At 54.7% G+C, this 922,746-nt stretch carries 844 protein-coding genes, 14 tRNA genes, 3 rRNA genes, 1 other RNA gene, 4 pseudogenes and 1 riboswitch (2 of these 867 running past the window's edge); of the genes and pseudogenes, 466 read left to right on the forward strand and 400 right to left on the reverse strand.

From position 1 onward, the window contains the following. The 3 genes in view from A11S_RS00520 to A11S_RS00530 are tightly spaced (at most 22 nt apart) and all read right to left on the reverse strand, a layout consistent with a single transcriptional unit that may run on beyond the window. A protein-coding gene (locus A11S_RS00520) for a SpoIIAA family protein (RefSeq protein WP_015466509.1) crosses the window boundary here: on the reverse strand, positions 1-199 show its beginning. 221 nt of this gene lie to the left of the window's left edge; 199 of the gene's 420 nt are visible here — the first part of the coding sequence; it begins with the start codon at positions 197-199; its stop codon lies off the left edge, out of view. Further along, positions 196-585, reverse strand: a complete 390-nt coding sequence (locus A11S_RS00525) for a SpoIIAA family protein (protein WP_015466510.1) — start codon at positions 583-585, stop codon at positions 196-198. The genes A11S_RS00520 and A11S_RS00525 overlap by 4 nt, the downstream gene beginning before the upstream one ends. Before the next feature lie 22 nt (positions 586-607). Next, a complete protein-coding gene (locus A11S_RS00530) occupies positions 608-985 on the reverse strand; it encodes a SpoIIAA family protein (RefSeq protein WP_015466511.1) in 378 nt (125 codons plus the stop codon). Between the two features lie 363 nt (positions 986-1,348). Here A11S_RS00530 and thrS point away from each other — a divergent pair, with 363 nt between their 5' ends. Together thrS and infC are read left to right on the forward strand one after the other, a co-directional pair. Further along, on the forward strand, positions 1,349-3,331 hold the full coding sequence (gene thrS / locus A11S_RS00535) for a threonine--tRNA ligase (RefSeq protein ID WP_015466513.1): 1,983 nt from the start codon (positions 1,349-1,351) through the stop codon (positions 3,329-3,331). Positions 3,332-3,404: 73 nt separating this feature from the next. Continuing rightward, complete coding sequence (gene infC / locus A11S_RS00540; protein WP_051054869.1) at positions 3,405-3,962, forward strand: translation initiation factor IF-3; 558 nt, start codon at positions 3,405-3,407, stop codon at positions 3,960-3,962. Between the two features lie 73 nt (positions 3,963-4,035). Here the strand turns inward: infC and A11S_RS00545 are convergent, their stop codons facing one another. The 7 genes from A11S_RS00545 to tsaE all read right to left on the reverse strand — a co-directional run bounded on the left by A11S_RS00545 (position 4,036) and on the right by tsaE (position 15,666). Further along, positions 4,036-5,184, reverse strand: coding sequence for a tail fiber domain-containing protein (locus tag A11S_RS00545; protein ID WP_051054870.1), 1,149 nt, complete (start codon positions 5,182-5,184; stop codon positions 4,036-4,038). A 194-nt stretch (positions 5,185-5,378) separates the two neighbouring features. Next, the gene (locus tag A11S_RS00550; RefSeq protein ID WP_015466518.1) at positions 5,379-7,202 is read right to left on the reverse strand and encodes an ABC transporter ATP-binding protein; all 1,824 of its coding nucleotides are present in this window, start codon (positions 7,200-7,202) and stop codon (positions 5,379-5,381) included. Positions 7,203-7,344: 142 nt separating this feature from the next. Beyond that, the gene (gene trxA, locus A11S_RS00555) at positions 7,345-7,662 is read right to left on the reverse strand and encodes a thioredoxin (RefSeq protein ID WP_015466519.1); all 318 of its coding nucleotides are present in this window, start codon (positions 7,660-7,662) and stop codon (positions 7,345-7,347) included. 123 nt (positions 7,663-7,785) lie between these two features. Continuing rightward, complete coding sequence (addA, locus tag A11S_RS00560; RefSeq protein ID WP_015466520.1) at positions 7,786-11,298, reverse strand: double-strand break repair helicase AddA; 3,513 nt, start codon at positions 11,296-11,298, stop codon at positions 7,786-7,788. After that, the gene (gene addB, locus A11S_RS00565) at positions 11,295-14,399 is read right to left on the reverse strand and encodes a double-strand break repair protein AddB (RefSeq protein WP_041802303.1); all 3,105 of its coding nucleotides are present in this window, start codon (positions 14,397-14,399) and stop codon (positions 11,295-11,297) included. The genes addA and addB overlap by 4 nt, the downstream gene beginning before the upstream one ends. A gap of 5 nt (positions 14,400-14,404) precedes the next feature. Continuing rightward, positions 14,405-15,175 (reverse strand): nucleotidyltransferase family protein, encoded by a 771-nt coding sequence (locus A11S_RS00570; protein ID WP_015466522.1) that lies wholly within the window; start codon positions 15,173-15,175, stop codon positions 14,405-14,407. A gap of 2 nt (positions 15,176-15,177) precedes the next feature. After that, positions 15,178-15,666 (reverse strand): tRNA (adenosine(37)-N6)-threonylcarbamoyltransferase complex ATPase subunit type 1 TsaE, encoded by a 489-nt coding sequence (tsaE, locus tag A11S_RS00575; RefSeq protein WP_015466523.1) that lies wholly within the window; start codon positions 15,664-15,666, stop codon positions 15,178-15,180. A gap of 117 nt (positions 15,667-15,783) precedes the next feature. On the opposite strand from tsaE, the gene A11S_RS00580 reads away from it, so the two are divergent. Further along, positions 15,784-16,818, forward strand: a complete 1,035-nt coding sequence (locus A11S_RS00580) for an NAD(P)/FAD-dependent oxidoreductase (protein ID WP_015466524.1) — start codon at positions 15,784-15,786, stop codon at positions 16,816-16,818. Here the strand turns inward: A11S_RS00580 and A11S_RS00585 are convergent. After that, positions 16,815-17,102, reverse strand: coding sequence for a GNAT family N-acetyltransferase (locus tag A11S_RS00585; protein WP_015466525.1), 288 nt, complete (start codon positions 17,100-17,102; stop codon positions 16,815-16,817). The two genes, A11S_RS00580 and A11S_RS00585, sit on opposite strands and share 4 nt — an antisense overlap. Before the next feature lie 126 nt (positions 17,103-17,228). Between A11S_RS00585 and A11S_RS00590 the strand changes: the two genes are divergently transcribed. After that, a complete protein-coding gene (locus A11S_RS00590) occupies positions 17,229-17,615 on the forward strand; it encodes a hypothetical protein (RefSeq protein WP_235067841.1) in 387 nt (128 codons plus the stop codon). Between the two features lie 9 nt (positions 17,616-17,624). Here A11S_RS00590 and A11S_RS00595 read toward each other — a convergent pair whose 3' ends face one another. After that, positions 17,625-19,964, reverse strand: a complete 2,340-nt coding sequence (locus A11S_RS00595) for a sensor histidine kinase (protein ID WP_015466527.1) — start codon at positions 19,962-19,964, stop codon at positions 17,625-17,627. Positions 19,965-20,092: 128 nt separating this feature from the next. On the opposite strand from A11S_RS00595, the gene A11S_RS00600 reads away from it, so the two are divergent. Together A11S_RS00600 and A11S_RS00605 are read left to right on the forward strand one after the other, a co-directional pair. After that, positions 20,093-22,777, forward strand: a complete 2,685-nt coding sequence (locus tag A11S_RS00600) for a hypothetical protein (protein WP_015466528.1) — start codon at positions 20,093-20,095, stop codon at positions 22,775-22,777. A 222-nt stretch (positions 22,778-22,999) separates the two neighbouring features. Continuing rightward, complete coding sequence (locus A11S_RS00605; RefSeq protein WP_015466529.1) at positions 23,000-24,478, forward strand: RCC1 domain-containing protein; 1,479 nt, start codon at positions 23,000-23,002, stop codon at positions 24,476-24,478. 48 nt (positions 24,479-24,526) lie between these two features. On the opposite strand, the gene ahcY is transcribed toward A11S_RS00605, so the two are convergent. Next, positions 24,527-25,843, reverse strand: coding sequence for an adenosylhomocysteinase (gene ahcY, locus A11S_RS00610; protein WP_015466530.1), 1,317 nt, complete (start codon positions 25,841-25,843; stop codon positions 24,527-24,529). A 159-nt stretch (positions 25,844-26,002) separates the two neighbouring features. Between ahcY and A11S_RS00615 the strand changes: the two genes are divergently transcribed. Then, a complete protein-coding gene (locus tag A11S_RS00615) occupies positions 26,003-26,443 on the forward strand; it encodes a hypothetical protein (RefSeq protein WP_015466531.1) in 441 nt (146 codons plus the stop codon). A 15-nt stretch (positions 26,444-26,458) separates the two neighbouring features. Here the strand turns inward: A11S_RS00615 and rapZ are convergent, their stop codons facing one another. Then, a complete protein-coding gene (rapZ, locus tag A11S_RS00620) occupies positions 26,459-27,328 on the reverse strand; it encodes an RNase adapter RapZ (protein ID WP_015466532.1) in 870 nt (289 codons plus the stop codon). 31 nt (positions 27,329-27,359) lie between these two features. Further along, complete coding sequence (locus A11S_RS00625; RefSeq protein WP_015466533.1) at positions 27,360-28,070, reverse strand: hypothetical protein; 711 nt, start codon at positions 28,068-28,070, stop codon at positions 27,360-27,362. 130 nt (positions 28,071-28,200) lie between these two features. On the opposite strand from A11S_RS00625, the gene A11S_RS00630 reads away from it, so the two are divergent. After that, on the forward strand, positions 28,201-28,803 hold the full coding sequence (locus tag A11S_RS00630) for a hypothetical protein (protein WP_015466534.1): 603 nt from the start codon (positions 28,201-28,203) through the stop codon (positions 28,801-28,803). 6 nt (positions 28,804-28,809) lie between these two features. On the opposite strand, the gene A11S_RS00635 is transcribed toward A11S_RS00630, so the two are convergent. From A11S_RS00635 to cmk, 10 genes are all read right to left on the reverse strand, one after another. Next, positions 28,810-30,588, reverse strand: coding sequence for a stimulus-sensing domain-containing protein (locus tag A11S_RS00635; RefSeq protein ID WP_015466535.1), 1,779 nt, complete (start codon positions 30,586-30,588; stop codon positions 28,810-28,812). After that, a complete protein-coding gene (locus A11S_RS00640; RefSeq protein ID WP_015466536.1) occupies positions 30,557-31,276 on the reverse strand; it encodes a response regulator transcription factor in 720 nt (239 codons plus the stop codon). Before A11S_RS00640 ends, A11S_RS00635 begins: the two co-directional genes overlap by 32 nt. Before the next feature lie 116 nt (positions 31,277-31,392). Next, positions 31,393-32,703: a bifunctional folylpolyglutamate synthase/dihydrofolate synthase gene (locus tag A11S_RS00645; RefSeq protein ID WP_015466537.1), complete on the reverse strand. Its 1,311-nt coding sequence runs from the start codon at positions 32,701-32,703 to the stop codon at positions 31,393-31,395. Positions 32,704-32,721: 18 nt separating this feature from the next. Further along, the gene (gene accD / locus A11S_RS00650) at positions 32,722-33,783 is read right to left on the reverse strand and encodes an acetyl-CoA carboxylase, carboxyltransferase subunit beta (protein WP_041802814.1); all 1,062 of its coding nucleotides are present in this window, start codon (positions 33,781-33,783) and stop codon (positions 32,722-32,724) included. Between the two features lie 190 nt (positions 33,784-33,973). Further along, complete coding sequence (locus tag A11S_RS00655; protein WP_015466539.1) at positions 33,974-34,612, reverse strand: hypothetical protein; 639 nt, start codon at positions 34,610-34,612, stop codon at positions 33,974-33,976. 105 nt (positions 34,613-34,717) lie between these two features. Beyond that, positions 34,718-35,386: a YdcF family protein gene (locus tag A11S_RS00660; RefSeq protein WP_015466540.1), complete on the reverse strand. Its 669-nt coding sequence runs from the start codon at positions 35,384-35,386 to the stop codon at positions 34,718-34,720. 48 nt (positions 35,387-35,434) lie between these two features. Further along, on the reverse strand, positions 35,435-36,157 hold the full coding sequence (gene pyrF / locus A11S_RS00665; RefSeq protein ID WP_015466541.1) for an orotidine-5'-phosphate decarboxylase: 723 nt from the start codon (positions 36,155-36,157) through the stop codon (positions 35,435-35,437). Positions 36,158-36,238: 81 nt separating this feature from the next. Beyond that, a complete protein-coding gene (gene ihfB, locus A11S_RS00670) occupies positions 36,239-36,547 on the reverse strand; it encodes an integration host factor subunit beta (protein ID WP_015466542.1) in 309 nt (102 codons plus the stop codon). 272 nt (positions 36,548-36,819) lie between these two features. Then, positions 36,820-38,535, reverse strand: coding sequence for a 30S ribosomal protein S1 (rpsA, locus tag A11S_RS00675; RefSeq protein ID WP_014101714.1), 1,716 nt, complete (start codon positions 38,533-38,535; stop codon positions 36,820-36,822). A 236-nt stretch (positions 38,536-38,771) separates the two neighbouring features. After that, on the reverse strand, positions 38,772-39,455 hold the full coding sequence (gene cmk / locus A11S_RS00680; RefSeq protein WP_015466544.1) for a (d)CMP kinase: 684 nt from the start codon (positions 39,453-39,455) through the stop codon (positions 38,772-38,774). 122 nt (positions 39,456-39,577) lie between these two features. On the opposite strand from cmk, the gene A11S_RS00685 reads away from it, so the two are divergent. The 4 genes from A11S_RS00685 (at position 39,578) to A11S_RS00700 (ending at position 49,477) form a co-directional block, all read left to right on the forward strand. Beyond that, positions 39,578-41,581, forward strand: a complete 2,004-nt coding sequence (locus A11S_RS00685; RefSeq protein WP_235067852.1) for a hypothetical protein — start codon at positions 39,578-39,580, stop codon at positions 41,579-41,581. Between the two features lie 186 nt (positions 41,582-41,767). Then, complete coding sequence (locus A11S_RS00690) at positions 41,768-44,440, forward strand: WD40 repeat domain-containing protein (RefSeq protein WP_158497186.1); 2,673 nt, start codon at positions 41,768-41,770, stop codon at positions 44,438-44,440. Between the two features lie 83 nt (positions 44,441-44,523). Next, positions 44,524-46,653, forward strand: a complete 2,130-nt coding sequence (locus tag A11S_RS00695) for an Lcl domain-containing protein (protein ID WP_148285079.1) — start codon at positions 44,524-44,526, stop codon at positions 46,651-46,653. 187 nt (positions 46,654-46,840) lie between these two features. Next, positions 46,841-49,477, forward strand: a complete 2,637-nt coding sequence (locus A11S_RS00700; RefSeq protein WP_015466549.1) for an outer membrane protein assembly factor BamB family protein — start codon at positions 46,841-46,843, stop codon at positions 49,475-49,477. Positions 49,478-49,486: 9 nt separating this feature from the next. Here A11S_RS00700 and aroA read toward each other — a convergent pair whose 3' ends face one another. From aroA to A11S_RS00715, 3 genes are all read right to left on the reverse strand, one after another. Then, a complete protein-coding gene (gene aroA / locus A11S_RS00705) occupies positions 49,487-50,797 on the reverse strand; it encodes a 3-phosphoshikimate 1-carboxyvinyltransferase (protein WP_015466550.1) in 1,311 nt (436 codons plus the stop codon). A gap of 108 nt (positions 50,798-50,905) precedes the next feature. After that, on the reverse strand, positions 50,906-53,086 hold the full coding sequence (locus A11S_RS00710; protein WP_015466551.1) for a putative bifunctional diguanylate cyclase/phosphodiesterase: 2,181 nt from the start codon (positions 53,084-53,086) through the stop codon (positions 50,906-50,908). A 289-nt stretch (positions 53,087-53,375) separates the two neighbouring features. Further along, a complete protein-coding gene (locus A11S_RS00715; protein ID WP_015466552.1) occupies positions 53,376-54,731 on the reverse strand; it encodes a dihydroorotase in 1,356 nt (451 codons plus the stop codon). 101 nt (positions 54,732-54,832) lie between these two features. On the opposite strand from A11S_RS00715, the gene A11S_RS00720 reads away from it, so the two are divergent. The 3 genes from A11S_RS00720 to lptB all read left to right on the forward strand — a co-directional run bounded on the left by A11S_RS00720 (position 54,833) and on the right by lptB (position 57,969). Continuing rightward, entirely contained in the window at positions 54,833-55,717 is an 885-nt protein-coding gene (locus A11S_RS00720; RefSeq protein ID WP_015466553.1) for a response regulator, read from the forward strand. A gap of 64 nt (positions 55,718-55,781) precedes the next feature. Continuing rightward, the gene (gene cysS, locus A11S_RS00725) at positions 55,782-57,176 is read left to right on the forward strand and encodes a cysteine--tRNA ligase (protein WP_041802820.1); all 1,395 of its coding nucleotides are present in this window, start codon (positions 55,782-55,784) and stop codon (positions 57,174-57,176) included. A gap of 43 nt (positions 57,177-57,219) precedes the next feature. After that, the gene (gene lptB, locus A11S_RS00730) at positions 57,220-57,969 is read left to right on the forward strand and encodes an LPS export ABC transporter ATP-binding protein (protein ID WP_015466555.1); all 750 of its coding nucleotides are present in this window, start codon (positions 57,220-57,222) and stop codon (positions 57,967-57,969) included. 1 nt (position 57,970) lies between these two features. Here lptB and A11S_RS00735 read toward each other — a convergent pair whose 3' ends face one another. Then, entirely contained in the window at positions 57,971-58,918 is a 948-nt protein-coding gene (locus A11S_RS00735; protein WP_015466556.1) for a hypothetical protein, read from the reverse strand. 138 nt (positions 58,919-59,056) lie between these two features. Between A11S_RS00735 and rpoN the strand changes: the two genes are divergently transcribed. Together rpoN and hpf are read left to right on the forward strand one after the other, a co-directional pair. Then, positions 59,057-60,553: an RNA polymerase factor sigma-54 gene (gene rpoN / locus A11S_RS00740; RefSeq protein ID WP_015466557.1), complete on the forward strand. Its 1,497-nt coding sequence runs from the start codon at positions 59,057-59,059 to the stop codon at positions 60,551-60,553. Positions 60,554-60,915: 362 nt separating this feature from the next. After that, positions 60,916-61,533, forward strand: coding sequence for a ribosome hibernation-promoting factor, HPF/YfiA family (gene hpf / locus A11S_RS00745; protein WP_015466558.1), 618 nt, complete (start codon positions 60,916-60,918; stop codon positions 61,531-61,533). 86 nt (positions 61,534-61,619) lie between these two features. Here hpf and A11S_RS00750 read toward each other — a convergent pair whose 3' ends face one another. Then, entirely contained in the window at positions 61,620-61,958 is a 339-nt protein-coding gene (locus A11S_RS00750) for a hypothetical protein (protein ID WP_081604734.1), read from the reverse strand. 143 nt (positions 61,959-62,101) lie between these two features. Then, positions 62,102-62,950, reverse strand: coding sequence for a PleD family two-component system response regulator (locus A11S_RS00755; protein ID WP_015466560.1), 849 nt, complete (start codon positions 62,948-62,950; stop codon positions 62,102-62,104). Positions 62,951-63,183: 233 nt separating this feature from the next. Between A11S_RS00755 and A11S_RS00760 the strand changes: the two genes are divergently transcribed. The 6 genes from A11S_RS00760 to A11S_RS00785 all read left to right on the forward strand — a co-directional run bounded on the left by A11S_RS00760 (position 63,184) and on the right by A11S_RS00785 (position 67,283). Further along, positions 63,184-63,270 (forward strand) — tRNA-Leu (locus A11S_RS00760). A 94-nt stretch (positions 63,271-63,364) separates the two neighbouring features. Further along, the gene (locus tag A11S_RS00765; protein ID WP_015466561.1) at positions 63,365-63,979 is read left to right on the forward strand and encodes a ribonuclease D; all 615 of its coding nucleotides are present in this window, start codon (positions 63,365-63,367) and stop codon (positions 63,977-63,979) included. Between the two features lie 16 nt (positions 63,980-63,995). After that, complete coding sequence (locus tag A11S_RS00770) at positions 63,996-65,027, forward strand: KpsF/GutQ family sugar-phosphate isomerase (RefSeq protein ID WP_015466562.1); 1,032 nt, start codon at positions 63,996-63,998, stop codon at positions 65,025-65,027. Positions 65,028-65,056: 29 nt separating this feature from the next. Beyond that, positions 65,057-65,686, forward strand: a complete 630-nt coding sequence (locus A11S_RS00775; RefSeq protein WP_015466563.1) for a DedA family protein — start codon at positions 65,057-65,059, stop codon at positions 65,684-65,686. Continuing rightward, entirely contained in the window at positions 65,683-66,372 is a 690-nt protein-coding gene (lptC, locus tag A11S_RS00780; RefSeq protein WP_015466564.1) for an LPS export ABC transporter periplasmic protein LptC, read from the forward strand. The genes A11S_RS00775 and lptC overlap by 4 nt, the downstream gene beginning before the upstream one ends. Then, positions 66,369-67,283: an LptA/OstA family protein gene (locus A11S_RS00785; protein WP_015466565.1), complete on the forward strand. Its 915-nt coding sequence runs from the start codon at positions 66,369-66,371 to the stop codon at positions 67,281-67,283. Before lptC ends, A11S_RS00785 begins: the two co-directional genes overlap by 4 nt. Here A11S_RS00785 and A11S_RS00790 read toward each other — a convergent pair. Together A11S_RS00790 and A11S_RS00795 are read right to left on the reverse strand one after the other, a co-directional pair. After that, positions 67,280-67,975 (reverse strand): hypothetical protein, encoded by a 696-nt coding sequence (locus A11S_RS00790; protein ID WP_015466566.1) that lies wholly within the window; start codon positions 67,973-67,975, stop codon positions 67,280-67,282. The genes A11S_RS00785 and A11S_RS00790 overlap by 4 nt on opposite strands. A gap of 32 nt (positions 67,976-68,007) precedes the next feature. Further along, positions 68,008-68,412: a hypothetical protein gene (locus A11S_RS00795; protein WP_235067854.1), complete on the reverse strand. Its 405-nt coding sequence runs from the start codon at positions 68,410-68,412 to the stop codon at positions 68,008-68,010. A gap of 116 nt (positions 68,413-68,528) precedes the next feature. Here A11S_RS00795 and A11S_RS00800 point away from each other — a divergent pair, with 116 nt between their 5' ends. The 3 genes from A11S_RS00800 to A11S_RS00810 all read left to right on the forward strand — a co-directional run bounded on the left by A11S_RS00800 (position 68,529) and on the right by A11S_RS00810 (position 69,735). Next, entirely contained in the window at positions 68,529-68,714 is a 186-nt protein-coding gene (locus A11S_RS00800) for a zinc-finger domain-containing protein (RefSeq protein ID WP_041802824.1), read from the forward strand. Between the two features lie 207 nt (positions 68,715-68,921). Further along, positions 68,922-69,401, forward strand: a complete 480-nt coding sequence (locus A11S_RS00805; protein WP_015466569.1) for an Hsp20 family protein — start codon at positions 68,922-68,924, stop codon at positions 69,399-69,401. Positions 69,402-69,495: 94 nt separating this feature from the next. After that, the gene (locus A11S_RS00810) at positions 69,496-69,735 is read left to right on the forward strand and encodes a DUF1150 family protein (RefSeq protein WP_014101741.1); all 240 of its coding nucleotides are present in this window, start codon (positions 69,496-69,498) and stop codon (positions 69,733-69,735) included. Between the two features lie 78 nt (positions 69,736-69,813). On the opposite strand, the gene A11S_RS00815 is transcribed toward A11S_RS00810, so the two are convergent. From A11S_RS00815 to A11S_RS00840, 6 genes are all read right to left on the reverse strand, one after another. Further along, positions 69,814-70,011: a hypothetical protein gene (locus A11S_RS00815; RefSeq protein WP_015466570.1), complete on the reverse strand. Its 198-nt coding sequence runs from the start codon at positions 70,009-70,011 to the stop codon at positions 69,814-69,816. A gap of 384 nt (positions 70,012-70,395) precedes the next feature. Then, positions 70,396-70,875 (reverse strand): PTS sugar transporter subunit IIA, encoded by a 480-nt coding sequence (locus A11S_RS00820; protein ID WP_015466571.1) that lies wholly within the window; start codon positions 70,873-70,875, stop codon positions 70,396-70,398. 202 nt (positions 70,876-71,077) lie between these two features. Then, positions 71,078-71,704, reverse strand: a complete 627-nt coding sequence (gene recR, locus A11S_RS00825) for a recombination mediator RecR (RefSeq protein ID WP_015466572.1) — start codon at positions 71,702-71,704, stop codon at positions 71,078-71,080. After that, positions 71,701-72,549 (reverse strand): FAD-binding oxidoreductase, encoded by an 849-nt coding sequence (locus tag A11S_RS00830; RefSeq protein ID WP_015466573.1) that lies wholly within the window; start codon positions 72,547-72,549, stop codon positions 71,701-71,703. The genes recR and A11S_RS00830 overlap by 4 nt, the downstream gene beginning before the upstream one ends. A gap of 44 nt (positions 72,550-72,593) precedes the next feature. Continuing rightward, a complete protein-coding gene (locus A11S_RS00835) occupies positions 72,594-73,316 on the reverse strand; it encodes a LolA family protein (protein ID WP_041802308.1) in 723 nt (240 codons plus the stop codon). Positions 73,317-73,426: 110 nt separating this feature from the next. Then, positions 73,427-75,922, reverse strand: coding sequence for a DNA translocase FtsK (locus tag A11S_RS00840; RefSeq protein ID WP_015466575.1), 2,496 nt, complete (start codon positions 75,920-75,922; stop codon positions 73,427-73,429). Between the two features lie 348 nt (positions 75,923-76,270). Between A11S_RS00840 and A11S_RS00845 the strand changes: the two genes are divergently transcribed. The 4 genes from A11S_RS00845 to A11S_RS00860 all read left to right on the forward strand — a co-directional run bounded on the left by A11S_RS00845 (position 76,271) and on the right by A11S_RS00860 (position 78,785). Further along, complete coding sequence (locus tag A11S_RS00845) at positions 76,271-76,639, forward strand: hypothetical protein (protein WP_015466576.1); 369 nt, start codon at positions 76,271-76,273, stop codon at positions 76,637-76,639. Positions 76,640-76,696: 57 nt separating this feature from the next. Beyond that, complete coding sequence (locus A11S_RS00850) at positions 76,697-77,650, forward strand: SPFH domain-containing protein (protein ID WP_015466577.1); 954 nt, start codon at positions 76,697-76,699, stop codon at positions 77,648-77,650. Positions 77,651-77,767: 117 nt separating this feature from the next. Further along, the gene (locus tag A11S_RS00855; protein WP_015466578.1) at positions 77,768-78,208 is read left to right on the forward strand and encodes an NfeD family protein; all 441 of its coding nucleotides are present in this window, start codon (positions 77,768-77,770) and stop codon (positions 78,206-78,208) included. A gap of 16 nt (positions 78,209-78,224) precedes the next feature. Next, positions 78,225-78,785, forward strand: a complete 561-nt coding sequence (locus A11S_RS00860) for a hypothetical protein (protein WP_041802310.1) — start codon at positions 78,225-78,227, stop codon at positions 78,783-78,785. A gap of 15 nt (positions 78,786-78,800) precedes the next feature. Here the strand turns inward: A11S_RS00860 and A11S_RS00865 are convergent, their stop codons facing one another. Then, positions 78,801-78,980, reverse strand: coding sequence for a hypothetical protein (locus A11S_RS00865; protein ID WP_014101753.1), 180 nt, complete (start codon positions 78,978-78,980; stop codon positions 78,801-78,803). 259 nt (positions 78,981-79,239) lie between these two features. Between A11S_RS00865 and A11S_RS00870 the strand changes: the two genes are divergently transcribed. After that, entirely contained in the window at positions 79,240-79,866 is a 627-nt protein-coding gene (locus A11S_RS00870; protein ID WP_015466580.1) for a c-type cytochrome, read from the forward strand. A 104-nt stretch (positions 79,867-79,970) separates the two neighbouring features. On the opposite strand, the gene A11S_RS00875 is transcribed toward A11S_RS00870, so the two are convergent. From A11S_RS00875 to A11S_RS00895, 5 genes are all read right to left on the reverse strand, one after another. Next, complete coding sequence (locus tag A11S_RS00875; protein ID WP_015466581.1) at positions 79,971-80,420, reverse strand: DNA polymerase III subunit chi; 450 nt, start codon at positions 80,418-80,420, stop codon at positions 79,971-79,973. Between the two features lie 12 nt (positions 80,421-80,432). Then, positions 80,433-81,986: a leucyl aminopeptidase gene (locus tag A11S_RS00880; protein WP_015466582.1), complete on the reverse strand. Its 1,554-nt coding sequence runs from the start codon at positions 81,984-81,986 to the stop codon at positions 80,433-80,435. A 146-nt stretch (positions 81,987-82,132) separates the two neighbouring features. Continuing rightward, entirely contained in the window at positions 82,133-82,690 is a 558-nt protein-coding gene (efp, locus tag A11S_RS00885) for an elongation factor P (protein ID WP_015466583.1), read from the reverse strand. 18 nt (positions 82,691-82,708) lie between these two features. Next, on the reverse strand, positions 82,709-83,875 hold the full coding sequence (gene earP / locus A11S_RS00890) for an elongation factor P maturation arginine rhamnosyltransferase EarP (protein WP_015466584.1): 1,167 nt from the start codon (positions 83,873-83,875) through the stop codon (positions 82,709-82,711). Between the two features lie 560 nt (positions 83,876-84,435). Then, complete coding sequence (locus tag A11S_RS00895; protein WP_235067863.1) at positions 84,436-86,043, reverse strand: leucyl aminopeptidase; 1,608 nt, start codon at positions 86,041-86,043, stop codon at positions 84,436-84,438. A gap of 100 nt (positions 86,044-86,143) precedes the next feature. On the opposite strand from A11S_RS00895, the gene lptF reads away from it, so the two are divergent. The 4 genes from lptF to A11S_RS00915 all read left to right on the forward strand — a co-directional run bounded on the left by lptF (position 86,144) and on the right by A11S_RS00915 (position 90,331). After that, positions 86,144-87,316, forward strand: a complete 1,173-nt coding sequence (gene lptF / locus A11S_RS00900) for an LPS export ABC transporter permease LptF (protein WP_015466586.1) — start codon at positions 86,144-86,146, stop codon at positions 87,314-87,316. Further along, a complete protein-coding gene (gene lptG, locus A11S_RS00905) occupies positions 87,313-88,452 on the forward strand; it encodes an LPS export ABC transporter permease LptG (RefSeq protein ID WP_015466587.1) in 1,140 nt (379 codons plus the stop codon). Before lptF ends, lptG begins: the two co-directional genes overlap by 4 nt. 212 nt (positions 88,453-88,664) lie before the next feature. Further along, positions 88,665-89,414, forward strand: coding sequence for an MlaA family lipoprotein (locus A11S_RS00910; protein WP_015466588.1), 750 nt, complete (start codon positions 88,665-88,667; stop codon positions 89,412-89,414). A gap of 236 nt (positions 89,415-89,650) precedes the next feature. Further along, positions 89,651-90,331, forward strand: coding sequence for an MlaC/ttg2D family ABC transporter substrate-binding protein (locus A11S_RS00915; protein ID WP_015466589.1), 681 nt, complete (start codon positions 89,651-89,653; stop codon positions 90,329-90,331). Positions 90,332-90,411: 80 nt separating this feature from the next. On the opposite strand, the gene A11S_RS00920 is transcribed toward A11S_RS00915, so the two are convergent. From A11S_RS00920 to ettA, 5 genes are all read right to left on the reverse strand, one after another. Then, the gene (locus A11S_RS00920) at positions 90,412-93,105 is read right to left on the reverse strand and encodes a DotA/TraY family protein (protein ID WP_041802312.1); all 2,694 of its coding nucleotides are present in this window, start codon (positions 93,103-93,105) and stop codon (positions 90,412-90,414) included. A gap of 167 nt (positions 93,106-93,272) precedes the next feature. Beyond that, complete coding sequence (locus tag A11S_RS00925) at positions 93,273-96,029, reverse strand: DotA/TraY family protein (RefSeq protein WP_235067870.1); 2,757 nt, start codon at positions 96,027-96,029, stop codon at positions 93,273-93,275. A 108-nt stretch (positions 96,030-96,137) separates the two neighbouring features. After that, complete coding sequence (locus tag A11S_RS00930; RefSeq protein WP_235067882.1) at positions 96,138-98,798, reverse strand: DotA/TraY family protein; 2,661 nt, start codon at positions 98,796-98,798, stop codon at positions 96,138-96,140. 271 nt (positions 98,799-99,069) lie between these two features. Continuing rightward, positions 99,070-100,374 (reverse strand): M50 family metallopeptidase, encoded by a 1,305-nt coding sequence (locus A11S_RS00935; protein ID WP_015466593.1) that lies wholly within the window; start codon positions 100,372-100,374, stop codon positions 99,070-99,072. A 12-nt stretch (positions 100,375-100,386) separates the two neighbouring features. Next, positions 100,387-102,066: an energy-dependent translational throttle protein EttA gene (gene ettA / locus A11S_RS00940; protein WP_015466594.1), complete on the reverse strand. Its 1,680-nt coding sequence runs from the start codon at positions 102,064-102,066 to the stop codon at positions 100,387-100,389. Positions 102,067-102,355: 289 nt separating this feature from the next. On the opposite strand from ettA, the gene A11S_RS00945 reads away from it, so the two are divergent. Next, positions 102,356-103,090 (forward strand): tellurium resistance protein TerA, encoded by a 735-nt coding sequence (locus tag A11S_RS00945; RefSeq protein WP_015466595.1) that lies wholly within the window; start codon positions 102,356-102,358, stop codon positions 103,088-103,090. Beyond that, positions 103,087-103,872 (forward strand): TerD family protein, encoded by a 786-nt coding sequence (locus A11S_RS00950; protein WP_015466596.1) that lies wholly within the window; start codon positions 103,087-103,089, stop codon positions 103,870-103,872. Before A11S_RS00945 ends, A11S_RS00950 begins: the two co-directional genes overlap by 4 nt. 38 nt (positions 103,873-103,910) lie before the next feature. Here the strand turns inward: A11S_RS00950 and A11S_RS00955 are convergent, their stop codons facing one another. Both A11S_RS00955 and xseA read right to left on the reverse strand, forming a co-directional pair. Further along, complete coding sequence (locus A11S_RS00955; RefSeq protein ID WP_015466597.1) at positions 103,911-104,417, reverse strand: hypothetical protein; 507 nt, start codon at positions 104,415-104,417, stop codon at positions 103,911-103,913. Between the two features lie 81 nt (positions 104,418-104,498). Continuing rightward, positions 104,499-105,932, reverse strand: a complete 1,434-nt coding sequence (gene xseA, locus A11S_RS00960; RefSeq protein ID WP_235067890.1) for an exodeoxyribonuclease VII large subunit — start codon at positions 105,930-105,932, stop codon at positions 104,499-104,501. Between the two features lie 133 nt (positions 105,933-106,065). On the opposite strand from xseA, the gene A11S_RS00965 reads away from it, so the two are divergent. From A11S_RS00965 to mbfA, 4 genes are all read left to right on the forward strand, one after another. Next, the gene (locus A11S_RS00965; RefSeq protein WP_015466599.1) at positions 106,066-107,571 is read left to right on the forward strand and encodes a pyridoxal phosphate-dependent aminotransferase; all 1,506 of its coding nucleotides are present in this window, start codon (positions 106,066-106,068) and stop codon (positions 107,569-107,571) included. Positions 107,572-107,664: 93 nt separating this feature from the next. Next, a complete protein-coding gene (gene putA, locus A11S_RS00970) occupies positions 107,665-110,790 on the forward strand; it encodes a bifunctional proline dehydrogenase/L-glutamate gamma-semialdehyde dehydrogenase PutA (protein ID WP_015466601.1) in 3,126 nt (1,041 codons plus the stop codon). 35 nt (positions 110,791-110,825) lie between these two features. Further along, a complete protein-coding gene (locus tag A11S_RS00975) occupies positions 110,826-112,157 on the forward strand; it encodes an EAL domain-containing protein (RefSeq protein WP_081604736.1) in 1,332 nt (443 codons plus the stop codon). A 111-nt stretch (positions 112,158-112,268) separates the two neighbouring features. Beyond that, complete coding sequence (gene mbfA, locus A11S_RS00980) at positions 112,269-113,225, forward strand: iron exporter MbfA (protein ID WP_015466603.1); 957 nt, start codon at positions 112,269-112,271, stop codon at positions 113,223-113,225. A 5-nt stretch (positions 113,226-113,230) separates the two neighbouring features. On the opposite strand, the gene A11S_RS00985 is transcribed toward mbfA, so the two are convergent. Then, positions 113,231-114,280: a prepilin-type N-terminal cleavage/methylation domain-containing protein gene (locus tag A11S_RS00985; protein ID WP_015466604.1), complete on the reverse strand. Its 1,050-nt coding sequence runs from the start codon at positions 114,278-114,280 to the stop codon at positions 113,231-113,233. 137 nt (positions 114,281-114,417) lie between these two features. Between A11S_RS00985 and A11S_RS00990 the strand changes: the two genes are divergently transcribed. After that, entirely contained in the window at positions 114,418-115,944 is a 1,527-nt protein-coding gene (locus A11S_RS00990) for a vWA domain-containing protein (protein WP_235067894.1), read from the forward strand. 18 nt (positions 115,945-115,962) lie between these two features. On the opposite strand, the gene A11S_RS00995 is transcribed toward A11S_RS00990, so the two are convergent. After that, on the reverse strand, positions 115,963-116,430 hold the full coding sequence (locus tag A11S_RS00995) for a nucleoside deaminase (protein ID WP_015466606.1): 468 nt from the start codon (positions 116,428-116,430) through the stop codon (positions 115,963-115,965). A gap of 137 nt (positions 116,431-116,567) precedes the next feature. On the opposite strand from A11S_RS00995, the gene A11S_RS01000 reads away from it, so the two are divergent. Further along, positions 116,568-117,533, forward strand: coding sequence for a pseudouridine synthase (locus A11S_RS01000; protein WP_015466607.1), 966 nt, complete (start codon positions 116,568-116,570; stop codon positions 117,531-117,533). Positions 117,534-117,580: 47 nt separating this feature from the next. Here A11S_RS01000 and A11S_RS01005 read toward each other — a convergent pair whose 3' ends face one another. Continuing rightward, a complete protein-coding gene (locus A11S_RS01005; protein WP_015466608.1) occupies positions 117,581-119,722 on the reverse strand; it encodes a PcfJ domain-containing protein in 2,142 nt (713 codons plus the stop codon). A gap of 143 nt (positions 119,723-119,865) precedes the next feature. Between A11S_RS01005 and rsmD the strand changes: the two genes are divergently transcribed. Next, the gene (gene rsmD / locus A11S_RS11750; protein ID WP_081604737.1) at positions 119,866-120,471 is read left to right on the forward strand and encodes a 16S rRNA (guanine(966)-N(2))-methyltransferase RsmD; all 606 of its coding nucleotides are present in this window, start codon (positions 119,866-119,868) and stop codon (positions 120,469-120,471) included. 220 nt (positions 120,472-120,691) lie between these two features. On the opposite strand, the pseudogene A11S_RS12175 reads toward rsmD, so the two are convergent. Together A11S_RS12175 and A11S_RS01015 are read right to left on the reverse strand one after the other, a co-directional pair. Then, positions 120,692-121,441: pseudogene (locus A11S_RS12175) on the reverse strand (HAD family hydrolase); the annotation flags it as partial. A 53-nt stretch (positions 121,442-121,494) separates the two neighbouring features. After that, complete coding sequence (locus A11S_RS01015) at positions 121,495-122,337, reverse strand: undecaprenyl-diphosphate phosphatase (RefSeq protein WP_015466610.1); 843 nt, start codon at positions 122,335-122,337, stop codon at positions 121,495-121,497. Positions 122,338-122,403: 66 nt separating this feature from the next. On the opposite strand from A11S_RS01015, the gene A11S_RS01020 reads away from it, so the two are divergent. From A11S_RS01020 to A11S_RS01030, 3 genes are all read left to right on the forward strand, one after another. After that, positions 122,404-122,604 (forward strand): hypothetical protein, encoded by a 201-nt coding sequence (locus tag A11S_RS01020; RefSeq protein ID WP_015466611.1) that lies wholly within the window; start codon positions 122,404-122,406, stop codon positions 122,602-122,604. A 289-nt stretch (positions 122,605-122,893) separates the two neighbouring features. Beyond that, the gene (locus A11S_RS01025; protein WP_015466612.1) at positions 122,894-123,502 is read left to right on the forward strand and encodes a YceI family protein; all 609 of its coding nucleotides are present in this window, start codon (positions 122,894-122,896) and stop codon (positions 123,500-123,502) included. A gap of 31 nt (positions 123,503-123,533) precedes the next feature. Then, on the forward strand, positions 123,534-124,634 hold the full coding sequence (locus A11S_RS01030; RefSeq protein ID WP_015466613.1) for a cytochrome b/b6 domain-containing protein: 1,101 nt from the start codon (positions 123,534-123,536) through the stop codon (positions 124,632-124,634). 39 nt (positions 124,635-124,673) lie between these two features. On the opposite strand, the gene A11S_RS01035 is transcribed toward A11S_RS01030, so the two are convergent. From A11S_RS01035 to A11S_RS01045, 3 genes are all read right to left on the reverse strand, one after another. Next, complete coding sequence (locus A11S_RS01035) at positions 124,674-126,950, reverse strand: S8/S53 family peptidase (protein WP_015466614.1); 2,277 nt, start codon at positions 126,948-126,950, stop codon at positions 124,674-124,676. A 143-nt stretch (positions 126,951-127,093) separates the two neighbouring features. Further along, positions 127,094-129,784, reverse strand: a complete 2,691-nt coding sequence (locus tag A11S_RS01040) for a LysM peptidoglycan-binding domain-containing protein (RefSeq protein WP_015466615.1) — start codon at positions 129,782-129,784, stop codon at positions 127,094-127,096. Positions 129,785-129,786: 2 nt separating this feature from the next. Then, complete coding sequence (locus tag A11S_RS01045; RefSeq protein WP_015466616.1) at positions 129,787-132,501, reverse strand: ankyrin repeat domain-containing protein; 2,715 nt, start codon at positions 132,499-132,501, stop codon at positions 129,787-129,789. 289 nt (positions 132,502-132,790) lie between these two features. On the opposite strand from A11S_RS01045, the gene A11S_RS01050 reads away from it, so the two are divergent. From A11S_RS01050 to A11S_RS01060, 3 genes are all read left to right on the forward strand, one after another. Beyond that, a complete protein-coding gene (locus tag A11S_RS01050; protein ID WP_051054872.1) occupies positions 132,791-133,459 on the forward strand; it encodes a glutathione S-transferase family protein in 669 nt (222 codons plus the stop codon). Positions 133,460-133,559: 100 nt separating this feature from the next. Next, the gene (locus A11S_RS01055) at positions 133,560-134,495 is read left to right on the forward strand and encodes an SDR family oxidoreductase (protein WP_015466619.1); all 936 of its coding nucleotides are present in this window, start codon (positions 133,560-133,562) and stop codon (positions 134,493-134,495) included. Positions 134,496-134,641: 146 nt separating this feature from the next. After that, a complete protein-coding gene (locus A11S_RS01060; protein WP_015466621.1) occupies positions 134,642-135,046 on the forward strand; it encodes a hypothetical protein in 405 nt (134 codons plus the stop codon). 10 nt (positions 135,047-135,056) lie between these two features. Here the strand turns inward: A11S_RS01060 and A11S_RS01065 are convergent, their stop codons facing one another. The 4 genes from A11S_RS01065 to A11S_RS01080 all read right to left on the reverse strand — a co-directional run bounded on the left by A11S_RS01065 (position 135,057) and on the right by A11S_RS01080 (position 140,601). After that, positions 135,057-137,135: a sensor histidine kinase gene (locus A11S_RS01065; RefSeq protein WP_015466622.1), complete on the reverse strand. Its 2,079-nt coding sequence runs from the start codon at positions 137,133-137,135 to the stop codon at positions 135,057-135,059. Positions 137,136-137,304: 169 nt separating this feature from the next. Continuing rightward, positions 137,305-137,598 carry a hypothetical protein gene (locus tag A11S_RS01070; RefSeq protein ID WP_015466623.1) on the reverse strand — a complete coding sequence of 98 codons (294 nt, stop codon included), beginning with the start codon at positions 137,596-137,598 and terminating at the stop codon, positions 137,305-137,307. A 207-nt stretch (positions 137,599-137,805) separates the two neighbouring features. Continuing rightward, positions 137,806-138,405 carry a redoxin family protein gene (locus A11S_RS01075; RefSeq protein WP_015466624.1) on the reverse strand — a complete coding sequence of 200 codons (600 nt, stop codon included), beginning with the start codon at positions 138,403-138,405 and terminating at the stop codon, positions 137,806-137,808. 48 nt (positions 138,406-138,453) lie between these two features. After that, the gene (locus tag A11S_RS01080; RefSeq protein WP_015466625.1) at positions 138,454-140,601 is read right to left on the reverse strand and encodes a protein-disulfide reductase DsbD family protein; all 2,148 of its coding nucleotides are present in this window, start codon (positions 140,599-140,601) and stop codon (positions 138,454-138,456) included. Positions 140,602-140,758: 157 nt separating this feature from the next. Here A11S_RS01080 and A11S_RS01085 point away from each other — a divergent pair, with 157 nt between their 5' ends. The 5 genes from A11S_RS01085 (at position 140,759) to A11S_RS01105 (ending at position 147,516) form a co-directional block, all read left to right on the forward strand. Further along, the gene (locus A11S_RS01085) at positions 140,759-142,753 is read left to right on the forward strand and encodes an acetoacetate--CoA ligase (protein ID WP_041802832.1); all 1,995 of its coding nucleotides are present in this window, start codon (positions 140,759-140,761) and stop codon (positions 142,751-142,753) included. Positions 142,754-143,054: 301 nt separating this feature from the next. Beyond that, entirely contained in the window at positions 143,055-144,290 is a 1,236-nt protein-coding gene (locus tag A11S_RS01090) for a pyridoxal phosphate-dependent aminotransferase (protein ID WP_015466627.1), read from the forward strand. Positions 144,291-144,326: 36 nt separating this feature from the next. After that, positions 144,327-144,893, forward strand: a complete 567-nt coding sequence (locus A11S_RS01095) for an RNA methyltransferase (RefSeq protein WP_041802834.1) — start codon at positions 144,327-144,329, stop codon at positions 144,891-144,893. Positions 144,894-145,005: 112 nt separating this feature from the next. Next, on the forward strand, positions 145,006-145,503 hold the full coding sequence (locus tag A11S_RS01100) for an invasion associated locus B family protein (RefSeq protein WP_015466629.1): 498 nt from the start codon (positions 145,006-145,008) through the stop codon (positions 145,501-145,503). Positions 145,504-145,968: 465 nt separating this feature from the next. Beyond that, positions 145,969-147,516, forward strand: coding sequence for a M23 family metallopeptidase (locus tag A11S_RS01105; RefSeq protein ID WP_015466631.1), 1,548 nt, complete (start codon positions 145,969-145,971; stop codon positions 147,514-147,516). A 95-nt stretch (positions 147,517-147,611) separates the two neighbouring features. On the opposite strand, the gene A11S_RS01110 is transcribed toward A11S_RS01105, so the two are convergent. Both A11S_RS01110 and A11S_RS01115 read right to left on the reverse strand, forming a co-directional pair. Beyond that, positions 147,612-148,826 carry a Shedu immune nuclease family protein gene (locus tag A11S_RS01110; RefSeq protein WP_015466632.1) on the reverse strand — a complete coding sequence of 405 codons (1,215 nt, stop codon included), beginning with the start codon at positions 148,824-148,826 and terminating at the stop codon, positions 147,612-147,614. A 47-nt stretch (positions 148,827-148,873) separates the two neighbouring features. Next, positions 148,874-149,806 (reverse strand): 2-hydroxyacid dehydrogenase, encoded by a 933-nt coding sequence (locus tag A11S_RS01115; RefSeq protein WP_015466633.1) that lies wholly within the window; start codon positions 149,804-149,806, stop codon positions 148,874-148,876. 82 nt (positions 149,807-149,888) lie between these two features. Here A11S_RS01115 and A11S_RS01120 point away from each other — a divergent pair, with 82 nt between their 5' ends. Beyond that, complete coding sequence (locus A11S_RS01120) at positions 149,889-150,392, forward strand: Rap1a/Tai family immunity protein (RefSeq protein ID WP_041802314.1); 504 nt, start codon at positions 149,889-149,891, stop codon at positions 150,390-150,392. Here A11S_RS01120 and A11S_RS01125 read toward each other — a convergent pair. The 7 genes from A11S_RS01125 to A11S_RS01150 all read right to left on the reverse strand — a co-directional run bounded on the left by A11S_RS01125 (position 150,323) and on the right by A11S_RS01150 (position 157,097). Continuing rightward, complete coding sequence (locus tag A11S_RS01125; RefSeq protein WP_015466635.1) at positions 150,323-151,096, reverse strand: SURF1 family protein; 774 nt, start codon at positions 151,094-151,096, stop codon at positions 150,323-150,325. The two genes, A11S_RS01120 and A11S_RS01125, sit on opposite strands and share 70 nt — an antisense overlap. A 7-nt stretch (positions 151,097-151,103) precedes the next feature. Then, the gene (locus tag A11S_RS01130) at positions 151,104-151,472 is read right to left on the reverse strand and encodes a DUF983 domain-containing protein (RefSeq protein WP_015466636.1); all 369 of its coding nucleotides are present in this window, start codon (positions 151,470-151,472) and stop codon (positions 151,104-151,106) included. A 65-nt stretch (positions 151,473-151,537) separates the two neighbouring features. Further along, positions 151,538-152,413 carry a cytochrome c oxidase subunit 3 gene (locus tag A11S_RS01135; protein WP_015466637.1) on the reverse strand — a complete coding sequence of 292 codons (876 nt, stop codon included), beginning with the start codon at positions 152,411-152,413 and terminating at the stop codon, positions 151,538-151,540. 83 nt (positions 152,414-152,496) lie between these two features. After that, on the reverse strand, positions 152,497-153,162 hold the full coding sequence (locus A11S_RS01140; protein WP_015466638.1) for a cytochrome c oxidase assembly protein: 666 nt from the start codon (positions 153,160-153,162) through the stop codon (positions 152,497-152,499). Between the two features lie 45 nt (positions 153,163-153,207). Then, entirely contained in the window at positions 153,208-153,333 is a 126-nt protein-coding gene (locus tag A11S_RS12120) for a hypothetical protein (protein WP_014101815.1), read from the reverse strand. A 24-nt stretch (positions 153,334-153,357) separates the two neighbouring features. Beyond that, positions 153,358-154,275 (reverse strand): heme o synthase, encoded by a 918-nt coding sequence (cyoE, locus tag A11S_RS01145; RefSeq protein WP_051054873.1) that lies wholly within the window; start codon positions 154,273-154,275, stop codon positions 153,358-153,360. 56 nt (positions 154,276-154,331) lie between these two features. After that, positions 154,332-157,097, reverse strand: coding sequence for a M16 family metallopeptidase (locus A11S_RS01150; protein ID WP_015466640.1), 2,766 nt, complete (start codon positions 157,095-157,097; stop codon positions 154,332-154,334). A 248-nt stretch (positions 157,098-157,345) separates the two neighbouring features. Here A11S_RS01150 and A11S_RS01160 point away from each other — a divergent pair, with 248 nt between their 5' ends. Further along, complete coding sequence (locus A11S_RS01160; RefSeq protein ID WP_015466641.1) at positions 157,346-158,797, forward strand: TldD/PmbA family protein; 1,452 nt, start codon at positions 157,346-157,348, stop codon at positions 158,795-158,797. A 74-nt stretch (positions 158,798-158,871) separates the two neighbouring features. Here the strand turns inward: A11S_RS01160 and A11S_RS01165 are convergent, their stop codons facing one another. The 11 genes from A11S_RS01165 to A11S_RS01215 form a co-directional block, all read right to left on the reverse strand. Then, complete coding sequence (locus tag A11S_RS01165; protein ID WP_015466642.1) at positions 158,872-160,194, reverse strand: TldD/PmbA family protein; 1,323 nt, start codon at positions 160,192-160,194, stop codon at positions 158,872-158,874. A gap of 157 nt (positions 160,195-160,351) precedes the next feature. Continuing rightward, positions 160,352-161,896 (reverse strand): S41 family peptidase, encoded by a 1,545-nt coding sequence (locus tag A11S_RS01170; protein ID WP_015466643.1) that lies wholly within the window; start codon positions 161,894-161,896, stop codon positions 160,352-160,354. A gap of 169 nt (positions 161,897-162,065) precedes the next feature. Then, positions 162,066-163,604: a S41 family peptidase gene (locus tag A11S_RS01175; protein ID WP_015466644.1), complete on the reverse strand. Its 1,539-nt coding sequence runs from the start codon at positions 163,602-163,604 to the stop codon at positions 162,066-162,068. A gap of 135 nt (positions 163,605-163,739) precedes the next feature. Then, positions 163,740-165,275, reverse strand: coding sequence for a S41 family peptidase (locus A11S_RS01180; protein ID WP_015466645.1), 1,536 nt, complete (start codon positions 165,273-165,275; stop codon positions 163,740-163,742). A gap of 23 nt (positions 165,276-165,298) precedes the next feature. Next, positions 165,299-166,765, reverse strand: coding sequence for a S41 family peptidase (locus A11S_RS01185; protein WP_015466646.1), 1,467 nt, complete (start codon positions 166,763-166,765; stop codon positions 165,299-165,301). A 160-nt stretch (positions 166,766-166,925) separates the two neighbouring features. Further along, a complete protein-coding gene (gene ctaD / locus A11S_RS01190; protein ID WP_015466647.1) occupies positions 166,926-168,605 on the reverse strand; it encodes a cytochrome c oxidase subunit I in 1,680 nt (559 codons plus the stop codon). A 40-nt stretch (positions 168,606-168,645) separates the two neighbouring features. Continuing rightward, the gene (coxB, locus tag A11S_RS01195; RefSeq protein ID WP_015466648.1) at positions 168,646-169,491 is read right to left on the reverse strand and encodes a cytochrome c oxidase subunit II; all 846 of its coding nucleotides are present in this window, start codon (positions 169,489-169,491) and stop codon (positions 168,646-168,648) included. 177 nt (positions 169,492-169,668) lie between these two features. Continuing rightward, positions 169,669-170,232, reverse strand: coding sequence for a hypothetical protein (locus tag A11S_RS01200; RefSeq protein WP_235067903.1), 564 nt, complete (start codon positions 170,230-170,232; stop codon positions 169,669-169,671). A 140-nt stretch (positions 170,233-170,372) separates the two neighbouring features. Beyond that, the gene (locus A11S_RS01205) at positions 170,373-171,848 is read right to left on the reverse strand and encodes a S8 family serine peptidase (RefSeq protein WP_015466650.1); all 1,476 of its coding nucleotides are present in this window, start codon (positions 171,846-171,848) and stop codon (positions 170,373-170,375) included. Between the two features lie 3 nt (positions 171,849-171,851). Further along, positions 171,852-173,300: a S8 family serine peptidase gene (locus A11S_RS01210; protein WP_015466651.1), complete on the reverse strand. Its 1,449-nt coding sequence runs from the start codon at positions 173,298-173,300 to the stop codon at positions 171,852-171,854. A gap of 101 nt (positions 173,301-173,401) precedes the next feature. Then, positions 173,402-174,127 carry a 16S rRNA (uracil(1498)-N(3))-methyltransferase gene (locus A11S_RS01215; RefSeq protein ID WP_015466652.1) on the reverse strand — a complete coding sequence of 242 codons (726 nt, stop codon included), beginning with the start codon at positions 174,125-174,127 and terminating at the stop codon, positions 173,402-173,404. A gap of 105 nt (positions 174,128-174,232) precedes the next feature. On the opposite strand from A11S_RS01215, the gene A11S_RS01220 reads away from it, so the two are divergent. From A11S_RS01220 to A11S_RS01230, 3 genes are read left to right on the forward strand one after another with little or no spacing between them, the layout of a single operon-like run. After that, a complete protein-coding gene (locus tag A11S_RS01220; protein ID WP_015466653.1) occupies positions 174,233-174,841 on the forward strand; it encodes a hypothetical protein in 609 nt (202 codons plus the stop codon). Between the two features lie 7 nt (positions 174,842-174,848). After that, complete coding sequence (gene ubiA / locus A11S_RS01225; protein WP_015466654.1) at positions 174,849-175,748, forward strand: 4-hydroxybenzoate octaprenyltransferase; 900 nt, start codon at positions 174,849-174,851, stop codon at positions 175,746-175,748. Between the two features lie 57 nt (positions 175,749-175,805). After that, a complete protein-coding gene (locus tag A11S_RS01230; RefSeq protein ID WP_015466655.1) occupies positions 175,806-176,537 on the forward strand; it encodes a hypothetical protein in 732 nt (243 codons plus the stop codon). Positions 176,538-177,061: 524 nt separating this feature from the next. On the opposite strand, the gene A11S_RS01240 is transcribed toward A11S_RS01230, so the two are convergent. Next, complete coding sequence (locus tag A11S_RS01240; RefSeq protein ID WP_015466657.1) at positions 177,062-181,921, reverse strand: NAD-glutamate dehydrogenase; 4,860 nt, start codon at positions 181,919-181,921, stop codon at positions 177,062-177,064. A 297-nt stretch (positions 181,922-182,218) separates the two neighbouring features. On the opposite strand from A11S_RS01240, the gene A11S_RS11960 reads away from it, so the two are divergent. Continuing rightward, entirely contained in the window at positions 182,219-182,395 is a 177-nt protein-coding gene (locus A11S_RS11960) for a hypothetical protein (RefSeq protein WP_015466659.1), read from the forward strand. Positions 182,396-182,846: 451 nt separating this feature from the next. On the opposite strand, the gene A11S_RS01255 is transcribed toward A11S_RS11960, so the two are convergent. Further along, entirely contained in the window at positions 182,847-183,635 is a 789-nt protein-coding gene (locus A11S_RS01255; RefSeq protein WP_015466661.1) for a 3-hydroxybutyrate dehydrogenase, read from the reverse strand. 137 nt (positions 183,636-183,772) lie between these two features. Between A11S_RS01255 and A11S_RS01260 the strand changes: the two genes are divergently transcribed. The 5 genes from A11S_RS01260 to phhA all read left to right on the forward strand — a co-directional run bounded on the left by A11S_RS01260 (position 183,773) and on the right by phhA (position 188,297). Beyond that, the gene (locus tag A11S_RS01260) at positions 183,773-184,555 is read left to right on the forward strand and encodes a hypothetical protein (RefSeq protein ID WP_015466662.1); all 783 of its coding nucleotides are present in this window, start codon (positions 183,773-183,775) and stop codon (positions 184,553-184,555) included. Between the two features lie 109 nt (positions 184,556-184,664). Beyond that, on the forward strand, positions 184,665-185,732 hold the full coding sequence (hppD, locus tag A11S_RS01265; protein WP_015466663.1) for a 4-hydroxyphenylpyruvate dioxygenase: 1,068 nt from the start codon (positions 184,665-184,667) through the stop codon (positions 185,730-185,732). A 2-nt stretch (positions 185,733-185,734) separates the two neighbouring features. After that, the gene (locus A11S_RS01270; RefSeq protein WP_041802322.1) at positions 185,735-186,715 is read left to right on the forward strand and encodes a fumarylacetoacetate hydrolase family protein; all 981 of its coding nucleotides are present in this window, start codon (positions 185,735-185,737) and stop codon (positions 186,713-186,715) included. Continuing rightward, positions 186,712-187,404: a maleylacetoacetate isomerase gene (gene maiA / locus A11S_RS01275; protein ID WP_081604738.1), complete on the forward strand. Its 693-nt coding sequence runs from the start codon at positions 186,712-186,714 to the stop codon at positions 187,402-187,404. The genes A11S_RS01270 and maiA overlap by 4 nt, the downstream gene beginning before the upstream one ends. Further along, positions 187,401-188,297: a phenylalanine 4-monooxygenase gene (phhA, locus tag A11S_RS01280; RefSeq protein ID WP_015466666.1), complete on the forward strand. Its 897-nt coding sequence runs from the start codon at positions 187,401-187,403 to the stop codon at positions 188,295-188,297. Before maiA ends, phhA begins: the two co-directional genes overlap by 4 nt. 10 nt (positions 188,298-188,307) lie before the next feature. On the opposite strand, the gene A11S_RS01285 is transcribed toward phhA, so the two are convergent. After that, on the reverse strand, positions 188,308-189,624 hold the full coding sequence (locus A11S_RS01285) for a flagellar biosynthesis protein FlhF (RefSeq protein WP_015466667.1): 1,317 nt from the start codon (positions 189,622-189,624) through the stop codon (positions 188,308-188,310). Between the two features lie 141 nt (positions 189,625-189,765). Between A11S_RS01285 and A11S_RS01290 the strand changes: the two genes are divergently transcribed. Then, positions 189,766-191,118 carry an FAD/NAD(P)-binding protein gene (locus tag A11S_RS01290; RefSeq protein ID WP_015466668.1) on the forward strand — a complete coding sequence of 451 codons (1,353 nt, stop codon included), beginning with the start codon at positions 189,766-189,768 and terminating at the stop codon, positions 191,116-191,118. A 54-nt stretch (positions 191,119-191,172) separates the two neighbouring features. Here the strand turns inward: A11S_RS01290 and A11S_RS01295 are convergent, their stop codons facing one another. After that, on the reverse strand, positions 191,173-191,379 hold the full coding sequence (locus A11S_RS01295) for a cold-shock protein (RefSeq protein ID WP_014101843.1): 207 nt from the start codon (positions 191,377-191,379) through the stop codon (positions 191,173-191,175). Between the two features lie 223 nt (positions 191,380-191,602). After that, positions 191,603-191,697: signal recognition particle sRNA small type (gene ffs / locus A11S_RS11755), an RNA gene on the reverse strand. 314 nt (positions 191,698-192,011) lie between these two features. Between ffs and A11S_RS01300 the strand changes: the two genes are divergently transcribed. The 4 genes from A11S_RS01300 (at position 192,012) to A11S_RS01315 (ending at position 194,052) form a co-directional block, all read left to right on the forward strand. Next, positions 192,012-192,086 (forward strand) — tRNA-Thr (locus tag A11S_RS01300). Between the two features lie 219 nt (positions 192,087-192,305). After that, positions 192,306-192,887 carry a hypothetical protein gene (locus A11S_RS01305; protein WP_015466669.1) on the forward strand — a complete coding sequence of 194 codons (582 nt, stop codon included), beginning with the start codon at positions 192,306-192,308 and terminating at the stop codon, positions 192,885-192,887. A gap of 91 nt (positions 192,888-192,978) precedes the next feature. Continuing rightward, a complete protein-coding gene (locus tag A11S_RS01310) occupies positions 192,979-193,719 on the forward strand; it encodes a helix-turn-helix transcriptional regulator (protein ID WP_041802325.1) in 741 nt (246 codons plus the stop codon). A 93-nt stretch (positions 193,720-193,812) separates the two neighbouring features. Then, entirely contained in the window at positions 193,813-194,052 is a 240-nt protein-coding gene (locus A11S_RS01315) for a hypothetical protein (RefSeq protein WP_015466671.1), read from the forward strand. A 6-nt stretch (positions 194,053-194,058) separates the two neighbouring features. Here the strand turns inward: A11S_RS01315 and A11S_RS01320 are convergent, their stop codons facing one another. The 5 genes from A11S_RS01320 to A11S_RS01340 form a co-directional block, all read right to left on the reverse strand. Continuing rightward, the gene (locus A11S_RS01320) at positions 194,059-195,084 is read right to left on the reverse strand and encodes an Lnb N-terminal periplasmic domain-containing protein (protein WP_041802327.1); all 1,026 of its coding nucleotides are present in this window, start codon (positions 195,082-195,084) and stop codon (positions 194,059-194,061) included. Continuing rightward, the gene (locus tag A11S_RS01325; protein WP_015466673.1) at positions 195,062-196,348 is read right to left on the reverse strand and encodes a hypothetical protein; all 1,287 of its coding nucleotides are present in this window, start codon (positions 196,346-196,348) and stop codon (positions 195,062-195,064) included. Before A11S_RS01325 ends, A11S_RS01320 begins: the two co-directional genes overlap by 23 nt. A 120-nt stretch (positions 196,349-196,468) precedes the next feature. Continuing rightward, entirely contained in the window at positions 196,469-196,951 is a 483-nt protein-coding gene (locus A11S_RS01330) for a hypothetical protein (protein WP_015466674.1), read from the reverse strand. Positions 196,952-197,128: 177 nt separating this feature from the next. After that, the gene (gene ycaC / locus A11S_RS01335; protein ID WP_015466675.1) at positions 197,129-197,758 is read right to left on the reverse strand and encodes an isochorismate family cysteine hydrolase YcaC; all 630 of its coding nucleotides are present in this window, start codon (positions 197,756-197,758) and stop codon (positions 197,129-197,131) included. A gap of 61 nt (positions 197,759-197,819) precedes the next feature. Then, positions 197,820-198,701 (reverse strand): pirin family protein, encoded by an 882-nt coding sequence (locus A11S_RS01340; RefSeq protein WP_015466676.1) that lies wholly within the window; start codon positions 198,699-198,701, stop codon positions 197,820-197,822. A gap of 99 nt (positions 198,702-198,800) precedes the next feature. On the opposite strand from A11S_RS01340, the gene A11S_RS01345 reads away from it, so the two are divergent. The 3 genes from A11S_RS01345 (at position 198,801) to A11S_RS01355 (ending at position 201,661) form a co-directional block, all read left to right on the forward strand. Continuing rightward, positions 198,801-199,145: a winged helix-turn-helix transcriptional regulator gene (locus tag A11S_RS01345; RefSeq protein ID WP_015466677.1), complete on the forward strand. Its 345-nt coding sequence runs from the start codon at positions 198,801-198,803 to the stop codon at positions 199,143-199,145. Between the two features lie 116 nt (positions 199,146-199,261). Beyond that, a complete protein-coding gene (locus A11S_RS01350) occupies positions 199,262-200,641 on the forward strand; it encodes a cytochrome ubiquinol oxidase subunit I (RefSeq protein ID WP_015466678.1) in 1,380 nt (459 codons plus the stop codon). Between the two features lie 12 nt (positions 200,642-200,653). After that, entirely contained in the window at positions 200,654-201,661 is a 1,008-nt protein-coding gene (locus tag A11S_RS01355) for a cytochrome d ubiquinol oxidase subunit II (RefSeq protein ID WP_015466679.1), read from the forward strand. Positions 201,662-201,696: 35 nt separating this feature from the next. Here the strand turns inward: A11S_RS01355 and A11S_RS01360 are convergent, their stop codons facing one another. Further along, positions 201,697-202,308, reverse strand: a complete 612-nt coding sequence (locus A11S_RS01360; protein ID WP_015466680.1) for an NAD(P)-dependent oxidoreductase — start codon at positions 202,306-202,308, stop codon at positions 201,697-201,699. Between the two features lie 48 nt (positions 202,309-202,356). Next, entirely contained in the window at positions 202,357-203,085 is a 729-nt protein-coding gene (locus A11S_RS01365; protein WP_015466681.1) for an SDR family NAD(P)-dependent oxidoreductase, read from the reverse strand. Between the two features lie 183 nt (positions 203,086-203,268). On the opposite strand from A11S_RS01365, the gene A11S_RS01370 reads away from it, so the two are divergent. Continuing rightward, on the forward strand, positions 203,269-203,862 hold the full coding sequence (locus tag A11S_RS01370; protein WP_015466682.1) for a TetR/AcrR family transcriptional regulator: 594 nt from the start codon (positions 203,269-203,271) through the stop codon (positions 203,860-203,862). A 99-nt stretch (positions 203,863-203,961) separates the two neighbouring features. Here the strand turns inward: A11S_RS01370 and A11S_RS12125 are convergent, their stop codons facing one another. The 8 genes from A11S_RS12125 to A11S_RS01400 all read right to left on the reverse strand — a co-directional run bounded on the left by A11S_RS12125 (position 203,962) and on the right by A11S_RS01400 (position 209,769). Further along, positions 203,962-204,090 (reverse strand): hypothetical protein, encoded by a 129-nt coding sequence (locus tag A11S_RS12125; RefSeq protein ID WP_015466683.1) that lies wholly within the window; start codon positions 204,088-204,090, stop codon positions 203,962-203,964. A gap of 11 nt (positions 204,091-204,101) precedes the next feature. After that, positions 204,102-204,239, reverse strand: a complete 138-nt coding sequence (locus tag A11S_RS11965) for a hypothetical protein (RefSeq protein WP_015466684.1) — start codon at positions 204,237-204,239, stop codon at positions 204,102-204,104. A 130-nt stretch (positions 204,240-204,369) separates the two neighbouring features. Then, on the reverse strand, positions 204,370-204,540 hold the full coding sequence (locus A11S_RS11970; RefSeq protein WP_015466686.1) for a hypothetical protein: 171 nt from the start codon (positions 204,538-204,540) through the stop codon (positions 204,370-204,372). Positions 204,541-204,656: 116 nt separating this feature from the next. Further along, positions 204,657-205,547 (reverse strand): pirin family protein, encoded by an 891-nt coding sequence (locus A11S_RS01380; protein WP_015466687.1) that lies wholly within the window; start codon positions 205,545-205,547, stop codon positions 204,657-204,659. Positions 205,548-205,845: 298 nt separating this feature from the next. Further along, positions 205,846-206,490 (reverse strand): FMN-dependent NADH-azoreductase, encoded by a 645-nt coding sequence (locus tag A11S_RS01385; RefSeq protein WP_015466688.1) that lies wholly within the window; start codon positions 206,488-206,490, stop codon positions 205,846-205,848. A gap of 108 nt (positions 206,491-206,598) precedes the next feature. Next, positions 206,599-207,609 (reverse strand): alpha/beta hydrolase, encoded by a 1,011-nt coding sequence (locus tag A11S_RS01390; protein WP_015466689.1) that lies wholly within the window; start codon positions 207,607-207,609, stop codon positions 206,599-206,601. A 233-nt stretch (positions 207,610-207,842) separates the two neighbouring features. Next, complete coding sequence (gene upp / locus A11S_RS01395) at positions 207,843-208,514, reverse strand: uracil phosphoribosyltransferase (RefSeq protein WP_015466690.1); 672 nt, start codon at positions 208,512-208,514, stop codon at positions 207,843-207,845. Further along, positions 208,507-209,769, reverse strand: coding sequence for a GTP cyclohydrolase II (locus A11S_RS01400; RefSeq protein ID WP_015466691.1), 1,263 nt, complete (start codon positions 209,767-209,769; stop codon positions 208,507-208,509). The genes upp and A11S_RS01400 overlap by 8 nt, the downstream gene beginning before the upstream one ends. Before the next feature lie 152 nt (positions 209,770-209,921). On the opposite strand from A11S_RS01400, the gene A11S_RS01405 reads away from it, so the two are divergent. The 10 genes from A11S_RS01405 to A11S_RS01450 all read left to right on the forward strand — a co-directional run bounded on the left by A11S_RS01405 (position 209,922) and on the right by A11S_RS01450 (position 221,574). Further along, a complete protein-coding gene (locus A11S_RS01405) occupies positions 209,922-211,430 on the forward strand; it encodes a CoA-acylating methylmalonate-semialdehyde dehydrogenase (protein WP_015466692.1) in 1,509 nt (502 codons plus the stop codon). 208 nt (positions 211,431-211,638) lie between these two features. Next, complete coding sequence (locus A11S_RS01410) at positions 211,639-212,382, forward strand: response regulator transcription factor (protein WP_041802331.1); 744 nt, start codon at positions 211,639-211,641, stop codon at positions 212,380-212,382. A 171-nt stretch (positions 212,383-212,553) separates the two neighbouring features. Beyond that, the gene (locus tag A11S_RS01415; protein ID WP_015466694.1) at positions 212,554-213,939 is read left to right on the forward strand and encodes a nucleotide sugar dehydrogenase; all 1,386 of its coding nucleotides are present in this window, start codon (positions 212,554-212,556) and stop codon (positions 213,937-213,939) included. Between the two features lie 14 nt (positions 213,940-213,953). Next, on the forward strand, positions 213,954-215,543 hold the full coding sequence (locus A11S_RS01420; protein WP_015466695.1) for a Gfo/Idh/MocA family oxidoreductase: 1,590 nt from the start codon (positions 213,954-213,956) through the stop codon (positions 215,541-215,543). Further along, the gene (locus tag A11S_RS01425) at positions 215,536-216,702 is read left to right on the forward strand and encodes a DegT/DnrJ/EryC1/StrS family aminotransferase (protein WP_015466696.1); all 1,167 of its coding nucleotides are present in this window, start codon (positions 215,536-215,538) and stop codon (positions 216,700-216,702) included. Before A11S_RS01420 ends, A11S_RS01425 begins: the two co-directional genes overlap by 8 nt. Continuing rightward, positions 216,647-217,813 (forward strand): glycosyltransferase family 4 protein, encoded by a 1,167-nt coding sequence (locus A11S_RS01430; RefSeq protein WP_235067905.1) that lies wholly within the window; start codon positions 216,647-216,649, stop codon positions 217,811-217,813. The genes A11S_RS01425 and A11S_RS01430 overlap by 56 nt, the downstream gene beginning before the upstream one ends. A gap of 60 nt (positions 217,814-217,873) precedes the next feature. After that, the gene (locus tag A11S_RS01435) at positions 217,874-219,571 is read left to right on the forward strand and encodes a DNA polymerase III subunit gamma/tau (protein ID WP_015466698.1); all 1,698 of its coding nucleotides are present in this window, start codon (positions 217,874-217,876) and stop codon (positions 219,569-219,571) included. 12 nt (positions 219,572-219,583) lie between these two features. Next, complete coding sequence (locus tag A11S_RS01440; RefSeq protein WP_014101888.1) at positions 219,584-219,904, forward strand: YbaB/EbfC family nucleoid-associated protein; 321 nt, start codon at positions 219,584-219,586, stop codon at positions 219,902-219,904. Between the two features lie 25 nt (positions 219,905-219,929). Then, positions 219,930-220,745, forward strand: coding sequence for an exodeoxyribonuclease III (gene xth, locus A11S_RS01445; protein ID WP_015466699.1), 816 nt, complete (start codon positions 219,930-219,932; stop codon positions 220,743-220,745). 157 nt (positions 220,746-220,902) lie between these two features. Continuing rightward, the gene (locus A11S_RS01450; RefSeq protein ID WP_015466700.1) at positions 220,903-221,574 is read left to right on the forward strand and encodes a hypothetical protein; all 672 of its coding nucleotides are present in this window, start codon (positions 220,903-220,905) and stop codon (positions 221,572-221,574) included. An 87-nt stretch (positions 221,575-221,661) separates the two neighbouring features. Here A11S_RS01450 and A11S_RS01455 read toward each other — a convergent pair whose 3' ends face one another. From A11S_RS01455 to A11S_RS12130, 3 genes are all read right to left on the reverse strand, one after another. Then, a complete protein-coding gene (locus A11S_RS01455; protein WP_015466701.1) occupies positions 221,662-222,858 on the reverse strand; it encodes an MFS transporter in 1,197 nt (398 codons plus the stop codon). After that, positions 222,855-223,472 (reverse strand): GNAT family N-acetyltransferase, encoded by a 618-nt coding sequence (locus A11S_RS01460; RefSeq protein WP_015466702.1) that lies wholly within the window; start codon positions 223,470-223,472, stop codon positions 222,855-222,857. The genes A11S_RS01455 and A11S_RS01460 overlap by 4 nt, the downstream gene beginning before the upstream one ends. A gap of 112 nt (positions 223,473-223,584) precedes the next feature. Further along, entirely contained in the window at positions 223,585-223,713 is a 129-nt protein-coding gene (locus tag A11S_RS12130) for a hypothetical protein (protein ID WP_015466703.1), read from the reverse strand. A gap of 118 nt (positions 223,714-223,831) precedes the next feature. Here A11S_RS12130 and A11S_RS01465 point away from each other — a divergent pair, with 118 nt between their 5' ends. Next, complete coding sequence (locus A11S_RS01465) at positions 223,832-224,080, forward strand: DUF6356 family protein (protein ID WP_015466704.1); 249 nt, start codon at positions 223,832-223,834, stop codon at positions 224,078-224,080. Between the two features lie 51 nt (positions 224,081-224,131). Beyond that, the gene (gene rimO / locus A11S_RS01470; protein ID WP_015466705.1) at positions 224,132-225,463 is read left to right on the forward strand and encodes a 30S ribosomal protein S12 methylthiotransferase RimO; all 1,332 of its coding nucleotides are present in this window, start codon (positions 224,132-224,134) and stop codon (positions 225,461-225,463) included. 40 nt (positions 225,464-225,503) lie between these two features. On the opposite strand, the gene A11S_RS01475 is transcribed toward rimO, so the two are convergent. Both A11S_RS01475 and A11S_RS01480 read right to left on the reverse strand, forming a co-directional pair. Beyond that, the gene (locus tag A11S_RS01475) at positions 225,504-225,977 is read right to left on the reverse strand and encodes a hypothetical protein (protein WP_015466706.1); all 474 of its coding nucleotides are present in this window, start codon (positions 225,975-225,977) and stop codon (positions 225,504-225,506) included. A 12-nt stretch (positions 225,978-225,989) separates the two neighbouring features. Then, positions 225,990-226,292, reverse strand: a complete 303-nt coding sequence (locus A11S_RS01480) for a hypothetical protein (protein ID WP_015466707.1) — start codon at positions 226,290-226,292, stop codon at positions 225,990-225,992. Between the two features lie 274 nt (positions 226,293-226,566). Here A11S_RS01480 and A11S_RS01485 point away from each other — a divergent pair, with 274 nt between their 5' ends. After that, the gene (locus A11S_RS01485; protein WP_015466708.1) at positions 226,567-227,133 is read left to right on the forward strand and encodes an EF-hand domain-containing protein; all 567 of its coding nucleotides are present in this window, start codon (positions 226,567-226,569) and stop codon (positions 227,131-227,133) included. A 92-nt stretch (positions 227,134-227,225) separates the two neighbouring features. Here the strand turns inward: A11S_RS01485 and typA are convergent, their stop codons facing one another. After that, entirely contained in the window at positions 227,226-229,070 is a 1,845-nt protein-coding gene (gene typA, locus A11S_RS01490) for a translational GTPase TypA (RefSeq protein WP_015466709.1), read from the reverse strand. A 188-nt stretch (positions 229,071-229,258) separates the two neighbouring features. Between typA and A11S_RS01495 the strand changes: the two genes are divergently transcribed. After that, positions 229,259-229,543, forward strand: a complete 285-nt coding sequence (locus A11S_RS01495) for a chorismate mutase (protein ID WP_015466710.1) — start codon at positions 229,259-229,261, stop codon at positions 229,541-229,543. Between the two features lie 4 nt (positions 229,544-229,547). After that, positions 229,548-230,093 carry an NUDIX hydrolase gene (locus tag A11S_RS01500; protein WP_015466711.1) on the forward strand — a complete coding sequence of 182 codons (546 nt, stop codon included), beginning with the start codon at positions 229,548-229,550 and terminating at the stop codon, positions 230,091-230,093. Here the strand turns inward: A11S_RS01500 and A11S_RS01505 are convergent. After that, positions 230,090-231,181: a DUF6782 family putative metallopeptidase gene (locus A11S_RS01505; protein WP_015466712.1), complete on the reverse strand. Its 1,092-nt coding sequence runs from the start codon at positions 231,179-231,181 to the stop codon at positions 230,090-230,092. The two genes, A11S_RS01500 and A11S_RS01505, sit on opposite strands and share 4 nt — an antisense overlap. A 130-nt stretch (positions 231,182-231,311) precedes the next feature. After that, positions 231,312-232,331, reverse strand: coding sequence for a DUF6782 family putative metallopeptidase (locus A11S_RS01510; RefSeq protein WP_015466713.1), 1,020 nt, complete (start codon positions 232,329-232,331; stop codon positions 231,312-231,314). Positions 232,332-232,596: 265 nt separating this feature from the next. Here A11S_RS01510 and rpe point away from each other — a divergent pair, with 265 nt between their 5' ends. Further along, positions 232,597-233,259 (forward strand): ribulose-phosphate 3-epimerase, encoded by a 663-nt coding sequence (rpe, locus tag A11S_RS01515; RefSeq protein WP_015466714.1) that lies wholly within the window; start codon positions 232,597-232,599, stop codon positions 233,257-233,259. 38 nt (positions 233,260-233,297) lie between these two features. Then, a complete protein-coding gene (locus A11S_RS01520; protein WP_015466715.1) occupies positions 233,298-234,938 on the forward strand; it encodes a heparinase II/III family protein in 1,641 nt (546 codons plus the stop codon). Between the two features lie 2 nt (positions 234,939-234,940). Here A11S_RS01520 and A11S_RS01525 read toward each other — a convergent pair whose 3' ends face one another. Together A11S_RS01525 and A11S_RS01530 are read right to left on the reverse strand one after the other, a co-directional pair. Next, positions 234,941-235,426 carry a hypothetical protein gene (locus A11S_RS01525; RefSeq protein WP_015466716.1) on the reverse strand — a complete coding sequence of 162 codons (486 nt, stop codon included), beginning with the start codon at positions 235,424-235,426 and terminating at the stop codon, positions 234,941-234,943. Between the two features lie 82 nt (positions 235,427-235,508). After that, entirely contained in the window at positions 235,509-236,468 is a 960-nt protein-coding gene (locus tag A11S_RS01530) for a metallophosphoesterase (RefSeq protein ID WP_235067922.1), read from the reverse strand. A 112-nt stretch (positions 236,469-236,580) separates the two neighbouring features. On the opposite strand from A11S_RS01530, the gene radA reads away from it, so the two are divergent. From radA to A11S_RS01555, 5 genes are all read left to right on the forward strand, one after another. After that, complete coding sequence (gene radA / locus A11S_RS01535) at positions 236,581-238,026, forward strand: DNA repair protein RadA (RefSeq protein ID WP_015466718.1); 1,446 nt, start codon at positions 236,581-236,583, stop codon at positions 238,024-238,026. 102 nt (positions 238,027-238,128) lie between these two features. Then, positions 238,129-238,872 carry a CvpA family protein gene (locus tag A11S_RS01540; RefSeq protein WP_015466720.1) on the forward strand — a complete coding sequence of 248 codons (744 nt, stop codon included), beginning with the start codon at positions 238,129-238,131 and terminating at the stop codon, positions 238,870-238,872. A gap of 11 nt (positions 238,873-238,883) precedes the next feature. Continuing rightward, positions 238,884-239,594, forward strand: a complete 711-nt coding sequence (locus tag A11S_RS01545; RefSeq protein WP_015466721.1) for an SDR family NAD(P)-dependent oxidoreductase — start codon at positions 238,884-238,886, stop codon at positions 239,592-239,594. A 105-nt stretch (positions 239,595-239,699) separates the two neighbouring features. Next, positions 239,700-239,990 (forward strand): hypothetical protein, encoded by a 291-nt coding sequence (locus A11S_RS01550; protein ID WP_015466723.1) that lies wholly within the window; start codon positions 239,700-239,702, stop codon positions 239,988-239,990. A 267-nt stretch (positions 239,991-240,257) separates the two neighbouring features. Continuing rightward, the gene (locus A11S_RS01555) at positions 240,258-241,505 is read left to right on the forward strand and encodes a hypothetical protein (RefSeq protein WP_015466724.1); all 1,248 of its coding nucleotides are present in this window, start codon (positions 240,258-240,260) and stop codon (positions 241,503-241,505) included. Positions 241,506-241,514: 9 nt separating this feature from the next. Here A11S_RS01555 and der read toward each other — a convergent pair whose 3' ends face one another. Genes der through A11S_RS01570 form a run of 3 tightly spaced genes read right to left on the reverse strand, consistent with a single transcriptional unit; the run spans position 241,515 to position 244,947 of the window. Continuing rightward, the gene (gene der, locus A11S_RS01560) at positions 241,515-242,942 is read right to left on the reverse strand and encodes a ribosome biogenesis GTPase Der (protein WP_015466725.1); all 1,428 of its coding nucleotides are present in this window, start codon (positions 242,940-242,942) and stop codon (positions 241,515-241,517) included. Beyond that, complete coding sequence (locus tag A11S_RS01565) at positions 242,942-244,264, reverse strand: outer membrane protein assembly factor BamB family protein (RefSeq protein WP_015466726.1); 1,323 nt, start codon at positions 244,262-244,264, stop codon at positions 242,942-242,944. Before A11S_RS01565 ends, der begins: the two co-directional genes overlap by 1 nt. Before the next feature lie 20 nt (positions 244,265-244,284). Further along, a complete protein-coding gene (locus tag A11S_RS01570) occupies positions 244,285-244,947 on the reverse strand; it encodes a DUF2659 family protein (RefSeq protein ID WP_015466727.1) in 663 nt (220 codons plus the stop codon). A gap of 166 nt (positions 244,948-245,113) precedes the next feature. On the opposite strand from A11S_RS01570, the gene A11S_RS01575 reads away from it, so the two are divergent. The 3 genes from A11S_RS01575 to A11S_RS01585 all read left to right on the forward strand — a co-directional run bounded on the left by A11S_RS01575 (position 245,114) and on the right by A11S_RS01585 (position 248,156). Further along, positions 245,114-245,467 (forward strand): hypothetical protein, encoded by a 354-nt coding sequence (locus tag A11S_RS01575; RefSeq protein ID WP_148285080.1) that lies wholly within the window; start codon positions 245,114-245,116, stop codon positions 245,465-245,467. A gap of 121 nt (positions 245,468-245,588) precedes the next feature. After that, complete coding sequence (locus A11S_RS01580) at positions 245,589-246,812, forward strand: NADP-dependent isocitrate dehydrogenase (protein ID WP_015466729.1); 1,224 nt, start codon at positions 245,589-245,591, stop codon at positions 246,810-246,812. Between the two features lie 39 nt (positions 246,813-246,851). Then, on the forward strand, positions 246,852-248,156 hold the full coding sequence (locus A11S_RS01585) for a L,D-transpeptidase (RefSeq protein ID WP_235067933.1): 1,305 nt from the start codon (positions 246,852-246,854) through the stop codon (positions 248,154-248,156). A 59-nt stretch (positions 248,157-248,215) separates the two neighbouring features. Here the strand turns inward: A11S_RS01585 and A11S_RS01590 are convergent, their stop codons facing one another. After that, positions 248,216-248,509, reverse strand: coding sequence for a hypothetical protein (locus A11S_RS01590; protein ID WP_015466731.1), 294 nt, complete (start codon positions 248,507-248,509; stop codon positions 248,216-248,218). Positions 248,510-249,026: 517 nt separating this feature from the next. Then, positions 249,027-250,352: an N-acetylmuramoyl-L-alanine amidase gene (locus tag A11S_RS01595; RefSeq protein ID WP_235067942.1), complete on the reverse strand. Its 1,326-nt coding sequence runs from the start codon at positions 250,350-250,352 to the stop codon at positions 249,027-249,029. A 622-nt stretch (positions 250,353-250,974) separates the two neighbouring features. On the opposite strand from A11S_RS01595, the gene A11S_RS01600 reads away from it, so the two are divergent. The 4 genes from A11S_RS01600 (at position 250,975) to A11S_RS01615 (ending at position 257,430) form a co-directional block, all read left to right on the forward strand. Next, the gene (locus A11S_RS01600; protein ID WP_015466734.1) at positions 250,975-253,935 is read left to right on the forward strand and encodes an Rne/Rng family ribonuclease; all 2,961 of its coding nucleotides are present in this window, start codon (positions 250,975-250,977) and stop codon (positions 253,933-253,935) included. A gap of 588 nt (positions 253,936-254,523) precedes the next feature. Next, on the forward strand, positions 254,524-255,174 hold the full coding sequence (locus A11S_RS01605; protein WP_015466737.1) for a hypothetical protein: 651 nt from the start codon (positions 254,524-254,526) through the stop codon (positions 255,172-255,174). A gap of 194 nt (positions 255,175-255,368) precedes the next feature. Then, positions 255,369-256,655, forward strand: coding sequence for a hypothetical protein (locus A11S_RS01610; protein WP_015466738.1), 1,287 nt, complete (start codon positions 255,369-255,371; stop codon positions 256,653-256,655). A gap of 37 nt (positions 256,656-256,692) precedes the next feature. Beyond that, positions 256,693-257,430: a hypothetical protein gene (locus A11S_RS01615; RefSeq protein ID WP_015466739.1), complete on the forward strand. Its 738-nt coding sequence runs from the start codon at positions 256,693-256,695 to the stop codon at positions 257,428-257,430. Between the two features lie 70 nt (positions 257,431-257,500). Here the strand turns inward: A11S_RS01615 and A11S_RS01620 are convergent, their stop codons facing one another. Next, positions 257,501-258,535, reverse strand: coding sequence for a COX15/CtaA family protein (locus tag A11S_RS01620; protein WP_015466740.1), 1,035 nt, complete (start codon positions 258,533-258,535; stop codon positions 257,501-257,503). 65 nt (positions 258,536-258,600) lie between these two features. Further along, complete coding sequence (locus A11S_RS01625) at positions 258,601-259,356, reverse strand: AIM24 family protein (RefSeq protein ID WP_015466741.1); 756 nt, start codon at positions 259,354-259,356, stop codon at positions 258,601-258,603. Between the two features lie 168 nt (positions 259,357-259,524). On the opposite strand from A11S_RS01625, the gene A11S_RS01630 reads away from it, so the two are divergent. Both A11S_RS01630 and A11S_RS01635 read left to right on the forward strand, forming a co-directional pair. Further along, positions 259,525-260,574, forward strand: a complete 1,050-nt coding sequence (locus A11S_RS01630; protein WP_015466742.1) for an NAD(P)/FAD-dependent oxidoreductase — start codon at positions 259,525-259,527, stop codon at positions 260,572-260,574. 43 nt (positions 260,575-260,617) lie between these two features. Further along, positions 260,618-261,457, forward strand: a complete 840-nt coding sequence (locus A11S_RS01635) for a hypothetical protein (RefSeq protein ID WP_015466743.1) — start codon at positions 260,618-260,620, stop codon at positions 261,455-261,457. Here the strand turns inward: A11S_RS01635 and A11S_RS01640 are convergent. Next, entirely contained in the window at positions 261,449-261,808 is a 360-nt protein-coding gene (locus tag A11S_RS01640) for a hypothetical protein (RefSeq protein WP_015466744.1), read from the reverse strand. The two genes, A11S_RS01635 and A11S_RS01640, sit on opposite strands and share 9 nt — an antisense overlap. A 281-nt stretch (positions 261,809-262,089) precedes the next feature. Here A11S_RS01640 and A11S_RS01645 point away from each other — a divergent pair, with 281 nt between their 5' ends. Together A11S_RS01645 and A11S_RS01650 are read left to right on the forward strand one after the other, a co-directional pair. Further along, positions 262,090-262,419: a 2Fe-2S iron-sulfur cluster-binding protein gene (locus A11S_RS01645; RefSeq protein ID WP_015466745.1), complete on the forward strand. Its 330-nt coding sequence runs from the start codon at positions 262,090-262,092 to the stop codon at positions 262,417-262,419. Between the two features lie 110 nt (positions 262,420-262,529). Then, positions 262,530-263,624, forward strand: a complete 1,095-nt coding sequence (locus tag A11S_RS01650; RefSeq protein WP_235067944.1) for a hypothetical protein — start codon at positions 262,530-262,532, stop codon at positions 263,622-263,624. A 17-nt stretch (positions 263,625-263,641) separates the two neighbouring features. Here A11S_RS01650 and A11S_RS01655 read toward each other — a convergent pair whose 3' ends face one another. Continuing rightward, positions 263,642-263,908 (reverse strand): usg protein, encoded by a 267-nt coding sequence (locus tag A11S_RS01655; protein WP_015466747.1) that lies wholly within the window; start codon positions 263,906-263,908, stop codon positions 263,642-263,644. A gap of 269 nt (positions 263,909-264,177) precedes the next feature. Between A11S_RS01655 and A11S_RS01660 the strand changes: the two genes are divergently transcribed. The 11 genes from A11S_RS01660 (at position 264,178) to argS (ending at position 278,085) form a co-directional block, all read left to right on the forward strand. After that, positions 264,178-264,468 (forward strand): co-chaperone GroES, encoded by a 291-nt coding sequence (locus A11S_RS01660; RefSeq protein WP_014101937.1) that lies wholly within the window; start codon positions 264,178-264,180, stop codon positions 264,466-264,468. Positions 264,469-264,519: 51 nt separating this feature from the next. Next, a complete protein-coding gene (gene groL, locus A11S_RS01665) occupies positions 264,520-266,169 on the forward strand; it encodes a chaperonin GroEL (protein WP_015466748.1) in 1,650 nt (549 codons plus the stop codon). Between the two features lie 87 nt (positions 266,170-266,256). After that, complete coding sequence (locus A11S_RS01670) at positions 266,257-266,928, forward strand: hypothetical protein (RefSeq protein WP_015466749.1); 672 nt, start codon at positions 266,257-266,259, stop codon at positions 266,926-266,928. 2 nt (positions 266,929-266,930) lie between these two features. Further along, positions 266,931-267,767 (forward strand): bifunctional DNA-formamidopyrimidine glycosylase/DNA-(apurinic or apyrimidinic site) lyase, encoded by an 837-nt coding sequence (gene mutM, locus A11S_RS01675; RefSeq protein ID WP_015466750.1) that lies wholly within the window; start codon positions 266,931-266,933, stop codon positions 267,765-267,767. Positions 267,768-267,775: 8 nt separating this feature from the next. Further along, positions 267,776-268,171 carry a hypothetical protein gene (locus tag A11S_RS01680; protein WP_041802339.1) on the forward strand — a complete coding sequence of 132 codons (396 nt, stop codon included), beginning with the start codon at positions 267,776-267,778 and terminating at the stop codon, positions 268,169-268,171. A gap of 264 nt (positions 268,172-268,435) precedes the next feature. Next, the gene (gene rpsT / locus A11S_RS01685) at positions 268,436-268,705 is read left to right on the forward strand and encodes a 30S ribosomal protein S20 (RefSeq protein ID WP_014101942.1); all 270 of its coding nucleotides are present in this window, start codon (positions 268,436-268,438) and stop codon (positions 268,703-268,705) included. Positions 268,706-269,467: 762 nt separating this feature from the next. Next, complete coding sequence (gene dnaA / locus A11S_RS01690) at positions 269,468-270,883, forward strand: chromosomal replication initiator protein DnaA (protein ID WP_015466752.1); 1,416 nt, start codon at positions 269,468-269,470, stop codon at positions 270,881-270,883. A 252-nt stretch (positions 270,884-271,135) separates the two neighbouring features. Continuing rightward, positions 271,136-272,251, forward strand: coding sequence for a DNA polymerase III subunit beta (gene dnaN, locus A11S_RS01695; protein WP_014101945.1), 1,116 nt, complete (start codon positions 271,136-271,138; stop codon positions 272,249-272,251). Positions 272,252-272,354: 103 nt separating this feature from the next. Beyond that, positions 272,355-273,515: a DNA replication/repair protein RecF gene (gene recF / locus A11S_RS01700; RefSeq protein WP_235067958.1), complete on the forward strand. Its 1,161-nt coding sequence runs from the start codon at positions 272,355-272,357 to the stop codon at positions 273,513-273,515. 259 nt (positions 273,516-273,774) lie between these two features. Next, positions 273,775-276,237: a DNA topoisomerase (ATP-hydrolyzing) subunit B gene (gene gyrB, locus A11S_RS01705; RefSeq protein WP_015466756.1), complete on the forward strand. Its 2,463-nt coding sequence runs from the start codon at positions 273,775-273,777 to the stop codon at positions 276,235-276,237. A gap of 81 nt (positions 276,238-276,318) precedes the next feature. Next, positions 276,319-278,085, forward strand: coding sequence for an arginine--tRNA ligase (gene argS / locus A11S_RS01710; protein ID WP_015466757.1), 1,767 nt, complete (start codon positions 276,319-276,321; stop codon positions 278,083-278,085). A 3-nt stretch (positions 278,086-278,088) separates the two neighbouring features. Here argS and A11S_RS01715 read toward each other — a convergent pair whose 3' ends face one another. The 4 genes from A11S_RS01715 to A11S_RS01730 form a co-directional block, all read right to left on the reverse strand. Continuing rightward, complete coding sequence (locus A11S_RS01715; protein WP_235067967.1) at positions 278,089-278,862, reverse strand: DUF3211 domain-containing protein; 774 nt, start codon at positions 278,860-278,862, stop codon at positions 278,089-278,091. Then, complete coding sequence (locus A11S_RS01720; RefSeq protein ID WP_015466759.1) at positions 278,840-281,431, reverse strand: type IV secretory system conjugative DNA transfer family protein; 2,592 nt, start codon at positions 281,429-281,431, stop codon at positions 278,840-278,842. The genes A11S_RS01715 and A11S_RS01720 overlap by 23 nt, the downstream gene beginning before the upstream one ends. A 79-nt stretch (positions 281,432-281,510) precedes the next feature. After that, positions 281,511-282,092, reverse strand: coding sequence for a hypothetical protein (locus A11S_RS01725; RefSeq protein ID WP_015466760.1), 582 nt, complete (start codon positions 282,090-282,092; stop codon positions 281,511-281,513). Between the two features lie 39 nt (positions 282,093-282,131). Further along, positions 282,132-283,346, reverse strand: a complete 1,215-nt coding sequence (locus A11S_RS01730) for a secretion/conjugation apparatus DotM-related subunit (RefSeq protein ID WP_015466761.1) — start codon at positions 283,344-283,346, stop codon at positions 282,132-282,134. Positions 283,347-283,613: 267 nt separating this feature from the next. Between A11S_RS01730 and A11S_RS01735 the strand changes: the two genes are divergently transcribed. The 5 genes from A11S_RS01735 to A11S_RS01755 all read left to right on the forward strand — a co-directional run bounded on the left by A11S_RS01735 (position 283,614) and on the right by A11S_RS01755 (position 286,501). Then, entirely contained in the window at positions 283,614-284,288 is a 675-nt protein-coding gene (locus A11S_RS01735; protein WP_235068308.1) for a TetR/AcrR family transcriptional regulator, read from the forward strand. Positions 284,289-284,433: 145 nt separating this feature from the next. Beyond that, positions 284,434-285,273 carry a hypothetical protein gene (locus A11S_RS01740; RefSeq protein ID WP_041802341.1) on the forward strand — a complete coding sequence of 280 codons (840 nt, stop codon included), beginning with the start codon at positions 284,434-284,436 and terminating at the stop codon, positions 285,271-285,273. Positions 285,274-285,372: 99 nt separating this feature from the next. Beyond that, positions 285,373-285,447, forward strand: a tRNA-Thr gene (locus A11S_RS01745). A 131-nt stretch (positions 285,448-285,578) separates the two neighbouring features. Next, on the forward strand, positions 285,579-285,884 hold the full coding sequence (locus A11S_RS01750) for a hypothetical protein (protein WP_041802343.1): 306 nt from the start codon (positions 285,579-285,581) through the stop codon (positions 285,882-285,884). Beyond that, the gene (locus A11S_RS01755; RefSeq protein WP_041802344.1) at positions 285,884-286,501 is read left to right on the forward strand and encodes a hypothetical protein; all 618 of its coding nucleotides are present in this window, start codon (positions 285,884-285,886) and stop codon (positions 286,499-286,501) included. Before A11S_RS01750 ends, A11S_RS01755 begins: the two co-directional genes overlap by 1 nt. Before the next feature lie 187 nt (positions 286,502-286,688). Here A11S_RS01755 and A11S_RS01760 read toward each other — a convergent pair whose 3' ends face one another. After that, positions 286,689-288,152, reverse strand: a complete 1,464-nt coding sequence (locus A11S_RS01760; protein WP_321162815.1) for a helicase HerA-like domain-containing protein — start codon at positions 288,150-288,152, stop codon at positions 286,689-286,691. Positions 288,153-288,294: 142 nt separating this feature from the next. Here A11S_RS01760 and A11S_RS01765 point away from each other — a divergent pair, with 142 nt between their 5' ends. After that, positions 288,295-288,525, forward strand: a complete 231-nt coding sequence (locus A11S_RS01765; RefSeq protein WP_015466767.1) for a SlyX family protein — start codon at positions 288,295-288,297, stop codon at positions 288,523-288,525. A gap of 15 nt (positions 288,526-288,540) precedes the next feature. Further along, the gene (gene greB / locus A11S_RS01770) at positions 288,541-289,095 is read left to right on the forward strand and encodes a transcription elongation factor GreB (protein ID WP_015466768.1); all 555 of its coding nucleotides are present in this window, start codon (positions 288,541-288,543) and stop codon (positions 289,093-289,095) included. A gap of 4 nt (positions 289,096-289,099) precedes the next feature. On the opposite strand, the gene A11S_RS01775 is transcribed toward greB, so the two are convergent. After that, positions 289,100-290,335 carry a hypothetical protein gene (locus A11S_RS01775; RefSeq protein ID WP_015466769.1) on the reverse strand — a complete coding sequence of 412 codons (1,236 nt, stop codon included), beginning with the start codon at positions 290,333-290,335 and terminating at the stop codon, positions 289,100-289,102. Between the two features lie 108 nt (positions 290,336-290,443). Further along, positions 290,444-290,845 carry a flagellar basal body rod protein FlgC gene (locus A11S_RS01780; protein WP_041802346.1) on the reverse strand — a complete coding sequence of 134 codons (402 nt, stop codon included), beginning with the start codon at positions 290,843-290,845 and terminating at the stop codon, positions 290,444-290,446. A 102-nt stretch (positions 290,846-290,947) separates the two neighbouring features. Between A11S_RS01780 and A11S_RS01785 the strand changes: the two genes are divergently transcribed. After that, on the forward strand, positions 290,948-291,427 hold the full coding sequence (locus tag A11S_RS01785) for a hypothetical protein (protein ID WP_235067969.1): 480 nt from the start codon (positions 290,948-290,950) through the stop codon (positions 291,425-291,427). 44 nt (positions 291,428-291,471) lie between these two features. Here the strand turns inward: A11S_RS01785 and A11S_RS01790 are convergent, their stop codons facing one another. The 7 genes from A11S_RS01790 to hflK form a co-directional block, all read right to left on the reverse strand. Beyond that, positions 291,472-291,888, reverse strand: coding sequence for an OsmC family protein (locus A11S_RS01790; protein ID WP_015466773.1), 417 nt, complete (start codon positions 291,886-291,888; stop codon positions 291,472-291,474). A gap of 4 nt (positions 291,889-291,892) precedes the next feature. After that, on the reverse strand, positions 291,893-292,315 hold the full coding sequence (locus A11S_RS01795) for a hypothetical protein (RefSeq protein ID WP_015466774.1): 423 nt from the start codon (positions 292,313-292,315) through the stop codon (positions 291,893-291,895). A gap of 102 nt (positions 292,316-292,417) precedes the next feature. Next, a complete protein-coding gene (gene miaA / locus A11S_RS01800; protein WP_015466775.1) occupies positions 292,418-293,368 on the reverse strand; it encodes a tRNA (adenosine(37)-N6)-dimethylallyltransferase MiaA in 951 nt (316 codons plus the stop codon). Continuing rightward, positions 293,361-294,983: a DegQ family serine endoprotease gene (locus tag A11S_RS01805; protein WP_015466776.1), complete on the reverse strand. Its 1,623-nt coding sequence runs from the start codon at positions 294,981-294,983 to the stop codon at positions 293,361-293,363. The genes miaA and A11S_RS01805 overlap by 8 nt, the downstream gene beginning before the upstream one ends. A 99-nt stretch (positions 294,984-295,082) precedes the next feature. Then, on the reverse strand, positions 295,083-295,286 hold the full coding sequence (locus A11S_RS01810) for a DUF2065 domain-containing protein (protein ID WP_015466777.1): 204 nt from the start codon (positions 295,284-295,286) through the stop codon (positions 295,083-295,085). After that, on the reverse strand, positions 295,287-296,246 hold the full coding sequence (gene hflC, locus A11S_RS01815) for a protease modulator HflC (RefSeq protein ID WP_015466778.1): 960 nt from the start codon (positions 296,244-296,246) through the stop codon (positions 295,287-295,289). 12 nt (positions 296,247-296,258) lie between these two features. Next, complete coding sequence (hflK, locus tag A11S_RS01820) at positions 296,259-297,470, reverse strand: FtsH protease activity modulator HflK (RefSeq protein ID WP_015466779.1); 1,212 nt, start codon at positions 297,468-297,470, stop codon at positions 296,259-296,261. Between the two features lie 108 nt (positions 297,471-297,578). Between hflK and A11S_RS01825 the strand changes: the two genes are divergently transcribed. Next, positions 297,579-298,694, forward strand: a complete 1,116-nt coding sequence (locus tag A11S_RS01825; protein WP_015466780.1) for an Mrp/NBP35 family ATP-binding protein — start codon at positions 297,579-297,581, stop codon at positions 298,692-298,694. Here the strand turns inward: A11S_RS01825 and A11S_RS01830 are convergent. The 3 genes from A11S_RS01830 to A11S_RS01840 form a co-directional block, all read right to left on the reverse strand. After that, the gene (locus A11S_RS01830) at positions 298,647-299,174 is read right to left on the reverse strand and encodes a dihydrofolate reductase (RefSeq protein ID WP_015466781.1); all 528 of its coding nucleotides are present in this window, start codon (positions 299,172-299,174) and stop codon (positions 298,647-298,649) included. The genes A11S_RS01825 and A11S_RS01830 overlap by 48 nt on opposite strands. Positions 299,175-299,180: 6 nt before the next feature. After that, positions 299,181-299,975 (reverse strand): thymidylate synthase, encoded by a 795-nt coding sequence (locus A11S_RS01835; protein WP_015466782.1) that lies wholly within the window; start codon positions 299,973-299,975, stop codon positions 299,181-299,183. Between the two features lie 95 nt (positions 299,976-300,070). Continuing rightward, on the reverse strand, positions 300,071-300,394 hold the full coding sequence (locus A11S_RS01840) for a hypothetical protein (protein ID WP_015466783.1): 324 nt from the start codon (positions 300,392-300,394) through the stop codon (positions 300,071-300,073). A 758-nt stretch (positions 300,395-301,152) separates the two neighbouring features. Between A11S_RS01840 and A11S_RS01845 the strand changes: the two genes are divergently transcribed. The 8 genes from A11S_RS01845 to A11S_RS01880 all read left to right on the forward strand — a co-directional run bounded on the left by A11S_RS01845 (position 301,153) and on the right by A11S_RS01880 (position 310,221). Next, on the forward strand, positions 301,153-301,695 hold the full coding sequence (locus A11S_RS01845) for a Dps family protein (protein ID WP_015466784.1): 543 nt from the start codon (positions 301,153-301,155) through the stop codon (positions 301,693-301,695). 176 nt (positions 301,696-301,871) lie between these two features. Then, positions 301,872-303,779 carry an O-antigen ligase family protein gene (locus tag A11S_RS01850; protein WP_015466785.1) on the forward strand — a complete coding sequence of 636 codons (1,908 nt, stop codon included), beginning with the start codon at positions 301,872-301,874 and terminating at the stop codon, positions 303,777-303,779. A 153-nt stretch (positions 303,780-303,932) separates the two neighbouring features. Next, on the forward strand, positions 303,933-304,451 hold the full coding sequence (locus tag A11S_RS01855; protein WP_015466786.1) for an SspB family protein: 519 nt from the start codon (positions 303,933-303,935) through the stop codon (positions 304,449-304,451). Positions 304,452-304,463: 12 nt separating this feature from the next. Next, positions 304,464-305,429, forward strand: a complete 966-nt coding sequence (locus A11S_RS01860) for an alpha/beta hydrolase family protein (RefSeq protein WP_015466787.1) — start codon at positions 304,464-304,466, stop codon at positions 305,427-305,429. A gap of 124 nt (positions 305,430-305,553) precedes the next feature. Further along, a complete protein-coding gene (locus A11S_RS01865; protein WP_015466788.1) occupies positions 305,554-306,738 on the forward strand; it encodes an efflux RND transporter periplasmic adaptor subunit in 1,185 nt (394 codons plus the stop codon). Further along, positions 306,735-308,669, forward strand: a complete 1,935-nt coding sequence (locus tag A11S_RS01870; RefSeq protein WP_041802347.1) for a MacB family efflux pump subunit — start codon at positions 306,735-306,737, stop codon at positions 308,667-308,669. The genes A11S_RS01865 and A11S_RS01870 overlap by 4 nt, the downstream gene beginning before the upstream one ends. A gap of 4 nt (positions 308,670-308,673) precedes the next feature. Beyond that, positions 308,674-310,047 (forward strand): efflux transporter outer membrane subunit, encoded by a 1,374-nt coding sequence (locus tag A11S_RS01875; protein ID WP_015466790.1) that lies wholly within the window; start codon positions 308,674-308,676, stop codon positions 310,045-310,047. 97 nt (positions 310,048-310,144) lie between these two features. Beyond that, positions 310,145-310,221, forward strand: a tRNA-Arg gene (locus tag A11S_RS01880). A gap of 12 nt (positions 310,222-310,233) precedes the next feature. Here the strand turns inward: A11S_RS01880 and A11S_RS01885 are convergent. Continuing rightward, complete coding sequence (locus tag A11S_RS01885; RefSeq protein WP_015466791.1) at positions 310,234-310,620, reverse strand: VOC family protein; 387 nt, start codon at positions 310,618-310,620, stop codon at positions 310,234-310,236. Between the two features lie 28 nt (positions 310,621-310,648). Beyond that, positions 310,649-312,025: an ABC1 kinase family protein gene (locus A11S_RS01890; protein WP_015466792.1), complete on the reverse strand. Its 1,377-nt coding sequence runs from the start codon at positions 312,023-312,025 to the stop codon at positions 310,649-310,651. Between the two features lie 141 nt (positions 312,026-312,166). Here A11S_RS01890 and A11S_RS01895 point away from each other — a divergent pair, with 141 nt between their 5' ends. From A11S_RS01895 to A11S_RS01915, 5 genes are all read left to right on the forward strand, one after another. Then, the gene (locus A11S_RS01895; RefSeq protein WP_015466793.1) at positions 312,167-312,799 is read left to right on the forward strand and encodes a COQ9 family protein; all 633 of its coding nucleotides are present in this window, start codon (positions 312,167-312,169) and stop codon (positions 312,797-312,799) included. After that, a complete protein-coding gene (locus tag A11S_RS01900; RefSeq protein WP_015466794.1) occupies positions 312,796-313,578 on the forward strand; it encodes a DotI/IcmL family type IV secretion protein in 783 nt (260 codons plus the stop codon). Before A11S_RS01895 ends, A11S_RS01900 begins: the two co-directional genes overlap by 4 nt. A 7-nt stretch (positions 313,579-313,585) precedes the next feature. Further along, complete coding sequence (locus A11S_RS01905) at positions 313,586-314,404, forward strand: N-formylglutamate amidohydrolase (protein WP_015466795.1); 819 nt, start codon at positions 313,586-313,588, stop codon at positions 314,402-314,404. 96 nt (positions 314,405-314,500) lie between these two features. Continuing rightward, the gene (locus A11S_RS01910) at positions 314,501-314,788 is read left to right on the forward strand and encodes a DUF2312 domain-containing protein (protein ID WP_015466796.1); all 288 of its coding nucleotides are present in this window, start codon (positions 314,501-314,503) and stop codon (positions 314,786-314,788) included. A gap of 84 nt (positions 314,789-314,872) precedes the next feature. Next, complete coding sequence (locus A11S_RS01915) at positions 314,873-316,864, forward strand: O-antigen ligase family protein (protein WP_015466797.1); 1,992 nt, start codon at positions 314,873-314,875, stop codon at positions 316,862-316,864. A gap of 38 nt (positions 316,865-316,902) precedes the next feature. On the opposite strand, the gene A11S_RS01920 is transcribed toward A11S_RS01915, so the two are convergent. Next, positions 316,903-317,235: a hypothetical protein gene (locus tag A11S_RS01920; protein WP_015466798.1), complete on the reverse strand. Its 333-nt coding sequence runs from the start codon at positions 317,233-317,235 to the stop codon at positions 316,903-316,905. A 206-nt stretch (positions 317,236-317,441) separates the two neighbouring features. Between A11S_RS01920 and A11S_RS01925 the strand changes: the two genes are divergently transcribed. Further along, positions 317,442-318,080, forward strand: a complete 639-nt coding sequence (locus A11S_RS01925) for a hypothetical protein (protein WP_015466799.1) — start codon at positions 317,442-317,444, stop codon at positions 318,078-318,080. Here the strand turns inward: A11S_RS01925 and acs are convergent. The 8 genes from acs to tsaD all read right to left on the reverse strand — a co-directional run bounded on the left by acs (position 318,055) and on the right by tsaD (position 325,347). Next, a complete protein-coding gene (acs, locus tag A11S_RS01930) occupies positions 318,055-319,992 on the reverse strand; it encodes an acetate--CoA ligase (RefSeq protein WP_015466800.1) in 1,938 nt (645 codons plus the stop codon). The genes A11S_RS01925 and acs overlap by 26 nt on opposite strands. Before the next feature lie 232 nt (positions 319,993-320,224). Continuing rightward, complete coding sequence (locus A11S_RS01935) at positions 320,225-321,109, reverse strand: DMT family transporter (RefSeq protein WP_015466801.1); 885 nt, start codon at positions 321,107-321,109, stop codon at positions 320,225-320,227. 26 nt (positions 321,110-321,135) lie between these two features. After that, positions 321,136-321,546 (reverse strand): EVE domain-containing protein, encoded by a 411-nt coding sequence (locus tag A11S_RS01940; RefSeq protein WP_015466802.1) that lies wholly within the window; start codon positions 321,544-321,546, stop codon positions 321,136-321,138. Between the two features lie 96 nt (positions 321,547-321,642). Then, positions 321,643-322,053 (reverse strand): hypothetical protein, encoded by a 411-nt coding sequence (locus A11S_RS01945; protein ID WP_015466803.1) that lies wholly within the window; start codon positions 322,051-322,053, stop codon positions 321,643-321,645. 38 nt (positions 322,054-322,091) lie between these two features. Next, on the reverse strand, positions 322,092-322,649 hold the full coding sequence (locus A11S_RS01950) for a hypothetical protein (protein WP_015466804.1): 558 nt from the start codon (positions 322,647-322,649) through the stop codon (positions 322,092-322,094). 24 nt (positions 322,650-322,673) lie between these two features. Next, a complete protein-coding gene (locus tag A11S_RS01955) occupies positions 322,674-323,156 on the reverse strand; it encodes a hypothetical protein (protein WP_015466805.1) in 483 nt (160 codons plus the stop codon). 91 nt (positions 323,157-323,247) lie between these two features. Then, positions 323,248-324,237: an NAD(P)H-dependent glycerol-3-phosphate dehydrogenase gene (locus tag A11S_RS01960; protein ID WP_015466806.1), complete on the reverse strand. Its 990-nt coding sequence runs from the start codon at positions 324,235-324,237 to the stop codon at positions 323,248-323,250. A gap of 30 nt (positions 324,238-324,267) precedes the next feature. Beyond that, positions 324,268-325,347, reverse strand: a complete 1,080-nt coding sequence (gene tsaD, locus A11S_RS01965) for a tRNA (adenosine(37)-N6)-threonylcarbamoyltransferase complex transferase subunit TsaD (protein WP_041802349.1) — start codon at positions 325,345-325,347, stop codon at positions 324,268-324,270. 47 nt (positions 325,348-325,394) lie between these two features. Here tsaD and hemC point away from each other — a divergent pair, with 47 nt between their 5' ends. From hemC to A11S_RS01985, 4 genes are all read left to right on the forward strand, one after another. Continuing rightward, positions 325,395-326,330, forward strand: a complete 936-nt coding sequence (hemC, locus tag A11S_RS01970) for a hydroxymethylbilane synthase (RefSeq protein WP_015466807.1) — start codon at positions 325,395-325,397, stop codon at positions 326,328-326,330. Further along, the gene (locus tag A11S_RS01975) at positions 326,327-327,046 is read left to right on the forward strand and encodes a uroporphyrinogen-III synthase (RefSeq protein WP_015466808.1); all 720 of its coding nucleotides are present in this window, start codon (positions 326,327-326,329) and stop codon (positions 327,044-327,046) included. The genes hemC and A11S_RS01975 overlap by 4 nt, the downstream gene beginning before the upstream one ends. Before the next feature lie 62 nt (positions 327,047-327,108). After that, positions 327,109-328,656 carry a COG4223 family protein gene (locus A11S_RS01980; protein WP_015466809.1) on the forward strand — a complete coding sequence of 516 codons (1,548 nt, stop codon included), beginning with the start codon at positions 327,109-327,111 and terminating at the stop codon, positions 328,654-328,656. A gap of 35 nt (positions 328,657-328,691) precedes the next feature. Continuing rightward, positions 328,692-330,089 carry a heme biosynthesis protein HemY gene (locus A11S_RS01985; RefSeq protein ID WP_015466810.1) on the forward strand — a complete coding sequence of 466 codons (1,398 nt, stop codon included), beginning with the start codon at positions 328,692-328,694 and terminating at the stop codon, positions 330,087-330,089. Here A11S_RS01985 and A11S_RS01990 read toward each other — a convergent pair. Beyond that, a complete protein-coding gene (locus A11S_RS01990) occupies positions 330,086-330,865 on the reverse strand; it encodes a rhomboid family intramembrane serine protease (RefSeq protein ID WP_015466811.1) in 780 nt (259 codons plus the stop codon). The two genes, A11S_RS01985 and A11S_RS01990, sit on opposite strands and share 4 nt — an antisense overlap. 88 nt (positions 330,866-330,953) lie before the next feature. Between A11S_RS01990 and A11S_RS01995 the strand changes: the two genes are divergently transcribed. Next, on the forward strand, positions 330,954-332,285 hold the full coding sequence (locus A11S_RS01995; RefSeq protein ID WP_015466812.1) for an aspartate aminotransferase family protein: 1,332 nt from the start codon (positions 330,954-330,956) through the stop codon (positions 332,283-332,285). Positions 332,286-332,356: 71 nt separating this feature from the next. Here A11S_RS01995 and A11S_RS02000 read toward each other — a convergent pair whose 3' ends face one another. Beyond that, positions 332,357-332,674: a hypothetical protein gene (locus tag A11S_RS02000; RefSeq protein ID WP_015466813.1), complete on the reverse strand. Its 318-nt coding sequence runs from the start codon at positions 332,672-332,674 to the stop codon at positions 332,357-332,359. A gap of 13 nt (positions 332,675-332,687) precedes the next feature. Beyond that, positions 332,688-332,945 (reverse strand): hypothetical protein, encoded by a 258-nt coding sequence (locus A11S_RS02005; RefSeq protein ID WP_015466814.1) that lies wholly within the window; start codon positions 332,943-332,945, stop codon positions 332,688-332,690. A 247-nt stretch (positions 332,946-333,192) separates the two neighbouring features. On the opposite strand from A11S_RS02005, the gene A11S_RS02010 reads away from it, so the two are divergent. From A11S_RS02010 to A11S_RS02035, 6 genes are read left to right on the forward strand one after another with little or no spacing between them, the layout of a single operon-like run. Further along, positions 333,193-333,813 carry a hypothetical protein gene (locus A11S_RS02010; RefSeq protein WP_015466815.1) on the forward strand — a complete coding sequence of 207 codons (621 nt, stop codon included), beginning with the start codon at positions 333,193-333,195 and terminating at the stop codon, positions 333,811-333,813. A gap of 42 nt (positions 333,814-333,855) precedes the next feature. Beyond that, on the forward strand, positions 333,856-334,662 hold the full coding sequence (locus A11S_RS02015; RefSeq protein ID WP_041802856.1) for a sulfite exporter TauE/SafE family protein: 807 nt from the start codon (positions 333,856-333,858) through the stop codon (positions 334,660-334,662). After that, positions 334,643-335,908, forward strand: a complete 1,266-nt coding sequence (locus tag A11S_RS02020) for a hypothetical protein (RefSeq protein ID WP_148285084.1) — start codon at positions 334,643-334,645, stop codon at positions 335,906-335,908. Before A11S_RS02015 ends, A11S_RS02020 begins: the two co-directional genes overlap by 20 nt. A gap of 23 nt (positions 335,909-335,931) precedes the next feature. Beyond that, positions 335,932-337,263, forward strand: coding sequence for a glycosyltransferase family 4 protein (locus tag A11S_RS02025; RefSeq protein ID WP_041802351.1), 1,332 nt, complete (start codon positions 335,932-335,934; stop codon positions 337,261-337,263). 3 nt (positions 337,264-337,266) lie between these two features. After that, positions 337,267-338,127 carry a Wzz/FepE/Etk N-terminal domain-containing protein gene (locus A11S_RS02030; protein WP_015466819.1) on the forward strand — a complete coding sequence of 287 codons (861 nt, stop codon included), beginning with the start codon at positions 337,267-337,269 and terminating at the stop codon, positions 338,125-338,127. Next, entirely contained in the window at positions 338,120-338,965 is an 846-nt protein-coding gene (locus A11S_RS02035; RefSeq protein ID WP_015466820.1) for a glycosyltransferase family 2 protein, read from the forward strand. The genes A11S_RS02030 and A11S_RS02035 overlap by 8 nt, the downstream gene beginning before the upstream one ends. Here the strand turns inward: A11S_RS02035 and A11S_RS02040 are convergent. After that, positions 338,917-339,693, reverse strand: a complete 777-nt coding sequence (locus A11S_RS02040) for a glycosyltransferase family 2 protein (protein WP_015466821.1) — start codon at positions 339,691-339,693, stop codon at positions 338,917-338,919. The two genes, A11S_RS02035 and A11S_RS02040, sit on opposite strands and share 49 nt — an antisense overlap. Next, on the reverse strand, positions 339,693-342,347 hold the full coding sequence (locus A11S_RS02045; RefSeq protein ID WP_041802860.1) for an SLBB domain-containing protein: 2,655 nt from the start codon (positions 342,345-342,347) through the stop codon (positions 339,693-339,695). Before A11S_RS02045 ends, A11S_RS02040 begins: the two co-directional genes overlap by 1 nt. Before the next feature lie 162 nt (positions 342,348-342,509). Here A11S_RS02045 and A11S_RS02050 point away from each other — a divergent pair, with 162 nt between their 5' ends. From A11S_RS02050 to A11S_RS02100, 11 genes are all read left to right on the forward strand, one after another. Next, positions 342,510-342,968, forward strand: coding sequence for a DUF1489 family protein (locus tag A11S_RS02050; RefSeq protein WP_051054875.1), 459 nt, complete (start codon positions 342,510-342,512; stop codon positions 342,966-342,968). A 117-nt stretch (positions 342,969-343,085) separates the two neighbouring features. Continuing rightward, positions 343,086-343,742 carry a hypothetical protein gene (locus A11S_RS02055; protein WP_015466824.1) on the forward strand — a complete coding sequence of 219 codons (657 nt, stop codon included), beginning with the start codon at positions 343,086-343,088 and terminating at the stop codon, positions 343,740-343,742. 4 nt (positions 343,743-343,746) lie between these two features. Beyond that, a complete protein-coding gene (locus A11S_RS02060) occupies positions 343,747-344,277 on the forward strand; it encodes a hypothetical protein (RefSeq protein ID WP_235067971.1) in 531 nt (176 codons plus the stop codon). 78 nt (positions 344,278-344,355) lie between these two features. After that, positions 344,356-344,886 (forward strand): hypothetical protein, encoded by a 531-nt coding sequence (locus tag A11S_RS02065; protein ID WP_041802353.1) that lies wholly within the window; start codon positions 344,356-344,358, stop codon positions 344,884-344,886. A 564-nt stretch (positions 344,887-345,450) separates the two neighbouring features. Next, positions 345,451-346,935, forward strand: a 16S ribosomal RNA gene (locus tag A11S_RS02070). A 155-nt stretch (positions 346,936-347,090) separates the two neighbouring features. Then, positions 347,091-347,167 (forward strand) — tRNA-Ile (locus tag A11S_RS02075). Between the two features lie 13 nt (positions 347,168-347,180). After that, positions 347,181-347,256: transfer RNA gene (locus A11S_RS02080), tRNA-Ala, on the forward strand. A gap of 177 nt (positions 347,257-347,433) precedes the next feature. Then, positions 347,434-350,176, forward strand: a 23S ribosomal RNA gene (locus A11S_RS02085). A gap of 133 nt (positions 350,177-350,309) precedes the next feature. Continuing rightward, positions 350,310-350,424, forward strand: a 5S ribosomal RNA gene (gene rrf / locus A11S_RS02090). Together the 16S, 23S and 5S rRNA genes with 2 tRNA genes alongside form the textbook arrangement of a ribosomal RNA operon. Before the next feature lie 141 nt (positions 350,425-350,565). Then, complete coding sequence (locus A11S_RS02095) at positions 350,566-350,919, forward strand: DMT family protein (protein WP_015466827.1); 354 nt, start codon at positions 350,566-350,568, stop codon at positions 350,917-350,919. 143 nt (positions 350,920-351,062) lie between these two features. Then, positions 351,063-351,139, forward strand: a tRNA-Met gene (locus tag A11S_RS02100). A gap of 24 nt (positions 351,140-351,163) precedes the next feature. Here the strand turns inward: A11S_RS02100 and A11S_RS02105 are convergent. Then, positions 351,164-352,213, reverse strand: coding sequence for a bifunctional transcriptional activator/DNA repair enzyme AdaA (locus A11S_RS02105; protein ID WP_015466828.1), 1,050 nt, complete (start codon positions 352,211-352,213; stop codon positions 351,164-351,166). Next, positions 352,210-352,947, reverse strand: a complete 738-nt coding sequence (locus A11S_RS02110; RefSeq protein WP_015466829.1) for an SDR family oxidoreductase — start codon at positions 352,945-352,947, stop codon at positions 352,210-352,212. The genes A11S_RS02105 and A11S_RS02110 overlap by 4 nt, the downstream gene beginning before the upstream one ends. A gap of 314 nt (positions 352,948-353,261) precedes the next feature. Here A11S_RS02110 and A11S_RS02115 point away from each other — a divergent pair, with 314 nt between their 5' ends. Then, positions 353,262-354,584 (forward strand): methyl-accepting chemotaxis protein, encoded by a 1,323-nt coding sequence (locus A11S_RS02115; protein WP_015466830.1) that lies wholly within the window; start codon positions 353,262-353,264, stop codon positions 354,582-354,584. Between the two features lie 61 nt (positions 354,585-354,645). Here the strand turns inward: A11S_RS02115 and A11S_RS02120 are convergent, their stop codons facing one another. After that, positions 354,646-355,176: a hypothetical protein gene (locus tag A11S_RS02120; protein ID WP_015466831.1), complete on the reverse strand. Its 531-nt coding sequence runs from the start codon at positions 355,174-355,176 to the stop codon at positions 354,646-354,648. Positions 355,177-355,189: 13 nt separating this feature from the next. After that, entirely contained in the window at positions 355,190-355,588 is a 399-nt protein-coding gene (locus A11S_RS02125; RefSeq protein ID WP_041802355.1) for a response regulator, read from the reverse strand. 300 nt (positions 355,589-355,888) lie between these two features. Between A11S_RS02125 and A11S_RS02130 the strand changes: the two genes are divergently transcribed. The 4 genes from A11S_RS02130 to A11S_RS02145 are packed head-to-tail and all read left to right on the forward strand — an operon-like array spanning position 355,889 to position 361,011. Continuing rightward, on the forward strand, positions 355,889-358,552 hold the full coding sequence (locus A11S_RS02130; protein ID WP_015466834.1) for a hybrid sensor histidine kinase/response regulator: 2,664 nt from the start codon (positions 355,889-355,891) through the stop codon (positions 358,550-358,552). A 34-nt stretch (positions 358,553-358,586) separates the two neighbouring features. Next, positions 358,587-359,069, forward strand: coding sequence for a chemotaxis protein CheW (locus A11S_RS02135; RefSeq protein WP_015466835.1), 483 nt, complete (start codon positions 358,587-358,589; stop codon positions 359,067-359,069). A 6-nt stretch (positions 359,070-359,075) separates the two neighbouring features. Then, positions 359,076-360,206, forward strand: coding sequence for a protein-glutamate methylesterase/protein-glutamine glutaminase (locus tag A11S_RS02140; RefSeq protein WP_015466836.1), 1,131 nt, complete (start codon positions 359,076-359,078; stop codon positions 360,204-360,206). Further along, positions 360,196-361,011: a CheR family methyltransferase gene (locus tag A11S_RS02145; RefSeq protein WP_015466837.1), complete on the forward strand. Its 816-nt coding sequence runs from the start codon at positions 360,196-360,198 to the stop codon at positions 361,009-361,011. Before A11S_RS02140 ends, A11S_RS02145 begins: the two co-directional genes overlap by 11 nt. A 36-nt stretch (positions 361,012-361,047) precedes the next feature. Here A11S_RS02145 and A11S_RS02150 read toward each other — a convergent pair whose 3' ends face one another. The 3 genes from A11S_RS02150 to A11S_RS02160 all read right to left on the reverse strand — a co-directional run bounded on the left by A11S_RS02150 (position 361,048) and on the right by A11S_RS02160 (position 364,394). Next, positions 361,048-362,478 carry a homospermidine synthase gene (locus A11S_RS02150; RefSeq protein WP_235067986.1) on the reverse strand — a complete coding sequence of 477 codons (1,431 nt, stop codon included), beginning with the start codon at positions 362,476-362,478 and terminating at the stop codon, positions 361,048-361,050. Between the two features lie 121 nt (positions 362,479-362,599). Further along, positions 362,600-363,298 (reverse strand): hypothetical protein, encoded by a 699-nt coding sequence (locus A11S_RS02155; protein WP_015466839.1) that lies wholly within the window; start codon positions 363,296-363,298, stop codon positions 362,600-362,602. 166 nt (positions 363,299-363,464) lie between these two features. Next, positions 363,465-364,394 (reverse strand): hypothetical protein, encoded by a 930-nt coding sequence (locus tag A11S_RS02160; protein WP_015466840.1) that lies wholly within the window; start codon positions 364,392-364,394, stop codon positions 363,465-363,467. Positions 364,395-364,686: 292 nt separating this feature from the next. On the opposite strand from A11S_RS02160, the gene A11S_RS02165 reads away from it, so the two are divergent. Further along, a complete protein-coding gene (locus tag A11S_RS02165; protein WP_015466841.1) occupies positions 364,687-366,318 on the forward strand; it encodes an SEL1-like repeat protein in 1,632 nt (543 codons plus the stop codon). A gap of 77 nt (positions 366,319-366,395) precedes the next feature. On the opposite strand, the gene A11S_RS02170 is transcribed toward A11S_RS02165, so the two are convergent. The 5 genes from A11S_RS02170 to A11S_RS02190 form a co-directional block, all read right to left on the reverse strand. Further along, entirely contained in the window at positions 366,396-367,148 is a 753-nt protein-coding gene (locus A11S_RS02170) for a hypothetical protein (RefSeq protein WP_015466842.1), read from the reverse strand. A gap of 25 nt (positions 367,149-367,173) precedes the next feature. Next, positions 367,174-368,193: a UDP-glucose 4-epimerase GalE gene (galE, locus tag A11S_RS02175; RefSeq protein WP_015466843.1), complete on the reverse strand. Its 1,020-nt coding sequence runs from the start codon at positions 368,191-368,193 to the stop codon at positions 367,174-367,176. Continuing rightward, positions 368,186-369,328, reverse strand: coding sequence for a glycosyltransferase family 4 protein (locus tag A11S_RS02180; protein ID WP_015466844.1), 1,143 nt, complete (start codon positions 369,326-369,328; stop codon positions 368,186-368,188). Before A11S_RS02180 ends, galE begins: the two co-directional genes overlap by 8 nt. Positions 369,329-369,390: 62 nt before the next feature. Beyond that, entirely contained in the window at positions 369,391-370,620 is a 1,230-nt protein-coding gene (locus A11S_RS02185) for an MFS transporter (protein WP_148285085.1), read from the reverse strand. A gap of 12 nt (positions 370,621-370,632) precedes the next feature. Then, positions 370,633-372,984: a tetratricopeptide repeat-containing sulfotransferase family protein gene (locus A11S_RS02190; RefSeq protein ID WP_015466846.1), complete on the reverse strand. Its 2,352-nt coding sequence runs from the start codon at positions 372,982-372,984 to the stop codon at positions 370,633-370,635. A gap of 333 nt (positions 372,985-373,317) precedes the next feature. On the opposite strand from A11S_RS02190, the gene A11S_RS02195 reads away from it, so the two are divergent. From A11S_RS02195 to A11S_RS02260, 14 genes are all read left to right on the forward strand, one after another. After that, entirely contained in the window at positions 373,318-373,842 is a 525-nt protein-coding gene (locus A11S_RS02195) for a DUF4402 domain-containing protein (RefSeq protein WP_015466847.1), read from the forward strand. 116 nt (positions 373,843-373,958) lie between these two features. Continuing rightward, a complete protein-coding gene (locus A11S_RS02200; RefSeq protein WP_015466848.1) occupies positions 373,959-374,528 on the forward strand; it encodes a DUF4402 domain-containing protein in 570 nt (189 codons plus the stop codon). Between the two features lie 129 nt (positions 374,529-374,657). Next, positions 374,658-375,524, forward strand: a complete 867-nt coding sequence (locus tag A11S_RS02205) for a fimbrial biogenesis chaperone (RefSeq protein ID WP_015466849.1) — start codon at positions 374,658-374,660, stop codon at positions 375,522-375,524. Between the two features lie 135 nt (positions 375,525-375,659). Then, positions 375,660-378,455: a carboxypeptidase regulatory-like domain-containing protein gene (locus tag A11S_RS02210; protein ID WP_235067996.1), complete on the forward strand. Its 2,796-nt coding sequence runs from the start codon at positions 375,660-375,662 to the stop codon at positions 378,453-378,455. 133 nt (positions 378,456-378,588) lie between these two features. Next, positions 378,589-379,167, forward strand: coding sequence for a response regulator (locus tag A11S_RS02215; protein WP_148285086.1), 579 nt, complete (start codon positions 378,589-378,591; stop codon positions 379,165-379,167). After that, positions 379,164-379,664 (forward strand): hypothetical protein, encoded by a 501-nt coding sequence (locus A11S_RS02220; protein ID WP_015466852.1) that lies wholly within the window; start codon positions 379,164-379,166, stop codon positions 379,662-379,664. The genes A11S_RS02215 and A11S_RS02220 overlap by 4 nt, the downstream gene beginning before the upstream one ends. A 136-nt stretch (positions 379,665-379,800) precedes the next feature. Beyond that, the gene (locus A11S_RS02225; RefSeq protein ID WP_015466853.1) at positions 379,801-380,190 is read left to right on the forward strand and encodes a hypothetical protein; all 390 of its coding nucleotides are present in this window, start codon (positions 379,801-379,803) and stop codon (positions 380,188-380,190) included. Positions 380,191-380,268: 78 nt separating this feature from the next. After that, positions 380,269-381,210, forward strand: a complete 942-nt coding sequence (locus A11S_RS02230) for a sterol desaturase family protein (protein WP_015466854.1) — start codon at positions 380,269-380,271, stop codon at positions 381,208-381,210. Between the two features lie 124 nt (positions 381,211-381,334). Next, positions 381,335-381,622: a hypothetical protein gene (locus tag A11S_RS02235; RefSeq protein WP_014102049.1), complete on the forward strand. Its 288-nt coding sequence runs from the start codon at positions 381,335-381,337 to the stop codon at positions 381,620-381,622. Then, entirely contained in the window at positions 381,619-381,927 is a 309-nt protein-coding gene (locus tag A11S_RS02240) for a hypothetical protein (protein ID WP_015466855.1), read from the forward strand. Before A11S_RS02235 ends, A11S_RS02240 begins: the two co-directional genes overlap by 4 nt. A gap of 228 nt (positions 381,928-382,155) precedes the next feature. Continuing rightward, complete coding sequence (gene gmd, locus A11S_RS02245; RefSeq protein WP_015466856.1) at positions 382,156-383,235, forward strand: GDP-mannose 4,6-dehydratase; 1,080 nt, start codon at positions 382,156-382,158, stop codon at positions 383,233-383,235. Further along, positions 383,219-384,178 (forward strand): GDP-L-fucose synthase family protein, encoded by a 960-nt coding sequence (locus A11S_RS02250; RefSeq protein ID WP_051054876.1) that lies wholly within the window; start codon positions 383,219-383,221, stop codon positions 384,176-384,178. Before gmd ends, A11S_RS02250 begins: the two co-directional genes overlap by 17 nt. Positions 384,179-384,181: 3 nt before the next feature. Further along, on the forward strand, positions 384,182-385,048 hold the full coding sequence (locus tag A11S_RS02255; RefSeq protein ID WP_015466858.1) for a mannose-1-phosphate guanylyltransferase: 867 nt from the start codon (positions 384,182-384,184) through the stop codon (positions 385,046-385,048). Positions 385,049-385,108: 60 nt separating this feature from the next. After that, a complete protein-coding gene (locus A11S_RS02260) occupies positions 385,109-386,092 on the forward strand; it encodes an arginase (RefSeq protein ID WP_015466859.1) in 984 nt (327 codons plus the stop codon). On the opposite strand, the gene A11S_RS02265 is transcribed toward A11S_RS02260, so the two are convergent. The 6 genes from A11S_RS02265 to A11S_RS02290 form a co-directional block, all read right to left on the reverse strand. After that, positions 386,067-386,441 (reverse strand): hypothetical protein, encoded by a 375-nt coding sequence (locus A11S_RS02265; RefSeq protein ID WP_041802357.1) that lies wholly within the window; start codon positions 386,439-386,441, stop codon positions 386,067-386,069. The two genes, A11S_RS02260 and A11S_RS02265, sit on opposite strands and share 26 nt — an antisense overlap. Positions 386,442-386,455: 14 nt before the next feature. Next, the gene (locus tag A11S_RS02270; RefSeq protein WP_015466861.1) at positions 386,456-387,466 is read right to left on the reverse strand and encodes an L-histidine N(alpha)-methyltransferase; all 1,011 of its coding nucleotides are present in this window, start codon (positions 387,464-387,466) and stop codon (positions 386,456-386,458) included. A 15-nt stretch (positions 387,467-387,481) separates the two neighbouring features. Beyond that, a complete protein-coding gene (locus A11S_RS02275) occupies positions 387,482-388,141 on the reverse strand; it encodes a helix-turn-helix domain-containing protein (RefSeq protein ID WP_015466862.1) in 660 nt (219 codons plus the stop codon). Between the two features lie 189 nt (positions 388,142-388,330). Then, complete coding sequence (locus A11S_RS02280; RefSeq protein ID WP_015466863.1) at positions 388,331-390,400, reverse strand: M3 family metallopeptidase; 2,070 nt, start codon at positions 390,398-390,400, stop codon at positions 388,331-388,333. 25 nt (positions 390,401-390,425) lie between these two features. Beyond that, the gene (locus A11S_RS02285; protein WP_235067998.1) at positions 390,426-391,226 is read right to left on the reverse strand and encodes a hypothetical protein; all 801 of its coding nucleotides are present in this window, start codon (positions 391,224-391,226) and stop codon (positions 390,426-390,428) included. Between the two features lie 156 nt (positions 391,227-391,382). Continuing rightward, on the reverse strand, positions 391,383-393,506 hold the full coding sequence (locus A11S_RS02290; protein WP_015466865.1) for a M3 family metallopeptidase: 2,124 nt from the start codon (positions 393,504-393,506) through the stop codon (positions 391,383-391,385). A gap of 87 nt (positions 393,507-393,593) precedes the next feature. On the opposite strand from A11S_RS02290, the gene mnmC reads away from it, so the two are divergent. Together mnmC and A11S_RS02300 are read left to right on the forward strand one after the other, a co-directional pair. Further along, positions 393,594-395,366 carry an FAD-dependent 5-carboxymethylaminomethyl-2-thiouridine(34) oxidoreductase MnmC gene (gene mnmC / locus A11S_RS02295; protein ID WP_015466866.1) on the forward strand — a complete coding sequence of 591 codons (1,773 nt, stop codon included), beginning with the start codon at positions 393,594-393,596 and terminating at the stop codon, positions 395,364-395,366. A 68-nt stretch (positions 395,367-395,434) separates the two neighbouring features. Beyond that, positions 395,435-396,529: an MraY family glycosyltransferase gene (locus A11S_RS02300; RefSeq protein WP_015466867.1), complete on the forward strand. Its 1,095-nt coding sequence runs from the start codon at positions 395,435-395,437 to the stop codon at positions 396,527-396,529. Here the strand turns inward: A11S_RS02300 and A11S_RS02305 are convergent. The 4 genes from A11S_RS02305 to A11S_RS02320 form a co-directional block, all read right to left on the reverse strand. Beyond that, positions 396,526-397,113: a hypothetical protein gene (locus tag A11S_RS02305; RefSeq protein WP_015466868.1), complete on the reverse strand. Its 588-nt coding sequence runs from the start codon at positions 397,111-397,113 to the stop codon at positions 396,526-396,528. The genes A11S_RS02300 and A11S_RS02305 overlap by 4 nt on opposite strands. Positions 397,114-397,225: 112 nt before the next feature. Next, a complete protein-coding gene (locus A11S_RS02310) occupies positions 397,226-398,551 on the reverse strand; it encodes a dicarboxylate/amino acid:cation symporter (RefSeq protein WP_015466869.1) in 1,326 nt (441 codons plus the stop codon). Positions 398,552-398,600: 49 nt separating this feature from the next. Further along, on the reverse strand, positions 398,601-399,521 hold the full coding sequence (gene trhO, locus A11S_RS02315; RefSeq protein WP_015466870.1) for an oxygen-dependent tRNA uridine(34) hydroxylase TrhO: 921 nt from the start codon (positions 399,519-399,521) through the stop codon (positions 398,601-398,603). Between the two features lie 12 nt (positions 399,522-399,533). Further along, a complete protein-coding gene (locus tag A11S_RS02320; protein WP_015466871.1) occupies positions 399,534-400,454 on the reverse strand; it encodes a hydrogen peroxide-inducible genes activator in 921 nt (306 codons plus the stop codon). Positions 400,455-400,600: 146 nt separating this feature from the next. On the opposite strand from A11S_RS02320, the gene A11S_RS02325 reads away from it, so the two are divergent. After that, entirely contained in the window at positions 400,601-401,164 is a 564-nt protein-coding gene (locus A11S_RS02325) for a peroxiredoxin (protein WP_015466872.1), read from the forward strand. 87 nt (positions 401,165-401,251) lie between these two features. Next, on the forward strand, positions 401,252-401,803 hold the full coding sequence (locus A11S_RS02330; RefSeq protein ID WP_041802359.1) for a carboxymuconolactone decarboxylase family protein: 552 nt from the start codon (positions 401,252-401,254) through the stop codon (positions 401,801-401,803). Positions 401,804-401,852: 49 nt separating this feature from the next. On the opposite strand, the gene A11S_RS02335 is transcribed toward A11S_RS02330, so the two are convergent. Genes A11S_RS02335 through A11S_RS02345 form a run of 3 tightly spaced genes read right to left on the reverse strand, consistent with a single transcriptional unit; the run spans position 401,853 to position 404,573 of the window. Beyond that, positions 401,853-403,202, reverse strand: a complete 1,350-nt coding sequence (locus A11S_RS02335; RefSeq protein WP_015466874.1) for a mechanosensitive ion channel family protein — start codon at positions 403,200-403,202, stop codon at positions 401,853-401,855. Positions 403,203-403,221: 19 nt separating this feature from the next. Next, positions 403,222-403,893, reverse strand: a complete 672-nt coding sequence (locus tag A11S_RS02340) for a hypothetical protein (protein ID WP_148285087.1) — start codon at positions 403,891-403,893, stop codon at positions 403,222-403,224. Between the two features lie 2 nt (positions 403,894-403,895). Next, on the reverse strand, positions 403,896-404,573 hold the full coding sequence (locus A11S_RS02345) for a TetR/AcrR family transcriptional regulator (protein WP_015466876.1): 678 nt from the start codon (positions 404,571-404,573) through the stop codon (positions 403,896-403,898). Positions 404,574-404,981: 408 nt separating this feature from the next. On the opposite strand from A11S_RS02345, the gene A11S_RS02350 reads away from it, so the two are divergent. After that, complete coding sequence (locus A11S_RS02350) at positions 404,982-406,013, forward strand: ATP-grasp domain-containing protein (protein ID WP_015466877.1); 1,032 nt, start codon at positions 404,982-404,984, stop codon at positions 406,011-406,013. A gap of 54 nt (positions 406,014-406,067) precedes the next feature. Here A11S_RS02350 and A11S_RS02355 read toward each other — a convergent pair whose 3' ends face one another. Further along, a complete protein-coding gene (locus tag A11S_RS02355; protein WP_015466878.1) occupies positions 406,068-407,417 on the reverse strand; it encodes a penicillin-binding protein activator in 1,350 nt (449 codons plus the stop codon). Between the two features lie 101 nt (positions 407,418-407,518). Between A11S_RS02355 and rsmI the strand changes: the two genes are divergently transcribed. From rsmI to glmM, 9 genes are all read left to right on the forward strand, one after another. After that, positions 407,519-408,388 (forward strand): 16S rRNA (cytidine(1402)-2'-O)-methyltransferase, encoded by an 870-nt coding sequence (rsmI, locus tag A11S_RS02360; RefSeq protein WP_015466879.1) that lies wholly within the window; start codon positions 407,519-407,521, stop codon positions 408,386-408,388. Continuing rightward, entirely contained in the window at positions 408,385-408,750 is a 366-nt protein-coding gene (locus A11S_RS02365; protein ID WP_015466880.1) for a YraN family protein, read from the forward strand. The genes rsmI and A11S_RS02365 overlap by 4 nt, the downstream gene beginning before the upstream one ends. A gap of 30 nt (positions 408,751-408,780) precedes the next feature. Beyond that, the gene (locus A11S_RS02370) at positions 408,781-409,401 is read left to right on the forward strand and encodes a BON domain-containing protein (protein WP_015466881.1); all 621 of its coding nucleotides are present in this window, start codon (positions 408,781-408,783) and stop codon (positions 409,399-409,401) included. A 17-nt stretch (positions 409,402-409,418) separates the two neighbouring features. Then, positions 409,419-410,297, forward strand: a complete 879-nt coding sequence (locus tag A11S_RS02375) for a SirB1 family protein (RefSeq protein WP_015466882.1) — start codon at positions 409,419-409,421, stop codon at positions 410,295-410,297. A gap of 212 nt (positions 410,298-410,509) precedes the next feature. After that, the gene (gene pal / locus A11S_RS02380; RefSeq protein WP_015466883.1) at positions 410,510-411,031 is read left to right on the forward strand and encodes a peptidoglycan-associated lipoprotein Pal; all 522 of its coding nucleotides are present in this window, start codon (positions 410,510-410,512) and stop codon (positions 411,029-411,031) included. Positions 411,032-411,057: 26 nt separating this feature from the next. Further along, positions 411,058-412,038: a tol-pal system protein YbgF gene (gene ybgF, locus A11S_RS02385; protein ID WP_015466884.1), complete on the forward strand. Its 981-nt coding sequence runs from the start codon at positions 411,058-411,060 to the stop codon at positions 412,036-412,038. Continuing rightward, complete coding sequence (gene tilS / locus A11S_RS02390; protein WP_015466885.1) at positions 412,026-413,066, forward strand: tRNA lysidine(34) synthetase TilS; 1,041 nt, start codon at positions 412,026-412,028, stop codon at positions 413,064-413,066. The genes ybgF and tilS overlap by 13 nt, the downstream gene beginning before the upstream one ends. A 132-nt stretch (positions 413,067-413,198) precedes the next feature. Then, on the forward strand, positions 413,199-415,124 hold the full coding sequence (ftsH, locus tag A11S_RS02395) for an ATP-dependent zinc metalloprotease FtsH (RefSeq protein ID WP_015466886.1): 1,926 nt from the start codon (positions 413,199-413,201) through the stop codon (positions 415,122-415,124). Between the two features lie 6 nt (positions 415,125-415,130). After that, positions 415,131-416,492 carry a phosphoglucosamine mutase gene (gene glmM / locus A11S_RS02400; RefSeq protein ID WP_015466887.1) on the forward strand — a complete coding sequence of 454 codons (1,362 nt, stop codon included), beginning with the start codon at positions 415,131-415,133 and terminating at the stop codon, positions 416,490-416,492. Between the two features lie 85 nt (positions 416,493-416,577). Here the strand turns inward: glmM and A11S_RS02405 are convergent, their stop codons facing one another. Beyond that, positions 416,578-417,612, reverse strand: a complete 1,035-nt coding sequence (locus A11S_RS02405; RefSeq protein ID WP_015466888.1) for an aldo/keto reductase — start codon at positions 417,610-417,612, stop codon at positions 416,578-416,580. Positions 417,613-417,782: 170 nt separating this feature from the next. Here A11S_RS02405 and A11S_RS02410 point away from each other — a divergent pair, with 170 nt between their 5' ends. The 16 genes from A11S_RS02410 (at position 417,783) to A11S_RS02485 (ending at position 434,289) form a co-directional block, all read left to right on the forward strand. Next, positions 417,783-418,055, forward strand: a complete 273-nt coding sequence (locus A11S_RS02410; protein ID WP_014102083.1) for an ankyrin repeat domain-containing protein — start codon at positions 417,783-417,785, stop codon at positions 418,053-418,055. Between the two features lie 114 nt (positions 418,056-418,169). Beyond that, positions 418,170-419,462, forward strand: coding sequence for an adenylosuccinate synthase (locus A11S_RS02415; protein WP_015466889.1), 1,293 nt, complete (start codon positions 418,170-418,172; stop codon positions 419,460-419,462). 124 nt (positions 419,463-419,586) lie between these two features. Continuing rightward, the gene (locus tag A11S_RS02420) at positions 419,587-421,743 is read left to right on the forward strand and encodes a protein kinase family protein (RefSeq protein ID WP_015466890.1); all 2,157 of its coding nucleotides are present in this window, start codon (positions 419,587-419,589) and stop codon (positions 421,741-421,743) included. Positions 421,744-421,756: 13 nt separating this feature from the next. Next, positions 421,757-422,278, forward strand: coding sequence for a hypothetical protein (locus tag A11S_RS02425; RefSeq protein WP_015466891.1), 522 nt, complete (start codon positions 421,757-421,759; stop codon positions 422,276-422,278). A 138-nt stretch (positions 422,279-422,416) separates the two neighbouring features. After that, a complete protein-coding gene (locus A11S_RS02430) occupies positions 422,417-422,968 on the forward strand; it encodes a TadE/TadG family type IV pilus assembly protein (RefSeq protein ID WP_235068001.1) in 552 nt (183 codons plus the stop codon). Next, entirely contained in the window at positions 422,969-423,514 is a 546-nt protein-coding gene (locus A11S_RS02435; RefSeq protein WP_015466893.1) for a Flp pilus assembly protein TadG, read from the forward strand. A 15-nt stretch (positions 423,515-423,529) separates the two neighbouring features. After that, on the forward strand, positions 423,530-424,870 hold the full coding sequence (locus A11S_RS02440) for a vWA domain-containing protein (RefSeq protein WP_015466894.1): 1,341 nt from the start codon (positions 423,530-423,532) through the stop codon (positions 424,868-424,870). A gap of 402 nt (positions 424,871-425,272) precedes the next feature. Then, positions 425,273-425,488, forward strand: a complete 216-nt coding sequence (locus tag A11S_RS02445) for a Flp family type IVb pilin (protein ID WP_015466895.1) — start codon at positions 425,273-425,275, stop codon at positions 425,486-425,488. A gap of 141 nt (positions 425,489-425,629) precedes the next feature. Then, a complete protein-coding gene (locus tag A11S_RS02450; RefSeq protein ID WP_081604741.1) occupies positions 425,630-426,109 on the forward strand; it encodes an A24 family peptidase in 480 nt (159 codons plus the stop codon). A 151-nt stretch (positions 426,110-426,260) separates the two neighbouring features. After that, a complete protein-coding gene (cpaB, locus tag A11S_RS02455; protein ID WP_015466897.1) occupies positions 426,261-427,139 on the forward strand; it encodes a Flp pilus assembly protein CpaB in 879 nt (292 codons plus the stop codon). Positions 427,140-427,204: 65 nt separating this feature from the next. Next, positions 427,205-428,626, forward strand: a complete 1,422-nt coding sequence (locus tag A11S_RS02460) for a type II and III secretion system protein family protein (protein ID WP_235068018.1) — start codon at positions 427,205-427,207, stop codon at positions 428,624-428,626. A gap of 45 nt (positions 428,627-428,671) precedes the next feature. Next, positions 428,672-429,334: a CpaD family pilus assembly lipoprotein gene (locus tag A11S_RS02465; protein WP_015466899.1), complete on the forward strand. Its 663-nt coding sequence runs from the start codon at positions 428,672-428,674 to the stop codon at positions 429,332-429,334. Positions 429,335-429,462: 128 nt separating this feature from the next. Then, positions 429,463-430,719 carry an AAA family ATPase gene (locus A11S_RS02470; protein ID WP_015466900.1) on the forward strand — a complete coding sequence of 419 codons (1,257 nt, stop codon included), beginning with the start codon at positions 429,463-429,465 and terminating at the stop codon, positions 430,717-430,719. Between the two features lie 16 nt (positions 430,720-430,735). Then, positions 430,736-432,349: a CpaF family protein gene (locus A11S_RS02475; RefSeq protein ID WP_015466901.1), complete on the forward strand. Its 1,614-nt coding sequence runs from the start codon at positions 430,736-430,738 to the stop codon at positions 432,347-432,349. After that, on the forward strand, positions 432,349-433,323 hold the full coding sequence (locus tag A11S_RS02480) for a type II secretion system F family protein (RefSeq protein ID WP_015466902.1): 975 nt from the start codon (positions 432,349-432,351) through the stop codon (positions 433,321-433,323). Before A11S_RS02475 ends, A11S_RS02480 begins: the two co-directional genes overlap by 1 nt. Before the next feature lie 6 nt (positions 433,324-433,329). Next, positions 433,330-434,289: a type II secretion system F family protein gene (locus tag A11S_RS02485; protein WP_015466903.1), complete on the forward strand. Its 960-nt coding sequence runs from the start codon at positions 433,330-433,332 to the stop codon at positions 434,287-434,289. Between the two features lie 66 nt (positions 434,290-434,355). On the opposite strand, the gene A11S_RS02490 is transcribed toward A11S_RS02485, so the two are convergent. From A11S_RS02490 to A11S_RS02505, 4 genes are all read right to left on the reverse strand, one after another. Further along, positions 434,356-435,327 (reverse strand): tetratricopeptide repeat protein, encoded by a 972-nt coding sequence (locus A11S_RS02490; protein ID WP_015466904.1) that lies wholly within the window; start codon positions 435,325-435,327, stop codon positions 434,356-434,358. 77 nt (positions 435,328-435,404) lie between these two features. Continuing rightward, the gene (locus A11S_RS02495; protein WP_015466905.1) at positions 435,405-436,154 is read right to left on the reverse strand and encodes a pilus assembly protein N-terminal domain-containing protein; all 750 of its coding nucleotides are present in this window, start codon (positions 436,152-436,154) and stop codon (positions 435,405-435,407) included. A gap of 151 nt (positions 436,155-436,305) precedes the next feature. Beyond that, a tRNA-Val gene (locus A11S_RS02500) sits at positions 436,306-436,380 on the reverse strand. 108 nt (positions 436,381-436,488) lie between these two features. Next, a complete protein-coding gene (locus tag A11S_RS02505) occupies positions 436,489-436,845 on the reverse strand; it encodes a response regulator (protein ID WP_015466906.1) in 357 nt (118 codons plus the stop codon). Positions 436,846-436,968: 123 nt separating this feature from the next. On the opposite strand from A11S_RS02505, the gene glk reads away from it, so the two are divergent. Continuing rightward, entirely contained in the window at positions 436,969-437,931 is a 963-nt protein-coding gene (glk, locus tag A11S_RS02510; protein ID WP_015466907.1) for a glucokinase, read from the forward strand. Here the strand turns inward: glk and A11S_RS02515 are convergent. Continuing rightward, a complete protein-coding gene (locus A11S_RS02515) occupies positions 437,928-438,989 on the reverse strand; it encodes a glycosyltransferase family 4 protein (protein ID WP_015466908.1) in 1,062 nt (353 codons plus the stop codon). The two genes, glk and A11S_RS02515, sit on opposite strands and share 4 nt — an antisense overlap. A gap of 104 nt (positions 438,990-439,093) precedes the next feature. Here A11S_RS02515 and A11S_RS02520 point away from each other — a divergent pair, with 104 nt between their 5' ends. The 3 genes from A11S_RS02520 to A11S_RS02530 all read left to right on the forward strand — a co-directional run bounded on the left by A11S_RS02520 (position 439,094) and on the right by A11S_RS02530 (position 443,182). Next, entirely contained in the window at positions 439,094-440,641 is a 1,548-nt protein-coding gene (locus A11S_RS02520) for a PQQ-binding-like beta-propeller repeat protein (RefSeq protein WP_015466909.1), read from the forward strand. Continuing rightward, complete coding sequence (locus A11S_RS02525; RefSeq protein ID WP_015466910.1) at positions 440,638-441,639, forward strand: RluA family pseudouridine synthase; 1,002 nt, start codon at positions 440,638-440,640, stop codon at positions 441,637-441,639. The genes A11S_RS02520 and A11S_RS02525 overlap by 4 nt, the downstream gene beginning before the upstream one ends. A 418-nt stretch (positions 441,640-442,057) precedes the next feature. Next, complete coding sequence (locus A11S_RS02530; protein ID WP_015466911.1) at positions 442,058-443,182, forward strand: Glu/Leu/Phe/Val family dehydrogenase; 1,125 nt, start codon at positions 442,058-442,060, stop codon at positions 443,180-443,182. Between the two features lie 53 nt (positions 443,183-443,235). Here A11S_RS02530 and A11S_RS02535 read toward each other — a convergent pair whose 3' ends face one another. Next, a complete protein-coding gene (locus A11S_RS02535) occupies positions 443,236-445,275 on the reverse strand; it encodes a YjbH domain-containing protein (RefSeq protein WP_041802370.1) in 2,040 nt (679 codons plus the stop codon). Between the two features lie 213 nt (positions 445,276-445,488). On the opposite strand from A11S_RS02535, the gene glpD reads away from it, so the two are divergent. Further along, positions 445,489-447,075: a glycerol-3-phosphate dehydrogenase gene (glpD, locus tag A11S_RS02540; protein WP_015466913.1), complete on the forward strand. Its 1,587-nt coding sequence runs from the start codon at positions 445,489-445,491 to the stop codon at positions 447,073-447,075. 103 nt (positions 447,076-447,178) lie between these two features. Beyond that, a complete protein-coding gene (glpK, locus tag A11S_RS02545) occupies positions 447,179-448,663 on the forward strand; it encodes a glycerol kinase GlpK (RefSeq protein WP_015466914.1) in 1,485 nt (494 codons plus the stop codon). Positions 448,664-448,698: 35 nt separating this feature from the next. On the opposite strand, the gene A11S_RS11925 is transcribed toward glpK, so the two are convergent. From A11S_RS11925 to A11S_RS11975, 9 genes are all read right to left on the reverse strand, one after another. Further along, complete coding sequence (locus A11S_RS11925) at positions 448,699-448,845, reverse strand: hypothetical protein (protein WP_015466915.1); 147 nt, start codon at positions 448,843-448,845, stop codon at positions 448,699-448,701. A 149-nt stretch (positions 448,846-448,994) separates the two neighbouring features. Further along, positions 448,995-449,070, reverse strand: a tRNA-Phe gene (locus A11S_RS02555). Between the two features lie 105 nt (positions 449,071-449,175). Next, complete coding sequence (locus A11S_RS02560) at positions 449,176-450,417, reverse strand: ribonuclease E/G (RefSeq protein WP_015466916.1); 1,242 nt, start codon at positions 450,415-450,417, stop codon at positions 449,176-449,178. Positions 450,418-450,419: 2 nt separating this feature from the next. Further along, positions 450,420-451,013, reverse strand: coding sequence for a Maf family protein (locus A11S_RS02565; RefSeq protein WP_015466917.1), 594 nt, complete (start codon positions 451,011-451,013; stop codon positions 450,420-450,422). Further along, positions 451,003-451,221: a translation initiation factor IF-1 gene (gene infA / locus A11S_RS02570; protein ID WP_014102173.1), complete on the reverse strand. Its 219-nt coding sequence runs from the start codon at positions 451,219-451,221 to the stop codon at positions 451,003-451,005. Before infA ends, A11S_RS02565 begins: the two co-directional genes overlap by 11 nt. A 76-nt stretch (positions 451,222-451,297) precedes the next feature. Beyond that, positions 451,298-451,765: a UPF0262 family protein gene (locus tag A11S_RS02575; RefSeq protein ID WP_015466918.1), complete on the reverse strand. Its 468-nt coding sequence runs from the start codon at positions 451,763-451,765 to the stop codon at positions 451,298-451,300. Further along, positions 451,762-453,036 carry a UDP-N-acetylglucosamine 1-carboxyvinyltransferase gene (gene murA, locus A11S_RS02580; protein ID WP_041802877.1) on the reverse strand — a complete coding sequence of 425 codons (1,275 nt, stop codon included), beginning with the start codon at positions 453,034-453,036 and terminating at the stop codon, positions 451,762-451,764. Before murA ends, A11S_RS02575 begins: the two co-directional genes overlap by 4 nt. 93 nt (positions 453,037-453,129) lie before the next feature. Beyond that, the gene (gene dcd / locus A11S_RS02585; RefSeq protein WP_015466920.1) at positions 453,130-453,750 is read right to left on the reverse strand and encodes a dCTP deaminase; all 621 of its coding nucleotides are present in this window, start codon (positions 453,748-453,750) and stop codon (positions 453,130-453,132) included. 3 nt (positions 453,751-453,753) lie between these two features. Then, a complete protein-coding gene (locus A11S_RS11975; protein ID WP_015466921.1) occupies positions 453,754-453,921 on the reverse strand; it encodes a hypothetical protein in 168 nt (55 codons plus the stop codon). Positions 453,922-454,117: 196 nt separating this feature from the next. Between A11S_RS11975 and A11S_RS02590 the strand changes: the two genes are divergently transcribed. Both A11S_RS02590 and A11S_RS02595 read left to right on the forward strand, forming a co-directional pair. Beyond that, positions 454,118-454,192 (forward strand) — tRNA-Thr (locus A11S_RS02590). 57 nt (positions 454,193-454,249) lie between these two features. Continuing rightward, the gene (locus A11S_RS02595; RefSeq protein WP_015466922.1) at positions 454,250-454,717 is read left to right on the forward strand and encodes an invasion associated locus B family protein; all 468 of its coding nucleotides are present in this window, start codon (positions 454,250-454,252) and stop codon (positions 454,715-454,717) included. A gap of 12 nt (positions 454,718-454,729) precedes the next feature. Here A11S_RS02595 and A11S_RS02600 read toward each other — a convergent pair whose 3' ends face one another. Beyond that, entirely contained in the window at positions 454,730-455,608 is an 879-nt protein-coding gene (locus tag A11S_RS02600; protein WP_235068021.1) for a hypothetical protein, read from the reverse strand. A gap of 203 nt (positions 455,609-455,811) precedes the next feature. On the opposite strand from A11S_RS02600, the gene A11S_RS02605 reads away from it, so the two are divergent. Beyond that, positions 455,812-457,602, forward strand: coding sequence for a potassium/proton antiporter (locus tag A11S_RS02605; protein WP_015466924.1), 1,791 nt, complete (start codon positions 455,812-455,814; stop codon positions 457,600-457,602). 3 nt (positions 457,603-457,605) lie between these two features. Here A11S_RS02605 and xth (A11S_RS02610) read toward each other — a convergent pair whose 3' ends face one another. Genes xth (A11S_RS02610) through erpA form a run of 3 tightly spaced genes read right to left on the reverse strand, consistent with a single transcriptional unit; the run spans position 457,606 to position 459,344 of the window. Continuing rightward, positions 457,606-458,370, reverse strand: a complete 765-nt coding sequence (xth, locus tag A11S_RS02610; RefSeq protein ID WP_015466925.1) for an exodeoxyribonuclease III — start codon at positions 458,368-458,370, stop codon at positions 457,606-457,608. A gap of 3 nt (positions 458,371-458,373) precedes the next feature. Next, positions 458,374-459,003 (reverse strand): hypothetical protein, encoded by a 630-nt coding sequence (locus A11S_RS02615; RefSeq protein WP_015466926.1) that lies wholly within the window; start codon positions 459,001-459,003, stop codon positions 458,374-458,376. Beyond that, positions 459,003-459,344, reverse strand: coding sequence for an iron-sulfur cluster insertion protein ErpA (erpA, locus tag A11S_RS02620; RefSeq protein ID WP_015466927.1), 342 nt, complete (start codon positions 459,342-459,344; stop codon positions 459,003-459,005). The genes A11S_RS02615 and erpA overlap by 1 nt, the downstream gene beginning before the upstream one ends. A 94-nt stretch (positions 459,345-459,438) precedes the next feature. Between erpA and A11S_RS02625 the strand changes: the two genes are divergently transcribed. From A11S_RS02625 to A11S_RS02680, 12 genes are all read left to right on the forward strand, one after another. After that, on the forward strand, positions 459,439-460,680 hold the full coding sequence (locus tag A11S_RS02625; RefSeq protein ID WP_015466928.1) for a deoxyguanosinetriphosphate triphosphohydrolase: 1,242 nt from the start codon (positions 459,439-459,441) through the stop codon (positions 460,678-460,680). A gap of 106 nt (positions 460,681-460,786) precedes the next feature. Beyond that, a complete protein-coding gene (locus tag A11S_RS02630) occupies positions 460,787-461,770 on the forward strand; it encodes an SPOR domain-containing protein (RefSeq protein WP_015466929.1) in 984 nt (327 codons plus the stop codon). Further along, positions 461,757-462,755, forward strand: a complete 999-nt coding sequence (nagZ, locus tag A11S_RS02635) for a beta-N-acetylhexosaminidase (protein WP_041802882.1) — start codon at positions 461,757-461,759, stop codon at positions 462,753-462,755. The genes A11S_RS02630 and nagZ overlap by 14 nt, the downstream gene beginning before the upstream one ends. Further along, the gene (locus A11S_RS02640) at positions 462,748-463,725 is read left to right on the forward strand and encodes a segregation and condensation protein A (RefSeq protein WP_015466931.1); all 978 of its coding nucleotides are present in this window, start codon (positions 462,748-462,750) and stop codon (positions 463,723-463,725) included. Before nagZ ends, A11S_RS02640 begins: the two co-directional genes overlap by 8 nt. Positions 463,726-463,727: 2 nt before the next feature. Continuing rightward, a complete protein-coding gene (gene scpB, locus A11S_RS02645) occupies positions 463,728-464,909 on the forward strand; it encodes an SMC-Scp complex subunit ScpB (RefSeq protein ID WP_015466932.1) in 1,182 nt (393 codons plus the stop codon). Further along, positions 464,906-465,091: a twin-arginine translocase TatA/TatE family subunit gene (tatA, locus tag A11S_RS02650; protein WP_015466933.1), complete on the forward strand. Its 186-nt coding sequence runs from the start codon at positions 464,906-464,908 to the stop codon at positions 465,089-465,091. Before scpB ends, tatA begins: the two co-directional genes overlap by 4 nt. Positions 465,092-465,135: 44 nt before the next feature. Next, positions 465,136-465,441: a Sec-independent protein translocase subunit TatA/TatB gene (locus A11S_RS02655; RefSeq protein WP_015466934.1), complete on the forward strand. Its 306-nt coding sequence runs from the start codon at positions 465,136-465,138 to the stop codon at positions 465,439-465,441. Beyond that, positions 465,438-466,244 carry a twin-arginine translocase subunit TatC gene (gene tatC / locus A11S_RS02660; protein WP_015466935.1) on the forward strand — a complete coding sequence of 269 codons (807 nt, stop codon included), beginning with the start codon at positions 465,438-465,440 and terminating at the stop codon, positions 466,242-466,244. Before A11S_RS02655 ends, tatC begins: the two co-directional genes overlap by 4 nt. Next, entirely contained in the window at positions 466,222-467,406 is a 1,185-nt protein-coding gene (gene zapE, locus A11S_RS02665) for a cell division protein ZapE (RefSeq protein ID WP_235068026.1), read from the forward strand. Before tatC ends, zapE begins: the two co-directional genes overlap by 23 nt. Before the next feature lie 183 nt (positions 467,407-467,589). Then, entirely contained in the window at positions 467,590-468,954 is a 1,365-nt protein-coding gene (locus A11S_RS02670; RefSeq protein WP_041802376.1) for a DUF2336 domain-containing protein, read from the forward strand. A 144-nt stretch (positions 468,955-469,098) separates the two neighbouring features. Beyond that, positions 469,099-470,049, forward strand: a complete 951-nt coding sequence (gene mdh, locus A11S_RS02675) for a malate dehydrogenase (protein ID WP_014102200.1) — start codon at positions 469,099-469,101, stop codon at positions 470,047-470,049. A 117-nt stretch (positions 470,050-470,166) separates the two neighbouring features. Further along, complete coding sequence (locus tag A11S_RS02680; protein ID WP_015466938.1) at positions 470,167-471,291, forward strand: helix-turn-helix domain-containing protein; 1,125 nt, start codon at positions 470,167-470,169, stop codon at positions 471,289-471,291. A 3-nt stretch (positions 471,292-471,294) separates the two neighbouring features. On the opposite strand, the gene A11S_RS02685 is transcribed toward A11S_RS02680, so the two are convergent. The 3 genes from A11S_RS02685 to A11S_RS02695 all read right to left on the reverse strand — a co-directional run bounded on the left by A11S_RS02685 (position 471,295) and on the right by A11S_RS02695 (position 475,719). After that, on the reverse strand, positions 471,295-472,257 hold the full coding sequence (locus A11S_RS02685; protein WP_015466939.1) for a hypothetical protein: 963 nt from the start codon (positions 472,255-472,257) through the stop codon (positions 471,295-471,297). Between the two features lie 157 nt (positions 472,258-472,414). Continuing rightward, positions 472,415-473,437, reverse strand: a complete 1,023-nt coding sequence (locus A11S_RS02690; RefSeq protein ID WP_015466940.1) for a lysozyme family protein — start codon at positions 473,435-473,437, stop codon at positions 472,415-472,417. 119 nt (positions 473,438-473,556) lie between these two features. Continuing rightward, on the reverse strand, positions 473,557-475,719 hold the full coding sequence (locus A11S_RS02695) for a coiled-coil domain-containing protein (protein ID WP_015466941.1): 2,163 nt from the start codon (positions 475,717-475,719) through the stop codon (positions 473,557-473,559). Positions 475,720-475,936: 217 nt separating this feature from the next. On the opposite strand from A11S_RS02695, the gene sucC reads away from it, so the two are divergent. The 7 genes from sucC (at position 475,937) to A11S_RS02730 (ending at position 484,031) form a co-directional block, all read left to right on the forward strand. Further along, positions 475,937-477,142, forward strand: coding sequence for an ADP-forming succinate--CoA ligase subunit beta (gene sucC / locus A11S_RS02700; protein WP_015466942.1), 1,206 nt, complete (start codon positions 475,937-475,939; stop codon positions 477,140-477,142). A gap of 18 nt (positions 477,143-477,160) precedes the next feature. Then, positions 477,161-477,586: a DUF2059 domain-containing protein gene (locus A11S_RS02705; protein WP_015466943.1), complete on the forward strand. Its 426-nt coding sequence runs from the start codon at positions 477,161-477,163 to the stop codon at positions 477,584-477,586. Between the two features lie 52 nt (positions 477,587-477,638). Next, positions 477,639-478,520, forward strand: a complete 882-nt coding sequence (gene sucD, locus A11S_RS02710) for a succinate--CoA ligase subunit alpha (RefSeq protein ID WP_015466944.1) — start codon at positions 477,639-477,641, stop codon at positions 478,518-478,520. 127 nt (positions 478,521-478,647) lie between these two features. Beyond that, complete coding sequence (locus A11S_RS02715) at positions 478,648-479,229, forward strand: hypothetical protein (protein WP_015466945.1); 582 nt, start codon at positions 478,648-478,650, stop codon at positions 479,227-479,229. Between the two features lie 21 nt (positions 479,230-479,250). Beyond that, the gene (locus A11S_RS02720) at positions 479,251-479,874 is read left to right on the forward strand and encodes a hypothetical protein (RefSeq protein WP_015466946.1); all 624 of its coding nucleotides are present in this window, start codon (positions 479,251-479,253) and stop codon (positions 479,872-479,874) included. Positions 479,875-480,049: 175 nt separating this feature from the next. Beyond that, complete coding sequence (locus tag A11S_RS02725) at positions 480,050-482,953, forward strand: 2-oxoglutarate dehydrogenase E1 component (protein WP_200860107.1); 2,904 nt, start codon at positions 480,050-480,052, stop codon at positions 482,951-482,953. A gap of 58 nt (positions 482,954-483,011) precedes the next feature. After that, a complete protein-coding gene (locus A11S_RS02730; RefSeq protein ID WP_015466948.1) occupies positions 483,012-484,031 on the forward strand; it encodes a hypothetical protein in 1,020 nt (339 codons plus the stop codon). Here the strand turns inward: A11S_RS02730 and sugE are convergent. Further along, positions 484,018-484,337 (reverse strand): annotated as a pseudogene (gene sugE / locus A11S_RS12230) (quaternary ammonium compound efflux SMR transporter SugE). The gene A11S_RS02730 and the pseudogene sugE sit on opposite strands and share 14 nt — an antisense overlap. A 191-nt stretch (positions 484,338-484,528) precedes the next feature. On the opposite strand from sugE, the gene odhB reads away from it, so the two are divergent. Next, entirely contained in the window at positions 484,529-485,722 is a 1,194-nt protein-coding gene (gene odhB / locus A11S_RS02740; RefSeq protein WP_015466950.1) for a 2-oxoglutarate dehydrogenase complex dihydrolipoyllysine-residue succinyltransferase, read from the forward strand. 38 nt (positions 485,723-485,760) lie between these two features. On the opposite strand, the gene A11S_RS02745 is transcribed toward odhB, so the two are convergent. Beyond that, on the reverse strand, positions 485,761-486,756 hold the full coding sequence (locus tag A11S_RS02745; RefSeq protein WP_041802378.1) for a deaminase: 996 nt from the start codon (positions 486,754-486,756) through the stop codon (positions 485,761-485,763). 182 nt (positions 486,757-486,938) lie between these two features. Between A11S_RS02745 and A11S_RS02750 the strand changes: the two genes are divergently transcribed. After that, complete coding sequence (locus A11S_RS02750) at positions 486,939-488,174, forward strand: hypothetical protein (RefSeq protein ID WP_015466952.1); 1,236 nt, start codon at positions 486,939-486,941, stop codon at positions 488,172-488,174. Next, positions 488,167-488,790: a ribonuclease D gene (locus A11S_RS02755; RefSeq protein ID WP_015466953.1), complete on the forward strand. Its 624-nt coding sequence runs from the start codon at positions 488,167-488,169 to the stop codon at positions 488,788-488,790. Before A11S_RS02750 ends, A11S_RS02755 begins: the two co-directional genes overlap by 8 nt. A gap of 64 nt (positions 488,791-488,854) precedes the next feature. Here A11S_RS02755 and A11S_RS02760 read toward each other — a convergent pair whose 3' ends face one another. Beyond that, positions 488,855-489,940, reverse strand: a complete 1,086-nt coding sequence (locus A11S_RS02760) for a CYTH domain-containing protein (protein WP_015466954.1) — start codon at positions 489,938-489,940, stop codon at positions 488,855-488,857. A 196-nt stretch (positions 489,941-490,136) separates the two neighbouring features. On the opposite strand from A11S_RS02760, the gene lpdA reads away from it, so the two are divergent. Then, complete coding sequence (lpdA, locus tag A11S_RS02765) at positions 490,137-491,534, forward strand: dihydrolipoyl dehydrogenase (protein WP_015466955.1); 1,398 nt, start codon at positions 490,137-490,139, stop codon at positions 491,532-491,534. A gap of 50 nt (positions 491,535-491,584) precedes the next feature. On the opposite strand, the gene A11S_RS02770 is transcribed toward lpdA, so the two are convergent. The 5 genes from A11S_RS02770 to fsa form a co-directional block, all read right to left on the reverse strand. After that, positions 491,585-492,556 (reverse strand): tyrosine recombinase XerC, encoded by a 972-nt coding sequence (locus A11S_RS02770; protein ID WP_015466956.1) that lies wholly within the window; start codon positions 492,554-492,556, stop codon positions 491,585-491,587. Next, positions 492,535-493,236, reverse strand: coding sequence for a DUF484 family protein (locus A11S_RS02775; RefSeq protein WP_235068043.1), 702 nt, complete (start codon positions 493,234-493,236; stop codon positions 492,535-492,537). The genes A11S_RS02770 and A11S_RS02775 overlap by 22 nt, the downstream gene beginning before the upstream one ends. Positions 493,237-493,353: 117 nt before the next feature. Continuing rightward, a complete protein-coding gene (locus A11S_RS02780; protein ID WP_015466959.1) occupies positions 493,354-493,668 on the reverse strand; it encodes a hypothetical protein in 315 nt (104 codons plus the stop codon). Between the two features lie 146 nt (positions 493,669-493,814). After that, positions 493,815-494,150 carry a hypothetical protein gene (locus A11S_RS02785; protein WP_051054877.1) on the reverse strand — a complete coding sequence of 112 codons (336 nt, stop codon included), beginning with the start codon at positions 494,148-494,150 and terminating at the stop codon, positions 493,815-493,817. A gap of 120 nt (positions 494,151-494,270) precedes the next feature. Continuing rightward, positions 494,271-494,927, reverse strand: a complete 657-nt coding sequence (gene fsa, locus A11S_RS02790; protein WP_015466961.1) for a fructose-6-phosphate aldolase — start codon at positions 494,925-494,927, stop codon at positions 494,271-494,273. A 54-nt stretch (positions 494,928-494,981) separates the two neighbouring features. Here fsa and A11S_RS02795 point away from each other — a divergent pair, with 54 nt between their 5' ends. After that, entirely contained in the window at positions 494,982-497,231 is a 2,250-nt protein-coding gene (locus A11S_RS02795; RefSeq protein WP_015466962.1) for a primosomal protein N', read from the forward strand. Positions 497,232-497,233: 2 nt separating this feature from the next. Here A11S_RS02795 and A11S_RS02800 read toward each other — a convergent pair whose 3' ends face one another. Both A11S_RS02800 and A11S_RS02805 read right to left on the reverse strand, forming a co-directional pair. Further along, a complete protein-coding gene (locus A11S_RS02800) occupies positions 497,234-498,190 on the reverse strand; it encodes a DUF6782 family putative metallopeptidase (protein WP_015466963.1) in 957 nt (318 codons plus the stop codon). Between the two features lie 5 nt (positions 498,191-498,195). Then, positions 498,196-498,684, reverse strand: coding sequence for a hypothetical protein (locus tag A11S_RS02805; protein WP_015466964.1), 489 nt, complete (start codon positions 498,682-498,684; stop codon positions 498,196-498,198). Between the two features lie 139 nt (positions 498,685-498,823). Here A11S_RS02805 and A11S_RS02810 point away from each other — a divergent pair, with 139 nt between their 5' ends. From A11S_RS02810 to A11S_RS02850, 9 genes are all read left to right on the forward strand, one after another. Next, a complete protein-coding gene (locus A11S_RS02810; protein ID WP_015466965.1) occupies positions 498,824-499,669 on the forward strand; it encodes a TraX family protein in 846 nt (281 codons plus the stop codon). Between the two features lie 169 nt (positions 499,670-499,838). Further along, a complete protein-coding gene (locus A11S_RS02815; protein WP_015466966.1) occupies positions 499,839-500,396 on the forward strand; it encodes a F0F1 ATP synthase subunit delta in 558 nt (185 codons plus the stop codon). Positions 500,397-500,456: 60 nt separating this feature from the next. Continuing rightward, positions 500,457-502,007 (forward strand): F0F1 ATP synthase subunit alpha, encoded by a 1,551-nt coding sequence (gene atpA / locus A11S_RS02820; RefSeq protein WP_015466967.1) that lies wholly within the window; start codon positions 500,457-500,459, stop codon positions 502,005-502,007. 74 nt (positions 502,008-502,081) lie between these two features. Continuing rightward, positions 502,082-502,993, forward strand: a complete 912-nt coding sequence (locus tag A11S_RS02825) for a F0F1 ATP synthase subunit gamma (RefSeq protein ID WP_041802381.1) — start codon at positions 502,082-502,084, stop codon at positions 502,991-502,993. Positions 502,994-503,082: 89 nt separating this feature from the next. Continuing rightward, positions 503,083-503,484: a hypothetical protein gene (locus tag A11S_RS02830; protein ID WP_081604742.1), complete on the forward strand. Its 402-nt coding sequence runs from the start codon at positions 503,083-503,085 to the stop codon at positions 503,482-503,484. Between the two features lie 99 nt (positions 503,485-503,583). After that, a complete protein-coding gene (gene atpD / locus A11S_RS02835; protein WP_041802886.1) occupies positions 503,584-505,005 on the forward strand; it encodes a F0F1 ATP synthase subunit beta in 1,422 nt (473 codons plus the stop codon). 2 nt (positions 505,006-505,007) lie between these two features. Beyond that, a complete protein-coding gene (locus tag A11S_RS02840; RefSeq protein WP_015466971.1) occupies positions 505,008-505,259 on the forward strand; it encodes a hypothetical protein in 252 nt (83 codons plus the stop codon). An 11-nt stretch (positions 505,260-505,270) separates the two neighbouring features. After that, complete coding sequence (gene atpC / locus A11S_RS02845) at positions 505,271-505,696, forward strand: ATP synthase F1 subunit epsilon (protein ID WP_015466972.1); 426 nt, start codon at positions 505,271-505,273, stop codon at positions 505,694-505,696. Between the two features lie 132 nt (positions 505,697-505,828). Then, a complete protein-coding gene (locus tag A11S_RS02850; RefSeq protein ID WP_015466973.1) occupies positions 505,829-506,161 on the forward strand; it encodes a hypothetical protein in 333 nt (110 codons plus the stop codon). Here A11S_RS02850 and A11S_RS02855 read toward each other — a convergent pair. Further along, positions 506,153-506,398 (reverse strand): hypothetical protein, encoded by a 246-nt coding sequence (locus tag A11S_RS02855; protein ID WP_041802383.1) that lies wholly within the window; start codon positions 506,396-506,398, stop codon positions 506,153-506,155. The genes A11S_RS02850 and A11S_RS02855 overlap by 9 nt on opposite strands. Before the next feature lie 83 nt (positions 506,399-506,481). Here A11S_RS02855 and A11S_RS02860 point away from each other — a divergent pair, with 83 nt between their 5' ends. After that, complete coding sequence (locus A11S_RS02860) at positions 506,482-506,769, forward strand: hypothetical protein (protein ID WP_041802386.1); 288 nt, start codon at positions 506,482-506,484, stop codon at positions 506,767-506,769. On the opposite strand, the gene A11S_RS02865 is transcribed toward A11S_RS02860, so the two are convergent. The 3 genes from A11S_RS02865 to A11S_RS02875 all read right to left on the reverse strand — a co-directional run bounded on the left by A11S_RS02865 (position 506,750) and on the right by A11S_RS02875 (position 511,018). Then, positions 506,750-509,554: an ATP-dependent DNA helicase gene (locus A11S_RS02865; RefSeq protein WP_015466976.1), complete on the reverse strand. Its 2,805-nt coding sequence runs from the start codon at positions 509,552-509,554 to the stop codon at positions 506,750-506,752. The genes A11S_RS02860 and A11S_RS02865 overlap by 20 nt on opposite strands. Positions 509,555-509,686: 132 nt before the next feature. After that, on the reverse strand, positions 509,687-510,040 hold the full coding sequence (locus A11S_RS02870) for a histone H1-like repetitive region-containing protein (protein WP_015466977.1): 354 nt from the start codon (positions 510,038-510,040) through the stop codon (positions 509,687-509,689). Between the two features lie 273 nt (positions 510,041-510,313). Then, positions 510,314-511,018 (reverse strand): hypothetical protein, encoded by a 705-nt coding sequence (locus A11S_RS02875; protein WP_015466979.1) that lies wholly within the window; start codon positions 511,016-511,018, stop codon positions 510,314-510,316. A 105-nt stretch (positions 511,019-511,123) separates the two neighbouring features. Here A11S_RS02875 and lysS point away from each other — a divergent pair, with 105 nt between their 5' ends. The 3 genes from lysS (at position 511,124) to A11S_RS02890 (ending at position 513,350) form a co-directional block, all read left to right on the forward strand. Further along, positions 511,124-512,629, forward strand: coding sequence for a lysine--tRNA ligase (lysS, locus tag A11S_RS02880; RefSeq protein WP_235068062.1), 1,506 nt, complete (start codon positions 511,124-511,126; stop codon positions 512,627-512,629). 116 nt (positions 512,630-512,745) lie between these two features. Beyond that, positions 512,746-513,033: a type II toxin-antitoxin system HicA family toxin gene (locus tag A11S_RS02885; RefSeq protein ID WP_235068072.1), complete on the forward strand. Its 288-nt coding sequence runs from the start codon at positions 512,746-512,748 to the stop codon at positions 513,031-513,033. 11 nt (positions 513,034-513,044) lie between these two features. Next, the gene (locus A11S_RS02890; RefSeq protein ID WP_015466982.1) at positions 513,045-513,350 is read left to right on the forward strand and encodes a type II toxin-antitoxin system HicB family antitoxin; all 306 of its coding nucleotides are present in this window, start codon (positions 513,045-513,047) and stop codon (positions 513,348-513,350) included. Here A11S_RS02890 and A11S_RS02895 read toward each other — a convergent pair. After that, the gene (locus A11S_RS02895; RefSeq protein WP_015466983.1) at positions 513,316-513,933 is read right to left on the reverse strand and encodes a nitroreductase family protein; all 618 of its coding nucleotides are present in this window, start codon (positions 513,931-513,933) and stop codon (positions 513,316-513,318) included. The two genes, A11S_RS02890 and A11S_RS02895, sit on opposite strands and share 35 nt — an antisense overlap. An 89-nt stretch (positions 513,934-514,022) precedes the next feature. Here A11S_RS02895 and A11S_RS02900 point away from each other — a divergent pair, with 89 nt between their 5' ends. Then, positions 514,023-514,802, forward strand: coding sequence for a hypothetical protein (locus A11S_RS02900; protein WP_015466984.1), 780 nt, complete (start codon positions 514,023-514,025; stop codon positions 514,800-514,802). Between the two features lie 2 nt (positions 514,803-514,804). Then, positions 514,805-515,068: a hypothetical protein gene (locus tag A11S_RS02905; RefSeq protein WP_015466985.1), complete on the forward strand. Its 264-nt coding sequence runs from the start codon at positions 514,805-514,807 to the stop codon at positions 515,066-515,068. A gap of 21 nt (positions 515,069-515,089) precedes the next feature. Here A11S_RS02905 and A11S_RS02910 read toward each other — a convergent pair whose 3' ends face one another. From A11S_RS02910 to A11S_RS02920, 3 genes are all read right to left on the reverse strand, one after another. Further along, positions 515,090-515,770: a response regulator transcription factor gene (locus A11S_RS02910; RefSeq protein ID WP_015466986.1), complete on the reverse strand. Its 681-nt coding sequence runs from the start codon at positions 515,768-515,770 to the stop codon at positions 515,090-515,092. A 15-nt stretch (positions 515,771-515,785) separates the two neighbouring features. Next, on the reverse strand, positions 515,786-516,280 hold the full coding sequence (locus A11S_RS02915; RefSeq protein WP_158497187.1) for a CBS domain-containing protein: 495 nt from the start codon (positions 516,278-516,280) through the stop codon (positions 515,786-515,788). Positions 516,281-516,625: 345 nt separating this feature from the next. Next, positions 516,626-518,104 (reverse strand): aminopeptidase, encoded by a 1,479-nt coding sequence (locus tag A11S_RS02920; RefSeq protein ID WP_015466988.1) that lies wholly within the window; start codon positions 518,102-518,104, stop codon positions 516,626-516,628. 122 nt (positions 518,105-518,226) lie between these two features. Between A11S_RS02920 and uvrB the strand changes: the two genes are divergently transcribed. Then, the gene (gene uvrB / locus A11S_RS02925; protein WP_148285090.1) at positions 518,227-520,278 is read left to right on the forward strand and encodes an excinuclease ABC subunit UvrB; all 2,052 of its coding nucleotides are present in this window, start codon (positions 518,227-518,229) and stop codon (positions 520,276-520,278) included. 70 nt (positions 520,279-520,348) lie between these two features. On the opposite strand, the gene A11S_RS02930 is transcribed toward uvrB, so the two are convergent. Beyond that, positions 520,349-521,092, reverse strand: coding sequence for an SIMPL domain-containing protein (locus A11S_RS02930; RefSeq protein WP_015466990.1), 744 nt, complete (start codon positions 521,090-521,092; stop codon positions 520,349-520,351). 153 nt (positions 521,093-521,245) lie between these two features. Here A11S_RS02930 and A11S_RS02935 point away from each other — a divergent pair, with 153 nt between their 5' ends. Together A11S_RS02935 and A11S_RS02940 are read left to right on the forward strand one after the other, a co-directional pair. Further along, entirely contained in the window at positions 521,246-521,875 is a 630-nt protein-coding gene (locus A11S_RS02935; protein WP_015466991.1) for a hypothetical protein, read from the forward strand. 76 nt (positions 521,876-521,951) lie between these two features. Next, positions 521,952-522,893 carry an N-acetylmuramic acid 6-phosphate etherase gene (locus tag A11S_RS02940; protein ID WP_015466992.1) on the forward strand — a complete coding sequence of 314 codons (942 nt, stop codon included), beginning with the start codon at positions 521,952-521,954 and terminating at the stop codon, positions 522,891-522,893. A gap of 85 nt (positions 522,894-522,978) precedes the next feature. Here A11S_RS02940 and A11S_RS02945 read toward each other — a convergent pair whose 3' ends face one another. The 3 genes from A11S_RS02945 to lepA form a co-directional block, all read right to left on the reverse strand. Further along, on the reverse strand, positions 522,979-523,401 hold the full coding sequence (locus tag A11S_RS02945) for an organic hydroperoxide resistance protein (RefSeq protein ID WP_015466993.1): 423 nt from the start codon (positions 523,399-523,401) through the stop codon (positions 522,979-522,981). Positions 523,402-523,606: 205 nt separating this feature from the next. Next, positions 523,607-524,200, reverse strand: a complete 594-nt coding sequence (locus A11S_RS02950; protein WP_015466994.1) for a hypothetical protein — start codon at positions 524,198-524,200, stop codon at positions 523,607-523,609. A 105-nt stretch (positions 524,201-524,305) separates the two neighbouring features. Next, positions 524,306-526,114: a translation elongation factor 4 gene (lepA, locus tag A11S_RS02955; protein WP_041802892.1), complete on the reverse strand. Its 1,809-nt coding sequence runs from the start codon at positions 526,112-526,114 to the stop codon at positions 524,306-524,308. 159 nt (positions 526,115-526,273) lie between these two features. Between lepA and A11S_RS02960 the strand changes: the two genes are divergently transcribed. Together A11S_RS02960 and A11S_RS02965 are read left to right on the forward strand one after the other, a co-directional pair. Beyond that, positions 526,274-527,302 carry a DUF6782 family putative metallopeptidase gene (locus A11S_RS02960; protein WP_015466996.1) on the forward strand — a complete coding sequence of 343 codons (1,029 nt, stop codon included), beginning with the start codon at positions 526,274-526,276 and terminating at the stop codon, positions 527,300-527,302. A 96-nt stretch (positions 527,303-527,398) separates the two neighbouring features. Continuing rightward, a complete protein-coding gene (locus A11S_RS02965; protein ID WP_015466997.1) occupies positions 527,399-527,752 on the forward strand; it encodes an I78 family peptidase inhibitor in 354 nt (117 codons plus the stop codon). Between the two features lie 69 nt (positions 527,753-527,821). Here the strand turns inward: A11S_RS02965 and A11S_RS02970 are convergent, their stop codons facing one another. The 11 genes from A11S_RS02970 to A11S_RS03020 all read right to left on the reverse strand — a co-directional run bounded on the left by A11S_RS02970 (position 527,822) and on the right by A11S_RS03020 (position 536,344). Beyond that, positions 527,822-528,001 (reverse strand): hypothetical protein, encoded by a 180-nt coding sequence (locus tag A11S_RS02970; protein ID WP_015466998.1) that lies wholly within the window; start codon positions 527,999-528,001, stop codon positions 527,822-527,824. A 29-nt stretch (positions 528,002-528,030) separates the two neighbouring features. Beyond that, positions 528,031-528,381 carry a hypothetical protein gene (locus A11S_RS02975; RefSeq protein WP_015466999.1) on the reverse strand — a complete coding sequence of 117 codons (351 nt, stop codon included), beginning with the start codon at positions 528,379-528,381 and terminating at the stop codon, positions 528,031-528,033. Between the two features lie 165 nt (positions 528,382-528,546). Then, positions 528,547-529,230 carry a hypothetical protein gene (locus tag A11S_RS02980; protein WP_015467000.1) on the reverse strand — a complete coding sequence of 228 codons (684 nt, stop codon included), beginning with the start codon at positions 529,228-529,230 and terminating at the stop codon, positions 528,547-528,549. A 62-nt stretch (positions 529,231-529,292) separates the two neighbouring features. Next, positions 529,293-529,721, reverse strand: coding sequence for a hypothetical protein (locus A11S_RS02985; protein WP_041802389.1), 429 nt, complete (start codon positions 529,719-529,721; stop codon positions 529,293-529,295). A gap of 81 nt (positions 529,722-529,802) precedes the next feature. After that, complete coding sequence (locus A11S_RS02990; RefSeq protein ID WP_015467002.1) at positions 529,803-531,119, reverse strand: hypothetical protein; 1,317 nt, start codon at positions 531,117-531,119, stop codon at positions 529,803-529,805. Between the two features lie 24 nt (positions 531,120-531,143). Beyond that, a complete protein-coding gene (locus tag A11S_RS02995; protein ID WP_015467003.1) occupies positions 531,144-531,773 on the reverse strand; it encodes a glycine zipper domain-containing protein in 630 nt (209 codons plus the stop codon). Positions 531,774-531,954: 181 nt separating this feature from the next. Beyond that, complete coding sequence (locus A11S_RS03000; protein ID WP_015467004.1) at positions 531,955-532,815, reverse strand: CheR family methyltransferase; 861 nt, start codon at positions 532,813-532,815, stop codon at positions 531,955-531,957. A 6-nt stretch (positions 532,816-532,821) separates the two neighbouring features. Then, entirely contained in the window at positions 532,822-533,187 is a 366-nt protein-coding gene (locus tag A11S_RS03005; RefSeq protein WP_015467005.1) for a response regulator, read from the reverse strand. Between the two features lie 153 nt (positions 533,188-533,340). After that, entirely contained in the window at positions 533,341-533,979 is a 639-nt protein-coding gene (locus A11S_RS03010; protein ID WP_015467006.1) for a histidine phosphotransferase family protein, read from the reverse strand. Between the two features lie 16 nt (positions 533,980-533,995). Continuing rightward, positions 533,996-535,432: a phosphoglucomutase/phosphomannomutase PgmG gene (gene pgmG / locus A11S_RS03015; protein ID WP_015467007.1), complete on the reverse strand. Its 1,437-nt coding sequence runs from the start codon at positions 535,430-535,432 to the stop codon at positions 533,996-533,998. A 12-nt stretch (positions 535,433-535,444) separates the two neighbouring features. Then, a complete protein-coding gene (locus A11S_RS03020; RefSeq protein WP_015467008.1) occupies positions 535,445-536,344 on the reverse strand; it encodes a UTP--glucose-1-phosphate uridylyltransferase in 900 nt (299 codons plus the stop codon). A gap of 129 nt (positions 536,345-536,473) precedes the next feature. On the opposite strand from A11S_RS03020, the gene A11S_RS03025 reads away from it, so the two are divergent. Then, positions 536,474-537,091 carry a hypothetical protein gene (locus tag A11S_RS03025; RefSeq protein WP_015467009.1) on the forward strand — a complete coding sequence of 206 codons (618 nt, stop codon included), beginning with the start codon at positions 536,474-536,476 and terminating at the stop codon, positions 537,089-537,091. On the opposite strand, the gene A11S_RS03030 is transcribed toward A11S_RS03025, so the two are convergent. Further along, positions 537,088-537,540, reverse strand: coding sequence for a DnaJ domain-containing protein (locus A11S_RS03030; RefSeq protein WP_015467010.1), 453 nt, complete (start codon positions 537,538-537,540; stop codon positions 537,088-537,090). The two genes, A11S_RS03025 and A11S_RS03030, sit on opposite strands and share 4 nt — an antisense overlap. 98 nt (positions 537,541-537,638) lie before the next feature. On the opposite strand from A11S_RS03030, the gene A11S_RS03035 reads away from it, so the two are divergent. Then, complete coding sequence (locus A11S_RS03035) at positions 537,639-539,486, forward strand: aminopeptidase P family protein (RefSeq protein WP_015467011.1); 1,848 nt, start codon at positions 537,639-537,641, stop codon at positions 539,484-539,486. A gap of 11 nt (positions 539,487-539,497) precedes the next feature. Here A11S_RS03035 and A11S_RS03040 read toward each other — a convergent pair whose 3' ends face one another. From A11S_RS03040 to rpsU, 3 genes are all read right to left on the reverse strand, one after another. Then, positions 539,498-539,851, reverse strand: a complete 354-nt coding sequence (locus A11S_RS03040) for a hypothetical protein (protein WP_015467012.1) — start codon at positions 539,849-539,851, stop codon at positions 539,498-539,500. Positions 539,852-539,968: 117 nt separating this feature from the next. Next, the gene (locus A11S_RS03045; protein ID WP_015467013.1) at positions 539,969-540,184 is read right to left on the reverse strand and encodes a hypothetical protein; all 216 of its coding nucleotides are present in this window, start codon (positions 540,182-540,184) and stop codon (positions 539,969-539,971) included. A 154-nt stretch (positions 540,185-540,338) separates the two neighbouring features. Then, a complete protein-coding gene (gene rpsU / locus A11S_RS03050; RefSeq protein WP_041794280.1) occupies positions 540,339-540,548 on the reverse strand; it encodes a 30S ribosomal protein S21 in 210 nt (69 codons plus the stop codon). A 148-nt stretch (positions 540,549-540,696) separates the two neighbouring features. Between rpsU and A11S_RS03055 the strand changes: the two genes are divergently transcribed. Together A11S_RS03055 and A11S_RS03060 are read left to right on the forward strand one after the other, a co-directional pair. Further along, on the forward strand, positions 540,697-541,674 hold the full coding sequence (locus tag A11S_RS03055) for a M48 family metallopeptidase (RefSeq protein ID WP_015467015.1): 978 nt from the start codon (positions 540,697-540,699) through the stop codon (positions 541,672-541,674). A 56-nt stretch (positions 541,675-541,730) separates the two neighbouring features. Continuing rightward, positions 541,731-542,582 carry an alpha/beta fold hydrolase gene (locus tag A11S_RS03060; RefSeq protein ID WP_015467016.1) on the forward strand — a complete coding sequence of 284 codons (852 nt, stop codon included), beginning with the start codon at positions 541,731-541,733 and terminating at the stop codon, positions 542,580-542,582. Positions 542,583-542,589: 7 nt separating this feature from the next. Here A11S_RS03060 and A11S_RS03065 read toward each other — a convergent pair whose 3' ends face one another. Further along, entirely contained in the window at positions 542,590-544,212 is a 1,623-nt protein-coding gene (locus A11S_RS03065; RefSeq protein ID WP_015467017.1) for an ABC transporter ATP-binding protein, read from the reverse strand. Between the two features lie 134 nt (positions 544,213-544,346). Between A11S_RS03065 and A11S_RS03070 the strand changes: the two genes are divergently transcribed. Then, a complete protein-coding gene (locus A11S_RS03070) occupies positions 544,347-544,904 on the forward strand; it encodes a hypothetical protein (RefSeq protein ID WP_015467018.1) in 558 nt (185 codons plus the stop codon). 38 nt (positions 544,905-544,942) lie between these two features. Here the strand turns inward: A11S_RS03070 and A11S_RS03075 are convergent, their stop codons facing one another. From A11S_RS03075 to A11S_RS03105, 7 genes and pseudogenes are all read right to left on the reverse strand, one after another. Further along, positions 544,943-545,560 carry a GNAT family protein gene (locus A11S_RS03075; RefSeq protein WP_081604743.1) on the reverse strand — a complete coding sequence of 206 codons (618 nt, stop codon included), beginning with the start codon at positions 545,558-545,560 and terminating at the stop codon, positions 544,943-544,945. Positions 545,561-545,726: 166 nt separating this feature from the next. Continuing rightward, the gene (locus tag A11S_RS03080) at positions 545,727-546,920 is read right to left on the reverse strand and encodes a M20 aminoacylase family protein (protein ID WP_015467020.1); all 1,194 of its coding nucleotides are present in this window, start codon (positions 546,918-546,920) and stop codon (positions 545,727-545,729) included. Between the two features lie 75 nt (positions 546,921-546,995). Continuing rightward, positions 546,996-547,733, reverse strand: a complete 738-nt coding sequence (locus A11S_RS03085) for a hypothetical protein (protein ID WP_015467021.1) — start codon at positions 547,731-547,733, stop codon at positions 546,996-546,998. Positions 547,734-547,888: 155 nt separating this feature from the next. Then, positions 547,889-548,692 (reverse strand): hypothetical protein, encoded by an 804-nt coding sequence (locus A11S_RS03090; protein ID WP_015467022.1) that lies wholly within the window; start codon positions 548,690-548,692, stop codon positions 547,889-547,891. A 107-nt stretch (positions 548,693-548,799) separates the two neighbouring features. After that, positions 548,800-549,833, reverse strand: a pseudogene (locus A11S_RS03095) (ABC transporter permease). After that, the gene (locus A11S_RS03100; RefSeq protein ID WP_041802894.1) at positions 549,833-550,933 is read right to left on the reverse strand and encodes a microcin C ABC transporter permease YejB; all 1,101 of its coding nucleotides are present in this window, start codon (positions 550,931-550,933) and stop codon (positions 549,833-549,835) included. Before A11S_RS03100 ends, A11S_RS03095 begins: the two are co-directional and overlap by 1 nt. A gap of 101 nt (positions 550,934-551,034) precedes the next feature. Further along, positions 551,035-552,564, reverse strand: a complete 1,530-nt coding sequence (locus tag A11S_RS03105) for a carboxypeptidase M32 (RefSeq protein WP_015467025.1) — start codon at positions 552,562-552,564, stop codon at positions 551,035-551,037. A 99-nt stretch (positions 552,565-552,663) separates the two neighbouring features. Here A11S_RS03105 and A11S_RS03110 point away from each other — a divergent pair, with 99 nt between their 5' ends. Continuing rightward, on the forward strand, positions 552,664-553,464 hold the full coding sequence (locus A11S_RS03110; RefSeq protein WP_015467026.1) for an endo alpha-1,4 polygalactosaminidase: 801 nt from the start codon (positions 552,664-552,666) through the stop codon (positions 553,462-553,464). Between the two features lie 5 nt (positions 553,465-553,469). On the opposite strand, the gene A11S_RS03115 is transcribed toward A11S_RS03110, so the two are convergent. From A11S_RS03115 to A11S_RS03170, 12 genes are all read right to left on the reverse strand, one after another. Then, entirely contained in the window at positions 553,470-554,066 is a 597-nt protein-coding gene (locus A11S_RS03115; protein WP_015467027.1) for a hypothetical protein, read from the reverse strand. A 799-nt stretch (positions 554,067-554,865) separates the two neighbouring features. After that, positions 554,866-555,489: a histidine phosphatase family protein gene (locus A11S_RS03120; protein WP_015467028.1), complete on the reverse strand. Its 624-nt coding sequence runs from the start codon at positions 555,487-555,489 to the stop codon at positions 554,866-554,868. Next, positions 555,486-557,303, reverse strand: coding sequence for an O-antigen ligase family protein (locus A11S_RS03125; protein ID WP_015467029.1), 1,818 nt, complete (start codon positions 557,301-557,303; stop codon positions 555,486-555,488). Before A11S_RS03125 ends, A11S_RS03120 begins: the two co-directional genes overlap by 4 nt. A gap of 2 nt (positions 557,304-557,305) precedes the next feature. Beyond that, positions 557,306-558,124 (reverse strand): 3-deoxy-manno-octulosonate cytidylyltransferase, encoded by an 819-nt coding sequence (locus tag A11S_RS03130; protein WP_015467030.1) that lies wholly within the window; start codon positions 558,122-558,124, stop codon positions 557,306-557,308. Beyond that, positions 558,124-559,932 (reverse strand): extracellular solute-binding protein, encoded by a 1,809-nt coding sequence (locus A11S_RS03135; protein ID WP_015467031.1) that lies wholly within the window; start codon positions 559,930-559,932, stop codon positions 558,124-558,126. The genes A11S_RS03130 and A11S_RS03135 overlap by 1 nt, the downstream gene beginning before the upstream one ends. A gap of 28 nt (positions 559,933-559,960) precedes the next feature. Then, on the reverse strand, positions 559,961-561,475 hold the full coding sequence (locus tag A11S_RS03140) for an EAL domain-containing protein (protein WP_015467032.1): 1,515 nt from the start codon (positions 561,473-561,475) through the stop codon (positions 559,961-559,963). A 41-nt stretch (positions 561,476-561,516) separates the two neighbouring features. Further along, entirely contained in the window at positions 561,517-562,590 is a 1,074-nt protein-coding gene (locus A11S_RS03145; protein ID WP_015467033.1) for a quinone-dependent dihydroorotate dehydrogenase, read from the reverse strand. Continuing rightward, positions 562,590-563,144 carry a CDP-diacylglycerol--glycerol-3-phosphate 3-phosphatidyltransferase gene (gene pgsA, locus A11S_RS03150; protein WP_041802896.1) on the reverse strand — a complete coding sequence of 185 codons (555 nt, stop codon included), beginning with the start codon at positions 563,142-563,144 and terminating at the stop codon, positions 562,590-562,592. Before pgsA ends, A11S_RS03145 begins: the two co-directional genes overlap by 1 nt. 85 nt (positions 563,145-563,229) lie before the next feature. Next, on the reverse strand, positions 563,230-563,937 hold the full coding sequence (ctrA, locus tag A11S_RS03155; RefSeq protein ID WP_014102304.1) for a response regulator transcription factor CtrA: 708 nt from the start codon (positions 563,935-563,937) through the stop codon (positions 563,230-563,232). A 318-nt stretch (positions 563,938-564,255) separates the two neighbouring features. After that, positions 564,256-565,269: an ELM1/GtrOC1 family putative glycosyltransferase gene (locus tag A11S_RS03160; protein ID WP_015467036.1), complete on the reverse strand. Its 1,014-nt coding sequence runs from the start codon at positions 565,267-565,269 to the stop codon at positions 564,256-564,258. Beyond that, complete coding sequence (locus A11S_RS03165; protein WP_081604786.1) at positions 565,269-566,360, reverse strand: ELM1/GtrOC1 family putative glycosyltransferase; 1,092 nt, start codon at positions 566,358-566,360, stop codon at positions 565,269-565,271. The genes A11S_RS03160 and A11S_RS03165 overlap by 1 nt, the downstream gene beginning before the upstream one ends. A gap of 5 nt (positions 566,361-566,365) precedes the next feature. Further along, positions 566,366-567,610, reverse strand: a complete 1,245-nt coding sequence (locus tag A11S_RS03170; RefSeq protein WP_015467038.1) for an ELM1/GtrOC1 family putative glycosyltransferase — start codon at positions 567,608-567,610, stop codon at positions 566,366-566,368. Between the two features lie 139 nt (positions 567,611-567,749). Between A11S_RS03170 and fliI the strand changes: the two genes are divergently transcribed. Together fliI and A11S_RS03180 are read left to right on the forward strand one after the other, a co-directional pair. Continuing rightward, positions 567,750-569,102 carry a flagellar protein export ATPase FliI gene (gene fliI, locus A11S_RS03175; RefSeq protein ID WP_015467039.1) on the forward strand — a complete coding sequence of 451 codons (1,353 nt, stop codon included), beginning with the start codon at positions 567,750-567,752 and terminating at the stop codon, positions 569,100-569,102. Positions 569,103-569,115: 13 nt separating this feature from the next. Then, complete coding sequence (locus A11S_RS03180) at positions 569,116-569,547, forward strand: flagellar FliJ family protein (RefSeq protein ID WP_015467040.1); 432 nt, start codon at positions 569,116-569,118, stop codon at positions 569,545-569,547. Between the two features lie 21 nt (positions 569,548-569,568). On the opposite strand, the gene A11S_RS03185 is transcribed toward A11S_RS03180, so the two are convergent. Then, positions 569,569-571,548: a hypothetical protein gene (locus tag A11S_RS03185; RefSeq protein WP_015467041.1), complete on the reverse strand. Its 1,980-nt coding sequence runs from the start codon at positions 571,546-571,548 to the stop codon at positions 569,569-569,571. A 72-nt stretch (positions 571,549-571,620) separates the two neighbouring features. Beyond that, on the reverse strand, positions 571,621-573,807 hold the full coding sequence (locus A11S_RS03190) for a hypothetical protein (RefSeq protein ID WP_015467042.1): 2,187 nt from the start codon (positions 573,805-573,807) through the stop codon (positions 571,621-571,623). 98 nt (positions 573,808-573,905) lie between these two features. Between A11S_RS03190 and A11S_RS03195 the strand changes: the two genes are divergently transcribed. Then, positions 573,906-574,586, forward strand: coding sequence for an NMCC_0638 family (lipo)protein (locus tag A11S_RS03195; protein ID WP_015467043.1), 681 nt, complete (start codon positions 573,906-573,908; stop codon positions 574,584-574,586). A 125-nt stretch (positions 574,587-574,711) separates the two neighbouring features. Here A11S_RS03195 and A11S_RS03200 read toward each other — a convergent pair whose 3' ends face one another. The 5 genes from A11S_RS03200 to flhA form a co-directional block, all read right to left on the reverse strand. Then, a complete protein-coding gene (locus A11S_RS03200) occupies positions 574,712-575,548 on the reverse strand; it encodes a MinD/ParA family protein (RefSeq protein ID WP_051054910.1) in 837 nt (278 codons plus the stop codon). 4 nt (positions 575,549-575,552) lie between these two features. After that, positions 575,553-576,626: a flagellar biosynthesis protein FlhF gene (locus tag A11S_RS03205; RefSeq protein WP_015467045.1), complete on the reverse strand. Its 1,074-nt coding sequence runs from the start codon at positions 576,624-576,626 to the stop codon at positions 575,553-575,555. 129 nt (positions 576,627-576,755) lie between these two features. Further along, a complete protein-coding gene (locus A11S_RS03210) occupies positions 576,756-577,676 on the reverse strand; it encodes a DUF3137 domain-containing protein (protein ID WP_015467046.1) in 921 nt (306 codons plus the stop codon). Position 577,677: 1 nt separating this feature from the next. Then, entirely contained in the window at positions 577,678-578,685 is a 1,008-nt protein-coding gene (locus A11S_RS03215; RefSeq protein WP_015467047.1) for a DUF3137 domain-containing protein, read from the reverse strand. Continuing rightward, positions 578,682-580,784: a flagellar biosynthesis protein FlhA gene (flhA, locus tag A11S_RS03220; RefSeq protein ID WP_015467048.1), complete on the reverse strand. Its 2,103-nt coding sequence runs from the start codon at positions 580,782-580,784 to the stop codon at positions 578,682-578,684. Before flhA ends, A11S_RS03215 begins: the two co-directional genes overlap by 4 nt. A gap of 178 nt (positions 580,785-580,962) precedes the next feature. Here flhA and A11S_RS03225 point away from each other — a divergent pair, with 178 nt between their 5' ends. After that, positions 580,963-581,853: an OmpA family protein gene (locus A11S_RS03225; protein WP_015467049.1), complete on the forward strand. Its 891-nt coding sequence runs from the start codon at positions 580,963-580,965 to the stop codon at positions 581,851-581,853. A gap of 47 nt (positions 581,854-581,900) precedes the next feature. Here the strand turns inward: A11S_RS03225 and A11S_RS03230 are convergent, their stop codons facing one another. From A11S_RS03230 to fliF, 7 genes are all read right to left on the reverse strand, one after another. Beyond that, the gene (locus A11S_RS03230; protein ID WP_015467050.1) at positions 581,901-582,224 is read right to left on the reverse strand and encodes a hypothetical protein; all 324 of its coding nucleotides are present in this window, start codon (positions 582,222-582,224) and stop codon (positions 581,901-581,903) included. A gap of 45 nt (positions 582,225-582,269) precedes the next feature. Next, positions 582,270-583,679: a sigma-54-dependent transcriptional regulator gene (locus A11S_RS03235; RefSeq protein ID WP_015467051.1), complete on the reverse strand. Its 1,410-nt coding sequence runs from the start codon at positions 583,677-583,679 to the stop codon at positions 582,270-582,272. A gap of 105 nt (positions 583,680-583,784) precedes the next feature. Next, positions 583,785-584,660 carry a motility protein A gene (locus tag A11S_RS03240; RefSeq protein ID WP_015467052.1) on the reverse strand — a complete coding sequence of 292 codons (876 nt, stop codon included), beginning with the start codon at positions 584,658-584,660 and terminating at the stop codon, positions 583,785-583,787. A gap of 28 nt (positions 584,661-584,688) precedes the next feature. Further along, complete coding sequence (gene fliN, locus A11S_RS03245; RefSeq protein ID WP_407635804.1) at positions 584,689-584,937, reverse strand: flagellar motor switch protein FliN; 249 nt, start codon at positions 584,935-584,937, stop codon at positions 584,689-584,691. 126 nt (positions 584,938-585,063) lie between these two features. Then, the gene (locus A11S_RS03250; protein WP_015467054.1) at positions 585,064-585,801 is read right to left on the reverse strand and encodes a FliH/SctL family protein; all 738 of its coding nucleotides are present in this window, start codon (positions 585,799-585,801) and stop codon (positions 585,064-585,066) included. Positions 585,802-585,822: 21 nt separating this feature from the next. Further along, on the reverse strand, positions 585,823-586,839 hold the full coding sequence (gene fliG, locus A11S_RS03255; protein WP_015467055.1) for a flagellar motor switch protein FliG: 1,017 nt from the start codon (positions 586,837-586,839) through the stop codon (positions 585,823-585,825). Between the two features lie 23 nt (positions 586,840-586,862). Next, positions 586,863-588,506, reverse strand: a complete 1,644-nt coding sequence (gene fliF, locus A11S_RS03260; protein ID WP_015467056.1) for a flagellar basal-body MS-ring/collar protein FliF — start codon at positions 588,504-588,506, stop codon at positions 586,863-586,865. A 661-nt stretch (positions 588,507-589,167) separates the two neighbouring features. Here fliF and A11S_RS03265 point away from each other — a divergent pair. Beyond that, positions 589,168-589,683 carry a flagellar protein FlaG gene (locus A11S_RS03265; RefSeq protein ID WP_235068098.1) on the forward strand — a complete coding sequence of 172 codons (516 nt, stop codon included), beginning with the start codon at positions 589,168-589,170 and terminating at the stop codon, positions 589,681-589,683. Positions 589,684-589,868: 185 nt separating this feature from the next. Here the strand turns inward: A11S_RS03265 and flaF are convergent, their stop codons facing one another. The 4 genes from flaF to A11S_RS03285 form a co-directional block, all read right to left on the reverse strand. After that, positions 589,869-590,330, reverse strand: a complete 462-nt coding sequence (flaF, locus tag A11S_RS03270; RefSeq protein WP_015467059.1) for a flagellar biosynthesis regulator FlaF — start codon at positions 590,328-590,330, stop codon at positions 589,869-589,871. Next, positions 590,323-590,706: a flagellar biosynthesis repressor FlbT gene (locus A11S_RS03275; protein ID WP_014102329.1), complete on the reverse strand. Its 384-nt coding sequence runs from the start codon at positions 590,704-590,706 to the stop codon at positions 590,323-590,325. The genes flaF and A11S_RS03275 overlap by 8 nt, the downstream gene beginning before the upstream one ends. 208 nt (positions 590,707-590,914) lie before the next feature. Beyond that, complete coding sequence (locus A11S_RS12135) at positions 590,915-595,681, reverse strand: beta strand repeat-containing protein (RefSeq protein ID WP_081604744.1); 4,767 nt, start codon at positions 595,679-595,681, stop codon at positions 590,915-590,917. A gap of 237 nt (positions 595,682-595,918) precedes the next feature. After that, positions 595,919-597,628 carry a flagellin hook IN motif-containing protein gene (locus tag A11S_RS03285; RefSeq protein ID WP_015467064.1) on the reverse strand — a complete coding sequence of 570 codons (1,710 nt, stop codon included), beginning with the start codon at positions 597,626-597,628 and terminating at the stop codon, positions 595,919-595,921. Between the two features lie 529 nt (positions 597,629-598,157). Between A11S_RS03285 and ppdK the strand changes: the two genes are divergently transcribed. Then, entirely contained in the window at positions 598,158-600,854 is a 2,697-nt protein-coding gene (ppdK, locus tag A11S_RS03290) for a pyruvate, phosphate dikinase (protein ID WP_015467066.1), read from the forward strand. Between the two features lie 26 nt (positions 600,855-600,880). After that, positions 600,881-601,696 carry a hypothetical protein gene (locus tag A11S_RS03295; protein WP_015467067.1) on the forward strand — a complete coding sequence of 272 codons (816 nt, stop codon included), beginning with the start codon at positions 600,881-600,883 and terminating at the stop codon, positions 601,694-601,696. Between the two features lie 36 nt (positions 601,697-601,732). Here the strand turns inward: A11S_RS03295 and ygfZ are convergent, their stop codons facing one another. Beyond that, positions 601,733-602,500, reverse strand: coding sequence for a CAF17-like 4Fe-4S cluster assembly/insertion protein YgfZ (gene ygfZ / locus A11S_RS03300; protein WP_015467068.1), 768 nt, complete (start codon positions 602,498-602,500; stop codon positions 601,733-601,735). 16 nt (positions 602,501-602,516) lie between these two features. Between ygfZ and A11S_RS03305 the strand changes: the two genes are divergently transcribed. Further along, complete coding sequence (locus tag A11S_RS03305; RefSeq protein WP_015467069.1) at positions 602,517-603,485, forward strand: glycosyltransferase family 9 protein; 969 nt, start codon at positions 602,517-602,519, stop codon at positions 603,483-603,485. Between the two features lie 50 nt (positions 603,486-603,535). On the opposite strand, the gene A11S_RS03310 is transcribed toward A11S_RS03305, so the two are convergent. Together A11S_RS03310 and A11S_RS03315 are read right to left on the reverse strand one after the other, a co-directional pair. Next, positions 603,536-604,084 carry a hypothetical protein gene (locus tag A11S_RS03310; RefSeq protein ID WP_148285091.1) on the reverse strand — a complete coding sequence of 183 codons (549 nt, stop codon included), beginning with the start codon at positions 604,082-604,084 and terminating at the stop codon, positions 603,536-603,538. A gap of 86 nt (positions 604,085-604,170) precedes the next feature. Beyond that, complete coding sequence (locus A11S_RS03315) at positions 604,171-605,934, reverse strand: extracellular solute-binding protein (protein ID WP_235068101.1); 1,764 nt, start codon at positions 605,932-605,934, stop codon at positions 604,171-604,173. A 31-nt stretch (positions 605,935-605,965) separates the two neighbouring features. Between A11S_RS03315 and A11S_RS03320 the strand changes: the two genes are divergently transcribed. Continuing rightward, the gene (locus tag A11S_RS03320) at positions 605,966-606,553 is read left to right on the forward strand and encodes a macro domain-containing protein (RefSeq protein WP_015467072.1); all 588 of its coding nucleotides are present in this window, start codon (positions 605,966-605,968) and stop codon (positions 606,551-606,553) included. Between the two features lie 5 nt (positions 606,554-606,558). On the opposite strand, the gene A11S_RS03325 is transcribed toward A11S_RS03320, so the two are convergent. Beyond that, entirely contained in the window at positions 606,559-607,566 is a 1,008-nt protein-coding gene (locus A11S_RS03325) for an adenosine kinase (RefSeq protein WP_051054911.1), read from the reverse strand. Positions 607,567-607,641: 75 nt separating this feature from the next. On the opposite strand from A11S_RS03325, the gene A11S_RS03330 reads away from it, so the two are divergent. After that, on the forward strand, positions 607,642-608,310 hold the full coding sequence (locus A11S_RS03330; RefSeq protein ID WP_015467074.1) for a hypothetical protein: 669 nt from the start codon (positions 607,642-607,644) through the stop codon (positions 608,308-608,310). A gap of 103 nt (positions 608,311-608,413) precedes the next feature. On the opposite strand, the gene hemA is transcribed toward A11S_RS03330, so the two are convergent. Further along, positions 608,414-609,643, reverse strand: a complete 1,230-nt coding sequence (hemA, locus tag A11S_RS03335) for a 5-aminolevulinate synthase (protein ID WP_015467075.1) — start codon at positions 609,641-609,643, stop codon at positions 608,414-608,416. Positions 609,644-609,853: 210 nt separating this feature from the next. Between hemA and A11S_RS03340 the strand changes: the two genes are divergently transcribed. After that, positions 609,854-610,777 carry a ribokinase gene (locus A11S_RS03340; RefSeq protein WP_015467076.1) on the forward strand — a complete coding sequence of 308 codons (924 nt, stop codon included), beginning with the start codon at positions 609,854-609,856 and terminating at the stop codon, positions 610,775-610,777. 13 nt (positions 610,778-610,790) lie between these two features. On the opposite strand, the gene A11S_RS03345 is transcribed toward A11S_RS03340, so the two are convergent. The 3 genes from A11S_RS03345 to A11S_RS03355 all read right to left on the reverse strand — a co-directional run bounded on the left by A11S_RS03345 (position 610,791) and on the right by A11S_RS03355 (position 612,150). Then, the gene (locus A11S_RS03345; RefSeq protein ID WP_041802393.1) at positions 610,791-610,970 is read right to left on the reverse strand and encodes a hypothetical protein; all 180 of its coding nucleotides are present in this window, start codon (positions 610,968-610,970) and stop codon (positions 610,791-610,793) included. 77 nt (positions 610,971-611,047) lie between these two features. Further along, entirely contained in the window at positions 611,048-611,566 is a 519-nt protein-coding gene (locus A11S_RS03350) for a hypothetical protein (RefSeq protein WP_015467078.1), read from the reverse strand. Then, on the reverse strand, positions 611,563-612,150 hold the full coding sequence (locus tag A11S_RS03355; RefSeq protein ID WP_015467079.1) for a response regulator: 588 nt from the start codon (positions 612,148-612,150) through the stop codon (positions 611,563-611,565). The genes A11S_RS03350 and A11S_RS03355 overlap by 4 nt, the downstream gene beginning before the upstream one ends. 140 nt (positions 612,151-612,290) lie before the next feature. Between A11S_RS03355 and A11S_RS03360 the strand changes: the two genes are divergently transcribed. Further along, complete coding sequence (locus tag A11S_RS03360; protein ID WP_015467080.1) at positions 612,291-613,943, forward strand: thiamine pyrophosphate-dependent enzyme; 1,653 nt, start codon at positions 612,291-612,293, stop codon at positions 613,941-613,943. A 9-nt stretch (positions 613,944-613,952) separates the two neighbouring features. On the opposite strand, the gene A11S_RS03365 is transcribed toward A11S_RS03360, so the two are convergent. Next, on the reverse strand, positions 613,953-614,258 hold the full coding sequence (locus tag A11S_RS03365) for a 4a-hydroxytetrahydrobiopterin dehydratase (protein WP_041802397.1): 306 nt from the start codon (positions 614,256-614,258) through the stop codon (positions 613,953-613,955). Between the two features lie 71 nt (positions 614,259-614,329). On the opposite strand from A11S_RS03365, the gene A11S_RS03370 reads away from it, so the two are divergent. Further along, on the forward strand, positions 614,330-614,761 hold the full coding sequence (locus tag A11S_RS03370; RefSeq protein WP_014102350.1) for a metallopeptidase family protein: 432 nt from the start codon (positions 614,330-614,332) through the stop codon (positions 614,759-614,761). A gap of 385 nt (positions 614,762-615,146) precedes the next feature. Here the strand turns inward: A11S_RS03370 and htpG are convergent, their stop codons facing one another. Both htpG and pdxH read right to left on the reverse strand, forming a co-directional pair. After that, the gene (gene htpG, locus A11S_RS03375) at positions 615,147-617,060 is read right to left on the reverse strand and encodes a molecular chaperone HtpG (RefSeq protein WP_015467083.1); all 1,914 of its coding nucleotides are present in this window, start codon (positions 617,058-617,060) and stop codon (positions 615,147-615,149) included. Positions 617,061-617,090: 30 nt separating this feature from the next. Next, positions 617,091-617,708, reverse strand: a complete 618-nt coding sequence (pdxH, locus tag A11S_RS03380) for a pyridoxamine 5'-phosphate oxidase (RefSeq protein ID WP_015467084.1) — start codon at positions 617,706-617,708, stop codon at positions 617,091-617,093. 117 nt (positions 617,709-617,825) lie between these two features. On the opposite strand from pdxH, the gene A11S_RS03385 reads away from it, so the two are divergent. Beyond that, positions 617,826-618,296 carry an RT0821/Lpp0805 family surface protein gene (locus A11S_RS03385; RefSeq protein ID WP_015467085.1) on the forward strand — a complete coding sequence of 157 codons (471 nt, stop codon included), beginning with the start codon at positions 617,826-617,828 and terminating at the stop codon, positions 618,294-618,296. 47 nt (positions 618,297-618,343) lie between these two features. Here the strand turns inward: A11S_RS03385 and A11S_RS03390 are convergent, their stop codons facing one another. Next, complete coding sequence (locus A11S_RS03390) at positions 618,344-619,912, reverse strand: hypothetical protein (protein ID WP_015467086.1); 1,569 nt, start codon at positions 619,910-619,912, stop codon at positions 618,344-618,346. Positions 619,913-620,137: 225 nt separating this feature from the next. On the opposite strand from A11S_RS03390, the gene fabI reads away from it, so the two are divergent. From fabI to sppA, 3 genes are all read left to right on the forward strand, one after another. After that, positions 620,138-620,983, forward strand: coding sequence for an enoyl-ACP reductase FabI (fabI, locus tag A11S_RS03395; protein ID WP_015467087.1), 846 nt, complete (start codon positions 620,138-620,140; stop codon positions 620,981-620,983). 105 nt (positions 620,984-621,088) lie between these two features. Then, positions 621,089-622,159 carry a chorismate synthase gene (aroC, locus tag A11S_RS03400; RefSeq protein WP_015467088.1) on the forward strand — a complete coding sequence of 357 codons (1,071 nt, stop codon included), beginning with the start codon at positions 621,089-621,091 and terminating at the stop codon, positions 622,157-622,159. Positions 622,160-622,187: 28 nt separating this feature from the next. Next, positions 622,188-624,089: a signal peptide peptidase SppA gene (gene sppA / locus A11S_RS03405; RefSeq protein WP_015467089.1), complete on the forward strand. Its 1,902-nt coding sequence runs from the start codon at positions 622,188-622,190 to the stop codon at positions 624,087-624,089. Here the strand turns inward: sppA and A11S_RS03410 are convergent, their stop codons facing one another. Genes A11S_RS03410 through A11S_RS03430 form a run of 5 tightly spaced genes read right to left on the reverse strand, consistent with a single transcriptional unit; the run spans position 624,090 to position 628,255 of the window. Beyond that, complete coding sequence (locus A11S_RS03410; protein WP_015467090.1) at positions 624,090-624,779, reverse strand: HAD family hydrolase; 690 nt, start codon at positions 624,777-624,779, stop codon at positions 624,090-624,092. Continuing rightward, a complete protein-coding gene (gene dxs / locus A11S_RS03415) occupies positions 624,779-626,704 on the reverse strand; it encodes a 1-deoxy-D-xylulose-5-phosphate synthase (protein WP_015467091.1) in 1,926 nt (641 codons plus the stop codon). Before dxs ends, A11S_RS03410 begins: the two co-directional genes overlap by 1 nt. A 25-nt stretch (positions 626,705-626,729) precedes the next feature. Next, on the reverse strand, positions 626,730-627,014 hold the full coding sequence (locus A11S_RS03420) for a GIY-YIG nuclease family protein (protein ID WP_015467092.1): 285 nt from the start codon (positions 627,012-627,014) through the stop codon (positions 626,730-626,732). A gap of 56 nt (positions 627,015-627,070) precedes the next feature. Then, the gene (locus A11S_RS03425) at positions 627,071-627,985 is read right to left on the reverse strand and encodes a polyprenyl synthetase family protein (protein WP_015467093.1); all 915 of its coding nucleotides are present in this window, start codon (positions 627,983-627,985) and stop codon (positions 627,071-627,073) included. Between the two features lie 39 nt (positions 627,986-628,024). Beyond that, on the reverse strand, positions 628,025-628,255 hold the full coding sequence (locus A11S_RS03430) for an exodeoxyribonuclease VII small subunit (protein WP_015467094.1): 231 nt from the start codon (positions 628,253-628,255) through the stop codon (positions 628,025-628,027). 190 nt (positions 628,256-628,445) lie between these two features. Between A11S_RS03430 and A11S_RS11980 the strand changes: the two genes are divergently transcribed. Next, on the forward strand, positions 628,446-628,616 hold the full coding sequence (locus A11S_RS11980) for a hypothetical protein (RefSeq protein WP_015467095.1): 171 nt from the start codon (positions 628,446-628,448) through the stop codon (positions 628,614-628,616). 28 nt (positions 628,617-628,644) lie between these two features. Here the strand turns inward: A11S_RS11980 and A11S_RS03435 are convergent, their stop codons facing one another. Continuing rightward, positions 628,645-629,577 carry a histone deacetylase family protein gene (locus tag A11S_RS03435; RefSeq protein ID WP_015467096.1) on the reverse strand — a complete coding sequence of 311 codons (933 nt, stop codon included), beginning with the start codon at positions 629,575-629,577 and terminating at the stop codon, positions 628,645-628,647. A gap of 64 nt (positions 629,578-629,641) precedes the next feature. Here A11S_RS03435 and A11S_RS03440 point away from each other — a divergent pair, with 64 nt between their 5' ends. After that, complete coding sequence (locus A11S_RS03440) at positions 629,642-630,916, forward strand: AGE family epimerase/isomerase (protein ID WP_041802400.1); 1,275 nt, start codon at positions 629,642-629,644, stop codon at positions 630,914-630,916. A gap of 116 nt (positions 630,917-631,032) precedes the next feature. Here the strand turns inward: A11S_RS03440 and A11S_RS03445 are convergent, their stop codons facing one another. Beyond that, positions 631,033-631,827, reverse strand: a complete 795-nt coding sequence (locus tag A11S_RS03445) for a hypothetical protein (RefSeq protein ID WP_015467098.1) — start codon at positions 631,825-631,827, stop codon at positions 631,033-631,035. 143 nt (positions 631,828-631,970) lie between these two features. Between A11S_RS03445 and ispH the strand changes: the two genes are divergently transcribed. Further along, complete coding sequence (ispH, locus tag A11S_RS03450) at positions 631,971-632,945, forward strand: 4-hydroxy-3-methylbut-2-enyl diphosphate reductase (protein WP_015467099.1); 975 nt, start codon at positions 631,971-631,973, stop codon at positions 632,943-632,945. Here the strand turns inward: ispH and A11S_RS03455 are convergent. Continuing rightward, positions 632,911-634,014, reverse strand: coding sequence for a hypothetical protein (locus A11S_RS03455; RefSeq protein WP_081604745.1), 1,104 nt, complete (start codon positions 634,012-634,014; stop codon positions 632,911-632,913). The genes ispH and A11S_RS03455 overlap by 35 nt on opposite strands. A gap of 203 nt (positions 634,015-634,217) precedes the next feature. On the opposite strand from A11S_RS03455, the gene thrB reads away from it, so the two are divergent. The 3 genes from thrB (at position 634,218) to A11S_RS03470 (ending at position 636,347) form a co-directional block, all read left to right on the forward strand. After that, entirely contained in the window at positions 634,218-635,180 is a 963-nt protein-coding gene (gene thrB / locus A11S_RS03460; RefSeq protein WP_015467102.1) for a homoserine kinase, read from the forward strand. After that, the gene (gene rnhA / locus A11S_RS03465) at positions 635,177-635,614 is read left to right on the forward strand and encodes a ribonuclease HI (protein ID WP_015467103.1); all 438 of its coding nucleotides are present in this window, start codon (positions 635,177-635,179) and stop codon (positions 635,612-635,614) included. Before thrB ends, rnhA begins: the two co-directional genes overlap by 4 nt. A 220-nt stretch (positions 635,615-635,834) precedes the next feature. Further along, entirely contained in the window at positions 635,835-636,347 is a 513-nt protein-coding gene (locus tag A11S_RS03470) for a hypothetical protein (protein ID WP_235068105.1), read from the forward strand. 79 nt (positions 636,348-636,426) lie between these two features. Here the strand turns inward: A11S_RS03470 and A11S_RS03475 are convergent, their stop codons facing one another. The 4 genes from A11S_RS03475 to A11S_RS03490 all read right to left on the reverse strand — a co-directional run bounded on the left by A11S_RS03475 (position 636,427) and on the right by A11S_RS03490 (position 642,897). After that, complete coding sequence (locus tag A11S_RS03475; protein WP_015467107.1) at positions 636,427-638,490, reverse strand: transglycosylase domain-containing protein; 2,064 nt, start codon at positions 638,488-638,490, stop codon at positions 636,427-636,429. An 88-nt stretch (positions 638,491-638,578) separates the two neighbouring features. Further along, entirely contained in the window at positions 638,579-639,112 is a 534-nt protein-coding gene (locus A11S_RS03480; protein WP_015467108.1) for a GNAT family N-acetyltransferase, read from the reverse strand. Positions 639,113-639,116: 4 nt separating this feature from the next. Then, positions 639,117-640,553, reverse strand: a complete 1,437-nt coding sequence (gene mgtE, locus A11S_RS03485; protein WP_015467109.1) for a magnesium transporter — start codon at positions 640,551-640,553, stop codon at positions 639,117-639,119. 31 nt (positions 640,554-640,584) lie between these two features. Next, the gene (locus tag A11S_RS03490) at positions 640,585-642,897 is read right to left on the reverse strand and encodes an NADP-dependent malic enzyme (RefSeq protein ID WP_015467110.1); all 2,313 of its coding nucleotides are present in this window, start codon (positions 642,895-642,897) and stop codon (positions 640,585-640,587) included. Between the two features lie 271 nt (positions 642,898-643,168). On the opposite strand from A11S_RS03490, the gene A11S_RS03495 reads away from it, so the two are divergent. Continuing rightward, positions 643,169-643,585 (forward strand): hypothetical protein, encoded by a 417-nt coding sequence (locus A11S_RS03495; protein ID WP_015467111.1) that lies wholly within the window; start codon positions 643,169-643,171, stop codon positions 643,583-643,585. Positions 643,586-643,589: 4 nt separating this feature from the next. Here A11S_RS03495 and A11S_RS03500 read toward each other — a convergent pair whose 3' ends face one another. Both A11S_RS03500 and A11S_RS03505 read right to left on the reverse strand, forming a co-directional pair. Next, on the reverse strand, positions 643,590-644,063 hold the full coding sequence (locus tag A11S_RS03500) for a hypothetical protein (protein ID WP_015467112.1): 474 nt from the start codon (positions 644,061-644,063) through the stop codon (positions 643,590-643,592). 27 nt (positions 644,064-644,090) lie between these two features. Beyond that, a tRNA-Leu gene (locus A11S_RS03505) sits at positions 644,091-644,177 on the reverse strand. Positions 644,178-644,325: 148 nt separating this feature from the next. On the opposite strand from A11S_RS03505, the gene lipB reads away from it, so the two are divergent. Continuing rightward, positions 644,326-644,979 carry a lipoyl(octanoyl) transferase LipB gene (lipB, locus tag A11S_RS11765; protein WP_081604746.1) on the forward strand — a complete coding sequence of 218 codons (654 nt, stop codon included), beginning with the start codon at positions 644,326-644,328 and terminating at the stop codon, positions 644,977-644,979. Between the two features lie 107 nt (positions 644,980-645,086). Here lipB and A11S_RS12040 read toward each other — a convergent pair. From A11S_RS12040 to A11S_RS03520, 3 genes and pseudogenes are all read right to left on the reverse strand, one after another. Further along, positions 645,087-645,836: pseudogene (locus A11S_RS12040) on the reverse strand (N-formylglutamate amidohydrolase); the annotation flags it as partial. A gap of 32 nt (positions 645,837-645,868) precedes the next feature. Next, positions 645,869-646,798: an N-formylglutamate amidohydrolase gene (locus tag A11S_RS03515; RefSeq protein WP_015467114.1), complete on the reverse strand. Its 930-nt coding sequence runs from the start codon at positions 646,796-646,798 to the stop codon at positions 645,869-645,871. Beyond that, positions 646,795-647,370: a hypothetical protein gene (locus A11S_RS03520; protein WP_015467115.1), complete on the reverse strand. Its 576-nt coding sequence runs from the start codon at positions 647,368-647,370 to the stop codon at positions 646,795-646,797. The genes A11S_RS03515 and A11S_RS03520 overlap by 4 nt, the downstream gene beginning before the upstream one ends. A 113-nt stretch (positions 647,371-647,483) precedes the next feature. Here A11S_RS03520 and serS point away from each other — a divergent pair, with 113 nt between their 5' ends. Beyond that, entirely contained in the window at positions 647,484-648,791 is a 1,308-nt protein-coding gene (serS, locus tag A11S_RS03525) for a serine--tRNA ligase (protein WP_015467116.1), read from the forward strand. A gap of 20 nt (positions 648,792-648,811) precedes the next feature. On the opposite strand, the gene A11S_RS12140 is transcribed toward serS, so the two are convergent. After that, on the reverse strand, positions 648,812-648,946 hold the full coding sequence (locus tag A11S_RS12140; RefSeq protein ID WP_015467117.1) for a hypothetical protein: 135 nt from the start codon (positions 648,944-648,946) through the stop codon (positions 648,812-648,814). A 47-nt stretch (positions 648,947-648,993) separates the two neighbouring features. Between A11S_RS12140 and A11S_RS03530 the strand changes: the two genes are divergently transcribed. The 6 genes from A11S_RS03530 (at position 648,994) to A11S_RS03555 (ending at position 655,901) form a co-directional block, all read left to right on the forward strand. Then, positions 648,994-649,686, forward strand: a complete 693-nt coding sequence (locus tag A11S_RS03530; RefSeq protein WP_015467118.1) for a protein-L-isoaspartate(D-aspartate) O-methyltransferase — start codon at positions 648,994-648,996, stop codon at positions 649,684-649,686. After that, entirely contained in the window at positions 649,655-650,737 is a 1,083-nt protein-coding gene (locus A11S_RS03535; RefSeq protein WP_235068121.1) for a M23 family metallopeptidase, read from the forward strand. Before A11S_RS03530 ends, A11S_RS03535 begins: the two co-directional genes overlap by 32 nt. Next, the gene (locus A11S_RS03540; protein WP_015467120.1) at positions 650,737-651,792 is read left to right on the forward strand and encodes a DUF3592 domain-containing protein; all 1,056 of its coding nucleotides are present in this window, start codon (positions 650,737-650,739) and stop codon (positions 651,790-651,792) included. Before A11S_RS03535 ends, A11S_RS03540 begins: the two co-directional genes overlap by 1 nt. A gap of 111 nt (positions 651,793-651,903) precedes the next feature. Next, entirely contained in the window at positions 651,904-653,214 is a 1,311-nt protein-coding gene (locus A11S_RS03545; RefSeq protein ID WP_081604748.1) for a hypothetical protein, read from the forward strand. Positions 653,215-653,361: 147 nt separating this feature from the next. Then, positions 653,362-654,576 (forward strand): hypothetical protein, encoded by a 1,215-nt coding sequence (locus A11S_RS03550; protein WP_015467122.1) that lies wholly within the window; start codon positions 653,362-653,364, stop codon positions 654,574-654,576. A gap of 71 nt (positions 654,577-654,647) precedes the next feature. Further along, the gene (locus A11S_RS03555) at positions 654,648-655,901 is read left to right on the forward strand and encodes a hypothetical protein (RefSeq protein ID WP_235068124.1); all 1,254 of its coding nucleotides are present in this window, start codon (positions 654,648-654,650) and stop codon (positions 655,899-655,901) included. A gap of 90 nt (positions 655,902-655,991) precedes the next feature. Here A11S_RS03555 and A11S_RS03560 read toward each other — a convergent pair whose 3' ends face one another. Next, positions 655,992-656,630 (reverse strand): hypothetical protein, encoded by a 639-nt coding sequence (locus A11S_RS03560; RefSeq protein WP_235068127.1) that lies wholly within the window; start codon positions 656,628-656,630, stop codon positions 655,992-655,994. A 199-nt stretch (positions 656,631-656,829) separates the two neighbouring features. Between A11S_RS03560 and A11S_RS03565 the strand changes: the two genes are divergently transcribed. From A11S_RS03565 to A11S_RS03590, 6 genes are all read left to right on the forward strand, one after another. Beyond that, positions 656,830-658,272 (forward strand): hypothetical protein, encoded by a 1,443-nt coding sequence (locus A11S_RS03565; protein WP_015467126.1) that lies wholly within the window; start codon positions 656,830-656,832, stop codon positions 658,270-658,272. A gap of 144 nt (positions 658,273-658,416) precedes the next feature. Continuing rightward, the gene (yajC, locus tag A11S_RS03570) at positions 658,417-658,770 is read left to right on the forward strand and encodes a preprotein translocase subunit YajC (RefSeq protein ID WP_015467127.1); all 354 of its coding nucleotides are present in this window, start codon (positions 658,417-658,419) and stop codon (positions 658,768-658,770) included. Positions 658,771-658,800: 30 nt separating this feature from the next. Then, positions 658,801-660,375 carry a protein translocase subunit SecD gene (gene secD, locus A11S_RS03575; RefSeq protein WP_015467128.1) on the forward strand — a complete coding sequence of 525 codons (1,575 nt, stop codon included), beginning with the start codon at positions 658,801-658,803 and terminating at the stop codon, positions 660,373-660,375. A gap of 24 nt (positions 660,376-660,399) precedes the next feature. Beyond that, the gene (secF, locus tag A11S_RS03580; protein ID WP_015467129.1) at positions 660,400-661,356 is read left to right on the forward strand and encodes a protein translocase subunit SecF; all 957 of its coding nucleotides are present in this window, start codon (positions 660,400-660,402) and stop codon (positions 661,354-661,356) included. Positions 661,357-661,362: 6 nt separating this feature from the next. Next, a complete protein-coding gene (locus A11S_RS03585; RefSeq protein WP_015467130.1) occupies positions 661,363-661,731 on the forward strand; it encodes an Mth938-like domain-containing protein in 369 nt (122 codons plus the stop codon). Positions 661,732-661,756: 25 nt separating this feature from the next. Then, a complete protein-coding gene (locus A11S_RS03590; protein ID WP_081604750.1) occupies positions 661,757-662,557 on the forward strand; it encodes a TerC family protein in 801 nt (266 codons plus the stop codon). 66 nt (positions 662,558-662,623) lie between these two features. Here the strand turns inward: A11S_RS03590 and A11S_RS03595 are convergent, their stop codons facing one another. Continuing rightward, the gene (locus A11S_RS03595) at positions 662,624-663,541 is read right to left on the reverse strand and encodes a metallophosphoesterase family protein (protein WP_235068129.1); all 918 of its coding nucleotides are present in this window, start codon (positions 663,539-663,541) and stop codon (positions 662,624-662,626) included. Positions 663,542-663,582: 41 nt separating this feature from the next. Continuing rightward, a complete protein-coding gene (locus tag A11S_RS03600) occupies positions 663,583-664,209 on the reverse strand; it encodes a superoxide dismutase (protein ID WP_015467133.1) in 627 nt (208 codons plus the stop codon). 87 nt (positions 664,210-664,296) lie between these two features. Between A11S_RS03600 and A11S_RS03605 the strand changes: the two genes are divergently transcribed. Both A11S_RS03605 and A11S_RS03610 read left to right on the forward strand, forming a co-directional pair. After that, positions 664,297-665,115, forward strand: a complete 819-nt coding sequence (locus tag A11S_RS03605) for a phytoene/squalene synthase family protein (RefSeq protein WP_015467134.1) — start codon at positions 664,297-664,299, stop codon at positions 665,113-665,115. A 57-nt stretch (positions 665,116-665,172) separates the two neighbouring features. Then, positions 665,173-665,457, forward strand: a complete 285-nt coding sequence (locus A11S_RS03610) for a hypothetical protein (protein ID WP_015467135.1) — start codon at positions 665,173-665,175, stop codon at positions 665,455-665,457. A 10-nt stretch (positions 665,458-665,467) separates the two neighbouring features. On the opposite strand, the gene A11S_RS03615 is transcribed toward A11S_RS03610, so the two are convergent. From A11S_RS03615 to A11S_RS03645, 7 genes are all read right to left on the reverse strand, one after another. Then, entirely contained in the window at positions 665,468-667,015 is a 1,548-nt protein-coding gene (locus A11S_RS03615) for a FecR domain-containing protein (RefSeq protein ID WP_041802405.1), read from the reverse strand. Between the two features lie 140 nt (positions 667,016-667,155). Beyond that, entirely contained in the window at positions 667,156-667,818 is a 663-nt protein-coding gene (locus A11S_RS03620) for an esterase/lipase family protein (protein ID WP_015467138.1), read from the reverse strand. After that, positions 667,815-669,302 carry a thioredoxin-like domain-containing protein gene (locus A11S_RS03625; protein WP_015467139.1) on the reverse strand — a complete coding sequence of 496 codons (1,488 nt, stop codon included), beginning with the start codon at positions 669,300-669,302 and terminating at the stop codon, positions 667,815-667,817. Before A11S_RS03625 ends, A11S_RS03620 begins: the two co-directional genes overlap by 4 nt. 43 nt (positions 669,303-669,345) lie before the next feature. Beyond that, complete coding sequence (trmFO, locus tag A11S_RS03630) at positions 669,346-670,716, reverse strand: methylenetetrahydrofolate--tRNA-(uracil(54)-C(5))-methyltransferase (FADH(2)-oxidizing) TrmFO (protein ID WP_015467140.1); 1,371 nt, start codon at positions 670,714-670,716, stop codon at positions 669,346-669,348. 8 nt (positions 670,717-670,724) lie between these two features. After that, positions 670,725-671,378, reverse strand: coding sequence for a GNAT family N-acetyltransferase (locus tag A11S_RS03635; protein WP_014102404.1), 654 nt, complete (start codon positions 671,376-671,378; stop codon positions 670,725-670,727). Between the two features lie 108 nt (positions 671,379-671,486). Next, entirely contained in the window at positions 671,487-672,299 is an 813-nt protein-coding gene (locus A11S_RS03640; protein ID WP_015467142.1) for a BPL-N domain-containing protein, read from the reverse strand. 78 nt (positions 672,300-672,377) lie between these two features. Beyond that, complete coding sequence (locus A11S_RS03645) at positions 672,378-673,670, reverse strand: Y-family DNA polymerase (RefSeq protein WP_015467143.1); 1,293 nt, start codon at positions 673,668-673,670, stop codon at positions 672,378-672,380. Positions 673,671-673,784: 114 nt separating this feature from the next. Between A11S_RS03645 and A11S_RS03650 the strand changes: the two genes are divergently transcribed. Both A11S_RS03650 and A11S_RS03655 read left to right on the forward strand, forming a co-directional pair. Further along, positions 673,785-674,624 carry a 23S rRNA (adenine(2030)-N(6))-methyltransferase RlmJ gene (locus A11S_RS03650; RefSeq protein ID WP_015467144.1) on the forward strand — a complete coding sequence of 280 codons (840 nt, stop codon included), beginning with the start codon at positions 673,785-673,787 and terminating at the stop codon, positions 674,622-674,624. 2 nt (positions 674,625-674,626) lie between these two features. After that, positions 674,627-675,121, forward strand: coding sequence for a tellurite resistance TerB family protein (locus tag A11S_RS03655; protein ID WP_015467145.1), 495 nt, complete (start codon positions 674,627-674,629; stop codon positions 675,119-675,121). Positions 675,122-675,128: 7 nt separating this feature from the next. Here A11S_RS03655 and A11S_RS03660 read toward each other — a convergent pair whose 3' ends face one another. From A11S_RS03660 to A11S_RS03670, 3 genes are all read right to left on the reverse strand, one after another. Beyond that, positions 675,129-675,620 carry a hypothetical protein gene (locus A11S_RS03660; protein WP_015467146.1) on the reverse strand — a complete coding sequence of 164 codons (492 nt, stop codon included), beginning with the start codon at positions 675,618-675,620 and terminating at the stop codon, positions 675,129-675,131. Positions 675,621-675,856: 236 nt separating this feature from the next. Beyond that, entirely contained in the window at positions 675,857-677,641 is a 1,785-nt protein-coding gene (locus A11S_RS03665) for an AMP-binding protein (protein ID WP_235068146.1), read from the reverse strand. Positions 677,642-677,768: 127 nt separating this feature from the next. Further along, positions 677,769-679,925, reverse strand: coding sequence for an ATP-binding protein (locus A11S_RS03670; RefSeq protein WP_015467148.1), 2,157 nt, complete (start codon positions 679,923-679,925; stop codon positions 677,769-677,771). A gap of 202 nt (positions 679,926-680,127) precedes the next feature. Here A11S_RS03670 and A11S_RS03675 point away from each other — a divergent pair, with 202 nt between their 5' ends. The 4 genes from A11S_RS03675 (at position 680,128) to A11S_RS03690 (ending at position 683,529) form a co-directional block, all read left to right on the forward strand. Beyond that, positions 680,128-681,300 (forward strand): acetyl-CoA C-acyltransferase, encoded by a 1,173-nt coding sequence (locus A11S_RS03675; RefSeq protein ID WP_015467149.1) that lies wholly within the window; start codon positions 680,128-680,130, stop codon positions 681,298-681,300. An 87-nt stretch (positions 681,301-681,387) separates the two neighbouring features. Continuing rightward, on the forward strand, positions 681,388-681,558 hold the full coding sequence (locus A11S_RS11770; RefSeq protein WP_041802409.1) for a DUF1328 domain-containing protein: 171 nt from the start codon (positions 681,388-681,390) through the stop codon (positions 681,556-681,558). A gap of 79 nt (positions 681,559-681,637) precedes the next feature. Continuing rightward, entirely contained in the window at positions 681,638-682,777 is a 1,140-nt protein-coding gene (locus A11S_RS03685) for an acyl-CoA dehydrogenase family protein (RefSeq protein WP_015467150.1), read from the forward strand. Next, positions 682,777-683,529 carry an SDR family NAD(P)-dependent oxidoreductase gene (locus tag A11S_RS03690; RefSeq protein WP_015467151.1) on the forward strand — a complete coding sequence of 251 codons (753 nt, stop codon included), beginning with the start codon at positions 682,777-682,779 and terminating at the stop codon, positions 683,527-683,529. Before A11S_RS03685 ends, A11S_RS03690 begins: the two co-directional genes overlap by 1 nt. Before the next feature lie 54 nt (positions 683,530-683,583). On the opposite strand, the gene A11S_RS03695 is transcribed toward A11S_RS03690, so the two are convergent. From A11S_RS03695 to A11S_RS03705, 3 genes are all read right to left on the reverse strand, one after another. Further along, complete coding sequence (locus tag A11S_RS03695) at positions 683,584-684,054, reverse strand: hypothetical protein (RefSeq protein ID WP_015467152.1); 471 nt, start codon at positions 684,052-684,054, stop codon at positions 683,584-683,586. Positions 684,055-684,097: 43 nt separating this feature from the next. Then, positions 684,098-684,436, reverse strand: coding sequence for a hypothetical protein (locus A11S_RS03700; RefSeq protein ID WP_235068150.1), 339 nt, complete (start codon positions 684,434-684,436; stop codon positions 684,098-684,100). Between the two features lie 117 nt (positions 684,437-684,553). After that, positions 684,554-685,012, reverse strand: coding sequence for a hypothetical protein (locus A11S_RS03705; protein ID WP_015467154.1), 459 nt, complete (start codon positions 685,010-685,012; stop codon positions 684,554-684,556). A 151-nt stretch (positions 685,013-685,163) separates the two neighbouring features. Here A11S_RS03705 and prpB point away from each other — a divergent pair, with 151 nt between their 5' ends. Next, a complete protein-coding gene (gene prpB / locus A11S_RS03710) occupies positions 685,164-686,027 on the forward strand; it encodes a methylisocitrate lyase (protein WP_015467155.1) in 864 nt (287 codons plus the stop codon). Further along, complete coding sequence (locus A11S_RS03715; RefSeq protein WP_041802411.1) at positions 686,028-686,408, forward strand: hypothetical protein; 381 nt, start codon at positions 686,028-686,030, stop codon at positions 686,406-686,408. A gap of 33 nt (positions 686,409-686,441) precedes the next feature. Here A11S_RS03715 and A11S_RS03720 read toward each other — a convergent pair whose 3' ends face one another. Beyond that, positions 686,442-686,948, reverse strand: coding sequence for a hypothetical protein (locus A11S_RS03720; RefSeq protein WP_015467157.1), 507 nt, complete (start codon positions 686,946-686,948; stop codon positions 686,442-686,444). A 168-nt stretch (positions 686,949-687,116) separates the two neighbouring features. Between A11S_RS03720 and prpC the strand changes: the two genes are divergently transcribed. The 5 genes from prpC to A11S_RS03745 all read left to right on the forward strand — a co-directional run bounded on the left by prpC (position 687,117) and on the right by A11S_RS03745 (position 691,706). Beyond that, the gene (gene prpC / locus A11S_RS03725; protein WP_015467158.1) at positions 687,117-688,253 is read left to right on the forward strand and encodes a bifunctional 2-methylcitrate synthase/citrate synthase; all 1,137 of its coding nucleotides are present in this window, start codon (positions 687,117-687,119) and stop codon (positions 688,251-688,253) included. Between the two features lie 64 nt (positions 688,254-688,317). Beyond that, a complete protein-coding gene (locus A11S_RS03730; protein WP_041802920.1) occupies positions 688,318-688,608 on the forward strand; it encodes a GIY-YIG nuclease family protein in 291 nt (96 codons plus the stop codon). Positions 688,609-688,842: 234 nt separating this feature from the next. Next, positions 688,843-689,466 carry a MarC family protein gene (locus A11S_RS03735; RefSeq protein WP_015467160.1) on the forward strand — a complete coding sequence of 208 codons (624 nt, stop codon included), beginning with the start codon at positions 688,843-688,845 and terminating at the stop codon, positions 689,464-689,466. A 24-nt stretch (positions 689,467-689,490) separates the two neighbouring features. After that, positions 689,491-690,909 (forward strand): bifunctional 2-methylcitrate dehydratase/aconitate hydratase, encoded by a 1,419-nt coding sequence (locus tag A11S_RS03740; protein ID WP_015467161.1) that lies wholly within the window; start codon positions 689,491-689,493, stop codon positions 690,907-690,909. Beyond that, complete coding sequence (locus A11S_RS03745; RefSeq protein ID WP_148285094.1) at positions 690,906-691,706, forward strand: DUF4393 domain-containing protein; 801 nt, start codon at positions 690,906-690,908, stop codon at positions 691,704-691,706. Before A11S_RS03740 ends, A11S_RS03745 begins: the two co-directional genes overlap by 4 nt. Here A11S_RS03745 and A11S_RS03750 read toward each other — a convergent pair whose 3' ends face one another. Beyond that, complete coding sequence (locus tag A11S_RS03750; RefSeq protein ID WP_015467163.1) at positions 691,707-692,414, reverse strand: MBL fold metallo-hydrolase; 708 nt, start codon at positions 692,412-692,414, stop codon at positions 691,707-691,709. A gap of 224 nt (positions 692,415-692,638) precedes the next feature. Here A11S_RS03750 and A11S_RS03755 point away from each other — a divergent pair, with 224 nt between their 5' ends. Continuing rightward, a complete protein-coding gene (locus A11S_RS03755; RefSeq protein WP_015467164.1) occupies positions 692,639-693,559 on the forward strand; it encodes a glycerophosphodiester phosphodiesterase in 921 nt (306 codons plus the stop codon). Between the two features lie 7 nt (positions 693,560-693,566). On the opposite strand, the gene A11S_RS03760 is transcribed toward A11S_RS03755, so the two are convergent. Beyond that, entirely contained in the window at positions 693,567-694,223 is a 657-nt protein-coding gene (locus tag A11S_RS03760; RefSeq protein WP_015467165.1) for a CPBP family intramembrane glutamic endopeptidase, read from the reverse strand. Continuing rightward, positions 694,223-694,783, reverse strand: a complete 561-nt coding sequence (locus A11S_RS03765; protein WP_015467166.1) for a DUF4402 domain-containing protein — start codon at positions 694,781-694,783, stop codon at positions 694,223-694,225. The genes A11S_RS03760 and A11S_RS03765 overlap by 1 nt, the downstream gene beginning before the upstream one ends. 167 nt (positions 694,784-694,950) lie before the next feature. Between A11S_RS03765 and A11S_RS03770 the strand changes: the two genes are divergently transcribed. Then, positions 694,951-695,223, forward strand: a complete 273-nt coding sequence (locus A11S_RS03770) for a YgaP family membrane protein (RefSeq protein ID WP_015467167.1) — start codon at positions 694,951-694,953, stop codon at positions 695,221-695,223. A gap of 37 nt (positions 695,224-695,260) precedes the next feature. Here A11S_RS03770 and A11S_RS03775 read toward each other — a convergent pair whose 3' ends face one another. The 6 genes from A11S_RS03775 to A11S_RS03800 all read right to left on the reverse strand — a co-directional run bounded on the left by A11S_RS03775 (position 695,261) and on the right by A11S_RS03800 (position 702,330). Next, positions 695,261-696,382 (reverse strand): beta-ketoacyl-ACP synthase III, encoded by a 1,122-nt coding sequence (locus A11S_RS03775; protein ID WP_015467168.1) that lies wholly within the window; start codon positions 696,380-696,382, stop codon positions 695,261-695,263. An 89-nt stretch (positions 696,383-696,471) separates the two neighbouring features. Next, the gene (locus tag A11S_RS03780; protein ID WP_015467169.1) at positions 696,472-696,933 is read right to left on the reverse strand and encodes an EndoU domain-containing protein; all 462 of its coding nucleotides are present in this window, start codon (positions 696,931-696,933) and stop codon (positions 696,472-696,474) included. A gap of 7 nt (positions 696,934-696,940) precedes the next feature. Next, positions 696,941-699,196, reverse strand: a complete 2,256-nt coding sequence (locus A11S_RS03785) for an acyl-CoA dehydrogenase (protein WP_015467170.1) — start codon at positions 699,194-699,196, stop codon at positions 696,941-696,943. A 157-nt stretch (positions 699,197-699,353) separates the two neighbouring features. Further along, positions 699,354-700,313 (reverse strand): hypothetical protein, encoded by a 960-nt coding sequence (locus A11S_RS03790; RefSeq protein ID WP_015467171.1) that lies wholly within the window; start codon positions 700,311-700,313, stop codon positions 699,354-699,356. A 1-nt stretch (position 700,314) separates the two neighbouring features. After that, positions 700,315-701,331: a DUF6782 family putative metallopeptidase gene (locus A11S_RS03795; protein WP_015467172.1), complete on the reverse strand. Its 1,017-nt coding sequence runs from the start codon at positions 701,329-701,331 to the stop codon at positions 700,315-700,317. Between the two features lie 3 nt (positions 701,332-701,334). After that, positions 701,335-702,330 carry a DUF6782 family putative metallopeptidase gene (locus tag A11S_RS03800; RefSeq protein ID WP_015467173.1) on the reverse strand — a complete coding sequence of 332 codons (996 nt, stop codon included), beginning with the start codon at positions 702,328-702,330 and terminating at the stop codon, positions 701,335-701,337. A 169-nt stretch (positions 702,331-702,499) separates the two neighbouring features. On the opposite strand from A11S_RS03800, the gene A11S_RS03805 reads away from it, so the two are divergent. The 6 genes from A11S_RS03805 to A11S_RS03830 all read left to right on the forward strand — a co-directional run bounded on the left by A11S_RS03805 (position 702,500) and on the right by A11S_RS03830 (position 710,044). Continuing rightward, positions 702,500-704,107, forward strand: a complete 1,608-nt coding sequence (locus tag A11S_RS03805) for a carboxyl transferase domain-containing protein (RefSeq protein WP_015467174.1) — start codon at positions 702,500-702,502, stop codon at positions 704,105-704,107. A 117-nt stretch (positions 704,108-704,224) separates the two neighbouring features. Continuing rightward, positions 704,225-705,031: an enoyl-CoA hydratase/isomerase family protein gene (locus A11S_RS03810; protein ID WP_015467175.1), complete on the forward strand. Its 807-nt coding sequence runs from the start codon at positions 704,225-704,227 to the stop codon at positions 705,029-705,031. Beyond that, positions 705,031-705,918: a putative phage abortive infection protein gene (locus tag A11S_RS11655; protein WP_015467176.1), complete on the forward strand. Its 888-nt coding sequence runs from the start codon at positions 705,031-705,033 to the stop codon at positions 705,916-705,918. Before A11S_RS03810 ends, A11S_RS11655 begins: the two co-directional genes overlap by 1 nt. Before the next feature lie 101 nt (positions 705,919-706,019). Further along, a complete protein-coding gene (locus A11S_RS03820; RefSeq protein ID WP_015467177.1) occupies positions 706,020-707,957 on the forward strand; it encodes an acetyl-CoA carboxylase biotin carboxylase subunit in 1,938 nt (645 codons plus the stop codon). A 1-nt stretch (position 707,958) separates the two neighbouring features. Continuing rightward, entirely contained in the window at positions 707,959-708,861 is a 903-nt protein-coding gene (locus A11S_RS03825; RefSeq protein WP_015467178.1) for a hydroxymethylglutaryl-CoA lyase, read from the forward strand. Position 708,862: 1 nt separating this feature from the next. Beyond that, the gene (locus A11S_RS03830; protein WP_015467179.1) at positions 708,863-710,044 is read left to right on the forward strand and encodes an isovaleryl-CoA dehydrogenase; all 1,182 of its coding nucleotides are present in this window, start codon (positions 708,863-708,865) and stop codon (positions 710,042-710,044) included. Positions 710,045-710,083: 39 nt separating this feature from the next. On the opposite strand, the gene A11S_RS03835 is transcribed toward A11S_RS03830, so the two are convergent. Beyond that, positions 710,084-710,434 carry an ArsC family reductase gene (locus tag A11S_RS03835; protein WP_015467180.1) on the reverse strand — a complete coding sequence of 117 codons (351 nt, stop codon included), beginning with the start codon at positions 710,432-710,434 and terminating at the stop codon, positions 710,084-710,086. A gap of 190 nt (positions 710,435-710,624) precedes the next feature. Here A11S_RS03835 and A11S_RS03840 point away from each other — a divergent pair, with 190 nt between their 5' ends. The 3 genes from A11S_RS03840 (at position 710,625) to A11S_RS03850 (ending at position 717,369) form a co-directional block, all read left to right on the forward strand. Next, positions 710,625-714,092, forward strand: a complete 3,468-nt coding sequence (locus tag A11S_RS03840; RefSeq protein ID WP_015467181.1) for an indolepyruvate ferredoxin oxidoreductase family protein — start codon at positions 710,625-710,627, stop codon at positions 714,090-714,092. A gap of 133 nt (positions 714,093-714,225) precedes the next feature. Next, a complete protein-coding gene (locus A11S_RS03845; RefSeq protein ID WP_015467182.1) occupies positions 714,226-715,959 on the forward strand; it encodes an SbmA/BacA-like family transporter in 1,734 nt (577 codons plus the stop codon). Beyond that, complete coding sequence (locus tag A11S_RS03850; protein ID WP_015467183.1) at positions 715,960-717,369, forward strand: ATP-binding cassette domain-containing protein; 1,410 nt, start codon at positions 715,960-715,962, stop codon at positions 717,367-717,369. It abuts the gene before it with no gap. Here A11S_RS03850 and A11S_RS03855 read toward each other — a convergent pair. Beyond that, positions 717,347-717,778, reverse strand: a complete 432-nt coding sequence (locus tag A11S_RS03855) for a PaaI family thioesterase (protein ID WP_015467184.1) — start codon at positions 717,776-717,778, stop codon at positions 717,347-717,349. The genes A11S_RS03850 and A11S_RS03855 overlap by 23 nt on opposite strands. 66 nt (positions 717,779-717,844) lie before the next feature. On the opposite strand from A11S_RS03855, the gene A11S_RS03860 reads away from it, so the two are divergent. The 4 genes from A11S_RS03860 (at position 717,845) to A11S_RS03875 (ending at position 725,516) form a co-directional block, all read left to right on the forward strand. After that, on the forward strand, positions 717,845-718,660 hold the full coding sequence (locus A11S_RS03860) for an SAM-dependent methyltransferase (RefSeq protein WP_015467185.1): 816 nt from the start codon (positions 717,845-717,847) through the stop codon (positions 718,658-718,660). Between the two features lie 31 nt (positions 718,661-718,691). Continuing rightward, positions 718,692-720,554, forward strand: coding sequence for an ABC-F family ATP-binding cassette domain-containing protein (locus tag A11S_RS03865; RefSeq protein ID WP_015467186.1), 1,863 nt, complete (start codon positions 718,692-718,694; stop codon positions 720,552-720,554). Positions 720,555-720,848: 294 nt separating this feature from the next. Then, entirely contained in the window at positions 720,849-721,247 is a 399-nt protein-coding gene (locus A11S_RS03870) for an HU family DNA-binding protein (protein WP_235068154.1), read from the forward strand. A 219-nt stretch (positions 721,248-721,466) separates the two neighbouring features. Next, positions 721,467-725,516 (forward strand): response regulator, encoded by a 4,050-nt coding sequence (locus tag A11S_RS03875; protein WP_235068168.1) that lies wholly within the window; start codon positions 721,467-721,469, stop codon positions 725,514-725,516. A 55-nt stretch (positions 725,517-725,571) separates the two neighbouring features. On the opposite strand, the gene A11S_RS03880 is transcribed toward A11S_RS03875, so the two are convergent. The 6 genes from A11S_RS03880 to trpF all read right to left on the reverse strand — a co-directional run bounded on the left by A11S_RS03880 (position 725,572) and on the right by trpF (position 734,510). Then, positions 725,572-727,713: a hypothetical protein gene (locus A11S_RS03880; protein ID WP_081604751.1), complete on the reverse strand. Its 2,142-nt coding sequence runs from the start codon at positions 727,711-727,713 to the stop codon at positions 725,572-725,574. Between the two features lie 112 nt (positions 727,714-727,825). Beyond that, complete coding sequence (locus A11S_RS03885) at positions 727,826-728,803, reverse strand: type II secretion system protein (protein WP_041802416.1); 978 nt, start codon at positions 728,801-728,803, stop codon at positions 727,826-727,828. Positions 728,804-728,814: 11 nt separating this feature from the next. Next, positions 728,815-729,855, reverse strand: a complete 1,041-nt coding sequence (locus tag A11S_RS03890) for a prepilin-type N-terminal cleavage/methylation domain-containing protein (protein WP_015467190.1) — start codon at positions 729,853-729,855, stop codon at positions 728,815-728,817. After that, entirely contained in the window at positions 729,852-731,138 is a 1,287-nt protein-coding gene (locus A11S_RS03895) for a type II secretion system protein (RefSeq protein ID WP_158497188.1), read from the reverse strand. The genes A11S_RS03890 and A11S_RS03895 overlap by 4 nt, the downstream gene beginning before the upstream one ends. Before the next feature lie 355 nt (positions 731,139-731,493). Further along, positions 731,494-733,647, reverse strand: coding sequence for a hypothetical protein (locus tag A11S_RS03900; RefSeq protein ID WP_200860108.1), 2,154 nt, complete (start codon positions 733,645-733,647; stop codon positions 731,494-731,496). 173 nt (positions 733,648-733,820) lie between these two features. Continuing rightward, on the reverse strand, positions 733,821-734,510 hold the full coding sequence (gene trpF / locus A11S_RS03905) for a phosphoribosylanthranilate isomerase (protein ID WP_041802420.1): 690 nt from the start codon (positions 734,508-734,510) through the stop codon (positions 733,821-733,823). A gap of 227 nt (positions 734,511-734,737) precedes the next feature. Between trpF and A11S_RS03910 the strand changes: the two genes are divergently transcribed. Further along, positions 734,738-735,334: a hypothetical protein gene (locus A11S_RS03910; RefSeq protein WP_235068171.1), complete on the forward strand. Its 597-nt coding sequence runs from the start codon at positions 734,738-734,740 to the stop codon at positions 735,332-735,334. On the opposite strand, the gene recQ is transcribed toward A11S_RS03910, so the two are convergent. After that, positions 735,331-737,157: a DNA helicase RecQ gene (gene recQ, locus A11S_RS03915; protein WP_015467196.1), complete on the reverse strand. Its 1,827-nt coding sequence runs from the start codon at positions 737,155-737,157 to the stop codon at positions 735,331-735,333. The two genes, A11S_RS03910 and recQ, sit on opposite strands and share 4 nt — an antisense overlap. A gap of 104 nt (positions 737,158-737,261) precedes the next feature. Beyond that, positions 737,262-737,942: a class I SAM-dependent methyltransferase gene (locus A11S_RS03920; protein ID WP_041802422.1), complete on the reverse strand. Its 681-nt coding sequence runs from the start codon at positions 737,940-737,942 to the stop codon at positions 737,262-737,264. Between the two features lie 395 nt (positions 737,943-738,337). On the opposite strand from A11S_RS03920, the gene A11S_RS11775 reads away from it, so the two are divergent. Continuing rightward, a complete protein-coding gene (locus tag A11S_RS11775) occupies positions 738,338-739,564 on the forward strand; it encodes a molybdopterin molybdotransferase MoeA (protein WP_015467198.1) in 1,227 nt (408 codons plus the stop codon). Between the two features lie 2 nt (positions 739,565-739,566). On the opposite strand, the gene A11S_RS03930 is transcribed toward A11S_RS11775, so the two are convergent. Continuing rightward, positions 739,567-740,235 (reverse strand): Crp/Fnr family transcriptional regulator, encoded by a 669-nt coding sequence (locus tag A11S_RS03930; RefSeq protein ID WP_235068184.1) that lies wholly within the window; start codon positions 740,233-740,235, stop codon positions 739,567-739,569. A 233-nt stretch (positions 740,236-740,468) separates the two neighbouring features. On the opposite strand from A11S_RS03930, the gene A11S_RS12145 reads away from it, so the two are divergent. The 9 genes from A11S_RS12145 (at position 740,469) to A11S_RS03970 (ending at position 753,533) form a co-directional block, all read left to right on the forward strand. Further along, a complete protein-coding gene (locus A11S_RS12145) occupies positions 740,469-743,111 on the forward strand; it encodes a nitrate/nitrite transporter (RefSeq protein WP_015467200.1) in 2,643 nt (880 codons plus the stop codon). Between the two features lie 76 nt (positions 743,112-743,187). Further along, on the forward strand, positions 743,188-746,916 hold the full coding sequence (locus A11S_RS03940; RefSeq protein ID WP_015467201.1) for a nitrate reductase subunit alpha: 3,729 nt from the start codon (positions 743,188-743,190) through the stop codon (positions 746,914-746,916). Next, positions 746,916-748,571 (forward strand): nitrate reductase subunit beta, encoded by a 1,656-nt coding sequence (gene narH, locus A11S_RS03945; RefSeq protein WP_015467202.1) that lies wholly within the window; start codon positions 746,916-746,918, stop codon positions 748,569-748,571. Before A11S_RS03940 ends, narH begins: the two co-directional genes overlap by 1 nt. A gap of 4 nt (positions 748,572-748,575) precedes the next feature. Then, on the forward strand, positions 748,576-748,773 hold the full coding sequence (locus A11S_RS11870) for a hypothetical protein (protein ID WP_148285095.1): 198 nt from the start codon (positions 748,576-748,578) through the stop codon (positions 748,771-748,773). A 2-nt stretch (positions 748,774-748,775) separates the two neighbouring features. Then, on the forward strand, positions 748,776-749,477 hold the full coding sequence (gene narJ, locus A11S_RS03950) for a nitrate reductase molybdenum cofactor assembly chaperone (protein WP_015467203.1): 702 nt from the start codon (positions 748,776-748,778) through the stop codon (positions 749,475-749,477). A gap of 2 nt (positions 749,478-749,479) precedes the next feature. Beyond that, positions 749,480-750,166 carry a respiratory nitrate reductase subunit gamma gene (gene narI / locus A11S_RS03955; protein ID WP_015467204.1) on the forward strand — a complete coding sequence of 229 codons (687 nt, stop codon included), beginning with the start codon at positions 749,480-749,482 and terminating at the stop codon, positions 750,164-750,166. Further along, complete coding sequence (locus tag A11S_RS03960) at positions 750,166-750,960, forward strand: peptidylprolyl isomerase (RefSeq protein ID WP_015467205.1); 795 nt, start codon at positions 750,166-750,168, stop codon at positions 750,958-750,960. The genes narI and A11S_RS03960 overlap by 1 nt, the downstream gene beginning before the upstream one ends. Positions 750,961-751,021: 61 nt before the next feature. Then, the gene (hemN, locus tag A11S_RS11780; protein ID WP_015467206.1) at positions 751,022-752,371 is read left to right on the forward strand and encodes an oxygen-independent coproporphyrinogen III oxidase; all 1,350 of its coding nucleotides are present in this window, start codon (positions 751,022-751,024) and stop codon (positions 752,369-752,371) included. Then, a complete protein-coding gene (locus A11S_RS03970; RefSeq protein WP_015467207.1) occupies positions 752,355-753,533 on the forward strand; it encodes an NnrS family protein in 1,179 nt (392 codons plus the stop codon). Before hemN ends, A11S_RS03970 begins: the two co-directional genes overlap by 17 nt. A gap of 6 nt (positions 753,534-753,539) precedes the next feature. Here A11S_RS03970 and A11S_RS03975 read toward each other — a convergent pair whose 3' ends face one another. After that, positions 753,540-754,241: a Crp/Fnr family transcriptional regulator gene (locus A11S_RS03975; RefSeq protein ID WP_015467208.1), complete on the reverse strand. Its 702-nt coding sequence runs from the start codon at positions 754,239-754,241 to the stop codon at positions 753,540-753,542. A gap of 11 nt (positions 754,242-754,252) precedes the next feature. After that, complete coding sequence (locus tag A11S_RS03980) at positions 754,253-754,942, reverse strand: NnrU family protein (protein ID WP_015467209.1); 690 nt, start codon at positions 754,940-754,942, stop codon at positions 754,253-754,255. An 88-nt stretch (positions 754,943-755,030) separates the two neighbouring features. Further along, a riboswitch (molybdenum cofactor riboswitch) is annotated at positions 755,031-755,158 on the forward strand. On the opposite strand from A11S_RS03980, the gene moaA reads away from it, so the two are divergent. The 8 genes from moaA to A11S_RS11790 all read left to right on the forward strand — a co-directional run bounded on the left by moaA (position 755,150) and on the right by A11S_RS11790 (position 760,208). Then, entirely contained in the window at positions 755,150-756,139 is a 990-nt protein-coding gene (moaA, locus tag A11S_RS03985) for a GTP 3',8-cyclase MoaA (RefSeq protein ID WP_015467210.1), read from the forward strand. Its footprint overlaps the riboswitch before it by 9 nt. A gap of 20 nt (positions 756,140-756,159) precedes the next feature. Then, on the forward strand, positions 756,160-757,185 hold the full coding sequence (gene moaCB, locus A11S_RS03990) for a bifunctional molybdenum cofactor biosynthesis protein MoaC/MoaB (protein ID WP_015467211.1): 1,026 nt from the start codon (positions 756,160-756,162) through the stop codon (positions 757,183-757,185). Position 757,186: 1 nt separating this feature from the next. Beyond that, positions 757,187-757,429 carry a MoaD/ThiS family protein gene (locus tag A11S_RS11875; protein ID WP_015467212.1) on the forward strand — a complete coding sequence of 81 codons (243 nt, stop codon included), beginning with the start codon at positions 757,187-757,189 and terminating at the stop codon, positions 757,427-757,429. 1 nt (position 757,430) lies between these two features. Continuing rightward, the gene (locus A11S_RS03995) at positions 757,431-757,916 is read left to right on the forward strand and encodes a molybdenum cofactor biosynthesis protein MoaE (RefSeq protein ID WP_158497189.1); all 486 of its coding nucleotides are present in this window, start codon (positions 757,431-757,433) and stop codon (positions 757,914-757,916) included. Next, positions 757,900-758,436 carry a molybdenum cofactor guanylyltransferase gene (gene mobA, locus A11S_RS11785; protein WP_158497190.1) on the forward strand — a complete coding sequence of 179 codons (537 nt, stop codon included), beginning with the start codon at positions 757,900-757,902 and terminating at the stop codon, positions 758,434-758,436. The genes A11S_RS03995 and mobA overlap by 17 nt, the downstream gene beginning before the upstream one ends. Then, entirely contained in the window at positions 758,426-758,779 is a 354-nt protein-coding gene (locus A11S_RS04000; RefSeq protein WP_015467214.1) for a hypothetical protein, read from the forward strand. The genes mobA and A11S_RS04000 overlap by 11 nt, the downstream gene beginning before the upstream one ends. Continuing rightward, positions 758,780-759,544, forward strand: a complete 765-nt coding sequence (locus A11S_RS04005; protein WP_015467215.1) for a sulfite exporter TauE/SafE family protein — start codon at positions 758,780-758,782, stop codon at positions 759,542-759,544. 109 nt (positions 759,545-759,653) lie between these two features. Further along, entirely contained in the window at positions 759,654-760,208 is a 555-nt protein-coding gene (locus tag A11S_RS11790) for a PAS domain-containing protein (protein ID WP_015467216.1), read from the forward strand. Here A11S_RS11790 and A11S_RS11795 read toward each other — a convergent pair. The 9 genes from A11S_RS11795 to A11S_RS04040 form a co-directional block, all read right to left on the reverse strand. Next, positions 760,194-760,640, reverse strand: coding sequence for a YbaN family protein (locus A11S_RS11795; protein WP_081604753.1), 447 nt, complete (start codon positions 760,638-760,640; stop codon positions 760,194-760,196). The two genes, A11S_RS11790 and A11S_RS11795, sit on opposite strands and share 15 nt — an antisense overlap. Before the next feature lie 19 nt (positions 760,641-760,659). Then, positions 760,660-761,751 carry a HesA/MoeB/ThiF family protein gene (locus A11S_RS04010; protein ID WP_015467217.1) on the reverse strand — a complete coding sequence of 364 codons (1,092 nt, stop codon included), beginning with the start codon at positions 761,749-761,751 and terminating at the stop codon, positions 760,660-760,662. After that, the gene (locus tag A11S_RS12235; protein WP_081604754.1) at positions 761,732-762,172 is read right to left on the reverse strand and encodes an RrF2 family transcriptional regulator; all 441 of its coding nucleotides are present in this window, start codon (positions 762,170-762,172) and stop codon (positions 761,732-761,734) included. The genes A11S_RS04010 and A11S_RS12235 overlap by 20 nt, the downstream gene beginning before the upstream one ends. After that, positions 762,150-762,899 (reverse strand): anaerobic ribonucleoside-triphosphate reductase activating protein, encoded by a 750-nt coding sequence (locus A11S_RS04015; RefSeq protein WP_015467219.1) that lies wholly within the window; start codon positions 762,897-762,899, stop codon positions 762,150-762,152. The genes A11S_RS12235 and A11S_RS04015 overlap by 23 nt, the downstream gene beginning before the upstream one ends. Before the next feature lie 4 nt (positions 762,900-762,903). Beyond that, positions 762,904-764,934 carry a ribonucleoside triphosphate reductase gene (locus tag A11S_RS04020; RefSeq protein ID WP_015467220.1) on the reverse strand — a complete coding sequence of 677 codons (2,031 nt, stop codon included), beginning with the start codon at positions 764,932-764,934 and terminating at the stop codon, positions 762,904-762,906. Between the two features lie 286 nt (positions 764,935-765,220). Beyond that, positions 765,221-766,162, reverse strand: a complete 942-nt coding sequence (gene ubiV, locus A11S_RS04025; RefSeq protein WP_015467221.1) for a ubiquinone anaerobic biosynthesis protein UbiV — start codon at positions 766,160-766,162, stop codon at positions 765,221-765,223. Continuing rightward, a complete protein-coding gene (gene ubiU, locus A11S_RS04030) occupies positions 766,140-767,147 on the reverse strand; it encodes a ubiquinone anaerobic biosynthesis protein UbiU (protein ID WP_015467222.1) in 1,008 nt (335 codons plus the stop codon). The genes ubiV and ubiU overlap by 23 nt, the downstream gene beginning before the upstream one ends. Further along, the gene (ubiT, locus tag A11S_RS11805) at positions 767,131-767,598 is read right to left on the reverse strand and encodes a ubiquinone anaerobic biosynthesis accessory factor UbiT (protein ID WP_235068195.1); all 468 of its coding nucleotides are present in this window, start codon (positions 767,596-767,598) and stop codon (positions 767,131-767,133) included. Before ubiT ends, ubiU begins: the two co-directional genes overlap by 17 nt. An 846-nt stretch (positions 767,599-768,444) precedes the next feature. Next, positions 768,445-770,658 carry a hypothetical protein gene (locus tag A11S_RS04040; RefSeq protein WP_015467224.1) on the reverse strand — a complete coding sequence of 738 codons (2,214 nt, stop codon included), beginning with the start codon at positions 770,656-770,658 and terminating at the stop codon, positions 768,445-768,447. 281 nt (positions 770,659-770,939) lie between these two features. On the opposite strand from A11S_RS04040, the gene A11S_RS11880 reads away from it, so the two are divergent. The 5 genes from A11S_RS11880 (at position 770,940) to A11S_RS11675 (ending at position 781,387) form a co-directional block, all read left to right on the forward strand. Further along, a complete protein-coding gene (locus tag A11S_RS11880) occupies positions 770,940-771,128 on the forward strand; it encodes a hypothetical protein (protein WP_015467225.1) in 189 nt (62 codons plus the stop codon). Between the two features lie 211 nt (positions 771,129-771,339). After that, the gene (locus tag A11S_RS04050) at positions 771,340-771,837 is read left to right on the forward strand and encodes a hypothetical protein (protein WP_041802432.1); all 498 of its coding nucleotides are present in this window, start codon (positions 771,340-771,342) and stop codon (positions 771,835-771,837) included. A 9-nt stretch (positions 771,838-771,846) separates the two neighbouring features. Beyond that, the gene (locus A11S_RS04055; protein WP_041802434.1) at positions 771,847-779,061 is read left to right on the forward strand and encodes a calcium-binding protein; all 7,215 of its coding nucleotides are present in this window, start codon (positions 771,847-771,849) and stop codon (positions 779,059-779,061) included. Between the two features lie 271 nt (positions 779,062-779,332). Continuing rightward, positions 779,333-780,676: a DNA modification methylase gene (locus tag A11S_RS04060; RefSeq protein WP_015467228.1), complete on the forward strand. Its 1,344-nt coding sequence runs from the start codon at positions 779,333-779,335 to the stop codon at positions 780,674-780,676. A gap of 12 nt (positions 780,677-780,688) precedes the next feature. After that, positions 780,689-781,387 (forward strand): DUF5681 domain-containing protein, encoded by a 699-nt coding sequence (locus A11S_RS11675; RefSeq protein WP_015467229.1) that lies wholly within the window; start codon positions 780,689-780,691, stop codon positions 781,385-781,387. A 56-nt stretch (positions 781,388-781,443) separates the two neighbouring features. Here A11S_RS11675 and A11S_RS11680 read toward each other — a convergent pair whose 3' ends face one another. Both A11S_RS11680 and A11S_RS04075 read right to left on the reverse strand, forming a co-directional pair. Then, positions 781,444-781,977, reverse strand: coding sequence for a hypothetical protein (locus A11S_RS11680; RefSeq protein WP_051054884.1), 534 nt, complete (start codon positions 781,975-781,977; stop codon positions 781,444-781,446). Next, positions 781,974-782,426 carry a hypothetical protein gene (locus A11S_RS04075; protein ID WP_041802437.1) on the reverse strand — a complete coding sequence of 151 codons (453 nt, stop codon included), beginning with the start codon at positions 782,424-782,426 and terminating at the stop codon, positions 781,974-781,976. The genes A11S_RS11680 and A11S_RS04075 overlap by 4 nt, the downstream gene beginning before the upstream one ends. A gap of 453 nt (positions 782,427-782,879) precedes the next feature. Between A11S_RS04075 and A11S_RS04080 the strand changes: the two genes are divergently transcribed. From A11S_RS04080 to A11S_RS04110, 9 genes are all read left to right on the forward strand, one after another. After that, entirely contained in the window at positions 782,880-783,083 is a 204-nt protein-coding gene (locus A11S_RS04080; RefSeq protein ID WP_041802439.1) for a hypothetical protein, read from the forward strand. Next, positions 783,080-783,616: a thermonuclease family protein gene (locus A11S_RS04085; protein ID WP_158497191.1), complete on the forward strand. Its 537-nt coding sequence runs from the start codon at positions 783,080-783,082 to the stop codon at positions 783,614-783,616. The genes A11S_RS04080 and A11S_RS04085 overlap by 4 nt, the downstream gene beginning before the upstream one ends. A 108-nt stretch (positions 783,617-783,724) precedes the next feature. Further along, positions 783,725-783,919 (forward strand): KTSC domain-containing protein, encoded by a 195-nt coding sequence (locus A11S_RS12240; RefSeq protein WP_407716438.1) that lies wholly within the window; start codon positions 783,725-783,727, stop codon positions 783,917-783,919. Between the two features lie 36 nt (positions 783,920-783,955). Further along, positions 783,956-784,402, forward strand: a complete 447-nt coding sequence (locus A11S_RS04090) for a hypothetical protein (RefSeq protein WP_015467234.1) — start codon at positions 783,956-783,958, stop codon at positions 784,400-784,402. Positions 784,403-784,429: 27 nt separating this feature from the next. Continuing rightward, a complete protein-coding gene (hxsD, locus tag A11S_RS04095; protein WP_081604758.1) occupies positions 784,430-784,741 on the forward strand; it encodes a His-Xaa-Ser system protein HxsD in 312 nt (103 codons plus the stop codon). Beyond that, positions 784,734-786,248 (forward strand): His-Xaa-Ser system radical SAM maturase HxsB, encoded by a 1,515-nt coding sequence (gene hxsB, locus A11S_RS04100; protein WP_015467236.1) that lies wholly within the window; start codon positions 784,734-784,736, stop codon positions 786,246-786,248. The genes hxsD and hxsB overlap by 8 nt, the downstream gene beginning before the upstream one ends. Then, positions 786,236-787,414, forward strand: coding sequence for a His-Xaa-Ser system radical SAM maturase HxsC (hxsC, locus tag A11S_RS04105; RefSeq protein ID WP_015467237.1), 1,179 nt, complete (start codon positions 786,236-786,238; stop codon positions 787,412-787,414). The genes hxsB and hxsC overlap by 13 nt, the downstream gene beginning before the upstream one ends. Further along, positions 787,414-788,004: a His-Xaa-Ser repeat protein HxsA gene (gene hxsA / locus A11S_RS11815; RefSeq protein ID WP_015467238.1), complete on the forward strand. Its 591-nt coding sequence runs from the start codon at positions 787,414-787,416 to the stop codon at positions 788,002-788,004. Before hxsC ends, hxsA begins: the two co-directional genes overlap by 1 nt. Positions 788,005-788,129: 125 nt before the next feature. Continuing rightward, positions 788,130-788,474, forward strand: coding sequence for a hypothetical protein (locus A11S_RS04110; RefSeq protein WP_015467239.1), 345 nt, complete (start codon positions 788,130-788,132; stop codon positions 788,472-788,474). Between the two features lie 40 nt (positions 788,475-788,514). On the opposite strand, the gene A11S_RS04115 is transcribed toward A11S_RS04110, so the two are convergent. Then, a complete protein-coding gene (locus A11S_RS04115) occupies positions 788,515-789,396 on the reverse strand; it encodes a hypothetical protein (protein ID WP_148285097.1) in 882 nt (293 codons plus the stop codon). Positions 789,397-789,592: 196 nt separating this feature from the next. Here A11S_RS04115 and A11S_RS04120 point away from each other — a divergent pair, with 196 nt between their 5' ends. From A11S_RS04120 to A11S_RS04130, 3 genes are all read left to right on the forward strand, one after another. Continuing rightward, a complete protein-coding gene (locus A11S_RS04120; protein ID WP_041802450.1) occupies positions 789,593-790,027 on the forward strand; it encodes a DUF2924 domain-containing protein in 435 nt (144 codons plus the stop codon). Further along, positions 790,027-791,577 carry a recombinase family protein gene (locus A11S_RS04125; RefSeq protein ID WP_015467241.1) on the forward strand — a complete coding sequence of 517 codons (1,551 nt, stop codon included), beginning with the start codon at positions 790,027-790,029 and terminating at the stop codon, positions 791,575-791,577. The genes A11S_RS04120 and A11S_RS04125 overlap by 1 nt, the downstream gene beginning before the upstream one ends. A gap of 558 nt (positions 791,578-792,135) precedes the next feature. Then, positions 792,136-793,068, forward strand: coding sequence for an Abi-alpha family protein (locus A11S_RS04130; protein ID WP_015467242.1), 933 nt, complete (start codon positions 792,136-792,138; stop codon positions 793,066-793,068). Between the two features lie 317 nt (positions 793,069-793,385). Here the strand turns inward: A11S_RS04130 and A11S_RS04135 are convergent. From A11S_RS04135 to A11S_RS04175, 8 genes are all read right to left on the reverse strand, one after another. Further along, positions 793,386-793,476, reverse strand: a tRNA-Ser gene (locus A11S_RS04135). Between the two features lie 195 nt (positions 793,477-793,671). Next, positions 793,672-793,878, reverse strand: coding sequence for a hypothetical protein (locus tag A11S_RS04140; RefSeq protein ID WP_041802452.1), 207 nt, complete (start codon positions 793,876-793,878; stop codon positions 793,672-793,674). Positions 793,879-794,087: 209 nt separating this feature from the next. Then, entirely contained in the window at positions 794,088-795,023 is a 936-nt protein-coding gene (locus tag A11S_RS04145; protein ID WP_041802957.1) for a PLP-dependent cysteine synthase family protein, read from the reverse strand. 7 nt (positions 795,024-795,030) lie between these two features. Continuing rightward, positions 795,031-797,763 (reverse strand): DNA mismatch repair protein MutS, encoded by a 2,733-nt coding sequence (gene mutS, locus A11S_RS04150; protein WP_015467245.1) that lies wholly within the window; start codon positions 797,761-797,763, stop codon positions 795,031-795,033. A 4-nt stretch (positions 797,764-797,767) separates the two neighbouring features. Beyond that, the gene (gene dut, locus A11S_RS04155) at positions 797,768-798,265 is read right to left on the reverse strand and encodes a dUTP diphosphatase (RefSeq protein ID WP_015467246.1); all 498 of its coding nucleotides are present in this window, start codon (positions 798,263-798,265) and stop codon (positions 797,768-797,770) included. A 255-nt stretch (positions 798,266-798,520) separates the two neighbouring features. After that, the gene (locus tag A11S_RS04165) at positions 798,521-799,000 is read right to left on the reverse strand and encodes a hypothetical protein (protein WP_015467247.1); all 480 of its coding nucleotides are present in this window, start codon (positions 798,998-799,000) and stop codon (positions 798,521-798,523) included. A 189-nt stretch (positions 799,001-799,189) separates the two neighbouring features. Then, positions 799,190-799,969 carry a bifunctional demethylmenaquinone methyltransferase/2-methoxy-6-polyprenyl-1,4-benzoquinol methylase UbiE gene (gene ubiE / locus A11S_RS04170; RefSeq protein ID WP_015467248.1) on the reverse strand — a complete coding sequence of 260 codons (780 nt, stop codon included), beginning with the start codon at positions 799,967-799,969 and terminating at the stop codon, positions 799,190-799,192. A gap of 7 nt (positions 799,970-799,976) precedes the next feature. Beyond that, a complete protein-coding gene (locus A11S_RS04175; RefSeq protein ID WP_015467249.1) occupies positions 799,977-800,519 on the reverse strand; it encodes a hypothetical protein in 543 nt (180 codons plus the stop codon). 158 nt (positions 800,520-800,677) lie between these two features. Between A11S_RS04175 and murJ the strand changes: the two genes are divergently transcribed. From murJ to A11S_RS04220, 9 genes are all read left to right on the forward strand, one after another. After that, positions 800,678-802,273: a murein biosynthesis integral membrane protein MurJ gene (gene murJ / locus A11S_RS04180; RefSeq protein WP_041802960.1), complete on the forward strand. Its 1,596-nt coding sequence runs from the start codon at positions 800,678-800,680 to the stop codon at positions 802,271-802,273. Continuing rightward, complete coding sequence (gene trpS, locus A11S_RS04185; RefSeq protein ID WP_015467251.1) at positions 802,270-803,277, forward strand: tryptophan--tRNA ligase; 1,008 nt, start codon at positions 802,270-802,272, stop codon at positions 803,275-803,277. The genes murJ and trpS overlap by 4 nt, the downstream gene beginning before the upstream one ends. A gap of 84 nt (positions 803,278-803,361) precedes the next feature. Further along, the gene (locus A11S_RS04190; RefSeq protein WP_015467252.1) at positions 803,362-804,198 is read left to right on the forward strand and encodes a hypothetical protein; all 837 of its coding nucleotides are present in this window, start codon (positions 803,362-803,364) and stop codon (positions 804,196-804,198) included. Beyond that, on the forward strand, positions 804,195-804,557 hold the full coding sequence (locus A11S_RS04195; RefSeq protein ID WP_015467253.1) for a hypothetical protein: 363 nt from the start codon (positions 804,195-804,197) through the stop codon (positions 804,555-804,557). The genes A11S_RS04190 and A11S_RS04195 overlap by 4 nt, the downstream gene beginning before the upstream one ends. A gap of 119 nt (positions 804,558-804,676) precedes the next feature. Next, positions 804,677-805,333: a hypothetical protein gene (locus tag A11S_RS04200; RefSeq protein ID WP_015467254.1), complete on the forward strand. Its 657-nt coding sequence runs from the start codon at positions 804,677-804,679 to the stop codon at positions 805,331-805,333. 92 nt (positions 805,334-805,425) lie between these two features. After that, positions 805,426-806,337 carry a sulfite exporter TauE/SafE family protein gene (locus A11S_RS04205; RefSeq protein ID WP_015467255.1) on the forward strand — a complete coding sequence of 304 codons (912 nt, stop codon included), beginning with the start codon at positions 805,426-805,428 and terminating at the stop codon, positions 806,335-806,337. Beyond that, positions 806,337-807,089 carry a TIGR02186 family protein gene (locus tag A11S_RS04210; RefSeq protein ID WP_235068342.1) on the forward strand — a complete coding sequence of 251 codons (753 nt, stop codon included), beginning with the start codon at positions 806,337-806,339 and terminating at the stop codon, positions 807,087-807,089. Before A11S_RS04205 ends, A11S_RS04210 begins: the two co-directional genes overlap by 1 nt. Before the next feature lie 49 nt (positions 807,090-807,138). Then, positions 807,139-807,705: a universal stress protein gene (locus tag A11S_RS04215; RefSeq protein WP_015467257.1), complete on the forward strand. Its 567-nt coding sequence runs from the start codon at positions 807,139-807,141 to the stop codon at positions 807,703-807,705. A 23-nt stretch (positions 807,706-807,728) separates the two neighbouring features. Continuing rightward, on the forward strand, positions 807,729-808,298 hold the full coding sequence (locus tag A11S_RS04220; RefSeq protein ID WP_015467258.1) for a NifU family protein: 570 nt from the start codon (positions 807,729-807,731) through the stop codon (positions 808,296-808,298). 9 nt (positions 808,299-808,307) lie between these two features. Here the strand turns inward: A11S_RS04220 and A11S_RS04225 are convergent, their stop codons facing one another. Further along, positions 808,308-809,435, reverse strand: coding sequence for a polysaccharide deacetylase family protein (locus tag A11S_RS04225; protein ID WP_015467259.1), 1,128 nt, complete (start codon positions 809,433-809,435; stop codon positions 808,308-808,310). Positions 809,436-809,696: 261 nt separating this feature from the next. Here A11S_RS04225 and A11S_RS04230 point away from each other — a divergent pair, with 261 nt between their 5' ends. The 3 genes from A11S_RS04230 to A11S_RS04240 all read left to right on the forward strand — a co-directional run bounded on the left by A11S_RS04230 (position 809,697) and on the right by A11S_RS04240 (position 811,535). Then, positions 809,697-810,299 carry a malonic semialdehyde reductase gene (locus A11S_RS04230; RefSeq protein WP_015467260.1) on the forward strand — a complete coding sequence of 201 codons (603 nt, stop codon included), beginning with the start codon at positions 809,697-809,699 and terminating at the stop codon, positions 810,297-810,299. After that, positions 810,292-811,008, forward strand: coding sequence for a tRNA (adenosine(37)-N6)-threonylcarbamoyltransferase complex dimerization subunit type 1 TsaB (gene tsaB / locus A11S_RS04235; RefSeq protein ID WP_015467261.1), 717 nt, complete (start codon positions 810,292-810,294; stop codon positions 811,006-811,008). Before A11S_RS04230 ends, tsaB begins: the two co-directional genes overlap by 8 nt. Positions 811,009-811,124: 116 nt before the next feature. Next, on the forward strand, positions 811,125-811,535 hold the full coding sequence (locus A11S_RS04240; protein ID WP_015467262.1) for a MucR family transcriptional regulator: 411 nt from the start codon (positions 811,125-811,127) through the stop codon (positions 811,533-811,535). Positions 811,536-811,549: 14 nt separating this feature from the next. Here the strand turns inward: A11S_RS04240 and proC are convergent, their stop codons facing one another. Genes proC through A11S_RS04255 form a run of 3 tightly spaced genes read right to left on the reverse strand, consistent with a single transcriptional unit; the run spans position 811,550 to position 813,228 of the window. Continuing rightward, on the reverse strand, positions 811,550-812,389 hold the full coding sequence (gene proC / locus A11S_RS04245) for a pyrroline-5-carboxylate reductase (protein WP_015467263.1): 840 nt from the start codon (positions 812,387-812,389) through the stop codon (positions 811,550-811,552). Between the two features lie 9 nt (positions 812,390-812,398). Beyond that, positions 812,399-812,899, reverse strand: coding sequence for a type III secretion system chaperone family protein (locus tag A11S_RS04250; RefSeq protein WP_015467264.1), 501 nt, complete (start codon positions 812,897-812,899; stop codon positions 812,399-812,401). An 11-nt stretch (positions 812,900-812,910) separates the two neighbouring features. Continuing rightward, positions 812,911-813,228: an accessory factor UbiK family protein gene (locus A11S_RS04255; RefSeq protein WP_015467265.1), complete on the reverse strand. Its 318-nt coding sequence runs from the start codon at positions 813,226-813,228 to the stop codon at positions 812,911-812,913. A 234-nt stretch (positions 813,229-813,462) separates the two neighbouring features. Here A11S_RS04255 and rfaD point away from each other — a divergent pair, with 234 nt between their 5' ends. The 9 genes from rfaD (at position 813,463) to add (ending at position 821,891) form a co-directional block, all read left to right on the forward strand. Further along, entirely contained in the window at positions 813,463-814,452 is a 990-nt protein-coding gene (gene rfaD, locus A11S_RS04260; protein ID WP_015467266.1) for an ADP-glyceromanno-heptose 6-epimerase, read from the forward strand. Positions 814,453-814,467: 15 nt separating this feature from the next. Continuing rightward, complete coding sequence (gene lgt, locus A11S_RS04265) at positions 814,468-815,271, forward strand: prolipoprotein diacylglyceryl transferase (RefSeq protein WP_015467267.1); 804 nt, start codon at positions 814,468-814,470, stop codon at positions 815,269-815,271. Next, positions 815,264-816,367 carry a class I SAM-dependent methyltransferase gene (locus tag A11S_RS04270; protein ID WP_015467268.1) on the forward strand — a complete coding sequence of 368 codons (1,104 nt, stop codon included), beginning with the start codon at positions 815,264-815,266 and terminating at the stop codon, positions 816,365-816,367. The genes lgt and A11S_RS04270 overlap by 8 nt, the downstream gene beginning before the upstream one ends. Continuing rightward, positions 816,364-817,167 (forward strand): peptidoglycan editing factor PgeF, encoded by an 804-nt coding sequence (pgeF, locus tag A11S_RS04275; RefSeq protein WP_015467269.1) that lies wholly within the window; start codon positions 816,364-816,366, stop codon positions 817,165-817,167. Before A11S_RS04270 ends, pgeF begins: the two co-directional genes overlap by 4 nt. A gap of 84 nt (positions 817,168-817,251) precedes the next feature. Continuing rightward, entirely contained in the window at positions 817,252-818,190 is a 939-nt protein-coding gene (locus A11S_RS04280) for a ribose-phosphate pyrophosphokinase (protein WP_015467270.1), read from the forward strand. 155 nt (positions 818,191-818,345) lie between these two features. Beyond that, a complete protein-coding gene (locus tag A11S_RS04285; RefSeq protein ID WP_015467271.1) occupies positions 818,346-818,984 on the forward strand; it encodes a 50S ribosomal protein L25/general stress protein Ctc in 639 nt (212 codons plus the stop codon). Continuing rightward, positions 818,884-819,696, forward strand: coding sequence for an aminoacyl-tRNA hydrolase (gene pth, locus A11S_RS04290; protein ID WP_235068220.1), 813 nt, complete (start codon positions 818,884-818,886; stop codon positions 819,694-819,696). The genes A11S_RS04285 and pth overlap by 101 nt, the downstream gene beginning before the upstream one ends. 12 nt (positions 819,697-819,708) lie before the next feature. Next, positions 819,709-820,815, forward strand: coding sequence for a redox-regulated ATPase YchF (gene ychF / locus A11S_RS04295; RefSeq protein ID WP_015467273.1), 1,107 nt, complete (start codon positions 819,709-819,711; stop codon positions 820,813-820,815). Positions 820,816-820,835: 20 nt separating this feature from the next. After that, positions 820,836-821,891, forward strand: coding sequence for an adenosine deaminase (add, locus tag A11S_RS04300; protein WP_015467274.1), 1,056 nt, complete (start codon positions 820,836-820,838; stop codon positions 821,889-821,891). Between the two features lie 60 nt (positions 821,892-821,951). Here add and A11S_RS04305 read toward each other — a convergent pair whose 3' ends face one another. Further along, a complete protein-coding gene (locus A11S_RS04305) occupies positions 821,952-822,857 on the reverse strand; it encodes a branched-chain amino acid aminotransferase (protein ID WP_015467275.1) in 906 nt (301 codons plus the stop codon). A gap of 115 nt (positions 822,858-822,972) precedes the next feature. On the opposite strand from A11S_RS04305, the gene A11S_RS04310 reads away from it, so the two are divergent. Further along, positions 822,973-823,689 (forward strand): response regulator, encoded by a 717-nt coding sequence (locus A11S_RS04310; RefSeq protein ID WP_015467276.1) that lies wholly within the window; start codon positions 822,973-822,975, stop codon positions 823,687-823,689. Then, on the forward strand, positions 823,686-825,011 hold the full coding sequence (locus tag A11S_RS04315) for an ATP-binding protein (protein ID WP_015467277.1): 1,326 nt from the start codon (positions 823,686-823,688) through the stop codon (positions 825,009-825,011). Before A11S_RS04310 ends, A11S_RS04315 begins: the two co-directional genes overlap by 4 nt. Here the strand turns inward: A11S_RS04315 and A11S_RS04320 are convergent. Both A11S_RS04320 and A11S_RS04325 read right to left on the reverse strand, forming a co-directional pair. Next, on the reverse strand, positions 825,008-825,367 hold the full coding sequence (locus tag A11S_RS04320) for a tRNA-binding protein (protein WP_015467278.1): 360 nt from the start codon (positions 825,365-825,367) through the stop codon (positions 825,008-825,010). The two genes, A11S_RS04315 and A11S_RS04320, sit on opposite strands and share 4 nt — an antisense overlap. A gap of 72 nt (positions 825,368-825,439) precedes the next feature. Further along, positions 825,440-825,901: a phasin family protein gene (locus A11S_RS04325; RefSeq protein ID WP_015467279.1), complete on the reverse strand. Its 462-nt coding sequence runs from the start codon at positions 825,899-825,901 to the stop codon at positions 825,440-825,442. Positions 825,902-826,139: 238 nt separating this feature from the next. Here A11S_RS04325 and A11S_RS04330 point away from each other — a divergent pair, with 238 nt between their 5' ends. Then, the gene (locus tag A11S_RS04330; RefSeq protein ID WP_015467280.1) at positions 826,140-828,716 is read left to right on the forward strand and encodes a PAS domain-containing sensor histidine kinase; all 2,577 of its coding nucleotides are present in this window, start codon (positions 826,140-826,142) and stop codon (positions 828,714-828,716) included. Here the strand turns inward: A11S_RS04330 and A11S_RS04335 are convergent. Continuing rightward, positions 828,702-829,364 carry a regulatory protein RecX gene (locus tag A11S_RS04335; protein ID WP_015467281.1) on the reverse strand — a complete coding sequence of 221 codons (663 nt, stop codon included), beginning with the start codon at positions 829,362-829,364 and terminating at the stop codon, positions 828,702-828,704. The two genes, A11S_RS04330 and A11S_RS04335, sit on opposite strands and share 15 nt — an antisense overlap. Positions 829,365-829,448: 84 nt before the next feature. On the opposite strand from A11S_RS04335, the gene hslO reads away from it, so the two are divergent. Both hslO and A11S_RS04345 read left to right on the forward strand, forming a co-directional pair. Next, complete coding sequence (gene hslO / locus A11S_RS04340; protein WP_041802458.1) at positions 829,449-830,372, forward strand: Hsp33 family molecular chaperone HslO; 924 nt, start codon at positions 829,449-829,451, stop codon at positions 830,370-830,372. 10 nt (positions 830,373-830,382) lie between these two features. Beyond that, positions 830,383-831,090, forward strand: coding sequence for a hypothetical protein (locus A11S_RS04345; RefSeq protein ID WP_015467283.1), 708 nt, complete (start codon positions 830,383-830,385; stop codon positions 831,088-831,090). A 44-nt stretch (positions 831,091-831,134) separates the two neighbouring features. Here the strand turns inward: A11S_RS04345 and A11S_RS04350 are convergent, their stop codons facing one another. Further along, positions 831,135-832,589, reverse strand: coding sequence for a TrkH family potassium uptake protein (locus tag A11S_RS04350; RefSeq protein WP_015467284.1), 1,455 nt, complete (start codon positions 832,587-832,589; stop codon positions 831,135-831,137). 112 nt (positions 832,590-832,701) lie between these two features. Then, the gene (locus A11S_RS04355; RefSeq protein ID WP_015467285.1) at positions 832,702-833,610 is read right to left on the reverse strand and encodes an OmpA family protein; all 909 of its coding nucleotides are present in this window, start codon (positions 833,608-833,610) and stop codon (positions 832,702-832,704) included. A gap of 210 nt (positions 833,611-833,820) precedes the next feature. Here A11S_RS04355 and A11S_RS04360 point away from each other — a divergent pair. Then, positions 833,821-833,896 (forward strand) — tRNA-Gly (locus A11S_RS04360). An 85-nt stretch (positions 833,897-833,981) separates the two neighbouring features. On the opposite strand, the gene A11S_RS04365 is transcribed toward A11S_RS04360, so the two are convergent. Further along, positions 833,982-834,422 carry a hypothetical protein gene (locus A11S_RS04365; protein ID WP_041802460.1) on the reverse strand — a complete coding sequence of 147 codons (441 nt, stop codon included), beginning with the start codon at positions 834,420-834,422 and terminating at the stop codon, positions 833,982-833,984. 450 nt (positions 834,423-834,872) lie between these two features. On the opposite strand from A11S_RS04365, the gene A11S_RS04370 reads away from it, so the two are divergent. From A11S_RS04370 to A11S_RS04390, 5 genes are all read left to right on the forward strand, one after another. Further along, a complete protein-coding gene (locus A11S_RS04370) occupies positions 834,873-835,442 on the forward strand; it encodes a DJ-1/PfpI family protein (protein ID WP_015467288.1) in 570 nt (189 codons plus the stop codon). A gap of 84 nt (positions 835,443-835,526) precedes the next feature. Then, positions 835,527-836,652 (forward strand): peptide chain release factor 2 gene (gene prfB / locus A11S_RS04375; RefSeq protein ID WP_162138309.1). Its coding sequence is split into 2 segments (ribosomal slippage): positions 835,527-835,592 and positions 835,594-836,652, totalling 1,125 coding nucleotides; the frame shifts between segments, so codons are not numbered across the junction. Between the two features lie 18 nt (positions 836,653-836,670). Then, positions 836,671-838,005: a toxin co-regulated pilus biosynthesis Q family protein gene (locus A11S_RS04380; RefSeq protein ID WP_015467290.1), complete on the forward strand. Its 1,335-nt coding sequence runs from the start codon at positions 836,671-836,673 to the stop codon at positions 838,003-838,005. A gap of 133 nt (positions 838,006-838,138) precedes the next feature. Then, positions 838,139-841,336, forward strand: coding sequence for a coiled-coil domain-containing protein (locus A11S_RS04385; RefSeq protein ID WP_235068412.1), 3,198 nt, complete (start codon positions 838,139-838,141; stop codon positions 841,334-841,336). A gap of 250 nt (positions 841,337-841,586) precedes the next feature. Beyond that, positions 841,587-843,392 (forward strand): GGDEF and EAL domain-containing protein, encoded by a 1,806-nt coding sequence (locus A11S_RS04390; RefSeq protein WP_015467292.1) that lies wholly within the window; start codon positions 841,587-841,589, stop codon positions 843,390-843,392. 55 nt (positions 843,393-843,447) lie between these two features. Here the strand turns inward: A11S_RS04390 and phaR are convergent, their stop codons facing one another. After that, entirely contained in the window at positions 843,448-844,002 is a 555-nt protein-coding gene (gene phaR, locus A11S_RS04395; RefSeq protein WP_014102514.1) for a polyhydroxyalkanoate synthesis repressor PhaR, read from the reverse strand. 114 nt (positions 844,003-844,116) lie between these two features. On the opposite strand from phaR, the gene A11S_RS04400 reads away from it, so the two are divergent. The 5 genes from A11S_RS04400 (at position 844,117) to A11S_RS04420 (ending at position 851,592) form a co-directional block, all read left to right on the forward strand. Further along, the gene (locus A11S_RS04400) at positions 844,117-845,262 is read left to right on the forward strand and encodes an alpha/beta fold hydrolase (protein ID WP_235068233.1); all 1,146 of its coding nucleotides are present in this window, start codon (positions 844,117-844,119) and stop codon (positions 845,260-845,262) included. 109 nt (positions 845,263-845,371) lie between these two features. Beyond that, a complete protein-coding gene (locus A11S_RS04405) occupies positions 845,372-846,583 on the forward strand; it encodes an acetyl-CoA C-acetyltransferase (protein WP_015467294.1) in 1,212 nt (403 codons plus the stop codon). A gap of 15 nt (positions 846,584-846,598) precedes the next feature. Then, positions 846,599-847,324, forward strand: coding sequence for an acetoacetyl-CoA reductase (gene phbB / locus A11S_RS04410; RefSeq protein ID WP_015467295.1), 726 nt, complete (start codon positions 846,599-846,601; stop codon positions 847,322-847,324). A 22-nt stretch (positions 847,325-847,346) separates the two neighbouring features. Beyond that, a complete protein-coding gene (locus tag A11S_RS04415; protein ID WP_015467296.1) occupies positions 847,347-847,889 on the forward strand; it encodes a Crp/Fnr family transcriptional regulator in 543 nt (180 codons plus the stop codon). Positions 847,890-848,010: 121 nt separating this feature from the next. Next, a complete protein-coding gene (locus tag A11S_RS04420) occupies positions 848,011-851,592 on the forward strand; it encodes an AsmA family protein (RefSeq protein ID WP_015467297.1) in 3,582 nt (1,193 codons plus the stop codon). Between the two features lie 4 nt (positions 851,593-851,596). Here the strand turns inward: A11S_RS04420 and A11S_RS04425 are convergent, their stop codons facing one another. The 3 genes from A11S_RS04425 to A11S_RS04435 form a co-directional block, all read right to left on the reverse strand. Beyond that, a complete protein-coding gene (locus tag A11S_RS04425; RefSeq protein ID WP_015467298.1) occupies positions 851,597-851,806 on the reverse strand; it encodes a ribbon-helix-helix domain-containing protein in 210 nt (69 codons plus the stop codon). 1 nt (position 851,807) lies between these two features. Next, on the reverse strand, positions 851,808-853,244 hold the full coding sequence (fumC, locus tag A11S_RS04430) for a class II fumarate hydratase (RefSeq protein ID WP_015467299.1): 1,437 nt from the start codon (positions 853,242-853,244) through the stop codon (positions 851,808-851,810). Positions 853,245-853,357: 113 nt separating this feature from the next. Further along, a complete protein-coding gene (locus A11S_RS04435) occupies positions 853,358-853,558 on the reverse strand; it encodes a YdcH family protein (protein WP_015467300.1) in 201 nt (66 codons plus the stop codon). Positions 853,559-853,739: 181 nt separating this feature from the next. Between A11S_RS04435 and A11S_RS04440 the strand changes: the two genes are divergently transcribed. The 6 genes from A11S_RS04440 to parC all read left to right on the forward strand — a co-directional run bounded on the left by A11S_RS04440 (position 853,740) and on the right by parC (position 861,200). Further along, complete coding sequence (locus tag A11S_RS04440) at positions 853,740-854,819, forward strand: ATP-dependent 6-phosphofructokinase (protein ID WP_015467301.1); 1,080 nt, start codon at positions 853,740-853,742, stop codon at positions 854,817-854,819. Positions 854,820-854,825: 6 nt separating this feature from the next. After that, on the forward strand, positions 854,826-855,356 hold the full coding sequence (locus tag A11S_RS04445) for a PH domain-containing protein (RefSeq protein WP_015467302.1): 531 nt from the start codon (positions 854,826-854,828) through the stop codon (positions 855,354-855,356). 197 nt (positions 855,357-855,553) lie between these two features. Then, positions 855,554-857,323 carry a L,D-transpeptidase family protein gene (locus A11S_RS04450; protein WP_015467303.1) on the forward strand — a complete coding sequence of 590 codons (1,770 nt, stop codon included), beginning with the start codon at positions 855,554-855,556 and terminating at the stop codon, positions 857,321-857,323. A 148-nt stretch (positions 857,324-857,471) separates the two neighbouring features. After that, positions 857,472-858,059 carry a YcbK family protein gene (locus A11S_RS04455; RefSeq protein WP_015467304.1) on the forward strand — a complete coding sequence of 196 codons (588 nt, stop codon included), beginning with the start codon at positions 857,472-857,474 and terminating at the stop codon, positions 858,057-858,059. A gap of 62 nt (positions 858,060-858,121) precedes the next feature. Continuing rightward, complete coding sequence (recO, locus tag A11S_RS04460) at positions 858,122-858,871, forward strand: DNA repair protein RecO (protein WP_015467305.1); 750 nt, start codon at positions 858,122-858,124, stop codon at positions 858,869-858,871. Positions 858,872-858,932: 61 nt separating this feature from the next. After that, a complete protein-coding gene (parC, locus tag A11S_RS04465) occupies positions 858,933-861,200 on the forward strand; it encodes a DNA topoisomerase IV subunit A (protein WP_235068236.1) in 2,268 nt (755 codons plus the stop codon). Between the two features lie 153 nt (positions 861,201-861,353). Here parC and motB read toward each other — a convergent pair whose 3' ends face one another. The 3 genes from motB to A11S_RS04480 are packed head-to-tail and all read right to left on the reverse strand — an operon-like array spanning position 861,354 to position 864,987. Then, positions 861,354-862,400 (reverse strand): flagellar motor protein MotB, encoded by a 1,047-nt coding sequence (gene motB / locus A11S_RS04470; RefSeq protein ID WP_015467307.1) that lies wholly within the window; start codon positions 862,398-862,400, stop codon positions 861,354-861,356. Between the two features lie 17 nt (positions 862,401-862,417). Continuing rightward, the gene (gene motA / locus A11S_RS04475) at positions 862,418-863,284 is read right to left on the reverse strand and encodes a flagellar motor stator protein MotA (protein WP_015467308.1); all 867 of its coding nucleotides are present in this window, start codon (positions 863,282-863,284) and stop codon (positions 862,418-862,420) included. Positions 863,285-863,340: 56 nt separating this feature from the next. After that, positions 863,341-864,987, reverse strand: a complete 1,647-nt coding sequence (locus tag A11S_RS04480) for an EAL domain-containing protein (protein ID WP_015467309.1) — start codon at positions 864,985-864,987, stop codon at positions 863,341-863,343. Between the two features lie 237 nt (positions 864,988-865,224). Between A11S_RS04480 and A11S_RS04485 the strand changes: the two genes are divergently transcribed. The 5 genes from A11S_RS04485 to A11S_RS04505 all read left to right on the forward strand — a co-directional run bounded on the left by A11S_RS04485 (position 865,225) and on the right by A11S_RS04505 (position 868,616). After that, positions 865,225-866,331, forward strand: a complete 1,107-nt coding sequence (locus A11S_RS04485) for an enoyl-CoA hydratase/isomerase family protein (RefSeq protein WP_015467310.1) — start codon at positions 865,225-865,227, stop codon at positions 866,329-866,331. Positions 866,332-866,476: 145 nt separating this feature from the next. Continuing rightward, entirely contained in the window at positions 866,477-866,953 is a 477-nt protein-coding gene (locus tag A11S_RS04490; RefSeq protein WP_015467311.1) for a MarR family winged helix-turn-helix transcriptional regulator, read from the forward strand. A gap of 21 nt (positions 866,954-866,974) precedes the next feature. Continuing rightward, positions 866,975-867,508, forward strand: a complete 534-nt coding sequence (locus A11S_RS04495; protein WP_015467312.1) for a hypothetical protein — start codon at positions 866,975-866,977, stop codon at positions 867,506-867,508. After that, positions 867,508-868,179: a DNA methyltransferase gene (locus tag A11S_RS04500; RefSeq protein WP_015467313.1), complete on the forward strand. Its 672-nt coding sequence runs from the start codon at positions 867,508-867,510 to the stop codon at positions 868,177-868,179. The genes A11S_RS04495 and A11S_RS04500 overlap by 1 nt, the downstream gene beginning before the upstream one ends. 107 nt (positions 868,180-868,286) lie before the next feature. Next, on the forward strand, positions 868,287-868,616 hold the full coding sequence (locus A11S_RS04505; protein ID WP_148285101.1) for a hypothetical protein: 330 nt from the start codon (positions 868,287-868,289) through the stop codon (positions 868,614-868,616). A 31-nt stretch (positions 868,617-868,647) separates the two neighbouring features. Here A11S_RS04505 and A11S_RS04510 read toward each other — a convergent pair whose 3' ends face one another. Continuing rightward, positions 868,648-869,466: an enhanced serine sensitivity protein SseB C-terminal domain-containing protein gene (locus tag A11S_RS04510; protein WP_015467315.1), complete on the reverse strand. Its 819-nt coding sequence runs from the start codon at positions 869,464-869,466 to the stop codon at positions 868,648-868,650. Between the two features lie 13 nt (positions 869,467-869,479). Then, on the reverse strand, positions 869,480-870,685 hold the full coding sequence (locus A11S_RS04515; protein WP_015467316.1) for an acyl-CoA dehydrogenase: 1,206 nt from the start codon (positions 870,683-870,685) through the stop codon (positions 869,480-869,482). Positions 870,686-870,754: 69 nt separating this feature from the next. On the opposite strand from A11S_RS04515, the gene A11S_RS04520 reads away from it, so the two are divergent. From A11S_RS04520 to A11S_RS04540, 5 genes are all read left to right on the forward strand, one after another. Further along, positions 870,755-870,961, forward strand: a complete 207-nt coding sequence (locus A11S_RS04520) for a DUF6898 family protein (protein WP_015467317.1) — start codon at positions 870,755-870,757, stop codon at positions 870,959-870,961. A 69-nt stretch (positions 870,962-871,030) separates the two neighbouring features. Continuing rightward, positions 871,031-871,471: a ribose 5-phosphate isomerase B gene (gene rpiB / locus A11S_RS04525; RefSeq protein ID WP_015467318.1), complete on the forward strand. Its 441-nt coding sequence runs from the start codon at positions 871,031-871,033 to the stop codon at positions 871,469-871,471. A 53-nt stretch (positions 871,472-871,524) separates the two neighbouring features. Beyond that, a complete protein-coding gene (gene glyA / locus A11S_RS04530; RefSeq protein WP_041802964.1) occupies positions 871,525-872,787 on the forward strand; it encodes a serine hydroxymethyltransferase in 1,263 nt (420 codons plus the stop codon). A 21-nt stretch (positions 872,788-872,808) separates the two neighbouring features. Continuing rightward, positions 872,809-873,288: a transcriptional regulator NrdR gene (nrdR, locus tag A11S_RS04535; protein ID WP_015467320.1), complete on the forward strand. Its 480-nt coding sequence runs from the start codon at positions 872,809-872,811 to the stop codon at positions 873,286-873,288. A gap of 44 nt (positions 873,289-873,332) precedes the next feature. Next, on the forward strand, positions 873,333-873,806 hold the full coding sequence (locus A11S_RS04540; RefSeq protein WP_235068239.1) for a transcription antitermination protein NusB: 474 nt from the start codon (positions 873,333-873,335) through the stop codon (positions 873,804-873,806). On the opposite strand, the gene A11S_RS04545 is transcribed toward A11S_RS04540, so the two are convergent. Next, positions 873,790-874,842, reverse strand: coding sequence for a dTDP-glucose 4,6-dehydratase (locus A11S_RS04545; protein WP_015467322.1), 1,053 nt, complete (start codon positions 874,840-874,842; stop codon positions 873,790-873,792). The two genes, A11S_RS04540 and A11S_RS04545, sit on opposite strands and share 17 nt — an antisense overlap. Before the next feature lie 333 nt (positions 874,843-875,175). Between A11S_RS04545 and A11S_RS04550 the strand changes: the two genes are divergently transcribed. The 3 genes from A11S_RS04550 (at position 875,176) to A11S_RS04560 (ending at position 879,500) form a co-directional block, all read left to right on the forward strand. After that, a complete protein-coding gene (locus A11S_RS04550) occupies positions 875,176-875,661 on the forward strand; it encodes a hypothetical protein (protein WP_015467323.1) in 486 nt (161 codons plus the stop codon). 231 nt (positions 875,662-875,892) lie between these two features. Further along, the gene (locus A11S_RS04555) at positions 875,893-877,995 is read left to right on the forward strand and encodes a sodium-translocating pyrophosphatase (RefSeq protein WP_015467324.1); all 2,103 of its coding nucleotides are present in this window, start codon (positions 875,893-875,895) and stop codon (positions 877,993-877,995) included. A gap of 101 nt (positions 877,996-878,096) precedes the next feature. Next, a complete protein-coding gene (locus A11S_RS04560; protein WP_015467325.1) occupies positions 878,097-879,500 on the forward strand; it encodes a class I SAM-dependent RNA methyltransferase in 1,404 nt (467 codons plus the stop codon). Here the strand turns inward: A11S_RS04560 and A11S_RS04565 are convergent. After that, the gene (locus tag A11S_RS04565; protein ID WP_015467326.1) at positions 879,497-879,970 is read right to left on the reverse strand and encodes an outer membrane protein assembly factor BamE; all 474 of its coding nucleotides are present in this window, start codon (positions 879,968-879,970) and stop codon (positions 879,497-879,499) included. The two genes, A11S_RS04560 and A11S_RS04565, sit on opposite strands and share 4 nt — an antisense overlap. Positions 879,971-880,044: 74 nt before the next feature. On the opposite strand from A11S_RS04565, the gene A11S_RS04570 reads away from it, so the two are divergent. The 8 genes from A11S_RS04570 (at position 880,045) to A11S_RS04605 (ending at position 885,209) form a co-directional block, all read left to right on the forward strand. Next, a complete protein-coding gene (locus tag A11S_RS04570) occupies positions 880,045-880,641 on the forward strand; it encodes a ubiquinol-cytochrome C chaperone family protein (RefSeq protein WP_041802466.1) in 597 nt (198 codons plus the stop codon). Between the two features lie 25 nt (positions 880,642-880,666). Beyond that, positions 880,667-881,296, forward strand: coding sequence for a YceD family protein (locus tag A11S_RS04575; RefSeq protein ID WP_015467328.1), 630 nt, complete (start codon positions 880,667-880,669; stop codon positions 881,294-881,296). Between the two features lie 176 nt (positions 881,297-881,472). Beyond that, positions 881,473-881,652 carry a 50S ribosomal protein L32 gene (gene rpmF, locus A11S_RS04580; RefSeq protein WP_014102551.1) on the forward strand — a complete coding sequence of 60 codons (180 nt, stop codon included), beginning with the start codon at positions 881,473-881,475 and terminating at the stop codon, positions 881,650-881,652. Positions 881,653-881,782: 130 nt separating this feature from the next. Further along, entirely contained in the window at positions 881,783-882,841 is a 1,059-nt protein-coding gene (gene plsX, locus A11S_RS04585) for a phosphate acyltransferase PlsX (RefSeq protein ID WP_015467329.1), read from the forward strand. A gap of 13 nt (positions 882,842-882,854) precedes the next feature. Next, positions 882,855-883,832: a beta-ketoacyl-ACP synthase III gene (locus tag A11S_RS04590; protein ID WP_015467330.1), complete on the forward strand. Its 978-nt coding sequence runs from the start codon at positions 882,855-882,857 to the stop codon at positions 883,830-883,832. Positions 883,833-884,057: 225 nt separating this feature from the next. Further along, positions 884,058-884,354, forward strand: coding sequence for an integration host factor subunit alpha (locus A11S_RS04595; protein WP_014102554.1), 297 nt, complete (start codon positions 884,058-884,060; stop codon positions 884,352-884,354). Between the two features lie 55 nt (positions 884,355-884,409). Next, a complete protein-coding gene (locus A11S_RS04600) occupies positions 884,410-885,048 on the forward strand; it encodes a MerR family transcriptional regulator (RefSeq protein ID WP_148285102.1) in 639 nt (212 codons plus the stop codon). 84 nt (positions 885,049-885,132) lie between these two features. Beyond that, positions 885,133-885,209 (forward strand) — tRNA-Pro (locus A11S_RS04605). A gap of 153 nt (positions 885,210-885,362) precedes the next feature. On the opposite strand, the gene A11S_RS04610 is transcribed toward A11S_RS04605, so the two are convergent. After that, positions 885,363-886,472, reverse strand: a complete 1,110-nt coding sequence (locus A11S_RS04610; RefSeq protein ID WP_015467332.1) for an NAD(P)/FAD-dependent oxidoreductase — start codon at positions 886,470-886,472, stop codon at positions 885,363-885,365. Positions 886,473-886,688: 216 nt separating this feature from the next. On the opposite strand from A11S_RS04610, the gene A11S_RS04615 reads away from it, so the two are divergent. The 14 genes from A11S_RS04615 to A11S_RS04680 all read left to right on the forward strand — a co-directional run bounded on the left by A11S_RS04615 (position 886,689) and on the right by A11S_RS04680 (position 902,963). Further along, entirely contained in the window at positions 886,689-887,330 is a 642-nt protein-coding gene (locus tag A11S_RS04615; RefSeq protein ID WP_015467333.1) for a helix-turn-helix domain-containing protein, read from the forward strand. Next, the gene (nusG, locus tag A11S_RS04620; RefSeq protein ID WP_015467334.1) at positions 887,327-887,830 is read left to right on the forward strand and encodes a transcription termination/antitermination protein NusG; all 504 of its coding nucleotides are present in this window, start codon (positions 887,327-887,329) and stop codon (positions 887,828-887,830) included. Before A11S_RS04615 ends, nusG begins: the two co-directional genes overlap by 4 nt. Positions 887,831-887,928: 98 nt before the next feature. Beyond that, complete coding sequence (locus A11S_RS04625) at positions 887,929-888,903, forward strand: NAD-dependent epimerase/dehydratase family protein (RefSeq protein ID WP_015467335.1); 975 nt, start codon at positions 887,929-887,931, stop codon at positions 888,901-888,903. A gap of 5 nt (positions 888,904-888,908) precedes the next feature. Then, complete coding sequence (locus A11S_RS04630) at positions 888,909-890,060, forward strand: DegT/DnrJ/EryC1/StrS family aminotransferase (RefSeq protein WP_015467336.1); 1,152 nt, start codon at positions 888,909-888,911, stop codon at positions 890,058-890,060. 2 nt (positions 890,061-890,062) lie between these two features. Beyond that, positions 890,063-891,943 carry an asparagine synthase (glutamine-hydrolyzing) gene (gene asnB / locus A11S_RS04635; protein ID WP_015467337.1) on the forward strand — a complete coding sequence of 627 codons (1,881 nt, stop codon included), beginning with the start codon at positions 890,063-890,065 and terminating at the stop codon, positions 891,941-891,943. Positions 891,944-891,947: 4 nt separating this feature from the next. Continuing rightward, a complete protein-coding gene (locus tag A11S_RS04640; protein WP_148285103.1) occupies positions 891,948-892,931 on the forward strand; it encodes a class I SAM-dependent methyltransferase in 984 nt (327 codons plus the stop codon). Positions 892,932-892,937: 6 nt separating this feature from the next. Beyond that, on the forward strand, positions 892,938-893,876 hold the full coding sequence (locus A11S_RS04645) for a methionyl-tRNA formyltransferase (protein ID WP_015467339.1): 939 nt from the start codon (positions 892,938-892,940) through the stop codon (positions 893,874-893,876). Between the two features lie 83 nt (positions 893,877-893,959). After that, on the forward strand, positions 893,960-895,252 hold the full coding sequence (locus A11S_RS04650; RefSeq protein WP_148285169.1) for a glycosyltransferase family protein: 1,293 nt from the start codon (positions 893,960-893,962) through the stop codon (positions 895,250-895,252). Then, positions 895,249-896,688 carry a flippase gene (locus tag A11S_RS04655; RefSeq protein ID WP_015467341.1) on the forward strand — a complete coding sequence of 480 codons (1,440 nt, stop codon included), beginning with the start codon at positions 895,249-895,251 and terminating at the stop codon, positions 896,686-896,688. Before A11S_RS04650 ends, A11S_RS04655 begins: the two co-directional genes overlap by 4 nt. After that, the gene (locus tag A11S_RS04660) at positions 896,672-897,547 is read left to right on the forward strand and encodes an NAD-dependent epimerase/dehydratase family protein (protein WP_015467342.1); all 876 of its coding nucleotides are present in this window, start codon (positions 896,672-896,674) and stop codon (positions 897,545-897,547) included. Before A11S_RS04655 ends, A11S_RS04660 begins: the two co-directional genes overlap by 17 nt. Beyond that, positions 897,544-898,713 (forward strand): glycosyltransferase family protein, encoded by a 1,170-nt coding sequence (locus A11S_RS04665; protein WP_015467343.1) that lies wholly within the window; start codon positions 897,544-897,546, stop codon positions 898,711-898,713. The genes A11S_RS04660 and A11S_RS04665 overlap by 4 nt, the downstream gene beginning before the upstream one ends. 2 nt (positions 898,714-898,715) lie before the next feature. Further along, positions 898,716-900,719 (forward strand): asparagine synthase (glutamine-hydrolyzing), encoded by a 2,004-nt coding sequence (gene asnB, locus A11S_RS04670; protein ID WP_015467344.1) that lies wholly within the window; start codon positions 898,716-898,718, stop codon positions 900,717-900,719. A gap of 1 nt (position 900,720) precedes the next feature. Continuing rightward, on the forward strand, positions 900,721-901,794 hold the full coding sequence (wecB, locus tag A11S_RS04675; protein WP_015467345.1) for a non-hydrolyzing UDP-N-acetylglucosamine 2-epimerase: 1,074 nt from the start codon (positions 900,721-900,723) through the stop codon (positions 901,792-901,794). An 8-nt stretch (positions 901,795-901,802) separates the two neighbouring features. Further along, complete coding sequence (locus A11S_RS04680; RefSeq protein ID WP_235068345.1) at positions 901,803-902,963, forward strand: glycosyltransferase family protein; 1,161 nt, start codon at positions 901,803-901,805, stop codon at positions 902,961-902,963. A 63-nt stretch (positions 902,964-903,026) separates the two neighbouring features. On the opposite strand, the gene A11S_RS04685 is transcribed toward A11S_RS04680, so the two are convergent. Beyond that, complete coding sequence (locus A11S_RS04685) at positions 903,027-904,340, reverse strand: O-acetylhomoserine aminocarboxypropyltransferase/cysteine synthase family protein (protein WP_015467347.1); 1,314 nt, start codon at positions 904,338-904,340, stop codon at positions 903,027-903,029. Between the two features lie 210 nt (positions 904,341-904,550). On the opposite strand from A11S_RS04685, the gene rplM reads away from it, so the two are divergent. The 4 genes from rplM to A11S_RS04705 all read left to right on the forward strand — a co-directional run bounded on the left by rplM (position 904,551) and on the right by A11S_RS04705 (position 906,879). Continuing rightward, positions 904,551-905,012 (forward strand): 50S ribosomal protein L13, encoded by a 462-nt coding sequence (gene rplM, locus A11S_RS04690; RefSeq protein ID WP_014102580.1) that lies wholly within the window; start codon positions 904,551-904,553, stop codon positions 905,010-905,012. Between the two features lie 25 nt (positions 905,013-905,037). Beyond that, entirely contained in the window at positions 905,038-905,526 is a 489-nt protein-coding gene (rpsI, locus tag A11S_RS04695; protein ID WP_015467348.1) for a 30S ribosomal protein S9, read from the forward strand. Positions 905,527-905,611: 85 nt separating this feature from the next. Then, positions 905,612-906,139 (forward strand): gamma carbonic anhydrase family protein, encoded by a 528-nt coding sequence (locus tag A11S_RS04700; RefSeq protein ID WP_015467349.1) that lies wholly within the window; start codon positions 905,612-905,614, stop codon positions 906,137-906,139. Beyond that, positions 906,136-906,879 (forward strand): hypothetical protein, encoded by a 744-nt coding sequence (locus A11S_RS04705; protein ID WP_015467350.1) that lies wholly within the window; start codon positions 906,136-906,138, stop codon positions 906,877-906,879. Before A11S_RS04700 ends, A11S_RS04705 begins: the two co-directional genes overlap by 4 nt. Before the next feature lie 108 nt (positions 906,880-906,987). Here A11S_RS04705 and phaC read toward each other — a convergent pair whose 3' ends face one another. After that, positions 906,988-908,841 carry a class I poly(R)-hydroxyalkanoic acid synthase gene (gene phaC, locus A11S_RS04710; RefSeq protein ID WP_015467351.1) on the reverse strand — a complete coding sequence of 618 codons (1,854 nt, stop codon included), beginning with the start codon at positions 908,839-908,841 and terminating at the stop codon, positions 906,988-906,990. A gap of 78 nt (positions 908,842-908,919) precedes the next feature. After that, positions 908,920-910,179 carry a GGDEF domain-containing protein gene (locus A11S_RS04715; protein WP_015467352.1) on the reverse strand — a complete coding sequence of 420 codons (1,260 nt, stop codon included), beginning with the start codon at positions 910,177-910,179 and terminating at the stop codon, positions 908,920-908,922. Between the two features lie 281 nt (positions 910,180-910,460). Here A11S_RS04715 and A11S_RS04720 point away from each other — a divergent pair, with 281 nt between their 5' ends. Then, positions 910,461-911,267, forward strand: coding sequence for an OmpA family protein (locus tag A11S_RS04720; RefSeq protein ID WP_015467354.1), 807 nt, complete (start codon positions 910,461-910,463; stop codon positions 911,265-911,267). 22 nt (positions 911,268-911,289) lie between these two features. Next, on the forward strand, positions 911,290-912,588 hold the full coding sequence (locus A11S_RS04725) for a homoserine dehydrogenase (RefSeq protein ID WP_015467355.1): 1,299 nt from the start codon (positions 911,290-911,292) through the stop codon (positions 912,586-912,588). A gap of 56 nt (positions 912,589-912,644) precedes the next feature. Here the strand turns inward: A11S_RS04725 and A11S_RS04730 are convergent, their stop codons facing one another. After that, on the reverse strand, positions 912,645-913,046 hold the full coding sequence (locus A11S_RS04730) for an adenine nucleotide alpha hydrolase family protein (protein WP_015467356.1): 402 nt from the start codon (positions 913,044-913,046) through the stop codon (positions 912,645-912,647). Between the two features lie 57 nt (positions 913,047-913,103). Beyond that, a complete protein-coding gene (locus A11S_RS04735) occupies positions 913,104-913,511 on the reverse strand; it encodes a hypothetical protein (protein WP_015467357.1) in 408 nt (135 codons plus the stop codon). A gap of 218 nt (positions 913,512-913,729) precedes the next feature. Here A11S_RS04735 and glpX point away from each other — a divergent pair, with 218 nt between their 5' ends. The 4 genes from glpX (at position 913,730) to A11S_RS04755 (ending at position 917,754) form a co-directional block, all read left to right on the forward strand. Beyond that, positions 913,730-914,746 (forward strand): class II fructose-bisphosphatase, encoded by a 1,017-nt coding sequence (glpX, locus tag A11S_RS04740; RefSeq protein ID WP_015467358.1) that lies wholly within the window; start codon positions 913,730-913,732, stop codon positions 914,744-914,746. Beyond that, entirely contained in the window at positions 914,746-916,533 is a 1,788-nt protein-coding gene (recJ, locus tag A11S_RS04745) for a single-stranded-DNA-specific exonuclease RecJ (RefSeq protein ID WP_015467359.1), read from the forward strand. The genes glpX and recJ overlap by 1 nt, the downstream gene beginning before the upstream one ends. Before the next feature lie 2 nt (positions 916,534-916,535). Then, positions 916,536-916,844, forward strand: a complete 309-nt coding sequence (locus tag A11S_RS04750; RefSeq protein WP_235068244.1) for a hypothetical protein — start codon at positions 916,536-916,538, stop codon at positions 916,842-916,844. A 547-nt stretch (positions 916,845-917,391) separates the two neighbouring features. Then, the gene (locus A11S_RS04755) at positions 917,392-917,754 is read left to right on the forward strand and encodes a hypothetical protein (RefSeq protein ID WP_041802471.1); all 363 of its coding nucleotides are present in this window, start codon (positions 917,392-917,394) and stop codon (positions 917,752-917,754) included. Between the two features lie 198 nt (positions 917,755-917,952). On the opposite strand, the gene A11S_RS04760 is transcribed toward A11S_RS04755, so the two are convergent. Next, positions 917,953-919,113 carry a restriction endonuclease gene (locus A11S_RS04760; protein ID WP_015467363.1) on the reverse strand — a complete coding sequence of 387 codons (1,161 nt, stop codon included), beginning with the start codon at positions 919,111-919,113 and terminating at the stop codon, positions 917,953-917,955. A 297-nt stretch (positions 919,114-919,410) separates the two neighbouring features. Between A11S_RS04760 and A11S_RS04765 the strand changes: the two genes are divergently transcribed. Then, the gene (locus A11S_RS04765) at positions 919,411-920,355 is read left to right on the forward strand and encodes a DNA cytosine methyltransferase (RefSeq protein WP_015467364.1); all 945 of its coding nucleotides are present in this window, start codon (positions 919,411-919,413) and stop codon (positions 920,353-920,355) included. On the opposite strand, the gene A11S_RS04770 is transcribed toward A11S_RS04765, so the two are convergent. Together A11S_RS04770 and A11S_RS04775 are read right to left on the reverse strand one after the other, a co-directional pair. Continuing rightward, on the reverse strand, positions 920,352-921,656 hold the full coding sequence (locus A11S_RS04770; RefSeq protein WP_015467365.1) for a hypothetical protein: 1,305 nt from the start codon (positions 921,654-921,656) through the stop codon (positions 920,352-920,354). The two genes, A11S_RS04765 and A11S_RS04770, sit on opposite strands and share 4 nt — an antisense overlap. After that, positions 921,656-922,746: the 3' portion of an ATP-binding protein gene (locus A11S_RS04775; RefSeq protein ID WP_015467366.1), read on the reverse strand. It continues 1,027 nt past the right edge of the window; only the last 1,091 of its 2,118 coding nucleotides appear in the window; the start codon falls outside the window, past its right edge — the gene reads right to left on this strand; the stop codon is at positions 921,656-921,658. The genes A11S_RS04770 and A11S_RS04775 overlap by 1 nt, the downstream gene beginning before the upstream one ends.

Consider the following 922,746-nt stretch of genomic DNA (forward strand, 5'->3'; position numbering starts at 1 on the left):
CATCATCCCATCCCGCGAAATTCGGGCCAAATTCGATCAACAGGCGGATGGAACCGTATTTGGCAATGGCGGCATCGGATTCTTTGATGAAAATATCGGTATATTCTGCAACATTCATAACGCCGTCATACCGGGCGCAAAATAAATCGCCCTCGGTTTGCGGCAGGATGGTTACGCATTTCTCTTTCGTATTGGTCATTGTGTTTCCGGCGTGTAGGCCTGCATCCATGCAATGGCTTCGTCCAGATCCTCCAGGTTAAAATACCGCGTTTCCGCTTTGATAATCGGGCGCATCATTTTCATCAGCAGGATGCGCTGGTCCGGTGGGCTGACATACGCCAGACGGCGGGCCGTGCCACCAATGTCGGTGATGCATTTAAAACTCAGCGCCGCGGCCTGTTCCGACCATCCCTTAAAATCGCGGTCGTAATAAACCAGCAGATTGTACCACCCGTTTTTTTCCTGTATCGCGCGCACGGGCGCATCAAAAAACTGCATGTAATCGTCCGGACTGACGGTGTCGCGCAAATGCACGAACAGCGTTGTGGCGTTGCTTTGCGGCATGATCGTAATGGTCTGCGTCATGCAATCCCCCGCGAAAATGGTGCTATATCCGGACCCAGGCCAGGGCGTCCTGAAACTGGTCCGGGTTAAAAATACGCAGGTCGGTTTTCAAAGCGGCCTGACGCATTCCGATATACTGAACCATTTTTTCCGGCAGATTGACAATCGCCAGTTTTTTCAAATGCTGGGCCAGAAACAGGGTCGAGGCCAGATCGGCCATCGCCGCTTCTTCCTCCCACCCCTGAAATTTTTCAAACAGGATGACCAAGCGGATTTCTCCCTGATCGGTCACCATTTTCTGCGCCAGTGGCAGGAACTGGGTTTTGTATCCTTCGCCACTGATCGGTTTGTCCACGCGGACGCAGATCACGCGGTCATCCGTTTCGGGCATGATCTCATTGAATTGTGTCGTATCCGTCATCCGGCGTGCATCCATTCCCATGGTAAAAAGTATAGGCGTGCTACCTTACACCAAACTTATTTTCCATAGACAAATAGCACGCAAAAGTGAATAAAGCATATATTCGAACACGCTGATAAATAAGCAGAAAGCGGCCCCGGGGATGGCCCGGCCCGCATCCGGTGTGACCGGGGCGCTGCGATGGGCGGGCAGGGGTGGTGGCGGGGACGTTGGTGGAGCCGGTGATCATGCTGAAAAGCCACGATTTATAACGCCGGAAGGGGTGTGGCGGCTTGCTTTTTGTGCGGACATTGTGTTTCTTAACATATCGTGCGGCGCAACGGGTTTCGCGCCGCCGTATATTAGCAAATTACAAGGTTCACCATGTCCAACACCGCTGCCGCTCTGGATCAAATCACCCTCACATTGCCTGACGGGGCCACGCGCACCGTTCCGGCGGGGACCACCGGCCTGCAATTCGCCGAATCGATTGCGAAATCGTTGGCCAAGGCGGCGATTGCCATTTCCGTGAATGGTGAAATCCGTGACCTGTCCCGCCCGTTGGAAGACGGTGCAACGGTCAGCATTATCAAACGCGAGGATGCTGCCGCGCTGGAGATGATCCGTCACGATTGCGCCCACGTCCTGGCCGAAGCGGTGCAGGAATTGTTCCCGGGCACGCAGGTCACAATCGGCCCGTCCATCGAAAACGGATTTTACTACGACTTCGCCCGCAACGAACCCTTCACGCTGGAAGATCTGCCGAAGATCGAAGCGAAGATGAAAGAAATCATCGGCCGTGGTGCCGCCTTCGAACGCGAAGTCTGGGACCGCGAAGAAGCCATCAAATTCTTCACCAACAAGGGGGAGATGTACAAGGCCGAGCTGATCCGCGATCTGCCGGGCACCGAAACGATCACGATTTATAAACAGGGCACATGGCTGGATCTGTGCCGTGGCCCGCATATGCCGACCACGAAACATATTGGTACGGCATTCAAGTTGACCAAGGTCGCGGGCGCGTACTGGCGTGGGGATTCGTCCAAGGCGATGCTGACCCGGATTTACGGCACCGCTTGGCGCACCGAAGATGAATTGCAAGCCTACCTGACCCAGATTGAGGAAGCGGAAAAACGCGACCACCGCAAACTGGGCCGTGAAATGGATCTGTTCCATTTGCAGGAAGAAGCCCAAGGGTCCGTCTTCTGGCATGACAAGGGTTACACCATCTGGCTCGCGCTGGAGGGCTATGTCCGCCGCCGCTTGAAATCCGCTGGCTATATCGAGGTGAAAACGCCGCAGTTGATGGATTCCCGCTTCTGGGAACAATCCGGCCACTGGGGCAAATACCGCGAAAACATGTTCGTGGTGCCCGATGTCGTGCCGAACACGGAAGAGGGCGGTAAGGTTTTCAAGGAAGAGCCGAAACATTTCATGGCGTTAAAACCCATGAACTGCCCGGCGCACGTCCAGATTTTCAATCAGGGCATCAAATCCTATCGCGACCTGCCAATCCGCATGGCGGAATTTGGCTGCTGTCACCGCAACGAAGCGCACGGCGCCCTGCACGGTCTGATGCGCGTGCGTCAGTTCACGCAGGACGACGCCCACATCTTCTGCCGCGAAGACCAGATCGAAGCGGAATCCATGGCGTTCTGCGAATTGCTGCGCGTCATGTACACCGACCTCGGCTTTACCGATGTGGTGGTCAAGCTGGCCACCCGCCCGGAAAAACGCGTCGGGACGGAAGAAAGCTGGGATTACGCCGAAAACGCCTTGAAACAGGCGCTGGACAAAGCCGGTCTGGCCTATGAAATCGCGCCGGGTGACGGGGCGTTCTATGGTCCGAAACTGGAATTTCACATCCGCGATGCGATTGGCCGGTCCTGGACCTGTGGCACGTTGCAGCTGGACCCGAACCTGCCGGAGCGCCTGGGTGCGTCCTATATCGGCGAAGACGGGGCCAAGCACCGCCCGCTGATGTTGCACCGGGCCATTTTGGGATCGTTGGAACGCTTCATCGGTATTTTGATCGAGAACTATGCCGGGAAATTGCCGCTCTGGCTGGCCCCGGTTCAATGTGTGGTGGCCACCATCACATCCGATGCGGATGATTACGCCCGTGACGTGCTGGAAAAACTCAAAGCCGCCGGCATCCGGGCCGAAATCGACCTGCGCAATGAAAAGATCAATTACAAGGTGCGGGAGCATTCCCTGGCCAAGGTCCCGGTCATGTTCGTGGTCGGCAAGCGCGAGGCCGAGGAGCAAAAGGTCGCCATTCGTCGCCTGGGCGATGACAAACAGGCCTTTGACCCGCTGGAATCCGCGATTCAGGCTCTTGCAGAAAGCGTGAAACCGCCGTATTAATAACCCCTTATAGAAACTCGGGGGCGTGATGATCCGCCCTTCGCAACTTTAACTGAAACAATGGAGACGACCCATCGCTAGACCACCTGTACCCCCGCGCCGTGATGCACCCCGTGATGACGGTCCGCGCGTGAATGCTCAAATCCGGGTGGACAAGGTCCGCCTGATCGGTGCCGATGGTGAAATGGTCGGCGTTGTGTCGATTCGCGAAGCTCTGGCCGCTGCGGAAGAAGCCGGCCTGGATCTGGTCGAAATCTCCCCGGGTGCGGAACCGCCGGTCTGCAAAATCCTCGACTTCGGTAAATACAAGTACGAGATGCAGAAGAAGGCGAACGAAGCCCGCAAGAAACAAAAAGTCATCGAGATCAAAGAACTGAAATTGCGTCCCGCAATCGGTGATCACGATTACGAAGTGAAGATGAAGGCCGCGCGCCGCTTCCTGGAAGATGGTGACAAGGTGAAATTCACCCTGCGCTTCCGTGGTCGCGAAATGGCGCACCAGCAATTGGGGATGGAAGTTCTCAATCGCGTGAAGGAAGATTTGTCGGGTCTGGGCAAGGTTGAAATGGAACCGCGCTTGGAAGGCCGCCAGATGATGATGGTCATCGCATCTGAAACGCCGAAGGCCTAAGCGCTTCGCTGTTGAATTAAAAAGCCCCCGAAAATTCGGGGGCTTTTTTTTAAATCAGGCCGTATTCGGTGAATTATCTTTCTTCGGCGGATTCCAGCCTTTCAACCCGGTGGCGCAGGTCCGTGTTTTGCGTCCGCAAGATATCATTTTCGATTTTCAGTTCTTGTACCGCTTTGACCAGGGGGACCACCACAGTGGAATAGCTCATGGACTTTGCGTTCTGAACAATTTCTTTTGTGCCGTCTTCTGTTGTGATTTCAGCATCTGGGCCATACCCAACTAACTCCGGCAGAATCGGTTCAACTTCTTGTGCGATAAATCCCATTTCCGCCTTTCCGGACGATTTAACGTCGCGCCAATGATACCGCACGGGGCGCAGTTGCATGATAGCCTGCAACCCGTCTTTATCACCCAACGGTGTGATGTCCTTTTTCAATCGCCTGTCGGATGCGCTGGACCAGGCTCTGTTCCCGCCGCATCCGTAGGTGTTCACTGCGAAACAATAAATCGCATATCCCGTATTGCTGTTGCTGAGGGCATAAAGACCGTAATTGACACCGCTGGCAGATGCCGCATAAGCGTAAACGCCATATCCCGTGGGACTGTCCGAATGTCCTTGGACGCCATAATTGACATCGGACGTTGATGATGTGCGCCCATAGACACCAGTTGCCCCGTAACCGCCGCCGCTGTTGGTTCCGTAAATGGCGGCCGCGCTGGATGATGCCGTTGTAATCGCAACGGACAGTAATCTTCCCGTCGCTGTTGATGATGTGATGGATAATCCGGGGCTGGATGTAATCCCATCCCATGTCCATGTCTGGGGATAGTTGGCGTTATTGATTGTGTTGGATGCTGTGGCTGGGGTCAGGCTTGAAATTGCGGCCGCGCCCATGCTGACCCATGCTGTTCCGTTGCAAAAACTCCATGTCGATGCCCCGTTGTAGCGCAATCGACCCAGTTTCTCCGTTGTGCATGATGTTGCATCGTTCCCAATTTGCAGCAGGGATGTTCCCGCCGGGCTTTGCTCCAGCGCGTTTTGCCATGTCGTGCCGTTGCATATCAATGTGCGGCTTGGGATTTGTTCCGGTCCGCCGGTTTGTCGAACCTCGCCATTCGTGCTGCACGAATCACCGGGCTGCGTTTCGGCGGCCAGAACGTAAGACGGAAAAATAGAGAAAATGACCCATAAAAAAATGGGAAAAAGGGCGTGAAAGCGCATCGCGAGTGATAACAATATTATAAATAAATATCTGCGCTAGCTTTCAATGGCAGCTTTGGGACGCTGCGGCTTTGCGCTATCACTCTGATTCCGGCACCAACGCCAAAGGCTTTCGAGACCTTGCAATGTGGGTACGATTATATGCGTCTTTTCCCTTCATTCAAGAGGGATATTGCGGGCGCGGTCCGCTATCTCTATTGCGCCGCAACGGCTTCACCGTCAATAAAATGTTCCGACTGCATGGCCCATAATTTGGCGAACGTGCCGTTTTGGGCCAGCAATTCGGCGAACCCGCCATTTTCGACAATCTCGCCGTTCTCCATAACGATCAGATTGTCGGCATGTTTCACGGTGGACAGGCGGTGGGCGATGATGACCATGGTTTTGCCGGCGAAAGCCGTTTCCATCGCGGTTTGAATGACCTGTTCCGACAGGGAATCCAGCGCCGATGTCGCCTCGTCAAAAATAATCAGATCGGCATTGCGCACAAACGCCCGGGCAATCCCCAGGCGTTGGCGTTGACCGCCGGACAATTTGATCCCGCGTTCCCCAATCATCGTGGCATCGCCATCGGGCAGGCTGGCAATCAATTCATCCAACGCGGCGTGGCGCAGCGCGCGTTGGTATAATTCCTCGTCCACATTGTCGATGCGGTCGAGCAGGATATTGTCGCGGATGGTGATGTTGAACAATTCCACATCCTGCGGCACCAGGGCGATGCGGTTCAACCATTCATGCCCGGGGATATTGTTCAGATTGACCCCACCAACCGTGATGGCACCGGTTTCGGGCAGCATCTGTTTCATCAACATGCGCACCAGTGTGGATTTCCCCGCGCCGCTGCGCCCGGTCAGGGCGATGGTTTTCCCGCGCGGAATGGTCAGGTTGATGCTGTGCAGGGCATGACCCTTCTGCCCGTCATAGGTGAAATTGACATCGTTAAAACGGATATCGTTCCAATCGGCGGGCAGGGATTGCGCGGGCGCAAAATCCATCATCTGCGGTTTTTCGCGCAATGTTTCGGATATGCGCATGAACCCGTTGCGGTATTCCAGGAACTGGTCCTGCATATAGACCATTTCTTCCAGACGGGACCACAAATTGAACATCAGGAAGAACACGGTGGCAAAGGCACCGGCGCTTAACCATCCGCCAAACATCCCGGGCAGGCACAGGCCGAGCGTCAGGACGATCCAGAAAAACGCCGTCATGTTCAAAACCGTCCATTTGAAATAGGTGATTTTGAACACGTCGCGCATGGCGAAATGGGCGTCGGCCTCGTGGCGTTGGGCCTGTTCGTCGATATAGGCGCCCATGTTGAACGCCTTGACCGTGCGCACCGCGCCGACAAATTCGTAAACGCGGGCGGTCAGTTTTTCCAGCATCTTGTTATGACGGTCGTGCATTTTCGGCAAATTGCGCGCCGTATAAACGCCCACCGCCATAAAGGTCACGATAAACCCGGCGTACAAGAGGAGGAAATAAAACGGCGCATCAATCAGAAGGACGGATGCGAAAATACCAATCACACTACCCACAAACGGGACCAGCGACCATTTGTAGATGTTATAAAGCTGTTTCAGCGATGACCGTGCAGTGGTGATGCGCTGCATCTTGCTGCCCGACCCTTGCGATTCATGCCAGTTCAGTGACAGGCGATTCATGTGCCGGACGGAGAACAGCGCCATACTGCGATTCAAGCGATCTTCCATCGCCGCTTCGTTCAGGAACAACCCCATGGAGATCAGCGCCAGCCCATAGGCCACCATATACGGCACAATCATCCACATCAGGCGGGCGGGATCGGTCATGGCCCAGCCTTCTTCAAATCCCTTGATCGTGATCCCGATAAAAAACGGCATCATCGCCAACGTGGCGAAACGCACGATCCGCAGCGCGGTGAACATGAAAAATGTCCGGCGATACGGTTTCAGGAAAAACCACAGCCAGCGCAGGAACGACGCCGATTCCGCGGGCAATTCGCGTTCGTCGGGCAGGATGAATTGGGGGTCTTGCATGGCTGTACTCCAAAGATTCTTTCATACGTCATCCCGGCGAAAGCCGGGGTCTTTATTCGGTCTTGTATCGTCTTGGTCGATAAGAAGATCCCGGCTTTCGCCGGGATGACTTCAAATTTCAAATTTGAACGCGGGCGCGATCTTAGACGACCGACGCGACCCATTCGTTCAATTGCGTTTTGGACATGGATCCAACGCGCGTATCAACAACTTGGCCGCCCTTGAACACCATAAAGGTCGGGATGCCGCGCACGCCGTATTTCGTCGGGGCGTTCGGGCTTTCGTCGATGTTGATCTTTACGACCTTCACCTTCTCACCCATTTCATTGGCCAGTTCGTCAACCAGCGGACCCATCGCCTTGCACGGGCCACACCATTCGGCCCAGAAATCGACAACGACGGGACCGTCGGCGTTCAGGACTTCGCTTTCAAAATTCTGGTCTGATACTTTATGGGTCATGGCCCGGTTCCTCTCTTCGGATGAATGAATTCTGTACCTTTTAATATGGTCGCTTGGGGCGCGGGGTCAAGGGTTGGGCGGCGACGGAAAGCGGTTCCGTCCACATTGGTCGCGCTCTTTAGGTTATTGATTTTCCAGAATCTCCATTAACCGCATGCCATCGGTCCACAGCAGGGCCGTGCGAATCACCTGATTCGGGTAGATTTTGCGAATAATGGCGGCATAGGCCCGCATCTGTTTCCGGTACAGTGGCGCAACGTCCTTCTGGTCCTGCGGGGGCGGGCGGTTGGTTTTGTAATCGATGATCCATACGGCATCATCGGTGATGGCCAGACGGTCAATCTGCCCGCTGATCAATTGTCCATCGACATAACCGGTCACGGGCACCTCGGCCATCGTGCCGGGCGCGAACAACGGCGCAAATTGCGGGTCATCCAAAATCGCCATGACTTCGGCCACGATGCCGTCGCGCACCGTTTGGGGTAAATCCTGTTTCGCCACATGTTGGCGCGCGGCGTCCATGCGCGCATTTATCGGCATGTCGGGTAAAATTTGCAACAAACGGTGTGTGACAATGCCGCGGCGGAACCGGTATGGGTCATCGCTTTGCAACGGGGACCGCGCGGCGGGTTCGGCGTCATCGGGGCGCGATGGCATCAATGTCGTTGGTGCGCCGGGTTCTGCGGGCGCGGCGCGGTCAACCCAATCCGGTGCAACCGGGTCGACTGCATTGGTGTATGTGTATCCCGTGTTGGGTTTTTCATCCACGGGCCGGGTTTGCGGGTTGGATATGCGCCGGATGGGGTCGTCGAACCCGGTCCGCTCAATCGTTTCAACATCATCCATGCGGTCAAACGCATCGGCCATCAACTGGTACCAGCTATCCTCCAGCCGGGCGCGCTTCTTCTTCGCCGCGGCAATAATCAACTGGTCTTCCGCCCGGGTCATGGCAACGTACAGCAAACGGCGTTCTTCCTCGGCGTCGCTTGCATCAATCCGGGCTTGCGCGGCGGTGTAGGGGCGGGGTGCTTCCGCCTTGCGCGTGGTCCATAATGGCGCGGGCAGGCCCGTCTTGCGCGGCCACAATACGGGCACATCTTTCTTCCCGCCGCCGCCCTTGATCGTATCGGGCAGGATGACCACAGGGGCCTGCAATCCCTTGGATGCATGTACGGTCATAATGCGCACCTGATCCCCGGCTTCATCCATTTCACGTTTCAATTGTGTGGTGGTGCGGTCTTGTACCTGCACGAAATCCTGCAATGACGGGACGTGTGTGCGTTCGAATGACAGTGTGTTGTTGATAAATTCTTGCAGTGGGTCCAGCGCTTCATGCCCCAACCGCGCAATCAATGCGTGGTGGCCGCTTTTCGCATCGGCGGGGCAGGATGTTTGCAACAGCCGTGTGAAAAATTCATAGGGGCGCAGCAAGCTGCCATCGCGCAAACGATCATTCAGCCATGCGATCACCGGATCATCGCCTGCGCGGGCGCGCAAGGCGGACCATAATGTCTGGGACCCGCGGTTCCATGCAATATGTTCCAGCCGTTCATCATCCCATCCACAAAACGGGGATTTCAGGATACAGGCCAGCGATAAATCATCCTCCGGCAACAACGCAAACCGCGCCACCGCCATCATATCCTGTACCACCAGCTGGTCGTTCAGGACCATGCGGTCCACACCGCTGACGGGCACGTTGCGGGTTTTCAATTCGCGCACCAGTTTCGGCACGAAATCATTCCGGTTGCGGACCAGCACCAGAATATCCCCGGCGCGCATGGCGCGGCCTTTGGATTCCAGCATCGTTGTGCCGATGGATGATGCAATATGGTCCGCCACGCGGATTGCCAGCTGCGTGCGCGCATCAACCGATGATGTACGTTCCAGCGGCAACACCCAATCGTCTTTGCCTTTATCTTTTTCCGGCTCATTCAGGATGGGCCAAATTTCAACCGATCCCGCCTGACCAATCCGGTGGGCGGTATGGGTGATGATATCATCGGCCACGCCCTGTAACACGGGGGGCGGGGCAAATGTTTCGTCGGTGGCGCGCAAAACCGATGTCGTGGACCGGAACGATACGTTCAATCCCACATCCCGCCACCATGATGCATTCATGGCGCGCACACGCGCGGCGAAATTTTTCCGCATGGTTTGGAACCCGTCGCGGTCGGCGCGCTGGAACCCATAAATGGATTGTTTTTCATCACCAACGAAAAACAATGTGCGGGCCAGATTTTCGGAATCATCGCGCCCGCGACCCGACAGGAAATCATCGCTCAACGCGCGAATAATCGCCCATTGTTCGGGGTTTGTATCCTGCGCCTCGTCAACCAAAATATGGTCCAACCCCTGATCCAGCTTGAACATCACCCATGGCGCGATGGTGTCGGCATCCATGCCCATGGTCTGCCCCTGTAACAGAGCCAGCGTGCGCAAAATCTGGTCATCGAAATCCAGTGCGGAATGACGCGCTTTTATCGCTGCATAATCGCGCAGCACAGCCCCGCCAAAGGACAGCAAATCACTGGTCGCGCGGGCGGATGCGATGGCGCGCAATGTTTCATGCAACGCGATCAGCCGCTCGGCCTCGGCAATCAATGTCGGTTCACAGGCTGGGTCGGCATCCTTCGCGCCCTTGGTGGCGATGCGGGCCAGAATGGTTCCGGCCTTGGTCAGGAAAATGCCGGCGTAATCATCAAATTTATCCGCCCGGGATTGCGCCGGGGATTCCAGCCAGTCCTGTAACGCGCCTGCACGATCGACGTCGGTTTTTGTTCCCTGATTCAGGGCACGGCACGCCGCCCATAAATCGTTTTTGGCAAAGGATGAATCGGCGCAGGCGTTTGCAATCAATTGATCGGCATCCAATGCCGGATCAATGTCCAGAATGTCACACACGGCCCGGTGTAATGTGGTGGCATCCGGATAATCGCGCATTGTTTGTTCCAGCGCGCCGCGTTCGGACAGCAGGGCGCTGAGCTGCGCATCCATTTGTTCTTCATTCAAGATGCGGGTCAGACGGCGAACGATGTGATGCAAATCACCATGCATGTCATCGCGTGCGGTTTTTAAAACCTGATCCCGCGCCAATGCGGTGAATCGTTTGGCTTCATCATCTTCCAGCGTTTTGAAATCGGGGGACAAGCCCGCTTCCAGCGGGAAGCGCCCCAGAATGCTTTTGCAAAACGCGTGAATGGTGGTGATGTTCAATCCACCGGGCGCATCAACCACGCGGGCGAATAATTGCCGGGCGGTGATCATCTGGTCGGTATCCGGGTTCTGGCCGATCAGATCGCGCAATGTGGCGCGTAATTTATCATCATCCATCACCGCCCATTCGCCCAACCGTTTGGACAGGCGCAGGCGCATTTCACTGGCTGCCGCTTTGGTGAAGGTCAGGCAGAGAATGCGGTGCGGGGCGCACGCGCTGGCCGCTCCCTGTCCGGGGCGGGGCAGCAGAATGCGTAACACGCGATCGGTCAGAACCTTGGTTTTGCCCGATCCGGCGGATGCCCCCACCCATACATGGGCGGCGGGGTCGGATGCCTGCGCCTGCAATGATGCGGCATGGGCGCTGGCGGCCTGGGGTGATTGATCCTGTTTTTCGATGGCTGAGGATTTTGGGTTCATGCCGCATCCTCCGCTTCATCATCGGCGTCGCTCAACACCACCCATTCCTGCACGCGGGCCAGTTGATCGTAATCACGATATTTCGGTGCGTTCGCCGGATTTGGCAGGCTGTAATACGGTGTGGCCGGATTTTGGAACGCGGTCACCAGATCGCGCAATCCGTTATAGGCATAGGTGGCCAGATGCACGGCATCGCCATCTTCCACGATCAGAACGGTCGGATTTTTCCGCCCCGATCCATCCCATGCGGTGAAGGCGCGCAGGCCGTCGACGGCTGGTTTGGGGCCACTATCATTAAACCCGCCATGCAAAATCATGGCCCCTTCCAATGGCAATTGCGGGGCCAATCCGGCTTCAATCGCTTTCTTGCTGGGCAATGTTCCGGTTTTGTAATCAATCACGGTGGCGCGGCCATCGATCACGCTGCGGTCAATGCGGTCCGCCTTGGCGGTCAGGGTGAAAACGTGACCATTCTCCAACGTGATGGGTAATGTGCCTGTGGCTTCCAATGCCCATGGTTTGGAATGGGCGCGTTGCGCGGTTTCCAATGTGACGAAATGGTCAATCGCTGCTTCCATGCGCGGCCACCAGAATCCCCACAAGCGCGGGTCGTCCATGTGGTCCTTCATCTGATCATGGGCCAGCGTGATCAATCGGCTTTGTGCGTCATCCGGCCATTCATGCATGTGGTCGGATACGAAATGTTCGAACACTTCGTGGATCAAGGTACCCCGGCTGGCGGCATCTTCGGGTTTGTCCAGCATGTCCAGCTTACGCAGACGCAAAATCCGCTTGGCGTACAACGCATACGGATCGCGCATCCATGTTTCGATATCGGTGACGGGCAACGTCATTGGGCGGCGATCGACGGCGGGGGTCGGTGCGGGCCGTGTGGCGGCGGGAACGCGCGCACCATCGTCGCTGAACATCCGCGCGCGGTGCAGGGCCGGGTGATCGTGTAAATGTTCGGGTGGAATGTCGAGCGCCTGCAACACTGTGTCCAACCGTTGCAACCAGCGTGACGGAACGGTTGGCGTGCCATCCACCCGCTTGCTGCGGCTTAAATACACCGTGGGGGCGCAGAAGCCGCAGGCAAAATCATGCGCGGCAAACCCGACCATCTGGTCCGTGGGGGGCAGGCCGAATTGTTTGCGCATCGGGCGCGACATCCATGGGTCATGGCCGGGATCGGGCGGCCATGTGCCGTCATTCAATCCGGCCAGAATAACGCAATCGGCCTGGCTCATCCGGGCTTCGATCTGCCCCAGGATGGACAGACGCGGGTGCGTGCCATAGGCGGGGCGGATATTCACCCCCTCCATCATGCCGCTGATGATCGACAGATAATCGTCCAAACGCATCGGTGGCATGGCGTTTGTATCGCCGGCAAAGGCCTGCGCCAATTCGCCGTGCAGCTCGGCCAGAACCGTTGCTGCCGCTTCACCATCTTCGCCGGTCCAGATCGTATCGGCGCGGCTTAAATGTTCGGCCACTTTGATGTGGGCGCTCAGCCAGTCGGGCAATGGGCGCAGTGTTGCGGCATCACCCTGCAATAAATCATCCAGTGGTGCAAAGCAGGTGCGTAAATGGTCAATCAGGGGGGCAACATCCGGCGGCGCCTCATGCCCACGTGCGATCTGTGCGTCGCGTTTGGCGGTGATGTGGGCGGTCAATCCATCCCATCCGTGCGCCGGGGCGGGGCCGCGTAGATAATGACGGTCCAGTGCGCGGACCATGCCGCGCCCGTCCGCCGTATCATTGTCATCCCACCGCACCAGCGAATGTTTCACGGCGGCCAGCAACGCGGCGGGGGCGTATTGTTCAATCGCCGCGCGCGCAATCAGGCGCAGGAAAATCCCCACGCGCGTGGTGCTAAGCGGTTGGCCGCCGGAATCATCCATAACGATGCCCCAGCGATTCATGATCAAACTGACCCGCCGCGCCAGCATCCGGTCCGGCGTAACCAGCGATGCCGTGCGCCCCGGTGTTTCCAATGTTTCGCGCAAGATCAGGGCGATGGCCTCGGCCTCTTCCTGCGGGTTTTCCGCGTCGATCCGGCGTACGCGGCCCAACGTGTCACGCACATGGGTGCGGGTCTCGGCATCCGGGTCCAATGTCGTCCACGCATCGGCGGTGGCGGCCGGGCGCATCATTTCACGGGCCAGCCATTGGCGCGCGCTTAATTGTTTCTGCGCAATTGCGGGGTTGGTATCGGTCTGGGCGGGCGGTGTATGCGGCCACACTGTGACATCATGACGATGCAGATTGTCATCCATCCCGTGCAGTAATTTTTTCAATGCCTGCTGCGAATGGGAATCATCCAGCGCGGCCCAGCTGTCATCATCCATGTCGCGGTCCAGCGCGGGCAGGATCACCGACCCGTTCGGCAACCCGGCAATCACGCGCAGAAGCCGCGCCGTGGCGGGAATGGATCCGGTCGATCCGGCGGCGATAATTCGCTGGGTGGGGCGTGTCGCATCCCAATGATTGGCCAACGCGTGGGTTAATCGCCCGCTACGATCCGCCGCATCAATCATGCCGTGCGCATCCAATAACGCGGGCCACAATTTCATGATGATGGACAGGAAATCCAGCGTCACACGCCAATGATCGGCAAATTCATCCGGGACCAATGTGGGCAGGGCGTCCAGCGTGACTCCCTCCATATAACATTGGTCGATCAAACGACCCAGCGTGCCGGCCAGGGCAAAGGCTTGATCTGGGCTGTGCACCCGTGTCTTCCATTCCATGATCATGCGCGCCAATAAAATCTGGCGGCGGATTTTCGGCATGGCCGGGGGCAGGGTCAGGGCGGCGTGATTGCTGGATGATGCAATGGATTCAAGGCTCAGCGAATCCTCATCCACTTCACCCAATGCACTTAAGCGCGGCAACAAAATCGGTGCGCCCTTGGACAGGCGCAGGAACGCATTCTGCATCGTCCGCGTTGCGCGGCGTGTGGGCAGCAACAGGTGAATGGATGACAATCCTTTCGGATCGTCTTTGGTTTCACCCAACAACCCATGCGCCAGCGCATCGGCAAAGGCCACCCCCGCCGGAATGGTGAACAGGGTCAGCTTCTTGTGATCCGCTGCCCCCATACGCATTACGCCGTGGGTTTTACGGGCGGATAGGTTGGGTTGGACGGGGAAATAATGCCGCCCGTTGCCGCCAGATGCTGTTCCACATTGGCCAGATCGGCGGGCGTGCTGATGTGGTGCCACGCCCCGTCATGTTCCAACCCGAACAGGCGGCCATTGGCCTGCGCCTGATCCATCAATTGCAGGAAGGAAAACGGCCCGTCCGGCGCATTGGCGAATAAACGCGGATGCACGATGCGCACGCTGGTCCACATATGGGTTCCGGTTTGTGTGGGGCTGCGCACAATCTGGCCGTTGGGCAGGAAATCATAATCGCCCACGCCACCCGTCAGCGTCATGGCCGAAACAGGTTGCAACAGCATCAACAGATCCATTTTGGAATCGTCCCACGCACTGGCCATGCGGGTCAGGGCATCGCCGCTGACACCGTCTTCCCACAACGTGTCGCCGGAAAAGGCAAAGAACGGTTGGTTGCCCATGGTGTACAGGGCCTTCTTCATACCGCCGCCGGTGTCCAGCAATGTTTGTTCGAATGAAAACGTCAAACGCGGCGCATGACGTTGGCCCAGATGTTGTTCCAACTGCGTGGCGCGGTAATGCAGATTGACGGTAACGTCATGAACGCCATACGCGACCAGACAATCCAGCGTATGGTCAATCATCGCCTTGCCCGCGACGGGAACCATCGGTTTGGGCATCGTGTCCGTATGCGGACGCAGACGTTTTCCCATTCCGGCGGCCAGAATAAAGGCGCGGTCGATGTGTGGTGTACTCATGATTAAGCGGTTCCTTCGTTCAGCGGAATATCGGGGATGGTGATAATGCGTATATCGGGGCGGTGCGGGTCGGCAGTGAAGTGCAATGTCCATCCTTGCGGCGGCACCATGGTCTCCAGCATCGGGCCCAGATTGCCGGGCCATTCGACGATGGTGATGGCGCTGCTCAACGCTTCTTCCCAGCCCAGTTCCCACACCTCGTCCGGTGTTTTGATGCGGTATAAATCAAAATGCCACACGGGTCCGCGCGGCGTGTCGTATGTCTGAACCAAAGTGAAGGTCGGGCTGGGCACTTCCAGTTTTTCATCCCCCGCCAGCGCGCGGATCAACGCGCGGGCAAAGGTGGTTTTTCCAGCCCCCAGATCACCTTCCAGCAACAACACCTGCCCCGGGCATAACCGCGCGGCGATGCCCTGCGCCAGCGCGATGGTGGCGTCTTCGCCCCGCGCTTCGTGGGTGGTGGTTGCGATGTGAAAATCATGGTCTGTCATGGCCTGCTATTTGTGCAGGAAATCACACAAAAACCAAGCCCTGTGCGGTGAAAAAGGGATTGTTTTCCATGACCGTTCCGGGCACGCTCATCCCTGTTCGCAAAGAGGTCACCCGTCATGAATGCATCCATTCCCGCCCCTGTTGTTGAAACCGATGTTGCCGTGATCGGCGCGGGGCCTGTCGGGCTATTTACCGTATTCCAATGCGGGATGCTCGGGCTGTCCTGTACGGTGATTGATGCGCTGCCGGATATCGGCGGCCAATGCACGGCGGTGTACCCGGAAAAACCCATCTATGACATTCCCGGCTTCCCGCGGGTGGAGGCGGCATCACTGATCGCCGCGCTGGAGGAACAGGCCGCACCGTTCGCGCCGTTGTACCTGCTGGGGCAACAGGTGGTCCGTGTGACCGGTACGGTGCAGACAGGCTTCGATCTGGAAACAGAAAAAGGCAATAAAATCAAAGCCAAGGCGATTATCATCGCCGCCGGGGCCGGGGCGTTCGGGCCGAACCGCCCGCCGCTTGCGGGCATTGAATCGTACGAAGGGACGTCCGTATTCTACATGGTTCGTCGCCGGGATGATTTTGCCGGAAAACGCATCGTCATTGCCGGTGGTGGTGACAGCGCGGTGGACTGGGCCTTGTCACTGGCCCCGCTGGCCGCGCGGGTGATGGTGGTGCATCGCCGCGACACTTTCCGCGCCGCGCCCGAATCCGTCATGCGGATGCAGGCGCTGGCCGATGCGGGTGAAATCGATCTGGTCGTGCCGTATCAGTTAAAAGCGCTGGACGGCGTCGGCGCGCATCTGCGTCATGTCACCGTGGCGACCATGGATGGTGCGGAAAAAGTGCTGGAAGCCGATGTGCTGTTGCCCTTCTTTGGGCTGGCGGCATCGTTGGGGCCGATTGCGGATTGGGGTCTGGCGGTGGATCGCCACCATATTCCGGTGGACCCATCAAATGCGGCCACATCGGTGCCGGGCATTTATGCGGTGGGGGATGTTGCGACCTATCCGCGGAAACTGAAACTGATCCTGACCGGTTTTGCCGAAGTGGCCCAGGCCGCGCACGCGATTTATCGCCAGATCAATCCGGGCAAAGATTTGCACATGGAATATTCCACGACGAAAGGTCTTCCGGGGATGGCCTAGGCCAGAACGTCATGCTGATCCGGATGGCGGTTCATCCATGATACGGCATAGGAACAGATGGGATAAATTTTCTGGCCGCGGTCGCGGGCCATGGTGGTGATGCCCTCCATCAACCGTCCGGCGGCGCCGGTGCCACGTAAGGGTGGCGGGGCTTCGACGTAATCAATGAATAACAAGGGCCCCTCAATACGATACGCGGCAAAGGCGGTGTGTCCGTCAATGTGCAGTTCGAACCGTTCTTTGTCTTTGTTATCAATGACTTGTTCTGTTTCGCCTGAGGCCATCACCGATCTCGCTTTCCTCAAATGACATAGGGTGCGCATAAATCTGCGCAAGGGCGCGGCGTGTTTTGTGCTATAGTTGAACTCATGAGGACGTTGATCGGATTACTCTTTTTGCTGTTCTGCAGCATGATAATCGCTCCGGCCGCCAGCGCACAGGATGCGCCGGTGATTGTGCCGATGGCCGACCCGGTCACGCCGCCCGCGCGGCCCGATGGGGCGCGATGCTTTACCATCAAAAATACCGCCCCGTACACAATCATGGGGTCGTTCCGCACCAATTTTTTTGAAGCTGTTGATGGAACGCAGGCGCGTTCGCAAACAAATTTCCGCATGGCCCCCGGCGCGTCCGAAGAATATTGCACCTATGGTCCGTTTTACAGCGGCGGGCGGCTGGAAGTTATCTTGCGCACAATCGTGCCCATTTTTTCCTGCTTCACAGTGGCCGCAGGGGAAATCACAATTCAGGGCAAGATGGAGCGGACAGGGTCCAAAACATGGATCGAATGCCGTTAGGGCCGTGTCTTACGCGGGCAAGGAAATCGTAACAATCGTGCCGTGATCGTGCGGGCTGTCCAATGTGATGGTGCCGCCATGCAGTTGTACGATGTTGCGCACAAGGGTCAGGCCCAACCCCGCCCCTTGCCGCGCGGCCATCGCCCCCTTCACAGTCCCGCGTTCAAACGGTTCCAGCACGCGGGCGCGGTCTTCGCTGGCGATGCCGGGCCCGGTGTCGGTGACGTGCAGGGCAATATGGCCGTCGTTTGTGCGTGTGGCGCCCACGGTAATGGTGCCGCCTTCCGGTGTGAAATTGATCGCGTTGCGGATCAGGTTTAGCAACACCTGTTTCATGCGCTGTTCATCGGCGTTGATGGTGCCAATATCATCCGGGCAATCCAACCGGACATTGATTTTTTCTTTCCGCGCCCATTCCGTCGTTAAATCAACCAGCCCGGCCAGCATGCGATGGACATCAACCGCGGCTGTCTGCAGCTGCATATAGCCCGCTTCGATGGTCGACAGATCCAGAATGTCATCAACCAGATTGACCAGACGTTTGCCCGCGTCCTGCAACCCGGTTGTGTATTCCTTCTGCCGTTCATTCAGGGGGCCGAAATATTCATGGCCCAAAATTTCGGCAAACCCGGTAATCGCGTTCAACGGTGTGCGCAGCTGGTATGACACGTTGGCGAGGAAGTCGAGCTTCAATCGTTCGGCCGCTTCCAAGGCTTCGTTGCGGTCGCGCAAGGCGGCTTCGACGCGGGCGCTGTCGGTCACGTCGATATGGGCGACCAGAACGCCACCATCGGGCAGGGGCACAGTGGAAAAATCAACCAATGTTTGATTGAGAAGCTGGAGCCGTCCTTCGCGCTGCGTGCGGTCCAGCCCCTGTGCGATCAATTCATCGCGTTGCTGCGCCCAAACCGTTTCATGGAACAGCGGTTTGAGCCGTTCAACGATCCGGCTGATATGCGGTTCGCCGTCCAGATCCTCGGGGTTCAGGTGCCACAGCCGGGCCCAGGCCGGGTTCCACAATTTCAATCGCCCGTCACCGCCGAACACGGCGACGCCTTCGGACAAATTGTCCAACGTTTCTTTCTGCACCGCGACCAGCGTGTTGTAACTGGATTCCAGTTCCAGCCGCCCGGTCACATCTTCGAAAATCATCATCAATCCGCCCATCGGGTGCGGAATCACCAATTGGCGCAAGGCCCGCCCGTCGGGCAGATACAGCATGTCTTCGTGTCCACCGATCAATCCGGTGAACATGTTCAGCCAGCTTTGCTTGAACTTGCGGAAATCGGCCTGTTCCGGCAGGCGGCGCGTTTCGCGCAATTTTTCCATGATGTCGCCCAGCTTCGGTTGCGTGTTCAACCAGCTGTCATCCAGTTGCCACAATTGCGCAAAGGCGGAATTGAAAAATTCAATCTTCTGGTCGGCGGCAAAAATGGCGATGGATGATCCCAGCTGTTCCAGCAATTCCTTGTTCGCGGCGGTGTTGCGGCGCTGGTGTGTTTCCAGTTCTTCTTCCCGGCTGCGGTCATGCGCGCTGCCCAATGTTAATCCCAATCCCGGCAACGGCGTTTCCGTGACATCCCACAACAGCCGGGTTCCGGCATGAATAATATGGGCCTGTGTGGTTTTGGGTTGGCCTGAATCTATGGCGGCCTGCGCCAATGGGCGGCCGGGTTGCAATGCGGTTGGTGGGCCTTTTTTCCGCGCGGTCTGCGGCAACTCGCGTTGCTCGGCAATCACGGTTGCCGGTGATGTGTCCAACACATTGGCATAGGCCCGGTTGCACCAGATCAAATCCGTTTGCGTGTTGCGCATCCATAATGGCACAGGGGCGTGGTCCAGCGCGGCCTGCAGGCGCAGTTGTTCCGATTCGGCAAATTGCTGGGCTTCGGTGATCCGGCGCTGTTCCTGGGCCTGGACGGTCGTGTCCTGAAGCCACAGAATGTTGAAGCGCATGTCGCCACCGCTATCCGCCCCTCTGGACCCGGACAGGGTCATGGTCCGGATGCGGTCGGCGGTGCGGACGGTGATGGAAAAGGGCTCTCCCTGTTCCTGCAACCGAAAGAACATGCCCTCCAGCGCGGCGGCATCGCTGGCCGACAGGCGGTTTTGAATGTCGTGAATGTTGCGGATCGAATCCAGCGCCAGCAGGCGGCAAAACCCCTCCGAATAGGCAATCGCCCCATCCGGGCCCCAGCCGCAATAATCCATGGGTACGGCAGATAAAAACGCCTCCATCCGCGCTTTTTCTGTGCGCAGCTCACCCCCGCCCATCAGGGCCGTGATAAAACGGGGTCCTTTGGCGGTTTTTTGCGGGTTTTTCTTACTGGAATCTGCGGTTTGGCTCATGGGTGCAGTTTATCCGGTCGAGGATGTATCAGCAAGGGTGGCGGCGGCGCGGGGCGCGCGGCCCGGTTTTATAGATTTATCAATATTTTCTGGTACAATTTCAATCAATGATAATGGGGGACTACATCATGGGGGATCGTCTTTTGCGCAAGGCTGTGCATGCCGCTCTGCTGGTCGGGGGGATTGTGCTTGGCCTGGGTGTGCTGGGTGTTCCCACGCCGGCCCTCGCGGCCTGCTCCAACCCCGCCGGAAATGCGGGGGAGGTGATCTGGAACACCACGTCCAACACTCCCACATATTGCGACGATACCAACTGGGTGTCCCTTGCCAAGGGCGGAAACGCGATCAGCTGGTTCACCGCGGCAACCCTGCCGTCTTTGGTTAATCCATCACCCAACACCAACGATTATATGGGCCGCGGCGGTGTGTCCATATCCGGTAACCTGGCGGCCGTGGGTGCGCCGGATAATGCCGTCACTTTTGCGGCTGAGGGGTCCGTTTATGTTTATGCGCTGGACACCGGGGCGCTGGTGTCGACGCTGGTCAACCCCAATCCGACGGCCAGTGATTATTTCGGTTATGATACCGAAATTGACGGCAGTCTGGTTGTTGTGGGTGCGCCTGACGATGATGCCGGGGGCAGTGGCGCGGGGCAGGCTTATGTGTTTAACGCCACGACCGGGGCGTTGGTGTCAACGCTGGTCAATCCCAATCCGACCGCGAATGATTCATTTGGCGGCGATGTTGATATATCCGGCAATCTGGCGATTGTAGGGGCGCGGTTCGATGATCCGGGCGGAGTCAGTGCTGCGGGGCAAGCCTATGTGTTCAACGCCACGACCGGGGCGCTGGTGTCGACGCTGGTCAATCCCAGTCCGACGACGAATGATTATTTTGGTGTGGATGTAGCGGTATCCGGGAACTGGGCCATTGTGGCCGCGCCGGATGATGATCCGGGTGGTCTAGATAATGCTGGCTCGGTGTATGTTTTTAATGCGAATACCGGGGCGCTGCTGCATACGCTGACTGCGCCTGTTCCCGCGGTTTATAAAGATTTCGGATCCTCTGTCGCGGCGGACGGGGATCGGCTGATCGTCGGAATGAACAATGCCGATGTGGGTCCCGGGCCAGCTTACTCTGCTGGGGCGGCATATATTTATAATTTAAATACCGGTGCTCTGGTGATGACCATCGAAAACCCCGAACCAGAGGACAGTGATAATTTTGGCTATACCAATTCCGTTGCGATTTATAACGGCATGGTGGCGGTCGGTGCCTATAGCGCCGATCCGGATGGGATCAGTGCTGCGGGTAAAGTTCATCTGTTCAATGCCGAAAGCGGCGCGTGGCTGGGTCGCGTGACGCGCCCGAATAAACAGGCGAACGATTATTTCGGCCAGGGGATTGCGCTTGGCGATAATGTTTTGGCGGTGCCGTATCAAAAAGAAATGGTCAGTGGCCTGAGTAATGCGGGAACGGTTTATGTTTTTGAACCCAGCCTTCCTGTTGGCGCGGAACCCTGGACGAATGTTGGAATGGGCAATTATTCCAGCTGCGGCACGCGCAATGGCCAGCTTTATTGCTGGGGTCAAAACGCTTATTACGGGACAGGTCTTGGTACATCCACGGGCTATCAAACCACCCCGGCGCGCGTGGGAACAGATACGACGTGGGATATGGCCAAGGGCTCGGCTTTCCACAGCTGCGGTATCAATAACGGGGCGTTATATTGCTGGGGCGGGAACGCTTCCGGCCGCACTGGCATGGGCACGACATCAGGAGATACCACGACACCAACGCAGGTTGGGGCATTTACGGATTGGACCTATGTGGATGCGGAATACAGCCACTCTTGCGCCCTGCGTGGCGCGGGGCTGCTATATTGCTGGGGATCCAACAGCTCGGGGCGCACGGGGCTTGGGACAACATCGGGAACGACAACCACGCCAACACAGGTTGGGGCATTTACGGACTGGACGTGGGTGGCCGGGGGTAACACAACAACATGCGGCATTCGGTCGGGTGCGTTGTATTGCTGGGGTTCGCAATTCTACGGCAAGCTGGGTAACGGTTTGACCAGCGGCAGTGCATCCAGCCCGGTTCAAATCGGGTCGGATACGGATTGGACGGATGTCAGTGCGTCCTGGTCCCACACATGCGGCATTCGCGGCGGGGCGATGTATTGCTGGGGTTTCAACGGCGATGGCAGAACGGGGATCGGGGTTACCGCCGGGAACCAGACCACTCCGGCGCAGGTGGGGTCCGATACAGATTGGACCAACATTTCTGTTGGTGAAAGTTTCAGTTGTGGCTTGCGGGCGGGCGGCCAACTCTATTGCTGGGGGGCGAATTTCAGGGGGAAAACAGGTCTGGGGACCGATTCCGGAAGCCAGCTGGTTCCAGCCCAAGTGGGATCCTACAGCGATTGGGCTGCGCTCAGTTCAGAGGAAGGAGCCAGCTGCGCCTTGCGCAATGGCGGCACGATGTATTGCTGGGGCAATAACGGTGGCGGTGTGACGGGGCTTGGGCTTGATGGTGATACGACTGGCGTCGAGGGCACGTGGGTGCCAACGCTTGTGGGTGATGCATGTGCCGGACCTGTCGGAACAAATGGCGATATCACCTACAATCCAACCGACCATGTCCTGCAATATTGTGCGGGGGGACTGTGGCTGGCCGCCGGGCCGCCGGGGAATGGTGGGGCGGGGTGTTCCAACCCATCTGGCTCAGCGGGTCATATCGTTTACAACTCCACACACAATGTCCTGCAATATTGCGAGGGCGATACATGGGTTGCGTTGGGGCGACCGTAAAATTTTCAGTTTATTGTTGCTGTCGCATTTTGAATTTATGATTGCGTATATTTAGGACGACATCTGTCGCCCCGGGTCTCGAAAAGCCCGTATGAATCAAAACATGGATGTGTCCCGCATTATATTCGTGCAGGGTGCGCATCCTGTCACATTCATACATATGGTTTTGCCCCGGCGGGATTGGCGCTCCGGGGCTTTTTTATTTTTTGGGATTTTGACCATATGATCCGTTTTTTGTGCTGCATTACTCTGTCCATTTTCCTTCTTCTGGCCGTGACAACATCATCGGCGATGGCCGATTGCGCCAATCCTTCTGGTGTGGCGGGCGATATTGTCTGGAATGAAACATCGCTCAGCCCGGCATATTGTAATGATGTTGATTGGATCGGTTTTCCACGGGGTCCAGAGGATGCGCCCGATATATCCGCTGGGTTTGGATTTGGGTGTTCTGTTTATGGTGGCTGGCTTTATTGCTGGGGGAATAACGCCAACGCGCGGACGGGTTTAAATACAACAACGGGGTCAACGATGGTGCCAACCCAAGTCGGCGCGGATTCGGACTGGACCGATGTGTCCGCCGGGTATGATCATGCGTGTGGCGTGCGATCCGGGCGGCTTTATTGCTGGGGTTCGAATGGTAATTATCAAACGGCTCAGGGGACAACGTCGGGGTCAACCATGGTGCCAACGCAGGTCGGTGCGGCGACCGATTGGACCGCGGTTCAGGTGGGGGATAATTTTTCCTGTGGTTTACGGTCGCCGGGGGCGTTGTACTGCTGGGGTGCGAACAACCAGGGGGCCACGGGGCAGGGCACAACATCGGGCAACACGGCTACGCCGACTCAGGTGGGTGTGGCCACGGACTGGATGTTTCTGGGCACTGGTTCTTATTTCATTTGTGGCGGACGCAGCAATGGGGCTTTGTATTGCTGGGGATGGAATCAATATGGGGAAACCGGTTTAAACACGACAGCGGGCTATACCACAACCCCGACGCAGGTGGGTACGGATACGGGGTGGACGTCCGTCGCGGGTGGAACCTACAGCGGATGCGGTGTACGGTCCGGACAGCTTTATTGTTGGGGGTACAATGGGGATGGTGCCACGGGCTTGGGGACGACCACAGGCAACCAACTGGTCCCGGCGCAGGTGGGTGCGGCCACGGATTGGAGTTTTGTCGATGTGGGGGGCGTGCATTCTTGCGGTATTCGATCCGGCGCGCTGTATTGCTGGGGATCAAACGGCAACGCGCGGACGGGCCTGAACACAATAACAGGCAATCAATTGACCCCGGCCCAGGTGGGCACAGATACGAACTGGCAAAGTGTATCAACCGCCACATCCAGCGGCGCGAGCTCATCAGGTTATCGGGGTGGGGCCTTGTACAGTTGGGGGTCGAATGCGAATGCGCGGACGGGTCTGAATACAACCACGGGCAACCAGCTGGTTCCGGCGCTGGCCATGGGGTCGGCAACGTCGTGTACAAACCCGGTTGGTGTTTCCGGGGATATTGTTTTCAATTCAACCCACTCTGTTTTGCAGTTTTGTGATGGTCTGGTGTGGTGGGCGGCCGGGCCATTCGGCGATGGCGGTGCCGGGTGCACTTCTCCGGTCGGTGTAGCGGGTGCGCTGACGTACAACACCACGCACAATGTCATGCAATATTGCGAAGGCAGCGACTGGATAAAAATCGGGGATTAAAAAAGCCAGAATTAAAAAGGCGGGGTGTTGGCCCCGCCTTTTTCTTGATTAGTAACGGTAATGGTCCGGTTTGTATGGCCCGGCTTCCGGCACACCGATATAATCGGCCTGGGCCTTGGTCAGCTTGGTCAGCTTCACGCCCAGCTTTTCCAAATGCAGGGCGGCGACTTTTTCATCCAGATGTTTCGGCAGAACGTACACCTTGCCAGCCTCATAAGCGGATGTGTTGGTCCAGAGTTCAATCTGTGCGAGCACCTGGTTGGTGAAGGATGCGGACATCACGAAGCTCGGGTGGCCGGTGGCACAGCCGAGGTTGACCAGACGGCCTTCGGCCAGAACGATCAGGCGTTTGCCGTCCGGGAATTCGACTTCGTCCACTTGCGGTTTCACATTGTGCCATTTGTAATTCCGCAGCGCTTCGATCTGGATTTCGGAATCGAAGTGGCCGATGTTGCACACGATGGCGCGGTCTTTCATCATACGCATATGGTCCAGCGTGATGATGTCGACGTTGCCGGTCGTGGTGACGAAGATGTCGGCGGTTGCGGCGGCGTCTTCCATCGTTACAACTTGATAGCCTTCCATCGCAGCCTGCAGGGCACAGATCGGGTCGATTTCGGTGACCAGAACGCGCGCGCCCTGAGAACGCAGGGATTCAGCGGAACCCTTGCCCACATCGCCAAATCCGGCAACCACGGCAATTTTACCGGCCAGCATCACGTCGGTGGCGCGTTTGATGCCATCGACCAGTGATTCGCGGCAGCCATACAGATTGTCGAATTTCGACTTGGTCACGGAATCGTTCACGTTAATGGCAGGCACTTTCAACGCGCCTTTCTTGGCCATTTCGTACAGGCGATGAACGCCCGTCGTGGTTTCTTCGGACAGGCCTTTGATGTCCTTCATCATGTCCGGGAATTTTTCGTGCATGCGGATGGTCAGATCACCGCCATCGTCCAGAATCATGTTCGGGGTCCAGCCGTTCGGGCCGGTGATGGTGCGGTCGATGCAGTCCCAGAATTCTTCTTCATTCAACCCTTTCCATGCGAACACCGGAATGCCGGCGGCGGCAATCGCGGCGGCGGCTTGGTCTTGCGTGGAGAAGATGTTGCAGGATGACCAGCGCACTTCCGCACCCAACGCCACCAGCGTTTCAATCAAAACGGCGGTCTGAATCGTCATGTGCAGGCAGCCAACGATGCGGGCGCCTTTCAGGATTTGCTTCGGGCCATATTCGGCGCGCAAAGCCATCAGGCCCGGCATTTCCGTTTCGGCAATGGCAATTTCCTTGCGGCCCCAGTCGGCCAGCGTGATGTCTTTCACGGCGTAATCGTTGGTCATGGCTTTTGCGGCAACTGCGCTCATTTCTCGGGCTCCTTAAAAAGCGGGCGGAATTTAGGAAAATGTTATATCTTTGCGTGTATTGATAAGGGGTCGGCCCACCAAAAGCAAGGCCAAAAGTCACAAAAAGATGGCTTTAAATATAACAATATCAATCGGTTAGGTTAAAATAGGGGTGTGATTATGACGGTCTATCGTGTGCCAGCGGCCAATCCTTTGAAATCCCAAGCGCCCGTGATTGAGGCGCTCGATGGGGGCCAGACCATCCCGGCCATCAGTTTCTCCGCGGGCTGGAACGGGTTTCCGGTCGATGCGCGGAAACTGGCCGATAATATGGCCTCGCTGCTCAACGGCAATCCGGCCCCGCATGCGCTGGCGACGGCGCAGGCCGACATTCATTATCATCGTATTCCGGCGGGCATCGTCCTGCGTCACCGCGACCCGGCATCGGGCGGGGTTAGCCGTGAAGGGCTGACCATGATCGTCAATCACGCTGCCGGTGATGTGGGTGAAAAATTGCTGGCGCGGATGACGCCGGATTTTATGCAATCGTTATGCGCAACGATGGATCATCGTGTGTCCGCGGGCGGTCCGTCTGGTCGCGCGCCCAAACCGACGCCCTAAAACGTATCTTTAGATTTACCGGCCAATATCACGGTGCAATGTTGTGCTGGAATAACCCTGTTGTTCCAGCCAATCGTGCATTTGTTCGGTGGTGAACACCGACCGATGCCGTCCGCCCGTGCATCCAATCGCAATGGTCAGATAGCTTTTCCCCTCCTGCTGATACCGGGGCAACAGCGGGGCGATGAGGGTTTGAAAATTCTGCATAAACGGGGCCCAGGCCGGGTCGTTGCGCACGTAATCGCCGACATCTTTATCCAGTCCCGTTTGCGGGCGCAATTCTTTGACCCAATGCGGATTGGCCAGAAAGCGGATATCCATGACGATATCCGCCTCACGCGGCACACCGTATTTGAACCCGAATGACATGATGGTCACCGTCATGCGTTCGCCGCGCGCCAACCCGAACAGGGATGTCAGTTGACGGCGCAAATCCTGCGCCGACATATCCGATGTATCAATCACATGGGTGGCGGTGGCGCGCAGGGGGTGCAGCCATTCCTGCTCCCGCTTGATCCCGGCGCTGACGGGGCGGTCCTTGGCCATCGGGTGGCGGCGGCGTGTTTCGGTGAAGCGTTTTTGCAAGGTCGATTCATCCGACCACAAAAACACCAGTTCCGCATTGTGGCGCTTGGCGGCGGCCAGAATGGCGTCCGGGTCAAACCCGCGCGACCGCGCGTCAATGCCAATGGCGACGGGCGCTGCGTCGTGTGCAGTTTCCTGGATCAGGGAATCGATGAGCGACAGGGGGAAGTTGTCAAAAACCTCATAGCCCAGATCCTCCAGCGCCTTGAGGGCGGAGGTCATGCCCGCACCGGACAATCCGGTCAGGATCAGTGTGGGGCGATGGGACGATGGCGTCGTGGGCGCGGATGAATCATTCATCCCATTAAAATACCCCCGCGCGCGTCAAACGTCACGGGACAAGTTTCATTATTTTGATCAAAGCCTGTCCCAGCGGGCTTTGTGACAGGTCGTTCTGGCTTTCCGCCGCGCGCCCGATCCGGTCGTCAATGCGGGTTAATCGCGCATCCGGCCGCCAGGCCTGAACCGCATCACGCAATGGCGGGTACTCTCTGAACGTGTCGGGGAAGGGGACGCTGACATACACGGCATCTTTGCGCGTACAGACGCGAATTTGCGAATTGGCACGTTTGGCAAAATCGACATAACCGGGCAAGTGCCGGGCCTGTGCGACGGCGGATAAATCGGCGGTCGGCCAATTCAAGGCCTCGTGTACCGGGCCAAATCCCGGCAGGCGGGGCAACGCATCAAGATCACGTTTCACCTCGTCCGTTTCCGGAACCAGCCAGTTGGTGTCCGGAATGCCGATCCAGCCCTCGTGCGTCAGGCCGATGCCATAGCGAAAGCTGATGCTCTCTACACGGCCATCCTCATCCACTTTGTAATGCGGCGTTTCCGCGCCCAAAAGTGGCGTGGCCTTGCGTAAATAGGCGCTGATGATGTGGGCGGCGTCATTGCGCTGTGTGATCCATTCACCCAGAAAATCGGCCAGATCGGGATCGGTCACCTGAAAATAGGCGCGGCGCCCGGGGTGCAGGCGCAAGGGGCCCTGTGGTGGTTTTGATCCTGTGGTCCGCGCCCACAAATGCGATAAAAGTCCCATGAAATGCCCTGTTTTTTATTTCTTTTTATAATGGTCCGGAACTTTAGGGCGGGTGTCTGGTCCTGTCAAATTTGACGTTCGATTGCCTTCTGGGCTATGCCCTGATTGACAATAAAGACAGGGGTTCATTGTGCAGGACAACATCAAAAAAGGTATTTTGACATGGGGCAGTTATGTGGCCGCCATTCCTGTGGGTCCGGGGGCCGGGCTGGCGGGGTATAGCGCCGGTGTCGCCGCTGGTGGCCTGTTCCCCTTCGGCCTGCTGGTCGGTGTTGGTGTGGCGGTGGCGTTGTCGGCGGTGTGTGTTCCGCTCGCGCTGGCCATGCGGGACAAGGGCGAAGATTTATCCGTGTCGATTCCAAAGGCGGCGATGGGGTACGCCCGCGCGATTGAGAATGTTATCCCGGCTGTGTTAATCGGTTTCATTACCGGTGCCATGCTGAACCTGCAAATGGGCAGCCTGTTTGATCGGCAAAAACCGGAACAGCCCGTTGAAACGGGCATGGTGATGTTACCGCACCCCCCATTCCCAATGGTGCCGACCCGGCCCGTTGTTCCTGCACCGGAATCATCTGTTCTGGCCGTGCGGTTTAATGCGCCGGCGCAAAATATCATCCCGCTGACGAACGGTGCGTATTATTGTGCGGGTCGCGCCGCGGGTGACATTGTGCGCGTGCATGTGCCGGATATAAAATATCCGGGCGGCAAAATTTTCGTCGCTGAATGTAAGTAATGGTTTTTATGCGCGGTTAAACACGACCGTGAATCGTGCGCCGCGGATTTGATTGTCGCGGTCGCGAATGTTTTCCGCGAAGATAACGCCGCCATGTGCCTTTACGATCTGGCGTGCAATCGATAATCCCAATCCAGAATGGCTGCCGTAATCTTCGTGCGCCGGGCGTTCGCTGTAAAACCGTTCAAAGATGGTATCCAGCTTGTTTTCCGGGATACCCGGACCTTCATCCTCCACCTGAATCAAAACCTGTTCACGGTTCTGGGACAGGTTGATCGTCACGGATTTATTCACGGGCGTGAAGGACAAGGCGTTGGAGAGCAGGTTTTCAAACACCTGCGCCAGCCGCCCTTCCGATCCGCGGACGATCACGGCTTCGGCGCTGTCGATATTGATGCGCAACCGTTGTTCTGGTGGCAATGTTTCAACGCCGCTTTCGGCGTGACGGCGGTTTTGCTGGGCCAGCGCGACGCGGCGTCCGTCAATAATCTGGGTCAACATACGGCCCATATTCACATTCCCCATCTCCTCGCGCGACAATTCGGCGTCCAGACGCGAGGCGTTGGAAATGTCGCTGATCAAACGGTTCAGGCGGTTGACGTCATGCTGCATAATGCCGAACAGGCGGTCCAGATCGGCTTTGCTCTTCACAATCGGGGCGGTTTCCACCGCACTGCGCAGGGATGTCAGCGGGTTTTTAATTTCATGCGATACGTCGGCGGCGAACCGTTCAATCGTATCCATACGGTCGCGCAGCGCCGTGGTCATGGCGTTCAATGCGGCGGACAGTTCGCCAATCTCATCCTTGCGGTGGGTCAAATCGGGAATGTCGATCTGGCGGCCCTTGCCCATGCGCACGGCTTCGGCGGCGCGGGCCAGTTTTTTCAGCGGGCGGCCAATCGACCCGGCCAGATACATCGACAGGAAAATGGTGATGGACAGCGCGCCGAGGAAAACGGTCAACACATCATACCGCATCTGGGTGATCGCGGATTCGATTTCGCGCCCGTCGCGCGACAGCATGACAACGCCAATCACGTTTTCAACCTTGCGGATCGGGGCGGCGGCGGTCAGGCGAATTTTACCCTGACGGTCTTCCCACGCGGTGGCGCTGATCCGCCCGGTCAGGGCGACAGCGGCATCGGGGTACGCGGTAATGCTCTGCGCGCCGGTATCCGGATAATCGGGCAGGTCGCTTTGCATCGGAATCCATTCAATGATGGCCTGACCCCAGCGATTCATCTGTTCCGACAGGCTGGGCTGCACGGCTTCGCTTTCGGCGGCAACGGCACTGCGTGCGGCGGCCACCATGGCTTCGCCTGACCGTTCCCCGCCCAATTCCAGTGAATCACCAATCAATGTGCCATCGCCGCTAAACAGCCGGGTGCGGTTCTCGGTGGTCTGGCCCAAACGCCGCACCATCCGGCGGGAGAGTTCGGGGACCAATATTTCGATTTCTTCGGGCTTGGCAAAAAAGAACGGCTTGCCCTTTTCCACCGGGCGCACGGCGGCCTCGGCAATCGCGCCGGCGAACAATTGCGATTGAATTTGCATGGTTTCCAATTCGGCGCGGATCAAACTGTCGCGATATTGGCCCAGATACAGCAGCCCAACGACCAGAACCAGCGGCGCAATCACGTTCACCGCCAGAATGCGGACCGTCAATCCACCCAGAATACGGGGGCGCGGCATGGGCGGCAAAATGGCCCATACATCATAACCGACATCGGAACTGGCTTTATTCCGCCGGTCCTTAATCTTCTTTATAACGGTACCCAACGCCATAGAGTGTTTCAATCTGTGAGAATTCGGGGTCAACGACACGGAATTTTTTCCGGATGCGTTTAATGTGCGAATCAATGGTGCGGTCATCGACATAGATATTTTCGCCATAGGCCATGTCGATCAACTGGTCACGGTTTTTCACATGCCCCGGACGTTGCGCCAATGCCTTGACCAACAAATATTCCGTGACGGTCAAATCCACCGCGCCGCCCTTCCACATGCACAAATGACGGGCGTCATCCAAAACCAGATTGCCGCGTTCAATCATGTTCTTTGCCGCTTCGTCCTGCGACGGGGCGGGTTGCTTGCGCACATCATTGCGGCGCAGGATGGACCGGATGCGTTCGATCAACAGGCGTTGTGAAAACGGCTTGGTGATATAATCATCCGCCCCCATGCGCAGGCCCAGAACCTCGTCAATCTCATCATCCTTGGATGTCAGGAAGATGACGGGAATGGCCGATTGTTCGCGCAACTTGCTCAACACTTCCATGCCGTCCATACGCGGCATTTTGATATCCAGTACGACCAGATCAGGTAGATTGGCGGTGATCCCGGCCAAGCCTTCCTCACCATCGGTGTAGGTCTTGACCGTATAACCTTCAGCCTCCAGCGCCATCGAAACCGATGTCAGGATGTTGCGATCGTCGTCAACCAGGGCGATGGTTTGGGTGGCGGTCTGGGTCATGGGTGTGGCAGTCCTTTGAGAATCAGCAAAAATATCGAAATGATTATAATGATTTGCCACACAAATGGGGATTGAAAAGGGCGCGTTTGTGAAAAAATCGTGATCTTTTGCCTTTTTTACGAAAATGCGGCCTGCGCCAGTGTGTGACCCGCCAGATAAAGCGATCCGGCCACGATGATGCGGCCTGGTGCGTGTGTGGCGGCCAGTGTTGTGATGGCGTGGTCCAGGTCCGGGGCGCATGACACATTGTGCGCACCATGCGCCTGCCACAGCGGGACCAGTGTTGCGGGGTCGTGGCTTTTGCCGCCTTCGCTACCCGGCACGGGGATCAGCGTGATGCTGGCCGCACTGGTGGCCAGCGGGGCGATAAACCGTTCCGCGTCCTTGTGCCCCATCATGCCGATGATCAGGTGTGCGGGGCGGTGATCCTGCGCGTGCAGGGCGGCGATATGCCGGGCCAGTACAATCGCGCCGCTGTCATTATGGGCCCCATCCACCCATATATCCCATGATGTTGGCGCGCAGGCGTGCGTAATGCGTTGTAATCGCCCCGGCCAATGGGCCGTGCGCAGGCCATGATGAATGGCGTCGATGGGGACGGGGCATGCGGTTTGTGCCCGCAATGTCGCAATCGCCAACGCGGCATTATCCATCTGGTGCGCGCCTGCCATGGTCGGGTGCGGCAGGTGGCGGAGCGTTTCCCCCTTCACCGTCATGGACCATGATGAATCGGTGATGTCATGCACATGCCAATCCCGCCCCATCATGGCGATGGGGGCGTGCAGCGCGGCGGCCCGTGCGTCAATCACGCGCAGGGCGGCCGGGGCGTCGTCCATAATCTGCGCGCCAACAATGCAGGGCACGCCGGATTTGATAATGCCCGCTTTTTCTGCCGCGATGTCGTCCAGTGTATCGCCCAGCCACGCCGTGTGGTCATAGGACAATGTGGTAATGGCTGTAACAATCGGGTGATCCACCACATTCGTGGCATCCAATCGCCCGCCAACACCGGTTTCTAGCAAGACGATATCCGCCGGGGTGCGGGCAAAGGCGGCCAGCGCGGCGGCTGTGGTAATCTCAAAAAAACTTTTCTCCGGGTCGTCCTGCGCCGCGGCCAGAACTTCATCCAACAAAGGGTGCAACCGGTCATCATCAATCGGCTGGCCGTTCAGGACGATGCGTTCATTGAAGCGGATCAAATGCGGGGATGTGTAGGCATGAACGCTGTAGCCCGCGGCCTCCAGCATCGCGCGCATAAAGGCGATGGCCGATCCTTTGCCATTCGTGCCCGCAACATGAATCACGGGTGGCAGGTTTTGGTGCGGATTGCCCAGCCGGTCCAACAACGCATAAAATTCAGGCCGGATGGAATGATCCACCCGGCCATTTTTTCGAAGGCTGAAAATATGGTTCAGCGTGTCCTGCAAACCAACCTGCTTGCGCCGTTAAACCGCAGTTTTGCGGATGGTTTTGGTGGTCATGGCTGCGCGTTTTTTGGTCATCTTCGCGGCCACTTTCTTTTTCACGGATGGCAGTTTGGCAACATTGCGCGCGGCTTTCGCGGCGCTGGAAATGTCGGCCTTGCCGCCCTTGCCCGATCCGTTGACGGATTTGCTGCCCTTGCCGCGGCTGCCGCCACGGGCTTCTTCGCGGCCCGTGCGGTTCATCAGCAGGTTCAGAACGCGCGACAATGTGGAATGCAGATCCTTGCGCGCCACCACCATGTCGATCATACCGTGGTCCAGCAAATATTCTGCGGTCTGGAATCCCGGCGGCAATTCTTCGCGGATGGTTTCCTGAATCACACGTTTCCCGGCAAAGCCGATCATGCAACCCGGTTCGGCGATTTGAATGTCGCCAACCATGGCGAATGACGCGCTGACCCCGCCCGTCGTCGGGTCGGCCAGCAAAACGATATAGGGCAGCTTCGCATCCTTCACCATTTCCACGGCGATAATCGTGCGCGGCATCTGCATCAGCGACAACGCGCCTTCCTGCATACGGGCACCGCCGGATGACGGAATAACCATGAAGGCGGAATGGGTGCGCACGGCTTCTTCGGCGGCGCGCACAATGCCTTCGCCAACGCCTGCGCCCATCGATCCACCCATAAAGGAGAAATCGAACGCGGCGCACACGACCGGCTGACCGCCGATGGTGCCGGTGGCAATCACAATCGCGTCTTCGCGTTTGGATTTGCCCTGGGCTTCCTTCAACCGCGCGGCATAGGCCTTGCGGTCCTTGAATTTCAGCGGATCAACCGGAACATGCGGGGCGCGGATTTCGCTCCACTCGCCATCATCGAACAGGATGTTCAGGCGCTGGTCCACGTCGATCTTCAAATGATGTCCGCAATGGGTGCAGACATTCATGTTTTCATCCAGATCGCGGTGGAACAACATGCCATCGCACGCCGGGCATTTCTGCCACAGATTGTCGGGCACGTCCTTTTGTTGGGAAACAAAGGACCGGATTTTCGGACGAATGAAATTGCTCAGCCAGTTCATGCCTGCAACACTGCCTTCTTTAAAGTGGGCCAGATGATCGTGTTCGATCATTACGCTCCCGCTGGTTTTAAACGGCACCAGCCGGGGCGTCTTTATCCCCCAAGCCGGGGGGGATTGTCAAGGAAAGCAAGGTTATGACAATGAGAAAACCGCCCAAAAGGACGGTTTTCTTACGTTTTAAAACAAAAGGTTATGGTGTGGCCGCCATCGGGGCCAGCCCACGCAATGGCGGAGAATGCAGCTGCGGATTCTTCCGCAGGGTGCGTTGCATCTGGTCCGATGTCATCCACCGGAACACCTGCGCACAAGACCGCTGGTTCTCTGCGGTACCGATCAGCATGGGGTGCGTGGGCGCCCCGTATTTCAGCGCATCGAATAAATGTTCGAACGCATCATATAAATTCAAATCATGGCCGATATTGAAATCCAGAAAGCCACGTTGGGACGGCATCTTGCCATTGTCATGCAGCGCCAGAACGCGGTGATCGTGATAGTAAATGGCAAAGACCAGCGGCCCGATGGTGCCATCATTTTTGTAACACAAGCGTTGATCCAGGCACGGCGTGATGTCGCGTTCGACCAGCATGTGTAACGTGTCGGCGCGCAATTCACTCAGCAAATTGCGCAGGCGTGCGGCATAGGCCGCCGTGCCATTGGTATTTGCGGCCGGTGCGAGCCCTTGGTGTGTGTCCGCCCGTAACAATGATCGACGGACCAGAACGGCGATCAAATCCTTCTGAGTGACCGGAATGGTGTCGCTGTCATGGTTGTGATTGTTCGTGAAAAGCACGTCAAGGAAACGCCGCATGGCGGCCGATACATTCAACATGGTACGCAGTCCCCGTTTTTTAACCCTGAAGAGTATCCTAACGGGCGGGGCTTACAGGAAGCTTTCAGAATGATTTGTACTAGAAAATCAACGGGTTCCCGTGATTTATCCTGGTTGGGGCAATGTGCGTGCGATGGTGTTGATGGCGTCGATATCCACCTCTTTCAACCACCCATTGGCCTGATACGGCGCGATTTTGGCCCATTCACGCAACACGGTGCGGCGGAATTCGGCATGGGTATGAAATTCATGCGCGGGCACCGGAAATTTGTTTCCGGTGGCGTGCATGGCAAACACCTCCGGCCAGCGTCGCGCCGTGGTCATCATGGTGCGGCGTCCGGCGGTGACATTGCCAATGGTGATAATGGTGCGGATCTGGTCCAGCTCACCCCGTTGCATCATCATGCGGCGGGCGTAGACGATGTTTTCCTGTGTGTTTGTCGCGCGGTTTTCCAACAGGATGGATTGATCCGGCACGCCGTTTTCAATCAATATCCGGCGCATCATCTCGGCTTCGGTTTCCTGCGGCGTCGCTTTGACGCGGCCCGATACGATGAAACGGTCCACGTAACCGTCCTGGAACAATTGCGCGCCGCGCTGGGCGATGGCGGGTGTGGTCTTTACACTGCCGCAGAGTACGGCCAGATCGGCGCGGGCTAGCTCCGTTTCTTCAATCAGAAGATAGGCGTGAACGGCCCGGTAAAACGCATGCCGCAACGCCCCGCGGGTGGCGGGGCAAGACGGCGGAAAATCGGGCGATGCGTTACGATCCATGCCATGGTGATTAGGCGAGGGCGCAGGGGATGTCCAGAAAAAAGGCCCTTAGGCCGCCGTTTTTACTGTGGTCATGATCGACCGTGCGGCCTGGGTCGGATCGGCGGCCTCTGTGATCGGGCGGCCAATCACCAGGTGGCTGGCCCCGGCGGCGACGGCTTCGTCCGGGGTCATAATCCGCTTTTGATCGCCGGTCGCGGCCCCGGCGGGGCGAATGCCCGGCACCATCAAGGTGAAATCGGGGCCAAGGTGGCGGCGCAACGGTGCAATTTCATGGGCCGAACACACCACACCGCCCAATCCGCAATCGCGGGTCAATGTGGCCAGCCGTATGACTTGGGCGGTCACATCGTCCCCTTGCCCAACGGCGGCCAACCCGGCGGCGTCAAAGCTGGTCAGGATGGTGACGGCCAGCAGACGTGGCGGCGTGATGTTGCGTTTGGCGGCTTCGTCCCGCAGCGCGTCGTACCCTGCGCGCATCATGGCGGCCCCGCCGGCGGCGTGCACATTGACGAAGGCGGGCCTGATGCGTGTGACGGTGCGCAAGGCGGCCGCCACCGTGTTGGGAATGTCGTGGAATTTCAAATCCAGAAACAGGGCCGCATCCGGCGCTTCATCCATCACGCGGCGTATGCCGTCGGGCCCATGGGTGCAGAAAAACTCCAACCCCAATTTGATCCCGCCCGTCACCGGGCCAATGGCGGCGGCCAGCGTTTTGGCATGATCCAGATCGGGGGTGTCGATGGCGCAGAAGATGATGGGCTGGGTCATGGTGGGTGGTCCGGTCTTGTGTTTTGCGCTCATGAAAAAGGGCGCTGGTGATGCGCCCTTTTTAAATTCTATGTGTGCGAATTAAAACTCGCTGTCGTCCCCGTCGGACACGCCGCCGTTCAGACGTTCGCGCAGAGCCTTGCCGGTCTTAAAGAACGGCAGACGCTTGGCGTCCACTTCGACGCTTTCGCCGGTGCGGGGGTTGCGGCCCGTGCGGGCTTCGCGTTCCTTCACGGAAAAGGCACCAAAACCACGCAATTCCACGCGGTCGCCAACGACCAGAGCCTTGGTGATTTCTTCGAAGATGGTATCGACGATTTTCTCAACGTCCCGCATATAAAGGTGCGGGTTGCGTTCTGCGAGCTTCTGGATCAGTTCCGATTTGGTCATCGCCTTCAAATCCCTTGTGTTTTTGCGCGCCTTGGGCGCTGCGATCTTTGTCTGGGGTATTTCTTAAGGATGCCCCATTTCCCCTGCGCCCGTCAAGTGAAACCCATTGATTGAAAAGGATTTTTTAAGGAATTGGGGGCGTTTTTCGGGCCAGCAGGCCCCTGAATCCGTGGTTTTGTGCGGGATTCAGATGAATCAATGTGTTAACGCGGATATGAAAAAACCCCGCTGGTTTTCACCAACGGGGTTTTTCCTGTGTTCAGGCGAGGCGATTACGCTTCGTCTTTTTTCGATTTCAGGGCTGCGCCCAGAATGTCGCCCAAGGACGCGCCCGAATCGGACGAACCAAAGGCAGCCATGGCTTCTTTGTCTTCGTCGATTTCGCGTTGCTTGATCGACAGGCTCAGCTTGCGGGACTTCTTGTCGGCGCTCAGAACTTTCGCATCGACTTTTTCGCCAACAGCGAAACGGTCGGGGCGTTGTTCAGAACGTTCGCGGGACAGATCGGCCTTCTTGATGAAGCCGGTCACGTTGTCGCTGACGTTTACTTCCAGACCGTTTGCGGTCACTTCGGTAATCGTGCAGGTGACAACCGCGCCCTTGTTGAAGCCGTCCAATGCACCAGCGTTCGGATCTTCACCCGACAGTTGCTTGATGCCCAGAGCAACGCGTTCTTTGTCAGCCTCGACTTCGAGGATCTTGACCTTCACGGTGTCGCCCTTGTTGTACTGCTTCAGCGCGTCTTCGCCCGTTACATCCCAAGCGATATCGGACATGTGAACCATGCCGTCGATGTCGCCCGGCAGACCGACAAACAGGCCGAACTCGGTGATGTTGCGGACTTCGCCGTCCAGAACATCGCCAGCCTTGTTTTTCGCTGCGAAGTCTTTCCACGGGTTTTCCGTGGTTTGTTTCAGGCCCAGGCTGATCCGGCGTTTTTCCTGATCAACATCCAGAACCATAACTTCGACTTCTTGGGACGTGGACACGATCTTGCCCGGATGAACGTTTTTCTTCGTCCAGGACATTTCAGATACGTGAACCAGACCTTCGATCCCGGATTCCAGTTCAACAAATGCACCGTAATCGGTGATGTTGTTGACGCGGCCCGTGACTTTCTGGCCAACCGGGTATTTCGCTGCAATGCCATCCCACGGATCGCTTTCCAGCTGTTTCATACCCAGGCTGATGCGCTGGTTTTCTTCGTTGTAACGGATCACCTGAACCTGGATGTTCTGACCGATGGTCAGCATCTCGGACGGGTGGTTGACGCGTTTCCACGAAATGTCGGTGACGTGCAGCAAGCCGTCGACACCGCCCAGATCAACGAACGCACCGTAATCGGTGATGTTCTTGACGATACCGGTCAGAACCTGGCCTTCGCGCAGGTTGCCCAACAGATCCGAACGAGCGGATTCGCGGGACTCTTCCAGAACGGCACGGCGGGACACAACGATGTTGCCACGCTGACGATCCATTTTCAGGATGTGGAACGGCTGCGGTGTACCCATCAGCGGACCAACGTCGCGGACCGGACGGATGTCCACTTGGGACCCCGGCAAGAATGCAACGGCGCCGCCCAGGTCGACCGTGAAGCCGCCTTTGACGCGACCGAAAATAACGCCCGTAACACGTTCGTTTTTCTCGGTTGATTTTTCCAGTTCGGCCCAGACTTCTTCGCGACGGGCTTTTTCACGCGACAGGGCGGTTTCCCCATCACGATTTTCCATGCGCTCGACGAACACTTCAACGATATCGCCGGCTTTCACTTCCGGATCTTCACCCGGGCGTGAGAATTCGCGCAAGGCCACACGGCCTTCGGACTTCAGGCCGACATCGATCATTACGAATTCGCTGTCGACACCAATGACGCGGCCCTTAACAACGGACCCATCAAAGGATTTTTGTGGTCCCAAAACTTCGTTCAGAAGTTTCGAGAAGTCTGAGTTTGTGCTCAGGTCTTTCAGATTTGCGGCTGGTTTTGCCATGGTTTAGTTTCCTTTTCGGTAGTCATGATCGCAAGAGGATTCCCCCGTCCGGCTGACCCCGTTTCAGTGAAGAAGGCGGGGAGTGACGGACGCTTGTCGCTGCCAGAGATTCATTGCGTCGTGCCTCATGTGGATAAATCCACATCAGACGCGCTGGTTGTATCGGGCAAAGCCGCGGAAATCAACCATTTTCATGGAATTTTGTGATTCTTTTTCAAGGGGTTGACGGTGGCGGATCAGCGGTCCGGCAGGGCCTTGCGGACATGCTCCATGGCCAGGGCGACCACGGCCTCCACCCCCATGGTGGTGGTGTCGATGACGATGGCGTCCGGGGCGATCATCATCGGGGCGTCCTTGCGGCCCATATCGCGGGCGTCACGGATTTTCATATCGTCTAAAACCTGTTCAAATTCAATGGCTTCGCCGTTTCCACGGAGTTCTTTGTGGCGGCGGGCGGCGCGGGTGTCCACGGCGGCGTCGACATAGAATTTCACCGGAGCGTCAGGGCAGATAAAGGTCGTAATGTCCCGTCCATCCAAAATGGCCCCTTTGGCCGGGGAGCCGTCCGCCAAAGCGGGCGGATGGGCGGCAAATCCGCGTTGCAGATCGATCAGCGCGGTGCGCACACCGGTTATGGCCGCCACGACGGACGCGTATTTCCCGGCCTGGGCCGTGCGGATAGCTGGGTCTTTAAGGGATTGAAGATCAAGGTTTTTTTGTAAATTCTGCGCGGCTTGAATGGCGGTGGCTTCATCCGCCGGATCGCCCCCCGCGGCCAGCACATCCACGGCCACCTTGCGGTACAGCGTCCCCGTATCCAGATAGGCAAAGCCAAGCGCATCGGCCAGTCGCCGGGCCAATGTGCCCTTGCCGCTGGCTGCGGTGCCGTCAATTGCAATGATGGGTGTCGGTGTTGTCATAGTGGGCAGAATTGGGCGATTTGGCGTGTTTTGTAAAGCCTAAAAACGGCAGGTTTTATAGATTTATCAATCTATTCTGCTACAGTGGTGGGGTGCGGTCAGGGAAGCGGGGGCGTCCTTTCATGGGTTTTTTGCGTCATATTTCAAACGGACGAATTGCGCGGCTGCGCCAGCGGGTGCTGGCGCGCGGTCTTATTCTTCCATGCGCAATGATCTTGCTTGTCACGGGTGCGTTGCCCGCGCCTGCGTACGCGGCGTGTACGAGCCCGACGGGGGCCGCCGGTGATTTGATCTGGAGCAGTGCGGGGCGCGTGCCCGCCTATTGCGATGGCACGACCTGGCATGGGTTTCCCAAGGGCGGGTATGCGTGGACGTCGCCCATTACTGGCGCGATCATGAACAACCCCAGCCCCACCACCAATGACCAGTTCGGCAGTTCGGTGTCCGTATCGGGTAATTTGATTTTGGTTGGTGCTGTTCTGGATGAATCCAACGGGACGAATGGAACGGCGGATGCAGGGCGGGCCTATGTTTATGATATCGACACGGGCGCGCTGGTCTCGACACTGAATAACCCCACCCCGAATGCCAATGATTATTTCGGTGGTTTTGTGGGGCTGTCGGGCACGCTGGCGCTTGTGGGGGCCGAAAATGATGAGGCCAACGGCACCACCGGGACGTCAAATGCGGGCCGCGCGTATGTGTTCAATGCGCTGACCGGGGCGCTGGTGTCGACCCTGAATAACCCCAGTGCGAACTCCGGCGACAATATGGGTTGGACGGCTGGGTTGTCGGGGAATCTGGCGGCCCTGGGGGCGCCGAATGATGAATCGGATGGCGGGGCCGGTGTTGCCAACGCGGGGCGTGCTTATGTGTTCAACGCGACAACGGGGGCCGTGGTGTCGACATTGAACAACCCGACCCCACATACCGACGACCAGTTCGGATACTCGATTGCGATTGATGGAAATTTGGTGGCCGTTGGCACGCCGAATGACGCGGCGGACGGGACCAGTGGCGTGTTGTCGGGGCGGGCCTATGTGTTCAATGCGACAACCGGGGCCTTGGTGTCGTCGCTGAATAACCCGCATCCAAATGCGACGGATTATTTTTCAAATGCAATCGCGATATCAGGCAACCGTGTTGCTGTTGGGGCGCCGTGGGATGAATCGGATGGAACAACAGGAACCAGCTCTGCCGGGCGCGTTTATGTTTTCAATGCCACGACCGGGGCTTTGATTTCCACCATCAATAACCCGACGCCGCACGCCAATGATTATTTTGGCGTTTCGGTTTCGATTTCTGACAACATTGTCGCGGTCGGGGCGCCGTATGATGAATCAAACGGCACGACAGGGACGGCGGATGCCGGGCGCGTTTATTTGTTTAATGCGGATACTGGCACCCTGATCACGGCCATCAGCAACCCGACGCCAAACAATACGGATTGGTTTGGGAATGCGGTTTCTGTGAGCGGACAACGGTTGGGTGTTGCGGCCCCTCTGGATGAATCCAACGGGACGAACGGAACGGCGGATGCCGGGCGTATCTATGCCTTCAGTGTGAGTTCGGGCACGACGGCGTGCGCAAACCCGGCCGGTAATGTTGGTGATATGTCGTACAATACAACCAGCCACGTTTTGCAATATTGCGATGGGCACGCATGGTATGCGGCGGGATCGCCCGGTAATGGCGGTGCGGGCTGCACAAGCCCCACCGGTGCCGAGGGGGCTGTGACTTATAACACCACGCACAATATCTTGCAGTACTGCGAAGGTGATGTCTGGATGGCGGTGGGTGATTTTGTTCCGCCGACATGTGGTGGCGTCGTTGTGGGGACGTATTGCTGGTATTATGGTGGCGATAACCAAAGCTGCAACACGGTCTGTGCCTCACGCGGCGGGTGTAACGCGGCGGGCATTTCTTACGCGGCGGGGTCGACGGCAAACTGTACGGCGGTTCTGGATGCCATTGGCGCACCGGGCGGGGCGTATTATTTCCAGGGCTACGGGGCCTTGAATATCGGGTGCAGTTACGCGACAGGCAATGGCCGTGTGCGGGACACCAGCAACACGTGCGGCGGCGCGTTGGCGGCGTCCTTGCGGGCGTGTGCTTGTAACAACTGACGGTATGACCTTAGGGGTAGGGGTGCTGGCCCTCCCCTTTTTTCGGCCTATCTTCCTCAAAATATACGGGAAAACTGCGCGCGGTCATTCCGGCGCAGTAAAATCGGATTTTTTTGAGTTTTGCGTATGGGTTTATGTGTAAATCGCTGGCACAGGCGATGCGGTGGGTTTTTCGCCGGAATGGTCTTGTGTGCAATCTCTTTTTTATCTTCCGCACCGGCTCTGGCCGCCTGCGCCAACCCGGCGGGCGATGCCGGGCATGTGGTGTGGGATGTCTATGCCTATCGCCCCGCTTATTGCAATGGCGCCAATTGGGTGCCGTTTCGCAAGGGGCTGGGGGCGGATACCCTGCCCACAGCGCATCTGCGAACGATCAATAATCCTGAGCCGGGTGATGATGACCGCTTTGGTCAGGTTATGTCCATTTCGGGTGACCGTGTCGCGGTTGGCGCATTTATTGATGATCCCGGCGGAATCGTGAATGCGGGGTCGGCCTGGGTGTTTGATGTCAAAACCGGTGCGCTCCTGACAACGCTGAATAACCCGAGCCCCACAGCCTCGGATCAGTTTGGCTTCGAGGTGTCTTTCTCCGGCGATCTGGTGGCGGTCAATGCACCCTATGACGACTTTTCAACCTATTCCGATCCGGGGCAGGTTTTTGTGTTTAATGCGACAACGGGCGCGGTTGTGCGCACGCTGCAATCCCCGGCGCCGCAGGACAGCGCCCGCTTTGGCTATGGTGTTTCGATCGATGGCGATCTGATCGCCGTGGGTGAAGATGGGGCTACGGTTGGTGGTTTTGCACAAGCAGGTCGCGCCCACATCTTTCGCGTCAGCACGGGCGCATTGATTCGAACCATCAATAATCCGGCGCCTGCCACCAGCGACCGTTTTGGTGTGCGTGTGAGTTTGTCGGGCGATAAGGTCGCGATCGCCGCATATTTGGATGACCCCGGGGGTGTCGCCGATGCGGGGACGCTGTATGTATACAACATCAATTCCGGCGCCCTGGTTACAACCCTTAATCATCCGTCCCCGGTGGCCAATGATCAGTTTGGCTTGGGGGTGTCCTTGGACGGCGATTTGGTCGCAGTGGCGGCGTATTTTGATGATTATAGCGGCATGACCGATGCGGGCACGGCTTTTGTTTTTAATGCCACAACGGGGGCGTTGGTTTCGACATTACAATCCCCCAATGCGGCGGCGGGGAATAATTTTGGCAACGGTATTCAGTTGCGTGGTACGCGTGTTTTGGCGGGATCTCGATTTGAAACGGTCTATGGTGTGTCCAAGGCGGGGGCTGCGTACATGTTTGATGCGCTGACTGGATCTGTTCTGGCGGAATATTATCCCCCCAATCCGATGGCGGATGATGAATTTGGTGCGCGTCCGGCGTTCTCAGGAAAATATGCTGCGTTGGGGGCGCGCTGGCGCGATATTGGCGGGTATGTCGATACGGGTCAGCTTTATATTTATGGCCCGGATGATTCCAGTTGGCGGACCCCGGTTGTGGCGGCCAGTTTCGAAAATCCTGAGCCCGAGGCCCAGGATCGTTTCGGGCACGTCACGGCCGTGTCCGGCGATATCATCACGATTGGCGCGCGCTATGATAACCCCGGTGGTGTTGCGGATTCCGGGTCCATTTATGTTTATAATCTAAAGGACAGCACCCAGCTCCATCACATCACCAGCCCGAATCCCGCAACGGGCGGGGCGTTTGGTTTTGCTTTGGATTCTGAGGAACGCTATCTGGTCGTGGGGGCCCCGCTGGAGGCTGTGGGTGCGCTAAACGGCGCGGGCCGTGCGTATCTGTACGACATGCAGCAGGGTCGCCTGCTACGATCTTTCCAAAGCCCAACCCCGACGGCTGGTGCCTATTTCGGTGAAGATGTCGCCATTTCCGGCAATCTGATGGTGGTAGGGGAGATGCATTATGATGCTTCGGGGGCGGTGACGGATTCCGGGGCGGCCTATGTGTACAATGTTGAGACGGGGGCGCTGGTGGCGACCCTGTTGAATCCGGCTCCTGCCACCAGTGACCGTTTTGGTGTGCGAACGGATATCAGTGGCAATGTCGTGATTGTCGGGGCGTATCTGGATAATCCGGGCGGCGTGACCGATTCGGGTACGGCCTATTTGTTCAATGCCACAACGGGCGCTTTGCTGCATACCCTGTCCAACCCCAGCCCCGGGACCAATGATCAATTCGGTTTGGGGGTCACGATTGATGGGGATTATGCCGTTGTCGGGTCCATGTTCAACGATTATGGCGGGATGATCGATGCGGGCTCAGCCCATGTTTTTGATGTCAATTCAGGGGCGTTCCTGCATGCGTTGACCAGCCCCAATCCCGCCGCCGATGACCAGTTTGGCAATGGCCTTAAATTGCTGGGAAATGTTGTCGCCGTTGGATCGCGGGGCGATGATTCTAGCGGTGTGACCGATTCTGGTGCGGCGTATGTTTTTCGTGTTGATACCGGGGCGCTGCTGGGAACAATGTATTCTCCTACGCCAACAACGGGTGACTTGTTTGGCGCACAGCCTTTCGTCTCGTCACGCTATGTTGTGTTGGGTGCGCATTACGGCGCGGCTGGTGGTGTGAACGAAGCCGGACAGTTGTACGTCTTCACCGCCCAATGCGCCAACCCGGCGGGCGGCATCGGGGACATTGTGTACAACAATACGGATCATGTTCTGCAATATTGTGACGGTGCGGCCTGGCGCGCGGCGGGGCCTGTGGGCAATGGCGGGGCGGGGTGTTCTGCGCCTGCGGGTACGGCCGGGCATCTGGTCTATAATTCGACCCATAATGTGCTGCAATATTGCGAGGGCGACCGCTGGGTGGCTCTGTCTCCTTAAAAGCGCCCCCTTAAAACAGGGCGTTTTTATAGATTTATCAACATTTTCTGCTATACTTTCGGGTGATGATGGGGGTCATCGCCATGGGGGCTTCACGCTTTTTGTCAGGGTTTTTGCCCGTTTTGGGCCTGTTTCTGCTGCTGTGCGGTGGAACGGGCCCGGCGTATGCGGCCTGTGGGTCTCCGGCGGGGGATGCGGGGGATTTGATCTGGTCCTCGGCGGGGAATGTTCCGGCTTATTGTAATGACACGGACTGGGTGGCGTTTCCTGCGGGCACCGGATCCGCTGTGCCGACCCAGCTGGGGTTCACGCTGAACAACCCGGTGGCGTCGGTGTCTGATTTTTTCGGGAACAAGGTGGCCATTTCGGGCGATCTGATTGTTGTTGGTGCCCATCTAGAAGATTTTGGCGGTTTTTCTGATTCTGGGGCGGCGTATGTCTTTAATGCGTCCACGGGGGCGCTGGTGAGTACACTGAATAACCCGGACCCAACGGTGCAGGATTATTTTGGAATCAGTGTTGCCATTTCCGGCAATATGGCTGTTGTCGGCGCGTATCAGGATGATCCCGGCGGAACCACCAGTGCGGGAACGGCGTATGTGTTTAACGCCACCACGGGGGCGTTGGTGGCCACATTAAATAAACCGGTGCCGGTGGCATATGATTTGTTCGGCATTGGTGTTGGGATTGATGGCAATCTGGCGATTGTTGGGGCGTATCATGATGACCCGGGGGCGGTGTCCTTTGCCGGTGCGGCGTATGTGTTTAATGCCACCACAGGGGCATTGATCTCGACGTTGGTCAGTCCGAATGTGCAAGGATCCGGTTTTTTTGGGAACAGCGTATCGATCAGCGGCAATCTGGCCGCGGTCAGTGCGAATGGCGAAGACCCCGGTGGTGTCAACAATGCGGGTGCGGCGTATGTGTTTAATGCCACCACAGGGGCTTTGGTCGCGACTCTGGCTAATCCGGACCCCACGGATGGCGATTCCTTTGGCAGCAACATTGCGATCAATGGAAATATTGTCGCCGTGGGCGCGCATACGGACGATGTTGGCGGCACCAGTGATGTGGGGTCGGCCTATACGTTTAATGCGACCACGGGGGCTTTGCTGGCCACGTTGGTCAAACCGGATCCGCTGGCCAGCGACTTTTTTGGAGTGTCCGTATCTGTATCGGATGGGCTTGTGGTGGTAGGGTCGCGCCAGGCTGATGTTGGTGGCAATGGAAATGCTGGTGCGGCTTATGTATTTGATGCGACCACGGGTGATGTGTTGCGCACGTTGTCCAACCCCGCGCCGGCTGCCAATGATTATTTTGGATCTGGGGTCGGTCTGTCCGGGGGGCGGGCTGTTGTCGGAGCTTTTGGCAAAACGCCGGGGGCGTTTTCATCCGAGGGTGCGGCGTATGTGTTTCTACCGGGGACTGGTGGCACGGGCTGTTTGACCCCGGCGGGTGTTTTGGGGGACATCGTATACAATAACGTTGCCCACGTTCTGCAATATTGTGATGGTGGAGCATGGATCGCGGCCGGTACACCGGGCAATGGTGGTGCCGGGTGCGTCAATCCATCCGGTGATGCCGGCGATGTCGTGTATAATTCCACCCATCATTACCTGCAATATTGCGAAGGTGACGCGTGGGTGGGTATTGGCCGTTATAATGAGGCAACATTGTCGCCTAAGGGCTGTTCTGTCATTGGGGATACGTGTACCGATGGAACGATTTATGCGGGTCTGACGCCGGATGGCAATGTGCGTATGTATATAACGGCGGCCAACGGGCCAACGCGTGAACCGTTCAACGCGGGGAATGTGGGTGCATCGCGGACAGACACATCGATGATCAATTGCGTAACCCCCTTTACCAATGCGGGCTGTATTCAGGGTGAGGCGAACACCGCCATCCTGGTTGTGGATGATTCGGACAGTGTAACGCCCGGGGTTCAGTCGCACGATGCAGCGGCCTATTGCTACAATTTGGTTGCCCACGGTCGCGACGATTGGTATTTGCCGGCCCGTAATGAGCTCAGAGAGATTTTTGACAACCTGGGCCCGGTGCCAAATTATGGTTTCACGTCCACGCCTGATTCATATTATTACTCGTCATCCGAAGAAAGCGCGACCAATGGCTGGGGCGTGGCCTTTGTCAACGGCAACTATTATGCCGGCGACAAGGCCAATAACTATCACGTGCGCTGCGCGCGCAAATAGGCGATATATCCCTAAGGGTAGATCGCTGGTTTAAGCCTCAGATAATCCTATTTTAGTACCATATGTGAAGCCCCGCGGCGTTTTGGCGGGGTGTATTTCGTATTTGGTGTTTCTGTCTATGGGTTTTCGGGTTTGCGGCGTATGGGTGTTACGCTGTGTTTTTATTTTCTGCGTTTTTCTGTGTCCTGTGGCTCCGGCGTGGGCCGCCTGCTCCGGGCCATCCGGTGTTGCGGGCGATTTAATCTGGGATAATACCGCCAATACACCGGCCTACTGTAACGATGCGCGCTGGGTGCATTTTCCTGCGGGCATGGCTGGAGATGATTACACGGCAACGCTGTTGCTTCCCAATCCAGGGGTTGTGGCTGATGATGATTTCGGATCATCGCTGGGTGTGTCCGATGGAAAAATCATTGTCGGTGTGCGTATGCGCGATGTGTCCGGTGTGGCCAATTCCGGGCAGGCCCATATTTATGATGCTGAAACTGGACAGCGTCTTGTGACGCTGGTTAACCCTGATAATACCGCAGGGGACCAGTTTGGGCACGGTGTGGACATTGATGGCAATCTGGCTGTGGTTGGTACGCCCGTAAACACGGTGGGCGGCATTGCTCAGGCGGGGTCGGCCTATGTTTACAACGCGACGACGGGGGCGCTGGTTTCAACGATCAATAATCCCTCACCCGGAAACATGGACTGGGTTGGATATGATGCGGCCATATCCGGCGCGGTTGTTGTGACCGGCGCACCGCAAAACGATTCCGGCTTTACTGACAATGGGTCTATTCATGCCTTTAATGCCAACACGGGGGCGTTGTTGTGGGGTGTCAATGCGCCGGGCGCGGCCAATGGTGACTGGTTCGGAGCGGCGGTGGATATTGATGGCGATTTGGTGATTGCGGGCGCACATCTCAAAGATCCTGGAGGAATTAGCAATGCCGGGGCGTCCTATGTGTTCAATGCGGTGGATGGGTCATTGGTGGCCACGCTGAACAACCCTAATCCGGGGGCCAATGACAATTTTGGTCGGGCGGTTGCGATTCACGGCACAGTGGCCGTGGTCGGGGCCTATGGTGATACATCCGGCGGTGTGACCAATGCTGGAGCGGCCTATGTGTTCAATGCGCAAACGGGGGCTCTGATCTCAACACTCGAAAATCCTGATCCGGAAGATTCAGATAATTTTGGCATGGCGGTTGCGATCAATGGGAATATTGCCGTTGTTGGGGCGCGGTGGGCCAATATCAATGGGTTGGACAATGCCGGGATAGCGTATGTGTTCAATGCGACAACAGGTGACTTACTGGATACTATATATAACCCTGCGCCAGCGGCTTCGGATACGTTCGGGTCACAGGTTCAGGTTTCGGACGGAGTAATTTTTGTGTCCGCCCGTGGCGATCTTTCCGGCGGTGTTGAAAATGCGGGGGCTGTTTACGTTTATAATAAAAAGCGCCCAAAATTTCAGAGCGCGACGGATCGAACCAAAATCGACAACCCCCTGCCCGAGGCCAATGACCGTTTCGGGGTCAGTGTGGGCATGTCGGGTGCTCTGGCTGTGGTTGGTTCATATCAGGACAATGTGGGCGGGTTTGATAATGCCGGGTCGGCGCATGTTTACAATGTGCGTTCGGGGCAACCTGTTGCTGTCTTGAATAACCCGACGCCAGCGGCCAGCGATATTTTTGGGTGGGAGGTCGCGCTAGACGGTAATATTGCCGTTGTGGGCTCAAACCAGAAAGATGTTGGCGGTGTTGTGGATACCGGCCAGGCCTATATTTTCAACGCCACCGCTGGCGCTCTTTTATTCACGCTGGACAATCCTGCGCCGCAAACGACGGATGTCTTTGGTATCAATGTGCGCATTGACGGGAATTATGTCGCCGTTGCGGCCACGCTGGACAATCCGGGCGGTGTGAATGATGCGGGCAGCGTCTATGTTTTCAACGCATCAACTGGCGCTTTGGTTTCCACCATTCCCAATCCTGCCCCCGCGGCGACGGATCGGTTTGGTGGGGGGCTCGATATATCGGGCAACCTTGTGGCGGTGGGGGCGTATTGGGATGATCCGGGCGGTGTTGCGGATGCGGGAACCGCCTATGTGTTTAATGCCACGACGGGGGCGTTGGTGTCCACGCTGAACAATCCGGCTCCGGCCAGTGGCGATGAATTTGGGTATGAAGTGCGCGTAGATGGAGATCTGGTGGCCGTTGGGGCGTGGCATGACGATCCCGACGGGGTCAGTGATGCGGGAACGGTGTATGTGTTTAATGCCACGACGGGGGCGTTGGTTGCAACGCTCTCAAATCCCGATCCGTTGGCCAGCGACCATTTCGGTGCGCGCCTGTCGATCGAGGGGCATCTGGTTTTTGTGGCGGCGCATGCCAGGGATGTTGGCGGCATCATCGATGCGGGGATCGTCTATGTGTTTGATGCGATGACGGGCGCGTTGCTGGATACGATTGATAACCCTGCCCCGGAGACCGGCGATTCCTTTGGTCGCGGCATTTCCGCCGACGGGGGCTCCGTTCTGATTGGCGCTCTGGGACACGGTGTTGGTGGGGTTGCGGGGGCGGGAACGGTGTATCTGTTTTCACCGTCCTGTACAAATCCTGATGGTGTTGTTGGTGATATTACCTACAACACCACGCACCATCTTTTGCAGTATTGCGCGGGCGGGGACTGGATTGGTGCGGGGCCGATTGGGGATGGTGGCGGCGGTTGCGCGGGCCCGGCCGGAATCGAGGGTGATCTCATGTACAACTCTACGCATAATTATCTCCAGTATTGTGAGGGGGATAATTGGATCGGGATCGGGTATTAAAAAATTTGTTTAAAGATCCGCGTACATATCCTGTAGCAGTTTGATGAAATCCGGGAAGCTGGTTGCAATCGGGGACGTGTCGTCCACGCTGATGGGATTCTGGCTGGCCAGGCCCATGATCAGGAAACTCATCGCGATGCGGTGATCCAGCGCGGTTTCGATTGCGCCGCCGCCCTCGGGGGTGTGGCCGGTGCCGTGGATGATCAAACTGTCTTCGCCTGCCTCAACGCGCACGCCACACGCATCCAATCCTGTGGCCATCATGGCCAGGCGGTCGCTTTCCTTCACGCGCAATTCGGCCAGGTTGGTCATGGTGGTTGTGCCTTGCGCAAAGGCGGCGGCAATGCACAGGATGGGGACTTCGTCGATCATGCTGGGGATGCGCTCGGGTGGGACCGTGATGCCCTGTAGCGCCCCGGTATAACGCACCGTTATATCGGCGATGCGTTCGCCGGCTTCGGTGCGGATGTTTTTAAATTCAATGTCCGCGCCCATCTCTTTCAACGTGTCATATAATCCGATACGGCGGGGGTTGATGCCGATGCGGGGCAGGGTGATGTCGGACCCTGGCACGATCAATGCGGCCACGGTCAGGAAGGCGGCGGATGACGGATCGCCGGGGACGTCAATCGCACATCCCTGCAAGACATGGCCGCCATCAATGTGGATGGCATCGGTCAGGCCGGAAATTTTTTCAATGCGAACCGGAATGCCGAAATGGCGCAACATGTTTTCGGTGTGGTCACGGGTGGGGTGTTCCTCGATCACCGTGGTGGTGCCATTGGCGCGCAGGCCAGCCAGCAAGACGGCCGATTTTACCTGGGCCGACGCTACGGGCAGGGTGTATTTGATGGGCTTTAATGAATCACTGCCACGCATCGTCATGGGCAATTTGCCGCCGTCGCGGGCCAAAAACACCGCGCCCATTTGTTCCAACGGCGTGATGACGCGGCCCATCGGACGTTTGATGAGCGAGGCGTCGCCCGTCAATGTCGCGGTGATGGCGTGCCCGGCCATAATCCCGGCCAGCAGGCGTGTCGATGTGCCGGAATTGCCCATGTCCAGAACATGGTCCGGGCTGTGCAGGCCCTTGGTGCCGACGCCGTGTACACGCCATAGCCCATCATCACCCGATGATATGCGCGCCCCCATCGCGGACAGGGCCGCGGCTGTCGCCAGAACGTCGCCGCCTTCCAACAATCCGGAAATGATCGTTTCGCCATGCGCCAGCGCCCCAAGCATCAAGGCGCGGTGTGAAATGGATTTGTCGCCCGGAATCTTCACCCGGCCCATCAGGGCGGGGCATTGGCGGGATGTCATTGGTCGGTGCATGGAAGGGCGCATAAATGTTTAAAATCCATCATGAAAAAAGGGAGCTGAATGGCTCCCTCTTTTGTAATCCTTCTATGCCTTAAAGCCAAGATGGGTTCATCCGTCAAACTGGGACAAATTCCCGTCATAGCTGGTGATAAAGCTCTTGAATTTCACCAGCGGGATCGGGCGGGAATAGCGGAAGCCCTGAACCTCGTCGCAACCCTCGGCGATCAGGAAGGCTTCGTGTTCGCGCGTTTCCACGCCCTCGGCAATAACTTTCAGGTTCAGCGAGTGACCCAGGCCTACAATCGTTCTGGCGATCGCCGCATCATCCGGGTTGTTCAACGCATTCCGGATGAAGGACTGGTCAATTTTCAGACGGTCAATCGGGAATTGACGCAGGTAGGACAGGGATGAGTAGCCCGTGCCAAAATCGTCAATCGCCAGTTCAACGCCCAATCCGTGCAATTCCTGCAACGTGTGGATGGTGTGCTGGATATCGTCCATAAACACGCTTTCCGTGACTTCCAGTTCCAGCAGTTTGGGGTTCAACCCGGTCTTGTTCAAGATGCCGCGGACATAGGACACGATATCGCTTTGATAAAATTGTGCCCCGGATACGTTGATGGCGATCCGGATATCGTGGCCATTGCGGTTCCATTCCGCTGCGGCCTCGCACGCCTGGGCCAAGACCCATTCGCCAATCGGCACGATCAGGCCGGATTGTTCCGCGACCGGAATAAAATCGGCCGGGGATATGTACGCGCCGCCTTCTTTGCTGTTGTCGGGTTTGAACCAACGCAACAACGCTTCGGCACCGATAACCTTGCCGGTTTTCAAATCCAGCTGCGGCTGGTAATGCAGATCCAGTTGGTTTTTATCCAAAGCTTCGCGCAAATCGCGCAACATCTGGAATCGTTGCTGAACGGCACGGTCGAAATCTTCGGAATATTCCTTGACCTGATCGCGCCCCTCTTCTTTTGCGCGGTTCAGGGCGATATCGGCGTTTTTCAACACCTGATCCGGGTCGATGCCATCATCCGGGAATGTGGCCACGCCGATGGAGGCGCGGATCTGGAATTGTTCGTTGAAGACGCGGAACGGTTCGGACCGGATCACGCCCATGACGCGGTCGGCGATATCGCGCGCGACCAATCCACCCGACAGGGCGACGGTAATGGCAAATTCATCCTCGCCCGACCTGGCCACGGTGGCGGATTCGGGCAGGGAACTGCGCAAACGTTTACCAACGGCGCGCAAAATGGCGTCACCAATATTGTGACCCATCGTGTCGTTGACGTCCTTGAAATGGTCCAGATCCAGCGCGACGACGGCAAATCGCGTCATATTGTCGGCGGCATCCCGGCTGCGGGCGTGTTCGTTCAAATTCATCACGAACTGCGTCCGATTGGGCAGCCCGGTTAGTGTGTCGTAATAGGCCAGTTTGTGAATCTGGTCCTCGGCCGCGGCGCGAATGCGGCGGATATTGTCGGCGTTTTGTTCAATCAAATTATGCGACAGCGCAATGGCCCCGCCAATTTCGTCGGCCGGATCATAGGGGGAATCGGGCAATTGCGGGTTTTCCGGATGTTCGGCGGCCATGCGCAGATTGTTGCGCATAAACATCACCGGCTCCAGAAGCCAGCGGCCCAACGCCACCATCAATACGGTCGTCACGAATGCAGACATCAGCATCATGACGGTCAATGTTTGTTTCACATACGCAATCACCTGTGGCTGAACCGCAGAGGCATCAATGCGCACGACGATGTTGTACGGGCGTCCCAGTGAAGATGGGCGGAACACCGTTTCATAAATATCCCCGTTATTGGTGCGCAATGTCCGTGTCACGCTGTTGGGGTCGCTCAATGTAATGGTTGTCGGTTCGCCATAACTGCGCAAAAAGTTCAAATCGGCTGCGTAAATTGCCAGCCCGCGTACTTTTGTCGTGGAGAGCAGGCGGCGAATGCCAGTGTCGTTCAGTGGCGAAGTGTAATAATCCGGCACATCTTCGATCATCAACGGGACGATGGCGGTGCGCGCCGTGTCCGACAATTCCGCCAGGCGGTCATTGGCATAGGTGTTGACCGTGATCCACAGCGTAAAGACCTGCACGATCAGGATGGTCAAAAACACAACCATGGCGACGCGCCAGCTCAGCCGGCTGCGCCAGATCTGCGCCGGGGAATAGAGGAGTTGGTCGGTCAGGCTGCGCTTTTTAACCTGTGTTCTGTTTCGCTTCGCCTTGGCCACCGTTGAAAACCCGCTCGAATGAATCCGGGATTGAAGATGCATTTTAGACCGTAATCCCACACATAAAACTATCGTTACATCGCCGTTGATAATGTGCGCAGATTACCCCCATCCGCCTAGAACAGGCGGGTATTGACGTCCCACACACGACTCCGATTATGGCCGGGAAGTGTTAAAAACAACTTTAAAAACCGCGGAAAAAAGGTAAAAAGACGCCTTGTAACGCCCTGATTTTCAATATTTATCAGGGTTCGCTAAAAAATTTTACGTTTTTGATTAAAATTTTTCGCAATTTGCATCCATCTCTGCAATCCGGGGGCATTGCCCCGGTCTACAGGCTTTCACGAAACCGCACCGGGGTGCCGGCGGGGCCGCCGATCAGCTCATCCTCCCGCATGACGATATGGCCGCGCACCACGGTCATGATCGGCCATCCGGTCACGCGCATACCGTCATATGGGGTCCAGCCGCATTTGGATTTTTGCTGGGCGTTGGTGATGGTGCGTTCGGCGTTCAAATCGACAATGGTGAAATCGGCATCGTAACCAAGGGCGATGCGGCCCTTGTTTGCAATTTGATGGATGCGCTGTGGGCCATAACTGACCAATTCGACAAAACGCTCCAGGCTCAACCGTCCGTGATGGATATGGTTCAGCATAATGGGGACCAGTGTTTGTACGCCGGGCGTGCCGCTGGGGCTGGCGGGATAGGTCTGGTTTTTCTCTTCGATCGTGTGCGCCGCGTGGTCGGACCCCAGAATGTCGATCAGCCCGTTATTGACGGCGGCCCACAATGCATCCTGATGCCGTTGTTCGCGAATGGGGGGATTTTGCTGGGCCCGCGTCCCCAATCGTTCATAACAGTCCGGTGCCGCCATGCTCAGATGGTTGGGCAAGACCTCGCAACTGACAATATCTTTGTGATCCTTGATAATTTCCAGCTCTTCCGCCGTGCTGATGTGCAGAATATGCACCCGTCGCCCGGTTTTGCGCGCCAGCCTGATCAGTCGTGTTGTCGCCGATACACATGATTCGACGGATCGCCAGACCGGGTGTAACCGCACGTCATGGCTGTCACCCAATAATGTGCCCTTGTTGGCGTTCATCATCGCCTCGTCTTCGGCGTGGGCGGCAACAACGCGCTTGCCGTGGCGCAGGATGTTTTCGATATGGTCGTCCTCCGCACACAATAAATCACCCGTGGAGGATCCCATGAAAATTTTGATGCCGCATACGCCGGGCAAATTTTCCCACGCGGCCAGTTGTGTGGCGTTGGTCGCCGTGCCACCAAAATAAAACGCGTAATCAACCCATGGTGCACGCGCGGCCAGGTGCATTTTGTCGGCTAGTGTTTCGGGCGTGGTGGTCAGGGGTTTGACATTGGGCATGTCGAAAATGGCGGTGACGCCCCCGGCGGCCGCGGCCATGGTGCCGTGTTCAATATCTTCCTTGTGGGTCAGTCCGGGTTCGCGGAAATGCACCTGCGTATCAATCACGCCGGGCAGGATATGCAGCCCCGCACAATCAACCCGATTCGCCGCACTGGTGGTGCGCAGGTCGCCCAGAGCGACAATCTGCCCATCCCGTACCCCCACATCCGTCACGGCCCGCCCGCCGGGCGTCATCACCGTGCCACCGGCCAGAATCAGGTCAAAACCAGGTGTTTCAAAGGCGGGGGCTTGGGTCATGATGGGGGCCTGTGATATGATTAAGGTCAGGTTTTTACACGGAAATTTAAGGTCCGTCAGGGGATAATAGGCGGCAGGGGTTCAAAGGAAAAGCACCTTTCATGGAAATTATTCGCGAAAGCGCCGAACATCATTTTCTCACCTTCGTCGAGGTGATGCGCACCGACCCGAAGGGGTGGGTGGGAATGATTCTGGGCCTGTCGCGCAAATATAACCATGACGCCATGATCAGCGACTTGATGACCATCCCGGCGAAGCAGGCCGCATTGGCCGCAGAGGGCGATCAATGGGTCGATTATTTTTCCGAAAAAACCGGCATTCTGGACAAGCCGACACTCTATCGTTTTGCCGATGGCGATGTTTTGCTGGTCACGCGGATCCTGACGGAACAGCAACAGGATCGCCTGTTCGACATGCACCGCGAAATCACGGACCAGCATAAAATTTCATCCTGCGATGTTTTGAATTTCGGACGTGAAATGATGGTCGCGCAAAAACTGGCCGACCGCAAAATGCTGACGCAGCAGCGCAGCAAGGCCTATCTGGCCATGGCGGATCAAAACCGTGTCTCCTCCATCGCCGTGCGCCGCGATCGCCGCGATTCGGCTCTGATTTTATTGGTCGAAGATGATCGTTTCACCGCGTCCTACACCACCGGGATTTTGCAGAAGGATTACGATCTGGTTCATTCCAAAGTGGGCGAGGATGCCATTCTGGCCTATATCGAACACGCCCCCGATGTGGTGTTTCTGGATATCCATTTGCCGGGCCTGAACGGGCATGAAACGCTGGACGCCATCCGCAAGGTGGATCCGGCGGCCTATATCATCATGCTCTCGGTCGATACGGTGAAGGAAAATATCGTCAACGCATCCAAGGGCGGGGCGTCGGGGTTCCTGAAAAAACCCTTCTCCAAGGACCGGATGCTGGCCATCGTCCAAAAATCCCCCTTTATCAAAGGGGGAAAGGTGCCTTTCTTTAACTAAATCATCCTGCTATAGATTTTTGACGGATTTCATACGTTTTTGACGGATCATGATCATGGCCGATATGCCTGTTTTACGCCTGCATAATTCTCTCTCTGGTGAAAAGGAGGAGTTTCGTCCAATTAACCCTAAGCGTGTCACAATGTACGCCTGTGGCCCGACGGTGTACAGTTTTGCCCATATTGGCAATGCCCGTATGGCGGTCTCGTTTGATCTGTTGAACCGTGTTCTGCGCCATCTCTACCCGCGCGTGACCTATGTGTCCAACATCACGGATGTGGACGACAAAATCATGGCGGCGTCGAAGGATACGGGTGAAGCGATTGATGTGATTACCCGACGTTACGAAAAAATTTATAATAGCGATATGAAGAAGCTGGGTGTTAGGAAGCCAGATGTTCAGCCGAGGGCGACTGAACACATATTAGAAATGATCGCCATTATATCAATGCTAATAGCTAAAAAGCATGCCTATGAACAAGATGGGCATGTTCTCTTTGATGTCAATTCGTATCCTGGTTACGGGGTTTTATCCAAGCGTTTGCAAGAAGATCAGATTGCGGGCTCTAGAGTTGATGTCGGTTTATATAAAAAAAATTCCGCGGATTTTGTTCTGTGGAAACCATCGACACCGGACCAGCCGGGTTGGGATTCCCCATGGGGCCGTGGCCGTCCGGGCTGGCACATTGAATGCTCGGCCATGGCGGAAAAACATCTGGGGCTGCCGTTTGATATTCATGGCGGCGGGGCCGATTTGAAATTCCCGCACCATGAAAACGAAATCGCGCAAAGCTGCTGCGCCCACGGGCATGAAACCGACCCGCGCGCCTTTGCCCGCATGTGGGTGCATAACGGGTTCGTCACCGTGGCGGGTGAAAAAATGTCCAAATCATTGGGCAATTTCCTACTGGCGCACGATTTGCTGAAAGATCACCCGGGGGAGGTTTTGCGCCTGGCCCTGCTGGCCGCCCATTATCGTCAACCGCTCGATTGGACCGAAAACGGCCTGCATCAGGCGCGCAAAAATCTGGATACGTTGTACCGCGCACTGGATGTTCTGTCCGATGTGCCGGATGGCGATGCCGTTGTGCATCATGGCGTCATGGCGGCATTGTGTGATGATTTGAACATGCCCCTTGCGCTCGCCGCTTTGCTGGCCTTGGCGAAGGACGCCAACCGTGCCGATCTGAGCGAATCGGAAAAGATCGCAATCAAGGCGTCGCTGAAGGGCACCGGGGCTTTGCTGGGCCTGTTACAGCAAGACCCGAAAACATGGTTTCAAGGTGGCGCGGCCAATGATGACGATGCCGAAATTGATGCCCTGCTGAAGGAACGGACCGAGGCCCGCAAGAACAAGGATTTCAAGCGCGCCGATGAAATCCGCGACCTGTTCGCCGCCAAGGGGATCGAAATCGAAGACACCCCGACCGGGCCGAAATGGCGCCGGGCGGTGAAGTAAAGCGGGCTGGCAATCGGGTGGTGTTTGGGCTAAAACGGATTTTATGATGACCCCAGTTTCCAATATGCCGGCGCGCGGTCTGGTCGCGCACCATTTATCCAAGACCTACAAAAAACGTCCCGTTCTGCGCGATGTCAGTGTGCATGTGCAACGGGGTGAAGCCGTGGCCTTGCTCGGTCCCAACGGTGCCGGTAAAACGACCAGCTTTTACATCATCACCGGCCTGATCGGGGCCGATTCCGGCATGATCATGCTGGATGGGCAGGATATCACCAACCTGCCCATGTATCGCCGCGCCCGTCTGGGTATTGGCTATCTGCCCCAGGAATCGTCGATCTTCCGCGGCCTGTCGGTCGAGGACAATATTCGCGCCGTGTTGCAGGCCCAGAATTTGAACCGTGAGGATCAGGAAGCCCTGCTGGATGAATTGCTGGCGGAATTTTCCGTCGACCATTTGCGCCGCGCCCCGGCCATTGCCCTGTCGGGTGGTGAACGCCGTCGTGTTGAAATTGCCCGCGCGCTGGCCAGCCGCCCGTCTTTCATCCTGCTCGATGAACCCCTCGCCGGGATTGATCCGATTGCGATTGGCGAAATCCGCACCCTGATTTCACATCTGAAGGATAAAGGCATCGGCGTCCTGATCACCGATCACAACGTGCGCGATACGCTCGATCTGGTCGATCGCGCGTATATCCTGCATGATGGTCACGTATTGATGGAAGGGTCTCCAGCCGAAATCATCGCGCACGATGATGTGCGCCGTGTCTATCTCGGTGAAACATTCGCGATGTGATTTAGCCCAGGATTTTTTTCAAACTTTGTGAACACTGCGCCAGTTTTTGGCGCGGTGTTTTTTTATACAATGCCGCGATAAAGGCGTTGTAATTCATCTTGTTCATATACGGGTGGGGTGTGAAATATTGCACCATGTGCGCACACTCCGCCGCGGTCAGGGTGTGCAGGCTGAGGCCCACATGCTGTAACGCCTGTTCTAATTCCTGCATATAATCGTCAATATGATCGTTGATGTATTGCTGGCGCGTTCCTTCCGGTGCGCCCACCCATGCAAATCCGGCCAAGGCCTTGGCGATGGCGGGTATGGCGTTTTTATCTGCGTGCAATTGGAACGATTTCTGTCTTTGCGGCGGATATGCGGATGCCGCTGCCAATACATGCCCGCCATTATGATGCAGGAAACTGATCATATTCGCCGCCGTTGTTCCTTGCTCGTATGCATCATCAAACACAACGAAATATGATGGCGCGTTGTTGTTACGATCCATAAAGGGCAGGGGGTCGATCTGATGCGCGGCGACAAATCCGAAATGATGTTTGGCGCGCAATGTTTGCACCAAACCCTGTGCCTTGGAACTGGACCGATTCAAATGTCGCAATTCGCACAATCCTGTGGCCAGTCGCCAATCCACGCGCGGAATATGGCGTCGCAATTCGGTTTGAAACCGCCTGGCCATCAAGGTTAAATTTTGCGGTTCTGGAAAAATGCGTGATGGGCTTTTGTGCGGATAGGCAATGGTCACAATATTATCCGGTGCATCTGTGCCACGGATTTTATCCAACTGCGCTAAAATTACATCTTTAAAAACGGACAGGTCGATCGGCTGTGTGTACCCCTTCACATGCACGACGTCGGGAAAATCATCGCGCAGCGGCAGGCGTGTATCCACATTCACCAACGGGCGTGGTGCGGCATGGGTTTGGAAAAGCTGCGCCAGAAAACTCACGGGCCATGTCTTTCGGTTGATGCGCGGATCGGGGGACCCTAAAGCGCCGTTTAAATTATGTCAAACATTCCAGGGGCATACCCATATAACCCTCTGAAAGCCCCATGATTTCCGCCAATTTTGTGGTATAGTTATTGCATGTCCAATGTGTCCCAACGGCTGGATCTTCGCCAGTCTCAAAACCTCGTCATGACCCCGCAACTGCAACAGGCCATCAAGCTGTTGCAGATGAATAATATCGAACTGGCGGAATATATTGAGGAAGAGCTGGAAAAAAACCCGCTGCTGGAAAAAGGTGAACCCGACGCGCAGGCCAGCGTTGAAGGCGAGGCGGACACAACCGCCGCCGAATCGCCCGCCCCGGAACGCGATGCGCTGGAAAGCGGGTTTGACGAAAACTGGACCGGGAATGAAGCCGACACGCCATCCTCAACGGCGGCCAATGCGGGCGATTACACCGGGGCCGATGCGTATAGCGGCACGGGCGCGGGCGGACGCAGCAATTTTGAAAATGATGAAAACTCTCTCGAAAATACGCTGACGCGCGATAAGACACTGCGCGAACATTTGCTGGAACAGGTGGCGGTGGATACGTCCGACGCGCGTGATCGCATGCTGGCCGCGCTGTTGATCGACCAGCTCGATGAAACAGGATATTTGCGCGAAGGTGCGGAAACATTGGCCGAACGGCTGGGCTGCCCGCTCGACCGGATGCAGGCTTTGCTGGCGCGCCTGAAAAAATTCGATCCGCCGGGAATCTTTGCCCGCGACCTGTCCGAATGTCTGGCCCTGCAACTGGATGACCAGGGGCAGTTGGATCAACCGATGCGCATTCTGCTGCAAAATCTTGATAAGCTGGCCAGCCATGATTACGACGCGCTGGCGCGGGCGTGCGGCGTGAATGAAACCTATCTGCGCGATATGATTGATGATATTCGTGCGCTTAATCCGCGGCCTGCGTCATCCTTTGACCATTTTGTGGTGCAGACGGTCATTCCCGATGTGGCGATGCGCCCGATCCCAAAATCCGAAGGCGGCGGCTGGCGCGTTGAATTGAACAACGATGCCTTGCCACGCGTTCTCGTCAACCAATCCTATTACACGACCGTGGCCGGACAGGCCAAAAGCCGTCAGGACAAGGATTACCTGAATGCGCAGATGAACGCGGCCAGCTGGCTGGTCAAGGCGTTGGACCAGCGCGCGAAAACGATTTTAAAGGTCGCCGCCGAAATCGTGGAACAGCAAAACGCCTTCTTCCTGTTCGGGATTGAATTTTTGCAACCGCTGACGTTGAAAGACATCGCGGAAAAAATCGAAATGCACGAAAGCACGGTCAGCCGTGTGACGACGAATAAATATATCGCCACGCCGCGCGGCATTTTCGAAATGAAATATTTCTTCTCCACCGCCTTGGTCGCGGCGGATGGCACCAGCCATTCGGCGGAGGCGGTGAAAGCGAAAATCAAATCCATGATCGATGCGGAAAAATCCGATGCCGTGCTGTCCGACGATGCCATCGTCGATGCGCTGAAGGCCGAGGGCATTGATCTGGCCCGCCGCACCGTGGCCAAATACCGCGAAGGCATGAACATCCCATCCTCGGTCCAGCGCCGGAAGCAGAAGAAAAACGCCTGAGGGTTTCAGCCCTCTTTTGGGTCATTCCCGCGACAGCCGGAATGCGGAGAAGAGGGCGGATGGGCTGTCTGGATTCCCGCTTTCGCGGGAATGACAACACGGGGTGGCGAGAGTTAAGAAATTTTATTCTTGTCATAATGACCAATTCATTGATTTATATTGATTTCTTGCCTTTCGATACGGGGGGTAAGTTAAGTTGATGTCAATGATTTGCGGACTAGACTCAATAATACGGGGGTACGAAGGCGCGCGACGCGCTTTTGATGGTCCCTGAACCGTGGAGGATTTCGCTAAATAAGCACGTCACAATCATCCCGCCTAAATCGCAAGATTTTTCTAAACCAAATGTAAGGACGAAAACCATGGAACTATCCGTTCAAGGCAAACAGATCAATGTCGGCGACGCACTGCGCGCCCATGTCCAGGAAAAGCTGGAGGATCTGAACGCCAAATTCTTTAATCGCGCGATTGATGCAACGGTCATCTTCTCGCGCGAGGGCCATGCGTTTTTCAATGCGCATGTATCCATTCGCATCGGTAAAAACATCAACGTCGTCGCCGAAGCCGAAGACACCGACATCTATGCCGCCTTTGACCAGGCTGCGGTGAAGCTGGCCAAGCAATTGCGCCGTTACAAAAACCGTCTGCGCGATCATCATCGCCGTGCCGAAGACATGCCGGACGATACAATCCTGCAAGCCCGCAGCTATACCATCGCCCCGGAACAGGATGATGAAGATACAAAGGAATCATCCGGTGAACAGGCCCCGATCATCGTCGCGGAAATGACCACCGACATCCTGACGCTCAGCGTGTCCACGGCCGTGATGCACATGGATCTGATGCACCAGAATGCGCTGCTGTTCCGCAACGAAAGCCACGGTGGCCTGAACATGGTCTATCGCCGCCCGGACGGGCATGTGGGCTGGGTCGACCCGGTCGGCAACGGCCTGTCCGCGCACAAGGAAGCGGCGGAATAATCATCCAATTTCTCTTGAAACGTATGAACAAGGCGGCCCCGGTGGCCGCCTTGTTTTTTCATGCGTATGCGGGGTTCGCCCACGCCTTACTCTTTTTCCGACACATAAACGGCGCAATCCTCCGCCCCGACGCGCAACACCGCCATATGGGTGTAATGCGCCACGCGGTCGCCGCCGATGCAAAAATCGTAATACAAATTGGCCGGGAAATAATGATCCGCCGTGGTCGCCACCACGGTGGCATCCCCAAACGCAATGTAAACCGGCGCGGTGGCACAGACGCTGACGATCCGCGTGTCATCATCAAACGCGGTAGCATTCCGGCTGGACGTGGCCCCGGCGGTCAACGCATGCGCCCCCCCAGATTTCAGCCGCACGGCGGGGATGGGGGTATTATCACTGTCACGGGGCAGTAAAGTTGCCATTCTCTCTCTCCTTCCAATCACAATAAAAAACGCGCCGAACCGTGGGGTCAGCGCGCAAAAAAGCCGGGTAAAAAATGGATACAGTGATCCCGGCGACAGGGGCAGTATCGCCGCGGGTTAGTGGATTGTCAAGGAAATTATTCCTACGCCATCGACCCGATCGCAAATTCCGTCGCATGACCCGGTTGAACCGTGTGATCCGCGTGCAAGGCGCCGACGGGGAGGTCGACGAGGGTGACGTAGAGTTGGACGCCCATCTGGCCGCTGGAGGACAGGTCGGCGTTTTTCGACAAAGCCTCGGCAAAGCGGGTGGCGGCTTCCAGCGGTTCGGTTTCGTATTGGGGCCGTTGCAGCATCAGGCAATATTCGTTTTTGCCCGTCTGCGCGATGATGTCGCTTTGACGGCGCAGGCGGACCAGGCTTTGCGACAGGCGTGCGGACAAGGCGGCGGCGGCGTAGGAGCCATCAACCTCCAGCACGTCCTTGTGGTTTTTGATGCCGATAAAGACGAGGTAGGAGCGTTCGCCATACCGGTCGGCCCGGTCCAGACAGGACAGGAACAATTGGTTAAAGGCGGATTTGGCAATCACGCCCCCGGCGGACGGGAAATCCTCGGTATCATCGCCAATCCGGGTGATCAGGCTGGTCAGCCGTTCGGCGTTTTGGGCCATTTTTTCCAGCCCCGCCCCGTCGATGGGTTTCAGCATGACGTCATTGGCCCCGGATTTCAGGGCCTCGACCCGGTCCATGGACCCGGACATCAGCACGATATAGGGATAATTCCGCACCGAACGGCGGATGCCCAGAATGATCGGGCGGGCGTTGTTTAATGGCGCGGGGTCGATAAAGACCGCGTCAAAGGGTTCCACCCCCAGCCGTTCAATCGCGTTGTTTTTCACCGCTTCCTCCACCACCGTATGGCCGGCGGATTGCAGGCGGGAGGAGACGAGCTGGGTCGTCAGGCTGTCGCGGTCGATTACGAGGATTTTCATGCTGGGCGGATCCCTTGAAACCCCCGGATTTCCGGGGGGATATGTCTTAAATAAAGGCCTGATTATTCTATCCTATTTTCCCATTGTGCCAAGGCTGGTCTTAAAAAATGGGTAAGAGGACACAAAATCCCCCAAAACCGGCAATTCCGCCCCAAAATAGTGCTTTACAAGGGCATGAGGCTTCGCTAATTAAAGGGCCTTCGCCGCGAGGCGGAGGAAAATCCAAATGCCGTGCCCAGGTGGCGGAATTGGTAGACGCGCACGGTTCAGGTCCGTGTGGCCGAAAGGTCGTGGAAGTTCGAGTCTTCTTCTGGGCACCATTTATTTAGAGTATGAGAGGCTTTCGCCTTGAATGACGATCACCCGCCCGCGATAATGTGGCGGGTTTTTGTTTTTTAACCATAAGGGATACCCATGACCATCACACTGCATAAGGGCGATCTGCCCGCGGGATTGAATTTCGGCACCGTGATTGCCGTTGATACCGAAGCCATGGGTTTGAACAATCACCGCGACCGTTTGTGCCTGGTGCAACTCTCTGCCGGGGATGGCACCGCCCATCTGGTGCAGTTTGAACGGGGCCAGTATGACGCGCCGAATTTGAAAAAATTGCTGGGTGATCCGAACGTTTTGAAACTGTTCCATTTCGCCCGGTTCGATGTGGCGATTATCAAACATTATCTGGGTGTGGATTGTAACCCGCTGTGGTGCACGCGCCTGGCGTCCATGCTGTGCCGGACCTACACCGACAAACACGGCCTGCGCGAATTGTGCCGCGAATTGCTGGGCATTGATCTGAACAAACAACAACAATCCTCCGACTGGGGCTATGACACGCTCAGCCCGGAACAGATGAATTACGCCGCCAACGACGTGCTGCATCTGCATGCGTTGAAGGAGCGTCTGGAAATGATGTTGAAACGCGAAAACCGTCTGGAGCTGGCCCAGAAATTGTTCGATTTCGTGCCGACCCGGGCGCAACTGGATTTAATGGGCTGGCCGGAAACTGATATTTTCGCCCATAACTAAAACAAGAAAGATCGCCATGATGACCGCACCGCGCTTTGACGCCGACACCACGCCGATGGACACCGACAAGGCCGCGCGCGATATCGCATCGGGCCGCCGCACCATTGAAACGGAAGTGGCCGGTCTGAACGCGCTGGCCGCGTCGATGGACGATAATTTCGCCCGCGCCGTCGCCACCATTCAGGCGATGAAGGATACGGGCCGGGGCCGTTTGATTGTGGCGGGTATTGGCAAAAGCGGCCATATCGCCAAAAAACTGGCCGCGACCTTTGCCTCCACCGGTACGCCGTCCTTCTTCGTCCATCCGGGTGAAGCCAGCCACGGCGATTTGGGCATGGTGACGGAAGACGATATCGTCCTGCTGCTGTCCAATTCGGGGGGCAGTGCGGAACTCTCCGACCTGATCCATTATACGCGCCGTTTCGGCATTACCTTGATCGCCATGACCAGCAACGCTGACAGCGCGCTGGCCAAACACGCGGATCAGGTTTTGTTGCTGCCGAAAATGCCGGAAGCCTGCCCCATCGGCATGGCCCCGACGACATCCACCACCATGACACTGGCGCTGGGCGATGCGATTGCCGTGGCGCTGCTGGAACGCATGGGATTGAGCAAGGACGATTTCAAAGTCTGGCACCCGGGCGGCAAATTGGGCCAGCGTTTGCAAAAGGTTGCGGCGTTGATGCACGCCTATGACGCTTTGCCTCTGATCGATCAATCCGCCACGATGGATCAGGCGATTTTGATGCTGAGCGCGAAAAATCTGGGCGTTGTGCTGGTTCTGGATTCATCGAAAAAACTGGCCGGGATTATCACGGATGGCGATTTGAAGCGCCACATGGGCCCGGACCTGCTCTCCCGTAAAGTCAGTGAGATTATGAGCAAGAACCCGCGCACCATCGCGCATGACGCGCTGGCGGTGGAGGCCGTGGACGTCATGACCAAAACGCCGGGCCAATATCTGACCAGCCTGATCGTTGTTGATGATGAAAACAATCTGACCGGACTGATCCGTTTGCAGGATTGCCTGCAGGCTGGAATCGTTTAACCCCACATTCTGATAAAAGGCGTACCATTATGCATTTTGATATTCTGCACCTGATCGAAACACTGGGCATGTGGGGCGTCTGGGCCGTGGTGTTTGCCGAATCCGGCATTTTGTTCTGCTTCTTTATGCCGGGGGATTCGTTGCTGTTTGCCGCCGGCGTTCTGGCGGGACAGGATTTGATGCCGATCGCTTTGCTGGCGGGCGGGTGTTTTATCGCCGCGGTGACAGGAAATTTGCTGGGCTATGAGATCGGCAAGCGCGTGGGTATGAAGATCATCAATCCGCGCACGGAAAAATTCCTGAAGCCGGAATATCTGCAAATGACCTCCGATTTCTTTGAAAAACACGGTAAAATGGCCGTGGTTCTGGCCCGGTTTATGCCGATCATTCGCACCTTTACGCCGTTTCTGGCGGGCATGGTCGGTATGTCGTATCGGGTGTTTTTCATTTACACCATTGTGGGCGCGGTTTTCTGGGCGATTGGTTTGACCATGCTCGGCTTCTTCCTCGGTGATCTGATCCCCCAGGACAAGATCGACATGTATATCCTGCCGATCATCTTGCTGATTATCCTGATCTCCGTTTTGCCATCGGTGTTCCATATCTGGAAAGAAATGCGCGCGCGCAAAGCCGTTGCACCCGAGAACGATAAAGCATGATTCCCGGCGGCGACGACCATGACCTGGATCGGGACCGTTTGTCCCAATTGTTGCGCCCCGATACACGGGAACGGGCGCGGCTCAGGCTGACAGGGCAACGCCGGACCTTTGTCATGCGGTGGATACGCCTGTTGTTGCCGATGGCGGCGCTGGCCATTGTTGCGGTCGTCATTGCGTGGCCGAAGATGGAAGACAACATGGCCCCGGTCCGCAAGGAAGAAATCCTGCCCCAGACGGTTGGCCGAAACGAACTGATCAATCCGCGCTTTGAAAGCGAAGACAGCGACGCCCAACCCTTCACCGTCACCGCCATATCCGCGACCCAGGACAGCAACGATCAAACCCTGATCCTGTTGAACAAGCCGAAGGCGGATATCAAGCTGAATTCCGGGCACTGGATCGCGGGCGAAGCGGACCAGGGCGAATATCGTCAGGAACAAAAGAACCTGACGCTGACCGGGAATGTCCGCCTGACCCAGGATGAAGGGTATATGATGGAAACCGCATCCCTGTTCGTCGATATGAACACGCGCAAGGTCAGCACGACCGACGCCGTGCGCGGCAGCGGCCCGGCGGGCACATTACAGGCCACCGGCATGCAAGGTGATGGCGTCAGCGGCGTTCTGGTGTTCACCGGACCCGCAACATTGGTTCTCAACCGCTCTGTGAAGGGCTTGTCACAATGAAAAAACTTCTCGCTCTGTTTCTTGTTTGCGCGCTTTATACGCCGGCGGCCTTTGCGCAAGGCGGCAATTCATCCGAACCGCTGGAAATCAGCGCGGATAAAACGCTGGAATGGCACCGCAACGACAAACGTTATATCGCCAAGGGCAAGGCCGTGGCGCAGCAAGGTGATACAACCATTACCGCGGAAACGCTGACCGCCGATTACCGCGAAGCAAACGGCAAAGATATGGATATTTACCGCCTGACCGCGGAACAGAATGTTACGATTACATCGGGCATCAACACCGCCTATGGCAATCATGCGGTCTATGATGTGGACAGCGGTATGGCCACGCTGACCGGTGGCGATTTGCGCATGACCTCGCCCGAACAAACGGTCACCGCCACGGACAAGTTCGAATATGACGTGAATGGCGGACGCCTGTCGGCGATGGGCAATGCCAAGCTGGTGCGTGGTGAAGATGTTTTGGAAGCCCCCGTCATGTCCGCGTTTTTCGCCGCGCAAAGTGCGGATGAACAAAAATCCCGCAAGCTGGAGCGGATGGAGGCCACGGGCGGTATCAAAATCACCACCCCGACGGAAATCTTGACGGGTGATCGCGGTGATTATGACGCGGCCACCAATGTTGCGACCGTGACCGGGAATGTAAAAATCACCCGGGGGCAAAATATTCTGGAAGGGGAAAAGGCCACCGTAAACCTGACCACGAATGTCAGCACCCTGACCGGAAATACCGTGCAAAAGGGCAGTGACGGCCGCGTCCGTGGCGTGTTCTACCCGGATGATAAAACGAATGACACGCCCGTGCAGCCGGTTCAGCCCAAGGCTGAATCAAAACCGGAACAAACCGATTTAAAACCGATCATCACGGTCATTCCCGCCCCGGCGGATGAAACGGTTACGCCTTAACGCGCGATCAAAACGCGATAGAAAATATACTGGTTCGCGTTCGTATCACGGAAGCACCCGGAACTGTGATTGCGCAGGCGGTCTTCGGTGTCGTCATCGCCCAATGTTTGTGTCCCGGCATAGGTGCCATCAAACAATGTGAAATCGGCTTGGGCGTCGACGGGGATGGCGGCGCTGTCGCTCTGAATATCCACCAGCACATTGATCCATTTACACACATCGGCGCGCAAATCCCGCACCATCATGATCAGGTCTGCCGATGCCGCCGTGCCCGCCGTTGTTCCGGCCCCGATAAATTCGTTGCTCCCGGTAAAGACCATGGATGGAACACCAACGCCGGATGCGGCGTCGATGGTTTTTAAAACCACACCGCCGCCGGTGGGGTCGAAGACTTCGAAATCGGGGTTGGTTCCGGGGGTGCCGTACGTCGCGGATAAATCATCATGCGCGAAACTGACCTGCGCCGCCGTCGCACCGCGCAGGCGAATTTGCGCCACGGCCCGGGCCACGGTTTCACCATATTCGATGATGTCGGATGCCAATAATTTGTCGCGGTCGCGTTCCAGCGTTTGCACCGACCCGCGATTGCCCTGCGAAATCGCAAAGGACAACGCGCCGAACAAGGCCACGCCGACAAAGATATAAAAGAAAACGTTGCCGCGTTCATTGCGGCGGTGATCAATATGCGTCATAGGATAATGATGCCCGATGCGGGGTCTGTTGGCTAGGTCTTCACGATAAAGGCTTTGAATTCAGACTGGTTGGATTTGGGGATGTGCACGGGCATGGTGTGCACGCCATGCGCCGCCAGCGTCAGAAATGTGGCGCGGCCCGAACCGATTTCAATATTATCCATCAACCCAATCCCCAGAATGGGCATTTCCAATGTGGTCCCGGATGAAATTTTATCTTCGATCTCGGCCCGTTTGGGTTGCTCCTTTTCCGGCAATTCCCCCACATCCTTGATGCGCCCATCGGGCAACATCCATTCATAGGAGAAGAGCGACATCTGCCAGCTTTTCAAAACTTTGGGCACGTCGATCATGACCGTTTCATAACGATCTTCCCGCCCCGCGGTCACGGGGTTGGCGATGAAGTCCGGAATTTTAATCGCGTCTTTTGTGGCCATGCGCTGTTTCACAATCGGGCCCCGATCCCCTCTGGACGGGCTTACCCCTTTTTTATAAAGTGTGCCGGTAACAAATTGGTAAACGCGCATTCGATCGCGTTAAAGGTTTTATGATTATGACAATGCAAAACGCCTCCACCCAACCCCCTGAAATCATTGTTGTTGATGCGGATTGCGACGAAGTCTGCTGCGATGGCGGGGGCGGGGCTCTGGGCCACCCGATGGTCTGGTACACGTTTGATGGCCGGAAAACCGTGGAATGCATGTATTGCGACCGCCAGTTTGAGCAGAAATCCGCATAAACTGCGAAAATCCGCCAATTCATCGCCCTCTAATTTTGAACCCCCGGCCTTGATGAAGGCGGGGGGTTTTCTATATATTTAAATGGATGGTGCCGGATGGCCGGGCCATCGATTGCACACCACCAGCGGTGCCGGGTATCCGGGCTTTTTCGGGGGTGGGCGGTCTGAACAACACCAAACCTCGCTTATCGTTGAAGGAGGATTATTATGACATCACGCCTGACCGTGTTCGATTCACCCCTGTTTCTGGGCTTCGAACAATTTGAACGCACACTGGACCGGATCAAAAAAACATCCGACGGTTATCCGCCTTATAACATTGAACAGATCGGGGAAACGGGGCTGCGCATTACGCTCGCGGTTGCCGGGTTCACCATGAATGATCTGGATGTTGAAGTTGAAAACAATCAACTGACCATCCGTGGCCACCAAGCCGAAGACGACGATACGCGCCTGTACCTGCATCGCGGGATCGCGGCACGACAATTCCAACGCTCGTTCATTCTGGCTGACGGTATTGAAGTCGATGGTGCGTCGCTGGATAACGGTCTTCTGCATATCGACATGAAACGGGTCGAACCCGAATCCGCGGCCCGTAAAATTGCCATCAAGGACCAAAATGTAATTGGCCAGAATGGTCATTCGTCCCGCAAGGCAATCGACGTTGAAGGCCAGCACAACAAATAAGGCCTGAAACCACCCGCATACCCCTAAGCAACGCGCATTGTCTTAAGCGTTGCTTAGGATCTTTCCTATACATTCTACCGAAAGGGGAATTGCCATGACGGACTGCAAAACCACGGACTGCAAATCGGCGTCCGCCCTTCGCGACATTTCTGCGCAGGATTTTCTGGGCTTTGGCGTGCAGCATGTTGCCTATGTGCGCCCGGCCATTCTGAACGGCCAAAAGGTGTTTTCCATCCATGCGGCTGATGGGACGCCACTGGGGTACCACGATAATTTCGATGCGGCCCTGGTGCTGACCCGCCAGAATGATCTGGAACCCGTGCGCGTCCAATAAGGCGCGCCGCGATATCATAAAAACAAAAGCCGGTCGTTGGACCGGCTTTTTTCATGGGCGCAATATGGTGCGGGTGGCTTATTGCTTGATGTCGTTGCTGGCCATCGCGCGCAAATTCATGCGCAGGTTTTGCCATTGGCGCGCCGTTGTGTGGCGTTGGTCTTCGGTTTTGTCGCTGTTGCGGACGATCAGTCCACGGATGAAACCCTTGCGCGGAATGAAATGCTCGCGGCTATAGCTGCGGATAATCGACGGAATATTCAACATGATGTTCATCGGCTCCCTTTGCCCAGATGGGCGTTTTTATCGCGCGCTGCTTCACGATCGGGCTCGTCCCGAAAGGCCAGCGCCGTCAACACAATAATGCTACGGAGTATTTACATATCCATACACGAACCTGCGAAAAAGTCAAGAGACAAGCATACTTACACGCAATCGCGGGATGGATGAGGGCGGTGAAAAACGGGCGCGCCGGTGTCAAACCATAGGAAATCCGGCCTTGCCCGCCATTGCACACGCTATATAATTTCCATAACTATACATACAGTGTACAGGGTTATTGTGATGCGATTGTGGAAATTGGGCGCGGATTGCGACGAATCGGACCGAATCGGGGGTTCTTCGGGATAGGTGTGGTGTTTTCCAACACCGGGCGGTGGATTATGCCGCGAACATTCCGCCCGTGCGCACCATCGGGGCGTCCAGGGCCATGCGAATGTCGCTTTCACTGCGGGCGCGGCGCAACGCGGTGCAGACCGCATCATCCCGCAACAGGCGGGACAGGCGCGCCAGACGGCGCAGATGCAACGGGCCGTCGGCTTCCGGTGACAACAGCATGGCGACAATATCCACGGGCTGGCGATCCACTGCATCGAAATCAACGGGGCCGGCCAAGGTCATCATCACGAAAACTGGACGGTCCAGCAGGCGCAGCCGCAGATGCGGAATGGCAACACCACCGCCAATACCGGATGTGGCCTGACGCTCACGCTGCAACAAACGTGCGGCGATGGCGGCGGGTTCCATAGAGGCAGGGGAGGCGGCCAGATCGGCCAGACGGTCAATGATTTTTCGGCGGGTGGGCAATTTCGCCAGCGGCAAAACAAGGTCGGCGTCGATGTGAAATACCGAGTCGGACATTCTGTCTTTTCCCGTTCCTTTAAAAACCAAGTGAACGATAAGGCAAAGAATCTACGCCGTTCTTTGTACAGCGTGTGATTCGCTTCGCCAACGGTTTCTGAATCATGTGATTCATTTTAATCACAACTTTGAGATTACCGTAAGATGGGTGTTTGTTACGGGAAACCAGCGCGCGCGTGAACTGGACCCGCGATCATATTATTCACGCGCGCGATTTCAACGCCGTGGCGATGGTGCCATCATCCAGATAATCCAGATCGCCACCCACGGGAATGCCGTGCGCCAGCCGTGTGATTTTCACGCTCTGGGTCCCGGTGGCATTTCCATTCAGACGGTCGGTGATGTAATGGGCTGTGGCCTGTCCGTCGACTGTTGCGGCCAGCGCCAGAATAATTTCATCAAATCCGTCCCGGTTCACGCGCTCCAACAACGATGTGATGCGTAAATCCTGCGGCCCGATCCCGTCCAATGCCGACAACAAACCACCCAGGATGTGATAGCGCCCTTTATACGCACCAGTGCGTTCAATCGCCCATAAATCCGATACGCCGGAAACGACGCACAATGTGCGCGCATTGCGGCTGGTGTCCTGACACACGCGGCAGGGATCGACCATGTCCAGATTGCCGCACGCCGAACAGGTGCGAATGGTTTCCGCCGCATGGTCCAGCGCATGGGCCAGCGGTTTCATCGCACTGTCCTTGCGTGACAGAAGATGCAGGGCAATGCGCCGCGCCGACCGTGGCCCCAGACCGGGCAGATTGGCAAACGCGCGGATCAATTGATCCATCGGTCCGTCATCGCGCCCGTAATTGTTGCTCTGGCTCATGGGTGATGTCCCGTTGGCTGGCGACCCAAACCGCCGGCGCGGGCGGCTGAATCATCGGTATGAATATCCCCGCGATGGGCCTTGTGCGCCAGCAATTGCGGAATGACGGCGGACACCATCGGTGGCGGCCCTGCAACATAGATGGACGCACCGGACAAATCGGCATGATCGTGAATCACAACGTCGCCGACCATGCCACCCTTGGCATCGGCCGGGCGGCTTTTGTCATCTTGTACAACGGGGACGAATCGAAATGTTGGGTGCGTGGCCTGCAGCGTCCGGAAATGATTGGCAAGGTACAGGTCGTCGCCATGGTTGACGCCCCAATACAATGTGACCGGGCCCGGATGTCCGGTGTTCAACGCGGATTCAACGATCGCCTTCATCGGTGACAATCCCATGCCGCCGGCAATCGCGATAATCGGTTTCACGCATCCCGGGGCCAATGTGGCATTGCCCATGGGGGCGGTGATGGTGACATTGTCACCAATTTTCAACTGCGTGGTGACGTGCTGGCTGGCCGCGCCGCCCGTATTTCGGATGTGAAATTCCAGACGGTCGGCGGTGCCATTGGCATCGGGCGCATTGGCAATGGAATAAGACCGCGCGGGCAAACCCGCCACGGCCAGATCGGCATAATGCCCGGCCCGATAGGTCAGGCGCGCATTGTTGGAGAGGCGCAGGCGCAGAATGCGGATATCGGCGCTGGGCGCATCAATCCCCTCCACCACCGCATCAAGGGGCGCGGGTGGCGGTGCAGGGGGCAGGGCGGCACACATTCCGGTGCATGAACCAGATGTGTGCGCGGCTGCCGGATCAGCGCTGGCTTTCAGCGTATCGCTCAATCGCGGTCTCCGTTTGCTGGCCATTCAAGATGCCTCGTTATACCCTATTGGTTCAGCGAACCAGGCTTTTTTTGCGGGTCGCGATAGACAAATAAATCACGCTCCAGCGCAACACCGGTCTGCATCTGGAACAATTCCACTTCGCTGACCGATCCCTGTGGGTCGACGACACGCCATTTTTTCAACTGGAACGGCTCCCGCGTGAAGCCCAGGGTCAGGCTGCCCGCACCCGCATCGGCGCTTTGGCTCAGTTTAATCTGGATCAACCCACCGCTTTCCACCACGCTGTCGACCTTCACATCGCCGGACAGGCGAATGTCACTGCGCAGCAGGAAGTCGGCCAGCGTCTGGCCAATCGGCGCGTTGGATTGTTCGCCCAGATTGGCGTCATAGAAATAGATGAACACGCCATCGGCCACGACGAAATCCTTCACCGGATCATCATAATCAAACCGCAAGCGGCCCGGACGGTTCAGGTAGAACGTCCCGATCAATTGCGTGCCGTTCCCGGCGGTGAGCAGGAAGCGCGCCCGCGCGGTTTTCAGGGCCTGCAACCATTGCTCGGCCTGTGCGGTCACGGCGGCGGCCTGGTCCGGGCTATACGCAATCACGCCGGGGGCCAGGGCCGGAACGGCCTGCGGCGCCGTGACGGCGGTTGCGGGCATGTCTGTCGGGGCTGCGGTTTGGGCGGCTGCCCCGGTGCCAATGAATGCCACGGCCCCCAAAAGAGCCACCCCGGTCAAAACTGTCAAAATACGTGTTTTCATGGGGTCATTTGTACCCAAACAACCCGGCGAAAGAAAGGCATGAAGAAGGCCGGATCAGGGTGTATCCCGAACCGGCCTTGTTGCGTGGTTATGGTAATATATGCAAGGGGTCAGGCGTCCGAATAATCCCCGACCAGAACTTCGCGTTTGCCTGTCGCACTCGCGCGGCTGACCACGCCCTGGCGCTCCATCTCCTCCATAATCCGCGCGGCGCGGTTATAGCCGATCTGGAAGTGACGTTGGATAAAGCTGGTTGATGCCTTGCGTTCGCGGGCGACCAGCGCGACGGCCTTGTCGTAGAACTCATCGCAGTCATTGCCGCCGCCGCCTTCGCCGAACATCGCGGACATGATTTCGGAATCACCGAAATCGCCGCCCTCGGTGACATCGTCGATATAAGACGGTTCGGCCTGGCTCTTGATGAAGGTGACAACGTTTTCGACGTCATCATCCGCCACGAACGGGCCATGGACGCGCGTGATGCGGCCGCCGGATGCCATGTACAACATGTCACCCATGCCCAGCAATTGTTCCGCCCCGCCTTCGCCCAGAATGGTGCGGGAGTCAATTTTGGATGTGACCTGGAACGAAATCCGGGTGGGGAAGTTGGCTTTGATAACGCCCGTAATAACGTCAACGGACGGACGTTGGGTGGCCATGATCAAATGGATACCGGCGGCCCGGGCCATCTGGGCCAGACGCTGGATCGCGTTTTCAACATCCTTGCCCGCCACCAGCATCAGGTCGGCAAATTCATCGACCACAACGACGATATACGGGATTTCATTCATATCCATCGGCTGTTCTTCGAACACGGGCTTGCCGGTGTCACCGTCAAATCCGGTCTGAACACGACGGGTCAGAACCTCGCCCTTCTTGCGGGCTTCGCGCAGGCGTTCGTTATACCCCTCGATGTTCCGCACGCCCAGTTTCGACATGGCGCGGTAGCGGTCTTCCATCTCCTTGACCGTCCATTTCAGGGCGACAACGGCCTTGCCGGGTTCGGTCACGACAGGGGACAGCAAATGCGGAATGTCATCATAGACGGACAATTCCAGCATCTTCGGGTCAATCATGATGAAGCGGCATTTCTCCGGCGGCAGGCGGTACAGCAGCGACAGGATCATCGTGTTCACGGCGACCGATTTCCCCGAACCGGTGGTCCCGGCGACCAGCAAGTGCGGCATGCGGGCCAGATCGGCGATGATTGGTTGACCACCGATATCCTTGCCCAGGATCAACGGCAACGCGCCCTTGGCGTCCTGAACATCCGATGTTTCCAGCATTTCGCGCATAAACACGGTCTGGCGTTTGCGGTTCGGCAATTCGATACCAATGACGTTGCGACCCGGAATAACGGCGCACCGCACCGACGTGGCCGACATGGACCGGGCAATATCGTCGGACAGTGAAATCACGCGCGATGATTTCACGCCCGGTGCGGGTTCCAGTTCGTACAATGTCACAACCGGGCCGGGGTGAATGGATACAATTTCCCCCTGAACATTGAAATCCTGCAACACGGTTTGCAGCAATTCGGCATTTTTCTGCAACGTGGCTTCGTCCATCTGCCCATCGCCCAGATTGTCCGGCAATTCGCGCAGCAAATCGGTGGACGGGAATTCCCATTCGCCATCGGCGGTGGCCAGCGCCAATTGGCGTTGCTTGGTGGATGTTTTCGGGGCTTTTTTCATGGCCTTTTCCGGCTTGACGACTTTGGCGGCCTTTACCGGCGCGCGCAGTTGCGGGGCGGAATCTTCATCCTCCTCGTCCACTTCTTCCTCGTCATCGTCTTCGTATTCCTCGTCGTCCTCATCCTCGTCTTCTTCCTCATACTCCGCGTCAATGACGTCGTCGTCATCATCGGCGGTGATGCGGGCGCGGCGGGACCGGGATTTCGGAGCCTCCAATTGGGTCAGGCGTTCGCGGGCCGGGGCGACGTATTCCGGATCGGAATAATGACGGACCCAATCATAAAACGCATGGGCGGCCCCCATAATCTTTTCGGCTGTCCATGCGGCCATGTACCGTACTGAATCCCAGACATAAACGACCTCATCCTTCGTCACGGCCATGGCCAGCGGCAGGCAGGCCAGCGCCCCGACCGCTGCAATCATGGCGGCAATCGTGTGTGCGCCCAATCCGGTGGACGACCCCGGCAACCATCCGGCCAGCGTGTTCAGCAGGACAACACCGCCACTGCCACCCAACCAATCCTGCGTCATCCATCCGCCAGAGGGCAGGCGGGCCGCCGCGGTGGCGGTAAACAACGCCGCCAGAATGGTGAACACAAACCGCAATGTCAGCGGGCGAATGGGTGTGCGGCGAATAACCCGCGCGCCAAGCGCAATCAGCACCAGCGCAAACACGCACGACCCGATGCCCAGCGTTTGCAAAAACAAATCCGACATAAACGCCCCCGGCGTGCCCAGCCAGTTCTGCGTACCCGCCAGCATGTCATCGGCGGCGCTGGCCGTGTTCATCGACGGATCGGCGGGGTGATAGCTGATCAACGCGGCCACCATGGCCAGCCCGGCCAGCGCAATCGCGCCGCCAAATCCATCAACCAGACGGTTGGCGGCAAAGGCCTGAATCCGCTCCGGCACAAAGGAGGGCCCCTTTTGACGGGATGAAGAACGGGAGCGCGAAGAACGGCGGGAACGGGCCATGGCGAAAGACAGTCCAGAGGGTATGATTATGAAAAAATGACCCGAGAGGGCCGGTTTGAAAGGGTAAGGCAAAGCACCTTGTCCACCATTTTATCCCCAGACTCCGCCCTATACAAGCGGGGATCAGTACGGAAAATGGGGTTTGTGCGGGGGATAAAAACAGCCCGTTAACGCTTTATTAAAGTTTTTAGCCAAAATTCAGGGATGGAGAGTCCTGCGCTTTCTCCAAGCGCCGGGGTGTGTGTTTTTTGAAATTGATATTTTAGACGAAGCAAGGGGTTTTCAATGCCTTCAGCCGCCATGCGCGATTCTGCCAAGAAATCCGCACCACCGGGCGCCATCGAATACAGCGTCTACAGCTTTCAAAAATCTGGCGGGGCCTCGGGCGATCGCTGGAAAAAACACGACTCCTTTTCCGACATGACCAAAGCGGTCGAACAGGCGGAAACCTTGTTCGCCACGGACGAATATTGCCGTGTCGAAATCAAACAAAAATACACCGACCCGAAAAACAACCGCTGCGTCGATATGACGCTGAAAACATATGAGCGCAAAGGGATCCGCATCTCCGGCACGGTCATGGCGCTGGGTGGCGCGGTGGTGTGTGGTGTGATTGCCTTCGTTGCCGCCTATATTGTCGGCACAAAAATGTAATCGAATCCCTGCTTTCCTCCTGCGTTTCGCGCTCCTCAACACAAGGACATTTTCTCCATGGACGGTTTTATTTCCTTCGGTTTTATCGTGTTTATCATGTTCCTGTTCGTGGCGTTCAAGGGCGTCATCACAGTGCCGCAGGGCTATGAATACACGCTGGAAATGTTCCGCCGTTACACCCGCACCTTGGGCCCCGGCTTGCACCTGATTATTCCGTTTGTCGAAGGCATCGGTGCCCGCATCAACATGATGGAACAGGTGCTGGACGTCCCGTCGCAAGAAGCCATTACCAAAGACAACGCCATGGTGAAGGTCGACGGCGTCGTGTTCTTTCAGGTGATGAGCGCGGTCAAGGCCGCGTATCAGGTGTCTGAACTCAATCTTTCCATCCTCAACCTGACCATGACCAATTTGCGGACCGTGATCGGGTCGATGGATCTGGATGAATTGCTGTCACAGCGGGAAAAGATCAATCACCAATTATTGCGTGTGGTGGACGAAGCCACGGCCCCATGGGGTGTCAAAGTCACGCGTATTGAGGTGCGCGATATTTCTCCGCCGCGCGATCTGGTCGATTCCATGGCGCGCCAGATGAAGGCCGAACGCGAACGCCGCGCCGTCATTCTGGAAGCCGAAGGGATTCGCCAGAGCGAGATCCTGCGCGCCGAAGGTGAAAAACAAGCCGCCATTCTGGAGGCCGAGGGTCGCAAGGAAGCTGCCTTCCGCGATGCCGAAGCCCGCGAACGCGAGGCCGAAGCCGAAGCGCGTGCAACACAGATGCTTTCGGATTCGATTGCGAACGGGAACGTCAATGCCATCAACTATTTCGTGGCCCAGCAATATGTGGAAACGCTGAAGCAATTTGCGATTTCCCCGAACCAGAAACTGATCTTCATGCCGCTCGAAGCCTCCGGCGTGATCGGCGCATTGGGCGGAATCAACGATCTGATCCGCGATGCGGGCCTGGCGCGCGACAGCGCCGCCGCAACAAAAAGTCCGTGGAAAGAATAACCCCGCCAGTATGACGAAATAGAAGGAACGTGATGATGGAATCACTAAATTTATTCTGGGGCTGGCCCGCGGCGTTTCGCCGCAATCAATAAAACGGATAGAGGCGGAACGATAATCATGGAATCACTGAATTTATTCTGGGGCTGGTTCGCCCTTGCCGCGTTGTTTCTGGTGATGGAAATGGTGCTGCCGGGCTTTGCGTTCTTATGGATCGGCTTGGCCGCGGCGATTGTGGGGGTGATTGTTTTTGTCGCGCCCATGCTGACCCTGCCGGTACAAATCGCGTTATTCGGCGTGCTGGGTGTTGCGGCCTATTTTGTGTCCCGCCGCTTCCTGCCGCAAAAAACACGCGAAGAACCGGGCGGTATCGGCAACAACGTCCATGCCCGCCATATAGGCACCACCGTTATTCTGGAAGAAGCCATCGAAAACGGCCGCGGCCGCGCCCGTGTCGGCGACACAACATGGGCCGTCGTCGGGCCGGATGCCCCCGCAGGGACATCGGTGAAAATTATTGGATTAAAAGACGAAACGACGTTTCGGGTTGAGCCTGTTTAATATATGGGGCCGCTGCATGGAAAAGAATATCGGGCAGAAAATCTGCAATATTCTGTTCAGTGAAAATTTGTATTTTGAAAAAACTTCTGGCGATCTGGAGATTTTTTACCCTTGGTGCGGGCCAGGCGATGCCTTCTATATCAATAAAGAGCAAAAAAGATGGATTTTGCTCTTTATTAGAACCTCGATGGTTTTGTTTTTATCCTCGGCTGTTTTGTTAACGGCTCTATCCGAAGCCAATGCCGTTAGCTTCGATACACTATTTTACGCGGGGCATCTTTTTCTCTGGGTGTCGTTTAGTGTTCTGTGCGGCAGTCTGCTTTTATTCGGTAGATTTTTTGGTCCTTTCATTGTCCCTGCGCACGAGCAGGTCAAACGGACACCTTCTTGGATTTGGGGGTATCTTTTTATATTTTCAGCGTGGCTTTTGATATTACTTATGGGATACGCGCCCATAAGTAATATGGACTCACCCCCCTTCTTGATGGGGATGGTCGTCATGGACGGTATTTTCGCCGCGCTATCGGGTTGGCTTCTGTGGCGCAGTAAAACAACCGGGCTTTATTTCTTCACGTAAGCCCCGGCGACCCCATCACTCCCCGTCCGGTAAATGCCCCAGCGGATCGGCTTCGACCATATTCGCTACCTGTTCAAACACGGTGGCGTTTTCTTCCATCTGGTCTTTCAGGACCGGGTTCTGTTCGGCCACGGTGCGGAAGAAGAAAGCGGCGTCGCGCAGCAGGCGGGCGGCCAGTTCGGCGTGGGTTGCCATGGGGGTGTCCTCGGGGTTGGGGGTGGGGGCCGCCGAAAAAAGGGGCCTGAAAAACGATGCGAACAGTGTAGGAGCTTCACGCCAGTGCGCCTAGGTTAAATATTTTGTCATAATGTTGCATTTGTTCCGCAATCACCCCCATCCACCCCTTGGCTTTTTGTCCGTTTATCTGTATACCGCAAGGGGTGGGGGCCAAACGGGTCGCCGCATGTTAAACCTTTCTTTCCGTACGCGTTTTTGAGATTAGGGTCCGCACACCATGGACAACATGGAATTTAACAAAATTTTCGCCGCCGTGTTGGTGGCCGGTATTGTCGCCAGCCTGACGGGATTCATTTCCCACACGGTGATTCATCCGCACAAGCTGCATGAAAATGCATACAAGATCGAAGGCGTGGTCGAAGACGGCGCTGGTGCTGTTGCCGCTCCGACGGGCCCGCAACCGATTTTGGCGATGCTGGCCTCTGCTGATGTCGCGCGTGGCGAGCAAGCGGCCAAGGCCTGCGCTGCCTGTCACAGCTTTAACAAAGGCGGTGCCAACGGCATCGGTCCGAACCTGTACGGCATCGTGAACGCGAACAAGGCACACCTGGCTGGCTTCGCCTATTCCGATGGCATGAAGACCAAAGGTGGCAAATGGGATTACGACAGCCTGAACCATATGTTGTGGAAGCCGAAAGCCTATATTGCCGATACGAAAATGAACTTCATTGGCCTGAAAAAACCAGAAGATCGCGCCGCTGTTATTGCATGGTTGCGCACCTTGTCTGATTCTCCGGCGGCTCTGCCGTCCGCGGCCCAGATCGCAGCAGAAGAAGCTGAATTGGCTCCGCCCGCTCCGGCTGCTGACGCGGCCCCTGCGGCAGAGGCCGCCCCGGCACACTAAGCGTCTGCGACAGATCAAATAAAAAATCCCGCCGTTCGGTTCGAACTGGCGGGATTTTTTTAACCACGGATGGCGATTGACCAATATGGACGGCAGGGGGGCACTTACGCCTTCTGTTCCCATCCGCCTGTCGGCGTTTGTTGCCAGTATGTAATGGCATGGCCGGATTCTTTATACGTTTTCCATCGCCCGCGCGCGGCGGCGATTTGGGCATCGTCGTGGCCATCCAGAAATTCACACACCAGCGCGAATTGGTCGACATCATCCGGGGCGACGCCCATGCCGGTGATCAGCACATCGGCCTTGTTGGGATTGTCGTTTCCGGCGGTGATGTAAATGGGCTGATCTTCGGCAAACCCGTCTTTCTTCGTGCCATGGGGCAGGAAGGAATCGGGATTATACGTCCACAAATGCGCGGCCATTTTTTCGGCGATGTCGTCATTCGGCAGGCGGATAATCACGCGCTTGCCGCCGCTGAGGGCCTTGGTCAAAACCTGGGGCAGGGCCTGCCCCAGATCCTGTGTCTGCAGATGGTAAAAACGAATTTCGCTCATCCGCTGTTTCTATCACGCTTTCGGGGCGGGTGCAGCGTCCGTTTTCGGCGCTTTCGGCTTTTTCTCAAAATGATCCATGATCAATTGGTTCAATAACCGCACGCCAAACCCGGTGCCGATTTTATCGGGCAGGGTCGGGTGACCGAACACGCCATTGGCCACGCCGGCGATGTCCAGGTGTGCCCATTTGGTTTTGCCTTCGATAAATTCCTGCAGGAACGCGGCCGCCGTGCTGGCCCCCGGTCCGCCATTGCCAATATTGACCAGGTCGCTGTACGTGCCGCGAATGGCCGCGGAAAATTCCGGACCCAACGGCATGGGCCAACCGCGTTCATCCACCTTGGCCCCGCTGGTGCGGATGCGTTTGGACAATGTTTCATCGTTGGAAAACACACCGCACATCGTGCTGCCCAACGCGGCCTTGCATGCGCCCGTCAACGTGGCCAGATCGATCACCGTATGCGGTTTGAAACGGCGCTGGACATAGGTCAGGCAGTCGGCCAAAACCAAACGCCCTTCGGCATCGGTGTTTTGCACGTCGATGGTTTTGCCGTTCATGGCGGTGATAATGTCGTCAACGCAATTGGCGTCGGGTCCGATATCATTGCGGGCCAGGCCCAGAATGGCGACCACGTCAACGGGGGCCTTGCGTCCGGCCAGCGCGGCCATCGCGCCCGCCACGGCGGCGGCCCCGCCCATATCGAATTTCATGGTCGACATATTGGATTTCAGCGACAGCCCACCCGTGTCAAAGGTCAGCCCCTTGCCCACCAGTGCCAGCGGTTTGGATTTCGGGTCGCCCGTGCCGTTATAGCGCATCACCAGCATGCGCTGGCGGCGGTCTTGGTCCAGATGGCTGCTGCCCTGACCAACGGACAGGAACGATCCCATGCCCAACGCCTTCATTCCGTCTTCCAGAATGGTTTCAACACTGATGCCCAGCGGGGCCAGAGCGGCGGACACGCGGGCAGCCATGTGGCCCGGTGTCATAACGTTTGGCGGTTCGTTGGCCAGATCGCGGGCCAAAAACGCACCCGCCGCCACGGGGGCCAAATGCGCGAATTTTTCGCGGGCCGCGTCCGGGTTGGGCAGGGCGATGCGGATGGTGTAATCCGGGGTCTTGGGGGCCTTGGATTTGTATTTATCGAATGCATAGGATTTCAGCACAAACCCATGGGCCAGATCGGCGGCCAGATGGGCATCATTGCCGCTGAAATCATTGGCCAGAATGGTGACGGACGTCATGCCCGTAGCGGCCACGGACGCATAAATTTTTCCGCCAATCGTTTCGGCACGCAAACTGTCCATGCCCTGTGCGGCGCCCATGCCGACCAGAATCATTTTCTTGAAAGCGCTGTCGGCCGGTGCGGGGACGGTCAGGATTTGGCCCGTCTTCCCCATAAACTGCGTATCCGTGGTCAACGCATGTTTGATGGCGGCGCCCATGGTTTGCGGGGCGATCATCGTCGCCACACCGGGGGCGCGTTTGTCATACACCGGAACGATGACGATATCGCTGGCGTGGTCGGTTTGCCCGGCCTGGGTGGTGAATGAAAAATGCGTCATGGCGCGCTCCCTTAATCCCTGCTTTTTTATGATTGGACGCGTAGTTTTGCGCGTCTGCCTTCGCACCGTCAAGAAATGAATATGGCGCATAGCAAAACCCCCTCCGCAGGGTCGCAGGAGGGGGTTTAAGTCATTCAAATTCAATATTATTTCGCGCGGGAGACGTATTCGTCCGTGCGGGTGTCGATTTCGACTTTTTCACCAATTTCGATGAAGGCCGGAACCGAAATTTCATGGCCGGTGGCCAGCTTGGCCAGCTTCATCACTTTACCGGACGTATCGCCGCGGGCGGCCGGCTCGGTGTAGGTGATTTCGCGCACGACTTTGGTCGGGATTTCGATGGACAGCGGGCGACCTTCGTACATGACGATTTCGCACGGCATTTCATCTTCCAGATATTTCAGCGCGTCTTCCATGTAATCCGGGGTGATTTCGTACTGGTTGTAATCGGCATCCATGAACACATAGTTATCGCCGTCGTTATAGGAGTATTTCACTTCCTTGTGGTCCAGAACGACATCGTCGAACTTGTCATCGGCGCGGTATACGCCTTCGGTCGAGTTGCCGGTGATCAGGTTTTTCATCTTCAGTTTCATCACGGACGCGTTACGGCCGGATTTGCTGAATTCAGCCTTGGTGATCAGCATCAGGTTGCCGTCCATCGTGACAACGTTGCCGGAGCGCAGTTCTTGGGCGATTTTCATCGTATAAATGTCCTTATATCAGTTTTGATCTTTTTGGTTCCGGATAAAGCAGACAAGCTGGTCGGCCAGATCCGCCTGTTCGGCCAGGGTGCGGGCCCAGTCTCGCGCGTGGGGGCCCAGCCGGGGCAGGGCCTCAAAAAAGTCGCGCATCACCGGGGTGCTGCCCTCTTCAAGGGCTTCTACATTCCACATTATAGTGAATTGTGCAAGCTTCTCCGCGTCTTCCGGGGGCAGATTCGCACTGTAACGGCTTAAAAACGCGTCCAGTTTAACCAGGTGGGCGTTCTCCTCCTGCACATAAATCTGCCAGACCATGGGCCGTCCGGCCCAGATGGCGCGGACGAAGGAATCTTCGCCCCGGACGAAATTGACATGGGATGTCCAGAGCAATTTGTCGTAATCGCCCTGCGTCAAAAACGGCACGGTGTGCAGGGTGACGTGGCCGGATTGGAAATCTTGTAACGCTGCCCTGTGTGTCGGGGCCACCCCTGCGGGGGCGAGAAAGCGGATTTTCATCCCCATCTGGTCGATCATGCGGACCAGATCGGTGAGGGGGGCGTTGTCATAACAAAACAGGCTGACATCCATGATCGACGGGTCGATGGCCGGGATGCCGTGGCGGGCCCGCCATGTGTTCTGGCCCTCGATGTCCGCTTGGAATGTTTTGATCGTGTCCATCAATCCGGCCTCACGGCTCAGGCCCCCCGTGCGCGGGGTGAAGCCGGGGAAGAACAATGTCTTCTTCATTCCGGTCATCGGGTTGGTGGACGGGATGGCATGGACCCCATCGACCCAGTCCTCGGCACTTAAGTATTCAAGGTCGATCCAGACCGGATTCGGGGTGGTGGCCTTCATCGCCGCGATGACCGTCTGGGGCAGGTCACAGGCAAAAGCCTCGATCACTGCATCGGCCATGGGCAGGTCTGGCGTGTTATAAAATTGCCCGATCGCGTCCTCATCCCAGACCAGGATGGTGACCCCATCGATCACCTGCCGGGGGGCGGATGGGTCCAGCCGGGGTTCGATCCGGGCAAAGGTTTTGAAGTCATCAACATACAGCCGGACCCCACATTTTTGGTCCCGGACGAGTTGCCGCGCAAACCGCCAGCACACCCCGATATCGCCAAAATTGTCGATCACCCGACAGAACAGGTCGATGGTTAATGGGGACGCGGGCGGGCTCATAAAGGGGTCCTGTTGGGGTTGGGAATGGATGGATGTATAGCAGGACACCCACCCGACCTCCAATCTTTTCCCGCTGAAAATCGGGGCGGCACCCGGTTTTTGCCTCTGGCGGGGTGATGCGTGGGTGTGGGCGGGAGATGGTTGCTAACGCATTGTTTTTATTATGACGTACGGGTGTGTATGGGTACTTTGTACGGCTGTCCGTATGTGAGGTATGCGTATAAATGGGTGCGTGTTGGTGGTGGCTGTGATGGGTGTACGGGGTGTGTCCGTGTGATGGTTATGGGAATTTTGGTTTGACCGCGACACATCATAACTTTGTCCTCGGCTGTGCCGGGCGCGATGTACGGGATGGCTGGTTGCGGGGTGTGTATGGGATCTGTCCGTCCGTGTGTACGTGGTGTGGTGGGGCTGTTTTACACGCGGTCGGCTAGGAAATTTATGGGGGTGTCGGGCCGAACATACGGCGGTCGCACGCAGGCAAGAAAAATCCCACTTGTCATAAAACTATGCGCAAGGGGGATTTGAAATGGACCGCGATGGTCTATCGGGTGTACGTCTTACTCGTAATAATCCATCACCATCTGGTTCAGGACACGAACACCGAACCCGGTGGCACCTTTCGGGCCGAGCGGCTTGTCGGCGTTGACCCAGGCGGTTCCGGCGATGTCGAGGTGGGCCCACGGTGTGTCGCCCTCGATGAAGTGTTGCAGGAACCCGGCGGCGGTACAGGACCCGCCATGGGGGGACCCGCTGATGTTTTTCAGGTCGGCGATGGTGGATACCATCGATTTGCGATAAAAATCATCCAGCGGCATCCGCCACAATTTCTCGCCCGTCTTCTGGCTGGCGTCGTGCAGCTGGGTCCAGAGGGTTTCGTCGTTGGCATAGGCCCCGGCATATTCGGGTCCGAGCGCCACCATGATCGCCCCGGTCAGGGTGGCCAGGTCGATGATCATCTTCGGCTTGTCATGTTTCTGGACATAGGTCAGCGCATCGCACAGGACCAGACGCCCCTCGGCATCCGTGTTCAGAACCTCGATCGTTTTCCCGGCCATTGAGTTAATAATGTCGCCGGGGCGATAGGCGCGGTCCGACGGCATGTTTTCGGCCAGACCGACAATCCCGACCACATCGACCTTGGCCTTGCGGCTGGCCAGCGTGTGCATCAAACCGACCACGGCCGCCGATCCGCCCATGTCCATTTTCATGTCGTCCATGCCGGCGGCGGGCTTGATGGAAATGCCGCCCGTATCAAACGTCACGCCCTTGCCGACGAAGGCCAGCGGTTTGGTCATTTTCGGGGCGGTTTTGGCCGATTTTGCGCCCTTTGCGCCCGATTTCCCGGCATAGCGCATAATCACCACGCGCGGCGGGCGGGCCGAGCCCTGACCCACGGCCAGATGGGATTCCATGCCCAGTTTGGCCATTTTCTTCTCATCCAGAATTTCGACATGGACGCCGAGGGGCTGCAGCATTTTGGCAATCCGTTTGGCGTAGCTGTCCGGGTAAATCACGTTTGGCGGCTCGTTGGTCAGGTCGCGGGCCACATGCGTCCCGGCGGCGGCGGCGGCCAGATCGCGCTCCATCGCGGCGGCTTTGGTGGCGTCATCCAGAACGATATCGACGGATTGCAGGGCGCGGGCCTTCTTGTCGCCCTTTTTGCCGTTCCCCTTATCGGCTGATTTATACAGGTCAAAATCATAAGCGCGCAGGCGCAAACCTTCGGCGATATGGGCGGCGGTGGCGTCCGCACCAAGGGGTTGTTTTTCATCAGATTTTTTGGATTTCTTGTCCGATTTTGCTGCACCTTTTGCTGCAGCAAAAAGGGTTGCATGTTCCGTGCCGGTTGATTTCAGGGCGCTGTAGAATTTGCCCCCGATCACGGCGGCTTCGGCGGCGGTCAGGTCGGCGGCTTCGCCCGTCCCGACCAGCATATAGCGCACCACGCCGTCCTTGTTCTTCGGAGCAGCGATCACGGCGACCTGTCCGGCCTTGCCGGTGAAATGATCCTGGGCGTCCATCCATTGGCGGATGGTGCCGCCGCTTTGTTTATTCAGGGCCTCGGCCTCGGGGCTGAAGGCGCCGTCGGCGCCAACGCAGGCGGCCAGCGTGTCGGATTTTTGCTTCGGGGTTTTGGAAAAGGTGATTTTGACGGTTTTGGTCATGATTTTTCCGCTTTTTGAGAGATTTACGGCTTTGCCGCCCGGAACGGGCTTGGTATGGATAAAGGCCGACAAACTTTAACCCAGACGCGTGCCTTTTTCCATGGGTGTCTTTGACCGCTATCTGTTCAAAACTCTGCTGATCGCCACGGTGTTTATTGCCGTGGTGCTGGCGGCTATTATTTTTCTGACGCAATCGCTGCGCTTTTTGGAACTGGTCATCAATGCCGGGGCGTCGGGCTCGGCCTTCTGGCTGCTGACCCTGCTGGCCTTGCCGCGCTTCTTTGAAATCATTCTGCCCATCGCGCTGCTGGCGGCGATTGTCTTTATTTATAATCGCATGACGATGGACAGCGAACTGGTGGTCATGCGGGCCATTGGGGCCTCGCCGGCGCGGCTGGCCCGTCCGGCCTTGATGCTGGCGGTCGGGGTGTCGGTGGTTTTGCTGGTGATGACGGCGTGGCTGGCCCCGGTGACCTTGGCGGGGATGCAGCATTTGCGGCAGGTGATCAAGGCGCAATATTCCAGCCTGCTCTTCCGCGAAGGGGTTTTTAATGCGGTGGCCCCCGGCCTGACCGTTTATATGCGGGAACGGTTGGAGAATGGCGAGCTGGGCGGATTGATGATTCACGATACCCGGGCCGAAAACCCGACCCCGGTGACAGTGATTGCCAAGCGCGGCGTGATGGTGGCCACCGATTCCGGGCAGCAGGTTGTCGTTTACGAAGGCTCCCGCCAGGCCATGGATGACAGCACCGGCAACCTGACCCGGCTGGATTTTGACCGTTATCTAATTGATTTGCCGGAAGGGTCGGGCGTGGTGCGCCAGCGCTGGCGCGAGCCGGAGGAACGGACCCTGTTCGAACTGTTCCGTCCCGACATGAATAATGAAAATGACCGCGCCAATCGCCGCGATTTTATGGTCGAAGCCCATCGCCGGATTATCAGCCCGTTTTTGGCCCTGACCTACAGCGTCATCGGTCTGGCGTTTTTGTTGCTGGGGCCGGTGGACCGCCGCGGGCAAAGCCGCCGGATCGTGGCCGCCATTGCCGCCGTGGTCGGGATTCAGGGGCTGTATCTGGCCGCCTTTAACATGGCGCAGGACCATATTGGCGGGATCATTTTGATGGATGTGCTGGTCTTGGGGCCGCTTTTATTGTGCGGCTATCTGCTCAGCGGGGCCAGCGAAGCCATGCGGCAAAAACCATGGTGCCGCACCCTGTCCGCGCTGTTTATAGCGGGCGCGAAAAGCACCAAGAAAGAGGGTGCAGCATGATCAACCGTCACGCCACGCTCAACGCCTATCTGGGGCGGCTTTTTGCGGTCAATTTCCTGTTTATCACGGCCATTTTGCTGGGCGTTGTGTATCTGTTCGATACGGTCGAATTGCTGCGCCGGGCGGCGAAACGCGATGTCGGCCTGTCCCGCGTGCTGGAAATGGGACTATACAAGCTGCCCGAGGTGGGACAGATGATTTTTCCCTTCGCCATCCTGTTTGGGGCGATGTTCACTTTCTGGGTTCTGACCCGGCGCAGTGAATTGATCGTTGTGCGGGCGGCGGGGTTCTCCGTCTGGCAGTTCCTGGCCCCGGTGATGGGTGTGGCCGTTCTGATCGGTGTGTTGCAAATGACCGTCATCAACCCGCTGGGGGCGATGATGCTGGGGCGGTATCAGGTGCTGGAAAACCGCTACCTCCTGCCCGAGGGCAACCAGATTGCCCTGTTTAAGGAAGGGCTTTGGTTGCGGCAGGCCTATGACCCGCAGGCAGAGGCCACCCCGGCCCCCGGGGATGATGACGGCGATGCGGGCTATGCCATTATTCATGCGGCCAAAATTCAGTTGCCGGACTGGGAATTGCGCGAAGTGATGGTGCTGTTCTTTGATGGCGACAATAATTTCCTGCGCCGGATGGATGCGGCCCGCGCCCGCCTGACCCGTGGCCAATGGAACCTGCAGGACGTGCAAATCAGCGTACCGGGGACCCGAGCCGAGCGGGTGCAGGACTATGCCCTGCCAACCCGGCTGACCGCGGATGAGATCGAGGAGAGCTTCTCCTCCCCGGAAACTTTATCCTTCTGGAAATTGCCGGGCTTTATCGCCACGCTGAAACAAACCGGGTTTGATGCGACCCGCCTGTCGATTCATTTCCAGTCTTTGCTGGCCCAGCCCTTGCTGTTTATGGCCATGGTGTTGCTGGCGGCGACAGTGTCGCTGCGGCCGCCACGCTTCCGCGGGGCGATGGCCATGGTTATGGCCGGGGTGTTGATGGGGTTTTTGGTCTTCTTCCTGTCCAGTTTCCTGCAGGCGCTGGGCGCGTCGCAACAGATTCCGGTCCTGCTGGCGGCCTGGTCCCCGGCGCTGGTGACGTTGTTGCTGGGCGGGGCGGTGCTGCTGACGCTTGAGGATGGCTGATGCCACTTTGCAACACCTTGTGTATTATTTGTGCCACACTGCCCGGAACGTCTTGATATAAAGGCGAAAAAAAGTTAAATCGGTGCGTCTGTGTTAACCATGCGTTTAGCGCGATCTGGTTAACTCGGTGTGTGTGGCGCGTGCTGGCCATGCGCTTGTTTTACAAAGCTTTACAAGATCCATGAAACCCCTTCGATTGTGCGGGATATAAAATGATGGCGCGTTTTGCGTTTTTGAAATTCTCTCATCTGATGCTGGCCGGCTTTGCCGCGCTTACCCTGTCTGCATGCAGCAGCACGCAAGCCACAGATCCCAATGACCCGCTGGAAGGCTATAACCGCGTCATGTTCGCCGTGAACGATGTGGTGGATCAGGCGGTCCTGCGTCCGGTGGCCAAGGGCTATCGATTCGCCGTGCCGCAACCGGCCCGGACCGGTGTGCGCAACTTCCTGCGCAACCTGCGTGCCCCTGTGAACCTGGCCAACGAAGCGTTGCAGGGTGACATGGCGGGCGTTGAAAATGTTCTGGTCCGCACCTCGGTCAACACGCTGATCGGCGTTGGCGGCCTGATTGATGTGGCTGGCATGGAAGGCTATCCGTACGAACAGGAAGATTTCGGCCAGACGCTGGGCGTCTGGGGTATGGGTCACGGGGCCTATGTGATTTTGCCGCTGATGGGGCCGTCGTCCCTGCGTGATGGTACGGGCATGCTGGTTGACGGGTTTATGGATCCGTTGCGCTGGTACCTGTTCAACACGGAACGCGAAGGCTGGCACTATGCCCGCATGGGGATGACCGTGATCGATTCGCGTGAAGAATTGCTGGATGCGCTGGACGATCTGCGCCGCAACTCCTTCGATTACTATGCCGCAACACGCAGCGCCTATCTCCAGCGCCGTGAAGCTCTGGTCAATGATATGGACCCGGGTATGGGCGGCGTGGCCATCCCTGATTACGACTAAGGGCGTCGGGATCGCTGTATAAACGATTGATTCGGGGCCCCGCGCGGGTCCCGAATTTTTTTAGAGATTCAGGCCATTTGCCCTGTTTTTGCCTTTGATGTCTGGCAAACTGACAATAGAGTTTGCCGTGCGCGATAATCAGGCTATATGGTGTGCCGGAAAATAGACTGAATTGAGACGTATCGTACCTGAAACCGCCCATTTTTGGGCCCCATGAATGTGTTGAGGTTGTTTGAATGCTGGATCGGAAAACAGGATTGCGCGGATTGATTTTGGGCGCGGCGACGGCGGCCTTGCTGTCCCCTCTGATGTCGCAAGACGCGGTGGCGGGAACAGGTATGGATCTGCGTCCGGTTTTGGCCGCGGATTCCGCTTTTGTCCGCGTTGCGGATCAAAAGGGTGCCGAGAACTTCATCGACTCCATGGCTGGCCGGGCGATTGCTTTCCTTGGTAATGAGGGGATGTCACAGCAGCAAAAGCGCGCGTCCTTCCGCAAATTGCTGGAAGATTCGTTCGATATGGCGACCATTGGCCGCTTTGCGCTGGGCACATACTGGCGGTCCGCATCCGAATCGCAACGGGCGGAGTATCAGAAGCAATTCAAAGTCATGGTTGTGAATGTGTATTCCGAACGGTTCAGCGAATACACGAACCAGACATTCCGCACCACGGGCTCTCGCCCGGATGGGGACAAGGATGTGATCGTATCGTCCCTGATCGAATCGCCGGAGGGCAAGCCGCCGGTGAAAGTTGACTGGCGCGTCCGGAATAAGGATGGCCGTTACAAGATCGTTGACGTTTTGGTCGAAGGGGTCAGCATGTCCCTGACCCAACGTTCCGACTTTTCATCGGTCATTCAGGCGGGCGGCGGCGACGTCCAAGTCCTGCTGAACCATTTGAAGCAGAAGAACGGATAAGCACCGTTTATCGCACGCATAAAAAAACACCCGCCAATCGGCTCGGCGGGTGTTTTTTTGTTGTGTTGTATCGGGAGGCGCTATTGCTTCGCAAACATGCCCTGCAAACTGCCTGCCGCCCCTTTGAGCGATCCGCCGACAGAGTTGGCACCCATGGACACGTTGCGGACAAGGTGTTCCGCCGGATCGCCGGAGAAGTCGCCGAAACCGTTGACGTTCGTGCCCAGCCAGTACATGACGTGGTTCGGGATCAGCGTGATCAGCTTGAACGACGCCATGCCCATCATGTACACGATGATCGCGTAAATGACCGTGTGGAAGAAGTAATCGATGGTTGATCGCATGAATTCCCATGCGCCCAATTGGCCATCCAACGCGTTTTGCGCATCTTCGTTGTTAAAGCCGGTCAGGTTGGATACGACCAGATCAAAGATACTGTTCAGCACCTGGACCTGGGCCGCGAAGATGGATACGGCGGCGATCAGGCCAAAGACAATAAACAGCGGCCGCATAAAGATTTCAAAGATCAGGAAATAGCCGTCCTTGGCCGCATCCCCCATCAATCCGTCCCCGTCGATCCGGATGTGGGCCAGCGCCCACAGCGGCACGCCCACCATCGCCTCAAACACGCCCTTGACCCAGTTGCCGACGGCAAAGAAGAAATAGATGAAGGGCAAGAACGGCAGAACGTAATACAGCACAAAGCCCATGCTGAGCGTCATAAAGGCGACACCACTGGCAATGCTGGAAAACGCCCCGGCCAGCGGCCCGATCCCGAACAACCCGTTGAGCAGGTTGGAGAGCGTCGCCACGGCCCCGGACCCGGCGGCAATCCCCAGATTGGTGATGGCCGAATCCACCATGGATTTACCCAAGGCCACCAACTGGGCCAGCGGGTGGACGTTGGCGTTCGCCCGCATGTTGAACAGACCTTCCGTCCCGAACATGGCGTTGATGACGTCAATCATGATGTTCTGCGATGTCGGAATGGGGATGTTTTCGGCCCCGCTCGGCTGGCCTGCGGCCTCGACGTTCCAGATATCATAGGCACGGTTCAGCGCGGCGGACAGGGCTGCACCATATTCCGTGAATTCCACCGCAACACCATCGGCCATGGTTGGCTGGTACCGCAATTGGCTGATGATTTCGTTGTCCTTCTTCCGCTTTTCTTCCAGCACATATTCCATGATGGCCGGATATTTGGTCGGGAACGGGATGTTATAGGCCGCGGCAATCATCGCGCCGTTCATCTGCGCGATCTTGTTGTACCAGATGCCGCCGCCGCCCCAGCCAAGTTCCTGCTGGGTGAACAGCCATTCCGCCCCACCGATTTGTTCAACCGTGCCGTAATAAATCCACATATCAATGTTTTCGCTCCACGACCGGACCAGGTCATCGCGATTCTGTGGTGTCGGCATGGTGTTGGTGATGCTGCTGGCCGTGCTGTTGGGCAGGGCCTCCTTCACTGCGGCATACCCGGCATTGATGAAATAGCTGCCGTTATCTTCGGTGTTGATCTGGTTCCACGGCGCGCGGATCAGCCCCTCATAATAGGATTGCTGGATCGACCGCGATCCCGGCTCCTGCACATCGGTCGTTGTCATGACCAATTGCCCGCAATAGGGCATGACGTAACCCGGCTTGTTTTTGTGCCGGATGGGGTCGCGTTCGCCAAACACCACGATAATGTCGCCGTTATCGTAAAACTCTACGGCTTGCGCCCAATCCGCGTCGGACAACAACATGAATTCCGGCGCGCGGGTGACGCTGCGCACCAGATAGGCGTTGATGCTGACTTTGCCTTCGGCCAGCAATTCGTATGATTTGGTACACGCGGCCAGAACCGTATAGAACTGCAGCAAATCGTTCGGTTTGGGCTGCTGCGGTTCGGCGATCAGATAGTTCGGATTGCCCAGCAAGGTTGTCCCGGCCAGCCGCTGGTTAAACAGGTTCCAGCCATTGCTGGCCATGTTTGATCCCCATTTTGCGGCATACAGCGTGACATATTGCGCGCCGTTCAGGCCGTAGCTGAGCGGGACCAGCAAGCCCAACGCCACCACCATCCGGATCGGGGCCCAGACATGGTTAAAACGGCGGCCAAACGGCGTGCCGCTTTGGGCCGTTTCCACCACAATGGCCACGGCAAAATACAGGAAAATAATGACGGCAATGACCATCAGCCCGATGCTGTAAAATTGCAGCATGTCATGCAGGGCGCCGTGATAGGCAAAGGGCCACGGCCCATCTGGAACGGTGGATTGCAGGCAGGGTGTATTGCTGGCCACGCATGTGCCGCCGCCATTGGCGTCGGTAAACATGCCGGGCACGCCAAAAACGCGGTCGAGAAGGATAAAGGCGATATCGTTCTGGGCGTTTTGAATTTTGAAAAAATCGCCATATCCCGCCGGCATGGCGGCCTTGGCTGTCTGCACCATCAGGCTGAACAGTAAAATCCCGATCTGTAACAACAGCAACAGGAAGCCCAGACAGACGATCGCGAAAATCACGACCTGGTCGACGTGGGATTTGTTAAATTGCAAATTCCGATAGGCTTCGCTCAGCACGTTGCTGATGCCGAATTTGCGGATATTTTGCGGGCTCAGATACGGGTGCCCGGCCGGCAACAGGCGCGCGGCGCGAAACACCTGCGCCATAAAGAAGGACACATGGCTGAATCCCGAACCGACCAGATCCCGGGCCAACGGGACGACCCCGGGCAGAAGCGCAAATTTCAACACCTGCCGTGTTGTAAGCGTTTTTGATTCATTTGGCATTCGTTCGTCTGCCCCGCCTTCTTCTCATCACACCGCTGCTGATTTCCAGCGCCGGAATATTAAAATTTTATTAAAATTATGGTTTCTCCGGTTCCCCCGATTGTACCACAACCTCTTGCTCTTTCTCCACAATCGCGCGCATGCGGCCCGCGTGACCCTGTCCTCACTTAAAATCTGCTGGTCATGTTTTCGCCCCAGCCTGCGCCACGGCCCGTCATCTGACCAATAATGCTGCCGCCCGAGCTGAAGATAGAGTTGGTGCCCAGGAATGCGTTCCGGGTCAAATTCTCGGCTGGCGGCTGCAACTGGTCGCCGAAGGATTCGACCGCGCCATGCATCCAGCGCAGGATGCTCTTCGGGATCAGGTCGATCAGCTTGAACGTGGATTGTGCGATCATGTACACGACCAGCGCATACAGGATTGTATAGAAAAACTGGTCGATGATGCCGCGGTAATAAGCGACGCTGCCGGTGCTGTCGGCGGCAACGGCCTGGGCATTGGTGTGGTTAAACCCGGCCAGGTTGGAAATGACCAGGTCAAACATGTTGTTCAGCGTCCGCACCAGCGCATAAAAGATAACAATCGATGCGATCAGGCCAAACACGATCAGGATCGGGCGGATAAAGACCTCCAGCAACAGGTAATATCCGTTCATTGCGGCGCGGCCGGGCAGGCCTTCGCCATCGATTTTCAAATGCGCCAGCGCCCAGAGGGGCACACCGACCATCGCTTCGAACACGCCCTTGACCCATCCCCCGACGGCGAAGAAGAAATACAGGAAGGGCATAAAGGGAATGACGTAGAACAAGACCAGCCCGATGCTCAGGCCGATCATGCCGATCCCCAGCAGGAAGCCGGAGACCGCCTTGCCCATGGCGCCAACCATGGTGCCGCTGGTGACCAGACCCAGAATGCCGGACCCGGCGGAATAACCCAGAACAGTGACGCCATGTTCCACCAACGCCCGGCCCAATGATGCCAATTGGGCCAGCGGATAGACGTGTTCGTTGCGGCGCATGTCCCACAACCCCTCCATCCCGAACAGGACATAGATAAAGTCCATGATCTGGTTCCCGGTGGCGGGGCGGCGTCCGCATCCAATGTCACTGGAAATGGCGCCGTACGATGAATCACCGCATCCATATGTGGTGTCGTTCCACGAGACGAAGGCTTGGTGCATGGCCTGCGCCATCGGGACATAGGCCGGGTCGGGCAATTCAACCTGGCGGTTGTCGGAATGGTGCGGTTCAAAACGCTTGTTCCCGGTAAAGGAACTGTCTTCCTTGCGGTGGGCGGCTTGAATCAGTTCCAGGATATGCGGGTATTTCGTCGGTTGCGGCAGGGAAGTTTCCGCCGCGGTCAAATCGCCGTTGACCTGTGCAATCTTGTTGTACCAGATGGCGGCCCCGCCCCAGCCATAGATTTTGGCGTCCTCTGCCCATGGGTAATTCCCCATCTGGGCATAGGCGTCGCGGAGCGCATCCTCAATCCAGTACCGGTAATCGGTCAGGATGAATTGTTTCTCTTCCTCGGTCGGCAGCGGGGCGGTCGGGTCGCGGGTTTGCGGCAGATAGCGGCGGTTAATGTTCTTGGCCCAATCGCCGATATACACGAAATCACTGCCCGTACCGGTGCCCGGGCTTTGTGTTTTCATGTCGTACCATCCGAATTGCAGGATGTTGACGATGTAGTTTTTGGTAATCATGTCGACGGGCGATTCTGTCGCCAATGTGGTGCCCGTGGTCATGCTGGGGGCGCCCTGTGACATGATTTTATAGGTCATTTCGCCGCAATAGGGGAAAACGTAACCCTTTTCATTTTTGTATTCTGTCGGATTATGTTCGCCAAAGCGCACGATCATGTCGCCGCCTGTCCACGCGGCGATCTCCTGCACGGTCATGTTCATGTCGTCCAGCAACATATAGACAGGGGCGGGATTGTTCGTGCCGCGCACGACATAGGCCTGAATGTCCATGTTGTACATGGCACGATAGGCGTCGACGCAGGTGGACACGACGGTAAAAAATTGGAAAATATCCTGTGGCATCGACGGGAATTCCGGAATCGATGTCAACGAATTGGGTTCACCCAGCAAGGTGGGGGCGGTGATATTATCCACGAAACGATTCCACCCGTTCGTGGCAAACCCCGATCCCCATTTTGCGGCGTGAAGCGTGATATATTGCGCCGAGTTCAAGCCATAAGAGACCGGGATCAGCAGGCCCAAACCCGCAACAATCCGCAACGGGGCCCAGACGCGGTTAAAGCGGCGGCCAAAGGGCGTGCCGGTTTCCGCGGTTTCCACGACAATGTTGACGATCAAGTACAGCACAATGATCGTGGCAACGATCAACAGGGCTTCGCTGTACAGGGCGAACATGTTCTGCATCGCGCCGTGATAGGGAAAGGGCCACGGCCCGTCACTGACCGAACTGCCGAAGCAGGCGACGTTTTGTTCGACGCATGACCCGAACAGGCCCGGAACCCCGAACACGCGGTCCAGCAGAACATAGGCCAGATCATTGGTCGGGTCCGCCGGTGTGAACCAGCCAACGAAATCCGTGGGCATGGCCCCGGCGGCCTTAGCCGACCCAATAAAAATCGCCCCCGCCAACAGCCCGAATTGCAACACCAGCAGGACAAAGCCGATCAGCAGCAGAGCAAAAATCGCGATCTGGTCCACATGCTTGCGGTCGAATTTCAGGTTGGATGCCGCCTGGAACACGACGTTGTGTAAACCGAAGCGTCCAAAATTTTCCGGGTTCAGATACGGGTGCCCGGCGGGCAACAAGCCGACGCTGCGGTAAATCAGCGCCGTGAACATGGCAATGTACCGGAACCCGCCCGCCATCAAGTCCCGCAATCGCGGTGCGATTCCGGGAAGCAAGGTAAATTTGAAAAACCCTTTCGGGGTCAGGTTCATGCTCATTCCACTTTGTGGTTGCCCACGTTATCAAACCGCAGACCGCATCCTGATGTGACGCGGTCTGTGTCAATTTTTAAACTTGCGTCACCGTTACGTTCGGGGCCATTACGGCGTTCCGCCACCGCCGGTGATGCGTGATCCGGCGCCGCCACCGGGGCCGATATTGCCAACAACCGTTCCCACGGCACTGCCGGCCAAACGTCCGCTTTGGGTTAGCGTGCCTGCCAGCTGACCGGACATGGTCATACCGCCCATAGCCGCATATTGAACCAGGCCTTCCTTCGCGTCGCCCTGCGCATCGGCGAAGCCCTGAACGCCCGATCCCATCCAGCGCAGGATGCTCTTCGGCACCAGATCGATCATTTTGAAGCAGGACGTTCCGATCATGTAGACCACGATCGTGTAAACGACGGTGAAGAAGAATTCGTCGATCACACTGCGTTTGAATTCCAATGGTGTGCCACCGAACAGGGTTGCGCCCGCGTCCGTGCCATCAAATCCGGTCAGGTTGTCGGTGACCAGCGGGAAAATTTCGTTCAACACCCGCACCATGGCCGAGAAAATCACAATACTGGCCAGCAACCCGAACACGGTCAAAATCGGGCGGATGAAGATTTCAAAAATCATGAAATATCCGCTCATCGCCATATCGCCGGGCAAACCATGCCCGTCAATCTTCAGGTGGGCCAGCGCCCAGAGTGGCACGCCGACCATGGCTTCAAACACGCTCTTCAGCCATGTGCCCACGGCGAAGAAGAAATAGATGAACGGCAGGAACGGTAAAACATAGTACAGGATAAATCCGACGGTTAAGCCCACTGTTGCCAATGAAACCAGCATGCCACTGGCGACGTTCAGGAACGCACCCATACCGGCGAATTGCGGAATTTTTTCAAACAATCCGCCGCCGACCGAAAAGATCGTTGCGGCAAACAGGTTGCGCACCGTGCTGTCCACAATACCCTTGCCGATACCAACCAATTGCGCCAGCGGGTGAATGTCCTTGTTTTCCCGCATGCTGAACAGGCCGTCCGTGCCGAACAGGAAGTTCAGCGTATCCAGAATGATGTTGTTTTTCGGTGTGACGTCGGAATCCATGTAGATGCCATCTTCACCCCAGACTTTGAAGGCGTAATACAGCACTTCCGCGACCAGATAGTCGTTCGGATCTTCGAATTCGATGGCATTCCCGTCGGATTGGTGGGGGGCAAAATATTCGGCCCCGCCCAAATTTTCATCGTGCATACGGCGCGATTCCGAAATGGTCTGCATCGGAACGGGCAGGCGGTTCGGTGACGGCAGGTTAAATGCGGCGCTGAACAACGCGCCGTTCATTTGCGCAATGCTGTTGTACCAGATACCGGCCCCGCCCCAGCCCTTGACCAGAACTTCGGGCGGAACGCTGAATCCGCCAGCCGCAACCATATTGTTGCGCGCATCGGTGACGGTCGCATCAAATTGGTCGTGCATATCGCGGATCAACTGGTCGATGAAGGGGGCGCGAACCCCGTCGGTACAGTTGATATCGGCGTTGGATGTGTTGAGTGTACAGCCGCCCTGGCTGTTGGGCAGTTTTTTATAGGCCATGACCTCGGCGAAATCCGCGATGCGCGGGTTCTGCCACAGGAACATGATCATGTTGAAATAACCTTCCTGAACCTCCAGCGCGCCGACCTGGGTCACGGCGTTGGTGCGGATGACAACCTCACCGCAATAAGGTTTGATCCCGCCGGTGTTCTGGTTGAAATTCATGCGCCCACCCGTGGGGTCGGCGGCACCGAATGAAATGATGATGTCGTTGTTTTTATAAAACTGCAGGGCGGTTTGGTAGAACCCGGCGCTGTTGGTCGGAATCTGCTGGTTGATCAGCGGGTTTTTCACCAGATAGGGTTCGATGGTGAAGACGACATTCCCGGTGTTGCCCTGGTTGTTCAGCACGCGTTCATAGGATTCTTTACAGGTCCGCGCCAGCGCCATGAATTTCACAATGGCGGCGGTGTCGGGGATGGATGGGCGCGCGACCAGGCTTTCATCCGATGTGCCCAGCCCGTTGGTCAGGCTTTCGTTGAACAGCAGCCAGCCATTGGTGGCCAGTCCGGACCCCAGCTTTGCCGCATACAGCGTGATATATTGACCCGAGTTCAAACCATTCGCGATCGGGACCAGCAACCCAAGCGCCACAACCAGACGGATCGGGGCCCAGATATGGTTGAACCGCTTGCCAAACGGTGTTCCCGTTTGCGCAGTTTCCCCAACGATGACCAGAACGTAATACAAAACCACAATGACCGCGACGATCAGCATGGCCAGGCTGTAAAACTGGAACAGGCCGTGCATGGCGATGTGGAATGGCGTCGATGCGTAGGACCCGAACATGCCCGGCACACCCAAAACCGTGTGCAACAGGATGAACGCAATATCGTTATCCGGTGCCGGGGTCGAGAACATGCCGCCACCAAAAGTCGGCCCCGCCGCGTGCGCCGTCTGCAGCACCAGCCCCATGGCCAACAGGACAAATTGCAAAACCAGAATGACAAATCCGACCAGCAACGCGAAGAAAATCACGATCTGGTCGATATTCGACCGGGTCATTTTCAGATTGTTGGCGGCCTGGGCAATGACATGGCGAATGCCATATTTCCCGCGATTGGCGGGATCGAGATAAGGGTGGCCGTTGGGCAACAGGCGGACCGCGTTATAAATCGCGGCCATCAGGAAGGCGAGCCAGCCAAAACCGCTTTCGGCAAAGGCCCGGATCCGGGGCACAATCCCCGGCATAAAAGCATAGGCTAAGACCTGTTTTCCGCGTATTTCCTGCACTATATCCACCACACCCGGCTTTACCGCACCCGGTTTGATTTTAAGCCGGGATAGATAAAATTTTATTAAATTTTTAATTCGCCTTATTTATCCACATCCTACCACAAAATCAGGGCGTTCGGCCAAAGGATTCAGCCGTGCGGTGGGGGGGCGGGGCCCGTTGGCCCGCGACCCGGCCGGGTGAACAGGAAAATGTAAACAGAAACAGGGATTTGTATTATGTCAATGAGGCGGGCGCGGGCAGGATATGGTGCAACCCGTCCAGATTTGCCATCAGCCAGGCCAGCACCATCACAAAAATCATAATCCGCCAGATATAGGGGTAAAAGGCCCGGGTGGTGTCGGGGCCGGTTATGGCCTCCATCGCGTAACGCAGAATCCAGTACCCATCCAGCCCAGGCAGGGGGATCAGGTTCAGCAAGCCAATCATGATCGACAACAGCGCCATCATAAACAAAACCCCATGCACCCCGGCGACCAGCCGCAGCCCATCGCCAATCACTTGTGTCTCGGGTGTGATGGTGGTGCGATCCAGCGGCCACACATCGCGGAACGTGCCAAAGGCGCCCCGCGCCAACCGGGTAAAATCACGCCATCCGGTGATCACGGCCTGTTCAAATGTTTGCGGGCGGTACATGTCCCCGCGCAGACGCCCCATGTAGAGCACCGCCGGATCGGGCATGGTGGCCAGGGCCAGATCCGCGTTGGTTTCGGGGTCAATATAAACGCGGTACGGAACGGCCCGGCCGTTTGTTGAAAATAAATCCAGCACCACAATTTTGCCGACATGGGGCTTTAACGCGGCGAACGCGGCCTGGCGCGTGGGTGTGGGAACGCCATCAACGGCGCGCACGGCGCTCAAATCCATCGGATTGTGCTGGGCAATGGTGCCCAGCCGTCCATGGGCGCGGTCGAAACCGCGTAAATCCGTATATTCATCCCAGCCGGGTGTAACCGCCATGTCCATGACGCTGTCGCCGCGCATCAGCCGCAGTGAAACCGCTTCATCCATCGGTGTGCGCAGGGCGTGGACGATCTCTTCGTACCGCTCAACGCTATGTCCCTGAAACAATATGATCTGATCGCCGGGCAGGATGCCGGCGCGGTCTGCCGGACTGCCCACTTGTACGGCGGTGACGATGGGGCGCGTCGATGGTTGCCCGATCAAGGCATAAAACCCGACAAACAAAACATAGGCGAAAAAGAAACTGGCCGCCGGTCCCGCCAGCACCATAAAGAACCGGAACCACGCTGGCCTGCGGGCAAAATCATCGGGTGTTTCGCGGTCGGGGTCGGTCAGTTGGACCATGCCGCTGAACGGAAAAATCTTGATGCTCCACCGCGTGCCGTATTTATCGGTGCGGCCCCACACTTCGCGGCCAAAGCCCAATGATACGCGCGCAACGTGAACGCCCAACAGGCGCGCCATCAACAAATGCCCGGCCTCATGCGCCAAAAACACCACACCCAGCGACAGCAGGAACAGAAGCGTAAAAATAATCTGGCTGTCGACGGCGAGCATGGTTGTCAGGTCTTACCCCGCACGACGCAGGGGCTTGTATTTAATCCGGTGCGGTTGGTCTGCGTCCTTGCCCAGGCGGCGTTTGTGGTCTTTCTCGTAATCCTCGTAGTTGCCTTCGAACCACGTGACTTGCGAGTCGCCTTCAAAGGCCAGAATGTGCGTGGCCAGACGGTCGAGGAAGGCGCGATCGTGGGAAATGACCACGGCGCATCCCGCGAATTGTTCCAGCGCTTCTTCCAAAGCGGCCAGCGTTTCCGTATCCAAATCGTTGGTCGGTTCGTCCAGCAGTAAGACGTTCGCGCCGGATTTCAGCATCTTGGCCAGATGGACGCGGTTGCGTTCACCGCCCGAAAGCGATCCGACTTTTTTCTGTTGGTCGGGTCCGCGGAAGTTAAAGGCGGACACGTACGCGCGGCTGGGCATTTCGATTTTGCCCAGTTTCAGAATGTCCATGCCGTCGGAAATTTCTTCCCAGACGTTTTTATCGCCGTCCAGCGCATCGCGGCTTTGGTCGACATAGCCCAATTTGACCGTTTCACCGACGCGGAATGATCCCCCATCCGGTTTTTCCTGTCCGGTGATCATGCGGAACAAGGTCGATTTACCGGCACCGTTCGGGCCGATCACGCCGACAATACCGCCCGGTGGCAGTTTGAAGGACAGGTTTTCAATCAACAGGCGGTCGCCAAACCCTTTGCGTAAATTTTCGGCCTCAATAACCACGTTGCCCAGACGCGGCGGCGTCGGGATAACGATCTGGGCGTTGCGTTGGTCGGCCTTTTGCGATTGGGCCAACAAATCTTCATACGCGGCCACACGGGCCTTGGATTTTTTGCGGCGGCCTTCGGGGGATTGTTGAATCCATTCCAATTCGCGCGACAATGTTTTCTGGCGGTCGTCTTCTTGTTTCGCTTCCTGTTCCATCCGTTTGCGCTTGGCGTTCAGGTACGCGGAATAATTGCCCTCATACGGGATGCCACGGCCACGGTCGACTTCCAAAATCCATCCGGTAACATTGTCCAGGAAGTAACGATCGTGGGTGACCATTACAACCGTGCCCTTGTAATCGGTCAGGAAGCGCTGCAACCACGCGACAGATTCGGCGTCCAAGTGGTTGGTCGGTTCGTCCAGCAACAGCAGATCCGGCTTTTCCAGCAACAGGCGGCACAGCGCCACGCGGCGGCGCTCACCCCCGGATAATGTGGTGACATCCGCATCGGCGGGCGGGCAACGCAACGCATCCATGGCGATTTCAATCGTGCGGTCCAGTTCCCAGCCATCAACGGCGTCAATCTTTTCCTGCAATTCGCCCATCTCGGCCATCAGGGAATCGTAATCGGCATCCGGTTCCGCCATCTCTACGCCGATGGCGTTGAAACGGTCCACCATGTCCTTCACGTCTTTCAACGCTTCGGTGATGTTTTCGACCACGTTTTTGGACGGGTCCAGGTGCGGTTCCTGCGCCAGATACCCAACCCGCGCGCCCTCGGCGGCCCAGGCCTCACCCGTGAAATCCTTGTCCACCCCGGCCATCAGTTTCAACAGGGTCGATTTACCCGCACCGTTCGGGCCCAGAACCCCAATTTTTGCGCCGGGGAAAAACGATAACGTAATGTTTTCCAACACCTTTTTGCCATTCGGCCAGGTCTTGGACAAACCATTCATTACGTAAACATATTGATACGACGCCATTGTGCGCTCCGCTTCTCTCAAAAAAGGGCTGAAATCAGCCATAAAACCGGTGGGCACTATAACAGAGGGTGGCGGGAAGGGAAGGGGCGGGGTGTTCTTTTGGAATGGGTTTGCTTTCGAGTGGTACCGCGCCCGCGCTGAATCTTATGAAAATTTGTGGGTGTGGGGTTGATGGCGTGGCGAATGTGCGACATTTATTTTCCCGGTTTTCGCACCCTGTTCATCTTTTCTACGATAGACTATTCTTTACGTTCTGTTTTCTCGCCCACCGATTCAAAAGGAATCATCCATGTCCCGTGAACAATTGTCGCAGGATTCCCTGTCTGAAGCCACGCGCAGCCGGGCGTCGTTTTCCGGCCATGGCAATGCCAAGGGGGCGGCGGGGTATCGTGCGCCGTCGACGGATCCGGATTGTGAATTCCTGTCTCAGGCGGGGCAGATGAGCGTGATCAATCCGCGCGAAGGGGGGTTCCCGAAAATTCGTATTGGTGCGGCCTGGGACAATATTCAGGTGCAACAGGCCGGGTTCTTCAGCCGCCTGCTGAAAAAAGTGTCGAAGCAGGGTGTCGATGTTGATCTGGGCTGTTTGTATGAACTGCATGACGGACGGCGCGGGGCCATTCAATCCTTTGGTGACCTTTATGGGGCGTATAACGATGCGCCGTTTGTGCATCACACCGGGGATGAACGCACCGGCGATAAAGACGGCTTGGATGAAATTATTGAGATTAACGGCGCGCGCTGGGGCGACATCAAACGCGTGCTGGCCTATGTTTACATTTATCACGGCGCGCCCGATTGGGATGCGATCCGCCCGCAGGTGCAATTGCTGATCCCCGGTGAAACCCCGATGATCGTCACGCCGCGCGTGGATCGGAATGATTTGTCGGTGTGTGCCGTGGCGATGTTTGAAAACCGCGAAAACGGCATTCGTATTACCAACCACACGGAATATTTCCCGGGTCATGCCGAAATGGACCGGGCGTTTGGTTTTGGTCTGGAATGGGAAGGGGGCAGTAAATGAGTGGCGGTATGGGTGATGATCCGTTCTGGAGCGATACAACCGGTGACAATGATTTTGAACGCCCGATTGATATGATGGGCGATATGGGCAACGGCAATGGTGGAGTGAAAAACACGAATTTGCCGGATAGTGATGTCGATATGATCGGCGATCTGGCTGCGTCCGCACCGGCCCCGGCGCCTTCTCCGTCCGATTTCCATCTGGTGGAAAAGGGTGATTATTTCGACCTGGTGAAAAAAGTGCCGTCCCTGCGCCGGATTATGGTGGGCGCGGGCTGGGATCATAAAATGCTCGAAAACACCAAGATCGACGTGGATTTAAGCTGTTTCCTGCTGGATAAACAGAATCAGACCCGCGTGGACGAGGATTTCGTTTTCTACAACAATGAAAGCGGATGCGAAGGTGCCGTGCGCCACAGCGGTGACAGCCGCACCGGCGCGGGCGATGGTGATGATGAAACATTGTTCATTGACCTGAACGGTCTGCCGTTCGATGTGTTGCGTGTGATGATCACATTGTCGATTTATAACGCGGCCGAGGCTGAACAACATCTGGGCATGGTGCGCAATATTTACCTGCGCATCGTCAACGAAGAAGACGGCAATGAAATCGTCCGTCTGCAGATGGATGAATCCATGCTGAACAATGTGGCCGGGATGCAGGTGGCGTGCCTGGTGCGTGAAGGGCCGAAATGGTATCTGGAAGTGCTGGAAAACCCGGTTAAGGGCGGCCTGGGTGCGATTGCGACCCAGTACGGTATTATCGTCGGCGCAGGGGCGTAAACCGCGTTTTTAAAGGCAAAAGAAGAAGGCCGTCAGGATTAAAACCCGCGGCCTTTTTTCATGTCCAGCAACTGGCCCGGACGGATTTTCGGGGATTTGCCGCCGCCGCCGCCATACTGGTCGTGGAACCGTTCGCGGCTGTGAAACTCTTCCTCGATCAATGCGTCAATATCCGGCATCTGGTCCAGCTTCATAAAGCGGGCCACGGCACCGAAAAAGTTGCAGCATTTTTCTTCCCAGTTGTAAATTTCGCGATCAATCGGGTCACCCTTCAGCCGGGCGTTTACGACATCCCAATCGGCTCCGACAACGGGCTTGCATTGGAACCAGATCACCTGCTGCATCGGTGGCTGGCCTTCGGCCGGGGTGTCATACATCAACTGGATTTCGGCTTCGCATTCGTTCGGGTCCATGCCCATGCGGATTTCCGCGCTGCACGTCGCCCCCGTGGCCGGGTCATACACGGTCAGCGGATAGGTCTCGTAAGGCGACAGCTCATAGCCAACGCCCAGACGGTCCATCATGTTGCGGAATGTTTCGCGCATAATTGTGATTATACTCCCGATCCGGTCAAAATACCCTGAAAACCGCCGGAATCATAGGGGGAAGGCGGTGTTTTACCGGGTTTAATCCTTTACCGTCGCGGTGCGGTGTTTCTTGTCGCGGAATTCCAGTGTGATGTCCGATCCTGTCTTCAGGGCGTCGGCATGCGATACGGGCAGCCCGCTTGCATCGCGCACCACGACAAACCCGCGATCCAGCACCCGTTCGAAGGACAGCGAATCCAGAACGCGCGCCGTGGCGGTCAATGTGCGGGCCTTGTCCGGGGTGATGGTCTGGGCCGCGCGGATCAGGCGCTCGGCCCGTTCGCTCAAGCGGCGTCCCGCATCCTCGACAATCTGGCGCGGGTGGCGAAGACCGGCGGCCAAACGGTCCAGCTTGGCTTTGCGGGCCTGCACCGCCTTGTCAAATGCGGCGTCCAGACGGTGAATGGCATGGTCGGCGGATTGGGTTTTGATCTGCAGCAATTTTTGCGGATCGCCCAGCCGCGCGGCCAGCGATGTCACACGTTCATGATGCCGGTCGGTGATGCGGTTCATGCCGCCCATCAAGCGGCGGGCATCATCCATGATCTGGGCCATCAATTCGGCCCGCACGGGCACGGCCATCTCGGCGGCCCCGGTGGGTGTGGGGGCGCGCATATCAGCGGCATAATCAATCAATGTCGTATCCGTTTCATGCCCCACCGCGGAAATCAGCGGGATGGAACAGGCGGCGGCGGCGCGCACGACGATTTCCTCGTTAAACGCCATCAAATCTTCCAGTGATCCGCCCCCACGGGCAACGATCACCACATCCGGGCGCGGCACGGACCCATCGTGCGGAAGCGCATCAAACCCGGCAATCGCCGCCGCAATTTGCGCGGCGGCATTATCGCCCTGCACCGCGACGGGCCACAATAAAACATGGCGCGGGAACCGGTCGTTCAGGCGGTGCATAATATCGCGGATCACCGCCCCCGTGGGCGAGGTCACCACGCCGATCACGGTCGGCAAAAATGGAATCGGTTTTTTGCGGGCGGCGTCGAACAGCCCCTCCGCCGCCAGTTTCTTGCGGCGGTCTTCCAGCATTTTCAGCAGCGCGCCTTCGCCCGCCAGCTCAATGGAATCGACAATAATCTGATAGCGCGATGATTTCGGATAGCTGGAAACCTTGCCGACGCACACCACATCCAGCCCGTCTTCGGGCCGGATAGACAGTTTCGAAAGATTGCCCTTCCAGCAGACGATATCAATGACCGCATCCGCATCCTTGATCGTGCCGTATAAATGGCCGGAGGAGGCGAGTTTCAAACCGGACAATTCCCCACGCACCCGCACGCGGCCAAATGTTTCTTCCAACGTTCGGCGCAACGCATTGGCCAGATCGGCCACGGTCATTTCAGGCGTGTTACCCAATCGTGATGTATCAGGTCCCACATCCGCCTTTTTTGCGGCGGGAATGGGGTCCCCAACGGGGGCCGGATTGGGTGGTGGATCGAACAGCGTACGATTGGTCATGGCGGGCATCTTAGGGTCTTCATCCCTGCTTGTCATTCCCGCGAAAGCGGGAATCCATACGTTTTTGCCCTTTGCGGGGATGCTGGTTGCCTGAGAATATGAAAATTCTGGCGTGACGGCCGGATTTTGCGCTATGACAACGGCCATGAACCGTCAAAAACGCCTCGATCTGTCCTTGGGGGACCCGCTGCTGCCGCTGCGCGGGGTGGCGGCCTATGCGTTTCGCATGGCTTCGCGGGATTTGAACAATTATTACAACATGATCCCCAGCTATAGCGGGCCGGGATCGGTGCGGGATGTGCTACACCCGGTGCGCGATTATTTCAGCGCGCGGGGGTTTCATGACCGGGGCTGGTCCGGCCTGACCACCGAAGAAATCCTGCCCACGGGGGGCGGCACGACGGAAGGGTTCGATCTGGCCCTGCGGATGTTGACCGCGGATGTGGTGGAACGGAATCGCCAGGGCGCGGTGATCAAACCCGCCATCCTGATGCCGGTGCCCACCTATGGCATGTTTATGGATGCGGCCAAGGCGGCGGGGTTCCATGTGGTGAAGGTGGGCCGCGATCTGGCCGCGGGTGGGGTGCTGCACCGTGATGCGGTGATTGCCGCCACCAATGACGCGCACAAGGCCGGATACCGCATCATCGCCTATTACGATTGCAACCCGCACAACCCGACGGGGTTGATCCGGGGCAAAGCGGAAACGGAACATCTGGCGGAGATATTCGAAGCCATCAACGCCCATTACGCGCAGCAGGATTTGGACGCTCTGTCGATCAACACCCGCTCCCGCCTGTGGGATCATGCGGGGACGCGTGTGACCATTATCGACGATATGGTTTATGACGGGCTGGAAATGGGGGGTGAAAAACCCTTTGGTTTCGCGCAATTGCCCGAAATGTATCGCGATACCATCACATTGTTTGGCCCGTCCAAGGCGGGGCTGGTGGGTCTGCGGGCCGGGGTGGCCATCGGCCCGCGTGAAAAAATCCGCGCCATGATGGGGATTGCGCGCCATGCCGGGTATTTCCCGCCCACGCCGGTGCTGCACGCGCTGGCCGCGTATTTCAATGATGATGCAAAATTTGCGGTGGTGCGGGATAAGCATTTGCTGCGCCTGAATGCGCAACATCGCATAAATCTTCTGCTGATGAAGGCGCTGGTGAACGGCATGGATACAATGCCCGAAGCCGATGATGCGGATCGTGCCAAAATGCTGCGCATCGTGATGAAGGAAACCGGGTTGGACCGGGCCGCATCACGCGCCCTGCTGACCCGCGGGATCAAGGGTGTACGGATTATCACAACGCCTCAGGCGGGGTTCTTCCACCTGTTGGATTGCGCGGGCCTGCGCGACCGCGAATATTCCAATGAATTTGTCCCCTATCGCGCCTTTATGGGGGTGGCCACGGCCCAGACGGAAGAAGCCATCGACCATGTTCTGGGGGGCGGGCAAAACCTGCAATTCGCCTATGGCAGCTGGGCCGGGTTGCCGACCCATTCCATGATTGTCCGCGTCACCTGCGCCATGCCGCACCAGGATATTGTGGAGACGGCCCGGCGGTTGGCGGCGGGCGTGAAGGATTTCAAACGGGTCAAGGTGCCCGCTCCTGTTCCCTCTCCCTCCGGGAGATAGGGGTGTCCATCATTATGGGAATCTGCGGCCCCCATTGCCGCTTTTTTTCAATCCTATAGACTCGTCGTCGAAGTCTTGAATGGAGATTCGATGATGACAGCCCTGCGCGCAATGACCCCCCCGAATGTGACCGACCATGATCTGGCCCCGTATCTGTACGCCGATGAAACCGTGCGCGTGAATACGCTGCTGGTCGATCTGGCGTGGAAGGCGGAACGGGCGGATCGTGTGGGCCAGGCGGCGGCCGATCTGGTCACACGCGTGCGTGCGGCGAAACGCAAGGCGGGCGAGCTGGAAGCCTTTATGCAGGAATATCGCCTGACCACGGATGAGGGGCTGGCGTTGATGGGCCTGGCCGAGGCTTTGCTGCGCGTGCCGGATGCAAAAACGGCGGACGCGTTGATCCGCGATAAAATCACCGCCGCCGACTGGGCCCCTGAAGGGGCCGTCAATGACTGGATGGTCAAGGCCACGGGGCTGGGCCTGAGCGTCACCAAGGCGACGCTGGAAAGCGTTGTGGCCAAGCTGGGCGAGCCGGTCATCCGCACCGCGATGGGACAGGCCATTCGCATTATGGGCCACCAATTCGTTCTGGGCCGCACGATTGATGAAGGCATGAAAAACGCGCAGGCCTATGAAGCCAAGGGCTATCGCATGTCCTATGACATGCTGGGCGAAGGCGCGCGCACGAGTGTAGACGCCGAACGGTATTTCAATGCGTATGTCTCCGCCCTCAACGTCATTGCCGCCAATGGCAAAACGGTCAATGGCGTCATGCCGGGCATTTCGGTGAAGCTCTCCGCCCTGCATCCGCGCTATCGCTATTCCCAGGCGGATCAATGCATTCCGGCCCTGACCGATAAATTGATGGATCTGGCGCGTGTGGCGGCGGCGAAGGATGTCGCCCTGACCGTGGATGCCGAGGAAGTTGAACGTCTGGAAATCTCGCTGGATATTATCGGGGCCGTGGCCGCCGATCCGTCGTTGAAACACTGGGACGGGCTGGGGTTGGCGGTGCAGGCCTATTCCAAACGCACCTATCCGCTGATCGACCGTCTGGCCACCATGGCGCGGGCGGAAAAACGCCGTTTATCCGTGCGTCTGGTCAAAGGGGCGTATTGGGACACCGAAATTAAACGGGCGCAGGTGATGGGCCTGCGCGATTACCCGGTCTTTACGCGCAAATGCAATACGGATTTGTCCTATCTGGCGTGCGCACAAAAATTGATCCAGAACCGCGATGTGTTTTACCCCATGCTGGCGACACACAATGCGCATACGGTGGCGGCGGTGCTGGATATGGTGCGTGAAAATGGTGGTGCGGCGACGGGGCCGTTCGAATTCCAACGCCTGCACGGCATGGGCGAAGCCCTCTATGACATCGTGCTGGATGATGCGAAGCAGAGCGAAAATGTCCGCGTCAGCATGTATGCCCCGGTGGGCACGCATGAAGATTTGCTGCCCTATCTGGTGCGGCGTTTGCTGGAAAACGGGGCGAACAGCTCGTTCGTCAACAAGCTGCTGGACCCGAAAGTCCCGGTGGCAGAGGCGGTGGAAGACCCGATTGCCGATGTCAAAAGCAATGAAACCCGTCGTCACCCGCGCATTCCCTTGCCCGTTGATCTGTACGGCATGGGGCGAAAAAACTCTGCCGGAATGGATTTAACCGACCCGGATTGTGTGGGGCCGTTGATCCCCGCGATGAAGGCGGCGGTGGATGATGTGGAATGGGTGGCGGCCCCGTTGATCGGCGGCAAACTGCACCGTGATGGCGCGATGATTCCGGTGACCAACCCGGCGCACCGCGACCATGTAGTGGGGCATGCGGTGTATGCCGGTGCCGACCATGTCAAACGGGCCTTTGAAACGGCGCGCCATGGCTTTGCGGTCTGGTCCGCAACCCCGACCCGCGACCGCGCGGCGTGCCTCGATCGTCTGGCCGACCTGATGCAGGATTATGCGATCCCTCTGATGGGGTTGTGCGTGCGTGAAGCGGGCAAAACCATGGATGACGCCGTGGCCGAATTGCGCGAAGCGATTGATTTCTGTCGCTATTACGCCATGCGCGGCCGCATTGATTTTGTTGATCATGGCCATGTCATGCCGGGGCCGACCGGGGAAAGCAACGTGCTGACCCTGCATGGGCGGGGCACTTTTGTGTGCATTTCCCCGTGGAATTTCCCGCTGGCCATTTTCATGGGACAGGTGTCGGCCGCTTTGATGGCGGGCAATGCCGTGATTGCGAAACCTGCCGAACAAACGCCGTTGATCGCGTCGCTGGCGGCGAAGCTGATCCATATGGCCGGGGTGCCGCATGATGCGTTTACCCTGTTGCCCGGTGATGGGCATGTCGGCGCGGCGTTGGTTGCGCACCCGGATGTGGCCGGTGTGGCCTTTACTGGGTCGACCGAAGTGGCCCGCCTGATCAACCGCGCCTTGGCGGCGAAAGACGGTCCGATTGTGCCGTTGATCGCCGAAACCGGCGGTCAAAATGCGATGATTGTTGATTCATCGGCCCTGCCGGAACAGGTGGTGGATGATGCGATGATCAGCGCCTTTGGCTCCGCCGGGCAACGCTGTTCCGCCCTGCGCGTCCTGTGTTTGCAGGATGATGTGGCGGATAAGATCATCACGATGCTGCGTGGTGCGATGGAACAAATCCGCATTGGTGATCCGATGGATATTCGCACCGATATTGGCCCGGTGATTGATGACGAAGCACGCCAGATTCTGGTGAAGCATCGCGCGTCGATTGAAGGCTTCGGCAAAATTGTCGCCGCGGCCCCGTTGCCGATAGGGGCGGAAAAACAGGGCACGTTCTTTGCGCCTGTGGCGTGCGAAATCAAATCCATCTCTGACCTGAAACGCGAAGTGTTCGGCCCGGTCCTGCACATCATCCGGTACAAGGCGGGTGAGCGGGATGCGATGTTGAAGGCGGTCAACGATACGGGCTATGGCCTGACATTCGGAATACACAGCCGTATTCAATCCACGATCGAGAATCTGGCCGCGGGGGCCCATGCGGGCAACGTGTACGTCAACCGCACCATGATCGGGGCCGTGGTTGGGGTGCAACCCTTTGGCGGACATGGACTTTCCGGTACGGGGCCCAAGGCGGGCGGGCCGTATTATCTGCCGCGTTTTGCAACGGAAAAGGTCATTTCGGTCAACACAACGGCCAGCGGCGGCAACGCCAGCTTGGTCAGTCTGGATGATTAACCTCTTCAACCCCAATCCTGATTTACAATAGGGATATGAACAAACCGCATCCAACATTGCAGTCCTTGACCAAAATCACACCCAGGGCCAAACGGGCAAACCGGGGTGTGCGGCTGCAATCCTTCAAATCGGGCAGCCTGCTGTTCAGCGCGGGTGAACCGCGCGACAACGCCTATCTGATTGAAAAGGGCACGGTCGATATTCTGGGCCCGGGCCCAGAGGGGCCGCAAAGCGTTCTGGCGCGGCTGGGTCCGGGGGACGTCTTTGGCGAAATGGCGCTGATTGATGGCGGCCTGCGCAGTGCCGCCGCCGTGGTGGCGACGGATGCCGAATTGTTTGTCATTCCGCGCGGCGCGCTTGGGGATCGTGTCCGTGAAATGGACCCGATTTTATCGCTGATGGTGGCGCTGCTGGTTGAACGGTATCGCACGGTACGGGTCAATTTGCCCGAATCCATCCGCCAGGATCAAATGTCCGCGGTGGCCCAGGCCCTGGACCGGGCCACGCATTACGAAATGCCCGAAGATGCGGCCCGCCTGTCCGAACTTTGGGGCCAGCGCGATAACGCGATCAAGGAATTAAAGCTGGAACAGGAATTGCGCCGCGGGATTGAAAAGGGGGAATTTATTCCGGCCCTGCAACCCATCGTGTCGTTGCCCGGCCGCCGTCTGGTGGGGTTTGAAACGCTGGTGCGGTGGAACCACCCGGATCGCGGCCTCGTGTTCCCCGATGAATTTATCCCGGCGGCGGAACGCACCAATCTGGTGCAGTTTATCGACCATATGATGCTGCAAAAGGCCTGTGAATTGATGCCGGACTTGCTGTCCGACATGGGCGGCGATGATGTGCCGTTGTTTATCAGTGTCAATTTGTCCGGGATCAATTTTGAAAATCTGGATATTATCCAGTCGGTCCGTGAAACCCTGATCCATAGCGGTGTTGATCCGCATCGGATCAAATTGGAAATCACGGAAAGTGCGCTGATCGACGATCCGGAAAAAACGGAACAGGTTTTGCGGGGCTTGCGCGCGTTGGGCGTGACCATCGCGCTGGATGATTTCGGCACGGGCTATTCTTCGCTGGGCTATCTGCACCGCTTCCCGATTGATTCGATCAAGGTGGACCGCTCCTTCGTCAGCCAGATGCACGATGCCCCGCGCAGCATTGATATCATCCGCGCCATCGTCGGCCTGGCCCACAACTTCAAAATGGATGTGGTGGCCGAAGGGTTGGAAACGGAACAGGATGTCCAGATGATCAACGCGCTGGGCTGTGAAATGGCGCAAGGCTATTTCTTCGCCAAACCCCTCATGCCCGCCCAGGCCCGTGAATTTGCCCAAGGGTTCGCGGTGCGCAAGCCGATCTGATCCGCTTTGCGAACAATTCTCAATTATTCAGTTTAATCAATGTGTTCTTGATCTGTGGCGATCCGTTGTTATCATGCTATCTGATTAAAATACCAATCAGGAGATGATCCGTTGAAACGCCTTGCCGATTTGAAAGAAGACGAAGTCCTTGCGCTGGCCATTTCCAGCGAGGAGGAAGATTCACAAATCTACAAGCACGTGGCCAACCGCCTGCGGACTGAATTCCCATCGACCGCGCAGATGTTCGATGAAATGGCGGCGGAGGAGCAGGATCATAAAAACATGCTGCTGACGCTGTTTAAAAAGCGTTTCGGCGACCAGCTTCCCTACATCACACGGCAGGACGTGCGCGGGTTTTTGAAACGCCGCCCGGTCTGGTTGATGGAAAACCTGCCCGTCGACACCATGCGCCGTCAGGCCGAAATTATGGAGATCGAGGCCTCCAACTTCTACGCCAAGGCGGCGGAACAGGCGAAGGATGTCGAGGTCCGCAAATTGCTGGGCGATCTGGCCCTGATCGAAAAGGGCCACGAAGCCCGCGCCGCCGATCTGGAAGAAAAAAACCTGCCCGAAGACATCAAGCACGAGGAAGCGCAAACCGCGCATCGTATGTTTGTGTTGCAAGTGGTCCAGCCCGGTCTGGCGGGGTTGATCGACGGCTCGATTTCAACGCTGGCACCAATTTTCGCGGCGGCCTTTGCCACGCATGATTCGCACAGTGCTTTCGTTGTCGGTCTGGCCGCGTCACTGGGCGCGGGGATCAGTATGGGCATCACCGAAGCCATGTCCGATGACGGTGAAATCACCGGCCGGGGCAGTCCGTGGCTGCGCGGTGGCGTATGCGGATTGATGACGGCGGTGGGCGGCCTGGGCCACACGCTGCCTTACCTGATCCATGATTTCTGGACGGCGACCTTTATCGCCGCGGTCGTGGTTGTGATCGAATTATGGGCGATTTCGTGGATTCGCTGGAAATACATGGACACGCCGTTCCATTCGGCCTCCGTCCAGGTGGTGCTGGGCGGGGCGCTGGTCCTGCTGACCGGTATTTTGATCGGCAGTTCGTAAGGGTTTTACGACTTCTTGCAGTAAAGCAAAGCCAGATAAGGCGGCATGTTATTGTGCGCCGTTGCCGCGCCCGTGCTTTCCATCAGCGTGGTGCCACTGGTGCCCAGGGTCGATAAATCGGTTGTGCGGGCCACGGCCCCGACGGTGCTGAGGCTCAGCGTGACGGTTTCCGCTCCGCCGGTATTCCCGCGGTTATAGGTTGCCCCGTCGGCCCCGACAATCATGCGGCCATTGGCATTGGCAAAGGGCACCCATCCATCCGGACATGCGCTCAGGTCAAAGGCCATCACGGCCCCGTCGGGGATGCCGATGCCCAACGCCGTTGTGGCGCGGATGCGGATAAAATCATCGTACAGGTTGGCGTTGCTGCCCGTGCTGCGGATTGTGGTGCTGACGAATGTTGCATCATCATCGCAGTTTTCGGTTTCCCGCGCCCCGGCGGTGCAGGCAAAGCGCCCCGTGCCCGATGCGCTATAGGCCCCGGCATTGTTTTCACCGTGGCTGTTGATGACGTAATGGGCGGTGCCCGCCGCGGGGAAGGTGACAACCGGGTTGCCAGCCGCATCATTGACGAAAATGGCCCCTTCATCGCGGTTATACGTGGTGGGGTGGGCCAACGATTCCGTCACGGCATAGGTAAACCGCCCGCCCCACGCATCGCGGATGAAATCGTCCGGCAGATTGAGCGTGCGCACCGGCACGGCCCCGATGCGGACCAGCCGTCCGCCGCGCCCGCCCCCGGCGGCGATGGTTTCATTGGCGGCCGGGGCCACCGTGTTGCATCCGTTTTCAGAAATTTCCACGCCGAAATTGGCGGTGTCCGGCGCGTCGTTCAGGCGCGCGGGGCAGGGATAGCGGCCATTCAGGCTGAGGAACAATTGCAGGGCCTCATCAATCTGGTCCAGCCGTTCCTGCGTCGTATTGATCTCGGTTTTTTTCAGATAGCTGAGCAACATGGTCGATGCCGTGGCCAGCAAAAGGCCGCCGATCAGCATGACAATCGCCACTTCCACCAGTGTAAAACCGCGTTCGCGGATGTTCGGGTGGTGCGCCATCGTAATCTCCCCGGTCTTCTCAAGACCAAATTGATGAATAAAAACCAGAAGTTACGCATTTAGATCAATTTTTACGCAAGTTTAATCAAAAGTATATATGATTGTTGGTTGAGAGGGCGTTAATGGGGGATACGGTCATGCAGGGTCATGAAAACCGGTCTGCGTGCAAATCTGATAATCGTGCCCATTGGAAATCGCAGGCGGGGTTCTCCCTGCTGGCGATGGCCTTTTTGATGATTATTCTGGGCGGTGTCGTCGCGGTCGGCGGGTCCTTGTACCAGGTCTGGTCCGAACAGAAAGGGTCGTCAACCACTCAGGCGCGGATGGAATATATCCAGGATGCGCTAGCCAGTTTTGCGGCCCATCATGGACGGTATCCGTGCCCGGCCCGTCTGACCGACCCGTTTGATACCGCCAATTTTGGCGTGGAAATTTCCGATAATTGCGCCACTGACCTGACCGCTCCGGCGGGCACGACCCGTGTGGCCAGCGAAGATGCGACCAAAGGCTTTATCCGCATTGGTGCGGTGCCGGTGCGCACGCTGAATATTCCCGATGAATATGTGGCGGACGGCTATAACCGCCGTCTGGTCTATGCCGTGACCGAAGTTTACACCGAAGACGGCGCGCCCTTGGCCGAGGACAGAGGCGCAATCCGCATCGAAGATGCGGCGGGTAACAGCGCCACATCCAAACCCAACAATATCGTGCAGGTGGTCTACAGCATGGGCTGGGACGATAACGGGGCCTATACCGATAACGGCGCCATCGTCGCGGCCTGTGATGCGGGCAAGAAATCCGGCATTAACTGCGACATTGCCGACAATGCGGTGTTTATGAACACCATGGAAAAATCATCCAACCCGTCCGACCCGTTTGTGTCGCGTGTGGCCTATCGCCCCAGCAAGACCGTTGTGGCGTGCGAAGATAAGGGCCTGAAAATCCCCAAAGATACCGCGTTTTTGATCGACACCAGCGGCAGTATGGCCAGCAAGGCCAATGGTTGCCCGGCCGAGGTTGGGAAGAATTGTACCCGGATGGATGTGGCCCACTGGGCCATGCGCCGCGTGATGCCGGCGCGGCTTTATTCCAACACGCTGAACAAAAGCCCCGGTGATACGATTATGACCGGGTTTACCAATAAACAATGGCTCAAGGACGTGAATCCGGTTTTGAGCTCAACATGGAAAGACCGGATTTTCGACAAGGCCCCGACCGACGGGTCCGTCTATGTCCCGCCCAAGGACGATGAAATGATGGCCGATCTGGAGGGGGATTTGTCCAAAATGTGCCCATCGGGTGGTACGCCGCTGGGGTCGCACATGATGGGCCTGGCGGATCAGATCAAGGCGCACAAGCCGGATGGTTATGTCGATAACCCGGATTTTCCGGATAAAATCACCATCATTTCCGACGGGGAAAATAACGGCGGCGAAGACCCGATGTCCCTGCTGGCCACGTTGAAGGCCAAGCACCCGAATATTCAGGTCGATGTGATCGATGTGGTGGGCAACCCCAGCCTGCAAAAAATTTCCCAGGAAACGGGCGGGGCCTATTACCGGTCGAACAACCCGGATGAATTGCTGGACGCCCTGTATAAATCCGCCGGGATCTGCAAGCCCTATACCCCGGCCACGGTGGTGGATAAGCTGTATTGTAAATAAGCGGGCGTGACCGCCGGCTTATTTTTTCCGTTTTGCTGCAAAGAAATCCTTGAGAATCTGACCGCATGGTTCGGCCAGAACCCCGCCGGTCACGTCCGGGCGGTGGTGGCAGGTGGGTTGGGTAAAGAACTGGCCGCCATGGTCGATGCCGCCCCCTTTGGGGTCTGGCGCGCCATAAACCACGCGGCGGATGCGGGCAAAGCTGATCGCCGCCGCGCACATGGCGCAGGGTTCCAGCGTCACATACAAATCACAGGCGGGAATGCGCTGGGCTCCGGCGGTTTTACACCCGTCCCGGATCACCATGATTTCGGCGTGGGCCGTGGGGTCGGCTCGTTCGATGGTGGCATTGCCGCCCCGGGCGACAATCTCGCCGGTTTCCACGTCGACCAGCACCGCCCCAATCGGGACTTCGTTCCGGGCGGCGGCTTTCCGCGCTTCGTCCAGCGCGGCCTGCATATAATGGTCGTCGGGTTTCATGGTCATGGCTGGGGTTCTACCACAAAGCTGTGCGGGGACAAAGACGGACACGGAATGCTTCGTGTTCCTTTGTGGCGTGGTCCCTTTGTGCTACATAATTCCACGAACAACCAAAACGCCCATCGGCCAAAGAGAACACCATAATGAACGACACCCCAAAAGACGGCGAACGGATTGCCAAGGTCATGGCGCGGGCGGGCCTGTGTTCCCGGCGCGAGGCGGAAAGCTGGATCACCGCGGGCCGTGTCCGGGTGAATGGCAAAACGCTGGATTCCCCCGCCTGCCTGGTCGGGCCGGATGATCAGGTGGTGGTCGATAACAAACCCCTGCCCACGGCGCAGGCCACCCGCCTGTTCCTGTACCATAAACCTGCCGGTCTGGTGACCTCGGCCCGGGACGAATTGGGCCGCCCCACGGTGTTCGATATGCTGCCCCCGGCCATGCCCCGGGTGGTCAGTGTCGGGCGGCTGGATTTGACGACCGAAGGTCTGTTGTTGCTGACCAATGATGGGGGCTTGTCCCGCCATCTGGAATTACCGGCCACCGGATGGAAACGCCGGTATCGTGTACGTGTGTACGGGACCGTGAATGAAAAGAAACTGATCGGGTTAAAGGACGGCATTACGGTCGATGGTGTGCGGTATGGCGCGATCGAGGCCACGCTGGAAGAGGCACAGACCAAGGCCAATAGTTGGTTGTCCGTCACCCTGACTGAAGGCAAAAACCGCGAAATTCGGCGCGTGATGGAAGCGCTCGATTTGCAGGTGACGCGCCTGATCCGGGTGTCGTATGGCCCGTTCCGTCTGGGCAAGCTGAACGAAGGCGCGGTGGAGGAAGTTCCCTTGGCCGCCCTGCGCGAGCTGATCCCGACATACTTTAACCCGGGGGCCGCGCAGACGGATACGGACATTGACGGTGTTGATGCCGCCCCGCGTACAGCCCGCACGCATACGGGCGCGGCCCCGGCCAAGAACGCCGCCAGCCGCAAAGGCTGGGCCAAGGCCAAGCCAGACACCAAGGTCAAGCCGCGAAAAACCCGAAAACCTGCCGGGAAAGCTGGTGGTCCCGGCGGAAAACCCACCGGTGGTCGATCAGGTAAGCGGCCGTAATTCCGATCATGCGATGTATGTGTGCCGTATGCGTACGAAGCTGCGGGTTACCGGCGGAATTGGGGGGCTGGCGCTCCCTGTCTGGCCGTGGCTAAAAGCCGGACTTTCTGCTGAATGACGCCCATGGCTTTGCATTGCTTGATGAAATCCTGATAGGGCAAAGTCCGCATTTTTTGCGGCAGGAAGGCGGACATGATGGTGTACGCCTCTTCACAATGCGCCAGATCGGTAGGATCAAACCCGATCTCGTTGATCAGGCGGTTTTTATTGTAGCTTTCCGCAACAATGGCGCGCTTTTTGTCAATATCCTGCCAGTGAACCCTGATTTTTCCTGTGTTAATGGCGTCTATCAGCCAGTCTGCGGCTTTTTGCAGGGCGGAATGCGGTGCTTTGTTCCATTCTTTTTTGTTTTGGTTCTGGGACAATGAGATCGCCCCATCGCGCGCCTTCTTTTCACGCAGATCCAGTGTGGAATGATGCTGTGTTCCGTTCGGTTCGGTGAAGGACAGATGCAGGATATGGGCTCCATTTTCAATACAGTTATGGGCATATCCACCAACGCAATGGTGCATACGGCTGCCCTCGGTTTCCAAATCCTGTTTTGTGGTCAGGGGCGTGCACTGAACCCCGTTTGGGGCCGTCATGGCGGGGATTAAGGCGGGCCAGGCCAGGTCGTCGGCCACGGCAATTGAACGCAATCGTGCGTTCACGGTGTCCAGGCGGTCGTGCCAGGTCCGTGATCCGCTGACCAGATCGGCGACGGTAAACATGCCCATGAAGGCGCTGCGGACCTGGTTGTCCTGAAAAATACTCTGGGCCTCGCGCGTGGCCGTTTCATTCCCGCTCTGCTGTATTCTGGAGACGATCAGAGGCAGCAAAATGACTTTCTGGATCTTGGTGACGAAGTCGCTGATATTTTGCCAGTCTGTTTTTTTCTGCGGGTTTTTCAAACTGTAATTCACCAGAGCCTGCCGTGGCATGTGTGTATAACCCTCGGCGCGCGCAATATTGCCGCACAGTTCGTCAAAACGCCTCCATTCAGGGGCGTTTTTGGGATAATGTTCGCGGCTGAACTGCGGAAGAAATGCCAGCCGTTCTGTTAAAACTTTCAAAGAATAGCGGTCAAAAACCTGGTCGTTCGCACCATGGTACGGGGCCAGGTAACGGGGTGGGACGGGGGCGGTGGCCCCGCTTGCAAAAACCTCTTTCAAGGCCGTCGGGGCAGAGGCTCCGTTATCAATCGACCGGGTGAGGGTTTTTTGGTTTTCGATCTGGTGCTTGATCGTCGCGTGGTTTTGGCTGTTGCGGCGTTGGGCCCGATTGAACGTTTCGTCCCAGCCCTGCGCCTCTGTAAACAGCCGCATAAGACCGGGATAGCTGGCATAGGCCCCGATCCGTTTATCCTGAATGACGGGGTCGTTCTGTTTGGTTAACCATTGATAATCCCGCAAGCCGGATTCCCGGTTGAGGAGGACGGCCCGCAGGGCTGTGCGATTGAGCATGGAAAGTAAGGTATAGCGCGCGGATTGGAGCCATTTATGCTCAACCATCTGGATGACGTCGTCCAGTTCGTTCTGGCGGATCGTTATAGATGTGCCATAACTGTGTGCCAGATCACGCAACGCCTTGTGTAGATAGGATGCGGGGCTGATTTGCCCATGATACCGACTGTCGGGCAGGGTAAAAATTTTGGCAAATTCTGTTCGGTCATAATCATGGATTTCTTTACCATAGCGTGGTGTTCCCTGCAGGGAAATCTCACCACGCATCATTTTTAAAAAATAATGGATGGCCTCGTCGTAACTTTTTTTACCGTTGTTTTTGTCCAGGCCGAATTTGAAGACGGACAAGCCCCCATGCGGGCCTGTTAGAAACAGGCGAACCCTCGATGTTTTAAACAAGGCGGCTTTTTTCTTGTTGCCGTTCTGTCTGGAGAGTTTCAGTTCGCTATAGGGCAGGATCAACAGTGCGCTGCCATCTGTGGATTGGTGCGATTGGGGGATTGTCTGGCTTTCCCATTGTTGCAGGATGGCGCGGATTGTGTTGGCGGCGGCGCTCCGGTCAACCAGTTCGCCTGTCCGGGCGTTTTCGCTCATGTCGGCGACGATTTTTTGTGTAAAATCATCAATGTCCCGCGCCGCCGAATTTAATAGGCGATTGGCTTTGTTTTGATATAACGTGCCTGACATAACGAGCCTCGTCTTATGAATAAAGAAAAACGTTATGAAAAAAAGAGAGCGATGTCCAACTTAAACGTTCGTTTCATGAAAAAAAATGACACCGGTTCTGCTCACCTTACGCGGGGGATGGGCTTGGCGCCCGTTGCCCGTCGATGAGCGTTCGTATCACCGGCGGTGAATTTCGCGGGCGTGTACTGCAGGCGCCAACAGGTACGCATGTACGCCCAACGGGGGACCGGAACCGGCAGGCGATTTTCAATATGTTGAACGCCCCGCGCTGGCTGGATGATCTGATGCCCGGGACGGATTTTGATCTGGATGGGGCCGTCGTGCTGGATGGTTTTGCCGGAACCGGGGCACTGGGGGTTGAGGCCCTGTCCCGCGGCGCGGCGTACGCCGTGTTTTTTGAGAAGGATCGCGCTGTCGCGGGGCTGTGCCGTAACAATCTGGAATCATTGAAAATTACGGATCGTACGTCGCTGTATGTCCGGGATTCGACCAAGCCGGGCACGCGTCCGGCGGATGTCCCGCCGGCGACTCTGGTCTTCCTCGACCCGCCGTATCGACAGGGTCTGGTGCCTAGGGCGCTGGGCTCGCTGGCTGCGGGTGGGTGGATGGCCCCAGGGGCGATCGCAGTCCTTGAGACTGAAAATACGGTGCCAGCCGATGAACTGGTGCAATCGCTGTCAGGTGTACGTATTTTGGATGAGCGGGCGTATGGTCTGACCCTGTTTCGCTTTGTTCAATATTGTGGCTGAACCCATGGCCGGCCTTGAAGTTGAACGCGCTGAACAGCGTGGTCAGCGAACGGGCGAGCGTAATGCTGGGGCGGACATCCTGCCGCTTCATGGCCTTTTCAATCGCACGCGTTCCGTACACATACCCCGGATCTGACATTTTGCTGGCGGATTCGGCGGTGTAGCGATCCACAATGCACCCGCGTTTGTGCCAGGCAAAGGCCACCTTGAGCGGACGGGCGGTGGCCCCATCCTTGTCGGAATCGCCGACCATCACGGCCCGGTTCGTCGGGCACGAAAAATCTTTCAGAATTTGCTGTAAATGTTTCGGGCTGGGTTTCGCCAGACGTTTGCCCGTCACCGGATGCGGGCCCCACAGCGTCATATTGCGCTTAATGGCCTGAACAAAGCCCGGATCGATTTGGCTGAGCAGGCGCGTGTCGGATTCGATGCTCGGTTGGCAGTAAAAATGGTCAAACAGCGCCGGAATTTCCATGAAATCGGCAATTTGGCCGCTTTTTTGGGCGTTTTGGGCCAAAAACCACAGGCGCAGGATCAAAGACGTGGCTTCGGTGTCGGAATAAATCACCTGTTGCGCGCCGCTATCGCGGACACCGCGCAGGGTTTGCACCGCTTCGGGGTAGAAAACGGTCAGGTCCTTTTGTTCTTTCATCCAATGGTCGCGAATGGCCCATTGGGTCGCTTTCAGCTGCGTTTCCTCGACCGGATTGGTGGCCTTGGGCAGCATGTTTTGCGCCCCCATCCATTGCAGGGCGCCGGTGTAATCGTAAAAACGGAACTGGCTTGGGGTCTTGCGGAACGCATGCTGGACATGGGTGTGGTCCAACCCGTACAGGGCGGCGGTGCGGGCCATGGCCCGGCTGGTGGATTGGGCCCACGTCTTGATCGTATCGGTCAGCGTGTTGTCCAGATCCCAGACGACCAGATGTTTTTCCGGGCGGCTGGCTTTTGCGTTACGCGGTTTCGACATAGAGCATAAACCCTGCTGTTATTTTCTATAATAACTCGACAGGGATATATGTATCAGCCCAGCATGCCAGTGTAAAGCAAAACCAGCAGGAACAGGCCCAGCCCGACGCGGTACCAGACAAAAACCATGAAGCTGGAACGGGTTAGCCACTTCATCAGAATATGCATGGCCCCCAACGCGGCCAGACAGGACACAACAACCCCCACCGCAATATCCAGCCACAACCCGTTGCTGGGCGGGTTTTCGATCAGGCCCAACGCGGCCAGAAATCCGGCCCCGGCAATGGCGATACTGCCCAACAGGAAGGAAAAGCGTGCGGCCTCGACCCGGCTCAGCCCCAGAAACCGCCCGGCGGTCATGGTGATGCCCGACCGGCTGGTCCCGGGCAACAGGGCCAGACACTGGGCCAATCCAATGATCATCACGTCCTTCAGTGTCAGGTCGGCCCCCGTGCGGGTGGTCGGACATTTCAGGTCGGCCACGCCCAGCAAAATACCGAAAATCACCAGCCCCCACGCCGCCAGTTGCAGCGACCGCGCCCAGGCCGGCTCATAGATATGCAGGATCAGCCCGATGATCACGACCGGGATGGTTCCGGCGATCAAAAACAAACACAGCTTCGCCCGCTGGCTCAGGCCGTTTTTATGGGCGGAGAGCAGGTCGAACCCGCCCAGCACCACCTGCCAGATATCCTTGCGGAAATAGAGCAGAATGGCCAGCAGACTGCCGACATGGACCGCAATATCCAGCGTCAGCGTTTCACCCCAGTAATCCGGCTGGCCCGGCCCCTCATGCAATAACGCATGCGTCAAAATCAGATGTCCGGATGATGAAATCGGCAAAAATTCGCTGATCCCTTGGACGATGGCCAGGATGATAATATGGTAGAGGGGCATGATAACGCGCGGCCTTCCGTGATGCGGTCAGGTTTGTGATTCAAAACAATAAATGGATTTTTACCCATGGTCTATGGCATCGGTGTGGCGGGATTTATTGGCGGTTTTGTGCTGGGTCTGATCGCCCTGCGCTACATTCTGAAGGACCGCAGCAAAGACGATTTGCTGCAGGATAAATCCCTGCGCCTGTACGGGGCCATCACCTGGCTGCTGGCCGCGCTGGGCGGGGCCGTGGCGATGGCGTGCTATACGCATTTTGTGGGGTAAGGTTCCTGCTTTCTACTTGTCCCCTCTCCCATGGGGGCTTTGATTTTCAATATGAAAATACCGATTGGTATAAAATTCTGTGCGTCCGCCCTTGACCGCACCATGTCCTCGCCTAACTGACTGAAAGTGCGCGCAAAAGCGTGGTGCCGTGGTGACGATATGTTGAGGATTTGTTCATCCTTCATTCAGACTTTTCGTGTTACCTGAACACCCTGATCTTTCGCGTGATGATTGTTTTTGAAGCCAAACACACCAACAAACACTGACAAACAGAAGGAACCGTTCCACTATGTCCCGTTTTTTATCCATTCTGGCTGCTGCCGCTTTACTCATTGCTCCTGTCGCGGCGCGTGCGGCGGATAATGTTGAAACCTACACGTTGGAAACGCCGCACACGCAAATCGTTTTTGCGGTGAACCATTTGGGCTTTTCCAATTCCATCGGGAAATTTCTGGGTTATAGCGGGACGATCCATTTCGATCGCACCGACCCGGCCAAATCAAACGTCGATGTTGTGATCAAATCGGATTCGCTGGAAATCAACGATGATGCCTGGAACAAGCATTTGAAGAATGCCGACTTCCTGGATGTCGAAAAATTCCCGGAAATTACGTTCAAAAGCACGGGTATTGCCGTGACGGGTGAAAAAACCGCCGATATTACGGGCGATTTGACCATCAAGGGCGTGACCAAGCCGGTTGTATTGAAAACCACCTTTAACAATGCGGGCCCGCACCCGATGAACCCGGCGGAAAGCCGCGCAGGCTTCTCGGCCACGACCAGCTTTAAACGCTCGGACTTTGGCATCAATTACGGCATCCCCGCCGTGGGTGATGATGTCGAGGTGCGGATCGAAGTTGAATCGATCCTGCAGGCCAAACCGGCGACCAACGAATAATTCCTGATCCAAATCGAGAGGACCGCGCATTATGCAGTGGCGTAACACATCTGAAAATTACGGCGTTGTTGCCAAAAGCTTTCACTGGGTTATCGCCCTGCTGGTGATCGGTCTTCTCGGCGTTGGGCTGTACATGGAATCGCTGGACCCCAGCCCGCTGATGTTTAAATTGTCCTTCTGGCATAAATCCTTTGGGATTGCGGTGCTGGCGCTGGTGGTTTTGCGCGTTTTGTGGCGTGTCACCAACACCCATCCGCACAGCCTGCCGACCCATGCGGGGTGGGAAAAGGTGCTGGCGAAAGTGACCCATGGCCTTTTGTATCTGGCGTTGTTTGCCATGCCGTTGTCCGGATGGATCATGTCCTCGGCCAAGGGGTTTTCGGTCAATGTCTTCGGATGGTTCACCCTGCCTGACCTGGTGGGGGAAAGTGACCAGATCGCGTCCATCGCGCGGGCCGTTCACGGCTATGCCGGATATACGCTGATCGTTTTGATTGGTCTGCATTTTGCCGGAGCGATCAAGCATCATGTCATTGACAAGGATTCAACCCTGCGCCGGATGTTGCCCCAAGTGACGATGATGGTGGCTGTGGTGCTGGCCCTGATGATCGCGCCTGCCGCCGCTTCTGATGCAACGGCTTGGACCCTTCAAAAGGATCAAAGCACGATCGCGATCGAAGGCACGCAAATGGGTGCACCGTTTAAAGGTGGGTTTAAAAGCTTCGATGGCGTGATTCATTTCGATGCCGATCATCTGGCGGCGTCCAAGGCTGATATTACGATTGATATCGCCAGTTTCGACAGCGCCAGCAAGGATCGTGACGGGTCGGTGCAGGGGGCGGAATGGTTTGATTCCAAAACCTACCCGCAAGCCAAATTTGTCACGGATAAATTCGAAGCCGGGACCGATCCGAACAGCTTTATCGCCCATGGCACGTTGACCATTCGCGATAAAACCGTACCGGTGCAATTGCCGTTTACATTGGTGATTGACGAAAACGGAACGGCCACGGCGAATGGGTCGGTTACCATCAACCGCATTGATTACGGCGTCGGGGCCGGACAATGGTCCAACCCCAAGGATGTCGGCACGGATGTAAAGGTTACAATCCATATCGTTGCGACAAAGTGAGATAATAAAAACCCGGCGATTGGCCGGGTTTTTTGTGGCTTATTCTCTGCGCAATTGTGGTTCGGGTGGGGCCGTGGGATAGGATCTTGCGCTGATGGGTTCGGCCGCGCCTGTTACGGCATCGCCGACCATGGCCCGGGCGGGTTCGGGCAACGCACCCGCAGCGCGTAAATGATCGCGCAGGGCGGCGATGCTGTTTCCAGGTTTTTGGCCCCGGACGTAAATGCCAGCGCCCTCATACAGTTCTTCGGCGGTATGAATTGTGATGATATCGCCACGTTTCACATCTTCATAAGCCAGGGCGTATGTCGAAAAGATTTCAGACACGCTCATCGGCATACGAAATTGAAAGCCCGCCGGTGTATGAACGATGGGCGTGCGGTTGAAGAACGACCCCCCGGGGACGACGAGCGTCATGCGCCCCAGCGTCATGTCCTCGGGAACGACAAATTTATAAACCTTGATGGTTTTTTTATTATCCAAAATCTCTTCATGACCGCTGGGCGTTACGAATTTGGCGATGGTGTTTTCGGTTTCCAGTCCGTCGCGGTGTTTCAATTCAATCATTTTCTGAAGGGCGTTGTTCCATTTGGCTGGATTGATAACACCCGCGCCACAGCGTTCGTGCCAGGGTAAGCCGCCGCCATTGCTGGTGTAGCGGGCGGATTCGGTTTCAAAATTTGCCGGATTTTGGGCGAACGCATGGTTTTCATCATCTTTGAATACGCCGGGGCTTTTAAAGTCCATAATGTCGCGGTCGGCGCTCATCAATCCGGCGGCCATGATTTCTTCGAAAGACAATGCGTCGCCATACCATTCGGCCATTTGGCGGTATGTTGCGGCCAGGGCCGGGGTGGCTGTCGATGTGCCGTGTGTTATGGCGCCGTCAAAAGTTGGTACCCGGCTACAGATATCAGCGGCGGGGTTGCTGTAATGCGCCATAGCGGGGTGCGGTTTTTTATTGTTTTTGCTGGGAAAATCCGCGCTGGCCCCAACCACAACGGCGCGCGGGCTGTGGTTGTAATACGAGCCTTCGGCAAGGCGCCCGCCCCCGTTAAACCAGTCATTTCCGCTGGCTTTAAAAATGATGACGTTGTTTTTTTGTAAATCGTTCAGCGTGTTTTTTACTGTTGTAAAGTCAGGGTGGTTTTCGTCCCGATTCACGATCAAATCTTGCGCGTCCTCGACGTTCGTTGATGCGGGTCCTTCGGATGAGCTGAAGACGACGTTGTCGGCAATACGCGCGCCATTATTGTTGAGCAATGCCGTGATGATGTCGCTGTTGTTCGCGTTAATCTGTCGAATGATCGTTTCGTTTACGCCGTGGAAATTTTTTGTATCGACATCAGGGTTGATCGCCATTGCCGTTTGCAGGGCCGTTTTGAAAACGATGTTGAAATGCGCACCTTTGTCATTGTTGTTCTGGCTTTCGATGGCCACCAAATCAATTTCACGGTTCGCATGATTTTGGGGTGTTGCCAGACGGGGGAGGTCGGATTTCTTTGCGGCCTTGACCGTGGGCATGGTGCGCAAGGTGGCCCCGTTATTTTTTAACATTTCATGCGTCAAATGATTATTGTCCTGCACGATTTGACGCGCTTGCGGGCTTCCCGTTGTGATTCTTTCGTAATGTCGATCATCAATAAGGCCATACTCTTTCAAAAGATTAAGCATGTCCTTGTTGTATGCATAGTGGGACGGGCCCGGGAATGGGACGACTTTCTCCCTGTGACCGATCGCATCCTCTTCGCTCATGCCGATATCGTAGAGGAAGCGGATCACCTTTAATGCTTCTTTGGTCTCGCTGACGCTTAAATGTGATTGTTTCGCAAATGTCGCAAAGGCACGGTCCATGACCGTGATGCCGTATTCATCCTGATATTGTTTATCCGCACCTTTCGCGGCCAGTTTTCTCATCAGTGCGAAACCGGTTTCTTTTTCAAGGCCCCTTTCAATCATCAGCAGGGTGATTTCCAGCGTGCCATAAGATGTGTCGTCTTCCTGAATGACGATATTCGGGTTTGCCCCTTGATCCAGCGCGGTGTGCGCCGTCGCGATCAGGGTTTTTGAATCTGGGCCTTCTTTGTCTCGCGCATAGTAAGACGTTTCTCTTATGACTGCATCATAGGCGGCCAGAAGAGAATCGTGCAGGGTCTTATCCTGTGGGGTACGGATGGCGTTTTTGTTGTTTTTCGCAATCTTCGCCGTCGGTTCGGCTGTCGTCTGTGCGGCAACGTCATTGAAGTGGGTGCTGAAACCCAGCAGGGTCAGGCCGGCAGCGGCCAGCGCGGAACGCAGTTTTTGAGCAGACGCCATCAGTAAACTCCAGAATTGCGACTATAAAGCGTGTTGTTATGGGGGCGCACTTTATCGCAAATCTTCTGGAAAATGCAAAAATTATAAATCGTTTATTTTCAAATTGTTAGGATAATAAAAAGCCCGGATGGCCGGGCTTTTTATTATCGTTCGAACCGTGACGGGTAAATCGGTGTCGGGGCGATGGGCTGGGGCCGTTGCAGGTCGACGGGGTACATGAAATCGGATTCTTTGCCGCCGGCGATTGTTTTCAGTGGTTTAGGTAACGTGCCCGCCGCCTGTAACGCGTCGCGCAGGGCGGCGATGCTGTTTCCTGTCGCTTGTCCGCGCAGGATGATGCCAGCCCCCGGGGCCAAAGGTTGCGTGGTGCGGATGGTGAACACATCCCCGGCTTTCACATCTTCATACGCAAAGGCGAAAGTGGATACGATTTCGCTGAATGATTTTGGCATCCACAGATCAAAGCCCGCCGGGGTGCGTACGGCGATATCGCCATGCGTGCCCAGAGGGTGCGGGAATTTGAATGTCAGCTTGCCCAGTGTCATGTCTTCAGGCACGCGGACCTGATACACATATTCTGGTTTTTTGGCATGGCCGACCGTGATGCGGGCGGGTTCCGCCATCGCGGTATGGGTGATAGGCGCCGCGCTCAGGCCTTTTTCAGCCTTTAACGCCAGCATCTTTTGAATGGCGTCGTGCCACGCCGGAACGTCCAGAATGCCGGGGCCGCATCGTTCATGGTGGGGCAAACCCCCGCCATTGGTGACGAATTCGGCCGGGGCGGACTGCAATGTGACCTCCGCTGGCGATCCAAACAGGCTTTGGAACGATCCGACATTTTCGAAATCGCGCACGTCGCGGCTGGCCGTCATCATGGCGGCGGCCATGATTTCTTCGAAATTCAACTGGTCACCGTACCAGGACGCCATTTGCCGATACAATGCGGCGGTTTCCGGTGTTGAAAACGATGTACCGCTAAGCTGTTCGCCCCGGCGGTTGGGCTGCTTCGCGCAAATGTCGCCGCCAAAGCTGCTGTACGTGCTGATCACGTGGACGGGTTGATCTTTGGACTCCTTGGTTTTGTACATGCCGCTGGATCCGACAATCACCGCCCGCGGGGAATGGGTGGTGGAATAGCCCTGCATATACCGCCCGCCGCCGCTATACCAATCATTGCCCGCGGCTTGAAACACGATGGGTTTTGACGCGTCGAGGCGTTTGATCACCGTATCTGTCGTGCGGTAGAGCAGCGTGTCCGTCGTGTGGTGGACACGTTTCTGGTCGCCCAATTTTTCCGATCGGGTCATGCCCATGGAGTGGGTGAACACGACACTATCCATCAACGGAGCGGCGGCGTTGTTAAACAATGCGCGCAGGATGTTGGATGTTTCCCCGCCCGGATAAAACATGATGGATTCTTCGACGGCGTGAAACCGTGTGAAATCCACCTCTGGATTGATGGCAAAGGCCGTGCCCGTGGCGGTGCGGAACGTATCGGTATGGTGGTCCCCTGTATCACCGGCAGGGCGTTCAACGACGATCAGGTCAACCGGCTTATTCCCCGCCGTGGGGCCGGGGACGACCGGGGCCAGATGGGTGTGGCTGTCATACAGATAGGGCACGATAATCGGCCGGTCGCGGGGTATGGCGGCGTTGACATCCATGCCGTTGATGCGGGCCAGATCGGCCGCAATGATGGCCGTCTCGGCATCCGGGCGGACATATTCGCGGCCCACACTCTTGGCGATTTTTTCAAAACTGGTCGTGGTGTCCTTGTCGCTGATGAACACAAAATCCTGTGCAGGTTTTGTATGGATTTCCTGTCCAACCGCCACGGGAATGTGCAGGGTTTGGCCCGTGAATACGGGCAGTTTACCCGTATTCTGCGCGATGATGGCGGTGCGGCTGTCCGCCGTATCGCGTGCGCCCATGATGGGGGCAAAACGTTCGGCCAGTGTGTCCAGCGTGTCGCCGGGCTGAACCGTATATGCAAACGGTTTGAGTGGCAGGACGACAGAAAAATCCAGCACCTTGGCCCCGTTATCATGCAGCAAATCCATCGTGATGGTGGTGGCGGTGCGCGCGGCATGGGTCGCGGACGGGGTGCTGTAATGCAGGCGATAATATGTGGCGTAGTCAATCAGCCCGGCGCGCCAGAACTCCTCGGCACTGGCCAGATTGTGAATGATGTCGGTCATGCGGGTGCCGGCCTGAATTTTTATGGTCTCTTCCGCATCGCTCAGGCTCAGCCCGCGATCCAGCAACCGTTTCATCATTTTCAAGCTCAGGCGCAGGTCGGATCGTGATTGATCCTGCGCGTCAATCACGGCTTTGACGGCATGGTCCATCGGGCTGCGTCCGCCGACATCCTGTGATTTGATGTCAGCTCCGCGCTCCATCATGAAATCAAACAACTCCGTTGATTCCAACAGGCGCGACACCTGAAACATGGCGCTGAATGCGGTGGAGTAGGCCTCTTCGCCGATCATCAGGGAGCCGTAGCTGTTGTGATTGATGTCGCCGCCATCGTTCATCAGTTTTTTGATCAGGGCGATATTGCCCCGGACATGCAGATCGTTTTTGGGGTTGTATGATGGGTTGGCATTTTTCTGCGTCAGCAAAAACTGCCCCAAAATCCCAACTTCGCGGGCCAGGTCGTAATTTAATTTGAACTGTTTCTGGGCGGCGTCCGATTGTGTGGCCAAGCTTTGCGTTTTGGCTGTCGCATCGGCTTCTTCTATCGCCGGATGGGCGACGCTGTTGAAAGACAGGGTGAGGGCCAGCGCGCTCAGGCTGGCGGAGGCAACGATTTTGCGAATATGGCTACGGTTCATTTTTAAAATCCACCTGGAAAGGCTGGTTTGGCACCCGGCGTTTCGGGCAGGGCCTTGTGAATATTGACAGGTTGGGCGTCGCCCGTGACGGTGTTCATCTGCATGGTTTTTAACGGCGCCGGCAGGGTCCCGTTTCCACGCAGATAATCACGCAATGCGGCGATGGAATTGCCCGGGGCGTGGCCGTTAAAGACGATTCCCGCCTGCGGGGCCAGCGGTTGCGTAGTGCGCAGTTCAAACACATCCCCGACCTTCACATCTTCATAGGCAAAGGCGAAGGTGGATAAAACATCCGTGTATGTCCGGGGCAACAGCATTTCAAACCCGGCCGGGGTGCGCACGACCACGTCGCTGTGCGCGTTCTGGAACTGCGGTAACAGGAATGTCAGCTTGCCCAGTGTCATATCCGTCGGGACCGGGATGCGGTATATGTATTCAGACACGCCGTTTGCATCGGATGTGGTGAACGCATTTTTGATCGTGACACGCTGGTGCGATACCATGTTGGCGGTCAGGTTAAATTGTGCCTTTAACGACAATGTTTTTTGCAGGGCTTGGTGCCATGATTGCGGCTCCAGCACACCCGCGCCGCAGCGTTCATGGCGCGGCAATCCGCCGCCATTGGTGGTATAAAGTGCGGGTACGCTGTTCAATGTGGCCAGGGTCGGCGGCAATGACGCTGTGTATTTTCCGATATTTTCAACATCCAGAACATCACGGTCCGCGCTCATCAATCCGGCGGCCATGATTTCTTCAAAGCTTAAGCGGTCGCCATACCATTCGGCGAACTGGCGATATTGGGCGGCGGTGGACGGGGTGGAAAACGACGTGCCCGTCATAATTTCCCCACGGAAATTCGGTACGCGCGCGCATACATCGGCCCCGTACGAACTGTAATGGGTCATGACGTGCATTTTAACGCCGGGGGCCGTGTTTTTTGTTTTTGCGATCGCGCTGGCCCCGATCAATACGGCACGCGGTGAATGGGTCAGGGTATATCCCTGCATATACCGCCCAGCCCCATAGCTGTACCAGTAATTGCCCGCGGCGTTGAAAATAATGGGTTTTGACTGGTTCAGCGGGTCCAGCATCATGGCAATGGATTCGACATTGCGGTCATTCGCGGTGCGGGCCTGTCGCGCGTCATTGGCTGCGTTTTCCTTGATTGCGGTGCCCATGGAATGGGTGAAAACCATGCGGTTGTTGGGTGAATCGGCGGCATCGTTGCGCGTATTGGCGCTGAACAACGCGCGCAAGGCATCCGGAATTTGTGCGCTTGGGTAATCGATGGGCAGGGTTTCAATCGTGTGAATGCGATTCATGTCCGCTGCCGGATTCAGGCCATAGGTCGTGCCCGCAGCGATTCTGTAGGTATCGCGGTGGTGCGCGTCTTCGACCTTGATGGGTAGGGGGTTGCCCTCAATCACGAATAAATCGACCGGATTGCGCGCGGCGCTTGGGTCCGGCTGGATCAGTTTGACGTGCGTGTGGCTGTCGTTCGTATATGGGAACAGAATCTTTTGCCCGGATTCCAGCTTGGTGTCGATGGGCAGGTTGTTCATCGCGGCCAGCTCCGCCGCAATGGTCTTGATGGATGCGCCGGGGCGGTAATAATGCGTGGCATTGCCCTCGGCCAGTAACTTAAAGGTGGCCCCTGTGCTGTAAACGCTGATGGTGCCGATTTCGCGACCGGGGGGCAGGGGAATATTGACCGTATGCCCGGCGGACAGCGGGGTGTCATTGGCCTGTGTAATCAAGGTGCGGGCATGATCCAGATCAATCGCCCCCATGACCGAGGCGAAGCGTGTCACGATCGTGTCCAGCGTGTCATCCGCCGTGATCGTAACGCGGAAGGGCCCGCCGGGGCGTGAATCCGTGAAATCCGGCGTCTGGGCCCCATATTCCTGTAACAAAGCGGGGGTGATGGTGTCCGCGTTTAACAGGGCATCGCGAGCCGCATCGGACCCGGTTATAATTTTTCTATAGACATCATCAGGCACCAGCCCGTGATCGCGCAGCACGCTCAACCCGAACAGGTTTTTGGCGGTCGCTGCGTAATCGCGCTGCGCGACGCCTTTGAGCCGCTCGCGTGTGTCGTTCAGGGTCAGGCCGCGGGCTTCCAATGTTTGGACGATTCGCAAGGCGGCTTCGACTTTTTCGCGGGACACAAGCTGGGCGTCCTGCAAATTGCTGACGGCGTAATCCATCACGCTCCACCCATCGGCATCAATCGCCTGCAGATCCGGATTTTTGCTCAGCACATGGTCCAGAATCTCCGTGGTCATCATCATCGCGGAGAGCTGGATCGCTGCGAACAAAGGGCTGGATACGCTGGTCTTGCCCACGCGCATGCCTTTTTCAATGCGAAAATTCGGGTTGGCGCCGCGATCCAACAGGGATTTGATCGTGTCGATATTGATGCGGATGTAATCGTCCGTGGCGGGGTTGTAATTGGTGATGCTGCCCGACCGTTCCTCGATCAAGCGGCCCAGGGCGCGCATTTCGGCGACAAGGTCGTTATTCAAATGGTACAGCGGATCAATCACAACGCTCAGCGGCGGGGGCGAAACGGGCAGGGAAGCCGGGTCCGGCGTTTGCGGACGGTCCAGATTATCGTTGATGGGCGAGATGGCGGCGGCGTTAAAAGCGCCCAGTAATGTTGCGAATCCCAGCCCAGCGGCGGCCAGAAGCCGCGCCCGTTTTTGAACGGTAGCCATTTTAAATAATCCCTGTTTTTACTTTTTTATTTTTGTAATCGAAAACACTAGGGCGGATTGCCGGGGAATGCAAAAGGTAAAACCGGATTTTGGAATGGCTGGGTTGCATGGGGCGTTTGTTATGAAAACAATCGTGCCAACGTTTCATTTTTGTTCTTTAAAATCAGGCCGATAAAATTTTTTTTCGGGGAAATGTGAATTTGCGGCTGGGGAATCGGCCGGGAAAAGTCTATGATGTCAGTCAATTAAAACATGTCCTTCAAGGGACGTCTGGGATAGTCTGTGTAACATGAGAACTCTGTATCATCTTTGGCTTCACCCCTTTTCACGGAAGGTGCGCATCGCACTGGCCGAGAAGAAGCTCGATTTCGAGCAGCGTATTGAAAAAGTGTGGGAACGCCGGACCGAGTTTCTGGCCCTGAACCCCGCGGGCGATGTCCCGGTTCTGGTCGAAGCCGATGGCACGACCTTGGCCAACTCTCAGGTCATTTGCGAATATCTCGAAGAAGTCTACCCAGAGATTAATCTGCTGGGCTTTGATCCGGCACAGCGCGCGGAAACGCGCCGCCTGGTCAGCTGGTTCGATGTGAAATTCAACCGCGAAGTCACCGACAATCTGGTCGGCGAAAAATTGATGAAGCGGTTTTTAAAATTGGGTGAACCGCATGGCCCGTCTATTCGCGCCGGTCATGCCAACATTCACTACCATCTGGATTATATCGGTTTTCTGACGGAAAAACGCCGTTGGTTGGCCGGTGAGAATTTTTCGCTGGCGGATATTGCGGCGGCGTCGCATTTATCAGCCATCGATTATATCGGCGACGTTCCATGGGATGAGCATCAGGCCGCCCGGGAATGGTATGCACGCGTGAAATCCCGGCCCAGCTTCCAGCCTCTGCTGGAGGATCGGATCCCCGGATTTACGCCTGTTGGCCACTACGAAAACGTAGATTTCTAAGATACAGTATCGATCCGTTTTTGTCGGGGAGAGCGAAGTCTCCCCCGCATCGGTGACTGCGCTTCAAAGCGCGAGAGAAAAAGAAGAATGCAGTAAGGTAATGACGGACAAAAAACTTTTTTGTTTTGGATACGGGTACACCGGTGACTATCTGGGCCAGGCTTTGAAAAAAGCCGGCGGGTGGGCCATTGCGGGCACGACGCGTGACCCCGAAAAACGCCGCTTCCTGAAAAATCTGGGTGTGCGCGGTTATATGTTCGACTACACCCAGCCGCTCGAAGACCCGCAATTGTTCCTGAAGGGAACCACCCACCTTCTGATCTCCACCCCGCCGGCGGATAATGGTGATCCCACGTTCCTGATGCATGAAGACGATATTTTATCCATCCCGACGCTGGAATGGGTTGGGTATCTGTCATCGACGTCGGTGTATGGTGATCGCAGCGGCGAATGGGTCGACGAAAATTCCGAAGTGCGTCCATCCACCAAACGCGGTTCACGTCGCGCCCGGGCCGAAGCGCAATGGCTGTCGCTGGCGGGCCAGGGTGTGCCGGTGCATGTGTTCCGTCTGGCGGGCATTTACGGCCCCGGACGATCCGCATTGGATTCCGTGCGCGCCGGTATTGCCCGCCGTATTGATAAACCCGGCCACGCGTTCAGCCGCATTCATATCGATGATATCGTTCAAGTGTTGATGGCGTCGATGGCAAAACCCAATCCGGGTGCGGTTTATAATCTGGCCGATGATCTGGCCGCCCCCAGCCACGCGGTGATTGCCGAGGCCTGTGACATGCTGGGCCTGACCCCGCCGCCGCTGATTAAATATGACGACGCCGACATGGCCCCAATTGCCCGCAGTTTTTATTCCGACAACAAGCGCATTAAAAACGACCGCATTAAAAACGAACTGGGCGTCGTCCTGAAACATCCGACCTTTATGGAAGGGCTGCAGGATTGTCTGGCCAAGGAACAGGCGCACCGTTCCCGTATGGGTGCCTTTGCCGCCGCCGCCATAGGCGGGTCCCGCGAGGGGTAGATTTTCAAGACGGATTGAGGGGCTTTGGGCCTCTATTTTTATGTTTATTTTCAGTGTGTTGATGCGGTTCGCACGCGAAAGTTTGTGCGGCCTTTGTGGTTTGTGGTACGACCATATTTCTGCAAAAAACGAAACGGGATTGGGTCATGGCCGGAGTGGGCGAAACATATTCATTGAGTGAAGATTATCTGCGCGGTGCGTTTGAGCGCGCGCAGGCCGACAAACAAGATTTTCTGATCACATACACTTACGGCGAAGAAGGCATGCCATGGGGCTTTTGCCCGATGATTGATCTTCACGAATCCTGCGTGGCTGTGACCAAGGACACGATGCGCCGCGACTTGCTGGGCGTTTATACGAAGCACGGCGTTCTCAATATCAGCCGTGTTTATGATTTGTCGTGCGATTTTGAAAATGCGTGCGGCGGTGTAGAAAAATTGCCGTACGAAGTGGATGTGGCCGCAAACGATATCATCGTCAAAGTGAATGCAATTGAAGAGTGGCAGAACCAACCCTTCTGGAAGCGCTGGTTGACCAAGCCGAAAATCTAAGACTGTTTGATTAAATCAGATCATCGATGGGCGCAGGGAGAGATCCTTGCGCCTTCATTGCATCATAGGCGTTGTACGGCAGGCGGACGCTGACCGCGGTGCCGATGCCGACGGTGGATTCGATGTGCAACGTGCCGCCGTGCAGTTCGATCAACTCCTTGGTGATGGCCAGCCCCAGTCCCGTGCCCTCATGCTTGCGCGTGTAGTGGGATGCGGCCTGTTCGAACGGACGGGTGACGTTTTTCAGCTTGTTCGCCGGAATGCCAATGCCCGTGTCGGTGACTTTGATCAGCACGTAATCATCACGTTCCATGCAATCAATCCGTACCGATCCGCCCGCGTCGGTGAATTTCACCGCGTTGGAGAGCAGGTTCAACAACACCTGCATCACGGCGCGGCGGTCGGCGATGATTTGTAAATCTTCGTTCGCCATGTCGATGCTGACGCGGATTTTGGCCTCGGTCGCGCGGCCTTCCATCATGTGGACGGCCAGGCGGATGACCTTGGAGACATTCAGTTCTTCCAGATCCAGCTCATACTTCCCGGCTTCGATCTTGGACATGTCCAGAATATCGGCGATCAAATCGAGCAGATGTTCACCGCTTTCGCGGATGCCGCCGATATAATCCAGATAACGGTCGGACCCGATGGGGCCCAGCAACTGGCGCTGCATCATCTCGGAAAAACCGATAATGGCGTTCAATGGTGTACGCAGTTCGTGGCTCATATTCGCCAGGAATTGGGATTTCGCGGCATAGGCGCGTTCGGCGGCTTCTTTTGCTTCGTGCAGATCGCGTTCGTACAAAGTGCGGTCGGTTACGTCCTGCATAATCCCGAACAGGGAAATGACTTCGCCATCGGCATCGTTTTCGCAACGGCCTTCGCATCGGATGTAACGCACCTCGCCACTGGGGCGCAGGACGCGGAATTCCATTTCATACGGTTTTTGTTCGATAATCGCGCGCTGGAACGCCTGTAACAGGCGGCCCACATCGCGGCGGTGGAGCAGGGCATTCACACTGTCCAGTGTCGGGTGGAACTGTTCCGGGTCGACGCCGAAGATGCAGTAAATTTCCTCGGAGAAAATGATGTCGGTTGCGCCCACGATCCAACGCCAGTGGCCCATATGGCCGATGGCTTGGGCCTCGCGCAACATTTGCTGTTGGCGGAACAGGGCGTCTTCCTGTTTTTTAATGGCGGTGACGTTGCGGCCCACGCTGTAAATCGCATCGCCGGACCGTTTGTTGCGCCATTCCATCCATAATGATGCGCCATCGCGGGTCAGCATGCGGCATTCGAAATCAATGACATGGTCATGCACCGCGTCATCGGTCATCAATGCGCCGATGGCGTTGCGCACCATGGCTTTATCTTCCGGGTGGATGGCGTCCAGAAAGCTCATCCGCTGCATCTGGCTTTCGGTATAGCCCAGCGTGTCGGCCATCACCGGATTGATCCGGGTGAAGCGCGCGCGCGTATCGGATACGGCCATCAAGTCGGATGACATCGCCATGAAATGCGCGGTTTCGGTATTGGCAGCGGTGGCGGCGCCCTGTTTTGCGGCGGCGTCATCGGCGCGGGTTTTCCATTCATTCCCGGCGATCCGGTCCAACAGGCGCGCGGCCATGTCGGTATCCAGACCCGCATTGCGTGCGGTTTCGCCGTCCGTGCCCGAGGCAATGATCAGGCCGCGGCCATCGGCCATTTTCAGGCGGTCAAACTGGTACGGGCCGCGCACGGGGGGCAACGCATGGCCGGTCTGGATATCGACCAGATGCAACCCTTCGCGCAGGCTGGAGAGAATGGCGTTCGCGTCATCGCGGCGTGCGCCGAACATGGATGTGGCATGAAACGCATCATCAGGTTCGGCAAAGGTGAATACGCTGGTCAGCGCGCGACCAATCAGGTCGGCGGGCTCCACGCCGCACAAGGCGGCAAAATCGGTCGTGGCAAAAAGGATTTTTCCATCCTGATCGGCGATCAGGCGCGGCACACCATCGTTCAGATCATCCAACGCGCCCGGCGCAACACGATTGGCGACCTGTGCGGTCGCTGTGCCTGTCGGGGTTTGGGTGTCCTTTGGGGCCATTGAGATTTACCAACTTACGGGCCGTTTGGCCTCGTTATCCCTGTACAACTCACCGATTCGAACGGTTTCGAATCACATTTAACGCCTGTCATGATGACAGGCGGAGTGGGGCCTTTTCAACCAAAAGATTTTGGAAATTTGCGCGATTATTGAAAAAGATCGCTTGACGTTATGGATTTGGTTTGGGGAGCGTTTGCACGCGCTGGATCGCCTGCTCCACCACGGTGGCCACATGATCGGCGTGATCCGGCGCATGTTGGTTCACATAGTTCATGATGGCACACAGTGTCGAGATCGGACGGGCCGGGGCCAGCGGCAAGGCCGGTGTATCAGTGCCATGGTGCAAAGCGCATTCGTGTGTATTGGTGTCGATGGAAAAACGCGCCCCACCCTCATCCGGGGGCAGGCGGGTCAGCGTGTTGAGGACGTCGCGCAACGGCGTCAAATGATCCGGCAAATCCATGATTGGTACACACCCAAAATTTTGTTTTTATAATTATGGGAAAATGTAGCCCAGAATGGTGCGGTGCGTCAAGTTTGTTGGGAAGGTAGAAGGCCCTCACCCCGGCCCTCTCCCCCCGGGAGAGGGTTAGGGTGAGGGTGCATACGAAAACGCCCTCCCCGACCATGCCGGAGAGGGCGTTTTCCAAACCGCTTAATGTTTAATATTTCACGCCACAGCCATATAAGGCTGGCTGCTGGCCGTTTCCACCGGTTTCCCGGCGGCCAGGTCGGCCAGTGCGGCGCGGACATAGTTTTTCGCCCCGGCAATGGTGGCGGGGTCTGCGCTTTTGTTATCGTCAATCGCACCGGCATAGACCAGCGTGCCTTCGCCGTTGATCACGAACATGTGCGGGGTCGTGCTGGCACCATAGGCGTGGCCGACGGTTCCATCGCCATCCAGCAGATAGGCGGTGGCCTTCATGCCTTCGCGGGTAATGACCTCTTCGGCTTGCGCGCCGGTCACATGGCCCTGCTTGCCCTCGGCGCCCGAGTTAATCACCAGCCAGACCACACCCTGGCCTGTGGCTTCTTCCTGCAGGGTTTGCATGTTCTTGCTGTCGTAATGTTTGCGCACGAACGGGCATTCGGCGTTGGTCCATTCCAGAACGACGGTCTTGCCCTTGAAGTCGGACAGGTTGTGGGACGTGCCCTTGGAATCGGTCAGGGTAAAGGCCGGCGCGGCCTCGCCCACCGTTGCGGCGGCGTGTGCGGACAGCGTCGGGGCAAACATCAAAGCGGCAACGGCCGCGGCAAGCAGGATTTTCATGGTCGATCTCTCTCCATCAGGTTTGAACAAGGTACGCAGAATGAAGTGTTATTCCGGATTGATGACATCCGCCACGATGCCGGGTGTCAGAAGCTGTGGCAAGACCACTGCATCCGGGCGTGTGCCATTCACGGCAGGCGGATAGTACACATAGAGCGGAACGCCATTACGTCCATAGGATTCAAGAAATTTTGTGATGTCCGGATTCTGGTTGGTCCAATCGCCTTTCAGGTAGGCGATGTTTTTGTCCTTGAACAAATTCATCGTATCCATGGTGGCGATGGCGACGCGTTCATTCACCTTGCATGTGATGCACCAGGCGGCGGTCATATTGATAAAAACTGCCTGATCCGTGGCCAGCAATTCATTCAACCGCGCGGTGGTGAAGGGTTCAGCGTCGCCGTTGGCCGTTTGCACCATGCCCACCGGGGCCGTGTCCATCATCGGCTTGGACATCGGGGCGAAGGGCAGCAGGGCCAGCGCCAGCGCAATCAGCCCCAGAAGGGTGATGATCATCCGGCCCATCCCCGCATCGGGACGGTGGGACAGCATCCACAAGGCAAACGCGATCAGCACCATACCGACCAGCGCGGCCAGAACGCCGTGCGGCCCGCTTTGCAGGCTCAAAACCCACACCAGCCAGACGGCGGAGCCATACATCGGGAAGGCGAGGAATTCACGGAAGCGCAGCATCCACGCGCCCGGTTTCGGCAAGGCGCGCGCCAGTGCCGGAATAAAACACAGGGCCAGATACGGCAAGGCCAGGCCAAAGCCCAACGCCATAAAGACGGACAGGGCGGTCACGGGCGGTTGCACCAGCGCATACCCCAACGCCGCCGCCATAAACGGTGCAGTGCACGGCGTGGCGACAATGGTGGCCAGCATCCCGGTAAAGAACGATCCGCGCAAGCCCGATTGCCCGGCCAGTTTTTGCCCGACGCCCGCCAATTGCCCGCCAAATTCAAACACGCCGGACAAGGACAAGCCGATGACAAACAGCAGATATGCCAGTGCCAGAATGACCTGCGGATTTTGTAACTGGAACCCCCAGCCGATTTGTGCGCCCCCGGATTTCAGGGCGATCAACGCGCCGGCCACAATGCCAAAGCACACCAAGATGCCCGCGGTATAGGCCAGCCCGTGTGCGCGGGCGTGGTCTTTATCTTTCCCCTGCATCTGCACCAGTTTGAGCGCCTTCAGCGATAAAACCGGAAACACGCACGGCATCAAATTCAAAACCATACCGCCCAGCAGGGCAAACAGCAGGGCCTGCATCAATGTTGTTGTTGGTGCGGCGGGGGCGGGTGATGGGTCCTGTGTGGGTGACGGTGCGGATGGTGCTGCGCCATCGATTGCGCCGGGCTCAATCGTGACGCGATGGGCGCGGCCATTCGCCGCCAGGACGATATCAAATGATCCTAACTCTTCAACCGCGCGGGTGGTGTCGCGGGTTTGGCGGATGGTGATGGTTTCACCCGTAGTGGTGATGGCGGGGCTGGCGTTATTGATGATGGCGCCCCATTCATGCGGAAATACGCGCAGCGCCGGATCATTCAAGTCTGCCAGTGCGGCGGGGTTGTTCGGCGTGATGGTGATGATGAAATCCGTTGCATCCGTGCTGTATGTGGCTGTGGCATCCAGTGTGGTGGGCTGGGCGGCACGCGCGGCCGTGATCATGGTGCTGTCCGCCGGCGTGTCCGTGCCATCCCCTGCGTTCAGTGTGATCTCGTGGCTGGAAAATTCCGGAATACAGATGTCTTTGCACACCAGAATTTCGACGTCGGCTTTAATCGTGATTGGCCCGGCGGGCAGGGTGGCGGGGACGGTGATATCCTGCAACAGGGTCGCGGCGTTTTCATACCCGTAATTCATCAGCCCGGCATAGGGCACCGCGTGCGGCGTGGGCCAATGCAGGGCGCCCGCGGTAAATCCATCGGGCAGGGTCCATGTGATGTTCGGGGCCATGCCGGAATCGCCGGGGTTCAGCCAATAAGTGTGCCACCCATCATTGATGGTTTGGTCCACGGCGACTTGAAACGTCGTTCCGGCCTCGATCGGGTTCTGTTCCGGAATCAGGCGAATGGTGACGTTGGGCTCTGCGCTTACGGGCTGTGCTTGCACCGGACCCGTTGAGACCGCCAGCATCGATACAAGGGCCAGCAGGGATGCAAGGGTCAGCAGGGGGCGGAAGCGCATGGTTAAGATCCTGATTTTTCCGGTAAAAAACAAACGGCTTCAATAATGTAGCCTATTCCTCGCCGGGGGCAAGAGCGCGGGTGTGCTTGACTCTTATGATGGGGTGTAGACAATACGCGCGGACCTTTATGGGGGATCAGCAATGGGGCAGGCCAAAATGACCAAAACCGACCGGGACGCCGTTATCACCAAAAACGGGACGGGCCCGCTCTGGAGCCCGGATCGCGTGCGCCGTGACCGGTCCCGCCTGCACCATTTCATGGAACGCGCCGAAGTGCGCGCGGGCCGCGATTTCATCGATTATGACAGCATCTGGCGCTGGAGCGTTGAAAACACCGAATCCTTCTGGGATCTGGTCTGGGATGCGTGCGGTGTAATCGGGGACAAGGGCACCACCATTTTGCGGGACGCGCAATCCATTACGGACGCGGAATTTTTCCCCGATGCGCGCGTAAATTATGCTGAAAACCTGCTGCGCCGCCGGGACGATGCGGTGGCCATGATCTTCCGCAATGAAAAGGGCGAGGAACGCCAGCTGTCGTTCAACGATGTGTACGATCTGTCCTCCCAGATTGCGCAGGCCTTGCACCATGCGGGTGTGGGTGAAGGGGACCGCGTTGCGGCCTTTATGCCCAACACGCCGGAAACCATCATCGCCATGCTGGCCGCCACGTCGCTGGGGGCCATCTGGTCCTCGGCCTCGCCCGATTTCGGGGTGCAGGGATTGGTCGACCGTTTTGGCCAGATCGAGCCAAAGGTTCTATTCGCCGTCGATGCCTATTATTACAACGGTAAAACGGTGGATTGCCTGGCCCGTGTGGTCGAGGTGCAGCCGCGCCTGCCGGGTCTGCAATTGACCGTCATTGTTCCGTTTGTGAATGCGAACCCGGATTTGTCGGGGCTGCACCATGCGGTGACGCTGGGTGATCTGGTCGCGCCGTTCGTGCCGCGGGATATGTATTTCAACCGTGTCGCGTTTAACCATCCGCTGTTCATCATGTTTTCATCCGGCACGACGGGCATTCCCAAATGCATCGTCCATGGCCATGGCGGCACGCTGATCCAGCATGTGAAGGAACATCAACTGCAATGCGATATTGGCGAAGGGGACCGCGTGTTCTACTTCACCACCTGTGGGTGGATGATGTGGAACTGGCTGGTGTCGGCGCTGGCGTCGGGTTGCACGCTGATGCTGTTTGACGGGTCGCCGTTTTATCCGAATGGCAAAACGCTGTGGAATTTCGCTGAACAACATTCCTGTACATTGTTCGGCACGGCGGCGAAATATATCGATGCGCTGAAGGCTGCGGGCCTGCGCCCCGGCGATGATCACGATCTCTCCGCCCTGCGCGTCATTACCTCGACGGGATCACCGCTGGTGCATGAATCGTTTGATTATATTTATGACGCGATCAAATCGGATGTGCATCTGGCCTCCATCTCCGGCGGGACGGATATTGTATCCTGTTTCGTGCTGGGCAACCCGCTTTCCGCCGTCTGGCGCGGCGAAATTCAGGGGCCGGGTCTGGGCATGGCCGTGGATGCGTTTGACGAAGATGGTAAACCCATCCCGGCGGGCGCGGGTTCCGGCGAACTGGTCTGCACCAAACCCTTCCCGTCGATGCCGGTGATGTTCTGGAACGATGCGGACGGGGCGAAATACCGCGCCGCGTATTTTGAACGGTTTGACAATGTCTGGTGCCATGGCGATTGGATTGAACGCACCAATCATAACGGCTTTATCATTCATGGCCGGTCGGATGCGACACTGAACCCCGGCGGCGTGCGCATCGGCACCGCCGAAATTTATCGTCAGGTGGAACAAATCCCCGAAGTGATCGAATCCATCGCCGTGGGCCAGGATTGGGACAATGACGTGCGCGTCGTCCTGTTCGTGCGCCTGCGTGATGGTGTGACATTGAATGGCGAATTGGTCGACCGGATCAAAGCGCAAATCCGCGCCGGGGCATCCCCCCGCCACGTCCCCGCGCGCATCATCGCGGTGACCGACATCCCCCGCACCAAATCCGGCAAAATCACCGAGCTGGCCGTACGCGACATCATCCATGGCCGCAAGGTGAAGAATGTCGAGGCGCTGGCCAATCCGGACGCGCTGGATCTGTACAAGGATCTGCCGGAATTACAGGCGTAGAAAAAAGGGCTATTGGATCGCCAGCTTGATCATCCCCCACATGGGGGCTGGTTTGCATTTGCGACATTGCGGCAGAAATTATCCAATTTTTTCAATGCCATGGCTTTTTACTTATAAAAATCAAACGTTCCACTTTATAAAATCAAAAGAATCCCTTTGACTCATTCTTAGGGTTTTCCCTATAAAACAAATATCAGGCCACGGCGGACGTTTCAAAGATCAGCCGGGCCGATAACGATGAACCGGGCAAATGCCGGTTTAGAGTTGGTGTGAAAAAGAAAAACGAAGGGTGTAAGGCGCTATGGTGGCTCTGCCTCCGCGCGACGGTAATGGACAATTGCTTTCCGGTCTGACGAACGGTGAAGCATCGCACGCTGTGCCGTTTATGCGCCCGATCCTGAATGACATTCATCACAATCCCGGTGCCGAAATCGTCCGCTATGCGCGCGGTCGCGACAACATGATCGCGCTCAGCATGGGCGAGGGCGATGCACCGACGCCGGATTTTATTATCCGCAGCCTGCAGGATGCGTTGGGTCGTGGTGAAACATTTTATTCCCCACCGCTGGGCCGCCCGGAATTGCGGCAGGCTTTGTCATCCTACTATCTGCGCCATTATGGCCACGACATTCCGATGGAGCGTTTTTTCGTGACGCCGTCGGGCACGTCGGCGGTGCACCTAGCCCTGTCCGCCGTGCTGGAAAAAGATGACGAAGTCATCGCGGTCGTGCCGATGTGGAAAAACCTGCTCGGCGCAATGCGCCTACAACAGGCGAATATTAAACCGGTTTATCTGGATTTATCGGCGGATGGCCAGGACTGGGTTCTGGATGTGGACCGCATCTTTGCCACCGTGACACCGAACACGCGCGCCATCGTCATCAATTCCCCGAACAATCCGACCGGGTGGATCATGACCATCGATCAGATGCGCGCCGTGATGGATTTTGCACGCGCCCGCGGCATCTGGGTGATTTCGGATGAGGTCTATAGCCGCATGGTCTACGGCGTATCGCGCGCGCCGAGTTTTCTGGATGTCGCGCATCCTGATGACCGTCTGCTGGTGATCAACAGCTTCTCCAAAAACTGGGCCATGACGGGCTGGCGATTGGGGTGGTTGATCGGGCCGAAAGAGGCCGAGCAGAAGATTTACGATCTGGTCCTGTACGATTCCCTGTGCCCGAACACGTTTACGCAATTCGGCGCGATTGCTGCATTGGAGCAGGGCGAGGATTTCATTGCAGAGCAAAAAATCCGTTACGAACACAATATGCAGATCGTGCAAAATTGTTTCGACGATATTGGTGGCATCATCGCCCCGCGCACGCGCATGGGTTTTTACAGCTTTTTCAAGGTGGATGGCCACGATGATTGCATGGCGCTGGCCCGCAATCTGGTCGATCAGGCCGGGCTGGTCCTGGTGCCGGGTTGCGCCTTCGGTGAAAATGTGAAAGGTTTCATGCGGATGTGCTTTGCTGTTTCTGAACCGCGCCTGCGTTTGGCGCTGGACCGGTTTGCAACGGCCATAAAGCGCTAAGGATCACCCTTAGACGACAAAGGTTCCCCCCGTATGATGCGCGGCTTCTTTGGTGTTGGTGTGCAAAGCATCAGCAAAGAGCAAAATCTTGGCAATCTGGTCCGGACCACACATGCTTTCGGCGGATCGTTTTTCTTCACCATCAAGCCGGATATCGACCTGGATCTGGTGCGTGTGTCGGATACGTCCGATGCGTTCGATCATCTGCCGCTGTATAATTTTGATACGGTCGATGCTTTGCGCCTGCCCACCGGGTGCCAATTGGTGGGGGTTGAGCTGACGGATGAATCTGTCCCCCTGCCGTCCTTTCGCCATCCGACGCGGGCGGCCTATGTGCTGGGGCCGGAGATGGGCAGCCTGTCGCCCGACCTGTTGGCCAAATGCGATCATGTGATCCGCATTCCCATGAAATTCTGCGTCAATGTCGGTGTGGCCGGGGCCATCGTCATGTATGACCGTCTGGTGTCGATGGGCCGGTTTGCGGATCGTCCCGTGGCGGCGGGTGGGCCGATTGATGCCCGTTTGGACAATATGCCGACCCCCGTCTGGCAACCGCGCCGGGTTGTTCGCCATCCGCTGAAGGGGCGGAAAGTCACGGAATAAACGTCTGACATGCCAGGGTGTTTTTTACGGTTGCCAAGGCCGTCTGATTCTCTAAACTGGATGTCCTGATCTTCCAATGAATGCCCAATGCAGGCAAAGGGTGCTTTCAATCATGCCGATGCTCCGATCTTCTTCGTTTTTCCTTTCGCTGGCCGCGGTTGCGGTCATCCTGTTTGCCGCTCCGGCGGCGCAGGCGCAAAACCCGGTCGAGCTGGGTGTCCACGGAAACTGGACGGCCTATCGCATTGACGAAACCGGGGGCAAGGTTTGCTATATGGCGGCCCAGCCGGACAAGGCCGAGGGCAAGTATAACCGCCGTGGCGAAATCTTCGCCCTGATCACGCACCGCCCGGCCGAGGGCAGCCGTAACGTTTTCAGCTATATCGCTGGCTATGAATACAAGCCGGGCAGTGATGTGACCGTGACGATTGATGGCCAGTCTTTCACCCTGTTCTCGCAGGATGACACGGCCTGGGCCCCGGATGCCGCGACGGATGAGAAGATTGCCACGGCCATCCGCAAGGGATCCAAAATGGTGGTCAAGGGGCGGTCCAGCTTTTTTTTCCACCACCGATACGTTCATCCTGAAGGGATCGGGCGCGGCGCATGATGCGATCAATGAGGCCTGTGCGAAATAAGAATCCTCTTGAAATAAAATTGGCTAAAAAGGCGCGGTTTTCCGCGCTTTTTTATGGCCTGTTGCGGTGCAAGCCATTGAAATTAGACAGCATTTTATCCAATCCCATCATTTTGTTAACGCGTTGTGGATAAGATAGGAAAATAAGGCAATTTTGGGGCCGTTTTGGGGCGGCCTGACACGGAAAAGCCCTTTGGATAAAAGGGTTAACGTCATTATAAAGCGGTTGTTCGCCCCCCGGCGCTATGCTAACTCTGAGGGGCGAAATTAATGAAGTGTTAACGATTTGGGGTCATACGTATCCGTCGCGTTTTGGGGCATTTGGCTCCTGATCTGGCGACCGATCCCAACCAACCAGGAGGATAGAACGCGTTCCCGCTGTGTCGGATTTTGCGTCGGTGACGGCGCGTGACACAAAGGGGATCGGATCTTGACCCAATGCCACAGCTTAAAAAACGCTCGAATAAAATCCTGTCCATCATCCCGCCCGTTGCGGTGCAAGATGTCTTGCACCGTTTGAACCGTTATTTGCCGTTGCGTCACCGCCATGTGTTGACCCGCCATAATACGGTGCGCCTGCGCTATGTCGCGGCTCCGGTCTGTGCCGTGGTGGTGATGGGGCTGGTTTTCACGGCCGTGGGCAATCCGGCGCGCGGTGTGTCCTCTGAACTGGCGGCCCAGGCCTATGCCACCCTCGAACCGGCCGCCGGCGGGGATCGTCAGGACGGTGAAGAAGGTCTGGTGACCCAATTGGCCGCGACGCAGAAACGTCTGCAACGCTACACCGCCGCGTCCTATACGATGGACCCGGGCCAGACCGTTGCCATCAACCGTGCCGCGACTCTCGCGCCGAAAGAAAAACAAGTTAAAATCGCCCCCGGCGACACCCTGACGGGGGCGTTGTTGCAGGCTGGTTTGTCCGATAAAGACGCCTATGGCGTGGTGCAGGCCATGAAGCAGCATGTGAACCCGCGCTCGATCCGTCCGGGTCAGGTGTTGCAGGTTCGCTTTGATCAGGGCGAAGGCGATGTGAAACCGCTGGCGCAGGTCAGCATGGCGATGGATGCGCTGAAAACCATCACCGTCGCCCGCGCACCGACCGAAGAGGCCGGGTTCAAGGTTGATGTCAGCGAGAAGAAAGTCGTCAAAAAGCTTTACACCCAGGCGGCGGATATTTCCGTGTCTGTTGTTGGTGCGGCGGCCAAGGCGGGCATCCCGTCGGCGGTTGTGAACGAAGCGATCCGGATTTATTCCTGGGACGTCGACTTCCAGCGTGACATTCGTCAGGGCGACAAAATCGAAATCACCTACGAAGCATACGAAACCGAAGACGGCCAGCGCGTGAAAACGGGCGATGTCCTGTACACCCAATTGTCCGTCAGCGGCATCGACATTCCGCTCTATCGTTATGAAACGACGGAAGGGCGCGTGGATTACTTCCAGCCGAATGGCCGGTCCATCCGTAAGACGCTGATGAAGACCCCGATTGACGGGGCGCGTATTTCCTCCGGCTTCGGCGTGCGTCGCCACCCGGTTCTGGGATACACCAAAATGCACAAGGGCATGGATTTCGCCGCGCCGACCGGCACGCCGATCTATGCCGCTGGCGACGGTGTAATTGAAAAGGCTGGAAAATTCTCCAGCTTCGGGAACTATGTCCGCATTCGCCACAATGCCCAGCTGAAAACCGCCTATGCCCACATGAGCCGTTTTGGCAAGGGCATCACCCCGGGCACCCGCGTCCGTCAGGGGCAGGTGATTGGCTATGTTGGGACCACCGGTCGCTCCACAGGCCCGCACTTGCACTATGAAGTCCTGGTCAATGGCGTGCAGAAAAACCCGCGCAGTCTGGATCTGCCCACGGGGGAAACGCTGGACGGCGAAGAAATGCGCCTGTTCAAAGCCCACGTGAAGCAGATGGATCGCGATATCTCCAACGGCCGCGCCCTGCGCTACGCCCGCAACACGGCCTCAACGGCGCAGTAAGTGGATATGAATTTTAAAAAAGCCCCGGGTGAATCCCGGGGCTTTTTTGTTTTCTTTAGTGGTAAAAGCGGTCCATTTTCGAGGGTAAATCTTTTTCATGGGGAGTTTTTTAGTTTTTCAATAATATTGTTTAAACGACACAAAAGATCGTCGTAGGTAATGATATCCATTATATTAGAGTATTTTCTTCGAATTAATTCCAGATCAAACGTTTGCTTTGCGGTCAAACCTTTGGTGCGCCCTAAAATTATTAACGCTTTGGGATTGGTGATTTTTAATTCTATGCCGTGAGGAAGAATGTTTGCGTGCTTTTTTGTTATCTCTCGTTCCCCATCAATTCCCCATTTGTTCAAATGAAAAATGTATTTTTCGGCTTGCATGATTGCGCCGGCTAATTCCTTTTTAGGAAGGAAATTATCTCGATACGCTTTGTTAGATATTAGGCAGTTATCAAATGGCTGCTTGATTTCTATAATGTCTATGTTGCCATTGACATCTACCAGTGCAATATCCGCATAGCGATTTGTTGTTTTGTCTTTTTTTGAATAAAAATCTTTTAGATGTAAATTTCGCAGAACTGCAACATATTTAGGAAATATCAGCAGAATAAAGTGAAGCATTAAGTCACGCCAATTATCTTCAGAGTAGGTGCTTTTCCTACCTAACTCTTCTTCTATTCTATCTCTGATGTATTCGTATTTTTGAATTTCATATTCATAAATATTACTGATAAGGGACCTTTCTAACGAATATGACAGCGGCTTCTTCTGGAGGTGTTTTTTCAACTTCTCTTGGGCATCGGTCATTGTTTCGAAATAATCTTCTAGAATCATTGAAATCCTAGATCTGGCATAATGTGTAACCTCTGTTGAGTTTGGAAACTTCAACAAGAGGGTTTCAAATGCTTCTATTGGAATAGCACCCTGTCTATTTCCGCCAATAACAATTGGTTCAGAGATAAGCTCATCAATTCTTGAGAAGATGGATATATCGCGATGCGCGATAAAGATCTTGTGATCTATTCGCATATCTGTTGCCAAAAACAAGTCGTGTTTCAGGCCTAAAATTCGCGCCTCGATCTTGTAGTAGTCACCTTCCATCTTTCCTAAAGCGAAAGATATATTGTTATAATTTTCGTGCTCGCTACCATCGCTGGGTTTATTTTCTGCAAGAAGATCCTGATTCTTAAAGGTAAAAATCTTTCTGATCGTAACTTTGCTCTCATTGGTTATTTTTTCATAAACCCAAGAGCTTTCATCGCCGCTATATTCTAATAATAACGAGTTCTTTTTTTTTCTTATTTTAATCAATCCGAATCTCCTAAACTTAGACTATGCCCACTTTTAGTGTATCTTTCTTAATACCCGCGCTCAAAATCCACCAATCCCGGCGGATCTTCGCCACGGTCCAGCATCATGATGGCCTGGCGGATGGCGGCCACGCCTGTCTCGGGAATGGTGATGGCGGCGATGTGCGGGGTGACCAGAATCTGTTTGTGGGACCAGAAGGGATGGTCGGGGGGCAGGGGTTCGGTGCGGAACACATCCAGTGCCGCCATGCGCAGTTGCCCGCTGTCCAGCGCCGGGATCAAATCATCCTCGACCAGATGTTTGCCGCGTGCGACGTTGATCAGGCTGGCCCCCCGCGGCAATTGCGCGAACAGATCACGGCTCAGGATGTTTTCCGTGTCGGGCGTCAGTGGCAGCAGGCAGACCAGAATGTCGCATCCATTCAGGAAATGGGGCAATTGGTCGTGCCCGGCATAAACGCCCACCCCTTCAATCGTGTGGTGTGTCCGGGCCCAGCCGCGAACGCGGAAACCCAGTGCGGCCAGCGCGCGGGCGCACGCCCCGCCCATTTCACCCAGCCCCATAATGCCGACCACCCGGTCCTTGGCCAATGTCGGCATGATCCCGCCCCATGGGATCGTGCTGCCGCCCGCCTGCACCAGATCATGGTCGCGGTGAAAACGCAGGACGTAGCTGGTCACATAATCAACCATGCCGGATGACAGGCCCGGTTCGATCATACGGATCAGCTTGGCGGGGTGGGGGAATTCGGGGTGGCCGATATATTGGTTCACACCCGCCGATAACGATAAAACCGCACGCAGATTTGGATAGGCGGTGCGGTCACCCGGGAACATTTTCCACGCCACCATGTGCGTGATGTCGGATGGATCGCCAACATCCGGCCAGATGCGCATATCCAGATCGGCCAGGCCGGCGCGCAATGCGGGAACCCAATGCGGGTTATCAACAGAATAAACAGGGCGAAAGAGAATCGGCATCTCGTCATTTCCTTTTTGATGGTGAATGATGCGCAAAGTGATTCTTTAAATACTTTATGCCCATCCGGATCGAACACAAACCATGAATATTGCCCGTAAATCCATCCGTCTGACCTTTTTGCTGGGGTTGGCTTTGATCCTGCCCGGCCATGTATCCCATTCCGGGGCGCAGGGCGTGCCGAACAACCTGCCGCGCACGGCCATGTCGGGCCAAACATTGATGGGCTTCTGTGCCAGCAAGCATGATGTTGATGCCGGTTTTTGCAGTGGCTATATCGCCGCCGTGGCGGAAGCCATGCTGGTTCAGCCGGCGTACGCCCAAAGCGCCTGTGACCATGCCATGGTCAAGCCGCAACAATTGGTTGATACGGTGAAGATCGAAGTGGACGCCGATCCATCCCTGACCCGTCTGCCCGCCGGGGTGATGGTGGCGCAGGTGATGGCGATGTCCTATCCCTGCTATAACAATTATGCCCCGGCCGCCGGAGATGTCGTGACCAGTGGCGTCGTTGGCTATCAGGTTGAACCGCTGCCGGCGCCGCCTGTTTCATCTGGGGCTGTTTCATCCTTCGGCTTGCGTCCGTAAACGATAAACCGCAATCCATACATAATGATCAGAATGCCCGCCATCGTGAACCAGAAGATGGCGTAGGACAGGTGATTGTTGTTGGGTGTTTGCCACGCCTCAACCGGAAGGGGCCAACCCACATCGTCGCGTTTGGTTTCTTCATAAAACGCCAGCGGAACAACATTCTCCAGATTGTGGGAGGCGGCCAGCGCGGCGGGGTCCAACGTGAACCACATATTCTGGTCCGGCAGGTTTTGGGGTGTGAACGAATTTGTCTGCGTCGGGTGGCGCAGCGTACCGATGATTGTCACCGTCGGGTCCGGGCGCTGGATAAACGTGTCGGGATCATCACTGACCCAACCGCGCAAAACCGGAACGATGGTCTGGCCATCGGATAACAGGAACGGCGTCACCAGATGCGCACCCGTTTTTTGCCCCATCGGTCGGGGTTTCAGGAAGATTTCATGATCATGCAAATATCGCCCGGTCAATGTGCCACGGATCAGCAGACCCTCTTCGTCGACCAAGGGCGCAATGGTACCCGCGTCCAACGCCAGCGGTTGGGCCGTGCGCGCCGTTTCAATGCGGGCCAGCAGGTCGTTTTTCCATTGCAGACGTTGTAACTGCCACGACCCCAGGCCACACAGCACGATCACGCCCGCAAGGGTCAGGATCGTGGCCCAGAAGGGAAGGCGAAATGGGGCAGGGCGTAGCGAGGACATAGCGTGATTATTCTTCCCAGTCGCTGGATCGGTGTTTGTATTGCAGGGCGATGACATAGGCCTTGATCGGGCGCAGCAGGCCCACGGTGATGGCCAGTGCCACGATGGTCCATACAATCACATGCAGCCACAATGGCGGAGCGAACCAGACCTCGACCAGCAAGGCCAGCGGGACGAGCAGGAAGCTGAGAATAAAAATCAGGAAAACGGCGGGACCGTCGGCGCTGTCATTTTTCGCCAGATCGAAACCACAATGGTCGCATGTATCGGCCAGATTCAGCGTCAGGCCCGGTTTGTACAGATTGCCAATGCCGCATTTCGGGCATTTCTGACGCAGGGCCAGCTTCATCAATTCTGTATCGGGGTTCATGTCCATTGTGTGTACTCCTTCAAGGAAAAAACCCTCCCTGTGGTAGGGAGGGTTTTGATTCTTTCAATTCTTTACGGGGCCGGTACGGCGTTGACGCCGACGGTGTTGCCCCACCAGTAAATGGCGACGAACAGGAACAGCCAGACCACGTCAACGAAGTGCCAGTACCAGGCGGCGGCTTCGAAACCGAAATGGTGTTTCTGGTCAAAGTGACCTTTTTTCGCGCGCAGCCAGCACACGAACAGGAACACGGTACCAACGAAAACGTGGAACCCGTGGAAGCCTGTCGCCATGTAGAAAGCCGAAGCGTAAACGGTGTCTTTGAAGCCGAAGGCGGCGTGGTGATATTCGTAAACCTGGAAGCACAAGAAGATCACACCCAGCAGAACCGTCAGGCCCAGAGCCTTAACCGCTTGATCGTTGTGGCCTTCCAGAATGGCATGGTGCGCCCATGTCACCGTGCAGCCCGACAGCAGCAGGATCATGGTCATCAGCAACGGCAGGCCGAACGGCATGATCACTTCGATCGTGGCCGGCGGCCAGACGAAACCAATCGCCTCGGTCGGGAACAAAGCGGCGGCGAAGAAGGCCCAGAAAAACGCAACGAAGAACATGACTTCGGATGCGATGAACAAAGACATGCCATAGCGCAAACCGATTTCAGCAATCGGGGTGTGGGCCTTTTCCTTCACGGATTCGAAAATAATATCTTTCCACCAGAAGAACATAACGGCGACAACGGACAGCAGGCCCAAACCAACGCCGACCAGACCCGGAGAAATGCCGAAGATTTTGGTTTCGTGCATGAACAGCACCACCATGGCGGCGAGCAGGCCCGCCGCGAAAGACCCGGCCATCGGCCAGATGCTGGGGCGAACCATGTGGTACGGGTGCGGTTTGCCGGTGGTGCCGAAATGGGTTCCGGTTGCGTGATGGTCGTGGGCCATGAGTAACAGTCCTTACTGAAAAATCGTAGCGAATCGGTCAACGTGAACCCCGGCTGGGCCGGGGGCGATATACGGCTCTGTTTTTACTGCTTTTCTGGTTCCAAGGCAACGGTGCCAACCAGTGAATCATCCGCCGCCGGGCCTGTTTTTACGACAACCCCGTTATCGGCCTGATTAAAGGCCTCCCACGCGGCGTCCAGCTCGGGCGTGTCGGCCTTGAAATAGGTGTAGGACAGGGTGATGACCTTCACATCGTCCAGATTGGGGTCCTTGGCCATCTCGGGCGACAGGAAAAAGACGACGGGCAGGGTGGTTTCCTGCCCCGGTTGCATGGTCTGCTCGGCAAAGCAGAAACATTGTGTCTTATGAAAATATTTTCCAGCCTTGGCCGGGGTGACATTATAAAGCGCCGTGCCCGTGACCGGAACGCGGTCCTTGTTCTCCAGTCGGAAGCTGGCCAAGGCGGGCTGGCCGATTTTGACTTTCACTTCACGCTGGTCCGGTTTGAAGGTCCAGAGCAGATTACGGCCCGTGTCGGTATTAAAGTGAATGGTGACCGTGCGGTCGACGATTTCCGACGGGTCCGGGGCCTCGGCCGACATTTGCGTGGTGCCGCCAAACCCGGTGACGCGGCAGAACAGATTATACAGCGGAACCGCGGCGAAGGACGCACCGATCATGACGCCCACAACGACCAGAACGCTGATCAGGATACGGCGGTTTTTGGTTTGCAAATCGGATGCGGGCATAAGGGTACTCCATGCACAGGGCCATGGGATTGGAATGGCGGGCTGTTACTGCATCCCGGCTTTGATTTTGATCATGGTGATAATCCAGATCACGGCAACCCAACCCATGATCGCGGCCAGAATGGTCAGGTTTTTGGTCATTTTCTTTTTGTGCATGTCGGACAGGGGCATATGGATCTCCAGTTTTACGTGCGATTAAACGGCGTCAATCATCAGTGCCAGGAACAGCGCGAACAGATAGAAGACGGAATACCCAAACATCAGCCGTGCGCTTTTCAGGCTATCGTCCATCAAAACGCGGATCGATGTGAAGACAAAGAAGCCCGACAGGATCAGCGCGGCAATGCCATAGCCATATCCGGCAAATCCCATCAATGTCGGCAACAACGACAATGGTAACAGGATCAGCGTGTAAACCAGCATCTGGATCTTGGTTTTGCGTTCACCCGCGACAACGGTCATCATCGGGATGTTGGCGCGCTTGTAATCCTCGTTCGCGAACAGGGACAGGGCCCAGAAATGCGGCGGCGTCCAGAAGAAGATCAGCGCGAACAGGACAATGGATTCAATGGTAATCGTCCCCGTCACGGCGGCCCAGCCAATCATCGGCGGGAACGCCCCGGCGGCACCGCCAATCACAATGTTCTGCGGCGTGCGGCGTTTCAGCCACATGGTGTAAATGATGCTGTAGAACAGGTTGGCAAAGGCCAGCAGGCCCGCGGCGGTCCAGTTCACGGCCACGCCCATCGTCATCACGGACAGAGCGGACAGGACGAGGGCGAAGCTGACCGCTTCATCCGGGTTCATGCGGCCGCGTGGCAGGGGGCGGCCCGCGGTGCGTTTCATCACCGTATCAATGTCGCGTTCGTACCACATATTCACGGCCCCGGCCGCGCCCGCGCCAATGGCCAGGCACGCAACGGCCACGGCAATCATAAACGGATGCATATCGGAAAAACCGGGGGCCACCCACATCCCGGCAAAGCCGGAGAAGACGACCAGCGACATGACGCGGGGTTTTAACAACGCCCAAAAATCCCGCACCCGCGATTGGTCCTTCGCGGGGGTGGAATCAGAAATTTGCGGATCTGCGTCAGTGTGTACGTCACTCATGGCCGTTCTTTTAGCCCGAAACGTGACCCGGATGCAAATGCGCGCTGGGTCAGGGCTTACGGGGCCGGGGCGGGGGCCGCCGGGCCGGCGTTTTTGCCTTTTTTCTCTGGTTTTACAGAGGCTTGATCGCGGAAAGCTAGGATGTCGTCATAGCTGGGCAAGATGGCGGGCTCCGTTTCCGGCGGCACCATGATGACCACAGACGGGGCCGCATCCAGCAGATTCTTGGCCACGCGGCGAATATCCGCCGATGTCAGGCCCTGAATCCGCCCGGCCAGCGTGTCCACGTTCAGGATTTCCCCCAGATGCAGGGCTTGTTCCCCATAGATGCCGCAGGTGTCCAGGCTGGTGGACAGCTGGGACAGGGTGGCCATTTCCATCATCGCCTTGACGCTGTCCAGTTCCAGCGCCGTGACACGCTTGCTCAGACCGTGCAGTTCCTTGTAGGCGATTTTGACGATGGTCGAAATATCTTCGGCCTTGCCCATGCCGCCAATGCCAAGAACGCCCAGATTTTTCAGGCTGTCAAAATGGCACAGGACGGAACCCGGGTCGATATCGGTGTGTTTGTCCAGCGCGACGTTCACGCGTGCGTTTGGACCACCGGCCAGCAGGACGCTGAGCGCTTGATAAGCGAGTTCATCCGGGTGGTTGTACGCCGCCGCATTAAAGGCAAGCTGGAAATGGCTGCGATCCAGCCCGTCGATGCTGACACAATCGATCCCGCTGTGTGCGACAGGGGTGGGCAGGGCCGGAACCGGGGCGGCGGGCATCGATCCGAATTTGCGATCAATCAGCGCCACAAAATCCGCGTGTTTCACCGGACCGGCGGCGACAAAGGCCACATTGTTCGGCACATAATATTGATCACGATACGCCACCAGCTGTGCGGTGGTCAGGGCGCTGACGCTGTCAACCGTGCCGGCGACCGGGCGGCCATAGCATTGATTTTGATAAAGCTGGGTCATGGTCAGATCGCGCAGGATCGAACCGGCATCCTCGGCATATTCGCCGATTTCTTCAAGGACGACGTCGCGTTCCCCGGCCACGCGAATTTTGTGTCCGGTTTCATCCACGACAATCCCGCCGTTAAAGGCGCGATCGTCCAGTGACGCCTTGAAAATCATTTCACCGCAAATATCAACGGTTTGGTCCAGATGCTCGGGCAGCAGGTCGGAAAAATCATAGTTGGTGCTGTCGGTCCCGGTCATGGCGTTGCTGGACCCGCACATTTTATCTTCGACAATTTGGTCGATGATTCCGGGGCCATAGGTGGGCGTGCCGCGGAACATCATATGTTCGATCATATGGGTGATGCCGTTAATGTCCGCTGTTTCATTATCGGACCCGACACCGACCCAGCCGGATACGCACAGCGTGCCGCTGCGTGTGGCCGTGACCACTTTCAGCCCGTTGGGCAGGATGGTCATTTGTGCATCAGTGGCCACCGTCGCGCGGCGCTTCTGCGCGGCGGCGAAGGCGGTGACAAGGTTGTGTTCAGGGTGGATGTTCTGAACGGGAATGTCGACACCCTGCAATTGTTTGGCCATGACGGCGCGAATATCATCCGGTGATGGTATCGCGCTGTGCGGGCCGACGGCGGCCAGGGCGTATTTGCCATCGCGTAATAACGCCGCCGCTGCGGCGCGCACATCGTCCTGTGTGACGGCGGCCAGTTTTATATCCAGCTCCTCCGGGGTCAGGATGCGGCCCATATCCATCATCATGTACAAATTCTGGGCACAGGCGGATGCGGCGCTTTCCGTTGATGCCTGAACCGAACGCACCATGCGGGACCGGGCGGCATTCATGGCGTCTTGTGAAAATCCGTTGCGGACGACATCGCCCAGAAGGTCGATGGTGCAGGTGATAACGTCTTTGGCTTTTTTGGGTGACGTGCTGGTCTGTACGGTGAAGGCGAAATTGTTGCCCACGGGCGTCATGGCCGCATCAATCGTGTAAACCAGGCCGCGTTTTTCACGAATTTCCAGCGACAAGGGCGCGGCCATGCCGCCGGAAAACAGCGATTCCAGCATGAAGAAACTGAACCGGGCCGGGTCATTGGCGTGGGGGGCGGGGAACCCAAAGGTCAGGAACAATTGCTTGCCCTTGTTGTCCTGTCGCGTGTCGCCGCCGATAAAGGGCAACAGGCCGTCCGGTGTTTCCTGCACCTCCGGCGTGTCGGCTGTTTTCAAATCGCCAAAGCAGGATTGAACCAGGCGCTGGGCCTTTGCGGGCGTGATATCGCCGGAAAATGATACGACCATTTTATCCGGACGGGACAGCATGGCATCATGGCGCGCGCGGACCTGGTCCACCGTGTATGTCGCGGCGCGGGCGTTGATTTCATCATCGCTCGGGGTTGTCACGCCGGGCTGGATAAAGGCGGCTTTGATATATTCGTTATAGGCGGTGGCGGCGGGATCTTTCACTTTGATGGTGGCGTCCTCCATCATCTCCGCTTTGACCTCTTCCAGATCTTCGGTGTCAAAGCGGGGCTCGCGGATCATGTGGCTGATGACCCGGAACGCGTCCGGTGCATAGCGCGTCAGGGCGTTCAGGGTGATGGCCGTGTTGTCGCGGCCGACATGGCCGTCAAACTGGCACCCCCATGATTCCAGCGTGCCGATAATTTCGCTGTAATCCCATTCATCCGTTCCGGCCCAGAGCATTTCCTGCATCAGGACGCTCATACCCATCTGGTCCTTGGCATCATGGATGCGGCCCTGTGCAAAGCCGATGGCCATGCTGACCGTGCCGGTCCCGGGACGGGAATCGCAGACGCAGGTGATGCCGTTGGGCAGGCGGGTGATTTTGGTCATGGTCAGATCCCTGTTTTTTACGCTTTTTATGATTATGTCTATTTGCTTAGCATGGCCGGGGGGCATGCGCATTAAAAAATCTGTGGTGCGGCGCGAAAAATCCCGGGATTTTGGCGGGGTTGAGGGGGCGGGGGATAAGGGGGCCAAAGATTGTGCCAAAGATTTTGACAGCCCGGGAAAACCTCCCTACAACCAAGGGGTAACCATAATCATAAGAATAAAAGAGCAGGCAAGGGAGCCCACAGCCAATGGCCGATTACCCATTCGACACATCCGTGAATAACCGTTTCTTCTTCGCCGCCACGGGCATGGACCCGGAGGCTGTGACCAAGATCGTGCGCAACGGTCTGGCCAAGGCCGATGGCGGGGAATTGTATTTGCAACGGACGCAGGGCAAGTCGATTTCATGGTCTGACGGAAAACTGCAATCCAACAGCTCCTCTATGGATCAGGGATTCGGGTTCCGGTATATCGCCGGTGATGCGGTGGCCTATGCCCATTCGAACAATCTGAGCGAAAAAAGCATCGCCAATGCCGCGCGCACCACGCGCGATATTCGCAACCATGCGGATATGATGGGCAAAATTGCCCTGCCCGGCCATGGTGCCAATCGCATTTACACCGGTGAAAGCCCGCTGGCCGATATGGAAGAGGCGGCGCAGATCCAATTGCTGGGTGAAATTGATGCCTATGTACGCGCGTCGGATTCCCGCATCGTCGATGTGTCGGCGGCCATTTCCACCAGCTGGGATATTGTCACCATTATTCGTCAGGACGGCACCCGTCTGGACGATTTGCGCCCGATGAGCAGCCTGAACATCTCGGTTGTGGCCGAGGAAAATGGCCGTCGCGAAACCGGCCGGGGCAGCCTGTCCAGCCGGACGATCCTGACCCGTATGTTCAATACGAAATCCTGGCACGATGTGGCCGACAAGGCGATCAAACAGGCGCAAACCAACCTGCGCGCCATTGCCGCGCCGTCGGGCGATATGCCGGTGATTGTGGCCAATGGCTGGGGCGGCGTGTTGCTGCACGAAGCCGTCGGGCATGGTTTGGAAGGCGATGCCGCACGCAAGGGCTCGACCGTGTTCAAAACCAGCATGATCGGTCAGAAGGTCGCCGCCGATTGCGTGACCATCGTGGATCAGGGCGATTTCGCCGAAGCGCGCGGATCATTGTCGTTCGATGATGAGGGTGTGCCGACGCAACGCAACGTGCTGATCGAAAACGGCATCCTGCGCGGCTATATGCAGGATACAATCAATGCCCGCCTGATGGGCGTGGCCCCGACCGGGAATGGTCGTCGCGAAAGCTATGAACACGCGCCGATCCCGCGCATGACCACCACCTATATGGAAGGTGGGCAATACACGCTGGATGAAATGATTGAATCGGTGGATCGCGGTATCTACGCCGTCGATTTCTCCGGCGGTCAGGTCGATACGGTTAGCGGCAGCTACGTTTTCGCCTCCACCGAAGCCTATCTGATCGAAAACGGCAAAATCGTTGCCCCGGTCAAGGGCGTCATTCTGGAGGGCAACGGCCCGAAATCCATGGGACTGGTGGAAATGGTCGGCAACGACATGGAAATCGCCCAGAGCGGGTCATGCGGTAAAGACGGCCAGTCGGTTCCGGTCGGTATCGGCCAGCCTTCGGTGAAGCTGCGCGGCATCCGCGTCGGTGGGACCGAGCCGTCATAAGCCTGAATGGATATGAACAATAAAAAACCCCGCCATCATCTGGCGGGGTTTTTATTTCGTTTGTGTGATCGGCTTTACGCGATCGTCATGCCGTCCACGCGCAGTGTCGGGGCGGACACTTTGCGTTTGAATCGGTCCAGATCGTCGGCGGCGACCATGTGCTTGAACATCTCGCGCAAATTTCCGGCGATGGGCACGTTGGATACGGCGAAGGCGATTTTGCCATCACGGATCCAGAAGCCCTGGGCCGCACGGCTGTAATCGCCGTTGATCAGGTTGATGCCCTGACCCATCAGTCCCGTGACATACAGCCCGTCTTTAATATCGGCAAACATGTCGGCCAGTGTCATGCCCGGCTCGATGGTCAGATTGGATGCGCCGCCCGTCGGGGTCACGCCGAAATGGCGGGAATCTTTCAGGCCCATGAACACGCCGCGCAGAACGCCATTTTCAACCAGCGTGCGGTGCTGGGTCGCCATGCTCAGGCTGTTATACATTTTCGACCCCAGCCCGCGTTTAAGATGCGGGTTGTCGATGATGGTAATGCCGGGTGCAAATAATTGCGTGCCAACTTCGTCCAGATTCATGAAGGTGCGCTTGTAACGCAAGACGTTCCCCTGAACCGCGGATGCAAAATGGCCCAGCAGCCCGGCGGCCATGTCGGGTGCGAATAAAACCGGGTAACGGCCTGACAGGCCTTTCTGCGGGTTCAGTGCCGCGGCGGCCTTTTCGCCGGCGTTGCGGCCAATCATGGCGGCATCGGGCAGGTCGCTGCCGTGAATGGCGACGCCGTAATCATAATCACGTTCCATCGCGCCGTTTTCCTCGGCAATCACGACGGCGCTCATCGAATGCACGGTGCCGCGGTTTGTGAAAATCACGCCATCGGTATCCAGCGATACGAATGTGCTTTTGTGCCACGACGCGGTGCCGCCCTCGGAGTTGGTGATTTTTGCAACGCCCATTGCGGCGCTTTCGGCATTCCGGGCACGGTCCAGCATGTCGCCAGCGGAAGGAATACGCGGATCATACAGGTCCAAACGGTCATTGTGGCGGATTTTGGCCATCATGTCCGGGTCCAGCGGCCGGCGTTCCGGATCTTTCTGGGCCAGCTTGATCGCGGCGTGCATGGATTCAATCGCGGTGTCAATGTCGTCCGGGTTCAGGCTGGCCAGGCTGGTTGTGGCGGTCTGATCGCCAATCCAGGCTTGCATGGATACGCCCATGGATTCCGATGTTTCCATCTTTTCGATCTGACCCATGCGCACGCCCACTTCGCGGGCCTCGGATACGCCATAGCTGGCTTCGGCATGATCCACGCCGTCGATCTTTTTGATCTTGTCCAGAATACGCGCCAGCGTATCGGTCATCTCGGTCATTTGTTTGGTGGTTTTCATTCTGGGCTCCCAGTTGTTCGTCTGGCGCGGTTCATGGACCCGCGCGGCATCATTGTTTTTCGTGTTTTTTGATGGTTTAGGCGTAGCACGCCCGCCCCCTTATGTCAAAATTTAGGGGGCGGTTATGCACGATGAAATTATATTTAAAAACAACGCGTTAAGGATTCGGGGCGCGGAGTTTGTCTGGGGCCGGGGTGTTGGGCCGGGTGATTGTATATTGGCTGTTGCGGCGCAAATGGTCGATGGCGCAAAGCAATGTTTTATCCGGCTCGCCGGTGAACAGGCGCAAATCGTCATTGGCGACCTGGGTGTTAAAATCATCGCGGACGCGGCATGTCTGGCTGGCCTTACGAGAGGCGATTTTGTCGGCATCGGGGTTTTTGATCATGCGGTCTTTGTCGCGTTCATGTTCTTTCAGTCTGGCTTCGACCCCGTCGACCAAAATGTCGGGCATGATACCGTACCCTTGCAAAAATGCACCAGAGGGCAGGCGATACAACGCCGTTGTGATGCGGATTGCATCATCGCGGTTCTTGTCAAAACGGCTGAGATAAATCGGGCTTTGCACCGATCCCTTGCCATAGGATTGCGTGCCGACAATGGTGGCGCGTTTATGATCCTGCAAGGCACCGGACAGAATTTCGGCGGCAGATGCGGTCGCATCGTTGACCAGAACGGCCAGCGGTGCCCCATTCAGGATATCACCGCGCGTAATTTTCTCATCATAGCTGAATTTTTTATTTTCAACGGTGACTGAAACGCCAGTTTCAGAGTCGATAAAATTATTGGCCAGGCGTGCGGCCAGTGTAACCCGTCCACCGGGGTTGTTGCGTAAATCCAGAACAAATCCACGCAACGGGGTGCCGTTATGCGCCTGTTTCATTTCACGAATGGCATCGTTGATGGTGTTGAATGATGACAGGTCGCTGAAATTGCGCAGGCGGATATATCCAATATCGTTATCAATCACGTTGTAACGGACGGAGGAGAATGTCACGACACTGCGTTTCAGGGTCATTGTTTTTTCTTCCGTTTCGCCCCTCGGTATGATGCTCAGCGTCACGGGGGTTCCTACTTCGCCCAGGATCATTTCTGCGGCTTCGTAGAATTTTCCGGCAACGCTTGTGTTCTCAACTTTGGTGATAATGTCGCCGCGCTTTATGCCAGCGGCTTTGGCTGGCCCGTCATCGGCCGTGTCTTCGATCACCAAGCCACCAATGCGGTTATCGTTTTGATAAATTATGCCGATACCCTTCAATGTGCTTTTGCCGATAATGGATTCGCGCACTTCTTCGGGTGTGACGTAATAATCATGCGGGCTGACGCGGGACAGGGCGCCAGTAATGGCGTCGACAATGATTTTTTCGTGTTCATCCTTGAAAATGCCTTCGCCATCAATCATGGCTTTGATCTGTGCGTCACTGCTGTTTGCAAAGTCGGGGCCGCGCATTTCGCGCACGTGGTCGATCGCGCCGCGGATCATGTCGTCAATTTGTGGATTGGCGAAAGATTCTCTTGCCACGTCATCCAGCAATCTGTTCATCAAATCATATTTGAAATAGCGCGTCGGCACAGGTTCGGCGGGCGCGGTATTTTGCGCGTTTGAAACGGGTTCTGTCGTTTCAACGGAAACGCACCCCGTGCCCAGGACACAGGAGGACGCCAAAAAAAGAGCGCAAAGCTTTTTCGCTGTGGAAGTCATTCTATGCGATATCCCTGTTTTTATTCTCGTTTTTTGTTTTGTTAGGCATGACGGTAGGGCAGGGGGGCGAACCCTGTCAAGAAAACGATCCTCAAAAAAGCAAATCCCCGGCCAAAGCCAGGGATTTGCTTCGCTGTTTCAGTCATCCCCCAAGCCACGAAGAGGGGCGTCAGGGTGTGGGGGCCGGATAGGGTCCCGGTTGGGCCGAGGGCAGCGGGATCGTGCGTGTATGGGTTTCCGTGCGGCGCAGATGGTCCAGCGCACAGAGCAGAATGCGGTCCGGCTGGCCACGATAATCGCGGAAGTCGGGTTTCAGGCTGGGCGCGGTCACCGTGTTTTTCAGTAGGCAATGCGCGCCGGATCGTCGCAGCGGTTGTCCCGTGCCGTTCGGATTGGCCAGCACATTGTCCAGATCGCGTTCATGGTCCTGTAATAACGGTGTGACATCTTCGACCAGAATGTCGGGCGTGATGCCAATATTCTGGATCGACGCCCCAGAGGGCAGGTAATACATGGCGGATGTCACCTTCATCGCGTCATGCCGATCCGGCCAGATGCGCCCCAGTGAAATGCGCGTTTGTACCGATCCCTTGCCATAGGATTGAATGCCAAAGACCGTGGCGCGTTGATGGTCCTGCAACGATCCGGATACGATTTCGGCGGCGGAGGCCGACCCATCATCAATCAGGACGCTCAGCGGTTTGCCGTCAAGCATATCGCCGGGGTGCGTTTTTTCGCTGTAGGTGTAATTGCGGGCGCGCACTTCGACGCTGGGGGCGCCCGCTTTGTCGACGAAGGCATCGACCAGCATACGGGCTTCCTGCACCAACCCGCCGGGATTACCGCGCAGGTCCAGGATATAACCCTTCACACGGTCCGCGCCGATTGATTGCTCCAAGGCGGCCATGGCGTTGACCACCGCCCCGGCCGATCCGCGCGATGAAAAATCGCGCAAACGGACATAGCCGATATCGCCAATCGCTTTGGCCGCTGTGGGGGTGTATCGGTATGTATCGCGCGTAATTGTGATGTTCTGCGGGGTGTCTTCACCCATACGGCGAATGGTCATGGTGACGGGCGTGCCCTTGTCCCCGACAATCAGGGCGCGGGCCTCCTTTGTTTTTAATCCGGCGACGGGTTTTCCATCAACCGCGGTGACGATGTCACCGATATGCAGGCCGGATTTAAAGGCCGGGCCGTGATCAACCATATCAAAAATCACCAATCCGCCCGCCTTGTCATCCATTTCGAATGAAATGCCGATGCCTGTGACCTTGGGGCTGCCGCGCCAGAGTTGCTCGACCTCCTCTGCGGTCATATAGGCATCATGCGGGCTGAGAATTTTGGCCAGGCCCTTGACGCCGCCCACAATGATTTTTTCGCGCGTTGCGGCGTCTGTGTGCGTGGCGTTAATCAAGGTGCGGATTTGCTGGTCGGTCTGTGTTTGATACGCATCGCCAAGCGCGGCGCGCACGCCATCAACAACACCAGCGGCCATGCTGGCCTGATCCCGCCCGACAACGGAATAATATGCGGTGGTTTTCAACAATTCATTGAAGGGCTCGTATGCAAAGGGGGGCGCTTCGGCGCTGATATTTTGCGGGGCTTGTTCCGCGGGGGCGTTGGGCTGGGTGCTGCATCCGGCGGCGGACAGGCCCAGCGTTGCGGCAAAGAAATCCAGCGAAAGGGTTTTGGCCCGGATGCGCATGTCAGTAATCCCTGTTGGTCGTTTTTAAATTTTTGTTTCTCCGACCCTAGGACGCTTCGGCAAAAACTGTCAAGAAATGCTGGCCCTCAATATGAGGGCCAGCGGTCTTCTGTTGCTATATCAGTGTATTGCCGGTTATACGCCGGGCTGGGGGGCTGGCGGAACCGGTGTGGTTGTCGTCTGTTTGGGTGTTCCCCGGATATGGTCCAGTGCGCAGAGCAGGGCCTTGTCCACGGTCTTGGTGGAGATGCGGGCATCGGCAATGACGGTGGCGGGTGTGACATTGTCGTTGATAGCGCAAGTGGATTGGGGTTGGACCGCAGGCGTTGTGCCTTCGGGGTTGTCCAGTGTGTTTTCCAAATCCCGTTCATGTTCGGGGAAAACGTCTTCAACGCCCTCGACCAAGATGTCCGGCATGATGCCAACGCCTTGAATGGACGTCCCGGACGGCAGGTGGTACAGGGCATTGGTAAATTTGATGGCGTCTTTGCGGTCGGGGAATTTCACGCTCAACGGCAGGACGATTTGGACCGACCCCTTGCCAAAGCTTTGCGTGCCGATGATGGTGGCGCGACCAAAATCTTTCAATGCCCCGGCCAGAATTTCCGATGCCGAGGCCGAGCCGTCATTGATCAACACGACCAGTTTCTTACCATTCAGCATATCGCCCGGTGTGGCGTTAAACGTCTCGGCAATATGACCGCCGCGTTTACGAACGGTCAGGATGGGATCCGTGGAATCGACGAACATATCGACCAGCGTGGCGGCCTGTTCCAGCAGACCCCCGGTGTTGGAGCGCAGGTCGATGATATAGCCCGCAGGATTATGCTTCGCGGCCTGTGTCAGGGCGGTCTGGATTTTCTTCGGGCTGTCATCGTGCAGGAAATCACGCAGCGCGACGTAGGACACATCCCCGATCATCTTGCTGGATACAGATGGAATCGTGAACGGGGCGCGCGTAATGGTGAAATCCAGATCCTGATCATCGCGGCGGACGCGGATGGACACTGTCGTATCGGCGGGACCGCCGATTGATTCATATAGAGTTTTAAAATTATTTTTGGTCAGTGTTTCGCCGTTGATGGCGATGATCTGGTCGTCTGCCTGTAATCCGGCTTTGTGTGCGCCGCCACCCTTGATGGCCTCGATGATGCGGATACTGCCAATATCCTTTTCCACGCTGACAATCACACCGACCCCGGTTTTGGGTTTTTCATTCCCTTTGAGAACATCCAGTTGCTCGGGTGTCAGGTAGGAATCGTGCGGGCTGAGCGTTTTCAGCATGCCGTCGATGGCGCCCTTGCTTAATTGGTCCGGGTCCACGTCATGCACGGATTGGGCTTGAAGAACCCCCCGGATCGTCATGTAGAGGTCAATGATCGTCATCTCGCTCATGGTCATGGGGATCATGAAGACGGGCTCGGATTGCGGGCCGATATCCGGGGATTCGGCGATGATTTTCGGGGCGGTTTCGGCCTCTTCCGGGGGCGGCGCGGCGATGGGGGCAGGGGCTACCGGAGTTTCTGTCGCAGTTGCCGCGGGTGTGGCCGTGTCTGTGTCCATGGTCGGGCGCTCGGCGTTGGCGTCCTTAACCGTGGCGCAGCCAAAAACGCCAGCACCCAGTGCCACCGCCAGAAATGCGGAGCGCAAAATTTTCGAATTCAATGTCATTGGTCTGGTCCTGTTCGGTTCAGTTACGGCTTCGGTTGTTGAACCGGCGTAATCGTTGCGTTTTTCGATGCCGTGCCCGTTGTGCTGTTCAGGTGCTTGATGGCACACAGCAAGGCTTTGTCGACATCGTCGCGACCCCAGCGATAATCGCGGCCCAGTGTTTTCCACGTCACACCGTCCTTGATGGTGCAGGTGTGGGTTTGGGTGCGTTTTTGTTCGGTATCGCCGTTCGGGTTGTCGACGTTGTTGGCCAAATCGCGTTCGTGTTTGATGTTCGATTCATCAATGCCCTCGACCAGAATGTCCGGGGTGATGCCGATATTTTGTATCGACCGGCCCGTGGGCAAATGGTACAGCGCGTTCGTGATTTTGATACCGTCTTCGCGGCCCGGAATAAACCGACCGAATGGCATGATGGCCTGGGCGGAGCCCTTGCCGAAGGATGGGGTGCCGATCAATGTGGCGCGGTTGAAATCCTGCAACGCGCCGGCGACGATTTCGGATGCCGATGCCGACCCGCCATTGATCAGAACGACCATGTTTTTGCCGTTCAGCATGTCGCCCTGTTCGGCGGTCCAGGCATGTTTGACCACGCCGTTTGCGCCGCGGATATCGACGATCGGCATGTCTTGCGGGTCCACGAACAGATCGGTGATTTCCGCGGCCATGTCCAATCGGCCACCGCCATTATAGCGCAGGTCGAGAATGTAACCGTTGACGGGCTTGGCCCCGGCTTTGGCTTCCAGCTTTTTGAAGGCATCGGCGACCTGTGTATCGACATCCCCTTCCATAAAGCTGGCCAGGCGGACATAGGCGATGTCACCGATCAATTTGGCGTCCACAGGTTTCAAAACCACTTCGTCACGGATGATGGTCAAGCTTTGCGGTTTGCCGTCGCGTTCAAAATCCAGCGTGACGGGCGTGCCTTTTTCCCCACGGATCAGGTCGATGGCTTTGGTGATATCCATGTCCAGGATGGATTGGCCGTTGATGTGGGTAATCGCATCACCAATTTGCAGGCCTGTTTTTTCCGCCGGGCCACCTTCGACCAGGCTTTGAACGACGATCCGGCCCTTATCTTTTTCTTTTTCCAGCCCGGCGCCGATCCCCTTCAGGGTTTCGGGTTTGCCGCTCATATATCCCTTCATGTCTTCTGCGGTGATATAGGCGTCATGCGGGGTCAGCGTTTTCAGCATGCCGTCAACCGCGCCCTGCAACATTTTGTCGCGGTCGCGGGCTTGCGGCATAACGGAATTGTCTTCGGCCAGGCGGCGGGCAATCCCGTACACCATGATGCGCTCATATTCTTCGCGGCTGCCCATGTCGATCGTATAAGGAGAGAGGGCGCGCGGTTTGACGTCCGTGGTCACCGGGTCAGAGGCCTTCGGTGCGTCGGCTACGGTGTCGTTGGTCGTGGCGCAGCCGCTTAAACCCAGGCCGATGGCCGTGGTCAGAAAAAGGGCGGACAGGTTCTTGGATGGCAGGCGCATAATATGTATCCCTGTTTAAAGTTATTCTTTTTTTGTTTGAAGGGCCTGATCCTAGGACTCGTGTGGCGCTTCTGTCAAATCATTTGTCCCCCTGATTCGGGGCATAAAAAAACACCCCCGAAACGGGGGTGTTTTTCTTTAATTTCAATCGGTTGACCGCTTATTTCACCGTCGGCTGAACCTCGAACTGGTGGAACGGCGGCGGGGAGGACAGGGTCCATTCGAAGGTCATGCTCTGCGGACCGTTGTTCCAGTAGTTGTCGCCAACGCGGCGGCCAAAGAACAGGGTGTAGAACACGATGAACACGAACAGGATCGTCGACGCCCCGGCCAGATAGGCACCCAGCGATGACACATAGTTCCACAAATGGAACCCGTAATCCTGTGTCATGATCCACTGGATCTTCTCAATCGGGTTGACGAAGAAGCCTTGCAGGTGTTCCGGCGGCAGCGGAGCCTGGTAGTCCACGTAACGGCGCGGCATACCGGCCAGACCCAGGAAGTGCTGCGGGAAGAACACCAGGTTCACGCCGATAAAGGTCATGAAGAAGTGCAGCTTGCCCAGGAACTCCGGATACTGACGGCCAGACATTTTGCCGATCCAGTAGTAGAAGCCGGCGAACAGCGCGAACACAGCACCCAGCGACAGCACGTAGTGGAAGTGGGCCACGACGTAGTACGTGTCGTGCAACGCCAGATCCATACCGCCGTTGGCCAGAACCACGCCCGTCACACCGCCAACGGTGAACAGGAAGATGAAGCCAATCGCCCACAGCATCGGGGTTTTGAATTCAATCGACCCGCCCCACATGGTGGCGATCCAGGAGAAGATTTTGATCCCCGTCGGAACGGCGATGATCAGCGTTGCGGCCGTGAAGTATGCACGGGTGTCAACATCCATACCCACCGCGAACATGTGGTGCGCCCAGACGATGAAACCAACGGCACCAATCGCCACCATCGCGTACGCCATGCCCAGATAACCGAACACCGGTTTCTTGGAGAAGGTCGAGATGATGTGGGAGATGATACCGAAGGCCGGCAAAATCATGATGTACACTTCCGGGTGACCGAAGAACCAGAACAAGTGCTGGAACAGGATCGGGTCGCCGCCGCCTTCCGGTTTGAAGAAGGAGGTACCGAAGTTACGGTCGGTCAGCAGCATGGTGATGGCGCCACCCAGAACCGGCAGGGACAGGACCAGCAGGAAGGCCGTGACCAGCATCGCCCAGACAAACAACGGCATTTTGTGCAGGGTCATGCCCGGCGCACGCATGTTGAAGATCGTGGTGATGAAGTTGGCCGCCCCCAGAATGGATGACGCACCGGCCAGGTGAAGGGCGAAAATCGCCATATCCACCGACATATCCGGGTGCCCCAGCGTGGATGACAGCGGCGGATACACCGTCCAGCCCGTTCCCGCACCAACACCGATCAGGGTGGAGCAGGCCAGCAGCAGGAAAGCCGGAACCATCAGCCAGAACGAAATGTTGTTCAACCGGGGGAACGCCATATCCGGCGCGCCGATCAACAACGGAACGAACCAGTTGCCGAACCCGCCAATCAAGCCAGGCATAACAACGAAGAACACCATGATCAGGCCGTGTGCCGTGATCCAGACGTTCCACATCTGGCCATCAGCCGCCAGCTGCAGGCCCGGATCTTGCAATTCGGCCCGCATCATCATCGAGAAGAAGCCGCCGATCAGGCCAGCCACGATCGAGAAGATGATGTACAGCGTTCCGATATCCTTGTGGTTCGTTGAACAGAACCACCGGGTAAAGAAACCAGGTTTATGATCATGAGCATGATCATCATGGTGTGTTGTATGAGCGTTCATGGTTACGCGTTCCTTTTGGTCTTTTTAAGAAAAACGGTTGTTATTCAGCGGATTCGGCGTCTGCGCCCGCGTCTTTTGCGGGGGCTTCAATGCCTTGGTCAGCCTGTTGACGGGCAATCCATGCGGCGAAATCTTCCTTGCTGACAGCATGGATTTCAATCGGCATGAACGCGTGGTTGATGCCACACAGTTCCGAGCACTGACCGTAGTAAACGCCCGGCTTTTCAATGCGCATCCAGGTTTCGTTGATACGGCCCGGAACGGCGTCGATCTTGATACCGAAGTTCGGCATGGCGAAGCTGTGGATCACGTCCTGTGCGGTGACCAGAACCTGAATGGTGGTGTCAACCGGAACCACGACCGGGTTGTCGGTGGACAGCAGGCGAACCTGGCCCTTGGCCGGGTCAATCTCGTCATCCTTCAGCATGTTCGCGGTCAGCGCCACGCCACCCTGATCCGGGTATTCATAGCCCCAATACCACTGGTAACCCGTGACTTTCAGCGTCATTTCCGGCTCTTTCGCGCGATCAACGTAGTAGAGCAGTTTGAATGACGGTACGGCGATGATGATCAGGATGATCACCGGCACCAACGTCCAGATAATTTCCAGCATCACGTTATGCGTCGTGGTGGACGGCGTCGGGTTGGCCTTCGCATTGAAGCGAACCATGACGAACACCAGCAGGGCCGTCACGAACAACACGATCCCGGTGATGACGATCATCAGCAGGTGGTGGAAATTATGAATTTCCGTTGCCGACGGCGTAACCGCGGGCAGCATACCAAGTTGCGTCGGATGAGCCAGATTGTCAGCCGCCATCGCAACAGACGGCAGAATCAAAACCAGAGCGGACAGGAAAAGGGATAAGAGAGTTGTAATGCGCATGGATAAGAGCTTCATGTTACAGGATCGGGAGTGTGATATTTTTCAGCACAAACAGCGCCTTAATCACGCCTTTCTGATACACGGAAAGGGGTGGTCAGCGCAAGGGGGAAGCGCAAAAACCTGTTGCGTTATGGTAATATAAGGGGCTGGATAAAGGGCTGGCGGGGCAGCGCGGAATTAACCGTGGCGGGCCGGTTGAAAGACAGCCGCAGCCACAGCGGTGACCAAGGACGGCAGGGCGCGTGCTTTAAATTCCATAACATTGTAGGTGTCAAGCTGCACTGGGCGGGCCAGGGCGCGTTTCAACCCGGCCCGGCTGTTGGTGGCATAAGCCCGGGCTTCATCCGCAACATTGTCGATCACCGACGGGATGTGGAGCAGGGATGGAATATCCATCCGGCGCAAATCCGCTGCGGCCTTGCCAAATCCGGGGATCAGACGGCGGATCATGTCTTCGGCCTGGTCCAGGGTTAGGGAATAGACATAAATATTGTCGCGTGAGCGGGTCAGGCGGCGCATCACGTCGTCCTGCCATATGTCAAAACAAACGGCCAGCGTGTTGCGCACGAACACCAGATCGCGGCGGACCGGGTCGACGATGTCCTTTTGCCCGCGGCTGTCCAGAACGCTGTCCAATGTGCGGACGGCGTTGCCAAGATGGGTCAGGGAATCCAACGGATTGTACACAGACAAAGTCGGTTCAGACTTTACAGCGGCAAACGCACGCGCTTCTACGGACATGATCACACCCATCGGTTCGGTTTTGTCTGCGCCTTCTTGATGGGCGGTTCAGGGGCCAAATGGATACCCGATTCGCCCCGCCCCCGGCAACGGGGCATGGCGAAGTTGTGCACCGGAAGTTTGGGATAGAAAGGGTGGTGTTATGGTTTTAATTCGATCAGGCTGTTCAAGGCCGGGCCGGTCGTGCCCCATATATAAAGTTTGGCGTCGGTAACTTCCGGCGTGCCGAAATACATTTGCGGCAGGATCAGGGTCCATGTGCCCTTCGTCTCCTCCCCCAGAAAGGCGGATGTCGATACGACCAGGCGCATGCCACGCGGGTCGGCCAGGCTGGGCCGGTCCCAAGCAGCCAGCAATTTCACTTCCGTCCCCGACGGGGAAATCAGCGAAACGTCTTCGGGCAGGCCGTTTTGATAAATTTCATACGGCGAAGTGGTTTGCGGCGTCACACGAAATTCAAAGATGGTTTGCAAGGTGGCGGCACTGTCCGGCACATGCATGCTGACGCGGCGGGCGTTGCGTTGAAAATCAAAACGAATATTTTTATCACCGCTATGGCGGACCAGTGTCGGTGTAATGTGCTGGCCATTGTTGCGCAGATGGCGCAGAAGGTTCTCGTGCCTGTCCGGGTCGTATATGCCGAACCCGGTCAACGTGCTGTGACGTAATCCACGCGCGTTGCGGACCATGGATTGTTTCAGATATGCACCATCCTGCCCCGGATCGGTGATCAAATCATCCTGCGATGCGGACAGCAAAGCGGTTGCGCGTATATCCTGATCCGTTGCCATGGGGAACCGGCTGCGCAATGTGGCGATATGGGCCGCGACGTTTGGGGATACGAACGATGTGCCGCGAATGTCGCAATTTAATTTTCCGGCATCCGGGTGGGCGGTAAAAACTTCGTGGATCAGGGCCCATTGAAGCTTGGTCCCCTCCTTCTCGCCCGTGGTCATGGTGGCGCGGAAATCATCAATCTCGCGCTGGGTCATGTAATAGGCATTGCAAAAACCCTGTTTGTACCCGGTGGGATACACAATGTCCGGCGCGTTTTCGGATGTATAGCAGGTGACGGCGTTATCCGGCGTTACGGCCCCGGTGAATAACGCGCTGTCCGCGTAGGAATAGGCGCTGACCATCTGGCGGCGCAGGGCATCGTAATTGCGTTCTTCCGGACAGAGTTTGTTGCCGGCATTCCCGGCGGCGATAACCGGGTTGATGTCGGCTTTCATCCATAAGGATAAAAACTGCTCGGCCTCCGGGCGCGGTGTTTTGTCGAATGGGGATGGGGTGCTGGAGATGGATACGACCTTGTAACGCAACAGGTGATCCTTGCCCTCAATCCCGTCATAGGCATCTTCGTCGATCAGCGGAATAACGGAGGCGTGGTGCCCGTTTTTTTCAATCCGCCATTTAAAAATGCCCCGCGCCGATGCGGCGTGATGGGTGAACATCCGGTCTTTCGTCAGAAACCGCGTGGCGGGTTCAATATGGGCGACGGGAACAATCGGAATGGATGAATAATCCGGCTGAACCACATGATTGAAACAAGCGGTCAGTGTTGTTCCCAGTGTCGCACAGCCAATGGCGCGCAGAAGGGCGGACGGACGGGCCATGGTTTACGGCCCCTTTGGCAGGAAAGTGTTTAACGTCGCACGATCCGTACCCCAGATATAAAGGGCGGCATCGCCAATTTTCGGCGTCAGAAATTCGCCGCGCGGCAAGCGTAGCGTCCATGTGCCTTTGGTACCCTCCCCCAGAAAAGCGGGGGCGGCGATGGCCATACGGTATCCGTCGACATCGCTTAACGACAGCGGTTCCGTCGCCACCGGCAGGCGGATGGCCGTCCCCGCAGGGGAGACCAACGTGGCATGGGTGGGTAATCCCTGTTCCAGAATATCGTCTTTGGACGTGGAATGGGGTGTTAATCGAAATTCGACAATTGTGCGAACGGCGGCCGCCGCATCATCAACATGGAATGTGATGGTGCGATCCGCATTGTCCGGTTCGTTCACCGCGCCCTTGGTGGCGTGTATGAAACGTGACGGTAAATGTTTGTTTTCGCGGGTGAGGCGTTCGAGCAATTGTTCGTGTTTTTCCGGATCATACACGCCAAAGCCGCTGACCATATTGTAATGCAGGCCGATGGCGTTGGTGGCCGATTGGGCGCGGAAATAATGCGCATCCTGATCCGTGCCGATGCGGATTGTGTCCTGTGATGATGAAAGAAGGGCGGTGACGTAAGTATCCGTATCCGTGGCCTGTGGGAATTTGGTGCGCAGGGTGGTCAGGTGGCCGTTGACATTCGGTGCGGAAAACGACGTGCCTTCGATGTTGCAAACCTGTTTCCCGGCATCGGGGTGGGCCCGGAACAATCGGTCGCCCATCATCCGTTCACGCGGTGTCATGGTGCTGTATCGCACGGTTTTGCGCATGGCGTCGATTTCGTCCTGGTTCATGTAATAATCATTACAGAACCCCTGAGCATAGCCCTGCGGATACAAAAGATCCGGCGCGTTTTCCGATGAATAGCAGGAAATGGTGCCATCCAGCTCGACCGCGCCAACCTTCATAAAACTGTCGGCGAAGGTGTAGGGCGTAATCCGTTGCCAGAATAACAAACGCCATTCATCGACCGTCTGTTTTTTGCCGGTGCAAACATAATTGCCCATGTTGCCGGTGGCCGCGATGGTCAATGTATCGCTGGCGGACCAGATCGGGGCCAGTGTCGCCGCATCCGGCGTGCGCAAATCGGGGTCGGGAATGGCGCTGGTCGATAGAATTTTGAAGGTCTGGATGTACGGGCTTTTTTCAATGCCGTGATAGGATTCGTCATCAATCATCGGCGGAATAGCCGCGTCGGAAAACCCATTCAGCCGGATGCGCCATGCCACGATGTCGCGGGCCGATTGGCCATGATGGTGGAAAAACCGATAATCGCGCACCAGCCGCGTCATCGCCTCGATATGGGCGGATGGCACGGTCATGTCTGTGACCATTGCGGGGGCCATTGCGGGCCATGCTGTCACCGCCGCCACGGCGGCAAAGATGGATGAAAGTTTTTTCACTAAACCAGTCCCTGTTTGACCCGGGTCTCTTTATAAGCCGGACCCGGACGCAGGGGACGTTAGGGCAAAGGGGCGGGGGAAGGCAAGCCTTCAGGGCAAAATTATCGCCCGCGCCATAGGGATAAGCCATAAAGCGCGGCTGTTTCGCTGCGCAAAATGCTGGAGCCCAGCGATACGGGGGTAAAGGGTGCGGTTTTGCGCAAGATTGTTGCTTCCTCTGCCGTGAACCCGCCCTCTGGCCCGATCAGGATGGCGAAGCTGCTGCGGTTGCTCAGAAGGGTTTGCAGGTCCGGCGTATCGCCCTGCCGTTCCAGCGCGGCGAAAATCGGGGTGTCATCGGACCAGATCCCCGGCACGCGGTCCAGCGCGATCAGCGGGTGCAGGGTGGGTATATCCATCCGTTCGCATTGCTCGCTGGCTTCGATCATCTGCGCGCGCAGCCGTTCATCATTCACATCGCGCACTTCGGTGTTGCGGGTCAGGACGGGGTGCAGGTCGGTGACGCCCAGCTCGACCGCCTTTTCAATCAGCATATCCATGCGCGCCTTCTTGATCGGGGCGAAGAACAGATGGGCCGGGGCCGGGGCAGGCGTTTGCGGGATCAGAAGGTCCGCAATATGCAACGCGCCATCGCGTTTGCCGATGGAATGAAATGTTGATGCCCATTCGCCATCGCGGCCATTGAACACGCGGACGCAATCACCATCCTTGCGGCGCATCACGGTTTTAAAATAATGCGTTTGATCCGGCGACAGCGGCGCCTCCGCCCCAGCGGTCAGCGCGGCATCCAGAAATAAACGCGGCCATTTTTTGAAATCGGTTGTCATGAATGGGATATCACCATGAAAATCGGGTGGTTGTCTATCGGTGGTTGACATATTTCTCGGGAATTGGTTTCTAATCCGCATTCGTTAAAAAATTTGGGGCAAACCATGACCAAACGATCCATCCAAGCCATGCGTGAATACCGGACCGCCTTTATCACCGTGCTGGGGCATCTGGATGCGGAGGGGGTGCCGTATGACAAGGCCCCGCGCCTGTTGGGCATCACGAAACGCGAATTTAACAAATGTGCGTTGGCCGCCGCCGCGGCGACATGGGACCGGGTTGTGGATGATCTGGCCGTTATGGACAAAAGCCATGATCCGTTTTTGATTGCCGCGTTGGTAACCAATATGGGGAACGTGCACGAGGTGCTGGCCCGTTTCGGCGGTGACATGCAATCCGATGCCGGGTTTGCGCCGTTGAAGGTGAAGAAACAGGCATTTGAAAATTACGGCTATGATGTTGTGATGATGGCGTTGACATGGGTTGAATCGCGCGGCGCGCAGATGGCGACCAGATTTGGACCGTGGGATTTTGTTGGTGTTCTGGATAAATGTATGCAGTGCGCTGGCTTGGATCCGGCCAATGAACAACTTTATAAGGACACCGGGTTTGAATCGCGGGCGCATTTCGAAAAAACCTATGCCGATTGCGTTGAAAAGGCGCAGCGCGTAAAACTGGAAACCATTTGCCCAACCCACCATCACCCATCCTGAGACACCTATGACCCACACCGATATTCGTCACCAAGGCTGGATCGCATATCTTCCGGGATTTGTGCGCCCCTATGCCTTGTTGATGCGTCTGGACCGGCCGATCGGGACGTGGCTGCTGCTGCTGCCCGGCTGGTGGGCGATTGTGCTGGCGGCGGGTGGCGTGCCCGCCATGAATCCCTATGACTGGAAATTGATCGCGTTGTTCGCTATCGGCGCGATTGTGATGCGCGGGGCGGGGTGTGTGATCAATGATCTGTGGGATCGAAAGCTGGATGCACAGGTGGAGCGCACGGCGGTGCGCCCGCTGGCGTCCGGTGCGGTGTCGGTTCCGGCGGCGTGTGTGTTGCTGGGGGCGTTGCTCGGCATCGGATTGATGATCCTGCTGGAACTGAACATCACGGCCATTTTGCTGGGGGTGTTGTCCGTGGCGTTTATTGTTGTTTACCCGGCGATGAAGCGGATTACATGGTGGCCGCAGGCTTTTTTGGGCCTGACCTTTAATTTCGGTGCGCTGATGGGCTGGGCCGCCGTGACGGGGGCGGTGGATATGGCGGCGCTGTATCTCTACGCCGCCGGGTTTTTCTGGACGTTGGGGTACGATACGATTTACGCCCATCAGGACAAAGAAGACGATGCCCGCATCGGGATCAAATCCACCGCGTTGTTTCTGGGTGAAAAAAGCCGCATCTGGATTGCCGGGTTTTATACGCTGACCCTGATCCTGCTGGCGCTGGCCATTGGATCGGTGTGGGGGATTGTGACGCTTATTCCTGCTGCGATGCACCTGGCATGGCAGGTGAAGGCATGGGATATGAATGACCCGGCCAGCAGTTTGAAATTCTTCCGCTCCAACCGCGATTTCGGGTTGCTGGTTCTGGCCGCGGTGGGGTTGGCGACGCTCCTCTAACTCTTCACAAACTGTTCGGCGTGTGCGATCCTTGTAAAAAATACAGGGAGAACAAACGTGACCAGCCAGATTTACGCCCCATCATCCGATATTTACCGCCTGTCCGATGCGTTTCGCGCCCGGGTCGAGGCGGTGTCGATGCAGGCCCACCGTGTGTTGAACGTCGACGTCATCCGCCAGAATGCCCAAGACGGCAACGTCATGCAGACGCTGTCGTGGCAGGGGTTTGATCGCCTCGATCTGGGGGTCGAGGACATTATGCTGGCCCGGGCTATTTTGGAACATCCGCCGCTGGCCCCGGTGTTGATGCCGTATTTTTCCGATCCGTTTGAATTGCCGCCTGTGGCTCTGCGCGTGCGTGAATTGTTCGACATGGCCAGCCTGGCCCCTGTGCCGGGCCGGGATGAAATTGATGATCTGATCGCCGATACCGACCGGGCGCTGGATGATTGCGCGACGATGATGAAAACATTGCCGAAATCGGCTGTTGTCGGTGGGTTCATGTCCCGCGATATCGCGGGGCGGGCCGCCATGATCGACCGGGCCCCGGCCCTGCGGCACTATGCCTGTTTGAAGGATCGCGTGCGTGACTGGGTTTTAAACCCGCTCAAGGCCGCTCTGCTGGGACAGGATGGAACCGTCCGTGAACAGGATATGGGCCCCGTCCACTCCATCCGCATTTCCAGCCGTGCGGTCACATCGCGCGACGAATTGATGGAGGCCCGCGCCATCGTCGCCACCATGCGTGGTGAAAGCAACCGGGTTGGGTTGATGACGCCGAAGGTATAAAATTATACGAAGGACGCTGGTGCTTTGGGGCTAAAAATCAATAGAGAGAGATTTTTTCCAGGGGAGATTTATATTTTTCTTTTCTGGTATTTTCTTTGGATATTGAAAGAGGCTTTTTTCTTTTGGAGCTCTTATGCGCATCATCCCGTTTATAATCCGCTCTTCTTGCTTTTGTACCTGTCATTTTTGAGCGCGATAATTAAGGCTACGCCGGTTGTTCTTAGTTACACTGTCTGTGTGAGATTCATTCGTGTGCCTACTATATGGGTTGCGGTACTTTTTGCGATTTTTTGCGCAGATTTTTATTTATCGATGTCTCGTGCGGAGAGCATAAATCTAACCTCGCGGCGAGGAGGTTTTGTTTTGTATGATGGTGGAGAGATAACCAGTTTTGGAATTTTGATATTAATGCTCAATCCAACGATTTTTATATGCTTCTATGCGTTTTATAAAGCAGTCAGAGGCTGGAAGTTGAAAAAAGAAAACCCCGCTCTTTAGCGGGGTTTTCTTTCTCTGTTTCTGTTTTAATCCACGGCGCTGGCCAGATGGCTGAGGCGTTGTTCCGCGATCATCAGGCGGGGGATGTCCACTGCGCCGCCTTGTTGCAGCATGGCCAGCAGCGGCGTGATTTGCTCGGCCTTGTCCGCGTGGTGCGCCAGCCATTGTTGCAGCAACGAATCCTTTGCCCCCTTCTTCGCGGCGGATTTCACCGAGTCTTTCAGGATGCGTAACGTGATCGCGGCCTGCACACTGAACAGTCGTTCGATCAATCCGCCACGGGCTTCGTGGGTCCAGCGGTCACGCACTTCGATTTCATCCGCGCGTTGGCGCAGCCAGTCGATGTGGAAATGCTCGCCAGCCTCGAAATAGGCTTTCGCGGTCTGGATCGGATCGGTTTTACCATCCAGCGTGATGCGGATGATGTCACATGCCGAATCCAGAACCGGGATCATGGCAATGTTGCGGGCCAATGATGCCGGAACGCCGGAGGCCTTCAGGGTTTCCATCCGCGCCTTCATAGTGTCCAGCATGGTGGGGGTGGCGACATTTTCCACCGCATCACGCAGGGCTTTAATCCGCGGGGTAAAGCTGGCGATGTCCGCGTCGATATTCGGGCGACGACCCAGACGGGTCAGCATCCATGTCACGGAGTGATCGGCCATGTACGCCAGATCGGCCAGCATGCTGGTCTGGATATCGGCTGGAACCTTGTTGTCCAGCGCTTCAATCGCATCCCACATGTCGCGCAGGCCAAAAATCTCCCGCACGATAATGTACGACCGCGCCACATCGGCGGCGGATGCGCTGGTCGAATCCGTTTTGGATTTGACAAACGTCGCCCCCAATCGGTTGACCACACCATTGGCAATCGCCGTCGCGACAATTTCGCGTTTCAGGCGATGCTTGCTGATCTCGGCGTCAAATTTTTTCCGCAAAGCGGGCGGGAAGTAATCCGACAGCCAGATATGCGTGGCTTTTTCATCCGGGACATCCGAATCCAGCAATTCCCGCGTAAACATAATTTTTGCGTAGGATTGCAGGGTGCAGAGTTCCGGGCGCAACAGGCCCATGCCGGTGGAGCGACGGCGTTCGATTTCCTCCTCATCCGGCAGATGTTCCAGCGCGCGGTTCAGCCCATGGTCGCGTTCCAGATCGCGGATAAATTGCACATCCGTCGTAAACGTATCGGATGCGCGATGGACCATCAGGCTGATGCCCTGCGTTTGCTGGTAATTATTGCGCAGGACCAGATTGGCCACATCATCCGTCATGCTGGCCAGCAATGTATTCCGCTTGGCCAGGGTCATCTTGTTGGATTCGTCGTGCATCACGGCGGTCATCAAAATCTTGATGTTCACCTCAACGTCCGACGAATTGACGCCGCCGGAATTGTCGATGAAATCCGCGTTCAGGCGCACGCCACGGCGGGCCAGATCGTTCCGGGCGGCTTGCGTGACGCCCAAATTGGCCCCTTCGCCAATCACACGGGCGCGAATGTCGGATGTGTTGACGCGCAAGGAATCGTTGGCCTTGTCGCCCACATCGGCGTGGGTTTCGTGCGGGGCCTTTACATACGTGCCAATCCCGCCGAACCAGAGCAGATCGACCTGTTTCTTCAGCATGGCGCGGATCAGGTCCGGGGGTGAGATTTCGCTTTTCTCAATCCCGTACTGGGCCATGATTTCCGGTGTCAGCTTCAGGCTCTTGTCCGCTCGGCTGTAAATACGACCACCTTTGGACAACAGCTTCTCATCATATCCATCCCATCCCTTGACGGCGTCGAACAGGCGTTTGCGTTCGGCAAAACTTTTCGCGATATCCGGGTTCGGGTCGCAGAAAATGTGAACATGGTTGAACGCGCCGATCAGGCGAATATGCGGGGACAGCAGCATGCCGTTGCCGAACACGTCGCCGCCCATATCGCCGACGCCGATCACGTCAAACGGGGTTTCCTGAATATTCTGGCCCAGTTCGCGGAAATGGCGTTTCACCGATTCCCATGCGCCACGGGCGGTGATGCCCATTTTCTTGTGGTCGTAACCGGCGGACCCGCCCGATGCGAACGCATCGCCCAACCAGAATCCGTATTCGGCGGACAGGCTGTTGGCCAGGTCGGAGAATGTGGCCGTGCCCTTGTCGGCGGCGGCGACGATATACGGGTCATCCCCATCACGGCGCACGACATCCTTGGGCGGAACGACCTTGTGTCCCTTCAAATTATCGGTGATATCCAGCATGCCGCGGATCAGCATTTTGTAGCATTCGATCCCCTCGGCCATAAACGCCTCGCGTCCGCCGGTGGTCGGCGGGTTCTTCACGACGAAGCCGCCCTTCGCACCCATTGGCACGATAATCGCGTTTTTCACCTGCTGGGCTTTCATCAGGCCCAGGACCTCGGTGCGGAAATCTTCCGGTCGGTCGGACCAGCGAATGCCACCGCGGGCAATGCGATCACCGCGCAGGTGAATTCCCTCCATCCGCACGGAATAAACGAAAATTTCGCGGAACGGTTTCGGGTCCGGCAGGTCGGCAATCTTGCCACTGTCCAGTTTGATGGACAGATACGGCTTCGGCTGGCCATCGGCACCCTTCTGGAAGAAGTTGGTGCGCAGGGTCGCGTTGATCATCGCGGTGAAGGACCGCAGGATTTTATCCTGATCCAGCGACTTCACGGCGTTCAGTTCTTTTTCAATCGCCTTGTTGATTTTGTCCAACGCGGCATCGCCTTCCTTCTGCCCGGTTTTGTTTTGGGCCGGGTTCAGGCGCGCCATGAACAAATCCACCAACGCGCGGGCAATCACCGGATAATCGGTCAGAGCCCGTTCAATAAAGCGGTTGGAATATGTCACGCCCGCCTGCCGCATATAACGGACATAGGTGCGCAGGATGGTCACTTCGCGCCAGTTCATGGCGGCGGAGAGAACCAGACGGTTCAAACTGTCATCTTCCGTTTCGCGGTTCCAGATGCGGATCAGCGCTTCTTCAAAAGGCGTGTTGATTTTATCAATCGCCATGGCTGTTCCGGTGGCTTCCATCTGGAAATCGTGAATCCAGATGGCGGTGTCGGTCCCGTGCGGGCGCACTTCGAACGGCAATTCCGCGATGACGCGCAAACCCATGTTTTCCAGCATCGGCAAAATGTCCGACAGGATCACCGGCTTGTCCGCGCGATAAAGCTTCAAACGCAGTTCGTTATCGGGCAAGCCGTGTGACCGGTACAGGTCGCGGGCCAAAATACCGGTCGACAACGCTTCCTCAATCTTGAAAACATCGTGGACGCAGCTTTTCGGTGTGTAGGTTTCGCGGTATGCACTGGGGAAAGCGCGACCATATTTCTCGGTCAAATGCGCGACTTCCGTATCTTCATGCAGTTTTTCGGCAAAGGCCACGTTCAGGCGTTCAGCCCAGGACCGGCCGGCTTCCTGCAATTCATGTTCAATCGCCAGGCGATCGAAATTGGGTTTTTTCTTCGGGTCAATGGTGATGACATACATCACGCGGGCCAACGGGGAATCGTCCAGGCTGGCGTAATAATCGTCGCATGTCCCGTTCAGGCGATCTTCCAGAATCGACTGCATACGCATACGCAACGTCGTGTCATACAATTCACGCGGCACATAAACCAGGCACGATACATAACGGCTGAACGTATCCAGACGGGTGTACAGGGCGATACGCTGGCGTTTCTGCAAACGCAGCATGGACAGGGCGTAATCATACAGCGTGTCCACATCGATCTGGAACAATTCGTCGCGCGGATATTTCTCCAGAATATGGGCCAGAGCCTTGTGGTTGTGGCTACCGCTGGCGAAATGGGACCGGTCGGTGACCATGTGGGTCTTGCGGCTCAAATACGGAATGTCACGGATGGACCGGGAATAGGTCACGGATGTGAACAATCCGACGAACAGCGCCTCACCCTTGATCTTGCCGCCCTTGTCATACAGGCGGACCATAATGGCATCCATGTTCACACGGCGGTGAACGGTGGATTTGCGGTGGATTTTGAAAACCAGCAACGGCTCGTCATTCTTATGCAGTTCGGCCAAATGCTGGGGCAGTGTTTCGCGCCCTTCCGGGAAAATGTTGGTTTTCACTTCGGTGCGCAACAGGCCCAGATGCGAACCCGGCACGGCCTTGGCGGTCATCTTGCCGTTTTTATCTTTGGCATACGCATATTCGCGATAACCGAGCAGGGTGAAATTATCCTTGTACAGATATTCCAGAAAGCCCTGATAATCCTCGACCGCGTCATCGGCGAAATGGGCCGGGGCGTGGCTCAATGCATTTTCGCAATCGCGCAGCTTGCTGCGCATCTTTTGCCAATCACCCGTGGCAAAGCGCGTATCGACCAGAATTTGCTCCAAACGCTCGTGCAGTGCCTTGATCTGCGCATCGCTTAACGTGCGATTCAGGTGAATATGGATGTGGGATTGGCCCTGTGTCGTATCGTCCGGCGTGGCGGATACGGATGTAACCTTGCCACTGGCGTTGCGGCGCACCTGAATCACCGGGTGAACCAGCAGGGTGATAATCTGCGCCTGGTGCGTGATTTCCGCGGTGACGGAATCAACCAGAAACGCCATGTCGTCGTTGACGATGTCGATCACGGTGCAACCGGGGGCCCAGCCGTCTTTCTTCATCGTCGGGTTGGTGATGCGGATATCCGGCTTGCCGGGTTTGCGCGCATTCATCATGTCGAAATGCAATTGCGCGGCCAAGATCATGTTTTTCGGGTCCATCATCTCCAGATCGTCTTTCGACGTGCGCTGGAACAGAACTTCGGTGAAGTCCTTCAACGCCTGCGGCGCCTTTGGCGGCAACGCATTGACAGCTTTGGTGATAAGGGGATGGAGTTTCGTTGGGGCAGGGGCTTTGGCCATAGTGTCACATACATCCATGATGCTGGTGAGGGGGGTACTCTAAATTACGCAGTCTATTCTGGCGGCAAACTAGGCCGAAATGCTGAATGCGGCAAGCCTGCACCCATGTTGCGCACGCACAGGCGGCATGCATCCCGTCAGGGGATCATGATGGATTATTTCTTTTATTTTTCAAGGTCTTGACATGGGTTTGTTTGGTGTGCGCCGCACAAGGCGTGAAAATTGACGGCTTATGGGAAAAGGCGTAGGTTAAACACCGTAATAAAAAGCCCGTTGAACAGAGCGAAGGACACAATCATGGACACGAAAGCCAAGAAGACCGAGACCACAGGAATGGATTTCTCCCGCGCGGCGGCTGTCGGCCCGGACCGCGTCGCAAGCGCCGCACAGGCTGCCACGACGCGCGAATGCCAATATCCGCTCCAGCCCAAACGTCAGGGCCATGAGTCGTTTGAGCCGTATGGTTTGAATTAATTTTATGAATTTAAAAAAGCCCCCGGTTGGGGGCTTTTTTTATTAAAAGCAGACTGGACCAAACATGCAGCCGGCTAGGATGGCGCATACGAGAATCAATGGAGTATAAATAAGCAAGAAAATGGCAATGAGTGCGATCCTCATTAGCCAAGAGCGCGCGATGACCCATATCAAGCACGTGCTGGGCAGTAGGTATAGAATAAAAGATGATACAACCCCAATGGCGCCGAAAAAATCCTTGAATTTTCTGTGGATCGGTAAAAGGGCCGCGGATAAATCATAAATAAAGACATTGAAGGCCAAGATCGCAAACGGAAGAAGCAAGGTTAGAGCAATCAGCAATATTGTATTGGTTTTATAGGAGAGCTGTTGATACGCGGGTCTTTCCATTTTTTCTTTCCAAAAATTAAATAGTCCAGCGCTTGTTTCAACTGTGACGAAAGGCGAGATGTTATCGTGCCGTCCATCCGCCATCGACGGGTAATGATGTGCCGGTGATGTTGGATGCGGCATCGGAACACAGGAACACGGACAGCGCGCCCAGTTGTTCCACCTCAACAAATTTCTTCGTCGGCTGCGGCGTCAGCATGATTTTCTCGACCACTTCGCTTTCGGGCAGGTTATGCACCTTCGCCTGATCCTTGATCTGGTTTTGCACCAGCGGGGTCAGGACATAGCCCGGGCAAATGGCGTTGCAGGTGACGTTGTCCGTCGCCGTTTCCAGCGCAATGGTTTTCGTCATGCCGACAAGGCCGTGTTTCGCGGCGATATATGCGCTTTTAAACGGGGATGCGACCAGACCGTGGGCGGAGGCAATGTTGATGATCCGGCCCCAGCCCTTTGTCTTCATCCCCGGCAGGCAGGCTTTGGTCGTGTGGAACGCGCTGTTCAGATTGATGGCGATGATGGCGTTCCATTTGTCTTCGGGGAATTCATCAATCGGGCTGACATGCTGGATGCCCGCATTGTTCACCAGAATGTCGATGGCCCCAAATACGCCAATCGCCTTTTCGCACATATCGCGAATTTGGTCCGGCTTGGTCATGTCGGCCCCGTGATACAGGGCACGAATGCCATGATCCTTTTCTAAACCAAGGCGGATTTTTTCAATCTCGGCCGCATCGCCCAGCCCGTTCAACACCACGTTGGCCCCGGCGGCGGCCATGGCGGTCGCAATCCCCAATCCGATGCCGCTGGTGGATCCGGTGATCAGGGCGGTTTTTCCGGTGAGCTGGGTCATGGGGCGTATCCTTTGGTGCGGTTGCGAAAACGATGGAGTGAAGGGTAAAACGGCGGCGGGTTGCGGGCAAGGGGACCAGTGCGGTCTGCTGCTCCCATTATTTGACATAACGCAAATTCTCGGGTAAATTGGGCGCTATGAAACAGATTTCTTTGGATCAACATCCTGATTTTATTGCCGTTTTTGACGGGCGCACCGATCTGGCCGCCGCGATGAAGGCGGCCCGCGATGCCTTGCTCGATCCGGCCTATCAGGCCGTGGTCATCGTGCGGGAGAGCGAAACGGCGGATCAATCCGCCGACCGGGCGGCAACGCTTTTAAAAACCATATCCCCCAACCGGGATGAGCTGGGCCGCTTGCCCGACGGGCGTTTTGCCGTGTTGCGGGCCAGAGAGGGCACACAGGATGTTTACGCTCGCGATGATTTCAATCGTGTGGCGGGCCATGATGTGACGGATTTGCTGAACGCCATGAATGGTCTGTTCCATACCGATCCCGCGATGTATGTGCGCGCGGCCGACGGTGATAACGCCAATGCCCATTTGGACAGCGGGTATGAATTTATGAATGCCGCTCTGGTCAAGGACGCACCGTTGCCCGGTGGCGTGACGTTGACCATGGCCCTGCGCGGTGGCGGCACGATTGTGCGTGAAGTGTCACGGGATGAATTGACGCGGGCTCTGGGGTCCAATGGCCAGATGGTCTGGCGTCAAACCGCGGGCATGCACGACGATGATGATATGGGTGTTGGCGGTGCCGCCATTCCGAAACATCTTGGCTGGCAGGCCAAGGCGGGGGATGTCTGCCTGATGCGTGGTGGCGACTGGCCGGAAACGCATTTGCCGACATTGCACGCCTCGCCCATCCGCGCGCGTCAGGGTGACCCGAAAGAGCGGGTTGTCTGTCTGGCGTTTCTGTAAAACGCAATTCAATCTTATGGCATATTGCGCCGCCATCCACCCCGGCATTGATTGCGGGTCGTGGATCGCCTACCCTTCTCCCCACAATTCATAACAGGGGAGAACAATCATGGCCGATCTTTTTGAAAATCCGCTTCACACCGATGGTTTTGCGTTCGTGGAATATACGGGCGAGCCGAAAATTCTGGAGAAGCTGTTTGCCGATTTCGGTTTTACGGCGGTCGCCAAACACAAAGCCCGCAATGTTGTTCTCTATCGTCAGGGTGGCGTGAACTTCCTGATCAACCATGACACCACCGGCCAGCCGGGTGCGTTCCAGGACATCCACACATCGGGTGCCAGCGCCATGGGCTTCCGTGTCAAGGACGCGAAACAGGCGATCGCCGATGCGGTGAAGCGCGGTGCGGAACGCGTTGAAAATCACGGCGGGTCGATGGGCGATGATATCCCGGCGATCAAGGGGATTGGTGGATGCCTGATTTATTTCATTGATGACGATGGCATGTATGATCGCGATTTTGAATTTTATCCGGGCGTGGACAAACATCCGGCCGGCGTTGGTTTCACCTATATCGATCACCTGACGCACAACGTGCATCGCGGCAATATGGCGGTGTGGGCGAAGTTTTACGAAGACATCTTCAACTTCCGCGAAATCCGCTACTTCGATATCGAAGGCAAGCTGACCGGCCTGAAATCCAAGGCGATGACCAGCCCGTGCGGCAAGATCCGCATTCCGCTGAATGAATCATCGGATGACAAATCCCAGATCGCGGAATTCCTGAAACGCTATAACGGCGAAGGCATCCAGCATATCGCGCTGGGCACCAACGACATTTACAAAACCGTGGAAATGATGCGCGCGCAGAACGTGCCGTTCCAATCCACGCCAGCCACCTATTACGAATTGCTGGACAAGCGCGTGCCGGGTCATGGCGAAGATGTCACGCGACTGAAAAGCCTGAACATCCTGCTGGATGGCGCGCCGACGGAAGGGCAAGGCTTGCTGTTGCAAATCTTTACCCGTGATGCCATTGGCCCGATCTTCTTCGAAATCATCCAGCGCAAGGGCAATGAAGGGTTTGGCGAAGGCAATTTCAAGGCCCTGTTCGAATCCATCGAACTGGACCAGATCCGCCGCGGTGTGTTGAAGGATGAAAAGGCAGCGAACGCGTAACCATGAAACTAGCGTCCTATAAAGGCGGGCATGACGGGTGGTTGATGGTTGTGGCCAACGACCTCTCCGTCTGGGCCCCGGCCACTGATGTCGCCCCGACCCTGCAATACGCGCTCGATCACTGGGCGGATGTTGAGGAAGATCTGCGGATTCTCTCTGATGCGTTGAATTCCGGCCGGGTCAAGGATGTCGAAAAATTCGACACGGCGAATTGTTCCGCGCCGCTGCCCCGCGCCTATCAAATCGCGGATGGCAGCGCGTATCTGAACCATGTCGAATTGGTGCGCAAGGCCCGCGGGGCGGAAATGCCGCCGGAATTCCTGCACGATCCGCTGATGTATCAGGCCGTGTCCGACCCCATTCTGGCCCCCAACGATGATATCGTGGTGACCAGTGAGGAATACGGAATCGATTTTGAAGGTGAAGTTGCCGTCATTACCGGGGACGTCCCGATGAGTGCAACGCCGGAGGAGGCCGCCGCGTGCATCCGCCTGATCATGCTGATGAACGATGTGTCGTTGCGTAATCTGATTCCCGCCGAACTGGCGAAGGGGTTTGGCTTTTTCCAAAGCAAGCCGCCATCCGCCTTTTCCCCCGTTGCGGTGACGCCCGATGAATTGGGTGCGGCCTGGCGCGGGGGCAAGGTGCATTTGCCCCTGATCTGTACCCTGAATGGCCGCGTGGTGGGCAAGCCCAATGCGGGCGTGGATATGCAGTTTGATTTTGGCCAGCTGGTGGCCCATGCCGCGAAAACACGGCCATTGCGCGCCGGGGCGATTATCGGGTCGGGGACCATTTCCAACCGCGACCGTGCCGCCGGTGTGGCGTGTCTGGCCGAAACGCGCATGATCGAAAAAATCGAAACCGGCACCATGACCACGCCATTCATGGCCTTTGGCGATGTGATCCGCATTGAAATGATCAATGAAAAAGGCGCGTCCGTCTTTGGCGCAATTGAACAGAAGGTCGTCAAGCAAGCATGATTACGCTTTACAGTTATTTCCGTTCCTCCACTGCGTACCGGGTGCGTATTGCCCTGAATTTGAAGGGGGTGGAATATGAAACCGTGCCCGTGCATCTGGCCAAGGGGGAGCAGTTTGCGGACATGTACCGCCTGATCAACCCGATGGCGGCGGTGCCGGTGCTGGACCATGACGGGTTCCGCGTGTCGCAATCATTGGCGATTTTGAATTATATCGACAATATCGCGCCCAACCCGCCACTGTCCCCGGTGGATGATGTTCAGGGGCAGGCCTATGTGCGGCAAGTGGCGCTGGCCATTGCCACGGATATTCACCCGCTGACCAACCTGAAGGTTTTGAAAAAACTGGGCACGATGTTTGACGCGTCGGAAGACCAGAAAAACGAATGGTACGCCCATTGGGCGCTGGACGGCATGCGCGCGGTCGAAGCGATGTTGCTGGATTGTGGGCGCACGGGAAAATTTGCCAATGGTGACGCGGTCAGTGTCGCCGATCTGTGCATCGTGCCGCAAATGTACAATATGCGCCGATATAACCTGTCGCTCGATGAATTCCCGATTTGCCGCCATATCGAGGAAAACTGCATGGCGTTGACCGCATTCCAAACGGCGGCACCGGAAATGCAACCCGATGCGCCGGATGATCTTGAAATTATTCACGGCCCGCATTTTAAAGGAGGTTTGATATGACCGAATCTGATTCAGGAAACCCGCTGGGGGCTGGCGTGGCCGCCGACGCCATGAAATACGTGATTGACCAGGGATGGGACAATTACACGGACGAAGAACATGAAACATGGCGCCTGTTGTATGAGCGCCAGCGCACATTGATGCCGGGGCGTGCCTGCAAGGAGTTTTTGCAGAACATGGACGCGCTGGGCATTGGCGACCAACAGATCCCGCGTTTTACGGAGCTGAATAAAAAGCTGAAGGCGCTGACCGGATGGGAAATTGTCGCGGTTGAGGGGTTGATCCCCGATGCGCCGTTTTTCCAGCTTCTGGCGGATCGTAAATTCCCGGCGGGATCATTTATCCGCCGCCGCGACCAGATGGATTATCTGGAAGAGCCCGACGTGTTCCATGATGTGTTCGGCCATGCGCCAATGCTGGCCCATCCGGTGTTTGCCGATTATATCCAGGCCTATGGCCAGGGCGGCCTGCGCGCGATGAATGACGGGGTGATTACCAACCTGACGCGCCTGTATTGGTACACGGTTGAATTTGGATTGATGAAAACGGATGAAGGGCTGCGTATCTATGGCGCGGGTATCCTGTCCTCCCCCGGCGAAACCGTATTTGCGGCGGACAGCGATTCACCGAACAAAATCGGCTTTAACCTGAAACGCGTGATGCAGACGAAATACAAAATCGACGATTTCCAGACCAGCTATTTCGTCATTGATTCATTTGATGATCTGTTCAAACAAACCTATCAGGATTTTGGCCCGATCTATGCCGACCTGAAAGCCAACCCAATGAAATATGCGCCGGGCGATCTGCTGCCGGATGATGTGATCCTGCAACGGGGCACGGGCGTCTATGCCGCCGAAGCCGCGAAGCGCAAGGCGCAGGCGCATGGGTAAAAATCTGGGGTTACTGCCCGCCGGACAGCAATTCGCCATCCTGAACTGTATCGTGACCATGCCCATCCGGTGTGGTCGCGGTCGTTTTGGGCGATGCGATGGTGGATGGGGGCGGAACGTGGGCGGACGGTTCGGCGTGTGCGGGCTCCGCTGTCGCTGTTGTCGCTGGGGCCGTTGTTGCGGCCTGTGTGTCGACGGTGGCGGCGGGTGTCACGGTTTCCGTTTTGGCCGGTGTCTCGGCTTTCGGTTCCTCGGCTTTGGGGGCTTCGGCTTTCGGCTCTTCGGTCTTCACGGGCTCGGCGGCGGGCTCCGGCGCGGCTTTTGGTGCCGGGGCCGGGCGTTTGATGGTGCCCAGATGTTTCAAATCAATCACGGCGCGGTAATGGGCGGCGTTGGCGTCCGGCGCGATCAAGCTTTTGTCCGCGATGCTGACATCCTGGCGCAGGACGATGACCAGACGGGTGCCATCGGTGCCGTTATCCATGCTTTGCGTCGACCATGATTTGACCGCGGGGGATGATGATGTGCCGCTTTTTGCTGCGGTCCATTTCATGCCCGGCAATTCGACCAGCAATAAATCTTCGCTGTTGTCCAGATCGGTGGTGAATTTCACCGCTGATCCGGCATCCAGGACCAGGCGGGTCATGCGCGCATGCTCACCAATACGCATGGCGCTGATGACCGGGCCGGATGGGGCGGCAATTTTGCTTTGCACGGGGGCCGTGGCCTTCACCACGGGTTCATCCATCACAGGCGCCATCACCGGTGCCATCACTGGGGCCTTTGTGGGCGGCATGGGCGCGGCGGTGGTGGTGATCGCAGGTGTGCTCGGATGTGTGTTCGGATGTGTGTTCGGGGTGGGGGCCGTCGGCTGGTTCACAATCGGGGACAGGCTCTGCGGGGCCGCGGTGCCGGCTTCCATGACCGGCGCGGGCGGCGGGACCTGATCCTGTGGGGTCAGCGGGGCGGCCGTTGTCTGCGCGATGGGGGCCTGCAAGGCGTTCATATCGCGGCGTAAATCTACAATCGCGGCCTCGGCGCGTTTGATGCGGGCCATCGGGTCCTGGATGTCTTCGGCGAACAGGGCGTCGGGGCTGACATTCATCCCCCGTGCCGGTTGCATGCCGGCCTGCATATCCAGATTCGCATCGGCCATCGTCATTGGCTGAGTGATCGGGCAGATTTGGCTGCTGGTTTGCACCGTGCCCAACTCATCCGCGTCTGATCCGCCACAGGCCGACAACGTCAGCGCGCACACCACCAGAGCGGTGCTGCAGAAAAAGCGGTTCAGCGTGGGGCGGGTGGCCCGGAAAAGCGACATGGACATTGAAATCCGAACAGAGGGAACAGAATGAAAAACGCGGAAGGGAGGCCAGTGATTCGGCCTTGTTTATAAGAGTACGGGCGCGGGCTTGTCTTCGTCAATAGCCAGGCGCTATCATCCCCGGCGAAGGGCGGGCATCGGATCATGCAAAAACAATCCCATATCGGCATTATTGGCGGCGGTGCGGCGGCGGTGGCGCTGGCGGCCCATCTGGCGCGTCAGGCCGATGCGACGGGCGTGCGTGCCCCGGCCATTACCATTTTTGATCCGGCGGATGTGGTCGGGCTTGGGGTGGCCTATGCCACCCGTGATCCGGCGCATGTTTTGAACGTTCCGGCCGCGGGGATGAGCCTGTGGCCAGACCGCCCGCATGATTTTCTCGATTGGCTGAATGATGCCAATTCTGGCTGGCGTGTGCTGGATCCGTCGTTCGAGGATATGGCGGTCACGCCATACAGCTTTATGCCTCGTATGGTCTATGGCGCGTATCTGCGGGACCGTTTGGCCCGGGTCAATGTGACGCATCGGCGGGTCATGGTCACGGGGGTCACCCCGCTGGATGCGGGGGTCGCCGTGTCGGGGGCTGGTGAAACCCACGTTTTTGATGCGGTCGTGCTGGCCTGTGGCAACGTGGCCCCGGTGCGGGTTCCCGGCATGGATGCGGCGATTACGTCCGGCCAGCCGGGGGGGGCTTTGTCACTCTATGGCTTGCGCCCCAATGATATTCCCCCGGATTTGACCGGCGATAACGTCATGATTTTGGGCACGGGGTTGAGCATGGTGGATGCCGTGCTGACCCTCGACCGTATCGGGTATGACGGGCAAATCGTGGCGGTGTCGCGCCATGGACTGGTTCCCCAGCCGCATGCGCCGGAAATGCTGACGCCTCGTCCGCCCTTTGTGCAGGCCGATGCTTTGCCATCGACGGCGCGGGGGATTATGCGGGCCTTGCGCCGGGCGGCGCGGGATGGGGAATGGCGCACGGCGGTGGATTCCCTGCGGCCGTTCAGCAACGCAATCTGGCGCGGGCTTTCACTGTCTGAACGGGCGCGGTTGCGCCGGGTTTTGCCGTACTGGGCGGTGCACCGCCACCGCATGGCCCCGCACGTGGCCCTGCGATTGCAGGATTTGATCGGTTCCGGGCGCTTGTCCATCCACCATGGGCGCGCCGATTCGGTGCGGGGCGATGGCAACAACGGGGTCATCGTTGCGGTCGATGGGGTGGATCATGCGTGCGATGCGGTGATTTCCGCGCTCGGGTACCGTTCTGATCCCTTCGCGCCGGGCAGTTTGAGCGCGACATTGATCGAAGAGGGGGTTCTGCATGTGGATGGCCCGGCCATGCGGATTTATGATGACGCCACCTTGCGCCTGCATGCGGGGGCGCCGCTTTATGGGTTGGGGCCTGTTTTGGGCGCGGCGTTTATCGAAACCACAGCCATGCCGGACATCCGGCAACAGGCGGCGGCGATCGCCACGGCCCTTTTGGCGCAATAAAAAACGACCCGCTGATAATCAGCGGGCCGCTTTCCTAAATTTTTAAATGGAGACTTAGTCCGCCAGCTGGATGTTCCCGGCTGCGGTTTTGCCGCGGCTGGTGACCAGTTCATAGCTCAGCTTCTGACCTTCTTTCAGGCCGCGAATGCCGGCTTGTTCCAGAGCGGTGATGTGAATGAACACGTCGCTTCCGCCGTCATCGGGTTGAATAAACCCATATCCTTTTGTGGTGTTGAACCATTTAACGGTCCCGGTGGCCATGTTCGTCTCCTTCATTCAACTAAAAGCACGTGAGTATAAACGGACCCATCCCGCGGCCGGCGGAATGATTCCGGGGTTTTGAATGTTTCGAACCCGGGCCGTACAATACCGTTAAAACGCAACCCTCGCAAGGGAATCGTATGGGTTGCAGGCGCATGAAAGCGGGCCCGTGCCGCATGGGCGGGGCCTGATCGTGTGGGGATGGTGATTACGAAAAAGATCGAGTGGAAGGCCGAACGCGACCCGGCAAATTTCGTTACGGCTGCTGCCTCTCGGCCCTGACCGGATTGGCGAACTGTCCGCCCGCGCCGACCTTCCGGGGGTTGATATAGGCGCTTGCGCCCATAATTGCAACACACGACACCTGTTTCGGCTATAAATTTTCCAGATTATTGCCCTGTTCCAGCCCCGGACCTCAGAATTTTCCCTTTGCGCCCTTGCGCTCCATGGCTGGAATGCGCTATAGGCATGCGGTCTGTTTCCTTACAAACAGCACGCCGCTGTAGCTCAGGGGTAGAGCAGGTCATTCGTAATTAAATGCTCTGTGCCTGAAAACAGCGTGTATAGAGGGGGTTAGCAATCTTGCCCCAGCCCTAATAAGGCTATAATAAGGTTGCCACATTTTCCGGTGTGCCGCTGTAGCTCAGGGGTAGAGCAGGTCATTCGTAATGACAAGGTCGGGGGTTCAATTCCCTTCAGCGGCACCATTATTAAAAAACCCTCCTGTTTCAGGAGGGTTTTTTAATGCGCGAGGGGGTGTTGCAAAAGGCGATTGTGGGGCGCAGGGCCCATCGATTGAGCTTGATTAAAAATTGATATGGATTTGTTCCATACAGGACAGATGTCGGCCTTCCTTGACATTTGCGATCTGCGGAAAACCTTAGTGAGAGGGGGATGTCTTCACTCTACAGAGATGAGGTGCCGTGATGATACGTGTTCAAAAGGCAGGGAATGATGATCCTGTCATGGTGCATGAAGCGGTGGGCGTCTTCAATAATGCTGATGACCTCCAAGCGGCCATGGATGACCTGCAATCCCATGGTTTTATGCGTCATGAATTAAGTGTTCTGGCGGATCAGGAGAAAATAAAATCCAAACTCGGGCGGAAATACCGCGATGTACGCGAACTGGAAGATGACCCGTCCGCGCCCCGTGCATCGTTTTTGCCCAATGAAACGGTGGGTGAAATTGAAGGCGCCTTTATCGCCATTCCAATGTATCTGGCCGTCATTGCGTCAACATGGATCGTGGTGGCCGAAGGCGGAACGCTGGCCCATGCAGTGATCGCCGCGATTGTGGCGGGAGCCATGGGAGCGACGATTGGTGTCATGATGGCGCGTGGATTTGCCGAGCAACGTGACCGTGATTTGCGCGAAAAGATCCATAAAGGCGGTTTACCACTGTGGGTCAATCTGCGCGCACCGGAACAGGAAAATACGGCCACAAGCATCATGAAAAAGCATGCCGCGCGGGATGTGCACGTGCATGACATACCCTTGTATGGATAAGATTTGCTTTTTGCCATAAGGTGAATTCTCTTTCAGGCAAAGCCCGGCTATGATTGTCGGGCTTTGTCTTGTTCTTTTTTGAGTGCGCGTGATGTCGAATAAAATTGTCAACTATTTGTTCGAAGATTATATGACCGAGGCCAATCGGGCCGAAAGCGTTGACGATTTGTTTGCGGTCCTTATGAAAGCCGTTGGCAAGCATGGCCTTGATCGCGCCGTGTTTGCGTTGATGACGGATCATGCCGATATTGGCCAGAAGGCGAGTTTTGGGATCGCGTCGAATTATTCACCGGACTGGGTTGAATATTATTTTGAGCGCGGATTAAACCATACGGATCCGGTGGCCATTTGTGCCTCGACGCAGGAGGAGTCATTCGCCTGGGTCGATTTGGAACAATATATGTCCCTCAGCAAATCACAGCGCACGACGATGGCGATGGCGGATGAGGCGGGCCTGCATAACGGGGTTGCCGTTCCGCTGCGTGGATCGGGAAGTCAGATTGCCGGGTTCGGCTTTGCGACGTCGCAAAGACATGATGCCTTTGATGGCAATATTGATATGGTGACGGCCTATTGCAACCATTTCTATGTTGCGTACAGGCGCCTTTTGCAGCGCAACGATCCGGCAAAAAACATCATCTTCACGGACAAGGAACGCGAAGTTCTGAAATGGGTGGCGGCCGGAAAAACGGACGCGGAGATTGCTATCATATTGAATTTAAGTCGAAATACGATTGACGCCCATATGCGTAAGATCTTTAAAAAGCTGGAAGCCAACAACCGTGTTTTGGCCGCCGTCAAGGCCATTACGCTGGGGCTGGTCCATATTTAACGCTTTAGGTCATCACGAACCTTCGTAATACCACCGTGGTCTTCCTTTTTTTAGAATAAGGAAGGTTTCAATTTTTTAACGGGGATGGATACGATGAAAAAAATCGATGGCGCGAATGATTCCGGGGATGGTGTCAAACATTACGATTACGAGAAAATCAAAGGGATTGTCGATTCCTTGCAGTATCTGAAAGAAGAAGCCCGCAATTGCGGGAACGAAGATGTCGAAACGCTGATCCAGTCGACGTTCAATATCATGATCACGACATATTGCATGATCCTGCGCGAGCGCTTGCCGCGTCAGGTTTTTGATATGTCGCCCGCGACAAATTAAGCGAATTTATTCTGACCGGATACGGTGCGAATAGTTGGTGGGGCCCGCGATTGCGCGGGCCTTCTCCGTAATCGCCGCCGCCGCCGTGATGTCTGCGAGTGACGCGCCCTCGGGGGCGTTGAGGCCGCCGCGTTCGTGGATGTATGCGGGCAGGTGTCCGGATAGGATGATGCGCGGGTCCATGTGCAGGCCGGGTACAATCGCCTGGGCCATGCTGAAAACGATGGTTGTGCAGTTCGCGGTCAGCGTGTTGTAGAATTGCGGTGTTTTTCGCAATGTATTGCCCGTGTTCACGTAAGAAAGAAACAAGGCTTTCATGGCTTCGGGTTTGGCTTTGATGGAATAGCGGTATACGTCTTCGCCACGGATGTTGGTGCGCAGATAGATGATATCGCTTTCATCCGCGGCAATCAGGGCGAGCTCATATTCCTTAAAAAATCCGGCGAGGTTTGAATAGACTTCGCCGTCTTCCTTGCGGATTTCGACGGAAAAGACCACATGATCGCCGTTTTCGAAACCAAAGCTGACCAGCGTGTGGGCGATTGCGGGCATTCCCCAATAGGATAAAAACAGATCAACCGATGTGATGGTGTCGGTGTCGTAGGTGCGTTTTTCCCATTTTGCATCGTAATCATCAATGCTGCGCCATGTGAAAGTGCGGACATCCTTGATCGTTACCATCGGCCCATCGATGTCGGCGGAGACGATGTTTGCAACCTCGGGCATCCAGTAACGATAATTTTGTGGTTTGATCGACGTCCACCACATGAGTGCCAGCGCCATGGCGACCATAAATACGCCCGTTGCCAACGGTCGGCGCCATGTGAACAACGCGTAATAAAGCGTAGCCGCGACATAACTGACCCAAAGGCTGGCGGCAAGCCAGCTGCCATCGCCCAGGCCGAACAGTCCCTGAAACGGTGCGCGGTACCACAATGCCATTCCCACCAAAATGGATGGGATCAAGATTGTAAGGGTCAGGCCAGCTGAGCGGAGAGTGGCGAGGATTTTATTTCTTCTGTTTGACGGCATATTCGGTCCAGTTGCATTTCTCTGCGATCAGCGGATTCATGCGGTCACGGTTTAGGCCGTTGGTCATGAGGGCGATGACGCGATCATCATCCTGATACCCGACATGGGCCTCCAGCGGGTTGGCAAATTCGGTGACGCCCAGCAAATCTTTCGGGTGGGCGATGTTCATATCGATATTGATGATTTCCGGGCAATAGCGGCTATCAATATAAGAATCGGCGTAATCCGGCGGGATGGGGTAGCTGAGGATGTCATTCGGGTCGCTGAAGGCGACGATACGGACTTTGCCGACCAGACGTTCATTGTAATGCGTGCCGTTTGGCTGGCAATATTGGTCTGTAACGCCCGTGGTTCCGGATTTTTCCTGCCCCACCTGTAAAAGCGGCAATTGGTTCGCCATCATAAACACGGTGATCGTTTCGTTCTGCAATGTGGCGTTCAGCCCGTCCAGTTTTTTGCATTCGTCGCAATTTTCGCGATCGGCGGCAAAGCGGTTGAGTGTGTCGATGGTGATGCGGCTGCCCAGGCTGTGCGTGATGATGTAAAAATCATCCTGTTTGATGTTGGTGGCGATGCTGTTGTCATAGGCGTTGCAGTAATGACGCCCTTTGTCCGGCATGCTATCCCACGACCCACGGAAGGCCCAGCAAACAGACTGCCCGACCGATTTGTCAATCAGCCCTTTTTTGAGGCCTTCGTAAACCAGCAGGTCCGGCACCGTGGCGTTCATGAATCTCTTTAATGATTTGTTCAATCCGGCGCGGCGGTAATTATAGGCTTCGGAATCGTCAAAGGCGATGACCTCCTTGTCCATTTCACCGATCCCCGACCAGGTCAGTTCGTAAAACAGAAATTCGCGGTCGCTGGTGCTGGAAAAATGGCGCGATACGCGCAATGTGCCGGCATCTTCCCCACCATCGGGGGCGTTGGTCAGGGTGATGTCCTTGATGGTCGGGTCCATACTGTCCAGGCCCAGCGACGCGGCCAGCTTTTCACGCAAACGGGCGGAATATCCGGGCAGGTGTTTGCTGATCCCATGCACCATAAGAACTTTTGTCGTGCCGGGGGTTCCGGTGACGGCCTTGTGCGCCACGCTGTCTTCAATGCCATCAAAGGCCGGGCCGGCAATTTCGCACAGGCGCGTGTCTTCGGCGTTGTCCTTTTTCTCCATAATGGCCTCGGTCACGCCCTTGGCAATCGAACTGCACCCGGTCAGTGGTGTGACCAGGGCGCACAAAGCGAGGCAGAGAAGTGTTTTTTTCATGATGGGTACCGATGGGGTGGGGCGTCTGGGCGATTGCGCAAAATTATGCTGGTTATCAGGGCAATTCGCAAATGAAAACCCCACCGTATGATGGTGGGGTTTTCTGTAATCTTGCTGGTTCTACATGGCCGGCGTATTCATGCTCGGTGCCGTTGGGGCTGGCCTGTTGTCCGGGGCCATGTCTGGCGCGGCGCTGCCCGGGTTTTGATAGGCGCCGGTGGCGCTTTGGTTGAAATGGTTACCAATCACGCCGCGTTCGCTGGGGCCCAGTTGATCCTGATTTTTCCAGGCTTCCATTTTTGCGGCCACATCGTCGGCCTCCTGGGTCCATGCGGTGCCAGCGGCGGGCAGGCTTTCGATCATGTTGATCAAATCCTGTTCGTTCGACTGGTTTTGAAAATCCTGAATGGCCTTTTCGCCTTCGGGGGTAATTTCGGTGCCGGGCGCGGGCAAATCGACCGTTGGGTCGAAATCATCGCCATGCTGTTCCAGCGCTTCAATCGTTTGTTCCCCGGCCTCGTTCATTTCGGATCCGGGTGGTGCAATGTCATTCAAGTGGTTTACCAGTTCTTCTGCACTCATCTCCGCCAGATCTTTGGCCATGGTTTTGTCCCCTCTGCTCTGATCTTTTTTCGGTTTTTCGCGACCGTGCCCTCAATCTACGCCTAAAGGATGAGGGTCTGATTAAAAAAGCCCGGCTTTTTAGGTATTTTTATTGCCTTTTGCCGAGGGTAAGAAAAAACCCCGCATTTCTGCGGGGTTTTTGAAGGAGCGACGGGCTTAGGCGGCCTGTTTACCGCGGCTTGCATAGCTGTTCATCAGGTTGCGGTAGTTCGGAATGTGGTTGGAAAACAACGTTCCCAGCCCCTCGACATCATTGCGCCAGTCGCGATGCAGTTCGCACGCCACCGCAAACCAGTTCAACGGCTGGGCCCCGGCCTGCACCATGCGCATCAGGGCGGCATCGCGCGTGTCCTTGTTGAACGTGCCCGATGCATCGGTGACGATGAACACGTCAAACCCTTCTTCAATCGCGGAAAGGGCGGGGAAGGCCACGCACACTTCGGTCACCACACCGGCGATGATCAATTGTTTTTTACCGGTGGCTTTGACGGCTTTCACGAAATCGTCATTGTCCCATGCGTTAATCTGACCCGGGCGGGCGACATAGGGCGTGTTCGGGAACATGTCTTTCAATTCCGGAACCAGCGGGCCGTTGGGGCCGTTTTCAAAGCTGGTGGTCAGGATGGTTGGTAATTTGAAATATTTGGCGATGTTTGCAATCGCCAGAACATTGTTCTTGAATTCATTCGGCGTGTAATCCTGAACCAGATTGATCAATCCGGTCTGGTGATCGACCAGCAGGACGGCGGCGTTGTTTTTATCAAGTTTTTTATATGTCGGATTCATGGTGTCTGTCCTTTAAGGGATGGTGGGTTGAAACAACTTGGTTTGATTTCATCGGCGGCCGTTAAAAGCGCCCGGCGCGGTAATCGTCAAAGGCCTGCCGGATTTCGTCTTGGGTGTTCATGACGAACGGGCCGTATCCGGCGATGGGTTCATCAATCGGTGCGCCGTTCAACAACAGGATTGCTGTGTCTTTCGTTGCTTCCAATAATATATCCTCGCCAGCCAGTTCAAACAGGGCCAGGTCGCGGGGTTGCAATGTTTTCAGGCCGTTAACCCGCACTTCGCCGCGTAAAACCAGCGCCATGGTGGTGAAATCATCGGGCAGGGACAAGGACGTTGTGCCGCCCGCCTGCAGTCGCATGTCAAAGACATTGATCGGCGTGAAGGTGCGGGCGGCTCCGCGCGTGCCGTTATAATCACCGGCAATCACACGCAACGTTCCCGCTTCGCCGGGCAGGGAGATCACCGGGATCTGCGCCTTCGCCAGTTCCTGATAGGCGGGCGCGGTCATTTTATCCTTCGCGGGCAAATTGACCCAGAGCTGGATCATCTCCAACACGCCACCGCGCGCGGTGAAATCGCGTCCGTGCATTTCTTCGTGCAGGATACCGCGCCCGGCGGTCATCCACTGCACATCGCCGGGGCCGATTTTGCCGCTGTTTCCGGCGTTATCGCTGTGCTCCACCTCGCCTTCATACACGATGGTGACTGTTTCAAAGCCGCGGTGCGGGTGTTGTTCAACCCCGCGCGGACGGTCGGATGGTTCAAACATCGCCGGGCCGGCATAATCCAGCATCAGGAACGGGCTGACATCCGCGCCATGGGTGTTGTACGAAAACATTGTCGTGACGGGGAAGCCATCGCCAACCCAGTGGGCTTGGGTGTTGCGAATGATACGCTTTATCGCTTTGGGTGTGGCCGGGGTCATTTTTTGCGCTTTCATCGCAGGTCCTCCTTTAAATTTTTGATCTGGAGGATAAGTTAGTGGGGTACGATCATTTTGTAAGTACGATCATAAATGATACCGTCAAAGAGAGTGAAAATGGCCAAAACCAAGGAAAAATCCGTATCGTGCCCGGTGGAAGTGACGTTGGCGGTGATGGCGGGGCGATGGAAAATCCTGATTATCCATCAGCTGGTGGACGGGCCGAAGCGGTTTAATCAGCTCCAGCGCGAGTTGGGGGCGATTACCCACCGCACGCTGAGCCAGCAATTGCGCGAGATGGAGGAGGATGGTCTGGTCATCCGTACCGATTACGGCGAAATACCACCGCGTGTGGATTACGCCTTGTCGCCGCGCGGGATGACATTGAAACCCATTCTCAGGGCGATGGAGAAATGGGCGCTGGAGCATGGTGCGGCTGTAATAAATAAATCTAAAAAATAAAATCGAATCCTGATTGCGGGCTCTGGTCTTTGGCGTCCATATTTTGTATTGTGCGTTGCAGAGGATGTTCCTTTTACAAAAGGGGCGGCCATCTCGCCCCGGAAAGTGTCTGACCCATGGACCTCGATCCCGCCCTTCTGGCCCGCGTTCAATTCGCTGCCAATATTACGTTCCATATTTTATTCCCCAGCATCACCATCGCGCTTGGATGGATCCTGCTGTTCTTCAAAACGCGGTTTAACGCGACGAAGGACCAGAAATGGATGGATGCGTATTTCGTCTGGACGAAAATTTTCGCCCTCTGTTTCGCTATGGGCGTGGTCAGCGGCATCACCATGTCGTTCCAGTTCGGCACCAACTGGCCGGGCTTTATGGAGACGGTGGGCAATATCGCCGGACCATTGCTGGCATACGAAGTGCTGACGGCGTTTTTCCTCGAAGCCACGTTCCTGGGCATCATGCTGTTCGGCTTCCGGCGTGTTCCGGGGTGGTTGCATACCACGGCGACGGTTCTGGTCGCGGCGGGCACGACATTTTCGGCCTTCTGGATTTTGGCGTTGAACAGCTGGATGCAAACCCCCGTCGGGTTTGAAATGATCCCGAATGACGCGGGTCATATGCAGGCGCATGCAACGGATTGGATGCAGATTATTTTTAATCCGTCATTCCCCTATCGCATGGTGCACATGTTGCTGGCCTCCGGCTTGACGGCATCGTTTCTGGTGGCGGGCATTTCCGCCTATCGCTGGTTCCGCAATGACCGGGCTCCGGCTGTGCTGGCCGCGTTGCGCACGGGCGTGACGATTGCCGCCATCCTGATCCCGATTCAGATTTATGCGGGCGATCTGCATGGTTTGAACACGCTGGAGCACCAGCCGCAAAAAGTGGCGGCGATGGAAGGGCTGTGGGAAACCCGCGAAGGGGCACCCTTGGTCCTGTTCGCCATGCCGAATGAAGAAACGCGGACAAACGATTTCGCCATTGAAATCCCCAATCTGGCCAGCCTGATCCTGACCCATCATATGGATGGGGAATTGAAGGGGTTGAATGAATTTGTTGGCAATCATCCGCCTGTGGCCCCGGTCTTTTGGGCGTTCCGCATCATGGTGGGGACGGGCATTTTGATGCTGGTCCTGTCATGGGCGGCGGCCTTTTACCTGTGGCGCAAGGGCGATATGCCGAAACTGCTGACCTTTGCCATGATCCCGATGGCGTTTTCGGGGTGGGTGGCCACGGTGGCCGGATGGTATGTCACCGAAATCGGGCGTCAACCGTGGCTGGTCACCGGCGTGTTGCGGACCGAGGATGCTATCTCCGCCGTTCCCGCGCCGATCATCGGGATCAGCCTGTCCATGTATCTGGCGGTGTATGCCGCGTTGTTGGTCGCCTTTATTGGCACGCTGCTGTACATCGCGCGTAAGGCGGGGACGCAAACACAAACGGTACAAACACCGCCGGCCTCTGGTCAGGCGATTGTTGAAGCCATCGCGGAATAAGGGAGAGACACCATGGAAATTTTTGCAAACGGACATTGGTTGCCTCTGGCCTTCGCGGGGCTGATGGGCTTGTCGATGCTGATCTACGCCGTTCTGGATGGTTATGATCTGGGGGTCGGCATTTTGATGCAGGCGGCGGATGAGGCGGAGAAAGACCGCATGATCGCGTCCATCGGCCCGTTCTGGGATGCCAATGAAACGTGGCTGGTTCTGGGCGTGGGGTTGCTGTTGGTGGCGTTTCCGATGGCACACGGGATTATTCTGTCCAGCCTGTATCTGCCCGTGGCCTTGATGCTGATTGGTCTGATCCTGCGCGGGGTGGCGTTTGATTTCCGGGCCAAGGTCAGTGCCGCACATAAGGGCATCTGGAACAATTTGTTCTTTGGTGGCTCGCTGCTGACGGCAGTATCACAAGGGTATATGCTCGGCTCTTATATCCTCGGCTTTGACACGGGGTGGGGCCCGGTGGCCTTTGCCTTGTTGACTGGCGTATGTGTGGCGTTTGGTTATTGCCTGATCGGCGCGTCATGGCTGCTGATGAAAACCGAGGGTGATTTGCAGAAAAAAGCATCCCGCTGGGCGCGCATCGCCTTGTGGGGAACGTTTGCGGGCATCACGCTGGTGTCCATTGCCACACCGTTGGTCAGCGAACGCATCTTTGATAAGTGGTTTACGTTCCCGAACGTGTTGTTGCTGGCCCCGATTCCGGTCATGACCGGGTTGTTGGTGATTGGGCTGGAAACGGCGTTGCGTCGCCTGCCGCGCCCGGATGATCATTGGTGTTGGTTGCCGTTTGTGGCGACCATTTGCCTGTTCGTGCTGTGCTTCCATGGGTTGGCGTACAGCTTCTATCCGTACATCGTGCCGGACAAATTGACGATCGTGGATGCGGCCAGTGCGCCGGAATCGCTGATGATCATTCTGGTCGGGGCGTTGATCGTTCTGCCCGTGCTGATCGGCTATACCTTCCTGGCGTATAAAATCTTCCACGGGAAAAGCAGGGATTTGCATTACGATTAAGATGTAAAAAAAGCCCCCGTTTTCCGGGGGCTTTTTTAATATCCAACGGTAAAGCGCTGGCGGATGTGGGCGGGATGCTCCAACTCGTCGATCAACGCGATGGCGTAATCTTCCTGTGATATGCGGCTGGACCCATCTGCCGCAAACAGAACAGAGTCCCCACCCAGGCGGAATGTGCCCGTGCGTTTCCCCGGCTCGATCATGATAGATGGGGAGATAAAGGTCCAATCCAGGTCCCGTTCCCGGCGCAGGCGGGTCAGGTAGTCCGCGCCCTTGCGGGCCTCGTTTTTCCATTCGGCAGGAAATTCATCGCTGTCCACCAGGCGCAGGCCGGGTTTGAGATCCAGACTGCCCGCACCGCCAACGGCGATATAGCGTTTCACACCGGATGATTTGATCGCGCTCAGTAATCGATCTGGATCAAAGGCGGAGAAGGGCAGACTGCTGATCACCGCCTCATGCCCGGATAGCGTCGTGGACAAGGCGGCCTCATCGCCGACATCGCCTTTGCGCGCGCTCAACCGTTCGTGGGTTGGCAATGCGTCCGTGTTGCGGACGATGGCCGTGACGCTATGGCCGCGGCTTAACGCTTCGGCCAGGATTTTTGATCCAATGTTTCCGGTCGCGCCAATCAGTGCAATGTTCATGATTGTGGTCTCCTTTCTATAGATGGCGTCGGTGCGGAAGAAACATGCTTATGCATTCAATCCACCATCGACAGTGATTTCAGCACCGGAGATATAGCTGGCCGCTGGCGAGGCTAGGAACGCGGCCAGAGCGGCGACTTCTTCGGGTTTGCCCAAACGTTTCATGGCTGTGAAGGCTGCGGCGTCCGGGTTGCCCATATCGGTGTCAATCGGGCCGGGCAATATCGAATTAACGGTGATGCTACGTGGGCCAAGGTCCAATGCCCATGAACGTGTCATGCCATTGACGGCAAATTTGCTCGTGTTGTAGATGCTGATGCCTGGTATAACGGCCCGTTCACCGAGAACGCTGGACAGGTTGATAATGCGCCCCTTATCCGGCATCACTTTGACGACGGCCTGCGTCAGTATGAAAAGCGATTTCACATTGATGTTGATCGTGCGGTCCAGCGCATCCATCGGAACATCACCAATGCTGGCGGCACCCTCCATAATTCCGGCATTGTTGACAAGAATATCAATACGCCCGAATTTTTTGACCACTTCATCGGCAACGGCTTGCATTGTTTCCGGTTTGTTGGCGTCCCCATGGATGACGATGGCTTGACCGCCTGCGGCCTCGATATCTTTTGCGACGGCGTCGGCTTTGTCTTTTGATGCGCCGTAGGTGATGGCAACGGTGGCACCGTCTTCGGCCAGTTTCTTGGCAATGGCTGCCCCAATACCGCGGGAAGCTCCGGTGACGAGGGCGACTTTGTTTTCCAGTGGGCGGGTCATGTCTTTATCCGTTCTGTAATGCTAAAGGTTAAAATCTGTACCATTCAGTAAATATTATAACGGGCGGGGTGTTTGGTCAAGGGATATTTTACCAATCGGTAAAAAATAATCATGGACTTTTTCCAATAGATTCTGTATATTTTACCTATAAGTATAAATGTAACTGTGACAAAGGAGCATGAAATGGCAGCCGGACGTCCCCGTCAGTTTGATTACGATCAGGCTTTGGACAAGGCCATGCACGTCTTTTGGGAAAAAGGGTATGAGGGCGCGTCCCTCCCTGATTTGACCGAAGCGATGGGCATTAACCGCCCCAGCATGTATGCCGCCTTTGGCAACAAGGAAGAATTGTTCCGCAAGGCCCTGCAAAAATACCAGGCCGATGCGGCGAGTATGTTCAAAACCCTGCTGGATGCGCCAACCTTGCGTGAATCGTTGGAACGGTTCCTGCTGGGCTCTGCGGAATCCTTTACCTGCAAGGAACGCCCGAGCGGATGCCTGGCCGTACACGGGGCACTGGTCGGCGGTGATGAATGCAGTGAGGCCCAGCAAGCGGCCAAAGAATCACGCGATGAAATTACGCGCTTGTTGAAAGAACGCTGTGACCGCGCGCTGGATGAGGGCGATTTGCCTGCCGGAACGAATACGGCGTATCTGGCACGCTTCTACACGACTGTTTTAAACGGCATGTCGATCCAAAGCACCAATGGCGTACCGTGCGACGAGATGCGCGCGATTGCAAAACATGCGCTGGATGCGTTGCCAACGGTGAATTGATAAAAACGTTCTTATGCGGAAATGATTAAGGCCCCCCGGTAACGGAGGGCCTTAAATACAAGAGCAATCCATGGTGGATCCTTTTGTTATAGGGTTTTATCAGCGTGGGCGGGCAACGATTCCGGTGTAACGGGCGCGATCGCGCAGTTCACGGATGCGGGCATCCTGTTCCGCGATATGGCGGTTAAAAGCCATCAGTTCGTCAATATCCCATTGCAGATTTCGCATGGTCATTCTCCTTACATTTGGCTGTGGGCGCGCAGATATTTCACAACGGCCGGTTCGTTTTCATCAGATTCAAAGTGCGTCACGATGCGGTTGAATTGTTGGTACATCGGCTGGGCAAAGAATTGGTCTTGGAATGATTGTGTGTGCATTTTCATCTCCGTTTATTTCATGCTGTTGAGGGTCAGAGTTGAGGTCTTCAGATACGTGATCAGGTCACTGATAAATTCATCGCGGTTTTGCATTTTTAAACTCCCTGTTTTTGGTGGTTTCATTTTTTGATTATCCGTTGATCCAGTCGGATACGGCATAAGCCCCGTGAACATCACCGCGGAACATGTTCGCGCGTTTGGTCAGTTCGGCCAGATAGACGTCACCTGTTTCAAATTCCAGATCCAGGACCGGGGTTTTCTTCTTCGTGCGTTGTGTGTGTTTAAAGCTGTTGCGTTTCATGGCGGTCATCCTTGTTGTTTAATTCTGTACTTATAAGTATAGAATAACCCGGATTTGACCGATCGGTCAACAATTATTTATCAACCAGTATAAAATATATTATCTTTATTTTTCAGTTATTTGCCGGATTTAACCCGGTCGGGCGGCAGGGGCAGGGCATCATTTTTATCGCCGGGAATGTCGCCAAACCGCCCGTTGGCCCAGTCTTCTTTGGCCTGCTCAATCCGCTCCTGAGAGCTGGAAACAAAGTTCCACCAGATGAAACGTTTTTCGGGCAAGGGCTCACCCCCCAGTAAAACGAAATGGGCGTCGCTGACGGCTTCGATCCGCACCGTGCCATCGGGCAGGAAAACGGGCAATGTATGCGGTGTGACATCTTCCCCACCCACACGAATGGCGCCATCAATCAGATACAGGCCCCGTTCGCGGTATTGTGGTGGCAGGTCGAAATGACGCCCCGCATTCATATGCACCTCGACATAAAACAGGGGGCTGTGAATTTTCACGGGGGACTCTTCGCCAAAGGCAGAACCCGCAATCACCTTCATGCGCACGCCGGGGGATTCGATGGTGGGAATCGTGCTGGCTTCGTAATGGGCAAACTCCGCGCCTTTTTCTTCAAACTCTTTGGGCAAAGCGATCCAGAATTGCAATCCATGCACATCGTTGGCATGGACACGTTCGGCGTGATCGGTGCGTTCGGAATGCGCGATGCCTGAACCAGCGATCATCCAATTGACGGCCCCGGGTGTAATCGCCTGATGCGAACCCAGCGTGTCGCGGTGAAGAATTTCGCCATCGAACAGATAGGTGAGTGTGGCCAAACCGATATGCGGGTGCGGGCGCACATCCAGACCATGCCCTTCGTCGTAATGCGCGGGGCCCATGTGGTCGAGGAAGATAAACGGGCCGAGCGTGCGGCGCTTCATATACGGCAACAGGCGGCGGACGAGCAGGTCGCCAATATCCGCTTCACGCGGCGGGATGGTCAGTTCGATCAGGGACATGGGGCGGGCCTTGGGTAAGAAGATCAAATATGGGGGAATTGTAGAGAGTGATGCGATGAATGGGAAGGCTTGTGCGTATGGCTCCTCCCCCCACCCTGACCCTCCCCCCTTCACAGGGGGGAGGAGATAGGAGGGGATAATGAAAGCCCTCCCCACTCCCCGAGGGGGGAGGGTTGGGTGGGGGGAGTGTTGTTGTCATGCAAATGGCCAATGCATACAAAAAAGAAACCGGGCGTCCCGACCACAAGGACGCCCGGTTCAAACAGGGTGCGCAGGAGAAGGGTTGGGGGCGTTCTCCTTATGACGCGACGGCCTGTCTGTTCGCTTTTGCTTTGTCGCATTGGCTAGCGATGGTGCTCATCGCGTTGTCCAGTGCGGATTGACGGTGGTCCGGGCCCATGGCGATGCCTTCGGCGCGGACATATTCAATATCCGTAATGCCCAGGAAGCCGAAGACGGCCCGCAAATACGGTTCCTGATGATCCATCGGGGCGGCTGGTGTATCGGGGCCGTAAAACCCGCCGCGGCTGGATACGATCACCACTTTCTTGCCGCCGGCAAGTCCTTCTGGGCCTTTTTCAGTGTAACGGAATGTTTTTCCAGCCACGGCGACGCGGTCGATCCAGGCTTTCAACTGGCTGGGCACAGAAAAATTATACATCGGCGCGCCAATGACGATGATGTCCGCGGCCAGGAAATCATTCATGATTTTTGCGCCATGGTCGATGTCGCGTTGTTGATCGGCGGTGCGATGTTCGGGGGCGGATGCTTGGGCCGCGAATAATTCGCCGCTCAAATGCTGGACCGGGTCACGGGCCAGATCAAGATACGTGGTTTCAAATTCATCATGGTCGGCTTCGATCCGTTCAACAATTGTCTTGGACAATTGGCGCGAAACAGAATTGTCGCCCATGATGCTGGAATCGATATGCAGGATTTTCATTGTACTGGTCTCCGTTAATCTTTTGTTTCTGGGTACGCTCCCCCCGGCGGGCGGTCGTTACGGGAGATAACGACCGCCCTTAGCGGTGGGCTTGGGGATGTTTTGGGTTTAGGTCGTGCCGAAAGCGCGTTTGATGGCGCTGGCGGCCTGGGCAATCGCCCCTTCGGTCGCCGGTGTTTCGGCCAGCGCGTTCAGCAACAGGAAGTCATGGATCGTGCCGTTATAACGCGTGACCGTGGTGCGGACGCCCGCTTCGTTCAGCTTCTCGCCATAAGCCTCGCCCTCATCGCGCAGAACGTCGTTCTGAACGGTGATGATCAACGCTTCCGGCAAGCCGATCAGCGTGTCGATCGACGCGCGCAGCGGGAAGATGTGCGGGTCATTGCCCGGATCTTTATCCAGCAGCGCTTCGCCAAACCACTTCATCGCCGGCAGGGTCAGCCACGGGCCATCCGCAAACGCGGTGTAGGAACTGTTGTCCGAAACATTATCCGTGACCGGATAGAACAACACCTGCATAGCGATTTTCGGGCCTTTGCGTTCCTTGGCCATGATCGCCAGAACGGCGGCCATGTTACCACCGGCGCTGTCACCCGCCACGATGATGCGGTTGGCATCAATGTTCAGGGACCCGGCATTCGCGGCCATATATTCCAAAACGGCATAGGCCTGTTCATGCGGAACCGGGAATTTGACTTCCGGTGTGCGGTCGTAATCAACGAACATCAACGCGGCCCCGGTGGCGTGAACCAGATCGCGGCTCAAACGATCATGCGTGTTGGCATCGCCCAGCATCCAGCCACCGCCATGGGTGTACAAGATCACGGGCAAGGCGCCGGTGGACCCGGCGGGGCGATACAGGCGCACCTTCACACTGCCGGTCGGGCCGATATTCAGGGTCATGTCCTTAACATCCGCATCGCGCAGGCGGGTGGGCACCTGTTGCACGGTTTCAAGAACCTTGCGGGCTTCGGCGGGGGTCAGGGTGTAAAGCGGTGCGCCCCCGGCGGCGATCACGGCGTCCATAAAGGCCTTGGTCGGTTGGTCGAGATACGGGCCCTTCGGGGTGCCGTGAATGACGTTCAGGGACAAGTCTTTTGCTTTTTGAAGGATATTCATGGTCGGTCTCTCTTTCGTGGTCTGTTGTGCGGTCTCAATCTGTACTGATAAGTACATATTAAGCTGGATTTTGGGTGGGCGCAACAGAAATTTGTACCGGATGATAAAAAAATTTATTTCTTATTTATTTCAAATGGTTGGTTTACTGGAATTGGGCGGTTTTGGGGGTGGTTATTAAAAAAGCCCCGGTTTTAAAACCGGGGCTTTTTAAAAATGAGGAGGCCAATCCGGCCTTATTTCGTTCCGAAAATCCGGTCCCCGGCATCGCCGATCCCTGGCAGGATATAGCCATGCTCGTTCAATTGACGGTCAATGGCGGCGGTGTAAATCGGCACATCCGGGTGCGCTTCCTGGAAGGCCTTGATCCCTTCCGGGCATGCGATCAGGCACAGGAACTTAATGTCCACGGCGTCATGGTCCTTGATCCGGTCCACGGCGGCAATCGCGGAATTACCGGTGGCCAGCATCGGGTCGACGACGACCACCTGACGGTTGGCCAGATCCTCGGGCACCTTCATGTAATATTCCACCGGGATCAATGTATCCGGATCACGGTACAGGCCAACGTGGCCCACGCGGGCGGATGGCACCAGATCCAACAAGCCGTCAACAAAACCATTGCCCGCACGCAGGATGGAGATCAGGCAGAGTTTTTTGCCGGCCAGTTGCTGGCCCTCCATCGTTTCCAGCGGGGTTTCGATTTTCACGCCTTCGGTCGGCAGGTCGCGCATCAATTCATAGCCCATCAACATGGAAATTTCGCGCAACAGATCGCGGAATTCTTTCGTTGATGTGGTTGTTTTCCGCATGATGGTCAGCTTGTGCTGAACCAGCGGGTGATTGATAACATGCACGTTGTTTTCGCTCATGGCGGATACTCCTCGTTCGTCCATTGTCTTATTCATCGAGACCGCGTCCTTTCACGCCTTGCAATTCTTTTTCATCCATCACCTGATCCGGGTCCGGTACGAAATAGCCAGCGGCTTTCTTCGCTTCCATTTCAACGGCGGCATCTGGCGGGATCAATTCCGCCGGGATCGGGATGCGGTGAACAATTTCAATACCGTGATTGGCCAGCGCATCATGCTTCATGTTGCTCATGCTGGCGAAACGGTCGATCTTCTTAATGCCCAGCCAGTGGAAGATGTCCGGCATCAACGCCTGGAAGCGCATATCCTGAACCCCGGCGACGCATTCTGTGCGTTCGAAATATTTTGCGGCGCTGTCTCCGCCTTCCTGACGTTTGCGGGCGTTATAGACCAGGAATTTCGTGACTTCGCCCAGGGCGCGGCCCTCTTTCCGGTTATAGACGACCAGTCCACATCCGCCTTGTTGCGCCGTTTCAATGCACAGTTCAATGCCATGGCACAGATACGGGCGGCAGGTGCAGATGTCGGACCCGAACACGTCGGACCCGTTGCATTCATCATGCACGCGGCACGCCAACGGCACATTCGGATCATGGATGGTTTCAACATCACCCATGAAATACAGCGTATGCCCGCCGATCGGGGGCAGGAACACTTTCAAATCGGGGCGTGTGACCAATTCCGGGAACATGCCACCGGAATTTTCGAACAGGCTGCGGCGCAGATCATGTTCATCCACGCCCAGCCGTTCGGCCATGCCCGGCAAATGCCAGACCGGGTCAATCGCGGCCTTGGTTACGCGGACATCGCCGTTTTCTTTCAGAATTTTTCCATCCGGCTTTAACCGACCGGCGCGCATGGCGTCGTGAATTTCCGGCACGTTAATATGGGCGCGGGTGACGGCGATGGTTGGGCGGACATCCAGACCCTTTTGGCGGTATTCTTCAAACGCCTCGCCCACCATGTGACCCCACGGGTCGAGCGAAACAATCCGGCCCGGTTCAAACCATTGTTCATGCGGGCCGATTTTGACCGGCGGCGCGGTGTTGTGCAAATCCGGAACGTGCAACGGGTCCAGTTCCCCGGTGGCCACGGCCACGGCACGGTAAACGGAATAAGCCCCGGCATACGCACCAATCACGTTCGATGCCGCGTGGTCGGCCATGCTGGCGATCAGCGGACCGCGCTCGGCCAGCGTTTTTGCGCCCCATGTGATTTTCGGAATCTTGCCATCCTTCGGTGGATGGGATGTCAGAACAATATGCGATGGATTGGATCGGTTCTTTTTCATTATGGCCTCCCGGCCTTATGCCCTGTTGAATATATGGCCCATCAAGAAATGGCCCATCAATAAATGGACGGGAACTATAGCGCAGGGTGACGGCGGGGGCAAAGGATGATAGATATTGAGGCCTGAAAAATCGAACCATACGGGGATGAAACATGACCGCAGCGCAACAAATCCAGCATTTCATCAATGGTCGGACCTATGTCGATCCGGATGGGCGCACCAGCGCGGTTTATAACCCGGCCACGGGTGAAATTGCGGGATCTGTGCCTTTGGCTGCGCCAGCTACGGTGGAACGGGCGATTGCCGCGGCTGAAGCCGCGTTGCCCGGCTGGGTCGCGACCCCACCGCTGCGCCGGGCGCGCGTGCTGTTCAAGTTCAAGGATCTGCTGGATCAAAATGCGGACAAGCTGGCCGCGATTATCACGGCGGAGCATGGCAAGGTTTTGTCCGATGCCGCCGGCGAAGTCACGCGCGGGATCGAGGTGGTCGAATTTGCCTGTGGCATTCCACATTTGCTGAAGGGCGAATATTCCGAAAATGTCGGCACCAATATTGATACCTATTCAATCCGTCAGCCGGTTGGGGTCTGTGCGGGTATTACGCCGTTTAACTTCCCGGCCATGGTGGGCATGTGGATGTTCCCGGTGGCGATTGCGTGCGGCAATACATTCGTGTGGAAGCCGTCGGAGCGCGATCCGTCCGCGGCGCTGTTCATTGCCGATTTGTTCAAGCAGGCGGGATTGCCCGACGGCGTATTGAACGTTGTCCATGGCGACAAGGGCGCGGTGGATGCATTGTTGACCGACAAACGTGTGGGCGCGATCAGCTTCGTCGGATCGACGCCGATTGCGCATTATATTTATGAAACCGCGGCCCGCAATGGCAAGCGTGTGCAAGCGTTGGGCGGAGCGAAAAACCACATGGTGGTGATGCCCGATGCCGACATGGATCAGGCGGTGGATGCGCTGATGGGTGCGGCCTATGGCTCTGCTGGTGAACGCTGCATGGCGATTTCGGTGGCGGTGGCCGTCGGTGATGCCGGTGAAAAATTGATGCAGAAATTAAAACCGCGGGTCGAGGCGTTAAAAATTGGCCCGGGCACGGACCATGAATCCGAAATGGGGCCGCTGGTCACGCGGGATCATTTGAACAAGGTGCTGTCCTACGTCGATGCGGGCTTGAAAGAGGGCGCGCAGTTGGTCGTTGACGGGCGCAATTTCAAACTGAACCGCCAGGGCTACGAAAACGGGTTTTATATGGGCGGATGCCTGTTTGATCACGTGAAGCCGGAGATGACGATTTACCGCGAAGAAATTTTTGGCCCCGTTTTGTGCGTGGTGCGGTCGGAAAATTTCGATTCCGCCGTTGATCTGATCAACGCGCATCAGTTTGGTAACGGTACGGCTGTATTCACGCGCGATGGTGATTGCGCGCGGACCTTCGTGAATAAAATTCAGGTCGGGATGGTTGGTGTGAACGTGCCAATCCCTGTGCCCGTAGCGTTCCACAGCTTTGGCGGGTGGAAAGATTCTGTGTTCGGTGCGCATGGTATGCACGGGCCAGAAGGCATTCATTTCTACACGCGCCTGAAAACGGTGACGTCGCGTTGGCCTGCTGGCGTGCGCGAAGGTGCGCAATTCGTCATGCCGACGATGAAATAAACCGGGCAAGAAATATTCCAACCTTAAGTATGTGTTAACGCCACCCCCCACCCATGGGGGGTGTTCACGCACATCATCTGCGTGTACATTATTATCTACGTGAATCAATAAGATATGGGGCGCTGGCGAAAGTCGGTAAGCTTCACGTCATAATAGAATGGCACAGTAACCCTAAGATAGGGGTTTTACAGTGCAGGATAAAAATCGAATGCAAAGTCTCTTACTCATCGAAGATAATCCGATCATCGGGTCCATGACGGAAACGGTTCTGAAATCCGCTTACACAGTTGAGTGGGTTCAATCGGCCGAAGCTGCTGCGCAAAAACTGCAAAGCGGGACGCATTATGATTTGTTGATCCTGGATGTGAATTTGCCGGGTATGTCCGGTTTTGATTTTCTACGCCAAATGCGCGAAGGCGGACAGGACTATCCCGTCCTGATGCTGACCGTTCACAATTCGGTCGATAACCGCGTCGAAGGGCTGAATGCCGGCGCGGATGATTATGTTTGCAAACCTTATAATCCCGATGAATTGCTGGTGCGCGTTGCCACCCTTCTGCGTCGTGTCGGCGGCAGCACCCAACATATTATCAACCACGGTGACTTGCGCTATGACACGGCGTTTTGCAGTGTCGAAAAAGCGGGCGTGCCCGTGTCGCTGTCCGCGCGTGAGGCAGCGGTGCTGGATATTCTGATGGGCAATATCGGCCGGATCATCAGCAAGACCCAGATCGAAGATTTCGTCTATGGCCGCGCCGGGTCGGACCAGGCGCAAAGCAACGCGATTGAGGTGCATGTGTCATCCCTGCGTCGCAAACTGGGCCACGGGGTTATCCGCACGGTGCGCGGTCTGGGCTACACCATCCCGACCGAAGTCGATATGGATGCCATTGATTCAGAAGACGAAACCACCGCACCGCACAAAACTGGCCTGGCCGACACCGCGGAATAGGGGTGGGCCGGGCAAAACCCGGTGTTTTTCTCGCTTATAAAGCTTTTCCTGATCATCCAAATCTTGTACAAACCGGGCGAGCCTTGGGCTCGCTTGGTTTTACATAAACATTGATGGTTGCGGTGGGGCCGTATTGTTCGACCCCGGCGGCAGCCTACGGGTGATTTCATCATGAAAAGTTCTGCGCTTCCGCAATTCACGACCATTGAACCGGCCTCGGATCTGCCGCCCCACATTCAGGATATTGTCCACTCCTATGCGACCGCCAAGGCGACGGTCGGGGTTGTTGGTTTGGGTTATGTTGGTATCCCGCTGGTGTCGACATTGAGCGCGAACGGTTTTGAAGTGATCGGCTTCGATGTTGATGATGCCCGCGTCGAGGGGCTGAAAAACGGCAAATCCCCGATCAAGCACATCCCGTCATCTGACATTCAAAAGATTCTCGATACTGGCAAGTTTGATGTCACATCCGATTTTACCAAACTGGCCAACGCCGATGCGATCCTGATTTGCGTCCCAACGCCGCTGACGAAGCAACGCGAGCCGGATTTGAGCTTCGTTGTCGATACGACGAAGGTGATTGCGAAATATCTCCGCAAAGGCCAATTGATCGTTCTGGAATCCACCACATATCCGGGCACCACGACCGAAGTCATGCGTCCGATTTTGGAAGAAACCGGGTTGAAGTGCGGTGAAGATTTCTTCATGGCTTATTCGCCGGAGCGTGAAGATCCGGGCAATGAAAAATTCTCTGCTGCTTCGATCCCGAAAGTTGTTGGTGGTGATGGCGCGGCGGCGATTGCCATGGCGACCACCCTGTACGGCAAAATTGTGCCGCAGGTTGTGCCGGTATCGTCCACCGAAACGGCGGAAGCGGTGAAGCTGACTGAAAACATTTTCCGTGCGGTGAATATCGCGCTGGTGAACGAGCTGAAGGTCATCTACTCCGCCATGGGCATTGATGTGTGGGAAGTGATCAATGCGGCGAAAACCAAGCCGTTCGGCTTTATGCCGTTCTATCCGGGGCCGGGCTTGGGCGGTCACTGCATTCCAATCGATCCGTTCTATCTGACATGGAAAGCCCGCGAATACGAAATTTCCACCCGCTTTATTGAACTGGCGGGCGAGGTGAACGTGAATATGCCGCGTTATGTTGTAACCAATCTGGCTGAAGCGTTGAGCGTTCGTGCGAAGAAAAGCCTGAACGGGGCGAAAATCCTGCTGCTGGGCATTGCGTACAAAAAGAACGTCGATGATATGCGTGAAAGCCCGTCTTTGCGTCTGTGGGAAATCATGGAAGAGCGCGGCGCGACCGTCGATTTCCACGATTCGTATATCCCGGTTGTGCCGAAAACGCGTGAGCATATGGCTTTGGCTGGCCGCAAGGGCGTTGAGCTGAATGCTGCTACACTGGCGCAATATGATGCAGTATTGATCGCGACTGATCACGATGATGTCGATTACAAAATGATCGTCGATAATGCCAAGCTGGTTGTTGATACGCGCAATGCGTGCGAACGCGCTGGTTTGACCGGCGGCAATATCGTTAAGTCGTAATCGGGAGATTGAGCATGGCCAGTGTGAAGAAGAATATCGCGGTAGCGGGTTGCGGGTACTGGGGCAAAAATCTGGTTCGTAACTTTGCCGAAATCGGTGCATTGGCCGCTGTGTGTGACAATAACCCCGATTTGGCCAATGCCATGTCGATCCAGCATAATGTTCCGGTCCTGACATGGGATGCGGTTCTGGCGGACCCGGCGATTGCGGGTGTTGCCATCGCTGCGCCGGCCGCTTTGCACTACACGCTGGCGAAGCAGGCGATGCTGGCGGGCAAGGATGTGTTCGTTGAAAAGCCGTTGTCGCTGGACGTGAATGAGGCGCAGGAATTGTGCCAACTGGCCGAGAAGAATGGCCGCATTCTGATGGTTGGGCATTTGCTGCAATACCATGCTGCCTTCCTGAAGTTGAAGGACATGGTCGCGGCCGGTGAGCTGGGCCGTTTGAACTACATCTACTCTAACCGCCTGAACCTCGGCAAAATCCGCCGGGAGGAGGACATTCTCTGGTCCTTTGCGCCGCATGATCTGTCCATGATTCTGGCGCTGGCCGGGCAGGAGCCGGAACAGGTTCATGCCCACGGCACCTATACCCTGCATAATTCCATTGCAGACGCGACGATCACACATCTGGAATTTGCCAGCGGACTGAACGCGCATGTGTTCGTGTCCTGGCTGCATCCGTTCAAGGAGCAGAAGCTGGTCGTGGTCGGTGAAAAGGGCATGGCCGTGTTTGATGATGGTCAGGCTTGGCCGAACAAGCTGACTTTGTACCGCCACGCCATTCAATGGAACGGTGATGTACCGGTGCCGGAAAAGGCCGATGGCGAAGCCGTTGAACTGACTGTATCCGAACCGTTGCGTGGCGAGTGCCAGCATTTTGCTGATTGCATCGACAGCCGTAAGCCGGCCCGTACGGATGGCCGCGAAGGCTTGCGCGTCCTGAAGGTCCTGGATCGCGCGTCCAAAGCGCTGAAATCCGAACGCCCGGTGGTCAAGGCCGTTGAAAACACCCATCCCGGCGTGATGGTGCATGAAAGCGCCTATGTCGATCAGCCAAGCACGATTGGCGCGGGCACAAAGATATGGCACTTCTCCCACGTTTTGCCGAACACGGTCATTGGAAAAAATTGCGTGATTGGCCAGAACTGCGTGCTTGGCCCTGATGTCAGCGTTGGCAATACCTGCAAAATCCAGAATAACGTCAGCCTGTATAAAGGGGTCGTGCTGGAGGATGGCGTGTTCTGTGGTCCGTCCTGCGTGTTCACCAACGTGAACAATCCGCGGGCGGAAATTGAGCGCAAAAGTGAGTATCGCCAGACGTTGGTAAAACGTGGAGCGACGATCGGCGCGAATGCGACCATCGTATGCGGCCATACGTTGGGTGAATATTGCTTTATTGCGGCCGGTGCGGTGGTGGCCAGCGATGTTCCGGCGTTTGCCTTGATGGCTGGCGTTCCGGCCAAGCGGATTGGCTGGATGAGCCATGCGGGCGCGAAGCTGGGTGCTGACCTGATCTGCCCGCTGTCGGGTGACAAATATCGTGAAGAAAACGGCACGTTGGTGCTGGTTGAACAGGGAAAGAAGGATGCGACCCATGGCTAATGCAAATCTGAAGCTGGTAAAACCTGAGGCGGACATTCAATTTATTGACCTGAACGCCCAACGTTTGCGCATCACCCCGGCGGTGGATGAGGCTGTTGTGCGTGTGATTCACCACGGCAAGTACATCATGGGTCCGGAAGTTACGCAGCTGGAATCCGAACTGGCCAAATGGGCGGGCTGCAAGCATGTGCTGTCCTGCGCCAATGGCACGGATGCTTTGGGTCTGGTCCTGATGGCCAAGGGCGTGGGCGCGGGTGATGCGGTTTTTGTTCCGGCCTTTACCTTTGTGGCGACGGCGGAAGTTGTGGCCTGGGTTGGGGCGACGGCGTATTTCGTCGATGTGCTGGAAGACAGCTTCAACATGGACCCGGAAAGCCTGAAAAAGGCGATTGCGGCGGCGAAGGCGGATGGTTTGAACCCGGCGGCGGTGATCCCGGTGGATCTGTTCGGTCAACCGGCAAATTATCCGGTCATCAATGAGATCGCCGCCGAAAGCGGCATGTGGGTCATGGCTGATTCCGCGCAAAGCTTTGGCGCATCGTTAAATGGCAAAAAAGTCGGATCCATGGGGCTGGCCACGGCGACCAGTTTCTTCCCAGCGAAACCGCTGGGCTGCTATGGCGATGGCGGTGCGGTGTTTACCGATAGCGATGAAATGATTGCTCTGCTGAAATCCCTGCGCGTGCATGGCCAGGGTTCGGATAAATACGACAACGTCCGCATTGGCATGAATGGTCGTCTGGATACGATGCAGGCTGCCGTCCTATTGGAAAAACTGAAAATTTTTGGTGATGAGTTGGTTGCCCGTCAGAAGGTGGCCGATCGTTACAATGATGGCTTGCGTGATGTGATCAAGGTGCCGGAGCTGGACAAGGGTGCGACCAGCGCTTGGGCGCAGTATACACTGACCCTTAAGTCGGGTCAGAATCGTGCCGCCGTGATGGATGCGTGCAAGGCCGCAGGCGTCCCGACCATGGTTTATTACCCGATCCCGCTGTCGCAACAGCAAGGGTATAAGCATTACCCGTCCGTTCCGGGCGGTGTGCCGGTATCGGAACGCCTAGCGCAAGCGGTATTCAGTCTGCCAATGCATCCGTATCTGGATGCGGAGACACAGGATTACATCATCGGCGTTGTCCGTGATGCTGTCGCCGGATAAAAAACTGGTCTACCTCGCGCTAGAGGCTACGCGCGAGGGTTCGGCCAGCTTCGTCCATGTCAATGAAATTGCAAACGGCCTGCGTGCGCGGGGCTGGGATGTCACGTTGGTGCAACCAGCCTATGCGCGCTTTAAAAGGTCACCGCCATTGCCTGTGCGGTTGCTGTGGTTGATGGCGTTGCAGGTAAAAATGTGGCTGTGTTGGCCGTTTCAATGTCGCGGTTCCGTGTTGTATGTGCGCAACCATAATCTGGCTTTTCCGACGGGACTGATTGCGCGTGTCTTTGGCGTACCCATTTTTCATGAAATTAATGGTCCATATGATGACGTGTTTATTACGCATGCGATCCTTCGTCCGTTTCAATCCGTTCTAATCTGGATGCAGAAACAGCAATTTCGCTGGGCCACGGGCTTGTGCGCGGTTTCGCCGCAACTGGCGGAGTGGGCCCGTGTGCAGTCGGGCGGGCGTCCAGTTGAATGGGTGCCTAACGGTGCTAATACGGATCTGTTTCATCCTGATGCTCAGCGGCCTGATGGATTACCGGATCGCTATGTTCTGTTCTTCGGTTCATTGGCTCGCTGGCATGGTGTGACGGCGATGATCGCGGCGGCCAGTTCTGCCCATTGGCCTGCTGGCGTTGATCTGGTCGTGATTGGGGCAGGACAGGAAAGCGCTACGGTTCAGGACGCGGCGCGGGCTCATGTGCATATTCACGCATTGGGTCACGTTCCACACCATCGGTTGGCGGGGTACATCGCCCATGCGATTGCGGGATTGGTTCCCATCAGTAATCCGGGGCAGCGGTCCGAAACGGGATTATTTCCGTTGAAAATGTTTGAAACATTGGCCTGTGCCGTGCCCGTGATTGTGACAGATTTTCCGGGGCAGGCGGATGTGGTCCGGGAACACGGGTGCGGGATCGTGATCCCGGCGGAGGATTCGGAGGCTTTGGCGCGTGCCGTGGCCGATCTGGCGCATAACCCGGATCATGCGGCGTCCATGGGGCGCAGGGGACTGGATCTGGTTCAGAGGGATTATCGCTGGCCTGTTTTGGCGCAGCGGACCGGGGCCTTTATTGAGCGTCAGATTTCGGCCAAAACCCCCGGATAATCGCCGTTTTTAACCTTTGTCCGGTTGCCGGGGCGGGTTAAACCCATTAAAACGGAACCCATGGCAACAGAATCGCAAAGCACCGTCCCGTACCGCGTTTTGGCCCGGAAATACCGGCCGCAGAATTTTGACCAGTTGATTGGTCAGGATGCGCTGGTCCGTACGCTGACCAACGCCATCAATTCCGGGCGGATTGCCCATGCCTTTATGTTAACCGGTGTGCGCGGGGTGGGAAAAACCACCACGGCGCGTATTATCGCAAAGGCGCTGAACTATACCGGGGCCGATGGCACGGCGGGGCCGACCACCGGACCGACGGATGATTGCGCCGTGTGCCAGGCGATTTCCGAAGACCGTCACCCCGATGTCATCGAAATGGACGCCGCGTCCCGCACTGGTGTTGATGACATTCGCGAAATTTTGGACGGTGTGCGTTACGCGCCTGTATCCGCCCGTTACAAAGTCTACATCATCGACGAAGTGCACATGTTGTCGAAGCAGGCGTTTAACGCGTTGCTGAAAACGCTGGAAGAGCCGCCGCCGCATGTGAAATTCATTTTCGCGACAACCGAAATTCGCAAAGTGCCCGTGACCGTTCTGTCGCGGTGCCAGCGTTTTGATTTGCGCCGCGTTGAAATTCCGGTGCTGGAAAGTCATTTCAAGAATATCTGTGGCTGGGAAAAGGTTGGCGCGGAAGATGCGGCCATTTCCATGATCGCCCGCGCCGCCGATGGATCGGTGCGCGATGGGTTGAGCTTGCTGGATCAGGCGATTGCACTGGGCGGTGGTGTTGATATTACCGCCGCGCAGGTGCAGGCGATGCTGGGCCTGGCCGACCGTGGCCGCGTTCTGGATTTGTTGGAACACGCGTTGAAGGGCGAAGCACCAGAGGCGCTGGAGATTATGGGCGACCTGCATCGTCTGGGCGCGGACCCGGCGGTGATCGTGCAGGATATGCTCGACCTGACCCATTTGATGACACGTCTGCGCGTTGCGCCGAAAACCAAGGACATGCCCGTGGGTCTGTCGCCCGAGGCGTTGGAACGTGCGATTGATCTGGCCGCGAAATTGTCCATGCCGTCTTTGGGGCGTGCGTGGCAGATTTTGTTGAAAGGCCTGGGCGAGGTTACGGCCGCGCCGAATCCGGTGGCCGCGGCGGAAATGGTGATAATTCGGTTGATCTATGCCGCCGATTTGCCGGACCCGTCCGATCTGTTGAAAAAGATCAAGGATATGAAAGACACGGGGGCCGTGGGCGCGCCGGGCATGAATGTAGATGCAGGTCGTAGCCCGGAGCCTGTTGGTTTGCGCGCGGTCTCGGGCGGGTCATCTGTTGCCATGGCAGCACCGATGCCTGTGGTTGAAGCCGCCCCCGTTGCGGCCCCGATGCAGGCTGTGGCGCTGAACAGTCTGAACGATGTTGTGGCCGTGTTGCAGGCCAATCGCGAAATTCGCTGGGCCACAGAGCTGTATAACTACGCCCATTTTGTCGCCATTCGCCCCGGTGTGCTGGAGGTTCGCATGGACCCGGAAGCCCATCCGAAAACAGCGCAGGAGGTGGGTGCCATCCTGACCCGTGCGATGGGAACACGGTGGTTGGTCTCTCTCTCATCCGCGCCGGGTGCGGGCACATTGGCCAGCGCGGAACGTGCGGAAATGGGTGCGAAAATTGAGGCCGCGCGTGCCCATCCAGTTGTATCGGAAGTTTTAGTACGCTTCCCCGGTTCCGACATCGCCATCAAAATTAAAGACAATTAAACGGAGATTTCCATGAACATTCAGAAAATGATGCAACAGGCCCAGGCCATGCAGACGAAAATGCAGGAATTGCAGGAACGTCTGGGTGAAATGGAAGTGCAGGGCATGTCCGGTGGCGGCATGGTGCAGGTTGTGATGACCTGCAAGGGCGAAGTGCGCAAGCTGACCATCAACCCGGAAGTCATCAACCCGGACGACCGTGAAACGCTGGAAGATCTGGTAATGGCGGCGATCAATGCCGCTCGCGCTGTGGCCGACAACACAATGACCGAAGAAACCCAGAAATTGATGGGCCAGTTTGGTATTCCGGGCGGGGCAAAGCTGCCGTTCTAATCGAACGGGCTTTGGTTCTACCTCTATGCGCATCCTGACATGGAATATCAATTCGGTTCGCCTGCGGATGCCGCTTTTGAAAAAGCTGGTTCGCGAATGTGCGCCCGATATGATCTGCCTGCAGGAAACAAAAACGCCGGACGATCTGTTCCCCTTGCGCGATGTCGAGAAAGCCGGATACGCCCACACCCACATCCATGGCATGAAATCCTATAACGGCGTTGCGATTTTATCCAAGGTGCCGTTCACCACGACCGAAATTCACCACCGCGTCGGGCGTGAAGATTGCCGCCATATCGCCGCGCATGTGCAGGTGGCCGAATTCAAAAAACCGTTGCAGATTCATTGCCTGTACATTCCCGCCGGTGGCGATGTGCCCGACCGCACTGTGAACGATAAATTCGGCCACAAGCTGGATTTCGTCGATGAAATGGCCGGATGGTTTGCGCAAGAAGGCAAGTCGAGCGACCCGATGATTGCGCTGGGTGATTTCAATATCGCGCCATTGGAACACGATGTGTGGTCGCATAAACAATTGCTGGATGTCGTGTCGCACACGCCGATTGAGGTCGAAAAACTGACCGCGATGCAGGATTCGTTGCAGTGGCATGATGCCATTCGCCATTTCGTGCCGGATGACCAGAAATGTTACACATGGTGGTCATACCGCAACCGTGATTGGAAAAAATCAAACCGTGGCCGTCGTCTGGATCACATCTGGGTGACCAAGCCGTTGGTGCCGCATTTGACCGGGCATGGTATTCTGGCCGCTGCACGCGACTGGGAAAAGCCCAGCGACCACGTGCCGGTGATGATCGACCTTGATCTCAAGGCCGCCTGAAACGCGCATTTTACGCACGGAAACCGTCCTGGATAATGCGTCCGTTAATTCTGCAATCAATTTGATTTAATTTGATTTATTTGACTTTTTTGTGCCATCCGGGCGATCATTTATTTATGCGCATCCTGCGCTGTTTTATGACGCGACATGATGGATCATGAATTTCGATTTGAATCTGCCTTATCACGTTTATTGTGAATCGGCCTCGTTCTTCGGGGTCTCCCAGCCATTGAATATTCTTTCCAACCTGGCCTTCATTGTCGGGGCGTTTTTGCTGTGGTCGCAGGATCGCGGGCGCGGCACGTCCTTGTCGCTGCTGGCCATGTTGATGGCGGTGGTCGGGTTTGCGGGGATGGTGTGGCACATCACCGGGCAACAATTTGCCGCCGCCATTGATATTGGCGCGCAACTGGTCATGGGAACGATCCTGACCATGATTTTGGCGCACCAGATTTTGCGCTGGCATCCCGTGAATGCGGTCATTGTTGGGGTGGTTATGCTGCTCTGTGCGATGTTGGGGCGGGATTTGGGGTTGCCGTTTATGTTGCAAAATGGCGGCGCGTTTTTGCCCGCCATGGTGTTTCTGGTTATTCTGGCTTTCGTTGAAATTCAACGTGGGCGCATGCGTGAGGCCAAATTCCTGATGGGGTCGGCCTATGTGCTGTTTGTGGGATTGGTTTTCTATTCGCTCGACTGGGCTTTGTGCTGGTCGTTCCCGTACGGCATGCATTTCGCGTGGCATCTCTGCATGGCCCTGTCGATCTGGCTGGCGGTGGAGGCCATTTGGACCGATCAACAGGACAATGCAAGAGAGGAAAAGCTGGCCTGAGCATTGTTGTCATCCCGAACGAATGTGAGGGATCCCATCTTGTGATACAGTGAGATCCCTCGTCGCTGCGCTCTGTCGGGATGACATTTAGGGGGCGGGCGCTTTTTCCGCCCGGATCAGGCCAATCATAAACGGCCCGCCCAGCAGTGCGATAAACCCGCCAAGGGCCAGCAAAGCGCCATCAATCCCCATGGAGCCTTCCAAAATACCAAAAACGGTCATGGCGGGAATGGCCATCACATGCACCATCAAACTGGCGGTGGACAGGATGGTGGCGCGCCGGGTGCTGTCCACCCGCTTGTTCAGCGCGGCCTGCATCCGGGGCTGGCCAAAGCCATAGACCAGATATCCGCACAGGATCAGCACCACGCCAACCCAGCCGATAAAAACCCCGGCCACAACGCAAATCATCACCTCAAATGCCAGCAGGCCGCCGAGAATATAACGGTTGGGCCAATGCGCGGGCAGGATATGGCTGAATTGTCCGGCCACCGCGCTGATCAGGAAACCGCACGCGCCCAATACACCGAACCATGCCGCCGGGACATCGTTGGCGATGTAATAAGGCTGCTGCGTCCACAACAAGACCTTTGTGCCGCAGAACATGACGGCCCCGGCGAAGATCAGCATGGCAACCTCACGGTGGCCGTGCAGGGCGTAACGCATGGTTTCGATCATGTCGGCAATGGGGTGTTTGTCCGCGGTGCGTTTGTGACGTGCGGGTTCCACCAGCAACGCCGCACAGACAATGGCGAACGCATAGCCAAATCCGGTCAGGCCCATGGCCAGATGCGGGTCGATGGAATACAAAAATCCACCCACCGCGCTGGCCGCGGCGATCGAATAAAATCCGTATGAAAAGCGTTTTCCTTCGCGCTTCGAAAATTCATCTTCGCGCCCCTGATCCAGCAAGGTGTCGTACAAGAACGCCTGAACCGTGCCGGAATTCAAACTGACCCCAACGCCGAGCAAACCTTGTGCTATACACGCATCCAGAAACGAATCCGCATTCCACAACAGGGCAAATCCCACCATGTTGATTGCACTGCCCAGGATCAATGTGTGCTTGCGTTTCCACACATCAGACAGCCATCCGCTGGGAACCTCCATCAACAGGACAACGGCGGAGAAAATAGCTTCTGCGATCATCAGTTCGCGAAAACCAATGCCAATCACATCCTGATAATACAACAGGAAGACGGGCAGGATAAAAATCGCACTGATCCCGATATTATGCAGGTTCAGAAGCAGGATATTGCGGTTTGTGAATTGGTCTTTTGTCATGTTTCTGTTTCCCATCTTACATCAAGGTCGGGCAATCCGTCTGTGTTAAAGCGCACATAATCGTGATGGTCCGTAACCGTTCCATCGGGCAGGACGGTGTTCATTTTCCGAAGGGCTTCCGGAATGAAGCCCAATTTTTCAATCACGCGCCGGCTGGCCTCGTTTCCGGTGGCGTGGGCAATGTCCACGCGCCGTGCTTTCAATGCGCCAAATGCATAGCGGATCAGGGCGTTTGTGCTTTCGGTGGCATAGCCATGGCCTTGCGCGCTTTTGGTCACCCAATAACCAATTTCAAAGGTGCGCACGGTCCAGCAAAACCGGTGCAAACCCGTACCCATCACGATGCGGCCGGTTTCGCGGTTTACGCCCACCATCATCATGTCATCGCGCCGGATAAATTTGGCGTAGGCTTCGCGCACGGTGGCCTCGTCATCGTCTGCGGTGCCCATGGTTTTGGCCCACGGCATCCAACGGCTTAATTGGTCCCAGGTTTCAACTTTGTTGGCGTGAATGGCCGCGCCATCGCCCGGCATGGCGGGGCGAAGGATGAGGCGGGGCGTGATGATCGGCATCGGAATATCGATCAAGATCGGGCGGATGTCGGTGGTCTGCATATATATCTCCTGTTCGGTTTTTATGAACCGAAAGGCGGATGCAGATGATATTCCGGATGGTTTGGGAATAAATCTGTCAGCCTTTCGGGGGTGGCTGACAGAGGGGAAACCCTTATTCCATCAACCCATCCATGGCGCACACGGATGCAACGAAGCCGCCCACAATGCCGGCCAGAATTCCTGTCTGGGCCAGATTTGCGGCAATAGCCTTCGTGTTCAGTGGTGCCATAAGGCGGTTCATGGAATGGTCCTCAAAGTTTGTTCATTCATGGAAACACAAGTCCACCTTGCGGCGCAACACAAATTTGTGATGAAAAAGGGATTCAATCATCGCCGTATGTGCGGTTATAATCCCCGCCATGAGCGATTCATTCTTTACACGGCATCTGCGCGATGCGGACGAAGGGTATTTTGAACATCTGGCTTTCACGTTGAAAGTCGGCGCGACGATGGTCGTGATTGCCTGTGTTGTGGTGATCCATGGGCTGTTGCCCTTCCTGTTCACCCATACGGGCAGCCGGATGCTGGACCGGCTGAATGCCGATATGGCCGCCCGTCGGGCCCATTGCCAGGCTAAATGCGCTCAAAAACGGTCTGAAAACGGCTGAAAATCACAAAAATCTCGCTTTTTACCCCCGGATTCGGGTATATCTCCGCCCATGAAACAGGTCAAAAAAGCTCCCACAGTTGGTATGGTTTCCCTCGGTTGCCCCAAGGCGCTGGTGGATTCCGAACGTATCATGACGCAGCTCCGGTCCGAGGGGTATGATTTCTCCGCCACGCATGACGGGGCCGATGTGGTCATTGTCAATACGTGCGGGTTTCTGGACTCGGCCAAGGAAGAATCGCTGGCCGCGATTGGCGATGCGCTGAAAGAAAACGGCAAGGTCATCGTGACCGGGTGCATGGGCGCCGAACCGGAATCGATTACAAAAATTCACCCAAAGGTGATGGCCGTGACCGGCCCGCAACAATATGAAGATGTTGTCGGCGCTGTGCATGATGTGGTCGCCCCGGTGCATGACCCGTATGTCGATCTGGTGCCGGAAGCGGGTTTGAAACTGACCCCGCGTCACTATGCCTATTTGAAAATTTCCGAAGGGTGCAACAACCGCTGCACCTTCTGCATTATCCCGTCTTTGCGCGGCGATCTGGTCAGCCGCCCGGCCCACCATGTGTTGTTCGAAGCGGAAAAGCTGGTCAATTCCGGCGTGAAGGAATTGCTGGTTATTTCCCAGGATACCTCGGCCTATGGCGTTGATCTGAAATACGCCGACAGCCCGTGGAAGGGTGGTCGCGTGCGCGCGAAATTCTATGATCTGTGCGCGGCGTTGGGGGATATGGGCGTGTGGGTGCGTTTGCACTATGTTTACCCGTATCCGCATGTGGATGATGTGATCCCGCTGATGGCGGATGGGAAAATCCTGCCCTATCTGGATATTCCATTCCAGCACGCCAGCCCCAACGTGCTGAAGGCGATGAAGCGCCCCGGCAATGTCGACAAAATCGCCGATCGGATCGGCAACTGGCGCAAACAGGTGCCGGATTTGACGCTGCGGTCCACCTTCATCGTCGGTTTCCCCGGCGAAACAGAATCCGATTTTGAAATGCTGCTGGATTTTATGAAGGACGCGAAAATCGATCGCGCCGGATGCTTCAAATACGAAGCGGTGCAGGGCGCGAAAGCGAACGATATCGACGGTGCCATTCCGGAAGAAGTGAAGCAGGAACGCTATGACCGTTTCATGCAGGTGCAACAAGGCATCAGCGCCGCAAAATCCGAAGCCAAAATCGATACCATCGTTCAATGTATTGTTGACGAGGTTGATGGCGAAGGCGGAGCGGATGCCCGTTCCATGGCCGACGCCCCTGAAATCGACGGCAAGGTCTTCCTGCGCGACGTTCCGTCGGATGTGAAACAGGGCGATTACGTCAGCGTGCTGGTCGAAGATGCCGATGCGTACGATTTATACGGCGTCGTTGTGGAATAACAAAAAAGCCCCGGATGGTCCGGGGCTTTTTTATGATCGGTCAATCCAGTTTTAAACCCACCATCTTCGGCGTACGAATACGGCTTTCCTGCCATTTCAGCATGTCACGCTCCAGATCCACGTCGATCTGGCCGAGGATGGTGGCGTTTTTGATGCCGTGTTTCAGGACATCGCTGTGCAGGTAGAAATCGCCCGTTTCTTCGTTGATGTGGATATGGTCATCCTTTGGGCTGGTGCGTAAGGGGCGGATTTGTTGGGCCAGTTCGGTCATGCGGGGTTGGGTGTAATACCGCATATCGGCGGACATGGACCAGCCCAGCAAGGGGTCGGAACAACGGACGCTGACCGTATAGGGGAAGATGTTCCGGCCATGCTTGGTCCGCACCGTGCCATCGGCTTGCAGGGTTTTGGGATCAGGGCTGATCTTTTTGATCAGGTCGATCCATTCCTGTTCCTGCTTCGTCAGCGGTTTGAAGAACAGGGCGCGGAAGGCTTTGGTCAGGAGGCCGGCCATCAAAAAAAGTCCTTATCCGTTGGTCGGGCGCGGGTTATTTGAGGCGTTTTGAATTTTCAGGTTCAGCATTTCGCGCGTGGCGTATTTGAACATTGTCACCTCGGTGGCCAAATCAATGCGGCCCAGAGCGGTGGCATTGTCCATGCCGTTTTTTTCAACATCACTGCGCAGGTAAAAATCACCCGTTTCGTGGTTCAGCATGATGCGGTCATTGGCAACCGGGCTGGACAGCAGGGGGCGCATTTGGCGTTTCAATTCGGCCATACGGTGGTGCAGGTCGGCCAGGTCAAAGGCGGGTTTCAAATCGCGTGTCATAATGAATATCCCTGTTTTTATAATTGAATGCCAAACCATAGCCCGGCGGCATCAAGGCGGCAAGGTGGCCAAATTAAGGCGTTGAAAAATAATAATTTTTTAAATCGGGGCTTGAAATGAGGGGGATGTGATCTCCCTTATTACGCAAGGGGGCAAGGCCTGTTTGTCGTGCCCTGAATAAGATTGGGCCGACAGCAGGCCTGTCTCCTTTCGCTGGGTGGGGTGTTTTGTTTGCAAACTTAAACACCATGAATGAAGTCAATGGAGGCTCCACATGAAAAATCTGATGCGTAGAATATTGCTGACCGGTTCTGTTCTGGTCCCTGGGTTTCTGGCTCTGGGCGCGATACCGGCTGGGGCTGAGACCGTGATGCGTGACACATACGTCAAGCAAATCGATATGCCCAACACAACCGTCGTGAATTTTGGTGCCTTCGATACCAACAAGGACGGTATCCTCTCCCGTGATGAGGTTGGTGAACGCCTGTTCATCAGCTTTGACAACGATGGCAATGGCGTCATTGATAACGTCGAATTTGATCAACGCAACGTGCTGACTTACATCCCGATGGAACGCGGCACGATCCTGTATTTTGATTATAACGATGACGGCATCATCGACGACATGGAAAAACTGAGCCAGCAAAGCTTTATCGAAAAATCCATGCTGGATCGGTTTGCCAAAGATCCGCGTGGCCTGTCCCCCCGTGACTTTATTGAAATGGGGTTCTGGCAACTGGATACTGATCGATCCCGTGTGATCGAGCTGAGCGAATGGAAACGCGGATACGAAGTTGCCCTGCGTCCAGAAGTCGCGGAATCGTATCTGTATAACCAGTAATCCGCAGGTTGAAAAAAAGCCCGGCACCATGATGGTGGCCGGGCTTTTTTATTCATTCACGCACTGACGCGCGCGTTATCGTTTGTTCGCACTTACGCGCTCAGGGATTCCTTCGCGGATTTTTTCTTCGCAATTTCGCGGTCATTCGGCGAAAGGAATTTTTTGCGCAGACGCAGGGACTGCGGCGTGACTTCGACCAGTTCATCATCATTGATGTACGCGATCATGTCTTCCAGGCTCATCTTCCGCGGCGGGACCAGGGTCACGGCTTCGTCCGAACCGCTGGCGCGCATGTTGGTCAGTTTCTTGCCCTTCAGCACGTTGATGTCCAGGTCGTTGTCGCGGCTGTTTTCGCCGACGATCATGCCCTGATACACCTTGTCGCCATGGCCGATGAACATCGTGCCACGATCTTGCAGGTTGAAGATGGCGTATGCAACCGCATCACCCTTGTCCGTGGAGATCAGCGCGCCGTTGCGACGGCCCGCCATATCACCCTTGTACGGGCCATAGGAGTGGAACAGGCGGTTCATCACGCCCGTACCGCGCGTATCGGTCAGGAACTGGCCCTGATATCCGATCAGACCGCGGGACGGTGCCAGGAACGTAATACGGGTTTTGCCCGCGCCCGACGGACGCATGTCGGTCATTTCCGCTTTACGCTGGGTCATTTTTTCAACAACCGCACCGGTATATTCCTCGTCCACGTCGATGAAGACTTCTTCATACGGCTCGGTCAACTGGCCGTTCTCGTCTTTCTTGAACAGCACGCGCGGGCGGGATACGGACAATTCGAACCCTTCGCGGCGCATGTTTTCGATCAACACGCCCAATTGCAATTCGCCACGGCCGGCCACTTCGAACGAATCCTTGTTCGCGCTTTCGTTCACGCGGATGGCGACGTTGGTTTCGGCTTCGGCCATCAAACGGTCACGGATCATGGTCGATGTCAGCTTTTTGCCCTCGGTGCCCGCATACGGGGAATCGTTGACGGTCAGCGTAATGGACATTGTCGGCGGATCGATCGGGGTCGACGGAACCGGGGTGGTCACGGAGGGTTCGCAAATCGTGTCGGACACCGATGCATTCACCATCCCGGCGATGCAGATAATGTCGCCCGCTTCCGCTGTTTCCACCGGAACGCGCTGCAATCCGCGATAGGACAGCAATTTGGTCAGGCGGAAGTTTTCAACGGTTTTACCATCCAGGCTCAGCGCCTTGACGGTCATGTTCACTTTCGCGCGGCCGGATGTCACACGACCGGTCAGAACACGACCCAGATACGGGTCGCGGTCCAGCAACGTGGCCAGCATCGTGAACGGGGCGTCCACTTCCAGGCCCGGAGGCGGAACGTGGGACACAACCAGATCCATCAGCGGCGACAGGTTTTCGCGCGGACCGTCCAGTTCCATGGAGGCCCAACCATCGCGGCCCGATGCGTACACAACCGGGAAGTCCAATTGTTCCGGTGCGGCGTCCAAAGATACGAACAGGTCGAACACTTCTTCCAGAACTTCGTCCGGGCGCGCATCCGGGCGGTCAATCTTGTTAATCACAACAATCGGACGCAGACCTTTTTTCAGGGCCTTGCCCAGAACGAATTTGGTTTGCGGCAAAACGGATTCAGCGGAGTCGACCAACAGCAAAACGCCGTCCGCCATGTTCATGATGCGCTCAACCTCGCCACCGAAATCGGCGTGGCCCGGTGTGTCGATGACGTTGACGCGTACATCTTTCCACTGCACCGCGGTGCATTTTGCCAGAATGGTAATGCCGCGTTCTTTCTCCAGATCGTTGGAGTCCATGGCGCGTTCGGCAACCTGTTGGTTGTCGCGGAAGGTGCCGGATTGTTTCAGGATATTGTCCACCAAAGTGGTTTTGCCATGGTCAACGTGGGCGATAATGGCGATGTTGCGAAGATTCTGGACGAACGTCATAAACTCTAAACCTATTGTTGCGATTGCGAAAAACTGGCGTTTGTGTACAGGAAATAGGCTTTCAATGCCATAAAAAAAGCCTGTTTCCGCGTGTTTCGGGGGTTTAAAGTTTGTTTTTCGGCCTTCGGGGTTCCGCCAGGGGGAAAAATCGTTAAGATCCGCGGACACTCAAGCCAAAGGATAGGCCCATGGAAATCTTGAAACCCTATCGCGCCCGGATTGATGCGCTGGATGATAAAATCGTTGATCTGTTGGTCGAACGGGCTGGAATCATTGCCGAAGTTGGCCATTTAAAGGCCCGCGAAGGCATTCCGGCCATCCTGCAGGACCGGGTGGATCAGGTGCGGGAACGCAATGCCGCCCGCGCGGCGGAAAAGGGGCTGGACCCCGATCTGGTCCGGGCGCTTTACGCCATGCTGATCCAATGGAGCTGTGATCTGGAGGAACAGATCAAAGCCGGGAAGGCCGCATAAGGTCATGTTCGATCTGCGGACCGCTTTGACCCGCCATACCCCGATGGACGACAAGGAAGCGATTGATCGGGGGGCGATGCTGACTTTTCTGGCCTCTGGCGCGCCCTGTTTTGATCGCACCCATTTGCCGGGGCATTTCACCGGGTCGGCGTTGCTGGTCAACCGCGATGGATCGCGCGTGCTGCTCAACCATCATCGGGCGCTGAATGTCTGGTTACAATTTGGCGGGCATGCGGATGGCAACGCCGACTTGCTGGATGTCGCGGCGCGCGAGCTGGTGGAAGAATCCGGCTTCAGCGCGTTTGAATCCGTGATGGATGGTATTTTCGATCTGGATATCCACCCCATCCCGTACAGTTTGAAACGCGGTGAACCCGCGCATTTACATTACGATGTGCGTTTTATTTTTCGTCTGAAAAATGATGACGAAAACTTTGCCATCAGCGATGAATCCATCGATATGCGCTGGTGCAGTTATGATGACGCCATCGCGCTGACCGGGCCGGGGTCTGTGGCCCGGATGCTGGGCAAATGGCGCGCGCTGGCTTAGGGCTTGTATGACGGGAAGGCCGCTTTGCGTGGCGATCCCTGCATCAGGATATTGCGCAGACCACCCGCATCTTCAATAAAATTGATCTGGTACGTGGGCACTTCACCCAGCCGCCCCAGAATTTCGTTATCGGCGGATCCGGGAATTTTGCTGGCCTTGAACGGGGCAAATCCGGAATCGCGGAAGAACATGGAGCGATAGGCGGAAACGGTCACCGGATGGTGATACCACGCATAGACGGCGGCGCGCATCGCGGCACCATTCGTGACATTGTCCGGATCATCATTGGCAACGCGGGCAAAGGCGTCGGACACGGATTTGTAACAGATGCCTGGCGTGCTGCTGCATCCTTTGAGGGTGTTGTGCCCCTGCCATGGTCCGGGAAAACCACTTTCCTTCATTTCCCACAGCGCTTGAACGGACAGGGCTTCGGCCGCGGCTTCCTGTGCAAAGAACAGGTGCAGCAAACCTTCTTCATCCAGCACGTTGCGCAAAGCATACGGGGTCAGACCCTCCAGCTCCTGCGTTAAATGCGCCAGTTCGTGCGATGCGGCGGCGATTTGCGCGGCCATTGTGGATTTGTCATTCAGGACCAGCACGCCCTCGCCATTATAATACGCGCCATGGCCCCGCATGTTTTTGTTAAAGCAGATCCATGCCGGGCCTGTTTTGTATTGGGCGGCGTTGGCCCATTGATCGCGGCCAATCGCGGATGTGCTGAGCATGGAATAAATGTCGTGCACCCTGGCATTCGCGTACCCATTCGGGCCCGGTCCGGTCACGGGTGCGCATTGACCGTCCGCTTTGGCCAAAAACCGATTGAGGTTGCGTGGTGGAATCAACATCGTTGCGGACGGATCGTAGCGTGTCGGGGCCACGACGGCGTCCTGTTCGGCTGTTTCCTGTGATGCGCTTTTCATGGAATCGGGCAGCATCGGTTGAATGGCCTTGGATACGCTGGAGCATCCGCCAAGGCCTAGGGCCCCAATCGCCAACGCCGATCCGAGCAAAACCGACCGGGCCTTGACCATGAAGGCGGCGCGGCTGTGTGCAGTGGTATCGCGATTATAAAGGCTGGATAAACGCATTGGCCCTGTCCCTGTTTTCTAAGCGTGTTATGATCGCCATGCTTTTGTTATGAAAACAAAAGCATGATTTGCCCTTCTCTGCCAAGTTTTTTGTACAAAAAACTGGGAACGATCATGGATTTGGCCATTTTTACGGGGCAGGGTCGTCCCCGTAATAGATTTTTGTGCTGTAGGCGGGGCGCTTCAGGATTTTGGCCACATCGCCGCCCAGATAGTCAAACCCGTACGGTGCGATGAAACCCAATCCCGTGACCGCCTTGGCAAAATCATCCGCGGGCACGGTGTGGGATGACATACTGCCACGCGGCGGGAAATGGCGGCCACGGCCCATGTAGCCGTAATGGTGCCGTTCATACCGATCCATCAATTCCAGATCCGCATACCATTCGCGGAACGCTGCGCGTGCGGCGGTGCCGTTTGTGATCGCGGTGGGGTCGGCCGCGGCCACGGCTTCAAATGTTTTTGAAATCATGGCGTAGCAATTGTTCATCGTCTCTGGACAGACGGATGTGTTGTTGTGGGCATCCCATCCGGCGGGGTAGCCCGCTTGTTTCAATTCCCACAATGTCAGCGTGGCGAATGTTTCCGCATCGGCTTCCTTCGCCAGTTGCAGATTCAGGCGGTCATCTTCATCGGTGAAGCCCAGCGCATCGGCGATGAAGCCGCGGCGTTCCTGTTCCAGATGGCGCAATTCATGCGGAATGGCGGCGATATGTTCGCCCTCCGGCAAATCACTGTTTAAAACCAGAACGCCCGTGCCCGTGTAATAAAACGCGTACATGTCCGATGACGGGGTGAAGCAGATCCAGGCCGGACCCTTGTCATAGGTGGCGGCCTGTTCCCAGATGTGACGGCCCAGCGGTGTTTTTTCCATCAGGCTGTTGAGCGCCTGCACCCGGCGGTTGGCATACTGGCTGGGGCCGGGACCAGTCACGGGGGCGCACAGCCCGTCAAATTTTTGGGCATGGCCCACAACATGGGTGGGGAATGATTGTGCGGGGGCGTCCGGATTATACAGCGGCGTGGGGGCCTGTGCGTGGAGGGGCGTATCATTCGCCGGTGCGGAGAGGGCCAGAAGCAAAGCCGTGCTGGTGCTCAATCCGGTGATCAGGTTTCGCCATGGGCGAACCTTGCGGAAGTGTGGAGTCATTGGTCTGGTATCCCTGTCTTTTATAACGCTTTGTCTTATGCAAAACGTGTGGCTCTAACGGCCTGCAACCACGATAGAGGTCTGCGGGGGGATGTCACGCCCAATCTTGGGGAATCTGTTGGAATCACAAAGAAATTTTACCCACAGGGTGAGGATAAGTGGTGAAAGCCCCTGATTTCTTTGGTACATTGAATTATGACGTATGCAGTTCCGCGCCCCGTCATTTCCCCATAAGCCTCGGTTTCAAAACGGTTTTTTCGCAATTATGACCGCCACCAGCCCGATTCGCATTGCGCCCTCGATCCTGTCCGCCGATTTCGCGGCGCTGGGCGATGCCGTGCGCGCGATCGATGCCGCCGGGGCGGATTATATCCATGTTGATGTCATGGATGGCCATTTCGTGCCCAATATAACCATCGGCCCGAATGTGGTGAAGGCGTTGCGCCCGCATTCGCAGAAGATTTTCGACGTGCATCTGATGATCGCGCCCGCGGATCCGTATCTGGAATCCTTTGCCGCCGCCGGGGCCGATATCATCACCATTCATCCGGAAGCATCACCGCATTTCCATCGTTCGCTGCAAACCATTCGTGGTCTGGGCAAGCGTGCGGGCCTTGCGCTCAATCCGGCGACGCCGGTCGATGTGCTGGATCATGTGATGGATCTGGTCGATCTGGTTTTGGTGATGACGGTGAATCCGGGCTTCGGCGGGCAGGCTTATATTCCGCTCGCGGATAAAATTCGCTCTGTGCGTCAAAAAATTGCCACATCGGGTCGCGACATTGATCTGGAAGTGGATGGGGGCATCAATCCCCAAACGGCACGCGAAGTGATTGCCGCCGGGGCGAATGTTCTGGTGGCGGGGACGGCGGTGTTTTCCGGGGGTGCGGACACGTACGCGGCGAATATTGCCGCGTTACGTGGTTGAAGATTAGGTTCGGGCGTTTTCAGGGTTTTCTTAGGTTCATGTTGAATTTGAATATCATTCATAAAATTAAACACCGTGTGCATTCCGCCACGTATAACAGCGCGCTCTATCGCTGGACCCTGAATGGTACCGTTCCCGAACATCTGATCGTGAAACCGGCGGACCCGTGGCCGGGTGATGCCGCGGCCGGGCGCTTCCTGTGCAACGGCATTTTCACATTGCATGGCGAACAATTTCCGGTGGCGCAGGGCGATTGGGCCCCGTCCGGATGCAGCGCGGTGTGGACCGCGCATATTCATGGATTTGAATGGCTGCGCGATCTGCGCGCGCTGGGTGGTGATGCCGCGCGGCGTCAGGCCCGCATGATGATCGAAAGCTGGATCGAACAATGCGGCCATTGGCACGACAGCGCATGGGATGCCGCCATCACGGGCCGCCGCATGGCGCAATGGATCGCCCTGTATGATTTTTACGCCGGCAGCGCGGACGAAGATTTTCAATCGCTGGTGCTGGAATCGCTGGTGCGCCAGGGGCGCCATTTGTCCCGCGTGCTGATGGGCCGTGGGGTTGAGGGCGTGGGCGCGTTCCATGCGATGAAGGGGCTAGCCTACGCGGGTCTTGGGTTCGAAGGGCACGAAAACTGGCTGGAACAGGCGCTGGACATGCTGGACCGCGAATTGCCGCGCCAGATTTTGAGCGATGGCGGCCATGTCAGCCGTTCGCCTGCGGTTTTGCTGGATGTTTTGCGTATCTTGATCGATTTGCGCGGGGCGTTGCGCGCGGGCGGGTTCCCGGTGCCGGACGACATTCAACCCACCATTGATCGCGCGTCCCAGGCTTTGCGCTTCATGCGCTACAGCGACAAGGGCTTCGCCCTGTTCAACGGCGCGCAGGAAGGCGATGTCGCGCTGGTGGATGCCGTGTTGATGCAGTCCAACGCGCGCGGAAAAATCCTGCGTTCACTGCCTGACACTGGATTTGAACGCGCCAGCGTGGGCCGGTCCGTGTTGATGGTGGATGCGGGTCGCGTGCCGCCATATCCGCACGATGCCGATGCCCATGCCGCACCGCTGGCGTTTGAATTCTGCTATGGTCGCGAACGGATTTTCGTCGCCTGCGGGTCCAACCCGGTGGATGATGAATGGCGCAACATGCTGCGCGGAACTGCCGCGCATAACAGCGTGACGCTGGATTGGCGCAATGCCGCCGAAATTCGCAAAGACGGTCATTTTGGTCGTCGCCCGCGCAGTGTTGTCGTGAATCGTCAGGATACCGGCGATGCCTGCCTGATCGATGCTGTGCATGATGGGTATGTGCCATTGAACGGTGTATCGCACCGCCGCCGCCTGTATCTGTCGGAACAGGGGCATGATTTGCGCGGGGAAGAAACATTGACCTGCGCCACCAATCTGACCCGTGAAATCGGGGTCGTGGCCCGGTTCCATTTGCACCCGCGCGTCACCGTGTCGTTGACCAAGGATGGAACGGAAGCGTTGTTGCGCCTGCCGGGTGGGGCGGGGTGGAGCTTTGTACAAAGCGGCGGCATTCTCAGCCTTGAAAACTCTATCTATATGGGCCAAGGCTGCCGCCCGCGCAAAACCAAGCAACTGGTCATCACGACAACGCTGAATTCCGATCTCGCAGTCCTGAAATGGGCCCTGCAGCGCGAAGGCGCTTAGTATTAAAGAACGTCGGCTAGTTCTTTGCCGTCTTTTATGCTGATTCGTATTTTATAGGCCCAGTACAGTGCTGTCGCTACGCCTACGCACATAAGAAGCGTGCCGCTTATGCACTGTAGTATTGTTGTCTCGCCGTCTGTGAAGGTAATGATCACGCCAATTATTCCCAAGCTGTTCATTAATGTTGAGAAAATTGCAAAGATGGCTGCGACGATGTCTTGTATTCTGGGGACTAGATAGCAAATCGAAAAGAAAAACACAGAGCTCTGGAAAACTATTATTACGCCATGCATCCAAAATTCTGAAAAAGAACGTGGGGCGAAAAAGTCTGGAGACATTCCTTCAAGGCCGTACATCCATGCACTGCTTGAGAAAATGATTTGTATTAGAATGCCGGATAGGACTGTGAATAGAACGATAAGCGGCCAGCATAATATCCAGCGCGCCCATTCGGGTAGTTTTTCCCAAATTTCAATAGCTCTATCCATGGTGGTATTGTATATAAAATTCTATTAATTTTGTCTAGCGCATCCTCTTTAGGAATGCGCTAAGTTTTTATCTTTCTAGCCTTTAAGGCCGATACGCCGGAATCGACACCAGCCGTGCCGCGCTTAAAGCTTCGCCATCATCCCACCGATACGCCGTCAAATGCTTGCGGTAATCAACACCGACAATCGTGTCCGACAGCATGCGCAAAGGCTGGCTCAGTGAATAGTGGCCGATGAAGGTCGGTTTGCTGGCTGCGTTAAACACATTTCTCAGCGCAATCGCCTGACGAATTTTTCCATGATGCTGGGTCGGGATGTTGGCCACGCGCGGGTCAACAATGTCGGCCAACGGTCTGTTCACATCGGCCCACCATTGCAGGCGGGCTTCGTCCCGGTTATGGCCCATCATGTCCTGAAACGTGATGCCATCGGGCAGTTTGACCACGGGACCTTTTAGCGTTTCTTCCAATGCGGTGTAAATCGGTTCAATGCGGCGGTCATAGGCATTCAAAAGGCCTGTGTTGATGCGGTTCCCGTGATCCAGATGCGGGGTCAATGTTGTGATGTAATCATCATTCCAACAGGCGTGAACAACACGCAACGGGCCCAGATCCATATAGACGGGCAGGGTGGTCATCCATGCAATGGTGTCCGTGTGCTGGGCGCTGCCCAACGGAAATTCGTGCAGGAAGGCTTCGTGCTGATGCCTGTTCTTGTTGCTGTGCGGGCGGATGTAATCGCCGTTCGCATTGCGTGTGGCATAGCAGATGGCATTAAATTCGTGATTGCCCATGATGGCGTGGGCATTGTCCGTATCGACCATGTCGCGGATGATGCGCAAGGTCTGCGCTTCCTGATGGCCGCGGTCGATCATGTCGCCGATAAAAATGACCTTGCGATCATCCGGGTGGGTGAAGGATGTGGATGTGCGGCGATAGCCCAGAATGCCCAGCAATCGTTCCAGCTGATCGGCGCGCCCGTGAACATCACCGATAATGTCGTACCCCTGACTCAAATCAACGCCTCCCAGCGAATATGGCAAGAAGCCTATCGTTGCATTTTGCGGGGGTCAAGTTTATCCGGCGCGCGGATCGTTCTTGATTTGTTCGCGTGTTGCGGGCAGGATAAGGGGGCTTATTAATAAGGAACCCATCATGGCCAAATCCCGATCCTCTTTCGTTTGCCAATCCTGCGGCGCGGTCACCACGCGCTGGGCCGGGAAATGTGAATCCTGCAACGAATGGAACTGCATTGTTGAGGAGGTGGCCGAGGCCGCGACGCCCAAGGGATTAGGGGCCGGGGCGGGCGCGTCGAAGAAGGGGCGCACATTGGCGCTGGTCGATTTGAAAGGTGAAGACGCCAATAAATTGCCCCGCCGCGTGACGGGCATTGCCGAATATGACCGCGTGACGGGCGGTGGCATGGTGCCGGGCTCGGCCATTCTGATTGGCGGTGATCCGGGCATCGGCAAATCGACCTTGTTGTTGCAGGCCGTGTGTGCGCTCAGCGCGCGGGGTTCGCGATGCCTGTATGTATCGGGCGAGGAAGCGGTGGATCAGGTGCGCCTGCGCGCCAGCCGTCTGGGACTGGATGGGGCAAATGTTGAACTCGCCTCCGCCACCAACGTGCGCGATATTGTTGCGACGATGGAGGATACATCGGCCTCCGGTGTTGATCTGATCGTCATTGATTCCATTCAAACCATGTATATCGACACGATCGACAGCGCACCGGGCACGGTGACACAGGTGCGCACATCCGCGCAGGAATTGATCCGCGTGGCCAAGCGTCGCGGCGTGATTATCCTGTTCGTCGGTCACGTGACGAAGGATGGCCAGATCGCGGGTCCGCGCGTGTTGGAACATATGGTCGATGCCGTTCTGTATTTTGAAGGGGACCGGTCGCATCAGTTCCGTATTCTGCGCGCGGTGAAAAACCGTTTCGGTCCCACCGATGAAATCGGCGTGTTCGAAATGGCGAACGAAGGACTGGTTGAGGTTGAAAACCCCTCCGCTCTGTTCCTCGCCCAACGGCAACAGGATGTCGCGGGCAGTGCGGTGCTGGCCGGGCTGGAAGGGACGCGTCCGGTATTGGTGGAGGTGCAGGCGCTGGTCGCGCCGACGGCGCTGGGCACGGCGCGACGCGCGGTGATCGGGTGGGATACCAGCCGTCTGGCCATGGTGCTGGCTGTGTTGGAAGCGCGTTGCGGCGTGCAATTATCGTCGTCGGATATTTATCTGAACATTGCGGGTGGCATTCGCATGACCGAACCGGCGGCCGATCTGGCCGTGGCGGCGGCGCTGGTCAGTTCATGGACCGGCGTGCCGGTTCCGGTGGACATGGTGCTGTTCGGTGAAATCGGTCTGGGCGGCGAGGTGCGTCAGGTGGCACAGCCCGATGTGCGGTTGAAGGAAGCCGCCAAGCTGGGGTTTGGTCAGGCCTGCATCCCGAAGCGGAAGAAAACCCCGGCCTCCGACGCGGCGGCCAAAACGGCCCCGCCCATCCGTGTGAATGAATTGGCCCAGGTGCAGGATATTGTTGACCTGTTCTCGGAGATGAAGCGGGAAATGGGCGGCGGCATTAAATATGCGCAAGGCTAGGGGTTTTTGCCCTGTTTATGCGCCAAAACACCTTGAATTTCCCCCCGCTTTCCCCGACAATCGGGGCAGGATTTCACGGGTTTTAAGGAAAATCGCCCCATCATGTTTATCGACATCGTCGTCGCCGTTATCGTCGTTATTTCTGCCGTTATCGCTTTCCTGCGCGGATTTATCCGTGAGGTGCTGACCATTGCCGGGGTTGTGGGTGGTCTGGTCGCGGCTGTGGCGCTGGGCCCGGTGGTGCGCCCGTCCTTCAATGGCTGGCTCGGTGTACCGACGGATGAAGCGGCGGAGATGCCGAAATTGTTCGATATCGTGCCGATGGATATTGTGGCGATGGTCTGTGCCTATGCCTCCATCTTTCTGGTTGTTGTCATTGCGTTGACGGTGGTTAGCCATTTGCTCTGCGGTCTGGCCAAAAAAATTGGCCTGGGTCCCGTGGATCGGACGCTGGGCGTGGTCTTTGGTATTGCGCGCGCGGCGGTGTTGCTGGCGCTGCTGTATCTGCCGGTCTATCTGATGGTGGACAAGGGCGATCGTGACGAATGGTTTAAAGACAGCCGCTCCGCCGTGTATATCGAGGGGCTGGCCGCATGGATGGCGGATTTCATTCCCGAAGATACCGCCGAAAAACTGGCCGAGGGCGCAGGACGCACGCGTGAAGATATTGAAAACGCACGCGAACGCATTGATGCGCTGGATGCATTGAAAGAGCAAATGCAAAATGTTGAAAGCGCCGTACAGGACGGGGCCGAAGCGATTGCTGCGCCGGATGAAGCGAGCGAAGGTTATGAACCCGATCAACGCGACACACTGGATCAGTTGATCGAAGATACGCAACAATAAACAGGAATAGAATGATGAGTGTTGATTTAACCGGACGCGTGGCCGTTATCACCGGAGCCAGCCGTGGCATCGGCGCGGCCGTTGCCCGCCGCTTTGCCGCCGCCGGAGCGCACGTTGTTTTGGTTGCGCGCACGACCGGCGCGTTGGAAGCGCTGGATGATGAAATTCGCAATGCGGGTGGACGCGCGACATTGGTCCCGCTCAACCTGCTGGATTTTGACAAGGTGGACACGCTGGGCCCGGCGCTGGCCGAACGGTTTGGCCGCTGTGATATTCTGGTGGCCAATGCGGGCATGTTGGGCACGCTCGGCCCTCTGCCGCACGGTGATGCCAAGGAATGGGACCGCGTGATTGGTTTGAATTTGACCGCGAATTTCCGCCTGGTCCGCACGCTCGATCCGCTGTTGCGCGCATCCGATGCGGGGCGTGCGATCTTCGTCACGTCCGGTGCGGCGGAAGGGCCGCGCGCCTATTGGGGCGCCTATGCCGTATCCAAAGCGGGGTTGGAGGCGATGGCCCGGTCCTACGCGGCGGAGAATGAAAAAACCAATCTGCGCGTCAACATCATCGACCCGGGCCGTGTGCGCACGAAAATGCGCGCCGCCGCCTATCCGGGCGAAGATCCGCAAAGCGTGATCCCGCCGGAAGATGTGGCGGATGCGTTTCTGGCCTTGGCCGACCCGGCCATCACCACGCATGGCCAGCGCGTGAAGGCGGCGTAAAGCCCTTATTTTTCAATATCTTTCCGGTATTGTTTGCCCCCACGGGACGTGGGGGCTACAAAGGTGTATTGAACAATCAAAAAAACAAAATTAGGGAAGACGCCGATGACGAAACTGACCAAGGGGACTTTGCTCCGTTTGTTTGATGCGGTTGTGAATGCGCCGAAGGATGCGGCCTATGGCCTGCTGTTGCCCACACCGGATGCGGATTGTGATGAATACAAGCCGGGCATGATCGCGACGGGCACGCTGGGGGCGGCTGCCATGGTGGCCGGGCTCACCGTTGCGCCGATTGGTTTTTCCGCCGTTGGCGGTTTCTTTGCCGCGCGGGCGGTGCTGTGGCTGGCGGCGCAAGGGCGCGACATTCGCCGGGGCCTGAACGCTGGCCCGCAATAAACCGATAGCGACGGATTTGGATGAAAAGCCGGGTTTTTGCCCGGCTTTTTTCATTTTAACGCATTGTTTTATATGTGAAATTTCATGGGCTTGAATTTCTTGCATAATTACGGAAAACAATGCATTGTCCCTCATTACTGTTATGGCAATTGTGCGGACTGGTGCATGACGCGCAGTCTGGCATCCTATTGGCGCTCCTGGGGCGGCGGCAAACGATAGCCGATAATACGGGGGCCGATTGGTGGCGCGCGGGAATGGAATTGGGGCATGAACATGTGGTCATTTGGTCGTGATAAAAAGAAAAATCTGACTTTGCCTGCGCCGGAGGTGTCAGACAAAGAATCCGGTGCGCATTATGGGCGGCGGTTTCAAACGCTTGTTTATACCAATCCGCGTATGCCGGAGGGGGATGAGGAGTATTACAAAGCGATTGCCAAGGGGGCCAATGATTGGCGCGTGATTAAATACACCAAAAAATCCGGTGATGTTCAAACATTGGTGATGGATGAATCCGTCCCCTTTGTCATGGCGGCGCAGAAGCTGGTCGCATACGAAACCGCGGCGGAAGAAATGGGGTTATTGCCCCTTGGCGACGGGCCGGAATCTTTGGGGTTCGAACATGTCGTTCAATTCTGCCTGCGCGAAGGATTTGTGCCGGATAAATCAGGACGCCTGCATGAAACCGACAATGGCGAGATTGTCACCGAAGGGTGTTTTGATGGGAAAATTACGGCGCAGATGGACGATTTGGTCAATCGCGTGCGGTCTGGCCAATTGTTCCTGCGCGATGTGTGGGTGAATAATTTTATCCATGATCTGTTCAATGATCGGGCCGAACCCCTGCGCTGGAGTGATTTCAGCGATCGGTTGAAAGATACAGATGTCTTGCACAAGGCGGTTTTCCTGATCCGCGCGGCCATGATTGCCGAACGGCATGTGGTAAAGAATGGCGGGAACGAAGGGGTGTGGAAGGCCGATCAGTTTATTGATGCGACGAAATTCCAAAATTCTGCTTTCTCGGAAAGCTATGTGCAGGATGCGGTAAAATCATCAACCCCTTTAAGTGAAAATGTTTTGGGCCGTGCGGTTGATTTTATGAAGAAAGATGGGTCAACCCTGCCGGAAGAAATCTGCAAGGAGGCCCAGCGTCTGGTCACAGACTTACAGGTGTTCCAGATGACGCGCCGCGTGCGGTCCATGATGCGCGTTGGGGCCCAATATATGGACAATAAGGTCCGGGGTGAGGTGCAGGTCCTGATCGATAAGGCCAAGGGGTTGATGCGCGGGATGGGGTATGACGAAGCCATGATCGCCGACGCCGAAAGCTCGATGCTGTGCACCGAAACCGTGCGTGATTTCCCGAAGACGTTCGAAGATCGCGTGGCGTCGTTTGAGGATTTGTACAAAACATCCATCGATGTTCTGAATAAGAAATTGTCACCGCAAATTGACGGGCAGGATAGGACGCCACCAAAGCGACCATCACGGCCCCCCTTGGGTGTAACGCCGCGCTAATCCCTGTTCTTAGTCGACATACGGGTTTTTACTGGTGCGGATCATCACGCGCACCGGAACGCCCGGAATGTCGAAATCGCGGCGCAGGCCGTTGATCAGATACCGTTTATACGTATCCGGGAAATCGCCGGGGCGTGACACCCACAATGCGAATGTCGGCGGGCGGGCCTTGATCTGCGTGATGTAACGCAAGCGGTTCGGACGGCCATTGGCCATCGGCGCCGGGTTTTGTTCTTCCATCCCGCGCAGCCAGCGGTTCATGCGTGATGTCGGAACGCGGCGGTTCCACACGGCATGCGTCTGTAAAATCAAATCCAGCATCGGGCCAAGATTTTTGCCCTTCAACGCCGAAATCGTGATGACGGGAATTTCACGCAACTGGCCCAATGAGGCCTCGATGCGGTCTTCGATCCGTTTCATCGCGGCGGCTTTATCCTCAACCGCGTCCCATTTATTGATGGCCAGAACAAGGGCGCGGCCTTCGTCGATAATATGTTCGGCGATGCCCAGATCCTGTTTTTCCATCGGGTTGTTGCCGTCCAGAACCAGCACGCAAACCTCGGCCAGACGAATGGCGCGCAAGGAATCCTGCACGGCCATTTTTTCCAGGCGGTCGTCAATGCGGGCCTTGCGGCGCATACCGGCGGTGTCGACCAGACGGAACAGGCGATCCTTGTACGTCCATTTCACGGCGATGGCATCGCGCGTTGTGCCCGCTTCCGGGCTGGTCATCACGCGTTCTTCCTGCAGCAGCGCGTTCAGCAGGGTGGATTTACCCACGTTCGGGCGGCCCACGAAGGCGACGCGCAGCGGAATGGTGTCGGTATCGACCTGCGGCTCAATCGCGCTCAGGTCAAAATCTTCGTTGCCTTCCAGCGCGTCGATTTCCTCTTCGGTCAAAGACGGGCCGAATGATGCGGCGGCATCCTCGATCTCTTCTTCTTCCTCAAAATACGGGGACAGCATGTGGTACAAATCGTCCAGCCCGTATCCGTGCGCGGCCGACATGGGCAGCGGTTCACCCAGCCCGAGGGCATAGGCCTCAGCCAATCCGGCGGCGGCGGCGTTTTCATGTTCGCATTTATTGACGGCCAGAACGGTCGGGATGTCCTGACGGCGCAGCCAGTTGGCGAAATGCTTGTCCATCGGCGTGATGCCGCTGCGGCCATCGACCATGAACAAGACGGCGTCGGCTTCCTGCAGGGCGAGTTCCGTCTGGCGGCGCATTTTGCCGCGCATGGAGTCGTCAAACGCTTCTTCCAAACCGGCGGTGTCGATCAGGCGGATTTTCTTGTCGAGCAGCCAGCCCTCCGTCTCGCGCCAATCGCGCGTCACGCCGGGGGTGTCGTCGATAATCGCCATCTGCTTGCGCGCCAGACGGTTGAACAGGGTCGATTTGCCGACATTGGGCCGGCCAATAATTACGAGGGTAAACATTACTTATACGCCGCCAATGTCCCGTTATCAGACAGGATGTAAAGTGTATCGCCCGCCACAATCGGGGCGATATGCACGGGGCCTTCGGTGCGCCATTCGCTGGTGCCTTCGCCGGTGGCCGGGCTGACCTCTAGCACGTAACCGTGGCTGGATGCCACAAACAAACGCCCACCGGCCAAAACCGGTCCGGTCCAGGTGATCGCGCCTTTGCGATCGTCCGGGTCCTCATACTTTGGTAGGGGTTTAACCCATGCAATGGCGCCGGAATCGCGGCTCATGCCGATCAGCTCGTTGTTGGCGGTGATCATAAATACATGGTTGCCCGCCACCCATGGCGTTTCCGACCCCGGAATATCACGTTGCCAGACGCGCGCGCCGGTGCGTTCATCAATCGCGGCAATACGCCCCCCATAAGACACGGCAATCACCATCCCCTTGTCCAGAACGGGCAGGCCACGAATGGCCGCCATGCCGGACAGGCCGCCGGTGCGGCGGAAGGAGGTCAGGTTATCTGTCCACGCGACGGAGCCGTTTTCAACGCGCAGGGCGAAGATTTCACCGGACGAGAATGCGGGCACAACCATTTCACGGCTGGCTGCCGGGCTGGCCGCGCCCAGCAGGCCGGTTGTTTCGGCCAGACCGGAAAATTCCCACAGCAACGCGCCATCGGCGGTGTTCAGGGCCAGCAATTTGTTATCCAGCGTCATGACGAACACGCGGCCATCCATCACGGTCGGCGCGGCGCGGGACGGCGCGGGCAGGGGCTTGCGCCATGCAATCGTGCCATCCTTCGGGTTCATGACCAGAATTTCGGCGTACCCGTTGGTGACGAACAACTGCCCCTGGGAATAGGCGATGCCACCGGCAATGACCGGTTCGCCTTCTTCGGCTTCGGGGGCGATATCAACGGACCACAGGCGCTTGCCACTGGTCACGTCAAAGGCGGACATCTCCGCGCGCGTATCAATCGTGTAGATGCGGCCGTCAATCACAACCGGTTGTGACACCAGCGGCAGGCGATCATTGCCGCCATCGCCGATATTGGCCTTCCACACCCGGTTCAGCGACCCTTCGCTCAGCGACAAATGTTGCATGGCGTGGTTCGGGTACCCGCCGGTTTGTGGCCAGAATTCGTTTTTCCACGGCTGTGGGGCGATGAAGCCCTGGGCATCCAGTGCAATGTCGTCGGGTTCCAACGCGCGCTGCATTTCCAAAACGGAAATCCGCGTGCCGGGCAACGGGGCCTTGTCATCGGATGATCCGCAAGCGGCCAGCGTCAGGGCCGTACCCAGCAACAGAAGATGCAGTGAAAAACGTTTCATGGTTGTTATCCGTTTATAATTTATTTCTGTTCCGACAGGCGCAGTGCGTAAATGTGATCCAGCGCGCGGGCCCGTTCCTTCATGCTGGCCGGGGCCGCTTCCGATTGCAGGACGATGTTCAGGTGACCCAGTGCGCTTTTATAATCGCTAAGTCCTTCGCCCGCGATAATCGCGGCCTGAATGGCGGCGTGCAGGGCCCATGGGTTTTTTGCGTCATTGGCAATTTTTGCAATCGGCGCATACAGCGCTTTCAAATCCGTCGCGTCGGTGCGTGTATCAAATGCGATGCGCGCACCCATGACACGGGCCAGGTCGCGGTAATCGGACGGAACGGATCCGTCATCGGCCAATGTGTTGTACAGGGCCAAGGCTTCGGCCTGTTTGTCATTGCGAATATGATCGCCCGCCGCGTTCAACAGCGCCATGGCTTTCGGCCCACCCTTCAACAGGTCGGCCGCGGTGATCAGATCTTGCGGTTGGTTGGTGCCGGACATGGCCTCCATCAGGACGGCGGTTTGCTGGCGGGCGGTGTGCGCCTTCCATGCGTTCCAGCCCGAGAAGATCCCCGTGAACACAACCAGCATGACGGCACCGGCGATCAATGTCGGGCCATTTTCTTTCCAGAATTTTTCGGCCTTGTCGCGTTTCAGGGCTTCGTCGATGTCGTTGAGAATATCGCTCATAATGCGTGGTCCACTCTAGATTGGGTCCGGGGTTCAATATCGGGGGCTATATTAGCCATTTTTCCTTCTGTTTCCAGTGCTTAATGACATAATTCGGGGTGGCGGGGTGCTTTTATCCCGCAAAAAATCCGCCCCCGGCCCGGGGTTGGGGTGCTATAATGACCCTATGACACTGACTTTGATCAATAATCCGGGCTTTGAAACCCTCGAAAAAGCCGGGTTCACCCGGTTCCAGTTCCAGCGTCTGGACGCCCTGTTCCTGCGCGCGGCGCAAACCAAGGTGCTGAACGCTCGGTTTGTTGATTGTGATTTCGAGGAGGGGGTCATGACCTTTTCTTATGCAAAAACAAATGCGCATGCCCCGATGTTCACTTTCGTGATCCGTCAGGTCGGCCCGCGGCAGGTGATGTATGAACTGCATCAGGAGGGCAAGGGCCGCCCGTTCAAAAGCGGCCTGTTCGACCGGGTGTATGAAAAGCTGGAATTGGCCATCGACGCCATCTTGCCGCCGCCCCTGTAAACGCAGCCTGAAAACTCCCAAAAAATCGCGGATTTTTGCGCCTCTCCTCTGGTTTTTTGGGGGGAAGGGGCTATACATTAACGGGACATTTTTTCAAAACTTCGAGGGAAGGCAAAAATCCATGGCCAAGATCAAGGTTGATAATCCGGTTGTTGAAATCGACGGCGACGAAATGACACGCATCATCTGGCAGATGATCCGCGAAAAGCTGATTTTGCCGTACCTTGATATCGACCTGAAATATTACGACCTGTCGATCCAGAACCGCGATGCCACCGATGACAAAGTCACGGTCGATGCCGCCGAAGCGATCAAGAAATACGGCGTTGGCGTCAAATGCGCCACCATCACGCCGGACGAAGCCCGCGTGCAGGAATTTTCCCTGAAGAAAATGTGGAAGTCGCCGAACGGCACCATCCGCAACATCCTGAACGGCACCGTGTTCCGTGAACCGATCATTTGCAAAAACGTACCGCGTTACGTTCCAGGATGGACCAGCCCGATCGTGATTGGCCGTCACGCCTTTGGCGATCAATACAAAGCCACCGATTTCAAAGTGTCCGGCCCCGGCAAACTGACCATGCGGTTTGAACCGGCCAATGGTGGCCCGGCCCAGGAATTCGAAGTGTTCGACTTCCCGGCGGCTGGTGTGGCCATGGGCATGTATAACCTGGATGAATCGATCGAAGGGTTCGCGCGCTCCTGCTTCAACTATGCGCTGGCGCGTGAATGGCCGCTGTATATGTCGACCAAGAACACGATCCTGAAGGCCTATGATGGCAAGTTCATCGAGATCTTCCAACGCGTGTACGAACAGGAATTCAAATCGACGTTCGAATCCAAAAAAATCTGGTACGAACACCGCCTGATCGACGACATGGTGGCCTTTGCCGTGAAATCGAACGGCAAATTCGTCTGGGCCTGCAAAAACTATGACGGTGATGTGCAGTCCGACGTTGTGGCACAGGGCTTTGGCTCACTGGGTCTGATGACCTCCGTGCTGCTGACCCCGGATGGGAAATGTGTCGAGGCCGAAGCCGCCCACGGCACCGTGACCCGCCATTACCGCGAACACCAGAAGGGCAAGGAAACATCGACCAACCCGATCGCGTCGATCTTTGCCTGGACACAAGGTCTGAAATATCGTGGCCAGTTCGATGGCAATAATGCGCTGGTCGATTTTGCCGAAACGTTGGAACGCGTGTGCGTTGCCACGGTTGAGGCGGGCGCGATGACCAAGGATCTGGCGATCCTGGTGGGCCCGGACCAAAAATATCTGACCACCACCCAGTTTATGGATGCCGTGGTCGCCAATCTGGATTCCGCTATGCGGAAGGCCGCGTAAATATCTGTAACGGGTTTTAACAGGAAAGCTGTGCGTATCATGATCTTCTCTCGCCTTCATTTGTCAGCCGCCTTGGTGCTGGGCCTTATGCTCGGGACATCGCCTGTCCCGGCGCAGGCAGAGGAGATGAAGCTGGCCTTCCTGAAATTCCCGTTCGGGGCCGAAAAGCAGGAGGAGGAGAAAAAAGATTCTCCTCCCGCTGACGCTAAAAAAGACGAAAAAGGCAGCAAGGCCGAAAATAAAAAGGCCGAGGCCAAGAAAGAAGACGCCAAAAAAACGGCCAGCATGCCGGAGCCGGATAAAAAGCCGGCCAAGCCCGCACCGTTTACGCCGTATGACAAAGACTGGGTCGGCACGATGAAAACGCACGTCGCCACCTATGACGACATGTTCGTCGAGCTGGCGCGGAAATATAACGTCGGCTACGTCGAATTGCGCGCCGCGAACCAGCATCTGGACCCGTGGATTCCGGGTGAGGGAAAAAAGGTTGTGATCCCGACCATGCATTTATTACCTCAGGCGGAACGCCGCGATGTGGTGATCAATCTGGCCGAAATGCGGATGTATATTTTCAAGACGCCGGGCAAAGCCCCGTTGACCTACCCCATCGGGATCGGTCGTGAAGGATTGCAAACACCCGTTGGTCAAACCACGATCGTGCGGAAGAAAGATGGTCCGCAATGGCGCCCCACCGCGCGCATGCGTGAAGAAAACCCGGCTCTGCCGGCCGTGGTCGAACCGGGACCGGATAACCCGTTGGGGACGCATGCGATGTATCTGGGGTGGCCGGAATATCTGATACACGGTACCGATAAGCCCTACAGTATTGGCCGCCGCCTCAGCAGCGGGTGTATTCGCATGTATCCGGAAGACATCACCAAGGCCTTTGGCATGGTTCCCGTGGGCATGAGCGTCAACGTGGTGGATCAATCGGTGAAGGCCGGATGGGTTGGCGATAAATTCTTCGTCGAGGCATCCCCCACAACCGCACAGGTTGACCGCATGGAAATTGATGGCGGCTTGCCGGGCTATGTGTTCAGCAATGACGACATGGCCGTCATTATGAAGGTCGCAGGTGAATATGCCGATGATCTGGATTGGTCGGTGGTGCGTCGCGCCGTGCGCGAACGTCGCGGTTATCCAATCGAAGTGTTCCGCAAACCAGGCCCGGTGAAGCAGGTCGCCGCCGAAGCGGACGCGATGCCCGTGGACAAAGATGTACCGAAGGACGATGCGCCGAAAAAGGACGAGAAAAAATCCGACGGTGATCAGGCTGCAACGGATCAACCGCAAGATGATGTGACGAAAGTGGCCGACGCGGACGACGCGAGCGGCAACGATTAAGGTCGCATCTTTTCAAGGCGTTATGCCTGCGAAGGCGGGAATGCTGGAGGTGTTGGGCCTTATACCAAACGCATCAATGTCACGATACTGTACAGCAGGGGCAGTGTGAGCGGCAGGCTGGCCAACGCGGCATAAAAACGCGGGCCGCTCAGCAATGAAAATGCGCCAATCACCGTGCCCGCCAGCCAGGCCCACATGGTGCCGCCCATATATAATGTTTTGAATTGATCCAGTTGCGCATCCGCCGGTAATGCGTCGTATAGCCCCAGCTGTAACCCCAGCATCAACACAAACGCGCCACACGCCGAACCCAGTGCGACCATAACGACCCAGAGGGTCAGTTTTTTTATCATGGTGTGTATCCCCATCCCCATCGGGTCATCATAAATCAAACGCCCAAAAGAAAAAGACTGTCTGGCGAATAACCAGACAGTCTTTTGTATCCATTCAACCCCAAAGGGTCGAGGCAGGCAAATTATTTGCCTTGCTTGTGGTGGAATACCGGCTCGCCAGTGGAACCAACGGTACGCTCGTGAGCGTACGGAGCTTGGTCAACTTGTGCACTGTTCGTGCTGGAGCAAGCGGACAGACCAACGGCGGCAACAGCCATCGTGAGCAGGACGAATTTTTTCATTTTGTTCCTCATTATTTTCCAAAGATGGTTAGGTAGTCACGTAAAGAATTACTACGTGTTTGTGCCCTCTGACCAGAGCAGAAGTCCGTATCTTTATACACGACTCACAGGAACTTGAATATGGTTTTTGCGAATTTTTGCTTTTTTTTCAAAACGTTTGCGGCATTTTCGTGGCATGTGGTGTTTTATAGAAAATGTCGTGAGGGTGGGCGAGTGGGGCGGTGGTCAATTCGCCCTTAGTTCCCGCCATTTCTGCGAACCTGTTCGAAATAGGCATCGATGCCACGGACGATGGCGGCGGCGATTCGGGCGCGGTGGGCGGGTGTATTCAGTTTGTTGGCTTCCTGGTTATTCGACATAAAGCCCGCTTCAATCAGGACAGACGGAACGTCCGGGGCCTTCAACACTGCAAACCCGGCATAACGGTGCGGATTGTCCAGCAGGCTCAGGCTGTGATTTTGCATGACGTCCACAATCGTGTTGGCGAAAAATTTTGACTGGTTCATCGTATCGCGCATGGCCAGGTTAACCAGAATGCTGGCGACTTCCTCATCCTCAACGCTCAAATCCAATCCGGCAATCAAATCGGATTGGTTTTCGCGTTCGGCCAATCGTGCGGATTCAGAATCGGATGCCTTTTCCGACAAGGTATAGATGGACGCGCCACTGACATGTTTACGGTCCAGTGAATCGGCGTGCAGGGAGATAAATAAATCCGCATTATGGTGCCGTGCGATTTGAACGCGCTGGCCCAGCCGCAGATAGACATCCTTATCCCGCGTCATCAAAACGCGGTAACGGCCCGTGTCTTCCAATGCTTTTTTCAAATCACGCGCCATCGCCAGCGTGATGTTTTTTTCCTTCAATCCATTCGGGCCCAAGGCGCCGGGATCATTGCCACCATGCCCGGCATCCAGAACGATCAGCGGGCGTTCGCCTTTAGGAAGCGGGGCATTGTTCTGATTGTGTGGTGCCGATGGTTTGTGCGTCGGGGTGATGGCGTGCACCGTCTGCGCGGCGGATGCGCTGACCGTTTGTACGGGTGTTTGTAAATCGTTGTTCCCGGCGATCGCATCATTGATTTGCAATGTGCCGAAGATCTGGTTTTGTCCGGCCGCGCCCTTGGCGGCGGGGCTGTAATCAATCACCAGACGGTCACCGCTCTGCCCTGAACGGGGCAGCATCATCGTGCCGCGAATGGCCACGGTCTGGTTCATATCAATGACGATGCGGGAGATGCCCGGTTGGGTCGGGCCCTGGCGAATGTCTGTCACATGGGCGGATGTCGGCCGCGTGATTGCGCCGACGCTCCATCCGAAATGCGGCAGGTCGATCACCAGCCGGTCCGGTCCCTGCAGGGTGAAGGCGCGGTATTGGGCCGGGGCGTTCAAATCAATGACCAGACGGGTCTTGTCTTCGTGGGCCCCAAACCGAATGCCTGTGACGCTCAGAGAAGGGACGGTGTTCTGGGCGTGGGCGCTTTGGGGGGCAATGGCGCACATCATCACCCCTGCCCACAGGGTGAGCATCAGGGCAATGCGAACGATAGTTTTCATAAGCATGGATGCGGCTGCGGTCATTGTGGGTTTCATACGCGTCGTGGGGTGGACCAAATTGAATAAGCGTCTTTGGATCAGATGGATAGATATATTATAAGCGATCCATGTTCATATTATGGCACACGCCACGCCGGGAAACCAGTCTGTGCACCCGATGGGCCGGGGATTATAATGAGAGTTTGTGCGGGTATTTTGCCCCCGGCCCCCGGCCGTCAGGGGCACAAAAAACCGGGTGTTTTTATAAAGGGATAGGGGCTGTACTTTGTTGTTGTGCAGGCCCCCCCTCCTGGCGTATTGTGGACTTGTGCGACACGTTGCGGCTTTAGCATGTGCATGTGAGATGAAACAGGTTTCGCTAGCTGCAACGGTGAAGGAAGGTCTTGAACTTGCCTTTCTACCGGCGCTGGATAACGCGAAGATCTGCGTGTAACCGAGGGACCGATCCCCGTTTGAGTATGGATCCCACCCCTCCCGAATGGCGAGTCTATAAACGCCATCCGACCGCGAAAAAACCAGCCCGATCAAGACCTGACGAATTTTTTAAGGCGCATTTCGCGCCGCATGACTGCATTTGTTGCATGGTGGTCATGGCGGGCGCGTGCGCTTGATCCATGAGGAGATAAACATGGCTAAACGTATGTTAATTGACGCAACCCACGCGGAAGAAACCCGGGTTGCGGTGGTCGATGGAAACCGTCTGGTTGAATTCGACTATGAAAGCAAAGTCCGCAAACAGCTCAAAGGCTCTATCTTTCTGGCCAAGGTGACACGGGTTGAACCCTCACTGCAGGCCGCCTTCGTGAATTTCGGTGGCAACCGCCACGGCTTCCTGCCCTTCACGGAAATTCACCCTGATTATTACCGCATCCCTATCGCTGACCGTGAAGCTCTGTTGGCTGAACAACAGGCCGAGCTGGACGCACTGGCCGCCGAGGAAGAGGCCGAGGAAGCCGAAGCCTTGGCCCGTGCCGCCGCACAACAGGCGCAGGCCGAAGGCCAGCCCGCGGCCGAAACCAGCGATGATGCCGAGCAGGATCAGTCTGAATCCGATGAAGAGGATGAAGACGAAGAAGACGAAGAAGACGATGAGGATGGCGAGGACGACGAGGACGACGAGGACGAAGACGAAGACGAGATCGTTGAAGAGCTGGGTGGTGAAAATCGCGCGGTTGATATGATTGACGAGGATTCTGACGAAGACGAATCCGATGAAGAAGAAACCGCGCCCGCGCCGGTTCAGCTTATCCCGTTGGCCATTCCGGTTGATGGCGTCTTTGCTGATGATCAGGATCAGGACGCTGAGACCGATTTCTCTGCCGCCGATGACGCGGACGAGGGGGGTGATAACGGTGACATGACCGCGGCCGATGCCGAAGGTCAGGCCGAAGGTGAAGCAACCGCCGAAGGGGCCGCTGAAGAGAGCGCCGGGGGAGAAGGCAACAATGACCGCCGTCGGGGTCGTGGCAATGATCGTGGCCGTGGCCGCGGTCGTGGTGGCCGTGATCGCGGTCGTGGCCGCGGGGGTCGCCATATGGCGGCCAGCAGCCGTCGCGTGGAAATGCTGGGCGGTGATGGCGTGGACGGTGACCGTCCGTTGCGCCCGTCCCTGCGCAAAAACTACAAAATCCAGGAAGTGATCAAACGCGGCCAGATCATGTTGATTCAGGTCAGCAAGGAAGAACGCGGCAACAAGGGTGCCGCCGTGACGACCTATCTGTCCCTGCCGGGTCGTTACTGTGTTCTGATGCCGAACAGCCCGCGTGGTGGTGGCGTCAGCCGCAAGATTGCAAACTTCGAAGAACGCCGCCGGATGAAAGAAATCCTGGCCGAGCTGAACGTACCGGAAGGCATGTCCGTGATTATGCGGACCGCCGGTATGTCCCGCACGAAACAGGAAATCAAACGCGACCTCGATTACCTGCTGCGTCTGTGGAACGATATTCGTGACCTGACCCTGCAATCATCGGCCCCGGCCCAGATCCACGAAGAGGGTAATCTGGTTCGTCGCGCCGTGCGTGACCTGTACAGCCGCGACATCGAAGAAATCCATGTTGCCGGTGAAGATGGTTACAAAATTGCCCGCGATTTCATGAAAGTCATGATGCCGTCCCACGCCAAGCGTGTGGTGCATTATCAGGATGAACAAATCCCGCTGTTCCATCGCTATCAGGTTGAAAGCCAGATCCGCGATATGGGCAGCTCGACTGCGCAATTGAAATCCGGTGGTTACCTGGTCATCAACCCGACCGAAGCGCTGGTGTCTGTTGACGTCAACTCCGGTCGTGCGACCAAGGAACGCCATATCGAAGAAACCGCACTGAAAACCAACCTTGAGGCCGCCGACGAAGTGGCCCGCCAATTGCGCTTGCGCGATTTGGGTGGTCTGGTTGTCATCGACTTTATCGACATGGAAGACCGCCGCAACAACGCCAAGGTTGAACGCCGTTTGAAAGAGGCGCTGTCCACCGACCGCGCCCGGATTCAGATGGGCCGTATTTCCAGCTTTGGTTTGTTGGAAATGTCGCGCCAGCGTTTGAACCCCAGCCTGACCGAAGCGCAGTTTGAAAAATGCCATGAATGCGGTGGTGCCGGACATGTCCGCACCGAAGATTCCGCATCCATCCTGGCCCTGCGTGCGTTGGAGGAAGAGGGCATTCGTGGCCGTGCCGCGACGGTTCACCTGACCGTTCCGCCGCGCGTTGCGCTGTACATCCTGAACCACAAACGCGCGATGATGGAAGATATTGAACGCCGCTACGGCTTCACCATCCTGATCCGCGTGGATGAATCGCTGACCGCGTCCGATTTCAAGATTGAATCGATCAAGGCCCAGCCGCGTGATGATGATGACGAGGCACCGGCTCCGCGCCGCCGTCCGGAACAACGTGCGCCGATTGCGCGGAACGTTGTTGAGGACGATCAGGACGAGAGCGGTGAAGACGACGATGAAACGTCGGAAACCGATGCGGAATCCGATGGCGAAACCGGTGAAGCCGATGCCGGCGCGCCGCGTGAGGATGGTGAAGACGGCCAACGCCGTAACCGCCGCCGCCGTGGTCGCCGTGGTGGTCGTAACCGCAACCGTCGTGACCGTGATCAGAACGGTGGCGAGGATCGTCCGACCGATGAAGATGGCGATATTGACGGCAACCGTGCCGAGGCCGACTTCGCCAGCGATGACGATGCCCAGCCCCGTGAAAATACTGCGCGTGAGCATGCGCCCCGTGAAGGCAATCGTGAAGGTGCCCGTGAAGGTGGACGGGGTCGCAACCGTAATCGCGGGGGCCGCAACCGCGGTGGCCGTGACAATCGCGGCCCGCGCGAAGACCAGCCCATGAACCAACAGGGCCAGGAACGTAACGACAATGTCGATCATGGTTATGCCGTGAACATTGGTGACGTTCCGGCATCTGCGGCTCCTGTGCGTGAACGCGCACCGTCTTTTGAAGTGGCGCAAGCCCCGGTTCAAGCCCCGGTTCAAGAGCGCGCGCAAGAATCAACGCCGCCGGTGGCGCGTGAATATGAGCGCGTGAACGAGGAGCCGTCGGAAAAGAAAAAAGGCTGGTGGAATCGCCTGATGGAATAATCCATCGATGATCGCCAAGGTAATGAAAAAGCCCGCCACATTGGCGGGCTTTTTCATGAAATTGGGGCGGAAAAAAATAGATAGCATTTTAGGCAAAATTCACGGCCACTTTACCATAATACGCTAAAGTAAGAATATGGCGTGCAGCGCGTGCCGGAAAGGGTCTCCGCCCTTGGTCATGGGGGAGCGGAGGGATCGTCCCGGTCAGGCTGGTTCGCCTGTTTTATTCTGAGTTTCTGGTGCCTCCGGGCACCTGTACAAGTTTGTTTGTCCGCGAGCCAACGGTTGTCGCAGCCCCGCAGTCAGCGGCATGCCGTTTCTCCTCTGGTGTTGACCGGAGAAACAAAGTCCCCCCTCTAGGCCGCCGGGTTCATCCCGGCGGTTTTTTTATGGGGGTTGTCGTTCTTCGCTAAGGGTTTGGCCGGGGCAAGGGCCGCCGGGATGAGCCTTTGTTTGGATCTGCTGCGCAGATCGGGCCGGCGGTTTTTTTGCATCCGCATGGGGATCGGCAGTGTTGGGTCGGCGGTTTTTTTATTGCCGACTTATGCTATGATCGGCGCAGTTTTTCATTTGAGAAAAGGCCCTATCATGCGCATCGTTTCCGCTCTTCTGCTTTCCGCTGTTGTGTTGTCTGGCGTTCTGGCCGTTCCCTCTGTGGTCTCAGCGCAGGAATTGAACAAGCCGGAAGCCGCGAAAAAGTTTATGGAAGCGGAAAACCCGCATTTGAAAAAACTCAATGCCCGCACCGATGAGTTGACCAAGACGCTGGGCGAAGCGGAGTTAAAGAACCTGTTCTATATCCGTGAAACCTTTGGCACGGTGCGTGCTGTAACCGTGGTGCAGCGTGATGTGGGCGCGGCGGTCAAAAGCTGTGGCAAAGCCAATCCCGATATGAAAGACACGATGGATGCCCGGTTCAAGGAATGGTCCGATTCCGTCGGCCCGGTGGTCAAAGATCGCGAAGCCATGATGGACAAAGCGATTACCGCCCAAACCTATATGAAGCCGAAGGAGATCCGCGATTATCTGAAGCTGATCCAGCAAACGGCGGAATTTGCCGATAAGAGCATCGAGAAAAATTACGCCACCGCCAAGGAGGATTGCGAGTCCCTGCTGAAATCCATGGACCGCACGCAGGAGGTGGTGACGGAATTGCTGGCCGATCTGAAAATCCCGGCCTATGACCCGAAAGACGATAAATTTGAGGGCGTGCCCGAGGCTTATAAAAAAGCTGAATAAAGCCGGGGTGCCTGCCCCCTCTCCAAAGGGCGTAAGGCGCGGGAAACAAAGGGTAATCACGCCGTTGTGAAATTTGCTTTCGCGGGCCAGCTTGTGTCAAAATGGGTCCAAGAGAGATGCGGGCGGGGTGCGGTACCCCGTTAACGTATTGAATTTCATCTCTTTTTCCGCGATGGGAAGAGGGGCTGAGGGCTGTGGCAGACACGATTGACGTCAAAAATGGGCTGAAAAACCCGGCGGATGAAGAGTCCGCCCGCGACGGCGCGCCCGTTTTAGCCCTGGATGTCCCTGAACCGGCCCGTGCCGCCCAGGCCGCCGGCCCCGGCGCAGATGATGAATCCCCCGCGCAAGAGACCCCCGAAACGCCGGATCAGGGCGGTGCAGATGACCCAGCCATTGTGGCGGACCCGGCGGCGCTTGACCCGCTGGCGATGAAGCTTGCACCGAAAAATGCGTCCACGCCGACGGACGAAAGCTGGAAAGCCGCGCTGGATGATGCGGCGGAGCGGATGGATGCCGCGGCGCTGGCTGATGCCGCGACGAAGGGGTCTGTCCTGAATGTGACCCTGAGCGATGAGGCCTTCGGCCTTGAAACCGCCGAGGATCAGGGGCCGGAGGAGGAGGTCGAGCTCTCCGCCTTCGATCGCGATGAAATCACCGACCCGACCGCGGATGGCATTGACCCTTTGATGCTCCTGATCGGTGGGGGTGAACGTCCGTGGGAAAATGAAAGCCTGTCCTTCCTCGAACGCATGAGTTTGTACGGTTATAACCGGAATTTAGAGGCTGTTGACGCCGCCCAAACTGGGCAGGTCATCAGCGGGGCACGCATCGGCGCGGCAACCGTTGTTGCGGGGGCCGCCGTGGCGGGTATTGCGTTGGCCGTTGGGGCGAACCCGGCGTCCGCCGGGCCGCAAAATCGCGCCACGGATGCGCAAAACACACAAAATTCAGGCCCAAAACAAAACGATCCGCAACGATCCGAAACATCGGTTTTGGCCGCGCAAAAAAGTGCCAATGACGCAAAAATGCAGGCCGATGCCCGTCAAAATGAAACAAAATTGTCGCGCGACGGGCTGTACCGCCAGAATGTTGATGATGTCACCGTGCGTCGTCTGCGCGACCTGACCGCCACATCCGCCCTGACCCAGAAACAGAGTCAGGATATCGCGGATGAGATGGTGCAGGGGGCATCGGGCGGGGATGCGCTGACATGGGACGGGGCAGGCGGCGGTACCCTGTTCGACCAGACGATGGGATATCTGTACAACCAGTTGGGGGCAAACCCGGCCAATGACCCGTCCGCCGGCTGGCGCGTGTCGATGTGGGATGAAAAACGGGTGGAATTTACCGAAACCGCCCATTCCGCCACGGCTCCGGCGCAAACCGTGGAGATCCCGGTTTACGAAGGCCCGGCCCTGCGACCGCCGGAACCAGAGCAAAATTTCCAAATGTCTTTTGCGCCAGGCATGGGCATGTGATAGGATAAGGCGTTTCCAGAATGCGGGATTTTGAACGATGAGCGACCAGTTTCCGATTGTTCCAGATGACGACAAAAAACCATCAACGGCCTTGGTGGCGTTCAACCGCGCCGTCGCGGTTCAGGACGAGCCGGACGAAAAACCGGGCCACACCATCGAGGGTGAATTCCGCCGCATTGGCGCCGATGCCCGCCCGAAATTAAACGGCCCCACGATTGAAGAAGAATTGGCCGAGGATGAACAGCGCCTGTTGCGCCATGAACGTGCGGGTCTGCTGCGCGCCGCGCACAAGAAAGCGGGCGAAACGGAACCGAAAAATTCCGACACCGTGTTTTCGCCGAAAAATCCGTTGATGCAGGGCCCGGACCAGCCCCTGGCTTTGCCGGGGCCGAAAGCCGATGCTGCGGCCGCTGCGACGGCGGAAGGTTATCCGCGCAAGATCCGCTGTGCCGATGGCCGTTATGTTTATGATTATGGTCACGAACTGCGCACGCGCGAAGGCAAATTGTCGCAGGCGCAGGCCGCGAAAGTGGCCGAGCTGTCCTGTGAAAAGGGCTGGACGAAATTGTACGTCTATCGCGGCAATGGCCGCACCGTAAACCCGGAAGCCGCAAACATCATCAACATGGTGTCGCGTGGCGCGGGGATCAATTTCAACATCGTCATGCAAAAAGCGGGCAGTGTCCGTTCGCACAAGAGCGAAGCGCTACAGGCTATGGAAGCCGCGGCCCGTCTGCACGAAGCGATCAAAGCGCAACAGCAGACGCCGGGTTAATCTGTGATCCGTCATTGAAGAATGAAAAAAATCCCCGCCGAAGCGGGGATTTTTTAATGGTTATGCGCCGCTATCCACGCATGAGGCGGTGCTGGGCGTTCAGCAAAAGACCCAGCAGGATAAAGGCTCCGGCCTGGTGCGCGGTAGCCAGGTGGATATCAACCTGGGTCAGTAATGTGGCGATGCCCAATCCGACCTGCACCAAAATCATAACGCCCAATGCGGCGACATCGCCGGTGATCGTGCCGCCTTTGGTGCGCATCCAGATATAAAGCGCGGTGACGCATAATGTCGCGATGGCCAGCCAGCGGTGGGTGAATTGGACCGCCGCCGGGTTTTGCATGATGTCGCCGATCATCGTCGGGTGGGTGCGGAAATCCGGCGGGACCAATCCGGCACCCATGTGCGGGAACTGGTTATAAATCATCCCGGCGTCCAACCCGGCGACAAAGGCGCCCCACACAATGGTGATCGCAATCATCGCCAACGTGGCCCATCCGGTGATAACGGTGTGTTTGGCCGTAATGTTTTTGTGGGTTGTTCCGCGCCATAGCCCAATCGCCAGCCACAGCATCAATGCAAACACCAGGGCCGCCATAAACAGGTGCAAGGACAATCGGAAATGCGATACGGATGGGCGGTCAACCAAACCGCTTTGCACCATAAACCAACCGATGAATCCCTGCGCACCGCCAAGGGCGAGCAGGCCGATAAATTTCAACCCATATCCCGGCGGGATTTGTTTGCGGATGGCGAACCACACCAGTGGTACGGCAAAGACAATGCCAATCGCACGCCCCCACAAACGGTGCAGCCATTCCCAAAAATAGATTTTTTTGAAATCGGATAATTGCATCCAGAAATGCTTGGCGTCGTATTCCGGCGTTTGTTTGTATAAATCAAATTCCGCCTGCCAGGCCTCTTCGTTCAGCGGCGGCAACGCGCCCGCAATCGGTTTCCATTCGGTGATGGACAGCCCGGATTCGGTCAATCGTGTGACCGCGCCAATCATCGCCATGCTCAACACCATGAAGCAGCAAATGAACAACCACACGGCAATTTTGCGGTGGGGGGCGAATGATGATGTGTGTTGGTTGGTGGACATGGGAATACTCCTTCACCCACCGGGTTTAGCCCTGTGGGTGCGGAATGTCCAGTTTGATGGAAAACTTACCGTTTCGGGCCCAAAGCCTGTTTGGTTTCAAACGGTTTGGAGCCGACCCAGATGGTGCCCGGGCCCTCGGCCTTGGCCACGAACGCGCCTTCGCCGCCTGTGACCATGGTCAGCAATCCGCCCGCAAAAGCCATGCCCAGTTTGACGGAGTCGCTGGCCGCGACCAGACAGCGCGCATCGGTTTTGTAAACTTCGCCAGCGTCCAGTTGAATGCATTGGACGTTGCCCGGCGCGTTCAGGAAGGTCCACGCCTCGCCTTTGATTTCCTGCATCACGACGCTGTTGCTCAGCATACCGAACAGCGAGAGTTTCATTTTTGATCCCAGCTGCGCGCCTTGCTCCGCGGCCAGGAAGCTGCCGCGCTGGGCGACGATGCGGTTGCCGTGTTCGGCAATATCAATCGCAACAATTTCACCCGGCAACGCGGCGGCCAGGCTCAGCTTGCCAACCTTGTCGGATGACATGTTGACGTATTGGTTGATGAAGAAATTTTCGCCCCCGATCTTGCGCATGACGGACCGGAACAGGCTGCTTAAGAAACCGGAATTGGATCCGTCGCCCAGCGTGGATTTCATTTTCACGCTGTCGGATTGTCCCATCAATGTGCCCGCTTCGCCAACGAAGGCCTGCCCCGGTTGCATGTGCAATTCCAGATACGGGGTGTGCGCGCCGTTAATGCGAAATTCGAACCCGTGGGTCTGGGCCGGCCCGTTAAAGGCGGTGGAGGCTTTCGGGGTGTCGATGGTCGTCATGGCATTCATCCTTACGCGCTTGATCCGGTTGGCATCTTTGGGTCAAAAAACTTTAAATTCGGCGGGGCCTGTGCTACCGCAAGATGGTTATAGCATGACCGCCCCCACAGGCCAAGAAAATTATGGTAAATAAACGGGGTTGATCCAGCGGTCCAGAATGGTGAAAACATGGAAAATCAATCGGTTAGAACGGATGTGGTGATCATTGGCGCGGGCCCGGTGGGCTTGTTTGCCGTGTTTGAGCTGGGCTTGCTGGATATGAAGGTCCATCTGGTCGATATTCTGGACAAGCCGGGCGGCCAGTGTGCCGAGCTGTACCCCGAAAAGCCGATTTACGACATTCCCGCCTGGCCGGTCATTACGGGCCAGGACCTGACCGACCGTCTGATGGAACAGATTGCGCCGTTCAAGCCGACCTTCCATCTGGGTCAGATGGCGGAATCGCTGGAGCGTTTGGAGGACGGGTTCTGGCGTCTGACCACCGATATCGGCACGGTGATCGAAGCCAAGGTGGTGGTGATCGCCGCCGGTGGCGGATCGTTCGTGCCGAAGAAGCCGGCCATTCCGGGGTTGGAGGCGTTTGAAGGCACGTCGGTGTTCTATGCCGTGCGTGAAATGGAAAAATTCCGTGACAAGAAAATTGTCATTGCCGGTGGTGGTGATTCCGCACTGGATTGGACGATCAATCTGCAACCGCTGGCCAAATCCATGCACCTTGTCCACCGCCGCGATGATTTCCGCGCGGCCCCCGACAGCGTCAATAAAATGCGCGCACTGGTGGCCGATAATAAAATGGCGCTGGATATTGCCGCCATCACCGGGTTGGAGGGTGAAAACGGAATCCTGCGCGCTGTTCACATGAATTCGGCGGAACGGGGCGATTATGTGGTTGAGGCGGATACGCTGCTCGCTTTCTACGGTCTGACCATGAAATTGGGGCCGATTGCGGATTTCGGGTTGCACCTGCATGAAAATCTGGTGCCGGTGGATACGGAAAAATTTGAAACATCGACCCCGGGCATTTTTGCCATTGGCGATATCAATTATTACCCCGGCAAGCTGAAGCTGATCCTGTCTGGTTTCCATGAAGGGGCGCTGATGGCGCAGGCCGCGTTCCGTTATGTCTTCCCGGACAAGAAATTGCGATTCCAGTACACCACATCGTCCTCGGCCCTGCAGGGCAAGCTGGGCGTGCGCGAGTCCAAGGATGCGGCATAAAGCCACCTTTTAACCCCGGTTGCGCTGGTGTAGAGTGGGGACCATGACACAGACGGCTCCGGCTCTGCCGACATTCGATATCGTTGATGCCGCCAGCTTTGGATACCAGCTGGCGTGGGCGGAGCGTCACTATCTGATCCGCTTGGCCACCGTTCCGGTTCTGGTCAGCATTGTTTGTCAATTGATCGTCACGATGCTGGGGTGGGAATCCAATTACCTGCGCCAAGCGATGGTGATGTTGCCGGCCTATTTCGCCGAAGGGTGGATGGTGTGCCATATGGTGCGGCTGGTCTTTCTGGGCCAGCGTTGGCCCTTTATGCCCAGCGGCGACCCGGTGCGCGATGAAACGGCGCTGGATGATCGGGCCTATGGTATTTTTGCCGGGACGCTGGTTTACGTTTTGATCAAAATGATCGCGTCGGCCTTGTTGGCGTTTTCGTCGATGTTCCAGATGTCGGATGAAATGGAAACATTGGTGCAGTCCGGCGGCAACCCGCCCGCGGCCCTGCTGATCATGCAGGTTGTGATTGTCGTCGTTGGTGTATGGGCGTTCCGCTTTCTGTGGGTGCATATCGGTGTGGCGGCGGGATATCGCATTCGCACCTATCTGCGCGCGGTGAACGGCTTGGGCGTGTCGGTGCAGATGCTGGGCGTTTCACTGCTGTGCTTCTTCCCGTTCTTTGTCGTGTTGCTGTTTATCACCATGGGGCTGGTGTCCGGTTATCACCAGCAGAATGTGCCCGTACCGTTTGTGACGAAATTTATCGTCATCACCCTGCAAGTGTGTGGTGGCGCGGCCATCACGTTGATCAACACAGCCGCCATCGCCCAGGGCTTTGGCAAGCTGGTTGATATTTATCTGCGCAAAAACCCATCAGCATGACCAGCCGCCGAAGCCAAGAGCGCGCACCGACGCGGTTGCGGTGATTCCAGCCGTGCGGTTGTGCGCGGTCTGTGCCGTGATAATGCGTTCGGCCAGCGCACGGTTTTTTCCATGCTGGTTAAAATAATCCTTGAGATCATTCAGAATGGCGGGTGTCGTTCCCAGCACGGCGCAGGTCGCGGTGATGTCATCCGTAGCCGCGACGATTCCGGCGCGCGTGATCAGGCTGCCCAGAATCGCCTTGGCCATTTGGGCCTGTACGGGGTGCAGGGTTTGATCCGGCGTGCGCGGCAGGATGGTATCGTGGAACTGGTCGCGCAAGGTTGTTTGCAGGGTGGATATTTGTGTCATTGTCTTGTCCTTTATGTGTGGTGTGTCCGTGTGGTTCAGGAAACCAGGGGACCGGGACAAGATCTGCAAAACGCATAAAAAAAGCCCGGACCCTTTCCGGGCTCCAGACCATTTCCATGTTTCGATTTATACCAAAAGAAATGCGCCGGGGCCCGCTATGACAGGGGCCACCACCAATTCATCGGCATTGTTGCGTTCATCGACATCATGCCCCATCCATACAGCAGGCGCGGACAATCCGTCAAGAAAAGTTGAAATCGCGGGATGGCCGGTATAGATAGATGGGCATGAACACATACAAAATTCATGTCACGAACCCGGACGGCACCCGCACCAGCCTCGACGCGCTGGAGGGGTGGCAGGTCATGGAAATCCTGCGCGATTACGGTTTGCCGGTGAAGGCGGAATGCGGGGGGGCGTGCTGCTGCGCCACCTGTCACGTGTATGTCGATGCCGACTGGCTGGACAAGCTGCCCCCGGTCGGGGATGAGGAAGAGTGCATGCTGGATAGTGCCTTGTCACCCAAGGCCAATTCCCGCCTGTCCTGCCAGATCATTATGACCCCGGAGCTGGACGGGCTGAGCCTGACCATTGCGCCGAATGGGGTTTAATTTCTTTACATAATGCATCCTTTGGGCTAGATTTCTCCCGGGTTCTCCCGTCGCGGGATGGGGGTGTTTGTTCGTTTTGGGCCATCGATACGATGGGCTGGGTGATCGCGATGCCAAGACCGGATCATTTTATTGTCCTGTCCGCCGGGTCGGATTGCGATATCGACCTGTATAGTCGGCATGACCATGGTGATGCCGGGGCCGTGTGGTCGCGCATGGATATCGGGATGGTGACGAAATACGTGAATGTACGGACCGGGCCCGTCGATTCCTTTTCAAATTACAAACGCCGTCTGAAATTAGCTATCGTCATTCCGGTATCGGCGGCGGCGGCGGGGCGGTTGCGCGATTTTTGCGATATGGCGTTTTCGATTGAACCCTATCTTGGGACAGGAGAAACGTCCCCGGATATCATCGGTACAAAGCGTGAGATCCCGTATTATTTTACACAGGATATGGCGCCGCTGGAGCCGTTTGAAAAAGATCGCGACGCCAAGGGGCTGGCGCGGTTGTTCGGCGGGCCGGAGACGCGATATTTTCAACATGCCATTTCCGCCATCGGGGATCATGCGGATCGTATGACGGGCGTGCGTGCCAATATCAAGAATATGTGGGCGCGGGCCAGTGCGCCGTTTCGTACGCGGGCGGATACATCATCAACATCCGATGGTGTTTTGCGCGCCCGGTATAATTGCTGGACCGCGGCGCAAGGGTTGGCCGAATATGTGGCGCGCGTGGATTTGGTTGACATTGACCCCGATTTATCCCGCTATCACCGCGCCTGGCAGGTAACAGCATGGTTCGGCGCGCAGATGCGCACGGGCGTCTTGGCGAAAGACAAACAGGTGTTGGAAAATATCGAGAAGATCAAGGCCGTGCGCCATGATGTGCGCACCTTGATTCCACCGCCCTATAATTCCGATGCGGTTTATGTGCTGGATGGCCATGGCGCGCATGCGCCGGTGTTGTTGGTGCCGGATCTGGATTCTTTTACGACGTTGGCGCAATCGAATTTCCGCGATTGGGATGCGGATGGTCGTGTCATCAATCCGCTGCGTGATTTGTATGATGACAATACAAAATTATTTGGCGATGTGACGATGGGGCATCCGCTGAAAACTGTGGGTCCACGTCCTGATCTGGATGGGCCGCACGCATTGGCCGTGTTGCGCAATCGCAACCGCGATCCGCGCTTTAATCTGTAATCTGTGACCGTCTGATTTTAATGCAACTGGAATTCCGCGCGGATAAACCGGGATTCGCCGGGCGTGATCAGCTTGTGGCTGGCGACGTAGACGGAATGCAGTTTGCCGTCCAGATTGTGGCTCCAAAAATCCAGGAATTTGTTCAGCACCGGATATTTCGGGGCCAGGTCGTATTCCTGCCAGATATAGGATTGGAGCAAATCCGGATAATCCGGCAAATGGTACAAAATCTCCGCCGTGGTCAGGCGGTAGTCTTTCATGAATTGGGTCCGCAGATCGGCCATGGTCTAACCTCCTGATGTTCCATTCTGAATCGGGGGTTGGTTGCCGGGATTTCTTCCCGTTTTACCAGAATGCCATGCGGGCCCTTTCAAAATTCTTAATTCTTCCCGGTTTTGTGCGGGTTTCACCTGTGTGTGGATGGCGTCGAGAGACTTGAAATCCGGGGACGATTGTCTTAAATCAAGGCCTAGCACTCCCCGGACCAGAGTGCCAAATGGGCTCGGACGGGGAATGTCGTTGTAAATCAGAAACTTAAAATTGGAGGAGTCGAATGAAGTTTCGTCCTTTGCATGATCGTGTTCTTCTGCGTCGCGTTGAACAGGATGAGAAAACCAAGGGTGGTATTATCATCCCGGATACCGCGAAAGAAAAACCGATGGAAGGTGAAATTGTCGCTGTGGGCTCCGGCCTGCGTGATGAAACCGGCAAGGTTGTGCCGCTGGATGTGAAGGCTGGCGACCGTGTCCTGTTTTCCAAATGGTCCGGAACGGAAGTGACGATTGATGGCGAAGACCTTCTGGTGATGAAGGAAGCCGACATCATGGGTGTTCTGGCTGCGTAATGCGGTCCCGTACCACCATTTAACAACGCAATTTTTAAGGAGAAGACAGCTATGGCTGCAAAAGATGTAAAATTCCGCGGCGAAGCCCGCGATAAGATGCTGCGCGGCGTGAACATTCTCGCTGACGCTGTGAAAGTTACGCTGGGCCCGAAAGGTCGCCTGGTCGTGCTGGAAAAATCCTTTGGCGCACCGCAGGTGACCAAGGACGGCGTAACCGTTGCCAAAAGCATCGAACTGAAAGACCGCCACGAAAACATTGGCGCGCAACTGGTTCGTGAAGTGGCCAGCAAACAAAACGATGTTGCTGGTGATGGTACCACCACCGCAACCGTTCTGGCCCAATCCATCATCCGCGAAGGCGTAAAAGCCGTTGCGGCCGGTATGAACCCGATGGACCTGAAACGCGGTATCGACAAGGCTGTTCTGGCCGTTGTTGAAGACCTGAAATCCCGTGCGAAGCCGGTGAAGGATAACAGCGACATTGAAAAGGTCGGCCTGATCTCCTCCAACGGTGATAAAGAAATCGCCGAATACATTGCCAAGGCCATGGACAAAGTCGGTAACGAAGGCGTGATTACGGTTGAAGAAGCCAAATCGCTGGAAACCGAACTGGACATCGTCGAAGGCATGCAATTCGACCGTGGTTACCTGTCCCCGTACTTCATCACCAACGCTGACAAGATGGTGTGCGAGCTGGAAAACCCGTACATCCTGTTGCACGAGAAAAAACTGTCCAACCTGCAATCCATGCTGCCGATCCTGGAAGCTGTGGTGCAGTCGGGCCGTCCGTTGCTGATCGTTGCAGAAGATGTTGAAGGCGAAGCTTTGGCGACGCTGGTTGTCAACAAACTGCGCGGTGGTCTGAAAATCGCTGCTGTGAAGGCTCCGGGCTTTGGTGATCGTCGCAAGGCGATGCTGGAAGACATGGCTGTCCTGACCAAGGGCGAAGTGATCTCCGAAGATCTGGGCATCAAGCTGGAAACCGTAACCCTGCCGATGCTGGGTCAAGCGAAGAAAGTCCGTATCACGAAAGACGATACGACGATCATCGACGGTGCAGGCGAAAAAGCCGACATCGACGCCCGTTGCGCCCAATTGCGCGCCCAAATCGGCGAAACCACGTCCGATTACGACCGTGAAAAACTGCAAGAACGTCTGGCCAAACTGGCTGGCGGTATTGCCGTGATCCGCGTTGGCGGTGCATCCGAAGTTGAGGTGAAGGAGCGTAAGGATCGCGTTGATGACGCCATGCACGCCACCCGCGCCGCAGTGGAAGAAGGTATCATCGCCGGTGGCGGTGCAGCGTTGCTGTACGCAACCAAGGCGTTGGCCAGCCTGAAGGGCGACAACCGTGACCAGGATGTCGGTATCGACATCGTGCGCCGCGCGATCCAGTCCCCGGTTCGTCAGATCGTTGAAAACGCTGGTGTTGAAGGCTCCGTCGTTGTTGGTCATATGCTGGAAAAAGGCGATGCCAACTGGGGTTACAACGCCCAGACCAACGAATATGTCGACCTGATTTCGGCTGGCATTATCGACCCGGCGAAAGTCGTTCGTGCGGCTCTGCAGGATGCAGCCTCGGTTGCTGGCCTGCTGATCACCACCGAAGCGATGGTCACCGACGCGCCGGAAGACAAAAAAGCCCACGACCATGGCGCCGATATGGGCGGTATGGGCGGCATGGGTGGCATGGGCTTCTAATCGCCCCTGCGCTGTGCATTATTTATCGAAAAGGGCCGGGTCTTCCGGCCCTTTTCTTATGCGGATATTTGACGCATATTAGTAGGCATGACACAGACATCGCCGAAATCGAAAAAAACAAAAGTCGCAAAATCAACGCCGCCCGCGGCGTATCTGGTGCTGGTCTTTGGTGTGGCGGTGTTTATTGGTGTGGCGGTCCTGGTCGCGCAACGGTTTATCACCGTGCCCGCGTCCGATCCGGCGGCCCAGCAAGCGACGCAAACCACAGCCCCCGTCGGGCCGTTGGAAGTTGTGGCACCGAAAAAGCCCGAAATGCCGAACTTGCCCGAACGTGACATTGCCGAGAAAGATGTGCAGGGCAATTGGATCGCCAAATTCTTGGACTACACCGCGTTGTTTCAGGTGCGTAACGGTGCATTCCAAATTCTGGTCAGCCGCGATGACCCCGCCGCACCCGTTTATTATTCACGCGGCACCTATACGCTGAACAAGGCGACGATGACATTGGTGCCGAACGCGTCGTTGGGGGCACCCGAGGCGAATACGCAAACGCAATATCTTCCGCTGGCTGGTCGCGCGTTTGATGTGATCATGATGCTGGACAAGGATATGATGGTCTGGCGTCCCGGCAAACCGGACCCCAATTACCCAAATCGCAACGCCACGCACCCGTTGATTCAGTATAGCAGTCAGGAATTTCTGGTCTTTGATCGCGATGCTGCGGCTCCTGCCGCTCCTGTTGCGCCAGCAGCGCCATAACCATGCCCGAATTACCCGAAGTTGAAACGGTTTGCCGCGGTCTGGCCAAGCCCTTTACGGGGCAGGTCATTGCATCCGCGCAAGTGCGCCGCCCGGATTTGCGGCGTCCGTTTCCACGTGGCCTGGTCAAGAAAATTACAGGGCGCAAGATTGCATCGGTGACGCGGCGGGCCAAATACGCGTTGTTGCACATGGATGATGGATCCATTCTTGTTCTGCATCTGGGCATGTCGGGGCGTGTGAAAATTCTGCCCCCGGCGCAGGCGCGTGATTATAAACCCGAAACACACGATCATTTTTTATTCACATCGGTGCGCGGACACATGATGGTGCTGAACGATGCGCGCCGTTTTGGTCAGGTGATGTGGTTCAAATCCGATGATGCGATGATGCAGGATGCGTCCTTTGCCACATTGGGTCCAGAACCCTTGTCGAACGCATTCAGCGGGCCGACATTACTGGCGGCGCTTGCGGGTAAAAAAACCGCGATCAAGGTCGCGTTGCTGGATCAACGCGTTGTGGCCGGGATCGGGAATATCTATGCCAGCGAAGCGCTCTATATCGCCGGGATCAAACCGACCCGTGCGGCGGGGACGATTCGCGGGGATGAGGCGGAGGCCCTGGTCGCGGCCATCCGGCAGATTTTGACCAAGGCCATTGAATCGGGTGGGTCATCCCTGCGGGATCATCGCCAGACGAATGGCGAAATGGGCTATTTTCAATTTGAATTTGCCGTTTATGATCGCGAAGGCGATGCCTGTGCCCGGTGCGGTAAACCCATTCAACGGTTGGTGCAGGGCGGGCGGTCGACCTTTTATTGCCCCGGTTGCCAGAAATGAGAGAACAGATGATCCGGTTTTTGACGATTATAGTGGTTGCAATGATGATGCTGGGCGCGGGCGCGCAGGCGGCGGAACAGCGTTTTTTTAGCAATATCAGTGATTTGCCACTTATGCCCGGCCTGTATGAGCTGCCGGATGCGGCCGTTGTCTTTGACAAGGAAGAGGGGCGGATTGTCGAAAGCGCCGCCGCGGGCGAGGGTGTGCATCATACGCAAGTTATTGATTTTTATACAAAAACTTTGCCGCAATTGGGGTGGGCTGTTGTCTCTTCGGCTCCGGCGGTTGGGGCTGGGCTGTATCGGCGCAACGGCGAAATGCTCAGCCTGACGGCCAGACCTGAAGGAAATCAAGGGGATGGGGTGGTTATTCTCCAGGTGTCGCTGACTCCGCTGACCCGCTAGGGCTGAAAAAGCGGGCCGTGTGCGTGAAAAGATGGCGCGGGGGCGTCAAAACCTCTAAAAAACCAAAGAAACCTGCGGCTTTCACCTGTGTATGAATCTCTTGACAAGGGTGGGGCCCGGAGCGTAAAACACACCGTTCCCGACCGGGCCCCTTTGAGGGTATTGGTGCGCGATTGTGACGCAGCACGGTGGGAGGGCGGACAAGACGAATGAATTGAAACGCCCAGTGAATTGAAACAATTGTAAGGATAAAGCGAGCAAACAATGGCCAACCATAAATCGGCAAAAACACGTATCCGTCGTAACGCACGCGCAGCCGCCATCAACGGCAGCCGCGTTGGCCGCATTCGTACCTTTGTGAAAAAGGTTGAGCTGGCTCTGTCCGCGAACGATGCATCTGCCGCTGAAGCCGCTTTGAAAATGGCACAGCCGGAACTGGATCGTGGCGTTGCCAAGGGCGTGATGAACAAAAACGCCGTTGCCCGCAAGATGTCCCGCCTGACCGCGCGCATCAAGGCAATGAAAGCCGCGTAATATAAACGCGATTTCGAATTGAGTTTTTAAAAGCGCCGCAAACACTGCGGCGCTTTTTCTTTCTGCGGTGCGCGTCGATTCGCATCAGCGATTCTGATTCATCGCGCGGAGTCAGAAAGTGGTTTCAGCGTATCGATGCAAGGAAAAAATTTTTTATTTTTTTAGTGAATAAAAAATGCACGAAGTGCGAAAAAGCTAAGTGACATAAGCACTGAACGATTCTTGCTTTTTAGTTGTTCACATTTTGATCCAGTTGCATTGATAAAAAAATCTGGATAACGTCACCCCATCGAATGACGGACCGATGATCACAAAATGATCGCCACCATCAAACGATGTCACTCTTCAAAAATCGGAAGCGGCCGTTCGGTCCGTTTCGGGAACAGCCAGTTCCCCACCCGTGGTCTTCACCACGATTGAAGAACAGAGGATGTGTTGAATGCAAACGATCTGTCCATGACGGGATCGCTTGTTTCAGAAAGTCCCTAAAATTTTCGCTGATCTGTGTTGGGCGTCTACGATACTGCCCCGGATGTGATGGTCCCGGCCTTGTGCCGCGGTGCAATCGCAATGGGATTGTTTTATCGCGTCGCCAGATATGAAAGCGGACATTTTTTTGAAGAGTGCACGAAAAGAGTAAACAAAAAATAAACGCCGTTTGGCCGGGTTTGTTTTTTGGTTTGGGGTCCGTTCCAGGATCCTTTTTATGGACTATTAAATTTGTGGGAGAAGTAATCCATGACGACTGAAGCCGGGGGAACAATGAAGAGCAACGAAGTCCTTTCTTTTAAGAATGATTCTTTTAAGCCAACACCTGAAATTCTTGATCTGTGGAACAATATCCACAACGCCCTGCGCGGTGAATTCGGCGAAGCCGTTTTCCGCAGCTGGCTGAAGCCCCTGACACTGCAGGCCTATTACCACGGCACGCTGGAAGTATCGGTTCCCACCCGTTTTATGCGTGACTGGATTCAATCCCACTATTCCGCACGTATTCTGGAGATGTGCGCAGGCATTAATGCCGATGTTCGCCGCTTGGAAATCGTTGTGGTTCAATCCGGTGCCCGCCCGTCCGAGGATGAGCAGCCTGTGGCCGCTGCGGCCCCGGTTGCCCCGGTAAAATCCAACCAGAACGAAGAAGAAGATCCGTTTGGTCTGAGCGCACCGTTCGATCCGCGTTTCACCTTTGACACGTTCGTTGTCGGCAAGCCGAATGCGCTGGCCCATGCCGCTGCGCGCCGCATTGTCGAAAGCCCGAACGTACCGTTCAACCCGCTGTTCCTGTATGGCGGCGTTGGTCTGGGTAAAACCCACCTGATGCATGCCATCGGTCAAGCGATGAAAGACAAATGGCCGAACCGTCGCGTTGTCTATCTGTCGGCTGAAAAATTCATGTATCAATTCGTGCGGGCTTTGCGCGCGAAGGATACGATGGCGTTTAAAGAGGCCTTCCGCTCCGTTGACGTTTTGATGATTGATGACATTCAATTCATCAGCGGCAAAGAATCGACCCAGGAAGAATTCTTCCACACGTTCAACGCGCTGGTTGACCAGAACAAACAGATCGTGATCTCCGCCGACAAGGCACCGAGCGATCTGACCGGCCTGGAGGAGCGTCTGCGTTCCCGTCTGGCCTGGGGTCTGGTGGCTGATATTCATCCCAGCACCTATGACCTGCGCCTGGGCATTTTGCAGTCCAAGCGTGAGCAATTGGGCGCGGAGATTCCGGACGCTGTCCTGGAATTCCTGGCGCTGAAAGTAACCTCGAACATTCGTGAACTGGAAGGCGCGTTGAATCGCATCGTGGCCCATGCCGATGTGACGAAACAGCCGGTGACGCTGGAATCCACGCAGGACGTTCTGCAGGATTTGCTGCGCGCCCATGACCGCCGCATCACGATTGATGAAATCCAGCGCAAAGTGGCGGAACACTACAACATCCGCCTGCCGGATATGCATTCCGCCCGCCGTGCCCGTAACGTGGCCCGTCCGCGTCAGGTGGCGATGTATCTGGCCAAGCAATTGACGTCCCGTTCCCTGCCGGAAATCGGCCGGAAATTCGGTGGCCGCGACCACACGACCGTGATGCACGCCGTGCGTAAGATCGAAGAGCTGATGGTCGAAGACGCCCAGATTGCACAGGATGTGGACGTGATTCGCCGCTCGCTCACGGGCTGATTGGCGGGCTAAGATTTGCTGTTCTGGTTCATGGGCCCGCCCCCCGGCGGCCCTTGGACCCGATCCTTGAGCGGTCCTGCTTCGGCGGGACCGTTTTTTTCTTTGGGGCAGGGCCGTTTTTTATCCAGAATCCCGCGAAAAGCGGTGGATTTCCGGGGGTTTTTGCCCTTTACCCCCCTTGGCGGGGCGGGGCCATCTGCTATAGTCCATGCAATCTTTCAGGTTTTAAATTATTACGACGGATGGGTGACCATGAAGCTGACGATTGATCGTGCCGCGCTGTTGCGTTCCTTGAGCCACGTGCAAAGCGCTGTAGAGCGCCGGAACACTATTCCAATTCTGGCCAACGTTCTGCTGCGCGCGGAAGACGGTGCCCTGGCCATGACCACCACGGACATGGATTTGGAAATCAACGAATCGGTTGCCGCCACGGTGCAGGCTCCGGGTGCGACGACCGCTCCGGCCCACACGCTGCACGACATTATCCGCAAAATGCCCGATGGCTCCGCGATTGAACTGGCGGTTGATGGATCTGGCAACACCATGACGGTGAAGGCGGGTCGTTCCACATTCAAACTGTCCTGCCTGCCGGTTGGTGACTTCCCGGAATTGGGCGGCCACGATATGCCGGTCAATTTCGCAATGCCGGCGGCTGAGCTGCGTGCCTTGATTGATCGCACCAAATTCGCGATGAGCACGGAAGAAACCCGCTATTACCTGAACGGTATTTACATCCATGCCGGGGCGAACGGAAACCTGAAGGTTCTGCGCGCTGTGGCCACCGATGGTCACCGTCTGGCCCGTTTTGAAATGCCGTTGCCGGATGGCGCCGATGCAATGCCGGGCGTGATTATCCCGCGTAAAGCCGTTGGTGAACTGCGCAAATTGCTGGACGAAGCCGCCGACACCATTGAAATCGGCCTGTCCCAAAGCAAAGTGCGTTTCGCATTCGATCACATCGTGATGACCTCGAAACTGGTTGATGGCACCTTCCCGAACTATGAACAGGTGATTCCGACCGGCAACACCAAAGTGGTCGAAGTGAACCCGAAACTGTTCTCTGGCGCGATTGACCGTGTGTCGACCATTTCCGATGGGAAATCCCGCGCGGTGAAAATTGCCCTGAACGGCAAAACCATGACCCTGTCCGCCAACTCCCCGGATTCGGGCAGTGCGACCGAGGATTTGGAAGTCAACGGTAACGACAACATGGAAATCGGCTTCAACGCCCGTTACCTGATGGACATTACCAGCCAAATTTCCGGTGATGGGTGCCGCATGATGCTGGCCGACGCCGCATCCCCGACGATTATTCAGGATACAAGCGATCCGTCCGCTCTGTACGTTCTGATGCCGTTGCGCGTCTAAACGTCGAATACAATGAATTGAAAAAGGCACAGGGAACATTTTCCTGTGCCTTTTTTGTTCACGATGCGTGCGTGAGCGCAGTGATATGGTCTATGGTCAGGGTATGAGTTTTATCGAAACCCTGCATCTTAATCATTTCCGTTGTTACGATGACGGCGCGCTGGACGGTTTGAAACCCGGGCCGGTGATTTTGTGCGGGCCGAATGGTGCGGGCAAGACCAACGTGCTGGAGGCTGTCTCCTTTCTGGCCCCTGGCCGCGGTTTGCGCACGGCCAAAATTTCCGAATTGCAAAAAAACGATTGCACCGAGAAACCCTGGGCGATTTCCGCGCGGGTTGAAAGCGCCTATGGCCCGGTGCGCATCGGCACGGGACGCGATGGCGCGGATGATAAACGCATCGTGCGCATCAATGGCGAAAATGCCAAGGGCGGACAATCGGCCTTGGCGGAATATCTGTCCATCCTGTGGCTGACGCCGCAGATGGATCGGTTGTTTACCGATGCCGCATCGGGGCGTCGCAAGTTTCTGGATCGCATGGTGTTTGCGTTTGATCCCGGCCATTCCGGGCGTATGACACGGTATGAAAACGCGATGCGGCAACGCTCGAAGTTGTTGCAGGACGGGGCTTTGGGCCGTGTCCCCGATCCGGCATGGTTGGATGCGTTGGAAATCACCATGGCGGAAACCGGTGTATCCATTGCCGCCGCGCGACAGGATTTCGTCCAGCGCTTGCAACAGGCGATCAACCGTGTGCCCGCCGATCTGGCGACGTTGTTTCCGCGGGCGCAGCTGGGCCTCTCCGGCACGATGGAAGAATTGGTCCGTCGCGTGCCTGCGCTCGAGGTCGAGGAAATGGTGCGATACCAACTGCGCCAAAGCCGGATGCGTGATGCGCAAACGGGCGGGGCGGCGACGGGGCCGCATAAATCGGATTTGAATGTGACCTATATCGCCAAGGCGATGCCAGCCGATCAATGTTCGACGGGGGAGCAAAAGGCTCTGTTGATCGGGATCGTTTTGGCCCATGCGCGCATGGTGGCGGCCGAACGCGGGGCACCGCCCGTGTTGTTGATGGATGAAATCGCCGCCCATCTGGATGAAAACCGCCGGGCGGCCCTGTATCGCCAATTGCTGGATCTGCGGGCGCAGGTCTGGATGACGGGGACGGATTTGGCCCTGTTCGATTCGGTGGGCGATACGGCGACCTTTATTGGCGTGGATCATGGCCGTTTAAGTCCTGTTTTGGCCCGCGCTGTGGCGTGATGCGCCCTGACCTTTTGCGGGGTTGTTTTTGACCCGGTCAAACCCACCTTAATTATCTGAAATAAAATGCAAAATTTCACCCTGAGAAACCCCCGGAAAAGGGTGGGAATCACGTTGATTCCGGGTGTATTTGGGGATGGGGTGTGCTATAACCAGACCACGTCAAAAACCCCGAATTTCTGCGCTTTTTCAGGCGCTTGCGGGGGTGAAAAGGCGCTATTGTCATAACCTTTAAAAAGAGCCAATGGACCCGCGACCCATGAGCGAACCGGCCCAAAAGAACATCATGAGCAACGAAGACGCCGCCCAAAATTATTCCGCAGATTCGATCAAGGTTTTGCGGGGTCTGGATGCCGTGCGCAAACGCCCGGGCATGTATATCGGTGATACCGATGACGGATCGGGTTTGCACCATATGGTGTACGAAGTTGTCGATAACGGCATCGACGAGGCCTTGGCCGGCCATTCTGATTTGCTGGTCGTGACATTGAATGCCGATGGGTCCGCCACCATTCGCGATAACGGCCGCGGTATTCCGGTTGGTATTCACGCCGAAGAAGGCGTGTCCGCCGCCGAAGTGATCATGACGCAATTGCACGCGGGCGGTAAGTTCGACCAGAATTCGTACAAAGTGTCCGGCGGTCTGCACGGTGTTGGTGTGTCCGTTGTGAACGCCTTGTCCGAATGGCTGGAATTGCGTATCTGGCGCGAAGGCAAAGAATGGTTCATGCGTTTCCGCCACGGTGAGGCCGAGGCCCCGCTGAAAGAAGTGGGCGACATGAAACCGGGCCAGCGCAATGGTACGGAAGTCACCTTCCTGCCGTCACCGGCGACGTTCACCATGACGGAATTTGATTTCACAACGCTGGAAGATCGCTTGCGCGAACTGGCGTTCCTGAACTCGGGCGTGCGCATTACGCTGCGCGATAATCGCACGAATGAACCGCGCGAAACCGAATTCTTCTTCGAAGGCGGGATCGAAAGCTTTGTTCACTATCTGAACCGCAACAAAACACCGATCGCGAAAAAGCCGGTGTATATGCGCGCCGAAGAAAACAACATCACCGTTGAAGTGTCGATGGAATGGACCGATGCGTACCATGAAACCATGCAATGCTTCACCAACAACATTCCGCAACGGGATGGCGGGACGCACCTGCAGGGCTTCCGTAACGCGCTCACCCGCGTGTTGTCGAAATATGCGGAAGAAGAAGGTCTGCTGAAAAAAGCAAAAGATCTGAAAATCACCGGTGATGACATGCGCGAAGGTTTGACCTGCGTTTTGTCGGTGAAGGTGCCGGACCCGAAATTCTCGTCCCAGACGAAAGACAAACTGGTTTCGTCCGAAGTGCGCCCGGTTGTTGAATCGGTTGTGGGCGAATATCTGAATATCTGGCTGGGTGAAAACCCGACCGAGGCCAAGAAGGTTGTCGGTAAAATGATCGAGGCCGCCACGGCCCGTGAAGCGGCGCGTAAAGCCCGTGATTTGACCCGCCGCAAAGGTGTGATGGATATTTCCACTCTGCCGGGCAAATTGGCCGACTGTCAGGAGCGCGACCCGTCGAAATCCGAAATCTTCATCGTCGAGGGTGACTCGGCTGGTGGTTCCGCGAAACAGGCCCGGTCCCGCCGGAACCAGGCGATTATGCCGCTGCGCGGTAAGATCCTGAACGTTGAACGCGCGCGTTTTGACCGTGTGATCGGCAGCCAGGAATTGGGGACGTTGATTACCGCCCTGGGCACCGGGATTAAAGATGAATTTAACATTGACAAAATCCGTTATCACAAAATCGTTATCATGACTGACGCGGACGTTGACGGTGCGCACATTCGGACGCTGTTGCTGACGTTCTTCTATCGCCACATGCCGGAAGTGATCCAGCGTGGGTATATGTACATCGCGCAACCGCCACTGTTTAAAGTGAAGCGCGGGAATTCCAGCGAAGTGTATTTGAAAGATGAAGCCGCGCTGGAAAACTATCTGATCGATGCGGCGATTGATGATGTCGTTCTGGGCGCTGGCCCGTCGGCGCGCGGTGGTAACGATCTGCGTGATCTGATGGTGCGGTCCCGCACGGTCCGCAACGCGATCAACACGCTGGCGCAACGAATCGGCAATGATGATGTGGTTGAACAGGCCGCAATCGCCGGTGCGTTCGATGAAAACGTGTTTGCCAATGCGGAACTGGCTGGAAAAATCTGCGCCGCCATGGCGGATCGCCTGAACGCGATCGCCGGGCCGAGAGAAAAAGGCTGGAAAGTCGAATTTACCCCGGTGGGCGGTTATATGGCCACACGCACATTGCGCGGCGTCACCGACCGTGTTCGCATTCCGGCGGAACAGGTCCGCGGGGCCGAGGGCTATCGCCTGGCCGGTGTGATTGATTTCTTGCGCGAAAACTTCTCGGAATCGGCCGATTTCGTGACGAAGGATGGCAAAGTCATCTGCACCATCAATGGCCCGATGAGCCTGCATACAGCCGTGCAGGAATATGGCCGCAAGGGTCTGCAGATCCAGCGCTATAAAGGTCTTGGTGAAATGAACCCGGAACAATTGTGGGAAACCACGTTGGACCCGGAGGTGCGCACCCTGTTGCAGGTGACGATTAAAGACGCGCAGAAGGCCGATGAATTGTTCTCGACCCTGATGGGCGACGTGGTCGAACCGCGCCGCGAGTTCATTCAGAACAACGCGTTGAAAGTTTCCAATCTGGACGTTTAAAAACAAAACCACGAATGAACACGAATAGACACGAATGGTTGTCGTATTTGTGTTCATTCGTGTTTATTCGTGGTTAAAATCATGACTTCTCTTATCCAAACACTCTCTCAAATCGTTGGTGATGCGTTCGTGGCCGAAGGGCTGGATGCGGCGATGGGGGCTGTGCGTGTATCCGACCGCCCGGATCTGGCGCAATTCCAATGCAACGGCGCGATGATGGCGGCCAAGGCGGCGAAGAAAAACCCGCGCGCTGTGGCCGATGCCATTTCCGCGCGCCTGTCCGCCAATCCGATGTTCGCCAAAATCGAAATCGCCGGGCCGGGTTTTATCAACTTGGTGCTGACCGATGAATATCTGTCCGGTTTCGCCAATGGTTTGAAGGGCGATGATCGTTTCGGCGCGGCCCCCATTGCCGCCGGAAAAACCATGGTGCTGGATTACGGTGGACCAAACGTGGCCAAGGCCATGCATATTGGCCATTTGCGTCCCTGCATTATCGGTGATTGCCTGCGCCGCATGGCGATTTTCGCCGGGTACAGGGCGATTGGCGACGTGCATCTGGGCGATTGGGGCACGCCGATGGGAATGATCCTGTCTGAACTGGAAATCAATCATCCGGAATGGCCGTATTTTGATGCGAATTTTACCGGCCCGTACCCGGCGGAACCGCCGGTGACCATGGCCGATCTGGAGGTGATTTATCCGCGCGCGGCAAACGCGTGCAAGGATGATCCGGCCCGGATGGATGCCGCGCGTCAGGCGACCGTGGAATTACAGGATGGCCGCCCGGGATACCGCGCATTGTGGAAACATTTCGTCGATGTGTCGATTGCGGGTGTGAAGCGCAATTATGATCTGCTCGGCGTGCATTTCGATTTGTGGAAGGGTGAGGCGGATTCCCACCCCTATATCGCGCCCATGGTTGATGATCTGCGTCAACGCGGCATCGCGATTGAAGATAACGGCGCCGTCATCGTTCCGGTGAAAACGGATGATGACCAGAAGGAAATTCCGCCGCTGATCCTGTACAAACGCGATGGCGCGGTGATGTACGGCACCACCGATCTGGCCACGATTGTGGAGCGGGTGAACGATTTTAACCCCGATAAAATCGTGTATGTCGTTGATCAACGCCAATCCCTGCATTTTGAACAGGTGTTCCGTGCCGCGCGCATCGGGGCGATCGTGCGTGATGATGTGGAACTGACCCACGCCGGATTTGGCACGATGAACGGGGCCGATGGCAAACCGTTCAAAACCCGCGCCGGTGGCGTGATGCGGTTGGAGGACATGATCGGCATGGCGCGTGACGCCGTGGTCGAGCAAATGAAATCCGCCAATGTCGCGCAGGATATGGATGACGCGGCCAAGGACAAGGTGGCGTTGCAAGTGGCGGTGGCCGCGATTAAATTTGCCGACCTGCAAAACCAACGGCAATCGGATTATATTTTCGACCTCAATCGCTTCACCAGCTTTGAAGGGAAAACCGGGCCGTATTTACAGTACCAGGCGGTACGGATCAAATCCCTGCTGAAAAAAGCGGCGGATCAAGGATTCAAGCCGGCGGATGCCATCACGGTGAATGATGAGGGGCGTGCGTTGATCCTGTTGATGGCGGAATGGCCAGAGACGGTCGAGATGGCCCTGCGCAATTACACGCCGCATGTGCTGTGCGATTTCGTTTACCGCATGGCGAATGCGTATTCCAGCTTCTACGGCAATTACCACATTTTGTCGGAAGGTGATGAAGGGCTGCGCTCCAGCCGTCTGGCGCTCAGTGCGCTGACGTTCAAACATATTGAACTGGCCTTGAATATGCTGGGGATCGACATTCCGGAGCGGATGTAGGCCTTAGCGCGCAATCAGCACGTGATAGAAATGGTACGAACCGGCAATGGACTGGTTCGCCGACGGGGCGTTGGCGGTGTCGGCAAAGGCGTTATCGCTGTTGGCTTCGCGAGCGCAGGCGGCTTTTAATCCCGGTTCGCTCAGTTCGGCCTGCCACGTATTGTTAAATGTTCCGGTGTAATACAGCCCGGCATAGGGCCCGTCGACGAATGTGGGCATCGGGTCGATGCCCAGCTTCTTGTTGATGGCCGCGCAAACATCGGCGCTGATAAAACCGATCCATAAAATCAGATCCTGATCCGTGGCATCGTTGCCGCCGATATCCAGCATGCGGGCGTCGCCACCAAAGACGGGCAGTCCATACCCATCCTTGTCGTCATGTTCGTCATCCAGCCATTGCGCTGGGATGGATGTAAACGATATGCCGCCGCCGTTCGGTGCAAACACGTCACAATGCCCGTCTGTGGGGGCGGCCGCATTGTCGGAATTTGTGATGGATGCGTTTTCGAAATTCAATTCGCTTTCGGAACAATTGCGCGACAACAGACGATTGATGGCGCGGTCATGTTTGGATGCGTAATCCAGGATTTCGGTTGCCGATAAATCGGCCCGGCGGTTGGCGATGTTGCCGCCGCCTTGTTGTGCGCCACGGCTGAACGTGAACATCAGGGCGGTGAACAGCACCACGCCAATCAGAACGATAAAAAAGGCATTGCCCGCCTCGGTCGGGCGGGGGGGCTGGTTGGGGCGTGCGTTATTCAGCCGCTTCACCATCATCCGTACCTTTAATCAGGTTCTTACGCGCGGCTTCGCCCGCTTTTTTCAGGATGTCCTGCGTTTCTGCATCCAATCCGCTTTGGTTCGGTGCGGCTTGTTGCTCTTGCGTCGGTTGTGCGCCGGGGAGGGCCGTGCCATCGCCCGCCGCATCGACCAGTTCGTCCCAGCTGAGCGGACGCTCGACAGGGGGTTGGGCAGGGGCTTGCGTTTGTTGTTGCTGGGGCGGTGTCGCCGCCTGCGTTTCGCCTGATGAGCTTCCGGGAGCCTTTGTAAAGAAGCCCATCGGGTTTGCGCCTGTTTGCGCGCTGGTTTGCGGTGCGGGTTGATCCGGTGCTGATGGGGCTTGTTGTGCCGGTGTGGCCGGTGTGTCGGTGGCTGGGGTGCTGGCAGTGGCCTCACCCTTCGACTTGCTCAGGATCTGTTGCATCGGGTTAAAGCCCGGTTGCTGCACCACCGGTTCGGCCGGGCGTGTCGCGGTCAATGGCGGCATGGTTGCGGCGGGCTGGTTGGTGATTTGATTGTTTGTCTGTGCGGCGGCTTCGGCCTGAATACGTTCGGCCGGTCCCGCGCTGGTGGATCCGCTGACGCTGGCATCACCGTTCATCACGGCGATCGAGGCCACGGCGGCCATACCGGCGGTGACGCCCGCGCCAAGAACGGGCAGAGCGGCCTGATATGTCGTATCCATCGCCGTGATTTCTTTCGGCGTTTTGGTCTGTACGTCGGCTTTCAACGCGGTCCATGTCTTGTGAACCATCAGGTCGCGCAGTTTAGTAATCGACGGCGCGTTGGTCAGCAATGTTTCATCGGTCGGCGGCAAAGCCATGAAGCGCGTAACGCGCATCGCCTTGGCGTGGCCGGGGTTGGAGTAGAAAATGGCGGTGTCAATCACGCCTGTACCAAACGAAATAACGGCCTGGCCTTCTTTGAAGGCTTTCAACCCGTCATAGCTGGCTTTGGATCGGATTTGCAGACCAGCTTGTTTGTTGTCGTAGTAAGACCCCACGCTGCGATCGCCGGACAGCTGGAAGCCGGATGCTTCCATGACCAGTTCGGAACCAACGGTCTTTTCAAAAAATTCTTTGGTCTGTGTCGGGTCTTCCAGTTTGCCGAAAATTTTAATGTTACAGTTCGCAGTGATGGAACGCGCTTCTTCCTTCACGCGTTTTTCTAGCGCGGGCAAATCCTGTGCCGAATAAATCAGGCAGAAGCCCAGCGAACGGGCCTGCGCCGCCATAACGGCCATACCTTGCGCGGTATAGTAACCAACTTCGTCAAACACCACCATGAACGGGGTGGATGAGTGCGTGGGTTTGTTTTCAATGACGGTTGCGGATTCCCCTTCAACGGTGGAGCCCAGCGTCGAGCCCATCATGCCCTTCAATGTCGCGGCAACGATTTTACCGAGGTTGGCGGTTTCGTCCGATGATTTTTCCAACGCCGGAATCAGAACGACCAGAATACGACGGTTCAAAACCACGTCGACCATTTCAACGTCGGCGGCTTGGGAGTCGAAGATGTAACCGTAATCATCGCCCAACGATTGAAGGGAACGCGTAAACTGCATCGCCAGATAACCGTGCTGCTGGCGTGCGGTTGTGGTGTCGATCATCGGCTGATCCGGGCCAGCGGGTTTTTCGCGGCCCGTATCATCAAATGCCGCATCCACATAACCCGGCAGCGTGTCCAGATAACCGCGAATGGAAGAGCGCAGTTTTTCCGGCAAAGCCTGGTCGCGCGACAAACGGATAACGTTGTTCAGGTTCAGATATTCACGAATGGTGCTGACCGACAGCGGCATTTCCTGGTGCGCGCGTTTCCATGTCAGCGCCGGCATGAGCGAGCCGACCAACGATACCGCACGTTCTTTCCACATGGCGTTATCGCCTTCGGCTTCCGGCATCAGGCTGACCAGCATGTTGGTCAGGTACGATGCGGAGCCGGAGCTGAACGGGTTCATCGTGTTGGACGGCGCGCGGCTGTCCGAGTTCCCGGTCATGTAGTTCAGGACCAGCAAATCGTCGTCACGGCCAAAACGGCGCACGAGCGAGGAGAGGGACGACCACAAATCCGTATCGGCCTTACCGTCGACGTAAACGAAACCCGATCCCCATGACAACGCGTTCGTCACCATGGATTTCAGGCCTTCGGTTTTACCGGAACCGGTGGTGCCCAGATACAGAACGTGGGTCCGGGCGTCGCTGTTGGTAAACCAGACTTCTTCGTTGGTTTTTTCCATGTTGCCCAGATACAGAATGCCTTCGCCCTTGCCGCTGCGGCCCGGGCCCTTGTTATTCGCATCCGGATATTTCGAACCCATCGGCAATTTGAACGCGATGGCACGGTCCGATTTTTTCAGCCACCAGAAATACAGCAGCGCCGCAACCATAACCAGGTCGCCCGCCGCGGCAAAGCCCGGTGAGAAATAAATGCCGCCCGCCGCCATGGTGAAAATGGCGGTCGAGTTGGATGGCTTGCGCATCCATTCCGCAACGCGCACCAGCCAGGGGCGGGTGTCGCGCAGGAGGTCGGTATGTTTCTTGCCGTACTTTCGTGTATCGAGGGCCATTTTCGGTCCGGGCTTTCTTCAGTGTGGCGCGTCATGCGCCGTTTACTTTGTTCGTGTCGTTATACGCGTGTTGGTTTTTTTACTGTCCAACGGATCGTAAGTAATCATCCGCCGAAATCGGTGCGCCGGCTTCCGGGCGTGCTGTGGCGGGGGTGTTTGTGGTGGCGCTGGCCGTGGCCATGCTGGTTGCCGATTGCGGCGGGACCGGGCGGCCCGATGTTAAGGCGATGTTCAATGCAATCACAATGACTGCGGCGACAATGATGCCAGCGAAAATTTTTCCGGCCTTGCCGTTGTCGGCGTGTTTTGTCTGGTACAGGGCGGGCAGGGTGTTGCTGCGATATTCGCCGTTGCTGACGGGGCGCAATTGGCCGCGGGCCTGTTCCATTGCGCGGCTGGCGGCTTGCAGGGCGGCAACGGCCCGGCCACGATTGTCGAACGGGGCGATGTCATGCACATCCCCGCGCGGTGTTTTCAAAACCAGAAGGAAATTATTGTCATCCTGCTTGCGCAGTTCCAGCGCGGACGCGCGCGCATGGCCCAATTCCATCTGCCACACGGTTGGCGTGACAGCATCCAGCAAAGACAGGATCAGCGTGCCATCAACAACACTGGCCGTTGATGAATAATTACCCGTCAAATTGGTGAACAGCGATTTCATGGTGTCATCGTCCTTTGTGTCTTGAATCTTTTCACGTGGTTATTTCTTGCCGCTGCCTTTGGGCTTTTTCAGGCCGCGCTTGCCGCCCTTGTAATCCAGTTGCGGCACCGGACGCGCACGGTCGGATGCCATGTAATCGCGGATCACCTGCACGGCGCCCTCGACCTTCGGGCGCGGGATTGGGCGTTGGGTCATTTTTTCGGCCTTGTAATGGGCCATCGCCCCCAGACCTTCCATGTGGAAGGCCTGCCGCCCCAGATTGTTCAGCGGATACCACAGCGTGCGGTCATGCGCGCGCAGCCAGACGAATTGCGCCGGGGCCAGAACGCCACCCTCTTCGCGGGCGGTGGCCATGGCGCGCAGCATTGCGGTGGTATGGAACGCGTGCTGGTTGGCGCGGCTGAGGACCAGACCGGCCAGATCTTTGTTCTTCAAAACCTTGCGGGCATCGCTGACCAGCTTGCGGTCCTTCGACAACTGCAATCCTTTTTCAAACGACCAGCATGCTGCAATCCGACCCATCATGGCATCGCCATCGCTCCGTTTACGTGACGCCTTCAGGCAGAACGCAGCCAGCAAAACCTGTTTGTAATCGGGCAGTTTCATCCATCCCTGCCACCGCGGGCCCAGTTGACGGGCGAACGCCATGTACGCGGCACCTTCGTCAATTTTTCCATCCGGCATCGGGACGTTGTTATAGGCCAACCATTCTTCCGGCCCCAACGCTTCGGCAAAGGCGGGCAATTCGGATGGCACCGGCGATCCCGGCGGGCGCGGTGGTTGTGTGGACGGGTTGAAATTCACGAACGGGGCAACAGCGGGGAAGTTTTTCGCCTGCGCGCGGATCAGCCCGTTCAAATCCAGCTTGCGGCGGTTGTTGGTGCCGGGGCCATACATCTGGCACCACAATGCAATCGCGGCCAGAATAGCGATGAAGATATATTTGAACGGGGCCATCGACATCGTGCCGATATAGCTGACGTTCAGCGCGTTCAATTCCCGTTTCGGGATTGTGGCAATGGCGTCTTTGGCTTCCTTGAAATTAAAATCCTGCCCTTGAAAATTGACCGAGTAATCATCCGGCACAACCAACGACACAACCGACATCTCCGCCCAGCGGATCCATCGGAATGCGTCCTTCACCGTGTATTCGTTGAAATACCAGAACAGGATAAACAGGCAGAAGAACACCACCGCCAGAATGGAATAACCGACGGCGTTTTCGCTGGTCGTATTGGAAGCCTTATCGGACAAAGCACTCTCCGTCAGGTGCGCCGTTTGGGGCGGGCGCAAACATGGTGAATTGGTATGTAAACTCGGGGGAGCCAGAGCCCACGGACCGCGCCCTTCGGCACGGATGATGAACGGACCCCAAACCCTTCATAGGATAGCAGAAAAACCCGATTTTTACCAAGTCCCACGACCCTGAAAAGACATAAAAAAACCTGTGGCGGGGTGCAGTTTATGAAAACATATCCCTTGGGTGTAAAACACAGAGTTTTCTTGTGATTGTTGGCCGTGATGGGTACAGTCGCCATTCCCTTTAAATCGATGGAGCCCGGCATTCCCATGGCTGAAACTGCCTGCGCCACTGCGACCGAATTTAACCCGAAACGTGACGCCATCATGGTCGCGGCCACGCGCCTGTTTCTGGAGCGTGGTTATTCCGGGACCAGTATGGAAGCCATTGCCGAGGCCGCCCCGGTGTCGAAACCGACGCTGTACACCCATTTCCGCGATAAAAACGACCTGTTTGCCGCCGTTGTGATGCAACGCTGCGAAGCGTTTCTGGCCAATATGGAAGGGCTTTTGGATCACGCGCTGGAGCCGGATCTGGCGCTGCGCCCGCTGGCGACAAAATTCATCGAAATGATCCATGACGAGGAGGCGCTGGCCCTCTATCGCACCGTGATTTTCGAATGGCGGCAGTTCCCGGAGCTGGGCCAAGGGTTTTACGATTGCGGCCCGTGCAAGGCGCACAACATGCTGGCCGCCTATCTGCAGCATCAGCACGAGCGTAAACGGATGCATGTGCCATCGCCCGTCGATGCGGCGGCCCTGTTCTTCAGCATGCTGGAGGGGGACCAGCACATGCGCTGCATGCTGGGCGTGCGCGGTCCGCTGACCCAGGCCGAGCGTGACGCGGTGGTCGATCTGGTCGTTCCCGTCTTTATTCGTGGTTTTTCAGCTATTTAGTGAGTTTTCGCTGGCGCGTTAGTCCGGGCTGGGTTGACCCATGCCAATACAATAGGAATTTTTTCTTGATATAGGATTTAATTCCTGATACCCTTCCTTTCGTCTTTTGGTTCACGAACGGGAATAAAGCAGGGGGCACGAAGTGATGTTGTGCAGGGTTGGATATGGTGTGCGGGGTGAATTTTTTGGGATGGGGGCCGATGCCGGCCCCACCGACCTGTCGTTAAAGGCGGTTTTGCCCTCCACTGTCGCCGATCTCGACGCCACGATGGTGGGCAGTTACGCCGGAACCGGCACGACATGGGCCAATCTGGTCGCAAGCCCGGCGGATGGGGCGGCGCAAACCGCGTATGATTTTTCACGTGGTGATGGCACGACGGGCACAACCTATCCCACTTTTACGGGCACGGCGGGGGATGCGGCGGCGTATTTTGCGCTGGACGGTGGTGATTATTTCCGTCTGGCCAGCGGGACCAACACGGCTTTTTTACAAAACCTGACCAAAACAACGGGCGGGGCTGATTTCTGGTTGGGCTTTGCTGTGCGCGGCGCGGACTGGTCCGGCGTGCAACGCTTGTTTAATGGCGGTGCGGATTCGGCACCCGCCGGATGGTGCAGCGCCTATGTGAATGGCGGTATCGTATATCTGGCGCAACGCGGAACCAGCGCGGCCTCGGTCTCATCCGGCGTGGTCCTGTCCACCAACACCGACTATCTGATTTTAATATCGCACAGCCACGCCAACAACCGCACGCGGTTCTGGATCAATTCAACCACCGCCGTTTCGGTGACGCATAATTTCAGCACGAACACTTCGGCCATGCCGTTGATGGCGGCCTATGCCGAAACCGACGCCGGGTTTGCGTTGAAAAACGGGGCCCGGGTCTATGGCCTGTATATCGGGAACGAAGACCTGGACAACACCAAGGCCGCGGCCCTGATCACCGCCCTGGAAACCCGGCACGGGCGCAATTACGCCACATAAGGGCAAAAAATCCGGATTTTGCCCGGGGATTGCGTCATTTTCCCAATTGAAAACCGCATCCCCCCCCGGTATAAAGGCCGGGTTCGCCCTTCACGGCGCGCCGGCGTAGCACAGCGGTAGTGCAGCGGTTTTGTAAACCGAAGGTCGGGAGTTCAATCCTCTCCGCCGGCACCATTTTCCCTTTCAGGGGACAATTTCCACTGCATGATGATCAATAGAGACTGTACGGAATTTTAGGATTCTGGTTCGCAAAAACTTAATATTTTTCTAGTCTAAACGGACTTCAAATTTATCGGGGCTGGCCAATGGTTAAAAAAAAGCAAGATGAATGCACGAATGTCTATTATGGAATACATTCGCAGACAAATGAGGTCAGGAGTGTATGGGTTACACGCGATGGAAGAATGTCGAGTGGCTTAACGCAAAGCCATTATCTGATGCCGGGTCGTGATGTGCGTGATGAACTAATAATAGTTTTTGGATTATCTGATGCCGTGAGTATCGCGCCCCATATGCTGCAATCAGATCATGCGAAACAAGTAATTGCAGATTTGGAGAAAAAAGCCGAGCAAATGAAGGCGGCAAAAGAAGCTGAAGAAGAACACCCTTGATGAATACAGATATCAGCGATATGCAGCGCGTTGTTCAGAACAAAAGCGTGGAGAGTGAAGCCTACAAGAAACAGTTACATATTTGGTTGGGGGTTGGTTCCGCAGGCGGAGCGATTTCTATGGTGTCTTTGGCTACAAGCTTGCCGGACCCATCTTCTACGCTTGTTTTTCTTCAACTATCTCTGTGGTCCTTTCTTGTGGGTGTGGTGGGTGCTGGAGCCAGCTTGCTTTTTCTTTCATTGCGGGCAGATGCGCTTGGGGAACATTATGCCGCTGCTCATAATCGAGATCAGCTGAACACAGCGGTTAAGGTTATACCTGTAGTGATTTCTTCGCCGCAACGATTGGCAGATGACGCAAATCAAGAGCGCAACATAATGATCGAAAAATCGCAAAAGGAACACAATCAAGCAGAGAGGGCATGGAAATTTAGTCGGTGGTATAAAGGCGCATGGGTGATAAGCCTTTCTGTATCGGCGGCGGCTTTTATTTTTGGTTTTGCATGGCCATTGACCCAGATTAGTTTCTTTGAGACCTCTTTGTACTGTCATGAGAATGCAAAGTGTACACAGGAGCCTGTAAATGCCGATTTTTCAGGAGCGCAGCAGGAGCAATAGGCTGTAAAGAAACAGGCGCAATCGGTAGTAACTGGAAAAAGAAGAATCTTAGGTTAAATGTACATAAACGCTGATTTCATTATTATTGCTTATGATTTTTAGACCAAAAGCTAGGAGTTCAATCCTCTCCACCGGCACCATTTAAAAAACCCCTCCGATGCGGAGGGGTTTTTTAAATGCGTGATTTTCACCGCCGTATCGACCCCATAATCCCGCGCATGATTTCGCGCCCCACTTGATTGCCGATGGTGCGGACGACGGATTTGATGAAGGCTTCCGTCGGGGTTTGGCGGGTGGATTTGCGTGGGGTTTGTTTGGGGGTGGTGGTTTTCTTTTCCGCCTGTTCAATTTTTTGACTCGCGCGTTTTTGCAACAACTCGGCGGCGGATTCGCGGTTGATGGTGGTGGCGTATTTGCTGTGCAGGGGGCTGTTTGCAATGCGCTGGGTGCGCACGGTTTCATCGGCCACGCCGACGCGGGAGAAGGGCGGGCGGATCAGGGTCTTTTGCACGATGGAGGGCTGGCCGCTTTTTTCCAATGTGGACACCAAAGCTTCACCCACGCCCAGATCCGTGATGGCGTCGGCCACATTGAAGTCGGGGTTTTCGCGATAGGTCTGCGCGGCCAGTTTAATGTCCTTTTGCTGTTGCGGGGTAAAGGCGCGCAAAGCGTGTTGCACGCGGTTGCCCAACTGGCTCAACACCGCCTCGGGAATATCGGCGGGGTTTTGGGTGACGAAATAAATGCCGACCCCTTTGGACCGGATCAATTTGACCACCTGTTCGATTTTATCCAACAAGGATTTGGGTGCGCCATCGAACAACAAATGTGCTTCGTCAAAGAAGAATACCAGTTTCGGTTTGTCGGTGTCGCCAATTTCGGGTAAATCCTCGAACAATTCGGACAGCAGCCAGAGCAAGAATGTCGCGTACAGGCGCGGTGTCTGCATCAATCTTTCGGCGTTCAGGATGTTGATCATGCCGCGGCCATCGGGCGCAATGGCCATGAAATCATGCAGGTCGAGCGCGGGTTCGCCGAAAAATTTCGCGCCGTCCTGATCCTCCAATTGCAGTAATTTGCGTTGAATGGCCCCAATGCTCGCCTTGCTGACATTGCCGTATTGCAGGGACAGTTCGCTCGCCTTCTCCCCCACAAACACCAGCAGGCTTTGCAGGTCGTCCAGATCGAGCAGCAACAATCCTTCTTCATCCGCCAGACGGAAGGCGATGTTCAAAACGCCTTCCTGTGTGTCGTTTAATTCCAGGATGCGGGCCAACAACACCGGCCCCATTTCCGAGATCGTGGTGCGCAGGGGCAGGCCCTTGTCCCCGAAAATATCCCAGAATGCGACGGGAAAGGCCTCCGCCCGGAATTGATCGGTGAAGCCGATTTTCGCGGCGCGCTCTGTCACAAAATCCGGCATGTCGGAGGGTTGCGCCAGGCCGGATAAATCGCCCTTCACATCCGACAAAAACACGGCCACACCGGCGCGGGAAAAGCTTTCCGCCATGCCCTGCAACGTGACGGTTTTGCCCGTGCCCGTGGCCCCGGCAATCAGCCCGTGGCGGTTGGCGTATTTCAGGCGCAGAACCTCCGGTACGTGCGGTGTCGTCGGAGCGGGACCCGATATAAAGGTCGGTGGGAGATAGATCGGTCATAGTGCAAACGCCTTTTGAAAATTGTGCCGTGATTATAGGGGGTTGAGCAGGGGTCTGAAAAGGGTTTTGCCCGGTTGTTTGGTGTGCTTTTCTGCTATAATACAAGGGTAAGCACATAAAGGATAATGCGGGCCAATGGATTCCAAAATCGAAGAATTGCAAATCGCCATGGCGCATCAGGATCGGCAGATTGCCGACCTGAACGATATGATTACGCGCCAATGGGGTGAAATCGACCGATTGCGCCGCGATTTGAATATGGCGCTGGGGCGCGTGAAAGCGTTGGAATCCGCCACACCGGATGGTGAGCGCGAGGGCCTCAGTTCGATTGAACAGGCCGCGTTGGATATCCCGCCGCATTATTGATCAAGGGTAACGGGTATGAGCAAGGCCTTCACCAAAGAAACCGACGGTGCGGACGACGAAGACCGCGATGAAATTGACGCGCTGCCCGCCGGTGTCAAAAATTACATGACGCCCGAAGGCTATGAAACATTGGCCAGCGAATTGCGCTTTCTGTTGCGCGAAGAGCGGCCGCGCATCACCGAAATCGTGTCATGGGCTGCGGGCAATGGCGACCGGTCGGAAAATGGCGATTACCTGTATAACAAAAAACGCCTGCGCGAAATTGACCGTCGCATTCGCTATCTGACCAAACGCACCGAAGATGCCGAAGTGGTCGACCCGAAAAAACAACAGGGGCTTGATCGCGTCTTCTTCGGCGCCACAGTCACCTATGCCCGCGAAGACGGCACGGAATTGACCGTCAAGCTGGTCGGCGTGGATGAAGCGGACCTGACCCACGGCAAAATCAACTGGCAAAGCCCCGTGGGCCGCGCGTTGATGAAGGGCCAAGTGGGCGACGAAGTCACTGTGCGCACGGACGTCGGGGCTGAAGTGATTGAGATTTTAGATATTGAATATCTTCTGACCTAGGGTTTTAAGGCCGTGGTTCCATTCCCGGTTTCTTATCCTGCGCCATCTTCAACACAATATCCTGCGCCGTCCTGGTCCAGAATGGATGGATGGTTTCGATGATATAGGTCCATGCATCGTCGGTCAGGTCGCTGTGGCGGGCGCGGGTCGCATCCGTTTTAATGCGATCGATTTCGCGCAAGCCCCAGTGCAGGGCCCCCATCAATCCATCTGTGTTGGATGTTCCGGGGCCTTGGGCGGTTGTGTCGTTCATCCGTTCGCGGATCGTGTCGCGCAGGATGGAAAATTCTTGGGTCGCAACATCGGCGATGATGCCGCCCCACACGCTGTCACGGCCCACATTATCGGCATAGCCGCGCGATGATGCCAGAGCGTTGAAATGCGTGGTTTGCAAGGCGTTGTAGAGCAGTTTCAAGCCAAAGCTGAACCCCGTGGCATAGGCCATCGCGTCATTGGGCTGGTCCAGTGTTGCATCATCCATGCGGGTGATGGTGGTTGTTGCGGCGGGTTTTGCCGTGGGTGCCGGGGCCTGCGTTTTATGATGATCAGGCGCAACCGGGGCCACGTGCAATGGCGGCCAGCACGGGGTCATTTTATCACGGCGCATGCCGAAACGATCCAGATAATGGCGCTGGTTGCGCAATATCGTCATGAATATGTCGCTGAGCGAGCGTTTGCGCGCGGCGTCTTCGCCGTACCCATCGTCATAGGCAATATCAATCGGTTTTTTTGTTTTGGCGATGATGCGTTCGTGAATGCGCATGAAAAGGCTGTCGGTCAACAGCGCGTGGTTATAGGCGCAGATTTTGCTGAAATCGACATCCATCAATGGGTTCACGCCATCGGTTGCATTTGGGGCCAGGGTCGGCGGGGTAAACACTTTCGTGGTGTCGATGGTGGCCAGCAGGACGACCATATCCTCCGCCGCCGACAAAATTCCTGCGTTGTAATCACCACCCACAATCGCGCGGTAGGTCGGAATGGATGTCTGGCCGGTGATGGCATAAACGGAATGACCGGATTCCAGTGCGGTCAGCGCATCATTCACCGCGCGCATGTGCATTTTGGTCAGGCGACGGCAGATTTGAATCAGCGGGCTTAAAACATCCTGTTTCGCGCCGGGGCCGGTGAAATCCACAACGGCGGTCGAGGCGATTTCGCCAATATCAATGTCAAACAGAACGCGAATTTGTAATAGCGCGTCACGGCGGCCAGATTCGAAATCGGTCGGAAGGGTCATTATGAAGGCGTATCCCTGTTATCTTTTTTAAATTATGCAGGGAAGACTAGCGCAGGGATGCGGGGGCGTAAACCGTGAATTGTGGTGTTGCGGTGCGGAAGGCGTGGTTCAAACACGCTTGTCAAACGCATCCAGCAATTCATCCATCATGTCGGATGCGGTCTGGATGGTTTTGATGTTGGCCTTGTAGGTGGTTTCGGCCAGGCTCAGATTCACGGCCTCTTCGGCCAGATCGACATTCGGGGCGCCGATGACACCTTCGCTGTTCGCGAACGGGGAATCCGGGGCGTAGGACGGAACGAAAGGCGGGTTTTTCGGAATGGCCGTGGCGGATGTGCCGCCATCCGCATTCGCTTCCTGCTGAACCGTCTGGGCGGTGTAGGGGGCGGGGCCGTTTCCGCCCTTCACCGCGCCGCCGCTGGTCATATTGGCAATATTGCTCGCGGCCATGTTCACCCGTGTGGATGCGGCATTTAATCCGGATAACGCGATCTGTATGGCCTTAATCATATTTTCACTGTACCATAATTACATTAACAAAGGCCTGAATTTTCACGTTTGGGCCGTGTCCGCCTGATCCATCCTTATGATCCTTTTGGGGTTATTAACACCATGAAATATATGAATAAAATTCTGTTTTCCGCCGCGTTTGCCGTGGGCCTGATGATGGCCCTGCCGGCGCAGGCCGAGCCCAAGCCGACCATCTGGGGCTGGTGGCCATCCCATTGGCAGAACATGGATTTTGAACCCTATCTGGAAAACGGCAAAGACCCGCACAACACCCAGTGGGACCACAAGATCTGGAAACCGGCCGACTGGGTCGCGCAAAAGGGATCAACGCAGGATTTGCTGAAGGGATTTTATTCCGCCGATATTCTGAGCGACCAGTATGTGGATGATGATGTTCCGGTGCTGGAGGTCGGCCCGAATTTCTATCACCTCTCCGGCTTCGATAAACGCCGCGTCGCCCGCACGGTGGATGAGGTGTACCAGATTACATCGTCGAAACCCGACGGCATGTTTATGCTGTATGATTGGCGCACGAAGAAAGCGGTGGGCATTTACACCGCGCACGGATTGCAAATTCAGTAATGGATTTTGACGAATAAAAAACGCCGGATCAAATCCGGCGTTTTTTATTGGGTCACATCGGTCGTTTCAATGATGACCTGTGAACTGAGCGTGCGATGCACGGGGCATTTATTCGCAATCTCGATCAGCTTTTCGCGGTCGCCACGGGTCAATGCCGGGCCGTGCAGAACGATTTCACGGGTGAAGCGGTCCCGCTTCTCACCATCCACCTCAATTTTTTCATGCGTCAATTCAACATCAACGCCGGTGAGGGGCAGGCCCTTCATATCCGCATACATACGCAAGGTCATCGACGTGCATGCGCCCAGCCCCGCCATCAAAAATCCGTACGGATCAGGGCCGCGATCATTCCCGCCCGCGTTCCGATCTTCGTCGGCGACCAAGCGGTGTGGGCCGCATTCAATGGCTTGAACGTAACGGCCTTCGCCGGTGGAATGGACGGTAACGGGGCGTGTGCTCATGGTGTTAGTACATCGCCTTGCGGATGGCGTCGGTCAGTTTCACGAAATCGTCGAACGATCCCTGAATCTGGTTGCCGGACTTGCCGTAGATTTGATCATTGACGCGCACCTGATAGATCGATGCGGTGTGGCTCGCATTCATGAACCCAAAGCTCTCTTCGAAGATGCATTCATAGGTCGCTTCCTGTTCCAGATATCCGGCCATGGTCACGGCGGTGATGGCCACGTGACGCGTGTTCGGCCCTTCCGGTGAGGCGGAGAATTCAGATTTGCGGACGTCGCCCAGCGTTGTGCCCTCCGGCAACAGCGCCGCCACACCTGCCGCGCACCCCTTGGCCAATGTCGCATCGGCCTGGTCCCGGTTCACACAACCCGCGAGGGTCAGGGCGCAGGCGGTCAAAAGCATAAAGCGAATGGCTGTTTTCATAATTTTATCCTGATGTTTTGAAATGAGAAAACGAATCGGTCTGCGTTAAGTTTAGCGCGGACGGGAGTGTGTGAAAACACGAAGCTGCTGTGGCTGTTTTGTTTAAGGCGCGTCCCAGAACGATGCGGGCAGATGGTTGGCATCGGGCATGTCGAGCCGATGCAGGGCGCGCACCGCGCCGGTGGCGGCGATCTGGTGGCGGAACCATGTGTCTTGCCGCTTCGCATATTGGCGGGTTTCGTTGATCGATCGTTCAATGGCAATATCGCGCGGCAACCGCCCGCGCATCAGGGCGCGCAAGGGACGGAATCCCAGTGCATTGGTAATGGGCGCTGTTTCGGCCACGGTGCCCGCATCAATCTGGTCCTGTAATTGCGCCACTTCATCCATGACGCCGCGATCCATCATGTGGTGGAAGCGCAAGGCGCACCGTTCACGCAGCCAATCGCGCGGCGGGGTCAGGGCGATAAAATCAAATGTCAAATGTGCGGGCGGCGGTTCCGCCGGGGCGGATTGCCATTCGGCCAGGCTTTTGCCCGTGGCTTCGATCACTTCCCATGCGCGGGTGATGCGTTGCGTGTCGTTCATGTGCAGGCGCGCGGCCATGACGGGGTCGCGCCGGGCCAGATCGGCCTGTAACGCGGCCAACCCTTCGCTGCGAATAATCATGATGGCGCGGTTGCGCACGGCGACGGGAACATCGGGCATGGGGGACATGCCGTCGGTCAGGGCCTTCATATAAAATCCTGTGCCGCCGACGATGACGGGGGTTTTGCCGTCCGATGCGGCTTTGGCGATTTCCTCCAATGCCATTTTGCGCCAGATCTGCGCGCTGCAAATGTCCGATGGGGCCATGGCGGCATAGAGGTGGTGGGGAATGCCCGCCTGATCATCGGCATCGGGCTGTGCGCTCAGGCGGGGCAGGGCGTCATAGACTTGCATGGAATCGGCGTTGATAACAACACCATTCAATTTTTGCGCAAGCGCAACGGCCAGCGCTGATTTACCGCTGGCCGTGGGTCCGCCGATAATGACGATGCGTTGTTTATTCAACGGTCGTATCGTCCTTCTCTGCGTCGGTTGTTTCCTCAATCGGGGCGTCCTGTTTCGGGGCCTTCTCGACGCGATCTTTCTTTTTCTCGGACGGCGTCGGCTTGCGGTCCAGATCCAGAGCCTCAAAGCGTGTATTGCCCTCGCGGCTGATCAGCAGCAGGATTTTCTTCCGCTTGCTGTCAATCGCCGCCTGGATCAATGCGGCGGCGTCGCGGGCGTCGCTGACTGGTTGCTGGTTGATTTCGATGACAACGTCACCCACCATGAACCCTTTTTCCGCCGCTTCCGATCCGCGTTTGACGGCGCTGATGATCACGCCGGTGACATCGGTTGGAATATTGAACTCCGTGCGATTTTCGCTGGTGATAGCGGAGAAGGTGAGGCCGACGGATTCAACGGCCACGCCCGATCCTTTTTTCTCGGGCGTTTCAATGCCCGGCTCGTCAGACAGCAGGCCTGTTTCCTCGGCTTTTTCCAGTTCGCCGACCATGACATTGGTTTTGTTCATTTTGCCATCGCGCCAGAATTCAACCTCGACATCCTTGCCGATGTCGGTTTCAGCCACAATGCGGGGCAGGCCACGCATGGCGGTGACATCCTTGCCGTCGAATTTCAGGATAATATCACCCTGCTTCAATCCGGCCTTTTCCGCCGGACCCGTCGGGGTCAGGCTGGCCACCAATGCGCCGCCGGTTTTTTCCAGGCCAAGGCTTTCGGCAATGTCTTCGGTCACTTCCTGAATACGGACACCCATCCAGCCGCGGCGGGTCTTGCCGTATTTGGCCAGCTGGTCAATCACCGGGCGGGCCAGATTGGACGGAATGGCAAAGCCAATCCCGATGGAGCCACCCGTCGGGGAATAGATGGCGGTGTTAATGCCGATCACTTCGCCGTTTAAATTAAACATCGGGCCGCCGGAATTGCCGCGGTTAATCGAGGCATCGGTCTGGATATAGTCATCATACGGACCCGATTGAATGTCGCGGGCGCGGGCGGAAATAATCCCGGTCGTGACCGTGCCACCCAAACCAAACGGGTTGCCGATGGCGATGATCCAATCACCGACGCGCATTTGCCCGCTGTCGCCGAATTTCACGGCGGTCAGTTTCTTGGTCGTGGTGACTTTCAACAAGGCCAGATCGGTTTTTTCATCCTTGCCCAAAACTTCGGCGGGCATGGTGGTGTCGTCATGCAGGGTTACGCGCACTTCGTCCGCGTCCTGAATGACGTGGGCGTTGGTCACGACGTATCCCTTTTCCGCATCAACGATAAAGCCGGAGCCCAGCGATGCGGGCGGGGCCATCGGAGCACCATTTTCCCCCTGTTGCTGGCCCATAAATTCTTCGAAGAAATCTTCGAACGGGGACCCGGGCGGGAAATGCGGCATGTCGGGCATATCTTCAATCACCTGCACGCGCTGGGTCGATGAAATATTGACGACCGCAGGCAACAGGACCTCAACCTCATCGGCCAGACTGGCCGGGCCGCTGAAGGCCGGGGTCTTAACGTCGGGGGTGATCGCGCCGCCGGGGCCAGCCGCGAAAGCGGGGGCGGACAAGGCCAGGGCGGTGCCCAAAACGGTTGAAAGAACGGCAAGACGAAGCGTTGTACGCATGGTCATCCTCATGGAAGGGGTGTCAAAAATCCTGCACTAAAATTAGGCTTTGCGGCCCGGCAGGTCAATGGCAAGGGTGCAGGTGAGGGGCAGGGATTGTTACCCCATGAGCGCCTGGATTATCCATATCAGGCATAATCCGCTGGCGGCCATCACGGCCCCGAAGACGCGCAGACGCTGGACGGGCAACATGATGGCCATGGCCATCATGCGCCGGACCATATCGGGGAACAGGGCGTACATCAGCCCCTCGATCACAAAGATCAGGCAAAAGGCGGTCAGGATATAGGCCGCAAAAGCCATTTACGGGGCGTTATTAAAATAACGGAAGAACGCACCATCCGGGGACAGGATCAATTGCGTTGCCGGATCGCCCAGCGTATTGCGGTACGCTTCCAGCGAACGGGTGAACGCGTAGAAATCCTTGTCCTTGTTAAACGCGGAGGCATAGGTCTTGATGGCGGTTTCATCACCTTGACCACGAACGATCTGCGCGTCTTTTTCCGCTTCGGCCAGAATGATGGCGCGTTCTTTATCCGCCTTGGACCGGATTTGCAGGGCCAGTTCCTGACCCGTGGCGCGGGTTTCGGTGGCCTTTTCTTTCCGTTCGGTGATCATACGGCTGACGGTCGATGTGCGCAGCGTGTCGGTCAGATCGGCCTTGGCGATGCGGAAATCGACGATTTCAACGCCGCGATCGGCCATGGCGGTGTTCACACGGTCGCGAATTTCATTCATGACGGCCGCACGGCGCGGGGACAACAGGGTACGCAGTGTGGTTTGGCCCAAAACGTCACGGGTTGCACCCTCCATCACGGCACGAATGCGCTGTTCGGCAACATCTTCGGTCACCATACGCTGCAGGAACAGCAGTGGGTCAACGATGCGGTAGCGGGCGAAGGATTCAACATTGATCGGTTCACCGCTGACTTCCGTGGTCAGTTTTTCCAACGCTTCTTTCTGCTCTTCCGAAATCTCCAGATCTTCATCCTTCACGCGCAGCGGGCTGGATTTGTCGGATGACAAGTTCATGCGCTGGGTTTGCGGATCAACGCTCAGGATACGGTTGTCGAAATATCGCACGTTCTGGATCATCGGCAGTTTGAAATGCAGACCCGCTTCGGAAATGACGCGTTTGGGTTCACCAAACTGCAGAACGATGGCGTGTTCGGTTTCGCGCACCGTGAACACGGACAGGGCCGCGCCCATAACGACGACAGCCAAAGCAATCAAAACACCGGCGTGTGAGGGTTTCATGGTCATTTTATCCTGTGATTACGGTGTGACGGTCGTTTTTGCGGGCGCGGCGTCCGGCGTGGCGTTGCCAGCGGCGGGCGCAATCCGGTTCAGGGGCAGATACGGCACAACGCCGTCCGATCCATCCTTGTCCATGATGATTTTTTGCGCGTTCTTCAAAACGGATTCCATCGCCTCGATATACATGCGTTCACGCGTGACATCCTTGCCCTCCAGATAGGCGCGATAAACGGAATTAAACCGTTCGGCGTCACCCTCGGCGCGGGCGATGGTGGATTGGCGGTAACCTTCCGCTTCCTGCAACATGCGTTGCGCTTCACCGCGGGCCTTTGGAATGATGTCGTTGCGATAGATGTTGGCCTCGTTCTGGAAGCGCTCGGCGTCCTGAATGGCGGCGACAACGTCTTCAAACGCGTCCAGGACGTCCGGGTGAACCGTGGCTTCCTGAATAACGACCTGTTTGATGGAAATGCCGGATTGATAGGTGTTCAGCGTATCCTGCATGATTTTCTGGGCGCGGGTGGCGACCTCGTTACGGTTGCCGGTGATGATCGGTTGCAGGTTGGTTTGGCCAACCACTTCGCGCATCGCGCTTTCGGCAACTTTCTTCAACGTCGCGTCCGGGTCCTTGATCTTGAACAGGTAGTTCTCGGCGTTTTCAATGTTCCACAGAACAACCAGATCCAGATCGACAATATTCGCATCGGCGGTCAGCATCAGGCTTTCCTCCGGAATATCGCGTTTGCCTGTGCCTTCGCGGCCCATCGCATCGACGAAACCGATTTGCACGCGGCGATCAACGGTCACGTTCAAAACCGTGCCCTCTTCAATCGGATAGGGCAGGCGATAACCCAGGCCCGGTTCCGTTTGCGTGCGGTTCCATGCGCCAAAGCGGGTAATCACCGCGTTTTCACCGGGGGTGACGTAATAGAAGCCGCTGCTCAGCCACAAGGCGGCACCGGCCAGCAGGCCCAGAACGATGAATTTTGTCGGGCCAAAGCCGCCGGGCAAGGCCTGGCGCAGATTGGCCTGCGCTTTTTTCAGCAGTTCTTCCAGGTCGGGCGGGATTTCGCCACCGCCGCCACCGGGACCGCGTCCTGAGCCACCGCCAGAACCGCCACCCCAAGGGTTGCGTGGTCCGCCGCCGTTGCCACCACCGGATCCGCCGCCGCGGTTACCCCACGGATTTTTATTGGGATTATTGTTGTTCGGATCGTTCGGGCCGGGCATGGGCTGGTCCTTTTTTCTGAAAAATCTTGATGCGCTTTAAAAAGCCCTCTAACAATAGCTTTTTTCCGCGGGAAAGCAACCGCAACAGGTACTGAATACGGGTTTGCCATGATTCAGAAGAATATTCCGGAAAACGAAATCTTGAACGCACTGCGCACCGTGATCGACCCGGCGAAGGGTCTGGATCTGGTCGGGGCCAATCGCATTTCCGGGTTACAGGTGCGCGGCGGCGATGTGCTGTTCCTGATCCTGATCGACCCGGCGCAGGCGGGTGCGATGGAAGCGGTGCGGATGCAGGCGGAAAAAGCCGTCGCCGCGATTGCCGGGGTGAAGAAGGTTACGGCGGTGTTGACCGCTGAACGCGATGGCCCTGCGCCGTCGATGAAAAAAGGCCCGGCCCCGTTGCGTGAAAAATTGCCGATCAAGCACATTGTTGCCGTGGCGTCGGGCAAAGGCGGCGTGGGAAAATCCACCGTGGCCGTCAATCTGGCCGTTGCATTGGCGATGGATGGATTGAAGGTCGGGTTGATGGATGCCGATATTTACGGCCCCAGCGTGCCGATGATGCTGGGCCTGCAAAACGCGCCGCGCCCGGTGGTTGACCAGGATACGAAAAAATTGATCCCGCATGTCGCGCATGGTGTGAAGGCCATGTCGATGGGGATGTTGGTCGACGCGTCATCGCCGATGATCTGGCGCGGCCCCATGATCCAATCCGCCATCCGTCAGTTTTTGGAAGATGTCGATTGGGCGGGCAATGATGGCGAACTGGATGTTCTGGTCGTCGATATGCCGCCGGGCACGGGGGATGCGCAATTAACACTGGCGCAGAAAGTGCCACTCTCCGGCGCCGTGATTGTTTCAACGCCACAGGATATCGCCCTGATCGACGCGCGCAAAGGCATTGCAATGTTTGAGAAGGTCGGCGTGAAGGTTCTAGGGCTGGTCGAAAACATGTCCTATTTCTGCTGCCCGTCCTGTAACACCCGCACCGATATTTTCGGGCATGGTGGTGCGCGGGATGAAGCGGAAAAAATGAACGTGCCGTTGCTGGCGGAAATTCCGTTGCAGGCCGAAATTCGTATGCTGTCGGATGCGGGAACGCCGGTTGTGTCCGCCCGCCCAGATATGGCCGAGGCGCAAAGTTACCGTGCGCTGGCGCGCGCCGTTATGGGGTCAGTTGCGCTCCAGCGTCAGGATGACGCAAGACGGGTTGCCGGGTAATTCCGTGCGCGCCGTTTCCGTCCATTCATCCATGTTGATGGCGGGGAAAAACGCATCGCCCTCGGGCTCCAGATCAACAATCGTCAGATACAGGCGTTGAATCCGCGGCATGGCGGCTTCGTATATCTGGCCGCCGCCAATCACGAACACTTCATCCACATTGCGGCGGTACGCGTCATTGATGGCATCGTTAATCGCGGCATCAATGGTAAAGGCCATCATCGGTGGGTTCTTGCCATCGCGGTGCGCGGCGGGAAAACGGTAATCGCGGTTGGATGTGATGACGATATTGGTGCGGCCCGGCAACGGGCGGCCCAGACTTTCATACGTCATGCGCCCCATCACAACGGGCTTGCCCGAGGTGACGGATTTAAAATGGTGCATGTCGCCGGGAATATGCCACGGCAACGCATTGTCGCGCCCGATCACGCGGTTTTTGGCCATGGCCGCGATGGCGCAGATAACGGGTTCGTTGCTCATATAATTTTAAACCGCAATGGGGGCTTTGATGGATGGGTGGGCTTGATACCCGACCAGTTCGAAATCTTCGAATTTGAAATCGAAGATGTTCGTGACGTGCGGGTTCATGTGCATTTCCGGCAACGGGAACGCGTCGCGCGACAATTGCAATTTCGCCTGTTCAATATGGTTCGAATACAAATGCGCATCGCCCAGCGTATGAATAAATTCACCCGGTTTCAATCCGCACACTTGCGCGATCATCATGGTCAACAGGGCATAGGATGCAATGTTAAACGGCACGCCCAGGAAGATATCCGCGCTGCGCTGATACAGTTGGCAGGACAGTTTTCCATCCGCGACATAAAACTGGAACAGGCAATGGCACGGCGGCAACGCCATCTTGCCAATTTCCGCCACGTTCCATGCGGACACGATCAGGCGGCGGGAATCCGGGTTGGTTTTGATCTGGTGGATCAGGTTTGAAATCTGGTCGATATGGTGGCCGTCCGGTGTGGGCCAGCTGCGCCACTGGTGGCCATAGACGGGGCCCAGTTCACCGTTTTCATCGGCCCATTCGTCCCAGATGGAAACGCCATTATCCTTCAGGTACTTGATATTGGTGTCCCCCTGCAGGAACCAGAGCAGTTCATGGATGATCGATTTCAAATGCAGTTTTTTCGTCGTGACCACCGGGAATCCCTCTGCCAGATCGAACCGCATTTGATGGCCGAATACGCTGAGCGTTCCGGTTCCGGTGCGGTCTTCCTTTTTCGCGCCTGTTTCCAAAACGCGGGTCATCAGATCGTGATATTGCTGCATGATTAAATCCTCGTCCCTTCAACATGGGGGATGGGGGGCAAAACGGCAAGGTTTTGCCCCGTTTTCGGCCATGAAAGTTGGGGACGGTCCCGCGCCTAATACTTCAGGATGGCCGGGGGCATCATGTTCATATGCAGATTCGATGGTTCCGGCAGTTCATCAATGGTCCAGGCCAGATTCCAGTCTTTGTTCTGCTGCGTATAGGGCTCGGCGATTTTGGACAGCAAGACGCGCTGGCCTTGCTGAATATCCATGTTGGCGGGCAGGTCCAGCTGAACGGTCTCGCCTGCTTTCATATAAATATAGACTGTATCAATATCCATAAAATGCGGCGCGGATTCGTTGGCAACACAGTTAAACTGAACCCGCAGCAGGCCGGTTTTGGTTGGGTGGGGGGCTACGGTTTGGGCGATAATCATGGAGCGGCTCCGTTTGAATAGGGTGTGGCCGGGTTATAAGCGGCCTATAATGCAAATGCAAATCATTCTTATTTAATCGATTTTGGATGTTTCTGGGAAATGATTGAAAAATCGCTGATTTGCCTTATACTTATAAGTGCCGGGTTCGCCCGGCTATGAGGCTAAACGCCGTTCGAAATAAGCGACGTGGACCCGGGGGCAGTGCCCGGCAGCTCCACCAGAATTCGTAGTTAACGAGCGGAGCGAGTGTTACGAGAATTCTGTCCCCCGAAGCCTTGGCGAAGGGGGGCGGAACTGAGCAAAAAGATACAGCCACCCTTCGCCAAGGCTTCGGGTGGCGCTCAGAATTCTCAAGCTCGCTTCGCTCACAAGCGAATTCTGGCGGGGCTGAAACAGGATCGACACGCGTGGTAAAGGGATGGTTTGTCTTCGGCATTGTACCGCCGTTATCGGGCTATTTTATATTTGCAAACGACAACTTCGTCGTAGCGAATGACAACAGCCGCGAGGCTGCTGTCGCTATCGCTGCCTAATTTATTAGGCAGTTGTAGTTAGTAGCTGCAAATCAATCCCTGTCGTCTAGACAACGGCAGGTGGGGCCTGGGCCGAGCCTCGCAACAGAATCGGCCCATTTCTTCTTCTTCTTTTCGGGATCGGTCAAACAACGTTCGTCTGTATGGGCGGGCAATATCTATGCGCCGTGGCCATGTGTCTATTGGCCATACATGGCGCGCGACGGTCTTTTGTAAAAGGAGGCTATGATGACAGCACGAAAATTATCCGGCACCAAGATTAACGATTTGCGCGCGCGCCGGCGTGCGCCACTGCGGACACCGACGGTCCTGAAGCCCGAAGCGGTTGCCGAAATTGCGGGGGCGATGAACGGGCTGTTGGCGGATGTTTACACGCTCTATTTCAAAACGAAAAATTTCCACTGGCATATCAGTGGGCCGCATTTCCGGGAATATCACCTGCTTCTGGATGAGCAGGCGACCGAGCTTCTGGATATGGCGGATATTGTCGCGGAACGCGTGCGCAAGCTGGGGGCCGGAACCTTAAAATCCCTCAGCCAGCTGATCCAGCAGCAACGCTTGCTTGAAAACGAAGCTGACTTCGTTGATCCCACTGACATGCTGGCCGAATTGCGTGATGACAATCTGGCCTTCATCAAATCCATGCGCGAGATCCATGAGTTGGCTGTGGCGAAAGGGGATATGGCCACGGCCAGTCTGATCGAAGTCTGGGTTGATGAAGCGGAACGGCGCGTCTGGTTCCTGTTTGAAACAGGGCGTGCCGCCTAATGAAGGGCCCAATCCAGATTTAACGCCCCGCTTTGTTCAAGGCGGGGCGTTGATTTGGGGGATTTTTTTAGGTCTGCCAATGGGTTATAAATAAGCCCATGACACAGATATCCAAAAAAACATGTTCTCCGTCTTTTCTCATCTCAATCGCGGCCTGTTTATGGGGGATTGCGCTGGTGGCGTCACTGGCACTGGGCGGTGACGATATTTTGATGCGCATGGGGGCTGTAACCGCGGCGGTTTTATCGGCGGGTCTGGTCTTGTATGCGGCGCGTCCGGTGTCGTGGCCATCGGGGGTGATTTTACCGGCGCTGGCGTTCAGTGCGGTTTGGGTCGTGGCCAGCGTGCTGTGGTCCGATGCGCGGGCGATCACCATTATGATGGTTCCAACCTTTCTGGTCTTCCCGGTGCTGGCCATTTCTGTGGCGGCATTGCGGGGGGATGATTTGATCCGGTTTATCCGTGTGTCTGCCGTGTGTGGGTTTGCGGTGATTGCGGCGCTGTGCGTGTGGGCGTTGGTTCAATATTACGCGTTGCCGCACATGCTGGTCGCGGGACAGGTGCGTGAACCGTTTGCAAATCCGAATGGATATGCGTCCTTTTTAAACTGCGCCATTTTTTCCGCACTGGCCGTGGCGTGTGTTACGGTGGGGCGTGTGCGTTTGCTGGCCTGGGTCCTGATCGCGCTGATCCTGATAGCGCAGGCGACGATCAGCAGCCGTGGTGGGCTGTTCGTTCTGGTCGGGGGCATGGTTGTCTTGATCATGCTGGAACCGCGCATGATGCGGGCCAACATCAAGCCGTTGCTGGCCTGTATGGGTGCGGGTGTTCTGGGCTTGATTGCGACGCTTGTCTTTTCGCATAACGGACAGGCCACATTGTTCAGCCGTATGGGGAATATTGCCGACCATCCGGATAATTTCATTCTGGGCCGCACCGCGATCTGGGATGCGGCGGTGGGGATTGTTGCGCGCTACCCAATTTTGGGGACGGGTTATGGCACGTTCTTCCTGCACTACCCCTATGTGCGAACCCCGGTGGATGAATGGTCCGGCGGGTTTATGGCGCATAATGATTACCTGCAAATCCTGATCGAAACGGGGCCGGTGGGCGTGATTGCCATGGCCGTTATTCTGGTCGCTGCCGTGATGGCGATGGTGCGGGCGCGCAAAGCCGAAATCAATGGTCCGCAGCGTGTCGTGGCGTCGGTTTTATTCTGTGGTATCGGTGCGGTTGTCGCGCACGCCATTTTCGACTTTCCGTTTTATACGTTGCCAATCATGCTGGTGTTGCCGCTGATGATGGCGGTGTGGCTGGTGTGTGCATCATCACCGGATGCGCCGCGCCGTTCCGTTTTGTGCGGGCATCGCTATGCCGATCTGGCGTTGATCGTGGCGCTGGTCGCCGGGATGGGTGTGTGGGCGCAGACGATGCTGGGCGAACGGGCTCTGGTCACGGCGGAGCGCCTGTTCCAACGCGATGATGTGAATGGGTTTGCCGCCAAGGTAAACGAAGGGCACAGCATCGGCATGGGGATGAATGACCGGTCCTATGCCATGGCGGCGCGCATTCCGATGGGCATTATTGTGGGCAAGGGATCGCGTATCAATGATGCGGAAAAACAGGCCTTGGTCGCGCAGGCGGATAATCTGCTGACCGCGGCACAACGCCATAACCCGCTCCGCCCGGCTTATTACATGCAACAGGCGGAGCTGGCCGTGATGGCCGGGTCATACTGGCCATCATGGATGCCGGATGCGGAGGGTCTGTTGCGGCATGCGCTGATCCTTGACCCGCGTTATTTGCCCGCGCGCCAGCGTCTGGCCACCTATCTGGCCCAGAACAAACGCGGAGACGAAGCGTACGCGGTTTTGAGGGCGGGGTTGGACCGCGTTTATCTGGACCGGGTGGGCGAGGCGATTGAATATTATGATGATGTTCTGGCCATGGCCGACAAGCGCGGGGACGGAGATGACCCCCTGATCCAGCGTGCCCGGGCAGAGCAAAGGCGGGCCCAGGCTATTCAAAACCGGGCTATTCTTAAGGCGCAGGCCCGGCAGGCCGCCCGAAAAGCGGCGGAATAACTTGTCCACAGCATAGTATGCGGGTTCCGGGGCGGGCGCTGGTCAGCCGAATCCTGATATGTCACAAAGGGGAGAAGGGGCGATTCGCCCCGCTTTGCCCTATGGGGTAAGGTTCGTTCCAGATTTTTCCGCCGACAGGCTTAGAGATTCAGTATGAAAGACGACGATATCCTGCGATATGACAGAATGGTCGAAGGTGCCCTGCGCGGCGTCGTGCGCCAGGCCATCCAAGAGGTTGTTGGTGAGGTGGCCGAAGATGGCCGTCTGCCCGGTGATCACCATTTCTATATCACCTTCATGACCGATTATCCGGGTGTGAAGATTCCGGATTATCTGCGTGAACGCTATCCGGGTGAAATGACCATCGTTCTGCAATACCAGTTCTATGATCTGGGTATTATCGAAGACAAAAATGGCGGCCGCATTTCTGTGACGCTGTCGTTCAACAATGTTCCGGAACGTCTGGAAATCCCGTTGGCGGCGATCAGCATCTTTGCCGACCCGTCGGTGAACTTTGCCCTGCAATTCCAACCGCTGGGCGATGATGATGGCCCAGACATGGACCCGGGTGAAGATTTCGATGACGATGACGCGTCCACGCGTGGCGGCAATGGCGGTGAAAAAACCGGCGAAGTTGTCTCGCTGGATAAATTCCGCAAGAAAGACACGTAAGGTTCCATCTCTATGGCTCTTGACCTCTCCTTGCTCTGGGACGATTCCATCGACCCGGCGATTGAGCCGCGCCGTATCCTGATTACGCGTGGTGACTTTATCGACCCGGCGCGCGAAGATCGCAAAGTACCATGGAAAATTTATTATCCCGTTGATGATGCGGGCGAACCTTTGCCCGTGGTGATCTGGTCCCATGGTCTGGGGGGCAGCCGTGATGGCGCCGGTTTTATCAGCCGTTTCGTATCGTCGCATGGGTATGTCGTTGTGCACGTCCAGCACAAGGGAACGGATTCGTCGCTGTGGGAGGGGCAACCCGGCCACCCATGGGATGCCATTCGCCGCGCGACCATCAGCCGCGAAACCGTTCTGAACCGTTTTCGTGATGTTCCGTTTGTGTTGGATCAGCTCGTGCTCTGGGCCAAGGATAATCCCGAGATTGGCGCACGCATGGATTTTTCGCGCATCGGTATGTCGGGCCATTCGTTTGGGGCCAGCACGACGCAGATGATGGCGGGGCAAAAATTGGGCCCCGATGCGGATCATTTATACAGCATGGCCGAACCACGCTTTACCGCCGGCATTTTATACAGCCCGGTCCCCAGCCCGGTACAGACCGATCATCGGGCGGAGATTTACAAAGATATCTCCATTCCCCTGTTGATGATGACGGGGACGGCCGATGAAAGCCCGATCGAGGGATTTGGGTATGATCGTCGTATGGAGGTTTTTGAACTCTCCGGCGGACCGGATCAGAATTTGTTGATGCTCAACGGCGGCGACCACATGGTTTATAATGGCAGCCGCGGCCAGTTGGGTGATAACCCGTTGCGCGAACCCCATGAAACCATCATCAAGGTGGCCAGTCTGGCGTGGTGGGATGCATATCTAAAAGGGGACCGCACCGCGCATGATTGGGTGGTTGGCGGCGGGCTGGCGCGCTGGATGGATGATCTGGGGACGCTGACCCACAGGGCTTGAACATATCCGCCCGCTCTTCCCTTGGATTTTGCCACGAAATCGGCGGATTCTGCCATGATTTCACCCCATATTTCCGCTATCCTTTTCTGACTGAAAAAACGATTCGGCGTTATGGAAGGTTTTTGTGAGCGTAAACGGCCCCAAAAGACGACGATTTAAATTTGTTCTGATCACGCTGCTGGTTCTGGTGGCTGTCGGGGCTGGGGCATGGTTCGCATGGAAAGCCCCTGCCAGCAAAAATCCCGCCGCCACCATGATGACGGTGAAGGTGCAAACCACCACGGTTGATGATGTTGTCACCGCGCAAGGCAAATTGGAGCCGCGCGATTACGTTGATGTCGGCGCGCAGGTGTCCGGCCAGTTGGAAAAAATCCATTTCGAATTGGGCGATGTTGTAAAGGCGGGCGATCTGCTGGCCGAAATTGATCCTGAAGTGTACGAAACGCGTGTCGAGGCGGATCAGGCCCGCCTGAAAACACTCGCGGCCCAGCGTCTGGAACAGGAAGCCAGCGTTTTACAGGCGCAACAAAAATTTGACCGCAATAAAAAACTGGTGAAGGCCAAAGCTGTCAGCCAGGAAAATTTTCAGGACGCTGAAACGGCCCTGACCATCGCACAGGCGCAATTGGCGGCATTGGATGCACAAATTGCCGAAGCCCAATCCACGTTGGAGGGGGACCAGGCCAATCTGGGTTACACCAAAATTTATGCCCCGATGGATGGTACTGTCGTCGTGCAAAGCGTGCAGGAAGGCCAAACCCTGAACGCCAGCCAGCAGGCCCCGACTTTGGTGCAACTGGCCAATCTGGACACCATGACGGTGCGGGCACAGGTGGCCGAGGCGGATATTATGCGCCTGAAGGCGGACATGCCGGTTTCTTTTACCACGCTGGGGTCACAGGGACGGACATGGACCGGCACCGTGCGCCAGATTTTGCCAAGCCCCGAAACCATCAATGATGTCGTTCTGTACAACGTGCTGGTCGATGTTGATAACAAGGATCGCCAGTTGATGACGGGGATGAGCACGCAAATGTTCTTCGAAATCAACAAGGCCGAAAACGTTCTGGCCTTGCCCGTATCGGCCTTGGGCAAGCGGGTCCAGGATCAGGATGGTGATGGTACGCTGGCCTATTCCGTGCGCGTGGTGCAGGGGCGCAAGATTGAAGACCGCGTTGTACAGATCGGATTGATGAACCGTACGATGGCCGAGGTGAAATCAGGCTTGTCCGCCGGGGATGAGGTGGCGTTGCCGTTGGCCGTCACATCGTCATCGTCCGGTGGGTTCCGTGGCGGGCCGCGCCTATGAGCGAGCCACTGTTGCAGCTTTCGGGCCTGAGCCGCGTGTATGAAAGCGGCGACAGCATCGTCCGGGCGCTGGATCATATCGACCTGACCATTCATGCCGGGGAATTCGTTGCCATTATGGGGCAATCGGGCTCCGGCAAATCCACCCTGATGAATATTCTTGGCTGCCTCGACCGTCCGACGGGTGGCACATACCATGTGCTGGGGCGTGATGCGTCGGTTCTGGATGCGGATGAACTGGCGGCGTTGCGCCGCGATACGTTCGGGTTTGTGTTCCAGCGCTATAATCTCCTCGCCACGGCCAGCGCGGCGGAAAATGTCGAAATTCCTGCCATTTATGCGGGGTTGAGTGTGGCGGATCGCCGCACGCGGGCGCAGGACTTGCTGACGCGGCTGGGGCTGGGGGACCGGGCGGATCACCGTCCGTCGCAACTCTCCGGCGGACAGCAACAGCGTGTGGCGATTGCTCGCGCCTTGATGAACAATCCCCCCGTTATTCTGGCCGACGAACCCACGGGAGCGCTGGATTCCAAAAGTGGGGCCGAGGTGATGGACCTCCTCAAATCCCTGCATGCCGAAGGGCGCACGGTGATTTTAATTACCCACGATGAAAAAGTGGCGGCCCATGCCAAGCGCATTATTCGCATCAGTGATGGAAAAATCACAGATGACAGCGGTGATGGCAAAGACGGCGCCGCCGCGATTGCGCCGCATGTGGATCGCAACGCGCATGCCAGTGTGATGGCCGACATCATGGAATCGACTAAGACCGCCTTGCGCTCTTTGCGCGTCAATCTGTTCCGGACGGCGTTGACCCTGCTGGGCATTATCATCGGTGTGGCGGCGGTTGTTACCATGCTGGCCGTGGGGCAGGGCAGCAAGCAAAAGGTGCTGGACCAGATCGGGGCGATGGGCACCAATCTGCTGAACATCCGCCCCGGCGCGCCGGGCGTGCGCAGCAGTGGTGATAATGCATCTTTGACCGTGGATGATGCCATGGCGTTGGTGGGGTTACCCAATATTGATGTGGTCGTGCCGGAACGATCCGGTCGGGCGACGTTGCGTTTCGGCAATATTGATTATTCCACGACGGTACAGGGTGTGGGGGACGGGTTCCCGCTGGCGCGGGATTGGCCGGTGGCGAATGGCGCGTTTTTTATGGATCGTGATGTGTCCACCTATGCGCCTGTTATCGTGCTGGGGAAAACCGTGGCCGATATTTTGTTTCCCGGTGGTGATGACCCGGTCGGGCGTTATGTGCTGGTCGGCAATATCCCGTTCCAGGTGATTGGCGTCATGGGGGCCAAGGGCGCGGCCCCGTGGGGCGGGGATCAGGATGATGCGGTGTTCGTGCCCTATACGACCGGCATGATCCGCCTGTTCGGACAAAATTTCCTCAACAGCATCACGATTCGTGTTGGTGATATTGGTTTGATGGAACAGACCGAGGCCGCCATCGGGCAAGTTCTGATGCAACGGCATGGCACCGAAGATTACCGCATTCGCAATACGGCCTCGATTTTGGCGGCGGCGACGGAAACGCAAAATACGCTGACCGTGCTGCTGGGCACTGTGGCGGCGATTTCGTTGCTGGTCGGTGGTATCGGTGTCATGAACATCATGCTGGTCAGCGTGACCGAACGCACCCGTGAAATCGGCATCCGCATGGCCACGGGGGCGCGCCGCCGCGATATCATGTTGCAATTCAACACCGAAGCCGCCGTGGTGTGCGGCGTGGGTGGTGTGTTGGGATTGCTGGGTGGGTTTCTGGCCGGGTGGATTGCGTCCCTGTTTCAGGTCACGGTGATTTTCACGGTGGCCCCGGCGGCGCTGGCGTTTACCTGTGCGTTTGTGACGGGTGTGTTGTTCGGCTATCTTCCGGCGCGCAAGGCCGCATGGCTGGACCCTGTCGTGGCCCTCAGTTCGGAGTGAGAGGATGAAACGTTTTTTATTGGTCTCTGTTGCCGCTCTGGCCCTGTCGTCCTGTTCGCTGACGCCCGATTATACGCGCCCCGATGTGGGCACGCCCGCGGCCTGGCATATTGATGCCAAAACCGGTGTGAATGTAACGGCGGATTGGTGGGGAAATTTTAATTCAACCGAACTGAACGCGCTGATTATTCGGGCGCTGGAAAACAACAACGATTTGCGTGCGGGCATTCACCGCATTGAACAGGCTCGCGCCAGCCTGAAAATCGCCGGGGCGGATATGTACCCGTCGATGGATGGATCGGGCAATGTGTCATGGTCCCGCAACAACCCGACCAGCGGGAAAACCACGTCCGAAAATTCTGGCCGCGCCGGGGTTGGTGTGGCGTATGAGGTGGATTTGTTCGGCGCCAATCAGGCGGCGGTCGATGCCGCAACCGCGAATGTCGAGGGGGCTGTGGCCGACCGGCAGGCGCTGGCCCTGACCGTGATGGGGGATGTGGCAACCACCTATTTCACCATCCTGAATTTGAACGAACGGATTGATATTGCCGAAAGCAATTTGAAAATTTCCCGCGAAGTCCTGCGCATCGTGCAGGCGCGTGAGGATGCCGGGTCTGTGTCCGGGTTGGAAGTGGCGCAACAAAAAACGATCGTCGCCAACACCGAAGCCGGATTGGCCAGCATCCGCGAACAGCGCGTGAATGCGTATAACGCACTGGCCGTTTTGTTGGGACAGCCACCGCAAACAGTGGCGGTGCAGGCAAAGGATCTGTCGGGTGTAACCTTGCCCGCTATCGCGGCGGGGCAACCCTCGGACTTGTTGATCCGTCGTCCGGATATTTACAGCGCCGAAATGGAGTTGATCGCGGCCAATGCCAATATCGGCGCGGCCCGCGCGGCGTTTTATCCGTCACTCAATCTGGGGCTGGATTGGAGCGTGGCGGCCAGCCCGCTGGGCGATCCAACGGCCACCGCCTTGTCGCTGGCCTCCGCCCTGACCGCGCCGATCTTTCAGGGGAGGCGTTTGGAAGGTGGATTGGAACAGGCGACGGCCCGGCAAATGGAGCTGGCCGAAACCTATCGCAAAACCGTTCTGGTCGCGTTCCAGGAGGTGGAGGACGCGCTGGCCGCAATCCGTGCGTCCGGTGAACGGCAAACGGCACTGGATATCGCGGCGACGGAATCACGCCGCGCGTGGGAATTGTCGGTGAAGCAATATGATGCCGGGCTGATTGACTTTCAGACCCTGCTGGATGCGCAACGCTCGATGCTGTCGGCGGATGATACGGCGCGTTCGGCGCGGCTGGCGACCTATACGGCGGCCATTACCCTGTTCCGGGCCTTGGGCGGCGGATGGGAATCCGGGGCAATGCGCTGATTTTTCAGGGTGTTTTTAGTGGAATCCAGGGCTTTTCAAGATTTTGAATTGCCTTGGGTGGGCTTTTTTGTTACTCCTGTGCCGTCTTTTCGAAGAAGCGCTCGTAGCTCAGCTGGATAGAGTATTGGTTTCCGAAACCAAGGGTCGCAGGTTCAAGTCCTGCCGGGCGCGCCATTTTTCCCATTTTTATTCAATCGGACTGCAAATTTCCACCAGAACACCGTTCAGGTCGCGAACGTATGACACTGTTTGTCCCCATGGTTTCTGATCGGGCTTAGTGATTTCGGTAGCCCCAGAGGCAACAGCGTGCGCATGTGCCGTGACCACATCCTCTGTAACCAATGCGATCTCGATGCCCGCTGCTTTGTTTGATGGACGATTGAGAGTCGCTTCAATGCCATTGATTGTGTGCATGTCTTCTGATGCGAAGGCTAGGGCTGTCGCGCCTGTTTCAAGCTCGCCGTATTGGTTACTGTCATGCAAGAAGCGCAATTTCAAGCCAAAAGCAGATTCATAAAACGAAATGGCTTTTTGAACATCGGGGACATAAATGATGGTATATCCAAATTTCATGAAAGGCCCCATTCTTATTGATGCGCTATTATGATGAGTGGTTCAACCCGGCCTTTTTCAATGCGGCCTTTTGGCGTTTTTCCAATGCGGCCACATCGAAATCGGCGATCATTTCGTTGAACAGGCGGTGCCAGTTTACTTCTGCTTTCAAATGCAGGAAGACGGAGCCGAGGCCGAGGGCGGCGCGATCCATAAACACGAATTCACGCGGGACGGTGACGCCGCCGAGAGAGCGCAGGCGTTCATGGACCTCAGTCGCGGTTTCGCGGCCATAGATGCCGTTGGTGACCTCGCCAATCGGGCGGACGCGATCTTCCATCACCGGGCCGTACAGGAATTTGGCCCAGATATTCAGCGTCTCAATATGATCTTTGGACAGATTGTTGAAACCCCATGTTTCATAGGCATGCACGGCGCGGGCCGTGTCATCGGTCATCAATGCGTGATACAGGTCGATAACGCCGCCGATGAATTTAGGCGGGAAGACGCGGACGCACCCAAAATCCATCAGATTGATAGACAGGTCATCGCGCACCGTGTAATTGCCCAAATGCGGATCGCCATGGATCACGCCGTAATAATACAGTGGCACATACCAGGCCCGGAACATGTTCAGGGCGATTTGATTGCGTGTATCGGCGTGCGCGTCGACGTAATCCAGAATCTTTTCACCGTCCAGCCATGTGGCGGTGAGCAGGCGGTCCGTCGATAAATCGTCAATGACGCGCGGGACATGAACGGCCTTCTCATCATTCAGCATATTGCTGTAGAGTTTGCAGTGGCGGGCCTCCAGCGCGTAATCCATTTCTTCGAACAACCGGGCGGACAGTTCGTCATGGATGTATTTCGTTGAAATCGCCTTGTCGTATTTTTCGTACAGCGAGAAAATCAGTTTCAGCTGGTTCAAATCCGCCTGAATCACCGATTGCATGTCGGGGTATTGCAGTTTGCAGGCCACGCGTGTGCCGTCATGTAAAACGGCGCGGTGGACCTGCCCCAGCGAAGCTGCGGCGGCGGCGTCATGTTCGAAGGATTTAAAGCGGCTTTCCCAATCCGCGCCCAGTTCCGTTTTCATCCGGCGGCGCACGAACGGCCAGCCCATGGGGGGCGCGTTGGATTGCAACTGGCGCAGGGCGTTGGCATATTCGGGGGGCAGGGCTTCGGGAATGGTGGCCAGAATTTGCCCGACCTTCATCAACGGGCCCTTCAGCCCACCCAGAGCCAGCAACAATTCTTCGGCGTGTTTTTCGCGCTCGATCTTGAGGCCGAGATAACGCTCGCCCGCAACTTTGGCGGCCAGTCCGGCCACGGCGCCGGAGACTTTGGCGTATCGTGCGGCGCGGCTCGCGATCTTGCTGCCGCCGTCATTGGATTTTTTCGATTTGTTTTTCGGATCCTGTGCCATGGGTGCAATGTGGCGGGACTGGCAAAAAAGTCCAGCCCTATTTCCGGTTTATATCCATAATTTCACTGATTTATGGCTTGAAAAGCGCGCGGGGGCACGCCACTCTAACTCTCTGAAATATATAAATGGACCGCTTTTCCCATGACCCGCCAGATTGATACGCACCGCGACCATATTCTGCTCACCGGACTGCCCGATGTGGTGTTTGACGGCTGGGCGGTGTCCACGTTTGAAACGGCGCTGAAAAACGCGGGCGAAGACCCGGCGTTGGTGCGGGCCGTGTTCCCGGGTGGCGTGGCGGATATCGTGGCCCATTTTTCCGATTGGGCCGATGCGTCGATGATTGATGCGCTGGCGGACATCGCGCCGGAGGATCTGCGCGTGCGTGACCGCATCCGCGCGGCCCTGCTGGCCCGGTTTAACGGTCTGGCCCCGTGGAAGGAACAGGTGCGCATGGCGTCGACCTGGTGGGCGGTGCCGGGACGGCAGACGATGGCGGCGAAATGTGTCTGGCGCACGGCGGACTGCATCTGGGATTGGGCCGGGGATATTGCAACCGATTATAACCGCTATACCAAACGGGCCTTGTTGTGCGGTGTTCTGACATCGGCAACGGTGGCATGGCTGAATCATTCCGGCGATGATGACGCGGCGCTGGAAGAGTTTATTGATCGTCGCATTGATCGTATTATGACGCTGGGCAAAATGATGGGCCGCATCATGCCCGGGAAAAAAGACAATAATAAAAGATCCGGGAAGGGACATTCGGCATGAATAAGAAATCCATGCATATCGCTGTATTATCCGCTGCCATGGCTGGAATGCTGATGGGTATGCCGTTGACGTATGCCAGCAACACCCTGCCACCGGGGGCGCAGCCCGTTGCGGAGAAGGCAGGATTTTTTGAATCCATAGGCGCGAAAATCAAAGCGATGTTCCCGCAATATTTTCAGGATCGTGACACCAGCGCCGCTCCTGCTGAAACACTGCGTGCGCCGTTTGCCGACCCCAGCTTGCCGCCTGTGGCACCGACACCGCTGATGCAATTTGGCATCGGTGTCAGCGAGCTGGACAAAACGGTCGGGAAAAATCTGGATGTTCCGCATCGGAATCAGGACGAGCTGGCCAAATGGCTGGACCGGGCCGTGGCCGAAACCATGTCGTTCAGCCCGGCATCCTATCCGGACCATATCAAGCATCTGGCGACGGGCTTTACGCCCGAAGGGTTGGCGCAGTTTCAGGCGTGGGTCCAAAATGCCAATTTGATTCAGGCCATGGAAACCGGCCATCTGCAGATGAATGGCTTTGTGCAGGAAGCGCCGTTTCTGTTGAACGAAGGTGTGGTGAATGGGCGGTATCGCTGGTTGTTTGAAATCCCGGTGATGATCAGCTTTTTCGACAAGGACGTAAAGTTCATGAAAAGCTCAACCCAGATCAAGGAAACACGCCGCTTGCTGGTGCGCCTGCAAATCGGCCGTGTGGCCATCGGCGGCCTTGAAAATGGTGTTTTAATCGAAACATGGGAAGTCTACGCCAATACGCGTAAAAACTGATCAGACGATGCGTTCATTATTACAGGCGGGCGATCCGCCGCCCTTTGAAATTCTCAATCCTGATGGGCGCAGCGACTGCATCCTGATCTGCGAACATGCTGGAAACGTCGTGCCTGCGGCCTTGGGGCGCATGGGGCTGGATGATGATGATTTTGGTCGTCATTACGCCGTTGATATTGGCGCGCGCGGTGTGACGGACCATCTGTCCCGCCTGCTGGATGCGCCTGCGATTGTGGCGAATTATTCCCGTCTTGTGGTGGATATCAACCGCACGCTCGACCACGAAACAACATTCCCGACCACGGGCGAGGGTAAACCCATTCCCGGCAATGTGGGTTTGAGCGACGCGGACAAGGCACAACGGATCGACGAAATTTATAAACCCTTCGATCAAGCGGTGCGCGATGTCATCGAATCCGTTCTGGATCATGGCGGGCGCCCGATGTTGTTGGCGGTGCACAGCTATACCCCCGTTTTTTTCGGCACGCCGCGGCCATGGGAATGCGCCGTGTTATGGCGGGAGGATTGGCCCATGTCCCGGGCCATGATCGGCCATTTGCGGGCCCTTGGCTTGAATGTCGGGGATAACGAACCCTATGACAGCCGGAAACAATGTTTTGGCACGCTGGACCGCCATGCCGGGGGGCATGGTGACGGGGTGGATGGGCAGTTTTTGTGGCCCCATGCCCTGGTCGAAATTCGTAACAACCTGATCCAGAACGATAAAGACCAGCAATCCTGGGCCGAAATTCTGGCCGGGGTGGTGCATAAAATTATGGCGGATGAATCGAATCGCGGCCTTCCGCCCGACACCCCCTTGGGCTAAGATCGCCCTCGTTAACCACCATCTGTGACCGCAGACGACCCGTTTTATGCAAACGGGCTCTGGTCCATGTATTTGTCTTTGTAACGGGATTTGAAAATGGCAGAAGCACAATTGAAAAGCGTTGGGTCCGATGATGGCACGCGCGAAGTGGACGGCGTAACGGGCAAGCGCCTGAAGGCGTTTATCGAGCGTCTGGAGCGTCTGGAAGAAGAGAAAACCGCGCTGGCCGAAGATATCAAGGACGTATACGCAGAATCCAAAGCCGTTGGCTTTGACACCAAAACCATTCGCAAAATTATCCGTATGCGCAAAGTGGCGTTGGATAAACGCCGCGAAGAGGAAATGCTGCTGGAAACATACAAAGCCGCGCTCGGTATGGAATAATTGCCGTCTTTGCATTCAGTGTAAAAAGCGACACAATAAAGGCCGGGGTTCTTCCCCGGCTTTTTCTTTTTCGACGGGTTTTTCATGATGCATATTTTGCCCCGCCTTCTCATCCCCGCTTTGTTTGGCATCATCGTCGTGCTGGCGATGTTTTTCCGTGGGATTGAACAGGCCTTGTTCGCGCCGGTTTTGGGCGGGGCATGGCTGTGCGCGGCTCTGGCGTTCTGGCCCGTGTGGAATAATGTGCGCCGGGATGCCCGGTGGGATTTGCCGTGGGCACCGCTGAGCCTTGCCCTTTTGCTGTTCTTTGGCTGGATCGGGCTGGCCTTGTTCCGGGCCGATGTGATGTTTGTCAGCGGGGCCTTCACCGCCATGCTGCTGCTGGTTCCGGCGTTGTTTTTCACACTCACATTGCGCCACGATCATGATGATAAAATCTTACCTGCGCTGGTGCGCGTATTCGCGGGGCTGGGCGCGGCGTTGTCCGTGTGGACGATTTTTCAGGCCGCGGTGCTGCCCGATCTGGCGGGCGGGCGCATTCATCACCCCTTCCTGAACGCCAATGACCTGGGTGCGTTTATCGCGATGGGTGTGCCCTTTGCCTTGGCCATGCTCCTGCGCGGGACGGGGCGGGTGATGGTGGCGGGCGGTACGATGGTGGCGCTGGGCTTGGTGGCCATTGCCATGACGGAGAGCCGGGGCGGGTTTCTGGCCGCGGGGGCGGTGATTGTGGTGATGGCGCTCTGGTGCGCGCCGCAAACACGCCAGCGGATCGGGGCGTTTATTCTGACATTGGTGGTGGCGTGGGCGATCTGGTTTGCCTTATGCGCCTATCTGAATGATGCAACCACGATTGCGACGCGTTTTGGCGGCATTCTGGGGGATTCCAAGGCCAGCATTAATGAACGTTATCTGATCTGGACCACGGCGTTGTCGATGGCGGCGCACCATCCGTGGACGGGGATGGGGGGATTGGCATCGTTTTATTTATCGTATGCCGCCCTGCGTCCATTCGGGGACACCAGTGATGGATATTTCGTCCATCTGGACCCGTTGCAATTCGCTGTTGAAACGGGCATTCCAGCGTTGATCTTCTTCTATCTGTTGCTGGGTGTGATTGCGGTGCGTACGGTTATGGCGGCGTCGGCCACGCGTGATATGGGGCAACGCATGGCGGTGTTGGCACCGGCGGCGTCTTTGCTGGTGCTGGTGCTGAACGCGCATCTCAGTTTTCAACTTTATATGCCCGTGTTTTTAATTCCGGCCGGGGTTCTTCTGGCCGTGTGGTATGCGGCGACGGAACAATCTCTGGGGCGTGATCGTTTTACCTTGTCATTCAAAATGCCCTTTATGCGCCGTGCGATCTTCGTCGGTGTCATGGCTGGGCTGGTTTTGACCGCCATGTGGTGTGTCCGGGCCGGGGTGGGAATCTATTACACTGACCGGGGACATGCGATGTTGGGGCGCAACGATTTCCGGGCGGCGGAACGTTTTTTGACCATCGCGCATGGTTGGGCTCCGGACTCTTATGGGCGTGTGCATTACATTGATGCGGTGGCGGCACGGTTGCGGTTGAATAAAGATGTATTGGACGGACAGGACCCGCGCGCCGTCTATGACCGGGCCGTGGCCGGGTATGACCGGGCCATCGCCCTCAACCCCTATAATGCGTATTACCGGAACGAAAAGGCGTTGCTCACCTACGCCGCATCCGGTGTGTTAGAACCGGACGGTGTAGCCATGGCGGAGGAAATTTTGCGTGAGGCCCTGGCGCTGGATCCGTTGAATTTTGAAGTGCGTGTCGGCCTGGCACAGGTCTATGCCACATCCGGGCGGGTGGATCAGGCTGTTGCGGTGCTGGAGGATGTGATGCGCTGGCACGTGGCGGAACTTTACGCCCCACCGCAATATCTGGGCATGCTGGCGCAGATGAACCAGCGGGCGGGGCGGACCGATCGTGCCGCGTATTATGCCGACAAGATTGCCGAACGCACAGAACAGCGCAATGCACAGGTGCGGGGCCGGACGGGTGTGGATCAATGGCTGAAAAAATTACGGGACCGATTGGCCCCGTAATTTTGGATACGTAATTTTGTGTACGTGATTTTTGTGAATTAGTTGATGGTCAGATGTTGCGGCACGTTTGGGCGCTTCATCGTGGCTTCGTCGCGGAAGCGCACTTCAACTTCGGCCAGGCGCGCCAGCGTGTTTAACATGCGCACAGCCTTCGGCGTATCATTATAGGCTTCGCCAAAGGCGGCCAGTTCCTTCATAACGGCTTGATCATCGTCGGACATAAAGCGGGAGCGCATCAGCGCGCTGGCGACCAGCAGAAACATTTGGTCCGGATTGTAACGGGATTGGCCGGCATCGGCACGCGCCAGCATGCGGTCCCCAATATGGGACCCGGTGGAGTTTTCATTGAAAGTTCTTTTCAATCCCGACATATCAACATCCTGTTCTTTAACGCTACTGTTAATTTATTAACATTTTTTTAAACCTTACCCAAAAAACGGCTCTGGCGCAAGGAAAAATCAGAATTATGGGAAAGTGGTGGATTTCTGCGGCCTTTGGGCAGCGGGTGAATTTACCGATTGTTTATATTTTCCCTATATCGTGACAGCGAACAGGAAGACCATAAAAAGAGGATTAGATGAAACCCGTTTCGCTCAACCATACGATGATCCAGATGTCGCAACGTCTCGACGCGTATCTGGATGCACGCGATGCGGAAATTCGTCAGGAAGAATCCGGTCACGACGAAGAACGCGCCTTGCGCGCCGTCGACAGTTTGCTGGCCCATCTGCACAAACAGGCATTGGATGCCGAAATTCATTTCAAACGGCTGGAAAAGCAGCGCGGGGCCAAAGACCCGATGGCGCAAATCGCCGCCGACATGATGGACAGCGCGAAGAGCGCCTATCTGACCCGCTTGCTGGAAGCGCGTGAAGACGACGCGGTGCAGGCCGCGGTGAAGTCGATGCTTCTGCGTCTGGACGAAGAGCGTGAAGCCGAGCTGGCCGAAACCAAACAAAAATTCTGGGATCGTCTGAACGCGTTCCACTTGCGCATGCGCAAGCAAATGGAAGCGGAGCAGCACAACGCCGATCCATCCATGGCTTTGTTTGCCATGATGATGATGAACGGAATCAATGCGGGCCTGAGCGCACACAACCCATTTGATGGCATCCAAAAACAAATGCGGCGCCAAAGAACCTTTGCCGCCGCATTCGCTGAAGCATCCTTCGGGCCACAGCCCGGCGGGTCTATGTCGGCGTTTGCCGGTTCTTAAGCAACTCATCCACCACGGCCGGATCGGCCAGTGTGGATGTATCACCCAGGCTATCAATCTCACCGGCGGCAACCTTGCGCAGAATGCGGCGCATGATTTTGCCTGACCGTGTTTTGGGCAGGCCGCTGACCCACTGGATCACATCCGGTGTGGCGATGGGACCGATGATCTTGCGCACCACCTGAACGATTTCCTTTTTCATCTCTTCGCTCGGTTCGCGCCCGGTGTTCAGGATGACATAGGCATAAATGCCTTGACCCTTCAGATCGTGCGGGAAGCCGACAACGGCGGATTCGGCAACGCAATCATGTTCGTTGATGGCGGATTCAATTTCCGCCGTGCCGAACCGGTGGCCGGATACGTTGATGACATCATCCACACGGCCCGTGATCCAGTAATACCCGTCTTCATCACGGCGGCACCCGTCACCGGTGAAATATTTGCCCTTGAACGTGCTGAAATAGGTTTGTTCGAACCGGGCGTGGTCGCGGAACACGGTGCGCATCATGCCGGGCCAGGCATCATTGATGCACAAATTGCCCTCGCACGGGCCGTTCATAATATGCCCTTCGCCATCGACAATTTCCGGTGCGACGCCGAAGAATGGTTTGGTGGCCGATCCCGGCTTGGTGGCAATGGCACCGGGCAGCGGTGTAATCATGTGGCCGCCGGTTTCGGTTTGCCACCAGGTATCAACGATGGGGCAACGCCCTTCACCAACCACGCTGTTATACCACATCCATGCCTCGTGGTTGATCGGTTCGCCCACGCTGCCCAGAATGCGCAGGGACGACCGGCTGGTTTTCTTCACCCATTCATCGCCTTCGCGCAACAGCGACCGGATGGCCGTGGGGGCGGTGTAGAAAATATTGACCTTGTGCTTGTCAATCACCTGCCAGAAGCGCGAGAAATCCGGGTAATTCGGCACACCTTCAAACACCAGCGACGTGGCCCCATTGGCCAGCGGGCCATAGACGATATAAGAATGCCCGGTGACCCAGCCCACATCGGCCGTACACCAGTAAATTTCGCCCGGCTGATAATCAAACACCCATTCGTGGGTCAGGCTTGTATACACCATATATCCGCCGGTGGTGTGCAATACGCCCTTCGGTTTTCCGGTGGAGCCGGAGGTGTAGAGGATAAACAGCGGGTCTTCCGCGTTCATTTCCTCGCACGGGCAATCGGTGCTTTGCGTATCGACAATATCATGCCACCACACATCCCGTTTCGAATCCCACGCCACATCGCCGCCAGTGCGTTTTAACACGATCACCGTGGACACGTCGGGGCAGGATTTCAGGGCTTCGTCAGTGTTTTTCTTCAACGGCACTTTTTTGCCGCCGCGCAATCCTTCATCCGCCGTAATCACGATGTTGGAATCGCAATCCAGAATGCGGTCGCGCAATGAATCAGGCGAAAAGCCACCAAACACAACGGAATGGACCGCACCAATGCGGGCGCAGGCCAGCATGGCATAGGTGGCTTCGGGCACCATCGGCATATAAATGGTGACGCGGTCGCCTTTCTTCACGCCGCGGGCCTTCAGCGCGTTGGCCAATTTGGACACTTCATCCTTCAACTGGGCATAGGTGATGTGCTTGCTCTCGTCCGGGTTATCCCCCTCCCAGATCAGCGCGGTTTGGTTCGCGCGCGCGGGCAAATGGCGGTCGATGCAGTTATGCGCCGCGTTCAACGTGCCATCTTCGTACCATTTGATGGATACGGGGCTGTTGAAGCTGGTGTTTTTGATCTTCGTCGGTTTTTTGAACCAAGTAATCCGCTCCGCCATCTCGCCCCAGAAACCGTCCGGGTCCGTGATGGAGCGTTGATACAACGCATCATATTGTGCGGCGGTGATATGCGCCTTGGCTGTGATGGCGGCGCTGGGTTGAAAAATTTCCTTGGTCATTGCGACTCCGGCTGGGTTTTTTGTGGCGGTTGACGACATGGCGAAATAGCCCCTGAAAACGTCTGAAAATGTCTTGGATTCTTATTTTATGCCAAAATTTGTAACACAGCCCTAAAGCCGGGGGGAGGCTGGGGTTTTGTGCGATGCAAAAAGACTTGTGTTGCCAAGCTTTTTCTTGCGTTGGCAACGGACATAATTATTTTGCATAGCATGTGGGCGGCGACGTGTTCGCTTATAAAACTGGATCGGCCTCAATCGGTTGCGCTTTCTGTGCCTTGCGCAGGGCGATGATGCCGACGCCGGACAGGGTCAGGGCGCCGCCAATCACCAAGGATTGATCAATCTGTTCGCCCAGCATCATGGCGGACAGGATAATCGCCACCACCGGCATCAGCAGGATAAAGCATGTGACCTTGGCCACCTCGTTGCGGGAGAGGAGGGCTTGCCACAGGATGTGCGACAGGCTGACCAGCACGACCTGATACCCAATCGCGCCGCCCAATTGGGACCAGTCGGTGGCGGCGATTTGTGTCCATCCGGCCGGGGCCATGATCAGCGAGGCGATCAACACAAACGGAACGGCAAAGCCGTTGGTCAGGGCGATAAAGGTGGCGGGGTGGACGCTTTTTAACTGGCGCATGCGGATATAGCTGAACGCCAGCGCGATGGTGCAGGCCATGGTGATGGCAAAACCCAGCGGGTGCCCGGCCACATCCGGCCCCTTGAGCGTGACCAGCAAGCCCGCAAAGCCAAGGGCGATCCCGCCCCATGTGCGCCAGCCGATTTTTTCCGCCAGCAACCACCAGCCCAGCAGGGTCGCGAACAGGATTTGTGATTGCAGCAGAATGGCCATGGTCGATGCATCCATCATCTTCATGGCGACGAACAGGAACCCCTGGTGCAGGACGCACATATAGAAAGAGATTTCGGCAATCTTTTTCGCCACATCCCACCCTGGCCATTTGATAAAGGGCAGGAAGACCAAAGTGGTCAGGGCAAAGCGCAGCGTGATGAAGGTCAGCGGTTCGGCTTGGTTCACACCGATTTTAATGGCAACGATGTTCCCGCCCCAAATGACGATGACCAGCAGGCTGAGAAGAACATCACGCAACGACATAATACGCAGAACCTTATATCAAGGGGTTATTTCAGGCCGCCCATCTTGCAGATGGTTTTCCATTCGGCGGCGGTGACCGGCGACACGGACAGGCGCGATTGCTTGACCAGGGCCATATCCTGTAACGCCGGGGTGTCCTTAATGACGGCCAAGGTCACGGGTTTGGGCATGGCGCGATCGGCTTTGACATCGACCATCACGAACTTGCCCTTTTCATCGGTCGGGTCGGGGTACGCCTCGCGGACGATCGTGACGATGCCGACGATTTCTTTGCCTTCATTCGAATGATAGAAAAAGGCTTCGTCGCCCTTCTTCATGGCGCGGAGATTATTGGCGGCTTGATAATTGCGCACGCCGTTCCAGCCCTCGACGCCTTTTTTCACCTGCTGGTCCCAGGACCAGACGAAGGGTTCGCTTTTGACCAGCCAGTAAGCCATGGGATTTCCTTGTCCTTTATATTAAACGGGCGGCCCCGAGGGACCGCCCGTCTATGATATGGACCGGATCTGGCCCTTGGCAAGGGCCGTTGGGTCTTAAGGTATTGTCGGCGGGGTGATATTCATGGTCCGGAACCGGTTTTTATAGGCATCGGTTCCCGGAATATCGGCGGCATCGCGTGTATCAATAATTTGCGGCAGGCCGTTATTGGTAAAGGTCACCTTCACCTCGTCCAACGTGATGGTTCTAGCTGTATTGGATTGCATGACGGCGTCAACCGTGTCCGGCGGCAGGAAGCTGTGGACATGCACAACCGCCCCATCAGGCAGAGCGGCACGGTGTTTGTCGTTTTGCGGGGATGCCGGCAGGTAAAAGATATGGGCCAGGAAGGTGCGTTTTTTGTCGCCAATCTGGTGCGCACCATAATTGTTGCCGGGAGAGGTCAGCATCGTTGGTTGGACAATGATGCTGGACAGGTCGTCGGTGATATCGTTTGCGTTACACATGGTGGTATCAATCCTTTTTTATATTTGTATCGTTTTGGTTACGGGTTGATTTGGCGGTGGATCATCGGTTTGTATCCCGGGCCACGGTTGCAGGCGCAATCGCCACAGGGCGATGTGCCTTTGCCAAACATGGATTTTGATGCGTGGGCGTTAAACGCCGCAGTTCCATCAATCTCGCATGCATTGCGGGCGTCGAACGCCTTGGGCAGATTTTGCGAATGGTGGGAAACGCGGATGGAATTGTATTTCGGCATTTCAAACTGCAGCTGATCGAACGTGATCGTACCGGGGTGTTGCATGGCCTGTTCAACCATATCGCGGGGGAGGAGAGAGGAGACAGATACGCGGTCGTTTTCGTTCAGGACTTTTTTGATTGCAGCGTTTTCGGGTGTGTCGGGAATGTAGAAAACGCTGGCGGTGAAATCGTGGCGGATCAGGCGGACATTCCCGTGCGGATCGCGTTCGACGATGTTGCTGGGCGGATCGATGGGCTGAAGGATAATTCCACGGGCGTTAATCAGGGCTTGTTGGCGGGCTTGTTGTTCTGCGGCTTGTTGCTGTTGCAATGCCTTGTAGTGATCAGAAATACCTTCCATGGTGTGTGCTCCGTTCCTGTGGGGTTAAAGTTCGTAGCTGTAATCCGTCTTTGGGGGTTTACGGTTACCTTTTTCACATGTGCAGGTGTCGCATGGGCTGGGCATGTCGCGCCCCATGACGGCCTTGCGTGTGGCTTCGACGTGAAGCACATGTGATTTTGTTCCGGGTGTCTGGCACGCGGTGCGCAGGTCAACGGCATCGGGATAACCGAGGGCGTTGAATGTCACGCTCAATTTTTCAAAGGTGATGGTGTTGCCGCATTCATTGATCCGGGCAACATCGCTATCGGTCATATAGCTGTGAATGTTGAGCAGCGTGTCTTCGCGCAGGCTGCTGCGGAATTTTTTGTTTTGCGGAGTGTCGGGCAAAAAGAAAACTTTGGCCATGAAGCGGCGGACGTGGTCGTAATTGTCACTGCTGCGCGAACTGCCGAGGGGTGTAACAATCAGCCCCTGAACGTCGTAGGGGGTGTTGATTTCAACCTTGGCGTCGTCTGTGTTGGCCATCGTCGGCTCCAGCGATAGGTTACGATGACGCACACTATGAAAACCGCAATGTTTATGTCAAGAAATTAAATTACCGCGGTTTTTCAACGGCTTATTTTCCTTCGGCCTTGATCGGACGCTCCAAAAGCGCCGTCATGGCGTCGCGGACGGCCAGTCCGCCATCCAGGCAGGCGTGAACGGCGGCGGAAATGGGCATGTCCACGCCCTTATCTTTGGCCATGGTGGCCAAGGCGCGGGCCGTGTAAACGCCCTCGGTCACGGACGTTCGCGCGCCGAGAATTTCATCCATCGTTTTGCCTTCGCCCAACGCCGCGCCCAGCGAGAAGTTGCGCGATTGCATGGACGAACAGGTCAGCATCAAATCACCCATGCCGCACATGCCCATCAATGTTTCGCGTTTGCCGCCCATGGCCACGGCCAGACGCGCAATTTCCGCCAGACCGCGTGTGACCAAAGCCGCGCGCGCAGAATCTCCCAGGCCCAGCCCGTGGATCATGCCGCTGGCAATCGCAATCACGTTTTTCACCGATCCGCCAACCTGCGCACCGACCAGATCGTCGCTGGCGTAGGGGCGCAATGTGCGGCATGCCAACGCATCACACAATCCTTCGGCGGTTTTGGAATCGCGCGCGGCGATGGTGACGGCGCTGGGCAATCCGCGGCCAATTTCGGCGGCGAATGTCGGGCCGGTCAGAATGGCGGGAATGGCGTCCGGTGCTTCTTCGGCCAGCGCATCGGTCATCAATTTCCCGGTGGAAATTTCAATGCCCTTGGCACAAATCACGATGGGTTTGTTGGCAATCGCATCCTTGATCGGGCGCAAGCTGGCGCGCAGATATTGCGCGGGGGTCACCATCAAAATAATGTCCGATTCCAGTGTGGCGTGAATGTTATTCGTCGCGCGAATGGATGGGTTCAATTTCACGCCGGGCAGGAATGGCGTGTTTTCGTGGGCCGTGTTGATGGCGGACACAACATCATCTTCCATCGCCCAGATGGTGATGGCGCGACCACTTTCGGCCATGCATTGCGCCAGCGCCGTTCCCCATGCACCACCACCGATAACGCCGATTGTTTTCATGATCTGATGTCCTTCGTTGTACTTTGATCGTTATGCCTTGATGCCGGCACCGGTTTTGGGTTCCGCATCCGGATCCAGCGGCCAGCGCGGGCGGGCCGCGAAATTGAGCGGGGATGTATCGCCACGGCGCAGCCGTTCAATGCCCGCCCACGCAATCATCGCCCCGTTATCGGAACAGAGTTTCAGGGGCGGCGCGACAAAAGTAAAGCCCTTCGCCGCGGCCAGATCCTCCAGCGCGCCGCGCACGGCCATATTTTTTTTTCCGCCCGCCACAACAATGGTGGGTGTGGTGTGCGTGGGATAGGATTTTTTGAATTGATCCATGGCGCGTTTGCAACGATCCGCCACAACATCGCGCACCGATGCCTGGAACGATGCGGCAATCGCGGCGACATCCGCCATTTGCAATGCACCGGGGGGCAGCGCATCAACATGATGGCGCACAGCGGTTTTCAGGCCAGAGAATGAAAAATCACAATCGGGCCGGTGCATCATTGGGCGCGGCAGCGGAAAACGGGCCAGCGCCGCGGCACCGTCGGTGCATTGATTGGCCGCGCGTTCCAGATTGGGGCCGCCGGGATAGGGCAGGCCCATCAATTTTGCGGCCTTGTCAAAACATTCGCCCAACGCATCATCCAGCGTGGTGCCCCAGCGGTGATACACGCCGACATCTTCCACCACCAGAATTTGCGTATGCCCACCGGACACGAGCAACAGCAGATAGGGGAATTGCAGAGACTGATCGCTCAGGCGCGGGGTCAGCGCATGGGCTTCCAGATGGTTCACGGCGATAAAGGGTTTTTGCGCGGCGGCGGCAATCGCCTTGCCCGCCATCATCCCCACCATGACCCCGCCAATCAGGCCGGGGCCACAGGTCGCGGCCACGCCGGACAGGTCGGCGAAGGATAATCCGGCCTCGTCCATCGCGCCCTTGATCAGGCGGTCGAGGTGGTCCATATGGGCGCGGGCGGCAATTTCCGGCACAACCCCGCCAAAAATGCGGTGGTCATCCAGCTGGCTCAGGACCATATTTGACAGAATCGTGCCGTTGCCGTCCACAAGGGCGGCAGCAGTTTCATCACAACTTGTTTCTATGCCTAGAACGACCATAACCGGAATGCTATAAGGGCCCCGTCTTTAATAAGCAAAGTAAAAAAATGGCCCAAAAACTGCGTATTGGAACCCGGGGATCGAAGTTGGCGCTGGTGCAGGCCAACATGGTTGCTGATGCCCTGAAGCGGGCGCACCCGGGCCTGGATGCCGAAATTGTTGTGATTCAATCCTCTGCCGACTGGAAGCCGGAGCAGGGCGAGACCCGCCTGTCCGAAGCTGAGGGCGGCAAGGGCCTGTTCGCGCGCGAGATTGAGCAGGCCATTCTGGCCAATGCCGTGGATTGCGGCGTCCATTCGATGAAGGACATGGCGTCGTTCCTGCCCGACGGGTTGCAGGTGGTGCATGTTCTGGACCGCGCCGATCCGCGCGATGCGTTACTGGCGAATGATGGCATTCAATCGATTGCAGATTTGCCCCAAGGGGCCGCGGTCGGTACGGCCAGCCTGCGTCGTCAGGCGATGTTGCTGGCGCTGCGCCCGGATCTGAAAATCGTTCCTTTGCGTGGTAACGTGCCAACACGGATTGAAAAACTGCGCAGCAAACAGGTGGATGCAACCATTCTGGCACTGGCCGGGTTGAACCGTCTGGGGCTGGCGCATGAAGCGTCCTGCACCATTGAGGCCGATACCATGTTGCCCGCCGCGGGGCAGGGCATTGTCGGGATTGAAACGCGCGTGGGTGATACGCAAACTGCACTCTTGTTGGATGCCATTCATAACCGCGAAACCGGTTTGGTTCTGGCCGCCGAACGTGCGGCGTTGCAGGTTCTGGATGGCTCATGCCACACACCGATTGGTGCGCATGCGACATTGGATGGCGATCAATTGCATCTGCGTGTGCTGGTCGCCTCTGGTGACGGGGTGCAGGTGTTCAGGGATGAACAATCCGGGCCCGTGCATGGTGATCATGATGCGGCCCTGATTGGTCAGGTGGTTGGCGCGCGTCTGAAATCGCGTTTGCCCGACGGTATTTTGCAATGATTCTGTCCGGCTTTTGTCGGCCCATTGTTCTGGTCACGCGCCCCGCGGACGATGCAGGGGAATTGTGTGATGCGGTGCGCGCCGCCGGGTTTATCCCGATGCTGGCCCCGATGCTGGACATCGTTCCACTGCACCCAACGCTTCCATCCTTTGATGATATTCAGGCGATTGTGTTCACCAGCATGAACGGCGTGCGTCATTGCCCCGCCGTGCCGCGTGATCGTCCCGTTTACTGTGTCGGTGATCGCACGGCGGATGCGGCACGGGCCGCGGGTTTTACCACGGTGGTTAGTGCCAGTGGCGATATCAATGATCTTGAGGCTGTTTTGGCCGGGGCAAACCTGAAACCGGACCGGGCCATCCTGCATGTCTGCGGGGCGGATGTGGTGCGCCCGCTGAGTGCGCCGGGGGTGCGGGTTGAGCCGCTGGTGGTCTATTGCGCCGATATGGTGACGCGCCTGCCATGGGTTGTGCGGGTGCTGATTCGGCTGGGGTTTGTGACCGGTGTTTTGTTTTTTTCGGCGCGCACGGGGCAAGCCTTTGTAAATGCGGTGAAAAAAGTCGGTTTGGACTGGGCATGTGACGGTATCGGGGCCTTGTGTCTGTCGGATTCGGTGGTAGAGTCTGTATCGGACCTGTCGTGGCGCGAACTTTATAGTGCGCAACGCCCTGATCGGGCCGCCATGCTGGACCTTTTGGATCATCTGCGTCCTTAAAATTTACGTAACTCTTCACCGCCCGTATTTCGTTCGTGGGCCGCAAAGGGCCGATTAAGACCATGCAAAATTCTTCCGCACCCATCACTCCGGATGACAATGCCATTAACAATGCCGAAACCGTGATTGAACGCTTCGGCGGCATTCGCCCGATGGCCACAAAAATGGGCGTGCCCGTAACAACGGTGCAGGGCTGGAAGAAGCGCAATGTCATTCCCGGCAATCGCCGCGCCGATGTGGTCAGCGCCGCCGCCGCGCATGGCGTGGATTTGTCGGGTGTGCTGGATGCCGCCGCACCCGCATCTGGCGCCGCGCCAGTAAGGCCACAGCCGCAAGCCGCGGCCCGTCCGGTTTCCCCTGAACAACCGACAATCAATCTGGGCGCGGATCGCGATCTGGATAAATTCAAACGCCAGGCCGTGCGCAGTGCGATGCTGGGGTCGGCGTCATTGGTGATGGTCTTTGTGCTGATCAGCGGCATGCTGATCGCCGTGGGAAAACAAAAGCTGGATCAAACCAGCAACCGCGTCGCCACGTTAGAGCGCGATGTCGAAGCCGTGCAATATACCGACCCGGACCAGGCCGCGAAAATTGCCAAGGATCTGGGTGACCGGATCAATGATTTGAAATCCGAAGCCGCGGGCCTGCAAACCCGCGTCGCCGATTTAAAGGATCAAGCCGAAGGGATCGTCAGCCAGATCAAGGCCGCCGATGTCGCGGGATTGATGAGCCGCCTGTACGCGTTGGAGCAACAGGTGCAGGGTATTGCCGGCGCATCGCCGGAACTGTCCGATATGCTGGCGCGTCTGGGCGATATGCAGACAACGCTGGAAGGGCAGGCGCAATTGCAAAATTCGCTGGCCGATCTCAAAACGTTGGTCGAGGGAATGCAGGGCCGCATGGGCGAAATGGATTCCACACTGAAAGATGTGCAGGAAGGTGATTCCGCTCTGGCCCAGACGTTGCAGGGCGTTTCGCCCGCCGATTTGAAAGCGGCGGCGTTGTTACTGGCCTTGACGCAGGTGCGTGAATCCGCCGCGCGGGAACAGCCGTTTTATGATGACCTTGTCCTGTTGAAAAACATGGTGGGTGAGGAAGATCCCGAACTGGCCGCCGCGATTGATCGTTTGGCACCGTTGGCACAGCAGGGCGTTTTATCCCCCGAAGGCTTGTCCAACGAACTGCGCAGCCTGACGGGCGATATCGTCGTGTCATCGCTGAAGGGCGAAGATGTGTCGGTGCAGGATAAAGCCATGGCGCGTTTGCATGATGTGCTGAAAATCCAGAAGGATGGCCAGCTGGTCACCGGCACGGATACGCAGGCGCGTGTCGCACGGGCGCAGGTGATGCTGGATAACGGCGATGTCGAAGGGGCGCTGGCCGAGCTGGAGGCCCTGCGCGGACCTGCGGCGCAAACGGCGCAACCGCTGATCGATCAGGCGCAAATGACCTTGATGCTGGAAAATCTGCAAAGCACCGTGACCGAAGGGGTGATGGGCCACATTGGCCGCGCCCGGTCCATGGGCGGGGCCATTGGTGGGGCTGTTGGTGATGCTGTCGGCGCGCCGACATCGGGATCGACCGCACCTATTATGATGCCGAAACAATAACCGTTGAATGAAACCTTGAACCGGAGCTGATCATTATGATCCGGACGTTGTGGATCCTGACAAAAATTGCCGTTCTGGTCGCCGCCGGTTGGTGGGTGGCGCATTGGGCCATGAATAATCCGGGCACGGTGCAGATCTCATGGCTCGGCTATGATATTGAGGCGCATATCGGGTTGGTCCTGTTGGCCGGGTTTGTTGTTATCCTGGCGGCGTTGGTGGTCTATCGCATTTGGCTGACGTTGGTGTCACTACCGGTGATGTGGGGCAAGAAACGCGCGGATAAACGTCGTGACCGTGGTATGCGGGCGCTGGTTCTCGGCCTGTCGGCGGTCGCGGCGGGTGATGCTCGCGTGGCCGGGTATCAGGCCACACGCATGCGTAAATTTTTGCCGAAGGATGGCGGTCTGCCGCATTTGCTGGAAGCACAAGCCGCGCGTCTGCAGGGCAATGATCTGGTCGCTCGCGCGCATTTTGACGCGTTGATGCGGGATAAAGAAACGGCGTTTCTGGGTGTGCGCGGTTTGATGCAGGACGCGATGGATCACGCCGATGTGGATGCGGCGCTGGTTCTGGCGCGCAAGGCACAGGACATGCACCCGAAACAAAAATGGATTTTGCGCACCGTGTTTGGATTGGAAGTGCAGAAACATGACTGGACGGCTGCGGAAAAAACTTTGAAATCCGCCGAGCGTGTGGGCGCTTTCACAGCGGAGGAAGCGCAATCCAACCGTCTGGCCCTGTTGATGGCGCAAGCCGATCAGGATTTGCGGGCGGGGTTGCAGGCCCAGGCGTTGCATCATCTGCGCGATGCCATTCAAATTTCCGCCGCGTTCGTTCCGGCGGCGGTGCGTCTGGCGCGGTTGTGCATCGACCTGCAAAAGAAACGCGAAGCCGCACGCATTATTGAACGCGCCTGGCGCGCCAACCCGCACCCGGATTTGATTCCGTTGTGGGATGCGCTGGCCCCGGAAAACAAGGCCAGCGACGCCATGGTGCGGATGCGGTGGTATGAACGTCTGGTCGCCCTGCGCCCCGATCATGCCGAAAGCCAGTTGGCCGCCGCGCGCGCCGCATTGGAAGGCGGACTGTGGGGTGAGGTGCGTCAATATCTGGTGATGGCGGAAACATTGCATCCATCGCCGCGCATCTATCGCCTGTGGGCGCGGTTGGAAGAAAAAACCGGCCACCCGGAAACGGCGAAGCGCATGTTGGAAAAGGCGGCGGATGCCCCGGCGGATCCTGTCTGGACCTGCCGTCAAACGGGGCGCATTTATGAACGCTGGTCCCCGATTGCGGAACCACACGGCACATTCAACACGATTGTCTGGGATTACCCGGATGCGCGGAAAAACCTGCTCGCTGATGGCTCTATCCTGCACATGCAGGCCGATCCGTTGCTGGCGGCTCCGGTGCGCAGTCTGGGTGGACGTTAAATTTTCAACCGCATCACCAGCGGGAAAAATGCAAATCCGGCAATAAACCCGCCAATATGCGCGGCCCATGCAATTGTGCTGCCGCCCGGTCCGCCCATGGAGCCGAAGGCGACCGAAATCACAATCCAGAGCAGGATAAACGGCCACAGGCCGTATTTTCCGCCCATGCCGCCGGGGTTTTGCGCATACAGGATCAACATGATGGCCGCGAATAATCCGCTGATGCTGCCCGATGCGCCGATGACGGGCGCTTCGGATCCCCAGTTCAGGGCCATGTGAAACGCCGCCGCGGCCAGGCCGCAGAGAACGAACAAAACCACCATGCGTTTAGCGCCGAGTGCGCGTTCACATCCGGCACCAAAGGCCATCATCATCACGCTGTTCAATCCCACATGCAACCATCCACCGTGGATCAGCATATAGGTGAACGGACCGACAATCATCGGCCAGCCAAATCCGAATTGTCCGGTGTAATAGGCGGGCACAAAACCCAGATGGGCCATCACCCAATATTGCCATTCCGGGCTGAGGGCGAAACTCATAATCAATTGCACCACGACAAAGGATGCGATCATCCATTTTGTCACCGGGGGCAGGTTGATCAGCGGGGCGTGATCGTCATGCGTTTGTGCGTTCGCGTTGCGCCCCGTTTTATTGTTTTTGGGGCGGCGTTGGAAACGGATGATATTGCTGTCCGCGCCCATTGTTTTGTTGGGGGTTGTATTGGGTGTTTCATCACGGTTTTTGCCATTATTATGGCCATTATCATCCTGCATGCTGACCCCTTTGGCCAAACTGATTTCTTCGCCTATACTGCGTACGACTTTTCGAATCTAGGGTTTTCCCGCACAAAGGACAAGTATCATGGCATATGATTTTACAACCGCGGCAAATTCGTTGGACGAATTTTGGATGCCGTTCACCCCGCAACGCTATTTCAAAAAGGCACCGCGCATGATCGTGCGGGCCAAGGGGATGTATTATTATGATCCGGAAGGCAAAGAAATTCTGGATGCCGCCGCGGGCATGTGGTGCGTCAATGCGGGCCATGACCAGCCGAAAATTAAAGAGGCGATCACCGCGCAACTGGAATTGATGGATTATGCGCCGTGTTTCCAGTTCGGCTATCCAACCGTGTTCAAGGCCGCATCGCGTTTGATCGCGGATATGCCGGAACCCTTTACCAACGTGTTTTTCAGCAACTCGGGGTCCGAGGCCGTGGATACGGCGTTGAAAATCGCGCTGGCGTATCACCGTATCCGGGGCGAGGGCACGCGCCGCGTCCTGATCGGGCGTGAACGTGGGTATCATGGTGTGGGCTTTGGCGGTATTTCCGTCGGTGGCCTGCCGTATAACCGGGCGACCTTTGGTCAATTGCTGCCGAACATCGATCATTTGCGTCATACGCATGATTTGATGCGCAATGCGTTTGCACGCGGTATGCCGGATCATGGTGCCGAATATGCGGATGAACTGGACCGTCTGATTTACCTGCATGATCCGATGAATATTGCGGCGGTGATTGTTGAACCCGTGGCCGGGTCCACGGGGGTTCTGCCGCCGCCGAAGGGGTATCTGCAACGCCTGCGTGAAATTTGCACCAAGCATGGCATCTTGCTGATTTTTGACGAGGTCGTGACGGGTTTTGGCCGTTTTGGCACGATGTCATCGGTCGATCATTTCGGTGTCATGCCGGATATCATCACGATGGCGAAGGGGATCACCAACGGCACGGTTCCGCTGGGGGCAACCTTTGTGACCAAAGCCATCTATGACGCGTTCATGCAAGGGCCGGAACATATCATTGAATTGATGCACGGCTATACATACTCCGGTCACCCGCTGGCCGCCGCCGCCATCATCGGCACGCTGGATACCATTCAGGACCAGAAAATCTGGGACAATGCCAAGGCGATGGCCAAACCGTTCGAAGATGCTGTGCATTCATTGAAGGGTGAGCCGCATGTGGTCGATGTGCGCAATTGTGGCATGCTGGCCGGTATTCAACTGGCGGAAAGCAAAGACCCGAACGATCTGAACAAATATCCGCGCGAAGTGTCGTATGAATTGTTCCGCCGCGGATTGATGGTGCGCTATACGGGGCCGAATTTGTATCTGTCCCCGCCATTGATCATCAACCAGGCCCAGATCGATCAGATCGTGACGACGATCAAGGATGTGTTGAAAACACTGTAACGAAATTTAAAAAGAAAACCCGCGCACAGGCCATGCTTCCTGTGCGCGGGTTTTTATTCAAGGCTGGAAACTTATGGCCCGCCCGGCGTCGGTGGTGTTGGGGCGGTTGCGCCGAACATCTGTTCATTGTCGGCTTTGTATTTGTATGGAACCGTCTCGTCACCCTTGGGGGCCAGCCCGCCACCCGGTGTGGCCCGAATAACGGCCCCGGCGGCGCGTGTTTCAATGGCGGCCGTGATCAAATCAACATGACCATGTTGCAACCCGTGTCCGATACGATTGGCCAGAACGTCAATCTGTTCCGTTGGTTTGCCGACGACGGTGGCGCTGGCGTCACCTCTGTCTGCAATCTGGCCTGCGGCGGCGCCGCTAAAATGATTTCTACCCATATCGTCCTCCTGATTAACGGACGTTGATTTCAATGAAGGTCGGCGTCTGGAAGCTGACCGGATATTTTTTCAATTCCTTCGGCGGCAAGTCACGCCCGCTCAGGCCTGCTTTGACCTCAATCCGCACCTTGTCTGGATCGCGCCAGTCATAAACGACACAGTGGCTTTTGAACTCTCCGGCTTGGCGGCATTGTTTGACAACGCGTTTGCCGGGATATAGCGGTTCATCCAGCCCTGCCTTTTGCAGGATCTCCTGAATGTTGACTTGCATGGTGACACCTCTTCTTCTTTTACCGTGGCCCTTATTTGTGGCGGTTTTCCGTTCTGGTTTCCGGATTATTTTCCGGAATGATTGAGCCTATAATGTCCTCAAAGGCTTAAAAGGGGGTTAACATAAGTGCGATCTTTGGGTGGGGGCGTTTTTCTGCGCTTTTTGCCCCATTTTCGCGTGTGGGAATTTCCATCCCGGGGCATGGGCTGATATAATCAAAAGGCAGATTTTGAAGAGGGGACTATCCATGGCGATGTGCGCATTCAATAATCGTTTATTGGCCCGTTTGTTTGGGGCGGCACTGGTCGTGACCGTGGTGGGCCTGGCTGGCCCGTCTGTGGCCCAGACGGCGAAAAATAACGGCACGACAAGCGGCAGCGCCGTTTATAACAGCACGAAATCGAGCGGCAATGCCACGGCCCCCACGGGCGGCGTTTATAATTCGACGAAGAGAGAAAGCGGGGCTTCGCCCTTGTTCACCAAACGTGAAACGGCGGGGGCTTTGCCATCCGGGAATCCCAGCGGAAAAACCTATGGGATGAAGGGGACGCAGGTTTCCAAGCCGGTTGATCCGAACACATTGTACAAGGATAATCAGGCCGCCAAGGCCGCGCAGGCTCAGCAAAATGCCAGCGAACGCAGCGCCCGCGCCGCGCAGATCAAAGCCCAGTTTGAAGCGCAGATGAAGCAAGCGCAGAAAAAGGCGGAGCAATCAGGTGCTGCGACGGCGGGTGCAGCAGGGGCCACGGCTCAGGCCCAAACCAATCCGGCGGACCCGTATAACGGTGCGAACGTGGTTTTTTCCAACCCGCGGGCGGAAAAAGACAAGGCCGACGCGCCGCGTAAATTGTTCAATTCGTCACGCTGATCCGCTTGTTTTCGTTCGGTGTTGATTGATCCTTCATTGCTGATGGTTTGGGGGCCGCTTCTGGTTTTACTGGGGGCGGTTTCCGGTTTTCTGGCCGGGTTGCTGGGCATTGGTGGCGGTATTGTTCTGGTGCCGGGATTGTATTTCATGTTTGCGGCCTTGGGCTTCGCGCCGGATCATTTGATGCATGTGGCGGTGGGAACATCGCTGGCCGTGATTATCCCGACCGGGTTGTCATCCGTTCGCGCGCACGCACGCCGCGGCAGTGTACGGATGGATCTGGTCAAATCCATCGGTGCGGGGATTGTGGCGGGTGTTTTGATCGGGACGTTGATTGCCGATTATATTTCTGGCCAATCGTTGAAAATGGTTTTTGCGGTGGCGCTGGCCGTTCTGGCCGTGATCATGATGATTGATCCGCGTCGGACGACGGTATGGAATGATGTTCCCGGGCAACCCTGGCGGACATTCGCGGGTGGTGTCATCGGGTGTTTGTCAACGTTGATGGGCATCGGCGGCGCAACGGTCAGCGTGCCCTTTATGACCATGGGGCGCGTGGATATGCGTCAGGCGGTGGGCACGGCTTCGGCGCTGGGCTTGGTCATTTCAATCCCGGCGATGATGGGGTTTATGCTGATCGGTTGGGCCGTACCGGACCGCCCGCCGTTCAGCCTTGGGTTTGTCAACATGCTGGCCGCCCTTATGATCATCCCCATGGCGGTGGCGTTTGCGCCGCTGGGCGCGCGCGTGGCGCATGCCATTCCCGTTGATATGTTGCGGCGGGTTTTTGCCGTGTTCCTGATCATTGTTGCCGCACGGATGATGATGGATGTTTTCAACGTATCGTGATGTGCAATGTGCGGCGTTGTGTGCCGCCATTTTGGTCTATGCCCTGTGTGGGGAACCAACCCCGCCAGCTTTTGGCTTGCCAGAAATGCTAGTGGGGCTGTTGTTATGTGTGGCTGTGGGGTTTCGGTCTTTTGCGCGGGCGGTCACGCCGGTGCGGGGGGATGCGCACCCATTCTGGTTTCGGGCCGGGCAAATTTTTCTTCTATATGGGTTGAGCGTGCCGTTGGTCGGTGCGGTGATGGCGGGTGCGACGCCCGGAAATATCCTGCGTGATATTGTGCCCTTCCTGTTCATGCTTTTGCCAGTGTTTATGATTGATACCGTCCGCGACCGCGTGCGGTGGCATTTTATTATCACGGCCTGTGTGGTCGTTCTTGGGGTTGTTTTTTCCGCCCGTGTAATCGCGCCGCTGGTGTTGGCCAGCTCCGGTTTCGATGGGGCGGCCCAATTGGGCATGAATATGAGCGCGCAGGATCCGCATCGTCTGGCCAACGCGCCGAGCGTTTTGTTCGCGGCGATGGCAATGCTGGGTGCGGCTGGTGTTTTGATATCCCGGCGCATGAACGCAAACGGATTGTTGTCCGCGGTGTTTCTATCCGCCTTGGCATTGATCCCTGTGGCGGCCATGGCGCTGGTGTTGCAACGGGCGTCGTTGGGGTTGCTGGCCGCGGGTGTTGTGTTTTGGGTCGGTGTTGGAATTGTCAAAAAACCCCGCCGTATGGCGATACCGCTTTTGGGGCTGGCGGTGTTGTGTGTGGCGGTGTGGGGGCCTCTGCCGGATGTTGTGGCGGGGTTGTCCCATAAAAATGCGATGGTCGGCGCCAATATGCGGTGGCAGGAAGCCGCCGCGGTGCGCGACGCTTTGCATGGAATCGGGGCGGTCCTGTTTGGCAATGGCTGGGGGGCGACGGTCCAGTCCCCGGCGGTGGGGGACGCAATCGTGACATTTACCCACAGCCTTGGCACGACGTTATGGCTTAAATCCGGGTTGGTCGGTGTGGGGCTGGGGGTGGCCTATTTTGGGGGCTTGGCCCTTGCTTTAATACGGTTTTTGCCGATTCACCCGATTTTGGTTGTGGCGCTGGGCGCGCCGATGGTGATCGACTATCTGCTCTATGCCAGCTTTAAGTCATTGGATTTTGGGCTTATTTTGCTTTTGGTGGCGCTGTATGGCGCACGGTCCGCTCACGCCGCCCCTGTGTGGACAGCCCGGCAATCCTGTTGTATTCAAAACCATACCCAATAACGCAGATTTTAAATGATTTCGGGATGAGCAGACCGTCCGTCATATTTTTCAACCGTGTGTACCCCTCGGACCGGGGGGCGACGGGGCGTGTCCTGCGCGATCTGGCGCGGGCCATGGCGCGCGACGGTTGGGCGGTCACGGTGGTGACAACCGCATCTGTGGCGCGTGAAGACCGCGACGGTGATGTCCGGGTGATCCGCCTGAAATCCAATACGAAATCCCGCAACCTGTTCACCTATGGCGCGGCCTGGGTGCGCATGATGATTGCGGGTTTGAAATTGCCGCGCCCCGATTTGATCGTCACCATGACCGATCCGCCGATGATGGTGGTTGCGGGCGGGATTATGGCGCGCGTGCGCAAAACAAAACACATTCACTGGTGCCAGGATTTGTATCCGGACCTGCTTCCCTCCATCGGTGTCCGGTTGCCGGATTTTATGATGAGCGGTTTGAGCGCGCTGTCCTTTCATGCGATGCGTCGTTGTGAAAAAATCGTCGTGATCGGCCGGTGCATGGCGCGTCAATTGACCAAGACCGGATTGGACCCGAAACGCATCGCGGTCATTCCCAACTGGCCCGACCACGAACTCACCCGGACGATGACCGAAGAAATGAATGACGCGGCGGTTGAGGCCGATGCGTCGATTCCGGCCAAACCGTTCGAAGAATTGTTCCGGGATGATGGTGCGCCGAAATTCCGCGTTTTGTATGCCGGGACGATTGGCCGCGCCCACCCGATCCACACCATTGTTGATGCGGCCGCGATTCTGCAGCACCAGTGCCCGGACATTGAATTTGTGTTCGTTGGCGATGGCCCGGGGCTGGACCGTCTGGCGCATGAACGCGCGCGCCGTGGGCTGGAAAATATCCGCCTGTTGCCGCGCCAACCGAACCGCCGTCTGCGTCCTCTGATGGAAAGCGGTGATGTTCACATCATTTCGATGAAACATGATGCGGCCGGGTTGCTGGTTCCATCCAAACTTTACTCTGCGCTGGCCGTTGGTCGTCCGTGCGTGTTCGTCGGTCCGATGAACAGCGAAGTGGCCAAGGTTATTTCCGATTTCCATGCCGGCGCCGTCGTCGCCCAGGGCGAACCGGAAACATTGGCGCAGACCATCCTGACCCTGCGCATGGATGGGAATGCATGGCACAATGCCCATGATGGTTCGGCTCAGGCCGGACGCATTTTTGTGCCGTCCGAATCCATCAATGCGTGGATCAAACGCGCCCGTGATGTTGTGGGCCGCCCACTGACGCCGCCATCGGCCAAGCCGAAGGTCACCGTGCCCACCCCGGCGGCGCAGGATAACGCGGTTCAGTCGCCGCCCTCTGTGACTATTCACGCAGCCGAGTAATCCATGTCCACACACAGCCAGACCATGATTGCCCCGGAACCCGATCTGATTGATCTGTTGCGCGGGTGGTGGCGTTTGCGCGGATGGATCATGGCGGGCATGCTTGCCGGGTTGCTGGCGGCGTTTGCCTTTCTGGCGCTGGCGGTGCCGCAATACCGGGTCAGCATGCTGATCGCCCCGGCGGATCGCGGGACCGGAACGGATATCAAGGCGTTGCTGCCCGATAACGCGACCTTTGCCCTGCAATATCTGGCCAGCTCTATCGGGGCGCAGGATACGACCGATTTTTCCCGTCTGGAAAATATCATGCGCGGGGCCGACGTGGCCGCGATTGTTATGAAGAACAAGGATGTGGCGGATGGCGTGCGGGCGTCGCGGCCTTTGCGTATTTCCGCGGGGGCCGACATTCGTGATCCGGCGGAACTGGCCGATTGGATGGCGCGTGCGATTAAAATTGAACCCGTGGGCACCACCACAATGCGCCGTGTTGTTCTGAACCATCCGGACCGGGAATGGGCGACCGGTTTTTTGACTCTGGTGCATGACGCGGCGGACCGTTTGATCCGCAATGACGTGCGCACGCGCGCCGATGCGCGTTCGGCTTATTTACAGGACGCCCTGCGCCGCACCGATCACCCGGATCATCGCCGGGCGCTGACCAACCTGCTGATGGAACAGGAACATGTCCGCATGATGCTGGCGATGGACGAATCCTTTGCTGCTGTCATTGCGGAATCGCCATCGGCCTCTGCCCGCGCGGTGTGGCCGCGTAAATCGATCGTTCTGCCCGCCTTTGTCTTTGCGGGGGCTGTTTTCTTCTATTGTCTGGGGCTGATCTTCGGCCGCCGTGATCGCCATGCCTGACCATCCGGTCATCCCTGTCTCCGTTATTATCGTGACCAAAGGCGAGGGGGCCTCCCTGTCGCCCACATTGGCTGCTCTGGCATCCTTTGATCAAATCATCGTGGTCGATAGCGGCGGGGATGCCGATACGTTTGCCGTGGCGCAATCCTTTGGCGCGGATATTGTGGCCTATACATGGAATGGGGCATACCCGAAAAAACGGCAATGGTGTCTGGATCATTTACCGTTGGCCCATGACTGGGTGTTCTTTGTTGATGCCGATGAAATCGTAACGCCGGAATTGACGCGCGCGATTGCCGATCTGTTTTCCCATGATGGACCGTGTGCGGATGGATATTTCGTGCGCGGGCGCTATGTCTGGGGCGGTCGGGTGCTGCGCTTTGGCCTGACCAACAACAAGTTGGCGCTGTTTAACCGTCATGCCTTCATGTTCCCGGTTGTCGATGATCTGGGTCTGCCCGGCATGGGGGAGATCGAGGGGCATTACCAGCCCGTGGCGAAAAAGCCGGGTGCGCGGATTGGGGTTCTGGCCCCGATGCTGACCCATGATGCGGCGGCGGACCCGACCCGGTGGTATGAACGGCATGAACGCTACGCCCAATGGGAGGCGGGCATGAATGAACGTGGGGCGTGGCCCGCGGACCCTGTGATCTGGCGGCACCGTTTAAAACGCGTCTTCCGGGCACTGCCCGCGCGCGGTGCCGTGGCGTTCTTATATTGCTATGTCTGGAAGTGCGGATTTTTGGATGGCGGGGCGGGATTTGATTTTGCCCGCGCCCGTGGATGGTATTATCGGCGTATCGCGGCTTTATCGCGCCGGGCTTTCAACGCCCAATAAAGCGGCGGGCAGATCCGGCGGACGCCCATATTGATCATCTGTAATGTTTTTATGACACGGTTCCGGATGGGGCCAACCACACCCAATTCACGACGAATATCAAATTGCTCCCGCCGTCCGAGCGCCGTGCGGGTTTGGGACAGGCCGCCATGGGCGAAAATGCAAAACGGGACGGGCACATAATAAATCGCCCGTGTGGCCCCGAGCGTTTGCAGGGTCAATTTATAATCCGCCGCGATTTTATACCGCGTGTCATATCGCATATCGCCGATAACCGTACGGGCATAGACCATGGCCTGATGATGGGTGAACATGCCCAGATCCACCTTGATAAAGGGGCGTGCGGCTTTATAGGCCATTTGCCCGTCAGACCGTGTTTCCAGCGCGTCACCGTAAATAAATCCGGGGGGCGTGCTGGCCATGCTGATGAGCTGGGACAGGTTGCTGAGGACATTGTCATCGGCAAACTGGTCGCCGCCATTCATGAAAATGATGTAATCCCCCGTGGCGCGGGCCAGTCCCTTGTTCATTGCGTCATACAGGCCGTGGTCCGGTTCCGATATGGCGTCCGGGGCGCGCGTTTTCAGCCACTGTTCCGTCCCATCATTCGATGCGCCGTCAATCACGATCCATTCGTAATCGGTGCAGGTCTGGGATTGGATGGATGTGTGGGTGGCCTGTAACCCGGACAGATCGTTGCGGGTGATGGTGATGATGCTGAACATCATCAATCATCGTCCCGGATATCGCTCAGGAAAATGCCTGTGACGGCCAGATTGGATAAAATCTGGCTGACATCTTTTGCGCTTTCGATGAAGTCAAACGGTTTTGGGTCGCACGGCACGACGATGGTGGAACCCGGTGGGATCATGCTGGCCTTGTGGTTCCATGCGCTGATGAACAAGGGCTGGGCGCTGCCATCCGGGTACAGGACAAAGGCGCGGTCCTGATCGGCGAAATGGCTGGGGCCGCCGGCTTCGGCAATATAATCACGCGGGCTTTTGCCGTTGCGGAATTGCAGAGCGGCGGGGGATAAAACCTCGCCCTCAACCCGCACGGTCAACGGGCGGCGCGGCACATAAATACGATCGCCAGCTTCCAGCAGGATATCCAGCTCGGGCTGAACCTCCAGCACGGTGGGGTCGGCTTCAACCGTAATGCGGCCGACGGCCTCGACATTGCGCAATTCGGCGGCCAGATCCTGAACCATTGCAATCTGGGTCATATCGGGCGCGTCTTTTTCCTTGTGCATGGCGGTGGCCAACGCGCGTTCCATTTCCCGTGCGGCGGCGCGGAAGCGTTCTTCCTCGGCCTTGCGTTCGGATTCGCGGCTGAAAATCGCCCCGTCGGGATAGGCCTGATCGGTAATGCCGCCCGCGCGGGCGAACAGGTCGCGCAACGTATCGCCGGGCACCAGATCATATTTACCGGGGTTGTGAACTTCACCAATAATGGTGACGCTCTGGCCTTCGGCTTTGCGGAATTTTTGTTTGACGCGCACAGTGTCGCCGGGGTTGATGGCGACCGTTTTTGGATCGGTGTCATTCATGTTGACGGCGGTGCGGAACGGGATCGAGCTTTCCGTGTCCGGAATGCTGGCATCATGGGTGCGGGTGACTTCGATATTCGATGTATTGGCCTCCAGGCTCAATCCCCCGGCCACGGCCAGAACGGAATCCAGCGTGGTACCGGTGGCCACGGGCCAGACGCCGGAATCGCGCACAGCCCCGCGGACCGAAATCGTGCGTTCGGCCAGAAAGGCGGACAGGGCGGGATCGCCGGTCACGGTGTCTTCCGGGTCCATATCGGTTTCATCGGCGGACCCGGCGGCGGGTTCGATGGCTGCTGGATTAAATTTCTGCTTCTGCAGGGCCATCATCTGCGACCGGGAGAACAGATGGACGATATCGCCATCTTTTAATTCCTGATCATACTGCCCTTGCGCGACCAGAATAGGGGGGAAGTCGAGGAAGGTGCGCGCCATGCGTTCATCATCCCACCGTTCGATGACCCCAATCAGCGGATAAATATCGGCCCCGAATATGGCCCGGTCATCCAACAGGGCCGCCAGCGTTTTGCTGGAAGAGAGCGGGTGCAATCCCGGCTGGCGCGTATGGCCGACCAGCTCGACCAATCCGGCGCGCTTGTCATCGGCGCGCGCCACCATCAAAATCGATCCGTCATTTAATGCTGGCGTAAAGGGATCGGTGATCGTCTCCACCGTTTCCTGGCCATTGCGGTGCAGGCCCAGTTTCATGAAACGGTTGTTCCCCGGGCTGATCAATCCGCCGGCCATATCCAAGGCTTCCTGCATCGACAGAAATTCGCTGGATTTCTCCGGAGCATGTTTCATGCCTTTGAGCGAGGGCAGGATTTCATAGATACCCGGACGTTTCACGCCCCCGGCCACGGCAATCGTGGGGCCCAGTGGCGGAACGATCAACCGGTCGCCATCGCGTAGGGCCAGATCCATGCCGCTGCTGCCATGGATGAGCAGGCCGTATAAATCCACCATCGTCGTGCGGCCATCGCGGACCAGTTTGATCTGGCGCAACGATCCATTCTTGTCGATGCCGCCCGCCTGCATCAGCGCATCCAGCGCCGTATGGAACACGGTCAGCGTCTGGCGGCCCGGCTTGCGGACATTGCCAACCACCAGAATATTCACCTGCCGCACGCTTTCCAGCGAGACATAGATGTCGGTGTTGTACAAACTATCCGCCGATGCGGCCAACGCTTCGCGCAACTGGCCGATGGTGCGTCCGGCGGCCGATACAGGCGGCAGATCATCAAGGATCAGCAAGCCATCGGTTGTGATCGTGTAAATACCCTGATCGCGGCGTTGGCCACGGAATGTGATGTTCAGGCGGTCACCCGTGGACAAAACGAAATTGTCCTGCACGGCCCCCGCGGGCAGGGCGGCGTGCGGCGCGGGTGCGTGTTCGTCATCCGCGGGCCCATTTGGGGTTGGTGTGTATGGTGTGTTGAAATTTTCAAACAGGTCATACCCAAATTGTTCCAACGGATCGGCCACGCGTGCGGCATAAGATTCTTCGACGCTGGACAGCGGGCTGATGTGTTGCCCCACCATGCGGGCCAATCTTTCGTCCCGCGCCAGCAAATCGGCCAGCAAGGGTTCATAATCCTGCGGTGTCAGTGGCGTCAGGGCCCCGGGTTTCCGCGCGGAGTGGGATGGCGACGATGGTTGTGTTTGCGGGGCACCGGCCTGCATGTCTGTGCGGGCCTGGGTCACGCGGGCAATATTGCGGGTGTCTTTGGACCATGGCGCGATTTGCAGGGGCAGGAAATCCTGGGCCTGTGCGGTGGGAACGCAAACGGCAAGGCCGGCCAGCACCCAGACGGTGCACAAGCCGCTCTGCATAAAAAATCGGGTGGGGTTGAAATTCTGGGCACGGGCCATGATATAAGCAGGGTACAAAATGTGTAAAACATACAATCGCAACCGTCAGTATAGACCTGTTGTTTTGCCCTTGTGAATCCCCATTCAACACAAACCCCCGATAATCCAAGGGTAATCGCCAAAATGGCTAAAATGATCTCCACCGATCCTATTCATATGATCAAGCTGGCTGTCGGCGTGGACGATGTTGGGCATTTACATGCGTTGCAATCCGCCCGCCTGTTTGATTTTGACGGGGCGTTGGCCACCTGTGCGTGGACCCGGCGTAAACCCACGCGGGATGGTGGGCTGCTGAATGGTGGGTCCATATATTGGATCATCAAGGGCCGTATTCAGGCCCGACAGGCCTTTTTGGGCTTTGAGATGGAGGATACGGATGAGGGACCGTATTGTCGGCTGGTTCTGGATCCGGCTTTGATGCTGGTGGCGGCCATGCCGCACCGGGCATTTCAGGGGTGGCGATACCTTGACCCGGCCAAAGCCCCGCCCGATCTGCGGTTTTTTGACCCGGATCTGGCTGCTGAAGATGATGAAATGCCTGCCGATCTGACCGCGCAATTGCGCGATGCGGGATTGATTTAAGGGGGCATATCGAATTTTCTTGTAATATTCTGGAAAATAAGGCTTTCTTTTCCTGCATTTTATGGCCTAAATCGCAGCCATAAGAAAAAAAAGAACAAGAATGCAGGGATTAGAAACATGGATTGGAAAGATATTGGCGGAAAGCTCCGCCGCGCCTTTGGTTTGCAAACGCAGCCAACACCCGAGCCTCTTCCTCCACCGACGGATCGTTATTTAAGCGCGCGGGAACTGAAAACCCTGCTCGAATGTGTTCAACACATAAAGGATATCACCCAGACCAATGCGCTGGCCTTGAAATCCCTGTCACTGGCAACGCCGCGGCCTTTGGGGGATGCGGAGCGCGATTTTCAGGATGCGATGTGCGCCCAGTTTCGTCCCCTTGGTGGCGATCCGCTGCAAAACTCTCAAATGGCACTCGGAACCTGTGTGGCCTGGCTGGCGCAGTTGAACCAGGCGCATAATATCGCGGCCCGGAATGAAGCGGTCGTGACCCCCAACCTTGCTTTACCGGTGCGCAGCGGCTCGCGTAAATTTGCTGCCGATATCGGTGTGATGGCACGGGGGGCTACGACTGCGATGGGGGGAATTTGCGCCAGTCTGTCGACGGCGACACCCTTTCTGGATATTCCAAATATCCAGCGCATTCATGAAGAGTATGCGGAACATGGTGCTGTGATGAATCAGATCCTCGAAAAAATCACAACGATCCTGACGGATGCCACATATGGCGTGCGCGATCAGGTGCCGAAGCAAACATTGAGCTTGAAAAAATAAGGCAATGATCCTCGAGACGTTACGGGAGCAGTTTAAAAAAACGCTATACGGTTGGGTGCCTGCATTGGATCGCACCGCCGTTAAGCACCGTGCGCAAATTGATAGCCTGTTGCAACAGATCAACGACATTCAAGGTCTGTATGCCATGCCGTTGGCGAAAAACTTTCAAACGATGCCGGATTATACCGTTCACTATGACTGGATGTGTCTGCTTGCGGATCGGGTGGGTGAACCGGCGGGCGTGCGCACGGCCTTCCGTTTGCGCTGGGCGCATGGATGGGCGACGCAACGCATGGGCTGTGCGCCCTATGGTCAGTTGAGCAATCCGGCCTATACGGAATTGGGTATTGTCTTGCCGTTGGAAAAAATCTTTCCCGTGATGATGACGTTGCAGGATGAAAAGCGCCGTGCATTCGGTGTGGGCCCGTGCACGATGACATTTGAACGCACCATGATGGACGATGCGCGCCAGCTTGTTGATGCATATCGCGCTTTGTGCCCGGTCAAAAAAGATTTCCTCAAGCTTGTGAAGTAACACAAGCCATCTCTTTTCTCTCTGTTTACTCTCTGCGTCGTTATTGTGGTGTTTGACAACGGTGGTGTGCGCTCACGCATGTTTGGTTATGACGATTTAAGAAAGCTCTTTGCATCGCTTGGTATGCGCAGTGCGCGACCTGCGCCTGTGTGCATAACGCCGGATGCGGCGGAGATCGTTCGTCGTCTTGATGCGGTGAGCGCGTTCAATACAATTCCGCTGGGCCGCGCTTTCAGTATTAGCGAAACTGGATATATGCAGCGGGAGTGGGAGTGCCTGCTGGCGGAACGTATTGGACAGCCCGCCGGCGTGCGGAGCCTCTATGTCGTACGGCATGTGAAGGGCTTTATAGAGGGGTGTGGTCATAACGCGGATCGCGTGACGACGAGCGCCGTTTCCGAAACATTATTAGAGCGTCCGATGGCGCTGGAGGCGGTCATTCCCGAAATGGACCGTCTTTTGGCTGGGCTGAAACAGGCGGGCGCGGGCTGTTTTCTGGATCAGGTGCATTTTAACCAGCCGACTCTGGCTGAAATGCGGGCTTTGGTCGGGGCCTATAGGGGTTTGAACCCGCGCAAAACGGGTCATTTGACCCTGGTGCCCAAATGAAAAAATGGCGGATTTCTGCGGCCTTTACGATTTTTTAAAGTTTTTTGTAAAAAATCGCCAAATTCCCTTTGACAGGGTCAGGGACCCCCTATATAAGGGGCGACCTCGGCAGGCGGCAACGTCAGCCAGCATCTTCGGAAAGCTTTGAAAAAAGATTGAAAAAGATGATTGACAACGGAGTGAGTACCGACTAAATACTCGCTCCCTCGGCAGACGGAAACGTCCGCCAGCATCTTGGAAAAACTTTGAAAAAAGATTGAAAAAGATGGTTGACAACGGTTCGAGTAACGACTAAATACTCGCTCCACAGTCAACGAAGACGTCGGGTTCGCCCGGCTTTTTTATGAACGGACACGACACGCTTCGGCGGTGTCCGGCTGTAAGAAAACGGTTCTTGTACATCGTGAATGAAGGAAGAGATGCGCAGGCAGCAGTGCTTGGTGGTCGTGTTGAACACGTTACACACAAGCCTGCTTAATGATGTCTGCGTGTCTATTCGACGCACATGACGCATATATATAAGCAGGTTCTCGAACTTTGCTGTTTTTTAACAGTGATGGATTCAAACTTGAGAGTTTGATCCTGGCTCAGAACGAACGCTGGCGGCAGGCCTAATACATGCAAGTCGAACGCCCCGCAAGGGGAGTGGCGCACGGGTGAGTAACGCGTGGGAATGTGCCCTTAGGTGCGGAACAACGTTTGGAAACGAACGCTAATACCGCATAATATCTCCGGATCAAAGATTTATCGCCTAGGGATCAGCCCGCGTTGGATTAGCTAGTTGGTGGGGTAACGGCCTACCAAGGCGACGATCCATAGCTGGTCTGAGAGGATGATCAGCCACACTGGGACTGAGACACGGCCCAGACTCCTACGGGAGGCAGCAGTAAGGAATATTGGACAATGGAGGAAACTCTGATCCAGCCATGCCGCGTGAGTGATGAAGGCCTTCGGGTTGTAAAGCTCTTTTAGGTGTGAAAATGATGATGGTAGCACCAGAAAAAGCTCCGGCTAACTTCGTGCCAGCAGCCGCGGTAATACGAAGGGAGCGAGCGTTGTTCGGAATCACTGGGCGTAAAGCGTGCGTAGGCGGTTTTGTAAGACAGAAGTGAAATCCTGGAGCTTAACTCCAGAATTGCTTTTGTGACTGCAAAGCTTGAATCCAGGAGAGGTTGGGGGAATTCCGAGTGTAGAGGTGAAATTCGCAGATATTCGGAGGAACACCAGTGGCGTAGGCGCCCAACTGGACTGGTATTGACGCTGAGGCACGAAAGCGTGGGGATCAAACAGGATTAGATACCCTGGTAGTCCACGCCGTAAACGATGTGTGCTAGCTGTCGGGAGTCTTAGGCTTTCGGCGGCGCAGCTAACGCATTAAGCACACCGCCTGGGAAGTACGGCCGCAAGGTTAAAACTCAAAGGAATTGACGGGGACCCGCACAAGCGGTGGAGCATGTTGTTTAATTCGAAGCAACGCGAAGAACCTTACCTACTCTTGTATCCTCCTTTTGACTTTCAGAGATGATTGTCTTCGGTTCGGCCGGGGGAGTGACAGGTGCTGCATGGCTGTCGTCAGCTCGTGTCGTGAGATGTTGGGTTAAGTCCCGCAACGAGCGCAACCCTCATCGTATGTTGCCATCAGGTAATGCTGGGCACTCGTGCGAGACCGCCGGTGATAAGCCGGAGGAAGGTGGGGACGACGTCAAGTCATCATGGCCCTTACGAGTAGGGCTACAAACGTGCTACAATGGTGGTGACAGTGAGCAGCCACTCCGCAAGGAGGAGCTAATCTCTAAAAGCCATCTCAGTTCAGATTGTCCTCTGCAACTCGAGGGCATGAAGTTGGAATCGCTAGTAATCGTGGATCAGCATGCCACGGTGAATACGTTCCCGGGTCTTGTACACACCGCCCGTCACGTCATGGGAGTTGGTTCTACCTGAAGGCGGTACGCTAACCTATGGAGGCAGCCGACCACGGTAGGGTCAGTGACTGGGACGAAGTCGTAACAAGGTAGCCGTAGGGGAACCTGCGGCTGGATCACCTCCTTTCTAAGGATGTGTTTGGCATAACCTTCATCGTAAGATGAAAGCCTCGCACTGCTGCCGGCGTATCTCTTCCTTCAGATAAGAACCACTTCATAGCGACTGGGCTTGCCCTGGTTGTTGTGAATACCGAACCTAGAGAGTTTGGTTTTTGCAAACGGGGGCTTGTAGCTCAGTTGGTTAGAGCACACGCTTGATAAGCGTGGGGTCGAAAGTTCAAGTCTTTCCAGGCCCACCATTTTTCAAAAGATGGGCCCATAGCTCAGCTGGGAGAGCGCCTGATTTGCATTCAGGAGGTCAGGAGTTCGATCCTCCTTGGGTCCACCATTTTTTCTCTTCCTTCCAATGTTCACTCCAGTTTCTGTGTAAACGGGAATTGCAGTGAAGATTGAAAGATCTTCGGTTCTTTGACATCGTAAATAGGTATGACATCAATATCCAATGTCTAACGAAATGCTGAGTAAATAAGCCAGCGTAGCGGACTTGTCCCTGCGCGTGGTTTGAATTCAAGCGTCTTAAGGGCATCTGGTGAATGCCTTGGCGATCAGAGGCGATGAAGGACGTGGTACGCTGCGATAAGCTGCGGTTAGGGGCGAACACCCATTGACCCGCAGATCTCCGAATGGGGGAACCCACCGCTTTATGCGGTATCCTGCACTGAATTCATAGGTGCAGCGAAGCGAACCTGGGGAATTGAAACATCTCAGTACCCAGAGGAAAGGAAATCAACCGAGACTCCGTTAGTAGTGGCGAGCGAACGCGGACCAGCCCAATGGCAGTTGTGTAAGAACTAGAAGTGTCTGGAAAGGCACACCAAAGTAGGTGATAGTCCTGTATAGGTAGAAAGCACAAATGTCTATGAGTAAGGCGGGACACGAGTAATCCTGTCTGAACATGGGGGGACCATCCTCCAAGGCTAAGTACTACTGATCGACCGATAGTGAACCAGTACCGTGAGGGAAAGGTGAAAAGTACCCCGATAAGGGGAGTGAAACAGACCTGAAACCGGATGCCTACAAACAGTCGGAGCCTCTTTATGGGGTGACGGCGTACCTTTTGTATAATGGGTCAGAGAGTTAGTGTTGCATGCGAGCTTAAGCCGGTAGGTGTAGGCGCAGGGAAACCGAGTCTGAATAGGGCGACCAAGTATGCAGCATTAGACCCGAAAGCCGACGATCTAGCCATGGGCAGGTTGAAGTTAGGGTAACACCTAATGGAGGACCGAACTCATCACTGTTGAAAAAGTGTGGGATGACCTGTGGTTAGGGGTGAAAGGCCAATCAAGTCGGCTAATAGCTGGTTCTCCGCGAAAACTATTTAGGTAGTGCGTCATGCGAATACCCCGGGGGGTAGAGCACTGGATGGGCTAGGGGGGCGCGAGCCTTACCAAACCCAACCAAACTCCGAATACCCGGGAGTAATACATGGCAGACAGTCTTAGGGTGATAAGGTCCTAGGACGAGAGGGAAACAGCCCAGACCTACAGCTAAGGTCCCCAAATCATGACTAAGTGGGAAAGGATGTAGAAACTCCAAGACAACCAGGATGTTGGCTTAGAAGCAGCCATCATTTAAAGAAAGCGTAATAGCTCACTGGTCTAAATAAGAGTTTCCGCGCCGAAGATGTTACGGGGCTCAAGTCATGTACCGAAGCTTAGGACTCCTACGGGAGTGGTAGCGGAGCGTTCTGTAAGCCTGCGAAGGTGACTCGTGAGAGTTGCTGGAGGTATCAGAAGTGAGAATTCTGACATAAGTAGCGACAAACAGTGTGAGAATCACTGTCGCCGAAAGTCCAAGGGTTCCTGCGCAAGGCTAATCCGCGCAGGGTGAGCCGGTCCCTAAGGCGAGGCCGAAAGGCGTAGTCGATGGGAATCACGTTAATATTCGTGAGCCAGATGGAGGTGACGGCGGCCGAAAGCAGTATGCTCTTAACGGATTGAGTGTGCTGCCTGGGACGTCCAGGAAATAGCCCCATCATTATTGACCGTACCCGAAACCGACACAGGTGGACTGGTAGAGTATACCAAGGCGCTTGAGAGAACTGTTCTGAAGGAACTCGGCAAATTACTTGCGTAACTTCGGGATAAGCAAGCCCGGCCTATGGGCAACCAATGGCCGGGGACACAAACCAGGGGGTGGCGACTGTTTATCAAAAACACAGGGCTCTGCGAAGTCTAAAGACGACGTATAGGGTCTGACGCCTGCCCGGTGCTGGAAGGTTAAGAGGAGGTGTGCAAGCACTGAATCGAAGCCCCAGTAAACGGCGGCCGTAACTATAACGGTCCTAAGGTAGCGAAATTCCTTGTCGGGTAAGTTCCGACCTGCACGAATGGCGTAACGACTTCCCCACTGTCTCCAGAGCAGACTCAGCGAAATTGAATTCCTCGTGAAGATGCGGGGTTCCCGCGGTTAGACGGAAAGACCCTATGAACCTTTACTATAGCTTTGCAGTGGCATCAGGATTGTCATGTGTAGGATAGGTGGGAGACTTTGAAGCATGGGCGCCAGCTCGTGTGGAGTCGTCCTTGAAATACCACCCTTGATTTTCCTGGTGTCTAACGGCATCCCGTTATCCGGGATCCGGACCCTGCATGGTGGGTAGTTTGACTGGGGCGGTCGCCTCCCAAACAGTAACGGAGGCGCGCGATGGTAGGCTCAGGTTGGTCGGAAATCAACTTTTGAGTGCAATGGCATAAGCCTGCCTGACTGCGAGACTGACAAGTCGAGCAGAGTGGAAACACGGTCATAGTGATCTGGTGCACTCGTATGGAAGATGCATCACTTAACGAATAAAAGGTACTCTAGGGATAACAGGCTGATAGCGCCCAAGCGTCCCCAGCGACGGCGCTGTTTGGCACCTCGATGTCGGCTCATCTCATCCTGGGGCTGGAGCAGGTCCCAAGGGTATGGCTGTTCGCCATTTAAAGAGGTACGTGAGCTGGGTTCAGAACGTCGTGAGACAGTTCGGTCCCTATCTGCCGTGGGTGTTGGAAACTTGAGAGGAGCTGTCCTTAGTACGAGAGGACCGGGATGGACACACCTCTGGTGCACCAGTTGTCACGCCAGTGGCACAGCTGGGTAGCTATGTGTGGAAGGGATAAATGCTGAATGCATCTAAGCGTGAAGCCCCCCTCAAAACAAGGTTTCCCTATCAGAGCCGTGGAAGACCACCACGTTGATAGGACAGGTGTGGAAGAGCGGCAACGCTTGAAGCTAACTGTTACTAATTGCTCGATCGGCTTGAATTCACTCCATGTCGTATGGTTTACCATCGATATGAACATCACGCGCAGCGGCAAGCTCGTTGCGGTTGGCTTATAGGCCAGCATTTTGAAAGACGAAAACGGATATTGATTGTTTGATACAGGCGGTTTTGGATGACCTGGTGATTTTAGCGAGTGCGCAACACCCCATCCCATACCGAACTGGACCGTGAAAAGCCTCAGCGCCAATGGTACTTCGTCTTAAGACGCGGGAGAGTAGGTCGTTGCCAGGTCTTCCAAGCCCGCTTGGATTAAACAATCGTTGTTGTCATACCTATTTATGATGATCAAATGTTCTAACGCGCCATTGGCGCGTTTTTTTGTATCTATTTTCAGCCCCTTTATAAAAATCATGCCGAACAGAGGTCCGTGAGATGAGTTTTTCAGTGCCCATTCCTTTCGCAACCATCGGCTTGTTGCTTGCTTCAAATATTTTCATGACCTTTGCCTGGTACGGCCATCTGAAATTCAAAACCACACCACTCCTGATCGTTATTCTGATCAGCTGGGGGATCGCCTTCTTCGAATATTGTCTGCAGGTTCCGGCCAATCGCATGGGCCATTCTGTTTTCAACGCCGCGCAACTCAAAACCATTCAGGAGTGCCTGACTTTATTGGTGTTTATGGGCTTCTCAATCTGGTATCTGAAGGAGCCGATCCAGTGGAATCACCTTCTCGGCTTCGGCCTGATCGTGCTTGCGGCATGGGTGATTTTTAAAAAATGGTGATGGGTGTCTAGCGCGTAGGAATACGAAAGATTTATAAGATTTATGACGAATAAGGTTTGCGTTCTTGAATTGAACGGTCTATAACCCCATATCGCTTGCGCGCCCCGCATTTCTAACCGGTTGGGGCCGCCATTTCTCGGTGACGCGGGGTGGAGCAGCCCGGTAGCTCGTCAGGCTCATAACCTGAAGGTCGTAGGTTCAAATCCTGCCCCCGCAACCAATTTTCCAGGCAAAACAACCTTGTTCATCGCGAATGCTTTTGTTCGTGCTCGATGAGCCATTTTTTGCGGGCTAGGCCGCCGCTATAACCAACAAGCTTCCCATCATGGCCAAGGACGCGGTGGCAGGGAATGATGATGGCCAGTTGGTTCATGCCATTTGCACGTGCGATAGCGCGTATGGCATCTGGCTGCTTGAGGGCTATAGCTTGTTGTTTATAGCTTCGCGTTTGGCCATAGGGAATGCTTATCAATGCGCTCAAAACGGATTGCTGAAAGTTAGAGCCATTCAGTTTCAGGGGCGTGCGGAATGTTTTCAGTGTTCCCGAAAAATAGGCCCGCAGTTCTTGTTTGAGAGCCTTTAAAATTGGTGATGTTCCCGGGATGATCGCGGCGTTGAGCGATCTTCTCATCTTTTCAATTTCGCGTTCAAGTCCGCGACGATCCGTAAATTCCAATAAATAGAGGCCGTCCTCATCTGCGATGGCAATCATTGCACCAAGGGGGGTATCCAACCATTCGGCTTTTAGAATATTCTTGTTCTTGGCACGGGCAGGGGCATCGCCCAGGATTTTTGTGAAGGCGTCTCTAAATCCGCTGCCAGATTCATAGGCGGCATCGATTTGCGCATGAATGATTTTTTCGCCAGCGCGAATGGATTTCAGGGCTAAGCCCATGCGGCGTGCCCGTGCATAGGCAACAAAAGTCATGCCATATCGTTTTTTGAATTGACGCCGTGCCGTGGAGGGATGGAGGCCAAGGCGGCTAATGTCCGTGTCCTTCCATCGCTTTTCCGGTTCGTTTTCAACGGCGTTAATAAGCGATTGTATAAGGTCTGGCGGTGTTCCGGTCACGGAGAGTGGGTGGCAACGTTTGCAAGCCCGGTAACCGGCCAGCATGGCATCCTGAATTGTTGTGAAAAACTCACAATTTTCTGGCTTGGGTTTGCGCGCGCTGCATGTGGGCCTGCAAAAAATGCCTGTCGTTTTTATGCCCGCAAAGAAAATACCATCATATTGTGAATTTCGTTCAGCAAATGCTTGGTAGTATTCTTTCTGCTGCCCCTTATGCATCATGGTTGGTTCAGTCCCTTCATAAAATCTGCGGCAACCTGTTCGAGACTGCGAAAATTCTGTGTCCAGTTTTTAAACATTTCGGCGCCAACTGGATCCGGGCTGATGTAAAGTTCTTCGGCTTCGATCCCATCCAAAATCGCCTTCGCGGTTTTTTCAGCGCTGGTTTTTTCAATATCAAGGTTTTTACCCATATCCGTATCAATCGGCCCCGGATTGATATTGTGCACTTTTATTCCTTTAGACGCCATTTCAATCATGGCGCCCTGTGTAATTGAGAACAAAGCGGCCTTGGAAGCGCAATACCCGCCATGAAAAGGAAAATTAACAAAAGCCGCAACGGAAACCACATTCGCTAGGACGGAATCCTTATTTTTCTGCAGGACAGGGAGAAAATGGCGCATCATGTTAAGCGTGCCAAAGTAATTGACCTCCATATCATGGCGAATGTCGCCGAGTGGTCCTGTTAAGGCATTTACAAAATTGAGCGCCCCGGCATTGTTAATTAAAACATTTGTATCGTGTGCGATGGATGCCGCGTTTTTTATTTGATTGTCATCGGTAATATCCAGGGCGATTGGAACAACGCGGAGATCGTTCAGTGATTGTATGGTGGTTGTATCGCGTGCAGCGGCATAAATTTTCTGAACATTGCGATGAAGCAAGTCCTCGACAAGAGCTTTGCCAATTCCGCGGCTTGTTCCACTGATAAAAACAATTTTGTCTTGGAAATCCATGTTTTCGCCCTCGTGTGCTAAGTTGGTCGCAGCCTTCATAGAGTGTTGGAGGGGGCGTTCCGCCGAAAAATGAGCATGGAACTTATATATGATTGGAAAAACCCTAAAATTCCTCTCAGGGTTCAGGGTGAAGGGGTGCCGTTAAAGGACATAATGTTGCGGGGCGTATTCTGATTATGCGCCGTTCCATCCCTGCGCATGTAAAAACAAGATCGGCTTTCATTGTCCTTTTGGTCTTGATGTAGACTGGCGTTCGTATTTTTTGAATCGCCGCGTCAATTTACATCAATCGATAACAGGAAGGCTGATCTGCCATGAAAAATCTTGCTTATGCTCTGGGCTTTCGCGAAAAGCAATTTGCCAATGATGACGATAAATATTTGTCGCTGAAAATGGGGGCGTTGCAGGGCTTGTCTACCAATATCATGATGGCAGACAAGGATTATAATATTGTCTATGTGAACGAGGCGATCATTGAATTTTTGCGTGCGCTCGAAGGTGACATCAAGAAGGATTTCCCGGCGTTTAACGTGGATCGCTTGATCGGAACAAATATCGATATGTTCCACAAAAACCCGTCGCATCAGCGCGGTATGCTTGATCGCATGAGCGGAGAGTTCGATACATCGATTAAAGTTGGGGGAATTGTTTTTAACCTGCACGCTTTCCCGGTTTTTGACGATAACAAGAACCGCGTCGGTACTGTTGTTGAATGGCAGGATTCGAAACAAATGGACGGCGTTTCACAAATTGAGTCGATTCATAAATCTATGGCCGTGATCGAATTTAACATGGATGGAAGCATTATTACGGCCAATAAAAACTTTTTGGATACGGTCGGATATAGTCTGGATGAAGTAAAGGGACACCATCACCGCATGTTTATGGAGCCCAGTGAAGCAGAAAGCGCCGAATACAGAAAATTTTGGGACGATTTGCGTGCGGGCCAATACCAATCATCGGAGTATAAACGCGTTGGCAAGGGCGGTCGTGAAATTTGGATTCAGGCCAGCTATAATCCCGTGTTCGATTTAAATGGCCGGCCGTTCAAGGTAGTCAAATTTGCAACCGATGTCACAAAACAGGTCATTGCAAAACAAAACGCCGGAAAAATGATCGAAAGCGCCGCTGTGGGGACGGAGGAGTTGAGTGCCTCGGTGAAGGAAATCACCGAAAGCATGACAAAATCACGCGCCACAACGGAAAAGGCCTATGGCATTGTTGACCAAGCCGATCAGCAAACCAATAAACTGGCCGATGCCGCGGCTTCTATGGGGGGCATCGTGGAGTTGATTAACAGCATTGCCGGGCAAATCAATCTTTTGGCGCTGAATGCCACCATTGAATCCGCCCGTGCGGGTGAGGCTGGAAAAGGATTTGCCGTTGTCGCCAACGAGGTTAAAAATCTGGCGGCGCAGGCGAAAACGGCGACCGATAAAATTTCACTGGAAATCAATTCCATGCGTGATATTTCGTCAAGCGTCGTGTCATCTTTGAATGCGATTAAAGAATCCATTGAAACGGTGCGTGAATACGTGAATTCTACGGCGAGCGCGGTAGAAGAGCAAAGTGCTGTCGCAAATGAAATCGCCAGCAATATGCAGCGTGTGACCCGCGAAGTGAACAGCATGGTTTGATGTAGAATATAAAAAAGCGCCCGCCGGATCATCCCGGCGGGCGCTTTTTTATACCCATATACTAAAAATTCGTTGTTGGGCCGTTGAGGAGGTGGGCGTCCGGCCGCTCAGATTTGCGCGTGCGTTGTTTTGGCTGCGTTCCATCGGCCGATCCACTGGAAATATTGATCATGCAATCCTGTAGCGCCAGCATGTCATCGTTCAATTCTTTCATCCGCAACCGAATTTCGTTCAAATGCTGCGTGACGAGATCCTGAAAGCTGGTGGCTTCGAAAATGATATTGGCCTGGTTTTGAATTTCTGCGGCGGCATCCCCCTTCATTTTCGTCAGTGACTTCATGATGCTTTCCGCGGCGGTTAAAATCTGGTCGGCGGCTTTTTCCGTTCGTTTTTCTGCGGCGGCAATCTGGTCACTGATGGCGGGCATTGTAAAGGTCTGGTAGTGGCTTGGGATGTCATCCAGTGCGCTGACATGATCGGCCAGGCGTTTGGCCAACTGCGCAATAGAATCGGCCAGGGCGGCGCGTTTCTCCGGCGATACATGGCCCATGGCCTGACTTGTTTCTTGTATGGTCTGGATGATGGATGTCATGGAGTTATTATCCTTATCGCTGTTTTTTGGTCATAACGGATTTTATTTTTGTTTCCAGCGTGTCTGCATTAAACGGTTTTATGATGTAGTTATCGACACCCGCTTGTTTGGCTTCCATCACGTTTTCTGGACGCGATTCCGCCGTGATCATAATAAAGGGTACGTTTTTGTGCTCATATGTTGAATCGGTTCGGACAAATTGCAGTAATTGCAGGCCCGTCATTGGCATCATATTCCAGTCCGAAAGTACAAGGTCGTATTTATTGTGGGCGAGTTTTTGCAAGGCGGCTTGTCCGTCCGTTGCTTCATCGACGTTGCTGATGTTGATTTGAGAGAGGAGATTGCGAACAATGCGGAGCATTGTTTTGTGATCGTCGACAATTAGTACTTTCATGTCTTTGTTAATATCCATTTTTAAGCGCCTTTTTTGAATAAGAGAAAAATGAATATACGCAGTAATGATGTTCACTATCAGTGTTGGGCGCAAACCGTAAAATAACGATGAATCACAATCACGTATATCGTGACACGCGCGCTCAATTTTGTGCGCATATATTTATACGCCTGCGCGTGTATTCATTTTTTAAATTTATGCGTGTGTTTGTTGCATATCGCATTACCATGTATGGCGTTTACATCTCGATAATACTTGCCCGCCTAAGATGCGTCCCATTCCCGATTCTTCTGCCATTTTATAAACGGTGATTGTGCTATGGATGACCTTGTCACGGAATTTATAACAGAAACTGTTGAATCGCTTTCTGCGCTGGATCTTGATCTGGTGCGATTGGAGCAGGAGCCGGAGAACAAGGATCTGCTTGGGAATATTTTTAGGCTGATGCACACGATCAAGGGGACGTGTGGCTTTATCGGCCTGCCGCGCTTGGAAAAAACGGCGCATGCGGCGGAAAACCTCCTCGATAATTTCCGCAATGAAAAAATGGACGTCAGTGAACGGGCCATGACATTGCTGTTTATGTGCATTGATCGCGTCCGGTTCTTGGTGAGCGAGGTCAGCAAGAGTGGATCGGAGCCAGATGGAAATGATTCTGATATTATTCAGGTGATTGAGGCCGAGATAGAGCAATCATTGCGCGGTGATGTGAAGAAAGACGCGATGTCTTCTGTTGTGGATCCTGTGCCTGATCCGGCGGTTTCCGTTGATGTCCCGTCGACCCAGGTTGTTGAGAAGGGTGCGGAGTATCTGCGCGTTCAGATGAACGTGCTTGAAGACTTGATCAATATGGTGTCCGAGCTTGTCCTGACGCGAAACCAGTTGTCGCAATTGATTCGTATGGAGGAAAATTCAAACCTGACGACGCCGTTTCAGCGTTTGAACAGGATTGTATCCGATCTGCAAGACAGTGTCATGAAAACACGCATGCAGCCCATTGGCAACGCGTGGTCAAAATTGCCGCGCATCGTTCGTGATTTGTCGACGGAGATGAAAAAGAAAATCGTTCTGGAGATGGAAGGCGAGGAAACCGAGCTTGACCGCCAGGTTCTGGAGCAGATTAAAGACCCATTGACCCACATGATTCGCAATTCATGTGATCATGGCATTGAACGTCCTGCCGACAGGCTGGAGGCGGGTAAGAAGGAGCAGGGGTGCATTCGTCTGCGGGCCTATCACGAGGGTGGATTTATCGTTCTTCAGATTAGCGATGATGGAAAAGGGTTGGACCCTGTAAAAATTGCTGAAAAGGCAATTGAAAAGGGATTGGCAGAGCCGGAAAAAATCCAGTCCATGAGCGACAAGCAAATCCTCAGCTACATCATGCGGCCAGGTTTTTCCACGGCAGAGCAAATCACGAATGTGTCAGGCCGTGGCGTGGGCATGGATGTCGTGCGCGCCAATATTGAAAAAATTGGCGGGTCAATTGACATGGAATCAACACCGGGAAAGGGGACATGCTTCACGATCCAGATCCCGCTGACGCTCGCGATTATTTCCGCGTTGATTGTCGAAATTGATTCATATCGCTACGCGATTCCGCAGATGAACATTCAGGAATTGGTGTCTATCAATTCGACAGATTCCGATATGATTGAATATATTAATGACAAACCAGTCTTGCGCCTGCGTGATCGGATTATTCCGCTTCTGGACAGCGAAGCTTTGTTTGATTGCAAAAATGATTGCGAACATAAACCGCATAATGAAAAACTAATTTGTGTGATCAGTGCAGGGTCCAGTTATTACGGGATCCTTGTGGATCAGATTTATGACACGGAAGAGGTTGTTATTAAATCTGTGTCATCCGTCCTCAAAAACGCGGGTATTTTTTCTGGAAACACCATTCTGGGGGATGGGCGGGTCATTATGATTTTGGATCCCGCGGCGATTGCGCGCAAATTTAACGTCGAGAAGGCTGTCAGCCAGCTCGAGGCCGAAAATGTCATGGCAAACCAGGCACGGGAAGGCGTCAAGGAGCGAGCCTCGATGCTGGTTTTCAAGGCTGGAGATGGGGCGCTGAGGGCGGTTCCGCTGGCTCTGGTCTCCCGTATTCAGGTTTTCCCTCGCGGGGAAATTACCTGCTCGGCCGATAAAATCGTCGTGCGATACAACAATACGTTGATGCAATTGTGCTTCATCGATGCCGCGACACAAGGGTTAAACGACCACGAGGTCATGAGCCTTGTCCTGTCCGATGATATGTCGGAGGCGTCAATGGGGCTTATTATTGACCATGTTGTTGATATTATCGAAGGCGATCTGGACCTGACCACCGCAACACTGCGTCCTGGTATTCTGGGCAGCATGATTTTGAGCGACCGAACGGTGGATGTCATAGATATTGCCCACTTCCTATCGTTGAGCCGGTCTGATTGGTTTTCTAAAATGGCGCATCAATCATCACCTTACGCCAATTATCATATTGAACGCGTGCATGAGCAGTTGGATATGGTCGAAACAGGGCCGCACACACAGCGCCGTTCCGCAACCATTGGCGAATTAGAGCATGCCGCCATGGCGCATCGACCGGTGACGGAATATAAGGGTCAAAAAATGCGACTTCTGGTCGTTGATGACAGCCCATTTTTCCGCAGCATGCTGTACCCCATTTTAACCAGTGCCGGGTACGATGTAACACTGTCCGAAGATCCGTTACATGCCATTCGTTTGCACGATGATGGCCATATGTTCGATATTGTCCTGAGCGATATCGAGATGCCGCATATGGATGGATATGAATTTGTTGAAAAAATGCGGGATGATTCGTCTTGGAAAGATGTTCCTTTCATTGCCATTACATCCCACAACACCCGAGAAGACATCGAGTATGGTTATAAAAAAGGGTTCAATAAATATATCGGAAAATTTGACAAGGATGAACTGATCCGATCATTGGTCAGCATTCGAAATAACGAGTGATCTATCGTAGTGATCTATTACCATGGGGGTATCTATGGGGAATGCAAAACCAAATATCGTCGCCGATACATTCAAAATTCTGATTTTGAATATCGGGAATCATTATTTCGGGGCACCGATTGAGAATATTCAGGATGTCATCCAACGTAATCCGACCACGCCCGTTCCTTTAACGCCGCCCAACATTATCGGCCTTTTGAATTTACGCGGACATATTGTGACCGAAATTGACGTGGCTTATACGCTGGGGGTCCATAACCGGGATTGGTTGGCGGGCAACAACGGATATTCCATCGTGATCAATCGCGGTGGCGAGATGTATAGCCTGGTGTTCGAGGGGATCGGTGACGTTGTCGATGTCATGGAATCCAGTATTGAAAAATTACCAGACACCATCAATCGCAAGTGGTTTTCTATCTCGCGCGGGGTTTGTCGCATGGGGGATAAGCTTGTTGTCCTTCTCGACTTCAACCTGATGATTGATCACTTAACGCCCGAGCCGGCCAATATGGTGTAACCCGCTATGGATGTCTCCCCTGTTCGTGTCATGCTGGTCGACGATTCCGTCGTGGTGCGTGGATTGTTGCGTAATATTATTGAAAAGCACGACGATCTGGATATCGTCGCGGCGGCAGCGGATGGCCAGACCGCTTTGCGGGATTATCGCGCCCATCGGCCTGATATCGTTCTTATGGATGTTGAGATGCCACATATGGATGGCCTCAGCGCCCTGCGCGAAATTCTGGTCCATGATCCGGAAGCGCGGGTGATTATGTGCTCCAGCCTGACCCAGGCTGGCGCGGAGACAACGTATCAAGCCCTGCACATCGGGGCCGTTGATTGTCTGGCCAAGCCATCATCAAAATCGATTGATCGGGGTTTGACGTTCGAACAGGAATTGTTGCTGAAATTGCGGACATTGGGACGCCATGGCGGGGCGAAAAGGGCGCCATCATCCCCCCCTGTTTCGAAAGCGCCCCCGGTTCTTCATCAGCATAAATTTGGTGGTGACGTGGTTTTGCGCCGGATGCCCGACCATTTGCCGCCCAATTTCCCATTGGCATTGGCCATTGGCGCATCAACGGGCGGGCCCAAGGCTCTGGTCGAATTTTTGACCGGTGTTGATAAAAATATGATGCTGCCCATTTTCATTACGCAACATATCCCCCCGGGCTTTTCCCGTTTCTTGGCGGAGAATATTGAGCGTAAAACCGGTTTTCCCGCGCATGAGGCAGAGGAGGGTATGCTGGTATCCCCTGGCCATGTCTACATTGCGCCGGGACAAAAGCATATGGGCGTGCATAAGGGAATCCCAAAACGCATCGCCTTAACCGATGGGCCGCCGGTCAATTTTTGCAAACCATCGGTGGATGTCATGCTGGATTCACTGGAACATGCCTATGGCGGGCATTTGCTGACCGTCATTTTGACGGGCATGGGGGCCGATGGCCATATGTCCAGCCGACGTATGGTTGTGGATGGCACGCATAATATCCTGATTGCGCAGGACGAGGAAACGTCCGTCGTCTGGGGCATGCCCGGGGCGGTGGCAAAAGATGGAATTTGTCATGCTGTTTTACCGCTGTCGCGTATTGGGGCGGCAGTAAACAAGTTGGTACGCCGTGAATCCATAGGGGATCATCATGCAAATTGATGATATTGAATTTCATTTCTTCCGTAATTTCCTGAAGGAATCGTCCGGCTATCATTTGACGGATGATAAGCGCTATCTGCTGGAATCCCGGTTGGAAGATGTCTTGCGCAGTTGGAAGCTCAACGACCATCGCGCGATTATTTCGAGTATTCGTAATGATCAATCGTCTAAAATGGCCACAGATGTGATCGAGGCGATGACGATCAATGAAACATTCTTCTTTCGCGATCAAATCCCGTTTGATGTCTTCGAAAACCAGCTTCTGGATCGGTTGGCGGAATCCGCCGTGGCCAATCGTGTGCGCATATGGTCGGCGGCGTGCTCAACCGGGCAAGAACCCTATTCCGTGGCCATGATCGCAACGGAAAAACGATCAGTTTATCCCAAACTTCTGTGCGATGTTGTGGGCACCGATATCAACAGCCGCGTTCTGTCGCGCGCCCGCCAAGGCCTGTTTTCGGATATTGAGGTGCATCGCGGGCTGCCCGATCACTATCGCAATAAATATTTTACGCGCGATGGATCGAACTGGAAAATCAATGATGATATTCGGACGCTGGTGCATTTCCGGCAAATGAACCTCAAAGGGGATTATGATGTCGAAGGGCCGTTTGATTTTGTTCTGTTGCGGAATGTCCTGATTTATTTTGATACGGCGTTAAAGGAAAGCATCCTGCGCCGTATTGCCGATCGCATGCGCCCCGGCGGGTATTTATTGCTGGGGGCGGCAGAGGGGATTTATGACCTGAACCATCATTTCCAGCGTTGTCCCGATATCAAAGGACTGTATGAATATCGCGGATGAAAAAAGCCCCCGGATTTCGGGGGCTTTTTTTAAATCTTAGTGAACCAGGATATTGCGGAACTGCCACGGATCGGATGTGTCGATATCCTCCGGGAACAGGCCGGGGCGGTTATCCAACGGGGTCCAGTCGGTATAATGCCCTTCCACCGTGCCCAGATACGGGCTCTGAACCTCCAGACAGCGGCGATGGTCCATTTCTTCTGTTTCGACGATGCCGGCCATCGGGTTTTCCAGCGCCCAGACCATGCCGGCGATAATCGCCGATGTAACCTGCAAGGCGGTGGCGTTTTGGTACGGGGCCAGCGCGCGGGTTTCCTCAATGGTCAGCCGTGACCCATACCAATAGGCATTTTTGGCATGCCCGAACAGCAAGACGCCCAGCTCGTCCCGGCCATCGACAATTTCGGATTCGCCCAGAATATGCATCCGCGGCTGCATTTTTCCGTCCCGGCCGAACAATTCATGCCACGACAAAATGGCGTTGTTGCACGGGTGATAGGCGTAATGGCATGTCGGGCGATATTCGGGTTTTGGCCCGGACCCAACGGTGAAATAGTCGGATATTGAAATCGCTTCGTTATGCGTTACCAAAAACCCGAATTGTGCGCCCGGGGTTGGGCACCATGTGCGGACGCGGGTCGCGGCGCCGGGTTGGTTCAGGTAAATCGCGGCCTGGCACCCAAACGAATGGGTGGAGGCATTGGGCGGCATCCAGTTTTCATGCGTACCCCATCCCAATTCTGCCGGTTGGTATCCTTCGGATACGAAGCCTTCCACCGACCAGGTGTTGACGAAGACGTTCATTTCCTTTGGCATCCGGGCGCGCTGGGTATCGCGTTCGGCGATGTGCACGCCTTTGATGCCCAATGTTTGCATCAATCGGGCCCAGTCTTCGCGTGTTTTTGGTTCGGTGAACGGGGTGTTGGTGTCGCGGGCGATGTTTAACACGGCCTGTTTGACAAACCACGATACCATGCCGGGGTTCGCACCACAGCAGGACACGGCGGTACGGGTGCCGCGCGCCAGAGCCTTTTCCTCGATGATATCATCGCGCAAATCATAATTTGTGCGGTCGCCGGGGTGGGCGTTTTTGTTATCGTAATATCCGGCCCAGGGTTCAGCCACGGTGTCGATGTAGTGGCAATCCAGTTCACGGCACAGGCGCATGATATCGCGTGATGACGTATCGACCGATACGTTGACGCAAAAACCAACGCCCTCACCATTGCGCAGCAACGGCGTCAGGATATCGCGGTAATTTTCGGGGGACAGTTCAGCGTGGATGAAGCGAATACCCAGCCCCTCAACCACGGGGCGGTAAATATCTTCCGGATCGATAATGACGAAACGCTCCCGGTCAAATTTGAAATGTCGCTCTAGCAAGGGGACCATGCCGCGCCCGATAGAGCCAAATCCAATCATCACCACGGGCCCGTTTATCGTCCCGTGTACCGGCCAGTTTGCCATTCTCGATTTTTTCCACTTCTGGTCAGAGGTCAATATTATTGACCAGATAGCGGCAAATGATCCCGGAAAGCAAGGGGATTATGATTGTCGTAAAACGCCAGTATGGTGGGCGATGACGGTGTTACTGGCCACCGCAGACAAAGCGGATCTGGCGACCGTTGGTCACCACGGGTTTGCATTGTTGCTTGGGCGCGTTTTCCGGTGTTGTCGGTGGCGTGGCTTGTGTTTTGGCGACGTCCTGCTCGGCGCGGCTGGTGGTCTGTTCTTGGGCCTGGATCATGGCGCGGCGATCGTCGTCGTTCAGTGTCAGGGCAACCTTCGGGTCAATCCCACGCTCCTGCAACAGGCTGTTGACGGTGGCGCGGTCGTCTTCGTTCATTTTTGCGTAGAGCTGCACGCCCGTATAGCGGCTGACATCCGGTGAGGCCAGCAGTGTGGCCACTGTTTCCGGCTCGATGCGCAAGGCGCCTTTTTGGCCCAGACGCGCTTCCAACTGGGCGCGTGCGCCCGGCAGTTGATCGAGATAGAGCAGAAAACCAAGCGCGTTGCCGACCGGGTCGTTTTTCTTGCGCAACAGGGTCTCCGCGAATTCCGCGTTTGCGCAATCCTTGTCCCATTTGCTTTGTCCGACACCGTAGAAGCCAATGCCGTTATAATCCGTGCCCATGCAGGTTTCGGTGTTCAATCCCGGTGTGGCGCATCCGCTCAAAATCGCCGCGGCCAGTCCCAGTGTCGATAACGCCCCTGCACGGCGCAGGTTTGCGTTTTCAAACACAGAGCGCAGGGGAGCGTTGTCGTTGGTTGCGGTTTTTACGGTCATTGCTACACACCCTTTTTTGGTTTTTTAAGGTCGCAAATAATTACCATAATATAAATTCATCCGTCAATAAAAACCGACGGAAATTTATTAATTTATTGAAATATAATGAAAAAGCGCCCGGCTTGGGGCCGGGCGCTTTCCTGCACAATTCTTGGTTTTTAGCCGCTTACGGGCGGGAGCACGGGCTCACATAGCGTTTCGTGGTCGTGGAACCGCCGCTTTTCTCGGTTACGTTCACGGTCACTTTACCGCCGCAGCCAACTTGCTGCTGAACAACCGGTTGGGCCACAACTTGCTGAACCGGAGCCGGAGCAGCGGAGTTGTCGAAGCTGACGCCGATACCCAGCAACTGGTTCCAGTTTTCGGAACGAACGCTAACCGGTTGGCCGTTTACGGCTTTCTGTTGAACGTTTTCGCGGATGGCTTGAACGGCTTGGGCGACTTTTTCGTCGGCCTGGGCGCGTTCCTGCACTGCGATGGCGCGCAGCATCGGGTCACCGCTTTCGATGTAGGCTTTGCGCTCTTCATGCGCCAGGCAGTCTTTGTCCGAGCTGTTGGCTTCGGAAGAACCCAGGCTGATACCGCCGCCGATCACTTGGATCGCGCCGACTTTGGTTTTCACGTTCGCGCATTTGGACGTTGCAACCGTGCTCAAAGACGGGGCGATGGCAGAAGCCGCAGCCACTTCGTTTTTGAAGCTGACGTTGTTGTCGCCGCCGACAGCATTGGCGTTGGATGCGGATTGGCCACCTTGACCACCCTCACCACCTTGGCCGCCTTGACCACCGTTTGCAGTGGCGTTACCGCCATTTGCCGTAGCGTTGCCGCCCGTTGCATTAGCGTTGGAGTTGGAACCCGATACGGCACCTGCAACGGCACCAGCGTTTGCGCTGGAGTTGTTGTTGTTCACATTGGTGTTGTGATTTGCGTTGGTGTTCGTGTTGTTGTTTTGGTTCGTGTTGGTGTTTGTCACGTTGCTCGTCGGGGTGGACGGCTGCTCCGGATATTCCGGGTAGTAGGTTGCGGAAGCCGGCGCGGCGAAAGCGGCGCTCAGGGCCAGGGCAGCAGCGGTCAGTTTCAGTGTCTTGAAGCTCATATTTTTTCACCTTCTATTGTCATGCGGTACACGATAACGGGGACCGCCTTTTGGGTTACGGGACTAAAAGTCGCGCCCTTGATATTCCATAATTGAACTTTATGTCAAGAAAATAATCACGCCTTAAGGATGTTCTTTTTGCAGGGCAGCCATCTCACGAAAAGTTTGCATAATTCGCCGCTCTTATGTATAGACCTTCGGAACATTGTAAAAAGAGGCCGCAAAAAGCCGTAAAGCCGGGGCCCATAAAAAGCAAAAGTTTGTAATAGAGAGATCAAAAGGACATTCACCAATGACCGATACGCCAAACACCCAGAATGTTGATAACAATGACAACGCCCCACAGCCGCGCAAAGGCTGGAAGCAAAAAGGTCTGTCGATCGGGTTTAACATTGCGTCGGGTTTTGCCGTGGCAGCGATGCTGGCAAAGTTCGGTGTTGTCGGTGCGGTTTTAACGGCAGCGATGCCGGTGGCGGCCCCCGCGATTGCGGTGACGGCGGCGACGATTGTCCTGACCGGGGTTTTGACGGGCCTGGGCACCAGCGCTTTGCGCTATGGCTATGACCGGGTGACCACAGGCAAAGCCAGCATGACAACCATGGATGTTGTAAAACGCATGGGCTGGTCAATGATTGGTGGCGCGTTGTTCTTTGGTGCCAATGAATTGATTGGCTCGTTCTTCGGTGCGCCGGACATGAGCGCATCCACACCGGACGCCGCACCGCAAGCCGCAGTGACGCCGGATGCGGCAACGGTTGAACCGGCCGCGGGCGACACCATCGTGACAACGGATGTTGAATGCGAAGATGCCGTGGCCAAGGCCGCAGAAGTTCTGGCGAAAGAAAATGATCTGACCCCGTGTGCGGACGAAGCGCTGCATCTGGCGCAGGCCGGTTCGGCGCAGGCAACCAAAGATTTGGGCCTGTTCTTCCTGAGCGGTTATGAAGGTGTTCCGGTTGATACGGCCATGGCCGTTGATCTGTTGAAACAGGCCGCGACGGCTGGCAACGAACAAGCTATTCAGGATTTGGCCTATCTGGAATTCCATGGCAAGGCAGGTTTCGTCGCCAATCCGGGCGAAGCGCTGAAGGCCATGATGACGGTCGATACCGCAACTGCGCGTGAGTTCGTGGCCCAATGGACGGCCATGGGTATTGAGGTTCCAGCGGATACCGTTGCACCCGTGGTCGACGCCCCGGTTGTTGAGGCCCCAGTTGTTGAAACCCCGGTCGTTGATGCGCCGGTGGTGGACGCGCCTGTCGCGGATGTCCCGGCTGCTGACGCTGTTGCTCCGGACGCGCCGCAGACGGATGTTGCCGCGGCCGATGTTGACTGTGTTGATCCGGTGGCCAAGGCCGCTGTGATTATGGCGGCGGAAACCGATTTGACGCCGTGTGCGGAAGAATCCCTGAAAATGGCCCAGGCCGGAAACGCCCAAGGCGTGAAGGATCTGGCGGCGTTCTTCCTGAACGGCACCGATGGCCTGCCGAAAGATCCGGCGCTGGGCGTTGAATTGCTGAAAGGCGCGGCGGAAGCCGGTAACGTTCAGGCACAGGTCGACCTGGCTTACCTGCAATATCATGGCCTGCATGGCGTTGAAGGGGGCAAGGATGCCGCTCTGGCCGCGATGCAAGACATCAAATCCGCCGCGGCCCGCGAATTTGTGTCCGCATGGACCGGACAAGCGGTAGAAGGCAGCGGCGACATGGTCTTGGACATTTCCGCCGACGCCAAAGGCAATATGGTGATTGATATTGATGCCGGGAATGAAAAGGTTCTGAGCCAGTCCTGCATATTCTCAATGGCCGCGAATGGCACGGGCACCGTGGATTGTGCGATCGAAACGAAAGCCGGTGTGAAAACCATTCAGGCGATTATCGAAGATTGCGACAAAATGTTCCCGAGCCTGAAGCCGGCGTTCTAAAGCGCGGTTGTAAACCCAATTAAAAACCCCGGTGCGAACCGGGGTTTTTAATTTTTATTTCCCTGGAGTAAAGGTGGTTATTTGGGAGGTATAAAAGTTGAAGTATGGGCACCAGCCAACATTGAGAGAGTTCCGGCTACGCCCCAATCCCTAGTCGTAAAGAGAACAGAGTAATTTGAAACAATAATAGCAATAGAGGCGAGATCAAGCTCTGATAATGTGTTTCCATGGGTTCGTTTGTTTCCCTTTAACACAGAAATTGGCTTCTTAATAGCCGAGATGATCCCCTGAGGGGGGAGTTTGGTAACTCCTTGTTCTTGGATGTGGGTAAGATTTTTATTTTGTGCGCTTACAAGGGTCATAAATAAATCAACAATTTTTTTATCTAGTTGCAGTTCTTCAAAAAGAGTTTTCTCCATCTCATAAAAATTTTCCAATGTCATTGGGGTAGCTTTTCTCTGAAAGCTGTGGCTATGGCGTATGCCGAGGCGCTCTAAAAACTCGGCCCATTTATAATTAGCCGCTACTCGTCTTTTCTCTGATGTGGATCTGTTGTATAGGTATATATCGCGTAATCTCTTGTCGATATCTGAAGTCTGACGGGTTAGATTTTGTACTAGATAGCAGGCTTCTTGAAATTTCTTTGTTTCGGCTAACGTTTGAAGAAGTTGTATTAATTTTTCCGCCTCATCGTCTGTAAGGGCGACTATATCTCTTGGTTTATTTGGTTGAGGGGCGGTCTGCTCCATGTTCTCCAGTATCAATTGTGCCACTAGATATAGCAGCTCTTTTTCTTTTTCGGTAAAAGCGGGTTTTGGTTTGTAAATCATGTGTTTTTCAGTATTGAGAGATTAATTATTTCGTTCCGTGGCTTTGCAGGCTGGGGACCAGATCGGCGTAAAATGCGCTTTTGTGCCATGTGACCGCGCTGGAAATAATGTCATTCAGGCTGGACGTGGCGGTCCACCCTAAAACCCGCTGGGCTTTGTTTGTTTGGGTCAACATCACGGGTACGTCGCCGGGGCGGCGCGGGGCGATGCGGACGTCGATGGTTTTATTCAGGTGTGTTTCAACCGCATCAATAATTTGTTTCACCGAATACCCATGCCCGGTGCCCAGATTGACGATGTCACTGGCTCCGCCATTCTGCATGTGATGCAGGGCGGCGATATGCGCATCGGCCAGATCGCAGACATGGATAAAGTCACGCAAGGCGGTGCCGTCCGGCGTATCATAATCATTCCCGAACAGGGACAACGGCCCTTCGTAGCCCAAGCCAGACAAAATCACACGGGGCAACAGGTTGGTTTCCGGCCAATGCGCCTCGCCAATACCGATGCCGTCCGGGGCCGCGCCCGCCACGTTGAAATAGCGCAAAACGACGGAGCGTACGCCGCGGGAATCCAGGGCGCGCAAGGCGTTTTCCGCACGGATTTTGCTTTCGCCATAGGGGTTGGCGGGTTGCAACGGTGTGTCTTCGTTCACGTATCCATCGGCATGGGGCACGCCATAAACGGCGGCGGTGCTGGAAAATACGAAATGGTTGATGCCGCAATCGGCGGCGGTGTCGAACAGGGTTTTGGCCCGGGCGGTGTTGTTGTCAAAAAATCGATCCGGTTCCCGCATGGATTGCGCCACATCGGTCAGGGCGGCAAAATGCATCACCGCGCTGGGCTTATAATCGGTGCAGATTGTGCGGATTAAATCGGCATCGCCAATATCGCCCCGGACCAGATCGCCCCATTTCACGGCCCATTCATGCCCGGTGGACAGATTGTCCAGAACAACCGGCGTGTATCCGGCGTCATGCAAACGCCAGCATACATGTGATCCGATATATCCGGCACCGCCGGTGACGAGAATGGTTTTATTCATGTGCCTGTGTTCCGATCAGGGATGTGTAAACATCATACATGGCTTGCGTCACATGGGTGGACGAAAATTTTTCGGCGATCAATGCGCGGCTGGCCAGCCCCATGCGGGTGGTTTTATCGGCGTCATTGGCAAAGGCCTGAATGGCCTCGGCCAAGGCGTGCGGGTTTTGTTCGGGGATCAGAATGGCGTTCACGCCATCCTTGGCCACTTCACGGCATCCGGGTACGTCGGTGGCGATCATCGGGCGGGCACAGGCGCCAGCCTCCAGCAGGGATACGGGCAGGCCTTCGCCGCCAATGGTGGGTTGCAGGGCCAGATGCGCCTGCGGCCACAGGGCGGCCATATCGCTTTGGTAGCCGCGATAAATAACGTTCGGGTTGGACGCGGCCCAGTCGGTCAGGCGCTGTGCATCCCATGATTCCGGATTGCCCGGGTCCGGCGTGCCGCAGAGCCAGAGTTTGATTTGCGGCGCAGTATCCTTCAAAATCGCAAACGCATCATGGATGGTCTGCAATCCCTTCATCGCAATCATGCGGCCCGCAAACATGCAAATGAAGGGCGGGGTGGCTGGCATGGGGGCGGCTTGGTACCGGTCAATATTCACGCCCGATCCGGGAATGATGGTGGTGCGTGTCGGCACGGCCATGCGATCGCGGATCATCCGGTTTGCGTCGTCACTGTTTTCAAACAGGGTCCAGACCGTGTCGTGCTTCACAACGGCGCGCAGTAACGGGAAGATCAGTGGGCGCAAAACGCGGGTTAAGGGGATATCGGCATAAAACAAAGTGCCCAGCCCGACATAACCATTCACAATGCGCGGCACACGCGCCAGCCACGCGGCCAGCGACCCGAATAAAATCGGCTTCAATGCGATGTGGTGAACAATGTCCGGGTGTTCGCGACGGTAAATCCGGGCCAGCGCGATAATATTGCCGATGGCGGTGAACGGGTTTTTGCTTTTGCGGCTGAAGGGAAAGGGAATAACGCGCACGCCTTCGGCTTCGATCCGGTCCCGGTGTTGGTCTACGCGGGTGATCAGCGTGACGTCAAAACCGGCCCGCACCGCCGCCCGCATGGTGGGCAGGCGATGGATGTAAAAAAACCAGTCTTCGGTCACAACGTAAATCAGTTTCATGCCGCCATCCTCTTACGGGAAAGCGTAGGGCAGGGCAAGGTTGGCGCTTTTTCTTGTCATAATTATTGTTGATTGTCGTCCGGTTTCCGCCGTGGGAATAACAACCCGGTCAGGATGGTGGACTGCCGTGGCATGGGGACCAGCTTTTGCTGTTCATCCAGCGGGACGGGCGCACGCATGCGCATGCGGTGCAGGACAAAGACGGCCAGGGCCGCAAAGGTCACGGCGATAAAGGCGAAGAACGCATGGGGGCCAAACATATCCATCAATGCCGCGGCGACGGTGGGGCCCAGACACGCGCCAATGCCGTTATAGATCAGCATGCTGGCGCTGGCCGATACAAATTGGTCGGGGCGCAAATGGTCGTTGGTGTGCGTGATCGCCAACCCATAAAGCGGCATCGCCATCCCGCCATACAGAATAACGGCCAGGATGCCGGGAAACTGCGCCGGGTTGCCAATGGCGCAGAGCGCGGCCATGGTTGCCCCGACGCACGATGTCGCCAAAATCATTTTCCGGTGATCGAACCGGTCCGACAACCATCCCATGGGCAATTGCGAAATCATTCCGCCCAAAATGATGCTGGCGATAAACAAACCAATCTGATGGGCTTGCAATCCGGTCTGCGCGGCATAAACGGGACCAATCCCAAGCGCAACAGCCCCCAGAACCCCGGCGCATGCGGTCGCGACAACACCAAGCGGAGAGGCGCGAAACAATGCGCGCAAACCCAACCGTGTCGGGGCCGCGAAATTCGGGGCCGATCGCGGGATTAACGCAATCGGCAACAACGCCAGCGAAATCAGGATTGCAATAATGACGAACAATTCCATTTGTTGCGGGTCGGCCACGGGCAATAACAATTGCCCGGCGGCCAAACCGCCATGGGACAGCATCATATAAATGCTCAAAATTCGTCCCCGCGTTCCCGATTGCGCCAGATCGTTCAGCCAGCTTTCGACAACAACATACAATCCCGCAAAGCTCAGGCCACTGAAAATCCGGATAATGCCCCAGGCCAGCGGATGGACAAAAATCCCGTGCAGCAGGATACAGATGGACGCCATCGCGGCCAGTGCGGCAAAAACACGAATATGCCCGACCCGGGCCAGCAATTTCGGTGTGGTCAGCGACCCCAACAAATATCCGCCAAAATAACACGACATGATCAGGCCGATCACCGTCGTGTCATAATTTTCAAGCGTCGCGCGCAGGCCCAGCAACGTTCCCTGCAGTCCGTTGCCAATCATCAATAATGCAAAACCAAGGAAGAGGGGCCACGATTGGGCCATTACGCTTTTCATTTACGGGAACACGCGACGGATCAGGGGGTGAATATGGGACTCGTATTTCCGCCAGCTTTGGATGGCGGTTTTGTAAACGGGCTTGATTACCTGCGCCTTGCTGGCGGTAATCACGGCGCGTTTATGTTCGTGTGGCTTCAGGCACGCATCATTCCACGGCAAGCCGATATAATCGATCAGCTTGCGGGCCTGGGCCTCCAGATCATTGACCGTATCTTCGTAATCAATCTCGATAAACGCATCCGGAATGGTGTCGCGCCAATGCTGCATCATGCGTTCATACGCCTGATAATATTGGCCCAGCTCGTCCAGATCGTAACTCCAATACTGCCCGCGCGCGAAAAGCTGTTTGTAACAGGACAGGCCCGTGTCGATGGGGTCACGGCGGCAATGGATGATTTTGGCGTTGGGCAGGGCGGCGGCAATCATGCCGATGCGCGAAAAATTGCCCGGCATTTTGTCGGTAATGCGTTTGGCCGCACCGGTTTTATCCAGCTTGCGAATGCGGTCGATATAGGTGCGGCCAATATCGGCGGCATTGTCCGGCGTTACGCGCCCGCCGAACAATTGTTCGCATACGGTAAAATCATGCAATTCACCGGCACCATAAACATCGGGGTGGGATGATAAGATTTGTTCGGTCAGCGTTGTGCCCGATCGCGGCATGCCGACGATGAAAACGGGGATGTCGCTGTCATGGCCACGGTTTTTGGCAATCGCCGGCGCTGCAAACCGGGCAATGTCGTCCAGTTGTTTGCAGGCATCGTCGATATCAAAGAAAATTGTTTTGCGTTTGGTGTCGTTGCCCCGGCGCAGATAATCAAAGGCCCTGTCGTAGTCCTTTAAATCTTCGTAAGCTTTGTACAGGGCGAAATACAGGCTGATTTCCTGTTGCTGACCGAATTGCTTGATGCGCGGTTCCAGCGCATGCATGGCGATCAAATCCGCATCATCCGCGGATTCGAATTTCTTTAATTTTACCAAGGTCAGATACGGTCCCGGAATGTCGGGTGCCATGGCAATCGCGCGGCGTATATAATCGAGCGCTTCGCTCTCGTTGCCCAATGACAAAGCAATTTCCGCCTGCATGGCGATGCCGTGGGCGAAATCGGGTTTGAGTGCGAGCGCGTGATCAACATTCGTGCGCACGGCATCCAGATCGTTTTTGATAAACAAAATTCCGGCCTTGCGGTAATACGGGTCCGGCATTTCGGGGCTGAGGGCAATGGCGCGGTCGATGGATGATAACGCATCATCAATCCGCCCGGCGCGTTCCTGGGCGGCGGCCAGCTTCATATAAACCCGCGTTGAATCCGGGTTTAAACGTAATGCTTCGTTCAGGGCCAGTTCCGCTTCATCAAACCGTTCGGCCATCAACATGACATCGCCAAAATCCACCTGTGCTTCGGCGGAATCCGGTTTTAATGACACGGCGCGGCGGGCGGCATCTTCGGCTTCGCGCAGGCGGCCCAGTTCGCGCAGGGCCAGGCTCATACTGCTCCACGCTTCGACGTAAGTGGGGTCGAACGTCACGGCATATTTTGCGGACACAGCCGCATCGGCCAGTTTCATCTGGTCGATCAGCGCGATGGCCAGATTGTGGTGGGCCACGGCGTAATCGGGTTTGATGGCGGTGGCGCGGCGGTAATATTCCTCGGCCTCAACGGACCGCCCCAGATCGCGCACGGCGTTGCCCAGATTGCACCAGCCTTGCGCATTGTTTTCATCCAGCGCAACCGCCTTGCGGCAGGATTCTTCGGCATCGTGCAATCGGCCCAGATCGCGGTGGGCGTTGCCAATATTGCTCCATGCATTTGAAAAGGATGGATTGATGCGCAGGGCATTTTGCCAGGCCGCAATCGCCTCTTCGGCACGACTTTGTTCAACCAGCGCATTGCCAAGATTCAAATAGGCATCGGCAAAGTCCGAGCGCAGGGCAATGGCGCGGCGCGCGGCATCTTCGGCCTCGGCATAGCGTTTTAAAATCCACAGCGTGTTGGCGCGGTTGCTGTGGACATCGGGATAATCAGGGTTCAGGGTGATGGACCGGTCATATTCGGCCAGTGCCGCATCATACTGTCCCGCTTCCGACAGCATGATGCCGTGGTGGTTGGCGATTTCGCAATCGTCCGGGGCCTGTGTGGCCGCTTCACGCAGGCTGTGGACCGCGTCCTGCAATTGCCCGCGGTGATAACAGGTCAGGCCCAGCATGTGACGAGCCGGGTAGTAGTCCGGCATATTGGACAGAATGTCACGGAACGTGCGGTCGGCCACCATCAGGTTGCCCGCCTGCAAATGCTGGACGCCGATATCAAAGGCTTCGTTGATGGTGACGGTGCGTGGCGCGCTCATGGGCTTAAATTACATAATGTAAAATTGATCTTATTGTTCAGGGCTCCTCCACCTCTATCACGCTATGAATGGAGCGGGCCAGAGGATGCGTGTGTTGCAATCTAAAAAAACCCCTGTATTATGAAATTTCACTTAAATGACTCTTCAGGCGAATCAGGCACACTGCTGTGTATCGAATCGGGGAGTCGGTTTGGCCGTATGTTGCCGCTCGCTTTCTGTGTGTAAAAAATTTCTCGCGTACATTTTCTTGATTATTGATTGAACCCGCATTCGCATGGTTGTGATGATCCGTGGCGAATGACAACAAAAAGAATGATTTGAAGGAACCATGCCATGAAAATGATGAAAATTCTGATGCTGGGTGCTGCGGTCGCTGTGATCGGCTCTGGTGTCGTGATGCAGAAGGCTGATGCGGCAACCGACGCATTGGATGTGGAAGCACGGATTTTGAATGCTGTGACCATCAACTGCACGGATACGCTTAACTTTGGTTATCTGGCCGTTGGCGAAGCGGGCACGGTGACCATTGATACCGCCGATGGTCGCACATCGGGTAACGCCAACTTGATCATTCCCGGCGGGACGATCCAATCCGGTAGCTGTGATGTGACGGGCGACAACACGGTCGTCATGGAAATCACCGGTACACCGGGGACGATTACAGACGGAACGGATACGCTGACCGTTAACAACTTTACCTTTGATGATCCCGTCGGTGCGCCGGGCGCTGGCCCATATGCGACAACGGGAACGGGCGCGGCTGTGGCTATCACCATTGGTGCCGATCTGGTTGTCGCTGGAACCGAAGCTGCTGGTTCCTACACCGGTACTGTCGATATCACGGCAGATTATCAGTAAACTATTATACTCTTGCGTCTTAACGCGGGTTCTTGGATCATGAAAGCCGGGGGTTGTGAGACCTCCGGCTGATCCTCTCAAAGAATAATCATAAAAACGAAAAGGCGATCGCTTCTATGGCACGACGCCACACTCCATGGGGAAAGACACTGCGTTCCGGGGCCGCTCTGGTTTCGGCGGGCGCGTTGATGTCTGTTGGGGCGCTGGGGGTTGTGCGGGCGATGGCGGCCACGGTGACATTGCCCATTCTTGTGAATGTCATTAAATCCATCGAAGTGACCATCAATACATCGTTGAATTTTGGCACCGTTGCCATCACCAACCCCGATGTTGTCGGGGCCGTGCGGCTGGACCCGTCGACCAGCCGGCTCAGTCTGGATGGGCGCGGCGGACTGGCGCTGGCGGGTGGAACGCCGAAGGCTGGCCGTATTCGCATCAGTGGTGCACCGTTTCCGGTGAATGTATCCTTGGCCGCCGACACCATGCAGATCAGCAACGGCGTTGATTTCATGACGGTCAGCAAATTTAATTTTATGACGGATCAGGCCGGCCCCCGCGTCACCATTACACCGGGCGGCGCGGGCAGTTCGGCTTTCCTCAATATCGGGGCCACGTTGACATCCCGCACGGGGCAGCCGACGGGAACCTATACCGGGGCCAATACGATCTATGCCAACTATCAATAACACGCTGTTTTACAGCGTGTTTTCATATCACGGGACTGTGGCTGTCATTGAATTGCCTGATGAAGTGGGGCACAATGGCATGATTATAAAAACCATTTCACATTTTTGCGCGATCATAACGGATACGTCATGTTGATGAATAAAAAACCCAAGGCATCATTCTCTCACAAATTTCTGGTGCGGGGTCTGTGTGTGACGGCGGCGGCGCTGGTCTTAACACTGGCTGCCAATGATGCGCAGGCGATCCGCCTGACCATGAAACGTGTGATGTTCGAAGGATCACAACGCACGGCGGATTTGACCATCATCAACAACACAGCCGAAGAACAGGTTTACCGCTTAGGTTTCAAAACCATGCGAATGACGCAAAGCGATGGTCTGGAAACGCTGGAGGACGGTGTGCAGGATCCAGCGTTAAAAAGTGCGGACAGCATGGTGCGCTTTTCCCCGCGCCGCGTAACGATTCCGGCGGGTGGGTCGCAACAGGTGCGCCTGATGTTGAACAAGCCGAAAGATATTGCGGATGGTGAATATCGGTCCCATTTCTGGATCAGACCCGAGGCGGAAACGGCAAAATTCGATCCCGCTCCGCAAGATAATACCAGCGCCGGCCCGAGTGTGCAGATTAAAATGCTGGCCGGTGTAACCTTGCCGGTTTTTGTGCGGGTGGGTCCCATGAATGTCTCCGCGACCATGACCAACACCAAGGCGACCCGGAATGGTGAGCGTATCGCCGTGACCATGGATATCAATCGCGAGGGCAATCGCAGCCTGTATGGTGATGTTGAATTTTCCTGCAACGGTAAAACCCTGCATCAGGTGCGGGGTATTGCAGTTTACACGGAATTGGCAACGCGGACAGTGCGCTTAAACATGCCCGTTCCGAAAGAGGGCTTTGGTGGTTGCGCGACGATGGATGTAATTTATCGCGCCGAAGCGGGGGATGCCCAGTACAAAGGCGGCGTGATTGCGCAGGCGCAAGTCGCCGTTCCTTAAATTCTCCGGCCGCTTGCGCGGCGCTGGGGCTGAAGCGTTTATTACCGAATAAAAACCCGCTCGATTCAGGCGGGTTTTTTCTTGTCTACAACCTGCGTAAAAGGGCTTGCGTGCTTTGTGAAGCCTTTGAAAATCATGCTAGAATCGCAAATCGTTCCTGGTGTGTCCGGGGGCTTTCGTCGCCAGTCCGGCGGATTTTTATCACGCTCTGAATTTTTGAATTACGCCATTTTGTCCGGGTTAAAACGATCACAATTGTATTCCATTACACGTGCCCTGGTGTTCGGGGTTGCGCTCATGTCCTGTGCCATGGTCGTGGCGCGGAATGCTGGTGCACAGGATGATGGTTATTACATCGACGGGCCGGAGGAATTAATTTTTTCCGTTATGGTCCCGCCCTATGTTCTGTCGTCCGGCATCATCGCATATCAAAACGATGTGCGGTTTTATCTGCCGGTTGTGACGTTGGCCAATCTTTTTGATTTTGGTGTCGAATCTGATCTGGGGCGCGGTGTTGTATCCGGCTGGGCGTTGGAAGAGGGGCGTACATTCAGCATTGATGTCGAACGTAAAACATTCGAAGTGGCTGGGAAACGTGAAACGCTCGGTGATCTCGATGTTTTGTCTGGTGACGCAGTCGATTCCACGGATATGTACGTTGAAATTGGTGTGCTGAATAAAATCTGGCCGGTGGAATTGGGAATCAATATTTCCATGCTGGCGGTCGAGGTTTCATCGGATCAAAAACTACCCTTCATGCAGAAAATGGAGCGGCAGGATAAGCGCGAAATGCAATTGGAAATGCGCAAAACGCGTCTGGCCGCCAAACGATCGGATCTGCCTTTTGTGCCAACGCCCTATCGCGCATTCAGCCTGCCCTTTGTCGATCTGGACACCGAATGGGGCTATGATAGCGATGAAGATGATACGACGGGGACGTTGCGCCTGACCGGTGTGAATGATCTGGGGTATTTTCAGGCGGATTACACAACCACGCTCGGTTATAAAAACGGGGAACTGGAAGAGCCGGATAATATCCGCCTGCGCTTTTCCCGCGAAGCGCAGGGCGAAGATTCTCTGTTCGCCGGGATTCGCCATGTTGAATGGGGCGATACGCGGGCCCGCCATTCGACATTGATTGAAAACGGAACATCCGGGCGGGGCGTGTATGTGACGTCAACGGATCGCGCCCGTGACGGTGAATACGACATCACGACGGTCGAGGGGATCGGCACGCCGGGGTGGGAAGTGGAATTATACCGGAACGGTGAATTGCTGGATTTCCAAATTGTTGATGCGCGCGGCGAGTATCGCTTTGAAGATGTTCCATTGAATTTCGGCAATAACCGCATTCGCTTGGTGTTTTATGGGCCGCAGGGACAAATTCGTGAGCGGATTGAAAATTATTCCTTTGGGTCCGGTATGGTTGAGCCGGGACAGTTTCAATACAGCCTGTCCGCCGTTGATGCGAACGAGGATTTGATCCGCCTGAGCGATGATAACGTGGATAATCCCGAGGGGGTCGCTTATAGCGGGCGGGCGTCTTACGGATTGACGCGGGGGCTGACCGTATTTGCCACCACATCGCAAACACCGACACGCGATGACGATACGCATAATTACGTGACGGGCGGCGCGGCCCTGTCCACGGCCCTCGGTCTGTTTCAGGCGGAGGGGTATAAGCAACTGGACGGGGGGCAGGCGATTGATTTGCGCTATAACACCGAATGGAAGGGCGTCAATGTGGCCCTGCGCACCGCTTTGTACAACGATTTTGAAAGTGCGGATGCGGGCTTTGGCGATGGAGCCTTGAAGCGTGATCATGAAGGGGATTTATCCCGGAATTTTAAATTACCCTTTGGGCTGTTGACGTTGGGCCTGAATGCGCGGGAAGAAGAAAACAAAATTGGCGATACCCGTACATCATACCGGACGCGACAAAGCCTGTCTTTTGCCGGTGTGCGTTTGGGGAACACAACGACAACGTCGTTGACGGATGGTAGCCATTCCACGTCGACGGGGCAGGTGAGTGTGAACGTGCGCCAACAACGCTGGCTTCTGCGATCGCAGTTAGATTACGATATTTTCCCGGAACGCGATATCACCAATGTTCAGAATGAATTGCGCTACAGCGAACCGGAAGGGTTTTTCGCGGCCCTAAACCTCAATCACAATTTTGTGGAATCGCAATCATCCGTCGGGGTTCAACTGGGCTATGACTTTGAAAAATTCCTGGGCAGCGTGGAGAGCCGATGGCAACAGGATGAAGGGTTCAGCGTCCTGATGCGGGCGTCAACGGCCCTGGCCCCGTTGGGGCCGAACGGCAATTACACGATGACGTCGGACCGCCAATCTGCGGTGGCCCCGGTGCGCGGGCGCGTGTTCCTGGATCAGGACGGCGACGGCTTGTTTGATGAGGGTGAGCAACCGTTGCAACATGCCCAGATTATGGTGGGCAGTTACAACGGGGCCAATGAAACCGATGAATACGGGCAAACGATTAATTATGGCACGGCCTATCGCCTCAGCAATGTGATGCTGGATGATGGCAGTCTGGAGGATCCCTATTATCGCTCGGGCAGTGAGGGGTTCAGTGTATTCCTGCGCCCCGGTGTGGTGCCGTCCTTTGATTTTCCGGTTGTTGTGACAGGTGCCATCGACGGTATGGTCGCACGGCCTGATGGCACCCCGGTGCAGGGCATGCGGCTGGAGCTGGTCAACAAGGACGGCGGTGTCGTCATGACGACGGACAGTGCCTATGATGGGTATTACACCTTTGAATTTGTCGCCCCCGGCACCTATACCGTGCGGGCGGATCCGGCCTATGGCGTCGACGTGCCGCCCCAGACCGTCACCGTTGAGGGCGATGATTTGTTCCCCGGCGGTATTGACCTGCAACTGATCACGCCCGCGGCGGGCGGGGCGGATTAGCTCGATATTAAGGGTCGGGCGACAGTGTGTGTGTTGCATTTTGCAAACAGAGCGATTGCAATTTCGAGTGTCTGCGTTACCATGGTTGAAATTATAAGTAATTTCTTTTTTGGTTTTTGAAGTCATGCAGAATATGGATTTACAACCCGGGCGCGCGGCGACCTATACCCTCAGGGATTTCTCTGTCCTTGTCGTGGAAGATTATGATTTCATGCAGGGCTTGATCAGTTCGATGCTCAAGGCCTTCGGCGTGGGCAATATCACGGTGTGCGACAATGCCCGTGAAGCTCAAACCATGTTGAACATGTCGTGTGTGTCCGGCGGGGCCGTTCGCCCGATTGATATGGTTCTGACCGACTGGATGATGCCGGGCGGATCGGGGCGTGATCTGATCAAATGGATGCGCGATCACAAAAACGAACATATCAAATTTATGCCTGTTATTCTGGTCTCGGCCTTTACCAGCGAAGAAACGATTTTTGCCGCCCGCGACATGGGGGCCAATGAAATTTTGGTCAAACCGCTGTCGGGTGAAAAACTGGCCAATCGTTTACTGGGAATCATTGACCATCCGCGCCCGTTTGTAAAAGCACCCAGCTATTTCGGGCCAGATCGCAGGCGGCGGATCAAGGACATTCGGGGAAAATGCCGCCGTGTTTTGACGGCGGAAAAAATGGTAACCCATGTTGAATCGGTACAGAGTGCATCATGAGCGACGACACACCAAAGATTGAAATTTACAAGCGCGCCAACAAATTGAAGGTCAAGGCGGGCGGTGACCCAAAGGGCGGTCCGGGGCGGTTTGATGCAACGGCGGTCAATCGCGCCAATATTGTCATTCAAAAGATGTCCGATATGTACCCCAACGAAATTAAGAAGTCGTTGGAGGAACTGGATCGTCTGTGGAGTGAAACGAAACAGATGGACAGCAACGCGCGTGCGGATCATGCCGCGCTGATGTCGAACACGGCGAACAAGATTAAGGATCTGGCCGGAACATTCGGGTATGAGCTGATGTCCTATTTCGGCACATCCTTGCGGGATTATATTCTGGACACCGATCTCAGCCAGCCGGAACAGGCCACAATTGTCCAAGCGCATGTTGATGTGATGCAGGTGGCCTACCGCGAAAACCTCAAAGGGATGAAGCACCCGTTGGCGGACGAATTAAAGCGCGTCGTGGCCGAGGCAATTGCGAAGTATAGCTGAGCCTCCCTTGATTTAATGCGAATGAAATCAATATATTACCCGGTAGGTCCCTCAACATAAGCCGGGCGCGATAAAAAAGTTCACTTTTTTATCGAAAATGGCTATGGTGCGGGCCTGATTTTAAAGGGTTTTTGTCATGGATCTGTTCCACCGCCTTGTCCATTGGGTCGTTCTGTTCACCTTCGTTGGGCACATTTTCTGTTGTGGCCTGCCGCTGGCGGTCAGTTTCCTGTCCGTTATTGTCGGGCTGGGCTTGCTGTCGGGCGTGTTGCCGGCGTTGGACCATGTTCACCATGTTGTTCACGGGTATGAAACCGGACTTGTGATTTTCTCAGGTGTGATGCTGACGTTGGGGTGGGTGGCACAATGGGCCAGCACCCGATTTGATTGCCATGACACCGGATGTGAACACCCGCCGTGCGACACGAAAAAAATCCGTAATGCGCGTATCTTGGGCGTGGCAACGGCGTTGTTTATGTTCAACCTGATTGTGCTTCTGGTTGCAAATCACGCGGCCGTGCACTAAATCCCCTTTTCCTGCTGCCGCCTGTGCGGTAATTTGGTTCGCGATTACAATGGCTGTTCAAAACGGTTGGGGCGAACCATGCAAACCATTCCTGCGAATCTGCGTATATTCCTGTCCTGGGTCACGTGGCCGTTTTTAATGGTGACGTGTATTGCCGCGACGGCGTATGGGTTTGCCATTGATCGCCCTGCGCTGGTCTTCACCATTGCGTATTTTACCATGGCGGCGATCCTTCTGGTTCTGGAACGGGTCATGCCGCATGAACGCGAATGGAACGAAAATGATGGCCAGACCTTCGCCAATATTGCCCACACGCTGGTGACCAAGGGAACGGTGCAGAGCTGCATCGTCTTTGCATCGGTTATTGGTATCACCAATTACATCACGCCGATGGCGGAACCGGGGCACGGAATCTGGCCGCGGGACTGGCCAATGTGGGGCCAAATTCTGATGGGCATTGTGGCGGCGGAATTTGGTTTGTATTGGGGGCACCACATCGCGCACAAATGGCGCCCGATGTGGCGTTTCCACGCCATTCACCACAGCGTCACACGGTTGTGGATCGTCAATACCGGGCGGTTCCATTTTATCGATTCATTCAAAAGCGTTGTTCTGGGGCTTGGTATTCTCACCCTTCTGGGCGCGCCGTTGGAGGTGATGTCGTGGGTGTCGGCCATCACCGCGTATTGCGGCATGCTGACCCATTGTAATGTTGAAATGCGCTTCGGGTTTTTATCCTATCTTTTCAATACGCCGGAATTGCACCGCTGGCACCACAGCAAGGATCTGCGCGAAGGGGATAAAAATTTCGGTGAAAATATCATGCTGTGGGATTGGGTTTTCGGGACATGGTTCAACGAAGATCGTCGCCCGCCCGTCAATATTGGGATCAAGGAAACAATGCCGCCGGGATTTGTGCAGCAACTGGTCTGGCCGTTCGTGCATCGTTATCCGCCGAAAACGCCCGCGCAACAATCAGCGCAACAGCCTGTACAGAGCGTTCCGGACGCGGCGGAATAGGTTCATTTTCATATCTTCAGCTTTTTTTAACGCGCGCCCAGCACAATGAAGGCCAATGGGGCAAAAAGCCCCCTGCGGCGCAAACCGCAACGGGTGTTAAAAGTTACAAAAGGCGGGGTCTGCAATGTTCCAAAAATGCGATTTCCTGTTGGGTGAAGGCGATAGTATCGTGGTGGTTATTCCCGCGCGATTGCCCCATGCCGAAACCTATACATTATCGGTCAGTGACAGGGATATTCGGTTCCGCGCCGGCTATGACGACATTGCCGAAATGCCAATTCAGGGCGCGGAAATTTTCCGCCGCTTGATGAATTACACGCAGGTGGGCGTGGTTGAATATCCGCCCAATGCCGAAAGTTTCCCCAAAACCATCACAAACGTTGCCTATATTGAATTACGGAGAGCCGCATGAGTTTCGAAGCCCATATTGGAGATTCTCTGAGCGATCTTGGCGCATTCACGGCGATCAGTTCCGATGGCGGTGCGCCGTCCATGGCCACGCTGGGGGCGATGGTGAATGCGGGGCTGGATGTATCCGTTGATCCGTCCATGGGGCGGGGGTTGAGTGCGCAATTCGGCATGGCCCATGGCGGCCTGGCCATGGGGGCAGGAGGTGCCTTGCATTTAGCGGGCACGGCCCCGGCCCCAGCCCCGGCCCAGGTTGCGGGCCCGTCGGCACCAACGCAGGCGAATCGTCAGCCGACTTTGGGGCGTTAGGGGCCTTGAAGGACCATCTTTTTCGATAAAACGGGCCCTATGGGGCCTGTTTTTTTCTGAAGTTCTGCGATTTTTGAAATCTTTGGTCCTTTTTCCCGCACATTTCAGAAAAATCTCGCCATTTGGGCGGTCTTGGGGCATATCTGCATACATTCGCGTGTTTATTTTTGTTCGATTTTAAGGGGCGGCCGAGACCAGCAGGATTGCGGGGTTGGGCCGGATTGAGCCATGCAGGTACACCCATCAGCCCTGATCACAGGGATTACCGGTCAAGACGGTGCGCATCTGGCGGAATTTTTGCTGGGGCGCGGGTATGTGGTCCATGGCGTGCGCCTTTATTCCGCGACCGATGACACACAACGCTTGCGCGATATTCTCGATCATCCGTGTTTTCACCTGCACATTGGTGATTTGAATGATGGCGGTGCGCTGGCCCGCCTGATACGCGATTGTGCACCCAATGAAATTTATAATCTGGCCGCGCAAAGCCATGTCCATGCCAGTTTTAAAGTGCCCGAAGCCACAGCGCAGATCAACGCGCTGGGCCCGCTGCGCCTGCTGGAGGCTGTTCGCGTGCTGGGCCGCGAGCATGACATTAAATTTTATCAGGCATCCAGTTCAGAAATGTTTGGCAATGCCCCGGCACCACAAAATGAAAATACCCCGTTTGCGCCGTGCAGCCCTTATGCGGCGGCGAAGCTCTACGCCTATTGGCTGGTGCGCAATTACCGCGATGCATATGGCATGTTTGCGTGCAATGGCATTCTGTTCAACCATGAAAGTGCTTTGCGTGGTCAGGAATTTGTAACGCAAAAAATTGCACGCGGTGTTGCGGCGCTGGCATCCGATCGTGATGCGCCGGTGCTGGCTTTGGGGAATTTAAATTCCCGCCGTGATTGGGGCGATGCGCGTGATTATGTGCGCGGCATGTGGATGATGTTGCAACGGGATACGCCGGATGATTACGTTCTGGGCACCGGACAATCCCACAGCGTGCGGGATTTCGTGAATGCCGCGTTTGATGCGGCGGGTTTTTCCCTGACATGGGCGGGCATCGGCGTCGGGGAAACCGCGCGTTGTTCTCGCACCGGGCGGCTTCTGGTCCGTATTGACCCATCCCTGTTCCGCCCGACGGAGGTGAATAACCTGATTGCCGATGCGACCAAGGCACGAACCATTTTGGGATGGACGCCGGAAACGGATTTCCAAACACTGGTCCGCGATATGATTGTTGCCGCAATGGACGATGTATCGCACGCGCGCCGTGATGATCATTGGGCGAATGGTAACAATGCCCGGTTTGCGTAATTTACCTTATCGCCGGATCTGGGTTGCGGGACACCGGGGATTGGTGGGCGCGTCGCTGGTGCGATATTTTCGGGATCATTATCCACAGTGTGAAATTCTAACCGCGTCGCGCGATACACTTGATCTGCGGCGACAGGACGAGACGGAACGCTGGATTGCGCACAACAAACCCGATGCGATTATTCTGGCGGCGGCGACGGTGGGGGGGATTGGCGCAAATGCGGCCCGCCCGGCGGATTTTCTCTATGACAATCTGGCCATTGCCACCAATGTCATCCATGCGGCCGCAGTGCAAAATGTGGGCAAGCTGCTGTTTCTTGGGTCATCCTGTATCTATCCGCGCGATTGTGCGCAACCGATTGCCGAAAAATCCTTGTTGAGCGGTGCGTTGGAGCCCAGCAATGAATGGTACGCCATTGCCAAGATCGCGGGATTGAAATTGTGCCAGGCCTATCGCCGTCAGGGCGGCCATGATTTTATCGCGGCCATGCCGTGCAATTTGTATGGTCCTGGCGATCGGTTTGATCTGGAACAATCCCATGTCATTCCGGCGTTGATGATGCGGTTTGATCATGCTCGGCGCGCGGGGGATTCGTGCGTAACATTGTGGGGGACGGGCCGTCCCCTGCGGGAATTTTTATATATTGATGATCTGGCCGATGCGCTGGTGACCCTGCTGGCGAACTATAGCGGTGAAGGTCCGGTCAATATTGGTGCGGGACGGGAAATATCAATTGCTGATCTGGCCGTAAAAATTGCGCATGTGACAGGTTATAATGGGCGGATTGAATGGGATTCGTCCAAACCCGATGGAACGCCCCGTAAAATCATGGATTCATCGCGTATGCGGGCGCTGGATTGGGCTCCGCAAACGGCATTGGATGATGGGTTGGCCACGGCGTGGGATTGGTATGTGCGTAACCGTGATCAACAGGCGGCCTGATCCATGTTACACAATGTTATTCCAGTTATTTTATGCGGGGGTGTTGGGCGGCGTTTGTGGCCGTTATCAACGCCGCGCCGACCAAAGCCGTTTTTGCGCGATATGTCCGGGCAATCATTGTTGCAACAGACATTGGACCGCGCCCGCGGCATGAAACCGCCCGTGATTGTGTGCAATGAAACGCATGTCGATTTGGTCCGGCGGGATGTGGGGGCCGCGCCGTCAACGCTTCTTTTGGAACCCTGTGGCCGCAATACGGCCCCGGCGATTATCGCGGCGGCCCACCATGTTCAGAACGATCACGGCGGTGATGCCGTTCTGTTGATTATGCCGTCTGACCACTACATGGCCGATCCGACGGCCGTGGGGCGGGCTGTTCTCAATTTGTGGCCGCATTTGGATCACAATATCGTGGGTGTCTTCGGTCTGCGCCCGACGCGGGCGGAAACGGGATATGGCTATATTCAGGTGGATGTCGGTGCGCATGTGCGACCGGGGTCGCACGCGGTGCGGTCTTTTGTTGAAAAACCGGATCGCGTTCTGGCGCAAACCTATCTGGATCAGGGGTGTTGGTGGTGGAATAGCGGATTGTTTTTGGCAAAGGCCCAAACCATTCTTGATCATGCGCAAACCCATGTGCCTGATGCCTATGCGGCCACGGGGCGTGCGGTTGAACGCGGAATATGGGACCAACGGGCCCTGCGCCTTTCTGCCGATTTTGCCGATGCGCCTGCGGTGTCATTTGACAGGGCCGTAATGGAACGCATCGGGGGCGTCCGTGTGGCGGCGCTGGAAACCGTTTGGTCGGATCTGGGCACGTGGCCGGCGCTGGCCAAAAACATATGTGCCAAGCTGTTTTCAACCGGTTGAATGTGCGGCGCATCATGGCGTAATCTGGGGGCCGGTTAACCCCTTGGAGTCGCTCTTCTTATGACCACCCCGCCGGATGCGTTGTTACAGGTTGCCTTGATCCCCTATGTCTGTGGCGCGGGCGCGCAAACCCCGGGGTGCGAGCAGGGCCCGCTGGATTTCGAATTGCGCGGCCTGGCTGACGCTTTGCAGGCTGCTGGCCGCGACGTGTGGTGGAGCCTTGATCCCGAAACTCTGCTGGCTGGCCCGTATGGTTCCAGTGCGCACCGTGATTTACCCCCGCTGGGGTCGGATGAGCGCAATGAAATTGTGATCTGGCACGTGCGCGGCTTGGCCGACCGGGTGGAAGACGATGTACGGAGCGGGGCCTTTGTCGTGACGCTGGGCGGCGACCACAGCATGGCGGCCGGGTCCATGACCGGGTTGGCGCGCGGATTGCGAAAAACCGTGGGGGCGGATGTTCGTCTGGGCTTGCTCTGGCTGGATGCGCACGCGGATTTAAATACGCTGGCCACAACACCGTCCAAAGCGCTGCATGGCATGCCATTGTCGCAGGTTACCGGTCTGGACCCGGATCATGACCCGTTTGGTCTGGGCCATGATGGCGTGGCGGTGGCCCCGTCGCGACTGCTCTATGCCGGATTGCGGGATTTGGATGCGGGTGAAGTTGATTTTATTCGCGCAATGAATATTCGCGCCTTTTCAATGGCGGATCTGGCGGGGAAAAAATTATCGTCGGTTGTTGTGGATACCATGGCCGCGATGGACGTGGATGTATGGGCCATTTCGTTGGATCTGGATGGGCTGGACCCCGACTTTGCCCCTGCCGTGGGGACCCCTGTGGCCAATGGTTTAAGCCGTGATGATGTTGTGGAAACATTGCGCGCGGTTATGGATCGTTTTGACGTCCGTCTGTTTGAAGTGGCGGAACATAACCCGACCCTGAAAGGGGCGGGCGTGAATTATCAAAGCGCGCTGTCCGTTTTACAGGTTGTTTTGGATGGTGCCGCCCAGCGGTTTAAACATCGATCCGACGCAGCGTGATAAAGGTGACATTGCCACCATATTCAATCTGACCCGTCATCTGAATCTTATCGCCCTTACGCGCCAGTTTCAGGACGGTGCGATAGGTGACCGGTTGGCGAGATGGTGATCCGTCCGGGCGCAGCAACGAAAAATCGGAATCGGCATCGGTCGGATCGGCAACCGAAATCATTTCCACTTCGTTTTCGCTCAAAATCGTAAATGTGCTGGTCCACAGGCAATTGGCCGCGTCGCGACGTTCTGTTTTCCCGTGGCGGATATGGGTAACGCCATCAGCCTTCATCTCCAGCGGTCCTTGATAGGAGCTGGTGCTGCTGACTTGATATTGTCCGTCTAATTCATTGGTCATTTGGTTTTTCCACCTTATGTGCTGAAAACATGCAGTGTCGGGCCGCTGCGATGTCGATAAATATCCGCCGTGTACAGGCCGATATTGCGGCCCACTGAATCCAGTAATTGCGGGCGCGGTTTTAAAGATGTCATCATCGTCAACCGCTGCCCTTGTTTAAGCTCGAACGTAATCGGGGTTTTATTGCGGCTAGTAATGGTAATGGTTTGATCCTGCTTAACCAACAATCTGTGTTCAACCAAAGGTACGCAGGGTATCACGCTGGCTTCGTAGGAGAAGTAATCGGGCCCGACCTTCATAGTTTGCGCACCGGGGACATTGTCTCGGATGACGCGCATGATATTGATCATAAAAGGCTCAAGGCACTGATCATAAGCCCGTAACAATGTATCGATATTGTTGTTTGAATCATATCCGATCAATATTTTTCCGTTGGGCCCAGCGAGGTGTTGCAACCCTTGCATAAAAATTCGCGCTTTGACTTTAGGAAACGGCTCCGTAGATTTTACATTTTCCAAATTGGATATCAGCGATCCCGTGCACAAGACCGCAGTGTTTTCTTGCGGGACAAGAAAATGCGCGGCAATGCGAAAACTCATCGTCAGATAAGACGTGCGAACGCCCATGCGGTTGAAGATATAGGATCGGTCAATCGCCTTCTTTGCTGCATCATTAAATTTTTGGCTCAAATCGATAAAAATAATCTCTTGCAAATGGGGCATGTATTTGAGGATATGCATTTCCTTCTGCATAAAGCTGTCTCGTGGGCCGGGGCCGACAATGACGGCGCGGGTGCAAAAACGAAAATTCCGGGTAAGCTCGGCGCAATTTTTTGAAAACAGTTCAATTTCGTCGTTGTACAGATAGTAATTCGGGTTTTCATGAACAAATTTATTGAACAAAAATGACCCATTATCGAGATAGGCGATCCGGCCCATATGGCCGTGCTCAATCCCGCTGAACAGGTTGATGGCCGCAGCGGTAACGTCTTTTTTCTGATCGTCGTTTAGCTTTGGATGGGCCATAATACGCTTTAAATTTTATGCCGCAACTTTTACGGATGTACCAACAGGGGTTGATCGGTTCCACATGTCGGCAAACTGCATGCGATAGGCGCTGGCAATCGCCGGATAGTCCATCAGAATGACGGTGACATTGGCATCAAACAACATGATGGCCAGTTTGTCGCCGTAGACATAGAACGGAACCGATGCGAACAGTTCGCTGGGGATCCAGCGATATTCGGCATAGGATTCGCCCGGAACGAAATCATCGCCTTCACGGATCAGGATTTTATATTTAATTTTTTTCAAGGCGCGCATGCGGTCGATATGCGTTTGCGCGTATTGTCCCAGATGTTTGATAAACAGGCGTTCATCGACGTTACTGACCAGAATGTCACCGGCGTAGTTCCGCACGGTGCTGTAGATGTCTTCGTAAAAATCGATCAGCCCGGCCTGGCCCGTGAACACGCGCACTTCGCCGCTGCGCAGGCGAATGCCGGTGGTGCCCAAAAATTCAATCCCGGCGGATTCAAAGGCCTTTTGAATGGTGTGCAGGGTGTTGTTGCGGGGTGTACTTTGGTTATTTTCAATGCTACCAATCGACGTCGCAGACAACCCGCATCGATCGGCCAGATCTTGTTGGCTCCAGTTCAATACGGCGCGCGCGCCACGAATTTGTGCGGTGGTAATCGTCATTCCGGTGTCCTGCTCTTTATAATGCGTTTTTTCTTAAGTCATTCTTGGGAAATTCGTAAGTATTGGTAGCGTCCGAATGCGCCGGACGCAATCAAAAATATCCTGATCTTTACCGAAAATGTGGATTGAAAAATCCCCTGTGCGCCAGAGGCGACAGGGGATTTGCTAATATTTTGTTTTTATTGTGTTTTATGCCACCTGACCCGAATGGATCTGGTTGGGGTCCAGCAGCCCTTCGCGGCGGAGCAGGGCGTCCGGGTCGGCATCCCGACCCCGGAACCGGACATACAGTACCTGCGGGTGCTCACTGCCGCCACGGGACAGGATTTCGGCCTTGTACGCCTTGGCTGTGTCCTGATCGTACAATCCTTTTTCCTCGAACAGGGCAAAGGTATCGGCGTCCAGCACTTCGGCCCATTTGTAACTGTAATATCCGGCGGAATACCCGCCCGCGAACAAATGGCTGAACGCCGTGGATTGCGGCCCGGCCAGACGCGGGAACAGGGACATGTCCTTCATCACGCTGTCTTCAAACGTAGCCGTGTCCTTGATCGTGGACGGATCAGCGGTGTGCCATGCCATGTCGAGCAGGGCGAAGCTGACCTGACGCAATCCGGCCCAGCCCCCCATGAAATTTTTGGCATCGTTCAGTTTCTTGACCAGATCGGCCGGAATTTTTTCACCCGTCTTGTAATGCGCGGCGAACAAGTCCAGCGTTTCGGATGTATAGGCCCAGTTTTCCTGAACCTGGCTCGGCAATTCAACGAAATCCCACAACACGTTTGTTCCGGCCATGGACATATACGTCACATCCGACAACATGCCGTGAATGGCGTGGCCCATCTCGTGGAACAGAGTCAGCAATTCATCAAAGGTTAGGAGAGAGGGCTGATCCTTCGTCGGTTTGGTGAAGTTGCAGACAATGGCGATCACCGGGCGGCGGACTTCACCGCGATACAGACCCTGGTCCCGGAACGCGGTCATCCATGCGCCATCTTTCTTGCCCGTGCGGGGGAAGAAGTCGGCGTAGAACGTGCCCATGAAACGCCCGTCATCATTGTCGAATACGTCATAGGCGGTCACGTCCGGGTGCCAGACAGGATATTTGTCATTGGCAACGAAGCGCAGGTTGAACAATTTGGTGAAATGCTGGAACACGCCCTTCAAAACATTGTCCAACGGGAAATACGGGCGCAGATCTTCGGATGAGAATTTAAACAGATCCTGTTTCAGTTTTTCGCCGTAATAGGCCACATCCCATGGCTGGATCGGGTCCGGGCCATTCATTTTTCGGGCAAAATCCTGCAACATTTTCAGGTCTTTTTCGGCGGCGGGTTTGTACGCGTTTTTCAATTTTGTCAAAAACGCGCGCACTTCATCCTCGGTCCGGGCCATGCGCTGTTCCAGGACATAGGCCGCATGGTCGTTATACCCCAGCAATTTGGCCCGGGCATCGCGCAAGGTCACGATGTCCAAAACCATCTGGCTGTTATCAAATTCATCGCCATAGGCGCGGCTGGCGAATGCGCGCCAGATTTTTTCACGCAATTCGCGCTTGTCGGCATATTGCACGACGGGCAGATAGCTGGGGAAGTCCAGCGTAAACAGCCATGCGTCATTGCGGCCCTTGTCTTCGGCCATTTGTTTGGCGACGGCGCGCGCGCCGTCCGGAATACCGGACAGATCGGATTCGTCCGTGATCCACAGTTCGAATTTCTCGGCCGATTTTTTCACGTTGTTGGAAAATGCCGGGCCCATGGTGGACAGGCGTTCATTCATATCGCGCAATTTGGCCTTGTCCGCGTCATTGAGCAACGCGCCACCACGAACAAACCCCTTATATGTTTCATCCAGCATGCGGGATTGTTCCGGGGTCAGGGACAGGCTGTCGCGTTGGTCCCAAACGGCCTTTACACGGGCAAACAAGTCGGGGTCCAATGATACGTCACTGGAAAAATTCGCGCTCAGCGGGCCGATCTTGTCGGACAAAGCTTGCAATCCGTCCGTGCCGTTGGCGGACAGCATGTTGTAAAACACGCCCGATGCCGCGCTCAACATTTCCGATGCGGTTTCCAACGCGACGATGGTGTTGTCGAATGTTGGCGCGTCCTTATTGGCTTTGATTGCTGCGATGTTTTTGCGGGCCTCTTCAATGCCGGCTTCGACGGCGGGCAGGAAATGATCTTCCCGGATTTTGTCAAAGGCCGGGGCCATATTCGGCACATCGGACGGGGTCAGCAGCGGATTGGTATCGGTCATCGGTTTTTACTCTTCCTTTTGTCAGTTATTTTTGGGCTGTCTTTGCTTGGTCGCTTGGCGTTAATACGATGCTGCTGGAGGCCATGCCGCCTTCCTTGGTCATCGGGTCAAACGCGGTCACGTAAATCTGGTATGTGCCGGGTTCGGGCATGCGGGCCTTGGCCACGAATTCACCGGCATTTTTCCCGGGTTTCATTTTGATGGTTCCAGCGGGGGCGGATTCCTTGTACAGCGCCATTTCAATGTCATAGCGGCTGGGGTCCCACGCCGTATCGGTGCCGACGGCGCAGCCGCAGAGCTTGGCAATATTGGCGGTAATGTCGATAATTTTTTCCGGGTCATGCGTTGCGGTTTGTCCGGCAACCGGTGCGGTAATATCAATCGCAAAACCGGGCAGTTCCAGCAAGATACCATTCCTGGCGGAATAATCCTTGCCGGGGATCAGGACCATGTCCGTGCTGGTGGTCACGGCATTGCCCTGGGCCATCATCGGGCCGGTGGCGGAAATGGTGACGGGCATCGGGTGGGCCAGATCGATGGAGACATCGAATTTCGCACTGTCATCATCGGCCAGAATGGCGTCGCGGGCGCGGGATGATGCCATGATTTTTTGCGTATCACCCGTGCTGCCATGGGTCACGCCGTTGGCAATAATGTCGCCCGTCATTTTATCGCGGATCACCACATGCGCGCCGCCCATGGCGGTGCCGATAAAGGTCGCGTCCTTCGCCATCACGCGCACGGTCATGGGGGTTTCCACCTGTGCCATGGCGGGCATGGACAGGCACAAGACGGCAACACTGGTTAGAAGGGCAAAAGCGCGCATAATCAAAATCTCCGGCATGAAAATAGATATAGGGCAGTGTCCGGCTTTCAAGGCGCGGGGTCAAGGTGCCTTTGTCATAAAATGGCCCCGCAGGGTAAAAAGAAACGGCGCATCCCCATGGTGCGCCGTTTCCGGATTGATGCGGTGGCCGCAGGCTTATGGGGCCGGGGCTGGGCCCTTGCGTTTCTGGCTGGCTTGCGGCGCGGCATCCGCATTGTCGTTGGCGGGCAACAGCCCTTCACGACGCAACAACGCATCCGGGTCAGGGTTGCGGCCCATAAAGGCGCGGAACAGGTTAGAGGCCTGGCGCGTGCCGCCCTTCTCATAAATATGACGGCGCAGATCATCGCCCAGCTTGCGGTCGTACAGGTCCGTGGCTTTGAATTTGGCGAAGACATCCGCGTCCAGAACCTCGGCCCATTTATACCCGTAATATCCTGCGGCGTAGCCGCCCGGGAAAATATGGCCGAATGACGTGGACATCAATCCTGTGCCATTGCGTGGCATCAGCCATGCACGGGCGATAACGGAATCTTCAACATCTTCGACGGATGTGACGTTTGCCGGATCAATCGTTTGCCATTCCATGTCAAGCAGGCCGAAATAAGTCTGGCGCAGGCCCGCATATCCGGCGGCATAATTGCTCTTGGCAATAATCTTGTCGATCAAGTCATCCGGAATAACCGCGCCTGTATCCTTGTGGAAGGCATAGGTTTTCAAAACGTCTTTTTCCATGGCCCAGTTTTCCTGAACCTGGCTGGGCAGTTCGACAAAGTCGCGGGTGACGTTTGTGCCATTCAGCGATGCATACCGCCCCTTGCCCAGCAAGCCGTGCAAACCATGCCCCATTTCGTGGAAAACGGTAATCACATCCTCCAGCGAGAGCAGGCACGGTTCCCCCTTGGCGGGTTTCAGGAAGTTACAGCAATTGAGGATCAACGGGATTTGTTGTTTCCCATCCTGATCAATCCCGGCATTGCGGAACGCATTCATCCAGGCGCCGTCTTGTTTGTTGCCGGCCCGAGCGAAATAATCGCCGTAGAAAACACCAATCTGTTTGCCTGTTTTCTGGTCGTGAACATCGAATGTTTTTACATCATCGTTCCAGACCGGGTATTGCCCATCTGCGGGTGTAAAGCGGATGTTGAACAGTTTTTCCGCATGGGTCATCACGCCCTTCAGCACGTTATCCAGGCTGAAATATTTACGGATTTCCTGGTTATCAACGTTAAAAGACCGTTGCATGTTGATATTGTTGTAATAGGCGTAATCATACGGTTTGAAATCCGTGATTGCGTCCATATCACGCGCCAGTTTTTGAATGCGGTTTAAATGCTCCTCCGCACGCGGGCGATAGGCTTTCAAATTGCGATCCAGGAAATTCAAAACCGTTTCCGGGTTTTTGGCCATGCGGGTGCTGAGCGCCATGTGCGCATAGGTTTCAAAGCCCATCAAATTGGCCTGGTCTTTGCGCAACGTGATGATCTTCATAATGGTGTCGTGGTTGTCGTATGCGCCGCTGGTCGATTGTTCCATGCTGGTCGTATGGACACGGGCCCGCAAATCGCGATTTTTACCGTAGAGCAAGACCGGAGTCGATGTGGCATCGCTGATCAGCCATTTCCCCGTAAGGCCTTTTTCTTCCGCGGCCGTGGCATAGGCGTTGATGACATCTTTTGGTACGCCATCCAGCAATTGAATATCATCCACGATAATCGGGTTGGCTTCGGCGTCCTTAATATTGTTCTGGTCAAATTCTTCGGTCGCTTTGGCGAGGGCTTCCGCGATTTCCTGAAAACGAACCTTGCCTTCCGGTGGCAGGTGGATGCCCGTACCCAGGAAAGCTCTATACGTCTTTTTCAGCAAGGTGTTTTGTTCGGTGGACAGTTTTAGCGCTTTGCGGTTTTCGTAAATTGTTTGAACGCGTTCGAACAGTCCTTTGTCCTGCATCATGGCGATACGCGGCGGGGTCAGAAGGTTTGTGACCCAATCGCTCATCTCCATCAATTCTTTCGAGGTGTTGAACGATGTGAAATTGTAATAGGCGCTGATAACGGGATGTGTAATTCCGTCCAGGCGCTCCAGCGCTTCGATCGTGTTTTCGAACGTCGGCGCATCGGGGTTAAAGCGGATCTCATCCAGCGCGGCTTGCGACTTCGCCATGAAATACTCGAACGCGGGTTTGAAATGCTCGACTTTGATCCGGTCAAAGGCGGGTACGCCGTGCGGCAAGGCGGGCGGATTGATCAGCGGATTCGTGGTGTCGTCGTGCGTCGTCATGGCTTTAACGTCCCTGTTTTTCATTTTTTGTTGTATATGGTTGGTGTCAGTTTTAGGACGGGGCCTGGGAAAGGGCAAGTTTTTCATATGATCCGGTCGGAAATATTTGATGATATTTACTTTTCTGCCGCCAATGGCTGGGCCGAAACGCAACATGTGTTTCTCGGCGGTAATAATCTTGCGCAACGCTGGGCGGATGATGCGGGGGACCGGAGGACCCGGTTTACCATCGCCGAAACGGGATTTGGCACGGGGCTGAATATGCTCTCGGCCTGGGCCTTGTTTGACGAGGTCGCGCCAGAACACCTTAAGCTGGATCTGGTGTCGTTCGAACTTTACCCCCTGACCAAAAATCAAATTGCTGAGGTTCTGGCCCCGTGGGCGGACAAGTTGGGTCAGCATCGTATTGATGCGTTGCTGCGTGATTATCCCATTCGTGTGGCCGGATGGCACAGGATTGAATTATCGCCGCGCGTGACGCTCACTTTGATTTTCGACGATGTGAATGCGGCGATATCGCGTGTGGTGATTCCGGGCGGGGTTGATGCTTGGTTTCTGGACGGTTTCGCCCCGGCAAAAAACCCGGGTATGTGGACGGGCACCGTGTTCAACGGCATGGCGCGGTTGTGCGCGCCGGGTGCGACATTTGCCACGTTTACGGCGGCGGGCTTTGTGAAGCGCGCTTTGCGCGAGGCGGGCTTCACGGTCAATCGAAAACGCGGGTTTGGCTATAAATGGCACATGCTGGCCGGATCGTTTCCGGGGACGGTGTGTGCCACACCGCAATCACAACGCCAAAAAATCGCGGTGATCGGTGGCGGTCTGGCCGGAACATCTGTGGCGCGGGCGTTGGCCGATGATGGCCACACCGTGGTTTTGTTCGAACAGGATGATATTGCAGCCGGTGCATCGGGCAATTTGCGCGGCATGATCAATCCACGCATCAGCGCGTTGCGGTCGTCCGATTCCGATTTTTATGCCTCGGCCTATGCCCGGGCGGTGCGGGTTGTGGCGCGGTATCCGAATGCCGGATTTATGGCGTGCGGAAACCTGCATCTAATCCGTGATGCGGACAAAGAAAAGCGCTTTACATCCTGCCGCGATCATTGGGGATGGCATGCCGATCATATGCGGATCATTGATGCGGATGCGGCGTCGGATATTGCAGGCGTGCGGGTCGATCACGCGGCCCTGTATCTGCCCGATGGCGGACAGGTCAGCCCGCGTGAATTGTGCCGAGCGATGGTGCAGGGGATTGAACGGCGGGGCGGCGTGGATATTGCGTCTATCATCCGTCAGGAATCGTGGATTATTGATGGTGAAGCGTTTGATGCCGTTGTTCTGACCTCTGGTATTGAATGTTTGAAGCATCCGTCATTATCGACGCTGCCGCTTCATACGGTGCGCGGGCAAATCATGACCGTTGCCGCAAAGGACCCGGTACCGCGCGCCAATCTCTGCTTCGGCGGATATATCGGGGCGGTTCAGGATGGTGTGCAGGTGATGGGATCGACATTCCAGAAATGGCTCGACACCACCGACCTGCGGGATGAGGACAATGATTACATTCTGGGGCAGGCGCGGGATGCTGTGCCCGCCTTTGTGCCCGGCACGGTAACAGGCGCGCGGGCATCTTTGCGGTGCGCGGCGCAAGATCGCTTTCCCGTGATCGGGGCCGTCGCGGGCCAGCCGGGATTGTACGTATCCACGGCGCATGGGTCGCACGGTATCGTGTCGTCCATGGCTGGGGCGCGGATTCTGGCGGACATGATCGGGGGCGGGGTCTGGTCCCTGCCGGGGGATGTGGTGGAGGCCCTGAATCCCGCCCGTTTTGCCCGCCGCATCGCGCAAAAGGCCTGAGCGCGGGCCGCTTTATTTATCCCCCCCGGCGCGGTACACTGGCGCCCGGTTTCATAAAGAGCGTTAAAATGGTTTTCGATTCCATTGATATTTTGGTCTGGGCCCTTGTGGCCTTTGCGGCGGCGCTGGTCGGTGTTCCGGCGGCGGCGCGTCTGGCGATCCGTACCGGATTCGTGGATGCGCCGGGCGGGCGCAAGGATCATGCCGGGCTTGTCCCCCCCGTTGGTGGGCTGGTCGTGTTCCCGGTTTTTGTGGCGGTGCTGTTTGCGTCCGGCCTGATTGATTCCGCCTTCCTGTATTTTATCGCAGGTCTGGCCGTCATCGTCTTCGCCGGGGCGATGGATGATCGCTTTGCGATTTCGCCGCGCTGGAAATTCGTTGCGCAATTTATCGCCGCGTTCTTGATCGTGATTGGCGGCGGCGCGCGTGTCGGGTCGCTGGGCAATCTGTTTGGCTTTGGCGATGTCTGGCTGGGGTGGATGGATATTCCGTTTTCCGTCGTGGCCACGGTTTTGTTGATCAATGCCATCAATCTGATTGACGGGCTGGATGGTTTGGCGGGCGGGAAAAGCTTTGTCGCGTTCGCATGGTTGCTGGTGGCCTGCCTGCTGGGCGGGGCTCATGATGCGGCGGTGCAGGTCGCGGTGTTGATGGCGGCGCTGGCTGGGTTTCTGGCCTATAATATGCGCCATCCGTTGCGCGCCCGTGCGGCGGTGTTCCTGGGGGATTCGGGCAGCATGGCGTTGGGCCTGGCCCTGGCATGGTTCTGCATCACGCTGGCCAAGCCCGACACGGCTGTAATCCAACCGATTTCAATCGCTTGGATTCTGGCTTTGCCCATCATTGATACATGCGCGCAATTTGCCCGCCGTGTGGCGCAGGGGCGTCACCCATTTTCTGCCGACCGGAACCACTTCCACCACCATTTCGTGAATGCCGGGGTCAGCGTTGGCTGGACCATGGCGGCTTTGTGCCTGATCGGGATTGGGATGGGGGCTGTCGGTATTGGCGGCATGGTTCTGGGCGTGCCAGAGCCGGTGTTGTCCTATGCGTGGATTGCCATGCTGTTGACGCATATTTACATCAGCCTGCGCCCGCGGCGGTTCCGCCGTTTGGCGGCGTGGGCTTTGCGGTGTATCCGCGGGGAAAAAGCGGCGGATTAAAGAATGCCGCCGACCCATTGCACGAAATCGGTCGTACCCCGGTCAATCGCAAAGGCGATAAAGGCCAAAAATCCGGCGAATTCCAACGGCACGCGCAACACATGCGCCGCCATAAATGCCGTAAAGAAATAGGTGTAGCCCATCAGGCACAGCATAAAGGGGTAAAGTTCCGCCATTGTGTGCGACCCCGCCATCACCATAAAGGCGACCGGAATAAAGATGGCCGTGGCCGGAACGGTCAGCCAGTTGTTCGCGGTGACGAAACGATAGAAATGATCCATCCGTCCGACTTCACGCAAAATCCAATACACAAATCCGAAAAACAAAACCCACGACGCAAACAGGCGCAGGGAATAGAGCAGGGCGATGGTGTTCGTGGATGTATCGGCCATGGCGCCGGGCGACATGTAAACGGCGATCAAGGAGGCCGGAAATAAAAGGGCGGGAACGATAAAAGACCGGAGCGCCGTATCACGGTCATTGGAAAAACGGTCCGTGCCCTGCGGCATCAGCAGCGCCAGTTCCAGCGTGCCGAGCAGGCTGGTTTTAATGCCGGATGGTTTGGCGTCGGAATCCGTCGTCATGCACACCTCAAACTCTGATTCTTTTTCGTTCTTTTCGATCAGATAATTATAGATATGAGGTCTTAAGACTTTTTTACAAGCCCGGTATAAATGCGCTTTTTATACCAAAGGCTTAGGTGTCTTTACGGGGAACCCACCGGTCCATGACGGTGCAGGCGGTCAGATCGCCGCTGATATTCACCACGGTGCGGCACATATCCAGAATACGATCGACACCCAAAATCAATCCCACACCAGCGGGCGGAACGCCAATGCCGGTCAAAATTGTGGCCAACACGACAATACCAACACCGGGAATGGCGGGCGTGCCAATCGACGCCCCAACCGTGGTCAGAACCAGCAAGATTGTTTCGTTGAGGCTGAGATCAACGCCAAAAACCTGGGTCAGGAAAATGGCCGCGGCGGCCTGATACATGGCGGTGCCGTCCATGTTGATGGTCGCCCCCAGCGGGATGACCACCTGTGTCACAGACGGGCGAATCCCCAGATTGCGTTCCGCCACCAGCATGGACACTGGCATAGTTGCCGCCGAGCTGGATGATGAAAAGGCCAGCAATTGGGCCTCGCGAATGCCCTTCATAAAATCCATCACGGATCGCCCGGCAACGAACCGCACCATCATCATGTAAAACACCATGATACAGGCCAGCCCCAGCAGGATCGTGACGACATAGCCGCCCATGCCGACCAACACATCTTTGCCCGTGCGGGTGGTGATGTCGGCCAACAGGCCGAAGACGGCCAGCGGTGCAATGGTCATGGCCCAACCGATAATCTGCATGGTCAGGGCTTGGATGGATTCGCTGATTTCAATCAATGGGCGTGCGGTGCGGGCGGGCATGGATAAAATGGCCACGCCAAACATCAATGCCGCAATCACGATTTTCAGCATGTCGCGGTGCAGGCTGGCCTCGGCCAGATTAACAGGCAGCATATTGACGATACGTTGCGGGACTGTCAGGTCGTCCAGCGTTTTTTGTTGCAGGCTGGCGGCTTGTTGTTCGGCGATATGCAGTGTGCTTTGCATGTCGGCGCTGTCAATCATGCTGCCGGGGTGGATCACCGTGCTGATCGTAATGCCAATGACGACGGCAACGATTGTGGTCAGTATGAAATACGGCACCAGTCGCAAACCAATCTGGCGCAGGAAACTTAATTCCCCACTCTGGCAAATGCCAAGAATGATCGAACTGAAAATCAGCGGGATGATGACCATTTGAATCAGGCCCAGAAAAATCACGCCCGGCAAGGCCAGCCATTCGCCCACCGGCACGGCCTGATCGGTGTTCAAAACACCGCCCACATCGGGGGACAGGATCAACCCCGTGGCAAGACCCGTAACAAGGCCAATCAAAATCCACAGCCATAAGCGGCGTGGCAGTTTGAGGGGGAGAAGATCCTGGTGCGCCAGATGCGCGGTGCGTGTGTCCTGTGTCATGGTGCTCAGGGTACCATGACTTGGCGGAAGTCCCAAAATCGGGGGGAAATTACGCCCGTGTGCCTTCGCCGCGTTCGCGGATCAGGAAATTATGCCGCTGGCGCAACATATTACGGCGTTCTTCGCTCAAGCCTTCATGGCAGTGGGAGCAGGACACGCCCGCTTCGTACGCTTCATGGGCGTGCTCTTCCGGGGCCAGCGGATGGCCGCAGCCGAGGCAGATATCCCATGTGCCCTCTTTCAGGCCATGGGTGACGGCGACGCGCTGGTCGAACACGAAACACCCGCCATCCCACAATGATTCTTCGGCGGGAACATCTTCCAGATATTGCAAAATGCCACCCTTCAGGTGGTACACCTCTTCAAACCCTTGGGACAGCATATAGCTGGATGCTTTTTCGCATCGAATGCCGCCGGTGCAATACATGGCGACCTTCTTATGTTTTGCCGGGTCGAGATGTTTCTGCACAAAATCCGGAAATTCCGTGAAAAATTCCGTTTTCGGGTCCACGGCCCCGCGGAACGTGCCCACGGCGGTTTCGTATTGATTGCGGGTGTCCAGAACAACAACATCCGGGTCGCTGATGATCGCGTTCCAATCTTTCGGCGCGACATAGGTGCCGACCAGTTTCGTCGGGTCGGCGTCCGGTTGTTTCATGGTGATGATTTCTTTTTTCGGACGCACCTTCATGCGTTTGAATGGCTTGTCCGATGCATGGGAATATTTCAATTCGCCCTGACGCACGGCGAACAATCCGTCCAGAAAATCGACAATCGCATCCAGATCATCGGGCGCGCCGGCAATGGTGCCGTTGATCCCTTCGGGGGCGATCAACAATGTGCCACAGATGTTCAGCCGGGTGCATTCGGCCGCAACGCGGTCCTTCAGAGCCGGGATATCAGACAGGGCAACAAAGCGGTACAGGGCCGCAATTTTATACGGGTATGTGTTCGTCATTTTCATCACCATGGAATGGGGGCCTTACCTATACCCCGCTTGGCTTTTCTGTTCAACATTTGCGGCAATATGCTGGCCCAACAGGCGAAATTCCGCCCCGCGGGCGCTATTTTGCCGCCAAACCAGCCCGATTTTCCGTTGGGGGGCCGGGGCGTTAAATTCATGAATTTGAAGCCCCTGGGGCAAAAACCCGGCCCGCACGGCCATGGCGGGCAACAGGGTGGCCCCGTACCCGTGCTGGACCATCTGTAACAAGGTCGGCAGGCTGGTGGCGCTGAACGTCTTTTCCTTCGCATGGTCTTGCAGGCGGCAGGCCTCGCGAGCGTGATCGCGCAGGCAATGCCCGTCTTCCAGCAACAGGATGGCTTGGTCTTTCAGCGTGTCCAGTGTAATGCGCCGGGGCATGGTCGGCACTTGATCGGCGGCCTGGACCAGGACGAAGGGTTCGGAAAATAACTCCATCTGCACCATGCCGTTTGATTCATATGGCAACGCAATCAACGCGGCGTCAATGTCATTGCGGTCCAGCGCGGTGATCAGCCGGGCCGTCATATCCTCGCGCAGGTGCAGGTCCAGTGCCGGGTAATCGGCGTGCAGGCCGGGCAGAATGTCGGGCAGAAGATAGGGGGCGATGGTGGGAATAACGCCCAGCCGCAAGGCCCCGGTCAGTGGCGTCCGGCGGGCGCGGGCCTGATCGACCAGCTTCTCTGCCTGATCCAGTGTCGCGCGCGCATAGGGCAACACATCGCGCCCGAAGGTCGACAGTGTGACCCGTCGGCTGGTGCGCTCCACAACGGGCTGGCCCAGAATGGCCTCCAGATCGCGAATCCCCGCGCTCAATGTTGATTGCGTCACATGGCACAGCTTCGCCGCCCGGCTAAACGACAGGGTCTCCGACAATGCTAACAGATATTGTAATTGCCGCAGGCTGGGCAGTGTCTTCATGGTTTGCCTTTATTTTCAGGGGATGGGGTTTATTTATCGAAAAAAACGATCAATAGCAATGAAAATTCTCGCTTGATTTCGCGGGCGCGAAGGGGGCATGGTGCCTATGATTTCAACCCACCTTAAAACCAAGAAGGAACAGCACAATGCTCGGTATTGGCGATCGTCTCCCGGATTTTTCCGTCACCGGTGTAAAACCGAAATTCATGAAGCACGAAGAAAACGGTGAATCCGCGTTCGAAACCATCACGCAGGATAGCTTCGAAGGGAAATGGAAAGTCATTTTCTTCTACCCGAAAGATTTCACCTTCGTGTGCCCGACCGAAATCGTTGAATTCGCGAAACTGAACAAAGACTTCGCGGATCGTGATTGCGTCGTTCTGGGCGGCAGCACGGACAACGAATTCTGCAAACTGGCCTGGCGCCGTGAACACAAAGACCTGGCCAACCTGGATCAGTGGAGCTTCGGCGACACCAACGGGTCCCTGGTCGATGGCCTGGGCATTCGTGATTACGATGCGGGCGTAGCCTTGCGCGCGACCTTCGTTGTTGATCCGCACAACGTGATCCAACACGTCACCGTGAACGGCCTGAACGTTGGTCGTAACCCGAAAGAAACGCTGCGCGTTCTGGACGCTTTGCAAACGGACGAACTGTGCCCGTGCAACCGCCCGGTTGGCGGCGACGTTATCGATCTCAAAGCCGCTTAATTGATGCTTTGAATCGGTCAGGAAGGTTGGTTCATACCTGCGCCGACCTTCCGCATCGGTTCAAACTGTAAATGCAAGGAGTAGATGATGAGCATTGAAGCCATTCAAAACATGATCCCCGATTTTGCGAAGGATATTCGCCTGAACCTGTCCACGTTGGCGTCCGAAGAAACGCTGAATGACCAACGCAAATGGGGCACGTTCGTGGCCTGTGCCCATGGGGCGCGGAATGCGGATATTATCCGTCTGGTCGAAGCCGAAGCCGCAACGAAATTGTCGCCGGAGGCGTTAAATGCCGCCCGTGCCGCCGCCGCGATCATGGCGATGAACAATGTGTATTACAAATTTGTCGGGATGGCCGAAAATGCCGATTACAAAACCATGCCGGCCAAACTGCGCATGAATGTGATTGGCAACCCGGGCGTGGACAAGGCCGATTTTGAATTGTGGTCGTTGGCGGTATCCGCGATCAATGGCTGTGGTTTCTGTGTGAACGCCCACGATGCCATTTTGATGAAAGCCGGCGTTGACAAAGCCGAGGTTCAAGCCGCTGTGCGTATCGCCGCCGTGATCAACGCCGCCGCTGCTATTGTTGATGGCGCGGTCGCGATGGATCAGGATTTGGCAAAAGCGGCCTAATCATTCGTCAGACGAACAAAAAACCCGCCAACAATGGCGGGTTTTTTTATTATGATTTATTATGGATGAACACTTCCCGGTGGGGATAGGGGATTTTAATATCGTGTTGATCAAACACATCCCACAGGGCCAGAAGAATTTCGCTTTTGATCCCAGCCGTGCCATTTTCCGGATCGGCAATCCAAAAATTCAATTGGAAATCCAGTGAATTGTCCCCGAACCCTGTAAACAGGCAGGACGGTTCCGGGAATTGCAGGATACGGGGATGCCCGTCCGTTGTGGCCCTGGCCAAGGTGATAATCTGGTGCGGATTGTGGCTGTAATCCACGCCGAAGACAACGCTGACCAGACTTTCCCGCCCACCACGGGACCAGTTAATGACGGGCTGTGTGACCAATTCCTCATTCGGGATCAGGTATGATCGACGATCCAGCGTAATGACCTCGGTGCATCGCGAGCCCATCTGCTTCACGGTGCCAATTCCGCCGGTGGACAGTTCAATCACATCGCCGGGCTGGATGGTGCGATCCATCAGCAACATCATGCCCGTAAACAGGTTGGACACACCGCGTTGCAGGCCCAGACCCACCCCGATGCCCACGGCACCAGAGAAGACGGCCAAAGCCGACAAATTAACCCCCGCCATGGTCAGCCCGATCATAACCGCCAGAATGGTCAGGACGATGCGAACAATTTTCCCAATCAACAGGCGTGACCCGCTGGTCATCGCCGGAATGTTAATCAAACGGCGTTCCACCGTGCGTGAAATGCTGGATGCGATATAAACCATGATCATGGTTGCAAACAGGCATTTGACAACAGTCAAAGCGGTCAACTGGAAATCGCCGATGGTCAGTGATGTCGCATTCAGGGCCTCAACCGTATCATCGAGAAAACCAAAGATGCTGAGCGCGGCAATCGACCATGTGATAAAGGCGATCACATTCCGCATTGTCGGGTTATGAACGATCTGAACCACCAGTCGGATCACGATCCAGGCCGCCGTCAAACGTGTGACCGCGTCAACCAGACCCAGCCGGATATCCGGTATCATGGAGGGCAGGAACGTCAGGCACAAGGATAGCAGGATAAAGATGCTGACCGGGGCCAGAGATTTTCGAATTTTCTGCAATACGCGTTTGACGATATGGGGGGCGTGCAGGCGGTTGATCACCTGGGCCAGCTTGGCCGACGATATTTTGTCGATCATAAACCCAACGGAAATCGCCGCCAGGATAATGATCGCTTCAATCGCCGTGTCCAGGGTCAGCACATTGGCAACGGTCCAGTCGGATGCGTGTTCGATCCAGCTTTTCAATGCGGCGGGATCAATGTCCAGAACTTCCGCTGTCAGGTTGGTGATGCTCTCATCGGTTTTGGGGCTCGATGCTGCGGTCATTTTGCGGGTCCTTTAATTATTATTGTGGTTTGGGCAGGTTTGGCCCTGTGCTTGAAGGGTTCAGGCGCGCGGCCTTGCCGCCATCGCGGTGGCGCAGGACGAGCGCGAAAGAACCGCCGCATTCATACGCGCTGGAATAATAACGGCCACGCGCGCATTTGCCATCTTCATAGAAGTAACGCGATGCCGCCAGCTTTTCGCCATCGTGGGGTATGCTGTTTTCCGCGGCCACTTTCAATGCCGCAATAAAAACATGGGCCCGGCGCAGGTCACCGCTATCGCGGCTTTCCCGGGCCATGCGGACCAGATCGCCAATATGAATGTAACAATGTTCCGGGAAGAACATGTCCTGTTCCGGATAATTGTAAACGCCCGGGCGGGGCAGGAAAAAACCAATCTCCCCGCGCTCCATACGGGATTGAAAGCTGCTGAGCGTCCTGAAATAGATGCTGCTGCCACTGTCCAGCGGGTTATCCGTGCGGGGTAGGGCTTTGCTCTGGTCGTTCAGGGCGCTCATAAAACAGCCGAGCTGAATAAACGGGGTCGCGGCCCATTTTTCGTTCAAGCTCTGCAATTCTTCATTCGTCACAGGGGGGATGGTTTGTAACGCTGCCCGCCCGTGGTCCGGCGTGGTGGTGTCGTTTCCCAAGCCTAGAATGGAGTTAAACATTCGTGTCAGAAGTTTTTTCACCCCTAAGCCCCCCGGATCATATTCAAAACCGTGACCGGGTAATCCTCAATAAAACGGTCATCCAACCCGTCCCGCGTGGTCAACAGGCGGAAAAATACAGGGCCCATAATCATATCGGCGGCAATATCCGGGGCGATGACGGCGGCAAATTCACCGCTGCGCTGGCCTTGGTACACGATGTGTTGCAGGGTCTGTTTGCGTGTGTCCATGTAAAAAGCCTGAAGCAGGGCCATCACGCCTTCATCGGCCTGGGCCTCGGCCATGATGTCGGCGATGATGCGGCCGTTGCGGCCACGCAAATGGCGGATCATTTTATCAACCTGACCCATCAGCGCGTCCGTCATGGTCATCGACAGGTCGGTCAGGTTGGGGGTGTGCAGATCCAATTGATCGGAAAACGCCTCAATCACCACCGCGACCTTGTTCGGCCACCAGCGGTAGATGGTGGTTTTGCCGACGCCGGCCTTGCGCGCAATCGCCTCGATCGACAAATCACGCAATGGTGTGTGCAACATCAGGCGACGGGTGGCGTCCAGAATGGCTTTGCGGGATTCCTCGCTGCGCGGGCGACCGGATTTTGCCGGGATGGGGGCTTGCGGGGCGTGCAATCCGCCCTCGCTCATGGGGGTGTCCATCGCGGCATCGGTGTGAATCTGGTTCAGGGCGTAGGCGTGTGACATAAGGGATCCTTGGTCGGTCATATATAAGTGTCAGAATGTGAAAACGATACGCCCTGTATCCGATTTTGGGCGAGGGGGCATGAATCCATAGCCAGCGCGCCAGCGCAAGTGCTTGAGGGGAAATCTGCACAGATTCTGTGACGTGCCCGCAAATCGCCACAATTCAGTTATTTTCCAGAATAATTTTGTCATCTAAGGCATTGAAAATAAATGAAAAGCCTTGTCCTGTTTGGCGGGGACGGTGTTTTCAGGTATAAACGGGGCCATCGAAGACTGTGCATGGCGTGATGGCCAAACCACTTAGGCGTATTCGACGAGACCATCAGGCGGCGGCCCGCCCAGAATAGACGTAGCGTAACCAGCGGACCGCCCAATTGTTAACCAAAAAACACAGGACGTACTCGACACATGAAAATCTGGTTTATTTACGAGCGTGACCTCGACACCCCCGAAGCGTTTGAAACGCTGCGTTATATGGAAGAGGGCAAAAAGCTCGGCCATGATGTGACCGTCTACAAACCCAACCAATTCGAAATTCTGGTCGCCGATGGTGATGCGGAACCCAGCATCCTGATCGACGGCGTCAAAACCGCTTTGCCGGATGTGTGCTTCCCCTATCTGGCGCGTAACGAAAACATGTATTTCTGCCTGGCCGTTATTCGTGAAATGGAACGCCAGGGCGTTCTGGTCATGAACGATGCCGCGACCATTGAATGCGTATGCGACAAATTGCACACGCACCAGGTTCTGGCCCAACACAACATCCCGACCCCGACCACGATGCTGGCCAAATTCCCGGTCGATGTGAAAATGGTTGAAAAACACCTGGGCTTCCCGGTTGTTGTGAAAACCGTTCTGGGCACACAGGGCAGCGGGGTTTTCCTGCTGAACAACGAAAACGAATTTACCGACATGATGGCGTTCATCGGCGAAACCAGTTCCGGTGTGCAGTTGATCATGCAGAAATTTGTCGCCGCATCATCGGGCCGTGACCTGCGTTTGTTCGTGGTTGATGGCAAGGTTATCGGTGCGATGGAACGTCGTTCCGGCAATGGCAGCTTCAAGGCCAACTACTCTCTGGGTGGATCGGTCGCGAAATTTGAACCCGATGCCGAAGCCGAATGGATTGCGGTGAAAACCGCCCGTGCCCTGGGCGCGGATATTGCGGGTATTGACCTGTTGTTCACGGATGATGGTCATTACACCGTGTGCGAAGCCAATGTGTTCCCGGGCTTTAAGGGCCTGGAAAAAGCCTGCGGTGTGAATATTCCGAAACAGGTTTATGTCGGTATTGAAAATCTGCTGTCCGAACATCGTGCTGCGCGCCGTGCAACGGCGGCTGTGGCCACGGGCGGTGGTGCATCCTTCACCCGCTGGCTGGGCAACGTTCGCAGCATCTTCGACACGAAGACCGCCAAGGCGAAAAAGAAAGCAGCCTAAGCAAAAATTCCTCATAAGAAAAAGGCGGCTCCAACCGGGCCGCCTTTTTTATTGTTACTGGATCACGCTGCTTTGCTGGATCGGGCTTTGGAATGTTTTGGGGGCGGGATCGACCACCACGATCTGGCCATTCCGATATTCCAAAACGGCCAGGCCGCGATCCACCAATCCATCCGGGCGGAAACGGAAAATACCGTCCAATCCCGCAAACCCGTTCGGGTTCATAATGGAATTCCAGTCAAAGGCGGGAGCTCCTTGCGTCATGTGGCCATTGCGGGCCAGAACGACGGCCAGTGCGGCGGCATCATAGCCCAGCGTTGCGACGCGCGGCGGCGTGATGCCATAGGCGTTACGGTATTTGGTGTTGAACGTATACAGGGCCGACGGTTCCGGCGCGGCAAACCATGCACCCTGCAGGTTTTTGTCCGACGCCAGCGTGACATCATCCCACAGCCCCGTTCCGATACGGCGCACCTGTTGCGGCGGCATGTCGAAATAGGTGAGCAGGTTGGCCAGCGCCCGTGCATCGGTTCCACCGGCCGGAATCATAACGGCTTCAAACGGGGCCGGCGCGCCGGAGGTGTGACGCAGGTCATACTGGCTGAATTGCTTGACTGCATCGGTCATGTTTTTGTCGCCGGGGGTGAAGCGCATGGATGATGTCATCTGCATACCAACAACCGGGGCCCGGTTTTGGAAGGCGCTGTACACCATCTGGCCATATTCGCTGTCCGGAATCATGACGCCAACATTGCGGATACCGCGTGTGGCGGCGTAATCAACAACGCGCTGGACCTGGCCAAACGGCATAAAGCCCATCAGGAAGGTGTTGCCCCCGGCCAGTTTCCAATCCGTCGAAAATCCGATGACGTTCAGGTTATAGCGATTGGCTACGCTTTTGACCGCGCGCACTTCATCGGCGAACAGCGGGCCCAAAATCAGTTGCGCGCCATCGCGGGCGGCGCTTTCGGCGGCGGCGGATGCGCCCTGGGCTGTGCCGTGCGTGTCACGCGGCATCAATTCAAAAGCGTCATAGCCGACATCGAACAGCGCCAGTTGCGCGGCGTTCATAATCGCTTCGCCCACTTCCTTGCCCTGGCCGGACAGCGGCACCAGCAAGGCCACCTTCACCGGGGGCAGGTTTTGCATTGGAATCGCGGCGGGCGGCGGGGTGAATGTGCCCGTGCTATCCCCCGGCTGGTTCAACAAAGCGTCCGTTTGTACCCCGGTTTGCGGATCGGTGTTCAGCCATTGACCCCGCGCGTCCAAAGAACCCGGGGCTTCGCTGGCCGGGGCCTGCGTCGTCGGGCGGGTCCACGGGCTGGAGGATGATGATCCGCAGGCGGTCAACAGGGTGGCCGCCGTAAAAATCATAAAAAACAGAACGGAAAGACGCTGAAACATGTGAAAAGTCCCCTTTTTGGGAGATGCCGCGGTGTGGCGCAGAGCCTAGCATACTCACAAAGGGCTATAAAGGCCGGGTTTTGTCGCTTATATATAGAAGTATGAAAACACTGCACCCCGTTTCCCTGCCGTCTGGCCTGTATCTGGTTTCAACACCCATCGGTAACCTGCGCGACATGACGCTGCGGGCGCTGGATGTTTTGACCGCCGTGGATACGATTATATGTGAAGACACCCGCGTGACCGCCAAATTGCTTCAGGCCCACGGCATTCCGAACAAGCCGCTGCTGGTTCTAAACGATCACAGCGAAAATAAGGGGCGGGCCGCGATCCTCAGCCGTCTGGCGAATGGCGAATCCATGGCGCTGGTGTCCGATGCTGGTACGCCATTGGTGTCCGATCCGGGCTATAAACTGGTTCGTGATGCCCAGGATTTGGGCATCATGGTCACCAGCCTGCCCGGCGCGAACGCGCCGCTGACGGCCTTGCAATTGTCTGGCCTGCCCAGTGATGCGTTTTGCTTCATCGGTTTTTTGCCGTCCAAATCGGTCGCACGCAAAAAGGAATGGCAGCGCTGGGCGCACAGTCCCGCGACCTTGCTGGCCTTTGAAACCGCACCGCGCCTGTTGGATTCATTGATTGATATGCGGGATGTTCTGGGCGACCGCGATGCCGCTGTGGTGCGCGAAATCACAAAAATGTTCGAAGAATCCCGCCGCGGAAAAATTTCCGAATTGATTGCCCATTACACGGCGGGAGGCGCGCCGAAGGGGGAAATCGTTCTGGTCGTATCCGGGGCACCCGATCATGTTGAAATGGATGATGCGGCGATTGATGCGATGATTACATCTGCGCTGGACAGCATGCGGGTCAAGGATGCCGCCGCGTTTGTGGCGGAGCAGACGGGCCGCCCGAAAAAGGAAATTTATGAACGCGCGCTGATTGTGTCGAAACAGGGACGCGATGAATGAAGAAGACCGAACCGGATCGCTATCGCCGGGGTATGAACGCGGAATTTTGGGCCGCGGTTTATCTGCGTGTGCGCGGTTATCGCATTCTGGAGCGGCGTTGCCGCACCCCGGTCGGGGAAATTGACATTGTGGCCCGCCGCGGAAAAAATCTGGTCTTTGTCGAGGTGAAGAGCCGGATGGATATGGTCACGGCGCTGGAATCCATTTCGCCGACACAACGCGGGCGGATTGTGCGGGCGGCGCAATATTACATGGCGCGGCTACGGCGCGAATTTGATCCGCGTTTTGACGTGATTGCCATTGTTCCGCCCTTTTCCTTGCGTCATATTAGGAACGCGTGGGATATATCCGGCGCGCTCTAACGTGTTTCTACAATCATTGGGGTCACCATCATGAAAAATTCCACCTCATCTGTTTTTATGGTTTTTGCCTGCGCGACTGTTCTGGCGCTGGGGGCGTGTTCGCCGTTGGGTGTGGCCACGGGCGCGGGCGCCACTGTGGGTATTGCCGCCGCGGGCGAGGGCGGAATCAGTGGCGCGGCCACCGATGTCCGTATTCGTACACAAATTAACGAAAGCTGGTTCCGTCACGATGTGGACATGTTCCGCAAGGTCGGCCTGACCGTGGATCAGGGGCGCGTGCTGTTGACCGGTATTGTGCAGAACCCCGATCACCGTGTTGAAGCCGTGCGTCTGGTCTGGCAGATCGACGGGGTGAAGCAGGTCATCAACGAAATTCGCGTGGATGAAAGCGCGGGGTTTGTCAGCTATGCGAACGATGCGTGGATTTCCACGAACATGCGTACATCCATGACGTTTGACCGAAATATCCTGTCCATCAACTATTCCATCGATACGGTGGATGGCACGGTTTACATCATGGGTGTGGCGCGGGATCAGGCCGAATTGGACCGTGTGATTGCGCTGGCCAAAAATATTCGTGGCGTGAAACAGGTGGTCAGCTATGCCAAGATGCTGGGCGAGCCCATCGTGTCACAGGCGGGCCAACAATAAGAGCGGGCGCATAATCAATGAACCAATCCCCCATCTCTGCATTACGTACCGATAATCCGGCGGATGTTATGAATCATCTGCGCGGATTGGGGGCGTTGCCGGATGGGGGGATTGATCTGGCGGGCACGGCCTTGTTGCTGGCGGCGCTGGACCAGCCGGGGATTACGCTGGACCAATATGAAAGCCATCTGCGCCGTTTGTCCGATGATGTGCGTGACCGCTTCGCCGCGTTGATTGACGCCGGGGCGGGGGACACACCGGACACAAAAATTGCGGCGCTGAAACATATTATTTGCGATCAATATGGCTATGACGGGGATCGCGACCAGTATGATGATTTGCAAAATGCCAGCCTGATCCGCACCATTGATCGACGTCGTGGCATGCCGATTACATTGGCCATTCTGTGCATCGCGGTGGGGCGTCGCATTGGGTGGGCGGTGCAGGGGTTGAATATTCCCGGCCATTTTGTCTGCCGGATGGATGACGGTGCGGTGCGCGTGATTTTTGATCCGTTCAACGGATGTAAAATTTTACAGGCCCCCGATCTGCGCCAATTGGTGAAACAGACATTGGGGCCGAATGCGGAACTCTCGGCCGATTATTACAACCCGGCGGATAACCGAACCATTCTGGTGCGGTTACAAAACAATATAAAATTGCGCCGTATCGAAGCCGAAGATTACGAAGGGGCGCTGAATGCGGTTGAGGCCATGCGCGCCTTCGATCCGGACGAGGTTCGCCTGCTATTGGATGCAGGGGTCTTGTATGCGCGGACCGGGCGGCTGAATGATGCGGTCGCGGCGCTGGAGGCGTATATCCCGCGCGCACCCAGTCCGCAGGATCGGCAGGATGCGGAAATGCTTCTGTTTCAGGTGCGGGATATTCTAAACTGACTTGTTTTCATAATTTGGCTGTGGCGGGCTGTGCCCGCAAAGCGCCGCGCCCTTGCCTTAAAAATGTCCAGAATATGTTATGTGATGGACCTGTTCGGCCCTTGCAAGTGTCTGGGGAACCGAATAAAAGATTCTGTATTAGCTCTCTGGGGGCGTGATTCTGCGTCGCTCAAACAACCTGAACCATTCATAAGAATTCGAGGAGTCGTCCCATGTTCGTCCGTAATCTGCTGCTGGTGTCCGCTATGGGCTTGTCTCTGGCTGCTTGTTCTTCCAAAGATGATCAAGCTGAAGTTGGTGAAGTGCGCGTTGGCGCAAACGACACCATGACCCCCGGTGCGCTGGATGGTTCCTATCAAGACATGAACGGTCCGATCCCGGGCACGCAACAGGATCTGGTTGTAAACATCGGTGACCGCGTCTTCTTCGGCTATGACCGCATCGACCTGACCCCGGAAGCACAAAACCTGCTGAAAATGCAAGCTGACTGGATGGGCCGTTACCCGAACGTCAACGTTGTGATCGAAGGTCACGCGGACGAGCGCGGTACACGCGAATACAACTTGGCTCTGGGTGAGCGTCGCGCAAACTCGGTTAAAAACTACCTGACGGCCATGGGTGTTTCCCCGGCCCGTATCCGCACGGTCAGCTACGGCAAGGAACAGCCGGCTGTACTGGGCTCCACACCGGAAGCCTGGGCACAAAACCGTCGCGGCGTGACGGTTGTTGAATAAGAACAGAACATAAGGAAGGAAAGCGCGTGATTATCCGTCATTCCGGTCGTCAATCGATCCGTAAGACCGTTCTTTCCACCCTTCTTGTTACAGTGATGGCCGGCGCGGTTTTCGCGCCGGCTTTCGCACAATCGGGGGGCGGCGATACGCAAGCACGCCTAACCCGGATTGAAAATGAAATCCAAACTTTATCTCGCGCGATTTTCAAGGGCGAAACACCGCCGCCCGGCGCGTTCGGTGCATCCGCTGATCAAACGGCACAGGCCGAATTGCAACTGCGCCTGACGCAGATGGAGGAAGACCTCCGCGTTCTGACCGGCAAGGTTGAAGAACAGAATTACCAGATGGAGCGCCTGCGTGACGAAGTGACGCAGTTGAAAAACGCATCCCTGTCCGCACCGGTTGCACCAACACCGGCCCCGCGCAATGGCATGATCGGATATCCGGAACAACAAACCACACCATCGCCCAGCGATATGGATGGCGTGGTTGATGTGCCTGCGCAAAATGATAATTTTTCCGTGACGGATCCGAATGCGCCCGCACCGGTGAATGCACCGACATCGGGGCAATTGGGATCGGCCGTTACGGCCCCGACGGGTCAGGCTGTTACGGCCGGTACACCCGCAGCGTTGTATGAAGAATCTTTCGCCTCTGTGCGCAGCCGTGATTTTGCCAAGGCCCGCGCCGGGTTCGAAAAATTCCTGAACGAAAATCCGGATCATAATCTGGCCGCCAATGCGACATACTGGCTAGGTGAAACCTATTACGCGCAGAATGATTATGAATCCGCGGCGCGTATCTTCGCCGAAGGGTTCCAAAAATTCCCGAAAGGGGCCAAGGGGCCGGACAACCTGCTGAAACTCGGCCTGTCTCTGGCTGGTTTGGGCAAGACGAAAGAAGCGTGCATCGCGCTGGGGCAATTGCGCAAGCAATATCCGTCCGGTGCCGTGCCTGTCCTGACGCAAGGCGATCAGGAAATGGCGAAACTGCAATGCAATCCCTAAACGTGCCTGTGAATCCTGAAACGCCGGATGAATTGACGGCGTGGTTTGGGATTCTGCCTGTCGTTCGTAACAATATTCAACGTGATCAAATTGTTGTCGCGCTGTCCGGTGGGCCGGACAGCATGGCGTTGCTGCATCTTCTGGCGCGTGCTCGCCCTGCGCGTACAATCATTCATGCTGTGACGGTTGATCACGGCTTGCGCGCCAATTCTGCGGATGAAGCGCGACAGGTCGGGGCGTGGGTGTCGACCCTGCATAATGTGCATCACCACATCCTGCGTTGGGACGGCGAAAAACCGGACAGCGCGATCATGGAATCGGCGCGGGCCGCGCGCTATCGCTTGCTGGAACAATTCTGCGCGGCGCGTGACATTGATAATGTGTGGGTCGCCCATAATCGCACGGATCAGGCGGAAACGTTTTTGTTTCGTCTGGCGAAGGGCAGCGGGCTGGATGGGCTGGCCGCCATTCACGAACAAACATCATCACCATCGGGTGCGGTGCGCATCCTGCGTCCCCTGCTGGATGTGGCCAAGGATGATTTGACGGCGTGGTGCGTGAACCAAAATATTCCTTTCGTCACCGATCCATCCAACCAGAATCCGGCCTTTGCCCGCATTCGTTTGCGTCAAAGCTTGGACGTTCTGGCGGCGGAGGGGCTGAGCGAAAAACGTCTGGCCACCACGGCTCGCCGTATGGGCCGGGCGCGGGCGGCTCTGGACCATTTCACGGATCAAGCGTGGGCGCAGGTGGTTACGGCCCAGAACGATACCATCATGATCGATCTGCACCTGTTGGCCACGTGGCCGGATGATATCCGCCTGCGTGTTATCCGCCGGGCCTGTGACCATGTTACAATCGATCGTGAAGGGTTTGGCCCCCGTCTGGACCGGCTGGAGGAGATCGTTGATCAAATCTTCGCCGATCATGATTTCCGGGCGGCGACGTTGGGCGGTGTTCTGTTGCGCCGCGCGCCGGGTGGCGGGGATCGCCTGCGGATCACACGCGAAGGCGAAAAAACAGCATAAAACCAAGCGAATCTGCGCGTTTTAGCGGCTGTGCGCCGCTTGTTTGCTTGGACAAATGTGCTACATATCCTGTAGAGTTCGAAAGCGTGCAAAACCACGCATTTTCAATAACGTAGAGGCGGAGCAATCACTGTGAACAATTTTGGCCGTAACCTGCTGTTCTGGCTGGCCGTTGGCGTAACGCTGGCGTTCCTGTTCAATGTGTTTCAAGGCGGCAAGACCGCGACCACGGGCGGTATGAGCGGTGATACGCTGGCCTATAGCGACTTCATGGCCGATGCCGGCGGTGGCCGTATTTCCGATGTCACCATCAAGGGGCAGGAAATCACCGGGCATTACAGCGCTGATGGCCGCGCGTTCCGCGTTCTGGTTCCGAACAATGAAAACGTGGTTGACCGTCTGGCCACCACGGGCGTTCGCATTACCGCCGAAAAAGATGATACCGGCAAGGTCAGCCTGATGGGCGTTTTGCTGTCCTGGTTCCCGATGCTGTTGCTGATCGGTGTGTGGATTTTCTTCATGCGCCAGATGCAGGGCAAGGGTGGCGGCGGTGCCATGGGCTTTGGCAAGTCCCGCGCCCGTATGTTGACCGAAGCGCATGGCCGCATCACGTTTGATGACGTCGCCGGGATTGAGGAAGCCAAGACGGAGCTGGAAGAAATTGTCGAGTTCCTGAAAGACCCGCAAAAATTCCAACGTCTGGGTGGTAAAATTCCGAAGGGCGCATTGCTGGTCGGCCCGCCGGGTACGGGTAAAACCCTGATCGCGCGTGCGGTCGCGGGTGAAGCCAACGTGCCGTTCTTTACCATCTCTGGTTCTGACTTCGTTGAAATGTTCGTTGGTGTTGGTGCATCGCGTGTGCGCGACATGTTCGAACAGGCGAAGAAGAATGCGCCGTGTATCATCTTCATTGATGAGATCGATGCCGTGGGCCGCCATCGTGGCGCGGGCCTGGGCGGCGGGAACGACGAACGCGAACAAACCCTCAACCAGTTGCTGGTTGAAATGGACGGGTTCGAAGCGAGCGAAGGCGTGATCCTGATTGCTGCAACCAACCGTCCGGACGTTCTGGACCCGGCCTTGCTGCGTCCGGGCCGTTTCGACCGTCAGGTCGTTGTGCCGCTGCCGGATGTGAATGGCCGCGATAAAATCCTGAGCGTACACATGAAGAAAGTGCCGCTGGCGAAAAACGTTCAATCCATGGTGATTGCGCGCGGGACGCCGGGCTTCTCCGGTGCCGATCTCGCCAACCTGGTGAACGAGGCCGCGTTGCTGGCCGCGCGCCGTGGCAAACGTGTTGTCGGCATGGAAGAATTCGAAGATGCCAAGGACAAGGTGATGATGGGCACGGAACGTCGGTCCATGGCCATGTCCGACAAGGAAAAGAACCTGACCGCCTATCACGAAGCCGGTCACGCCATTCTGGCCATCCATGAACCGGAATCCGACCCGATCCACAAGGCAACGATCATCCCGCGCGGTCGCGCGCTGGGTATGGTGATGCGCCTGCCGGAAGGGGACCGTCTGTCCGTTGCGTATGACAAGCTGAAAGCCGATCTGGTCGTCGCCATGGGTGGCCGCGTGGCCGAAGAACTGATCTTCGGCAAGGAAAAGGTCACAACGGGCGCGTCCAGCGATATTCGTTTTGCAACGGATATGGCGCGTCGCATGGTCACCGAATGGGGCTTCAACGAAAATCTGGGCCCGTTGCATTATGGTGCCAATCAGGAAGAAGTGTTCCTGGGCCACTCCGTCACGCAATCCAAAAACATGTCGGAACAAACCGCATCGGTGATTGATTCCGAAGTGCGCAAGATTGTGGAAGTCGCATACAAACGTGCCCATGACAAACTGACCGAACATCTGGATCAACTGCACACGCTGGCCAAGGCGTTGCTGGAATATGAAACGCTGAGCGGGGAAGAGATCAAGGCCGTCCTGCGCGGTGAAGCCATCATCCGCGACACGGGCCCGGATGAAACCGATGATCGTCCGCATTCATCCGTTCCGACGGGTGGCGATATCGATCTGGGCTCCATCAAGCCGCAAGGGGCATAAGTCAGAATGGCCCGTAAATATTTCGGTACCGACGGTATCCGCGGTCGCGCCAACACGTTCCCGATGACCGCCGATATGGCGTTGAAGGTGGCCATGGCCGCCGCCGCGTCCATCCGTGCGGATCAGGGGGGGCTGCATCAAAACCGCGCCATTATCGGCAAGGACACACGCCTGTCCGGCTATATGCTGGAAGAAGCGATGGCCGCCGGTTTCGTGGCGATGGGGATGGAGGTCATTCTGGTCGGCCCGATCCCGACGCCGGGGATTGCCATGCTCACGCGCTCTCTGCGCGCCGATGTCGGGGTGATGATTTCCGCATCCCACAATCCGTATGAAGATAACGGCATTAAATTGTTCGGTGCCGATGGCTATAAGCTGCCCGATGCGTTGGAAGAGGCGATCGAGGCACGCATTGATACGCCTGACCTGTCCGCCGAACTGGCCCCGGCCGATCGCATTGGCAAGGCCAGCCGTCTGGAAGATGCACCGGGCCGCTATATCGAATTTATCAAAAGCAGCTTCCCCAAGGGTATGAGCCTTGAAGGCCTGAAAATCGTTGTCGATTGCGCCAACGGTGCGGCCTATAAAATCGCGCCGCAAGTTCTGTGGGAGCTGGAGGCCGAAGTTATCGCCATGGGCGTGACCCCGAATGGCCGCAACATCAATGACAAATGCGGGGCCACGGCCACGCAAGCGTTGCAGGACCGCGTTGTGGCCGAGAAAGCCGATATTGGTATCGCGCTCGATGGCGATGCCGACCGCATCATCATGGTGGATGAGCGTGGCCAGCGTGTAGATGGCGACCAATTGATGGCGCTGCTCGCCCGCTCGGGTCAGACCAATGGAACATTGCGCGGCAATGGTGTTGTCGCCACCGTCATGTCCAATCTGGGGCTGGAACGCTATTTGAAAACGCTGGGTATGGATTTGATCCGCACGCCAGTGGGCGACCGTCACGTTGTCGAACGCATGCGCGCCGATGGGTATAATCTGGGCGGGGAACAATCCGGCCACATTATCATGTCCGATTTCGGCACGACGGGGGATGGATTGCTGGCGGGCTTGCAAATTCTGGCCGCACTGAAACAGCAAAGCTTCCCGGCATCAACCGCGCTGAACATTTTCACGCCGGTGCCCCAGATTTTGAAAAACGTCCGCTTCCAGAAAGGGCACAAGCCGCTGGATCATGACGCGGTGAAGGCCGCGATTGAAAGCGCCGAGGCCAAATTGGTGAAAGAAGGCCGCTTGTTGGTCCGCGCATCCGGCACCGAACCGTTGATCCGTGTGATGGCCGAGGGGGATGATCAATCCCTGGTCGAAACGGTGGTCAATGATCTGTGTGGTGTGATCGAAAGCGTCGCGGTTTAATCATCGTATTACAAAAACGCCCCAGAAAAAGCACATCAAAAAAACGCCCCAGTGTCCGGGGCGTTTTTGCTTGGGGAAGGAAATTTTACCATTTCACTGGTTTCGGGTTGCGTTCATCAAACCCCATTTGGTGCCAGTAGGGATAGGCCGGGGTTTTATGGCTGACATTGTCCAACCGTTCAATTTGATCGGCGCGTAACGTCCAACCCAATGCGCCCAAATTCTGGCGCAACTGGTCTTCGGTCCGGGCACCAATCACAATGTTGGAAATGGTCGGGCGTGTGCTCAGCCAGTTCAACGCGACCTGCGGAATGGTTTTTCCGGTTTCTTTGGCGATCTCGTCCAGAACATCAACGATGTTATACAGATGCTCTTCGTTGACCTCTGGCCCACCGACGGCACCGGATTCGCTGGCCATGCGGCCCTCGGTCGGTTTTTGTCCGCGGCGGATTTTTCCGGTCAGGCGGCCCCAGCCCAGCGGACTCCAGACCATCGTGCCCAGCCCCTGATCCTGGGCCAGCGGCATCAATTCCCATTCATAATCGCGGTTGGCGAGGGAATAATATCCTTGATACGCAACATAACGCGCCAATCCATCTTTCTCCGACGCGGCCAGCGATTTCATCACATGCCAGCCCGAAAAGTTGGAGCAGCCGATATACCGGATCTTGCCCGCCGTGATCAGGTCGTCCAACGCGCGCAATGTTTCCTCAACCGGGGTCAGGGCGTCAAACCCGTGCATGAAATACAGATCGATGTGATCGGTGCCCAGACGTTTCAAACTGTCTTCACACGCTTTGATCAGATGGAAGCGGGATGATCCCTTGTCGTTCGGGCCATCGCCCATGCTGAACGTCGCCTTGGTGGAAATAAGCATGTCATGACGGCGGCCTTTGATGGCTGCGCCCAGAACCTCTTCCGATGCACCGGCGGAATAAATGTTGGCGGTGTCGAAAAAGTTAATGCCGGCCTCCATGCAAATATCGATCAGGCGGCTGGCGGCCTTTACGTCGGTATCACCCCAGACTTTGAAAAATTCAGTGGTGCCGCCAAAGGTGGCGGTGCCAAAGCTGAATACGGGTACTTTCAGGCCGGATCGGCCCAACTGTCTGAATTCCATGGTTTTTGGTCCTTTTGGTTAAAATCGCGCTATCCAATGTGGGGCAAGGGGCGGAAAAGAAAAGGCTGGATGCGGCCTGAATACAGGATTATCCCGTTGACAAATCCGCATATTTTTCATATTCTTCGACCAGTTTTTAGGACAGGCCCGATTCGACGAAAGGACCCCACATGACCATCAGCAATCAGGACAAATTGTTTGCCGCCGCCCGGTGCGGGGATAACGCCACCATCCGTCAATTGGCCTTCAGCGATGTCGATTTTGGCGCCCGTGATGAAAAGGGCCGCACCCCGTTCAATCTGGCCACCCAATATGGGCATGCGGATACGGCCAAAACCATTCTGGCCGCCAAGGAAATGAAATATATGCAGCAATTGGGTCTGGTGGGTGAGGGGTCCGTCGCCCCCGTTCGCGAAGACGAAGCCCAAAAAGCCGTTGGTTAAGCCGCCTGTAATGGCCAAATAATGTTTTTTAAAACCGACCCTTGAATACAGGGGTCGGTTTATGTTTGTGTACACCGTAACAGCCAGCAATGGCCAACAATGGAGAGTTTAATTATGGCGAATGTCGCGGTCATCGGGTCCCAATGGGGTGATGAGGGCAAGGGTAAGATTGTCGATTGGTTGTCCTCGCGGGCCGATGTTGTTGTCCGTTTCCAAGGCGGCCACAATGCGGGCCACACGCTGGTGATCGACGGGGTGACCTATAAACTCCATCTGCTGCCGTCCGGTGTTGTGCGTGGTGGCAAACTCTCTATCATCGGTAACGGTGTTGTGATCGACCCGTGGGCACTGATGAAAGAAATTGGCGATGTGCGCGCACAGGGCGTTGAAATCACGCCGGACAATTTGATCATCGCTGATAACGCGTCGCTGATCCTGCCGGTTCACTCGGCGGTTGATAAGGCGTTCGAGGCCGCGCGCGGCAAAAAATCCATCGGCACGACAGGCCGCGGCATCGGTCCGTGTTACGAAGACAAGGTTGCGCGTCGTGGTATCCGCGTGTGCGATCTGGCGGATGATGAATTGCTGATGGAAAAGGTCGAACGTCTGCTGATGCACCACAATACCTTCTTGAAAGGTTTGGGCGCGGATACGATTGAACCGAAAACCATTTATGATTCATTGGTGCAAATTCGCGGCGATATTCTGCAATTCGCCGCGCCTGTGTGGCAACGTCTGGATGTTGCCAATAAGAATGGTGAGAAAATCCTGTTCGAAGGCGCGCAAGGCATCATGTTGGATGTCGATCACGGTACATATCCGTTTGTGACATCCTCCAACACTGTGGCGGCCCAGGCTGCAACGGGGTCCGGCGTAGGCCCGCGCACTGTGGGTTATGTTCTGGGGATTACCAAGGCGTACACAACCCGCGTCGGGTCTGGTCCGTTCCCGACGGAATTGCTGGATGATGATGGTGAAACGCTGGGCCGTCGCGGCCATGAATTCGGCACCACCACGGGGCGGAAACGCCGGTGCGGATGGTTCGACGCGGTTCAGGTGCGTCAGGCCATTAAAACATCCGGCATTGACGGCATCGCGTTGACCAAGCTGGACGTGCTGGACACGTTTGCGGAGATCAAGGTTTGCGTTGGTTATGATTTGAACGGTGTTCGTCTGGACCGCCTGCCCGCCGGGCAGAAGGAACAGGCCGCGGTCACCCCCATCTTCGAAACCATCGAAGGCTGGCAGGAAAGCACGCAAGGTGCCCGCAGCTGGGCCGATCTGCCCGCCAAGGCGATTAAATATATCCGCCGTTTGGAGGAATTGATCGAAACCCCGGTCGCCATGGTCTCCACCAGCCCGGAACGGGACGACACCATTTTGGTCCAGGACCCGTTCGCGGCCTAAGGTCTCGCAATCTAAGACTTTGCGGGTTTTACAAAAACCGGATTGGGATATACAATGAAGAAAGCGGTGTCATGCAACACCGCTTTCTTCGTTCTGACAAATCCTCGCCCGGTTCTACGCCCGTATGACATCCGATGAAGCCACAGAAAAGGCCGCAAAAGCCGCCCCGGTGACCGAACCCGCGGGCGAGGCCGTTACGCCGCAGGCGGCTGAGACTGAACCGGCCCCGGCTTCATCGCCAGCTTCACCACCGGCATCGGGTGGTTCTGGTGCGGTCACGTCGCTGGCGGATAAGTTTTTTATCCATCCGCAAAAACCTCTGCCGCAATTTGATCAAGGACCGGTGAAGGCCTATGGCGTGACCCAGGGGCGGGACGCCGTTGCGGTGGACCATTTCGCGCTGATCTGTGAACCGCATCTGACGCCGCGGGCGCGATTGGCGGGGGCGTATAACGGCATTTCCAACCCCAATGTGATCCGTCTGGTTGGTTCGGGTGTCATTTATTGGCCGCCGACATCGGAAGAGCGCTACACCTTTATCTACGAAAAACCCGCAGGGCCGCCTCTGATGCGGCACAATGAATTCAAGGGGTTGGATATGAAGCCGGACATTGTCGTGTCCAGCATCATTCGTCCTTTGGTCGGGGCGCTGGCCGATATTCGTGACCGGGACATGGCGCATGGGAATGTGCGCCCGTCGAATATTTTTGCCGCCATGTCGGGCGATGTGATTGACCGGATTGTTCTGGGCGATTGCCTGGCGACGCCACCATCTTACGCGCAGCCGATTATCTTTGAGACGATTGAGCGCGCCATGGCCGACCCCATCGCCCGTGGACTGCCGTCGCAGGAAGATGACATGTACGCGTTGGGCGTCACATTGGCGCTGCTGCTGCGCTCACGCGATCCGCTGGAAGACATGAGCGACGAAGATATTATTCGCCAGAAGATTGAAAATGGAAGTTATACGGCCTTGCTCAGCCGCGACCGTTTTACCGGGGCTATTCTAGAGCCCTTGCGCGGGCTTCTCTATGACGATCCGGCGCAGCGTTGGTCTGTTTCTGATTTACAACAATGGATGGATGGGCAACGGTTGAGCCCGAAACAGGCGGCCAAGAAAGTCAAAGCCGCGCGTCCGCTTCATTTCAATGAAGAACGCTATTTCCGCCCGTCATTGCTGGCCATGGATTTGCACAAGGACCCGGGTGCGGCGGTCCAGTTGGTTGAAAACAACCATATGGAACAATGGATCAGCCGGTCGCTGGATGATCCGCAGGTGATGAAGCGCTATGAAAGCGTGGTTGAAAGCATGACTGAACTGGGGCGCGGGGCCGGGTATTGGGACCGGCTGTTGTGCCGCCTGTCCATTGCGCTCGATCCTGATGCGCCCATTCGCTACAAGGGCTTGTCGTTGACGGCGGACGGGATTGGTACGGCTCTGGCCCAGGCCGTGGTCAAGAAAGAGGATATTGCTCCCTACGCTGAATTAATTTCCCAGCAAACCGTAATGTTCTGGGTCGGTGCCGCGCCTGCGGCGCAAATGGATGTCGGGGCCTTGGTGGGGCGTTTTGATGCCTGTCGTGCGTTCCTGCGGCAAACATCGCCGGCCTATGGGATTGAGCGGTGCCTGTATTTCCTCAACTCTGAATGCCATTGCCTGAGCGACAAGCTGAAGGGCTATTTGGTGCGGACGCCGGAAGATTTGTTGCGGGCCTTCGAAAAAATTTCATCATCGCCCAAGCGTCCGGAATTGTTTCTGGACCGCCATGTCACGGCGTTTCTGTCGGTGAAGGATCGCAAGGATATTGACCCGTATCTGATCGAGCTGGGTGCGGATGAACCGTATAAGCGTATTTTGGGCAATATTAAAACGCTCGCCACCATTCAACAACGGTCGCGGATGGAAAAACTGCCCGGCATTTGCGGGTGGATGGCGGATATTTTGGACCCGGTTCTGGCGCAGTTGCATGACCGCGATTTACGCATCAGCCTGGGCGAAAAAATTCGAAAAATTGCCGCCGGGGGCGATATTACAAAAATTGCGGCCCTGCTGGATGATCCAAAAATCACACAGGACGATACCAAGGCCTATAACGAAGCGCGGATGGAATACTTCAAGCTGCGCCAGGAAAGTATGGAATTGCAGGCCGACATGGCCGATCCAGATCGGATCAAGCTGACCACTGGACGTGAAATGGCGGCGATTTTTTCCTGCATTCTGGCTGGGGTGATCATGTTGTTTTTTGCCTTCATGTTCTTCACCAAATCATCCGGGTTGTAAAAGGCGTAACGTCATGGCGGCAAAGAAAAAACGTAAAAAACCGATCACATGGCAAACGCAGGTTTTGCTGCTGTTTGCATTTATTTTGTCGATCGTCTTCCTGCCAACGACCATTTTGATTTTTTTCGGTATGTTGCCGACGATGGTGGCCTCGTTTATCGGTCGCGGTCGGGAAGGGAGCCGGGCTCTGACCGTTGGGGCCATGAACTTTGCCGGATGTTTTCCCTTCATTCTTGATCTCTGGACATCGCGCAATACGGTGGAGCAGGCCGTATCCATGCTGTTTGATCCACGCACGATCGTCGTGATGTATTGCGCGGCGGCGGTGGGGTATTTGATTGACTGGGCCGTTTCCGGATTGGTGGGCAATATTCTGGTGCAACAGGCAAAATCGCGTATTGCCGCGATTGATGAGCGACAGGCCGCCATGGTCAAGCGTTGGGGGCATGAAGTAACGGGGGAAGTGGCCCTGGATGAGCAGGGTTTTCCGATGGATGATGATGGGCCTGTTGGGACAAAAACGAAGAAGAGTTGAGATTAAGCGTAAAATTTTATCTGCTTTTACAATGTCTTTGATCAACAGTTCACTCTCCCTTAAGTGCAAAAAACGATAATGGAAGATGGGTTTTTCCGGCTCGCTGGGGTCTGGAACCGAATCCGGGGAATGAAAAACATGGAAACGCAATATCGGGGGCGCAGGTTCTTGTCCTTCTGGCGCGATACGCGGGGTTCGACCGCGGTCGAATTCGGCCTTGTCGCCATTCCTTTTATTTTCATGACCATCGGTATCATCGAACTGGCTCTGGTCTTCGCCGCCGCCAATATGCTGGAAGGCGGCGTCGCCGAGGCATCGCGCCTGATCCGCACCGGAGAGTTACAACAGGCGGGCGGCGATCCGGAAGAAACATTCCGCGAGGCGCTCTGCGCGCACGCGCTGGTTTTGATTGAATGTGATGGGATCGTTGTTGAATCAATTGCAATCGAGGACAATACGTTTGAAGGCATATCGGAACTTGTTCCTGAATATGACGAGGATGGAAATTTAATCCCCTCTGGATTTGAGTTGGGTGAGGTGAGCGACGTTGTTCTTGTGCGTGTGGCCTATCGCTATCAATTTATGACACCGCTTTTTGGTGATATTTTTTCAAACCAGCCGGATCGCGCGTACCCCATGCTCGCCACGGCCGTGATGCGGACGGAGCCTTATGAGTTTGAGGATGAATAGATGAAAAAGCATTCTCAATGTCTTCGCTGGTTAAATGATGAAAAGGCGAGTATCGCCGCCGAAGCCGGGATATTTATTCCTATTTTGTTCAGCATGTTAGTGGCGGTTTTTTTTTTTTTTTCAGCCATTTTGGTGAACCAAAAGGCCATTAATGCCTCGCAGATGACAGCAGATTTAATCGCCCGGGAAATCAGCGTGAATGATCAGCAGGTCGAAGATGCGATGGATGCCGCACGGCAAGCGATGCTGCCATTAAACCTGACAAACTTTGGGGTTGCTATAGCCAGTGTGCAATACAACGCAGAGAATGAGCCAGAGATTCTTTGGCAGGACGTAACCGGTACGGCTGAGGAGTTTGAGGTCGAAGACGCACCTATTCAGGGCACTATCGGTCTTGGTGGCGAAGGGGATGGAATGGTGGTTGTTCAGGTCACCTATGAATATGATCCGGTCTTTTCGGGATCATTCCTTCCTACGATCATGATGCGAGAAGTAAGCTATACGCGCGGGCGGCGTTTGCCGGTTGTTACGCGTATTGACGGATAGAATGGGATAATTGTTATGATGCAATTTCTGCGACAATACTGGTACGATTCCGGTGCTTCTTTGGCGGCTTATATGGCGCTGACGATTCCGGTCCTTGTTGGATCTATTGGCATGGCCACGGATGTTGGTATGTCCTATCTCGTTCGCGCCAGATTGCAGGGTGCGCTCGATGCTGCCGCCCTTGCAACGGCCGCGGCAACATCATCGGGTGATGCTGATATTGGCGAAAAGCTGGAAGAGTATTTCGAAGCGAACTACCCTCCGGAAAAAATTGGCGTTCCCTATGATCTGGATTTCGAAGATTCGGATGAGGCTTTGTTTGTGAGTGCGCAAGCGCGTTACAATACAATGTTTGTTCGCGTTCTGGGGATTGAAGAGATTAACGTTGCGGCCTCGACCACAATTACGCGTGCCGTGCGGGGGATCGAAGCTGTTCTGGTGCTGGATAACACTGGATCAATGTCGAATAATAACAATATTCAAAAATTACGTGATGCGTCAGAAACTTTTGTCAACACATTGTATGACCGCGCAGGTGAAGACGAAGAGTATGTGAAGATTGGCATTGTTCCTTACAGTTCGACTGTAAATGTCGGGCGTTATGGCTTGGGCCTTAATCCGGATGGGTCCCACTATGGCGATCCGTTTGTGACATTGCCTAATGGTGTGACCTATAATTCGAATTGCGGCGGAAGCAGTACATCGCGCTGGTGTGGGTGTGTTTTGGCTGAAGATTATCCAGGTGATGTTGAGGAGTTTGAGGATAACGTCGGGGCCTATCTTTACAGAACGTGTTCCTATAGCAACTGGAGCAAAACATGGACTTGTACTGTGCAGTCCACGCCCAATCGCTATTGCCCGCCACCGATCACTCCCCTGACCAGTGACCGCGAGGTTTTGCTCGATGCAATTGATGATTTGCGTGCCGACGGGAATACGTTAGGGAACTTTGGCATGATCTGGGGTTATCGCGTCGTTTCACCGGAATTCCCGTTCGAAGAAGGGGCGGCGTGGGATGATTATATCTGGCGCAAGGCCGTTGTGATGATGACTGACGGTGATAACACCATCGGGAACAGTAGTTTCTATTCTGCCTATGGTTGGGGCGCCATGCATGGTATCAGCACAGCCGACATTAATGATCGCTTTGAAGAGGTCTGCGCGCTCATGCGAGAGCAGGGGATCCTTGTCTACACCATCGTTTTTACGTCTGGCATCAATCAGGCGACAAAAGACATGTATCGTGCCTGTGCGACCACCTCGAACATGTATTATTACGCCCCCAGCGGGGATGATCTTGAGGAAGCGTTTGAAAAAATTGCGCGTGAGTTGAGTAACTTGCACGTGAGTAACTAATGCAATAAATCCCTTTCTGTTGAATCAACGGGACTCGGTTTTGAGTCCCGTTTGATTTTTGTGGAAGTATTCATTGGGGCGATGATTCTGCTTTTACTATAGATTTGCTAATTACTGTGTGGGTTGTGCGGCTTTAAATACTTGTTCCTGTATTTTGTAGTAATAATTGTAATATTTGTAGTTGTTCTATGCTTTCTATATAAAATTTTATGTAAAAACACTCTAAGTTTTATTTGTTTATGATAGTTTTTTCTATAATTCAGTGCGTCGTTTCTTCATTTTTTTAACCCCTCGTTAAAAATTTAGGGTATATTCTGGGGACTGTGGGTTCGCGCGCTGGTGCAATGCCTGTGCGATTAGGGGAACCAAAAAGCTGGAAACCAAACGAAGGAGACTTCAACTATGTTGTTCACGTTTATCAAGGCTATCAAAGAAGCCTATGTAAAGGATATCAAGGGCGCGACCGCCATTGAATATGGTCTGATTGCTGGTGGCATTTCGCTGGCTATCGTTGCGGCTGTGTTTGCATTCGGTGATGATTTGGCCGCCCTGTTCTCGTCGATTGCTGCTGCTATGGCAGAGGCTTCGGCAGACGTTGAGGCTGATCTGGGCAGCTAATATATAAGTCTGCGGTTTAACGAAAACCCGTCTGGGGGCTTCCTTCAGACGGGTTTTTGACTCTGTGGGGGTCGAATGGATATCACCTTTGCTCTTCTAATTGTCTACGCTGTGTGTGTTCTTGGCGCCCTTTGTGTGGCTATGGGGGCGGCGTGGTCCGATTGGCGCTCTATGACCATCCCCAATTGTTACAGCGTAATCATGATCGGGTTGTTTTGTCTGGGCTATGGCGCGTTGGCTTTGGCTGGGGCGGCACCGGCGCCGTGGTGGGATTATGTGACTTCCATGGCCATCGTATTTTTTGTGACGCTGGCTATGTTCCTGGTCAAGGCGATTGGAGGGGGCGATTCCAAATTTGGGGCGGCTTGCGCATTGTGGGTCGGTCTCGGTGGCCTTATGCCGTTCCTGCTGGTCATGATGCTTGTCGGTATGGTGTTGGGCATTTGTGCCTTGCTTATGCGTAACCGCGTTGTGTTTTTCCGCGCGGTGCCGGATGGGTGGGTTGATCGCGTGCAGCGGGGGCAAAATGCCATCCCTTATGGGATTGCCATAACACTTGGCTGGCTTGCGGGGGTGCCGGCGGGGGGGCTTCTGGACTCGCTGATGGCATTTTTCCATTAAATGCCAAGGGCTTTTCTGGCTTTGTTAAAATAAAAAATCCGGGTATAATGGGGCTGCGGCACGGTCGTGCCTGTCCTGTTTTCTCTGTGGTTCAATCCATCCTGCGCGGTTTTTGACAACCGTATCTTTTATCCCTGACAGGGGCTTTGTGATGAATAAAAACCTTTTGATCGCCTTTGCCGGCGCTTTGCTGATCGCCATTCTCGTGGCGATGTTGATGAGCACGTTGCTGGGCGGCACGAAAAAGAAACAGCCGCGTGTGGCTGAAGTGAAGCGCATCGAAATTTTGGTCGCGGCAAAACCGATCGCGATCGGACAATATCTGTCATCCGAAAATGTGAAGTGGAAACCGTGGCCGGAAGAGGCTGTTTTCCCTGGGGCGGTTGTTCGTAAAGGCGATCAAAAAGCGAATGATGCTAAAGAGGGGCGTGCTGCACGTGCCTTTATTGTTGATGAGCCGATCGTTGATAGCGCGATTATTGCAGGCGAGGGAAGCTTCACCGCCGCGCGGTTGGAGCCAGGTATGCGAGCCGTTGCAATTAAAGCCAACACAATTACGACGGCGGGGGGCCTGGTGCGTCCGGGCGACCGTGTCGATGTGATTTTGGTTGTGGGATACGAAATGGAAGCGAATAGCGCCGACCCCTATACAGAAAGCCTGATGGAAAGCATTGCTGATCGAAATCTGGAAGAGGTTGCCGCTCAGACAATCTTGCAAAACGTTCGCGTGCTGGCTGTTGATCAGCGTGAAGCGCCACCTTCAAGTGGGGATAAGGCCTCCGCTGTGAAAAAAGTCAAAACCGTGACGCTGGAAGTTGATACGCGCGGGGCGGAAAAACTTGTAACCGCCTTGAAAACAGGATCCCTGCATCTTTCTCTGCGGTCGCTGGGGGATACAAGCCTTTTTGATGAAAATCGCCCAAGCACCACAGACGCACGCATGATCAACATTGACGATGAAATTATTGGTCAGGCCAACAAGTCTATTGGTGGGTTGCGGATTTACAGTGGCGGGGTGCCAACGCGGTAAAAGCGAAGCGTTCGCTTTTTTAATACGGTCAAGTTCGAGTTTGAAATATGGTCGAGATGAAAAACATGATGAAACGTCCAATCGCTCTGGCCCTGATCGGGACAGTTATGGCGGGTTTGGCTTTTGGCCCGGTGCTGCATGCGCGCGCGGACAGCAAAATGAATCCGGTCAGCATCAATGCGGCGAAAAAAAGCAACTTGCTTGAAGTGACGCTGGGCAAGGGCGAGGTTTTGACCATTCCGGGTGATGTAGCGGATGTTCTTGTCGCGGATCCGTCGATTGCCGATGTGTCGGCGTTGCAGGCAGATAAGCTTTATGTTGTCGGTTCACGTCTAGGCAATACAAACTTGATGGTTCTGGATGCACAGGGCAATGTGCTGAAACGCGTCGATGTTCACGTTAAAATTGACGAGGCCGCGATCCAGGCCTATCTCAAAGAACTCTATCCGAACGAAAACGTATCGGTGCGGGCGATGAATGGTCGGTTTTTCCTGACCGGGAATGTGTCGACCCCGGATGCATCCAATAAAATTGCCAATGTGGTTGCGGCCTATTTCAACCAGGGCGGCGGTGCGCCGAACATGGATTCCATCGTGAATCTGCTTCAGGTTTCGGGCGAGCAGCAGGTGATGCTGCGCGTGAAGATTATGGAAGTGTCAAAATCGCTCTTGCGCGAGTTGGGTATTGATACGCAATTGGATGATACAAGCCTGCTGGGCAACAACGATAATCTGGTGGGGGCCATCGATACGATTGCCGGAACCGGGTTGACCCAAAACCCGTTCGCGACAGGATCGTTGATTTTTGATGATGGAAATTTCGGTCCTTTAAGCTTTATGTTGAGCGCCCTCGAAAATGACCAGATGGCGCAGACTCTGGCGGAGCCGAATTTGACGGCGATTTCGGGTGAGCAGGCCGGCTTCCTTGCCGGTGGTGAATTCCCGGTTCCGGCGGGACGCGATAATGATGGTAACGTTATTATTGAGTATCGGTCCTTCGGTGTTTCGTTGAACTTCCGCCCGGTTGTTCTGTCATCCGACCGGATCAGCCTGCAGATGAATACCGAAGTGTCCTCAATTTCGCGTGATAACTCGGTGACCTTGAATGGTCTGGATGTTCCCGGCTTAAGCATTCGCCGCGCATCGACCACAGTGGAGATGGGCAGCGGCGGCAGTTTGATGATTGCTGGCCTGTTGCAATCCAATGCGCTGAAGGGCATGGCGGGTTTGCCGGGCATACAACAAACGCCGGTTCTGGGGGATCTGATTTCATCAGAGAGCTTTAATCGTCAGGAATCGGAATTGGTTATTATTGTGACGCCTGTTCTGGTGAAGCCGTATGCGGAAACCAAAGCGGCCCGAAAGGTTCAGGCTCCGACCCAAACGCCATTGCGCGAGGCCTTTATCAATAATATCCGCCGCATCTATGGCCGCAAGGCTCCGGCGTCGCTGAATGATGATGGCAGCTTTGGCTACATCCTGAATTAATCGACCCGCATGAAATAAGCCCGAATGAAGCTGAGAAGGTTCGTGATGAAAATATCCTTTCAAAACCGTGGAATTTTAATGGCGGCCAGTGTGGCGGCCTTGCTGGGTGGGTGCACGATTTCACTGGATCGGGATTCCGAACTGGCCCCGGCCGACCGTCAGATGCAGGTCATCAGCGACGCGGCCGAAATGCAATTACCGGTCACGGCAATGAATGAAACGGCCATCCGCCAGATGGCCGCCAATTACGCCAGCCAAGGTGATGGCGCGATGGTGGTTTCGGTTTTATACGACCCGTCCTCGCGTTCTGGCACGGCAATGAAGGCAGGGCAGGAATTGGCCAGGATTGTCGAAACACTGAAGCAGAACCATGTTACTGGTGTTCAGGGCGATATTATGCCGGTGCAGGCACTGGGGGACCAGATGCAGGTTCTGGTGAGCTATAATCGCCTGAGCGCCCAAGTGTCGGACGCTTGCGTGGGCCAAGAGATGGACCAGTCCTTTACCGACCTTGATAAAGCCCGGGCCTATCCTTTGGGCTGTACGGTTGATCAAATGGTGGCCCGCCAAACGGCGCAGCCATCCGATTTGCTGGGGCGGGACCCGGTTTTGGGCTCAGATGGCCGCCGTGGCGCGATCGTGACCGAGCCCTATCGTGCCGGTGAAGCGAATGGCGAGCTGAGCGGTGAGAGCGCCTCTGGCAATTGATGCCATAATCTGTGGTTTTAGCCGATTTTTGTAAATCAATTGGTAATAAAACCGCGCGATGATGGGGTGGCGGGTCAAATCCGCGATTCCTTGTTGAATATCAAAAGTATAATCCGGTTCCAAATCACATGACCGCTGCTGATGCCACCTTTACTTCTGTCCTGTTGCCGGGGGCCCGCGTGACGATGTTCGCGCGTGATCGCGAGTCATTGGAATCATTCCGCTCCCTGGTTCAGGATTGGCGTTTCGCGCGTGTGCAGATGGAGGCGATTGAGGGTGGGGTCGATGACGCCATCGCCACGTTCCAAAGCCGCGAAGCGCCTGATTTGCTGATCATCGAAACCGATACGATTGATGAAAGCTTCACACAAAAGTTGGAAGCCCTGTCGGCCTATTGTTCCGAAAACACGGCGGCGATTGTCATTGGCCCCGTGAATGATGTGAATTTGTATCGTCGCCTCATCGGCATGGGGATCAGCGAATATCTGGTGCGCCCGGTGAAGCCTGATACGTTGGCGTTTGATATTGCGCGATCATTGATTGAACGCATCGGCGCAACGGGTAGCCGTCTGGTCACGTTTATCGGGGCCAAGGGCGGGGTTGGGGCCACCGTCCTGGCCGAAGGTATGGCGTGGGGCATGGCCGAAATGATGCACCAGAAAACCATGCTGCTGGATGCCGCCGGTGGATGGTCTTCGCTCAGTGTGGGTATGAATTTTGAACCCGTGACAACGTTGTCAGAGGCCGTGCGGACCGCACAATCAGGTGATGCGGATGCGTTTCGCCGAATCTTGTTCCAGGCTGATGATCGACTCCATGTCTTGAGCACGGGCGGCGATGTCATGCTGGATACAACGGTTGATCCCGCGACATTTGAAAGTCTTCTGGATCATTTGATGACCAGTTACCCTGTTGTGATTGTTGATTTGTCCGCGGCTCCCGTTGGTTTGCGCCAGGCAACCTTGCTTCGTGCGCATGAAATTATTGTTGTCACAACGCCGCAATTGCCCGCCCTGCGCGCGGCGCGCAGTTTGATGAACGAAATTCGCGATTTGCGCGGAGGCAAAGACGAAACGGTTATTGATTTGATCGTCAATATGGTCGGCTCGGCCCAGAAACATGAAATCCCAAAGGCAGATATTGAGGCGGCGCTGGACCGCAAACCGTCTTTGATGCTGGATTACAAACCCGGGTTGTTTATGGCCTTTGAAAGCGAAGGGCGCAAAATTACATCCAGTCCTGAAGGGCGTGATATTGCACAGACTTTGCTGCAATTGGTGGCGAAACTTATTCGTGGTGCCGGATCGGATATATCCGGACCGGCCAATGATGCGGGTGGCAAGGGGTTATCCGGCATATTGAACAAGTTCAAGGCAAAATCCTGACGGATTGGGTGGCGCAATGTTTGGAAAAAAGGGCACATCCGGACCACCAACACCGCCGCCAGCACCATCGGCGCCGCGGCCTGAACCTGTGGCGACAACGCCTGCACCGGAAAAGATAGCGCAAACGCCCCCACCGGCAGCTAAAGAAGTATCATCGTCCACGATGCCGCCAATGGATGCGGATATGCTGGGCGCACTGAATGCTCTGAATGCGGAAAAGGGGACAACATCGGCGGGCCAGGTTCATATTCCTGCGGTTGAGGCAGAGAAGGCCAAGCCCGCAAAAGCCCTTGATGATGATTTATTGCCCAAGACCGAAGAGAGCACGGTGAAAACCGAATCTGGGGCCAGTATGGCGTCTGTGCGCCTTCAACGCGCACGCAACCGGATCTGGTTGGATTTGCGTGATGGTATTGATCTCAAAGCGTTGGCGCGGATGGATGCCAAGGCCGCCCGTGAAGAGGTCGCATCCGCCGTTCAGGAAATTGCGCGTTTCCGCAATCTGGATATCACGCCCTCGGAACTGGATCTGATTTCCAAGGAATGTTCCGATGATATGTTGGGCTACGGTCCGCTCGAAGCCTTGCTGGAGCGTGATGACATTGCCGATATCATGATCAATGGCCCGGAAACCACCTACATCGAGGTGAGCGGGAAAATTCAGCGCACCGACATTAAATTCCGCGACAACCAGCATTTGACCACGATTTGTCAACGGATCGTGGGGGCGATTGGCCGCCGTGTCGATGAATCGTCGCCGATTTGCGATGCGCGTTTGCCGGATGGAAGCCGCGTAAACGTCATTATCCCGCCGCTGGCCGTAGACGGCGCGACAATGACCATTCGTAAGTTTAAAAAAGACAAGCTGACGCTGGAAAAATTGGTCGAATTCGGGGCCGCGACACCAAGCTGCGCCAAGCTGATTATGGCCGTGGGGCGTTGCCGTGTGAACGTTCTGGTGTCGGGTGGTACGGGTTCGGGTAAAACCACCATGCTGAACTGTTTAACCCGTTATATTGAATCCGGTGAACGCATTATCACGTGTGAAGACGCCTGCGAATTGCAACTGCAGCAGCCACACGTCGTGCGCCTTGAAACCCGTCCGCCAAACCTGGAAGGTGCGGGTGAAGTGACCATGCGCGATCTGGTGAAAAACTGTCTGCGTATGCGTCCGGAACGTATTATCGTTGGTGAGGTTCGCGGACCTGAAGCGTTCGACCTGTTGCAGGCCATGAATACGGGTCACGATGGGTCCATGGGAACCGTCCACGCCAACAACCCGCGCGAAGCGTTATCCCGTATGGAAAACATGATCGCGATGGGGGGGCTGAATTTGCCCAGTTCCGCGGTGCGTGAACAGATTGCAAGCGCGGTGAATGTCATTATTCAGGTTCAGCGTCTGCGTGATGGGTCACGTAAAGTCACACACATTTCCGAAATTACCGGGATGGAGGGTGATGTGGTCACGATGCAGGATCTGTTCCAGCTGGAATATTTAGGCGAAGACGATGACGGCAAGTTGATCACACGTCAAAAATCAACCGGATTGCGCCCGAAATTCTACGATAAAGCGCGCCAATATGGTGTTGAACAGTTGGTTCTTGATGCCATGGCGGAGGCCTTCGGATAATGCAGCCGATGATTTTCGTTACCGTCGTTCTGGTTGTCACGCTGCTGTGCTTTGGTTGCGTTTTGCTGGTGATGTCCGCACAGGAAAAAAAGCGACGCAGCCGCATTCAATCCGTTATTCGTGGAAATACTGTTGTCGACAAACGCTCGGCAGCAACAGCGGAGAAAGATAAACGCGTTGCTGATATTTCACGAAAACTGAAAGAGACGACGGAAGAAAACAAAGCGAAAAGAAACAGCCTGTCTTCGCGATTGATGCAGGCAGGGTTGTCTATCTCGCAAAAACAATTTTGGATCTATTCTGTTTTGTTTGCGGTTGTTGCTACGATCCTGACAAAATTGAGCGGCCAATCGGCATTGGTTACGATTCTCGTGGGAATTACAGCCTTTTTAGGTGTGCCGCGTTACTGGCTGAAACGCCGTATTAAAAAGCGCCAGGCTAAATTTCTGCATGATTTTGCCGATGCATTAGAGGCCATGGTGCGGTTGCTGAAGGCTGGTATGCCTGTGACAGAGGCAATCAACATGGCGTCCAAAGAGTTTGAAGGGCCAGTGGGTGAAGAAATGGCCATGATTTATGATTCCCAGCGTGTTGGAATTTCTTTACCTGAGGCTTCACTCGAGGCCGCGCGTCGCATGCCGATTACAGAGATGCAGATGTTTGCGACAGCCATGGCTATTCAAGCCCAGACGGGGGCCAGCCTGTCAGAGATCCTCACGAACTTGGCTAAGGTTATTCGTGCGCGTTTTCGTTTGAAGCGAAAAGTTGAGGCTTTGTCATCCGAGGCTAAGGCGTCGGCAATGATTATCGGATCGCTCCCATTCCTGGTCGGTGGGGGTATGTATTTCATTAATAATGACTACATGATGGTCATGTTCACAACCCTGACTGGGAAAATGCTTTTGGCTGGTTGTGCGGCTTTTATGCTGATGGGGATTATGGTGATGAAAGCCATGATCAATTTCAAGGTGTAAGACACAATGCAGGCATTCTTTGAAGGCGACGGATTGGTTGTTTTTCTTGCGGCGATTGCGGCCGCCATATCTTTCGTTGCCTTCCTGTTGCCGCTGATGCAACGATCAGAAAAAAAAGAACGATATCGCAGCGTTATTGAAAAGAAGCGGAAGACGCTTTTCGAAGCGACGCGCGAGCAATCGAAAAAAGGCTATCGCGTGGATGAAAAATCCATGTCCGCCCGTGATTCAATGACAACCTTGTTCAAGGTTGAGCAATTGATGGGTGATATGGGGGAAAAGGTCCGCGACATGATGTTGCAGGCCGGTAATCGTGATCCATCGGCACCGATCAAATTCATTGTTTCCCGTTTTGCCATTGCCATTTTTCTCGTCGTTTTTGCGATTATTATTATCACTTCGTCCGATAAAGAAATTTCCAATGGGGTGTCGGCGCTGATCATTATTGCGGCGGCTGGTTTGGGGTATCAAATTCCTAAAATTTTGGTGAAAAACCAGATTGTAAAACGGTCACAGGAAATCAACCTGACCTTTGCGGATGCCTTGGATATGATGCTGATTTGTGTGCAAGGTGGTGTCGGGTTGGAACAAACCATCAACCGGATTGCCGATGAAATTTCTGAACACTCCCCGACGTTGGCGGAGGAACTAGGGATTCTCAGTGCCGAGATGGCGATGCTGAATGATCGCCGTGGTGCGCTGCAGGACTTTGCCCGCCGTGTTGGCAGCGGGGCCGCGCGCTCTTTTGCGACGGCATTGATTCAAGCCGAACAATATGGGACATCGGTGTCACAAGCCATGCGCGTCATGGCCGATGAATTGCGTGACCAGCGCATGGCTGAGGCTGAGCGCAAGGCGGCGTCTCTGCCGCCCAAGCTGACCGTGCCGATGATCCTGTTCTTCCTGCCGGTTTTGTTTGTGATCATTATTGCACCGGCTGTGATGCGGGCATTTTCGAAAATGTAATAATGACATTCTGATACAAAAAGGGCCGCAGGTTATGCTGCGGCCCTTTTTATATTCTTCATCCGTTTACTGGTTGACGGCGGCGGTCGATACCGGTTTTTGCGTTGGAACCGGGGCCTGTGTTTGGGCCTGCTTGACCGCCGGATCATTGTCCATGATCGGCTTGACGCTCAGGCTGGCTTTCTGCACGGCAGGGGCCGGATGCGGTTTGCTTGGCGGAACGTAAGGGGCGTCATGGTCGATGGCGGCTTTCTTATCGTTCTTTTCTGCATCATCTTTTTTCGGTTTCTTTTCTTCGTCTTTTTCTTCTTGCTTTAAGTAAGACGGAACCTGACCGCCGCTGACCTGCAGGGCGTTGACGATGCGTAAATTGCGTTCAATTTCTGCGCGGTTGGGGGCTGTGGCTGCGGCCTTGCGTAATGTTTCTGCGGCTTCATCCAAAAACCCCTGTGCAGCCAGATTGAGGCCCAGATTGTTCAGCAGCGGGGACGGGTTGCCTTGCCAATATTCCAATCCACTGCGGAAGGCCTCTTCGGCGGGTTTGTGTTTGCCTTGGGCATCCAGCGCAACCCCGAGGACGTGATAGGCCTTGCCCGATTCCGGGTTCTTGTCTACGGCCCGGCGTGCAGCGGCTTCGGCTCCGGCATGGTTGCCCATGGATGTCTGGATTGATGCATATTCAACCAGAACATCGGCCGTGGCGGCCTTGCTGTCCTGTGCGAACGGTTCAATAACCAGGTTGGCCCGTGTCAGGCGGTTTTCATTGCGCAGCGCACGAGCATAGCGCGTGGCCACGCTGGCGTCTTTCGGGTTCCGTTTGTACAGCTTTTCAACCAGAGCCAGTGAATCCTGTGCGCTGCCGGCCGCGTCAGCATCATTCGCGGCACGTTCAATGGCCTGATCGATTTTGGCTTGTCGGCCAGTTTCTCCGCCTTGTGCAGAAGACCCCGTGGTTTGACATGCGGCAAGCGCCGTCAACGCCACCACGCTGGTCATCATCAGGGACAGAGTGCGAATGGAATGGCTGGTCTTGGTCATCGTTTTCTTCCGCATTGGCAATGTTGAAAAGCGTCAGGGTTATAGCAGGTTTTTAAAAGCCGGAAAGAGGGTAGTTATTATTCGTCTTCACTCTCTTCTGACGTTGATTCAGATGTGGGATTGTCCGGGTTGTCCTCGGCATCCATGTCGATATCTTGTGCTTCCGGCTCTTCGGCTGTGGCTTCCGGGGCTGGGGGGACTGTTTGTTCAATCGTTCCCTGGCTATCAATATCGGGTGTGCTGACCACAGGAATGCCTGAAACGCTGCCGGATCCCGCATTTGTTGTCACCAAATCAACGGCATGGCATGTGTCGGGGCAGTAATAAACCGATGTATCTTCGCATCCTGATGCCCCGTTACAGCTGCGGCGGATACGAACATAACTTTTGGCGGCGGTGGCGACGGCAACGTGACGCTGCATCATCACTTTGCCTTCCGGGTCCAGAATGCGCAGGAAGGTCGAGCCCGGCTGCCGCGGAACCAGCAACAGGCTGCGCGGCGTTTCCATGACAACGCTCAATTGGTTCGGGTTGCCGACGATAATGGTGCCCGCATCCTGGTCCAGGCGCAAAATTTCGGTCTTGTCCGGGGTCAAAGACAGTTGCGGGTGTGTCGGCGCGGTGCTGAGCAGGCGGCCTGCAATATCGTCGCGGTCCGCGGTTGTTGCCGCATCATCCCCATATTGAACAATGGTTTGCGGCATTAAATCCTTGGCCGGGGCAACAGCATTTTGAGCGGACGCGGCGGTCGTGCAAAAAACAAATCCGACGGACACGGCCAGAATCGCAAACGCAGCCCGGCAGCTTTGAACAGAAAAATGGGACATGGCAAACCAACGACAATGTGGTGTGAAGGGCGGGCGGAAGGGTGCCCGTATGATGTCTTGATTATACCGTTGGAATCGCAAGGAATCATCAGTTTTTTGTGGAAAACTGCGTTGGTGCGAAATTTTAGGTGTTATGGAATTTCTGGGGGGATGGTGCGCAATACAGGGATTGAACCTGTGACCCCTACGATGTCAACATAGTGCTCTACCGCTGAGCTAATTGCGCGTCTTAATCCTTCAAGACTGGCCGATTCACTTCTGCATGTCTCGACCGAGGGTGAAAAAACCAGAAATTGGCATGGATGACAAGTGGTTTTTTACGGGAATAGGGGCTTTATGCCGCCAAAAGCTGTTCCACCTGATCCACCAAATCTTTCAGGTGGAAGGGTTTGGACAGCACTTTGGCCTGATTTTCGGCCCCGCTGTCGGCGGCGACGGCGGCAAAACCCGTGATAAACATGACTTTGAGGCTGGGGGCGATGGCCGCGGCCTTGCGGGATAGTTCAATGCCATCAATCCCCGGCATGACAATGTCCGAGAGCAGCAGGTCATAAGCCGGATCGGTTTCAATGGCCTTTAGGGCTAAAATTCCATTTTCACATAATGTGACGCTGTGGCCCGCTTTTTCCAGCGCCATGGCCAGAAACTGGCGCATTGATGCGTCATCTTCGGCAATCAGAATGCGGGCCATGGGTGTATCCTTTGCGGGTGGACGGGGTGGTCAAATTACAATACGGGCCCGATGTGTCAACGGGGACGGTCTTGAACCAACCTTTCCCCGCCTATATAGCAAAGGGCAGGGGAGACCATAAAAATGACCGCCACAGGATTGATCGCCGATATTGGTGCAACCAATGCCCGCTTTGCGCTGGTCCAGAATGGGACGCTGGACAATATACAGGTTTTAAAGTGCGCCGATCATGCCACGATTGTGGATGCCGCGCGGGCGTATTTGGCCGCGTGTGGCGCGCCCGATGTGCGGGTGGCCAGCTTCGCCATCGCCGGTCCGGTGACGGGGGATCATTTCACCATGACCAACCATCCGTGGGATTTTTCGATCGAGCAGACACGTCTGGCGCTGGGGCTCGACCATTTCACCCTGATGAATGATTTTAAGGCCGTGGCGTTGGCCATTCCACATTTGCGCAAAACGGATTGGCGGCAAATTGGTGGCACACAAACCCCTGTGGCTGAGGCACCCATCGCCGTCATTGGTCCCGGCACCGGATTGGGTGTGGGGGCGCTGGCCTGGGACGGACAGGCGTACCGCGCCATCCCTGGCGAAGGCGGCCATGTGACCATGCCAGCAAAGACACAACGCGAATTTGATGTGTTTCAGGCCCTGCACGACAAATACCGCCATATATCGGCCGAACGTGTGTGTTCGGGCAAGGGGCTGGTGAATATTTACAATGCCCTGCGGATCATTGATCGCCGCAATGATCTGCCCGATCGTTCGCCGGAAGACATCAGCGCCGCCGCCCTGAACGGATCATGCGCCCTGTGTGCCGAGGCCCTGAATATGATGATTGCTTTTTTGGGCAGCATTGCGGGTAATCTGGCTCTGACGCTTGGTGCGGCGGGCGGGGTGTATATTGCGGGCGGGATTTGCGCGCAATTGGGTGAGGCATTTTTCCAATCCGATTTCCGCGATCAATTTGAATCCAAGGGGCGATTCCAATCCTATCTGGCCCCCATTCCGACCTATCTGATCACGCATCCCTTTATTGCATTTATCGGGTTGCAGGCGGACGTGGAAAAAAGACTGTCAGTCTAGGCTTTAATCAACGCGGCGTGCTGCATCTCTGCAAACTGGCTGGCGGCCTGATCCCATGTGTAATGGTGCAGGACGTGGGCATAGCGACCCTCCGCCGTGCCGTGCCCCATGGCCTTGTGCGTGGCGATTTCAAGATCGTCATCCAACGCGCCCAGCGTGTCATCGGTGACAATATCCATGGGCCCGGGAACAGGGTATCCCGCAATGGGCAGGCCGCAGGCCATGGCTTCAATCAATACAATCCCAAACGTATCGGTTTTGGATGGGAACACGAACACGTCGCCCGCGCGATAATGGGCGGCCAGATCGTGGCCCACCTGTTTGCCGGCAAAATGGACGTGCGGGTAATCACGCATCAATTGCGCGCGATCAGGGCCGTCACCCACAACCATTTTCGATCCGTCCCAATGCATGTCCAGAAAGGCGCGAATGTTTTTTTCAATCGCCACGCGTCCGACATAAACGGCCATGGGGCTTTTCGCATTTGGAATATTGACGACGGGGGCGTGATCATGGGTGCGGGGATAGAAAATATTTTTATCAATCCCGCGCGTGACGCGATGGAACGGCGTTTCGATTTTCCAGTGGCGCAACTGATCTTCGATGCTCTGCGTCGTGGTCATGACGGCGTGGGAGTGCGCATGAAATTTTCGCACCAGCGCAATACAAAAATTGCGCACAGGATTGTACAAAAACGGCAAAAATTTTGCCGCGCGCAAGGCCGTGTAATCCGGAAATTGCGTATGATAGGCCGTGGTGTAGGCCCATCCCCGTGCCCGGCATAACCCGCGTGCGGCCCAGCCGAGGGGCCCTTCGGTGGCGATATGGATGGAATCCGGGGCCAGCGCCTCAATCTTTTGCGCCAAGGCCGTGCGCGGAAACATCACCAGTTCGATTTCCCGGTACCCCGGCATGGGAAACCGTTTGGGAAAATCGGCGGGACCGATAACATGCACATCATGCCCCATCCGTTCCAGATCGGGGATCATCAATTCATAGGTCCGCACCACCCCGTTGATCTGGGGCTTCCAGGCGTCGCTGATGATAACAATACGCATGCGTTGATCCTGTATCAAAGAGGGCAGATGGACATAACGGGCAAAGCGGACTAGAGTCAATATACGGCCCATTCTTATGCTATGATAAAAGCGTGATGTCCTTGATGTCTTTTTCTTTTTTCAACTTTTTACGCGGCACGGCCCTGATGGCCGGGCTGGCAATTGGGCTGTGGGTTCTGGCGGCGGGTCCCATGGCGGGGACGGCGGCGGCGCAAACGCCTGTGCCGGGCTTGCCGGCCTGTAACCTTGTGCGCGAAGCCATCGTGAATTTAAAAGCCCCCAATTTCGGCGTGCCTGTGATTTGGGATGGGTTGTTTGGTGACGAATCGAAATTGATGCGTTTTTCCGCCGCGACGCCATTACCATCGGGCAGCGTCCTGATCGCCGGGGAGCATTTGAATGAAAAATTTCAACCGCTTGAAACGTTCATCGTTGAAATGAACAGCCGCGGACGCGGCATTGGCGAAAAGCGTATTCAGGCGTTGAAAGGGGAAAAAATCACCGCGCTGGTGCCCGTTGATCACGGCTATGTGGTGGCCAGCAATATCCTGTCTGGCCCCGCAGATGAAAAGCAGGTGCGGCTGGCATGGTATGATGAGGCACGCACCTATATTCGCGATCTGGTGTTAAAAGACGCGCTCTATGATTTTGAATCATATACTCTGTTGCCCGCGAATGAGGGTAACGGGTTTATCGCTGTCGTTCATGCCCGCCCGCGTCAAGGATCGATGGATGAGCACGGTCTTCTCTACCGCATCAGCGCAACGGGAAAAATTTTGTGGAAGCGGGCCTATCGCTCCGGCGCGGCCAGTCTGATGCACGGCATCGCCCCGGTTGGGGATACGGGGTACGTTGTTACGGGCCGCGAACTGGCGGAAAATGGCCGTATTTCGGGTATGGCCATGGAAGTCAACAATGATGGAACGCTGGTATGGCAACAGCCGTATCCGCGCGGCGTTCATGCCCTGCTGCGCAAGGCCAGCGTGCGACCTGATGGGCGCGTTGTAATGGTGGGGCAAATCACACCGTTTGGTGAAACCTATTCCACCGCCTGGGTGATGGAGGTGGATACGAATGGCGAAATATTGTGGCAACGTTATTTTCCGTTGGGTGGAAACGAAACCGATGCACGTGGGGTCATAACGTATGACGATGGCCGCACGGTGGTGATGGTGAACGTGCGGCCGCGCAATGAATATGCGGATGATCGCGATCATATCCGTCTGCTGACATTATCGCCACGTGGGGAAATTCTGCGTGATGAACCTTATGTCGAGGGGCAACACGCCCAGGCCAGCCAGATCAGTCTGGGGTACAAAAGTGAACGCGTGGTGATTGCGTTTGTTGAGGGCACAGCCGGATCCCTTTTGCCGGATGAAGTTGTCTTGATCACCGAGCAGATTAAGAAACAAGGGCGGCGCACCGTCGGTCCCGATGGTAAGGTTGTCGAATCCTATGTTGCGCCCGAAGAACCAGCTAAAGAACAACCGGCCCTCACACCCGAAAAACCGCCCGTAGCGGACGTGGGTGAGGCGGATCAAGAGAAAAAAGACGATCCATCCTTCCGTGGTTGGGTTTTTGTTGCGACGGCATTGGACCCTTACAAGGACCCGTGCCTGCCCTTAGACATTCCAAGAGTACAAGACAAGTGATTGAGATTGAAGACGACGACGATGCGGGCCTACAGGTCACAATATCCGATGATCTGGATGGCATGCGTCTAGATAAAGCGCTGGCCGTTCTGTGCCCCGACCATTCACGGACACGATTGAAAGCGTTGATTGAAGACGGGCAGGTGACGGCGAACGGGCGCACGTTGCGCGATGCCTCTATGCCGGTGAAGGCGGGATTGGCGTTACAGGTTGTTGTACCGCAAGCGGTCGAAGCCACGCCGCAGCCCGAAAATATTCCGCTGGATATTGTGTACGAAGATTCCGATTTATTGGTCATCAATAAACAGGCCGGATTGGTCGTGCACCCCGGTGCGGGAAATCCCACGGGAACGCTGGTGAATGCGTTGTTGTATCATTGTGGTGATACGCTCTCCGGCATTGGCGGCGTCATGCGCCCCGGGATTGTCCACCGCCTGGATATGGAGACGACGGGCCTGATGGTTGTGGCCAAGAACGATGTTGCGCATCGTGGTTTGTCGGATCAATTGGCGGACCGCACATTGCACCGTTTGTATATGGCGATTGTCTGGCGTATTCCGGCGCATAAAGGCGTGGTGGATATGCCGATCGGGCGTCACCCGGCCTTCCGCCAGAAAATGGCGGTCAATGTGCGTGGGGGGCGCGAAGCGCGCACGCATTATAATGTGGAGCGCAGTTTTGGTGAGGCCGCATCGCTGATCACCTGCAAACTGGAATCCGGGCGCACGCACCAGATCCGCGCGCATATGGCGGCCATTCGTCATCCGTTGGTGGGGGACCCGCTCTATGGTCTGCAACACAACGCGCAGGAATCACTGTTGCGAAAGGGCGGTTTAAGCCCGGAGGAAGCGGATTTCGTCCTGAAATTCCCGCGCCAGGCCCTGCACGCCCGCCATATTGGCTTTATCCACCCGGTTACGGGTGAGGAAATGGGGTTTGATGCGGGCCCGCCGGCGGACATAGAAGAGTTGATTTCTGTAATGGAAACAATAAGTTAGAAATTCGCATAAAAAACCGCTTGAATTTACATAAAATTGTATGTATTCTAGAATTATGGAATACGACGTTGAGTGGGTGATCAACGGATGAGAGGCAAAAGCCTCCCCAGTGTGAGAAATAAGTGTGAGACTAAAAAAACCGCGCCGGACAAAATGGCGGCCTGATGTGGTGGGACACAAGCGTAAAGAAGAATAACTGCGAAATTCAAAAGGCGACTTTTTGAAGGGGTTCGAGAGGCGCTTTTTCCAAGGTTTACCTTTGACCGATCTGGTATCGAAACTGGCCATCAACGAAAGTTGATGGCCACTTTTTTCGTTTGATTTGTTGCGGTGCAGATCGTTATCTGCACATGATGGTGTTACAATAAGCCAGAGCAATAATGACGTGTTTTTCTGACAATAAAGCAGGATCAATCCCATGGTGTATGACGATCTCTCCCCTGAATTTCTCTCCGCGTTCCCCGATTATGACGGGCACGAAACCGTGCGCAAGATTGTTGATGCGGATACGGGGCTGACGGCTTTTATCGGCGTGCATAACCGCGCGCTGGGCCCTGCACTGGGCGGATGTCGTATGTACCCGTATGCGGGCGGGGAGGCGGATGCCATTCGCGATGTCCTGCGCCTGTCACGTGGCATGACGTATAAAAACGCGCTGGCGGGTTTGCCGTTGGGTGGTGGGAAAAGCGTTATTCTGGGCGATCCGTTCACACAAAAAACGCCAGCCTTGATGCGCGCGATGGGCCGCGCTGTGCAATCGTTGGATGGTCATTACATTACGGCGGAAGACAGCGGCACCAGCGAAGCCGACATGCAGGACATGGGAACCGAAACATCCTATGTCGTTGGCCTGCACCTGCCCGAAGGGGATACCAGTGCGTTGGGCGGTAACCCGTCCCCCGTCACCGCCTATGGTGTTTACATGGGGATCAAGGCGGCGGTGCGCCGCAAACACAAAACGGATTCTGTCGCCGGTCTGCACGTTGTGGTGCAGGGGTTGGGGTCCGTGGGCTATGCGTTGTGCGAATATTTGCACCGCGATGGCGCAACCCTGACCGTAACGGATACGCGACCAGCCATTCTGGATCGGGCCGTGGCCGAAATGCCGGGGACGAAAGTGGTCACGCCGGATCAAATTTTCGCGGTCGAAGGGGATGTCTTCGCACCGTGTGCGTTGGGCGCCCAGATCAATGATGAAACGGTACCGCAATTGCGCGTCGGCATCGTGGCCGGGGCCGCGAACAACCAATTGGCAACGAAACAGCATGACGACATGCTGGCCGAACGCGGTATTTTGTATGTGCCCGATTACGTGATCAATGCGGGCGGTGTGATTGCCGTGGCCTATGAATATTTCGCCCGCACGGGGCGCAACCCGTTTACCGCTCCGCTGACCCGCGATGTGATGATGGAGCACGTGACCGGGATTGGCCGCACCATTGATAAAATTCTGGCCCTGGCCGAAACCCAAGGCCTGCCCCCGGGCCGGGCCGCAGACCGGATGGCGGAATCTATCTTTATGGCCGAAAAAATCCGCGCGTGATTCAATCCGTATTACAGCATTCAAAAATAAAACCCCGGCGATGTGTCGGGGTTTTATTTTTGTAATTGATCCCAACTGCGTGAAATGGCGCGGTACGATATCGGTTCGCTAACATCATACAATGGCAAGGGCGTGTCCAGCGTTTGGCCCGCATTGCGTCCCAACGGGGCAATCGTGGTCCGCATCTCACTGCCATCCACCATGCGCCGCCATGTGCCCAGCGGTAGGGTCAGGCGCAATCCGCTATACAAATGCGTGGTGCCGCCGAAAATATCCGGGTCGTCATCTTCGCTGGCGGTGACGAATGCGGTCACGCGAACACCACTATCCATTCGTTTGTCCAGTGATACGGTGGCCCCGAAATCTTCACCCAGATAGCGGCCAAGTTTCAATCCGGCGGTTAGATCACTGTCCGGAAATTCGTACCAGGCGTTGAAGAACCCTGTGAGTGTTGAATCCCCCTGTAAATCCAGCACCAGATCGCTATACGGATCACGCCGCCAGACATTCCACCCCTCCGCCCCGATGGCGAATGTTTTTCCAAATGGACGATAGAGAATTTCGCCACCGAATCCCGCATACATTTCTTCCAAATACCCGGCCGTAAAACCGGTATGAATATCGGGCGACAGGCTGTGCATAAATGCACCATACAGGCGATCAACGGATACCAAAGCCCCGGCAAATTCCGCCACATCGCTGCGCACGGGTTTATCAACCGGCAGATATTGTGACGACAGTGATTCTAGGTCGTCGGAAAAATTCAACCGGAACCCGCCGCCAATCGTAATATTTTTGGGCCAGTTGAGTTGCGTTTCCTGCACCAGCGATTCCCGGTGCAAAATACCGCCATCTTCCTCCGACAGGCTCAGCTGGTTGTCTAAAATGAAGCGGAACGACGCGAAGGGGCGGTTGGGACTGCGTAAATCTTTCACCTTTTCGGCGTTCTGCAGGTCGGTGGGCACAATCGCCGGCATGGTCATATTGCGCCATACTTCCGCCGGGCTGCCGTTTCGTTCATCGCTGAGTGCTGCGGCCACATCACGGCGGACCATCCGCAACGTTGGCCCGGTCAGCCCGTAATGGCTGGGCGTAATATAAATTTCCGCCGGGCCTTCGGGATCCACTTCGGTTAGATGCCGTAACGCGCGGCCAATTTGCATGCCAATGGGTAATTCATCATGGGCATACAGGCTGGCCCACACGCCGCGGTCATTGGCGCGCGTGGTTTGGATTTTTATGGTGGAGGGGTCTTCTGGTGATGGTTCTTCCCATTTATGGGGCCAGTCGCTCAGCGCGGCGGAGATATTCACGCTGGCCATGATTTTTTCACCGCCCAGTATGCCAAGGCCAAATCCCAGATTTTCCGTTGGCTGGTAATGCAAGCCAACCGACCATGGATCGGGCGCATCAAATCCGGGGTCGATTAAGGCCTCGGTCGAATAATCGTCCGCGCCCCAATCGGCTTTGAACGACAGGCCATTGATGGGCGTGAAATATTCAACCCCGGCGAACAGGCCGATTTTATCACCGGTAAACCAATCATCGGGGCCATTGGCGTCTTCGCTGGTTGCGTTGCGGCTCTTTTCAAAATGCGATCCAAAAATTTTTAATGGGTTGGAAAAATGCCCGGCGCTGCCCATACGGCCCCAGCCAAGGCCGCCCGTAAAATCAAAATTATTATAGCGTTTTGATAACGCCAGATATTCCGCCGCCATTTGTTTGTGGCCATAGGCGGACATCAGTCCCAGGGCAATTTCCGGGCGTGTCGCGCTTTCGTTCAGCAGCCGTACTTTCAGATCCACCGCCGGGTACAGACGGTCGGCGGCTTCGCGTAAATTTGAAACATACCCGTTCTGGCGCAGCGTGATGTTTAGCGGATCGGCAATCTGCATTGACAAGGCGGCTGTGGCATAGGGGTCGAGCGTGGAGAGATGAAACCGCATCGTGCCCGATTTATCCATGCGCGCTGACGGAACCGTGTTTAACCCCAGCGATCCGGCCCAGTTCGGGCTGGGCTTTGGCTCTTTTGGCGCTGCAGGTGGCAGTAATTCCGCCCCGGCCGGGGCCGGAGCGCACAATAACCCAGCCATGCCAATCAAAAGGAGAAACGCGCGCAAGATAAACACAAAGAATAAGAATTGGGGACAATGGACACGGTAAAGTCGTGTAGCGGAATTTTTTCAAAATATACGATCGTAGTCAAACAAAACGGACATTATGTCATTTCATGCCTGTGGAATGTTTGGTGCGGGCTTGTATAATGGCGAACGGTTCAGTTTTTTCCCCTTCAGGCAGGCGATTCGATGTCATCCCGACCCAGTATTCCCGATTACGATTTGTGCATTATTGGCGGCGGTGTGAACGGTGCGGGAATTGCCCGTGATGCAACCGGGCGGGGTTTGAGCGTCCTGCTGTTGGAAATGGGGGATCTGGCGGGCGCGACCAGTTCGGCCAGTTCGAAAATGATCCATGGTGGTTTGCGCTATCTGGAATATTTTGAATTTAAATTGGTGCGCGAAGCGTTGATTGAACGGGATGTTCTGCTCGGCATTGCCCCGCATATCATGTACCCGATGGATTTTATTCTGCCGCACGCGCATACGATCCGTCCGGCATGGATGATCCGGATGGGGTTGTTCCTGTATGATCATTTGGCGCTTATTCGCCGGTTTAAAAAATCAACGGCGATTAAAGTGGCAGAAGATGCACGGTGCACCCCATTAAAGGCTGATTATAAAACGGCCTTCACCTATGCCGATGGCTGGGTGGATGATGCGCGTCTGGTTGCATTAAACGCGGTGGATGCGGCGGAAATGGGGGCCCATGTCCTGACCCATGCGGCATGCACGGGATTGCGCGTTGAAAACGGCATCTGGCATATCGAAATCCACGATACAGATACGGGCCAATTGGCGAACCACACGGCCCGCATGGTTGTAAATGCGGCGGGGCCGTGGGTGCGTGATATTCTGGATGGATCGCATCTGGCGATTGCCGGAAAAACACCAAATGTCCGCTTGGTTAAAGGCAGCCATATCGTCGTGCCAAAATTGTATGACGGTGCGCAGGCGTTTAATCTGCAACAACCTGATCGCCGTGTCATTTTTGTTATTCCGTATCAGGATCAATACACGCTGATCGGCACCACCGATATTGACCATCCAGACGATGCGCAGTCCCCGGAAATATCGGCGGAAGAAACGCAATATCTGTGTGATTGCGTCAATCGTTATTTCAAATCATCCATTGCGCCATCTGATGTGGTCTGGAGCTATAGCGGCGTCCGTCCCCTGTTTGATGATGGGCGTGGCAAGGCCAGCAAGGTCACACGCGATTACCGTCTGGTTCTGGATACGGCACATGGCGCGCCGATCCTGTCGGTCTTTGGTGGGAAAATCACGACCTATCGCCATCTGGCGCAAGATGTGGTGAATAAACTGATCCGTTTCTGGCCCAATTATGCGGCCGCGCGTGGTCTGGATACGATCAAACCATGGACGCACACGATGCCGCTGCCCGGTGGGGATGTTGGCGATGATGGCATGGCGGCGTTTATTGCCGACCGTGCTAAGCGCTATAAATTCCTGCCTGCCGATCTGGTGTATCGTTATGCCACCACCTATGGCACACGGATGGATCGTATTCTGGCCGAAGCCACCGATCTGGATTCGCTGGGGCGGCATTTCGGTGATGGTGTGTACATGGCCGAGATCAATTATCTGATCCAGAATGAATGGGTCAAAAGCGCCGAAGATATGCTTTGGCGTCGCACCAAGCTGGGCCTGCATATCAGTGATGAAACACGGGCGGCGATTGATCAATATTTTGCGGGGCATCCGGTGTCATCGCGGACGGGGCATGGCGTGCGCGTGACACGCCAGATACATTAACAATAAGGTGTCATACCGGCGAAAGCCGGTATCTTTCAGCCATAAAGGATGAAGACCCCGGCCTGCGCCGGGGTGACGAATAAAGAAGAGGGATTATAAAAGCATGACAAAACCAACCATCCTTGCCATTGACCAGGGCACAACATCGTCCCGCGCGATTTTATTTTCCGCCGATGGGGATATTCTGGCCGTCCGTCAGAAGGAGCTGGAATTATTCTACCCGCATAATGGCTGGGTGGAACAGGACCCGGTGAATATCTGGAACGATACACTCTGGGCCTGCCGCGCCGTGATGGAGGATGCGGGTGGCGCTGCGGCGCAGATTGCCGCCATCGGTATCACCAACCAACGCGAAACCACGATTGTTTGGGACCGTAAAACCGGCGAACCCGTCTATCGCGCCATCGTCTGGCAGGATCGTCGCACATCGGATCTGTGCCAGTCCTTGAAGAAAGCCGGGCATGAAGATGCCATCCGTGCGAAAACCGGCCTTCTGCTCGACCCGTATTTTTCCGGCACGAAACTGGCGTGGATTTTGGACAATGTTCCGGGTGTGCGTAAACGGGCGGAATCTGGCGATCTGGCGTTCGGTACGGTGGATTGTTACCTGCTGTGGAAGCTGACCAGTGGGCGTGTGCATGCCACCGATGTGACCAATGCGTCGCGTACGATGCTCTATAACATTGTGACCCAGGAATGGGACGATGATCTGCTCCGCCTGCTGAATATTCCGCGCGGGTTGTTGCCGGATGTGCGCGATAACGTGGCCGATTTCGGCACATCTGATCCGGCTTTGCTGGGGCGCCCATTCACCATCGGCGGTATGGCCGGTGACCAACAGGCCGCGATGGTGGGGCAGGCGTGTTTCACCGACGGCATGGTCAAATCCACCTATGGCACCGGGTGTTTTGCCTTGATGAATATTGGCGATACGTTCCGGGAATCCAAAAACCGCCTGCTGACCACCCCGGCCTACCGCCTGAACGGTGACATCACCTACGCGATCGAAGGGTCTATTTTCGTCTCCGGCGCGGCGGTGCAATGGTTGCGCGATGGGCTGGGTCTGTTCCGGCAGGCCTCCGAAAGCGAAGGGCTGGCGACGTCTGTGGCGGACACCAATGGCGTGTATCTGGTTCCGGCCTTTACCGGCATGGGTGCGCCCTATTGGGATGCGGATGCGCGGGGTTTGCTCTGCGGCATCACGCGCGACACCACCGCCGCCCACATCACCCGCGCCGCGCTAGAGGCGCAAGCCTATCAAACCCGCGACCTCATCGGCGCGATGGAGGGCGACACAGGCAAAAAAATCGACGTGATCCGCGCCGATGGCGGGTTGGTGGCCAACACATTCGTGTGCCAGTTTTTGGCCGACATCCTGAATTGCCCGGTCGACATTCCCCGTGTGGCGGAAACAACCGCTTTGGGTGCGGCGTATCTGGCGGGGTTGCAGGTGGGTGTTTACAACGGATTGGATGACATTACCAACGCGTGGCATGCCGTGCGTCATTATGACCCGGCGATGGATGATGAAAAGCGTGATGCATTGTATGCCGGGTGGCGTAAGGCGGTGGAGAAGACATTGCTGTAAAATAAAAAAAGCCCCGAATGCGGGGCTTTTTTTATTTAGTGGCAATGGACCATGCCGGTGCGATTGTCCATGTGGCAACATTGTCCGGGCGGTGAGCTTTGGCGGCACCCGCCACCGTGGGCAAAGGCAAAACTGGGCAAAAATGTTGCCAGGGCCAGGGCGATAAAAATGTATGTCTTCATGGGGCGCTCCTCGTTCTTATAAACAGTTGCTGCGGCCAAAAAGCACATGCGGATTGTATTTGTCAAAAAGTGGGGAAATTGCATACGGGCATACGTCGCAGGCAATAAAAAACCGCCCAAACCACAATGTGGGGGCGGGCGGGGAAAGATGGTGCCCGAGGGCGGATTTGAACCACCGACACGGCGATTTTCAGTCGCCTGCTCTACCAACTGAGCTACTCGGGCCCGCTTCGAAAAACGGATTATGGGCTTATACAGGGCTGAAACCGGAATGTCCAGAGGGTTTTATATGAAATATTTCAAAGATTTGCCCGTTAAGGACCGCGGGATTTAGCCGATTTTTGTATAAAACCGGTCGTGCAGTGGCGGGGTGCGGCGGCTGCGGGTGATTTCCATCAGGCCCATGGGGGAAAAGCCGTGAATTTGCACCGTGCAGGGGTCGGTGCCGATGGCGTCTTCCATGGCGCGGCGCAGGGCGTCTTGTTCGTCCTTGCTTTTCAATCGAATGAAATCGATCAGGATCATGCCGCCCAGATTGCGAATGCGGATCTGGCGGGCAATTTCGATGGCGGCCTCGATATTGATGGCCAAATTGGATCGTTTGTCACCGCCACGGTTCACATCAATCGCGGTCAGGGCGGCGGTTTTTTCGATGATCACACTGCCGCCGTTTTCAAGGACCATGTAAGGCTGAAACAAATCCTCGATCTGGCCCATGATGTCGCGTTCATCGAACAGGGCCATGTCTTCTTCGCCGTTCTCCAGCTCGACCGCCTGGATTTTCGTGACCAGGTCGGGGGCAAAAATTTCGCACCATTCTTCGGCATATTGGTAATGGTCCATCGTGGCGACTTCGATGCGGTTGATCCGGCCGATGGACTGGTCGCTCAGCGTCCGTTGTACGGAATCGGGGCCGAGCATGAGCAGTGTGGGTTCCATGCCTGTAAAATGTTCCTGCACCTGATCCCAAATGGCACGCAGGATTTCGGCTTCGCGTGTCAAAATCGCGGTTTGCGTATCGGCGGCGGCGGCGCGCAGGATGTAACCATGCATTTCATGGAATGAATCCAGCATGGTTTTTAATTGTTCGCGCATCTGTTTATTGCGGATGCGGGACGACACGCGGTTTTCGCGGCCCAGCGGCGTGTGAATCAAATACCGTCCCGGCAGGGCGATGTTCATGGTCAGGCGAGGAATTTTCTCCTCGCTGTGCGGGAACATTTCGTCGTCCTGTTTGGGAACGTAACCGGATTTGGCCTGTACCGCGATCATCTGCCCGGCTTGCAGGATCTTGCCAATGGCAACATCCCCGCCACGGCGGATTTTTCCATCCGGTTCCTGCAGGTACACATCGGCGTTGTTCAGGATGCCCTTGTTCTGCCCGTCCAGATCGACGAACACGGCGTCCAATGCGGCATCAATGCGGAATACGCGGCCCCAGTAAACCGAACCCCAGCGGACTTCCTCATGCACGGGATCGACTTCAAGCCCGACCAGACGGTTTTTCTCCATCGTGGCGACCCACAGGCTGCCGTCCAGTTCTTCGATCAGAATGTCAACGCCACTGGCCATGTTTAATCCTGTCTGTACCCTGCGCGGTTTAACAGGCGCATTGTATCATACAGGGACAGCCCGACAATTGTGGAGTATGACCCGCTGATAAAGGGGATAAATTCCGCGGCGCGGCCCTGAATGGCGTATCCGCCCGCTTTGCCGTTCCATTCGCCGCTGGCGATATAGGATTCGGTTTCGTCGCGGGACAGGGCCTTGATTCGCACGATGGAATGGGTGATGGCCGTGTGTTCCGTGCCATCCGCGCCAATCACGCAAATGCCGTTATAAACACGGTGGCGACGGCCAGAGAGGATTTTCAAACATGCGCGCGCTTGTGTTTCGTTTTCAGCCTTGGGCAAAATGCGGCGGCCACAGGCGACGACCGTATCGGCGGCAAGAATGATGGATGCGGGGTGTTTCGCGGCCACGGCGCGGGCTTTTTCAATCGCCAGGCGCAATGCGTGCGCGTCCGGCGTTTCCGCCTTCAACGGTGTTTCATCAAGGTCGGCGGGGGCGATGTGATCGGGGGCAATGCCCATCTGGGCCAGAAGGTCCAGACGGCGCGGCGACGCCGAAGCCAAAATCAGCGGCGCGCGGTTTGGATTATTTTTCACGGAAAATAATGCGGCCTTTGGTCAGGTCATAGGGTGTCATTTCAACAACGACCGTATCACCCGCCAGAACGCGAATGCGGTTCTTGCGCATCTTGCCCGCAGTGTGGGCCAGAATTTCGTGGTTGTTTTCGAGTTTGACGCGGAACATTGCGTTGGGAAGAACTTCCAACACCGTTCCTTTAAACTCCATCAGATCTTCTTTTGCCATTCAGTCCAAATTCCAAAAAGTGCTTTAAAACAGACGGTTATTTAACGCAATCCGGCGGTGTTTGCAACCCGGACCGCTACAGAATGGGCCCGCGACCCCCATAAAGGGCGCAAATCAGGGTGAAAAGGCGCCGGGCGGTTTCAAAATCCATGGAAATCCGGTCTTTTAACCGATCCTGGAGCAGTTCTGCCCCCTCGTTGTGCAGGCCCCGGCGGCCCATATCGATGGCCTCCAGCCGCATGTGATGGCCATCCCGGCGGGCGGCTTCATAGCTTTCAATCATCATGAAATAGTCCCGGATGAGCCGGGCATAGGGGCGCAGGGACAGGACCAGAGCGGGCAGGGCGACGCCATTGGCATCGTTCAGTTCCATAACCAGTCGATTATCCTGAATCGACAATGTCAGGTCAAACGGACCCGGCGCATCGGTGCCCAGCGGAGCAAAGTTATTCTTGGTCGCCAATCCGTCGAGCGCGCTTTTCCGTTCACAGGACAGCGATCCGGTTTCATCACATTCTTTTAATGTGATGGTTGCAATGCTCATGCCGATGCAATGCGCTCGATATCCGCCCCAACCGCGGACAGTTTTTCGACCAGGCGTTCATAACCGCGATCCAGGTGATAGATACGGTTCACAAACGTATCGCCATCCGCAACCAACCCGGCCAGAACCAGTGCAACGGATGCGCGCAGATCGGTGGCCATAACCTCGGCCCCTTTCAAACGCTTCACGCCGCGCACAATGGCGGACCCGTTATGCACGGTGATATTCGCACCCATGCGGCACAGTTCCGGAACGTGCATAAAACGATTTTCGAAAATTGTTTCCGTCACCATGCCCGCGCCTTCGCACTGGGTCAGCATGGTCATGAATTGCGCCTGCATATCGGTGGGAAACCCGGGGTACGGTTCGGTCATAATGTCCGTGCCCTTCAGCGGCGTATCGCCGCGGCTGACCACCAGACCGACGCCATCTTCGCTGTCTTCGATTTGCAGCCCAGCGGCCTTCAACGGGCCGATCAATGCTTTCAAATGTTCTTTACGTGCGCGTTTCAGTGTCAGGGCCCCGCCCGCCAACGCAACCGCAATCATAAACGTGCCGGTTTCGATGCGGTCCGGGACCACCGGGTGCAACGCGTCGTGCAATTTTTCGACGCCGCGAATGGTGATGGTGTCGGTGCCATGGCCGGAAATATCCGCGCCCATGGCGATCAGACATTCGGCCAGATCAACAATCTCCGGCTCCTTCGCCGCGTTGTAAAGCTTGGTTTCGCCCTTGGCCAACGTGGCGGCCATCATGATGTTTTCGGTCGCGCCGACGGACACTTTGGGGAATGTGATTTCTGCGCCCTTCAATCCGTTCGGGGCCTTGGCGTGAACATACCCGCCATCCAGCTCAATGACCGCGCCCATGGCTTCCAATCCCATGATGTGCAAATCGATCGGGCGTGTGCCAATCGCGCATCCGCCGGGCAATGACACCGTCGCCGTGCCCGTGCGCGCAACCAGCGGCCCCATAACCAGAATGCTGGCGCGCATTTTGCGGACCAGTTCGTAATCGGCGTGTGTGTCGCTGATATTGGTGGCCTGCATGATCATTGCGCCATCATCATTGGTGGCAACGCTCACGCCCAGACTTTCCAAAACCTGACGCAGTGTTTTAATGTCCTGCAACCCCGTCGGCACGTTGGTCAGGCGCAGCGGCTCCGCACTCAACAAACATGCGCACATCAACGGCAGTGCCGCGTTCTTTGCACCGGAAATTTCAATGGTGCCATTCAGACGGTTTCCACCGCCAACGCGAATTTTGTCCATGCCTTTTTTCTCCGGCGATGTTTCTGCGCTGTTGTCAGTAATAGCCTGTGCGGATTGTGTCGCTGTCATGTTGATGCTTTCTTTTTATATGCCTTACAGGCGTGGCAGTGTGACGCCGCGTTGGCCCATATATTTTCCGCTGCGGTCGGCGTAGCTGACTTCGCAGGCGTCCGAGCCTTTGAAGAACAGGAACTGGCACAGCCCTTCGTTCGCGTAAATTTTCGCGGGTAGGGGGGTTGTGTTGGAAATTTCCAGCGTTACGTGCCCTTCCCAGCCCGGTTCCAGCGGCGTGACGTTTACGATCAATCCGCAACGCGCATAGGTGCTTTTGCCAAGGCAAACCACCAAAACATCCTTCGGAATGCGGAAATATTCCACCGTGCGGGTCAGAACGAAGCTATTGGGCGGAATAACGCAAACATCGGTTTTGCGTTCAACGAAGCTCTGGTTCGAAAAATTCTTCGGGTCGACGATGGCGTTATCGATGTTGGTGAAGATCATGAAATCGTCCGAGCAACGTGCGTCATAGCCATAGGATGACAGGCCGTATGAAATCACACCTTCGCGGGTTTGTTTTTCCACGAACGGGTCGATCATGCCCTCGTTCTGCGCCAGCCAGCGGATCTGATGGTCGGCCAGAATGCCAGGAACGGCGGCGGCGCCCACATTGGCGGCCAGCTTTTCGATATCTTTCAGAGCGTGTTCGGCGGTCATGTCTTACTGGTCCTTCTCGGTCTTGTCGTTATTTTGCTCGGCCATCTGGTCGGCGCGTTCGCGGCTTTGCCCCTTGCGACGGGCCAGGTTCTGACGCAAGGCTTCGGCCCGCTTTTCGGCTTTTGCCTTGTCTGCGGCCAGCGTCGCGGCGTTTCTGGTTTGATTCGTCATTGGACCCGAATCCTGTCATCGTTTTTGGGAAACAGGGGTTTTATAGCGCCCAAACCCCCTTTGGACCAGTAAAAACCGGATTTTCGGCCCGGTTATCCGCCATTTTCAGGGTTTGCCGGTCCTGTAATATGGTGCTGGACACAGGGGAATGAATGGGTTAGAAGTTTGCCCGGTTTCAAGGCCGTTTTCCCGGTATGCTGCCGTAGCTCAGTGGTAGAGCACTCCCTTGGTAAGGGAGAGGTCGAGAGTTCAATCCTCTCTGGCAGCACCATTTTCCCTTTATTTTGAAATAATTAGTTCTTTTGTGCGTCTGTCGGGGCTTATCGCAATGAAAAAATCTGCCTTTATTCTGGCTGCCGTATGTTTTTTGGCTATCCCGGCCCATGCCGCCGATTGGGCCGTGCGCTGTGCGCCCGATGGGACGCAGTGCGAAGCGTGGCAACGCTTGATGGTCAAGGAAACGGACCAGCGGATGGCGGAAATTGCCATTGGTTTTCCCGACGGGGTGGATCACCCGGCGCGTGGGGTGATGGTGTTGCCGCTGGGCATTATGTTGCCTGCGGGCGTCAAACTGTCCATCGACAAGGCGGCCCCGTATGGGGCGCAGGTGCGGTATTGCACCCATGATGGGTGCATGGCGTTTTTGACACTGGATGATCAGGTGTTGAATGAATTGCGCAAGGGGCGGGCCGCCACATTGGCGTTTCAAAGTTTCGCGGGCAAGGATGTCATTCTGCCCATTTCCCTGAATGGCATAACGGTCGCTCTGGAAGAAGCGGCCGTTAAGAAAAAGTAGGCTGATCCGTTTTTATTGATTGCTGTTGCAATCAACGGGCAGGTCCATGATGGACGGCCAACGATTGACCCAGCCATCGGCGCCATCGGTTTCATCAATCTTGCTCATGCGGATACAGTTTGATGGTCCCATTGCGGCGCGGAATTCATCGTAGTTATAGGTGGTGATTAAATCATCCCACGCGCCGATAAAATGGTGTTGCGGGATGTTGGCCACATCGCGGGCGAAATCCTTGGCGTTCAACGACCCTTCCAATGCGGGGATCTCTTTGTTCGCGGTCCAGCTTTGATGGTCCAGCGTGCTGGCCACGGTGCGGATGGTCAGGATGTCTTTACGCTTTGCGCCCAGCAGAATGGCGACTTGACCACCGCCGCCATAACCGATCAGGTTAAAGCCGACAAAGCCGTATTTACTGCGCATATTGTCCAGCGCTTCATTCATCGCATCCATGTTTTCGACGGAGAAACGCTTCGCGGCCCAGCCTTTTTCATCGCATGCTGGATTTTTGTCGATGGTCAGATATTGGCACGTACGGGCCAGATAAATCACGTTATCGCCCTGGTCGCGCGTGGCCAGATGCAGGGCCACCGGGTTGTCCGGCGTGGGGTCCAGCGTCGGGGCGGCTTGATGTTCACCTTTTAAAACCAGCCCGTCACCTTCGATATAAACGTTGGCGATGCCGCCTTGTTTATGCACGCGTTCATAGGCGACCAGTGTGGTTGATCCGGTTTCGATCTGGCGTTTGTTCATATGAACCGGGGCCGCCAGACGGTTGGCACCTTCCTCGCGCATAATAGTGCAGGCGCTGGTCATCGCCACGACGCCAACGGCCAGTCCCAGCAATCCCAGGGTGAACAGGGGGCGACGGATGGTTTGCAATGTGAATGTCATGATAAAATCCGGATGGTGAACGGTGGAATTATTCAGATATCCATACATATCATATGGGCTGGCCCTGTGCCACGCTGTTTCCCCTTTCGCCGTCCCGTTTGAATTTTTTTCATAACGTATATGCTGGTGTTCTTGTGTAAAACTGGGGCCGCGTTACACTACAGGCCACCGAATATCGGTCGCGAAAGGGAACATACGCAACAATGGAAAGCGTCTATCTGGTCAATGCCTCGCTTTTGCTGGGGGCTGCGTTGGTTCTGGTTGGGATTTTTTCCAGCCTGATCGCCACGCGGTTCGGCGCGCCGATGTTGTTGGTCTTCCTTGTTATCGGCATGTTGGCGGGGGAAAGCGGACCCGGTGGATTGGAATTCGACAATTATCGCCTGGCTTATCTGATCGGGTCGCTGGCGTTGGCGATTATTCTGTTTGATGGCGGGCTGCGGACGCGTTTGAATAATTTTCGCAGTGTTCTGGCCCCGTCTATGGTGCTGGCCACGGTTGGGGTTTTGATCACAGCCGGGTTGATGGCTGTACCCGCCGTGTATTTCCTGAACCTGACATGGGCGCAAGGGTTTTTGCTGGGATCGATCGTGGCGTCGACCGATGCGGCGGCGGTGTTTTTTCTGCTGAAATCCAGTGGCCTCTATCTGCGTCACCGTGTTGGCGCGTTGCTGGAGGTTGAATCCGGCACCAACGATCCCATCGCCGTTTTCCTGACCCTGATGATGGTGCAGATCCTGTCCATGGTCACGATGGAGGGGGCCGTGGTGCAGATGGTGTCCATCTTCGTCCTGCAGGCTGTCGTTGGAACATTGGTGGGGATTGGTGGCGGTTTATCGGTATCCGCATTGCTGAACCGCATTCACCTGCCGGGTGGGTTACACCCGTTATTTGTGGTGGCTTTTGCCGTTTTCATTTTTTCGGTTGCGGCCTTGTTACAGGGCAGTGGGTTTTTGGCCGTATATATTGCGGGCCTGATTGTCGGTAACCGCCCGGTCCGGGCCTTTCCCAGCATTGTTAAATTCCACGATGCGGTCACATGGTTGTGCCAGATCGTCATGTTTATCGTGCTGGGCTTGCTGGTCAATCCGGCGAAGTTGATGGAATATGCTGTGCCGGGATTGGGGTTGGCGTTGTTCCTGATCTTTATCGCGCGCCCGGCCATGATCTGGGTGTGTTTGCAAAGTTTCCGATACAAGCCGAAGGAAAAATTATTTATCTCCTGGGTGGGATTGCGCGGCGCGGTCAGTATTTTCCTGTCCACCTTGCCGGTTCTGGTCGGGTTGCCGCATGCGGAGGTGTATTTCAACACTGCGTTCTTCGTCGTTCTGGTGTCATTGGTGTTACAGGGATGGACGATCCCGATGATGGCGCGGCGTTTGGGGATGGGCTTGCCCAACACGGTGCCACAGGTGCGCCGGGTGGAACTGGACCTGCCCGGTCAGCTGGATATGGAGCTGGTGGGTTATACCATTACCGAAGACAGCAACTTCTTCCGCAATCGTATCCTGCCGTCCTGGGCGCGGCCTTTGATGGCGGTGCGTGAAAACACCATTGTCGATATTGATAACAGCACGGCCTTCCATGTTGGCGATTACGCCTATTTCCTCGCGCCGCCACATCAGGCCCACCGTCTTGACCGTTTGTTCGCATCCGATGGGGATGACACCGCCCCGGTGCAGGTGGGGGATACGATTTTCCAAACCTATCCTGTCCTGCCCGATGCGGTGATGCGTAATCTGGCCGAAGAACATGGATTCCGCGTGCGTTCAGAAGAAGAAGAAATGACCGTGCAGGAGGCGTTTGACATGCACTTCCTCGGTCGTCCGGCGGTGGGTGATAAAATCACCTATGACCGCGCCATTATGATCGTGCGGGCGTGCAATGCCGGGGATATTACGGCGGCGGATATTGTGGTTGAAACCATCAAAACCGGCCCGGATGTGTCGGCGGCGCGGGCCTTGTTCAACCGGTTCGTTCGCCCGTCATCTTAAAGATCAATAATCAATCGTCATGACCAGCGGGGTGTGGTCGCTGGCCTTGTCCAGCGCGCGCGGATCGCGGTCGATTGTGCAATCCTGTAACTTATCCGCAATGGTGGGGGACAACAGGAAGTGATCGATGCGGATACCCTTGTCCGCGGGCCAGGCACCGGCCTGATAGTCCCAATAGGTGTATTGGCGCGGTGCGGTGTTGACCACGCGCAACGCATCGGTCAATCCCAGCCAGAGCAAGGCACGAAACGCCGCGCGGCTTTCCGGGCGGAACAGGGCGTCGTTTTCCCATGCTTTGGGGTCGTAACAATCTTCGGCGTCGGGAATGACGTTAAAATCCCCGCCGACGGCGAACGCAATCCCTTCGCGGCGTAAATGGGCCAGACGATCCTTCAATCGTGCCATCCATTGTAATTTGTATGGGAATTTTTCACTGTCCACCGGGTTGCCGTTGGGTAGATAGATATTGATCAGGCGCAGACCCTTGATCTCGACCTCCAGATAGCGCGCCTGTTCATCCGCATCATCACCGGGCAAGCGGTCAAGGATGACGGTGATCGGGTGCGGCGATAATATGGCCACGCCGTTATAGGCTTTTTGACCCACAAATTCGGCGTTGTAACCGATGGCCTGAAACACATCGGCGGGGAAGGTTTCACCCTTCAACTCTTGAATCATCAAAACATCCGGGTGGTGGGTTTCGACCCAGTTCTTGGCGTGATCCAAACGGGCCTTGATCGAATTGACGTTCCATGTGGCGATTTTCATTGTTTAATCCTTTTGTGGTGTCCAGCCCATTTTCCAATCGCCCATGGGAACGATTTCCGCGGGATGGCCGTTATCGTGGAACCATGAATCAACGGCATACCGCTCACCCGTTTTAATGTCGACCAGCGCGGCGGTCTGGTGCGGTCCCTGTGCGACGAAGAGTGGAACGCGCGCGGTGGGGCGGGTGGTTTTGTGGAATTTGAACAATCCCGCTTCTTCCATCATCGCCATATATACGGTGGCGTTCGTGCTTTCATCCACGCAATCGAGTTGATGGGGGCCGAGTGTATCATATGTTCCGGCCACATCCACGGCGGTGCCGGTTTTTTTGCCGACAATCCGTTCCATCAATCCGATGGATTTGGCAATGGCGGCCCGTTCCGCGGGTGCGTTGGTGATGGTTTGGCGCAGGGGTGCGGTTGCTTTTGTCCATTGCGCAGGGGACAGCGATACACGATCGCGTGATACGCACCCATAACCACGACACACATCAAATGATTTGGGTGCGGGTGATGTTAGTTTTTTTTGTTCGAAATATCCGGCATAGGGCCGCGGTTCGTTGACATCAACCCCGGCACAGGCCGCCAGTCCAAGGCACGAAACGGTAAGTATGAAGTGAAACGGCTTTGTCATCACATGGCAAACGACGTGCCGCAACCGCACGACGATGTGGCATTCGGGTTTTTGATCTGGAAGCTGGCCCCGACAAGGTCTTCGACATAATCGACAATCGAACCGTTCAGGTAATCCAGTGACACATCATCGACCAGCACGCGGATGCCGTCATGGTCGAAAACGTGATCGTCACTGGCCGCATCGCTGGCGAAGCTGAATTTATACTGGAATCCCGAACATCCGCCGCCCAGAACCTCGACCCGGAGCATCAGGTCCGGTTTGGATTGTGCGGTCTGGAGCGCCTTTATCCGGCGGGTAAGGGCATCGGTCAGGGTGATTGTGCGTGTCTGTGTGTCCATACACTATATATAGAGTGCCATGGGGGGTATTTTCAATTCCCCTGTAACGCGTTAATCTGACCCGAAATTTCAACCTGTTACGGATAATCGCGTGATGAGCAATTTGGCCGCTGACCAAGCCACCTATAATTACTGTGCCCTGCCGCTGGCGGCCTATGCCTGCCGTCCGGACCAAACGGCGGGGCGGATTTACCCGTCCACCGAATCATCCACCCGCACCCCGTTCCAGCGCGACCGTGACCGGATCATTCATTGCAGCGCGTTTCGTCGCCTGAAATATAAAACGCAAGTGTTCGTCTATCACGAAGGCGACCATTTCCGTACCCGCCTGTCTCACACAATTGAAGTGGCGCAAATTGCGCGGTCACTGGCCCGTGCGTTGTTCGTGAACGAAGATCTGGCCGAAGCCGTGGCGCTGGCCCACGATCTGGGCCACACACCGTTCGCGCATGTGGGCGAAGATGTGATGGTCGAATGCATGAATGATGTCGGCGGGTTCGATCATAACGATCAATCGCTGCGCGTTTTGACTCATCTGGAACGCCGTTATCCGGCATGGCCGGGCCTGAACCTGACATGGGAAACGCTGGAAGGTGTGGCCAAACATAATGGCCCGTTGCTGAAAAAGGGCGAAACGCCGGAATCGGCGGGCCTGCCCGTCACCGTCACGATGGTGAATGACCAGATGGATTTGCGCCTGGACACCTATGCCTCGGTTGAGGCACAGGTGGCGGCACTGGCCGATGACATTGCGTATAATAACCATGATGTCGAAGATGGCTTGCGCGCGGGCCTGTTCACACTGAACGATCTGCGCACTGTGCCGTTGCTGGCTGATATCATCCCGCAGGTTGAGGCCGAATGGCCGGATTGCGAACCCAAAATTATCATTTTCGAAGTCATTCGCGAAATGATCGGGGTGATGATCGAAGATGTTTTGAGTGAAACGCGCCGTCGCTTAAAAGCCCTCAACCCGTCCAGTGTTGAAGATGTGCGCATGGCCGGCCATGCCATGGTCGCGTTTTCCGACCCCATGCGGGACAAGGTCGATGGCCTGCGCGAATTTTTGTACGAAAACATGTATCGCCATTACACCGTCCGCCGCATGCGGATGAAGGTCAGCCGCGTGGTCCGTGATTTGTACGAAGCGTTCATGGATGAATATCATTTGTTGCCCCCGGATTGGCAAAAACGGGTCGAGGATGTCGGTGGGGAAAAGGCCGACGGAATCCGCCCCCGGGCGCGGATTGTGGCCGATTATATCGCCGGGATGACCGACCGATATGCCATAAAAGAGCATGAACGCCTGTTCGACCTGCATTGGGATTTGCGCTGATTTTCCTAACTCTCTGATTTTTCAGTGATTTTTTGGGGATATAACCCTGCGGATAAGACTCAAGGAATGCTTGAGGAAAGACCGCAGTTTTCCTAAAGTAGCGCCCATGACCTACCATGATGAATTTGATGATCCCGAAGGGGGAAACCCCTTTGGCCGGATTGCGCGGGCGCTTGAAAACGGGCGCACGCGGTTGAGCGCACGCGCACCGTTCCTGACCGTTTTGATGGGGTTGGGCGCGCTGTTTATTCTTCTCGCTGTCTTCTGGGTCAGCTATCCGCGCGGTGATGATCCGACGCGCCCTGTCCCGATGGTGCAGGCCGATGCCGATATGGCATCCGCATCCTATAAAACCACGCCGGATGATCCGGGTGGGATGGATATTCCCTACCGCGACAGCACATTGTTCGACACGCTGCGGTCCGCCAACAATGCGGAAGATGGCGCCAGCAAGGTTGAAAACCTTCTGCCCCCGCCGGAAGAGCCGATGACGCGTGAACAAATGTTCGCGGGTCTGAAAACCGAAACATTGACCCCGGAAACACAGATGGCGGATGCGTCTGATGCGCCTGTGGCAAAGATGGCCGATGATGATTTGAGCGCGGAGCCGAAACCGGACCCGGTGCTGGAAAAAGAATCCGCGGTTGAAGAACTGGAAAAAACTGCGGACGAAGAGCCCGTCACACCGGTCGAAGATTCCAAACCGGCCGGCATGCCGACCCCGGTGATTGCACCGGAGAAAAAAACCGACATCCGCAGCGCGGAAAAGGTTGAGGACAAAGTCGCCGCAACCGAACCCGCCGCCGGTGCCGCTGCACCTGCTGTAAAAGCGGTGCAAGATGGAACCCATTTCGTTCAGATGGCCAGCGTGAAGGATGAAGCCGCCGCGCGCGCCGAGTGGAAGAAGATGCAGGCCGCATTCCCATCCCAATTGGGTGGCGTTGAATTGCGCGTACAGAAGGCCGATCTGGGGGCCAAGGGCGTGTTCTACCGTATTCAGGGCGGACCGTTGAAACAGGACCAGGCCAAATCCATTTGCGCGGCGATCACCGCCAAACGTCCCGGGGGTTGCATTGTTGTCGCCCGTTGATCCGCATAACGCGCCGTTGGCGGCGATCTTTGGTTTGTCGGGCACGACCCTGACGGATGAAGAACGTGCGTTTTTCAAAACGGTTAATCCGTTGGGCTTTATTCTGTTCGCGCGCAACGCGACCGATCCGGCGCAATTGAGCGCGCTGACCGCCGATCTGCAATCTTTGTTGGGGCGAGAGGTCCCGATTCTGATTGATCAGGAAGGCGGCCGCGTCGCGCGCCTGCGCCAACCACACTGGCCTGCCACCATCGCGGCCCAGCATTTGCCGGATACGGCATCCGTTGCAGCCCAAAGCGGTGCCATTGCCGATACGCTGAATGCTATGGGCGTTAATGTAAACTGTGCCCCCGTTCTGGATGTATTGTTTGATGATACGCATGCCGCCATTGGTGATCGCGCGTTTTCGAATGATGCCGCGATTGTGTCCGAACGGGCCATCGCATCCTGCCGCGCCTATCTGGCGAAGGGTATTGTGCCGGTGATTAAACACATGCCGGGGCAGGGGCGTGCAACGCTTGATTCCCACCTCGACCTGCCGCATGTCAAGGCCGCAATGGCGGATTTGGAAGCGGTCGATTTTCTGCCCTATCGCGATTTGTTGAAACAGGATTTCGTTGATGCGGTCTGGGGCATGGTGTCGCACATTGTTTATGATGCGGTTGATAATGTCCTGCCCGCGACCTGTTCGCCCGCTTTGATCGGCGGTGTCATCCGTCAACAATTGGGTTTTGATGGTCTGTTGCTGACCGATGATATCGTCATGAACGCGCTGGGTCGTATCGGTGATATGGGCGTGCGCGCAAAAGCCACGCTGGATGCCGGGTGCGATATCGTCCTGCATTGCAGTGGCAAGATGGATGAAATGAAAAACGTGGCCGCGGCCATTCCGGTGATGACCGCGGATGCGGTGCGCCGTTATAACCGCAGCCTGCCCACATCGGGCCAGGGCCCGAATGTTGCGTATGGGGGATTGCATGTCTGATGAAATGATGGACGCCGATTCCGGTTTAGAATTGGATGACGTGATCGGGTTTGAAGAAGATCCGCCGCGCGACGGCGCGGAACCGGGCGAATATAACCCGGATGAATTGCTGCTGAACATTGACGGGTATGAAGGCCCGATTGATGTCCTGCTGGTCATGGCCCGCGACCAGAAGGTCGATCTGGCGAAAATTTCGATCCTGCAATTGACGCGCCAATATCTGGTGTTCATGGATCGCGCCAAGGCGATGAATTTGGACCTGGCCGCTGAATATCTGGTGATGGCCGCATGGTTGGCGTATTTGAAATCACGCCTGCTGTTGCCGCGTGAAGAATCCAAGGGTAACGAACCCTCCGCCGACCAGATGGCCGAAGCCCTGCAATTCCAATTGCGTCGTTTGGAATCGATGAAGAACGCGGCCAATGCGCTGTTCCGTCGTCCGTATCTGGGCAATGGTATCTATACCCGCGGTATGCCCGAAGGGTTGGGCGTGAAAACCGATATCACATGGGATATCACGCTGTTCGATTTGCTGAAGGCTTATGGCGATATTCGCCGCCGTCAGGAATTTGCAACGTTTGAATTGCCCGTCTTCTCCGTCATGACGATGGAAGAGGCGCTGGACCGTGTTGGCACCATGCTGGGCAAATTACCACGCAAGGGCCCGTACAGCGCCTGGGTCACGATGAGCAGCCTGATGCCGGAAAAGATCAAGGATCCTCTCTATGGCCGTTCGTCCATGGCGTCCACCTTCACCGCCGGTTTGGAATTGGTGAAGCAGGGCAAGGTCGAAATCAAACAGGATGGTTTGTTCCGCCCGATTTATATGCGCGCGACGTTTGTTGATCGCGACCGCGTCGGTGGCCCGGATTCCGAACCGTCCGACGATATTGAACAAGACAGCAACCCGGATGCCGCCGATGGATTTGATGGCGAATCCGAAACCAGTTACGCCGAAGCGGGAGTATAAAAATGAGCATGGATGACAACGATCAGAAAGAAATGATCAGCGATAACACGATGGCCAGCGTTGCCGAAATCATGGCCCAAGCCATGGATGAGGATGATGCCGAGGATATCGAATCCATTGAAGATATCGCCGAGGCCGTTGAGGCCGACCTGTCCGCAGGCGAAGAGGTTGATGAGGATGATGCTGTCGATTTCGACGCCGAATCGGATGATGAAATGTCAGATGATGTTGTGATGGCATCCGATGACGACGGCGCGAACGAAGAGTCTGAAGCTGTTGAGGGTGAGGTCGAGGAAGCCGGTCCGCTGGACACCATCCGTATTTTGGAAGCCTTGCTGTTCGCATCGCCCGCACCGCTGAGCATGAGCGCAATGCGCGAACGCCTGCCGGAGGATTCCGATGTGGGTGGCATGCTGATGAAGCTGAAAGAAGAATACGCGACGCGCGGCGTTCATCTGATGGAAATGGACGGCCATTGGGCGTTCCGGACGGCGGATGATCTGAATGATGCGCTGTTGCTGAAACGCGAAGTGCGCCGCCCGTTATCCCGTGCGGCCATGGAAACATTGGCCATTGTGGCGTATCACCAGCCGGTCACCCGCGCGGAAATTGAAAATATTCGTGGTGTTGTGATTGCCAAGGGGACGCTGGATATTCTGATGGAATGCGGTTGGGTTAAACCGGGCCGTCGCCGCGAAACGCCGGGCCGTCCGCTGACCTGGGTCACCACAGCCAGCTTCCTGGACCATTTCGGTCTGGAAACGTTGAGCGAACTTCCGGGTCTGGATGATCTGAAGGCGTCCGGCTTGCTGGACCGTCGTCCGGCGATTGAAAACATTGCCCCCGACCTGTTCGACCAGATCGAGGAGAATGATGCCAAGACGCTGAGCGATGCAGACGAAGATGATGAAGAATCAGAAGGCGGGTTCGAAGCGCACTTCAACGAAGAAGAAGCGGTAAGCCCGGAAACAGACGAAGAAGCCGATGCAGAACTCTCCGCCATGATTGATGACATGGACGAAGAAAAGGCCGAAACCGTTGCCGCCGCCGCATCCGATGATGACGACGAAGATGAAGAATCTGATTCTGACGACGATTCCGACGATGACGAAGATGAAGATGCCGATGATTCAGATGATGAAGACGGCTATGACGACGATGAAGAAGATGAGGACGACGAATGAGCATTGGTATCTGGCAAATCGGCCTGATTATTCTGGTGATTGTCCTGCTGTTCGGTGCGGGCCGCGTGCCACGCCTGATGGAAGACATTGGCAAGGGAATCAACAGTTTTAAAAAAGGTCTGAAAGACGGGGACGACACCCCGCAAAAGATCGAAAAGAAAAACGATCAGGATCCGTCCTGATCGTTTCCTGCGTAAACGCTGCCCCATAACCGGGACCTGCCCCTATGTTTGATATCAGTTGGGCCGAATTGTTCATTGTCGCCTTGGTGGTGATTTTGGTGATTGGCCCGTCCGACATTCCGAAAGTGATGATGTCGCTGGGCCGTATGGTTCGGAAGATGCAGCATATCCGCTTTGCCCTGACGCATCATTTTGACGATGTCATGCGCGCCGTCGATGTGGAAGAAATGCGCAAATATAACGAACACACATCCCACACCGCACCCGTGACGGATGAAGCCGATGCCGATGATGATGCCGATATCGTTCCCGCGAAGCGTGATGCCGAAAAAACCGGGGGTGTACAATGACGCAAACACAGACCCCGGCACCGGAATCGGAACAAATGGAACCCGACCATAACCCCAAACCGTTGGTCGAACATCTGGTCGAATTGCGCAATCGGTTGATGTGGTGCTTTCTGGCCGTTATTGCGGGTACGGGTTTCTGTTATTTTTTCGTGCAGGATATTTACGGGTTTCTGGTGCGGCCGCTGGCGGATGCCATGGGCGATGGCGATACGCAACGCCTGATTTACACCAATCTGACCGAAGCATTTTTCACCTATATTAAAATCTCTTTCTTCGGGGGGCTGTTTTTGATGTTCCCGGTGCTGGCCGTGCAAATCTGGGGATTTATCGCGCCGGGGCTGTATGGGCGGGAACGGCGGGCTTTTTTACCCTATCTGGTGGCGACACCCGTGTTGTTTATCACCGGGGCGGCGCTGGTTTATTACTTCATCATGCCGCTGGCCTGGCGGTTTTTCCTGGGTTTTCAAAGTACAGGCGCGGAAACGGCCCTGCCGATCCAGCTGGAAGCGCGGGTGAGCGAGTATCTGGATCTGGTGATGGTCTTGATGTTTGCCTTTGGCCTGTGTTTCCAGTTGCCGGTTTTATTGTCGTTGATGGCGCGGGCGGGGTTGATCACAGCGGAAACGCTGGCTAGCCGCCGCAAATACGCCATTGTGGTCATTTTCGTCGCGGCGGCGGTTTTAACCCCGCCGGATATTATTTCCCAGGTGGGATTGGCCATTCCGCTGATCGGTTTGTACGAAATGTCCATCGTGCTGGTTCGGCGCATTTGCAAAGAGCGTGCGGCACGCCATGGTGCATGATCCGGTCAATCTGCTGAAGCGGTATCAATCGCGTATTGCGCAGGACGGGTTCCAATCCGACCCGTATCAGGAACGAGCCATCCAATCCCTGCAAATTCTGGCGAATGCCGTGTTGTCCCGTACCGACCGGCGGGGTTGGTTCGGGATAAAGCGCAAGGCTGCGCCGGTCCGCGGGCTGTATTTATACGGTCCAGTCGGGCGGGGGAAATCCATGGTGATGGATTTATTCTTTGCCAGCCTGCCGGACGACGTCAAAAAACGCCGGGTTCATTTCCATGATTTCATGATTGGCGTGCATGATTTTATGCATAATCGCCGCTTGGCCGCATCGGGCAAGGCGGATAATGATGTGCGCGATTCCGCCCTGCTGGCCTTTGCCGATGATCTGGCCAGGCATGTGCGGGTTTTGTGTTTTGATGAATTCCATGTCAGCAATGTCGCCGATGCGATGATCCTGGGGCGGTTGTTTGCGGCCTTGTTTGATCAGGGTGTGGCCGTGGTTATGACCAGCAACAGGGCCCCGGATGATTTGTACAAGGGCGGGCTGCAGCGCGATCGGTTCTTGCTGTTTATCGACCTTCTGAAAAATCGGATGGAGATTTTGCCCCTGTCGGGCCCGGTTGATTACCGGCTGCAATATCTGGAATCGAGTGGGGTATATTTTTCGCCACTGGGGTCCGCGGCCCATGAATGGGCCGACCAGATTTTTGCCCACCTGACCGATGGTGTTGATGCGCACCCGGATGTGCTGGAGGTCCGGGGGCGGACCGTGCCCGTCACGCAAACCGCCCGTGGGGTTGCCCGGTTCACTTTTTCCGAATTGTGCGAACACCCGTTGGGGGCAGAGGATTACATCACCATCGCCCGGACCTATCACACCATCCTGCTGGAGGGGGTGGCGAAATTGGGGTATGATCGTCGGAACGAAGCCGTGCGTCTGATGACGTTGGTGGATGCGCTGTATGATGCCGGAACACGGTTGATCATCACGGCGGATGCGCCGGTGGATCGTCTTTATCACGGGCATGATCATGCGTTTGAATTCCAACGCACGGTCAGCCGCCTGACTGAGATGCAAAGCACGGAATGGTTTGCCCGTACTGCCCAATCGGTCAGTGAATGGCATAAAAACGATACGGTGCGGACTGACGGGCGCGTTTGAAAAGCCCGTTTTTGCCAAATACGGTTCGTGGCGTATCTTTATTATTGCGTGATTGTGTGTGTATTGAAAAATGTATGTAATTCAATATTTTGCGTGCGTTTGTAAAATTGCCCTCTTATTTTCGTCGGGGTGGGTCTGTGGCTTTAAATCTTTGTGAAAGTCTTTCCTGTACATTGGTGTAAGATGTTTGCATTCATACGTAAGCTTTTGTTAAAGAACGACAAAACACATACTCTGCCGGCGTCTGCCCCGCGGAACGATGCGCGTTACGAAATTGAAAAGCAAAAAGCCCGATCCGGGTCGTTGGATGAACGGATGGCCATTGCCAGAAACCCGGAAACGCATCCTGAAATTCTCTATTATCTGGCCCAGACCGATCCGTCCGATGACGTGCGTCATGCCGTGGCCGAAAACCATTCAACCCCCTTGCAAGCCAGTTTGTTGATCGCGCGCGACTCCAGTGCGGATGTCCGGCTGGCTCTGGCCGAACGTCTGGTCCGTCTTCTGCCCAACCTGAGTCATGAGGAGCAGGCGGCGCTTTACGCGCACGCGGTTCAGACTCTCGGTCTGCTCGCGCTGGACGAAGTTCTGAAAATTCGTAAGGCGCTGTCGGCGACGCTGAAGGACAAAGCCTATGCCCCGCCATCCGTCGTTTCGACTCTGGCACGGGACGTGGAACGAACCGTGGCGGAACCGATCTTGCGGTTTTGTGCGGCCGTTCCGGACGACGTCTTGATCGATATTCTGAAAATGCATCCGGAGGGCTGGGCGTCCGAGGCGATCGCCGGACGTGACAGCATCAGCGGCGATGTGTCCGTTGCTGTGATCGAACACGGGAGTACGGAGGCCGGAAAAACCCTGATCGAAAACAAGGGCGCGGACATTGGCCCCAGCCTGCTGCAAAAGATTATTGATCGGGCCCGCGACTTGCCGGAATGGCAACGGTCGTTGGCCGACCACCGCACATTACCACCCGAGATGGCGGAGAAGCTGGCGGAATTTGCCAATGAATCCGTTCGTCTGATTCTGGTCCGCAGCGGCAAGTTTGACCGCCGCACGACGGAGGAGGTGGCCACGGCCTTTAAACGCCGCCTTGGCTACGCCGCCAACCAGTCGGATGATAAAATTGTCGATGCTTCCGCCGATGAACCGGACCGGCGCGGATCACCGGACGGCAACTCGGTGAAGTCCGAAGAAGAACAATATGCCTATGCGTCCCGCATGGCCCGCGAAGGGCGCCTGGACGAAGATATGCTGTCCGATGCGCTGGCGATGCAGGATTATGATTTTATCTATGCCGCGATCAGCATCATGGGCCGGGTGACGCTGGCCGATGTGCGCCGCGTTTTCGCCCTGCGCGCACCCAAGCCCATTGTCGCCCTGTCGTGGAAGGCGGGGTTGAGCATGCGCATGGCTCTCCGCCTGCAGCAGGATATTGGCCGCGTCCCGCCGCGCCAATTGCTGTACCCCAAAGGGGGGACCGATTATCCGATGGATGAAGACGAGTTGCGCTGGCAACTGGAATTCCTTGGGCTGGAAGCGGCCTAATCCCCATTCAAACATTCTGTAAAACGTGCCGTAAGCGTGCGGGGGCTTGTTTGCGCCCTTGCCCTTGTTTGTCGTGCCCGAAGGGGCTATGTCTGTGATCAGGTTTTTCTTACCAAATGGAACGACAAAGGGAGTCTTTATATTATGGCACGGAATAAAATCGCCCTGGTGGGTGCAGGACAAATCGGCGGTACGCTGGCCTTGCTGGCGGGCATGAAAGAACTGGGCGATATCGCCATCGTCGACATTGCCGAAGGTGTGCCGCAGGGCAAGGCTCTGGACATTGCAGAAGCCGCCCCGGTCGAAGGGTTCGACGCGAAATATTCCGGTTCCAACGATTACGAAGTGATCAAGGATGCCGACGTTGTGATCGTGACGGCCGGCGTACCGCGTAAACCGGGGATGAGCCGTGACGATCTGATCGGCATCAACACCGGTGTGATCAACACGGTTGGCGCGAACATCAAAAAATATGCACCGAACGCATTTGTTATCGTCATCACCAACCCGCTGGATGTAATGGTTGAAGTGATGCAACGCGCAAGCGGTCTGCCGGCGAACAAAGTCGTTGGCATGGCTGGCGTTCTGGACTCCGCACGCTTCCGTCACTTCCTGGCCGAAGAATTCAAAGTGTCGGTTGAGGACGTCAACGCTTTCGTTCTGGGTGGGCACGGCGACACGATGGTTCCGCTGGTGCGTTATTCCAGCGTGGCCGGTATTCCGCTGCCTGACCTGGTGAAAATGGGTTGGACGACGCAAGAGAAACTGGACGCAATCGTTCAGCGCACGCGTGATGGCGGTGCCGAAATCGTCAACCTGCTGAAAACCGGTTCCGCGTTCTATGCCCCGGCGTCCAGCGCGATTGCCATGGCGGAAAGCTATCTGAAAGACAAACGCCGCGTTCTGCCGTGTGCGGCCCGTCTGGATGGTCAGTATGGCGTGAAAGGTCTGTATATCGGCGTGCCGGTTGTGATTGGCAAAAACGGTGTTGAGAAGATCGTTGAGATCGAATTGAACGCCGAAGAGCAATCCATGTTCGATCATTCCGTAAGCGCGGTGAAAAGCTTGGTTGCCGCCATGGAAAAAGCGGCTTAATCGCAGGTTTTTAAGGGTTTTTAGGGGAAAGGGGGCTTTATCAGCCCCCTTTTTCTTGCCAAATCGGGTGAAATTGGGCAGTGTTTAGACATAATAATAAAAATAAGAGGCAGGGCCGTGGGACACGTTCATATTCACAAAGATGTCGATCATTCGTCGCTTCCGCCGGATCTGGTGAAGCGTAAATTCAATTGCGCTGGGCGATTGTCAAACGATGTCTATGCCACCGGATTTGAACGGGTGCGGGCAAAGGCCGGCATGATGCCGGAACAGGCCGCGACGGCGATGGGTATAAAGGCCGAACACTATATGGCGCTGGAGCAGGGCAGCATCCGCCCCGGGCGTAAAACGATTGAAGATTTTTGCGCCGCCTTGCGCTGTCATCCACTGGATCTTCAGGATGAGAAGGCTCATTCCCCCTTACCGCGTGTCATGGTCGAAATCTTACACGATCTGGCTAAGAACACCGCGGCCAACCGCTCGGATCGTCGTCGCGCCGTAGATCGATTGCGCATGGAACATGAATGCGCCGCTTGGATGATGGATGCCCACGGTGATACGGGGTTGCATGTGTTGAAGATTGCCGAAGGTGCGGTTGATATGTCGGCCATGATGGGGGCGGTTGAGGGCGATGTGCGCCGCTGGATGCGCGCCGATGATCCACGCGGATTGATGGATATGGCGCTGGACCGTTATATTTTTGCGCTGGATGACATGGTGGGCGATCAATATGCTCTGATCAATCATTGCAAGGCCGTGTGCAACGAAAATTATGACGAGCTGTTGTCGTTTGGCCTGACGCTGTATGGGTCGAATAATTTTTTAACGGCTTTAAATCGTATGTGGGCCACAAGCCATGAGCACGGATTTGATCATGTCCGCCGTGTGGTCAATGATGTACCGGATATGTTTGGACCGATGCATGAACGTCTTTTCACGGCTGGTTCTGTAACGATTGATGGTGTGCGAATGGGTGTGCGTAAGGCTATTAATCGCATGCTGGATCACGCGGAAACGCATATAAAAATGTGCGATGCTGTGAATGGAAAAACGGGGATTTTTGATCGCATTCAATCCCTGAAAAGCCAGAAAGACGATATTCTTGCATGGCGTGGGTCATTAAAAACGCAAACCCTGTTGGCGTGGTGCGAAAATTATCGCCGTATTGATGTCGGTGCATTGGATGCCGTGGATCGGGCGCTGGGTCGAAACAGATCAATCGCGCCAAAGACTCAACCGTAAAAATCATGCGCCCGGTGTTAATGGGGCGGCGGGCGATGGGCGGAGCTGCTGGTCCATCGTTGTGTCGTTGTGTTGATGGTCGCCAAGGGTCGCAATAGAAAACGCGGTGCGCAATTCCGGTATATTGGCGCGCAATTCCCCTTCGGGCGCGTATGTTGCGGCGGCGCTTTTTCCGGGACGGCAGGCTTGTTCCTGAACATCTTCGATGATGGACAGCATTTTCTGACCCGTGGGGTCTTCCAGCTTCTTCTCAATCGCCTTTTCATAGGATGAGATCTGCTTGTCTGCGGATTTGTTTCCGGCGATGCCCTTGTTTGCGTCGACTTCCCAGCCGGATGCGGCTTTACCGTCCTGTAATTTCTGCGCGTTGCCGGGGCCGATATTATAACCGGCATAAACGATAGAGAAGCTGTCGGGTTCAGCGGGGTCAACGTCCAGTTTCTGGGCGATGTCCTTGCTGTAATATGCGGCGGTGTATGTTGCGGCCTCCGGCGCTTCTGCGCGCAAGGAATCGATCAGTTTCCCGTTGTCCCGGGCATAGGATCTGATTTCCGGCCCGTCCATATCCTTGGCTTTGTCGTGGATTTTTTCGATTTTGTCGGCCTGTTTTTTCAAGCCTTGTGCATCCAACTGCTCGGCAATTTCATCGCCGTTTTTGGCCAGCGTTTCAACAACGGCCACACGGCTGACCTGAAAATCACCTTTCACGCCTGTGGGGCTGGTCATGGTTGTATGGGTGCTGAATTCACTTTCGCGGCCCCACATCCCGACCAGCAATTCCGGCGCGACGCCACTGGCGGCGGCGGCATCGGGCAACACGCTCATGACGCGGGCCTGACGGTCGGTTAAATCGTTGGGAAGGGATTGGGGGGTGATAACACCGCCATCCTGAACCACGGCACGCGCGGGTGCGAAATCAATCGATTTCGGTGGGGCGGTGGGTTCGGTGTCTTTGTCTTTTGCCATGGGCGTGTACTCTGATGAATGCGGCGGTTGCTTCCCCTTTGTTGAATTCTTTTTTTTCGATCTGCGAACTATTGTAAACTCTAGACGTTAAGAAATAAAAAACCCGCCGATGATTGGCGGGTTTTTTGAATATTTTTGGGTCCGTTATTGGATGGCCCTATTGAATAGCGAGGGCCGGAATAACCGGGGCTGGGCGTTGCGGATCGGGTGTTTGATCCTGTGCGGCGTCGATGCCTTGGGCCGGTTTGGCGAAGGCCAGGCTGACGGGTTGCGCAGACACCTTCACGGCGCCATCCGGGTCGTATTTGTTGGCGGCGCTGCCCGTCTCGCGGGTCAGGTTATTGGCCACTTGCTGTTCCCGTTCGGCGCGCAAGACGGCGACAACAGCTTGCGGCGGTACGTGGGCCTTGTTCAGTCCATCGCCATGGTAATAGCTTTTCCCAGCCATATCTTTTGGCAAGGATGCCCATTCCATGGACATATTGCGCATGAATTGGCTTTCGCTCATGTCACCGTTCAGGAATTTGCTCAGGCCGCGGCGTTCCATCAGAACACCAGCCATTTTATCCTGCATGTCCTGATCGAATTTTTCATTCCCGCTCAGGCCCATTTCACTTTTCAGGCCGCGCAGGGTTTTCTCGATAATCTGGTAACGGCCCGCAGCCGAGTTGCCCGGGTCATTGTTTTGCCAGGCCAGAACCTCGTTCACGGTCATGCCGGTGAAGTTGACATGGCGGTTGCCAAAGGCGGTGTTGTAGGATTGGCCGGTTTCGTTATTTTTCCGGCTGTGCTCGCCCGTGGCGATCAGGTCCAAGAGGTTTTCCGGCGGGTTGAGCGCAATGGCACGGGCCTTGCTGAAATCTGTCTTGCTGAAATCGGTGCGGCTTTCCCATTCGCCGCCATGCGCCTTCACATCATTGCGCCAGCCGCGATACTGGGTGTCATCCATACCCATGACGCCGGCGAACAATTTGTTCAGCCCGGTTTGGCCGCCGTTTTCGGGGTCCAGGAATGACATGAAATACATCAGGATTTGGGCCAGAACCTGTTGCAGGAATCCGAGCTGGCCATACCCCATGGCCGGGGCGGCTTGCGGCCCGCCTTGCGCCAGCTTGCGCGGATCAACCCCGTTTTGTACGGGGGCGGGTTGGGCTGTGTTTTGTGTTGTATCTACCACCATAGTCCTACACCCTTGTTTTTATTCTATTTATTGGGGCCTTTGTCAGGCTCTACCTGTCTGTGATTGCCCCCATAATATCGAAAAAGCCCCTGTTTTGTCAAACTTTTCCGGCCTTAATATCACGCCATCCCCATGCTCATGCTTTGGCCGTTCAGGGCCGCGCGGCGGGTCTGTTCGGTCATGTCCATATCCGCGCCCGGCAGTTGCGGCGTCGCGGCGGCCGGTTGGTTCGGGCTGGCAGCGGCGGCAAAAGCACTGTTCATATCCATACCCGGATCAATGTCCGATTTCGCAGCGGATGTGCCCACGCGGCTGGTCGCGGTATCGTTGCCGGTCGATGCCACCATTTCACGTTCCGGCGCGACGCCATAGCGTTCGTCGATCAGACGCTTGGTGTTGTCCATGGAGGTCGAGACATAGGTGCGCAGGGATTCCGGCGTTTTATCCAGAATTTGCGTGCGGTTGATTTGCTGGCTCAAAATCTGTTCACGTGTGTCGGTGTTTTCAAGCCAGGCTTGATAATCATTCATTTGGCCAATTTGGGCATCGGCGCTGTTGTTGGCGTTTTCCAGTTTTTGCTGGGACTCGGCCAGATCTTTTTGCGCTTGTTCCAAATCTTTAATCGCATCCAGTTGTTCCTGTTGCGCGGCGGTCAGGTTGCCCTGTTTTTCGAGCAGATCGGCCTTGGCTTGGGCCAGGTCGTCTTTTGCAATTCCCAGCTCTTCAACTTTCTTCAGTTTCTCCTGAGCAAGGACTTCCCCAGCGTTAACAACGTTTTGCAATTCTGTTTGGTTTTTCGCAAGGTCGGCTTTCAAACTGCCAATTTCCTGACGAATGCCAACCATGCCTTCTTCGTAGTAACCGCGCAGTTCTTCAAGGCTGACACGGCGTTCGTTCAGTTGCTCATTTTCTGCTGTTTTTTCATTGACGGTATTTTGCGCTTGTTCGGCTTGCGTTTTGGCGTCGTCAATTTCGACGGTTTTGTCGATGAACTTGCCAAGGTTGTCGCCGCTTTTTTCTTTCAGGTTGCTGTAGCGTTCGAAAGAGGTCAGGGCGTTTGCGTTTTCGAGATCATCCTTGGCGATGTCTTTGACATCGCCGTTTTGGTTGACGATCTGGCCTTGTTCGTTGACGAACAGCTTGTCGCCATTTTCCGGGTCGCGCGGTGCGTTGGCTTCCATCGCGTTCAGGCGGCGGAAGACCTCGGAGTTATCGGTCGCAACGGCCATCTGCTCTTCTTTGGCCGTATTCAATTTTTCCAGATTTTCTTCCAGGATCTGCTGGTTGGTTTCAACCATGGCATCGTTCGCGGCCATCTGACCGTCTAACACGGTCATTTGTGCGTCGATCTGGTTGATTTCTTGTTGGGTGTTGGCTTCCTGCTCTTTCAGAACCTCAATCTGGCCGTTCAGCTGTTCGCCCTCGGCCTCCAGGATTGCGCGCTGTTCCGCGTTCTCCGCGATCTTTTGATCCAGAACAACAACCTCTTCGCTCAGGCGTTCGACGCGCTGTTCTGCCACTTGGACATTTTGTTCGGCTTCTTCTACTTCGCGTTCTGCCTGCGCGACACGTTCGTTGGCTTCATCCAAGCGTTTTTGGGCTTGTTCAACAGCCAGTTGGTTCTGACGAACGTTTTCTTCCAGCTGACGAATATATTGGCTGTAGCGAATCGCCTGTGCGGCGCGTTCTTTCTCTTTTTGCTCGGCCTGGGCTTGCCCGCCGCGGACGCTGTTGTTGACGGGGCCGGTCGTGCCCATGCGTTCGGCCAGCGTTTCCATGGCGTTTAATTCGCGCAACCCCTTGTGCCCGTGCTGTGATTCATAAACGGCATCCATCACGTTTTCGGCGGCGATGGTGCGAGCATCCGGCGTTTTGGCCTGCGCTTCAAAAATCGGGCTGAGCGCTTCGATTTCAACCGTTTGTTTTTCCGCGGTGTTGGCACCGGCCGCCACATTATTATTCAGGGCGGGGCCTTGCGGCGACGGTGTGGCTTGAATGTCTTTTATGTCGGCCGTCTGGGTGGCCAGGTCATCAATTGCGGCCGCATCCATCGGGCTGCTGATTTCATCCTGAATCGCTTGCGCCTGTTCGGCGGCATTATTATCCAGCTCCATCGCGCGACGCGCTGATTGCAGGGGGGCGGTGTCGAACAACGCACGATCAGCCTCGGCACCCTTCATGCCGATTGTCGTGGTCGATTCATTGAAGATGCGGCGATAGGTGCCGCGTTCGACATCATATACAGCGTTGGTTTGGTTCGGTGTTTGGCCTGATTCTGCCACTTCATATCCCCCGAGGTGTACTCACACGCCCCCATCATGCACAAAAACGAATAATATTATGTTAAAAGATCAAGTTTTATTAAAATTTTATCTATTTCATCAGGAAGATAGCCGGGGACAGCCGTGTGAAGCAGGGTTTGCGGCTTTGCAAAAGAGGGGCCGGGTGGTAAATCTTTCGGGTTAGTCTGATAACCCACCTGATCCAAACGGGGTCCAAATGAATATTCATGAGTATCAAGGCAAAGCCCTGCTGAAAAAATACGGCGTTCTGGTGCCCGAGGGCATTCCAGCCATGACAGTGGCCGAGGCGGGCGWCGCCGCGGCGAAACAACTGCCCGGTCCGCTGTATGTTGTGAAATCGCAAATCCATGCGGGCGGCCGTGGCGCCGGTAAATTCAAAAACAATCCGGAAGGCAAGGGCGGTGTCCGTCTGTGCAAAACGGTTGATGATGTGAAGGACGCTGCCGAGGCGATGCTGCACCAAACTCTGGTGACCAAGCAAACCGGTCCGGATGGTCAGAAGGTTCAACGCCTGTACGTCACAGACGGCGTGGACATTCAAAAAGAATATTACTGCTCGGTCGTTCTGGACCGTGCAACGTCCCGCGTGACGTTCATGGTGTCCACCGAAGGCGGTATGGATATCGAAGAAGTGGCCGAAACGCACCCGGAAAAAATCATTCGCTGTGCGATTGATCCGGTGACGGGCATGCAGGGCTTCCACGCTCGCAAGCTGGGCTTTGGCCTGGGCCTGTCCGGTGATGCGCTGAAGAGCGCGCAAAAATTCTTCATGTCCCTGTACAAAGCGTTCGTGGACATGGATTGCTCGATCGTTGAAATCAACCCGATGATCGTGACCGATAAAAACGAAGTGATGGCGCTGGATGCGAAACTGAACTTCGATGACAATGCGTTGTTCCGTCACCCGGACATTGCCGATCTGCGCGATGAAGCCGAAGAAGATGAGAACGAGCGTCTGGCCAAGGATTGGGAATTGTCCTATGTCCGTCTGGACGGGAACATTGGCTGCATGGTCAATGGTGCCGGTCTGGCCATGGCCACGATGGACATCATCAAGCTGTATGGTGGCGAACCGGCCAACTTCCTGGACGTTGGCGGTGGTGCCACGACGGAACGTGTGACCGCGGCCTTTAAGATCATTCTGTCCGATCCGAACGTGAAGGGCGTGTTGGTCAACATCTTTGGCGGCATCATGAAATGCGACATCATCGCCAACGGCATTATTGCCGCGGCGAAGGAAGTGTCGCTGTCGGTTCCGCTGGTTGTCCGTCTGGAAGGCACCAATGTCGAGCAGGGCAAGAAAATCCTGCGCGAAAGCGGTTTGCCGATCACGTCCGCCGACAATCTGGCCGATGCGGCCCAGAAGGTCGTGGATGCAACCCATAAAGCGCTGGCCGCTTAATTATCAAGGGATCTGATCATGAAAAAAATCCTGTCTTTATCCGTTCTGGCGATCATGCTGGCCACCACGCCTGCTATGGCCCAAACTGCGGAAACCACAGCGGCGGCCAAGCGTTACGTTGATGCCGTCCCGTCCCAGAAAATGGTTGATGAAATGTTGGATCAATTCAAATCCAACGATCAAATCAATCTGACCGAATCGGATATTGCCGCCATTCGCGGTGCCGTGAATGCCGCCAATCTGGATGCGGTGATGATCGACGCCATGGCCAAGCATTTCACGGTCGACGAAATCAATGCTTTGGCTGATTTCTATACGTCGGCCACAGGCAAATCGATCATGAAGAAAATGCCGGCTTATATGAATGAAGTCATGCCGACGATTCAAAAAGCCGTGATGGATGCCGTGATTGCCGAGATGCAGAAGAAAGCGCCCGCTCAATAATTGGGGCGCAATAATCGAAACGAACCTGTAAACAATTTTGGAGTGTAGGCTTATGGCCGTTCTTGTCGATAAAAATACAAAAGTGATCTGCCAGGGTTTCACCGGGGCACAGGGCACGTTCCACTCGGAACAGGCCATTGCATACGGCACGAAAATGGTGGGTGGTGTGACGCCGGGTAAAGGTGGCACGAAACACTTGAACCTGCCCGTGTTTGACACGGTGGCTCAGGCCAAAGCGGAAACGGGATGCAATGCATCCGTGATCTATGTGCCGCCACCGTTCGCGGCGGATGCCATTCTGGAGGCGATTGATGCCGGGATTGATCTGGCCATCTGCATTACCGAAGGTATTCCGGTTTTGGACATGGTGCGCGTGCGCCGTGCGCTGGATGGGTCGAACACCCGCCTGATCGGGCCGAACTGCCCGGGCATTATCACGCCGGATGAATGCAAAATCGGCATTATGCCGGGCCACATTCACAAACGCGGTAAAATTGGCGTCGTATCCCGTTCCGGCACGCTGACCTACGAAGCTGTGGCGCAAACCACGGCGGCGGGTCTGGGGCAATCCACCTGTATCGGTATTGGTGGTGATCCGGTCAACGGCACCAACTTTATCGACTGCCTGAAAATGTTCCACGACGATCCGGAAACCGAGGCCATCATTATGATCGGCGAAATCGGTGGCAGTGCCGAAGTTGACGCGACGGAATATTACAAATCCCTGCCGAACAAAAAGCCGATCGCTGGTTTCATCGCTGGTGTGACCGCGCCGAAGGGCAAGCGTATGGGCCATGCCGGGGCGATTATCTCCGGTGGTGCCGACACGGCGGAGGCCAAAATCGCCGCCATGAAGGCCGCCGGTTTCGTTGTCGCCGACAGCCCGGCCAGCCTGGGGCAGGCCGTGCAGGAAGCCATGAAAAAGGCCGCGTAAGCGCGATAATTCGTATTTTAATAAAAAGCGGCGGAGCCCACGGGTTTCGCCGCTTTTTGTATGCGGTTTTATTCCCAGCATTTTATGGTAGAATCGAAGAGCTACACTGAATGGGGGATGGCCACCAATGCTCGACCAATTTTCTGAAGACCAACAAGCTTTGCTGATTGCGTTGCCCTATCGTACAGGATTGTGGCTCAGCCAATGTGATTCCACGGGCGGTGGCGATGCCGATGAGGCCGAGATGCAAGCCCTGCATGAGATTGTCACCGGCTTTGCCGAAGATTTTTTGAAATCCGAATTTGTTCAAGCTTTGATGGAGCAAACGGTCGCGCATAGAAATTTGTGGGGCACATGGAACCGCGACATTGATCTGGTGCCCGAGGAATGCCGCAAGGCGGTGCAATTGCTGGCCGATCATCTGGATCGCAAGGAATTTTTATCCTTCAAACAGAACCTGATGGAAATTGCGACCGATGTGGCGCTGGCCTATCGCGAAAACGGGGATGACAGTTTGTCTGGGCGCGTGAATGTTTATACGCGGCTGGTTTCTGAAAAGGTGCGCTCAATGATGACGGGGCGCCCTCCGCGCTCACTCGATGAAATCCTGAATATTTCAGATGCTGAACAGGCCGCGCTTGATCGTTTGGCCGAGGCCTTGGATCTTGAAGGCCGTTTGTTCAAAGCGCGTGAACCCAACGCCGCCTAATCGGAAGGAAAGGGCAAAGCCATGGCCTATCTGGAGCATTTTAACGGACATGACCTCGACCTTTTGGTCGCGTTGCCCTATCGCGCAGGCTTGTTTGTCAGCAGCAGCGATTCACAGGGTGAACAAAAATCGGATGCCGAAGAACTAAAAGTTCTGCACGATTTGATCGAGGCACAGGCCAAGGGCATGTATGAATCCGCTTTCGTGCATGAAGTGATGGTCGAAACCTTTGCCCGCCGTGCCGATTGGCGCAATTGGGGCGAACATCTGGATACTGTTCCGGGGGAATGCCGCAATACTGTTTTGATGTTGTCACACGTGGTGCCATCCGGAAAAATCCAGCAACGCGATATCGATGCGTTCAAGGGCATTCTGTTACAAATTGGCCTGGATGTGGCCAAGGCCTATCGTGAATATGATCGGAACGAAAGCTGGACCGCGCGTTTTTACCGTCGCATCGGTATCATGGTCGATGGTCTGCTGGGGATCGTGCGCGGGGAGCATTATTCATCATCCGAATTGCTGAATATCAGCTATGAAGAAGACATCGCCCTGAACACCCTGGCCGAAGCCCTGCGGGCCGATCTGGTCGCGCAGGTGGAAAAAACCACCCTGCATACGGGCGAAACGATTCCTCACGCTTAAATTATTGTCATAACGTTTAATGGCGGCTGGGTTTTCCTATGGATTCCCGCGCCGTACCCTTTTTTTAACCATGGGCGGTGCTATAGTCCGTGGCAGAATACTACACCCTTTGTTGTGCCGGGGCCGTCGGGGGCACACACCAGTAATGACGACAACAAACCGAGAGTGAAAAATCGTGACCTCTGAAACAGCAAAAATGAGTGTTTTGACCGGGATGAACGCGGAATATATCGCGCATCTGTACGCCCGTTACATGCAAAGCCCGGAGAAAACGGACCCGAGCTGGAAAGCCTTCTTTCAGGATTTGAACGATAACGAACTGGCTGTGTTGCAGGATTTGGCTGGCGCCAGCTGGACCCCCGATGAAAATAAACGCAGCCGCCGCTCCTTTGGCTCCAATACCGGGAATGTCGTGGGCATGACGGTGGCGTCATCCGCCGCGCGGGCATCCGCACCGATGCCGTCGGGCGAGATGAATGATGATGTGCGCCGTGCGACGCTGGATTCCATCCGGGCGTTGATGATGGTGCGGGCTTATCGCGCGCGTGGTCACCTGCTGTCCAACCTGGACCCGCTGGAACTGAAAGAAAAAACCTATCACCCGGAACTGGACCCGGCGCATTACGGTTTTTCCGATTCCGATTATGACCGCCCGATCTTTATTGATGGTGTTCTGGGGTTTGAAACGGCGACGTTGCGCGAAATCGTGACGGCTCTGCGCCAAACCTATTGCGGGGCTGTGGGTGTTGAATTTATGCACCTGAGCGATCCGGCAGAAAAATCATGGATCCAGCAGCGTATCGAAGCACCGCGCAACCAAACCGATTTTACGGTTGAGGGCAAACGCGCCATTCTGCAACGTTTGACGGCGGCGGAATCGTTCGAAAAGTTCCTGCATGTGAAATATGTCGGCACCAAACGGTTCGGTCTGGATGGTGGCGAATCCACCGTGCCGGCGATTGAACAGGTTTTGAAACGCGGATCGCAATTGGGCGTGAAGGAAGTTGTGTTCGGCATGGCCCACCGTGGCCGTTTGAACGTGCTGACCAACGTTTTGGGCAAACCGTTCACGGCGGTGTTCTCGGAATTCCAGGGCAATTCGGCGAACCCGGATGATGTTCAGGGATCGGGCGACGTGAAATACCACCTTGGCACATCCACGGACCGTGAATTTGATGGCAAGACTTTGCACTTGTCCCTGACCGCCAACCCGTCCCACTTGGAAGTGGTGGACCCGGTTGTGATTGGTAAGGTCCGCGCGAAACAGCAACAACGTGGTGACAAGGATCGCACGCAAGTCCTGCCGATCCTGTTGCACGGCGATGCCGCATTTGCGGGCCAGGGATTGGTGGCTGAAACATTGATGATGTCCGAACTGGGCGGTTATCGCGTGGGTGGTACGGTCCATATCGTCATCAACAACCAGATTGGTTTTACGACCATGCCGCAATATAGCCGTTCGGGTCCGTACCCGACCGACGTTGCGAAAATGCTGGCCGCGCCGATCTTCCACGTCAATGGTGATGACCCGGAGGCCGTTGTTCACGCCGCCCGCATCGCCATCGAATTCCGTCAGGAGTTCAAGAAGGACGTGGTGATTGATCTGGTCTGCTATCGCCGCTATGGCCACAACGAAGGGGACGAGCCAGCCTTTACCCAACCGTTGATGTACAAAAAAATCAAAACGCACATGTCGGTGCGCGACATGTATTCCAACAAGCTGGTGGCCGATGGCACGCTGAGCGAAGCTGAATCCAAAGCGATGGTGGATGAATTTAACACCTATCTGGAACAGGCGTTCGAAGCGACCAAATCCTACAAACCGAACAAGGCCGATTTCCTGGAAGGTGCATGGACGGGGTTGAAGGTTGCCAGCGGCGACGAACGTCGTGGCGTGACGGCAATTGACGATGCGATGATGCAGAAATTGGGCAAAGCACTGACGACCGTGCCGGCCAATTTCAACATCAATTCAAAAATCGCCCGTCAATTGGAAGCCAAGGCCGATATGTTCAAAACCGGACAAGGGTTTGACTGGGCCACGGCGGAAGCGTTGGCATTCGGCTCCCTGGCGGCGGAAGGATACAATGTCCGCCTGTCTGGTCAGGATTGCCAGCGCGGCACGTTCTCCCAACGCCACGCCGTTGTGACGGATCAGGAAGATGAAAGCAAATATTGCTTCCTGCAACATATTGGCGGGACGCAAGGCACGTTCGAAGTGCATGACAGCCCGCTGTCCGAAGCGGCCGTTCTCGGTTTTGAATATGGGTATTCCATGGCCGATCCGAAAACACTGGTCCTGTGGGAAGCACAGTTCGGTGACTTCGTGAACGGTGCGCAAGTGGTGATTGACCAGTTCATTTCATCCGCAGAAACCAAATGGCTGCGTATGTCCGGTCTGGTCATGCTGTTGCCGCACGGGTTCGAAGGGCAGGGGCCGGAACATTCCTCCGGTCGCGTGGAACGCTTCCTGCAAAACTGTGCCGAAGATAACTGGCAGGTGGCGAACTGCACCACCCCGGCCAACTATTTCCACATTTTGCGCCGTCAGATGGTTCGCGATTTCCGCAAGCCGTTGATTATCATGACGCCGAAATCCTTGTTGCGTCACAAGCTGGCGGTGTCCCCGGCGTCCATGATGACGGGCCAGTCCACGTTCCACCGCATCCTGTGGGACGATGCGATGGACCAGATGAACAAGCCGAAGGACATCAAACGCGTGATCCTCTGCTCGGGCAAAGTTTATTACGATCTGTTTGAAGAACGTGAAAAGCGCGGCCAGAAAGATGCGATCATCCTGCGTCTGGAACAATTCTATCCGTTCCCGGCGAAAGCCTTGGGCGAAGAATTGTCCAAATATCCGAACGCCGAAGTGATCTGGTGCCAGGAAGAGCCGTATAACCAGGGTGGCTGGCACTTCGTTGATCGCCGGATCGAAGACGTACTGAAATCCATCAAACACAAATCCAGCCGTCCGCGGTATGCGGGTCGCCCGGAAGCCGCCGCACCGGCCACGGGCCTGATGAAGCGCCACAACGCAGAACTGGCCAAGTTTTTGGATGAGGCTCTCAAAGGATAAATTTGACAGAATCTGACCTTTTGGCGTAAAAACCCCTCTCGTGAAAACGGAGGGGTTTTTGCTCGATTTCCTGAAAATTCCCAAGGCCCGTGCGGTTTTGGATGATGGCACGGTTGAAGACGTCGTTCTGCCCACGTCGCTGACGCGGGCGGATGCGGTGGCGTATGATGCTGACCGGCATAAGGGGAAATTGCATTGCCCGTCTTGTGATGTGAAATTGCATTTCAACCGGGGCAGCGCCGTGATGTGCGGCGGCACGATGCAGGGGCAACGCCCGCATTTTAAAACCAACCCCGGCCACGCGCATGATCCGTCCTGTGCCTACATCGTCATGCATGATGATGTTGAGCATGAGGAGGTGGACCGCACGCGCGGTTATCGTATTCACCTGAACCTTGCGACGTTGTCGACATTGTTCAACGAACGCGCGCGTCACTATCAACGGGCCGAAGGCCGCCGCATTGTGACGGATGATCCGCGTTTGGTGGGACGGGAATCTCTGGCTGTGCAATCGGCCTCTGATTTGATCACACGGCTTTTAAAAAATGGCGACCCGGCCCGCATTCGGGATTCCGTTGTGGTGCAGGGAAAACATATCCTGCCGTGGAACCAGTTTTTTATCCGTCATTCATCCGATGGCAAAGACCATACGCGTTTCCATGCGTTGACCGAACGTTTATTGCGCATGAATAAGGGGGCGCGATTGCCGGTCCTGATGGAAATTCGGTCCGACCGTCCGGCGCAATGGAACCAACGCGGTGACGCCGGAACAATGGATTCGCAAAAATTTTTCTGGCGGCGCAGTGAGCGTGGCACGGAATTTATCGCGCCGCGCTTGTACCTTGATCCACCCGCGCATGGAAAATTGGCCACCGAAACGGCACATCTGTTGCAGGCCATCACAGGCGAGGCGGGGGCTTATCTGGTGATGGGCTTTGCGCGTTTGCATACTTATCAAACACGCAACGGTCTTTTGCATGCCTTGAACATCAGCGTGAGTGATGAAAGCCAGATCGCGCGTGTTGAATTGCGCAATCTGCGCAAGAAGCCGACGCCCTCGGTTCTCAAGCCGGACTAAAAACCTTGAGCCCAACAATCCCCGCAACGATCATGGCGATGCAGGCCAGGCGCAGGGCCGTGGCCGGGTCGCCAAACAGGATAATGCCCAGAATGGCCGTGCCCACGGAACCAATGCCCGTCCATACGGCATAGGCGGTTTTTTCGGCAAATCCCGAACCGCCAGGCCGAGCAGCACGACGCTGACCGTCATCGCGATCAAGGTCAGAACGCTGGGGACCAGAACGGTGAAGCCTTGCGTATATTTCAGGCCGATGGCCCAACCAATTTCAAATAATCCCGCCAAGGTCAGTAAAATCCAAGCCATGTGATACTCCATCCATAAGGGCTGGAATCAGTATAGCCCGCCCACGGGGTGGGGCTAGTCCCCGCCAATCATGTTACGAAAAATAAAACGCTTGAAACTGCATAAAAACCCCTGTGTTCACTGTTGACGCTGGGGGCCGTTCGGGCCAAATTAAGCCCGTCCAACATCTTCTTATAAAGGCGTTTTTAAAAATGGCTCAAATCAAAGTCCCGACGCTGGGTGAATCCGTGACCGAGGCCACCGTGGCCCAATGGCTGAAGAAGGAAGGCGATGCCGTCGCCGCCGACGAGCCGATTGTCGAGCTGGAAACAGACAAGGTGACATTGGAAGTCAACGCACCGTCCGCGGGCGTGTTGGTCAGCATCGGCGTGAAGTCGGGCGAAACGGTTGGCGTTGGGGCCATTCTGGGTGAAATTTCCAATGATGCGGGTGCGAAACCGGCGGCTCCTGCGGCTGCGGCACCTGCGCCGGCTGCGGCTCCGGCTCCTGTGAAAGCGGAAGAACAAAAACTGTCCCCGGCGGTTCAGAAAATTACGGCGGACAACAACATCAATCCGGCCAGCGTTGAAGGCACGGGTAAAGATGGCCGCATCACCAAGGGTGATGTGATCAACCACATCGAAACGGCCCGCGCGCCGAACGCGGTAACGTCCGCCGTTCAAGCCGCACCGCGTGCGATTGGCCCGCGCGAAGAGCGTGTGAAGATGACCCGCCTGCGCCAGCGTATCGCGCAGCGTTTGAAAGAAGCCCAAAACACGGCCGCCATGCTGACCACCTTTAACGAGGTGGATATGACGGCGGTGATGGAACTGCGCAACCTGTACAAGGATCAGTTCGAGAAAAAGCACGGCGTGAAGCTGGGCTTCATGTCCTTCTTTGTGAAGGCTGCCGTGAACGCGTTGAAAGAATTGCCGGCCGTGAACGCGGAAATTTCCGGTGATGAAATCATCTACAAAAACTACTACGACATCGGCGTGGCTGTATCCACACCGCAAGGTCTGGTGGTTCCGGTTGTGCGTGATTGCGAAGAAAAATCCATGGCAACGATCGAAGCTGAAATCGGTGCATTGGGTCTGCGCGCCCGCGACGGTAAAATCACGCTGGAAGAAATGACGGGCGGCACGTTCACCATCACCAACGGTGGTGTGTTCGGGTCCCTGATGTCCACGCCGATTTTGAACCCGCCGCAATCTGGTATTCTGGGCATGCACAAAATCCAGCAACGCCCGATGGTGATGCCCGATGGTTCGATCAAGGCTCGCCCGATGATGTATCTGGCGCTGTCCTATGATCACCGCATTATTGACGGCCGCGAAGCTGTGACCTTCCTGGTCCGCATCAAGGACGCGCTGGAAGATCCGCAACGTCTGCTGCTGGATATCTAAGGATCAACAAAAAACCCGCCGGATGGCGGGTTTTTTTATTATTTCCATTCGACCGCCGTAATGATGTCGTGGTCGCTCAGAAGTTTCAGGGCATCCAATCCATTTTGATCGCGCGCGTGGGTGATGTCCCCGATCAGCAATTGCGTCTGCCCGCCGCCAATCATGTTCACAAATTCACGCGGGCTGGGGACAATCGCGCTGTACACATAGCCGGGCATAATGCGCAGGCCGAGCCGGGACGCGTTCATCAACAAACGATTGATGGGTTCCAGAATGAAATTGTATTTCCCGCCCGGTGCCGCATGCGGATGATCGCCATGGGCGTAACCGATTGTGATATGGTCGCGGGCGCTCAGGACGTAGACGCCTTTGCCGGTTGGGTCTTCGGCCACGGCGACGGCAAAGCGTTCATTGGTATAATGCGGGCGTTCAGCGGCGATAATTTCTGTAAAAAATCCTGTATCGGCCTTGCGGCGGAATTTTGTCACACGGATCGGGTTATCGTTTTCGGGAACGAAATCATCCGGCATTTCTAAAATCGGCGTCAGGATCTTATCCTTGCGGCGGACTTCATACACGCTGATCCCGGCTTTTTTGCAAATCTCCAGCGACATGGCCTGAAATTCGTCACCGCGGCGTTCGGCGAAATCTTTTTCAAATCCCTTATGGTCGATAAAGATTTTTTTGATCCCGGCTTCGGCGATATTCTTGGCACAGTTGGGGCAAATGGGGTCGGTGACGTAAATGCTGCCCCCTTCGGTCCGCGGTGCGCGCAGAAGGCACGCGGTTTCCGCGTGAATGGTGCCGCTGCTGTTGCCGATACGTGTGCCCTCATCCAACCCGGCTTGAATGGGTTCGGGCCAGAAATTGGTCGCGGCGGTCGCAAACGGATTGCCGTTGTGATCAATGCCCGACACGGCGGCGGCGATCTTGTTGGTGGGGTGGGGGCTGGAATTTACAACCTCAACCGCCATCTGCATCATGGCAAATGGGTCGGGTTGGGTGGTCTGAGCCTTCGGACGCTTAAAAATCATGTTTTTTATCAGTCTACTAACTGTCTGGTCCGTCCCATCAGACGGGATAGAAGAATACAGAAACTCTGCAGAAAATGCCAATTTTTCGATTTTTGGTCGAATTTCCCTAATTTTCTTGACTCTTTTGGTCCTGATTCCTTATGAAGGGCAAAGGTTTAATCCAGCGTACTACGGAGATGCGAATGCCCGTTGATCAGGTGCTCGAAGACCACGTTAAACCCTATATTCTCGAGCGCTTTAAAGATGCTGACATGATCCTGCTCTGTGGTTCACAAGCCCGCGTGCTGAACCAGGGTGGTGCGCTTGATGCGTCCGTCGCGCCGAAGAAAAACTCCGATTACGATTTTATCCTTCTTTATCCTGAACTTCCCGAAAAATACCCTGCGGCCTTGTTCGCGTCCGGCTGGATTGATGTGCCGGGCCATGGCGAGCGGGTCAGTATTGATATGAAGATCATGGATTACGATTATCTGGCCGTTCACGCCCAACATACACGCGAGCTTCGGCGTTTCCCGTTTTTGTTTGATATGTTGAAAGATGCATACCCCATTCAGGACGTGAATGGGGTATTGCCAACTTTACGCCGGGAAGCGGTGCGTTTGCTGAATGCTGGCCCGTTGCCGCTGGGGCCGACGCAAATCAATGAAACACGGGCACAATTGAACACTTTGTCCGCTGCGCTGAACCAGCCGCATTCCAATGTCGGGCAGAAGATGGTGGCGCTGGAATCGCTGCATATTCTGGCCAACAGCTATCTGCGCTCTTCCATTATCTGGGACTCGCCGCTGGATCGCCATTTGTCATCGTTGTGCCAAGCGATTCCGTCCGCCGGTATCCGCCTGGCCAAAGCGTTTAACGAGGCGAGCGTTGGTGATTTCGGCAGCTACCAAACCTTTATCCAGAAGGTGCAGGGCAAGCTGGACGAGCGAGCCAATGAAAACAACGCCGATTCCGTTTTGCTGCAACAGGATATCGGCAAGTTCGTCACGGTCGAAGAAAAACAAAAAAGCGACCAGCAGGGTGCCAAGATTATGGTCGGGCAATATCTGGCCCGAATGAAGGATGTTCAGGCCTATGAAACGGTGCGCCGTTATGGCTTGGAAAGCGTTCTGTGGCTGACCCTGAAAAAATATCAGTGCGAACAGATGAAGGTGCCGTTCTCCTATGGCGAGGCAGCCGTGCAAAAGGCGGATGATGCCGCCGGCCGCCCCATCCTGCGCACCTTGTTTGCCGCCATTCGCGATAACAATACGCACAAGATTGAAGGGCTGGCCAATACCATCCTGGCCAACCAGGGTGGTTTGACCTTCGATTATCTGGAACGGATCTATGTCGAAGATCTGGCCCGCCGTCGTGAAACTGCTAATATGAACCGACCGAAATCTGATCTTCGTGCCGGGTTCTTTAAATATGGCTGATTATACGATCCACCGTGGCGATCTGGCCGCTGGTATCGCCTTTGGCGATGTTGTGTCCATCGATTGCGAAATGATGGGCTTAAACCTCAACCGTGACCGCCTGTGCGTGGTGCAGATGTACGATCTGCGCAGCAATCACGTCCATATCATTCAATTCCCCGATGCGGTGTATAACGCGCCCAATCTGTGCGCGGTTCTGTCCGATCCGAACCGGCTGTTTCTGGGGCATATGATCCGCCTCGATCTGGGGTGGATTTTGAAATATCTGGGTGTGGCCATCACCAATGTCTATTGTACGCGCACGGCGTCCCGTCTGGGGCAGACCTTTGGCGCGTCGCATGACTTCAAAGACCTGGTCAGCAATCTGCTGGGTGAGAAGATTGATAAGAGCGAAACGTCCAGCTATTGGGGGGCGGATACGCTGACCCCGGATCAGGTTCGCTATGTCATCAATGATGTGATCTTCCTGCATCGTTTAAAGGACAAGCTGGACGCGTTGCTGGAGCGCGAGGGGCGGATGCCCTTGATGCGCGCCGCTATGCAAAGCCTGCCCGGTCGGGTGCAAATGGATGTCGCCGGATGGTGGGGCGATGATATTTTAAGCTTCCCGTTCTAAGAAACGACAACCAATAAAAAACCCCGCAATCACTTGCGGGGTTTTAATTTCTTGTCCTGGTGGATTACATATCCAGCGTCATCGCGATCGGGCGGTTCTGACGGAACAGGTAACCGTAATCACCACTCAGCAGATCATGGATCTTGGCCGGGGCGGTGTTGTCGTTGCTGGCGTTCAGGCGGAAGGCGCTCTGGATCTTGGAGCCTTTTTTGTGCCCGGTGCGGGTTTGCAGAACGCTTTCCAGGTTCGGCAATTCACGATCCAGCGCCTTGAACCCACGTTCGGCCTTGCTGTCATTGTTGATGACAACGCGGTTGTTGGTGGCTTCCAGAATGGCTTTCTTCACGGCGGCCATGGCGATATTGGTTTCGTGCTTGTTCAGCGGGGACGAAACGTAGTTTTTCGCTTCCGGGTTGTTGTCGTAGTCGCAGGCCTTGAACAGGGTTTCGCACTCGATCTCCAGATCGTGGTGGAACACCAGCGGCGGTCCCTTGCGGCCCGGAATGTCCAGAACGAAGGCAACGTCATCCAGCAACAGCTCGCCAACGAAGCGGCGGCCTTTCAGGCCTGTCACTTCTTCCGGGATCTCCACAACATAACGGGTGCGGATGCAATCAATGCGGAAATATTCGCGCAGATCACGAACGCTGATCCCTTTCAGGGCGGCATGGATTTCGGGGAATTGGTCTTTGGGGTATTTTGCGCGGAGCGGCTTCAGGTCGGAATGTTCAAAATCGGCGATGCGGGCTTCAAATTCGCCACGGCGGACGGCGCCGCTTTCATCTTTGGTTTTACCGAGTTTGACGCAAATATCAGCTTCGGAAACGGTCTTCAGGTCGCGGTTCTCGCACTCGCCACGGACGCGGAGGGTGACCCCTTTGTCATACATGCGGCGGTCGGGGGTGTCGAGCTGACGGGTCAGAAGGCTCTTGCCGGGGCGTTCCAGCTTGATCCAGCCCTTGTCGCGGAAATATTGGTCAATCTGATTGAAGGCGGATCGGTCAACGCCCGAGCCCTTTTCAGCGGACGGCGGGACCAGGAACTTGATTTCGACCTCACACACTTTGCGTGCCAGATCATTGAACGTTTGCTTTACGTTCGGGGAAGTATCCACCCCGTCGGTAAGGTCTAAATGATGGTTTTTCATCATTGCTCCTAAAGAGAAAGGCCTCACAGTTGTCGTGTTATAAGGGCAGGGGGGCGTCCGAGTCAATAAAATATTATGGGAACCTAATGTAATTTTTCCGCATTTTGCCCAAACCCCCTCGCCATCCCCTTGTTTTGCGCGTAAAAAGGGGGCAGACCACCCCGGAAACTTCTTTTAATTACATGTGGATAAAAGGATCATGACCGACGCACCCTCTTATGATGTCATTGTTATCGGCTCCGGCCCTGGCGGCTATGTTTGCGCCATCCGGTGTGCCCAGCTGGGCCTGAAAACGGCCTGTGTTGAGAAACGGGACACGCTGGGGGGCACCTGCCTGAATGTGGGCTGTATCCCGTCCAAGGCCCTGTTGCAGGCCTCGGAAAAGTTCCATGAAGCCGAACACGCTTTGGCCGCTTTCGGGGTCAAGGTGGGCAAGCCGGAACTGGACCTGCCGACCATGATGAAACACAAGGATGCCGTGGTCGAATCCAACACCAAGGGTGTGGAATTCCTGTTCAAGAAGAACAAGATCGACTGGCTGAAGGGCGAGGGCAAAGTGGCCGCGCCGGGCGTGGTCGAGGTGGCCGGTAAAACATACAACGCAAAAAATATCGTGATTGCGACGGGATCCGATGTGGCGTCGCTGCCGGGTATTACGATTGATGAAAAACGCATCGTGTCCTCCACCGGGGCTATCGCACTGGAATCGGTTCCGAAACATCTGGTCGTGATTGGTGGCGGTGTGATTGGCCTGGAACTGGGCGCTGTCTGGGGCCGTCTGGGCGCGAAAGTGACCGTGGTTGAATATCTGGATCGTATTCTGCCGACCATGGATGCGGATTTGTCCAAGGAAGCCAAGAAAATTTTTGGCAAGCAGGGCATGGAATTCAAACTGGAATCCAAAGTCACATCCGTAAAAGACAATGGCAAAGGCGTCACGTTGAGCGTTGAGCCAGCCAAAGGCGGTGCGGCGGAAACCATCGAAGCCGATATCGTTCTGGTCGCCGTTGGGCGCAAGGCCTACACCGATGGCCTCGGTCTGGATTCTGTTGGCGTTGAGCGTGATGAGCGTGGCCGCATCAAAACCGATGCGCATTTCCAATCCAATGTAAAAGGCATCTTTGCCATCGGCGACGTCATCGCCGGTCCGATGCTGGCGCACAAGGCGGAAGATGAGGGCGTGATTCTCGCCGAAATGATCGCCGGGCAAACGGGCCACATTGATTACAACCTGGTCCCCAGTGTTGTGTACACATGGCCGGAAGTGGCCAGCGTGGGTCAGACCGAAGATCAGGTGAAGGCCGCCAACGCGCAATATAAAGTCGGTAAATTCCCGTTCAGTGCCAATGGCCGCGCCCGTGCGATGAACGCGACCGAAGGCTTCGTCAAAATTATTGCCGATGCCAAGTCCGATCGCGTTCTGGGCGTGCATATCATCGGACCGGAAGCGGGCACATTGATCGCCGAAGCGGTAATCGCCATGGAATTCGGTGCATCATCCGAAGACATCGCCCGCACATGCCATGCCCACCCGACCTTGGAAGAGGCGGTGAAGGAAGCGGCATTGGCAGTGGATGGCCGCCCGCTGCATATGTAAGCAGGTCAAATAGAATACAGAGAGCGGGGCGCATGATGCGCCCCGTTTTTTTATTCCGGTGTCCGGTTGCGCGGGTGCGCGGCGGAATGAATGCGGATCAATTCTTCGGCATTCACTTCGGTATAACGCTGCGTGGTGGACAGGGATGCATGGCCCAGCAATTCCTGAATTTCCCGCAAATTGGCCCCGTTTTCCAGCAAATGCGTGGCAAAGGAGTGACGCAGGGCGTGCGGCGTTGCCGTTTCAGGCAGGCCCAGGGCGAGGCGGATATCGCGCATGGCTTTCTGGGCGACGCCCTGATGCAGGCGTTTGCCGCGTTCGCCAAGGAATAGGGGGCGGTCGTTGGTTTCGGCGAACGGGCAATCAGTCCGGTATTGCGCGATCATGCGTTCGACGATGGCGAGAACGGGAACCTGACGTTCCTTGTTTCCTTTACCGCGCACGCGAATAAATCCATCACGGGGCAGGCCACTGATGTTCAGGGACAAGGCTTCGTCAATACGAAGGCCGCACCCGTAGAGCAGGGTGAACAGGGCCCGGTTGCGCGACCCGATCCATCCGTCGTCCGTGGCGGCGGATAAGGTTTCGGCATTGTCCAAAACACTTTGCGCCTGACGTTGGCTTAATGGGCGGGGCAGTTTGTGGGGCAGTTTGGGCGTGCGTACGGTTTTGATGGCCCCGTTGTGCATGATACCGCTGCGATCCAGCCATCCGATCAAATTTTTAACGCCGGATAATCCGCGAGCCCGCGTCGCGGCGGACGCACCATCCATGGCGCGACGCGACATCCATGCACGAAATTCACGAATGGTGGCATCGGATAAATCATTCAATGATGGCGGGCGGCCCAGGTGACCGCACAAAAACGTGACAAACCCACCCACATCGCCGCAATAGGCCCGTATCGTGTGTTTGGACAGGTTTCTTTCCCGCAACCAATCCACCCAGTGCCCCAACGCATCGGCCAGGTCGGGGGCGCATTGTTCCCGTTGCAGATGCGTTAAAGTGGGAGACTCAGCCATGTGCGGAAACAGCGTTCAATGACGCCACCCAAAAACCCGATCTGGTCCGTGCCCTGGCCGGGTTGGAAATGATTGGGATCACGGCTGCCAAAGGCGACGATGGCCGGGGGGGCGTGGCGGGAAATATCCAACCGCATCAACAATTGCGATTTGACCAGGCCGGCCCCGCCGCCATAAATTTCATCCAGCCCCGAAATATTGGATTCCAAAACGGCGTGTTGCCCCTTGGTCAGCAGGTGAATGGTCCCGCTGGGCACGACCCGCACCCCGGTCAGGTCGATATGCGGAATAACATCCGAATCAATTTCAACGACCAGTGAAACAATGTCCACGTCCAGAAGCGTCGCGCAATCCATTGTGATGGTGCGGACAAAATCGTCAAAGCTGGTGGATTCCAGCAGCATCAGGACGGCATTGTGAATGCGGGCCTGGTTGTTCATGTTGGCGCGGCTGTTTTCGACAATCTCGCGCGTGGCTTCGATCACTTCGTCTTTGTCTTCGCGCAGGCGTTTGATCATGAATGATTGAAAATCTGTAACCTTGCGGTCGTTATCCTTGCGCGTCGGCGGGAAGAGAAGGTCGCACGCATCCGGGTTTTTATCCAGAAAATCGGGATTTTTCCGCAACCATGCAATGATGTCGTCGGCGTCGAATGAAGGGGGGGCGGATTTTTCGGTCATGGCGTTCGACATTGTTACGGGCGGCTTTCGGATCGGAAGGGTAGAAAAGGAAACAGGCACACTGTGATTTTTTCAGTGTGCCCGTTTTTCAGAATTGTTTCAATCTTAATGCGCGTTTTACCAGCTCGGCCCATCCAGATCATTGTCCTTGTTCAGGCCCAATTTGTCGCGTGTGGCGCGAATGGTCGCAATGTACGTGTTTTTGATCGGCAGGCTGGCCGGCGTGTTGTCAATCAATGTCCCATCCGGGGTGATCACATGTTTGAACGCATCGGTGATGCCGATATCGGGAACGTGAATGGGATCGGTTGTAAATTTCCATCCGTCTTTTTCCATCTCTTCTCGCACGGCCTTTTCCGGCCATGAAACGGCATAATCCTGTTTCGTGTTAAATACGGATGCAAGTTTCTTAAAAAAATTACCGAGTCCCAATTTGATCTCCCCTGTTCTCAGGTGTTTTGGTTTTGTCCGTTCAATCGGACGCAGCAATTGTATGAATAAAATCATGTTCTGGCCAGAGGCGAAAAAGAAAGCCACCGTTTCCGGTGGCCTTAGAATCCATAATCTTTATTGCTGTTTTACAGGTTTGGTGTTGGCTTGTTTTTCGCCAGCTCGTGCCGCGTTGCAGCAACCGTATCGTGATAACGCTTGCGATCCGATTCGCGCGCGTTCGGCCCAACCAAATCGCGGCCTTCTGGTGTCACTATGTATTTGTTGACGGATCCGCCGCCAACACTGGGCATACCTTGCATGGCAAAGCACTCAAATTTCCAGCCTTGTTTTTGCATGGCTTGCATGACTTCAAGTTCCGGCCATTTGATGCCGCCTGCGTGATGGGTAAAACCCTCGGCCCAGCTATCCAATCCCTTGTCCAAGACTTGGACAAACCGATCCCATATTGTCTTAAGTTTCATGTGTCCCTCTAATCCCCTGAAATAAATAGATGAACGGTTTTAGGATGGAGCGGCCCGCAAAGTCAAAGGCCGCATGAAAATGCGGCCTTTATCAATGGGTTATCGCTGTTGCGGTGGGGGTTAGAGAATGCTCTGACCCGTCTTTTTCCAGTCATCCACGAACGCGGCCAGCCCCTTGTCCGTCAGCGGGTGGTTATACAGTTTCTTGATCACATCCGCCGGGCATGTGGCCACATGCGCGCCGATTTTTGCGGCTTCAACGATGTGCATCGGATGACGCACAGATGCGACCAGCACCTCAGTCTCAAATTGCGGATAGTTGTCATAGATGGACACGATGTCGGCAATCAACTGCATGCCATCATGCGCAATATCATCCAACCGCCCGACGAACGGTGAAATAAAGGTTGCGCCAGCCTTGGCCGCCAGCAACGCCTGCGCTGGAGAGAAGCAGAGCGTGACGTTCGTCATGACGCCTTTATCTGACAGTTCCTTGCACACTTTCAAACCGGCAGGGGTCAGCGGAACTTTTACGGCAATGTTCTTGGCAATTTTGGACAGCTTGTCCGCTTCCTTGCGCATCGTCTCGTAATCGGTCGCGGCCACTTCGGCGCTGACCGGGCCATCGACAACGCCGCAAATCTCTTCGATCAGCGGGATGAATTGTTTGCCCGATTTGGCAACCAGCGTCGGGTTTGTGGTCACGCCATCCAGCAGGCCGGTCGAGGCCAGATCGCGGATTTCGTTGATATCGGCGGTATCGACAAAGAATTTCATAATGCGGTGGCTCCGGCTTTGGCGGTTTATCAATCTTGTGCTAGGTCTTAGCAGATGCAGACCCTGTTTGAAAGTATGGAAGAAAAGGCCCCCCCGGGCGAAAAACGGGGGGATAAGCCGGTGCCCGAAACGGCGCGCCGGGTTCTTGTGCTGGTCCCCTATCCGGTGGACCGGGCCTATACCTACGCCGTACCGGATGGGATGGATGTATCACCGGGCGATTACGTCACCGTGCCGCTGGGCAAACGCGAAGTGCCGGGAGTTGTCTGGGGACTGTCGGACGAAGACGTGCCCGCCAAAAAACTGAAAATGATCGTTGATCGTTTTGACCTTCCCCCGATGCAGGCCGCGCACCGCGATTTTTTAAGCTGGGTCGCCCAATACACAATGAGCGCCCCGGGTGCCGTTTTGAAAATGTGCCTGAGCGCGCCCGCGGGGTTGGAACCGCCGAAGGCGACGACTGGGTATGTTCCCGGTATTGTGATTGATGAAAAAACACGCAAAGGGCTGTCGCCCCAACGTCGTCGCGTTCTGGACATCGCGTCGGACGGGTTGACGCGGCGGGCTTCTGAACTGGCGGAATTGGCCGGGTGTTCCGCAGCGGTGGTCAATGGCATGGCGGATATTGGTCTGTTGCGCGCTGTTGATCTGTTTTCATCCGCGCCGTGCCGCAATCCGGATATTGATCGGGTGGGGCCGGATTTGTCACCCGACCAACGCGCCACCGCCGATCATTTGATCGCGCAGGTGAAAAGTGGCGAGCACCATACATCATTGTTGGACGGTGTGACGGGCGCGGGTAAAACCGAAGTTTATTTTGAAGCCATTGCCGAAGCGATCCGATCGGGGAAGCAGGGCTTGATCCTGTTGCCTGAAATCGCATTGTCGAATGCGTTTCTGGACCGGTTTAAAAAACGTTTCGGGTGTGCGCCTGCGCTGTGGCATTCGCATTTAACACCGGCGCAACGCCGCACAACGTGGCGCGGTGTGGCGGATGGCACGACGAAGGTGGTTGTGGGGGCGCGGTCGGCCCTGTTTCTTCCCTATCAGGATTTGGGCATCATCGTCGTCGATGAGGAACATGACCCGGCGTACAAACAGGAAGACGGCGTTATTTATCACGCCCGCGATATGGCGGTGGTGCGGGGGCATCGTGGGAAAATTCCCGTTGTTCTGGTATCTGCGACGCCGTCGCTGGAAACAATCCTGAACGCATGGAACGGGAAATATGACCATCTGGTCCTGCCCGTGCGTCATGGCGGGGCCGGTATGCCGGATATTGATTTGATTGATATGCGCGCAGATAAACCGGCGCGGCAGCATTTTATCGCGCCGACCTTGCACAATGAAATTCAATCGACATTGGACCGGGGGGAGCAGGTGTTGCTGTTCCTCAACCGTCGTGGGTATGCGCCGTTGACGCTGTGCCGTACGTGTGGACACAGATTTGAATGCCCGCGTTGCACGGCGTGGCTGGTCGAACACAAGAAAACATCACGCCTGCATTGCCACCATTGCGGATTTGCAACCCCGATCCCGAAAACATGCCCATCCTGTAACGACACGGACTCCCTCGCGGCCTGCGGCCCCGGGGTGGAGCGGATCAAGGAAGAGGTTGCGGCCCTGTGGCCAGACGCCCGCACCGTTATTCTGGCCAGCGATATCGTCGATACGAATGATAAGTTGAAGGCTGTTTTGGATGATATCCGCGAACGCCGCGTTGATATTGTGATCGGAACGCAGATTATCGCGAAGGGGCACCATTTCCCGCATCTGACGCTGGTGGGTGTGATTGATGCCGATCTGGGGCTGGGCGGTGGTGATCTGCGCGCGGCGGAACGCACATTCCAGCTTTTGCATCAGGTTGCGGGCCGGGCGGGGCGTGAGGAGTTGAAGGGACACGTTTTCCTGCAAACTTTTATGCCGGAAAACAAGGTGATGCGTGCCATGGCCGCGGATGATCGCGATGAGTTTCTGGCGGTCGAAGCCGAAGAACGCGAACGTGCGCTGATGCCGCCGTATAGTCGCCTGGCCGGGATTATTGTATCTGGGCGTGATGAAAAACAGGTGATGGAAACGGCGCGGGCGTTGGGGGCGTGCGCGCCCCAAGGGCCGGATGTTTTAACGCTGGGCCCGGCAGAGGCACCGTTCTACCGCCTGCGCGGAAATTTCCGCCGTCGTCTGCTGGTGCGGGCGGCCAAGACTATCAATTTACAACGCGCCATTGAAACATGGGTCGCCAGCGTGAAAATTCCATCCACCGTGCGGGTGCAGGTGGATATTGACCCGCAAAGCTTCCTGTAAGTTTACGGCGCCGGATGGTTTGAAGGTTTCTTCAAATCGTGCGGCATCGGACCGTAGCCCAGCCCGTCGACTTTGGGCAGGGTGGACAGGCAATCATAAAAATCACCCGGGGCAGCACATAAGGGCGCATAGGTTTCATCCGGCGCGTTCTTGTAGCTGCGAATTTTTTTGGTCGTGTCCAGTTCGTCCAGATACATGTCGATGGATTGCGCACGGTACATGGCATTCAGCCATGGGTTATTCCGCCAGGCGATTGCGGCGGCGGCCGTGGCGTCCCTTTGGGCTGTTTCATCAAGGGGGTCCTTGCCATCCATCGCAGCTTCAAAGGCGATGCCCGTATCACGGTAATTTTCAATGCTCATCAATCCGTCCCATACACGCGCATCACCGGCGGCGCGGGTCTGCCATGCCAGCAGGGTGGCCAGGGCCTGAGCATCGGCTTCCATGACATAGGTGAAACGGACATATTCGTCACGGCTGTATTTTAACGACCGTTCAAATCCCATCCGGTATTGAACGTGATGGCGTAATTCGTGGGCGGTGATCAGGGCCTGTTGCCCAAATTCCATGTCGTCATGGACCATCATCATGTTGAGCCCTGTATCATAAAACCCGCGTTCCATCGGATTTTCATACGTACAAAAGATCGTTTTATGATCCGTCGCCATTTTGACCAGTAGGCGGCCAAATTCTGTTTTTTCAAACAGGGTCAGAATTTTTTGCAAATTTTCTGTGGCGGGGGTCGGCGTGTCGACGGGATCGCCTGGAACAATACAGGCCCCGCGCGGGTTTTCGCGCGCGGCGGTGGGCCACCAATAGGTGGTTTGTTTGATCTCGCCCTCGGCCAATCGCGCGTCAAGGGCAGGGCCAGCCAGCGCCGTACCACCCGCCGCCATCACAAAGGGCAAGGTTATTCCCGCGATATGGCGCGCGGATATTTTTTGAAAGAATGCACGCATGATGATCAGCGCTGCAATGTAATGCCAAAACCGCCCGCTTTGCGGATGGTGTCGACATGCTGACGGTCAAAATCCTGATAAGCGGGATAGACGATGCCGTCATTGCTGCCGTTAATGCCCATGTGTTGAAATTCAACGTCAGCGGCGAAAACGGGAATGTTTTCGTTTGTGGCGCACCCGTTGAAGTCAAAAACAATGGTGGTCACGCGCGGGTCGGCCAATGCGGCATTCACAAGGTTTTTGTCCACCATGCTGAAGAACACCCATTTATAATGGCTGTTCCATTCTTCGTTGGTCAGGATCTCGCTAGAGGGCAGAATGACCATTCCGTTCTTGTCGACGCTGGTGTGTGTGCGGTCGCATCCGTTGGTCAGGGTGACCGTATGGTCGATGCGGTCAACATGCGCGTCCGTTGCCGTAGCGGTGCCATAGCCCAACGCCGCGGCCAGTGCGAATGAAGCGGACAGAATCGTGCGAAATGATCGTGTAGTCATTATCTGAAATATCCCTGTTTATGTTTTTTGATTACGGGCACCCTGCACCCGATGGGCGGGCCTGTCAATTTCCGATGTCAATTTTCGACTTGCCAGCAGAGATGGAAAGGCGGACCCTGATCAGGAGAGGGGACCCGCCATGTTCAACCGCGCCGCATTGCCAAAAGACATCACGTCTTATGATCTGCTGAAGGCCTTTGCGGTCCTGACCATGCTGGTTGACCATATCGGTTTCTATTTTTTCCCCGAAGATATGTGGTGGCGGGCGATTGGGCGGCTGTGCGTGCCCATTTGGTTCTTCCTGATTGGCTATGCCCGGTCGCGGGATATCGGGCCGCGCTTGTGGATTGGCGGGACCATTTTGCTGGTGGCGGATTTGATTGCCGGTAAATATTTGATCCCATTTAATATTTTATTCACCATGCTGGCCATTCGCCTGATGATTGACCCGTTGATGCGCGGCGTGACCCGGGCTGGCGTACAGGTTCTGTGGGCGGTGGCTGTGATCTGCTTCTTCGCCTATCTGCCAACGGCCTTTGTGCTGGAATATGGAACGCAAGGGGTGTTGCTGGCCATATTCGGCTGGTTTATGCGCCATCGGGCGGATGGGGGCTGGGGCCGGATTCCCGAGGCCATGGTGCAGAATTATGTCATTTTTGCCGCCGTGTCCTTCGTTTTGATCCAGACGGTGTCCTTTGGCTTTGCCCAGGGGCAAATGCTCCTGCTGGCCACCTGTGCTTTGCCTGTGTTTGGTGCATTATACATGTTCAAACCGCTGAATTTCCCCCGGTTGACGGCGTTGATCGGTCCGCTGGCGGGGGTGGTGCGGTTTATGGGGCGCTGGACTCTGGAAATTTATGTCGGGCATCTGGTGATTCTGAACATCGTCGGGGTTATTTGCTTCCCGGACCGGTTTGATTTGTTTTCTCCCCATTGGACCACGCTGGATTTCGGGGCGTCTGCGAGGCCAGCCCCCGCGCCGTAAATTACGGAATCCCTGTACTTTCCCCCGTCTTTCGGATGGGGTGAAAAAGGCTGGAAAACCGCCGGAAATATCCTTGCCCGGGCCCCTGTCCCCGTGCTACACCGTGCCCGAGCTCAAAATAGGTCTCAAAAACAGGTTTAAACCCCTAACGCGATTTGGGTGACGGACAGTGGCCACACAAACAAGTCAGGTTGCATCCCGTTATGCCGTATCCCTGCTGGATATGGCGGGTGATGCAGGTTCTGTTGAACAGGTTGAAAAAGACCTGAATGCACTGGCGGGCATGATTGCCGCGTCGGACGATTTGCAAAAACTGATCAAAAATCCGCTCTTCAACCGGACACAGCATCAGCGCGCCATCTTGGCTGTCGCGGACAAGGCTGGGTTCAGCGATCTGACGCGCCGTTTTCTGGGTGTGCTGGCGGGCAACCGCCGCCTGGGTATCATCTCTGGCGTTATTCAAGCTTTCGGAAATGAACTGGCCCGCCGCCGCGGCACTGTATCCGCGCGGGTTCAATCGGCCTTCGTTCTGTCTCCGGTCCAAACCGATGCCCTGCAAAAAGCACTCAGCGACAAGATGGGTCAGAACGTGACCCTGAATGTTGAAATCGACAAATCCCTGCTGGGTGGCATGGTGGTAACGGTTGGTTCGGTGATGATCGACAATTCCGTGAAACGCAAATTGGAACGCCTGAAACGCGCAATGGAAAGCCGGAGCGCGGCGTAACAACAAACGATTTAGTAACAGTTTAAGTAAGACACACGCATACAAAACGAGGTTCAATCAATGGAAATCCGTGCGGCAGAAATCTCTGAAATCCTGAAAAAGCAAATCGCGGAATTTGACGCGCAAGCAGACGTGGCCGAAATCGGCCAGGTTCTGTCCGTCGGTGACGGCGTTGCGCGTGTTTACGGCCTGGACCAAGTCCGCGCCGGTGAAATGGTTGAATTCCCGGGCGGGATCAAGGGTATGGCCCTGAACCTGGAAGCCGACAACGTCGGTATCGTTATTTTCGGTGATGACCGTTCGATTAAAGAAGGCGACATCGTAAAACGTACGGGCGAAATCGTTCAGGTTCCGGTTGGCCGTGGCCTGCTGGGGCGCGTTGTTGACGGTCTGGGTAACCCGATCGACGGCAAGGGCCCGATTAAAAACGCTGAAATGCGCCGCGTTGAAGTCAAAGCCCCGGGCATTATCCCGCGTAAATCCGTGCACGAGCCGATGCAGTCCGGTTTGAAAGCCGTTGATGCGCTGGTTCCGGTTGGCCGTGGCCAGCGTGAGCTGATCATTGGTGACCGTCAGACGGGTAAAACCGCTGTGGCTCTGGACACCATCATCAACCAGAAAGTCATCAACAAATCCGCAAACGAAAAAGACCACCTGTATTGCATCTATGTTGCAATTGGTCAGAAACGTTCGACCGTTGCGCAATTGGTGCGCCAGTTGGAAGAAAGCGGCGCGATGGAATATTCCATCATTGTTGCCGCCACCGCATCCGACCCGGCCCCGATGCAGTTCATGGCACCGTACACCGGTTGCACCATGGGCGAATTCTTCCGCGACAACGGCATGCATGCTCTGTGCGTTTATGACGACCTGTCCAAACAGGCTGTTGCGTATCGCCAGATGTCCCTGCTGCTGCGTCGTCCGCCGGGACGCGAAGCCTATCCGGGTGACGTGTTCTACATTCACTCCCGCCTGCTGGAACGCGCGGCGAAGATGAACGACGAACATGGTGCTGGTTCTCTGACCGCTCTGCCGATCATTGAAACGCAGGCTGGTGACGTTTCCGCGTACATTCCGACCAACGTGATTTCCATCACCGACGGTCAGATCTTCCTGGAAACGGGTCTGTTCTTCAAAGGGATCCGTCCGGCCATTAACGTTGGTCTGTCCGTATCCCGCGTGGGTTCCGCCGCACAGATCAAAGCAATGAAACAGGTTGCCGGTACCATTAAACTGGAACTGGCCCAGTACCGCGAAATGGAAGCCTTCGCACAGTTCGCATCCGATCTGGATGCGTCCACGCAGAAGCTGCTGGCCCGTGGTGCCCGCCTGACCCAATTGCTGGTTCAGCCGCAATACCAGCCGATGCCGGTTGAAGAACAAGTTCTGGTGATCTTCGCCGGGACGAAGGGCTTCCTGGACTCCGTTCCGGTGACGGCCGTGCGTGAATATGAACGCCGCCTGCTGGAAGATGTGCGCGCCAATGGCAAACACATTCTGGATGCAATCCGCACAGAAAAAGCACTGAGCGACAAACTGCAAAAAGATCTGTCCGATTACCTGACCCAGTTTGGCAAAGGTTTTGAATCGGTCGAGAAAAAGGCAGCCTAAGTGAATATGGTGATCACATGCGCTGATGAAACGGCGCATGTGATTTTCAATCAGATTTAAACGCGGTCAAAGCAATGCCAAGTTTGAAGGAATATCGTAACCGTATCGCCTCCGTGAAATCCACGCGGAAGATTACGTCGGCCATGAAAATGGTGGCGGCATCCAAGCTGAAGAAGGCACAGGAACAAGCCGAAGCGAGCCAGCCTTACGCCCACGCCATGGCGGGGATGATGAGCCGCGTGGCCAAGGGCGTGATCGTCGGCCCGAACAGCCCGAAACTGCTGATCGGGACCGGTTCGGATCAGGTGCACATGATTGTTGTTGTGTCGTCCGATCGCGGTCTGTGCGGTGGGTTTAACGGCAACCTGGTGCGTCGTGTTCGCAACGATGTCCGCGGTTTGATGAACGCTGGGAAAACGGTGAAGCTGGTGTGCGTCGGTCGTAAGGCCCGCGACATCCTGCGCCGCGAATTCCCGAAAAATATCGTACACAGCTTCACCGGTCTGGCCGGTAAAAACCGTATCGGTTTTGCCGAGGCTGACGAAGTATCGCAATACATCCTGTCCCAGTTTGATGCTGGCGAATTTGATGTTTGCACGCTGATGTACAACGAATTCAAATCGGTTCTGACGCAACGCCCGGTGGGCACGCAATTGATCCCGTTCCACTTGCCGGAAGCGCAAGTCGCGAACGAGAACGCCGCCAAGGTCAGCGCCGAGGCCGATGCAACATCGCCGTATAGCTTTGAGCCGGATGAATCCGAAATTCTGAGTGCCTTGCTGCCGAAAAATTTGAGCATTCAAATTTTTGGTGCCTTGCTGGACAGCGCCGCGGGTGAACAGGCCGCACGTATGACCGCAATGGACAACGCAACGCGCAACGCTGGCGATATGATCAAGAAGCTCAGCCTGCAATATAACCGCGCACGTCAGGCGTATATTACGAAAGAGCTGATCGAAATTATTTCGGGTGCCGAGGCACTCTAATAAAAAAGAAGACCCTTTCGCGGGGCATTCATACCGGGCGTAGATCCGGGGCATCGCGAAAGAAAAAGAACATGGGAAGGGAGAACGTTATGGTTCAGACAAATGGGCTTGGGGAGTCTTTTGGTCGCTGTGCAACCGCCAATCCGGTGGAGGACAAGTTGACCGTCGTGATGCAGGCATTGGAACGGGCAGAGCGTCATATCGACGCTGTGCTGGACCCAAAGGCCAAAGCATCGCGCGACGTAAAGGTGAAGGCGTTTGCCGAATTGGTTCGCGTTCTGGATGTTATGCAGGATGCAATCGCAACGGCACCGTTCCTCACCGCGCGCACCGCGCAGGATGTTGCGGATGCCGCGTTCTATCGGGCCTTTGGCTTGATGAACAAAGAAGGAATTGACGAAGACGAAGTGCGGGCCCATGTGCACCACTTCACATCTTCAACCGGTGGGCGGATGATTTCGCCCGATTTTTCCCGCCGGTTTGATGCCTGATTTTTTAGGCGCGTGAATAAAGGGCGAAGAGTTTTTAAAAACTGGTTTTAACAACGGGCAGGAAGACGCCCTAAACGAGTGAAGGTGAAAGACGAAGCGATGACACAGGCAAAAGGAACGATCACACAGATCCTGGGCGCTGTTTTGGACGTGCAGTTCGAAGAGGGCAACGTGCCCGCCATTCTGAACGCGCTGACCACGCAGAACGACGGCAAAACGCTGGTTCTGGAAGTGGCCCAGCACTTGGGTGAAAACACCGTGCGTTGCATCGCTATGGACACGACCGATGGTCTGGTGCGTGGCCAGGAAGTTCTGGATACGGGTGATGCGATCTCCGTTCCGGTTGGTCCGGAAGTTCTGGGTCGTATTCTGGACGTTATCGGCAACCCGATCGACAACCTGCCGGCGCCGAACGCGAAAAAACGTTATCCGATTCACCGTCCGGCCCCGGAATTCGTGGATCAGGCCACCGAAGCGGAACAGCTGGTCACTGGTATTAAAGTTGTCGACTTGCTGTGCCCGTATTTGAAGGGTGGTAAAATTGGTCTGTTCGGTGGTGCCGGTGTGGGCAAAACCGTGACCATTCAGGAATTGATCAACAACATCGCAAAGGGCCACGGCGGTGTGTCCGTATTCGCCGGTGTTGGTGAACGGACCCGCGAAGGGAACGATTTGTACCACGAAATGATGGACGCTGGCGTTATCAAGCTGGACGGCGAATCCAAAGTGGGTCTGGTGTTCGGTCAGATGAACGAACCGCCGGGAGCCCGTGCCCGTGTTGCGTTGACCGGTCTGTCCATGGCCGAATATTTCCGTGACGAAGAAGGCCAAGACGTTCTGTTCTTCATGGACAACGTGTTCCGTTTCACCCAGGCCGGTGCGGAAGTGTCCGCTCTGCTGGGTCGTATCCCGTCTGCCGTGGGTTACCAGCCGACGCTGGCCACCGACATGGGTGCGCTGCAGGAACGTATTACCTCCACGAACAAGGGCTCGATTACGTCCGTTCAGGCCGTTTATGTTCCGGCTGACGACTTGACCGACCCGGCTCCGGCCACGACCTTCTCGCACTTGGATGCGACGACCGTTCTGTCCCGTCAGATTGCTGAATTGGGGATTTACCCGGCCGTTGACCCGCTGGACTCCACCTCCCGCATTCTGGACCCGCGGATTGTTGGTGAAGAACACTACAAGTGCGCGGCTGATGTTCAAAAAACGCTGCAAACGTACAAAGCGTTGCAGGACATCATTGCGATCCTGGGTATGGATGAACTGTCCGAAGAAGACAAACTGGTTGTGGCACGCGCACGGAAAATCCAGCGCTTCCTGTCCCAGCCGTTCCACGTTGCTGAAGTCTTCACCGGCGCACCGGGTAAATTCGTTCAGCTGGAAGACACCATCAAGGGCTTCCGCGCGATCGTTGACGGCAAGTATGACCACCTGCCGGAATCGGCCTTCTACATGGTTGGCACGATCGAAGAAGCCGAAGAAAAAGCCAAGAAAATGGCTGCTGAGGCTGCATAATAATGACAACGGCACCGGCGCATTCATCCCCTTTGCTGGCACAGGTTCAAACGATCCTGCGCGGTATGGGGTATGCGCCGGTTGCTGGTGACACGGGCATGTATATGCGCCCGCTCGGTTCCACGCCGTCGATTTCCGGCACGTTTTACATCGTTTCACAAAACGATGTTCAGGTGGTTGGTGAATTGCCGGTGGCCCGGGCCGTACCGCATGCACGCTTTGTCGCCGACAATGTGCAGTATCTGTTTCGCTAAGGATTTTAAAAATGGCTGATGCAACGACAAGCAACGATGTTCTGACCTTCGAACTGGTTTCGCCGGAACGCAAATTGATGTCCGGTACCGCATACCGCGTTACTATTCCTGGTGTGGAAGGGGATTTCGGTGTTCTGGCTGGTCACGCGTCCGTATTGTCCACGGTGCGCATGGGCGTGGTTGAAATTCTGGAATCCGCCTCTGCTGCGCCAGTGCGTATTTTCATCACGGGCGGTTTTGCCGATGTGACGCCGGTCAATTGCACGTTGCTGGCTGAAGAGGCCGTAAACGTCAACGATCTGGACGCCGCTAAGCTGGAACAGGATATCCGCAATTTGGGCGAAGATTTGGCCGTTGCGAAAGACACGTTTGAAAAATTCAAAATTCAACGTCGCCTGGAAGTGGCGCGGGCCAAGCTGAAAGCTGTTGCGGCATAAACAAAAACCGCGCTTTCGCAATAATAGATAGAATACGAGATAAAAGCCGGGGTCTGATAAGACCCCGGTAATTTTTTATTGACCAAAGCTTAAACGGAGCGTGCCACACTGAAAGTGAGAAGGGATAAGGCAATGGCCACTTCGATCATGTGCGTGGTGTTTCGTCCTGCGCACGATAAAAAAATTGGTGACGTATCGCGCATGATGCCGGTGATTGAGCAAGTGATCGCCGATTGCAACGGATTGAACTTTAGCGAAGATGTTTACGATTCATCCGCGTTCCGGTTTTTTCTGCCATCGGGGGCCAGTGTCTATGATGCCGACCGTGTGGTTCAGTGTCTCAACCGTTTGAATGACCGCGATGGTGGCGCGTTGCTGGAGGCTGAACAAATCAGCATCCCGGAAAAATCCGTGACGTTGGCCCGCTATCCGGTCGCTGAGCGCAATATCCTGCGTTTAGGGTGATTGTGGTTTCAACCGTTCATACGTGTCCGATACGGCGATAATGTCCTGAATAACATCATCCCACTCATCCGGGCTCAACCGGGCCCCTTGTAGATCATCGCGGGCGTTCAGGACGGCCTGATGTGCGTCGTCCACCGCGTCCCACGGGACGGAGCGGGCGTTTTCCCATTCTCTGGCCAATTCAAAAAAGCGATTACAGGCCGCATTGAAGGCGGCCGTGAGAGATTTTTTTGGCATGTGATACGCAGTCCCTGTTCATTTTATTTTTTTAAGAGTCTATCCCAAGATTGAGGGGTGCTCAATATGAAAAGAGTTGCGATATGTTAAATGCGGGGCCGGAAATTGACTCTGGCCTCTTTTGTTTTTGTGTTATTTCTGCAAAACAGAATTTCTGGGTTTTCGCGGGCCCCTTAAAAGGTTTTTTGAAAATGGAATTTATTTACGACGAACAAAGCACGCCTATTGCTCTGCTGACGCCGGAGTTGAAGGCGGAATTTGAACAAGCGGGCCTGTTTCGCATGCTCGACCCGTATTATCAGTATCCGGAGTCAACGCCGAAGGCCGCACCACGTCATCTGGTGTTGGTGGTCAAGAGCCCGAATCCGTAGACCAGAAGTCCTTAATCCCCTTGACCGCGTCGGCCAGCCCGACGCGTTCTATTTTTACGCCCTCGGGAAATGCACCGTGCAGCCGGGTGGGTAACATTGAATCCAGCATAACGAACACGCCGCGATCATCGGCGCGGCGCACCAGGCGGCCAAAGGCCTGCCGCAATTTCAACCGTGTCAGCAATTCATCATAACGGCGTTTTCCAAAGGCCTCGCGCCGGGCCTTGTGCAAAATGGTTGGGCGGGTCCATGGCACACGATCATAAACCAGCATGCGCAATGAATCGCCTGGCACATCCACGCCATCACGCACGGCATCGGTGCCCAATAAACATGCATGTGTATCGGCGCGGAAAATATCAACCAACGTGCCCGTATCCATTTCATCGACATGCTGGGCATATAGGGCGATGCCGTTATCTTCCAGCTTCGGTGCAATCCGGTCACGCACGGCGCGCAGGCGTTGAATGGCGGTGAACAATCCCAATCCGCCACCACCGGCGGCTTCGAACAAGGCCTGATACGCGCCCGCAACCTGATCCAGATCATCCTTGCGCACATCGGTAATGATATAAACGCGCGTTTGATCGGCGTAATTATACGGTGATGAAACCGCGAAGCGATGCGGGGCAGGGGTCAGCGACAATGCGCCCGTGCGTTCAATGGCCACGCGCCAATCTTCTTCGTCATCGCCCGTGCCATCGCGCAATGTTGCGGATGTAATGGCAATGCCGTGTGCCTGTGTCTTCATCGCGGCGGCGAAGGGGATCATCGGGTCGATCCAATGACGATACAGGCCAACATCAATCGCCTGTCCCTCGATCCGTTCAATTTCCATCCAATCGACAAACTGATCGTCCGCGTTTCCACTCTCAAGCGTATCCAGCATGGCGATCCACGGGCCAATCGTCATTTCGCCACGACGTTGCAGGGACGCGGCGACGGATTCCAATCGACGGCGCGTATCGGTATCCAGCGTGGCCGATTGTTCGCCCAAGCGGCGGCGCAACCGCCCGGCCAGCACCATCATCGGGGTGCGCAAATCATTCAAACGGGTTTTCAGCAAACGTGCCGCATCGCCCAGCCCATCAATCAATGGCAAGGTCGTGCATTCGAGCGAGTAGGGGCCATCCCGCCCATCCGCCCGGGCGTAAACCTGCTGGTACACCAGCGCCAGAAATTGTTCCGTCGCGCCAAAGGCGGCACGCTCCTTAAACCGCTTCGACCATCCCGGCCCGGGCAGGCTGTGCGCGGCTTGGATGATTTTCTCCAAATCTTCTTCTGCCGCGGAATCACCCGCGATCAGGTCCTCCATCCGGCGTTTCAGGCCGCGGGCGCGGCTGCGTTTGCCGCCTTCCTGCCCGAAAATCCAGCGGCGCAAATCGGCGGTTTCACGCGCGCTCAGGTTTCCGGAAAATGCCCCGTCGGCGGCGTCGAACAGGTGGTGGCCTTCGTCAAAGACATAACGATGGGGTTGGTCGTCTGGCGTGGCGGTTCCGGCCAAAGCCGTGTTGATCATGACCAGTGCATGGTTGGCGACCACAATATCCGCATGGCGGGCCTTGCGGATGGACCGTTCAACGAAGCAGCGATGATAATGGTCACAGGCGGAATGAATGCATTCCCCGCGTTTATCGGCCAACGACGTGGTGCCGCCATAGCCCAGCAAAGCGGGCAGCCAGCCGGGGAAGTCTCCGCCGCTGAGATCGCCGTCCTTGGTCGCGGAAATCCACCGCGCCATCAACCCGGCGGAGATAATCTGGGTCACATGGCGTGCGAGTGCCGCCGCATTGGCCAAATCTTCGTAATTCAGCAGGCACAGGTAATTTTCCCGCCCCTTGCGAATGGAAACGGCCCGGTCGCGCACCATCGGATCGGGGTAGAGCCGTTCCAGTTCCTGTCCGATCTGGCGTTGCAGGTTGCGTGTATAGGTGGACACCCAGACCGGCCCGCCATTCTTTTCCGCCCAGACGCTGGCCGGGGCCAGATACCCCAGCGTTTTGCCAACGCCCGTACCGGCTTCGGCCAATAAAACATGCGGTTGGTCGGCATTTTGTGCGGGCGCGAAAATGGACGCAATCTGGCCTGTGTAATCCATCTGTTGCGGGCGTGGTTCGGCGTTGCGCCCCTGTGTCAGCATACTGCGCAAACGCTCGCGCGCTTCTTCGCCGCTGACGCTGTCGTGTCCGGCGGGTGGGGGCGGCGCGCCCTCCGACCATTCCGGCAGGTTTTTCCAGATATTCAGGGCGGTGCGCGTCAAAATCTGACGGTCGGGGTCATATTCGGCATTCAGGGCGGAAAAAATATACGGCGTCCAGACCCAACCCTTGCCCTGTGCCCCCATCGCGTCGGCAATCCCGAGGAGATTCGCGCGAATCTCTTCATCTGATTCGCTGGCCCTCAGGTCGGATAAAAGCACCCGGACGGACTCGTGCAACGCCAGCGGCGCGTCCTCGGAATTCTCCCCGACATGAATGCCCAGCGCGTTCGCAATTCCAAACGGCGTGGGCACACAAAATTTTGCGGGATGAACAAATGCAAAAAGTTCGAGCACGTCATACGTGATCAGATCATCCGTCCCCAGACGATGACGCGTGTACGGTGCATGACAAACGATGACGGGACGTTTGTGAAAAATCATCCGCGCCTGGTCATGCGGGTATGATTTTATTTCGCCGTCCGGTGACAACGCAGTCGTGTTCCGCGCCGTGACCGTGATGACGGCGACGGCGGGCATGGAAACGCGTGTGCGTTTTTGTGTTTGTTCTGCGACATGTCCGGACATGATTGGACGCTATCATCCATCATCGCGCTGTTCCAGATCAAACAGCATAAAACCCCCGATTTTACGGGCCTAAATGCAAAAATCCCCGTGGGGAAGACCCACGGGGATTTTGATCACAACACCAAGGAAGAATTACTTCTTCTTGGCAGCGGTTTTGCGCTTCGTTGTGGTTTTCTTCGCAGCTACTTTTTTCGCCGGAGCTTTTTTAGCAACGGTTTTCTTAGCAGCAGCTTTTTTCGGAGCGGCTTTCTTAGCAGCGGCTTTTTTCGGAGCAGCTTTTTTCACTGTCTTCTTAGCGGCCGGCTTTTTAGCAGCAGCTTTTTTCGGAGCAGCTTTTTTCACCGTCTTTTTCACTGCCGGTTTCTTAGCAGCTACTTTTTTCTTGGCCGGAGCTTTTTTCTTCGCTGCCGGTTTCTTTGCTACGGTTTTCTTCACTGTCTTCTTTGCGGCAGGTTTCTTTGCTGCCGGCTTTTTCTTGGCTACCATTTTAGTTTCTCCCCAAGGAAGTGACATTGTCCGGTCACACGGATTGTACCAACCATTGATACGTTACCCATATAGTAACCCATTTTTTTAAAAAGAAATAAAGAAAATTACATTTTCGGAAATTGTCATCCGTGATGGTGTGACCGTGATGACACAGATGATGAGTCATTTTCATCGCGCGCATGATGCAAAAACACCCCCGGATGAATCACATCGCGGGGGTGTTTTGAATGGTGATGATGGGATCGTGATGGGGTGATGATTGATGGATGATCAGCGTGCGATCAGCACATGATAGTAGTGATAAAAATCCTGATCCAACGCATCGGCGGCATTGCCGTTCCCCCCCACGCAACCCGCAGATTTCTGCAGAATTTGCGGTGCTGTCACGGTGTTGCCCGCGGCGTATGTGCCCGTGAACGGCGTGTATGAAACCACGGTTGAAATGGGGGGCGGATTGCCGCTGGCGTCATCAATTTTCATCATGCGATTGATCCGCAAACAATCGGCTTTGCCCACCCCGGACAGGATGAAAACCAGGTCGGGTGCAGACGTGCCAACACCATCGATGGCCAGGGAGCCCGTATAAATAATTTTTTGGGTTGCGGTTGTCTTCGGCATGCCCAAACCGGCCCCGGCGGGGTCGAAAACACGGTTTTCGGCGTCGGTGCAGGCCGCAAAATCATAATCGTTGGTGGCCCAGTCATCGCTGTCGAAACAGATGTCATTCTCGCTGCCGCCCCGCGCCAGCATTTGCTGAATCGCGGTTTCCATGGCCTTGCCATCGCGCATGATCCGGGTGGCTTCGACGGTTGCGCGTTCGGTTTCCCCCGCCTGTTGGACGTTATCGCCCGTCTTGGTGATGGCGATGGTCAACGCGGTCAAAAGGGCGATGGCCAGCAGGATAAACCACAGCGCATTGCCGGATTGGCCGGATTGGGGTGTAACGGGGCTTTTACGAGGCAAAAATGGCATCATTTAAGGGGGTATCCGGGTGTTGAAAAGGGCGATAGGGCTTGCATTTTCGTATCGCATAAGCGACAAAATCAGGACCTGAAACAATTGTACCACGGTGATTTGAAAATGGGACAAAATCCAGCACAGAATTCTGAAACGACCGTAACCACAGCCGGGAACCCCCGTCTGGCGAAGCAGGTGAAGCTGGATGCCCTGAAGGCCGCCGGGATCGATCCGTATCCGCACGTTTTCCCGCGCACGCACCAAAATGGCACGCTGCAGGACATGTACAAGGACCTGCCCAACGGCACGGAAACCGATGATCATGTGGCGGTTGCGGGCCGGATCATGGCGATCCGGAACAATGGCATGTTCCTCGACCTGATGGACCCGAGCGGGAAAATGCAGGTCTTCTGCCACAAGGATTCCATGTCGGAAGAGGCCCTGTCGGTTCTCGATTATTTCGATATTGGCGACATTATCGGGGCCGAGGGCACCGTGCGCCGGACCCCGCGCGGCGAACTGTCCGTCCGCGCGAAAAAGGTCACTATGCTGACCAAATCGCTGATGCCGCTGCCGGAGAAATATCACGGCCTGACCGATGTTGAGCAGCGTTACCGCCAGCGTTACCTGGACCTGATTATGAATGATGAAAGCCGTCAGAAACTGCTGATGCGCTCGAAAATCATCTCCACCATCCGTAAATTCATGGAGGAGCATGGCGCGATCGAGGTTGAAACCCCGATGATGCACCCGATCCTGGGCGGCGCGTCGGCGAAGCCGTTCGTCACGCACCATAACGCGCTGGATGCGGACTTCTTCCTGCGTATCGCGCCGGAACTGTATTTGAAACGCTTGATCGTCGGTGGTCTGGCCGATGCGGTATTTGAAATCAACCGCAATTTCCGGAATGAAGGGATTTCCTATAAACATAATCCCGAATTCACGATGATTGAATCCTACCACGCGTATAAGGACTATTACGATGTGATGGATCTGATCGAAAAACTGGTGCAGGCCGTGGCCATGGCAGTGCACGGTACTCTGGAAATCCAATTCCAGGGGAACACCATCAATCTGGGCAGCCCGTGGGCGCGCAAGGGTATGGTTGAACTGGTGCAGGAAGAAACCGGCATCGACTTCATGCCGATGGATGCGGCCCAGGCCCATGCAGAAGCCAAAAAACTGTGTATCCATGTCGATCCGAAGGCCAACTGGGGCCAAGTGGTCGAAGCCATCTTTGGTGAGAAGGTGGAGCATAAACTGATCCAGCCGATCCACGTGATTGACCACCCGCTGGATATTTCCCCGTTGTCCAAGGTTCACCGCAACAACCCGCGTCTGGTTGAACGGTTTGAGAGCTATATCAACGGCTGGGAAATGGCCAACGCCTTTACCGAGCTGAACGACCCGAAAATTCAGCATGACCGCTTTATGGACCAGGTGGCCCAGCGCGAAGGCGGCAACGAAGAAGCCATGATGGTCGACCACGATTTCGTCACCGCACTGGAATACGGCCTGCCGCCGACGGGGGGCTGGGGAATGGGGATCGACCGTCTGACCATGATCATGACGGATTCCCACAATATCCGCGAAGTGATCGCGTTCCCGACGTTGAAACCGGAAAAATAAGGGCTTCAATGTCGATCTGTTTAAAGGCGACCAGCGATGGTCGCCTTTTTTACGTATTGTTAGGAAATTCCACGTAGGGTCGGGGGTAACTCTGCGTCAAAGATAGGGGGGCGGGCATGTCACATATGCCGACATTAAAACATAACGATATGGTCGATATCCTGACCCATGATGGGTGGAAATGTGTTGGCCAAACGGGAAGTCACGAACAATTCAAACATGACGCCAAACCGAATGTGGTGACGGTAACCAACCATGGTCCAAAAGACATTCCCTGCGGAACGGTACGCAGTATCCTGAAAACGGCTGGGCTGGACAATGTGCTGAAGCAACTGCAACACGGCGCATCCATCAAGCAACTGAGCAAGCAGATGGCCAAAGAGATGCGGGCGCATCTGGCCTAAGGGAAACGATCATGAGCAAATCTTATGTCGCGTTGATCCGCAAGGAAGAGAACACGGAATACTGGATTGATATTCCCGACGTGCCCGGGTGTGCGTCATGTGGCGACACGATTGATGCGGCCATCGCCAATTTTGAAGAGGCCTTGCAGTTCCATTTGCAAGGCATGAAAGAATCGGGTGTCTTCCTGCATGAACCACGTTCAGTTCAGGACGTCCTGCGCAGCGAAGAAGACCCGTTCATCGAATCTTATATGGTGGAGATCGATGATATGACCCCGCATCTCAAGCTTCGCTTTTCGCGCCTGTCCATTGCGTGACAATCGCATCCATCTCCGGGCGCGGGCGTTCCTCTGGTGCTTCGGATGGTGTGCCCAGATAGATAAACCCGGCAACCTGATCCTGATCCGTTTTTAAACCCAGCGCGGCCCGCACGGGTTCGCTGGTCGCATACCATTCGGTGACCCATTGGGCGCCAAAGCCCATCATGGTCGCGGCCAGAATCAAATTCTGGCACGCCGCACCAGCGGACAGGATTTGCTCCCACGCGGGGATTTTTCCCTCGCGCACATGGGACAGGACCGCGACAACCACGGGCGCGCGCAGGAAGCGTTCGGATTCCAGCTCCAGCTTGGCGGGTTCGGCATCCGGGTTGTCCTGTTTCCATGCCTGGGCCAGGATTTTTCCGAAATCGGCGCGGGCCTCCCCGGTAAAAGTCACAAAAGACCAGGGGGCCAGCTTGCCATGGTCGGGGACGCGGGCGGCAATTTGCAGAATGGTTGCCAATTGCTGGTCATTCGGTCCGGGCGCGGCCAGGGTCTTGATCTTGCAGGACCGGCGGCGCAGCAGGAATTCAATCGCGTCGGGCTGGACGGTGGCGGGCTGTGGCGTGATGGTGGTCATTCAACGCTTTCCTCTGGTCGGATGGGATAAAATCGGCAAGAATGGGAAGACTTATTCCTCGTGCCGGGCAATCATATACGTTGGCTTTGATGAAATACAATCTCTTCGAAAATTCGTTTTTTCAGGATAAACGCCGCGTGGCCTTGCTGGTTGCGGCCGGTGTTGTCTTGGGCGGGATTGTCGCGGTCGCGACCATGCCGGACCCGGTCACAAACAAAAGCCCGGTCACACATGTTTTACAACCCGTGCCCGCAGGGATGATGACGTTGCGGGGGGAGGGCACGTTGCCCGATTTACATGTCGCGCAACAAAGCGATCCTGTGCTGAAAGATATGACGACCGCTTTCGCTGCGGCTGGCGCGGTGGGGCTGTTATCCAGCGTGAATGATCTGGATAATCGCATTATGGCGTTGCTGTTCCGCTGGGGTGGCGTGGATAACGTTAATCCGGACAGTTACGGTGGCGGTATGGACGGGCGCATTATTGCCCTGTTGCAAAAAGCCGGGCAGGTGTCCGCCGACGTTCGCCCGGATATGGTGATCAAGGCGGATGAAGTCGTGCGCCTGACCCAGCGCTGGAACAACGGCTTTAATCATTTTAAAATCCGTTTGCTGGCCCAGGCCGCCGGACCGGAAGTGTTCGATGGACAGATTCGTTACGATGTTCGCAGTGACCGGCTGGATGTGACGGGGGGGTTGTCGCCGGCTTTTATGACGCAATTCGCTGGTGCGGTGCGCGGTAATCCGCAATCGGCCGCCATCATGGCGCAGTTTTTGGATTTCATCGATTCAACGCGTGGATTTGCAAATTTATCCGAAGCCGATCAGGACGCCATCATGGCCCTGTCCGCCGGAGATCAGGGAGAGTAACGATGCAAATTATTAAGGTCTGGCTGAAAATTACGGCGTTTTTGGCGGTGCTGGGCTGGGTCTTGCATTGGGCCAGTCCGGATTTTGCCGCGTGGCTGGATGGCGTATTCTCGAAAAAAGACGCGCCGATTGTGGTTGAGCAGGGCGCGCCGCAGACGGATTCCATCCCACCATCCGACGCTGGGGCGATTCGGGCCGATCAACGCGCCGATGAAAAGGATGATGCGAAACGCATTCCGCGCGCACCCTATCAATTCAATCAGTAATTGGGGCAATAAGTCTGGATTTTATTCTTCGGTCCGTTCGGCCAGGACGTAGCCCAGCCCGCGCAGTGTCGCAATTTGTACATCGGCACCTGCATCGTCCAGTTTTTTACGCAGGCGATGCACCAGAACCTCGATCGAATTTGATGACCCTTGTTCGCCGTAACTGTACAGACGGCTTTCAATCAGCTCTTTGCTGACAACCTTGCCGTTGTTCCGCATCAATTGTTCCAGCAAGTCAATTTCGCGGCGGGTCAGTTTCATAGGGGAATTGATCACGCTGGCCGTATGGGCGTTGGTGTCCAGCGCCAGATTGCCCACGGTGATCACCGCGTCCAAGGCTTGCGCCGGGCGGCGGAGCAGAGCCCGCACGCGGGCGGTCAATTCCGGCATTTCAAACGGTTTGGGCAAATAATCATCCGCGCCCAAATCCAACCCCTTAACCTTATCATCCACGCCTTGGCGCGCGGTCAGAATCAGCACGGGGATGTTTTTATTGTGTTCGCGAATTTTTTTGAGAAGGGTCAAACCATCCTGATCCGGGAGGCCCAGATCAGTGATGATCAGATCATAGCTTTGCGTGCGGACAAGGGCGAGGGCTTCATCCGCCGTGAAGGCGCAATCGCTCTCATACCCCGCCTGGTGCAGGCCAGCGGCGATGAATTGGCTTAATAATTCGTCGTCTTCGATCAATAAAAGACGCATGGATCTTTCTTACTATCATGGGCGCGCCCCACCCATCGCACTGCCATCGTCGGGGGAGAAGAAAGAAAATCCAATCTTCTTCCGCATGGCATTCAATTCGCGCGACAGTTCCAGACGCAAAATATCATCAGAAACCAATCCCAAAAACCGACCGTTTTGTTCGACCGGTATATAGGGAAATCCATTCTGGCATACTGTTTGGAAAACGTCACGGCACGATTGTTCGGCATCCACAGGGGTGGGGGCGGTGTTCATGACCTCGTCCAACGGGGTTTTTTCCGCCTCTTTCCCACTGCGCAGGACATTGCCGAGATAGCTGGCATAGGTAAAAATACCCACCAGATCGCCACGGTCCATTACCGCTACATATTGGGTTTTATAGCGGTACATCAAATCCAGCGCATCCGCGGCAGAGGCATTGTGCTCTATCCTTGGGGTTATGCTGCTCCGGACTAATTTGCCAACGGCTTTGCCGGGGCGGGTATTGGAAGAAGGGGGCATCTTGGACATTTAAAGTCTCCTGTTTTTCAATGAATTAAGGTTTTTTCCAACACCTTTTTCATAATCTTTTATTTCCTTTATGATGCGGTGCCGAACTTACGGACGACTTACCGCCTTCGAAAAACAGGATTTTTTGAAAATATTTCCATAAAAATAATTCTGTCAGTTTTCTGTCAGCTTGATCGGCGAAACTGAACATACGGTCGGATTGCCAAATACCTGTAGCGCCGCCAACCGCCCCCTCTCTCCTCGGTGGCTTACAGGTTAAACTCCGACCCCCACACTACCTGCACACACGTCTAAGCCCGGATCAGCCCCCCTGATCCGGGCTTCCTTCTTTCCGGTGTGGTTTGGTTACAATTTCGGATCGTAATTTTTCCAGTATGCCGGGCGATCTTTGCGCGGGATCGCGGCCCAGCCACGGTTGAGGACGTCATATTGCGGATCGATCCACAATCCGTTGTCCATCACCTTGCGCCCGTCGAGATAGATGATGCCATCTTTCCCATACAGCATCGTGGTGATGTCCCAGTGCAGTTTACTGCGCCCGCCATTATCGACCTTGACCGTCACGCCCTGGTATTCGGTGTAGGAATAGGGACGGCCAAGCGCCAGATGGAATGACCCGCCGATTTTTTCGACCAACAGGCCATTGGCCACATGCTGTTTCAAATGCGGGTTTGTGCCAATGCCCAATTCCCCGACAAATCGCGCGCCATCATCCATCTCAACCGCGCGTTTAAAGGCTTCAAGCCCGGCCTTTGCGTCATATTTGACCAATTCACCATTTTTAAATTCCATGGTCAGGTCTTCGATCAACGCGCCGCCATGGGAAAATTTCCCCTTGGCCACCACGATGCCGTTGACACTGTCCTTGCGCGGAGCGCTGAAAATTTCCGACCCCGGTACGTTCTTGGCGATCAGGCTGTTGCAGAACGTGAAATGCGAACCGTCATTGTCCACCAATTCCATCGACACATCGGTGCCATCATTGTTGGTGATGCGGACATGCGTGGCGGTGTTAAATTCCTGGATCAGTTTTAAATGCGCGTCACTGATCGCATCCCACGGCTGGTCACACATTTCGAAGAACAATTTGATGTAATCATTGTATGCGATGCCATCAATTTTTGAATCGTTTTCGGTGGGAATACAGGTCAACGTATAAAACACTTCGCCCGTTCCGGCCTTTTGGAAGAAGGGGGCGGTATCATGATCATAGATCTTGGCCTTGTCCGGGTTGGCGTGAACGATTTTTCGGTTCGGGGTGTTGGCGCGCACAATCATGCTTTTATTCACGCCGCCCACCATGCGCATATAATCGGCGGCCAAGGCCTTTACGCCATCGGGCGTGGCATGATTCAGCACCAGGGAATGAAAATCGCTGTCCTGGAAATAAACGCTGAACGGCACCTTGTCGCGCAGGCACCATTGCACCAGATAGGGACCAATGGCGCGCGACGTATCGCCCAAGCGCATGGTCACCACATCATGGTTTCCGGGCTTGCCGTTATACAGTTTTTTGGCCAGGGACAGGTTCAGCTTGTCTTCCACCGGCGGCGCGGTAAAGGCGGACCATCCACCTTGTGCCATGTCCTTCAAATCCGCGCGGAAGGATGATTCATGTTCCAGCCCAGCCACAACGATATAGGCCAGCCGTTGCATGTCGCTGAGCGTGGCCAGCAGGGCGTCGGTATCGGCGCGTTTGTAACTCTGGTCGATCCTGGGCAACAGGGCCTCGGCTTCGGCTTTCCACAATGACGATCCCTTGGCCAGACCTTTGATGGTTTTGACCTGGTCTTTGTAATACGGGCCCAGCGACTGGATTTTCATGGTGAATAAACTCCCTTACATATCTGGGGGGATTTTAGGCGGTTTTTGACCGTCCGTGCAAATGGCGAAAAAACAGATCTGTTTCATTTGAGTTTCTGCTTTGTTCCCCCTATATAATGCGTATGACCAAATCAGCCCCAACCACCCCCGATTCGCCCCCCGGCCCGGATTTTGTCCGGCCCTTCAAAATCGTGTCCGATTACAAACCGGCGGGGGACCAGCCGACGGCGATTGCCGAACTGGTCGCCGGAATCAATAATGGTGTGACGGATCAGGTGTTGTTGGGCGTGACCGGTTCGGGCAAGACCTTTACCATGGCCCATGTGATCGAGGCGACGCAGCGCCCGGCGCTGATCCTGGCACCCAACAAAACGCTAGCGGCGCAATTGTATGGGGAAATGCGGTCCTTCTTTCCCGAAAACGCGGTGGAATATTTCGTATCCTATTACGATTATTACCAACCCGAAGCCTATGTGCCGCGGACCGATACATTCATTGAAAAAGATTCGTCAATCAACGAACAGATTGACCGCATGCGCCACGCCGCCACCCGCGCGATTTTTGAACGGCGCGACTGCATCATCGTGGCGTCGGTATCCTGTATCTACGGTATCGGGTCCAAGGAAGATTATCAGGCGATGATCGTCGACCTGAAAAAAGGCGACCAGATCAATCGTCAGGAATTGATCCAGCAATTGATCGCCCTGCAATATAAGCGCAATGATCTGGCCTTTGAACGCGGCACGTTCCGTGTGCGCGGCGATACGGTGGAATTGTTCCCGGCGCACTATGAGGATAAAGCGTGGCGGTTCTCCCTGTTCGGGGATGAATTGGAAAACGTCACGGAATTTGATCCGTTGACGGGGGAAAAATTCCTGACGCTGAACGCCGTGCGCGTTTACGCCAACAGCCACTACATCACCCCCGGCCCGACGATGGAACAGGCCATTCGTAACATCAAAGCGGACCTGAAAATCCGTCTGGCCGAATTCCGGGAACAGGGCAAGTTGTTGGAAGCCCAACGTCTGGAGCAACGCACGCAATTCGACCTGGAAATGCTGGCCGCCACGGGCATGTGCGCGGGCATTGAAAACTATTCCCGGTATTTAACGGGCCGCGCCCCGGGCGAAGCCCCGCCGACCTTGTTCGAATATTTGCCCAAAGATGCGTTGATCTTCCTGGATGAAAGCCACGTCATGGTGCCACAAATCGGCGGCATGTATAACGGCGACCGCGCGCGGAAAACGACCTTGTCCGAATACGGGTTCCGCCTGCCATCCGCCATGGATAACCGCCCGTTGAAATTCGATGAATGGAACGCCATGCGCGGGCAAACCATTTTCGTCTCCGCCACCCCCGGTCCATGGGAATTGGAACAGACCCAGGGTGTGTTCTCCGAACAGGTGGTCCGCCCCACGGGCTTGACCGATCCGCCAGTTGAAATCCGCCCCACCACGCATCAGGTTGATGATCTGATGGGCGAATGCAAGCGCGTCGTGGCCAAGGGTGGGCGCGCGCTGGTGACGACGCTGACCAAGAAAATGGCCGAGGACCTGACCGAGTATCTGGCCGAAAACGGATTGAAGGTGCGTTACCTGCACAGCGATGTTGACACGCTGGAACGCATCGAAATTATCCGCGATTTACGTTTGGGCGCGTTTGATATTCTGGTGGGCATCAACCTGCTGCGTGAGGGATTGGATATTCCTGAATGCCATCTGGTCGCCATTCTGGATGCGGATAAAGAAGGCTTCCTGCGCTCCCGTACATCGCTGATCCAGACCATTGGCCGCGCCGCCCGAAACGTGGATGGCAAGGCGGTTTTGTACGCTGACCGCATGACCAAATCGATGCAGGCCGCGATCGACGAAACCGACCGCCGCCGCGAAAAACAAAAACTGTACAACGCCGAACACGGCATCACCCCGGAATCGGTGCGCAAGGCGATTGGCGATATTCTGGACAGCGTTTATGAACGCGGCGACCATGTCACGGTCAAACGCACCGATGTCGATGGCGAAGAACTCTCATCTCCCGCCGCCATCGCCAAGAAAATCAAAATGCTCGAAGAAAAAATGCGCACGGCCGCCTCCAACCTCGAATTCGAAGAAGCCGCCAAACTCCGCGACCATATCCGTAAGCTGGAAGCGATGGATCTGGCGGTGCGGGGGTAAGGCCAAAAATCAAAAGACCCCCCGCGTTTGCGGGAGGTCTTTAAAAAGACGATTTATGTCAATGGCGCCCTTATTTCAGCAAAGCCCGCGCCGTAACGGTCAGGGTGATTTCGCTCATCCCTGGTTCGGCGGTGGGGGCGGCGCCTTTTTCCATCATGCCGTCCGATGCCATGGCCCGCATCATCATCGGCTGCGGATAGGATGGCATGGCGGAATCGACGCTGACTTCGACCAATTCAACTTTGGTTTTGCCCAGGGCTTTGCCCGCGCGGTCGGCTTTGGTCTGCACCTTGGCCAACGCGGCTTCCATCAATGAATCGCGGGCGGTTTCGGTGGCCTCGGGGGACAGGGTGTAATTCAACCCACCCATGACCAAACCTATCGCTTGCAATTCACCGGCCAGTTCCAGCAGGGCTTGCGGGTTTTTGCCGCTGATCGTGATGCCCTGGCTGCCGCGCCATTTTTGTTCTTTCTTCGGCGTGACGCCTTTTTCAACCGGCTGCGGGTTCGGGTCGTACGGGTACACGTAATAACCGTCGGTGGATGTTTTGACATCGGTGACGGCCTTGGATTTTTCAACCGCGTTTTTCATGATCGTGTTGATTTCGTTTTGCAGGATGGCGGGATCGGTGCCCTCCATCTCCACGCGCAAATTGGCGATCAACAAATCCTGTTGCACTTCGACACGTTCGGTGGCGGCGACATTCAACAATGTTTCCCCGGCGGCGGGCAAGCGCGTGGCATCCTGTGCGAAGGCGGCGGGCGTGAAGGTGAATGTGGCCAGGGCCAGAGCGGGAAGAATGAAAGCGCGCATACGGGGTATCCTTGGTTGGTGTTGAAAGGCATAGAAATGATAGAAGCATTTCAGCCGGAGAAAAGGGCTTTTTTAAGACTTTCAATACGATAGCACCTATCCTCTTGAATATAGAGGGAAAGAGCGCATTCTTATTGGGGTCAGGAGCCCCACATGACCCGATCATTCTTCGCCCTTATTGTCACCGCGTTGATCCTTGTATCCTGTGCGCCCACCACGCGCACAGTGGGGTCCAGCTTTACCGACCCGGGATTTAAACCGGGCAGTGTCCACAGCATGGTGGTGCAGGTGAAAACTGATGATCTGGGTGAGCGTCAGGCGTTGGAGGGATCGGCGGTCGCGGCGTTGACGTCATCGGGCATATCGGCGGGACGGTCGATTGATTTATTGCCACCCACGCGTGATATCGGCGACGCCGCCAGCAAACGCAAAATCATGAACAGCGGCACCGATGCGGTTTTGGTGATTACACCCAAGCAGAAGAAGGTGGTGGAGGAGTATATCCCGCCCAGCTATTATCCCGGCCATCGTCGGTATTCCCGGTATCACAGCGGGTATGGCGATTTTTACAATGTCCCCGGCGTGATCGATGGGGGGTATTTTATCCGCGAACCTGTCGCCGCGTATGATGCAACCCTGTACGCCCTGCCGCATTACCGCACGCTTTGGACCGGGCAATTCACCATTCGCGGGTCCACCGGGGCCGATTTTAATGCGCTGGCGGGGCGGTTTGGGCCGGAACTGGTCAAACGCATGGGGGGCGACGGTATTCTGGTGCCCTAGGTGCCTTGCACCATCCGGTTTGAATTGTTTATGATGACGGGGTCATCTGAACCCGTTGCCAAAGCGATTCCCTGCCATGACGTCGAAAAAAACCGAAGACAGCCCATCCTTGCCCGCAACCGAGGCCTTTGACCCGCGTTTTGCGGGGATTGATCACCTTCCGGTCACGGACGCGTTGCAGATGCAGCTCCAGGCGCAGGCCGAAGCGATCAAAGCGGTGGACGCCGCCATCCCCGATATTGATAAGGCCGTAAAGGCCGCGACCGAAGCGCTGCGGACCAATCCGCGCGGGCGGTTGGTGTATGTCGGGGCGGGCACATCGGGCCGCATCGGCATTCAGGATGGCAGTGAACTGACCCCCACATTCAACTGGCCGACCGATCGTGTGGCCTATGTCATGGCGGGCGGGTTGAAGGCGGTATTGAAAGCGGTCGAACGCGCGGAGGATAATACACGCCGCGCCGAAGTGGCGATTATCCGTCTGAAGGTCAAACCCGGTGATGTCGTCATCGGCATGGCAGCCAGCGGCACGACGCCATTCACCATCGCGGCGTTGAAACGCGCGCGCATGTTGGGTGCCACAACGATCGGCATCGCCAACAGCGAAAATGCCCCGTTGCTGGACGCGGCGGAATTTTCCATCTGCCTGAACACGGGGGCCGAGGCGATTGCCGGGTCCACTCGGATGAAGGCCGGCACCGCGCAGAAAATCACCCTGAATATGATTTCCACGCAAATCATGATCGGCCTGAACCACGTTTATGACGGGTTGATGGTGGATATGCGCGCGACCAACGACAAATTGATGAAACGCGCCGCCCGCATGGTGCGCCATGTGACGGGATGCAACGCGAAAGAAGCCGAAATGGCCTTGAACGCGGTGCAGGGGCGGGTGAAGCCCGCGATCCTCGTCGCGCTGGGGGCTGGTGTCACATCGGCCCATGCGGCGTTGGAGCATAATGACGATAATTTGCGTGCGGCCATTCGCGCGCTGAATTTATCACCGCCGAAACCGTGAGTGTTTATTCGTGTCCATTCGTGGTTCATGAATAAAAAAGCCCCGGTTTAAACCGGGGCTTTGTGTTTGTTCGATCTTGTGTTGTTTATACGACCGTCAGCGTCACATCAATATTTCCGCGTGTCGCGTTGGAATATGGGCAAACAGTATGCGCCTTGGCGACCAGAGCCTCGGCCACCGCGCGGTCCATGCCGGGCAGGGAGATTTTCAATTCAACCTGCAACCCAAATCCACCCGGAATGGTGCCAATGCCAACATGGCCGGTGATGGATGTATCGGCGGGGACGTCAATTTTGTCTTGGCCTGCAACAAATTTCATTGCACCCAGGAAGCATGCGGAATACCCGGCGGCGAACATTTGTTCCGGGTTTACACCCGCGCCATTGCCGCCCATTTCGACGGGCTTGGCCAGCGTGACATTCAACACACCATCCGGCGTGGACGCCTTGCCATCCCGGCCACCGGTTGCGGTTGCGACAGCGGTATAAAGCAGTTTTTCGATAGCCATGGTGTTCTCCTCTATGGTTGTAAATTCCGGGATTGATGATGGGCCGATGGGGTGGGGGCGTCAAGAGGGGGTGTAAACCACGAATGGACACGAATTCACACGAATGAGATTCGTTGGAGCCATAATGCCCGTCATACCGGCGCAGGCCGGTATCCAGTGGATGGACCGTATGGACCCCGGCCTTCGCCGGGGTGACGGACAAGGACTATGATGGGTTTAGTGTGTCCCAGTGATTTTTGTACAGGGTACGGCGTGTCTTTGGCAATTTCGCAATCAAATTTTGCCATTCGTCAAATGTACCTTGATCTTTTAAAATATCGAACAGGTTCGCTGTGTCGCTATTTTTAGTGAGTGGGGTGATGTGCCGCAATTCGTTTTGATCGGTTAATGTGCCATTCAAGTAAGAAAAAACGCGCTGTATTTTCTTTAAGAAAACATGCTGCCCCAAGAGAATGTCGGCTTGAAAAAGGTCTTGTGCGGCATTGTTGAACTCGTCCGCGTTGACTGTGCTGAAGAGGGTTCGCAGGAGGTCTTTACCCTTTGCGTCTTCTTCATCGATGCGTTTTTGCAATGCATCGAGGGCCGATTGATAATCTTGTTCCGTTTTGAACCCTAAGGCCATGGTGAGCGCCGTGGTGTAATCGCGCCGCCAATCAAGCGCCTTGCTGACAATGCATTCAATTTTATCGTCACACGATTCTGCGCGTGGCGGTTCGGCGATTTCCAGTATTTTTTTGTGAATCCATGTTTTCATGGAATCAAGGGCAATGGTTTGCAGGCGGGTGGTTTTTCTTGCCATGGCTTTTCCCTGTTTTTTGTTTTTGTGTACGCAGGAAACATCCTATGGATCCCCGCTTTCGCGGGGATGACAGAAACCTAAGCGACTACGTCGCTAAGTTTTCTGTCACTTCTCATCACCCATTTTAAGGGCCGCAATAAACGCCGTCTGCGGGATTTCGACGTTGCCGTACTGGCGCATTTTCAACTTACCCTTTTTCTGCTTTTCCAGCAGTTTGCGTTTCCGGGTGGCGTCGCCGCCGTAGCATTTGGCGGTCACGTCCTTGCGGAAGGCGGAGATGTCTTCGCGGGCGATGATTTTGCCACCGATGGCGGCCTGGATCGCGATTTTGAACATCTGGCGCGGGATCAGGTCTTTCAATCGTTCGCACAGATGGCGGCCGCGGCGTTCGGCCTGGGACCGGTGGACGATCATGGCCAGCGCGTCGACGGATTCCTGGTTCACCAGAACGTCCATTTTCACCAGATCGCCTTCTTCGTACCCATCCATCTGGTAATCGAAGCTGGCGTAACCACGCGAAATGGATTTCAGGCGGTCATAGAAATCGAAAATCACTTCGTTCAGCGGCAGGCGGTAAACCAGCATGGCGCGGTTGCCGACATAGGTCAGCTCGATCTGTGATCCGCGGCGTTCCTGACACAATTGCAACAGGCTGCCCAGATATTCATCCGGGGTCAGGATGGTGGCGCGGATCCACGGTTCTTCGATCTTATCAATGCGTACAACGTCCGGCATGTCGGCGGGGTTGTACAATTCCATGATCGTTTTGTCGGTCTTGTGAATTTTATAAACAACGCTGGGTGCCGTCGGGATCAGGTCGAGGTCGAATTCACGATCCAGTCGTTCCTGAATAATCTCCATGTGCAGCAGGCCGAGGAAGCCGCAACGGAAACCCATGCCCAAGGCCTGCGAACTTTCTGGTTCGTAGTGCAACGACGCATCGTTCAGTTTCAGCTTGCCAATCGATTCCCGCAATTTTTCGAATTCGGATGAATCGACCGGGAACAGGGAACAGAACACCATCGGCACAGACGGTTTGAAGCCGGGCAGGGCCTGCGCCGCCGGTTTGCGTTCGTCCGTAATCGTGTCACCAACGTTGGTTTCGGAAATGTCCTTAATCGCCGCGGTGATGAAGCCCATTTCACCGGGGCCCAGTTCGTCGACCATCACGTGTTTCGGCGTGAAGATACCCACGCGTTCCACTTCGCGCGTGGCGCCGTTGCTCATAAACTTGATCTTCTGACCCTTGCGCAGGGTGCCATCAATCACGCGGACCAGAATGACAACGCCCAGATACGGGTCGTACCATGAATCAACCAGCAGGGCCTTGGTCGGCGCGGTCACATCACCCTTCGGCGGCGGCAGGCGTTCGCAAATGGCTTCCAGCAAATCGGTGATGTTCAAGCCCGATTTACCCGACACGCACACGGCGTCGGATGCATCAATGCCGATCACATCTTCGATCTGCGTGCGCACGCGTTCAACGTCGGCGGCGGGCAGGTCGATCTTGTTAATGACGGTGATGATTTCGTGATTGTTGTCGATGGCCTGATACACGTTGGCCAGCGTTTGCGCCTCAACCCCTTGCGTCGAGTCGACGACGAGGAGGGAGCCTTCGCACGAGGCGAGCGAGCGTGATACTTCGTATGCGAAGTCAACGTGGCCCGGCGTGTCCATCAGGTTGAGCTGGTACGTCACGCCGTCCTTGGCGGTCCAGTTCAGGCGCACGGTCTGCGCCTTGATGGTGATGCCGCGTTCGCGTTCGATCTCCATGTTATCGAGAACTTGTTCCTTCATCTCCCGCTCGGCCAGGCCGCCGCAGGTTTGAATCAGACGATCGGCCAGGGTGGATTTCCCGTGGTCGATGTGGGCGATAATCGCAAAGTTGCGAATTTCAGAAAGGGGCTTGCTCATGGCCGGGACAATAGGGATCTGGCCCCGAAAAAGCAACGATTTCCCGCGTTTATCCCCGGTCAGAATGACGGGAAAGCGGGGTTTTGAGGGGCTGGTGGCATCGGTCTGTTTATGGTAATGGTGGGGCAAAATAAAAAACCTAAGGACAGGGACCATCCAATGAAACCTTTGCCGCCGCCCCATCGGCCCGGCCAGTCATGGCAGAATCAGGCCTTTTTTGCCGCCGCGGGCTTTGCGCTCGGGCTTTGGTTGTTGCGCGGCATGGTTGGGGCGTATGACCCCGCAAATGCGGGCGGGGTGGGAATGCCGCTGGCGGAACCACTTGATTTGACTTGTATTGCTTTGGGCTCGGCGCACTACCCCGCCGTGGACCCGAAAACAATGTCATTGCTGCGCATCGAAAAACGGGCGCAGGAAACGGATATTGGGCGGGCCACAATGGCCACCGCCTTGGCGGAGGGGCTGCGTGCCTGTTTCAACCCGGCCATGGCCGTGCCGAAACCCAACGGCAACCGGACTGTCGGGGCCTATATTCTGGGCCGCCGCCGGGTGGATTTGAACCCCAGCGTGGATCCCGACATGCTGACCACAACCATGGTGCATGAAGCCCGCCACAGGGTACAGGAAGTTCTGGGCGTGAACTTTCTGGCTGAGGGCAATATCCCGGAAGCCGAGCGCATGATCGTGGCGTGGTTGACCGAAGCCGATGCGCGATTGGTGACCATTTTATCGGCGCGCGAAGCACATCGGAATGGTGACCTGAGCCAGATGGAGCGGTTGATGGCGGATTCGGCCTATCGCCCGATGATTTATGCGATGATTGCGGCTCAAGTTCAAAACCCTGATGATCGTGCCGCAGAAATGGCCGCCGCGATCAAGGCGTTTCGCCAAAGCCGCGAACTGATCGACCTGTATGATCCTGATTTCATCAAAGCCATTGTAACGTTCAGTGCGCCGTATGATCCCGCGAAACCCCGCCAGATTTTGGTGCATGACCAGATGTTGTCGAAGTTGGGCGATATGGGATCGTACGGCAATTACATGACCAGTGACCTGAAAAAATTTATCCGGGCCAGTTTCACGGATCAGGATTGGCGGGATATGAAGGCGGCGCAGGATTGTTTGCAAGACCGCAAATTGGGCAAGACAAAAGACGCATGCCCGTCATGGCCGCGCCCATCGGCGTAAGCTTTTTCCATATTTATAATGGAATTGCAAAGTTGTTGCCCCGGTGGTACATGGGGGCGGTATTTTTCTGACGAACCCAACCCAATGAGGCCCCTTATGGACCGTAAGATTCGTAATTTTGCCCTGACCTTCCCGGTGGTGATCGCCATTCTGGTTGTTGCCGTGGTGATTTATTCCGTTGTGAAACCTTCTGGCTCGGTCGCGGGGCAGGGGAGGATGGCCCATGAAGAAGTGGCCGCCAACCCGGATGTGGCTGTTGAGGAAATGGTGTGCGAATTTGACCAGTGGATCGGCAAAGAAGTGGCCGCCGCTGAAGAAGAGTTGCGCAAGCTGGGCCGCGTTGTCCGCATTTTGGGCAAGGATAGCCCGGCGACGATGGATTACCGCCATGACCGCGTCAATGTTATCCATGATGATAACGGCCAGATCATCAGCGTGACCTGTGGTTAATGCGGGGATGAGATAAAGAAAAAGCCGCTGATCATGTCAGCGGCTTTTTTTATGCGTGTGCGCGATGTGTTACATCGACGGCGTATCGTTTTTCGGTGCCGACGGGGCGGGCGTATTGGTGGCCTGCGCCGATGCGTTCAAATCCTGTCCGCCCAGATGGGTGCTGATGGCGGCCTCGGCGATCAAAGGGTGCAGGCTTTGGGCCTGTACGATATTGCCGATGACGTTGTCTTTCAGACGGTTGCTCATGATCAATCCCCTCTATTCTTTTTTATATCTTAGTGGCTGTTTTTTTTTTTTTTTTTTTTGACCGCCTCTTCCGGCTCCATCGTATCTTCGTCCACTTGCACCACCATAATCTGGTAGGTGTTTTGCATCAGCTTGGCCAGGTCACCGTGAACGGGGACGCCAAATTGGCGTACGTCGCCATCATTCATGATGAAATCCAGCTTGCTGTTCGTCATATCAAATTCCAGCCATGACAGGCGTTTGGTGAAGGGGCGGGAATGAAACACGATCAAGCGGCCCGCGTCATTCACGGCCAGTTCCAGATGAAATTTGGAATCGGTAATCTCGCTATAGGCGGGCGGCGTGATGGTATCGGTGGCCGGATTGTTAAAAAATGTCATGGGTTTTGTCTCTTTTCAAAAAGCCCGTTATCTGCGCCCATTTCACCTGAAAATAGTTAAATCATGGTGAATATGCCGATGGGTTACCCCCTTATTTTCAAGATATTGGCAAAGAAAAACGGGACCCACCGGGCCCCGTTTTGGATTCGGCGTGCAATGGTATGATTAGAGCGTCACATCATCCATGCTCAGGCCGCGATTGCCCAGGGCTGTGTCCGGGGCTTTGGCCTGCTGTTGTTGCTGGAAGGCGGCTTCGCGTTCGGCGCGGGCCGGGCTGGTCATTTCGCCCACCGGCGTTTTGACAATGTCGGTTGATCCGTCATGCGGAACGCGGAAGACCTCGTCGCGGTTCATGGCGTTGCGGCCTTCGGCCGTTGTCGGGTCCAACCCCGCGGTACTGGCGGCCAGATCGGCGGCCAGACGGCCTGTACCTTGAATGATGGCCTGCGGGCCTTCGGCCTTTGCGCCGGTTGGTGCATAAGCCGCGTGGGCATTCGGCACCAGCGTATCGACCAGACCGCCCAGAGCCTCCACCAAGAAGGAGACGAGAACTTTCAACAGGGATTCAATCTGTTCGCCCAGACCACCCCACATGCCCTTCAGTTTGTCCTGCAGCCCATCCATGCCACCGGTCAGGGCGGCGAGCGCGTCGGTCGGGATGCCCATGCGTTCCATGATCGGGCCCGCCAGCTGGTCGCCAGCGATTTCCATGCCCTTGTCCATGACGGGCTTGGCCGCGTCCATGGCCATTTGAGTAGATTTACCATCGGTGGCCACGTGCGCCACGGTCCCGGTCAGGAACGGGTGACGCAGTGCAAATTTTCCAGCGCCTAAAAGAAGTCCCAGCATTTTTTATTCCTTTCACATCCTCAAACTTTGTACCGTTTTTGTTTTTTGCGTGATCCGGATTTTTACGCGCTCCGCTTTTTATTCTTTGGGTCTTTGTCCTTGGTGCTGGCGTCACGCACGACCAGTGCCACATTGAAAAAATCGTAAATCTTTCCGCCTTCGGTCTGGATCAAAAACACGCGCTTGGCATTGTATAAATATTTGCGCACCGGGGCCTGAATCTTCGCGCCCAATCCCTTCACCGTTCCGCGATAGGACACAAAGGTCAGCGTGTCGTCATCAGCATCAAATTCGATCCAGGCGATGCTTTCTTCAAACGGTTTGTTGTGCAGAATCCAAACCTCTGAATTCTTGTTCACGACAATATCGACTTCCATATTGGCCAGCGCCGGTGGATAGACGGGGGCGGATTTGACGATGTCATCGTCACCAAGGCTAAAGCCGAATTCTTCGTCCTGTGCGCCCATATTAAAACCCGTACTTCCATTCATTGTCGTGATGTCCGTATCTTAACGAAAAAACGGCGGAATTACAACTTTTCCGCCGTTTCTAATCCTTTGAAATGGCACATATTAACCCGGCGTCGGTGCAGCATAGGCCAAATTGACGCCTGTGCGGCGGGCCACGTCCTGTTCCGTATCCGGCATTTGCGCGACCGCTGCGGGTTGTGGCGGGGTTGCGCTCTGGCCACTGGCGCTCAGGCCGAAGGTTTCACGCAGGCTGCCCGTATTGATGCCCGGTGCGGACAGGCCCATTTTTTCCGCGCCCCAGATCAGTGCGCCAACGATCAACGTGGTCATCGCGACCTGGATCATGCCGCCCATGCCGCGGCCTTGGGAAAAATTGCTCATCGTGCCCAACGCCAGAACCGCCGGGATCAACCCCCATGCGCCATTGCGTTCCAGCATGTCCATAAACCCGTTGGCCATGGTGGCACCTGCATTCGGTGTTGCCGCCTGTTGTCCGGCCTGCGGAGCCGGAGCTGTGGATGTTGGTGCCGTTGGCGCTTGTGCGGCCTGGGCAAAGGATGCCTGCGGCGTTGTTTGTTGTGGCTGCTGCGCATCCCGTTGTGCACGTTCGGCGGCCAGAATTTGTGCGGCTTCGGCTTCGCGCGCGGCTTCTGTCGTCGCGGCGGCGGACAATTGTGCGCCATCCGGATCTTGTTCCGGGCGGAACGTGGTCAGCCAGTGCTGGGCCGTGGCTTCGGCGCTGGCGGCCATGCGCATGGCTTCCAAACCGCGCAGGGCCTTTTCATTGTCAGCGTCATCATAATAATCTTCGATTTTTTCGAAAATTTCGTCATTGCGGATGGCGTCAGCCATGCTGATCACGCGGCCTTGGCCCAGATTAACGCTCGCGGGCAATTCAAAGCGCGTTTGAATATCGGCATAGGTTTTGGCCATGTTGTCCGGTGTATATTTTTGTTCAACACGGGCCCATTCTTCAGCATTCAGGCTGGGGTCCATGGCCATGTCGCTAACAAATTCCGGGCGGATCATACGGCTCATGACCGGATCCACATCAAGTTCAGAGAGCAGGGCATCAAATGCAACTGCACCGCCGGTTTCGGTTGCGGCCATGGCAAATACACCGCCAAATCCGGTTGCTGTGTATCCTGCCAATGCTGCACGAATTGGATTGATCGCGTCTTGTGAAATCAAGCCTGTGTCCGCGGCCAGTTCGGCGCGTTCGTTGGCGAAGTAGGAAGCCCCCCCGTTAAAGGCTGCGCCCAGCAGAGGCACACCTTTTCCGCCAATTGTCGCCACACGTCCGATTTTGGACAGAACACCGGCGCCACCCTTTGCGGCGACGGCGACGTTGTCGATCAGGCGTTCACCAGCGAAAAGAGCATCATCAGCGATGTGCGGCAAAGCGAGAATGTCAGCCATAATGGTGTACTCCTCGTTTGAACCTTAACCAGCAGGGGTGAAGGCCAGCGGGGCCGGTTTCGGTTGTTGTTCAATATCCGCTTGCAACGCTGCCGGGGCAGGACCGCTCGGTAGGCCAAAAGCTGCCGGATTGAATTGGGCGGCGGTGCCACTTTGCGGGCCGTCGTTGTTCATCAGGCCGTTCAGAGCCGGGCCGGCGAATTTACCAATCACACCACCCAGAACGGCACCGATGATCATGCCGACGATACGGCCCATGATGCCATCACCGCTGAGTGCGCCAATCGCCGCGCCAATGGCGGCGCCTGGGTTATTGCCAAACGCAGCGCCCATGCTTTGCATCAGGCCTGCAATCGGGTTTGCATTTTGATTGAACGTGTTTCCGAGGTTCATCGTGCTTCCATCGCTGGACACGGTCGGGTCTTGCGCGGCTTCTGGGCTTGCTGTCCCTGTTGCGCCGGCAATGAAATTCGTTGCGGCTTCTTGGCCCAGATCAAGGGCGTCGGGGATCAGGCCGCCAGCGGTTGTGCCAATGCCTTGGCCAGTGACGACGTCGGTAGCGAGTGTCGCGCCGATACCCGTTTTAATCGGGTTGGAAATGCCTAATCCCAGCCCTTTGCCGGCCAGTTTGAATGTTGTTGATAATGCACCCATCGCTACGCTCCCTCAAATTGCCGTCACACAAACATGTTTTTTGCTTTTTGTTATTGTGTCCTCACCATACGGAAAATAGGTAAACAAGGTCTTAATATCTCACAATTTACATAATTTTATTTTGAGATTGGGGCTAACGTGCTGTTTTGCAATGATTTTAAAGTGCAGGGTTGGGGCGGGCTTAGCTGGTCTTCTTTAATTTTTCCAGCCGGTCCATGCGATGTGTGCCATCGGCCGGACCGTAGAAGCCGGGCAGTTCGGGCAGCGGGCGCAGAGAGACACATGCGGTGGGTAGGGTTTCCTCATCCCCCAGAACCAGGAAGCCATCCGGCTCCAGCGTGCGGGCGAGGTTGTCGAGGATGCGGGTTTTGGCCGCGTCATCCATCGCGCATAAAACATTACGGCAGAAAATCACATCAAACGGCCCCAGATCGCGCACTGGATCAAGCAGGTTGGAATGCAGGAAATCAACCATGCTCATGATTGATGAATCCAGCTGCCATCCGCCACCATCGGCCTGATGAAAATATTTGATCAGCATCGGGCTGGGCAAGCCGCGTTGCACATCAAATTGCGAATAATGGCCTTCACGGGCTTTTGACAAAACGCTGTGCGATATATCGGTGCCGATAATATCAATGTCCCAGTTCTTTAATGGCGTGCCGCATTCCTTCACCGCCATGGCGATGGAGTAGGGTTCTTCCCCGGTTGAGCATCCCGCGGACCAGAAGCGTAGAGATTTATATTTCGCCCGTTCCTTGGCCAGATAGGGGATGATTGTGTTTTTTAAATCTTCAAATGGGCGGGCGTCGCGGAAGAACATGGTTTCGTTCATCATCATCGCTTCGACAACGTCGATGATTAAAGCGTTTTCCGGCACACCGCGCAGGGCGATCGTCATGGATTCAAATGTCGGGTAACCCCATTTTTTTGCAATCGGGGTCAATCGGGCATCCAGCAACGAGGATTTATCCGGCGTTAAATCGACGCCGGTGTGCCGGTGTAACAATTCGCGGTACATTTCAAAATCAGCCAGCCGCATTCTGACCTACCCCAAACCGATTTGCAGGAATTTCGACATCAAGATTTCACTGTCGAATGGTTTCATCACATATTCATCGGCCCCGGCCTTGATCGCACGTTCAACATGAAAGGAATCGTTTTCGGCGGAGCAGAGGATGACCTTTGGGTGCGTACCGTTTTTCATGCCGCGCAGGCGTTCCAGAAATTCGATGCCACTCATCGATGGCATGTTCCAGTCCAGAACGATGGCATCGGGCATGGCGCTTTCACAGATTTCAAAGGCTTCGACACCGTTATCGGCTTCAATACATTTGAACCCGGCCTGTTCGGCAATACGGCGCGCCACTTTGCGCACCACCTGGCTGTCGTCGATCACAAGACATGATTTCATCGGGGCCCGTCTGCATCATTATGAATCAAAAGAAACGGGGAACACCCGTCCGGCCATTCTAGGCATCTGTTTCTTAAAGGGGATTTAATGCCCAAACAAAAACCCCGGCCGATCCAGTGGATGTGTCCGGGGTTTCGGAAAATGGGGGTGTAATTAGGCGCGTTTGATCAAAAACGTTACCATGCTGTCGCCAGCTTTCTCAATGGTGATGTCCAATCCGTACTGACGGCCCAGAATGCCGGTGGCAAACGGGTGAACCAAGCGGGGGTCCAGATCGGCGGGGTCCAGTTCAACGGCCAGGGCTTCCTTCACCTGGGCGCGGGGGGCGGCGTCGGGGCCGCCGGCAATCACGCGGGTTTCGCCGTTTTCGTGGGTGACGCCAATGGCACCGCCCTTGGGCATGCATTCCGCGGCCAGCATCAGGGTCGCGGTCAGGATCTTGCAAAACCCTTCCGGCAACTCAACATCGGCGAACACCGCGCGGGCGTCCCAGTTTTGTTTGATCTTGCCATCGGCGGTGATCAAATTGTCGAACGTCTTGTGAATGTCCCACGGTTTGATATTGGGGTCACGGCCACCCGCGCCATAGGCGAGGCGGAACACCTGCAACCGCGCGGCGGCGGCCTGGGCGCTCATGGAAATCAGGGCGATGGCTTCGTCCCCGGCATCGGCACCCATGTCTTCCAGAAATTCGACGCCGTTATTCACGGCCCCGACCGGAGAGATCAAATCGTGGCAAATGCGGGATGCCAGCAATTCCAGAACCGTGGCGTCGATCATTGTGTTGTGCATGGGAGATTCTTTTTCCTTAAGCGAAGCTGACGTCATAACCAATTTTCCCGACTTCTGTGCGAACCATATCTTTCAGACGTTCCAGTGCATCGGCGCTCTGGGCCTCTGCCCGGGTGACCAGCACGTTTTGCGTGTTGGAGGCGCGCAGCAGCCACCAGCCATCTTTCGTGTTTACGCGGGCGCCGTCAATATCATTCACGGCAATAGACGGATCTTTTTGCGCCTGTGCCTTGACCGAGGCCACGACAGCAGCGACCAGATCAAATTTCTTCACTTCGTCCACTTCGAACCGGATTTCCGGCGTGTTGAAGATTTGCGGCAAATGCGCGGTCAGGGTGGAGGCCGGGGCGTTTGCGTCAATCACGGCATTCATCAAACGAATGCCGCAATACAGCCCATCATCAAACCCGTACCAGCCATCACCGAAGAAGATGTGGCCGGAGAGTTCACCGGACAACGGTGATTTTTCTTCCGCCATTTTCGCCTTGATCAGTGAGTGGCCGGTTTTCCACATCACTGGCTTGCCGCCCAGGCGGGCGATTTCGTCGTACATGACCTGGGAACATTTCACATCACCCACAATGGTCGCGCCCGGGTGGCGTTTCAGCACGTCACGGGCGTAAATGGTGATGAGGGAGTCGCAACGCAAAATCCCGCCTTTTTCATCCACGGCACCAATGCGGTCGGCGTCGCCGTCAAAGGCAATGCCCAGATCGAAGCCGTTGTCTTTGACGCACTTGATCAAATCTTCCAGATTGTGGTCGACCGTCGGGTCCGGGTGATGGTTGGGGAAGGTGCCATCAATTTCATCGAACAGCAGGATATGCTTGCCCGGCAATTTCTTGGTCAGGCGGCGGGTGATTTCCCCGGCGGCGCCGTTGCCGCAATCCCAGACGACGTTCAACGGCTTGTTCGTCTGTTTCAAATCGGCCATCAGGCGGTCGACATAGATATCCTGAATATCAAATGTTTTGATCGAGCCTTCGCCGGTTTCGTAATCGCCTTCACGCGCGATGCGGCCAATCTCCTGCACCGCCGGGCCGTACACCGGGCCGGTTTGCAGGGTCATTTTAAAGCCGTTGTAATCGGACGGGTTGTGCGACCCGGTAATCATAATCCCGGCATCGGTTTTCAAATGTTTGACAGCGTAATACAGCATCGGTGTGGGGCCGAGGCCGATATCGGTGACATCCAATCCCACGGCCATCAAACCGCGCACAACAGCCGCCGACAAAATCGGGCTGGATGCGCGGCCATCGAAACCAAGCGCCACCGTTTTTCCACCCTTGCGGCGGACATAGGTGCCATAGGACAGGCCAACAGCATAGGCCACATCTTCGGACAGGTTTTTTCCGACCTGACCGCGAATGTCGTATTCGCGCAAGATTTCCTGATCGAATTTAAAAGCTGCTGGTGCCATCTCTGTTTTCTTCGCTGTGTTTGCGGTTGTCATTGGTAATCCCCCTTACAAATGTTGGGCATGTTTTTTTATGATGGATTTGACAGTGTCACCGATTTCCGGGTCGTGCATGGCAAAGGCGATGTTGGCCTCGATAAAGCCAACACGGCTGCCGCAATCGTAACGCTGCCCGTCATAACGCAGGCCGTGGAACGGTTGCTGGCCGATCAGATTGGCCATGGCGTCGGTCAATTGAATTTCTCCGCCGACACCCGTTTCGAATTTGTCGAGGTACGCGAACAATTCTGGCTGCAGGATATAGCGGCCAATGATGGACAGGGTGGAGGGCGCGTCTTCCGGCTTTGGTTTTTCAACCAGCCCCTTGATATCCACGCGCTTACCGTCATCGGATTTGATATCAAGGATGCCGTAGCTGGCCGTTTTTTCGCGCGGCACATCCATGACGGCGACCAGATTGCCGCCGGTTTCATTATAAGTCTGGATCATCTGGCTCAGGCAGCCAGGACCACCGGGGTTCAGCACCACATCATCGGGTAGCAAAATCGCAAACGGATCATCGCCGATCAGTTTCTTTGCGCACCAGATGGCGTGGCCCAACCCCAACGGTTTGGGTTGACGCGTCAGGAACAATTGCCCGGCGGGAATTTCGGATGTTTTGACTTTTTCGGCCAGATCGGGTTTGCCGCGTTTTTCCAACAGGGCGGCCAGTTCGGGCTGGTAATCAAAATGCTCTTCCAGCATTTCCTTGAACCGGCCCGTGATGAAGACGAATTCATCAATGCCTGCATCGCGCGCTTCTTCAATCGCGTGCTGGACCAGCGGACGGTCGACGAGGGGGAGCATTTCCTTCGGCATGACTTTTGTCGCGGGCAGGAAGCGCGTGCCCAGCCCGGCAACGGGCAGGACGGCTTTACGAATGGGCTTCCACTGTTTCGATGTGCTCATCGGTTGCCATAATCCAAAGGTTATTATGAAGTGGGTGGATTAAGGCATAGGGCTGGGGGGTTTTCAAGGGTGGGGTCTTTCTTTTCCGTATTAACGTTTCGGTAATGCCCCTTATATAAGATTTCGCTCATGGGACCTGAAGATGTAACACGACGCGATGTTGAGAATTTTCTGGCCGGGCGGGACATGGTGGATGCCCGCGTGGTGGACCAGATTTGCGACCGGGTTCGACAGGATCCAAAGGCGCAGAGCGAAGTGGCGCAAATGTTCAACAATGCGGCGGGCAATATGATGAGCGGCATGCGCTCTAATAAATACCTTCTGGCAATGACCCAGACATTACAGGACCCGGAATTTTCCGACGTTCGCGACCATATGATCCGGGCCACGCAGGCCATTCAAAAAGCCATGGAAGGGTTTTTAGAAAATGATGCCCTGGCCGAAGCGATGGAGGATAACCCGCGTACGGACCAATGGGGGCAACCGACATTGTTCGTGCAGATGAAACCCGAGAATGCCGAGCTTTTGGTGTGTGATCCGAATTTCATGGACCCGCTGGCGCGGATCAGCAACATGAAACCCCTGTCCGAAGAGCGCGTTGAGCAGTTTAATGACGCGGTGTCCCAACGGGCGCGGGCATTGTACCCGATGGATGAAGAGGCGTTCCGTCAGGAAGCGGTCAAAGCCGAGCCGCAGGGGCAGGATTTGCTGCGCCGCTTTGGGCTTGTGGACGGGCCGGGGGTTTAGGTCTTTTTCTTTTTCAACAACCGATCACGTGCGGCGTTCAACCGTTCCGCCACCCACGGGCTGCCCTGCTGGTCGGGGTGCATGGCTTTCATCAGGCGGCGATAGGCGTCCTGAATTTCGTTTTCTTCTGGCTCCCCTGACAGGCCCAAAATCTCCAATGCTTCGGCGCGGGTGAGATCCTGACTGCGCGGGGGGCGGGATTCTGTTTGTGTGTGGCGCGGGCTGCGAGCACGCAATATTCCCATAATAATCGGGGCGAGGGCCGCAATCACGCCCATAGCCGCCGGCAACCGCCCGGTCAGTGCCAGCAACACGACCGCAATCGCCACGCCTAGAACGCCAGCCGACAGAAACAGACTTTTGACCTGGTGCGTATTGGCGTTCAGCATGAATTGATACAGGCCATACAGCGCCAGCAAAAGGGCGATAATCCCCAAAATGTAAGGCATCGGTTTTCCCCGTGTGGGTGCGTTAAAAAGCATGGACACCGCGCGCGGTGCCGTTACTATTCTATCCTATGACACACAATCAAAAAAAGGCCAACGTCATGTCCGCACCATCCAGTCGCCTGTCCGATGTTCGCACGCATATGATGCAGGAGGGGATCGATCTGTTTCTGGTCCCGCGCGCGGATGAATTTCAGGGCGAATATGTACCCGCAGGTGCTGAACGTCTGGCGTGGGTCAGCGGATTTACCGGATCGGCGGGCATGGCGGCGATTGCCATGGACAAGGCCGTGGTGGTCACGGATTCCCGTTATGAATTGCAGGTCGTGGACCAGACGGATGCGGCGTTGTTCGATACAGCCATTATGGAGAAGAAAAGCCTGGGCGGCACCGTGGCCGAATGGATTGCGGGCAATGTGAAATCGGGCGCCGTTATCGGGTATGATCCGAAATTGCACACCCCGGCTCAGATCAAAGCATTCAAGGATGATCTGGCCGATCATGGTGTGGTGTTCAAGGCCGTGTCGCGCAACCCGTTGGATGCGGCATGGCGCGATCGCCCGGGATTGCCGATGAACAATGTCGAGGAATTTCCGGAGGCGATCGCCGGCAAATCCGCCTCGCAAAAACGCGATGATATCGCCGCCGTGGTGAAGAAAGAAAAACTGCACGCGATGGTGATTACCAAGCCGGATTCGATTGCATGGCTGTTGAATATTCGCGGCACCGATGTGCCGCATACGCCACTGGCACTGTCTTATGCCACGATTTATGACGATGGGCGCGTGGATTGGTATATCCATCCGGCGAAATTGACGCCACCCGTATTGCGCCCGCATCTGGGGAACAAGGTGCAGATCATTGACCCTATCGGCCTTGAACATGAAATGGAAAAACTGGCCCGCGCGGCCAAGGCGGGCAAGAAAGCCATCGGGCTGGATTTTGCCCGGGCCTCCATCTGGTTCCAACAGGTGTTGGAAGGCGCTGGGGCCACGGTGAAGGATGTCACCGATCCGATCATTATGCCCAAGGCGCAAAAAACACCCGCTGAACAACAAGCCATTATCAATGCCCACATCCGTGATGGCGTGGCGGTGACGCGGTTCCTCGCCTGGGCCGATCGTGAATTGCACAAGGGCACATATTCCGAATTGGATGTGGCCGACCGTTTGGAACAATTCCGCCGCATGGCCCCGGAATATCGTGATTCATCGTTTGATACGATTGCGGGATGGGCGGAAAACGGGGCGATTGTGCATTACCGCGCTACGCCAGAAAAATTCAAAAAAATTGATACGCCGGGGATTTTGTTGCTGGATAGCGGGGCGCAATATATTGACGGCACGACCGATATCACCCGCACGATCACAGTCGGAAATTCGGACCCGGAAGTGTGCGAAAATTATACCCGCGTGTTGCGCGGTCATATCGCCGTATCCATGGCGCGTCCGACCAAAAAAACATTGTCCGCCGATGTGGATGCGCTGGCGCGCCAGCCGTTGAAGGATGCAGGGTTGAATTACGGCCATGGCACCGGGCATGGTGTGGGATGTTATTTGTCCGTGCATGAAGACGGGGCGGGGATTTCATCGGCCCGCAAAACCCCGTTTATGCCGGGCACATTGATTTCCAACGAACCGGGATATTACAAAGCCGGGGCCTATGGCATTCGCATTGAAAACCTGGTCCTGACGCAGAAGGATTCACGGGGGCGCATGTTCTTTGAAACCGTGACCTTGGCCCCGTATGACCGCCGCCTGATCCGTGCGGATATGATGAGCAAGGACGAGCTGAAATGGCTCAACGATTATCATGCGCGTGTGGAGCAGGTGATCGGCCCGCATCTGGATGCAACGGATCGTGCGTGGCTGAAAGAGGCGTGCGCCCCTGTAAAAAAGCCTGATGCACCGCGCGCGCAACCCGCCCGCGGTGCGGCGCCCCAGCCGTAATCAGGAGGCCGTTATTGCGGCTTCGGGGTGGCGGGCATCGCGCCCTTGTAAAAACGCTCTGATGCGATTTCGGCTTCCGGGTGATATTGGATGTCGCATTTGTCCTTGGCGTACGTGGCCACATCACGCCCATCGCTGACGATCGTGATGTATCCGCCCAGGCTCAGTTTGACACTGTCATTCATGCCGCTTCGTTCGCTGCGGTACCCTTCATAATGACTGAGCGTGCCGTTTTGGTTTGTGCAGGTAATATCCATTTTTTCCGCATCAACCGTGAGCGAGTCGTAATAAGCGAACGCAAAGGCGGCGCAGAGCGACCCGCCCAGGATGGCAAAAGTGAAACCGGTTTTGTGGCTTTTTTTCATTGTAAAATCCCCGTTATCTATAATTTTTTGATTATGGGGGACAGGGTACAAAAATATGGGGTCAGGGAAAAGAAATAAAAAAAACGGGCCGTAATTGCGGCCCGTTTTTTTGAAGGATTAGAAAGTGCGTGGTTTGAACAGCGGTTCCCGCGCTGGTTTTGTCTCAACCGGAACCGGGCCAGCCTTGAACAGCGGGTCTTTCACGGTCACATTCGGGTATGGTTGCGGTACGAAACGGACGGGGGCTGCGTCGTGTTTTTCCGGGTTGGACATTGCGGCGGCTGTGGCAACGCAGAATGCAAGACCAACCAAGGTTTCTTTGACGTATTTCATGGGCAAAATCCTTCGTTCTTGGGGTTATAAGGATATTGCTCCCGACCCTAGCAATCGTGTTCGAAAAAGCGCAAGAAAATAAAATGGTGCAAAGAAAAACCCCGGCGGTTGGCCGGGGTTTTAAAAACCTGCGCAATGCAGAAAGGTCGTGGGTCTAGCCCTCGCGGTCGCGGCGTTTACGCTCAACCTTGCGCCAACGACGCACGGCTTCAGCTTTTTCACGCTTGCGTTTTGCCGACGGCTTTTCAAAATCACGACGCATCTTCATTTCACGGAAAATGCCTTCGCGCTGCATCTTCTTCTTCAGAGCACGCAGAGCCTGTTCGACATTATTGTCGCGGACATGTACGCTAACCAACGAAATCACCCCTTTCTGATCAATAAGATGCCCGGTTTTAACGATTACGTGGGCGGATAGCAAGGGGAAAATCCGCTATTTTCTTTACATAACTCCTGTGGGTGTGTTAGAACGCTTCCCAGAATTTCAAAAAGTTATAAGGAAAATCAGAGGGATGCCGCCCGAAGCCAAAATAACGGCCATACACCGCCCAAAAGATTATGCCGCAATTTTTACAGCGGCGGCGCTGGGGTATGCCCCCCATGTGGCCCTGATTCTGATGGTTTTGGGCACGGGGGGTGTTGCCCGGCAGGCGGCAGCGGTTGCGGCTATGGCTGTGGCGGTTCATATCCCGTATGTCCGACAAATTCCCATGTTGGTGTCTCGTCTGTTCATACGGGCTTTTATCGTCAAGGGTGTCCAGAAACCTTCGCGGCGTCTGCGCGCGATTTTCAATGAGGTCACCAACGCGGCGGATATCAAGGGACTGAAAATTTATCAATATAATCGCGGCGTGATTCGCAACGCGATGGCATTCGGCAATGAAATTTATGTGGGTCAGGGGCTTGTCACCAGTTTAAATAGACGCGAACTGAAAGCCGTTATTGCGCATGAAATTGCACATTGTAAAACGCGTGATATCTCCGCCGGCATCGTTCAGTTTCTTCCTTATTCCACCTCTATCATGCTGAACATTGGTGCGGTTTCTTTGTGTTTTCAGAATGTGCCGGGGCTGAGTTTGACCATGGCGTTTAGTGGCGTGGCCATGGCGGGGGGATACTGCGCGTATCAAAAACTTGTGCGGGCTTTTGGTACACGCGTAATGGAATACCGCGCGGATCGCAATGCGCTGAACTTTACGCGCGATCCCATGGCGGCGGCGAAGGCGCACATTAAAATTTCTGGGATGGATGCGCAGAATGAAACGGGGGCGCAGAAAAACTGGTTTTATAAATTCAAAAAACTATTTCGCACGCATCCCGATACCGAAGATCGCGTTCGCGCCATTCTTGCACACGGGCAGGCCTTGAAAGATGCAGGATTGTTGCCGGCGCGTTACGCCAAGCAGGATTTCAGCAAGCTTATGATGGATGGTGTGGATCTTCTTGCTGCACCCGCGAAGACTCCTGCAAAAAAGCTGGACATCGGCTGACCACTCCTTACAATCCCGTCTTATAAAAAATAAGAATAACAGGGATGGGACAGGTTATGGCCACACGATTGGGATTGCCCAGATTGTTGCACACGTTCACGGAACAGGTCCGCGCCGGGGCCGAAGCCTATGATTTTTTCAGAAAACGCGACGGCCTGATTGACCGCACCCCGCCGGGAGATGGGCGGCCTGTCATGATCGTACCCGGTTTCGGGGCCAGTGATATCAGCACCAAAATCCTGCGCGATTTTTTACGGGACAAGGGATACGAAGCCCATGGCTGGGGCGGTGGTTTGAACGCCGGGCCGAGCGACGGGGCCTTGCGCCAATGCCGCGAACAATTGGACATGCTGGCGAAAAAATTTCCGGGGCAGAAAGTGACCCTGGTCGGACATTCGCTGGGCGGCGTGTTTGCGCGTGAACTGGCTCGTGCGTTTCCGGACCAAGTGGATCAGGTGATTACGCTGGGCGCGCCATTCGGGGCCGATGACGACCATTCCGAATTGTCCGTGCGCGTTTTGTTGAAAGCATTCCATTTGCTTTATGGCGGTCGCCGCGATTTCGTCGGGCGTGCGCCGCTTACCGATCATTTGATGGAACCGCTGCCCGTGCCGACCACGGCGGTGTATTCGCAAAATGATGGCGTTGTGAACTGGCGCCAATGCATCACCGCCCCGGCGGACAATGCCGAGAATGTCGAAGTGCAATCCAGCCATATTGGTCTGGGCATGAACAAGCAATCCATCACCGTGTTGCTGGATCGTTTGAGCCAGAAGCCGGGCACATGGACCCCGTTTGATCGCGCGCAATATGCCGACCTGGGCTATCCCCGGGAACAGGCGCACGAAACATACGACATGCCGTACCGCCCGAAACGCCCGCACGGTCCGCATTCAAAGGTGTTTTGATTCTGTCTTAAGCCGCTTCGCGTCGCGCCTTTAAATTCAACGCCGCATCCAGCAGGGTGCGGGTGTAATCGGCCTGTGGATTGTCAAAGATGGTTCCGGCGTGGCCTTGTTCAACTACTTTGCCATCCTTCATCACGATCAAATCATGCGCCATGGCGCGCACCACGCGCAGATCGTGCGATACGAACATATAGGCCAGGTTATGACGATCCTGTAATTCACGCAGCAAATCGACAATCTGCGCCTGGACCGATACGTCCAGCGCCGATGTCGGTTCATCCAGCATCACGAATTTCGGTTGCAGAACCATGGCGCGGGCGATGGCGATGCGCTGGCGTTGGCCGCCGGAAAATTCGTGCGGGTAACGGTGGCGCGTATCCGGGTCCAAATGCACATCGCGCAAGGCGGCCACAACCATATCTTCACGTTGCGATGCGCTGTAATCACGGCGATGGATTTCCAGACCCTCGCCAATAATCTGTCCCACACTCATCCGGGGGGACAGGGCGCCGAACGGGTCCTGGAACACGATCTGCATATCTTCGCGCAACGGGCGCATGGATTTGCGATCAAATTTTGAAATGTCGGTGCCGTTGAATTCAATCTGCCCGGTGGATTGGATCAGGCGGAGGAGGGCGAGGCCCAGCGTGCTTTTCCCGCTGCCGGATTCGCCGACGATGCCGATGGTCTGGCCCTGTTTCACGGACAGGGACACGCCATCCACGGCGCGGACCCATTCGGTGGTCTTTCCGGCCCAGTTTTTCTTGCGCGGGAAATGCACGCGAATATCTGTGGCCTTTAAAACGGTTGGGGCGCTGTCATTCACCGCCGGCGGTGTAGAACGCGGACGGGCGGACAGCAACATGCGCGTATAATCATGTTTCGGCGCGTTGAACAATGTGGCGGCGGGTTCGTTTTCAACCATCAGGCCGTCTTTCATCACACAGACGCGATCGGCCATGCGTTCAACGATGGACAGATCGTGGGTGATCAGCAACAACGCCATGCCCAGACGATTTTTCAAATCCTGCAACAATTCCAGAATTTGCGCCTGAACGGTGACATCCAGCGCCGTTGTGGGTTCATCCGCGATCAACAGGTCGGGATTATTGGCCAGCGCCATGGCGATCATCACGCGTTGACGCTGTCCGCCTGACAGTTGATGCGGATAGGCGTTCAGGCGGTCTTTCAGTTGCGGCAGGCCGACAAGGTCGAGCAGTTCGAGGATGCGGGCGCGGGCCTGATCCTTGCTCATGCCCTGATGCACAATCAGCACTTCGCCAATCTGGCGTTCAATGGAATGGAGCGGGTTGAGCGATGTCATCGGTTCCTGAAAAATCATGCCGATTTTTGATCCGCGCAAAGCGCGCATCGCGTTTTCGCCCGCGCCGACCAATTCCTGTCCACGAAAACGGATGGACGATCCCGCGCCATGGCTGGCCAGCGGATAGGGCAGGAGTTGCATGATGGACAACGCGGTGACCGATTTTCCCGATCCGCTTTCACCGACCAACGCCACCGTTTCCCCGGCAGAGACCGAGAAGGACGCCTTTTTCACCGCGTGGGAGGTGCCCGACGGGGTGCGGAAATCGATGCTAAGATCTTGAATCTGTAAAAGGATGTCGCTCATACCCCCATTGAAGCACACGGAACCCGCCAAAAACAGTCGAAATCTTAACAGGAATTAACCCTTTCCCCCGGAAAATCGGCTAGAATGGAGGCATACTGGTTTATTGAAGATCAAGGCCCTTCAGGATCAAGGCTATGGCGACAGAAGTCGGAAACACCACACTCTATTCCGTTGAGGATCTGCTTTCGCGATCCAAGGCTGCTGCCGAATCCGGCAGCACGGCGGGTATGAGCAAAATCCAGAAAATGATTGCCGAGATGGAGAAGGGGACCACAGATACGGTCAACCTGAGCCCTGTCGCGAAATTGTTGAAGCAGGAAGCCGCCGCGAAGCCGGATACATCCACGCCATACACCGAACAAGACTGGTATATCAACGCCAAGGTCGCGCAGTTGCAGGGCCAGTTGAACATGTATTCCACGCTGCCGGGACTGGACCCAACGGGCGCGATCATGCAATCGCTGGAAGATGAAATTTACGGGCTGGTTGAAAGCCAGCAAGCCAAACTGAAGGCATCGCAGGACGAAGCCGCCGCGAAGCAGGCCGAGCTGGACAAGCTGAATGCTGAAAAAGCCAACGCGCCGATAAGCGCCGAGAAAATGCTGGAGCGATCCAAGACATTGGCGTCGGGGCAGGAAATTAAAACCGAGCTGACCGACGCGGCCAAAAAGCTTCTTGATAAATACGCCTGATAAAAAACCCCCGCAAAAACGGGGGTTTTGTTTTGTGGTCATTGAGGCCCGAGCGTGCGGTGAACGAAATACACCGTGCGGGTGGCGTCTTCCGGGCTGGGGCCTTCGGCAACAATTGCAAAATCCTTGCGCAGGAAATTTTTCAAACTGTTTTCGTTGGTGGTGCGCAGGCGGGCGTGCAAATTTACCGTGCCTGTTTCGTGGGCATAGACCATCCATTGATCAATCATGCGGCCCATCAATCCATTGCCGCGATAATCCGGGTGGGTCATGACGGTGCCAAAAATGGAATGGGTGCTATGGTTTTGGTCTTGCGTGGCCAAAGCAGCGCAGAAAGCGGCCATCGGGGCGGTCTTGGTCCGAATGGTCGCCGCGCCAATCATCATACCGAATTGATTAAAGATACCCAATGCGGCATTGCCCGTGGCAAAGAGGGCGCCAAAGTAAGCGGCGTCGCGCGGGATGATTTCCTGATCGGCGGCCAGATTTTGCAGGGTGATCAGGGCGGGGATGTGATCGGTATTCAGCCATTGCATCGTGTAGGCTTCGCCCGTTTTGGGCAGGAGACCGGACGTAATCACAGCGGGCGCATCCGAATCGCACGGAGCCAGGGGGGCAGCCAAAGGTACAAAGGCGCGCTTCAATGCTGTGTTCATGCGTCGGGTGTTTCTCCTTTATTATCGAAATTTTGCGATGCGGGACCTTATACAAAACAGGGGCTTGGCGTCAAAATAAATTATGCCCCCGCAACCAAAAAAGATTGGCAAAAAATGGGGCCGCCCGGATGCGAGCGGCCCCGTATGGGGTGTAAACCTGAAAAGGTTATTTCTTCAGAGGCATAGCCTCTTCGACCAGCGCGGAGAAATAGCTCATCCCAATGGGGATCAAATCGTCGTTGAAGTCATAGAACGGGCTGTGCAGGCCGTGGTTATGCGGGCTGGCCTGCTTCGTGCCTTGGCCCATGAAGACATAGGCGCCCGGCTTGACCTTCAGGAAGGATCCGAAATCTTCACCCCCCATGCACAAATCGGCCTTGGTGCTGACGTTATCCGCGCCCAGAATTTTGGCGGCGCAGGATGCGGCGAAGTGGGTTTCGGCTTCGGTGTTGATGGTGGCGTCGGTGCCGAAAATAAATTCGGTCATCTCGACCTTTGCCCCAAAGGTCGCGCCGATCCCGGCACAGATTTCTTCGATCCGCTTGCGGGCGAATTGGCGCATATCTTCGCTGAAGGAGCGAACGGTACCGGTCAGTTTCGCGCTGTCCCCAATCACGTTAAACGCGCCGGTGCCAACATTGATGTTGGTGACGCTGACCACCAGCGGCTCAACAGGGGAGGCGTTCCGGCTGACGATCGTTTGCAGGGCGGTGACCAGTTGCGCGGCGCAGATGGCCGGGTCAATGGTCTTGTCCGGCATGGCGGCGTGACCGCCTTTGCCCGTGATTTCAATGACGAATTCATCAACGTTTGCCATCAATGGCCCAACGCGTGTTTCCATCCGACCCAGCGGTAATCCCGGCCAGTTGTGCAGGCCGTAAACGGAATCGCACGGGAAATCGTTGAACAAGCCGTCCTCGATCATCTTGTCCGCACCGCGGCCGCCTTCCTCCGCCGGTTGGAAGATCAGATGGACCTTGCCGTCAAAGTTTTTCGTTTCTTGCAAATATTTCGCGGTGCCCAACAAGATGGCGGTGTGGCCGTCATGGCCGCATCCATGCATCTTACCCGGCGTTTTCGATGCCCAGGGCTGGCCGGATTTTTCGATGATGTCCAGCGCGTCGATATCCGCGCGCAGGCCGATGGTTTTTCCTGACTGACTGGATTGGCCTTCGATCGTGGCGACGATACCCGTGGTGGCATACCCGCGTTTGAACGAAATGCCCCATTCGGTCAGTTTTTGCGCGATCAGGTTGGATGCGAATTCTTCCTCATACGCGGTTTGCGGATTCTGGTGCAATTCACGGCGCAGGGCGGCGATTTCGTCTTTCATATCGGCGGCGCGGTTCAAAACGGGCATTTGGGTCTCCATCTTTATTGAATGGGACCAATCATAGCCCTTTTTAGACGGTTTTCCAGCCCAAACGGACGGATTTTACGGCTGTATCGCCAGCAAATCGCGGCGTTTCAGCGTCCCCGTCGCCATGGCCTCCAGCCGTTTGCGGGTCAGGCCGACATGATCCAGGGCGGAAAAATCAACGGGGATCAGTGTTCCCGTTTTTTTGTTAATCAATCCACCTTGGTCCATGAAATCGAGCAGGATGCGCGCCTGATTTTTCAGCACGCCGGGCGTGGTTGTAAACCATTCCACGGGCAGGCCGCGTTCGGACGGGGCCAACCCTTCGTCGCAGAGGGCCTGCAAGGCGGTGGCTTTGTTTTTATCGGTCACGTGTTTCCATTTAAGCCCGTTAAAAAATGTATGCAGCGATCCGCTGTTTGCCACATCAATTTCGGCAATGAACCGTTCGCCCGGGGCGGTGGTCCACCATTCCTTCAACGTCATTGCGGTGATGGCCAGACGCGCGCTGTTAAAACCGGGCAGACGGGCCAGTGTTGTGCCCACTTCCGTGTAACGGTGACGTTGTGATGATGTTTGGGTTTTGTCATGCACGTGATAGGTGGCGGTGACCGTCTGTGCCTCGCCCTGTTCATCGCTCAGGAACAGAACGCCGCCGCGGGCGAGGGCGTGGTCGATCACTGTGTGTTCGCGTTGCGCCACAAATCCGTTCGGGTCCGACACGTTTTTCACCGCCGGGTTGAACATATGCATCAAACGCGGGCGATCCGCCGCGCGTGAAAATTCCAGTGTCAGTTTACCCGGTAGTGGCGGCATGGCTGGTGTCTCCCCATTTGTGACGGGCGGTTGGTCCGCGCTTCGTCTTTTGTGGGGTTGAGTATAGGGGGATTCGGGGGCATGAAAAAGCGGCCCTTCATCCATATGGCGAAGGGCCGCTTTTCGTATTGATTATGCGAATATGAAGGCCTCTATTACGGCTGCGGCACCGGGCCGGATTTTTTCGCCGTGGTGCGTTTGGGCATCTGGGTCGCGGCCCAGTCAATATTCTGGTTTGCAGCCGGGTCCAGCAGGACGGCGGACACCGGACCGGTGGCGATGTTTTCCAACGCCTTGCGACGGGTTTTCAACCACCCCATTTCGCTCAGATCCAGATGAACGGCTTGGCCCGTTTTATGATTGACGATTTTCGGGTTGTCCATGGTCTCCAGCAACAGCTTGGCCTGTTGCGGCAGGGTCTTGGTCGTGCAACGCAGCCAGTCAAGCAGATGCTCTTCATGGCGGAACCCGGTGGAATCCCACAAATCATCGTTCGGAACGAAGAAGTCCCAGCCGATGACCTTGCTCAGCAATGTGCTGGCCTTGCTGTTGGTTTTGTAAATGTCGGCAAAGAAAAACTGAACCGGCGGACGTTTGAACATTTCGTTCATAATCTGGGCGCTGACCATAAAGGAGGACAGGTTGAATCCACCCAATGTGATGTGCGTGGCACCCACTTCGGTCCACGCGGCTTTCTTGGTCGGGGCTTTCTTCGCCGGATCGATATTGTGGCTCAGTGCGATTGAGGATGCAACGGGCTGACCATTGTCCTTGTTCAGGAACAGGATCACGCGACCATCGGCCGTATATTTATCCAGCATCGTTTGATCACGGTCGTCGACGAATTCATGTTTAAAGGTGCCGTAAAAATCACGCACCATTTGTTCATCACCCGGTTTGGACATACGCACCACCAGGTGCAGGTCGGCGGGTTGGTTAAATTCGTTTGTCAGCGTCATTGCGCTTGCTCCCGATTCGTTATGTTTATTTGGGACGCGGACTTTAGGCGAGGGCAGGTCCGTCCGTCAAATTTAGACTGTGCGCTGCAATAATCTTTTGATTTTGCTTATAAATTTGTCTTTCTGGGGTCAAAGGCGTCACGGACGGCCTCGCCAATGAAGGTCAAAAGCGACAGCATCAGCGCCAGCGTGACAAAGGCGGTCAGGCCCAGCCACGGGGCCTGCAGGTTGTTTTTGCCCTGGGCCAACAATTCACCCAGCGAGGCCGACCCCGGGGGCAGGCCGAGGCCGAGGAAGTCGAGCGAGGTCAGGGCCGTGATCGACCCGGTCAGGATAAACGGCATCATGGTCATGGTGGCGACCATGGCATTGGGCAGGACGTGGCGGCGCATGATGGTGCCGTTGGACACGCCAAGCGCGTTGGCTGCACGCACATAATCAAAATTCCGCGCGCGCAGGAATTCCGCCCGCACCACATCGACCAGCGACACCCATGAAAAGGCAAGCAGGATCAGCAGCAGCGTCCAGAACCCCGGCACGAACATGGCCGAGAAGATGATGAGGATATAAAGGCTGGGCATGCTGGACCAGATTTCGATGATCCGTTGCATGATCAAATCCAGCCAGCCACCGTAATACCCCTGCATCGCGCCAGCGAAGACGCCGATGATCGAACTGGCAATCGTCAGGATCAGGCCGAACAGGACGGAAATGCGGAAGCCGTAAATGACACGGGCGGCCACATCGCGGCCTTGGTCGTCGGTGCCGAGAAGGTTATCGCGCGTCGGGTAGGATGGGGCCGGGACCGGCAGGTTGTAATTGATGGTGTCGTAGTTATAGCGAATGGGCGGCCAGATCATCCACCCGTCTTTCTTCGCGATCAGATCGGCGACGAAGGCATCGCGGTAATCGGCCTCGGTTTCAAAATCACCACCGAATGTGGTTTCGGGGTAGGATTTCAAAACGGGCGTGTACAGCCCGCCATCATATTTGACCAACAGCGGTTTATCATTGGCAATGATCGGTGCCGCCATGGCCAGCACGAACAGGGCCAGAAAAATCCAGAAGCTGATATAGCCGCGGCGGTGCGGTTGGCGCGGAACTGGTGCAGGCGGCGTTGAGCGAGGGGGGAGAGTTTCATTACACAGACCTCGCCGAGAAATCGATGCGCGGATCGATTTTCACATAGATAATGTCGCGGATCAGCCCGACGAGCAAACCAATCAGCGAGAAGACATAGAGCGTGCCCAGCACCACCGGATAATCGCGGTTGATGATGGATTCATATCCCAGCAGGCCAAGGCCATCGAGGCTGAAAATCACTTCGATCAGCAACGCGCCGGTGAAAAACAGGCCAAGGAACGCCGCCGGGAACCCGGCAATCACGATCAGCATGGCATTGCGGAACACATGGCCATACAGGACTCGGTGTTCGGTCAGGCCCTTGGCCCGGGCGGTCAGCACGTATTGCTTGTTAATCTCATCCAGGAAGCTGTTTTTGGTCAGCATGGTCAGGCCCGCAAAACCACCAATCACCAGCGCCGTCACGGGCAGGGCCATGTGCCAAAAATAATCGAGGATCTGTTTCCACAGCGGCATGGTGGCCCAGCCTTCGGAAACAAGGCCGCGCAGCGGGAAGATGTCGAAATAGCGCCCACCTGCAAAGACGATGATCAGCAAGATAGCGAACATAAAGGATGGAATGGCATAGCCGATAAAGACCACAGCCGATGTCCAGACGTCGAATTTCGATCCATCCTTCACCGCCTTGCGAATGCCCAGCGGGATGGAGATGAGATAGATCAGCAGGGTGGACCAGATGCCGAGTGAAATCGACACCGGCATTTTTTCCAGCACCAAATCGACCACGGAAATATTGCGGTAGTAACTTTCGCCCAGATCGAAGCGCAGGTAGTTTTTCAGCATGATCCAGAAGCGTTCCGGCGCGGGCTTGTCAAACCCGTAGAGCTTTTCCAGTTCGGCGACAAATTCGGGGTCGAGGCCCTGGCTGCCGCGATACTTGCTGCCCTCGCCAACATTCTGCATGGCGTTCATGGCCATGTCGGCCCCGCCAGCGCCAGTGAACCGGTCGGTCGCGCCTCCGCCATGACCCTGCATCACCGCAATCATCCGTTCCACCGGACCACCGGGGACGAATTGAATGACGATGAACGAAATCAGCAAGATCCCGAACAGGGTCGGAATCATGAGAAGCAAGCGGCGCAGAATGTAAGACAGCATGGATGATGACATGCCGAAAGATTAGGAAATTGCGGGCCTTGCGCCAAGGGTGGCAACCCGGATTTCCCGGATCACCCCCAGATTAGCGTTTTACGTAATTTTTAGGGTTGCCAATCCCGTCCCAGATAACGCCGTGACAAATGGTTCAGGTAATAGGCGGCGTTTAACGGTTCGCCTGTGGCGGTGGTGAAGAGCTGGTCTTGGCTCAGCAATGACCCATGGCCATGCACATTGGTGTTCAACCATGTTTTCAGGGTCTGGAATTGCCCCGCGCCGATTTCGGCGGGCAAGGATGGGTTGGATTTCACCGCGGCGGCAAAAAACTGCGCGGCCCCCATGGCCCCCAGCGTATAGGCCGGGAAATATCCGGCGGACAGGCTGGGCCAGTGAACGTCCTGCATGTGTCCTTTGGACGCGTCCGGCGGAGTCAGGTTGAATGTCTTCTTCATCGCATCATTCCATGCGCCGGGCAGGTCGTCGATGGTCATTGCCCCTTCGACCATCGCGCGTTCGATGTTATAGCGCAGGATGATATGGCCGGGGTATGTCAGTTCATCCGCCGCAACACGAATGAAGGATGGTTCAACGTGGAAGATGTGGCGGGCCAGATTATCCGGCGTAAATCCCTTGCGGTATTTGCGCGGCAGATGTTGGTGCGCCAGCGTGGACAGGTAGCCGATAAATTCAGGGATCTTGCAAGCCTGATATTCCAGGATCATCGACTGGCTTTCATGCACATCCATGCCCATGGTGTGGCCGACGGGTTGGTATCGCCATGCGCGGGGCGATCCCTGTTCATACAGGCTGTGCCCTGTTTCGTGCATAACCGTATAAAGCCCGTCCAGAATATGGTCGGGGTTATACCGTGTGGTCAGGCGTGAATCATCCGGGGTGCCACCGCTTAAGGGGTGCATATCGCCCGTGTAAAACACGCCGCGATCATGATCGAAACCGAGCGCGCGCAAAAGGTCCTGGGCCATCGCGTGATGGTATTCCACCGGAATGCTGCCCAGCGGTTTCATTTTCTTTTGCGTCTTCTGGCGCTCCATCGCCTCGGCAATCATGGGGGGCAGGGCGGATTCCAGTTTTGCAAATTCCGTTTCCACGGTTGAGAGTTTTAATCCGGGGCTGAATTTATCCAACAGGGCTTCATACGCGGTGTTGAACCCCAGGGCGTCCTTTAAAATCAAACCAACTTCGCGTGATGTTTTGAACGCCTGTTCATATACGGGCTTCATCATCGCCCAATTGCCACTGGCACGGTATTGGGTGTGCATATTGTTGCCCTCGGTTTCCAATCGGGCGATTTCGCGCACCAGCGATTCCGGCAGGGCGGTGGCCGCGATCCATTGGCGGCGCATCAAATACAGATTTTTTTGATCTGCGGGGGATAGGGACGTTGCGTTGGATTCGCTTTCATCCAGCCAATCCCGCACCACCGGGTCAGTCAGCAACATATGACCCGCACTGGCCAGGGCCATCATTTGTTCGGATCGGTCGGAATCGCTGCCCGGCTTCATCACGGTCATGCCGTCCATATATAAAATGCTACCCGCGCCGCCCAGATTGGAAATGGTACGGAAACGATCTTTCAATTTTTCATAGGCGCTGTGCGTGGCATCGTGTGTCATGGCCGTTGACCTGTTTATCTTGCGTTCCTGTGGATGAGGCGTAGATTGGCACAGGCGGTTCATGGCTGTCAAAGTCGGCACCGGGGCGGGGAGTATATTATGGGCAAGTTTTTACGGCTTTTTATCGCGATGATGATGTTCGCCCCGTCCACAGGATGGGCGGATGACGCGGTATCATGGTGGCGGCCCAATACCGAGATGAAGAATTGGGACATTCTGTTACAAGAACCGCCGCCGATTGACGCCTTGCCGCAGCGCGATGTTTTGATTCTCGATGTGTTTGATACGCCCGTTGAAACCGTGACGGCGTTACAGAAGCAGGGGACGTGGGTTGTCTGTTACATCAATGTCGGGGCATGGGAAAATTGGCGCCCCGATGCCAAAGATTTCCCCAGCAAATTGATCGGCAAACGCTATCGCGGGTGGCAAGGCGAGAAATGGCTGGATATTCGCAATCGCGGTTTGCGTCCATTGATCGAAGCGCGATTGGATTTGTGCCGGGACAAGGGGTTTGATGGTGTGGATCCCGATAATATCAACGGGTTTGAAAATACAACCGGATTTTCCATCAGCGAGACCAACCAGATCACGTTTAACCGCTGGCTGGCCCGCGCGGCGCACAGCCGGGGACTGGGCATCGGTTTGAAAAACGCAACGTCCTTGTCCCAGAATCTGGTCGCGGATTTTGATTGGGTGTTAATGGAACAATGCGTGGCGGAAGGGTGGTGCGACGAAGCCGCACCGTTCCAGAAAGCGGGCAAAGCTGTTTATGATATCGAATATCCGGAAAACAATATTGATCTGGCCGTGAATATGGCGTGTAAACGCGTGCCAGATGGCGTGAATGTTGTTTTCAAGGATCGCCAGCTAACATCCGCCCTGCATAAATGCCCGCAATAAGTTCGTTATCCCCCATAACAGATTGTTGCCGCGTAAGACGCATTCGATGATATGCCATAAACATCGCACATGTTATATGAACGGCAGGTGTTTGTACCTGCAATATGTTCACAGGCGCGTGATCCCGGCTGCGCTTCACACCATGTTTGACAGGCGGTGCGTGTTGTTTGTGTGGATTGCGTGCTGGCATAACTTCCCCCGCAATTGACGCGGGAAGATTCAGTCCAGGCGCGGCAGACAGGGTGCGGGGCAAAAACAACATGCCATGTGGCTTCAGCGCAGATTTTAAGAAGATTATTTTCGTCGAAGATCACCATACCGTTGTTGGATGCGTTGCATGGTGCGTTGCTGTCGCCGAATGTAAACGTCCCGCTTGATCCACCTCCGCCAGTGCTCTGGGTCGCATTCCATGTCGTTCCGTCACAGATCAGAACAACACTGCCGCCATCTTGATCGGCATCAGCAGTCAGGCGTGTGGAGCCGGATGGAAAGCCGGAGCAGGATGTACCCGGAGCCGTGTCGTTACCAACAAGCTGGGCGAGGGCTGTGTGCGTGTTAAATAAAAGCATGATGGAAAGCAGAAAGCGTATAAAGATGCGCATGTGTGATCCTTACCTTACAACGTAAAGAGGGACATCGCTCTGGTGACCGGGGATCGAAAACCGTAGAATCAGAGACGGTGTGGTGGTCTTTACTGCAAAGACGCTGGACATACACCACCACTCCCCGGTCGTAGAGCAACGACGGGCACACCACTGGCCTGTGGCGCGGAGCCCAGACCCTTGCGGCCGATGTGGGCCGCCGATCCTAAGGGGTTTCGATGTCCTGGATGCGTACTCAGCATCTGAAGAAAAATTAGCGTAGAAAAAGGACGGGGATCAAGACAGGTTTTGGGCGTAAAACGACAAAACGATGAAAAAATTATGATTAAGTTACTATTTTCTCAAGTTAGCGTTAATGTTTGGGGGCTGCGGCCCAGAACCTGCCGTCGCCTTTGTTGTGTCTGGGGTATGAAAAGGGGGACAGAATCTTTCTGGCGCCAGGAAAGCAAAAAATAAGGTCGCCAGAATCTCTCTGGCGACCGGGGATCGAAAACCGTCGAATCAGTAACGGCGTGATGGTCTTTGGGTCGAAACCGTTGGACATGCACCACCACTCCCCGGTCATAAGAAAAGCCGAGAAGCGCACCTGCTGATCCCGTGTTCTATGCGGGGCCAGTGCGACCGATGCGGGTCGCTGACTCATGGAATAGGGGTTTTCGAGGCCCCCAGGAGCGCGTACTTGGCATCCGGTGGAATGCTATAACCGAAAAGTGCACAGGATCAACCCGGCGGTTATTCATAACGCAAGCAAAACTGGAAAAAATTTACCTTGAGTTTGGATAATCCCAAGTTTTGGGGGTTAGGGGCGAATGTTCCAGCCTTCGAGCGTCCATTGTTCGCCGTCATGGACGAAAATGGACAAGGCCCCCGTGGCCATTTTCAATCCGTGGGCGCGGGCCAGAGAATCCGGGTCGGGGCAAAGATGTTGGGCGAAGCGGGCGATTCCGTTCGATGTCACGACCATGACGCATTGGCCCGGGCGGGTGTGGATCATGTCAGTTGCAAACGTGGTCCATCCATCAATGATGGTGGCGGGCCGCGGAGACCAATCAGCGGGCATGACGCCGTTCTTCTCCCAATCCTGTAACGCGGCTTCGCCCAGACGTGCAATAACGTGATCTTCGGTCTGGTTTTCGTCGGGGCCGTAATCAATTTCATTCAGGAACGACAGGGTGGATGATGGTGTGTTGACCTGCGCCGTTTCCAGCGCCAGCGCGCCCGTGCGCATCGTACGTTGCAATGTGGATGTAAATACGACATCGGGTGTGTACGCGTTGGTGGCGATGTAATGACCGATGGCGCGGGCTTGATCTTCGCCCTTCGCTGTTAATGGCAAATCGGTGCGGCATCCAACGCGGCGGGGTGGTTCTCCGCTTTCAAACGTGTTGCCGTGGCGCGCGATGATGAGTGTTGTACGTGTCATTGAGCCAGTCCATAAGATTTGAGCAAGGCGACGGATTGCGTGCGATACCATCCGGGATGCGGCATGCGCAATCCCATATCCAGCAACTGCACCGCATCCGTCATTTTTTTATCATCCAGCATCGTATGGGCCAGCGCAATCCGTGCATTGAAGTGTAACGGATTTTTTTGCAGGGCCCGCATGTAATGGCCGCGTGCGGCATCACGCAATCCGATGGCCAGTGCCAGATCACCGCGCAGGGCGTCAATATCCGCCCAATATGGATTCCAATGCGTTGCCGCATCCAGCAGGTCGGTGGTTTCGTTGATCAATTGTGTGCGGCTGGTCGGGGCGTCGTTGGCGTTGATCATTGAGATATTGATCCGCGCCAATGTCACTTCCGGGTCGATGAAGCTGTCTGGCCCCCAGCGATCGGCCCGGGCCAGATGGATCAGGACATTCCGTGCATCAGCAGGATCATCCGACGCCCAAGCGCGGCTGGCGGCGCGCATTTCAAACAAGGCACCGCCAATGGGAACGGTGATCGCAATAAACAAGACTAAAACCGCAAGTGTTGCGACCATAAATCCCGTTCGTTTCGGCCCTGGCGTGTGCGCGATGGTCGCATCACCATTTTGCAGGGCTTGGGCCGTGGCCTGATGCCATGCCGTCAGAAGAATGCCACAGGGGATCAAGGCCGCCAGTGTTTGTAACGGAAATTGGACATGGGATTGAATGGCCACGGCCAGCAAGGCGGTAAAGGGCACCAGAATATCCATCCGTCGATCCGGCGTGGCCATGCGCATGGCGCGGATTGTGCGCACCAAAACAGTACAGAGAATAATGTAGAACAGGATCAGTGCGGGAATGCCGGCTTCCGCCCCCCATTGCAAGGGGTCGCAATGCGCCCATGCGCCCAGCGATGTATCGGAAATGGATCCACGATAACCGGGATAGACCAGAAAGAACGTGCCCGGCCCGGTGCCAACGATGGGATTGTCCATCATCATGCGGATGGACCCGTCATGCATGATCAACCGGGGCAGCAGGCCATTTTCATGGGCCCCGTTCTGCGTCAGTGTGGCCAGGCGGTCGATGGTGGTTGTTTGTGGTCCCAGAACGAAAACCATCAAGGCCATGGACAACACCATCACACTGACCGGCGCAATGGCACGTTTGATCAATGTGCGGTCCATAAACGCAATCAGTGTCACGAGGGCAACCAGCGCGGCCACCAGCCCGCCGCGGCTGCCCGTGGCGATAATTGCGGCACACAGCAGGGCACAGGCGATCATCCCCACAATGGTCTGTGCCCGGTTCATCGCCGTGAGCGTGTGCGCAAGGGCCAGCGGTAAAGCCAGCGCAAACAGAGTACAAAGAATATTCGGGTCCAGCATCGGCCAGTGGGCGCGTGTGGTGACGCCCGTAATAAATTGCCACAGCGCGGGCAGAGCCAGCAGGCAAAACAATCCCAACAGACCAACCATCAACCACCGAACCATGACGTCGCGTTGAGGATGGGTGCCGATGATAAAGAATGTCAGCGGCAGGGCGCTGAATGTGCAGAAAGCGATCAGGCTGTGAAACGGCACCGGGCTGAGAGCCATGGACACGCCCATCCATCCCCACAGGCCGAGCAGGGATAAGGCCGTTGCCGTTGCGGGAATCGCCATACGTCCCGCGCGCAAGGCGGGAAAAGCCGTACAGGCCCCGGCCAGCAGGATCAGGCCGGTGACCACGGCCAATCCCGGGTCCTGTAATGCACTCAGCGGTAATGCGATCGCAGATGCGGCCAACAGGCAAATGACAGGAAGGATGGCCGCGGGGTGGATCATGATTATGCCGCCAGCGGGTCGCCAAATTCTTTGAGCATGGCCTCGGCCCGCGCAACATCTTCGGGGGAATCAATGCCGGCCTGCATCGTTCCGGATGGCAAATCCACCGCAACGGTTTGCACCGGAATATTGTTTTCCAGCAGGCGGAGCTGTTCGAGGCCTTCCAGCTCTTCATACCGTCCGGCGGGCAGGCTGACGAAGCGTTCCAGCACATCGGTGCGGAAACCGTACAGGCCGATATGTTGTTGCACTGGTGACGTCGCATCCGTCCCGCGCATTTTGTCTTCCTTGCGGATGGCGGGGATGATGTTTTTCGAAAACCACAGGGCTTGTCCCTTGGCATCGGTGACGCAGGTGGTGCCGCTGAATGGTGTGGTTTTCTTGTTCTCCCGCAACCGGTCCAGATCGCTCCAGTTCAGGCGGACGATGGGGGTCACCACGGAATGGGACGGGTCACCAACCCATGTCTTGATGACGGCGTGAACGATGGATGGTGGTGTGAAAGGTGCGTCGCCTTGCAAATTGACGATAAAGTCCGGGCGTTTATCCATCTGGCGCATGGCGGCCAGAACGCGGTCCGATCCCGTTGGGCAATCGTCAGAGGTCAGAAAGCAGGGCACATCCAGCGTTGCGGCATGATCGGCAATGCGCTGATCTTCGGTCGCAACGGCAATGGACACGCCGCGCATATCCTCACACGCCTTGCGCGCCAGACGAACCACGCGGTCCAGCATGGTGATGCCGGCGATTTTGGTCAGGGGTTTACCCGGGAACCGTGTCGACCCGTACCGGGCCGGAATAATAATGGCGATGGATGACATTATTTTGCGTCCTTTGCCCACCACGTGTCGGGAATGCCTGTGCCATAGCTGGGTGCGGTGTCCGGTTTGCCAAACTTGTCCCAATAGGCAATGCGCCATGCGCTTAAATACCAGTTGGGCACCATGTAGTATCCCCATTGCAGGACGCGATCGAGGGCAGAGGTGAGCGTCACCAGTTCCTCACGCGTTTGTGCGGCAACGATTTTTTCGACCAGCGCATCCACAACCGGGTCTTTGATGCCAATGTAGTTGCGTGAACCTGCCATGTCGGCGCGGTCCGATCCCCAGAATTCGCGTTGTTCATTGCCGGGGGAACTGGATTGCGGATACACCATCACCGTCATGTCAAAATCGAAATTATTCATGCGGTTTTGATATTGGGCATCATCAACCGTGCGATAGGTGGCTTTGATGCCCAGTTTTTTCAGGTTTTGAATGAACGGTGCGATCCAGCGTTCAAAGGCCGGGTTGCTGTCCACAAATTCAAATTCCAGCCGCTGGCCGGTGACGGAATGCACGCGCACACCGTCCTTGCCCATGACGTATCCGCCTTTGTTCAACAATTCATTGGCCCCGGCCAGCATATCGCGGTTGTTGCCGGATCCATCTGTTTTGCGGGGGTTAAATTCTTCCGCTATCACGCCGGGCAAGAGTTGGTCCCGGAAAGGTTCCAGAATGGCCAATTCGGCGGCGCTTGGCGTGCCTTTGGCTTCCATGTCCGAGTTGGAGAAATAGCTGCGTGTGCGCGTATAGGAATCGTGGGCGAATTGTTTGTTCGACCATTCGAAATCAAAAGCGTACGAAATGGCGCGGCGCACGTTGATGTCCTGAAAAATCGGGCGGCGCAGGTTAAAGATAAACCCTTGGGCTCCTTGGGGCAGGGTGTGGTGTATTTCCTCTTTTTTCACCTGGCCGCTTTTCACGACGGGGGAGTCATAGGCCGTCGCCCATGTCTTTGCGGTGTTTTCCTGACGGAAATCATATTGCCCGCCCAGGAATGCTTCTAAGGCTACGTTGGCATCGCGGTAATATTCGTATGTGATCTTGTCGAAATTATAACGACCCACATTGATGGGCAGGTCTTTGCCCCACCAATCCTGAACGCGGACCAGTTCGATCAATTCGCCCGGTTTCACCGTGCCGTATTTGTACGGGCCGCTGCCCAGCGGTGGGGTCAGGCTGCTTTCGCCGAATGCACGACCTTCGGCGGTCCAGTAATGTTCCGGAAGAATCGGCATTTGCCCGACGATCAGCGGCAGCTCGCGATTGCCTGTCATGTCGAAGGTGAATTTGACCCGCGTCGGGGACAATGCTTCCACAGTTTTCACGTTGTGGTAATACGCTTTGTAAAATGGTGCCCCTTCTGACATCAGGGCGGTGAAGGACCAGACCACATCGCCGGCGGTAATTTGTACGCCATCGTGCCATTTGGCCTGCGGACGCAGGTTGAAGATCACCCAGCTGCGGTCTTCCGGCACCTCGATGGTTTCGGCGAGCAGGCCGTATTCGGAAAACGGTTCATCCGCTGATTGTTCCAGCAAAGTTTCGCTGACCAGCGACGACCCCGCACCGGGCGCGCCCTTGATAATATGCGGGTTCAGGCCGTCGAATGTGCCAATCACGTGCTGGCGGAACGTGCCGCCCTTGGGGGCGTTTGGGTTGACGTAGTCCAGATGTTTGAAATCGGCGGCATATTTGGGTGCGCCGTGCATGGCCATGGCATGAACGGGTTTCACGGACGCATCTTGTGCCAGCGCCGGGAAAGACAGGAGGGCGAGTACGGCAACGCCGCTTAAAATTTTCAACATTCTTTTCGTCCTTCGTTTTGCTCAGGAATTAGTTTACGGCGCGTTTCGGGTTGATCGCGCTTTTGTGTCCAGTCGATCCATACAGATCCGGTTTGGCGAACAGGAAGCCCTGACCGTAATCAATGCCGAAATCCAGAACTTCGCGCAGCTGGTTGGCGTTTTCGACCCGTTCGACGATCAGATCAATCCCGGCACGATCCAGTTGGGCTTTCAACTTTGTAATGCGGGCGTTGCCGCCATCCTGTTGGGCTTCACGGATCAACCACGCGGCATCCAGCTTGATAAAGCGAATGCCCATGGACCGCAGGCGGTTGATGTCGATGCGGCGACGGCGCACCTGATCCACCGAAAAACGGCAACCCAGTTGTGACAAGCCGGACAGGATTTCGGTGACGCTTTTCGGTGCGTTGTCGATATCCCCCAGCGGCAATTCAAAAACAATGCGGGGGGCCAGCGTGCGATATTGCGCCAGGAACGTCACCAGATCGTTCATAAAGCTGGTGTCATGCAACGTGGCCGACGAAATATTGATGATCGAGGGCAGGGCATCGTCATCATCCCGCTGGTCCCGCAGGATTTGCAAGGCGCGCAGCAGCAGCAAATTGTCGATCGCCGGCACCATCGATTCCTTGTGCGCCAAATCCATATAACGTGCGGCGGGAATGTACGATCCGGCGGCGGCGCGCAGGCGGGCATACAGTTCCTGGAACCGGGCTTTGCGTTGCGGCAGGCTGACCACCGGTTGGACAAAGACGTCGATATGATCGTTTTGCACCGCGTGACGGATCAATTCCATCACAACGGTATCGCTGAATTTGTTGAAATCGGGATTCAGGGCCGCTTCTAATGCGGAAGGTGGCGGCACCATTTTCGGCGGTGGTGCGACCAGCAATTCCAAAATGCCCATGGCGGGGTCTTCGGCCTGTGCGTTTAATGCGGCTTGTTCCTGGGGTGACAGGATGCGCGTGCTGGGGCGGCGGCCCAGTTCGGACAGTTGCGTGATGATCGTTTCAATCATCTTGGCTTCAATCGTGTGGCCGGGGCCGAAATTTTTTCCAATCGCCATCACTTCGTCGGCGGCATCGGCCAGTCCTTCTTTGACCACGGCCAGATCTGTGCGGTTGCGCGCGACTTCGCGGACCAGGCGGTCATGGTTGCGAGTCAGGGATTCCAACTGTTCCGTGATGGTGCGTTCCCAATTGCGGCGGCTGATGATGTCGTACATGACCAGACCGGCCAGAACCAGCATGCCGCCCAGCAAGGCGGCGGAGCCGATTTCACTGTCCGGGCGGATCATGACGAAGGCCACGATCAATGCGCCGACAACGGCGACGGCCCCAACGGCAATACGCATCTGCATCGTGTTGAGTGATTCAATGATGGGGCGGGGCAGGAAAGCGACCGAGAAGCGGCGTGTGTTTTGCGGTGTATTGATGTCGGACATATCCAGATCAACATCAACACCAATATCAACCGGGGCAACGCGATGGCGCGAAAAAATGGAATGCAAAAAAGACCAAGCGCGTTGTTTTGCCTGTGCCATGTGGCCATGCCCCGTATTGGTAAAGAGATGCGTTGTATACCTTACCGGTGATCGGCGCCCACGGCTTCGCCCACATGGGAATAGCCATCTGCCTGTAATCGTTCGATCAATCCGGATTTAATCTCTTTTACCACGCCGGGCCCTTTGAAGGCCAGCGCGCTATAGAGTTGGACCAGACTCGCCCCCGCTTTTATTTTGTCATAAGCGCTATCGGCATCATGCACACCACCGGCCCCGATGATGGGTAAAGTGCCATTTGTTGCGGAATAGGCGAGGGCAATCGCACGCGTTGATTTCTTATGCAAAATTTGGCCGCTGAGGCCGCCTTTTTCACGGGCGAAGGATTCGGGCAAATGATCCGGTCGATCCAGCGTTGTGTTGGTCAGAATCAGGCCGTCCACATGCGAATCGGCCGCCACGCGGGCAAGGGTTTGAATTTGCTCATCCGATAAATCCGGGGCCAGTTTGACCAGCAACGGCGGCGGAGCCATGCCGCATGACCGCCCGCGTTCATGCAGGATCTTGCCGATCAGGTCTTTGAAAATGTCCGGTTCCTGTAAATCGCGCAGGCCGGGCGTGTTCGGTGATGAAATATTGACGGTCAGGTAATCGGCAAAGGGGCCGAGTGCCTGCACCAGCAGCATGTAATCCTTCGCGGGTTCGCTCTGGCCCTTGTTCATGCCGATATTGATGCCGACCAATCCGGGCGGGCGCGGGCGTTGATCTAGAAATTTTTCCAGATTTTCCTTGAACACATTCACGCCGCCATTGGGAAATCCCATGCGGTTGATAATGGCGTGGTGCCGGTGGTTGCGGAACAAGCGTGGTTTTGGGTTGCCCATTTGCGGACGGGGCGTGACCGTTCCAACCTCAACAAAGCCAAATCCGAAATTCAGCATCGGGGCGATCACAGCGGCATTTTTATCAAAGCCCGCGGCCAGCCCGATCGGGTTGGGGAAAATACGATTCCACAATGTGGTTTTTAAAATCGGATCATCGGCGACGTTTTGTGCGCGCGGCAAAAAAGGCAGGATTTTGAGCGTCAGATTATGCGCGTCTTCCGGCGGCAGCGCGAAGAGCAGGGGGCGGATCAGGGCGTAAAGATCGGCGGGCATTATGATTTAAAATGGCTGCGCGCGGTCTTCATATAATCCCACCCTGTGATAACGGTCAGGATCGTCGCGACCAGCAGCAACAGCAGCCCAGCCTGTGCCACGCCATGATACAACATACCGGGGATCAGGATGCCAAGCGCAATCATCTGCACGGCGGTTTTCCATTTGGCCAGTTGGGTGACATGAACCACAACGCCCTTCGGTCCCAGATATTCGCGCAGGCCCGCGACCAAAAATTCGCGTGTCATGATAATGATGGGCAGGGCAAGCCAGATGCCGGGAATGGCCTTCGTCGCGGCCAGCATAATGAACAACGCGGCGACCAGAATTTTATCGGCAATCGGATCGAGAAAGCGGCCAAAGTCGGAATATTGATCGTATTTGCGCGCGATCCACCCATCCAGCCAGTCGGTAAAAGCGCACAGCCCATACAGAATGAACGCCGTCCACACCGCCCACGCAGCCGGAACCAGCAACAGCCCCGCAATCACCGGGACCAACACAATGCGCAAAACCGTCAGGATATTGGCGGTGTTTTTTGGAATCGTTTTCATGGGGGTGTTATAGCAGGTCATTCCCCAATGAAAAAGACCCGCATAGAGCGGGTCTTTTGTAACTTTTCGGTGGATTACGCGAATATTATGCGCGGGCGGCGGCTTTTTTCTTTTCCGCTTCCGGGTCGCGCAGGACATAGCCGCGGCCCCAGACGGTTTCGATGTAGTTATCGCCACCGGCGGCGTTGGCCAGTTTTTTGCGCAGTTTGCAGATAAACACGTCGATGATTTTCACTTCCGGTTCGTCCATGCCGCCATACAGGTGGTTCAGGAACATTTCCTTGGTCAGGGTCGAGCCCTTGCGCAAAGAGAGCAGTTCCAGAATGCCGTATTCCTTGCCGGTCAAATGCAGCGGTTTGCTGTCCACTTCAACCGTGCGGGTGTCCAGGTTTACTTTAACCTTGCCGGTCATGATGACGGATTGGCTGTGGCCCTGGCTGCGGCGGACGATGGCCTGGATACGGGCGATCAGTTCGCGTTTGTCGAACGGCTTGGTCAAATAATCGTCGGCGCCGAAGCCCAGACCCTTAATCTTGTTGTCCATTTCCGACAGGCCGGAGAGGATCAGGATCGGGGTGGTGATTTTTGCGGCGCGCAGGTTTTTCAGAACGTCATAGCCGTCCATGTCGGGCAGCATCAGGTCCAGAATGATAATGTCGTAATCGTAAATCTTGCCGATTTCCAGACCGTCTTCGCCCAGATCGGTCGTGTCGACAATGTAACCTTCGGATTTCAGCATCAGTTCGATGCTTTTCGCTGTGGAGCTGTCATCTTCTACGAGCAGAACGCGCATGTTTTTTCCCCGCGGTTGGTTGGTATTCTTTAAAATGGAGGTCTGTGTATAGGTGGGCTTTGAGATCGTTCTAATCCGCAAGCCCGCTGTGCAGCTCCGATTAAACTTTATTAATATTAATATTAACAAATCCTGAACCGCCCTGCAAATCTTTCACCCTTTTTTATGGTCTTTGGGGTGCATTTTATCGATTTTTCTCAATTTTTTCATAAAGTTAGTGTGGGGCGAGGCGGCTCACGAAAAAATTTGGGAAATCTTCAGCCTGGACTTGTGCGGTGCGGTGGGGCGTAACGGGATTCTTAAGCCACGACAGATTCGTTAAGGTTGAGGCAGGCGCACAAACGGGTTTTGCATGGTGGCGCTTTGTGGATTTCGCGCCCGTTTTACGGCGAAGGCATTAAAAGTTTCGGCGATGTGGTCGGCAATACGACCCGTCACATTCAGGGGCGGTAATTCCGTGCCGATCAGCGGTGTAGCCGGATCATGGCGGTACAGATCACGGACATAGTGCTGGGCCAACAGTGTATGCGCAACCGGATAGGGCGTATCGGTATAGAGTGTGCGCCCATGCGTTATACATTCCGACAGGATGGATTGTGATTCACCCAACAGGATGGCACGGTCGGCCGCGGCAATTAATCCGACGTAAGGGTTATACGCGTTTTCAACAGAGTCAACGGTCGGCGCAATCACATGCATGCGATCGGTGCGTCCGGTATAGGTTGCGATGCTTTTAAAACGTCCTGTCAATGTTTGGTACAAATCCGCTTCGGTGCGGCGGCTGGGGCAAAAATAAATTGTGCCATCCAGATGACCATGACGGGCAAGGTCGTAGAACAGATCGTCCTGATCGCTATATTGCCACAGGCTGGTCGTAAAAATCGCAGTCAGTGGCCGGGGCAGGTCCGGGTGTTGATGGTGAAACGCTGCCTCTGCCTGTTGCAGAATGTCGGGGGTTAGATGGTGCGGCACAACCCCTTCCAGCGGCGTTCCCCAAAACAAATCATGTGCCATGGACGGCAGGGACTTTGAAATAAAAACGGTCGGTAATGGCGTTTGCGTGAACAGTTTTTCATTGGCGGCGTGGCCGATGACAATATCGGGTGCGCCATGTTCTGTTGCAATATCCTTGATGCGCTGGGCCGTTTCGTGGGTGTTTTGAAAACAATTCCGCATCATTTCGCGATCAATAATCAATGTACGACCGTTCAGGATTGTTGCAATCTGTTTGGCTAGGCCAATGGCGCCGTGGCTTTCACCCCGTGTGGGATCATCGTTGCCGATATAGGCCCAGATGCGCGCAATCCCATCCGTGTTGCACCGAAAACTCATCAGCACGCCCCCGGTTCTTTTATTTTTATGCAGCATGGATTTTGCAAGGCCATCATGCCCGGCCGCAATGTGCGCACGCGGGCGCTGCGGTCAAAATCGTTTGCGATTTTTGTAGCAATGATATCCGAGGTATCAATCGGGGGCAGGCGTGTGCAATTCAATGTCTGGTTCGGCTTTTGATGGTGCAGATACCGGATATACCCGGCATCGGCCAAAGGCTGGTAATGATGTTCAAATGCACCGATCATAGCCGGCGAGTCTGGCCAATGAATATGAAGGGGCCGACCATTGACGATAGCTTCGGACATGATGGATTGGGATTCGCCAATCAAAACGGCGTGGTCGGCCTGGTCAATCAAGCCAATATACGGGTTGAAACCATTTTTGACCTCGTCCAGCGGCGGGGCGAGGACGTTGAATAGCGCGGTGAGCCCCCGCCGTTTCAGGATTTTGTCGAGGTCATGTGTGGTGCGGCTGTACAGCATTTGATTGGTCCGCGTGGACGGGCAGAAATAAAGCGTCCCCCCATCCCCGTTCAGACATGTATCGGCAATAACCCCGGCGGTATCGTCCGTGTTGGCCAGATCGGCCAGAAATATCGCGGTCAGGGGGCGCGCCATATTGCAATGGTGCGCGGAAAATTCTTGCCCGTTCTTGGCCAGAATATCCGGCGTTAAATGGTGCGGGACAATCAAATTTAACCCGGTCGTGGGCGGCAACATATCCTTCGCAATGTGTGGCAAAATCGTATCGATCAGGAATGTGGGGTCCGCATCTGTTTTATGCGCCAATTGTTGCGCCGTATGGCCGATGACAATATCGGGGCGCCCATTCCGTTCCATCAGTTTTTCCAGTTTCTTGGCCATGGATTTGGTGTTCGGGAATGATGTGTTCAGCATGTCTTCGTCAACATACAACATGCGCCCGTTCAATTTTTCCGCAACACGCTGTGCCAGACCGGTGGCACCACGGCTTTCCCCCCGCATCGGATCGTCACCACCGATATACGCCCACACCCGCACAATCCCATCGGCGTTGCACCGATAGGGTGGGGTATTGCGGAGTATGTCGTTCAGCTCTGGTGTGTCCATGGTCATTACAGTTTTAAAACGGCGCGTCTGATGCTCTCTTCAAAATTATGATCAGAACAGTCAAAAGTCATTTTCCGCGCGTGTCCGCTGACGCTGCGGGCACGTGCGGCAAGGCGGAAGCATTCGGCGATGTGGGCGGCTACGGCATTGGTCGCGTTCAATGGCCGATAATGCTCTCTCTGTAACGGGGTCGCATCGTCCATATCTTCGATAATTTTTACGTATCCAAATTTTTGTAATTCTTGATAGCTGGTCCGCGCGCGATGGTCGCCCTGGCTAAGATAGATGGGGCGGCCGTTTGTGATGGCTTCGGACAGCATGGATACGGATTGTCCCAAAAGAATCGCGTGATCGGCAATGCTCAAAAGCCCCTTGTAAGGGTTAAACTTGGTTGCATTTTGTGCGCGGTTTGATGAAATGATGCGAACGCGATCGTAAATATTGTCGTTGGCCAGAGCCTTTTTAAACGCCGATACCAGCAATCCTTGCTGTTTTTCCAAGGTGCGTTGGGCGGCGCAGAAATACACAATTGTTTTGTCATTATGGCGGCAGAGCTTGGCCAGTTTTTGAATGGCATTTTTATGTTCAAATATTGATGCGCTGGCCAAAAATACAGCAACAATCGGAGCGTCCAGTTTCCTGTGGCGACGGTGCAAATCGCGTCCGGCATCTTGCAAAATCTCCGCCGTCAAATGATGGGGCGCTATCTCTCTCAAAAGCGGATTGGAAATTTTCTTGCTATGATTTTCGTTGATGGCGGTCACTTGCATGGTTGGTGCTTTGGAAAGGAGAGCGACAGCCTCTGCTGATCGTGTGCCCAGAATAATATCGGGGTTGCCATGGATTTTGGCCAAAGAAGACAGGCGTTTTTTTAAATCTTTTGTATGTGGGAATGTGCGGTCGAGCATATCTTGATCAACATACAAAATTTCTGCGCCCAGATGTTCGGCCAGGCGCTGACCAATGCCAATGGTCCCGTGGGTGTCGCCGCGATACGGTTGATTGGGGCCGACATAGATCCACACGCGGGGCTTCCCATCGGAATTGTTCAGGCGCACGGTGGCGTATCGCATGATGGTTGCGGCATAGGCCTCGCGATCATCGCGGTCGAACCGGGCCATCATGCGTGTTAGTGCGATGGAGAATTTTGTTTTCAGCCCGCCGGCCTGTACGGAATCATTATCATTGGCCGCGCCGGGGGCGGGGCCAATGGTGGATTCTGGTGTGTTGCCGTCCCACGTATTGGTCATGGGGCAGGGCTCCTTTGCATTCAATCAGAGCATTAAGTTATGGAAATTTATAGCGGAAATGCATTCGCCACGCAAACTTTGGTGAAAAGGGCGGAAAATCGCCCCTGTCGGGCGGGTAAAACTGTGCCATAATAAGGGGATGGACCGTCTCGCCGAACAAGCCGAAGCTTCAATCTCGATCCTGCCCGACTATCAGGTCTGTGGGCGGGTGACGAAGATTCTTGGGCTTTTGGTGGAAATCGCCGGGTTTGGGTCGGACCTGACCATCGGGTCGCGGGTCCGTCTGCACCCGGCGCATGCGCCATCCGTGCCGTGCGAGGTGGTGGGGTTTAAGGATGGCCGGGCCTTGCTGATGCCCTTTGGCAATTTGGATGGGATTGGTCTGGGCAACCCGGCGGAGATTGAAGGGCGCAAGCCCGTCATTTGCCCGGATGATCGCTGGCTGGGCCGTGTGATCAATGGCATGGCGCAGCCGATTGATGGCAAGGGGCATTTGCCGATGGGCGGGCACCCTGTGCCGTTGCGCAATACGCCGCCGCCGCCGCACAGCCGCCAGCGCATGGGCGAGAAACTGGATCTGGGCGTGCGCGCCGTGAACACATTTACGCCCGTTTGCCGTGGACAACGTATGGGCATCTTCGCCGGGTCCGGTGTGGGTAAATCCGTTTTGCTGTCGATGATGGCGCGGTATACCGAGGCGGATATTTCCGTGATTGGCCTGATCGGTGAACGGGGCCGCGAGGTTCAGGAATTTTTGGAAGACGATCTGGGCCCCGATGGTCTGGCGCGATCCGTTGTGATTGTCGCCACCGGGGACGAGCCCGCATTGATGCGGCGGCAGGCCGCGTACACCACATTGGCCGTGGCCGAATATTTCCGCAGACAGGGAAAACAGGTTTTGTGCCTGATGGATTCCGTCACACGGTTTGCCATGGCGCAACGTGAAATCGGCCTGAGCGCGGGCGAGCCGCCAACATCCAAAGGCTATCCACCGACGACGTTCGGCGAACTGGCCCGTTTGCTGGAACGCGCGGGGCCGGGCGGCCCGGGTGAGGGATCGATTACAGGGTTGTTCTCCGTCCTGGTCGAGGGGGATGACACCAACGAACCCATCGCCGATGCCGTGCGTGGTATTATCGACGGTCACATCGTGATGGAACGCGCCATTGCCGACCGCGGGCGTTATCCGGCCATTAACGTGTTGCGGTCTGTATCGCGGGCGTTGCCACGGGCGTTGAACGACGAACAGAACGCCATTTTGAAACGCGCGAAACAGGTCATTACCAGTTATGAGGACATGGCCGAGCTGATCCGTCTGGGCGCATACCGCAAGGGCACGGACCCGAAGGTGGATGAAGCCATCGATCTGTATCCAAAAATGGAAGAATTTCTGGCGCAGAACAAAGACGATCATACTACCATTGTCGAGGGCTTTGCCCGGATGCAGGAGATGTTGACATCCGCCGCTCCGGCCCGCGGTCGTCGGTTTTAAGGGCGGGTAGGGTATGGCCGATCTCAACCCCCTGATCCGCTGGCGCAAATACGTCATCGATGAAAAGCAGAAAGTCCTGTCCAGCCTGTATCGCGAGGCGGAAAACCTGCAACAAAAACGCGATAAAATGGAATCCGATCTGGCCCACGAAAAAGAACTGGCCAGCAACAGCGAAGTGACCGAGGCCACAACCTATTACGGCCGTTATGCCGAAGTCCAGCGTAAGAAGATTGCGCAGATGGATGGTGCCATTGCCAAAATCAATGCCCGGATCGAACGGGCGCAGGATGAAATTCGCGCCGCCTTCGCCGATTTAAAGAAGGTGCAAATTACCCAGAAAAATCGTGAAGATCGCGAAGAGGCGGAACAAAACCGCAAGGAAACGATCATGCTGGATGAAATCGGTCTGGAAACATTCCGCCGCAATGACGAAACGAAGGAATAGAGCGACCGAAATCGCGTTTTCCTAAAACAGCGATCGGTTTTTATCCTGCGGTCCTGTGGGCTCGATGCCATTATGCGGTGTTGGCAACGCGGCCAGAGCATGGCTTCGTCGCTCCTGTACCGTTTCAAAAAGATGTTCGCCTATAAAATTAGCAATGGCCCCGCCGCGGCGTGCGGCGTTTTGCTCTGTCGGGGCATGTTGTTTGTATGGCGCAATGAAAATCGTTGCAATGACACCATTCTCCGTTCCGCGTAATTCCGCCCGCGGATTTTGGATGTCGGCGAAATGGGTGGGCATTGTGCTTGTGTCCATATGTCCGCCATGCAGGGCAATGAAATCATCAATCTTGATCAGGTTCAGGGTTTCAACACCATTCTGGATGCTTTGGTAAATATTCATCAGGTTTTGGTTGGTGATAATATGCGGGTTTGCGCCATCGTGCGGAATGACGGGCTGGATCACGGCGCGAAATTCACCGCCCCCCATATGGGCCAACACAAAATTTTCATCGGCTATGCCTTCCTTGTGCAGGGCGGCGCCGATAATTCTCTGCGCTTGATAATGCAAAACAGAATTGCTGATTTCATGGCCCAGTGTTTCATTCAGACCCGCTAGATTGTGAAAACTGACGCCCAGCGTAATCGGCGGTTCTGTCTGTCCGGTGCGGGCGTTGATATCGTCAATCACACGCAAGGCGGCCCCGGCCATGGCGGGGAAGTCCCGGGCGATCAATGTGCCGCTGGCAAAGTCGGCGGAAGGGAATTTGGTCACCTTGGCCGTCAATAGCCGTTCCTGTTCCCGTGTCAGGGTCAGGCCCTGATCCTTCATGTCTTTCAACAAATGATCATGGAATGATTGTTCAATTTGCTTCAGGGTCAGGAAATGATCCGGTTGCAATTGTGTTGCCAGCGATTCCAGTGACGGCACGGCGTTTGTATCAAGTTTGATATCGACATGTTTCTGAAACAAATCACCCATTGCGGCCATGACATGGGTGTAATGGTCGGCGGCAATATCGGGGTCGGTGTAAATGTTGGGATCCATGCTGCCCGATGGCTTCAGGGCGTTCAGGGCCGGGTTGTTCAGGCGGGCCTGGCCCAGTTCCGCCTTGGTGCGCTGAATGTCGTGATCGGCGGCCTTGATGGCCTCGCTATAGGCGTTGTGGCCGTTGGCCTTCAATTCGAAAATGGTGGCACAGGCCCCGAACCCGTTGGATCGTTCATCCAAGGGGCGTTTGGAATGGATATGATCGTGCAATCCGGCCCGGGCGGTGACGTATTCGATCTTGTCATGCACATCGGTTAACAGGGCGCGGGCTTCATCTGCTGGTAATCCGGGCAGAACGATGCGCACCTCATCCCCGCCTGTGCGCAGGGGGATCATGGATACATCTTCGCGATCACCAATATGGCTTTGAACCGTATTCGTAATGGTTTGCGCCACGATCAACGAGATGTAATCCGTCATGTTCATGGCATCACGCATGACACTGTCGGGGCTTCGCCCTTCGGCGGCTCCGATCAGGCGGGCGAAATGCTCATTCGTTCCGCGCATGTTGCTGTAATCAATTTCCATGACGCTGACGGGTTGCCCCGTTGTTTGTTCATAGAGTGCGGCCAGCCCCATGACCAAAGGGACCTTGGTTTTTTGTTGGTATCCCGTCAGTTGGTCGGGGATCATGTCATCGGCGGCATAACGGTCGGCTGCGGCAATGGCGGCATCCGGCATGTCGGGTTGTAATGTACGGATCAGATCGTTTTCAAGATCCTGCGGATCGCGATAACCATGGTCGATATACAGCGTGCGGATATGATCCAGAACCATGTTGATGTCGGCGGCATTGACGAAGATGCTGCTCTTGCGGTTCAAATCGGGGATCAGGTCGGGTAAAGGCTTTTTCTTCCCGGTCGCGGCGGCGGCCAGATTGATCAAATAATCCTGCACCTCTTGCGCGTGGGGCAGGGCGGCCAGCGATTCAATAACAACGTGTCCGGTGGCCATATACGGCGCCTCCCGTCTGATTCACGCGTATCCTATGCGGAAAAGGCTTAAAAACGGTTAAGGAACGGGAAATCAGGCTGATTCCTGCACTTCCGCGCGACGGACATCAACGCGCACCCAATCCTCGGACCGGGATTGAAAGCCCAACGCGCCCTTCATTCCGGCATTTTCCAGCGCCGCGACATACAGGCCCTTCATATGGGCCTGCATCGGCGGGCTGAAGGATTTTTCACGGGTGCGCAGGATCAGGTCGAGCCGTTTGTCCTTCATCAATCCGTCAATCTGCATATCGCCCATGCGGTCGAGGTTTAAGTCGAAAATGAAACGGGTGCTGTCGCCCTTTTTCGCATCGGAACTGTCGTCATCCTGATCGCTGTGCTGGCGGCGATAGAACATGTGGATTTTGTGAATATCGTTTTGCCACATCATGGGCAGGGTCAGGGCTTTCCAATCCTGTGTCACCGGGTCGGCATCTGTTTTTTGCAACCCGGCAATATCGCGCCCCATGCGGGTCAAGGCTTGCATCCCACGCGGATCGCGGCGCAGGGCGCTGATCGCATCATCGCCCAGCCAGCCCGCAACATCATTGGCGCGAATGGCGGCGAACAGGAACATCATGGCGGCCCCGGCCTGGGACGGGGATGCGGCGTTGGGGACCATGCGCGCGGTGGCGGCGGCCACCTGTGGTGCGGTGACGGACAATGTCTGGATCATGTCGTCCATGGCGGGCCAGTCCCAGTCGGCGAACAAGATGGATGGCGGCGTCATGCCCGCCATAATGGGGGCCGTGGTAACGGGTACACCGGGCGCGGGCATGGATGTGCCATCCGGAACCACGCCGGGCAGAGGCACAGGAACGGAACGCGGTAACAAATCCAACGTCATCCCCGTCATCGGTGCATCGCCCGCCCATTGAATCGCAAACAATTGGTTCGGCGCAATCAATGGGGCGTGCAACACGGCCACGGGGTTATTTTGCGTCGGCATGTGGCCAATAATGGTGGCTCGGGTCGTGATGGGATTGGGATTGTGCAATACCGGGATCGTGGCATCCGGTGTGATGATGGATTGCGCGGATTGCATGGGGGTTAGCCGCGCAATACCTTCGCCCGGATGGATGGCGGTGATGCGGGCATCCATCGTGTGCGGGCGCAGGGGCGGTATCGCTTGCGCCTGTGGCGTTATCAGGTTCGGCCCTGTGGGCATGGATTGCGGCATCGACACCTGGATCATGCCGGGTTGTGATTGTGGGAACAGGGGCGCGGGCCAGATGCTTCCTTGCGGCAAGGGCGTCATCGTCATACCCGGCAGGGCTGTTGGCGGTATGGATGTCGATGGTATGGCCGCCGATGATATGGCTGGGGGCGCAACGGGTACGGTGTAAAAGGTCGATTGCGCCGGCATTGCCACAGGACGTTGCGCGGACGTGGCCACAGGCATTTCCCCCACAGGAGGCAATGTGGTGATGGCAATGGGCGAAACGGATTTGATGGCGACCGGTTTCGTCGCCGGGAATGCGGGCGCCAGTGTTTGCGCGATATCCTTTGCAATGTCCTGTGGGACAACGCTGGCGCGGATCACGGGGGCGGGAAGAATTACATCCTCGGCCACGGGTAAAACAAGATCGTGCAATTGCGCGGCGGGCAGGGGCACAAGACGGATAATCACATCCGGCTGCAGCGGCGCGGGCGTTGGTGTCGCAACCGGGCGCGGTTGTTGTGTCTGGTCGAGTGTTTCGCGCAATTCCGGCGGTAATGATGGACGGGTGATGATGGGCGCGGGGCGTGGCCTGTCATCAATGGCACCATCAATCGCGGCATCATCGCCCGTATGGGGTGATGCGATGGGTGTGGCGGGTTTTGTGACCGTCGTTGTTGTTTGCTGTGGCGTGTCCGGTTTTGCTGGCGGTGCGGGTTGGTCCGGGCGTGGGGCCACTTCTAGGACGCTCACCTGCCGCGGGGGTTGTCCATCGGCGCGGGCGGGGGGGATGGTGACTTCCACTTGGGTGCCGGGGGGGAGTGAATCGCGTCCGCGCAACACCACGTCCACATCACCCTCCGCTGTACGGATTTTGGTGCTGCCGTCCTTGTTCTGGCCGACAACGACGCCGTTGATGGTTGTGGCCTGAATGCGCTGGGTCAGAGCTTGGGCAATGGCGGCGACGCGCCCTGTCACAAGCCCCAAAACGGTGGGGGTTTGGGGGCGGCTTCGGGGCGGCGACGCCCCGGGTGGCAGGGATGATGAACCCGTATCGGTCATGCCATTGCAAACTTCATAAAAAAGACGTAATCCAGAGGCTAATTTCCCCTTATTATACCACCAAATCGGGACAAAGACTGTTAACCGGGATAGGCAAAATGCACAATAATTTCAAAAGATTCGGGTTTGTTTTCATGGTATTGGCCGGGTTGGCGCTGAGCGTCCCGTCCATGGCCGAAGAAAAGGCGAAAGAGGCCGCCCCCGCCAAGGAAGCGACCAAAGAAGCCGCCAAGAGCGCGCCCGAGGACAAAACCGTTAAAATCACCGAAGCTTCGCCGGTGGAACAGGCCGAGTTCGCCGTGAACCTGTTTATGCAGGCGTGCCTGGCCAATGGCGGCGACAAAGATCGCCTGCGCAAATGGGTGAAAGAGGTGAAGTTGCCGGAAGTCAAAGGCGAAGACGCCAAGCCGTTTTTGAGCAACACGCCGTCCGGCCAAGGTCTGGCATGGTCGGCCAGCGGCAAGCAAGGCCGCTTCGTTCTGGTGTCCGAAGACAACGGGGCCTGCACCATTTATTCCCGCAAGGCTGACGAGAAGAAAGTCCACGAAATGATGAAGTGGATGAAAGACAATCTCGACAAGAACAAGGGTGAGCAAAAAATCACCTATGAACTGCGGACCGAAAATGACAAGGATCAGAAACTGAAGCGTACCCTGATTGCCGTGCGTCGCCCGGAGATGGGGAATGACATCGGCATGGTCGCCACGACCAGCACCACGCACCCGAGCCTGGCCGCGATCATCAGCATCTTCGCCATCGAAAGCGGCGCTAAGATGTAGTCATGACAACACGACGAACACGACGAGTTTTGTGCAAGTCACGTTTTCTTTCGTCGTGGTTGTTGTGTTAAAAAATAAAAACCCCCGGATAATCTCCGGGGGTTTTTATTTGTCTGTTTTGATCTTTACGCCGTTGCCGCTGCGCGGGTTTCGGCCATGTCGCGCATCACGGCGCGGGCGATTTTTTCGACGTCCTCCGCCGCTTCGGTGTTGGGGGAGCGGATCAACAACGGTGTCTGGTTGCGGATACATTCCTTCACGCGCGGATCAATCCGCACCATGCCCATCATCGGCGGGGACAGGCGCAGGAAGTTTTCGCACGCCTTCAGCAATGTTTTATAGGTGCGTTCGCCCTCGATCGTGTTCGGGGCCTGGTTCACCACGATGCCGATATTTTTCGACATGCCGGCGGCATTGCCCAGTTTGATAAAGGCGTAAGCATCGGTCAGCGACGTCGGCTCATCCGTCGACACCAGCAAGGTGCGGGTGGATGTGGCGGCCATCATACGCACGGTGCGGTCAACGCCCGCGCCCAAATCGATGATGACGACATCGTATTTATCGGCCACTTCCAGCAATTGGTCGCGCAGGAAGGTCAAACGCTGGCCCGGCAAAGCGGAGAGGGAGGCCTGACCCGAACGGCCCGCGATAATATCAAACCCGCCTTCTTCGTAACGCTGAACAACTTTGTCCAGGCCCAGACGGCCACGGATGACGTCGTTCAAATCGCGCTTCGGCATCAATCCCAATTGCACGTCGACGTTGGCCAGACCCAGATCCCCGTCGAACAGCAGGACTTTTTTGCCCTGACGCGCCAGCGCGTGGGACAGGGTGATGGAAAACCATGTCTTGCCCACGCCGCCTTTGCCACTGGCAACCGCGATAATGTTCTTGCCGCGCCGGAATGTTGGCGTGGTGGGCGTCGCTGGGTCTTTTTCAGCCGTTAACGGTGACTCGGTCATGGTTTTATCCTGCATTTACTGTCTTTTTGGGCGACGCCGAACCGGTGGTGGCCGTGGAACCACGATCCGCCGGGGCGCTGCGGGGCATCAAGATACGCGCCAGACGATCCGGCGACATCCCGAACAGGCCCTCGGCCACTTGAGATGTATTGCTGGCGTCTGCAAAAACCAGGCCACCATAATGGGCGGCGGCCAGAAGCCCGCCAATCCGGCGGGCAATATCCAATCGGGTCGATATCATCGTGCGCACGCCCAGGCTGGCATACACACGGGCCATTTCCCCGGATTCATCGGCATCAACGCCCGCGGGCATGACCAGAATGGGGTCCATGTTTGCCACGGCCATCATACGGGCTAGGTCGCGCATTTCCTGCGGGTTAAAGGGGTTCAGGCCCCCGGTATCAATCACAATCTGGTCCGCGCCGCGCACGGCGTCCATTGCCCGACCCAGATCGCGCGGGTCACGCGCTTTTTCCAGCGGGACGTTCAGTATTTTGGTAAATGCCGCCAATTGTTCGACGCCGCCCGCACGCAACGTATCGGTGGTGATAMCGGCCACTTTTTGCCCGGCCATAACCGCGCGGGTGGCCATTTTTGCCACACCCAGCGTCTTGCCCGCACCCGGCGGCCCGACCAGTACGAAATTTTTGCCGACGGCCTTCTGGGGCAGGGGGCGGAATACGTAAAGATGTTCAAGGGCTGCGACCAGCGCCTCATGCGTGTTGCCCATGCCGGCCACGGTGGCGCAGGATACGACCTGATCCGTGATTTCTTCCGGTACGGCGTGTTTGAGCATAATGTCGGTCAGCTCTTCCGCGACCGCGTTTTCGTCCTGTTCGGAATCATATTGCAACCATCCGCCATCCTGCGCCCGGCTTTGCGGGGTGGAAATGGCGGGTTCGTCCCATCCGTCATTGTGGGACTCAAACGTTTCCTGCTCCACGGCGGCGGTAACGCGCACGGACTTACCCCCGTTTTCTTCGCGGGTGGCGACGATAATGGCATCTTCTCCGAGCGTTTCGCGGATCATATGCAATGCCTCTGTCATGGTTTTGGCATAGAACGATTTAAGGCGCATGGGCGGGACCGTGAACTCTGTGATTCACTTAACGATTATATGTTTTCTAGAATCACTATTCTACAGAATAAACGTAAAGGGAGCCTAAGTGAATCCCCGGATTTGAGAAAAATGCGAGGAAAGGTGGGGCTAGTCCGGGATTTTTGCGCCCAGCCCGGTATAGGGATTCAATTTCAATGCGTTAACCAGCCCTTCAATCGCATCAATTTCATTTTGCACGGTGGTCAGGTCGCGTGGCGTCAGGGGGTGGAACAAATGGCCGATTTCAAATAATGCGCCGGGACGGGAAATGGCGAACAGGATTTCCGATCCGCGAAAGCTGGCCTCGAATTGTTTTGTGCCAATGTGATCGGCGACCGCCAGGAAAGATTCCATAAAGCCTGGATCGAGGATGTAGTGTGCTTCCAGTTGGTCCGTACCCATCACGTCGAAGCGGTTTTCAAAATCCGGGGCGGACAGGCGGACGGGTTCGAATTTGGAAAAAGCCGTGCGCCAAAATCGCCCGGCAACGCCATTGGGCATAATCACCGTATGGGCGTTCAGGGTTTTGCCGATTCCGATGCGAATCACGGCGCCATGGAACACGGTGGTTTCGGTCGTGTCGCCATCGCGGTCGCGGCTGATATCGACCAGGTTCATTTCCTGAAACGCGACGGGGACATTGGCGATGGTTCCGGTGAAGCCATCTTCAATCCCGCATCGGTCATGCGGGGGCAGAATGGCGTGGGGGGCGACATCGTCCCAGGTCATTACACCGTCGGCTTTGAATGCCAATCCTATCCCGGCGGCCAGATCGCGCATCAGGGCGGCCTTGGTCCGCTTGCGGTATTTCATGTTCATGACATGGAACAGGATCAGCGACGCAATCGCGGTCCAGAAGACAACGAACATCCACGGAAACCCGGTATCCTCCGTCATCATCAACGCGCCAATCGCGCAGAGGGCGGCAAAGGCCATCGGGGCCCCCATGACGAACACCTGCATATAACGCTGGCGTTGTTCATCCAGTGTGGCGCAGAGGGTGGTGATGTCCGGGGTTTGTGTCTGCATGTTACAGCCCGATATGGGGATTCATGTTCAACGTTTCAACAACATCGGCAACAACGGCAATATCATCAATAACCTGTTTAATGGCCAGCGTATCAATGGGGGTGTGAAGATTGCCAAATTCAAACATGTCACGGTCAAAGGCGATCGCGATGGCCAGCGTATCCTTGTAAAAACTGGCGCTGACCGATTTTGCGCCAACGGGTTGGGTGGCTTCCAAAAAACGTTCAATGAATGACGGGTCAAAGATGTAATGACCTTCGGTCCCGGATGTTGAATAAATCTGGAACTGATCCTGAAACTTTCGGCTGACCATCTTGATGGGTTTAAAGGGCAGGAAGCGTGGGTCCATGTTGGCGGCGGTTTTGCGCGTTACGTAATCACGCGAAAAGATCAAAGTGTGGTGGTCCAAACGTTTATTCAGGGGGATGATGGCGACCACCCCCTGAAACATGACATAGCCGCTGAGCCATTTGCCCCGTTCAACGTCGATATGTTTGGCGATCAATCGCGCTTCCTGAAACTGGACACGGCGTTCGCCGATGACCGCTTCGAACCCGTCTTCCACCAGCCGGATATCATAGCTGGGCAACAACAGGTGATCATACAGATCGCCCAGACGGAAAAAACCGGTGGGGTTGTATTTAATATTCAATTCTTGGGACAGGGTGAACATCAATCCGCGTTTTACGTGCCGTAAATATTTTTTCTTTTGCGCGCGTGATGCGGCAAATGTGCCAGCGGTTATGCCAGTAAAGAGTACTGTTGCCTTTGCGGTGATGTCGATGTCCAGATGGGTGCGGCCTATGAAAATGAGCCAGACAAACCCCGCTGTGATGCAGGCATACAAGATCCAGAGAGCGATGTGGCCATTGCGATGAAAGCGGCGAACGGTTTCGAAACGGTCAATTTTATGTTGGATGGTGCGTTCAATATCCTTGGCGATGTCCAGACGCTGGATATGCAAATCCATATCCTTGATCTGGTCAAAATTGTTGAACGATTGGATCAAATCTGCCCCAGCGTCCTGATCTTGGCTTTCGGATGGATTTCGTTTTGGGACATGACCACCGTTTGCGGGCGGAAACGTTCAACGATGGAACGCACATAGGGACGAATGCCGGGGGATGTCAGCATGACCGGCACTTCACCCGTTTGGGCCAGTTTTTCGTACACGCCGCGGACCGCGGTGATGAAATCCTGCAGTTGGCTTGGGGCCATGGCCAGTTGTTTTTCTTCACCATCGCCCAGCAGGGATTCGGCAAAGGCCTGTTCCCAATCCGGGGACAATGTGACCAGCGGGACCACACCATGGGCGTTGACGTTGCGTTCGCAAATCTGGCGCGCCAGACGGGACCGCACATGTTCGGTGATGATGGTGACGTTTTTGGTGTAGATGGAGGCTTCGGCAATGCCCTCCAGAATGGTGGGCATGTCGCGGACGGATACACGTTCGGACACCAGGTTTTGCAACACACGTTGCAGGCCGCTGACCGACATCTTGGTCGGAACAACATCGGCGACCAGCTTCTGGTAATCGCCCGGCAGTTCGTCCAGCAATTTTTGCGTTTCGGTATAGGACATCAGGTCGGCCATGTTGTCCTTGACGATTTCGGTCAAATGCGTGGTGACAACCGTGGGGGCGTCCACGACGGTGTAGCCACGGAAGTGGGCTTCCTCGCGGTACTGCTCGTCGATCCACATGGCGGGCAGGCCAAAGGTCGGTTCCACCGTGTTTTCGCCAGGCAGGGTGATGGCGGCCCCCGTCGGGTCCATGCACATCAGCATGCCGGGGCGAACCTCGCCACGGCCCGCTTCGATTTCCTTGATGCGCACGGTGTAGGTGTTGGCGGGCAGTTGCAAATTGTCCTGAATCCGCACGGCGGGCAGGATGTAGCCCATGTCTTCGGCCAACTGACGGCGCAATCCCTTGACCTGATCGGTCAGCTTGTTGCTGCCTTCGCCCTGAACCAGCGGAAGCAGGCCGTAGCCCAATTCCAGCCTGATGGTATCGATGGCCAGGGCTTTGGATATCGGTTCCTCCGCCACGACGCCCGGTTTGTCCGGTGCGGCGAGGGCCAGTTTTTCTTCTTCTTTCGTTTGCTGGCCGCGCATGCTGATCCAGGCCAGGCCGCTGGTCACACCACCCAGGAACAGGAAGGGCAGGGTGGGAATACCGGGCACCAGGCCGAGGGCGATGATCAAACCGCCCGTTAATCCCATGGCTTTCGGATAACGTGAAAACTGTGCCGTCAGGGCTTTGTCGGCGGCGCCTTCAACACCGGCCTTGGACACCAGCATACCGGCCGACACGGATACGATCAGGGCGGGGATCTGGCTGACCAGACCGTCACCAATGGTCAGCAGGGTATAGTTCTGCGCGGATTCGGCCATGCTCAAACCGTGTTGCGCCGTACCAATGATGATACCGGCCACCACGTTGATGAATGTAATCAGCAGGCCGGCGATGGCATCGCCGCGCACGAATTTCGCCGCACCGTCCATGGCCCCGAAGAATGTACTTTCCTGTTCCAGATTTTTGCGGCGGATTTTGGCTTCGTCTTCGGTGATCAATCCCGACGACAAGTCAGCGTCAACGGCCATTTGCTTGCCGGGCATGGCATCCAATGTGAAGCGCGCGGCAACTTCGGCGATACGGCCCGAACCCTTGGTAATAACGACGAAGTTCACAATCACCAGAATGGCGAAAACAATACCGCCGATGATGTAGTTTTCGCGGATAATGAACGTTCCGAACGCTTCGATCACATGGCCGGCGGCGGCCGCACCCTGATGTCCGTTTTCAAGGATCAATCGAGTCGAGGCAATGTTCAGACCCAGTCGCAGCGCTGTTGTGATCAGCAACACGGTGGGGAATGTTGAAAATTCCAGTGGCGTGCGGATGAACAGCGCCGTCATCAGAACCAGAACCGAGAAGGTGATGGACAGCGACAGCCCCATATCCAGGATAAAGGGTGGCAGCGGCACCAGCATGAACATCAGGATGATGATGATGCCAAGCGCCAGCAACGCATCCCCGCGCAGCACCGATCCGGCCGCACCCTTGGCGCGGCCAACATTCAACGAAAAATTCGACGGTGCATCAGCCATGAACAAACAGCCCAGAGGGGAAAGCGTATTACACAAAAAACACCCGGCCCGACCCCCGATTTGGGGCGGGCAGGTGTTCATAATATTTTACGCAGGGTGGGGGGAACATGCAAACCCTGATCCGCGGATTTCGGTGTTAAACACTTGTCATTCTGCGGTTTTCGATTAGGATTCGGGGATGATTTCCGCATCGTCCCTGCTTCGTTTTCCGTATCGTGGTTTTGCCCGTGTTGGCCGCCTGGTTTTATTGCTGGGCGTGGCCGGGGGCGTGATGTCCGCGTGTGTGACGACGAATGTCCGGTCGCTGAAAGTCAGTGGTTCGGATTTCAACAGCTATCTGGCGCGGGAGTACCAAGCGTTGGCCGGGATGGAGCAGGAGGGCGGGGATCGCGATCTTTCCACCCATTTTGCCCGCAAGGCCTTTGCCGCGGCGAAGGCGAAACCTGTGGCGCGGGATATCGTCGACCCCAATATCATCCCCGTATCCCTGACCCCCGAATTGGATCAGGCGGCGATGGCGTTGGATGAAGCCCTGTCCATCATGCGGGGGATTGGCAATGATAACGCTCTGGCCGTGGCGCAGGTCAGTTTCGATTGCTGGGTCGCGCAATCCGCGATGCGACAGGACGTGTTATCGGTCATTGCCACATTGCCCTGTCGCGATCAATTCAGGAATGCGATGCAAAGCCTGTCCGGCGATGTCGATCAGGCGGCGGTGCGCACCGCTGTGTACTTTGATGCCAACAGCATTGTGATCAATGAACCGGCGCGTGTTGTGTTGATGGATCTGGCCATGGCCATGCGTCACCGACCGCATTGGACGCTGGATTTATCCGGTGTCACCGATACCAGCGGGCGCAAGAAGGCCAATCCGTCATTGTCCATGCGCCGGGCGATTGCCGTGCGGAATGCGTTGGCGCAAATGGGGATTGATCCCGACCGTATTGCGGTTGAAAACGAAGACCATGCCGACACGTTGCTGGGGGATAACGATACAGAAACGGGGGATCACGCGGAAAATCGTCGCGTTGATATTGTCGCCACACCGTCATTTGGGTTTACGGGATAAAAAAAGCGGGGCCGATGGGCCCCGCTTTTATATTCAATGCGGCACGATTAGTGTGCAGCGCCTTCTTCAGAAACCGGAGCTTCAACCGGGGCAGCTTCTTCAGCGGCCGGGGCTTCCATTGCCGGAGCTTCCATTGCCGGGGCTTCCATCACAGGAGCTTCCATAGCCGGAGCGGCGTTTTCAACGGCTTCCGGTTGCGGCATGTCGATGCCCATTTCAGCGTTGCTCGGTACAGCGTCAGCAGCCGGGGCGGCTTCTTCCGTTGCGGTGGCGTCAGCCGGAGCGGCGTCTTCTTTTTTGTTGTCGCAGGCGGCCAGGGCCAAAGCCGGCAGGATCATTGCGCTCAGCATCAGTGTGCGGAAGTTGGTCATGATTATGTATCCTTGTCAGTCGTTTTTAGGTTGTTTTTGGGGGACTTATCGTTCCCCGCCAGCGGCGGCCGGGACGTCGATCCCTTCGTCTTTATACTGGTTCAGCTTGTTCCGCAAGGTCCGTATGGAAATCCCCAGAATGTTGGCCGCATGGGTGCGGTTGCCCAGGCAATGATCCAATGTATTCAATATCATATGGCGTTCCACGTCGGCGATGGTCCGGCCCACCAGGGTTTCAACCGCACCCGGGTTTTGGATGTTTGCCGGGGGGGCGGATGCCGAAACGCCCGCGCCGGACACGCCGGACATGGACGGGGCGTTGGACGGGCTGGCCGCCGGGGCAGAGCCCAGGCCGCCGCCTTCGGGCAGGAAGATGGCTTCGGTTTCAATTTCATCCGCCATCGACATCAGCACGGCGCGGTGCATGGTGTTTTCCAGCTCGCGAATATTGCCGCGCCATTTATAGGATTGCAGGGCGCGCTGGGCCTCTGCCGCGATGCGTTTCTTCTCAACGCCATTCTGGTCGGCGAATTTGTCGGCAAAAAACTGGGCCAACGGCACGATATCACCCGGACGTTCGCGCAAAGCGGGCAGGCGGATATTGACGACGTTCAGGCGGAAATACAAATCCTCGCGGAACTCGCCTTTCTTCACGCTGTCTTCCAGATTGCGGTTGGATGTGGCGATCAAACGGACATCGACCTTCACCGGATCGTTGTTGCCGATGCGGGTGATTTCGCGTTCCTGAATCGCGCGCAGCAATTTGGCTTGCAGCGACGGGTGCATTTCGGTCACTTCGTCCAGCAGCAACGTGCCGCCATGTGCTTCTTCAAATTTACCAAGGCGGCGGGATGTTGCGCCCGTAAACGCGCCCTTTTCATGACCAAATAATTCGGATTCCAACAATGATTCCGGAATGGCCGCGCAGTTCAGGGCGATAAACGCGCCGTCCTTGCGTTTGGATTTATTGTGAATGTAACGCGACATCACCTCCTTACCCGTTCCGGATTCACCTGTGATCAACACGGTGGCTTCGGATGGGGCGATTTTGTCGGCCATTTTGACAACGGCCTGCATGACCGCGTCATTCGCGATCATCGTATTGTTTTCTTCGGTCACGGCGGACAAAACGGCCGCGATCAATTCCGCATCAGGGGGCAGGGGGATGTATTCCTTCGCGCCATCCTGAATCGCCTTCACGGCGGCGCGGGCATCGGTGTTGATGCCACAGGCGACGACGGGCAGATGGATGCGCTCAGCTTTCAGCGCTTCGACAAACTGGCCAACTTTTTGTTTCACATCGATCATGACCAGATCGGCGCCCTTGCCGTTCCGCAATGCGCCCAGGGCCTGTTCGATATCTTCGCAATGGATGACCTTGGCTCCGCGCTGTAATGCGATTTTACCCGCCGCGCTGATATAGCCTTCAAGTTGTCCGACAATCATAAGACGCATGTTCACTTAACCCCTTTGAGTCAATGATATTAGGGCCAAAGATGGGGGAGGAAAAGGGTGAATGGCGTATTTTGCCATAATTTTCACAGCTTTAAGGCTTGATTCTCAATCGAAATATTTGATCCGCTCGGCCGGGGGCAATTCGCTGTTCAGCAGCATTTCCAGGCGACGGGGATTGTCCTGCCGGGCGATCGAGGTCATGGCCAGCGCAACCATGGTTTTGATGGTGGCCTCGTCGTTGGAATTGCGTTCCAGCTTGGCCGCCAGCGGAGCCAGCAAAACCATGCCCAGTACGGCCCCGTAAAACGTGGTCAGCAGGGCCACGGCCATCGCCGGGCCAATCGCATCCGGGTTGTCCAGATCGGCCAGCATTTGCACCAGACCAATGAGTGTCCCGATCAATCCCATCGCCGGGGCAATTTCCGATCCACGGCGCAGAATGTTGGCGGACCGGCGGTGGCGTTCGACCAGCGCGTCGATTTCCTGGCTCAAAACACGGTCAATATCATCGGCGTTATAGCCATCGGTGACCAACTGCACGGCGCTTTGCAGGAATTTATCCTTCTTCAATTCGCTTTCGGCCCCGGCCAGCGCCAGCAGGCCGCGTTTGCGCGCAATCATGGCCAGATCCATCAATTGTTTCGCCATGGTGGATGGTTTCCACACACGGCGGAACAGCGAGTTGCCCATGACGCCAATCGACTTGCGTAATTCTTCGCCCGTGAATGAAATGCTGGTCGCGGCAACGGTACCCAGAACCACAATCAGGATTGAGGGCAGGTTAAAAAAACTGGCGTTGCTTTGGCCGATGGCGATACCACCGGCAATCAGCGCCAGCGCGCTGGTCACACCGACAACGGTCGCCAGGTCCAGCTTGCGGCGCGGTGCCGTGATGCTGAGGACCACATCCGGACCGCCAGTGGCTCCGGATGAATCATCGGAGCTTTGTGCGGCACGCAGTTGGGATGCATCACTGGTCATACAGTTTTACCAAAGAGGAATTGGAAGATTAGTTGCGATCCGATTTGACAATCTCGGTCATGGTCACGCCCAGCTTGTCTTCGACCACAACAACCTCGCCACGGGCGACCAGACGGTTGTTGACATAGATGTCGATCGCTTCGCCGACCTTGCGGTCCAGTTCAACCACGGCACCGCGGCCCAGTTTCAGCAACTGGCTGACCTGCATGGTGGAGCGGCCCAGAACGGCGGAGATTTGCACCGGAATGTCATAAATGGCGGTGACGTCACCGGCCATCGGTTCGCCGTATTCGTAATCTTTCTCGTCGCTTTCGGGCAGGCCGACGGATTCGATTTCGTTCAGGTTCATCCCTGCTTTGGCTTTTGTATCCTGATTATCGTCCGTCATATGGACTTCTCCAGCTTATTGGCTTTGATCGGATGCGGGGGGTTCCGTTACGGAAATAGCCGCATTGTGAATGTTCTGTTCACTATTATCGGTCAGGTTGGCCCGGTCTGCAAGGACCTGTTCAATCTGGGCGCTAATCTGTTCGGCCAGATGCTGGGGATCGCGCACGGCCGTGCCGTTGGCCCAGCCCATGCGGCACTGCCCGGCGGCCAGGGACGGGTGGCTGCGCACGGTACAGCGGGCCCCTTGGCCGCCGTCACGCAAAACCGAATCAATATGCTGGCGAATCGCATCCACATAGGCTTCCGGCACCTCGATCACGATTTCCGGCATATCGCGGACCGTTTCCAGCACGTTTTCAATCATGATTTTCACGTCATTCAGGCCCGCCTGTTCGTTTAGCGACGGGAAACAGCGTTTGAAAATAGCGTGGGCCAGTTGGACGGCTTCTTCCTCAAACGTGTTGTAACGCAGGGCCTCGGCGCGGAAGAGCAGGTCGAAATGATCGCGAATGCTGTTCAGCGTCATTGAAACATCTTTTTCAATGCTGCCCAGCGTTTCATTGATGCCGTCCTTGCGCCCTTGTTCCATGGCGGCCCGGGTGGCTTTGGCTAATTCTTCTTCGCTGAATGTCGGGGGCGGGGGCGGTTCATCGGGTGCAATGATCTCTTCCTCTTCCGCCGCATCGAATTTGTTGCGGTCGAACAGGAATTTCCGGACGTCTTTCGGCGATGCTGTATTCTTATCACTCATATTTTAACGCCGTTCCGAACTTTAGTAGATCAGCTCGTCTTCCTCGTTGCCGCTGGCAATCACGATCTCGCCACGGGCTTCCAGATCCTTGGTCACATTGACCACGTATTGTTGTGATTCCTCGACTTCTTTCAGGCGGACCGGGCCCATGGCACCCATGTCTTCCTTCATAATCTTGGCCGCACGTTCCGACATGTTCGAGAAGAACAGGTCGCGCAGGGATTCCGTCGCGCCTTTGAGGGCGAGGGGCAGTTTGTCCTTGTCCACGGCGCGGATAATGGTCTGGATCGCCGCCGGGTCCAGTTTGGCCAGATCCTCGAACGTGAACATCAGGCTGCGGATCTTTTCAGCCGATTCCGGCGTGATGCGTTCCAGCTCTTCCATGAAGCGGGTTTCGACCGAACGGTCGAGGTTGTTGAAAATCTCGGCCATGACTTCGTGGCTGTCGCGGCGCTGGGTGCGGGACAGGTTGGCCATGAATTCGGTGCGCAGGGTTTTTTCAACGTCTTCCAGAACTTCCTTCTGCACCGCTTCCATGCGCAGCATGCGGTGAATAACTTCCATCACGAAGTTTTCCGGGAGCAGGGCCATAACGCGCGCGGCGTGGTCCGGCGTCACCTTGGACAACACAACGGCCACGGTCTGCGGATATTCTTTTTGCAGGAAGTTGGCGAGGATTTCCTCGTTCACGTTGCCCAGCTTTTCCCACATGGTTCGGCCCGCGGGACCGCGGATTTCTTCCATGATCTGGGTTACTTTGTCTTTGCCCAGAACTTTGGTCAGCAGGCGTTCGGTGGAATCCATCGTGCCGACCAGGTTGTTGGTCGAACTCATTTGTTCAGCGAAATCGATAAACAGGCGTTCAACGACGTTGGCGCTGACCTTCCCCAGGTTGGCCATGGTCTGGGAGATTTCCATGATCTCCTCATCATCCATATGCTCGAAAATCCGGGCGGTGTGTTCCTCGCCCAGGGCCAGCATGAAGATGGCGGCTTTTTCGGCACCGGACAGGGTGCGATAATCCTCACGTACACGCATCGTGCGCTCGTTCCCTTTTTATTTTAGCTTTCCTGGCTCATCCAGCTCCGGATCACGGAGACGGTTTCAGCAGGGTAGGTGGATACAATATCTTCGACCTTGCGGACGGAGGATGCTTTAACTTTACCTTCGACCTGTTTCATGTCGATCAGGCTATCTTCTTCCTCGGCTTCCGGCGGGCTGAATTGTTCGCCGCCCGGACCGGTCAAGGCCGGTGTCGGTGCGCGCGCGGACAGCAGGGCTTGTTGATCGCCTTCGTCTTCGTCGGCGTTCAGACCTTCGGTGGCCAGCAGGCGGCCAACCATCGGCTGCAGAACCAGCAGAACGACCAGGATAACCATGATCGCCACGGTGATGATTTCAGCCGCACGCAGGATATCGCTGCGTTCAAAACCGAACAGCAGGTTGGACGTATCTTCAATGCCCAGATCCATATCGGCGAATTGCATGTTGACGATTTCAACCGTATCGCCACGGGATTCATCGTATCCAATCGCGGAGCGGACCAGTTGGCGGATTTGTTCCAGTTCCTGTTCACTGCGCGGTTGGTATGTTTTGTTGCCCTCGGCATCGGTGGCATAGGTGCCATCAACCAGAACCGCCACGGACAAGCGTTTGACTTCGCCCACTTCGCTGACGCGGTTGCGGACGGTCTTGCTGATTTCAAAGTTGGTGGTTTCTTCAACGCGGGACCCTTCGGACGCGCTGCCTGGTTCACCCAGCAAATCGCCAGAAATACCCGGCAGGTTGTTTTGAACGGATACGTCCTGCGGCGCGGATTCTTTTTCTGAATTCAGTTCTTCAACCGTTTGAACGGAACGGGCAACCTGGCTTTCCGGGTCGAACACTTCTTCGCTGGTCGTGACGCGGTCGAAATTCAATTCGGCGGTGACCGTGGCGCGTACGCGGCCATAACCAACGGTACGGCCAATGATGTCTTCAACCGATTGCGTCAGGCGCGTTTCGTATGCGCGGCGCATTTCTTCGGCTTTCATCGCCATCAGGCTGGTGTCCTGTTCACCACCACGCGCCAGCAAATTGCCCTGGCTGTCGATCACGGACACGCTGTCGGCCTTCATGTTCGGCACAGCGGATGCGACCAATGACTGGATCGACATGATCTGTTCGCGTTCCAGACGGGCGCCTTGGTTCAGTTGCAGAAACACGCTGGCGCTGGCCGGGCGGTTTTCACGGCTGAACAATTCGCGTTGCGGCAGGACCAAGTGGACGCGGGCAGCCTTGATCGGGCTGAGCGAACCGATGGTGCGCGCCAGTTCGCCTTCCAATGCGCGGACCTGATTGATGTTCTGAATGAAGTTCGTGGTGCCAAAGCCCGATTGTTTATCAAACAATTCGTAACCCATCGATCCGCCATTGGGCAGGCCCGCTTCGGCCAGCAACATGCGGGCGCGGCCCACTTCGCTTTCGGGGACCATGATGCGTGTGCCATCGGGTGACACATCGTAACGAATTTGGGATTCTTCCAGCTTCGCGGCAACGGATGCGGAATCCGTGGATGACAAATCGCTATACAGTAATTTCAGAGATGGCGTAGACACGCGCATCGACACGAAAATGAAAAAGATCAAAAGCGTCACCAGCACGCCACCCATGATGCCGAGGCGGGCGGGGCCGAGTTGTCGCAATGTATCCATAAAGCTGTTCACGTCTGCAATCCTGACAGTAGCGTTAAAGCGGTCGAGCGCGGTGTTGTTTTTAAGTCAAACCGCGCGGACGCGCGGCGCAGAAAACGAGGGTTTCTCCTATCAAAGGTACCCGAGAATAGGGGGCCGCGCAAATGCGAACCGCATCGTAAAAATTATAGCGCGTTTTGCGCCCTATTGCCACGTATGCGGGCCGCTTTGCCTCGGTCTATCCCTTTGAGTTTTCTGGCACAGTTTGCTGTTTCTCATGCCAAATCGGCTAAAATTCCAGTAATGGCTTGATTTCAAGTAATATTATGCGTCCGTTTGGCTTAATCTTTGTTGAATCTGTTCATTGTTACTGGAATGTTTCATTTAAGTTAATTGGTCTATCGCAAGTATAGTTTTAAAGTCTTGTAGTATAAAATGTTATTTCTGGGGCGGTTTACTCGCAGTAATCGGTGATATTATTTAATAAAAGGGCGGGGTTTAGTTTTTTCGAATATTTGCATGGGGTGAGTTTTTCCTTACAATCGGGGCGAATATTGCCTGCATACATGGGCAGATGCGTGCATTTTCTTGACAGGTGGTGTGGAATTGCGGTAGCATGGTATCTAGGTAGTATACCAAAAGTGTGACCGCGCGCCGTACAAGTTTGAACGGCGCATTCGGGTGGGGACCCGGAATGGCACACCGCAACGGGTATACGGGTCAGGAAGGAATGATTGAAGCAGTGAACTCAGTGCTGTCTAACGCGCCGCTGATTCGGGGAAGCACCGAACAGCAGAGCACGTCACGCACGCAAGCTGCTAACCCTGACAAGGTTCAAGTGGTGGCGCAGGCCCCGTATATCAGCCCCTATGTTCATGTTGATGTGAATCACGACAGGGCCGTGTTGCAATTGCGTGACCCGGATACGGGTGACGTCGTTCGCCAAATCCCGTCCGAGCCGATGCTGGATGCGATGCGCCGTCAGGACGCAACGCTGGAAGCGCGCCGCGTGGCCCAGGCCGAGGAATCCGCTCGTGAAAACCGGGTGCAGCAGGTGTCCCAACCGGTCCAGCAGCAGGTGCAGGTTCAGCAGCCCGCCCCGCAAACGCAGGCCCCGACGCCAACCCAACAACAATTCGCCGCATTCGCCAGTGCCGCAAATTTTGCGGCCGCCAGCCAGCCGACAACAACGGTGAGCGTCCTCGCATAACATCTTGAGCAGGTGGGAAAAACTGAAAACAAGGCGACCGATGATCCGGTCGCTTTTTTGTTTGTGTTTCATGGATACGGTTCGAGGCGTATCGGATAATCCGTGTCCATTCGTAGTTCAGAAAACAAAAACCCCGGCGCGAATTCCGCATCCGGGGTTTTAAAAACTGTGGGGCAGGGCGTTGATTACTTCTCTCCGGCCTTTTTCTCTGGCGTGGCTTCGCCCTCTGGCGTTGGCTTCGTCATCAACCCGGCGGCGATTTCGCGGTTGATGTCGATCAACACGTCCAGCTTTTCCTTTTTCGGGTCGGCCAGAATATCCAGCGTGCGTTTGAAAACGTAAGCGCCCAAATTGGCGATATTGGCGCGCAAAGCGTCGGGGCGGCCATCTTCCTCGCCCGCGGTGGCGTTGTCGACGAACATCAGCCAGATCTGGCGGTTGTGGCGCAGGGCGTCATCCAGCTCTTCCAGCTTGTAACTGTCCCAGCGGTTTTGAATGTCCTGCATCTTCTGCACGGCTTTCAACAATGCGCGCGCTTCAATCTCGCGCGGGTCGGTTGTTGTCGTGCGGGCGTGTTGGGCATAGGCCCCGGCGGCGCTGGCGTGCGGGTTGGTCGGGGGCAGTGGTGGTTTTTGATCACTAGGCATTATCAATCAAACCTTGTTCGTACTTGATCAGTTCACGCGCTTCTTTCATGGCCTGATAATACTGGCCGGAAAGAATTTTATCGTTAATGCTGGCGAAGAAAACGGTGGTGGTCGGGGCCGCTTCCTGAATTTCGCGAATGGTTGAGAAATACTTCTCAAAGTATTGATCCGGCTTGGAAGAAATGTACATGCACTGGATCAGAAAATAGATTTTCTTCGCCGGCGTATTCACGTCTTCTTCGCGCAACACATCCTTCTCGCGCAGGATGGGGGCGTTGCCCGCAATGTGCAGGCGGGTGCGCTGGCTGTCATTGGTGATGACGGCTTCGCCGATCAGAATTTTTTCACCTGGCTTCAGGTCGATGATAAGAGCCATAAAGGATTTCTTCCCTGATAAAGCGAACGTCCCAAAATTGGGGGCCGGAATGGCGCCAGAATGGCTTTCACCGTCCGCAGTAAGACCAATACCATCTTAAAAGTAACATATTAGCGGAAGGTTAAAAAGTAAGCCTTTCATTTTCCAAAAGAAAATCCCGGCACGGGCCGGGATTTCCTCCATTCCTTGGTATGGGGCGGTGAGCGGATCAGGCAATAATATTGCCGTTTGTGTACAGCGCCTGTTCATCCGTCAAACCGGTCACGCCGGTCAGGGATGCAATCTGGGTCAGGCCGTATGTGCCGCCCGTGCCATCCTGGTCGACGAAGACCGCGCTGTCCGTTCCGTTATCCGTAATGGTTACGAAATCGGTGATCGCGTCGGTCAGCGGGTCGAACAAAGTGAGCAGGTCGGACAGATCCAGCACATCCCCATCCCCAACCGTGAAGTCGGTAATGGTGTCGACATTGTTAAACGCCGAAGCGGATTCGAAAACGAACAGATCGTCATCCGCGCCACCGTTCAGGCTGTCGGCCCCGTCACCGCCATACAGAACGTCGCTGCCCGCGCCGCCATACAGGGCATCCGCCCCGTCATGGCCATACAGCACGTTGGCCGATCCGTTGCCGGTGATGGTGTCGGCATAATCCGATCCCGATACATTTTCGATATTCGATAACGTGTCGGTCCCGCCCAGCCCATCGCTGGCCGATCCGGTGGACAGGTCAACGGTAATGCCGGAGGTGGCCGCGCCGTAATCAATATGGTCAATACCGGCCCCACCATCGAACGCATTGTCCCCGGCATTGCCGATGAACGCATCGTCATAATCGGACCCGATAATGGATTCGATATTCGACAACGTATCGGTGCCACCCAGGCCATCATTGGCGGTTCCGGTCGACAAATCGACGGTAATACCGGCAAGGGCGGCGCTGAAATCAACACTGTCGATGCCGTTACCGCCATCAATCACGTTGTTTCCGGCGGTGCCGATAAAGGCATCGGCGTAATCCGATCCGGTCACGTTTTCAATGCTGACCAGCGTATCGGTGCCGCCCAGCCCGTCATCGGCCATTCCGGCGGACAGGTCCACACTGACCCCGGCGGTGGCGGTGCTGTAATCGACTGTGTCGGATCCATCCCCGCCGTTCAGGGTGTCATTCCCGCCCAATCCGGCCAGAACGTCATCCCCGGCACCGCCTTCCAGTATGTTGGCGGCGGCATCGCCGGTGATGCTGTCGGCAAAACCGGACCCGGTGATGTTTTCGATGTTGGATAATGTATCCGTGCCACCATCGCCATCGCTGGCCGTGCCCGTGGACAAATCAACCACAATGCCGGATGCGGCGGCGTTGTACCGCACGGTGTCGTTATCCGCGCCACCGTCAATCACATCATCACCCGCACCGCCAATAATAATATTGGCCGCGGCGTTGCCCGTCAGCGTATCGGCATTCGCCGATCCAATGATGTTTTCAAAGGAGAGCAGGGTATCCGTCCCGCCCAGCCCATCACTGGCCGTCCCGGTCAACACATCAACAACCACGCCGGATGTTGCGGCACTGTAATCGATTGTGTCGATGCCGTTGCCCGCATCGAGCACATTGTTCCCCGCATCGCCCGTAAAGGTGTCGGCATAGGCGGACCCCGTGACGTTTTCAATGTTGGAAATGGTGTCGGTGCCGCCCGTGCCGTCACTGACCGTTCCGGTGGCCAGGTTGACGATCACACCGGATGTGGCCGCATTGTACAACAGGGTGTCGTTATCCGCGCCGCCGTCAATGACATCGTTGCCCGCGCCGCCAGTGATAACGTCATCGCCGTTGCCGCCGTTCAGCGTGTCATTGCCGTTGTTCCCGGTCATGGTGTCATTGCCATCACCGCCATTCAGAACATTGGCCGCGCTGCTGCCCGTCAGCGTGTCGGCATAGGCCGACCCGATCACGTTTTCAATGCTGGACAATGTATCCGTGCCGCCCAGCCCGTCACTGGCCGTATTGGTGGTCAGGTTGACGGTCACGCCGGACATGGATGCGCTGTAATCAACCGTATCCGTGCCACTGCCACCGATCAGGCTGTCATTCCCCGCACCACCGATCAGAACATCATTCCCGTTCCCACCGTTCAGCACGTTATTGCCCGTGTTTCCGGTGATGGTATCGGCCTGGCTGGACCCGGTGACGTTTTCAATGTCGACCAGCGTATCGGTGCCATACCCGGTCGCGGTCCCGGCGACCAGATCCACCGTCACGCCCGTGCCCGACCCGGCAAAGGTCGCGGTATCCGTGCCCGCACCCCCGTCGATCGTGTCATCCCCCGATCCACCGTTCAGGACATCGTCCCCATCGCCGCCATACAAATCATCATTCCCCGCATCGCCGTTCAGCGTATCGGCCCCGGCATCGCCATACAGATCATCATTGTCATTGCCGCCCGACAACGTGTCATTGTCATTGCCACCATGCAATTCATCATCACCCGCACCACCGGTCAGGGTGTCGGTGCCAAAATCACCATAGATAATGTCGGCGCCCGTTCCGCCATCCAGAACGTTGTTTTCTGAATCGCCTGTAATGGTGTCGGCATAAATCGAACCAATCACATTTTCGATGGCTGTGATTGTGTCCGACCCTTGGCCGGTCGCTGTTCCATTGGAAAGATCGACGGTTACGCCGGATACGGCGGCGGCGTAGTTGATCGTATCAACACCGTCACCCCCATCCAGAATGTCGTCGCCTTCGCCACCGAAGAGGGTGTCGTTTCCACCTTCGCCGTAAATTTCATCATTTCCATCCCGGCCATCCAGAATATTGGCGTTATTATCACCAATCAGGATGTCATCGTGGCTGGATGCAGTGATGGATTCAAAGTTCGAAATTGTATCGGTTCCACCTAAGCCATCGTCGACAGTGCCACTGGAAAAATCAATGGTAACGCCAACGGATGAGGTGGCGAAGCTGAGCGTATCAAATCCCCCCGCACCATCCAGAACGTCATTCCCGGCCCCGCCATCAATGACGTTGTCAAGCCCATTGCCAATAATGGTGTCATTATAGGCCGACCCTGTAACGGATTCGATACTGCTCAGGACGTCAATGCCTTCACCGATCGCAAGCCCGGTATCCAGATTGACGCTAACCGCTGTTGCAGACGTGGCGTATGTAACTGTATCAATGCCACCGCTACCGTTCAGCGTATCATCACCCAGGCCACCGGACAGGGTATCATCGCCCGCGCCACCGTAGATGACGTCATTTCCATCGCCACCATTCAGCGTGTCATTGCCATCTTCACCAAACAGCATGTCATCGCCGCCATTGCCGTTGACAATATCGTCACCAGCCTTGCCGTTCATGACTTGTGCAATGTTGAGGCCGTTGAGGGTGTTTGCGGATGAGTCGCCGAAAGTTTGGCTGTTTGATAAATCGACATCAATAATGTCGGAATATTTGATGTCTTCAATGGCAATAATCATGTTGCCATTTGTATCGGTACCGTATTGATCTTTAATGATGATTGATGTCGCGTTTTTGTAAGTAATCATTAAATCGCGATCGTTTACAAAGCTTGTTGTCATGTAGGTGGAGTAACCGGACCCAAGATTCAGTGAAATTTTGTCTAATGCCCCACTTTCATCTTGAACAGTTACTGTATAATTGCTGGGCCAGCTATTGTGATGGCCAAAATTATGAATTCTGTAGAGGTCATCGCCAGATCCTCCATTTAGGTTAGTGCTACCATACTCTGAATGCAGTATGTCATTTCCCGCTTCTCCGTAGAGGGTGTCTGCGCCGCCCTCTGGGTTACCGTATTGGCGGCCGTCGACAAGTTCATCGTTTCCGTTCCCCCCGTAAATTGTATCGTCGCCGTTCCCACCAAGAACAAAATCGTCTCCGTCTCCGGCGTAAATCAAATCGTCTCCGCTTGAAGAAGATGTGTTGAGATGTTCGCCATAAATTACGTCGTCGCCAGTTCCTCCGTGGATCAAATCATTACCAGCGCTTCCGGATATAGTGTCGTTTCCACTGTCCCCATATACAATATCTGCCCCAGCACCTACGTAGATACTGTCGTTACCATCGCCACCATAAACTTCTTGAACTTTTGAAGCTGTCCCGGAGACATTGATAGAGTCTGCTCCAGCGCCAGCATACACAATGTTGTTTGAATCATTGGGAGATGAAACGGAGTCATTGCCATCTCCTCCGTAGACAATGTTGTTTCCAGTCCCTGTGTTTATAGAGTTTCCATCATTACCGCCGTAAATGGTATCATTTCCCGCTTCTCCGTTAAGAAAGTTGAAGCCACCACCGCCGTAAATAGTGTCGTTTCCTGCGCCACCATAGATATGGTCATTTCCGGATGTTAGATTATACTCATCGTCACCATATAGCGTGTCGTCTCCGGTATGTCCGTAAACGTAATCGGCTCCGGCATCTCCAAAGACGATTCCTGCGCCTGATAGCGTGTCGTTTCCATTGCCACCGCGTAGCGTTCCGGTGCTTGTGGATACGTTTATGTTGTCATTGCCATCGCCGCCATAAACAAGGTGGGTACGGCCTGCGAAGGATGAATAGTTTGTTACGTGGTCGTTTCCGCTGCCGCCGTGAAATTCCAGATGTGAGCCGTAGTGATAGATTTGGGATCCGCCAGCGTCTGTATAAACAACCGATGATGCATAAGTGTATGCTGTCAGATGTCCGGCTCCGCCGTAAATTATTTTATTTCCTGTTGTCCATCCGTGGATGGTTTCGTCACCATCGTCACCATAAATAACATCGTTTCCATCTCCTGGGCGAATAATGTCGTTTCCTGCGCCGCCGTGAATTTCGTCATCTCCTGCGCCAGCATTGATATCGTCTGCGCCACCGTTGCCATAGATAATGTCGTTACCCTCGTAGGCGCTGATGTTGTCGCTATCGGCGGTGCCGTTCAGAGTATCGTCGCCAGATGTTCCGGTAATTGTTGCCATGATTTATTACTCCCTGTTTTGTGTGAAAAATGAAATGCGGGAGTAGGGTAGCGGATTTTGTGGAGGGGGTGATTCGGGATTGGTGCAACCTGTGGGGTTTTCCACAAGGAATGGTTGTTTTCTGTGGTGATTGCGTGTTTTGGGTTTGGGGTGGGGCGGGGGTGTTTTGGTTTTAGAATGTGAAAATCCCCGGCGGACTTCTTCCGCCGGGGGTTTTCGCGATTAAATCTGTGTCGATTAGAACAGACGCAGGATCGACTGCTGGGACTGAGAGGCCAGTGACAGGGCGGTAACACCCAGGGACTGACGGGTCTGCAGAGCCAGCAATTTTGCGCCTTCCTCGTTCTGGTCGGCGTTAACCAGTTTGTCCGAACCTTCTTTCAGCGTGTTGATCAAGCTGGTGGTGAAGGTTTGGCGGGTCTGAATAACAGACAGGTCGTTGGCCAGGGTCGCGCCGAAGTCACGGACAGAACCCAAGGCGTCACGCACTGCACTGATCACACCGTCAACGGATGCCGCGTTGCTGAAGTTGGCTTCTTCCAGACCCAGACCAGCGGACGTGAAGGTCACGCCTTTGGTTTCGATCGTGCTGGTGCGATCTTCGTTGAAAGTCGTCAGCAGGTCGTTGCCGTTCAGCAGGTTGGTCCCACGGTAGCCCGTGTCGCCGTTGCTAACCAAGGCATCAATCTGGTCGCGGATTTTGTTGAAATCCTGTTCCAGTTTAGCCAGTTGGCCCGCGGAAGATCCTAGCTGGATGTTTTCTTCGACAGCAACACCGGCAGCAACTGCAGACAGATCGGTCAAGCCGAAGCCAAAGTTAGCAGAGTCACCAATTGCGGACCCAGCGAAACCAATCTGCACACTCTCGACTGAGGCGTCAATCGCGCGGATAGAAATTTGCCCGGTTCCTTCGTCGAACGTAGCTTCCAGCTTGGAGCTCAAGGTGGAGTTATTGTTGATCGCATCAACAAACTCTTGAACTGTAGCTGTTGCGGCGAGGGCGATGTTTTGTGCTGCCCCTCCGTTTACGGCGATAGTGTAGTTTTCACCGCTAATACCGTCGAACAACGTTGCAGCAGTCGGTGCCTCGGCTGTGCGCAGTGCAGTCAGAAGCGTACTGCGGTCTGCAACGTCACCTTGGTCGTTCTTTACAAAGTTGTATGACTTCAAAGCAACATCAGCTGTTGCTGTGAAACCTACGTTGTTTGGAGCTGCTGCAATACCATCGGCTGTAACTTTTGCGATTTCGCCAAAGCCAAGAGCGTTAGCTGCAGCCAGTTTATCTGCATCTGTAGCTCCGCTGAAGTCAACGGTGAAGCTGCCCCCGCTGACCAAGGAACGAATAGACAGTTGTCCCTTATCATCGAGTTTGGCTTCGAAAACAGCACTTTGGTCGGCCTGATCGCGAATTTCGTTGATTGCTGTAATCAACTCGTTTGTTGACGTGCCTGCAGCAACGGCAACGGTAATGCTTGTTTGTGCACCACCAGCCGGATCCGGGTCGATGACATCACCATCCGCGTCCGTGGCTGTCAGTGTCAGCGTTACGCCGCCCGTCAAGCCAGGAACATCAGTCAGGTCATCAATGTTGCGGAGGTCTTTGTTACCCGTAACTTTGGCTTCAGCCGTACCAGCAGCCAGAGCTTCTTGAGCCTGGGATGCAATGGAGTCAGCTTGTTCAACCAAAGAGGTCAGGGCGGTAACACCGGTATCAGCGGCTTTAATCACCTGAACGGACTGGCCGATAGAATCGAGCAGTTTGGTCAGGTCGGCCGCACGGTTGGTCAGGGCGCGGGATGCGAAGAATGCCTGCGGACCATCAAGGGCCGAGTTAATCTTCTTACCTGTACCCAGGTTACGTTGCGTCAGATCGATGGAGTTTTGAGTGCTCTGCAGAGACAGCAGGTTGGTCCGCATAGCAGCGGAGAGTACGACATCGGATGTCATAGTAGGGTTCCTTTCCTAGGTTTCCTATTTTATGTCAGTATCGAATTCCTCTCGATACAGTACCCAGTCTAAGCCAGAAGGCCTTAACAAAGGTTTAAAGAGGCTAGCATGCGATTTTTTGGAAGTCACTGAAATTATTGAGTCTTTTTGTATTATGAAAAAATTGATGCAAAAAAGTTTTGTTTTTCTGAGAAATTTTTGCGGGATTTGGGTCTGTTTCTTTTTTGTCATTCCCGCGAAAGCGGGAATCCATAGTGGTTATCCGATTTAAGGAGGGGGCAATATCGTCACTCTATATACGTCACTCCGGCGAAAGCCGGAGTCTTCGTCCTTTATGGCGGGAAGATCCCGGCCTGCGCCGGGATGACGAATTCTGCATAGCTTTCTTCTTATTCGCGGCCATTCGTGAGTTAAATGATGGAATGGTCCCATATTCCAAATGTGGACAACCCTGTCGCAATATCGCCAGTCTCTGCCCCGAATCGGATAGGATAACACCGACATTTTTCGATCCGGGGAGAATACGCACATGACCACGCAATGGGTTTACAGTTTCGGTGCCAAGGACAGCAATGCGCGCCCGGATATACAGGGGCCTGTGAAAAATTTGCTGGGTGGCAAGGGGGCTAATCTGGCCGAAATGGCGTCGTTGGGTCTGCCCGTTCCACCCGGATTTACGATTACGACGGAAGTATGCACGGCGTTTTATAAAAACGCGGAAAGTTATCCCGCCGAATTGCGCGCGCAGGTCGATGCCGCGTTGAAGAAAATCGAAGACGCGGTGGGTGTGAAATTTGGCGATGCCAAAAACCCGTTGCTGCTTTCCGTCCGGTCCGGCGCGCGCGTGTCGATGCCGGGCATGATGGATACGGTTTTGAATCTTGGCCTGAATGATGAAACCGTGGTTGGCCTGGCCGCGTCGTCGGGGGATGAGCGTTTTGCGTGGGATTCATACCGCCGCTTCGTTCAGATGTATGGCGACGTTGTTCTGGGTGTATCGCACCACGATTTCGAAGACATTCTGGATCAACAAAAACGTGACGATAATGTGTTCAACGATACCGATTTGTCGGCAGATGCGTGGAAAAACGTCGTTGCCGGATACAAGGCGTTGGTGAAGCACGACACCGGGACCGATTTCCCGATGAATCCGGTTGATCAATTGTGGGGCGCGGTGGGGGCCGTGTTTAAATCATGGATGACGGCGCGGGCCGTGTCATACCGCGCCATTCATGACATTCCCGAAGATTGGGGCACCGCCGTGAATGTTCAGGCGATGGTGTTCGGCAATATGGGGGATGATTGTGCCACGGGCGTGGCCTTTACCCGCGATCCGTCCACGGGCGAAAATTATTTCTACGGCGAATATCTGATCAACGCACAGGGTGAAGATGTTGTAGCGGGCATTCGTACGCCGCAATCCCTGACCATTCTGGGGCGCGAGAAAGAGGGATCAACTCTGCCGTCGATGGAAGAAACCATGCCGGGCGTGTTCAAACAACTGGATGATGTACGCCATATATTGGAAAGCCATTATCGCGACATGCAGGATATCGAATTCACCGTGCAAAGCGGCACGCTGTATATGCTGCAAACCCGCACCGGAAAACGCACCAGTGCGGCGGCCCTGAAAATCGCCGTGGATATGGTGGGTGAGGGGTTGATTACCAAGGAAGAGGCGTTGTTGCGTCTGGAGCCGCAGGCGCTGGACCAACTTTTACACCCCACGCTCGATCCGGCGGCGCATAAAACCATTTTGACCCGCGGCCTGCCCGCATCACCGGGCGCGGCCAGCGGCATCGTGGTGTTTAGCGCCGATGACGCCGAAGCGATGGCCAAGGACGGGAAGAAAGTTATCCTCTGCCGCCGCGAAACCAGCCCGGAAGATATTCACGGCATGCACGCCGCCGCCGGCATTTTGACCACGCGTGGCGGTATGACCAGCCATGCCGCCGTCGTTGCGCGCGGCATGGGACGGGCGTGCGTGGCCGGGGCGGGCGCGTTACAGATTGATTACGAAACCGCCACCATGCGCGTCGGTGACCGCGTGGTGAAGGCGGGTGATGTCATCACCATTGATGGCGGTGCGGGCGAGGTCATGCTGGGCGCGGTGCCGACCGTGCAACCGGAATTGTCCGGCGATTTTGCGACCGTGATGCAGTGGGCGGATGATGTGCGCCGCATGGGCGTGCGCGCGAATGCGGAAACACCGCTGGATGCCAAAACCGCGCGCGGTTTCGGGGCGGAGGGGATCGGCCTGTGCCGGACCGAACACATGTTCTTTGACCCGACACGGATTCAGCATGTTCGCGAAATGATTTTCGCCAACAATGCGCCTGCGCGCCGTGATGCGCTGGCCAAATTGCTGTCCGCGCAACGGGGTGATTTTGCCGAATTGTTTGAAATCATGCGCGGACTGCCCGTGACCATTCGCTTGCTGGACCCGCCATTGCATGAATTCCTGCCGCAAAGTGATGCGGATATTGCCGATTTTGCCCGTATGGCCAATATCGGCGCGGATCAGGTGCGGATGCGCCTGCGCGAACTACATGAAACCAATCCGATGCTGGGCCATCGCGGATGCCGGTTGGGCATGACCTATCCGGAAATTTATGAAATGCAGGCCCGCGCAATTTTCGAAGCGGCAATCAAGGTTGATGTGACACCGGAAATCATGATCCCGTTGATTGCCACGCACCGCGAATTGGTTGTTTTGAAAAAACTGGTCGATGAAACGGCGTTGGCGGTGTTCGCCGAAACCGGAAAGACGGTGGCCTACACTGTGGGCACCATGATCGAATTGCCGCGTGCGGCGTTGACGGCGGATGAAATCGCGCCCGATGCCGCGTTTTTCAGTTTTGGCACCAACGATCTGACGCAAACCACGCTGGGGCTCAGCCGCGATGACTCGGCCCTGTTCATGAATGATTATTTGCGCCAGGGCGTGTTTGCCCGCGACCCGTTTGCCACGCTGGATATTGACGGGGTGGGGCAATTGGTGCGCATTGCTGTTGAGCGCGGGCGCAAAGCACGCCCGGATATCAAACTGGGCATCTGCGGCGAACATGGCGGTGACCCGGCGTCCATCGCATTTTGTGAATCGGTGGGATTACACTACGTATCCTGCTCCCCCTACCGCGTCCCCATCGCCCGCCTGGCCGCGGCGCAGGCCACCATTCGGGAGACTGCCGGAAAAAAGCCTGATGCCGCCAAGCGGGCGGCATAATAATTGATATGCGGATGGTGAATTTTATGCAGGTACATAAAAGGCAATTAAAAGGTGTTTTTGTTATAGCCCTTCTTTGCGTTTTGATTTTTTCTCCTGCCGCACATGCGCACAGGCCATATCTTGTGAACAAGGGCACATTAACTGATCCCGGTGGGGAAATTATAGTTAAGGGAAAGCGTTACGGCGACGGGATATTTTCTACAGATCCTGTAACTTTTGAAATTCGTAATCGTAATGGTGTCGTTTTGGCAAACACACCGGTCGCCGATCATGTTGCAGTTTTTTGTCCCCATGCCAAATTCTGTTGGGCATTTCCATACGGCTATTTGACCCCGATCGTGTCAGGATACAAGCTTGACGCTGATAATATTGATTGGGATGCGCAGTCTAAGAATGATAGTGGGCGTGGAAATTTTGAACGGTATTTGAGTGGCGATGAAAAAACTTTGCGTGATTATGATTTGGACTACCCAGAATTTATAAAAACGTATTCTGGGTTTGAGGAGGTCAAAATGGCTTCCATTATTAGCCCAATAATGATCGTGTTTGATCAATTCTTTATATTATTAGGTTTGTTGGTTCTGACGTTCGTTCCGTATCTTCTCTATTGGCTGTTCTTCTCTAAGAGGTGGACGCAAAACAAAGTTCTTAAATATGGAATTTTTCTTTTTGGTTCTTGTATTTTTCTGGGGTATTGCGGATTTTATTTTTTGGCTTTGCTTGTGTTCGGTTACACGCTTTCAACGCCCATATTCTATCTTCTCGCGGCTATAATCTCTGGTGCAGTTCTTGGCGCTTTGTTTTCAAAGAAAACAAAGCGTTCTGCCTTGGTGGAATGATTGTTTTTTATTGTGCGGGAATGACAAATTGTGAGGTTAGAGAGGCTCGATGCCGATTGCTGAAAGTCGATCGATTGCATCCCGTTTCACCACCGCCAATCCAACCGTTCCGGATGAACTCCGCATTTCTCCAATTTCACCTGCGTCATCGGTGATCATGGTGCCGGGGGCGGGTGGTGTGGTGGGGAAAGATAATGCCATTAAAACCTTCTTCCCCAGATTGCGGTGATACATGCGGGCGGTGATTTCCTGGCCGACGAAGCATCCTTTGGTAAAGGATACGCCGTGCAAGCGGTCCATATTATTTTCCATCAGCAAGGATTGTTCGGGCACCAGATCGCGTGACCCATCGGGGATGCACAGGCGGATGCGGTGATCATCCCAGCGGGAGAAATCGGCCTGTGTGCTGTCGGTGGGGGCGATCGGGCCGCGCCAGCCGAGGTCCGCGTGGCGGGGATCGGCATAATTGCCATCGGGAACGGGGCCGGTTCCGGCGTAAATTGTTACGGCGGGTTCGCAATCCAGTGTAACGGCGGAGCGGAGTTTATAGCGTTTCAATCGCGCGGCCAGATCCTCTGCCCGTGTGCCGCCTTCACATTCCAACAGGTAATCATCCCCCTGTTTTGTCACAAAAAAATCGTGCAAGAAACGGCCCTGCGCGGTCAGGAGACAGGCATAGACGCTCCGGGTTTCCGATGCGGTTTCAATATCCCCGGTGACAAGGTCCTGTAAAAACCGGGTGGCGTCAGCTCCGCCAACGCGGATGCGGCCCCGGTTTGGTATCTGGCAATAAAAATGGTTCATGCTACAATCCGCCCTTATGAACATTCTTTTTATCACATCCAATCGGCTGGGCGATGCGGTTTTATCAACCGGCATTCTCGACCATCTGGCCAAAACCCATCCGGATGCAAAAATTTGCGTCGCGTGCGGCCCGATCCCGGCCTCTCTGTTCGAAGGGGCGCCGAACGTGCGGCGTGTCATTCCGTTCCGAAAAGAGAAATATAATCTGCACTGGTTCAAACTCTGGCGCAAGCTGGCGGGAACGCGGTGGGATATTATTGTCGATTTGCGCAACAGCGCCGTGTCACGCTTGTTGACCGCGAAGAAACGTTATATCTACGGCAAACATATCGACGCGAAAAAACACAAGGTCGAACAGAATGCCGCCGTTCTGGGGTTGAAAACCACACCCGCCCCGAAGCTCTGGCCCACCAAGGGGCAGATGGAGAAGGCGGAGCAGATTGCCCCCGCGGGCGGGCCGATTCTGGCCATTGGCCCGACGGCGAATTGGCGCGGAAAAACATGGCCCATTGATCGCTATATTGGGCTGATCCGCGTTATCACCGCGCCGGATGGAATTTTACCCGGCGCCCGCGTGGCCGTTTTCGCCGCCCCGGGGGAGGAAGCCCAAGCCAAGCCCGTATTCGACTCCATCCCCGAAGATCGCCGCATTGATGTGATTGCCAAGGGCACGCCCGGCGATGTCGCGGCGGTGTTGAAACGGTGTGATCTGTTTGTTGGCAATGATTCCGGGTTGATGCATTCGGCGGCGGCGGTGGGTATCCCCACGGTCGGATTGTTTGGGCCGAGCTGGCCGTACCTTTATCGCCCGTGGGGCGCGCACGCGGCGTATGTGCGGACGCCGGAAACGTTTGACGAGCTGATTAATGTCCCCGGTTATGATCCGCGCAAGGTAAAGTCGTTGATGACCAGCCTGTCGCTGGAGGCGGTGGTGCGCAGTGTTGGGCAATTCTGGTATCTGCATCATCCGAAAAAATCGGCGTGATTGTGCGTTTAACCGCGCAATAAAAAACCCCGCCGAAGCGGGGTTTTTCTTTATTCGTTGACCTGATATTGCGGGGCGGTTTTGGGCTTGGTGGTCTTGCCCATTTCGCGCGAGCGGCGTTTTTGTTCGATGATCGTTTCGACATAGGTGTCGCGCGCTTCATCGGCCACTTTGTACGGAACATATTCTACGCGTTCCCAGCCCTTGGCCTGCATGCAGGTTTCGAAATCATGGTAATCCAGATGTTCGGCGTACAGGTATCCGTCACGCTCCGGTGAATCCCACTGGGCAAGGCGGCCTTCCGGTGTGTTGGTGTCGGGGACGTTGCCGTTTTTGTCATTGTCGCCCGGCATCGCGGTGCGGATCGCGCCAAGGCGTTGCAGTTCGCGGATTTCACCGGTGCAACGGGCGATGTCCTGATTCAGCATCTGCTGCGCCTTCGGTCCGCGCATATACAAGGCGGATGTCGTTTCCGCCCGTTGCCAGTATTGGCCGTTGGCTTTCGCCAATTGTTCTTTTGTCGAGGGCACGCTGCTGCAGCCTGCAATCGTAACCAAGGCCGCGCCGCAGAGGGCCAGTGTAACCAGAGAGCGTTTCATGAATTCCGCATCCATTATGGAGAAAGGTGTCAGACCCGGAAAATGTAGCAAGACCGGGCCGGGTACTCAAGCCGGGAAACGGGGAATTAGGGTGTTTTGCCCGATTCGTCCCACCATGTTTCCAAAACCATGCCATAAAGCGGCATGGTTTCCGGGTGTTTCAGGGTGGCCCGGCGGGCCACAAAATCGACCCCGGGGTGGAACAGGGGGACCATATACCGCCCGGACATCAAAACCCGGTCCAGCGCGCGGGCGGCGGTGACCAGCCCATCCCGGTCCTTGGCGGCGGCAATCTGCATGCTCAAGGCATCCACCACCGGGTCGCAAATCCCGGCATAATTCCAGCGGGCGGGTTGTTTGGCGGCGTCACAGCCCCAATACAAAATCTGTTCCGACCCCGGCGACAGCGTGGACAGCCAGAAATACAGCACCATGTCGTAATCATATTCGTTCAGGCGGCCGAGGAAGGCGGCGGAATCCAGAACGCGCACCCGCGCGTCAATGCCCAGCCGTTTTAAACCGCGCGTGAAGGACAGTGCCAGTTTTTCATCATCCGGGGATGACAGCATGATTTCAAACGTGAAGGGCGCGCCGGTTTTTTCATTCACCCGCACGCCGTCCTTGACGACCCATCCGGCGTCTTTCAACAACGCATCGGCGCGCAACATGGCGTCGCGCCCGGTCGGGTCCGGCGTGTCGGCTTCAAAGACGCTGGCGCGCAATTGGGCACGATACGGTTCCAGCAAGGCCAGTTCCGCCGCATCCGGCGCGGTGGCCGGCGCGGCCAGTTCAGCATTGGGGTAATAGGAATCAATGCGCTTATAAAGGCCATGGAACATATTCTGGTTGATCCATGGCGCGTCGAGGGTCAGGGACAAAGCCTCACGCACGCGGATATCATCGAACGGGGCCTTGCGCGTGTTGAAAATCAGCGCATTCGTACGGTCCGGGCGGCCATGGGGCAGGGCTTCCTTCACAATCTCGCCACGGGTTACGGCGGGAATATCGTATCCCTTGGCCCATTTGCCGGCATCCCATTCACGGCGCAAATCCATGCCGCCGGATTTGAAGGATTCAAACGCCACGGAATCGTCGCGGTAATAATCAAACACGATGCGATCGAAATTATAATGGCCGACATTGACGGGCAGGTTTGCGCCCCAGTAATTCGGATCGCGTTCATAGACAATTTTACGTCCCGGTTCGACGGCGGTAATTTTATATGGTCCGCTGGCCACCGGAACATCCAGCGTGGCGGAATCAAATGACCGCCCCGACCACCATGCTTTGGACAGCACGGGCATCATCGCAATGATCATCATGGTTTCGCGGTCGTAACCTTCGCCGAAGGAAAACTTGATTGTGCGATCATCAATGCGGTCGACGGATTTGACCAATTTGTACACGCGGCGCATGTTCGGGCGGCCATAATCGCGCAGTGTTTCAAATGTGAAGATGACATCATCGGCGGTGATGGCGCTGCCATCCTGAAATTTTGCCGCTTTGTTCAGGTAAATGGTGATGGATGAACGATCATCCGGCACATCCACTTTTTCCGCAATCAGGGGGTAGAGGGTGAAGGCTTCGTCCCACACCCGGGCCATCAGCCGATCATGAACAAAGGCCAGCCCCTGCGCCGCCGTGCCCTTGATGGCGTAGGGGTTCAGGGAGTCAAACGATCCGATCGCGGCCTGCGTCAACGTGCCGCCCTTGGGCGCGTTCGGGTTGGCGTAATCCAGATGGGTGGCGTCGGCGGTATATTTGGGGGTTCCGTGCATGGCCAGACCGTAATATTCTTCTGCCAAAGCGGGACCGGCGACGGTTGATGAAACCGTCAGGAAAAAAGCCATTACCATAAAGGTCTTGCGTAGGATCGTTTTCATGTCTGAAGTGATAGCAGAGGCCCACGGCCCTTCCAACCACCATCTGATCAGCCGGATTGATCTGATCCACGGGGATTTGGTGGCGCAGGACGATGTGGACGCCATTGTGGCGGCGATTCCCCATAATCTGGATATGAGCGGCTCCCTCAACCGGGCGATTCTGGGCGCGGCGGGGGCGCAGATCGACGAGTTTATTCTGGAACATATTTATAAACCACGTCCCGGTGACGTGTTTGCCGTGCCGCCGTTCGGGTTGCCCGTGTCGCACATCCTGTTCGCCGTGACGCCGAATTGGAGCGACGCCATCGCGCGCGAAGACCGCGATTTGACCCGGTGTTTCCGTGGCGCGATGCAGGTGGCGGCGCAAATGGGATTACGGCGCGTGGCCTTTGCCGCGCTGGGGACGGGCGCGCATAAATTTCCCGTCATGCGCGCGGCACGGTTGGGGTTGAATGCAATTCTGGAACGTCTGGATGATCGCTTCGTCGAGGTGCGGATCGTCGCCAACCGTGATGAAGTTTTTGCCGCGTGGAATGAACGGCTGCACCATCACGGTTGGACGGGGTATGTGGACCCGACGGCGTAGCGTTCTTACGCGGCCTTCGCCACTTTCGTCACGAAATCGGCATAGGCCATTTCCGGGCGCGGGCCCATGTGGCTGATGACTTCGGCGGCGGCCAGTGAACCCAGTTGGCCGCATGTCTGCATATCCATGCCTTGTGTCAAACCATACAGGAACCCGGCGGCATATTGATCGCCTGCGCCCGTCGTATCCATCAATTGCGCGACCGGGGCGGCGGCGATTTCGATGAATTCACCGTTGGCGACAATCACGGACCCTTTTTCACTGCGGGTCAGGGCGGCGATGCCGACTTTCCCGGCAACGATTTTTGCGGCCTGTTCGAATGTTTCGGTTTGGTAGAGGGAGATAATCTCCGCCTCGTTCGCGAACAGGATGTCGGTGTGGTTTTCAACGAAATTCTGGAAGTCTTCGCGGTGACGATCAACACAGAACGGATCGGACAGGCTCAACGCCACGCGGTTGCCGGATTTGTGCGCAATGTCGGCGGCGGCACGGAACATGGCTTTGGCCTGTTCCGGGTCGAACATGTATCCCTCCAGATATGTGACCTGTGCATTCTGGATCAGGGACGAATCCAGATCATCCACGCCCAGTTCCAGGCATGCGCCCAGATAGGTGTTCATGGTGCGCTGGGCATCCGGTGTCACGAAGACCAGGCACCGTGCGGTCGGTGCGCCAATGATCAACGGGGTGGTGTTGTATACAACGCCCATATCGCGCATTTCCTTGCGGAAGACTTGGCCCAGCGTATCGTCGGCCACTTTGCCGATATACGCGCCCTTGCCACCGAAGGATGCCACGCCTGCAATCGTATTCCCGGCGGACCCGCCAGAGCGTTCTACCGTATCATTCATCAGCGCGTACAATTCCACCGCGCGCGATTGTTCGATCAGCGCCATGGCGCCCTTGATCATGCCGGATGCGGATTGGGACTGGATAAACGCGTCATCCGTGTGGGCCAGAACGTCAACGATGGCGTTGCCAATGGCAACAACGTCAAGGGAGCGAGAGGACATCAGCGGTTGATCCTTGTCTTTCAGCGGGTTTAATGGTTTGATTTTACGCGTCATTCATACGGTATTGAGGGCATCATGGCCAAGAAAAAAGCGCAGGAATCCAAGAAAAAAACCACGTCCAAGGCCGCGCCAAAGGCCAAGAAACCCACGGTTTCCGCCATTCCAACGCGCACCGTTCCCGTGCGGGACCGTGTGGTGCATGCGGCGCTGGCGCTGGCCGCCGATTTGCGCTGGGTCGATGTCAGCCTGAACGACATTGCCCGCCATGCTGAAATCGATCTGGCAACCCTGCGCGAACATTTCATGGACAAGGACGATATTCTGGTCGCCTATGGCCGCATGGTCGATTGCATCGTGCTGGACCGGTTTCCGGCGGGCACGTTCGATATCGAAACACCGCACCGCGACCGCCTGTTCGATATTCTGATGGAACGGTTCGATGTGCTGAACGATGACCGCGATGCGGTTTTATCCTTCCTCGATTCATTCAAGGGCGATCCGAAGCAGGCGATCATCGGCTTGCCGCATCTGGGGCGTTCGATGGAATGGATGCTGGCCGCCGCGGGTATCGACATGCCCGGCTGGATGGGCGCGGTGAAGGTCACGGCTGTCACCGGTGTTTACCTCTACGCCGCCCGTGCATGGATGCATGATGACAGCGCCGATTTGTCCAAAACCATGGCCGCACTGGATCGCGGTCTGGCGCGGATTGATGGCTGGGCGGAGCGGGTTTTCGGGCGGTAAATTTTCCATCCGTCATTCCGGCGAAGGCCGGAATCTTCATCCGTTTTATCTGAGATTCAATGGCAAGAAGATCCCGGCTTCCGCCGGGATGACGACTTATGACTTACGCAGCCGCGTACTGCGCCACGTGCTGTTCTTCCCACAGATCGCGCAGGATGTCGGCGAAGGCGTCGACTTGGTCCAGGCTGTGGGCCGCGGTGGCGGTCAGGCGCATGCGTTCGGTGCCTTTGGGCACGGTTGGGTAATTGATCGGCTGAACATACATATTGTATTCGTTCAACAGAATGTCGGTCACCAGTTTGCAGCAGCTTGAATCACCCACCACCAGCGGCACGATGTGGCTTTCCCCTTGCATAAACGGCAAATTGTCGCGGGTCAGGCGGTCTTTCAGGCGTTTGACGTTGGCGCGCTGACGCTGGCGTTCGATGGATGAATTCATCAGATATTGAACGCTGGCATTCGCACCGGCCAGAACCGCCGGGGGCAGGGATGTGGTAAAGATAAAGCCGGAGGCGAATGAGCGCACAGCATCAATAATAGATGCGCGGCCCGCAATATATCCGCCGATCAGGCCATAGGCCTTGCCGAACGTGCCTTCGATAATGTCGATGCGATCCATCAGGCCGCGCTCTTCGGCAACGCCTGCGCCATGCGGGCCGTACAGGCCAACGCCATGCACTTCGTCCAGATAGGTCAAGGCGCCATATTGTTCGGCCAGTGCGACGATGTCTGCCATCGGGCAAATGTCGCCCTCCATCGAATAGACGGATTCGAACGCGATGATTTTCGGGCGGGCCGGATCGGCGCTTTTCAGCAATTGTTCCAGATGGTCGAGATCATTGTGACGGAAGACGGCCTTGTCCGCGCCGCTGCTTTTCATGCCGTGAATCATGGACGCATGGTTCAGCGCATCAGAGAAAATAATGCAGTTCGGCAACATGCGCGCAATGGTGCCCAGGGCCCCTTCGTTCGCGGTGTAGCCGGATGTGAAGACCAGGGCCGATTCCTTGTTGTGCAGGCGGGCCATGGTGGCTTCCAGCTCAACATGGTACCGGGTCGTGCCGGAAATGTTGCGCGTGCCGCCCGCGCCGGAACCGCACGCATCAATTGCTTCATGCATGGCGTTCAGGACGACAGGGTTTTGCCCCATGCCCAGATAATCGTTACTGCACCAGATGGTGACTTCGCGGGATGTGCCGTCGGGGGCGTGGTACATGGCTTGCGGAAAACGGCCAGCAATGCGCGACAGGGTGGCGAAGGTGCGGTAACGCCCTTCGGCTTTCAAGTCAGCGATGCGGTCAGCAAAAAATCCGGTGTAATCAAAGCCAGTCATACGCGTGGGCCCCTCTATTTTTTATGCCTGCACCGTAACCAAATCATCCCGGGAAAACAACATTATGATGACCTTTCATATGCGCGCATTGTGGGTGGTAAAACGGACTGATTTGGTCCCCATTGCGGGCCGCAGGGCGGAGATGTACACTTTTCCTCGTATTTGAAGGATTTACCCCGGTGATTTCAGGCCGGAGAAAAGTAGTTGAGAATGCTTATCATTTTCGGTTCAGTAAATATGGACATGACCCTGCCGGTGCCGTCGATGCCGATCCGGGGGGAAACCATGGTGATTCCCGCGTATGAAATCACCCCGGGGGGCAAGGGCGCGAACCAGGCGCTGGCCGCCGCGCGCATGGGTGTGCAGGCCGTTCTGGTCGGGCGCGTGGGCAAGGATGTCTATGCCTATGAAACCATCACCACCATTCGTCGTCAGGGGGTGGTGACATCCGGCGTATCCGAAGATGAAACATTGCCGACGGGCACGGCCATCATTTTGCGCGAACCGGATGGATCGAACCGCATCATTGTGGCCAATGGCGCGAACAAGGCGTTGGAACATGATCAGGTTCCGGATGAAATTTTAAAACCGACCAACACGCTACTGGCGCAGATGGAGGTGGCCCCGCAACAGGTCTTCACCCTGATCCGCCGCGCGCATGAGAAGAAGGTAAAAATCCTTCTGAACGCCGCGCCCGCCTGTGATATTCCGGCGGATGTTTTGCAGATGGTTGACGTATTGATCGTGAACGAAGTTGAAGCCGCGCGCCTGGCCGATTTTTGTCATCTGAAACATGACAACACACCAGAAGGCATGGCGCATGCGTTGGCCGGTGTGACACATAAAACCTGTATCGTCACATTGGGGCCGGATGGATCGGTGGCGGTGTTGGACGACGGATCGGTTGTACGTGTTCCGTCCTTGCCGATTGACCGCGTGGTCGATACGACGGGGGCAGGGGATGCGTATTGCGGCACGCTGGCCGCGTTGCTGGCGGATAAGATGAACATTCGCGAAGCCCTGCGCTGGGCCGCCGTTGCGGGCTCGCTGGCCTGCGCGAAAAAAGGCGCATTGAGCGCCTTTGCCTATTCCGATGATATTCGTGATGCGTTGAAGGATTTGCCGCCAGTTTGAATTGGGCTGTAAATTACGCGGCAATATTCACGGCGGTGCCGCGGGATGATGATACGGGGACGGATGCTACAGATTCCTGCAACATCTGCACCATCTGCTGCTGCATGTCGGCGGCTTGTTTGATCATTTCCAGCGCGATGGCCTGTTGCGTCATGGCCATATTGGCGGCGATCATTGCGGGTAACTCAGTCATTCAACCAATCCTTGGTCATTCAACACGTTCTGTTGAAATTATATTATCAGGGTCTTAATAAACGCTAAACCCTTTAATTATGCCTTTTTAATCTGATGCTTACGGTAATATCGTTTGCACGCGGCATACAGTTCTTCGGCCAAAGCGCGTCCTTCTTTCCCGCCGGGGCCCTTCAGATTCGATGTGGCGATGACGGTCATGCTTTTGTGGTGAATGGACACAATGTCCAATGCGTCCTTATCCAACCGCTCGACACTTTCGAGGAAATCCAGCAACACGGCGGCGATTTCCGACATCAGGCGGTAACCGAACATGCCACCACCGGCCTTCAATTCCATGGTCGGGCGGCTGAGCAGGTCGCGGCATTCCGGCGTCGGGGTTTTTAATGTCTGGGCGATACGCCGTTCCAGTTGCGAGAGATATTCGCGCGCATAGGGCAGGAAATCGAAATCGTTGGTTTCAATAAATCGTTCGGCGCGTTCCATGCGGATGGAATCAATGCCGCCATGACCGATTTTTTGGCGCAGGACATTGGGGGGTGTGATGTAACGCACACCTTCGGGTCTGTGATCATCCGTGGTTGGGAAGTCGATCATTCCGCTGTTCCTGTGACGTCTTTGGTTTCCTGCCGCAAGCGTTTCAAGATACTTTGAATGCGTTCGTCATTCGCGGTTTGGGGTGTGTTTGTTTGCTTGTCCCCACCGCGTTTAAAGGGGCCCTTGAATTCATCGTTTTTACGGCGGCGGCGGTCGGGGCCAAAAAATTCATTGGCATCGACGAAGCGGCGTGGCTTTTCAATCAATTGTTCAATGCGGGTGTACAGGTCCTTGGCCGTGAACGGTTTGACCAGAAATTCGGTAATGCCAACATCGCGTGCCTGTTCCACACGCACGCGGGCGCTGTACCCGGTCATCAGAACAATGGGCACGTACGGGTTGGGGCATTTCGGGTCGGTGCGGATGCGATTGCACAAATCAATCCCGTCCTGTGGTTCCATCAACCAATCGGTGATGACCAGATCGGGATTGTTCACGCACATCACGGCAAAGGCCTCGTCCGCATCGACAGCCGTATAGACATTTTTGAAGCCAAAAATTTTTAAAAGCGAAGCGGTCAGCGCCAGCATCGGGCGCATATCATCCACGACAAGAACGGACGCTTTTTCGAATTGGTAGGTCATTGTCGGAGCATGTTCCGTTCAGTCTGAAAATATAGTATTGGTCAGTATCCGATGGTTGGCTGATGAAACCGTAAATATCGGTCCAATTCAGTCACTTGGCTGGGGAAAACAATAATTTTTAAGGGATGGGCAGGATAAAAATGGCGGAAATCAAGGGAAGCGGCGGACTGGTTCTGGTTGATGCACTGCACCGTCTGGGGACGCGGCGAATCTCCTGCGTGGCGGGGGAGAGCTATTTGCCGGTTCTGGATGCCCTGTTGGACTACCCCGATATTGATGTGATCACCTGCCGCCATGAGGGCGGGGCCGGGTTTATGGCCGAAAGCTGGGGCAAGCTGAGCGGGCAGCCGGGCATTTGCTTTGTCACGCGCGGGCCGGGCGTGTGCAATGCGTCCATCGCCGTACACACCGCGAAACAGGATTCGACGCCGCTGATCGTTTTCATGGGGCAGGTGCGCCGCTGGGAACGCGGCCGCGAAGCGTTTCAGGAAGTGGATGTTCGCGCCGTGTTTGGTGACCTGGCCAAATGGGCGGTGGAGATTGATGATCCATCCCGCATTCCCGAAATCGTCAACCGTGCATGGCATGTGGCGACGACGGGGCGTCCGGGCCCGGTGGTCATCGGCCTGCCCGAAGATATGCTGAGCGAAATGACAACAGCGGTGCAGGCCGATTATGCGGCACCGGAACCGATCGGTATGACACCTGCCGCTTTGGATAAAGTGGCAACGATGATCCGTGAATCATCGCGCCCGCTCGTCATCCTTGGTGGGGCCGGGTGGGATGATGCGGCCTGTGCCGAATTTGCAAGTTTTGCCAGTGCCGCGCATCTGCCCGTTGCGGCGGCGTTTCGCCGGCACGATCTGATCGACCATCGCCATGCGTGTTATGTTGGTGAATTGGGGACCGGACCGAACCCGAAATTGCTGGAACGTGTCAAACAATCCGATTTGCTGATCGTTGTCGGGGCGCGATTGGATGAAATCACGACGCAGAGCTACGCGCTGATCGACGCGCCGGTGCCGACGCAAAAACTGATTCATATCCATGCCGATGCGGCGGAATTGGGTAAGGTCTATACGCCGACACTGGCCATTCAGGCCGACATGATTCCGGCCGCCAGCGCCTTGGCGGGCATTGCGTTTAATCTGGGCGGGCGTGAACGCGCCGGGTGGAAAGATGATGCCCGCGCCGATTTCACGGCATGGACGGATATTGATCTGGCCAACCGTCCGACCTTTAACGGGCCGGATATGACGGCGATTTTTTCTTACCTGCGTGATGTGTTGCCCGATGATGCGGTGGTGACAACGGACGCCGGGAATTTCAGTGGTTGGGCGCAGCGTTATTTGCGCTATCGCCGTCCGGGCCGTTTGCTGGCACCGCTCAGTGGGGCGATGGGGTATGCCGTGCCATCTGCGGTTGGTGCATCCATTCACCACCCGGATCGGGTGGTTCTGGGGCTGTGCGGTGATGGTGGCTTTATGATGACGGGGCAGGAACTGGCCACCGCCATTCACCATGGGGCGCACCCGGTGATTATGATTTGTAATAACGGCATGTATGGCACCATCCGCATGCACCAGGAACGCAAATATCCTGGACGAACCAGTGCCACAACGCTGACCAACCCGGATTTCGTCGCGCTGGCGCAGGCCTATGGCGCGTTCACCGCGCGGGTCACCAAAACCGAAGAGTTTGCGGGCGTGTGGGACCAAGCCGTGAATGCGGGCCGCGTAGCGGTTATTGAAATCGCCATGGACCCACGGCAATTGACGACGAACGCGGTTTAAACGCCCGCTTTAAAGGTTCACGCCTTTCGTATAATCGTTCATGGCCGTTGCCATTTTGATGTCCAATGCGGTCACGCCACCCGCATCATGGGTGTTTAACGTTACATCCACACGGTTCCACACGTTGAACCATTCGGGGTGGTGATTCATTTTTTCGGCCAGAAGGGCACAGCGGGCCATAAAACCCCATGCTTCGTTGAAATCGGCAAAGCGAAAGGATTTGTGCAGGGCATCCTTGTCCGCGGCCAGCATCCAGCCATCCAACCCCTGTAATTCGGCTGAAACTGCGTCGCGTGTCATTTTCGTTTGGGCCATTGTTCTTTTCCCCGGAATGGTTAAACTAGCGTTCGTCAAAGTCATCACGGTTTTTCAATGGGGTCAAGGTCATGGACCGGAAGCAAATTATTATGAGTTTTTCCGTTCCGCCCTCTACGGAGGATCTGGAGGTCATGGCACGCGAAGTGCTGGACACCGTGCCGGAGGAGCTGGTCGGGTTCTGTGAAGACATGAATGTCGTGGTCGAGGAGTTCCCGGATTCTGTGGTCGAGCAGGAATTGGAACTGGAAGACCCCTATGAACTGCTGGTTCTGTATCGCAGTGGCGCAGAAATTTCGCCCGGCGTGACGAAGAAAAGCACGGACGAAGAAGACACCATGATTGTCTACCGCCGCGCTTTGCTGGATTTGTGGTGTGAAACCGGTGACGATCTGGGCGCCTTGTTGCGTCAGGCCATTATCGAAGAGATCGGCCAGAATTTCGATTTCTCGGAAGAGGAAGTTGAAGACATGGTGGGTCGCCATTATCAGGGTATGCTGTGAGCGTTTTTTATTCCGTGCAAGAAAGAGCGCTAATGCGCTCTTTTTTTTATATTTTGTCTGAAATTCTGATTGGAAAATGTTGGGATTCTCCCACGTTGTTTTGGGAGCTTTTTTACGTCATCATCAATAAGAAGTCGGCAATTGTTGCGGATGTTTAATTTGAGGAGTTTTTAATGTACGAGAAAATTTTTATTCGTAAAATGAAAGATGAGTATGGAAGCATCCATGAATATGCAGAAATCATAGCGAATACAGGGGCTGGACGAATTCACCATATGATACTTTGTTTGAGCAGATTGAGTGAAAATCAACGCCTTTCTGCGATCAGAGAATAGGGTTTATCCCATGCGCTAAGACGATCTGTTGCGCATGGGATTTTTTATTCTCACGCCGCCAACCCGCGTTCCATAAACCGCGCCATGCGGCGGGCGAAATTGGCGGGGTCGGGGATGGGTTCGCCTTGGATAATCCGGGCCTGATCCAGCAACAGATGGGCGGCATCGTGCAAATCCGGGCTGTTGGTTCCGGCGTTTTGCGCCAGTGTGCTGAGGCGCTGGATCAACGGGTGGTCTTCGTTGACTTCCAAAATGCGTTTGGACCCAGCGTCATATTTCTGGTGAATTTTCAGGACGCGTTCCATATGCATATCCACATCGCCTTCGGCGGCGACCAGACAGACGGGAGAGTCCGTCAGGCGGGATGAAATCCGTACATCACCCACTTCGTCTTTCAGCAGGTCTTTGAGCGAAGCGAGCAGGGGTGTTGTGTCTTGATGTTCGGTTTCCGGTTTTTTATCGTCCGCCTTGGTTTGTTTTTCGAATTTGGACAGATCAATGGACCCTTTGGTCACGGATTTAAACGGCTTGCCGTCAAAATCATGAATTTGTTGCAGCCAGAAATCGTCGATCGTATCGGTCATCAACAACACTTCGATGCCGCGGGCTTTGAACCCTTCGATCTGCGGGCTGTTTTTCAGGGTCTCCAGATTTTCGCCAGTGATGTAATAAATGGCGTCTTGCCCATCCTTCATGCGCGATACGTAATCGGACAGGGATGTCAGCGTGTCTTCCTGATGGGTGGAGAAGAACCGCGCGATTTTGAACAGGGCTTCGCGGTGTTCAACGGCGTCATACAACCCTTCCTTCAACACCGGCCCAAACTGGCCCCAGAACGTTTTGAAAGCAGCCGGGTCATCTTCGGACAATTTGTTCAGATCGGACAAAACACGTTTGGCCACACCGCTGCGGATCTTGGCGATGACGGGGTTCATCTGTAACATTTCACGGCTGATGTTCAGCGGTAGATCCTCGCTGTCAATGACGCCGCGCACGAACCGCATCCACGGATACATCAGCCCATCCATCGTATCGCTGATGAAGACGCGTTTAACATACAGGCGCACGGATGTTTTGCGGCCCGGGTCATACATGTCCCATGGGCGGAGCGTGGGGATATAGAGCAGGGCGGTATATTCAATTTTTCCTTCCGCACGCCAGTGGCTGGTCAAGACCGGTTCATCCAGTCCGTGGCTGATATGGCGGTAAAATTCTTCGTATTGTTCGGTGGTGATGTCCTGTTTCGGGCGCATCCACAGGGCTGATCCCGCATTGACGGGTTTTTCGTCAATTTCCGTTTTGGCCGGATCGGACAGGTAAACAGGCACGCTGATATGGTCGGACCAAATCTGAATCACCTGTTTCAACTTTTCATCAATCAGGAAATCGCTGGCATCGTCATTCACGTGTAGAATAATCAATGTTCCACGACCGCTGGACAATTTCTTGGCTTCATCCGGCGTGGCATCGCGAATGGTGAATCCGGTCCGGCCATCCGATTCCCAATGGTTGGTTTCGGATGTCCCGGCGCGGCGGCTGATCACTTCGACCTTATGCGCGACCATAAAGCTGGCGTAAAACCCGACGCCAAACTGGCCGATCAGGGACAGGCGGTCCTGGTCACTGGTCTGTGATGATTTGATCTGTTCCATCATGGCGCGGGTGCCGGATTTGGCGATGGTCCCCAGATTGTCGATCATTTCCTGGCGCGACATGCCAATGCCGTTATCCTGCACATGCAGGCAACGGTATCCCGTATCCTTGAACACGTTGATTTTGAAAGTTGTATCGCCGCTGGTCAGTGACGGATCGCGAATGGATTCATATCGCAGACGATCACACGCATCCGCCGCGTTCGATACCAGTTCGCGCAGGAATACATCGCGGTTTGAATACAGCGCATGGGCCACAATATCCAGCAGGCGGGATACGTCGGCGCCAAAATTCATCGTTTCGTTGGCCATCTTATTCTGCCTCTTTGCTTTGTTTCATGCTTAAGGGTACAGCATCGACCGGACCCATATATCACCATCGCGGGTGTAGACAACCCGGTGATGCATGCGGTGCGGACCGTCTTGCCAAAACTCTATGCGGGATGGAATGATCCGGTATCCCCCCCAATGCGCGGGGCGGGGAATGTCCATTGTCCCGTCATACAATGCTTCCAGTGTTTTCACCCGTGTTTCCAGCGCGCTGTAATGATCCAGCGGGCGGGATTGGTCGGAGGCGGCGGCGGCCAATTGGCTTTCGCGCGACCGGCTGTGAAAATATTCGTCGGATTCGGTTTCGCTGACACGTTCCACCCTGCCTTCGGCCCGGATCTGGCGGCGCAGGGATTTCCAGTGGATGCAAAAACCCGCCACCGGGTTGGCGTTCAGGGCATCGCCCTTGCGGCTGTGTCCATTGGTGTAGAATACGAAACCGCGTTCGTCATAATCCTTCAGCAGCACCATCCGCACCGATGGCATGCCATCCGCGTCCACGGTGGACAGGGCCATCGCGTTCGGGTCGTTGGGTTCGCGCGCTTCGGCCTGTGCCATCCAGTTGGAAAACAGGGCAAAAGGGTCGGCGGGAGCCTGGTTGGCGTTTTCCAGATTATCAAATGTGTCCATATTTTGTGCAACCACCCCAAACAGGGTCTTTTTTTTGCTTCATTTAACACATAGAGTCACATCATAAATAGGGGGCTGTGGCTCCAAGTTCAATCAGGAAAAGGACTTGAGAACGATATGAAGAACATGATTTTGATGGTAATGGCGGTTGCAGCGCTCGGTTTGGCCGGTTGCCAAACCACCGGTGGCCAAAAACAAACCTGGGGCACGGGCCTCGGCGCGTTGGCTGGCGGTCTGGCCGGTTCCCAGGTGGGCAGTGGTTCTGGCCGTCTGTGGGCCACGGGTGCTGGCGTTCTGCTCGGTGGTCTGCTGGGTAGCGAAATCGGTGCATCACTGGACAAGGCCGACATGGCCTATGCCCAACAGGCACAAAACAACGCCATGACCTCCAAGGTTGGTGAAACGATCACCTGGAACAACCCGCAATCGGGCAATTCCGGTACCTACACCGCGACCCGCGATGGTTACAGCGACAACAACCGTTATTGCCGCGAATACCAACAAACCATCAATGTTGGTGGCCGCAAGGAAACCGGTTATGGCACAGCGTGCCAGAAGCCGAACGGCGACTGGGAAATCATCAACTAATTCCCGCGTATAGAATTTGAAAAGGCCGCTCGAAAGGGCGGCCTTTTTTATTCGGTGATTGTTGTTTCGTCTTCCTGCCGCTGTATGGGTGGGGGTGTTGGCGGCGTGCGCGCAGACACGGTTGTTCCGCGACCCATCCCCGGTGCGGACGGGGCCATAGCGGGTGTGGCTGGCGTCGGTGTGCGCGGTGCGAGGGATGGTGCAGGACGTGCATCATCCGGAATGATGTTCAGGTCATTGGCGGCCTGAAGCTTGCGGACATAGGTGGGGTCTTTGATCGTGACCGCAACGGCGCTGGATATACTGGCCAGGGCGGGCGTATCTTCACAAAAATCAAGAATATCGCTGAACGTGACAATGTGGCCCTGACGATATTTTTCCATGATGTTCTCGCCAATGGTGCGCAGGGATTCCCACGCTGTTTTATGGCGGGTGCCTTCGAATTCGCGGCGGGCGGCTTCGTCGGGCGTTTTACTGCCGCTGGCCAGAGCCGCTTCGAATGCGCGGCCTGCGGCTTGCAGGGCGGCGGCACACCATCCGGCAATATGGCCGTCAATCAAGCCTTCGTTCTGGCGATTGGCCGCGTCGCGAAAGGCCGTGCTGTTGCGCGAACCCATGCCGATTTCAATGACATCATGGATGACGCGGTCCACCATGCGTTCGTGCAGGCGTTGGTTATATTTATCCTCGGCAAACGGGCTGTGAATATCGTGAATGGCGTGAATCGACGCGGGTTGAATGCGTGTTAATTCGGAAACCAGAAAGCCTGTGGCGCGAATAAATGTATCGTGACTGGTGTTGACCGCGGCGGACAGGATAATATCGCGGGGTTCACCGCGCCAGGCCATGTCCTGTGCGGGCTGGCAGAAATAAATCCATTGGTTCAGTGATACGCCGTCATAGGTCAGGCCAATCTGTTCCGCAATTTTCATGGCGGTATCAATCTGTTTCTTGCGCGGGGGCGGTCGGCGCACCATTTCGGCGTAGGCATATTCCGTGGCATCCTTTGCCAGGGGGAAGGGATATTGTTCCGGCGTTGCACCGGGGCGACGTTGCAAGGCCGCCATGGCGCGGTCATGAGCCAATTGCTCAATCGCGTTCTTGTCGCCATCGATGCATCCCATGATGCTGCTGAATACGTCTGCACGCATGCAGGTGGCGGGGTTGGTCGTGTCATTCGGGTCGGGCAACAAAATACCGCCGCGAAAATCAGTTTCATAATCCGGGTTGTTGCGCAAAGCTGCCATGCGCAGTGCAAACCACGCCAGATGCCAGGCCAGTGCCCGCGCGGCATGGGCGTTATCAATTTCATCCATGTTAAAGGTGGCCAGGGCCAGAATATTATCCTGACTGGCCAGCCCGCCGAACAGGCTTTCGCGCCAAGTTCCAAGGCCAAGGAAGGCGGAGCGTTCATCATCCTGTCCGGTTTTCAGCATGCGGATCGCGGCTTCCCCGGCGGGGTGGGTCAGCAGTTCCTGGGACGCGCTGCTCAGCGCCTCCAGCCTTTGGCCGTTGCGATGGGCCAGAAAGACGAGATGAACCGTGCGATCGTGATCGCGCACCTGGCGCGCCACGCTGTGGCAGATTTGTTCGGCAAGGTCACTCGGTATGGGCATGGATGAATTCCGTAATCCATTCAAAAGACTGGGAAATTACAGTCCTAACCTACCATTCCGTGGTTAATGAAATATCAAGGGCTGGCCATGGGGGTAGAAAAGGGGTGAAAACCGACGCTATACGGGTGGGTGAAGGGGGCTTAAACCACTGGACGAGGCTACATATTTGTGTAGGATGCGGAGGAACCCAATTGGCAATTTACATAATATAATCAGGCGGATCAGATGTCCAATTTTATGCAAGGCAAACGCGGATTGATCATGGGTGTGGCCAATGATCGGTCCATCGCATGGGGCATTGCACAGGAAGTCGCGCGTCAGGGCGCGGAACTCGCATTCACGTATCAAGGCGAAGCGCTGGAAAAACGCGTACGCCCGCTGGCTGACTCCGTTGGCTCCAAACTGGTTTTGCCGTGCGATGTGACGGATGATGCGGCGCTGGATGTCACGTTCGAGACGCTGAAAAAAGAATGGGGCAGCATTGATTTCGTTGTCCATGCCGTTGCGTTTTCCGACAAAAATGAACTGGACGGTTTATACATGAACACCACGCGCGCGAATTTCCAGCGCACGATGGATATTTCCGTTTATTCCTTTACCGCTGTGGCACAACGCGCCGCCGCGATGATGAACGAAGGCGGCAGCCTGCTGACCCTGTCCTATTACGGGGCGGAACGTGTGATGCCGCATTATAACGTGATGGGTGTGGCCAAGGCTGCGCTGGAATCCTCCGTTCGTTACCTGGCCGCCGATCTGGGTCCGCGCGACATTCGCGTGAATGCGATTTCCGCCGGCCCGATCAAGACATTGGCCGCCAGCGGCATTGGCGATTTCCGTTTCATCCTGAAATGGAATGAACTGAACGCGCCGTTGCGCCGGAACGTGACGATCGAAGATGTGGGCCGTTCGGGCCTGTTCCTGCTGTCCGATCTGGGCAGCGGTGTGACCGGGGAAATCATGTATGTTGATTCCGGTTACAACATCATTGGCATGGCTGGGGTGGATAATGCCGCCGGAACCGCCGAATTGTTGCAATCCATCGCCCCGAAGGGGGATGAAAAGGCCGCATAGTCGCCTTTTTGACCTGTTGATTCAAAACGCCGCGTGGATGACAATGGACGTCACCCCGCGGCGTTTTATTCTTTGGGGCGTTAATTTTTTGGTGGTTTAGCAGGTATGTCAGGCAATCGTTTCGGAACATTATTCCAATATCAAAGCTGGGGTGAAAGCCACGGTCCGGCCATCGGATGTGTGGTCGATGGCGTGCCGCCGCATATTGCGTTGAGCGAGGCCGATATTCAACCCTTCCTCGACCGCCGTAAGCCGGGGCAATCAAAATTTACCACACAGCGGCAGGAAGCGGATGATGTTAAAATTCTCTCCGGCGTGTTTGAGGGGCAAACGACGGGAACACCGATCTCCCTGATCATCGAAAATACCGATGCCAAGTCGAAAGATTATACGGACATCAAGGACAAGTTTCGTCCGGGCCATGCCGATTTCACCTATCAACAAAAATACGGCATTCGCGATTATCGCGGTGGCGGTCGGTCATCGGCGCGTGAAACGGCGATGCGCGTTGCCGCCGGGGCCATTGCCCGTAAAATTTTACCGGGCGTAACCATTCGCGCCGCGGTGGTGCAGGTGGGACCCCACAAAATCAATCGTGACAATTGGAATTGGGATATTTTGCACGATAACCCGTTTTTCACGGTCGATGCCGATATTGTTCCCGTGTGGGAAGATTTTCTGGATGGTCGCCGCAAGGCCGGGTCCAGCGTGGGTGCGATTGTTGAGGTGGTGGCCAGTGGTGTTCCCGCCGGGTTGGGCGCGCCCGTGTATGACAAGTTGGATGCCGATCTGGCCAAGGCGTTGATGTCGATTAACGCGGTCAAGGGCGTAGAAATTGGCGCTGGGTTCGATTGCGTTACATTGGGCGGGGAAGAAAACGCCGATGATATTCGCATGGGTGCGGATGGAAACCCGGTGTTCCTGTCCAATCACGCGGGCGGCATTCTGGGCGGTATTTCGACGGGACAGGATGTGGTGGCCCGGGTTGCCTTTAAACCGACCAGCTCAATATTAACGCCGAAACAAACCATCGACATTCATGGCCATGAAACCGACATTGTGACCAAGGGACGCCACGATCCATGCGTAGGATTACGCGGCGCGCCAGTGGTTGAAGCCATGGTGGCCTGCGTTCTGGCCGATCATTGGCTGCGCCACAAGGCGCAAAACCTTTAAGCAGAATTTTTAAATCAGGAACAAAATCATGATCCGTAAACAACCGCTGTTTTCCCGTCCCGTGCAACAAACGGTTCCTGCGCCGAAACGTCGATCTTTCTTGGGGCGTGTCTGGGGCGGAATGGGGCGCGCGTTGCGTAAAACCTGTACGGTGATCGGGGCGTTGATCCTGTTCTCGGCGTTTGTGAATATTCTGGTGTTTTCGTTCGCAGGCGAAGAAAAGAAAATCATCCTGCCGGACCAGTTTATTTTGACCCTGACATTGGATGACGGGTTGAATGAAGATGAAAACAAAACGGGCGGGCTGATCCCGCGTGGTTTGTTGCCGGAACCGATGGATGTTTATGCCATGATCGACACCATTGAACGGTCGGTTAATGACAAACGGGTGAAGGCCTTGGCCGTATCCATTGATGGCGGCGGGTTCCCCATGTCGGCGGTACAGGAATTACGCGGCGCAATCGCCAAATTCCGCGCCAGTGGCCGCCCGGCGGTGGTGTTCAGCCCGTCTTTCGCCGATGCCGCATCCAATTTCACGGCTTATTACCTGGCATCGTCCTTTGATGAAATCTGGATGCAGCCCGTGGGCATGATTTTCCTGACCGGGATTGATACGGAATCCCCCTATATCCGCAGCGCTCTCGAAAAAATCGGGGTGAAGGGGGCGTATTTCCAACGCAAGGAATATAAAAATGCGTTCGAAGGCGTGACATCGGATTCGATGAGCGCGGCCAGTGCCGAAATGAATGCGTCCATGTTGGCCGATATCATGGACCAGTTGCTGGATGATGTATCCGCCGATCGCAAAATGTCGCGTGATGATGTGATGGCCGCCATTGATCTGGGCGTTTTGACGGATGAAGAATCCGTGGCCAAAGGCTTTGTTGATCATCTGGGTTTTGGGGACGAGGTGATGAAGGCCTTGCGCAAAAAGCTGGAGGTCGAAGATGAAAAATCCATGCCAACGATCGCGCTGGATGATTACCGCGATGCCCGTGGCCATGAATATTTACAAGCCCTGATGGCCAAGAAGCCGGGGGAAAAGGACAAAAAACGCCCATCCGTTGCTTTGGTCAATGTATCCGACATGATTGTGCCGGGAACGGGTGAAGCGGGCGGATTGTTTGGTGACAAAATCGCCGGGGCCGAAGATATATCCGCCGCCATTCGCAAGGCGGCGAAGGATGATAATATTGCGGCCATCGTTCTGCGCATCAACAGCCCCGGCGGATCACCATCCGCATCCGAAACCATCCGTCATGCGACATCGTTTGCCCGTGAAAAGGGCAAGCCCGTGATCGTATCAATGGGCAGTGTGGCCGGGTCCGGCGGGTATTGGATTGCAACGGATGCCAGCCATATCTTCGCCATGCCCACGACCATGACCGGGTCCATCGGTGTGATTGCTGGGAAATTTGATTTGAGCGGTTTGTGGGCGAAACTGGGTGTGAATTGGGACGGCGTGTCGGTTGGTGAAAATGCCGACATGTGGTCGTTCAACAAGGGTTTTGATGAATCCGGAACCGAACGCATGAACGCCATGACCGATCGCATCTATGCCACCTTTATTAAACGCGTGGCCGAGGGGCGCAACATGACACCGGAACAGGTGGAAGAGGTGGCCCGTGGCCGCGTCTGGACCGGGCGCCAGGCGCATAAAATCGGACTGGTGGATTCGCTGGGTGGTTTGAATGACGCGCTGGATTATGCGGCCAAGGACATTGGTGCAGGAACGCGTCACGATGTGCGCGTTGTTCGCTTGCCGGAAGGGTCGGGCCCGCTTCATGAACTGATGAAAGAATTGGGGATCGAAGTGCGTATGCCGGATCCGATCAATGCCATGATGAGCGCATGGGCGGATTTGACCGCGACATCAAAAATGCCGGGCGGTGTGGCTGTGTATGATGCGGGATTAAATCGCTGGAAATAATTATTTGAACATCTGTTCCAACCGGACATGCAAATCCGGCCATGCCATGATGATATGATCAACGCCGATATTATGTTCCAGAATGGACATGGCGGCGTTGAGGTTATAGGCAAAGGGCAGAATGGGGCAGGGCAGATAATCGCGCGCGGCCAATGCGGCCAAAACATCCTTGCGCCGATCCCCGAAATACCAGATCACGTCCTTTTCATCCGGTTTACGCGGCAATAACTCAATCGCCTGTAAAATCGGGTCCGGGTATGGTTTGGACCGGCGGATGTCTTCGCGGAACACGGTGACGTCGTAATATTGTTCCAGATCAAACGTCTTTAAAATGTCGTGGCCGTATCCCTTGCCCAGCCCGTTGCTGATCAATCCCATCGGGATATTGTGGGATTTCAGCAAATTTAGAATGTCGTAAATGCCGGGGCAGGGTTCGACGATTTCGTCCACTTCCTTGCGGCGGATTTTGTGGATGGCGCGGTGGACCAGCAATTTTTTCCGCTTTCCATCCTGAAACCCGACCAGCGGTGGCGCATTGATTTTACGTTTGGCCACACGGGAAAAGAACGCCGCAATTTTATGCGCGCCATCGTCCATCCGCTCCAACACGCCGAGCAGGGCCGGGTTCAAATGGCGCACCGTGGTGCCATCCATATCAAACAGGACAATGGTGGGTTTTTGCAAGATCATTACTTTAACGCTTTAATGGTCTGAATAATCTGCGCCGCATTCAATCCGGCTTCGTCATATTGCTTGTCCGGCGTGTCTTGATCCTGGAACAGATCGGGCAGGTGCATGGTTTTCACACGGCACCGTCCATCCAACAATCCGGCATCGTTCATGTATTCCAATGTGTATGACCCGAACCCGCCGATGGAGCCTTCTTCAATCGTGATCAGCTTGCCATGATGGTTGGCCAGTTGGGTAATAAGGTCGGTGTCCAATGGTTTGGCAAAACGGGCATCGGCCACCGTGACACTGATGCCTTGTTCGGCCAGTTGGTCAGCGGCTTTCAGTGCTTCGTTCAAACGCGTGCCATAGGACAGAATGGCAACATCGCTGCCCTCACGCACAACGCGGCCTTTACCGATTTCAAGAACGGATCCGCGCACGGGCCGGTCGATCCCCATGCCTTCGCCACGCGGATAACGCAGGCCAATCGGGCCCACATCATACGCGGCCATGGTGGCCACCATATGCATCAATTCCAATTCGTCGCCCGCGGCCATCAACACCATGTTGGGCAGGCATCCCATATACGCTACATCAAACGCCCCCGCATGCGTGGACCCATCGGCACCGACAAGGCCCGCACGGTCCATGGCAAAACGCACGGGCAGATTTTGAATGCACACATCATGCACCACCTGATCATAAGCGCGTTGCAGGAAGGTCGAATAAATCGCGCAGAACGGTTTCAATCCTTCCGTCGCCATACCGGCGGCGAAGGTGACGGCATGTTGCTCGGCAATGCCAACATCGAACATGCGATCCGGAAACTCCCGTTCGAACAGGTCAAGGCCCGTGCCCGATGGCATGGCCCCGGTTATGGCGACAATCCGGGAGTCGTTGCGGGCTTCTTCGATCAGGCTTTGGGCAAACACCTTGGTGTATGCCGGGGCAGAGGGTTTGGATTTGTGTTGGGCGCCCGTGACCACATCAAATTTCACAACGCCGTGCATTTTATCGGCGGAGGATTCGGCCGGGGCGTACCCCTTGCCCTTTTTCGTGATGGCGTGGATCAGCACCGGACCATCATGCGCCCCATCGCGCAGATTGCGCATGATCGGCAGCAATTGATCAAGGTTATGGCCATCCACCGGGCCGATATAGTAGAAGCCCATTTCTTCAAACAGCGACCCGGTGCCCATGGCCGTCCGCGCAGATTCTTCGGCGCGCTTCACGGCATGGCGCAGCGGCGGGGGCAGGATTTCGGTGACTTTTTTGCCTGTCTCACGCGCTTGCATGTAACGTTTGGATGACACCAGGCGGGTCAAATGTTTGCTGAGCGCGCCAACGGGCGGGGCAATCGACATATCGTTGTCGTTCAGGATGACGATCAAACGGCTTTTCGCATCGCCCGCGTTGTTCATCGCTTCATACGCCATGCCCGCGGTCATGGACCCATCGCCAATCACGCAAATGACATGGTTGTCCTTGCCCAACTGATCCCGCGCCACGGCCATGCCAAGGCCAGCAGAGATGGAGGTGGAGCTGTGGGCCGCACCAAACGGATCATATTCGGATTCGGATCGTTTGGTAAAGCCGGACAGGCCGCCCCCCTGACGCAATGTGCGAATACGGTCCTTGCGTCCGGTCAGGATTTTATGCGGGTAACATTGGTGCCCAACGTCCCAGATCAAACGGTCATCCGGCGTGTTGAATACGGCGTGGATGGCCACGGTTAATTCCACAACGCCCAGACCCGCGCCCAAATGCCCGCCCGTATGGGATACGGCATCAATCATCTCGGCGCGCACTTCCTCAGCCAGTTGTTTCAACTGATCATCGGTGAAATCACGGGTATCGTCGGGCGTGACAACGTTGTTCAGCAGTGCATGGCTGGAATTATCCCCGAGCCCCCGCGTGTCATTCCCGCGAAGGCGGGAATCCATAGCATCCTGCGGCGCGTGCGTGTTGTTAGAGTGTGTCATACAAATCTGTCCAATCTGGATTGGTCTTCTGGATCAATTCGAGTTTCCAGTTTCTGTTCCATTTCTTGACGCGCTTTTCTCGTAAAATCGCCTTTTCCGGATCATCATAAACCTCGTAATAAACAAGGGTGCTGACGCCGTATTGTTTCGTAAATCCATCAAGCAGTTTTTCTTTATGTTCCGCCACCCGTCGTTTCAGATCGGATGTAACGCCGACGTAAAGTGTGCCCACTTTATCGCTGGCGAGAATATAAAAATAATACTGCTTCATCCTCAACACCGTATGGATTCCCGCTTTCGCGGGAATGACAATAGGGTGATTATGCCTTACGCCCGGCGTTGCAGAACGTAGTCGGCCAGTTCTTTCAGCGTATCGGCGCGGCCATTGTCGAAAATGTGCAAATGGCGTTTGGCTTGTTCCACCAGCATTTGGGCGCGGGCGCGGGCTTGGTCTTTACCCATCGTTGATACGAAGGTGGATTTGCCGGCTTGCGCGTCCTTGCCCGTATCTTTGCCCATGGCTTCGGGGCTGGATTCAACGTCCAGAATATCGTCCGTGACTTGGAAGGCCAGGCCGAGGTCGTGGGCGTAGTTGCACAGCGCCTTGCGCATCGGTTCGCTGGCCTTGCCCAGAACGGCACCGGCTTCGCAGGCAAACGCCATCAGCTTGCCGGTTTTCATGCGTTGCAGGCGGCTGATCGTGCCCAGGTCGAATTCCTGTTTCTCACCGATCAAATCCAGCATCTGACCGCCGCACAGGCCGTGCGGGCCGGAGGCTTTCGCCAGCAGATTGACCAGTTCAACGCGAACGCGTGGGTCTTCGTGCGTTTCAACATCGCTCAATACTTCAAACGCCAGTGTCAGCAAGGCATCACCGGCCAGAATGGCGGTGGCTTCGTCATAGGCCTTGTGTGTCGATGGTTTACCACGGCGCAGGTCGGCGTTGTCCATCGCGGGCAAGTCATCATGCACCAGCGAATAGGCGTGAACAAATTCAACAGCGGCGGCGGCGCGGCGGGCGCGGGCCATATCAACCCCAAACAATTTCGCCGATTGCATCAGCATGAACGGGCGCAAACGCTTACCACCGTTCAGCGTGCCGTAACGCATCGCTTCGAACAACGGTGCTTCCGGCAGGTCGGATTCAGGCAGCAGGCGCATAATCGTCTTGTTTACGGCTTCAGAGATTTCATTCATCTGTTCCTGAAGTCCGGGGGCGGCGTCGCGTGGTGATGGGGCCATCTGAATTTACTCCTGTGTCAAGCTGTCGCTGTTTTGGGCTTAGAGGTCGTGCGCGCTGGCGGCGGGTTTGCCGTCGGCGCCCAGTGTGATTTTTTCGATTTTTGATTGCGCTTCGCGCAGCTTCTTTTCGCAATGTTGTTTCAGCGCCACGCCACGTTCATAGGCAGCGATGGAATCTTCCAACGGGGCTTTGCCCGTTTCCAGATCGCGGACGATCCCTTCCAGTGCGCTCAAGGCTTCTTCAAAGCTCAGACTTTCAACCGAAGTCATGGTTACCCTTTTGTTTTCGTATGGATTTTGCGGGTGGAGTGTAGGCCAGAGACCCTGATTCCTCAAGGCTTAAGCATGAAAACCGCGCGTTTGAGGGTTGATATCTTTGCAGGGCTGGGATGGGGCATCCTGTGGCACAATAAAGATAGACATAATAACTAAAAACCACTGCCTTAGGGAGGCTAAGTCCATGGAATCACAACAAAACACGACAGATCGCAACCGCCGTGATCCGCTGAAAGAGCTGGATTTCCTGACCTTGAGTGTCCGCAACGGCCGCGCGCGCCAACATGTGCGCGATGTGAACTTAATTATGGCGCAGCGCCCGCGCACACGGTCGCAAAACCATAAAACGAATTAAATCAATTGGTTAATCTTCCCTTCAAAGGCTAAAGATCGGCCAGGGCCAGAAGATGGGCTCTGGCCGATGTTTTCAGGGCGTCGAGGTTATACCCGCCCTCCATCACGGAAATGACCCGCCCGTCACAAAGGCGGTCCGCCGCATCGCACAGATCGCGGGTGATCCACGCATAATCCGAATCCAGCAACGCCATTTCCCCCAACGGGTCGTCGCGGTGGGCATCAAACCCGGCGGAGATCAGGATCAAGTCCGGTTGATATGATTCCAATGCTGGAATAACCGTGCCCGTCATGGCCGTGCGATATTCATGCGTACCTGCTCCGGCGGCGAGGGGGATGTTAATCACCCGGTCCGGTGTCTGGTCTGTGGCGTCACCGCGCCCGGCGGGGAACAGGCTGTTCTGGTGCATGGAAATAAACAGGACGTTATCATGCTTGCGCGCCATCACTTCACTGCCATTGCCGTGATGCACATCGAAGTCAACGATGGCGACACGCTTTGCGCCGTTCTGTTGCGCTTCCAAAGCGGCGAGGAAGATGTTGTTGAATAGGCAGAACCCCATTGCGTGTGTGGGTTCGGCATGATGCCCCGGCGGACGCGTGGCGCAGAAGGCGCGGCGTGTGGTGCCGTTCATCACATCCCGCGCGGCGGTGCAGGCCGCACCTCCCGCCGCTTCAAACGCGGCATCAATCGAGGCGGGGCAAATCACTGTATCGGCATCCAGATGCACCAATCCACGATCGGGAATCGCGTCTTCAATCCGCATGACATAGGATTCCGGGTGGGCGCGGGTGATTTGTTTAAAACTGGCGGGATCGGCGTTGATCTGCGGCATGGTATCGAACGGGGATTCGCTCAGCAGGTCGAAAATCGCCTGAAGTCGCGCAATCCGTTCCGGGTGGTCGGGGCCGGTGTCGTGGCGCAATCCGGCCTGGGCTTTGTATATGGTCAAATTGTGCATTTTCGGTCTATCATCCCCATTGATGATGGGAATTGTACAGGACCCCCGGCAGGGGACAAGGGCCATGAATTACAGTACGCACACCACCGTGGATTTTCTGGCGCAAACCTTGCTGCAACGCTGGGTGCCGAAATGGTATGGCGCGTTTTGCGATCCGAACAATGGCGGGTTTTATGAACGGCTGGGGGATCAATTCGTGCCCCGTATGGGGCAACCGCGCCGCCTGCTGACCCATTGCCGGCAATTGGCCATGTATGCGCATGCATCGGCGCACACGCGCGGGGCGTTCAAACCGGATTTGAAAAAACATTTCGATCGCATGCTGGCCACGTTCTACGTCCCGGAAACGGGTGGGTGGCGGTTCAGTGTGGATGATGATGGTCATCCCGTGGACGGCACATATGATTTATATGCCTTGTCCTTCGTCATATTTTCCATGGCGCATTATTATGCGGCCACGCATGATGAACGTGCGCATACCCATGCTCTTGATCTTCTGAAATTTATCGAAACGCATTTCGTGATGCCGGGATTGCCCGGGTATGCCGAGGCCATTGATACGCAATTAAAGCCCATCCCGCGCCAGCGCCGCCAAAACCCGCATATGCATTTGTTGGAAGCGTGTTTGTTCGCTGAAAATACATGGGGCGATCGGGGTTTTGCCGTGATGGCGGATCGAATGGTGGATTTGTTCCATCATTATTTTTATATCCGCGATTTTGGGCAATTGTGTGAATTCTTCACCGATACATTGAAACCTGATCCCAAGGACGGAAACAAAGTTGAGCCCGGCCATTATTGCGAATGGGTCTGGCTGTTAAAGAAACACGCTTTTTTGCGTGGGTATGATTCCATGCATGATGATCTCTGTGCCGAGTTACTCAGCTGGGCCAATGCCCATGGCTGGGATTACGTGCATGGCGGAATTTATGACGTTGTGTCGCCAGATGGTGACGTTCTAACCGACAGCAAACGTCTTTGGCCGTTTACGGAAGCGTTGAAGGCCAATGCCCTGATGCTGGATGTCGTGCCAGAGATTGATAAGGCGCCGTTGAAAAATCGTATGGCCAAAATGGTCAGTGTGTTCCGCGAACATTATATGAGCGAGCGCGGGTTCTGGGTTGAATGGCTGCATCGCGATTTAACGCCGGCGGTGGATTATATGCCGGGCACCACGCCGTATCATGTGTATTTCGGCATCATGGAAACATACGCCGTGATGCATGCGCGCGGGCGCAGCGTGTCATGGCGGGCGGGAATTTTACTGGGGCTGTACACGATCCGGCGGCAATTATCCGGCGTGGTACGCGGTGTGAAGGCAAAAATAAAGGCCGGGTAAATCCCGGCCTTTAAATTCTTTCTTGGCGAACGCTTATTGCGCGTATTCCTTCGGCGTCAAGGTCACCGGAGCGGAGCCGTTATTGTCATTCGCGGCTGGGCCGGATGTTTTATAGCTCATGAATGTCGGCGGCTCGATGGCGGCTGGGGTTTTTTTCCAGCCGCCGGTTCCACATTCGTAACACCATCAGCCGACGGCGGTAACGTGCGGTTATAGGCCAATTCCTGTGGGCTTAATTGGAAGCCAACCAGAACGCGGTACGATCCGATATCCGCACCGGCGGGCATAACCTGACGGATGGCCTCGCTTTGGCTGATTTGATCCGTGGTCTTGTCATACGACAAGGTGGCGGCGAAAATTTCCTTGGCCAGAATGGACCCTTGCGCGTTTGTCACCGCAACGAAATAGGGGTAGGAGAAGCTCGGTTTTTCGCTGTTCGTGCCGCGGCCTTTCGCACCCAATGCTCCGTTGAACCCAATCTCCATATCCATCACCATGCCTTTGTCATCGGTGGTGCAGCTATGGCTGACGATGTTCATCTCAACGGACGATACGTCTTGACCGGCCTTCGGCATGTCGGGATTGGTGAATTGGTGCACTTCTTTCAGGTCGGTGACCAGTTGGACATGCGGGCATCCGCCCATGGCTCCGGCAACCTGTGTGGTGGCATCGCCACCGGCGGCGGGCATGATGGCGGCGGCGTTTGCGGCATCGGCCACGGCCGGATCGGTTGCGAACGGGTTCAAATCGTCCAGTTTAATGCTGGCGATTTTGGTCGACAGATCGGACACGCCGGTCACAACCGTATCGCTGACCGTATTGGCGGCGGTTTCCATGGTTTCACAAGCGCTTAAACCCAGGGCGGCCGTGGTGGCCAGCAGAAGGACAAAGGTCCGGGTATTGAATGTCATGGTGGGCTCTCCCCGATCTATTTTTGATAACCTGTCCCTTGTACGAAATTGGGGGGGATTCGGGCAAGAAATGAATGGGGGTTCCCCGGGATTATTCAGGGTTTTAATGGACAAAATGGGACCCATTTCCTATATAAACCCTTATGACACAGACAGAATCCGCAGAAAAACGCCCTTTAACCATTCTTCTGGCCGCCCCCCGGGGGTTTTGTGCCGGGGTGGACCGGGCGATCCAAATCGTTGAACGCGCGCTGGTGAAATACGGCGCGCCGGTCTATGTCCGCCATGAAATCGTCCATAACAAATTCGTGGTCGATAATTTGCGGGCCAAGGGCGCAGTGTTTGTCGAGGAACTGGACGAAATTCCCGATGACGGGCAACCGGTGATTTTCTCTGCCCATGGTGTGCCGAAACAGGTCCCGGCGGACGCCGCCGCGCGCGAAATGTTTTACATCGACGCCACATGCCCGCTGGTCAGCAAGGTTCACCGCGAAGCTGAACGCCATTTTAAAAATGGTCGCCAGTTGATTTTGATTGGTCACCGCGGTCACCCGGAAGTGATCGGCACGATGGGGCAATTGCCGTGCGGCGCGGTCGTTCTGGTGGAAACGCTGGACGATGTGGCAACGCTGCAGGTACGCGATGAAAATAATCTGGCCTATTGCACGCAAACGACATTATCGGTTGATGATACGGCGGACATCGTTGCCGCGTTGAAAGAACGCTTCCCAACGATTGAAGGCCCGCATAAAGAGGACATTTGCTACGCCACCACCAACCGCCAGGGTGCGGTGAAGGCGATTGCCACGCGGGCCGATGCGTTGATCGTGATTGGGGCGCCCAATTCATCCAATTCCAACCGTCTGGTTGAGGTTGGGGCCAATGGCGGATGCAAAAAATCCATGCTGGTCCAGCGCGCCGCCGATATTGATTGGGCGTGGGTGGATGATGACATTCACACGCTGGGCCTGACCGCCGGGGCATCCGCACCGGAAGTGCTGGTCGAGGAAGTGATCACCGCCGCGAAACAACGGTTTGATGTAACGGTGGAAGAAGTCACCATCACCCAGGAAAATGTGGTGTTTAAGGTGCCGGGGATTTTGTCAGCGGCTGAATAATCGGCTGTGTGATCAGGCGCGGTTCGATATACCCGTTATACGCCCGGGCCAGAAACGCTGCACGCGTAATCCCGATTGTCGCCAAGGCCTCACGCAGGGTGGGTAGGCTGCGATCATCAACAATATTCAAATCCATATTCAAATCACGCAGGCTGGCCTTGTTATCAAATGATAACCGGCTGGGGCGGGCAAAGTCCTGTGCGCATTTCATTGCACCGGGGCGGGTGAATGGATTGGGGCCGAACCCATGGCCGATATCCAGAATGTCATCGGGGTCCAGCCGGACGAAGATGATATTTTCGCCGTCATTGCGTATGCGTGATGCGATAATCTGCGCGTAATTGTCGATGGCCAGCGCATGGTAATGATCGGCAAAGCTTGTCGGGTTTTGTCCTGCGGGCAGGGGGCCAGCGAAGAAATTGCGATCCAGAACCGTTTTGGCGGCGTGGGCCATGGCGGTGTGCAAATTGCCATAGGTCAGGCGCAGTGAATTAAAATGGCTGACGCTCATCGGGTCGGTGCGCGTCGTTTTGTACAATGTTGCATCATGCACAGCCATCAGGCTGTTCAGCCAGGCTTGCTTTACATACGCATCCTGTTCGCATCGTTCCTGGGCCGTGATCCAGTCACGGGGGCACAGAATAATCCGGGTCATCGGGTTATAGGGGCTGGCGTGCAATGCGGGGGCCGAGGATTTTTGCAGGGCGTGCATACCCTCGTGTACATGGGCGCTGAAAAGAAGGTTTTTGTCATCGCGGGCGTTGGGGCCATAAGCGATGCGGTTGTTAAACCCGTTTGTCCCGGCATCGGGTGGATAAATGAAGGATTGGTATGCGGCCATACAGGATGCGTCGGCGATTGGAATGTGACGGCATCCGATACGGGACAGGCGATTGAGGAAATCAATACCAACCGCGCCCAGATAAGGGTCGTTCAACCGTGCCAGATCGGCGCGGAGTGTCGCCAGCGCGGAATCCAGCACCACTTGCTCAGCATCATTGTTCCATGCGGATGAAAGCGAGCGCGATGATGACGTCGCGGAATGTCGGTCACGCGGCGAATCTTGCATAATAAAACCTGTTCAATCGTTCTTATTGTTGGTGGCGATTGTAGGGCGCGGCCATCACTCTGGCAAGCCCGGGGCGGGGGGATACAGGCAAGGGACTGAAACTCTTGTATATTGTTCTTGATTACGTTGAATTTGTGCGTTGAAACATTTGGAAAATGATATGCTTTCCCACGTTTGTGATTCACATTTTTTGAAAAACCATCATGGCCGTTTATACAAAAATCGACATTGCCGATGCCCGCGAATTGCTCAGCCACTATGAACTGGGTGACGTGACAACGTTGGAGGGGATTGAGCAGGGGGTCGAAAATACCAACTATCACCTGCACACCACGACGGGGCGTTATATTTTGACGCTTTTCGAAAAGCGCGTTGATCCGGTCAATCTGCCGTTCTTTTTTGCCTGGACGGATTATCTGGCGACCAAGGGTATAACGTGCCCGCATATCGTGCGTGATGCCGATGGCGCGATGATCCGGAATGTACGCGGCCGCCCGGCGGCGGTTATTTCGTTTTTGGATGGTGATCCGTTGCCGCACGGAAAAATCAATCCAGTAGCGTGTGGCGAGGTCGGGGCCTTGCTGGGCAAGATGCACAAGCTGGGCCAAAAATTTGACCAGACGCGGGATAATTCGATGGGGTTGCCCGCGTGGAAGGATCTGGCCGCACGCACGGCGGGGCGGGCCGATGATGTTGAAAAGGGGCTGGCCCATTTCATCTCCACCGAAATTTTCCAGTTGGAAAAAGAATGGCCGAGCGTCGACGACCTGCCGCGTGGGACGGTTCATGCCGATTTGTTCCCGGATAATGTGTTTTTTAAACGGGGAAAGTTGGCGGGGGTGATCGACTTCTATTTCTCCTGCACGGATTTTTTCGTTTATGACCTGATGCTGACCGCCAATGCGTGGTGTTTTGATTCACGGCAACATTTGCTGGCGTCCCGCTGGGATGCGTTTATCGCCGGGTACGAAAGCGCCCGTAAATTGACCAAAGCGGAAAAGGCGTATATGCAATTCTTTGGCCGGGCGGCGGCATTGCGTATTGCGCTGACACGGTTGAATGATTTTCTGTTTCACCCGCATGATGCCATTGTGACGCCGAAGGACCCGGTTGAATATTTAAACATCCTGCGTTGGCACCAAAACCACGATATCGCCGAAAAATGAGTACATCTCCGTCTAAAAAAGTTGAAATCTATACCGATGGCGCATGCAGCGGGAATCCCGGCCCGGGCGGCTGGGGGGCGATTTTGCGTTGGAATGGACATGAAAAGGAAATGTCCGGTGCCGAGGCCGACACCACCAACAACCGCATGGAAATGATGGCGGCCATTGCCGCGCTGGAAACATTGAAACGCGGTGTTGTCGTGGATCTGTATACCGACAGCGAATATTTAAAGCGCGGTGTCACCGAATGGATGGCGGGGTGGAAGGCCAAGGGCTGGCCCGCCCGCATTAAAAATCAGGATTTGTGGAAACGGTTGGATTCCGTTTTGCAAAACCATGATGTGAAGTTTCATTGGGTGCGCGGCCATTCCGGCCACCCGGAAAATGAACGGTGTGACGAACTGGCGCGCAACGCGATCAAGACACTGCGATAACGAATCGATTCTCTGTCCCAAATCATCGTTTTGAAAGGTCTGCTTGTGGATAACTGGGTTATCCACAACGAAGACGCCCGATTCTGGCAAGAAACCGCCCCGTTTAAGGTTCCATTAAATTTTGCGGCACAAGGTGGATGTAACAGCGCAGTTCACGAAGCCGCAACACAACGGAAATTAAAAAGCGGCACGTGACATCGATCAGAGGAAGGAGCGCAAAATGACGCACACCGTGACGACAGACATCAGAATGATGACGACGAACACGCCCAACCCGTTCATGCAGAACCAGGCCCATGCCGGTGATCGGATTGCTTTGCCCATTCCGCCCGCCCCGCATATTGGGATCGCACCGGACAACAAACCGGATACGCGCTTTGAACTGGAAGTTTACGCCCGCTTTATGCGCCATCTGCGCGATGTGCCGAACAGCCGGATGGATATTAAAATCCTGGCCGCGATCGGGTTTACCGCCGACATGATGGATGTGGGCGATGCCATGGTGGCAAAGACGTTGGTGGATATGGGGCTGCGGGCACCGCGCCGGGCGTTCCCGCATTCATTTCTGGAATTTGCCGATCGGACCCAACAACGCAGTGCGTGGGATCACACATCCACCGCGCCGGACAGCCTTGTGGCCCTGCAAACGCACTGGAACGCCATTGGTGAAGATCGGTTTGCCAGCGCATCGCGCACTGATTTTGTAACGGTGAACGAATTCTTCCCGACATAAGTTTCCACGGGTTCCTCCCCAAGGAAAAATCCCCCGGTCTGTGCGACCGGGGGATTTTCTAATGTGTGTCTGTGCAGTCTTAGTCGTTAAAGGACCAATCGCTTTTGCGCCCTTCTTCATCGGCGCGGGTGGCTTTATACGTGGGCCCACCGAAAATGCCTGTGCGGGGCTGGTCATTTGAGGCCGGGGCCGACAGCAGGTTGCTGATCAAATCACCAAAGGCGCTGTCCTGTGCCTGTTCCGCGTCGGGGTCGAATTCTGTGACCGGGGCCGGGGACAGCGACGACATAAATCCACCGCCACCACGGGCGTTATAGGCCCCCATGATGGTTTCGCGCCAGATGCGCGCCGGGAACGATCCGCCCGTTACACGTTTCATGGATGAATTGTCATCATTACCAACCCAAACACCGGCGATATAGGTATCGGTGAAGCCGATAAACCAGGCATCGCGGAAATCCTGGGACGTTCCGGTTTTACCCGCAGCCGGGTAGGGAACCTTTGCCCCCTGGCCTGTGCCGAATTCCAGCACGCCGGTCATCATCCCGGCCAGTTCCTGGGTCAGGCGCGGGTCAACAACCGAACGACCACGCACGATACGGCTGGACCGTTCGTAAATCAGGCGACCATCCTTGTCACGGACGCGGCGAATGGCATAAGGCTGGACCAATGATCCTTGATTGCCAATGGTGGCATAGGCGGACACCATTTGAATCAGCGGAATACCCGCACTGCCCAGCGACAGGCTGAGGTCACGGTTCAACGGGGCTTCAATCCCCAAACGGCGGGCCATATCAATGACGGAATCAACACCGAAGTGCTTGGTCAGTTGATAGGCGATGGTGTTGAGGGAATAGGCCAGCGCCGCATAAAGCGGAATTTCGCCGTAATATTCGCCCTTGAAGTTGGTCGGGCGGTATTTCCCGGTGCGGATCGGTTCATCAACAACGATGGAATTACGGTTCATGCCGTTTTCCAACGCGGTCAGGTACACGATCGGCTTAAACGACGATCCCGGTTGGCGGTATGATTGCACGGCGCGGTTAAACTGGCTCAGGCCGTAATCCGTTCCACCCACCATGGCCAGAACGGCACCCGAATAATCCATGACAACAATCGCGCCCTGGGACACTTTTTTCTCGGTGGCGTCCTCGTTGCGCAGGGCCTTGGTCAAGGCCTCTTCCGCGGCGCGCTGAACGCCGGAATCCAGCGTGGTGTCGACGATCAGATCGGTGTTGGGTGTGCCGATCATATCGGCCAGATCGCTCATCACCCAATCGCTGTAATAGCGCACAATGTCGCCGCCCGTTGGTTTGCGCAACGGGGCGGGCGCTTGTTCGGTCGCGCCCTTGCTTTGGGCGTCACTCAAATACCCGGCATCGCGCATGGCCATGATCACCGTATCGGCACGTTCACGGGCCAGCGACGGGTTGCTGTGCGGGGAATATTTCGACGGGGCTTTCAACAAACCGGCAATGGTTGCGGATTCGCGCAAATTCATTTCGCGCGCGGATTTGTTGAAATAGGTCTGGGCCGCGGCTTCAACCCCGAACGTACCCGCACCGAGATACACACGGTTTAGATACGCACTGAGGATTTCGTCCTTGGTCAGTTTCTGCTCTAGCCAGACGGCCAGCATTGCTTCCTGAATCTTACGCTTGTATGTGCGTTCGCGGGACAGAAACAGGTTTTTGGCCAATTGCTGTGTAATGGTCGATCCGCCCTGAACCACGCGGCCCGCTTTTATATTGCGGGCGGTGGCGCGCAACATACCAATCGGGTCGATACCAAAATGGTAATAGAAGCGGCGGTCTTCGATGGCCAGAACCGCGTGGATCAAATCCGGCGGCAATTCCGCCACGGTGACGTTGACACCCTTCAGCTCGCCATACCGGGCGACCATTTCACCACGATCATCGCGAATGGTGATGGCGGCTTTGCGTTCAAAATCCGGCTTGTCGATCAGTTTCGGCAGTTCCGCGCCATACCATGCGATCACCAGCGACAGGGCAATAAAACCCCACAGCCCCGCAACAATGCACCAGCGCAAGGCGCGGCGGAGCAACCCCTCCTGCGGACGGGATTTGCGGGAGCGGGTGCTTTTACGCGTTGTGCTTTTCTGCGATGTCTTCTTTTTGGCCATGGCGGCGTGATACGGTCTTTTCAGTGTTTCAGCAAGAAATATAGGCCCAACATGCCCAAAATAGGGCAGGAAATGGGTTTTTTACGGATTATGAGCAATCCATCCAATACCGGCGGCGGGCCGGGAACTGGGCGGTGGCTGCGGTTTCTTCTTCAAACGTACAGCCCGCACCTTCGATAATCTCAATCGCCGATACATTGTCGGGCGATACGGTGATCAGGGCTTTTTCCAGGCCAATATAATTGGCGTAGGGGCGTGATTTGGTCAGGATTTTCTTGCCATAGCCCTTGCCACGCATGGAGGGACGGATAGCGAAATAAATATTGCCGCCCCATTTTTCCAAGTGCCAGTTCAGGCGATGGCGGATTTTCACAGTGCCCAGATAATGGTCATCCTTCACAAACCATAAAACCGTTTCCGGCACAGGGTCGGCCCAATCCTGTAGCGGCTGGTGTTCGACCCCGCGTTCAGTCCGCAACATTTTGACGAAGCCGTCAAAATCCGCCCGCAGGTCGAGCATGTCGTAATATTTCAGGCGGTCTTCCGCATGAAATTCGGCCAGCGCTTCAAGGTAGCTGTCTTTATATTCGATATCGGGGCGGACGAGATGCGAAGCGGTCATGGTTTTACAAAAGGAAAATCGTTGCCAGGCCGAGGAAGGCGAAGAAGCCCACAATATCGGTCATGGTGGTTAAAAATACTACGGCGGAGGCCACAGCCGGGTCGGCCCCCAATTTGTTCAGCACAATGGGAATGCCCGCGCCAAACAATCCGGCGTTAATCAGGTTGATGATCAGCGCCATGCCAATCACAACGCCCAGCATCGGGTTGCTGAACACAAATCCGGCGACGCAGCCGATCAGGATGGCAAAGATGCACCCGTTGATGGCGCCGACCAGAATTTCTTTGATCACGATGCGGCGTTCGTTGATGGATGACAATTCCCGTGTGGCCAAGGCACGCACCGCCACGGTCAAAGCCTGTGTTCCCGCATTACCGCCCATGGAGGCCACAATCGGCATCAACGCGGCCAGCGCCACAAGCTGTTCAATTGTATTGCTGAACAATGAAATGACCGCCGCCGCGGAAAAGGCCGTGAACAGGTTCACAAACAGCCACGGAAACCGCGCCCGTGTTGTGCCGCGAATGTTGCTGTACAAGTCATCCTGACCCACACCGCCGAGTTTCAGGAAGTCTTCCTGGGCTTCTTCGTCGATAACGTCCACGATGTCGTCAACCGTGACCACGCCGATCAAGCGGCCCGATTCATCAACAACCGGGGCAGATGTCAGGTTTTCACGGCGGAACAATTGCGCCACTTCTTCCTGGTCCATCGTGGCCGGGATCGGGTGGATGTCTTCCAACCTTAAATCTTCCAGCTTTTCCGATCGTTTCGACCGGACAACGCGGTTCAACGGAATGATGCCGACAACGTGATAGGCCGGGTCGATAACGAACAAGTCAAAAAATTCATCCGGCAATTCTTCGGTCGCGGCGCGCAGGTAATCAATGGTTTTACCAATGGTCCAGAATTGCGGCACAGCCACAAATTCCCGCTGCATCAGACGCCCGGCGGATTCTTCCGGGAAGTTCAAACCTTCTTCCAGCGTGATCCGGGTCTTGGCGGACAGGAAACGAATAACTTCGTGCTGGAAATCGTCCGGCAGGTCGATGATCAGATCCAGCGCATCGTCACTGTCCATTTCGGAAATCAGGGCGGCAACCTGCCGCGCCGGCATTTCCGTCAGAACCTTGCGGCGCAGGCCGCTATCCAGTTCCGAGAACACATACGGATCGAGCAGATCGCCATGGGTCTGGAGGAGGGTCTGGCGATCTTCGTCCTCAACCTTTTCGATCAGTTCGGCAATGTCGGCTTCGCTCAGATCGGCCAGCTCGCGCGAGACGACGTCTTCGTCGCCGTTGCGCAGGGCTTCAACAATCGCCTGAATGTAACGATCGGTTAGACCGAAAACGACATCATCGCCTTCACCCTCGGGCGCGATTTGCGCGCCGAGGCTGTCGGTGACGTCCTTTTCGATCATATCCTGATCGTTATTATCCATGGGCGATCCCTTTGCGGGTTATGTGTTTTACTTAGACGGCGATGGCCTGTTTTGGCGCATCCGCTCCGCTTTCTGTTTCATGGACCTGTGCGCTGACGGTGGCCAGTGCGGTCATGTTGATGATCCCGCGCGGCGTAACCGACGGGGTCAGAATATGCGCCGGCATGGCCAGACCCAGCAGGATCGGGCCAATCGAAATGCCTTCGCCCAGAATGCGCAGCATGTTGAAGCTGATATTCGCGGAATCGATATTCGGCATAACGAACATATTGGCCACGCCGGTCAGCGTGGAATTCGGCATACTGACGGCGCGGATGGCTTCGGACAATGCGGAATCGGCGTGCATTTCGCCGTCGATTTCCAGTTCCGGCGCACGGTTGCGAATATCCGCCAATGCGGCCCGCATGCGGCAGGCCGTGTCGGTGTTGCCCGTTCCGAAATTGGAATGGGACAGCATGGCGATCTTCGGCTTGATACCAAAACGGGATACTTCTTCGGCGGCCAGAATAGTCATTTCCGACAATTGCGCCACGCTCGGGTTCGGGTTCACCTGTGTGTCACAGATGAAGAACGTCCCGCGCGGCAGGATCAGCGCGTTCAATGCGGCGGCCGTTTCAACGCCGGGGCGCAGGCCAATAATATCAACCACGTCTTTCAGGTGGCTTTGATACTGGCCAACCGTGCCACAAATCATGGCATCGGCCTCACGTTTTTGAACCATCAACGCACCGATAACGGTGAAGTTGGTCCGCAAAACGGTCCGGGCCACAGCCGGGGTCACGCCGCGGCGTTCCATGATCTGGTGGTACGACGACCAATAATCGCGGTAACGCGGATCGTATTCCGGGTCGATCAGTTCAAAGTCCTTGCCCATCTTCATGCGCAGGCCCAGGCGTTTCAGGCGGGTTTCCACCACGTCTTTCCGACCGATCAGGATGGGGGACGCCAGATGTTCGTCCACAACCGTTTGCACGGCGCGCAGGACGCGTTCTTCTTCACCCTCGGCGTAAACAACGCGTTTCGGGTGGGCTTTGGCGCGGCTGAACAGCGGGCGCATCGCCATGCTGGTGCGATAGGTATAGCTGTTCAGTTTTTCGCTGTATGCAACCCAATCGGTGATCGGGCGTGCTGCTACACCGCTTTCAATCGCGGCCTTGGCCACGGCGACGGGCAGGGTGGTGATCAAACGCGGGTCAAACGGCTTCGGAATCAAATATTCCGGACCAAATTCCAGATGTTCGTCCGGATACACGGCGGCCACTTCCGCCGTGACTTCCTTGCGCGCCAGTTCGGCAATCGCGTTCACGCACGCCAGCTTCATCTCTTCGTTAATGGCGGTCGCGCCAACATCCAGCGCGCCACGGAACAGGAACGGGAAGCACAGAACGTTGTTCACCTGGTTGGTGTAATCGGATCGGCCGGTGCAGATGATGGCATCCGGTTTGGCTTCGCGCGCTTCTTCCGGCATGATTTCCGGCGTCGGGTTGGCCAGCGCCATGATCAGCGGGGCCTTGCCCATTTTCTTGACCATGTCACCCGTCAACGCCCCGGCGGCGGACAGGCCGAGGAAGATGTCGGCCCCTTCCAGCGCTTCATCCAGTGTGCGGCTGTTGGTGTCGGCGGCGAATTGTTCCTTGTACGGGTCCATCTGTTCGACGCGGCCCTTGTACACAACGCCTTTGCGGTCACAGACGATAATGTTTTTCTTCGGCAGGCCCGCATTCACCAGCAGGTTCAGACACGCCAGCGCCGCGGCACCCGCGCCGTTGGCGACCAGACGAATATCTTCAAACTTGCGGCCCTTCAGGTGCAGCCAGTTTTTAATGGCGGCGGCAACAATAATCGCGGTGCCGTGCTGGTCGTCATGGAAGACGGGAATGTTCATGCGTTCTTTCAAACGCTTTTCAACTTCGAAACATTCCGGGGCTTTGATGTCTTCCAGATTGATGCCGCCGAACGATGGTTCCAGCGCGGCGATAATTTCAACCAGCTTGTCGACATCCTTTTCATCAACTTCGATATCAATCGCGTCGAGGTTGGCGAATTTCTTGAACAGGACGGCCTTGCCCTCCATCACCGGTTTGGATGCCAGCGCGCCAATATCGCCCAGCCCCAGAACAGCGGTGCCGTTGGAAATGACGGCAACCAGATTGCCGCGGCTGGTGTAATCCAGCGCCTTCAGCGGGTCCTTCTCAATTTCCAGACAAGGCACAGCCACGCCGGGGGAATAGGCCAGCGCCAGGTCCCGCTGGGTTGCCAGCGGTGTGGTCGGGGTAATCGAAATTTTCCCCGGTGTCGGCAGGCGGTGGTATTCAAGGGCGGCGTCGTGCAGCGTGTCTTTCATCATACTTCTCTGGCTGGTGTTTTGGACATAACCCCTGCGGCCATCATGTTTTTGGCTGGCGGGCGGGGGATTCTCAAAATGTGCCCCAACTGACCAGAATTTCAGGGCTTTTTCAAGGCCGCAGGCGGGGTTGGGGTGTGTTCTCCCGACGGGTCACGCGTGCGCTTCTTGCATAAGTTTTTGTGCAGAGCAAGGAAATGTTGACATAAAAACGCCGCAGGTGCTAAACCCCGGTCATAGACCTGAGTGACCTCTGCGGAAGGGTAGGACAATGGCGGGTAAAGTCGTTTCTTTTGAATATGTTGATAAAAAACAGCTGAGCGATATTACGGTGATGACCCGCTTGAGCGACGCGTTCTTGCTGGCCGTCAGCCGCGCGGATGATGCGGTTTTCACCGCGAAAAAGGACACGTTCACCTTTACGGTCGGGTATGACAGCTTCCTGCGCCTGATGGACCAACTGGTTTTTTACCCGTCGATGGTCGAATCCTTCGCCAAAGCGGATGCCCGGATGAAAGAATTTGACGCCCAACGCTCCACGTTCGGTGCCCGTCTGGCGGATTCGTTCCGTTATCACAGCCTGATGGCCTCTGGCCAACCGTTGGCCGTGTTTGAAGAAAAGATCGATCTGGTTGATGACCTGAAAGTGTCCATCAAGCGTTACGGTCTGGCCAAGGCCCCGAAATAAAGGGTCAAGGCTTCAGCGGCAACCCGGTGGTTTGGGCCATAAAGGTCACAAAGGCCGGGTCTTCGCGCAACATCAGTCGGGGCAGGGCGGCGCGGAAATTGGGGCGTTCGCACCAGATTTCAACGTAATCCAACCACGAGTTCCACATCCGGCGATAGCTGGGCGCCGTTTCCCCCTGCAGTAAAATGAACGCCCGCTCAAACAGGCTGACCAGCATTTCATACAGGATCAATTGGCGGCGGGCGGCTTCGGCATCGTCCAGCGGAGTGTCGTGCTGGTCCAGTTCGGGGTGTTCGAACAGTTTTTCCTGAATGCTGGAATAATGATCCATGAGCTTGTCATAGATTTCTTCCTGTTCGGATTCCCGTTCCTTGTGCTCCTGGATAATAAAGGTCGCGATCGCCAGCGGGATACCCACCACGGTTGCGACGTAGCTCAATAATTCCATGGTGGTCAGGAAAGACAGGGATTCCAGCATGCTGGTATACCTAAAAAATTTAGAAAATGGTGCGGCCGAGAAGACTCGAACTTCCACGGGGGTTAGCCCACAGCGACCTCAACGCTGCGCGTCTACCAATTCCGCCACGGCCGCACGCCGAAAAGATTTGAGGTAGAGTGGGTTGTGATTATCAGAAGCGCGGGGACTGTGCAAGTGGGGCGCTCCCCAGGGCCCGTCTCCCTTTGGCAGAGGGGGCGTGAAGGGGATTGTGCTGGGGCGTATTTCGACCTATTTTCCCCCTATGGAAATCAAAACCAGCACCGATCTTGTCGCTTACCCGGACGCCCTTCGTTTTATGGAGGACCGCGTCGCGGCCATCCATACCGGAACGGCGGGGGATCTGGTCTGGTTGCTGGAACACCCGGCCCTTTATACGGCGGGGACCAGCGCCAAGGCATCCGATTTGCTGGATGCGCGCTTCCCGGTTTTTGATGCGGGGCGGGGCGGGGAATACACTTATCACGGCCCCGGCCAGCGCGTCGGGTATGTGATGCTCGATTTAAAGAAGCGCCAGCAAGTTCCTGATCTGAAAAAATATATCTGGCAACTTGAAGAATGGGTGATCCGTGCTATCGCGACCTTCGGTGTGAAGGGCGAACGACGCGAGGGGCGCGTTGGTATCTGGGTCGTGACGCCAGCGGGTGAATCAAAAATCGCGGCAATCGGTGTGCGTATCCGCCACTGGATTACTTACCATGGTGTATCAATCAATGTTGATCCGGATTTGTCGCACTTCACCGGCATCGTGCCGTGTGGCATTCGTGATTACGGCGTGACGTCCTTAAAGGCGTTGACCGGGGCGGATGTGCCCATGGAGGCGTTGGACAAGGCGTTGCTGGACGCGTGGGACAGTGTCTTTTCCCTCGCTGACTCTGGCATAAACTCGGCGGCGTGATTGAACGTGTAATCGCGCAAGGCAGATGAGAACCCTGTCATAGCGGACTGAAGTTGCGCCATTTTTTCGGTATCAACTTCCAGCGTGACCGGGTTCATGTATTGGTCCCGCACCACTTCGATCTGGATGCAATGAACGCCCTGATCCGGTGCGGCGAATTGGCGTAACAGATTGGCCCCGGAGAAGGGGTCGTTGCGCGATGTTTTGTATCCGGCTTTTTCGAAATACGCGGCGGCAAAATCGATCAGGGCGGGGCTGCATGCTGTGCCGTTCAGGTCGCCCAGAACAATGTCGACATCGTGCAGATGTTTTTCCTCCGGCTTGAAGCGGCGGCGCATGGAGTGCATGTCGCAATACAGGGCAAATCCATGTTCGTCGCGGGCATGGCCCAGCATTTTTTGCAGGGTTTCGTAGTACGGGCGATAATACGATACGATGCGATTTTGAACTTCGGCGCTGTCGGGGCGCAGATTGTCGTTGAAAATATTGACCATGCCCTTGTCGGGGTGGCGGACATATTCGGCAAACAGCCCGAATCCTTCCTGAACATAGGGGGTCAGTTTATAGGGCAGGGTCCAGGAATCCCGCAAGGCGGCGGGGTTCAGCTCGTCCTCCGACCGGTTGAGGTCGATACAGGCGCGGTGGATCAGCATTTCCAGAACCGGACTGCCCGTCGCGGGAATGCCCGTCAGGAATTTTTCCACATGAAGGTCGGAAAGGTGAGGGAAATCAGATGGTTCGCAGATATAGTCAAAGTGTAATGGGACAACCGTGCCGCTGTGCGGTGTATCGAACACAATGGGCGAGCGGCGGGTGCCGTTCGGAACATCGTGTATGATAAGAGGTTGATTCACCATTGAAAAAATACCTGTTTACAAAAAACATCATACTAATCCGCGGCCAGGTTGACAAGGTGGTGTTCTGCATAATTTGCGGAAAATGTAACCAGTTTGTCGATATCGTCCTTTAGCGCATTGTAATTCTTGTTTCTTTTGTTTTTTACCTCATCCCAGTACAGGGCTTTGTTGATCTCAATCTGGATGGAGTGGCGGCCCCGGGCCGGATCGGCGTAACGGCGGACCAGTTCCACACCCTTGTACGGGTTGTTCACACTGACTTTGTAGCCCAAACCTCTTAAGAAATCCCTTAGAGCGTGGGTAAAGGCAATATCGCAACTGGTCCCGTCGCGGTCGCCCAGGACGAAATCCGGCTGCGCTGGGAACACGGGCGGCACGGTCGGGGCGGCTGGGAATGGTCCGCGTGCAGGCAGAGTCATGGCCGCGGCCGAGGGCATGGAATGACAGTTAATATGCCAAACCTGGCCATAGCGATAATGCGCATCATCGATCAGGTGTTTCAGGCACGCGTGATAGGGCAGGTAATAATTCTGGATGCGGTGCTGGATGGCGCGCACCGATAATTGTTTGTCATAGACGGGAACGCCCGGTCGAACCAGCCGGCGGATCAACCCGATCCCGGCATAGGATCGCATGCTGGGGCGGAGCGGTCCCGGCCATTTCTCCGATAGCAAATCGACGTCAATATCGTCTTCGGCCCGATTGGTGTCGATATAGCACCGGGGGAACAGGGCACATAATAATGTGCCGCCCGCATCCGCAACGGAGTCAAACAAATGGTCGACGTCGTTATCTTCGGCCCGCTGCAGCATATCGAAGTCACAGGCATATCCAAAATCATCCGGGTAATCGCGCCCGCTGTGCGGGGAATCGAAAATCACCGGAACTTCGCCCACGCGGGGTTGGGTCACGTGATACAGGCGATCGCGATGTAAGGGTGGTGGAAAAAACTCGACGCTCATTTTGGTTTCCATCCAATATGCTGACGGATGGATTTCATCCATGATCTCAAGCTGTGCGCGGTGTTGTCGCGGTGGATGGTGTGGGCGGATTTCACAATGCCTGCGGCGAAGGCGGCTTGTGCCGCGCGAAATCGTTCGCCCACTTCGGCGGGCGATTGGGCGACGGGGTCGATGGCGCGGATATGATTATCAAACGCCATGGCCGTTTCAAAAATGGTGGATCCGGCCGTGTCATACGCGGCGGCCACGGCGTTTTGCGCCATGCGGTCCTCGGCCGTCGCCCGGGGAATGGGGGAGCTGTGATTCATCTTCACTGCGTCCCAATCCACGGCCCGTTCGGCCAGAGTCAGTTTCAGCGCCACCCATTGCAGATCCAGCGGCCCCCCCAGCATTTCCACCTTATATGTAGCGACGGTCTGATCCCCCTTCAGGAACTCAACCGGAATTTGGATGGTCGAGCCCTTGGCCATGGATATGTTCCTGTAAAAATTCCAGAATCCTTCGTCCACATTGGGGATCGTATGGCCCAATTGGCTGGCGGCGGTGCTGAATTTCTTGTTCAAGGATGGCATTATGGTGGTTCGACCGTACGGGGCCCCTTTACCATTCCGGGGCAAGTTATTATAAGTATTACAGATTTTATCTTAAACCACGCCGCTTGCAAAAGCCTTAACCGGAGCCGGATATGCACGATCTTCGCGCCATCAGGGAAAACCCTGAAATATTTGACAAAAACTGGGCCCGTCGGGGTCTGGCGCCGCAAACATCCGCCATTTTGGCCCTGGATGAACAGCGCCGCGCCCTGCAAACCCAGATGCAGGAGCTGCAAAATCGTCGCAACGTGGCCTCCAAGGAAATCGGCCAGATCAAGGCCAAGGGCGGTGACGCCAGCGCCCTGATGGACGAAGTGGCCGCGATCAAGGAGAAAGCCCCCGCGCTGGAGGCTGAAGAAGCCGCTTTGGCCGAAAAGCTGAATGGCATTCTCTCCAGCCTGCCCAATATTCTGGATGCCGATGTTCCCGTTGGACCGGACGAAGACCACAACGTCGAAGTCCGCAAGGAGGGCACCCCGAAAACCCAAAGCGGTCCCGACCATGTCGCGATTGGCGAGGGTCTTGGGATGATGGATTTTGAAACGGCGGCCAAAATGTCGGGCGCGCGTTTCGTGCTGATGCATTCCGGTCTAGCCCAGATGGAGCGTGCCTTGGCACAGTTCATGTTGGACACCCACACCCGCGAACATGGTTATACGGAAGTTTCGCCGCCGTTGTTGGTGCGTGACAATGCCGTGTATGGCACCAACCAGTTGCCGAAATTTTCCGAAGATCTGTTCCGCACCACCACGGATCACTGGCTGATCCCGACGGCGGAAGTGTCGCTGACCAACATGGCGGCGGACATGATTATGGATGCGGAATCCCTGCCATTGCGTGTGACCGCCTTTACCCCATGTTTCCGGTCCGAAGCCGGGGCCGCGGGCAAGGACACCAAGGGCATGATCCGCCAGCACCAGTTCTATAAAGTCGAAATGGTCACCATCACCACGCCGGACCAATCGGCGGCGGAACATGAACGCATGACCAATTGCGCGGAAAACATACTGCGCAAACTGGAATTGCCGTTCCGCACGATCATCCTGTGCGAAGGGGATACCGGGTTTGGCGCACGCCGGACCTATGACCTCGAAGTCTGGCTGCCGGGGCAGGGGAAATACCGTGAAATTTCCAGCTGTTCCAACTGTGGCGACTTCCAGGCCCGCCGGATGAAGGCGCGTATGCGCCGTCGCGGGGGCAAGGATGTTGAATTCGTCCACACCCTGAACGGATCGGGTCTGGCCGTGGGCCGGGCGCTAATCGCCATTTTGGAAAATTACTATGACCCAGCCGATGGTGGCGTGTTTGTTCCAACCGTTTTGAAGCCCTATATGGGCGGTTTGGACAAGATTATGCCGCTGGGGGCCGATGCGCGCGTGTTGCAGGCGGCTGCGGGATAAAACTTCCGGGTCTCGCGTTTTTAAGGAAAGATCGTCATGCCCGCCTTGTGCGGGCATCCGGTTTTATAGGGTACGCGGGTGAACCCGCGTACAGATGTCGTGCTGGATCCCCGCTCGGCGCGCCGCTGGTCGGGGATGACACGGAAAATGGCCATATTCCCCGTTGTCCCCCGGCCCATGTGTGTTTAGAATCGCCGATGTTATGAACACACCCACACCCGCCCCGAAGATTATCCGCCTGATTATGGCCCTGCGCAGTGCAGGCATCACCGACACGGCTGTCCTGAGCGCCATGGAGCGGATTCCGCGCGAGATCTTTATCCCCCGCGCGATGCAGGATCAGGCGTATGAGGATATTGCCCTGCCCATCGGGCGCGGCCAGACGATCAGCCAGCCTTTCATCGTCGCCTATATGACCCAGGCGCTAGAGCTGAACGACCGGATGAAGGTGTTGGAGATTGGCACCGGGTCGGGGTATCAGGCGTGCATCCTCTCCAAACTCGTCCGCCGGGTTTACACGATTGAACGGCACAAGCCATTGTTGGAACATGCCGAGAAGATTTTTGAGCAGTTGAAAATCCGCAACATTACCGCCATTGCCGGGGATGGGATGAAGGGCTGGCCGCAACAAGCGCCGTTCGACCGTATCATCGTCACGGCGGCCGCGCAGGATTCCCCGCCGCAAGCCTTGCTGGAACAACTGGCCATCGGCGGCATTATGATTGTGCCCGTAGGCCGCACGGGCCATCAGGTTTTAAAACGGTACAAGCGCGAAGGTGATGATACTTACGCGGTGAAGGATTTGATGCCGGTTCGCTTCGTTCCGCTTCTGCCCGATTTGGCCCGCTACAGTGAAAATGCCGATGATCCGGTTGAAAATGATGATGGCGCGTAAATGGGTTGTTATTATTGCGGGGCTGTTGTTGGTGTCGGGGTGCGGGTCGGCCCCGTATGATGTTCATACCTATAAATTCGGTCAGCATGGCGGCGCGGGCAGTTCCGGGGCCCATGTCGTGGCCGCCGGGGACAGTGTTTATGCGCTGGCCGAACGCTATCGTCTGGATATGCGGGATATTATCACGGTCAATAATCTGAATGCGCCCTATACGCTGGAGCCGGGGCAGCATTTGCTGTTGCCGCCGCCGCGTGAATATAAGGTGCGCGCTGGGGATAGTCTTTATACCGTGTCGCGTTTGTTTGGGGTCAGCATCACCGATATTGCGCGGCTGAATAATCTGCGCACACCCTATACCGTCATGGCGGGATCGACGTTGCGGATTCCGGCGACGGCGGTAGAAGAAACCGTAACGCGCCAGCATGTTGCCATGAAGGGTGCCGCCAGTGCCGATGTGATTGAGCGTGAAACATTGGCACCAATCAATCCGCCCGCGCGGCCCGGCGCGGTGACGGCGGAGGCGTTGCCGCCCCCATCCTCATCCACTCAGGTGGCGAAGGCGTCGCCTTCATCCGCGTCTATCCCGGCACCGGATGTGCGTCCGGCCAACCAGGCGTCGAAAAAACTGGCCGCGAAAGTTCCGGAAACCGTGCCACCCCGCGCATCGTCAAAATTCCTGCGCCCGGTCGATGGCAAGGTGATTTCGTCCTATGGCGCGAAGGCGGGTGGTCTGCATAATGACGGCATCAATATTCAGGCGGCCAAGGGCGCGCCGGTGAAGGCCGCTGAAAACGGCGTTGTTGTGTATGCCAGCAATGAAATGAAGGGGTATGGGAATATGGTTCTGATCCGCCATGCGGATCGATGGATGACCGCGTATTCCCACATGGATTCCATCAGCATCAAACGTGGCGATACGGTCAAACGTGGGCAGGCGATTGGCACGGTGGGGATGACCGGGTCGGTGGATACGCCGCAACTGCATTTTGAAATTCGCCGCGGGGTTCAGGCGTTGAATCCTGAAGCCTATCTGGATGGGCGGAAATCATAATGGGGGGCGTGATTGGCCTGATGGCCGCGGTTCAGCAGGTGGGGTGGCTGGTCGCGGGCCTGTTCTTCTGGTTTATCGCGTGTGTGATGATCCTGAGTCATATCTATGATCGCCGGACCAAAAAAACCTATAACGGCCAGATTGCGGGTTTGCGCGTGCGCGGGGATGTGACGAAGGGGAAGGCTGTTTATTATCCGATTGTGTCTTATACAAACGAATCCGGTGCACTGATTGAAGCGGAAACGCGCCACGGATCATCCGGATTGGCCGGAAAATTACCGGGGCGGGCCGTGCGCGTGATGCCGGATGCGCATGAACCCGGTGTTGTCACCATTCGCGACGGGTCCGGAATTTTCCTGACGCTGGTTTTATTGGCAATGGGCGCGGTGCCGATTATAATTGGCGTATCGCAATATCCCGTCACGCCCTATACGATTTTGATCTTTGCCGCTTTCGGGGCGTGGGTGGCGTGGAAGATTGCGCGCATGATCCGCCCGCGCCATGAATGGCAAAGCCGTGAAGAGTTCCGCCGTCGCAAGGCGGCAGAATTATTGACCAAGCGCGCAGAGTGCGCACGCATCAACCGCGATGAAGCAATCGTGCAGTTAAAGGCGATTGATGATCTGGCCTTCCGTTTTCTTCCTCTCAGTCTTTTGATCGCTTTTATTTTTCTGGGTGTTGGTGCATGGGTTGGCTATGACACGGGGACGCTGTTGAAAAACCGCGCCCATGCCGAGGGGCGCGTCGTGGCTCTTGATCGACCATCAGGGTCGGATGCGTATTACCCGGTTGTGGAATATCGCACCCATGATGATGAATGGGTGCGCTTTACCGACAAGACGGGCAGCAATGCGCCCAGCGTGGCGGTTGGGCAGGGCGTTGATGTCATTTACGATGTCCGTAAACCGGACCGCGCCATGATTGGCACAACCGTGCCCGCCGTGTGGATTGTTGTGGTGGCGTGTGGTCTGGTCGGGTTGGTGGTGCTGGTGGCTGTGATCCGGACCTTTTGCGGCGTTACGATGTGGCGGCGGCGCGGCTATAATATTTTCTAATCCATTGATTTTATAATGTTTTTGCCCGTTTGTTGGGGCGTAAAATTCTTGCAATATTTCATAATATCGTACTATTGTGCCGCACATTCAGGATCAAGGTACGGCGCGCACATGAAAATATGGGGCATCAGTTTTGGGTTTAATCGGCGCAGTGGGGGGACAGAATCTCCACTGGCGTTGCCAGCGCCTGAACAACCCTCCGATATCATGCCCGCGTTTCAGCGTGCGGTCTATGGTGTGACGTGCCGCACGCTATCATATCCCGCCGTTGTCGCGGAGGATGCCGTTCATTACCGTGCCCTTGCTACCACCATGACATTGGACCAATGGTGCATTCAAAAAATAACAGAGCGCGCAGCTCAGTTGGAAACAGATAAATGCCCGGTTTCCACACCCAACAGAAAAATTGATGTTGTGAAAGAGGGGCTTTGTTTTTTTGATGCGCTGACTTACCTGGCCCGGGTGGAGCAGGCGGCGCAAACCGATCCGGTGGGCCCGACGCGCAAAGATTTGGGCACGGACCATTACGAAGCCTTTGGGCTTTTGCACGATATCATTCCGGATGTGCATGGTATGCCCCAACCGACAATCGGCGGGCATCCGATGGTTGCCGGGGTTTACGCGGATACGGCAACGGCGGCCTTGCACGATGCGCGGGGGCAGCTGGAATTAAAATCCATGCTGGCCCCAAAGGCGCAGATGGAAGCGCGCGGTAATGTTCTGAACCTTGGTGAAAAATTGCATAATTTTATGGTTCAGTCGCGCAAGGAAGATGATTTAAAACGTGCGGCGCAAATTATGACGTTGTGGGTTGATCTATGTGCGGAGATTTGGAACAGAGCCGATATGTGTATCTCTGATGAACGCTATCCGTATTATAACAGTGAACCGTACAATGGTCTTGCTCAATCATCGTTAAATGACCGTTACGGTGTTGATATTCAATGTTACCGTTTTGACAGCACATATGATTATCGTGCCAGTGGTGTGTTTTCCCGCTGTGAAAAAGTTTTAAGCGAAATCAAGACGTTCAGTGCGGAGGAAAGTGCAACGGTTCATTCCTATCTGCGGGAAGCGGCGTATATCGCTATGGTTCAAGACGCGGCGTATGTGCTGCGTGAAGCGAAGAATACGTCGGATGAATCGGCCAAGGCGTCAAAAACAATTTCCAGCATCCAGGATTCCGCCGCGCGGTTACAGAGCGAGGCTAATGGCAAATCGTATTATAAGGATGCCGTTGCAGATGAATATAAACGTCGCTTTATTGCTGATGTTGAAAGTTGGACCATGTTAAAGGCCATGCCGGATCACATCGTGTCCGCGGCCAGAGCCATGCAACGCATGGCCGGAGAGGCGGCGCAAATGCGCCATCAGGTCTTGGTGGAGGCAAAAGCCGCCCAGAGCAAAAACAGGCTCGGTTAGGCGCAGGGTTGGCTTATCTCACTGATACTCAATAGTTTTTGTTGTGTTTCTTGCCCATAATTTTCTTGCAATATTCCATAATATAACGCTATCCTGCCCCATTCTGAAATCGTCGGGGGTATGCCCCCATGTCCGGGACCGTATACGATGAAATGGCTGTCGAAAGATAAGAGTGCGGCGAACCGTGATGAACGATCATTGCGGGGTCAGTTGCTGGATAATTTCCGCCGGGCCAAATACGGTGCGACATGCCGCACATTGGCATTCCCGACACAGATCGAAGGTGAAAGCCATTATTACCGCGCCACGGCCCTGACGCCGTTGCTGGATCAATGGATGGTTCAACGTGTTGTCGACCGTCCGGTTTTGCTGGAGCCGTCAAATCTTCCTGTTACAACGGACAATATCCAGCCGGTTCTCGTGCGGGATGATTTGAATTTTTTCGAAGCCATCGAATATCTGGCCCGGTTTGAAGTGACCAGCAATGGTGACCCGGTGGGGGCAGATCGCGATGGCCTCAGTCTGGACCATTACGAATCATTCGCCATGCGTCATGAAATTCTGTTTGACGCGTCCGGTATGCCGCAACCAACCGTGAACGGGCAGATTGTGACTAACAATGCCTATGCCAAGCAAACAGTTGAAAAATTCAAAGAGATCCAGGATCAAAAGGGCGATCTCTCCGATCAGGGCAGTGCCTGGCTGTGTGAAATGTTCAAGCAGAAAAGCCGTCTTGAGCCGTTGGTCATGGATTATCTGCGGAACAACAAGGTCATGCTGGATGGTCAGTCCGTTCTAAGTGTTATGAAACCCGTAACAGATCTTTTCGATGAAATGTGGCGTGCAAAATCTGTTTATGTATGGGATGCTTCGGAGTGCAAGGACAAAGGTCTGCGCCGCCTGAAACAGTATTTTGAAGGCAATATTGCCCGCGAACATATGGCGGATAGGGCAAAGACAGTATTTGGCCAATTGCGCAAGGATGCAAAAGCGCCGTTTTTTTCTCCTGCTGCAAAAAATATGCTGGAAACATTTCTGGATGAAATGGAAGCCATCGCCCTGACGCAGGAGGCTGTGTATCTGACGCACAGCACAGGCCTGCGCGATAACGAAAAAAATAACTGGATTTTAAAAGAGATCAGAAACCGTTATTTGCAATTGCAGGGGGGTGCCCTATCGGCGCGGTTCAATCCGTATTCCTCTGCACGCAAGGAATTTGACAGTATTGTCCGTAACGCCATCTTTCTGGACCACGTTCCACCGCATATTACGCACTATGTGCAAGGTATTCAAAACGGGCGTGAATCGGCATTGAAAACCATAGCAAATATACAGCGCATCAGCGGCAGGTATGTTGAATGAAGCTGGGTTTTTTAAAAAGCTTCAGATGGCCTCAATTATTCTCTGTTGAACAACAGGAAGAGCAAAAGTTATTGCCAGCGCCTGCTGAGGAGACGCTGTCCGATGCTTTTTCAAAGGCTGTGTTCGGGCGAAAATTCCGTACCTGTGAATACACCAACGTCCATTTGCCCGAAGGCAATAGCCAGTATTTAAAGGCCGTTGCCCTGGCCGCCGATCAATGGAATGTGGTTAAGGTGTCCCAAGTGGGGGATGATTACACCATCGTTCCCGTTTTGGAAAACGTTCAGTTTGGCAAGGCTGCACAATATTTACTGGAATATGAGGCCACGGCCCTGGATATGAATTTGATTCCTTGTGGTATGGACAGGGATGCGCTTGGGTTCGACCACGTTGAAAATTTCTGTCTGCGCGAAGGGATTGTTCCGGACCGTCATGGCCGTTTGCACTTACCCGTAGAAGGGGAAATCGTTACATCCGGAAATTTCGATCCCAATAATATAAAAAAATACGAAAATTTATATGCGCAAATTCAGTCCAGGGATTTGGTTCTGACGAATGTGTGGAATTCCCAGTGTATTGTCGATCTGTTCGCCCATTATAAAGAGGGCCCGCAATGGAGTGTTTTACGGCAGGACATTGCCGAAATGCATTGTTTAAAAGAAATCTATTTCGCGGTGCGCTGTGCCGTTTTGATTGAGCAATGTGTTCTGGATATTCAAAACGGATCAAAAAAATATAATGATGATCCAATCAATAAAATCACGGGCCTTTTTGTGCTTGATGGGTTTTGGATCAATGATGAAGATATCCGCAGTATGGCCATGGCTGCGGTCGAAGACCGCAATTTTGCAATCGCGGATCATATCATCGAGCGATCCATTAACATTATTGGAACGCCCGTTGTTGAATTGGCGGATGTTAAAGAAGACGCCATTCGCTTCCTGCGTGATTTACGCATTTTTGAATGTGTGCGGAAAAGCAAAGACTTGCTTTCAAATGGCGCCCTGTCCATGGGGGCGTATCAGAAACAGAAAATTGATGAATGGATGTGCACCATGGTCACGATGGCGGGAAACAACGGATATTCTGATGAGCGGACAAGCCATATTCGTGCAGCTATGTGTGATACAACGCCATTAACCGAACTGCCCGTCGGGGCCATGGATTTTATGGCCAAGCTTGAAGCCAGCTATCGCGAAGCGGCCATGGTCATTGATCGGAAAATTGGCAATGATCATCAGAAGGTCAGTGCACACAAATGGTTGCCGCAATCGTCCATAGTCTATGTCACCCGCAAAGGCGGAGATGGCGAATGGGAACCGTAAATGGCGGTGGCGTGCTGATGCCTTGGGGCGGATACAAAAAACGGCGATCCGGTTAATGGATCGCCGTTTTTTTTGTATCCGTGTGTTGGGTTATGCCGGCTTCGGTGTGGCCGGGCCTTTTTTCAGCGAGGCCAGACTGGTCAGCGGTTTGGCGTTATCCGGGTTGGCCAGCCATGTGGCGTGAACCATGTGGGCACCATCCTGCATGACGATGCAGTCGGCATTGTTGCCGCTGATCCGGTCGCGCAGGGATTTTACGGCGGCTTCGCCGGTGGCTTTCAATTCACCCAACTGCGGTTGGACCTTGGCAAATGTGCTGGCCAGTGTAGCGGCCATCTGGGCTTTGCCGATCAATCCACCTTTGACGGCACCCAGGAAGCTCATCGCCAGGGCGGGGGCTTCGCTCTTCAGCGTTTTGCCAACGGTTTTCAGGCTTTCAACGGCGGCGTCCTTGTTGAGGGCCAGGCCGTTGAGGCCATCCCGCTTCAATGCGGTGAGCATTTCAACAAGGGATACGGAGTCCTTGGCCGGCGTCCATTCCGGCTGGTTCAACATGCGATACAGGCACAAAGACTGATCCAGTTTACGAATTTTGGTTTGGTCCAGATTGGTGTAGGTGAGCAGGGCGCTATACACCTTGCGCAGATCGGTCAGTGTACCGGCGACATGATAGTCTTGTCCGCCTTCACTGGCCCCGACGGCCAGGACATGGGTTGGTTTTGTGGCCATTTCTTTCTCCAAAATATTATTTAAATTCAATGCGTTAGTGTTCTTTGATTTGAGTGTAGCCAAAAGGTGCAAAAAAAGAAAGTAATTTTTCATAAAAAGCTTGCGCGGGCTCAGGGTTGGCTTTATAAATTTCCGTAATATTTTTGCGGCGTGCGCCAAGAACCATAAAAGGCCAAGAATCATAAAAGGAACGAAAACAATGGTTATGAAAGACGATGAAAACACAGACGTTCAGGTTGAAGTTTTGACCAGCGCGGATGGTGATCAATTCAACGATGTTCCCGATTATCGTACGGCCGATAAAAAAACACGCGCTGCGATGGATAAGATGATTGCAACGGTCGATTGGGATGATCTCAACACCATCATGGTTTTCGGCCAGGAAGCTCTGGACGAGGTTGCTGTTGTATCCGATGCGATTAATGATCGCGCGTTAAAGGATGACAGCTTCATGGCGGAGATGCGCAAATGCGCAGAAGAAATTGAGAATATGGACGTCAGCGAAACAATGCAGCGCGTTCAGATGTTCGCAAAAGCCAGCCTCAATACGATTGTCGAGAATAAGGGCGCCGTGGCGACCGGGCTTTTGGGGACGATGCTGATGAACCCTCTCTATGGCCTTTTGGCCGGCATTGGCTTCAAAGGTGCTCAAGTTGCCAAAGAAAAGTATGATGCTATCAAAGGCAAGGCCACTGGCGATATAGATCATGGCAAACAGGCAGAAGCCATTCGCGACGATTTGCGCAAAGCCATCCTGAGCACGCGGTCGATTGTCAAGCAACTGGAAGATGGACGCGATAAAATCCCGCTCTATGTCAGCGAAGTAAACGCGTTGGGCGCGGCACAAACAAAAGCCGATAAGCTTATGGCTCTGGTAATCGGTGCGGGAAGGGAGGCACTGCGCCGTCTGCATGAAGATATTTTGCCTAAGATGACAGCGACAGATGCAGCCAGCCTAGATAGGTTGCGCGAACGCCAGATGGCTGGCCATGTCATGGAGAGAACCATCGACGGGCACATCGCATCACGCGCGATCGGTTTGAACAGCATGGTCGTTCTTTACGAAACAAAAAGAATGTACGCATCGACCTATTTAAAGTTTCAAGAGCATTTGAATCGGTCCGTTCGAGAATGGAAACGGCAGATTGCCCACGGGAATTTGATGGTTGATCAGATGGACCTTCAGTTGGTCGGTACCGCGGCGGATAAAAAGGGAATTGATCTGCACGAAAAGGCGGAAAAATTGCATGAAACAACCCGCCTGATGCACCAGAAGAGCATGGGGCAGGGCACCTATGATATGACCAAGATTGCGGAAGCAACGGAACGCCTCGTTAAAAAGATTGGTACAGATCTGAATGAACTGGGTGAAGCGCGAATTGCGCAGCAGGCCGCGCGGGATCGTTTGAATGCAGCCACGAAAGACCTGGCCTCGAAATTCCAGGAAAGCGTCCAGAAAGACTCGTTCCTGGTTCTGGAATCAGGCACCAAGAGCGCGGCGGCCCTGGAATTTGAGCAGAGCGCGAAAGTGGACACGCTGGTTGGCGATAATGACAATACGGCACAACCTGTTGAAGCCAAGCCGGGCGCGAAAAAGCCCCGTGCCCCGCGTGCCGCAAAGCCGAGCGCCAAGCCGAAATAAGGCCTGAAATCTGGCTTAACGGCCTTATTTCACAGGAAAATTATGAACAAGCCCGCCAATCGCTTGCGTTTGGCGGGCTTGTGGCTATAGTCCGGGGACGATTCCACACATCTTTGTTACGAAAAATACGAGGGTTTTTGCGCCATGTTTATCTCTATCGCACATGCATCGGCTGATGCCGCCGCCGCAACCGGTTCCACGGGCGGGATGCTGACATCCAACCTGCTGATGATCCTGTTGATGGTTGTCATGTTCTATCTGTTGCTGATCCGTCCGCAACAGCGCCGGTTTAAAGAACACCGCGATATGCTGGACGCGCTGAAAAAGGGCGACAAGGTTCTGACCGCTGGTGGCCTGATTGGTGCAGTAGACTCTATTGATACCGCGAATGGCGAAGTTGTTGTCGATCTGGGCAATGGTTTGAAGGTGACGGCTCTGCGCTCCACCATCCAGACCCGCATTGATCCGAAACCGGCCAACGACACCGTGAAGAAATAATATAGACGGTCCAAAGAAGGGCGACCCCCCATGATTTATATTGAGACCTGGAAAAAAATTCTGATCGTTCTGGTCTGTGTTCTGTCGCTGATTTACAGCGCACCGAACCTGCTGGACCAGGCCACGCGGGACAAGATGGCCCAGACGATGCCGGGCTTCGTTCCGCACAAGGCGGTCAATCTGGGGCTTGATTTGCAAGGCGGGTCGCACCTTCTGCTCAAAGTCGAATTGGGCGACGTTCTGACTCAGCGGGCTGATACGCTGGTCCAATCTCTGCGCCCGGAATTGCGCGAGGCGAAAATCGGCTATACCCGGATTGCCCCGGTTCCAAACGGTGTGCGGGTATCCTTGCGCGCCGATGCCGATGTGGATCAGGTGAAGTCGATCATGCGGAAGCTGGATTCCGACCTGACCGTTCTGGTCAGTGAAGACGGGAAAACAGTTGAAGGGACGTTGAGTGAGGTCGCGATGAAAAAGATCGCAGACCAGACGCTGGGCCAATCCATCGAAATCGTTCGTCGCCGCGTTGATGAATCCGGCACGCGCGAACCGGTGATCGCGCGTCAGGGCGATGATCGTATCGTTTTGCAATTGCCGGGCGTTGATGACCCGCAACGGATTAAAGAAATTCTGGGCAGAACCGCCAAGCTGTCCTTCCACATGGTGGATACGGGCCGGTCTGGCACGTCATTGGCCGAGGGGGGCGGGACACGCACGTTGCCGTCCGCCGATATGCCGGGTGTGGACATCACCATTTTCCGCCAGCCGATTTTGACGGGCGATATGTTGACCAACGCGCAGCCTTCGTTCCAGCAACAAGGTCCGGCGGTTAGCTTTAACCTGAATTCCGTCGGGGCTCGCCGTTTTTGTGACGTGACGAGCAAGCCGGAAAATATCGGTCAGCCTTTCGCTATTGTTCTGGATGATGTCGTCATTTCCGCGCCGGCCATTCGCGAGCCGATTTGCGGTGGTGCGGCCCAGATTTCGGGCAGCTTTACGGTTGAAGAAACCAATGACCTTGCGCTCTTGCTGCGGGCTGGTGCTTTGCCCGCACCGCTCAGCGTGATGGAAGAACGCACCGTCGGACCGTCTTTGGGGGCGGATTCGGTTGCGGCCGGTAAAACGGCATGTCTGATGGCGCTGTTGTTCGTCATTATTTTGTCCATGGCTGTTTATGGGTTGTTTGGCGTGTTTGCGTCGGTGGCCTTGCTGCTGAACATGGTGATGATTATGGCGATTATGTCGGTGTTGCAGGCGACGCTGACCCTGCCGGGGATTGCCGGTATCGTTTTGACCATCGGTCTGGCGGTTGACGCCAACGTGCTGGTGTTCGAACGGATGAAGGAAGAATTGCGATCCGGGCGCAGTATTAACTCCGCTTTGGATACGGCCTATCGCCGGGCGCTGACGACCATTACCGACTCCAACCTGACATCGTTGATTGCGGCCTTGGTCCTGTTCTCCTTTGGTACCGGGCCGATCAAAGGCTTTGCCGTAACCATGACCATCGGCATTATCACGTCATATTTCTGTTCGCTGGCGTTGACGCGGGCGATGATTGTGACGTGGCTGCACCGCGTTAAACCCAAATCCATCCCGGTCTAAGACACGCGGAGAGGACAGAGCATCATGATTATTAAACTGATCCAGCTGGTTCCTGATAACCTGAAGATTGATTTCTTCGGCCACCGTTTCTACGCCTTTATGATGAGTTTGATCATCATTGGCGGGTCGATCCTGTGCCTGGCAACCAAGGGCCTGAATTTCGGGATTGATTTTACCGGTGGTACGGTCATTGAAATTGCCGTGGAAACCGATCCGGATCTGGCCGGAATGCGCGAAGATTTGAACGCGTTGGGTCTGGGCGATATTTCGATTCAGGAATTTGGCGATGCCCGGTCCTTGATGATCCGCTTGCCGCAACAGGAAGGTGGTCCGGAAGAACAGCAAGGGGCCATTCAAAAAGTTCAGGACACCCTGATCGCCGAATTCGGCGAAGGTCAGGTTGATTTCCGCCGCACCGAATTTGTTGGCCCGCAAGTGGGACAGGAATTGAAGCGCGATGGTTTGATTGCGATGATTGTCGCCATTCTGGGCATCATGGGCTACATCTGGATCCGGTTTGAATGGCAGTATGGGGTGGGGTCTTTGCTGGCCTTGATCCACGACGTCATGGGGATTTTAGGGCTGTTCTCGCTGACGCAGATGCATTTTGACCTGTCGACTTTGGCGGCCATTTTGCTGGTTGCGGGTTATTCGATTAACGAAACCGTGATCATTTTTGACCGTATCCGCGAAACGATGCGGAAATTCAAAAAGATGCCGATGCCGGACATTATCAACTATTCCATTAACTCGACCTTGCCGCGGACGGTGATGACGTCGGGTTCAACCATTCTGGCGATTTCGGCGCTGTGGTTGTTTGGGGGCGAGGTGATCCGCAGCTTTACATCCGCGCTGTTCTTCGGGATTTTGATTGGTACGCACTCGTCCTATTTCGTGTCGGCACAATCTTTGTTTTATCTGAAGCTGCGCCCGAATCCGAACGATGCGGAAAACGGCAACAGCGAAGAAGTGGCCGCATAATCCATCATGGATGTCACACCGCTCGTCCCCTCTGGGGCCCAAATTATCCAAGCCTATGCGGATGGAACATTCCGCATATCCGGCACGGTGCATGATGGGGCGGTTATTGTCTTTCCAGACCAGACAGTCAATTGGACCGTGTCCACAGACATGGGTGTGGATGATTTTGCGCCGCTTCTGGCACGCGCCAGCGAATTGGATGTCGTGCTTCTGGGCCTGGGGGCCGGGGTGGCAAACCCGCCCTTTGAACTGCGCCGCGCTCTGAAGGACCGCGGTCTGGCGGTGGATTTCATGGATACCGGCGCGGCGTGCCGCACGTATAATGTTTTGATGGCGGAAGGGCGGCGCGTGGCCGCAGCTCTTTTGCCGGTTTAACCGCTAGCCAATTTGAGGAATAAAAATGGCTGATCCAACGATGATGGCAAACCTTGCCACTGACATGACGATTGTTCAGATGTTGTCCAGCCCGGCCGTGTGGCTGAGCTTTGCAACGCTGGCCTTGCTGGAGGTTGTTCTGGGGATCGACAATATTATCTTCCTGTCGATCATTACCGACAAGTTGCCGAAACATCAGCAACCACTGGCCCGCAAAATCGGGTTGGGATTGGCTTTGTTGATGCGGATTATTCTGCTGTCGATGGTGGCGTGGATTGCGACCCTGACCACGCCGGTCTTTACGTTCTTCGCAGGTCCTGAAGGGTTGGACCCGCATACGGTATCGTGGCGTGACATGATTATGCTGGGTGGTGGTTTGTTTCTGCTGTGGAAAGGCACGGGCGAAATTCACCACACGATGGAAGGGCATGACGAAGATGTGACAGGCAAGAAATCCGCCGTCTTTGGCTGGGTTATTGTTCAGATCGCCATTCTTGACCTTGTGTTCTCGCTGGACTCGGTGATTACCGCGGTGGGTATGGCCGAACATTTGCCGGTGATGATTGCCGCCGTGGTGTTTGCCATTGCCGTTATGTTGTTTGCGGCCGAGCCGGTCAGCAAATTTGTGCATGATCACCCGACGATTAAAATGCTGGCCCTCAGCTTTATTTTGCTGGTGGGTGTGGTGTTGATTGCCGATGGCCTGCACCTGCATATTCCGAAGGGATACCTGTACTTCGCCATCGCGTTCTCGTTGGGTGTGGAAACGCTCAACCTGCTGGCGGCCAAGCGTCGCGTGCGGCAGAAGGCGGAAGCCGCGCATTAATGCGCAGCAGAATGAAAAGAAAAATGCCCGGTTCACCCGGGCATTTTTTATTGTTCATTTTATTATTTACGGGCCGGGTGGGGTATTTGTATTGGTCGCGCGCGACAGCAGGAAGCTGGGCTGGCGAATGCCGTATCCGGTAATGCGGATGGATGCATCGTCAATGGTGACCAATGAAAAGGCGCCAATGGCACGACCCAGAACGGTATGGCGTTGGACCAGTGATTGCTGGGTAATATAATGAATTCCGTTAATTTCATGATGCTGGTTCCGGTGGCGGTGCCCAGCCATGCAGAGGATGACCTTGCCGCTGTCTTCCATCATCTTGCGAATGTCTTTACCTTCGCGGTAAAAGGCGGGGAAGTAGTTGGTCAAATTTTTCTCAATATACTCATCATCCGCAGCGGAGTTATCCAGCGGGACGTGCGAGAAAACGATGCAGGGTTTGGTTGCGCGGTTCAGCGCATCGCGGAACCAGTCAATATGGCTGGCCCAGGCGGATAAATACCCGTCGCCATCGCGGCCGTTTACGTTGGGGCTCCACAGGATCAGGTTATAATCACCCACATCGACCAGTTGCGATTCCGGCGAATATCCCAAAATGGCGGCGTTATCCGCGCGGGACAGGTTTTTCAAATCGTGATTGCCGTTAATCGAATAATGCGGGCCAGAACGCTGGTTAAAGTGGTGCGTCAGTTGTTTCAGGTAATGGGCGTCATCTGCCGGAGTCTTGAGAATGACCCGGTCCCCCATATCAACTGAAAAATCGACCCCGTTCCCGTTCGCGACTTTGACAAACCGGTCCATAAGCTTCGGTGCCTTGGACCCTTTCTTATTATTGATGTCAAAGCCGTAATGAATATCGGTCACGACTGCAAAACGTAACGCCATGAATGGGTTATAGCAGATTCGTGTTCGGCCCTCCCAGAAAAATCGCAGGACCTCCACCGCCTTGAATCGCCAAGGAAAAAGGGCCGTTCGCATCGGCAAACGGCCCTTTAAATTCTTAATTTGTGCGCTGCGAATTATGCGGCGACTTTCAGCGGGCCTTTTTCAAACAGCTGGCCGACATAGTCCCAGTTGATCAGGCTGTCGACAAACGCTTCCAGATATTTTTGGCGCGCATTGCGATAGTCGATGTAGTAGGAGTGTTCCCACACATCGCAACCCAAAATCGGCGTCTTGCCATAGACCAGCGGGTTTTCACCGTTGGCGGTTTTGGTGATTTCCAGTTTGCCCGTCGCGTTATCAACGGCCAGCCAGCACCAGCCAGAGCCGAATTGCGTCATGCCTGCCTGAATGAAATTGCCGCGGAAGGTGTCAAAACCACCCAGATCGGACGTAATTTGCGCGTCCAGTTTGCCGGGGATGGATTTTCCGCCACCGTCCTTTTTCATCCAGTTCCAGAAATGGATGTGGTTGTAATGCTGGCCCAGCTGGTTGAACAGTCCGGCCTTGGATTTGTCCTTGAACGCGGCGACCATCGCTTCTTCCAGCGACAGGTTTTCCAGGCCGGAACCGGCCAGCAGCTCATTGCCCTTGTCCACATAGGCTTTGTGGTGTTTATCGTGGTGGAATTCCAGCGTTTCACTCGACATAAACGGCTGGAGTGAATCATACGCATAGGGAAGTTCGGGAAGGATGAGAGCCATGCTATTCTCCTGATCGCAATTATGGTTATAATCTCTTGCGGTATTAGACCGCTGACCAAGATACATCGCTGACGGGTTTTGACAACAGTGAAAACAAGTAAAGATTCATTAGGGTATGCAGGCGATCTGGTGCGGGATCAGGATCCCGACCGTTTTATGATAACCCTGTTTTTTGATGGTGATGTGCGTGCGGATTTATGGACGCTTTATGCGTTTCACCATGAAATCGCCAAAACGCGCGAAGTGGTCACCGACACGCATATCGGTTTGATCCGTTTGCAATGGTGGCGTGACGCCATTGCGGCAATATACGATGGCGGGGCTGTTCCGCATCATCCAATCACCGAACCACTGGCCGATATGATCAAACGGCGCGGGCTGAACCGCGAATGGTTTGATGCGGTGATCTATGCCCGGGAATTTGATCTGGAAGATGTTTTGCCGGGAAACTTACCCGGTTTGATCAACTATGCCGATTTCACACAAACGCCATTGATGCGTCTGGCCTTGCAAATTACGGGCGATGATGTCGATGCGCCCGATGTTGCGCCGGTTGCGATTGGGTGGGCGTTGTCTGGTTTGATCCGTGCGGTGCCGTTTCATGCGGGGCAGTCGCGTTGTTTCATGCCGGGTGATTTGATGAACCGGGCGGGACTGTCAACCGATGCGCTGTATGCGGGACGTGATCTTGATAAATTGCCCGCAATTATTGCGACCGTACGGGATCAGGCGCACAGCATGATCCAGAATTTGTCCGGCAACAGCCGTTTGGTCCGCCTGTATCATGCCATGGCATTGTTCGACCTGGCCCGTGTGGCCAAGGCGCGGGACAACGTTTTCAGGGCAAAATTAGCCCATCGTGGACCGTTTTTCCCGCTTTTGCTGTGGCGTGCCGCCCGAAAGTAACATTTTGGAAAGGCCCGGGCCCGTATAATGAAGGTGGGTCAAGAAAAGGGGTATTTCATGGCGTTACCGCCGATTATTTCCAATTTGCCAATCTTCAAGTTCTTCCGTTCGGAAGGGCCGACACAGTCACAACAGCAAACGCAATCCACCCAATCCGGCGGCGGAACATTGCCGCGTGATGTGGTCGAGGTGTCGGATGCGGCGTTGGACAAACTCAACCAATCACAGGATAAGATCCGCAACGAAGCGCAGGCGCGCGATACGGCGGAAGATGTCCGTGACGATCTGGCCGAGAACGAGGATGTGTCCCTCGGTCTGGATGAAGATCGTCTCAGCGCTTAAACTTTCGCCCCTATAACGGATTGTTTGCTGTGCTGGGTGTTTCCGGGCCCAGAATGTGCATCTGCTCAATCGCTTCCTGACGCAGGGCCGGGTCGTTTGGCAAACTGTCCGGCGCGGGCGTTGGCATGGGAGCAGGCATCGGGGCCGGAGCGGGTGCGGGCGTTACTGATGATGTCGCTGCCTTTGCGTTGTCTTCAATTTTTTCCATTGCATCGGCATCCGGTTTCAAAACGATCGGCGGTGGGTTGTGCGGATCGGTCGGGCGCGTCGGTTCCGGTACAATCGGTGCGTCGGCGACGGGGGCTGGGCCCTCAGTCGGCGTGGCGGGCTCTGCCGTCGGCGTTGGTGCGGCGTTTTCCTCAGTCTTTTGTTCGGATGTCGCCGGTGCCGGCGCAGCCTCGTGCGTCTGACCCAATACCGGGTCGGCGATGGTTTGTGCTTCTGCCTTCGCTTCTGGCTGTGTCTCAGGTGTGGCCGTCGCGTTTGTCGCGGGGGCGTTCAGGGCGTCTTCCGCGCTGATTTCTGTGGGGGCCGTTGTGTCTGGCACCACGGTGTCTGCCGGAGGTGTCGGGCTTTCGGTTATTGCGCCAACGTTCAGTTCAGCAGCCGGTGCGCCCGCGGTGCCTTTGCGTGCAACGGCGGCGTCTTTACGGTCTTGTTGTGTGGCGCGGTGGTCGACCAGATGATCGCGATGTTCGGCCTGGATTCGTTTCATGGCATTGCGTTTGCCATACGGGCCCGTTTGTTCCATCTCAACAAAAATGCCGGGGTTGGCGATGAAGAAGTCACGATAGTCCGCGCGTTGCGTTTCAATGCGTGGGCGCCATGCGGCGACCAGATCGTCGGCGTTGCCGTTCATCCGTGTGCGGGTTTGCGCCATGGTCAGGGCTTCGGTCGTCCATGGGCGGCCACGTTCCGGGATGGAATTGGCGTTGCGGATAAAGGTGCCTTCGCCTTCGCGCAGGATGATGCGGCCGCGGTTTGTTTCAATCGTCAATTCGCCTTTCGGGACGTACACGCCGTATAAATCATCGACCATGCCAGCCCAGACATCGGTGCCGCGAACGGTGATTTTACCGTATCCGGTGACCAGCGTGACGTCAGGGCGTTCGGCATCGGCCACTTGTCCCGGTTGGAAATGGAACGGGCCAATCGGGAAACGGAACCGTGCGAAGCTTTGTTTGGAATCCAGATCGTTGAAATTGAAATTATCAATGCCCATTTCGGCCTCGGCGCCGATGGCCGTGCGGCTGCCGTCGATGAAGGCGATCATGGCGCGGCTGTCTTTGCCCGTGGCAATCACGTCGTGAATGGAAATGGGGGCGCCAACGGTCAGTTGTTCCGCCGTTGCACCGGCACCACCCCGCAGGATCATGGCCGTACCATCAATCGCCACCACCGTGCCGATGGAGGGCAGCGTGCGCGCGCTTTCCTCGTTCACCGCAGATGCAGGTGCAGATGATTGCACATCTTGTGCCATGGCGGGCAAAGCAAGAGCCGTCAAGGCCATGGCCGAGGTTACAACGCTGCTCAGGAGAATGTGACGATAGTGGCTCATTTTAAAACTCTTTCCATGGATGCGGATGGCCCGATTCTGAAGGCCGGCACAGTATCGGGGTGGATTTTGGCGGATTTACGGCCCGATCTCAATGAAATCGGGCCGTTTTTATAGGGTTTTCCGCAGTATTGGTGGGTTTATCAGTGTAATTTGGGGAAATGCCCGTCCTTGAGGAAGGATAGAATGCCCCGGCGGGCCGCCGGATTGTTCATGATAAAGGCATGGGCGGCGGGCACGGTCATATGATCGGCCATGCCAGGAAGCTTGGTGCTCTCCACCGTGACCAGCCCGTCATTCGGGCCGACGGATGCAGGGCCGAACATTGACATGACGGCGCTGGTCCCCGCGATGATGCCCAGTTCAAAGTCAACAGGGTGATCGCCGTAAGGCGCGCGGGATTCGGTCGTCAATTCCTGCCCAGCAGGGCCGAAGAAGGCTTTGTAGAACCAGATGTCTTTCAACAGGTCGGCCACTTCGCTGCCTTTGTTCGGCGGCCCCATCATCACCACGCGGCCCAGATTGGGCGGGCGGTGCCGTTCGATATAGGCGCGCGCCACCAATCCACCCATGGAATGGGTGACGAAATGAATTTGATCAAACGCATTAAACGCGTCGTGGTGGACCAGTTTTTTATGAATTTCCGCGGTCAAGCGATCAATCGTCTTGTCGGTGGATGGATAAGACAGATTCAAAACGGCATAGCCGGAATCTTCCATAAATTCGGCCAGCCCCGACATGATAATACGGGGTTGGGCGATGCCATGCATCAGGACGACGAGTTGTTTTTCAGTATTGGCGGTCATTTTTTCTGCGGTTCGGTGATGTCCAAAACGCGATGGTCGCCCGTTGCGGGGTCAAACACAACAATGCGGTGGTTGTTGGTGTCGGCAATCCACAATTTACCGTCAATCGCGGCCACATCACCCGGTTCGTTCAGGGGCAGCCCCTTCAGATCCATGGTGGCCAGTTGGCCGCTTTGCAGATCATAGGTGCGCAGGGCGTTGTTATAGGTGTCGGCCAGAACAATCTGGTCGTTCAATACTGTCAAACCCTGTGCGTGTTGCAGGCGGGCATCTGGATATGCGCCATCAACCAAGCCGAAATCAAACAACCCGGTGCCGACCAGTGTTTGAACGCTGTTGTTCTGCACACGGCGCAGGGCCGAGCTTTCTGCATCAACGAAATACAGGGTGGAGCCAATATTTTTCAATCCGCTGGGTTGGGCCAGGGTGGCGTTTAAAGCCGGGCCATCGCCAACGGCTTCGGCACCGCTGCCCACCATCACCTGCATCGTGCGGGCGGCGGGGTCATAGCGCCAGAGTTGATGCACACCGGCCATGGCAATGGCGACCGACCCATCAGGCAGGGATTCAACATCCCAAGGGGAAGCGAGTTCCGTGGTCATGGCCTTTTGCGCTTTAAACGGTGGAGAAAATGTCCGCTTGCCATTCCCGGACAATGTCATGACCGATCCCGTGTCCAGATTGGCGACGCGCAGCATGTGGTTGTCGGTATCGGCGATGTACAAATTGCGCCCGATCAAAACCATGCCACGCGGGTGGTTAAATTTTGCCATGACGAATGATCCGTCACGGTGACCGGCTTCGCCGGACCCGATGGTCATCTTTACGGCCCCGGCACGATCGAGAACGAGAATACGGTTATGGCCCGAATCCGCGACGAAAATCATGTCGCCAGCATTCTCAATCCGTGCGGGAAAGGACAGGGCGGATGTTTTTGTCCGCACCGGAACCAGTGTTGAAATGTCAGTGAATGGGGGTGTAATGCCAGCCGTGGCCGCAGATACGGCGGCATCAATCGCGGTGCGGTGACCTTCGCCAGACCAGCGCGCGGCCTCGCGTCCATCCGGACCGATCAGGATTTGTGTCGGCCATGCGCGGACGCCAAAGCTCTTCCAGATGGCATAATCAGAATCGTTGATGACCGGGTGGTTCAGCCCAAAACGTTGCGCAGCGGCCAGAATACGTTCATTGCCTTTTTCGCCTTCGAATTTGGCGGAATGCACACCGATGACCAGAAGTTTTTCGCCATGTTTGCGTTCCAGGAAATCAAGGTCGGGAACAATCTGCATGCAATTGATGCAGCCATAGGTCCAGAAATCGAGCAAAACGGCGCGGCCCTGCAAATCCTGCATCGTCACGGGGCGTGTGATGTTCAACCATCCACCCGCGCCGCCGGGTAACAAGCGGTCATAGACGCTATCCTGTGCTTGCGCCGGAAGGATCGAGATGATCGACAAAAACAAGGCAAGCAGGATCGTGCGCATTCTTCGCTCCGTTTCAATAAAGGTCTAAATATAAAATTACGCTTTACGCAGCCAGACGCTGTTGCTGGACCAGCCATTGGTCCAAATCGCGCAGGGCCCGGGACGTCAATGCCCGTTTTTTATCACCACCACGCACCGGGCGCCCGCGACCGTCGGTTTCATCCACCGGAGGAAACAGGCCGAAATTCACGTTCATTGGCTGGAATGTTTCGGCATTCGCGCCGCCCGTAATATGGCTGAGGATCGCGCCCATGGCGGTTGTTTGCGGCGGCGCGATCAGGGCTTGGCCCAGACGTTCGGCGGCGGCAAAGCGACCGGCCATAATGCCGACGGATGCGCTTTCCACATATCCTTCGCATCCCGTGATTTGTCCGGCGAAGCGCAGACGCGGCATGGCCTTCATCCGCAATTGTCCGTCCAACAATTTGGGGGAGTTGATAAAGGTATTGCGGTGCAGGCCACCCAGGCGGGCGAACACGGCATCTTCCAATCCCGGGATCATTTTCAATACGCGCGTTTGTTCGGCGTATTTCATTTTGGTCTGGAACCCAACCATATTGTACAGCGTGCCGAGCGCGTTATCCTGACGCAATTGCACGACGGCATAGGGGCGTTCGCTGGTGTGCGGGCTGGTCAGGCCGACGGGCTTCATTGGGCCGAAACGTAATGTCTCCGGTCCGCGTGAGGCCATAACCTCGATCGGCATGCAGCCTTCGAAATACGGCGTGTTGGCTTCCCATTCCTTGAATTCAGTTTTTTCGGATGTCAGCAACGCGTCAATGAAGGCGTAATACTGATCCTTGTTCATGGCGCAGTTGATATAGTCTTTACCCGTACCCGCCGGGCCTTCTTTATCATAGCGCGACTGGAACCACGCGGCATCCATGTTGATGCTGTCTTTGTACACGATCGGCGCGATGGCGTCGAAGAACGCCAGTTCGTTTTCACCACCCAGATTTTTAATCGCATCGGCCAGCGCCGGGGATGTTAACGGGCCGGTGGCGATAATGACGCTGTCCCAGTCTTCCGGGGGCAGGCCAGCTACTTCACCACGTTCAATGGTGACGAGCGGATGTTCGTTCAAGGCCTTGGTCACAGAATCCGAAAACGCATCACGGTCCACGGCCAATGCGCCACCCGCGGGAACGGCGTGTTTGTCGCCCATCTGCATAATCAGCGAATTGCATTTGCGCATTTCCGCATGCAACAGGCCAACAGCATTTTGTTCCGCATCATCCGACCGGAACGAGTTGGAGCAGACAAGCTCCGCCAATCCTTCGGTCTTGTGCGCGTCGGTGGGGCGGTTGGGCCGCATTTCGTGGAGAATAACGGGCACGCCAGCCTGCGCGATTTGCCATGTGGCTTCGCTTCCGGCCAGACCGCCGCCAATGACATGAATGGGTTTTACGGTCATGGGTCTGATTACGAATCTTTATAGAGGTCGATGTTCTTGGAATAGTAGCTGCCCGAACGGTAGAAACCGTTGCGCTGGTACAGGCGTTCGGCATCTTCGGCGCCGATATCTGTATCCAGTTCCAGCAATTTGCAACCTTCCTCCATCGCACGGCTTTCGGCGAATTTGATCAGCTGCGCGCCGTAACCCTGGCCACGGTGGCTGGCTTCGACCACAACGTGTTCGATATAGGTCACAAACCCGTCATGAATGTTGTGGTTCGGCATAATGCCGATCACGCCGACAACTTCGCCGCCGATTTGCGCCACGAACATCCGGTATCCGGTCGCACGGGCGACGAACACGCGGCGGGCATAGGTTTGCATATCCAAATGCGGGAACAGTTGATGAATGATGGGATAGGCGCGGTGGTAATCGGCATCCGAACGGGCTTCGCGCACAACCATGCGCGGGTTTTTCCCGTTCGCCTTTTTCTTCGCGGCCTTGGCCGCCGCGTTGCGTTGGGCGGAGGTTGTTTTCTTCGCCGGGGTTAAAGGCTGTTTGCCTTTGCGTGTCAGCGTAGAGGCCTTTGCCTTTTTCGTATCTTTTTTTGGGGCGGCCTTCTTGGTTGTTGTTGCTTTCTTAGCGGGGGCGGCTTTGCGCGTTGTCGTTTTTTTCGACATGGGACACCGTTTCTTTTCTTGCGTCATCAATGATGTGAATGATGGCCGCAACCTTAGCATAGTGATGGGGACGCGGCAATATTACCATAATATCATGGTTTTCGTGATTTAGGCGGCAATGCTGGATTTCTGCGGGGTTAAGGCCCGTTTCATCATGCGGTCCCAGACCATTTTCCGCGATGGATCACCCTTGATCAGGGTATCAATGATCTTCCACCGGCGGGAAAAGGACGGGTTGGCATAGTTGTACAAAGCACGGCTGAGCGTTGTTGCACCATGTTCCAGATGCGGGCTGCATAAAATCGCATGTCCTTTGCCCACGTTGCATTCAATAATCGCGGCGGGGGACCCGGGCAATGTGGTGTAGCGTGCCAGAATTTTTGTATTGGGGGCGTCTTCGGCCCCGACAAAAACCGGGCCGCCATTGTAATGCACGGTGGCGGGGATGGCCCCGCCGGAATTTATGGAGTCGTCCAGCCATTCAATCTGGGCGGCGTGGTTCCATGATTTTGTGACGTCGCGGTCTTCGATAAAATCCATGACCGGGCCGATGGCCGTGCCGGGGAAGAAATTGAGTTCGCGCGCACCGATGATGGATTGGCCTTCGATCCCCTCGGCCCATTTTATATCGCGGCTGGCGTAATATGCGCCGGCGCACAGGCCGAGATAGGCCCCACCTTCTTCAACATAATGACGCAGGATTTTATTGCCCGCGCCATTCAGTTTTTCACAATTATACAGATCGGCACCGCCCGGCATGATGAACAGATTGACGGACTTGTTCAAAATACCGGTCTGCAAATCCCCGGCATCGCACGTTGTTACGGCGAATGGGCCATACGCATCGCGCAAGGCGCGGTGCAATTGCGCATTGTTGTGAACGTAATCTTCGTACACCAGAATACGGGGTGTTGCGGTCATGGTTTGTCCTCCGGAATGAAGAGGATTTTTGCAGGATTTATTGCGATCGGGCAAATGAAAAGGGGCTGTTTCTGGCGCTTATTCGCTGAATTCCGCCAAATCCGGCACGCGGGAGAAGGCGATTTTGGTGCCCACGAACCCGGCCTGTGTTTTGGGTGATACGCCCAGCCGCAGGGATTCCGCCCCGTATTTTGTGTTGATTTTATCCATCACGGCGGACAGGGCATCGTCCTTTGCCGTTTGTTGACGCACTGTGGGGGATATGGTGTCGAACAAATCATTGGTGATTTCGTCCGCGCGGCAAAGTTTATAAAGCGACACCGAAACTTTACGCATTTGTTGGGCGTGTGTTTCGTCCATCATCGCATCCCACATGTCATCGAGAGCGCGCAGGAAGGAGAAATTATCCTGTGCGGGCGGCAGGCGGGCTTCCGCCGCCCAGCGTGTTTCCGTGCGCGTGACGGGGTCGATAATGCGGGTGGAAAAATTTAACCGCGCGGCGAAAAATTCTTCACGGCGTAATCGTGTGGCGGCTTTGATCAACAGGCGGCGGGCCACTTCCCGCGCGGCATCGGGGCGACGCAGGGCAGGGTCCAGGATACGGCTGTGGCCAAAGACGGATCGGTCGGTTTCGGTATCGGGCACATCATAACCGCGCAGATTGTACCAAAACCGTTCGCCCGCAACACTGCCCCAGATGCGGCGGGCGTGTTTGGGCGATGTGTGCCACAGGCTTTCAACGCTTGTGATACCGGATTTTTTCAACCGTTCATTCATGGCCACGTTAATACCGGGAAGGTCGGTCAGCTTCAGCGCGAAAAGTCTTTCGGCCATTGTTTCCGGTTCCAGAATGACAAACCCGTCCGGCTTTTTCATGTCAGTTGCGACCTTGGCCAGAAAACTGTTCGGGGCAATACCGATGGAACATTTGATCTGTGTGCCGACATGATCGCGCAACCCCATCTTGATCCGGTGGGCCAGCGCGGTGGCGGATTCCACATTCCGTTTGTTCGGGGGCAAGCGGCTGGACAGTTCATCAATCGACCAGATTTTATTGATGGGCGTATGGCGGATGACTTCGTCCAGAATTTTGTGGTGATAAATCACATATTGGTCATGTCGCGCGGGAACGCAAACCAGTTTGGGGCACATGCGTTTGGCCTCACGAATAATGGTTCCGGTTCGCACGCCATACAGTTTTGCTTCATACGATGCGGCGATGGCGCAGGTGTGATCCGTCATCATCGGAACAACGGCCACGGGCCGTCCACGCAAGGCAGGATTCAGCTCTTGTTCAACGCTGGCGAAGTAGCTGTTCAGGTCGAGGAACAGCCATTGCAAACCGGATTGTTCGGGCGGGGTAAAGTTCATGGTCGGGCACGCGATATTTTTAGGATTATATGCCTGAATTATAGAGGACAACAAGAACAATTCAAGAACAAATATTCCCCGCTGTAAGGCGCTGAATATGCTAAAGAAAGAACCATGAATTATCGCCACATCTACCACGCTGGAAATTTTGCAGACGTCATCAAGCATATCGTGCTGATGCGGGTGCTGGATTATCTGAAGCAAAAGGACAAGGCGTTCTTCGTTCTGGACACCCATGCCGGCATTGGCCTTTACGATCTGGATGCCGATCAGGCGCGCCGGACGGCCGAAGCCGATGACGGGATCGCCCGCGTGATGGCGCATGCCGATACCGCGCCGGATGCTGTGCGCGCCTATGTCGATCTGGTCCGTGGCTTTAACCGGGGGGATGAATGGCGGACCTATCCGGGGTCGCCCGCGATTACGCACAGCCTGATCCGTGACCAGGACCGCATGGTGGTCAATGAATTGCATCCCGATGATGTTGTGACGCTGGATTATAATATGGGGCGGGACGACCGGGTGCGTGTGGAACATATGGACGCGTATCAGGCGATCAAGGCGTTGCTGCCGCCGCCGGAACGGCGCGGCATGGTTCTGGTCGATCCGCCGTTTGAAGTCACCGATGAATTTGCCCGCATGACCAAGGCGCTGGTCGATGCGCATAAACGCTGGGCCACCGGGGTGTATGCGTTTTGGTACCCGATTAAGGACCCGCGGGTGATTGCCCGGTGGCACAATGATCTGGCCGATACGGGAATTCCCAAGATTATGGCGGTCGATTTCATGATCCGCCCGGCCAGCGACCCCACCCGCCTGAACGGCAGTGGGCTGGTTTTGGTGAATGCGCCATGGACGTTGGAATCGGAATTGAATACAATTCTGCCATGGTTGGTTTCGACCCTGACGAATGGGGCGGGGTCATTTACCATTACACGTCTGACGGGGGAATAACCATGACGGATCAAACACAGGGCCAAGGGCAGGATATGTCGGACAGCCGCTTCCACATGTGGCGGGCCATTTTCGCGATGGCCCACGCCGATTCCGTCGTGACGAACGAAGAACGCGCGTTCATGTACAAAATTCTGACGGAAGAACCGCTCTCCGCTATTCAGCGCGCGCAGTTGGAACGTGATATTTCCGCACCACAATCCATCCCCGATATGTTTGCAAAAATTACAGATCCGGACGATCGGAGCCAGTTTTTCTACTTCGCCCGCATGTTGGTCTGGACCGATGGTGATTTTGGGGCGCAGGAACAAAAGATCCTGCTGGAACTGAACAAGGCCCACGTCAAAATGACGGACATGGATTCCTTCACCGGCGATATGGCGTTTGAACTGGATGAAGAAGACAAAATGAACATCCTGTTCGACCACACAGCGGTCGAAGAAGGGGCGCAGGGCGGATTGCTCGGCGCGTTCTATCGTCGGTTCAGGAAGAAGTAAAAAAACCTTACGGGAATGCCCGAACCCCGTCATGCCGTGTATAGGCAATGTTGGTGGGTGGTTCGTTGAGTGGATTGCCCGGATAGGCCGATCCATCAAATTTCAATGCGACTTGTCGCGCGGGTTCCCATGATTGACCGCGGACTTCGATCACAATATCACGCCATCCGTTGTTTTGTGTTTCCGCGACCAGAATGGGGCCGCGAATGGGCATGATGTTGCTGATGGGGGTGAAGGTTTCGTTATCAGCCTTCATCACGATCATGCTGCATCCGGAAATGCTACACCAGTAATTGTGCGGGCCTTTCATCATCACCAACGCATCCCGGCGTCCATCATTATCCAGGTCAACGCGCAGAAAATCATATTGGCTAAACGCCGGGCCGCGGCCCGATTTGATCATGCTGGCGATGGATTGTTCCAAAGCCTTGTCACTGGGGTCTTTTGGGGCCAGGAAATCCGGCATCGGCGTCAGCGGACCGTCGGGAAGGGCGGCCATTTCGGGCGAAGATCCGCATCCTGCCAAAGACAGGGCCAACGTTGCAACAATGACAGGAATGAAACGACGCAAATGCACAGACCTTGCGAAAGAAGCAGGGGGGAAAGATCCCCGCCGCCCCGAATCTGATCACCGGGGACAAGCGGGGTTTGATAGGCGATTGTCCAAGGCCGCGTTCGATTTGGCAAGGGTTTGCCCCGCAATGGCGTCATTGGCATGTGGACAAAATTGGGGGCTTATGACGGGCTTGAGGGAGATGGGGGTTGGGCCTGTACTTTTTGGGCCTCTTCATCCTCAAGCTTTTTCCAATCTGGTTTTCCGACAACGGTTTTGGGAAGCTCTTCGGTCCGGGTTTCGAAATAACGGGGAATTTCCATGGCGTGCAATTTATCGGCCAGGAAGGTGCGCCATTGTTCGGCGGTGGGTTTGTCGGTTGCATCGTCCTTGTACCGGATAAAGGCTTTGACCGATTCCTTCACCGTGCCCTTGTTGACGCCAATCACAACACATTCCGCAACGGATGGATGGGTATAAAGCGCCTGTTCCACCATGTTCGGGTAAACCTTGAACCCATTGATGGCCAGCATCCGTTTCAGGCGATCGGTGATAAACACATAACCATGGTCGTCGATGTGGCCAATATCACCGGTACGGAAAAACCCATCGCGTGTCATGGTTTTTCGTGTTTCGTCGGGTTTGTTCCAATATCCGCGCATAACCTGTGGCCCGCGAATACAAATTTCCCCGGTGGTTCCAGTGGGGAGTGATATATCAGGGTTTTCCGGGTCGACGATTTTGATTTCCGTGCGCGGCAAAGGTTGGCCGACGCTGGCGGGATGATCTTCGCCGCAGGGTGGGTGGCTTGTGGCCACAGGGCTGGTTTCCGACAGGCCATAGCCCTGATAGACACCACAGCCGGTGGCTTTTTCAAACGCGGCTTTAACATCGGGGGGCAGGGCGGCACCGCCGGAAATGACGGCCCGGATGCTTTTCAAATTGTAATATTCCAGATCTTTGTGCGCGACGATCCCCTGTAACATGCGGGGCACAGCGGGGAATACGGTGGGGCGATGTTTATGAATGGCCTCCAGCGTTGCGGTCATGTCACGCGGGTTGGGCAGGATGATCAGTTCCGATCCCGTGGCCATGGCGTTGATCAATCCAACGGTCAGGCCAAAGATGTGAAAGAATGGAATGCTGACCAAAAATTTTTCGCGGCCCATTTGAATCAGGGCCGGGTCATGGTCCCGGTCCGGACGGGCGCCAAACATTTCTTCGATCTGCTTCACATTCGCGGCGATGTTGAAGTGAGAGAGCATCGCACCCTTTGGCGTTCCAGTGGTTCCACCCGTATATTGCAACAAGGCGATATCATTCGGATGAATATTCACCGGGTATGGTTTGATGCCGTATAAGCCTAAATCGCTGAACGTGCGGATGGCCGGGCTGCTGCGGTCGGGGCTGAAAACATCTTTGCGTTTAAAGAAGCGGAATAAAATGGATTTAAACGTCGGCAACATATCCGCCATGGGACAGACGATCAGCTTTTTCAACGATCCGTCTTTGATCAAGTCCGGTGCGCTGTTTTTGGCATCGCCATATTGTTTTAAATCCAGCGCCACCATCACTTCGGTGCCGCTGTCCGCGATTTGTTTGCGCAATTCGTCGGCGGTGTACAGGGGGCTGAAATTTACAATCGTCGCACCCAGTTTCAACGCCGCAAACATCATCACCGGATAAAATGGCGTGTTCGGCATGTATAATCCGACACGGGTACATTTGCCGACGCCTTGTTGTTGCAATCCGGCGGCGGTGCGATCGACCATCTGGCCAAATTCGCGATAGGTGATGTGTTTGCCCATGAAATTGATAAAGGGGCGATTGGTATAACGGTGCAGGGCCTGGTTCAGGGCGTCCACCAAAGTGATCCGCGGGATGGCTGCGTCCCATTGTGCGCCCGGCGCATAATGTTCCGACGGCGGAGCAATGCTCCGCGTGGTGCGAGAATTCTTCTCTGTCATAACGATCCCTGTCTGTTCGATCCGCTCTTTTAAGGCCAGGCGGTATGGAATCTGCATAACAGTCTGTTTTTATACTGTAAACCCACCTCCAATGTTGCGGATGCACAGTATAAATAGATCTTTCGACCTAGTATCCCGCGGCATGCGGGCGTGTCATATAGGCCTGAAAGGCCCCGATGCTTTCATTAAACAGGGTCAGCAGCCTGTGGATAACGTCAATCGGTGGCGTGACGCCACCGCGGATTGGATCGGATTGTTCGTCCAAAAGCTGGCGGCAATATTGGGCCAGACGGCTCAGCCCGAAATTGCCGGCCACACCGGTCATGGAATGCAAGTCACCGCGCGGGATCGATCCCGATTCTTCCAGAGTCGTCAGGATTCGTTCAGCATCCAAAATAAAATCGTGGAAGAGTTTAAGAAGCTGGTCATCACCGATATAGCTTGAAAACTGCTCCACTTGCTCCGCGTTGAGAAGGGGAATGGGCAGCAAATCATTGGCAATGACGGGCGGTGTAACAAACGGGTCATCCGTTCCGAGGCCCAAAACGGAATCGATGGTTTTATAAAGTTTCAGGGCATCCACCGGTTTGACCAGGCATTCATCCATTCCGGCTTCCAGGCAGGCCTTCATCTCCTCGGGCAGGGCGTGCGCGGTTAAGGCCACGATGGGCAGATCCATGGCCGACAACCCCAGCTCTTCGCGAATGACCGTGGTGGCCTCGATCCCGCTCATTCCGGGCATTTGAATATCCATCAGGATCATGTCGTATGGCCTGGATTTCACGGCCTCGATCGCGGCATAGCCGTTATCGACGATGTCAAAGCTGTATCCACCTTTTCGAAGTTGGGCGGAGACCAAAGCCTGGTTCATCGGGATGTCTTCGGCGATCAGGATATGGGCTTTTTCAAGCTGTTGTGTCGTGGCCTGTTCGGGTTCAGGGGTGTTGCTGACCGGGATAATCCCATCGGCCACCAATGTGGGCAGCGTGACGGTAAAGGTTGTGCCTTTTCCCTGTTCGCTGTTCACCGTGATTTTCCCATCCATCTGGGTCATCAGGTTCAGTGCGATACTCAACCCCAGGCCAGTGCCGCCGAAATTGCGCGTGATGGATGTGTCCGCCTGTTCAAAGGCTTCGAAAATGACTTTTAACTTATCTTCGGCAATCCCGATCCCCGTATCGGTGACAGAAATGGTCAGCATTTCATTCTGTTCGTTTATCGGGCTGGAATGCAAAGCCAGCCGGACCGATCCCGATTGCGTGAATTTCAAGGCGTTGGACAGAAGGTTCATGACCACCTGACGCAGGCGTAATTCGTCATTGACGATATATTCCGGAACGTTCGGCCCAATCACCATGTGCAGTTCCAGGCTTTTGCGATCCGCATCCGGTTGCACCAGATCGATACAGCTTTCCATCAAACTGCGAATGTTAAACGTGTGTTTGACGATTTTCATTTTTCCGGCCTCGATCTTCGAAAAATCGAGGATGTCATCAACCAGCAGGATCATAGAAGACACGGCGGAATGAATTTGTTTCAGGTAATAATCCTGCGTTTCATCCAGTTTTGTCTTGCGCAACAGCTCGCTGAACCCGAAAACCCCGTTGATGGGGGTGCGAATTTCATGGCTCATTTTGGCCAGAAACAGGGACTTGGCTTTTGTGGCTTCTTCGGCGCGTTTTTCGCTGGCGGCCAAATCGTCGACCAGTTCATGGCGGCGTAAATCCTGTAACATGATGAGGCCGAAAACAAAGGTCCAGAACGCCGTGGTCATGTACAAGGCCTGAATAACGCCAGATGCGATAATTTCTCTGGCGGAAAAAGGCATCAGGAAAAAGACAGACAATGTGATGATTGGCGATACGATGGAGAACAGCAGGATATTCAGAACACCAATCCGTTGATTGTTTTGGTCCAGCCATGCGCGATAGGCCAGGCCGCAACCAACCGAAATCCACATACCCATGATCGCGGTGGGAACCCCCAGCCCGCCAAAATAAGCCCGCGTGGCCGATGTGATGAGGGCGGCAATCGCCGCCGGAATCGGGCCGACAAAGAAGGCGCAGATGGCCAGAATGGCATTCCGCGCATCCAGAACCACTTCGCTGGAATAACGAACCGCCATGGCAATCATCAACGAGGCCAGGCACCCGAAAACAATGCCGACGATAATTTTGCGGCGCGCTGTGTTCTGTGACCGGGACCAGTCTTCGGCCAGCCCGAACAGCGCAAAGATCCCGACCGTGATCAGGAAATGTTCGGCAATGGTTTGGAGCGAGGTCACGCTGTCCGTCGGGAAAAGAAAAGTTTTACTGTGCATCTGAATACGGTTGACTATATCTTGGGCTGAAAATCAGGGCATATTACCCCCCTTTGGGGCGAGGGCGAGTCTTTATTTTCCATTTTCCCGGCTTTTTCCAATGTCTGGACAGAGCGGCTTTCTGGCACTAAAGAATCTAAAGTCTATAAAAACAGGGAGTTATATTATGTCCTCTCAGGCAAACGATCCAATTGTCATTGTTGGTATGGCCCGTACCCCCATGGGTGGATTTCAGGGCGATTTTGCCAATCTGACCGCCCCGGACCTGGGCGCGGCGGCCATTCGTGCGGCATTGCAACGATCCGGCGTGGCGGGCGTGGATGAAGTGATCATGGGCAATGTCCTGTCCGCGGGTCAGGGGCAGGCCCCGGCGCGGCAGGCCTCCATCGGTGCCGGCATTCCGAATTCTGTGGGCTGCACCACCATTAATAAGATGTGTGGATCGGGGTTAAAGGCCGTCATGCTGGCGCATGATCTGATTGCCGCCGGGACCAATGATGTGATGGTTGCGGGCGGTATGGAAAGCATGACCAACGCGCCCTATCTGCTGCCCAAGGCGCGGGGCGGGTACCGCATGGGCCATGGCCAGGTGATCGATCATATGTTCATGGACGGTTTGGAAGACGCCTATGACCGCGGCAAACTGATGGGCGTATTCGCCGAATTGTGCGCCGGTGAATATCAATTCACGCGGGAGGCACAGGACGCGTTTGCCATTGAATCCCTGACCCGTGCGCAGAAGGCCGATTTTGCCGCGGAAATCATTCCCGTGACCGTCAAAGCGGGCAAGGAAGAGAAAGTTATTTCCATCGACGAACAACCCGGCAAAGCGCGCCCGGATAAAATTCCGGGATTGAAACCGGCGTTCAAGCCGGATGGCACCGTCACGGCGGCAAATGCCAGTTCGATTTCCGACGGGGCCGCGGCGCTTGTGTTAATCCGCCGAAGTGCGGCGGAAAAAGGCGGTCATAAAATTCTGGCCACGATCGCCGGGCATTCGACCTTTGCGCATGAACCATCATGGTTCACGACCGCGCCGGTCGGGGCGTTGAAAAAACTGTCCGACAAAACCGGATGGGCGATGAAGGATGTGGATTTGTTTGAAATCAACGAAGCCTTCGCCGTTGTCACCATGGCGGCGATGAAGGATTTGGATTTGCCGCATGACAAGGTGAACGTGCATGGTGGCGCGTGTGCCCTGGGCCACCCGATAGGCGCGTCTGGCGCGCGTGTTCTGGTCACACTGATCGCGGCGTTGGAAAAATATGATCTGAAACGCGGTATGGCGACCCTGTGCATCGGCGGGGGCGAAGCTGTGGCGGTGGCTGTAGAGCGCTGAAAATAAAAGAAAAATATTTAAGCTGGGCAGGGCGTTCATTCGCCTTACCCTTACTATGGACACTTGAACAAGCAAGGGAGGTTCTCCATGCTTCAATATGCTGTCCTTTTTCTGATTCTGGCACTGATTGCGGGCTTCTTTGGATTTAGTGGTGTTGCAACCGTGTCGGTTGGATTTGCGAAAATCCTCTTTCTTCTCTTTGTCGTGCTGTTTGTCCTTTCGGCTGTTTTCGGGCTTATTCGCCGTCCGCATGCCTGAAAAGAATAACCACAATTTTTTGCATGACAGCATGGGATGACGCTTTCGTACCGGGCGGACAGCCTGTACGATTGCGCCCATGTTGACCGAAGAGCAAAAATCTATCCGTGATATGGTGCGGGACCTGGCCCGGGACAAAATTGCCCCGGGTGCGCGCATGCGTGACCAGTTCGCCATGTTTCCACGTGAACAAATTGAATCCATGGCCGAACTGGGCCTGTTGGGAATGCTGATCCCCGATGAATGGGGTGGGGCGGATGCCGGGGTTCTGAATTTCTGTTTGGCGATTGAGGAAATCGCCGCCGCGGATGGGGCGTTGTCCACTATTCTATCGGTGCATTCGTCGCCATCGTCCACCTGTATCCTGAAATACGGCAATGATGAACAGAAGGAACGGTTTTTAAAACCGTTGGCATCCGGGCAATGGATCGGTGGCTTTGCCTTGACCGAACCCGGTGCAGGGTCGGATGCATCGGCCATGAAAACGCGGGCGTACCGTGATGGCGATGATTACGTCATCAACGGGTCCAAGCAATTCATTACATCGGGCAAGAATGGCGATGTCATTATTGTCTTTGCCGTTACTGACCCCGATGCCGGGAAAAAGGGCATGTCTGCCTTTATCGTTCCCACCGATACACCGGGTTATAATGTGACGCGTGTCGAAGAAAAAATGGGCCAGCACGCATCCGACACCTGTGCGCTGAATTTCGATGATATGCGCATCTCCGCCGCCAATCGTTTGGGCGCGGAAGGGCAGGGGTACGCCATTGCGCTCGCCAATCTGGAAGGGGGGCGCTTGGGCATAGCATCGCAATCCGTTGGCATGGCGCGGGCGGCGTATGATGCGGCGTTGTCTTACGCGAAGGACCGGCACAGTTTCGGTCGCGCGTTGATGGATCATCAGGCGGTTGCGTTCAAGCTGGCCGACATGGCAACCCAGATCGAGGCCGCGCGATTGATGATTCACAATGCCGCCCGAATGAAGGATGCAGGTATCGCCTGCACCCGCGAAGCCTGCATGGCGAAATTATTCGCATCCGAAATGGCGGAGAGGGTTGTACATGACGCAATCCAGATCCACGGCGGTTATGGCTATCTGGCCGATTTCCCGTTGGAACGGATTTACCGCGATGTGCGCGTGACAACCATTTACGAAGGCACCAGCGATATTCAACGCATGGTCATCGCCCGCGAGATCGCGAAGGAGAACGCATAATGGATATTCAAAACCAAACGGTCATTATCACCGGCGGTGGGTCGGGTATGGGCGCGGAAACCGCCCGGTCTTTTGCACGGGCCGGGGCCAACGTGGTGTTGTGGGATATGAACCTGCCCGCCGCCGAAGCCGTGGCGAAAGAGATTGGCGGCGTGGCCGTGCAATGCGATGTGACCAATGAAAACAGCGTGAAGGCCGCGATTGAAGAATCCGGATCCCCCCGCGTTCTCATCAATTGCGCGGGCATCTTGCTGGGGAAACGGATCGTCGGGCGGGATGGCCCGGCCGATCTGGATCATTTTATGAAGGTCATTAACGTCAATCTGGTCGGGACCTATAACACTATGCGTCTGGTCGCCGGGGTGATGACGGGGCTGGATCCGGTGAATGATGACGGCGAACGCGGCGTGATTATCAATGCCGCATCCATCGCCGCCTTTGAGGGGCAGATGGGCCAAGTGGCCTACAGCGCGTCCAAGGGCGGTATTGTCGGCATGACACTGCCCGCCGCGCGGGATCTGGGTAAACTGGGCGTGCGGGTGATGGCGATTGCACCGGGCGCGGTGCAAACCCCGATGATCGGCACGATTTCACAGGAATTACAGGATTCCATCGCCGCCAACATCCCATTCCCATCCCGCATGGCGAAACCGGATGAATTTGCGAAACTGGCGTTGCATATCGTGGATAATGCGTACCTGAACGGATCGGTGATCCGGTTGGATGGCGCGTCGCGATTGGCGGCGAAATAAAATAAGAAAAAACCCGGCACAGTGGCCGGGTTTTTTGTTTTATGGCCTGTCTTTTTACTGCGGGCCGTTCATGTCGTTGCGGACCGCTTCGCGTTTTTTCTTATAGCTTGTGTGCACTAAGGCACCGGCGCCGGCCAGAGCGGCGAAAAGCCCTAGCAATCCACAGATGCGAGTCACAGCCAAGACCGTGCCGTGTCCGGCTTTTTGTCTTTCCCATGTATCCTGGGCACATTTGGCCAATAACGGATCTTGCGGATCAACCCAGATTTTCACGGGAGCTTCTACGGTTTCTTTGTCACTGTAATACCATTCCAATTGCCGTTCGGTTTCGCGCGAAACACAACGTTTTTGGTAGTGCGCCCGAATGTCGTCCTGCGTCATGGCTTTCAATCGGTCATGTTCATCTGAAAGCGTATTCTGCGCGCTGATAAATCCCGATCCGGCAATACCAAGGGCTGTCAGCATAAGTGCGCCCGCAACCAGATTGAAGGCCATTTTGATTTTGGGGTTGGGTGTATGTGTCATTTGATTCTCTTTTTTTCGAATAAAGAATTTTTGAATTAAAAAATTACGATGGTTTTGGTTCTTTCTTTTTGCCGCCGCCGAGTGCCAGATAGCCAGCCATTACGCCAAAAGTTAGGCATGCGATTCCGGCAAAAATATTAAAATGGTTGGCGGATTTTGCGACCGCAATGATGGCCTCATGCGTTTTTTGGGGGCATGATTGTACCGATTTTGAATTGGGGTCCGCGGTAATTGTAATCGTGTGTGGTCCGTTGGCCGTAATCGTTTTTACGGATGTTTCAAACGCCTTTCTGGCTTCGCGTTGAAGGCACAGATCGGCGTAATGGGTCTGGATCGCTTCATCAGACAGGTTTTTCTTTTTTTCCAGGGCTTCTGTGCTCATTTTAACGGAAATTGGTGTTGTTGCGCTTGCGATCAGAAAGCTCACACTCAATACACCCATGATACAGCGGCCGGGTTTGTTTAAATCGTTCGGCATTTAAAATTCCTTTTTAAAAAATTAAGGCTTGGGCGCATTCAAACGGCGGGAACGCCAGACCATCCCGCCAAAGGCGTACAGGCCAACCATGCCGCCGAACAAAACCATGGATTTGTTGATGCTCAAGGCTGTTGCCGCATTTTTTACGGCCCGCGCGTGTTCGTGTTCGGCGCAATTTTTAACCGGAGTGGAATGCGGTTGAACTGGCACGTCGAAGCGTACGATCTGGTCTTGGTCGCCGGCTTCTATTGTATAGGCCCGTTCCCAAACAACATTAAATGCATTACGGCGAACGCACAGGTTCTTGTATGTGGTGTGCGCCTGTTCCGGGGACATGGATTTCAATGCGCTGTGGGTTGCATTCCGATCACTGATCATTGCGCCGTTATAGGCGGCAACCGCCGCACCAAAAACCAGGGCCAAGCCGAGGGCTTTGTTGCTGCGCAAATACCAGGGGAGTTTGGGTGTTTTGTTTGTCATGGTAAACCGTCCCATTTTTAATAATTTGGCGGAGAATAGGCCTCCTTTCATAATCTGTCAAAAAGTGCGGCCCGGGGGCATTTTGGGCTGGTGTTTACCTTTGAAACGCCTATTCTTTCAATGAATTAGCCGTATGTGTAGGAGTATTGCCATGACCCCGTCCCAAGCCTTTAAATCCGCCATTGCCGCCGAAAAACCGTTGCAGATCGTGGGGGCCATCAATGCCTATTCCGCTTTGTTGGCGCGGGACGCGGGGTTTAAGGCGATCTATCTCTCCGGTGCCGGGGTGGCGAATGCGTCGTTTGGTTTGCCGGATCTGGCGGTGACAACATTGAATGATGTGGTGGAGGATGCGCGGCGCATTACGGGCCGCGTCGATCTGCCGTTGTTGGTGGATATTGATACCGGATGGGGCGGGGCATTTAACATTGCCCGCACCGCGCGCGAATTTGAACGCGCCGGTGTCGCCTGTGTACATATCGAGGATCAGGTCGCGCAAAAACGCTGTGGCCACCGTCCGGGCAAGGAACTGGTCGATAAATTTGAAATGGGTGACCGGGTGAAGGCCGCGGTGGATGCGCGGTCTGACCTGCTGATCATGGCGCGGACCGATGCGCTGGCGGGTGAGGGGCTGGACGGTGTTATTGAACGCTGCGTTCATTACGTTGAATGCGGGGCCGATATGATTTTCGCCGAGGCCATGACCGATTTGTCGCATTACAAGAAAATCAAAGATGCGGTGAAGGTTCCGGTGCTGGCCAACCTGACCGAATTTGGCAAAACGGATTATTACACCACTGCGCAAATGGCCGATGCGGGTGTGGATATGACGCTATACCCCTTAAGCGCCTTCCGCGCCATGTCTCGTGCGGCGGAAATGGTCTATGCCACCATTCGCAAGGACGGAACGCAGAAAGACGCCGTTCCATCCATGCAAACGCGCGAAGAATTGTACAAAACTCTTGATTATTATGCGTATGAAGAAAAGTTGGATGCGCTGTTCGGGAAGAAATAAATGAAACATATTGTTCTCGCGTTTTTGTTAAGTGTCGGTTTTTCAGGGATGGCCCAGGCCGCAACCTGTATGACCGGGGATCCGTTCCCGTTCAAAACGCAATACGCGCTGGATGAATGCCCGGCGGATATTCAAGCCTTGCTCAATCGCATGAATGCATGCGCCCATTTTGCCGGGGAAGAGGCGTATGATGCCGACCGGAAAGTGCAGATTGATGCGGCAATGGCCGAAAACCAGTGTGAAAAATTAGGGTGCGATTTCCAAAAGGTTTTTGAAACGCACGAAGGCGACATTGTTTATACGGGTATTTTGTTCGAATATGCCCGTGTGGTGTATGGCAGTGACGAAGCCGTTCCCGAATGTGCGGCTGAAATAAAATAAAGAAAAACCCCGGTTTGTCCGGGGTTTTCTGTTTCACGGGTGGGGCGCGCCGACCTGCTGGGCCTTCACGCGGATTTTGGCAACATTCAAGGCCATGCGTGCATCGTTCAGGGCTTCATGGATTGCCTGCCGTGTTTCATATGGTGCGGGTTGGGGTGACCCGTTGCATGCGGCGTTTGTTTTTGTGAAAACGTCCAGATAATCCTCTGCCTGTTTCAGAAGTTTCAGGTTTTCCGGTGTGGCGTCGAACGGTTGTTCCAACCACCGCGTAATGGCATTCGTCATACGGATTGTTGTGTATGCTGTGCAGGGATAAACGACAACGGTTGCCGGGCCATTTTCCATTTCGGATGGAACGGCATATTCCACAATACCGGTGGTCGGGTTGATGGATAATGTCCCAAGCGCCAGTCCGTCGGTGTTGAATGTGTGGGCCTGCGGCGGGGTGGGGGCCGTTTCGATTTGTTGTGGCGCGGGTGCAATAGCGGCGCAGCCGGAAAAGATCAGCGACAAGCCCAGAAGAGCGGCTTTATTTTTCATGATAACGGGTTCCTACACTGTTCGGTTTAATCGGACAATAGTTGACATAAATTCATTGTGCAAGCCTTTTAAAACCCGTTGAAAAACCTTGGGTTTTTGTGCGCTGAACAAAGACTTTCGCCCGCGCACCTGCTACAGAATCGGGATGCTAACAGTGAGGATAAAAAGATGACAAACGCAGCCGTAAAACCCGCCCCGAAAAAGACAGGCGGCCTGGCCGGTGTTGTGGCCGGTGAAACCAAAATTTCCGCCGCCGGTGGGGCGCACACGCTCGAATATCGTGGCTATTCCATTTACGAATTGGCCGAACATGCGGAGTTTGAAGAGGTCGCGTACCTTCTGGTGTACGGTGAATTGCCGAACGCAAAACAATTAGCGGATTACAAGGCGCGTTTGAGATCGTTCCGCGACATTCCGCAATCGTTGAAAGAGGTGTTGGAGCGTATCCCGGCCACCGCGCACCCGATGGATGTGATGCGCACGGCGACCTCCTTCCTCGGCAATATCGAGATTGAGGACGCAACCCGCGACCAATACCATGTCACCGACCGTTTGCTGGGTATTTATCCGGCGGTGCTGTGTTACTGGTGGCACTTTGCCCAGAATGGCAAGCGCATTGATTGCAACAGCGCGGGCGAGGGGATTGCCGACCATTTCCTGATGCTGCTGCATGGTCGCGCGCCATCCGCCCTGCATCACAAGGCGATGAATGTGTCGCTGATCCTGTATGCAGAACATGAATTTAATGCGTCCACCTTTACCGCGCGCATCATCACATCGACCAAGTCGGATCTGTATTCGGCGGTGACCGGGGCCATTGGGGCCTTGCGCGGCCCATTGCATGGCGGCGCGAACGAAGCGGCCATGGAATTGATCGAAAAATTCGATAGTCCCGATGCGGCGGTGGCCGGTGTCAAACAAATGATGGCGAACAAGGACCTGATTATGGGCTTTGGCCACCGTGTGTATACCGAGGCCGACCCGCGCAACGTCGTGATTAAATCATGGGCGAAGAAACTGGCCGATGATGCGGGCAATACGGTTTTGTACCCCGTATCCGAAGCCATCGAAAAATTGATGTGGGATGAAAAACACCTGTTCCCGAACCTCGATTTCTATTCGGCGTCGTCCTATCACTTCATGGGTGTGCCCACCCCGATGTTCACGCCGATTTTCGTGATGTCCCGCGTGTCCGGTTGGGCTGCGCATATCATGGAACAACGCGCCAACAATAAATTGATCCGCCCATCCGCCGATTATACCGGTCCGACGACGCGGACATTCGTGCCAGTAAATCAGCGTTAAAACCAAGCAGCCGTCATCCCGGAAAACGCGTTAGCGTTTATCCGGGATTATTGCCGTGAAATTGATGAAGATATTCTACGTCTACATTTTGGCAAGTAAAAAGGACGGTTTTCTTTATACCGGTCTGACATCCGATTTACCCAAGCGGATATGGGAGCATAAGGAAGGCGTTGCCGAAGGGCATACAAAATCCTATAGCATCAAGCGTCTTGTGTATTACGAAATCCATGACACGTTCGAGCAGGCGGAGATCCGCGAAAAGCGAATTAAGCGATGGCGACGCGAATGGAAAGATCGGTTGGTCGAAGAGCGTAATCCAGAATGGAATGATCTCTATTCCGAAATTTGTAAATAGCACGGCCAAAACCCCGGACAAATCCTTTCGGATTTTCCGGGGTGACGGTGGTGTTTTGTGTTTAAAAGTAAACCCGTCATCCCGGAAAATGCGTCAGCGTTTATCCGGGATTTGTGCCGTGAAGGCACCTGTTAATAAAATGGTGCGCATTGCGCTGAAACGATTGGATAGGCCTTGCGGCCTTCCCGGGTGACGATAAAATGGTTCAATTCGAAATTTTGTCATAGGTTTTGCATGTCACCCGATCTGTTCCTCTCGGCCTTTGTCAGTATGTTCGTTGTGGTCGATCCATTCGGCACGGCGGCGGTGTTTGCCGCTCTGACGAACAAGCTGGACAAGGCGATGCAGAAACGGATCGCGGTGAAGGCGGTGGTGATTGCGGCCATTATCCTGGCCACATTCAGTGTTGTGGGCGAACCGTTATTGCGGCACATGTCCATTTCACTGCCCGCGTTCCGGGTGGCGGGGGGCATTTTACTGTTCGTCACGGCGTTCCGCATGATTATGGGGTTCCACGACCCCGATCAATTGAACTCCGAAAAATCCGCTTATAAAGACCGCAGTGATATCGCTGTCTTCCCGCTGGCCATTCCGCTTCTGTCGGGGCCGGGCTGTATCACCGCCATCGTCATGTTTGCGACATCGTCCAAAAACATGATCGATTACGCCACGGTGATGACGGCGACGGCGTACGTGATGCTGATTGCGCTGGCTTGTTTGTTCTTCGCCGGGTTTTTGGGGCGCATGTTTGGCCCCACGGGCTATGGCATCGTCACCCGCGTCATGGGCATTTTGCTGGCCGCCATGTCGATCCAATTCCTGTCTGATGGGTTCCATCAGCTGTTCAATATTCAATAAAAAAACCTAGAGGGAGTAACCACAATGTCCGCCAACGTCGATTTGAACAACCGCCCCGCACCGGATACCGTCCTGACCGATATCGCCGATTATGTGACGGGGTATCAGGTAAACAGTGATGAGGCGTATCAAACCGCGCGTTATTGCCTGATGGATACGTTGGCGTGTGGCATCCTGGCGTTGAAATTCCCAGCCTGTACCAAAATGCTGGGACCAATTGTGCCGGGGACGGTTGTGCCCAACGCCGTGCGCGTGCCGGGCACGGATCATGCGTTGGACCCGGTGAAGGCCGCGTTTGATATCGGGTGCATGGTGCGCTGGCTGGATTTTAACGATACATGGCTGGCGGCGGAATGGGGGCACCCATCCGATAACCTTGGTGCCATTTTATCGGTTGCGCAATATATGCCGAATATGACGATGCGCGATGTTTTGACCGCGATGATCAAGGCGCATGAGATTCAGGGCTGCCTCGCCCTCGAAAACTCCTTCAACCGTGTCGGGCTGGACCATGTGGTGTTGGTCAAGGTCGCATCAACGGCCGTGGCCACGCAAATGCTGGGCGGGTCGTATGACCAGATCGTCGATGCGCTGTCCCATGCATGGGTGGATGGCCAGGCCCTTCGCACCTATCGCCACGCGCCCAATGCCGGCCCGCGCAAAAGCTGGGCCGCCGGCGATGCCACATCCCGCGCCGTGCGCCTAGGCATGATTGTCGTGCAACAGGGGCAAATTGGTTACCCCGGCGTACTGACCGCGTCGAAATGGGGTTTTTATGATGTGTCGTTCAAGGGGAATGAATTCAAATTCCAACGCCCGTATGGGTCGTATGTGATGGAACAGATTTTGTTCAAAATTTCCTTCCCCGCCGAATTCCACAGCCAAACCGCGGTCGAGGCCGCCGTGCAATTGCACGACCAAGTGAAAGACCGTTTGGATCAGATCGAAAAAATTGTTTTAACAACGCACGAAGCCGCCATCCGCATCATTTCCAAAACCGGCCCGCTGCACAACCCGGCGGACCGCGACCATTGCCTGCAATACATGGTCGCCGTACCGTTGATTAAAGGCAATCTGGTCGCCGAAGATTACGAAGACGATGTCGCCGCCGACCCCCGCATCCAAATGTTGCGCGATAAAATGGAAGTGGTCGAAGACAAACGCTACAGCATCGACTACCACGACCCAGACAAACGCAGCATCGCCAACGCGGTCCAAATTTTCTTCAAGGACGGCACATCCACCGCCAAAATCGAAATCGAATACCCCATCGGCCACCGCCGCCGCCGGGCCGAAGGCATGCCGGTGCTGGAAGCGAAGTTCGAGGCGGCGATCAAAGCGCATTACAGCGCGGATCAGGCGGCGAAGATCATTGGGTTGTTTAAGGATTCAAAAGCGCTGGATGAGATGAGCGTGAAGGAATTTGTGGGGGCGTGGGTGTGACCAATATAAAAAACGGTATTGACGGTCTGGTTAGCGCAATTGATCTTTGCAAAGAGAGTGAGCATGGTGCCGAAGCCATAAATCAGCTCGGAAAATCGGCTGTAACAGTTACAAGGGCTATTAATAATTTTTTACTTCCAATAGCTGCGTTTAACTTTGGTTGCGAGAAGGCTAAGGCCTATTTTTCAGAACGATTTGAATATGATTTTTCAGAGAAGATGAAGAATGTTGATCCTGAAGATGTTATAGAGCCGAAATCTTCTGTCGCGGCTCAGGCTCTGCAAGGGTTGGCCTTTTCTCATGAAGAATCTGAGCTTAAGGAGATGTATCTCTCTTTGTTAGCGTCTGCCTCAAATAAAAAGAGCAGAGGATCTGTGCATCCTTCTTATGTTCAAATCATAAGGGAGATGACTTCGGATGAAGCCAAAATTTTGGCGAGTAGATATGTATTTGGAAGTATCCCCGTTGCGGATATTCATTTGTATAAAGGCACTGGCGGATTTAATACAGTCGCAACCAATGTATCCATGTTGGCGGAGAGTGCGGGATGCGATTTTAAAGATATGGGGCCAACGTATATAGATAATTTGTGCAGATTAGGGGTTTTTGAGATTAAAAGAGATCAACGAATTACAGATGATTCTGCGTATGCTTTTGTTGAAGGTCTGCCCCTTTATAGAGAGTTACAGGAGTTTGTGTCTAAAAATCCTGTTGGGGCAAGGGTTGAATATAAGAAGAAAGTTATGCATCTAACAACTTTAGGGACGTTGTTTATACGGACGTGCATTTCATCGTGATTATAAGAGGATCGTTATTCCCTCCATACTAACAACGATTTTTTGTTTATGCTTCATGCTTATACCTCGTTTGAAGTGCACTTCCGCCTCACCATCCATCAACGGCAAATGCACCAAATAAACCGTCACATCCGGCCATGACGGCAACAAGGCTTCGATCTGCGCCCATGTCGTATGTTCGCGGTTGATGTCCACATCGATCTTGTTGCAATCGTGGATCAGGATGTCGCCATCACGCAGATGGTCGTAAATCGCCTGTACCGGTTCGGTGTCAGCGGAGAAGACGAGGCGGCGGTTGGGGCCATCGGTGGTCAGACCGAAGCATGGGGTGGGGCCGTGATTGACCGGAAAATAGGTCAGGGTGATCGACCCGGCGGTGAGGGTGCCGCCATTGTCGTCCAGTTCATGAAATTCAAACGGGAACATATGCGGGTGGCCGGGCAGGTTCACCGCGTCCAACAACGCTCGTACAGCGCGCAGCGTGGGGGCGTTGCCGTAGAAATGCAGCGGGTGGGTGCGGCGGTTATCGGCCCGGTACAGGCACCCCTTCACCCAGCTTTGATGGATAAAATTGGGCAGGGCGGCGATATGGTCGATATGTTCATGGGTCAGGAAGATATGACCGAGGTCTTCAAAGGCGATCCCGGCGGCGGTCAAGCGCTGGACGCACACCCCGTTGCAGTCGATGAGCAGCCCGTCCCGCGTCATATCGGGGCCGTTTTCCAAAAAAAGTGAGGTATTATGTCGGGTTAGCGAATTTACCGACCCCCCGGTTCCCAGCAAATGACACTTCATATATGGCCCCCCTGAAGCAGCTTTTGACAGGTTATAGCAGAAGAATCTTGCAGCTTGGGGCAAAAACAGCTAAAAAAGCGGACCTTGAATTAACATAATAACAACGCCCCCTCCGGGGTTTCTGGGTAGCGTTTGGGATGACGATCAAAATCATTGGTCACCGTGGGAATGGTCGCACGACCGAAACCCCGTTTGCGCAGGGCAAGGCCCCGCAACAGACCTTGCTGTCCTTTACCCAAGCGATTGCAAACGGGGCGGACGGTGTGGAATTTGATGTGTTCCTGACCCGCGACCAAATCCCCGTTGTGATTGATAAGGATATGGCATTCGGCCATATCATTTCCGAAATGGATTGTGCCGATGTGCGCCGCATTCCATTGCCCATGGGGCAGCATATTCCCACATTGGAAGAAACATTGATCTTGCTGTCCGGGTTGAATGCGACGCGGGCCGACGATGATGATCTGTTCATCAATATTGAATTAAAGGGCCCGAATGTGGTGAAGCCAACGATGAATGTCGTGGACAGTGTCGCCAACCATTATGGGTTAAAGAAAAGTTCAATTTACTACAGCGCAACCGATCGCCAGAAATTGGTGGATGTACGGATCCGCGATGCGTATGCGAATATTCAACCCACCATCCTGACCATGGAATTGTTTGCGCCGGAAAAGGTTCACCAGCCGGGGTATTACGTCAGCCCGCGCACGGCGTATAACAAGGCGGCGTTGGGGGATTTGCGCCAATATATTCGTGACATGGATTGTTGTGCCATTGATGTGCCAACCACCGATATCCGCCCGCAATTGATTGATGTGGCGAATGATCTGGGCGTTGGTTTTTGTACGCATCCGTCGGGTCCGCGCCGTGTCATTGATGCGGGGAAAACCTATAACGCCCTGAGCTTATTGCATGCCTACGCGGTGAGCAGCAGAAAATCAGTCACTTTTAAGGTCGATGATATTGCGGCGGGGCGTGCGGTTGTTCATGCTGTGCAGAAGAAAAAGAGAATGCCCGTTCCGGCATTGGAACATGCGATGGGGACATTGTTTATATAAACAATTCCTATGGTGTTCCCCACGCCGCGCCGCTGTAGAAGAAAATTCCCAGACCCACAGTAAAAATCAAACATCCATACAACGCATGTTCAATGCAGGCGAGCCAGAGCGATTGGTGTTTGGCGTAATCACGCGCGAATAAATATCCGCCAATCACCGTCATGGCCAGCGCGACCCAGTTCAGGAACAGGACGTGCATAAAGCCGAAGGCCAGCGCACTGGCCGCGATGAAACCGCGCCCGCGTCCAAATAACGGCGCATAGCGGTTATACAGGAAGGTGCGGTAAATCATTTCCTGCGGCCAGACGGAGAGCAGGGGGTAGAACACCATGATCTTCACCCATAATGATGGGCGTTCCAGCGGCATGGACAGGAATTGATCCGGCATAAATGCCCATGTCATCCCCGCGATGATCGGGGCGAACAGGATGAAGCGCATCAGCACCGGGCGCAGCCCCGCGCGCAGGCCGGAATCGTTGCGATCCATACCGTGATGTTCGCGCACATAAAGATAGGTGAGGATGGAGCCGATCCACAGCAGGGTCAGCATCAACCCCCGATCCTTGAGCGCGAGAATAAGAAGCGGTGTGCCACCGAACAGGGCCGCAAATTCAAACGCCAGATAGTATTTGGAAGACAGAAGCGAACGCAGCCGGGCCATCATTACAGATAGATAACCGATACGGTAAACGTGCCAGAATAAGACCCCGCCGCTTGCCCGGCATTCACATTCAACGTAGCCCCGATGGGGACCAGAACCGTGGCGTTGGTCATGTTGATGGTTTCCATGGCACCGCCGGCATTGGTGTTGATTTGGAAATTATCAACCTGCATCGTGTTGGCGCCGTTGTACACGGTAACGGTCGGGTCGGTCACGGAAATGACAACGCTGGACCCAACATCGCCGAAAATGCGGATATTTGCTTCGGACGGTGCAGGTGTGGCGACCTGAGTCACGCCGGTATACGTTCCGGTGCCTGCCGTGTTGATCGTAACGCTGCCCGCGCCGCCGGATACGGCGAACGCACCAAAGTTTAAATTCTGCGGTGATGTTAGGGCCAGTGTGCTGGGCATAATGACGGCCTGGGCTTGCAACACGCCCGTGGCCGCGTGGGCGGATGGGGCGGGGCCAACGTGTCCGCCACCCAACACCATTAACGCCGCACCCATGCTGGCCATGCGGGCGGTTTTGGTTTTTGCTGTGGTCTTCGTGTGGCTGTTCATTCCGCTTTGGGCTCCTGCATTCGATTGTACCATGGGTCTGGCCTGTGGCAACAATAGCACCATGGTGTATTCTGTAAATTTAATGGCCAAGGCTTTGTTTTTATTTGGAATGCTGTAGAATCCCCATGGGTTTTAATTTTCAATCATCCACAACCAAGGGGATAAACATGGACGATAATCAAAAAGGGGCCAATTGCCCGATGGGGTTCTGCGCCAATCTGCCGTTGCACCGTAAAATGATGGTGGTGACGGGCAGTTTGTTTTTGCTGATTTTTATTCTGTCGATGTTTGTGTGGGCTCCGCTCGGGTGGCTCAGCCTCTTGCTGGCGGGGGGCATGGTTTATGGCGGACTGACCGGAAATTGCCCGTTGACGCGCATGGTCGAAAAACATTGCTGTGCCAAGGGCGGCGCCTGCAGCACGGATAAGAGCGAAGGCTAAACAAAAAACCCGGCGTGATCGCCGGGTTTTTTTATGCTCAGACTTTGCGCAGGATTACAGACCCCATCGAATATCCCGCCCCGAAGGAGCAGAGGATACCTTGATCACCTGATTTCATATCCGCGTGGTGTTTGTGGAACGCAATCACCGATCCGGCGGAACTGGTGTTGGCGTATTCATCCAGAATAACCGGCGCTTCGCCCGGGTTCGGGTCGCGGCCCAACACTTTTTTGCCAATCAATTCGTTCATGTGCAAATTCGCCTGATGCAGCCACAGGCGTTTCAGGTCGTCGGCCCGGATCTGGTGTTCCTGCATGTGGTCCAAAATCATGTCGGACACCATCGGGATCACTTCTTTGAAAACCTTGCGGCCTTCCTGCACGAACAATTTATCCTTGGCTCCAATCCCGTCCGGTGCGGCGCGGTTCAGGAAGCCGAAATTGTTGCGGATGTTGTTAGAAAATTTTGTGCGCAGGCGCGTGCCGACGATTTCGAACGCGTGCGGGCTGTCCGCGGCGTCTTTACGTTCCAGCAATGTCGCGGTGGCGACATCGCCAAAGATGAAATGGCTGTCGCGATCGCAGAAGTTCAAATGGCCGGAACAGATTTCCGGGTTCACCACCAGAATGGCGCGGGCGTTCCCGGCGCGGATCATATCGGCCGCGGCCTGAATGCCAAACGTGGCGGAAGAACAGGCGACGTTCATGTCAAACCCGAACCCATCAATGCCCAATGCGTCCTGCACCTCAATCGCCATGGCGGGGTACGGGCGTTGCATGTTGGAACAGGCAACCAGAACGGCGTCCACATCCTGCGGTTCACGGCCCGCGCGTTTCAAGGCTTCGCGTGCGGCGGTCACGGCCATTTCGGCCAGAACGGAAATTTGATCGTTCGGGCGTTCCGGAATATTCGGCGTCATGCGCTTCGGATCCAGAATGCCGGCCTTGTCCATCACGTGGCGGGTTTGAATGCCCGATGCCTTCACAATAAATTCCGTGCTGGAATATTGCGCGGCTGGAATTGTTCCGGCTTCGATTTCGGCGGCATGTTCGGCGTTGAACAAATCAACCCATGCGTTGAAGGCGGTGACCAGTTCATCATTGCTGATGGTCTGGGGCGGGGTGAACAATCCGGTTCCGCTGATGACGATGGCGGTCATGATTTTAATCTCTCAAACTGTTATGGAACGCGGCAGTCTAGCCAAAGAATGGCCCGGATCAAGCGAAAAACGCTGTTTTCCGGCCTTTATTACGGGGTGTTATCGTTGGCGGACCGGCGCGGGCACGGGTTTCTGCGGGTGTTCAGGGGGTAGGCGGTGATGACATCATCCCCGTCACGGTCCAGAACGACCCGGACCTTCACCCCGCGGACGGTGTTTTCCCCGACATGGTAGCCGTTATCCTCCTTGCGCCAGTTTTGGTTGTCATTGGCGGTCATGGTGCGAACGGTGTTGATCACATCATCGGCGGACCAGTCGGATGGAAATTCGGATTTGCATGGAACGTTCGCGCCGTATAGGTGCCCGCCACCGTAATGATCACCATACAGGATATGTTGAATGGCAGGCTCGCTGATGTGAATATCCCCGCGCATAAGCCGTTGGTTCGCGGTGTGTGGCGGATCGATGGCCGTGTTGACAATACCAACCACGAACCACGCCATCGCGACCAATGTCGGGATAACGGCCATCACTGCGGTCTTGCGTTTCATGTGCGGCTTACCCGTTGCGAATGTCCGGTGATTTCACACGGTGCATGGCTGGCCCGGTCAGGGTTTTGTCAAAATAATCGACCTGAACGATATCATCGCGTGCGTCCTTCATCCGGCGGAGCAGGGCAGCGGTGCTGGCGTCAATCACACCTTTTTCCAGACCTTCATCCACCATCTTGGCGTAATCTTCGGTCTGGGACACGATGCCTTTCTTCGCGGCCTTGAACAACGTCACCTCATGCGGGTGGGCCTGGTGCGCCAGTTTGAACGTGTATTCCAGACGGGCGATATAATCGCCGCCCGTCGTCGGAGCATAGGTGTTCCACGTCAAATTATCGCGCGCTTCGCCGGGCTTGGACAGGGCTTCGGCAATTTTCGCATCCAGATCATGTCCCGGTTTGCGGGTCAGGCGGCCAAACGGGAACACCATCGGTTTCAACAACAGGCCAACCAGTTTGTTCGGGTGGTTTTCAATCACTTCGTGCAAAGCGTTTTCCGCCTTGTGAATGCAATGTGCGGCCGCCCATTGCATGAACGCCTTGTCACTGTCCTTGCGTCCTTCCAGCGTCCAGCGGCGCAGGACGTTCGAGGCCAGATACAAGTTGCTAAGCGCATCACCCAGCAAAGCGGATGTGCGTTCCTTGCGCATCAATGCTGCCTGTAACGTCAACATGGTGATGTTGGCGGTGAAGGAAAATGCCGATGCCAGTCGGTTAATCTGGCGATAGAACTTCTCATCCGGTCCGGATTGCGGTGCGTGGGACAATGCCCCGCCCGTGAAGCCCATAAAGAGAGAGCGTGCGGCATTGTTGAAAATATTGCCCAGATGTTTGAACAACAATTTTCCGGCAGCGTTCGCATCATCGTTCTGGGCCGCGCGAATTTCGTCCAGCGTGTAGGGGTGGGCCAGAAACGCGCCCTGACCAAAGATCATCAGGGACCGGGTCATAATGTTGGCCCCTTCAACCGTAATGCCAACGGGCACACCTTGGTACAGGCCACCCACCGGGTTGTTCGGCCCCTCGACCACGCCCTTGCCGCCGTGAATGTCCATGGCATCGATCGCCACTTGACGACCAGCTTCGGTCGCATGGTATTTCAAAATGGCCGAGGCCACGGCGGGGCGGGCCTGGGTTCCGGCGGCATGCGCCAGATCCAGATCCTGCAACGGCAATGTGCGCGCAGCATCGATCATATAGGTCAGGCCGCCAATACGACCCAACGCTTCCTGCACACCTTCCATCCCGGACAGCGGGGTGCCGAATTGCTGGCGTATAAAGCTGTATGCGCCCGTTGCGCGCGCGGCAAAACGCGACATGCCGCCCGCCGATGCGGGCAGAGAGATCGAGCGGCCGATTGACAGGCAATCAACCAGCATGTTCCAACCCTTGCCCGCGTATTCCGGGCCGCCAATAATGGATTCAACCGGAACCACGACATCTTCACCCCAATGCGGGCCGTTTTGGAACGGCGACCCCATCGGGCGGTGGCGGTTGCCGCGGGTCAGGCCCTTGGCATCAGCGGGGATGAGGGCAAGGGTAATGCCGATATCTTCTTGATCCCCCAACAGATGATCGGGATCACGCAAGCGGAAGGCCAAACCGAACAACGTCGCAACCGGGGCCAGCGTGATATAGCGCTTTTCCCAATTCAGGCGGATATACAGCTTTTCATCGGGGCCTCTAAAGACGACACCTTCATCCTTCAAATTGGTGGCGTCGGATCCGGCTTGCGGGCTGGTCAGGGCGAAGCAGGGGACTTCGCGGCCATCGGCCAGACGTGGCAGATATTGATCTTTCTGTTCCTTCGTCCCGTATTGCATCAACAATTCACCGGGGCCGAGAGAGTTCGGAACCATCGCGGTCGCCGCCACGGTCGCGCTGCGCGATGCGATTTTGGAAACGATGGTGGCGTGGGCATAGGCCGAGAACCCCAGCCCGCCATATTCCTTCGGAATAATCATGCCGAAGAATTTTTTGCTCTTTAAATAATCCCAGACATCGTCGCCGAGATCTTTCAGCTCATCCCGAATTTTCCAGTCGTCGATCAGGCGGCAGAGTTCTTCGGTTTCGTTATCGAGGAAGGATTGTTCTTCGGCTGTTAATGTCGGGGCGGGCGTGTTCATCAACCCGGTCCAATCCGGACGACCGGCGAAGATGGATTGTTCAAATCCAACCGTGCCGGATTCCAGCGCCGCACGTTGCGTGGGGGAGATGCTGCCGTTGACTTTTTTGAACTGCGCGAGGGCGAATTTGCCGAACATGGATCCCGAACTCCTGCCTGTGTTTTTATGGTTGCAAATGAGTTTAGGGTGCGGCGCAGGGCCGTCAATCACAACGCACTGTTTTTATGGCAAAATGGGGATTGTTTTGGGGTGATTTGCGCCGCAAATTGATGCTGCGGCGCAATATATTTTAGGCTTAGGGCTGGCTCTGTTCCCGGATCAGTTGTTTGGCCAGATCCCGATACCGTTCAAAGCTTTTTTGATATTCGTTCAGTTGCTGATTTTTGCGGATGCCTGTGCGGTCCGCAAGCCAGCGGGAGAAGGTGGCCGCATCCATCGCGGAGATGGTTGGGTGAATTTGGAGCCTCTGGATATCAACCATAAAATAGCTGCGGTGCAGGACGATCTGATGATCCGCGCTCATCGGGGTGAAATGGGTGTGGAGAACATTCTGCGGCGTGTCTTTTTTCTGCAACGCGTCTTTTAACGCCACCGCGCCGTTCCTTAAAAACGGGACCACGTTGGTCGTATGTTTTTGTTCATACGCCTTGAAGCGTGTGTTGATTTCAACAAAGCATGGTTCATAGGCATCTTTGAACATGTCCCGCAACGGTGCCGGGCGCAGGGCGTAGGTATAGGCTGTTTTATAGCCATATGTTGTGAAGCCTTGCGCCGGATTGATCAGATTTTCGCCCGTGGCGTCCTTATGACCAGCGACGAAAGCAGCGGTCTGGGCGCAACTTTCGACCTCTTCCAGATGCAGGGCGTTAAAACGGGCAACGGGCGGAAGGGTAACCGTTTCAATATCAAACATCGTTTTGCGCCAGTGGTGGTGCATTTCATGAACGATCATAACGGTGGTTTTGTCGTCCTTGTATGCGGGTGATGCCTGAATCAGGTCATTGCCATAGGAGGCCGATGTTTTGTTTTTCAGCGTATCGGTCCATTCAAATTTCAGGTTGGTTTTGGATCCGTGCTGGTACAGATATTCCCCGTGTGGGGTACGGCGGATGGTTTGGATAATGGATTGAAGGCGCGCATCCCCCTTGGCTGGAATATCGGCAAAATCAATCGTCGTGTCATTCGCCTGCGCTGCGCCCATAAACATGGGGAACAGCAGGGGGGTAAATGCAGAAGCAAAGCGTTTTTTCATCATATTATCCTTGTGGAAACAAACCGGATTCTAATGCGGATTTTGGGGTTTTGTTGATGGTTTCAAGCAATTTTTCCGCCGTGCGATCCAAATCCGCGTCGGCCTGATTTAATTTTTCCGGCTCTTGCGTGGAAACGTTCCGGTTAAACCATGTTTTAAAATCATCGCGGGTCATGGACTGGATGGTTGTGATGGGCGTGTTGTGAACCAGATCGGTCGTGAAATGCTGTCGGTGCATATGGGTTATTTGTGCGGGGCTGATCCGGTTGAAATATTCATGATACACAGAGGATGCAGTTTGGGAATCTGTCGCATTTTCCGCCTGTTTGACGACGATGTCGCGAACGTCAGAGACAAAATTAATGTGTTTTTTGTGGTAAATTTTCACCTGTGCAAAACAGGGTTCATACGCATCGCGCACATAATTCCGATCTTGCGGGTCCATGTCGGCATAATCGCGGGCAATGCCGGCCCCATAGCCTGGTCGCCATATAAATTTGATCGCCAGACGCTCCCCCGTCGCATCTTTATGCGCGGCGGCGAAGTGGGCGGTATAGGCACAGGCATCAACCTCGCGCAATTGTGCGCTGTAATATTGGTCGTGCGGCTTCATCCGCGCATAGGGAACGGGGATTTCCGAGAGTTGCCAGTGATGGCGTATTTCATGAACCAGCGTAGCCAGTGCATGATCGTCCGATAGGTCTGTGTACAGAAAACTCGTATTTTCTTTATAGAAGCCGAGGGCGCTATCGGTTTTTTTGTTGTACCACGTGAATGCCATATTGGTGCGGGCGGCGTATTGGTACAATTCTTCGCCCGCCGCCGATTGCCGCATCCGGCGGACCAGATATTGAATGCGCGGATCACCGCTGGTCTGAATATGCGCGAATGATTGGGTGGCGCCAATGTTCTCGGTTCCGGCGTGGGGGCTGGGGTCTTCATGGGCGGCCATAAAAATACCCGCAATACCCAGTGCGCAGGCCCCGATCAAACCGGCAATGATTTTATCAAAACGACGCACGGGTCAGCTTCCCGGTTTTGGAGCAGGGAGGGAATCTTTTATAACCTGACGGTAATAATTGAAGGCATTTTGCGTCTCCTGTACCGCGGCATTTTCGGCGGACCGGGATTGGGTTTCAATCCATCCCATAAAATCCGCATCATCCATTGCGGCGATATCGGGATGAATGGTTCCGGTTTTTGTGTCGGTGACAAAGAAAGACCGGAACAGCTTGGCTTTTTCCGCCAATGTCGCCGTTTTAAAATGGGTGTTAAATACGGTTTCGAGATTTTTCACATCACTTTTCTTTAATGCGTCCAGCGCGGCATAGGCTGGTCGTGTCATAATGGAAATGTGCGTTTTTTGATATTGATGAAAGACGGGCGCATTGATTTCGGCAAAGCATTTTTCATACGTGTCGTGCAAATACAGCCGGGTTGTTTTTGCGCGGCGGGCATAATCCTCGGCAATTTTATCGCCGAATGCGGATTGTGCATTTTTAATCGGGGGCAGGGGCTTGCCCGTGGCATCGGCGTGTGCGGCGGCAAAAATGGCCGTTTTGGCACAGGCATCCACCTCAACCATCCGGGCCAGATGGTAACGGTCAACCGGGTCCAGTTTCCATTGGTGCGGCTTCAATGTTTCGCCCTGCCAATGGTGGTACAGTTCGTGAACGATGGCCAAGACGGTTCGGCTTTTCGTGTGGTCGGCCTGCATGGTGGTCAGACCGGATTCATACGTGCCCAGCGGGGCCAGCGGATTGCGGGGACGCCATTCAAAAACGGCCCCCGTGCTGGCGGCATGTTGGTACAAGGCTTCGCCCTCTGGCGATTGGCGAATGGTGGCAATGATGGATTGCAACCGTTTATCCCCTTTGGCCGGAATGTCGGCAAACGGGATCAGGGTGTTGAGCGTTTCCGCATCATCCGGGGCCGTATACAGCGCATAGCCCACAGCGGCCACGCTGGTAAACGCGGCGTAGGCCAGGGCTGCGAAGGGGTTAATGCGTCGATGTGTCACGGCTAAGTCCCTGTTTTTATAATAATCCGGGGTCAAAATGCCATAATTTCCATAAAAATACCAGCTTTTTCTCTGTTGTGCGCAGGTGGGGCCGGGGCCTTGCCCGGTGGGCCGTATGCCCTTAATCTGGCGGCAAAATTTAAGGATAAAAAGGGAAGGACTTACCGACATGACCCGCCTGAACAGCGCCATCAGCGCCGAAAGCCCGGAATACACCAAAAACCGCGAAGCCATGCTGGCCCTGGTCGCCGATTTGCGCGCCAAAATCGCGGTGATTGAACAGGGCGGTGGGGACAAGGCACGGGATCGCCATACCTCCCGTGGCAAACTTCTCCCCCGCGACCGGATCAGCCGTTTGCTGGACCCGGGTTCACCCTTCCTCGAACTCTCGCAAATGGCCGCGTATAAAGTGTACGCCGATGACGTGCCTGCCGCCGGAATCATCACCGGCATTGGCCGCGTGGCGGGGCAGGAATGCGTGATCGTGTGCAACGATGCCACGGTGAAGGGCGGAACGTACTATCCCCTGACCGTGAAAAAACACATCCGCGCGCAGGAAGTGGCCGAACAAAATAATCTGCCCTGCATCTATCTGGTCGATAGCGGCGGCGCGAACCTGCCGAACCAGGATGAAGTCTTCCCCGACCGCGACCATTTTGGCCGCATCTTCTATAACCAGGCCAACATGTCGGCCAAGGGCATTCCGCAAATTGCCGTGGTCATGGGGTCATGCACGGCGGGCGGCGCGTATGTGCCCGCCATGTCGGATGAAAGCGTGATTGTGAAGGAGCAGGGGACCATCTTTCTCGCCGGCCCGCCATTGGTGAAGGCCGCAACGGGCGAAGATGTCACCGCCGAAGATCTGGGCGGCGGCGATGTTCACACCCGCGTATCCGGCGTGGCCGACCATCTGGCCGAAAGCGATGACCACGCGCTGGATATCGCGCGCAAGATCGTCAGCCATCTCAACCGCCGCAAAGGCGGCGCTGTGCGGATGCAGGAGCCAAAGGACCCGTTATTCCCGGCGGATGATATTTACGGCGTCGTTCCGCCCGATTTGAAAACCCCCTATGATGTGCGCGAAATCATCGCCCGCATCGTGGATGGCAGCGAATTTGACGAATTCAAAAAACGCTATGGCACAACTTTGGTGACTGGCTTTGCCCATATTTACGGCATGCCGGTGGGCATTGTGGCCAATAACGGCGTGTTGTTTTCCGAATCCGCACTGAAGGGCGCGCATTTTATCGAACTGTGCAACCAACGCGGCATTCCACTGGTCTTCCTGCAAAACATCACCGGGTTCATGGTGGGGCAGAAATATGAAAGCGGCGGCATCGCCAAGGACGGCGCGAAAATGGTCACCGCCGTATCCTGCGCCCGCGTGCCGAAATTCACCGTGATTATCGGCGGGTCGTTCGGGGCGGGCAATTACGGCATGTGCGGCCGTGCGTTTAACCCGCGTTTTATGTGGATGTGGCCCAATGCCCGCATTTCCGTGATGGGCGGGGAACAAGCGGCGGGCGTTTTGGCCACCGTCAAACGCGCCGCGATGGAACGCGATGGCAAAACATGGACCGCGGACGAAGAAAAAGCATTCAAAGCCCCGGTCATCGACCAATACGAAACCGAAGGTCACCCCTATTACGCCAGCGCCCGTTTGTGGGATGACGGCGTGATCGATCCGGCCGATACGCGCCGCGTTCTGGGCCTGGCCATTTCGGCCAGTTTGAATGCGCCGATTGAAGACACGAAATACGGCGTGTTCAGGATGTAATTTAAAGCCGTCATCCCCGCCCCCGTGCGGGGATCCGGATGACCGGGGGAATGCGCGCCGCGTGGTCCCGGATCCCCGCACAAGGCGGGGATGACAAATGAAAAAAGGACAAAGACCATGAGTGAAAATTTTCAGGCGGGACTCGACAACGTATTGCTGGATATCCGCGACGGTGTGGCGACGATCACGCTGAACCGACCGGATGTGCATAATGCATTCGATGACCATGTCATCGCCGCCCTGCATGGCAAGCTGGATGCGTTGGCGTTGGAACGGGATGTACGGGTGATCGTCCTGCGCGGCGCGGGCAAAAATTTTTCCGCCGGGGCCGACCTCGTCTGGATGATGAAAGCCGCCAGCTATACCGAGGATCAGAATAAATCCGATGCGCTGGCGCTGGCCGGGATGCTGAACAAACTGCATTCCATGCCGCAAACCACCATTGCCTGCGTCCATGGTGCGGCGATGGGCGGTGGGTTTGGGCTGGTGGCGTGTTGCGACATCGTGCTGGCCACCGAACGCGCCAGCTTTGCCCTGTCCGAAGTCAAGATCGGCCTGATCCCCGCGACCATCGGCCCCTATGTGATGAAGGCCATCGGCGAACGCCACATGCGCCGCTTCGCCCAAACCGGCGAACGCTTTGGCGCAGGCACCGCGCACCAGATCGGTTTGGTGCATGAAGTCGTGCATGACGATGCTGCGCTCAATGACCGCCTAAACGAACTCCTCGAAACCCTTCTCTCCAACGGCCCCGACGCCGTGCGCGAAGCCAAGGCCCTATGCACCGAACTCTCCGGCCAACCCATCACCCCCAAACTCCTCGACCATACCGCCACCCGGATCGCAGAAATCCGTGCAGGTGGAGAAGCGAAGGAGGGGTTGGGTGCGTTTTTGGAGAAGCGGAAGCCGGGGTGGGTGAAGTAATGAGAAATCAGCCACAGGATAGCAAACAAAGCCAGTTAGATTTTGCCCGGCGTTTAGGTGTGTTTGCTTGGATATGTGTAGCCATCATTTTTCTGTGGTCTCTTTCTTGGATGTTGATTGATGTATCAATTGTTTCCGACGAGCTGAGGGGGCAATTCGGTGACAAGTTTGGTGCCATCAATTCTCTTTTTTCAGGACTTGCTTTCGCAACGTTGATTTATGCTCTGTTTTTACAGATGGAGGAGCTGCGCCTTCAACGTAAAGAGCTTGAGTTGACGAGAGATGAAATGCGAGGGCAAAAAGAAGAGTTTTCTGAGCAAAATAGAACACTTAAGCAGCAAAGGTTTGAAAATACATTTTTTCAGATGTTGTCTAAGCTGGACGACGCATTGTCTATGATTTCAATGCGAGTCCCATCTCGTGATTGGATTTTTGGGAATGCGGCGGTGCTTCGGATTGTGAGCTATATTAAGCAGGATGTAGTAAAAGATCGGAATAGGATGATTGCTGATGGGGGGCTGCGTAATGGAATAATGCGTGAAATTGTACAAAATGCTGTCGGGCATAATGATGGGGCGGTTGAGAATTATTTTGAATATTTATGTGTCTTAATGAAATTTGTTCATGAAAGCGAAGGCGTGGACAAAGCTTTCTATGCAGAGATTGTTAGAGCCCAATTGTCTTCTCAAGTTCGGAGCCTGCTTTACTATTATGCGGCAGGAAAAGATGATGGAGAACTTAAGCTGTATGCAGAGCAATATGGTCTACTTGCAAACTTTATTCTGTCAGCAAAATACTGCCCGAGTGATTGCCTATTGTTTTTCAGCGAGCGAGCCTACGGTGGAGAACGACCATTATATAATGCAGAAGCATTTCAAAACGGTTGATTTTATGAAAACACGCACCGCAACATTCCCCTCCCTTTGCCCATCCCCCTGAATTTGCTACTGTCCCTGACCGCATTTTACTCAAAAAGGCTGGGGCGTAGATGTTTACAAAGATCCTGATTGCCAACCGGGGCGAAATTGCCTGTCGCGTGATTGAAACGGCGCGGCGGATGGGTATTGCCACGGTGGCCGTGTATTCCGATGCCGATGCCCGCGCGCGCCATGTGCGTATGGCGGACGAAGCGGTGCGGATCGGCCCGGCGGCCAGCCGTGAATCGTACCTGCGCGGTGACATTATTATACAGGCGGCGAAGGATACGGGCGCGCAGGCCATTCACCCCGGTTATGGGTTCCTGTCTGAAAACACGGATTTTGCCGATGCGTGCGCGAAAGCGGGCATTGTGTTCATCGGCCCGTCGGCCACGGCCATCACCGCCATGGGGTTAAAGGACCGGGCGAAGGAGATCATGTCCAAGGCCGGCGTACCCATCGTGCCCGGTTACATGGGGGAGAATCAGGATTCCGCCACCCTGAAAGCCGAAGCTGCCAAGGTCGGTTACCCCGTGTTGATCAAGGCCGTCGCCGGGGGCGGGGGCAAGGGCATGCGTCTGGTCGAAGATGCCAAGGATTTTGACGAGCATTTAAGCGCCTGCAAACGCGAGGCCGCCGCATCGTTCAACAACGATCATGTGATGATTGAAAAATACATCACCCGCCCGCGCCATGTTGAGGTGCAGGTGTTTGGTGATAGCCACGGCAACGCCGTGTATTTGTTTGAACGCGATTGTTCCCTGCAACGCCGCCACCAGAAAGTGGTGGAGGAAGCCCCGGCCCCGGGGTTGAGCCAGCAGGTGCGCGAAAAACTGGGCGATGCCGCGGTGAAGGCGGTGAAGGCGCTTGGCTACACCAATGCGGGCACCATTGAATTCATCATGGATTCCAAAACCCATGAATTTTTCTTCATGGAAATGAACACGCGGTTGCAGGTGGAACACCCGGTCACGGAAATGATTACGGGCCTCGATCTGGTCGAATGGCAATTGCGCGTGGCGAATGGCGAAGCCTTGCCGTTGCGTCAGGATCAATTGTCCATCAACGGCCATGCGTTTGAAGTGCGGATTTATGCCGAAGATCCGGCGGAAAATTTCCTGCCACAAATTGGGCGCTTGACGGCGTTGTCCGCCCCGTTCGGCGTGCGGATGGATACGGGGGTTGAGGCCGGCGATGCCGTGTCCATCCATTACGATCCGATGGTCGCCAAATTAATCGTGCATGGGGCCAGTCGTGCCGAGGCGTTGCAAAAACTGTCCTCCGCTCTGTCGGGCAGCATGATTGCCGGGTTGGTTACGAACCAGGAATTTTTGGGCAATATTGCCCGCCATCCTGCTTTTATCGCGGGGGATGTGGATACGGGTTTTATCGCCCGTTTTAATGATGATCTGTTGCCCGCAAATTACGGCGTGGCCGATCTGCATGATTTGGCGATTGCGTCCGTTTATATCCTGTCCGGTGCCATGAATGTGGTTCAGGGCAACGATATTTGGGATGTGGCCGATAGCTGGCGCATGAATGGCACGCTGACCCGCACGCTGGATTTCGTCAATCGCGGCAACCATGTGAAGGTATCCGTGACGTGCGCGGGCCGTGATTTTGATGTGATGGTGGATGGAAAATCCGTGCGCGTATCGCGCGATGCGTTGACCCATGCGCGCATTGTGGCCGATGACAATGATTTAACCTTGGTCCGCGATGGCCGCGTTATTCGCCTGCATTTATATACGCCGGGTGCGGACGGCGAAGGCGAAGCGGGCGAGGGGCGCATTATCGCGCCGATGCCGGGTAAAATTATCGACGTCATGGTGAAAAAGGGCGCATCCGTGGACAAAGATCAGCCGCTTTTGATTATGGAGGCGATGAAAATGCAAATGACCATCCGCGCGGCCTTCGCCGGAACGGTCGAAGAATTGCCGGTGATTGCCGGGCAACAGGTGACGGACGGCGCGCTTCTGATTGCGATTGAGCAGAAGGAAGCAGCGTAACATGGCGTTTCCCACCCGCGTCAAAATTGTCGAAGTCGGCCCCCGCGATGGTTTGCAGAATGAAAGGCAAACCGTGCCCGCATCGGTCAAAATCGAATTGATTGGCCGTCTGGGCAATGCGGGTTTAAGCGTGATTGAATCCGGCGCGTTCGTATCGCCCAAATGGGTGCCGCAAATGGCGGATACGGCGGATGTTTTGGCCGGTATTGACCGCCGTGCGGGTGTGACATACCCGGTTTTGGTGCCGAATGAAAAGGGGATGGAGGGCGCGATTGTCGCGGGCGTTGACGAAATCGCCGTATTCGCCGCCGCATCCGAAAGTTTCAGCCAGAAAAACATCAATTGCACCATTGCCGAAAGTTTTGATCGCTTCGCCCCCGTGATGGATATGGCGCGCGCAAACAATATCCGCGTGCGCGGTTATGTATCCTGCGTCGCCGGGTGCCCGTATGAAGGGGCCATTGCGCCGGACGCCGTGGCCGATGTGGCGGCAAAATTGTTTGATATGGGGTGTTACGAAATTTCGCTGGGCGATACGATCGGCGTGGGCACGCCCATTGTCACCGCCACGATGTTGCGGGCCGTGATGGTGCGGGTGCCGGTTGAAAAACTGGCTTTGCATTGCCACAACACCTATGGCCAGGCCTTGGCCAATATTTATACCGGCCTTGAAATGGGTGTGGCGGTGTTTGATTCATCGGTGGGTGGTCTGGGTGGGTGCCCGTATGCCAAGGGCGCATCCGGCAACGTCGCCACCGAAGATGTTTTGTATATGTTGAACGGAATGGGCATCGAAACCGGGGTGGATATAAACGCGGTCGTTGACACGGCGTGGTTTATTTCCAACCATCTGGGCCGCAAGCCGGATTCCAAAGTTGCCAATGCGATGAGAGCAGGAGAGTGAAATGATCCCATACCCAACACTGAAATTCGGCCACGCCGAAGAAATCGAAATGCTGCGCGAGGAAGTGTATAAATTCGCGCAGAAAGAACTCGCCCCGCGTGCGGCAGAGATCGACCATAAAAACGAATTCCCCAATGATATGTGGAAGAAATTTGGTGACCTCGGGGTGCTGGGCATCACCGCTTCGGAAGAATTTGGCGGGGCCGATATGGGGTATCTGGCCCATGTGATCGCGATGGAGGAAATTTCCCGCGCATCCGCATCGGTCGCGTTGTCCTACGGTGCGCACTCAAATCTGTGCGTGAACCAAATCAACCGCAATGGCAACAAAGTCCAGCGTGAAAAATACCTGCCGAAATTGATTTCCGGCGATCATGTTGGTGCGTTGGCCATGTCCGAACCCGGTGCGGGGTCGGATGTTGTGTCGATGAAATTGCGCGCGGATAGACGCGGCGATCATTACGTCCTGAACGGCAATAAAATGTGGATCACCAATGGACCGGATGCGGATACGTTGGTCGTCTATGCCAAAACCGACCCGGATGCGGGTTCGCGCGGCATTACCGCCTTTATCATCGAAAAGGGCATGAAGGGTTTCACCACCGCGCAGAAGCTGGACAAATTGGGCATGCGCGGGTCCAACACCTGTGAATTGGTGTTTCAGGACTGCGAAGTGCCGGAAGAAAACGTGCTGGGCGAAGTGGGCAAGGGCGTGAAGGTCCTGATGTCCGGTCTGGATTACGAACGCGTTGTCCTGTCCGGTGGTCCGCTGGGGATTATGCAGGCCTGCATGGATGTGGTTGTGCCGTATTTGCACGAACGCAAACAATTCGGCCAATCGATTGGTGAATTTCAATTGATGCAGGGCAAAGTGGCCGATATGTACACGACCCTGTCCGCGCAACGCGCCTATGTTTACGCCGTGGCCGCCGCGTGCGACCGGGGCGAAACCACGCGCAAAGACGCCGCCGGGTGCATTCTGGCCAGCGCCGAAGCCGCCACGCAAATGGCGCTTCAGGCTATCCAATGCCTGGGTGGGAACGGCTATATCAACGAATATCCCACGGGCCGTTTGCTGCGCGATGCGAAATTGTACGAAATCGGCGCGGGCACATCGGAAATTCGCCGCATGTTGATCGGCCGCGAATTATTTGAAGAAACCGGCAATCGTCGCGCCGCGTAAATGATTTAAAAAACCCCGCCAATCCGGCGGGGTTTTTATTTATTTGAGCAGTTTTTGGTAATCATCGGGGCTGAAGCCCAATTGGATTGTTTTCCCCTTCACGATCAACGGGCGTTTGATCAGGCTGGGGTTATCCATTGCGGCCTTGATCGCCGATTTTTCGGTCATGCCGTCCTTCACATCATCGGGCAAAGCGCGCCATGATGTGCCCTTGCGGTTGATGACACTGTCCCATCCATGTTGGGCGATGGCGGTTTTTAAAACGTCTAAATCCGCACCTGCCTTTTTATAATCATGGAAATCATAGGCGATTTTATGCGCGTCCAACCACGCAAATGCTTTCTTCATCGTGTCGCAATTTTTGATGCCATAGATTTTGATGGGTGCCATAATGCGGGTCCTTGTGATGGAAAATTGCGTTCATGCTATGACACGCGCAATTTGGTGTCCAGCACGCGGGGGAAAGGCTTTGCGCATTGCACCAATTCGGGGCGTGCGCCCTAGAAAACCAAGGCGCTCTGCTGTAATTTATCGGCAATCAATAAAGAATCTATCAAATAACCATAATGCCGGGGACGATATGGCACAGGCACTGCGCAAGGTTTCACTGAAAGATAAATACGAGCTGCATGAAGGCGTGGCGTACATGTCCGGGCTTCAGGCTCTGGCGCGTATTCCGCTGATCCAGCGGCAACGTGATATCGCGGCGGGGTTGAACACGGCGGGGTTTATTTCTGGTTATCGCGGATCGCCGTTGGGCGGGTATGACCGCGAGTTGGTCCGGGCGCAAAAATATCTGGATCCGCTGAACGTGAAATTCGTTCCCGGCGTGAACGAAGATTTGGCCGCCACCGCCGTATGGGGTACGCAACAAGTCAATTTGATGCCGGGTGCCAAGGTCGATGGCGTGTTCGGCATCTGGTACGGCAAGGCCCCGGGCGTGGACCGCAGCGGCGACGTGATGCGCCATGCCAGCGCCAATGGCACCGCGCCCAAGGGCGGCGTTCTGGCCATCTTCGGTGATGACCATGCGTGCAAATCATCGACATTGTCGTGCCAGTCGGATCATGCGTTGTATGCGATGCAAATTCCGCAACTCTACCCCGCGAATATTCAGGAATTTGTTGAATATGGCCTGCTGGGCATTGCCATGTCGCGCTATTCCGGGTGCTGGACGGCGATGAAGGTGACATCGGAAACGGTGGAAACATCGGGCACGGTGGATTTGTCGCACGAAAATCGTGAAATTTTGATCCCCGATGAAACGGAATTCCAAATGCCAGCGGGCGGGGTGCATATCCGCCTGAATGATACGCCGCGCGAAATTGATTTCCGGTTGCAGAATTTCAAACTGTTTGCGTGCCATGCCTTTGCACGCAAGAACAAAATTGACCGCGTGATTTGGGATTCGCCCAAACCTCGTTTCGGCATTATCACATCCGGTAAATCCTACGCCGATGTGCGCCAGGCGTTGCAAGATCTGGGTATTACCGAAGAGATCGCGCAGCAAATTGGTTTGCGCGTGTACAAGGTCGGCATGACCTGGCCGTTGGAACCGATCGGCATTCAGAACTTTGTCGAAGGGTTGGAAGAAATTCTGATCGTCGAAGAAAAGCGCGAATTTATCGAATATCAGTTAAAGCAACAGGTCTATAACTGGGAAGCGGGCCGCCGCCCGCCGGTGATTGTTGGCAAATATGATGAAAAGGGCGATGTGCTTCTGCCCCTGCACAACGATCAATCGGTCGGTTTGGTCGCGCGCGTGATCGCGCAGCGGATCGAACGGTTTTACCGCACTGACCGGATCAACGAAGCCCTGAAATTCTACGAAGGGTACGAGGCGAAGGAACAGGGTTATGTTCCGCCGTCCCTGCGCCGTCCGTGGTATTGCTCGGGCTGCCCGCACAACACATCGACGAAAGTGCCGGATGGGTCGTTTGCCATGGTGGGCATTGGGTGCCATTACATGGTGCAATGGATGGACCGTAATTCATCGCTGTGCACGCAAATGGGTGGCGAAGGGGTGCCATGGATTGGATCATCCCCGTTCAGCGAAACAAAACATATCTTCGCCAACCTTGGTGATGGAACCTATTTCCATTCCGGGTCGCTGGCCATTCGCGCATCGGTGGCGGCGAAGGTGAATATTACCTACAAAATTTTGTATAATGATGCCGTCGCCATGACCGGCGGGCAACATGTGGACGGCGATTTGCCCGTCTGGCGTGTCGCCCAACAGGTGATGTCCGAGGGTGTGGCGAAAGCCTGGATTTTGACCGAGGATATGGGCCGGTACAAAGACCGTTCGCAAATTCCGGCGAATGTGGCCGTGATGGGCCGTGAATGGTTGCCGAAAATTATGCAGGAGTGCCGTGAAACACCGGGCACGACCATTATTATCTATGACCAAACCTGTGCCGCGGAAAAACGCCGCCGCCGCAAACGCGGCCAATATCCGGACCCGGCGAAGCGCGTGGTGATTAACCAATCCGTGTGCGAAGGCTGTGGTGATTGTTCCGTTCAATCCAACTGCATCGCCGTGCAACCGTTGGAAACCGAATATGGCCGCAAACGCCAGATCAACCAATCCATGTGCAACAAGGATTTTTCCTGCCTGAAAGGGTTCTGCCCGTCCTTCGTGACAATTGAGGGCGGTGAATTGCGCAAAAACGCACCGGCCAAGGCCGATGATGTGTTTGCATCCATCCCGATGCCGCATGTCCCGCAAATGACGGGGGCCTATAACGTTTTGGTCCCCGGTGTGGGTGGCACGGGCGTGTTGACTGTGGGGGCCTTGCTGGGCATGGCCGCGCATTTGGAAGGCAAATGCAGCGCCATTCTGGATTCCACCGGTCTGGCGCAAAAGGGCGGCGAGGTGTTGAGCCACGTCCGTCTGGCGCCGGAGCAAGACATGCTGCATAACGGCCACATTATTGCGGGCGGCACGGATTTGTTGCTGGCGTGCGATATCGTGTCCGCTGTGGGCAAGGCCGCGCATGAAACATTAAACGCGGACAAAACCATTGCCGTGGCCAACATCGACAATACGCCGGTCGCGGCCTTTGTCCTCGATAACCAGATGGATTTTAAAAACGACGACATTCGCGCCGAATTGATTGCTGCCACGAAAACCCAATATTTCGTCGATGCGACCTTGGCCACTGGCGTTTTGCTGGGCGATGAAATGGGCACCAACGTGTTCATGATGGGTTATGCCTGGCAAAAAGGTTTGATCCCGGTTGGGTTCGAAGCGATTGAACGCGCCATCGAATTGAACGGCGTGTCGATTGATGACAACAAAAAGGCATTCGCCTTTGGTCGTCTGGCCGCCCATAACCCGGCCTTGATGGATGAGATGGTGGCCGCCGCGCGTGGTCCTCTGGGTGAAGAGGGGATGTCCAAAACACTGGAGGACATCATTGCCAAACGTGTGGCTTATCTGACCGATTATCAGGACGCCGCCTATGCCAACCGCTATTTGAACGCGGTGAAGCGTTTCGATGCGTGGCCGGAATTGAAAGAGGCTGTGGCGAAGAACTATCACAAGCTCTTGGCGTACAAGGATGAGTATGAAGTGGCTCGCCTCTACACCAACGGCGATTTTATCAAATCGGTGCAGGCGCAGTTTACAGGCAATTATAAACTGACCTTCAATCTGGCCCCGCCGATCATGGAACAAACCGACCCGGCAACGGGCCGTCCGAAAAAACGCACCTTTGGTCCGTGGATGATGGGGGCGCTGCGCCTGCTGGCGAAGTTCAAGGGACTGCGCGGCACGGCGTTTGACCCGTTCGGTCATCTGAAGGACCGCAAGGAAGAACGCGCCTTGATCGCCGAATACGAAGCGATGATGGACGCCGTTCTGGCCGCCGTGAACAATGACAATGCTGCCCTGTGCCGCGATATTCTGGCCCTGCCGGATATGGTGCGCGGCTATGGCCCGGTGAAGGATGGCAATATTAAAACCTTCCGCGGGCAAAAGGCCGTCCTGCTGACCCGCTTGCGGGGTGGGGCGGGAGCCAAGCCGGAAACCCGCGCGGCGGCGTAGGTATTTTTACATAATCAAAGCCCTTCCCGTGTTGTTGTGCAATATGGGAAGGGTTTTTTATTGACAGAAAAAGGCCAGCGCTTTCTTATACCTCCCTTAATCATAAAAAGAATTGAACAGGGAATTTATAGGTATGTCTGGCCGCCTTCGCCGTCTGCGCGATTTATTCAAACTTGAATCCGCCAACACCGGATGGGATTGCCCCGTCATTACACCGGAAATCTCGGCCCAGAAGCGCAAAGAGCTTCTGGAAGCCACAATGCTGGAAACACCGCGCAGTGCCACGCGGACCATCATGGGTGTTTTGTCACCCTATTGGTTGAAAGCCGGCAAGATTGAGCGTGGTATCGCAACCGGTTTGCTGGCCACGTCCTTGTTCATGACATGGTATTCCGTGCAAATGACGGTGGAATTCGGTGAATGGAGCGGCGGTCTGACCAACACGGTTCAGCATTTGGCGCAGTCGGTCAAAACCGCGCGGCCTGAATTGATTGCAAAATCGGTTGACCAATATCCGGCCCTGAAATCCGCCATGGATCAACACCCCATTCTGAATGAGGCTATTCACGTTTATCCTGATCTGACAGCCTTTCTGAATAACAAGAAATTTGCGGACGTTATTCAAAAGGATGCCGCCCTGCAGGATGTTTTGAACAAGAATTCTTCGCTGGAGGAATTGGTCACAGCGCTTCCCGGTGTTGAAAAGGCCATCGCGGCAAGCCCGGAATTGATGGGGCAGGTGAGTGCGATGAAAGCGCATTTAACCCAGGATCTGATGAAATTGCCGGAAACGCAGGAGCATTTGGGCACACTCAAAAGCTTGAGCGGAAGCGGGTTTTTCGATGCGTGGGGAAAGGTTGCAAAAACCACTTACAACGGAACCACGCATGTCCTGAAAAACGGTTGGAGCGATAGTGACGCGCAGCTGCAGGAGATGAAGGGCTCGCTGCGCGATGCGTGGTACAACAAGGATCTGGCGACCATTGCCCTGAAATTCACGGCTATGGCCATCATTTCGTACAAGGCCGCGCAATATTTCGCCCTGCGCTGGCGCCTGTGGTCCACGGGGTATTACACCAATCGCTGGACGACATCGTCGGCTTATATGCGGATGCGGAACCTGTTTAATAACATTGATAACCCGGCCCAGCGGATTGAACAGGATCCGGCGAAATTCACAGCCGGGGCGGTATCGTTGATGACGGGCGTGACCAGTGCGGGCATCACGCTGGGCGCGTTTTCCAGCCAGTTGTGGGCGATGGGGCCGCTCTTCGGTGTTGCGGGTGGGTTTTTCTGGTTGGGTGCGGCCTATGCCGCGGCCTTAACGGCTCTGACGATGAAAGCCGGTTACAAATTGCCATCTATTCAGCGGGCGCAACAACGCCGCGATGCGGATTTGCGGGCCGTTCTGGATAAAATCCATACCAATGCCGATGTGATCGCCCAAAATAAAACCGAGTCCGTTGAGCGTGAGCTTGTCAATCGCCGCCTGACGCCGGTGATGAAGAACTCGGTCCGCGAAATCGGGACACAGGTTAAATTGATTTTGGTCGATGCTACGGCAGGGAACCTGTCTATTCCCATTCCATGGATTGTTGGGGCGTTTGGCGTGGCGGCGGGCACGGCGTCCATGGGGACCGTATCCATGATTAACTACGCCTTTAACCGCGTAACGTCGGCGATGAGCTTTGTGGTGAACCGTTTTGAACAATTGTCCCAGATGAAAGCGACGGCAGATCGTATCTATATGTTTGATCGCGCCGTAGAGGCCGCGCATTACATTGATGCGGAGAAGAAAGCCGCGGCCAAGCGCGTGATTATTCCGAAAGAGATGCCCACCATGAAAATTTCTGGACCGGAGGCATAAATGGCCAAGGCGTTTGATGAATTTTACAAAAGCACCGGGAAAATTGCGCACAATGATGTTCCCTTCATCGTCGTGACCGAAAGTCAGGATGATTGCCCTGATATTCGGGTTTATGATCTGACCGTCCGCACGCCGGGGGATAATCCGCGTATTTTGTTACAGGACGTTAACTTGCATTTCAAACCGGGCGACCGTGTGATTTTCACTGGCGCATCGGGCAGCGGTAAAACCACCGCGGTTAAGGCGTTGATGAACAGTTGGGATTACGGGCAGGGGCTGGTGGTGATGCCGCGTAATGTGAAAACGATGTTGTTTTCCCAATCGGCTTATGCGCCCAATGCGAATTTACGCACCATTTTGAATATGGCGACGGCGGGGCAGGCGAAATTCACTGACCGTGAATTGCGCTATGCGTTGCAAAGCGTTGGTTTGAACAAGCTTGTTGAACAAATTCCAGGGCAGCAGGTTGAAATTTTGATTGATGAGATGGTGGATCATCTCAAAAGTACATCTTGTTTGAAAAAGGATGTTGCGCAGTCGGCTATTGATTTCGCCCAGCGTCGCGTTCCGGAATTATTTTCATCGGTGCAATCCGTTCCGGATGAACAACGAATCTATCTGCGTCAATGTCTGCGCGCTTTTGTTTCGGCACATGAATTTGACGATGTTTTTAATCGCGTTGTTGACGCCATGGATGATGCGTTGATGGCGCCTTTGGCAAAGCGTCTTGCCTTGTTTGCGTCGGATATTGCAAATCGGAAAAGCGGAAAAATTTATGCCTATACGCCTGCGAAGGTTAGATATTTTGCATGGTCTTTGCGTCGTTCCCTGAATAAAGCGATTAAAACGTATATGAAGAACGACGATACAGACGATGCGTTCCGCGAAATTCGTTTGAATGATCGCCAAGCGCGTAATGTTGTTGATACGATCGTTAATCATACCCGTGACGAAATGATGAAAAAGGCGTCAGCCGGCCCCCTTCATCAAGTTTTTAATACGGCAAGCTGGCCGTTGAGCCTGGCCACCGTGCGCCTGAAAGCGCGCAGCGCAGTGAACGAGATCGTGCAGGCCGTAACGTTTTTCATGGAAAAACAGGTGATGACAGGGGATACCATGTCATTGTCCGGTGGCGAGCGGCAGAAACTGATGATCGCCATTGCGACCCTGCACCAACCGGATATTCTGTTCCTGGATGAAATTACGGCGGCGCTGGACAAGGAGACGGGTGCGGCCCTGTATAAAGATATGCTGGATCATCTGCCAAAGCATACGATTGTTCTCAGCATTGCGCATAATACGCACATTATGCCGTATCACAATCTGCACGCGCATCTGGAAAATCAGGGCGTTACCGTTCGGCGTATTGTGCCGCAAGCGCCGGGCGCTACGCCGACTCCTTCGGTGTAACGGCGCAGGTTAATTCGCTTTTCGCCACCAGTTTGTTGCTGTCGGATCGAATGTCGATATCCCACACGTGTTTGGTGCGGCCCAAATGGACGGGGCGGCATGTGGCGGTGACGAAACCATCCTTCACCGGGCGCAAATGGTTGCACGTGATGGCGGAGCCAACGGCATAATTTTTGTCTGCATCTATGCACATCAATGACGCAATGCTTCCCGCCGTTTCGGCCAGCACGCATGACGCCCCACCGTGAAGTATTCCGTGGATCTGGTGTGTGCGGTGGTCGACCGGCATCCGCAATTTGATAAAATCCGGCCCAATCTCATGAATCTCAATGCCCAGACGATCAAGAATATTATCGTGTGTATTGAAATTACGAATATCTTCAATGGAATAGGGTTTAAACCAGATCATTGCTGTACGTCTCCTCGGTTGTGTGTAGAATCGTACAGGGTATGCGTAAAGTCAACGGGGACATGAATGACATCCGAATCTGCGATTAAAGCGTATTATGAACGGGCTGATCTTTTAGAGTTGATTGATGCAGGTTTGAAAGAGGTGGGTGTTGACCCGTTGCGTCCCGGCCCCGATGATTTGTCCCCGTTTGACGAATTTCATATTGGTGGAAAACGCGCCACGGCCGATTTTATCAATCGGCTGGGATTTCACGCGGGCATGACCGTATTGGACATTGGCAGTGGTCTGGGTGGTCCGGCGCGGTATGTTGCACACGACACCGGGGCCAACGTGATTGGCATCGATTTGTCGCCCGAATATTGTGCCGTTGCCACCGAATTATCCCGCCGCATGGGCATGGGGTCGCGCACACAATTCCGCGTTGGCAATGCCGAAGCGCTGGATTTTGCCGACGCCAGTTTTAACGGCGCCTATACCATCCATACTGGCATGAATATTCTGGATAAAATGGAGTTGTATAAGGCTGTTCACGACCTTCTGAAGCCGGGTGCCGTTTTTGGTATCTATGATGTCATGGCCGGACCAACGGGCAAGGCCCCAGCATTTCCATTGCCATGGGCCGCCACGGTGGAGACAAGCCATTTGGTCACGCCGCCGGATATGGAGATGATGCTAACCTTCTGCGGATTTGAAATTGTGACCAAGGCGGATCAGTCGGCGCAGGCCCTGTCCGCGTTTGAAGCCGCGTCCAAAATCGGTGATCGGCCCGGTCTGGCCCGTGTGATGGGGCCTGAATTCACGCAATCTCTACAAAATCTGGCCGTATCCGTGAAAAACGGGGCCCTTGCCCCGTGGATTTTTGTCGCCCGCCGTGTATAAAGACCCCTGTGAATAACAGGGTACGGATATTGTGGTTGCACGACTTCTTCTAAGCGTTCAGGACGCCTGCGTCAGCTTTGGTGACAAAAAGCTGTTTGATGGCCTGTCTTTTAATATCACCGAAGGCGATAAAATCTGCCTGGTCGGGAAGAATGGCGCGGGCAAAACCACGTTGATGAATATTATCACCGGGACACGTGATCTGGACGATGGAACGCGGTGGCAGTTGCAGGGGATGACCATTGGTTATCTGCAACAGGACATTACCCCAACCAAGGGGCAGAGCGTTTACGATTTCGTCTTCTCCCAATTTTCGACCGAAGAACAAATTGCCGCCAATGCCTATAAGGTCGATATGGTCCTGTATCCGCTGGGTCTGGACCCACAGGCGAAGATGGACAAATTATCCGGCGGGCAATTGCGCCGGGCGGCCATGGCTCGCGCCCTGGTCGAGGAACCGGATATCCTGCTTCTGGATGAGCCCACCAACCACCTGGATCTGGATGTCATTGAATGGCTGGAGGGTATGGTGCGGGCGTATCATGGGGCCGTGGTGTGCATCAGCCACGACAAGGCCTTTCTGAACGCCATTTCCGATAAAGTGTTCTGGCTTGATCGGGGCGCATTAAAGGTTTGCCCTTATGGCTTTAGCCGGTTTGACGAATGGTCAACCATGGTTTTAGAGCAAGAGGCCCGCACCCTGCATAACCGTGAAAAAGCGTTGTTGCAGGAATTGGAATGGGCCAGCCGTGGCGTCAAAGCGCGCCGCAAACGGAACCAGCGCCGCCTGGATTTGGTGAAGGCAGAACGCGACAAGTTTTTTAAAGACAAAGGTGAATTTTTGCGGATGATGGCGAAAATTGAAATTTCGCCCATCGAAACCGAAGTGTCATCAAAAATTGTGGCTGAGTTCTTCAAGGTCAAAAAGGGATTTAACGAAGATGGGCGTGAAATCCCCATTCTCGACCAATTCTCTTTGCGCATTATGCGTGGGGACCGGATTGGTATTTTGGGGCGAAACGGATCGGGCAAAACAACCTTCCTGCGCCTGTTGACGGGTGAATTGGAACCCGACGCCGGCAAGGTGAAAATGTCGCGCGAAATTGAATTTTCGTACTTTGATCAAACGCGCCGTGATTTGGTCCCGGAATGGTCATTGTGGAAGACGTTGGCGCCCGAGGGTGGTGATCATATCAATGTGCGAGGCAATCCGCGTCATGTATGCGGTTACCTTAAAGATTTCATGTTTGATCCAACCATGGCGTTGCAACCCGTATCAACATTGTCGGGTGGGCAGAAGAACCGCCTGATGCTGGCGCGCGTTCTGGCCGATCCGAAAAGCTTTTTGATTTTGGACGAGCCAACCAACGATCTGGATATGGATACGTTGGACATGCTGGAAGAAATGCTGTCGGAATATCAGGGAACCCTGATTATCGTCAGTCACGACCGCGATTTTCTGGATCAAACGGTGACCAAAATTTTGGCGTTTGAAGGGGATGGAAAGATCGAGGGGTATATCGGCGGGTATTCCGACTATTTGGCGGCGCGCGCCGAGCGCAAAGCCCGCATGGGCGATGCCGCGGATACGGCCAAAAAGGCAGGAAAGAAAGAGGGCGGTTCGACGCAGAGTGTCGAAAGCGAACCTGCGCCAGCCAAAACCCGTATGTCTTATAAGCTGCAATATGAGCTCGATAATCTCCCGAAAAAGATTGCCGCGCTGGAAGCCGAAATTGATGAATTGCAGGATGCGCTGGCGGATCCCGATTTATACCAACGCGACCCCGGGGCCTTTGAAAATATGTCGCGCCGTTTGCCCTTGGCGCAGGCGGATCTGGACCATGCGGAAACGCGCTGGCTGGAGCTGGAGGCAATGAAAGCCGAATCGGACTGATTCTCCCGAATCGCGCGAAAGCCTGATTCTATGGGGGTTGAGGCACTTTGGGGTGTCGGTGACCTGCCCGCAGCCCTTAAAAACAAGGGGTTTTTGCCTGTTTTTTGGGGAAAAATGTGCAAAACAGCGTAAAGACAGGGGTTTCGTGCATTTTTTCTATCGACAAAAACCAGCAATCTGGCATTTATCAATGAAAGGTTTTCTGGTGTGATTCTGTTTTACGGGGCCGTAAGCGGCCACGAGGCAGAATGTGCCAGAGGCATATTTCAACAACGATGGAAGAGAGTCCGACAAATGGCTGCTAAAACCGCTGCTAAAACTGCCGCTAAAGCTCCTGCGAAAGCTGCTAAAGCCCCTGCAAAGGCACCTGCTGCTGCCGCTGCGAAATCCGCTACGGCAAAAACAACTGCTCCGACCGTGACGCTGAAACAAATCGGCGCCGAACTGGCCGAAAAGCACGAAATGACCAAGAAGCAAGTAAACTTGCTGATGGACGATCTGGTAGCCCTGCTGGTGAAAAACCTGAAAAAAGGCAACCGCGTTCGTATGGCTGGTCTGGGCATTCTGCAAGTTCGCAAACGCGCAGCTCGCATGGGTCGTAACCCGGCCACCGGCGAAACCATCAAAATCCCGGCGAAAAAGAAAATTGCTTTCCGCGCTGCTAAAGAACTGAAAGAAGCCGTAGGCAAATAAGTTTTGAACTGGCTTTAAAGCCGGTTTAAATCGCAAAGCCCGTTCCGGACCTGTTCGGAACGGGCTTTTGTATGCGTGGATAACGCGCTGAAAATAAACATTTTTATTTGTTTCCTTGCGCATTTAAGGCTTTTATGGCCTACAGGCTTATACTTTTTATAGAAGCATAACGTTTCATATTTTTTTGGTGTTTCGGTGCAAGGTCTTTTGAACACAGACATGCTGACAATTGGGCGGATCTGCCTTTTGGCGCTGACCTATTATGTGGTGGGGCGCCTGGGGCTGTTGCTGGCCGTTCCGCCGGGTTATGCGACGGTGTTCTGGCCCGCATCGGGCATTGCGCTGGCGGTGGTGTATCGCTATGGGTTCGCCATGGCGCCCGGTGTTTTTCTTGGTGCGGCCATTCTCAATCTTTCCATCTGGATTCCACAAACGCCGGATGAACAATTTTCGCGATTGCTGACTAATTCACTGTCGATCGGTTTCGGATCGATGCTGCAGGCCATGGTGGGGGCGTTCATTCTCTACCGCGCGATTGGCGAACGCAGCCGTCTGGAACAGCTCAGCCACATTGTAAAATTCGTCGCTTATGCGGGTGTTCTTGTTTGTTTTGTATCGTCGACATGGTGTGTCGGTACGTTTTATCTGACCGGAACCGTCGCATTACAAAACGCTCCGTTCGTTTGGTGGACATGGTATGCCGGCGACTTGCTGGGCATGATTGTTTTTGCCCCTATCGTCACCTTAATGCTGGCCCCAAATACGGAAGTCCGCCGCAAGGTTTTCGTGGGCGTGCCCATGCTGTTGTTGTTTACAATGGTCATGATGTTTTTCGTCGGCGTACGCAACTGGGATGATAAGCGCACTCAGGCCGAATTTCACCATGATGCCCAGTTGATCAAAACGGATCTGGAAACCCAGATCCATGATTACATGCAGGAGCTGCAGGCTCTACAAAGTTTCTTTAATGCATCCGATGCCGTTGATCGGCGAGAATTTGAAGTTTTCACCTATAATGCCTTTAAGCGCAATCCTGGTATATTGGCGATGGATTGGATGCCACGGGTTTTGGACTCCGAACGCGCGGAATTTGAATCTTTACGCCAGAAGGAATATCCGGGCTTCCATATCAAGGCTCCTGTCGGTCCCGATTTGTGGGAGCGATCACCGCGACGCGATGAATATTATCCGATTGAATTTATCGAGCCAGACTCCTTTAACCGCTATATCGGCTATGATTTAAGTGCGAATGAGGGACGGTACGCGGCCTTTATCCGCGCAAGGGACAGTGGCGAGGCTGTCATTACGTCCCGCATCAAGTTGTTGCCAGATGAAGAATCTGACCAATATGGGTTCCTTCTGGTTCTTCCTGTGTATGAACGGGGGGCGGTGGTCACGAACGTCGTGCAGCGCCGTGATGCTTTAATGGGGTTTGTTGCTGGCGGATACCGGTTTTCCGACACCATGGCCCCTGTTTTTAACCCTTGGGAAAAGCAGGGTGTCGAAGTTCATTTGGTCACCCGTGAGTCGGATATTGAGGAAAGCCTCTATATTTCCTACGACCCGCGCGATTATGGCCCGACGGGCAGTGACCGCGTGGCCTATGAAACCGAAATTCCATTGGATGTTTTCGGAAAACGCTGGGTGTTAAAGGTCTATAAATCGCAAAACTATGTCATGGCCCATGTGAACTGGGCGATCTGGATTGCGCTGGCTGTTGGGATCTTCTTTTCGGCCCTGTGTGGCGTTTTTCTGCTGTTTATTACGGGTTACGCTTCGGGGATTGAGAAAATTGTGACCCGACGCACCGAAGAATTGCGCATGCAGCGGCAGTTCCTGGAGCTGGCCATGGCCGCGACACAGGACGGCGTGTGGGACTGGGATGAAACCCAACGGACCTTGTGGCTGTCCCCCCGCTGGAAAGCGATGCTGGGCTATCGCGACGATGAAATTGAAAACTCCATGAAGGGGGCAGAAAGCGTTATTCATCCAGAAGATTTGTATGAATGGCGTAAACGTATGGCCGACTACATCACGGGTCGGACATCTGAATTTGTAGGAATTTTCCGCTTCTTCCACAAAAGCGGCCATATTCAATACGTGCTGAGCAGGGCCATCGCTGAACGGGATACAACAGGGCATGTGATCCGTATTGTGGGTGCCCACACCGATGTGACGGAAATTGAACAGGCCAACCGTAACTTGAAAAAAGCGCGGGACGAAGCCGACAGCGCCAACCGGGCGAAGAGCGATTTCCTGGCGAATATGAGCCACGAAATTCGTACGCCGATGAATGGTATTATCGGTATGACGCACCTGTTGCTGGAAACAAAACTGGATTCGCGCCAGCGCCATTATGCACAGACCGTGGGGCAATCGGCGGAATCTCTGCTGCAGATTATCAACGATATTCTCGATTTTTCGAAAATTGAGGCTGGCAAGATGGAATTGGAAAACATTCCATTCGATTTCCAGCTCCTGTGCGAAGATGTAGCGGAAATGATGTTTGTCCGGACACAGGAGAAGGGGATCGAATTCCTTCTGTCCTGGGATCCGGATTGTCCGCAATTTATGTTTGGCGATCCGGTGCGTATTCGCCAGATTTTGTTCAATCTGTGTGGCAATGCCATTAAATTTACAGACGAAGGCTATGTGCTTGTAAAGGTCAAGCATCTGGGCACGCGTGATGGTCATACAGATTTGCGGATTTCTGTGGTCGATACCGGTATTGGTATTGCGAAGGAAAAACAGGCCTTGGTTTTCAACAAGTTTGATCAGGCCGATGGATCAACAACGCGCCGTTATGGTGGTACGGGGCTGGGCCTGACGATCAGCAAGCAATTGGCCGAATTGATGGGCGGGCATATTTCCCTGACCAGCGAACCTGGTGTGGGATCGACGTTTTCCATCCACTTGACCCTGTCGGTGGCACCGCGCCCGAAATCCTATGTCCGTGCACCGGAATTGGATGATTTTGACGGGACGGGCATTCGTGCGCTGATCATTGATGACAATATTATGTCGTGTGAAATCTTCGACACTTATTTGTCCTCCATCGGCATGAATGTTGAAACGGAAAGCAATCCCTATAACGTTCTCAGCAAAATGGAACGGGCGGTGGACGAGGGGCGTCCTTATGGCGTTCTGATTGTTGATTATGCGATGCCGGGCATGGATGGCATTTCACTGTGCTCACTGATTGCGCAGAACAAAAAAATTCAGGGCGCAATCGCGATTATGGCGACATCGCAGCCAGGCCGTACGGATGTCGAACGTATGCAGCGGGCTGGGATTAAGGGATATTTGAGCAAGCCTGTTCGTCCGTCGGAGCTTATTTCCGTGATTGCCACATTGTGGAAGGCGCAAAAGACGGGCGAAGACATGGGGCTGGTGACACGTTTCACGCTCGATGAACAATGGGCTGGGCGCATTCGCGGCCCGGATGACTTGTACTTCAAGGACACCCGTGTACTGGTGGTTGAAGATAACCAAGTCAACCAAGAGGTGATGGTGGCAATGCTGGATCACTATGGTATTCGCTCTGCTGTCGTCGATAATGGTCGTGATGCTGTTCGCATTATGCGCGAACAGAATTTCGATCTGGTCTTTATGGATTGCCAGATGCCGATTATGGACGGTTACGAAGCCACGCGTACCGTGCGCAAGGAAAAGGGTGGGCAGGACATTAAGATCATCGCCATGACGGCAAATGCCATGAAGGGCGACCGGGAAAAATGTATTGCGGCCGGTATGGATGATTACTTGTCCAAGCCGGTGGTTGAAAAAGATCTTGAGGCGATACTGGCAACCTGGATTGCGGAGGAGAAGCGAACGCAACGCGATAAAAATGGTGATGCGAACGAGGATGCCGGAGTTGTTGGTGCGGCTGGAAATATTGATAGCAATATTCTCGATATGGATGCGATTCGTAAATTGCAATTCATCAGCCGGGAAAAATTCCCGCAAATCGTGACCATGTTCCTGAACAATGCCGATCGCATTATTGGGGAAATTAAAACGGAAGTTGCCGCCGCCATGGATCATGCCGGGGGTGGGAATGGCCATTTTGATACCATCGCCCATCTGGCCCATTCCCTGAAATCCAGCGTAGGGCAGTTGGGGGCCATGGGGCTGTATGACCAGGTCGTAGAAATTGAAACACTGGCCAAAGCCCGTAAACGCGAAGATATTCGCGACCGCATGCCACAGCTTCATCAAACCTTCGCAGACGTGCGGCAGGAACTGGAAAAACTTTTGGCACAAAGCTGATTCCTAAATAAAAAAGCCCGGCACACGCCGGGCTTTTTCGTAATGGTTTTATTTTTTAAAGCGTGTCTTCGCGAACAAATTTCAACGCTTGGTTCTGACATTGGAAGACGCTACGTTTTCCACCGCCGTTATAGTAGGTGTAGTGGCCTTGCGGGACAATCGTTTGTCCGGATTTGCATGATCCACCCAAGCTGCCATCGCCACAGGAAATGCCATTGATCGGACCGCAACCCAGCAAGTTGGCAGGGTCTGAGCAATAGGAGTTTGTCAAACCCGCTTTCAGCGCTGTTTTGAAGTTGCTCGAATCCGCGGCCAGATTGACAACCACCCCTTTCAAGCCGTAGCTGCGAATAAAGTTCGCATAGAAGGCGCTTGTAGAGGGCAGGCCCGCATAGCTGAAGTCTGTTGCCAGAACAATCAGGTTTGCGTTTGCGGCCTTCAATTGCGATGCCAGCGTCGCCGGAGCAACGTGATGGTGTGAAATCGCATCCGTTGCCAAAACGATGTTCAGCGGTCTGTCGGTTTGGCCTTTGAATTCGGCGATCGTCCGGGAAATTGCGTAATATTGCGATTCCTCCCAGTCACCACCATTCCATGCGGTCCATGAAGCAATCTCATTCAAAATTGCGGCCTTGGACGTGGATACATCACGCAGGTTCAGCTCGTTTCGGTAAGGCCAATCGCCTGGCGTACAGAACGTGCAAGACTGGAAGTCGGTAAAGCTGGTCAAACCTACTTTCCATCCCTTGAAGTCGGCATCGTTTAAAACGGCGCTCATGTTGTTTTTCAAGTTTGGCAAGTCATCCCAGTACGAACCGGACAAATCCTGTACCAGAACCATGGCTCCCTCGCTCGACATGGCATTACATGTTTCCATGCTTGCTTTGGCACTGGCCATACAGTTGGGTGACTTCCCACCTTCACCTGTGGCCTGACATGTCCATGCCCATGAACCACCACCGCTCGGAACTTTTGATGGCGTGCCAAAGGCGCAGAGGGAGGCGTGGCTGATTTCGCTGGCGCTGGTATAAGTGCGACCATTGGCCGTACCGCAAACGCCATCAATGACCTGCGTGGCATAGCATTGTGCCGCTGGTTCAATGTCCTTCGGATCGCCCTCACATTCCCAGTGATAGGTTTTCAAACCAGACGCGGAATTGATTTTTTCTACAATTTTCGTAGGCCCGCCGACGACGCACTGGCCATAGGGGACGGCCAGAATGGCGGCTGCATCGGCATAATAGCCCTTATGCGCCGCACCACAATGGCCGGGGGCAGGGAACATTTTCTCTGGCTTTTCGCCTGCGCACAGGGAAACGGTTGTAGGGTAACACGCGCTTTCAACTGCTGTCAGAACAGCAGGCTTGTTCATAATGAATGCGTCCCAATCCGCAAAAGATCCCGGAGGGCCTGCAGGCATCATCAGATCTTCACCGGCGCCGGAATCGCGTTGAATCCATTTCAGGCGGTTGGGCTCGCCAACAGCACCGCGGTCAATATATTCGAGATAGGACGATGCGCCGGTTTGAATGCGGAACATATCGTCGTTTTTGCTGGGGTCCGAATGGGCCCCTATGATTTTCGGCGTTGCAGAATCGTCAAAGACGCAATGCTGTTTGACCGAATATTGATTGCCATTTTCATCCTGTGGGCTTTTCAGGCTGGTAATCCGTCCGCCAACGCATTTTGACTCTGCTGTGGCGCTAACGTGGGTTGCGCCGACGGGCATTGCAGGGACGTAGTATGATATTTCATAGATATCTTGCCCCAGACGCGTGCCAATTTTTTTGTATTTGGGGTCATATCCTTCCTTGCGAAGATCGGCCAGCATATTATTCAAATCGCTGGCGTGGACTTCGGGGTACGTATAGTCAAACGCATCATAGCAGTTTCCGGACAGCGATCCATTTACAACGGTCCATTGTCCTGCGCTACATTCAACAGTCGCGCTGGCTTCGGCCTTGCTTTCCTCGCTTGGGGGAAGGGTGATTTTGATCGTTGTTCCCAAACGGGAATACACGTCAACCGTGGATTTTTTCGTCCCGTCTGTGGGCCTGAATTTATAGTTTTCCTGCTTTTCGGTGTAGGTTTTCACCGGGGATACATCCTGCGCATATGCGACGGATATTGCGCCAGAGAAGACCAATGCGCACCCGGTAACCAGAAGAAGAAAGGAATATGATTGTGCTCTACCCATCACTCAACGTCCCCCACTGACGTTACATCCAAAAAACAAAGATTCTTTTTATACTTAGGGACCATTCTAATCCCTAAATGTTTATCATTTTGTTAATAATGCGGGTGTGTGCCTATTCGTAGAAGAAGACGGAAGCCCTGATTTTCTGGCCTTCCATCTCGGTTCCGGCTTCGACGCGGTCTTCGCTCTTGATCTCTCCCCCGGCTGTGGCGGAGGTTTTACCGGCAAAAACCTGTCCCGAGGCTTTGACCTGGACCGTATCGTCCAGAGAATCCACGGCGACGGTCCCATTGACGTGTAATTTGGCTTTAGGCTGGGCCTCGCCGATGCCGACATTGGCATTGTTTTTGTTGGCAATTTCCAGGCCTGAGGCCGTCGGGGCGGCGACCCAGACGCTGGTTTCGCGTGGATACAGGCTGTAAACCAGACGATCGTCGAAGTGGTTTGCGCTGTTCACATCGTTCATGGTGGCATAGTCAAGATCGGTAAAAACAGCGTCACCGTCACAATTCTCAATATCGGCCGCCCCACCGGTGCAGGCGGTTCCAATGGCGGCTGACAGAAGGCTGCGCGCCCCTTTCCCATCGGGGCCGTGGTTAACCAGTACAAACGGAACGGTCCGCTCCTCACCATTTTTATTGACGATCCGCACGGCGGTGGCATCGGTAAAACCATCCGTTTGCGTCAACGAAGCGGTCACGGCATAGGTCATTTTACGGTCAAAAAAATCAGCCGCCAGGTGGTATGGCAGGTTCAACGCATGCACCGGCACCATTCCCTGCACCACGCCGCTGCCTGCGGGGCATCCCGTCGTCATTTCTTTGCCAAAATCATTGTTGTCTGGCGTTAGAGTTGGATCAGCGGGGCAGGGAAGGCGGTTGTTCTGTTCGGCATAGAATGCGAGCGCAGAGGTGATCCGTTCCCGGGTTTGAAATTCCTCCCGCACGGCCTTGTCATTCTTGTAACTTGTGTAAACATGCAAAATCCCGCTCAGCAAAAAGCCAAGGATCATCATCGAGATTGCCATTTCAATCAGGGTGAAGCCGGATTGTGACGCTCGTGTATCGCAGAGGCGGTCTGTACGAATCATGTTATGCCTCCCTAGTTGCATGCCGAAATATCAATATTATAACAAAAACGCCCCGCGCGGATAACTTCTCCGGCCTCGGCGGCGTCTTTGGTGATGATATTGCGTTCAGCTTCGACACGATCACCGCGGATTGTGGCATTGGTTTGGGCTTCAATTGTGCCGCGCGTGATAATATCGCCAGATGCGCTGGCACCGCCAGCATCAACATTCAGGTTACCGCCACGAACACTCAATTTTGCATCGGGATTGTCGACGCCGATGCCGATATTGCCCGTGTTTCGGCTGACAATGTTTACACCGGAATCATCCGGTGTAATAACCCACAGGGTTGTTTCCTTTTGGACCAAGCTGTAAATCACGGAATCGTCGAAATGGTTTGCGTTATTCACATTGTTGAGCGGCGCGTAAGGAAGATCACGGAACGCAACATCGCCATCGCAGTTTTCTGAATCTGCTGCGGCTGACCCACAGGCAACCGTTACCGTCGTCCCATCGACGCGATAGGCACCTTTCATGTCCGGACCGTGACTGATCACAATGAAGGGGGCGGTTTTATCGGTATCGACGATGGTGTTCGATGCGTCTCTGCCTCTACCGCGGATCTGGATTTCGTTGGCGCCGGTGTTGAATGTGGCCGTGTTTGTTTTTGTGCCAGTTACGGCATAAAGCAGTTTGTTTTGATATCCATCGCCAACCATTTCGAATGGTAAGTTCAAATCAAAAACTGGTAAGGCGCCTTGGGCAACCAGTGTTGTGTTACAGGTCGCGGCGGCCTTTCCAAAATTGGCATCCTGTGGGCGCAGATCGAGGCGCGCGGGGCAGGGGTAACGACCATTTTTCTGCAAATACACGGCCATGGCGGATGTTATTTTTTCCTGGGTGACGCGCTCTTCAACATTGGAGCGTTCGGTTCTGTAGATATCGTAGAGCTGGATGAAGGCGCTGGCCAACAGCCCGATAATCGCCACACCAATCGCCAGCTCGATCAATGAAAATCCAGCTTGCGAAACGTGTGATTTGTGTGTGTGTGGCGTCCACTTTTTCATCATCATTGGCAGTCCGCAGTCAGGGCAGGTTTATAGCAGAATTTGGGGGCAATCGCCTGGCCGCCGCCCAAACCGTCTTCGACAACAATATTTTCCTGCGCGATTACAGTTGTATCGGCTTTGACCTGTGATTGTTCAAGGCTGGCTGCTGTTGTTCCTACAGCTCTTAAATCGCCATCAATCTCAACGTTGCCGCCATAAACGCTCAGGCGGGCCTTGTCGTCAATTCCGGCTGTTCCAGGGATGCCAATGCTCAGCGACTGAGATGTTTCGGTGTCCAGAACAACGTTACGGTTGTCAACACTGGCTCCTTGGGCCCAACGCCATACGTCTTTTTCACGCAAATAACCGTTGAGTGAGAATTCAACGCGGTCATCAAAATGGTTGTTGTTGTTCATATCACCCATACCGGCAAACGGCATGGCGCGGAATACGGCGTCATTGTCACAATTTTCATTGTCGAGCGCCGATGTTGTTCCGCAGTTAAATGCGCGCACGCCGCTTTCATCAACCCATGCGCCTTTGGTGTCCGGCCCGTGACTCAAAACCACAAAGGGGACAAGGTCGGCGGTGGCCTGTTGTCCGTTGCGGTTGATAATTCGTATATTGCCGGACACGGGGTCCTGACTCAGCTTTGTTGCATCACGGGTCACGGCATAAGTGAGTTTCGTTCCATAGATATCACGACCTAAACTGTCGACCACGCATTTGCGGCTGGTTTCTGTTACGTTTAATGTGTTGCGATCCGCTTCTGTATCCTGGTCGAAATCACCATAATCGGCGTAGTTCGCATCGTTATCGAAGAAAATTTGTTGAACGCTGTTCAGCTTGTTTTGAAACACTTGTTTCAAGTTGTCTGGTAAGTCAGCATCATCTGTTTCCGTGCATCCCATCGCGCGGTTCAACGCGCGCACCGGTACGGAGCCAATAATCACCGTTCCGCTGCCAATGCCAGGTGCGGCCGCTCCGCCTGCTGGGGCCATGCAATTTCCACCTGCATCAAAGTTTGGTTCTCCATAATTGGGGTCGCCGGGACGCAAGGTTGGCGATGCCGGGCAGGGGTAGAAACCATAGATACGATAGTATTCGGCCATGCCCAGAAGGACGGAATCAAAAATCCCGTTCATGCGCGCACTTTTAATCTCGCCGTCCTGGTTGAGGATGTTAAACACGGCCCCCATGATCAGGCTGGTGATCATGACGACAATAACCATTTCAAGCAGGGTAAACCCCCCCTGTGCAGAGGGAGTGAGCGATGGGTTTTTCACTGTGCTCAGCCGAGTGTGCATACGCAGTATCCAGTCCTTACACCAATACTCATAAAGATGTACTTTTCTGATCTCGTTTCAATGCGGAATTATGTGTGAAATCAAGAGGAAAGCACGTGTGATTGGCCGCAGTGACCGAGATTCAACGCAATTTTATCAATCAATGTTTAATGGGGTGTTAAATAACGGGCTTTATTGAAAGACAATAAAGCCCGTTATTGTGTAACTTATTTATATTCGCATATTGCATATTCTCTATCGATGCTTGTTTCGCCACCGCCACAGGAGAACATCTTGGACGTATAACGCAAGTCACCCTGTGTCCCCGTGCCACCCATATTGGCATATTCATATTGGTTGTAACACTTGCCACCCACTATATAGCGGATGCCACTGACATAGCTGCCACACCCTTTTTCGGGCGTCCGCCGCCGCCGCGGCAGTAGTCGGCACGGTCAATGATTTTGTTGTTGCTGTCATAGGTACACACCAATTGCTTTTTGCGTGCGCCGCAGACCTGTTCAACATCATCGGTGCCAATGCAGCCCCAATGATAAGCAGCATCGGAATCTGCAATATTGCGATAGGATCCAGATGTACAACCATTCCCGGAATTAGCAGGTTGAGCGGAGTAGGATCCCTCAAAGACAGCGCAGACGCCCGGCGTGGTGACGACAACCTTCTTCTTCACGCTACAGGTACGGTCAATCTTGTCGGTTCCTGTGCAAGCCCAGCGGAAGGCTGTTTCCGTATCGCCAAGGTCTTTATACGAACCAACAGCGCAGCCGGATGCCGCATTGCTGGCCGGTTGGGTTGAAAATTCGCCTGTATAACCTTTGCACTCACCGGAGTTCAAGACAATTTTCTTGGTCGCGGCGCAGGTGCGTGCAATCCCATCCGTTCCCGTACAGGCCCAGCGATAGGACGTATCCGTATCGCTCAGGTCGCTATAGCTCCCGGCACCACAGGCGTTGGCGGTATTGGTGGCCGGTTGGCTGGTATATTCCCCGTCATAGCTGGCGCATGAACCCGGCATCGAACAGGTGACCTTCACACTGGTCCCATGGCCCCAGGCGTGCATGTCCGAACTGCTATACCGGCGGCTGGACGGCGGAAACTGTCCGTGGAATTCGCCCGGCCACGTGCTGGTCTGCCATCCATTTTGGGCCTGCGGCGACGACGCCCAGATACGGTTGTTGATCACCGCCGGACCTTTTTGATTTAGGATAATGCTGCCCTGAAAATTGGGTTTGGAGTAAATAGTCACGGTTGTGTCGCGTCCGATGGCAATGCCATCAAATGTAAAGGCGTCGGCATTCGCAAAAGGCTGAGAGCGGGCATACTCACCCGGGCCAACCATATTGGACGCAAAATCCGTTACCCCAATCTGGCTGAACCAGAACGGAACCGGGTCCTTGCCAATCAGCATACCAGAGACGTGGAAGAAACAGTAATTGGACGGCGGTGCCGTTTCACCGACCGGTGGTGGTTCCGGGCGGACAATGTCTTCGGATTGTTTGGTCGCAGAGCAGGAATCTGTTTTTTCACTGCTTGGAATCCCTTTACAGCTCCAGACAAATTTATTGCCCGATTGTGTAATCGCGGTTGGAATACCGACATAGCAGCGTGCGCTGGCGTGGATGCTGGCAATATCTTTGTACGTTCCACCATTCGCCGATCCGCACAGCCCGTTGACGGGTGGTTCCGGCGAAGGTGGCGGTGAGCCCGCGCACAGGGAGAACTGTGCCGGGAAGCAGGCGCTCTCCGTGCTGACAACGCCTGTTGGTGGTTTGCGCACGAAATCTTTATAATCGGCCAGCGAAGATTCTGGGCCGCTGGGGATCATGACGGTGCCGTTGGGATTATACCCGGACTCGCGTTCGACCCATTTCAATTTACTGTTATCTCCCATTGGAATTTTGCCGTACTCCATGAACGCCCCGTTGGACGTATATCCATTGGCGGATAACATCTTGAACATATCATCGCCGGTATTGGCGCTGATTTGCGATGGTGTCTGTTCGTCAAAGGCGCAAAGCTGCTTTTCCTTTGGCGAGAGCATGTTGGCGCTTGTGCATTTACTGTAGTCATCGGCGGCAACATCGGCGGCCGTGGCTTTCTTCATCACCTGATAACACAGATTTGTAACCTCGCCATTGGTGTTGGCCTTGATGGTTTGGCTGGTGATGGTTTTTCCGGCCAGATGGGTGGCCTTAATCGAGGCAACATCGCGCGTTGGCACGTCATAGCAGAAATTGAAATTATAACAGACACCAGTAACATCTTTGTCAACGGACGACCATTTGCCGCCGATCGGTGCGCCACAATAAACTTTTGCTGTCGCACTGCCGCCTTGTTCCCCTGTGAACGTGATCGTTACAGATGATTTGTCGCGGGAATATTCATCCAGCTTGTAGGGGGATGCTTTTGGCGGGTGGTCTTTGGGGGTTTCTGCCGCGTAAACGGGTATTGCCATGACACAGAGGACAACGCAGGAAAAGAACGCAGAAACAAAGATACGCTTACTCATATAGAAACCCCTTCTAATCCATGTTTTCGCGCATGGGTAGTGCAGTGTCCTAAAATTGTAATGTGCAATGCGTTAATTTTAAATAAATTGTTCTTTATTTTCCGTAGGTTGCAACACAAAAGCCCTATCCATAGGGATAGGGCTTTTGTGTTGGTCCCAATAATAGCGGGTGATTATGGGGCGATGTAGGGGGCGGCAATCTTTAAAACCCGCCGCACTTTATCCAGATCAAAGTGATCATCGGTGCGCACGCCTGTTTCCATGTCGATCCACGTGGTGTGGCCGTTGGCGACTTTTTCGATCATATCAATATTGTTTTGAACATTGTCCGGGTTCATACCGCCGGCATAGCCGCAAAAATGGCCAGACAAGGGGGCGTCCCAACTGTCGGGGCTGATCCCGCGGCCTGCGGATTCATCGAACAGGACGGCATGGTTGGGAACATCGGACAAGAGGGGGAGTAGGCCCGCTTTGTCTTTTGTGTATTGGATAATGAATTGATGCTGAGGGTTTTCCCGCACGCGTGCCACCAGCTCGGCCGGATCATAGCGTCCTTCGACGTCCCCAAATTTCAGGTTTAGTTGGATACGTTGGAAACCGGACATTAAATCCAGAATATCGTGCTCACCACGAATAAACCCGAGGAAGCCGCCGTCGCACAAATGCATGGCAGTATGTGGGCCTTTGTAATTCTTGGAAAAGTTCCGAATCCACTCCGCTGTGGGAAAGCGGGCTTGTCCAGCGCGTGCGGGTAAGAGCAAAATGGCCCATTCGACGAAAGGAAAATCTGCGGCAATTGCGTTCAGGTCGTCCACGCTGGTTTCATCGTCGGCACCAGTGATCGAACAATATTTTAACTTCATCGCGCGCGCTTTCTATTGGGCATTTCAATCTGACGCTGATTATGGGGAAGGGGGTGGGTATTCTCAACAGAATTTGACAGGTTGTAATTATTTACATAATATGCAGAAAGTTTTGATGGCGCGCGAGTGTGAAAATGCGAACTTTTCTGGCAAAACAATGGCTTGTCCACCAATTTCGGACCAATAAACCAGTGGCAGAACCCTATGGTGGGGATGCCGGGGTCCTCTTGGCTGAAACGCCTGCGGGTTTTAAACGTCTGGCTGATCCCAATGTGCGCGCTGTGGTCTGGGTACCTCGGGATGGTTTTATGCAGGACAGTGCGGCGGATATGCGTGCAAAAATACAAAATTTGGACCCGGATGATCGCGATGTCTTGGCGTCGGCTGTCCTGATCCAGCATGGGCAACATGTTTCCGAAGATCAGAAAACCACTCTGGCCGCACGCGGACTGAAATCTGTTTTCAAACAAACATCGGGCTTTATGCGGGATCGTCTGGACCTGATCCATGCGTTCCATGTCGCTGACGGGGCCAGCTATATCCTGCCGGTGGCAACGCTGATGAATGATAAAAATGATTCCATGAATAATGCGGGCAATCATATGCACCGGGAACAGGCCGTGACGCAAATGCTGCACGTGCCGATTGGGCCGGGTACCGTGTGGTTGGATGATCGCGGTGAAAATGTATCTTTGCCGGAAAATGGCTTCTTGCTGTTCAAGGGCGTCTTTTCAAAAGATCCGGAAATGGCGCTTTGGCATCGATCGCCCATCTATTCCACGCCGCAACCGCGGATGATTTTTTCATCATTTGGTGGTGCTTAACCAGCCTGTCGGATCACATCCAGAAATGCGGGCGCGTACCGATCCAGTTTGGATTGCCCCACACCCGGAATTTGTGCCATGGAATCCATGTAAATGGGACGGCGTGTGGCCATGGCGATTAAAGTTTTGTCATGGAAAATAACATAGGGCGGTAAATTGGCTTCGCGCGCAATTGACAGGCGCAGGGCTTTGAGCGATTCAAACAACACCCGATCGGCGTCGTTTTCCAACTCGGCCAGCGCGTTTCCAGCCTCGCGGCTTTTGCTTTGACGGCTTTCCTTCTCACGCGGAAGGCGGAGCTGCAACGTGGCTTTGTCTTTCAGAAACTGCATTCCATCCGTCGTCATCTTTAATCCGCCATGCCCCTCCAAATCAACGAAGATCAGGTTGGCGGCGACCATCTGGCGGATAAAGCTTTCCCATGTGCGACGATCAATGTCGGTGCCAATGCCCCAGGTGCTGAGCTGGTCATGGCTGTGTTTATCGGTCTGTGGTGTTGGTGTTGCCGTTAGAACGTCAATAATATGCTTTCCGCCAAACATATTCCCGGTGCGATGAATGCACGACAGGATTTTCTGCGCCGGGATGGTTCCGTCAATGCTTTGCTGCGGCGACAGGCATGAATCGCAATTCCCGCACGGTGCTGCGTCGTCTCCGAAATATTGCAGCAGGATCTGGCGACGGCAATGGGCGGCCTCGCAATAGCCGAGCAATGCGGTCAGCTTATGGTGTTCCACGCGCTTTTGTTCGTCCGGTGCATCGGAATTGGTGATCATCTGACGGCGCAGGGCGACATCCTGCAACCCGTACAGCATCATGGTGGTTGCGGGTAGACCATCGCGTCCGGCGCGTCCTGTTTCCTGGTAATACGCCTCGATATTCGCGGGCAGGTCCAGATGCGCCACAAATCGCACGTCGGGCTTGTTAATCCCCATGCCAAAGGCAATGGTGGCGACAATAATAACGCCTTCTTCTTTCAGGAAACGGTTTTGATGGTTGGCCCGCGTGCGCGCATCCAGCCCCGCATGATAGGGCAGGGCCGTGTAGCCTTGGTCCAACAGCCACTGCGCCGTTTCATCCACCTTGCGGCGGGACAGGCAATAGATAATGCCGCTTTCCCCACGCGGGCGATCCTGTAAGAACGCCAGCAATTGTTTTTTCGGGTTATCCTTCACCGCCACATCATATCGAATATTCGGGCGGTCAAACCCGGCGACGAAAATCTGGTCCAGTTTTAACTGCGCCATAATATCGCGACGTGTTGGCGCGTCGGCGGTTGCGGTCACGGCAATGCACGGCACATGCGGGTACCGATCGCGCAACGCCGACAACATCCGGTATTCGGGCCGGAAATCATGGCCCCATTGCGATACGCAATGCGCCTCATCAATCGCGATCAAGGCAATGTCGATATGGTCCAAAATATTCAGGATCGCATCCGTGACCAACCGTTCCGGTGCGATATACACCAAATCAAGTTGCCCATTCTGCATGGCGGACAACGCCTCCTGCATCTCCTGCCAGCTCAGCGAAGAATTCAATGCCGCCGCCCGAATGCCCAATTCGCGCAGCGCGTTCACCTGATCCTGCATCAATGCGATCAACGGCGACACGACAATGCCTACACCGGGGCGGCACAGGGCCGGAATCTGATAACACAGCGACTTCCCCGCGCCGGTGGGCATCAGGGTGCAACAACTCCCCCCCGCCATCACATGCTCAATCACCGCCTGCTGATGCCCGCGAAATGAATCATAACCGAACACGGTTTTAAGGACTGTGTCGGGGGTGTGGGCGGGTGCGTTTTGTGTATGGGCGAACATCCTGCTTTTTAACATGGGGTTCCACAGGGTAACAGCTATATTCCGCCGTTTTTTGATAAAGTTCTGTGGATATTGCAATGTTTAGCGATGCGTGATGGGCGCAATTATCCTTTTATTCCAAACCATCCGACAATCATAAACGCTTGGAAGAACCGAACCGGCTGTTCAATCCCGCTGGAGCGAATGAAATTTTCCGTTTCCTCTGGAGATGTGACGGAAAGAATATTCTTTAGTAAGTGTGGAATGTTTTTGATTGAATCGTCTGTGCCCCCCATTTGCATCTGCAACGTTTTCCATGCGCGTAGCATATCCGGAAATTCCGCGGAATTCAGATCGGAGCTGATTTCTGTATTGATAAAATATCCGCCTGTTTTCAATCGCTGTTGCATGTCCGTGTAGAATGCAATCCGTTCATCACGCGGTATGAAATGTCCGACAAGGATGCTCAGGACCGCGTCAAATTTTTCTGTATTGGAAACGTCATGGATATATCCATGGATCAATTCACAGGGGTTGGAAATGCCTGCATTCTTTAAATTCTGTTTGCATACCTCCAGCATTTCCATTGATGGGTCAACGCCAACGAATGACCATTTGGGGTATGCGCGGGCCAGTGACAGAATCTCGGCTCCGGTCCCGACCCCAACACACAAAATCCGTGCATCGGTGGGCAGGTCCTTTAACAGGAGACGGATCAGGAAATGCATATTATCCGCAATGGCGGCAAGCTTGTTGTTTCGCTCATCGTAGGATTTCGAAATGTCTGCAGTGAAAAAATTAGTCATTGAACGCCCCGTGCGACTGGAATTTCCATGCCAACGGTAACGGCGCGAATCGGTAAATGGAAGTGTGAAATGAGTGGCGGTGTGCGTAGTCATCGCCGAACTGTTCTCAACAGAATTCCCTGTTTTTCAGGGAAAATACAGGGAGTTCTGTCGGAGTGCTGTTAAGCGATGGCGCGGGCTATTGTGTATTACATAATGCAAGATGAGGCCCGTGCTAACAATGCGTGTCTTAATTAATTACGCAGTGCCCAAACGTGATTCAGAATTTTTGCGGCCAATGTAGCCTTGTCTTGAGGAAGGAAACGCCCATAGTGCTTGGCAACCATATCCAGAACATGTTTGTTTGATCTAAATCAATGTTTCCCCTTGGGAAACATAATAGGAGTCGTTTTGTTATGTTGTCTTATTACGATGCTGTACAGCTTTTGCAGAAGATGGCGCTTTCTGTGGCGCCGTTGGTTGAGACCGTTCCCCTCGCGGAGGGGATTGGGCGTATTTGTGCCCAGGATGTGCATGCGCCCATTGATATACAGCCTTTTGATAATGCTGCCATGGATGGCTTTGCCGTAAAAGTCCATGATGTAGAGGGCGCAACAGAAGATCATCCCGTTCGGTTGCGAAAATGCGGGGTTGTCGCGGCGGGGCGGAATACAGATCATGTGGCTCTTGAGGCAGGAACCTGTCTTCATGTTATGACCGGGGCTGCGATTCCCGATGGGGTTGAGGCTGTTGTCCAGATTGAGGACGTGTGTGTAGAGGGTGATATTGTTCGCTTTATGCGCCCGGCAACAGCGGGCCAGCATATTCGGCGTGCCGGCGAAGACTTCATGCAAGGTGATAGGTTGCTTTCTTGCGGAGATACCATCACGGTTGCTCATATATTACCTTTGGCGACGTTAGGCGTTGCCACTGTAACCGTTTTCAAAAAACCAAAAGTTTTATTCATTCCAACTGGAACCGAGATTGTGGACGATTTGAGCCAGTCTTTGCAGCATGGCGAGATTTATAACTCAAATAAATTTTATACAGTCGCGTTTCTTGCTTCTTGTGGTGCTGATGTTGTGGTGCACGATACAATCCGTGATGATGTTGGGGCTTTTGTGGACGCACTCCGTCAGATTGATGGTCAAGGGTATGATGTTATTGTTTCCTCTGGCGCTGTTTCAAGCGGGAGTTTTGATTTCGTCCGTGATGGTTTGGAACAAGCGGGTGCTGAGGTTCTGTACCATAAAATAAAATTAAAACCGGGAAAGCCGAATTTATTGGCCCGGATGCCTGGGGGAGGCGTGTATTTCGGGTTACCGGGAAATCCTGTCGCAACAGCGGTAGGGTTGCGTTTTTTTGTTGCGGAATACTTGAAAACCATGCGGCGGCAAAATGCGTATGAGCCGGTTTATGCGCGCGTTGTAAATGGGTTTTACAAGAAATCCGGTCTGCATATGATTTTGAAAGGGCGTATGGAATACTGGGATGATGGATCCATTACTGTTGATATTCTCGATGGTCAAGAATCATTTAAGACCAGCCCGTTTCTCAATATGAATTGCTGGGTTCATATGCCGGAGGATGCTGATACGATAAAATCTGGCGATGTTATTGAAACGTTCCCTTTAAATATTTAGGCTTAATTCAATGGGCATGTCCCACACCCATTATCATGCCGGGGGCACATTGCTGCGGTATCAGAATCGCAGAAGTGACATAGGGAATAAGCGTCCTTCATGCGTATTTTTTCGTCTGATACATTGATTCCCATAGCTTGCATCTGCTTGAGTGTGCGTGAAAATGTCTCTGGCGTCATTCCCAGGTAATTGGCAATGATCTGTTTTTTAAATGGCAATGTGAACTCAAGATCATCGTGCCCCGCTTCAATATGTTTGGACAGAAAGTAATATCCGACCCGCTGTAAAGGGGATTTGATGTTCATGGCATCAATCTGATGCATCGCGCCCTTATAGTGGCGCGTGACAATACGCAGGATGTTTACTGCGAACTGTGAATCGTCCAGAACGTGTTGGCGTACGATTCGTTCCGGCATTAGCATCAATTTACATTTTGTCAGAGTCTGCGCAGCGATGGGTGAGGGGCCCCCCATAAAAAGAACGGCCTCCATACAAGTTCCTCCCGGCTCAAGAAGCCGGATAACCGCCTCGCCACCGTCTTCGTTTAGGCGAAAGGTTTTCAGGGTTCCCTCGATAACGAGATATATCCCTTCGGGCGTATCCCCTTGTTGGACAAGGAGATGGGAGGGGCCATACTCCTGCATGACAGAATGCGAGAGAATTTTTTGCAAACTATCCTCACTCAAGCTATCGAAGAGTTGAGGCGGTGTGGACCCGGTAAAATTTTGTGGTAACGTTATCATAAATTTAAAGTATTTTTGGATTTTTCATATCGTTGCTATCTTGATCTGAATCAAGTAAGGCCCTAGGCGTACATGCAATATTAGAAGGAAAGGGAAGGTAAAGATAGCCTTTCTCGATAAAAGACCGCGGGGTCTTTCAAATCTATGACCGGAATCGGACCATGAATTTTAAAACCAAACAAAAATGCGCCCTTTCCCTGACCACACTGGCGTTTACAGCCTGTTTTGCTGTGTGGACAATTTTTGCCATTATCGGTGTGCAGATTAAGCAGGATATGGGGCTGACTGACACGCAGTTCAGCCTTCTGATCGGGACGCCGATCCTGACGGGGTCTTTGGTTCGCCTATTTTTGGGTATTTGGGCCGACCAATATGGGGGGCGCCCTATTTTTCTGTCCGTTATGTTATCGTCGGCATTTTTTACATGGTGTCTGACCTATGCCGACACATATGAAATGCTCTTGTTGACAGCATTAGGAGTTGGTTTAGCGGGCGGAAGTTTTGTTGTCGGTGTGGCCTATCTGTCGAAATGGTATGAAACAGAGCGTCAGGGGACCGCTCTTGGCGTTTATGGTATGGGAAACATCGGCGCGGCCGTTACGAAATTTATCGCGCCATTCGTGATGGTATCTTATGGATGGCATATGGTCGCTCAAGCTTGGGCTATTGCTCTGGTTGTGATGGCTGTTCTGTTCTGGATCTTCACAAGAGATGAACCCCAAATCGAAGCGCAGAAAGCGGCACACGCGGCACCAAAATCAATGGCTGAATCACTAAAGCCTTTGGGTAAATTGCAGGTTTGGCGTTTTTCTCTTTATTATTTTTTCGTTTTTGGTGGTTTTGTCGCGCTGGCTCTGTGGTTGCCGCGTTATTATGTTGGCGTTTATGAAATGGACATTAAGGCTGCTGGTGTCCTTGCTGCCCTGTTTTCTGTGGCCGGATCGCTGTTCCGTGCCGTTGGTGGCTATCTGTCTGATAAATACGGTGCTCGGGCGGTTATGTACTGGACATTTATTGTCTGTGCGTTGTGCTGCTTCCTGCTGTCTTATCCAAAAACAGACTACATCGTACACGGTATTGATGGAAATATAGCCTTCAGCTTTGGTTGGGGTGTTGTTCCTTTCACAATGATTATTTTTGTTCTTGGATTTTTTATGTCCTTGGGCAAAGCGGCGATATACAAACATATTCCTGTGTACTATCCCGACAATGTTGGGCCAGTTGCGGGGATTGTCGGCTTAATCGGTGGGTTGGGTGGTTTCTTCCTGCCGCTTTGCTTTGGGTTGATGAACGATTATCTCAATGTCTGGACCAGCTGTTTTATGTTGATGTTCGGGCTTGTATCCGTTGCCTTCCTATGGATGCATATCTCCATTCGCCTGATGGAGCGGAAAAAATTCCCTGAAATTGTTAAGCCAGCGTACTTTACAGAGTTGGAACAACAGGGGCCAGTTTTGAAAGTCTGGAAACCAGAGGACGAGGCTTTCTGGAAGAAGGAAGGCTATAAAATTGCACGTAAAAATCTTTGGCTTTCCGTGCCTGCGCTCTTTTTGGCGTTTGCGCTGTGGATGGTGTGGAGCGTTGTTGTTGTAAACCTGCCGAAGATTGGCTTTGATTTTACAACGGAGCAATTGTTCTGGCTGACTGCTTTGCCAGGACTATCTGGTGCGACATTGCGGATTTTTTATTCTTTCATGGTTCCGATTTTTGGCGGACGCAGATGGACTGCAATCAGCACGGCGGCGTTATTAATTCCGACCATCGGGATTGGGGTGGTCGTACAAAACCCGAGCACGCCTTATGCCGTATTTTTGATATTGGCCCTGCTCTGTGGTTTGGGCGGAGGGAATTTTGCATCAAGTATGGCGAATATTGCTTTTTTCTTCCCGAAAAAAGAAAAAGGTAATGCTCTGGCCTTGAATGCAGGCCTAGGAAATCTGGGCGTCAGCGCTGTTCAATTCTTGGTGCCAATTGTGATTGTTTATAACATTTTTGGTGGTTTTGCGGGCGGGGCGCAGGCCGCAGGCGATACCCAACTCTGGGTTCAGAATGCGGCCTTTATTTGGGCCCCGTTTATCCTATTGTCGGCAATTTTGTCGTGGTTTTTCATGAACGATATTGCTGATGTCCGGGCCTCTGTTGCGTCGCAACTGGCGATATTTGAGCGCAAGCACAATTGGATTATGTGTGTTTTGTATATTGGTACGTTTGGCTCGTTCATTGGGTTCTCTGCAGCTTTCCCGTTGTTGTCCCAATCTCAGTTCCCGGAGGTGAATGCATTGCAACTTGCATTTATGGGGCCACTGGTTGGGGCTTTGACACGCGCGGGTAGCGGGTGGATTGCAGATAAATTCGGTGGCGGTCGTGTCACAATTGGTGTTTTTGTTACCATGATTGCCGGAACGATGGGCGTTTTATATTTCCTGTCTATCAAGACAGAGCCCGGCGCGTTTTATGGTTTCTTTGCGATGTTTCTGGTTCTGTTTGCGGCAACCGGGGTGGGGAATGCATCAACGTTTCAGATGATTCCAGCCATTTTTTGGCAAGACCGGAAACGGGCCCTTGCTGGCCAGCCAGAGGAAGAGGTGCGTAAAGCGGCCGAGCGTGAGTCTGCCGCTGTCATTGGGTTCAGTTCTGCAATTGGTGCTTTCGGAGCGTTCTTTATACCGAAAAGTTATGGAACATCAATCGCTGCGACCGGAGGTGTTGAGGCCGCCTTATACATCTTCATCGCCTTCTACGCCGTGTGTTTGTTCCTGACATGGTTTTTCTACGTTCGCCGTTCAGCGGTGATTAAATGTTAACATTCTTGATTCAGATCAAGGATCGCGCCCGGCGATACGGGCATGAATTGTCCAGAATGCAAAGGAGTCTGGGATAATGAGCTATTTTATTGATCGGGTTAGCTATTTTTCGCAAAAGCGCGAAACTTTCTCCAACGGGCATGGTGTAACAACCGATGAAAACCGTGGTTGGGAGAAGGGCTATCGTGATCGCTGGGCCCATGACAAAATTGTTCGGTCAACACATGGCGTGAACTGCACGGGTTCCTGTTCGTGGAAAATCTATGTCAAAAATGGCCTGATTACTTGGGAAACGCAGCAAACCGACTATCCTCGCACGCGCCCGGACTTGCCGAACCACGAACCGCGCGGATGTGCGCGCGGGGCCAGCTATAGCTGGTATATCTATTCCGCCAATCGGCTGAAATACCCGATGGTGCGCAAGCGTCTTCTGGATATATGGCGTAAAACAAAACAGCAAGTCGGCGGCGATCCCGTCAAGGCATGGGCGGCAATTCAAGCTGATCCGGAATTGCGGGCCTCTTATCAGCGTGTGCGCGGTCGCGGCGGATTTGTGCGGGCAGGGTGGGATGAGGCGAATGAGATTGTTGCCGCATCTAATATTCATACCATTAAAATGCATGGGCCGGATCGCATTATCGGGTTCTCTCCGATTCCAGCCATGTCGATGATCTCTTATGCAGCCGGGTCGCGTTATATGTCGCTTCTGGGTGGCGTATGTATGAGCTTTTATGACTGGTATTGCGATTTACCACCATCCAGTCCTCAGACATGGGGTGAGCAGACCGATGTGCCGGAAAGCGCGGATTGGTATAATGCTGGATTTATTATGTTGTGGGGGTCAAACGTACCCCAGACCAGGACGCCAGATGCGCATTTTATGACCGAAGCCCGGTATAAGGGGACGCAGGTTGTAACAGTTACGCCTGATTATTCCGAAGCGTCAAAGTTCGGTGATATCTGGCTGAACCCACGCCAGGGCACCGATGCCGCGATGGGTATGGCTATGGGGCATGTGATCCTGAAAGAATTCCATTTGGAACATCCATCGGAATATTTCGACGACTATTGTCGCGCTTACTCCGATATGCCGTTTCTTGTTAAATTAGAACAACGTGATGGTCGTTTGGTTCCTGGGCGTATGGTAAGAGCTTCGGATTTTGAAGGTTGCCTGGATGAAGCAAATAATCCGGAATGGAAGACGGTATGCTTTGATGAAGATACAGGAAATATAACGGTTCCGACGGGTTCAATCGGATTCCGTTGGGGTGAAGAGGGTAAATGGAATATCGTTCCAACGGATTCAAAAACCAATAAAGCCATTCGGCCGCGAAAAACATTGCTTGGCGTTCATGACGATATCAAGCAAGTTTCCTTTCCGTATTTTGGCGGCCAGGCGCATGAGCATGATTATTTTCAAACTAATCAGAATGAAGATATTCTCGAGCGAAATATTCCGGTGCGTATGCTGGACTTGAACGGTGTAAAAACACCGGTTGCTTGCGTTTTTGATTTGCTGTGCGCGCAATATGGCATTCATCGTGATGGACTCGGCGGTGATAATGTCGCCGCAAATTATGGCGATAACGTCCCATATACGCCGAAATGGCAGGAGAGCATAACAGGCGTTCCCGCAGATCAGGTGATCCAAGTGGCGCGTGCCTTTGCCCAGAACGCCCATGTGACCAAAGGCAAATCGATGATTATCATCGGTGCGGCGATGAACCACTGGTATCACATGGATATGAATTATCGCGCATGTATTAACATGCTGGTGTTCTGTGGTTGTGTGGGACAATCCGGTGGCGGATGGTCGCACTATGTAGGGCAAGAAAAGTTACGTCCGCAAACGGGATGGGCTCCATTGGCTTTTGGGCTTGATTGGACGCGCCCGCCACGCCAGCAAAATTCAACGTCATTTTTCTATGCGCATACTGATCAATGGCGTTATGAAACTTTACAGTTGGATGAAATTTTATCCCCGCTGGCGGATAAGTCGCGTTGGTCTGGCTCCTTAATTGATTGCAATATACGATCAGAACGAATGGGCTGGTTGCCATCCGCTCCGCAGCTTGAAGAAAATCCGATTGATCTGGTGAAAAAAGCCGAAGCTGATGGACGAGATCCGGTCGATTATGTTGTAGACCGTCTGACGCGCGGCGATTTGCGGATGTCGTGTGAAGATCCTGATAATCCTGTGAACTGGCCGCGCAATATGTTTGTTTGGCGTTCAAATATTTTGGGATCAAGTGGAAAGGGTCATGAATATTTCCTGAAACACTTCTTGGGGACGCAGCATGGCGTGCAAGGAAAAGATTTGGGTGATGAAGGGAAGGGTAGGTCCAGCGAAGTTGTTTGGCACGAGCAAGCGCCGGAAGGAAAACTTGATCTGGTCGTTACTCTGGATTTCAGAATGTCAACGACGTGCGTTTACTCTGATATTGTTCTGCCAACAGCAAGTTGGTATGAGAAGAATGACCTGAATACATCGGACATGCATCCGTTTATTCACCCATTGTCGAAGGCGATCGACCCGGTTTGGCAAAGCCGATCTGATTGGGAGATTTACAAAGGGTTTGCTAAAAAATTCTCAGAACTCTGCGTCGGTCATCTCGGGATCGAAAAGGAAATCGTTCTCAACCCTATCCAGCACGATACGGCGGGTGAGTTGGCGCAGCCAGATGTAAAAGAGTGGCGCAAGGGCGAGTGCCCGCTGATTCCTGGAAAGACGGGACCTTCAATGAAGGTCGTTGAGCGCGACTACCCCGCTATATTTGAGCGCTTTACAAGCCTGGGGCCATTGATGGAAAAGCTGGGCAATGGTGGAAAAGGAATCGGTTGGAATACTGACCATGAAATCGACTTTCTAAAAAAACTGAATGGCGAAAAGAACGGTTTAGCAAAAATCGAAACTGATATTGATGCTTGCGAAACAGTTTTGTCCTTGGCTCCCGAGACAAACGGCGAAGTCGCTGTAAAGGCGTGGGCTGCTTTGGGTAAGGCAACCGGGCGTGATCACACGCATCTTGCGCTCCCCAAAGAAGAGGAAAAAATTCGTTTCCGGGATATTCAGGCCCAGCCACGAAAAATTATCAGCTCTCCAACATGGAGTGGTATTGAGTCCGAACATGTGTGCTATAACGCTGGTTATACAAACGTTCACGAATTTATCCCGTGGCGTACGCTAACCGGACGTCAGCAATTGTATCAGGACCACCCGTGGATGGTTGATTTTGGTGAGGCTATGGTTTCATACCGTCCGCCTATCAACACACGTACGGTGAAATCAATGCTGGATAAGCATGGTGAAGAATCACCGACCATCCTCCTTAATTTCATTACGCCGCACCAAAAATGGGGTATTCACTCAACTTACACAGATAACTTGCACATGCTGACGTTGTCACGCGGTGGCCCTATCGTCTGGGTAAGTGAAGTGGATGCAAGAAAAATCAACGTGAAAGACAATGATTGGCTCGAGGTTTTCAATGCTAACGGTGCTATCGTTGCAAGGGCGGTTGTATCCCAACGCGTAAACGAAGGCATGTTGCTGATGTACCATGCGCAAGAGAAGCTGGTTCATACGCCCGGAAGCAAAATTACCAACGCTCGCGGGGGAATTCACAATTCTGTTACGCGTGCGACATTAAAACCAACGCATATGATTGGTGGTTATGCTCAACTGTCATATGGGTTTAATTACTATGGAACCGTTGGGTCAAACCGCGATGAATTCGTTATTGTTCGTCGGATGGATTCGGTTGACTGGATGGACGAGCCCGCGAAAATGGAGGCGGCCGAATAATGAAGATACGTGCGCAAGTAGCGATGGTTTTGAACCTCGATAAGTGTATTGGCTGTCATACCTGTTCTGTGACGTGTAAAAATGTCTGGACTTCACGCGAAGGGGTAGAATACGCCTGGTTCAATAATGTCGAAACAAAGCCAGGCGTCGGCTACCCGAAAGAGTGGGAGAACCAAAAAAAATGGAAGGGGGGCTGGAAGCGCAAGTCGAACGGCAAGATTGAGCCGAACCAGGGGAGCCGATGGCGCATACTTGCAAATATTTTCGGTAACCCAAATCTGCCGGAAATTGATGATTATTACGAACCTTTTACGTTTGATTACGATCATTTGCAAAAGGCGCCAGAGATGAAAACTATGCCCACGGCGCGTCCGCGGTCACTTGTCACTGGGCAGCGTATGGAGAAAGTGGAGTGGGGACCAAACTGGGAAGAAATTCTTGGGACGGAGTTCGAGCATAGGAAAAAAGATTACAACTTTAAAGACATCGAAAAGGAGATGTACGGGGAGTTTGAGAATACGTTTATGATGTATTTGCCCCGTTTGTGTGAGCATTGCATCAACCCGACCTGCGTGGCGTCGTGCCCGTCCGGATCGATTTATAAGCGCGAAGAAGACGGTATTGTTTTGGTTGATCAGGACAAGTGCCGTGGATGGCGTATGTGTATTTCCGGATGCCCGTACAAAAAAATCTATTACAACTGGAAAACCGGTAAGGCGGAAAAATGTACGTTCTGCTATCCTCGAATCGAAAATGGTGACCCGACCGTATGTTCAGAAACGTGTGTCGGTCGTATACGCTATCTGGGTGTTATTCTGTATGATGCCGACCGGATTGAAGAGGCTGCCAGCGTTGAGAACGAAGAAGATCTTTACGAGGCACAATTAGGCATATTCCTGAATCCACATGACCCGGATGTTATTGCTCAAGCGCGCAAGGATGGAATTCCCGATAATTGGATTGAAGGCGCGCAAAAATCACCCGTATATAAAATGGCGATTGATTGGAAAGTAGCGTTTCCGCTGCATCCTGAATATCGTACGTTGCCAATGGTGTGGTATATCCCGCCATTGTCACCGATCCAGACGGCGGCAGCTAAGGGAAAAATACCAACGCGTGCGGACGGTATTATGCCGGATCTAGATGACATGCGTATCCCTGTCAAATATTTAGCAAATATGTTGACTGGAGGTAAGGAAGCGCCAATTCGTCTTGGATTGAAGCGCATGATGGCAATGCGCCATTATATGCGAAGCAAGATGTTCGAAGGGCAGCCCGACAAGACATTGTTGGAAGAAACGGAACTGAGCGAAGAGTTGGTTGAGGACATGTACAAGATTATGGCGATTGCGAATTACGAAGATCGCTATGTCATTCCAACCGGCCATCGCGAAGAAACGTTGGATGCTTTTGGTGAGAGCGGCGGTTGTGGTTTTTCGTTTGGAAACGGGTGCGCTTCGCATAGCAACAGTGAGTATGATTTATTCGAAAGCCCAAAACAATCGCGTGGCCAATCGGGTAGTACAAAGAGCAATCGCGTCAATACAATTTTTGAACGTGATCATTACGAAAAGGTTGCTGTCACCAATTCAGGATGCGGAAGCGGCGGTTGTAGTAGTGGCGGATGCGGTGGTGGCAAGGGCGGCTGTGGATAAAGTCGTGGAAATGATCATGAACATATTTAGAACGATTGGGCTGATGTTCGGTAAAAAAATCGAAGATCCCGGAGTAAATAATTCTGATCCTGTCGTCCGCATACGCGATCGTGGTGGTAATCGCCAAAATGAACACCATTGTTGTGGAGCGTGTGGCGGAAATGATCACGAAATGAAGCCTGTGAATAAGAAAGGTGAGTAACTATGCGGACGCTAAAAATTCTTGGGTTTTATATGACCTATCCGGAACAGGGACACATTGAATCTGCGAACCAGTGCCTGGAGATTTTGAGATCTGAAGCGTGGTTATCCAGGGCCTCTATTGAGAAATTGGCATCTTTATTTCAGTCTTTCCAAAAAGAGAATCTGATGGATTTGCAGGAAACATATGTAGCCCTGTTTGACCGAACGCCGTCACTTTCGTTGCATTTGTTCGAGCATGTTCACGGAGATTCGCGTGATCGCGGACAAGCGCTTGTTGACTTGCTAGGTGTTTATGAAGACGCTGGTCTTTTTATCGACACAGCCGAAACTCCGGACTATCTTCCTTTATTCGCGGAATATTTATCGCATCTGGCGCCAGAAGATGCCCGCGAAACGATAGGGAGTGTTGTGAACATTTTATCATCTTTAGCAGAAAGGCTCAGAAACAGGGGCTCTGAGTATGCCTGCATATTGGATGCGATGGTTGAGACCGCTGGGCGTAGTCCAGATGAAAAAGCAGTTCAGGATTATTTGAAGAAATCATCCGGCGATGCGCTCAGCCTCGATGAGATGGATCGCGAATGGGAAGAGCAATTTGCCTTCAATAATACGCCCCAGACAACCGGCCAGGATATGGGATGCCCAAAAGCCGAAGAAATGCTGGCGCGGATGTCTGGCTATAAAGAAGAGGAAAGGGTTTAGAGATGGGGCATTTTATGAATTTTTTCCTTTTCCAGATATTTCCTTATATCGCAATTGCAGCCTTTCTTTTGGGGTGTCTGTTGCGTTTTGATCGCGATCCATATTCGTGGCGGACGAAATCAAGTCAGCTTTTGCGACGCAAGCAATTGATAATGGGCAGTATTTGTTTCCACTTGGGTGTGTTGACGATCTTATTGGGGCACTTTGTCGGTCTTTTAACGCCGATACAGGTTTTTGATGCTTTGGGTATCTCCCACGGGGCAAAGCAAATTCTGGCCATTACAGCAGGGGGAATCGCGGGATTGTTCTGTCTTGTGGGTTTGTGCATGCTGTTGCATCGCCGATTATTTGATCCGAGAATTCGTAACAACAGCTCCTTTGCTGATATAGCGGTTTTGTTTTTATTGCTGGCGCAGCTGCTTTTGGGGTTATTGACCATACCGAGTTCCATGAAGCATTTGGATGGGCATGAAATGGTCAAATTTATGAACTGGGCCCAGCATATTGTAACATTCCGTGGCGGTGCCCATGAATTCGTTGCGGATGTGGCTTTGGTTTTCAAGCTGCATATAACATTGGGTTTATTCCTGTTGCTGGTATTCCCATTCACCCGTCTGGTTCATGCTTTAAGCGCACCTGTTGGGTATGTATTTCGCCCATACCAAGTTGTTCGTAAGCGGGCGAGATAATGATTATGAAATCGATTGCGCCAGGTATTGAAGTAAATGGAATCCGGATTTCGACGGAAGAAATAAACGCTGAGGTACAGTATCATCCAGCCGAAAGTCTGTTTTCTGCAAAATATGAGGCTATGCGTGCCTTGGTTATAAGGGAAATGTTAATCCAGCGTGCCGTTGAGATGGGGTTGTGCAAAAGAGATGACGCTGTAAAAAATCCGGATCAGATCATTGATGATTTGCTGGAAAAAGAGATTAATGTTCCTGATGCGGATATTGATACATGTAAGAGATACTACGAAAACAACAGGTCAAAATTTTTTACATCGCCACTCTTTGAGGTGTCTCATATATTGTATCTTGCGCCAGTAGATGACACAGAGGCTAGAATTGAAGCCTTGGAAAAGGCGAAATCTACACTTTCTAGAATAAAACGAGAACCGGAACTTTTTGATGCGATTGCTAAATCTGAATCGGCTTGTTCTTCGGCAAAAGATGGTGGTTTTTTAGGGCAGATTAGCCGTGGTCAGACAATGCCGGCTTTTGAGGCTGCCTTATTCCAGATGTCCGAGGGGGATATAAGCGCTGAACCCGTTGCAACAGAGGTTGGCTATCATATTATTAAGGTTCACAAGTGCGCGGAAGGGAAGCAATTGCCCTTTGATAACGTTGCGGATTGGATAGCCCAGGATTTACATGAAAAAAGCTGGAATCGTGCTTTTAAACAATACATTCAAATTCTTGCTGGACGTTCAAGGATAAGCGGTTTCCGTTTTGAAGGGGCGCAGAGTCCATTGGTTCAATAATTGTGTGATGGCTTGATCTGCATCAAGGGGGGAATATTTTATTTCTGTACTGTCTGAAATTATGACAGATAAAGCAACAAAAGCCTTAATCCATAAATATGGTGGTGCCGTCCCAAGATACACCAGCTATCCGACGGCGGTACAATTTGACGACCAATTCACGAGTCTCGATTTTATCACATGCTTAAAAAGCATAGATCCATGCGATCCGGTATCGTTGTATATCCACATCCCATTCTGTCATAGCTTGTGTCATTATTGCGGGTGTAATACAAAAATTGTTCAGCATACGAATGTTATATCATCTTATGTTGAAACATTATGTCGTGAAATTGAGCAAGCGGGATGCTACCTTCCAAAAGGCGTTATTGTATCGCGTATACATTTCGGTGGGGGATCGCCTAATTATGCCCCGAATGCGGACATTGAAAAAATTATAGATGCCCTGAGAAGAGTATTTCCCACGATCCATGCTGCGCAAATTGATATGGAGTGTGACCCGCGACTTCTAAGTGATAAAAAAGTCTGCGCATTATCTGATCTTGGAATTCGGCGGGTTAGTTTGGGCATACAGGATTTTGATCCTGTGGTTCAGGCCGCTGTCAACCGCATTCAGCCATTAGATCACATACGCGATCAGGTCGGCTATCTGCGGAGCCGCGATATTCATGATATAAATTTTGACTTAATTTTGGGGTTGCCTGAACAAACGCTTCACAGCGTAGGGAACACCTTGATTGAGACGGCTAAAATGAGGCCATCGCGTATTTCCGTCTTTCCCTACGCGCATGTTCCGTGGATGAAAAAGCATCAAAAACTTCTCGAAAAATACAATTTTCCATCACCAGAAATCCGTTTTGATATGCAGTGCAAAGCCAGTCAGATCCTCAAGGCCGAAGGTTATGTTGAGATTGGTATTGATCACTATGCGTTACCGGAAAGCTCTCTGAATGAGGCGGCGCAGAGCGGGCGCATACAGCGCAATTTTCAAGGATATACTGATGATCCGGCCACGGTTATTTTGGGTTTTGGTTTATCTTCTATAAGTCAGTTTAAAGATGCATATGCACAAAATACGACAGATGCGCTTACATATCGCCAATCTATTGATCAAGGCTCTCCCCCTGTGCATAGGGGGTACAAAATGGACCCATCCGACATCAGAGCGCGTGAGGCGATTATGCGTATAATGTGCTATTTTCAGCTTGATTTGGCTGATTATCCGGGAACCGTTGTGTCGTCTGTCCTGTTGTCTGATTTGGAAGAGGATGGAATTATTTTTCGTGATAAGAGTGTTTTACAGGTGACTGAAAAGGGAAAGTTTTTTACCCGTGTTGTCGCTTCATGTTTTGATCCAGCATTCCAGTTTGGATCCTACAATAAGGATAGCCATCATGCTAAAGCCGTCTAATAAGTTGTTCAGTTCTCCATTCTGGGGGCGAGGATTCCGGCCATTTTTCTTTTCTGGGGCGATATTCGCCATCATCAGTATTTGTGCCTGGGGGGCGTTTTACGCGGGTACAGGAATCGTGCCTCCGACTTTCATGCTGAATCCTGTCGCATGGCATGCGCACGAGATGATTTATGGTTTTAGCATGGCGATTGTTGCCGGGTTCTTACTAACTGCGGTCGCAAATTGGACTGGCGGTGCGCCGGCCCGGCAAATTCATCTGGCAACGCTCTGTTTCCTATGGTGGATTGGGCGGATTGCCATGGGAATTGATCTTGGGTTACCTCAGTGGTCTTCCATTATGCTTGAGCTATTGTTTATACCGGCTCTTGCGATTTCACTGGCGCTTCCGCTCTTTCGTAGCTGGAACAAACGTAACTTTATATTTTTGAGCATTTTGACGATTTTGTTCGGCTGCGATGCGTGGTTTATGCTAACTGCGAACATGACGCCTTTGTATGTAGCTTTGATGATGATTTTAATGATGGTTTCGTTAATAGGGGGGAGAGTTATTCCGGCTTTTACCGTTGCCGCGTTGCGACGTCAGGGAATCAAAGCGTTCCAAACTGACCAGCCTAAAATGGATATAGCAGCCTTACTTTCACTGGTTTTGGTTACTATTACGCTTGTCTTTGCCAAGGATAGTCTTGTTTTTGGTGTGTCTGCCGCAATTTCTTGTGTTATTCATGCGATAAGAATGCGACATTATCATACACTTTCGACCTTTAACGATCCCCTTGTTTGGATATTGCACGCTGGATATGCGTGGCTTGTTTTAGGTTTAGGGTTGTTCGCTTTGGTTGGGTTTGATGTTTTTCCGATCAACGCGGTTGTTCATGCCATGACTGCGGGCTGTATTGGGTCTATGGTTATTGGGATGATGTGCCGAGTGACTCTGGGGCATACGGGGCGCGCTCTGAAAGTTGATATGATGACGACCGTATCATTTGTGACTATTCAGGCTGTTGCTTTGATGCGGGTTTTTGGTCCTATGATTATGCCGGAACATTCTACAAGCTGGATAATATATTCAGCAGCGCTTTGGGTTGCTTGTTTTTCCGTCTATCTTTTTTGCTACAGCGGGTTTTTATTCGCTCCTCGACCCGACGGGCAAGAGGCTTAAAAGCAATCAACATGGCGTGTCCTGGGCCGATACGTCACAAAAATCAGCCAGTTTTTTTAAGTCTTTCACGATGATGTGGCGCCCCTGAATGTGAACACCATAAGGTTCAAGTTTTGCCAATGCGCGCGAGAACGTTTCCGGTTTAATGTTTAGGCGTGTCGATATTACAGATTTATCGTAGGGTAGATCAACAAGCCACCCCTCGTGTTCGTGCTTCTCTTTGCGACAAAAACGGATAAGAAAGGTTCCAATCCGCTGTGGTGCGGTTCGAGTTGTTACTTGCTCCAACTGTTGAACCAAATAATGCTGTCGAGCTGCAATTGCGGCTAACATGCGTAATGCAAAGCGACTATCGGCCTCAATTTTATGGACAAAGAAATTTCGCGGAATTTCAGCGACGATTGTATCTTCTATGGCTTGCGCGTTGACTGGATAAGTTTTGCTATCATTAAATACGGCGGCTTCGGCAAAGGACTCTCCAGGGCCAAAAACATGAATAATAGTTTCTTCTCCATCGCGCGTTGGGCGATAAAGTTTTACCCATCCTTGCAAAATAATAAAAAACGCATCGGCTTTATCCCCCATAATGAATAAGTCACGCCCTTTCGGGTATGTTTTTTCATGACAAAATTCCGCCAATTGTTCCAAGCTTTCGGAATCAAAATTCTGGAATAGAGATGCTTTCTTGAGAGTATGAGCCAAATTCATGCTGGTTTCTCTTAAAATGGTGGTGTTGGGTTTATTCCAAAAAGTGTCTGGTGTGCAAGGAAGGCAATGACGTATAGGACTAGTCCTATAATTATCCCAGCGATGTCCAGTTTTGTAAGACGGAATTTACCCGAGCGCAAGGCGCGTCCACAGAATATGATGCTGTGTGTATTTTTTGCCATGTGTGTCCAGGAATCGACACCTATTTCACGGCGCTTCCTATGATCCAAAAGAGGAATGCCAAGCAAAGACATGATCATAAAAATAAGAAACATGAACGCTAGAGGAAATTCTCCGTTAACAATTAAGTGCGACAAGGCCCACAAGAAAAATCCCCATAAGATCGGATGTCGCGTCAAGGCAATTATTAATCCTGGTTTTTCTGGATTAAAGCCATGGCTATGCGTTGCAATTGAAAATGGATTGGGCACGACAAATCCAGAAACCAGGAGAATGCAAGCAAGCGGCATCACGAGGTTGGGAATCCAATATAAGCCATGGACCCAAGGCCATAGTGGAACTCTGGGTGCTATTCTGGCCGCATGGATCAGCCACCATAGAAGGGCGAGGCTGATGCCTGAATACAGGAGCAGGTAGTTATTATGTCCCACACGTTTTACAATCCATGGCTTTAGCCGCGTGCGCGAGACGAGCATATGTGAAGCAAGAAATGTTATTAAGGCGGTGAAAAAAATCAGCATTTACAGGCCTTTATCTGCTTGATTTGGATCAAGTTATTCTTCTTTATCTTTATGTACAGTCCCGTACACTAGACTTGCCACGCTTTACAGTGCGTTGCAACTCCGAGCCTGTCGCACCTAAGTGCCGTATTGATTCGGTATATGGACGACAGGCCGGGGTCGTAGTGGAAACGCTCCGGCCTCCCACGTTTGGAAAGGAGAACAGACATGGAAAAAACACCGCAAATTGCGGATACTTTCGGTAGGCGCTTTCCTTATTTGCGCCTGTCATTGACGGACATTTGTAACTTTCGTTGCTCATATTGTTTGCCTGATGGTTACAAAAAGACGGGATGCGAAAGTTTTTTGTCGCGCGATGAAATTTTACGCCTTGTTCGTGCATTCTCCGGAATGGGCGTGTGGAAAATTCGTTTGACGGGTGGAGAGCCAACTATTCGTCCGGATTTCATTGAGATCGCGCGCGATATTTCAGGCATTCATGGTATTGAAAAACTGGCGTTTACCACCAATGGATATAAATTGCCGGAGCGCGCAAAAGAATATTACGAAGCCGGGCTTAGCGCCATAAATATTAGCATTGATTCGTTAAATCCACGACAGTTTGAAGCAATTACCGGACATGATCGTTTGGCTGAAATCATGGATGGTATGAATGAGTGTTTTCGTGTTGGGTTCAAAACAGTCAAAATAAACACCGTTTTGTTGCGTGGTATGAATGATGATGAAATCGATGATTTCGTTGATTTCGTAGCAGATAAACCAGTGTCTTTGCGCTTTATTGAGCTAATGCGTACAGGGGAAAACGGGGATTATTTCTCAGCGCACCATTTGTCCGGAATTCATGTTACACAACGTCTTCTTGAGCGCGGATGGTCCATAAATCCTCGTTCTGAAGGTGCGGGACCTGCCGTCGAATTTTCTCATGAAAAAAGTCTTGGAACGATCGGGCTGATTGCGCCGTATGCAAAGGATTTCTGCAAAACGTGTAATCGACTGCGGGTGTCAGCAAAGGGGAATTTGCATTTGTGTTTATTTGGAGAGGGCGGGTATCCGCTTCGTGACCTTTTACAGAGAGATGATCAATGTCAGGATTTGCAGGATAAGATAATGAATCTAATGAATTTTAAAAAATCCAGCCATTTTTTACATGATGGTGATACAGGCGCAACGCCACATTTGGCATCAATTGGTGGATAGATAAAGGAGTAGAGCTTATCATGAAACCGGCAAAGGATATTCTGAACTTCAAAGTCAGCCACGATCCAAATTTCAAGATGATCGACGTCGGGCGCAAACGACCTACGCGGCGTCGTGCGGTGGCTTGTGGAACAATTTGTTTGAGCCCAGAGGCGTTTTTTGCTGTGCGTGACGGGACTTTGCCCAAGGGGAATGTTTTGGCTTTAGCGGAAGCAGCAGGGATTATGGGGGCGAAAAGAACCCCGGATTTTATTCCTATGTGCCATACCTTGCCCTTGGATCAGGTGACGGTCCATTGCGACTTGAAGGAGACTGATCATAGCATTGATGTTTATGTGCAGGCTGCGGCCTACGCGAAGACGGGCGTCGAAATGGAGGCTTTGGCCGGAGTCAATGCGGCTCTGTTGACGATATGGGATCTGACCAAGGGAATTGATCCGGACCTCTTGATAGAAGATATCAGGTTGCTGATCAAAACAGGTGGTAAGAGTGGCGTTTGGACCAATCCACGTGGCATTCCGGAATGGTTGCAGGAGCAGTTACCGACCGCACTATTTTTGTCGGGAAAGAAAGCTGGAATTCTAGTCATGAGCGATCGTGCTTCTTCAGGTGCTTATGAAGACTTATCGGGTGCATTGTTGAAAGATATTCTCTGTTCTGCTGGTGCGGATGTTTGTGCGTATGATGTTATTCCGGATCGTCAGGACGATATCGCGAAAGTGATGCTCGATATGTGTCACGCGAACAAACTGGACATTCTCATTGCATCCGGCGGGACGGGGCCGGGGCCACGCGATGTAACTCCCGATGTCCTGGCACGTATCAGTGACAGAGTTCTTGATGGAATTGGTGATTTTATGCGTATGGAAAGTTTACATTATGTCGATACGGCATGGCTTTCACGCATGACAGCCGGAATGATTGGATCAACTCTTGTCATTGCATTTCCAGGGTCGCCAAAAGCTGTGCAGGAGTGTTGGGAAATTATTGGTCCATATATCGGTGATGCGTTAGACAAGATCAGAAAGCAAGGCTTCGAGGTGTAGAATGAAAGTTTCTGTCATTCACTATGGTGCTTTCAGGTCTCTGGGCAGCAAATCAGATTTGGATATTTCGCCACCTGTTACAATTGGCGCCGTTCGAAAATTGTTGTGCAACCATCTTGGTCAGGATTATGCCTTGTTAATTGATGACTCTGTATTTGCTAATGATACAGATGTGCTTCCCGATGAATTTGTACTAGATGTTGATTGCTCTCTTTCAATTCTTCCGCCTGTTTGTGGAGGATAAGATGACAGTTTATGTAGCTGTGAAAACAGCACAAATTTCCATTTCAAATCTAGTGAAGAAAGTTGAGTCCGCTGATTGTGGTGCGATTGATATTTTTGTCGGCGCTGTACGAAATAGCCATAATGGAAAAGACGTTGTGGGAATAACGTATGATGCGCACGAAAATCTTGCGGAGAAAGTCCTCCGCGATATTTGCTGCGAGGGGCAGGGGGTCTGGCCCGGAACACACTATGCTGTTGAGCATTATAAGGGGGAATTGCCCGTTGGTGGTATTAGCGTAGCAATTGCGGTTAGCTCACCGCACCGCGCTGAAAGCTTCGAGGCCTGCCGCTACGTCATTGAAGAAATAAAAAGGCGTCTCCCAATCTGGAAAAAAGAACATTATGTGGATGGAAAGAGTGAGTGGCTTCCCGGTCATTCGCTTAGGGTTGAGAGCGAGCTCAGTGTTACCTGCTGTGGTAAATGCTGTAATGGAAAGCATGGTTAGTTATCCTGGTGTTGTAGGTGTCGTTCTGGCCGGTGGGCAATCACGCCGTATGGGGCGGGATAAAGCTTTGCTGAATTTCCGTGGAAAAGTTCTGCTGCTTCATATGATGGATACTCTCTACAGCCTGGGCTTGAAGGATGTTTTTGTCAGCGGGTCTTTCCCCGGCTATCCATGCATTGAGGATTCACTTCCACATACAGGCCCAGTGCAGGGCATAAAGAGTGTTTTGCGCTATAAATCGGGCTATAAAGGATACCTTTTTGTCCCAGTAGATATGCCGCTTTTGCCTGCTCGTGCGTTAAAAGGCTTACTGTCGCAGGAGCAAGGAGGGTATTATACAGGGTGGCCATTGCCTGCGTATATTACCCCGCCTTTTTTCCCATCATCACGCAATTCTGTCCGTGGTTTTTTATCAGAGCAAGGAATATATCCAGTTTCATTGCCTAATGATTGTGATGATTTCATGAAGAATGCGAATACACCCAAAGAGTGGGATGAGGTGGAAAGTTATGAATGTTAAAATTTCCGGTAATTCGATAACGTTTAAGATTTCTGAATTCGAATTAAATGCCCTGATCGAGCAGGGAGTGATCACACAAGAAACGCGCTTTGATACCGGTGTTTTTGTTACAAGAATTATTTTTCCCGCCGACGATAATGCTGATCCTATCAAGTTTCTTGTGAGTAATGTTCCAGATGGGGGGGCGTGCATCGATTTATCTTTTGGTGTAACGCACAAGGATATTTCATTCCTTTCTGCGATAGGAAAAAATCGTGAAGGTCTGTCGATGAAGTCTGGTAACATTGATGTAACTTTGCAGGTTGATATTCGAAAAGATAGCCGAGGAAGGAAGGCTGTTTAAATGATTATTCCGGCGGGGCTTTTTTTCTGTACCGCTTTACTGTATGCCAGTGTCGGGTTCGGTGGTGGATCAACCTATAACGCGATATTGGTGTTGTTCGACGCGAACTATAAAATAATCCCATTTGTTTCTTTGGCGTGCAACATTGTCGTTGTAATTGGAGGGGTTTGGTACTTTTCCCGTCATGGGGGTTTTTCTTCGCGGCGTATTCTTCCATGGATATTATTCTCTATGCCAGCTTCTTTTATTGGCGGTTCTCTACCAATCTCTGAGGTGGCATTCATCGGAATTCTAGGAATTATGTTGCTTTTGTCTGGTATCAAGCTGTTGCTTCCAGATCGTACATTTTTTGATGGCCATAAAGCGCCTGACCCTAGAAATAGTTGGTTCTTTGCGCCAGTTTTCGGAACTTCTCTTGGGTTGATGGCTGGGTTAACGGGAATAGGCGGGGGCATCTTTCTTGCGCCGGTTCTCTATTTTTTGCACTGGGGTAATGCTAGGCAAATTGCTGGTGCATGCTCACTTTTCATTTTGATGAATTCTTTGGCGGGTATAACAGGGCAAGTTGTTAAACTTGAACGTTACGACATTATATACCTTGCCCTACCTTATGCTCCTTTGCTCCCGATGGTGTTTATAGGCGGGCAGATTGGATCGTATTTGGGGGCGGGACCAATAAATCAGGTTTTTATTAGGGGTGTGACCGCAATTTTAATATTGTATGTGGCGGTCAGACTGTTAATCCGATTTGGATTTTCTTTATAAGATCAAGAAAAAATCAAGCAATTATTGTCCTTGATTTGAATCAAAGACTGTTCGTTCTATAAATCCATATGATTTTTACGGCTAAAAATCATATGCATCAGGGTTTGTTATGCGCGCACAGAATAAAAGCTCTACCGGGGTTGAGGTTGTTTTTCATGAAAACGACATTCTCGTCAGCAAAACAGATGCTCGTGGTTTTATAACATATGCGAGTAGGGATTTTCTGAATTTTTCCGGTTATAAAGAAAAGGATTTGATAGGTCGTTCGCATAACGTTGTGCGTCATCCGGACATGCCACGCAGCATTTTTAAAATTATCTGGAATCAAATCAGTTCTGGATATGAGAATTTTTCATACGTTTTGAATCTTACTAAAAGTGGCAATTTCTACTGGGCTTTACTTCATGTTACACCGTCTTTTGACGATCATGGGAAGATCATTGGTTATCATTCAACGTACCGTTCGCCATCACGGGATTCTATTCAATCTGTTATTGTGCCGCTTTATAGAGAGTTAATGGAGTGTGAAAATTCTCAATCTTGTTTGAATAGTGGTGCAGAAAGCGGTGTTCGGTTTTTAAATGATATGCTTCTTTCATCTGGCTTTGAATATAACGGCTTCATTCTTTCCCTTGAAAAGGATAGTGGTTTATTTTTCTCCTAAAGGGGCGGAAGGGATTTTAAGACAAGATGGCCTTGTAAAAATATATATGAGAGGAATAAGCATTCCCACCGCGACAATTATGATTAACGGCCAACCGGGCTGTTTTCCTAATATAAAAATCAAAAATCCGCTGATGCATCCAATAAATGCCAGCCACTTTCCCTTGGTTGGAATTGCGCCATACATGCGCCAGTTTATTAGAAAATTTCCAAATTCAGGGTGACGCAAAAGCCATGTTTCCATTTGCTTTGATGAGCGGGAAAAACAAGCTGCGGCCACTATAATAAGTGGTGTTGTCGGTAGTAATGGGACAAAGACACCAATAAAAGCTAAAGCCAAGAAGGCCCAACCCGCACACAGAAAGAACGTTTTGGGAGGCTGTTGAAAATATTTTCTCAGCAACCTCTTTGTTTTTGTTGTTCTATGGTCCATGTAAGTTTCTTTAACGCGGCTAGTGGTTTTGCGTTTCGTCTGTTTTATATTTTAACCAGGCATCATAACCACCGGAAAGGCTAAATATAGGCTGTGATATTTTCTCCTTCACTTTTCTTGCTGCTTGTAGGCTACGCACACCTTTTTGGCAGTACAGGACGATAGTTGAATTTTTTGTAATATCTGGTGTTTCGCCGATCATAATTTTTGACAGGGGGCACAATAGAGCGCCTTCTATGTGTCCGTTTTCCCATTCATTTTCCTCTCGAACGTCAATAAGGCATACGTCTGAAAGGGTATTTAAATCCGAGATCGTTACTTCAGATATTGATCCGCATGATGGAGGAGTGTAGTTAAGAATAATCTCATCCCTATTAATGCTGCATATCTTGCATTGCATATTTTTCCTGATAGAGAGTGTGCGCACTTGCATTGATCGTGTATCCAGCATCCACAAAAGACCGCTAAGTGACGAAAAACTTTTGTGTGCCGTAATGATCTGGATGGCTTGCAAGGCCTGGGTTACGCCGATCAGGCCGGCGACGGCGCCAATGACACCGGATTCTGCGCAATTCATAATATTGGCTTTTGGTTTTTCCGGATACAAGCAGCGATAACACGGGCCATCTTTATCATTGAATACGCTGGCCTGTCCGTCAAATCCCTGGATGGATCCATAAATCCAAGGCTTCCCAAATTTGACAGCGGCATCGTTTATCAGAAATTTAGCATCAAAATTATCGGTTCCATCTATAATTATATCGTAAGCTGGAAAAAGCGACTGCGCCATTGCTGGTGTAAGAGTGGCATCGTAATATTCAACGGTAATGTGCGGATTTAACGATAGTACTCTTTCCGCGGCGATTTTTGCTTTTGATTGGCCTACATTGTTACTAGAAAAGATAATTTGTCGTTGTAGATTGCTTTCATCTATTCTGTCAAAATCAATAATTCCTATTTTCCCGATGCCAGCGGCGGCAAGATAAAGCAATGCCGGGGACCCTAAACCGCCAGCGCCGACGCACAAAATTGATGATTCGGATAGTTTTTTCTGGCCGTCATGCCCAATTTCAGGAAGACAAGTCTGTCGGCTATATCGATCTGTTTGCATGGCTTCTAATATCCGAAAGCGTGTATTGATTTAAAGCAGAAATAAAGGATTTCTGTGCAACCATCAAGTATGGCATTATAGGGGACGGCGGATGGGTGTTTTTTGTTTCCAGGGTGCAAAATAAGGTGCCTAGTCGTATATGGTCCGGCTGCGCCACCAGAAAGATGCCCCCTTTTTTTCCTCTGACGCTGCCAATATAGCCCAAGCGTGATAATGTCCCGACGACTTTTACAAGATGATGGTATGAAAACCCGTAATAATTAGCAATCTCTCGTATACTACACAAGCGTTCAGCGTGATCCGATAAATAGATCATGGAATGTATCCCGTAATGTGTAGAGGCTCTAATTTTCATGACCTGTATGGTGTGGGGTTGCTTATTGGTCAGCCGATCGCCATCAAAAATTTCTAAATATGACATTCATTGATTGAGATTTATAAATTTGTGTTATGTCGATAATCCGGGTTTGTTGTTTCATAAATCCTAAGGTGGGGCGGTCATCGCTATGAGTGAAGTTTTGAATAGCGTGTGTTCCGGTAAAACCGCGCATCTCAAGATCGCGTATTATTAATGAAACATCATGTTCGGATATCAGGTCTGTATGAACCGTCGTACGTGTCTCAAATTCTACCGTCTTTTGTGTGCAAAGAATGTCAAGTGTCTGAGAGAATAGTTCATATTTATCGGTTCCGGTGACGCGTTTGAATTTATCCGGCGGTGCTTTGTAATCAAGGGCTATGTAATCAATTAGGCCGCTATCTATGTGCGACCGGATGATATCCGGTCGCAACCCGTTTGTATCGAGTTTGATGGCATAGCCCATATCTTTTAGATCTTTGATGAAATCTGGTAGTCCTGGATAGGCAGACGCTTCCCCGCCTGAGAGCACCACGCCGTCAAGGAGACCGCGCCGCTTTTTAAGAAAAGCCATGACTTCATGAATATTTCCGCGTCCTTTACCTTTTACAATTTGTGGATTATGGCAGTAAGGGCATCGCATATTACAACCCGTAAACCATACAATGCAGGCTGTTCGTCCGGGAAAATCAAGCATGGTAAATGGCGTAACGGAATAAATAGGGAGAACACCCGGTTTTTTCACCGGGTGTTCATCTGTATTCTGTTTTATCAAGTCTTCTGACTGCATTAAATTATGCGCCTGTAAAGAGATTTCCGGTATCAACCCAGTCTTCAACAAAGTGTTTTCGTTGGCGATGTTCGCCTTTTTTTCCTTTGTTAAAGCTATCGACAGGACGGAAATATCCCATCACACGTGTCCATACTTTCGTTTTTTCTTTGCAATGAGGACATTCCGGTTGTTCTCCGTTTAGGTATCCGTGTGTGTCGCAAACTGAAAAAACGGGTGTTATTGTGATGTATGGAAGTTGGTACGTTCCAAGAACCTTTCGAATGAATCGTTTGCAGGCATCAGCGCTGGACAGTTTTTCGTTCATATAGAGATGCAGGACTGTCCCGCCGGTATATTTGCATTGCAATCTATTCTGCAGCTCGAGTGCCTCAAACGGGTCTTCTGTATGATCGACGGGGATCTGAGACGAGTTTGTATAATAGATATTATCCCCAAAGCCAGCCTGAATAATGTCAGGGAAACGTTTTTTATCTTCTTTTGCAAAGCGATATGTTGTCCCTTCTGCGGGGGTTGCTTCCAAATTATACAGGTTTCCTGTCTGCTCTTGGTAGCCTAGGAGTTTTTCACGCATGTAATCAAGAATATCAAGGCACATTTTGACGCCACGTTCGTCTGTAATATCGTACGCGTCATCGGTAAAATTCCGAATCATTTCATTCATGCCGTTAACACCAATCGTTGAAAAGTGATTGCGGAAGAATGGAAGGTATCGGGCTGTGTATGGATATAGTCCTCGATCGTACATTTTTTGCGCGAAAATCCTCTTTTTTTCCAGAGTTGATTTCGAAATATCCATCAGGCGATCTATCTCTTGTGTCATGCCCAACATATCTCCTTTAAAACGATGGCCAAGTCGCGCCATATTTAAAGTGACAACGCCAATTGATCCGGTCATTTCAGCCGATCCGAATAATCCGTTTCCACGTTTCAAAAGCTCGCGTAAGTCAAGTTGAAGTCTGCAGCACATGGAGCGGACGGCGCCGGGCGAGTAGGCCTCAGGGTTTTTCCGGCGTTCTTTAGTTACAGGATCAACGATGAATTGGCTTCCAATAAAGTTTTGGAAATATGATGATCCAACTTTTGCGGTATTTTCAAAAATTGCGTCTGCAACTTTGCTGTCCCAGTCAAATTCTTCGGTAATATTAACCGTTGGGATTGGAAAGGTAAAAGGCTGTCCTGCTGAATCGCCTTCTGTCATGACCTCATAATAAGCAATGTTAATCATCTCCATTTCTGGGGTGAAGTGTTTGAATGTCATATCTTCCAGGCTACGAATCCCCATATCACGCGATTGTGCTTTTAATAAAAGGGAAGCGTCATCGACATTTTTGAATAGGTGTAGGTCGCTATATGTTGGGAATTGATTTTTGAGATCGTCTGGAACAGTGATATCAAGCGTGATATTCGTGAATGGCGATTGCCCCCATCGTGCCGGAACATTCAAATTGTAAACAAACTGGCGAATGGCTTTCTTAACTTCGCGGAACGAAAGCTGATCGTAAAAGACGTAAGGGGCCAGATAGGTGTCAAAACTGGAAAAAGCCTGCGCGCCCGCCCATTCGGATTGCAAAATTCCTAGGAAGTTACTCATCTGGCCAAGGGCTTCCCGGAAATGGCGTGGGGGGCGGGATGATGTTCGTCCACCAACGCCGTTAAACCCATCATTTAGAAGCGCTCTCAAAGACCATCCGGCACAATAACCCGTCAGACAGTCGAGGTCGTGAATATGGATGTCGCCTTGGCGGTGAGCCAATCCTTCTTCGGGGCTATAAACTTCATCAAGCCAGAAATTCGCAATGACCTTACCGGCGACATTGTTAATAAGCCCTGCGTTAGAATAGCCTGTGTTTGCATTCGCATTGATTCGCCAATCTGAACCGGAAATATACTCGCTGACCGTTTCAGAGCAGTCAATTTTTGTTCCGCCAAATAATGTTACGATCTGGTCTGTGTGGGGATCCGCGGGATGTGTATGGTTCTGTTCGGGTACGTTGTTTTGTTGGTTTGGCAGGGTCAATGCAGCTTCGGGCATGGTTTTTCCTCGTCTTTTTATGGTTGGTTCTGTGTAACTCTTGAAACTTTGTTAATTCCCATTACGGTTTCGATCCGCTTTGGGGGGTAAAGATTGCGCATAAAAAACACAAGATGTTGTGTCTCACCCTTGATTCATACCCTATAGGGCGATTTGCCTATTTGACCTGGATCAAAATTCACATCTTTATAAGATAACAAAAACGGCACCTTGCTTTTCGCAGGGTGCCGTTGAATCTGGCAATACTCGGGTTTTTATATAGAATTACGCAATGTTGCGTATGCGCTTATTGATGCGACGAATTTTTCCAGCGATATCCCTCATGCCCATGATAAAATCCGTTTGCTGAAGGGGCATTCAATCCAGATTCAGATATCTTTTTGTCGGCGTCCTCTGCGGAAATTTTGTTGTTTAGAACCGCACTAAAACATTCAATTACGGTTAGCATATCGCAGTCATGGGGGGAAATTCTAAACGCCTTGATACCCATATTTTTCATGTCTCCGATTTCGTGAACAAGATTTAGGCAGGTGTGTGACAACGTTTGGACGCCGTTGATGCAAAGAAAATTTTTTCCGTCTACGGTCTTCAGAGATAATCCATTTGGATCTTGCTCACACACGAATTGACAATTATCCTTAACGCGTCCATGTGATCTGGCGTGATAACAGCGAGCAGATAAAGCCAAGCCAACACGGCCGTACACTTGAGCTTCCAGGCAAACATTGTGTGCGTATGCTGCTTTGCACAGGATCGCAATAGCGCTGGCGGGTAATTCGGCGGGAATTGTAATATGTGTCGCGCCGTGTTGAGCCAGATAGGACAATGTCTCTTCATTATAGGTGTTAAAATATTGTCCGATTCTGTGCGATTTTCCGCGCAAATGATAAAGAGCAGAGGCATCGTTCGCTTCAATCTCAAAATCATTCATCTCACAAAGGCCGGCAGTCATTTTCCTTTCTCGTGCGATCATAACTTCTGATAGTGATGAAAAAACAACCTTTTTTCCTGCCCGTAAAAGACGCTCTGATACGTCTGCGTAATGATCTTCAAAAAATGGCGATCTTTTAGAGCAGATTACCTCTCCTAAATAAACCGTGTTAATAGGAGATTCATCCGCGATTTTAAAATAAAAATCACGTTTTTTCTCGGCGGGCCAGTGGAACAGGATGGGGCCAAGTGTTAAGTATGATTCATTTTTCATTTTATCTCCACCGTTTGCTTTCATATGCGCCTTGTGTCTGTTTGTGCCCTTCTGTCAAGCTGAGGAGCTTATCTGTTTTGACATCTCTTCCTGACAGAGCGCAATCAACCGCTTCGCGCCATGACGAAACCACGGTTTGTATGTAAGCTTTTGATCGCTGGCGGCCCTCAATTTTGAAAGCGTCAACGCCAGCTTTGATTAATTCCGGAAGTAAGTCTGCAAGGTTAAGGCTTACGGGTTCTTCAAACGCATAGTAGGGATTGTCCTTATGTTGGACGAGATATCGACCCTTGCATATTGTTGGGTATCCTGGATTTTGTGTGCAGGAGAAACAATCAATCGTGAAGCCATTTAACTTGGCGGTCAACGTTTTGTCTTTGTCCTCTTCATATGAAACGTGATGTGCTGGCGAGCATACACCATCCATATTCGTAGATAGGCCTGTTGCGTAGTTGGTTAGGCTACACCGCCCTTCGGCCATCAGTCCGTGATTCCCGAATATGAAACATTCAATCTCGCAAAAAATATCTTTCTTTAGAGATTTAATTTCTGGGATAGTTAGAATGCGGGGGAGAACAACGCGTTGGACATTAAACTCCTCACAATAGTATTTAATGGCCTCGATCGATGGGGCTCCAGCTTGCACAGACAGATGCAGGCGTAGGTTTGGATGCTTACGGCGAGCGTAATTGGCAACGCCAATGTCGGCGACAATTATAGCATCAACGCCGATATCAACGGCATCGTCGATAGCCTTCTTCCAGAGCTCAAATTTTCCTGCTGGTGGAAATGTATTAGTGGCCAGAAGAACCTTTGTTTTTCGGTCATGTGCGTATTTAACGCATTCAGCCAACTCATCGAATGAGAAGTTCAGGCCAGGAAAATTTCGCGCATTTGTGGCATTCTTGAAGCCGCAGTACACTGCATCCGCACCGGAATCGACGGCTGTTTTTAGCGCGGCGGGGGTCCCGGCTGGGCAAACAAGTTCTGGCTTATGTTGGGTGGGCATGGGGAGTGACCTTTCGGGCGATATTCAAAATTTTTTTCCCTGGTTTGCCAAAAAAATGGGCAACATAGTCGGCGATATTGCCATCAATGTCGTCCAGCGCGTTCCGCAGGCAAACAACTGCTTCAGTGTCACCTTCTATATAAATGTCCCTGCTGAAGAAAAGGGCGTCACCATCGTAACGGCCATCAATCATTCCCAGAAGCGTCAAGAATGAGCCGGAAATTCGACACGCTGCGTTGGGACAATCCCGATTTCTGCTTGCCTTTAATCGGGGCGATTTTGGATCGGGGCGCAGGCAAATGATAAAGGGAAGATTGGTGGCATCAATCACGAACCATTTGTGGTGATGCCCCTCCAGTCTCTGGAAAAGACGAGGTTCGGACGCGGATATGAAATTTACTAGGCGCATCAATGTATTATTTACGAGCGGTATAGGAATTATACGCATCATCAAGAGAAACCCGTTCTCAAGCGAAAGGCGATGGATATTTTCCAAGTTGCGATGTGATGAATTCCTATGCATGGCCGCATGCTATGCTAGGTCTGTGCAAATGAATTTGACCCAAATCAAGTCGTTCTGTCTCAGAGAACAGGAATAGATAATCACGGTTATCCTCTTTGACGACTCCGTTCCAAACGGGGTTTTTAGTGTTTTTCTTCAGGAGGTTTTTGTATTTTTCAATTCCCATCGCGTCGAGACGGCGTTCCGTTTGTTGCAGGGCGGGCCAAGACGGGCGCGATGGTTCTATCACCCGCAGATAAGCCGCGAAATATTCGTGATCCTTTTGATCGCCCAGAAGCAGAAATCCGTGCGTGGGTGCAGGGTATCATCTGGCGGGACGAACATTTTCGTGGAATGCCGCTTCAAAAAATTGCTGATCGGGAAGGTGTGTCTGCCACACATATTCTCAAATACATCAACAGGGCACTCGAGGTCGCTTGATTTTCGGTGAAGAAATGAGGCTGGCCATATCGCCAAACCTAACTCGAAATTGTGGAACTGAGAAAAACGGGAGGGATACTCTGAATTGGCGCATTCTCAGTGCTGTGTTTGTCTAGGGAGATCCAAGAACCGCGCGGAATGCCGGGGCTTTGGGGCTGTATTCTCAGAAGTTAGGATTCCCTGAGACTAGATGGCGGTGTGCGTAGTCACCGTCGAACTATTCTCAACAGAATTCCCTGTTTTTCAGGGAAAATACAGGGAATTCTGTTGGAGTACTTTTTAAATGATGGCAGACATTATTTATTTAACATAATAAATAATGTGATCCGTGCCAATAATTCGTATCTTAATTAACTATGCAGTGTCCCAAACCTGATTCAGAATTTTGGCTGCCAATGCGGCCTTGTCTTGGGGAAGGAAGCGCCCATAGTGCTTGGCAACCATATCCGGCGTGTCTTGTATGGCGTAGCTTGCCTGCTCATATGAGCCTGTTTGTTTCAGTATATGCGTGGCCAAAACATCTCGAACGTTGTGTGGCCCATGAGGTAGCAAGCCTTTAATCGCGCCACGGCCTGTGTATGGATTGTATATTCCGTATCGTTGAATAATGAGCCGCCATGCTTCGTAAAAGTTAGTTTGGTTGTACGAAGCGTCCGTCGTTGAGGTCTTTACAGTTTTGACAAAAAACGTACCGGGATCTTGGGCGTCACGGAGCAACGTAGGGCGATGCATTTCAAGATATTCTGCAATATATCTATATAGATCCCCCAAATCTGGTAGGAGCAATCTAAAGGGCTTGTTTGAAAAATAGGAAGAGTCTGAATTTTTAAAGGCTACGGACGGAATAAAAACTTCCCAGGCATTATCACGGTAATTCCAGCGCATTTCACCTCTCTTCATATCTGCAAGGCGACGTTCTGGTGTTGGGGGACTATCTAAAGGACAAATGAGCAATTGCCGGAGGTTTTTTTGCCGTAAGCCCAAATGTAATCCCAGCCTTATCATGAGGAAAGATCGTACAGATTCGGCTGCAGCGATCGGGTATCGCTTATAGTCTGGCATAAATTTGGCAACTTCCTCGGCGATCTTTTTGTATTCTCCAAGAGGGGATGGGGACTCAAGTATTGGAAGAATAGGCTCGAATGGGTCTCTGTGTACTTTTGCGACATGCTTGATCTCTTTCAATCGGTTATGCGCGTGTTTCAGATAGTTGTCGCATGCAGAATTCCAATTTTCTTGCACGAACTTGATTTCATCTGGTGAGATCAGTCCGGGTATTGGCTTAAGCTTTGCTGCGAGTTGCGGGCGCTGTCTTAGCCATCCTGTATCTTTCCGCGTTAATGAAAGAGAAACGCTGATCATGTCTATTTCCCATGTTGTATAGAACCCCCTACGTTTCTCGCGCCACTGCAGATACCAATCCCATACCTGTGGAAAGATTAGCAATGCGAACGTGATGTCGTATATTGAGACTCCAAGTCCTTTTGTGTGTGAATCTTTAGCTGCAGATAGAGCGCCAAACATCAAGCCAAGGTGTTCTACTTTTTGAGATGCGGTTTCTTGATTCCAGACGCCGTTTCTTTGATCTCCTATGGAGGTTAACGTGGATGTTTTGAACTTAACTAAATCGCTCATCTCTTCAGATAAACCTGCCGGTGCATCTTCGTTATGCGATGATTGCTTTTTGTTTCTAGGTTGAGGGTTGTTTCCATAGCTATCAATAACGTTGGGAAAGCGCACTGAAAATCTGTGTTTAATGGCGCTTCGTTGGTAGCGTCTATATTCGGTTGATCCTGAAATAACAACATTTCTAACCCAGTTAATGATCTCTTCTTTCTCAGTGTTGCTACGAGAGTTAAAATCGTCTGGTAAATGCCACGATAGTCGCCGTCTTTCTGCGGCGGAGATGTTTTTCATTTTGTGTCCATGTAATGATCGATTAGAGAATGAAATTTTCTTTTTGAAATATCCCGTAGGAAGCTGATATCGCTTTTCGATCCTGTTTAATATTTCCATGCTTGTTATGCTCCGCGGTATTTTTGTTCCCTTTCTCCAGGCGGATATTGTTGTTCTTTGAATTTTTTCATTCGGTAGGGTGATTGCGCTATGCAGGAACCAGGAACTCTCGCCATATCTTTTCATATGCAGATCTAAAGCTTCGTGGAAAACTTCTGGGTCATCCCATGGATCTGATGATGATAATGCAGCCTGTTGCCTAATTTTAGGCCTATCAGTTATTTTATCGGTGGTTATTTCGTGGAGGGGTTTTGATTTTGTGCTTCTGTAGCTTTTGTTTCTTCTGATTTCTCTGATTAGTGCATCAAAGCAGGGTTCTATAACTCGTTTAGCTTTAGATAGTGATGAGTGATCAATTTTTGTAGCCGCGGAAATCTCTTTCCAGTTCAATCCGTTTCTGGCCAATGGTGGGATTTTCTGGTGATCGAAAAGATCAAGAAGGTAGTTTTGAAGACGATTTATTTCTTTATTGGAGAGAACCGTTGATGCTCGTTTGGTGCAAAAGTCTGCAATCATCTGGCTAAAAACATCTACATTTTTTGCTGTGCTCATTTTGTTTCCTTAAAAATAATTTCATCAGTAGGTTTCCTGTAAAAATAGCGCCCTCCTTGTCCAAAAGGAGGGCGCTATTTTGGGATGATCGAGAGAGGTAATTGATTTTTCTAGTGCGTGTTTTTCATACTGTAGGTTATCACATCGGGTTGGTTACCATCTAGGCTGATTGGTCCATGAACCATCCGGTTTCTCCCTGTAAATTGATTGAGGAGTGCATAGTGTTCTAGTTGGACGAAGAAGGTGTTTATTTTCTGATGCAATAGACGGGTGGCGCCGTAATGATCGAAGATCATTACGGCCATGTGAATGCGGTTAAACACGCGGATCGCGTGTTGCATGGCATGGGGAGTTGGGAGCCGATAACATCCGGTGATGCAGCACCGGAAACCAGCCACAGCGGCAAGGCGGGAACGGCCCGTTCCGAGCAGCCGAGGCCGCGTGGGAAGCATAAAGGCAAGAGAAAATAGCGCCCGCAATTATAACCTGCGAAAGAGCGCGAAGCGCGGCGATTGGCTTGTAAAGACCGTAATACACTTTACATATGCTCAACCATAAATTTATCTGGTTTTATATTACACTATTTACTAGTGTTTTGGTGGCGATTCTTAAGTTTAGAATCGAGAGGCCTAATGCCAGAATCTTGATAAGGCTGACGTATTGTAATTAACAAGCGAGGGTATGGCTGTGCCATCTTTTTATAAATGGATTTTGGTGGTTTTCTTGCTTGTGGGCGTGTCTGCATGTAAGCCAAATAAAGTGTTGGATCCGCATGATCCAAATTTTGATATTAAGCAATTTCGATATGGAGATTATAAGTATTCAGATGATCCTGATAGGGATGTATCGGAGGTGTTAAAATTCTTTTTTCCCATTGGTACAAAACGCTCAGTTATTGAAGATACGCTTGTAAGTAATGGAACTGTACTGATCAGTGCATCAGGCTCTTTTGGGGAGTTTGGATCTCTCGGGGTTGTCAGAGGCGAGCTTTTGGAGAAAATATCTGCATCCTATTATGCGGTCTACCATTTTAAATACAAAAGCCAGAGTATTTCACTAACTCCCAGCGGGGGAGTGCGTTTGTGCGCCTTTTATGATGATGGGAATAAGCTGGTCTCTATGATTATTGGTTCAAAATTTGTTCATACGGAATCTTTTGGTTCGGATAAGCGGAAGTAGGAGTGATAAATGGGAATAATTTACGTTGCTGCATATGAGGTAAACCCCTTTGGCGCTGGACACGGATATCTTGTGTATGATCCGGATGAAACCTTATTAACAACAGATAATCAGAGCATTATTCGTGGTGGACCGCAATTTCCTGGGGCGCTCGGGCCTTGGGGTATTTTAACAGTTGATCACGGTGCTGCTTCACACGTTTCCTCTGATGGACTTGACAACAACACAGATCCTGATGGTGACACTTATTTAGAGAATGACAAAGACGAAAATGGAATTGCGGATACAGTGGGAGATAGATTTTATACTGAAATAGAAACCTCTTTGACGTGGCAGCAACTCGTTGATTTTGCTGATTCCCTCAATGGTTATTTCGATTACAATCCTATCGGTATCAACTCAAACTCTGTCTTTGCCTCTGTATTGTCCAAGGCCGGATTAAATCCATACGAAAATTTTCCCGCTGATTTTTTGTTTGGGTACCCAGGTGCACATATTCTTCTGTCAGGGCTAGGAGATGATTACCTTAGGGGCTGGCAGGAGGATAACGATTTTTATGATGTTGGTGGGAATGATATTTTCCACGGCGGAGATGGGCAGAATCTTGTTCGCCTAGATGGTTCTGATGGAGTTGATTCTGCCAGTTATACGGTGGGAACGGTAAGTGTTAGTATCTCGGCAGATAAAAGTCACTGGGTTGTAGAGCAATCCGTCGGTGAGGAGGATTACGTTGACAGCCTTTTCTCCGTAGAGGCCATGATTGTTCATCAATTTCTGACGAACAGCGCAGTCGATTTATCTAATAATGATGAAGGAATAAATCTTCGTGATGAAGATGAAGGCAGCTTATTGAGTTGGCAGGAAGAGTATGGTGATGATTTGGTAACGGTCGTTAGCATTTCATCAGATTCAGACGAAGATTATTTCTTTGGAAATTTTTCCAACCTCAAAGCAACGCAGTATGATGATGGTTATGAGTTGAGGCATGTCCTTGGCCGCCGTTTCGATGGTAATGGCGGTGTTGATACGATTAGCTATGCGGACCTTGAGGATGATCGCGGAATAACTGTTAAGTTAGTGGATCAAACAGCTTTTGTTACAGGTACAGATGAGGTTGCGGGGCCGGGTGGTGGACCTTTTGATACAGTTCTCAATTTCGAGAATGTAACAGGGACGGATTTTACAGATTTTCTTTTTGGAAATGAGTTAGACAATAAATTTATAGGTGGTGGTGGTAACGACAATATTGATGGTGGAGAAGGGTTTGATACGGTCTCCTACGAGCTTTCAACGGATGAGGTTCAGATTGTCCTGGATGAAGAATTTTTCTCCGTGGATAGTGGGACAAGTGAGGGGATTGATACGCTTGTTAGTATTGAGGAAATTCAGGGTAGTGAAGGGGATGATGTCCTTACAGTGCATGGTCTTTATGAGGAAGCATTGACGATTGATGCTCTTGATGAAGATGCGGAAGATGTCCTTGATTTTAGTGCGCTGTCTCAAAATTTGACAATCAATTCGTTGGGGGAATTAAATGGTACGGCCCTGAAATTTTTGAATTTCGAAAAATATATCGGCGGATCATTGGTTGATAATTTTACGGGTACTGAACGAGATGAAATTTTTGAAGGAAGGGCTGGAGCCGATATTTTTAATGCCGGCGCAGGGGATGATGTTTTTCTAAATTCTAATCCTGATGGCGGAGATTATGACGGAAGTGATGACCTCGATACGATAGATTATCGGGGTGCCCAGAATGGCGTCTCCGTGAACATCGTGAGCCCATTATCTGGGACCGTTTATAAGTATATCAGTGGAGACGAAACTGGGGTTCCTGATATTGTGAAGAATATTGAGTTTTTTTACGGAACATCGGGTAAGGATGCATTTAAAACAAAGTCCGAGGAAGGGGTCGTTTTTATTGGCGGTGAGGGTGATGATACCTATTACCTAGTCTATGATCACGAGGGCAACATTATTGGAGACCCAACGATTGTGGAGGACGCAAGTGATGTTGGTGAGGACAATGTTGTCATCGTTGATGAATCTGGACAGATTCGAGACTACGTCAATCCTGACAATTACGACATCAGAAAAGTATCTGTCGGTTATCAGTTGGTCGGCAAAGGGGATACTGATCATGCTGGAGCGGTGTATGATATACCGGTTGATAATGCTGAAAAAATTAACAGCCACGATGTAGGATCTTTTGATCCAGCGGATGATGATGGAGAGGATTTGCCGCTGCCAGATGAGGGGCCAGAAGATCAGGCATCTCCTTTAATTCTTGATCTTGGCTCTGCGGGCATTGATCTTTTATCTCTTGGTGAAAAAAGCACGTACTTTGATCTTCTTGGAGCTGGACAAGCTGTCTTGACGGGATGGGTTTCTCCTGAGGATGGTCTTCTGGCTCTTCCCGGGGCGAATGGCGTGGTCGATAATATTTCAGAGTTATTTGGGAATGCGACAACAGATGGGTTTACGTCGTTGTCTGCGTATGATTCCAATAACGATGATGTCATTAATGCGTCAGATTCTATTTTCTCAAGCCTGCGTGTTTGGATTGATGGAAATAGTGATGGAATTTCAAGTCAAGGTGAATTGCACACGCTGAATGACCTGCTAATAACATCGATTAATTTAGATTCTACACGAACATATCAGCAAAATTCTGGAAACGTGATCAGCCATCAGTCTGAGTTCACTATGAATGGTGAAAAACGGACAATCGTTGACGCCTGGTTCACATACGATTCTGGGCGCACAATCAACGCCCAGGCTTATGATTTTGATCCGAGAGCTGCATTTTTACCGAAATTCCGGGGGCATGGTAGCCTTAAGGACCTGAGTATTGCTGTATCTACCGATAACGGCACCGATTCATCCAGCCTGATGACCCTATTAAAGGATATTTCTGAAGGCATGGGGTTTGCGGAGGCGCTGGAAAATTGGTCTTCTACGGAAGGTGCTGTTGATGCGCTTATGCTTACATGGGCCGATGTTAATGGCATTGTTGATGGTAGTCGTGGAGCTTATGTTGATGCAAAACATCTTGCCTTCTATGAAGCCTTCACGGGCGAGCCGTTCCGTCAGTATGGAAAGCCAAACCCATTACCGGAGGCGGGCGCTTTTGTAGAGGCGATTTATGGATATGTGCGTACCTTGCTTTCAATGCACATTATCGCGCAGGCGGCGGGAGATCAGATTTTTGAAAATCCTTCATATAGTGTAAATAATTGGTCTGTTGGTGGTGATTTGACGCTCCTTCAGTCTGGCGTTAATGCGATTGAAACAGCAGCATCTGGCGCTTCTGATCCATCCGCGGTCTGGACGCGTTTTGCGCAGTTTATCGGCTATACCAAGGGTCTTGGCAATCTGACAACGGCAGAGATAACCGCGCTGGATGCGGCGGTCGATGCGACGAACCATCCGGGGCTGGATGATTGGCAGGATGTTGTCAATTTAATGAACAGCACGCTCGGCACCATTATCGATAGCGCGGATGACTGGGGTTCATTCGAAATTTATTACGATAATTATACACAAGGCACGTCATCGGACGACACGATTACGGACAATAATGCCGGTGGTTACACCGACAATGAATTTGATGGCCGTGGCGGGAATGACGTCATCAATGGTCTAGATGGTCATGACAAACTGATCGGCGGGGCTGGTAATGATACGTTGAACGGCGGTGCCGGTGATGATTACCTGTTGGGCGGAACAGGTGATGATATTTATGAATACGAAGCCGGAAACGACACGATCTCAGAAGTGGGTGGTGATGGTTATGACACAATCCATGTTCTGGCCTCTACAAACCTGACAACGGCCAATATTTCGGATATTTACCGTTTTGGTGACGAGCTCATCATTGCGCTCAGTACGGGAAGTTTCATCACGATTGATGGATATGGCGACGCCAACGCCCGTATTGAAAAAATTATCTTCGATTACGACAGCTCTGAAATTGATATTGCGGCAATTGTCGAACAAAAATTCTATGGCACTGCAGGAGCAGACAATATGAATCTGAGTGGAGATTCATATCAAACACTATTGGCCTATGGCTACGCCGCTAACGATACAATGCAAGCCACCGGTGCCGCCGCAAAATTCTATGGCGGCGATGGTTATGACGTGTTGATTGGTGATTATCTGCCAGATTTTCTGTACGGCGAAAACCAGGATGATTACCTTTCTGGCCAGGGCGGAAATGACTATCTTTCCGGTGGATCAGGTAATGACAATCTTCTGGGGGGCGATGGAAACGATACGCTCTATGGCGGAACAGGAAGCGATATACTTCAAGGTGGTGCAGGAAACGACACGCTTTATGGTCAGGATGGAAACGACACGCTGATCGGTGGAGCTGGTAATGATCGATTGGAAGGGAGCCATGGTAATGATAATTATGTTTTCGCTCCAGGATTTGGCCAGGATACGGTTGATGCCGGGTCTCTTCAGAGTAATGGCAACACAAGCCGAAATGACAAAATCATCTTCTTAGAAGGAATTGATCCTGAAGATATTATTGTCACCCGTGTAGCTAAAGACAGTATAAAGCTGGCAGTTAGCGGGACTTCAGACTGGGTCGAAATTTATGAGCAAGAATTTGATTCTTATTTCACGGCTCGTGTAGAAACGGTCAATTTCGCCAATGGAGCAACGTGGACGGCGGCCGATCTTCGCTTGATGGCGATCGATACGGCAACTACATCCGGAAATGATACTGTGTATGGCTGGAACAAGCATGATGACTATCTAGATGCGGGCGCTGGTGACGATTACGTCAATGGCCAAGGGGGAGATGACACATACGTATTCGGTCTCGGATATGGTCAGGATACGTTTGATGATAACGGTGGTTTTGATACGGTGAATATTTTGTCAGGCGTTGATCCGGCAGATATTCTCGTAACAAAAGGCTCCAATGACAGTATCGTTCTCTCAATTATCGGAACGACAGATTCTGTTACATTTTTAGATCAGGAACGGTATAGCTATAACGTTTATCGCCTAGATCAGGTTGTTTTTGCAGATAATACGGTTTGGAGCAGTTATGATCTCCGTCAAAAAGCTATCGAATCTCAGACGACATCAGGAAATGACACTGTCACCGCATTCATCACAAATGATGTTGTAATGGGTAGCGCAGGCAATGATACGTTACGTGGTCGCGAAGGAAATGATACGTATCTGTATAATCTTGGTGATGGGCAAGATATTTTTGAAGAAACAAGTGGAAACGACATTATCCAGATGGGTGTAGGGATACTAAGTTCAGATATTTCCCTGTCGCGCGTTGGAGATGACTTGCTAATTACGATTACGTCCATGTCATCTTCCAGCATTACTGTTAAAAATCATTACGCCAGTAGCTCGAAGGTCATTGAAAAAATTGTTTTTGATGATCTCTCGGAGATGACAATTATCCCGCAAATTTTAGGAACGTCAGGGGATGATATTATCAGTGGGACCAGTGCGGCCGATTTGATATATGGCCGAGAAGGAAACGATAACATTTCGGCAGGGTCTGGAAATGATGAGGTTTATGGTGAAGATGGAAATGATACCATAAACGGATCAACCGGTTATGATTATTTGTATGGCGGTTTGGGTGATGACATCATTAATGGCGGAAGTGACGATGATTATATTGAAGGCAATGAAGGTGGAGATACGCTCCATGGTAATGACAATGCCGATATAATTTACGGTGGTGATGGTGATGATATCATTTATGGCGATGCCCATAATGATATCCTCTACGGAGGCAATGGAAACGACGCTGTTTATGGTGGAACAGGAAACGACATTATCTATGGTGATGATGGAGACGACACGCTTAATGGTGATAGCGGATCCATTGATATTTTGACGTATGTCAACGCGACATCAGGTGTAAATATTAATCTTTTAACGGGCATTGCTACAGGAATGGGAACCGATACGTTCTCGAATTTTGAGCGGTATATAGCCTCATCATATAATGATGTAATGATTGGTAATAGCTCTGCAAATACGCTTACTGCGGGAGATGGGAATGATATTCTTGTCGGCAATAAAGGAGATGACAACCTCGATGGCGGATTAGGCGATGATACGTATCAGTTTATTTACGCTGATGATGAAGATTTCATTACAGATGTTGGTGGATACGATATCATCCAGTTTATGGACGCAGTAAGTTCTGAAAATCTTGATTTCTATACGGAGAACCACGATTCCGGTTCAGTTGCAGATGATGTGAAGGTCGACTTTAATGGTACAAGTCTTCATGAGATCGTCGTTTACAATCAGGTAAGCACAACATTGACGGATCGTAAGGTTGAAGAAATTCGTTTTGCTGACGGATTTTCGTTGAATTTCGCACGTTATGGGACATCTGAATGGGTTCAGATGGGCAACACGACGGCATCTCAGGACTCAAGTACGGCGACTGAGGGACGAACGATTATTGGCGGCACAAACGTTAACACCATTACCGGAAGCGCTTTTGCAGATCAAATCCATGCAGACCTAGGTAATGATACGGTTCATGGCGGCGATGGTCATGATTGGATCCATGGTGGTACAGGTAACGATATAATTAACGGGGATGCTGGTGACGATGTCATCTTCGGTGGTGTCGGGAATGACACGATGAATGGAGGCGATGGTAATGACACCGCTATGTTTACTGGGTCTACGGCTGCAGTTACCGTAAGTTTGGCCGCTGGAACAGCAACCGGCCAGGGTACTGATACATTGTCAAATTTTGAGAATGTAACGGGATCATCTTATGCGGATACAATAACCGGAAATACCGTGGCAAACGTTTTGAAAGGCGGAAGTGGAAATGACGTCTTGTCTGGCCTCGGTGGTAACGATCAGCTTTATGGTGAAGATGGGCTAGACACCTTATTGGGCGGCTCTGGTGCAGATACATTTGTGTTTGAATCCGCGAGCGCATTCAACAATGTTGATATCATCGGTGATTTTAGTCTGCTGGATAACGATGTCATTGATATATCCGATTTGCTGTCGGCTTTTGATCCGTTAGTTGATGTCATTACCGACTTTGTTCAAGTCACCGACAATGGAACGGACTCTGCTCTATTTGTCGATCAAGATGGTGTTGGTTCTGTTTATGGTTTGCAGCAGGTTGCGACAATATCGGGCGTAACGGGCCTGACAGATGAAGCGGCTTTGTATACTTCTGGAACAATTATCGCTTAGAATAATGGAATGATAATAAATATCAGCGCCGCATGGAAATGCGGCGCTGTTCTTTTTGGTGTCGAAAAATTATGCAGACCTATAATTGCTAGGAGAATATGTTCCTGAGAAAAATGGAAAAAAACTATTGACGTAAAAGCTCGATCTCTATTAGGCTTTTCTTATGTGAGCTCGTCTCATTAGAAGCAGCATCTCCTTTGAGAAGCAGCATCAGCAAAAAAATTAGACCTTCATTGGTTTGGTGCAGATGTGTAGCCGAAGGAGAGAAACCATGCGCACACGTAACAATATCGCAACAATTCTTAAAGATTATGCGGTCCAACAGTGGCCGATAGATGAGCTGAATGTAAGCTCTAAAAACCCACGTAAAATCACCGAAAAGCAAAAGGATAAAGCCTCATCATTGGTCCATGCGACGGGCTTCATGATGCCTATCGTTGTTGACCAAAAGAAGCAGGTGGTCATTGGCCATGAGTGGCTAGAAGCCGCTAAAATCTTAGGGTTGGATGACGTTCCCGTCATCCATTTAAGTGATTTGTCCGAAGCAGATGCGCGTGCTTTACGGATTGGTTACCCCAAAATTATTGATCTTGGTGAATGGGATGTGACAATCCTGGCTGAAGAGTTCGAAATCATGCTGAACGACAAGATTGATTTGTCGACCACGGGGTTCGATCTTCCGGAGATTGATATCATTCTCAGTGAGGGGCGTTCCGAAAATAACGATAAAGACAATGAAATCGTCGAGATTGCCCCTTCTCAGGAAGCTGTTTCCAAGCTGGGGGATCTGTGGCTGCTTGGTAAACACCGCATCCTGTGTGGAAGCGCGACAGACCCCGAAAGCTATAAAATTCTAATGGGAGATCAGGTAGCTCAAGCTATTATCTCTGATCCGCCATACAACGTTCCAAACCAAGGCCATACAGGTGGGCGAGGGACGGTTAAACACCGTGAATTCCCGCAAGCCCATGGAGAAATGACTGAAGGGCAGTTCATTGAGTTCTTAAGTCAATACCTAACAAGCTCAACGCATCATCTCTGCGAAGGTGGCCTGGTTTATTCATTCATGGACTGGCGCCATGAGTACGAAATGTTGAGCGCAAGCCGAAGCGCCGATCTCCAGAAAATCAATCTTGTTATCTGGAACAAGAATAACGGCGGTATGGGGAGCCTGTACCGTTCCAAGCATGAGCTCGTCTACGTTTTGAAGAAAGGGAAAGCCAAGCACATTAACAATGTGGAACTTGGTAAAAATGGCCGCTATCGGACCAATGTTTGGGATTATGCCGGTGTGAATAGCTTTAAAAAAGACCGGATGAAGGAGCTCTCCACACATCCAACCGTCAAGCCAGTCGAAATGATCGCGGATGCGATCCTGGACTGCACTCATCTAAACCAGATCGTTCTGGATCCATTTTCGGGTTCTGGAACTATTTTTATAGCTTGCGAAAAAACCAATCGGATCGGATATGGCATGGATCTGGACCCTCTTTATGTGGATGCTGCTATCCGGCGTTGGGAGGCGCATACGGGACAAAATGCCATTCATGCAACGAGTAAAAAGGCATTCTCTGCTTGCCAATCCATTCGTTCTAAACGTCGTACGCGCGGATAAGGGAGAAAAGTCATGACTAAAAAAACGACACGAACCTCCAAGGGTAAGAAAACCACTCCGCGTACGACGGTAAAAAAGGAAGACTTAAAAAGTAAGAAAGAATCTGCGAAATCAAAGAATAAAATTGAAGATGAAAAAGTAGATTGCCCGCCAAGTGTAAAAGAAGTCGATCCTTCAGGCTTAACAGAACAAGAGTTTGATGGGAGCTTTACGTTTGATGTTGATGATTCGTCTTCAAATAACGATCAAGCAGAAAGTGACTATGAGGTTGGCTATAAAAAGCCTCCTAGATCACGGCAGTTTAAGAAAGGGCAATCTGGTAATCCAACGGGGCGGCCCAAAGGGGCTAGGAATATGAAGAGCATAATATATGAGATTGGTAACCAGACTGTTGATGTTAACATCGATGGAACATTGCAACATATGAGCCTTGCTGAAGCGACGATAAAGCGCGCGTGGTATAAGGCAGTCAAAGAGGGAAAAACGGATCTTCTTCGTTTTTTACAAGAAAACTATGACAAAGAAGTTGAGAAAACACAAAAAAAGCCAATTGAGCAAGCTCGTCATGATGCTGTTATGGCTCGTTTTATGGCCTGTTGCATGATGAGCTTAACTCCGTGGCAGTATATGGCTGAGTTGACAGATGATGATATTGAGGACGGATTAAACGGAATTAAGATTATTGCAAACTTCTCCGAATTTGTTAATTAGTCACGCGTTTGTGGTCAACCGGCGCCAGGGGGACTGGCGCCGGTTGATATTTTGTCCTACTGCGTGCAGATCTCACGCCAGACGTTGTTAAAATCCGAAACCTGTTCTTCGAGATATGCAATAACGTCTCCGCTCGCGATGAAGCGTTGGAACCCTCCATATCCTCCCATAGCATTCTTGGAGTTCACGTATCCGCAAACTACGGGCGTGCCTTTCCACAAAACAAAGAAGGAATCTTTGAACTTGGCAGATCCGGGATCTTTCAGACGGTTTTTGATGCCGTCTTGGCTCGCCCAGATCCAGTCTTGCTGCTTAGAGGGGTTGGAATAGTCCGAGTGACTTGATGATTTTACGGGTGCACTGCTACTTCCGTTTCCGGACGACGCGCTATCATTGATGATGGACAGCGTTAGGAATCCAGCGATGACAATCACCACCCATGTTCCAACGCTGGTCTTTGCTTTATAGGGGCGCTTCTGCCCACAATGTGGGCAGGTGCTTGCTTTCTTAGAAACAACGCCTCCACAGGCACGGCATTCAGCCGTTTTGGAAGGGGCATGGGCATTGGGGTCTTTGTGGAGCATGATCATTTTTTACCTTCCATTTCATTTTTGAGGGAATAGAGCGCGTTTTGAAGATTGCGGCTGTAAGCGTGGTTGACCAAGCTTGTTTTGTTTTCATAGCCTGATCCCGGATTACTGACTGCGTTATAATCCGCAATAACGCGCGTTCCTTTTTTCAGCGAGGCGATGCTATAAGAGACACGGAAGATCGGGTTTCTGTTGAGCTTGGAGCTAAAGAGAAACGCCATAATGTCATCGTCGATGGGTTTATCAAAAACCAGCATGGACTCACTGGATGTGCTCAGAGTGTATTGATGGTTCATCATCATATCCGTCAAGGCGTCCTTGACGGCAGATTTGCTGACACCGCTGATCGTGACTTCAGGTTTTCCGCTTGGGGTGTTGTGCGTTACAGGGGTTGCGCACGCAGATAAGAAAAATGGCAATATAAGCAGAGTTAAAAATTGGGCCTTCATTGGCTTATTCTCCCGTTTAGATGTTAAAAACCACCAGGATTGCTCCTGGTGGCCGGGAGTTAAGAAGCCGCTGTTATACGACCGCGACGGCCTTTAGCCGAGGCTTGGACATACGCCGTCGCCTCCCGGCCATAAAGACCGAGAAGCGACGTGATGACGGACACGCCACCGATAACAGAGAGGTTCTTAAGCCCCGGACCAGCCAAACAGCAGATCCGCAGCCACATTACCATCGTGTGGGTGGGGATCAACTCTATTGTGGGCTGTGGGGTCGAAGTTCTCTATCAACAGGGATTTTTTGACCCCAGGATCAAAATCTCAAAAAATTACCGTTACAGAACAGTCGGTTACGCTCGTGTGTGGGCGAATTGTTGAAATAGGAATTTTATCCTTGATTGACGTATGCACCTTATGGCATTAAGGGAATAGGAAAACAACTATAAGGAGATTGGGGTGGGTTTCAGTCATAAGATTTACCGGGATGCGCAGCTTTATTTGTCAGAGCGTGGTGAGCCCATGCTCCTTGAGGCTATGAAACTCGCGGATATGTTTGCCCGTAAGGGGCAGGTTGAGAAAAGCCTCTATTGGTATGAAATCACAGAGGCTCTGCAATTTATCATGATGCCGAAAGAGTTGGCCGGGGAGACGATCCATTGAAACTTGCTCTTTCTTTAACGTGCGTATTGTTGCTGTGCGTTGTACCAAGCTTCGCAAAAGGCGCCACTACAACAGCTCCGGAAAAGCCGCAGCTTTGTCTTGAGAAAGGTTCCTCATGTGAGGTGCTTGAGATTGAGAAGAATACAGGGGCTTTTTTCAATAATCTGAAGTTCGAGCGCGCCATTGATGGCGATACCTTTGTTGCCAGTGGGCATAAGATCCGGATATGGGGCATTGATACACCAGAGAAGGATGAAGTTGGCTACCTTGCTGGGAAGATGCTGCTTGAGGCTCTGCTGAAAGACGGACACTTGCTTTGCAAATCAATCGAGAAGGACCGCTATAAGCGGGACGTAATGTACTGCACGATCGATGATCTCGATGTGGGATCCATGATGGTTCAGGCTGGGATTGCCAAAGACTATACGCGTTATAGCGGCGGGTATTATCGAGTAGAGCAGGCTAAGGCCAAGAAAGAAAAGCGCGGGCTTTGGAAGGAGCGGTGGATGAAACTTGATCAGCAAGAAAAATAATAAGGGCTATTATGTAGCTTTTATGATTTTTGAGTTTTTATTTGTAGTGGCCCTATTTCGAAACTGTGCTTGAACAATAGGTATAAGATAGGAGAATTTTTAATGGAAATGGTCAGCGTTAGCTCTTCAGCAATAAGTGCAATTGGCTACAATCAGCAAACACGAAGATTGAAGATTAAATTTAAGCAAGGTGATACATACGATTTTTGTGGAGTTCCGCAAAACATATTTGATGAGTTCTTACGTGCGTCTTCAAAAGGACGCTATTACGATATGTATATAAGGGATAAATACCAATGCTGATTTTTTGAAGAGATATACGTCGGAGGGGATTGCTAAGTGACCAGCGAATTATTTTATACCATGTTGGGACTTGTCAGCGCACTCATCACTATTGTTGGGTTCTTTATGCCAACTAATAACCCGAGAAGCCGATATTATAACGCGTTCTATTTGTTTATTGTGTGCGCGATTTTTTGGTTTGCATTCAGTGCAGAACGCAAGCTTTCAAGAATTTCAGATGTTGAAAGAGCGGCTATCGCACTCATCAATAATAAAAGCATGAATTATACAAATGTTGGTTATGTGCATGCAGCTCTAGTTTTTTTGGAAAAAAATAAAGATCTATTTCCGGATACATATGCGCGTGCGTTATTAATCTGCGATGAATATAAGTGCAATAGTCCAGAGAGTGATGGAAGAACAATGATTACGGCGGCATATGCTATGGATGGAATTTTAAAAGGTATTGCTGCAATAAACGGAAAAGATGGTCGTGATTATTAAGTATGAACGAATCTGTGGTGATGTGAGATGAATGGCAATGTAATGGGAAGCATATCCTTGGATTTAAATATTTATAGCAAAGAGTCTATTATGAGGACTTGCTATTCAATGGCAAACATTTGTGATTTCTCTCTTGGTCATAAGGAGGGGAGTGTAGTCGTTGATTATTCTTGTAATGCAGGCGCCACTCATGAATTTGAGGCGGAATTTTTGCGAGCTCTCATTGATTTCTCTCTAAGAGAGGAAATTGAAAATAAGACGAAAAAAATCCGTGAATTGATAGTTTCTGCTGCTTTAGCTGAAATTAGGGGTAATCAGAAAGTCGAATCAAATGGCTAAGGTTGCCTTTAATAATTTCGATTCGTACTGTGATAATGGTGAATATCAAATTTTACCATTTAGATTTGCGCGAATTCCAAAAATAGAAAATATTTTAATTGTTTCTGAAGTTGGCGAGTATCATTTTTTGCCTGAAGAGGATCTCCGACTTTTTGTGGATGGGAATCTTAAAAATAATACTGCTTTATACGACACATTAAAATCCAAACATTTTCTTTTATCTGAAGGAGAAAATGTTGCTTTAAGGCTTGTCTCTGCAAAATATAGAACAAGAAAATCTCATTTAAGGCATGGGCCGGCGCTTCATATTTTTGTAGTTAGCCTTAGATGTGATCACTCCTGTCCTTATTGCCAAGTTTCTCGTCAGAGTACTGACAAATCGCGATTTGATATGTCCGATGAAATTGCCATAGCTGCAATTGATCGGATGTTTGAAGCCCCGGCAAAAGAGATAACGGTTGAATTTCAAGGAGGCGAGCCATTATTGGCGTTCGACAGGATTAAATTTATCGTAGAGTCAGTTATCAAGAAGAATGAACGCTATAAAAAGAATGTTGTTTTTTCAATAACATCAACATTGCATTTTTTAACAGATGAAATTTTGTCTTTTTTTAAGGAGCATAATTTCCAAGTTTCAACATCTATTGACGGCCCGGAAGATCTACACAACTTAAATCGCGTTAAACGAGAAAAAGACTCTTACGCGAAAACAATTAGTATGTTGCAAAAAGCTAGAGATGTTTTAGGTGTAGAAAATATTGCGGCCTTGACAACATTAACTAGAGAAAGTCTAAAGGATCCAAAAGCTATCATCGATGAGTATGTGCGACTTGGATTTCGTTCAATATTCCTTCGTCCGTTGAGCCCTTATGGGTTTGCAGTGAAATCAGCGCGTAAAATTGGATATGATGTATCGGAGTTTTTAAAATTTTATACCGATGCTTTACGGTATATTATTGAGATAAATAAAAATGGAACCATTATTGAAGAAGCATATACAGCTATTTTGCTCACTCACATTTTAACGCCATTTCCTACCGGATATGTTGATCTGCGATCACCTACAGGCTCGGGGCTAGGCGTTATAGTGTATAATTATGATGGTTCTGTCCATGCCTCCGACGAAAGTAGAATGCTTTCAGAAATGGGTGATAACACGTTCAAGTTAGGTAGCGTTTTTGATTCTTATTCTGATTTAATACAATCGGACGCAATGAAAATTTTATTAGCAACAGGAGTCTCAGAATCTTTGCCCGGCTGTTCGGATTGCGCTTTCTTGCCGTATTGTGGCGCGGATCCTGTGTTTCATGTAGCTCGTCATAAAGACCCAGTGGGGCACAGGGCGTTTTCTGATCATTGCGTTAAGCATACGCATATATTTAACACCCTTTTTGAATATATCTATGAAAATGATCGGCAGACCATGGACATATTTTTATCTTGGGTAACAAAACAATCTGTTTTAGACCTAAATGGGAACAAAGGGGGTGACGCATGCTCCCTCTAAATACCTTTGCAAAATCTATAGGTAAGATGCCAACGGAGCCAATTAAGGTTTTGGGGCTAAAAGAGGCACTGTCTGGGGATTTCCCTAGCGATCAAGTCGGTGTTTTTATCGGTAACGATAAACTATCAGTCGATTTTGAAGCTTTAGAACGTGCGGGGTTTCGAGCTGTAATCCAGAGCGCCGAAAGTAATTTAAACACCTCTCCAATACCTATGATCCACTCCATACGTAATAGTGGCGTTATTGCTGAAGGTGATGTTATTCGTTTTAAGCCATCTAATGGCCAGGTAAGTGTTCTTTATCGGCGCGGCGCGAATGCAAACAGTCTTTTTGTAACAGAGCGCTGCAATAGTAAATGCCTAATGTGTAGTCAACCACCTAGAGATGATGACGATTCGTGGATGGTCAATGAGATCCTTGGATATGTTAATCTCATTGATAAAGACATGAGTTTTTTGGGAATTACAGGCGGAGAGCCCACGTTATTAGAAAATGGACTTTCTGACATCATACTGAAATGTAGAGAGCATTTACCAAATACAAAATTGCATATTTTGACGAATGGGAGAACATTTTCTAATCTGCATAATGTAAAGAGGTTTGATCATGCCGTGAATCAAGTCATATGGGCCATTCCTCTGTATTCTGATTTACGGCATACGCATGACTATGTTGTTCAGGCGAAAGATGCTTATCAAGAGACCATTAATGGAATCTACAACCTTGCTGAAAGCGGTCATTTAATAGAAATCAGGTTTGTATTACACAAGCAAACTCTTGATCGACTGCCAATGTTTGCTGAATTTATATATAGAAATATGCCCTTTGTTTCGCATGTGGCTTTGATGGGGTTGGAACCCATGGGGTATGCGAAAGTTAATAGGGATATTTTGTGGGTTGATCCGGCAGACTATGCAGCAGAGTTAACTGATGCTGCCTGGTATTTAGAAAATCGAGGAATTATAACATCAATATACAACGTTCCTCTTTGTGTTTTGCCAAAGAAAGCTTGGCCTCTTGCCCAAAAAAGCATCAGTGATTGGAAAAATGTATACGATCCAGAATGTGACTCGTGTAGTGTGAAAGACAAGTGTTGTGGTTTTTTCTCATCATACGGTGCTGCTTGGAAAAGTAGAGCTATAAAATCTGTGGGGAGTGACTTTTGATGAAGCGCGATTGGAAAAAATATCTGAAGCATGTTGTGGCCTTTACCTTGCCACAATTAGCCTTGGCTACAAGTATATGGACTCCTGCCCATGCCCACTCCATGGGAAATATTGAGTTGGAAGGAAAGAAGGCATCTTCTAGTCCTATGACGTTTGCAGTACCTTTCAGAGAGGATGGCGGAAACATATTTATTGGTCATCGTAGCCATAGAAGCCACAGTAGCCATAGAAGTCATAGTAGTCATAGATCACATTACTCATCTAGTGGCGGGGGCGGATACTCTGCGCCGAGCTATTCTACTTCTCCGTATTATTCTGGAGGGAACTCCGGTTCTTCATCATCTGGTACAAGATCTTCCTCCCCTGCGGTTGATAACAAGCCAGCGAAAGCATCACCTGATGCGGCCATGATTATGGCGATGCGCGTTCAAGTGGAACTCACACGTCTTGGTTACTATTTGGGTCCGATTGATGGAGTTATGGGGCTTGCTACTAAAGCGGCTCTTCGCTCATTCCAACTTGATCAGGGATTGTCACAGAGTGGGGTTATGGATGATGAAACATTATCTAAGCTTGGTGTTTCAAACTAATTCTTAGTAGCCTTTGCGCTGAATGTTACGTAGCCTCAGCTCAGTAAGGATATTCTCTCCTAAAAAATTATGGCTGATGGTTTTTGTTACTTGCTTTTATGGCTGCTCTAAAAATTGAGGAAAAAATGTCCGAACAAGAGATTGTTCAATTAAAAAATATTTCTGAGAATAATGACGATTCCGATAAGGCTAGCGGGTCTGATCTGACGCCATTTTGGTCATATCTGGCCACCTCTCAGGGGCATGAAATCGCACACCGAGTTGTTGATTTTGTCGAAGACATTAAGAAAATTGGTCTGAACAAACATTCATCCCATCAGTCACTTGAGACTGCGGCGAAGTATTTTATAATTGCATTTGTGGTTATCGCTGTTTCGGGGCTTTCTTACTTTGGAAAACTGGACTCGACGACAGGAATGTTATTTGGAACAATTGTTGGATATTTTTTTGGCCAAAAAAATGAGAAATAGTTTGATGCTTTAATACAGCAGGGCAAGCGCAGTCTGTTCTCTATTTAAGAAGTAAATCTGAATTGTAGGGAATTTTTTTATTATATCCTTTGGAGTTTTGAAGTCTATCAACTTCATATAAGAAGTCTTTATAATTGTAGTGGCTATACTTCTCTTTCCCATTTTTAAATAGTTTCCCATTGAGTATGTAGAATGCGCAAATTAATCCTCCATTACCATCAAATCTAAAATAAGATTTACTATTTTGAGGGTTTTGATTGGTTATTATGTTGAAGATAATTAGGGCATTATATTGCATGCTGATTTTAAGAAGTTTTTCCCATTTGTCAGATGTGGGAGGGCTCTGGTTGATGATTTCGACTAATACGGCATCATCTAAATTATGTTTAGTATTGGTTTCAGGCATGGTTTTTCTGAAATGTTGCGACAGGTTAAGCTTTCCGCCTTTCTGAAAATGCTTCTTTAAATTGGGTAACGGCGAGGTTCTGAGCCCAATGATGTCTGGGACAATTTCTTCATCATGAAGGCGGTATTCTTTGTGCCATTGATAATTTAAAATTTCCCTGAGCATCTCTTGGTGCAAGGGTTTTTTATTCTCATCAAATTTAGAAATTGTTTTTAAGGTGCAGGACTGCTTTAAAATATCCAGGCTATAAGCTATATGCAGTTTATGTAATGCCTGATCTCGTTGAATGCCTGTAGAGCTCCTTGTGTTCGGGTCATTGCTTTTGGGATATCTTTGGAAGTAAGGGGTGCCAAGAAAGCTTTTCCGCGGATAAACGTTTTCTGATTCATGAGATCTGGCTATGTGCAGGTGTGCCTTGTTGGCCGTGAGCTTGTGGTATGTCCAATCATCGTAGAGGTCTTGTCGTGTATAGGGGACGAATCCCTTTCCTTCCTCGAAAGAATATGCCGTGGTCACTCTTTCTTGCCTACTTTTGGAGTTCTGTATTTTTTGCATGTTTCTTATTAGGTAGGCGCGCCCCTTGTTTTTCATAACTGGAGATTATGTTGTATAAAGGTTAAAAAATCGTTTCTGTTTCTAAATATTATTAGAAGAATGACTGGACTTTACTGTCCAACGGAGCGTGCATGGAGCCTCGATTAGGGAGCTTTATATGCATGATTTAAGCCAGGATTTGAGTGATGTTTCAGGCTCTGAGCTGCGTAAAATGTGGTCTGATGCTTGGGGTCTCACGCCTCCCCACAAAATCAGCAGGCCTATGCTTGAGAGAAGTTTGCTTTTTAAGCGACGAGAGCTGGCGGGATTGGGGCTTACTCCAGAACAGCAAAAGCGCTTGGCTAAGCTTGTTCGTGCTTACAAACGAAATCCGGAATCGGCGAGTAAGGTTCCGATTTTGAAACCAGGGACACGGCTTGTTCGTAGTTGGAAGGGCGCACAATATAGTGTTCTAGTGAAGGAATGTGGCTTTGAATATCAGGGGAATTTGTACAAAAGCCTTTCTGAAGTAGCGTCCATCATCACGGGCACTAGGTGGAATGGATGGGTGTTTTTTGGTCTTAAGAAAACGCCCCAAAAGGCTGGTGGTTGATGCATATGGATGCTCGCAATTGTGCCATATACACAAGAAAATCCAGTGAAGAGGGGCTTGATATGGACTTTAACAGCCTCGATGCTCAGTACGAGGCCTGTTTGTCCTATATTGCAAGCCAAAAATCAAATGGCTGGTCTGCTACTAAAGAGCATTATAGTGATGGAGGGTTCTCAGGTGGGAACATGGATCGCCCCGGCCTACAAAAACTCATCTCCGATATCGAAAGCGGAAAAATCAACATTGTTGTCGTCTATAAAATCGACCGTTTAACGCGGTCGCTGATGGATTTTTCAAGGCTTGTTGAGGCTTTTGATCGGTATGGTGTTACCTTCGTCAGTGTCACTCAGTCGTTTAATACAACAACCTCAATGGGAAGATTGACGCTCAATGTCCTTTTATCATTCGCTCAGTTTGAACGTGAAGTTACTGGTGAGCGAATTCGCGATAAAATTGCTGCAAGTAAGAGAAAAGGGATGTGGATGGGAGGAGTTTCTCCAGTAGGCTATTTGGCAGATGGTCGGTCTCTTGTGCCCGACCCCGCGTACGTCGATACCGTCCAATTTATTTTTGATCGATATTTATACTGGGGATGTGTTTCTAAGCTAAAATCAGAGTTAGATCGTACAGGAGTTAGAACGCGGGAATGGGTTTCCCAGAAAGGGCATAAACATGGAGCGGTAAGTTTTAGTCGAGGAATGCTTTATAAGATACTCAGAAATCCGGTTTATGTCGGAAAAATATCTCATAAAGCCGATGTTTATGACGGGCAGCATGCCGCGATCATAGATAAAGATACCTGGCATAATGTCCAAAAATGTTTGGCTAACAATTCCGCTCAGCAGAGAGGGGAGAGGAAAGTCTACGAGAGGGACTTATTAAAAGGAATTTTGTTTGATATTGATGGAAATGTGTATAGTCCGACTTATGCTTTAAAGAAAGGAAGGCGTTACAGGTACTATGTTAACCAGGCTATCTTACAGTACAAAAATCATCCTAAAGGAGTTATGGCACGACTGCCAGCTCATGAACTTGAAACATTGATTTTCGATAGGTTGAGATGTGTTCTTAAGCCGAAAATTCTGGCGGATATTTTTTGTTTAGATGAACACGATGATTCTACCATCCATTATATTGCTAAAGGTCATGAGTTAAAAAATGAGCAGTTGTTTCACTCTGTGGTTTCGAGAGTAGATATCAGTAGTGGCTACCTAACTATCAGGATCAGTGCGACGAAATTGAGATCTTGGATTATAGAGCAGTTTTCGGTAATTCTGCCGGATGTAGTGACGCAGGAATATAGTTTGAAAACCGAATTTTTTACTCAAAAATCTAAAACAGGATCTTTAATACTTCTTCCTGAAAAGAAGGGAAAAAACAAAAGTGATCCTTTTGGTCGCCCAGAAGCGGAGGTTCGCTCTTGGATTCAGGGGGTTGTTTGGAGAGATGAGCATTTTAATGGCATGCCGATTCAGCGGATTGCTGAGCGTGAGGGAGTGTCTGCTACTCATATAGTCAAATATATTAACCAGACTTTTTCCGTTATTTGATTACAAGGCTATAAGCAATTTTATAGTTTTGGTGTTATTTTTTAGAGGTAAAATTCATGTGAAATGAAAGTCTGTTGTGGCGATGCTGTATAAATAACGCCGCAACGTTACCGTACGAAATTTGGACGGGTGGACTCATCTATGTGTCCTATTAAACCAATAGAACACCGATTAAATGGGTTGGAAGCGGAGTTACCATCGTTGCCACTACATTAGTTCCCACTGCCCATACAAAATTGAAAATATATGAAGCAAGCTTTACTAAATAATTTATACAACGCTTCATTACGCGGGGTTTAGAATTTAATTTCTTCAACTTTTCGTTCTTCATTGACACCTCCATGAGTTTATCGCTGCTCCAGTGGAGACAAGCTAAAATTACACACAGGGCAACCAGAGCTAGCATAATGGCGAGATTCGAACTCGCCCCGACCCCCAAAGTCTTAAATAGGTATGTATTTACAATATCAGAAAAGTTTCCCTTTTCAATCTGCCTGTTTTCTACAAAGAACAAAAGATATACTTTTGAAATCAGGTTGAATTTGAAAGGTAAAGAATATGACTGAACAAGGCAGTGAAGATTTAGGAAAAGAAATCGCCAAAGCTAATCAGGAAAAATGGAAGGCCATTCAAAAGGGGATAGATTTAACTGACAGGGCCGCCGATTTTCTGGGTGTCCTCTTTGGAAGCGCGCCTGAAAATATCGGTGGCATTCTTTCGGATCAAACAAAGCACTGGAGAGCACAAAATATAAATAGAATTGCATCTTTATGGGAGGAGCGCATTAGAGAACGCGGCATACATGATGAGGCTTTAAAGCATTTGCCATTTGGCGACGCATATAAACTTATTGAAACAGCTTCAACGGAAGACGATGAAGATGTTCAGGCAATGTGGGCAGATTTAATTGCTAATGCGACAGACCCGAAAAAAAGTACCAAGATCAAGAAAGTTTATATTGATCTTTTGCAATCATTCAGCAGTCCTGAAGTAATTTTTCTAAATCTACTAATGGCAGCTGAAAGCAAAACCCATTTTGGTACTAAAGAACAAATTGATGCACATGATCAAGAGATTAATGCCCTGGCTAACTCTGCATGGAGAAAATTAGATAAGGGAACAAGAGATACGGCCTTACAAAATCTTGTTCGCTTGCGCTGCCTAGCTTTTAGACCGCCATCGGCCTTTGTAAAAAATCTATTTCAAGTGCCGAGAGATATAAACCAATCATGGCCCCGTGGGTTTGCGCTTGTGAACGTAGAGGAATTTCAAAAACTTATTATCTATATCGAAGATATAGTTCTCACTGCATCTGGAGTAATAGACCATAAGCCTGCGGCGAAGATTCCTCTTCAGGGTGGATCTATGAACTTTAGCAATTTTTCCCTTAATATACCTGAAATGAATTACATTCTTACCCCCATGGCAAAAGATCTATTGGGAGCGTGTCAGGATGTAGGCGAAAAAAATGAAAGGAAAGTGGTGGCGTAATTTACGGTTCGTTGAAGATTGATTTTGAAACCGTATGTTTTTAGCCATTACTGAGAAAACTTGGGTTGGCCATCACTGGCAGGGAGATGCCATCTACAAAAAACGGTCAGGTGCCTCTCTGAGACAAGGGGGCGTTTTTGAACTATGCTTATAGGGCATGAAACCCAACTCGAAAAAAGCGGTCCTGAGAATTTTGAGGATTTTAAAGTGAGAAAGCGAATTCTCGTTGTGGGGTTTTAAGCGGGGTTTGCTAAATAGCCCCAGAATGCGGGAAAAATCGCGTATTTGGATGAGAGGCCAGAAAATCGCTGACTCAATGGCGGAGAGGGGGGGATTCGAACCCCCGATAGGTTATGCACCTATAACGGTTTTCGAGACCGCCGCATTCAACCACTCTGCCACCTCTCCGTGCCTGAATAGATGTGTGGTTTTTACGGACGGGGATTTATAGGCGATTGGGGCGGGTTTGGCAACAGGGGATCGGTGGGGAAAGGGGTTTTAAAAGCAAAGAGTTAGGGGCGTGCGGCTGGGCCGGGGCTGAGAAAAAGGCCCCGGTGTGCGTCCGGGGCCTTGTTTCGGGAATGATCTGTCTGGTGTTTCCCTTTAGCGGGTCGGTTCTTTGCAAACCGTGTTGGACGACATTTCATTCGCTTTTGGATATTTTTTGGCGCATGTCTTGCTCTTCGTATCATGGGCCGTTTCATAATAATTGGTCCATGTGTTCTGTGGGCGGGCGGTGCCGCTACAGGCGGCGAGGCCAACGGCACACAGAACGGTCATACACAGAATAGCGCTCGTACGAACTGACATAACAGGAGCTCCTTTGTCTGAAGTGGTATGAGTACTCTATCGGTACTGAAGAAACACGTATCTTTAGTATAAGCGGCGTCCACCCCCGGATTGGTTAACGTGTTGGAGAGGCGCGGAATTCTGCGGCTTTTAAAATAAAGATGGGTGCGCTCGTGTTCAGAAAGCGCACCCCAAACAGGTTGCCAGGATTTTCCTAAAATTTTACCGGGTTATGCGCCTGTATCCTGATACATCAGCGACAAATATTTTTCGCCGCGGTCGCACAGGAATGTCAGAACATTTTTAATCGACGGGTCGCGGCGTTTGATTTCGCGTGCGGCCCAATAATTCGCACCGCTGCTGGGGCCGACAAATTGCCCCATTTCGCGCGCCATGCGGTGGGCTTCGTCGATGGCGATCTGGCTGTCGACGCAAATCACCTCAGTGATTTCATCGCGGTGGCGATCATAGATTGTTGGAACAAACCCGTCCGAAATGCCTTCGATCTTATGATCGGCGACGATGCAGCATTCCAATGTCTGGCTTTCGCTGGGTTCCATGGCGAAGACCTTGATGTCCGGGTTGTGCCATTGGCGCAGAGCTTGCGCCACGCCAATCAACGTCCCGCCGGTGCCCACGCCCTGCACAATCGCGTCAATTTTTACGCCGTCCGGAATTTGCGCGATGACTTCGCGGCCCAGCCATTCGCGGTTTTCTTCCACGTTCCATTCATTGTCGAATTGGGCGGGGCAATAAAAACCGGGCTGTTGGCCCAATCGAATGGCTTCGGCGCGGGCTTCGTTCACTTGGAAATGGCCGACCAGTTTAATTTCGGCACCAAAGCCGCGTGAAATGCGCACGCGTTCGTTGCTGTACCCATCGGGCATCACAACGATCATTTTGTAACCTTTGGCCGCCGCAATCATGGACAAGGCGTTGCCGGTGTTGCCGCTGGTGGCCTCAACAATGGTGTCACCGGGTTTCAGCAGGCCTTCGGCCTCCGCCTTTTCAATCATGAACTTGGCCATGCGCGCCTTGATTGAACCGGATGGGTTGAAATATTCCGCCTTCGCCAAAATGCCATCGCCCAGATCGAGCAGGGGGGTATTGCCGATGCAATCCAATATGGATTTCGCCGGGCAGGGGACGGTGAAATGGTCGGACATGGTTTGGTTACTTTTCGTTTGCGCCTGTGGCATCATCAATCTCCGCCTTCAAACTGTACAGAAGGTTCAGGGCCTCCCGCGGGGTCAGGTCGTCAGGATTGATGGCTTTGACGCGTTCTTCAAGCTTTGAGTGTGCTGCGTTTGCGAAAGAGTCCGCTTTTTGCGGTGCTGCTGCGCTGAACAACGGCAATTCATCGGCCAGTTTGTTTAAATTGCCCGATTGCTCACCTTTTTCCAGCTTGTTCAAAACCGCTTGCGCCCGGGCGATGACGCCCGCGGGCAGGCCCGCCAAGCGGGCGACGTGAATGCCGTATGACCGGTCGGCCGCACCCGCGCCAACGGAATGCAGGAAGATAATGTCACCCTTCCATTCCTTTACCTGCATCGAATGACAGGACAGGGAAGGCAGGCGCGATTGCAGGCTGGTTAATTCGTGATAGTGCGTGGCGAACAGGGACCGGCACTGGCTGACCTCATGCAGGTGTTCAACACAGGCCCATGCGATGGACAGGCCGTCGAACGTTGCCGTGCCGCGCCCGATTTCATCAAGGATGACGAGCGATTTGTCCGTCGCCTGATTCAAAATGGCGGCGGTTTCAACCATTTCCACCATAAAGGTCGAACGCCCACGGGCCAGATCATCCGATGCGCCCACGCGGCTGAACAACCGGTCGACCAAACCAATATGGGCGGATTTCGCCGGAACGAATGATCCCATTTGCGCCATGATGGTAATCAATGCGTTTTGGCGCAGGAATGTCGATTTACCCGCCATGTTCGGACCAGTCAGCAACCACAAACGCTGTGCCGGAGATAGATCGCAATCATTGGGCACAAAATCCCCGCCACCATCGCGGCGCAGGACGGATTCAACAACCGAGTGGCGTCCACCGGAAATGACGAATGTTGTGGAATCGTCAATTGTGGGGCGCGTGTAATTTTGTTCCAGCGCCAGATGCGCCAGCGCCGCCGTGACATCAATGGCGGCTAGTGCGCGGGCCATCGTGCCAATGTTCTGAGAAGCGGCGGCCACATCGTCCACCATCTGGCGGAACAGCTCCAGTTCGATGCCCAGGGCCTTGTCCGCCGCCGAGGAAATATCGCGTTCCAGTTCGGCCAGTTCCGGCGTAGTAAAACGCACGGCGTTGGCCATGGTCTGGCGGTGGATATAGGGGTTGGCTTCGTTGTTTTGCTCGCCCTTGTGAATCATCATCACATCGGCGCGTTTTGCGGGCACTTCGATGAAATAACCCAAAACGTTGTTATAGGTGATTTTCAGTGCGTCAATTCCGGTATGGGCCTGATATTTCGCCTGTAACTGCGCCATGACTTTTTTGGCGTCATCGCGCATGGTGCGCAGATGGTCCAGCTTGTCGCTGTACCCCGCGCGGATAAAGCCGCCATCGCGTTCCAACGCGGGCAGGTCGTCTTTCAAGGCGGCACTCAGGCGGTCGAGCAAGGCCTGCGTCGCCGAGGTTGATTGCAAATCTGCGGTGATCGGGGACAACGGCGCGATAGCAGCGGCCAGCAAAACGCCGCGCATGTCTTCGCCGGCGCGTAACCCATCACGGATCATGCCCAAATCGCGCGGGCCGCCGCGCCCGACGGTCAGGCGGGAGAGCGCCCGTTCCATATCCGGGGTGGATTTCAACCGGGTGCGGATGTCGGTGCGCAAGCTTGTCGCGGCGACCAGCGCATCCACCTGATCTAGGCGTTGGGCAACACCGGCCACATCGCGCAACGGGGCGGACAGGCGTGCCTGCAGGGCGCGGGCGCCGGGGCCCGTGATGGTGCGGTCGATGGTGGCCAGCAACGATCCCTTGCGGTCGCCATTCATTGTGCGGGTGATTTCCAGCGAACGGCGCGTGGCCGCGTCAATGTCCATCACCGCGCCGGACGCCAATTGGCGGGGCGGGTTCAAATGGGGGATTTTGCCCTTTTGCGTGCGGTCGATGTAATCGATCAACGCGCCCGCTGCGGCAATCTCGGCACGGGAAAACGCACCAAAGGATTCAAGCGTGCCGACGCCGAACATGGATTCCATGCGACGCTGCGCGTTCTGGCTGTCGAACAGGCTGGCGGATTGAACGGTTAAGGCTGGGCGAACCCCGGCGAAGGTTTCAAACAGGGACTCTTTCTGCGTCAGCTTGTCACTGGTCAGGATCTCGCTGGCACCCACGCGTTCAAACGCGGCGGCGATGTCGGCTTCGGCCACGGGCTGAACCCAAAAATCCCCGGTGGAAATTTCCAGCCACGCAAACCCGTATTGCCCGCCGGCCTCGGCCAGCGCGGACAGATAATTGCTTTCCCGGGAATCCAGCAAATGGTCCTCGGTAATGGTGCCTTGCGTCACTACGCGGATGACGTCGCGGTTGACCAGCGCCTTGGATCCCATGCGACGTTTGGCCTCTTCCGGGGTTTCGGTCTGTTCACAGATCGCAACCTTGTACCCGGCGCGGATCAGGCGAGCCATGTAGGATTCGTATGAATGGAACGGCACCCCGCACATCGGGATGTCTGCCCCATTGGTTTTGCCGCGTTTGGTCAGGGTGATGTCCAGCGTTTCCGATGCCTTGATGGCATCGTCAAAGAACATTTCGTAAAAGTCGCCCATCCGGTAAAACAGCAAACAATCCGGGTACTGCGCCTTCAGGCCCAGATACTGGGCCATCATCGGTGTGTGACCTTCGGTGGAAAAATCGTCTGTCTGTTCGTTTGTCTTCTGGATGGCGTTTTGCATGGGCTTACTTCGTCCCGGTTGATCCGAAGCCGCCCGCGCCGCGTGCGGTTTCATCCAGGCTGGTCACCTCGGTCCAGGTCACGGTGGCGTGGCGGGCGATGACCATCTGGGCGATGCGCATGCCGCGTTCGATCACGAACGGAACTGGTCCGTGGTTAATCAGGATGGCTTTGATCTCACCGCGATAGTCGGCGTCGATGGTGCCCGGGCTGTTCAAAACGGTCACGCCGTTTTTGGCGGCCAGACCGGAGCGGGGGCGAACCTGGGCCTCGAACCCGGCGGGCAGGGCGATGGCCAGTCCGGTTGATACAAGCGCGGTTTGGCCCGCGGCCAGAGTCAGTGGTGCATCAATCGCGGCGCACAGATCCATACCGGCGGATTGTTCAGTGGCATAAGACGGCAAAGGCAGGTCCGCCGCATGGGGCAGGCGGGTGATGGATACGCCAACATGGTCCAGCTGGTTTCCAATGGAGCTTGCGCGCAATTCTGCCTGTGCGGTCATGGTCTTAAATCCTGATCTTCATAATGTGGGTTGATCCGGATTTTATAGCAGAAAGAGGGGGGAAACCCGACCCGTATGGCGGGATTTTGAGGGAGTCATGCACAGTTTTTGTGTGTGACTGAAAGTCTTTTTGTTTCAGTGCCTTGATGTGTTTTCCTGCATTGGCCTTAAAGGCAATAAACCCCACCATTTCTGGTGGGGTTTATTTGAATTTCAACTTCACAAATCCGTCGTATCATGTTGATACGGAATGGATTAGTGAGCGTGCTCTTCTTTCACTTCTTCTTTTACAGCGTCCGTGGCTTCGGTTGCAGCTTTGTCAGCTTCAGCAGCAGCAGCGGCGGCTTCATCAGCAGCGGCTTCAGCGGCGCCTTCGGCCTTCTCAGCAGCTTCGGTCGCAACGTCGGCGGCTTCTTCGGTTTTCTCTGCGGCTTCGGTTGCTACAGCGGCGGCGGCATCGGTTTGTGCAGCAGCTTCCGTTGCAACATCAGCAGCAACAGCGGCATCCGCAGCCGTGGAGGCAGCAGCCTCAGCGGCGGCTTCAGCGGCAACAGCTTCAGCAGCAGCGTCCGTGGCGTGCTCAACCGCAGCAGCGGCGGCATCTTCACCGGCGGCCGGTTCGATCGCAACAACGCCGGAAGCGTCGCCCATGTAGTTGTTGTAAACGAATTGAATGCCGAACAGGCCAGCAACCAGAACAACAACAGCAGGCAGGATGTTTTTAATGATATTCATTGGGTGACTCCTCACAAGGAACGTTTTTTGTTGTGTTTTAAAGTTTAGGACAGGGCGTTACCGCCATATCCATAATTTCGGTAACCCGCAGAAAATACTGCAGATTGAATGGAAAATGCAATATTTATGAACGGGTTATCCCCGATTCAACCACCGCAAAATGCAAAAATGGCGGAAGACCGCCATTTTTTAGTATTTCCAACCTTCGTGGATGGCGGCGATGCCGAAACTGAGGTTGGTGTGACGGGCGCGGTCAAAACCGGCGGCGCGCATACGGGCCTCTAATTCCCGTTGGGGCGGGAATTTGCGGATGGATTCGACCAGGTATTGGTAACTGTCCCGGTCCTTGGCCACGATCTCCCCGATCTTGGGGATGACGCTGTAGGAATAGGCGTCATAAATCCGGCGCAACATCGGTTCGGTCACGCGGCTAAATTCCATGCAATAGAATCGCCCGCCGGGTTTCAGTACGCGGTACGCATCGGCCAGGGCGCGATCAATATGGGTTACGTTCCGCAAGCCAAAGGCGATGGTGTACACATCAACGCTGGCATCCGGGATGGGCAGGCATTCGGCGTTCCCGGTCACCCATTCGAAATCATCCATCCATCCACGGTTGATGGCGCGGTCGCGACCAACGCGCAACATTTCCGGGTTGATATCGCAAACGGTGATGGCGGTGTTCGGTCCGGCCTTGGCGCGAATGCGGAATGCAATATCGCCCGTGCCACCGGCGACATCCAGAAAGACCTGGTCGGACCGGGGGCGGATCATGCGGACCAGGCGGTCCTTCCACAAACGGTGGACGCCCGCCGACATGAAATCGTTCATCACATCGTAACTGTCGGCGACCGATGCAAAGACATCGTGAACCAGCCCGGTTTTTTCCTCTGGGCTGACATGGCGTTCGCCGAACCATTCGCGTTCCGGGTTTTTTTCGTTCTGCGGTTTTGGTTGGGCTTTGGTCATGGGTGTCTTACTTTACAATGTGCAGGTGCGGTGTCCGCTGAGTGTGGTCCAGATTATGGGCGTCACGCAACATGTTGTTCCAGCTTGCGCCACCTTTTTCCAGCATTCTGATAAACTCAAACGCCTCGGGCCCGGCATAGGGGCCGGATGTCAGCTCGTTCCAGTCTTCGCGGCAGTAGTTAAAGTCGAAAGACAGTTCCGATGCCTGACCCGTTTGGAAGAACCGGATGCGCAGCATTTGGACATAAAAATTCAGCCGCGTGCTGGGCTCATAGGTCAGCCCGCCGATTTTAAACACCAGCGGCGTGGGCAGGGTCTGCCCAGAGGACAGGGTCATAACCTCGCGCTGGAACATCGGTTCCTTGGTGTTGAAAAAATAACGCATATACCGGGCCGCATGCTCGGGCGAGCGGGGTTTCACGATCACTTCGGAATGATCGTCCGTGTTAACGCTGATGGTAATGCTACTGAAATCCAGCGTGCGGTTGGCTGCGGCGCGTTGAAACAGTGCGCGCAGGTGGTTCTCCGGGGTTGTGAAGCCGTCGATCATGGTGCTTCCGTCCTGTTCGTTTTTTATAATTTATGAAAAATCTCTAGCCCATGGGGTCCCCAAGCGCAAGGGGGGATATCTATATATATGGTGTGCAGGCGCGCAACCTTTTTGTTTTTCCCTTTCTTTTGCCCGAAACCCGCGCCATTCTGCGGCGCATGAAACTGATTAAGGCCATGGCGACGGTTGGGGGACTGACGGGATTATCCCGTCTGGTCGGGTTTGTGCGCGACCTGATGACGGCGTTCTTCCTGGGGGCGGGGCCACTGGCCGATGCGTTTTTTGTGGCGCTCAAACTGCCGAACTTTTTCCGCCATGTGACGGCGGAGGGGGCGTTCAGTGTATCCTTCGTGCCGCTTTATTCCGAAGCGCTGGAAAAAGAGGGCGAAGACGCGGCCAATCGTTTCGCAGGGCAAGCTTTCTCTTTCATGCTGGCGGCGTTGTCCGTTTTTACCGTGTTGATCATGGCGGCTATGCCGTGGGTCATCGGCCTGATCGCGCCCGGATTTACGGCGGGGTCCGAACAATATGACCTGGCGGTGGAACTGTCGCGCATTACGTTCCCGTATCTGTTGCTGATGTCGCTGGCCGCTTTGGTTGGTGGCATGTTGAATGCGCACCACAAATTTGGTCCGTTTGCCGCGGCATCCGTTTTCTTCAATCTGTGCCAGATCGTGGCGATGTTGATGGCGGACCGGTTTTTTCAAACCGTGGGTCATGCTTTGTCATGGGGTGTGTGCATATCGGGCATCGTGCAGCTTGTCTGGATGTGGTACTTCCTGCGCCGGAATAAAATCCGCCTGCATATTCAGCGCCCGCGCATGACGCCGGAATTAAAACAGCTTTTCCGCTTGATGGGGCCGGGCGTTCTGGGGGCGGGGATTGTGCATATTAATCTGTTTGCCGATATTATCATTGCCTCGTTTTTGGCTACGGGCGCGATTTCGGCGTTATATTATGCGGACCGGCTGTTCCAATTGCCGCTGGGAATCGTCGGGATCGCGGTGGGAACGGCGTTGTTACCGATGCTGACCCGGGCGTTGACCGCGAATAATACGACTGAGGCCAAGGATCTCTTCAACCGGTCGCTGGAATATTGCCTGTTCTTCACCTTGCCTGCGGCCGTGGCCTTGATGGTCATTACGGATGATATTATCCGTGTTCTGTTTGAGCGCGGGGCCTTCGGGCCGGAGGATACGGCCCGGACCGCCCCGGCGCTGGCGTGTTTGTCCATCGGTTTGCCAGCCTATGTCGTCGTGAAAATTCTGTCGTCGGCTTATTGGTCGCGCAAGGATACGAAAACTCCGGTCAAAATCGCCGCGTCGATGGCGATTGTAAATATTGGCGCGGCTCTGGTCCTGACCCGCTTTCTGGATGTGGCGGGGATTGCATTGGCAACGGGGCTGGCCGGATGGGTGCAATGTTACTTCCTCTGGCGGATGCAACGGGGGAATGAGGCGACGCAATTTGACGACCGTTTGAAACGGGCCGTGCCGCGTATCGCGCTGGCAGCCGGCTTAATGGGAATTGCACTGGCGGGCATGGCCTATGGCCTGCATCCGTGGTTGCATGACGGCACGATTCACCAAATCTGGGCGCTGGGGGTTCTGGTGTGTGGCGGCGGGATTGTGTATTTTGTCGCCGCGCATTTTACCGGCGTATTCCGTTTATCCGACATGATGAAATATTTTCGTCGCCGTAACGGAAAGAAAAAACACGTAGACGAAATGGCAATTGAGGACACCGACCAATGACGAACAAGCGTATCTTTTCCGGCATGCAGCCGACCAACCGCCTGCACCTTGGGAACTATCTCGGGGCGTTGCGCAATTGGGTAAAGTTGCAGGATGATGGATACGAAAATATCTTCTGTGTCGTTGATCTGCACGCCATCACCATGCCGTATGAGGTGGATCGTCTGGCCCCGGCCACGCGCGAAATTGCCGCGGCCTATATCGCCGCCGGGATTGATCCCGATAAATGTATCATCTATCCGCAATCGGCCGTGGCGGCGCATTCGCAATTGATGTGGTTGCTGTCCACCATGACGCAGATGGGCAAGTTGGAACGCATGACCCAATTCAAGGATAAAGCGGGCAAGAACGCGGAGCGTGCGGGTCTGGGCCTGTTCGCCTATCCGGTTTTGATGGCCGCCGATATTCTGGCGTACAAGGCCACGCATGTTCCAGTGGGCGAAGACCAAAAACAACATCTGGAATTGGCGCGCGATATTGCGGCGACGTTTAACACACGCTACGGCGTTGAATTTTTCCCACAGCCGGAGCCGATGATACTGGGCGAAGCGACGCGCGTAATGTCCCTGCGTGACGGAACGAAGAAGATGAGCAAGTCGGATGAATCCGATTATTCGCGTATCAACCTGACAGACGATGCGGACGCCATTGCGACGAAGGTGAAAAAGGCGAAAACCGACCCCGAGCCGTTGCCGGAAACGGTGGAGGGCTTAAAGGGCCGGGCGGAAGCCGACAATCTGGTCACCATTTATGCCGCATTGGCCGATACGACCAAGGCCGCCGTTCTGGCCGAATTTGGCGGGAAACAGTTTTCGGCCTTCAAACCGGCTCTGTCCGATCTGGCCGTGGCCAAGCTGACCCCGATCACCAGCCGGATGAACGATCTGCTGGCCCACCCGGATGAAATCGACCGGATTTTGAAGCGTGGGGCGGATAAAGCGAACACAATCGCAACCCCAATTTTAAAAGAAACCGCAGAAATCATGGGTTTTTGGCGCGCCTGAAGTGCGGGTGCGTAAAAAGCTTGCCCTGTTTCCATAATTCATAATATAACCTTCGGGCTATTACTTTTCATGGGATGGACGATAATGAAACATTTGAAAACATTGGGCGGTTGCGCCGGTTTGGCCTTGGCTCTGGCATTTTCCTCGGCCCAGGCAGCAGAGCCGCTGGAAGCTTATCGAGATGTGCAGGCCGAGGACGTTAAAGAGGCTTTGGCCAAATATAAGGACTGCTACAACGGTGATGTTGTCCGGGCCAAGATTGCGCAGAATTATGGCGTGACCGAGAAATCCTACCTGGAAAATCTGGATGGTGAATTTGATTGGGCCAAGGCGTACACCGATCCGAAAACGGGCGTGTGGGTTGTGGTTGCGCAGCCGAATGATAAAAAAGGCGACAGTCTGTCTGTGAAAGTGGATGGGCCGTCCGAATTTCCGGTGGCTTCGCTGGAGTGCGTTATTGCCAAGGGTACGGACTTCCCAATGGGGCTGTTCCGTAATCCGCAAATGCGCGAAATGTTCAATAGCTATTATGAAATTGAGAAACAATACGGCGTCAAACCGCGCAAATATCAATGTGTCTCGCAAGGCCAGGCGGAAACATTCGCGCAAAAAATCTACGCCGCTGCCGCCATCAATATTCCGGGCAAGGAAACACAGGATTTCAAAACCATGATGCTGTACGCCAACGAAACCGGCGCGGGCACCGATGGGCGCAAGGGGTGGATGGTCGTGGGTGAACCGAAAAACCCGGCGGCAATGGGCTATTCCGTACAGCCGGGTGACCGTCTGGTGTGTCTGGTTGAGTATTTCAAAGATGGATATCCGGAAGATGTGACCGGGGCGTACTGGTACAATGAGTATTTTGACCAGAAGCCGGGCGGCATTCCGGCCCCCAGCCTGTCCAAGATCCAACCACAATGATGCGGTGGGCTGCGGGATTGGTCCTCTCGGCGGCCTTTGCCGTACAGGCGGCACCGGCCCCCGATCAAAGCATATTGACCGGGCAGGTTGAATGTATCCCGAAAGCGCAGGGGGAGCCCTTCCTGCGCGATGTGATGAAAGAAGCGCCAACGGGCGAGACGGGGGAGAATGCCCTGTTTTTCGTCGAGATATGGGCGAATAAGGATAAGGGGAGCTGGACCCTGATCGGGACGCCGAAAAACCCGATGATCGTTGGCCCCAATATCGAAGGCGAAGCGCTGTGTGCCCTGGATGCGGGGACCGGCGGATATCCGGATGATGTGTATATGAAGTACCGGGATTATTTTCCAAAGCCCTAGGTTTTTGGCAATGACATAATCGCAAGCGGCTTGTTTGGGAAACCTTAACAAGCCGTTTGCCTTTTTATGGTTATGATTGCACAATAGGGCATCAAAATTGGACCGACCGGGAATTTTCCATGAAACATTTACTTTCCGCCTGTATGGCTGTGGCTTTGATGATCGGCGCATCGGCGTCTGCGCGCGCTGACTATTTCGTGTGGCAGGATGCAGAGACGGGCTTGTCCGTCACATTCCCCGATACCTGGAAAACGGTCAGCTCGAACCAGCCCGATGAAATTCTGACCCTGATGGCTCCGGCCCCGGGTGATTTTGCGGTGTGCCGTATTCGCACCAACGAAGACCGCCGCTTCGTCGTCTTCCCGCCGCGCATGGCCAGTGATGTGCAGAAAATTTCCTACAGCACGGGATTCTGGGATACGTATCTGGCCGATTATGACGATGTTGAACTCTATGGCGTTCTGGACAATACCGGTTTGGGGCGCGGGTTTGGCAGTTTCGCCGTTGCCGATTTCAAATCTGATTTCGTCGGGCCGTATATGGGCCGCCGCGCCATCGCCTCCGCCGCATTGTATAATGACCGCGCCTATGTGATGGATTGTTCCACACGCGAAGGCGTGTTTGCGCAGTGGCAGCCGTTGTTCATGAGTGTGATGGGATCGGTTGATTTCAAGAAAACCCACGACGAAGTCATCACAGGCAATTACCGCAATTTCCTGAAAGACCCGCAAATGCAATTCAAATTGCCGGGGTCCGAAGCCACCAATCGTTATTAATCCCGGTTTTCCGGTTATCAAGCGGGGGTGGTCGTGTTTAAATGGAACATGACCACCCCCGTTTAGCCTTTGCCCGTAAGCGTTAACACGTCATGCAAATTTACCTGCCGATTGCAGAAATGGCCGTGTCAGCAGAAATGATTCTTCTGCTGGGGGCGCTTGTCGGGTTCTTGTCGGGTATCTTCGGTGTTGGCGGTGGTTTTATGACGACGCCATTTTTGATTTTCCTTGGCATTCCGCCCGCGATTGCCGTGGGGACACAATCGAACCAATTGGCGGCCTCCAGCCTGTCGGGCGTGCTGGCTCATATGCGCAAGGGCAATGTTGATTTCCGCATGGGTGGCGTCATGCTGGGCGGATCATTGGCCGGATCGGTCGTGGGCATTATGCTGTTCCGCCTGTTGCAATATGTGGGGCAGATTGATCTGGCCATTCCCATTCTCTATGTCCTGTTGCTGGGCAGTATGGGCAGCATGATGCTGGTTGAAAGCCTGCTAGCTTTTGTCCGCAAAACAGCACACGAAGATGGTGGCAAGGGATTGGCGCATCACCCGATTTTCGAAAAGCTGCCCTATAAAATGCGGTTTCCCCATTCACGATTGTATGTCAGCGCACTTCTTCCGGCGTCCATTGGCTTCGTCGGTGGATTGCTGGTGTCCATCATGGGGGTCGGGGGTGGATTCTTACTGGTCCCGGCCATGATTTATATTCTGGGGATGCCCACATTGCTGGTTGCCGGAACGTCGCTGTTCCAAATTTTGATTACCAGTATTTTCACGACCATCCTGCATGCCTTGACCAACCAGACGGTTGATGTCGTTCTAGCCTTTTTGTTGATTGCGGGCGGTGTTGTGGGCACGCAAATCGGTGTGCGTGTGGCGCGCCGGATCAAGGGCGCGTATTCGCGGATTGCGCTGGCGGTGCTGTTGTTAATCGTTTGCGTTGAGCTGGCCACTGAATTGTTCGTGCGACCCGAAGATTTATATTCAACGGTGATCCGATGATGCGGGCTGTGGCTTTATCATTGTTGGGTGTTGTGTGCGCGCTGGGCCTGTCCGCTGCGGCACAGGCACAACCGCCATCCGCCTTGGCCATTGACCTGTCCCAGGATCATGTGGACATCACCATGGGATTTGCCGGGGCGCGGTTTGTCGTGTATGGCACAAAAAACCAACCCGGGGATATTGCCATTATCGTACGTGGCCCGGATCAGCAAATGATGGTTCGGCGCAAGGATGACGTCGGCGGCATCTGGATGAACCGTGACAGCGTCGTGTTCGATAATGTTCCGGCTTATTACGACGTTGCGCTCAGCCGCCCAGCCCGCGAAATAGCATCGCAAGATTTGTTGGAAGACTACGACATCGGTTTGGACGCCATGCAATTCCTTGTCCGCGACAATGTCGATGAAACAACCCAGCATAATTTCCGCGAAGCCTTGATCCGCAATCGTCAGGTGCGGGGGTATTTGCCGCTTGAACCTGCGCCGATTATGTTTGTGACCAATGATTTTTTCCGTGCGGTGTTTGATGTGCCGCCGGATGTGCCACCTGGATCATACCGGGTTTTGGCCTATCTTATCCGTGACGGCCAGATTGTGGGGTCACAGGCGCGTGAATTACGTGTTGCGCAACAAGGGTTTAGTGCTCGGATCTATTCCTTTGCCCATGGCCATGCGCTGGCCTATGGTCTTGTGGCCGTTATGCTGGCCGCTTTGGCCGGATGGGGTGCCTGGGCGGTGATGCGCCGGGAATAGAGTTTAATACTGCGTTTGTGAACACCAACCCATAAAACGGATCGTGGATATGGACATACAAAACGCCGAAACAAAGGACCTCTCCGCACGTGAGGAAGAGGTAATTGATGCGGAAATGTCCGTAGCGGAACGTGTTGGCCGCCGCGGTGATGGCGGCGTGTATCTGGTTGTTGCCGATGAATCCGAAGAATTTAATCTGGCCCTGCGCTATGCCGCGCGCATGGCGCAAAGCAACCGGGGACATGTCGGTATTTTGCATGTCATATCACTGGATGATGTCCAGCAATGGAGCGGCGTTGAAAACCGCATGAAGCGTGAATTGCGGGAGCAATCGGAAAAATTCATCTGGTCCATGGCCAAACGTGTAAATGAATTAAACGGGATGATCCCGGCAATTTATGTGCGCGAAGGCGACGCCAAACACGACGTTATGATCGACCTGATTAACGAGGATATGACGATCAAAATGTTGGTCCTGGGGGCCAGCGCGTCATCATCCGGTCCGGGGCCGACGGTTGCGTATTTTACGGGCAAGGGGCTTGCCAAAATGCGGGTGCCTGTGGTTGTTGTACCCGGGCATCTGGAATCCCAGAAAATTGATGCGATTACCAGCTAGATTGAAGAAAGCGAAGCGTACCCATGTTTATCCAAACCGAGCGCACCCCCAATCCGGATACATTAAAATTTATTCCCGGTGAAACCATCATGCCGTCTGGAACGGCCGACTTTGGTTCGGGGGCAGAGGCTGGTGCGTCGCAACTGGCGCAACGTTTGTTCAAGATCGAAGGGGTGACGCGTGTTTTTCTGGGGCCTGATTTTATATCGGTCACCAAAGATGCGGGCGAAGAATGGGATTTTTTAAAGGCCCGTATTTTGGCCGCGATCATGGAACATTTGTCCATCGGAATGCCCATTATTGATCCGGATTATGCCGTGTCAAAAAAATCATCCGCCGGGGCCAGTGATTTGGATAATGCAATTATTGCGCAAATCGAGGAGTTGTTAGAAACCCGTGTTCGCCCGGCTGTGCAGTCCGATGGCGGTGACATCGTGTTCGACCGGTTTGAAGATGGCGTAGTGTTTCTTCGCATGCGCGGGGCCTGTGCCGGGTGCCCCAGCTCGACGGCGACGTTGAAAGTGGGGATTGAAAATATGCTGCGCCATTACGTTCCAGAAGTTCTGGAAGTCCGTCAGGCGGATGATCTTTAAGCTGTTGGATTAAGGCTCAACCGCGCCGCGTGTCGCGCGCGGATCAATCTCGCTGGGTGGGTAGCGATATCCTTCACCATGGCCGATTTCACTGGCGTCTGATGCGCTCGGGCTGGGCAGGGCGACGCTCAGCAACATGCCAAACCACCGCCAACGCTGGTCTTCACCTGCTGCGGGCTTCGGGCCCGGTGCCGTGCAGTTGATGCGAATGCGCTCATCCGAAAACGCATCATCCATACGCAGTTCAATACGGTTTTTATTGGTCCCCACGCGTTTCATTTCCGGTTTGTCTTCGCCAGAGATGAAGCAGGAAATATCATCGGCGCGCGCCATCATAATGGGGTCGATGGTAAAGCCGATCATCGGCTTATCCTTGGCTGCGACATACGGATCGGTCGGTGTCAGTTCGCTGACCGGGAAGGGCAGGGCGGTGGCCGCCATGCGGAAACGATCAAGATCACCGTAACTTTCCGTCATGGGAAAGCGGGGCAGGCTGAACATATCCGATCCGGCATAGGCCACGCCAGATTGCTGTCCGAATGCGGCCGTAAAGCCGGATGCGGCGACAATATCGCGATAGGCCTGGGTATATTCGCCGAAGGGGTAGGCGAAAAATTTGGGTTCTGTCTTGAAAACGGCGCGGTAGCGGACGATCGCGTTGTTGACCTGTCGTCTGATTTCCGTCTCGTCCGCATCGGTCAGGCGGGTATAAATGGCCGGGTGCAGGCCGAAGCTGACCAGATCATTGCGCCGCAATTTTTTCACATCATCCCATGACACATGCAAAGGCGACTTTGCATCCAGATGGTCCGTGGACAGAAAAACGGTGAAGGGGATATCTTTCTTTAACAGCAACGGCATGGCGTTTTCATACGCCGATTTATGGCCACCGTTAAATGTGATGGCAATGGTCCGGTCGGGCAGGCGCGCACCGGTTTTCAAGGCATCAACAATCGTGTCCAGCTTGACAATATTATAATCGCCATCAATCAATTCCTGGACGTGATCCGCGAATTGTTCCGCACGGATGCTGGTATCCGGGTATAAATCTTCGTCAACGCGCTGGTACGAGAATATGACCGCCGATGTCGGTTCGATCGCCGGGCTGTGTGTGGGCTGTTTTGGTGTGACGGCCATGGCCGATCCCGTAAAACTGCCCAAGAGGACTGCGCCGAAGGCGAGCGTCTTTACGGCGGAGCGCAAAAGGGAGCGCACCCCACCGGAGAGTGTTGGGATTATGAAATATAAGACCATTTGATTCATGGAGTGACTATAGCGCGGCCTTGGCCGGAAACCAGAAAAATCGCCAAAAATCCTGCCCAAACTGTGGGATGGCCGTGCGTTTTGGTCTAAACTGTCGCCGGTTTCACCCGTCGCTGACATATTATGGAGAAAATAATGACAAAGGCCGATTCCCGTATCCTGGATGACCGGGCTCTGGACATCCTGTTCCGCGAGGCGCGGTCTTATAACGGGTGGAAAGATGAGCCGGTTTCCGATGTGTTGCTGCACGCGCTGTTCGACTTGCTGAAAATGGGGCCGACGAGTGCGAACTCATCCCCTGCACGGTTTGTCTTTGTTAAGACAGACGAGGCCAAGGAACGGCTGAAGCCATGTCTGGATGCGGGCAACGTGAAAAAGACCATGACGGCCCCGGTAACGGTTTTGATCGCGCATGATCGCAAATTCCATGACCATCTGCCACGCCTGTTTCCGCACACGGATGCGCGCAGCTGGTTTGCGGGTAATGATGCAAAAATTGAAAGCACAGCGCGCCGGAACGGCACGTTGCAGGGTGCTTATTTGATCATGGCGGCACGGGCTTTGGGGTTGGATTGCGGACCGATGTCCGGGTTTGATGCTGATAAGGTCAAGGCCGAATTTTTCGCGGATCAGGATGTCGAGGTGAATTTCATTTGTGCCCTGGGTTATGGCGATCCGGCCAGCATTTTCGGGCGTTCTCCGCGTTTTGATTTTGACGATGTGTGCAAGATTGTTTGATTTATCCAAACCCTGCATCCTGGCGATTGATACGTCCATGGCAGCCTGTAATGTCGCCGTGTTTGATACGGCGTCAATGACCGGATCTGTGCGGGCGGAACCGATGGCGCGAGGGCAGTCCGAAGATCTGGTCCCCATGATCAATGATGTCCTGGCAGCGGCGGATCGGTCCTATGACGATGTTGGATTGATTGTCGTGACGGTGGGGCCGGGGGCCTTTACCGGGGTGCGGATTGCCTTGTCCGCGGCACGGGCCTTTGGGCTGACGCTTAATTGCCCTGTGGTGGGCGTGTTGAGTACGGATGCGCTGGCGCAAACTTTGATTGCCCGTGGCACCGTGCATCATGATGAAACCATCATGGTGTTGATGGATACAAAACGCGGTGATTATTACACGCAATTATTTTCATCCGATGGCGCGCCGCTGACCGAACCATCTGTGACGAAACGTGATGAATTGTCGGCGTTGATTGGTGATTATTCCGTTGTGGTGATTGGTGATTGCCCGCAAATCGCGGCCACGTTGAACGGCGCGCGTGTTGATGACACTGTGGTCTTTGCGGATATGGATCACATGGCGCGGGTGGCGGCGACGCGTTGGGGCAACGGTGGTGCCGGGGCCTTTTTGTCGCCCGAACCCGTATATTTGCGCGGTGCCGAGGTCAGCCAATCGAAGAAAATCGGCCGAACCATCGCAGAAAATCAGTAATTTTGTTAATAATTACTGTTAAGATGGCCATGAATACTTCGCATTCCGTCTTTCCTGTGCGGTTTTAACCGTCTATACTTTGTAGAACGGTTGTTATTCTCAAGAGGGCTTCATCCATGACCACCAACAAAGACCAGCATCAGGATCTTCTGGCTCTGACCACGGAAATCGTTGCGGCGCATTTGTCGAATAATCAGGTGGGCACCGATGAAATCCCGATGCTGATTCAAAAGGTGTACAAGACCCTGTCAAACGTCAACGGCGACGCCCCGGTGATGAGCGAACGTCCGCAACCCGCGGTGCCAATCAAGCGGTCTGTCACGCCGGAATACATCGTCTGTCTGGAAGACGGTAAAAAATTGAAAATGCTGAAACGGCATTTGAAGACGGCGTATAACATGTCGCCGGAAGAATACCGCGAACGCTGGGGTCTGCCCGCCGATTACCCGATGGTTGCGCCGAGTTATGCGCGCCAACGCAGCAAGCTGGCCAAGGACATTGGTCTGGGCACGCGCGGGCGGAAATAAGCCGTCAATAATCTTTATTTGGATAGCTCGATGCTACGCGCCGTTGCGGCGGCGAGGGCGTCGTCGAATGCTGATTGCATCCGGTTGTCTTTGACCAGGACGTCCAGCGCAGCGGCTGTCGTACCGCCCGGGCTGGTGACATTTTTGCGCAAAATCGACGCCGGTGTGCGCGGATCGGCGGCGGCCAGGGCGGCAGAGCCGATCATCGTCTGGCGGGCCAACCGCATGGCAAAATCTTTATCCAGCCCGGCCTTCGTTCCGGCATCAGCCAAAACTTCGATCAGGTAAAATAGGTATGCCGGGCCGCTGCCTGACAAAGCCGTGACGGGGTCCAGTAACTTTTCATCCTCAACCCATTCCACCTGACCAATCGCGCGCAGCAGGGCGTTGGCGATTTGTTTTTGTTCCGCGCTGACCTTTGCGTTGGTTACGGCAACGGTAATGCCTTCGCCAATGGCGGCGGGGGTGTTGGGCATGGACCGGACGATGGCGCGGTCGGTGCCAAAATAATTTTCAAACCCGCCAATCGTTTGTCCTGCCGCGATCGACAAAACAACGGTGTTGGCGGGCATGATGGTTTTTAAATCCGGGCAGACCTGCGCCATGATTTGCGGTTTAACGGCCAGGACAACAACGTCAATTTCCGATGCGACTTCACGCAGGGCGGCGGCGCTGTCGTACCCGCTGACATTATCTTCATCCTGAAATTCATCGGGCAGCCCGGCGGGTTCCAGAACGAAGACGTCGCCAACAATCCGGGCCGATAACCACCCCCGCAAAAGCGCAGAGCCCATCTTGCCGCACCCGATCAGGGCGACAGACGGTTTCAAATTGCGCAGCGGGCTGGATGACATGGGGTGAACTTATGCTTCCCCGGCGGTGTCTTGCGCCGCCAGTTTCAGCAGGGAATGGTCCATCGTGCCCGTATCGGACATCATCTGGAACAACGGGTAATACCGTTCGCATTCCGCCACGGCGATTTCCATCAGGTCGCCAACGAAATCGGCACCGGATGTTTGCGTTTGCCCGCGGAACAGGCTGGTATGGCGGAAGCACGGCGTGCCGTTGGCGGGCAGGTCGAAATGACCCAGCCAAACATCGGCATTCACATCCATCAGGGCGTTGGCCATCAAACCGCGATGGTCCGTCGGGATGGACAGGTTGTATTGGCAAGAAAACTGCATCGCGCTGAATTGTTCCTGCCACAGGAAAACCATACGGTATGTGCCGTGGCGGGCGGCGACCGTTACGGTCAGCTCGTCATCATTCATGCGGTTGAAGGACCAGTCCTGACCGGACAGGATGTCTTCCACGCTGTCCAGCGGGTTGCTGATCTCATCCAGAAAATCGATATGGTCTGTCATGGCTTCTGCCCTTACTTCTTTTTCTTGGTCGTTTTGGCTTTTGTTGCTTTGGCCGCTGGTTTTTTAGCGGGGGCCTTTGTGGCCTTTTTGCCCTCGGCCACGCTCAAAGCGGCTTCCAGCTCGTCCACGCGCTTGCGCAATTTATCAACGGCCCCGGCCAGGCGATCGAAATCGTCGCGGGGGACCAGGTCCAGCTTTGCCGCCATATCCTCAATCCGGGCGCGGATATCGTCATGGATCTGCTGGTGCAGTCCGCTGAAAATATTGACGGCACCGCCTGCAACGCGGGCGATATCATCCAAAATCCGTGGATCGGGTTTCATGGTCATGCCTGGCACCTGTGTTTGAATGAGAAAAGGGATAACAGGCCGGGGCAGGGTGGCACAACGGATTCAGCCTGTTCATTCAGACATATCCACCTAGTTTTTATTGTGTTTTCCGGAGTCTGCGAACAAAACCCGAAAAAGCCCTGTATATCCGGGGATTTAACCTTTTTTCGGGCGCGCCGCGGTGCTATTTCTGATGGAGCAAATCAGCGCCATTTTCCGGAAAGGGTATCGGATATGATTATTGTCACGGGCGGAGCCGGGTTTATCGGGTCCAATCTTGTCGCCGCATTGGAAGATCGCGGCATCACCAATCTGGTCGTCTGCGACACGCTGGGCAGTGATGATAAATGGCGCAATATTTCCAAACGGGAATTGCGCGACGTTGTGCATCCCGACCATCTGATGGATTACCTGAATGCCCATGCCGGTGAGGTGCAGGCGATTTTCCACATGGGTGCGATTTCCGCGACCACGGAACGCGACGCCGATGCCATTACCAAGAATAATTTTACGGCGACGCGCCTGCTGTGGAAATGGTGTGCGGCCCATAACGTGCGCTTGATTTACGCCTCGTCCGCGGCGACCTACGGCGATGGCGATGCCGGGTTTGTCGACAATGACGCACCGGAATTTCTGGCCAAATTGCGCCCGCTGAACCCGTATGGCTGGTCGAAGCATTTGTTTGACCGCCGTACCGCGCGGATCGTGCGGGATGGCAGTGAACCGGTCCCGCCGCAATGGGCCGGGCTGAAGTTCTTCAACGTCTATGGTCCGAACGAATATCACAAGGGCGAACAGATGAGCGTTGTGTGCAAATTGTACCCGCAGGTGATGGCGGGCGCGTCGGCCCGTTTGTTCAAATCCGCCAATCCGAACTACGGTGACGGCGGCCAGATTCGCGATTTCATCTATGTTGATGATTGCGTGTCGGTGATGATGTGGCTGTATGACAATCCGGGTGTAAACGGCTTGTTCAACGTCGGTACGGGGCAGGCCCGCAGTTTCAAGGACCTGGCCGAAGCCGTCTTTGCAGCCGCCGATAAAAAACCGAAGATTCACTATATCGACATGCCGCAGGAATTGCAGGCCAAGTACCAGTATTATACGCAAGCCGACATGACCAAATTGCGTGCTGCTGGATACGATAAACCCTTCACCGCTTTGGAAGAAGGCGTGCGCCGTTACGTGCAGGATTTCATGTCAAAATCTGATCAGTATCGCTAAGGGTAATATTTCATCATGGCCATTCCATTTCCTGATATTGACCCGATTGCATTTTCCGTCGGACCGCTGGTGGTGCGGTGGTATGCGCTGGCCTATATCGCCGGGTTTATTCTGGGGTGGCGGTATGCGTTGTATCTGTGCGGCCTGACCAAGGATGCGCGGCCGAATGCGCTGGATATTGATGACTTCCTGCCGTGGGGCATTCTGGGCGTTATTCTGGGTGGGCGTGTTGGTTATGTGCTGTTTTACCAATTGCCGATGTATATCGCCGAGCCGCTGGAGATTTTGAAGGTTTGGAACGGCGGTATGTCGTTCCATGGCGGGGCGTCGGGGGCGATTATTGCCATGGTGATTTATGCCATGGTGAAGAAAATTTCTTTCCTGCGTCTGGCGGATATTTTCTGCTGTGGTGTTCCCATCGGTCTGTTTTTTGGCCGTCTGGCCAATTTCGTCAATGGTGAATTGTTTGGCCGCACGACGGATGTGGCGTGGGGCGTTGTGTTCCCGCACGGTGGTCCAATGCCGCGCCACCCCAGCCAGATTTACGAAGCCCTGCTGGAAGGTGCGTTGCTGTTCGTTGTCCTGTATCTGTTTGCGCGGGATGATGCCATTCGCAATCGTCCGGGGATTATCGCCGGAACATTCCTGATCGGGTACGGCGTGTCGCGTGTGATCATCGAATTCTTCCGCGAACCGGATGTGCAAATCGGCTATATCATGAACATCTTCACGATGGGGCAGGTGTTGTGCGTGCCGATGATTTTGGCCGGTGCCTATGTCGTTTGGTATGCCCTGCGCCGGGGGTTACGCAATGGCTGAAACCCTGACCGATATTCTGATCCGCCATATCCGTGACAACGGACCGATCAGCGTATCGCATTTTATGGGTTTGGCCTTGGGGCATCCGCAATACGGTTATTACATGAACCGCGACCCGTTTGGGCGGTTGGGTGATTTCGTCACCGCGCCCGAAATTTCCCAATTGTTCGGTGAAATGATTGGGGTGTGGATGGCGGATTTGTGGTTGCGCATGGGCGCGCCAGATCCCTTCCTGCTGGTGGAAGCCGGGCCGGGGCGCGGAACGTTGATGGCCGATCTGTTGCGGGCCACGCGCAAGGTGGATGGGTTCCACGCGGCCATGCAAATCCACCTGATTGAAACCAGCCCGGCTTTGCGCACTCTTCAAACACATGCTTTGGCCGGGTTCACACCGCATTGGCACGATTCAATTGATACGCTGCCTGATGACGCGCCGATTTTGTTTGTGGCGAACGAATTTCTGGATGCGTTGCCCATCATACAATTGATGCATGGTGATAAGGGATGGGCGGAACGCGTGATCGGCCTGTCGGATGAAGGGCAATTGACGTTTGGTCTGGCGCCAGCCGATCCGTCTTTGAGCGCGTCTGTTCCTGACAATCTCGACCCCAAAGATGGACACGGCATTTATGAAGTGTCGCCTGTACGATCCGGTTTCACGGCTTTGCTCGCCGAACGGATTGAACGTCAGGGCGGGGCGGCCTTGTTCATCGATTACGGCCATAGCCACCACGGCATGGGCGATACGTTACAGGCGATGCGCGCGCATAAATTCGTGGGTGTCTTCGATGATGTTGGCACGGCCGACATCACCAGCCATGTTGATTTTGAATCTGTCGCAGAAGCCGCCATCCATCATGGGGCCAGCGTTTATGGCCCGGTTGAGCAATGGCAATTTTTGGAAGATATGGGCATTCGCATGCGGGCGGCGCATTTGATCAATAATGCCACAGATGAAAAACTGGCCGATTCTGTGCGCGATGGGTTGGAACGTTTGATATCGCCCGATCAAATGGGGGCGTTGTTCAAGGTTTTGGCCCTGTGTCACGACGCGGCCCCAATACCATCAGGATTTGGAGAGGATAGTACGCCATGACCACAATCGATGTTCCGTGCTACAGTGATGGAAATTTCATTTCCCCGATGATCACCAATATCGCCCATGGGTTTTTCGGGCGGCGTGGCGGGGTCAGCAAGGGGATTTATACCGCGCTGAATTGCGGTTTGGGCACACAGGACGATGCCGATGCGGTTGCGGAAAACCGTAAACGTGTGGCTGATGTTCTGGGTGCGGCCCCCGATCATTTGATCAGCATGAAACAGGTACACAGCGCGACATGCTTGTATGTCGATAAACCATGGGCTGTTGAAACACGTCCCGATGCGGATGGGTTTGTGACCGATGTGCCGGGGCTGGCTCTGGGCGTTCTGACGGCGGATTGCGGGCCGGTCTTGTTCTATGGCGAAAAATCCAGCGGTGCGCCTGTGATTGGTGCGGCCCATGCCGGATGGGGCGGGGCGCTGAATGGTGTTCTGGAATCCACCGTGCGTGAAATGGCGCGCCATGGCGCGGCGCTGGATGGCATTCACGCCAGCATCGGCCCGTGCATTGGTCCGGCGTCTTATGAAGTGAAGATGGATTTCATCGGGAATTTCCTGAATCAAGACCCGGAGAATGAGCGGTTTTTTAAGCCCGGGCGGGGTGATGATAGTTATTACTTCGATTTGCCGGGCTATATCGCATGGCGATTGGCCATGGCCGGGGTACGCCATGTGTCGATTGGCGGGCAGGATACGTACGCCGCCGACCATGATTGGTTCAGCTATCGCCGCGCAACGCACCGCAAAGAGGCCGATTATGGAAGGCAGATTTCTGCGATTATGATCCGCAATTAACCCTTAATCGGTTGATTTTCGTGGTGGATTTTTTATAGTCATCACCATTCCAACGCATTCAAAACGGGCAGGGGCCACGCCGTCATGAAAATCATCGCAGGGAATTCCAACCTTCCGCTGGCGCAGGCCATTTCCGAGTATCTTGAAATTCCGTTGGCCAAAGCGACGATCAAACGCTTTTCCGATATGGAAGCCTTCGTTGAAATTCAGGAAAACGTCCGGGGCGAAGATGTGTTCGTGGTGCAATCCACATGCTATCCCGCCAACGACAATTTGATGGAATTGCTGATCACGATTGACGCGCTGCGCCGTGGGTCGGCGCGCCGCATCACGGCGGTTATTCCGTATTTCGGCTACGCGCGGCAGGACCGCAAGACGGGTGGCCGCACGCCGATTTCGGCGAAGCTGGTCGCCAATCTGATTACCGCGGCGGGTGTTGACCGGGTTCTGACGCTGGAACTCCACGCCGGGCAGATCCAGGGGTTCTTTGACATCCCGTTGGATAACCTGATCGTCGGTCCGGTGTTTGTGCCGGAAATTGAAAAACGGTTCGCGGGCAAGGAAAGCCAACTGGTCATCGTATCCCCCGACGTGGGTGGGGTGGTCCGGGCGCGGGCGCTGGCCAAGCGGTTGAATGCCGACCTGGCGATTATTGACAAACGCCGGGAACAGGCCGGGGTGTCCGAGGTCATGAACGTCATCGGTCATGTCGAAGGGAAAATCTGCCTGATGGTGGATGATATTGTGGATTCCGGCGGAACATTGTGCAACGCGGCCGATGCCCTGATGGATCAGGGGGCTGTGGCGGTTCAGGCCTATGTCGTCCACGGCGTTCTGTCCGGCGCGGCGGTGGACCGTATTTCCAAGTCCAAAATCGAACGGATGGTCATTACGGACTCGATCCCGGCCACCGATGCGGTCAAAAATGCCAGCAATATTGAGCAGTTAACGGTTTCCCGCCTGATGGGCGAGGCGATCCGCCGGATCAGCAACGAAGAGTCGATTTCGGCCCTGTTTATCTAACAGCCTCAATTCCTTAACTTTTGGGCGGGTTTTAAGGGGTTTACCCCCTGTTTTCGCTTGCCTTTCCCCCCGGTTTTGTGGTCTTTAGGGCCGTTCGGGCCAAACCCCCCTGGAGGCGGCCCAAGTTGAAATGTCAGACATAAAGGAATGACACCATGTCGAAGAAATTTTCGCTGACGGCGGAAAAGCGTGATGGGGCAGGTAAGGGGATCGCCCGTGCACTGCGCCGTGAAAACAAAATCCCTGCGGTTGTATACGGTGACAGCAAAGAACCCGTATCCATTACCCTGCCGCTGAAAGAAGTGACCATGGAATACCGCAAGGGTTACATGTTCACGCACTTGTGCGAAATCGAAGTCGCCGGTCAAAAACACCTGACCCTGGCGCGTGACGTACAATTGCACCCGGTAACGGATCAAATCATTCACGTTGATTTCCTGCGCGTGACGCCGAAAACCCGTATCAAGGTTGACGTGCCGGTTCACTTCATCAACGACGAAGAATCCAAAGGCCTGAAAGCTGGCGGCGTTCTGAACGTTGTTCACCATGAAGTTGTTCTGGAATGCGCGGCTACGGACATCCCGGAGTTTGTTGAAGTCGACCTGACCAACTACGATCTGGGCGACGTCATCCACATGGACGTTGTGAAGCTGCCGAAGGGCGCGACCTCCGTTCTGGAAGGCGACGAAACCATTGCAACAATCGCCGTTCCGCGCGCTGTTGTTGAAGTGGAAGACGCTCCGGTTGCGGCTGACGCTGTTCCGGCATCGACCGAGAAAAAGGCCGCCGAATAATCTTTTTCGGACCGGCGCCGTGGTTTCGCGCATTACCCGTTTTTTGGGTGTTTGTTCGCGGGGCATACGGCGCCGGTTTTCTATTCAACCACCGCGTAATGAAGACGACCGGACGAATTCCATGTGGCTTTTGGTTGGCCTGGGTAATCCCGGCCAGAAATATGCCGATAACCGGCACAATATTGGGTTTATGGCGATTGATGCCATTGCTCGCGCGCATGGTTTTCCCGAATTTCGAACAAAATTCCAAGGGTTGATGGCAGAGGGCCGTATTGGCGGCGAAAAGGTCGCCTTGCTCAAGCCGCAAACCTATATGAATGAATCGGGAATGGCTGTCGGCGCCGCGGCCAAGTTTTTTAAGGTGACACCAAATCGGATTGTCGTGTTTCATGATGAACTGGATTTGGCGGCATCAAAATTGCGGATCAAGGTGGGGGGCGGTCACGCCGGGCACAATGGTTTGCGATCAATTGATTCCCATCTAGGGCGTGCTGATTATATGCGCGTGCGGCTGGGGATTGGTCATCCGGGGGACAAGGATCGCGTTCACGGCCATGTGCTGGGCGATTTTTCCAAGGATGAACAGAAATGGGTCGATGCGATGATGTCATCCATTCCCGATCATGTGGGCTTGATCCTGTCGGGTAAAGAGAATGATTTTATGAGCAAGGTCGCGAGCGATCTTCAACCGCCTAAAGAGCAAAGCGTGTAAAGGACACAGAAAATGGGTTTTAATTGCGGGATTGTCGGTTTGCCGAACGTTGGGAAATCAACTTTGTTTAACGCCCTGACGGCCACAGCGGCGGCGCAGGCGGCGAACTTTCCGTTTTGCACGATTGAACCGAACGTGGGTCGTGTGGCCGTGCCGGATGCGCGCCTTGATAAAATTGCCGCGATTGGGAAATCGGCGCAGATTGTTCCGACACAATTGGAATTTGTTGATATTGCCGGTCTGGTGAAGGGTGCCAGCAAGGGCGAAGGTCTGGGGAACCAATTCCTGGCCAACATCCGCGAAACCGATGCCATCGTGCATGTGTTGCGTTGTTTCGAAGACGAAAACGTCATTCACGTCGAAGGATCCGTTGATCCGATCCGCGATGCCGAAGTGATTGAAACGGAATTGATGCTGGCCGACCTTGAATCGGTTGAACGCCAGATTGTCAGCACGACGAAGAAAGCAAAATCCGGCGACAAGGATATTAAAATCCAATTGGCCGTGATGGAGAAGGTTAAGGTTGCGTTGGATGCCGGGAAACCCGCCCGCGTCGTTATCCCGGATCTGGCCGATGATGAGAAAAAGCCGTTTGCGATGTTGCAACTGCTGACGTCCAAGCCGATCCTGTATGTCTGCAACGTATCTGAATCCGATGCGGCCACGGGCAATGAATGGACGCAAAAAGTTGCCGATATGGCAAAAGCCCAAGGGGCGCAATATGTCGTAATCAGCGCCGCGATTGAATCCGAAATTGCCCAATTGGGATCAGAGGAAGAGAAGGAAGAGTTCCTTTCGACCCTGAATTTGGAAGAGGCAGGCCTGAATAAAATTATCCGCGCCGGTTACACTTTGCTCGGATTACAAACCTACTTTACCGTTGGCCCGAAAGAGGCCCGCGCATGGACAGTTTTAAAGGGCGCACGCGCGCCGCAAGCCGCCGGTGAAATTCACTCCGATATCGAACGCGGATTTATCCGTGCCGAAGTTATCGCTTATAGCGACTTCATTGCCCTGAATGGCGAACAGGGGGCAAAAGACGCCGGTAAAATGCGCGTTGAAGGCAAAGAGTATGTTGTTCAAGACGGCGATATTATGTTGTTCCGCCATAGCGGTTGATTGAAAAAGGAGCCAAAGTCATGCAACAAGACAGTACGCGTAATATTCCAAAAGCCGAATTACACGTTCATGTCGAGGGCACCGTTCGTCCCGATATTGCGCGGCAATTGGCGAAGAAAAATGGCGTAACCCTGCCGGATGATATTTTCACCCCGGATGGGCAGGGGTATCAGTGGTCGGGTTTTATCGATCTTGTCACCCGGGTTTATCAGGCGATGGCGCAATGTGTCCGCACCCGTGACGATTTCAAAACAATTACGGAAGATTATCTGGACCGCTGCGCGAAAGAGGGCGCGGTCTACGTCGAAATCATCGCATGCTGCGGTCAAACGCATCTGTCCGGTATTTCTTACAAGGATATGATCGACGGTATCGCCGATGGCATTGATGCCGCCCGTGCAAAACACGGCATTGAAGCCCGTATCAATATGACCTTTGAACGCCATCGCCCGGGCGTTGAGGCGCAGAATGATGCCGATATGATCCTGTCTTATAAGCATCCTTATATCGTTGGGCTGGATATTGCGGGCGGTGAAATGGCCGGTGATATTCCGCAATTCCTGAACGATTATAACCGCGTGGTGCAGAATTTTGGCCGTCCGCTGGGCATTCGTCTGCATGCCGCGGAAAATGTGGGGCCGCAAAACGGATGGGATGCGTTGGCTTTGAACCCGACGCGTCTGGGCCACGGCGTCCGGATTATCGAGGATGATACTCTGGTCAATGAAATTGTTCAGCGTGGCATTGCGTTGGAAGTGTGCCCGACCAGCAATATCCTGGCCGGGGTGTATCCGGATTTCGCCGCGCACCCGTTGAAAAAATTGATGGACCGTGGGGTGCGGATTTCACTGAACTCCGACGACCCGGGTTTGTTCGGCAATTCGATTGGTGAGGAATATCGCGTGGCGCACGATGAATTCGGCCTGACACGGGATCAGTTGGTTCAGGTCACCCGTGATGCGATCAACGATTCCTATGCCGATGCGGCATTGAAAACAAAATTGCTGGCCCGCGTGGATGCCATGGTGGCCGCAAATTTTAATGTGCGCCGTCCGGGGCCGGCACCATCCCCCTGATGGCGTGAAAGCTAAACAAAAACCCCGGCCCGTGTAACACGTGGCCGGGGTTTTTCTTTGTTACGCGGCCTTGGCCTTTTGATGGACCAGGTCGGAATAGGCGTCTTTCAGTCGTGTCGTTATCGGACCGATATCGTATGTAATGTTGGTATCGATTTTTGAAACAGGCGCAATTTCCGCCGCCGTTCCGGTCAGGAAGACTTCTTCGAATGTTTTCATGTCTTCCGGCATGATGGCGGTTTCTTCAACCGTGTATCCCATGTCACGGGCCAGTTTCATAACGGTCTGGCGCGTAATGCCGTTCAGGAAGCAATCCGCAATCGGCGTATAGATCACGCCGTCGCGAATGGCAAACAGGTTCGCACCCGATGATTCCGCAACACGACCCCGGAAATCCAGCATCAGGGCGTCATCGTAACCGTTGTTTTCGGCTTCGTGCTTGGCCAGCGTGCCGATCATATAAACGCCACAGGCTTTGGCCTGGGTCGGCATGGTTTTCGGATCCGGGCGGCGCCAGGACGCGGTGCGCAGGGCCAGGCCCGCGGCATCACCCGCCTTGGGGAAGAAATATTTCGGCCATTCCCAACACGCAATCGCCACGTGGACTTTGGTGCCCTTGGCCGATACGCCCATTTGTTCCGCCCCGCGATAGGCCAGCGGGCGCACGTAACCGTTGCTGATGTTGTTCGCCTTGATCACTTCATAGGACGCGTCATTCAGTTCCTTGGCGCTGAACGGCACATCCATGTCCAGGCATTTGCCAGAGAAAATCAGCCGTTCGGAATGTTCGTTCAGTTTGAAAATCTGACCGTCATAGACGCGCTCGCCCTCAAACACGCTGCCGCCGTAATGCAGGCCGTGGGTCAGCACGTGGGTTTTGGCCTCGCGCCACGGGATCATTTTCCCGTTCATCCAGATAAAGCCGTCACGATCATCATAAGGCAAAGCGGAGGGAGAGGCGCACATCGTTGTAATTCCATGGTTTTTAAGGGTTTTGCGGCGGGGCTACAGGGGTTTCGCCGCCCCGCGCAGTGTGTTAAAAATTACCAGAAATAACAAAGGCCGCAAAGGGCGGTTTTCTATGAGTGCAGATATGCAAATTGCGGACAAGCTGGCCACACGGCCGCATATTCTGGTCGTCGATGACGATGACCGGATTCGCCAGCTCGTCACCCGCTTCCTGCATGAAAATGGATTTGTCGTGGCCTCCGCCGAAAGTGCGGCGGGTGCGCGTGAATTGCTGGCGCATCTGGATTTCGATGCCATGGTTGTTGATATCATGATGCCGGGTGAAACGGGGCTGGAGCTGACCCAATCCATCCGCGCACACAGCGATATTCCGGTGCTGATGCTGACCGCGTTGGGGGAGGCGGATGACCGCATCGCGGGGCTTGAAACCGGAGCCGATGATTATTTGGCAAAGCCGTTCGAGCCGCGTGAATTGGTTTTGCGCCTGAACGCTATTTTGCGCCGCCGCCCAAAACCCGTGACCGATATGCGCGTCCGATTGGGGCGGTGGGTGTATGACCCGGCAATGAATGTCTTACAAAATGACGGGGATATTCAGGCGCTGACGACCGTTGAGACCACCTTGCTGAAAGCCCTGATCAGCCGCGCGGGCGAGGCCATCAGCCGCGAGGATCTGGCGCGCATGTGCAATCTGGATGACAGCGGTGAACGGACGATTGATGTTCAGGTCACGCGCCTGCGCCGCAAGATTGAACAGGATACGCGCACGCCGCTGGTCCTGCAAACCGTGCGGGGCAAGGGCTATATGCTGCGGGTGGATCCGGTATGAAAATAAAGTCACTGTTCCGCAATATTCTGCCGCGTACGTTGTTGGCCCGGTCGTTGATGATCTTGATCATCCCGGTGCTGCTGACCCAGATGATCACGGTCTATATTTTCTTTGATCGTCACTGGGGAAAAATGACAGATCGTCTGGCGTATGCCGTCGCCGGGGAAATGGCGATTGTTGCCGAACAGATTGAAAATGATCCGTCCCCCGAACGGATCAGCCGCATTTCCGGCCACATGGCCAAGCATCTGGATTTGTTGATCAGCTATCAGCCCGGCGCGGTGTTAGAGAACATCCCTGAGGATGTCGATCGTTCGATTGTCGCGGACATTTTGGGTCGCGCATTGGATATGCAGGTGCGCCGCCCATATCGCATCAATGTCGATCTGTCCGAAAAATGGGTGGAAATTGCGATTGCGTTGAATGACGGGGTGTTGTTTGTGTCATCCCCGCAACGGCGTTTGTTTTCGTCGTCGGGTTATATTTTCCTGCTCTGGATGATTTTTACATCCATTATCTTGTTGGCCGTTTCAATCCTGTTTATGCGCAATCAAATCCGCCCCATCCGTCGTCTGGCGGTTGCCGCGGAACGGATTGGCAAGGGGCGTGATATGCCTGCGACATTAAAGGTTGAAGGCGCGCGCGAGGTGCGGCAGGCGGCGCAGGCTTTTCTGGATATGAATGACCGTATTAAGCGCCAGATTTCGCAACGCACGGCGATGCTGGCCGGGGTGTCGCATGATTTGCGCACGCCACTGACGCGATTGAAGTTACAGGTCGCGATGCTGGGCAATCATCCCGATGCCGAGGGCATGATGCAGGACATTCAGGACATGGAAAAGATGCTGAATGGATACCTCGATTTCGTGCGCGGCGAGGGCGGAGAGCAGGCCGTGGCCGGTGATTTGAATGATATTCTGAACCGCATTGTTTCGGGCGCACGCCGCGCCGGGGGTGATGTTATTTTGGAATCCAATGGTGATCTGGCCATGACCTTGCGGCCCATGGCGATGGAAAGGGCTTTATCCAACCTGATTACCAACGCCCGTAAATACGCATCCCATGTGTGGATGACCGCGCGGCGCGTGAATGATGACGTGGAAATCATTATTGATGATGATGGTCCGGGCATTCCGCCGGATCAGTACGAAGACGTTTTCCGCCCATTCTATCGTGTGGATACGTCACGCAATACGGCGACCGGTGGGGTGGGGCTTGGGTTGCCCATCGCACAGGATGTGATCCACAGCCATGGTGGCCAGATCACGCTGGGCCAAAGCCCACGCGGTGGTCTGCGCGTTATTATTCTGATTCCGGTTTAATACAAACGCCCACCGTTCGGCACAGTCTTATCCGGGCGGATCAGCGTGACGTTCCCGTTTTCATCCGGGAACCCCAGAACCAGAATTTCCGACATGAATTTACCCACCTGTTTTGGTGGAAAATTGACCACGGCGGCCACTTGCCGTCCGATCAGTTCTTCGCGGGTGTAGTTTTGGGTGACCTGTGCCGATGTCTTACGCTGGCCAATCTCTGGCCCAAAATCCACGAACAGTTTATAGGCCGGGCGGCGGGCCTCGGGAAATTCCTGAACGTCTACAATGGTGCCGACCCGCACCTCAACCTTCATAAAATCACTGAATTCAATGGTTTCTTCGCGTGTATCGTGGCCGGTCATTCTACTTCTCTCCGTATAAAACAAGGGCGCCGTTATCGGGCGCCCTTATTAAATCATAGATCACTGAAAAAATCAGGCGGCTTTGCGCGTGGTTTTTTCGGTCTTTGCGGCTTTCGCCGGAACGGTACCCAGTGTTTCCAGGCTGTCCGTGATGCGGGCGTTCAGGATTTCACCGGCTTCACTGCTGGTCTTGCTCACAACGTCGGACATTTCACGCAGGCTGGTGACGGAACGCTCATACGCCGTTTTGATCAAATCGGCCTGACGGGCGACTTTCTCTTCCGGCGTACCTTCGCCCAGCAATTGCTGGGTCAGGGCGGTGTTTTGCTGAACCAGTTCGTTCATCAACTCAGTTTGGCATTGCGCCACGCTTTGCAGGCCTTCAACGGTGACCTGTTGCAGTTCGGTAAAGGCTTCAACATTTTTACGATAGAGTTCCAGAACCGCGCTCATATCAAACGCGTAGCGGTTCGGCATCAGATTTTGCAGATATTGTGTATCGAAGAAAGACGCGGTGTTTTTGGACTGTGTCATTTTGACCTCCACACTCTTGTGATTATGAAATTATAGACTTTTGTAAGCCATCATTCTTGGACCCGGGGGTGGGGGGAGTCAAGCTGATTTGTGCAGTGCACAGGTTCTGGAAATGTCGATTTTATGGGTATTTCTGCGAATTTTACAATCGCCATAACGCGTTAGCGAAAGATTAACCGAAAAGCCCCAAAGTGCAGGGTGGGGACGACTCTATCTTTAAACCGCAAAGACTTGATTCATGCTGATTATCGGCGCCGATCACAGAGAGAAAGCAGAGGACGAAACGCAGGTGCGCAGCCTGCGGGGTTCGACGGCGCAGGTCATGGTGCTGGTCAACGGCATGATCCTGGCGCTGGTTGCGTATCTGGCGTTGTCGTTTTTTATCGGTGATATGTTGCAGGTCGAGCAAAAGCGGACGGTTTCTGAAACTGAACGTACCATCAACGAAAATTTGCATGCGTTGGAAAGTGCGATCAAGGCGGCATCAACCATTCTGGTTTTGGAAGAAGACATTCCGCCGGAATTCCTGCAAAAAACAATTTCTTACGCGACCCCGAATATTGATCAGTTTGATTATTTAATCTGGCTGCGTGACCATGGAAACGGTGCGTGGAGCATCACGCATTTCATGAAGCCATCATCGCCCGAAGCATTGGAAAACGATGCTTATAATGTCCAGACACGCGAAGATCAGGCGGCCTTGGTGCGTTTCATCACAGAAAACAAGGTTCGTATTTACGAAGACGTCTTAATCCGCACCGACATTCCCGGTACAAATTACGTACAGGAAAGTACAGAGCCGCTGATTAGGAATCGCCCGTTCGCCATGATTAAAAAAATTATGACGCCGGATGGGCCGGACAGCTTCCTGGTGGGGTTAAGTCGCGTGTCGTCTGTGATTGATCGTGCCTGGCTGAATGAACGAACGGAGCTAAGCGGGATTGTCTTGCGCGAGGGGACCGGCGGGGATCCTATCTTTTATATGAACCGCATGGATCAAGGCCGTGCGGCAGAGGGTAAAAACCTCCGTGAAGATTATGCCTTTACCATCGGGAATGCCAAATGGACCATGCAAGTGGATGTGGGACAGACGCGCCATACGGTCTTCCTGCAAAAAACGCCTTTGCTGGTTTTGTTTTTTGGCACCATGTTTACCATTGTCGGCATGTTATATGTGCGCAATAACCAACGCCAATCCGGGCGTCTGGCCGTTATGAACCGAACATTGGCCCACAAAAACTTTGAGCTTAATAGCGAGATTGCGGAGCGGGAACGTCTGAACAACAGCCTGCGCAAGGCAGAGCGGGAAAACCGCGCCATTATCAATGCGGTGACCGATATTATTTTCGAAACGACCGCCGAGGGGGACATTTTGTTCCTGAATGATGCGTGGGGGCGGGTGACCGGGCATGATATTGGGGTGTCGATGGGCAAAAATCTGTTCGATATGCTGCACCCACAAGACCAGGCCGATCAGCGTGACCAGTTCCAGCAGATGATCAAAGGGCAACGTCCGGCCTATCGCAGTTTTGCTCGCCTGCGCACGCGTGAGGGAACCTTCCGCTCTGTCGAGCTGGCCATGTCCATGATGCGGCAGGATGAAAACCGCAATATTCGCGTCGTTGGAACACTGACGGACGTGGAAGAACGCCGTCGTGCGGAAAAGGCATTGGGTGAAGCGGAAAAGAAATTCAGAACCATCGTTGAAAATGCCGCGGGCGGTATTTATCAGGTGACGCCGGATGGGAAATATTTGAGCGCAAACCCCGCTATGGCTCGTATTCTCGGTTATGACAGTGCGGATGATATCGTGGGTTCAATCCGCAATGCCAACAGTGAAATTTACGAATCCATCCGCGACCGGAAACAATTTTTGGCCCAGCTTGATGAAAAGGGCGCGGTAAAAAATTTCGAAACCACTGTGCGGCGCAAGAATGGGGATATCATCTGGGTCAACGAAAATGCCCGCACCGTTCGTGATGACGAAGGAAATATTCTGTATTACGAAGGCAGTATCGAAGACATTACCCAGCGAAAAGAAGCCGAAATCAAGCTGCAGGAAGCCAAGGTTCATTCCGATATGGCCAGCCGCGCAAAATCCGAATTCCTGGCGAATATGAGCCACGAATTACGCACGCCATTGAATGCGATTATCGGATTTTCTGAAATAATAAAAAATGAAGTGTTCGGTAAGCTGGAGCAGCGCCAATATTGGGATTACGCCAATGACATTTACGACAGCGGCAAGCAATTGTTGAAAATCATCAACGAAATTCTTGATGTGTCGCGCATTGATGCGGGTGAACGTCAATTGAATGAAAGTTTGGTGCGACTGGATCATATCGTTCAATCGGCGCTGGATTTAATGGCGCCGAAAATTGAAAGTGGTCAATTAACGGTTACCAATATGCTGAATTCAGCGATGCCCGATGTGATTGGGGAAGAACTGGCCCTGAAGCAAATTATCATGAACCTGTTGTCCAACGCCGTGAAATTTACGCCGGAAGGCGGGCGAATTACCTTGTCTTACGAGCTTGACGCCGACGGGCAATTGCGTCTGTCCATCACCGATACAGGTGTTGGAATGGACGAAAATGAAATTCAAAAGGCGCTGTCACCGTTTGGGCAAGTGGATTCATCGTTGCATCGCGCAACATCCGGGGCGGGTTTGGGGCTGACGCTGGTGGATGCCCTGACGCGCTTGCATGAGGGATCATTCGAATTGTTCTCGCAAAAAGGGTTGGGAACAACGGCGACAATCATTTTGCCTGCGCGCCGCGTGTCGCCACGGGATGCGGCGTCAAATGCGTCGTAAATCCTGATCGTTCAGATCGTCTGGTGTCATATCCATGATGCGCCGTGCGATGTCATAGCTAAAACCCGCACGCCCCATGGCCGCAATCGCTTTGTCCCGGTCAACATCCTTGCCCGGTGTGGCGAAGGGGCCGATGCGTTTGCGCCGTGCGAGTTTCAGGGCTGCGTGCAAATCACCGGCGTCCTGGTCTTGTACACCCCCCGTTTGTTCAGCGTCGTGCGTAGCCAGCAAGGCGTTCACCGTTTCACCATCCAACCCCTTGACCTGCAGGCGGTTCATAATCGCCCGGCGGGACAAGCCGCGGCGGCGCAGGGAGTTGACCGCCCCTTCGGCATACAAATGGTCATTCAGCAAGCCCTGGCGAATGAAATCCTCAATCATTGAATCCAGCCATTGCAGACATTCATCACGGTTCAGGTCCGCATGGGCACGACAGGATCGGTCGATTTTTCGGACCATGACAGAGCGGAAATGCGCCGTACTGCTGGCAAAGCGTTGCAGGTAATACAGGCCAGAATTCCGCAAATATTCAGGCGTGACCTTTTTCGGGGGGCGGGGGCCTTGCTTGGCCTGTTCTGAACGGCGCTTTCCCCGGCTGGATTCCGGGGCTGAAGGCTTGATATTTTCGTGATCAGCGTTACTCTTCATCCGTACTGCGCCCTTGAATTATGGCTTATGATGGCAGAGGCCGGGGCGCGGACACAAGGGTTTAAAATAGAAAGCGGCAGTATTATGACTACCAACGATATGGACATGGTGGAAACCTTCTTTCTGGAGGACAGCAATCTGCGCGGTCGCATTGTGCGGCTGGGGCGGGCTGTGAATGATATTCTGCACACCCATGCGTACCCGGCCCCTGTGGCAACATTGACGGGGCAGGCCGCGGTTATGGCTCTGTTGTTATCTTCAATGTTGAAGGATGACGGAATTTTTACATTACAGGCCCAGGGTGATGGCCCCGTTGGCACATTGGTTGCCGACATTACCGGGCATGGCAATGTGCGCGCCTGTGCCCGCTTTGATCAAGACCGCCTGGATCGTTGGGAAGCCGATGAAGTCCCCGAAACAGCCTATATGGGGCTGATTGGCCGCGGCCATATGGTATTTACGATTGATCAGGGTGGCGAGAACACGGAACGGTATCAGGGCGTGGTGGAGTTAAAGGGCGGCACGCTGGTCGAATGCGTGCAGCATTATTTCACCCAATCCGAACAAATCGCCACGGGTCTGCGTCTGGCTTTACGCCGTGATGATGACGGTCATTGGCATGCCGGCGCAATTTTGTTGCAGAAAATGCCCGATACCGCCAAGCCCGACGTTGATCCCGATGCATGGAACCGGGCCATGGTTTTGCTGCAAAGTTGCACGGATGACGAATTGCTGGATGCGGATTTGCCGGTAAATGATCTGCTCTATCGCCTGTTCCATCAGGAAGGTGTCCGTGCGCAGGAGCCGCAACCCGTTCGCCACCAATGCCGTTGTTCCGCCGACCGTGTGGAAAACGTTCTGGTGGCCATGTCCAGTGAAGAGCGTTTGGATCTGGCCGAAGAAGACGGTAAAATCAGCGTGAAATGTGAATTCTGCAGCCGTGAATATAAATTCGATGCAGCCGAATTAGAACATAAACTCAATAACCCCAGCGGTGTCGTACAGTAAGGACAAGATTATGATGAAGAACAAACGTCTTTCGTTTTTGGTCTGTGTGTCGGTTCTGGCCCTTGGTGGGGCAGGGGTGATGGCGGGGTGTACGACGGTTGGCCCAGCCCTGAAATCACCTGCCGCGCAATTCTCTCAAGCCCAGGGTGTAAGCGCCACACGGATTGAGGTTGTCAACGCCAGCAATGCGGCCGCCTATGGCAATGATGTGTCCAGCACGTTCCCGACGCCGCTGGATGTGGCCTTGCGCAGCTATGCGGACAAGCGTCTGGTCGCCGCCGGGACGGAGGGGACCTTTATTTTCTCGATCGAGGAAGCACGCGTCACGCGCGAAGATTTGCAGTCGGATAACAAATATGCGCGCAAGTTGAACGTTGATAACCGCGACCGTTATAGCGCTGTTATCCGTTTGAAACTGATGCGTGAAAACCCGACGGCACCGGGCGCGGCCCATACCGAACTTCGCGTTCAGCGGACATGGACCATCGCCGACAATTTGTCGATTGCCGAACGCGAGCGTGAGCAGAACGCATTTGTTGAGCAATTGTTGCGCGATGTGGATGCGGCTGTTGTGAATGGCATTAACAATACGTTGCAGGTTGGTGCCGATGCGGGCAGCGCGATTGGCGGCGGGGCGTCGTATAACGATGGTGGGTATCATTCCGCCCCGGCCATGGGGGCGCAACCTGTGCCGCAGGTTGAGGCGTCGCCTTTCTAATTCTGAGATAATAAAAAAGCCCCGCGATGAAGGCGGGGCTTTTTTTATTTTCGCCAGAAGCTGGGCATAACCAGAACCAGCAAGGTGAAGAGTTCCAAACGGCCCAACATCATCCCGGCAGAGATCAGCCACTTGGCCGCATCCGGGAGGGTAGAGAAGTTACCCGCCGGGCCGATGATTGGCCCCAACCCGGGGCCGACGTTCGTTAACGCCGTAGCCGCGCCGCTGAGGCTCGTGATGAAGTCAAGGCCGCACATGGACAAGGCCAATGCCAGCGCAATGAATGTTCCAAGAAAGCCAAAGATAAAAACCATCACGGAATAGGGCACGTCATCCGGCAATGTTCGTCCGTCATAATGCAGGGCGATAATGGCATTGGGTTGTTGCAGTTTCTGGAAGTGACGTCCCAAAATCAACGCCATCACCTGATAACGCATGATCTTTACGCCACCCGATGTCGACCCCGTACACCCACCAAAAAACGTGAGGATGAAGAAAAAGACAACGAAGAACGGTCCCCATTGCATATAATCTGCCGAGGCATAGCCGGTGGTTGTCACAACGGAGACAATATTAAAGGCGCTTTGCAACAAGGCTTCACCAAAGGGAAGGACGCCTTTCATGGACAGCCATATTGTAGATACTAAAATAGATCCGCCCAATAATGCCAAAAACGTGCGGACCTGAGTATTGCTGATCAATGCGTTGAAGTTTCCACCCAATACTTTGATATAAAGCACGAAAGGAAGGCCGCCCAGGATCATGAAGATCATCGAGATCCAGAGAATATGGGGGCGTTCTAGAAAGGCACCGAACGAGCTGTCGTAGTTTGCAAACCCACCTGTTGCGACCGAGCTCATGGCGTGCGTGATGGCGTCAAACCCGGACATACCCGCCATCCAGTAACACAATGCACAAAGGGCAATCAGGCCGAAATAAATATAGGCAATCGCGGTTGCTACCTTTTGCATCCGCGGTAAAACCTTGTCAGATTTATCGGATGATTCTGTGCGATATAATTGCATCCCGCCAACGCGCAGGAAGGGCAAAACCGCCATAGCGGCAACAATAAACCCAATTCCGCCCAATGCGTTTAACATGCACCGCCACATCAAAATCCCTGGCGGCATAGAGTCGAGCCCGGTCAGAACGGTTGCGCCTGTTGTTGTGATACCCGATACGGCTTCAAAAAAGGCGTCGGTGAAATCAATATCCGTTTCACTGGCCAGCCAGAAGGGCAACGCCCCAAACGCAGCCAGCGCAAACCAGCTGATCGCGGTTAACAGGAATGTTTGCTTGATTGTTAATTGAAATGGTTTGTCGCTGGCGTTGGTCAGGACCGTGGTTCCGCCAAAGAAAGCGGTAATCGCCATGCAGAGCAGAAAGACTTTCCAATCCGCGTGATTGTGCACCATATCGACAAACATTGGCACGCTCATGCTGATGGCCAGAATGCAGAGCAGGGCGCCGACAACGTAAAAAATGGGTCTGAGGTCCATGGGGGAACCAATCGCTTTGCGTTTATTTTTTGTCTTTAAGAAAATGGCCGGGACGCTTGTTCAACATCCCGGCCACCGATTTTTTTATCCCTGACGCATCAGGGGCGATCGCTTACTGGAAGCTGATCTGACCACGACGGTTGGCGGGCTCGCGCACACCGTCAGCGGTTTTGACCAGCAGTTCACGCTCGCCACGGCCTTCGACGTTGATCTTCGCCGGGTCGATGCCGCGTTTGATCAGAGCGTCACGCACGGCGTTACCGCGGCGCATGGCCAGTTTGTCGTTGTACGCGTCGGAGCCGGAGCTGTCGGTGTGACCAACAACGCTGACCATGTTGACGCTGCGTTTGCTGATTTCGGCTGCAACGGCGTCCAGGACGCTGTTACCACCAGCGTTTACAACGGACGAGTCGAAGTCGAAGAAGACCAGATACATGGAGTCAGCAGCCGCCATCGGATCGGATGCGCCCATATCCAGTGCGGATACCGGGGCCATCACGTCTTCAGCAGGCATCGGTGCCGGTGCCGGCAACAAGGCTTCCAACTGGGCCATGGCTTCAGCGAATTGCGATTTGCAAGCGCCGATGTCGTCTTCCTGCCAGTTTTCTTCTTGCTGCTCGATCCAGCAATCAAAGCGGGCCTGGGCCACGGCGGACAATTGCGGAGCAATGTCACGTGCGCCACGATCAAATGCATTGATCAAACGGCCACGGCCAGCGCTCAGCTCTTCCATGTGGCGAGGGAGCAAGTTCCAATCGCTGATCGGTTCCGGCATCACGGCGTCACCGCCTGCTGCTGCCAGACCTTTACGGGCGAAGTGGATTGCATCCGGGTAATCGAACATGTCGTTCATTTCGCGATTGGCGAAATCACGATATTCGGCCGCCAGAGATTGTGTGAACGGGCTGCCAACCGGCTGCACCTCGTTCAGGGCTTCAACTTCACTGTGGCTCGAAACACCGGAACATGCCGCCAGGGACAAGGCCAGTCCTGCTAAAACAACGCCGCGCAGCTTAATCATGTGTTGCTCCTTGAAATAGATACGTTTTTTGTGCGCTTGAATAATAAATCTTACCGCTTGGCCTTTATAAACGAGTCCCGAACTTTGTAAAGTCGCCGCAACTTAAATCACTTAAAATCCCCAATTGTTTTTTTGAGGGAGCTGTGCCATATCAAGGCTCTACAGAGAGCCGGGCCGAATATTTGGCGGTTTTCCGGCTGTTTTCGGGGTGCGGGCGTAGCTCAGTTGGTAGAGCGACAGCTTCCCAAGCTGTAGGTCGCGGGTTCGAGACCCGTCGCCCGCTCCAATGAAATCAATGGGTTATCGAAATTTTTTGCAAAGAGGGCCCTTCGGATCCTGTGCCGATTTCGATCCTGAGGGGCGCTCCTATATCAGTTACAATGCAATTGACCTTGGTGATGTATTCCGTTCGAAGCTGTTGCAACACAACGCAGGGTGGGGGTGAATCCTGGTGTAAATTCAATCACAGGAGTATTATTTACCTTATACGCGGCCAATAATTTAGGCTGTGCGGAAACTATGGATACGTTGTTAAAGCACAGAACATCTGCCCCTTTTCCGAGAAAGATACATGCCCGTTTGTCGTCATACGGGGACACGGTCTCGGTCAAGAGGAAGCCATCCGCAGGTTTGTAGGTTCTAAGAACCGTCAAGCCCTCACTATTCGGCTTTATTATAGAATAATCATTCGCTTTTGTTTCAAGTTTTACAGCACCTTCAGCGCCGACCTGATCGGTTACTTCTGCGCTGCAACCGGCTATCAGTGCAACGGCACAGAATACGGCTCCGACCCCAAAATGTTTTGTCATCATATTTCCTTCCTTGTAATCGCATGGCGGGAGTATTTCGGAAATAAACAATAAATTTGATAATATGACAATAAAATAGCTCTTTATCTGGTAAAATTTTGTAATTAAATAATATTTTCGCCTTTGTGTGCGAGGTCGTGGGGCAAGATGGTACGACCGCCCGCTCCAAAAACATTCGCCGTTGCACAAATCTCCACAATTCAATGCGTTGAAATAAAATAGAAAATACCTTGTTCGGACAAGGGGATAGAGTTTATTTCTTGACTTTGAACCCGGGAAACATCATGGTGCGGCAATCTGTAAAACACAGGTGTGTACATCCCCTGAAACCCGGCCACAGCGCAAACGCCACCAAACGCCATTCGAACCGTTTTTTCAAAGGGTTCATCGCACGGCTTTGGACGGTCAAGGGGATCAGTAAACAGTATATGTAAAGAAGAGGACTGTGACTTCATGAGTAAAATGCTCTCCGGACAAAACGTAGCCATCCTGACCGCCAACGGTTTCAACCAACATGATTTGATCGAAGCCCAGAAAGCCCTGTTGGCCGCTGGTGCAAAGGTAAAGATTATCAGCCCGGATCAAGGTTTGATCAGCGGCTGGGACGGGCAGGGCTGGGGCCACAATTTTCCGGTGGATCAATCACTGGCGACCGCACTGGGCGCCGATTACGACATGCTGGTCATCCCGGGCGGCAGCCGCGCGCTGGATAAACTGCAAACCACGGCGCATACCCGCCGTTTCATCAACAATTTCATGACGATGGCCAAGCCAGTTGCGTTGTTTGGCGATGCGGCGTCCATTCTGGTCTTCGCTGAACAAGCCAATGGCCGTGTTGTGGCCGTTGCCGAAGCCGCGAAAGCTGTGCTGGAAACAGCGGGCGCAACGGTGGTGGACGATGTGATGGCCATGGACGGTAACCTGATGTCCTCCCCGGTGGTTGACGGTGAACAACGTCAGGGCCTGATCGTACAAATGCTGGACTTTTTCGCTGGAAACGCCAAACTGGCGCAAGCAGCATAAGGGCTGGCTGAAGAATTTTCCTGACGCCCCTGCGGATCACTCCGGGGGGCGTTGGTGTTTGTGGAAGAATAGTAAGGAATTACCATGCGTGCAGATATTCAAGCGCTGGTCAACGACATCAACGAGTCGCTGGCCTTGCTGAGGAGGCATCTTTGACTGGGATACAGCGATCGACCGTCTGGCCGAACTGACATCCCTGAGCGAAGACCCGGATCTTTGGTCCAACGCGGACAAAGCCCAAACCATCATGAAGGAACGCAACCGTCTGGATCAAAAGGTTCGGTCGGTGCGGGCTGTTGAAAACAGCATGAATGATTGCCTCGGCCTGATTGAAATGGGCGAAGAAGAGGGTGATCAATCCATCGTGGACGAAGCAGAAGCCGCATTAAAAAAACTGCGCGATGATGCACAGCGTATGCAGATCACCAGCCTGCTGTCCGGCGAAGCCGACGCCAATGATGCGTTTTTGGAAGTGCATGCCGGGTCCGGCGGCACCGAGGCGCAGGATTGGGGTGAAATCCTGTTGCGTATGTACACGCGGTGGGCGGAACAACATGGCTACCGCGTGACCTTGCTTCAACGCAGTGATGGTGAAGAGGCGGGGATCAAAGCCGCCACGATCAAGATCGAAGGCGAAAATGCGTATGGCTGGTTGAAATCCGAAACGGGCGTGCATCGTCTGGTGCGTATTTCGCCGTATGATTCCAACGCGCGTCGTCATACCAGCTTTTCATCCGTCGCCGTATCGCCGGTCATTGACGACACAATTGAAATCGAAGTGCTGGACAAAGATTTGAAGGTGGATACGTATCGGTCCAGCGGCGCAGGTGGACAGCACGTGAACACGACCGATTCCGCCATTCGTATCACGCACATTCCATCCGGCATTATTGTGGCGTGTCAGGCCGAACGGTCCCAGCACAAAAACCGCGATACCGCGATGAGCATGTTGCGCGCGCGATTGTACGAAATGGAATTGAAAAAACGCGAAGATGCGTCACAGGCATCGTACGGCGAAAAAACAGAAATCGGCTGGGGGCACCAGATCCGGTCTTATGTGTTGCAGCCCTATCAAATGGTCAAGGATCTGCGTACCGAAGTGGAAAACACCGATGCGTTCGGCGTTCTGGATGGCGATTTGGATCGCTTTCTGGAAGCGTCACTGGCGCATGGGTTGGAAGATAAATCCGGTAACAAACAAACCGCATAATAAACGGGTGGCGAGGGCATGATGATCCGCAAAATTTTCCTGATGGGCAATGTGTGTTTTTCATTGGGTATGGGGGCCGCACATGCCGAAACCGGTGCCGTGCCCAGCAGCGCATGGCTGGTGGGTCCGGCGTCGATGTCGGCGGCGGGTGCGGGCGGTGTTGCGGGCATTCCCTGTATTGTGACGAACCAGTTTAATAACGGATACAGCTTCCGCTTTTCCGGCGGTGGTGATCGTTTGCTGGCCGTGGCGATTGATATTGGCCAGCCGACCCTGACCAAGGGGCAGGATTACGATGTTGAGATCGATGTGCCGGGCGAATTTTTTCAATTGGTTTCCGCATCGGCGCACGATGACCGCACGCTGTTGATCAGCCTGAAAAATATGCCGGATGTTTATGCGGCCCTGAAAAAAGCGCGCAATGTCGCCATTCGTGTGCAGGATGGCCCGTCCGCTGAATTTGTCATGGTGGGGTTGTCCGAAGGCTTTAAGCGCATGGAATCCTGCTACAACGGCGGTGGCGATGGTGCGCCGTCTGTACCGTCGCAACGCGAGGCCAAGGCCCCGCTGCCCGCCGGTGTGTTTGAAATCAAAAGCACCAGTGGTGATAAAATCGTAATGCCCGATGCGCCGGTTCCGGCCATGGATGCACCGGCTCCGGCCCTGCCGCCTGTTACGGCGGGGGCTGCGGTGCCGCCAATGGCACCGACCGGTGAAATGGGGGCGTTGACGCCCATGCCCGGTGAACAAAGCGGTGGCGTTTCCGGCGATGTTGTTTCAATCGAGAAACTCTTGGATCGCGCGGCTGATGATAATGCCCGCGCCTATGCCGAGGCGGCTGGTATTCTGGCCAAGGCCAAGCAGGGTGAAAATACCGGTCGGGCGTTGGCCGCCAAAGGGATTGAACCGCCGCCCGCGGCACCCGCCGTCGAAGAAAAGGTCAAAGAAGTGTCGAGCGGCCACGCGCTGGCCGGAAGCTGGGCTGATCCTACGGTCAAGCGTGCCAACCCATCCGACATTGTTCGCGGTGATGTTGCCACCCGCACGGCCAGTGGTGCGTCGTCCAACACGGCACCGGGACAACGCTGGGCCGCCGTGAAGGGACAGGATTTGCGGTCCACCATTGAATCCTGGGGCGCGCAACAGGGGTTGCAGGTGATCTGGATGGCGGATTCGCCCTACACCGTGCAACGCTCGGTCAGTTTCCAAGGGCCATTGACGGGGGCGTTGTCGCGCCTGCTGGAGCAATTTAGCAATGAGACCGAGCGACCCGTCGGCCGTATTTACAATGATCCGACCCTGAACGGTCAGGTTTTGGTGGTCGAATCCGACCGGGCCTGGCGAGGGCAATAATCTAATCGTTTGAATTCAAAGGGCTTTCGTTCCGGGGATAGTCGTATATTCCGGCCCGAAAGCCCTTTTCACATGCGAATCCTGCCTGTATGCTTGCAAAACCTTTATTTCTGCGACGTTTTCGGGGAAAACCATGCGCTCTCGCTCTCTTTTGCTTTCATCAGTTTTGATTGGTCACATGGCCTTTGGCGCGGCGGCTTTTGCCGGGGACCGGGAATGGACCGTGACCCGTGTGGCCTCCAACAGCGCGGCGGGATCGGACGCCCATTGTGCGCTGGTTCGCAATTTTGACAGCGGTGTGAAACTGACCATCGCGCGCAACGCGACCGATGAAACAACCGTCGCCCTCGACTTTGGCAAGGACGATGCCGTGGCGAAGGGGATCGCGGTTGATGTGCGGATGAAAACTGCACTGGATCAGGAACGCAAATTTGAAATTGTTCCAACGTCGGGGCGCGGCATTACCGTGAATATGGGGCGCGATGATGCGTTCATGAATGCGTTGGAAGCCAGCGGCCAAATGGCCATTGCGTTTGCCGATAAAAAATTGGTTTTTGCTGAATCCAATATGAAATCCGGTATTGCCGATTTGTATGCTTGTGTCGGTGGCGGTGTTGAACCCGCTGCGGGCGGCAACGACAGTGGGTCGCTGGATGATGTTCCGGGTATGCCGAAAATGGCCGTAACCCCGGTGCAGGTCGAGGCCGATGCGGCGGATATTCTGTCCGCCCCGGAAAAACCGGTGATGCGCGATCTGACCGAAGCACCAGTGAAATCATCTGGCGGCGATGCCCTGTTGCGCAAGATGCAGGTGGATGAAGCCGTGCGCGAAGCGCCGACCAAAGCGGTTGAAAAGGTGAAGGAAACGGCAAAAGCCGCCGCGCCGAAACCAGCCCCTGCGCCCGCACCGGCTCCGGCCCCGGCGTTAATGGCGTCATCATCCACCAACACCGATCTGGATAATCTGCGCGAGGAAAATACCCGTCTGCGTAACGCGCTGGAACGCGAACGCCGCGAATTTGAAAACCGCTACCAGCAACAAGCATCGGGCAGTGCAACCGTGTCGGAGATGAGTGAGAAGCTCCGCCTGCTGGAAATGGAAAACAGCGACCTGAAATCCCGTGTTTCCCAGTTGGGGCAGCAGCCAAAGGCCGCTCCGGCTGTGTGCGAAACATCCAAGGATGATGCTGCCGCTCTGAGTGCGCTGAGTGTCGAAGTTGAAAATCTGCGCGCTGAAAATGCAAAGATTAAATCTGACATGACGACCTTGAGCCAGGCCAAGACCGCGGGTGATGTCGCCAGTGCAGAACTGGAAAAACTGCGGGCCGAGAACACGCAGATCAAGGCCGAGATGGCAACATTGGCACAAGTGAAAACCACCGCCGATACAGCCAGCGCAGAGTTGGCCAAATTGCGCACGGAAAACACCCAGATCAAGGCTGAAATGGCCACGCTGGCGCAGGCCAAAACGGCGGGCGAAGCCGCGAATGCGGAGCTGACACGTCTGAAGGCTGAAAACGCGCAAATCAAAGCCGAGATGGCGACATTGTCGGCGGCGAAAACGGCCGGGGAAGCGGCCAACGCCGAACTGACCCGTTTGCGGACCGAGAATACGCAGATGAAAGCCGAACTGGCGTCCCTGCAAAACGCCAAGGTTGAGACGGGCAACGCCGTGGCCGAAGCCCAAAGCAAAGCCGGGGATTTGGCAACGCGTTTGAAAACGGTGGAAACCGAACGCGATACGTTGAAGCAACAGGTTGTCGCGTTGGAGGCCAAAGTGGCCGAGGCCGCAACCGCGTCGAAAGCCGAAAGCACCAGCCAGTTGCAAGCCCTGGAAACCCGCTTGAAGGATATGACGGCGGAGCGTGATCGTCTGACGGCGGAATTGCAAACGGTGAAAACCGCGAAGACCCAGGCCGATGAATCACGGGCCGATGAATCAAATGTTCCGGTCCAGACCGAATTGGTCCAAGTGAAAGAGTTGCTGAAAAAGGCAACGGACGAAAACATGACTCTGCGCCAACAGGTCGCCGCCCTGGAGGCCAAATCATCCGCGCCGAGCGAAGATTTGAAAGCCAACATGGCCACCGTCACGCAATTGCGCGCGGCTGAGGCTGAATTGGCGGTCATCCGTGCGGAACGCGATCGTCTGTCCGAACAGTTGCGTGTCGCCAAGAGTGCAGGCGGCAAGGAAACAGCCATCGCATCTGCCAACTGGGATCTGGAACAGGCGACGACCCGCTTCAACGAAGCGGAACGCGAAACGCGCCGTTTGGGTGCGCTGCTGGATGAGGAGCGCGCGAAGTGCGGACGCGAGAAGAAAGAGCTGGAATATATGCTCTTCGATCCGAAAATTGCCGAGAAGGAACAGACCGCACGTTTGGTCCGTCTGGAAGAAGAACTGGCCCTGACCAAGCAAAAACTGGCCGGCGGCGGTGACGATGGCAAGGATCAGCGTATTGCCGAATTGGAACAGCAATTGGCGATCGAACGGGCGCGTGTGGATCAGGAAGTGCAAAAACGCGTGGCTGATCTGGAACGTTCTTATGCCCAACGTGCATCCGTTCAGGCCGCTGACGGTGATGACCGTGGTTTGGTTGACGCGCTGAAGGCCGAGGTGGCGAGCCTGAATACGCAGTTGTCGAATTTGCACAGCGAAAAATCAAGCATGGCCAGCCAGCTGGCACAGGCCAATTCGACGCTGAACAACCGCACGGCGGAAACAGTCAGCAAGCCGGCCGTTCAGGTTTCCTATGACCGCTTTGCCGCGATTGAAGACAAACCGCGCACCCAGCCTGTGGCGTATCAGGCTCCAGCCCCCGTCCAGAAATCCGAAATCGCCCCGGCCTTGTCCGTGGTGCAGGGTGGGCTGGTGTCTGGCAACCGATTGGAACAGGTCCTGCGCGGATCAGGCATTACGCTGAGCCAGAATGTGCAACCGATTGCCGCCGCCACGAATGCGGGGCAGGTGGCCTATCGCTGGGAAGCGGGTGCGGGCGTGTTTGGTTCGGCTGAACAAAAAATCCTGCGTACCCCGGCCGATTTTGATGCGAATGTTCAGGAATACCTGAAGCGCACGGAAAGCCGTTGCAAGGGGCAGTTCGCGGCTGTTCCTGCGGCCGAGGGCACGGTTCAGGGGGGCAGTGTGTCCACCTATGAAATCGCCTGTGTCGATGATAACGGGGCGGGGGCTTCGGCTTCGTTGCTCTTCGCTATTCAGGACAGCATGTTTACAGCCATCGCACACGAAGCCGCGCCGGAATCAATGGATCTGGCGATGGACGTGCGGGACCGTCTGGTCACTGGGCTGAAGACGCAGTCTTTGAAATAAAAGTCTAAGACATAACAATATGTTGATTGCACAGGGCGGTCCCTTCAATGGGCCGCCCTGTGTCGTTGAGGGGGCTGAAAATGGCGGCTTTCCTCAATTTTTGCGAAAATTTATTTCAAATTTTATTAAAATTCTAAATCTCTTGGTAACCATTTGACGCCTAAGCTTAAATTATGGGGCGTACTGGGTTTGTACGGCATGGGTTATCTTGTCCTCCACCGGGGGGCCGCAGGCAGCGGGGCGTAACATCTTGGCGGATTTCTGGCGCATTCATCTCCAGAAGACTTTATCGGATCAGGGCCTCGCGGCCTATGTCTGGGATATCGACACTGACCATATTGAATGGCAGGGCGATATTCATGCGCTATTGGGTTTTGATGACCCGGCCCAGCCGGTATCCAGCGCCGATTTTGCCCGTGTGATCAACCCGCAGGATATTCCCGCACGGCTCGCCGCCTTCCACGATGTTCTGGCGCTACAGGTCGATCCGACAACACCCCCGGCCATGAAGGCCAATTTCCGCATTCGCCGCGGCAATGGATTACAGGTTGATGTCTATGAACACGCCACGCTGCAACTGGACCCTGACAACGGGCACCGCATGTTGTGCGGAACGGTGCGCATTGCCGATGAAAAACAATTTTCGAATGCTGTGAAACCAGCGACCAATCTGGTCAGCAGTTCGTTCTCTATGGTGTCGTATGACACCAGCATGACGCATTACGGGCGTTTGTTGATCTGTCAGAAGATTGTCGAATGGACGGATGCGCAAAATTCATCCCGTTTGAATAACGTTGGTTATTTATTGGTGATCGGTATTGACCGGCTGTCGATGTTGAACGAAGCCTTTGGCGCGCAATATACGGACGAGGTTATTGACCGGGTCGGTAAACGTCTGCGCGATCTGGTTGGCGGATCGGCAACTGTGGCGCGGATCGACGGTGATGTATTCGGCGTGTTTTTCGCCCACGCGCCGCATGCGGAAATGGCGGCGGTTGCGCACCATATGCTGCATAACTTCTACGAAGTTCCGATCCAGACACAGCGCGGCCCGGTGGGGATCAGTATTTCCATTGGTGGCGTTCATATCAATCGTCAGTGCAAAGACCCTGCGGATATGCTGACGCGGGCCGAAATGGCCATGCAAACGGCCAAGGAACGCGGGCGCGGACGTTTTGTGTCCTACGGCGAGGCCGCGACCGAGGCGCAAAACACGCGGCTGTTGCTTTCATCCGGTGATGCCTTCCTGCGCGCGTTGAAGGATAATCGTGTAAAGCTGGCGTTCCAGCCCGTGGTGAATAGCCGGTCCAGCGTTGTGTCGTTCCACGAATGCCTGATCCGTTTTGTGGATGAGGGGGGCAAGCTTCATTCCGCCGGAAATTTCATGCCCGCCATTGAACGCCTGGGGCTCAGCCGCCTGGTGGATCGTTATGCCATGCACTTGGCGATCCAGGAATTGGCGGCCTTTTCCGATTTAACGTTGTCGGTCAACGTATCGAACCTGACCCTGACCGATCCGGATTGGTTGCGCGGTCTGGTGTCCGCCTTGCGTGAACGGCCTGATGTGGCGGGACGCCTGATCGTGGAAATCACGGAATCTGTGGCCATGTACGACATTGAAAAAACAATGCGTATTGTTCGCACATTACGCGACATGGGCTGCCGTGTGGCGCTGGATGATTTTGGGGCCGGTTATACGGCGTTCGCGCAATTGAAGCGGCTGGATGTCGATATGGTGAAAATCGATAAATCCTTCATTCGCAAAATTGATGAAACCGAAAACCGTTTGTTCGTCAAAACGTTGAATACGCTGGCGCAGGGGGTGAATGTTCAAACGGTGGGCGAGGGGGCGGAAACAATGTCCGAAGCCAAATTACTGGCCGGGGATGGCGTTGATCACATTCAGGGTTACGTTTTTGGTTTCCCGTCGGTCGAGCGGGTTTGGTTGCCGCGTGAACATTCGTTGCGTAAAATTTTGCAACATCATGACGAACCCCGCCCCAATAATGACATGACGGCGGAACAGATCATGGAATTGATGAAAAATCAGCCCTAAATACAGCGGAATAAAAAACCCGGCCACTGGCCGGGTTTTTGTTTATCGGATCATCCTATTTGGACAGGCGATCAATTTCTTTTTGCAATTCCGCAATGGTTTCTTTCAGGTCTTGCACCTTGTCGGCATCGCTGCCGGTGGATTTCCCGCCCGTCAACGGGTTCGGGAAGGCTGATGCCCACGGGTTCATCTTCATTGCGTTTTCAAACACCGACATGTTCTGGCGGCTCAATTCTTCGAACGCGGAAACGGAAAACATCTCGCGGAATTTTTCCTGATTTTTGGAGAAGCTGTCCAGCGCGTGTTCCAGATAGTTGGGCACGATGGATTGGATGCTGTCGCCGTAATAACCGATCAATTGGCGCAGGAACGAAATCGGCAACAAATTCTGGCCGCCTTTGCCTTCCTGATCGACGATGATCTGGGTCAATACGGAACGGGTCAGGTCTTCGCCGGTTTTCGCGTCATAAACTACGAAATCGCGCTCTTCCTTTACCATTGTGCAAAGGTCATCCAGCGTGACATATGAACTGCGCCCTGTGTCGTACAAACGACGGTTCGCGTATTTCTTGATCACGGTGGGCTTGTCGGAACGGGTCTTGGTCGCCATAGTGTTTTACATCCTCTCCTGTTTGGTCATGCCATAAGGAAATTATGGTTATGACCCCGGAAAACTGATTGCTATTATGCACAAAATTCATAGCCCGAAAAGCTTTTTGCCCCAATGGTAACGACACCCATGAATGCAACGCAGCAAAATTCACCGGACGGTTTTGAACGCCGCCCGGCGGCGCTCAGTATTTATCTGGGTGCGGCGGCGCTGATGTTGGGGCCGGACGCGGATGATGCGGCGCGGCAAAAACATGGGAAGGCGATGGCGTCCATGTTGTCCGGAATACGGAAATATCAGGATCATGGCTATCGCCGTCCATCGCCCGCCATCGAATCGCGGTGGCAGGCGGGTACGGTGCGGTTGTTGTTTTACCCATCCGCAACACCAAACGCGCAACCGCTTCTGATCATCCCATCCATGATCAACGGATCGGAAATTCTCGACATTCTTCCTGACCGGTCGTTCACACGCTGGATGGCGGCGCAGGGGTTTGATGTCTATCTGCTCGACTGGGGCCGGATGGTGGATGACCCGGCGCTTCACACGATGGGCGGTGTGATTGATGATCGCGTGATGGTGGCGGTGAATTACCTGCACGATACATACGGTCATGCGCCGCATGCGATCGGGTATTGCATGGGGGGAACATTGCTGGCGGTTGCGGCGGCGTTATACCCCGATAAGTTCAATAAAATGGCGTTTCTATCGGCCCCGTGGGATTTCCATGCGGGAAATCCGCGCATGACGGCGCAGGTGGTGGCCGGTGCGGCCAGCGCGTTGCAGATGATTGACGCGGGGCCAACATTGCCGATGGATTGGGTGCAGAAAGTGTTTGCCGCCGTCAACCCGCAACGGGCGCTGACAAAATTTGCGTCGTTTCTTGAAATGGCGGCGGATACGCCGCAGGAACAAATGTTCATCGCGGTGGAAGACTGGCTCAATGGTGGGCACGATCTGCCATCCGGTGTCGCGCGCGTCTGCATCATGGACTGGTACGGTCACAACCGCCCGGTCAACGGTGCATGGCAGGTGGGGGACCGCACGGTCGGGCTGGACCATCTGGATGCGGGCAAGATGATGGTGGTTGCCGCCATGCGCGATTTGCTGGTTCCACCGGAATCGGCGTTGTCGTTATGCAAAGACCATCCGGATGCGGCCATTTTGCGCCCCGATTGCGGGCATATCAGCCTGATGGCGGGGCGGAATGCTATGGAAACTGTCTGGGCGCCGTTGGCGGACTGGCTGAAAACCGGGTAAAGCCCGCATAAAATCGGCCCATACCCTTGCATATTCCCGGTTAAACGCAATAATGACGGGCATCTTTCAAATGAACCCGCTTTTTGCATGCCTGCAAGGGGAGTGACCTATGACCACCAATGATCCTATCGTTATCGTCGCCGCCAAACGCACACCGATTGGCAACTTCAATGGCGGACTCAGCACACTGCCTGCCCATGATCTGGGCGCGGTTGCCATTCGCGCAGTCATGGACGAAGCCAAAGTTGGCGGGGCCGATATCGACGAAGTAATTATGGGCCAGGTCCTCACCGCTGCCGCCGGACAAAACCCGGCCCGCCAGGCCGCGATGGCCGCGGGCATTCCGCATGAAAAAACTGCACTGACCGTTAATCAGGTTTGTGGCTCGGGCTTGCGCACGGTAGCGCTCGGGATGCAATCCATCCTGAACGGTGACGCCACTGTCATCGTCGCGGGCGGGCAGGAGAATATGAGCCTGTCGCCACATGCCATGCATATGCGTAACGGCACGAAAATGGGCAATGCCACGATGGTCGATACGATGATCGTTGATGGTCTGTGGGATGCGTTTAACGGCTACCACATGGGCATGACCGCCGAAAACATTGCCGAAAAATGGCAGATCACCCGTGCGGATCAGGATAATTTTGCAGCCGCCTCCCAACAAAAAACCGAAGCCGCACAAAAGGCCGGTAAATTCACCGCCGAAATCACCCCGGTGAAAATCAAGGTGAAGAAGGATGAAGTGACCATTGATAAAGACGAATTCCCGCGCGCGGGCGTGACGGCGGAATCGCTGTCCGGCCTGCGCCCGGCGTTCAAACCCGACGGCACAGTAACAGCGGCCAGCGCATCCGGCATCAATGACGGTGCTGCCGCTGTTGTTCTGATGCGTGCCAGCGAGGCGAAGAAACGCGGTCTGCCGGTCTATGCGACCATTCGGTCCTGGGCCACGGCGGGCGTTGATCCGGCGGTGATGGGCTCCGGTCCGATCCCGGCATCGCGCAAGGCGCTGGAAAAAGCGGGTTGGTCCGTATCCGATCTGGATCTGGTCGAAGCGAACGAAGCTTTCGCCGCGCAATCTCTGTGCGTGCTGAAAGATCTGGCGCTGGACCCGGCGAAGGTGAACGTGAATGGCGGGGCGATTGCCATCGGCCATCCGATTGGTGCGTCGGGTACGCGCGTTCTGGTCACGCTGTTGCACGAAATGGCACGCCGTGATGCGAAACGCGGTCTGGTGACATTGTGCATCGGCGGCGGCATGGGTATTGCCATGTGCGTTGAGCGCGATGCATCCGAAAATTTGAAAAAAGTTGCTTAAGGGATTTTGTGAACAATGACGAATAAAGTAGCGATTGTTACAGGCGGCACACGCGGGATCGGACGCTCGATTTCCGAAGCGCTGGTCAAGGCCGGGTACAAGGTAGCCGCATTTTATCACGGCAACGAAGAAGCCGCGAAACAATGTGAAACCGAACTGGGCTTAAAGGCGTACAAGGTTGACGTGACGGATTACGATGCGTGCGCGGCGGCCTGTGCGGCGGTGGAGGCTGATCTGGGCCCGGTGGCCATTCTGGTCAACAATGCGGGCATCACGCGGGATGCGGTCTTGCATAAAATGACGGCGCAGCAATGGCATGAAGTAGTCAACACCAACATGACATCATTGTTCAATACATGCCGTGCGATTGTGCCGGGTATGCGCGATCGCGGGTTTGGCCGTATCGTGAATATCAGTTCAATCAACGGGCAGAAGGGCCAGTTTGGTCAAACCAACTATTCCGCCGCCAAGGCCGGAATGATCGGGTTTACCAAGGCGCTTGCGCTTGAAAACGCGGCGAAGGGCATTACTGTTAATGCCATCGCACCGGGGTACATCGAAACCGACATGACCGCATCCATGCGTCAGGACGTGCTGGATTCCATCGTCCGGCAAATTCCCGCGGGCCGGATGGGGCGGTGTGATGAAATTGCCGGGCTGGTGGCTTATCTGGCGTCGGATTCTGCCGGATTCATCAACGGTGCCACAATCGCCGCCAATGGCGGGCAATATATGTCCTAAGCGGACGCAAGGGTTACAGAGTATGGCGATTATCAATCCCGAAAATCAGGTGCTGGAACGCCGCGCGGTCCCAAAGGGATCGTTCATTATCCGTGAAGGGGACAGCGGCAACTGCGCGTTCCTTGTTCAATCGGGCAAGGTGCGCGTCTATGTCGAACATGACGACAAGGATGTCGAGCTGGCCAAACTGGGCCCCGGGCAGATTTTTGGTGAGATGGCGCTGGTCTTCGATGAAAAGCGCAGTGCGACGGTGCAGGCGATTGAGGATTCCGTTCTGGTCGTCATTACGCGCCAGACGTTGGATGATAAATTGCGCAAAAGCGATCCAACCGTGCGGGCCATCGTGCCGATGCTGATGAAGCGGATTATTCAAACGAACAGCGCGCTGATCAACCGCCATGGTGATATTAAAATTCTGGTGGAAACGGTCCAGAATATTTATGAAACCATCATGGTGACCCTGCCGCGTGTGCAGCAGCAAAGCTTTCAAAACGCGGTACAGCCAAAGCTGAATCAATTCCTGGCTGCCGTTCAATCGTTCCAGGAAAAATATTCCGACGATTAAAATGGTGGTTTTATGCGGGGTTCTGGGGTCATGCCTTGAACTTGCCACCTTTGCATCCCATTCTTAGGAGTAGGGGCGCACCAACCGTCTAAAAAATACATAAAATACCGGAGAAGTTGACGTGAAGAAAATCGGTCTTGTTGCTGGTGGCATTGTTGTTGTTTTGCTGGGGGGCGCTGTCATTACGCCCAGCTTTGTTGATTGGGAAAAATATAAACCCCTGATCCAGTCCAAAGTTGAAGATGCAACGGGATACGAAGTGACCTTTGGTGGCAAGCTGGATTTGGCGGTTCTGCCGTTCCCGCATCTGGTCATTGAAAATCTGGGTGTGTCGGTGCCGGCCACAGCGGGCCGTGATGCGGTTGAACTGCTGAGCCTGAAACAGGCCGAGGTCAGCGTGGCGTTGTTGCCGCTTCTGTCCAAACGGGTGGAGGTCAACACGGTTAATCTGGTTGAGCCCGTTATTCGTCTGGAAGTGGCGAAGGATGGAACGCAAACATGGATGACCGAAAAACTGTCCGCCGGTAAAAAAGACGACGGCGCGGGCCAGCCATCGGGCGCGACGAAGGAACAGGCCATCACCCTTGATAATTTGAAAATTGAAAAAGGCACGTTCATCTATGCCGATCGCCGCACGGCGAAGGAAACAAAGCTGGATGGCATTGATGCGGTGATTAAGGCCGACAGCCTGTCGGGGCCGTTCAAGGTCAAGGGCGATTTTGATTGGAACAAACAGACCATCGAAATTGATGCGCAAACGGGCCGCATGGAAAAGGGCGCAAAAACACTGGCCCTGCAAACAATCGTTGGTTTGCCCGCCTCTAAAAGCGAAGTGAATTTTAGCGGTGTGGTCGCCCTGGGTGGCGCACCGGAAGTGCAGGGTGAAACCAATATTAAAACGCCAGATTTATCTGCGATGATCGCGGCTTTCACGGGTAAGCCCAATCCGGCCTTGGCCAAGGCTGTGGACGTTCGTGGCATGTTGACCGCATCGGCGGACGAGGCAGACATGAAAACGGCCACCTTTGCTTTTGGCGATATCAAGGCCAGCGGTTCGATTGCTGTGGCCAATCTGGGCGGTAAAAACAATGCGCCGATGGATGTGCAGGTGGTTCTGGCCAGCGATACGCCGGTTAATCTGGACTCCTTTATGAAATCCTCTGGCGGCTCTGGCGCGAAAGCGGCGGCGAAGGGTGATGCCGCAACGAAGAAACCGTTTATCCCTGAAACCCTGGCGCTGCCGATGGCGATTGATGCGCGGGTTGATGCAACGCTGAGCGCGTTATCGGCCAAGGGCGCAACATTCAACAATGTAAAATTCGTGGTTGAGAAAAAGGCCGGCCAAATTCGCTTGATCGAACAATCGGGCGAAATGCCCGGCGGTGGATCACTGAAATCCTCCGCGACGTTGGCGTATGCATCGTCTACGGCGGCGAAAACTGGTGGTGTGGTTTATTCCAATCCGACATTGAATTTTGAAACGGCGGCGACGGCGCAAAAACCTGTGACCATTTTGTCGGCTTTTGTGCCCGATGCGACCATTAAATCCATGGGGACCTTGTTGAAGGACAGCATGGCCGTCACCGCAAAGGGAACGGTAACCCCGACCAAGGCGGAAGTCAGCAGCGGTTCACTGGATTTGGGAAAAACCAAGGTTGATCTCGCGGGGTCTTACGCGCTGGATAAATCGGGCAAGGATGATGCGGCCATTACATTGCGTGGGTCGGGCATCAATATCGACAATTTCATTGCTCGCGATGTGAAGGCGGAAAATAACGCCGTTGCACCGGCTCCGGCCACAGGTGCGGCCAAGCCGATGGAAGCGGTGATCCGTGAAACGGTTTCGAAATTGAATTTGCCGGTTGATCTGAGCGTGGATGCCGTTCTGGATAACGTCACCATGCGCGGTGTGACCTATAACGCCATTCGTGTGAACGGATCACTGAAGGATAATGCGCTGGATGTTAAATCCGCCGCACTGGAAGACAGCGATGGCAATGCGATGAGCATGAAGGGCACCGTGCGTGACCTGAAAAACCTCGCGGGTCTGGATATTGTTCTGGGCGGAAAAACCCGCGATACGGAAGCAATGCTGAAATCTTTCGGTGTGAAAACTGACAAGCTGCCGAAGGATTTTGGGCCGTTGGATTTGAGCGTGGCCCTCGCGGGTGAAAAACCGGAGAGCCTGAACTTCACGGCGAATGCCAAGGCGATGGATGGGGAATTGCAGGCCTCGGGTAACGTGGTCAATGCATTGACCAAGCCGGATGTCGATAAAATCGCCGCCCGCGTGATGCACCCGAATTTTGAAAAGCTGATTCAACGATTCTCCCCGACCTATCGGGCCGGGGTGGGGATCAAGAAAGAGCTGGATGCCTACGCCAACGTCAATCTGGCCGATGGGGCCTATGATGTGACGGGCATTAAAATCAATCTGGGGTCTATGGCTCTGGCGGGTGACGTGCGCGCCGATATGAAAGCGGCGAAGCCGAGCATTACCGGTAAAATTCAGGCGGGCACCGTGCCGCTGGACCAATTGGTGGGCAAGGATCCGGCATCCAGCGGTTCAAAATCTGCGGGTGGTGGTTCGTCCAAATCCGGCGATTTGCGCTGGTCCCGCAATGCCATCAATACGGCGTGGATGCAGGCCTATAATATGGATCTGGCCGTGACCGCAAAAACCATCACCTATGGCAACTGGGTTTTGGACAATGCCGATTTGGGCGTGACGTTGAAGGACGGCACACTGAACATCGCAAAAATGAACGCAGGCGTTCAGGGCGGCACAATGGCGCTGTCCGGTACGGTAAAATCATCGGCCCAGGAACGCCAGCCGATTGCGATGGATGTAAAGGCCGATTTCGTCAACGTTGCATTGGAGCAACTGGCCAGCGGGTTTAGCGGATCAAAACCGATCAAGGCCAAGGGGAAAGCATCGCTGAACGTGGCTGTGAAGGCCTCTGGTCTGTCGCCCGCAGCGCTGATCTCTGACCTGAACGGGCAGGGGAAACTGAGCGGTGAAAATGTCGTGATCGAAGGATTTGATCTGGCGGCATTGTCACGCTCGCTGGTATCGACCACGAAAGTGTTCGACAATATTTCCGGCCTTGTCGGCGGCGCCTTGAAAGGCGGGCAGACATCGTTCGACACGATTGATGGCCCGTTCACCATTGCCGAAGGGATCGTGCGTTACGATAATTTCGTGATGAAAGGTCCGGCGGCTACGATCACGAACAAGGGACAAGTGAACCTGCCCTTGTGGACGATTGATATGACCAGCACAATTGATCTGGTCGAGCCGGAAGACGCGCCGAATTTACCGGTCCGTTTCCAAGGGCCGTTGGATAAGCCGGGTAACGCGTTTGCCAACAGCGCACTGGAATCTTATGTCGGTGCCCGCATTAACCAGAAGCTTCAGAAAGAGCTTGGTGAAAAGCTTGGCGATAAATTGGGCGGTAGCGATGCGCTGAGCGGTGTTATTGGCGGATTGCTGGGCGGCTCTGCACCGAAGGCAACGGCACCAACACAACAACCGACCCCGGTGGCCGAACCGGAAGTGGCTCCGTCCGCGGGTGAAACAGAAGCTGCGCCGACGCAACCCACAGCCGAGCCGCAACCTGTGCAGCAGGAACAGAAACCCGCAATGACCCCGGAAGAAGAATTGATCCGTGGCGTTCTGGGTGGTGTGCTGGGAGGGCGTTGAACGCTTACTGCGCGTTACCCTGAATTGTTTTCAGGACAAAAACACGAAGGGCGCTGGAGAGGTTATGCTCTCCGCGCCCTTCATCTATTTCGGTGACGAGATCATTGATCGTTTGTCCGCGTACTTCGGCGATGGATTGCAGGGCTGTCCAAAATTCATCTTCCAGCGTGATGCTGGTTTGGTGTCCTGCAATCTTTACCGAATGTTTGCGCATACTAGTCCCGCGGATGAACCATATCTTCCGGCTTGATCCACTGGCGGAACTGATCCTCGGTCAACAGGCCGAGGTCAATACCGGCCTGCATCAACGTGGTGCCTTCCTTGTGGGCCTTTTTCGCGATCTTGGCGGCATTGTCGTACCCGATATGCGGGTTCAGCGCGGTGACCAGCATCAGGCTTTCATGCAGCAGCTTGCTGATCCGGTCCGTGTTGGCCTCGATCCCGACCACGCAATTGTCGGTGAAGCTGTTGCACGCATCGGCGATCAGGCGGATGGATTGCAGGACGTTGTAAATAATAACCGGCTTGAACACGTTCAGTTCGAAATGCCCGTTGCTGCCCGCGACCGTCACGGTGACATGGTTGCCCATCACTTGTGCGCACACCATGGTCATGGCTTCGGACTGGGTCGGGTTGACCTTGCCCGGCATGATCGACGAACCCGGTTCGTTTTCCGGCAGGGAGATTTCACCAATGCCGCACCGCGGGCCGGAGCCCAGCAAGCGCACATCGTTGGCAATTTTCATCAACGACACGGCCAGCACGTTCAAAATGCCGGACAATTCAACCATGGCGTCGTGGGCGGCCAGGGCTTCGAATTTGTTTTCGGCGCTGACAAATTCCAGACCCGTAATGGTGGCCACGTGCCCGGCAAATTTATCGGCAAACCCAACTTTGCAGTTGATGCCCGTCCCAACGGCGGTGCCGCCCTGGGCCAGTTGCATCAAACGCGGCGCGGCCGTGTGAACGCGGGCGATGCCCAGTTCGATTTGCTTGGCGTAACCGGAAAATTCCTGGCCCAGCGTCATCGGGGTCGCATCCTGCAAATGGGTGCGGCCGATTTTGACGATGTTTTCAAATTCGCGGGCTTTGATATCCAGCGCGGAATGCAGTTTTTCCAACGCGGGCAGGAGTTCATGGTGAACCTCTTCCACGGCGGCAATGTGCATCACGGTCGGGAACGTGTCATTGGACGATTGGCCCATGTTCACGTGATCGTTCGGGTGAACGGGCTTTTTGCTGCCCATATCACCGCCCAGAATTTCAATCGCGCGGTTCGAAATTACTTCGTTTGCGTTCATGTTGGTTTGCGTGCCCGATCCCGTCTGCCATACGACCAGCGGGAAATTGTCGGCCAACGTGCCATCAATGACTTCTTCGGCGGCCTGAACAATGGCGGTGCCGATTTTGGTATCCAGAATGCCCAGCTCCATGTTGGCCAGCGCCGAGGCTTTCTTCTGCACGCCCAAGGCGCGAACCAGCGGTTTCGGCATGGTTTCGGTGCCGATCTTGAAGTTCTGCAGGGATCGCTGCGTCTGCGCGCCCCAATAATGATCGGATGGAACTTCGATTTCACCGAACGAGTCGGTTTCAATGCGGGGGGCGGCGTTACTCATGGCTGGTTTGCTCATCGGGCTGGCTTTTGCGTTCATGGTTGTTTCAACGAAAGTTACGAGTGAGTGAAAGTCGATGAACGGTTTAGCATCCCCGTCACCCCCTCACAAGCGGAAGGGGCGGGAAAAAGTGTTTTGATTTACGTAATTGATTAAGCGATGATGTCCGGCAGAAGCTGGCTTTCGATCTTCTGGATCGTGTCCTTCAGCGTCAGCTTGCGCTTCTTCAACCGTTGCAGTTGCAGAAAATCGACCGGTTGGCGTTCCAGCAGCCGTTCAATCACTTGGTCCAGATCACGGTGTTCGTGTTTCAGCTCGATAAGCTTTTCACGTAATGTCTCTTCGTCTTCCATGGGAATGCAAGCAACTCAACAAGCTGTTGTTTAAACAAGGCTATAATATTATCAGATAATCCATTGGGATGTAAGAAGGAATTGAACTTCCGCGCGCGCGGGCGTAATCTGCGCTGGATCAAGGGGCGAAGTTCCCGTATAACAATCTGAATATAAACGAGAAATTTAAGGCGAGGGTGTGATGGCGGCGAAACGCATCGGTATTCTGACCAGTGGTGGTGATTGCGCGGGGCTGAACGCGATTATTCGGGGCGCGGTTCATGCGGCCCATAAAAAGGGCTGGGAAACCGTTGGTATTCTGAACGGAACGGCGGGTTTGTTTAAAACGCCCCCGGCTGTGCGCACGCTGACCCCGCTCGAAATTGACGGGCAGATCATGCGTCAGGGCGGCACGATTCTGGGGACCACGAACAAGGGCAACCCGTTTGCCTTCCCCATGGCCGATGGGTCGTTGAAAGACCGTTCCAATGAAATTGTCGACGGGTTCAAGGCCCTGGGGCTGGATGCGATTATCGGTATCGGCGGCGATGGCAGCTTTGCGATTTTGAGCAAGCTGGCGAAGCAGGGTGGCATCAACATGGTGGGCATCCCGAAAACCATTGATAACGACATTGGCATGACCGAATTTTCCGTCGGGTTTGATACGGCGGTTGCGGTTGCGACTGAAGCGCTGGACCGTCTGCAACCCACCGCGGCCAGCCATGACCGTGTGATGATTTTGGAAGTCATGGGCCGCGACGCGGGCCATATCGCGCTGGCCGCTGGCATTGCGGGCGGGGCGGATGTCATCCTGATCCCGGAAATTCCATATAGCATCGAAAGCGTGGCGAAGAAGATCAAGGCCGTAAAGGATTCGGGGCGGAACTTTGCTCTGGTCGTTGTGTCCGAAGCAGTCAAAACGACCGATGGTGGCAAGGTTCAAACCGAATATACCGACGGCGAAAAACGCTATGGCGGCATTGGCCAGTATATCGGCGCGCAAATTGCCGAGGCGACCGGGTCCGAAACCCGTGTCACGGTGCTGGGCCACGTCCAGCGCGGCTGCCCGCCCACCTATAATGACCGTTTGCTGGGAACGGCCTTCGCCGTCAAGGCTGTCGATTTGATCGAAGAGGGTAAATTCGGGCGTATGGTGGCCTGGCAAAATCGTCAGGTTATTGATGTTGCGATCGAAGACGCCATCGCTGCTTATCAGCAGGTGGATATTGACAGCACTTTGGTGCATACTTGTCGTGCACTGGGGATTTCTTTGGGGGACTAATCCAACATGCTGTATGTCCAGCAATCACTGAACAAGGATGAAGAGCTCGTTTATGTCGGGCATTTCCACTGGATGTATAACGTCCAGGCGGTGATGGCGATTGTCTGGGGCGTTGTTGGATGCATTGCCGTGATCGTCGGTGGTGTTTACGTCTGGGACAATTACATGGGCGGTCTGGATGCGGATACGTATCTGGGCAAAATCCGTGAACTGCATCCGGCCATTCGCCTGGGCGCGTTTCTCGTGTTTGTTCTCAGCCTGCTGCGCTTTGCACAGATGATGGTGGTGAAGGCCACGACTGAAATTGCGGTCACAACATCCCGTTTGATTTTCAAACGCGGTCTGGTTGCCCGCTATGTCGGGGAGATGAGCATCGACCGGATTGAGGGCGTGAACGTCCTGCAAACCATTCTGGGCCGTATCTTCAACTATGGCCGCGTCATGGTCCGCGGTATGGGCGTGGGCGAGGTGATCCTGCCCCCGATTGCGGACCCGATCGCCTTCCGTAAAGCGATCGACCGGGCGAAGAGCATCTGATTCGCATTTTGCTGATCTAATTCTTAATAATTTAACGGCCAATCTCTCCGCCAGAGCGTGTGCGGGGGTATGCTGTTTCATCATAACCGTTTGAAACTTAATATTTTTGCTTTCCGCCCCTTATCCCATTGTATGGTAAAGCTCTGTTAACCAATTGGCGCGACAATATAAGGGTGTGCAAAGGAGTCCGACTTATTATGTCCGCGCGTTTCTCTCGCCGTTTTTTCAAATCACTGATGATTGCCGGGGCCAGTGTCGCCATCGGCATCGGTGCGGCGCAATATGCGCAGGCGGAAAGCGTTGTCGGGCCGACCAATCCGTCTTTGAAAATGGCGGCTTTGCCCTTTGCCAATATCGGTGAAAACCGAATTATTCGGACGGAAATTGCGACGAAGCTCTCTTCCGGTTCTGTTGATGGGCGGACCTTCCGCAATCCTGATGCGATGCAGGCCGCTTATGCCGGACGCAATGGTGAACCGTTGTGGATTGGGCGGAGCGGAGCGGCGGATCATATCGCCGATTTCATCACTGTGCTGGAAGAATCATGGACGCACGGTTTGAACCCGGAACAATATCACCTGACTCAAATCAAAACCCTCGCGGGGTCTGACAGCCCGCAGGACAGAGCGCATCTGGACCTGTTGATCAGTGATGCCGTGATGCGCTATGGCCAGGATGTGACCGGTATGCGCGTGGCCCCCGATCGCATTCGTCAGAAAGCCGAATATTGGCGCCAGCCAATGGCTGCGGGTGATGTGTTGATGCAGGTGTCTGCGTCCGATGATCCGGCCGATATGTTAGAGGATCTTGCGCCGCAGGGGTCGTTATATGATCGCTTGCGCGATGAATTGGTGACGCTCAGCCGTTCACCCGAACGCGCGGCCGAGGAGGCCGGGCCAGTGAATTTCGGTGGCGGATTGTTGCGCCCGGGTGAGTATCATAAGAATGTTCCAAAACTGCGCGCCCGCATGGGGCAGACCCATGATCCCATGTATGGCCCGGAAAATTTATATGATGATGAACTGGCCGCCGCGGTTATGAAGTTTCAGGCTCAGCATGGCTTGTCCGCTGATGGCGTTCTGGGGCCAAAAACGCTGGCTTTTATGAACCAGTCCGTACGCGACAAGATGGAACAGATTATCGTGAATCTGGAACGCTTGCGCTGGCTGGAGCAGGAAAAACCGCATCGTTATATTCTGGTCAATATTCCATCGGCAACCTTATGGGCGGTTGAAGGGAATTCCGTCGAAGCCCAGATGCCCGTGATCGTGGGTCGCAAAGATCGCCCGACAAAAAGCTTCACAACCGAAATCACGGGTATTCGGTTCAACCCGAAATGGAACGTGCCGACCACAATCAAGACCAAGGATTACCTCCCGCGGTTGAAAGAAGATCCGTATTATCTGCAGGATAAGGGGATTGAGGTTTACCGCGTGATTGAAGGGCGCCGTGAAACGGTTGATCCGGCGTCTGTCGATTGGGCCAATATGACCCGGTCCGATCTGGCGCGGCTGAACATGCAACAGGGGGCCGGCGATAATAACGCGCTGGGGCGCATCCGCGTGTTGATGCCGAACCAGTACGATATTTATCTGCACGATACCAATTCGCCGGGTCTGTTTGCCAACAATGACCGGACGCTCAGTTCCGGTTGTGTCCGTATGGCCGACCCGGAAAAGGTGGCCCGCTTTATCCTCGGCCCCAATCCGGGGTGGAGTGACGAGCGGATGCATGGGCTGATCGCGCGTGGATCGACATCCGAGGTCAAGGCGGAGGAGAAGCTTCCCGTCTATTTCCTGTACCAGACCGTCTGGTTGGATAACCGGGGGCAATTGGTCTATGGGCCGGACATTTATAGCGAGGACCAGCGTCTTCTGTCCGTCCTAAAGGATATGAAAGCCTATGCGATTCCGGATAGGGACGGGGTGAAATTCGCCGCCATTTCCCAGAATCCTATCGTTCAATAGAAAATAACCTTTGTTTTTCAGCGCACTAATCTGCGCCCTTGTTGCTGTGGACCCGAAGTCATAAAATTGGCTTCGGGTCTTTACATAGGGTCCCTCAGAGGCAATACTCCTGCCTCGCATCTCTGAAACAACAAAGGTTAAAAGAGAAATGCTTTTCGACAATGAAAATGGCGTGTCGCCATTGATCGGTCGGCGTGAAGTTCTGAAGTTCGGCATGATGGCTGCGGTCACTGGGGCTGGTGGATGTTTGATGTCCGCGCCCGCACTGGCGGCGCTGAAAATGCCCAAGGCTGACTCTTATCGCGTTACCATTCACAATGCCCATACGAACGAAAGCTTCAATGGGGTGTACCGGATCGGCAATCGTTACTTGCCGGATGCGTTTGAACGTCTGAACGTCGTTCTGCGCGATTTCCGTACCAACGAAGTATTCCCGATCGATCCGCGTGCGATTGATATCCTGTTCGTCCTGCAACAGAAAATTGGCAAGAACCAGCCGTTGGAAATTCTGTCGGGCTACCGCTCGCCGAAAACCAACTCCATGTTGCGTAAGGCCAGTGGCGGGGTGGCTAAAAACTCCCTCCATATGGTTGGACAGGCGATCGATATTCGGGCCCCGGGCTATTCCACACGCCGCCTGCGCGATCAGGCCATCAGCCTGAAGGCTGGCGGGGTTGGTTATTATTCCCGCAGTGACTTCGTCCATGTGGACACGGGCAAGGTTCGAAGCTGGTAATAAGTTTTAAAAAACGGCCAATCGGGCCGTTTTTTTATGGCCGCATCATATAAAGTCAAATCATGGAAAGCTGGCGCGATCATGGAATTGTTCTGGCCGTCCGCGCGCATGGCGAGGGCGGGGCGGTGGTTTCGGTTTTAACCGAAACCTATGGCCGCCACGCGGGGTATGTGCGCGGGGCGGGATCATCACGCCTGCGCGGTATTCTGGAACCCGGTAATCTGGTGCAGGCGGAATGGCGGTCCCGCGTCGCCGATCAGTTGGGCAGCTTTGCCATTGAACCTGAACGGGCCATCACGGGGCCGTTGCTGGGTGATCCGCTGAAGCTGGCGGCGCTGACCTCAGCCTGCGCGTTGTGTGATTTTGCCCTGCCGGAGCGGGAGGCGCACCCCGGCCTGTTCCATGGTTTGCTTGCCTTGCTGGATACTATGGGCAATGACGATATCTGGGCGGCGGCTTATGTCATGTGGGAAATTGCCTTTATGCGGGAGCTGGGGTTTGGCCTCGATTTCTCCCGCTGTGTTGCCGGGGGGGATTCCAGCCGTCTGGCCTATATCAGCCCCAAATCCGGCCGCGCGGTCAGTGTGGATGCCGCGGCCCCTTATAAGGAAAAGCTTCTGCCCTTGCCGGGTTTTTTGAAATCGCCCGGGCTGGATGGTGCGGGGTTGGCCGGGCGGGATGATGTCCTGACGGGTTTGAAAATGACGGCTTATTTTCTGGAACATTGGGTCTTTGTCCACCATACGCGGGGACTGCCTGAACCACGCCTGATCCTGCAAGACCGGTTTGAACGGATGGGCCAGGCGGCCTGAACCGGGGGAAAACTGCGCAAATCCGCTGGTTTTTTGGCTTGGGGGGCGGTAAATTCCGGCCATGGCACCACGTAAAAAAACCACGAATCAGACCCCTCCGTCCCCCCCGACCGCAGTGATTGATCAATCGCTGGGCGATATTCTGTCGGAACGGTATCTCTCTTACGCTCTGTCGACGATTATGTCGCGGTCGCTGCCCGATGTGCGCGACGGGTTGAAGCCGGTACACCGCCGCCTGTTGTTCGCGATGGACCAGCTGAAACTGACCCCGGATCAGGGCCCGAAAAAATCGGCGCGCGTGGTTGGTGACGTCATCGGTAAATTCCACCCGCACGGGGACCAATCTGTGTATGACGCGCTGGTCCGTCTGGCGCAGGATTTCGCGGTTCGTTATCCGCTGGTCAATGGTCAGGGTAACTTCGGTAACATTGACGGTGATAATGCGGCCGCCATGCGTTACACCGAAGCCAAAATGACCGAGGTTGCGCGATTAATGTTGGAAGACATTGATCAGGATGCGGTTGATTTCCGCCCGACCTATGACGGATCGGGTGAAGAGCCGCTGGTCATGCCGGGCGCGTTCCCGAACCTGCTGGCCAACGGGTCCTCCGGTATTGCCGTGGGTATGGCGACGAACATTCCGCCGCATAACGTGGCCGAACTGTGCGATGCCATGACCATGATGCTGGATGATGCCGATGTCACGGTGAAGGACCTGCTGAAACACGTCAAAGGTCCGGACTTCCCGACGGGCGGCATTCTGGTCGAGCCGAAGGAAAACATTCTGTCCGCCTATGAAACGGGTCGCGGTTCCTTCCGCCTGCGTGCGCGCTGGGAGAAAGAGGAGCTGAAGGGGGGCGGGTATCAAATCGTCGTCACCGAAATTCCGTATCAGGTTCAGAAATCGAAGCTGGTTGAACGTCTGGCCGAATTGATCGTCAGCAAAAAAGTTCCGATGCTGGACGACGTGCGGGATGAAAGTGCGGAAGACATCCGCCTGGTTCTCGTGCCGAAAACAAAATTGATCGAACCCGAATTGCTGATGGAGGCGTTGTTCCGCAATTCCGATCTGGAAACGCGGTTCTCGCTGAACATGAACGTTTTGGATAACGGCGTCACCCCGCGCGTGATGAACCTGAAAGAGGTCTTGTCCGCATGGCTGAAACACCGCCAGGAAGTTCTGGTCCGCGTATCGGCGCACCGTCTGGACAAGGTTCTGCACCGGATCGAGGTTTTGGACGGTTATATGATCGTCTATCTGAACATCGACGAGGTGATCAAGATCATCCGCGAAAGCGATGAGCCGAAGCCGAAATTGATGAAGAAATTCGGGCTGACCGAAAATCAGGCCGAAGCGATTTTGAACATGCGTTTGCGGTCTTTGCGCAAGCTGGAAGAAATCGAGATCAAGAAAGAGCATACCAGCCTGTCGAAAGAGCGCGACCAGCTGCAAGCTTTGATCAAATCCGAAGCCAAGCAATGGGCCGCAATCCGCAAACAGGTGGATGGTCTGAAAGAGTTGTTCGGCCCGAAAACCGCATTGGGCAAACGCCGCAGCGTGATCGGTAAAACACCGGCCCCGGCCGCGGTTGAGAATTTGGAAGAGGCTCTGGCCGCGATTGATAAAGAACCCGTCACCGTGATCCTGTCCGCCAAGGGCTGGATCCGCGCGATGAAGGGCCATGGCCACGATCCGAAAGAATTCAAGTTCAAGGATGGTGACAAGGGCCGCTTTGCCGTGGAGTGCCAGACGACCGATAAAATATCGTTGTTTGCAACCAATGGCCGGTTCTACACAATCGGTGCGGACAAGTTGCCGTCGGGACGTGGTTTTGGCGAACCTGTACGTCTGATGATCGATCTGCCGAACGATGCCGATATTCTGGCCGCGATGATTTACAATCCGGATCAGAAATTCCTGATTGCCAGCGATGATGGCCGTGGCTTTATCGTGTCGACCAAGGATGTGTTGGCCCAGACCAAAAACGGCAAACAGATCCTGAACGTTGATACGGGCAGCGAAGCAAAAATCTGTGTTGAAATCCTGCCGGGTCATGACCATCTGGCCGTTATCGGCACCAACCGCAAAATGCTGGTCTTCCCGCTGGATCAAATCCCGGAAATGTCCAAAGGCAAGGGCGTATCCCTGCAAAAAATCAAGGACGGTACGCTGGCCGATGCCAAGCCGTTCAATATGAAGCAGGGCCTGACCTTCCGCTCTGGCTCCAGCGAGAAGAAAGTGGATGGGATCAAAGGCTGGCTGGGCGAACGGGCCCAGGTAGGCAAGCTTCCGCCCAATGGCTTCCCCCGCACACCGAAATTCGATTAATAAAAAACCCCCGCGATGTGCGGGGGTTTTTTATGGCCTTGAATGCTGTCGTTGCGTGTCATCCCGAACGTAGTGAGGGATCTCATCTTATGCCTACTTTATGAAGTGGAGATCCCTCGTCGCTTCGCTCTGTCGGGATGACAAGGACAAGATTTAAGGGAAATAAACCTCACCCGGTGTCCGTTTAAACGTACCAACCGGTTTCTGGTTGATGTCTTTGGTCGGGTCTGTGGCGGGGGCTTTGTCCATTTTCACGCCGCGTTTTTCCAGTTCCTGCGTCGCAATCTTGTTCAGATCATCGCGCAACAGGATAATGCTGATACGGCGGTTGCGGGCATCCTGTGGGTTGTCTTTGAACAAATGGTCTGTATCGGCCTTGCCCACAACGTCGGACAGGCGCGGTTCGGGAATGCCATCATTCATCAAAACGCGGCGTGTGGCGTTGGCGCGGTCGGCGGAGAGTTCCCAGTTGGTATAGGTCGCGCCGTCGCGGTATTTAAAGCTGTCCGTATGGCCGCGAACCGAGACGTTGTTCGGCATGGATTTCACGACGTCGGATACGGCATTCATTAATTTCTTGGTTTTATCGAACATCTGGGCGCTGCCCTTCGGGAACATCGGGTCGCCTTCCTGGTCGACGACCTGAATGCGCAGACCTTCCGGTGTGATATCAACCATCAGGTTCTTGGCCAGTTCGGCCAATTCCGGGTTTTCTGCGATTTTTTTCTCTAATTCTTCCTTGGCTTCTTCGAAGCGTTTTTCTTCTTCCTGCGCCAGTTCGGCTTTCAACTGTTCCAATTGCTGGTCGGTGGCGGTGTCTTCCGGTTTTTCTTCACCGCTTTCTCCGCGCTCAAAACTGCGGGTCGTCGTGCCGCTGGTCTGGGGCAGGGAGATGTTCTGCATCGTCGAGGTCATGGCCCCTTCGGTCGACATCGCGGTCCCGCCCATAACACCACCCGCACCGCTCATGCTCTCGGATACTTTGGGGTGGGTGGGGTCGAAATAGTTGGAAATGGCGTTCCGCTGTTCTTCGGTCGTCACGTTCAGAAGCCACAGCAGAAGGAAGAACGCCATCATCGCGGTCACGAAGTCGGCATAGGCCACTTTCCACGCGCCACCATGGTGGCCGCCGCCGGATTTTTTGATCTTCTTGATAATAATCGGACGCTGATCGTCTTTCGATCCTTTGCCTTTGCTCATCGCAAACGATCCTTATCTTAACCCGGGGCTGGCAGTTCGTTCAGTTTTTCCTCCAGCTCCATAAAGCTGGGTTGAACGTGGTGGGGCAGGAATTTACGGGCGAATTCAACGGCCACCTGCGGTGCGGCCCCATTCAGGAAGGCAATTACGGCGACCTTCATGCAACGGTAATACAGAACTTTGGATTGGGCTTTGCTGCCCAGTGCGCTGGCAATCGGGCCGACGATGCCATAGGCGACGAACACGCCCAGGAACGTACCGACCAGTGCCCCACCGATCATTTTACCCAAAACTTCCGGCGGTTCGCTAATCGCGCCCATTGTTTTAATAACGCCCAGAACGGCGGCCACGATACCCAGTGCCGGAATACCATCGGCCATGGTCTGGATCGCGTGGGACGGGTGCATTTCTTCGTGGTTGATGGTTTCGATTTCCTCGTCCATCAACGCTTCGATCTGGTGCGGGTCTTCGTTGCCCAGCGAGATAATGCGCAGATAGTCACAGAAGAACGTGGTCGCATGGTGGTTGGCGGCAAAGCCGGGGAATTGTTTGAACAGTTCGCTGTCATGCGGGTGTTCAATATGTTGTTCAAGCGCCAGCCAACCCTTGGTCCGGGCCAGCTTGAACGTCATAAACAACATGCTCAGCAATTCCATGTAATCTTTTTTGCTGTGTGCTTCCGGCTTGATCAGGCAATCGAATTCCTTCAGCGTGTGTTTGATCACGTCGGTGGAGTTTGCAATCATGAACGCGCCGATGGCGGCACCCAGAATGATCAGCGCTTCGTAGTGAAGAACGGCGAGAATGGCGCTAAGATGTCCGCCAGCCCACGTGTAGCCGCCGAAAACTGTCGCAAAAACAAAAATAATACCAAAAATCTTCATAGTGAACGCGGAGCCGTTGCTTGTGGTTTAGTGAAACTGAGCGGTTTGATTGTATCCTATGTCGTCTCGGCCTGCATCCAGTTTGTGTACTCCGGCTTCGGCATGGGTTTGGAGAAGAGGTAACCCTGACCGTACCCGATTCCCAGCGACCGGACCTTGTCGGCCTGATCCTGTGTCTCGATCATTTCGGCGATGACCTTAATTTCCAGATCGCGGCACATTTGGCTCAGGTTCTTCACCATGATGGCGTCGCGTTCGGAATTCAGGATCTTCTTCGTGTACTGCCCGTCAATTTTCACATAATCAACGTGAATGCGATGGAGGTATTGGAACGAGGCGGACCCGGCGCCAAAATCGTCCAGGCAAACCTTGAACCCGTCATCCTGCAGAATTTTCACGAAATGGTTCACCATGTCCAAATCCTGAATGGTCGTAGATTCCGTAATCTCGAACATCAGGCGGTCGGACAGGGTTTTGTTCATCATCAATTTGGCGTGCAGGGTTTTGAAAAACTGTTCGTTTTGAATCGATTGGCCGGACAAGTTCACGGCGAACTTCGTGCGGCGGCCGGATGATTTATAGAGCAGGTAGTTGATGGCCCGTTCGCACACCGCAATATCGAAATCGGCGGCCATGCCAATGTCTTCACCGAACACGATCCATTCCTGCGTCGGGGTGTTGTCGCGGAAGCGGGATAGCATTTCAAAGTGAACGGCATCGCCCGTTTTCAAATCCACAATCGGTTGGAAGTGCAGGTCAAACGCCAGCTGTTCCACCATGGTTTTGAACTGGCTGATCTTTTGGGCGTTGACGCTGACATAGGCTTTGAAGCCGGAGTTCAGTGTTTCGATGGAAAGGGACGTACCTTTGCGTTCAAATTCGTTGATGGTGTAGATCAGCGCCTTGGTCGTTTCCCGGTCGCTCAGCGTGCTGAGGTCGGCGGATACGGTTTTGCTTTCAACGGTAAAGCCCGTTCCGGTCGGGTCGTTTTCTTTAGCCAATCTCTCAATTTCGCCGCGTAACATATCGGCATTAATGGCTTTATCGTGAATAACGCTATAACGGCCATCGGCGATTTCTGCCGCCGCTTGGCCGTCAACGGATTTAGAGCTGAGCAGGGATGTCATGGCGTCACGGAACTGGTTCCATTGTTCGTCGCCGATGCGGCCGCGGACTTCGCCAATGTTGGCAATGTCCAGCAGGGTCATATCCAAATCCTGCCCGAGCGATTTGGCCAGGTCGAGTGCTTCCTTCGCCGCGGCCAGGAAGCTTTCTTTGTCTAGAAGCTCGCGGTCTTCGTAAAATTTCACTTCTTCCGCATGCTTGGACATCAAGACGTTTGAGAAGCCGATGGACAGGTAAAACTTATCGCTGTCCGGCATGCGAATGGCGCTGAGCAGGGCTTGGTGTCCGCCGCCAATTGTTTCTTCCAATGTGACCAGAACGGGGCCGCAGCGTTGCGCCATGCGCGCACGTTCTTTCATGCTGGACAGGGTGGTGCGGTCATTTGGGGAAAACATGTCGAGCCAGCGAATGCCGATCAGGCTTTTATCGTTAATCCCAACCAGGGATCGCGCGGCCCCCAGGGCATAGGCAATCGTTCCGTCCTCGGCGACCTCGATCAAGAGGTCGGACGTCGCAAACGAAAACGCGAGGAAACGGTCGCGTTGTTTTTTGATTTTATCGAGCTTGTCGTCTGCCATGCCGATTTTCGAGCCGTCACAGCTCCCCATAGAAATACACGCGGAATGCGCCGGGCGAATCTGTCCGGCGCGGGTCTTTGAAGCCCCCAGTCTGGCAGGCGAGATTTACTATTTAGTTAAGGGATTTAGGCGGTATTTTCCCTATTGGTCGCGCTGTGTTGCTGGCTTGCAAATGGTCCCCATTCGTTACAGGATTTAGGCCGCAGGCAATTGTGTTCAAGGCGGAGCAGAGTAGACATGGCATCACAGATCGTAACCGACCCGCATTTGCGCGTTGAAACCCACGGTTCCGTTGGGTTTTTGACGCTGGATCGGCCCCAGGCGTTGAATGCGCTGACCTTGGGGATGATCCGGGGGATTCATGCGGCGCTGGATGCGTGGCGCGATGATGATGCTATTCGGGCTGTGATTATCCGCGGTGCGGGGGATCGGGCGTTTTGCGCGGGCGGGGATGTAAAGGCCGTGTATGAGGCGGGCGTCAATGTGACGGATCCGGATGCCAAGACGGCGATTGCCCGCGTGTATTTTGCCGATGAATACCGCATGAACCGGGCCTTGTTCCATTACCCAAAGCCGATCATGGCGTTTATGAATGGGATTACGATGGGGGGCGGCTATGGCGTTGCGGGGCCGTGCCGTTTCCGTATTGCGTCTGAAAAAACATTGTTTGCCATGCCAGAGGTTGGAATTGGCTTCTTTCCCGATGTGGGGTCTGTTTATTTTTTAACGCGGGCATCGTCACCCGGCATGGGGTTGTGGTTGGCTCTGACGGGGCAGGCGGTTCCGGCGTCGGATATGTTGTATGCCGGGTTGGCGGACGCGTTTGTGCCATCGGCGGATCATGATGATCTGATTGCTGCGGTGATCCATGCCGTGAATGGCTGCGGTGATGCGCAGGCGGCGAGCGCGGCGATTGCGGCCCTGTTACCCGCTGGAAAGGGGGGCGCTGGCGCCTCTGCCCTGGCGCGGAATGCGGAGGCCGTAGCGGGTGTTTTTAAAGTAGAATCTCACATTGAGAAAATCGTGCAAAATTCTGAAATATCAGACAATAATTTCTTAAACGAAACGGTACGTATTGTAAAAACACGGGCGCCGCTTAGTCTGAAAATCACGCATGATTATATGCGCCGGATGCAGGGGGCGTCGTTTGATGCAGTGACGGCCATGGATTACCGATTGGCGATTGGATTCATGCGAGACCATGATTTTTACGAAGGCATCCGGGCCGCTCTGGTCGACAAGGATAAGGATCCGCGTTGGAACCCGGCCGCGCTGGGGCAGGTGAGTGCCGCCATGGTTGATGCGTATTTTTCAGATGATCATCCAGATCTGGATGCGGTTTAGTGCTGTATGCGGGAATGGCGTTTAAAGGAAAATTAACTTGTCACCCGCCATATTAAGGTTATGATTCAATTAGGATTCAGGGTTTCACGCCCGGTCGTCCTTCCACGCTTTCGCGTATTCACGCTTTCAAGACGGAGCATCTATAGTGACCACACCGTATTATGACGCCATCCAGTTGATTGAACGGTTACACCGTTATTTCCTCGACGTGCTGAAGGTCGAGCTGGACCGCCGCGGCGTGCAGGACATTAACAACGTCCAGTCGATGATCCTTTATAACATTGGGGATGACGATCTGACGGTTGGTGAACTGACCATCCGCGGTTATTACCTCGGCTCGAACGTGTCCTATAACGTGAAGAAGATGGTCGAAAACGGTTATCTGATTCAGGAACGTTCCGTTCACGACAAACGCTCCATCCGCGTTCGCCTTTCGGACAAGGGGACGGCGCTGCGCGATGCGATTGCGCAAATGTTGAAACGGCATGAGGAAAAACTGGGCGGCACCGAACTGACCAACCAGCGTCTGAGCGATCTGAACCACACCCTCCATCTGATTGAACGGTTCTGGGCCGCGCAAACCGGATTCACCGGGGCTCTGGCTGCCGAAGATTTCGATTAAAGGGATCTGGGGGCGAAACCGATGATCGACGATCTTCCCGTATCATCGCTGGCGTCCCCGACATCCCGCGTTCATTTCCCGATCGAGGGGCAATCGCCCTGGGTGAATGTCCTGCGCATGATGGTTTTTGGCTCCGCCGCGACCGGCTTGGTTGTGGCGGGGTTTTTATTATCCGACCCGGGGTTCCAACATGCGGGAATCGTTCTGGCCGTGTTGGCGGTGTTGCTGGTCATGGAATTTGTTGTCGTGCGCGGGCTGGTTATTCCCCGCAACCGCAATTATGCCCGCTTCCGCATTACGGAACGCCGGATTGAAATCTTTCCGCTGACACCCTCGGGCCTCGCCGCCGCGCGGGAACCGGATGCCCTGTTCCCGACCGAATATGACGGCGTGTCGGTTCTGACAGAACGGGGAGGCGATGCCTCTGTGGTCACATTGATGCATAAAACCCCCGCCAAAAACCTCCCCGCCCGCATTTTCACCAACGACAACGACGCCCGCGACTACGCCATCGCACTGGCCGATGCGCTGGGGTTGAAGGTGGTTTCAAACTGATGCCACCGCGTATGTCTTTTCCTTTGCACCTGAATCTTCCTTATGCCCTAGAGCGTGATCCGCCGGCGTTTGAGGATAATGCGATTAAGTATCCGGAGGCGCTGGCCCGGCATTTTATCAAAACCTATACCAAGCGCGGAGATCGGGTGTTTGATCCGTTTGCGGGGTTGGGCACGACGTTGTTCGTGGCCGAGGAATTGGGGCGGGTGCCGTTTGGCATCGAATATGACGCCCACCGCCATGAATGGGTGGCGGGGCAGCTGGATCACTGGACCAATATGGTGTGCGGTGATGCGGGGGCGGTGGAAAAATTTGGTTTTCCGAAGGTGGATTTTTGCATGGCGTCGCCGCCATTCATGCGGGTGACAGACAAATGGAATCCGCTTTATGCCGGAAATCCGAAACAGGCCGGGTATGACCGGTATTTAAAACGCATGGGCGTGATTTATGCGCGACTGGCCAATGTGATGAAGCGCGGGGCTGTGGTTGTTGTGCATGCGGATAATTTGCCAGGTACAACCTATACGCCACTGGTCCGTGACCTGAGCCTCGTCATCGGAAAATCTATGCGGTTGGAGGCCGAAACGATTGTGATGTGGACCGGGCGCGCGGTGCCGGATGATTACAGTCATACGCATTGTTTGGTTTTTCGAAACGTAAAATCAGCCTGAGATCATCTATCTGGCTGATTTTACAGTGAAATATATTTCTATTCAGGGTTTTTAAGGGTGTGTTACAAGGGGCTATTCGTCACACATGATATATAAATGAGGGTATCGTGAAAGCTCCGATAACAATGAAAGGCGCTGTGTTTATTGAACTTAGTAAATATAAGTTGGCCTATGCAGGCGATCATTCGCGCATGCAGTTGTGCGATGGGTTGCAGATGTCTGTGATCCCGCGAGGGTTTTTGTCTGGGGTTGCCGCGGCCTTGTTCGGCTGGCCAGAAAATCGGCAGGGACATTATCCACACGACAAGCATAATCAGCGTATTGTGCTGGATACAAGCAGATCCAGTCCTGATACACAGGAATTGGTGCATCAAATTTTTGAAGATTGGCCGAACGTGCAGGTTTGTAAAGACTGGCCAATCATGCAGATCAAATAAAAAAATCCCCGCTATTGTGCGGGGATTTTTTTTATGCGTGCCCGCCATCATGCCCGTGCGGGTCGAGGCCCCAGCGGGCTTCGTAGAAGGGTTGGGTTTCCTGAATCAGGTAGGCCGAAACGCCCGTTGGCTCATCAATCGTTTTCCGGTCAATGAACAGAATGTCGACGACTTCGTCTGGCATCACGTCGGCGGCAATGCTGCCGGCTTCGGCGGAGATGCGTTCGAACTGGTGTTCGTCCGTGACCACGCCGACCAGAATATGGGGTTGCGGTTCTGCACCGCCGGAATAGGCAATGGCCGCCAGCCATGCGCTGTGCACCGCGTGTTCACCGGCGAAATATGTGGTGAGGGAGTGGACGAGGGCGCTCGGGTACTCGCTCGGCTGACCGATGACCACTTGCGTGTCTTTTTCCACCACCATGCGTTCGCCCGTGGCCCCCGGCGTACCGCCGTCCAGCAGGGTTTCGATTTCTTCCGGTGAAAATTCTTTCGCGTGGTCGGAATAGGGATTCAGGACCAGAGCCGTGCCTTGCGTCATTTCCAAAAAGATTTTTGCGGGCAGGCGCAGGTAGGGCACATCGTCCTGCGTTGCCTTCATCAATTCATGCAGGGATGTGAAAAACGGGATGACATTCTGGCCCTCGCGGTTGGACCAGCTTTGGATTTGGACGCTGCTGCCCCCTTTGAGGGCCAGGTCATCGTCGCCATCTTCGTGGCCCGCGGCGGAGCCGATGACCAAGATTTCCGAGACCATTAAACGGCGATAAAATTCGGGGCGGTGGGCCGCCTCGCTGCTGGCCAGCGCCAGAATTTCGTTTAATGGGTCGTGTTCATCATCAAAATGCATGCGACGCAGGTCCTTAACTAAACGCTTGAAGCCCGGTTATAGCACGCCCCAGGATCAGGGCGTGAATATCGTGGGTGCCTTCGTATGTATTCACGGCTTCCAAATTCATGACATGACGGATGACGTGATATTCATCGGCAATGCCGTTACCGCCCAACATGTCGCGGGCCACGCGGGCAATGTCCAGGGCCTTGCCACAGTTGTTGCGTTTCAGCATCGAAATGGCTTCCGGTGCCGCGCGGTAATCATCGCGCAGGCGGCCCAGACGCCACGCGGCGATCAGGCCGAGTGTAATTTCCGTCTGCATGTCGGCCAGTTTTTTCTGGATCAATTGTTGGGCGGCCAGCGGTTTGCCGAAAATCACGCGGTCCATCGTATATTGGCGGGCCATGTGGAAGCAGAATTCCGCCGCGCCCATCGAACCCCATGCAATGCCATAGCGGGCGGAGTTAAGGCAGGAGAACGGACCCGTTAATCCCTTGATGTTCAAAATCATGTCGCTGGTGACCGGAACATCATCCATCGCGATGCCGCCGGTGATGGACGCGCGCAGGGAGAATTTCCCTTCGATCTTCGGTGCGGTCAAACCCTTCATGTCTTTGTCCAGCACGACGCCAACAATGTCACCATCATCATTTTTGGCCCAGACGACGAACACATCGGCGATGGGGGAGTTGGTGATCCATTGTTTGGACCCGGACAGGACATAGCTCGATCCGCTTTTCTTCAGCCGGGTTTTCATGCCCGACGGATCTGACCCGCCATCCGGTTCGGTCAGGCCGAAGCAGCCGATCAATTCGCCGGTGGCCAGTTTGGGCAGGTATTTTTGCTTCATCTCCTCCGACCCGAATGTGTGGATCGGGTACATGACGAGGGAGGATTGCACCGACATGGCGGAACGGTAACCGGAATCGACCCGTTCAACTTCACGTGCGATCAGGCCATACGCGACCTGTGAAACGCCAGCGCAGCCATAGCCGTCCAGCATGGCACCGAGCAAACCCAGTTCGCCCATTTCGCGCATAATCGCGGGGTCGAATGTTTCGTGGCGGTTGGCCTCCAACACGCGGGGCATCAATTTGTTCTGGCAGTAGTCGTGCGCGGTATCCCGGATCATCCGTTCATCGTCGCTGAGCAATTCGTCCAGCAACAGGGGGTCTTCCCACTGGAAAACGGGGCGGGCGGGTTTGGATGGTTTGGCTTGTGGCTGCGCAGACATTTTTTTAGAACTTCCCAGTTTTAAATTTTTTGACCTTGGGTACTATATGGATGAACGTGGATTCAGACAATGACCGACAACCCGCTTAAAAACCGCGAAGTAATTATAGAATTCCAGCAGATCGGCACGATTGTGCGGGTCTCGGCCATGGACGTCAAAACCTTGACCGAGGCCATTATTCAGGGCCCGGCCAGCACGCCCAAGCCGATTTTGGAACGTAACGCTTTGAAAAAGCTTGAATATACCCTGAAGAAAAAGGGCATTATTCCCGCCTAAGCCCCTTTCCCCAGGGCTGGACCTACTATATATTGTGTCTCCCATAACCCAGACACAGGATATCGTGGTATGCCCGACCGTCAGACCCTGGCTATTGCCTGCGATCACGCGGGCTTTGCGTTGAAGGAAACCCTGAAATCCCATTTTGCCGACCGGATCGATTGGGTCGATCTGGGGACGGACAGTACCGAGTCGGTCAGCTATGCCGATTTTGGTAAAAAAATGGGGCAGGCCATCACGGATGGCCGGGTTCAGCGCGGCATTGTGATTTGTGGGTCCGGGATCGGTATTTCGATTGCGGCCAATCGTTTCCCGGCGGTGCGGGCCGCTTTGTGCACCGATGCAACCATGGCCCGCCTTGCCCGCCAACATAATGATGCCAACGTTCTGGCCTTGGGTGGGCGGATCATTGGGCTTCAGGTCGCGATTGATTGCGTCGACGCGTTTTTAAATACCGCATTCGAAGGCGGCCGCCATGCGGCCCGTGTCGATGCGTTGGGGCAATGTTAATCAACAAGACGTCGAGGTGTGTAATGGGTGTAGCCGTAAAGAAAGAATTTGAGATGCAAGAGACATTGAAACATCAGGACCCCGAGATTTTCAACGCCATTCAGGGCGAATTGGCGCGGCAACGCGACTCCATCGAACTGATCGCCAGCGAAAACATCGTATCCCGCGCCGTTTTGGAAGCGCAGGGATCGGTCATGACGAACAAATATGCCGAAGGCTATCCGCACAAACGCTATTACGGCGGATGTGAATGTGTGGATGTGGCCGAGGAACTGGCGATTGAACGCGCTAAGCAATTGTTCGGCTGTTCCTACGCTAACGTGCAACCTCATTCGGGATCACAGGCGAACCAGGCCGTGTATTTCGCGCTGCTCAACCCGGGCGACCGGGTTTTGGGTATGCGTCTGGACCATGGTGGGCATTTGACGCATGGCATGAAGCTGAACCAATCCGGTAAATGGTTTGATTTTGCATCCTATGGCGTATCGGGCACCGATCACCGCATTGATTTTGACGAAGTGCGCAAACTGGCCCATGAACACAAACCGAAAATGATCGTGTGCGGCGCGTCCGCATATTCCCGCGCCATTGATTGGGCCAAATTCCGCGAAATCGCGGACGAAGTGGGCGCGTATCTGTTCGTGGATATGGCGCACTACGCCGGTCTGATCGCGGCGGGTGTGTACCCAAGCCCGATCAAGCACGCCCATGTTGTAACCACAACAACGCACAAAACCCTGCGCGGTCCGCGCGGCGGCATGATTTTGGCGGATGATGAAGAAATTGGCGCCCTGATCAACAAGGCCGTGTTCCCCGGTATTCAGGGCGGGCCGCTGATGCATGTGATCGCGGCGAAGGCGGTGGCCTTTGGCGAAGCCTTGCGCCCCGAATTTAAAGCCTATGCCCAGCAGATTGTGAAGAACGCGATCGTTCTGGCCGATACGTTGAAAGCCAAGGGCTTTGATATCGTATCCGGCGGGACGGACAGCCACGTGATGCTGGTTGATTTGCGCCCGAAAAAATTGACGGGCAATATTGCCGAGAAGGCGTTGGACCGTGCGGGCCTGACCTGTAACAAAAACGGTATTCCGTTCGACCCGGAAAAGCCGATGGTCACATCGGGCATTCGTCTGGGCACCCCGGCGGGAACGACGCGCGGGTTCAAAGAAACCGAATTTAAACAAATCGCCGAATGGATCGCCAAAGTTCTGGACGGTCTGGCCGCCAATGGGGCCGAGGGCAATGGTGACATTGAGCGCGCGGTGCGTGCCGATGTTGAGGCCCTGTGCAAGAAATTCCCGGTCTATCCGGAGTAAATATAAAAGGAGGGGTTCATCATGCGATGCCCGTTTTGTGCCTGTGAAGAAACGCAAGTAAAAGACTCCCGCCCGACGGAGGATAATTCCGCCATCCGTCGCCGCCGCTTCTGCCCGTCCTGCGATGAACGTTTTACGACGTTCGAGCGGGTGCAGTTGCGTGAGATGACGGTGCTGAAATCCGGCAACCGGAAACAACCGTTTGACCGGGACAAGGTGTTCAAGTCGATGCAGATCGCCCTGCGCAAGCGCCCGGTTGAATTGGAACAGATTGAAAAGGCCGCCAACCAGATCGTGCGCCAGTTGGAAAGTGCGGGCGAGGCGGAAATTCCGTCCGTGACCATTGGTGAATATGTGATGCGGGCGCTGGTCCAGTTGGACCAGGTTGGCTATATCCGCTATGCCTCGGTATATAAAGATTTCTGCCAGCCGCAGGACTTTAACGCCTTTCTGGGTGAGTTAAAGGAGCTGCCGACCGTCAAAAAACGGTCCGGCGCATAAAAAGCTGGAATTTTGCATTTGCTAACGATATGGTCCGCCGCATCATGAGTACAGAAGCATCATCGAAAAAATCCGAAGGTTCTCCCAAAGCCCGTGCGTCCGCCGCACGATTGGCCGCGGTGCAGGCCGTGTATCAAATCATGACCAACGATCAATCCGCCCGCGCGGTGATTGATGAATTCCGGTTGCACCGTTTTGGGCAAACCGTGGATGGTCAGGATATGGTGATGCCCGACGGCATGATGTTCACGACGATTGTGAACGGCGTGTATGACCGCCTGAACGAAATGGAATCTTATATCGCGAACGCCAGCGGCCGCCCGGTTACGGACAAGCCGAAGGAACCGCTGCTGCATGCCATCATGCTGTGCGGGGCCTATGAAATGGCGGACAGCCCGGATGTCGACGGTCCGGTGATCATCAGCGATTATCTGGACGTCACCCACGCGTTTTACGAGCAGGGCGAAGCCCGGCTGGTGAACGGCGTTCTGGACAAGCTGTTTAAAGCGCTTCGTTAAGCGTCAGCCATTCGCGGCGATTCAGCGACCAGCCAATCGTCTTTTTCAACGAATCCGCAAACATCAGTGGCGGGGCCCAGCCGAGGTCCCGCATCTTTGATCCATCCAGCGCATAGCGCAAATCATGCCCCGGGCGGCTGGAATGGAAATCGACCATTTCGTGGTTGAGCGCGCCCGCGCCGGTTAAGGCAACGACATTGTCGGCAATCATGCGAGCGAGGGTCAGGTTGTCGACCTCTTGTTCGCCGACGATGTGATACGCCTCGACATCGCGCGGGTTGGTTCCGGCCCATGGTTTTTTATTCAACAGGAACATATGCGCATCGGCGACGTTGCGGGCGTGAATATAATGCCGCTTGCCTGCGCGTGTTTTATCGGGTGTTGCGTGAATGGGCACGATGCTGCCATCCATCACGGACCGCACGACTTTCGGAATAAATTTTTCCGGGTGTTGCCGTTCGCCAAAAATATTCATTTGCCGCGTGATGATGCAGGGCAAGCCATAGGTGTTGGCAAATGACACAACCATCTGTTCGCCCGCGCTTTTGCTGGCGGCGTAGGGGTTTTTCGGATTGTGTCGATCCAGTTCGCTGTGGCCGTGCATGTCGCCATCCAGCGGAACGGGGCCAAACACTTCATCCGTTGAGAAATAAACGAAGAGTTCGAGATTCGGCAAACCGCGTGCAAGATTCAGAATGTTCGTCGTGCCCAACACATTCGATTCAACGAAGCGCAGCGGATCTGAAATGGAATGATCAACATGTGATTCCGCGCCCAGATGCAGGATGTGTGTGACATCGCGCAATTCGCGAACCAGATTTTGTCCGGCCGGTTGGCGGAAATCATATCCCAGATAACGGAAGCGTGGATGATTGAATGGATCAATCTGAATATCGCGCAGACGCTCCAGCGATCCGGCATAGGTCAGCGCATCCACACCGATAATCGTGTCATCGGTATTTTTCAGGATGTGTTCGACAAAATGATGGCCGACAAACCCGGCCGCCCCGGTCAGGAGAATAATGCGCTTGCTCATGGCCGGGACTTATATAGAAGCCGCCAAGCCGGGGGTAGGGAATTTGTCCAAAATCAGTCTTTCCTGAGAAAAATATTAAAAACTTTAAGGCGGGAGGGATGGGGTAGCCGTAGCGTTTTGCGAGGCAAGATAAAAAAACCATTCTTTATCAGTATGTTCCTAGGGATAGGGTTTGGCAGAAACCCATAAAAATTACATAAAATGTAATATGACTCTAACCTAATGTTAGCGAATTGGGGGTACTCTAAACCATGGGGTCGACGTGGCGCACGGGGTTGTGTGCCGGGTTGATGCGTTCGAGTTTTGGGGACTATCTACCGGGTTTGGGGAATAATGAAGCCTCTTCTGATTATCATCTTTGCGCTTATTTTGCTGGGCGGCGGCGGTGCCGGTGCCTACTTCTACTTTGCGAAGCCTGCGCAAGCAGCGGTGGACGCATCGGGTGAGATTGCCCATGCGCCGAAAGAGGCAAAGAAGAAAGGTCACGGCAAAGCTGTTGAGAGCAAGTTTGTTGAACTTGATCCGCTGATCCTGCCGGTGGTCACGAAAAACGGCGTGTCCCAAGTGTTGAGCATGGTGATCGTTCTGGAAGTTCCGGATGAGATCGCGATGAAGAATGCCGAACATCTGGCCCCGCGTTTGAAAGACGCATTCATTCAAGACATGTATGGTGTGTTGAGCCACGAAGCCGTGATGAATGGCGGCGTGTTGCAAGTGGGGCCACTGAAAAACCGCCTGACCCGCGTCAGCCACAAAGTGTTGGGCGAAGAGGGTGTGAACGACGTCCTGATCCAGGTGATTCAGCAGCGCAGCATGTAAGCGTTTACTGAGCATCCGCAGCATAGAATTATAGGAATATTCAAAGGCCCGGTTTCCGGGCCTTTTTTCATGTTGCACTGCGATTGCACACATCTATTTATGGCACTGCACGGGCGCACCCCTTGCGCCTGTGTTGTGAATTGTGCAATTTTCTCGCGCTTTTAAGGAATTAAGAGCAGGTCACTTAATAAGTAAAAACACTAAAGAACCTGAACCATAAGGGGATCTGGAATGGTGAATATCTATCTCGCGATTGCGTGTTGCGGCGCGTTGGCACTGATTTACGGTGCTTATGCCACACGCAAAGTTATGGCGATGAGTGCCGGGAACGAACGGATGCAACAAATTGCATCCGCGATTCAAGAAGGTGCTGCTGCCTATTTGAACCGTCAATACACGACGATTGGTGTCGTCGGTGTTGTTGTTGCGGCCTTGCTGACGTTCTTGCTGGGCATGCATGTCGGTATTGGCTTCGTGATTGGTGCTGTCCTGTCGGGCGTTGCTGGTTACATCGGTATGAACGTTTCTGTTCGTGCCAACGTGCGTACGGCGCAAGCCGCGACCGTGGGCCTGAACGAGGCACTGGGTGTTTCGTTCCGCGCTGGCGCAATCACGGGTCTGCTGGTTGTTGGTCTGGGTCTGCTGGGTGTGACATTGTACACTTGGTATCTGGATCATAACGGCACGGCTCTGCGTCCGATGCTGGAGGGCTTGGTCGGTTTGGGCTTCGGTGCTTCGCTGATCTCGATCTTCGCGCGTTTGGGCGGCGGGATATTTACCAAGGGTGCGGACGTTGGTGCCGACCTGGTTGGTAAAGTCGAAGCCGGCATCCCCGAGGATGACCCGCGGAACCCGGCCGTTATCGCCGACAACGTTGGTGACAACGTGGGCGATTGCGCTGGTATGGCCGCTGACTTGTTCGAAACCTATGCCGTGACCGTTGTGGCCACCATGCTGATTGCTGCCAGCGTCTTCGCCGAAGATGTTGCCCGTCACATGATGATGCTGCCGCTGATGATCGGTGGGTTGTGCATTGTTGCGTCGATCATCGGAACGTTCTTCGTTCGTTTGAAAAACGGCAGCACGAACATCATGGGTGCATTGTACCGTGGTCTGGTTTGGACGGGTATCCTGTCGGTCATTATGATCGGGGTTCTGTTCTTCAAATCCGGCCTGGTGCAAGACGTTGCAATGGCCAATGGCGAAACCATGACGGTGATGAACCTGTTCTGGTGCGTTCTGACTGGTCTGGGCGTTACGGGCTTGTTGGTGTGGATTACTGAATACTACACCTCCACCGCGTTCCGTCCGGTTCGTTCGGTTGCCAAGGCGTCGGAAACAGGCCACGGCACGAACGTGATCCAAGGTCTGGCCGTATCGATGGAAGCCACCGCTCTGCCGGTGATTGTCATCTGCCTGGGCATCTGGGTTGCGTTCCACTTTGCTGGTCTGTTTGGTATTTCTATCGCTGCGACCACCATGCTGTCACTGGCTGGTATGATCGTTGCGCTGGATGCCTATGGCCCGGTAACGGATAACGCCGGTGGTATCGCCGAAATGTCCAAACTGCCGGATAACGTTCGCGTGACGACGGATGCGTTGGATGCTGTTGGTAACACGACGAAAGCCGTGACCAAGGGTTATGCCATCGGTTCCGCTGGTCTGGCTGCTCTGGTGCTGTTCGCTGCCTATACGGAAGAGATCAAGCACTATTTGCCGGATCTGGCTGGCATCACCTTCCCGCTGCAAGACCCGTACGTTGTGATTGGTCTGTTCGTGGGTGGTTTGTTGCCATACCTGTTCGGTGCCATGTCGATGACTGCTGTTGGCCGTGCGGCTGGTAGCGTTGTTGTCGAAGTGCGTCGTCAGTTCCGCGAAATCGCCGGTATCATGGAAGGCACAGGCAAGCCGGAATATGGCCGCGCCGTTGACCTGCTGACCAAAGCCGCGATCAAGGAAATGATGGTTCCGTCATTGCTGCCGATTTTGGCTCCGGTTGTTCTGTTCGTTGTTGTGTACTTGATCAGCGGCGATCTGACCCCGGCATTCCAATCGCTCGGCGCCATGCTGATGGGTACGATCGTGACCGGTCTGTTCGTTGCTATCTCGATGACCTCGGGTGGTGGCGCATGGGACAACGCGAAGAAGTTCATCGAAGAAGGCAACTACGGTGGCAAAGGGTCCGAAGCTCACAAGGCTGCGGTTACCGGCGACACCGTTGGCGATCCGTACAAGGATACAGCCGGCCCGGCGGTCAACCCGCTGATCAAAATCGCGAACATCGTGGCCATTCTGTTGGTCGCTATCGTTGCGAAATTCGTGGCTGGCGTTTAATAAGCCGCAGAAATCAAAGAAAAAGCCCCCGGAAACGGGGGCTTTTTTATGGGTGATGACAAATATGGCTGAGTGCGTCACTTTCCTGTATAACCCCGGCCATGAGCACAAATACAAAAACATACGACATCAAAATCGATTCTCTCGGCGGCCAAGGGGACGGCGTTGGGACGCTTCCTGACGGGCGGCGGGCGTTTGTATCCGGTGTTCTGGCCGGGGAAACCGTGCGGGCGCGGGTGCAGGACGAAAAGCCCGATGGCGTGTTCTGTGCCGTGGACGAGGTTTTAGAGGCCGCGCCCAACCGCATTGCTGCACCATGCCCGCATTATGATCGCTGCGGCGGGTGCGTGATCCAGCATATGGATCAACAATCTTATTCCAATTTCAAAATGGATGCCGTGCATCGTGCGCTGGCCCAACATGGGTTGGAACCCGAAACGATGGATGGCCCGTTCATCAGTGCGCCGGGCACACGCCGTCGGGCGACCATGGCCATGTATCGGTCGGGTGCGCGTGTACTGACTGGATTTAATGAACGGCGGAGCCGATCGATTGTTGATTTGCAAACCTGCCTGGTGTTAAAGCCGCGTCTTGTTGCGCTGGTCCCGGCCTTGCGCACGCTGGGGCTGACCTTGCTGGAATCCGGTCATGGCATGGATATCACCATGATGACCGGCGACGGCGACGCGGTTGATCTGGTCTTCCGCCCGTGGAAGAAAACGCAGAACAAGCATGCGCAGAAAAATCGCCAGGCCCGAAACAAAAAAGAACCGAAGCTGAAACAAAAGCAGATGGACGGGCCGAGCCTCGCCATTCTGGAGGCGCTGTACGATTTCGCCAACGAACACGATATCGCCCGTATTCATTGGCAGGATGGTTTTGACAAGCCGGATGATTTGACCCCCGTGGCCGATCGCGCGCCCTTTACCGTGACGTTGGGCGACCACATGGTGCGCCCATCACCCGGCGCGTTTTTGCAGGCGACCGAAGATGGTCAGGCCGCGTTGACCGAGGTGGTTTTATCCGGTGTCGGTGATGCAAAGAATATTATCGATCTGTATGCCGGATGCGGCACGTTCGCGCTGGCTTTGTTGCGCGATAAACGTCATGTCACGGCGGTGGAGGGGTGGCGTCCGGCGATTGATGCGCTGGCGCGCACGGCGTCCACTTTGGGTGGCGTTCTGGATACATCCCATCGTGATTTGGTTGAAGATCCACTGAACGCCAAAGAATTGAAAGATTTTGACGCGGTTGTGATTGATCCGCCACGTGTTGGGGCCAAGGATCAGACGCGTGAAATCGCCGGTGCCAATGTGCGCACGGTGGTCAGTGTATCATGCAACCCCGCGACCTTTGCGCGGGATGGCGCGATTTTGAAAGATGCCGGGTTTACGTTGACGCACCTGCGCGTGGTGGACCAGTTTTTGTGGTCCACCCATGTCGAATTGGTGGGTGTGTTTGTGAATCAGAATTACGTCACGCCGCCGCGACTGAACCGCGGTTAATTTCCGCCAGCCTGGGAACCCGCGCTGTTAAACCGGCCAAGGTTGCCCATCATCTGTTGCAAGGCGGTCATTTCGTTACCCGATGTCTGGGTTTTTTCACGAACGTACGGAATATTCTGGCGGTTCGGGTCAACATTGTTGACGGTTTGCACCACGCCCATATCGTCAAATTCGACCACGACAATCTTTTCTTCAATAACTTCCGGGTCCAGAATGCCGCGCTTTTCCGTTTTCTGGCCCAGATAGTACCAGGTGTTCGGATCAAACGTCCCTTCCGTGGTGGGGGAGCCGAGCAGGCGCATCACGTCACTGCGGGTGTGGACGCCGGGCTGGACTTCGGCCAGGCGGTAATCCTCAACAATATTGCCGCGCACGGCCACGGTTGGCGTGCAGCCAGCGGCCAGAATCCCAGTAAAAACAAGGGCCAAGGCGGTGAGGGCGACGGATTGGAACAGCGGTGCTTTTTTCATGGTCTTCATCCCAACGGATGTTATATAAATATGTGAACAGACTTGATTTATAATGGTTAAAGGGATCGGATACAATGTTCTCATGGTTCAGAAAGCAACCCAGTCCACAACGCCAGACGGCGGAACGCCTCTATACCGGGGTGGTCGTGCGGTCGCGAAATCCCTTTTTCTATGAACGCTTTGGCGTGCCGGACACGGTTGATGGCCGGTTTGACATGATCCTTTTGCATAGTTTCTGCGTCATCAACGCCCTGAACAAACAGGGGCAGGGGGGGCGCGAACTGGCCCAGGCCCTGTATGACGTGATGTTCGTCGATATGGACCGTTCGGTCCGCGAAATGGGCGTTGGCGACCTCAGCGTGGGCAAACATGTCCGCCGCATGATGAAGGCTTTTAATGGCCGCATGCATGCCTATCAGGCCGGTATTGATAATGCCTCGCTGGATGAGGCGTTGATGCGCAATCTCTATGGCACGGTGACGGGAACGGTTGATCCGACCAACCTGACCATTATGGGCGATTATATCCGCAATCAGGTCGCGGCCCTGAACACCATGAACCCGGATCGTTTGATGCAGGGGGACATTGAATGGGCCCCGGTACCGGGCGCGGGCATTAAACAACGCGCGCCGATTGTCGAGCCGCAAAAAACGGATCAGGCCGTCGCCTGATTGTTCCAATACGGAGTTAGAGTAAATGAAAAAACGCAGTACGGCGCAAGCCGAACAGCCGGGCTGGTCTTTTGTTGTTGATACCGATGCCATCGGTCTGGGGCCGGTGCATTATTCGATTGAAGCGAGCGAGAAAGATCGTGCGGCGTTGGCCGCACGGATGGATATTCCAGCCATCGGCGCGCTGAGCGCTGAAATCGATATTACACGCTCCAGCCATAACAAGGCCGTGGTGCATGTTCAGGGCACGCTGAAAGCCGATGTGACGCAGGAATGCGTTGTGTCGCACGCCCCGATCCATTCCCACATTCTGGAAGATTTTGAGGCGTGGTACGCCGACCGCGAAAAATACATCTCGCTGGACAAAGCCCGCCATGAACGGCAGGGCCGCGGTGTCGATGCCGAAATCCAGATGATGGAAGAACGCGAAGACCCGGAACCGATGGTGAATGGCAAAATCGACCTGGGGGATTTGGTTGGGCAATATTTGTCCCTGGGTCTTGATCCGTACCCGCAGATTGAGGGGGCCGTTCCCGACAAAATCCCCGGCGTGACCGTTGTGCCGGAAGGCGCCGTGGTCGAATCACCCCTGCGCCGTAATCCGTTCGAGGCCCTGAAGAAGCTTAAAGGACGGAATGACGGGGATGGTGAATAAAGCAAAGCGCCCGCTCCCATTGGGAGAGGGTGAGGCTTTTGGTGTTATGTAAATGATATTTATTAGGAATATCCGCGTTTCTGATTGTTTTTGCTTGCAGGTGCCCGGATTTTCCAGTATTCAACGGACCTCGAATAACCGAGATCTCAGAATTTACCCAAGTTGAGGGGTTTGAAATGGCAGTTCCTAAGAAAAAAACCAGCCCGTCCAAGCGCGGCATGCGCCGTTCCCACCACGCGCTGACCACCACCAACTGGGTGGAAGATGCGACGTCGGGCGAACCGAAGCGCCGTCACCACATTGACCTGAAGTCCGGTACGTACAAGGGCAAGCAGGTTATCGATCCGCGCGGTTAATTCCGTCTGGTTTCGGTGACGAAACAATCCTTTATATCAAAGGGATAAAGATAACGGGGGGCTTTTACTCCCCGTTTTTCGCGTCTATGATCTGCGCTGATTAGCGTTTCCAACAAAAGGATAGAATGGCGTGTCCACCAGACAAACCATTGCTCTCGATGCCATGGGTGGGGATTTCGGTCCCGATGTTGTTATTCCGGCGGCGGAACTGGCCCGCGCGGATTTACCCGGCGTCCATTTCGCCATCTTCGGTGATGAACGCCGCATCAATCCGGTGTTAAGTCGTTATCCGGACCTGTGCCGCGTTTGTACCGTCCACCACACTGAAAAAATGATCGCGAATGATGAGAAGCCGTCCGCCGCCGTGCGGTCCGGCAAGGATTCCAGCATGCGTCTGGCGATCGAAGCGGTGAAGAACGGGGATGCGGGCAGTGTTGTGTCCGCTGGTAACACCGGTGCCTTGATGGCGATGTCGAAACTGATTTTAAAAAGCCTGCCCGGCATTACGCGCCCCGCGATCGCCAGCGTTTTCCCGACCATGCGCGGCCGTACGTTAGTTCTAGATCTGGGGGCGAATATTGCATGTGATGCGGAATTGCTGGTGCAGTTTGCCGTTCTGGGCACCGTCTATGCCCGCGTGGTCATGGGCATTGAAAATCCGACCTTTGGTATTTTGAATGTCGGGTCCGAAGATATGAAGGGCCACGAACATGTGCGCGGTGCGGCGTCGATTTTGTCGAACGTGCAATTGCCCGGCCGATATCATGGTTTTGTTGAGGGCAATGATATTGCCTATGGCACCGTTGATGTGGTTGTGACCGATGGGTTCACCGGCAATGTCGCGTTAAAGGTGGCCGAGGGCGTGGCAAAGATGTCCAGCGATTACACCAAACGCGCATTCAAATCATCGCCGCTGGCGATGTTGGGCGGCATGTTGGCTATGCCGGCGCTGAAGCGTTTGAAAAAATCCCTCGACCCGCGGTTTTATAATGGCGGCATGTTCCTGGGGCTGGATGGCGTGTGCATCAAAAGCCATGGCGGTATGGATGAAATTGGTTTTGCCAACGCCATTCGCGTTGCGGCGGGTCTGGTCGAAAACGGATTTAATCGTCGCGTCGCCTATGAAATTGAACAGCTGATGAATCAGGAAGCGTTCATTTCGTCCGTCAGTGCGCAAGCCATTTCCTGATGAAAGTGATTCAATGACCGTTCGTTCCGTTATTCGCAGCTGTGGTGCCTATCTCCCTGAACGGGTGATGACCAACGCCGATCTGGAAAAAATCGTCGATACGTCCGATGAATGGATTGTTCAGCGCAGCGGTATCCGTGAACGTCATATTGCGGCGGATGATGAAACCGCAGCCGATTTGGCCATCAAGGCCGCACGCGAAGCGTTGATCAATGCGGAACTGAGCGGGGCGGATATTGACGGCGTTATCGTTGCGACATCCACGCCGGATACGACGTTCCCGTCCGTCGCGGTCAAGGTTCAGGCGGCGTTGGGGTGTAAGCACGGCCCGACCTTTGATGTGCAGGCTGTATGCTCTGGTTTTCTCTATGCCCTCAGCGTGGCCGACAGCATGATGCGCACGGGCCATGCCCGCCGCATGCTGGTTGTTGGTGCGGAAAAAATGTCATCCATTTTGAATTGGGAAGACCGCACGACGTGTGTCCTGTTCGGTGATGGGGCAGGGGCTGTGGTTCTGGAAGCGCATGATGGCGGAACCGGCACGGCGGCGGACCGCGGGATTTTGTCCACGCATTTGTACGCCGATGGCAACCATTGCGACATTTTGAAAACATCGGGCGGTGTGTCCTCCACCCGTGATGCGGGCTTTATCGTCATGGAAGGGCGCGAAGTGTTCCGCCATGCTGTCGATAAAATGGCCGGGGCCGTGCGTGACGTTTTAGAGAATAACAAGGTGACGGCGGATCAAATCGACTGGCTGGTCCCGCACCAGGCCAATATCCGCATTCTGGAAGGCGCGGCCAAGAAACTGGGCGTTGGCATGGATCAGGTCATCGTGACCGTGGACCGCCACGGCAACACCTCCGCCGCCTCTATCCCGCTGGCGCTGGCCGAAGGCATGGCCGATGGCCGAATCAAGCCGGGGCAATTGGTGATGCTGGAAGCCCTTGGGGCGGGTCTGACCTGGGGCGCGGCCCTGATCCGGATGTAAGATATCCACAGGCTTCCCTCTGGGCTCCGTGTGGCCCTGTTTTGGGGGTGGATGGGGGCTAATTCTGGCGGGAATCGGGCCTTTTGTGACCGTAACCCTGATTTAACAAAATCCTGTTACCCTTTGAATTGAATCAGTTTTTCGCCCCAAACCCGGTTGACGCCAGTTGACCTGCGTGGGGTGGGGCTGTATCGTTGTCTTACTCCAAAAGCAAAAGAGGTTGCGATGACCGGTCGTACTATTACGCGCGCAGATCTGGCGGAAGCCGTCTATGAACAAGTGGGTTTGTCCCGCAATGAATCGGCCGATCTGGTCGAGGCAGTGCTGGAAGAAATCTCCAAAAACTTGGTCGATGGCGCGAATGTGAAAATTTCCTCCTTCGGCAGCTTCTCCATTCGGGAGAAGGGCGAGCGGATTGGCCGCAACCCGAAAACGGGTGTTGAGGTTCCAATCCTGCCGCGCAAGGTGCTGGTCTTCCGCGCTTCGCACGTGCTGAAAGATCGGATTAACAAGGGGGCATGAAGCCGGCCTTGAATGGAATAACCAAGCGTATTCTTAAAACACAGGAATGATGGACATGACTGGAACCGCGCCGCAGAAAGCAGCCGATTTTAACGCTACCGCAATCGAGGCAACCGGGGCCACCGCACCGGCGGCTCCTGTTGCGCAAACGGCGAAGGCCAGCGTTGGCGGCGATGCAAAAGCATCGGCCAACAAGGCTGCGGGCGCATTCCGAACCATCAGCGAAGTGGCGGACGAGCTGGGCGTGCAACAACACGTCCTGCGCTTCTGGGAAACCAAGTTTACGCAAGTAAAACCGCTGAAACGCGGTGGTGGCCGCCGTTACTATCGCCCGGAAGATGTCGTGTTGCTGAAACACATCCATAACCTTCTCTATACCGAAGGCTACACGATCAAGGGTGTGCAGAAACTTCTGAAAGGTCAGGGGCGCGCGCAGATTGCGGCCGAACTGACTGGTGCGGCTGAAAAGGCCCCGGCGGCAAAAGTATCCGCCCCGGCCAACGAAGCCGTTCGCCCGGAAGCCAAGGTCGTTGCCCAAGCATCCGCGGCTCCTGCTGCGCAGGCGGTCGCCCAACCGGCCGTTGGTCGCCCGGTTCCGCCGATGACAGACAAACAGCGCGCCATTCTGGAAGCCATGCTGGGTGATCTGCGCGACCTCCGCGATCTGATCCGCCCAGAAGGCAAAGGCGAATAATCCAACCAAAACCCAAGGCAAACCCGCATTCGGATTTGCCTTTCCTCTCTATTCGAGCTATAGAAATCACCTGTTTTTAAATGTCGGGGCGTGGCGCAGCCTGGTAGCGCACTTGCATGGGGTGCAAGGGGTCGCAAGTTCAAATCTTGTCGCCCCGACCATTTAAAAGACAGGCCTCTCCAAAGATTTGAACTTGCGACAATCAAGTAAGCGAAGTTCAGCCCGGAGCGATAGCGCAGGGCCGCGGGTACGCAAATCTTGTCGCCCCGACCATTTAAAAATGAGGTCGTAAAGGAGCTGAAGGGTTCCTTTTTTTATTGGTTTAAAAGTTTCGCGACATCTTCGGCGATCGCCATGCAAGATGTCAGTCCCGGGCTTTCAATACCGTATAGATTGATCAATCCGGCAACGCCATGTACATCAGGTCCTTGAATAACAAAGTCACCATCCGGTTGGCCGGGGCCAGCCAGTTTGGGACGAATTCCGGCATAAGACGGGATCAATTCACGATCCATTACGCCTGGCCAATAACGGCGGACGGACTCCCTGAAGTTCGGTTCGCGGGACGGATCAACCGTATAGTTGAAATGATTGGCATCGGTATCCAGCCATTCAACATCGGGGCCAAACTGGCTCTCACCTGCAATGTTCATTGTGAAATGCGCACCAAGTCCGCCGGGGACGGGTACAGGATAAACCAATCGTGAGAATGGTGCTGCGCCAGAGACAGAAAAATAATTCCCCTTTGCCACGTAGCGCGGCGGGATTGTGTTTTGATCCAGGCCAACAATCATACGTGCGACAGATTGGGCGGACAGTCCTGCGGCATTGATGACTGTTTTTGCCAGAATGGGTTCAGCGTCTTGTAGCTCAATGATAATTCCAGCTGCTGTCACGTGTCCACCAGTGATACCATTGCGCAAGGCGACAAAGCCGCCATTGTTTTCGATATCGGCCTGAAATTCCTGCATCAAAATATGGATGTCTATAATGCCGGTGGACGGTGATAGGACGCCGCCAAGGCAGTCCAGTTCCGGCTCCATCGCCAAGGCTTCATCGCGTGTAACCGGTGTTAAATCATGAACGCCATTGGCCTTGGCGCGATCACAGATGGTTTCAATCTTGGCGAAATCTTCGGGGATGCAGGCAACGATCATCTTGCCGCAATTTTTATACGGGACATGCCGGTCACGGGCATAGGTGTAGAGTAGGTCTTTGCCTCGTACGCACAGCCGGGCTTTGTTTGATCCGGTGGGGTAATAGATTCCGGCATGGATAACGCCAGAATTTCTGGCGCTGGTGACGGACCCGATCATAGCTTCAGATTCGGCCACAATTACTTCTCGCCCGGCAAGGCTCAGGGCGCGCCCCGCGGCCAATCCCACCACGCCGGCACCGATAATCAAAACATCGATCTTTTCCATTTTGCCTTGATCCTTTTCAGCGGGCCCTAATCCCCTGATAAAGCCTTGAAATTCCGTCGGCGTCAATATTTACATAATCTATAGATGGAGCTGGTTTCGGGGTGGGGATGGTCTAAATTCACAGTGTGAATATTGTTGAACCCGCCTCCAGTGGGGCGTAGTATGCCCACCGATTTAACCCCCGGTTTTATTCAGTGAAAAGGCGATGGCGTAGCCATGTCCGAGCATATGAAATTGAAAGCCGAGTTGGACTTCCTGACCGCGATTGAGCGTGGGGAGGTTGTAACCCAGATGACCCTGAAACAACGCATTGGTGTTTCGGTTGGGTTGATCAATGCCTTGCTGAAACGGGCCGTGGGTAAAGGGTATGTCAAGGTACGTCGCGCGCCTTACAAGCGCTATGCGTACTATCTGACACCGCAAGGGTTCAGTGAAAAAAGCCGTTTGGTTGCGGCATATCTGGAATCCTCAATTGATTTTCTGCGTCAGGCGCGTGCGCAATATGCCGATATTTTTGAAACATCCCTGCGTCAGGGCAAGGGCTGTTTTGCGCTGGCTGGTGCAGGCGAACTGGCAGAAATTGCCATTTTATCGACGCTGGGTCAGGATGTTAAAAACCTTATCATTCTTGATCCCGTGACGGAACGTAGTGATGTTTCGGGTGTGCGTGTCGTTCGCGATCTAGGCGGCCATGATGTCGATGCCATCGTCATGACCGATGCAACCAATCCGCAGGATTCGTTTGAACATTTACGTCGGACGTACCCGGACGTATCCATTCTGTGGCCTGCCTTGCTGCGTATTACGCCCGATCGTGATGAATTGATCCGCGCTCATGATGAGGGACGCGCGGCATGAGCAATTGGTTCGTGATTCAAACCCAGCCTAATCAGGAATTTCGTGCGGAAACACATTTGCGCCGTCAGGGGTATGATGTGTGGTTGCCGTGCATAAAGAAAATTCGTCGCCATGCCCGCCGAGTTGAAAATGTACAGCGGCCATTGTTTCCGGGATATATGTTCGTCCGTATGGATATTAATGAGCAACCGTGGCGCGCCATCAACGGCACGTTTGGTGTGCGTAACATTCTTTGCCAGAACAATAAGCCGCAAACGATTGCCCCTGGGTTTATTGAGGCGCTCCGTAATCGTGCAGTCGATGATGGACGCACTATTCCTGTGGATGATGGAATGCGCGAAGGCAACGTCGTACGTATTGCACAGGGACCTTTCGAGGACTATATCGGAACGATTTTAAAAATTGCGGACCGGGATCGCATCATGTTGATGTTGCAGATTTTGGGACGCGAAGTGCGCGCGATTGTGTCGCGACATGAGGTTGTTCCGGCCAACGCGTAAAAGCGCGAAGGCCATTCTAAAAAAATACAAGCCTTTGGGTGAATGCGATTCACCCAAACGGCGGTAGCGTGCAAAAATTTACCCAAAAGGAGCAAAAAATGAACATTAAAGGGAAAAAAATTCTAGTGATTGGCGGGGCCGGGTTTATCGGCTCGCACGTCGTGGCAGAGTTACTGAAAACCGATGTAGCCGAAGTCGTAATTTACGATAACTTCGCTCGCGGTAAACTCAGCAACATCGAGGAATATCTTCAGGATCCGCGTTGTACGTTGTACCCGAATGGGGGTGACATCCGCGATGTTGATGTTCTCGATCATGCGATGCAGGGTGTTCATGGCGTTGTGCATACGGCGGCCATGTGGCTACTCCACTGCAAGGATTTCCCGCGCACGGCTTTCACGGTCAACATCGAAGGAACGTTCAATGTTCTGGAAGCCTGTGTTAAACATAAAGTTGAACGTCTGGTGTATTCCTCGTCCGCCTCTGTTTATGGCGATGCCTTGCAGGTCCCGATGACCGAGGAGCATCCATTCAACAACCGGAATTTTTACGGTGCGACGAAAATTTCCGGCGAGGCCATGTGCCACGCTTTCCATGACCGTTATGGTCTGAGTTTTGTTGGGCTGCGTTATATGAACGTTTATGGTCCCCACCAGGATCAAACGGCGGCCTATACTGGTGTGATTCCAATTCTGTTGAACAAAATTGCTGCGAATGAACAGCCGACGATCAATGGCGATGGAACGCAGGCTTATGATTTTGTGTCTGTGTACGATGTTGCCCGATGCAACGTTCTGGCTTTGCAGTCCGATGCTACGGACCAGTTCTACAATGTTGGGACGGGTGTTCAAACCACAATTGGCGACTTGTGCAATTTGATTTTGGAGATGAAAGATTCTCCGCTGAAAATCCAATACAACCCGTACAGTGCCGACGATGCCCGCCGCATGGTACAAAACCGGATTGGTTGCCCGAAAAAAGCCGCCAATGATCTTGGGTTTAATTACAAAATTGAACTGCGTGAGGGTATTCAACGTCTGATCGATTGGCGCAAAGCCAACGGGGTGGATTAATTATCATGACCCAGCAAAAACGGAATATTGCTATCTCTCTTCCTCTGACAGGAGAAGAGGAATGGCAAGCTGCGCGTGAACCTTTGATGACGGGTTGGTTGACGCAGGGGCCAAAGGTTGCGGCCTTTGAAAAAGCCTTTGCCAAGCGCCATCAGGTTCAGCACGCTTTGGCGGTTACATCCTGTACAACGGGTTTGCATCTGGCGCTGGCCGGGCTGGGCATTGGCCCGGGTGACGAGGTTATCGTTCCCGCTTTTACATGGGTGGCGACCGCCAACGTCGTTTTGTATTGCAATGCCACTCCCGTTTTTGTTGATGTTGATCCACAAACATACAATCTGGATATTGCCCAGATTGCATCGAAGGTGACGGATAAGACCAAGGCTGTGATTGCCGTCCACCTGTTTGGCCGTTGTGTGGATATTGATGCTCTGCGTGCGGCGTTACCGGCGCATGTGAAAATTGTTGAAGACGCAGCCTGTGCCGCGGGTTCTGATTGGAAAGGGAGCCCCGCAGGCAGCCTTGGGGACGTTGGTATCTTCTCATTTCATCCGCGCAAATCGGTTACAACCGGTGAGGGGGGAATGGTGACAACCAATGACTCTGCCTTGGCAGAGATTATGGATCAGATGCGTAACCATGGTGCGTCAGTTTCCGAAGAACAACGTCACCGTGGCCCGCGGCCCTATTTGCTGCCCGACTTTAATCTATTGGGCTATAACTATCGTATGACTGATCTGCAGGGTGCGGTCGGGATTGTTCAGCTATCTAAATTGGACAAATTCATCGACGAGCGCGCACGTTGGGCTGATTTTTATCATAATGCCTTGCTTGATATTCCGTGGCTGCGTACGCCGAAGGCGGATAATGCCTGCCGCCATGGCTGGCAAGCCTATGTGACCTATGTTGATGCATCCAAGGCACCACGTCCGCGCAATGACATCATGCAATATTTAATGGACGCGGGAATTGCGACGCGTCCAGGCACGCATGCTGTTCACATGTTGGGATATTACCGTGATCGTTTTAATCTGAAACCGGAAAATTTCCCGGGCGCGCAAGATTGCAATGATAACACAATGGCGATCCCGCTTCACAACCGGATGACGGAAGAAGATTACCACTATGTCGTCGCAACATTGAAATCGGTGGCGTAATTATGTGCGGTGTTGCGGGGCTGCTCTATCTCGATAAAACACCGGTTTCTCCGGTAGCCATCAAACGTATGACGGATATTATTTCGCATCGTGGCCCGGATGGAGAAGGGCAGTGGGTTGAGGAGAATATTGGTCTTGGCCATCGCCGCCTGGCCATTATTGATCTGTCTCCTGCTGGACACCAGCCAATGGTGTCCGTCGATCACCGTTATGTGATTTCATTTAACGGCGAAATTTATAACTTTATGGAGTTGCGTGCCGAACTTGAGGCTAAGGGTTATTGGTTCCGTTCGAAAACTGACACCGAAGTTTTGCTCTATGCCTACGCGGAATGGGGTGTAAAGGCGCTGGAGCGTCTCAATGGTATGTTCGCCTTTGCGTTATGGGATCGTAAAGAAAAAACATTGTTGTTAGCCCGTGATCGTTTTGGTGTGAAACCAATTTATTATGCGCGTCAGGGCGATATGCTTGCCTTTGGATCGGAACAGAAGGCAATTGCTGCGCATAAAGAGTTTCAGCGCCATTTGAACAAACCGGCCTTGCTGGAATATTTTACATTCCAGAACATCTTTACAGATCAGACGTTGTTGCAAGATGTTAAGATTTTGCCCGCTGGTCATTACGCAATCGTCGATATGAAGAAAAGGGATCCCGAATTGCAAATAACGCAATATTGGGATTTTCATTTTAGCGAGCCGGAAAACCCAGCCAGCGATGATGAATATCGCGAGGAGCTGGACCGTTTGTTCCAGCAGGCGGTAAAACGTCAATTGATGACAGATGTTGAGCTGGGCTGTTACCTCAGTGGTGGTATGGATTCTGGTTCAATCACTGCGATTGCGGCCAAAGAATACCCATATGTCAAAACATTCACGTGCGGTTTTGACTTGAACTCCGCATCTGGTATCGAGCTTGCGTATGATGAACGCGCTCGTGCCGAATTCATGTCCTACAAATTTAAAACCGAACATTATGAGATGGTTTTAAAAGCAGGTGACATGGAACGATGTATGTCAAAACTGGCCTGGCATTTGGAGGAGCCGCGTGTCGGGCAAAGCTATCCGAACTATTACGCTGCGCAACTGGCTTCAAAATTTGTGAAAGTTGTTTTGAGCGGTGCTGGTGGCGATGAATTATTTGGCGGATACCCCTGGCGATATTACCGTGCCGTGGTCAATGACAACTTCATGGATTACACGGACAAATATTATATGTTCTGGCAGCGTTTGATTCCGAACAGCCAGCTAAAGCAGGTTTTTGCGCCGATTTGGAAGGACGTTGAACACGTCTGGACACGTGATATTTTCCGCGATGTTTTTAAAAATCATAAAAACGAGTTGAAAACTCCCGAGGACTACATCAATCATTCTTTGTACTTTGAGGCAAAAACATTCCTACATGGGTTGTTGGTTGTTGAAGACAAGCTGTCTATGGCGCACTCTCTGGAAAGTCGTGTTCCATTTCTCGATAATGATCTTGTCGATTTTGCAATGCGATGCCCAGTTCATTTGAAGCTCAATAATCTGGCTGATGTTGTGCGGATAAACGAAAATGAAACCGGGAATAAAACTGGGAAGTATTTCGAAAAAACAAAAGATGGTAAGCAGATTATTCGCGACGTTATGCAGAAGTATATTCCTGGCGATATTACAACCGCGGAAAAGCAAGGGTTTTCTGCACCCGATGCAAGCTGGTTCAAGGGTGAGAGTATCGATTTCGTAAAGCGAACATTGATGATTAATAATGCCCGTGTATGGGATTTCCTAGATCGATCAGCAGTTCAGGATATGGTGAATGAACATATTAATGGCCACGGTAACCGTAGGCTGTTGATTTGGTCGCTGTTAAATTTTGAAATTTGGCTTGCAAATAATGAGGCATAAAGCAATGCAACGTGTAGATGTTTACAAAAATCTCAAAGACATTCTTCTTGATAAGATAGAATTTAAGGAGAACGAAAATTTTTTGTATTTAGCGGAAGAGGCTGAAGAGGAGGATCAAAACTCAACAAACTCAGCCTTTTCAAGCAAATGGACAGGGTACAAAGAAAGCGAAGAGAAAGAACGTCTCTTCGCGATGCAGAGTAAATGGTACCTTGAGTTATATGGATTTGTGACAGAAGATGAATTCGCCGATTTTTTAAAAGATAAGAAATATATCTTTGATGCGGGTTGTGGCATGGGAAATAAAGCAGCTTGGATGGCTAATCTCGCTCCTCATGCACTGGTCGTGGCCATGGACTTTTCTGCTGCTGCAAAAATTGCAGCTCATAATTACGCACATGTGCCGAACTTGTTTTTTATTCAGGGTGATATCGCAAAACCGACATTTCGTGACGGTGCAATAGACTATGTAAGCTGTGACCAGGTTATCATGCACACGCAGGACCCTGAAAAAACATTCGCGGAATTGCGCCGCGTGACTGCGCCGACTGGAGAATTTGCGTGCTATTTCTATGCCAAGAAAGCTCTTCCGCGTGAATTGCTAGACGATTATTTCAGGACGCAGTGTAAAAACATGAGCCATGATGAAATCATGGAAATGTCTAAACAGATCACAGAATTTGGAAAACGCCTTTCTGAATTGAATGTTCAGGTTGATGTCCCTGAAATTCCAGCATTAGGAATTAAGGGTGGTATGATCGATGTGCAAAGATTGATCTACTGGAATTTCATGAAATGTTACTGGAACGAAAATTTGGGCCGAGAAACATCAGATCTGATCAATTTTGATTGGTATAGCCCCAGCAATGCCCGGCGCTACAGCCGTGAAGAGGTGGAGGCAATTGTGAATGATAACAACATGAATGTTGTAAGTTTTCATGTTGAAGAAGCCTGTTACAGCGGGCGTTTTGCAAAGAAAATGGCATAAAAACTTATGAATGTCGTTTTTATAGGTAGTAGCAAATTCGGCCAAAGGTGTCTGCTATCCCTTCTTGGGATGGCCGATGTCCGTGTGTCTGGTGTTGTTACTGCGCCTAAAAAATTTACTATTTCCTATAACAAAGATGGCGTTGAAAACGTATTGCATGCAGATGTTTCTGACATTTGTCGTGCTCATTACATCCCCTTTATTGAAATATCCGATGGAATGAAGGGAGATGATTTGTTTGAAAAAGTATCAGAGTGGAAGCCTGATATGTTTTTGGTTTGCGGTTGGTATCATATGGTGCCTAAACGCTGGCGTGATATGGCACCAGCCTACGGATTACATGCATCTTTACTTCCCGATTATAGCGGGGGAGCACCTCTTGTTTGGGCTATTATAAATGGCGAAAAACAAGCGGGAATAACAATGTTTCGTTTTGATGATGGCGTAGACAGTGGTCCCATCGTCGGGCAGGTGAAAACGCCAATTTATCACGAAGATACAATCGCAACTTTATATACCCGTATTGAGGATCTGGGGCTGGCGCTTGTTGTGGAACATGTACCAACCCTTGCGAACGGAACAGCGAAAATGATAGTTCAGAATGAAAGTTTACGGCGCTTATTCCCGCAACGCAGTCCAGAAGATGGGAAAATAGATTGGAGCAGGAGCGCAAGGGAAGTCTATGATTTTGTGCGTGCGCAAACAAAACCGTATCCGGGTGCCTTTTCAGTTATAAAAGATAGAAAGTTGACGGTGTGGGCTGTTGTGGAATCTGATCTTTCTGACGTTGGAACTCAGGGGATCGCTGTCATTTCTGGCCATCAATTGTTTGTTGGGTGTGGTGATGGGAAAATTGTCGAGGTTAAATCTGTTGCTATAGATGATGTGGATTGTAGCGTTGCGGACGCTGTGGATCTTATTAAGCCCGAATGTTTTTTAGCGTAGAAAATGTAAACAAAAATTACAGATTTATCAGTTTTAAGGGTAGGTTTTATGGTTGTCATTTTCTTTATAGGGTGTGTTTTGTGATGAAGAAAAAAATTTACAAATTTGTATGTTTTGTTTTTTATCCATTCTTTGCGGCCTTGCTCTTTTTTTACGGCATAGGTGTTCGTTTTTTATCAAGCAGAAAATGCCAGCGAGCGCGAATTGTCTGGGGACCGACGCCAATCATAAGCAATATGTATTGGGCTAGGGCAATGAAAGATGTGGGTTATGTATCTGAAACGTACATGGAAGGGTATTATTCTGTAATTAATAAAAAAAGCGACTATAATTTTCTTTTGGAAAGCCGTTTCGGCAGTATTCCAAATTTTATCAAATACTATATAGCCTTTTTTGAATCGTTATTAAAATATGATGTATTTGTTCTGCCTTTTGAGGGATTTTATCTGGGTAGAACGCCATATTGGCGCTTAGAAAGCTGGGCTTTAAGTTTATCGGGAAAGAAGACGGTTTTGATCCCGTATGGTGCAGATGCTTATGTGTATAGGAGAATAAAATCAATTTCTCTAACTCATGGCTTGTTGATGTCATATCCTGGGGCTGCGCGGATTCAGTCTAATATCCAGAAACGCGTAGATTATTGGATTTCTCGTGCAAGCTGTGTGATATGCGGTGTTATGGCGGCGGATGGCTTCGGGCGTTGGGATGTTATTACCCCTAGTCCGTTTGTTATTGATATATCAGTTTGGCGTCCATCTATAAGAAAGAGTGATGCAGATGGAGTTTCTGGTGCAGTTTATATTGCGCATGCTCCGAATCATCGTGGCTTTAAAGGGACGGAATTTATTCTTGATGCGGTTAAAAAACTAAAGGAAGAGGGGCTGAATGTTGAGCTGGTGTTAATTGAAAAAAAGAAAAATGAAGAAGTACGTAATATTTTTTACAAAGATGTCGATATACTGGTCGATCAATTGATAGCGTCTGGCTATGCATTTAATGCTATTGAGGGAATGGCGTCTGGATTGCCGGTAGTCGCAAATTTTGAAGATGATTCTTATGTTATTCCTACAAGGCGCTGGTCGTTTCTCGGTGAATGCCCAATCGTGTCAGCTTCGCCAGAGAGTGTTGTTGACGTACTACGTAAGTTGGTTACAAATCCTCAATTGCGTCAGGATCTAGGCGGCGCGGGGCGATCTTATGCTGAAAAATATCATGGATATGATTCCGCTCAGTATTTGTTCAGTGCCGTGATTGATTATTTGTACGGTAGGCGAGATTCTTTAATCAACTTATATCATCCGCTTTTGGGTGAATATAAAAAGGATGAGCCTAAAATCGTTCCGCCCTTGGTTGATAATAAAATTCCCGATCTATGATTTTTCGCAATCTGGCCAAAGATACAGTTGTCTATGGTGGGGCTGATCTGGCTAGCAAAGTCATAGCCTTTTTCACATTTCCATTAATTGCCGCTGTGCTATCACCTGCATCTTTCGGAACTCTTGAATTGATTGTTACAATTGTCGGTTTGTTTGGGTTATTTATAAACTGCGGATTGAACAATGCGACACAGCGCTTTTATTGGGATGCTGATACTTCGTTAAGTGAGCGTCCTGTTATTGTCTCTACAGCTTTTTTTATATTGTTATTTCTGGCATTCGTATTTACTTGCGCCATTTTCTTAACGATGCCTATTACGATAGCTCTTTTAGATCGATTACATCTTCCGGTAACTTTCTACGGCATAATTGCTGCGGTTTTTCTGCTGATTACAACACAGTCAACGCAATTTATTCAGGATGTAATACGACTTCATTTCAAGCCGGTTAATTTTCTGATCTTTACCTTGCTTGGTCGTGTCTTGGTTGCTTTTTCTGCCGTTGTAGCGGTGCTGTATTTTCGTGCGGGTGTTGATGGTGTTTTGATCGCGCAGGCGCTGGTGGGGTTTGCTGTTTTTCCGATTGGTTTGTATCTTGTTCGCCAGGATCTTACGGTGAAAATTAGCTCAGAATGGGCCAAAACGCTGGTGCGGTTTGGGCATCCATTTATATACGCTGGTCTTGCATATTGGTTATTTGGGTCTATGGATCGTTGGATGCTTGCAAGCATGTCATCTGTAGAAGAAGTTGGTGTATATTCTGTTTCTTATCGATTTGCTACAATTGTATTGTTCGCTTCCGCCGCATTCGGTCAGGCATGGAGCCCGCACGCGATTAAGATTAAGTCCGATTATCCCGAGAGCTATCGTGCAGTATATTTCAACGTTCTCCTTTGCTTACTCTACTTTATGTTGATTGTGGGTGGAGGAATTGCGTTATTCTCTGGGGAAATTATAGCTTTTCTTATGCCCGATGAATATGCGTTGAGCGCATTTCCTCTGGCAATTCTTTGTTTTGGTATTGTTCTGCAGGCTACGCAGCAAATCACAGCCATTGGAATTTCTTTGGAAAAAAGAACGGGAATCCTCATGCAAATGGCGTGGGTGGCCGCTGTTGTTAATTTGGTGGGAAATTGGTTTTTAATACCCGATTTTGGCGCTGTGGGTGCGGCATGGGCGACGTTTATTTCTTATTTTGTTTTAACGGTAGGCTATTTTGTACGATCTCAACAACTCCACCCCATTCCCGTGGATTGGTTTAAGTTGGGAGGCGTGTCTTTCCTTGGTGGTTGTGTTCTTTGTGTTTCTCTGCTTTTTCAATCTTCTGAAATATCTTTGGCGGGGATTGTTGAAAAATTGCTCTTTGCAATTACATGTGCGGTTTTGGGTTTGTTTTTGTTGCCGATAAAAGAGATGAAAAATGTCAGCAAAGTCTAGGATTGTTGTTACTGGCGCCAATGGACTGATCGGACGTGAGCTTCTTTTGAGTTTTTGTTCAGAGCATGAGATTCATGCAGTTGTTAGAAAAATTCCGGATCAGCCTGTCAACGATGTTATCTATCATAAAGTTGATTTCAGTGATGAGTGGGATGTTTCTGATCTGCCGTCGTCACCTGATGTTATTTATCACCTGGCGCAGTCCGAAAATTTCCGCGATTTTCCAAATTCTGCAATGGATGTTTTTAGGGTTAACATAGATTCAACGGCACGACTTTTGGATTATGCGAGAAAAAGTGAGGCTGCTCGTTTTGTCTATGCTTCGTCAGGGGGGATTTATGGAACGGGTGTTCATGCATTTCATGAAAACTCGCCGATTTCAGAGCAGGGAAAGCTTGGCTATTATTTAGGTAGCAAACTTTGCGGCGAAATCCTTGCCGAAAGCTATGCGTCGCACATGCATGTAAATATCATGCGGTTCTTTTTTGTATATGGCGCGGAGCAGAAGAGGGGAATGCTTCTGCCGCGATTGGTGGATAACGTTAAGAGTGATCGCTCAATCGCCCTGCAGGGAGAGAATGGAATTTCAATAAACCCTATTCATGTCTCTGACGCTGTGCGTGCATTGCGCAAAGTTATGGACCTGGATCAGAGTGCCACATTCAATGTGGCTGGGCCCGATACATATTCGCTACGGGAGATTGCGAACATGATTGGTGAGTTTGTCGGAAAAGAACCCATCTTCCAAAATGCTGATAATTCGGGTGGAGATATTGTTGCCAATATTGATTTCATGAGAAGCGTTCTGTGTGAGCCGAAGGTGTCCTTGCGGGATGGGGTAAAAGAGTTGATCCAATGAAAAAAAGAAAAAATATTGCGGATATAAGGATTTTTCATTGCCCCACGATGGTGGGCGGAAATCCGCAAGGATTATCGGCGGCGGAAAAGTCTTTGGGGCTTAAAAGCGAATCCGTTTCCCTAAGCAGAAGTTATCTGGGTTATAAAGCGGATCGCATTGTTTTCCGCTCCGGGGAAAATATTGTTTTTTGCGAATTTCGCCGTTGGATCGAAATATTTCGGGTTTTATGTCTTGCAGATATTATTCATTTTAATTTTGGTGAAACATTAGCGCCGAGTCAGTATTTTTCAGACAATGCGAAATACGATGCTTTCAAAATATGGATCTATAACAATCTATATGCGCGGTGGTTTGAGTTTATTGATCTGAAAATTGCGCGAATTCTGGGAAAGGTCGTTACTGTTACATATCAAGGGGATGACGCGCGGCAGGGCGATTTTTGTGAAAAAAATTATCCCATTCATTTTTGCAGAGAGGTCGATGGTTCGTATTATTCAAAAAAATCGGATGCGAATAAGCGAAGAAAAATCGACGTATTTGCCAAGTACGCACATTTTATCTATACGGTTAATCCAGATCTGTTGAATGTTTTACCCGAACGCGCGAAATTTATTCCTTATGCGAGTGTCAGTTTAGAGGACTGGGATATCGTTAAGAAGAATGGCCACAATCAAAAAGAAATTCACATCGTGCATGCGCCAAGCCACAGGGATGTTAAGGGCACGAAGTATATCATTCAGGCTTTTGAACGCCTCAAGCGCGAAGGGTACGAGTTCCGTTATACCTTGGTTGAAGGTATGTCGAACCAGGACGCAAAAAAAATATACGAAACGGCTGATTTGTTGGTTGACCAGCTATTGGCTGGATATTACGGCGGATTGGCCGTTGAGTTGATGGCTCTAGGTAAGCCTGTTATTTGCTATATGCGAGAGTCTGATCTGCATTTTATGCCCGAAGATATGCGGAAAGATATGCCCATTATAAATGCTACACCAGACACTATATATGATGTTCTGAAGGACTATCTGACCACGCATAAAAGTGATTTGGATAACATCGGTATGCGGGGACGTGCATATGTTGAAAAATGGCATGATCCGTTAAAGATTGCCCAAACTATGTATGATGATGCGCTTTCTGTCATGAAACGTGGATACGGGGTGTAATTATGTGTGGTATATCCGGATTCATATCATCCCGTTCTGTGCCGGAAAATTCGCTCAGAAATATGAATAATATTATCCGTCATCGTGGCCCGGATGGTGAGGGGTTCGTGCTTTTTACCGAAAGCGTGGAGATGCCCCTTGTTTTGTCTGGGGCGGATACACCGAATTTTACTGCGGAGAATAGGCCGTCATGGTTTCCGGATAACAGTGAGCAGGCGTTTCCAAATGATGCATATGTTGGGTTTGGCCATCGCCGCTTGTCAATTCTCGACCTGTCCCCATTGGGGCACCAGCCGATGAGTTATGCTGAAGGGCGATATTGGATTACCTATAATGGTGAAGTTTATAATTATCTGGAGTTGCGCGCTGAATTAGAAAATCTGGGCCATAAATTCGTATCCCGAACGGATACAGAAGTTATTCTGGCTGCCTATGCGGAATGGGGAAAAGACTGCCTCGAAAAGTTCAATGGCATGTGGGCATTTGCCATTTTCGACCGAAGAGAAAATAAAGTTTTTCTTGCGCGGGATCGTTTCGGTGTGAAGCCCCTTTATTATTGGGTAGCACCAGACAATAATTTTTATTTTGGGTCTGAAATAAAACAATTCACGGTGATTCCTGGATGGAATGCAATCGTGAATGTACAGCGGGCGTATGATTTTCTTGTTTGGGGAATAACGGATCATACGGAAGAAACGCTGTTCCAGCGAGTGTTTCATATTCGCCCTGGACATTCCGCAGAAATAAATATTTCCGACGGCGTATCCCATTCCAATGGGAGAATTTATACAACGAAATGGTATGATATTCCTGAAAATAAGTTTTCAGGATCTATGGATAAGGCCGCGACAGATTTTTACAACTTGTTGAAGCAATCTGTAGAGTTACGTCTGCGCTCGGATGTGGCGGTCGGGTCGTGTCTGTCCGGTGGGCTGGATTCGTCATCTATCGTCTGTCTGATGAAGGATATTTTACGGGAGGCGGGTGCGAACAACGCTCAGAAAACGTTTTCGGCCTTGTCGAAAGTCGACAAATTTAATGAACAGAAATGGATTGAAGCAGTTGTTTGCCATGCGCAAACAGATTCGCACTATACATGTCCGGAAATGAGTGATCTTTTCGATGTTTCAAACACAATAACGTGGCATCAAGACGAACCGTTCGGCTCGACGAGCATTTTTGCGCAGTGGAATGTTTTTAAATTGGCCGCAGAAGATGAAGCGCGTGTCATGTTGGATGGGCAAGGGGCGGATGAGCAATTGTTCGGCTACCATGGGGCCATGGGGGTTCGATTTGGCACGTTGTTTCGTACAATGCGGTGGGGGCAGTTGTTCCGTGAATTTGTATTGGTCCATAATATTCATGGGTACCCGTATAAAACATTGGTGGGTCAGTTTGCGGCCTCGGTTCTGCCGCAATCAATCCAGTCTGTATTGCGTAGGGCTATGGGGAAAACAACCCCTGTTCCGGCTTGGTTGAATTGGAATGTTTTACCCGCGAAAGTGGTTTCGCCTTTTCGGGGAGCGGAAAAATCCGTTTACGATTATTGCCACGCCCAGATGACATCCACCAATTTGCAAATGTTATTACATTGGGAAGATCGCGACTCCATGGCACATTCAATTGAATCGCGTGTTCCTTTTCTTGATTACCGCGTTGTTGAATTTTCCATGGCGTTACCAGATGACTATAAAATAAAAGATGGTGTAACGAAGCGCATCCTGCGGTTAGCGATGGACGGGGTAATACCGGATGAAATTCGGGATCGTATGGACAAGATTGGTTTTGCAACACCGGAAGAGGTATGGGTGCGTGAAACCGCCCCGGATGTGTTCCGCCAGAAAATGAAAGAGGCGATAGACAATTCACAGGGAATCCTGAATTCCAACTGTGTGGATCTGCTTGAGGACATCATTGCAGGTCGCAAGCCGTTCAGCTTTGTCATATGGCGTATGATTAATTTTGGTGAATGGATGAAGTTATTCTCCGTTCGTGTGGGTGTGTAGAATGAAAATATGTACGATTGTTGGTGCCCGCCCACAATTTATCAAAGCGGCTGTCGTTTCACGGGCATTTGCACAGGTGCCGTCCTGTACGGAAATCATTATTCATACGGGGCAGCATTACGATGCCAATATGTCCGACGTTTTTTTTGCAGAGATGGAGATACCCAAGCCCGTCTATAATCTGAGTGTCGGTGGCGGAACGCACGGCCAGAATACTGGCCGCATGATAGAGAAAATTGAAGGCGTTCTTCTAAAAGAAAAACCAGATGTTGTTCTTGTGTATGGTGATACGGATTCGACTTTGGCGGGAACTCTGGCCGCGGTGAAGATTCACATATCTGTCGCCCATGTTGAGGCTGGGTTGCGTTCTTTTAATCGAAAGATGCCGGAAGAAATTAATAGGATTCTGACGGATCATGCGTCTGATATATTGTTTGTGCCGACAAAAGTTGCTGAAAATAACCTGAAAAACGAGGGGGTTTGCGGTGATCATGTGCAAATCGTAGGTGATGTTATGCTTGATGCTGCCCGTTTTTACGGTGATATGGCCAGCCACGGAAGCAATGTTATGCAGAAGCTCTCTCTGCATAAGGGGCAATATATCCTTGCCACGATTCATCGGGCTGAAAATACGAATGATGCCAATAAAATTCGTTCGATATTAAAGGGGTTTTCGGCTTGTAATGATGAAATCATTCTGCCTATTCATCCAAGGACGCAAAAAATCATTGGGGATATTGGCGTTTCCGTACCATCGAACGTGCGTGTGATCGATCCAGTTGGGTATCTGGATATGGTGGCGTTGGAGAAAAATGCAAAATTGATTGCCACGGATAGCGGCGGTGTTCAAAAGGAGGCCTATTTCCATGGCGTTCCATGCATTACCCTGCGGGATCAAACGGAATGGGTTGAGTTGGTTGATGCCGGTGCGAATATTCTTGTCGGTGCCGATTCTGAGAAAATTGGACGTGCATTAAATGGGGGCCGTCAAGGCGATGCGTTGTTCAGGCCTGATCTGTATGGCAAGGGGGATGCCGCACAGAAAATCGTTTCGTATCTTTCTTCGAGGTTTTAAACGCGGTGATGGATCAAAAGAGAATATTGGTTGCCTGTCTTGCTGATCCCAGTAGTAATCCGCGGCCAGGTAGGACCATTGCCTTGTGCAAGGGCATGGGGCATGCGGTGGATGTCGCCAGTTTTCATTTGTGTAAGAAAATGGATATTGATGCACATTATGCTTTCCGTTTTCCGTCACAAAAAATTACAAACCGAATTTTGCGAAAGGCTATTCGTGCCTGGTCGCTTCTATTGCCATTTGAGCCTGTATCTGAGTTTCTCAATGATCGCCGCTGGGGTTTTTCAAATGTTTTGGTACGGCTGCAGCATAATCAGTACGATGCCGTTATTGTGCATGATGCGTGGCTTTTGCCTTTTGTTTTTAAGATGAAAGGTCAGGCTAAGGTGATTTTTGATGCGCGGGAATATTATCCTGGTGAGATGGAGGGGAATCTCCTGTGGCGTATTCTGGATCGGCCTGAGAAAGTGCGCGTATGCCGTAGGTATATGCCGCAATGCGATCAGGTGATGACGGTTTCACCGGGAATCGTGACGCGGTACAAGGAAGATATCGGTGTAGAATCACTTTTGGTTCGGAGCGCGCCAAAATTTTATGATGCAGAACCCCAGATCGTTCAGAATAATATTGTGCGTATGGTCCATCATGGTGGTGCAAATCGTGACCGGAAACTGGAAAATATGATTGATATGTTTTCCATGCTGGACAATCGGTTTACGCTGGATTTTTATTTAACGGGCAGTCCGTCCTATAAAAAAGAGCTACAAAAACGTGCGGTCGGGCAGGATCGTATTCGTTTTCTGGATCCAGTTCCTTTTAATCAAATCCTGCCTATGTTGCAGAATTATGATATCGGTCTCTATCTTCTAGAGCCGACTGGATTTAATACGGAATACTCTTTGCCGAATAAGTTTTTTGAGTTTATTCAGGCACGCTTGATGTTGGCCATTGGGCCGTCACCGGATATGGCGTCGTTGCTGAGGGAGTATGATTGCGGAATTGTTTCGGATGATTTCAAACCGGAAACGATGGCACGGGCGCTGAATGCCTTAACCGCCGATTTTATAATGCAGAAGAAAAGGGCCTCTGATCGCGCTGCGCGTGATTTGTGTTTCGAAGAAGAGGGTAAAAAGATTGTTTCTATTTTGAATTCCGTCGGTATTCATTAAAAATTTTTTGAAGTAGAAACCCCCGCCGGATGGCGGGGGTTTCTACTTGTCTTGTTGTGGATATCAAGCATTCGCCAACGCCTGATTCAAATCCTCAATAATATCTTCCACACTCTCAATCCCAATTGACAGTCTCACCACCTCCGGCCCAACACCCGCGGCTTTTTGCTGGTCGGGGCTCATTTGGGCGTGGGTGGTGGAGGCGGGGTGGATGATCAGGCTGCGGGTGTCGCCGATGTTGGCGAGGTGGCTGAACAATTTTACCGACTGAACGGCTTTGCCGGCGTCTACGCCGTCTTTGACCGCGAAGGTAAAGACGGAACCGCCCCAGCCATTGCGCAGGTATTTTTTTGCCAGTGCGTTATATGGGCTGGCGGGCAGGGCGGAGTGGTTGACCTTGGCCACTTTGGCGTGGTTTGCCAAAAATTCTGCGACTTTGATCGCGTTGGTGCAATGGCGTTCCATGCGCAGGGCCAGTGTTTCAATGCCGTTCATGGTGATCCATGCGTTCATCGGCTGCTGGTTCATGCCCAAATCGCGCAATCCCACGGCATGGTTGTGAATGGCCACGGGCATGGTCGGGAATTCCTTGGCGAAGATAATGCCGTTATAGCCTTTGTCCGGTTGGGTGAGGGCCGGGAATTTGTCGGCATGTTTCATCCAATCAAATTTTCCGCCATCAACCACGCATCCGCCCATGGCGTTCCCCTGGCCGTTCAGGAATTTGGTCGTGGAATGCACAACGATGGATGCGCCATATTCAAACGGGCGGCACAAATACGGTGTGGCGATGGTGTTGTCGACGATCAGGGGAATGCCCGCTTGATCCGCGATTTTGGCAATGGCTTCCAGATCGACAATCACGCCTTCCGGGTTGGATAATGTTTCAACAAAAATCGCGCGTGTGCGTTCGGTGATGGCCGCGCGGAAATTATCCGGGTTGGTCGGGTCGACGAAGTTTGTTTTCCATCCGAACGACCGGCTGAAGCTGAGGCCCAGTTGGTTGGCGGTGCCGCCGTAGAGTTTTTTGGACGCAACAATTTCATCCCCCGCGTTCATCAACGTGAACAGGATGAGGAGGTGGCCGGACAGGCCAGACGCCGTACAGGTGGCGCCCGTGCCACCTTCCAATGCGGCGATTCTTTCTTCCAATGCCGCCACGGTGGGGTTGGTCAGGCGGGAATAGGAATAGCCCATTTCGCGCAATTGAAAGATATCGGCGGCCTGTTTCGCGTCTTTAAAGACGAAGGCGGCGGATTGATGAATCGGTAATGTGCGGGCGCCCGTGGCCGGATCTGGGGCGGCGCCGGCATGGATGGAGAGAGTCTCAAAGCCCTGTTGGGCGGCGGTTTGGTCTTTCATTGTCGTGCTTCCCATTGTTTTTCCCCTTATTTCAATCGTTTTTTTGAGGGTATTATAATACCCTTTTCACAAGAGGTTGTTTTTAAACAGTTTTTTCCAAGCCCTCGTCACTTATTTGTGTTGACTTGGGGTCTGGAATGTTTCATAACCGCACAGCTTTAAAGGCAACACGGCCAATGGCGGGCATTGTCCCTCGCCATGGACTAGAAAACAAGGTTGAAAGTGATGAAGACATATTCTGCAAAACCCAGTGATATCCAGAAGAAATGGGTCATTGTTGACGCCGAGGGCGTTGTTCTGGGCCGTCTGGCCTGCGTTATTGCCGACCACCTGCGCGGCAAGCACAAAACCACCTACACCCCGCACATGGATGATGGCGACAACGTCATCGTGATCAACGCGGAAAAAGTGAAAATTACCGGTAAGAAAAAAGAACAAGACATTTTCTACTGGCACACCGGTTATCCGGGCGGGATCAAAGGCCGCACCAAGGGCGAAATCCTGGAAGGCAAATACCCGGGCCGCGTTATCGAGAAGGCTGTTGAGCGCATGATGCCGGAAGGCCCGCTGACCAACCATCTGATGACCAACCTGCGTATTTATGCCGGGACGGAACATCCGCATGCTGCACAAAATCCGGAAGTTCTGGATGTTGCTGCCATGAACCCGAAAAACAAACGCAAATAATCGTCACAGGTAAGGAATTTAGAAAATGGCTACGAAAACTGAAACCGTGAACGATCTGAAAGACCTGAAACAAGCTGTTGGCGTTGACGTTGCCGCACCGGTTGTGCGCGAACGCAAAGTTGACGCACAGGGCCGTTCCTATGGCACGGGTCGTCGTAAAGATGCCGTTGCCCGCGTATGGGTAAAGCCGGGTAAAGGCACCGTAACCGTGAATGGTCGTGACCAGTCCGTTTACTTCGCTCGTCAAACCCAACGTCTGATCCTGAACCAACCGTTCCTGATCTGCGACCGCGTCGGTGAATTCGACGTGATCTGCACGGTCACCGGCGGTGGTCTGTCTGGTCAGGCTGGTGCTGTGCGCCACGGTATCTCCCGTGCTCTGCAGAACTTCGACCCGGCTCTGCGCCCGGTTCTGAAGAAAGCCGGCATGCTGACCCGTGACAGCCGCGTTGTTGAACGTAAAAAGATCGGTCTGCACAAAGCCCGTCGTTCCAAACAGTGGGCAAAGCGTTAATCGTTTCGCTTATTGTACAAAATTCAAAAACGCCCGGTTCGCGCCGGGCGTTTTTCTTATGGCGGTTTTATGATAGGCTTGCCCCATGTTTACACGTTCATTCAAAGGAAAATTACCACGTATCGACGCGTCGGCCTTTGTCGCCGAAACGGCGGCGATTATTGGCGATGTCGTTGTGGGGGCAGGGGCCAGCATCTGGTATGGCTGCACCCTGCGCGGTGATGTGAACAATATCATCATTGGCGAACGCACGAATATTCAGGACGGAACAATCATCCACGTGTCGTCGACCACACAGGGTACGTATGTCGGTGATGATGTGACGGTGGGGCACGGTGCGATATTGCATGCCTGCACCATCGGTGATCGCGCCTTTATCGGAATGCAGGCCTGTGTCATGGATGACGCCACGGTGGAGGCCGATGCCATGGTCGCCGCCGGCGCGTTGGTCACGCCGGGAAAAATTGTGCCGTCGGGGCAGTTATGGGGCGGGCGTCCGGCCCGTTATATGCGCGATTTAACGGCGGAGGAAAAAAACTTCCTGCTCTTTTCTGCGGAACGCTATGCGACATTGGCGCAAACCTATCGTGCGGAACAGGGCGCGGTGGAATGACGCACGAAATCCTGCCATCGGGCATTTTGGTCGCAACCGATGGGGCGTATGAACAAACGCGGGTTGTCGGCAATCTGAACTACATTCATTTGACGGGCGGTATTTATTTGCCCGTTCCCATGCACGAATTGAATTTGGCCCAGTTACAGGATGTTAATCGTCTGCGGGATCAGAATTTTAAATCCGGATTGGAACGGAAGAACGATGCCCTGAAGATTATGGTGGCTGACGCGGTACAGGATTTTGCCGGGGACCGGAACATGACGATTGTGGATGTTGGCAGCGGCCAGACGACCATTGTGCCATATTTTTCAAAAATATCCCGCTATATGTCGGTTGATATCGACCCGCATGTCGTTGCGGCGCTGAATGCGCAATCTATTGAATCCCACGTGGTGGGCGATATTCGCCAGATCAGTCTGGGCGATGACGGTATCAATATCCTGATTGCGCTGTATATGTTGCAATTCCGCATTGATGACAATTTATTCACGGATCTGGCGTCCATCATGCGGAATGGTGATGTGATGTTTGCCAATCTTTACCGCATTGGTGATGACCGTAAAGAATGGCTGCGGGGGCGTGTGGCTGCTGCAGGTTTAAGCATTGGGCAAGAGATTGCGGATACGAAAATATCACCGGGGCGGCAGGTGTTCTGGACGTTGGCGAAAAAACAGAGTGAAGCCGATCGTCTAGCCACGATATTTTCTGCAAAGCTGCATTCACCCCCTCTCCCATAGGGAGAGGGCTGGGGTGAGGGGATAAAACCCAAGCAAAGAAGGCCCCTCACCCTAACCCTCTCCCTATGGGAGAGGGAACAAGATGTAGCGGGTCGCTGTTTTCAGCAATTACTCCGCTCTGGCCTTCACGTAACTGCCGGGGGCGTTTTCAATCGGTTTCAATGTTCCGCCGCCGGGTTTACGGGCGGGCACTTTGCTGCCGGATTTTCCTTCGATCCATTGAATCCAATCATCCCACCATGACCCTTCGTAATGCTTGGCGTTCGCCAGCCATGTGTCCGGGGATGATGTGATATTGCTGTTTTTCCAATATCCGTATTTGCCCGATGTTGGCGGGTTGACCACACCCGCAACATGGCCGGACATGGCCAGCGTGAACTGGACATCGCCGCCCAGAATGCGCGCGCCGGAGAAGGTCGCCATCCACGGTGCAATGTGGTCTTCCTTGGTTGACAGGAAATAGGCGGGCGTATCGATTTTATGGGCATCAATCGGTACATCATCAATCTTGATCGCGCCGGGGCGGGTCAGTTTGTTTTCAATGTACATATTGCGCAGGTAATAGCTGTGCATCGCCGCGGGCATATTGGTGGAATCGTCGTTCCAGTACAGCAGATCAAACGGGAACGGTTCGCGACCCAGCAGGTAGTTATTGACGACGAAGCTCCAGATCAAATCATTGGCGCGCATCAAGCTGAAGGTATCTTTCAACCGTTGTGCAGCAAGGAACCCGCGCTCCGACATTTCACTCTCCATCGCGTGGAGCTGTTCCTCGTCGATGAAAACCTTGATGTCACCTGCATCTTCAAAATCAATCAGCGTGGTCAGGAAGGTGGCGGATGCGACCCGGCTTTCCTCGCCTTTGCCGCGTCCCTTCATCCATGCCAGTGCGGTGGTCAGCAACGTGCCACCCAGGCAGTAGCCGATGGCGTTGCAATCCTTCTCGCCTGTTGCTGCCTCAACCGCGTCCAGCGCGCTCAAAATCCCGTCTTTCATGTAATCGGCAAAGGTTTTCATGGCCAACCGTTTGTCCGGATTGGCCCACGATATAATGAAAACCGTTTGTCCCTTGTCCAGCAGATAGCGGATAAAGGAATTATCCGGGCGCAGGTCCAGAATATAAAATTTATTGATCCATGGTGGAATGATGAGGAGGGGGCGTTTGTATACGTCCTTCGTTGTCGGCTCATACTGGATCAGCTGAATCAGGTTGTTTTGATAAATAACCTTGCCCGGCGTTGTGGCAATATTTTCGCCAATTTTGAACGCATCGTAATCCGTTGTGCTGATCTGCAATTTCCCACGGCCACGTTCCAGATCTTCCAGCAGGTTCTGGAATCCCTTGACCAGGTTTTCACCATTGCTTTCAATCGTGGCCTGCAATACATCCGGGTTGGTCAGGATGAAATTGCTCGGCGCCATCGCATCAACGATCTGGCGCGTGTAAAATTCAACCTTGCGGCGTGTATCCGGGTCCAGCCCTTCGGTTTTCCGCACGACGTCGTTCATCCACCGGCTGGACATCAAATAGGATTGTTTGATGAAGTCGAACAGGGCGCTGTCCTGCCACGCGGCGTTTTTAAAACGGCGGTCACCCTTGTCCGGGGCAAAGTGGGGGGTAACGTCTTCACCGGCCATGCGGCGGGCGCTGTCCTGCCACAACGTCATCCAGTTGCGCCAGTATTCGGCCTGCATCTCGGTCAGCTTTTGCGGGTCAGAATAGAGGTGTTGCATAAAGTCGACCCAGGCGCGCGTGGCATTCATCGGGTCCAATGCCATCCCGCCGGGATGGTGCATGGTTATTTCCTGTTGCTTCTGCATCCAGCTTTGCATGATCGGCTGGATCTGGCTGTACGCTTCGGTCAGGCTCTTGCTCAACGCCATGGGATCGAACGGCAGGTCTTGGTGGGCCTGTTTCGTCTCATCTGTTGGTGTTGCGGTGGGCGTTTTCTTTTTGGTCATAAGATGCCTCCGGGCGATGCAGCATTATCGTGCCCGAAAACAGCATAAATTTAAACCGGAAAAGGGGGGCGTATGACGTTAATTCAACCGTGGCGGAGTGGCGTCATCATCAAATGAAATCTGGTTCAGGATGGTTTCGTCGATAACCACCTGATTCCGGCCGTTTTGCTTGGCGCGGTAGAGCGCATGGTCGGCCCGGACCAGCATGGTGTTGATGGATTCATTCGGGTCATGGGGGTTCAGCGATGCCACACCGATACTGACCGTCATTTTGGTGATAATGCCGTCGCCGGAATCGATTACTTTCTCTTCAATCAAACGGCGCAGGCGTTCGGCAACCTTATACGCTCCGGTGGTGTCCGTTTCGGGGAGCAGAACGGCAAATTCCTCACCACCCAAACGGCCAATCATCGGTGCCGCTTCGTCTTCCATATCGGATTGCAACGTGTTGCGGGCGAGGCGGTTGAGGTTCATATCGTCCACCCGCGTCACAATGTCTGTGCCACGCAGGAATTCCGCGCTGCTGGTGGCCAGCAATTTGATGGCGATGTCCCCAACATGGTGACCGAATGTGTCATTGATCTTTTTGAAATTGTCGATGTCCAGCAACAGGATGGACAGCGGGCGTTTATACCGGATCGCCCGGATCACTTCGACCGATTCCCGCATGAAATGGCGGCGGTTGCTGATCCCGGTCAGTTCATCGGTGGTGGCCATGCGTTCAAGGTTGAGTTCGAGGGCATAGGCCTTCCGGCGCGTCAGGATAACGATATAGGTGATGGCGGTGCCCAGTGATGCGTACATCATTACGAAATAGTTGGCATTGACCATTTGTATCGGGGTGTACCCCTTCAACGTCATCATGCCGTTGATAATGACGAATGAAAAACTGCTCATCAGCAGGGCGGAGCGAACCGACGGCATCAGCGGCACCAGCAGGAACGGCACCAGCGCGCCGGCCAGCCCAATGGTGAACCCATCCGGGATCAACAATAAAATGTGCGACACGTTAAACACCATGGCGACCAACGCCGCCACGGCCACGGATTCACAAATCTGCCCGGCAATGGGCAGGAACATCAGGAACAGCAGGAAAAGGTAGAGCGGGATCAGGTACAGCCGCACCGGGATCAAATGCGGCAACAATTCCGATCCGGCCAGAATGAAGTCCCAGTAAATGAAAAGGGGGTAAAGCAGTGTCGCGACAATCAAACAGGTTCGCACGAACGGAACAAACCGTTCGCGCTGCGCATCCAGATATTTCTCCTCGACTTCGTCAGAGAAGGAGACTGGCTTTGGGAAACTGAACAATTGCGTCCAACGCGGGAACGTCGACACGGCGGGCCAATCCTTTTCTATGCCCCTGAAAGATCAGGGTAATTTTTACACAAGACAGACGGGGTTAAACCCCATGCTCATCCTAGGGGAAGAGGGTTACTTTATTGTTAAATAACGCAGAATTCTGCGCTTTTAATGCCAAACTTCGGTACAGGTTGGGGGATCGGGCGGGAAAACTTGGGTTCAATGACCCGGAACCCCTTGAAAGTCCGGGATTCGCGGGCCACCATAGGGCCCGATTTGAATCACGCTTGACCGCCCCTTTCGCGGAGGATATCCCCTTGAAACCGTTTAAACTTCTGACTTTGTCCTGTGTCTCCGTTCTGGCCCTGTCCATGGCGGCGTGCGGCCAGTTTGCCCGTGACCTTGATACGGCATTCAATGGCGGTTTCAATGATCCGGCCTATACGGTCAGCCAACCGGACATCACCATGCCGACGCCCCCGGCACGCGTGGATTACAACAGCCTGGCCGCCCAATATTCCAACAGTTCGGTCCAGCTTTACACGCTGGATGACGCGCCCGTTCCGGTGCGCCAGTCGGTACAGATGCCGGGTGATATGCGCTATGCCGCTGGCGGTTTGCAAGCCAGCACCGACCCGTCGGTGACGGTCTTCCCGTTTGCTGATGGTGGGTACGCCCCGGGCGTACGCCCGACGCAGGCCCAACATCGTGGCGGCCCGCTGTTACCAATGCCGACCGATATCGGTGAAATTCCGACCTATGCCGGAAACCCGGCGCGCATTTACTTTGAACACGGATCCGCCGCGCTCAGCGCCACAACGCGCCAAGTGTTGGGCAGCGTCGCCCAGCGTTATCTGGAACACACACCGGGTTACATGGTGGAAGTTGGCGGCCACGCCAGCACCCGCACCGATGTGGCCGATCCGGTGAAGAGCCGCATCATCAACTTCGACATGTCGATGAAGCGGGCGATGGCGGTGACGAAACAACTGATCCGTGATGGCGTTCCGGTGGATGTGGTCAAGGCCACGGCCTATGGCGATACGCACCCGGCAGTCGTTGAAAACAGCGCCGCGGACGAAGCCCGCAACCGCCGCGTTGAAATCATTACACGCCCACGCTGATATCACCCGAAGGGAGAATCCCATGACTGCTGATACGTTCCGGATTGGTCTGGCTGGTCTGGGGACCGTTGGTGTGGGTGTTATCAAAATCCTGCAAACCCATGCGGACATGATTGCCGCACGGGCCGGGCGCAAGATCGAGGTTCTGGCGATCAGCGCGCGGGACCAAAACCGCGATCGTGGCATCGACCTCTCTGCCTATGAATGGACCGAAAACCCCGAACGTATGGCGGGCGACCCACGGCTGGATGCGGTGGTCGAGGTCATGGGCGGGTCCGATGGCCCGGCTTTGTCTTTGGTGGAAACCGCATTGAAGGCCCGCAAGCCGGTTGTGACGGCGAACAAGGCCCTGATCGCCACACATGGTGTGCATCTGGCGGGTTTGTCGGACCAGACCGGAACCCCGTTGAAGTTCGAGGCCGCTGTCGCTGGCGGCATTCCGGTGATCAAGGCCTTGCGTGAAAGTTTTGCGGGCAATCGTCTGAACGCCGTCTATGGCATTTTGAATGGTACCTGTAACTACATCCTGACCGAAATGCGCCGCACGGGCCGCAACTTCCTCGACGTGTTGGAGGAAGCGCAGGCGAAGGGGTATGCCGAGGCCGACCCCACGTTTGATATTGATGGCATTGACGCCGCGCATAAACTCTCAATCCTGACCGCTTTGGGATTTGGCGTGAAACCTGATTTCCCGGCCATGAAGATCGCCGGCATCCGCCATGTTAGCGCAGGCGATATCGACCATGCGGCGGAATTGGGCTATCGCATCAAATTGCTGGGCGTGGCCCGGCGCTTGGATGATGGAAAAATCGTGCAATCGGTCGAACCGTGTCTGGTCCCCGAAGGGCACCCGTTGGCCGCCGTCGACGATGTGTTTAACGCCGTGTTCGTCGATGGCGATTTCATGGGCAAGGAAATGCTGGTCGGCCGTGGCGCGGGCGAGGGGCCAACGGCGTCCGCCGTTGTGGCCGATCTGATTGATCTGGTCCGCGGTGATCGCGGCCCATCTTTCGGTGTTCCGGTTGATGATCTGGTCGCGGCCATATGGGCAGAGCCAGCCGATATTATCAGCGGATTTTACCTGCACCTGACCGTGCTGGACAAACCCGGCGTTCTGGCTGCGGTGTCGGCGATTTTGCGTGATTATAATGTATCGGTCGAGGCCATGATCCAGCGGGGCCGTAACCCGGACCAACCCGTGTCCATCGTCCTGACCACGCATGAGGCGCGACAATCCGATATTGATGGCGCATGCGCCGATATTGCGAAATTGTCACAGGTGACGGGATCGCCCTGTGTGATGAAATTGATCGAGATATAAAAAACAGGCCGCAAAATCTGCGGCCTGTTTTCTTTACGCAATAAACGCAGAATTGGTTATCGTGCCAGTTTCGGCAGCAAACGGTAACGGGACGAACCGTCGCTGTTGATCGCGGTCATGCCGAAACGATTTTGATCAATGGTTTCGAACATCGCGGTCCAGTGGCCGGTGGCGCGCAGACCTTTCAGAACGGCCATGCTCTGACCTTCGTCGCTGAATGCGATGTAACCCGGCTTGTCTGCTGTCGGTGCTTTTTCGACATAGTGCAGTTTGGCTTCAACGCCAGCCAGAACGGCTTCAACCGGGCCCAGAGCTTTTGCTTTTGCAGCGGTCAGGCCGTTGAACATATCTGTGTTGGTCACCGGAATGGCAAAACGCATACCGTCTTTTGCCAGTTTAGCGAAATCGTCGCTCATCGTGTTGAAGATGGATGCGAATTTTTGGGCTTCTTGGTACATTCTTTTGGTCCTCTATTACCGTTGGTTTGAAGTCGGGCGTTCTTATAAACTCTGTTGTTACTGGCGTACAGCCAGAACGTTGTAGTAGGAGCCATTCCGATCCTGCATACGCAGGGACTGGACGACGCCTTTGTGATTAATCTCGCACAATGTCGTGCTGTGGCCGCAATCGTGCATAGCGTCTTGGAAGACGTGGGCCAGATCGCGGTTGTTGAAGGTCACAAAACCGGGCAGGTCGCCATGGCGGCTCGGGTTCTGGGTGGTAAAACGCATCGTTTCACCCTTGGCGCGCATCAATGTTGCAACGGCCTTGATTTGCGGGTTGTCGCTTTTAACCAGGATATTTTCCGCCGCATCGAATTCATCATTGGTAGGCAGAATAACGGCGTAGTTTTTGCCATCCATGCTTTCACGGGCCAGCGTCCCGGAAATCATATTGAACAGGGACAAGACATGCTCCCGCATTTGAAACATACTCCGCATCGGGTCATACCTCGAATACAGTGAACTGATGGCGCTTTCTACAATTTATTAATTGGTTATGTCAAGAAAATGTGGTGGGGACGCCGGATTGGTGTTTGATGGGGTGGATAGGGCGGAAATCCGCCATTTTTGCGCATTGATCCGGGGGCGTCCGGGCCCTAGACTGGGGCTATACTCCTAAAAACCAAGGGATCACAGGAATGAGCGCCACCGCCATGAAACCATCCATACCGCTTGCCAACGAAGCCTTCGCCATGGACCGCAACCTGGCACTGGAAGCCATCCGCGTGACCGAGGCCGCCGCTTTGGCCGCCTCGCGCCTTGTCGGGCGCGGCGATGAAAAGGCCGCGGACGCCGCCGCCGTGGATGCAATGCGTGAAGCGTTAAACAGCCTGTCCATGCGCGGCACCGTGGTGATTGGTGAAGGTGAACGGGACGAAGCCCCCATGTTGTATATCGGGGAACAGGTGGGCGCGGGTGTGGGCCCGGAAATTGACATCGCCCTCGACCCGTTAGAGGGCACAACCATCACCGCCAAAGGCGGGTCCAACGCGCTGGCCGTCATGGCGCTGGCGGACAAGGGTGGGTTTTTGAATGCGCCCGATACCTACATGGAAAAAATGGCCATCGGCCCTGGCCTGCCCAGCGATATTCTTGACCTCGATGCCCCGCCGCAGGAGATTTTGAAAAAACTGGCCGACGCCAAGGGCGCGCAGATTTCGGATTTACAGGTCTGTATCCTCGACCGTACGCGCCATGCCGATATGATCGCCGCCGTGCGGTCCACCGGCGCCCGGATCAGCTTTATTCAAGACGGCGACGTCAGCGGCGTCATCGCCACCACCGATCCGGATACGGGCATTGATATCTATATGGGCACTGGCGGCGCGCCGGAAGGGGTTCTGGCCGCGGCTGCCCTGCAATGCACGGGCGGGCAAATGCTGGGCCGTTTGGTGTTCCGCAATGACGGCGAAATTTCGCGCGCGGAAAAATGCGGCATTCGGGATTTGAAAAAAATCTATACGCTGAACGAACTGGCCAAACCGAACAACGTCATGTTTGCGGCAACGGGCGTGACTAACGGCGCCATGTTACGCGGCGTGCGCCGTTTTGCCGGGGGTGCGGTGACGCATTCCATCATCATGCGGTCCAAATCCGGCACGATCCGCAAAATTGAATCCACGCACAATTTTAACCGCAAGGAAGATGCGTATTAATGGCCCAAACCATCCTCAATGTCGATCGGTCCGTGATGCAGTCGCGGTGGGTGTATTCCCCCGCAAATGGCGATGATGTCGCTCGCATGGTGCAGGGCCATGGGCTGCCGGAAATTGTTGCGCGTCTTCTGGCGGCGCGGTCGGTGGTGCCGGATGATGTTGAAAAATTCCTGAGCCCCAAATTGTCGCGTGATTTTCCGGACCCGTTCCGGCTCAAGGGCATGGACGCGCTGGCCAACGATCTGGCCGATGCAGTGATCAACGGGCGCAAAATTGCGGTCTTTGGCGATTTCGACGTGGACGGCGCGACATCCACCGCCATTCTGGTACGATTTTTCCGCCATTGCGGGCTGGATACACCGCTCTACATCCCCGACCGGATGAAGGAAGGCTACGGCCCCAATATCAACGCGCTAAACACCCTGAAACAAAACGGGGCCGACCTCGTCATCATGGCTGATTGCGGCACCACCGCGTTCGATGTGGTGGAGCAGGGGCGGAATCTCGGCCTTGATATCGTCATCCTCGACCACCACGAGGCAGAGGAGCGCTTACCCGCCGCCAACCACATCATCAACCCCAAACGCCGCGATGATGATAGCGGGTATGACATGCTGGCCGCGTGCGGTGTGGCGTTTATGACCTGTGTGGCGGTGAACAAGGTTTTGCGCGAACGTGGGTTCTTTGGCGCGCGCGGTGACGCCCCGTTGAAGGACTGGATCGACATTCTCGCTCTCGGCACCGTGTGCGATATGGTGCCGTTGAACGGCCCGAACCGGTTGTTCGTGAAATACGGCCTTGAAAAAATGGCCACCACCAACAATCCCGGCTTGGCCGCATTGTTACAGGTGGCAGGGGTGAAAAACGCACCCGATGCCTATACGTGCGGCTTTATGCTCGGCCCGCGCATCAATGCGGGCGGGCGGATACACAAGGCCGATCTGGGTGCCAGATTGCTCTCCACCGATGATGCGGAAGATGCCAAAAACATCGCGTGGACGTTGAATGACTGCAACGACAAACGCAAAGACATGCAAGCCGAAATGATGGATCAGGCGTTGAGAATGGTCGCCGATCTGGGTCTCGATCAGCACCCCGCCATTCTGGTCGGCGATGAAAGCTGGCACCCTGGCCTGAACGGTCTGGTCGCCGGGCGGTTGGTGGAAAAATACAAAAAACCCGCCGCCGTGATTGCCTACGCGCCGGGCCATGATGTGGCCCTCGAAGGGCGCGGCTCTGGCCGTTCCGTCCCCGGCATCAATATCGCCGCCGCCTTTATCGACGCGCGCAACGATAATTTGATTGTAAAGGGCGGGGGCCATGCCATGGCTGCGGGCTTCACCATTCTGCCCGATCAAATTCCGGCCTTCCGCGATTTCTTCTACAAACACATCGCGGATCAAGCCGCCGGCCGCGTGGTGGTGAATGAAACACATGTGGACGGCGTGCTCAGCGTGCGCGGTGCCAACTTACCCCTGATGAAAACCATGGCCCAGGTCGGCCCCTTCGGCCAATCCAACCCCGAACCCGTATTTGTCCTGCCCGACGTAAAAATCTTCAGCGCCGATCTGGTCGGCACCGACCACGTCCGCACCCTGATCGTCGATTCCGACGGCGGCGGCACCCGCATGAAAGCCATGGCCTTCCGCGCCGCCAACACCCCCGTCGGCCAAACCCTCCTATCCGGCGCTGGTCGCACCGTCCATCTCCTTGGCCGTTTAAAGATCAACGAATGGCAGGGGAAAGAGAGTGTGGAGTTTCATATTGAGGATGTGGCGGGGGTTTGATTGTGAGCAATAAAATGTCGAGAATGTTCATTGTTTCTTTCGTGTTTTTTGTGTTTTTGGTATGGGCTGAAAACTCTTACGCGTATGTAATTGGTGGATCTAATTTGGGATTTTCGGGATACCCGGAAGCTGATTGCGTGGTTCCATACAAGCCGTATGAGTTTTTGGATGAATATGAAGTTGAGCGATACAACAGAAACTTAGAGGAATATGTCACCTGCATTAAGGAGTACCTTGAAAATGCAGATAATGATATTCGTCGGATCCAAGAGGCTGCGGAAGCCGCTATTCGTGAGGCAAAAAGTCTATAAACTGGTAGAGCCAATTCAATAAAAAAGCCCCCAAACCGGGGGCTTTTTTTATGAATTGGCGCCCTACGGGATCCATATTGATCTATTAACCAATTGATTCTTAATATATCAATTTCGCATCGTGTTCAACGATGCCCCCAATGGTGCCCCCGGTCCCGGTTGTTGGGAATCGGGATTTGAAGCGCTGTCGCTTTTTTTAAGGAGCGACGCTTCAGGGTATCAAAAACAGGGCTGTGTGCAAGGGTTTCCGATCTTGTAGCCTATGTTTATTGACTCACTCACATGTTGTTTATACTGTCCTTCTGTCTGTAACAGGACTGGGCTTCAAAACCCATTAGTTCGCGGCTGGCATCAGCCGATACTGGTGCTTTTCATTCAAAAGAAGCACTGGATTTGCCACTCGACCTTATGGCCGGGTGGCGATGGCGTATGTCCAAGGCTTCGGCCTAAAGGCTATCGCGCCGTTACGAACTAGCGGTTTTGAACACCCGGTCGCCAGAGGTCATCTCTGGCGACTTTGTTTTTACCGCTGGAGAGGCCGTTATCCATGAAAAAGAATTTTAAATTTACGCACGTATTTTCCGCTGTCTTGCTCACCTGTTCCATCATCCCCCAAAGCGCTTTTGCCGCCACAGCCGAACTCGGCATAACCGCCCGCGTCATAAGCTGTGCGACACCCGAGGAGAGCAAGGAAATGTGCGAGTCTGAATCTTTGTGCTGTGAGCGTGTTGGTGAAATTATTCAAATGGACGTGGCTGAGATTCAAGAAAAGATTTTGGCCGAATATGCTGAAAGTGAAAAATGGTGCGGGGAAAAGCCTGCTTTGCCGAAAAAGGGGCAGATCGTGATCTTTTGGGCGCGTGACAAAAATGGACGTTGCATGGTCCCTCACTATGTTGAGGGGCGGTAGTGTGGTGGGTTGATTTGAACCCAAGTTCAAACTTTAGTGGCTATTTCTTGTGCCTCTCTGATCTGGTGCGGGTTGGATAAGATCTAAGATTGCGACGCTATTGCGAAAGGTTTCGTGGCCAAAATTGAGAATATTTTGGCTTTTTCTGAATCTGATTTTGAGGCCAGGATTTTTTATTTTCGATATTGTTTGGGCTGATTAAAACGATGACAGCCATTCGCTTAACTGTTGCTCTGTTGTAATACCAGCTGCTTTCAAAGTGTTAGCTATATCAATGGCTGAAATAATTACGATCGGGTGTTCGTCCTCTTTGATTTCCTGATAGGCCTGGGTTGCGACGTATGATGTTGTTACTAGTATTCCAAATTGTCTGTTGCGTAGGCGCGATATAAGTCGTGATAGCTCTTTGACGCCAACGGAGTTTGATGTGCTGTAGCATTTGGCCTCAAGAGCGAAGTCAACAAGAACGGAGGAGGCGCCTTGTCCGATTCTGTATTTGCCAATAGCGTCACGCCCCCCATCCCGGGATGGTCGCGTTAAATCAATACTGGACACTCTTTGAAGCATCATTTCAGCTATTTTTGCGGCGCAAGCTTCAAAACGATGTGGCGTGCCTATGAATTTATCTTGAATTAATGCGATTAGCTTAGTGCCGGTTTCGTCCGTGGGAAGTTGTTCTTCTCGGCTTCTATACTCAAGTGTTCTGGGTGCTTTCAGTGCTTGGTAATTTTTTGTTTCAATCCATGATTTCCAGCAAGAGGGTGCTGCGTCAGTTAAAGGTTTGCCTTGTTTTACTGATTCTAGCCATTTTCTTGGAATTATCTGCGTATTCAAAATGGTGAATTTTGCCTGATAATTTTGAAATCTCTTGCTGTTCTTCTGTTTCCAAACTGCGACTAAATCTTGGTTCGAATCAAGGTTTTGTACGCCCGGAACAGCTAGGCCTAGAAACTCAACATCTCTCCAGTTTCCAGTGTTGGCAAAGATCAGGATTGGTGGGATAAGGATTCTTTCTTCGATGGAGCCGTGAGAGCGGTCAAACATATCGCGTAATAGAAGATTCCCAAATCGTGGTGTATCGTGGAGTTCGTATCCTGGTTTCTTATTGTCGCCATAGTATGTGAAAATACCACTTTCCTTGTCTAAATTGTCTGGCCAATCCGGGTTTTTAAGTGTTGATGTTAGAACAACCAGTCGTGGATGCTCTTTCTTTCCTATATAGCGAAAGCCGCCTTGGTTACTGACGCCAATTAGTTTAGGCAAGGGGTCGTCTGAGGCATTTCCACTGCGTCCGCCCTCATAAATTCGATCAACCAGAAGGTCTGCCTTTTCAAGCTCTGTGCGTTTGGGAGAGTTCATTGTTTTTCCAATTTTCTGATTTATTTAACTGGGCTTCTTGTTGTGGCTGGGACGGGATTGTTCTTTTATGAATGGGGAACGGTCCAGTCATTTTTTAGGTTCCCGCGTTATAAAAACTGACGTATAGAAGCTCCGGTTTGATTCTTGCTGTCGATTTCATGCATGCAATAATTTTTTTGTTTTTGGGCTAGGGGCATCCATAAAAACTTATTTGCTGCCTGGTCAATCGTTCTGTGACCTGGTACTTTAGTGATAGTGATTAATAAGTATTCTTAAATGGAAGCTGGGTATTGGGCAATGAAAACGCTAGATATTTTTTGTGGTGGGGGCGGTAGTAGTTACGGAGCGCGTAACGCTGGGGCTGATATTGTGTGCGGAATTGATCTCAACGAGGTCGCCATTGGAACCTATCGGGATAATTTCCCCCAGGCGAAAGCTTATGCAAAACGACTGGAGGGTATAAACCCGCGTAAACTACGCGATGAGATAGGCGATATAGATCTACTTCTGGCTTCACCAGAATGCACAAATCATACATGTGCTAAAGGCGCTGCTCCACGTTCTGAAAGCAGCCGTGCTACGGCAATGCAAGCGCTACGTTATGCGAAAGAGTTTAAGCCCAGATGGCTTGTTCTGGAGAACGTGGTTCATATGCGCCCATGGTCGCGGTATGGCGAATTGAAGGAAGATCTGATTGGTCTTGGCTATAACTTGAAAGAATTCGTTTTTGATGCATCGGATTTTGGTGTAGCGCAAAAACGCAAGAGGCTTTTTATCGTTTGTGATCTAGAGGATGAAGTGTTGGATATAGCGCCTTTGCCTCGAAAAAGGAAAAAGACGGTACGCGGCATACTTGACAAGCCGGGTACATGGAAAACTACACCACTTTACAAAGAAAACCGTGCCAAGCCTACCCTTGAAAGGGCGGAGAGGGGATTCTCCGAACTTGGCGATGGTGCTCGTTTCTTGTTGGTGTATTACGGTACCGATGGTTGTGGGGGGTGGCAGAGGATTGATCGACCGCTTCGAACCATTACAACAGTAGATCGTTTCGCGCTTGTTGAGCCTGGGGAGAGGGGGCCTGAAATGAGGATGCTCCAGGTACCCGAATTGAAGCGTGCAATGGGCTTTGAAAATGACTATCTGATGAATCAGGGGACGCGTCGCGATAAGATTCGTATACTTGGTAATGGTGTATGTCCTCCCGTTATGGAACGCATCGTTTCATCTATATCGGGCTAGTCTGATAGATTAATGATTCCTAGGCGCTGCCCATATGTATGAATATGGCTGCCCAGGTGATCCATAAGCTGATTCCTAATCCGCCCCCATACAGAGTAAGTACGCACATTTGTGTCGCTAATCTCATCCAAGTCTTTTTTGCACATTGAGAGCATGTAGCGAGGGTTTACAAATATATAATAAGGTTGATCGTCTGAGTCGGAGAATATAGGCACCGGCTTATTTGGCCATATATAAAGCGAAGAAGGCAGTTTGCTTGTTTTCTTTCTGATTACGCCTAAGTAGAGAGGAATTGTTCCCTTATTTTGCTGTGCGTGATCGCAGGCGGCTTGGCATGGTACCATGATCCAATGGAGAACAGTCTCGGGGGCAGTTACTTTGAATTCTGCAAGGACATCGCTCTTTTCGGAAGAAAATTTTTTCCTAAATTCATCTTCTGTTGTCCAATTTTCTGGTAAAAGAACTATGGCACCACGATCAGATGGAAGAACTTTTTCAGTGTGCTTGGAAATATGCAGTGCTAGGTTAATGCGCCCAGCTTGGGTGTCGGTTAAAGGGGTGGTATCATCTATCTTTGTTACGGCTTCATCCCAGAGAGCATTAGGGGCAGTCTCTGAGCATATGTGGGATATTTTATCATGCAGTACGGGAGAAAGCGCGTCGTTCACCGCCGAAAGCTTATCTTTTAATGCGTTTTCTTTGCCGTGTGCTGCTTTTGCCAATTTGCTCATGAAATTGTCTATGTTACCTGATGTCTCAGTGGGGGTTCTTCCGGCTGATAGCCGCAAAAGATCATTAAGCACTTGCGTAACAGCATTTTGAACCCTTATCTCCCAATCCAGTAGTGCAGCCATCTGTGGGCTGGTCTTGAGAAGTGTTTCGAGGGCGCTCATAAGGTCGTCTGGTTTGTTTAGATATTCGTTTTTATCCAGGCTTAGTGAGAAGAAGGGGCGTTTGTTTTGGTCGAGCCTCTCGTTGAGGTACGTCATCAATTCTTCGTGCTGTGTAGTACTTGTCCATGTGACCAGTGCATATGGCCCATTATCTTCATGCAGCAACTTGTTTAAGATTGCTTCGTTAATAGAAAAGTTTCGACTAGATGCGCCTGGAGACGCACCTACAATCAAATTAATATCCATGAAAATAATGCGGACCCCCTTAATCTCCCCATCTGGCAAGCTATCAATCCCTTCAAACTTTATTGACAGGCATGCGCCTCCCTGCTGTTTGATTTGGCTCTCGAGCTTTTGAAGATGTTCGGGGGTGTCGTCAATGGCGATAATTCTGGCTGCGTGGTACATTATTCGTCTTTCTTAAAAACAAGTGCTATCACTGCACCGTCGTAAGCTGCGGGAACGTTTACGTCTTCGCGGTCAGGGAAGGCAATTCGGCCACCGTTTAGCTCCATGACCATATTCGTGTAATACATACCGAGGCCCATGCCATCCGGTTTTGTTGTCATGAAGGGCTTTACAATATCAGCTGGTTTTAGTTTTATGCCTGGGCCATTGTCGGCGATTATCAGAGCTTGGCCATCCTCAAAAAAATCCGTAACACCAATATATATTGCTCTTTTCTTTTTTTCTCCATGCTGATATTCGGCGTCCGGCCAGCGCACTCTCATCCAATAAAGGGCGTTATCAATTAGGTTGGATAGCGCTCCTAACAGCATTGCTCGGGAAGCTAAGCACTCGAATGATCGTTGCTCGTCCGTTAGCAAGGGACATGATACAGTGACGTTATGATATTCAGTTCGTGATTTGTTGAGGAAAAGGCTTTCCTTTACAATATCTTTTATGTCGTGGCGCTTTTTTCCATCTCTGCGGAGCAGCATGGAAAAACCTTCGAGAAGGTTGCTTAGGTCATCGGCTTGTCTTTTGATTAAATCAAAAGAAACATCACTTTTTATGGCTGTGTTGAGGCTTTTTACACCGCGCTCTATTTCATGGAAAACGATTGCAAGGCTAATATTGGCGACACCAGAATGTGTTACCACTTCTTTCATTTCATTATATTGGCGCTCTATTGTGTCAACGTATTTTCCAAGTTCTCCGCCGAGTTTTCTCTTTTCTATTTGGTCACGCAGTTCCTCAATTGGCTTGTGAATGTCCAGGACGGACTTGCCTTTTGCATGATCCAGAAGGAGATTAATCTGTTGTTTGTCTTCCTGTCTGTGGTTTTCAAATTCAATGAGGGAGGCAAGAACCAGGGAGCGGAGCCGTTCGTATTCTGAACTTTCAACGAACCCTTCCCTGTTTGTTTTTTCGACCAACTTTTGACTGTCTTTCAAGGAAAGGTCGATGGCGCCTATTATCAAGTTATTACTTATGCGGCGGGTGGGGACATTTACTCGTCTCAGATCAAGGCCTAACCAATCGACGCCTTTTTCAC

Source organism: Micavibrio aeruginosavorus EPB (genome assembly GCF_000348745.1).
In the GTDB taxonomy this organism is placed as follows: Bacteria; Pseudomonadota; Alphaproteobacteria; order Micavibrionales; family Micavibrionaceae; genus Micavibrio; species Micavibrio aeruginosavorus_A.

What these genes read in the sequence shown, in the direction of transcription:
- A11S_RS02840 (WP_015466971.1), top strand. Translation starts at nt 505,008, where the DNA reads ATGACAACGGCACCGGCGCATTCATCCCCTTTGCTGGCACAGGTTCAA.
- hxsC (WP_015467237.1), top strand. Translation starts at nt 786,236, where the DNA reads ATGCTCCCTCTAAATACCTTTGCAAAATCTATAGGTAAGATGCCAACG.
- A11S_RS03890 (WP_015467190.1), bottom strand. Translation starts at nt 729,855, where the DNA reads ATGATGATGAAAAAGTGGACGCCACACACACACAAATCACACGTTTCG.
- A11S_RS01100 (WP_015466629.1), top strand. Translation starts at nt 145,006, where the DNA reads ATGCCGATGCTCCGATCTTCTTCGTTTTTCCTTTCGCTGGCCGCGGTT.
- rsmD (WP_081604737.1), top strand. Translation starts at nt 119,866, where the DNA reads ATGAGCGTTCGTATCACCGGCGGTGAATTTCGCGGGCGTGTACTGCAG.
- A11S_RS03675 (WP_015467149.1), top strand. Translation starts at nt 680,128, where the DNA reads ATGTCCTCTCAGGCAAACGATCCAATTGTCATTGTTGGTATGGCCCGT.
- A11S_RS01500 (WP_015466711.1), top strand. Translation starts at nt 229,548, where the DNA reads ATGTTCGATCTGCGGACCGCTTTGACCCGCCATACCCCGATGGACGAC.
- A11S_RS03880 (WP_081604751.1), bottom strand. Translation starts at nt 727,713, where the DNA reads ATGGGTAGAGCACAATCATATTCCTTTCTTCTTCTGGTTACCGGGTGC.
- A11S_RS04355 (WP_015467285.1), bottom strand. Translation starts at nt 833,610, where the DNA reads ATGATTAAGCTGCGCGGCGTTGTTTTAGCAGGACTGGCCTTGTCCCTG.
- A11S_RS02015 (WP_041802856.1), top strand. Translation starts at nt 333,856, where the DNA reads ATGGTTTGGGGGCCGCTTCTGGTTTTACTGGGGGCGGTTTCCGGTTTT.
- A11S_RS01895 (WP_015466793.1), top strand. Translation starts at nt 312,167, where the DNA reads ATGACCCGCCAGATTGATACGCACCGCGACCATATTCTGCTCACCGGA.
- A11S_RS01875 (WP_015466790.1), top strand. Translation starts at nt 308,674, where the DNA reads ATGAAACGTTTTTTATTGGTCTCTGTTGCCGCTCTGGCCCTGTCGTCC.
- A11S_RS03140 (WP_015467032.1), bottom strand. Translation starts at nt 561,475, where the DNA reads ATGGCACAGGCAAAACAACGCGCTTGGTCTTTTTTGCATTCCATTTTT.
- A11S_RS00880 (WP_015466582.1), bottom strand. Translation starts at nt 81,986, where the DNA reads ATGACGCATTTTTCATTCACCACCCAGGCCGGGCAAACCGACCACGCC.
- A11S_RS03360 (WP_015467080.1), top strand. Translation starts at nt 612,291, where the DNA reads ATGGCGGAAATCAAGGGAAGCGGCGGACTGGTTCTGGTTGATGCACTG.
- A11S_RS01950 (WP_015466804.1), bottom strand. Translation starts at nt 322,649, where the DNA reads ATGGAAGGTATTTCTGATCACTACAAGGCATTGCAACAGCAACAAGCC.
- A11S_RS03385 (WP_015467085.1), top strand. Translation starts at nt 617,826, where the DNA reads ATGAAGAACATGATTTTGATGGTAATGGCGGTTGCAGCGCTCGGTTTG.
- efp (WP_015466583.1), bottom strand. Translation starts at nt 82,690, where the DNA reads ATGAAAATCGCCCAAGAACTGCGCTCCGGCAACGTTGTCACGATGGAC.
- maiA (WP_081604738.1), top strand. Translation starts at nt 186,712, where the DNA reads ATGATTACGCTTTACAGTTATTTCCGTTCCTCCACTGCGTACCGGGTG.
- A11S_RS01520 (WP_015466715.1), top strand. Translation starts at nt 233,298, where the DNA reads ATGTTGAATTTGAATATCATTCATAAAATTAAACACCGTGTGCATTCC.
- A11S_RS03970 (WP_015467207.1), top strand. Translation starts at nt 752,355, where the DNA reads ATGCTAAAGCCGTCTAATAAGTTGTTCAGTTCTCCATTCTGGGGGCGA.
- A11S_RS03020 (WP_015467008.1), bottom strand. Translation starts at nt 536,344, where the DNA reads ATGAGCACATCGAAACAGTGGAAGCCCATTCGTAAAGCCGTCCTGCCC.
- A11S_RS00755 (WP_015466560.1), bottom strand. Translation starts at nt 62,950, where the DNA reads ATGAAAATCCTCGTAATCGACCGCGACAGCCTGACGACCCAGCTCGTC.
- A11S_RS01000 (WP_015466607.1), top strand. Translation starts at nt 116,568, where the DNA reads ATGAACGACACCCCAAAAGACGGCGAACGGATTGCCAAGGTCATGGCG.
- A11S_RS02190 (WP_015466846.1), bottom strand. Translation starts at nt 372,984, where the DNA reads ATGAGCGCGCCACGCACCGTCACCATCAACGAAGCCTTTGATATCGGC.
- A11S_RS02720 (WP_015466946.1), top strand. Translation starts at nt 479,251, where the DNA reads ATGGCCTATCTGGAGCATTTTAACGGACATGACCTCGACCTTTTGGTC.
- A11S_RS04125 (WP_015467241.1), top strand. Translation starts at nt 790,027, where the DNA reads ATGCATATGGATGCTCGCAATTGTGCCATATACACAAGAAAATCCAGT.
- A11S_RS01555 (WP_015466724.1), top strand. Translation starts at nt 240,258, where the DNA reads ATGAACATGTGGTCATTTGGTCGTGATAAAAAGAAAAATCTGACTTTG.
- A11S_RS02920 (WP_015466988.1), bottom strand. Translation starts at nt 518,104, where the DNA reads ATGAAAATCCAGTCGCTGGGCCCGTATTACAAAGACCAGGTCAAAACC.
- A11S_RS00640 (WP_015466536.1), bottom strand. Translation starts at nt 31,276, where the DNA reads ATGACCCAGACCGCCACCCAAACCATCGCCCTGGTTGACGACGATCGC.
- A11S_RS00805 (WP_015466569.1), top strand. Translation starts at nt 68,922, where the DNA reads ATGACATCACGCCTGACCGTGTTCGATTCACCCCTGTTTCTGGGCTTC.
- A11S_RS00935 (WP_015466593.1), bottom strand. Translation starts at nt 100,374, where the DNA reads ATGCTCGCCGTCGACAGCCAGATTATTTTTACGCTTCTGTTCCTGCTG.
- A11S_RS01430 (WP_235067905.1), top strand. Translation starts at nt 216,647, where the DNA reads ATGCGGAGACACAGGATTACATCATCGGCGTTGTCCGTGATGCTGTCG.
- A11S_RS03595 (WP_235068129.1), bottom strand. Translation starts at nt 663,541, where the DNA reads ATGCGAACGGCCCTTTTTCCTTGGCGATTCAAGGCGGTGGAGGTCCTG.
- mgtE (WP_015467109.1), bottom strand. Translation starts at nt 640,553, where the DNA reads ATGGATAATAACGATCAGGATATGATCGAAAAGGACGTCACCGACAGC.
- rplM (WP_014102580.1), top strand. Translation starts at nt 904,551, where the DNA reads ATGAAGACATATTCTGCAAAACCCAGTGATATCCAGAAGAAATGGGTC.
- A11S_RS02350 (WP_015466877.1), top strand. Translation starts at nt 404,982, where the DNA reads ATGAAAATCTGGTTTATTTACGAGCGTGACCTCGACACCCCCGAAGCG.
- A11S_RS03870 (WP_235068154.1), top strand. Translation starts at nt 720,849, where the DNA reads ATGGCTGCTAAAACCGCTGCTAAAACTGCCGCTAAAGCTCCTGCGAAA.
- A11S_RS02215 (WP_148285086.1), top strand. Translation starts at nt 378,589, where the DNA reads ATGGATTTACAACCCGGGCGCGCGGCGACCTATACCCTCAGGGATTTC.
- trxA (WP_015466519.1), bottom strand. Translation starts at nt 7,662, where the DNA reads ATGACCCATAAAGTATCAGACCAGAATTTTGAAAGCGAAGTCCTGAAC.
- A11S_RS02045 (WP_041802860.1), bottom strand. Translation starts at nt 342,347, where the DNA reads ATGCAGAGCGGCTTGTGCACCGTCTGGGTGCTGGCCGGCCTTGCCGTT.
- A11S_RS01005 (WP_015466608.1), bottom strand. Translation starts at nt 119,722, where the DNA reads ATGTCAGGCACGTTATATCAAAACAAAGCCAATCGCCTATTAAATTCG.
- lepA (WP_041802892.1), bottom strand. Translation starts at nt 526,114, where the DNA reads ATGAGCAAGCCCCTTTCTGAAATTCGCAACTTTGCGATTATCGCCCAC.
- A11S_RS03355 (WP_015467079.1), bottom strand. Translation starts at nt 612,150, where the DNA reads ATGACCTACCAATTCGAAAAAGCGTCCGTTCTTGTCGTGGATGATATG.
- tatA (WP_015466933.1), top strand. Translation starts at nt 464,906, where the DNA reads ATGAGCATTGGTATCTGGCAAATCGGCCTGATTATTCTGGTGATTGTC.
- phbB (WP_015467295.1), top strand. Translation starts at nt 846,599, where the DNA reads ATGACGAATAAAGTAGCGATTGTTACAGGCGGCACACGCGGGATCGGA.
- A11S_RS02475 (WP_015466901.1), top strand. Translation starts at nt 430,736, where the DNA reads ATGTTTGGAAAAAAGGGCACATCCGGACCACCAACACCGCCGCCAGCA.
- A11S_RS03195 (WP_015467043.1), top strand. Translation starts at nt 573,906, where the DNA reads ATGCACAATAATTTCAAAAGATTCGGGTTTGTTTTCATGGTATTGGCC.
- A11S_RS04005 (WP_015467215.1), top strand. Translation starts at nt 758,780, where the DNA reads ATGATTATTCCGGCGGGGCTTTTTTTCTGTACCGCTTTACTGTATGCC.
- A11S_RS02205 (WP_015466849.1), top strand. Translation starts at nt 374,658, where the DNA reads ATGTTGATGAATAAAAAACCCAAGGCATCATTCTCTCACAAATTTCTG.
- A11S_RS03000 (WP_015467004.1), bottom strand. Translation starts at nt 532,815, where the DNA reads ATGCGGCTGGCTGATTTTGAAATGTACCGCGAATTGTTACACCGGCAC.
- A11S_RS01630 (WP_015466742.1), top strand. Translation starts at nt 259,525, where the DNA reads ATGGAAAATCAATCGGTTAGAACGGATGTGGTGATCATTGGCGCGGGC.
- recF (WP_235067958.1), top strand. Translation starts at nt 272,355, where the DNA reads ATGAGTTTTATCGAAACCCTGCATCTTAATCATTTCCGTTGTTACGAT.
- A11S_RS02325 (WP_015466872.1), top strand. Translation starts at nt 400,601, where the DNA reads ATGCTCGGTATTGGCGATCGTCTCCCGGATTTTTCCGTCACCGGTGTA.
- A11S_RS01975 (WP_015466808.1), top strand. Translation starts at nt 326,327, where the DNA reads ATGATTCTGTCCGGCTTTTGTCGGCCCATTGTTCTGGTCACGCGCCCC.
- A11S_RS00990 (WP_235067894.1), top strand. Translation starts at nt 114,418, where the DNA reads ATGCAGGGTCATGAAAACCGGTCTGCGTGCAAATCTGATAATCGTGCC.
- A11S_RS03235 (WP_015467051.1), bottom strand. Translation starts at nt 583,679, where the DNA reads ATGCGTCTTATGATTGTCGGACAACTTGAAGGCTATATCAGCGCGGCG.
- fabI (WP_015467087.1), top strand. Translation starts at nt 620,138, where the DNA reads ATGTCCAATTTTATGCAAGGCAAACGCGGATTGATCATGGGTGTGGCC.
- A11S_RS04000 (WP_015467214.1), top strand. Translation starts at nt 758,426, where the DNA reads ATGAATGTTAAAATTTCCGGTAATTCGATAACGTTTAAGATTTCTGAA.
- A11S_RS04445 (WP_015467302.1), top strand. Translation starts at nt 854,826, where the DNA reads ATGCTGTATGTCCAGCAATCACTGAACAAGGATGAAGAGCTCGTTTAT.
- ubiU (WP_015467222.1), bottom strand. Translation starts at nt 767,147, where the DNA reads ATGCCCACCCAACATAAGCCAGAACTTGTTTGCCCAGCCGGGACCCCC.
- A11S_RS04645 (WP_015467339.1), top strand. Translation starts at nt 892,938, where the DNA reads ATGAATGTCGTTTTTATAGGTAGTAGCAAATTCGGCCAAAGGTGTCTG.
- A11S_RS04015 (WP_015467219.1), bottom strand. Translation starts at nt 762,899, where the DNA reads ATGCAGTCAGAAGACTTGATAAAACAGAATACAGATGAACACCCGGTG.
- scpB (WP_015466932.1), top strand. Translation starts at nt 463,728, where the DNA reads ATGAGCATGGATGACAACGATCAGAAAGAAATGATCAGCGATAACACG.
- A11S_RS02800 (WP_015466963.1), bottom strand. Translation starts at nt 498,190, where the DNA reads ATGCGTGCATTCTTTCAAAAAATATCCGCGCGCCATATCGCGGGAATA.
- A11S_RS02630 (WP_015466929.1), top strand. Translation starts at nt 460,787, where the DNA reads ATGACCTACCATGATGAATTTGATGATCCCGAAGGGGGAAACCCCTTT.
- A11S_RS03750 (WP_015467163.1), bottom strand. Translation starts at nt 692,414, where the DNA reads ATGACGCGGGACGGGCTGCTCATCGACTGCAACGGGGTGTGCGTCCAG.
- A11S_RS02180 (WP_015466844.1), bottom strand. Translation starts at nt 369,328, where the DNA reads ATGAAACTGATTTACGTTGTGACCGAAGACTGGTTTTTTTACATCCAT.
- cmk (WP_015466544.1), bottom strand. Translation starts at nt 39,455, where the DNA reads ATGACAACACCGACACCCATCATTGCAATTGACGGCACCGCAGCCAGC.
- recO (WP_015467305.1), top strand. Translation starts at nt 858,122, where the DNA reads ATGGAAAGCTGGCGCGATCATGGAATTGTTCTGGCCGTCCGCGCGCAT.
- rpmF (WP_014102551.1), top strand. Translation starts at nt 881,473, where the DNA reads ATGGCAGTTCCTAAGAAAAAAACCAGCCCGTCCAAGCGCGGCATGCGC.
- A11S_RS02345 (WP_015466876.1), bottom strand. Translation starts at nt 404,573, where the DNA reads ATGTCACACGCCTACGCCCTGAACCAGATTCACACCGATGCCGCGATG.
- glmM (WP_015466887.1), top strand. Translation starts at nt 415,131, where the DNA reads ATGGCCCGTAAATATTTCGGTACCGACGGTATCCGCGGTCGCGCCAAC.
- A11S_RS01125 (WP_015466635.1), bottom strand. Translation starts at nt 151,096, where the DNA reads ATGTCCTCGCTACGCCCTGCCCCATTTCGCCTTCCCTTCTGGGCCACG.
- A11S_RS03790 (WP_015467171.1), bottom strand. Translation starts at nt 700,313, where the DNA reads ATGATGAAAAAACGCTTTGCTTCTGCATTTACCCCCCTGCTGTTCCCC.
- A11S_RS11680 (WP_051054884.1), bottom strand. Translation starts at nt 781,977, where the DNA reads ATGATCATGCTCCACAAAGACCCCAATGCCCATGCCCCTTCCAAAACG.
- A11S_RS03135 (WP_015467031.1), bottom strand. Translation starts at nt 559,932, where the DNA reads ATGTTGAAAATTTTAAGCGGCGTTGCCGTACTCGCCCTCCTGTCTTTC.
- atpC (WP_015466972.1), top strand. Translation starts at nt 505,271, where the DNA reads ATGGCTGATGCAACGACAAGCAACGATGTTCTGACCTTCGAACTGGTT.
- A11S_RS04440 (WP_015467301.1), top strand. Translation starts at nt 853,740, where the DNA reads ATGGCGGCGAAACGCATCGGTATTCTGACCAGTGGTGGTGATTGCGCG.
- A11S_RS02770 (WP_015466956.1), bottom strand. Translation starts at nt 492,556, where the DNA reads ATGGCTGAGTCTCCCACTTTAACGCATCTGCAACGGGAACAATGCGCC.
- A11S_RS04625 (WP_015467335.1), top strand. Translation starts at nt 887,929, where the DNA reads ATGAACATTAAAGGGAAAAAAATTCTAGTGATTGGCGGGGCCGGGTTT.
- A11S_RS00985 (WP_015466604.1), bottom strand. Translation starts at nt 114,280, where the DNA reads ATGGCGCACCACCCGAACATCCGCGAACGCGGTTTTACACTGGTGGAA.
- A11S_RS04495 (WP_015467312.1), top strand. Translation starts at nt 866,975, where the DNA reads ATGATCGACGATCTTCCCGTATCATCGCTGGCGTCCCCGACATCCCGC.
- A11S_RS04305 (WP_015467275.1), bottom strand. Translation starts at nt 822,857, where the DNA reads ATGTGCGCCTCTCCCTCCGCTTTGCCTTATGATGATCGTGACGGCTTT.
- A11S_RS01360 (WP_015466680.1), bottom strand. Translation starts at nt 202,308, where the DNA reads ATGAACATTGCACTGATTGGCGCGACCGGAAACATTGGATCAAAAATC.
- A11S_RS02505 (WP_015466906.1), bottom strand. Translation starts at nt 436,845, where the DNA reads ATGGCCCGCATTCTGATTGCCGAAGATGACGCATCAATGCGCCAGTTT.
- A11S_RS02970 (WP_015466998.1), bottom strand. Translation starts at nt 528,001, where the DNA reads ATGAGCAACCGTCTGAAAGACAACGTCATCGGCAATATCGTACAGGCC.
- A11S_RS02440 (WP_015466894.1), top strand. Translation starts at nt 423,530, where the DNA reads ATGATGCAATTTCTGCGACAATACTGGTACGATTCCGGTGCTTCTTTG.
- A11S_RS01845 (WP_015466784.1), top strand. Translation starts at nt 301,153, where the DNA reads ATGATGACAGCACGAAAATTATCCGGCACCAAGATTAACGATTTGCGC.
- A11S_RS04145 (WP_041802957.1), bottom strand. Translation starts at nt 795,023, where the DNA reads ATGTCCGACCATTTCACCGTCCCCTGCCCGGCGAAATCCATATTGGAT.
- recJ (WP_015467359.1), top strand. Translation starts at nt 914,746, where the DNA reads ATGGCCCAAACCATCCTCAATGTCGATCGGTCCGTGATGCAGTCGCGG.
- ahcY (WP_015466530.1), bottom strand. Translation starts at nt 25,843, where the DNA reads ATGAGCGCAGTTGCCGCAAAAGCCATGACCAACGATTACGCCGTGAAA.
- A11S_RS02040 (WP_015466821.1), bottom strand. Translation starts at nt 339,693, where the DNA reads ATGATGTTCAGCATCATCACCATCACCCGCAACGATCTGTCCGGGTTA.
- A11S_RS03170 (WP_015467038.1), bottom strand. Translation starts at nt 567,610, where the DNA reads ATGACCAATACGTGGGACGGCAACACACCAGAATCCACCATTGGCCCC.
- A11S_RS02785 (WP_051054877.1), bottom strand. Translation starts at nt 494,150, where the DNA reads ATGAAACTTAAGACAATATGGGATCGGTTTGTCCAAGTCTTGGACAAG.
- A11S_RS04595 (WP_014102554.1), top strand. Translation starts at nt 884,058, where the DNA reads ATGACCGGTCGTACTATTACGCGCGCAGATCTGGCGGAAGCCGTCTAT.
- add (WP_015467274.1), top strand. Translation starts at nt 820,836, where the DNA reads ATGCAACAAGACAGTACGCGTAATATTCCAAAAGCCGAATTACACGTT.
- A11S_RS03365 (WP_041802397.1), bottom strand. Translation starts at nt 614,258, where the DNA reads ATGGCCCAAACGAAAATGACACGCGACGCAGTTTCAGCCGAATTACAG.
- A11S_RS02750 (WP_015466952.1), top strand. Translation starts at nt 486,939, where the DNA reads ATGCCCGTTGATCAGGTGCTCGAAGACCACGTTAAACCCTATATTCTC.
- A11S_RS01720 (WP_015466759.1), bottom strand. Translation starts at nt 281,431, where the DNA reads ATGGCCCTCGATACACGAAAGTACGGCAAGAAACATACCGACCTCCTG.
- A11S_RS01750 (WP_041802343.1), top strand. Translation starts at nt 285,579, where the DNA reads ATGGTTAAAAAAAAGCAAGATGAATGCACGAATGTCTATTATGGAATA.
- A11S_RS04320 (WP_015467278.1), bottom strand. Translation starts at nt 825,367, where the DNA reads ATGACCGGCCACGATACACGCGAAGAAACCATTGAATTCAGTGATTTT.
- A11S_RS01285 (WP_015466667.1), bottom strand. Translation starts at nt 189,624, where the DNA reads ATGTCCATGTCGCTTTTCCGGGCCACCCGCCCCACGCTGAACCGCTTT.
- A11S_RS00570 (WP_015466522.1), bottom strand. Translation starts at nt 15,175, where the DNA reads ATGAGTACACCACACATCGACCGCGCCTTTATTCTGGCCGCCGGAATG.
- A11S_RS04220 (WP_015467258.1), top strand. Translation starts at nt 807,729, where the DNA reads ATGTTTATCCAAACCGAGCGCACCCCCAATCCGGATACATTAAAATTT.
- A11S_RS01475 (WP_015466706.1), bottom strand. Translation starts at nt 225,977, where the DNA reads ATGGCCGGCCTCCTGACCAAAGCCTTCCGCGCCCTGTTCTTCAAACCG.
- A11S_RS02265 (WP_041802357.1), bottom strand. Translation starts at nt 386,441, where the DNA reads ATGACCAATGAATTAGACGGACAATATCAAGTCAGCAGCACCAGCTCC.
- A11S_RS01270 (WP_041802322.1), top strand. Translation starts at nt 185,735, where the DNA reads ATGAAACTAGCGTCCTATAAAGGCGGGCATGACGGGTGGTTGATGGTT.
- A11S_RS04315 (WP_015467277.1), top strand. Translation starts at nt 823,686, where the DNA reads ATGAAAATAAAGTCACTGTTCCGCAATATTCTGCCGCGTACGTTGTTG.
- A11S_RS03045 (WP_015467013.1), bottom strand. Translation starts at nt 540,184, where the DNA reads ATGAAATACGTCAAAGAAACCTTGGTTGGTCTTGCATTCTGCGTTGCC.
- groL (WP_015466748.1), top strand. Translation starts at nt 264,520, where the DNA reads ATGGCTGCAAAAGATGTAAAATTCCGCGGCGAAGCCCGCGATAAGATG.
- A11S_RS01415 (WP_015466694.1), top strand. Translation starts at nt 212,554, where the DNA reads ATGAAAAGTTCTGCGCTTCCGCAATTCACGACCATTGAACCGGCCTCG.
- A11S_RS02870 (WP_015466977.1), bottom strand. Translation starts at nt 510,040, where the DNA reads ATGGTAGCCAAGAAAAAGCCGGCAGCAAAGAAACCTGCCGCAAAGAAG.
- A11S_RS01215 (WP_015466652.1), bottom strand. Translation starts at nt 174,127, where the DNA reads ATGACAACCGATTTCAAAAAATGGCCGCGTTTATTTCTGGATGCCGCG.
- thrB (WP_015467102.1), top strand. Translation starts at nt 634,218, where the DNA reads ATGGCCGTTTATACAAAAATCGACATTGCCGATGCCCGCGAATTGCTC.
- proC (WP_015467263.1), bottom strand. Translation starts at nt 812,389, where the DNA reads ATGTCATCCAGCCCGCTGCGCAATTTGAAACCGTCTGTCGCCCTGATC.
- A11S_RS01345 (WP_015466677.1), top strand. Translation starts at nt 198,801, where the DNA reads ATGGCCAAAACCAAGGAAAAATCCGTATCGTGCCCGGTGGAAGTGACG.
- prpB (WP_015467155.1), top strand. Translation starts at nt 685,164, where the DNA reads ATGACCCCGTCCCAAGCCTTTAAATCCGCCATTGCCGCCGAAAAACCG.
- A11S_RS02830 (WP_081604742.1), top strand. Translation starts at nt 503,083, where the DNA reads ATGGTTCAGACAAATGGGCTTGGGGAGTCTTTTGGTCGCTGTGCAACC.
- A11S_RS01165 (WP_015466642.1), bottom strand. Translation starts at nt 160,194, where the DNA reads ATGAAAACCACCAAACAAATGACCGAGATGACCGATACGCTGGCGCGT.
- mutS (WP_015467245.1), bottom strand. Translation starts at nt 797,763, where the DNA reads ATGCAAAACGCCATCCAGAAGACAAACGAACAGACAGACGATTTTTCC.
- phaR (WP_014102514.1), bottom strand. Translation starts at nt 844,002, where the DNA reads ATGGCGACCAAGACCCGTTCCGACAAGCCCACCGTGATCAAGAAATAC.
- A11S_RS02915 (WP_158497187.1), bottom strand. Translation starts at nt 516,280, where the DNA reads ATGTCCAAGATGCCCCCTTCTTCCAATACCCGCCCCGGCAAAGCCGTT.
- A11S_RS02155 (WP_015466839.1), bottom strand. Translation starts at nt 363,298, where the DNA reads ATGACCGTAAAAACCGCAACCAACGACAACGCTCCCCTGCGCTCTGTG.
- trpF (WP_041802420.1), bottom strand. Translation starts at nt 734,510, where the DNA reads ATGAAGTTAAAATATTGTTCGATCACTGGTGCCGACGATGAAACCAGC.
- A11S_RS04010 (WP_015467217.1), bottom strand. Translation starts at nt 761,751, where the DNA reads ATGCAAACAGATCGATATAGCCGACAGACTTGTCTTCCTGAAATTGGG.
- A11S_RS04730 (WP_015467356.1), bottom strand. Translation starts at nt 913,046, where the DNA reads ATGTACCAAGAAGCCCAAAAATTCGCATCCATCTTCAACACGATGAGC.
- A11S_RS01725 (WP_015466760.1), bottom strand. Translation starts at nt 282,092, where the DNA reads ATGAAATCGCTGTTCACCAATTTGACGGGTAATTATTCATCAACGGCC.
- A11S_RS04225 (WP_015467259.1), bottom strand. Translation starts at nt 809,435, where the DNA reads ATGGCCGTCACACCAAAACAGCCCACACACAGCCCGGCGATCGAACCG.
- A11S_RS01870 (WP_041802347.1), top strand. Translation starts at nt 306,735, where the DNA reads ATGAGCGAGCCACTGTTGCAGCTTTCGGGCCTGAGCCGCGTGTATGAA.
- A11S_RS01040 (WP_015466615.1), bottom strand. Translation starts at nt 129,784, where the DNA reads ATGAACCGTAGCCATATTCGCAAAATCGTTGCCTCCGCCAGCCTGAGC.
- A11S_RS03090 (WP_015467022.1), bottom strand. Translation starts at nt 548,692, where the DNA reads ATGACGCTGACAAACGAATTTAACCAACCCGCCGACCTGCACCTGGTG.
- ubiE (WP_015467248.1), bottom strand. Translation starts at nt 799,969, where the DNA reads ATGACCAAAGCCCAACCAAAACCGCAGAACGAAAAAAACCCGGAACGC.
- A11S_RS03265 (WP_235068098.1), top strand. Translation starts at nt 589,168, where the DNA reads ATGGCACACCGCAACGGGTATACGGGTCAGGAAGGAATGATTGAAGCA.
- A11S_RS01495 (WP_015466710.1), top strand. Translation starts at nt 229,259, where the DNA reads ATGGAAATCTTGAAACCCTATCGCGCCCGGATTGATGCGCTGGATGAT.
- A11S_RS00945 (WP_015466595.1), top strand. Translation starts at nt 102,356, where the DNA reads ATGTCCCGTGAACAATTGTCGCAGGATTCCCTGTCTGAAGCCACGCGC.
- putA (WP_015466601.1), top strand. Translation starts at nt 107,665, where the DNA reads ATGACAGCCCTGCGCGCAATGACCCCCCCGAATGTGACCGACCATGAT.
- A11S_RS03615 (WP_041802405.1), bottom strand. Translation starts at nt 667,015, where the DNA reads ATGAGCCACTATCGTCACATTCTCCTGAGCAGCGTTGTAACCTCGGCC.
- A11S_RS01905 (WP_015466795.1), top strand. Translation starts at nt 313,586, where the DNA reads ATGCGTTCATTATTACAGGCGGGCGATCCGCCGCCCTTTGAAATTCTC.
- asnB (WP_015467337.1), top strand. Translation starts at nt 890,063, where the DNA reads ATGTGCGGTGTTGCGGGGCTGCTCTATCTCGATAAAACACCGGTTTCT.
- A11S_RS04110 (WP_015467239.1), top strand. Translation starts at nt 788,130, where the DNA reads ATGTCCGAACAAGAGATTGTTCAATTAAAAAATATTTCTGAGAATAAT.
- A11S_RS02470 (WP_015466900.1), top strand. Translation starts at nt 429,463, where the DNA reads ATGACCGCTGCTGATGCCACCTTTACTTCTGTCCTGTTGCCGGGGGCC.
- A11S_RS02860 (WP_041802386.1), top strand. Translation starts at nt 506,482, where the DNA reads ATGTTAAATGCGGGGCCGGAAATTGACTCTGGCCTCTTTTGTTTTTGT.
- A11S_RS03765 (WP_015467166.1), bottom strand. Translation starts at nt 694,783, where the DNA reads ATGAACAGCCACACGAAGACCACAGCAAAAACCAAAACCGCCCGCATG.
- A11S_RS01160 (WP_015466641.1), top strand. Translation starts at nt 157,346, where the DNA reads ATGGCCGATTACCCATTCGACACATCCGTGAATAACCGTTTCTTCTTC.
- A11S_RS11975 (WP_015466921.1), bottom strand. Translation starts at nt 453,921, where the DNA reads ATGACGAATCAAACCAGAAACGCCGCGACGCTGGCCGCAGACAAGGCA.
- A11S_RS01320 (WP_041802327.1), bottom strand. Translation starts at nt 195,084, where the DNA reads ATGCCGTCAAACAGAAGAAATAAAATCCTCGCCACTCTCCGCTCAGCT.
- A11S_RS04060 (WP_015467228.1), top strand. Translation starts at nt 779,333, where the DNA reads ATGCGCACACGTAACAATATCGCAACAATTCTTAAAGATTATGCGGTC.
- A11S_RS12145 (WP_015467200.1), top strand. Translation starts at nt 740,469, where the DNA reads ATGAATTTTAAAACCAAACAAAAATGCGCCCTTTCCCTGACCACACTG.
- A11S_RS02825 (WP_041802381.1), top strand. Translation starts at nt 502,082, where the DNA reads ATGCCAAGTTTGAAGGAATATCGTAACCGTATCGCCTCCGTGAAATCC.
- erpA (WP_015466927.1), bottom strand. Translation starts at nt 459,344, where the DNA reads ATGGACACACAGACACGCACAATCACCCTGACCGATGCCCTTACCCGC.
- A11S_RS01385 (WP_015466688.1), bottom strand. Translation starts at nt 206,490, where the DNA reads ATGAAAATCCTGCATATCGATTCCAGCATCATGGGCGACAATTCTGTT.
- A11S_RS11980 (WP_015467095.1), top strand. Translation starts at nt 628,446, where the DNA reads ATGGAATCACAACAAAACACGACAGATCGCAACCGCCGTGATCCGCTG.
- A11S_RS01180 (WP_015466645.1), bottom strand. Translation starts at nt 165,275, where the DNA reads ATGACATTGAATTCGAAAATTTTGCGCTCCGCATTTCTGGCGGTGGCA.
- A11S_RS02885 (WP_235068072.1), top strand. Translation starts at nt 512,746, where the DNA reads ATGTCACATATGCCGACATTAAAACATAACGATATGGTCGATATCCTG.
- A11S_RS03660 (WP_015467146.1), bottom strand. Translation starts at nt 675,620, where the DNA reads ATGGCCGCCCTTCCCGACGGTCCGCTGACGCCGATGCCGGATTTCCTG.
- A11S_RS03780 (WP_015467169.1), bottom strand. Translation starts at nt 696,933, where the DNA reads ATGAAACGCAAGACCGCAGTGATGGCCGTTATCCCGACATTGGTCGCG.
- gyrB (WP_015466756.1), top strand. Translation starts at nt 273,775, where the DNA reads ATGAGCGAACCGGCCCAAAAGAACATCATGAGCAACGAAGACGCCGCC.
- A11S_RS04510 (WP_015467315.1), bottom strand. Translation starts at nt 869,466, where the DNA reads ATGCATTTTGATGATGAACACGACCCATTAAACGAAATTCTGGCGCTG.
- A11S_RS03530 (WP_015467118.1), top strand. Translation starts at nt 648,994, where the DNA reads ATGAACACACCCACACCCGCCCCGAAGATTATCCGCCTGATTATGGCC.
- A11S_RS03240 (WP_015467052.1), bottom strand. Translation starts at nt 584,660, where the DNA reads ATGACCAGTGATGCATCCCAACTGCGTGCCGCACAAAGCTCCGATGAT.
- A11S_RS02060 (WP_235067971.1), top strand. Translation starts at nt 343,747, where the DNA reads ATGATCCTCGAGACGTTACGGGAGCAGTTTAAAAAAACGCTATACGGT.
- A11S_RS02985 (WP_041802389.1), bottom strand. Translation starts at nt 529,721, where the DNA reads ATGAATGGAAGTACGGGTTTTAATATGGGCGCACAGGACGAAGAATTC.
- A11S_RS04520 (WP_015467317.1), top strand. Translation starts at nt 870,755, where the DNA reads ATGACCGACAACCCGCTTAAAAACCGCGAAGTAATTATAGAATTCCAG.
- A11S_RS01600 (WP_015466734.1), top strand. Translation starts at nt 250,975, where the DNA reads ATGGCTAAACGTATGTTAATTGACGCAACCCACGCGGAAGAAACCCGG.
- coxB (WP_015466648.1), bottom strand. Translation starts at nt 169,491, where the DNA reads ATGCGCATTACAACTCTCTTATCCCTTTTCCTGTCCGCTCTGGTTTTG.
- A11S_RS00775 (WP_015466563.1), top strand. Translation starts at nt 65,057, where the DNA reads ATGCATTTTGATATTCTGCACCTGATCGAAACACTGGGCATGTGGGGC.
- A11S_RS02105 (WP_015466828.1), bottom strand. Translation starts at nt 352,213, where the DNA reads ATGATGCATAAGGGGCAGCAGAAAGAATACTACCAAGCATTTGCTGAA.
- A11S_RS00685 (WP_235067852.1), top strand. Translation starts at nt 39,578, where the DNA reads ATGGGTTTTTTGCGTCATATTTCAAACGGACGAATTGCGCGGCTGCGC.
- sppA (WP_015467089.1), top strand. Translation starts at nt 622,188, where the DNA reads ATGATCCGTAAACAACCGCTGTTTTCCCGTCCCGTGCAACAAACGGTT.
- A11S_RS01200 (WP_235067903.1), bottom strand. Translation starts at nt 170,232, where the DNA reads ATGTCCGTAGAAGCGCGTGCGTTTGCCGCTGTAAAGTCTGAACCGACT.
- upp (WP_015466690.1), bottom strand. Translation starts at nt 208,514, where the DNA reads ATGAATAAGACAATGGACGAACGAGGAGTATCCGCCATGAGCGAAAAC.
- A11S_RS01060 (WP_015466621.1), top strand. Translation starts at nt 134,642, where the DNA reads ATGGCCGGAGTGGGCGAAACATATTCATTGAGTGAAGATTATCTGCGC.
- A11S_RS01130 (WP_015466636.1), bottom strand. Translation starts at nt 151,472, where the DNA reads ATGGACATGAACCCCGATACAGAATTGATGAAGCTGGCCCTGCGTCAG.
- A11S_RS01995 (WP_015466812.1), top strand. Translation starts at nt 330,954, where the DNA reads ATGGCATATGATTTTACAACCGCGGCAAATTCGTTGGACGAATTTTGG.
- A11S_RS03250 (WP_015467054.1), bottom strand. Translation starts at nt 585,801, where the DNA reads ATGAGTGATAAGAATACAGCATCGCCGAAAGACGTCCGGAAATTCCTG.
- A11S_RS03730 (WP_041802920.1), top strand. Translation starts at nt 688,318, where the DNA reads ATGAAGATATTCTACGTCTACATTTTGGCAAGTAAAAAGGACGGTTTT.
- A11S_RS03975 (WP_015467208.1), bottom strand. Translation starts at nt 754,241, where the DNA reads ATGAATTTGGCTCATACTCTCAAGAAAGCATCTCTATTCCAGAATTTT.
- A11S_RS02030 (WP_015466819.1), top strand. Translation starts at nt 337,267, where the DNA reads ATGTCCACACACAGCCAGACCATGATTGCCCCGGAACCCGATCTGATT.
- A11S_RS00975 (WP_081604736.1), top strand. Translation starts at nt 110,826, where the DNA reads ATGAACAAACCGCATCCAACATTGCAGTCCTTGACCAAAATCACACCC.
- A11S_RS03225 (WP_015467049.1), top strand. Translation starts at nt 580,963, where the DNA reads ATGATTTCCGCATCGTCCCTGCTTCGTTTTCCGTATCGTGGTTTTGCC.
- A11S_RS11775 (WP_015467198.1), top strand. Translation starts at nt 738,338, where the DNA reads ATGTTGTCTTATTACGATGCTGTACAGCTTTTGCAGAAGATGGCGCTT.
- A11S_RS01605 (WP_015466737.1), top strand. Translation starts at nt 254,524, where the DNA reads ATGCGCATCGTTTCCGCTCTTCTGCTTTCCGCTGTTGTGTTGTCTGGC.
- A11S_RS04705 (WP_015467350.1), top strand. Translation starts at nt 906,136, where the DNA reads ATGACGCACGAAATCCTGCCATCGGGCATTTTGGTCGCAACCGATGGG.
- A11S_RS03735 (WP_015467160.1), top strand. Translation starts at nt 688,843, where the DNA reads ATGTCACCCGATCTGTTCCTCTCGGCCTTTGTCAGTATGTTCGTTGTG.
- A11S_RS01670 (WP_015466749.1), top strand. Translation starts at nt 266,257, where the DNA reads ATGACACAGACATCGCCGAAATCGAAAAAAACAAAAGTCGCAAAATCA.
- A11S_RS03640 (WP_015467142.1), bottom strand. Translation starts at nt 672,299, where the DNA reads ATGACCGCAACACCCCGTATTCTGGTGTACGAAGATTACGTTCACAAC.
- A11S_RS04560 (WP_015467325.1), top strand. Translation starts at nt 878,097, where the DNA reads ATGAGCACAAATACAAAAACATACGACATCAAAATCGATTCTCTCGGC.
- A11S_RS02285 (WP_235067998.1), bottom strand. Translation starts at nt 391,226, where the DNA reads ATGCGCGCTTTTGCCCTTCTAACCAGTGTTGCCGTCTTGTGCCTGTCC.
- A11S_RS01775 (WP_015466769.1), bottom strand. Translation starts at nt 290,335, where the DNA reads ATGACCCTTCCGACCGATTTCGAATCTGGCCGCCGTGACGCGCTATTA.
- A11S_RS03820 (WP_015467177.1), top strand. Translation starts at nt 706,020, where the DNA reads ATGTTTACAAAGATCCTGATTGCCAACCGGGGCGAAATTGCCTGTCGC.
- A11S_RS02715 (WP_015466945.1), top strand. Translation starts at nt 478,648, where the DNA reads ATGCTCGACCAATTTTCTGAAGACCAACAAGCTTTGCTGATTGCGTTG.
- mdh (WP_014102200.1), top strand. Translation starts at nt 469,099, where the DNA reads ATGGCACGGAATAAAATCGCCCTGGTGGGTGCAGGACAAATCGGCGGT.
- rapZ (WP_015466532.1), bottom strand. Translation starts at nt 27,328, where the DNA reads ATGAATGATTCATCCGCGCCCACGACGCCATCGTCCCATCGCCCCACA.
- A11S_RS01735 (WP_235068308.1), top strand. Translation starts at nt 283,614, where the DNA reads ATGGGTACAGTCGCCATTCCCTTTAAATCGATGGAGCCCGGCATTCCC.
- A11S_RS02405 (WP_015466888.1), bottom strand. Translation starts at nt 417,612, where the DNA reads ATGGAATTCAGACAGTTGGGCCGATCCGGCCTGAAAGTACCCGTATTC.
- A11S_RS03490 (WP_015467110.1), bottom strand. Translation starts at nt 642,897, where the DNA reads ATGAAAGACACGCTGCACGACGCCGCCCTTGAATACCACCGCCTGCCG.
- A11S_RS01015 (WP_015466610.1), bottom strand. Translation starts at nt 122,337, where the DNA reads ATGCCCCTCTACCATATTATCATCCTGGCCATCGTCCAAGGGATCAGC.
- A11S_RS02965 (WP_015466997.1), top strand. Translation starts at nt 527,399, where the DNA reads ATGGACCGTAAGATTCGTAATTTTGCCCTGACCTTCCCGGTGGTGATC.
- A11S_RS00585 (WP_015466525.1), bottom strand. Translation starts at nt 17,102, where the DNA reads ATGGCCTCAGGCGAAACAGAACAAGTCATTGATAACAAAGACAAAGAA.
- greB (WP_015466768.1), top strand. Translation starts at nt 288,541, where the DNA reads ATGAGCAAGGCCTTCACCAAAGAAACCGACGGTGCGGACGACGAAGAC.
- A11S_RS03165 (WP_081604786.1), bottom strand. Translation starts at nt 566,360, where the DNA reads ATGGACACACCAGAGCTGAACGACATACTCCGCAATACCCCACCCTAT.
- A11S_RS00845 (WP_015466576.1), top strand. Translation starts at nt 76,271, where the DNA reads ATGCCTTCAGCCGCCATGCGCGATTCTGCCAAGAAATCCGCACCACCG.
- A11S_RS01620 (WP_015466740.1), bottom strand. Translation starts at nt 258,535, where the DNA reads ATGTCCACCAACCAACACACATCATCATTCGCCCCCCACCGCAAAATT.
- A11S_RS04660 (WP_015467342.1), top strand. Translation starts at nt 896,672, where the DNA reads ATGTCAGCAAAGTCTAGGATTGTTGTTACTGGCGCCAATGGACTGATC.
- A11S_RS02560 (WP_015466916.1), bottom strand. Translation starts at nt 450,417, where the DNA reads ATGGCCAGTGGCGTTGACATTCTGATCGAAGAACTGGACGGCAGCCTG.
- A11S_RS00850 (WP_015466577.1), top strand. Translation starts at nt 76,697, where the DNA reads ATGGACGGTTTTATTTCCTTCGGTTTTATCGTGTTTATCATGTTCCTG.
- A11S_RS03860 (WP_015467185.1), top strand. Translation starts at nt 717,845, where the DNA reads ATGACATCCGAATCTGCGATTAAAGCGTATTATGAACGGGCTGATCTT.
- lysS (WP_235068062.1), top strand. Translation starts at nt 511,124, where the DNA reads ATGGGACAAAATCCAGCACAGAATTCTGAAACGACCGTAACCACAGCC.
- A11S_RS03900 (WP_200860108.1), bottom strand. Translation starts at nt 733,647, where the DNA reads ATGAGTAAGCGTATCTTTGTTTCTGCGTTCTTTTCCTGCGTTGTCCTC.
- A11S_RS00720 (WP_015466553.1), top strand. Translation starts at nt 54,833, where the DNA reads ATGGAAATTATTCGCGAAAGCGCCGAACATCATTTTCTCACCTTCGTC.
- lptB (WP_015466555.1), top strand. Translation starts at nt 57,220, where the DNA reads ATGATGACCCCAGTTTCCAATATGCCGGCGCGCGGTCTGGTCGCGCAC.
- A11S_RS03700 (WP_235068150.1), bottom strand. Translation starts at nt 684,436, where the DNA reads ATGAGCACAGAAGCCCTGGAAAAAAAGAAAAACCTGTCTGATGAAGCG.
- A11S_RS03455 (WP_081604745.1), bottom strand. Translation starts at nt 634,014, where the DNA reads ATGCAAGATTCGCCGCGTGACCGACATTCCGCGACGTCATCATCGCGC.
- A11S_RS01435 (WP_015466698.1), top strand. Translation starts at nt 217,874, where the DNA reads ATGGCAACAGAATCGCAAAGCACCGTCCCGTACCGCGTTTTGGCCCGG.
- A11S_RS02640 (WP_015466931.1), top strand. Translation starts at nt 462,748, where the DNA reads ATGTCTGATGAAATGATGGACGCCGATTCCGGTTTAGAATTGGATGAC.
- A11S_RS03600 (WP_015467133.1), bottom strand. Translation starts at nt 664,209, where the DNA reads ATGGCTCTCATCCTTCCCGAACTTCCCTATGCGTATGATTCACTCCAG.
- A11S_RS01585 (WP_235067933.1), top strand. Translation starts at nt 246,852, where the DNA reads ATGATCTTCTCTCGCCTTCATTTGTCAGCCGCCTTGGTGCTGGGCCTT.
- A11S_RS03655 (WP_015467145.1), top strand. Translation starts at nt 674,627, where the DNA reads ATGACGGATCAAACACAGGGCCAAGGGCAGGATATGTCGGACAGCCGC.
- A11S_RS04545 (WP_015467322.1), bottom strand. Translation starts at nt 874,842, where the DNA reads ATGAGCAAGCGCATTATTCTCCTGACCGGGGCGGCCGGGTTTGTCGGC.
- A11S_RS04040 (WP_015467224.1), bottom strand. Translation starts at nt 770,658, where the DNA reads ATGAGCACAGCAAAAAATGTAGATGTTTTTAGCCAGATGATTGCAGAC.
- A11S_RS02255 (WP_015466858.1), top strand. Translation starts at nt 384,182, where the DNA reads ATGTTACACAATGTTATTCCAGTTATTTTATGCGGGGGTGTTGGGCGG.
- A11S_RS02535 (WP_041802370.1), bottom strand. Translation starts at nt 445,275, where the DNA reads ATGGCTGGGTTATTGTGCGCTCCGGCCCCGGCCGGGGCGGAATTACTG.
- A11S_RS03720 (WP_015467157.1), bottom strand. Translation starts at nt 686,948, where the DNA reads ATGAAAAATAAAGCCGCTCTTCTGGGCTTGTCGCTGATCTTTTCCGGC.
- A11S_RS04650 (WP_148285169.1), top strand. Translation starts at nt 893,960, where the DNA reads ATGAAGAAAAAAATTTACAAATTTGTATGTTTTGTTTTTTATCCATTC.
- A11S_RS01830 (WP_015466781.1), bottom strand. Translation starts at nt 299,174, where the DNA reads ATGAGCAACGAACCCGTTATCTGCGCCATCGCGGCCATGGCCAAAAAC.
- A11S_RS00995 (WP_015466606.1), bottom strand. Translation starts at nt 116,430, where the DNA reads ATGACCATGAAACCCGACGACCATTATATGCAGGCCGCGCTGGACGAA.
- A11S_RS00595 (WP_015466527.1), bottom strand. Translation starts at nt 19,964, where the DNA reads ATGAGCCAAACCGCAGATTCCAGTAAGAAAAACCCGCAAAAAACCGCC.
- A11S_RS04380 (WP_015467290.1), top strand. Translation starts at nt 836,671, where the DNA reads ATGATGATCCGCAAAATTTTCCTGATGGGCAATGTGTGTTTTTCATTG.
- A11S_RS03390 (WP_015467086.1), bottom strand. Translation starts at nt 619,912, where the DNA reads ATGCCCATACCGAGTGACCTTGCCGAACAAATCTGCCACAGCGTGGCG.
- A11S_RS01590 (WP_015466731.1), bottom strand. Translation starts at nt 248,509, where the DNA reads ATGATAAAAAAACTGACCCTCTGGGTCGTTATGGTCGCACTGGGTTCG.
- A11S_RS04215 (WP_015467257.1), top strand. Translation starts at nt 807,139, where the DNA reads ATGGACATACAAAACGCCGAAACAAAGGACCTCTCCGCACGTGAGGAA.
- A11S_RS02795 (WP_015466962.1), top strand. Translation starts at nt 494,982, where the DNA reads ATGCAGACCCTGTTTGAAAGTATGGAAGAAAAGGCCCCCCCGGGCGAA.
- A11S_RS02115 (WP_015466830.1), top strand. Translation starts at nt 353,262, where the DNA reads ATGAAAAATCTTGCTTATGCTCTGGGCTTTCGCGAAAAGCAATTTGCC.
- A11S_RS01150 (WP_015466640.1), bottom strand. Translation starts at nt 157,097, where the DNA reads ATGACCAAAATCACCCGCCTGCCCAACGGCATCACCTGCGTCTGCGAT.
- A11S_RS04765 (WP_015467364.1), top strand. Translation starts at nt 919,411, where the DNA reads ATGAAAACGCTAGATATTTTTTGTGGTGGGGGCGGTAGTAGTTACGGA.
- A11S_RS03350 (WP_015467078.1), bottom strand. Translation starts at nt 611,566, where the DNA reads ATGATCGACTTCCCAACCACGGATGATCACAGACCCGAAGGTGTGCGT.
- murA (WP_041802877.1), bottom strand. Translation starts at nt 453,036, where the DNA reads ATGGACAAAATTCGCGTTGGCGGTGGAAACCGTCTGAATGGCACCATT.
- A11S_RS03070 (WP_015467018.1), top strand. Translation starts at nt 544,347, where the DNA reads ATGGCGACAGAAGTCGGAAACACCACACTCTATTCCGTTGAGGATCTG.
- A11S_RS04365 (WP_041802460.1), bottom strand. Translation starts at nt 834,422, where the DNA reads ATGATGACAAAACATTTTGGGGTCGGAGCCGTATTCTGTGCCGTTGCA.
- A11S_RS03160 (WP_015467036.1), bottom strand. Translation starts at nt 565,269, where the DNA reads ATGAGTTTTCGGTGCAACACGGATGGGATTGCGCGCATCTGGGCCTAT.
- A11S_RS04550 (WP_015467323.1), top strand. Translation starts at nt 875,176, where the DNA reads ATGAAGCCTCTTCTGATTATCATCTTTGCGCTTATTTTGCTGGGCGGC.
- A11S_RS01465 (WP_015466704.1), top strand. Translation starts at nt 223,832, where the DNA reads ATGAGCGATTCATTCTTTACACGGCATCTGCGCGATGCGGACGAAGGG.
- A11S_RS03715 (WP_041802411.1), top strand. Translation starts at nt 686,028, where the DNA reads ATGAAACATATTGTTCTCGCGTTTTTGTTAAGTGTCGGTTTTTCAGGG.
- typA (WP_015466709.1), bottom strand. Translation starts at nt 229,070, where the DNA reads ATGACGTTCGTCCAGAATCTTCGCAACATCGCCATTATCGCCCACGTT.
- A11S_RS04485 (WP_015467310.1), top strand. Translation starts at nt 865,225, where the DNA reads ATGGCATCACAGATCGTAACCGACCCGCATTTGCGCGTTGAAACCCAC.
- A11S_RS03430 (WP_015467094.1), bottom strand. Translation starts at nt 628,255, where the DNA reads ATGACTTCGGTTGAAAGTCTGAGCTTTGAAGAAGCCTTGAGCGCACTG.
- A11S_RS01455 (WP_015466701.1), bottom strand. Translation starts at nt 222,858, where the DNA reads ATGACAAAAGACCAATTCACAAACCGCAATATCCTGCTTCTGAACCTG.
- A11S_RS04075 (WP_041802437.1), bottom strand. Translation starts at nt 782,426, where the DNA reads ATGAAGGCCCAATTTTTAACTCTGCTTATATTGCCATTTTTCTTATCT.
- A11S_RS00835 (WP_041802308.1), bottom strand. Translation starts at nt 73,316, where the DNA reads ATGAAAACACGTATTTTGACAGTTTTGACCGGGGTGGCTCTTTTGGGG.
- acs (WP_015466800.1), bottom strand. Translation starts at nt 319,992, where the DNA reads ATGACCAAGGAAATTTTTCAACCCAGCGCCGCCATCACAGCCAAGGCG.
- A11S_RS03895 (WP_158497188.1), bottom strand. Translation starts at nt 731,138, where the DNA reads ATGCACACTCGGCTGAGCACAGTGAAAAACCCATCGCTCACTCCCTCT.
- A11S_RS01340 (WP_015466676.1), bottom strand. Translation starts at nt 198,701, where the DNA reads ATGAAAGCGCAAAAAATGACCCCGGCCACACCCAAAGCGATAAAGCGT.
- A11S_RS00875 (WP_015466581.1), bottom strand. Translation starts at nt 80,420, where the DNA reads ATGAGCGAAATTCGTTTTTACCATCTGCAGACACAGGATCTGGGGCAG.
- A11S_RS01570 (WP_015466727.1), bottom strand. Translation starts at nt 244,947, where the DNA reads ATGAGCGATATTCTCAACGACATCGACGAAGCCCTGAAACGCGACAAG.
- A11S_RS02855 (WP_041802383.1), bottom strand. Translation starts at nt 506,398, where the DNA reads ATGCCAAAAAAATCTCTCACGGCCGCCTTCAATGCGGCCTGTAATCGC.
- A11S_RS03875 (WP_235068168.1), top strand. Translation starts at nt 721,467, where the DNA reads ATGCTGACAATTGGGCGGATCTGCCTTTTGGCGCTGACCTATTATGTG.
- thrS (WP_015466513.1), top strand. Translation starts at nt 1,349, where the DNA reads ATGTCCAACACCGCTGCCGCTCTGGATCAAATCACCCTCACATTGCCT.
- A11S_RS03145 (WP_015467033.1), bottom strand. Translation starts at nt 562,590, where the DNA reads ATGCCCGCCGATCTTTACGCCCTGATCCGCCCCCTGCTCTTCGCGCTG.
- A11S_RS01380 (WP_015466687.1), bottom strand. Translation starts at nt 205,547, where the DNA reads ATGTCCCTGATCGAACTGACCATCCCGCCGCGTGAAGCGGATATTGGC.
- A11S_RS00660 (WP_015466540.1), bottom strand. Translation starts at nt 35,386, where the DNA reads ATGGATCGTAACGCATCGCCCGATTTTCCGCCGTCTTGCCCCGCCACC.
- rpsI (WP_015467348.1), top strand. Translation starts at nt 905,038, where the DNA reads ATGGCTACGAAAACTGAAACCGTGAACGATCTGAAAGACCTGAAACAA.
- A11S_RS01405 (WP_015466692.1), top strand. Translation starts at nt 209,922, where the DNA reads ATGACCGCAGCGCAACAAATCCAGCATTTCATCAATGGTCGGACCTAT.
- ygfZ (WP_015467068.1), bottom strand. Translation starts at nt 602,500, where the DNA reads ATGAACCATTTTTATTGCCAGATACCAAACCGGGGCCGCATCCGCGTT.
- A11S_RS03825 (WP_015467178.1), top strand. Translation starts at nt 707,959, where the DNA reads ATGGCGTTTCCCACCCGCGTCAAAATTGTCGAAGTCGGCCCCCGCGAT.
- trpS (WP_015467251.1), top strand. Translation starts at nt 802,270, where the DNA reads ATGACGAACAAGCGTATCTTTTCCGGCATGCAGCCGACCAACCGCCTG.
- A11S_RS01185 (WP_015466646.1), bottom strand. Translation starts at nt 166,765, where the DNA reads ATGCGCCTGCCATCCAAGAACCTGTCCGCCCTTTTTCTGACCACGGCC.
- ubiA (WP_015466654.1), top strand. Translation starts at nt 174,849, where the DNA reads ATGACCCACACCGATATTCGTCACCAAGGCTGGATCGCATATCTTCCG.
- A11S_RS02460 (WP_235068018.1), top strand. Translation starts at nt 427,205, where the DNA reads ATGATGAAACGTCCAATCGCTCTGGCCCTGATCGGGACAGTTATGGCG.
- A11S_RS01575 (WP_148285080.1), top strand. Translation starts at nt 245,114, where the DNA reads ATGACACTGACTTTGATCAATAATCCGGGCTTTGAAACCCTCGAAAAA.
- A11S_RS01785 (WP_235067969.1), top strand. Translation starts at nt 290,948, where the DNA reads ATGAAATATATGAATAAAATTCTGTTTTCCGCCGCGTTTGCCGTGGGC.
- A11S_RS02330 (WP_041802359.1), top strand. Translation starts at nt 401,252, where the DNA reads ATGAGCATTGAAGCCATTCAAAACATGATCCCCGATTTTGCGAAGGAT.
- A11S_RS02170 (WP_015466842.1), bottom strand. Translation starts at nt 367,148, where the DNA reads ATGATTTACAAACCAAAACCCGCTTTTACCGAAAAAGAAAAAGAGCTG.
- A11S_RS01330 (WP_015466674.1), bottom strand. Translation starts at nt 196,951, where the DNA reads ATGGCCAAAGATCTGGCGGAGATGAGTGCAGAAGAACTGGTAAACCAC.
- A11S_RS04640 (WP_148285103.1), top strand. Translation starts at nt 891,948, where the DNA reads ATGCAACGTGTAGATGTTTACAAAAATCTCAAAGACATTCTTCTTGAT.
- A11S_RS02300 (WP_015466867.1), top strand. Translation starts at nt 395,435, where the DNA reads ATGGTTTTCGATTCCATTGATATTTTGGTCTGGGCCCTTGTGGCCTTT.
- A11S_RS03010 (WP_015467006.1), bottom strand. Translation starts at nt 533,979, where the DNA reads ATGCACAACACAATGATCGACGCCACGGTTCTGGAATTGCTGGCATCC.
- A11S_RS02625 (WP_015466928.1), top strand. Translation starts at nt 459,439, where the DNA reads ATGAGCAATTTGGCCGCTGACCAAGCCACCTATAATTACTGTGCCCTG.
- cpaB (WP_015466897.1), top strand. Translation starts at nt 426,261, where the DNA reads ATGAATAAAAACCTTTTGATCGCCTTTGCCGGCGCTTTGCTGATCGCC.
- A11S_RS02335 (WP_015466874.1), bottom strand. Translation starts at nt 403,202, where the DNA reads ATGACCGCAGCATCGAGCCCCAAAACCGATGAGAGCATCACCAACCTG.
- A11S_RS00615 (WP_015466531.1), top strand. Translation starts at nt 26,003, where the DNA reads ATGACGGTCTATCGTGTGCCAGCGGCCAATCCTTTGAAATCCCAAGCG.
- A11S_RS04055 (WP_041802434.1), top strand. Translation starts at nt 771,847, where the DNA reads ATGGGAATAATTTACGTTGCTGCATATGAGGTAAACCCCTTTGGCGCT.
- A11S_RS02150 (WP_235067986.1), bottom strand. Translation starts at nt 362,478, where the DNA reads ATGGCAAACTGGCCGGTACACGGGACGATAAACGGGCCCGTGGTGATG.
- A11S_RS04270 (WP_015467268.1), top strand. Translation starts at nt 815,264, where the DNA reads ATGGCTGAAACCCTGACCGATATTCTGATCCGCCATATCCGTGACAAC.
- A11S_RS01425 (WP_015466696.1), top strand. Translation starts at nt 215,536, where the DNA reads ATGGCTAATGCAAATCTGAAGCTGGTAAAACCTGAGGCGGACATTCAA.
- A11S_RS04205 (WP_015467255.1), top strand. Translation starts at nt 805,426, where the DNA reads ATGCAAATTTACCTGCCGATTGCAGAAATGGCCGTGTCAGCAGAAATG.
- hemN (WP_015467206.1), top strand. Translation starts at nt 751,022, where the DNA reads ATGACAGATAAAGCAACAAAAGCCTTAATCCATAAATATGGTGGTGCC.
- A11S_RS01615 (WP_015466739.1), top strand. Translation starts at nt 256,693, where the DNA reads ATGAGCGACCAGTTTCCGATTGTTCCAGATGACGACAAAAAACCATCA.
- lgt (WP_015467267.1), top strand. Translation starts at nt 814,468, where the DNA reads ATGGCCATTCCATTTCCTGATATTGACCCGATTGCATTTTCCGTCGGA.
- A11S_RS11960 (WP_015466659.1), top strand. Translation starts at nt 182,219, where the DNA reads ATGGACACGAAAGCCAAGAAGACCGAGACCACAGGAATGGATTTCTCC.
- hxsD (WP_081604758.1), top strand. Translation starts at nt 784,430, where the DNA reads ATGAATGGCAATGTAATGGGAAGCATATCCTTGGATTTAAATATTTAT.
- A11S_RS00545 (WP_051054870.1), bottom strand. Translation starts at nt 5,184, where the DNA reads ATGCGCTTTCACGCCCTTTTTCCCATTTTTTTATGGGTCATTTTCTCT.
- A11S_RS03560 (WP_235068127.1), bottom strand. Translation starts at nt 656,630, where the DNA reads ATGGCCACAAAACCAACCCATGTCCTGGCCGTCGGGGCCAGTGAAGGC.
- infA (WP_014102173.1), bottom strand. Translation starts at nt 451,221, where the DNA reads ATGGCAAAAGAAGATCTGATGGAGTTTAAAGGAACGGTGTTGGAAGTT.
- A11S_RS01805 (WP_015466776.1), bottom strand. Translation starts at nt 294,983, where the DNA reads ATGCGTACAACGCTTCGTCTTGCCGTTCTTTCAACCGTTTTGGGCACC.
- A11S_RS00965 (WP_015466599.1), top strand. Translation starts at nt 106,066, where the DNA reads ATGACAACGGCCATGAACCGTCAAAAACGCCTCGATCTGTCCTTGGGG.
- A11S_RS01325 (WP_015466673.1), bottom strand. Translation starts at nt 196,348, where the DNA reads ATGAAAAAAACACTTCTCTGCCTCGCTTTGTGCGCCCTGGTCACACCA.
- A11S_RS01715 (WP_235067967.1), bottom strand. Translation starts at nt 278,862, where the DNA reads ATGATGGTGAAGCGGCTGAATAACGCACGCCCCAACCAGCCCCCCCGC.
- A11S_RS00955 (WP_015466597.1), bottom strand. Translation starts at nt 104,417, where the DNA reads ATGCGCGAAACATTCCGCAACATGATGGACCGTCTGGGCGTTGGCTAT.
- A11S_RS00530 (WP_015466511.1), bottom strand. Translation starts at nt 985, where the DNA reads ATGACGGATACGACACAATTCAATGAGATCATGCCCGAAACGGATGAC.
- mobA (WP_158497190.1), top strand. Translation starts at nt 757,900, where the DNA reads ATGGAAAGCATGGTTAGTTATCCTGGTGTTGTAGGTGTCGTTCTGGCC.
- A11S_RS02065 (WP_041802353.1), top strand. Translation starts at nt 344,356, where the DNA reads ATGTTTGGTTATGACGATTTAAGAAAGCTCTTTGCATCGCTTGGTATG.
- A11S_RS01260 (WP_015466662.1), top strand. Translation starts at nt 183,773, where the DNA reads ATGAAACAGATTTCTTTGGATCAACATCCTGATTTTATTGCCGTTTTT.
- A11S_RS03080 (WP_015467020.1), bottom strand. Translation starts at nt 546,920, where the DNA reads ATGCCCGTTTTGAACCGCGCCGCCGATATGAAAGACGAAATCGCCGCC.
- A11S_RS01540 (WP_015466720.1), top strand. Translation starts at nt 238,129, where the DNA reads ATGTTTATCGACATCGTCGTCGCCGTTATCGTCGTTATTTCTGCCGTT.
- A11S_RS03285 (WP_015467064.1), bottom strand. Translation starts at nt 597,628, where the DNA reads ATGACATCCGATGTCGTACTCTCCGCTGCTATGCGGACCAACCTGCTG.
- A11S_RS01205 (WP_015466650.1), bottom strand. Translation starts at nt 171,848, where the DNA reads ATGGCCCGTCCGTCCGCCCTTCTGCGCGCCATTGGCTGTGCGACACTG.
- A11S_RS00950 (WP_015466596.1), top strand. Translation starts at nt 103,087, where the DNA reads ATGAGTGGCGGTATGGGTGATGATCCGTTCTGGAGCGATACAACCGGT.
- A11S_RS01310 (WP_041802325.1), top strand. Translation starts at nt 192,979, where the DNA reads ATGTCGAATAAAATTGTCAACTATTTGTTCGAAGATTATATGACCGAG.
- A11S_RS00860 (WP_041802310.1), top strand. Translation starts at nt 78,225, where the DNA reads ATGGAAAAGAATATCGGGCAGAAAATCTGCAATATTCTGTTCAGTGAA.
- A11S_RS03585 (WP_015467130.1), top strand. Translation starts at nt 661,363, where the DNA reads ATGGATGTCACACCGCTCGTCCCCTCTGGGGCCCAAATTATCCAAGCC.
- A11S_RS02520 (WP_015466909.1), top strand. Translation starts at nt 439,094, where the DNA reads ATGTCTTTTTCTTTTTTCAACTTTTTACGCGGCACGGCCCTGATGGCC.
- cysS (WP_041802820.1), top strand. Translation starts at nt 55,782, where the DNA reads ATGCCTGTTTTACGCCTGCATAATTCTCTCTCTGGTGAAAAGGAGGAG.
- sucD (WP_015466944.1), top strand. Translation starts at nt 477,639, where the DNA reads ATGGCCGTTCTTGTCGATAAAAATACAAAAGTGATCTGCCAGGGTTTC.
- A11S_RS12135 (WP_081604744.1), bottom strand. Translation starts at nt 595,681, where the DNA reads ATGGCAACAATTACCGGAACATCTGGCGACGATACTCTGAACGGCACC.
- A11S_RS02810 (WP_015466965.1), top strand. Translation starts at nt 498,824, where the DNA reads ATGTTCAACCGCGCCGCATTGCCAAAAGACATCACGTCTTATGATCTG.
- A11S_RS01025 (WP_015466612.1), top strand. Translation starts at nt 122,894, where the DNA reads ATGTCCCGTTTTTTATCCATTCTGGCTGCTGCCGCTTTACTCATTGCT.
- A11S_RS01955 (WP_015466805.1), bottom strand. Translation starts at nt 323,156, where the DNA reads ATGGCCAACACAGACGACGCCAAGGTTGAAATCAACACCCCCTACGAC.
- A11S_RS11875 (WP_015467212.1), top strand. Translation starts at nt 757,187, where the DNA reads ATGAAAGTTTCTGTCATTCACTATGGTGCTTTCAGGTCTCTGGGCAGC.
- A11S_RS03665 (WP_235068146.1), bottom strand. Translation starts at nt 677,641, where the DNA reads ATGACAGAGAAGAATTCTCGCACCACGCGGAGCATTGCTCCGCCGTCG.
- A11S_RS02975 (WP_015466999.1), bottom strand. Translation starts at nt 528,381, where the DNA reads ATGACATTTTTTAACAATCCGGCCACCGATACCATCACGCCGCCCGCC.
- A11S_RS04415 (WP_015467296.1), top strand. Translation starts at nt 847,347, where the DNA reads ATGGCGATTATCAATCCCGAAAATCAGGTGCTGGAACGCCGCGCGGTC.
- A11S_RS11880 (WP_015467225.1), top strand. Translation starts at nt 770,940, where the DNA reads ATGATCGAAGATCATTACGGCCATGTGAATGCGGTTAAACACGCGGAT.
- A11S_RS02415 (WP_015466889.1), top strand. Translation starts at nt 418,170, where the DNA reads ATGGCGAATGTCGCGGTCATCGGGTCCCAATGGGGTGATGAGGGCAAG.
- A11S_RS00525 (WP_015466510.1), bottom strand. Translation starts at nt 585, where the DNA reads ATGACGCAGACCATTACGATCATGCCGCAAAGCAACGCCACAACGCTG.
- A11S_RS12140 (WP_015467117.1), bottom strand. Translation starts at nt 648,946, where the DNA reads ATGGCCATTTTCCGTGTCATCCCCGACCAGCGGCGCGCCGAGCGGGGA.
- A11S_RS01400 (WP_015466691.1), bottom strand. Translation starts at nt 209,769, where the DNA reads ATGAAAAAGAACCGATCCAATCCATCGCATATTGTTCTGACATCCCAT.
- lptG (WP_015466587.1), top strand. Translation starts at nt 87,313, where the DNA reads ATGATCAACCGTCACGCCACGCTCAACGCCTATCTGGGGCGGCTTTTT.
- A11S_RS02230 (WP_015466854.1), top strand. Translation starts at nt 380,269, where the DNA reads ATGCAAACCATTCCTGCGAATCTGCGTATATTCCTGTCCTGGGTCACG.
- A11S_RS03980 (WP_015467209.1), bottom strand. Translation starts at nt 754,942, where the DNA reads ATGCTGATTTTTTTCACCGCCTTAATAACATTTCTTGCTTCACATATG.
- A11S_RS01255 (WP_015466661.1), bottom strand. Translation starts at nt 183,635, where the DNA reads ATGACCCAGCTCACCGGAAAAACCGCCCTGATCACCGGATCCACCAGC.
- lipB (WP_081604746.1), top strand. Translation starts at nt 644,326, where the DNA reads ATGGAAATCAAAACCAGCACCGATCTTGTCGCTTACCCGGACGCCCTT.
- A11S_RS03550 (WP_015467122.1), top strand. Translation starts at nt 653,362, where the DNA reads ATGAAATGGCTGTCGAAAGATAAGAGTGCGGCGAACCGTGATGAACGA.
- A11S_RS03760 (WP_015467165.1), bottom strand. Translation starts at nt 694,223, where the DNA reads ATGATGGCCCGGCTGCGTTCGCTTCTGTCTTCCAAATACTATCTGGCG.
- A11S_RS03445 (WP_015467098.1), bottom strand. Translation starts at nt 631,827, where the DNA reads ATGACATTCAATACCCGGACCTTTGTCCTTCTGCTGGCCACCACGGCC.
- pyrF (WP_015466541.1), bottom strand. Translation starts at nt 36,157, where the DNA reads ATGACCCAGCCCATCATCTTCTGCGCCATCGACACCCCCGATCTGGAT.
- A11S_RS01920 (WP_015466798.1), bottom strand. Translation starts at nt 317,235, where the DNA reads ATGTCGGGATTGAAAAGAACTTTCAATGAAAACTCCACCGGGTCCCAT.
- A11S_RS01990 (WP_015466811.1), bottom strand. Translation starts at nt 330,865, where the DNA reads ATGCAGGATGATAATGGCCATAATAATGGCAAAAACCGTGATGAAACA.
- A11S_RS03180 (WP_015467040.1), top strand. Translation starts at nt 569,116, where the DNA reads ATGGCCGATCTCAACCCCCTGATCCGCTGGCGCAAATACGTCATCGAT.
- A11S_RS01370 (WP_015466682.1), top strand. Translation starts at nt 203,269, where the DNA reads ATGGCAGCCGGACGTCCCCGTCAGTTTGATTACGATCAGGCTTTGGAC.
- A11S_RS03840 (WP_015467181.1), top strand. Translation starts at nt 710,625, where the DNA reads ATGGCACAGGCACTGCGCAAGGTTTCACTGAAAGATAAATACGAGCTG.
- A11S_RS03500 (WP_015467112.1), bottom strand. Translation starts at nt 644,063, where the DNA reads ATGCTGGAATCCCTGTCTTTCCTGACCACCATGGAATTATTGAGCTAC.
- A11S_RS02310 (WP_015466869.1), bottom strand. Translation starts at nt 398,551, where the DNA reads ATGACACAGGACACACGCACCGCGCATCTGGCGCACCAGGATCTTCTC.
- A11S_RS03030 (WP_015467010.1), bottom strand. Translation starts at nt 537,540, where the DNA reads ATGCCTTACATTTTGGGGATTATCGCCCTTTTGCTGGCGCTGTATGGC.
- A11S_RS04050 (WP_041802432.1), top strand. Translation starts at nt 771,340, where the DNA reads ATGGCTGTGCCATCTTTTTATAAATGGATTTTGGTGGTTTTCTTGCTT.
- A11S_RS03035 (WP_015467011.1), top strand. Translation starts at nt 537,639, where the DNA reads ATGTCCGCACCATCCAGTCGCCTGTCCGATGTTCGCACGCATATGATG.
- A11S_RS04255 (WP_015467265.1), bottom strand. Translation starts at nt 813,228, where the DNA reads ATGACCATGAAACCCGATCCACGGATTTTGGATGATATCGCCCGCGTT.
- A11S_RS01085 (WP_041802832.1), top strand. Translation starts at nt 140,759, where the DNA reads ATGACCAAAACCGACCGGGACGCCGTTATCACCAAAAACGGGACGGGC.
- A11S_RS12130 (WP_015466703.1), bottom strand. Translation starts at nt 223,713, where the DNA reads ATGAACCGCCTTATGGCACCACTGAACACGAAGGCTATTGCCGCAAAT.
- A11S_RS02910 (WP_015466986.1), bottom strand. Translation starts at nt 515,770, where the DNA reads ATGCGTCTTTTATTGATCGAAGACGACGAATTATTAAGCCAATTCATC.
- A11S_RS03850 (WP_015467183.1), top strand. Translation starts at nt 715,960, where the DNA reads ATGGCCAAGGCGTTTGATGAATTTTACAAAAGCACCGGGAAAATTGCG.
- A11S_RS01940 (WP_015466802.1), bottom strand. Translation starts at nt 321,546, where the DNA reads ATGGCTTACTGGCTGGTCAAAAGCGAACCCTTCGTCTGGTCCTGGGAC.
- A11S_RS02775 (WP_235068043.1), bottom strand. Translation starts at nt 493,236, where the DNA reads ATGACCGAAAAATCCGCCCCCCCTTCATTCGACGCCGACGACATCATT.
- rpsA (WP_014101714.1), bottom strand. Translation starts at nt 38,535, where the DNA reads ATGGCAAAACCAGCCGCAAATCTGAAAGACCTGAGCACAAACTCAGAC.
- A11S_RS03305 (WP_015467069.1), top strand. Translation starts at nt 602,517, where the DNA reads ATGAACATTCTTTTTATCACATCCAATCGGCTGGGCGATGCGGTTTTA.
- A11S_RS00785 (WP_015466565.1), top strand. Translation starts at nt 66,369, where the DNA reads ATGAAAAAACTTCTCGCTCTGTTTCTTGTTTGCGCGCTTTATACGCCG.
- A11S_RS03855 (WP_015467184.1), bottom strand. Translation starts at nt 717,778, where the DNA reads ATGATCTGGTTTAAACCCTATTCCATTGAAGATATTCGTAATTTCAAT.
- A11S_RS01020 (WP_015466611.1), top strand. Translation starts at nt 122,404, where the DNA reads ATGGTCTATGGCATCGGTGTGGCGGGATTTATTGGCGGTTTTGTGCTG.
- A11S_RS03625 (WP_015467139.1), bottom strand. Translation starts at nt 669,302, where the DNA reads ATGCGCACGATCCTGCTTGCCTTGTTTTTGTCGATCATCTCGATCCTT.
- wecB (WP_015467345.1), top strand. Translation starts at nt 900,721, where the DNA reads ATGAAAATATGTACGATTGTTGGTGCCCGCCCACAATTTATCAAAGCG.
- ispH (WP_015467099.1), top strand. Translation starts at nt 631,971, where the DNA reads ATGACACAGACAGAATCCGCAGAAAAACGCCCTTTAACCATTCTTCTG.
- A11S_RS00790 (WP_015466566.1), bottom strand. Translation starts at nt 67,975, where the DNA reads ATGACGCATATTGATCACCGCCGCAATGAACGCGGCAACGTTTTCTTT.
- A11S_RS02930 (WP_015466990.1), bottom strand. Translation starts at nt 521,092, where the DNA reads ATGCGCGCTTTCATTCTTCCCGCTCTGGCCCTGGCCACATTCACCTTC.
- A11S_RS03345 (WP_041802393.1), bottom strand. Translation starts at nt 610,970, where the DNA reads ATGACTGAGTTACCCGCAATGATCGCCGCCAATATGGCCATGACGCAA.
- A11S_RS02000 (WP_015466813.1), bottom strand. Translation starts at nt 332,674, where the DNA reads ATGGGTAGAAATCATTTTAGCGGCGCCGCCGCAGGCCAGATTGCAGAC.
- lptF (WP_015466586.1), top strand. Translation starts at nt 86,144, where the DNA reads ATGGGTGTCTTTGACCGCTATCTGTTCAAAACTCTGCTGATCGCCACG.
- A11S_RS00600 (WP_015466528.1), top strand. Translation starts at nt 20,093, where the DNA reads ATGGGGGATCGTCTTTTGCGCAAGGCTGTGCATGCCGCTCTGCTGGTC.
- A11S_RS02685 (WP_015466939.1), bottom strand. Translation starts at nt 472,257, where the DNA reads ATGGCAAAAGACAAAGACACCGAACCCACCGCCCCACCGAAATCGATT.
- A11S_RS02900 (WP_015466984.1), top strand. Translation starts at nt 514,023, where the DNA reads ATGAAATACAATCTCTTCGAAAATTCGTTTTTTCAGGATAAACGCCGC.
- tsaD (WP_041802349.1), bottom strand. Translation starts at nt 325,347, where the DNA reads ATGGTCGTTCTAGGCATAGAAACAAGTTGTGATGAAACTGCTGCCGCC.
- A11S_RS04610 (WP_015467332.1), bottom strand. Translation starts at nt 886,472, where the DNA reads ATGGAAAAGATCGATGTTTTGATTATCGGTGCCGGCGTGGTGGGATTG.
- A11S_RS01935 (WP_015466801.1), bottom strand. Translation starts at nt 321,109, where the DNA reads ATGTCGTTGCGTGATGTTCTTCTCAGCCTGCTGGTCATCGTCATTTGG.
- A11S_RS03920 (WP_041802422.1), bottom strand. Translation starts at nt 737,942, where the DNA reads ATGACTAATTTTTTCACTGCAGACATTTCGAAATCCTACGATGAGCGA.
- A11S_RS03075 (WP_081604743.1), bottom strand. Translation starts at nt 545,560, where the DNA reads ATGAACACAGCATTGAAGCGCGCCTTTGTACCTTTGGCTGCCCCCCTG.
- A11S_RS03695 (WP_015467152.1), bottom strand. Translation starts at nt 684,054, where the DNA reads ATGACACATACACCCAACCCCAAAATCAAAATGGCCTTCAATCTGGTT.
- rimO (WP_015466705.1), top strand. Translation starts at nt 224,132, where the DNA reads ATGAAACAGGTCAAAAAAGCTCCCACAGTTGGTATGGTTTCCCTCGGT.
- A11S_RS02950 (WP_015466994.1), bottom strand. Translation starts at nt 524,200, where the DNA reads ATGGCAAGAAAAACCACCCGCCTGCAAACCATTGCCCTTGATTCCATG.
- A11S_RS01095 (WP_041802834.1), top strand. Translation starts at nt 144,327, where the DNA reads ATGCGCGGCTTCTTTGGTGTTGGTGTGCAAAGCATCAGCAAAGAGCAA.
- A11S_RS04590 (WP_015467330.1), top strand. Translation starts at nt 882,855, where the DNA reads ATGACCGTTCGTTCCGTTATTCGCAGCTGTGGTGCCTATCTCCCTGAA.
- A11S_RS02980 (WP_015467000.1), bottom strand. Translation starts at nt 529,230, where the DNA reads ATGCTGGGACTTCTTTTAGGCGCTGGAAAATTTGCACTGCGTCACCCG.
- ppdK (WP_015467066.1), top strand. Translation starts at nt 598,158, where the DNA reads ATGACCACGCAATGGGTTTACAGTTTCGGTGCCAAGGACAGCAATGCG.
- A11S_RS02530 (WP_015466911.1), top strand. Translation starts at nt 442,058, where the DNA reads ATGGTGTATGACGATCTCTCCCCTGAATTTCTCTCCGCGTTCCCCGAT.
- A11S_RS01070 (WP_015466623.1), bottom strand. Translation starts at nt 137,598, where the DNA reads ATGGATTTGCCGGATCATTTGACGCCGTTGCGCGACGTCCTCAACACG.
- A11S_RS00910 (WP_015466588.1), top strand. Translation starts at nt 88,665, where the DNA reads ATGATGGCGCGTTTTGCGTTTTTGAAATTCTCTCATCTGATGCTGGCC.
- dut (WP_015467246.1), bottom strand. Translation starts at nt 798,265, where the DNA reads ATGACCGCACAGGCAGAATTGCGCGCAAGCTCCATTGGAAACCAGCTG.
- htpG (WP_015467083.1), bottom strand. Translation starts at nt 617,060, where the DNA reads ATGGCCAACGAAACGATGAATTTTGGCGCCGACGTATCCCGCCTGCTG.
- serS (WP_015467116.1), top strand. Translation starts at nt 647,484, where the DNA reads ATGCACGATCTTCGCGCCATCAGGGAAAACCCTGAAATATTTGACAAA.
- A11S_RS03495 (WP_015467111.1), top strand. Translation starts at nt 643,169, where the DNA reads ATGGCGGGTAAAGTCGTTTCTTTTGAATATGTTGATAAAAAACAGCTG.
- A11S_RS03995 (WP_158497189.1), top strand. Translation starts at nt 757,431, where the DNA reads ATGACAGTTTATGTAGCTGTGAAAACAGCACAAATTTCCATTTCAAAT.
- A11S_RS00590 (WP_235067841.1), top strand. Translation starts at nt 17,229, where the DNA reads ATGATAATCGCTCCGGCCGCCAGCGCACAGGATGCGCCGGTGATTGTG.
- atpD (WP_041802886.1), top strand. Translation starts at nt 503,584, where the DNA reads ATGACACAGGCAAAAGGAACGATCACACAGATCCTGGGCGCTGTTTTG.
- A11S_RS04425 (WP_015467298.1), bottom strand. Translation starts at nt 851,806, where the DNA reads ATGCGCAAACATTCGGTAAAGATTGCAGGACACCAAACCAGCATCACG.
- mutM (WP_015466750.1), top strand. Translation starts at nt 266,931, where the DNA reads ATGCCCGAATTACCCGAAGTTGAAACGGTTTGCCGCGGTCTGGCCAAG.
- A11S_RS00625 (WP_015466533.1), bottom strand. Translation starts at nt 28,070, where the DNA reads ATGGGACTTTTATCGCATTTGTGGGCGCGGACCACAGGATCAAAACCA.
- A11S_RS01505 (WP_015466712.1), bottom strand. Translation starts at nt 231,181, where the DNA reads ATGCGTTTATCCAGCCTTTATAATCGCGATACCACTGCACACAGCCGC.
- dcd (WP_015466920.1), bottom strand. Translation starts at nt 453,750, where the DNA reads ATGACCGCCGAACACGCTCTGAAAGATATCGAAAAGCTGGCCGCCAAT.
- radA (WP_015466718.1), top strand. Translation starts at nt 236,581, where the DNA reads ATGGCCAAATCCCGATCCTCTTTCGTTTGCCAATCCTGCGGCGCGGTC.
- A11S_RS01900 (WP_015466794.1), top strand. Translation starts at nt 312,796, where the DNA reads ATGAATAAGAAATCCATGCATATCGCTGTATTATCCGCTGCCATGGCT.
- glk (WP_015466907.1), top strand. Translation starts at nt 436,969, where the DNA reads ATGACCGCCACAGGATTGATCGCCGATATTGGTGCAACCAATGCCCGC.
- A11S_RS02595 (WP_015466922.1), top strand. Translation starts at nt 454,250, where the DNA reads ATGAAAAAATCTGCCTTTATTCTGGCTGCCGTATGTTTTTTGGCTATC.
- A11S_RS01980 (WP_015466809.1), top strand. Translation starts at nt 327,109, where the DNA reads ATGCAAAATTCTTCCGCACCCATCACTCCGGATGACAATGCCATTAAC.
- A11S_RS12125 (WP_015466683.1), bottom strand. Translation starts at nt 204,090, where the DNA reads ATGCGAAATCTGCAATGGGATATTGACGAACTGATGGCTTTTAACCGC.
- A11S_RS02670 (WP_041802376.1), top strand. Translation starts at nt 467,590, where the DNA reads ATGTTTGCATTCATACGTAAGCTTTTGTTAAAGAACGACAAAACACAT.
- A11S_RS04140 (WP_041802452.1), bottom strand. Translation starts at nt 793,878, where the DNA reads ATGTCAGTTCGTACGAGCGCTATTCTGTGTATGACCGTTCTGTGTGCC.
- A11S_RS02025 (WP_041802351.1), top strand. Translation starts at nt 335,932, where the DNA reads ATGAGCAGACCGTCCGTCATATTTTTCAACCGTGTGTACCCCTCGGAC.
- A11S_RS02605 (WP_015466924.1), top strand. Translation starts at nt 455,812, where the DNA reads ATGGAAAGCGTCTATCTGGTCAATGCCTCGCTTTTGCTGGGGGCTGCG.
- ctaD (WP_015466647.1), bottom strand. Translation starts at nt 168,605, where the DNA reads ATGAACGCTCATACAACACACCATGATGATCATGCTCATGATCATAAA.
- parC (WP_235068236.1), top strand. Translation starts at nt 858,933, where the DNA reads ATGGCACCACGTAAAAAAACCACGAATCAGACCCCTCCGTCCCCCCCG.
- A11S_RS01565 (WP_015466726.1), bottom strand. Translation starts at nt 244,264, where the DNA reads ATGAAACGTTTTTCACTGCATCTTCTGTTGCTGGGTACGGCCCTGACG.
- pgmG (WP_015467007.1), bottom strand. Translation starts at nt 535,432, where the DNA reads ATGACAACCGCAAACACAGCGAAGAAAACAGAGATGGCACCAGCAGCT.
- A11S_RS03230 (WP_015467050.1), bottom strand. Translation starts at nt 582,224, where the DNA reads ATGACCAACTTCCGCACACTGATGCTGAGCGCAATGATCCTGCCGGCT.
- A11S_RS00770 (WP_015466562.1), top strand. Translation starts at nt 63,996, where the DNA reads ATGATGACCGCACCGCGCTTTGACGCCGACACCACGCCGATGGACACC.
- A11S_RS02890 (WP_015466982.1), top strand. Translation starts at nt 513,045, where the DNA reads ATGAGCAAATCTTATGTCGCGTTGATCCGCAAGGAAGAGAACACGGAA.
- A11S_RS00810 (WP_014101741.1), top strand. Translation starts at nt 69,496, where the DNA reads ATGACGGACTGCAAAACCACGGACTGCAAATCGGCGTCCGCCCTTCGC.
- A11S_RS03650 (WP_015467144.1), top strand. Translation starts at nt 673,785, where the DNA reads ATGAATTATCGCCACATCTACCACGCTGGAAATTTTGCAGACGTCATC.
- fsa (WP_015466961.1), bottom strand. Translation starts at nt 494,927, where the DNA reads ATGAAATTCTTTGTCGATACCGCCGATATCAACGAAATCCGCGATCTG.
- A11S_RS11795 (WP_081604753.1), bottom strand. Translation starts at nt 760,640, where the DNA reads ATGGACCATAGAACAACAAAAACAAAGAGGTTGCTGAGAAAATATTTT.
- A11S_RS03645 (WP_015467143.1), bottom strand. Translation starts at nt 673,670, where the DNA reads ATGAACTTTACCCCGCCCGAACAATCCGGTTTGCAATGGCTGTTCCTC.
- A11S_RS01485 (WP_015466708.1), top strand. Translation starts at nt 226,567, where the DNA reads ATGAAAAATCTGATGCGTAGAATATTGCTGACCGGTTCTGTTCTGGTC.
- A11S_RS11770 (WP_041802409.1), top strand. Translation starts at nt 681,388, where the DNA reads ATGCTTCAATATGCTGTCCTTTTTCTGATTCTGGCACTGATTGCGGGC.
- fliN (WP_407635804.1), bottom strand. Translation starts at nt 584,937, where the DNA reads ATGGCCGGTGACGTCACCGCCATTTATGACATTCCGGTGCAAATCTCC.
- A11S_RS02445 (WP_015466895.1), top strand. Translation starts at nt 425,273, where the DNA reads ATGTTGTTCACGTTTATCAAGGCTATCAAAGAAGCCTATGTAAAGGAT.
- fumC (WP_015467299.1), bottom strand. Translation starts at nt 853,244, where the DNA reads ATGAACGCAAAAGCCAGCCCGATGAGCAAACCAGCCATGAGTAACGCC.
- nusG (WP_015467334.1), top strand. Translation starts at nt 887,327, where the DNA reads ATGAGCAATTGGTTCGTGATTCAAACCCAGCCTAATCAGGAATTTCGT.
- A11S_RS02305 (WP_015466868.1), bottom strand. Translation starts at nt 397,113, where the DNA reads ATGACGACGGATTCCGACGCCAAACCATCCGGCATTAAAACCAGCCTG.
- A11S_RS00710 (WP_015466551.1), bottom strand. Translation starts at nt 53,086, where the DNA reads ATGCATCTTCAATCCCGGATTCATTCGAGCGGGTTTTCAACGGTGGCC.
- A11S_RS03960 (WP_015467205.1), top strand. Translation starts at nt 750,166, where the DNA reads ATGATTATGAAATCGATTGCGCCAGGTATTGAAGTAAATGGAATCCGG.
- A11S_RS03040 (WP_015467012.1), bottom strand. Translation starts at nt 539,851, where the DNA reads ATGAAAAAAAGCCACAAAACCGGTTTCACTTTTGCCATCCTGGGCGGG.
- hslO (WP_041802458.1), top strand. Translation starts at nt 829,449, where the DNA reads ATGACTACCAACGATATGGACATGGTGGAAACCTTCTTTCTGGAGGAC.
- A11S_RS04280 (WP_015467270.1), top strand. Translation starts at nt 817,252, where the DNA reads ATGAAAATCATCGCAGGGAATTCCAACCTTCCGCTGGCGCAGGCCATT.
- A11S_RS01945 (WP_015466803.1), bottom strand. Translation starts at nt 322,053, where the DNA reads ATGTGTAACGCAAACGATATCACCGACGACCTGTCCAGCATCATTGTC.
- A11S_RS04020 (WP_015467220.1), bottom strand. Translation starts at nt 764,934, where the DNA reads ATGCCCGAAGCTGCATTGACCCTGCCAAACCAACAAAACAACGTACCC.
- A11S_RS11965 (WP_015466684.1), bottom strand. Translation starts at nt 204,239, where the DNA reads ATGCACACACAATCATTCCAAGACCAATTCTTTGCCCAGCCGATGTAC.
- A11S_RS04195 (WP_015467253.1), top strand. Translation starts at nt 804,195, where the DNA reads ATGATGCGGTGGGCTGCGGGATTGGTCCTCTCGGCGGCCTTTGCCGTA.
- A11S_RS03940 (WP_015467201.1), top strand. Translation starts at nt 743,188, where the DNA reads ATGAGCTATTTTATTGATCGGGTTAGCTATTTTTCGCAAAAGCGCGAA.
- A11S_RS03105 (WP_015467025.1), bottom strand. Translation starts at nt 552,564, where the DNA reads ATGACACACGATGCCACGCACAGCGCCTATGAAAAATTGAAAGATCGT.
- A11S_RS03590 (WP_081604750.1), top strand. Translation starts at nt 661,757, where the DNA reads ATGGCTGATCCAACGATGATGGCAAACCTTGCCACTGACATGACGATT.
- A11S_RS03515 (WP_015467114.1), bottom strand. Translation starts at nt 646,798, where the DNA reads ATGAGCGTCGAGTTTTTTCCACCACCCTTACATCGCGATCGCCTGTAT.
- A11S_RS01075 (WP_015466624.1), bottom strand. Translation starts at nt 138,405, where the DNA reads ATGAAAATCCTGCTTGCCGCGGCCGTTGCCGCTTTGATGTTTGCCCCG.
- A11S_RS00655 (WP_015466539.1), bottom strand. Translation starts at nt 34,612, where the DNA reads ATGTTGAATGTATCGGCCGCCATGCGGCGTTTCCTTGACGTGCTTTTC.
- A11S_RS02050 (WP_051054875.1), top strand. Translation starts at nt 342,510, where the DNA reads ATGGCTAAAATGATCTCCACCGATCCTATTCATATGATCAAGCTGGCT.
- A11S_RS03100 (WP_041802894.1), bottom strand. Translation starts at nt 550,933, where the DNA reads ATGCTGTCTTACATTCTGCGCCGCTTGCTTCTCATGATTCCGACCCTG.
- A11S_RS02805 (WP_015466964.1), bottom strand. Translation starts at nt 498,684, where the DNA reads ATGACTACACGATCATTTCGCACGATTCTGTCCGCTTCATTCGCACTG.
- ihfB (WP_015466542.1), bottom strand. Translation starts at nt 36,547, where the DNA reads ATGACCAAATCGGAACTGATCCAGAAGCTCGCAGAACGCAACCCGCAC.
- odhB (WP_015466950.1), top strand. Translation starts at nt 484,529, where the DNA reads ATGGCTCAAATCAAAGTCCCGACGCTGGGTGAATCCGTGACCGAGGCC.
- A11S_RS11790 (WP_015467216.1), top strand. Translation starts at nt 759,654, where the DNA reads ATGCGCGCACAGAATAAAAGCTCTACCGGGGTTGAGGTTGTTTTTCAT.
- A11S_RS01795 (WP_015466774.1), bottom strand. Translation starts at nt 292,315, where the DNA reads ATGAAAACAGCCATTCGCTTTATGCTTTTGACCGCCTGCGCCCTGACC.
- A11S_RS03440 (WP_041802400.1), top strand. Translation starts at nt 629,642, where the DNA reads ATGAATTACAGTACGCACACCACCGTGGATTTTCTGGCGCAAACCTTG.
- A11S_RS00635 (WP_015466535.1), bottom strand. Translation starts at nt 30,588, where the DNA reads ATGGCGTTGGGTACCGTTATAAAGAAGATTAAGGACCGGCGGAATAAA.
- A11S_RS01910 (WP_015466796.1), top strand. Translation starts at nt 314,501, where the DNA reads ATGGCAGAAGCACAATTGAAAAGCGTTGGGTCCGATGATGGCACGCGC.
- trmFO (WP_015467140.1), bottom strand. Translation starts at nt 670,716, where the DNA reads ATGACCGTAAAACCCATTCATGTCATTGGCGGCGGTCTGGCCGGAAGC.
- A11S_RS03085 (WP_015467021.1), bottom strand. Translation starts at nt 547,733, where the DNA reads ATGCCGCCACTACCGGGTAAACTGACACTGGAATTTTCACGCGCGGCG.
- A11S_RS02745 (WP_041802378.1), bottom strand. Translation starts at nt 486,756, where the DNA reads ATGATTTTTAAGCGTCCGAAGGCTCAGACCACCCAACCCGACCCATTT.
- secF (WP_015467129.1), top strand. Translation starts at nt 660,400, where the DNA reads ATGATTATTAAACTGATCCAGCTGGTTCCTGATAACCTGAAGATTGAT.
- A11S_RS03435 (WP_015467096.1), bottom strand. Translation starts at nt 629,577, where the DNA reads ATGCACAATTTGACCATATACAAAGCCCAGGCCGGATTGCGCCACGAC.
- xth (WP_015466925.1), bottom strand. Translation starts at nt 458,370, where the DNA reads ATGAAAATCGCCACATGGAACGTCAATTCGATCAAGGCCCGTTTGGAT.
- A11S_RS01050 (WP_051054872.1), top strand. Translation starts at nt 132,791, where the DNA reads ATGAGAACTCTGTATCATCTTTGGCTTCACCCCTTTTCACGGAAGGTG.
- A11S_RS02250 (WP_051054876.1), top strand. Translation starts at nt 383,219, where the DNA reads ATGCCCGGTTTGCGTAATTTACCTTATCGCCGGATCTGGGTTGCGGGA.
- A11S_RS01625 (WP_015466741.1), bottom strand. Translation starts at nt 259,356, where the DNA reads ATGACGACCATCGACACCCCGAAAGCCTCCACCGCCTTTAACGGGCCG.
- lptC (WP_015466564.1), top strand. Translation starts at nt 65,683, where the DNA reads ATGATTCCCGGCGGCGACGACCATGACCTGGATCGGGACCGTTTGTCC.
- A11S_RS03125 (WP_015467029.1), bottom strand. Translation starts at nt 557,303, where the DNA reads ATGATCCACCCCGCGGCCATCCTTCCTGTCATTTGCCTGTTGGCCGCA.
- motA (WP_015467308.1), bottom strand. Translation starts at nt 863,284, where the DNA reads ATGAAGATTTTTGGTATTATTTTTGTTTTTGCGACAGTTTTCGGCGGC.
- narH (WP_015467202.1), top strand. Translation starts at nt 746,916, where the DNA reads ATGAAGATACGTGCGCAAGTAGCGATGGTTTTGAACCTCGATAAGTGT.
- A11S_RS01035 (WP_015466614.1), bottom strand. Translation starts at nt 126,950, where the DNA reads ATGGCGTCTGCTCAAAAACTGCGTTCCGCGCTGGCCGCTGCCGGCCTG.
- A11S_RS02035 (WP_015466820.1), top strand. Translation starts at nt 338,120, where the DNA reads ATGCCTGACCATCCGGTCATCCCTGTCTCCGTTATTATCGTGACCAAA.
- A11S_RS03055 (WP_015467015.1), top strand. Translation starts at nt 540,697, where the DNA reads ATGCCGCCCGAAGCCAAAATAACGGCCATACACCGCCCAAAAGATTAT.
- A11S_RS01825 (WP_015466780.1), top strand. Translation starts at nt 297,579, where the DNA reads ATGATTCAGAAGAATATTCCGGAAAACGAAATCTTGAACGCACTGCGC.
- A11S_RS04725 (WP_015467355.1), top strand. Translation starts at nt 911,290, where the DNA reads ATGACTGCTGATACGTTCCGGATTGGTCTGGCTGGTCTGGGGACCGTT.
- A11S_RS03885 (WP_041802416.1), bottom strand. Translation starts at nt 728,803, where the DNA reads ATGATTCGTACAGACCGCCTCTGCGATACACGAGCGTCACAATCCGGC.
- A11S_RS01595 (WP_235067942.1), bottom strand. Translation starts at nt 250,352, where the DNA reads ATGCTTATGAAAACTATCGTTCGCATTGCCCTGATGCTCACCCTGTGG.
- A11S_RS01840 (WP_015466783.1), bottom strand. Translation starts at nt 300,394, where the DNA reads ATGATTATCGCCCAAACCGTAGCCCCCCACCCAACCAAAACCGGCCTG.
- A11S_RS02020 (WP_148285084.1), top strand. Translation starts at nt 334,643, where the DNA reads ATGTTTTCAACGTATCGTGATGTGCAATGTGCGGCGTTGTGTGCCGCC.
- A11S_RS03520 (WP_015467115.1), bottom strand. Translation starts at nt 647,370, where the DNA reads ATGCCATCCTTGAACAAGAAATTCAGCACCGCCGCCAGCCAATTGGGC.
- dnaN (WP_014101945.1), top strand. Translation starts at nt 271,136, where the DNA reads ATGAAGCTGACGATTGATCGTGCCGCGCTGTTGCGTTCCTTGAGCCAC.
- A11S_RS01450 (WP_015466700.1), top strand. Translation starts at nt 220,903, where the DNA reads ATGAATTTCGATTTGAATCTGCCTTATCACGTTTATTGTGAATCGGCC.
- A11S_RS04540 (WP_235068239.1), top strand. Translation starts at nt 873,333, where the DNA reads ATGAGTACAGAAGCATCATCGAAAAAATCCGAAGGTTCTCCCAAAGCC.
- A11S_RS04600 (WP_148285102.1), top strand. Translation starts at nt 884,410, where the DNA reads ATGACTGGAACCGCGCCGCAGAAAGCAGCCGATTTTAACGCTACCGCA.
- A11S_RS02110 (WP_015466829.1), bottom strand. Translation starts at nt 352,947, where the DNA reads ATGGATTTCCAAGACAAAATTGTTTTTATCAGTGGAACAAGCCGCGGA.
- A11S_RS02010 (WP_015466815.1), top strand. Translation starts at nt 333,193, where the DNA reads ATGGCGATGTGCGCATTCAATAATCGTTTATTGGCCCGTTTGTTTGGG.
- A11S_RS03185 (WP_015467041.1), bottom strand. Translation starts at nt 571,548, where the DNA reads ATGGCCACCGGACACGTTGTTATTGAATCGCTGGCCGCCCTGCCCCAC.
- A11S_RS02575 (WP_015466918.1), bottom strand. Translation starts at nt 451,765, where the DNA reads ATGAGCATTGCAACCATCACATTAAAAGAATGTGATGAAACCGGATCG.
- A11S_RS02280 (WP_015466863.1), bottom strand. Translation starts at nt 390,400, where the DNA reads ATGACCGATACCAATCCGCTGCTGACCCCGTCCGATGTGCCGAATATG.
- A11S_RS04630 (WP_015467336.1), top strand. Translation starts at nt 888,909, where the DNA reads ATGACCCAGCAAAAACGGAATATTGCTATCTCTCTTCCTCTGACAGGA.
- A11S_RS02435 (WP_015466893.1), top strand. Translation starts at nt 422,969, where the DNA reads ATGAAAAAGCATTCTCAATGTCTTCGCTGGTTAAATGATGAAAAGGCG.
- A11S_RS01090 (WP_015466627.1), top strand. Translation starts at nt 143,055, where the DNA reads ATGGTGGCTCTGCCTCCGCGCGACGGTAATGGACAATTGCTTTCCGGT.
- A11S_RS02495 (WP_015466905.1), bottom strand. Translation starts at nt 436,154, where the DNA reads ATGTCCCATTTTTCTGTTCAAAGCTGCCGGGCTGCGTTTGCGATTCTG.
- A11S_RS01740 (WP_041802341.1), top strand. Translation starts at nt 284,434, where the DNA reads ATGTTGTGCAGGGTTGGATATGGTGTGCGGGGTGAATTTTTTGGGATG.
- A11S_RS04345 (WP_015467283.1), top strand. Translation starts at nt 830,383, where the DNA reads ATGATGAAGAACAAACGTCTTTCGTTTTTGGTCTGTGTGTCGGTTCTG.
- accD (WP_041802814.1), bottom strand. Translation starts at nt 33,783, where the DNA reads ATGAACTGGCTGAGCAATTTCATTCGTCCGAAAATCCGGTCCTTTGTT.
- A11S_RS02905 (WP_015466985.1), top strand. Translation starts at nt 514,805, where the DNA reads ATGCAAATTATTAAGGTCTGGCTGAAAATTACGGCGTTTTTGGCGGTG.
- A11S_RS12235 (WP_081604754.1), bottom strand. Translation starts at nt 762,172, where the DNA reads ATGTCATATTTAGAAATTTTTGATGGCGATCGGCTGACCAATAAGCAA.
- A11S_RS03740 (WP_015467161.1), top strand. Translation starts at nt 689,491, where the DNA reads ATGTCCGCCAACGTCGATTTGAACAACCGCCCCGCACCGGATACCGTC.
- A11S_RS04385 (WP_235068412.1), top strand. Translation starts at nt 838,139, where the DNA reads ATGCGCTCTCGCTCTCTTTTGCTTTCATCAGTTTTGATTGGTCACATG.
- A11S_RS04455 (WP_015467304.1), top strand. Translation starts at nt 857,472, where the DNA reads ATGCTTTTCGACAATGAAAATGGCGTGTCGCCATTGATCGGTCGGCGT.
- A11S_RS04405 (WP_015467294.1), top strand. Translation starts at nt 845,372, where the DNA reads ATGACCACCAATGATCCTATCGTTATCGTCGCCGCCAAACGCACACCG.
- A11S_RS02270 (WP_015466861.1), bottom strand. Translation starts at nt 387,466, where the DNA reads ATGGCCCATCCAAAGCTAAACGACGATCAGAAAAAAGACGTTACCGCT.
- A11S_RS02940 (WP_015466992.1), top strand. Translation starts at nt 521,952, where the DNA reads ATGACGTCGAAAAAAACCGAAGACAGCCCATCCTTGCCCGCAACCGAG.
- A11S_RS01885 (WP_015466791.1), bottom strand. Translation starts at nt 310,620, where the DNA reads ATGAAATTTGGATATACCATCATTTATGTCCCCGATGTTCAAAAAGCC.
- A11S_RS04400 (WP_235068233.1), top strand. Translation starts at nt 844,117, where the DNA reads ATGGTAACGACACCCATGAATGCAACGCAGCAAAATTCACCGGACGGT.
- A11S_RS00820 (WP_015466571.1), bottom strand. Translation starts at nt 70,875, where the DNA reads ATGTCCGACTCGGTATTTCACATCGACGCCGACCTTGTTTTGCCGCTG.
- phaC (WP_015467351.1), bottom strand. Translation starts at nt 908,841, where the DNA reads ATGACCAAAAAGAAAACGCCCACCGCAACACCAACAGATGAGACGAAA.
- A11S_RS01650 (WP_235067944.1), top strand. Translation starts at nt 262,530, where the DNA reads ATGCCAAGACCGGATCATTTTATTGTCCTGTCCGCCGGGTCGGATTGC.
- A11S_RS01765 (WP_015466767.1), top strand. Translation starts at nt 288,295, where the DNA reads ATGGATTCCAAAATCGAAGAATTGCAAATCGCCATGGCGCATCAGGAT.
- A11S_RS03565 (WP_015467126.1), top strand. Translation starts at nt 656,830, where the DNA reads ATGGTTATGAAAGACGATGAAAACACAGACGTTCAGGTTGAAGTTTTG.
- A11S_RS04735 (WP_015467357.1), bottom strand. Translation starts at nt 913,511, where the DNA reads ATGCGGGAGCATGTCTTGTCCCTGTTCAATATGATTTCCGGGACGCTG.
- fliI (WP_015467039.1), top strand. Translation starts at nt 567,750, where the DNA reads ATGGACCGTCTCGCCGAACAAGCCGAAGCTTCAATCTCGATCCTGCCC.
- A11S_RS01115 (WP_015466633.1), bottom strand. Translation starts at nt 149,806, where the DNA reads ATGCCGATTCTCTTTCGCCCTGTTTATTCTGTTGATAACCCGCATTGG.
- A11S_RS04480 (WP_015467309.1), bottom strand. Translation starts at nt 864,987, where the DNA reads ATGGCAGACGACAAGCTCGATAAAATCAAAAAACAACGCGACCGTTTC.
- A11S_RS04120 (WP_041802450.1), top strand. Translation starts at nt 789,593, where the DNA reads ATGCATGATTTAAGCCAGGATTTGAGTGATGTTTCAGGCTCTGAGCTG.
- A11S_RS12240 (WP_407716438.1), top strand. Translation starts at nt 783,725, where the DNA reads ATGGTCAGCGTTAGCTCTTCAGCAATAAGTGCAATTGGCTACAATCAG.
- A11S_RS03705 (WP_015467154.1), bottom strand. Translation starts at nt 685,012, where the DNA reads ATGACAAACAAAACACCCAAACTCCCCTGGTATTTGCGCAGCAACAAA.
- lpdA (WP_015466955.1), top strand. Translation starts at nt 490,137, where the DNA reads ATGACCGACGCACCCTCTTATGATGTCATTGTTATCGGCTCCGGCCCT.
- A11S_RS02375 (WP_015466882.1), top strand. Translation starts at nt 409,419, where the DNA reads ATGAACCAATCCCCCATCTCTGCATTACGTACCGATAATCCGGCGGAT.
- A11S_RS03685 (WP_015467150.1), top strand. Translation starts at nt 681,638, where the DNA reads ATGTTGACCGAAGAGCAAAAATCTATCCGTGATATGGTGCGGGACCTG.
- A11S_RS02370 (WP_015466881.1), top strand. Translation starts at nt 408,781, where the DNA reads ATGAAAAATTCCACCTCATCTGTTTTTATGGTTTTTGCCTGCGCGACT.
- A11S_RS00795 (WP_235067854.1), bottom strand. Translation starts at nt 68,412, where the DNA reads ATGGCCACAAAAGACGCGATTAAAATTCCGGACTTCATCGCCAACCCC.
- murJ (WP_041802960.1), top strand. Translation starts at nt 800,678, where the DNA reads ATGAAACTGATTAAGGCCATGGCGACGGTTGGGGGACTGACGGGATTA.
- A11S_RS01135 (WP_015466637.1), bottom strand. Translation starts at nt 152,413, where the DNA reads ATGGCCCACGACCATCACGCAACCGGAACCCATTTCGGCACCACCGGC.
- A11S_RS03770 (WP_015467167.1), top strand. Translation starts at nt 694,951, where the DNA reads ATGGACGATAATCAAAAAGGGGCCAATTGCCCGATGGGGTTCTGCGCC.
- A11S_RS01755 (WP_041802344.1), top strand. Translation starts at nt 285,884, where the DNA reads ATGAATACAGATATCAGCGATATGCAGCGCGTTGTTCAGAACAAAAGC.
- A11S_RS03785 (WP_015467170.1), bottom strand. Translation starts at nt 699,196, where the DNA reads ATGTTCGGCAAATTCGCCCTCGCGCAGTTCAAAAAAGTCAACGGCAGC.
- A11S_RS00765 (WP_015466561.1), top strand. Translation starts at nt 63,365, where the DNA reads ATGACCATCACACTGCATAAGGGCGATCTGCCCGCGGGATTGAATTTC.
- A11S_RS03120 (WP_015467028.1), bottom strand. Translation starts at nt 555,489, where the DNA reads ATGACACGTACAACACTCATCATCGCGCGCCACGGCAACACGTTTGAA.
- argS (WP_015466757.1), top strand. Translation starts at nt 276,319, where the DNA reads ATGACTTCTCTTATCCAAACACTCTCTCAAATCGTTGGTGATGCGTTC.
- A11S_RS01440 (WP_014101888.1), top strand. Translation starts at nt 219,584, where the DNA reads ATGAACATTCAGAAAATGATGCAACAGGCCCAGGCCATGCAGACGAAA.
- earP (WP_015466584.1), bottom strand. Translation starts at nt 83,875, where the DNA reads ATGAGCCCGCCCGCGTCCCCATTAACCATCGACCTGTTCTGTCGGGTG.
- dxs (WP_015467091.1), bottom strand. Translation starts at nt 626,704, where the DNA reads ATGGATTCCCGCCTTCGCGGGAATGACACGCGGGGGCTCGGGGATAAT.
- asnB (WP_015467344.1), top strand. Translation starts at nt 898,716, where the DNA reads ATGTGTGGTATATCCGGATTCATATCATCCCGTTCTGTGCCGGAAAAT.
- A11S_RS03635 (WP_014102404.1), bottom strand. Translation starts at nt 671,378, where the DNA reads ATGTCGAAAAAAACGACAACGCGCAAAGCCGCCCCCGCTAAGAAAGCA.
- A11S_RS01780 (WP_041802346.1), bottom strand. Translation starts at nt 290,845, where the DNA reads ATGATTAAGGCCATACAGATCGCGTTATCCGGATTAAATGCCGCATCC.
- A11S_RS01640 (WP_015466744.1), bottom strand. Translation starts at nt 261,808, where the DNA reads ATGACACAAATATCCACCCTGCAAACAACCTTGCGCGACCAGTTCCAC.
- A11S_RS04555 (WP_015467324.1), top strand. Translation starts at nt 875,893, where the DNA reads ATGGTGAATATCTATCTCGCGATTGCGTGTTGCGGCGCGTTGGCACTG.
- A11S_RS04680 (WP_235068345.1), top strand. Translation starts at nt 901,803, where the DNA reads ATGGATCAAAAGAGAATATTGGTTGCCTGTCTTGCTGATCCCAGTAGT.
- flhA (WP_015467048.1), bottom strand. Translation starts at nt 580,784, where the DNA reads ATGGCTGATGCACCGTCGAATTTTTCGTTGAATGTTGGCCGCGCCAAG.
- A11S_RS02875 (WP_015466979.1), bottom strand. Translation starts at nt 511,018, where the DNA reads ATGATGCCATTTTTGCCTCGTAAAAGCCCCGTTACACCCCAATCCGGC.
- A11S_RS01460 (WP_015466702.1), bottom strand. Translation starts at nt 223,472, where the DNA reads ATGCAGACCACCGACATCCGCCCGATCTTGATCGATATTCCGATGCCG.
- A11S_RS02995 (WP_015467003.1), bottom strand. Translation starts at nt 531,773, where the DNA reads ATGGGTGCATTATCAACAACATTCAAACTGGCCGGCAAAGGGCTGGGA.
- A11S_RS04700 (WP_015467349.1), top strand. Translation starts at nt 905,612, where the DNA reads ATGTTTACACGTTCATTCAAAGGAAAATTACCACGTATCGACGCGTCG.
- A11S_RS04615 (WP_015467333.1), top strand. Translation starts at nt 886,689, where the DNA reads ATGTCCGAGCATATGAAATTGAAAGCCGAGTTGGACTTCCTGACCGCG.
- A11S_RS01655 (WP_015466747.1), bottom strand. Translation starts at nt 263,908, where the DNA reads ATGGCCGATCTGCGGACCCAATTCATGAAAGACTACCGCCTGACCACG.
- A11S_RS04770 (WP_015467365.1), bottom strand. Translation starts at nt 921,656, where the DNA reads ATGTACCACGCAGCCAGAATTATCGCCATTGACGACACCCCCGAACAT.
- A11S_RS02990 (WP_015467002.1), bottom strand. Translation starts at nt 531,119, where the DNA reads ATGGCTGACATTCTCGCTTTGCCGCACATCGCTGATGATGCTCTTTTC.
- A11S_RS02195 (WP_015466847.1), top strand. Translation starts at nt 373,318, where the DNA reads ATGAAAATGATGAAAATTCTGATGCTGGGTGCTGCGGTCGCTGTGATC.
- der (WP_015466725.1), bottom strand. Translation starts at nt 242,942, where the DNA reads ATGTTTACCCTCGTAATTATTGGCCGGCCCAATGTCGGCAAATCGACC.
- A11S_RS04435 (WP_015467300.1), bottom strand. Translation starts at nt 853,558, where the DNA reads ATGGAAGACGAAGAGACATTACGTGAAAAGCTTATCGAGCTGAAACAC.
- A11S_RS01045 (WP_015466616.1), bottom strand. Translation starts at nt 132,501, where the DNA reads ATGGCTACCGTTCAAAAACGGGCGCGGCTTCTGGCCGCCGCTGGGCTG.
- hppD (WP_015466663.1), top strand. Translation starts at nt 184,665, where the DNA reads ATGGCCGATCTTTTTGAAAATCCGCTTCACACCGATGGTTTTGCGTTC.
- mnmC (WP_015466866.1), top strand. Translation starts at nt 393,594, where the DNA reads ATGATCCGGTCGGAAATATTTGATGATATTTACTTTTCTGCCGCCAAT.
- hemC (WP_015466807.1), top strand. Translation starts at nt 325,395, where the DNA reads ATGGCCCAAAAACTGCGTATTGGAACCCGGGGATCGAAGTTGGCGCTG.
- A11S_RS12120 (WP_014101815.1), bottom strand. Translation starts at nt 153,333, where the DNA reads ATGCCCCTGTCCGACATGCACAAAAAGAAAATGACCAAAAACCTGACC.
- A11S_RS02165 (WP_015466841.1), top strand. Translation starts at nt 364,687, where the DNA reads ATGACCGATACGCCAAACACCCAGAATGTTGATAACAATGACAACGCC.
- A11S_RS01925 (WP_015466799.1), top strand. Translation starts at nt 317,442, where the DNA reads ATGAAACCCGTTTCGCTCAACCATACGATGATCCAGATGTCGCAACGT.
- A11S_RS00925 (WP_235067870.1), bottom strand. Translation starts at nt 96,029, where the DNA reads ATGAACCTGACCCCGAAAGGGTTTTTCAAATTTACCTTGCTTCCCGGA.
- A11S_RS03545 (WP_081604748.1), top strand. Translation starts at nt 651,904, where the DNA reads ATGAAAATATGGGGCATCAGTTTTGGGTTTAATCGGCGCAGTGGGGGG.
- A11S_RS01660 (WP_014101937.1), top strand. Translation starts at nt 264,178, where the DNA reads ATGAAGTTTCGTCCTTTGCATGATCGTGTTCTTCTGCGTCGCGTTGAA.
- A11S_RS11675 (WP_015467229.1), top strand. Translation starts at nt 780,689, where the DNA reads ATGACTAAAAAAACGACACGAACCTCCAAGGGTAAGAAAACCACTCCG.
- A11S_RS02210 (WP_235067996.1), top strand. Translation starts at nt 375,660, where the DNA reads ATGCTAGAATCGCAAATCGTTCCTGGTGTGTCCGGGGGCTTTCGTCGC.
- A11S_RS03540 (WP_015467120.1), top strand. Translation starts at nt 650,737, where the DNA reads ATGGGGGGCGTGATTGGCCTGATGGCCGCGGTTCAGCAGGTGGGGTGG.
- A11S_RS03610 (WP_015467135.1), top strand. Translation starts at nt 665,173, where the DNA reads ATGGCGTTACCGCCGATTATTTCCAATTTGCCAATCTTCAAGTTCTTC.
- A11S_RS01545 (WP_015466721.1), top strand. Translation starts at nt 238,884, where the DNA reads ATGATGAGTGTTGATTTAACCGGACGCGTGGCCGTTATCACCGGAGCC.
- ettA (WP_015466594.1), bottom strand. Translation starts at nt 102,066, where the DNA reads ATGGCGTCGTATCAATATGTTTACGTAATGAATGGTTTGTCCAAGACC.
- A11S_RS02055 (WP_015466824.1), top strand. Translation starts at nt 343,086, where the DNA reads ATGGATTGGAAAGATATTGGCGGAAAGCTCCGCCGCGCCTTTGGTTTG.
- A11S_RS04515 (WP_015467316.1), bottom strand. Translation starts at nt 870,685, where the DNA reads ATGTCTGCGCAGCCACAAGCCAAACCATCCAAACCCGCCCGCCCCGTT.
- A11S_RS03830 (WP_015467179.1), top strand. Translation starts at nt 708,863, where the DNA reads ATGATCCCATACCCAACACTGAAATTCGGCCACGCCGAAGAAATCGAA.
- hemA (WP_015467075.1), bottom strand. Translation starts at nt 609,643, where the DNA reads ATGACTGGCTTTGATTACACCGGATTTTTTGCTGACCGCATCGCTGAC.
- A11S_RS01355 (WP_015466679.1), top strand. Translation starts at nt 200,654, where the DNA reads ATGGAAATTTTTGCAAACGGACATTGGTTGCCTCTGGCCTTCGCGGGG.
- A11S_RS01790 (WP_015466773.1), bottom strand. Translation starts at nt 291,888, where the DNA reads ATGAGCACACGCCCCGTTACCGTCCATTCCACCGGCGAAGGCCGTTAC.
- A11S_RS02355 (WP_015466878.1), bottom strand. Translation starts at nt 407,417, where the DNA reads ATGTTTCAGCGTCTTTCCGTTCTGTTTTTTATGATTTTTACGGCGGCC.
- A11S_RS00815 (WP_015466570.1), bottom strand. Translation starts at nt 70,011, where the DNA reads ATGAACATCATGTTGAATATTCCGTCGATTATCCGCAGCTATAGCCGC.
- A11S_RS01635 (WP_015466743.1), top strand. Translation starts at nt 260,618, where the DNA reads ATGACACAGACGGCTCCGGCTCTGCCGACATTCGATATCGTTGATGCC.
- atpA (WP_015466967.1), top strand. Translation starts at nt 500,457, where the DNA reads ATGGAAATCCGTGCGGCAGAAATCTCTGAAATCCTGAAAAAGCAAATC.
- A11S_RS00865 (WP_014101753.1), bottom strand. Translation starts at nt 78,980, where the DNA reads ATGGCAACCCACGCCGAACTGGCCGCCCGCCTGCTGCGCGACGCCGCT.
- A11S_RS02865 (WP_015466976.1), bottom strand. Translation starts at nt 509,554, where the DNA reads ATGTCCGGACATGTCGCAGAACAAACACAAAAACGCACACGCGTTTCC.
- A11S_RS00715 (WP_015466552.1), bottom strand. Translation starts at nt 54,731, where the DNA reads ATGACCCAAGCCCCCGCCTTTGAAACACCTGGTTTTGACCTGATTCTG.
- hpf (WP_015466558.1), top strand. Translation starts at nt 60,916, where the DNA reads ATGGAACTATCCGTTCAAGGCAAACAGATCAATGTCGGCGACGCACTG.
- A11S_RS02615 (WP_015466926.1), bottom strand. Translation starts at nt 459,003, where the DNA reads ATGACAAAGCCGTTTCACTTCATACTTACCGTTTCGTGCCTTGGACTG.
- A11S_RS03470 (WP_235068105.1), top strand. Translation starts at nt 635,835, where the DNA reads ATGACGCACACCGTGACGACAGACATCAGAATGATGACGACGAACACG.
- A11S_RS03690 (WP_015467151.1), top strand. Translation starts at nt 682,777, where the DNA reads ATGGATATTCAAAACCAAACGGTCATTATCACCGGCGGTGGGTCGGGT.
- A11S_RS03320 (WP_015467072.1), top strand. Translation starts at nt 605,966, where the DNA reads ATGTCTGAAGTGATAGCAGAGGCCCACGGCCCTTCCAACCACCATCTG.
- A11S_RS04175 (WP_015467249.1), bottom strand. Translation starts at nt 800,519, where the DNA reads ATGATCGACGGCTTCACAACCCCGGAGAACCACCTGCGCGCACTGTTT.
- rfaD (WP_015467266.1), top strand. Translation starts at nt 813,463, where the DNA reads ATGATTATTGTCACGGGCGGAGCCGGGTTTATCGGGTCCAATCTTGTC.
- ycaC (WP_015466675.1), bottom strand. Translation starts at nt 197,758, where the DNA reads ATGAATCCGACATATAAAAAACTTGATAAAAACAACGCCGCCGTCCTG.
- A11S_RS01080 (WP_015466625.1), bottom strand. Translation starts at nt 140,601, where the DNA reads ATGCGCTTCCGCCCCCTGCTGACCCTTGCATCCCTGCTGGCCCTTGTA.
- A11S_RS02945 (WP_015466993.1), bottom strand. Translation starts at nt 523,401, where the DNA reads ATGGCTATCGAAAAACTGCTTTATACCGCTGTCGCAACCGCAACCGGT.
- A11S_RS03420 (WP_015467092.1), bottom strand. Translation starts at nt 627,014, where the DNA reads ATGAAGCAGTATTATTTTTATATTCTCGCCAGCGATAAAGTGGGCACA.
- A11S_RS00750 (WP_081604734.1), bottom strand. Translation starts at nt 61,958, where the DNA reads ATGGCAACTTTACTGCCCCGTGACAGTGATAATACCCCCATCCCCGCC.
- glpX (WP_015467358.1), top strand. Translation starts at nt 913,730, where the DNA reads ATGAGCGCCACCGCCATGAAACCATCCATACCGCTTGCCAACGAAGCC.
- ubiV (WP_015467221.1), bottom strand. Translation starts at nt 766,162, where the DNA reads ATGAAAGCAAACGGTGGAGATAAAATGAAAAATGAATCATACTTAACA.
- A11S_RS02160 (WP_015466840.1), bottom strand. Translation starts at nt 364,394, where the DNA reads ATGAGCTTCAAGACACTGAAACTGACCGCTGCTGCCCTGGCCCTGAGC.
- A11S_RS03315 (WP_235068101.1), bottom strand. Translation starts at nt 605,934, where the DNA reads ATGGCTTTTTTCCTGACGGTTTCATCAACCGTCGCCGGTCCCGCTTTG.
- A11S_RS02420 (WP_015466890.1), top strand. Translation starts at nt 419,587, where the DNA reads ATGACATCCGATGAAGCCACAGAAAAGGCCGCAAAAGCCGCCCCGGTG.
- A11S_RS00580 (WP_015466524.1), top strand. Translation starts at nt 15,784, where the DNA reads ATGAATGCATCCATTCCCGCCCCTGTTGTTGAAACCGATGTTGCCGTG.
- A11S_RS04665 (WP_015467343.1), top strand. Translation starts at nt 897,544, where the DNA reads ATGAAAAAAAGAAAAAATATTGCGGATATAAGGATTTTTCATTGCCCC.
- aroC (WP_015467088.1), top strand. Translation starts at nt 621,089, where the DNA reads ATGTCAGGCAATCGTTTCGGAACATTATTCCAATATCAAAGCTGGGGT.
- A11S_RS01680 (WP_041802339.1), top strand. Translation starts at nt 267,776, where the DNA reads ATGATCCGGTTTTTGACGATTATAGTGGTTGCAATGATGATGCTGGGC.
- A11S_RS00870 (WP_015466580.1), top strand. Translation starts at nt 79,240, where the DNA reads ATGGACAACATGGAATTTAACAAAATTTTCGCCGCCGTGTTGGTGGCC.
- A11S_RS02135 (WP_015466835.1), top strand. Translation starts at nt 358,587, where the DNA reads ATGGGGAATGCAAAACCAAATATCGTCGCCGATACATTCAAAATTCTG.
- A11S_RS03340 (WP_015467076.1), top strand. Translation starts at nt 609,854, where the DNA reads ATGCTTATCATTTTCGGTTCAGTAAATATGGACATGACCCTGCCGGTG.
- A11S_RS01550 (WP_015466723.1), top strand. Translation starts at nt 239,700, where the DNA reads ATGACGAAACTGACCAAGGGGACTTTGCTCCGTTTGTTTGATGCGGTT.
- A11S_RS03775 (WP_015467168.1), bottom strand. Translation starts at nt 696,382, where the DNA reads ATGACCGCCATCGTCATCAGCGGAACCGGATTGTTCACCCCGCCCCAG.
- A11S_RS03310 (WP_148285091.1), bottom strand. Translation starts at nt 604,084, where the DNA reads ATGAAACGCTCTCTGGTTACACTGGCCCTCTGCGGCGCGGCCTTGGTT.
- A11S_RS02490 (WP_015466904.1), bottom strand. Translation starts at nt 435,327, where the DNA reads ATGACCAAGACCAGCCATTCCATTCGCACTCTGTCCCTGATGATGACC.
- A11S_RS02850 (WP_015466973.1), top strand. Translation starts at nt 505,829, where the DNA reads ATGGCCACTTCGATCATGTGCGTGGTGTTTCGTCCTGCGCACGATAAA.
- galE (WP_015466843.1), bottom strand. Translation starts at nt 368,193, where the DNA reads ATGAATAAAACCATTCTCGTCACCGGCGGTGCCGGATATATCGGATCA.
- A11S_RS02145 (WP_015466837.1), top strand. Translation starts at nt 360,196, where the DNA reads ATGCAAATTGATGATATTGAATTTCATTTCTTCCGTAATTTCCTGAAG.
- A11S_RS02935 (WP_015466991.1), top strand. Translation starts at nt 521,246, where the DNA reads ATGACCCGATCATTCTTCGCCCTTATTGTCACCGCGTTGATCCTTGTA.
- hxsA (WP_015467238.1), top strand. Translation starts at nt 787,414, where the DNA reads ATGAAGCGCGATTGGAAAAAATATCTGAAGCATGTTGTGGCCTTTACC.
- A11S_RS04570 (WP_041802466.1), top strand. Translation starts at nt 880,045, where the DNA reads ATGTTCTCATGGTTCAGAAAGCAACCCAGTCCACAACGCCAGACGGCG.
- A11S_RS04325 (WP_015467279.1), bottom strand. Translation starts at nt 825,901, where the DNA reads ATGACACAGTCCAAAAACACCGCGTCTTTCTTCGATACACAATATCTG.
- A11S_RS04350 (WP_015467284.1), bottom strand. Translation starts at nt 832,589, where the DNA reads ATGGACCTCAGACCCATTTTTTACGTTGTCGGCGCCCTGCTCTGCATT.
- A11S_RS01350 (WP_015466678.1), top strand. Translation starts at nt 199,262, where the DNA reads ATGGACCTCGATCCCGCCCTTCTGGCCCGCGTTCAATTCGCTGCCAAT.
- A11S_RS03110 (WP_015467026.1), top strand. Translation starts at nt 552,664, where the DNA reads ATGGGCAAGTTTTTACGGCTTTTTATCGCGATGATGATGTTCGCCCCG.
- ctrA (WP_014102304.1), bottom strand. Translation starts at nt 563,937, where the DNA reads ATGCGCGTTCTGCTCGTAGAAGATGACAGCTCCACAGCGAAAAGCATC.
- A11S_RS02895 (WP_015466983.1), bottom strand. Translation starts at nt 513,933, where the DNA reads ATGACCACCATCACGCCACAGCCCGCCACCGTCCAGCCCGACGCGATT.
- glyA (WP_041802964.1), top strand. Translation starts at nt 871,525, where the DNA reads ATGCAAGAGACATTGAAACATCAGGACCCCGAGATTTTCAACGCCATT.
- A11S_RS00695 (WP_148285079.1), top strand. Translation starts at nt 44,524, where the DNA reads ATGGGGGCTTCACGCTTTTTGTCAGGGTTTTTGCCCGTTTTGGGCCTG.
- recQ (WP_015467196.1), bottom strand. Translation starts at nt 737,157, where the DNA reads ATGTTCGCCCATACACAAAACGCACCCGCCCACACCCCCGACACAGTC.
- A11S_RS02200 (WP_015466848.1), top strand. Translation starts at nt 373,959, where the DNA reads ATGGCACGACGCCACACTCCATGGGGAAAGACACTGCGTTCCGGGGCC.
- A11S_RS04310 (WP_015467276.1), top strand. Translation starts at nt 822,973, where the DNA reads ATGAGTGCAGATATGCAAATTGCGGACAAGCTGGCCACACGGCCGCAT.
- hxsB (WP_015467236.1), top strand. Translation starts at nt 784,734, where the DNA reads ATGGCTAAGGTTGCCTTTAATAATTTCGATTCGTACTGTGATAATGGT.
- phhA (WP_015466666.1), top strand. Translation starts at nt 187,401, where the DNA reads ATGACCGAATCTGATTCAGGAAACCCGCTGGGGGCTGGCGTGGCCGCC.
- xseA (WP_235067890.1), bottom strand. Translation starts at nt 105,932, where the DNA reads ATGACCAATCGTACGCTGTTCGATCCACCACCCAATCCGGCCCCCGTT.
- cyoE (WP_051054873.1), bottom strand. Translation starts at nt 154,275, where the DNA reads ATGAGTGACGTACACACTGACGCAGATCCGCAAATTTCTGATTCCACC.
- A11S_RS01315 (WP_015466671.1), top strand. Translation starts at nt 193,813, where the DNA reads ATGAAAAAAATCGATGGCGCGAATGATTCCGGGGATGGTGTCAAACAT.
- A11S_RS00920 (WP_041802312.1), bottom strand. Translation starts at nt 93,105, where the DNA reads ATGCCAAATGAATCAAAAACGCTTACAACACGGCAGGTGTTGAAATTT.
- A11S_RS02125 (WP_041802355.1), bottom strand. Translation starts at nt 355,588, where the DNA reads ATGGATATTAACAAAGACATGAAAGTACTAATTGTCGACGATCACAAA.
- A11S_RS01120 (WP_041802314.1), top strand. Translation starts at nt 149,889, where the DNA reads ATGAATATTGCCCGTAAATCCATCCGTCTGACCTTTTTGCTGGGGTTG.
- A11S_RS01175 (WP_015466644.1), bottom strand. Translation starts at nt 163,604, where the DNA reads ATGCGCATCCGGGCCAAAACCCTTTCGCTGGATTTCTTTGCCGCAACG.
- A11S_RS02430 (WP_235068001.1), top strand. Translation starts at nt 422,417, where the DNA reads ATGGAAACGCAATATCGGGGGCGCAGGTTCTTGTCCTTCTGGCGCGAT.
- A11S_RS11655 (WP_015467176.1), top strand. Translation starts at nt 705,031, where the DNA reads ATGAGAAATCAGCCACAGGATAGCAAACAAAGCCAGTTAGATTTTGCC.
- A11S_RS04370 (WP_015467288.1), top strand. Translation starts at nt 834,873, where the DNA reads ATGAGTAAAATGCTCTCCGGACAAAACGTAGCCATCCTGACCGCCAAC.
- A11S_RS04285 (WP_015467271.1), top strand. Translation starts at nt 818,346, where the DNA reads ATGTCGAAGAAATTTTCGCTGACGGCGGAAAAGCGTGATGGGGCAGGT.
- A11S_RS03060 (WP_015467016.1), top strand. Translation starts at nt 541,731, where the DNA reads ATGGCCACACGATTGGGATTGCCCAGATTGTTGCACACGTTCACGGAA.
- A11S_RS02320 (WP_015466871.1), bottom strand. Translation starts at nt 400,454, where the DNA reads ATGAAGACACTGCCCAGCCTGCGGCAATTACAATATCTGTTAGCATTG.
- rpoN (WP_015466557.1), top strand. Translation starts at nt 59,057, where the DNA reads ATGTCCAATGTGTCCCAACGGCTGGATCTTCGCCAGTCTCAAAACCTC.
- A11S_RS03620 (WP_015467138.1), bottom strand. Translation starts at nt 667,818, where the DNA reads ATGACCGCCAATACTGAAAAACAACTCGTCGTCCTGATGCATGGCATC.
- A11S_RS01525 (WP_015466716.1), bottom strand. Translation starts at nt 235,426, where the DNA reads ATGGATAGAGCTATTGAAATTTGGGAAAAACTACCCGAATGGGCGCGC.
- A11S_RS02365 (WP_015466880.1), top strand. Translation starts at nt 408,385, where the DNA reads ATGAAGAAGACCGAACCGGATCGCTATCGCCGGGGTATGAACGCGGAA.
- gmd (WP_015466856.1), top strand. Translation starts at nt 382,156, where the DNA reads ATGCAGGTACACCCATCAGCCCTGATCACAGGGATTACCGGTCAAGAC.
- A11S_RS03835 (WP_015467180.1), bottom strand. Translation starts at nt 710,434, where the DNA reads ATGGCACCCATCAAAATCTATGGCATCAAAAATTGCGACACGATGAAG.
- A11S_RS02960 (WP_015466996.1), top strand. Translation starts at nt 526,274, where the DNA reads ATGAAACCTTTGCCGCCGCCCCATCGGCCCGGCCAGTCATGGCAGAAT.
- A11S_RS00800 (WP_041802824.1), top strand. Translation starts at nt 68,529, where the DNA reads ATGACAATGCAAAACGCCTCCACCCAACCCCCTGAAATCATTGTTGTT.
- A11S_RS01645 (WP_015466745.1), top strand. Translation starts at nt 262,090, where the DNA reads ATGGGCATGAACACATACAAAATTCATGTCACGAACCCGGACGGCACC.
- A11S_RS02410 (WP_014102083.1), top strand. Translation starts at nt 417,783, where the DNA reads ATGACCATCAGCAATCAGGACAAATTGTTTGCCGCCGCCCGGTGCGGG.
- tilS (WP_015466885.1), top strand. Translation starts at nt 412,026, where the DNA reads ATGCAATCCCTAAACGTGCCTGTGAATCCTGAAACGCCGGATGAATTG.
- rpsT (WP_014101942.1), top strand. Translation starts at nt 268,436, where the DNA reads ATGGCCAACCATAAATCGGCAAAAACACGTATCCGTCGTAACGCACGC.
- rpe (WP_015466714.1), top strand. Translation starts at nt 232,597, where the DNA reads ATGACCGCCACCAGCCCGATTCGCATTGCGCCCTCGATCCTGTCCGCC.
- A11S_RS04230 (WP_015467260.1), top strand. Translation starts at nt 809,697, where the DNA reads ATGACAAAGGCCGATTCCCGTATCCTGGATGACCGGGCTCTGGACATC.
- addB (WP_041802303.1), bottom strand. Translation starts at nt 14,399, where the DNA reads ATGGGGGCAGCGGATCACAAGAAGCTGACCCTGTTCACCATTCCGGCG.
- A11S_RS01065 (WP_015466622.1), bottom strand. Translation starts at nt 137,135, where the DNA reads ATGGCCCCAAAGGACACCCAAACCCCGACAGGCACAGCGACCGCACAG.
- A11S_RS03275 (WP_014102329.1), bottom strand. Translation starts at nt 590,706, where the DNA reads ATGGCTCTTATCATCGACCTGAAGCCAGGTGAAAAAATTCTGATCGGC.
- trhO (WP_015466870.1), bottom strand. Translation starts at nt 399,521, where the DNA reads ATGGTGATGAAAATGACGAACACATACCCGTATAAAATTGCGGCCCTG.
- rsmI (WP_015466879.1), top strand. Translation starts at nt 407,519, where the DNA reads ATGAAAACACTGCACCCCGTTTCCCTGCCGTCTGGCCTGTATCTGGTT.
- A11S_RS04335 (WP_015467281.1), bottom strand. Translation starts at nt 829,364, where the DNA reads ATGAAGAGTAACGCTGATCACGAAAATATCAAGCCTTCAGCCCCGGAA.
- A11S_RS03535 (WP_235068121.1), top strand. Translation starts at nt 649,655, where the DNA reads ATGATCCGGTTGAAAATGATGATGGCGCGTAAATGGGTTGTTATTATT.
- A11S_RS01140 (WP_015466638.1), bottom strand. Translation starts at nt 153,162, where the DNA reads ATGCCCGCATCCGATTTGCAAACCAAAAACCGCCGTATCCTGATCAGC.
- A11S_RS03115 (WP_015467027.1), bottom strand. Translation starts at nt 554,066, where the DNA reads ATGCGCATCTTTATACGCTTTCTGCTTTCCATCATGCTTTTATTTAAC.
- A11S_RS01835 (WP_015466782.1), bottom strand. Translation starts at nt 299,975, where the DNA reads ATGCAGCAATATCACGATCTGATGACCCGCGTTTTGGAAACAGGCGCG.
- A11S_RS04165 (WP_015467247.1), bottom strand. Translation starts at nt 799,000, where the DNA reads ATGAATATCATTAAAAACATCCTGCCTGCTGTTGTTGTTCTGGTTGCT.
- A11S_RS04240 (WP_015467262.1), top strand. Translation starts at nt 811,125, where the DNA reads ATGACCACCAACAAAGACCAGCATCAGGATCTTCTGGCTCTGACCACG.
- A11S_RS02600 (WP_235068021.1), bottom strand. Translation starts at nt 455,608, where the DNA reads ATGACATTCACATTGCAAACCATCCGTCGCCCCCTGTTCACCCTGGGA.
- A11S_RS01390 (WP_015466689.1), bottom strand. Translation starts at nt 207,609, where the DNA reads ATGAATATCCTTCAAAAAGCAAAAGACTTGTCCCTGAACGTCATTCAC.
- A11S_RS04685 (WP_015467347.1), bottom strand. Translation starts at nt 904,340, where the DNA reads ATGGGAAGCACGACAATGAAAGACCAAACCGCCGCCCAACAGGGCTTT.
- A11S_RS01810 (WP_015466777.1), bottom strand. Translation starts at nt 295,286, where the DNA reads ATGGCTTTTGCGGCCTATATCCTGACCGCCTTTTGCCTGATCTTTGTG.
- A11S_RS01055 (WP_015466619.1), top strand. Translation starts at nt 133,560, where the DNA reads ATGACGGACAAAAAACTTTTTTGTTTTGGATACGGGTACACCGGTGAC.
- secD (WP_015467128.1), top strand. Translation starts at nt 658,801, where the DNA reads ATGATTTATATTGAGACCTGGAAAAAAATTCTGATCGTTCTGGTCTGT.
- tatC (WP_015466935.1), top strand. Translation starts at nt 465,438, where the DNA reads ATGACGCAAACACAGACCCCGGCACCGGAATCGGAACAAATGGAACCC.
- A11S_RS02220 (WP_015466852.1), top strand. Translation starts at nt 379,164, where the DNA reads ATGAGCGACGACACACCAAAGATTGAAATTTACAAGCGCGCCAACAAA.
- A11S_RS04450 (WP_015467303.1), top strand. Translation starts at nt 855,554, where the DNA reads ATGTCCGCGCGTTTCTCTCGCCGTTTTTTCAAATCACTGATGATTGCC.
- addA (WP_015466520.1), bottom strand. Translation starts at nt 11,298, where the DNA reads ATGAACCCAAAATCCTCAGCCATCGAAAAACAGGATCAATCACCCCAG.
- A11S_RS02450 (WP_081604741.1), top strand. Translation starts at nt 425,630, where the DNA reads ATGGGGGCGGCGTGGTCCGATTGGCGCTCTATGACCATCCCCAATTGT.
- A11S_RS01855 (WP_015466786.1), top strand. Translation starts at nt 303,933, where the DNA reads ATGAAAGACGACGATATCCTGCGATATGACAGAATGGTCGAAGGTGCC.
- A11S_RS01510 (WP_015466713.1), bottom strand. Translation starts at nt 232,331, where the DNA reads ATGACTCCACACTTCCGCAAGGTTCGCCCATGGCGAAACCTGATCACC.
- A11S_RS03425 (WP_015467093.1), bottom strand. Translation starts at nt 627,985, where the DNA reads ATGGCCCCATCACCACGCGACGCCGCCCCCGGACTTCAGGAACAGATG.
- A11S_RS02755 (WP_015466953.1), top strand. Translation starts at nt 488,167, where the DNA reads ATGGCTGATTATACGATCCACCGTGGCGATCTGGCCGCTGGTATCGCC.
- A11S_RS04760 (WP_015467363.1), bottom strand. Translation starts at nt 919,113, where the DNA reads ATGAACTCTCCCAAACGCACAGAGCTTGAAAAGGCAGACCTTCTGGTT.
- A11S_RS03330 (WP_015467074.1), top strand. Translation starts at nt 607,642, where the DNA reads ATGGCCAAGAAAAAAGCGCAGGAATCCAAGAAAAAAACCACGTCCAAG.
- A11S_RS02515 (WP_015466908.1), bottom strand. Translation starts at nt 438,989, where the DNA reads ATGCGTATTGTTATCATCAGCGACGCCTGGAAGCCCCAGATCAACGGG.
- motB (WP_015467307.1), bottom strand. Translation starts at nt 862,400, where the DNA reads ATGAGCAAAGGCAAAGGATCGAAAGACGATCAGCGTCCGATTATTATC.
- A11S_RS02425 (WP_015466891.1), top strand. Translation starts at nt 421,757, where the DNA reads ATGGCGGCAAAGAAAAAACGTAAAAAACCGATCACATGGCAAACGCAG.
- A11S_RS00895 (WP_235067863.1), bottom strand. Translation starts at nt 86,043, where the DNA reads ATGACCAAAACCGTCAAAATCACCTTTTCCAAAACCCCGAAGCAAAAA.
- tsaE (WP_015466523.1), bottom strand. Translation starts at nt 15,666, where the DNA reads ATGACAGACCATGATTTTCACATCGCAACCACCACCCACGAAGCGCGG.
- A11S_RS02655 (WP_015466934.1), top strand. Translation starts at nt 465,136, where the DNA reads ATGTTTGATATCAGTTGGGCCGAATTGTTCATTGTCGCCTTGGTGGTG.
- prpC (WP_015467158.1), top strand. Translation starts at nt 687,117, where the DNA reads ATGACAAACGCAGCCGTAAAACCCGCCCCGAAAAAGACAGGCGGCCTG.
- A11S_RS03805 (WP_015467174.1), top strand. Translation starts at nt 702,500, where the DNA reads ATGACCCGCCTGAACAGCGCCATCAGCGCCGAAAGCCCGGAATACACC.
- A11S_RS04190 (WP_015467252.1), top strand. Translation starts at nt 803,362, where the DNA reads ATGAAACATTTGAAAACATTGGGCGGTTGCGCCGGTTTGGCCTTGGCT.
- moaA (WP_015467210.1), top strand. Translation starts at nt 755,150, where the DNA reads ATGGAAAAAACACCGCAAATTGCGGATACTTTCGGTAGGCGCTTTCCT.
- A11S_RS03845 (WP_015467182.1), top strand. Translation starts at nt 714,226, where the DNA reads ATGTCTGGCCGCCTTCGCCGTCTGCGCGATTTATTCAAACTTGAATCC.
- A11S_RS02260 (WP_015466859.1), top strand. Translation starts at nt 385,109, where the DNA reads ATGACCACCCCGCCGGATGCGTTGTTACAGGTTGCCTTGATCCCCTAT.
- A11S_RS03190 (WP_015467042.1), bottom strand. Translation starts at nt 573,807, where the DNA reads ATGACCGATACGGGTTCATCATCCCTGCCACCCGGGGCGTCGCCGCCC.
- hflC (WP_015466778.1), bottom strand. Translation starts at nt 296,246, where the DNA reads ATGACCATGAAACCCTCACACGCCGGTGTTTTGATTGCTTTGGCTGTC.
- A11S_RS02240 (WP_015466855.1), top strand. Translation starts at nt 381,619, where the DNA reads ATGAGTTTCGAAGCCCATATTGGAGATTCTCTGAGCGATCTTGGCGCA.
- narJ (WP_015467203.1), top strand. Translation starts at nt 748,776, where the DNA reads ATGCGGACGCTAAAAATTCTTGGGTTTTATATGACCTATCCGGAACAG.
- narI (WP_015467204.1), top strand. Translation starts at nt 749,480, where the DNA reads ATGGGGCATTTTATGAATTTTTTCCTTTTCCAGATATTTCCTTATATC.
- A11S_RS00915 (WP_015466589.1), top strand. Translation starts at nt 89,651, where the DNA reads ATGCTGGATCGGAAAACAGGATTGCGCGGATTGATTTTGGGCGCGGCG.
- A11S_RS01580 (WP_015466729.1), top strand. Translation starts at nt 245,589, where the DNA reads ATGGCCAAGATCAAGGTTGATAATCCGGTTGTTGAAATCGACGGCGAC.
- A11S_RS04565 (WP_015467326.1), bottom strand. Translation starts at nt 879,970, where the DNA reads ATGAAAAAAGCACCGCTGTTCCAATCCGTCGCCCTCACCGCCTTGGCC.
- A11S_RS04250 (WP_015467264.1), bottom strand. Translation starts at nt 812,899, where the DNA reads ATGACAGACCATATCGATTTTCTGGATGAGATCAGCAACCCGCTGGAC.
- glpK (WP_015466914.1), top strand. Translation starts at nt 447,179, where the DNA reads ATGACAAAACCAACCATCCTTGCCATTGACCAGGGCACAACATCGTCC.
- A11S_RS00855 (WP_015466578.1), top strand. Translation starts at nt 77,768, where the DNA reads ATGGAATCACTGAATTTATTCTGGGGCTGGTTCGCCCTTGCCGCGTTG.
- A11S_RS03480 (WP_015467108.1), bottom strand. Translation starts at nt 639,112, where the DNA reads ATGACCGCTTCGCATCTCGTCCGCCCCGATATCGAATATAAAGACAGC.
- moaCB (WP_015467211.1), top strand. Translation starts at nt 756,160, where the DNA reads ATGAAACCGGCAAAGGATATTCTGAACTTCAAAGTCAGCCACGATCCA.
- A11S_RS11970 (WP_015466686.1), bottom strand. Translation starts at nt 204,540, where the DNA reads ATGAAACGCAACAGCTTTAAACACACACAACGCACGAAGAAGAAAACC.
- A11S_RS01170 (WP_015466643.1), bottom strand. Translation starts at nt 161,896, where the DNA reads ATGACTTCCACAGCGAAAAAGCTTTGCGCTCTTTTTTTGGCGTCCTCC.
- A11S_RS01890 (WP_015466792.1), bottom strand. Translation starts at nt 312,025, where the DNA reads ATGGCACAGGATCCGAAAAACAAATCGAAAAAATCCAATGACGGCGGC.
- A11S_RS01985 (WP_015466810.1), top strand. Translation starts at nt 328,692, where the DNA reads ATGATCCGGACGTTGTGGATCCTGACAAAAATTGCCGTTCTGGTCGCC.
- A11S_RS01030 (WP_015466613.1), top strand. Translation starts at nt 123,534, where the DNA reads ATGCAGTGGCGTAACACATCTGAAAATTACGGCGTTGTTGCCAAAAGC.
- A11S_RS03025 (WP_015467009.1), top strand. Translation starts at nt 536,474, where the DNA reads ATGGGACCTGAAGATGTAACACGACGCGATGTTGAGAATTTTCTGGCC.
- A11S_RS02185 (WP_148285085.1), bottom strand. Translation starts at nt 370,620, where the DNA reads ATGGCCCAATCGTGGCCCCTCTTCCTTGGTTTTGCATTATTGATGATT.
- A11S_RS02275 (WP_015466862.1), bottom strand. Translation starts at nt 388,141, where the DNA reads ATGACGATTACCACCGCACAAATTCGTGGCGCGCGCGCCGTATTGAAC.
- uvrB (WP_148285090.1), top strand. Translation starts at nt 518,227, where the DNA reads ATGACCAAATCAGCCCCAACCACCCCCGATTCGCCCCCCGGCCCGGAT.
- A11S_RS03005 (WP_015467005.1), bottom strand. Translation starts at nt 533,187, where the DNA reads ATGAAATCATGTCTTGTGATCGACGACAGCCAGGTGGTGCGCAAAGTG.
- A11S_RS01105 (WP_015466631.1), top strand. Translation starts at nt 145,969, where the DNA reads ATGCCACAGCTTAAAAAACGCTCGAATAAAATCCTGTCCATCATCCCG.
- A11S_RS03065 (WP_015467017.1), bottom strand. Translation starts at nt 544,212, where the DNA reads ATGAGCGACATCCTTTTACAGATTCAAGATCTTAGCATCGATTTCCGC.
- A11S_RS02225 (WP_015466853.1), top strand. Translation starts at nt 379,801, where the DNA reads ATGGATCTGTTCCACCGCCTTGTCCATTGGGTCGTTCTGTTCACCTTC.
- A11S_RS02290 (WP_015466865.1), bottom strand. Translation starts at nt 393,506, where the DNA reads ATGACGACGCACGACGACACCACGAATCCGCTGATCAATCCGCCCGCC.
- A11S_RS01420 (WP_015466695.1), top strand. Translation starts at nt 213,954, where the DNA reads ATGGCCAGTGTGAAGAAGAATATCGCGGTAGCGGGTTGCGGGTACTGG.
- A11S_RS01290 (WP_015466668.1), top strand. Translation starts at nt 189,766, where the DNA reads ATGCAAAAACAATCCCATATCGGCATTATTGGCGGCGGTGCGGCGGCG.
- ubiT (WP_235068195.1), bottom strand. Translation starts at nt 767,598, where the DNA reads ATGATGCGTATAATTCCTATACCGCTCGTAAATAATACATTGATGCGC.
- A11S_RS02140 (WP_015466836.1), top strand. Translation starts at nt 359,076, where the DNA reads ATGGATGTCTCCCCTGTTCGTGTCATGCTGGTCGACGATTCCGTCGTG.
- glpD (WP_015466913.1), top strand. Translation starts at nt 445,489, where the DNA reads ATGTCATCCCGACCCAGTATTCCCGATTACGATTTGTGCATTATTGGC.
- A11S_RS02690 (WP_015466940.1), bottom strand. Translation starts at nt 473,437, where the DNA reads ATGGTGGTAGATACAACACAAAACACAGCCCAACCCGCCCCCGTACAA.
- flaF (WP_015467059.1), bottom strand. Translation starts at nt 590,330, where the DNA reads ATGCCTAGTGATCAAAAACCACCACTGCCCCCGACCAACCCGCACGCC.
- pal (WP_015466883.1), top strand. Translation starts at nt 410,510, where the DNA reads ATGTTCGTCCGTAATCTGCTGCTGGTGTCCGCTATGGGCTTGTCTCTG.
- A11S_RS02480 (WP_015466902.1), top strand. Translation starts at nt 432,349, where the DNA reads ATGCAGCCGATGATTTTCGTTACCGTCGTTCTGGTTGTCACGCTGCTG.
- A11S_RS02485 (WP_015466903.1), top strand. Translation starts at nt 433,330, where the DNA reads ATGCAGGCATTCTTTGAAGGCGACGGATTGGTTGTTTTTCTTGCGGCG.
- A11S_RS04330 (WP_015467280.1), top strand. Translation starts at nt 826,140, where the DNA reads ATGCTGATTATCGGCGCCGATCACAGAGAGAAAGCAGAGGACGAAACG.
- A11S_RS02760 (WP_015466954.1), bottom strand. Translation starts at nt 489,940, where the DNA reads ATGATGAAAAACCATCATTTAGACCTTACCGACGGGGTGGATACTTCC.
- A11S_RS01295 (WP_014101843.1), bottom strand. Translation starts at nt 191,379, where the DNA reads ATGGCCACCGGGACCGTTAAATGGTTCAACACCACAAAAGGATATGGG.
- pgsA (WP_041802896.1), bottom strand. Translation starts at nt 563,144, where the DNA reads ATGAAAACGATTCCAAAAAACACCGCCAATATCCTGACGGTTTTGCGC.
- rnhA (WP_015467103.1), top strand. Translation starts at nt 635,177, where the DNA reads ATGAGTACATCTCCGTCTAAAAAAGTTGAAATCTATACCGATGGCGCA.
- A11S_RS03410 (WP_015467090.1), bottom strand. Translation starts at nt 624,779, where the DNA reads ATGATCTTGCAAAAACCCACCATTGTCCTGTTTGATATGGATGGCACC.
- A11S_RS03810 (WP_015467175.1), top strand. Translation starts at nt 704,225, where the DNA reads ATGAGTGAAAATTTTCAGGCGGGACTCGACAACGTATTGCTGGATATC.
- A11S_RS04200 (WP_015467254.1), top strand. Translation starts at nt 804,677, where the DNA reads ATGAAACATTTACTTTCCGCCTGTATGGCTGTGGCTTTGATGATCGGC.
- fliG (WP_015467055.1), bottom strand. Translation starts at nt 586,839, where the DNA reads ATGCGTGTACGTGAGGATTATCGCACCCTGTCCGGTGCCGAAAAAGCC.
- ychF (WP_015467273.1), top strand. Translation starts at nt 819,709, where the DNA reads ATGGGTTTTAATTGCGGGATTGTCGGTTTGCCGAACGTTGGGAAATCA.
- nrdR (WP_015467320.1), top strand. Translation starts at nt 872,809, where the DNA reads ATGCGATGCCCGTTTTGTGCCTGTGAAGAAACGCAAGTAAAAGACTCC.
- A11S_RS02120 (WP_015466831.1), bottom strand. Translation starts at nt 355,176, where the DNA reads ATGACATCCATCATCCAGACCATACAAGAAACAAGTCAGGCCATGGGC.
- A11S_RS03130 (WP_015467030.1), bottom strand. Translation starts at nt 558,124, where the DNA reads ATGTCATCCATCGCCATTATTATTCCGGCCCGGTACGGGTCGACACGG.
- yajC (WP_015467127.1), top strand. Translation starts at nt 658,417, where the DNA reads ATGTTTATCTCTATCGCACATGCATCGGCTGATGCCGCCGCCGCAACC.
- A11S_RS01860 (WP_015466787.1), top strand. Translation starts at nt 304,464, where the DNA reads ATGGCTCTTGACCTCTCCTTGCTCTGGGACGATTCCATCGACCCGGCG.
- A11S_RS04655 (WP_015467341.1), top strand. Translation starts at nt 895,249, where the DNA reads ATGATTTTTCGCAATCTGGCCAAAGATACAGTTGTCTATGGTGGGGCT.
- pgeF (WP_015467269.1), top strand. Translation starts at nt 816,364, where the DNA reads ATGACCACAATCGATGTTCCGTGCTACAGTGATGGAAATTTCATTTCC.
- A11S_RS04755 (WP_041802471.1), top strand. Translation starts at nt 917,392, where the DNA reads ATGAAAAAGAATTTTAAATTTACGCACGTATTTTCCGCTGTCTTGCTC.
- A11S_RS02235 (WP_014102049.1), top strand. Translation starts at nt 381,335, where the DNA reads ATGTTCCAAAAATGCGATTTCCTGTTGGGTGAAGGCGATAGTATCGTG.
- A11S_RS00605 (WP_015466529.1), top strand. Translation starts at nt 23,000, where the DNA reads ATGATCCGTTTTTTGTGCTGCATTACTCTGTCCATTTTCCTTCTTCTG.
- A11S_RS01220 (WP_015466653.1), top strand. Translation starts at nt 174,233, where the DNA reads ATGACCAAACGATCCATCCAAGCCATGCGTGAATACCGGACCGCCTTT.
- A11S_RS03210 (WP_015467046.1), bottom strand. Translation starts at nt 577,676, where the DNA reads ATGCAGACACAAACCCCGGACATCACCACCCTCTGCGCCACACTGGAT.
- A11S_RS02465 (WP_015466899.1), top strand. Translation starts at nt 428,672, where the DNA reads ATGAAAATATCCTTTCAAAACCGTGGAATTTTAATGGCGGCCAGTGTG.
- A11S_RS04575 (WP_015467328.1), top strand. Translation starts at nt 880,667, where the DNA reads ATGAAAAAACGCAGTACGGCGCAAGCCGAACAGCCGGGCTGGTCTTTT.
- A11S_RS03295 (WP_015467067.1), top strand. Translation starts at nt 600,881, where the DNA reads ATGCAGGTACATAAAAGGCAATTAAAAGGTGTTTTTGTTATAGCCCTT.
- A11S_RS04500 (WP_015467313.1), top strand. Translation starts at nt 867,508, where the DNA reads ATGCCACCGCGTATGTCTTTTCCTTTGCACCTGAATCTTCCTTATGCC.
- A11S_RS01410 (WP_041802331.1), top strand. Translation starts at nt 211,639, where the DNA reads ATGCAAAGTCTCTTACTCATCGAAGATAATCCGATCATCGGGTCCATG.
- aroA (WP_015466550.1), bottom strand. Translation starts at nt 50,797, where the DNA reads ATGACATCCCGCCAATGCCCCGCCCTGATGGGCCGGGTGAAGATTCCG.
- A11S_RS03755 (WP_015467164.1), top strand. Translation starts at nt 692,639, where the DNA reads ATGACGATCAAAATCATTGGTCACCGTGGGAATGGTCGCACGACCGAA.
- rpiB (WP_015467318.1), top strand. Translation starts at nt 871,031, where the DNA reads ATGCCCGACCGTCAGACCCTGGCTATTGCCTGCGATCACGCGGGCTTT.
- A11S_RS03475 (WP_015467107.1), bottom strand. Translation starts at nt 638,490, where the DNA reads ATGGCCAAAAAGAAGACATCGCAGAAAAGCACAACGCGTAAAAGCACC.
- A11S_RS02005 (WP_015466814.1), bottom strand. Translation starts at nt 332,945, where the DNA reads ATGCAAGTCAACATTCAGGAGATCCTGCAAAAGGCAGGGCTGGATGAA.
- A11S_RS04210 (WP_235068342.1), top strand. Translation starts at nt 806,337, where the DNA reads ATGCGGGCTGTGGCTTTATCATTGTTGGGTGTTGTGTGCGCGCTGGGC.
- A11S_RS04130 (WP_015467242.1), top strand. Translation starts at nt 792,136, where the DNA reads ATGACTGAACAAGGCAGTGAAGATTTAGGAAAAGAAATCGCCAAAGCT.
- A11S_RS02705 (WP_015466943.1), top strand. Translation starts at nt 477,161, where the DNA reads ATGAAAAAAATCCTGTCTTTATCCGTTCTGGCGATCATGCTGGCCACC.
- A11S_RS02130 (WP_015466834.1), top strand. Translation starts at nt 355,889, where the DNA reads ATGGATGACCTTGTCACGGAATTTATAACAGAAACTGTTGAATCGCTT.
- xth (WP_015466699.1), top strand. Translation starts at nt 219,930, where the DNA reads ATGCGCATCCTGACATGGAATATCAATTCGGTTCGCCTGCGGATGCCG.
- A11S_RS01960 (WP_015466806.1), bottom strand. Translation starts at nt 324,237, where the DNA reads ATGAAAACAATCGGCGTTATCGGTGGTGGTGCATGGGGAACGGCGCTG.
- pdxH (WP_015467084.1), bottom strand. Translation starts at nt 617,708, where the DNA reads ATGGACACATTTGATAATCTGGAAAACGCCAACCAGGCTCCCGCCGAC.
- A11S_RS01365 (WP_015466681.1), bottom strand. Translation starts at nt 203,085, where the DNA reads ATGACCCGCCCACTGGAAAACAAAGTCGCCCTCGTCACCGGAGCTTCC.
- hflK (WP_015466779.1), bottom strand. Translation starts at nt 297,470, where the DNA reads ATGCCCGGCCCGAACGATCCGAACAACAATAATCCCAATAAAAATCCG.
- dnaA (WP_015466752.1), top strand. Translation starts at nt 269,468, where the DNA reads ATGAAGAGCAACGAAGTCCTTTCTTTTAAGAATGATTCTTTTAAGCCA.
- A11S_RS11925 (WP_015466915.1), bottom strand. Translation starts at nt 448,845, where the DNA reads ATGAAGACATACATTTTTATCGCCCTGGCCCTGGCAACATTTTTGCCC.
- A11S_RS03325 (WP_051054911.1), bottom strand. Translation starts at nt 607,566, where the DNA reads ATGTCCTCTCGCTCCCTTGACGTTGTTGCCATTGGCAACGCCATCGTT.
- recR (WP_015466572.1), bottom strand. Translation starts at nt 71,704, where the DNA reads ATGAGCCAGAGCAACAATTACGGGCGCGATGACGGACCGATGGATCAA.
- A11S_RS01240 (WP_015466657.1), bottom strand. Translation starts at nt 181,921, where the DNA reads ATGGCCAAAGCCCCTGCCCCAACGAAACTCCATCCCCTTATCACCAAA.
- A11S_RS01915 (WP_015466797.1), top strand. Translation starts at nt 314,873, where the DNA reads ATGATGCATATTTTGCCCCGCCTTCTCATCCCCGCTTTGTTTGGCATC.
- A11S_RS01305 (WP_015466669.1), top strand. Translation starts at nt 192,306, where the DNA reads ATGATACGTGTTCAAAAGGCAGGGAATGATGATCCTGTCATGGTGCAT.
- A11S_RS03370 (WP_014102350.1), top strand. Translation starts at nt 614,330, where the DNA reads ATGGACCGGAAGCAAATTATTATGAGTTTTTCCGTTCCGCCCTCTACG.
- A11S_RS02095 (WP_015466827.1), top strand. Translation starts at nt 350,566, where the DNA reads ATGAGTTTTTCAGTGCCCATTCCTTTCGCAACCATCGGCTTGTTGCTT.
- A11S_RS00550 (WP_015466518.1), bottom strand. Translation starts at nt 7,202, where the DNA reads ATGCAAGACCCCCAATTCATCCTGCCCGACGAACGCGAATTGCCCGCG.
- A11S_RS03200 (WP_051054910.1), bottom strand. Translation starts at nt 575,548, where the DNA reads ATGACCGAGTCACCGTTAACGGCTGAAAAAGACCCAGCGACGCCCACC.
- A11S_RS01480 (WP_015466707.1), bottom strand. Translation starts at nt 226,292, where the DNA reads ATGACACGCGATTTGAAACCCGCCTTTGACCTGGCCGACCTGCACCAC.